Genomic DNA, 922,746 nt, shown 5'->3' with positions numbered 1-922,746 from the left:
TTCGTCCAAATCTGACAGGAAAGGAGGCTAAAGACGAAGTCAGTAAAGATAAAGCATCTACCGAAGCGTCACAGGTTGAGAAAACCAAAGCTACCGAAGCCAAGACTGATAATACAGCTACAGTGGATAACCAACCCGCTAATGTTGCAGAAGCCCCAAAAGCCGGAACAGTAGCACAGGCGGAAGAAGCAAAGCCACAAGCCGAGCCAACTAAAAAGGAACTGAAAGAGCAGTTTATCGCACAGCAGGAGCGCAAATTAGCCGAGACGGTAAAAATAGTGGAAGTATTGGGCAAGAAGATTGTTCAAAAAAACAAGCTGGAAAACACAATTGCCAATATTGACAGCTTTACGGTTGCTCAAAGCGATGATAAAGACGATATGGCAAGCGATAGCCGTTTTGCACGTTGCGAACTGGTTATTTCCGATGATGACGGCAACGAGTTTGTCACTAAAAACCCTTTCATTATTGCCTATGTCGCACAGGAAGTTAAACAGCTTTGTATCGACAAACTGGCAGAAGTTGAAGCAAGTATTGTAATACCCGCATAAGTTAACACTGGCAACGCCCTATGTATTAGTGGTACATAGGGCGTTTTGCTTAGATGGTTAAATCTTAAAAAGCTAAAGCAATGTTAGAAATTTTCATCGAATTAACCGACCAAATATTTTGGAAAGGTTATGCACAACAGTTAGCAATAGACAACCCCGCAGCTTTTCAGTTGGAGTTTAATGAATTTTTAAACACTTATCAATCTTAGCCATGAAAGACAGCATTTTTTTATTGGTCAAAGTGGGTATCAAAACCACCCATAAAAGCATCCATGATGCAATTGCAGAACTGCAAACCAAAACCAAGCTGACCGTAAGCAGTACGCCAAAGGTCACGGTTTTGGAAACTAAAATCATTTCATTAAACACTAAAAATTTAAGCCATGACAAATTATAATAATAGTATAGTTAAGCCCAAAGTATGGCAGGTCATAGGAACGACCATTGCCAAGAACGCCACCAGCGCAGAAGCCATGATACAGGCGGGTTTGGATTTTGAGGTAATGAAACGCCCCAATTTACATGCCCTGCCAAGTGGTAATGATATCGTATCCGACAACAGTTTTTATACATTCCGAACCGATAACGAAGCCATTTTAGGCGATAAAATCGGCAAAGATTACCAGGTGGTACAGAACGTAAACGCTTTTGAATTTTTTGATAGCATTGTTAGCGGTAACAATAATATCCGCTATGAAAGTGCCGGAGCGTTGGGGTATGGTGAAACTACTTACATCACCGCTAAACTGCCCGATTATATCAAAGTAGGCAGAAACGACCTAATAGACCAATACCTTTTTTTGACATCCACGCATGACGGTTTGGGCTGTATAACCATTGCCTTTACGCCCGTTAGGATATGGTGTTCGAATACTTTAAATGCTGCTTTAAAAAATTGCAGCAACTGTATAAAAATACGTCATACCGCAAGCGCAGCAGAAAAGTTAAAGGAGGCGCATAAAATGTTAGGCTTATCCGACCAGTTATCGGTAGAGTTGGAAGCCATTTTTAACCGATGGGCAAGGGTACGCATTACCGACCCGCAGGTAAAACGGCTGATACAGTTAGCCATGATACCGAATAAGGAAACCTACGAAAAGCTGAAAGTCGGTAAGGATGAAGAACTATCAAGCCACTATAACAATATCGTATCAAGTGCATTTGACTACTGTATGACGGCTGATAGCCAACAAGAAAGGACTGTTAAAGGAACGCTGTTTGGCGCTTATAATGCTGTGACAGGTTATTACCAAAACGTCCGTAACTACCGTGATGATGAAAGTAAGTTTAAATCTATCCTATACGGCACGGGGCAAGACCGTTCACAGGTTGCCTTTAACCTTTGTGCTGAATTTGCCCAAAATGGTAGTGAATCCCTCAAACTTAATTAGACCTGACAGGGGGTGAAATATCCCCCTTTTTTTATCATTTATTTAATTGTAAACGCCATCAAAACTATAGATCAGCTTACTAATGTAGAAAAAGCAAAAATCATATTTGACTTGTTTAAAAACGAAATGCCCGCATTTTTAGAATATACCCAAGCCATTGCCGATAAAGTAACAAATGAACAGGAAAAGTTAAAAGCCAATTGGAGCAATCCTTTTTTGACCTATAACCAATGGATAGCCCTTTCCGAGCAGGTTAACGGTATTATTAAAAGACAGAGCAAGAATTTAGTAAAAAGTGGCAATGTTTTCTCCGAACAGCTTTTTAGCGGTTATTTGGCCTTATTTACTAATCATTGTTTGGAGCAATACGGCACTTTTAAAGCCCAATCACCAAAACTCGCCTATGCAATTAGCTTATTTTATTTACCAATAACGCAAATTGGCAACACAAGTTGTAATTATATCGTGTTGAAATTATACGGCGGCCCTGAATACGCCTCTATATTTACGGACGAGGATGGTAATAACCTTGTTTTTGATGAACGGGAAGACGCAAAAAAGGAAGTAGCAAATTGTCAGGATGGATTAATAGTAGAAATATAGTTAAAATCCAAAATCGCCCGCTGTTGCTCCGCAACAGGCGGACGTTGCTGTCGCAAGTAAAGTTCTAAAAAACCACATAAATGGGCTGATACGCTAACAAAGCACCTATAGGCTTTATAAATTTGACAGAATTGGATGGTAAGAAGTATATCGCTCAACAACAGACCGAGGCTAATATTATAAGATGGGTATTTCTACAGATTGCGAAAAATGATTATAGAGTCGAAGACGTAAGATGAATGCCCGTTGCTAAATGCCTTAAATGTTCACGAACAAACTTTGGCGGCTTATCCGCAACCCAGTTTGTTATGGATTTGTAAGGTTGACATTAGGGTCTGATGAACAACAAGTTAATGAGCCATTAATTTCAGAATCGCTATATTAACGAGAATCATCAGGTTTTTTTGACCGGGATATTGTTCATATCGTATAATATAGATACCATAGAATGTAAAGAACTTTGATCAGCAATAAGATCGAAAGGCAAAATATTAACCCCGGATCAGAAAGGCCTGCACGTTTCTGATCTAGGGTCTTTATAAAAAAAGATTTTTTCACGAGTATTAATGTGCACCCTCCACCGATAAAACTTCTCCTTTTTTGATGCGGGCGATGAAGACAAGCGGAAGAATAAATGCACAGATAACACCGATCATCATGAAGCCCTCACTGTAGGCGATCATGGACGACTGTTTGCTCAGTGCACCATCCATCATGCCGGCGGCTATTTGTCTGGCCTGGGCAGCCGACTTGCCACCGGCCATCAGTTGTGCTGTCAGCTGGTATAACCGCTCTTTGGAAGCGGGATTGTAAAACGACAGGTTACTCATCAGGTCAATACGATGTGCTGCAATCCGGCGGGTTACATAAGTATTGATCAGCGCTAACCCGACAGAACCGCCTAATAATTGCAGCATGTTGGAAAGGCCTGATGCCTGCCCGATGTCTTTCCCTTTCAATCCTGCCAGGGTTAAACTTGCGGCCGGAACGAATATGAAACCGAATCCCAGACCGCGTACAAGTTGCGGCCATAAAAACTCCCATTCGCCGGCCGAAGGGGTCGCCAAACGATACGTAATATATTCATAGGCAATCACCGCCGCGAAACCAAAGATCAACAATGCTTTGGGACTGATGCCCTTTTTGATCATGGCACCATTTATCCCCATGAGCATCCCGGTCAGAAATGCTCCTGGCAAGATCAACAAACCGGTTCTGGTAGCGTTCCATCCTAAAAAACTCTGTACAAACACTGGATACAAAAATACCGAGCAGTAAATAGCTATCCCGAAAGCAAAACGCAAGGCAGATCCTACCGCAACATTCCGGAAACGTAGAACGCGGATATCAACCACCGGGTTCTTAGCTTTTAGTTCTCGAACGATGAATAAACAGATACCTGCAATGGCTAATACAAAGGCAATGATGATGAAGTTACTGGCAAACCAGTCTTTTCTTTCTCCTTCCTCCAGCAGTAACTGCAAACTGCCAACACCCACAATCAGCGCAAGTATTCCCCAGTAGTCTACCTTTCCAGCCAGTTTTTTCTTGGCACCTTTAATATACTTCCAGGAAAGGATAGCAGCTACAATACCAACAGGAATATTTACATAAAATATCCAGCTCCAGGAATAGTTATCGGTTAAGTAGCCGCCCAAAACCGGCCCAAGAGTAGGCCCCATAACAATACCTGCTCCAAATATACCGTTGGCTTTATCCAATTCTTCAGGCGGAAAGGTTTCTACCAGAACGGTTTGAGCGGTTGCCAGCAAAGCACCCCCACCTATACCCTGAACAAAACGCCAAAAAACAAGCACCCATATTGATCCGGAGAACCCGCACATAAAAGAAGCGATGGTGAAAAGGATAACAGAGGCGGTAAAATAGTTTCTGCGCCCAAAAATATCTCCTAAAAAGCCGGTTAACGGTATAATAATAATGTTAGATATAGCATAAGCCGTAATTACCCATGCGGTTTCTTCTACCGTTGCGCCCAGGTTACCGGCTATTTGCCGGGTGGCTACGTTCACGATGGAGGTGTCTATCAGCTCCATAATGGCGCAGGTGATCACAGTAATGGTGATCAGCCATTTTCGTGCACCTGTTTCATGGGTAGATTTGATTTCTTCAGTTGCTTCCATATCAATTGGTTTTAACTTTTGCAAAAACACTCATACCTGCACGCAGCGGATACTGCTCGCTCTTAGTTTTGGGCATGGTGATTTTAACGGGCACACGTTGCGTAACTTTTACAAAGTTTCCGGTGGCGTTATCGGCTGGAAGGAAAGAAAACCTTGCTCCCGTAGCCTGAGAAAACGATTCCACTTTCCCGGTGAAGGTAGTATCCGGATAGGCATCCACTTCTATTTTCACCTCCTGTCCAGCACGCATTTTTTGCAGCTGAGTTTCTTTAAAGTTGGCAACTACCCAAACCTTTTTATTATCAGCTACAGCCATCAAAAGATCTCCAACTGTAACTACCTGGCCTATTTGTACATTCTTTTTAGAAACTATCCCATCAGCAGGGGCAACTATGGTACAATAAGAAAGCTGAAGCTTTGCTGCATCCAAATTGGTTTGTGCCTGTTTAACGGCCAGGTCGGCAAGGCCAATGTTTTCTTTAGTATTGGATACCTGGGTATGGGTATTTGCGATTTGTAGTTTGCCGGCATCGATCTGTTTCAGCAAGGCATCACGCTGGCCAACCACTGCCTGTAGTTTACTTTCTGCATCTATTTTATCGGCCTTCACCTGTTCAAATTGCTGTTGGGTAGCCGATTTCTGTTGAACAAGCTGTTCATAGCGTTCATAATTCTTTTGTGCAACGCTCAGCCTGGCTTGTGCGGAAACAATAGTCGCATTTGCAGAAGCCAGGGTTACGGAAACCGCGCCGGATTTTGCGGTCACATCAGAAACATTCACGTTGGCCGATGTTTCATTATTAGCAGCAACCTTAACATTGTGGTTGGCCTGGAGTAGCGTGATCTCGGCCTGCTCAACCGCTATTTTAAAAGTAGCATCATCCAGAACAACCAGTGTGTCACCTTTTTTTACCTGCTGATTATCGGCTACACGGATGGCTGTTACCGTACTGTTGACCTTGGGTATCACCGGGCTGATATCAGCCTCCAGTTGGGCATTATCGGTACCTTCGCCAGAACAGCCCGTTAGCATTACCGGAACAGCGAATAACATTAAAAGCGCGAATATTGAATTTTTCATGATCGTATATAATAATAGATATATTTAAAATTGAGTTAATTGGCCGTTGCGCCTGTTGATTTGATGAGTTTGCGATACGCCAGCTGGGCATTTGCCTTGGCGGTGGCCAGGTTTAGTTGTGCCTGTAAAAAGGCGGCATTGGCATTGAGAAAATCTGTTGATGTGGTGGTTTGCGCGTTCAGCTTGTTTTGCTCAACGCGATAATTTTCTGTTGCTTGTTGTAGTTCGGTTTGTATCAGCGTTATCTTATCCAGCGTATTCCTGTAGTTGAGGTAAGCGGTATTTACTTCGGATTGGATATTTTCCTGTGCCTGTTGGGTATTATCATTCAATTGGGCCGCTACAAGTTTGCTCTCGCTAACCTTGTGATAATTGGTATAGAAGGATGATATTTTCCAGGCGAAACTTAACCCGGCAAGCGCTGAATAGTTGAAAGAGGCTACGCTCGGTATTACTCTTTGATTAGGCCGATCATAACTGTAGCTTGCAATAAGGTTTAAAGTGGGAAGATAATCTGCCCGGGCCGACTTGATCCTATAGGTTGCTGCCTCGGTTCTGAGCTTGAAACTTTTAAGTTCAGGTCTTTGAGCAAGAGCTGCATCTGCATATTCCTTTAAGGGTTGTATAGCAACCTCTGGTTGAATATAATTATCTGGTATTTCGATAATTGTAGCAGGATCAAGCCCCGTGACTAAACAAAGATTATAGTTCAGGCTACCCGCCAGGCTGGTGATATCAGCAAGGTTGGAACGAAGCCGGGTAACCGAAAGTTCTATCTTTAGCACATCATTTTCCAGAACGATGCCTTGTATTCTGAACTTGTCTTGCTCGTCCCGTTTTTTGCGGAGCGCCTCGATATTCGACTCCAGTATCTTTTGCGATGCTATGGCATTATATAAATTATACCAAAGATCGGTTACCTGCTGGTCCAACTCCAGTTTGCTTTTTTCATAGTCGGATTTGCTTGCCTCGGTTTCCTTTTTTAATGCCCTGATATTGTTGGTTAACTTGCCACCACCAAACAGTAATTGCCGCAACTGCAAAGCATTGTACGACTGGTTTAGGATTTGGGGATTGAGCTGAAAAGATCCCCCGGGAAGGCTGATGGCAAAAGGCTCAATGTTGTTGCTTAAACGCTGAAAGGTAGAATTGATGCTTAACTCCGGTAAAGCATTTGCCGATGCCTGGGATGCATGTGTCCCGTCGATCCGGTACTGCAAACTGTCTGCACGGAGTTGGTTGTTGTGATTGCGCGCAAGCGAAATGGCTTCGTTTAATTGCAACGGCCTGGACTGTTGCGCAAGGCTCACTGCGGGCAGCAGCAAAAGCAGTGAGGAAAATCGCAGGAACATTTTTTGATGTGTTGAAAGCATGTTTGATGGTTAAATTATATTAAAAGAGTATGGGGTATACGTATTCAAATACATAGACATGAGATTTTAAAAGACTTGACAAAAGTAATTATTTATTACCAAATAGTAATTAATGATTACTAAAATTATTTTTTTTTTAACTTGAGGTATTTTTATTTAATGTATTGGTATTCAGACAAATAAATCGGGCTTGAAAACGGTGCGGTAAAGGCTGGACTTTTATCCGGAGGCCTGGGAGGTATTTGGAAATTGGTGGATACCAGTATGCTTAAGCGCTATGGCCCCGGAAAAATCTTACCGGCCAGTGGCGCTGATATTAGTACAGCAGCTGAAATCACCCAGAGATTGATGCTGATCAGGTGACACCCGAACTGTACAAACAAAAAGAGAAAGCAGGGTTGGCCGGGGCCGCGAAGACGGATAAAAATTGAGGTTCTGAAAATTAAGGCCGGGTGGCATGGCACTTATTCCGCAGGTCTACCGGGGTTCGTTGCCCGGCAGATGTCTGCAATCATCGCGGTTGATGTTTATGTTTGACTTCCGGTGTCAAGAAAGTTTAATTTAAAAAGAAGACAGGGGTATCTAAGACTGCAAAAGGAAGCATGTCGCGTTTGCTAAAATAATTATTACATTTGGATACCAATTATAATGTTACCCAAAACGGATCAGTTATAGGTTTATTTATAATAAATGCGTAACAGATAATGCTGTTTAACACAATCTATATCAAAAAAATATTCTTTATAGGTAATTAAGAACGTAATGTTAGTACAATTAGATGAGAGTGAATTAATAAAGCGATTCTCTCGTGGCGACCGAAAAGCTTTTACTATATTGTATAACCGGAACAGTAATAACCTATATCGTTATATTTATTTTGTCTGTAAGTCAAAAGAATTAACCGAAGAGACGGTGCAGTGTGTTTTTATCAAAATATGGGAACGTCGGGAAACATTAGAAAATATTACTTCTTTCCGCTCTTATTTATACCGTTCCGCAAAAAATCTTTTACTGGATCATATTAAGAAAAATAAGACAGAAGCCAGAATCCTGGCCATGGTTCAGCCCGTTTCGGAAGAAAGTCCGGAACGGTCGGATGACCATGTCAATTATAAGGATTATTACCTGATTGCACAGAATGCCATTAACCTGCTTCCGGAAAAAAGAAGGCAGATTGTGGAACTGCGTACCAAGGAAAATCTATCCCTGGATGAAATTGCCATAAAGCTCTCTATTTCCAAATCAGTTGTAAAAAAACAATTATACAGCGGGATGGATTTTGTGAGGAAATATATGCTTAGTCAAAGTGAGCTCACTATAGGATTATTCTTGATTGGTTTTTGGAGCCGATTATTTTAGTCTGATCAAAAGGATTTTCCCCTTTTCACAGGAAAATTAAAAAATATTTTTTTTCGAGGGGGCCTTTTTTCCTTCTTAGTCGTCTTACACACATATGGACGAAAGAACACGCCGCAACTTTCTGGAAAAGTTTTGTAAGAACGAGCATACTGAACAAGAACATGAGCTATTTGTTAAATCGCTTGAGTTACTTCCTGAGGAAGAGGTAGAGTTATTATTAGAACAGTTTGGCTTGTTTTTTAAGGATTTGGCTGACCATGAGCCTGTGCAACATCCAGAGCTGCTCGGTAAAATTGAAGCCAGGCTGGATGCTTTGGAGGCTGATGAAGATCAGTACAGTAGTCCCATCCGATCCAAATTCTCTTTTAAAAGAGCAATTGCTATAGCAGCAGCAATCATATTATTTCTTACAGTCGGAATATATATCAGGAACAGTTCCAATAAAAAGCCAATCGCTGAAAATGAAACCAGTCTCAAAAAAATATCTCCGGGAGGTAACAAGGCCGTCTTAACACTGGCCAACGGCTCTAAAATTATCCTGGAAACGGCTAAAAGGGGACTTTTAGCCAATCAGCATAACAGTACTGTTGATAAAACAGCTGATGGAAAATTAGTATATGATGCTTCCGGCAAACAGGCAGATGTTCAGAATGCACAAGCGGAATATAACACTATAGCCACGCCGAACGGTGGACAGTATCAGGTTGTATTACCCGATGGTACTCACGTATGGTTAAATGCCTCCTCCTCGCTTAAATTCCCGGTTGCTTTTAGCGGTAAGGAACGGAATGTCGAGTTAGCCGGCGAAGCTTATTTTGAGGTCGCAAAAAATAAAGCCATGCCTTTTCGGGTTACCGTTAATCATTCCGTAGTGGAAGTATTGGGTACTCATTTCAATATTATGGGTTATACAGACGAGAAATCCACAAATACAACGCTATTGGAAGGTTCCGTAAAAATAATTTCAGGAAGTCAGCAAAAGCTCATTGTTCCCGGCGAGCAGGCCCGTGTAAATGGGAACATACAGGTATCAAAAGTCAACGCCGCCCAGGCTATAGAATGGAAAAACGGGAATTTCAATTTCGCACATGAAAATATTGAAACCATCATGCGTAAAGTGGCACGCTGGTATAATGTAAGTATACAATACCAGGGGGCTGCGACACATGAAGGCTTTGTTGGAACGGTACCGCGTTCGGAGAACATAACCGAAGTATTAAATGCACTTGAATTAACAGGATTAGTACACTTTAAAATTGTAGAAAGGAGAGTAATAGTTATGCCATGATTTTTACCATAACGGTATAGACTCTTATAAACAAAACCGGAAGTGCTGAGAACACTCCCGGTGAGGCGCCTGAGTTTAACAAACCGATATATAATTGATCCACAACGATAAACCAATTTAAACCCAAACATTTCAAAGATATGAAATTTTATACTCTTACCGGGTGTAGGCTTTCTGCCTATGTCCATAAATTTCTGTTGGTAATGAAACTTACCGTCGTTTTATTAATCACAGCTTTTCTTCAGGTATCTTTTGCTGCCCGTGCTCAAAAAATAACTTTCTCGGGGAAGAATGCTTCCATTATACAGGTATTTGCTGAAATACAAAATCAAACGGGTTACACGTTTCTCTACACAGATGAGATGCTTGATGGAGCGAGCCCATTAAATGTAGATTTTAAAAACACCCCCTTGGCCGAAGCGCTTAATAAGTGCTTCCGTAATCAGCCGCTGACCTACACTATAAAAAATAAACTTATTGTTATTCAACGTAAACCCCAGGTCGCGGAAGTTCAGAGTGTTCAGGCGGTAGTTGTTAAAGGTATCGTCACGGATGAGAAGGGTGGGCCTCTCCCCGGTGTCACGATAACCATAAAAGGAAAAACCATTAATGCAACGACAGATAATACGGGTACTTATTCAATTACCATACCTGCCGGGGAAACGAGTGCCGTGCTTGTTTACAGTTTCATTGGTTTTGAAACCCAGGAGATCCCGGTAGCTGGCCAGGCAGTAATTAACGTAAAACTTAAGGTTGCGGACAATAAACTAAATGAGATTATCGTAGTCGGCTATGGTACACAAAAAAAATCAACATTGACAGGAGCGGTAGAACAGGTGAGCAGTAAAGTTTTTGAAAGCCGTGCTGTAACCAACCCAGCATTAGCACTGCAAGGAGCAACACCAGGCTTGGTGGTAACCAGAACTTCTTCGCGGCCTGGTAATGAGGGTATCAGCTTTGATGTCCGCGGTGCCACTTCTGTTAACGGTGGTTCACCGCTTATCGTTATTGACGGCGTACCCGCTGCAACAGGTAACGCATTTTTTACGATGAATCCCGATGACATTGAATCTGTCAGTGTTTTGAAGGACGGCATGGCTGCTATCTATGGATCGAGAGCTGCAAATGGGGTTGTCCTGGTAACTACCAAAAGAGGCAAAGGCCAGATGAAACTGGATTATAACGCTAATATTCGTTTTAATACCATCGGTATTAAAACACCGACACCTTCCATGCAGCAATATGCTACGTTTTGGATAGATGCCAATCAGCAGGAAACAGCGCCTAACTATTGGGGCTGGCAGTCTCTTGCCAATCTGCAAAAAATGCAGCAGGGCATTGAAGGGATATATTCCACGCAATATTGGGGCAATATATTTATCGGTCAGGCCAATAGGTTTGATGAATTGTTTGCTTCGCGTCCTTCGCAGCAACACAACCTGGGCATTTCAGGTTCAACGGAAAAAACCAATTATCGTCTTTCGCTTGGCTATGCTGATAACCGGGGAAACCTGGCAACAGCTTATGATGGCCAAAAACAATATAATCTGAGGTTAAACTATGATTTTAAAATTACTGATTGGTTTAAATTGCAGTCGGGTGTTACCTATCAGAAAGATTTGACGTCGGGCCCATCAAGTGGTTTAGGTTTTGATATGATTGCCGAAGATCCCCCGTTTTTTCCTGCTAAAAACCCCTATGGGCAATGGTATGCCAACTTTGGCAATGCCGGTAACAGAAACTCCGTGGCCAGCACCACCGATGGTGGAAGAAACATTGCCGGAAATGAATTGATGAGGGTGGATATTAAAGCAGACTTTGCGTTGACAAAGGATCTGGAACTGGAAGGTACCGGCTCTATCCAATCAAACCAATACCGGTTAGATAATTACAACCTGACTATCCCGATGTATCAGTGGGATGGTACGCTTGCCCCCTCAAGCATTAATCCGACATCTAATATCCGGGCCGAGTCAGACAATACTTTTTATCAGAATTATGGCGCTTATCTGCGGTATAACAAATCATTTGGCGATCATCATATCACCGCTTTTGGTGGTGTGAATGCGGAGAAAAACGATTTTAAAGGATTGTATGCTTATCGCACCAATATCGGCAACAACGGTGTTTATGACCTTAATGCGGCACCCGCTACCTATGTAGAAGGAACCGGTGGTCAAAATCACTGGGGATTTTATTCCTATTTATCAAGGATAAACTACTCGTATAAAGATAAATACCTGTTGGATGTGCTTGGTCGCCGGGACGGCTCGTCCCGTTTCGCCCCCGGATACCAGTTCTCTAATTTTGGTAGTGTTTCAGCGGGTTGGGTATTAACCAGCGAGGATTTTATAAAGAATCTGAACTTAAATGCACTTAGTTTCTTTAAAGTGCGTGCCAGCTATGGTGTAACCGGTAACCAGGTAGGTATTGGACTATACGATTATGTTTCTACTATCAACCAGGGTTCTGCAATTTTTGGCAGTACACCTACCAAGCAGACTACCGCGTTTTTGAGCGGGCTGACCAGTAATACACGTACCTGGGAACGAGTAAACAATAAGAATATAGGCGTTGATCTGGGATTCCTGAAAAACAGGCTTACCGCAGCATTTGACTATTATAAAAAGCAAAATAACGGGATGCTGATCAATGTGACCTATCCTTCTGTATTGGGAGGAATTGCTCCAACATCCAATAGCGGAGTTTTAAATGTACACGGATGGGAGGCAACGGTTGCCTGGAAAGACAAGGTAGGGCAGCTTAGCTACAATATAGGATTTAATATAGGCGACAGCCGCAACAAGTTGATATCAATGGAAGGAGCTACAACCTGGAGTGCCGGACAAAATAGTACCATTGTAGGTTATCCCCTTAATTCCTGGTTTATGTATCAAACAGATGGCTATTTTAAAAACCAGGCAGAGGTAGATGCCTATTATGCCAAATATGCTTCTGTTAAACAAGGGGAATTGCCTTCACAGGGTGATCCGACTCAAAATTTACGTCCCGGAGATACAAGGAAGGTAGATTTGGATGGTAACGGCTATATCAGTGCCATCGGCGATCCAACCAAAGGCGATAAAGGTGATGTGAAGTATATGGGCGACGCGGCACCGCATTATGTTTTTGGGTTGAACCTGGGTGCGTCCTGGAAAGGCATTGATTTCAGCGCCTTTTTTCAAGGTGTAGGCTCCCAATATCTTGAACGTCAGGGAACCCTGGAATATCCTTTCTGGGCGGTATGGACCAATTCAAATACCGCTTTTTTGGGTAAAACCTGGACACCTGAAAATCCAAATGCCCGCTATCCAAGGCTGACCGTGAATAATATACGTTCGCAATATGATTATTTGCATAATGACTTTATGCTGCAAAACAACCGTTATATCCGTTTGAAATCATTGATCATAGGCTATACGTTGCCTCAGGCCTGGCTAAAAAAGGTTAAAATTCAAAGGGTGAGGGTGTATTTCTCCGGAAACGATTTATTTGAATTTACCTCTATTAAGGACGGGTTTGACCCGGAGCAGAGTGCAGTTTCTCAAAATAACGGCTATCCGTTCATGAGAACCTGGGCATTTGGCCTTAATGTGGGCTTCTAATCTAATTATTATTTGATCAGTCAAAAAAAATCAAAATGAAAAAATTATTAATTCTTATAGCTGCGGCTGGCGTGATTTTGCTGGCGGGTTCCTGCAAGAAAAATTACCTTGACCTGAAGCCTTTGGATCAGCTTACCGAAGCAAGTTATTTTGCTACACCGGATCAGTTTAAAGCTGCTGCAAGCGATTTTTACAATAAAATGATCAGCTGGCAGTCTGTTAACGGAAGCAGTATTTACGACTTTATGGACTTTGGTTCAGATATTTCATCCAATGTAACGGTGGGGTCGACGGTTAGCTATGGCCGCGGATCTGTTAATGCCCCCAATAGCGATATCTATTGGGATAATACCTATGCTTATATCCGGAACATTAACGTATTGCTGGCAAAGGCTAACCTTTATACAGGCAATCAATCGGATATTAAACAATATGTGGCCGAAGCGAAATTTTTCAGGGCCTGGCAGCATTTTTTTCTGCTTAAACGTTTTGGGGGCGTTCCTATTGTAACAACTGTGCTCGATTTAAATTCTCCCGGATTGACAGGTCCCCGTAACAATCGTTATGAGGTGGTCAACCAGATTTTGAGTGATTTAAATGATGCCATTGCCGGCCTGCCTACAGAGCAAACTATTCCTTCGGCAGATAAGGGCCGTATCAGCAAATGGGCTGCCGAGGCATTTAAAGCAAGGGTGGAACTTTATGAAGCTACCTGGCGCAAATATACCGGTACAACAACCGACTTTAAAGGATCGGGCGGCCCGGCGTCTGATCAGGTTTCCCAGTTTTTAACAGATGCTGCTGCCATGGCAAAAGATGTGATGGATAACGGTGGTTATCAATTATGGAATTACAACAGTGGGTTGAATAACCGCAGCGCTTACTATTTGTTTAGTATTGACGGTTCTGGTTCCAATCCCCTGAGCCTTGACAAAACCAGTAACAATGAGTTTATTTTAAAAAGCCTTTACGACTTCAATTTGCGCCAGGGGGGCATCAACTTAACCCATACTGTTCAGGCCTTTTTGATTCCCAGCCGCAAAATGATGGATATGTATTTGTGTGCTGATGGATTACCTGTTGATAAGTCGCCTTTATTTCAGGGATATCACACGGCCGCATCGGAGTATCAAAACAGGGATTTTCGTTTGTACGGATATGTACTTGGATATGGCGCATTGCCGGCATCAGGCTCTGTTACTCTGAACGGAGCATATGGCTATGGGAATCAAAAGTTTGCGGCCTATAATTATCCATCCTACCGTAATGATAATCAAGAATCCCAGGATTATCCCCAGATACGCCTGGCTGAAGTTTACCTGATATATGCAGAAGCAAAGATGGAACTGAATGGCAACATTTCGGATGCCGACCTGAATATATCCCTGAATTTGGTAAGGGCCAGGGCTGGAGTTGCCCCCCTGACCAACGCTTTGGCTACGGCTAATGGCCTGGATATACGCAACGAAATAAGGCGTGAAAGGACCCTTGAGTTATGGGGGGAAAACTCCCGCTTTGATGACCTGAAACGCTGGGGAATTGCGGAACAGGAATTAAATCAATCGATATGCGGAGCAGTGGTAGGCGGAACCTCCTATCCAACAGACTTTAAAGACGCCAGTGGCAATGCGACAAAATTATATTTACCGAATCTGTATGTCTATGGTGAAACAACAGTAGCCACCGGAAAAGGAAATCTGAACTGCGTCACTGTTGATGCTGCCGCTAACCGTAATTTTAAAAGGATAAACTATTTGTTCCCGATACCATTGAAGCAAATTCAATTGAATACCAAACTGGTTCAAAATAATGGCTATTAACAGATAAGATTTTTTAAAATATTAAAATCATGAAATCACTAAAAAAAAATATATATACAATGGTGGTGCTGGCTTTGGCTGCCATTTATATCGGGTGCAATAAAGCGCCGAATATAAAAGTTTATTCCTACCCGGCTCCTCTTCCCACCGGTATGACTCCGGGGCAGGGATATCCGGGTATCGATGTGACGATTACCGGTTCTCAGTTTGGAACCTATCCAAATGCGGTTTCGGTTTTTTTCGGCGGTATCAAAGCCGATACGATCCGGTCCTGTACCGATGGACAGATCGTTGTAAAAGTTCCGCCAAACGCCATCAGCGGAAAAGTAACGCTGAAAATATGGACCCATACCATCGATTCGATCGGTTCCTACAAGGTTCTTCCCCCGCCTGTAGTTAAGTCTGTCAGTTCGGATGCGGGTTCTCCCGGCGATGTGATTACGCTCAAGGGCACCGGTTTTGGCACTGCCGCAGGAAATATTGCCATAAGTTTTAACGGTACACCAGGTACAGTAAAAACAGTGGTGAGCGATACCTTAATTATGGCCACCGTTCCTAATGGTTTTACATCAGGCAAACTTGTTGTATATGTCGGCGGGTACCCGGTACAGGCCGGAACTTTTACCTATCTGACCTTTGTACCAACCCCTATGTACCAGTTAGATTTTGAAAATAACCTGAATGCCACTATTGGCGGTACAGCGGCAACCTATATTAAAGGATCGGCTGCTCCTTACAGCTTTATAAAAGGGATTGATGGACAGGCTATTTCACTTGCCGGGTATTCCGTTACAGACGGAGGTGTTCACCAGGCGGTAGCATTACCGACTAATTCGGCTCAATACAACGAGCTTTCTGTTTCTTGCTGGGTTTATCATCCCGGAACGCTGGCCACCTATTTTGAGCCTATATTTGATTTTGGTACTTCAAATTTCGCATTGAGAAATAATCATTTAACGCTTCTGGCTGTTGCCGCCAGCTGGTGGAATGGTGCCGGATCAAATGTGGTATCACGTTATATTTATGAAATTAGCGGAAACTACCAGGAGACCAATTCCATCACCTCCAAAGCCATACCGGCTACTGGCTGGCATCACATGGTGATGACCGCTTCAAAAACGGATCATAAGCTGATCACCTATATGGATGGCGCAGTAATCGGTACCACTACGTTGCCTGCTTATTACGACTTAACTTTGGCTACCCAGGACCATACTTATATCGGTTCACATGCCGATTACACCAATAACTGGAGTTTTGCAGGTGGTATCGATAAATTCCAAATATTCAATTATGTATTAAGTGCTAACCAGGTATACACGCTTTATTATAAGAAATAACTGGCTGGAATTGTCAGGGGCTTCCCGGGGATGTTAACCCATCCCCGGGGACTGGCAATTTACACCAACGGATAATGAGCAGTAATGCTATTAAATTTTGATCATATGAAAATAGTTAATCTTCCTTTTGCTTTGTTGATATCGGGTGTCTTATTGCTGGTTTCCTGTTCAAAGAAATCCGTAAATGATTCGGGCTCGCCTGCAGATACCACCAAAACCAATCCTTCAGGTAAAAAATATATAGATACCCTGGCAGATAATGTGCCGATGGAACACCCCGGCGGATTGGTAACGGCATCGGATTTCGGCCGTATTAAAGCCATGGTTGCGGCCGGTACCGATCCATGGAAATCAGCCTGGGCTAAATTAATTGCCAATCCCCATGCGCAGATCACTTATGTGCCTAATCCAACGATTAAATTAATCCGGGGTGGTAATTCTGTAGAAGAGCCGGAGCCGGATAATTATTCAAATGCCATGAATGATGTTGCGGCCGCATTTCAATTAGCTTTAAGGTGGAAAATTTCGGGGGATACACAGTTTGCCGACAGGGCCGTTTTTATCCTGAACTCCTGGGCCAGCACCTGCGTTAAATTGAGTGGAGATCCCAATGTAGACTTGACCGCTATTTACGGTGCTCAATTTGCCATTGCAGGAGAATTCATGCGGGATTACAGCGGATGGAAAGCTGCTGATTTTACTGCCTATCAGCAATGGATGCTGAAAGTTTTTTATTCAAAGGAAAATGATTTTTTGCTTCATCATCAAAATTCCTGCGTGCAACTCTTCTGGTCTAACTGGGATTTGTGTAATCTTCAGTCAATTATGGCCATTGGTATTTTAACAGATAAACGGGTAATATACAATCAAGCGGTGAACTATCTTCAACATGGCATTGGGAACGGGAACCTTAATTTAGCCATCAATAATGTTTTTACAGGCGCTAACAGTGGCTTGGCACAATTGCAGGAAAGCGGGCGGGATCAGGGGCATGCCACCCTTAACATCGCCATATTGGGTGCTATGTTTCAAATGGCTTGGAACCAGGGAGATGACTTTTTTGGATACGACGACAATTTATTTCTTAAAGCCTGTGAATATGAAGCTAAATATAATGTAGCCAAACTGGATGTGCCATTCAATGGTTACAGCTACAATAACTGTCAGACTACCGTGACCCAAACAGTGGTGAGTCCCGATGGAAGAGGTACTATCCGCCCGATGTGGGAGATCCCCTATAATCATTATGTGAAATTGAAAGGATTGACAGCACCTTATACGACAATGGGGGTCCAGACAACCCGCCCGGAAGGAGGCGGCGGCGATTACGGGCCTAACAGTGGGGGCTTCGATCAGTTAGGAGAGGGAACCCTACTCTACTCATTGCCATAACCTCGTTTTTATTAGATCTCCTAATCGGGATAAAAGCGTAAAATCTCAAAGGGGGCAGTTGAATAAACGGGTGCCTAATTGGGAGAGAACTGGCTAATATTTTGATTTCAATTTTAATTGAAATCAATTTTTCAGATGGTATGCCGGGTGCTGAACATGTTGAGGGAATTAAGTTCATCAACATGCAAAGTGTTACCCTTTAAATTAAAAGATATATGATAAATGGAGCTTACCGTATGGTTAATCCTGTTTTAAAAAGAGCAGGGCTGAGTATCATTTTTTGTTCATTTGTTGTATTCGTATCTGCTCAGGGTCAACTCTCGCCGGATAGGGAAATTAACTATTGCGCAGCACAGGCAGGCAAGACGCTGAAACTCATTCCGGCTGGCAGTATAGATCATATTCCCCGCGCTACAGGTACTGATTCCGGTCAATGGAAGTTTGTTAATTACACTGATTGGTGCAGTGGTTTCTGGCCCGGCCTGTTATGGTACCTGTATGGAGGAACACACGATCCGCAATGGAAAATTGAAGCTGATCAATTCACCCGGGAATTAACCCCTCTGGTCAATCACAGCGGTTTTGATCACGATCTGGGTTTTCAGGTATTTAACAGCTTTGGCAATGGTTACCGGCTGACACATGATCCCGGATATAAAAAAATAATACTACGGGCAGGAGACTCCCTGGCTACTTTATTTAACCCCAAAGTCGGGACAATTTTATCCTGGCCGCCAATGGTGAAAAAGATGGGCTGGCCGCACAACACAATCATTGATAATATGATCAACATAGAACTGTTGTTCTGGGCATCAAAGCATGGAGGCCGTCATAAACTGTATGACATCGCTGTCAGCCATGCTGAAACAACTATGCGTAACCATTTCCGACCCGATTACAGTGCCTATCATGTGGTGGTGTATGATACGGTAACCGGTAAAAAGATCAAGGGTATAACCCATCAGGGTTATGCGGATAACTCCATGTGGGCACGGGGGCAGTCCTGGGCCATTTACGGATTTACGATGTGTTATCGCGAAACACACAAAGCCGGTTTTTTGGCTTTTGCCCAAAAAGTGGCAGACCGTTATCTGCAGAACCTGCCCGCTGACCTGATTCCTTACTGGGATTTTAACGCCCCGGATATTCCGGATGCCCCGCGTGATGCTTCAGCCGCGGCTGTAACCGCATCGGCTTTACTGGAACTTTCCACTTTCGTAAAGGACAAGGCCAAAGCGAAATGCTACCGGGAAAAAGCAGAAGGGATGTTGAGGTCGCTTTCATCCGCCACTTATCAGAGCCGTAATGCCAATAGTGCCTTTCTGTTACACTCCACCGGGCATAAACCCAATGGAACAGAGATCAACGTCTCGATCATTTATGCAGATTATTATTACCTGGAAGCCTTGCTGCGATTGAAAAAATTAAAAACTGGTAAAAGTTTAGCCTTATGAAGTATTTATCCCCATGCAATATAATTACTGTAGCCCTGGTGCTTTCGTCGTTTTTAGCTAAAGCTCAATCTAAAACCGACACCATCAGACCAACCGAAATTTGGCCTGACAATGCAGGCAATCATATTCAGGCCCATGGTGGTGGCATTATCAAAGTAAAAAGCAATTACTATTGGTATGGCGAACAGCGCCGGCAGGGTTTGGATACTAATTACCGCTTTGTAAGCTGCTACACCTCTAATGATATGGTGAACTGGACATTTAAAAACGATATTAAAATAAGTAAGCCCGACACTGTATTGTTGAAATGGGTTGTGGAAAGGCCCAAGGTTTATTACAACCGGAAAACAAAAAATTACGTGATGTATATGCACGTGGACGGGCAGGTAAGGGGGGCGGTATCAACCGCTAAAACACCCGGCAGTTATTCCTACGCGCGGGTAGGGGTTGCTATTAGTGATAAAGCAACCGGTCCGTTTAAGTTTCTGGATACCTTTCGCCCCTTGGGGCACGAGAGCCGTGACATCGGCCAGTTTATGGACGATGATGGTACGGCTTACCTCATTTTTGAAGACCGGCCCTTCGGCTTCCGCATTGTCAAATTAGCGGATGATTATCTAAGCATTGAAAAGGAAATATGCCTTATCCCGGCGCATATGGAAGGCGGAGCCATTGTGCATTACCATGGTTTGTATTACGCCATTGGCTCTGCATTGACCGGATGGAATGCCAACCCCAATAAGTATGCAACCGCCACGAGCCTGAGCGGACCATGGAGCGAATTTAAAGATATTGCCCCCCCCGAGACCAATACATATGGTTCGCAATCAACTATGCTGATTAAAGTCGTGGGCAGCAAAAAAACGAGCGTGATTTTTATGGGTGATATGTGGAAACCTAAAACCCAATGGGATTCGCGCTACCTGTGGATGCCGGTGGAAATAGGCGATGGCAAACTATGGCTGCCTAAGCCGCAACCTTTTACTTTGAACATTCAAACCGGCGAAACTAAAATAATTGACAACAAATGAGACAGACCCTCAGATTATTTACAGTAAGCATTTCGCTGGTCATTGGTTTAGCATCAGTGTCAGGGCAAACCATAATTCCGGGTTCGACTACCGCTTTGCAATCGCCGGATGGCAATCTGAAATTTGAATTTTACCAGCAAAAAATAGCCGATGGTAATCAGATGATGTGTTACCGGGTAAGCTATAACCAAAAACCAGTGGTAATGGATTCGCAAATGGATCTAACGATGGATAACGGCCTGTCTGAAAAAGCGATGGCCCTGAAAGTTGATCAGCATGCCGATTGGTGCGAAAACCTAAGAATCAGCAAGACCACACTGGCTACAAAAGATACCGCCTGGGTGCCCGTAAATGGCGAACAGGCAAGAATCCCAGATCATTATAACGCGCTGAATATTGAATTGGTAAAAGATGATAATCCCATTTACGTAATACAGGTGCAGGTAAGGGCTTATAATGAAGGCATTGCCTTCAGGTATTTCTTCCCTGAAAATGTAAAAGGCACCTATTATGGCATTACTGCCGAAAATACCACTTTTACTATGCCTGCCGGTACGCAGGCCTGGTTTGCCAATTGGGCGCAGGCACCGTATTATAAATTACCCTTAAGCAATTGGCCCGGTGAGAGTGAGCGTCCCTTGACGATGGCGTTAGCAAACGGACTATATGCCTGTCTTACCGAAGCCAATATGACGGATTATGCCCGTACCAAGTTTAAGTTAAATAAAGACGTGCCGAATACAATAGTTACCTCGATGTATGACCGGGCCGATCTGATCTCGCCCGTGGCTACCCCATGGCGCGTAATTATGGTGGGAGAAAAACCGGGTGATCTGGTAGAGCATAACTATCTTATACAAAACCTCAATGATAATAATAAAATAGCCAGCCCCGATTGGGTAAAACCCGGCAAAATTATGCGGGTGATGAGCCAAACCACGGCTGACGCCAAAGCTAACATCGATTTTGCGGTACAACAAAATCTGCAATATATCCTGTTCGACTGGAAATGGTACGGCCCGGCATTCAGCTTCAGCTCAGATGCTACCAAAGTGGCTATATCAGATTTTGACCTTCCCGGCATTATCCGGTATGGCAAAGAAAAGGGCGTAGGCGTATGGCTTTATGTTAACCAGCAGGCGCTGATAGCTCAAAGTGACAGTCTGTTTAGCGTCTACAAGAAATGGGGTGTGAAAGGCGTAAAATTTGGATTTGTCCAGGCCGGCTCACACCGCTGGACAACCTGGATAGAAAAAGCGATTCAGCAGGCCGCAGATAACCAGATCATGGTGAATATTCACGATGACTGGCGGCCGACGGGGGAGCAAAGAACCTGGCCTAACCTGATGTCAGCGGAAGGCATCCGCGGTAACGAGGAAATGCCGGATGCCACGCATAATACGGTATTGCCGTTTACCCGCTATATTGCCGGCGCTGCAGATTATACCATCTGTTATTTTGATAAGCGCATTAAAACCACCCATGCTCATCAACTGGCTTTGGCAGCAATTTATTACAGCCCGCTGCAGACGCTGTACTGGTATGATAAGCCGTCTTCCTACCAAAATGAACCGGAACTGGAGTTTTGGAATAAAATACCCACCACCTGGGATGAAACCAGGATTGTGCAGGGGGTGCCCGGTGAATACATCACCACAGCCCGCAGAAGCGGAAGGGATTGGTTTGTGGGTACCATTACCAATAATGAGGCACGAAACTTAAAACTGGCGCTTGATTTCTTACCTAAAGGAAAGAAATACCTGGCTACCCTATATGCAGACAATATCAAAGTGCCAACGGTAACGCATGTCGGTATCGAAAAGCTAAAAGTGGATTCGCGAACGGTTTTGGACGTGGGTCTGATGGCTTCCGGTGGGCAGGCCCTTTATCTGACTCCTGAAAATTAACCCCTAATTAGTTTAAATCATTTATTAATCAAACATCATGAGCCTACAGCATACAAATAATTATGTGATCAGTGCGGACGTCGGTGGTACACATATTACCGCAGCGGTCATTGATCTGGCTAAAAAGACGATCATTGAAGATACCCGTACCCGGGTAAGTGTAGATTCCAGGGGCACTTCAATGGCAATATTGAAAAGCTGGTCGGCGGCACTAACGCTGGCTTATAAGAAATTAGGCGCTCCGGTTCATCAGCTTGCTTTAGCCATGCCCGGTCCTTTTGACTATGAAAATGGTATATCCCTAATCAGAGACCTGCATAAATATGAAGCTATTTATGGCTTAAATATTAAGTCATACCTGTCAGAAATGCTAAAGATAGAACCTGAAAATGTCCTGTTCCGAAATGATGCCGAAGCATTTTTACAAGGTGAAGTTGTAGCAGGGGCAGGCGTGGGATTTCCGAAGGTCCTTGGAATTACGCTGGGTACGGGGTTTGGTTCCGCTTTGAGCTTCGATGGCATAGCCAGGGACTTAAACCTGGGCAGCGAACTTTACCAGGACAGTATTGCGGATGATTATTTATCCACAAGATGGTTTATAAGACGCTATTCTGAATTAACAGGTCAATCGGTTGCCGGAGTGAGCGCACTAACATCAATGGCTCAGCGTGATCCTGTAGTTACAGACATATTCGAGGAGTTTACAGCCAATCTTTCGTTATTCCTGAAGGGTATTATCCGGGCTGAAAAACCGGATGTGATCATTATTGGCGGAAATATTGCCAAGGCATCAGGCCTGTTCCTGAACGGGCTCATTGATCAGTTAGCGGGATATGTTGAACATGTAAAAATAAAAATGGCCTTGTTGGGAGAAGATGCCGCCCTGATGGGAGCTGCCGCCGGCTTTGATGCCACGGGCGGAAGTGGTTTTTTATTTACACCAGATAAGGATACTCATTTCAATTCTAAATCATGACCAATAAACCAGCTTTTACCGAGAAGAAATTTATAGTAGCCTTCATTTTTGTAACCTCGTTGTTCCTGATGTGGGGCTTGCTGCATTCCATGAGCGACGTGCTGAATAAACATTTTCAGAACGTGCTTAATCTCTCCAAATCTCAATCCGGTTTAATTCAGTTCTCTGTTTTCGGTGCTTATTTTATTATGAGCATCCCTGCGGGATATTTTTTAAAGAAGTTTGGTTATAAGCCGGGCGTAATATTGGGCTTATGTTTATTTGCATCGGGCCTGTTTTTATTTGTGCCAGCTGCCAACGCGGCTTCATTTACTTTTTTCAGGATAGCCTTATTTATTATGGGCTGCGGCATGGCTACCTTAGAAACCGTGGCGCATCCTTTTGCCGCTGCCCTGGGTGATCAGCGCCGGAGCGACCAGCGGGTAAATTTCGCACAAACCTTTAACGCGGTTGGTACGATGATTGGCCCCGCCATTGGGTCTTATTTCCTGCTAAGTTCAGATACGGTGCGCTCAACCGACCTTACCTCAGTAAAAACGCTATATGTAGCCATCGGCTGTGTGATTATTCTGATAGCAGTTGCTTTTATGTTTTTAAAAATCCCCGCGTTAACAGACCCGCATGTGGGAACCTCAGCAGCAGATTTGGATGCGGTTAACATAGATGTAGCACCATCAAAAAAATTATACCAGCATTCGCATTTTGTATGGGCTGTTGCTGCACAGTTCTTTAATGTGGCGGCGCAGGCGGGCACCTGGGCATATTTTATTAACTACGGTGTAGATATTATGCATTTCAGCAATGAAAAAGCCGGTTACTTTATGATTGTTTTTATGGGGATGATGGCCCTGGGGCGTATTGTGGGTACCTCGCTAATGACCAACATAGCACCCAATAAACTATTAGCGGCATTTGCCTGCGGCAGTATCTTAATGTGCCTGATAGTTGCACAACGTTTGGGCTGGACATCCTATATCGCACTGCTGATGATCAACTTCTTTTTCAGCATTATGTTCCCTACCATCTTCAGTTTAGGCATCAAAAACCTGGGTAGTCACACACAACAAGCTTCATCTTTCATAGCGATGGGGGTTGTTGGCGGTGCGGTATTCCCGATGATCATGGGGCAGATAGCCAACCATAGCGTAGCGCATGCTTATTACCTGCCGATTACTTGTTACGCGGTGATCTTTTTATTCGGAGCCAAATTTTATAAAGTTAAGCACTAATGAAAGGCATCCGGGTAATCATATCAATTTTTATACTCGTGGCTGTAGCTTCGGTTGTATCTGCGCAAATATCGGAAGAAAAGCCTGTTGTGTATGATTTTTCTTACCTGGACAGGAAGATAGGTGGCTGGGTTGACAGCGGTTACTACGAAGGAGCATCTGTAATTATTGTTAAGGATGACAAGGTTATCCATCAAAAATATTTTGGAAACTATACCCCTGAAACAGTAGCCTATATAGCATCGGCAGGCAAATGGCTTGCTGCTGCTACTATAGCTGCCGTAGTTGATGACGGGAAGCTATCATGGGATGATAAGGTTAAAAAATGGCTGCCTGAATTTAAAGATCAAAAAGGAGATGCCACTTTAAGGCAGCTGTTTTCGCATACTGCCGGTTATCCCGATTATCAACCGGCAGGCAGGCATTCTGATAACTACCAAACCCTGAAAGAATCGGTAACCCATATTGTCGATCTGCCTACTGATACTGCTCCCGGTACTAAATTTAAATACGGCGGTCTTGCTATGCAAGTAGCCGGTCGTATGGCTGAACTGGCAGCGGGTAAAGACTGGGAATCGATCTTCCAGGAAAAGATAGCAAAACCCTTAGGCATGCAATTGACTCATTTTACGCCTGTGAGCGATGTTGGCGGCCAAAACCCCATGCTTGGCGGCGGGGCAAGATCGGCACTGGAAGACTATGCTCGTTTCCTGAACATGATCATCCATAACGGGGTATATAAGGGCAAACGCATCCTGTCGGCAAAAGCCATACAGGAGATGCAGGCCGACCAGGTTGGAAATGCTAAAATGACCGATCCTTACGTTGAAAACACCCGTGCCAGCGAGCGAAAGGATGTTTATGGCCTTGGCGAATGGCGGGAAGAGGTTGATGCCAAAGGCAGCGCCACACTGATCAGCAGCCCGAGCTGGGCCGGTGCCTATCCCTGGATCGATAAAAAAAATAACGTTTATGGCTTCCTACTTGCCCGTGTAGCCGAAATGAAAAACGGTTTCAATTCGTTTTTAGGCAGCCCCATATTGCCACTGTTGGTGAGGGATGTACTGGCACAGGCAAACATGAAAAATGTAAAGCACGGTTACGTCACAACAGCTGACGGTGCTAAACTTTATTATGAAGAAACAGGAAAAGGCGAGCCGCTTATCCTAATCCACGGGCATTCATTTGACCGCACGGAATGGGACCCGCAGTTTTTTGAGCTGGCGAAAAAATACCGGGTGATCCGTTATGATCTGAGAGGATACGGCTGGTCGTCGATGCCTTCTGAAAATCAGAAAGCCCTGCATGCCGATGATCTGAAAGCTTTGATGGATCAATTGCATATAGCAAAAGCGCATATCGTCGGGCTGTCATTGGGCGGGTTTGTTGTTACCGATTTTTTAGCGCTTTACCCCGGGCGCCTGCTTTCGGCTACTGCTGCCAGTGGCGATTTTTTTGACGTGCCCGGCCCTAATCATCCTTGGACTGCCGAAGAAGCCGAAACTCAGCATAAAAAGATCAAGGTATGGCAGGCAAAAGGCATTCTGGCCAGTAAACAGGAATGGTTTAATAAACTAACCAAACGCAATGTCAAAAATATCGAAAGCCAGAGGCAGCCCGTCTGGAACATGATCTATAAATGGGATGCATGGCAGCCTCAACACCTTGAGCCCCGCTTTTTACTTGGTAACGAGGCGGAAACCCGGCTAAGGGTACAAAAAACAACCGTTCCGGTATTGGTACTTACCGGCGATGCTGATGCGAATGTTGCCAATAGGTTATTAAAAGTAGTACCATCAGCTAAGCAAATGATCATTCCCCATGCGGGGCATGTCAGTAACCTGGAGAATCCGGATGGTTTCACCGAAAAATTACAGGTTTTTTTGAACACAATAAAACTAAAAGAAGATGAAAAGAAGTAGCTTGTTCCTGTGGATTGGATTGCTGATACTGCCTTTGGGTGTATCTGCCCAATATGTTGGCCAACACCAATCAGCCCTAAAAACGGATGTAAAGATTCCGGTTAAAGCTTACAGTTTTGATTTGCAGGATGTGAAATTACTTCACAGCCGTTTTAAGGATAATATGGACCGTGAAGGCGAATGGATGCTTTCCTTTCCGGTAGAGCGTTTACTTCATAGTTTCCGGGTTAACGCCGGGATGCTTACCAATAAAAAAGACAGTAAAACAAAAATGCCAGCCCCGCTTGGTGGCTGGGAAGCTTTGGATATGGAACTGCGTGGTCATAGTATTGGTCATTTGTTATCAGGACTTTCGTTCCAGTATGCAGCTACCGGTAATATAGTTTTTAAGAAAAAAATAGACAGCCTGGTTTCAGGACTTGCAGAGGTGCAGGCTACCCTAAATGAAGGAGGATATTTAAGCGCCTTTCCGCAGAATTATATCGACAGGAATATTCAAGGCAAAAGCGTTTGGGCGCCCTGGTATACCCTGCATAAAATAGTTGCCGGTTTAATTGATGCTTACTGGTATGCAGGCGATACGCAGGCACTTGATGTAGTGAATAAAATGGCTTCATGGGCGTATCAAAAGATCTCACCACTGAGCCAGGATCAACTGGCCCTGATGCTCAGGAACGAGTTTGGCGGAATGAACGAAGCATGGTATAACCTGTATTCTATAACAGGTAACCCGGAGCACAAGAAACTCGGAGAACTGTTTTATCACCATGCTGTGCTTGATCCATTAGCTGCCGGGGAGGACAAGCTCAACAAGATGCACGCCAATACCGTTATTCCCAAAATCACGGGTGAGGCCCGGGCTTACGAATTAACCGGCGATATAAAGGACAAAGCCATCGTAAGTAATTTCTGGGATAATGTGATCCATAATCAAACCTATGTTATCGGCAGTAACAGCGATAAGGAACATTTTATTGAGCCTGGTAAAATATCAAAATTCATAACCGGCTATACCGGCGAAACCTGTAATACCTACAATATGCTCAAGGTAACACGCCACCTGTTTACCTGGGATGCCAACGTAAAATATGCCGATTATTACGAGCGGGCTTTATACAATCATATTTTGGGGCAGCAGGACCCCAAAACCGGCATGGTATGTTATTTCACGCCACTGAAAGCCGGTTCCTTCCGATTATACAGTACCCGCGATAGTTCGTTTTGGTGCTGTGTAGGCTCGGGGTTTGAAAGTCAGTCTAAATACGGCGAAGCTATCTATTACCATAACGATCAGGATGTTTATGTCAACCTGTTCATTCCATCGGTATTAACCTGGAAAGCTAAAGGTTTGAAATTAAGACAGGAAACCGCTTATCCCGAAGAGGCAGCCACAAGACTCATTATCGATTCCGCAAACGCAGATAACTTATCGCTTTATATCCGATACCCGGGTTGGGCGCGTAATGGAGCAACAGTAAAAATAAATGGTAAAAACATCAAAGTTAACCAGTCGCCCGGAAGCTATATCACCCTGAACCGCAAATGGAAAACGGGTGACAAGGTTGAAATAACCTACCCGATGGCTTTGCACCTGGAACCAACACCCGATAATCCTAAAATAGCTGCTGTGATGTACGGGCCGGTAGTACTGGCGGGTGAAATGGGTACCGAAGCGATGCCGGCGCATGCACCCTATCACGATGCTACTGATCCCTATCAGTATTACGATTATGAGTATAATATACCGGCAAACCTTGCTCATGCGCTGAATGTCAATAATGATAGCATTTCACGTGCTATAAAACCGGTTAAAGGAGAGCCTCTAACTTTTACAACTACTATTACTACAAATGGAACGCCTGTTATACTTGAACCTTACTATAACCTGCACCGCCAACGCTATGTAGTTTACTGGGACTTAAACTAATAAGAATAGCTTAAAAATGTATAAAAACAGTTTTATCAAAAGCTTAATAACAGGATTGATCCTGGTTACGGGGGCTAATCAGAGTTCGGCACAAATATCCAAAGTTTGGGTTGCAGATAAGGGCAACGGAACTTATCAAAACCCGATTATTCATGCTGATTACTCCGACCCTGATGCTATCCGTGTAGGGAATGATTATTACATGGTATCATCCAGTTTTAATTGTATGCCGGGATTACCAATCCTTCATTCTAAGGACCTGGTGAACTGGCAACTGATCAATTATGCCTTAAAAAAACAGGAGCCTGCAGCGGTTTATGATCTGCCGCAACATGGCAAGGGCGTTTGGGCGCCCTGTATCCGTTATCATAACAATCAGTTTTATATCTACTATCCTGATCCGGATTACGGTATATACATGGTCAAAACCAAAAATCCGGCCGGAGATTGGGAAAAGCCGTTATTGGTATTGCCGGGTAAAGGCATTATTGATCCTGCACCATTTTGGGACGATGACGGCAAAGCTTATTTAGCTGTTGCCTGGGCCGGCAGCCGCGCCGGTGTTAATAGTCTCATTACTGTTTTTAAGATGAATACCAGTGGAGCAGTAGTTACCGATGAAGGCACCCATGTTTATGACGGACACGAAAAAAATCATACCATAGAAGGCCCCAAGTTTTATAAACGAAATGGCTATTACTACATTCTTGCCCCTGCCGGGGGAGTGGCCACCGGCTGGCAGTTAGCATTACGTTCTAAAAGTATTTATGGGCCTTACGAAGAAAAGGTTGTAATGGACCAGGGCAAAACCAATGTGAACGGTCCACACCAGGGTGCGCTGGTGGAAACCCAAACAGGTGAGCCCTGGTTTATTCATTTTCAGGACAAAGGCGTTTACGGCCGGGTAGTTTATTTACAACCGGTAAAATGGGTGAACGACTGGCCAGTGATTGGTAATGACCCGGATCAGGATGGTAAGGGAGAACCTGTATTTACCTATAAAAAACCAAAAACAGGTGCGATGTATCCAATCCAGACACCTTCCGAAAGCGACGAATTTAACAGCGATAAAACCGGTTTGCAATGGCAATGGCATGCCAACCCTAAAATTCAATGGGGTGCTCAGATCAAAGGCTCTGGCTACTTAAGGCTGTTTGCTTATCCGCAGGAAAAAAACGCGGTTAACCTGTGGACCACTCCAAATCTGCTGTTGAAAAAATTGCCGGCTCCTGACTTTACGGCCACTACCAAAATAAAATACCAGGTTGAGTGGGAGGCAGGACAGGGAAAAAAAGCCGGTTTACTGATGATGGGCAATGATTACGCCTATCTCTCTATATCAAAAGATGAGCAGGGCTACAAGTTAAGCACCGTGGTTTGTAAAAACGCCATGGACGGTACAGCAGAGGAAATCACCGATGAGAAACGGATCAAAAGTGCTGAGGCATATCTGCGTATCAAAGTAAGCTCGCCCGATGCCCGGTGTGTTTTCAGCTACAGCGAAGATGGGGTGAATTTTACCACTATTGGAAAAGAATTCGTTGCCAAACCTGATAAATGGATCGGGGCTAAAGTAGGCTTGTTTTGTATAAGCGCACCAGATGTACGTATGGGTGGCTATGCGGATTTCGATTGGTTCAGGATAGATAAGTAGGATAATATTTTATAAAGAAAGAAGAATAAATGATGATCATCATGATTAAAAGATATTTACGGAGACAAAACACAACGACCAGACTTGTCTTATCTGGTTTGTCGCTATGGTTACTTGCAATTACACCTGTGAATGCGCAACAGATAGATATCTCCGGTGTAAATGTAAAAAGCCATCCCCGCTTGCTTGCAGATGAAAACACCGGCAGGGATAAGCTTAACACACTTATAAAAAAAGAAGACTGGGCAACGACAACCTTTAACCAGATCCGGGCAGATGCAGATGCAAATGTTTCCCGCTATCAGACTGACAGCACATGGATGTCATCGCGGTTACAGATGTACTGGAAACAGCATTGTACCGATGTTTTTATTAAAAATGGCATCTATGCTTATGCAACCGGTCATGCGCCTATGCCAACCGTCAGGTTTACCGGGACGCGGGATGTTGCTACCCAATACATGCGCCCGAAGCTTGAAGATATCAAGCCCTATATGGATGAAGATGGTAAATTGTACCTGCAAAACGGAACTGTGCCCGGCAAACCATGGGAATGGGTAGAACAGTCAAAAACAGGGCGGATCATCGAATCCATCAATATCGAGATCATTGAAAAGGCCCGGAACGCCGCAATGCTTTATTGGCTTACTGGTGATGAAAAATATGCCGACTTTTCTTATTCTATCCTGGATACCTATATCACAGGGATGGGGTACCGGAATGAGCCCGTTGACCTGAACCACGGTCATGATCAAACGCTGGTTGGCTTATCTGCTTTTGAGGTGATCCATGAAGATGTACTGGAACCTTTAACAGCGGGCTATGATTTCCTTTTTCCCTATATCAAAAGGCATCGCCCCGAAAAATTACAGATGTATGCCGTTACCTTTAAGAAATGGGCCGATCTCATCATCAAAAATGGTGTGCCTTTTAATAACTGGGATTTAATAGAAGCCAAGTTTGTAGCAGATATCGCCATCATCCTTGAAAATGACAGCTATTATGCCGATAAAAAAGGCTGCCAATATTACCTCGACCAGATCCTGAATAAAACCTATACCCGCCAATGGAGTTTAACTACGCTGCTGAAAGGTTACGACCCCACAACAGCTATCTGGGGCGAGTGCCCCGGCTATTCTCAGAATGTTATAGCTGATTTTACGGGCTTTGTGAACCTCTTTGACCGTACACTGCATACCGATCTCCTAAAACAGGTACCTATTTTGCCCAAAGCGGTGCTGGCCTATGCCCAATACCTGTACCCTAATGGATATATTGTAGGTTTCGGCGATACCCATTACAGCAAACTCCGGACCGACGCTATATCCGACCTGATCCGCAATGCCCGCGTGAACAATAAGCCCGGCCAGGAAGCTATTTATAGCAGGATGCTAAAAACGATTAACACCCTGGGGCAGCAGGACGGCCCCGGAACAGTTATACGACAAACAGGTTTTAATGCGCTTTTTGGCACCTCGCCCATTACTATTTCTGATACAGTTAAGGCAGGGTCACAGGGCGATTACCTGACGGCAACGTTCTGGTCGCCTAATGTGAGCTGGATGGTACAACGGAACGGGTTGGATACAAATACCGGATTAATGATCTCCCAAGCCGGTTCCAGCGGTAACCATATGCACGCAAACGGCATTGCCATGGAGCTTTACGGCAGAGGAATAGTACTTGCGCCGGAAGGCGGCATTGGAGGAAGTTATTTTCAGACCGATTATGCGGAATACTATTCACAATTTCCGGCACATAATACCGTGGTGGTTGATGGGATTTCATCATACCCGGTTATGAAAAGTAACCACTCCTTGAAACTCAATGCCTGTTACCCACAATCTGCCCAAAAGGGGGGATATTTTAAAGGCATTACCTTTTCAGATGTTTCATTTCTCGAACCCGAAACCAATGCCGATCAAAGCAGGCTGATGAGTATTATCCGCACCGGCGATTCGACAGGGTATTATGTAGATATATTCAGGTCGAGGCGTAAAGATGGAAAGGATAAATCGCATGATTATATCTACCATAACCTTGGGCAGCAGCTCACTTTATCTGCTAACGACAATAAACCGCTTGAGATCCGGCCAACGGAGAAACTTACGTTCGCCAATACAGAATTGGTAGGCTATGATTATTTCTACGATAAAAAATCCATTAGGACTGAACATGATTTTAAAGCCCGTTTCAGTTTAAGCATCTCCGGTAAGGAATCCATATTGATGAACATGTGGATGAAGGGTTATCCCGGCCGCGAGGTGTTCAGTGTAAAGGCACCGCCGTCAAAAGCCTGGCGTAAAAATGAAATGATCCCGGATAGTATTGCCAATATGCCATTACCTACGGTTGTTGTGCGCCAAACCGGCGAGGCATGGAGCAAGCCATTTGCTGCAATCTATGACCCATCGGGAACTGCAAATAATGGAACTGCAATCAAAAGTATCAAATCGTTTGGTGCTGAACCGGGTTTTACCGGGCTAATAGTCAACAATAAATCAGGAAGGAGCGATTACATCTTTGCCCATGCCGAAACACAGCAGATTGGGTTTGAGGATATGCAGTTTAAAGGTTTATATGGGGTGATCAGTGTTAGCGGCAGTAAGTTGGTTAGTCTGTTTTTAGGCAAAGGAATGAATATAGCAAAAATTGGCTACGGATTAACATCTTTGCAGCCGGCGTCTGCCGCATTGTGGTTTGATAATGGCAAGCTGCATTTCACTTCAGATCACCCGGTGAAGCTTTATCTGCCGGCTATTATCTTGTCTCCACGCCATAGCATCAGCATAAACAATGTAACGATAAAAGGCGAGCCGGTAAACCAAAACGGCAATAAACAATGGTGTTTTAATATGCCGGCAAGTGCCGATACCCCAATCTTATTAAACTAGCATGATGAAGAAAAGATATAGCCATTTTTCTGTTTGCTTAAGCATTTTCGTGCTGATAGGAATATCAACCGCGAAGGCTGCCGTATGGCAATGGTCGGTGCCGGTGAAGCAGGCCGGAACCAGTAAAGACCCGTCGCGGGCATTTTTATGGATAGCGCCGGGCTGTAAACAAGTGAAGGCGGTCATATTCGCCCAAAACAATATGGAAGAACAATGCATACTGGAGGACGCTGAATTCAGGAAGGAAATGGGTAAACTGGGTATTGCGGAGATCTGGGTGAGCCCGGCCTTTAACCTGAAATTTTTATTTAATGAAGGGGCGGGTGAGCAGTTCAATGCGCTGGTTAATGACCTGGCCGGTATCTCAGGTTATAGTGAATTGGGGGTTGCACCGGTGATCCCGATGGGGCATTCGGCGGCAGCCAGCGCACCGTATTATTTCGGTGCCTGGAACCCTTCACGTACGCTGGCCTGCATTTCGGTAAGCGGGCAATGGCCCTATGTAAGAAATGTTTTTGCGCCTGACATCTGGAGCAAAGATCAAAATATCAATTATATCCCCTGCCTGGAAACCATGGGCGAGTACGAAGCTGCAAATACCTGGAGTGAAGAAGGTTTAAAGGAGCGGCAGGAACATCCGCTATTGCCGTTAAGCATGTTAGCCAACCCTGCCCAGGGGCATTTTGCCGCCACCAGGGAAAAGATCGGTTACCTCGCTTTCTACATCAAAAAAGCCATGCAGTACCGTTTACCCAAAAACGTACTGTTGGGTGCAGCGCCCCAATTAATTGACATCGACCCGACAAAAACCGGCTGGCTGGTTGATAAATGGCGTTATAATGAACTGCCTGCCGCAGAAGCCGCACCAGTGAACAGATATCAGGGCGATGCTGCAAACGCATTCTGGTATTTTGATGAGGAAACGGCAAAAGTAACCCTGGTCTACCAGGCAAAACACCGGAACCAGAAACCGCAGTTGATAGGCTATCTGCAGGACGGTAAAATGGTTGAACAACGCAATACCCACCAGCAGGTAAACCTGAAATTTGAACCGGAGGCCGATGGGATTACTTTTAAGGTCCATGCTGCATTTTATGATATCGTTGTCGGTGGCAGCCCCCGTTTGCCCATTTGGGCTGGCATGTCGGTCGGCGCTCCCATAGGTCATGCTGAAGGAAATAATTCCATCAGCATCGACAGGATCACTGGTCCAATGATCAAAATAAATGACTCTACTTTCAGGATATGCCCCCGGGCCGGCTATTGGGAAAATCCGCATAGTTATGAATTGTGGTTTGCTGCTACCCATCCGGGAGATGCTGATTATAAACCCGCTGTACAACAATCACTGATGATTGTACCTCCGCGCAACACAGCAGGGAAGGAACAGCATATCACATTTTCGCCAATATCTAACCAAAAGCAACATGCAAAGGGAACAAAGCTTAACGCGGTATCAGATGCACACGTACCCGTTGGCTTTTATGTTTTGGAAGGCCCCGCCGAGTTATCCGGTAATGCATTAAATATTACCGCAATCCCGCCGCGTAGCCGTTTCCCTGTAAAGGTTACCGTGGTGGCATGGCAATATGGCAATAGCCAGGAAACGAAACTACAAACAGCGATGCCGGTTGAACAATTTTTTTTTATTGAAAAATAACTATGATACCTAAAATATTAACGTTGATAATACTCCTTTTAACTAATCTAATAATGTATCACTTAAACATAAAGCCAATGAAATAAATTAAAATCCACTTCAACAAAAATAATTGATTCAGGGATGGATCAATTATGCCGAACGGTATAAAAATCTCTCCTTATACCCGGTAAACTGATTGCCAATTATCAGTTAAAATCAATGTTTATAAAAAATGTTTGACGGTGCTAAATCAGCGCGACAGGTGTTCTATTGCCTGGAGCGAAGGAAATGTGACCGGAAAATTAACACTTGTTAAATCGTACCAATTAAATTTTACCAAAATTATGAGAAAAGCTTTGTTTTATGCAAGTATTATACTTGCAGCATTTACCAGTTGCTCAAAGGAAAAAAAGAGCATGACAGCAGTAAAGGATACTGACGAACCTAAAAATGGCAACGTTAAAACCTCGGCGATCAATTTCGTTCATCCGGGGACGGTACTAACCAAACCGCAAATGCAGTATGCCTATGCCCAGGCAATGGCTAATGTAGAGCCTTACAAAACAACTTTTGCTAATTTTCAAAGCAATTACGCCACATTTTTATCGAGCAGCTATACGTCACATGCGCATGCTCAGGTTGGCCGGAATTTGTACAAAAGCGATTATGAGAATGATGCCATGGCAATGTTTGTAAACGGTGTGATGTGGAATATGACCGGTCAAACCCGTTATGCAGATAAGGTAATTCAATTGCTTGATGCGTGGGCTTCAACTTGTACATCTATTCAATACCCTGATAACGACTGGCAATTGTGTAATGGCTACGGGTTGCATTTTATGATTTATGGGGCAGATATGGTTTACAACTATTCTGGTCTTACCTCAACAAAGAAAACCAATTACAAAAATCTCTTTAAGATATTCTATAATTATTATGCAGCATATGCCGCCACTTATAGCAAAACAGCCCCCTTTGTGGTAGATGGCTGGCCGTCGTGGGGATCAAGTGCCGGTAAGTTTATAATGGCATATGGCATATTCTGCGAAAGCCAGACAGCATATAGTTTGTCGCTGGAATATTTTAACAGAACTGCTGCCAATGGGGCCGACAACGGTACCAACGTAACCGCATTTTTATCAACTGGGCAGCCGGTTGAGGGAGGGCGTGATCAATACTATACCCAACTATGTTTAGCCAGCTTCCTGGAATGGGCTCAGATGGCATACAATCAGGGTGACAAATCGCTGTATGACGCGCGTAGCGGGGTAATTGGCAAGGCCATGGAATATACAGCTAAATATAACCTTGGAAACAGTGTGACCTGGAGCCCTGTAACTCCGGCAACCTCCATCTGGGCTGTAACTCCTCCTATTAATTCTATTTCGACTTCTAACCGTGGTAATTACCGGCCTATCTGGTACATGGCTTACAATTATTATCACCGTTACCGGGGGTTAAGCATGCCCTATTCCGAACAGGTTATGGCCGGTCATGTAAATGAAGGCAGTACAGCCACTATTACCGACGAAGTTGGTTGGGGCAGTTTATTTTATTGCAATACTTCACAAACCGTGACTGCTCCTTCATACACCTGGTCAGGCATTTATTGATTTTTTATTTTTTTTAACGCCGGGCGCAATTTTGGCCCGGCGTTACTTGTGTTTAAATACCGGTATCATTTGTATGCGGACAGCAATAACGTCCAGTCAAATGGAAGAATTAAGAAGCTTAGCCATCCGGTATTTTTAAAAGTTTTACCGGCAGCTCCAATTAGCCTGCGTTTGCTTTGTTCTTCCCCCGTGATTAAATGATCGCTCCGTTATTCGGTGTTACAAGGTCACCGCTTGTGTGCCACCATCCTTTATTTTGTATTTGATGGTTTTGCTGCCCTCTTTTATCGTAATATTTAATTTCTCCCTATTCAACCTTGATATTTTAAGATCAAACAAATGTCCAAACGAGTGGATGTTATTTAATGCCATTTCATTCCAGCCCTTTGGCAGCCGTGGTGTACAATCAAAGCTGTTAAAACCCGTTGGCAGTATACCAAACACCCCTTCGATAAATATTCTGCAATACAATCCGCCCTCGGCAGATAGATGCCTTTGGTTACCCTCGGGATAGGCTTCTACCGGATAGGGTACATGCTCTCCTAACAACCTTCTGCGAGAGTAATAGCGCAGGTAGTCCATTGCTTTCTCTGTTTTACCTGCCTGAAATACACCACGAAGGGCATACAGAGTTGAGCGGTCCCAAAAGGTTTCTTTACCCGCCTCGGTGGCCAATCCATCCGCCGTCCATAACCTTGGTGAAAATAAAGCGTTAACCGTTCCTTCGGCCCTGTCTAAGATGCCCATGGTAAGCGGCACACAGATCCAGGCACGCAGCACATTATTGGTTTCATAATATTTATAGGTTTCAAAACCTTCCACATTCCCCCCAAAATATTTCTCGATATTTACTTTAAGTACTGCTGCCTGTTTTAAATACGCATCTGTCTGCGCTTTTGGCTGGTGCAATTGCTTACCCAAATTGGCCGCAGATATTAACGCGCCGTAATAAAGGCTGCTGGTCGGTATATTGGCTTTGCCGGATGGAAAGCGCCCTTCCAGTTCATCAGAGTTTGAAGTAACAACCCCCTGGTCATTTAATTTCCTGCGGCTATATTCCAGACACCAGGTAATCAACGGCCATAAGACCTTTGCAGAATCTGCGTTTCCGTAAGCCAGCGCGAACCGTGACGCACCATAAGCGATCATCGCATGGTCACCCCGGTCACCTGCGCCCTGCCAGACTCCATCGCCTTCCGCAACGATAGAACTGGGAATAGCCTTATAAGCCGGATTCATATACCTGGCAAACAAACGGTAACAGGCCATAGCTGAAAGCGTGCCGATACTATCACCGGAGAATGCAAAATAGGGACAAACATATTCTGCCTGATCGTTTGCCCATACGGCCGCATAATAAGCCAATCCGCCGGGGCCATGCAAATAGCCAGCCTTGGTTTTGTAAATACTTTCTGTTCCCCTGATCTTAGCAAATTTGAACTCCGTATTCAATAAAGTGTCTGGTGTTTGTAGTTGCAATGGAGATAAAATAGTATTGATCCGTTTTTCGCGTGCTTTTTCTTCCGCATCAGGGTTAATTGTAATAGGCCGGGCCGGAAAATCTGTAGCCAGATAATACACGGCAAAGGAGGTGCGTTCACCTGGTTGAACCATCCGGCTACCAGCACCGATAGATGCCATGATCACCGTATGCGGCCTCACTTTACTGGTGATGCTATCTGTTTTTACCTCCCGTTTCAGGGATTCCATGGAAATGCTGACGGGCTTATCGGAGGTATTCGTAAATACAAATTTTTCGATGACCTGAGGTTTATCTACCGAAGGAAAAATGCTCCGTTCAATTTTCACCAAAGCAGGATTGGCCGTTGTGGCTTCAATCCGCATAATACCTTTATGGCTGATGCTTTTGATGTTATAGGTAAGGTTACCCGATTTTTTTCCGACTGCCAGATCAGTCTTCAATTGCCGGCTATTAATAAAAAAACGAGGCAGCTCATTATCCACAAAAGTGTAATCAATATGGCTCCGGGTGGCATCAGGCATCATCCGGTAGGTTGGGAATACCACGGTTCGCGAAACAGATGACCTGCCGGCACTATCCAACCCATACTGCACCCAAACAGAAACTTTTTCTCCAGACATTTCGATATGATCCGCATGCGGCAACCTGCCGTTAATGGTCCATTTGATACTTCCGTCAGGCTGGATAATCCAGCGGTCTGTTTGTTGGGGTAAAGCTTGCTGCTGGCCATAAAGCACCCAGGGCAACAACAAGACGATAAAGCTTAAAAGTATTTTGTAAATATTGGTTTTCATGTTATAATTTGTTTTGTTTATATCGGTCATCAATTCCTAATTGCTATTTTAAAACAACTGTATTCATGTTCTAATTTGCAGTCTGCCCCGGAAAATTGTAATCATATTTCCAGGTGTCGATCATATTAGGATACTGCTGTTTACATTCCAGGTATTCGCTCATCATCCTGCGCATGGTCGGGTTAAGCGTCTCCAGGTATTCAGGGGTTAGCAGACCGGCGTTGAGCAGGTAAAAATGCCAGGTGGGAGGATACGCCGCACTATGGTAGCCCATGTGCAGGGTGCGTCTTGGCACTTCCATAGTTTTGGTATATCCCCGGTGGATCAGATTGTTATTATAGATCACGGCCTGTCCTGCCTTCAAATGGACCGGCATACCACCGGGCATTACCGCGCCAAGCGGGGCATAGTGTTTTGAACCCTGAAATGCCTCATTTTCTCCTGGTGTATTGGGCCGGTTATGACTGTGCGGCACAACCCAAAGTGAGTTTTCATCTACCAGGGGCAAATTGATCTGTACACTGTTATGAAACCGTTCTTTGGAGAATATCCAGTCTTCGATCTCTGCCTGGGGAATCTGAATGGTATCCCGGTGCCAGCCCAGGGAATAGGAGGTGCCTGAATTTGCGGCCAGGATCGACGCATTGTTGATGATCAGGTCCGGCCCTATGAGTTCTTCCACCACTTTTAATATCACCGGGTTATAAAAGGCATGATGGATCGGCTCAGTTCCGGCTTTGGTCAGTAAGTGAAAATAATACTGCCGGGCTTCCTGACCGAACGATGCGATCTCATCGCCCAGATGCTGGAAGGAGGAGTTGCGTGCCTGCTTGTCGGCCGCTTCAATTTTAGGGTTTAATAACTCGTCCATAATACCCCTGAAGTGATCTATTTCAGCCTGAGTTAAGACATTAACAATCACATACCCTTCTTTTTCGAAGGATTCCTTTAGATTTTCCATATGAAGTTTTCTTTAGTTTATTTTAATTTTTCGCTCGGTTTCAAAAGAGTTTAGACATGAATATTCCAATACCCTTTTCAAAGAATTTCTTTAATTTTCTATATGTATTTTGTGCTTAGATTGCTATGATTCAGTCTTTTGTTTAATGAATGCAAATGGTGCTGTTTGTAATTGATTATAAGTTATTTATGATGAAAATAACAAAATAGTGAACGTTGACTATTTGACAAACATATATGCTTTATCTTGCACTTCCAAATTTTTTTACATAAAAACTGTAATATTGCTTTGCGTGAAAACAAGTTCAAATAAAAACATCGGCATTAAAGAAATTGCAGAACGGGCCAAGGTTTCCACCGGCCCGGTTGACAAGGTATTGAATAACCGTGGTGGCGTTTCCAAAGCAACACATGAACGTATATTGCAGGCAATTAAAGACCTGGGGTATAAACCAAATATTCTGGCCAGCCGGTTGAAATCGGCAAGAGATTATACGATCGCGGTTTTAATTCCCGAAGCGACTGGCATGATCCCTTTTTGGTCAGCCCATCACACGGGTTTTGAGGAGGCCTTGAAAGAAGTTTCCCCTTTTGGGATTAATATCAATATCCTGACATTTGAGCAGAATAATGAAGCCTCCTTTAAATTACGCGTAGATGAAGTGATTGGCGATACTTATGACGGTATTTTTATGGTGCCGGTATTCCACGATCAAACGATAAGATTACTGGAACATTGTAAGGATTCAAATGTACCTGTCATCTTCTTTGACAGTAATATTCCCGGGCTCTCCAACAGGAGCTTTATAGGGAATCACTCGAAGGACAGCGGGTATTTGGCAGCCAATTTATTGGATTATACGATCTCGGAAAAGGGGGATATACTGATTGCCTCCATTGAAAGGGAGGAAGATAACCATACCCAGTTCTCTGCCCGCGAGGAAGGTTTTTTAAGTTATTTTGAAAAGTCCGGCAGGAAAATAGTAAGATTCACCGATAATACCGGGGACGACGAGACAATAAGTAAAGGCATTACTGCGATTTTTATGGACAATCCGCATCTGGAAGGGATATTTGTAGTGAATGGCATTGATAAGATTGCAGCTGCGATTACTCCAGTACAAAAATCGAATTACCGAATGATTGGTTATGATCTTGTCGATAAAAACATTCAGCTATTGAAGAATGGAGCCATCGATTTCCTTATCAGCCAGCAACCCCAGAAACAGGCGTACCAGGGAATCAAGCTGTTTTACGATCTTTTAATATTGAAAGAAACAATAGCTCCTTCTTATTTTCTACCACTTGATATCATCATGAAAGCCAATATTGACTATTACCGGTTCCTGTAATCCAGGGCGGGCTGTTGCTTTTTTCCCTGTCTCTTATCATTAAGCAACTATAAAAATACTGATCGTAGGAAATGAAGAGCGTATCGCCATCCTTTATTCCGCCTGTTTACGCTGGGGCTTATCTGGCCGTACCTTTTACAGTCACTTTCCAACACATGCATCAAAATAACAAATTGTAAATTTATCGTTATATTTGAGATATGGGTTCTTCCACTGATAATTGGCAAATATGGAATGAATTTACGCGTGGAAATCAGAAAGCGTTATTGCAACTTTATGAGGAACATTATGTAAATCTCATGAACTATGGTGCCAAAATTACCAGTGACCGGGATTTTACCAACGATTGCCTGATGGATATGCTCCTTGATTTGTGGGACAAGCGGGAAAGATTACCATCAGTAGATAATATCAGGGCCTACCTGACGACCTGTTTACGCAGAACGATTTTCAAAAAATACAAGCAGCAACAGTGGGAATCTTCCAAAATGCCCGCAATACTATTTGAGGCAGAGCAGCATGATTTGCCTTACGAAGATGTGTTAACCGGCCTGCAGGCGGATGCATCATTGAAAGTTCAGATCTTAAAAGGATTTCAAAGTCTGACTGACCGGCAAAAGGAGTTATTAAGGTTGAAATTTTTTGAAGATTACAGTTATGATGAAATCGCGGTCAGATGCAATATTTCCAAACGCACCGCTTATAATATCGTACACGATGCACTGAAAACGCTGAAAAAAGATTTTCAAAAGAACAAGATCAACATATCATCATTTGAATTTTCATTACTGCTCTTCAATCTGCTCTTATTGCACAGTAAATCCTGAGTAAAAACTTAAATGATGTCCATATTGCGTAGGATAATTGCCTTTTTTACGTCAAAAGAAGAAATTTATTTCAAAAAATGATTTTATTAAGTTTTTTCTTGAAAAGCATAGTAAAACCATTGTGTTTTTTGCTCTTAACAAAAAAGAGCAATGAAATATTCGGATTTTGATATTGAAGATTTTCTCGCAGATGAATCATTTCAGCAATATTGTTTAGGAAGAAATCCGGAGAGCATTCAAATTTGGACCGACTGGTTAAGTCAGCATCCTGAAAAAAGAAAACTGGCAGAGCATGCCAGGAAGATCTATTTTGTGCTGAATGGTGATTTAAAGGATCAGACCTATCAGAAACACCTCCATGCCTTCAAGGCAAGGATATCAAATCATATTGATGAAAGTCAGGTGATCCAGGGCTTGGGCCAAAAACGATCTGCTTATAGGCCACTGCTGGTGGCCGCCTCTGTCACTGCGATCATTTTCAGTATAGGCGTATTGTTTTTTACGCACTCTTTCCCCTTTAATAATGCTAAAGATCAATTTAGCTATAACACCCTTCCTGGTGAAAAAAAGTCAATAAAGCTACCCGATGGTACTGTTGTGATATTGAATAGCGGGAGCCGGATCAGCTACCTTAAAAGTTTTAACGTTACGGATAGAAAAGTTGAGCTTACCGGTGAAGCTTATTTTAAGGTTGTTCATAACCGGGATAAACCGTTTACGGTGCATACCGCCAAACTGGATATCAAAGATATCGGCACGGTATTCAATGTAAAGGCATATCCGGGCGATAAATACACCGAAGCATCCCTTATTGAAGGGGCAATTGAACTGGTAACGACAAATAAGGGTGCGGTACCTGTTAAAATTTTGCCAAAACAAAAAGTGATCATCAACAATGACCTCACACAACCGGCAGTAAATACGCCGGCGAGATCAAAAGCATCAGACCATCAAAACCTGCTTTTAACCAGCGTGAATGCCAATCCACAGGCTAAAACGATTGTCGAGACCGATTGGGTCAGCAACAGGCTGACCTTTAACGACGAGGATTTTGAAGAAATAGCGATACGCATGGAGCGATGGTATAACATTAAAATTTCTTTCGAAAACCAATCCATAAAAAAGTACCGGTTTGTAGCGACGTTCGATAACGAAGGTTTAAACCAGGTGCTTGCAGTACTCAAGTTATCACATGACTTTAACTACAGAAAGGAGGGTGACATGATCGTTATTTACTAAAACCCTTAAAAGCAGAGAGGGATGCTTTCGCACCCCTCTTCCATTCAGATTTAATCAATTATACAGCAGGTTTCCAATTGGCGTTGCGGCCTGCTTCATGTATCACTAATTAAACCCTTTGTAAATATGCAAAAAATTACAAAACGGGGGGTGATTTTTCACCCTGCCGTTCTACGTAAAATATGGATAACAATGAAATTAACATTTATCCTCCTTTTAATCGCCTGTCTTCATGTATCAGCCAGCGTATATTCGCAGGATGCGCATGTCAACTTAAAGCTGAAAAATGTTGCTATCGGCGATGTCTTTAAACAAATAGAGAATGCAACTTCATATAAATTTGTTTACAGTTCGGATATCTTTTCTGCTTCCACCAAGGTAAGCGGCGAGTTCAGGGATACGAGGGTCTTCTATGTACTCTATGAAATATTAAAAAATACAGGGTTTTCTTTTAAGCTGCTCGATAATAACCTGATCGTTATTTCTCCATCAAGGGAACAGGCACAATTGATCACCATCACGGGTAAGGTCACGGATAACAAGGGCGTAAACATGCCGGGCGTAACGGTATTGGTAAAAGGAAGCAGGCAGGCCACGGTCACCAGCAGTGACGGGAATTATTCAATTGTTACAGAACCTGATAATACACTCGATTTTTACTTTGTAGGCTATAAAAGGCTGGATGTACCCATCAAAGGAAAAAATGTTATTAACGTCACATTGGAAGATGATATCACCAGTTTGGATGAAACCGTGATCATCGGCTACGGTACTACAACTAAACGGTTCAGTACGGGTCAGATGACGAGTATATCAGCTGATCAAATTGCACAGCAGCCCGTTACCAATGTCGTGCAGGCATTGCAGGGCTTGGTTCCCGGGCTCTCTATTGTTCAAAGTAACGGCTATGCCAGTGGGCAGTTCAATATCACGATAAGAGGTAAAAAGGATTTTTTCGGAGGCTCCAATACGCCGAGCAATCCATTAGTAATTGTAGATGGCGTGCCCTTACCGACCAGTTACGGTGATATCAACAGGGTTGGACTGAACCAAAACAATATTTTGGGTGCGAACAGCGGACAGAACCCGTTTTTTGGTATCAATCCTAATGATATTGAAAGCATTGAAGTATTAAAGGATGCCGACGCTACGGCTATCTACGGATCGAGAGGCGGTAATGGGGTGATTTTAATAACCACAAAAAAAGGCAGGCCGTCACAAGGTGGTTTGACAGTAAATGCTTACACAGGTATTACCGGAAGGCCAAAAACAATTGATCTTTTAAATACGCAGCAATACCTGGCCATGCGCAGGGAAGCTTTTAAAAATAGCGGCATAACACCAACCGCTGCCAATGCCCCTGATCTTTTGGCTTATGATACGACGCGCAATGTCAACTGGCAAAAAGTGTTAGGTGCAACCGCGACGAGTTCAGATGCTGAAGTTGGCTATCAAGGGGGAGATGCCTTTACTAATTTTCGTTTAAACGGCGGTTTTCACCGTGACGGTATCCCGGTGCCGTCAGGTTTACCTAATAGTTTCAGGAGCCAGCGTATTTCTGGTTCCCTTGGCGTTAATCATACTTCTCTGGACAAACGGTTTACATCAAACATTGTTATTAATTATTCAAACACCAACGAAAATCTTCCATCCGGCGGTTTCTATCAATATTATTTGCCCCCAGATGCTCCCGATATATTAAATTCAGCCGGTAAACTGAATTTTAGTCAATGGGCCAGCAATCAATATCCCTCCGCTTTTACCACATTATTTCAACCATATAACGCCAATACCAATAATTTCTCGTCTAACGCCGTCTTTAATTACAATATTGTAAAAGGATTAACTGCAACTGCAAGCCTGGGGTATTCCAATACAACCATGACGCAGTTTGCGGCATACCCGGGGTCTTCCCAATATGCAGGTGCGCCGGCAACGGCTTCACAGGCGCAATATGGTAATAATGCTGTCAAAAACTGGATAGTAGAACCAAGCTTGGATTATAAAAGGACAATTGGGCAGGGTGATTTACAGGTAACCGCCGGGGGGACACTCACGGAAAGTATCGTTAGTGGATCAAGCGTTACGGGGAGCGGTTATGTCAATGAAAGCCTTATTGCCAACCAGGGCGCTGCAACTTCATTACAGGCAACAACCAATTATTCTCAATACCGTTTTCAGGGATATTTCGCACGGATTACTTATAACTGGAAAAGCAAATACATATTAAATGTTTCGGGCCGCCGGGATGCTTCTTCAAGATTTGCAGCGGGCGATCAATGGGGTAACTTTGGCTCTGTAGGTGCGGCGTGGTTGTTTACCGAAGAGAATTTCATAAAAAATCATCTGTCATTTTTAAGTTTTGGTAAGTTGCGGGGTAGCTATGGCACCACCGGAAGCCCGACAGCAAATGATTATCAATACCTGGCCTTATATTCAGCCTCTAATACTTACAACAATGCCACCATTCTTGCCCAAAATCAGGCTTATAACCCCGGTTTTAAGTGGCAGGTAAATAACAAGGCAGCCGCAGGGATAGAATTAGGTTTCTTTAAAGACCGGATCTATCTCACTGCCGACTGGTATCAGGAACGAAGCGGTAATCAATTGGTCACCTATCCGTTTCCGGCCTATATTGGTCTTTTTCCCATTATACAAAACTTGCCGGCGGTTATAGAAAACAAGGGGTGGGAGTTTACATTGCAGTCAACTATTCTTAAAAAGAAAGATCTGCAATGGATGATGAGCGCTAATTTGGCGATCAACCGGAATAAACTGTTATCTTTTCCTGGCATAGAACTCACCTCATATAATAATCAATATGTAGTTGGTTTGCCGCTCAATATTAAGAAAGTATATCATTATACCGGAGTAGACCCTGCCACGGGTCTATATACATTTCAGGATAAAGATGCCAACGGTGTCATTAACGCGGCTGATCAGCGAAATCTGGACCTTTCCCCAAAGTTTACCGGCGGGATGACTCAAAATCTGAGCTATAAAAATTGTCAGTTAGTAATGATCTTTTCCTATGCTAAACAAAAAGGGGCATATGCATTGGCAAATGGACTTGTCGGGGATGCAAGGAATCAGCCCGTAACTGTTTTAGCCAGATGGCAAAAGCCCGGAGACATAACTGATGTTCGTAAATTTACAAAATCGACAGGTACTGATGTATTTAACTATCAGCAATCAGATGCCTCAATAACGGATGCTTCCTATATACGTTTGCAGAACATCTCCTTGTCTTACGCTTTAAAAAAGGCCTGGCTCGAAAAGTCACATCTGAAAGGACTGCGAGTATATGTAGCTTGTCAAAACCTGTTTACGATTTCCCCATTTAAAGGTTATGATCCTACAAATCCGAGTTTGTCTAATAACAACTTTCCTGCACCAAGTATTTACACAGCAGGTTTTCAATTAACCTTATAAAAAAAATATCATGAACTCCAAAAAATCATATATAGCCCTATTGGCGTTGAGTGCTGTGTTGATCTTTTTTAACACGGGTTGTAACAAATTTACTGAAATCCCCGGCCCAGTTAATAAAGTACCAGCCAGCCTTGTATTTAACGATGATGCCAGTGCAAATTCGGCCATATTAGGCATCTATGGATCTCTCAATTCGGGAGCCTTGTTAACCGGGAATTTATCAGCTTATGTAGGATTAAGTTCCGATGAATTCAATTACTACAATCCAACTGACCCGTATACGCAATTGATGATTAATAATATTGCAACCAATAACACTTATACGCTGTCTTTATGGAGCGGCGCCTATAGTGCAATTGCTGCAGCAAATGCCTGTCTCGATGGAATGTCCAAATCCACCAGTCTGACACCGGCAAACAAAAACCAACTGGTTGGCGAGGCTAAATTTTTAAGGGCATACTGTTATTTTTATCTGACGAACCTTTACGGTGGTGTCCCATTGCTCACAACCGGTAACTGGCAGCAATATACAACGGTTAGTCGAAGTGCACAGTCCGTTGTTTACCAGCAGATCATCCAGGATCTGACTGATGCACAGGGCGCATTACCGGTCAGTTACCCGACAGGAAATAACAGGGCGACGAAATGGGCGGCTGTAGCCCTCATTGCAAGAGTGAAATTATACCAGCAAAGCTGGCCGGATGCAGAAATAAATGCAACTTTAGTAATTACTAACTCACCTTTAAATAATAAGCCCCTGCCTGCCTTAACAAGTGTTTTTTTAATTAATAGTCAGGAGGCGATATGGCAGGTGCAACCTGTTTCCTATTATAAGAATCCGCAGGAACTGGTATTGGTTTACTCGTTTGGTCAATTATATTATTACGTAACGAACAGTCTTTTAAATGCTTTTGAGCCTGGGGATTTGCGGAAAAGCACTTGGTTAGCACCTGCTACTATAGGCAGTCAGACTTATTATTATCCATTTAAGTATCAGGCAAATGCTTACACCAATACTACGCCGACCGAGTATCATACGCCGATGCGGCTGGCGGAACAGTACCTGATCCGCGCTGAGGCAAGGGCTCGTCAGAACAATGTAACCAGTGCAGTTAATGATCTGAACATCATTCGTACGAGAGCGGGATTACCTAACCTAATCGCAACAGGGATGAGTACAGCGCAGTGCCTGGCAGCGGTAGAACAGGAAAGAAGGGTAGAATTGTTTGGCGAATGGGGTCATCGTTGGCTGGATTTAAAGCGGACACCCGGCATTAATGGTGGTGCGACCCGGGCCGATGAAGTGTTGGGAGCCTATAAAGGTAATAACTGGAAGCCGACGGCTATCCTTTACCCTATACCGGCGAGTGAAATAGCACTGAATACAAAGCTCACCCAAAACACCGGTTATTGATGGGAAATTTAATTCAGCGAATTTATCTAATGCTTACAGTGATAGCTTTTCCGGCTATCACTGTTGCCCAGCAAAGTTTCACCCTCACGGGTACATTTAAAAATGTCAAAACCATGCCGGAGGCTGTTTTTATGAAAAGTATGGAAGATACTTCCGTATATAAAGTGCCGGTCATTAAAGGGGTATATCGTATTAAAGGACGATTAAACGGCCCCACCAAATTCAATATTTTACCACTCTATTCAAAAAAACAGGTGCGCCCTGCGGATGCCAACAGCGTGTTGTTTATCTATCTCGGAAAAGGTGATGCCTGTCTGGTTCATGACCATGATTTTGGCAATTTTATGGTATCCGGTTCTCCCGCTCAAAAAGCACAGGATGAATTACAGGTATGGCTTAAACAATCTGTCAGAAGCGGCATCGATACACTTAGCAGGCAGGAAGCATACGCGCAGTATTTAAAGGTAACCCCCGCATCCCCAATTGCGGTATATGCCCTGGCTGAGTATGCCGTGAAAGGGGGGGGTAAACATCAGGTAACGGTAAATTACGATGATGTGCCCTTTAGTATCAAGAATGCCTATCTTTTGTATCAGGACAGAATTAACTATCAATGGGCCATGCCCTTGTTTGCGCAACTTCCGGATAGTTTACAGCAATCCTCTGCCGGAAAGAACCTGTCAAAAAATATTGCGTGGGCAAAGCTGGATTGGCAATCTTTAGTTTACCGGCGCAAGCTGGACAGCCTGGTGAAATTGAATATAGCGGCTGTGCAGCAAAATGACACAGCTATACAAAAGATATACGCGCAGCAAATGGATTTGACGCAAAGGGCAATGTTCGAACAGGTATATGTAGCTTATATCCGGACCAATCCGGCCTCTCCAATTGCATTAGACATATTGACTGCTGTTGCCGGAAGTAATTTCGACGATCCTATCGGCACAGAAACATTGTTCGATTTGCTTTCCGACAGTCTGAAGAACACAAAAAAGGGGGACAATTTCGGTAAAAGATTAGCAACAGCGCTCAAAACCGCCAATGGACAACCGGCACAGGACTTTACGCAGCCTGACACCGCCGGTGTGGCTGTTTCATTGTCTTCCTTCCGGGGTAAGTATGTTTTACTTGATTTTTGGGCAAGCTGGTGTCATCCCTGCCGGGAAGAAAACCCGAATATGTTAAAGTTATACCGGCAATTTAAAGATAGCGGATTTACCATATTAAGTGTTTCATTGGACACTGACCGGAAAAGCTGGATCAATGCCATGAAACAGGACGGCCTTCCCTGGACGCAGGTTTCGGATTTGAAGGCCAAAAATGAAGCTGTCCGGCTATACGATATTTTAGGTATCCCTGCCAATTTACTGATAGGCCCGGACGGTAAAATAATCGACAAAAACCTGTTCGGCCGTTTGCTTGAACAAAAACTCACGCAAATAATTAACTGATTTTAAAAACCTTAATGAGATTAAAAATGAATAAATTCAAAATAATAATGATGCTGTTGGGAACTGTTTGCAGTTATGGAGCAGCAGCACAAACAGCCAAACCAGTTTTTGATCAGGCAACCGGCGGGACATTGCCAACCGGAAGTAAAGCGCCTGATTTCAGTTTAAGGGCCATTAATGGAAAACTGGTGCGGCTGAGTAATTACAAAGGAAAAATCGTTGTACTGGATGTTTGGGCCACCTGGTGCGTACCCTGCCGCGCAGAGTTACCTGTTCTTGACAGCCTGTCCCAATCATTTAAAGCGGACAACGTGATCATGATCGCTGTTTGCAGTGCGGACAGCAAGACTAATTACGATACCTACATCCATGACAACCAGCTGAAATTTAAATGTTCTTTCCTGTTTGACGAACAGGGCAAATCATTACAGGCAAACTCCTTCAGGTCAGTTTACGGTATCAACGGCTTTCCGACAACAATGGTTATTGATAAAGCCGGAATAATAAAAGGCTATGGTTTTAATGCTTTAGAGATCAAACTTTTAATTCAGTCTGCCTTATAGCCGCCTGCTTATTTATTAACAAAATTAACCGCTTAATTATGCTACAATTTAACCGTGCGGGTAAATTCCGTTTGAACCGGATAGGCCTGTCATTGCTTTTGATGCTTTCTGCAGGCAATGTACTATGCGCACAAATAGCTAAATATTCCGGGCCGAAGCTGTCTTTAGATCCTGAAGTGCGTACCGGCGTGCTCAAAAATGGATTTACTTACTATATCCGTAAAAATAAGGAGCCCAAAGGCCGGATCTTATTTTACCTGGCCAATAAAGTGGGGTCAATACAGGAGGATCAGGATCAGCTTGGACTGGCACATTTTATGGAGCACATGAATTTTAATGGCACTGTTCATTATCCAAAAAATGAATTGGTGAATTACCTGCAAAAAATCGGCGTTCGTTTTGGCGCCGATTTAAATGCCAGCACAAGTTTTGATGAAACTGTTTATCAGCTTCCAATCCCTTCTGACAAGCCGGAACTGGTTAAAAATGGCCTTTTAATTATGCATGACTGGGCGCAAGGTGCTACCCTCGACGATAGTGAAATTAACAGTGAGCGAGGGGTTATCCTGGAAGAAAAAAGAATGCGTAATACAGCCGGGCTTAGGATGATCATGCAAGAAATGCCAATCGTACTTAATAACTCTGCATATGCTAGCCGGTGGCCTATCGGAACAGAAAAGCTGCTTAACTCTTTCAAGCCGGAAGTATTAAGAAGATTCTACAGGGATTGGTACCGCCCCAATTTACAGGCCTTAATTGTTGTTGGCGACTGTAACCCCGATAGTCTGGAACGCGTTATTAAAATACAATTTAGCGATCTTAAGAATCCGAAGAATTTTAGGGCAAGAATTGCACATCCCACCAGGTTAGACGGGCAAAACAAGTTTTTGGCAATTACAGAAAAAGAAGCCTCCGGTGCGGAGATCGATATCATTCATAAACAACCTGAACTTGTCATTCAGACGCTGGCTGATTACAAACAAAGTATCATCAGAAATTTCTTTAATCAGATGATGAGTGAACGCTTTGCGGAATTAGCCCATCAATCAAATCCTGCCTTTATTAATGCCGGCAGTTATATCGGCAGCTATATTACTGGTCATATTTCCGTTTACAACAGTCAGGTAATTTTGCAACCAAACGAATATGCGGCTGGCTTTAAAGCTTTGTGGCGGGAAAATGAACGGGTCAAACGATTTGGTTTTAATATTTCAGAACTCAACAGAGCTAAAAAACAATACCTAAACAAGATGTCCGTACTGCGCGCAGAAAAGGATAAAACGGCTTCTTCAACATACGTAAACGAATATGTGCGGTTATTTTTGAACGGAGAGGCATCACCGGGCATCGATAAGGAATACAGCATAGCTAAGGAACTGACAGAACAGATCAGTGTACATGATTTAAACTTATTGGCGAAAAAAATCATCGCTGACAAAGACAGGGATATTATTATTAAATCTTCTGGGACGGAAAAAAATCATTTGCCGGATCAGAAAACGATCATGTCCTGGGTCGAAGCAGTGAACAGGGAAAAAATACAGCCCTATACCGACGAGGTAACTGACAGGCCGATATTGGCTGAAACACCTGTGCCGGGGAAAATTATTGGGGAAAAGGCAATTCCATCACTGGGTATAACTCAACTTACGTTGAGCAACGGTATTAAAGTATTGTTAAAGCCCACGGACAATAAGAATGACCAAATTGTATTTAACGGTTTTGCGCCAGGCGGAACCAATCAGTATAATGAAGCAGATTTTCAATCAGCTGATAATGCAGTTGATTTGATAGCCGGTTCGGGCGCAGGTCCTTTTACAAGTTTACAATTGGAAAAACTTATTGCCGGTGATCAAATTGGTGTGAGTCCTTATATGGACGAGATATACAAAGGTTTAAGAGGCTCTGCTACTCCGGCATCTTTAGAAAAATGCTTTCAAATAGCTTATTTATATTTTACACAACCCCGTAGAGATACGGCTAACTTCAATAATTTTATAACAAGATTTAAAGCTTCTATAGCGGAAAGGAATAACAGTCCGCAAAGTGTTTTCACAGATACCATTATTGCTATCTTTCATGGTTATAATCCGCGATTTTCTCCGCCTACAATCGATAGGATTAATCGTATTGACTTAGACAAGGCTTATCATGTTTATAAAGAGCAATTTGCGAACACTGGTAATTTTACCTTTGTGTTTGTGGGCAGTTTTGAGATAGCTCAAATTAAGCCGCTTATTGAAAAATACCTGGCATCGTTACCATCCTCGCATCAAATAGATAGTGTTATTGATCTTGGGGTTCATCCGGTTCCTGGTAAAATCACAAAAAAAGTTTTTGCCGGCGACCTGGAAACGGCTAATGTCAGTTTGGTGTTTAACGGTAAATATAATTTTAATGGCGACAATAATTTACAGATCGATGCGCTTGGTGAGATTGTTAAGTATAAACTGATCGAACGCTTGCGCGAAATGGAAAGTGGCATATATTCTCCTAATTTAACAGTAAACCGCAATAAGCAACCGCATCAGGACTATTCCATCTTCGTTAGTTTCCAATGTGCCCCCAAAAATGTGGATAAACTGATTAATGCCACATTTGATGAAATCAATAAAATTAAACTTAATGGAGCCTCAGCGATCGATGTGCAAAAGTATCAGGAGGAAGCCAGGCGAACTACTGAGGTGAACCTGAAAAATAACTATTTCTGGTTTTCTTATTTAACCAAATCACTTAAAACCAACGGGAATATGGAGGACATTCTGAATTATAACGAAGCCTTAAAAAGCATAACCCCGGAAAGTGTAAAAAAAGCTGCAAACTCTTTTCTGAATGAAGATCATCTTTTAAAATTTATTTTGCTTCCTGAAAAATATAAACGCTGAGATATTGACGAATAAACATCAGCATAAATTACGCTATACGTTCTTTAAGGTCAGTTTATAGGAAAGCGTCTCTCTTGGCGTAGAGAGACTGCTTTTAAAAATGGCCGCCAGGTGTGGCTTCGGGCCGGTGATACGGTTTCGTTTAACTGCAAAGACCTGACTTTGCACAAGGCTCTCCCTGAGGGGGCAATAGCAATGCATGCCATAAACCCAGTGAACATTTCTTGAAGTGCTGAAAACATGTTGATAGTTGGATTATATTTGAAAAAGAATAGCATTCGAATACATAAACTCGAAAAATGACAGGAAAGCGATCAATTGTGCTAAATTGTAATAATTGATTACCAATGTTCTTAACTTTGACAAATGGAGACTAATAGTATCGACGATCAATTAAGGGAATTTGAGCGCCAGCACAACAGTAACTGGCAAAGCCTGATCTACAGACTTAGAAGACATATGGATATATGGGCGATCAAAAGCATTAAGCCTTACTGGGGGCAGATGAAGCTATCCTATTGGCCGGTAATCTGTAATATTAGCGTTGATGGCAGCACAGCAGCTGAAATCAGCCGCAAGTCCATGGTAGCTAAGCAAAACATGAGTCGGACAATCAAGGAACTGGAAGATAAGGGAATGATTGTGAGTAAGACAAGTAAAAAAGATAAAAGAAGTGAGCGTCTGGAATTAACACCGGCGGGGAAACAACTTATTTTAGAATCTGACATGCAGTTATCTAAAGTCATTGCGGATTATAAAGAGCTGGTAGGTGAAAAAGAGCTGGAAATTGCAGTAAAAGTGCTAAATAAACTCATCAGTTATCATGAGAATTTAAACGAATTTGATGAGGACGATTTAAGTGACTGAGTATTCAGCGCATAGCAGGTAAACTGTAAATACTTTAGAGCTGCCTGCTGGACGTTTTCTGAAAGATCATCAGAGAACGGCGTGTAAATAGGCTTTATCATAAAGCTCTATAATTTGTATCTTTTGATAAGTCCAGTCGCCCCGAGATTGTTCACTAAGGTTTATTTTAATATAAGGTATTAATATATTAATATGATTGTCTGAACATCCAACAGATTGGTTCCGGAGTGCAAATTAAAGCGTGTGTGGATTTGGAATTAATATACCTTCGCTTAAATGCGTGCATAACCGAAAAACAAAGGTCAAAACAGGGTAAAATTGTTGAATACCGAATTAAGTTAGGATACAATTTGAGAAAATGGCATTTTATTGCTCTTCTTTTTAAATTAACCTCTCTTTTTTGTAAATTCGTTCGCAATTATGCAACATGTCAGCGTATAGTGGGTTTTCTGATCAGGAACTGGCTGTCCTTTTAAAGGAAGACGACAGATTTGCGTTTGAAGAAATTTATCGCCGGTACTGGCCTGAATTATTGGACGCGGCCTGGAAAAGGCTTCGCGACACGGAAACCGCCGAAGAATTATTGCAGGATATTTTCATCAGCCTATATATCAACAGGCATAACCTGGTTATTCATACCTCCCTGATGGCTTACTTAAAAAGTGCCCTAAAATATAAAGTACTGAACGAAATCCGTTCGAGGATGATCAGGGAAAGCTATAACCGGAAAGAAATGCAGCTGGCAGGAGTAAGCAGCGGCCCGCAACTGGAAGAGCTACTGGAAGCCCGTGAACTGGAACGGATCATCGATGAAAAAATCAATCAGCTTCCCGAAAAGTGCCGGGAGGTATTTATACTCAGCCGCAAAGAACACCTCTCCCACCAGCATATTGCCGAGCGCCTTGGTATTTCCGTCAGTACTGTGGAGAAGCATATCGGCAAGGCACTGCGCATCGTCCGGACCCACTTGGATGAAGTTCAAATCATCACGCTTATTTATGTGGCTCACCACCTCAAATAAGGACATTTGCATCCTGGCTTAACATGGGCTTAAAAATTCCTTAAAAATAATTTCATATCAGATAGCGGTTACCTTCTTTTGAAGTGACTATATCCATGAACAGCAAGTTTATGGAGCGCAGACACTTAAAAACACTTTTAAAAAAATACCTCGAAAACAAGGCTACCGAAACAGAACGCGCGGCCCTGGATGCTTGGTATGACAGTTTTGAAGACCAGGAAGGGATCGTCAAAAAGATGGACAGTGCGGAGAGGTCAATCTACGAACAAAGAATGCTTGGCAAAATCAGTGCGGCGCTTTTTGAAGAAGATAATATCATTCCGATGCCGAAGAGATACCATTGGTGGAAAACAGCGGCGGCGGCGGCCGTACTGGTATTTCTTTCCTCAGGATTATATTTTTATCTGGCTCATAGCCAAAAGCAGCAGCTTGTATTATCTAATAACCAGCAGGACATCGCTCCCGGTGGTAACAAAGCTATTTTAACGCTGGCCAACGGCCGGAAGATCATCCTGAATGACACCCGAAATGGTAAGCTGGCCGAGCAGGGAAGTACTGTTATTGACAAAACAGCAGACGGCGAAGTCCGGTATAACGCATCAAAAGGCACTCCGGCTGAAGCTGACCTGGCGAACGGGATAACCTATAATACGATGACGACACCGCGGGCCGGTCAGTATCACCTGGTGTTAGCAGACGGCACAAATGTCTGGCTGAACGCGGCATCCTCTATCAAATACCCAACGGCCTTTAAAGGAAATGACCGCGAGGTGGAAATAACCGGGGAAGCTTATTTTGAAGTCGCCCATAATGCCGCCAGGCCTTTTAAAGTAATCAGCAATGGTCAGACCGTCCAGGTGTTGGGCACGCATTTCAACGTAAACTCCTACACCGATGAGCCTGCGATTAAAACTACCCTTTTGGAAGGCAGTGTAAAGGTCACCCAAAAGGATGAGGTGGCTATTCTTAAACCCGGACAACAAGCCCGGGTAGATTTTAAGGAAACCGGACAAACGATAACGGTAGTAGATCATGCGGACACCGGAGAAGCGATTGCATGGCATTTAGGTTTATTCCAGTTTAAAAATGCCAGTATTCCAACCGTAATGCGGCAATTATCCAGGTGGTATGATGTGGATATCAGTTATGAAGGAAAAATCCCAGACCGCCTGTTTTCAGGGAAGATCTACCGGAACGTAAGCGCTTTAAAGGTTTCAGATATACTGAATTACAATAACATCCATTTCAGGATAGAAGGAAAAAGAATTATAGTAATACCCTGACAGAAATAAACTATTGATTAATCACTAAAAAAAAACACAACATGGAAAGACATTTACGACAACAACGCTAGGGCGTAACTAAAGGGTTCCTAAAAAAAACCGCAGAAGTGTTGACAGCACTCCTGCGGAATAATACCTGGGTTAACCCTTTCCCGATAGCATCGGGATAAAAAACAATTTGCTCAACTATTTTACGTATTAACCCAACTTCACAAAAGTAATGAAATTTAATGCTTTTTTTAGAGCAATGCCGAAGGCATGGCCTCCCCCTAAATTCCTGTTGGTTATGAAACTAACTACGCTGCTATTGATCATTGCCCTGGTACAAGCCAGCGCCAAAGGATACAGCCAGAAAATTACGCTGAATGAAACAAATGCGCCCCTGGAAAAAGTACTGCACAGTATTGAGTCACAATCAGGCTATGTTTTTTTCTTTGATTCAAAACTGGTCAGGCAAAATGTAAATGTCCATATCAGCAATGCATCGGTTGAGGACGCATTAATGGCATGTTTCAAAAATATGCCCCTAACCTATAAAATCGCGGACAAAACCATCTTTATTCAGCCCAAAGAAGAATCCATTCTTACCAAAATCACGAAGTTATTTACCCTGCCGGTTGAAATAAGAGGGATAGTATTCGATGATAAAACAGGTATACGCTTAGGAGGGGCAACCGTAAGTGTAAAAAGAACGAACCGGATAACCATTACCGATGAAACGGGTAGTTTTTCTTTTACCGGTTTAATGGAGACAGATACCCTGATATTTAATTATATCGGCTATGAAAAGAAAGAGGTAGCGATAAAGGGGAAATCAAGCCCCTTTGCCGTATTACTAAAATTAAGTAACAATAAACTGGACGAAGTGCAGGTCATGGCTTATGGCCAGATTACATCCAGGCGCCTTACTACGGGTTCTGCAAGCAGGCTAACCGCTGATGATATCGCTAAACAGCCGGTTACCAATGTACTGCAAGCGATGGAGGCACGTATGCCGGGCGTGTTGATTACGCAGGCAAACGGTTTGCCCAATGCGGAGATCAATATCCAGATCCGTGGACGGAACTCGCTTGGAGCAACCAATAACCCGCTCATCATTGTAGACGGTGTACCTTACCCGGCTGCCCCGCTTTCGCTCACTACGGGATCTATAAATGTTGGCGGACCGAACGGCGCAGGCAGCACACTTTATAACATTAATCCTTCTGACATTCAAAGCGTTGAAGTATTAAAAGATGCTGATGCTACGGCTATTTACGGTTCAAGGGCTGCTAACGGTGTCATAATAATCAGCACAAAAAAAGGAAAACAGGGTAAAACCCAATTGGATGTTGATGTTAACAGGGGTATAAGCCAGGTAACAAAAAGAGTAGATTTACTGAATATACATGAATATCTGGCTTTGCGCAGGCAGGGTTTCGCTAACGCCGGCATCACGCCTACAATTGGCAATGCTCCTGATCTTTTAATTTGGGATACGACGAGAACGCGGGACTTTCAAAAACAGTTAATTGGAAAAACCGCTCATACCACAAGCGCTTCGGCCAGTTTCTCCGGGGGCGCAGGCGGTACTTCTTTTTTGATGAGCGGTAATTACCGTCAGCAAAATACCATTTTCCCTGACAGCAGGGATAGCAAGGCGGGCGGGGTTCATCTCAGTATCAACCATACTTCAAACAATCAGAAACTAAATATAGTGGCATCAGCGATGTTTACCAGTAATTCGACCAACCTGCCTGGCAGCGATTTTGCATCATCTGCCTTCAACCTCCCGCCTAACTATCCCGTATATGGTGACAATGGCCAACTGAATTGGACAGGCAGAATCAATAATCCTTATGCTTCTCTAAACCAAAATTATTTAGCTTCTAATCGTACTTTGGTCGGTAATGTTAACCTGCGATATAATCTGTTACCCGGATTGGATGTTAAAACCTCGGTCGGATTCACCAGAATGGATAACAAACAGGAAATGATCGTACCCAGTACTGCTATAAATCCTGCTTACAGCGCATTTCTTACTCCTTATGCCAATTATACCAACAGTACTAACCAAACCTATACTTTTGAGCCGCAATTACAATATGTACGCACCATAAGTAAAGGCAAATTAGATATACTGGCGGGTGCCACCCTGCAGAAAACTGTTAATGAGCAGCCTTATTATATCCAGTCATCCGGTTACACGTCAGATCTCTTTTTGTCCAACCTCGCTCTTGCTTCAACCTACACGATTTCAAATAATTACAGTGCTTATCAGTATGCATCACTGTTCGGCCGGATAAATTACAACTGGGGGAATAAATACATCCTGAATATGACCGGACGCCGGGATGGTTCGTCCAGTTTTGGCCCCGGCAGGCGTTTTGGTAATTTCGGTGCTGCCGGCGGTGCCTGGTTATTTTCCAATGAATCTTTCCTGAAGGACAAGTTTAGCTGGTTCAGTTATGGCAAGCTCAGGGGAAGCTACGGCCTGGTGGGGAACGACCAGATCGGTAACTACCAATACTTGTCCACCTATGCTACAAGCTCTACGATAAATAATACTTACGGCGGGGTTATCGGTTTGGCTCCCGCACGTATCGCGAATCCTGACTACCGGTGGGAAGGCACCAGGAAGCTGGAAGCAGCGATAGAATTGGGTTTTTTTAATGACAGGCTCTTATTGACAGCCGACTGGTTCCGTAACCGTACCGGCAACCAGTTGGTACGCTATCCCTTGGCCTCTCAAGCCGGTTTCAGTTCTTATCAGGCTAACCTGTCTGCAATAGTGGAAAACAGCGGATGGGAACTGGAGCTGAACACCACCAATATTAAAGGCGAAGATTTTACCTGGACCAGTGCATTTAACGCCACTTTACCCAAAAACAAGCTGGTGTCTTTCCCTAACCTGAGCAATAGCCCCTATGCAAACACCTACTCCATTGGTCGCTCGCTGGCTTCCGTGTATAAACTACAGCTAGTTGGCAGAGATGCCAAAGGTCTGCCGGTATATGCAGATCCGAATCAAAACGGTATCGTGGATTACACTACGCTTGCAGGCACGGGCAATAATAACGGAGACCTGTTGTATTCCGGGAAAACGTATCCGGATTTTTATGGAGGCTTAGGCAACAGCTTTACTTACAAAGGATTTCAGCTGGATATCTTCTTCCAATATGTTGTCGGACTTAAAAAGCAAGGTTTAGAGGCCTATTCTTCAGTACCCGGATCTTTGGCCAATATTCCTAAAAGTTATATCGATCAACTGCGGCGGGATAATCTTTTAAATCAATTTACAACGGCAGGCAATCCTCCTTTTGCCTATTACTACTATAGCTTTTACAGCGCGGCTAATCTGCAGAATGCCTCTTTTCTGCGGTTACAGAATGTAGCGCTTTCATATACTATGCCTGAAAAATATTTGAAGCCTTTACATGTGGCCCGGGCTAAATTTTTCCTGCAGGCACAAAACCTGTTTGTAATTACCAAATACAAAGGTATTGATCCGGAATCCGGCGCGCTAAGTACCCCGCCTTTGTTCAACCTGGTGGCTGGTGTTCAATGTTCATTTTAAAAAACGATTATTATGGAATCAAAATATTTAAATAAAGTTGAAAAGAATTACCTGCATCTTATCGCCGGTAAGAGCCGCCAAAAGGCAAAAGCTATTGTGCTGGCCGGGTGCCTGATCGTACTAATGATTTTTACAGGCTGCAAAAAGTACCTTGATCTTGACCCTCCCAGAACGGAGGTGCTGGAAGCCAGCTTGTTTGCCAGCGATGCCAATGCGCGGACAGCTATAGCGGGGTTATATGTTGCCATGAGTAACGAGCCCGGCTTTGGTTACCAGTTAACCACAAGTGCTGGTTTTTTAGCCGACGAATTGAATTATTTTACAACTGATAATGACGCTTATATTAAAAACAATGTTTTCCCCACAGACAACACTGTCGGACCATTATGGACCGGTTATTATAAGCTCATTTACGACAGCAATAGCATTATTAAAAATGCAGCTGCCTCTACGGGAATGACCGATGCCTATAAAAGGGAATTGACCGGTGAAGCCAAATTTATCCGCGCTTATGCTCATTTTTACCTCGTAAATCTTTTTGGCGACGTCCCGCTGATCACCTCGACTGACGTTGCGGAAACAGCGCTGGCACCCCGCACACCGGTAGCTTCTGTCTACGCGCAGATCATTGCTGATCTGACCGATGCCCAGTCATTGCTGCCCGGTGACTACAGCGCGGCCGCAGGAGGCACCCGCTCTAGGGTAAACCAATGGGCGGCTACCGCTTTGCTGGCCAGGGTATACTTGTACCGTAAAGACTGGGCTAATGCCGAGGCACAGGCCAGCGCCGTGATCGGTAACCGTTTGTATAGTTTATCGTCAACTGCTAATTTTTCCAATATCTTCCTGAAGAACAGCAGTGAAGCTATTTTTCAGTTAGACAGGGCGGGCAATTATGCTTATACTACGGAGGGAAGTGCTATTTTGGGTTATGCCGCCTACGGTATTATACAATATCCTTTAAAACCCGGATTGTTAAGGAGTTTCGAGAAGGGCGATCTACGCAAAACCAATTGGATCTTTAATATACGTACGGATAGCACCGTTTATAAATATAAGGGTAGTTTCGCTGCTGCTCCTCCCGCCCCTGAATCATATGCTGTATTGCGCCTAGCCGAGCAGTACCTGATACGGGCAGAGGCCCGGGCTCAACAAGATAACCTTGCCGGTGCACAAGCAGATATCAATACGATCCGGAATAGGGCCGGTTTAGCCAATACAACGGCGGGTGATAAAGCAGCTTTACTGCGCGCAATAGAGCAGGAAAACCGGATAGAGATGTCTTGCGAACTGGGCCATCGCTGGTTTGATTTGAAACGCTGGCCAAGCCTGGTCAATCCGGCATCACAGACACGGGCCGACGATGTACTTGGAGCCTTGAAACCAGGTTGGAAATCAACCGCGCAATTATTGCCCATTCCATCCAATGAAATGATAAACAATCCCAATCTCAAACAGAACCCAGGTTATTAAGATCATCAATTAGGGTAAATCAAAACATTTTACGCAGAAACCATTCCTGGCTTTACGGCCGCCGGGAATGGCTTTCTATGCCTTTATTGTGCCCAAACTTTATGTTGCAAACAAATAATCAATACTAAATACACCATTAAAACAACAGAAAAAAGCAATTAACAAATGAAAAGATTACTATTACCACTGGCGATGTCTATGATGCTGGTTACACAAGGGTATGCGCAGGAAAAGGCCAGGACAGCCGTAAAGGATAATAAAATCGTTGAAAAACCTGTAAAAAAGGATTCCGCAGCACTGTCAATCCCCAAACCTTATGCCGAGGTGATCACGACCAAAGCAAAAAGCATGAAGGGCATGTTCACCGTGCATAAAATAGAAGACAAATATTACTTTGAAATACCGGACAGTTTATTAGGAAGGGATATTTTGTTAGTTAACCGTATTTCAAAGGCCGCAAATGCCCAGAAACCAGGTGACGCGGGCTTTGCCGGAGACCCGATAGATGATAAAGTTATCCGGTTTGAAAAAGGCCCGGGCGATAAACTGTTTTTGAAGAACATCTCCTATAATATGATCGCCAAAGATTCTTTGGCCGATGGCATGTATCAGGCCGTATTAAATTCCAATGTGCAGCCTATTATTGCCGCCCTGCCTGTAAAAGCCTATAGCCCCGATAAAACATCCAGCGTCATTGAGGTTACCGATTATATCAACGGAGATAACAGCATTTTCTGGTTAAGCCCCAAGGGCAAAAAGAGCTGGGGTGTCGGGGCATTTCAAAGTGACCGATCCTATGTAAATCATGTATGGTCTTTTCAGGCAAACCTGGAAATAAATACCGTAAAAACTTATGTTTCAGCGGTAGACCCTACCGGGGATGCTCTCACCTGCGAACTGAATAGCTCTATGGTCTTATTACCCAAAATCCCAATGGTACCGCGTTATGTCGATGCCAGGGTAGGTTATTTTGGTCAGCGTTATGTTGATTTTGATACCGATCCGCAAGCGGTGAAACAGTCGGCCATGATCACCCGGTGGAGGCTGGAACCCAGAGATGAGGACAAAGAAAAATATTTCAGAGGAGAACTGGTAGAACCTAAAAAACCTATCGTCTATTATATTGACCCGACTACACCAAAAAAATGGGTACCTTACCTCATCAAAGGCATCAATGACTGGCAGGTAGCTTTTGAACAAGCAGGTTTTAAAAATGCGATTATAGCGAAAGAAGCCCCGGTAGCCGACAGCACCTGGAGCCTGGAAGATGCCACGCATTCAGCGCTCGTGTATAAGCCTTCTAACGTAGCCAACGCAAGCGGGCCGCATATTCATGATCCGCGGAGCGGGGAGATCATAGAAACCCATATCAACTGGTACCACAACGTGATGACCATCTTACATGACTGGTACCAGGTGCAGGCAGGAGCGATTGATCCGAGAGCGAGGAAGCCGGAGTTTGATGATGAACTGATGGGCGATTTGATCCGTTTTGTATCATCCCACGAAGTTGGCCATACTTTAGGACTGATGCATAATTTCGGCTCATCCTCGACCGTACCCGTGGACAGCCTACGGAATAAAAAATGGGTAGAGGCACATGGCCATACGCCATCCATTATGGATTACGCCCGTTTCAATTACGTGGCGCAGCCCGAAGACCATATTGGTATCAAAGGGATTTACCCGCGAATCGGCGACTATGATAAATGGGCCATCGAATGGGGTTACCGCCTGTTCCCTAATATAAAAGAAGCGAAAGATGAAAACACGTTGCTGAATAAATGGGTCATTGACAGCCTTAGCCATAACCACCGTTTATGGTACGGGCCTCAGCTACCATTTATGACGCTTGATCCGCGCAGCCAAAATGAAGATCTGGGCGATGACGCGATGAAAGCCGGTAATTATGGCATTAAAAACCTGAAACGTGTCCTACCACAATTAGTGCAATGGACACGCGTGCCAAATCAAGGATATTATAACCTGTACAGGATGTATAATGCGGTTGTTCAGCAATTTGGCCGTTACGCGGGTCATGTAACGGTGAATGTGGGCGGCTATTATCTGGAATCGAAAAATGTGGAAGAAAAAGGGAACACGTATGAGCCGGTACCGGTAGCGAAGCAAAAGGAAGCCGTTGCCTGGTTAAATGAACAAGTGTTCAAAACCCCGACTTGGCTGCAGTATACTTCGATCACAGAGAAAATCGAAAGCCCTTACAGCCAAACCGCTGTTGAGAAACTTGGCAAAGAGACATTAAAAAATCTATTAGATGAGACCCGCATGGCCACGCTTTTACGTGCAAGCCGGCAATATGGCGATAAAAACAGTTATACCTGTACCACGTTTTTAGAAGATCTGAAAAAAGGTATATGGTCGGAATTGTCAAGCCATAAGCCTATCGACACTTACCGAAGAGATCTCCAGAGCGAGTATATAATGATTTTAGATGGCATAATGAACCCAGCACCAATAGACCCTGAATGGGCGGCATTGATTCCCCTCTCGCCATCTGATCTGGCTGTTATTATAAGACAACATTTAAAGACATTAAAAAATTCCATTAACAGGGGTATTGCTGCGACCACCGATTCTCGGAGCAAAGCACATTTACTATATATGGTTGAAAAAATAAATAAAGCTTTTGATCCCAAAAAATAAAACAGTTAAGCAAAGCGATTGGATGTTAATATCCAATCGCTTTGCTTAAACAAAACCCCCAATAGCACCTGCCCCCTCCAATGGACACAAGTTTTATAATCGGCTAGGGACCGATTCTTCTTTTTTGATAGCATTGCTTTTAAAAATGACATCAAACACTAATCATAAATAAAACGGGAATATTAATAGGAGTCATTTGCACTTACAGGTAAGGGTTAGGTGAAAATAGATAATAAAGAAAAAATCAATATCAGCATGTTTATCGATTGTGCTAATAAGCCTCATTTAAAAAATCGTAGATAAATAGCGTATTGGTTTAAATAATTGAAAAATTATCCCCTAAATTTCCAATTCTCCTTAATTTTTCAATGAATTGGTTCGAAAAAACGCCACTGTGGGGAGCCTAAAAATCAATGATTTAACCCAACTCTGGCGAGTTGGGTTTTTTTATTTGCAGAAAAATATCGAAAAAACAAATATTACTCCCTCTTTGCAGAACTTTATTATCGCGCCGATCAGATGTTTATATACGGCTTACGAGTGCCAGATTAGCGATTTTCTATATCAGTATTAAAGGATTATTTGGTAAAAACGTATTTCCGGATCAAGCGGAATTCTTGTGGGGGGGGGATAAAAAGTTAGGCATAGATATTAGCAAGTCTGAATAAGAAGAAAGAAGTATCCCTTACACCTCTTAAAGTAGCTCTGAAAGCCTTGACTTTAGCGTTGAAAGATTCTGCAGATGCGTTGGTACTCTTGTTATCGAAGAAGTTTAAGATAGATTCATAATGCGTTTTTACAGATCTGGCAACAGTTTTAAAAGCATCAATACCTGCGTCTTCTACATCATTATACCAGATTGCCAGTCTTTTAAACGCCTGCTGCTTGTCTTTACAGATAGTGAAAATCTGCCCCAGCCGGATTGACAGGTTGTAGGCTTTGAGCAACAAGGGATACCTTGGAAACAACAAATCAGCTCTTTCTTTCTGTGATACGGTCCATTTAGATGGGTGTTTAAATAGTAGATACCTGCTTCTGGCCAGTAATTGTTTTAAAGTATCCCCGTTGCTAAATACTTCAGGCTGATAGCTTTGCTTGTTCTTTTTAGCGTCCTCTATTGCTTTGTTCTCTTGCTCTAATGCTTCCCAGCGATATTTGATCCTAGCTTCCTGTGCAGCATCATAAGCCAGCTTTTGTACATGGAACCGGTCAACAACCCGCACAGCATTATTGAAACACCTGCGGATAGCTTTGATCATGTTAGCAGCCATATCCATCGTCACTTCCTTAACTTTATTCCTTTTGCGGACAGGTATTCGCTCCAGTACAGCCATGATCTGTTCGGCCTGTGTGCCTTTGATCATCGCTACGATAGCCTTTTTACCCCCTTTGGCTGCTTTATTGGTAACAATGGTATACAGTTCTCCGTTGCTCAAGGCGGTTTCATCTATACTAAGGTAAGGGCCTATATTATCTGCAAACAGCATCCACTCCTCTGCATGCTCTTTCTGGCCCCAGCTCTGAAAATCACTCAGGTGATCTTTATATTGCTGACCGAGCTGCTTGCCGTCCACCTGATATAACTTGCCTAATAAATGGCTGCTAATAGGATGATTATCCAAATATACCTTTTAAAAAAGTGCCGAATTCTGTTGTCATTCGCGCACCTTTTCTTACTAAATCCCAGTCTCTTGTGATGATCTCTCCACTTGTTTTTACTTCCCACCTGCGTCTTTTGATACAAAGAGCTACTTTATGACCGCGGATGGGAAAGTCCTGTATAGCTGTTTCCGGTAAGAAACCTTTTGATTCAAGTTGTGCCTTTTCATACCCCGATGGAGCGAGGTTCTTTTCTTCCAGGTAAATGTTTAGCTGCCCATTTTCTGAAGAATTAACATTTATAAGCTCAAAATATGCTAAGATACCTTCTGGTAAGATTAAACGGACAAGGGTTTCGTATGCTGCTGACAAGGGTATTCGTATTTGTTATTCCTGCCGCAAAACAAATACTTTTTTTATTCGCCCACAACTTTTCGGACTGATCCGTATTTCCCCTGACCGCTTATGATTGTAGTTCCATTTAACGAAAGCTTGTCTAACGATAAATAGGGACATTCACCAGTTCCGTTTTTGAAGTTGTAAATAATCACATCATCTGCATTAGCAGCTATTTTCATCAATAAGGTGTCTTGTATTAATGTGATGATTGGCATTATACCCACTTGTATGCTTACTGACTATACCGCTCCTGCAAATCAGAAATGGCATCAAATTCATCAGCCACTTTTGTTATCAAACTTTCAAATACTTTAAAATATTGGGTATAAACCTGATGGTTTTGGGCATTGGGTAAATATGTTTGGTGCATGGTAACTGTTTTTGAGGCTTCTTCTAAAGAGGGGTAAATGCCCATCTCGGTGGCGCTTAACAAAAATGCGCCTTTGCCTATGCTGTCGGCATGGCTAAGTGTACTTACCGGCTTATTAAAAATATCTGCAATAATTTGGGTACAAAACGGAATAGACGCAAAGCTGCCATTGATTGACAGGCTTTCTATATGGCGGTGCTTTTCCAGTGTGCGGCCAATACTGTACATTTCGTATAGTATTCCTTCTATTGTTGCCCGTATAAAATGTTTGCGTTCATGCCGGATATTTATGCCAAAATAACATCCCCTGGAATTTGGGTTCCAGATTGGCGCCCGTTCGCCATGCAAAAAGGGAAGGAAGATTAAACCACCCGATCCAACTTCGGCATCCGCGGCTTCCTCTATCAGCATTTCCATTGACTGATCAACATCAAACGCTTTTTGAAAATCGCCAAATTGTTTGGTAAACCAATTGAATATTACGCCCCCGTTACTCGTAGGGCCGCCGGTGATGATATGCTTCTCGGTAAGCAGGTAATTAAAAATTTGTTGTTTGGGGTCTTCTATTATTTTATCGCCAATGATCCGGAATGCGCCGCTATCTTCAATAGTAATTGTAGCCATGCCATTGTCCCATACGCCGGCTCCCAGTGTTGCCAGGCAACCATCGCTTGAACCTATCAGGATTTTAACAGTTGGTAGTAATTTTAAAACCCTTTGATACTCTTTTTTTAGCGTGATGTCCGAATAAAAAACAGGGTGCAAATCGGGCAGTTCTTCGGGCGTGATCCCTGCAAACTCCAGCGCTGCCTGGTCCCAGGCTAAATTGTGGATATTCATTAGCCCGGTTGCAGATGCTATACTGTAATCTATCACACATGCGCCGGTAAGTTGTTGAATGATATACGTTTTTATCGGCATAAATTTCCTTGCCAGCCTGAATTTTTCAGGTTCGTGATTCTTCATCCAGGCAATTTTTATCAACGACGACATGGGGTGAATAGGGGTTCCGGTGGCTTTATAAATCTCTTCGCCCAGGCTATTTTGTTTAAGCTCGGCTGCCTCTTTTTTGCCCCTGTTGTCTGCCCAGGTAATGGCGTTGCCTAACGGTATCCCATCTTTGTCTACCGCAAGCAAGCTGTGCATAGATGAGCCAAAGCAAATACAGGTAACAGTATATTTTTTTGGATATATCTTCTCAATGAGCAGGTTTTTCAAAATATAAAGCATCGTAATAAACATCTGCTCCGGGTCCTGCTCGCTATGGTCGGGTTGTTCATGAAAGGTAGGGTAGTGCCCCTTTGATGAACTGATTAAATTACCGGAAAGATCAAAGGCGAAAACCCGCACAGCGGCCGTGCCCATTTCTATAATGATGATACAATTCATGATGTATGTTGATGATCTGATGTTTTATTTTTCCTGAACTCGCTGGGGGTGTATCCCGTTAGTTTTTTAAACGTTGTAGAGAAATGTTGTGACGAATAAAAGCCCGTGTTTAGCGCTATGTCGGTAACATTTACCTGGTTTTTTTTAAGCAGTTTGGTAGCTTCGGTTATCCTGATGTTAATTAAATAATTCAGCGGCGAAAAACCGGAATAGTTTTTTACCTTTTCGGTAAAGGCGGTAGTACCCATACCAATCAGGGCAGCCATTTCTTCCACAGTCCATTGATGGGCAAGGTTTTGCCGCAATGTTTGCTCCAGCTTTAAAAATGTTTGAGGAAAGTCTCTTCTGGAGTTGCTTTGCCTGATCAATTGGCGGCTAATTAATACGAAAAGCTCATCAAGCAGCTGGTTTGTGCGGGTGTAAAAGCCTACTTCTTCGTTTTGTAATTCAACCTGCAAGTTGTGCATTAGGGTGTGCGCTTCCTTCAGTTTTAAAACAAGCTGTTGTTTGTTTACCAGCAAAATTTGGTTAACAGATAGTTTTTCCTTTTTAGTAAGTCCGCTCCATTTGCCCAATAAAAGCTTTCCGCAATCTTCGGTCGAGATTTTTATCCAGAATAAAGCGCCGATATTTAATATACCGCTTTCGCCGCCAATGCGTTGCCCCGGCAATACTACAGCAAAGTCACCCGGGTATAAGGCGTGTTGTTGAGAATCAATTATCCAGCTGAATTTCCCCTCTAAAATATAGTACAGGCAAATGCAATCCGCAACATTACTGTTAAAGGAGTTAAGTTGGATAGTGTTGTTTTTTTTGAGGGCAAACTCCAGAATATGCGGAAAATGCACAAGTTCTTTAGATGCCCCCTGCTGAAGTATCAATTGATTCATTCAGTGTAATAATTGGTCTGCGTTGCGATCTTCTCTGTATTGCGACGGTATTTAGCAATCTAAAAGGATACTCTTAGAAAGCAAGTTTACATATTATAAAAACAAAATTTGTACAAAAACCACCACCGTTTTTTTATGGTACTTTCTGCGGTAGGTAGTGTTATACTTCGTATGGATGAATATTCCCGGTCCGGTATTGGTCTTTTAACCGGCATGAAAAAAGTCTGCCGCTAACCATGAAACTACTCCGTTGACCTCTCCATAGCACTGAATTGGCGCGGGAGCTTTGCCTGAAGTTTTTTGTGCAAAAATCAACACTGTGTGTTTTTAGAAGATAAAGCAATTGGGTTTAGCATTCTTTGTAATACAACCAATTAACCCATCCGGGATATTTTTTTACAAATGATAATTACCGTGCAACGCGGGATAGTAATAAATAGCTATGCATATATTTAAAACCTACGATAAAATTATTGTGAAATATTCCGACCGGCTTTACAGTTCGCCGGATTGGAACTGGGATAGCTTTATTAACCGCGGAACATTGCACAACCAGGTTTTAAAAGACATCCAAAGTATCACGCCAGATCCTTTATTGGCCAACGATTTAAAACAGTTATGCGCTCCTATTACCGGCCAGGAGATATGGGCATCGGGCGTTACCTATATGCGCAGCAAGGATGCCCGCATGGAAGAATCTAAAGACGCCGGCGGCGGCGATTTTTATGCGAGGGTTTATAGTGCCGAACGTCCCGAGATTTTTTTTAAATCTTCGGCATCCCGCGCGGTTGGGCCTGGCGGCGCCGTTCGTATCCGGAAAGATTCGAAATGGAACGTTCCGGAGCCGGAGCTGGTGCTATTTATTTGCAGTGCAGGTACTATTGAAGGATATACAATTGGCAATGATATGTCGTCAAGAGATATTGAAGGCGAAAATCCTTTATATCTTCCCCAGGCAAAATCATACGATGGCGCAGCGGCGGTTGGCCCATGTCTATATGTTCCGGCTGCACCTATTTCCCCCGATACTGAAATCCAAATTGCCATATGGCGAGGCAATGATAAAGTGTTTGCTGATGCCATAACAATCAGCAGGATGAAACGCGCACACCAGGAACTTACTGATTACCTTTTTATGGAAATGTCGTTCCCGGCCGGTGCATACCTCATGACCGGCACTGGTATAGTACCGCCCGATTCTTTCACGCTGAGTTATGGCGACGTAATAGATATTACAATAAGCAACATAGGCACACTCAGCAACCGGGTAGGAAAATAGTGAGCATGAACGTTGATGACAACCCGGTTGCAGCGCAGCTTAACCGGCGATTTCATCACAACATCAATATAAATTATAAAACACTACAAAATGTCACACTTCAGAAGTTCTGATTGGTTTGGAAAAACAGGTAAAATGGGGTTTTTATACCGGAGCTGGATGAAAAACCAGGGTATGCCCGCCGATCTTTTCGACGGAAGGCCGGTTATAGGTATTTGCAACACATGGTCGGAACTAACACCTTGCAATGCGCATCTGCGCGACCTGGCCGAATCTGTTAAACGCGGGGTGTATGAGGCAGGCGGTTTCCCGGTGGAGTTCCCGATCATGTCGTTGGGCGAAACTTTGCTTAAACCCACCGCTATGCTTTTCAGGAACCTGGCCAGTATGGATGCCGAGGAATCAATACGTGGCAATCCGATAGATGGGGTTGTGCTGCTTACGGGCTGCGACAAAACCACGCCATCTACCATGATGGGGGCCGCCAGCGTTGGTTTGCCTACCATCGTAGTTCCGGGTGGGCCTATGCTGAACGGTAAATACCGGGGCGCTGATATCGGATCGGGCACGGCGGTATGGAAGTTGACTGATGACCTCATAACCGGCAAAATAACCAACGACGAATACCTTGCTGCCGAAAGCTGCATGTCCAGAAGTGCCGGCCATTGTATGACGATGGGTACCGCTTCTACTATGGCTTGTATGGTCGAGTCGCTTGGTATGTGCCTGTCGCAGGCCGCGGCTACCCCGGCTGTTGATTCAAGGAAAAAAGTGCTGGCGCAGCTATCAGGCAGGCGTATTGTCCAAATGGTAAAAGAAGGATTAACGATATCAAAAATACTCACCCGCTCCGCTTTTGAAAACGCCATTAAAGTAAATGCCGCTATTGGCGGTTCTACCAATTTCATCATACATCTTACAGCAATTGCCGGGCGTGTTGGGGTAGACTTATGCCTGGACGATTTTGACAGGCTGGGCAGCAAAATACCCTTGTTGCTTAATTTGATGCCTTCCGGAAAATACCTGATGGAAGACTTTTATTATGCAGGCGGATTACCCGTGATATTGAAAGAACTAAACAATGAATTAGATATGGATGCGATAACCGTAACAGGCAAATCGCATGCAGAAAACATAAAAGACAACGGTATATGTTATAATAATGAGGTTATTACAAGTTACAGCAATCCTATTATTCCCGAGGCCGGCATCGCCGTTTTAAAAGGAAACCTGGCTGTAAACGGCGCGGTTATTAAGCCTTCGGCAGCAACGCCGGCGCTGATGCAGCATACGGGCAGGGCGGTGGTTTTTGAAACCATTGAAGATTATCACACCAGGATTGATGAACCGGACCTTGATATAGACGAGACCTGCATAATGGTGCTGAAAAGTGTTGGCCCGGTAGGGTACCCCGGCATGCCCGAAGTGGGCAATATGATACTCCCTAAAAAGCTACTGGATAAAGGCATTACCGATATGGTAAGGATATCTGACGGGCGGATGAGCGGCACGGCATACGGTACAGTTGTGCTCCACGTGTCGCCGGAATCTGCCATCGGCGGTAACCTGGCACTTGTAGAAAACGGAGATATGATATGCCTGGATGTACCGGCGAGAAAAATAGAGCTGCTGGTAGATGAGATTGAACTGGAAAAACGGAGGTTGTTGTGGAAAAAGCCAGCTTATCACACCGATAGGGGCTATGTGTCTATGTACCAGCGCCACGTGCAGCAGGCTGATAAAGGTGCCGACCTTGATTTCCTTGTAGGGAATTCCGGATCTGTTGTAACCCGCGATTCACATTAATTGAAATTTAACAGATGGCAATAACAATACTGGTACTTATCTTTTGCATTTTACTGCTTGTAACGCTGATAACCTGGGCAAAGGTTAACGCGTTTCTTGCCTTCATTATTGTAGCGCTGTTGGCGGGCTGCTTCCTGGGCATGCCTTTTCCAACAGTTGTCGCGTCAATAAATAAAGGGCTCGGCGATACATTAGGGTCAGTCGCAATCATTATTGTGTTGGGTGCCATGCTGGGCAAACTGGTTGCCGAAAGCGGCGCCGCCCAGCGTATAGCCCATTTTATGCACAATTTGTTTGGTGCTAAATATGTAACCTATGCTATGGCTATAACCGGCTTTATTGTGGGTATCCCTTTGTATTATAATGTTGGGTTTATATTGTTGGTGCCTATCATTTTTTCGGTGGCTTCCAGCTATCGTTTGCCGCTATTATACGTGGGCATGCCCATGCTTTCGGCTTTATCGGTGATGCACGGCTTTTTACCGCCGCATCCATCGCCAATGACTCTTATAAGCGTTTTTCATGCCGATGTTGTAAAAACATTTGGCTATGGGCTCATCATTGCTATTCCGGCAATAATTATAGCAGGGCCGGTATTTTCGGCTACCCTCAAAAAAATAGGGCCAAACGGTTTACAATTTGCCAATAGTGCTGCGGCCTTGCCCGCTAACGAGTTACCTGGCATTGTTAACAGCATGATGTCATCGCTTTTACCGGTAGTATTAATTGGCATCGCCTATTTGCTGCCAATGCTTTTTGGTGACTCGCCCATTATAAGAAAAACGGCGTCATGGCTTGCCGAACCTATTATTGCCATGCTGCTCACCGTAGTTATAAGCACCTATACGCTTGGTTTACGAAAAGGCAGGCCATTAGCAAAAATAATGGATGGTTACTTATGCGCAGTAAAGGATATAGCGATGGTATTGCTCATTATTGGCAGTGCGGGTGCGCTGAAGCAAATATTTGTAGATAGCCGCTTAAGCAATGCGCTCGCCGGTATGCTGGTAAACAGCGCTATGCATCCCTTGCTACTCGCATGGCTGGCTACAGCTTGTTTGCGGCTTTGCCTTGGCTCGGCTACCGTGGCGGGTGTAACTGCCGCAGGTGTGTTGTTCCCAATTGCGCATCATGCTGGTGTTAACACCAATTTATTGGTGCTGGCTATAGGAGCAGGCAGCCTGTTTGGTTCACATGTAAATGATACGGCTTTTTGGCTGTGCAAAGAATATTTTGGGTTATCGGTGAAGGAAACATTTCGCTCATGGACGGTAATGGAAAGCCTGGTATCGGTAATTGGCCTCGCCGGCGTGTTAGCCTTAAGTTGTTTATTATAAACAATACCAATAAATGAAACAAATCCAAAACATATACAAACCAATTTAAAAACCAAACCCCTTATTAAGCATGGAAAAAAAATTATACTAAAGTTGAAAAACGGCCTTCAAAACGCCGCTCAAAAAAACGCTCTTTCGCAATTACCAATTTTGAGAAAGAATTCAAGTTAATAAGTTATCAATTATTTAACCTAAAATCATGAAAAAAAAGATTAAAGCATCGAGGATGATGTTGTCTATTACGATAAGTGTTCTTTTTACACTTATCATCGCAGCGGATGTACGGGCCGGAAATGCCGCAAACGTCCGAATCAAGGCCGATATGAGTGTACAAACAGTTACCGGCAAAGTGACCGATGAAAAAGGACTGCCGCTTGTTGGCGTCAGCGTTAGCGAAAAAGGAGCCAGGAACGGCGTTTTGACAGATGTAAACGGTAATTACAGGATACAGGTATCCAGCGATAACGCAGTGTTGATGTTCACCTACGTGGGGTACAGTCCCAAAACCGAGCCGCTGAACGGGCGCAGTACGCTAAATGTTACCCTCGAGCCTAAATCAAACGCCCTGAGTGAGATAATAGTAACGGCATTGGGTATAAAGCGCGAGTCGAAAAAATTAGGCTATGCGGCAGAAAATGTGCGTGTGGGCGAAATAACAACCAATCGTTCCACAAACTTTGTCAACTCGCTTGAGGGAAAGGTTGCCGGTTTAGATATCTCTCCACCCTCAAGCGGCCCGGGCGGAAGTACCAAGATCAGGTTGCGCGGGCAATCTGCGTTCCAGGGCGATAACGCGCCGTTGATTGTATTAAACGGCCTTCCGCTATCACAAAGCCCGTCGAGCACCAACGGTTACACCCAATCGGTTGATCTTGGCGATAATATGCAGCAGATTAACCCCGACGATATTGAGTCGATGACGGTATTAAAAGGGGCCACTGCTGCAGCGCTTTACGGCTCGAGGGCAAGTAATGGCGCATTGATTATCACAACTAAAAGCGGTAATAAGAATAGCGGTATCGGGATTGAGTTTACCTCTAACTTTACCCAAAACCAGGCACTTGATTTTACCGATTTTCAATACGAGTACGGACAAGGCGAAAATAACGTACGCCCAAAAACACAGGGCCAGGCGCAAAGCTCAGGCGCATGGAGTTTCGGAGAAAAATTTGATAACGCGCCTACCTACCAGTTTGATGGCGTACAACGCCCTTACGCGCCGGAAAAAAAACGTATCAGCAAATTTTTCAGGCGCGCTAATGCATGGACTAATACCATCGCCTTTTCTGGCGGTAATGATAAGGGCAGCTTTAGGTTCTCCTATTCCAACCAGGATGCCCAGGGCATAGTACCTAATAACGATTACCACAAAAAAATATTCAACCTGGGGTTGAATTATAACTTCACACCTAAACTATCTGCACAGATCTATATAAATTACGACCACGAGAATAACAACAACCCGCCGGTAATTGGTATTCAGGGCACATCGGTTACTAATTACATGTACCGCTATTCCAACTCGGTTAGTCTGGATGTATTAAAAGCAGCTGCGGTTGACGCCAATGGTAACGAAACGCCTACATCACGTTTCACTACCCTTACCAATCCATACTGGATCATGAACAAACAATTTACAAGGCAACCCAAAGACCACCTTTTGGGTACTGCCAGCCTGCGCTACCAGTTTTTTAACTGGCTTTACCTGCAGGGCCGTGTTAATATGGAATATAGCGCTTCGTTTTATGAACAAAATGTGCCAACCGGCACTTTGGCAAATGCTGCCGCACCGGTGGGCCTTTATAACGGTAGTTATAACTCAAATGACAATACTTACCGCGCGCTAAATGCCGACTTTTTATTAGGGGGTGGCCACAAATGGGGCGACTTTTCTTTTGATGCCACTTTGGGTGGAAATACTTTTCCTTCGTCATCGCGGGGATATACCGTTACTGCAACAAACTTTTACGTCAGGGATTTTTATACCGTTGGAAATGGTGTAACCACCACTTCGGCCTATGCACTTTCCAAGTCAACGGTAAACTCGCTTTATGGAACTGCCGAGTTTGGATATAAATCTTATTTATTTATAAATGTAACAGGCCGTAACGATTGGTTCTCGGTGTTAAGCCCCGAACATAACCATTATTTTTATCCCTCGGTAAGCGGCAGCTTTGTTTTTTCGGAATTTTTAAAGAACCCGCCTTCCTGGCTCTCGTTTGGAAAAATCAGGGCTACTTACGCCAACGTGGGCAGCGCTAATGGCATTGGGCCATACAGCAATTCGCTTACCTTCGCGCTTTCTCAAAATACCTTTAACGGCTTTCCGCTTGGAAGTATTAATAATACAACTACTCCAAATCAAAATATTAAACCTTACAGCGTAAAAGAAAAAGAGATTGGCCTAGAATTGCGCATGTTTAACAGCCGGGTTAACCTTGATGTAGCCGCATATGATAAGCACACCACCAACCAGATTTTAAGCGTTGCTATTTCCAACGCATCGGGTTATACAGGTACCATTGTAAACCTTGGCGAGTTGCAAAACCGCGGCATGGAGTTTTTACTGGAGCTGGTGCCCATAAAAAAAGCAGATTTTACCTGGCGCTCCGCGTTTAATACCGCTTTAAATTCCTCAAAAGTATTGGCCCTGGCCAACGGTCAAAATCAACTAACACTGGGTGCAGGCGAATTCTTTGGTTCTATCGTCGACCAGGTTGGCCTTCCGTTAAACCAGATACAGGGATCAACTTACCGCAGGGATGCCAACGGGAAGATCATTGTATCAGGCGGCAAACCGGTGGCAAGTACATCGCCCAAACTTTTTGGCAGTGCATTGCCTAAAGCCACCGGCGGTTGGGTAAATACATTTACTTACAAAAAGTTTACCCTGATGACCCATATTGATTACAAAGCCGGTGGTAAAATATTATCAAGTTCTAACCTGAATTTCCTGCGGGAAGGTTTGTCAAAAGAATCTCTGGTTGGCAGGGAAGGCGGTGTTAAGTTTGATGCCGTAAATGCTGATGGTACCCCTAACGCTATGGCGGTGAATGCCGAGGACTTTTATGCTAACTATCGTTCGCAAGGTATCCTGGACCCCTTTGTTTACAAATCAGATTTTATCAAGTTAAGGAACGTTTCTTTGAGTTACGATTTTTCGAAGATGGTGAAAGCTAAATTTATTAAAGGGCTGGTGCTTTCTGCCGTATGCCACAATGTGCTGATCATCAAAAAGTACACACCTAATATCGATCCGGAAGCAATCTCATCAAGCGGCGATATTTTAACCGGGTACGAGCAAAGTTCAGTGCCTACAACGCGGACTTATGGATTTAACCTTAACGTCAAATTTTAAAAGAATACGATCATGAAAAATTTTATAAAGATCATATTGTCTGCCGCCTGCCTGTGTTCTGCAGTAGGTTGCGATAAAGGGTTCAAACAGTTAAATGTTAACCCAAACAACACCACCAGCCTCGACCCAACGTTTTTGTTTTCCAATGCAGAGGTTTTAACCTATGCATCATTAATGGAAACCGAAGCAACCGTTGTTCAACAGTTTATCGATCCTTTCGGCGGTGTTACTTCTGCATTTAATTTCAACGTTTTAAATCAAACCTATACGGTATTGCGATGGAATAATGCATATCCGAATAGTATAAAACTGCTGGAGCATATTTTGTCGGTTACCAAGGGCGATGCAACCCGCACCAATCTGTACAATGCAACCAGGATATGGCGGGCTTATAATTATATGATGTTGGTTGATACTTACGGCGACGTCCCTTACAGTCAGGCTGGCCAAGCCTATCTGAGTTCGGCGTTCTTGCCTAAATATGACAAACAGCAGGATATTTATGCCGACCTGGTGAATGAACTTACCACAGCTACGGCAGCATTAGATGCTTCAAAAGATGTGGTTAAAGGCGATGTTTTTTTTGGCGGAAACATTCCGCAATGGAAACGCCTGGGCTATTCATTGCTGCTGCGCATTGGTATGCGTTACTCTAAATTAGATGCCGGTAAAGCAAAAACAATTGTACAGGCAGCTGTTACCGGAGGCGTAATGCAATCTAACGCCGATAATTGTTACCTGAAATATAACAATGCGTACCCTAACCCCGTTACGCAGCAAATTCAGCAGTTAACCAATACTTATTATCTTGCCGAGCCATTTGTTTCACAATTAAAATCAACCGGCGACCCAAGGCTCAAGTACATCTCGGCAATGTACGCCGATCCTGGCAAAGCATTATCCCTTGCGCCGGATACGGTAGCTGCCAACCAGTTTGGTTTGCCTATAGGCTATGATAGTGGTACGCTGCCAACAGCGCCCGGGTTCCGCGGCATAAGTGGCTCTGGATTCAAATACTCGCAGGTAAATTACAGCGTGTTTGGTAAAATAACCGCGCCGCAATATTTTGTAACCTATGCCCAAACGCAACTGCTACTGGCTGAGGCAGCTTTCAGGGGGTACATAACAGGTACAGCAAGCACCTATTATAATAATGGCGTAAAGGCTGCAATGGATCAATTTGCCAGCTATGATGCCAGCGCTGTAATTGGCAGCGATGCCGAAAATGCTTATTTAAATAACCCAGCAAACGCGTATGCTGATGCCAACGCTTTGAAACTGATTAATACCCAGTATTGGATAACATCATTTGGAAACGGTGCAGAAACCTGGGCCAATTTCCGAAGGAGCGGCTTTCCTGCGCTATCGCCAAATATTTATCCCGGCAAGCAAATAAAAGGCAGTTTTGTACGCAGGTATACTTACCCGCAAACAGAATCGTCCATTAATGCTGATAATTACAGGGCCGCCGTAGTTAGTATAGGCACTGATGACCTGGATACCCCTGTTTTTTGGGACAAATAAATAACCTGCTTGGTATATTAATGCCCCGGTGCCGATTTGGTTCCGGGGCATATGTTTTCTTAACATTCGCACTAAGGTCTTAGCGAGTTGTAGCACAAACACCTCAATTTCTGGTTTGGCTAATAAATTACTCTTGAGCAGTAAAGAATTTTGAAAAACTGCCTATTTCAATCAATTCTTCAACAAAATGGTGCGGATTTTGTCCCGTCATTTACCCATTTCTAAAAGCCTTTTTACAGCAGTAAAAGGGCTTTTTTATGCCCTCAGGGCAGATTTTCGATAAAAAATAAAATTCATCAAGTTGAATAGACGTTGCAGGGACCTTGATCACTGCGTTCCAGAAATACAGGGCAGCAATTCCTCTACACTTTGATCATATTAAACGATTGAAGTTAAAGATGCTTTTAGATTCGACATTACCCAAACTGGTGCTCCGAGTGGCCCGGAATTACCTGGTCAAGGCCTTCGGAACCTCCACCGTTACCGCCAAAACGGTCCAGCCGCTGGCATATGTAATTGGCTAGGGCCTGTCGGGATACGTCCGCAATGTAACACGATGTATGTATGAGGAGGAGCGCACGGATAAGAGGATACACATATTCCACTATACAGTTCAACACCGCGGCACACGCGCGCCAGCAATGGGGCATTAATTCATTGACGGTATTGCTCCTATTTGTTGTAACAAATTTAGCAAATCAGGCTGACCAAATTCTTCAATGATTTGATCATTATGAAATTTGTAGAAATTTACCGCTTTTACTTCAATAGTTCTGAACGTAGCTGGCACACCAAAGAAGGGCCCATTGTGTGTGCCACGCATGATAAAACGTGCGGCTATCTTATTATTTTCCGCTACCATGTCTTCAAGTTCCCATTGAATATCAGAAAAACCTGAACGCATCATATTGATTATATTCAGATATCCAGTTGGTCCATATAGTGGCTCTGGTTGGCTCGGTACAAAGAATTTTGCCTCTGCTGATATGAGTTCTTTACTTAAAACCTCGCTGGCTGTATTGATGAATTCCACAAAGCGTTTCATCAACCGTTTATTGTTTTCTGTTGACATTTAATTTTTATTTAGGAACAAATCTCGGCTGATCTTTATAAAGCAACCAATAAGGTATCTTAACAAATACTCTTAAAGTACTTTAAGAATTTTGATGGGCAGGTCCCTTTCTGATTGTGCTTGAGAATTCGGGGGTAATACCTATTTGAGCACAGTCAGGGTTCTTTAAACTATTCAAGATCGAAGCCAATTTATCACCTTTAGGATGTAGAAGTTCGCTTAACTAACGAGCATTGATCTAACAAAGGATAGTATATTTACGGGAAATCATACCATATTGTATCTATGAATCCTTTTATACTTGCCCTTAAAGCCCGAAACCTCACGGTAGAGATTCACCATCATTCGGCCTATCAGATCGTCTTGTCAAACGACACGCCCTTCAATTCGACCGTTAGCGGAATACTTTATGAGCGTATTCACGGTTTTTTGATCAAACCGCATGTCCCCCATTTTTGCGTAGCAGAAAAAGGAACATTGAATGTTTTAAATATAGAACCTTACTCGAATATTGGTTTAGAACTGGCCAGCAGATTTAAAGAAAATGAGGAATATATTGTCTTTGATTCACCATCTGAAACCAATGCTTTTTTTCAGACGCCCAAAGACAGTTTAGCAATTAGCCAAATAGTTGATGCGTTACTCGCCAAATTACCGGCTACGGCCTATGATGAAAGAGTTGCCAAAATAGTGGACCATATCAAATCCAACTATTACGAGCAAAACATCACGCCCCAAACATTTGCCGATATCGTTTTTCTTTCGCCCTCGCGTTTAGCGTCACTCTTTAAACAACAAACTGGCAGTAGCCTATCTAAGTATTTATTATGGACAAGGTTGCGCCAGGCTATCTATCTTACGCTTTCTGACAAAGAAAGAAGCCTTACCGAGATCGCTTATGATACCGGCTTTTACGATTTACCTCAATTCAATAAGTATATGTATGAGATGTTTGGCATGCCGCCTAAAGCTTTGAAGCACAATAGTGACCTGATCGAAATTTATTAGTCTTAATTTGCCAATACTCGATTGTTATCTGTGGCACCCTCACTTGGAGGTGCCGCAGGCATTTCCAACAACAGTGATTTGATACAAGTTTACTGATCTGGCTGTTCGCAACTTTGTGATATCATTTTAAATAATTAAAAATAATATCATGAAAGCAATAGTGTATCAAAAGTTTGGAACCGCGGATGTGTTGCAAACTGTAGAACAACCAAAGCCTATTATAAAAGCAGATCAGGTACTGGTCAAAGTAAAAGCATTTTCTATCAATCCAATGGATTGGAAGATCAGAAAAGGCGAAATGACCTTGATGTCCGGTTCAAAATTTCCAAAGCACACCGGCACGGATTTCTCCGGTATCGTTGAAGAATTTGGATCTGCAGTCATCGGCCTAAAAAAAGGCGATGAAGTTTTTGGGGTAGTAAAAAACATGATGAAAGAAGGTGTATCAGCTGAGTATGTTGCCGTAACAGCTTCACTTGTATGGAAAAAGCCCGCTAACATCAGCTTTGCCCAGGCCGCCTCCATTCCGGTGGTTGGAACTGCCGCCGTTACCGCATTAGAAAAAATGGGTAATATCAGTTCACAAACCAGCATTTTGGTCAACGGCGCTACCGGAGGGTTTGGTATGTTCTTACTGCAATTATTAAAACAACGGGGCGCAAACATAACCGCGACGACTGGCAGCCGGGGAGCAGCATATGCAAAAAAATGGGGCGCAAACGCCGTGAAAGATTACAAAAAAGAAAATGTGCTTTCTCAGAAAGCCACTTATGACGTAGTTATCGACTTATCAGGCAAAATGGGTTACAAAACGGCTAAACAGATCATGAAGCCTAAAGCCATTTTTCTGAATCCTACACCTAAGCCAGTTGAAATTCCCGTATCGCTTTTCACCAATCTATTTACCGCCAAAAAGCATGTGGTCATCCTTTCCAGCCCGTCTACTAAATACACCGATGTTCTGCTAAGTGCCGTGAAAAATGGGCTGGAGATTGAAGTGAACAAAGTATTTCCATTTGCGCAGTACAAAGAAGCTTATGAATATGCTGAGCGTGGTGGTTACATTGGTAAAGTAGTTATCGAGATCGATTAAGATGCTGACCAAGATCGATAACACCATCAAGTATGGTAAGCAACACGCGGCTTTGGCATCCAGATTTTGTATCCCGGACTTATCCGGCCAGAATTACACGATAGATCAGATAAGGACCGACACTTTTATCTCTTTAATTACGAATTAATCCTACTTTTATATTATCTTAGTGTACCGGCTTGCTAAGGGCCAGGTTCACGATCCCGAAGATCTCAACTAAATTTTAATGCGTTTAAAACTTTATATTGTCGTTTCAGCATTGTTTTTTGCTTACACCAACAATTTTGCGCAAAACAGCCAGTACCAGTTTTCGCGGCTAAATATAAGCAACGGGCTATCTCACAACAAGGTTAATTGCATATTTAAAGATCCCAAAGGTTTCATGTGGTTCGGCACGGCTTCGGGCCTTAACCGTTATGACGGTTATACTTTTAAAGTATTTAAGCACGATGCAAATAATAAAAACTCCATTAATGACGATTTTATAAACAATATTTTTGAAGGGCCCGGCAAAAAGTTATGGATAACAACCCCGGCTGGATATTCCTTTTATGACCCCGAAACGGAGCAGTTTAACAATGACGTATCGTCAGTGCTCCATGCTTGCAAACTTCCGGGGTATCCGTTCGTTTCCAAAATACTTCACAACGGGAAAGGCGACTTCTGGTTTTTGTGTCCTGATTCAGGCCTTTACAGGTATAATGAACTGAAAAAAACTGCCACGCGTTATTATCATCACCATAATTCCAGCCCATCATTATATTCAAGTTCTGTTACAGATATGGTGCAGGACGCAAGCGGCAATTTGTGGCTTGCTTATGACGACGGCGTAGTAGAGTTATTTGACATTAAACGTAATGCAATTACTTACCGTACCGATATTTTTAAAAAAGCTACCAATAACAGGGGTAGGGACTATTCGATAACTATTGATAGTGAGGGCGATCTCTGGGTGTTTAACCCCAATATGGATTCCGGCGTTTATTATTACAGCCGCAGTACCGGACGGTTTCGGTACATCACAAAAGAATCAGCAGAAACTCCGCTTACATCGAACAACGTCACAAATATTATTCAGGCCGACGACGGCCTTATGTGGATCTCCACTGATCATGGGGGGATAAATTTATTGGATAAAAAAAGTGGAAAAATTACTTATTTACTAAGCAGGGAAGATGACGCAAAATCGTTGGGACAGAACACGGTATCGCTTTACAAAGATAAAACAGGCATTATGTGGGCCCGTACGCTCAGAGAGGGGATAAGTTATTATCATAAAAATATTATCAGGTTCCCGTTATATAGGCACTTTGCCTCAGACCCCGCGAGTCTTAAGTTTGAAGACGTTAATAAATTTGCCGGGGATAAAAACGGTAATTTATGGATTGGTACCAATGGGGGCGGTTTAATTTATTTTGACCGCAAAACAGGCAAGTTTACGCAGTATAAACATGATCCGGGAAACCCGAACAGCCTCAGCAGTGACATTATTGTAAGTTTATGTATCGACCACGAACAGCAGCTATGGATAGGTACCTATTTTGGCGGGCTGGACCATTTTGACGGAAAGAAATTTATACACTACAAACATAACGACAAGGTGCCTACGAGTATTGCCGATGACCGGGTGTGGAATATTCTGGAAGATTCATCAAACAGGTTATGGATAGGTACTTTTGCGGCAGGTTTGCAAATATTTGACAGGGACAAACAAATATTTTCATCTCCTTTTAAGCAAACGGATATCAGGGCGCCTTATATATCCGCACTCTTTGAAGATACCAAAGGAAATCTCTGGGTAGGAGGGTATTCGGGCATAGATAAAATATTAAAAAATGGACGTGGCGTTATCCATTATAATAAAAAGAACAACGACCCTAACAGTTTGACCGGCGATGACATCAATAGTATCATGCAGGACAGCCGCGGCCTGATGTGGATAGCGACAAGGGACGGACTGAGCATATTAAACCCTGAAACAAACCGTTTTACCTCGCTGACGAAAAAAGAAGGATTGCCCGACAACCAGGTTTTGAATGTATTGGAAGATAACAGGGGGGCCATGTGGCTAAGTACGTCAAAAGGGCTGGGCCGGATAACATTGACACCTGGCAATGGCACCTATAAGTTTCAATTTGAAAGCTTTGATGAAACAGATGGCCTGCAGGGCAGAGAGTTCACTGTAAATGCAGCTTTAAAAACCAGTAAAGGGGAATTGGTATTTGGTGGCTCGCACGGCTTCAATATTTTCGACCCGCAGAGCATACATCCGAATATCGATGAGCCTAAATTAATTTTCACTGATTTTCTGCTATACAACAAAAGTATAGCAGCCAATGAAGAAGTGGACGGCCATGTCGTATTATCTAAAGCCATTTCGGCCACACAGGAGATAACGCTGAACCACAGCGAAAATGTGTTCACCATTGAATTTGCCGCCTTAAATTTCTTTAACCCCAATAAAATAACGCATCAGTATATGATGGAAGGTTTTGATAAAGGATGGCTTACTGCAAATAATGCTACCCGGAAAGCTACCTATACTAACCTTGACGGAGGCGATTATACTTTTAAGGTACGGGCTATTGGCCAGGAGGGAAAATGGAAACCCAGCTATATAAAATTAAAAATTAAGGTATTGCCCCCTTTCTGGAAATCTACTTTAGCTTATGTTATTTACCTGTTGATGATAACCGGGACTCTCTTTTTTATACGCCGGCGCGGAATACAAAAAATAAGGAGACAATTCATAGCAGAGAAAGAAAAATTTATAGCAGAGAAAGAAAAACAGGAAGCAAAATTGATAATTGAACAGGAGCGCCAGGAGATTAAGCGAATGCAGGATCTTGATCAGCTGAAAACTAAATTTTTGACCAACGTAAGCCACGAGTTCAGGACACCGATTTCGCTGATTATGGCACCGGTCGAAAAAATGCTTACCCGTGCCGATCTGGAACAGAAACAACAGCTGGGCATGATAGGAAAAAACGCCCGGCGATTGTTGAACATGGTAAACCAGTTGCTTGATTTTAGGAAGATGGAAGTTCAGGAGTTGAAACTACATAGCAAGCCGGGGGATATGGTGAAGTTCATCAACGAGATATACCTTTCATTTACTGATATAGCCGAACAAAAAGAGATTAATTTTATTTTTGATACCACGATTGATTCGTTGTTTACTGATTTTGACCATGATAAGATAGAAAGGATATTGTTTAACCTACTATCAAATGCCTTTAAATTTACACTGCCCGGTGGCCAGGTAAGCGTCTTGCTTAATGTAGATAGCGAAACTGGTGATGCCCCCCTTGAAATTAAGGTGATTGATACCGGTATTGGTATTCCGCGTGAAAAACAAGGTAAAATTTTCGAACGTTTTTTTCAACATGATATTCCCGAGTCCATGATTAACCAGGGCAGCGGCATCGGCCTTGCAATTACGCATGAGTTTGTGAAGATGCACGGAGGTGAAATAACTGTTGAGAGTGAGCCCGATCACGGAAGTTGTTTTATCATTAAACTGCCGTTTGTTATCTATAACGGTCGGGATATGGACCTGCCAACAGACAATGACATTGATTACGATAGCGCAGACGAAATTACTCATAATGAGGGTAAAACTATCGTCAAACAGCTGCTATCACATAAAAGGCATGTAGTTCTTTTAGTGGAGGATAACGATGACTTTCGTTTTTACCTGAAAGACAATTTAAAGGATGTGTTTTTTTTAATCGAAGCTTCAAACGGGAGGGAAGGCTGGCAAAAGGCGTTATCGCAACACCCGGATATTATTGTAAGTGATATCAGCATGCCCGAGATGACAGGAATTGAGTTATGCAAAAAGCTAAAGAATGACAAACGTACCTCGCACATTCCCGTTGTACTGTTAACCGCGTTAACGGGTGACGAAGACCAGATAAAAGGCCTGGAAATTGGTGCTAATGATTACATGACAAAACCATTTAATTTTGAAATATTGCTTTCAAAAATCAAAAATATCTTAACCCTTCGGGATACCTATAAACGCACATACAAAAAGCAGATGGATGTGCAATTGCAGGAAACTCCCTTAGAAAATGAAGATGAAAAACTGCTAAGGTGTATTGTTGACTATATAGAATCGAATATAGTAAACGAAAACCTTTCGGTAATGGAATTAAGCAGCAAGATGAATATGAGCCGGGTATCACTTTATAAAAAAGTTTTAATGCTTACGGGTAAGTCGCCTGTTGACTTTATCCGTTCTATAAGACTTAAAAAAGCGGTGTATTTGCTGGAGACCAGCCAAATGACAATCAGCCAGATTGGCTACGAAGTTGGCTTTAATTCGCCCAAATATTTTACAAAAGCATTTAAGGATGAGTATAACATCCCACCCTCTGCCTATGTCAGTTCAATTCGCCAACAAAAACTGGAAGAAAAGAACAGTTAATTAAATTTAACCAATTATTGTCCAGGGCAAACGCATCTAATTGGGTTAACATAACTTAACATATTTCAGAAAAAAATTCATAAATATTTGATATTCAATATCTTATATTTCAACATGATTAACATTAAACTTATCACGCAATTTAAGCGCATCCAAATATTTGTGCCCGTTGTTGGCCAATACATGCCCTTCGGTAGCTGGATCATTTAACCACGATCTGCCAATAAAAACAAGCTGTCCTTTGATGCTTATATTTTCCCGAGGCCATAAGCTTATTCCATTACCTATTTTGATGCGTTTGCCTTGCCAATTACTCCCCGATTGTTGTCATTGAAGTCAATATTTTGCAAAAAAATAAAGTAAAATATGAACGTGAAGTAGTTTAAATTAATTAACGCATTGATTTTGAGTGTTTTATAATGTGGTTAACATTTGGGGCTGTATTCATTATCAAATTCGGTAGCCCTTTCTTTCTAACAATCATAGTTTCATCCCCCGGAATATCAGCTCAAGGTAATGTATTTAAACACGTTGCTTTTGAACAATGTTCCACCAATAACCAATAGGACCAACAGTTAACTTTTTTTGAATTAGTAAACATGCGTCTGACTGCACCTGAAGTTTTTTAACTGAGTGTTCGGGCAGCCGTTCCATGTAACGAAACTAACTGTAAAGTAGTTTTCGAAGGTTGTTTTTGGGCTATCTAAAATGCGATAACAAAATAAATTATGAATGAGAGAGAAACCAATTAAGCACTAACCAAAAAACAATGTACCAATTATCAAACCTTAAAATCCTTTTAAAAGATGGATAAAAATTTACAAAAGAGAGTGAAATACCAAATCTCATTAATTATCGCGGGCATATTTCTTTATATATCTGCCCATGCACAAACCGTAAGCATTACGGGGAAAATTACAAGTTCCGACGATGGTGCGCCAATACCTGGAGTTAGTATTAAAATTAAAGGGACAGGCCTGGGCACCGTGTCCAGCATTGATGGCAGCTATAATATAGCCGCTGAACCGGGCAAAGTGCTTGTTTTTAACTTTTTAGGTTATTCGCCACGGGAAATAACTATTAAGCAGGCCGGCGCAATTAACGTCACGCTCAATTCAACGTCCAGTAATTTGAACGAGGTAGTCGTTATTGGTTATGCTAAAGCGCGGAGGCCAGATGTAACAGGCTCTATCAGTTCAATATCAGGAGTCAGTTTGCGCCAAACGCAGCCAACTACTTTTGACCAGGCCCTGCAGGGTAAAGTTGCAGGGGTTGTCGTTCAACAAGTGTCGGGGCAGCCTGGTGGCGGGGTATCTATTCAAATACGTGGCGTGTCGTCAATAACCGGCTCCAATTCGCCACTGTACGTAATAGATGGTATTGTTGTTCCACCGGTGGGTGACCCCGGTAACGGTTCAAATCCGTTAAATGCCATCAATCCCGCCGAAATTGAATCAGTAGACGTATTGAAAGATGCTTCGGCAACAGCAATATACGGTTCGCAGGCAACCAATGGTGTAGTTGTTGTTACCACAAAAAGGGGCAAAGCCGGACCGCCGCAGATAAGTTATGATTTCTATACTGGTTACCAGGAAATACTAAAGCGGCTCCCTACAGTAAATTTGCAACAATTTGCAACTTTTATTAACGCCCGGTCCGTTGCCTGGGGCTTTGATAACAGGCCCGAATTTGCCAATCCTCAATATTTAGGCCCTGGTACCGACTGGCAAAAAGAATTATTCCGGAAGGCCCCGATGATGAACCACACAATTACTATAAACGGTGGGGATGCCAGGACCCAATATTTACTATCAACCTCGTATTTTAACCAGGACGGGATAGCCCTTGGATCTAATTTTAAAAGATACTCCCTAAGGCTTAATTTAGATAACAAAACCACTGATTGGCTAAAAATAGGGACCAGCCTTCAATTGGCGCATATTAATGAAAATGTAAATTCAACCGCCAGCAATGTAATCGGCACCGCGCTAAGCATTACCCCCGATGTTCCGGTAACAAACGGTGATGGTTCCTTTGGTGGTGTTACCGACCCCAACGGTTGGGTACAACCTGTTGCCAACCCGGTGGCATTGGCTAAAATCATAAAAGACCAAAAAAGGAGGAACCAGATATTTGGCAACGTGTATGCCGAAATACAACTTACCAAAGACCTGTCGCTGCGAAATGAACTATCCGGTAATTTCGATTTTAATACGGAAGACAGGTTTTCGCCAACTTATAGTTTTGGTAAAGGTACTCCGAGCCCTAACTTCGGTTCCTCTGCCGCCGGCCAAAATTTTTATATTGTAATACGCAATTTTTTAACTTATAACCATAACTTCAAAAAATTCCACATTGATGCTTTAGCAGGGCACGAATCGCAGGAGAACACTTTTGAAAATGTTAGCGGTGATCGAAGGAATTTTCCTTCAAACAATGTACAGGCCATTAATGCGGGGGATGCCAGCACGGCCAGAAACTCCGGCGATAATTCACAATCAAACCCCACCGGCGGCGCTGCACGGGAATCCTGGTTCGGCCGTATCAATTTTTCATGGGATGACAGATATCTGCTCACCGGGAATATACGGGACGATGGTTCTTCAAATTTTCCCACCAACAATCGTTGGGGTACTACCTATTCGGGCGGCTTTGCCTGGAAAATTAATAACGAGGTGTTTTTAAAAGGTGTAAAATCTATAAATGAATTGAAGCTGAGGATTGGTTATGGGCTAACCAACAATCAGGGCATACCGGGCAATACTTACGTAACCCAACTTGCATCGGTTTCAAACGGCTTATCAGGTACGGCGCAGTTTCAAAACAATTTGTCAAATCCGTCTGTGAAGTGGGAAAAAACTGATTACTACAATGCCGGTATCGACGGATCGTTTTGGAATGGGCGGTTAGGTTTTTCATTAGACGTTTACGACCGCGAAACAAAAGACCTTTTGTTACAGGTGCCGCTTCCGGCATACTCCGGTACTGTAGCGGGTTGGGGGCCGGGATCCATGCAGGCGCCTTTTGCCAATGTCGGCTCGCTAACCAACAAAGGGGTTGATTTCCAAATCAATTCTACCAATATTACTTCTAAAAATTTCACTTGGAAAACCTCTTTTACCATATCGCGAAATAACAATAAAGTGACCTACTTAGGTGCGGGCGGAACTGATGCTAACCTAAGCCAGAAATCATATGTAATTAACGATATCATTGAAAAAACGACGGTGGGCCAGCCAATTGGCGAATTTTATGGCTATGTATTTGACGGGATTTTTGCAAAGCCATCTGATCTTCTAAACCATGCCCGGCCTGCCGACGCAAATGGTAACCCTTACCCGGTTTCTCCGGCGGGCGGGGGTATCTGGTACGGCGACCGTATGTTCAAGGATTTGAATGGCGACGGTATTATCGACTCCAGGGACCAAACCTTTTTGGGTTCCCCAATCCCTAAATTCCAGTACGGCATCAGTAATACATTTAACTACAGAAATTTTGATCTGAATATTTTCTTTAGCGGCAGTTATGGCAACAAGGTGTTCAATCAAATGGCTATACAGCAATCCGACCCTCAAAATCATACTACCTATTTTACATCGGTATTAAATTATGCAAAACTGGCTATGGTAGATCCTGCCGGTTCTTCATCCGATGTTAACAATGTATATGTTACCAACCCAAATACAACAATTGTAGGCGTGAGAAATGACAATACCAACAGTAATAACCGTCCTAATAGTTTGTTTATCGAGGATGGTTCATTCCTGCGGTGCAAAAATATCACCTTGGGTTACCGGTTGTCAGAAAGTCTTTTATCCAAAATATCTGTGCGGTCTGTCAGGGTATATGCCAACGTATCCAATGCATTTATCATTACAAAATATAAAGGTATGGATCCTGAAATTGGTTCGTGGAACCCGCTTCAGGCAGGTTGGGACAGCGGTTATTATCCGCAGCCAAGAGTGTTTACCATTGGTGCAAACATAACCTTGAAATAATAAAACGATCACCGATTAAAAATATATGTTTATGAAATCAATTCACAAAATTATCATCATCCTGCTATGTGCGGCAGCAGTAGCCGGATGTAAAAAGAGTTTTTTGGACCGTCCGTCCAACTCGCAGATAAGTTCTCTTAATTTTTACAAAACCACCTCCGATTTACGCCTGGCTACGGCGAGCCTTTACGGCGGTTCGATGTGGTTTCAATGGAACAATGGCGCCTTGATACCGCTTGGCGACGTATTGAGCGGCACCGGCAGCTTTCAGTATAGTAACGATTTAGTACAGCTTTTTACACGCACTATTACCGCGCAAAATGGTTTGGTGACAAATGGCTGGGTTGGGTTGTACAATGTTATAGCGCAATGTAATGGCGTTATCAACGCCATACAGACCCAGGCTGATCCGTCCATTTCGGCGGCAGACAAAAATGCGGCCATAGGTGAGGCAAAATTTATTCGTGCCGTGGCTTATTATCATTTGGCGGTGTATTGGGGTGCAGTGCCAATTATTGAAGATAACAGTAAACTGATAAAAGATCCGCTGCTTCCTCGCAATATCGTTTCCGATGTATATAAATTCGTTGCTAAAGACTTAACCTTCGCAGCGCAAAACCTTCCAAAAACAGACGAAAAAGGCCGGGTAACTACTTGGTCGGCGCAAGGCATGCTGGGTAAAGTATATTTGACGATGGCAGGTGTAGGCAAAAGCGGCAGCCGTGACCAGGCCTTGCTTGACAGTGCTAAAAAGTATGCGGGCAATGTGTGTAAAAAAAGCAATTTAAATTTGCTACCCAGTTATTATGACCTTTTCAAGGCGCAAAACAACGATAACCCTGAATCATTGTTTGCGCTTCAATGGGCCGGAGGTGTAGGTTATGGAGGTGGCAATGCTATACAACTTTATTTTTCGCCAAGCGCGGAGATACTTCCACAAAAACAAGGTGGATGGCAAGCCTTACAACCAACCTATGATTTATACCGGATGTATTCGGCTAAGGATACGGTAAGGCGCAAAGCCACTATTATGCTCAACGGAGATTTTTACCCCGAATTGAATGCTGCCGCCGGTGGCTATAAAGCAACAGGTACCGGCCTTAAAAAACACATTATTGGCAACGATAAAGACAACAATTCGCCAACAATGGATGGATGGTCATCTCCCGAACATAATGCAATCCTCAGGTTGGCCGATGTGTATCTGGTATATGCCGAAGCTATTTTGGGTAATAATAGCACTACGAGCGATGGTGATGCAATAACCTATTTCAATGCTGTGCGGACAAGGGCCGGCGTGGATAAAGTGACTGCGATAACCCCGGCTTTACTGCGTACGGAGAGAAGGGTTGAACTTGCTTTTGAAGGACAATATTGGATAGACCTCGTGAGGTATTCTTATTATGATCCGTCTAATGCTGTGCAGTTTCTTAATAACCAGGATGCCACTCACGGCCGGATTTCGTTTACTTATGACCCTACAACGAAAAAAGCTACAAGGGATACTACTGCCACTCCAATTACGCTTCCGGCAACTGTCAATTCATTTACGTTGCCGGTTCCGTCATCTGAGGTAACCACCGACCCTAAATTGGCACAACCGCCGGTACCATATTATTAATTAAAACATTTTAAATAAATTGTTATGAAAAAGAAATCATACCTAAGCTTGTGTTTTTTGCCGCTTTTATTCATGGTAGTGGCTTTATCACCAGCTTGTAAAAAGAATGCAGATGGCGGCAGCAGTGCTCCTCCGGTTATCGCGGCTATTAAAAGTTATGTGGCCTCACCTAATGATACGGTTTTAAATAGCGCCGTAGCAAAAGGTCAATGGGTGGTAATAACCGGGCAGAATTTGCAAAATGCAACTCAAATTTATTTTGATGGGGTTCCCGCCTCTTTTAACACAGCTTTATTTGCCCCTGGCAGTGCTGTGGTGAAAATCCCTAATATAGAGTTTTCAAAAATTGATACTGCCAAACTGTATACGGTAAAATATGTTACAGGAGCAGGTTCAGCAACGTTCGCTTTTAAATTGGGGCCGCCGGCGCCAACCGTTAGTGCTGTATCCGATGTGTTTGCCGCCCCCGGCGATTCGGTTTATCTGTACGGTTCCAATTTAGTATTGGTTCAGCAGTTTTCATATGGCGGAACCAAAATTCCAAAATTTAACTCGAATGCCGATGGTACCTCCCTTGGTTTTCTGATGCCGGCAACAACATCCGACAAGTTTATCGTAGTAACCACTAAATCCGGTACTGCCCGGGATACCATAAATGCGAAGCCAATCATTAGTGGCATTTCCAACGGTAATGCCAACGCTGGTGATTCGGTTTATGTTTATGGTACTTACCTTAAGACTATCCAGTCAATTTCTTTTGGCGGTGCTACTATTACAAATTTCACAGAAAGTCCACATGGCGCTTATGTTAAGTTTCCGGCCCCAGCTTCGAACAGCTACTCCAGTGGACCAGTGACTATTGTTACCAGTTATGGAACGATTTCTACTCCTTATAAAGTAAATACTCAAAATGGCGTTACTGATGGTCTTTTAGCAAATTTTGAGTGGGGTGATAATTTTGGTTATGCCTGGTGGGGAGATGAAAAAATGGCTTTTGGCCCTGTGGCCGATTTTAATGGTTCGATGGGAACAAATAATACTATGTATATATATTTTGATTCTCCTGTTTTAGATGGCGGTGCAAGTAAGTACGCCCCATTGGGTAATTCTAATACGGGTAATCACTGGGTACCTGTGGCAAATCTTACAGATCCTCCTTCACACTGGGCCCTTCAATTTGAAATAAGTGTGGCCCACCCATGGAATGGAGGTACGCTTTATATAAGAACTGAATTTGCAGGTGACAGTTATGTTGCGCGTTATGAGCCATGGAAAATTCCAGGTTCAAATGTTACCAAAGCTTTTATAACGAAAGGTTGGCAAACCGTAACTATTCCTTTATCTGACTTCAGATTAAAAGTTAAAGAATTAGGGGATGGTGAATCAATTACTCAAATAAGCCAATTATTAGGGCCCACTGGTGCGAGTAGTTATAATATGACTCTTAAAAATTTCGATTCTTCGCCAACTGCAACTGGTGTTTATGCAGCTATTGACAATATTAGGTGTGTGAAAATCAAATAGCCTACAGCCCCACGGCAGCATATCGTCGTGGGGCTTTTTAACTAATTAAAATTAAAATAAAATGAAAATTAAGTATTGTTTTACAATATTGATATCGCTTATTACAGTTATATCTTTATTCTCCTGTAAAAAAACGAAGAATCCGGACCCGCAACTAACAGTTAGTGTACCCACCATAACTTTTACGGGTGAAGGGGGAGCCGAAGACATATCCGTTTCAGCTAATGCCGATTGGAGCATCAGCAATCCTGCTTATTCGTGGCTGCAATTAAGTACAACAACTGGCAAAAGCGGCAGCACTGTAATTCATTTAACAACATTATCGCAAAATGGCACAGGGGCAAGCCGCTCTGGTGTTTTATTCATAAATTGTTCCAACGGCCAGGCAAGAAGGCTGATAGTTTCTCAGGCCCCCACCTTATACCCAGGTTATAATACATCGCCCATAGCGCCAGACATGACCGGAATGAGCAGTAATGCCGTGCAACTGGCTGCAAAAATGCGTACAGGAATGGGAATAAACATTGGCAATACCATGGAATCGCCAAACGAAGCCGACTGGGTGAATAGTAAAGTTACCGAATCGTATATAAAATATATAAAAAGTTTAGGCTTCAATTCTGTACGGCTTCCCTGTAACTGGGTTTGGAGCCATTTAAGTGACCGAAGCAAGGCAAAAATTGATCCTGCATGGCTTGCACGGGTGAAAGAAGTGGTTGGATGGTGTGTGGCTAATGATGTGTATGTGATACTGAATGCTCACGGGGATAGTGGCTGGCTGGAAAATAATGTCAATGCCATAAAGAAAGATTCCGTTAATGCAATGCAAAAGGCAATTTGGGAGCAGATTGCTACAACTATGCGTGATTTTGATGAGCACCTTATTTTTGCCGGCGCAAATGAACCTGCGGCTGACAATGCCGGGCAGATGGCCATACTTAATGGTTATCATGAAACATTCATCAAGGCAGTTCGCTCTACCGGGGGCAGAAACAGTAACCGGGTGCTGGTTGTGCAGGGGCCTCACACTGACAGTTACTTAACTTCTGATCTGATGACTACTCTGCCTCACGACCCGACACCTAATCGTATGATGCTTGAGGTACATAGCTACTCGCCTGCTACATTTACTTTAGTAATCGATGGCGATGTAAGTTGGGGCAAAATGATTTATTACTGGGGAGCCGGAAATCACTCTACTATTGAGCCGGAGCGTAACGCTACCTCTGGAGAAGAGAGTCAGATGATTACCGAATACGGAAAGATGAAAAAGTTTGTTGATAGTGGTATCCCTGTGATACTGGGTGAATATGCAGTATGGAGGCGGAGTCCTGGCCTCGGTAAGCCTACTCCTAAGGATCAGGATATGCACAACAAGTCGGTGGATTACTGGACAACTTTTTCGACTAAAACTATGAGAGCGAATGGTCTTTTACCATTCTGGTGGGAGATAGGTTTTATGTTAGACAGAAAAAACAATGTGATAAAGGACCAGCGCATGTATGATGCCCTTAAGGAAGGATATAAGTAAAAATTAATGTTGAATTAAAGCTTTTTCTGGAATAATGGTACTGTGAAGAGATTAGACAGTACCGTTTTCTGGTAAGTTAAACTTTAAAAAATTCTGTGAGCCATGAGGATCACAGAATTTTTACTTCCATTGATTGGGTTAATGAATACTTCAAGGCGGGCAACGTATTTAAAGCGATACAATTGCCTGCAGGCCAGGCGCCGCTGAAAAGAGGGGCGGGGTTTTAAAAATACGCTGCGTTTCACGATAAAAAGATCAGAAGTCGTGAAAATTAAATAAGAGAGAGTTTAGTTGTTTATAAGTGGATGCCTGGGGCCTTTACTGAGAGGTCCCGGCATTTTTTAAACTATAACAATTCTGTTTTCAACATCGGGATCATGCCGATAAGGAGCGGACAGTTGAAAATTTTAAAGTGAACTGAAGGAAATCAACAGTGATCTATTTGGACGTATGACAATTGCCGCGGCAAATGATATCTGGTTAAAAAATAGAGAATATGGAAAATCAAATGATTTCAAAAGCGCCGGAATTAGATGAAAGTGAAATTAAAGCTTTGATAGAGAATTTTGATACAATTGGTATTTTGCTTAAGGAGCACGTTACTATCGTCAGTAACCCCATCTTGACGCCTGAATCGAAAAAAATGTGTAACGAGGGCCTGGTTCTTATTAAGAAGCTCACTCAAAAATGTTTAGAACATTATGGGTTACGTTACCTTCCAAAATAAGATTTCAACTACACGCTATCTGGATATGGGCCAGCGCTTGCCGCAACCAAATAAACAGCACCGACAAGAAGAAAAGAAATAACATTTTATGAAATATACCATTGCCTGTTTTATGGCATTTTTCGTGGCCGGCGGAGTCTCGGCACAAAATAAAAGTGAGGTTGCGCTTAAAGCGAAGATCACCAGCATCGTCAGCAAAATGACGCTGGAAGAAAAAATAGACATGCTTCACGGCAACGCGCTGTTTTCTTCCGCTGGCGTAAGCCGCTTAGGTATCCCCGAGCTTACGTGCGATGACGGCCCCTTAGGTGTACGCGAGGAAATAAAGCGTTTTGATTGGGCTTCGGCTAACTGGACAACCGATTCTGCCACGTTTTTGCCAAATGGCTCGGCAATAGCGGCCACCTGGAACCCCCTAATGGCCAACCGCTATGGCGTAGTTATAGGCGAAGAAGCGAATGCCCGTAAAAAGATTGTAATGCTTGCACCGGCATTCAATATTTGCAGGATGCCGCTTTGCGGCCGTACCTATGAATATTATTCGGAAGATCCTTATTTAAACAGCCTGTTGGCTGTTCAATCAGTAAAAGGTATTCAAAGCCAGCATGTAGCAGCCTGTATAAAACATTTTGCCGCCAATAACCAGGAACTTAACCGCGATAGCGTAAACACGATAGTTGATGAAAGAGCATTGCGCGAAATTTATTTCCCGGCATTTAAAGCAGCCATACAGCAGGGTAATGCCTATACCATTATGTCGGCCTACAATAAGCTGAACGGCTATTGGTGTTCCGAGAATGATTTCTTATTAAATAAAGTGCTGAAAAATGAGTGGGGCTTTAAAGGAGTGGTCATGTCAGATTGGTCGGGGACGCACCATACCGTTGCTGCGGCCAACAACGGGCTGGATATTGAGATGGGATCAAGCGGACCGTATGATCAGTGGTATTTTGCCCAACCCTTACTAAAAGCTGTTAAGGAAGGCCAGGTTCCGGTAAAAACGATTGACGATAAAGTACGCAGGATTTTGTGGATGATGTACCACACCTCCATGAGTACCAACCATCCTAAAGGATCTATCGCTACACCGGCGCATGCCAAAGCCGCCTATGCTATTGCCTCGGAGTCCATCGTTTTGCTAAAAAACGACAACCATTTGTTGCCTTTAAAAGCAGGTAACATTAAAAGCATTGCTGTCATTGGCGATAATGCCATCCGCACATTTGCTTTGGGCGGGTATGGTGCCGGTGTAAAAGCTAAATATGAGGTTACCGCGTTAGCAGGTATAAAATCAAGGTTCGGTAAAACAGCGAGTATCAGCTTTGCCCAGGGCTATAAAGCAAACTACCTGGCCAGTAATACTGATAAGCAGAATAGTGGCTACGACCAACCCGATCAAAAGCTGATTGACGAGGCGGTAGCACTTGCTAAAACCAGCGATGTTGCCATTTTATGTATCGGTTCCAATCGTGAATATGAAAGTGAAGCTCATGACCGTAAAAGCCTGGAACTGCCTTTTGGGGAGCAGGCGTTGGTTAACGCGGTTACCGCAGCCAACCCCAATACTATTATCGTAATCATGGCGGGTGCTCCTTACGATCTGAATGAAATCAAAAAAAACAACCAGGCGGTTGTTTGGTCGTGGTTTAACGGTTCAGAAGCCGGTAATGCACTGGCCGATGTATTAAAAGGTGTTGTAAACCCATCGGGCAAATTACCATTTACATTTCCTGTATCGTTAAATGATTCTCCTGCTTTCACTTTAAATACTTACCCGGGTAAAGACATGACAGCTGAATATAAAGAAGGCATACTGGTTGGATACCGCTGGTACGACACCAGGAAAATTCAACCGCAGTTTCCTTTTGGTTATGGGCTCTCTTATACTGATTTTTCCATCAGCCATTTTTCGGCTGATAAAAAAACCTACGGAAAAAATGAAACCATCCACGCAAAATTTACTATCAAAAATACAGGCAACCGTTATGGGGCCGAAGTTGTGCAATTATATATAAGCGATCCGGTTAGTTCGGTTCTGCGTCCTGAAAAGGAACTTAAAGGTTTTAAAAAGATATTTTTAAAGCCCGGTGAAACTAAAACCGTCGAACTGGATATAAAGGTTGGCGATCTGGCTTTTTATGACGAAACAAAAAAAGGATGGAATGCAGAAGCCGGTGAATACATCCTTCAATTAGGTAATTCGTCCCGTAACATCATTCAGAAAGTGAAAATTTTAGTTAAATAAAGTCATTTCAGAAGGGTTGTGAAGTCTAAGGAAAATCAGTCAACTGGACTTCCTAATACCGATAAACTCAGAAATAATTTCAATGGGAATGACCCGTTGGTCTTGCAAATAAGTGTAAAAAACACAATAAATAATATTAAATTTCATGATGAAAAAGTTATTACCTATTTCAATTTTGTGCCTGTTCCTGTTCACTGCAACAAGCTTGAAAGCGCAAAACCCTAAGCTGACGCTTGATTTAACTAAGTCTGGTGCAAATGTAAGTCCGCAACTGTATGGGTTGATGACCGAAGAGATCAACCATTCGTACGATGGCGGTTTGTATGCCGAGCTAATCAAAAACAGGATATTTAAGGACAACCCAAATACGCCGGAAGCATGGAGCGTAATCAGGGAAGGTGGTGCGAAGGCCACCATTCAATTAGTTGCCGCAAACCCCGGCAATGTACCCGCCGATCAGCAGCGCCAGGCAATTAATGGCGCGTTAACTACCTGTTTAAAACTCATGGTGGATACCGGTGGTGGCCGGGCCGGCATTGCAAATGAAGGTTATTGGGGCATACCTGTTTTGCCTAATACAACTTATAGCGCTTCTTTTTATATGAAGGGCACGGACAGCAAGCCATTTCCCCCTCGCCCCTGGGAGCCCAAGCCTAAAATTACTGTTCCTGTAATTGCTGATAACACGGCCGGGCCAATAACTGTAAGTATAGAAAGCAATGACGGTAAAACGGTCTATGCTTCGGGGACCATTAATCTGGTAAAAAGCACCTTTTGGAAAAAATACGAATTGAAGTTAACTACGGCGGCCGGCATTGCACCCACCACGGATGCCCGTTTTGTGATTTCGACAAACCGCACCGGGGTTTATTATTTTAACCTGGTTTCTTTATTTCCACCCACATACAATAACCACGCGAATGGCAACAGGGTGGATCTGATGAAGATGTTGGCTGATATGAAACCCCGTTTTTTACGTTTCCCCGGCGGTAATTTCCTTGAAGGCCCGAAATTGAACGACGCGTTTCCATGGAAAACTACTTTGGGCCCGCTTGAAGGGCGGCCCGGCCATACCGGCTCATGGGGCTATCACCCTACCGACGGGATGGGCTTACTTGAATTTTTAGAATGGTGCGAAGACCTGAAAATGGAGCCGCTGCTTGCCGTTTATGCCGGCTATTCACTCGACGGCGACCATGTGGATGCCGGTCCGCTTTTAAAGCCATATGTAGACGATGCGCTTGATGAAATTGAATATGTAACGGGCGACGTACACACGTACTGGGGCGCCAAGCGTGCGGCAGATGGGCACCCGGCACCTTTTAAACTCAGCTATGTGGAGATTGGTAACGAAGACGGGTTTGACGAGTCTGGCAGTTACGACGGACGTTTTGCCCAGTTTTATGATGGCATTAAAGCCAGATACCCGGATCTTCACTGTATCGCAACCATCGGCGGTAAAGACTGGCTTGGGACCAGGGGTAAATTAACCATCCGCAAGCCCGAAATTGTAGATGAACATTATTACCGCAATGCCTGGGGGATGGAAGAGGACGCGGCACATTATGATAACTACGACCGCAATGGATATAAAGTGTTTGTAGGTGAATGGGCAACAACGGAAGGCATGCCCACCACCAATTTGAATGCTGCCCTCGGTGATGCCGCCTGGATGACAGGTATGGAACGAAATTCGGACCTCGTTATCCGCTCATGCTACGCGCCATTATTTGCAAATGTAAACAAGGCCACTGCAACCGTGCCGAAAGCATGGCAATGGGAATCAAACCTGATAGGTTATGATGCATTGACAAGTTTTGGTTCGCCCTCGTACTATGTACAAGTAATGTTTAACAGCTATATCGGCAATAAAGTGGTGCCTGTAGCGGGCACCAATATCCCTACCCAAACGCGGCCTGCCACCAAACAGGACAGCGCGGCGAACAACATGCCCGCACCTATCCCAGCCATGTTTTATGTAGCTACCCGGGACACCAAAACTGGAAAACTGTTTCTTAAGGTAGTAAATGTAACAGGAAAGCCGCAGCAGGTTGATATTGATCTGAAGGGGGCCGGAAAGCTTTCTCCCGAGGGTATTATAGTGGTAATAAAAGGTGATAAACCCGAAGATACGAACACGATCAGCGATCCGGTAAAAATAGTTCCGGTTACCTCCAAAATAAAAGTGGCCGGGGCTAAGTTTACAAGGACCTTCGATCCATATTCAGTAAGCGTGCTTCAAATAAATACATTCACTAAATAATTAAAACCAGGTAAGAATATTATCAGGACAAAAAGACAAATGTGAATATGAGAAACAAGATTTACAGGTTATGGACAACGGCCTTAATTATCACGCTTATAGCGCCATGTTTATATGCACAAAAAGCCACTAATCCCATTATTTATGCGGATGTACCGGACATATCAATAGAACGTGTAGGCAATAGCTATTACATGAGCAGCACAACGATGCACATGAGCCCCGGTGTACCGATTATGAAGTCGCACGACCTGGTGACCTGGAAGACGGTGGGTTATGCATACGATACTTTAGCAAACATTGATGCAACAAATCTCACAAATGGCAAAAGCATGTATGGGGAGGGTTCGTGGGCAAGTTCTATTCGTTTCCATAATGGCACCTATTATGTAAGCACATTTGCGTCAACCACAGGCAAAACTCACATCTACTCTACAAACGATGTCGAAAAAGGCCCATGGAAAGCAAGGTCATTTACCCCCCTGATGGGCGACAACTCCTTGTTTTTTGATGATGACGGAAAGGTTTATATGATTAGCGGGGGCGGGAAGTTGAGGTTGGTTGAACTGAAAGACGATCTTTCGGGCATAAAACCGGGCGGAACGGATGAAACCATTATTGAAAATGCAAGCTTGCCATCAGGCGGCACCGGTCTTCCGGCCGAAGGCTCCCAACTTTTTAAGATCCGCGGCAAATATTATCTTTTCAATATTACATGGCCAAAGGGCGGTATGCGCACTGTCATCATCCACCGGGCAGATAAGATCACCGGCCCGTACGAAGGACGAATTGGCCTCCAGGATTTAGGTGTGGCGCAGGGAGGATTGGTCGAAGCGCCAAATGGGGCCTGGTATTCTTATTTGTTCCGTGATTATGGCTCGGTGGGCCGTATTCCCTATTTGGTCTCTGTAAAGTGGATGGATGGATGGCCCGTTTTGGGCACTGGCGGCAAAGTGACCGATACACTCGACCTGCCGGCCGGTAAAGGTTTAATCCCAGGAATTGTTGCTTCGGACGAGTTTGCCCGTAAAAAAGGTGAACGTGCAATACCACTGGTTTGGCAATGGAACCATAACCCGGATAATAGCTTGTGGTCTGTTACCGCGCGTAAAGGGTATTTACGACTCACCACCGGCAGGATCGACACCAATTTCCTGATGGCTCGAAATTCATTGACACAACGCACTATTGGCCCGGTATGCTCCGGGACCGTTTCGCTCGACGTTTCTAAAATGAAAGATGGTGATTTTGCAGGTTTGGGCCTTTTGCAAAAAAATTACGGATTGGCTGGTGTAAAAATAACAGGGGATAGCAAAGCTATTATAATGATCAATGCAAGCACCGGAAAATCTGTAGAAGCACAAAAAATCCCCTTAAACCAAAATGTAGTATACTTTAAAGCGGAATGCAATTTTACGAACAGAAAAGACGCGGCAGACTTTTTTTATAGCCTGGACGGGAAAACGTGGATACCATTGGGCACACAATTAAAAATGGCCTATACCTTCCCGCATTTCATGGGCTATCGTTTTGCTTTGTTTAATTATGCTACAAAAAATATAGGGGGCGCGGCCGACTTTGACTTTTTTCATATAACAGGTTCCATTTCCCCATTGTATGACATTAGAGATCAATCATACGGAGTATACGGTACTATCAGAGGGTATTAATGGAGGAGAGGCTTATGATTGCAATCTTTAAAAAACACGATTAAGCTTGTGAAAAAAGGAAGCAGCTGCGGCAAGCGGCTCCATACTTCCGCCGCCGGCCTCGCTACCAGGCAAACCGCAATTGCTGTTTGCAAGATAAGCAGTTCGTTAACCATTCATTCACCGGTAAAGCAAAGGTAGCCCACGCCGGGATAAAACCTCAAGGCTATACAAGCAGGCAATTGTGTTTTGTTTTTCTGTGGCTTGCCCGGTCGTGACATTTTACCCGGCTACGCACTGTTGGTTGCTCAACTGGTAAAAATGGAATGCCGCGTGCCTGACTTGCAAAGCGTATAAGCATGGGGGCGAAAAATGCCCGTTCCTGTTCAATTCAAAAGCGAACATCTTGCTGTTCGCTTTTATTACAATCTTAATAATACTGCATTTTTAATTGGCAGGATATCAGTATATTAGTTGTTTGGAATAACGATTGAGCTATTTGATGTCTTGAAGCCATATACATTCCATATCACCCCTTACGATTTTGCTTTTTTGGCAGTGGTATTTATCGGCCTCACTTTTATCATGCTGTTATGGTTTACCAAAAGCATTAACCGCCCTGCAAATCGTTTTCTCGCCCTGGGGCTGCTAACTATTGTTTTATGGATGACTTGGTTGTTGGGGAAAAGCGTTGACCTGGACGCTTACTTTCCTTATTGGAGCCGGCTGCCATTTCAATTTTCGCTGGCGCTTGGGCCGCTTATTTATTTTTATGTACTTAAGATAAGCCGGCCGGGATATAAATTACGTCGAAAGGATCTGCTGCACTTTATCCCCTCGCTACTGCAACAGGGCATACTTGTATTGGAGATTGACCAAAGCATCGATACCGGCACAGCAACTTATAATACGCCCCTCTTTAGGCAAATGAGCCCGGTGTTGAATATGGCGGCGTTTATTTCGGTGTTTGTCTACTTGTATATTTCGTTCAAGCTGATAGAGCACTATTATCAACAGCTGAAATTCAATACCCTAAATGACAGGTACCGCAATCAAATGCGCTGGCTGCATCGTTTAATCAAGGCTTTTGGCCTGTTATGGTTGTTGTGGGTGCCATATACATTGGTAGATTATTTTTATTTCCATTACAGTTTAGGTATAAGTGCTTACTATTCTTTGTACCTGATGTTGGCGGGAATGATGATTTGGATAGCTGCCACTGTTCATTCAAAACCGGAAACCACGGTGCTGGTGCCGACAATACGAATTTCAAAACCTACAACCCCCGCGTCGCTAAGGCAAAAAGGTAACTGGCTGAAGAAGGTACTTGGAGATAAACGTTATTATCAGGACCCGGAATTAAGTTTAAGTTCACTTGCTAAAAAGCTTAACCTCAGCGCCCATGAACTATCGCGGATAATTAACACCGGACTCAAAAAAAGTTTCAATGATTTTATCAATGAATACCGGGTTTTAGATGCAGCCCGTAAAATGGAAGATCCGGCCTACAACCATATCACACTGCTGGGCATTGCATATGAATCAGGCTTTAACGCCCAAAGCACGTTTAGCCGTATTTTTAAGCAGGCCACCGGTAAAACTCCTCTGGAATATAAAAATGATCTGAAAAAAGGCTTCCCATCCTATAATTTGAGAAGTATTACGCTATCTGCTGCGGTAATTTCGAACCATGAAGCCACTATCAGGTGGTCTGCAGGGAAATTAAACCGTAGTTATATGTTCAAAAATTATTTAAAAATAGCGTGGCGCAATATCGTTCGCCATCAAAGTTACTCGGCCATTAATATAGCCGGCCTGGCAGTAGGGATTGCAGCCAGCCTGCTTATATTTGTGGTTGTTCAATATGAACTGAGTTTTGATACGTATCAGCCGGGTTATAAAAACACCTACCGCATCGTTACCAAAAAAGAGCGGGAAGGCAACATCAGATACAGTGCCGGGATATCGGCGCCTGCGGTAGACGCCTTTCGCCTTTATTTTCCGCAGGCCACCGTTGCGGGCATCAACGCCATTTATGGCAGCCAGATTGTGGCCCCGGCGGTAAATGGTAACCCGGCAGCAGATAAAAAATTTGTAGAAAACACCGGCATCATGTTCGCCGAACCTGAGTTGTTTGATGTTTTTTCAGCAACCTGGCTGGCCGGCAGTGCATCAGCTTTAAAGGATCCCAATATGGTGGTGATTGATCAAAGCAGCGCGATAAAATACTTTGGCGATTGGCACTTGGCTGTAGGAAAAACACTCAGGATGGACAACCTGCTTACACTAAAGGTAGCAGGCGTAATACAGGATGTACCTGCTAATACCGACCTTCCGTTTAAAGTGTTGGTTTCATACATCACATGGAAACAGAACGCGAAAAGCTACAACTATATAAATACCTGGGACGAAACCAGCAGTGACTGCCAGGTATACATCAAATTCCCGGCAAATGTATCGCAAAGCACCGTAGACAGGCAAATGCTAAGCTTTTCAAAAAAACAATTTGAAAATAATAAACGTACCGGCCGGAAGAGATTTGCTGTAGCACAGCCTTTATCAGCCATCCACTTCGATACCAGTTTTGGCGGTACGCTGGGCGATCATGTAACCAGCAAGTCTACGCTGCGCACATTGTCGCTTATAGCAGTACTGATAGTCATTATGGCATCCATCAATTTCATTAATCTATCAACTGCGCAATCGGTCGGCCGTTCTAAAGAGGTGGGAATTCGCAAGGTGTTGGGCAGCCGCCGCGGGCAATTGATAGGCCTGGTGATGTGCGAAACGACCATTATCGTACTGTTTTCTACCGGTCTTGCTATAGTTGTGGCCGAACTGGTTTTCCCATTACTTAAGCGCATTGCCAGCGTGCCCGATATCATAAGCCTGTTCAGTCCCGGTATATTGCTTTGCCTGGCTTATTTAATATGCGCAGTAGTCCTTCTTTCCGGGGTATACCCGGCAATTATTGTATCGGGGTTCAAACCTATCCAGGCGTTGAAAAACAAAATCAACTCCAAAGCGGCGGGTGGCATATCGCTCCGCCGGGTATTGGTAGTTACGCAGTTCGCCATTTCACAGTTACTGATTATTGGAACGGCTATCGCCGTTAAACAAATGGATTTTGTAAACAACGCCGATCTTGGTTTTAATAAACAAGCGGTCCTTGCCGTACCTTGCCCTGCCGATAGCGTTGGCCTATCGCGCCTGAACAGCTTTAAACAACAGGTACTTGCGTTGCCGGGTGTGCAAGCGGCCAGCTTTTCAGCTGATGTGCCGTCTTCAGTACATAACAATTCCAGCAATTTCTTCTTCAATCATTCCGAAAAAGATCCTGGCTTTGATATTTTCATGAAGGTAGCCGATGCTGATTATTTTAAAACATTTGGCCTCAAATTTATAGCTGGGAAAGGCTATGAACCCAGCGATACCGCGCGGCAGTTGGTGGTTAACGAAACTTTTATACGCAAACTTGGCCTTAAACGTGCAGACGAAGCTTTGGGCAAAACCATCACCTTCGATAGTTACGGAAATCTGCCTATCGTAGGCGTTGTTGCCGATTTTAAAACAAATTCGATGCGCGAAGAAATCAAACCCCTGGTGATGTACCCCTTCAAACAATTGGAGCAGGAAATTGCGGTAAAAATTGAAGGGAAAAACCTGAGGAAAACGGTCGCACTTGTGCAAAGCACCTGGGAAAAGAAATATCCCGAGTACGCCTACACCGGCTTTTTTGTTGATGACAGCATTGCCAAATTTTATAAGCAGGAGAACCAGCTGGAACTGATTTATAAGGTATTTGCACTTATTGCCATTTTTATTTCCTGTCTTGGGCTGTATGGACTGGTTTCGTTTATGGCAGTACAGCGTACCAGGGAGGTAGGGATACGAAAAGTTTTAGGCGCATCAATTAACAGCATTCTGTATTTGTTTTCGAAGGAATTTTTAGCGCTTATTGTGGCAGCATTTGTAATTAGTGCACCCGCCGCCTGGTACCTGATGAACGGATGGCTGCAAACTTTTGCCTATCGTATTTCGCCGGGTGTATTGGTTTTTGTTGGAGCCATTGGAATTTCGTTATTGATAGGTTGGTTAACTATAGGCTACAAAGCATTAAAAGCCGCACTGGCAAACCCGGTGAAAAGTTTGCGGAGTGAATGATTATTTGTTAGTAGTTTAGAGACCGTTAGTGAAGCAGCTAATGAAAATGATCCGATGTTATTTTAGCTCGGCTGGCATAATTTAATAAAAACTATACAGCGACCAAGGCTTTCTAATTGCCTTAGGAGTAATTAAATCTATATACAAAAAACGCCTTTTAGTGCTAAAGGCCGTACCTGCTAACTTTGGTAATTCCGCAAAATTTAACAAAAGGAAATAATTACAACTAACCGGGAAATGTGCTCATTATCCGCCCTGTTTTTTCGCTGCATCTTTGTATTGTTAAAACAAAACAAAAACTTTAAAAACAAAAACAATGAAAAATCAAGCAAAAACTCAGGCAGTAAAAAACGTAGTATTGGTACATGGCGCATTCGCCGATGGTTCGGGTTATAAAGGTGTTTATGAAAACCTTACCAAACAGGGTTACCACGTAACCGTTGTACAAAACCCGCTCACTTCGCTGGAAAATGATGTAACAGCAACAAAACTGGCGCTGGATGCCCAAGACGGCCCGGCTATTCTTGCAGGCCATTCCTGGGGAGGTGCGGTAATTACACAGGCAGGTAACCACCCTAACGTTGCAGGCTTGGTTTATATCGCCGCATTCCAGCCGGATAACAATGAATCGGCGCTTCAATGGTTCCAAACCGCCCAGCCTGCACCGGAAAACGGCGTGTTGCCTCCTGATGATAAAGGCATTGTTTACTATGATAAAGCAAAATTTCACGCCGGTTTCTGCGGTGATTTGAGCAAAGAAGAAGCTGAATTTATGTATGCATCACAAGGCGCCTTCTACGCTCAATGTTTTGTAAGCCCCATTTCGGACGCCGCATGGAGAAATAAGCCCACATTCGGTATTGTAGCTACCGATGATAAAAGCATCAATCCCGAAATTCAGCGTGCTATGTACAAACGTTCCGATACAAAAGTTACCGAGATTGAAGGCAGTCACGCTGTTTATATCTCGCAGCCGCAAAAAGTAGCTGCTGTGATAGTTGAAGCAGCACAAACAGTATCTGTCAATTAATCTTACAGGTCAATATAATTTATGCCCCATTTACGGTTCACAGTAAATGGGGCTTTGTATTTTATAGAAGCCGGGAACAGGCATCCTCAAAACCCGGGAATTGTAATTTAAAGTTTGGGGTTCCATTGTACTTTCGTACTTTGAACGTCGGTTAAGCAGAAGCTGGTGGTTACCCCGTATTTGCTTGTAATAAATTTATTTAATCGACAATGAGACTTAAACTAAGGGAGGAAAACACGGGCGGGGAATTACTGCTTTTTAAGGACGAGGTGGCATTTGACCGGTTGTTTTTCAGTAAAGACCGGTTCAATAAGTATTTTACTATAGCGTGGAACACAGGAGAAAGCCAAACGGTTACCATCGACGGATCTGAATATGATTTTCCGTCCAATTCTCTGCTAACCCTTTTGTTCAATCAATCTTTCAGTTTTAAAAATTCTGTAAATATTATTGCCTGGCAGTTTAACCGTGAATTTTACTGCATTATCGATCACGATAGTGAGGTAAGCTGTGTTGGGTTCCTGTTTAGCAGTACCGATCATATGTTTGTTAAGCTGGATGACCTGGCACAACAAAAGTTACAACTGCTATCCGACGTTTTTATTGAGGAATTCAAAACTTCTGACAATATCCAGAGTGAAATGTTGCTGGTGCTGCTAAAGCGCCTGATTATGTATGTAACCCGGCTGGCCAGGTTTGGGTATGTACCGGCCAAAAAACTCCAGGACGAAAGGTTTCACATCATCCGGAAGTTTAACCTGCTGGTAGAAGCAAATTTTAAAACCGAGCACTCTGTTAGTTTTTATGCGGAGCAACTTTGTAAGGCACCCAAAACCTTATCTAATCTGTTTGCAATTTTCAACCAGAAAACGCCTTCGCAAATTATACAGGATAGGATTGTAGTGGAGGCCAGGCGGCTCCTGTGCTATACCGACAGATCGATAAAACACATTACTTTTGAGCTCGGGTTTGAAGACGTACCTTACTTCTCCAACTTCTTCAAAAAAAACATGGGCGTATCGCCATCTGATTTCAGAAATTCGCCAAAAAATTTTCAGGAAGGGAAAAAATTACAACTAACCGGGTAATGTGCATATAAACTCCGCCTGCTTTTCAACCCACCTTTGTATTGTTGATTCAAACAAAAAACTTCAACAACAAAAACGATGAAAAAGCAAACAATAAAAAACACATTGAAAGCAGGGCTTTTAATTTTAACAGTGGCTCTTTTTGCTGTAACCGGCACGGTAACTAAAGCAAGTGCACAAACAATAAAAAATGTAGTGCTGGTACATGGCGCATTCGCCGATGGCTCCGGATGGAAAGCCCTTTACACCGTACTTACAAAAAAAGGCTACAACGTTACTGTGGTGCAAAATCCGTTAACATCGCTTGAAGATGATGTAGCCGCAACCAGGACAGCGCTTGACAAGCAAGACGGTCCTTGTATCCTTGTTGGGCATTCATGGGGAGGAGCCGTTATCACCGAAGCAGGTAATCATCCCAAAGTGGCGGCATTGGTTTATGTAGCTGCATTCCAACCCGACAAAGGCGAATCGGCATTACAATGGTTACAAACTGCGCCTCCTGCTCCCGAAAATGGAGTACTGGCACCAGACGATAAGGGTATTGTTTACTACGACAAAGCTAAATATCATGCAGGTTTTTGTGCAGATATAAGCCAGGAGGAAGCCGATTTTATGTACGCTTCACAAGGTGCATTTTATGCCAAAGGTTTTATCACACCAATTTCTGATCCAGCCTGGAGACATAAACCAGCTTACGCCTGTATTGCAACCGAAGACAAAAGCATCAACCCCGTTATCCAGCATAAGATGTACGAGCGCTCAAACACTAAAGTAACAGAAGTGAAAGGCAGCCACGTAATCTTCATGTCGCAACCGCAGGCAGTGGCCAGGGTGATCATCCAGGCTGCAAATGAAGTTTCGGCAAGTCATTAATCCGTAAGCAAGATCTTCCCGGATACTAATGGTTTATCCCCGCTCTGATGAGTGGGGATTTTTTTATTCTTACGCTTTCTTGTGCAATTTTAAAAAAATACAGGGAGTTGGGTATAGCCAACACCTCTCCGTAGCCCATTAGTCGATAGTTAATTACTATTCATCGATACATTTCTTTTACCGTCTCAATATAAATTATATTAGCCTTTACTATCATAGTAAAGATTTGTCAGGATAAAATTTATTTCCTGTTGCGAATCGGCTTAGGAAAAAACGCTATTGATTTATATGATCGGATAAATTATATAAAAAAGATGATAGCAAATTTTCCGTCTATTGCCTGTTAAATACCGGCAATTCAATAATTGACAAACAGCCCGAAAGGCGAGTGGTTCGATTTTTCTACCTAAATCAAATTAAATTTTAATAAGGCTTTGCAGGCAAAATTGAGTAATTAAAAATATGAAATACTTAGAGAATACAGTTTCATCCATGTCAAGATTAGATCGGTTTAAGGAAGAGTACATGCAATTAGCAGAGGCGGTTAATGCTTTTAAATCCGAAGCGGTTCAATTGGTGATTGCAGAACGTCTTGTTACACTTATTCATGGCGCTGCTGATGAGAATGCTACTGTGGTAAAAAGCAGTAACGTTCAATTTTTAGGGAAAAAGCCGGGAGCCACCAAAGCAGTTCAGCGGTTGCTGCAAACTGATTATTTTGATTCGCCCAGGGCAATTGGCGACATTGTTGCTCATTGCGCTAAATTGTTCGGCAAAGATTATAAAACATCTGAGTTTTCGGGCGTATTGTCATTTCACGTCAAGGAAGGTAACCTTTCAAGAACCGAGGGGGAATATAGCAGCCGCTTTGTTTATTTTAGATAACGCTCCAAACACTTTTAGGATTAGATTAAATGCCACAAATCCCTTTCTGCAATTTACTCCCGCCCGGTTATAAGTCAACCCGTTGAAAAGCGGGCTACGGCAATTTACAATTTAAACACCCCGGTTGCCAGGCCAAATGCGTTCATTCAACTAAAACCTGTGGCAAGGCTCCATAACTATAAGCAAGCAAAAGCAACGCTACGGCAAATACAAAACCGGGCAGTACTATTGCTGTCCACATGCATATCCCGCTTTATTGGTACCTGCTTTGCCCGCAGTGGTTAACATCCACCCTCCGGTAACCCATCTCTAAATCGCAGCCCTTCGTTTTTAACTTCTTTTGTTTTCTTTCAAATTTCCCCCTCAGTGGAAGGATAAAAACAATCCTGATAACGTGTGATTAAATAAACAACGTGTGTAAGTTAACCTTAACCACCTGTAAATCCCTTTCCTTATCCGCAGGAAAAAGTCTCAACAAATCCTCTTTTTCATTTAACAGGCAAGGGTAAAACTGTAAATGCAACCACGCTAAAATATTCAAAATAATAAGAAACATCTGAAGGTTTATTGAAAAATATTTTTCCTTCTACTTTTCTGTGATAATCCATATTTTTTATAAATATTTTAAATAAAAACTATATAAATTTAAATATTCGTAATTTTTATACTATTTTATTGAAATTAATATAAATTTGAAAATCACTTAATTGATCTTATACGATGAAAAAACTACTACTCACAGCTTTGTGCCTTGTGGTGTTATTCGCTAACGCTGTATTAGCACAAAACAAAACAATTACCGGTACGGTAATTTCAAAAGACGACGGATTGCCGCTGCCCGGCGTATCCGTAAGGGTATCAGGAACAACAATTGGTACCCAAACCGGGGCCAATGGCCAATTTACCTTAGGCGTGCCCAACACTGCAAAAAGTTTGTTATTCAGCTTTACGGGTTTCACCAGCCAGACTGTCGAAATAGGCTCGTCGCCAATTAAGGTTATGTTGGCTATCAATACCAACAGCCTGTCCGAAGTAATAGTAACAGGTGCTTACGGCACCAGGCAAACTTCCCGTTCAGCATCCTACGCCGCGCAGGTTGTAAAATCCGAAGCCCTGAACACTATCCGGGAGCCAAACCTCAATGATGCTTTGGCCGGTAAGGTTGCGGGCATCCAGGTAAGGAGCCAGTCGGCTGCAGCGTTGGGTCGTAACACCAATATCCGGTTACGCGGCGCAACAGGCTTTGGAAGCGGCAACAACCCGCTATATGTTGTAGACGGTACTATTTTGCCCAACTCCGACGATTTAAGTAACGACGACATTGACAACATCACGGTTTTACAAGGCCCGGCGGCATCTGCCCAGTTCGGATCGCAGGGTGCTTATGGTGCCATTGTTATTACAACAAAAAAAGGTAAAAAAACCAGTGGGCTGGGTGTCGAAATAAACTTAGGGGCCAACTTTGATAAAGCCTACATATTACCTAACTACCAGAATACCTATGGCGGTGGTGCATCTGCCGATTTTATGCAGTATACCTATAAAGAAGGCGACCCTGAAGGATGGAAAGCATTAAACGGCAAGTACTATCCCGATTATACCGATGACAGCAGCTGGGGACCTAAAATGGTTGGGCAGGAGTATATCCCCTGGTATGCATGGGCGGCGGGTACTAAATATTCTTTTAAAACTGCAAGCTGGACAGCTCAGCCAAACAACGCAAAGGACTATTTTCAAACCGGCATAGCGTTAAATAATAGCTTCGCGTTTACAAAGGCGGCTGATAATTACAATATCAGGATGTCATACAACAACCAAAATACCCGTGGCATTTTACCAGGCAGCAATCTTAATAAAAATGTTTTTAGCTTAAATGTTAACTACGATCTTAACAAACATTTTACGGTAGGCGCAAGCGTTAATTTTGTAGGCCAGCAACTTACCGGCCAAATTAATGATGCTTACGCCAGCCAGTCGAGCGGGTCATTCAACTCCTGGTTTCACCGCGATTTGGATATGGGGATCATGAAAGAGCTGCAAAACTTAAAGTCGCCCGACGGAACCTACGTAAGCTGGAACCATCAAAATCCAACATCGTATGATGCCTCAGATCCATCGGCCTTTTATGGTGGTAATTACTGGTACAATTTTTACACCTATGCCAATCAGATTAACAACGTAAGCCAGCGAGATCGTTTATACGGCAACTTTTCGCTTACCTATAAAATCAATAACGATTTAAGTGTTAAAGCTACTTATCGTAAAAACGCCACCGATAGCTGGTATGAAAGCAAAACAAGTTCCGAATTACAATATAGCGGTACGCAAACCGGTGTTAAAGGCGGCTACGCTACCGGAACAGTTTACCAAAACAGGGAGAATTACGAAACCCTGGTTACCTATAGCAAAAAGATAGCTGATTTCCAGGTTAACGCCAATGCCGGTAGCGACATCTTTAACTACATCTATAAAGACAATACGGCCAATACAAATAACGGTTTAAGCATTGATGATCTTTACACCATCGGCAACTCTGTTGATGCTGCTACTGTTGGGAATACCCGCATCCAGGAACAATACCGTGCTTTATTTGCAAAAGCATCTGTAGGTTACAAAAGCTGGTTGTTTGCCGATGTTACCATCCGTAACGACTGGTTTTCAACCCTGTCGGTTGTTAATAGTGCCAACTCGGTATTATCCAAATCGTTTGGTGGTTCGTTTGTTTTCAGCGAGTTATTGCCGCAAACAAAAAGCTGGTTAAGTTTTGGTAAAGTAAGGGCATCATATGGCGAAATTCCGCTGGCGCTTGGTACATCTACAGAAACATTTGGTGCATATCGCAATAATACCACTTACTCAATTAGCTCCAACAAATGGAACGGGAACCTGCTGCAGGCTGGTAACGGGGTTTACATCGACCCAAGCCTGCACGGTACAACTACCAAACAAACAGAGTTTGGTTTAGACCTGGGTTTCTTTAATGACAGGCTTACCTTTGCCGGTACCTATTACCAGGGCGATGATAAAGATATCCCGGTATCATTGTCTGTAAATGGGGCCAGTGGTGTTTCAACCATATTAACCAATATTGGCTTGATCAGAAAACGCGGTGTCGAGTTCTCTTTAGGAGGTTCGCCGGTTAAGTTACCTAACTTCAGCTGGACGGTTAACACAAACGTGGCCCGGATCATTGAAAATACAGTAGTGGAAATCAGCGACAAGTACGGCGTAGACCGTGTTGCTGTTGCCGGTGTTTGGGGCAGCACAATGCCTTATCTTATCCAGCAAAAAGGTAAAGAGTGGGGCCAGATTTACGGTAACGGTATTAAACGCAATGCCGATGGCGTTCCCATCCTTACATCAACCGGTGCATATATCAATGATCCCAACGTATACTTTGGCAGCGTACTGCCTAAGTTTACCGGTGGTTTGCAAAACTCCTTTGCAATATTTAAAGATTTTGTTGCCAGCTTTAATATCGATTACCAGATTGGCGGCAAGTTTGTTTCGTTATCAAACATGTGGGGCCAGTACAGCGGTTTAACTGCTAATACCGCCGCGCTGAATGATAAAGGAATGTCGGTACGTGATCCTGTTGCCGATGGTGGTGGCGTTAAAGTTACCGGTGTTGATGCCAATAACAACCCGGTCACCTATTATGTTGATGCAAAAACTTACTACCAGGGCTTATACAACAACAAAACTTTCGATTCCTTTATTTATGATTTAACGTTTGTTAAGCTTCGCGAGGTTGCTATCGGCTACAACATTCCGGTTAAAAAACTCGGCTTTGGCAAAACGCTTCAATCGGCCAGATTTGAATTAACAGGGCGCAACCTGTTGCTGCTGTATGCAAAAACCAAAGACTTTGACCCATCTGAAATAACCGCCTCGCAGGGCGAAACGGCCCAATGGCCCGGAACCAGGGGTTTTGGCTTCAATCTCAAAGTAACATTCTAAGCATTACCTACCAATCAAGATTTTAAACAAAATGAAAAAGATATACATATATACAGCTGCAATGGCCGTTGTTTTATACACAACGGGCTGCAACAAGCTGAAGGATTTTGGCGATGTTAACAGCAATCCCGGCGCTACAACAACAGCTATTACATCGGCTTTATTAACCAACGTACAATCAAACCTTGGTGGCTACGCTTCTACCAACACCGAGCCTTTATCGGGCGCCCAGTACGGCCAGTATTTTTCTGAAACCCAATATTCAGGAACATCATTGTACAATTTACCGCAAAACTCTTTTACAGGTAACTATAGTGGCAATTTAAATAACCTGCAAACTATCATCAACCTTAACGTAAGTAAAAATTCCACCGCTGTAGCAAAAATTATGCAGCAATATATATACTGGATAATTACCGATTCATGGGGAGATGTGCCTTATACCCAGGCTTTAAAAGGAAGCGCGGTAATACAGCCGGTATATGATACCCAGGAAACTATTTATAAAGGCATAATTTCGACACTTACTTCGGCCATAAGCGAGTTTGATTCATCATCAAGCCTGGCCGGCGATATTATTTATGGAGGCGATGTAGCTTCCTGGAAACGCATGGCCAACTCGCTTAAGTTGCTGGCTGCAGTACAATTGTCAAACAGGGTAACCGGCGCCAGCGATTATGCGGCTGTAGCGGTTAAAGAGGCTATCGCATCGGGTGTAATAACCACCAATGCCCAAAACTTCACCCTGGTTTATCCCGGCGGCACCTACAAAAGCGCCTGGTATAGCCTTTACAACGGCCGGAAAGATTATGGCGAGTCAAAAACGCTGACAGATATCACCGTAGGAAGCAACGACCCCAGGCAGGCCGAATTTGGCGGGGCAAGCGAATTATCGGGCAACGTAACCACATCAAGTATTGGCGTGCCCTATGGTTTGGTTCGCCTGAGTGTTTTGGCATTTGAGGATGCAAACCCGACATGGACACGCGTTTTACGGGGCGACCTCCGTTTAGAAACCGGATCGGTGGTGATGATTAATGCTGCCGAAGTTTGGCTGGCGCGCGCCGAGGCCGCCAATTTAGGATGGACTGACGAAAGTATCACCACCGATTACACCACAGGCGTAGCCGCATCATTTGAACAATGGGATGCCGGGACCCCGTCTGCTTCTTACCTGGCACAGTTCCCGGTAACAGACACTAAAAACGCCGACATAACAGGTTCGCAAATAAAAAACATTTCTATCCAAAGGTGGATAGCCAGTTACCCCGATGGCCATGCCGCCTGGGCTATATGGCGAAAAACCGGCTGGCCGTCGCTTACCCCTGCGCCGGATGCCACAAACTCATCGGGCCAGATTGTCAGGAGGTTTACCTATGCATCTTCGGAGTATAATACCAACGGAACAAATGTTAAAGCTGCTGTTGCAAGGTTAACAGGTGGCGATACCCAGGATGCACATGTGTGGTGGGATACAAGAACAACTAATTAACCCTTCAACTTAAAAAGCATGAAAAAGAATATATTTTTTAAATACCTGGTTGTGGCATGTGCATTTGCTGTTGTGTTTGCAGGATGCAGAAAGGAGCCCGCTGCCGATAAAGTTACTACAGAAACACTCAATGCCGGTAAAACCCTAATAGGCTTCCCCAACGGAATGGAATCATCGACATTTTTTGATCCGTTTACCGATGTTAAAACCATTGATGTTTTTACGCTGAAAAAAGATGCGGCAAATAATACGGATCTGAAAAAGGCGCAAAACTTTGTGGTGTCGGCCGTGCCGGATTCTATTGATGCTTATAACGAGGCCAATGGTACAGCTTATGAATTGTTACCATCATCTTTTTATACCATCGGGACTTCATCTACCGATGTTTCGGTATCTGGCGATAACCTCACGTTTAAATTTGCCTCGGGCGATTTTGCAAAGAATTTTGTGATAAAACTTGATGGCAGCAAGCTGGATTTATCAAAAAGCTACGCCCTGGCTTATAAAATTACTGATTCGGCCGGGGTAGGTATCCACGCGGCAAGCAGGGGTACTATGTATGCGTTTTACAGTGTTAAAAACAAATACGATGGCGTTTATACACTTGGCGGTACTATAGCCCGGTATATTGATGGTGTTGCCGATGCCACGCTGGGCGGTACCTATCCCGATGGGCTGCAGGTTGACGTGGCTACCATAGGAACCTACACCAATTCGTTTTCTTTAAAATGGATCACCGGCAGCGGTGTGGGCGGTATTGCCGGGCTGCAGCTTACGGTTGATCCTACAACCAACAAGGTTACCGTGATAGCAACCGGGAATGCGGCTGTGCAGAACACTGTAGGAAAAGATAATTATTATGACCCCGATACCAAAACATTCCACCTTGCATTTGACTGGGGAGCCAATGCCACCAACAAAAGAGTTTTTGATGGTACCTTGACTTATGCAGGCTCACGATAAAAATTACAAAGGCTTTTAAAATACTCCTTTAGTTCTTGCGGTTTTTTCATTTACGTTGATAAAAATGAACAGTTAAAGTTAATTAAATGTGTCTTCCAAAGGAGTGGGGACACATTTTTTATTGTTAGCTAAATGCCGAATGAAGGCATAAGCAGCGCTTGCTGTACCGTTTAGAGTTACCCATAGCGTATGGGCTTCCATTGTTATTACTATTAAGATTTCTTGTTATTACGGTGAGTATGCGCCAGGTTTAGCTGAACCTTTAAGCAAAGTAAATAACGACTTTTAAACAAAACTCATTGCTCATTTTACGCCGAATTTTGTTTCATCAATTTTTAAATAGATGACAACAAATTCAAATAATCCAAAAACAGTACTTGTAACAGGTGGATCTGGATTTATAGCTATGCATTGCATACTGCAACTTTTAAATGCCGGCTACAATGTCAGGACAACGCTTCGTTCCTTAAGTCGGGAGCCGGAAGTACGGGCAATGCTGAAAGAAGGCGGAGCCGGGCCTGGAAATCAGCTATCTTTCGTCGAAGCCGATCTTTCATCCGATGTCAACTGGATGGAAGCCGTGGCCGGGTGTACCTACGTATTGCATGTGGCCTCGCCAACTCCCTTAAAAGGTTACCGGCACGAGGACGAAATGATTATACCTGCCCGTGAAGGTGTGCTTAGGGTATTACGCGCCGCGCGCGATGCCGGCGTAAAACGAGTGGTGTTAACGTCGGCACTCGGTGCCGTTGCATTTGGCCACAAACCGCAGACCGCGCCATTTAAAGAAACCGACTGGACAGATTTAACGGGCAATGTGCCGGTTTACCAAAAATCAAAAACCCTGGCCGAACGGGCCGCCTGGGATTTTATAGCCAAAGAAGGCAGCGGGCTCGAGCTTTCCGTGATCAACCCGGTTGCGGTTTTAGGTCCGGTACTGGGGCCCGATTATTCGCATTCTATCCAGGTCATCAAAAGACTCATGCAGGACAAGGCTCCCGGCAGTCCGAAAATTAATTGCGGTTTTGTAGATGTGCGCGATGTGGCAGCGCTTCATCTGCTGGCGATGACGAATCCTGCTGCTAAGGGCGAACGGTTTTTGGCCACTGCGGGCGAAAGTATTTGGCTGGTAGATGTTGCCGGGGTACTTAAAAGGCGCATGGCCGAAGCTGCGGCACATATCAAGTTGCGTGAGTTGCCCAACTGGCTGTTACGTGTTGCCGCCCTTCGCGATCCTGCTGTAAAAGTACTTTTACCGATGCTGGGCAAGGTAATGAATGCTACCAGTGAAAAGGCGATAAGGGTATTAGGCTGGAAGCCGCGATCTGCCGAGGAAGCCATTGTGGCCACAGCATCAAGTCTGGTACGTTTGAACCTGCTGAATAAATAATTTGTTAATTTTACGAAATGGAAATTCGGGGTGCAGCCAATATTGCAGAGGTGTTTATCTCTTGTAAAAAAGAAAAGCACTATAGCAGGGAACTCATTTTGCCGCAACCAGCCCTGGTGCGCATACTATCTGGCGAGGTAAGGATTGCTTCGGCCGATCGTGTATTTAATTTTTTTGCAGGAGATACCATCCTGGTTCCCCGCAATCAATTAGGCCGGATGAGTAAGCTGCCGTTGGATGGCAAACCCTGTATAGCAGTGTCCATTATTTTTCGCCGGGAGATATTGCAGCAATATTATGCCGTCAATCAGATTGTTCCGTTGAAGCACTATAGTCCCGAACTTAAAATATTAAAGGATCATCCGCTGTTGGAAAGCCTTTTCAATTCGCTGTTTCCTTATTTTAAGCTATCAGATGCCTTGCCTGCCGACATTGCGACATTTAAAATAGAAGAAGCCATACGTGTGCTGCGCGCCATTGATAAAACTGTGGATCATTTGCTTGGGCAGTTTGAAGAACCAGGTAAGCCAGACCTGGTTGATTTTATGGAAAAGAATTATATGTTCAATCTTCCATTAGAAAAATTTGGTTATTTAACGGGCAGAAGCCTTACTACCTATAAAAAGGATTTTAAAAAAGCATTTAAAAATACGCCGGGAAAATGGCTTACAAAAAAGCGGTTGGAATTGGCCCATTACCAGATCTTCGAAAAAAAGAGAAAGCCATCGGATGTTTATTTTGATGTGGGATTTGAAAACCTGTCGCATTTTTCCTTTGCGTTTAAAAAGCAATTTGGATATAACCCTTCGGGCACCCCCAATTAATTCAGGTTTTGTTCGGGCGGGTTTGATAAAACGGGATTAAAACGACGTTGCTTTTTTAGGCCTTACTGGTAGCTACAGTGCTTTCTTAATCAGGAAAGTACGCTGATCAGGTGCTCAATATCGCCCATGGTATTGTATACCGATGGCGATATCCGGAACCGGTTTTCATAAAGTTGTATGTTAATACCGGCCGCAGCCAGTTTTTGGTGCAGCTTTTTTTCGGCGCCTTGCAGGGCAAAGCTTACTATCGGCGATGTTGATTCGCGTGGCGTCATGGGTTGGTAACCCAGCTTGGGCAATTCCTGCTGTAGTTTATCAAGCAGGGGCTGACGGTATTTTTGTATGTCATCCACGCCGGTTTGCAGCAGGTAGTTTAAGGAGTATATAAGCGCCGGCACGGCGGCATTGCCCAGTGTACCCACTTCAAAATAATTGCGGGTTTTGTCGCCCTGCACAAAATCAAATGGGGCATTTCCGGCTGCATCAAAAGGGAAAACGTGCGATTGCATGTCTTTTAGCTGGCGGTAGCCAAACTGGCTCCGTTTAATGAGTGGCAACCTGTCTTTTCGTACGTATAAAAAGCCTGCGCCAAAATCGCCCATTAGCCATTTGTAGGTGGCACATGCACAAAAATCAACACCAAGGGCATGTACATCTATAGGCACCGCGCCTGCTGCCTGTATAATATCCGCGTACACCAGGGCTCCCCTGGCATGAGCTATGTCACAAAGCGCTTTCAAATCGTGCTGGAAGCCGTTAATCATCGATACCAACGAAACGGCTACCAGTTTTGTGCCCGGTGTTATGGCGGCATCCATATCGGCCAGGTCAATTTTATTGTTTTTGGGGATAACCATTTTAACATCTGCACCCTGCCTGGCCATTTCCGAGTACAAGTACAACGAACCATCAAAATGGTAGGCATCGGTAATTATCCTGGCGGCTGTACCCGGCAAGCCAAGGCCATTTACCACCAGGTTTTCGCCCGCCATGGTACTGGGTATCCATGAAATTTCGTCGGCATCGGCATTTATCAGGCGGGCAAATAAGGTGCGGGCGGTGTTTCTGTCCTGGTCAATAGTATCTGCTGCTTTTCCATTCGCCATCCTGAAATTAAGGTAGCTTTTGATGTTTTTTGCGCTGCCAATGCTCATAGGGTGGGTATAGGCAGCGTTTAAAAATGTTCCTTTAATCGCAAACTGATCCCTGGCGGGGAGTGGGTTATCGTTAGCTAACCCGGTGCCGGGCTCGTTAGGTTGGTTTTTGGCCAGGCTATTTAATAATCCCGGGGCAAATAGCAGTACGCCCAATAGGGAAAGGAGGCTCCTGCGCGATGGGCTGTAATTATTGGGCATAGATTTTTTTTAAATTGATTGTTTTGCCTATTGATAAAACCGGTATGCTATCGCGATAAGCCACCTTAAAGCCATCAATCAGCCGGATGGTTTTAAAGTTGAGCAGTTTGCCTTTAATCAGGTAGGTTTGAATTTCGTTTCTTACCTGCTTTTCGGGGATGAATTTTGATGCCGCGGCGATATAATCGTCGAGAGTTAAATTGGCGGCCGGGTTTGGGGCATGAATCTGCCGGTTTCTTTTAAATAAAGTCAGCAGGAAATCCCTGATAGAAAGTTTGCCGCCCGAGGCCAGGCGGATTTGGTTATCGAAGTAAAAGGCATAAATAAAACCTCTTTTATAAGGCAGGGTCTGGTAGTTTTTATCAATCCAGAATTTGACAGCTATGGAGTCATTTGGCGCGTTTTTTACCTGGCTGCTATAATGGTCGTACAAATTGTTTTTATTCATATAACCCAAAAAGGCGGCCTTACCCTGTATGCCCGATTTTACCAGGTTAATCATTGTCACGTAATCATTATACCCTTCGCCAAACCATTGGTTGTCAAATTCATCATTTCCAATTTGCATGTTATTGCCAATCCATGAATGCGAGGTTTCATGGGCCAGCACCCGCTTTTTATCGTCATCAAATTTTCCCGAATAGCGCATAACAAAGCCATGCTTCTGGCTGTACCCGGTAGCCCATGGCTTGTCAATTGATAAAAGCGGCAGCACGCTGATGTAATAGTAGGGCGCTTCGTTGTCCTTCCAGAAATCGCGCAGCCCCGGAAAATAGCGCTCAAAAAAGGGTTTAAGCTCGGCTTTTGAGTTGTTAATGGTATCGCTTTTTGATGTAATGGAATAATAGGGGATGCCGTGTACTTTGTAGGTGTTAATAACCAGGTTGGCGCCCATCAGCATCAGTACATCCTGCTCCTGTTTAAGCTTAATGGTTTGTTTAACAGCCGGGCCGGCGCCGGCTGCCGTCGACATAAAATAAGGTAAACCCGCCGGAAATGTATCCCATTGGATACTTGCCTCGCTGGCCGGATGCCCCACCGGATTTATCATAAAAAACCGGGGCACCATGTATAATATATTGGGCGTTATCAGCGGGCGAAACAATTCATCAACTGTTGCCCGTTTGGGGTTGCCAACCAATTGGCCGTTAATGGTATAGCTTATTTTCGTTGGCCCCGCGCCGGTATGGTAAACCGTTATTTTCCTTTCGCGTGGTGTAAGCTTTATTTTGTCTTTAGTGGTGATGTTTTGCAGCACGTTAAAAATCTCTTTTTGGCCGCCAAAGTTGAGATCGCCGTAAATAAATACGGTGCTATCTTTGTTTGCGGGCATATAGTCGAGGCTTACCTGCAGAATGGCCGATTTTCCGTCCCAGCCAAGATGATAGGCTAATGGCGGGGCTGTATTTTTATTTTGTGCTTTTGCAAAAAGGGGAGCGCTGCAAAGAAGATAAATTACCGGTAAAAATCGGGTCATGGGCTGTTTTGATATCAGGCTACAATATATAAAATTTGCATGGCATAAAAACCACCGGCCTTATTGGAGGAGTAGGGAGGAACCAGCCCGTCCTCATTGGCTGCCCATAAATTAGGCGCTTACAGATATAAAACCCGATATTGAACAATAAAAATAATACCATGGAAATAGCCCCGAATACAACGCTTTTTACCACTAAGCATTACCATAAAGCAAGTGTTCTTTTTGTTGCGATGAAACGGATGGTGTTAAGCTTAGCATTCCTGGCGCCTTTAATAGCACAAGGCCAGCAAATACAACCTGATACCGTTGGCGGGTATAAGCAGGTTTGGGCCGATGAATTTAATAACGAGGGAGCGCCAAACCCTGCCAACTGGAAGTTTGAGCAGGGTTTTGTACGCAACCATGAAGACCAATGGTACCAGGCCGGCAATGCCAGCTGCCACAACGGGTTGTTGGTAATAGAAGCTAAAAAGGTGCACCTGCCCAACCCTGCGTATGTGCCTAACAGTACCGACTGGCAGACCAGCCGACCGTTTATTGAATATACATCGGCCTGTATGAATACCGGTGGCCTGCAAAGCTGGCAATATGGCCGGCTGATTATGCGGGGCCGGATAAATACAGATGCCGGTTTATGGCCGGCTTTCTGGACCTTAGGCCTGAACAAGCCCTGGCCCTCAAACGGCGAAATTGACATTATGGAATTTTACCAGGATAAACTGTTGGCCAACATAGCTTGTGGCACCAATGTGCCCTACCAGGCCAAATGGTTTAGCAATGTCAAAACCCTCGATGAATTTGAGCCCGGCTGGAACCAGCGCTTTCATACCTGGCGAATGGATTGGGACGAAATATCTATTAGCCTATATGTTGATGATATGTTACTTAACCACGTGGCCTTAAAAGACCTGGTTAACCAGGACGGCAGCAACTTTAATCCCTTTAAACAACCGCACTACATCCTCCTGAACTTGGCCATTGGCGGCGATAACGGCGGCGAACCATCGGCAACCACTTTTCCAAAGCGGTTTGAGGTTGATTATGTGCGGGTATATCAAAAATAAAATGTGGGATAACTGACTTTAATCATATACAAGACAGTGCATGACGGTTTCAGCGCAACAACACGTATTATTGTGTAAATAATTATAAACCACATTCTGTTTTTTTATCGGATTGATGATGTGATTGTCGTGTCAACGATAAATTGACGGATAGTCATTAGCCCAAAGTCTTAAGTTCTAAGCCCCAAAAAATAACTTTAGACTTATGACTTAGTACGGTTTTGATTGTGGAGCTTATTAAATGTGATTAACTATCCTTCGTTCATGAAAAAAAATTGCCTGTTCGCTTTTAAAAGTATTACGCTTGTTTTCGTCTTAGTTTTTTTCATTCATCCTGTTAATAGTGCAGCCGCATTTGCCACGCAGCCAAAGGCCAATAGCTCAGGAAGCGTTGATAACCTGCAGGTAGAGTATACAGATAAACCCATCGGTATTGATGTGGAAACTCCCCGCTTTAGCTGGCAAATGAAAGCACCGGCAGGGGCAAGGGGCTACATCCAGTTATCCTATCAGCTTGAAGTAAAAGACGGCACAGGCAAACCCGTTTGGAATAGTGGGAAGATAAACAGCAGCAAATCATCGGGTATTGAATATGCGGGGAAAAAGCTTAAAGCCGCCACCCGTTACACCTGGAAAGTTACCGTTTGGGACCAAACCGGGGCCATATTAACCAATACATCATGGTTCGAAACTGGTTTAATGAACCCTGATCCCGGATTATCGGCCTGGGACGGCGCCACCTGGATTGGCGGCGATGACAACGATTTGGTTTTATACTCCAAATACCTGCCCGTTTTTAATATGAATTACAAGCTGGCCATAGCGCCGGGCAGCACCCGGGCAAGCATCATCATGGGGGCCAATGATGCCCGGTTAATGGATAAAAACAAAAATATTTTCCAGGTTGAAAATAAAAAGGACGAGAGTTATTTTAAAATCGAGCTGGATATTTCAAAGCTGGGCAGCGCCGGTACGGGTAACGCCAAAATTAACATATACCGTAGCGGTTATACCGGCAATGATACCGCTACACGTGTTCTTAAATCGTTTGATATTAAAACAAGCGTAATTAACGAAGGCAATAAAAACAAAGAGCACCGTTTTGCAATCAATAACGAAATGGGCACCTTGACATTTAGGGTAGACGGCGAATATGAGTTTTTTGTAAATAATGATAAAGCATCTGCGGGTGCCCAGCCTGTTTTTCCGCCCCGCAATCCACATACGGCGGTAGTTACCCTTAATCCGCTGGGGGCTCGTGATGTAATCTCATTTGGTTTACTTTGCGATATTGGTTATGCTGTGGATGCCGGGCAGCAGGCTGCATTTTCGGGGCTGGAGGTATCCAACGCGCGCAAGCCGGGAAATATCTTGTTCAAAGAGGACTTGTCGGCACAACAATATACCGGTATTTATAAATCCTTCATTGGCGGGGCCAATGCTGCCATCAGCATCAAAAACGAGCGGTTCGTGGTTTCAGGGGGTAGTCACGGTGTTTTTGCGGTGGCCGACCCAAGCCATAACTCCATGCCCATGCTGCGCACGCAATTTGAAACAGGCAGCAAAAAAGTTGCAAGCGCCCGCCTGTATGTTACAGCCCGTGGTATTTACGAGGTATACCTGAACGGCAAACGCGTGGGTAATGATTACTACAACCCTGGTTTAACGCAATACAACATTACCCACCTGTATCAAACGTATGACGTTACCACTATGGTAAACAATGGGCAAAACGCCATAGGCGCTATGCTGGGCGAAGGCTGGTGGAGCGGCTTGCTAAGCTACGGCACCATCTGGAACCATTTTGGCGACAGGCAATCGCTTTTAGCCAAGCTGGTGATAAAATACAGCGACGGTTCCAGAAAAGTGATCGCAACCAATAATAAAGACTGGAAATATTACAATAAAGGCCCCATAGTTTACAGCAGCCTGGATATGGGCGAGGTTTATGATGCATCATTAGAAACCGGAATAAGCAACTGGAGCACCGTTAATTATAATGATAATGCATGGCAAAAAGCTGTTAAAGTATCGGTAGACGGTACGGCTTATTCGGGAGTATCCTATGATTATTTTGGTAATAAAGACGAGGTTAATTACGATAAATTATCATTGATCGGGCAGATAGGCCAGCCGGCCGGCATCTACAAAACGCTTACTGCCCAAAGTATGCAGGAAGTACGCAAAGGTGTTTATGTGTACAACATGGGGCAAAATATGGTAGGCGTGCCCAAAATCTATATCAAAAACGGTAAGGCAGGTAAAAAGATTTTGCTGCGCTATGCCGAGGTTTTATACCCGGCGCTTAAGGAATCGGGTAAGAATGTGGGGATGATCATGACCGAAAATTACCGTGGGGCCCTGAGCCAGGATGTGTATACCATGAAAGATGGCGGGCAAACATTTCAGCCGCATTTTACATCGCATGGGTATCAATATGTCGAGGTTACCGGGGTTGATGAACCCCTGCCGCTAAGTGCTGTGCAGGGTTTAGCCATCAGCTCCATCCACAAGCTAACAGCCGATTATGTCACATCCAATCCTAAAGTAAACAAGCTGTGGTCGAACCTTACCTGGTCAAACATCGATAACTTTTTAACCATCCCAACCGATTGCCCGCAGCGTAACGAGCGCATGGGCTGGTCGGGCGATATCAGTATTTTTTCGCGTACGGCTACCTACCTGTCCAACAGCGACCAGTTTTTAAGGCGGCACCTTTTTGCCCTGCGCGACCTGCAAATGTCCAATGGAAAATTTACCGATATTGCCCCGGTAGGCGGCGGTTTTGGCGGTGTGCTTTGGGGCAGCGCGGGTATCACTATTCCATGGGAGGCATATCAGCAATATGAGGATGTTGCCTTGTTAAAAGAGCATTACCCGGCCATGGCCAGGTACATGAGCTTTATCGACTCCACTATCAGCAAAAAAACAGGCCTCAGTTCCGATTCGCAGTTAGGCGATTGGCTTGGCCCGCAAAACAACCAACTGGGTACCGATTACCTGGTAACGGCTTACCATATTTTTGATTTGGGTATTATGGTAAAGGTTGCCATCGCTTTAAACAAGCCCGACGACGCTGTAAAGTACCAGGAACGGTATCTTGAGCGCAAAGCCTTTTTTAACAAAACCTTTATTAATGCCGATAAAAAAGCGATGGGACTTGTTGGTCGTGGAGCGTTTGACCCACCGGGCACCAAACAGGAATTTAAAGTGGCCGACATTCAAACAGCTTATGCTGTCGGTTTGTCATTAGGCGTTTTTAACGACGAGAACATTCCTTATATGGCCAAAAACCTGCAGGCAGTTGTAGAACGGGAAAACAAGGACGATGGCGGTATTACCCGCCCTAAATACTCCCTCATGACCGGCTTTATCGGTACCGCCTGGATCAGCAAATCGCTATCCGATTACGGGCACACCGACCTGGCCTACAAGGTGCTGCAAAACAACCATTACCCCTCATGGCTATACGCCATTGACCAGGGCGCAACCACCATATGGGAACGCCTGAATGGCTACACGGTTGAAAACGGTTTCGGCGGCAACAACAGCATGAACTCCTTTAACCACTACTCCTTTGGCGCTATTGGCCAGTGGATGATGGCTTATTCGCTGGGTATCCAGCGCGGCGAGGTTGGTTTTAAAAACTTTATCCTGCAACCCGAGCCCGACCCAACCGGCCAGATGACCTTCGCCAAAGGCTACTACGATTCGCCCTACGGCAGGATTAACAGCAGCTGGAAAACGGCAGGCAATACCCTAACTTATACCGCAACCGTACCGGCAAATACCAAAGCTACTTTATACTTGCCTGCTTCGTCAGCTACGGCGGTAACCGAAAGCGGCAAACCCGCTGCAAAAGCAAAAGGCATCAAATTTTTAAAGTATGCCAATGGGAAGGCTGTTTATGAGTTGGCATCGGGGAGTTATGTGTTTAGTGTGGGGAAATAGGGGAGGGAAATAATGAAAACAAAACTAATGCCGGCTGCGCTGGTTGTATTAAGTATTATACTGGCAACACCCATTACGGCTTCTGCACAAACAATTGCCAAACATCGCCTGATTGTAATTACAGACATCGGAAACGAGCCTGATGATTTTATGTCGATGGTCCGGTTAATGCTATACACAAATCAAATCGACATCGAAGGGCTCATCGCTTCAACATCCATTCACCAATCAAAAAAGGTTAGCCCACAACTCATTGAAAAAGTCATCCGTAGTTATGAGAAGGTGCAACTTAATCTTCTAAAACATGAACCCGGATTTCCGACGGCACAAAAATTATTAAGCCTGGTAAAAAAAGGCATTCCGGTTTATGGGATGGAAGGTGTAGGAAAAGGCAAAGATTCGGAAGGGTCGGACTGGGTGATCAAAATGCTTGAAAAGAATGACAGCCGCCCTTTATGGGTGACTGTTTGGGGCGGCCCGAATGTACTGGCGCAGGCACTCTGGAAAATCAGGGAGACTAAAAGCGAAGGGGAAGCAAAAAGGTTGATAAGCAAGCTCAGGGTATACACGATTTCGGACCAGGATAATTCGGGGCCATGGATACGCAGGAATTTCCCCGGCCTGTTCTACATCGCAAGCCCGGGAAATTATTATGCGGCTACATGGTCGGCCATCTTAAGCGTATTTCCCGGTGCCAATAACGAGGTCGTGAGCAATGATTGGCTTATGCGAAATATCCAGCAGGGACATGGGCCGCTGGGGGCAATCTATCCGGATGTGTCTTTTGGCATGGAGGGCGATACCCCGTCCTGGCTCTCGCTGATTCCCAATGGACTGAACAACCCGGAGCATCCAAACTGGGGAGGTTGGGGCGGACGTTATGAATTTTACAAACCGCCCTTTGACCCCAAGGTGAAATGGATTGTTCCGCTGGAAGAAGAGACGAGACCATTTTGGACAAATGCCGAAGACGAATATACACCCTGGGTGCAGGGCAAATGGGGGCGTGCCATTGTAAGAGACACAGGTACATACAAAGACAACCATGTAACGATTTGGAGATGGAGAGAAGAAATCCAGCATGATTTTGCGGCAAGAATGGCCTGGTGCAACACGGATTATAAAGCGGCCAATCACCCACCGGTTGCCAAACTCAATATGCCTGAACAGCTCACGGTAAAATCCGGCGAGACATTTAGTCTTGACGGCAGTGCATCCTATGATCCTGATGGAGATGCCCTGAGTTTTCACTGGTTTCAATACCGCGAAGCGGGAACGTTGCATAATACAATAGCGGTCGGTCCGGCAGAAAACATGTCTGTCATTCCGGAGTTAAAAGCGCCGGAGGTAAGTAGTATTCAAACTACTCACTTCATTTTGAAGGTTAGCGATAAAGGAACGCCCCGGCTAACCCGGTACAAAAGGGTAATTCTAACCATTCTTCCAAAGTAACGAACGATAACAACAGGACATTTTTTACAGCCAATAACAGTTGAAAAGGCGAGGGCGAAAAATTTCATTTCAGCTTGCATCCAAATGCCGCGGATTAATGCGGCCTTTTGTTTTGTGCGGTGTCCGTTCGCTCGGTTGGGTTGGGGTGTGGTTGGATAGGCCGACAAGGTTTTAACGGTGCCTATCTCCACTATGTCATACGAGGTACGAAGCAATCTCCGGGCAGTGCATGGTGGCTATGCATGGGGTATACTTAGCATGCGGACCAAAAGGGTGGACCCTCAATGCTATTAAGTTAAGGGATTTTACAGTCATATTTTACTTGTAAGCTTGATGTAACCTTGTTTTATTTTTCCTAAGCGGAGACCTTGGGAAGCATCGATCTGGTTTTATGGCGATGATTGATGAGGCTATTAGTTCTATCAATTGCTGAATCAGCAAGTCGATATCAGCTAACCAAAGTAAGCTTACGATTTTATTGCGTATAAACCGGTAAGCGTTTTGCCAATTATATCTGTATTTCAGTTTTCGCTTACTACATTTATTTTCAACCTCTTGTTGGGCGGCGTCTCCTACGATAGCTATAAGATTCATCATAAATAAGTGAGCCTCGAACTCTTGAAATATACCTTCCGGTTTTCGGTTCCCAAAATACTCAAGTTTCATCTTTGGTTTGAGCTTTTTAAATCCCTCCTCAATACCCCACCTCAATCTGTAAAGCTCTTTCAGGTCAGCCAGGTCATAAATAGACTTATCATATAGTGATGACACCAGTAACTCTATTTCTCCGTTTTTGAGCTTGATTTTCGATACCCTGACTGTAATAGGTTCAATATCCAGCCCATGCTTTAAGCATGTTTTTCGTTCTTTCCTGCTTGGTTTCCAACAAATCGAAAAATCGTTGGAAGGCTCTTTCATTGCCTGCTTGCCAAATAACGAGCTGGCCCCGCTTATTCTAATACAAAAATTCCTTTTGCTGTTTAAAAAACGCTTGCATACGTGAAAATGTCCAAATCCTCTATCAAGTAAAAAAATAGCTTTAGTAACAGGAAAATCAATCAGGCAATCTTTCAAAAGCGTTCTTTCTGAATCCTCTGTTTTTGAGATCCGCCCGTTTATTACCAAGCCTGTACAAACATCATAAAGCATAAAAATCTGGGCTAAACAGTTGCTGATACCATCATCGTTAGTTGAATGTACCCCAAAATGATTTTTTACCTGGCTGGATGCGGGTAAAGAGACTGTGGACCCATCACCTGCGATCAATTGAAAACCTTTCCAAAGTAGGGTTGGGGCCTTTTGATGGAAATCTACCAGTATCTTATTCAGGTCCTTAAAGAATGACAGCGAGATCTTGTAGCGCGCCAAAGAAAAGGCTGCTCCCGTAACAGGCTTTAGGTTTAAACATGGCAGAAGGGTGCTGAGGTTATATTCTACCGATTCTTTAAACAGGTTTAAAATGGAAGAAACTACCACCGGGAACGTGAGTGTTCGGTTTCTTGTAAAAAAGGTCGGATGCGCTATGTAATTGGCAACATCTGAATTATGATGAATAAAGTCAAATGTTTTTTTTAGAAGCGACTTTATGTTGCTCCCCAATCGGATTTTGGGCTATGATACTCATTTGTTATTTTTAGTACCCTAAGTTAAGTATAAATATTTGATAATCAAATATTTATACTTAACTTAATAGCATTGGAGAGACCCCGAGGGGACAGAAAGCTCATTATCTTATGAGCACTTACCCCCTGTAGCCGCCCCGCTTCACAATAACTTAACACTTAAACCGCCCGGCAGCTGCAATAATTTATTAAATTTGATGGACAAGAAAAATGAAACCACTATGGGAAAGTTTTTTGAAACCATCCAGCCTGCACACCAGGCCTTTATTGAAAAACAAAAAATGTTTTTTGTAGCCTCGGCGCCGCTTGCCGCTGGTGGGCATGTTAATTTATCGCCCAAGGGGATAGATAGCTTTAAGGTATTCTCGGCCACCAAAGTAGCCTACATGGATATTATAGGCAGCGGTAACGAAACATCGGCCCATCTGCTGGAAAATGACCGAATCACTTTTATGTTTTGCGCCTTTGAGGGGCCGCCAAATATTCTGCGTTTATATGGAAATGGCTATACCGTGCTGCCCGGCGATGAAGAATGGCCGCAGCTGGCGCAGCATTTTGATATCCTGCTATCAACCAGGCAAATTATTGTGGCAAACGTTTACCAGGTACAAACATCGTGCGGCTTTAGTGTACCCTATTACAGCTATGAAGGCGAACGTGACCAGGCTTATAAATGGGCTGCCAATAAAGGCGCCGAAGGACTGGAGGCCTATAAAAAAGAAAAAAACCTAATTAGCCTTGATGGGTTACCAACGGCGCTGTACTAATTAAATATCATCAATTGGGTGCCAAAAGGGTGGGTTATCCCTGAATTTGGTTAACAGTTCAATTACTTCTTCAACTTCTGCAATGCTTAATTCACGCTGGCCGGCCGTGTAGGAGAATACGTTGGCGGGCTGCTCGAAAGCGACAAAGCCTAAATAATCGGGGTCGTTAATTTTGTCTAAATGCAGGGTGCTCAGTTTTTCTAAAGCTTGTTCTTCGTGGCCCTTGTCCCTATCGATAAACAGGCTATAGGTATAACTAATTACGGGGTGTCCGTCCAGGTGTGCTTCGGTATCTGGGATTACCATTAGCCGGAGCTTGCTGGTTAACGTGAAAAATATCGATTTCATGATTGGTTTATTACAACCAAACGTTGTAAATGTCAAATAGTTTGATGCAGCATAGATTAAATGCTTGCAGACAACCATGCGCCAATTGTCGCAAAAACGCCCTTAAAATGTCTGGCCGGGCCATTGCAATTCCTGAGCTCCTTTGTAAATTCGGCGAACAAAAACAACTATTATGGAAAGTTCAAATAACCTGCCGGATAAGGTTAATATCATCGAAACCACCAAAGTAATTGATGCCAAATACGCGCACCTGGACGGATCGACATTTTTGATGCTTAAAATGAGCAACGCCAGCTTTAACGACGTTGACCTGAGCAAACTTAAAATTACCAATGCCAACCTAAGCGACCTGGAGATTGAAGGCGCCCAGCTTGGCGGGGCCTACATCCATAACATTGGTATGCCGCCAGAAGGCCACCCGGCATATGATGCGGCTGCAAAACAACGCCCCCTGCGCTTTGAAGATTGCGACCTTAACCACAGCACCATCAACAACTGCAACCTGCAAGGCGTAGCCATAACCGACTGCAATATTGCCGGTATGACCATTAACGGTATTTTGGTTGAGGATTTGCTGAATGGGAAGATATAGGGGAGTGTGGGGGGGAATGACGTTTATCGCATGTCGGCAACGACTCACCCCGACGAGGCTACGCCCGTCTGCCCCTCTCTCCGACTGCGTCGCATAGAGGGGCTAAAAAAGATAAAAATTGGGGATACCCTCTTTGCGGCGTAAGCCGGAGAGAGGGTCGGCCAGCGTAGCGTCGCCGGGGTGAGTCGTAGCCAGCGTTCAAAGCCGATGTTTATTTGAACCACGATCACGTCATGGACAACCAATCATCAGCAAAAAAATTATTTTCAATAAATATGGTACTATGTATTGTATAGTACTGTGTTTTGTATTAGCTTTGTAATGAGCGCGACACTAATACATATCATCATGAAAAAAATACAAAAAATTATGGCCCTGGCAGGGCTTATGCTGCTGGCCACAGCTTGTCGCTTTGGCGGCCGGCACACCACCATTATTGAAAATGCCGGCGGCAGAACCGTAAAGATTGAATACCGCGGCCAAACCTACTTTACCGAGGATGGCAAGGGCATTAAGGCTATTTCGCCCCATGGGTCGGTATCATGCAGTATCAACAGTGATGACCTGGTAGCCGAGAACGATCACGGGAAGATTGTTTACGAAATAAACGGCGGCGGCAAACAAACCAACCTTGACGATTACGGAAAAGAGTTTTTAGCCAGGGCCGTCCACGAGATGATTAAACGCGGGCACAATAGCGACAGGTAACCAGACTTGGGATGATCATTTTTACTAAAAACCGGGGACCGAACTCTCTGGTTTTTTTAATTATAGGTTAAACCGATAAGGATTATTAAAAAGTATCCAAATGTTGTTATTTATTCCCCCAAAATTGACAATTAGTTGTGTTTTTTTGCATCATTTGTGTGGTTTTTTGTAGTTTTTTTGAAAGTTTTTGATTGGCTTTTAATCCTCCATTTTCAAATCTTCAAATTCTCAAATCTTCAAATTAATTAGATTAATTTTAGTAAATTGGGATATGAAAATACTTACCCGACTTGGAGTTTTGTTATTGATGTATTTGTTTAACCTCAATTTAGCCACCGCGCAATCTGTACCGATGGAAACCCCTAAAAGCACCGATCAAACCCTGAAGCTAAGCCGTAATAAAATTGATTCGCTGGATAAGCAACTCATAGCGCTGCTGGGGCAGCGGGAACAGGTGGTTAAAGAGATTGGGATTTACAAAGCCAAAAACAATATAGCCCCATTACAGGCCGATAGGTTTAAGCAGGTGCTTGAAAAGGCCGTTGCCGCCGGTAAAAAAGAGGGCCTGTCGGAAACCTTTATTACCGAACTGATGAACGCTATTCACAAAGAAAGCCTGCGGATTGAAGAGGAGCTTAAAAACCAATAATTTAATTACAGCAGTCAAAATATGGCATACAGAGTGTATAAAATACACAAATGTATGTTAGCGTATCAAAACATATTTACAGGATCGTTTCCAAATTGTTAACTGATTGATTATTAGTGATATTTAAATTAGTTTTATTGGTATTAAACCGTATCAGCTTGCCGATAAATTGCTATAAATGAAATATTTATTGCTGTGCATATTTGCTTTATTCAAATTAACTTTCTTAATTTGGAATACCGGAACCACATCCCCCTAAATGCTGATTGCCCGCCGGTAAACCAATTAAGATAAACTATGAATAAAAAAGTAATAATAGGCTGTTTTATGGCAACTGGCCTGCTACAATTGCCATCGGCAAATGCCCAGGTTAAAGTGCCGTTTTCCACTGCGAATAAAAAGGTAAGCGTTATAGTTTCTGATAACGAACAGGGCATGAGGTTTAAAACTACCGAAACCCTAAAGTTTCAGGATAGCCCCCAGCCAGGCGAAACAGAAGTATCTGTTTTTGTTGATCCGGCAAAATCGTTTCAAACTATGCTGGGCATTGGCGGCGCGCTCACAGATGCCTCTGCCGAAACTTTTTATAAACTGCCTAAGGATAAGCAAAAAGAACTTTTAGCCGCTTACTACGATAAAGATAAGGGGATAGGCTATACCATGGCCCGCACCAATATCCAAAGCTGCGATTTTTCGAGCGATAGCTACTCTTATATCAAAGGGGGCGATGGAGCACTTAAAACTTTCAATATCGGTCATGACAGGGCCTACCGCATTCCATTTATAAAAGAAGCTATGGCTGCTGCCGGTGGCAAGCTCACCTTGTTTGCATCGCCATGGAGTCCCCCTGCTTTTATGAAAGATAATAACAGCCTGTTGCATGGTGGTAAACTTTTACCAAAATACTATCAAAGCTGGGCCAATTTTTATGGCAAATTTATAAGGGCTTATGAAAATGAAGGTATCCCTATTTGGGGCTTATCGGTACAAAATGAGCCTATGGCATCGCAAAGCTGGGAGTCATGTAAGTACACAGCCGAGGAACAGCGCGATTTTGTAAAGAACTTTTTAGGCCCAACATTGGCCAAACAAGGCTTAAGTAACAAAAAACTGATTGTATGGGACCACAACCGCGATTTGTTATATCAGCAGGCCAGCACCATTCTTGAAGACCCTGCAGCCGCTAAATATGTATGGGGTATCGGTTTCCACTGGTATGAAACATGGACGGGAGCAGGGCAGCAATTTGAATCGTTAAGGCGTACACACGAGGCTTTCCCTACTAAGAACCTCATTTTTACCGAAGGCTGTATCGAAAAATACGACTTCAATAAAATTAACGATTGGTCGCTTGGCGAGCGCTATGGGCTGGCGATGATAAACGACTTTAATGCCGGTACCGTAGCCTGGACAGACTGGAACATCCTGCTGGATGAAAAAGGCGGCCCTAACCATGTGGGCAACTTCTGTTTTGCCCCGGTACATGCCGATTTGCGTAACGGCAGTCTTATTTACACCAGCTCTTACTATTATTTAGGGCATTTTAGCAAGTATATTCAGCCTGGTGCTAAGCGAGTTGCAGCCGTAGCCAGCCGCGACAAATTATTAACTACCGCTTACCTGAACCCTAACGGCAAGTTATCCGTAATAGTGATGAACCAAACGGACGAAAAAATTGAATATAGCCTGTGGATAAAAGGTAAAGCTGCCAAAACAACCAGCCAGCCGCATTCCATTGCCACGCTTGTAGTAGAGTAACCAAGATCTTTTTATAATCAACTAAATCTCAGATGTATGGTGGATCATTTATGGTCCACCATTATCGTTTTAAGTCAAAATTCAAAAGTCAAAAAAGTCATCTCTTGACAGTTGTATTTTTCTTGGATAACAGGATGTGCTTATTCAAAAATAACAGTCTTGTTTTTTGATACGAAAACCCGGTCTTCAAATACCAGCTTGAGAGCCCTGGCCAGTACCGAGGTTTCAATTTCCTGGCCGGCTTTTACCATGGTTGCTGCTGTAAACGTATGGTTTACCGGTATAATTTGCTGGGCGATGATAGGCCCTTCGTCGAGCTCGTTTGAAACAAAGTGGGCGGTTGCACCAATTAGCTTTACGCCGCGCTCAAAAGCCTTGCGGTATGGGTTTGCGCCAATAAAGGCAGGTAAAAACGAGTGGTGGATATTGATGATGCGCATAGGGAACTTGCTGACAAAATTTGGCGACAGGATACGCATGTATTTGGCTAATACTACATAGTCGGGCGTGTACTGTTCAACAGTTTCAATTACCTTTTGTTCAAATTCTTCTTTGGTGCCTTCTTCATGGGATATGTGGTGAAAAGGCATATCAAAGCGTTCGCAAATATTTTGTAGTGTAGCATGGTTACCGATAACACATTGCACTGTTGCGCCCAATGTGTTAAAATAATTGCGAATAAGTATATCGGCAAGGCAGTGGTATTCTTTAGTTACCAGCACTACAACTTTTTTGCGGGGTAGAGGGTTTACCAGCACCATGGCGCCATCGGGTAGCAGTCGTTTTAATAGTTGCTCCAGTTGTGCACTTTCGGGGTTATCATCAACTTCAACCCGCATAAAAAATAAACCTTCGTTTTGATCCACGTGTTCGCGCATGGATACGATGTTTAAATGTTGTTTAGCCAATATGGCTGCTATGTAGGCAACCAGGCCCACCTGGTCTTTACATTGAATGACTATAATCATGGTTTAATGATACAAAGAATTTGCTGCAAAATAACATAAGTAGTTATATAAAATAATTTTTCGCAAAAAATTGTAATCTACTGTAGCAAAGCTTTAAATGCTTGCGTAATGCTTTATATAACCTAATAAAATGAGATACTTTATCCTGTTATTTGCCGCGCTGGCGCTTTGCAGCGTTAGTTCATGTAATAAAGATGGCTTGCCGGGCCCAACATCTACGCAAATAACAGGCAGTTGGCGGTGGGTAAAATCTGTTGGTGGTATTGGTGGGATTACCATTACGCCACAAAGTTCGGGTTACTCATTTACCCAGGTTTATGGTGCCGACAGTACCTTTAAAATGTATAAAAAAGATTCGCTTACCTTATCGGGTAAGTTTTCGATAATCAGGAATTATAAATATTCGGCTACCGAAACTTTTGACCTGTTGAAGATTAACAACCAAAACCCTACCGCTTTTATTATCCGCAACGATACCTTATTCCAAAACGATGTGTTCATTTCTGATGGCTTTAGCACCGTTTATGTAAGAATTAAGCCCGATTAAAGAAGTTTAAAAGTCATCCGGTTTGCCAGGGGGGCAAAATGCCGGCCCTGCAAGCAAGGCAAAATGATTGTTTTGCAGGCAGGGAGCTGGTTTGGCAGCAATGCCAGGCCAGCATGGCTTTTTTTACACTCCGTCCGGCACAAAATTTATTTCATGCCCGGCATCAAAAGCCACATACGCTCGTCGCCATGGCTGGTCATCAACCAGTTTCCACTTATGGGCGGTTCCGGTGGTATCCAGGGCAATCAGTATTTCGCCGGGACGCACAATGAAAGTTTCGCCTGGGCGGGTTTCAAACTCAAGGGTGCCTGATAAGGTTATCACATACTGCTCGGCAGGGGCATTGTGCCAATCTAAAAACGAGTGAGGCGGCGATTCCTGGAACCTGATGCTTGATGCCTGGTTAAAAAGGCCCTCGGCTACTGTGCCCATTTGTACATGCGAGTGCCCGTCGGCACCGGTATATAGCTTATAAGTTTTTATCATTGTGTTTTTGTCAGCTTTGGCAATTGCCGCTAAACTAAGGTATTTGTGACTTTTGAAATACCTGTTTGGATAATCGTATTGTAAATATTCGGCAAACTTATTGCATTTTTGATGGTTAAGTAAACGATGATCCCGGCTGTACCCAGAAAGTTTCAATTTTTTCCGTTCCTGATCAGTTTAGTAATTACACTGGCTATTGGCTTAGTGGCTTCGCTATTTACAAGGCCCGAGATTGCCGGCTGGTACAGCACACTTAAAAAACCGTCATTTGATCCACCGCCATGGCTGTTTGCGCCGGTGTGGACTGTGCTATACATTATGGTTGCTACAGCAGCCTACCTGGTGTGGAAACACCGCAGCCGTAAGCCTGTATACATCACAGCACGCAATATTTACTTTACACAACTCGCCCTGAACTTTTCGTGGTCGATGGTGTTTTTTGGTTTACACCAGGTAGGAGGTGCGCTTATTGTTATCATTTTGCTTTGGCTAACCATTATTTTAAACATCAACTGGTTTTACAAGTTTAGCAAGGCTGCGGGCCGGTTGTTATGGCCTTATTTGCTTTGGGTAAGTTTTGCCGCGGTACTTAATGCGGCTATTTATTTGCTGAATAAGTAGTGTAAAAAACACTATTTTTATTGCGTACATTTTACTGAAGGTTTATTGACAGATGAAAAAATTATTGCTTTTATTTTGCTTTGTTACGGCAGCCCACAGTTTTGTTTTTGCTGATGCCATAACCATAAACCATTTTGTAGTTAAAGAAAATCCCTTTGCCATTGACCAGGTGGCCATAGTAGCAACCGACACGGCTGGCGTAACGCAGGAGAAAGTGAATGGCCTGTTCACTTTTGTGATGAACGGGTTTGAATACCAGCTTAAATTTGAAAAAGGGGTTGCTTTTTACCGCCAAAAAATAGACCGGTCGACGTTTTTATATGCCAAGCACATGAACGAAACCGGCACCCACGCCATACTTTATTATATATACAAGCACGATAGCAAACTAAGCCCATGGCACATAAGTTGGGTGCTATTGGTTGCTATACCGCTGATATTGGTACTGCTGGCTTACATGTTTAAGCGGTTTATTATTATAGCAGTAATCATCTTTTGTATTTTCCTGTATTTTAATTACCACAACAACCTCAGCATTCCGACATTCTTTGAAAGCATAATTGACGGATTGAAGAATATGCTTTAAGGAGAGAGAGTTAAGGATCAAGAGATAGGAATCAAGACTTTTTTACAAAGGACTGAAGGCTTTAAGATTACATTACAAGCTGCTGTGCATCTGGTAATGTACTTTAAGTTTACCGAGAATGTTTACAATTTTAGGAGAAGGGACAGATTATTGGGGTTTTAGGCTATTGGAATCAGACATAGGTACAAATAGAATAACCAGCCAACCTCCCCAGTTCAATAATTCACTAAATCGATAATTCAATAATTAAAAAGGCAGCCCTATGCCGAAATTCAGCTGCATAAAATTGTAACTTTCGCCATAGTTTTGTTCGTAGCTGTTCTTGAACGACCCGCTGCGAAATAGCTCGTCGGTGTGTTTGAGCAATACCCATTGATCTGAACCGGTAAATTGTGGGTCTTTAAATTTAAAGGCCATATCTAACCGGAAAACAAAGAAACTTAAATCGAACCTTAAGCCGGTACCTATACCAATTGCAGTTGACTGCCAAAGTTTATCAAGCCTGAACTCGCCATCGGGGCTTTCGGATTTTTTTCCAAGGCGCCAAACATTGCCTGCGTCAGCAAAAAAAGCCCCTTTTAACTTTGCCCCAAAAAAATTGTTGATCAGTTTATAACGGTATTCGGCGTTGGCTACTAATTTAATTTCGCCAAACTGGTCAAGATATTTAAAACGTGTCCGGTTTGTGGCATCGGTGCCGTAATAAGTTGCTCTGTTAAAATTCCCGGGGCCCAGCGTACGTGGTAGCCAGGCGCGCATATCATTGGCACCACCGCCGTAAAAGTTTTTTTCAAATATCAGCTGGCTGCTGTTGCCATACGGCACCCCAATACCTGGGTTAATACGAAAAACAAGTTGCTTTTCGCCACCCAAGGTACGGTAAAAACGTATATCGCCCTCGGCTTTTGCGTATTGACTAAAAGTATAGCCTAAAAATTTGCGCTGTCCAGATGTATCCCGTGGTGTGTTGAAGGTATTGCTTAACAGACTCAGGAAATTACCGCCAACATCCAGACTTCCGCGAAAGTATAAAAAGTTATCGTAGGAGTTTAATTCGATAGCATTGTACTGAAACGTGTACTGGCTACCAGTTGTAAACACAGTTCGGCCTATTAAACTGATGTAAGCCTGCCTGTTATAAGCCAGCAAGCTGTCCATTGCCGCCGGGTCAATAACTCCTCTTGAAAACTCAATATTTATTGGTGTTATAGTATGCAGTTTACGGCCTGTTTCATAAAAGTCATAACTAATAGAGTTTACAAAACTTTGGCGGGTTACCAATCCTTTTTGATAAAACAAAGAGTAGTTGGTTGAGAAAGTAGTGTGCGGAACCCCATATTTTCCTAAAAGCGGGAAACTGAAAGGGGATATTATACGAGGATAAATAAGGTTTGCGCCGGCCCGGAGCTCCTGGTTTTGAATATTATCGTTATTGGTGGTATTTGAACCATTATCAAACAAAATACTCCAGTTGAGTTTTAACTGCAAAATGGCCGCCTGGTTAAATAGGTTTCGGTTGGTAAAAGTATTACCCACATTGTAACCGTACCTGCCGTTGGCAAACAGAAACTCGCCCTCTACCCGGTCTGAGTAATGTTTAAGCGGGATAATGTCAATTTTGGTATTCAGACGGTGCGTGCTATCGCCCAGTTTTTCATAAGTAGGGTTGGGTACGTTCCGGAAAACGTTTAACTCCGAGAGTCTGGTTGTAGTTAGGGCCTGTTTGTCGATATCAAATAATTGCCCCTTTTTTTGGAAGGTATAATCCGTTACTACCCGCGGTTTAAACCGATGAGAGAAATCAACATATCTGAATTGCGAATCGACCTGCAAGGTATCGGCTTTGCCGGTAGTTTTACCGTTACTGGCAGATATGGTTATCAGCGTATTATTAATTTTATAAACCGGGTGTTCTGTTTTACCTGCCGGGTTGTCAATCATCATTTTAATATCAACTACGCTGCTGTTAAAAGTTGAATCGTAGGTGAAATTAACATACTGGCGGTAAAAGTCAAAATAGCCGTTCCGTTTCATCAACAGGTAAAGTTCATCTCGGTCGTGCGCCAGGCTATCCATGTCAAAACGTCCTCCGGGTTGTATATGCGACATCCTGTTTCGGTTGATATGGTAAAGGTTGGCAATTTTTTTATCCGGAATGCTATCCACCAACTTACGGATGTGGAACATAGGGCCTTCTACTGTAGTAAAAACTATTTCGGCGCGTTGTTTTTTGATGATAACGCTATCGGTAACTTTTGCTTTTAAATAACCACGGTTCTGGACGAATTTTTCCATCTGGAAACGCGAATACTCAACCAGGTTGCTATCAAGTAAAGTAGGGGCCTCGCCTATGTTGCGTTTGCCATGGTTGCTAAACCAATAATAAAATTGCAGGTTAAGCTTGTTATTTGGCTGTTGTTCTTTATCAACATAATTTAACGCGGCTTCTTCAAATTGTTCATCAATGCCTTTTATGGTAATTTTACGCACCAGGGTTTGATTTTTGCTGATGCCACGGGTAAGGCTACAGCCCGAGCCGATTATGAGCAGTAAAATACTTAATATTGCAAGACGGTAACCAGCAGGTTTTTTGTATGCTTTCAAAATCACAAATCAGTTTATTAACATCCTTACAACATAAAAAATTTCGCAGGGAACATGGTTTTTTCCTGGTTGAAGGCTATAAATCAGTTGTTGAATTTACAGGTTCACGTTACCAGGTTGATACGGTATACCATACCGGCGCAATTGTCCCAAAAATGCTGAATTTATCCCGAAAAATAAACTTTCAGGAGATTTCGGTGAAGGATATCGAAAAAATCAGCACTTTGAAAACGCCGCAGGAGGTAATTGGTTTGGTTAAAATACCAATATGGCCAACTTTAAATTACGATAATCTTAAGCAAAGGTTTTCTTTAGTGCTGGATAATATACAGGACCCCGGCAATATGGGTACCATTATCCGCACCGCCGATTGGTTTGGTATTACCGATATTATATGCAGCGAAGACACGGTTGATGTGTACAATCCCAAAGTAGTACAGGCCACCATGGGCTCGCTGGCACGTGTAAATGTACATTATACAAACCTGGCGCAGGTTTTGCCACAAATTAAACTGCCCGTATTTGGAGCGATGCTGGATGGCGAAAATATTTATAACACAGGTTTTGGTACCGAAGGATTATTGGTGATGGGTAACGAGGGCAACGGGATAAGTGCTGATATTGAGCGGTTAATAACTACTAAAACAACCATACCGAGAGCGGGCCAGGCCGAGTCATTGAATGTGGCAATAGCCACTGCCATACTGTGTTCTGAAATAAAAAGAAATTCAATGAAATAAATATTGGCTTTGCAATAAATAAATTACTATTTTTGCAATCCTAAAATTAGGGTCGGGTGGCCGAGTGGCTAGGCAGAGGTCTGCAAAACCTTTTACAGCGGTTCGAATCCGCTCCCGACCTCAAGGGTATTAAAAACATTAAAATAACAACACCATGGGCGTTACACGTTTAAAAAGAAAAGATAGAAAAAACAAAACTACTTCACGTTTAGAAGTTCAGTTTTTAAAACTGGCTACTAACCTTGAGTACGGAAGCCGTTCTGCCGAGAAAAAGGGCAACCAGATCCAAAAAAACAACGAAGCTTTAGCTATCGCTGCCGGTAAATAATCTATCTGTTTTCAGGCGCCTGGCGCTTAAAAAGATCTTATAAATCCTGCTGGTTTCAGAAACCGGCGGGATTTTTTTATTGGTCTGAATCAGAATTTACAGGATTTTAGAATTAGCAGAATGAATGCTTTTCTGTGCCAGCTAAGTTTATTGAACTTTTAGGATTCTGAAAATCCTCTAATTCTGCAAATTCTGATTCAGAAGGCGCTTATTTATCCTCCCAATCAACCCCGGCCCTTCGTAAATAAAACCGGTATACAGCTGCACTAATGATGCGCCGGCATTTAGTTTTTCGATAGCATCATCGGCCGAGTGTATGCCGCCTACGCCAATTATCGGGAACGATCCGTTTGATTTTTTGTGAATATAGCTGATAACCTCGGTTGAGCGTTTGGTCAGCGGCATGCCGCTAAGTCCGCCCATTTCGTCTTTTAAGCTGGCTGGCGAGTTTAAATTATCCCTGCTGATGGTTGTATTGGTGGCTATAAGCCCTGCAATGCCGGTTTGCTGTACAATCTCTACAATGTCATCCAGCTGCGAATCTGTGAGGTCTGGCGCTATTTTGAGCAGGATAGGCCTGCTGATGCCGTTTTTTGAATTACGCTGTTGCAGGGTATTCAGCAGGTTCATTAAAGGTTCTTTTTCCTGTAGCTCGCGCAGGCCGGGCGTATTGGGCGAACTTACATTCACTACAAAATAATCAACCACATCAAAAAGGCGGTCAAAGCATTTGATATAGTCGCTTACGGCATCTTCGTTAGGGGTAACCTTATTTTTGCCAATGTTACCGCCTATGATCAGGCTCCGTTGCGCGCCTTTGGCATTTTTGCGGAAGGTGGCTATTCGTTCGGCAGCTACATCAACTCCAAAATTGTTAAAGCCCATACGGTTAATGAGCGCACCATCGGCCGGCAGGCGAAACATGCGTGGCTGCGGGTTGCCGGGCTGGGGCAGTGGGGTAACGGTACCAATCTCTACAAAGCCAAAACCTATGTTGGCCATTTCGCCCATCAGTTCGGCATTTTTATCAAAGCCGGCGGCAAGGCCAACGGGATTTTTAAATTTAAGGCCGAACACCTCACGCTCCAGTCGTGGGTTGTTTACATCCCATATGGCCCTGCTTAACGCGGCCCCACCCGGAAAACGGTTAAAGCGCTTTAAGTTGCGGGTTACAAAGTAATGTACTTTTTCGGGATCGAACTGGAACAGGATGGGTTTTAATAAAAAATACATGGCGCGAAGTTAACAAATACTGATAGCTGTATAAACCAGAATTTTATGAAAATTAAACCGGCAGCTTATATTAATAAGGCAAATGCTGGTACAAAATTTAACAAAGTTTAAAAAAGCCGGGTAAATCAGTAAATTCGGAAATCCAAAATCAAATCTATCAAACCATTTATGAATAATATTTTTAAACCCAATCGTCGTAATTTTTTAAAAACCGCATCGGTGGGTACCATCGCTGCAATGGGCTTGCCGCAGATAGTTTCGGCTGCATTAGCCAACACTAAACCATCAAGAAAAATCAGTTTCAATACCGGCGACGTGGTGCTTTTCCAGGGCGATTCCATTACCGATTGGGGCCGCGACCATAACAGTACCGAATTTAATACAACCAGTGCCTTAGGATCGGGTTACGCGCTCATCACCGCATCGCAGCTATTGCTTAAACACGCTGATAAAAACCTGAAAATTTATAACAAAGGGGTTAGCGGTAATAAAGTATACCAGTTAGCCGAACGCTGGGATACCGATTGCCTGGCCTTGAAGCCAAACGTTTTGAGCATCCACATTGGTGTAAACGATTTTTGGCATACCCTCACCAATGGTTACAAAGGCACTATCGATACCTATATTGCCGACTATAAAAAACTGATTGACCGCACCAAAGCTGCGCTGCCCGATATTAAAATTGTTATTTGCGAGCCCTTTGCCGAAAAAGGCGTTAAGGCGGTTGACGATAAATGGTACCCAACGTTTGATTTATTCCGCAAGGCAGCTAAGGATGTGGCCGAGCAATATGAGGCCGTTTTTGTACCCTACCAGTCGGCATTTGATAAAGCCGAGAAAATTGCCCCGGCCACCTACTGGAACCGCGACGGCGTACACCCCAGTGTAGCCGGCGAAGCCCTGATGGCTCAAACATGGCTTAAGGCCGTGGGAGCGTAATTATGAGGCGAAAGGTAAAAGGTTAAAGGCAAAAGGTTTTTTGGGAAAGGACTGAAGGTGATCTTTTTTTGACTAAGCCTTGAAAGGCCGTTCTCCTTTTACCTTATGAAGGAAAATATCATTTTTCTATCATCTTAATACCTTTCACCTTTTGCCTTTTACCTTTCACCTCGGGCCTGCCAAAATACGGCTCAAAAACCGTATCTTTGCGCCCAAATGATTGCTATAAATAACCTTACGTTTGAGATTGGTGCGCGGGCCCTTTATGATGAAGCCAACTGGCATATAAAACCTGGTGAAAAAATTGGTTTAATAGGTGCCAATGGAACAGGTAAAACTACCCTTCTGAAAATTATTGTAGGCGACTATAAACCTACATCGGGCACCATATCAATGGCTAAGGACCTTACTATGGGTTACCTTAACCAGGATTTGCTGTCATACTCATCTGATAAAAATATTGTGCATGTGGCCATGGAAGCTTTTGAGCGCCAAAACCAGCTGCACGATGAGATAGAAATTTTACTAAAAAAACTCGAAACCGATTATACCGAAGACCTGATTAACAAACTGAGCGATAAGCAACACGAGTTTGAAGCGCTTGACGGTTATAACATTGAATACAAAGCACACGAAATTTTAGCCGGTTTAGGCTTTACCGAAGCAGAATGCGAACGCAAGCTCAGCACCTTTTCGGGCGGATGGCGTATGCGGGTAATGCTGGCCAAAATCCTGTTACAGGCACCGGATATCCTTTTACTGGATGAGCCTACCAACCACCTTGACTTACCATCCATCCAGTGGCTTGAAGATTATTTGAAAGCTTTTAACGGCGCCATTATCATCGTATCGCACGATAGGTGGTTTTTGGATAAGGTTATTAACCGCACTGTTGAATCTCGTAAAGGTAAACTGAACGTTTACGCAGGTAACTATACTTTTTACCTGGAAGAAAAAGCATTACGTGCCGAAATTCAGCGTGGCGAGTTTAAAAACCAGCAATCAAAAATAAAACAGGAAGAGCGTTTAATTGAACGTTTCCGTGCTAAGGCATCCAAGGCAAAAATGGCGCAATCGCGTATCAAGATGCTGGATAAACTGGAACGTGTTGATGATGTTGATGATGATAACCCGGAGGTTAACTTCAGCTTCAAATTTAGCAGGCAATCTGGTCGCCACGTAAGTACTTTGGAGCATATCACCAAAAAATACCCGGCTATCGATATTTTAAATGATGCCGAAGCAATTATTGAAAAAGGTGATAAAATTGCGCTGATAGGAGCCAACGGTAAAGGTAAATCTACCTTGCTGCGTATTGTGGCAGGTGCTGATAAAGAGTTTGAAGGTACGGCTGTAACAGGCCATAACGTTACCCAGACATTTTTTGCACAGCATCAGTTGGAGAGCCTGCACCTGGAACACCAGATATTGCAGGAACTACAATCATTCGCGCCAAAACATACCGATACGGAGCTGCGCTCCATATTAGGTTCGTTTTTGTTTACCGGCGATGATGTTTTTAAAAAGATCAAGGTACTATCGGGCGGTGAAAAATCGCGTGTGGCTTTAGCTAAGGCACTTACAGCCGATGCAAACTTCCTGGTACTGGATGAGCCTACCAACCACCTGGATATGGCGTCTGTTAACATATTGATACAGGCGTTGCAACAGTATGAAGGTACTGTTATTGTAGTATCTCACGATAGGTATTTTCTGGATAATGTGGCTAATAAAATTTGGTTTATTGAGGACCAGAAAATTAAACAATACCCGGGCACTTACGCCGAGTATGATGAGTGGAATGCTAAACGCAAGTTAGATCCAAAAGCTGCCGCACCCGCACCTCAACCTAAAAAGGAAGAGAAAAAGCCCGAGCCCGCTAAACAACAGCACGGCGAAAATAAGCATCAGCAACTAAAAAAACTGAACCAGGACCTGGCCAAAATGGAAGAACAAATTGCCGCGCTTGATAAAACAGTGAAAGAGTTTGAAGCCAAATTGGCCGATACAAAAATATACACTGATAGCCAAAAGCTAAAAGAAACCAACGCTGCTTACAACCAAAAGCAGGCCGAGCTGAAACAAATTCAGCAAAAATGGGAAACTTTGGCTGAGCAGATATTGGAACTGGAAGCGTAAAAATAAACCAATATGTCATTGTGAGGCACGAAGCAATCGCGAACTATGCATATTCGAATTGCATGAGACGAGATTGCCACGCTACGCTCGCAATGACAAAATTTTAAAGTAAAACATTTTATGAAACCCGTCATTGCGAGGTACGAAGCAATCCCCAACTATACAGGGCAACCTTGCAAGGCCGCTTTGCATATCGGGGATTGCTTCGTACCTCGCAATGACGCCTGGTTTTTGAAGCTGGTTTACATATTCCTCTTCACCTTTCTCTCCCTCCAAACCTTTGCCCAATCCCCTTACGATAACAATGTTTACAACCCAGCCATTAAAAGTGTGGAGTTTAACGGCACAGGCAAGCAGCCGTTCCCGATTATAAACCTGGGCAGCGATGATAAAGTACTTTTGGCTTTTGATGACCTGCGTGGTGGTACCCGCAATTATAATTATACCATTGAACATTGTGATGCCAACTGGAACTCCTCAAACCTTTCGCCGGCCGAGTACCTGCAAAGCTTCCAGGACGATAGGTTTTATACTTTTAGCTACTCCATAGGTACGTTCCAAAAATATACCCATTACGAGCAGCATATCCCCAATGATAATATCGCCCCCAAAATATCCGGCAATTACGTCCTGAAGGTTTATGAGGATGGCGATCAATCCAAAATGATCCTTACCCGCCGTTTATACGTGGTGGGTCAAAAGGTTTCAATTGCGACCAATACGCTTGCATCGCCAAATACCCAAACCCGGCAAACCAATCAAAAGTTAAACTTCACTGTCGACTATGGCAGCCTCAGGGTGCAAAATCCATCCTATGATATCCGCGTTTTTGTGATGCAGAACGCCCGTACATCAACAGGTATTTTAAATACCCGGCCTACCAACATCCGCGGCACTTCGTTGGTTTATAATGATGTAGCTATTAACGATTTTCCGGGTCGTAATGAGTTCAGGCTGTTTGATCTGCGTACGCTTAAGCTCAATTCGCAGCGGGTGGCCAGGATTTATAAGGATACCGCCAACATAGTGGTGCTTATTGGCGATCCATGGCGCAATAACCCCAATTATGTACAGTACTTTGATAATAACGGGAAGTTTTATATCCTGAACCAGGACGGCAGCGATCCTCGTAACGACGCGGATTACGCCCGCGTATACTTTAGTCTGGCCGCAAATACTACGGGCGGCGACGGCACGCCATACATTGTAGGCATGTTTAACGATTATAAAATTGACGAGCGCAGTAAACTCACACGCGACGAAAACGGCCGTTACTACATTAACCTACTGCTTAAACAGGGCGTATATGATTATGAATATGTTTGGGTTGATAATGCTACCAAAAAAGCCGACGATGTACCCATTGAAGGCAGCCATTTTGAAACAGAAAACGATTACCAGCTACTGGTATACTATAGACCAGCTACGGCCCGTTGGGACGAGCTGGTAGGCTTTAGTATGGTGAATACGGTGAAGAAGTGAATTTTAAATCCACAACACGATTGCATTTATATAACAATTACGTATTTTAAACCACCTTTTTACAATTAAGATTATGCGCTCAAAATTTTTAATAGCCGTTTTAGCGACGATAAGTATTGCCGGTTGCAAAAAAAACAGCGGTTCTGTTGCAACCCGGGTTGAAGTTAACGTACAATCCCTCACGGGGACTAATTTGAGTGGACTAAACATACAATTATTGTCCGACGAAAAAAGAACGAACGGCAACAACATAGCTCAGTCACAAAGCAACGGTGCAGGTAAAATCGATTTTGATGTTGCTGCAGGTAAGACTTATTATTTGTACCATTATAATTCGGACGGCAAGGTGCTTACAGATATAAACTCTGTTTACATTGTAACCGGTCAATTCACCAGCCAGTTACAAATCAATAGTTCACCAACGCAAACGCCGGCGGCAAAAATTGGCGATGATATTCACCAGGACATTAACGGCGATGGCATTATTGATAAATATGATATGGTTATTAAAGTGACAGTTCCTAACGCAGGTACAACCCAGAGTGTAACCTTTATAGTAAATTGATTTAAATTAGATCCGGGCCATCGGCCACATGGCTGTTTTTCCTTTCAAATCCCACAATTATTTATAATTTAGTGTCGTAATTACATTTAATCCAATTACTGCCTATATGTACGTTATAAAATCATCCCCCAAGGCCATTAAGCTTAGTGGCCTGTTGCTTGTCGCGCTGTTTTTTAGTGCCAAAACCTTTGCCCAGCAAACCCGTCAAACACTTGATTTTGATAAAGGCTGGCGCTTTAACCTGGGCGAGGTAGCTAATGCCGAAAAGCCCGCCACCAGCGATGCCAAATGGCGCAGCCTTAACCTGCCCCATGACTGGAGCGTTGAAGGCAAATTCAGCAAGGATAATCCTGCAACACCCGAAGGCGGTGCACTGCCGGGCGGCATAGGCTGGTACCGTAAATCATTTACTGTTCCGGCATCATCAAAAGGCAAATTGGTATACATCGATTTTGACGGTGTTTACCAGAAAAGCAAAGTGTGGATTAACGGGCACCTGCTTGGTTTCAGGCCAAATGGTTATATCTCGTTCCGTTATGAGTTAACTCCGTACCTAAACTTTGGCGGTAATAACGTTATTGCTGTTAAGGTTGATAACTCGGTTCAGCCAAATTCGCGCTGGTATTCCGGTTCTGGTATTTACCGGAATGTGTGGCTGGTTACTACCGCTAAAACTGCTATTAACCATTGGGGTACTTTTGTAACCACTACCGATGTAAGTGCAGCATCGGCAAAAGTAAATATCAAAGTAAGCGTAAAAAATGGATCACCTTCTGCTGCGCTGGTTGTAAAAACTACGTTATATGATGCCCTTGGTAAAGCGGTTGCAGGCGGCGGAGCGATACCATCTAAAGCACAACTACAGGATACTGTATTTGAAACAAGCACTACCCTTGCAGTAAAAAATCCAAGCTTGTGGAGTGTTGATAAACCTTATTTATACAAAGCGGTTACGCAGGTATTATCCGGCAAAACCGTTATTGACGAGTATACTACCCCAGTGGGTATCCGTTATTTTAATTTCGATTTGGATAAAGGTTTCAGCCTGAATGGTAAAGCCATGAAAATTTTAGGCGTGTGCGATCATCATGACCTGGGCAGCCTTGGCGCGGCCATTAACACCCGTGCATTGGAGCGCCAGCTGCAAATTTTAAAGGCGATGGGTTGTAATGGTATCCGTACCTCGCACAATCCACCGGCGCCGGAGTTGCTTGACCTTTGCGATAAAATGGGTTTCATTGTAATGGATGAAGCTTTTGATTGCTGGGAATGGGAAAAAGTTAAATACGATTATCACCTGTTTTTTAAAGAATGGCATAAACGCGACTTAGAAGACCAGGTACTGCGCGACCGTAACCACCCCAGCGTAATGATATGGAGTATTGGTAACGAAATTCCGCAACAGCACGATACCACGGCTTTAAGGATAGCGCCGGAGCTTGCTGCCATTGTGCACAGCCTTGATACCACCCGCCCTATAACCGCTGCCAACAACAACCCGGATAAAAATAACAAGATCATTAGTTCGGGTGCGATAGATTTAGTGGGTTACAATTACCATGAAGGGGAGTACGCCGCTTTTCATGACCGCTACCCAGGTAAAAAATTCATAGCCACCGAGACAACATCCGGGCTGGAGACACGAGGATTTTACGAAATGCCATCAGATAGCATACGTGTATGGCCCGAAAAATGGGATAAACCATTTGAAAGAGAAGGTAATAACGTATCGGCTTATGACAACGTACGACCACCATGGGGATCGACCCACGAGATGACCTGGAAAGTGATGAAAAAATATGATTTCCTTTCGGGGATGTTCATCTGGACAGGTTTTGATTATTTAGGCGAACCTACACCATATAGCTGGCCGTCGCGGAGTTCGTACTTTGGTATTGTTGATTTGGCCGGTTTCCCTAAGGATGTGTACTACATGTATCAAAGCGAGTGGACAAACAAGCCGGTACTCCATATCTTCCCACACTGGAACTGGACTCCGGGTAAAATGATTGACGTTTGGGCTTATTACAACAATGCCGATGAAGTGGAGCTTTTCCTGAATGGCAAATCATTAGGCACCAAAAAGAAAACCGGCGACGACCTGCACATCATGTGGCGTGTAAAATATGAGCCAGGTACGCTGAAAGCCGTATCGCGCAAGGATGGCAAAGTGGTGTTAACCAAACTTATCCATACCGCCGGAGAACCAGCTAAGATCGAACTATCTGCAGATCGTAAGCTGATCAGAGCCGATGGAAAAGACCTGTCATTCATCACCGTAAAAATATTGGATAAAGACGGCAATGTGGTTCCCGATGCCGATAACCTTGTCGACTTTAAAATAAACGGTCCGGCCTTTGTTGCCAGCGTTGATAACGGTGATCCTGTTACACACGATTCCTTCAAGGTATCGTACCGTAAAGCTTTCCACGGCTTAGCACTGGCCATTGTACAGGCAAAGGAAAAAGCGGGCGCAGTTACATTTACAGCAACATCCAAAGGCTTACCTGCTGCTGCAATTACTTTGACTGCGAAGTAGCCAACGGTAATCTAAAAAACATTGATATGTCATTGCTTTTGTTAGACCAAAGGCAGTGACATTTTTATTTTAAATGCATAAAGATTTACTATCCCGTAAAACAATTGGGCATTTAACCCATTAATTGGTAATACTTTATTACCTTGTTTTATGCCTGCCAAAGAATACCCTTTTTTCCTCAAGAGCACCATTATCATGTTCGGGCTCATTTTATTGGTTTATATATTTTACCAGCTGGCCGATGTTTTTGTGCCGATAGCTTACGCCTTATTCATCGCCATTTTGTTGAACCCGGTTTGCAATTGGCTGGAAAAGAAAAAGGTACCTAAAGCGTTAGCTATTTCCATTACCTTGTTATTGGCATCCATAGCCATAGCCGGGTTGTTTTATTTTCTATCTACCCAAATAATCCAGTTTGGCGATTCACTGCCCGTGCTGAAGCAAAAATTTGCAACTATCTCGGCTTCGGCGCAATCATGGGTGGCAACAACTTTTGGTTATTCCATACAAAAACAAAATCTGCTCATTAAAGAGGCAATGAATAACAGCCAATCGCTATTGGGCAGTACCCTGGGTTCGGTATTAGGAATCTTTGGGTTGGTATTTATTATACCGGTTTATGTTTTCCTGGTACTGTATTATAAAACTTTACTGCTCAACTTTTTTTACGAAGTGTTTTCAGAGAAGAACTCCAAACAGGTAGCCGAAATATTAAAAGAAACCAAAACGGCTATTCAAAGCTACATCATAGGCTTACTGATAGAAATGATGATTGTGGCAGCCATGAATTCGCTTGCACTTATTCTGCTTGGCGTAAAATATGGGATATTGATTGGGGTTATAGGGGCTATCCTTAATCTTGTACCTTATTTAGGCGGTATTATCGCCATAGCCTTACCGGTATTAATGGCTACGGTTACCAAAGATGGCTACACCACGCAATTGGGGGTAATAGCGGCTTACCTTGTTATTCAGTTTATTGATAACAACATCCTGGTGCCACGCATTGTGTCCTCAAAAGTGCAGATCAATGCGCTCATGTCTATCATTGTTGTGTTACTGGGTAATATGTTATGGGGCCTTTCCGGCATGTTCCTGTCCATCCCCTTTATAGCGGTATTAAAAATTATTTTCGATAGGATAGATGGACTGAAACCATGGGGTAAACTCATCGGCGATACCGTCCCCACGCGACACAAAGGCGAAATATGGGGGAGGAGGAAGAAAGCAATTCTGCCTGTGGAGTAGTCATTTGCTGCGCGTCATTGGTCATTTCGCTTCGCTGTCATTGGTAGCTTCTTCAGGTTGCTGGTGATCCGGTGCATGGTTATAAAAAGCAAAAAGGACCGCAATAAAATTACGATCCCTTTTGCTTTACTGTATCAGTAACGCTTTCCTCGTCAGCCCTCTAATGACTAATGACAGCGAAGCGAAATGACGGCGTAGCCTTAGTGGCTTACACCATTTTCGCCTTTATTCAATGTCCCGTTGATATATAAAATCTGGTTTACTTTTTTGGGGTCGCCCTGGTATACCCAAACAATGTTGTTGATATAGGTTTTAAAGGCGTTGTTAACCTGTTCTACGGTTAATTTTTTAACATCATCAACCAAAGTTAATGAGCGTTTCCAGTTATCAAATAATACTTCGTTTGATGCTATGGATGATGCCTGGGCGCTGTTGGTTTCGTTTTTATAGTAAAAACCGGTTAGGTAGGTAACTTTCATATTGGCTACTTCTTCGGGTTTAAAGCCTTCTGTTTTTACTTTATCAACCAGCTTATCAAATACAGCTATATATTTATCCGGCTGGGTAGTTGATACCGAGAAGCGGGCGGTTGAAGTTTGCCCAACGCTAAACCAGGCCTGCGGCGCGTATGATAAACCGTTATTGGTGCGCACATCTAAAAAATGGCGGTTAGCAAAAATTCGCATGGCTACGTTAAAGGCGTCAAAATCTTCTGTACCAGGTATAGGGCCGCTGGTGATGCCTTCCACATAGTTGGTAGCCAAATCGCGTTGCTCCACATTAATGCTGTTTTTGTAAACTTTAAATGACGCTTTTTTGAAGGTAAAAGCAGGGCCTTTTTTAACACCATCCAGCATCGCTTTTACTTTAGCCTCGATAGTAGCCTGGTCCAGATCGGCCACTACAACAATCAGCAAGCGCGATTTGGTGAATATTGAGGTATAATAGGCCTTGGTTTCTTCGGGAGTTAATTTGGTCAGGATATCCACTGTACCCATAGGGTCTTTGGCGTAGTCGCGGTTTACAAAAGCGACTTTATCGGCAAGTTTATCAATGGCATTATCGGGCCTGGAATCGAGGCTTTTTAAATTGGTAATAGCATCCTGTTTAATACGGGCAAACTCCTTGGCATCAAAACGTGGCTGGGTCATGGCCTCAACATATAGCGGCCAAACCACATCCAAATCGCTTTTAATACAGTTCATGCGTACTACCGAAAAGTTTTTGTTGCTATAACCGTAAATGGTTGAGCTAACTTTATCCAGGATATCCTTAAATGCGTTTTTATCGTGCTTAACGGTACCGCATTCGGTCAGGGCATTCATCGCCATCGACTCGATACCCATTTTTTCGGCAGTATAATTTTGCACGCCGCCTTTAATAATGGTTTGTATCTCTACAATATCGTTGCCGCTTGGCTGTACAATTACCTTAACGCCATCAACCGAGGTTTCGTAAGCTGATTTTTGTGCCTGTACCGTTTTTATATTTCCTATCGCCGCTACAATCAGCAGGCCGAACATATATTTCTTCATCATGATAAGATCTTTTAAATTACTTAGCTACAAAAAATGAAGCTGCATTCAGTTGTTTACTCAAATCGGGCGATATAATTAAGCCGGCCGCATATGGCTTGCCGATGATGTAGGTGTCCACAAATTTCTTGATATCGGCACGGGTTACTTTCTGGTAATTACTATCCAGGTCGGTAGCAAAATTAAGCGATGTGCTGCACCATTGGTAACTTAACTGGCTGGCCAGGGTTGATGGTTTTTCTTTACGGTGAATGCTGTTACGCAATAATATAGCCTTCGCATCTTTCAGCTGCTCATCGGTGTAGTAATCATCTTTTGCCCACAGGCTTATCTGGTTTATTACCTCGTCATAGCATTCCTTTAATTTGGTTGGGTTCGGCTCGATTCCCATATCAATAGGGCCAACATATTTACTGGTTGTATAGTTTACATATACACTGCTTGCCAAACCTTTATCAACCAAGGCCTGCTGTAGTTTTGATGAATTCAAACCCACAATAGTGCCAAACAAATCCGCAGCTACTGTAGATGCCGAATCGGTAAGGTATGACGGGCCCTGCCATGAAATTTGCATCGATGGTGTTTGCGCTATGGTAGTTTCTTTAATAAAATATTCTTTTTTGGTTAATGACTTAAACGGCGGGATAGGATATTTTTCGTGCGGGTTGAAACCACTGCTTTCCCAATCGCCAAATATTTTTTCGGCCATGGCAAAAGCTGCTTCATGTTTTACGTCGCCGCAAATGGTAAGCAAGCTGTTGTTAGGGAAATAATATTTGTTTTTAATAACCATCATTTTCTCGGGTGTAGCTGTGTTAATCACTTCGTGGATACCGATTGGGTTTTTACGGGTGATAAGGTCGCCCCATAATTTTTGCTGGATACCGTACCATAACTGGAAACCCGGATCGCTTTCGGCGCGCTGAAACTCACCGTCAACAACGGGGCGCTCTTTTTTCATGTCCTCTTCGCGGTAAATAGGGAAACGGATGGCGGCGTTCATGAATTTTAAACCAGCACTAAGGCTATCCCTGTCGAAAGTAAAAAAGTAGTTTACACGCTCCACATCGGTTGTGCCATTCCATATGGCGCCAAGTTCTTGCGTACGTTTCAGGAATGAAGCCTGGTCTGGGTAATCTTTGTTGGCTTTAAAAAACATATGCTCGAACATGTGCGACAGGCCGCTAAACTCCGGGCCTTCGGTATAAGCACCGTTTTTTACGGCAATTTCGATGGTAGCCAAAGGCACTTTGCTGTTTTCAATAACAACAACTTCCAGTCCGTTTGGAAGTTTTTTCCAGAAGTAGCCTTCCGGTAGGCGAGGCTGGGCAATTGCAAAGCAAAAGCTAAAAACCCCAATAACACTCAGTGTTAAGGTTTTAATAAGATTTCGGGTCATAGATATATTAATAATGTTTTAAACACTATAAATATATTGGTATAAATTATGAAAAGGAAAAATTTATCCTTTTTTAACTTAGTTTTTAGTTAAAAGGTACCTGGCGCTGGGGGGCGCTTTTAAAAATGGATAAAGTTTATTTCGCGCAAAGACGCAGAGACGCAAAGTGATTTGCTTGTTTTTTCCCAGCTCCCTTTGCGCGAAAAACCTGTAAGCGCAATCACAGATGTAATTATAAACCCGATTTAATACTATTGTAAGGCATGCCCAAATCATCGATGGAATATTGGGTAAGTATGCTATCTTTTATGGTGATATAATCTCCGCGGTCGGTAACAAACCATTTTTCGATACCATCCTTAGTAACCACAGTTGGGATTGTTGCAGATACCACTTTGCCGGTTGTATCTAATTCCAGTATATAATATTCCTTCTTCGGGTCTGTCAAATCCCTGAAGGGAATAATGACGGTATGGTTGTTATCATCAATAAAGTGCCCGAAAAAGTTTTGATCTTTTAATTCCTTTGGATGAAAATTAACCAGTTTTTGGGCCATTTGGGCAGATACGCCGGTTATTTTTAGCCTTACAACGTTGCCTTCCGAATCTTTTAAAGTATCCTGCATAGTTGCCGTTTGGGCGCTGGGATATTTGGCAATGGCGTAAAAATTATTTGATCCGGTATTTTTATCATTATGGCCGGGCAGCATGTAGCACAGTTGCAGGTTGGGCAAAGCTGCACTGTCCGATTTTATTTTTCCGGCGATGCCGAGTAGTTGCTCTTTAGTCAGCCTTGCTTTAATATTAACGATGACCTTACTGGCAGTATCAGATTTGGTTACCTTGGATATACTGTAATAAGCAACATCTTTTTTTGTACAGGCAGATACCAGCAGGGCGATAGATAAAATGTATATAGATAGATTTTTCATAGCGCCCAAAGATAAACACGATTGAGGGATTTTGCAGGATTAACAGGATTTTTGTCTGGCATGCCTGCGCCCCCGGTTAGCCGGCTGTTGCGGTTTTGTTGCGGTTTTTATTTTATGACAATTCTTAATTTGTTGATTGTTAGATAGATGGTGTTTTTTGCTGTTTCACCTGTTGCGAACGCAACACTACAGCTTTTGAATATCAAATTTCAGAAGATCGGTACTAAAATTCCTGCTAAATCACTCCATACAATGCGCCGCCCTTTTCGCCCATTTTATCAACAAGCTTTTCAACTTCCGGGTCGCGCTCCAATACGGGTGCGTGGTGGGGTTTTATACGTGCATCAATAATGAGGGGGCCGGTGCATCCCCAGTGTTTGTGTTCGGTAAAGCTGCCTATGCCGTAAATATCATGCGATGGGTTGCTGCGTGTAAACGTTACCCATACAAAATTATTAATGCTGGCTGCCGCGAAGGTTGCATCATCGCATAGTACCATGAGGGCAAGGCCGCCCAGTTCATCTTCTTCCTCCTTTAAACGATACTCAATAATGCTGATAACATTATCGATATCCTTATGATTTATATGCCTGGGCACTTCAACCATCAATACACCCGGCATGGCCATTTTGATATTGGTTATCGGCCTGGGCAAATCAAACCAGGATGGTAATGCTGTCCAAAGCTCGCGCTTAATGCTACCTGCTACAGTTATGGCCACCTTACTACCGGTATTCAGTCCGTCGCCGCTGTAATCAAGGGTATCGATGGTGGTGCGGGTGTAAAAATGCAGGTCGCGGGTAAAATCAACGCGTTGCAGCATGTGGTGCAAAAATGCTTCTATGTTGTTAACATCCAGGTTCGGGTCATCTTCCTGCGCAGCTATCAGCAGGTATTTTGCAAGGCTTAGCTGGCTTTTACCTAAAATGTGGTTGGCAATGGTTAATATTTCCTGCGGTTTGCGCTCCTTAATATAGGGCGTATAACGCTCGCTGCCGGTTGCAAATAATAATGGGTGTACACCCGCCGCATCAATTGCGTTAACAGCGTGCAAACCTGGTATTTCCTTCGGTATGGCCGCCCCGCTTATCTCGTGGATCAATGCCCCAAAGCTGGTGTCCTCCTGCGGTGGACGGCCTACAACCGTGAACGACCAGATGGCATCCTTACGGTGGTATACATTGTGCACTTTTAATAGCGGAAAATCGTGAGCCAGGCTGTAATAACCCAGGTGATCGCCAAAAGGGCCTTCGGGTTTATTTTCCATTGGCATCACAGTGCCTGTTATTACAAAATCGGCATCCGAAGAAATACAGAAACCCTCGTCATCATAAAAATACCGGAAACGGCGGTTGCCTAAAGCGCCAGCAAATGTCATTTCGGACAAGCCCTCGGGCAGCGGCATAACTGCGGCTACCGGGTGACTTGGCGGGCCGCCCACAAAAATGCTCACTTTTAAAGGTTGGCCTTTTGCATTGGCCTTGGTTTGGTGAACGCCAATACCGCGGTGCAGCTGGTAGTGCAAGCCTATTTCTTTATTTAAAATATAATCGTTACCGGCAAGCTGGATACGGTACATGCCCAGGTTGGCATTCATGATACCTGGTTTATCGGCATCTTCGGTATATACCTGCGGCATGGTTACAAAGGGGCCGCCATCCATAGGCCAGTTTACTATCTGCGGGATATCGCTGATTTGGCACTTGCCGAAGTTTACCGGGGCACTGCTGCCACTACCTTTCATGGGCAATGCCGATAAGGCCGTAAGCGCTACATTGGCGTATTTAAAGGGGTTTTTAATAGCCTTAATGGGGTCGTTTTTTAGTTCGACGAGCGTTTTAATCTTCTCCAGCGTATCCCGGAAGATAAATTTAGACCGCTCCAGCGTACCAAATAGATTAGATACCGCCGGAAACTTACTTCCCTTTATATTTTCGAAAAGGATAGCCGGTCCCTGGTTTTCAAACACCCGCAGGTGTATGGCCGCCATTTGTAAATGAGGATCAACGTCCTCCTTAATCCGCACCAAATGACCATGTTTCTCCAGGTCGGCAATACAAGCCTGTAAACTCTTATAACCCATGGGGCGAAATTAGTCATTAGTCATTGGTCATTGGTCATTGGGAGATATATTTTTGACAATCACTACATATTATATGTATTATGATTTAATTTGCGACTCGCCTTTGTAAAGGCGTACGCCAAGTAAACCGATTAAATTATCACAATTAATGGAAGCATCAACAACAATTAAAAAAATGTTATCAGGGAATAAAATATTTGTTCCTTCTTATCAACGGGCCTATTCTTGGGAAGTTGAAACTGAACTTAATAAATCTAACAAGCAGGTAAATGAGTTTTTTTTAGATTTAGAAGACTATATCAAAAGTGAAGCTAAAACGCCATATTATTTTGGTCATTTTTTATTTGAAGATAAATCCAATAATCGCTATGGAGTAATTGATGGTCAACAACGTCTAACAACTATTGTAATTTTTCTATCAGCACTTTTTAAACAGCTTAAACAGATTAGAAAACTATCTGAGACAGAAACTGAAATCTTCGAAGATATAATAAAACGAAATTCGACTTATCGGTTTACCACTGTTGATTACGATGGTCAATTATTTATTGATTATGTAATTGACCAAGTGAAAAAAGATAAAAATGGGATTGAAACAACATCAGCCAAGCGTATTGTAAGTGCTTTTGATTATTTTATTAAGCGTTTATCGAGCAAAGAAGACAGTTATTTGATGAAAATGCTGAATACTGTGCAGGGCGCATCTTGTACAACTCATCCAGTCACAGACGAATCTGAAGCGATACAAATGTTTATCTTTCAAAACAATAGAGGGAAGAAACCATCTAATTTGGAAATAATAAAAGCTGAATTTATGTTCAATGTTCATCTTTATGGTGGAGGTGAAAAAGATGATTTGATTGCCGAAATAAAAAATCGTTTTGAAAAAATTTATAAATCTATTTCCTCTATAGAATATCGCTTAGATGAGGATCAGGTTTTAATTTATACCATGAGGGTATACTTCAATTCACTTTGGGAAACAAACGCTATTGATAAAATAAATAAACTTCTATCAGAAAGCGATTCAATAGCTTTTATAAAATCGTTTACTCACGCTTTAGCATTAAGCTTTGAATATTTAACGGTATTTTTTGGAAAGGATGAACGTCAGCATATTGAAATTCATTCTCTGATTAATCTTGGTGGAATTGGGTTAGCATTACCATTTATAATTAAGGCATATAAATATGGGTTAGGTATCACAGAGATATGTAAACTTAGTACATCGTTGGAATCGTTAGTGCTACGACATAGATTGATAGGAACTCGCGCAGAGATGATATCTAGAATAAACGATGTTTATGAGCAGTTTACCAACGGTAATAGAAATATTAATGATATTATTGGACGAATTAATTGGATGAAGACTATATCCTCAGATTCATGGTGGTGGTCTTACTGGAACAACTCAGCTTTCGAAAGTTCTATACAAGGTAAAATCCAACATTCAACTGCAAAGTTTCTTCTATGGAAGTATGAAAATCATCTTGAGAGCCAAGGCAAGTCAGGTTATACGCCTACTCGTTTTGATAAAATTGTAGACCCTGAATTAGAGCACATAGCCCCTCAAACAGAAAAACCTGCTGCAGGTTATGCAAAGTACGACGAAGAGTTTGTTCAGCAATACTTAGATTGTTTGGGAAATTATCTGTTGGTGTCCAAATCACACAACTGTTCAATCGGTAATAAGCCATTTAAAGAGAAACTTACCTCTTATAACTCGCTCGCACAACAACGAGAAGTTCAGCAAATGGCCTCCGAATCAAAGACCTGGGGCAAAAAATTAATTGATAAGAGGAAGTCGAACATAATTGATTTCATTATTGGAGAATTTTAAATAGTAAGGGCGATTTCATGTTTTCAATGAAATCGCCTTTTATTGATGTCCAATACGTCTGTCTTAAAAACTAATGATTGTAAGTTGATTAATGACCAATGGTCATCCTAAACGCAGCATCAGCCTCACCTGCTTTTTTCAGGTCGCCTAAGTAGCTCCAGCGCAGGCCGACGATGTATTTTTGCATAGCTTGGTTTATTTGGTCAACCGTTACGTTTTCGATGGCTTTGGGCAGGTCTTCCGCAAGTTGCCAGCCGCCCAAAATTTCGGCAATGCCCAGGCTACCGGTTATAGAGGCGGTGCTTTGTTGTTTGATATAGTTTGAGGTTATAAAGCTGCTTTTTATCCGTTTAAGGCCTTCGGGGCTCAGCCCGTAGCTTAGTACTTTGTTCAGTTGCTGGTTCATGGCTGTTACAGCCTCCTTAGGACTGGTTGTACTTACATACATCAACGCATAGGGCATATGCTGCATTACCGAATAGGTACCCGGATCATATGACAGGTTTAGCTTGGTACGCAATTCGCTGAATAAGGACCCTCCCAATGCCGAAATGCCTACACGGTAAGCCACATAATCGGGGCTGTTAAATGTTGGCCCGTTCATGATGGCATCTATATAGTTGGTTTGCAGGTTGCGGTCTTCTTTAACCACTTTGTAATCGTTCCATGCCGGTTCGTGTAAGGCAACCGGTGTGTATGGCGCGGATGGCAGGTTGGCAAATGATGCCTTTATTTTGGCAATAAGTACCTCTTTGCTGATTTTACCGGCCACTACAATAAACATCCTGTTTTTATTGAAGATGGAGCTGTAATAATTTTTAAGATCGGCAGCGGTTAATTTGCTCAGTATCTCTTCGGTACCATCCGGATCGGTGGCGTAAGGCGTGCCCTCAAAGGCGCTTTGCAAAACCAATTGCTCTGCACGTTTATCGGGGTTTGATTGATCTTCGCGCATTTTGGCCACTATTTTGCTCCGCAATAATTCTACCTCGCCCGCGTCAAAAACCGGGTTTACTACCGATTCGGTAAATAAGTCCCAGCCCTCGTTAAAATATTTGGTGATGCATTGCATCTGGATGTTACCATAATCATATTCGCCCTCCGAGGCTACGTCGACGCCGTAAACATCGGCCCTGTCGCGGTATACGTTGCCCGAATATTTTTTGGTGCCGCACTCGGCAGTAGCTTCCAGCGCGAATTTTTCAATACCAGCCTGGCTGGCCGGATAGTTGGTTACGCCGCCGCGGTAAAACATGCGCACATTGATAATATCTTTTAGCGTAGGCTTAAAAATTACCTTTATCCCATCCACATCAAACGATGTTGTTTCTGACTGGGCCATAACAGACAGGCTTCCGCAGATAAAAAAGAGTGTTACAAATATTTTCTTCATTAGAATATGTTTTTGTCATTAGTCAACTATCATCAGTCGAAAGCAATTTGAAATACTTATGACTTCAGACTTTAAACTTCGGATTTGAATCAGTTTGATGCGTTGAAAAAAGTTTTAGGGTTTACCTGGCCGGCCAGTTCGGGGTTAATGAGCATGCCCGCACAGTAGGGTTTGTTTTTAATATACTTGCGCACATAGCTTTGCAAATCGGCACGGGTAACCTGGTTTAGCCGGGTGTTGTAAGTGGTATAATAATCTAATGATGCTGATGACCACCAGAATGATAGTACCTGTACAAAATCCGACGCGACTTCTTCTTCCTGAACCTTTAAAATGCCCAGCTTTTGTTTAGATGTGGTAATTTGTTCGTCGGTTACGTAATTGTCCTTATCCATTAATTCCAGCTGCCGTTTTACCTCGGCCATGCATTCTTTAATTTTATTGGGATTGGGTACTATGAATAAAGTAATAGGCCCAACGTGGCTTAGCGTTAAATAGCTGATATTGACATCAAGCGCCAACCCCGATTGCACCAGCGCCTTTTTAAGCGTTGATGAATTTTGATTTAAAATGTAACTGAACACATCCGCTGCGTAGGTTGATTTTACATCGTTACGCGTATCGGGCCCTTGCCAGTCAATCATAATAAAAGGCACGTTGCTCAGCGCCGATTCTACCACAAAATAATCGGGTTTTACCAGAGGCTTAAACTCCGGTATAGGCCATTTTTTAAAGGGATCAAACTTTGATGGTTTCCAGCTGCCATAAATGGCCTCCACCTTTTTAAAAACATCTTCGTGCTCCACATCGCCGGCAACGGTTAGCAGGGAGTTATTTGGATAATAGTACTTGTTTTTGATGGAATCCATCAAATCGGGCGTAGCCGAGCGGATGACATCGTGGTTGCCTATGGCATTTTTTCGGCTGTACAAATAGCCCCACATGTGATGGTCCATAGCATCGCTCAAAGCAAAAGTCGGACTCGATTCCTGGCGTTGAAACTCTCCATCAACCACAACATTTTCCCTCGCCATCTCTTCGGCGTTAAAAGAAGGGTAACGGATGGCCGAATTCATAAAATCTAACCCCTGGTTCAGGTTAAACTTAGGTAGGGTGAAATAATAGTTCACGTTTTCGTAAGTGGTCGATCCGTTAAACTGCATGCCAAGTTCGCTTACACGGTCTAAAAAATCTTCCTGGTTTTTATAGTCTTTATTGGCTTTAAAAAACATGTGCTCGTATAAATGGCTTAGCCCGTTAAATTTGGGCGTTTCGGTATACGAACCATTTTTGGTAGTTATCATAATGGTAGCCAGGGGTACGCTATTATCTTCAACAACCAATACATCCAGGCCATTGGGTAGCTTTTTTAAAAACATATTGGCCGGTAGTTTCAATTGGGCAAAAAGCAGAGCGGGTAGTAATGCAGATAGAATGGTAAGCAGGCAAGCTTTCTTGTTCATGTATTTAATATTAAAGGGCTTAAAATAACAAAACAAATTAATCACTATTGTATTATCCCTGTTATATATTAAAATTCAACATCGTTAGTTCATTGGTTCTGGATAGTTCATTGGTTCACTGGTTCATTAGTTCATTGGTTCATTAGTTCATTGGTGTCGCTTCGATTTATAAGTTGGCTTATTCAGTTCAATTGCAAAGGAGTTGCCGACGAAGCGACCAATGAACTAATGAACCGGTAAACCAATTAGTCCACTTGCCAGTAAATTCCTGCGCAAAAGACCAATGAACCAATGAACAAGTGAACCAATGAACCAAAAAGAAGCATCTTATCTAAAAAAGTTATTGCTACTTTCGCAGTTCAATATCGCTGCAAATTATGTCGGTAATTGTACTAACGCTTATTATACTTATCGGCTCGTATTTTGCGGGATTGCTGGGTTCATTAACAGGTTTGGGTGGGGGAGTGGTTATTATTCCTTTGCTTACCTTGCTGTTGAAAGTAGATATCCATTACGCCATCGGCGCATCGCTGGTATCTGTAATTGCAACGTCGTCGGGCTCGGCGGCGGCGTATGTTAAAGAGGGTATTACCAATATCAGGCTGGGTATGTTTTTGGAGATAGCTACTACTGCCGGAGCCATGGTAGGTGCACTGATAGCGGTTTATATCCCTACCCATTTTATTGCCATCTTATTCGGGGTTATCCTTATACTTTCGGCCGTCATGTCGCTAAAGAAAAAGGTTGAATCTGTAAACCAGGAACCCAGTGTACTGGCCGAAAAACTGAAGCTGAACAGCACTTATCCAACAGCTAATGGTTCGGTTGCTTATAAGGTAAAAAACGTAGGTGGCGGTTTTTTTATGATGATGTTTGCAGGCACTATCTCCGGATTGCTGGGCATAGGGTCGGGTGCCTTAAAGGTATTGGCAATGGATACCATTATGCGTATCCCCTTTAAGGTATCAACCACAACAAGTAATTTTATGATAGGGGTTACCGCTGCAGCAAGCGCGGTGGTTTACCTGCAACGCGGATATATTGACCCCGGGCTATCCATGCCTGTGGCCATAGGCGTTTTATTAGGTGCGCTAAGCGGCTCAAAAATATTGGTACATACCAGCTCATCCGGCTGGCTGCGCTGGGTATTTGCAGTAGTAGTAACCTTTTTAGCATCGCAAATGATATATAACGGATTTACGGGGAAGATTTAGTCATTCCGCTTCGCTGTCATTTTGCTGCGCAGTCATTGGTCATTTCGCTTCGCTGTCATTAGTCATTGGTATCTGCATAGTTTGTGAAAATAGTTTGAACTAATTAAAACAATAAAAGGTGAGGTCAATTGCCACTAATGACTAATGACTAATGACTAATGACTAATGACTAATGACTAATGACTAATGACTAATGACTAATGACTAATGACTAATGACTAATGACTAATGACTAATGACTAATGACTAATGACTAATGACTAAATTCCGGGATACCGACATGCAAGCCATCATAGGCTGGATATTGCGCGCAGGGGTATTTATATCCATGACTGTGGTGTTTATTGGTGGCGTAGTGTACCTGTACAGGCATGGGCAAACCCATGTAGACTATAGCACCTTTAAAGGCGTGCCCGATTTTGTAGGGAGCGTGGGTGGCATTTTGCATGGTATTGTTACGGGTAGGGGGCGTGCAATTATTCAGGCGGGTATCATATTATTAATAGCTACGCCTATTATACGGGTGGTGTTTTCGGCCATTGGTTTTGTTATTGAAAAGGATTATTTGTACCTGGGCATCACCATGCTGGTGTTGCTGATTATTATGGCCAGCATGCTGAGCGGGCATGCAGGATAAAAGTATTTAAAACCTTTTTGCCTTTTGCGCATTGTATTAACTATAAAGTATTATGCAAAAGCAAGTTATGCAAAGGCAGTCGGTACAGTCATCGGCATTGAATAGCGCAGGCTACGATCCTTCTTCTAAAATATTGGAACTTGAATTTAGGGATAGCGGAGGGGTATGGCAATACTTTGGCTTTTCAAATGCTTCCTTCAAAAAGTTCATGAGTGCCGAATCATTAGGGAATTTTTTTGTTACCCAGATAAAAGGTAAATACCCGGAAATCCGGATCAGGTAGCCACAAGTGATAAGTATTTAGTCTGAAGTGCTAACCCGGTATCTTTCTTTTTCGATTATAGCATCAACCTTTCGGCTGAATCCTATCTTAACATCGAACTTCTTTAATTACCCGTTCTACGCTGCTCATCATCACTGCCGGTATTGTGTTTGGTGGCCGATTTAACAGATGTTTTACCAAAACGATACGAAAATCCTATTCTTAGTACCCGCGTTTCTTTTTTGTTATATTCCGATAAATCGATGTTTTGGTACATGGCTTGATTGCGGTCGCGGTCAGTATTAAACACATCATTCAAATTTATTTTAATACTGGCGCGTTTGTTAAAAATACTTTTGCTTATGCCGGCATTAACCGCATAGCTTTGCTTAAGCTGGTTTACACCGTATAAGGTTGGCGATTCATACCTGCCGGTAATTTCGGCAGCTATGGTGCTGCTGATAGCAAAGGTTTGGGTACTATTGAAAATAATATCCTGCGATGCTTTATTAAAACTGCCATTAGCCGGGTACGCCTTGTAGCGCAGGTACGATGCATCTAAATTAAAATTTGCCGACCACCATTTGGTAAACTGCACAGGCGCGTAAAATGATAGGCCGTATACGTAAATATGCCCAAAGTTTTTACGCTCGGTTATGTTAACCTTGGTGGTATCGTTTTGGCGGTAAACCGGAAAATCATATGCATCATTGGTTTGGTTGTAATATAGCGTAGTGATAAAAGTATCGTTATAGGTATGCGACAACTGAATGGCATCGGTATATTCGGGTTTTAAGTTTTTGTTGCCCGACCGGTAATCATACGGATCGGTATAATATAAAAACGGGTTAATGTCCTGGTAATCGGGGCGGTGAATTCCACGGTTATAGCTGATGCCGAAAACGTTTTTCTCGTTGTAAGTATAACTTACCTGTGTTTGCGGAAACAAATTGAAATACTCATACGAAGTAGTTACCCATGCTGTACTTACCGAACTTCCTTTTGAATTGGTGTTTTCGGCCCGCAAGCCGGCGGTAATATCCCATTTGCCAACTTTGTTAATGTAGTTAATATATCCCGCGCTTACTTTTTCGATGTACAAAAAACGGTTGCTAAAATTCGGGTCTGCCTGATAAACATTACCTACCCTGGGGCCAAAAGTAAGGTTATTATCACTTTTGGCATAGTTGTATTTGGCTCCGGCCTCAATACGCGAGGTTTTGGTAAGCGGGTTTACATAGTCGGCTTTAAATGTCCATATGTGTATGCTGGAGGGCGAAATGTTTTCCAATTGCTGGGCATCCCGGTAATTGCTGCCAACGGGCGTGTAAAAATTGTTGGTAATAAACTCATTGGAGTGGCGGCTATAGGTAGAGTAGGTAGCATCGGCCGAAAGCGTTTTGCCGCTTTTATCAAGCTCGGCGTTATAATTAACGTTATAATTTAAAAAACTGCTGCCCCTGTCAAGGTTGGATTGTGAGATGATGATAGAGTCCAGCTTATTTTGGTTGGATATTTTTAAAGTATTATCTTTTATAAATTTACTATCGGTGATAACACCGCCTATCAAAAAGCCAATGCTTTGCTTTGATGACAACAAGTAATCGAGCCCGGCTTTAAAATTGTGGTTTTGTGTTTTTTGGATATTATGATAGGCCACGTTGTAGTTACTTAAAGTATCATGGTAGCTGATATTCCTGTCGGTGTTAATGATGCGCGTAGTTTTATTATCATCAAAGCTATAGTTACCAAAGATATTAACCTTTGCCGACCGGTTATTGAAAACGATACCGGCCCTGCCTTTTGCATATTTACCATAGCCAGCCCCGGCAGTTAAAGTGCCGTTGGTACCTATATTTTTACCTTTTTTTAGCACAATGTTAATAATGCCACCGCCGGATGCATCGTACTTTGCCGATGTAGTACTGATGATTTCTATCTGGTCGATAGTGCTGCTTTGCATGCTGCGCAGCAGGTTGTTAAGGTCATCGCCGGTTAAATTGGTGGCGCGGCCGTCAATGGTAATAAGGGCGGGCTGCCTCCCGGTAATGCTTAATGATTCTTTATCGCCCCCCACATGTACTCCGGGCGACTGGCGCAGCACTTCATACGCCGAATTGCCATCGGCAAGGATGCTGTTTTGTACATTAAGTACAATTTTGCCCGGTTTAACCTGTATGTAAGGCCTGCGGGCTACAACGGTTACAGCCTTAAGCTGGGTGTTTGTTTGTTTAAGAGTGATGGTTGGCGCCACAAATGTTTGCCCTGCAACTAAACTAAACGGGCCGGTATAAACTTTAGTACTGCCTATTTGGCTTGCCAAAAGAATGTAATTGCCGGGTTTTATATTGGTTAGCTGGTACAATCCCGATTTATCGGCCAGGGTTGATTTAATGATGGCCGAATCGGCTGCCAGCATGAGTACAACAGTAGCTGCCTCGGCAGGGTTGTTGGCTTCTGTCAAAACTTTACCCTGAATTACCGAAGATTTTGTTTGGGCAAAAGAACCATAGCACACTCCGGTAAGGATCGCAAAAAAAATGCCTCCGAATAAAACCTTCATTAATAGTTGATGTAGAAATTTGCGATAAAGTAACGTTTAGAAAATGTAACGCAATATAACACAAAATACTAAACTGATAATATCATTATAATTTGTTTTTTATGATATATTAATATTGGTGTAGTTGGCCCGGTTATTTATAATTTGTGTATAATGCAACAAGTACTGGTAACGATGCTTTATCCATATAAATATAGTAAATCAATAAAAAGGAAACCGATACGATTTTTCTTATTTTCGCATCAAACCGGCAATAGCCCTTTTTGAATATCATAACATGAAAAAAGTTAGTTTTTTAATACTGATGCTTTGTTTTGCAGGCCGCATATTTGCACAAACAGAACCGGCAAATTACAAGGTTGCACTTAACAGGTTTATACATTTGTATAATGCCAACCAGCCCGATAGCATTTTCAACTACTTTAGTCCCGAAATGAAGGCTGCCCTGCCGCTGGAAAGCTTTAAAACCACAACCTTGCAGTTAAGAGCCCAGATGGGAAGTCTTGACCGCACCGACTTTGTAAAATTTGCGAGCCCGATTGCGTCGTACAAAGCAACGTTTAGCAAAGGAACTTATCTATTAAATATAGCGTTAAATGATAAAAACCAGTTTACAGGTTTGTTTTTAAAGCCGTTTGAAGGCGTACCTGCCGATGCAACTGCTCCAGCCCCCGCTGCTGCTGTAACATTCGCCATGGATCCGTCTATCCAGGAGACACCGGTACTGGTAAAAAATCTTGCAGGTAGTATATCGGGCACTTTAGCTATGCCCAAAAATGTAACCGGCAAAATACCTGTGGTGATTATTATAGCGGGATCGGGCCCTACAGACAGGGATGGCAATAGCCCTAAGTTGGGCCTGGCTACAAACGCCTATAAAATGATTGCCAATGAATTGGGTAAAAGCGGAATAGCTTCGCTGCGCTATGATAAACGCCTGGTTGGCAAAAGTGTAAGTTCGACCACAGAAGATCAGCTACGTTTTGAAGATTATGTGGAAGACGGTGTAAACCTGATCAATTTTTTAACAGACGACGAGCGTTTTTCGAAGATCATTATACTGGGGCATAGCGAAGGTTCATTGGTGGGCATGCTATCGTCAATAGATCAGCCGGTTAAAGGATTTATATCCGTTGCCGGCGCCGGCGATTCGGCTGATAATATCCTTACCGAGCAAATGAAATCCCAGCCAACCCATATCTCGGAAGGCTTTAAGCGAATGCTCGACAGTTTAAAGAAAGGTAAAACAACCGATAACATCGATCCGTCTCTTTATTTTATAGCAAGACCAGGCATTCAAAAGTACCTGATGTCGTGGTTTAGGTACGATCCGACCCGCGCCATCAAGAGGCTTAAAATTCCGATACTGATAGTGCAAGGCACTACCGATTTGCAGGTTAAAGTATCCAATGCAGAAAAACTGAAGAAAGCCAAATCAGATGCCGTGCTGGAAATTATCCCCGAAATGAACCACGTTTTAAAAGATGCGCCGGCCGATAAGGATAAAAACATGGCCACCTATAACGAGCCCGATTTACCACTCAAGCCCGAATTTATAAAGGCGGTTATTAGTTTTGTGAAGAAGGTGAGGTAAGAGCCTCACCTAAATCCTCTCCAAAGGAGAGGACTTTAAAAATGAATAGCCGAAATTTAAACCTTCGTTCCCCCTTCAGGGGGTTAGGGGGCTCCACGCGCCCAACAATCTCCTGATTACTATAATCTCTGCCACGTGGTAAGCTGTATGGTCTGCCACCTGCAGGGCCTCGCGTAATATAGTTTGCCCGTCGCCATGAGGGATTTTTTTAAACAAATCGCCGGTTTTAACAAGGCTTATCAACTCATTAAGATCTTTATTAATTTGTTGAACCGAATTTTCCCAGGCCTCGTCGCTTTCTGGGCCGGTTTCTTTTGGCCAATAACTTTCCGGCCATTTTGGCGATTGATGGCTACCGTCTTTACAAAACTCAAGCATATCCCATTGGGCAATCCGGATGTGTTCTGTAAGCTGCCAAATGCTGTAGGGGAGTTTGTCGGGCTTTGCACTCCTAAGCGCTGCGGGTAAATTTTGTAATGCTTTTTTTATATCGGCGTGGGCATTGCCGCCTTGCAGCAAATGAACTATCTCGCCCACCAGTATATTATGATTATCATTCATTATACCCAAGGTAACAAATTAGCTTAGGGTTTGATTTATTCGGGTTAAATGTTTTAAGTTTATGCGGCATTTTAATTTAAATTATCCCGTGATCAAAAACGTTTTATTAAAAATAGCACTGGCCGTTGTACTTTTCATGGTGGCTTTAACCGGTTGTAAAAAAGACAGCGCCAGCCGCGGCCCCAATTTTGCAAAAGATGATGAGGCTTTTACCATTTATGAAAATTCGTTCCTGGAAAATTTATGGAAGCTAAACCCCGATTGGGCAACCACTGCAGGGTACCATAAATATGATAGCTTGCTGTATATTCCTAACGACCAAAGCCGCGATAAAATGCTTGATTTTGCCAAAGTGCAAATGGACTCGCTGAGTCGCTTTGATGTAAATACGCTTAACGAAGGTAACCGGATTGATTACAACATGATGCAAAATCAGTTAGATTTTGCGCAGTGGCAGATAAAACAATTAAAAAGTTACGAGTGGGATCCCTCGTCATATAATGTGATTAGCACTTTTGCTTATATCCTTAATGAACACTACGCGCCGCTGCCAAAGCGTTTGCGTAATTTTTACCAGCGCATGTTAAATGTGCCCCTGTTTTATAAAGATGCCGAAAAGCAGATTAAAAACCCCGTTGCCGAACTGGTGAGCCTGTCCATTGAGCAAAACCTGGGCGGGGTAGATGTGATTGCAAAGGATTTTGCCGATTCCCTGCAGAAAACAAATATACCAAAGGCAGAACAAAAGCTGATGGTTGACAGGGCTGCGGTTACTGTTAAAGCCATAAAGGATTATGCCGAATGGCTGAAGAATTTAAAAAATGACCATCCCCGCAACTTCAGGCTGGGTAGGGATTTGTATGAAGATAAATTTAAGTACGAGATTGTAGCAGCCAAAACAGCGCAGCAGGTTTACAACACAGCTGTACAGCGTAAAAAATACGTTCACCAACAGATGGCCAAAATCAGCAGGCAGCTGTGGCCAAAATATTTTGGTAAAAAAGTAATGCCGGCTGATAGCCTGGAAATGATAAGCCAGATGATAGATACCCTATCGGGAAATCACGTTAAGCCGGAAGATTTTCAATCGGCCATTATGCAGCTGATCCCTAAGCTAAATAATTTTGTAAGAACGAAAGATCTGTTAACGCTTGACCCTACAAAGCCGCTCATCATCCGTAAAGAACCTGGCTACATGGCCGGTGTTGCCGGTGCATCCATGAGCGGCCCCGGCCCTTATGATAAGGACGGTAACTCGTATTACAACGTAGGCAGCCTTTCTGGCTGGCCTAAAGAAAAGGCGGAAAGCTACCTGCGCGAGTATAATCAGTATATTATCCAGATATTGAGTATCCACGAAGCCGTTCCGGGGCATTATGTGCAGGGGGTATACGCCAACAAGGCGCCAAGTATTATAAAAGCGGTATTTGGCAACGGCGCTATGCAGGAAGGCTGGGCCGTATATGCAGAAGAAATGATGCTGAACGCCGGTTATGGCAACAGCGAACCCGAAATGCTGCTGATGTGGTACAAATGGAACCTGCGATCGGTATGTAATACCATTTTAGATTATAGTGTACACAGCGGCAGCATGACTAAGGAGCAGGCCATCAAAATGCTCACCACCGAAGCTTTTCAGCAACAGGCCGAAGCCGATGGCAAATGGAAGCGTGTAAGTGTTACCAGCGTACAGCTCACCAGCTACTACACGGGCTATAAAGAAATTACCGATTTACGGGACGCCTACAAAGAAAAAATGGGTGATAAATACAAGCTAAAAGAGTTTAACGAGAAGTTTTTAAGCTACGGCAGTGCACCGGTAAAATTTATAAAGGATGCCATGTTGGCCAAGCAGCCAGCAAAGAAGGAATAAAGGATACTGTGTATGGCTAGCCTATTGAAGCTGATGACGCTAAATTCTGTTAATTCTTAAATCCTGAAAATTCTGATTCAGACAAAAGCGTTAGGGATAGGAGCGGATACCGGCCAATGTGCTTAAGGCCTGTGCAGTATGAGCGCATAGCCCGGGCCAAAGGCAACGCCCCATAGCTAAAATGAAAATAAACCCACAAAAAAAGATAGCCCATGAACAATAAATTCCCATGGACTATGAACCATGAGCCATTATCCATGAACTATCAAAGTCTTTGTTACCTGTTTTACTTAGGATGCGTAATGGTTTTTTATTTGGTTGGCCAATTGAGCCATAACATAGGCGCCTAACTTGCCCCTGCTGCAAACCACATTACTGCGATTTTTATCAAAATTAACTTCTGCAATAACTTTACCCTGGTCAACCACGCGGAACTTTCCTGCTTCGTTGGGTAAAACAGCTACCGCGCGTTCATCATTTTTAAAATTGATTAGCACGTGGAACTGATGCTGTGGTATAAATGCTATTTGCTGTAACATAAAACCCTCCTTTCGGTTAATAAAATGCTTGAAAAATTAAAGTCAAATTGGTTACCATAAAGTTAACGAAATTAGTTTTAATAAATTGCTATGTTTTAGCATATTTTTTAGCCAAAATATTATAATATCTTAGCCTAATTATACGCTGCCGGCTATGAAGTATTTGTTTAACCTGTTTTTGCTGTTTTTTGCTGCACTTTCGTGCCATGGGCAAAAACTTAAGCTTGTTTTAAACCTCGCAAAGGGCAATACTTACAATATGGTTACGGCCACCACATCGGCCATAACGCAAACCATAAACGGGCAGGTAAACCATATTGACGTTACGGTAACGGGCACAACAGCCTTTAAAGTGCTTAGCGCCGATGATTCGCTGTACTATATGGAGGTTACCTATAAGTTCCTCACCATGAAGATGCAGCTACCCGAGGGGCCGGTCAGCTTTGATTCGGAAAAAAGAGACCCGGCTGATTTGATGTCGTCAATGATGGGCGCGTTAATTGATAAGCCCTTTACGGCTACGTTTACCAGGAGCGGCAAAATCCGAGCGGTTAATAATGTAGAGCGGATGATATCATCGGTACTGGATGGTTTCCAGGAAATTCAGGGCGTGCAGAAGGAGGAACTGAAGGCAAAATTCATACAATCGTTTGGCAGCAATGCTATTAAAGGCAGCATCGAAATGTCGACCGCTGTATTCCCCGAAACGGCGGTTGCCCGAAATGATAAGTGGACAATAAACACAACCCTTCAAAGTACGATGAAGGCCAACGTAGCCATGGTATACCAATTAACTGATGCCAATGCCGCCAGCTACATCATTCATGGCGAAGGCAGCATAACCACTATCCCTGCCCCGCCGGATGCACAGATGAAATATAACATGAAGGGCACCATGGTATCTGATATTAAAGCCGACCGTGCAACCGGATGGATAACCGAATCAAAAATAAAGCAAAGCATAGGAGGGACGGTTGCCATAAAAGATACCCCCGATACCCCAGGAGGCGCCACCTTCCCGATGAGCATGGTGAGCCAAACGGTTATTACTGATAAGTAGTTTATTGGTTCACTGGTTCATTAGTTCATTGGTCTTTTCTGGTGGCATTGCCAGGCAGACAGCAGGTATTCAGCAAAAAAGCGATTTGCCGGCTATGCCCGCGTTCCAATGAACCAATGAACCAATGAACCAATGAACCAATGAACCAATGAACCAATGAACCAATTTATTACCTTCGTACCATGTCACCCGCCGAAGCTAAAAACCAGATCCAGGCCATCAGTGCCGAATTGAAGCAACACAATTACAATTATTATGTGCTGGCTATGCCTACCATCAGCGATTTTGATTTTGATAAAAAGCTGGAAGAGTTAAACAAACTGGAAAAGGAGTTCCCTGAATTTTTAGATCCCGATTCGCCTACGCAAAAGGTTGGCGGCGAGGTTACCAAAGAGTTTGTAACGGTAAGGCACCGCTGGCCCATGCTATCGTTAGGTAATACCTATAACGAGCAGGAGTTGCTTGAGTTTGACCAGCGCATCCGCAAAGCTATAGGCGATAGTTTTGAATACGTTTGTGAACTTAAGTTTGACGGACTGAGCATGAGCTTAACCTACGAAAACGGCAAACTTGTACGAGCAGTAACCCGGGGCGACGGTACACAAGGCGATGAAGTAACCACCAATGTACGCACCATACACAGCATACCAAAAAAACTGACATCTGGTGAGTATCCCGACCTGTTCGAGATTCGGGGTGAGGTGTTTATGCACCTGAAAGCTTTTGAACGTTTGAATAAAGAGCGTACAGATAACGGTGAAATGACCTACGCCAACCCCCGTAATTTTGCATCGGGCACGATGAAACTACAGGATTCGGCCGAGGTTGCCAGGCGGCCGCTGGATTGTTTCCTGTACGGTTTATACACCGAAAAAACATTGTTTAAAACGCATTGGGAAAGCCTGGAAGCTGTTAAAAGCTGGGGCTTTCATGTAGATAATCATAGCAGGCTTTGCAACGATATCGGCGGTGTGCTGGAATTTATAAACCATTGGGATAAAGAGCGGTTTAACCTGAGTTATGATATTGATGGTATTGTTATAAAAGTTAACAATTACTCGCAACAGCAGGAGCTTGGCTTTACATCCAAATCGCCGCGCTGGGCTATATCTTATAAATTTAAGGCCGAGCGGGTAGAAACCGAATTGCTGCAGGTAACTTACCAGGTAGGCCGTACAGGCGCTGTTACGCCGGTTGCCAATTTAAAACCAGTATTGCTTGCCGGTACAACAGTAAAACGCGCCACCCTGCACAATGCCGATGAAATTACCGAACGCCTTAAACTGCACGAGCACGATACCGTATTTGTTGAAAAAGGCGGCGAGATCATCCCCAAAATTATCAGTGTTAATTTAGATAAGCGCAAGCCCGATGCCAGGCCCGTAGCTTATATAACCCATTGCCCAGCGTGCGATACGCCTTTATTGCGCACCGAAGGCGAAGCTGCCTGGTATTGCCCGAACGACGAAGGCTGCCCCCCACAAATTGTGGGTAAAATGCAACATTTTATAGGCCGTAAGGCCATGAACATTGATGGCCTGGGCGACGAAACCATCGAGACACTGCACGCTCGCGGGTTTATAAGCCATATCAGCGATATCTATGATCTGCATACACATGCAGCAGAATTAAAGCAGATGGGACGCTTTGGCGAAAAATCTATCAGCAATATGCTGGATGGGATCGAAAAATCGAAGCTGATGCCTTTTGAAAAGGTACTGTTTGGCTTGGGAATCAGGTACGTTGGCGAAACTGTAGCAAGGAAACTCGCTTTCCATTTTAAAACTATCGATAAACTGATGGCTGCCACCGAAGAGGAACTTACCGCAGCCGACGAAATTGGCGGCCGGATTGCCCAGAGTATTGCAGAATACTTTAGTGATGAAAAACATAAGCAGGAGATAGAGAAATTAAAAGCCGCCGGACTACAATTTGTTGCTGTGGAAAAGGAAGTGAACCTGGCCAGCGAAAAACTGGCGGGCCAAAGCTTTATCATTTCGGGTGTGTTTGAAAAATTTTCGCGCGATGAACTAAAAGATATCATTGAACAAAATGGCGGCAAAATTTTAAGCAGCATTTCGGCAAAACTAAATTATCTTGTTGCCGGTGATAACATGGGCCCCGCCAAGCTCGAAAAAGCGCAAAAACTTAATATCCCAATCATCAGTGATCAGGAGCTATTGGATTTAATTGGTTGATCGATTTTTATACAAAGAGAAATAAATTTTCTTTTTAAATTAAAGCAATGACCTAAAAGACATTTTTTAAATACACAAAAAAACGAATAGTAATATTTGCGTAAGTTTATCCACGATACATTACCTGTATTCCTTCAACTACAGACTTATAAAAAATTACCCGGTTATGAAAGGTTTTACACAAATTCAGGACAATATTTTTGTTGAACCTTGTAAAGATTGTGGTGCAAGGCCGGTGGTAGAGCAGCAGAAAGGGCTGTTTATAGTTAGATGTCCTAAGCACGATAGTCACTATCAAACCAAACCGGGATTAGTTGATATTAACGACTGGAACGTTAAAAACAAAGTACATACTTCATTAGGCACCAAGGGTACAAAACCCTCAAAAGAAGCATCCTGAACCAAGCCGGCTAATGATATGCCATAAATATTTTGCATAATTTAACAATTAACTGTTGTAACATTTAGTAAATAAGCTACATCTTAGTGTAAATACTGCCTAAATGAAGTTTACCACACTATTCCTCCTGCTGTTTAGTTTTAGTATCGATGCCTTTTCACAACAGTTTACTATTAGCGGCAAAATCACCGATGAGGGTAACCATCCCATTCCGTTTGCTTCCGTATATGTAAAAAATACTACAAAAGGAGTTTCGGCTAATAGCGAGGGTGTATATTCCCTGCAATTAGCACCCGGTAATTATGAGCTACAGTTTAAAGCAGTGGGGTATGGGCAGCAAATCAAACAAGTAACCCTCGCCCAAAACCAGGTTATCAACATCAGCCTGAAAACAGAAACATACCAGCTTAAAGATATTACCATACACGCAGGCGGCGAAGACCCCGCCTACGCCATTATCCGCAAAGCCATCAAGAAGCGTAAAACCTATTTAAACGAGGTGAAAGCGTATACCTGCGATATTTATATCAAAGGCTTGCAAAAATTACTGGCCGCTCCTAAAAAGTTTATGGGTTTTGATGTGCAAAAAGCCACCAGCGAGGCGGGGCTTGATTCCAGCCGCACCGGTATTGTTTACCTGTCGGAATCTGAATCGAAATACAGCTTTATGCAGCCCGATCTGGTGCACGAGGTGCAGGTATCCTCAAAGGTATCGGGCTATAACCGGGCCTTCAGCTTTAATCGGGCATCAGATATGCTGGTAAACTTTTACCAGAATTTTGAAAGCTGGAAACGCCTGAGCAACCGTCCGCTGGTATCGCCTATTGCCGAAAATGCCTTGTTTTACTATAACTATAAACTTATTGGGGCAACCATCGAGAACGGCGAAACCATCAACAAGATACAGGTAACACCCAAACGGGGGTACGATCCCTGTTTTGAGGGATATATTTATATTTTGGACGATAGCTGGCGTATTGCCTCGCTTCAGCTTTTTATTACCAAAAAATCCAACATTAATTATGTAGATACGCTGAAGATAAGCCAGCAGTTTTATCCGGTTGATGCCGGGGTGTGGATGCCCGCCACCATTAAGTTTGAGTTTACAGGTGGTGTTTTTGGTTTTAAGCTGGGCGGATATTTTATAAGTGTATATAAAAACTACAACCTGGCCCCCGTGCTTAACAAAAAGGATTTTGCCGAACGCATCAACATTACCAAAGGGCACGATAAAGACTCGGTTTACTGGGCACAAGAGCGCCCCATCCCGCTTACTGATGAGGAGAAGAAAGATTACGAAGTAAAAGGAAAACTGGCTATCAAACGGGAATCAAAACCATATCTTGATTCGTTGGATAGGGCCAATAACACCTTTAAATTAAGCAACCTGTTGCTAACCGGTATTGATACCCGTAACCGTTACAAAAAAGAATCTTTTCATTATAGCAGCGTACTCAACTCGGTATTATACAATACTGTTGAAGGTTTGGCTATTAACTATGGTGTAGGGTTTACTAAAATGATTGATACGGTTGATAACCGCTTTATAGCCATAAATGCCCGGGTTCGTTATGGTTTTGGCAATCACTTATTTGGCGGTGTTGCCGGTGTTTCGCTCCCGGTAAAACGGATGACGTTGAGTTTTAACGCCGGATCGGACGTTACCGACCTTAACAACCTGCAACCGGTATCAGCATTTGTAAATTCGGTTTATACGCTTTTCAGGCGGGAGAATTTCCAGAAACTTTACCAAAAACAGTTTGCATCGGCATCATTTGCCGGTCGTATCAGCGGCGGGTGGCAGGCCGGTGGCTATGTAGAATGGGCCAATCGTACATGGCTGCCCAATACAACCGGTTACAGCTTTTTTAATAAAAACAACAGGCAGTTTACTTCAAACAACCCGCTGTTACCAGCACAGGATGTACCGTTGTTTCCGGAAAATCAATCTTTTAAAATAAGCGCCCGCGCCAGCTACGATTTTAGCAACAGGTACGAAACCTATCCATTTGGCCGCAGGTACCTGCCCTCAAAATATCCAACCATTGGTATTAACTATGCCAAAGGTATAAGCGGTGTACTGGGCAGCGACGTAGACTACGACCAGCTAAGCGCCGATATTTCTAAATCGGATATCGACCTTGGATTTTACGGTCAAACCTCGTTTTTTATTGGCGCCGGCAAGTTTATCAACGCAGGCAAAATATACTTCCCCGATTACAAACACTTTGACGGCGACCAAACCCATGTGTACAAACCGTCGTTCAACCGTTTTTTGTTGTTAGATTATTACACCTTCAGCACAGCCGATAAATACCTGGAAGGCCACCTGGAGCACAATTTTTCAGGTTTTATAACCAACAAGATCCCCGTTTTAAGAAACCTGAAGTTGCAAGAGATCATCAACGTAAACTACCTATCTACCCCAGCGCTTAAAAACTATATCGAACTGGCCTTCGGCATACAGCGCGGGTTGGTACGCGTAATGTATGGCCGCAGCTACAATACGGGCAGTAACATCAGGAATGCTTTGAGGGTAGGGATATCTTTATAGTATCAAGTAGTAAGTATCAAGACAGCTGTATTTTAGTATCAAGTAGTAAGTATCAAGACAGCTGCATTTATTTGCAGATTGCATTAGTGCTAAACCCCAATCAAAATCTTGCTACTTGATACTTACTACTTGATACTGAAAAAAGATGCTAACTACTTGATACTTTCCCCTTATATTAGCATCCTTTAATTTAACTCATGAATATATTTTACGGAACGGGGGTAGCCATGGTGACCCCTTTTCAGGCGGATGGTCAAGTTGACTACGACGGGTTGAGCAACCTGATTGAACATTTGATTGATGGCGGGGTGGAATACCTGGTATCATTAGGTACAACCGGCGAAAGCGCCACATTGAGCGAGGCTGAGCGAAAGCAGGTTTGGGCCTTTACCGCCAAAGCAGTAAATAAGCGCGTGGGTTTAGTTGCCGGTATTGGCGGCAATAATACGCACGAAGTTGTTGAGCAAATAAAATCATTTAACACTGCCGGTTACGATGCTATTTTATCATCAAGCCCGCATTACAATAAACCAACGCAGGAGGGTATTTACCAGCATTATAAGGCGATAGCCCAAAATACGCAGCTACCTGTTATTTTGTATAACGTACCCAGCCGTACGGGCAGCACCATTAGTGCCGCCACAACGGTGCGCCTGGCAAACGATTTTAAAAATATAATTGGCATTAAGGAAGCATCCGGTAATTTTGATTTGTTTAATCAGCTGATGAGGGATAAGCCCGAAGGGTTCTTATTTATATCGGGCGATGATCCGGTTACGTTGCCTATGATGGCTTTAGGCGCTGTGGGCGTGATATCGGTAATTGGTAACGCCCTGCCCCGCCAGCTGTCAGATATGGTGCGGCTGCTGCTTAACAACGATTATAAAGGCGCCCACAAAGCCCATTATAGCCTGATAGAATTTACCCGCCTGATGTTTGCCGATGGTAGCCCCGCCGGCGTAAAAACGGCGTTAAAAGAATTAGGCATTTGCGGCGATACTGTAAGGTTACCGCTTGTGCAGGTTGGCAGTGCAACGGCAGAAGAAATAATTAAGGAAACACAAGCTTTAGCTTAAAGTAGCTAAACTAATTTAGCAAAAAAGCCATATCAGTTTTGATGTGGCTTTTTTGTTGGGTATTGTAAACAACAATTTATACCTATTTTCGTATCCATAAAATGGACTGCGTTAAACTCATAGCAAAATATAACGACCTCGGCATAGCCGGGGTGATAGACCATGATAAGTTTAACCTGATAGCTATTGATCACCATTCTACCCGGATTGAAGGATCAACCCTTACAGAGATAGAAACACAGGTGCTTATTAACGAAGGCCGCACACCGAATGGTAAACCCTTACAGGAAAGCCTTATGGTAACCGATCATCATGCCGCCCTTTTGTTTACTATACAAAACGCCAAAGCAAAAAATAAACTTTCGGTAACCCTTTTGCAGCGGATAAATGCGCTGGTGATGAAAAGCACCGGAAAAGTTTATAATACCATGCTGGGTACGGTAGATTCGGCGACAGGTGCTTTTCGTAAAGGCAACGTGACCGCCGGGGTTTCTTATTTCCCGAATTTTGATAAAGTAGAAAGGTTAACCAGCGATTTGGTGACGAAACTAAATGACGAGATGGGCAAACCCCTTTCTGTCGCCAGTCAATTGAACCTTTCTTTTGATGCCCATTTTAACCTGGTAAGCATCCATCCTTATTATGATGGCAATAGGCGTACTTCGCGTTTGCTGATGAATTATATACAGGCTTATTATAATTTGCCTTTGGCGATAGTGCAAAGCGAAAATAAAGCGGCTTATATTCAGGCCCTGGTTGATACCCGCGAGCAAGAGGATGTTCAGGTTTTTCGTGATTTTATGAATAGCGAATATGCATTGTTGCTTGGCAAAGAGATAGCAAAGTTTGAGGAGATGAGCAAGCCATCAAAAGGCGGCGGATTTACTTTTCTTTTTTAAATAAAAAACCCGGTTATTGATTGTAACCGGGTTTTTATCAGGGGAATAAGATTGATCAAAAAATCTTCCTTAGCTTTCTTTGTTTTTCGCCTCCTGAACCTCAAGGCGGATAGCCTGTGCCAGGTTTTTAAGATCTTGCATGCCTTTGCGAACACGGGTTCCGGCAGCGCTGTTTCCTTTGTTGTAGAATTTGTCGGCGTCAGCCTCTAAAGAAGCTACAAGCTCCTTTACTTCAGTAAATTTTTTCATTTAATTACTCCTTTTAAATTATGAGGTCTATTGTTTTTAATTAAAGCTAAGCTATAAGGTTTTTTTTTAATTAAAAATTTTTAAAGTCGAAAAATAGTGCCTTTACAGTGGTTTTTTTCCACATTTTGAAGCCAGGGTAGGTATTTTGGCGTTAATTATATAGTATGAAAACAGTGATTTTGGCTTAGTATATTATGGCTATGCTTGATTGATTAAATGCATATTTCAATAATACGTATTATAAATACTATTAAAGCTGAACTATGGTATTCATTTAACATATTATTTCATTTTTTAATTTATTAATTGAAATCATCAAATTTATCCGATGCTCCTGGGTTTAAAGGCTCGCGGGGAGGGCTGCATCTGAAATTTTCATGGCCAATTATGTAAAGCTGTTACTGTTAGAACGGGTTGCTCTGCTCACGGGGCCGGATTCAATAGTCCATTTCAATTATTCCTGTATCTTTGGTATAGTAGTTTTCACTAAAATAGTCACCGGCCAGCAGGTTTTACCATGTACGAAGTTATTACCCAATCATTACGCGCACTGGTTGATTTTACCGACGAGGAGCTTTTTTTATTTATGCAAAGGCTTAAGCCGCTCAGCTTAAAAAAGTATGCTTTTTATTTGAAACAGGGCCAGGTTTGCAAAAGCATGGTCATTGTATTTAAGGGTGGGCTAAGATATTTTTCGCGCAGCGAGAAGGGCGACAATACTTTAGGTTTTGCATTTGAGGGTGAATGGATTGGCGATTACGAAAGCTTTTTATTACAAACCCCATCGCCTGATTTTATTGAAGCCCTGGAAGATTGCGAACTGTTTACCCTGAGCTATGCCGACATGCAGGCCCTGTATAACCATAGCCAGCGCTTCGAACGCTTCGGCCGCATAATAGCCGAGAGATTGTTTATTGACACAGCCAGAAACAACCGGAATTTAAAAATGCAATCGGCCGAAGACAGGTATCTTGAGCTGCTTACCAAACAGCCCCATATATTTGAAAGGCTCCCCCAACATTTAATCGCATCGTACCTGGGCATTCAGCCGCAAAGCCTTAGCCGTATCCGGGCCAGGCTATCAAACGCCAAAAATTAACTCAGGTTAATAAATCCACTTCGCTTTTTAACCTCATATCATTTCAGGGCTAAGCTATTAGCCCCAGTTTTGTGTTGCGCTTTACAAAGCTTAAAGCAGAATGCATAAAGCTTTTGTATTGATTTTCAATCCAGCCAGGTTGATGTATAGCGCATTTAATTAACAGGTACTATTAAATCAAAAATAATATGAATCCGTCGCAGGCTTTTTCTGTCGTAAGCGCCATAGCAGCTTTGCAGTGGCTTTTGTTAATTGTAATGCCTAAATGGAAAGTTACGCAGTGGTTGGTTAACCACGCGGCTGTCCCCTTATTGCTTTCGGTAATTTACTGTATTTACATCGCCGGCTTTTTTGGTATCCACTGTGGCGGCTTTGGGTCGGTACAGGAAGTCCGAACACTCTTTGGCAATGATAACCTGTTACTTGCAGGCTGGGTTCATTACCTCGCTTTTGATTTATTGATTGGTTTTCCCATCATTAAATCGGCCCGGGCTTCGGCGGTCTCGCATTGGCTGGTCATACCCTGCCTGGTGCTCACCTTTATGTTTGGCCCTTGCGGCTATTTACTTTATCAAATTGTCAACAAAATCAAATCATCCAAATGAAAACCTTATTCGTCCGTATCAAGACTATCAGTCCCCTTCTTTACTACTGCGCTTTGGGCCATTTAGCCTTATTTATACTGATGCTCATCATCGCCCAATTTGATCACCGCCAACTAATGGGGATTAACTTGTGGACAAAGCCCATCAAGTTTGCTATCTCCATCGCCATATACTGCCTAACATGGCCCCTGTTATTACAATATCTGCCTTATGAACAGCTCAAAAGGCGCTTTGTGAATTTTACAGTGTTTGCCATGAGTTTTGAGATGCTGGCCATCGCCACGCAGGCCGCACGGGGGCAGCTATCGCACTATAATACGTCGGGTGCTTATAATGCGCTGGTATTTAGCGCGATGGGGATAGTGATTGTATCACAAACCCTGTTTGCATTATACATAGGTATAAAGTTTTTTAGGGTGAAGGCGGTACAATTAATCCCCGCTTTGCTATGGGCTATTCGCCTGGGTATAATTATGGCCTGCATCTTCGCACTTGAAGGCGGTTTAATGGCATCGCGCCTGGCGCACACGGTGGGCGCTGCCGATGGGGGCCCCGGCCTGCCGCTTTTTAACTGGAGCCGTATAGCCGGCGATTTACGGATAGCCCATTTTATGGGATTGCATGCCCTGCAAATTGTACCACTGTTTGTTGTTTTCAGCGGGGTAAAAAGTGCCAGGCCGTCAGTTATTTTTGCCTTAATTTATTTTGTACTGGTTTCGCTGTTATTTTATAATGCCACGTTGGGCAGGCCGCTATTTTAGAAAAGCAAATTTAGTCCGAAGTCTGAAGTCCGAAGTCAGTTTTGTGCTTTCTGACTTCAGACTTGGTACTTCAGACTACTGACTTTAGGCTTCGTACTTCAGACTTAACACTACATGTATTTTCCGTTTACCAGCCACTTGGCTATCCGTAATATGGTATGTTCGTTTTTATCTACCCCGGCAGAAGCAAGAATAGTTTTACCAAATCCATCGGGCGCAATGGTATAAGGCATAATTTGGCTATCCTTTTTTGTGTTTATAATAAATTTAGATGCGCTGTTACCACCCGTAAAACTCACCTTGGCAACTATCAAACCATCGGGCAGGCTAAATTCGTAAGTATCGCCCTCGGGGCCCGACGAAATATTTTTAAACTTGCCAATGGGTTCCAATCCCTGGTAAATCATGTTATCGTCTTTTATCATAACAGGAAACATCATGTTTCTTTTTACAATATTGTATTCTGTTCGTACAATGGGGTTTTTGCTTTTCAGCGCTATAAATTCGTTTATTTTTGCTTCGTTAAGCTTATCATCAACTATTATCCCGCTTTGGCCTATCAGTTTAGCAAAAGATTTTTCGGCACTTAATATACTCAGTGTAAATAAGCCCACCTGGCTGGTTGTTAAAAAAGAGAAGCGATAGTAAAAGTCGGTATTATTTTGAGGGTCAGGCGGCAAATCACTGGCTAAAACAGCTATGATTAGTTTTTCGCCGCTCATGGAATACAGTTCATAATTGGCAGGCTGGGCAAACCCCGCTTTAAGCTTTACTATTTTGGCAATCTCTTTGCCATCAACACTAAGCATCCCCGATTTGTAGGAAACGGATTGTGCCGCCAAAGAGCCGGCCAGTAATAATAACACCACCGATGTGATTATCGCTTTAATTGTTTTTCTCATTTTTTTGTACTTGTAAGGTTAATTTTGATAACTGTTTAGGTTTATGGGCTTAAATTAGCAGTTGGCTAAATCCAATTTAAAGGTAAGGATATTTAACAGATATGCTATTAATTATATGTTAAAATACCGCACCGGCAATCAGGGCATTGCCCCAACCGGTAGAAGTTGGCGCCCGGGCGTTACGCTCATACACCTGCGGGCATTACGCACAGCCTGTATCCGCTGCAATCCCTAATGCAGCCAAATTACATTTACCGTAAAAATACCCGGTAAAAAAGGTGCTATTTACGGCGCTATACCCTCAGCCCGCTACCGAGATTTGGTGTATTCAATCACCATTAAAAATCATAAAACGATGTTACTATTTAATGAAAAGCATGAGCAGCTAAACGCGGATGCTGTAGCTGCTGACCTGGTTAACCTTGACGATGTTGCAACCCCTACAGATGAGCAGGTTGAAGCCATTTTACAAGATTATTATAAACAGGCTTTGCAGCTTGAAGGTGCCCGCTACGGGTTCAAAGCCGAATTTGCGGCTCCTGCTGCACTGGCCGCTTTCCCGGGTATAGGGAGTATACTGGATGCTATCCGTAAATTCATTTGCGGCATTGTAAACGAGGGCTCAACTACGCAGCAAATTATTGATGCCATACTACAGGCAATTGCTTCAGTTATTCCGGGTGGGATCATTATAGACCTTTTGGTTAAGCCTGTTATAAAATATATCTTATCAGTAGGTATTAAGGCGTTTTGCCCGGTAAATCCGGCTTAATATCAAACACAAACCTAAACTTTATAGCGCCTGTTAACGGCCGCACGGTTGTAAATACGGGTAAAAAAAAGAAGCTGCCGCTTAAAAAGTGACAGCTTCTGCATTTTGATGAATATTCAGTTCTTTTAAAAAATCTTCTGCAACAAATCAGGATGGTGTGCGTGCAACTTCACAATCAGTTCGCCAAACAGGGTATTAGCCCAGGCAAACCATTTACGGGTGAAGTTATTGGCGTTATCCTTATGAAAACCTTCGTGCATAAAACCGGTGCCCGCGTGCGTGTTTTTAAGCATATGCAGGCAGCGGGTAATCTCTAATTTATCTGTCGAGGTAAGGGCACGCATGGTGATAGCCATTGGCCATATAAAATCAATACCTACGTGCGGGCCGCCAATGCCTTCGGCAACTTTGCCCTTAAAAAAGTAGGGGTTATCCAAACTCAATACAAAGCGGCGGGTGTTTTGATATAACGGATCGGTTACCGGCAACGAGTCGAGGTAGGGCAGTGCCAGCAGGCTGGGCACGTTGCTATCATCCATCAGTAACTGGTTGCCGTAGCCATCAACCTCAAAGGCTAAAATTTTGCCATATTTTGGATGATTTACCACCGCGTATTTTTTAAGGGCGGCGTCTACTTCTGCAGCAAGTGCTGTGCATTCGGCGGCTGTTTTGGCATCTTTACCTATCACGCTAAACATTTCGGCCATTTGCTTTAAGCTGGTAACCGCAAAGTAGTTGGAAGGTACCAGGAAAGGGTATATAGTAGCATCATCAGATGGGCGGAAGATGCTGCAGATGAGCCCAACGGGTTTTACCGGGTTGCCATAACCCCTGTTTGGTGCAGTATCGCTGGCGGTTTCAGTTTTGCGCTGAAAATGGTACGGGCCTTTGCCGTTTTTGCGTTGCTGTACTTTAAAAGTATCTAATATGGTTTTGCCTGCTTTTTGCCAGGTTTCGTCAAAAAAGCTGCTATCACCGCTTATTTTCCAGTAGTTATAGGCTAAACGCACCGGGTAGCAAAGGGAATCAATTTCCCATTTGCGCTCATGCAGTTCGGGTTTCATATCGGTAACATCGCTGTCCCATTCGCTGCCGGTGGGGCCTTCGTTAAATGCGTTGGCGTATGGGTCAATCAGTACACATTTAGCCTGGCGGCTTAACACACCCTGAATCACTTTTTTAAGCGCCGGGTCGTTTTTAATCAGCGGAAGATACGGCCAAACCTGTGCCGATGAATCGCGCATCCACATGGCAAAAATATCGCCGGTGATTACAAAAGTATCGGGTTTACCGTCTTTTTCTGAATAATTTACGGTAGTATCTAAAGTATTTGGATAGCAGTTTTCAAAAAGCCATGCTATTTCCGGATCTTTTATATCCGCTTTAACTTTTTGGATAGTGGCTTCAACAGCTTTGCTGGCAAATTTCCGGTCGGCCAGTTTTGGCCGGTGGCTTTCGAATACAGGTGTGGCTTTGCCCAGCCAACTTGTAGCAGGCACAACGCCGAGGCCTAAACCGGCGGTGGCCACACTGTTAATTTTAATAAAATGTCTTCTGGTGATCATAAGTAGTTTAAATGGTAAGTGTAAAAATATAAAAGCGTTTCGCAATCCAAAAAAAATCCTGCTAAATTAATTTACCAACGGTATTTGGCACAATTGCAGGTATCTGAAAAAGAGAATTGGGAACGGTCAGCTAACTGCCATTCACAACTCCCCACTCACCATTTGCTACTATACCGCCAAAATGCTAATTTCCACCCATGCATCATCCCGAAGAAAACCCCTGGAAAATAACCTCCGAGAAATCAGTTTACGATAATCCCTGGATCAACCTTACCGAGTACCAGGTAATAAACCCATCGGGCAACCCGGGCATCTACGGCAAAGTTCATTTCAAGAATATGGCTATAGGCGTTCTGCCGTTGGATGACGACTTGAATACTTATATTGTTGGCCAATACCGTTTCCCCGTGAACCAATACAGTTGGGAGATGCCCGAAGGCGGCGGTCCCGAGGGAACAGATCCCCTGGAATCGGCCAAGCGGGAGTTGCTGGAAGAGGCAGGCCTTAAAGCCAGTGAGTGGACGGAACTAATGCGCCTGCACCTCAGCAATTCGGTAAGCGATGAACTGAGTATCATTTACATAGCCCGCGGCCTTACCCAACACGAAGCTGAACCAGAGGATACCGAGCAGTTTGTAATAAAAAAAATCCCCTTTGCCCACATTTACCAAATGGTTTGCAACGGCCAGATTACCGATGCCATGACCGTTGCTGCGGTGCTTAAAGTACAATTATTGCTTTCAGAAAACCTTTTGTAACCCTACACGTTTGCAAAAAATGCCTAAATTTGGCAGTCGATGAAAAAGTTTTTAGGCTATTTTCTTACCCCTGTGGCAACGGGAGTATTTTTATTGATACTGGTTATATTTCAGCCTATTCAATGGGTGTGTTTCCGTTTTTTTGGCTATTCGGCACATAAAAAATCGGTTGATCTTCTAAACCTGTTTTTATTGCGGTCGGTTTATTTACTGGGCAATACGGTCACCTTTGTCAACAACCAAAACCTGCCTGTTGGCCGTCCCATTATATTTTTAGCCAACCACCAGGGCTTGCTGGATATACCGCCAATGATCTGGTATCTGCGTAAATACCACGCCAAGTTTATCTCCAAAATTGAACTTACCAAAAACATTCCTTCGATATCCTACAACCTCAGGCATGGCGGCGGTGCTAATATCGATCGTAAAGACCAGCGTCAATCCATTACCGAAATCATGAAGCTTGGTGTGCGGATGAAGGAAAATAAATGGTCGGCTGTGATATTTCCTGAAGGCACGCGTTCAACAGACGGCACAATAAAAGCCTTCCAGGTAGGTGGCATAGCCACGATACTGAAAAAGTGCCCAGATGCGTTATTGGTACCCATAGCCATTAAGGATTCCTGGAAGATGATCCGCTATGGCCAGTACCCCCTGAATACATTTACATCCATGAAGTGGGAAGTACTTACCCCCATTGAACCAGCCGGCCGCCCGATAGAAGAAGTGGTACTGGAAGCCGAGAATCAGATTAGGGCCGCGCTATCTTCTTAATTTGAAGATTTGAAAATTTGAGGATTTGAAAATGCAGGGAAAAAGATGTGCATATTTCAGATTGTGCCCGATGCAATATTTATTCAGTGGAGGCTATGCGGTTTAAAATCTTCAAATTAAAACTATTCCTCATTTTAAATTTTCAAATTTTCAAATCCTCAAATTTTCAAATTCTCTTCAATTGTGTTGATATTCAGTCAAATGTTAACAAATAAATCACACCATCTTTACGTTTATATGAAACGTTATCGCTTATTTTTATAGACCTATAAAATGGGTCGGCTAAAATTTACTAAAAACAATTTTTATGACCTGGAGAAAATTTAGTGGAGAGGTGATCCAAACACCCATCATGGAGGAGGTTGAAAAGGCGATTGAACGCGAAGCCACCCTCGGCAACAAGCTCAAAGTATGTATCGGAACAGATTCGCAGGTAAAAGGTAGTGTAACTGATTTTGCCACAGTTATCGTGTTTTTACGCGAGAAACGTGGCGCGTTCATGTTTATCCACCAGGAGCGGACCTCGCAAAAAATGACCATTAAGGAAAGGATGCTGAGCGAGGTGCAAAAATCAATTGACATTGCCTATAAGCTTTGCGACCTGCTTGACCTGTATGATGTGGAACTGGAAGTACATGCCGACATTAACACCAACCCAATGTTTAAATCAAATGCCGCGCTGCACGAAGCTATGGGGTACATTTTGAGCATGGGTTTTGTATTTAAAGCCAAGCCCGAAGCTTTTGCAAGCTCATACTGTGCCAATAAAATAGTGCAGTAAAAGCCTTGAAGTAAACGGCGTGGTATTTATATTTGGTTTTTTACTACAAGACCGAACAAACTATGTCGCCACTAATTGAAATTAACGATCCGGCCCTTGCCGGCCCGAACACTATACTTATCGACGCCCGCGCCGGTAAAGATACCCATGACCGCTACCTCGCCGGTCACCTTAAAAACGCTGCCTACGTTGAGCTGGACCGCGATTTAGCAGCCCACGTTACCGACGCCGCCCAGGGCGGACGCCATCCTTTGCCTCCAATTGAAGATTTTGCCGCCCTTTTGGGCCGTTTAGGTATTACGCCCGCAAGCCATGTGGTGGTTTATGACGATAAATCTGCAGCTTTTGGCGGTGCCCGCTTTTGGTGGATGCTGAAGGCAATTGGTCACGATAATGTACAGGTATTGAATGGAGGCCTACAGGCTGCCAAAGATGCCGGCATCGAATTAAGCACCGAAGAATTTACCCCAACCCCGGTTGAAGCTTACCCGGTACCTGCAGCCTATGCCGGCACAGTGGCCATTGGCGAAGTAGCCATTGCCGCCCATGATGCAAACCGGATTGTGATAGATGTGCGCGAAACTCCACGCTATTTAGGCCAAACCGAGCCTTTAGATTTGATTGCCGGGCATATACCAGGCGCATTTAATCTGCCTTATGTTACCAACTTGGGTGCCGATGGTAAATATCTTGATGCTGATACATTACGCAAAGTTTATGATGACGCCATAGGTGATGTTGCCCACCAGGAAATTATAGTTCACTGTGGATCAGGGGTTACGGCTTGCCATACCTTGCTGGGTATGGAGTACGCCGGTATTACCGGGCCGCAATTATATGTAGGGTCGTGGAGTGAATGGTCGAGACGTAAATTGCCAATTGGTACAACTACGAGATAAAAACGTATATTTACAACAATATTGTACTTTATAGCAGATTGTGAAAACATACGTTTTAAAAACCGAACAAAGGATCCCGATTGGTTTAGATGAGGCCTGGGATTTTTTTTCCTCACCCTTAAACCTGGCTAAGATTACACCGCCCGATATGAGCTTTGTGGTAACATCTGATTATACTGCCGATACCAAAATGTATCCCGGTATGATTATTACCTACAAAATTTCGCCGGTGGCAGGTATCAAAATGAACTGGATGACAGAGATAACCCAGGTTGCTGATAAGCAGTATTTTGTTGACGAACAGCGCTTTGGTCCATACGCTTTATGGCATCACCAGCATCATTTTAAAGCCATTGAAGGCGGCGTGCAGATGAATGATATTTTACACTATGCCATACCCTATAGCTTTATAGGTACTATTGCAAATAAGGTTTATGTGGCTAAGCAAGTGAGCAAGATTTTTGCCTATCGGGAGAAGGCGATTGAGAGGCTATTTGGGTACTAACGGTGCCCATCAGTTGCGTAACAGAGTTAGCCGGACGCTACTCATGACAACTCAAAAAACGGAAGTCATCCCGAACTTGTTTCGGGATCCCACAGGACAGGTGACCAGCATGAAGCACACTTAGCATGTGGGATGCCGAAACAAGTTCGGCATGACATTGGGGATTAAATCGTTCCGGTGGAACACTCATCACCGTTTATGATCCATTTATAATCATTACCAGATAAACAACGGTACCAGCCAAATTGGCGAGATGTAATAAGGATCATAGTAGGGTTCGTAATATTCGATGGTTTCTTCCTCAACAATGGTGGTAGTGGTAGTGCCTCCGCCATAGTTGTTATTATTGTTATTCTGTTTTTGCTCTTCCTCCATCAGTTTAATCATCAGTTCCGATCCCTGGTTTATCATATCTACCATGGCATCTTCGCCAACATCTTCGGGCTTAATGGCGGTGTTGCAAATTTCTTCTATTTCGCCCCAGGCGGTGTCGGCCATCAAATCATTTTGCCAGCCTGATACGCTGGTATCAAACCTGTTTTCGTTGATGAACGACATAAACACAATTTCGGCCGGATCGGCTTTTTTAAACATGGCTACGGCAATGCGCAAATCATCAAAACGCTCATTGTCGGTAAAGTTGAACCAGTCGTCGTCGGTATCAAAATCGAAATAGCTGCTAAAGGCAAATTCGCCTTTTTCCAGGTCGACAAACGAAAAAACGTCGTAAACTTTCAGGTATTCGCTATAGCGCTTCATAAAGGTGTCAAACACGCCGCGGCCCTTTGAACTTAACTTATAAACCGAGCCCGAGCTGATGATGTAGCCATTGGCAACAAGCTCCTGAAACAGCGGTTGTAGTACGGCATCGTCGCCATAAGCGCTACTGCTAAACTGGTGGTTGCCGTTTATCATTTCGTTTAAAACGATGATTGCTTTAAACGTTTTTTTATTATCGTCAGATAAAAGAGTATTTTTTCTTAATTGGATAGCCATAATGTGAGCCCCTCTAAATCTCCCCCGGTAGGGGAGAATTAAGATAAATAAAGTAAATTGAAAAATGAGATTATCGCCTGCGGCCAAAACCACCGCGGCTACGGCCGAACCCGGATCTGCTGCCCGAACTTCTGCTGCTGCCAACGCTACTGCCCGAATTGCTGCTGCCAAAACCGCCGCTCCTTACCCTGCTGCCCGAGCTGCGGTTGCTGAATGATCTTTGCGACCTGGTTGGCTGGCTCAAGCTGCTCCGGCTGCTGCTTCTCGATGACATGTACGATGAGGTAGTTGGCCTGAACGTGGTATAGGTACGCGTGCGGGTATAATAATGCGGATAATATCCGTAGTGGTAAATCGGTACATAGTAGCTGTGCGGGCGTAAAAAGTAGCTTAATATCAAAAAGTCGGTTAAGCCAAATGAGGAGTGATAATAGTTGTTATACCCCACATAGCTTGGGTTGCCCTGGATATCCAGGTTGGCGGTGTTGTTATTACCGGTAGGCTGAATGTTAACACTGGCCACCGTTACCGATTGCGAATTGCTCACATCGTCAATGATGTTCAGCTTGTTGTTATCGGCCTCCTGTACCTTCAGGTAATCAATATTGCCGTCCTTATCCAGGTCCAGGTTGTTGATCTGGTTGGCGGGGTTGTTAATGGCTTTTTCAAGGGTTTGCGGGTCGGTACTGTTTTTTACAAACTGGGCAAGCTTATTTACGTCAAACCCGGCAGTAGTATTGTTTTCGATAGTGACATTGTTTTGTTGCGGCGGGTTTTGGCTGCATGCCGAAAGACTAACCACTAAACCTGTAAGCGCTATGAATATTTTTTTCATGATGATTTTATGAGTTGTTTGCCGGCATGGCGGTTTCTGGTTTGGGTTACGCCGGCTGGCTTTTTTTGTATTTTGTTTTTTGTTTAGATGCAAGATGTTGTACGATGTTACAAATTTTTTTGAATAGCGTCAAGAAGTAAAAAGCAAGATTTAAGACTATGGTAACACCTAATGATAAAATTTACGAATTATAAAGGGAAAATGACGTTGGAAAAAACTGACGATTTTGGAAAAACGAAGAATTTTCGAGCTTTCCAAAATCGCTGTTTCCCAATTCCCTCCCTCGGGAGGGGCGCGATGGAAATAAGCGCAAAGGCAGGGAGGGGTTTAATGAACTTTTTATTTTTAGGGGAAGAATTCGCAAAAACGCTTTGTTGTTGCGAGGTACGATGCGATCTTCTATCTAAGCTTAGCGTAGTTAGTATGGCGGCAATATAAGCGATAGCTGACCTGTACTTACGATGTGATTAGTTTAAAAAAATCACAAGTGATCTTCCTGCACGTGGTATACAATTCTTGCGATAAGGTGGGCAATGCCTGCGGCCCGGGCTGTACATTCATACTGCACAGGCATTAGCCACATTGGCCGGTATCCATTTCCATCCCTATTGCGAAGCTGCAAGGTGTCCGTCCGTCCGGTAGTGCCGCCATCCCCCAAAAAAAGCGGACAGCCTCCCCCACCATCCACCAATAAACCAATGAACCAGTGAACCAATAAACTACCAGCTAACCACATCCCCAATATCCACCCCGTTCATCCTGTCGGCTACGGTGGCCATACGCTCCAGCACTTCCGATACCATGAACATTGTATCGGGCATGGCCCGGTTTAGTTCCTGCGCCTTAAGCCTCCATTTGTCATAGGCATTCACATCCGGGAAAAGCATTACGCTGCGGCCCTTAAGTACGCTGCATTTGGCTTCGTTTAAGCCTTGCAGGCTGCCGCAGGCCAGCCATATAAACTGCGGTAAAATGGCGCTGGCAATAATGGCGGTTTTCTCGCTCTCAACAATACCTACAGGTTTGCCCGGTTCGGCGGCAAGCAGGTGTTCGCCAAAAAGGCATTGTTTAAGTTCAAAATACTCGGGCTGGCCCTGGGCTTGCAGTTGTTTGGCAATTACGGTGTGCGCCCAGGTAATGTGGTTAAACGGTTCTTTCACCCGCTTGCCTGTTTCGGCATCGTACAGCATTATTTTGCCGGTGCGTACCCAGTTATCCTTATCGTACTGCCAAAACACCGTAGCACCCGGCCAGTGCCCATGTGTGCCAATATGGTATCGTTTAATCAGCTGCTGGGTGGTTTCGCGGTTAAAACGTTTTAAAAGGTACTGCACAAAATTGTTTTGCTTATAGGCGGTAAGGGTTAGGCGTACGTATTCGGGGTTTATGAAGTAATCGGCATCGGTTTGGGGCGTATGGTTCATGGTTGATGGTTCATGGCAAGGCAGTTGATTTCTGCAGGCTTCTTTCTTCTTCTTATCCATCAACCATGAACTATCACCTATAGGCGTATTTTTTAAATACTCGCCCGGCTTAACGTGGTAGCCGCACTTATCAACCCGGCCGCAACGGCCTATGTGCGGGGGCAGTTGCTGGCCTGTTTGGGTATCAATGTAGCGTACAAAGCTTTTGCTTGGGTGGTTGCAGGCAGGGCACCGGTAGCGCGATTGCGTGCCCGCGTATGGTTGTAGTTTGTATTTCATTGGTTGGTTCATTGGTTCATTAGTTCATTGGTGGAGGGGCGGGTAAATGGGACTCATAGCCCCTTTGTCATTGCGAGGTACGAAGCAATCCCGTAGTCATGCAAAGCGGCCATGCAGGCCTACGGGGTTGCCGCGCTGCGCTCGCAATGACATAGTTTTAGAGTTTTCGATGTTCATAGCCCCTTTGTCATTGCGAGGTACGAAGCAATCCCCTGGCTATCCAAGGCCGCCATGCAGGGCTACGGGGTTGCCGCGCTGCGCTCGCAATGACATAGTTTTAGAGTTTTCGATGTTCATAGCCCCTTTGTCATTGCGAGGTACGAAGCAATCCCGTGGCTATCCAAAGCGGCCATGCAGGGCTACGAGGTTGCCGCGCTGCGCTCGCAATGACATAGTTTTAGAGTTTTCGATGTTCATAGCCCGTTTGTCATTGCGAGGTACGAAGCAACCCCGTGGCTATCCAAAGCGGCCATGCAGGGCTACGGGGTTGCCGCGCTGCGCTCGCAATGACATAGTTTTAGAGTTTTGAATGGTGGTTTAGGAATACGTCCGGTTCTGTCCGTCCGTCCGGGAGTGTCTCACACCCCGGTGCGGACGGACGGAACAATCGATTAGAAGTAGCTTGTACTTTTTTGTCTTGACTCTTGATTCTTGACTCTATTTCCCCTGCGCTATCTTTAGCAGCCTATCTGCCTTTTGGTGCGATATGCCCATCTCTTTGCCAATATCGCGTAAACTGTAGCCCTGCTCTTTGTAGCTTAGCGCCAATTCGGCCAGCCTGTTTTGCTTGCCATCGTTGGGCTTGGTAAGCTGCTCCCACTCTTTGCCGTAGGCTACAAACTCGTACTGTAAAAAGTTGTGGGGCTTGGTTATCTGGCACAGGCAAACGTTGGCCTCGCCATACACCTGCTCGGTATTGCGCTGTTTAATTTGTTTCAGGTAGCGCAGGTTAACGTCGGCTTTGCTTTCGCCAATGGTAAAGGCGCTGTCGCAAAAGTTCATGAGCATTTTGCTGCCCTGCAAATCGTTGCGGGTAATGGCTTGGGTAAGGTCGCGTTTGGGGGTGTGGGCAAGTACTAAAATGCTTAGGTCGTACTTGTTTTTAAGGCTTTTCAATTGCTTCATCAATGGCGATGCATCCTGCGCCTTTTCGGTTTCGCTGCGCAGGTAGGTAAGGTTATCAATAATTAAAACCCTTGCCCCCGTTTGCAATACAGATCGCTCCAGCGAGTAGATCAAATAACTGTCGAAATCCTCAAAGCCCTCGGGCAAATCAATATCGGGGTTAAGCTCGGCCCGGTAAAAGTTGCTGTTAAACTGGTAATGCTCGGCATAATCGGCACTGTAACGGGCTTCAAACTGCTTATCTGTAAGCTCAAAATCGCAGTATAAAACGGGTTGGGCAGCTGCCTCTACCTCAAAAGGCGTATCGCCGCTGCCCCGGCTTATGCCATCGGCAATTTGTACGGCTACAATGCTTTTGCCCAGGTTACTATCGGCAAATAAAATGCACACCTCGCCCTGGTGCCAAAATTTGCCGAAAAGCATCAAAGGCACCGGCCTGCTGCTGGCCTGTTCCATCCAATGGTTTACACGGCGCACCATTAATACATCGTCGTTATTCTCGGGCAATTGTTGTTGTTGCAATTGCTGCAAACTCTCCTGCGCCAGCATGGCCGCGTTAATTTGCATACTGTTTTGGTTGTTCATTAGTTCGTGGTTCATTTTTTTAGTTCATTGGTTCATTTTTTGTTCATTGGTTCACTGGTTCATTAGTTCATTGGTGTATGGTGGAGTAATTTGCCGGTATTCCCGGCTTGTCATCCTGAGGTACGAAGGATCTGTCAGCTATGCATGACCGATAGAAAAGTTCGCGAATAGGAGATGCTTCGTACCTCAGCATGACAGTTTTTTATTTTTGACTATCATTCCCCTTTCCCCCTCACCCAATCAACCAAAAATCCCGACCGGGATTTTTTTAAAATACTTCTCCTTTAGCCTATTATTTAAGTAAAGGGCTTTGGCTACCCCCTCATCGGGGATACGGCCTGTAGGGCGATGGTTGTTTGGGTGTCCGTCCGGCTGGGTGTCCTGGTACAGTTGCGGACAAAAGCGGACGGACGATGTTTTAAGAGCTTTCGGGCTGACTCACCCGCGGAGATTTATATTCACCACAATAATACAAATAATTCTTTAAAATAAAGAATATTCTTTAAAAAATGTGATTTTGTCCGGAAGTGTCCGCGGGATGGTGGGGATGGGGGAGCGGACGGACGGAGGGGGGAGTGATAACTATAATTTGTAGTCCTTTATTCTATCTTTTTTCTAACAAAAGATCTATTTTTAGATTTTCGCCAGTAAGACTGTTAACCTTGATTTGGTTTCCATCACTCTGGAATAAAGAATTTGAAGTTCTAATACTTGCTATTCTATAAGACTCATCGTTTATTTCAAAAGTACAATCACCATATATTTTATTGGGTAAGACATATTGACCAAATAGATATTTTATTTCGTCATTATTACTCGATAGAAATGCCGATTTATAATTAACCTTAATGATAAGGTCTTTTACCAACGCACCGTTGAATAATGGTCTGATAATAGTTTCGGAAATATTCAGTCTAAGTGACTCTGAGGAACCTTTAGCTTTTATAAACGAATCCAAAGTTGAGGACGCTGACTTTTGGTATAGTGAAAAACTGTTTAAATTATAAGAACCAGGAAATGGACTTATAGAACTTGTATAATTTGAAAAATTTGATTGTAAACCGTAACTCTTTTTAAGGTCTGCTGCATATTCCGTTAAATATTGTTTTAATCTTATAATTTCAGGGTCTATCGTGGTTTTACCCTGTTTTTGAGGTTTCGATAAATATCTTTTAAGAAGAAGATCATAGGCAGAATCGACTTTATGTCTTGCCTGTGAAATTTTCAAATTCTCCCGTTTTTGGATATTAACTATAATTTCAGTGACGCGTAAGCTATCGAATGCTAAAGCTAATTTTTTTTCACTTTGAAAAAGCGCGAATGATTTTTTACTATTCTCAAGGTTGGCTTCATTGTTTTTAATTTCTGTCAATGGTAAAACCGAATAAGTGACATAGATAAATACAGAAGTTAATGCTACTAATGCCCCTGCAAATAATGACCAAGATTTTTCTTTCTTAAACCAAGGCTTTTGAAAATTTTTACTTTGTTCTAAATATTCAAGTTCTGTTTTTAGTTTTTCGGATTTGATTTTGTCAATCTCTGCAAAAATCTTATCTCTTTCTGCTTCTCTAATTTGCTGCTCTATTGGAATTTTTTTTGTTGCCATTTTTTTTAGTCCTAGAGTATTGATCATTTAGCACAGTAGTAAGACGACTCTGTATTTGATATTATAATGGCAAAAGATTGGTAGTTGGTGTTATTTAAAAACAGCATAATCTGAATTTATAATAATTCACTTAAAATTTTCTTTTGGTTTTCCTATCTCAACCCTTTATTTATTATTTACAATCACACCTAAGCTACGATATATGTTAACAATAATTATAAATGTTTATAACTCATGCTATTGTTAGTAAAAGCAAGGCGTATGCTAAAAAAAATAGCATTGTCTTTAACTCATGAAATCAATCAATTGGACGCTACTTTTATTTGTATTGCTCACGTTAAACACCACAACTGTGTTCGCTCAAAATGTATTTCAAGGCCCAGTTGATGATAACACTTATATGAGTACCGTTAGACTCAGCAATTTGGTTACTCAAAAAATATTCAAAAAAGTAAAAAATAAAACAATTGTTAAAGACACTTCCGTGTTAGCAACGGGTACCGGCTTTGTGGTGTTTAGGGTAATGCCTGATAAAACATATAGATTTTTCTTGGTAACAAATAAGCATATGATCGGAGACTGGTCTTTAAACGATAGCTTAATTGTTAACTCTCAGGTAATTGTAAGTTTTTACACAAAAAACAACTTGTTTAAAAATATAACTATAAAGCTATTAGATAATTCCAATCGCCCTGCTGGATATGTTCACGCTTATCCTAACCAAGTGGTGGATGTAGCTGTAATAGAACTTACCGGATTTTTATCAAATACGGAATTAAACGAAATAGCTTTTTACGCAATTCCCATTGATAATCTAATTTCTTTGTCTAATTTGAGTAGATATAATATTTTCACGGGAAGTCAGGTACTGATAACCGGTTATCCGTCAGGTATTGGAATTGCGTCGCAAAGTAAGCCTGTGGTAAAGTCAGCTATAATATCGTCGCCATTAACATCTACCATCGATATTAATATGGTTACTGATAACAGAAAGCATAATCCAACTCTTAATAACATATATGGAAAGCTTATTTTAATCGATGGATATATCGTTGGCGGTAATAGTGGCGGCCCAGTGTTTACGCCAAGAGATAAAGTTATTTTAGACGCAAATACGAACTTGGGGCAATATAATTATGTTATTGGGATCGTATCGTCAGTTTACAATAACACAGGCTTAAGTTTAATTTATTCTACAGATTACATTAAAGACTTGATTTATCAGTATACTAAATTATAAATCCATTGCATGCTGCTACAAGGGATTTACTACCCCCGCTACCGCAAAGGTCCACCCATGTGGTCCGCATGCTAAGTATACACCATGCATAACCGCCATGCACAGCGGGAGATTGCTTCGTACTTACCCATATAAATTCGGTTTTATACAAACATTGGCTTTGAACGCTGGCTACGACTCACCCCGGCTACGCTTCGCTGGCCGACCCTCTCTCCGGCTTACGCCGCATAGAGGGTAAACCCCATTTTTCTTTTTTCGCCCCTCTATGCGACGCAGTCGGAGAGAGGGGCAGACGGGCGCAGCCTCGTCGGGGTGAGTCGACTCGCCGATATACGTTATTGCTTATTTAACATCCGGATTTTATCACCCGCAATAACATGGTGTGGATAGGCAACGTTAAAACCCCGTCCACCCACCCAACCACACACCAACACAACCGGACGGACGGACACCCCATAAACACAAAGGCCGCATTAACCGCGGCCTTTGTGTTGTTTATGCTAACTGCAATTGGGGTTGTTTAAGGGTTTGGCAAATGCTGATGATTTGCGCCAGTACTTCGGCGGGGGCGTCGGGGTTGTCGGGGTTTTTAAAATCAATGTCGGGCAGGGTTAAAAAGAAACCTTTATCTACCCGGCAATGGTAGCTTACGGGTTGTTTGGTGCGCTGGGTGCGCAGCAGGGTATTGGTGCCGGTATGGTTCAGGATGGCTTTAAAATAAACATCTACCGTATGGGCAAGGGGGGTGGCTATGGGGTGGTGCTGCACGTTGGTGCCGTGTTGTATTATATAGTTAATTTTTGCAGGGCGGGTGCTTAGCACATCTATCAGTTTGCCGTAACCAAACTCGGGTATGTATTCCATGCGCTGGCAAATGGGCTCCTCGTCGAGCAGTAATACCAGTGTGCCGCCGTAGTGGTAAAAATCTTTTAAATCCTGGTGCCGTTTGGTTAAAAAGGCCAGTGCGCGGTTGGGGTCGGCATCCATGTCTTCCAGTAAAAAACCGGCGCTTTCGTGTATCGCGGCGGCGCTTACTACAATAAAATCGTAGTCTAACAGGTAGTCGTCGCAGCCAAAGTTAATTTCGGTACCCATACCGTTTAAACTGCTTACGCCCATGTGGGCTAATTTAATTTTGCTCATGTGTATATAAAATTTAATTGTTTGTTGCTTGTTGTTTGATTTTGGCGTACCGGCCATGCCTGCGTACTAAGCCCGAAGATTGGGGGCAAAAAAAGGTGGTGCATTATTTACCAACACACGCTACAAATATACTAATATTTTTAGCGATTTTGCAATATGGCACACGATAATAGTTATAACCAAAAGCAGGAAAATTACCAGCGCCAGCGCGACCGCGCCGCCCTGGAAGAGCGTAAAAAGCTGCAAGACCCGCAAATGCGTAAAAACTATCATGAGTTTGCCCGGCATGCCAAAACCATGCGCCTTTGGATTTTTGACCGTGTGGCCAAAGTGTGGTACACCCCCGAAGAGTTTATTGAAAAAGACAAAAACGAATACATAGAGTACGAAAAGATACTGTTTAACATTGACCTGCGCGACCCCCTTGAAGCCCTGCAAAAAGGCCAGCAAAAAATAGCCGAGTTTACCGGCCGCATTATTGAATACAGGAAGAAGGGGAATTAGTTTGTTGGTGGATGATGGGCAACCCGTCCGCTTTTTAAATTCATTGGTGGCACAACCGGACGGACGGACACTCGTTAGCGCAATTTAGTGCAAGGTATTGTACGAATGCCTACGGGCGGATGACTTGTGGCTTCCCCCGCAATAGGGATGGAAATGGATACCGGCCCGGCGCCTAAGGCCCTGTGCGCGTATGAATGCACAGCCCGGGCCGCAGGCATTGCCATGAAGAAGAATCAAGAGGCAAGAACAAGTGTGGGAAGTGGAAAATCAGGAGCCACGATTTTTTTAATCGCAGTTTTAGTCACAATATCTTAATGCTAATTTACAATCCGTGCTATCCATGATATAATTGTACACGCTTGTCTGATTGTAGTTTGATAACTGTTATGTAGGGGCTTCCGTCCCTCTCTCATAGAAGGCACCGCGGCTGTACAAAGCCAGTCATAACTCAAAAACCGCGTTTATACTCAATAACGTGGTTAAAATAAATAATCCTATTTTAGGGTTTATATTATTTCATCTACCCAAACGCACCTACTCATGCTCAAAAACTACTTTAAAACTACCTTAAGATACCTGTGGAAGAACAAGGTTTTCTCCCTCATCAACATCACCGGCCTGGCTACAGGTATTTGCGTTTGTTTTTTTGCCCTGCTGTATGTGCATTTTGAATTAAACCGCGATAGTTATAATCAAAAGGCCGATAATATCTACCGCCTGGTAACCGATGTAAAAACATCTGCGGGCATTAATTACGAAAGTTCGTCAACCCCGATGGGGCCGGCAATGAAAGCGGCATTCCCCGAAGTAAAAGATATGGCCAGGGTGTTTATGGACGATATGATTTTGCAAAGCAACCCCGACAACGCGGTAAAGGAAGAAGTGGCCTATGCCGATTCCTCGGCCTTTAAAATATTTTCGTGGCCGCTGCTGCGGGGCGATATCAGCCACCTGTTTAACGCCCCCTGCGACGTGGTACTCTCCGAAACCGCTGCCAAAAAGTACTTCGGCAACGCCGATCCTATGGGCCAAACTATGCTCATCAACGGCAAAGCCAAATGCAGGGTAACCGGTATTATGAAGGATATTCCGTATAACTCGCACCTGCGGGTAGACGTTATTTTTTCTATCTCGACCCTGGTTGATGAAAGCTGGAATCACTGGACCCGCTTTGGCTTTTACACCTATCTTTTATTACAGCCCGGCGCATCTGCGGCAGCTTTGCAGGCCAAATTCCCCGCTATGGTAAAAGCCAATATGGATCAAACCGATTTTAAGTACCAGCTATCTATCGAGCCATTGAAAAAGGTTTATTTGTATGGCAAACCGCGCGGGCACCGTACAGGCACATCGGCCAGCGGCAGCATTACCAATGTGTATATTATATCTATCATAGCGCTGCTGGTGCTGTTTATCGCCTGTTTTAATTTTATAAACCTCACTACCGCGTTCTCGTTGCAAAGGGCCAAAGAAATCGGCGTTCGTAAAGTGCTTGGCGCATCAAAATACCAGCTGATGCTGCAATTTTTTATGGATGCGGTAATACTTTGTTTAATTGCATTTATCATCGCCCTGCTGTTTGCATCGTTGTTATTGCCCTTATTTAACCAGCTAACAGGCACTATTATAGCCGATGGTATTTTTCATCATGTGCAGCACGTGTTATGGCTGCTGGCATTGGCTGTTGGGGTAGGCATATTATCCGGCGCGTACCCGGCTTTGTTTTTATCAGGGTTTAAACCCATCAGCAGCCTTAAAGGCAAAACGGGTTCGTCGGGTACGGGGCTTATGTTACGGCGGTCGTTGGTGGTGGCGCAGTTTTGTATTTCCATATTCCTCATCCTGGCTACTACCATTGTGTATATGCAGCTTAACTTTATGCAAAACCAGCAGCTGGGCTTTCAAAAAGATCATAAGCTGGTGATTGATTACCAGTTTAGCAACAGCATCAACCAGCATACCGACGCGATAAGGCAGCAACTGGCTGCAATCCCGGGCGTTGGTATGGTTAGCCTGTCGTCGTCTATCCCGGGCACGTCAAACAACCAGTTTAATACCATGATTGAAAACAGCAAAGGCGAAAAGCAACAGCAAAGGCCCGACGTTTATTTTATTGACGATGTATTCCTGAAACAATACCATATCGACCTGATTGCCGGGCGCGGGTTTCAAAAAAACCTGGCCCTCGATTCTATGAAAGCCATGCTCATTAACCAGGCCATGTTAAAAAGCCTGGGCTTCAAAAAACCGGAGGATGCCATTGGTAAACATTTTAAACAGCTTAACCACACCGGCGAGATTGTTGGCGTGATCAGGGATTTTCATAACCATTCCTTTTTAGAAACCGTGCAGCCGCTTACCATAAGGGTTGATTCCAGCCATTTAACCAATATCACTATCGATATCACATCCACAGATGTACGGTCGACAGTGTATCAACTGGAAGCCACCTGGAAAAAAATACTGCCCGATGTGCCGCTGGTATACTTTTTTGCAGATGAGGCATACAACCGGCAGTACATAGCCCAGGAACGTTTTGGCAAGCTGTTCATCTGCTTTGCCGTGGTGGCCATCGTTATCTCCTGCCTCGGGCTGTTGGGCCTGTCGGCTTATAACATAGCCCAGCGCAAAAAAGAAATCAGCGTACGCAAGGTATTGGGCGCCTCAGTCATGAACATAACCCTGCTTTTATCACAGGATTTTATCCGGCTTATTGTAATTGCCCTGCTCATAGCCTCGCCCATATCCTGGCTGCTGATGCACAACTGGCTCAATAATTTTGCCTACCGTATCAACATCCCGGTTTGGGTGTTTGTTTCATCGGGCCTGGCAGCTATGTTTATCGCGTTGGTGACCATTAGTTTTCAGTCTGTTAAAGCGGCTATCGCCAATCCGGTGAGGAATTTAAAGGCGGAGTAGGGGAGCGGTTTGGGCATTTCCCCGCCGGTAGAGGCGGGGCCGCGCTTTCCGTTCATACGCGCACAAAGCCTTAACCACGGGCCGGTATCCACTGCAATCGCTAATGCGGGGGAAAGGGAATTTTGGGAAGAGAAAAGACTTGCGAAGTTTCTAAAACTTCGCAAGTCTCACAGATGTCATTACACCAATTGCGCCAAAGCTTCTTTGCTAAAACCTTTTAACTCTTCGGTACGGTTATCGCGAATTTTTTGTGCCCAGTGTGGGTCGGCCAGTAGGGGGCGGCCAACGGCTACCAGGTCAAAATCGCCACGGTCCATGCGGCGCAGCAATTCATCTAACGAGCTTGGGTTTGAGCTTGCGCCACCAAAGGCAGCCAAAAACTCACCATCTAAACCAACAGAACCAACGGTAATGGTTGCTTTACCTGTTACTTTTTTGGCCCAGCCGGCAAAGTTTAAATCCGAACCTTCAAAATCGCTTTCCCAGAAACGGCGTTGAGAGCAATGGAAAATATCCACGCCGGCATCGGCCATTGGGTTTAACCATGCTTCCAGCTCTTGTGGGGTTTTGGCAAGCAGGTTGTTATAGTCGGCAGGTTTCCATTGCGATAGGCGGATGATGATAGCAAAATCCTCGCCAACTTGTTTCCTTACTTCTTTAATTACTTCAACTGCAAAACGGCTACGCTCTGGCAGGGTTTTGCCGCCGTAAATGTCGGTGCGAGTGTTGGTGCCGTCCCAAAAAAACTGGTCAATGAGGTAGCCGTGTGCGCCATGAATTTCAACACAGTCAAAACCTAATCTTTTGGCATCAGCGGCAGCGCGGCCAAATGCGGCAATGGTATCGGCAATATCAACATCGGTCATGGTGTTGCCATTGGTATTGCCCGGCCTGTTTAAGCCCGATGGTCCTTCAAATGGCTGCGACGGCACCCAGCCCGAGCGGTGGTTATCCATAATGCCCATATGCCAGATCTGCGGGCCCATAGCGCCACCAGCGGCATGTACATCGTTAATTACATTTTGCCAGCCGGCCAATGCTTCGGTACCATAAAAGTGGGGGATGTTGGCATCGTTTGATGACGATACCCTATCGATAACGGTGCCTTCGGACAGTATCAAACCCACTTCGCCTTCGGCGCGTTTGCGGTAATAAGCTGCAACATCGGCAGTTGGTACACCGTTTGGCGAAAATGAACGCGTCATGGGCGCCATTACAATGCGGTTTTTGATATTTAACGATTTCAGGCTAAACGGCCTGAACAAGGTGTTATTAGTGCTCATGTATAGTTTGTGTTTTGTAAATGCTTGATTATAAATCCGATTGTACCAGTTTACTTAAAGCTGCAAAGGCTTCTTCGTTTCGTTTGTAGTAAGTCCACTGCCCAACACGGGTAGCGGTAACAAGCCCGGTACGCTGCATTAATGCCAGGTACTCTGATACGGTAGATTGTGTAAGCCCAGCCTTAGCCTGAATTTGGCCTACGCAAACGCCATTGGCAAACCCATATTCCTGCTGGGAAGGAAAATTAAGCTCGGGCTCTTTAAGCCATTGCAAAATCTGTAGCCGGGTTTTGTTTGATAGCGCCTTAAATATCTCTAACTGATCCATAGCACAAAGATATATCGACTTTTCCCGATATGTCAATTAATAGTGGAGAGATGACATTGGGTTGATAGTTAATGCTATTAATACAATGTTTGTTTTTTATATTTTATGAAATTTTATTCTGTTTATTTTTATATTTCAGAATTAAATTTTAATATTTGAATATAAAAGCCATCTATACCAAATAATTAGTATGAATACACTTTGCAAATTATCCGCTTTAATATTACTGTTATTAACAACATTAACCGCTTATACCCAAAACAACACAAAGGAAAACATTGCCAAAGTTGAAAACGGTTTGTTTGCGCCTATACAAATAGAGGGCGAAAAAAACTGGAATATATTGGATAGGATGGCCTTTTATAAAACGCCTGGGTTAAGTATAGCGGTTATTCAAAACTATCGCCTGGTTTGGGCAAAGGGCTATGGTTTCGCCAACGATAGTTCAAAAACGCCGGTTACCACGCAAACGCTTTTCCAGGCTGGTTCCATAAGTAAATCGTTAAACGCTGTCGGCATACTTAAACTGGCCGAGGAAAAGAAAATCGATTTATATGCCGATATCAATGTCTACCTAAAAAGCTGGAAGTTTCCATATGATAGCCTATCAAAAGGAAAAAAGATCACCATGGCAAACCTGTTGAGCCATACCGGTGGGATAAACTTGCAAGGCTTTGGTGGTTACCTGCCAGGCAAGCCACTGCCAACCATAGTGCAGGTTTTAAATGGCGAAAAGCCGGCCAATAGTCCCCGTATACGTTCTGCTTTTGAACCTGGATTACGACCTGAATATTCGGGCGGTGGGGTCATCATTTCACAGCAAATTGTAATGGATGTTACCGGGCAGGATTATGCGGGTTACATGGAAAAAGCCGTGCTAAAACCGTTGGGCATGAATAACAGCACCTTCAGCCAGCCTCCTGCCGCTGTTTATGAGGGCAAGCTGGCCACCGGTTATAATATAGTTGGCAACCCTATTCCCGGAAAGTACCGTATTTTTCCGGAACAAGCCGCCGCCGGCTTGTGGACGAATCCTACCGACCTGGCTAAATTTGTTATCGGGCTCCAATTGGCTTATGAGGGTAAATCGGCTAAAGTTTTAACACAACAAAGCGTTGGGCTGATGTTTACACCGTACCAAAATAAAATGGGAATAGCACTTGGAACTTTTATAAATGTATTGGATAGTACAAAATATTTCACCCATCCGGGATCGACTGTAGGTTTCCAGAGTATTTATTATGGCAGCCTGCGAGGCGGCAATGGCGTAGTAGTGATGCTTAACAGTGGCAGCCAGCAATTAGCAACCGAAGTGGTAAACAGTGTGGCAAAGGTTTATGAGTTTAAAGATATGTACCATCCAAATATTAAAAAACGGATTTCTACACCCGCAGCCGATGTATTGCAAACGTATACTGGGCAATTTCAGCTGGCACCCAACAGAGTTTTAACCATTTTATTTGAAGAAGGCCACTTTTATGTAAGGATGCAGGGTGAAACGAAACGCGAACTATTTGCCGAGACCCCAAACAAATTTTTCCTGCGCGACTTGCCTTATGAACTGGAATTTGCAAAGGATACCGATGGGAGTGTTAATTTGGTATTGTATGCCGATGGGGGAAAAATGGAGACTAAACGGGTGAAATGATATGGAAAGGCAATGGATCGGGTTAAAACATAGCATGCATAGCTTGATATATTATGCCATTTTTTTCTTTTTTATGACAAGTACTTCGTCATGTTTAAGTAACAGCAAAAAGAAAATAGCGTTGCCTAAGGGAGAAAGTCAGGCTGCGTGGTGGCGGCGTATACTCATCCGGGCAGAGAAGGACCATGAAATATACGGTGCTTTTGACGTATCTAAAGATACCATCATATTGCTCAGACGCTCTGTTGGTATCGAATTAAGTGCCGATCATGGTAAAACATGGAAGTGGTTAGGTAAAAAAATATTCCGCATAGATGAGTTTACGATTGATGATAAAGGAGTATGGTGGGGATTGGAACGCTGGATGGGCATTCATGAACCAAGTTATTGCAGAATGCATTCGTCCAATGATGCCGGAAAAACCTGGACAACCTACGAGTTCAATACGAGTATCTTTTTTCCATTTCATATTAATTCAAAACCCCGCCAACCACTTGAAGTAATTGATGGCTGGAGCAAAAAAATACACAGGCTTACTGGAAATGATGCCTGCCGTAACTGGCAATACCTAAAGCGGCATTACGAAAGAGAAGTTGACCTGGCAGATATTTCGGTCGGAAATTATTCTATCAGTGATAACCTCAACAATAGTAAGCTTTACGTGAAAAGAGATAACAACAAAATTGATACGTTAGTAAGCTTTACAAGGGCTTACAATATATATAAAATGGAGATGAGCAAAAACACCATCTATGTCGCGGGCCAAGATACCATCGGTAAAAATTCCTATTTCGCTGTAGTAAAAAATGAAAGGTTATTACATGAATTTACCATTCCCGGTGGCGATATCAATTTAATTAAAACGCGGTTTAACCATATTTATTTGACCAGCACCGATGGCGCATATCAATATAAAAACAGTGCGATAGTCAATATTTATAAATAAAATTCTTGTTACCTACAGCGCAGATTTTGCATTCGCGTTAGCCAAAAATGGATACCGGCCATGCGTGGGGTTGAAAGATAAAAAGTAAATACTATAACGATGGTTTATTGCTTTAATTGAAAGTGAGGTTTATCAACAGGCGCAACCGGTGGTTTCCAATCGCCACCCCAGGTAATTTCAATCTCTAAGTTTTTGGCAACTTGTTTAATGTGCTTAGCAATGGTTACAAGTGCTGCTCCTGCCCCAAAATCAATTTTACCATTAATATAGGGGTACAGATCAACCGCGTGCCCGTAACCATCTGCTTTTTTTTGATGATTTGATTTATGCAGCACGCCGTCGGCATTTGTATTTGTATCGCCAAACGGTTTACCCGGTAAAGGACCTGTATTGGGGTTTATAACTGTACGCCCCCATGTGTAATATTTTTGCTGTGTAGCCAATGATCTAACGCCTTCATTGATAGAAAAATCTATTGGACTATTGGTAATAGCGGTGGTTAAAACTTTAACTAAATCAGGATGTACCCCTATGAGGGCTTTTTGACTCGCTGCCCCGAAAGAATAAGTTTTTATTGGTTCCATTACTTTGTTGGTTTATTTACTTCTTTGAAATGAATTTTACCTACGGTGGCGGTGTTGCCGGCCGCTGTGCGGCTAAATCAATGTTAATTGCCCTGTTTCATTCGCAATTTCCCGCCGATAATCGTTCTGTGATCTTAAATAAGATGACTTTTATTCAAACTGGCTAATAGCCAGCATATTGTAACCTTCGGTCGATGTCGCCACCGTAACCGTGCACGTTCGGGTATATTTATGCCCGGAAAATGAATATTGAGTTTTAGAAATATCTGTGGGTAAGGTTACAAATGAGGTCATCGTTGATAAAGTATTGGTTTGCATAAAGTTAACGAAATATATTTCAGCAAACAATAACATTTCAACAAAATAAATTACAGGTGGTGTGCTCCCCGCTCCCCGCAGCTTTGCGTTAAGGACAAAAGTGGATACCGGCCCTGCACGGGCATCGCGGGCCGGCAGTGCCTAATGCCTGAGCAGTATGAACGGATGGCCTGGCCGCAGGCAACGCCCTTATAGAAAACTATCTACGCTAATTCCAGTTCTCTTTTCATCGCTGCCTGCCTTTTAAAGAGCATCACCGCAAACAATGCCCCGGTTACTGCCATTACAACGCCAACCAATTCGGGCGAAGTAAATCCGTAGCCCATGGCTATGGGTAGGCCGCCAAGGAACGCGCCTAAGGCGTTGCCGGTGTTAAAGGCGGCTTGTGTGGCTGCGGCGCCCAGCATTTCGGCCCCTTTGGCGGTGCGGATCATGAGGATCTGGATAGGGGAGCCGATGGCCATAGACAGGCTGCCGGTTATAAACGTCATGATGAGCGACAGTGCCTGGTTGCCCGATACAAAATAGATGGTGATGAGCGCCACGGCCATGCTGATTAACAATATTAAGCAGGCTTTTACAGGGGCAACCCAGTCGGCCAGTTTGCCGCCCATAAAATTGCCTATTACCATGCCCAGGCCGGCAATGATAAGTACTAAGGGTACGGTATCTTTTGAAAAATGGCTCACATCGGTCATGAGTGGGGCTATATAGCTGATCCAGCAAAACAGGCCGCCGGTGCCAATAGCAGTGATGAGTAAAATGAGCCAGGCCTCGCGGGTTTTAAAAAAGCCCATTTCTGATTTAATATCACCTTCACGGCTTACCGGCAAAGCCGGAAGCCAAAGCTGGATAAACAGCAGCGCCATCAGCCCGATAAAAGCGATAAGCCCAAACGTGTACCGCCACGAATAATGGTGACCGATGTAGGTACCCAGTGGAACGCTTAACAGGTTGGCAATGGTTAAACCGGCAAACATGACCGATATGGCCTGTGCCTGTTTTCCTTTCTCGGCCAGGCGGCTTGCCACTACCGAGCCGACGCCAAAGAACGCGCCATGTGGCAAACCGGACAACAACCGGGCGATAAACAAGGCATTATGATCGGGCGCGAAAGCCGAGAACGCGTTGAAAACGGTGAACATGACCATTAAGGCGATCAGTATTTTTTTAGGTGGATAATTGCTGCTGATGGCCACCAGTAAAGGCGCGCCGATGACAACACCAAGGGCGTAGGCCGAGATAAGATGCCCGGCCACGGGTATGCTCACCCGGAAATCTTTGGCGATATCGGGCAGCAGGCCCATCATTACAAATTCGGTGGTGCCTATGCCAAGGCCGCCAAGGGTAAGGGGAATTAAATTCTTTTTCAATGAGGGTTAAATTATGGTGATGCCGGCTTGCTTGTAAGCGGTCAGCCTATCGTCGCTGGCTTCGGCATCGGTAACAATGATATCTATAGCTGTCGCGGGGCTTATGTAGTACGATTCGGCCGTGTTTAATTTATCAATGGTAGATAGGGCGATGGTTTGGCCGGCCATTTCCATCATGGTACGTTTTACCTGTGCTTCGTCGTGGTTTACGGTAGTTAAGCCCATGGTGGGGTGAATGCTGCAAACGCTCATAAGGCACAAGTCGGCACGGAAGTTTTTGAAAGTCTGGATGGTTTCATATCCTATAGTGGTAAAAGCGGTTTTACAAAGCCGGCCGCCTGCAAATATCACTTCGGCGGTGGGATGATCTTCCAGCACACTCACTACCGGGAAGCTGTGGGTAACTACCGTGATCTTCATGTCGGCTGGGATCAACTCCGCCAGGGCCTGTATGGAAGTACCGCCATCCAGGAAAATTACCTGCCCGTGTTTTATGAATTGCAATGCCTTTGAGGCTACGATGCGTTTTTGCGCCATATCGTGCTTTTCCCTGGCCCGGAAGTGGTGTGGTATAGGTGAGTGCGCCACAGCACCGCCGCGCACGGCTTTGAGCAGGCCCTGGTCCGACAGGATCTTGATATCGCGGCGGATGGTATCTTCAGATACATTGAGCGCGTTGCTGAGGTCGGTAAGTGATACGCTGCGCTGCCTTGCCACATTCGCCAATATTTGTTCTAAGCGTTCGTCCTTAATCATAGCTTAATTGCAATTTGTTGCAAAATTAAAAATAAAAATTGCAAAATATTGCATAAAATGATTTTATTTGCAGAAAAATATTGCAAACCAGATGAAAAAAACGATAGCAATTGACATGGATGGCGTAATGGCCGATACCGAACCCCATTTTTTTGACTACTATGAACAGGAAACCGGAATAAGGCTTACCCGGCAGGATATTGCAGGCATGACCGAGTACGACGCTTTTAAAGGCAAAGGCCACGGGATGGTGAATAAACCCGGTTTTTTCCGCACGCTGCCGCTGATGGAAGGAGCGGTTGAAGCGATAAAATCATTAATGGAAGATTTTGAGGTGTACATTGTATCTGCAGCTATGGAGTTCCCGCTGTCGTTGTCCGAAAAGTACGAATGGCTGGCCGAGCACTTCCCGTTCATCCACTGGCGAAACATTGTTTTTTGCGGCGATAAAAGCATTATCAAAACCGACTTTTTAATTGACGACCACTGCAAAAATCTGGATTACTGCCACGGTAAGCCCATTATGTTTGATGCTTTCCATAATACCAACCTGCATCACCACCAGAGGGTTAATAATTGGGCCGAGGTGCTGGAGTTGCTGGAGGGGGAACGGGAAAGAATCAAGAATTAAGACAGTTTTGTAGGGATGGATTGGAGTAGGCTTAATAATGCGGAAGGAGGTAGTGCTTATTACTTATAAAATATTCAATTTTCCTGTCATGCTGGAAAACGAAGGCTCTATTTACCGCATCGCATTATTGCCCTGTTTTAACTAAACTCATGGTATCCCATTTTATCTAAAACGGCCCTGTTTAACTTATCTTGTTTAGATTTCCAGGTATAAAATGCCAGTATTTTTAATTTTTCCGGGAACTTGTTGGTGATAAACTTTTCAAAATCTATCGCTGCCCCCGAAACCCTCAAATGCTCAAGTGAACTTAGTAGCTCAAGTCCAGTCATTGATTTCAGTGATTTGCAATTCAGTATTTTTATATCTTTTAAAAGCTTTAATTCCGGAAAATCTATCTCTTTTAATTGAATTTCATTTTCAACATGCAACGTTCTTAAGTTTTTAAACTTTTTGATGGCTGATAGCTCATTAAATCCTCTAACCCAATCAATAGTAAGATTTTCAATGCTATTTTCGTCTATCTCGTTGATGTCAGTCCTGCTGCCAAGGATGATTGACAATGTTTCAAGGTATTTAAGATCGTTAACAAAACTTAATGGCACCTTGCTGACTGAATTCAATCGAAGTGTTTTTAGTTGTGTTAAGCTTGATAAAGCACTGATATTTTTTGTATGCCCAACTATTTGCAGATCTCTTAAATTGGTATAGTCTTTAAGGTAATCAAGATTAAGCGCTTTACTTTTTGTATCACCAATTGACAGTTCATTAACACTCTTTAGATTATCAAAAGATAATATTTCTAAATTTTCTAATTCAAATATCCCTAAGCGTATCTTATTTAAATATTTTAACTTTTTTAAATTTTCAATATTCTTAACGCTCCTCACGCAGTCAATAGCTAAGGCTTTCACATTGGGAATTTCATCAAGCGTTGCACAATCAAAGCCATCATTGTAAAACCTTACCATTAACCTGGAGCTGTTTTCTGAAACTAACTTATCTATTTGTAAAAGAGTTTCGGAGGTATAAACTGGTTTTGAAAATTGTATGATTACTTCCTCATTATCTAACAACCGGTCGTTTAAAATCTGTTCATCAATGATTGCCTGGTCCTGGATTCTAAAGTGTTTCACGTAATGATTTTTGTTGTTTTAATATTTATGTCGATAAATCTATACTTCAATTGATGCGCAATGAAGTTAGTAAATAATGTTAATTGGTAATGTACATCAAACTCCTACATTACCTGCACACATCATGAAAAGGGAAACAACCAGGCTATGCTTTGGAGATAATGACGGCAGGATGAACATAGCGATGTTCGGAGTGCATCGACTTGCCGCCGCCCCCTTTTTTCATTTATTAAACTACTTTAATTTTATTGCGGCTAAGCCTCAGTTCCTTTGTATCACATTAAAACGTAATACAAATGAAAACATCACCAGAAGAAACCATTAAACAATACGTAGCCTCGTGGAACGTACAAGGCGAGGACGACATTAAAGCGGCATTTGCCAAATGCTGGGCTGCCGGGGCCACCTATACTGATCCGAATTATGAAAATGTAACCGGGGTAGATGGCATAGCCGCGCTGTGCGTAGGCTCGCACCAGTTAGCGCCAGGCCGCATCTTTCACGTACACACCCTGCCCAATCATCATCATAACGTGGCTTTGTACACCTGGACGGTTGACATCCCCGGTAAAGAAACCAAGGGCGGTACAGATTATATTGAATTTGATGAGGACGGGAAGATAGCAAAGTTGGTGAGCTTTTTTCCGCCGTTGCAGTAACAAGCCATTTTGTCATTGCGAGCGATAGCGTGGCAACCTCGTCGCCCATGCACGGTAACTGTACAGGACTCCTCTGTATGGCTACGAGATTGCTTCGTACCTTATAATGACGCGCTTGTAAGTTATTGATTGTCAATATCAAATATCCGTCATTGCGAGGCACGAAGCAATCCCCGACATGCTAAGTCCCACATAGTTCGGGATTGCTTCGTGCCTCGCAATGACGGTAGTTTAGAACATTCGTTTAACTATACCCGTTGCACGTTATAATGATTTTTTTCAGGTTTTACCTGATGAATACTCGCAATGACAAAGTTTATAACCTAAAACACAAACCCCGCTTCACTATCCGGGTTATCCAGTTTATCGCTCTTGCGCTCGCCGCCTACGGTTACGTGCAGCATGTTTATTTGCTGGGGGTGTTCGGTATAAAGCAAATCGTCGTGCACATCAACCTTTTTGGGTTTGCTGACGCCTTTGGCTTCAAAGTATACCCAGGCGCCGTCTTCCTGTATCTCGTAGCCCAGGTAGGTTAGGGCAATAACTTTATTATCGGCTTTTATAGTCAGGTGCTTTTTGATGTAGTCGTTCAGCATCTCGTTTAGCTTCGCCTTGTCTTTTGGGTGCACAATATCAACCGGGGTTTTGTATTGCTTTTCTATGGTGCGTTCCAGGTCGTCGTAAAAAACGCGGCAGCTTACTTCAACGTTTTGGGTTTTGGCGTTGTGGGTAATTTCGGTAACGCTTACAAAAAAGGGGTGGAATAAGCTGAACAAGCTTATCATCATCAACTGTAACATCTCTCGTCCGGGTGTTTTATTTTCGACAAAAAACGTTATTTTTATTGGCAATTGCGAATTAGCTCAATGACTGACTTTTCATTATACTTCCAGTTAGGATGGCAACACATCTGTAACTGGGAGGGGTACGACCATATTTTATTCGTCGCCGTGCTTTGCGGTACCTACCTGCTGGCCGACTGGCGTAAGGTGTTGGTACTCGTTACTGCCTTCACTATTGGTCACTCTATCACGCTGGCTTTAAGTGTGTTAAATGTTATTCGTATCAATACATCGCTTATTGAGTTTTTAATTCCCGTTACTATAGTTTTTACAAGTTTGGTTAATGTGCTTAATAAAAAGCGCAGCGCCAACACCATGCGGCTTAACTATAGCCTGGCTTTATTTTTCGGGCTTATCCATGGCATGGGCTTTTCAAACTATTTAAAAAGTTTGCTGGGCAGTAGTACCAATATCACCGGCGAGTTGTTCGCTTTTAACCTTGGGCTGGAGTTTGGGCAGGTATTAATTGTAATATCTGCGTTACTTATCTCCTGGCTCCTTATCAAATTTGCCAAAACATCACAGCGCGACTGGACAATGTTCCTGTCGTCGGCCATATTTGGAATTGCTTTTATTATGTGTATCGAACGTTTTTTCCTAATTAAATTCAGATGAATAAATTTTACCCTGCCCTATTTTCGTGCCTCATGCTGGCCTCGGCATCATGGGCACAACACGACAACAATCCCGGCTCAAACCACGGTAACCGTTTTGAGCAGCTGGGTACCATGCTAAGTACCCCAAACAGCTATCGCTCGGCATCGGGTGCACCTGGCCCCAAGTATTGGCAACAAAAAGCCGATTACGAAATTAACGCCACGCTTAACGACGATAAGCAGCGTTTGGATGGATCGGAAACCATTACGTACAGTAACAACTCGCCCGATGCGCTTACCTACCTGTGGGTTCAGCTGGATGAAAACCAGCACATGAAGGATGCCGAAAGCTTTACTACTGCCGAAAGCAAAATGCAGGGCAAGATGACCATGCGCCAGCTGCAAGGCGTTATGGGCCACAACCTTGATTTGGGTAACCACATCGAGAGCGTAAAAGATGCCAATGGTGGTGCCCTTACCTACACCATTAACGAAACCATGATGCGTATTGAGTTACCAGCCACTTTGGCACCGGGCGCAAAATTTAAGTTTAAAATTAACTGGTGGTATAATATATCAGATAGGATGACCATTGGCGGCCGCGGCGGGTACGAGTACTTTGCCGAGGACAACAACTACCTGTACACGATGACCCAATGGTACCCAAGGATGGCTGTTTACAGCGATTTCCAGGGATGGCAAAACAAACAGTTTTTGGGCAGCGGTGAGTTTGCCCTAACCTTTGGCGATTTTAAAGTGAACATTAACGTACCTGCCGATCATTTAGTAGGCGGTACGGGCCAATGCTCCAACTATGCTCAAAACCTTACCGGCGCACAGCTAAGCCGCTGGAACAAGGCGCAAACAGCAACCACCCCGGTGCAGATAGTTACCTTGGATGAAGTTAAAAACGCCATGAAAGGCCATGCAGCCGCCCGCAAAACATGGAGTTTCCATGCCGAAAACGTGCGCGATTTTGCTTGGGTATCATCGCGCCGGATAGTTTGGGATGCCATGAGCGCCCAGATTGAAGGTGGCCGCAAAGCGATGGCCATGTCGTACTATGGCCCCGAGGCTTATCCGCTTTACAGTAAATACTCAACCAAAGTGGTTGCGCATACCATCAAAACGTATTCAAAACATACCATCCCTTACCCATACCCGGTGGCTATTTCGGTTGAGGCAGCAAACGGTATGGAGTACCCGATGATCTGCTTTAACTATGGCCGTGCCGAAAAGGATGGTACTTATAGCGAGGCCACTAAAAACGGGATGATAGGTGTAATTATCCACGAAGTTGGTCACAACTTTTTCCCGATGATCGTGAACTCGGATGAGCGCCAGTGGACCTGGATGGACGAAGGCCTGAACACATTTACGCAGTACCTTACCGAGCAGGAATGGGACCCTAAATTCCCATCGTCACGCGGTCCGGCATATAAAATTGTTGATTACATGAAAATGCCCAAGAACCAATTGGAGCCTATCATGACCAACTCCGAAAACATTATCATGTTTGGCCCCAACGCCTACGCCAAACCGGCTACCGCGCTTAACGTACTGCGCGAGACCGTAATGGGCCGCGAACTGTTTGATTACGCCTTTAAAACCTACGCCAAGCGCTGGGCCTTTAAACACCCAACGCCCGAAGATTTGTTCCGTACCATGGAAGATGCATCGGCGGTTGACCTGGATTGGTTTTGGCGCGGATGGTTTTACGGAACCGAGCCTGTTGATGTATCGCTTGACAGCGTGAAATACTACAAATTAAACAGTAAAAACCCCGCCCTTGAAGGCGCTACCGACCGTGCCGCGTACGACCATAACATGGAAAACATCAGTACCTCCCGCAACAAAGCGGCTGGTATGCAAACCACCGTAGAGGCCGATACCTCGCTACAGGATTTTTACAGTAAGTGGGACCGCTTTGCCCCAACACCTTTAACCGCTAAAGCTTACCAGGATATGTATGCTGGCTTAAGCCCCGAGGAAAAGAAATTTTACGACAGCAAAACCAATTTTTACGAACTTACATTCAGCAACAAAGGCGGACTGGTAAGCCCTATTATTATTGAGTGGACATACGCCGACGGCACCAAAGAAATTGACAAGCTGCCCGCCTACATCTGGCGTAAAAACGAATTTAAAGTAAGCAAGGTATTTGCCAAAGCCAAAGAAGTAAAATCTATCAAGCTTGACCCATACCGCGAAACCGCCGACATTGACGAAGCCAACAACAGCTGGCCCCGCGAATACGCCCCAACAAGGTTTGAGTTATTTAAACAACAGGTATTACCACGAGGAGCCACATCGGGCAGCAACCCGATGCAGGATGCGAGGAAAACGAATTAATATAATGAAGCCCCCGATGATGAGTTGGGGGCTTCATTATTATATCAATTTGAAAGATTGTCAATTGTTCTTTATAATAAAAACAATTGATAGGTATTTGGCTAACAATTAACCATCATCAAAACTTTTTAGTAAAAATATCTTCTGCTTTAGCAATAAATTCACTCTCGAGAATATGATGGTTAGGTAGGTCGGCTCGTGTTACAACCCCGCAGTAAATAACATCGTCTCCAATTTCGATATCTACCTTGTATAGTGTATAATTGCCATTTTTGTGCAGCCAATGCGAAAATAACTTTTGCCTCGCTTTTGCCCGTCCATCCATCGAATCGCAAACGTAAAGCAAAACCCGATTGCTATCCTGAAAGAATTTGTCTGCAATACTGTTTATTGTTAACAATATTCGAGGATCAAACTTTAGGCCCTCCGTGCTATCAGGGGTAAAACCGAAGTAATGAAACGTAATGTCATAGGCTGCAAGCACAAATGAAATGTGTTCTATTACAGCAGATGTAACATTTTCGAAATTATAAGTGTAGATATGCCCATGATCCGTCTCGAAATAGGCCTGGCCGTTATCGTACTTTAGGAGGTTGTACGGCAGTACAAGTTTTGGCATCAGCAATCTCTTTGGCTTTTTCCTTGAGCGACCTGGTAAACTCGTCGCGTTGACGCACAAAACTGATCACAGCTTTTGCTCGCGTTGAGTCTGGCTCAAATCTGATGACTTTACTTTTCATGATAATCAAATTTACTACAATTTAATTATTTAAACAAATTCCCTACAACTCATACGACGATTTCCTGCTCACCTCACTCACCAATTCCTTAATCAATTCTCTGCCGCTTTTCCAGCGTTTTAAGCGGTTGGTTTGTTGAATATCCAGCCTGGTTTTAATTTCATTGTCGGGTTGGTAGTAGTCCTGCATTATGGCTTTCATGGCATCGTGTATATCAGCTGCCGGGGCGTTTAACAGGAGTTCCGGGTTGTTTTTTACCAGGTCGGCAAGGGCGTCGGCCATGCTGGTGGCATAGTAGGGGCAGTCCCAATCGTGGCGGTAGGGGTTATCGCCTTTAATGTTTACTTTTTGTAAGGGGTGCGACAGGTCTTCCACTATTTCGGCGATCGCGTCGCCAAATATGTGCGAATATTCGGCAATAAAATGGTTCCACCAGCGCGGGTGATGGGGCAGGTCTTTAAGCAGGGTATCGCAAACCATTACACGGCGGGGAAAATCGGGGTTTGCAGGATCCATGATCACCAGCGATGCTCCAAAATGTCCCTCTTCGGGCGAATGCCTGCTGTAGATGACAAAAAATTGGAGCTGGGTCTCGCCTGCTTCATGCATTTGGGCTGTAAGCCCTTTTACATCCTGTAAACGTTCTTCCAAAAATCCACGTTTAAAAAGCACGTGCAGGTTGCCTGCCGACTTTGCCGTGCAATGCCTGCTATGTTCATCAAAAACGTTGCCGTTTGCCGGGCGGCTGCTAAAATGGTTGCCGCTGTTATACCTAATTTCCTCCGATCCATCGGGATAAGTGCTGATATCCGCGGTATCGCCCGCTTCGGTCTGCTTGCTGGGATGAACCGAGCGGAATGGCACGTGCATCCGTTCGCTGTCCATCCTGCGGGCAAGGTTATAAATGCGCTGTTCTGTGGGCGCCAATAAAGGGTCGCCGGTTATCGGGTCAAAATAAACAGCCCGTACACGCCGGCCCAGGTGGCATGCAATGGAACGATTGGTTAATAATTGTTGTATAGGGTGCCGCGTATTCAAAAACAAATCGCGCAGTGCGTCATTTGCTAAATAGTCGTCTAATGGCTGATCAAACTGCAGTAGCGTTTTGTCCTCGTGGTTATGCACCCATGCGCGCAAAAAATTGTGCACTTCCACCTCAAAACTGCGGTTGGCAGCTTCTGCTATCTCCTTAATACAAGTGCGTTGTTTCATAAACTCCATGGGGGCCAACAGTATCGCGGTGAAAAGCGCGATAAAGGCCAAAAGATACTCATAAATTACAGGATTCTTTTGTCTGAACCGGATTAAAGAATTAACAGAATTTAAAAAGCCAATTCGACAAATTCTAAAAATTCGTTTAAGTCAGTTTCAGACAATATTCTGTACATCCTTAAATTCTGAAAACGGCGTAGCCCTCTTGAACACCTTAAAAAACAATTAACCTGTGAAACATTCTGATTCAGACAAGTGCATGAGCGCCGCCCGCAGGGAATGCCATTATTGGAATTATCGATCTTCTATAAAATAAATTCATCCTGTTTGCAGGATTTTCACCTATCGCTAAATTATTTACCTTTGCCCCTGTGAAATTCTTTTGCTACCTATCGGCCATTATTGTGCTGCTGCTTACAGCAAAGCCTTGTTGTGCCGATAATGATTGTGGCATTAAAAACACGGTTGAAAAAAACACCCCGGCCAAATCATCACCCAAAGAAAAAGATTGCCAGGGTTGTTCGCCATTTTTTGCGTGTGGCGCATGTACCGGGTTTATCGTTGCCAAAGCGGTTGATCACAGTCCGTTTTTATTGCCCGAAAAGCATGTTAAGCATGTTATTACTTATCATCGCCCATACCCCGAAGATGTTGCCCTTTCAATTTGGCAACCACCCCAGATAAGTTAATACTACCCAAATTACAGCTAAGTAGCTGGCCATTACTAAATACAGTCTATCAGCTTTAAGCTTTGTGCATTCTGCTTTTAGCTTCTACATAACTAATTATCATATTTATGAAAAAAATTACAGTGCTTTTTACAGCACTTTTATATACCGCTACGGCGTATGCCCAGGATACGTTTAAGGCAATTATTAAAGATGCTAAAACTAACGAAACCCTTATTGGCGCTACAGCATTAATACAGGGAATTAATAGAGGGGCTACTGCCGATGCCGCAGGTCTTATCACCTTAACCAATATTCCCGCCGGTAAACAGTTTATCCGCTTTAGTTACATAGGTTATGAAAGCAGGCTGGATACTTTAACATTCCCGTTTACCCAAACAGAACCAATGGCCATCTTGTTACAACCTAAAGGAAAAGGCGATGGCGAGGAGCTGGGCGAGGTTACCGTGTCATCTACCCGTAGCAGTCGGACTATTGCCAATATTCCTACCCGGGTGGAGGTAATATCGGGCGAAGAACTGGACGAAAAAGCCAACATGAAACCCGGCGATATCCGTATGATGCTGGCCGAAAGTACAGGCATCCAAACGCAGCAAACATCGGCTACCAGTAACAACTCCAGTATCCGCATCCAGGGGCTTGATGGTAAGTACACGCAAATTATACGGGATGGTTTCCCGCTATATTCCGGCTTTTCGGGCGGTTTGGGTTTGCTGCAGATAGCCCCGCTTGATTTGAAACAGGTGGAGGTTATTAAAGGTTCATCGTCAACACTGTATGGTGGTGGTGCTATAGCGGGCCTGGTTAACTTAATATCCAAAACCCCAACAGATCAAAGGCAGCTCAACCTCCTGTTAAATGGCACATCCGCATTGGGTTTGGATGCCAGCGGTTTTTATTCGCAGAAGTTTAAGAAAATGGGCGCCACTATATTCGCGGCCTACAATCATGGTACAGCCTATGACCCGGCCCATGTCGATTTAACGGCCATCCCTAAGTACAACCGCTTTACGCTTAACCCCAAATTGTTTTTTTACCTTGACGATAAAACCACGCTGATAACAGGGATAAACAGCACTATTGAAAACCGCATAGGGGGCGACTTGCACTATATTGAGGGCGATGGCAATGTGCAGCATAGTTATTATGAAAAAAATAAAACAGGCAGGTACAGCACTCAACTTGAGCTTGACCGCACTTTGAGCGACAAAGAAAAACTGGTGGTTAAAAATAGCATAAGCTATTTTGACAGGGCTATTGACCTGCCGGACTATCGCTTTTCGGGCCTGCAGTTTTCTACCTATAGCGAGGCCACTTATTCGCGTAAAAGCGAAAAGTCTGATTGGGTTGCCGGGTTAAATTATCTTTCAGAAAAATTTAGCGAGGATCATAACAGCAGTTTCGCGCTCAGGGACTACAGTTACAATACCATCGGCGGCTTTATACAAAACACCTGGGATGCTACCCAAAAGCTGACGGTTGAGAGTGGCCTGCGCGGCGACTACCACAACAGGTACGGCTTTTTTATCCTGCCCCGCATATCGGCTTTGCTGAAGATCAACTCCCATTTTTCGACGCGTTTAGGAGGCGGGCTTGGTTATAAAGCGCCTACGGTATTTACCGAGGATGCCGAACGCATTCAGTTTAAGAACGTGCTGCCTATTGATGTTAAAAACACCACAGCCGAGCGCTCATACGGCGCCAGCTATGACCTGAATTACCGTACCGGTTTATTTGACGATAGGGTGAGCTTTAGCATTAATCAATTGTTTTTTTATACCCGGATAGAGAAACCCATCCTGCTTGCCTCGCTGCCGGATGGTAACCTGCAATACCAGCAACCCCGCGGCGACCTGAACACAAAGGGACTGGAAACCAATGTAAAGCTAACCTATGCCGATTTTAAACTATTTTTAGGATATACGCTTGCTGATGTAACACAACATACAGGCGACAATATTTCATTGTACCCTTTAGTATCTAAACACAGGCTGAATAACGTATTGGTTTATGAGATAGAGAATAAGTTAAAGATAGGTTTGGAAGCTTACTATTTTAGTCCGCAACGGTTAAATGATGGCAGCGCTGGTAGGGGCTACTGGACAACCGGGCTGATGGCCGAGAAGATATGGGAACGTTTTTCGCTATTTATCAACTTTGAGAACCTGACCGATACCCGGCAAACCAAATTCGATGCCATTTATACCGGTAGTATTACCAACCCGGTGTTTAAGGATATTTATGCACCGTTGGATGGTTTTGTTGTGAATGGGGGGATAAAGATAAGGTTGTAATAAGGTGGTGTTAGGTTAACGGCTTTGTATGAATCTGAAGGGCGCATATCGGCGAGTCGACTCACCCCGACGAGGCTACGCCCGTCTGCCCCTCTCTCCGACTGCGTCGCATAGAGGGGTAAAAAAAATAAAAAAGGAGCTTCACCTTCTTTGCGGCTTCAGCCGGAGAGAGGGTCGGCCAGCGCAGCGTAGCCGGGGTGAGTCGTAGCCGGCGTTCAAAGCCGATTTTTATTTTAACCGGAATCCGTCATCACACATAACCGTAGTGTTTGCCAAATGCGATGGATATCAAAGTGATTAAATAGAAACGCCTCGATGAGAGCGTCGGGGTATTTCTATTTAAAAGACCTTTACACCGTTGGCGCCGCTGTAAAAATACTTTTGTAATATTTAAAATAAGCTATCCCCAAAAACAGGTTTAAAATAACTACCCCTAAACCCATTGGCATACCAGCTGGTGCAAGCAGGGTATGAAAAAGGAAAATATTTAACGAAATAGGAAAAAGTACAAGTACAAACAGGGCGGTGTAACGGTTAACAAGCAATCCAACGCCGCAAGTAATCTCGATAACCTTCATATACTGGAAAAAGTAGCCCGAGCCAAATAGGCCGCCGCTGAAAGCCTGGGCTTTGTCGCTCATCACCGGCTGCGCCATCGGGATGAAGTGAAAAAAGAAATTAAGACCAAATACTACGAAGATGAGGCCCAGCAATATGCGGGCAATTAATACTGCAATTTTCATAATGTTGAGGTTAATATAAGTTTAAACACTAAGTTTGGTAATTTAAACGGAAAAAACAAATAGTGTTTCGCCGCAAATACCTACCCGGTGTTTAAACTTTGTATAAAATTACAGTCTCCTTAATTTCAACTAACCTTTTCGGTTTTATAAATCACAATTGTGCCGTCTATTATTTCTTTAACCTGTTCTATAAATGTTTTAATATGCGGTTGTTGCTCGTGTACGTCCAAACCTTCCTGGCTGGCCCAGGTTTCGTGGAAGATGAACTGGGTATCATCATCCGTTGATTGGTACAGCTCATATTGCAGGCAGGCTTCCTCTTTGTTCGATGCTGCTACCAGCAGCTCAAGGTAACCTTTTAGCTCTTCGGTATTACCCGGTTTACACTTCACTAAGGCTGTTAAGTATACTTTCATGGTTGTTTTGTTTTTCAATAAATAGCTTGTTTAAATGCTCCTGGTAATTTTGTAGGTTGGTTGCAATGTTAGCGTTCTTCATCACATCATAAAAATGAATGCTTTCTAAAGGTTCCATCCCCGTAAAGGCGTTCATGCGGTGAAAGCCAAACAGGGGGCCTTCATCAACACTGTGCTCATTAAAAAATTCGCCGGGCAATGTAAAGGCCGTTACCGGCGCGTTCCACGATGTGGTGAGCATATATTTTTTGCCATGCATCAACCCGCCGGTACCGTAATTAATGCCGGGGTTTTCGGCTGTGCGGCCATCGCTGCGGTAAATGCCGTTCTGGTAGCCCGCGGTAAAAACCTCATCAATATACTTTTTAAAACCATGTGGTAACTGAAACCACCAAACCGGGGTATGGTAAATAATTGCATCGGCCCATTTATAGTTTTCGGCCTCCTGTGCGGGGTCATAAGCGTTGTTGATATCGGTCGACCGCACTTCAAAATCAGGGTTTTCCTCAAAGTATTTTACAGTTGTATCCAGCAATGTTTTATTGAAGAGGCCGCCGGAGTGGGCGAAGATCTGCCCACCATTTATAACAAATATATTTTTCATTTTTTATCTCGTGTTAACTGGCATCAAAATTACGGTGCTGTTTACTATAATTAAAATAACATAAGTTATACATTTGTATTATAATTATGATGATTGGCTATGGTGAATTTAGAATGGTTCCGCACATTTAAGGCGATATATGAAACAGGTTCGTTAACCGGCGCGGCCGAATCCTTGTTTATTTCGCAGCCGGGGGTAAGCCTGCATTTAAGCTCACTTGAAAGTTATGTGGGCTACAAGCTGTTTGATCGCTCATCGCGCAAAATGGTATTAACCGAGCGGGCGAAGATATTGTATAACTATATACAGGAATCGATTTGTAAGTTGGAGGAAGCCGAGCGGCATTTTCATAAAAGTACCGAAAAAGATGTGCCTACCATTAGCATAGGCATGTGTTTTGAAACTTTTCAGTTTACGCTGGAATCGTACCTGCCCACGCTGCCATTTAACGTGATCATTAAATTTGGCGAGTACCCCCAAATGCTGGCCGATTTGGATAACGGTATCCTTGATATGATCATCACCCCGCAAAAAGGTGATTATAAGGGCTTGGAATATAAGCCTTTTTTTAAAGAGCGTATTGTAGTACTGGCGGGCCCGCAAACCGATGTGGATGAATTTAACAAGCTGCTCAAAACAAACGATTTGCCAAAAATACAGGATTGGCTAAAGGCCCAACCCTGGTACGGCTCATCGGGCGATATGGAGCACCTGCGGCGTTTCTGGCACACCAATTTTGGTAAACGCCCCGATTTTAAACCCAATTTTATAGTGCCCAACATGGGTTCCATCATCCGCTGCCTGAGCGGCGGAAAAGGTATTGCCGTAATCCCCGACTTCCTGTCAAAAACCGAGCGCGACCTGGGTAACATTAAACTGCTTTGGGAGGGTTATAATATTATAGAAAACACGCTGTACTTTGGCACACGCAAAAAATCTATCTATGCTAAGGAAGTGGCTATGGTTCAGGAAATTTTTGAACGGGAAATGGTGTGAGGGTAGTCATATTAGGCCGGTAAGCCTTTGCGTTTTGTTGACGCGTTATCAATAAACCGAACAAAATATCTAAAATATGCTTTAATTGCAATTTTTGAATTATATTCAATGCCAGCTAAGCCGATATCAGCATGTTTACCTGCAAACGCCTTCTTTATAATATATTAATCACCGTAGCTATTGTTATAGCATATGCACGCCAACTGAAAGCTGATGAAATTAAACCCACAACTGATCAACAAAAGGGTTTTGTTGAGAATGTTGGACAAATAAAAGATCAGAAAAACAAAGATAATGATCAGGTTAAGTTCCTGTTACCGCTATCTAAAGGGATGAATATACAGCTAAAGGCCAACAGCTTTAGTTATGATACCTACGTTGTACACCAATCGCAGTCGGGAAATGAGCGAAACCGAAGGGAAAGATTCAAACTTTCGGCAACAAACCATAAATACCAGGTGAGTTTTCACCGGGTTGATGTCGAACTTTTAAATGCCAACCCATCACCCCGAATTATAACCGAATATCCTTCGCATGTTTTACATATATATTATAACCAAACACGCAGCGGGCCATTGTATGCACATAGTTATCAAAAAGTAACGTATAAAAATATTTACCTGTTCATCGACCTGGTTTGTGAGGCAAAACTTATCAATGGGGAGATAGCATTTGAGTATTATTTTGTTGTTCATCCACAGGGAAATGTCAATCAGATCCGTTTGAAATACAAAGGGGCATTAAAAACCTATCTGAAAGAAAAAAAGATATACCTATCTGTAAACAAAGGCAGGTTTGCCGAACGTGTGCCATCAAGTTATGTAACTGCTGAAAAGCAGGTTGATGTTGACGAATTATCTGGCAAAAATAAGATTAACGTAAATTATGAACAAGTTGGTGTCAATACCTATGGATTTACTGCACCTGCATATGATAAGCGACATACGTTGATCATTGACCCAACGCCCGATCTGTTGTGGGGGACCTATTTAGGCGGAAGTGATGATGACATTGGGTACGCTATTGCCAAAGATGCTATGGGAAACCTATTTATGGCCGGCACAACCGACGATGATAACCTGGCCACATCTGGTGTTTACCAAAGCCAGATGCAAGGCCCCGGCGATGGCATGATAGCCAAATATAATGCTGCCGGTAAATTGGTTTGGGTAACCTATTATGGCGGCAATAATTATGATATTTTATATAGTGTTGCTGTAGATAAAAATAATGATGTGCTGGTTGCCGGTAATGCTTTTTCTGATAATAATATAACTACGGCCGGTGCGTTTGAGCCGGTGAAAAAAGGCCCTACATGGGGTACCAAGGCTTTTATAGCCAAGTTTAGTAATGATGGGGTAAGGAAATGGGCCACCTATGTTGGCGGCGACGGTGTTGAAACCGGATATGCCATAGCTACCGATAATGAAAATAATGTTTTGCTAACAGGCAGCACAACATCGTCGCAGGGTATTGCAACACCAGGTGCTTATCAAACGAAATTTATCGGCAGTATCGATCTGCAAATTTCTGACGCTTACCTGGTAAAGTTTGATGCCAGCGGAAACAAACTTTGGGGGACCTATTTTGGAGGCGCCGATGACGACCGGGGATATGGCATTACAGTTGATAAAAACGATAATATTATAATAACCGGTTTAACTTATTCTACGCAGGCTGTTGCATCGCTGCAAGCTGTACAAAAGACTATAGGGAGTGTAGCCCCGCAGGGTGGCGATGGTTTTGTAGCGAAATTTAATAGTACAGGAGCATTACAATGGGCAACTTATTGCGGGGGCGGTGGCGGCGATTACGGATGGTGTGCTGGTACCGACTCGCAAAACAATATCGTTATTGGGGGATATACCGGCTCACTAAATAATATAGCTACTGCCAACACACAGCAACCTTCAACTGCTGCCAATAATTATGGCGATGGCTTTATTATAAAATACACGCCCGATGGAAAGATTTTGTGGGGCACCTATTATGGAGGGAGTAGTACAGATTACATAAACGGATTGGCAGTTGATAAAAACGATAATATTTGGGTAACCGGCTCGGCCGGCACTAATGAAAATATTTCTACACCGGGAACTTACCAGCCGTTAAAGGGCGATTATAACTGTGCCTTTGTTGCCAAATTTAAAAATAATGGCAAGCGTATTTGGGGTACCTTTTATGGTACCGGCGGACCTTATGATAACGGGACCGGTTACGGTATTACTGTTACGGGGGATGGCGAGGCGGCCATAACAGGAAGAACAGGCTCCGTTAAAAATATCTCGTCGTGTGGAGCGGCACAGCCTAATTTAGCGGGTGTCCGGGATGCTTTTGTTGCCAAATTAACCGAGAGCAGCGGAGCATCTACTCTTCCTTCGGTATCCATAATTGCAGACCAAGGTGCCCCTGTATGCGTGGGTACTTTAATAAATTTTACAGCTGTACCTATAAACGGCGGTAGTGCGCCCGTATTTAAATGGAAAGTAAACGGCCAAGATGTTGGTGCAAATAGCAGTATCTATTCATCAACCCAAATCAAAAACGGAGATAAAGTTAGCTGTAGTATTGTCAGTAATTCGCCGTGTATTGTATCCAATACCGGTTTGTCAAATGTATTAGTGATGGTTGTAAATGAACCGGTTACGCCAGCAGTAACTATAAGCGCGTCTGCCAGTCATATTTGTTCAGGCACACCGGTTACTTTTACTGCACATCCTCAGTTTGAGGGGATGGCACCCTTATATCAGTGGAAATTAAATAACAATAACACCGGTAATAACAGCCCGGTTTATCTCAATAATTTGCTTAACGATGGTGATGTGATCAGTTGTACGTTAACTAATCCATCGGGATGTGTTACCAACGCGATGGCGGTTTCCAATACCGTAAAAATGGAAGTAGCAACAGTACTTACCCCTGGTGTAAGTATCTCGTTGTCAAATAATAATGTTTGTGAGGGTACGCCTGTAACATTTAAGGCTCAGGCACAAAATGTAAGTACGCAAGTTAACTATCAATGGAAGGTTAATGGGATAAACGCAGGTACTAACTCGGCTGTTTATGCTGCGGATAACCTTAAAAACGGAGATTTTGTGCAGTGTGAAATTACCGATGCTGCATCGGTTTGCCAACTGTCGGCCATTACATCAAATAGCGTGACCATGATAGTTAATCCAATCCCTATTGTTACAATTAGTGCTAATCAAACCATATTAAAAGGTAAAAGCACGGTGTTAAACACTTCTGCTTCAACCAATATAGTTAAATACGAGTGGAGCCCGGCCAGCGGGCTTGATGATGTTGGTGCGGCAAGCCCACTCGCCAGGCCCAATCAAACAACAATTTATAAGTTAACCGCAACATCGGCAAGTGGATGCCAGGCTACTGATAGTATAACTATAGCCGTAGTTACAGACATAGAGATTGTAAACACGTTCACGCCAAATAATGACGGGGTAAATGACACCTGGGATATTAAAGGTTTGGTTGATTATTCAAACTGCACTGTTGATATATATACCCGATATGGCCAGCATATATTTCATTCTTTGGGTTATAAGCAACCATGGAACGGCACATATAAAAATTCGCAGCTTCCATTTGGTGTTTATTATTATGTTATTAATTTAAAAAATGGAAAAAAGGCACTTGCCGGAAATGTTACTATTTTGAGATAGGATGCTGTTGCTTAGCAAACTCGTCCGTCCGCATAAATTCGTAGCCCTTTAATTTTCCCCAGCTGATAAACTCTTCCAGCCTGTTTGCAAACGGTTGCCCCGAGTTTTTGACCACATATTTAGGAAACCCAAAGCGGGCATCGTGCAGATTGGTAAATTCCCAGGGGTGAAAATACAGGTTAAGGTAGCCATCCTTTTTATGGGTGATACCGCTCATCCACTTTAACAGCCCCATGGGCAGGTTATGAAAGCTGAGCCAAAATAACGGGAAACGGATCAATGGCGATACTGATGCGGGTATCTGTAACACATCCTGATCGTAAAACCAGCTGCGGGGCTTACCAAAGTTATTGTACCTGCCGGGGATAAATGTGGGATTAATGGATGAATTGTAAGTATAGCCAGCTTTAGCTATTTCGCGCTCATCAACCGGCATCATCCTGGCCATGCGGAAGCCGGTAACCTCGGCTCCGGATATTTCTTCGAGTTTGGTTTTTGATTGCGCCAGGTGCTCGGGTTTAAAATCTGAATGATAGTAACCATGCGAGGCTATTTCATGGCCTTCGCTTACAATCTGGCTAATAACTTCCGGCTTATGCATGGCATAATTTGCGGTGCAAAAAAAGGTAGCCTTAATTTTTGCTGCTTTTAATATGTCCAAAATAACGTTAGTGCCTTGGGTTGATATAGACAGCTGCTCGGCGAAAGATATTTGTTTGCCATATTCCAATGGCATGTCAAACTCCTCGATATCAAACCCTAATAAGATCATTATTTACATTTACAAGGTTGGTAGACCTGATGAGATAATTTGGACGTGCTTTTGACTGCATAAATATTTTGCCTACGTATACGCCGATGATGCTTAATACCATTAACTGCAGGCCGCCAAAAAATGCTATGGTAGCTATGATAGATGCCCATCCGTTAACGGCATAACCTTCGGCAAAGCTAATCAAAACATAAGGGATGTAAAAAATAGTCATCAGGGAAACCGTTAGGCCAACGCCTGTCATGATATACAAAGGCCTTGCGCTAAACGCCATAATGCTGCCCACAGCCAGCTTTACAAGTTTTATAAATGAATAGCTTACTTCGCCGGTATGCCTTTTTGAGGGTGTGTACGGTATGCCGTATTGTTTAAAACCGGCCCATTTTATGATGCCCCTTAAAAACAACTCATGTTCATCAATTTGTTTTAATTGCCTCACAACCTTTTCGTCCATCAACCTAAAGTCGGCAGTGCCATCTTCCAGCTTAATGTCCGATAGCATGTTTATGCCCTTGTAAAAAAGTTTTGAAGTAGCTTTCTGGTAAAATTTTGCATGCGGATTTGCATTTTCGCGGTACGTATAAACAATATCATAGCCTTCTTCCCAAAACTGCAGCATTTTTATTATCAGGCTGGGTGGGTGCTGCATGTCGGCATCCATGGTTATAACGGCATCACCGGTAGCAATGCCGATGCCGGCCTTAAGGGCATTGTCTTTCCCAAAGTTCCTGGAAAGCTCAATGTAAAACACATTTGGGTATATCTCGGCATTGAATTTTATTTCGTTAACAGTGTTATCGCTGCTACCGTCGTCAACAAAAATCAACTCGAAATTATATTCGGTTTCGTTTAGGGTTTTGGTAAGCGCCTGGATCAGAAACCCCACATTATTCTGCTCATTATGGCAGGGGATAATGACAGAGAGTTTCATCTTTAAATCAGAAATCATATTGCTCAATAGGTTTTAAGGTTGCTGCAGGTCAGCTTATACCGTATGGATATTTTTATTGGTCATTAAAAAAACACATAAATCAATAGCAATTGCGCTTGTTTTACTGTTAGGATTCCAGTACACCAATGCCCCGCTTTTCGTCAATACGTAGTTTTTTATATAAATGTAACTTTCTCTTTACAAAAATAATAATTTATGTATCATTTTAATTACAAAGCGCATTTTAATAGTCAAATCTGTAGAGATTTTGATTTATTAATAAAAACTTAACACGTTGTAAAAAACAGACATTATAATTACAAAGCGTGAGTTGCTTTTGGCTCTGCAAAATCCCTAGTCAAGGTTTCATAGATAATTTTCAGCCAGATTAAAAAGCAGGGCAGCGACTTTAATTTGTAAGGCAGCACGTACGTTTCGCGTATATACCATGGGAAAAGATCGGATGGCGACAGTGTAGTCAAAATGATGGCCAGTACCAGCAAAAATATTTCGAAACCGGTTACGGGCCTGTTTAAATTCATAAACCAGATACCCACACCCGCAAATGCGATAATATAGGTAGGCGACTCGGACCCGCTGCTAAAAATTACGGCAAATATTAATGCGGATGACAAGATAAGTAAACGGTAAGGTGTCGATTTAAAACAGTTTATCCGCAGGTATGAAAGAGCGAACAGTACCATTGCCGGGATAATTACCACCGTGTTTTTAAGCCCCGGATAATTTAATATCTTGCGGAAAAAGCCCATCACACAAATATCCTGCATAATTGAGCCTTCGTTTTGTAAGTTTTTACCTTTCAAATCTACATACCAATCTCGATAGGTTTGCACAATAAACGCCGGCGACGAGATGAGCATCGGCAACACAAACATTACAACCGACCAAAAAATAAAGCTGGCAATAAACTTAAGTTTGTTATCAGAAAAGAAGAAGAACGCCAGGCCTACAATACCGTACAATTTGATGAACGTGCCCAGCGCAATCATCAGCGCGGCCCAAAAATCCTGCTTTTTGTTGATGAAGTTGAAACTTAAAATAATAAGCCCGGCCACCAATGGGTTACTTTGCACGTGGGCCGATGACGTCATTAATTCATGGGCACAAATAAGTAATACAATCACATATTGATTTTGCTTCAGCGGCAGTAACTGTATGGCCTTAAACAGCACAAAAGCGTTAAACATTACCCAAAGCATAATGCCCACGTAATCGGGGAAAAACGTAAAGGGTGCAAATATGATTGAAAATATAGGGCCGTAATGATTCAGGTCGTAATAAAGTTCAGGGTAAGCGGCATACAGGTTTTGCTGGTGCAGCGTATGTAAAAAATTGTATTTAAAAATGGTGTAGTTGTTAAAACCCTGGTGGTGCAGGATCTCTTTTAGCACAATGAGGAAACTTAAACCAAACCACGCGGCGTATACAAAGGGTTTATAATAAATGAGTTTGGATAGTTTTTGAATCATGGGGATAAAGCAGGGCTCAAATATAGTAATCTATCAAGAATGTTATGTGGGTTTTAATCAGTTGATGGTCTACTTGCAACGCTGTTGTGCGTTGTTCATTGTCAAAATCCTTACACAGTAATGAAACAAAAAGGCACGCAAATGAGTATTTTTACATCATGTTACAGCCTTTAATATGGAGCTGTCCGTCAATTAAACAAAACAATAAAATGCCTTCAAATATTCAAAAAATAACTTTTGGCAACGGGTGCTTTTGGTGCACCGAAGCCGTTTTTCAATCGCTTAAGGGAGTAATTTCGGTAACATCTGGCTACATGGGCGGCCATGTTGATAATCCTACCTATAAACAGGTTTGCACCGGTACAACTGGCCACGCCGAGGTAATTGAGCTGGAGTACGATGCCGATGTATTATCGTTAGACGAGTTGCTGCTGGTTTTCTTTAAAACCCATAACCCAACAACACTTAACCGCCAGGGCAATGATGTTGGTACACAATACCGGTCGGCCATTTTTTATACGACCGGTGAGCAAAAAGCCGCCGCAGAAGCCATGATCAAAACCCTGACAGATGAAAAGGTTTTTGACAGCCCTATTGTAACCGAGGTAACCCCGGCCAGCCAGTTTTACAAAGCCGAAGATTATCACCAGAATTATTTTAACGATAATCCCGGTCAGTCGTACTGCGCGTTTGTTATCCAGCCAAAACTGAATAAATTTGCCAAAGAGTTTACGGACAAAATTAAGCCGGAGCTGTTGTAAAACTATTTTGTGATGTTGAGTTGCAGGATTTTGTGAAATTCGATACACAGACATCGGCTTTGAACGCTGGCTACGACTCACCCCGGCTACGCTACGCTGGCCGACCCTCTCTCCGGCTTACGCCGCAAAGAGGGTATCCCCAATTTTTATCTTTTTGCCGCTTTATGCGACGCAGTCGGAGAGAGGGGCAGACGGGCGTAGCCTCGTCGGGGTGAGTCGACTCGCCGCCATGCGGTATACGCTGTTCCCCACCAGCATTTGACAGTTTTTTACAACCTAAGAGCAACAAAAGAACATAACTACCAATGAAAAAAATACACCTACTGTCAGTAACCCTATTGTTTACAGCCTGTACCACAACAAAGCCCATCGCTACAAACAGCGCTGCATCCATAACCAATAATGGCAAAGTATGGGGCTCCATATGGCAGCAAAGGGCGGCAGAGTACAAGGCTTTATGTTTCCAGGCCTATAACATTGCCAGGTTTCGGGTTGATGAAGGCATAAAAAATCCCGGCAGCAAGCCACTGGCCATTGTTACCGATATTGACGAAACGCTATTGGATAATAGCCCTTATGATGCAGCCCGCGCCCTGCAAAACAAAGACTATACTGATGCAAGCTGGAAAGAGTGGACTGACAAGGCAGTAGCCGATACGGTACCCGGCGCTGCGGCATTTCTAAAATACGCCGCATCAAAAGGCATCACTATTTTTTACATCACCAACCGTAACGAAAATGAGCGGGCAACAACCCTTAAAAACCTGCAGTTATATGGCTTGCCAAACGCCGACGACGCACACCTGCAATTAAAAACATCAACATCAAGCAAGGAGGCCCGCAGGTTGAACATACTAAAAACCCACAACATCCTGTTGCTTTGCGGCGATAACCTGCCCGATTTTGATATGCTGTATGATAACCACCCATCCGAAGAAAACCGTGTGGTAACCACCCAAAAATTGGAAAAAGAATTTGGCAGCAGGTACATCATCATCCCTAATCCATCCTATGGCGATTTTGAGGGAGCCCTTTTCGGGTTTAATTATAAGCTTACAAAAGCGCAAAAAGATTCAATCATCAGGGCTAAAATCAAGACGGATAAGTAAGTTTTTATTCAGCTTTTTTGGCATTTGATAATGACCAATGTGTTTTTTTGACACAGATAGCCTATATTTAGCCATTATTCGCGCAAAAATTTTACCTCATAAAATTTGCCCCCATTCCCCAAAAGCCGTTCAAACCGGTAAAAAAATGAAGGCAAATGTTGGGAAGATGTCAAATATTGCCGCGAAATATGCAGGAGACGCAAATAAATTGCAAATTTGTGGTCTGCATTAATACAGTTAACTCCCTGTTTAACTATGAGCGATAGAACGATACTGGTTTGGTTTAGAAATGACTTGCGGATACATGATAACGAAATTTTGTTAGAAGCCGTGCGCAAGGCTGATAAGGTTCTGCCGGTGTATTGTTTTGATCCGTATTATTTTCAGCAAACAGCATCCGGTGCCAGCAAAACAGGCAGTTTCAGGGCCCGGTTTTTATTGGAGGCCGTGGCCGATTTACGTAAAAACCTGCAGGGTTACGGCGCCGAGCTGATTATCCGCATAGGCAACCCGGCCGAAGTGATCCCCCAGCTTGCAGGGCAATACCAGGTAAATGAAGTATATCATCACCGCGAGGTAGCCTACGAAGAAACAGAAAAATCCGAAGAGGTTGAAGCTGCCCTTTGGAAGCTGCGGCTTAACCTGAAGCACTTTATTGGGCATACCATGTACCATAAGGAGGATTTACCCTTCCCGATAAAAGATATCCCGGATAGTTTTGCCGTATTTAAAAAGAAGGTTGAGCGCGACAGCAACGTGCGCTCATGTGTACCCACGCCCGAACATATTTATACTCCCGATATTGCCGATGCGGGCGACTTGCCTACCCTGCATCAGTTAGGCTTAAACCAACCTGTTGACGATGTACGTGCTACCAATTACTTTCAAGGTGGCGAAACGGCGGCGCTGGTACAGTTGCATAAATATTTTTCAAAAACAGATCTTGCTGTTAAAGCCAAAGGAAAAGCAGGCATCATTACCAATACCTCAAAATTATCGCCCTGGTTGGCTGTAGGCTGTATTTCGCCCAGGCAGGTTTACTGGGAAATATTTAAGCATAACGATGCCCAAAGCAGCATGCTGAAACTGGAGCTTTTATGGCGCGACTATTTCAGGTTTATGTTTAAAAAACACGGCCAGAAATTCATCCAGGCAAAAAATACAGAAGAAACAGCTGCCGCGAACAACGAAAACTTTGATAAATGGGCGGCAGGCAAAACCGGCATCCCGTTCATTGACGCTTGTATGCATGAGTTAAATGCCACAGGCTACATTTGCAACCAATGCCGCCAGATAGTAGCCACCTACCTGGTGAACGACTTAAAAGCCGACTGGACTAAAGGCGCCACCTATTTTGAAGAAAAACTGATAGACTACTCGCCTGCAAGTAACTGGGGCAACTGGGCCTTTATTGCCGGGGTGAATGATGCCAAAGTAAGCAAGTACACCATAGCCGCAATCCCGCAAAAAGAACTGGATACCAAAAGCGATTTTGTGACTACCTGGGAGTCATCACCTGTTGATGAGGCCGGGGATTTGGTGGGAGTGTGAGGATTTTTATGCCTGAAAATTGAGGCAATCGTCATTGGGGGTATCCATCTGAATGATCCTGAAAAAAATGGGGATGACGTGTTGGCTTTAGAGCCTCACAACAACCATGTCATTGCGAGCGCAGCGTGGCAATCGCGAACAGTGCAAGTCCACTTGTATTGTTCACGATTGGGTTTAGTGGGCTCTTTTCAATCCTAACCAACCATATTTTACCCTCCAAACCACGCATTCCCATCAAAACTGCATCATTTTTAACTGAATTTCTTTGCAATTAATTGTGAAGTATATTACCGTATATGCTTACTTTTGCACTGTTTTAAAGATCATTTTCACATGGATCGTCTAAATTATATCAATAGCGGCAACGCAGACTACATCAATTCCTTATACGAAGCATACAAACAAGACCCCGAATCGGTAGATTATGGCTGGCAAAAGTTTTTCGAGGGGTTTGAATTTAACATAAATACAAATGCAACAGGCACGGTAGCTTCAACAGTTGCACCGGGCGTTGATGATAAAACTTATGATCACTTTTTAAAAGAGATCAAAGTACTCAACATGATAGATGGGTACCGTTCACGCGGCCACCTGTTTGCTAAAACCAACCCGGTGCGTGAGCGCCGCCACTATTATCCGGGTAAAGAGCTGGAAACATTTGGCTTAAGCGCGGCCGACCTGGATACCGTTTTTAACTCTGGTGTTGAAGTTGGCCTGGGTGCTGCTAAGCTGAGCGACATTCGCCAGTTACTGGAAGATACTTATTGCCGTGCCATCGGCGCCGAGTACCGGTACATTCGCAATCCTATCAAAATCAAATGGTTTGAGGATAGGATGGAAAAAAACCGCAACACACCATCTTTCACCATCGACGAGAAAAAATCGATGCTGAACAAGCTCAACGAGGCAGTTACGTTCGAAAACTTTTTGGGTACTAAATTCCTGGGGCAAAAACGCTTCTCGCTCGAAGGGGCCGAGGCGCTGATCCCATCCATGGATTCGGTTATTAAAAAAGGTGCCGATCTGGGTATCGAGGAGTTTATCATCGGTATGGCCCACCGCGGCCGCTTAAATGTGCTTACCAACATCATGGAGAAAACCTATAAAGAGGTATTCTCCGAGTTTGAAGGCAAAAATTTTGATTCCGAATCGCCTTTTGGTGGGGATGTTAAATACCATTTGGGCTTTTCAACAGATGTAACTACATCAAACGGAAAAAAAGTTCACCTGAGCCTTTGCCCCAACCCATCGCACTTAGAGGCGGTTGACCCGGTTGTGGAAGGTATCACCCGCTCAAAAATCGACTTTAAATATAATGGCGATCATTCAAAAATCGCTCCTATATTGATACATGGTGATGCATCTGTTGCAGGCCAGGGTATTGTTTACGAAGTTTTACAAATGGAAAAACTGGATGGCTACCGCACCGGCGGCACTATTCACCTGGTTATCAATAACCAGATAGGTTTTACCACCAACTATAAAGATGCCCGTTCAAGTACCTATTGTACCGATGTGGCAAAAACTGTTTTATCCCCGGTATTCCACGTAAATGGCGATGATGTTGAGGCTTTGGCCTACGTTGTTAACCTGGCTATGGAGTACAGGCAGGTATTTAACGAGGATGTATTTATTGATATCCTGTGCTACCGCCGTTATGGCCACAACGAGGCTGATGAACCAAAATTTACCCAGCCGCTGTTGTACAAGGCTATCGAGGCCCATGCTAACCCACTGAAAATTTACAATCAAAAACTGATTGATGAAGGCAGCATTGATGCCAATTACCTGAAAGGGGTTGAGAAAGCATTTAAGGATGAATTGCAGCAAAAGCTGGATGAATCAAAAGCCGAAGACAGGTTTACCGATACCATTGCCATGTTTGAAGGCGCCTGGAGCGGTTTACACCTGGCCAGCCATAAAGAGTTTGTAAAAGCAATTGATACATCGGTACCCGAAGAAGAATTATTAGCGATTGGTAATAAGTTAACCACATTGCCGGCCGACATGGAGTTTTTCAAAAAAATTGAAAAACTGTTTGAAGACCGCAAAATTATGGTGAACCAGACCAAGGTTTTTGACTGGGCTATGGGCGAACTTTTAGCTTACGGAACCTTATTAAAAGAGGGCTACCCTTTACGGTTAAGTGGTGAAGACGTTAAGCGCGGCACTTTCTCGCATCGTCACGCAGTATTAACCCTTGCCGATTCGGAGGATGAGTATACGCCATTGGCAACCATCGAAACGGATGCTAAACTGAGTATTTACAACTCCCTGTTATCTGAATATGGCGTGCTTGGTTTTGAGTATGGTTATGCCTTGGCCAACCCTAACGCCTTAACCATCTGGGAAGCGCAGTTTGGTGATTTCTTTAACGGCGCCCAGATCATTGTTGACCAATATATTGCCAGTGCCGAAACTAAATGGCAGCGTGGTAATGGCCTGGTGATGTTGTTGCCTCATGGTTATGAAGGCCAGGGCCCCGAGCATTCATCGGCCCGTGTTGAGCGTTTTATGGAGCTTTGTGCCGATGATAATATCCAGGTAGCCAATTGTACTACGCCGGCAAACTTCTTCCATATATTAAGGAGGCAGATGCACCGCGATTTCCGCAAGCCGCTTATCATATTTACACCTAAGAGTTTATTGCGCAGCCCTAAATGTGTATCGCCGATAGAAGATTTTACCAGCGGTAAATTCCACGAGCTGATTGATGATACCTACGCCGATCCTAAAAAGGTAAAACGCGTACTGCTTTGTACCGGTAAAGTTTATTACGATTTGCTGGATAAACAACAAGCCGATAAACGGAAAGACGTAGCCATTGTACGTGTAGAACAACTATACCCAACCCCGGTTACACAAATACTAAAGGTAAAAGCCAAATACGAAAAAGCTACCGAGTTTATCTGGGTACAGGAAGAGCCCGAAAACATGGGCGCATGGCCATACATTTGCCGCAAATTCCATAACGATACGGTAATTAACCTGAATGTGATATCACGTAACGAGGGCAGTAGTACTGCTACCGGTTTTGCCAAACAGCATGCCGCGCAGCAATTGTACATTGTTTCAAAAGCATTTGAAGCACCAGCCGGTAAAGTGGTAAAAGAAGCAATAAAAAAGACAACCAAAAAAATGGCTGACGCCGGAGCGGATTGATAATTCAGTTGCCGGTTGCGAGGATCGGGGTGCGGGTAAATAGCCCGATAACCTTTTACCCGCACCCCGCAACCCGATCCCCGCAACTATAAAAATTATAATTCTACAAAACTAAAATATGAGTTTAGCGATCAAAGTACCTACCGTAGGTGAATCAATAACAGAAGTAACCCTGGCAAGCTGGAAAAAAAAGGATGGCGATCACGTGGAAATGGATGAGGTTATTGCCGAGTTAGAATCGGACAAGGCCACTTTTGAACTTACTGCCGAGCGTGCAGGTACTTTACAAATTGTTGCCAAAGAGGGCGATACTTTAGCCATTGGCGCATTGGTTGCCAATATTGAAGAAGGCGAAGGCGCTGCTGCTCCTGCACCGGCTGCACAACCACAGCCCGAAGTGGTAGCTAATGCACCCGCACCGGCCCCTGTTGCCGCTGCCGCGCCCGTTGCTGCACCGGCACCTGTTGCTGGTGGTGGTTCTTTAGAAATTAAAGTACCAACCGTAGGCGAATCAATCACCGAGGTTACTTTATCCCGCTGGATAAAAAAAGATGGTGATGCTGTTGAAATGGATGAGGCCATTGCCGAACTGGAATCGGATAAAGCTACATTTGAACTAACTGCCGAAAAAGCAGGCGTATTAAAAACCATAGCCAAAGAAGGCGATGTATTGCCAATTGGCGCTGTTGTGTGTACCATTGAAGGCGTAGGTGCTGCCCCTATTGCAGTTACCCCCGCAGTAGTAAGCGCGACCGACGAATCGCCACGTGGCGGTGCGGCGGTACAGCCCGGAGGTGTTACCTATGCATCCGGCACCCCATCACCTGCGGCTGCTAAAATATTAGCCGAAAAAGGTGTTGACCCTAAAGCCGTATCCGGTACAGGTGTTGATGGCCGTATTACCAAAGGTGATGCATTAGGCGCGCAAGCTGCAAGCCCTAAGCCTGTAGCCGAAAGTCCAAAGCCAGCCAGTGCAGTTCCAACTCAAAACTCAGAACCCGCAACTCAAAACTCAAGAAGCGAGAAACGCGAGAAAATGACTTCGCTGCGTAAAACTGTTGCCAAACGTTTGGTAGCTGTTAAAAACGAAACGGCTATGCTGACTACCTTTAACGAGGTAGATATGCAGCCTATTATGGAGCTGCGCAGCAAATACAAAGATAAATTTAAAGAGAAACATGGCGTTGGCTTAGGCTTCATGTCTTTTTTTACCAAAGCGGTTACCGAGGCGCTGAAAGATTGGCCGGCTGTAAATGCCCGTATTGAAGGCGAAGAGATTGTATATAGCAACTATGCCGATGTTTCAATCGCCGTATCGGCCCCTAAAGGTTTGGTGGTGCCGGTTATCCGTAACGCCGATAGCCTTAGCCTTGCTGAAATTGAAAAAGCCATCGTAGTATTGGCCGGTAAAGCCCGCGAAAATAAACTCACCATTCCCGAAATGACCGGTGGTACCTTCACTATTACCAACGGCGGCGTATTTGGATCGATGATGTCGACCCCGATATTAAACTCGCCACAATCGGCCATCCTGGGTATGCACAATATTATTGAGCGCCCGGTTGCCGTAAACGGACAAGTAGTTATCCGCCCCATGATGTACCTGGCCCTGTCATATGATCACCGCATCATCGACGGCCGCGAATCGGTAAGCTTCCTGGTACGCGTAAAACAACTGCTGGAAGATCCTGCAAGGTTATTGTTAGGGGTATAATAAATATCCCATTTAAATATTTGAAAAGCCCGGCGAAAGTTGGGCTTTTTGCGTTGTGTGCTGCTTTTTCCATCAGCCGTAGAGACGCATAATTGCGTCTCCCGCGTGCAAATCAGCCATGCAAATCAACCGCCGGAAAGTTTGTATGAACTAACCTATTCTACATACACAGTACTTCGCCGGGTATATGCCACCCTTTCGGGGCCGTCGGGCGTGTTTATTGCATTCATCATGGCACAGGGCGCTGCCCTGTGTTGGCGTATTAGTCCCTTTCAGGGCCGGCAAAGTTCAAAATCTGGATGTGTACTAACCTCTGTACCAAAAAGATTCCGGTTACCCAGCCCTGAAAGGGCGGCATCCAACTGCGATGGGCATCGCCCATCGATTAAGTGCATCATTAATAGCCCTGAAAGGGTGACATATCGGCCGCCACTGCCGCAAGTGTCCTCACTTGTGGCCCGCATGCTAAGTATGCGCTGTGCCTTTAGAATAATCAACTATATCTCTCGTCAACCTCAATGCTTTCGCTTTGCAACTTGAGGTTCTGTTTAAAAAAACAAACTCCCGGATATAAATTAACATCCGGGAGTTGCATATTCATTACTTGGCATGCGGGCCATAGGGCTGGAGCCGTGCGGCAGCGAAAAGCGCTTGCGGTAGTTGGGGGATTCTCGTGCTAAAGAGCTTTGGAGAATAGCTTTGACCTCATTTTAACCCAATAAAATAGATATCCTCCGCAATTGCCTATCAGTACATTTCCTTTTTTAAAAAAAACGCACTCGTTATAACATGCCTCATTTCCATACTTATCCACAGGTTCAATTAAATAAATTCGCCTGAGTTGTGCTTTACTATAAATGATTTCAAGTTTTCGGCCAGCATCTTCGCCATCAGCAAATGGCCTAATCTCCCATTTATCATACGAGCATTGTTCAATAAAATGTATGTTTTTGAAGTAATAATTATGTGTTCCAATATGCAAAGTCGATTTTTCAATTTCTTTGATTTCTTTCAACGAAAATTTTCCAATTCCTCTAATGTCAATTTTCACACACTTCCAATCTCCTAATATATTTATTGAAGATTTAGGAGTTTGCGATAACGAGCTATCACTCAGGATTAAGAAAAATATAATTAAATAACCTTTATTAATATTTTGAATTGTAAACTCCATTTTTCCAAATATTATGTTCTGCAAGCCTCCTGATTATTAATCCCTTATTAACTTGCTCCCGCTACCGCAAGGGTCCTCACTTGTGGCCCGCATGCTAAGTATGCGCTGTGTCTTTAGGACAATGTACTATATCTCTCGTCAACCTCAATCCTTTCGCTTTGCAAATTGGGGTTCCGTTTAAAAATACAAACTCCCGGATATAAACTAACATTCGGGAGTTGCATATTCATTACTTAGGATACGGGCTACCCCGGTAATTTTCGGGGGCGGAAGCCTGGGAATAAGTCGGCCAGAGATTAAAATGTTGAAAGAGAGATTATTTAACTAATTCTTTTAGCCGTTTCCATTTGCCAATTTAAATATTCAAACTCTACGCCAATTTGCCCTTTAATACTGGGAAGGGCAACGAATATGACGGGAAACTCAAACCTTTCGTAGTCAAATGCAGAAACCCACTCATCGCCATGCCAGATAGCCATTGATTCGAGCGTATCGTCGTCGCGATTATATTCGGCGCTACCGTAAATATTAGTGTCTTTTATAATAACAGTTATCGTTGGCTGAACCATTTCATCTGTGACATCTGTTGTACTGGTTATTGGTCTTTGCCATGTTTCATCCTGCCCCGGAACGGTTTCTTCTCCCAACGCCCATTCCCATATAGGATATTCTAAAACGTCCTCAAGTGTTATTTCATCTAATGATTTCGCATTGCCGGCTTTGTAGCTCATTCAGTTTAGTTTTACGGTTCCCAATCTACTAATCCTATGTTTATTATGCAAATATCTGCAAGCTCTTGGCTGGTGCACAGGGAAATCGCGTTTAAAGTTTATAAAATTTATTTCGCGCAAAGGCGCAGAGACGCAAAGTGATTTGCTTATTTTTCCTTTGCGGCTTAGCGTCTTTGCGCGAAAAATCTAATAACTCGATACCATTGATGCCTGTATAGCACAATATAGTTCATCATGAAATCTTAAACGCGATTTCCCTGGGCTGGTGCAAGGCAAATCACAATCTTTTGGCAAATCACAAAGCCAAACGATTCATCTGCTTTCGCATGAGGGATTGAAGTGTATACCGGCCCGCGCCTAATGCCCTGCGCAGTATGAACGAAAAGCCCGGCCACCGCTTCTACCGGCGGGGGACATGCCCATATTATGAAAAGCATCCATCAATCCTCCTTTGTCCTCTTATCCAAAAACGTTAAAATATCCGGCATCCTGTAATCGCCTTTCATATTTCTGATAAAACTCACACAGGTATCTAATTGCAACCCGATAGATGATATATATAAGGGGCTATTGCTAATTCCCCGTTTCAATTCCCTCACGGTATCTTTATTTTTAAAGAAAGACGTTTTTGCAACACCAATAACCGGTACGCGTTTTTCCAAAGCTTCCCAAAGCCGGCCGCCCAAACCAAAATTCATGTCGTTATCAATATAAACGTAGCCGTCAATTACAATAGCATCTATATTGTCTAAACTTATTTGTTCAATAATTTTCAGGAGGCAGGGAAGTTCCCGTTTGTAAAACTCGCCAGGGACATATTCATCCACTTCGTTTATATATTCAATTATTACTTCCTTAGGAGCAGCATCTTCCTGGTTAAACAAAACGCCAACAGCTTTGGCCCCTGCTGCTTTATAATGTACATCTAATGCTAAAATCATGGTTTCATCCCTTAGGCTCCGGGCCTCAATCTCCCCCAAAAATACAAACTACTTTGTATTGTGTACCCTACAACCGCGCCGTAAAATTGTACTAACAAACAACCAAAACCACTATGATAAAAATATACTTATTTAGCCCTTAACCGCGCAGGTGAATTGCTTACACAACCTCCCTACACCCCTTTTTAAAAACCCAGTTAACCTTAAAAAATGGAATACCTGATAGCTACAATTGTAATTATGCTGTTTTGCATAACAGCGCTTGCGCAGGAAAAATCGCCAGAAAGCGCAATAATAATATCAAGGGATAAGCCCAAGCCCTTAAAAGCAAGCAAGGTGCACGTAAAGCAAATGACAAAGCATATTTGCGCCCCGGCCTTTACAAACTTGCCCGGGTTTACCGGCCTGCTTTGTTTGGATGTAGTCCCGATAAATGGCGGCCAGGCAGTAAGCCTGTATTTACCGGCCTGGTACAGCCATGTAATGATACCACAATCGCCGTGGCCATTTCGTTACCTGCAGCCATTCGCCGCCGATAACGTAACAGAAACAGGAGGATATATGGCCATATTGCTACAGTTTAAGCCCGCTAAATTTATTTGGCAAAGTATATTGTTTTGTCATAAAAAAATTACAACTTAGTTAAAGCATAACCAGCCTGTTGCCAATCAGCAGGTGCTATAATTATCAACCTACTTATTACTTAACCTAATTTCCATCACCATGATTTGTAAATCACGGCTGCCATTCCTGTATTGTGCGGTAATAGCGCTTTGCCTGTTAGCTCAATCAGCATTTAGCCAAAACTCATTCGAAAAAGAATTAAAACAACAAATTGATTCGTTTTTAGCGGTGAAACCCAATGTGGTTGTCACGCAGGAAGTACCGCAGGTGGGCCAGCGCGAACTTTATCCCAGCGATGCACCCTCGGCACTTCTAACGCCTACCGGTTTTGGAGGCTATGGGATGTATATTTTTGGAGGCCTGGGCGGCGCGTACCCTGAAGTATATAAAAACAATAAAGCCGATTTAATTGCCTCGGTAGGCGCCTGCATAGGCGACCCGGTTGAAGCCGTAAACTTTGCCGCCAGTTTAAACATTACCGACGTTCATAAGTTCAAGGACTTTTCGGGGAACTTTATCCTGAGCCGTAAACTGTTTGCCGGTACAAGTATTGCAGCGGGCGCGCTACAAATGTTTGCCAACAACAATCAGTCGGATGCGCCCGGATCAACCTTTTTTATGGCGATAAGCCACGCTGTACAAACCCTGCCATCGCTAACGCCGGGTAGTTCGAGGCTTAGCTATACCATTGGCTTAGGCAGCGGCCGGTTTTATGAAAAAAGCCCTGCCGATATTGCAGCCGGCAAAGGCAAGCATGGCACAGCTGTGTTTGGCAGTGTATCATTTGAAGTTGTACGCCATTTAACCCTTAACGCCGAGTGGACAGGAATGAATATGGGCCTATCGGCAGGTATACGGCCATTTAAAACGCCAATTAGCCTTGGCATTGGTGTGGCCAACTTAACAAGGTACTCATCAGACAAGGCCAACATGATCTTCTCTATTGGATTACCACTTTCACTTACCCGATTAATGACCAAATAATTTACATTATGAAAAAGATAATCATCACATCAATGTTTGCCGTGGCAACATTACTGGCAGGTGTAAAGCATGCCAAAGCGCAAAGCAACCGCTCGGATTGGAACGTACCACCACCTATACCGCCAGTACCGCCCATACCACCGGTGCCGCCAATACCGCCGGTACCACCCATACCGCCGGTGCCGCCAATACCGCCAATACCACCAATTCCGCCGGTACCGCCGATACCACCTGTGCCACCTATAACGCCGCCACCGCCGATACCTCCGGTACCGCCTATACCGCCAGTGCCACCTATACCGCCTGTGCCGCCGATACCGCCAGTACCGCCAATACCACCAGTGCCACCGATAACACCGCCGCCGCCAATACCGCCGGTGCCGCCGATACCACCGGTACCACCAATACCACCGGTACCGCCAATACCACCGGTGCCACCAATACCTGGCTTAAAACCGTTGCATTAATTGTAAATGGCTTATAGATCATGGTTGTTTGTTCATGGTTCATGGTTGATAGTTCATGGTTTTTTGGGGATCCGATAAAAAAGGTTTGCGACAATTTTCCCCGCTATGAACCATGAACTATGAACCATGAACTGATAAGCTACAAACAAAACCATGATCAATGAACCATGACCAATGAACCAAAAACCAACCATAAAAAAGATAAAATGAGAACATATATTAAAAGACCAAAAGCTATTTTAACGCTATTACTGATAGCTGTTACCGGGATGAGCTTTGCACAAACGGCACCCCCGAAGCTTGATATGAAAAAAGCAGCAGAATTGCCGCCATCCGCCTTGTTAAACACTACGGTGATTACACCTTTAATATTGCCGGCGGCAGTTGCCGATGAGCATCGCCCGCTTGCGTTTAAAAAAGGCGATGGGTACCAGAAAACAACCCTTGTAAACTCAAGCACTGTTTTGCAGCGTTATGATCAAAAATTTGCCATCAGCAGTAACTCATCGGTGACAAAAAACTATAACGTTACCGATGCCACAAAGTCGGGTTTCGCGGTTGCGGTTACTACCAAACGCATTACCGATACGTTGTTTGCTATGGGCAAATCGATGGCCTATAACTCCGATCTGCCATCAGATACCAGTTCGTATATCCAAAAACGGCTTACCGCAATGGTTGGCCAAACAGCAAACGTTACCCTGGGCCTCCGCGATACCGTTTACGATATTAAAGGCGGCGGAAACCAGGCAATGAATGATACGGTGTATGCATTTACCGGTTTACAAAACGATCAGTTGGTTAAAGGCAGCTCCCTGGGACTCACTGTAAACTACGCAGCCTTTCAAACCATGAAAAAGGGGTACACCTGGGTAGATACCACCTACAGGGCGGGCACCAATGTAAAAAATACCTTTTGGATAGAATCGAAAACAGATAAAACCACTACTATTGCCTTTGAAAGCGCACAGCGCCAAACATATTCAAACAGCAATACCAATGGTGTTTATGTAATTGACAATGCTACCGGAGTTGTTTTGGTGCGCCAGATGCAAAGCATTAGCACCGGCTACCAAATACTAAACAACGTGGTATACGCCGCCTCACGAAGGACAGCCTTTACCGAAAGTTGCTATAAAATACAATAAGCCCCCGGCCCCTGAAGGGGGAGTTTTTGATTTGCAGGGATGCATGTCGGGGAAGGAAAATAATAACGAAACAGTCCGGTTATCGATAGTGATAGCCGGGCTGTTTTTATGATTAGCCGACGATGAAACGGTGTGCCGGGTTCATTGATTGTCGACAGTTGGATGGGTACTTTTTAAAGTTGCAAAAAATGTATTTTTTTGTAAGATTTTTGCATGTTTTTTTATTAATGGGTGCCAATTTAATGCTCAAAATTTACTGTTTTTTACCCTATTTTGGCATGGAAATGGCCTTTTAAGAAGTTTTCTTGCTAATTAATGTAATATTTTTTTCCGTTCAATGCTTGCAGGAATTAGATAACCGTTGTCGGCCAGCCAGTCGGCTAAACGTTGCGGCCAGGTGCTGATGCTTTGTAATTTTGAGCGTTTGCCCATGTTAAAACCATGGGCCCCCCGGGCATACAAATGCACTTCGATGGGCACCTTAGCCTCCCGGTACTTTTGCATCAAACTTACCACCGGCACCGCACAGCATGGGTCGTCATTGGCAGCCAATAAAAAGGCTGGCGGGGCGTTGGCCGGTACCACGTCCGGTATGTATAAAGGGCCGGGATAAATCTGTATGATAAACTTAGGAGTAGCACTCTGTCTGTCAACAGGGTCGGAGGCCTTAGCGTCGCCTTTGCCATCGCCAAAAGCAACCATATCAACAACCTCGCCGCCTGCCGAGAAGCCCATCAAACCTATCCTGTTGGTATCCAGGCCATATTCGGCCGCCTTGCTACGTACCAGGCGCATTGCCCGATAGCCATCCTGTTTGGCGTGCACATCAATTTTATAAGGCGATAAGGTATCGCGGCCTAAACGGTACTTCAGCACAAATACAGTAATACCCAGATCATTAAGATATTTAGCTGGTTCAATACCCTCGGCGGTATAAACTAACAAACGGTGGCCGCCGCCAGGGCATATCACCACGGCCGCACCATTGGCCTTACCTGTGGGGGGAGTAAAAACTGTAAGCGATGGATTGTGGATGTTTTTTACCCAGTAATCCTTAGCCTGTTCGGGCTCATTTCGCCTGTTTTCGAAGCCAGGTGCGCCATTTGGCCAAAGTGGTATAACCGTTGGTTTGTCTTGCGCAAACGCCGCAAACGAGATAATAAAAAGTGCCAGCATTAAGTAAATACCGGCTGTTGTGCTCTTGTTCATAGTCAATAGTTAAGGGTTCATAGTCGGAAAGTCATATTTCCAATTAAGCGTCTGTTCAATAAACTTTTATCTAAAATAATGGTTATTATTGATAATGATAGCTAATAACTCTTAGCTACCAGCAATGAACTAAATACAAAAAATATGGCAAATTTCCAGGATATAATAGCGTCAGAAATTCCGGTATTGGTCGATTTTTCGGCCGAGTGGTGCGGGCCTTGTAAAATGATGCCGCCCATACTACAGGACGTAAAGCACGCCCTTGGCGATAAAGTAAAGATCATCAAAATTGATATCGACAAAAACCCGCAGGCGGCAAGTGCATACCGGGTACAAAGCGTACCAACTTTAATGATTTTCCAAAAAGGACAAACCAAATGGCGCCAGGCCGGTGTTGTGCAGGCAAGGGAACTACAGCGTACGGTGGAGATGTTTATATAAATCCCTCTAAATTTCTCCCCTTAATGGGAGACTTAGACATTTAAAGTACATAAAACCGTTTACTAAATAAATCAAAAGCCCTTCGGTTGGCTAAATAACCGTTTAATAACATGCAAATCAAAGTCGCCCCCTCAGGGGGAGATTTAGAGGGGCTTTTAACCAACTCAAATATGGCAACTATCGAAAGTATCCAGAACGCATATATTGATTATGTGCTAACCGAAGGTTCAGAGCCTAAGTCGGTATATATATTCGCGAAGCAAAATGAAATGACCGAGGCTGAGTTTTACCAGTTCTTTGGCTCGTTTGAAGCTGTGGAGCAGGCTATTTGGGCAGGTTTTACAACTAAAACTATCGTCGAAATAAAAAGCCAGGAAGTTTGGGCGCAATATTCTGCCCGCGAAAGGGCTTTATCTTACTTTTACGGTTTTTTTGAGCTGCTTAAGGGCAGCCGCAGCTTTGCTATTTATTCCATCAAAAAACAGCCAAGAGGGTTTACTACGCCGCGTGTGTTTGAACCGATGAAAACGGCTTTCGAAAGCTTTGCCGAAGATATACTGAAGGAAGGCGTAGAAACCACAGAACTTACCGACCGTAAATTTTTTAGCAAACGTTATAAAGACGCGCTTTGGGTGCAATTTGTATTTGTACTCAACTTTTGGGTAAATGATAACTCTACGGGATTTGAGAAAACGGATGAGGCTATCGAAAAAGGCGTCAATGTAACCTTCGACCTTTTTCAACGCTCGCCCATCGACAATTTATTTGAATACGGAAAATTCCTGGTGAAAAACGGCGGGATGTAATTGTACAAGAGATTTTAAGCATCGCTTATGACGGATGAAAACAATAAAGTCTCCCCTTCCGGGGGAGATTTAGAGGGGGCTGAACAAAATAGCATACCAACAACCAAAGCAGAACGCAGCGCCAAATTTGTAAAAACAGGTTTTAAAATAGGCGGCAATTATATTAAGCATTACTCAAAAAAACTGTTCAACCCGGATATGGATAAATCTGAACTGAACGAGGATAATGCAGCTGACATTTACCAATCATTAAGCGAGCTTAAAGGTAGCGCCCTTAAAGTAGCACAGATGCTTAGCATGGACAAAAACCTGCTGCCACAAGCATATGTAGATAAGTTCACACAATCGCAATACAACGCGCCGCCGCTTTCGGGGCCGCTGATTGTGCAAACGTTCAGGAAATATTTCGGTAAAAATCCCGATCAGATATACGATAAGTTCAACATCCGGTCAAACAATGCCGCATCAATAGGGCAGGTACACCAGGCCGAACTGAACGGGAAGAAACTGGCCGTAAAAATTCAGTATCCCGGTGTGGGCGAGTCCATCTCGTCCGATCTGAAACTTATCAAGCCATTTGCTTTCAGAATGCTGGGCATGAGCGAAAAGGAATTGAATGTTTACATGAGCGAAGTTGAAGAGCGCCTGCTGGAAGAAACCGACTACGAACTGGAGGTACGCCGCTCTATAGAATTTTCAACCGCATGTGCCAATTTGGATAATGTAGTATTCCCTACTTATTACCCGGAGTTGAGCAGTAAGCGCATTATTACTATGGATTGGCTGGAAGGGAAACACCTTAAAGAGTTTTTGGCCACCAACCCATCGCAGGAATTGCGTAACCAGATAGGGCAGGCCCTTTGGGATTTTTACAATTTTCAGCAGCACGAGATGCGCGCCGTACATGCCGACCCACATCCTGGTAACTTCCTGATAACCCCCGAAGGTAAACTGGGATGTATCGATTTTGGTTGTATTAAAGAGATGCCCGAAGATTTTTACTATCCTTTCTTCTCGCTTACTTCAACCAATCTGTTGGATAATAAGGAAGAAACTATTAAAGCCTTCCGTTTGCTGGATATGATCCGTAAGGATGATACCCCGGCGCAGGTTGAATTTTTTTATGGCCAGTTTAAAGAAATGATAAGTTTGTTTGCCATGCCTTATATTGACGATCACTTCGATTTTAGCCAATCAGAGTTCTTCGACAAGCTTTTTGCCTTTGGCGAGCGCCTTTCAAAAATGCCCGAGTTTAAGCAGGCCCGCGGCGTTAAACACTTCATATATGTAAACCGTACCAACTTTGGGTTATACAATATATTACACGAGTTGAAAGCCGAAGTGAAAACGGACACTTATAAACCGCATGTGGTACTGGAGTACTAAGTATAATCCAGAGATGGCAGATTTGGAACATGCTGATTTTTACTTACATTTGGATATATCAGCCTGTACCTTATGAAATTGAGTTATTTGTTAATAATTGCAATGTTTGCCTTACTTTCTTGCAAACCTAAACCAACACTTGTAGTAACACGTGATAACTTAAAGCCCGTTCGCGTTTTGCCGGCCAGTTATAAAGCAACTACGGGCATCAAAGCATCTTCAGCTGATACCTCCGAAATGAATGCACATCTCAATGCTTTTGCCAACTATTATGTATTAGTTGCCGACACAGGGAAGGATTATGATGAGTTGAAGGCAAAAATGCTTGCGCTACATGAATCGTCAAACCTGGCCATTGATACCATGGGCCGTTATTACGATAAAACCAAGGGTTTGATTGATTTGCCGGACGATGACGATGATGAAATGGATACAGGGGAATATTTCCCCCGCAGATACCCTTCTGAAAGTTTAAGCCTGGAATACCTTGATGAGTACCGCCCCGCTTCCAAGTCTAAAATGATTGCTTTAATAGTCGGTATATACGAAACTAAAACCAGTGCCGATAGTGCCTTAAATGCTATTAAACCCGGTAAAAATGCTTTTGTGCAGAAAGCCCGAATTTATGTGGGATGCATGTATTAACTATATTGGAAAGGTCGATGCCATTATAATCTCGATGCCACTGCCTTAAATCTTATCCTGTTTCAATTTTTCCTGCTGATACATAACGTCTTAGTGGTTTATATTAAATAAACATTAAAAACAGTTTGCATAAGTGTTAAAAGCGCGTACCTTTGCAGCCCGCAAATAAGGAAGCGGGATTGTTCTTAGAAAGGTTGCTGAAGGGGTTTTTGAAGCAGGAATAGGGAGAGGGAAGAAAAAACAGAGGTTCAAAAAAAAACTTCAGATAAAATTTCGGAAAGCGAAAAAGTTTACTACTTTTGCACCCCGCAACGGAGGGAGAAAAGAGAAGGAGTAGGCGGCCAAAACGAAATAGATTCTTTGGAAATCAAGAGAGAAAAAAAGAAAAAATAAGTTTTGGAAAAGTAAAAAGGATTACTACCTTTGCAGACCCAAACGGAGGGTTGTTCGGAAGAGCAAAAGAAGTTAAAAAGCCGGAGCGATTCCGGTAATAGAAATGACAAATCAGACAAGGCAACTTGTAAAGATTATATAGCGGATTCGGATGATGAAGCGAGAAAGTTCTTTTAAGAAATAGAAAATCATGTAGAGTAACAACTCAAACAAACGCAAGTAAGTAAGAGGGGTTATGATAACAAAAGTTAGATACTGTATAAAGATATAATAATTATACAGATTCTATTATTAATAATAGGGTCAGTGAACAAACGAGACATTTTACAATGGAGAGTTTGATCCTGGCTCAGGATGAACGCTAGCGGCAGGCCTAATACATGCAAGTCGGACGGGATAGGAGAGCTTGCTTTCCTTGAGAGTGGCGCACGGGTGCGTAACACGTATGTAACCTACCTTGTTCAGGGGGATAGCCTCTCGAAAGAGAGATTAAGACCGCATAACATTAAGTTGTGGCATCGCAATTTAATCAAATATTTATAGGAACAAGATGGGCATGCGGAACATTAGCTAGTTGGTAAGGTAACGGCTTACCAAGGCTACGATGTTTAGGGGATCTGAGAGGATGACCCCCCACACTGGTACTGAGACACGGACCAGACTCCTACGGGAGGCAGCAGTAAGGAATATTGGTCAATGGGCGGAAGCCTGAACCAGCCATGCCGCGTGCAGGAAGACGGCCCTACGGGTTGTAAACTGCTTTTGTACGGGAATAAACCTTTGGTCGTGACCAAAGCTGAATGTACTGTAAGAATAAGGATCGGCTAACTCCGTGCCAGCAGCCGCGGTAATACGGAGGATCCAAGCGTTATCCGGATTTATTGGGTTTAAAGGGTGCGTAGGTGGCTTATTAAGTCAGGGGTGAAAGACGGTAGCTTAACTATCGCAGTGCCTTTGATACTGATGAGCTTGAATGAACTAGAGGTAGGCGGAATGTGACAAGTAGCGGTGAAATGCATAGATATGTCACAGAACACCAATTGCGAAGGCAGCTTACTATGGTTTGATTGACACTGAGGCACGAAAGCGTGGGGATCAAACAGGATTAGATACCCTGGTAGTCCACGCCCTAAACGATGAATACTCGATGTTGGCGATATACGGTCAGCGTCTAAGCGAAAGCGTTAAGTATTCCACCTGGGGAGTACGCCCGCAAGGGTGAAACTCAAAGGAATTGACGGGGGCCCGCACAAGCGGAGGAGCATGTGGTTTAATTCGATGATACGCGAGGAACCTTACCCGGGCTTGAAAGTTAGTGAATTGAGCAGAGACGCTCAAGTCCTTCGGGACACGAAACTAGGTGCTGCATGGCTGTCGTCAGCTCGTGCCGTGAGGTGTTGGGTTAAGTCCCGCAACGAGCGCAACCCCTATGTTTAGTTGCCAGCACGTCAAGGTGGGGACTCTAAACAGACTGCCTATGCAAATAGAGAGGAAGGAGGGGACGACGTCAAGTCATCATGGCCCTTACGTCCGGGGCTACACACGTGCTACAATGGGCAGTACAGAGGGCAGCTACCTGGCAACAGGATGCCAATCTCTTAAAGCTGTTCACAGTTCGGATCGGGGTCTGCAACTCGACCCCGTGAAGTTGGATTCGCTAGTAATCGCGTATCAGCAATGACGCGGTGAATACGTTCCCGGGCCTTGTACACACCGCCCGTCAAGCCATGGAAGCTGGAAGTGCCTGAAGTGCGTAACCGCAAGGAGCGTCCTAGGGTAAAGTCGGTAACTGGGGCTAAGTCGTAACAAGGTAGCCGTACCGGAAGGTGTGGCTGGAATACCTCCTTTCTGGAGCAGTATCGAAACATTAGTTATTGTAACAAGTTACCTACATGATTATTTCTTAAAATAGATGTGAGATATTAGATGTGAGATATGAGACAGGAACCAAACGAAAGCGCAGTTCATCTCAATACTCAAATCTCAATACTCAAATCTATAATTAAACACAAAAAGGAAACCCAAAAGATGAAGCCATCAGTGGCGCTAATCAAAAGGTGATACGAGATTGAAAGAAATCGGGAATAGGAGAATCACAAATCGTAAATCCGACGTCCGAAATCAAACCCAGTCCTGTAGCTCAGCTTGGTTAGAGCACTACACTGATAATGTAGGGGTCAGCAGTTCAAATCTGCTCGGGACTACGAAAGGTAAAGTCAAAAATCAAAAGTCAAAACCAGAAAGGCAATGACCAATGACTAATGACGGTTCATTTTAGGGGGATTAGCTCAGCTGGCTAGAGCACCTGCCTTGCACGCAGGGGGTCAACGGTTCGAATCCGTTATTCTCCACCAGATCAGACATGAGATGTTAGATATGAGATATGAGACAAAGACGCAAGTCAGTCTCAATACTCAAATCTCAATACTCAAATCTAATCGAACGTTCTTTGACATATTGGAAGAAGTAATAAAAAAGAGAAGACAACAGTATAGAGACGGTTGTTGGCTTTAAAGGATTACGAGAACAAAGGTAAAGAGGTAGCAATACCAATGAACTAATGAACGAGTGAACCAATGAACGGCAACTTTATCAAAAAGCATACATACCGAGCAAAAGGCGGTATAGTAGAAGAAAGTAAGAAAGGGTACACGGGGGATGCCTTGGCTCTCAGAGGCGATGAAAGACGTGATAAGCTGCGATAAGCTGCGGGGATCAGCAAATATGAATTGATCCGCAGATTTCTGAATGGGGAAACCTAACTATTTGAAGAATAGTTGCATAAATGCGCAAACCTGCTGAACTGAAACATCTAAGTAAGCAGAGGAAGAGAAAATAATAATGATTTCCTGAGTAGTGGCGAGCGAAAGGGAAGAAGCCCAAACCAATTATGTTACGGCATAATTGGGGTTGTAGGACCACAACATGAATACTAAACAAAACCGGAATGGGGTGGGAAACCCGGCCATAGAGCATGACAGCTGCGTACGGGTAATGAATAGTAGGATAGTGGTATCCTGAGTACCGCGAGGTCGGAGACGCCTTGTGGGAATCTGCCGGCACCATCCGGTAAGGCTAAATACTCCTGAGAGACCGATAGTGAACCAGTACCGTGAGGGAAAGGTGAAAAGAACCCCGAACAGGGGAGTGAAATAGAACCTGAAACCGTGTACTTACAAGCGGTCGGAGCGGATTTGTTCCGTGACGGCGTGCCTTTTGCATAATGAGCCTACGAGTTACTCTTTCCTGGCAAGGTTAAGTGTTTAAGACACGGATCCGAAGCGAAAGCGAGTCTGAATAGGGCGTATAGTCAGGGGAGGTAGACGCGAAACCTTGTGATCTACCCATGGACAGGTTGAAGGTGCCGTAACAGGTACTGGAGGACCGAACCGATAAACGTTGAAAAGTTTCCGGATGATTTGTGGGTAGGGGTGAAAGGCTAATCAAACTGGGAAATAGCTCGTACTCCCCGAAATGTTTTTAGGAACAGCCTGGCGGTTGAGTTAATAAGAGGTAGAGCTACTAATTGGGTGCGGGGGAGTCAAATCCTACCAAATCCAGATAAACTCCGAATGCTTATTAATATACGCTGGAGTGAGGCTCTGGGTGCTAAGGTCCAGGGCCGAGAGGGAAAGAACCCAGACCATCAGCTAAGGTCCCCAAATTACTGCTAAGTTGAACTAACGAGGTCCGATTGCACAGACAGCTAGGATGTTGGCTTGGAAGCAGCCATTCATTTAAAGAGTGCGTAACAGCTCACTAGTCGAGCGATCGGGCATGGATAATAAACGGGCATCAAGCAGTATACCGAAGCTATGGATTTGCAGCAATGCATCTGGTAGGGGAGCATTCTATTATCCGGCGAAGCAGGAGGGACAACCGACTGTGGAGGGAATAGAAAAGCAAATGTAGGCATAAGTAACGATAAGGCGGGAGAGAAACCCGCCCACCGAAAGACTAAGGTTTCCTGATCAACGCTAATCGGATCAGGGTTAGTCGGGGCCTAAGGTGAAGCCGAAGGGCGTAGCCGATGGACAACTGGTTAATATTCCAGTACTTTTTATAACTGCGATGCGGTGACGGAGTAGTGACACTGACGCGAACTGACGGAATAGTTCGTTAAAGGCCGTAGGTATAGGATTTGTAGTTAAGTACGCAGATCTTGCTGAAAGCTGATAGTATACCAAATCTTCGGAGGCGGTAATAGTTCAGGTAATCAGACTTCCAAGAAAACCCGCTAAGCTTCAGGTTATAAAAACCCGTACCGTAAACCGACACAGGTAGTCGAGGAGAGAATCCTAAGGTGCTCGAGTGAATCATGGCTAAGGAACTCGGCAAAATGGCCCTGTAACTTCGGGAGAAGGGGCGCTTTCAGCAATGGAAGCCGCAGTGAAAAGGCCCAGGCGACTGTTTAACAAAAACACATGGCTATGCAAAATCGAAAGATGACGTATATGGCCTGACACCTGCCCGGTGCCGGAAGGTTAAGAGGGGATGTTAGTCGCAAGGCGAAGCATTGAATCGAAGCCCCGGTAAACGGCGGCCGTAACTATAACGGTCCTAAGGTAGCGAAATTCCTTGTCGGGTAAGTTCCGACCTGCACGAATGGTGTAACGATCTGGGCGCTGTCTCAGCCATGAGCTCGGTGAAATTGTGGTATCGGTGAAGACGCCGGTTACCCGCAACGGGACGGAAAGACCCCATGCACCTTCACTACAACTTAACATTGATATCGGATACAGGATGTGTAGGATAGGTGGGAGACTGTGATGTGGCTTCGCCAGGAGTCATTTAGTCAACGTTGAAATACCACCCTTTCTGTATTTGGTGTCTAACTCTGCAATGTGGAGGACATTGTTTGGCGGGTAGTTTGACTGGGGTGGTCGCCTCCAAAAAGGTAACGGAGGCTTTCAAAGGTAAGCTCAGTACGCTTGGTAACCGTACGTGGAGTGCAATAGCATAAGCTTGCTTGACTGTGAGGCAGACAAGCCGAGCAGGGTCGAAAGACGGATATAGTGATCCGGTGGTTCTGCATGGAAGGGCCATCGCTCAAAGGATAAAAGGTACGCTGGGGATAACAGGCTGATCTCCCCCAAGAGCTCATATCGACGGGGAGGTTTGGCACCTCGATGTCGGCTCGTCACATCCTGGGGCTGGAGAAGGTCCCAAGGGTTGAGCTGTTCGCTCATTAAAGTGGCACGCGAGCTGGGTTCAGAACGTCGCGAGACAGTTCGGTCCCTATCTGTTGTGGGCGCAGGAAGTTTGAGTGGGGCTGACCTTAGTACGAGAGGACCGGGTTGGACTAACCTCTGGTGAATCTGTTATGGCGCCAGCTGTATTGCAGAGTAGCTACGTTGGGAATAGATAAGCGCTGAAAGCATCTAAGTGCGAAACTAGCCACAAGATGAGACTTCCATTGAGGGTCGTAGCAGACTACTACGTTGATAGGTCATAGGTATAAAGGTGGTGACATCATAGCCGAGTGATACTAATTGCCCGAAGCTTTCTCATAGCAGGTAATAATAGTGGTTGATGGCAAATGGATCATAGTTCATAGTAATATGTGCGATGAACCATGAACTATCAACCATGAACACACTAATATTGTTGTTTTCTCTGATTAATTACTTCTTTCAATAATATGTCAATAGATATGAGATATTAGATGTGAGATATGAGACCGGGCGCAAGTCAATCTCAATACTCAAATCTCAATACTCAAATCTAAAAGAAATTCAGGTGCCTATATCGGCGGTGTCTACCTCTTCCCATTCCGAACAGAGAAGTCAAGCCCGCCAGAGCCGATGGTACTGCGGTAAAACGTGGGAGAGTAGGTCGGTGCCAAATCTTAAATCAAGCCCTTGCTGGAAACAGTCAAGGGCTTTTTTGCGTTCAGGAAGTTTGGTCATTGGTCATTTCGCTGCGCTGTCATTGGTCATTGGTGTTCGGTTGGATACCATACCGTTCGGGTGTTCGGGGGCGAACAGTTTACTTGCTTACAATCAGTAGTTTAGGTGTTCGGATGCCTCCGTGAACATAAAATTCACAGGCTAATCAGGGATCAGTCCGAAAAGTTGTGGGCGAATAAAAAAAGTATTTGTTTTGCGGCAGGAATAACAAATACGAATACCCTTGTCAGCAGCATACGAAACCCTTGTCCGTTTAATCTTACCAGAAGGTATCTTAGCATATTTTGAGCTTATAAATGTTAATTCTTCAGAAAATGGGCAGCTAAACATTTACCTGGAAGAAAAGAACCTCGCTCCATCGGGGTATGAAAAGGCACAACTTGAATCAAAAGGTTTCTTACCGGAAACAGCTATACAGGACTTTCCCATCCGCGGTCATAAAGTAGCTCTTTGTATCAAAAGACGCAGGTGGGAAGTAAAAACAAGTGGAGAGATCATCACAAGAGACTGGGATTTAGTAAGAAAAGGTGCGCGAATGACAACAGAATTCGGCACTTTTTTAAAAGGTATATTTGGATAATCATCCTATTAGCAGCCATTTATTAGGCAAGTTATATCAGGTGGACGGCAAGCAGCTCGGTCAGCAATATAAAGATCACCTGAGTGATTTTCAGAGCTGGGGCCAGAAAGAGCATGCAGAGGAGTGGATGCTGTTTGCAGATAATATAGGCCCTTACCTTAGTATAGATGAAACCGCCTTGAGCAACGGAGAACTGTATACCATTGTTACCAATAAAGCAGCCAAAGGGGGTAAAAAGGCTATCGTAGCGATGATCAAAGGCACACAGGCCGAACAGATCATGGCTGTACTGGAGCGAATACCTGTCCGCAAAAGGAATAAAGTTAAGGAAGTGACGATGGATATGGCTGCTAACATGATCAAAGCTATCCGCAGGTGTTTCAATAATGCTGTGCGGGTTGTTGACCGGTTCCATGTACAAAAGCTGGCTTATGATGCTGCACAGGAAGCTAGGATCAAATATCGCTGGGAAGCATTAGAGCAAGAGAACAAAGCAATAGAGGACGCTAAAAAGAACAAGCAAAGCTATCAGCCTGAAGTATTTAGCAACGGGGATACTTTAAAACAATTACTGGCCAGAAGCAGGTATCTACTATTTAAACACCCATCTAAATGGACCGTATCACAGAAAGAAAGAGCTGATTTGTTGTTTCCAAGGTATCCCTTGTTGCTCAAAGCCTACAACCTGTCAATCCGGCTGGGGCAGATTTTCACTATCTGTAAAGACAAGCAGCAGGCGTTTAAAAGACTGGCAATCTGGTATAATGATGTAGAAGACGCAGGTATTGATGCTTTTAAAACTGTTGCCAGATCTGTAAAAACGCATTATGAATCTATCTTAAACTTCTTCGATAACAAGAGTACCAACGCATCTGCAGAATCTTTCAACGCTAAAGTCAAGGCTTTCAGAGCTACTTTAAGAGGTGTAAGGGATACTTCTTTCTTCTTATTCAGACTTGCTAATATCTATGCCTAACTTTTTATCCCCCCCCCACAAGAATTCCGCTTGATCCCTAATCAGTGCCTCCATCCGCAGGCATAACCATGCAATAATCCATCGATTTTCAAAATAGCACAGTGTAATATGGTATACCTGCCAATACCTCGCCGGCGCCTTATCTGCCACTGTTGGGTTACCTTCGGTTACCCTTAATGTTGTGATTATGCACCTTCCGGGTACCAGGGTTTTGGCCTGGGCTGTTTTCTGCCGGGGGTGAGTGGAAAAATCCATCATATTATATTGGCGATCTCTTTAACAGCGTTGCGCAGGGAGCAGGTATCCTACCGCAACACGTCTTTTCAGTCATAAAACTTCACACCCGCAATTCGTACCCTGTCCTTTGCAATTGTACCTCCGCCGTTTCAACCCCTTGTTTTTCAGGCTCACCTTTATTTAGGCGTGCACGGGTGTCTTTTCATGGCAACTTTACACCAACAAATTAAAAGCACCATGAAAAAGATCATTTTATTTATAGCCATCAGCCTTGGGGTGGCGTTGCAAACTGAAGCGCAAACAAGGGTAGTAGTACGCGCACCTGCCCGCAGGGTGGTAGTTGCCGCCAGGCCGCGGGTTGTAGTAGTGCAAGCCAGGCCCAGGGTTATGGTAGTGCGGCCGGTTGTGGCTCGCCGGGTTGTAGTACGCAGGCGGGTGTTGTAAACTGCTAAAATGTTTTAGTAGAAAGCCTGGTAACACCAGCCAAAAGCTAAAAGGGGCTACTGTTATTTCTTCAATAGCTCAACCGAATTCAAGAACACATCGTTATTTTGGGTCGCCAGGTTAGGGGGTACCCGGCACACAAATGAGTAAATTTTGCTGCCAATTAATATCATATGTATTATTGCCCTATTTTTATTAGTGTTTTCAACTCCCGAAAAACTATAGCTGGTATACGTTTTCCATTTGCCTATGGTGATATCTCCAAAAGTATAGGTCGGCTTTTTTGAAGCAAACCCCGCCCTTATTTGATTGGCAAATTCCTGGGTATCCTTCATGGGTGCCAGGCCTGCCGAATCCAGATGGGCTACAACCTCAAAATCTATCACGCCGGCGCTATATATAACACTGTCTTTCGCCTTTACGGTATAACTTTCGGCGCCGTTCTTACTTACCTTTTCGGGTTCGGCCGGGAATTTTACGGATAGTTTTTCGCCCAGGTTTTGAGTTACCCAATTGGTTTGGGCCTTAGCCGCTGCCGATAGCATCAGCATGCTTAATAAAAGGTAATAGGTTTTTTTCATTTCCAATAAAAATATCATATTATTTCAAATAATCCTAATGTAAAGTCAATAGTACTAAGTATTAAGTCAAAAGCCCAATTTATTCTTTTTGACTTAGAACTTAAAACTTTCGACTAAGGACTATCCCTCATTGCACGATTAACATCCCCTTAATACGATTCCAAAAATTCATCTATCGTACCTTCGCTATCCAGGTTTTGTATGGCGTTGGCCAGCTTCAATTCGCCCTTGGCCAGTGCGATGGCTGTTAACGCTGCCGAAGCCAGGCTCAAGTCCCAGGGTTGGCTTATGGCCTCAACGGCCAGTTGGCCTAAGTTGGTTATGGCTTCATTGTAGGCAGGGTATAAGGCCCTGGGTAGCGGCGGGTTATCCTTATGCCGTTGTATTTCAATGACCGAAACAAGCCCCAGTACATTATAATCAACAAATTGCTGTTCGCGGGCTATCCTCACCAAATGCGGAACGGCATAATACGATGCCAGGCCCACATCGCCCTGGTGGTGCAGCTCGTTCCATAACTCCTGGTAAATAAGGTTGATGGTTTGCTTGTCGTTTGCCTGCTCCAGTTTTTTTAAGGCTACCGAAGCATTGTATGGCGTGCGTTTGTAGCCGCCCTCTAAAGTATCCCATTTGGGGTCGTCAAGCTGTAAAGCCGGTTCGTTTACCGGTTTTTTAGGGAAAAAATCACCCAATCTGATGGCCATGCGGTTTTCGTTTTTCAAATATAAGCAAACTGAAATGCCAAAAGCAACCACCATGCGCAAAGCCGCGCCCCTCAAATAACATTGAGCTAAACGCATTTAGCATTTAGGTTTTTAGTTTAGCACCTAATTCATCATTCCCCAAATCCTTCATCTAAAATCCTCTCACCCATCCATCTTGCTACTTGCTACTTACTACTTGCTACTTCAAATAGGCGTTTCCCCGTTGGTAAAAACGGGGCCGGGCTTTACATTCATACGCCTGCAGGCATTACGCTCGTGGGCCGGTACCCATTTCAATCCCTAACGCGAACGCGGGGGATACCTTTGTGGTAGCTGGGGGATGGCCTGCAACGGAGATATAGTTAAACAAATGTTCTGAACTACCGTCATTGCGAGTATCCACCAGCCTATGCTTGAAAAAACAGTAATGAGATAATTGTAAACGGGGCTTTTGTAGAGACGCAACATTTTGCGTCTCCCGCATGCGTCTCCCGCATGCAAATCCCGCATGCAAATTGAGCCTGTAAATTTTGAATGTCCTGGGGGAGACGCAAAGTATTGCGTCTCTACATTAAAAAAAACTCTGATAATCAACAGCTTACAATCATGTCATTATAAGGTACGAAGCAATCCCGAACAATGTGGGACTTAGCATGTAGGGGATTGCTTCGTACCTCGCAATGACGGATATTTTATATTGATAGTCAATAACTTACAATTACGTCGTTATAGGGAACGAAGAAATCTCTGGGCTATGAAGCACGGCTATGCATGGTGTATACTTAGCATGAGCGCCACAAGGGTGGACCCCCCTGCTGTAGCTGTGCGTAATTGCAGCTATTGCTTTGTATAATAAGTTTGCTGGTCGAAATTGTACATTGTAGTAAAGTTAAGGTTGAACTCAGAATCCCCGAGACCTGAATATTGGTTATGAAGCTGCAGTGATGTGCTATTGAGGGTTACAATCTCCTGGCCGTACTCATCTGTTTCGCCTTGCTGGGCTATCAGGATATTTTTTCCTGATATTCTGTACTTAAGTCACGAATTAGTATCTGCAATAAGTTTGTATGTACCATTGCTCATCCGTATCTTTTTAGGTGTAACAATATAAGCGGTGCCATCAGCATTAATTATAAATAAATCACCAATAAGCCTTTTAGGGTCATAAAGCACCGTTGTATCTACCTTAGGCACATTTGCCAAAGTGCTTACCTTGGTATGTATCTTAATTAATCCCCATGTGCCCACTATAAGTTTTGCAGTAGCATTGTTGCTGGTGTTGGTAGCAGTGCCGTCGTTTTTTTTACAGGCCGCCAAAAGCAATAGGGCACCCAGTGTAGTAATTGTGATAAGTTGTTTCATGCCCGGTTTCGGTTTTATAAAGCAAATATATAAATTATCCCAATCCGTGCGCAAGCGTACGTCACACCTAAACCCGAACGCTTCATCAATCCCCGCTTTTTAGCGCAGGCCTTGCGCGCCGGTTTGTGCTATGGCAAACCTTTGCTTCAATCATATCCTGTCTTCCAAGTCACAAGTCATCATCCCGGCAGGCAGCTGCATAAGAATGCGCCAAGGGGGGGAGGGGGTGCTACAACAGACCTGTGCTTCAATCATATCTTGCCTTCGAAGCTGCTCCAGAGGAGCAAAAGCTTTGTAGAAAAACCTAATAAATTTTTGCGTGCCAGAGGTACGCTACCTAAGGTTCCGTACCTCTGGCACGGAGCACCATTTTTGTTTTTTGCTACAAAGCTATTCCCCCGCTGGGGGAGAAAATGGTTTTGGCGCAGGTATCCGGGTTGTGCAGGTTGTATACTTAGCATGATGACCACAAGGGTGAACCCTTGCGGTAGCGGGGCTCAAATAACATTCAGCTAAACGCATTTAGCATTTAGGTTTTTAGTTTAGCACCCAATTAATCCCCAGTCCACCATCCAAACTTTTGTCCCAAAGTATGGCCATCATCTAAAAAATACGCCAAAAATCTAACATCTCATATCTCACATCTCAAATCTCAAATCTAATCCTGGCGTTTCCCCGTTGGTAGAAACGGGGCCGGGCTTTACATACGCCTGCAGGCATTACGCTCGCGGGCCGGTACCCATTTCAATCCCTAACGCGAACGCGGGGACCCTGCGGTAGCTGGAGTAATACGGATTGCTGGCGCACGCGTGTCGCGTGTGTCCTATTCGTTAACCCAGTTCTTAACTATAAACGACGGAAAAATGTTGCAGACCTATCAGCGGGGCACACGCGACACGCGTGCGCCAGCGGGGGAAACTTTTAGAACCCCTTTTTGCGTGATTGATACCAATGAACAACTGGAATATGGCATTTTAACCGAACTTGCAGGTTCGTTCCATAATAATTATTTAGCAAAACTTGTGCCGTCGATAACAAAGGCATAATTTGCATGAGCTGAATAAACCTTATCAAATGATTCAAAATAAAGTATCTGTTAAATTAGACAACCTTTTTAGTTCTAATGCCGATTCGTTGGTAATACCAAGATCTACTATCGGAACTATTAGTTCCGGTATAAAAGATGATGCGCTTAAACGGCTGAAAATTGAGCTGCCAGATAAATTGCCATATAGGGCATTAGGGCATTTAGATGTTACCCACCACACCAATCTCCGTGAAAATAATCGTGCTTCAGTATATTACTTATTGATGGCAACCTGTGTAGATAATAACACCAGTAATCTTGATGCCATAGAGCAAATCGCAAATGAAATTGCAGCCTTCACGCGCCAACACCCTGAAATAAGAGAGGTGGCAACTCCTTTGATCGGTACCGGAGCAGGAAGACTTGATCATATAGAAGTTTTTGAGTTAATGACCCGGATATTTATGAGGGAATCTGCCGAGGAGTGCAGGCTTCAAATTTATATCCCCGATGAAAACAATTATTATAAAGTAAAGAATATTGAGGAGCGGTTACTAATTGAGTTAGAAGATAAGCATGATTTACCCGATGAGCTTACCGGAGATATAAAACCACTTCAGGACTACTTAAATATACATCCATGTTATATGGTTGGGGCAAGTTGGAAAAACAACGATCAGTCTGAACGTTTCTTTAAAGATGGAATATGGGAAAATGGGTATGATGAAAAATTTATAGGATTAGTCAAAAAAGTGCCGGTAGGAAGCTTACTTGTCCTGAAATCCACCTATGCTACGAAACAAAAATTAAGCTATCTCAGACTTAAAGGAGCCGGATTCGTTACCGAAAATATCGGTGATGGAAAACACTTGGTGGTTGACTGGAGGGTTAAAAATATTGGGGAAGATATTGCTGACAAAGGATCATATCGTAGTACGATCTCTAAGATTGATGTTTCAGCTACGCTCAAAATTGTTAAGTCTATTAAAAAATTGGAAGCCTTTGTCCGAAACCTATTCAAGGAACAGAACTCTGAGCCTATTCAAAGGCAAGCTTATAGACCTATTTCAAAAATTGCAGGATTGATTGGGGATTCAGACTCAGGGACGGATCAACTGGATATTCGGCGTGATGTTATAGCATTTGCTAAGATCATGGCATCCAAAAGTTTTCAGCCTCCATTAGCTATTGCTTTGTTTGGCAAATGGGGTTCAGGGAAAAGTTTTTTTATGAAAAAGCTAATCCATCAAGTCGAACGGTTTTCTTTAAGTAACAATGAAGATATTTATTGCCGGGGTATTGCGCAGATCCACTTTAATGCATGGTCTTATCTCGACGCTAACTTATGGGCAAGTATTGTTAGCCGAATTTTTGAAAAACTTCATGACTATATTAGAAAAGATGGCTCAAATGATAATGATAAAGACGCGATTGAGGCAGAATTAAAAAGTAAACTTTTGGTTGTAAATGAAGAAGTATCCTTAATTGATAAACAAAAATCGGAAGTCGAGGCAAAAATTCAGATTCTAAATGATGAAAAGGATAAGCTGAAAAGCAACTTGGAAGCTAAGACACAATCGATAGGCAAGGATTCCTTGAAAAAACTACTACAACAAGTAGATAATGAATTTGAAGTCGCAAAGAAAATTGATAATGCTATTATAGAAAACACCTCCTTTATTGCTAACAGAGAAGAGCTTGAAAAGATCATTCCCAAAGAATATTTAGAACACCCAGACAAAGCCTACGAAAAAGCAAAATCTGTTTTGACATTTATCAGGGCTTTTTTTGACAAAAAGAATATTGGTTGGAATATTTTCTGGGTCGGAATTATCATTCTTCTAATCATTTTCGTTCCTGTTGCCTTGGTCCAAGTGGTTCCGCGGCTTAAGTCGATTAATATCGCTATCCCTTCTTTTCAGGTGATTGCAACAATTTCAGCAATTGGTTTACCCATGTGGAAACGTTTCACGGTTACCTACCAAAATTGGTCACCTGTAGTTGCAGCATTTTGGAAGATAAAAGCTGATTATGATAAGGAAATTGAAAATGCTCTTTTTGTGCAACAACAACGGGAAAAAGAAATCAAACTGGAAATAGAAAACGCACAAAATCAAATCGGCTCATTAGATCAGCAGTTACAGATTTCCTCGAAAATATTAAACGATCTGGAATTTAAAATTAAGCATGCGCTGGCCACTGAAGCCCTTTATGGTTTTATCGAAAAGAGATGCAAAAGTGATGATTATCGAAAGCATCTTGGCATTGTATCCATTATTCGTAATGACTTCGATACACTCAGTAAATTTTTTATGGGCCATCAGGAGGAAGCAAAACTTTTCAGAGACAAATTTGATAAGCCCTTAGAAAGGATCATACTTTATATAGATGATCTTGACCGTTGCCCGGAAGAGAGAGTAGTGGAAGTATTAGAGGCGGTAAATTTGTTGATGGCTTTCCCATTATTTGTCGTGGTTGTTGGCGTTGACCCAAGATGGATTAAGAATGCGTTGATTAAAAGGTATCAATTCCAATTCGCACAAGTTTCTGATCCCCATTTAAAGCTTGAACAAATAGAAGCCTCAGACTATCTTGAAAAGATATTTCAAATTCCTTTTCATATAAAGCCGGCAACCGACCAAAGTGTAAAAGGAATGATAGCTTCACTTAGTCAAACAAAAGAGGTAATATTAACCCAGCCAGAAGTAAGAACAGAATTGATAAAATCTATTCCAAATGTTATTGAATCTGAAGAAGAGGTGATGGATGACGAAACAGTCGAGGAAATTGAATTGACTGAAAAGGACCAGGTTAAAGAAAGTGAATATCTTATCCTGACGATTAAGGAATCGCAATTATTACAAGATATGTCTTCCATTGTTGGAAATAATCCAAGGGCCATTAAAAGATTCGTTAACATTTATCAGATCGTCCGTGCTCACGAGGGATTTGATTATATGAAAACGGAAGAAGACAGAGAGTTTTTGGTAGTTATGTTCTTATTGGCATTGTACAACGGTCACTATAGAAAGTTAATTGGTCACTTTGTTAAGTATATGAATGGTTACGGGAATGACAACAAAAGCCTCTCAAGTTTTATACAAGATAATGTTATCAGTAATGAGGATAATGTCACTACCCTTAAACATGAACTCGACGTTGTACTTTCAGATCACAAGAGTTATTACATCTTGCAAAACGAGGTCATGGCGACATTTAAGAAGCATCATGAATTTATTCAACGATTCACATTTGATGAGGTGTAGTTTTCAACAATCGGGTTTATACGTATTCTTATTTGAAGTATTTCAGATTTGCGTTTGTATTCATAAATTTTAGTGAGGTGGTTTTTATCATAACGGAGAATAGAAGTTTCGTTGATAGATTATTGATAACCTAAGAAACGGTTATAAAAACAGCATATCTGCTTAATTATAGAGTTCTCAAGTGACCATTGGACGTAAATCAAATGGCATTTCGATATATGACGATAGCGATATAAGTCTACCTGATTAGTGTAAGAATAAATTAAGTATTTTGGCAAGTGTCACTGTCTGCCTTATCTGTAAGGCATTCACGCAATGGCAAAAAGACTTGCCCCTACTAAGGATACTCAATTATTTGCATATGCGATCAGATCTTGCGCCGGAACGTGGTGGTCACGTTCATCAGAATCTCCAGTCTTATCTATTACATCAAATAATTTCAATACGCAAATAGGTTGCGTACTAATATTGTTAATTTGCAATGAAAGCTGAATTAATAATGTAGATAAAAGCAAACAAAATTTAACATTTCCGTCAATGACAAGATTTTATGAAACCAGAGCTAACGCATTATATTATTGGATCAATAACACAAATAGAATAATCACCGATCAATACTCCTTAATTGATACCGATGACATCAAGGACACATATGAATGTAAATGGCAAACCAAAAGCACCTGTGGTCATGTAAGTGTATTTTGTAGTTTGGGCGATTGGGCATCAAATATTACTGATATTTTAAGGGACGAATCTTTAGATAGAAGCTATTTTGAAAATAATAATGAGGCAAAAAGACTCTATCGTTACTATACCCGGTTATTATTGGTTGTGTCGGAAATTTTAACCGATTTTCAGGATTTGTATTTACAAGCTGAGGGTTTAAAATCCAATAAGAAAAATAAGGACATTGCAAGGGATTTTTTATATTCTATTCCTGAAATTTCGGTGTACCCCATACAGGATTTGTTTGATTACATTAATACTGTTTGTAAACATAAAACGACGAATATCCATAAATGTAACCATCATTTGCCATTCTACTTTTCTGATAACACGATAGAAACGCAGGTATTGAGCGATTTAATACACATCAAAAACGTGGAATTTAATCCATCTAAAACAGGCATTCTAATGCCTAAGTTGCAGCAAATATTGAGTGCCGTTATCATATGCTATAAAAACATGGATTATTATTTTAATGAACTTGGAAATCCTGGATTTGAAAGAATATGCAAATCTTATTCAGTATAATTTAATCTTCACATCTAATTATGATTGAAAACCTAACCACATTATCATACTCTCTTTTTAATAATAAAGGCGTATGTTCACTCTTTTTAGGATTACTCTGTCTTTGTTGGTGTTCATCCCAAAGCTGGCGCACGCGTGTCGCGTGTGCCCCGCTGATAGGTAAACGCCATGCTTAGTATTGAAAATGCAAATCCCGAATGTTAAATCACACCCGGTTTTTTCGTTCATCCGCAACTCGCGTTAAGGATTGCAGTGAAAAGCCCACAGCGCGCACAGGCCCTTGCGGCAAAGACAAGGCGAGGACTTGTAACGGAAAGCCTGACCGCCGCTTCTACCAGCGGGGGTAACGCCCATATTTTAATTTCGAAAGGAAGTACTAAATGCCCGCACTTTGTTGGAGTTGTCCTCCAACAAACTCGTTTCCCGTATGATGATGCATAACACCAAACCTTTTTAGCGCAGGTCTTGAGCACCGGTTGTACTACGGCAGACCTGGGCTTCAATGATATCTTGTCTTGGAAGTCACAAGTCATCCACCCCGGCAGCTGCCGCACAAGACTTGCGCAAAGGGTTAATATCGTTTATTTGTCTTTTTGGTGAAGGGCATTATGCTCAGAGCTCTTGACAAACCGTTTGCTATTGTCCTTCCATTCCCAATATTCTGGTTTATAAGGCAAGCCTGTTTCTACAACATCAGGATCAACAAGCATTAAGCGACTATTTGACTTAAATCTAAATTCCTCCGCGGCTGTTATCCCGTTATATACAATGCCCGTTTTTATATCTACAACAGCAGATGCCTTACATGGCGAACCACACCCCCAATAAACAAAGCAATAGTGTCCGGCGAAGTTTAGACCCATAACCTCACCAAATTCGTTTTTAGGCTCCTTGCTATTATATGTGTTTCTGATCCTTGTCCTGTATCTCTCCGCTAAGTCGTTACCTTTTATTCTGAGGCTTGCTTTATGACCGGTATATAATGGAACCTTATACTGACTAAATGTAGGTTGTTGAGCAATAGTCTTTGAGGTAGTTAAACAAAAAAGAAGGGTAATTAGGTGATAAGGCTTCATATGGTTTTTAATCAAAGATATTTCTTATAGCTTACATTTCAAACTCTACGAGCCGCCCGCGAATAGAGGAAAGGATATTTGTTGAGAGTTTAGCGCATGTATTTAAACCAATCTTCAAGTAAGGCGCCGTTTTCATATATGTTTATCTCGTAATTACCCATCCCTACTGGAAATAATTGAATGCCACCGTCCTTGGGATTACCCCTTACAGCCCATGTAAAATCATTGTCATCGCAGATAGCCACAAACCTTAATTCGTTATTGGGTGTAACTTTAAATATCAGGCACTCAGGCTCTAATTGTATATCAAAGGGTTGATCATTTTCCCACAAGTCGAATTCAATGATATGGTTAATCATGTTTTAATTTATGTTGAGTTCTAAAGGTATAAATTATTTATGTCGTGAGCCAGCTGCGAATAGAGCAATCCGTCTGTGAAGAAACAGCTGCGAAGCAGCGGCTTCACAGAATGCTTCACAAGAAAGTGGCAGATCGTTTGATGAATGGCCTGTGCGGCGGCCCTCAAATGGCGTGACGCTTTCGAAGCGGATTGCGAGGCGCAGGTGAGCCTGTAGATACTGTCCGCGTTTGTCGATATTGTTACCGAGGCTGATATGTCACCCTTTCAGGGCTATTTGGTGGTGTGTTTTTAACCGATGGGCGATGCCCATCGCAGATGTATGTCGCCCTTTCAGGGCTGGCATGTCGGTGGGTTTTTAATGGCAATGCCCATTTCCAGGTGTATGCCCCCCCCTTCAGGGTTGAGATAGCGCATGTCTTATTCAGCTCATAGCTTTTTTTAGTACCCAGGAAATTTTTGAACTTTTCTGGCCCTGAAAGGGACTAATACACCAGCACCGGGCATCGCCCTGTGCTGCGAAGCGATACCCATGGGAGAGCCCTGAAAGGGTGGCATATGCCTGGCAAAACGTTGTGTATATAGTATATGTTACCCATATGTACAGGTCAGCGGCTGATATGCCACCCTTTCAGGGCTGTTTGGTTGGTGTGTTTTTAACCGATGGGCGATGCCCATCGCAGACGGATGTCACCCTTTCAGGGCTCTCCTGTCGATGGGCTTCTAATCGAATGGCAATGCACTCACGTGCAGGCGGGAATTGCCATTCAGGGTTGGACTAACTTTGTCATTTTCGTATACAATCACCTTTGAACTTTACCGGCCCTGAAAGGGACAAATACGCCACCACAGGGCATCGCCCTGTGCTGTGAAAATGATACAAATGGGAGAGCCCTGAAAGGGTGACATATCCGTATCCGGACGCTGAGGGTTCAATATAGGCTACCCCCCAGTATACGCTATTCGGCGGCTGATATGTCACCCTTTCAGGGCTATTTGGTGGTGTGTTTTTAACCGATGGGCGATGCCCATCGCAGACGGATGTCACCCTTTCAGGGCTCTCCTGTAGATGGGCTTCTAATTGAATGGCAATGCACTCACCTGCAGGCGGGTGTTGCATTTCAGGGTTGGACTAACGTCGTCATTTTCGTATACAATCACCTTTGAACTTTACCGGCCCTGAAAGGGACTAATACGCCAGCACAGGGCATCGCCCTGTGCTGTGAAAATGATACAAATGGGAGAGCCCTGAAAGGGTGACATATACTAGCCACGTGGCTTGTATGCATAGGTTAATCCCATACATAACGCTCATCATACTCCACCTGGTACTTTTTTAGGAAGGCCCGGTATTCGTCCTGGTATGATTTGCGGCTGTGGTGTTCGTGCTGATTGGCAATGTAGGCTATCACCTTATCTACCTCTGCCGGGTTTACCGAAAAAGCGCCGTAGCCATCCTGCCAATAAAAGTTTTGCAAAGATGGATGCAGGGTTTTAATCCATTTGGATGAATTGGATTTTATGTCCTCAATCAATTTCATCAAAGCTATCTTTTTTGACAGCATACATAAAATATGCACATGATCCGTATAGCCACCTACTTTTATGGGCTGGCAATCCATGCTTTTGCAAATGCCTCCTAAATAACCATGTAGCTCGTTTTCATAAGGCGGATGTATGAGCGGTTCCCGGTTCTTGGTGCTGAACGCAATGTGCAGGTAGTTTTTTACGAGTGACTGAGCCATGGTTTGTTGATGTGGATAAGAGCGACGGCGGTGCCATCGCTGGTGTTTACAGTTTTTCTAATTTAGATATTTTTTGGTTGCCGACGGCACGAGGCATTTTATTTAACAAGAAATTTCTTGCTTACCGCCGGACTTTAGATTACCCGCAGCCCGCGTTAGTGATGGAAGTGGATACCGGCCCCGCGCCTAATGCCTGTGCAGTATGAACGGACAGCACGGCCCGGAGGGAACGCCATTATTTTAATTCAAAAGTTAAAATTCAAAAGTCAAAAATGGAGTAGTTCATTGGTTCACTGGTTCATTAGTTCATTGGTGGATGGTTCATTAGGATGGTTCATTGGTGGATGGCTTGCTACAGGCCTGGCGTGGATTTGTGAGGCCCGCACTTTGTTGGAGTTGTCCTCTAACAAACTCGTTATCCGTTATGCTGTCGCAGAAAACCGATGCATTTTTTCGACGATTGGCCCGTCTCCCAGGGAAGCAATTTCGGATTCTTCCGCTTTTATATTTCGTGCAAAGCTCTGTTTAAAAAAGACAGTACAGGATAGCGCGTCGAAATCAATAAGCTACTTTTAAAATAACCGTTTATGATAACCATTGCCTGCCTGGCGGCGGTGTAATATGATCGCATTTAATTTATCTACCTGGTGATGAACAAATTGAAACTGTTGTTTTGCCTTGCGCTTGTGCAGGCATGCTTTGTTGTTTTTAGTGCGAATGGCCAAAACCCTGCTAAACATTATGATGTGGCGGCGTTTTACTGGCCTGCTTACCACCCCGATGCCAGGTTTAAGGATATTGGCGTTTTCCCGGATGGGAAAGGGGAGTGGGAGGCTATTTACAAGGCAAAGCCCAAGTTTGCAGGTCACGAAGTACCCAAGGTGCCGCTTTGGGGCTACGAAGATGAAACCGACCCGGCGGTGATGGGTAAAAAAATAGTTACGGCTACCAAGTATGGCGTTAACGTGATGATATTTGACTGGTATTGGTATGATAAAAAACCTTTTTTGGAAGATGCCCTGGACAAGGGTTTCCTGAAGGCTAAAAACACCAACGATATGAAGTTTTACCTGATGTGGGCCAACCATGATCATAACTCGTATTTAGATCCGTCGAACCCCGATAAAAGCAAGGTGTATTTTTATGGCGGGGTGGATAGGAAAACTTTTGAGGGGATGATAGCGCATATTATTAACGATTACTTTAAAAAGCCCAACTATTATAAAATAAATGGCCGGCCGGTGTTCAGCATTTACGAGCTATCAACCTTTATTAAAGGCATAGGCGGATCTGAAAAGGCAAAGGAGGCTATAGATTATTTCCGTAAAAAAACGATAGAGGCCGGTTTTCCAGGTCTGCATTTGCAGGCTACGCTTTGGGGCAACATCCCGGCAACCTTAAACGATGTGCCCGGCGATAAGGTACAAACACAAAACTCGACCCTGGAGTATTTTGGATTTAACAGCATGACCAACTATCAATGGTGCCATTTTGTAGCGCCAAGCGGCGATTATATTCCCTGGGGCCAAAAAGCCATAGCCAAATGGGCCGAATGGGATACTACCTTTAAAATTCCGTACTGCCCGCATGTTTCGATAGGCTGGGACAGCAACCCGCGTTTCCCGGTACAAAGGCAAGACCTGGTTGTAAACAACAAGCCCGAATATTTCCAGATGTATCTGCAAAAAGCAAAAGACTACATAGACGCCCACCCTAACCAGCCGCCACTAATTACCATAAACGCCTGGAACGAATGGGCCGAAGGCAGCTACCTTGAACCAGATAAAAAGCACGGCTACGGTTACCTGGAGGCAGTTAGAAATGTGTTTTTAAAATAGGTGGGTAGCTGTTGTTGGAGAGGGTGTTAGGTGATGAAAGGCAGAAATGAAAAATAATATCGAACACTGAATTTTGAATATCCAACTCCGAAGTTTTTCCTTCATTATTCGAAATTGGATATTCGGTGTTCAATATTAAATCGACCGTAACTTAATGGCATTGGAATAAGGAGGAGGTAGGGGTTAAATCAGGCGGTCATGTATACGTTTTATAGTCGCGCGGTGAAACCCCTCCCTGCCTTTGCGCACACTGCCAGCCGCACCCCTCCCGTTGGGAGGGAATAAAAAAAACGTTCTTCCGAACAAAAAGCCTTGACGCCTACACGTTTTATAGTCGCGCGGTGAAACCCCTCCCTGCCTTTGCACGCGCTGCCGGCCGCACCCCTCCCGTGGGGAGGGAATTAAAAAAAAACGATCTTCCGAACAAAAAATCTTACTACTTACTACTTACTACTTGACTCTCCCTCCCCACCACCGTTACCGCTATTCCCTTTTCCTGCAGTACTTTCAGCATGGCGGGGCTGATGCCGCTATCGGTAATAATGTGCTGAACCTGGTCGAGGGGGCAGATTTTGCCGAGGCCGCGTTTGCCGAATTTGGTGCTGTCGGCCAGTACCACTACGGTTTGGGCGGCGGCTATCATTTTTTGGTTCAGGCGGGCTTCCATTAAATTGGTGGTGGTAAGGCCAATTTCGGGGTCGATGCCGTCGACACCTAAAAAAAGCATGCTGCATGCCATATCCTGCAGCATTATTTCGGCATATGATCCGGTTACCGATGATGACGAGCTGCGCAACTGCCCGCCTAACTGAATTACTTCGATATTGGGATGATGCGATAACTCGATAGCCACGTTGAGGGCCGATGTGATTACCGTTAAATGCTTCCCCGCATTAACCGACCGCGCCAGGGCCTGCATGGTAGTGCCTGATGCAATAATGATAGAATCGTTATGGCCAATAAGCGCGGCGGCGGCTATGCCTATCTGCTGCTTTTCGGTGGCGTTAAGTTTTTCCTTTTCGGCAACGGGCCTGTCGTTGGTATAGGGGTTGCTTTTAGTAGCCCCGCCGTGCGTACGGAATAGTAGCTTTTTGTCCTCCAAAAGTTTCAGGTCCTTTCGGATGGTCACTTCCGAAACATTTAGCTGTTTGCCCAGTTCCTGTACGTTTACAAAGCCGCCGTCTTCCAGTTGCCGGAGTATGATTTTATGCCTGTCGGTATTTTTGTTCATAGCAACCAAAAATAAATAAAAAACCGGTATGGGATAAATTGAAACAAAAAATAAGTTTCGATTTGTTATTTTATGTTTCGATATTGTATATTTGAAGTGTAATCGAAATACAACAGAATTAAAATGAGTATTTTCAAAAGAGATTCCATTTTGCAATCCATCCATAACCAGGATAAAATTTGGGATATCATTATCATCGGGGGCGGCGCAACCGGCCTTGGCGCCGCGGTTGATGCGGCCTCGAGGGGGCTATCAACCCTGTTACTGGAGCAGGCCGACTTTGCCAAAGGCACTTCAAGCCGGGCCACCAAGCTGGTGCATGGCGGCGTACGTTACCTGGCGCAGGGCGATATTGGCCTGGTTCGCGAGGCGCTGCACGAGCGGGGTTTACTGTTAAAAAACGCCCCGCACCTGGTGAAAAACGAAAGTTTTATTATTCCTAATTACAGTTGGTTTGATGGTGTGTTTTATACCATCGGACTAACCATATATGATTTGCTGGCCGGCAAACTGGGCTTTGGCAGGGCGAAGCATATCTCGAAACAGGACACCATCAGCAGGCTGCCGGGGATTGAAGATAAGGGTCTGCACGGCGGCGTAGTATATCACGACGGGCAGTTTGATGATTCGCGGCTGGCTATAAACCTGGCGCAAACCGCTTTGGAGCAAGGGGCCGCCGTGTTAAATTATTTTAAAGTTAGCGGCCTTTTAAAGGATGGCAACCAAAAAATGGCGGGCGTTGATGCCGTTGATGCCGAAACGGGGCTTAGCTACAGGCTGAAAGCCAAAACGGTTATTAACGCCACCGGGGTTTTTGTAGATGATGTGCTTAAAATGGATGTGCCCGATAAAAAGCCTTTGGTAAGGCCAAGCCAGGGGGTACACCTGGTGTTGGGCAGGCAGTTTATGCCCGGCGAGGATGCCATTATGATTCCGAAAACCGAGGATGGCCGGGTGTTGTTTGTGGTGCCCTGGCATAATAAGCTGTTGGTGGGCACTACCGATACGCCTATTGACGGGCATAGCCTGGAGCCGGTAGCCCTTGATGCCGAAATTGACTTTATTTTGCGCACTGCGGCTAAATACCTGAAAAAAGCACCCGGGCGGGAGGATGTGTTAAGTGTTTTCGCGGGGCTGCGGCCATTGGCGGCTCCGCAGGATGATTCGTCGAAAACCAAAGAGATTTCGCGCAGCCATAAGCTGATTGTTTCCAAATCGGGGCTTATCACCATAACCGGGGGCAAGTGGACCACCTATCGCAAAATGGGCGAGGATACCATCAATAAAGCGATAGAGGTGGGCAAATTACCAAACAAGGTTTGCCACACTGCCGGCCTGTCTATCCATGGCAGCAGGCCAAATCCCGACAGGAGCAGTCATTTGTTTGTTTATGGCGATGATATAGAAAAGGTACTGGCGCTGGCAAACGAGGATGACGATTGGAAAAACCGCGTGCACCCGGATGATGAGTATACTAAAGGCGAGGTGATTTGGTCGGTACGGCACGAGATGGCGCGTACAGTTGAGGATATACTGGCCCGCCGTACCCGCGTATTATTTTTAGATGCCCGGCTGGCCATGGCCATGGCCCCTGAGGTTGCCCGGTTAATGGCCGCCGAGTTGGATAAAGATGCCGAATGGCAAACAGAACAGATAAACGCCTTTAATAAGGTAGCCGGAAACTATATATTAGCAAGAAGAATCAAGAGTTAAGAATCAAGAGTCAAGACAAGGAAAAAAGCCGGGCGGATAGATAACTATACATTACAATAAACGGACAGCTTTTTTCTTGATTCTTGACTCTTAATTCTTGACTCTCAATAAACCAACAATTATAAATACCTAAGTAATGGAAGAATACATTTTGGCCCTTGACCAGGGGACAACCAGCTCGAGGGCGATCATATTTGATCATGCAGGGCAAATTATAGCGCTTTCGCAAAAGGAATTTAAACAATATTTCCCAAAACCGGGCTGGGTTGAGCACGACCCGAACGAAATTTGGTCGACCCAGGCGGGTGTGGCTGCCGAGGCTACCGTTAAGGCAGGGCTTAATGGCAAAAACATTAAAGCCATAGGTATTACCAACCAGCGCGAAACCACCATAGTATGGAACCGCGAAACCGGCGAAGCCATTTACAACGCCATAGTTTGGCAGGACAGGCGTACCGCGGCTTATTGCGATAAACTGAAACAGGATGGCCACAGCGATATGATCCGCTCCAAAACCGGGCTGGTGATAGATGCCTATTTTTCGGGCTCCAAAATAAAATGGATCCTGGATAATGTGGATGGTGCGCGGGCGCTGGCCGATGCAGGTAAACTGGCCTTCGGCACGGTTGATAGCTGGCTGGTATGGAAATTTACCCGCGGCCAGGCGCATGTAACCGATGTAACCAACGCCAGCCGTACCATGCTGTTCAACATCCGCACCCAGCAATGGGATGATGAGTTGCTGCAGCTGCTGGACATCCCCAAAAGCATGCTGCCCGAAGTAAAACAATCAAGCGAGGTTTACGGGGAAACGGCTACAACGATATTTGCAAGTAAAATACCTATTGCAGGCATAGCCGGCGATCAGCATGCCGCCTTGTTTGGGCAAATGTGTATTGACAAGGCCATGGTTAAAAATACCTACGGCACCGGTTGCTTTATGCTGATGAACATTGGCAACCAGTTTATCGAATCAAAAAACAACCTGCTTACCACCATTGCCTGGAAAATTAACGGCGAAATACAATACGCCTTTGAAGGCAGCATATTTATTGGTGGTGCCGTAGTGCAATGGCTGCGCGATGGTTTAGGCATCATCAAAACATCGGCAGATGTAGAACAGTTGGCTACCAGTGTTAAAGATACCGGAGGTGTATTTTTTGTACCGGCCTTTGCCGGCCTGGGCGCCCCTTACTGGGACCCTGAGGCGCGGGGCACTATAGTTGGCCTTACACGCGGAACCACCGCCGGGCACCTTGCACGGGCGGCCCTGGCATCCATAGCCTACCAAACTATGGATGTTTTAAAAGCCATGGAGGCTGATGCCGGAATGCCCATTAAAGAGCTGCGGGTAGATGGTGGCGCAACAGCCAACGATTTGCTGATGCAATACCAGGCCGATGTGTTAAATTGTAAAGTGATAAGGCCAAACGTAGTAGAAACCACCGCCTTAGGTGCGGCCTATCTTGCCGGCCTGGCAGTAGGCTTTTGGAAAGATGTGGCCGAAATACAACAGCTGTGGCAATCCGAAAAGGAATTTATCCCCGCCGGTAACCCGGAGGATATTAAAGCGGATATTGCAGGCTGGGAACGGGCCATTCATGCGGCTAAGTGTTGGGCAGATAATCCAACGCCGTCGAGTTAAGGAAAAAGGATGATTTAATATCGAACACAGAATGTCCAACACCGAATAACGAAGAAACAATTCGGTGTTGGATATTCGAAATTCATTATTCGATATTGCTTATAGCCTGTTAAAGTCATTTTAATCATTTACAATTAATACCTATTACCATGTCTCCATTTATTGCCGAATTCATTGGCACCATGTTACTCATACTTTTAGGCGATGGCGTTGTGGCCAACGTAGTATTAAAAGATACCAAGGGAAATAATAGCGGTTGGATAGTAATTACCACGGCCTGGGGCCTGGCGGTATTTGTGGGGGTGGTGGTTGCGGGGCCTTATAGCGGTGCGCACCTTAATCCTGCCGTTACCATAGCGTTGGCCATAGCGGGTAAATTTGCCTGGGCGCAAGTACCGGTATACATAGCGGCGCAGTTTTTGGGCGCGATGATAGGCTCGTTCCTGGTATGGGTAATGTACTATGATCATTTTAAACGCACCAATGATCCAGCCGCTATACTGGCCGTGTTTTGCACGGGCCCCGCCGTGCGTAATTACGTATCCAACATTACCAGCGAAGTTATTGGCGCCTTTGTATTACTGTTTACTATATTTTACATATCGGGCGCGCAGATTTTGCCTACAAGCACGCCCATCGGCCTTGGCTCGGTTGGCGCTATACCGGTGGCATTACTGGTATGGGTAATAGGTTTATCGCTGGGTGGTACCACCGGCTACGCCATTAACCCCTGTCGTGACCTTGGCCCGCGCATTATGCACATGATACTCCCCATAAAAAACAAAGGTACCAGCGACTGGCCCTACGCCTGGATCCCTGTATTAGGCCCAATTGTGGGCGCGTCAATTGCTGCGGGGCTGTATTTAATGATTAAATAGACAGTTCTGAAAAGGTAAAATATATGCCACCCTTTCAGGGCGGTCTCGTCAATACATTTAACCGATGGTCGATGCCCATCGCAGACGGATGTCGCCCTTTCAGGGCTAATAAGGCTGTCTTTGCATGATGGCCCTATGATACTCATACGCCGATGAGCAACACAAAGCGAAAGCTATCCAGCGAGCCACCAATGAACCAATGAACGCTCCACCAATTGTTAAATTTTGTTAATTCTACGAAAACTTCGTAGTTTAACTATTGTGTTAGTTATATTTGATCTGTAATTATTAAAAACAGATATAACCTTATAACCATCATGAAAAAAACGATACTCTTTTTAGCCTGCCTGTTTGGCCTTGCTGGTGGGGCACAGGCGCAAAGGCCCGATACTGCAAAGGCTGTTGTGCATTACAAGTTTTCGCACCTGCGGGATACTACGCACAGGGATAAGCCATATACCGAAAATATGGTGCTGTTTGTGGGTGCAACTTCCAGCGCTTATAAAAGTTACGACCGCAAGTTGCAGGAGGCCCTGATGAAAAAGCAGGTTGCCGACCAGATGGCCGAGCAAAAGGGAAGTGGCAGCGTCAATATTAAAATAACCGGCGGCGCGCCTACCACCCGGAATGAGTTTTACCAGTTTCCGCTGCAACATAAACTGGTACGTAAAGAGCGGCTGATAACCCCGTATATGATTGAAGAGCCCATGCCGGTGATTGACTGGAAGATAAGCGCCGATACAGCCAGTTTTTCGGGTTTGCATTGCCAAAAAGCTACGGGACATTTCAAGGGCAGGGATTATACAGCCTGGTTTTGCCCGGATTTGCCTTTTCATGCCGGGCCGTGGAAACTGAACGGTTTGCCGGGCTTAATTGTGGAGGCTTATGATACTAATAAAGAGGTGGTATTTAAGTTTGACGGCCTCGACGAGGTAGCCAATTCGCCAAAGCCTGCCACAGAAGCCCCGGTCCCCGGCGGCGCAACAATTAAATTGATTGGCATGGACGATGCCAACGATGATCCGAACGTAATAGCCCTGCCAACCGATGCCGTCAAAACCACCGAAAAAGAATTTAAAAACCTGGAAGCCGCCATGCGGAAAGACCCCAATGCTTTTGCACAGTCGGCCATGGCAGGCTCGGGTGGCGGCATGCGGGCAGGCGGGCCTGGCCAGGGCCCGGGTGGTGGCGACCAGGTAAAAATCCGGATAAACGGTACGGGGCCGGTAATCAATAACCCTTTAGAGCTTCCCGAAAAAAAATGAGCCGCCTGCATAAAAGCGCCGGGGTATTCATATTTTGGATGCTCATGGGCATGGTATGCCTTGGCCAAAGCATCAAAGGCAAAGTTACCGATAGCATTGGCAAGCCAATAAGCTACGCCGGCATCAACCTTAAAAACAGCGCAGGCCTTATTATAGCCTATACCACCAGCGATGCAGGAGGGCTATACAGCCTGGGTATTCCCGCTAATGCCGATAAAAGCGGCCTTACTTTGGAGGCCAGTTGCATAGGCTTTAAAAAGGCGGGGCTACCGGTAAGCACCTTTACAATACCCTACAACTTTAAACTTGCAGGCGCGGTGCATCAGCTGCAGGGTGTTACCATAAAAAATAACCGGCCGCGGCTGCGGGTTAGCGGCGATACTACCAGCTACAAGGTGTCGGATTTTAGCAGCCCGCAGGATAGAGTTATTGGCGATGTAATTAAAAAGCTGCCGGGCATTGATATAGCCAAGGACGGCAAAATAAGCTATAACGGCAAGGCCATATCCAACCTGTACATAGGTGGTGATAACCTGCTGGACGATAAATATAATATTGCTACCGGCACCATACCCCATGGCGTGGTTGACCAGGTGCAGGTGATGGAAAATCATCAGCCCGTAAAAATGCTGCGCGATAAGGTGGTAAGCGAGGATGTGGCCCTTAACCTCACCATAAAAAAAGATGCCAAACTACAGCTGATAGGGCAGGAAACCATAGGCGCGGGCTTGCCCAAAAAGTACGATGAAGACATTAATGCCATGATGTTTAAAGATAAATACAAGGCTATTAATTACCTGCGCGGCAACAACACGGGCTATGATGTGGCCGGCGATCTGGTGTCGCACAATTCGGCCGAGCACATGCAACGCCTGGATAATGATCAGCCCGGTACTGTATTGTCCTTAGGCACCGCCGGCGACCCGGATCTGCCGCGCAACAGGTATTTGTTTAATCAATCGGGTATAGTTAACCTTAACAACCTGGTTAATCTGAAAAAAGATGTGCAGCTGCGGGCCAATATATCATACCTGCGCGATAGCCAGCACCAGGATTACAGCCGCCTGAGCGAGGTTTACCTGCCCGGCGATACCATCCGTTATACCGAAAAGCAAAATAATAAATGGCGCCCCGATTTAATCCATACCCAGTTTACCCTGAACGTTAATCAAAACAAATATTACCTGAACGATAACCTGGTAACTGATTATAACCACAATACTTCGTACTCAAACCTGGTGAGCAATGGCGTGCCCGTAAACCAAACGTTTAAGGATAATTTGTTCAATTTTTCTAACGAGCTTAATTGGATGAAAACCTTCCATTCCGATAAAATTATGGAGGTGTATAGTTACATTAACCGCACATCTGAACCCGAGAGCCGGGTTATTGAGCCAAACCTTAACCCGGATATTTTTAACAACGGTGTAAATTATTCGCTGCTTACCCAAACGGTAAATATCCCTACCTGGTTCAGCAACAATTACCTGGCTTATAAAATACCAGGTCAGCATATAACACAAAGCTATAAGGCGGGGTTCAGCAGCCAGTCGCAAACGTTAAACTCGGCGCTATCAGCTACCCAGCAAAACAATACGGTTAACCCGGTTGGCGATAGCACCCGCAACAGCTTAAACTGGAGCCGTAACAAGGCGTACGCCGAGGCAGATTTTGACATACCCGGCAAAATTCTGAAGATAGAGGCCAGCCTGCCCCTCAGCTGGCAGCAAACCCATTACAGTGATGATTACTACCAGTTAAGTAACAGCCTTAACCGCTTGTACTTTAACCCGCGGATGTATGTAAAATACCAAAGCGGCATCGAAAACTATTTTACCCTGAACTATAATTTGCGCAACAACATTGGCAGCATTCAGGATGTGTACCGTGGCTATATCCTGACCAATTACCGCACGCTGTACGCTAACAGCGCCGACCTTACCGAGCGCCAGAGCCAAAATGCAGGCCTGGGCTTTAACTACCGCAAAGCCATTACGCTGTTCTTTTTTAGCCTGAATGTTAATTACAGCCATATTTACGCCAACAACATTGCATCCAGCACATTAACCAATAACCTGCAGCAACGGGTTGTGCTGCCTTATGATAATAAAACGGACGCCTGGGCGGTAAGCGGCTATGTGAGTAAGTATAATTTCGATTTGCAAACCACTTTCAGCGCCGGGGCTTCCTGGCAAACCGCCCGGCTAAACCAGCTGCAAAACGGACTTATCCTGCCCTTCAATACCGTAGGCGAAACGCTGAACGTGGGTGCCGAAAGCAAACTGAGCAGTACAGTTAATTTAAGCTATAAGGCCAATTACAGCCAAACCACCAGCAAATCAACAGCAGTAGCCGGCAGCAGCAAATTTCAGCGGCTTATTCAAACTGCCGCTATTGAATATAATCCGCTTAATACCCTGCAGTTCAACCTTGCTGCCGATCATTATTACACCCACCAGCAGCAGGCCAATGATCTTAAATACTTTTTTGCCGATGCAACTATACGCTACAAATTCAGTAAACCCAAAATAGATGTACAGCTAACCGCCCAAAACCTGTTCAACGTAAAAAACTATACTTCGCTGTATTTGTCGGCCAACGTGTTTACGTCAAGCACGTACAGCATTCCGGGCAGGATGTTGCTGGCTAAGGTGATGTTTAATTTGTGATGGGGATGATTATCGGGTTTGAGAATAAGCTTACGATAAATATCCAGCATTGTTCCCCCTTTTTCTTCTGCCGGCGTTTAAGTACATTTAAGCCAGATAACCTGCACTATCATGATACCCGAACAAGAGTTACTTTGGCAAAATATTAAAAACTATAGTATAGATAAACCTGGGGTCGATTTCAAATTTTCGGACAGGCTGGCCCGCGAAAATGGCTGGCCGCGCAACTATGCCCTGCGCGTGATTGAAGAATATAAAAAGTTCATTTTCCTGTGTTGTATCACTCCTGGTGGGGTAACTCCGTCTGATCCGGTAGACCAGGCCTGGCACCTGCATTTAACCTTCACCCAATCGTACTGGAACGATTTATGCCGCGATACCCTAAGGCAGCAAATACATCATAACCCAACCAAAGGGGGCCAGGCCGAGGCCGTTAAATTTGATGGGTATTATACCCATACACATCAGTTGTATGCCGAAGCTTTCGGTATGCAACCACCTGCTGATATCTGGCACAATAACCAAACCCGCTTTACAGATATCAATTTCAGGCGGGTAAATATGGGTAGGTACTGGCTGCTGCCCAAGCCCCGCAATATCAGCCAGGTTGTTATTTTACTGATGCTGATTGTTGCCGCAGGCTTGTTTATACAGGCCTCAGAAACCAGCATAGCGTTGGCTATTATGACAGGAGTTATAGGGCTGGTGGTTGTGGCGGTTTACAAGGGCGGGGACGGTGACAGCGATGACGATAGTAAAAACAACAATGATAGCAACAGTGGTTGCGGCGGCGACGGGGATAGCGGCCACCATGGCGGCCATTCCGCTCACGGTGGTTCACATGGTGACGGTGGTTCACATGGCTGCGGTGGGCACAGCGGTTGCAGCAGTGGGTGCTCGGGCTGCTCATCCTCGGGTTGTAGCGGCTGCGGCGGTGGTGGGCACTAATAAAGCCCGCTGTGCATATTATCAATCCCACAACATCTTATATTAGCTGTACCAATAAATTACCAATGGAAAACACCGCAAAAACTGCTATTGAACAGGTAGTAAAAAAACAACTGGATGCCTATAATGCAAAGGATATTGATTTGTTTATGACCTGTTGGGCCGACGACGCCCTGTATTATGAATTCCCGGACACACTACTGGCCAGCGGAGCCGCAGCCATACGCGAAAGACACCTGGTTAGATTCCGGGAGCCCAATTTGTTTGGTGAGTTGCTTACCCGCACAGTGCTTAACAATAAGGTTGTCGACTTTGAGCAGGTATCCCGCACTTTTCCTGATGGGCCCGGGCATATTGATGCCCTTTGTATTTACGAGGTAGCTGGTGATAAAATTACCAAAGCCTGGTTTGTAATGGGTACGCCCATGCTGGATAATGTGGCGTGATGAGATTGCCTTTAAACATAAAAGACCTGCTTTTTGTAGAGCAGGTCTTGGTTAATATAAGTCAGTCAATAGTTAATAGTTCAATTTTATCGGATGGAGATGATTTTGTATAGCACCCAGTTGTTGGTTTCGTGAACGCGGCGGTAGTTAATGCCGCTATTTGCAATACGAATGGCCGGGATATACTTATTGTTAAGCTGTGTATAGCCGGTAAACGGATTTTTGGCCGTAGCAATCAGGATGTAATCATCATACCGGTAGGGCGTTTCGATGGCGCTTAAAAACAGGTCCTGGTACGGCAGCGTTAATCTTCTGATATCGTTTGTAAACGCTGCAACCGGGTATGCTATGGCATCGTCCATAAGCACATGTGAGTTTTTTGGCAAGGTGTTGATATAGCCTGCCATATCCATAATTTCAATCTGGTCCATATTATGTTCGCCGCTCACAAGTGTGGTTATAAATGCTTTTTCATCATGAATGAATGATCCTTTTAAAAAAGAGTAACCAGTATAAAATGTTGATAGCGCAGCAACCAAAACAATTATTTTAAAAACCTTTTGATTTTGAACTACCAGTGCCTTAAATATAAGGCAAAGCAACGATAGTATAAGGAAAATAAGGTAGTACTCATAAGTAATATATAGCTTATCGTATTTGATGTGCAAAAACTCGATAAACGCGAAAGGAGTTAAAATAGTTAAAGCCTGGTAAGTACTTTCGCGGAAAAGATATATAGCTATCAAAATAAGCGGGCAAAAATAGATAACCCTTACGGATACCAGTACCGAAAGTTCGGGCAGCTGGTAGTTGGTTGCGGCTGTTGTAATATCGTAGTTTAGTTTATCAACCAACACATTCCAGGTGGCATAGGGGCTTTCGATAAAGTAGTTAAGATCGTTGGAATGGGTTAGGTTGAGCAGCTTGTAAGAAATGATAGAGGCAATGGGCAAAATAAACAGGATAATATAAATTGCAAAGGTTTTGCTTACGAGCTTACGGCGCAGCGATGGACTGTTAAAACTTAAAAACAGCCGGAAAATAGATTCCTTTTCGCCAAGATTTAAGCTTTGTAAAGTAATGGCCAATACCAACGGTATAAAAAACAGGCAAAGCCATACAAACTTATAATCGCAAAAAATAAGTATCACCAGCGAAATACTGGCTAATGAAACGTGGAAAGTTGTATTGGACCGGTAAAACTTTAACAGGTTAAAAAAGAACAGGAAAAAGCTGATAAGTACCAGGTAAATAGCCTTGCCCGATGCTGCCACATATATGATACCCGGGTGTAAAAAAAATAAGGCGACAAATATGTAAAAGTAAAAATCGTCGTGCTGGATACGGGTTTTTAACGTAGAGGCAAGTATGTAAAATAAAACGGCAGTACCCAGCGCAGATGCTATTACAGGCGCCAGAAAGGTGCTTACTGAACTGAAAATTATAGAACAATAAAAAGGCAATAGCGGCGACGTAAGCCCCATTACTTTAATACGGTTGCCAAGGCCCTCAAAAATAATCTTGGTTTTTTCGATATAAAAAATACTCTCCTGGTTATAATAGCCCAAATGGTTCATGTAAATGCCCACTGCCAGGTAATAAACAGCAAGTATTGCGGTTATTATAAACAGGTATTGACTTTTAGAGATCCTCATTTTTTATTTAACAACATTTGTAGGATTTTTCACTTTGCTTAAACCATGGTTGGTTTTTTCCCAATAAAACGGATTGGTTATCAGCTGGTATAAGCCCATATAGGCTGCTGCCGAGTGCATTAACCAATAAACCGGGTTGGCAAGGGCAAACAATATCAGTTCAAAATAACGGCGTTTAAATACGGCCATCATGTTTACATATATCATCAGGATGTTGCCTACCATCAAATTAAATATAGCCATAAACAAAACCCAATCAGGAAACAGGGTGCGGATTGTTGAAAAATCGAAAACCAGGTAGCAGATAAATATAGCCAGCAACAGCGGGTAAACCAAAAACGTGGCCGATGTGGCGCCGATAAAAAAGTTAAAGCCTAAAAAACCTTTAAAGCCAATTTTCCTGATTAATTCAATAGGGTTGCGCATGTGTACCAGGTAGGTTTGCATATAGCCCTTTATCCACCTGGAGCGCTGCCTAATCCAGTTAATGGGTTCGTTATTAGCTTCTTCGTAGGTGGTTGAATTGATGATGGCTATTTTATAACCTTTGGCGTAAGCACGCACACCAAGGTCGGCATCTTCGGTTACGTTAAAGGGATCCCAGGCGCCAAGCTCAATAAGGGCATCCATTTTAAAGTGGTTGCTGGTGCCGCCCAAGGGGATTGGAATGTCGAGGGTATCTAAGCCGGGCAGCATATAATCAAACCAGTATGAATACTCCAGGGTAAACATACGGGTAAGGAAGTTTTCATTGCGGTTAAAATAGTTAAGCGCGCTTTGAATACAAATGTAATGATCGGGCAGTTTGGCAAATAAGGTAACTACTTTTTTAAGCTGATCGGTATCGGGGATATCCTCGGCATCATAAATGGTCAAAAATTTACCCCTTGAAAAATGCAGCCCATAATTACAAGCTTTAGGCTTGGTTTTAGGCATGTGAAAAGGCACCACAATTACCTCAAAAACAGCCGGAAAATCAAGGTTTTGAACAGCTTTTAACGTTTTATCATCGTCTTCTTCAATCAGTAACTTTATATCCAGCATCTCGCGCGGATAGTCAAGGCTTTGCAGATTCCAGATCAGTTTTTTGATGAGTTTATCCTCTTTATAAACCGGCAGCAATACGGTGTATAGTGGGAGCTCGGCATCAACAACATCGCGCACTTCATGCTTAGTTACCGCCTGGTGCAGCTCAAACCGCGATCCTACCAGGGCCAGGAACAATTTAAAGGTAATAGCCACCAGGAAAAACATACTGATAACTACGTTGATGGCAATTGACGTGTTTTTAAAGTTTAAAACCATCCCTGCCGCTGTAATACTCAGCAATATAAATATGAATGCCAGTTGAGGGGTGGTGAAAGTGGTAGAAGCCGAACTTTTGGGGTCGCGCCTCATCAATTCATAAACGGATGCTTTAACGTATTTTTCGCCCAATAATTTGTGGCTAAGCCAGGTAATATCCAAATCATAGGCAGCAATAATGTCGGGTTCCATATCATAGGTAAACCTGATAAAATCGACAAAAAGCTGGTCTGATGGATCGGCCATAAGCGTAACCACCCGGTTGTTCTCGATACGGAGGGGGAGGGCGAGGTGGTCATTGGCAAATTTAAGTTCAACCTTTTTTAATACCTCGGTATCAAAAGCCTCCTCTCTTATTTCTGCAAAATGATAGCCGGCGTTACTTAATGAGCGTTCATAGTTTTTGCGGGAAATGTAACCAAAGTTAAGCGCTATTTTTACGTAGGCCATACCTGATCTTTCTGAAAAACTTTTAATTTTTACCTGATCGCCTGGTGTTATAAACCCGTCATTAACCAAAAGTTCAGGAATTGAAATACTCATTATATGTATATAAATTACTTTATTAGTAGTAAGTATCAAGTAGTAAGTCGTGAGACGGCCTTCTGTCCGAACTTCCGGAAGTCAAAAATCTTGCTACTTGATACTTACTACTTGATACTAAATAAAAAGGTTAATCGTTAAACAGATCCTGTGATCTTTGAACTCTTGAACGAACGTACAGGAACGATAGCAATATTAATATAAGTATCCCCAACAAAATGTACAGGTTATAGCTGTCCCAGAAACGGGTTAACCCGCTTTTGGTATCAATATACTCCAGGTTTTCGCTCGATTTATTGATGTTGAACAAGTATTTGTTGGAGTTTACATCTGATATACATACGTTGCTTGACAGGGTAGAGAGCTGCTCCGTGATTGATTTTGATGCAGCCAGGAACGCATCGCCAATGTGGGTTCCGGTTGCGGTGAGTACCAGCGTGGCGTTGTTGCTGCGGCCGTAAAATATTTGCGCAAGCCCGTTTGATACGGTATCATTTAAGGAGTATACCGTTGTGTTATCATCGGTTTTATATAGCCTGAAATCTTTGTCAAACTTAATTGGGGCATCAGGAAACTCGCCCATTAATTTGTCGTTTTTTGATAACAGGGCGATGATATTATATTTTTTAAGATCGCCGGTAGGGATTTCGTCCGAATAAACAAACTCCGGGAAATTATTAGCGTTAATGTTGTTATTTAATTCATAAATAATCTCGCCTAAGGCCCCTGCTGCATATTTTGCATAGTCTTTGGTTATCACTATGCGCGTAGTACCGGTGTTAAAGGCTTCGGGATATTGGTAAAAGCTCAGGTCGCTGGTTACAAACGGGTTTTTTGATTCCAGGTATGATTTGTCTACATCCACCTCGGCAAAAAAGTTGGTAAAGCTATCCTTGCAATGGCCGCTGGTTGGGTAAAACCTGAACTCGGCCTCCAGCGTATTGTATTTGTGGTGCTGGTAACGGTTAATAGTAATGGCAGTGTTTAATTTACCGGTGCCGTCAAGCTTTTCGCTGTTAATAAGCAGGCCATTCAGGTATATGTTAAAGAAACCACGGTCGCCCGCGCTTAAAGCGCTGTAATTGGCCACAAAACGAATCTCCACTTCTTTTGGAGTAAAACTAAAATCGCTGTTTTTAAACGAGTATGCGCTTTTTAATGATCCGATGCCCGATAAAAAGTCGGCTACACCACCAATTTGTTTTAATGAAAGTTTTGAACGGTTTTCGTCGATAGTTTTAGAAAATGTATTTTGTGCTTTTTCAATCAGCAGGTAGTCGCCATAGGTCGAATTTAAAATATTCATGTTACCTAAGGCGGTAATCGCTTTTTCATAACCTGCATTATCGCCGCCGGTAACAAATAATATCTCTTTTGGCTGCATTTCCTGCGTTGCTGTTTTTACAGCAGTAAGCACGCCCTTAACATCAACCAAACGGGTATTGGTATCGGTAACCAAACTCATTGATTTATGCAGGTAAAATAAACCCTGGCCGTTTTGCGGGGTTACTTTTAGCAACTCGCGCGAATCGGCACTTAACGAGCCAACGGTACCAACTTTAATATAATTTCTGAGGGTATCAGGCACATGGGCTTCATCATAAACCATGATGTCTCTGGTTTGTGTCTTTTTTAATCTGGAGTAAGCCCATGCCACGGCTTTAAGATCGGGAAGCGTAGGGTTGGTAGGGTAAACGATAGCTTTTTTTGAATCGAAGCAATTGCTGATGTTTACATTATCAAAAAAGCCTTTGTTGTTACGTAGCAGAGATAAGTACGAGTAATTTTTAACTTTTAACCACATGCCGGGGTTATCCAGATCGCGGCACTCATCATCAGTGATGGTTAGCAGGGTTTTAACTTGTATCTTAAGGAACTTATCGTTGGATAAATCGGCCCTGGTTAAGGTAAGTGTTATTTTTTGGATGGAATCCTTAGTCATGCGGCCGCTATAGGCCGGCTTATTATTTATAACGACGTTAATATAAGAGTGATCTTTAAGCAAGGCCTGCGATGGTTCAAAAAATAAAACCACTTTACTGCCATTCATTTCGGTAAGTGGCGTTATTTTGAAATAAAATGAATTGGCACCGCTCATGCCATATATCATATCATCATCATGGCCCAGCGTTTTAAAAGTTACAAGGTGTTGAGCTTTTGACGCTGTACTAATAAGAAATACAAAGGCTAAGAGGGAAAGAAATTTATTCATCGGGTTGCAAATAATTAATTTATAACGTAAAATTCTACTCGGAAATAATTACCATTTTCATTACTACGGTATGTTAGGTCGCCGCCCATTTCCTGGGTCATTAACTTGGCTATTGAAAGGCCAAGCCCCAAGCGGCTTTCGGTAACTCCCGATGTATCATTTAATGTTTTTAGTTTGTTAAACATCATATCCAGCTCGCTTTGCCCAATGGCAATACCTTCGTCAATAATTTCAAACACAAAGCGTTGGCGCTGCAAACTGGTTACAATTTTTATGGTATTGTTGGTTTGCGAAAATTTGATAGCATTTGATAACAGGTTTTGGAATACCTGCCCGGCAAATACCTTATCAAGTTTTACGTTAAGCGGTAGTTTTAATATGTTATCAACCAAATGGATATTTTTCAGCTGGGCGGTTTCATACAAACCTTTAAAAATATGCATTACTTCAACATTGATATCAAAAATTTCGAGGTTGAATTTAATCTCGGGCGATTCGATCTCCTTAACATCCATCAGCTTGTTAAGCATATACTGCATTTTATCGGCCGATTCGGCTATATAGCCTACAAACTCTTTCTGATCGTTGCTTAAGCGGTAATCTTCCTCTTTGATCATGTTGTTGCTCATGGTGATAGATCCAATGAGGTTTTTTAAATCGTGCCCGGCTATATTGATAAAGCTGTTTTTTTGTTCGTCAAGTCTACGCAACTGCTCATACTGTAAATCAATAAGATTGTTTTTCTCGTTGATTGATGTATTTTGCTCCTTTAGCTGTTCGTTTGATTTCTCGATCAGTATCTGCGAACGCACATCACGTTGCATTATCTTATAGCGGGTGTTAGGCACTATACACGATATGGCCGATATGATAAAAAACAGCTGCCCGCCGCCGTTTATCACGATATCAAGGTTATATTCATGTTGCATGTTAAAAAACACGGCAAGAAACAATATGGCCAGCATAAACTGGATAATTGAATTAATGGGTTCCCAAAAAACCTGCAGGTTAAAAAACAGTACAAGGGTTGCAAAAAGTGAGTAATATATATTTAAGTTAGATACGCTTACAATATTACAAAGCAGCGCCGATGTTACCGACAGCAGCAACATGCTAACATGTAATAATATCCGGTAATTGTATTTTTTGTATTGGACATAGCTGTGTAAGGCATAAATTATAAGGCAGGTAATTATCCTTACAATAAAAAACTGTAACCAAACATCCGGCGCATATATAAAATCGACTATACTAAAAAGCGGGTAAAGAAATATAATCATCCAAACAATGTTGTTAGTTTGGAACCATGTTTTTTTTGATGTCTCTTTTATTAATTCTTCTTTTGTAATTTGAACAAACATTATTCGCTATCTTGAAAATATAAATTAAAAATGAACGCCTGAACTAATTAATGAATTGGTGATGGATATAATATGCTTATGAACAAAAATATATGTTTTAAGCTGCTTTTAAACTTTTTGTTAATATTATTATGCATGACAACAAGCTGCCCAGTTGCAAAAAGCAGTCCAAAATATATGCAGGTGCGGGCGCTTGCCTTCAGGCGGGCTGCAAGCCTTAATAATGGCATCAGTTTTTCATGGCTCGAGCAAACATGGAACAAAAATCCGCTAAACCAGGGCGCTATAAAAGATGCTGATTTTGTGTTGCTGAAAAAACTTGGTTTTAGGAGCATACGGCTCCCTATAGCTTTTACATACTTTGAAACGGCACACATACCAACCGGAGAAATATTGGAATACATTGATAAAGTGGTTAAGCAATGCCATAGGTACGGATTTAAATTGGTATTAGATTACCATGATGGCAATTTAAATGATGCAAACAGCAGTTCCGAAACCCTGAAAATTATCGATTTATGGGTGAAACTTGCTAAAAGGTATACGAATGTCAGTGCCGATGAATTGTTTTTTGAATTATATAACGAGCCGCCCCACATGAGCCCCGATGTGTGGAAAGATGTAGCCTACAACGTTGTAACTGCACTGCGTAAAGTTGATAAAACACGCACGCTTATTATTGGCGCCAGCAATTATAACAGCATATATGAATTAAGCCGTTTTGTAAGGCTTGCCGATGAAAATATTATATATACATTTCACTTTTACGAACCTTTCTTTTTTACCCACCAGGGGGCCAGCTGGGTAGGTAACCAGGTTGCCACAACCGGGGTATCATTTCCTTATAGTGCGGAAAATTTTCCAGCCCTTGATCCCAGGGCCAAAGGCACCGCTGGCGAAAGTAACCATGAAATGTACCGGCGCGATGGTAACGAACAGTCGGTAAATGATAAGCTGCAAATTGTGAAGACCTGGGGCGATAAATATGACGTGCCGATAATATGCGGCGAATATGGCGTATATAATAAATATACAGATTTGGATAGCCGGTGCAGGTATATTAAAGCCGTGAGGTTGGCATTAAAAAAGCGGGGTATTCCCGGGATGCTTTGGGACTATAATAGTTCGTTTTCGCTGTTTACCGGCAAACCCTCATTGGACAATTTACCTGCGTGTATGAAAGACGCAATAGGTTATAATGCCTTAAAATGATATAACTTTATTGTGGTTTAAATGTTACCTTTGAACACTAATAATTTGTTATGGAATTTTTTGTAGAAAAACGCAGGGAAGTAATGAGCCACATTGAAAAATTCATGCTCGAAAAGATGTATGATTTTTTAAAACCTGTTGATACGATATGGCAGCCCTCTGATTTTTTACCCGATTCTTCAAGAGATACCTTCTTTAACGAAATCAAGGAACTGCAGGAAAGTGCACAAGGATTGAGCTATGATCTTATTGCTGTATTAGTTGGTGATACAATTACCGAAGAAGCGTTGCCAACCTACGAATCATGGCTTACTATGGTTGATGGTGTTTCGAAGAATGAAGACGGTGGCTGGATGAAATGGACACGCCACTGGACTGCCGAAGAAAACCGCCACGGCGATTTGCTTAACAAGTACCTTTATTTATCGGGCCGGGTTAATATGCGCATGATGGAGGTATCTACCCAATACCTTATTGCCGACGGTTTTGATATAGGCACGGGTACCGATCCGTACCGCAACTTTATATATACCTCTTTCCAGGAGCTGGCAACAAACGTATCGCACAGGCGTGTGGCATCGCAGGCTAAAAAAGATGGCGATACTTTGTTATCAAAAATGTGTGGTGTAATTGCAGGCGATGAGGCCCGCCACGCCAAAGCCTACAAGTACTTTATCGAAAAAATATTTGAGGTTGACCCTAACGAAGCCATGATAGCCTTTGAGGATATGATGCGCAAAAAAATTGTAATGCCGGCCCACTTCCTGCGCGAAGTAGGTTTAAAAATAGGCCAAACTTTTGGCCACTTTACCGATGCCGCCCAGCGTTTAGGAATTTACACTGCGATTGATTATGTAGACATATTGAAAGAGCTGATTGAAGACTGGCATATTGAAAGTGTTACCGACCTTAATGAAAGCGGCGAAAAAGCCCGCGATTATATCATGAACCTGCCCACCCGTTTACTTCGTGTTGCCGACAGGATGAAAAACCCCATGCTGGAGTACAAGTTTAGCTGGATAAACGGATAGGGTTTTATACCGATAAGATTTTTGTAGAGACGCATTATGTGCGTCTTTTTTTGTTTGGGGATTAACTGAAATCTTCTACCTTCAGCAATACCCGATTTTCATTAAATGATCCTACTCCACCTTAAACCCGGGTTTAACATACCCGTCGGCCACATAGCCATCCGGAATCTGGATATGGTTACCATCCCGTAACGATGTATAATGCGGCGACATGATCTCGACACCGGCTTCGTTAAACTTATCCTGTATGTTTTGATGCAACCGCGAATAAACGCCGGCCATTTGGTTTGATAAAGCGGTATAAGCGTTAAGCTGGTAACTCACATTAAAATCGTTGAGTGCGGTTTGCAGTACAAAAGATTTTTTATCGGCCAGGATACCATCAGTAGCTTCGGCAGCAGCTATTAAAAGGTTGTGCACTGTTTGCCAGGGCACATCGTAACCAATGGTAACCGTGGTGTTCAATATCAGCCCCATGGTATTAGCCACGGTAGTATAGTTGGTGGTGTGGCCGCTTAATATGGTGGCGTTGGGTATAGTAATATCTTCGTTTTTGATGGTGCGCAGGCGCGTTACCAATAAGTTTTTTTCTACCACATCGCCCGTAACTTCGCCTACTTTTATGCGGTCGCCAATTTTATAGGGGCGCATATAGGTAAGTACAATGCCCGATACCATGTTGGATATGGCTGATGATGACCCTAACGAAAACAATATCCCCAGGAATACGGTAACCCCCTGGAAAATCTTTGAATCGGAGCCTGGCAAATAAGGGAATATCACCACAAACATAAATGCGAAAAGTAACACTCTGATGATGTTATAGGTGGGCATGGCCCACTCGGCATAAAAACCTTTGATAGTAAAATTGCCCAGGGCTATTTCGTTGGCTATAAATTTTACCAGCTTAACAATGTAACGGGTTACCAGGTAAATAACGGCAATGGTAAGCAGGTTGGGGATATAATGTACAATAGCAAGCAATATGCTTTTAAAAGGCGTAACCACATAGCCAAGCAACTGTACCGAAATGGGTTTCGACGAAGGGAAAATATAAAACAATACCGGGAGTGCAAGGTACACCAGCAAAATAATAACTATGATACGCGCTATGCGCAGCAAGCCGGTAACAACGGGCAGTAGCCGGTGAGCGTAGACTACCGGGGCGCCAGTTGACGCCAGTTTATCCATCCGGGTTTCCCAAGCCTTTAATAGTTTTAGCTTTAACCAGCGCGAGGCTTTAAACAGTGCCCATATGAGTGCTAATAACAGTACAATAACGGCTATGGCTTCTAAAATATTAACTATAACTTGTTGGGTGCCATTATTGGTAAAGTAGTTGCCCAGTTTTTGTTTAAGGACGAGTAAATAGCTGGCGGCAAGTTGCGCGCGGTTAAGCTCTGTAAAAGTTGCATCCTGGTTATTTACGGCCATCACAATTTGCGAGTTGTAATAAATAACCGATAATGTACTGTCGTTTTTTAACGTAAGCGAATCTGGGTTAAAATCCATCCGCGCTACAAGGGCCTCTATTCGTTTGGTAACTATGGCCGCACGTTCCCGCACGTCAAACAAGCCCTGCCCTGCATAAAATTTAAACAGTGTATCGCGCTTAATGATAACCGGCTCGCCCTGCAAAGGAGTAGGGGCCGGGCCTTTGGCTTTAACAGGCGCTTGGGCGTTCAGGTTGACCGATGCTAATAAAAAACAGATCAACAGGTACCAAATATTACGCATAGGTAGTTTTTCTGTTAAAGCTAAAAATTATATTTCAAATTTTCGCTTAGCCTTCCTGCACAAGGTCGGTGCCGTACTTGCCAGCCACATCGGCAAACAAGTCGTTCAGGATAGATTCTACCGTGAGCGAGTTTACATCATCCACATAATGCTCGTTACGGGTAATATGCAGTTCGTGATCAACTATTTCCAGCTTAAACAAAACCCCTTCGTATAAATCGGGCTGACTTATTTCAATAACATCATTATGCCCGCTGATGGTGAAGTTAATAGCACTTTGCCTGCGTTCATGAAAAAGCTGGTTGAGCTTATGCTGCAATATGTTAAATAACTCGTGAATATGAATTGGGGTATGGAGTGTTATAATTTTCATGGTAATACATTTGTATTGTTTAATATTACAAAGCACCTTTGTTATTGTTTGAGCCCCACCCAAACCCTCCCCGGTAGGGAGGGCTTAAAAAAGCGATGGTAAGAACAAAATTATGCTCAAAAAAAATTTAATATAGAACTGAAATAAATAAAAAATAAAGTCTCCCCTACCGGGGAAGATTTAGAGGGGGCTCCTATGAACTACAAATTACTTGGCCGCTCGGGCCTTAAAGTTTCTGAATTGTGCCTGGGCACTATGGGTTTTGGTACCGAAGGTGGCTGGGGTGCCGATGCGGCGACCAGTTTTGCCATAATGGATGCCTACGCTAACGCAGGGGGCAATTTCCTGGATACAGCCAATGTTTATAAGCTGGGCACCAGCGAAAAGATCATAGGCGATTATATGAGCAATCACGACCGGGATTATTTTGTGCTGGCAACAAAGTATACCCTAAAAGATAACGTAACCAATCCGAACGCATCGGGCAACAACCGTAAAAACATGATGCGTAGTGTAGAGGAAAGCCTGAAGCGCCTTAAAACTGATTTTATTGATGTTTTATACCTGCATATATGGGATAATATTACCCCCATTGACGAGGTGCTGCGCGCCATGGACGACCTGATAAAACAAGGTAAAATTACCTATGCCGCTATAAGCGATACGCCCGCATGGGTGGTAGCCAAAGGCAATACCCTGGCCGAACTGATGGGCTGGAGCCAGTTTATAGCCTTACAGGTTGAGTACAGCCTGCTTGCCCGCACAGCCGAGCGCGAACTGATACCGATGGCCAAACATTTTGGGATGACAGTTACACCCTGGGCCCCGCTTGCCGGAGGTGCGCTTACCGGTAAATATTTAAAAGGCGATAAAGGCCGCATAAAACCCGAAAGCAACCGGCTGAATGCCCTCGCCGAAAAGATTACAAAAGTAGTGATGGAAGTTGCCGCCGAACTGGGCGTATCCGAAAGTCACGTTGCCCTTAACTGGACCCGTCAGCAATATTTTTCGTGCATCCCTATTGTGGGCGCCACCAAGGTAGATCAGTTGCTTGATAATTTAAAAACCGTTGATGTAGCTTTAAACGTCGATCAGATGAAACGCCTGAGTGATGCCAGTGCCATTGAACTTGGTTTTCCCGGCGACTTTTTTAACGAGGAAGCAGTTAAAAATAACAGCTTTGGCGGGTTTTATGACAGGGTGGAGAAAAGGTAGCTCCGAAATTTATTGCTAAACTGAAATACCTGATACCCCTCCAATACTGAGCTGTAAAATCCAGGAACTATGTAGTTGGAGATAATGTTCAAAATAAAAGACTGTCATCCTGAGGTACGAAGGATCTATTCGCGAACTTTTCTATCGGTAATGCACAACTGATAGATCCTTCGTACCTACCCATGACATGTTGGAAATAGCCCCTTTGTCATTCTGAACGAAGTGAAGAATCTGTTAACCGACATGCATCGCCGACGGAAAAGTTCGCGAATAGATCCTTCACTACGTTCAGGATGACAGTTCTCTTATTGTATGTCATTTCCCCTTCAGAGTTTCGCGAAATTTTACCACTCAGGATGACAGTTTTTGCAAATTATCTTACCTGTTATGATTGCAATGGTTTACTATTCAATAGTTTCGTTATCATTTGTATGCGTTTCGTGATGTGCATGGTGCTCACGGCGGGCGCTGATATTTTCGTCCTGCTCAATAATTTGTTGCCTGGTGCGTTTCCGGTCGAAGTAACGCCTTAGGCGACTGAAAATATGTTGTGCTTTTTTAATAAAGCGCGAATCCCAGTGATCGAATTTCCCCATTAATGCCATAGTGCCAAATATGATGAAACCACCGATAACTACGATAACAAATACGTGCAGGCCGTTTATAAAAAACTCTCTCATGATCATTATTGGTTAACTATACATTCAATAGCAATACACATGCCCCATTTTGCAAATCCTATTACCTTAATGGCAATTGTAAATGTACAACCAGGATATGAACTAATAAATGACCATGATCACTCAAAGCGTTTTAAGTACGCAGGGCTCACCAATTCGCCATAAAGGATATAGGCAGGTTCATCAAGGCTGAACCAGGGGTTTTCCTGGTATTGGAGCAGTTGGATGCTTTGTGCAGGCATATAGCTTTGCGCCAGCAGGAATTTTTTATGATGGGCCGCATCCTCTACCACATCCATCACTATAAAACAATGTCCCGGCGAACCGCCTTTAATAAACACATCGCCGGTTTTTAAGGTTGATGGATTGCTTACGGTTTTCAATTCCTTTTGCAGCGATAGGGTGCCGGCGTAACTAAATACCAGGGTCATGTACCGCATAAAGTTATCGTAGCCATAATCTTTTTTGGCTTTTAGTATCCAACGGTCATTACTGTAGCGGTACCCATTGGCATAATGCACAAAATCGCAATGGAAACCGCTGATAAAGTTGAAGGAGATTTCATTGTACTTTTTTTGGCTGTACAGGTACTCGCCACGCAGCCGCATCACAGCATCGGCACATTGTTGCAGGTCGTACTTGCCAACGCTCAAATCAACTATGCCCGCAGTATAAGCCTCGGTGCGGGCCACCTTACCCTGGTAGGTGAGGCATTGCGATCCATTAGGTTTCAGCGGAACAGCCTGTAGCCAGGCACTAAAACTACCGGGCGCTACGGCACTTTGTTTATAACCTGTGGGCGGTTTAAAACGGGTGATAACATTGTCGGTTTTTACAGGATTGTTCATTACCCCCAGTATCATGAACATTAAAATCACTTTCATAATGTTTTAGCTTTTTTTAATTGCTGATAGGGGTTAAAGGGCACGGGGATATCATCAACCAGCCGGAACGCCGAAAAATGCAAATGTGTGGGCGAACGTTTTTTATAAGCATTGTAGCCGGTGCGGCCAACCTCGGCTATTTTTTGGCCTGACCTAACTTCGTCACCGGGTTTTACAAAAATGGCGTTGTTGTGAGCGTAGTAGGTAAAGTAGCCAGATTTAGATCGACCTGTCAATTTGAATTTATCACTATTTAGATAAGTATGATAGTGATAAATCCAAATGTATTTGCCACCTCGGAGGTTACTATTATTATCCCATTTGTCACTGCATGCTATTACGATACCGTAGTCGACAGCGAGTACATCAACAGGGTTTTTATTACGATCATCTAAACAATCCTGGTTTTTATCATTGATAAATATATCATGGGCCGGATGGGCTCCGTGTTTGTTACCATCAAGGTAACGGTAGCCGTTGTCTGAATAGCCATCTCCATTACCTCCAACTGCCCGGTAGTTGTATCCCTTTAGCGGGAAAGTCCAAACATAGTCAATATCGTCCCTAAAAGATATATGCCATCGGTATAGACCATGGAGGAGAGTTCTAAAAGCTTTTTGTGCAGAGTCTTTCTTGATGTTTGATGCTAAAACAGAAGTGTTAAACTTGTTGAAAGTTAGATAGACTGAGATATCATTTTTTTGGAAGGAAAATGTGCTGTTCAGGTAATAAAATGGATCAATAGTTTTATCGCGCTCCGCTTTTGCATCCCAATAATCACGTGTTTTAATTTTGTTCCAGCTTCCCGGATTCGGGGCTAATGCCATAGCATGTGTTGAATCTGGATTCAGCAACCAATGATAACGTGAAATAATATTTTCTAAGTTAATGGTGTCGCGTATTTGTCCTTTTACCAAAGAAGAGGAAAATACTAATCCAACAAACACTACAATTTTTCGCATAAGGTCTATCCTGAAGAATACATATAACTAAATATCTGCCAGGATATTATCCCTCAATTTTAATATCGTATTTGGCCAGCAGGCCGGGCAGGCCGTGGAGCGAGAACATGGCTTTTTTAATCATATTATCATCAGGGTCGATGGTGTAATTGTAGGAGCTGCGCAGGTCGGCTCCTTTGAGTATCGTGCGGCTGAAAAAAGCCCGGTTAAGGTTGCAATTGATGAATTTAGCCTCGGTTAAATCTGCTTCGGTGAGGTCAGTCTCCGTCATGGAGCAATCAGTAAACCGGCCTTTTTTGTTTTTCTTTTTGTAGAAGATGGCGTTATCTAAAATGCAGTTCTCAAAGTACACCTCGAACAGAAAGTCGCGGGCTTTGCCAAAGTTTAGTCCGCTCAGTTTGCAATCTTTAAACCGGATATTCTGGAAGCCGGTATCGGTGGCATCGGCCAGCGCCAGGTTGCAGCCATCAAATACACAGTCGATAAAAACCAAACCGTACAGGTTGGCATGCGACAGATCGCAGCTGATGAATTTACAGTTTTCGTAGGTATGGTTGCGCCCGGTAAGTTGGGTGGCAGGGGTTTTGGTAAATGTTTCGTCCTCGTAATGCATGGTAGAATAGTATCAAGTCGCAAGTATCAAGTATCAAGATTTTTTTGGATAGTTGAACGCGAAAGGTTAAATAAATGACAAAGTACTGGATGGAAGAATTTGAATCAAACGGCAATACTTTTTAAAAATCTTGATACTCACTACTTGATATTAAAACTGTAACTTTTCACGCCAAAAGTATTCTTAACAGAAAAGCTCCTGCACATGCATCCAAACTACATTTTAGTGATCAATGGTAAGCCCGAAGGGCCTTTCAGTATTGATGAACTAAAAGCCAGAAAAATAAAACCTGCCGACTTTGTAAAAACGCCCGAAATGCCCGATTACAAGGAAGCCCAGGAAATTGCCGAACTGCGGGAACTTTTCGGCTTTGCCAAACCCGCCCTGCTTATGCAGTATTTCGGCAGTTTCGACCAGCGATTGCTGGCTTCGTTTTTAGATTGGTTTATCGTTTTCGGCGCATTTGTGGTGGTTATTTTTGTGGTGGTATTATTGGTATTGCAGGATAAAGAAACGCGCATGACAGCCAGCTTTGGCTTATTGGCTTGCATACCATTTGTCAAGATCATTTACCATATGGTGATGGAAAGTTCGGCCAAACAGGCCACCTATGGCAAACAGATGCTCAAAATAAAAGTGGTTGACATGAATGGCGAGCGTATTAAGTTTGGTAAAGCCATAGCCCGTAACCTGTGCAAAATATTTTCTGTACTTACGTTTTTTATAGGCTACCTGTTGGCGTTTTTTAACAAGAAGCAGCAATGTTTACATGATATGATGGCCGGTACGCTGGTAATTAAGGAGAGGTTGTTTTAGGGGGGATAGTTAATCAGGCTTTTAGAAATTTGGCTTTGATGGTTTCGAAAGAAACATATTTGGTTGTATCATTTTTCTCCTCAGCCAGCATTTTATCTATCATACCTTTGTACCCTTCGGTTACTTCGGGTGTTAAATGACGCTTATGCAATAAATCCTCATATTCACTTATTGGAATAATTACAGCAGTTTTTTCGCCTTTGTCATTAGTTATAAATTGGGGCTTCATTCATCAAATTTAATCAATTAAATGCTTAAATTTGAATATGGAAACGCTAATCGTACACCCGCAAAATAAAGAACAACTGGATGCTTTAAAAGCTTTTATGAAAGCGCTTAAAATTTCATTTGAGGCCGAAAAACCTTATGATCCTGAATTTGTAGCAAAAATTCAAGAAAGCAGGAGACAGGTAAAACGTGGTGAAACGAGAGTTGTAAATATTGACAACCTGTGATTGTAGAATTTACCCGGCAAGCTGATGAAGATTTGGTATACTTCAAAAAGAGCGGAAATAAGCAGGCAATTAAAAAAATAAAGGAATTACTTGAAGCTATAACCAATGATCCTTATCGTGGTATAGGTCAACCCGAGCAATTAAAACATGGATTGTCTGGAGCTTGGTCCCGAAGGATCAATCAGGAACATAGATTAGTTTATGAAATAGAGGGCGATATTGTTTACATTCTATCTTTAAAGGGACACTATTAAAAGAATTAACTATCTTGCCCTCACCAATCTATACTTCAATTTATCCAAAACCAACAATGTCGAATCAGCATTTGGCCGGGTATCATAAATCTTTAAGGTGTCGGCGTCAATTTCAAAAGAATATGATATATAGTGTTTAGTAAAACCGTCAAATGCTATTTCGTCAAGATTATCCATCACATCAGAATTCAGATCGATATTTATATGGTAGGTTTTAAAGTCAAAAAAACCTTTCACCTTTTCATACGGATCAAAATTGATTTTTGAAACAACTCCCAGGCTATCTGTCATAACATAGTCGCCTGCGATGAGCGCTTTATTTACCAGATAGTATGTGCCTTCACCCAACTCGGTTGGTTTGTCTGATAAAGCTTTTATATATTGGGTTGCGATAGTCTTTTTGCTTTTTTCGTCGGGGTGATAATATGTTAAAATGGGTTCTCCGTTTATTGATGACAAACTTAATTCGCCTGCTCCAAAAATGAGCGCCATGGGGCGTGTCCCTTTTTTGAATTTCAGAATTAACTCACTGCCATCGTGGTTTCCCCATCCAGCAAGTACTTTTAGGCTATCTCCCTTTATCAGTTCAGTATTAATTACAAAAGTTGTTAAATCCGCCTCATCCGCCGCCGCTAAAGGCGATTTTGTTTTAGCTATCTTATCAATATATGCCTTTTTAACCCAGGTGCCTTTTATGGCGGGTACAAATATTTTGATAAGTTCTGGCGATGGGTATGCAGTTTTAGCGATTATTAATGAATCTTTTACTCCCCGTTTTGTATTGCTTTTACAGGAAGCCATTAACGCTGACAGTAAGATTAAAACAAGTATATTTTTCATTGTGATAATTAAAGGCTATTTGCCCCTAAAATATAAATTTTATCCTCACCATAACTTAACTGCCCATTAATTTATCATTTACATCCAAACAACTTATTCCCCAACATAATCGTTAAATTTGCAGCTTATTAATTATCCGCTGCATGAATACTGATGCTGTTAAATTGCTGCAAGGCCGTTATTGTAATTCGTTAACCCAATATTCGCGTTTTGTTACCCGCGAGGTAAATATTGGCGATGTGCCCATGGGCGGCAATAACCCCATTCGCATACAAAGCATGACCACTACCGATACCATGGATACCATGGGTACCGTTGAGCAATCTATCCGTATGGTTGATGCGGGCTGCGAGTACGTGCGCATTACCGCGCCCAGCATTAAAGAGGCCAAAAACCTGGCCGAGATAAAAAAACAGCTTCGCGCCCGTGGTTACAATGTACCCTTGGTGGCCGATATCCACTTTACACCAAACGCCGCAGAAGTGGCCGCCCGTATTGTCGAAAAAGTACGCGTTAACCCAGGCAACTATGCCGATAAAAAGAAATTCGACCAGATTGATTATACCGACCTGGAGTACCAGGGCGAATTGGAACGCATTTACCAAAAGTTTGCGCCCCTGGTAAACATCTGCAAAGAGTATGGCACCGCTATGCGCATTGGTACCAACCACGGTAGCTTAAGCGACAGGATTATGAGCCGTTATGGCGATACCCCGCAGGGCATGGTGGAATCGGCCATGGAGTTTATGCGCATGTGCGAAACGCTGAATTATTATAATTTGGTAATCAGCATGAAATCAAGCAATCCGCAGGTAATGGTGCAAGCCTACCGCCTGCTGGTAGAAACCATGGTTGCCGAAGGCATGAACTATCCCCTGCACCTCGGCGTAACCGAAGCCGGCGACGGCGAGGATGGCCGCATAAAATCAGCCGTAGGCATAGGCACCCTATTGGAAGACGGCCTCGGTGACACCGTCCGCGTATCATTAACCGAAGAACCGGAGGCAGAAGCACCGGTGGCTATTGAGTTGGTGAAGCGATACTCTTTAAGGGAGAAGGAGGTTAAAGGCGAAAGGTTAAAGGCAAAAGGCAATGAGATTATTACCGATAAGAACCTTTCACCTTTCACCTTTCACCTTTCGCCTCAAACGCATAATCCCTACGAATACGAAAAACGCCACACCTACGAGGCTAATGCTTTCATTGGCGGGCATATGGTGCCAAGGGTGGTTATCGATCTGAGTAAAAAGAACCTGAAAGATCCTGGTATTATGGCGGATGCGGGGTATATCTACTCGCCCTTGCTGGATAAATATAACATGGCCGAGCAGTCGGTTGATTTTGTTTACCTGGCTGATGAGTTACCGTCGTTTAACCTACCCGGTAACTTAAAGCAGTTGTATAACTACCAAACCTGGTTAAAACTGGCCGATAAAACCCTTTGTCATCCATTATTTACACTGAAAGAATATATCGGGGCCACCAACAAAACGTCAGTGTTAAACCTGGTGACGCTGTTTCCGGAAGATATCGATTCGGAAGAGTTTGGCTCATTACCGTTTGACAATTCGCTGGTATTTGTTTTAGAAACCAATGCGCTGCATGGTATGGCCGATCAACGCGGCTTCTTTTTCAAAATGGAAGAACTGGGTTTGGAAGTGCCGGTTATAGTAAAAAGGAGTTATGTATTTGAGTCCGAAAGTCCGGAAGTCGGAAAGTCCGAAAGTGAAGCTGATCTCAGATCTCAAATCTCAAATCTCACATCTAAACTGCAGCTCTACGCCGCCACCGACCTTGGCGCTTTGTTAGTTGATGGCTTTGGTGACGGTATCTGGATTGAGGCACCTGAGGTTGATACCAAAGTGATCACTTCTACCGCCTTTGGTGTTTTGCAGGCTACGCGTTCACGTATTTCCAAAACAGAATATATCAGTTGCCCAAGCTGCGGGCGTACCTTGTTTGATTTGATGATTACTACGCAGATGATCCGCAGCCGCACAAGTCACCTTAAAGGCTTGAAGATTGGTATTATGGGCTGCATCGTAAATGGTCCCGGCGAAATGGCGGATGCTGATTATGGCTACGTTGGTTCGGGCACAGATAAAATCACCCTTTACCGAGGTAAAGAAGCCGTAAAGAAAAACATCAGCGCGGCAAACGCTTTAGATGAACTTATAGGCATCATTAAAGACGACGGTAACTGGGTTGAGCAGGAATAAACCTAATTTATGAGCGATAAGATCACTATTTTAGATATCTCATCAACGCTAAAAAAGCACCTGGCATCGGCAGGTGATCATGCGCCCGATTTTGGAATTATTAACGACGGCTGGAACCAGGACGATTTTGCAGTGCTCAATAATCAATCGGGGCTTACACATGGCCTGCCTGTTAAAACAGATTATTACTCGGTGATTTTATGTTTAAGGGGCAGCTGTAAAAAAACAATCGGTCATTTTGTGTTCGAGGTATATACCAATTCTATCCACCTGGTATCGCCCCAGTTTATAACATCTTTTGAAGATGCCTCGCCCGATTTGTTATTGTACGAGGTGTTGTTTAAAAAGGAATTCCTGACCAATAACCTGCTTAAAGAAAACATACTGGATAACCTGTTGGAGGTAAACCCCGATTATCCGCCAATTTACGGACTGTCGCAAAAAAGTTGCGCCTCGTTAAAGGCGCTTTATGAAAAAATAAGCGACGAAAGCAGGGAGAAAGGCGCTTTCCATTTACCCATACTGCGATTGCTGTTAACGGATTTGCTTTACGAAATGAACCGGGCTTGCGAAAACTGCCTGCTGCATTCTACCCGCCACCTCAGCAAGCAATATCAACTGGTTTATAAATTCAAAAAGCTGGTCGAGGATCAGTTCCTTACCCTTAAAACGGTGCAGGAATACGCCGATGCTTTGTTTATATCGGCAAAATATTTAACCGAAATTGTAAAAGCTGAGACAGGCCAAAACGCCTTACATGTTATCCATAACCGGATGTACCTGGAGGCGCAATACCTGCTATCTTCATCGGGTTTGAGTATCAAAGAAATTGCCGAGCGGCTGAACTTTGATAACAGTTCGCATTTCAGCCGTTTTTTCAAACGCTTTGCCGGCAATAATCCTTCGGAGTTTAAGCAGCTTCAATAAAATTCTCCCCAATTTATCTTGCCGAAATCACCGTTATGACTATCGGCTGACGGTAATAACCGGCCTCAGGAAAAATTGGTTGTTAAAACCGATTTATTGAGATTGATGCACCCTGCTAAGCGCAGTACCTTTGACATGTCAATCAAACAATACGGTCATGAAAAAGCAAAACATCGAACTTATAAAAAGCAGGTTACTGCAATTGTACTTTGGTACCTACCAGATACTAACCATCATTTACAGGTAATTGTAAAGCTTAAAGCAGAATGCTCAAGGCTGAAAGCCGATATCCTTTTGGGACAGCGGATTATATATTAAGGCATCAGATAATTAAGAACTATAGGTAACAAACACTACAAAAACAAGCAGCCGTTTAAAGGCTTCACTATATATTGGTACATAAAAAAAGGGCAGACTTATAACAAGTTTGCCTTTTTTGTTTTTAATTAATGACATCGGCAAAAATAAACAGGTTCGCCTCGCGCTCCCCTGAGTATAATTAAAAAGCATCTTTATATAATTTTTGATTTAGGGCAAATCAGTACCCCTCATTTCTGTTTTGCGCGTTTATCTTTTTTTTACTTTAAAAGATGCTGCAAGCATGTTACTGTCGTTTACTGGTTTGCCGGTTGTCATTAAAAGGTCCATCATGTTGTTGAGCTTTTGCTGCACCTTTTTGTTACTCACATTTATGCGGGCTTTAATGGTTTCGCTGTAAATAAGGTGTTTATCATTATCATAAAACCTTACCGTTTGGATGTCCGGGTTGTTCAGGTTGCTTTCTACAACCCAGGTAGCGGTGTTACTGGTTTTTGTTTGGGCTATACTGCCTGCAGCCGCCATACAAATAATGGCAAATGTTAATATGGTCTTTTTCATGTCGGTTATTTTTTAAATCCGGTAACTAAATTATAGGCCGGGTAACACTTTATAAACTAACAGCGTCATATAGCAGGATACCGGATACAAACAGCCTTGTGGTATGCATAAACTGCATTAATGTGCAAAAACATGCCGGATAAACCTGTTGAAATGCGTTTTGTCGACGCTGGCGTGTCATCCGTCGACGGACCGACTAAATGGTTCATTCTTTTAACTGACTATAAGTAATTTAGCTATATGAAACAGCTTGCTGATTTAGATGTTGCCCAATTTAAAATGCCAAGGCCTGTGCAGCACATATTGTTTTGGCTAATCGTGAGCTTTATCATAACAATGATGTATTCGGTACCAACCAATTTCATGGTATCGCTACGTAACAATTTTATTTTTATGCCTATCCAGATAGCCTACTATTATGCTATAGCCGGCTGGCTTATCCCTAAATACCTGTTCCCAGGCAAGTACTTGAAGTTTTGTTTCCTGGCATTGGGGGTGTTTGTATTGTCGGTTGTTGTTACCCGCATAGTTGGTATTTTGTTTGTAACGCCCTATACCATTCGCATGATGCACCTTACTGAAGGCGACTATTTTGAAGCTTCGCGGCGGCCATTTTTAGTGAAGCTGTTCGATTTACAAAACATGATCAATGCGTTAAAAGGAACCAACCTGGTAATAGGCTTTGTTTTGGCCATTAAGTTGTTTAAAAGGTGGTATCAGCGTAAACAGGCCACTTTACAGGCCGAGCTAAATGCACTGAAAGCGCAGGTACACCCTCACTTTTTATTTAATACGCTAAATAATCTTTACGCTTTAAGTTTAAACCAATCTGCAAAATCGCCGCAGCTAATCCTTAATCTGAGCAATATTTTACGTTACATGCTATATGAATGCAATACCGGCGAGGTGTTGTTAAACCAGGAGATTACAATGCTGCAGCAGTTTATAAGCCTTGAAAAGCTGCGTTATGAAGACAGGCTGGATATCAATTTTAATATCTATGGCGATACCGACGGTAAGCTGATAGCTCCATTGCTGATGTTGCCGCTTGTTGAAAATGCGTTTAAACATGGTGCCGGCGAGCAAATGGGCGATGCGTGGATTAATATCAATTTATATGTTATGCGCGATGAGCTTAAACTCAAAATATCAAACAGTAAAGTAGCCCGCGCAAACAAGGGCGCCGGTAAAACCGGGAATATTGGACTGCAAAACCTTAAGAAACGGCTTGAACTGATATACCCCACCACCCACGGCCTTAAAATAATGGATGACCATGACACTTTTCTGGCGGTGCTCGATCTCAGGCTTAATTTTGCACCTCAAACCCCATCTAAAATAACCACCCATGAAATTGCGTATACTCATAGTTGACGACGAGCCTTATGCCATTGAGGTTATGGAGAATTACCTGCGAAACTTTGATGATATGGAGATTGTGGGTAAATGTAGTAACGCCATTCAGGCCTTTCAGGTATTGCAGCAAAAAACTGTTGATTTGATGTTTTTAGATATCCAGATGCCTGGAATAACGGGTATTGATTTTTTAAAGACCCTTAAAAATCCACCCAAAACTATTTTTACTACAGCCTACAGCCAGTATGCTCTTGATGGCTTTGAGTTAAATGTGGTTGATTATTTGGTTAAGCCCATTCCGCTTGACAGGTTTATGCGGGCTATTGATAAGGTTTACCAGCTTAATGGCAACAAAGCGAGCGCAGGCGACAACTATGAAAAAAACGTTGGCGATACCGAGGCATTCCTGTACCTGAAGGTTGAACGTAAAACCATTAAGATAAATGTAAATGATATTTTATGGGTAGAGAGCCTGCGCGATTATGTAAAAGTGATAACCACCGGTAATGCCTATATCAGCAAACAAAAAATAAGCCTGTTGGAAGGGATGTTGCCCGAAAATAAGTTTGTGCGTGCGCACCGGTCTTTTATTATAGCCATTACGCATATCAGTTCCTTTTACGCTTACAGTGTAGAAGTGAACGGGCACGAATTGCCCATTGGCCGTAACTATAAACAGGAAATGCAGAAGCGGTTAAAGGCCGAGAATTTTCATTTTAGATAAATCTCTCAAGCCTTTGTCCCGGGTATCGGGTTGTAGCACAGCTCCCACAAATTATCTTCCGGGTCGGTAAAAAAGCCGCTGTAGCCGCCCCAAAATGTTTGCGCGGGCATTTTTACAATATTGGTTTTTAATCTGGCCAATACCATGAAATTATCGTCGACTTCCTTGGCCGAATCAAGGTTGATGGTTAAATAATAACCCGCATGCTTTTTCCCATGCGGCGATATCCCGGTATAATCAGCAAATAGCTCTTCGGTGCACAATGTAAGCACAACTGTTTTCAACTTCAGCATTAAAACGCTTTCGTTTTCTGTCAGTATTTCCCATCCCAAAACATCCGTATAAAACAGCTTTAGTTGCCGCAAATTTTTGGCAGCGATGGTAACAGCGCTAAGTAATTGCTTCATAAATTAAAACAAAGCGGTTATGTTGGTTAAATCAAAATTTTTTGAAGCCGGATTTAACTAAAAATCACCGGCGTGGTATAGGCTATCCTGCGCACAACACCATTTTGAGAACCAGGCTTCCATTTTGGCGAAAGTGTCATGACACGTACTGCTTCTTTGTTTGCCTCGGCGCTGAGCCCTTTAACCACTTTAATGTGGTTTAGCTTTCCGGTTTTCTCCACCACAAAATAAACCAAAACTTTGCCCGATACCCCTTTCACAGGCCGTAATTTCGATTTGATAAACGCGGCAAGCTTTTCCTGTCCGCCCGGGAATTGCGGCAGAACTTCGCCCGGCTCAATTGTAACCGCGTAGGTTGTTATGGTATTTTTTCGCGAGTGGGCAAATGAGCGCTGTCCTACGGAACAAAAGGCTAAAATTGCAAGGATTGCTACAAGATTGAATTTCATATTTCCTGGTGTTAAAGTATATCTTCTATTTGTATTTTATCTGCAAAACTTTACCGCAATAATAAAATACTTACTTTGTTGCTGTGTAGTTAATAATTAAAAATGGATGTGTATGTTTTAACACGGTGATGGTTTTATGTTAATCCACAGCATTAAATTCTGCAAACATATTTCCGGCCTCGGCAAGGCTGCCTAAGTTTACATAATCACATACCCCGGCATACTCGGCCCATAACTGGTGTACAACGGGGTTGGCATGCGCCTGCCTGATGGCATCTGCCGAAAGCCACTCAAAAACTTCCACAACTGTGCCGTCAGCAGCTTCCATAATTATGGCTTCACGATTAGTAACCAGCCCTTCGGCCTTTAGGCGCGGTACATGCGTTTTGCTAAGTTCCTTTAAAGCCGCGGCTTTGCCGGGTTTGGGTTTGTAGGCTACAATAACTATGCGTCCCATGATACTAATCTTTAATTAATGCACAATAATACAAACTCGTTTTAATCGGCGTATGTGCTTAATTGTCAATTTTTTATTAAATATGTAAAATTTTACTTAATGCTAACTTTACTCGATAGCAAACGTATAAAAACAGCATATAGCTAAAACCAAAAAAACCTTTATATAGTGATGATTAAACCGCACAGATGGTTTACATGTTTGGTTTCGGGGCTTGCAGTGTTTGCGGGCCTTTTATACCCAACAGAAGGTAAAGCACAAGCGCCCGAAATAAAATTCAAGCAAATCAGCATAGAGCAAGGCCTGTCAAACAGTTATGTGTTTGCTACCAGGCAGGATAGCCGGGGTTTTATGTGGTTTGGTACCCAGGATGGTTTAAACCGTTACGATGGGCAGCAAATGATTGTTTACCGTACCATACCAGGCAATGCGCACAGCCTTAGTGATAACCTGATTAAGTATATTTATGAAGACAGCAACAAGGTTTTATGGATTGGCACATTAAACGGGCTAAATAGCTTTAACCCGTATAGCAATGCATTTACGCGTTACAATCACGACGCAAAAAATAAAAATAGCATTAGCGGAAGTATGATAGCTTGCATTTTGGAAGACACGCAGCATGTTTTATGGGTGGTTTCTGAAGATGGCGGCCTTGATATATTTAACCGGGAAACCAAGCAGTTTACACATTTTATCCACAACAAGAAGGATGGCAACAGTATTAGTACAGGCGCTGTTCATTATATTTTAGAAGACAGGCAGAACAGGCTTTGGATAGCAACCGATTCGGGTTTAAACTTGTATAACCGCAGTACAAAGACATTTAACCTGATAAAAAATCAATTCGGACGTACAGGCAACCATATTGAATGCATGCAACAAGCGCATGATGGTAAACTTTGGCTTGCTACCAAAACTGCAGGGGTGCTGGTTTTCGACCCGCAAAATAATTCTTTTAAGCAGTATCAACATATTCCGGGGGCGGCAGGTAGCTTATCGGGCAATGAGATAGCACTTGCCGGTTTGCTTATTGACCACGACGGCCATGTTTGGATAGGTACCATCAACGAGGGACTTAATCTTTATAATCCGGCAGATGACAGCTTTTACCACTATACCCATAAGTTTTATGATCCGAAAAGCCTTGCACAAACCTCGGCATCGGGTTTGTTTGAAGATAACCAGGGCAACTTATGGGTGGGTACAGGCCGCGGAGGTATCAGCCTGTACACCCCGGCCGCCAACAGGTTTAACACTTACCGGCAGGAAAAAGACCCCAATAGTTTAAGCTTCAGCGATGTTAAGTCGTTTTGTGAAGACAGCAGGGGCAATATCTGGATTGGTACCGATGGGGGCGGGCTAAATCTTTTTAACCGGGAGAATGCATCGTTTAAACATTTCAGATACAACGAGGCCGACCCGGCCAGTATTGGTTCTGACGCGGTGCTTGACATTACCGAAGACCGTGATAAAAACCTATGGATTAGTACCTGGGCCGGTGGGTTAAACCTGCTCAGCCCCGGAAGTACAAAGTTCATCCGTTTTAAAAATAACCCGAATGACAAAACAACCATTAGTTCGGATATGGTATTTAAAACCTTCCAGGATAGCGAAGGCAACCTGTGGGTTGGCACTTTTGGCGGTGGGCTAAACCTGCTTGATGCTAAAACCCATCAATTCAGGCATGTTACTAAAGACCCTGACGGGGTTACCAGTTTTTTGGGCAATAATGTATTTGTAATTAACCAGGATAAAGCCGGCAATGTTTGGTTTGGCGGCGACGACGGGGGCTTAAATTGTTACAATTTAAAAAGCAGGCGGTTCTCGCATTATTTTAATGAATCTGCCAAGAAGCCCGATATCAGGGTAATATTTACCGACCATAAAGGACGCTTGTGGATCGGTCAAACAGGCTTGTATCTTTTTGACGCGAAAAAAAACGCGTTTGCACCTTACAGCCAACAACCAGAGCTGCTTGATGATGTGATTAAAGGCATAACCGAAGATGAATTTGGCAACCTATGGGTATCGACTAATGATGGCCTGTCTATGTTTAATCCGGATAAGCACACCTATAAAAAATTTAATATTCATGATGGCCTGCAGGGAATTGAATTTGAATCCAATTCGTTTTTAAGGGCAAAAGATGGCGAAATGTTTTTTGGCGGTACCAAAGGGCTCACCACTTTTTATCCTAAAAATATCAAAATCAACACCTTTCTGCCGCCTGTTTTTATTACCGGGTTGCAGATTTTTAATAAAACCATCGTTCCGGGTCAAAAGGATTCGATATTAAAAACCGATATTTCTTTAACAAAGCAGTTGCATTTAAACTACCAGCAAACGTCGCTCACTTTTGAATTTAACGCATTAAATTATGTAATACCCGAAAACAACAGCTACGCTTACAAGCTGGAAGGGTTTGATACCAGTTGGACAAGTGCCGATGCCACAAAAAGAGCAACTTATACAAATCTTGATCCCGGTACTTACACATTTAGGGTTAAAGCATCAAATAACGATGGCTTTTGGAACCCCAAAACTGCTTCGGTTCAAGTTATTATTAAGCCTCCGTACTGGCAAACGCTTTGGTTCCGGATTTTGGCCGGACTAACGTTTATTGTTGGTATTTATTCCTATTACCGCCACCGTATCAACGGTATCAACAAGCAAAAAATAGAACTTGAAAAGCAGGTTAAAGAACGAACTGCCGATATAGCCAATAAAGCCGAAGAACTTCAAACACAATCAGAAGCGCTACAGGCACAGGCCGAGGAATTGCAGGCACAATCAGAAGAATTACATTCGCTAAATACCGAATTAACCATAAAATCAGATAAGTTGCTTGAGCAGGCTGATGACTTGAAAGTGCTTAACCAGCAACTTACCGAACAAAAACACCAGGAGCATTTGGCCCGTGAGGAGGCCGAAAAAGCCAACCTGGCCAAAAGTACTTTTTTGGCCACCATGAGCCACGAGATACGCACACCAATGAATGGCGTTATAGGAATGGGATCATTACTGGCCGAAACCAACCTTGACGGTGAGCAGCGCGAATACACCGACACGATTATCAATTGTGGCGAAAGCCTGCTGAATGTGATTAATGATATTCTTGATTTTTCGAAAATAGAATCAGGAAAAATTGAAATTGAGCACGAGGATTTTGTACTTCGTAAAAGTATAGAAAATGTTATGGATGTGTTCTCGACCAAAATTGCCGAAAAACATATTGATTTAATTTATGAAATAGATACTGATGTACCGGCATGCATTGTGGGCGATGAACTCAGGTTTAAACAGGTATTGATAAACCTGGTAAGTAATGCCATAAAATTTACCGAGAAAGGAGAAATATTTATAAGAGTATTTGCTGCATCAAAACCTCATGACGGTAATATACTGATAGGTTTTAGTGTGAAGGATACGGGTATCGGTGTTCCGGAAAACAAGTTGTCAAATTTATTTAAGCCTTTTAGCCAGGTAGATTCTTCAACCACACGAAAATATGGCGGTACCGGCCTTGGTTTAGTAATTAGTAAAAAACTTGTTGAGTTTATGGGCGGCGAAATATGGGTTCAAAGCCTGCCTTCAGAGGGTTCGGTTTTTAATTTTACTATCAATGCTGGTGTAAGTAATGCCAAAGCGCCCAACGATGATATGTACACAACCGTTGGTTTTAAAGGGGTACAGGTATTAATTGTAGACGATAATAAAACAAACCTTAAGATTTTGAAAAACCAGCTGGAGAACTGGGAAATGAGGGTTGCTGCAACTACATCTGCCGAAGATGCCCTTAACCAATTGGAGGAAGAAAATAGCATACAGTTAGTTATTACCGATATGGAGATGCCCGGGATGGATGGGGTGGGCTTAACCAGAGCGATAAAGAACATTAACCCGTTAATGCCTGTAATTATGCTGAGTTCAATAGGCGATGAGAGCAGAAAAAAGTTTCCGGGATTATTTGCGGCCATTTTAATAAAACCTGTTAAACAACAGTATTTATACAGCAGCCTGCAAATGGCCTTAAATTTAAATAATAACAATTCGTTGTTTGAAGATAAAAGCAAACAGATACTTTCGGTTGATTTTGCAGAGCAAAACCCGCTCAAGATACTTGTTGCCGAAGATAATCCAATAAATCAGAAGCTGATACAACGTATTTTGAATAAGCTGGGCTATATGCCGGATATGGTTCAAAACGGGTTTGAAGTTTTGAATGAGGTGGAGAAAAATGAGTTTGATGTAGTGTTAATGGACATACAAATGCCCGGAATGGACGGCCTTGAAGCAACTTCCTGCATCCGGAAAAATGGCAGGCAGCAGCCTTACATCATTGCCATGACGGCCAATGCAATGGCTGAAGATAAAGAAATATGCCTGCAGGCCGGCATGGATAATTATATAGCCAAACCAATGAAGCTGAAGGAGATTATTGATATGTTAAAAAATGTTTCAGCTACTTATAAGCAAAAAGCCTGATGGTTCTGTAAAATAATTCTATCTGCAATAATAGATAAATTAAAAACCCTTGCCCTGTAATTTGGTTAATCTAAACGGAGATAATCAAAATTAACATGGCAAAAAAAGTTGCAGACCAATTGGTACAAATGTTGGTAGATGCCGGCATCAAAAGAATTTACGCGGTAACAGGCGATAGCCTTAACGAAGTAAATGATGCCGTAAGGCGCGAAGGCAGTATTCAGTGGGTTCACGTTAGGCATGAGGAAGCAGGAGCCTACGCCGCAGGTGCCGAAGCACAATTAAACGGCCTTGCCTGTTGCGCTGGCAGTAGCGGACCGGGCCATGTGCATTTAATCAATGGGTTGTATGATGCCCACCGCTCGGGTGCGCCGGTTATAGCCATTGCATCAACAATTGCCAGCTTTGAGTTTGGTACAAACTATTTTCAGGAAACCAATACCATTAAGCTGTTTGATGATTGCAGTTATTTTAATCAGATAGCTACCACACCAAAACAATTGCCGCGCATGCTGCAGGCCGGCATCCAAAGCGCGTTGCATCAAAAGGGTGTTGCTGTAATTGGCCTGCCGGGAGATTTATCGGGCATGGATGCCGTTGAGATAGAAACATCTACCCAGAATTTTAACCCTGTTCCGGTTATCCGCCCGTCAGACGCTGACTTACAAGAGTTAGCCGCATTGGTTAACCGTTATAATAAGATTACTATATTTTGCGGTATTGGCGCTGCCAACGCGCATGACGAAGTGGTGGAGTTGGCGCAAAAATTGAATGCTACGGTAGCCTATTCTTTTCGTGCTAAAATGGATATCCAGTATGATAATCCCAACGAGGTGGGCATGACGGGCCTGCTTGGCCTGCCATCGGCCTACCACAGTATGCATGAGTGCAACCTGCTGGTCTTGCTGGGTACCGATTTTCCGTATACACCGTTTATGCCTGCAGATTGTAAGATAGTACAGGTAGATATTAAGCCCGAACGGCTTGGCCGCCGCGCCAAAGTTGATATTGGTTTATGCGGAACCGTGAAAGACACTTTAACAGCGCTGCTGCCGCTCATTACTAAAAAACAAGATGACAGCTTTTTGCAGGCCCAGTTAAAAGTATATGCCGATGTAAAAGACAAAATGCAAACCTATGTGGACGATAGCGGCGAAACCGACAAAATTCACCCCGAATTTGTAGCTCATGTACTGGATAAACTTGCCGCAGAGGATGCGATTTTTACGGTAGATACGGGCATGTCATGCGTATGGGGTTCGCGCTATATTAATGCTACCGGCAAACGTAAAATGATAGGTTCCTTTAACCACGGATCGATGGCCAATGCCATGCCCCAGGCTATAGGCGCGGCGCTTTCAAGGCCGGCACAGCAGGTAATAGCCCTTTGCGGCGACGGTGGCCTCTCGATGCTTTTAGGCGACCTGGCAACTATTGTTCAGTATAAATTGCCTGTTAAGATTATCGTTTTTAATAACCGCTCATTGGGGATGGTAAAGCTGGAGATGGAGGTTGCCGGCCTGCCCGATTGGCAAACCGATATGTACAACCCTGATTTTGCACTGGTTGCCCAGGCTATGGGTATTAAAGGCTTCACCGTTACCGAACCCGGCGATGTAAGGCAGGCTATAAGTGATGCCCTTGCTTTTGACGGCCCCGCGTTGTTAAACGTTTTTACCGACCCTAATGCCCTGGCCGTGCCGCCGAAAATCGAACTGAAACAGGTTGCAGGCATGGCCGTATCCATGACCAAACTAATACTTAACGGCCATATGGACGAGGTATTGGACACCGTTAAGGCCAACTATAAGCACCTGAAGGATTTGTTTTAAGCTTCCAGCTTAAATTAATAAACACGATTTAAATCAAGATTAAATCAATCAATCCCTTTATCCCCGCGTAACCCCTTGCGCTGCTATAAAGATAGTGTTCCGGCCCATCAACCCAGCCTGCGGTTACCGGGTTATTGTGTATATAATCAAGTTTTTGATCAAGTACTTTATTGGTATATAGTTCGATAGGGTGGCTTCCCTGTTGCCAAAATTGGTAATGCTCATTGTTAGGGTTTCTTTTTCCTTCGCGTTCAAAAAACCATAGTAACCATTTGCGCCTGCTTTCCTGCATATTTTCATTAATGGCTTTGATAATCATTTTTGAAGTGTGCCGCTTTACATCCCTTAAAATATCCTGCATGGGTTTATCGGTGGTGCCGATGATTAGATGGACATGGTTGCTCATAACTACCCAGGAGTGTAATTGTAACCCTTTATGCTTAATACAGTATTTAAGGCTGTCAACAATGATGTCTTTATATTCTCTCCTGGTGAATACATCAATCCAATTTACAACGGTAAAAGTTACAAAATACAGGCATTCCTGGTCTCTGAATTTATAGTTGCGGCTCATGGTAGCTAAAATATAAAATCGAGTAGTTAATTTAAGCTGGAAGCTTAAATTATTGTTTACCACGGGTTACGCTTCGCTAAACCCGCGGTAGCATTTACATTCTAAAACAAGCCAAACTTATCCCGCATCATATGGCCATCTTTCAGCACATAGGTTGTGGCTACTTCGTGGCCAAGGTCTTTAAAAACCATTATCCTGCGGTACCTGCCGGGGATGAGGTTGTAAAAAGCATATTCGTTATTAGGGGGCGCCAGGTGGTCAAGCAAACCGATACCCAGTAGAATCGGGGTTTGGATGTTTTGCGCAAAGTTTTTGATGTCGAAGTAATCCAGGTTGTCTAATACCTTATCAAATTTAATCCCTTTTTCACCTGCATATTTGTGTAAATCGTACATAGGCCAGTCTTCCTGATCGGCAAGGTTACGGATATCGCTCAGGATAGGATTTTGTGATGAGATGAGTTGTACACGATTATCCAACCCTGCTACCGCAGCGGCAAGGAAACCGCCCAGACTACCACCGGATACCTCAATACGTTTAGGGTCAAGCTCGGGCCGCGAATAGATGAAATCAATAGCGCGGATACAATCCATAATGGCGCCACGAAGTACATATTTGTTTTTATCCTCGGCGTTCAGGCTAATATAATCAGGTCTTTTAGGATGAATAACATCGCGGCTGTTGCCCTGGCCGCGCACATTAAGGGTAATGATGGCAATATCATTGTCTTCGCCTAACATGGGTTTCAAATCAACCTGGTAGCCAGGCAATGCCAAAAGGGTGGTAAACCTCCTGTTCTTGATGGTGGTTTTAGGAATTGTTAGCCAGCCGCGAACTGTGATATTATCCAGTGAGCGCATCTCTATTAAGTAAACCTTGCGGTTTTCTGTTTCCTGATCGGCTTTTTCGGTCATCTTAAATTGCGGATTAACCGCAGCCAATTCGCTTTTGGTAGTTTGCCAAAAACTGTCAAAATCAGCAGGGCGGCCATGCTGTGATTGGATCTCTTCCGGGCGGACGCCAAACACGCGGCGTGTGGTATCATCGTAATCAGATACATTGATCATAAAATTGATCTTGTAAAACCCCGGTTTCTGCTCGGGTATAGTAAAATCGAAGCTGCTGTTGCTGTGTTTAGATAGATTTACGGTCCTGCTTTCTTTTGCAACTGTTACCCCGGCTGGTGTAAGTGCTATGTACGATACGGTGCCTGTTTGTGGCGCATCGGTGGCATTTTTTACGTTAAAGGTATAACTGGCGCGGCCGCTAAAAATGGCATCTTTACTACCAGCTATAAGTGTGGTTGAAACTTCCTGATCAGCCCTATGACCAGTTGTTTTTGCATTCGCGCTGTCTATCTGCAAAAACATCGCAAGTTGTAACATCAGCATGCAGGATTTTAGGCTGTTCATAATTTCTGTCTCAAATATATATTAAAACTACCTGGTATCTAACCTGTAATTCAACGATGCCGAAAGGCTTGTGCCTGCACCGGTGCTTCGGCCGGTTATAAAAGTTCCGCCGGTTAAAAACAGCGATAAATTTTTGGTAAAAGCGTGTCCGTAGCTTGCCGATACCTGGTTAAACGCAAAGTTTTTGCTGGTATTAGGATTGGCCGAAATAATAGGATTAGGATTAATCATTGAATTACCACTGGTTGCGTAAAAACCACCAATGCTTATCGATAACTGCTCCTTGAATTTTTTGTCGAGGGTTAAGCCATACGTCAGGTTATACCTGTCCTGGAAAACAGATTCGCTTCCAAAATATTCGCGTACGGCATTTTCGGCAACAAAATAACTTTGTTTGCCAAACAAATGCCCGCTGCCGGCAAAGGCAAGCTTAAGCTCCGAGCCATAGTATCCATAGCCCAGGCTTGCGTTATTGCGGTAGGTAGGTATAATACCGGTAGCTTTTATGCTGAAATAGTATTTGTAATTGATATTGGCCAGGTAATATTTTAAACCGATTTCAATATCCTGCAAACCCGATGTGGTGATGGCATGTGTTATACTATCGGTATTAAAGTAGTTCATGGAATAGGGTACCAGGGCAGATAGGGTAAACTTTCTGCTGATACCATATTCGCTATAAAAGGCGTAACTAACAGAATGAAAACGCCCATTATCATCAAATGGCCGCCGGTGACTTGTTGAATCGAATTGTTTGTTGGCAAAAAAGTAGCTTACCGATGGCGACAAAATAAACCGCCCCGGCCTTACCGGAAACCCATCGGCATAGCTGTTGCGTGGCGCAAAAGCTATTAGTATTGCCAATGCAAGCAGGTATTTTAATAGCTTTTTGTTGAGGGTCATGTTTTTATCCATAGGTATATCTTTAAAATAATCCAAAGGTATCGCGCATCCATGCACCTTCGTAATCCTTATATTTTTGGCTCACCTCGTGCCCCAGGTCTTTAAACACCATTACCTTTTTATCGGTATTTAAAGAGTTATAAACTGCAAAGCCGTTGCCCGGTGGTACATAAGGATCAAGCAGGCCTAAACCCAGCAGAGTGGGGCACTTAACATCAGTTGCAAAGTTTTTGGTATCGTAATATTCCATATTATGCATAACCTGTTCAAAGGTTACGCCGGGTTTGCCGGCTACATATTTTCTGATATCTTTTATTGGCCACTCAACTGTGCCTGCCAAATTGTGCACATCGCTCAGGATGGGGTTTTGGGCCGAGCAAATAGTTACACGCTTATCCAATGCAGCAAGAGCAATGGCCAGATAGCCGCCCATACTGCCGCCAGTAGCCAGGATTTGGTCGTGCCTTAACTCCTTCCGCGAGTAAATAAAATCAACCGCGCGTACACAATCCATAATTACGCCCCGCATCACATATTTATCTTTGTCTTCAATGTTGTATGATATAAAGGCATCGCGTTCGGTATGTATAACATCGCGGCTGTTGCCCTGTCCCCTGGTATTCAGGGTGATGATCGCCAGGTCATCGTCACGCCCTACAATAGGTTTCAAAGTAACTTGGTAGCCCGGTAAGCCTAAAAGTACCGAAAATTGTTTGTTTTTGTTGCTATTTTTAGGAATGGTCATCCACCCGCGGATAGTCAGGTTATCCAACGATTTCATTTCGATGAGGAAAACCCTGCGGTTATCGGTATTTTGTGATACATCCTCCGTTACCTTAAATTGCGGTTTTACTTTGGCAAGGTCGGCCTTTGCATTAGCCCAAAAGCTGTCAAAATCGGCAGGTTTTGCAAATGCAGATTTTACTTCATCGGCCCTGATGCCAAAAGCCCTGCGGGTGGTATCGTCATAATCAGATACGTTGATCATCATATTAAGCTTATAAAACCCGGTTTTAAGTGCCGGAATTTCAAAGCTGTAGTGCTCCACGCTTTTTTTTGCAATTTTTACGGGTTTTGAAAGGGTTTTAACTTTTACACCTTTTTCGTCGGTGATAAGGTATGATACGGTGCCTTCCTGTTGGCTGTTATAAGTGTTTTTTACATCAAAAGTAAATGATGCAACCGAATTGAAAATACCTTCTTTATTGTTAATGTTTAATACTGTTGATACACTTTCTTCGGCTTCCCCGGTCGATGTTTTGGCAACAACCGGAGAATCGTGCTGTGCAAACACCTGCTGAAAAGCGGATAAAGCCAAAATTAAGATCAAATATTTTTTTAGTTTCCTCACCATGATATATCTACTAAGCATTGATATTTGCCGGCTCATTTTCGGTCTTGTGCGGTTTGTTTTTGATCAGGAAGTCCGATTTACGGATGTAATGGTTTAACGGTTCTTCAATAAGTTTGAACAAAGTGATTGAAATTATATTTAAAACGATAAAAGCATACAGAAGGTTTAAGCTGTCGTACTGAAACGGCGAATACCAATCAACACCCCATTCATCATAAAGTGTAAAAGTATAATCATTAAGCCAGTTAAAGCCAAAATGTAAAAAATTGTACATGTAACCCAGGTGCACCAGGTAAAATATATAGGAGCTTTTGCCCAGCAGTTCCACAAAGGGGGTGGCCAGGAATTTTTTTAGCAAGGTTGTCTCGGTAAGTATACCATAAAAAAACAACGTAATTGATAAAGCCAGCAGGTAGTTATTGGTTATAATCCCAAAAGGGTTATGCAGGCCGGCTTCCTGCCCCTTCGGAATAGGTAGTACCGACATAATCCATACGCAAGCGAAAATAAGGAAAAAGCCCAGGTAGGTAAGTTTCTTTTTGCCGTTACCATCCGGCTTTTGCCTGCGTACAATAAGGGCAAGTTGTATGCCCGCAAAAAACTCAAAGCACCGGCCCAAAAAGGTATACAACATCATGAAAGTGAAGTTGCCAAAAAAACCATACCAGTTAACGTGGCTAAATATTAATACAAGCACAACGCCCAGGCCGGTAACGGCTACAGGCTGAATGTAAAACTTTTTGTACCTGGTGGCTACCAGGAATATGAAAGGAGCCGAAAAGTAAAAGCATTCTTCAACCGTGAGCGACCAGCCCTGGGCTACCCCGGTAAACTTAAGCTGATCAAAAAAGCCACGTAAAAAAACGATGTTCATCAGGAACATGGCTACCGGGTTGTGCCCGGCGGTAACAATTTGATTGTTGGTAAAGTAAAAGGCAATGAAAGCGCCGATGGTTAAAATGGCATACATGGGGTATATGCGCGCAACCCTGTTTTTAAGGTACTGCTTAAACCAATCTTTAGTAAGCTTAAAGCTGTCAAAATACCTGAATGCAATTAAAAAACCCGATAATACAAAGAAAATTGTAACCCCAATGTGGAACTCATTAAAAAAGCGTTGCACAGAGTGAGGAAATTTTTCATCAAATACATACGCAAAGTGCGATATAAAAACCAGGTAGGCAGCCATTGCGCGTACACCGGTTAGTGCTGGAATATAATTTTGTTGCGCTCTTTGTGACAAAACGTATCTAAGTTAGAAATTTTCGATGGAATTTTTCAACTATGGGTTAACAAAACTGGTACCAAATGTCTGAATCAGAATTTATAGAATTAAAGAATATCCAGAATGTTAAGCGCATTCCAAATTATGTAAATCAACAAATTATGGGTATTATGATTCAGATAGCAAGATGACTCCCCTGTACCACACCACGGCTCAGTATTCTTTGATCAATATAATATTGGATCTCCGATTTTTTTAAGCCCCAGTTTGGTGCTATCAGCAGTTCGCGGTCGCTTAAGCCAAACAGGCGCTGGATCACGATATCGGGGCGAACGCGGGGGAGCAGCTCGCATAAAAAGTCGGCGTATTCATCAATGCCGAATAGTTTAAACGGTTCGCGTTTGTATTTTACACCCATTACCGATCCTTCTACGATATGCAGGTGATGGAATTTTACAAATTTTATCTGCGGGAAGCGGTTTATCTCATCAGCATATTTCAGCATCATTTCATGGGTTTCCCACGGAAAGCCAAAAATGGTGTGCACACAAATATCCAGTTTGCTATTCTCAACCAGTTTAAGTGCTTTTACCAATTCCTCGTGATTACAGCCACGGTTTATCTGGCCCAGGGTTTCGTTGTATATCGATTCCATGCCCATTTCAAGGTCAACGTCAAACCTATCGGTATAACTTTCCAGCAGGGCAATTTTTTCGGCATCAATACAATCGGGGCGGGTGCCAACGCTCAGGCCAACAATATCTTCGGTGCCGTAACTCAGCGCCTCATCGTACATCATTTTTAAATAATGCGTGGGGGCATAGGTATTGGTGTTGGGCTGAAAGTAGATGATGAACTTATCGGCCTTATTGCCTTTGCGGGCGCGTTCCATGCCTTCTATCACCTGCTGGCGCACGGTTGGGGCGTTACGGCTAACCGATGGGGTAAACGAATCAACATTGCAATAGGTGCAGCCGCCATAGCCCTTGCTGCCATCACGGTTGGGGCAGGTAAAGCCGCCATCAACAATTACTTTAAATACCCGGTGGCCTTTGTATTTTTCTTTAAGCCAGGGGCCGTAATTGTTATAACCCTTTTCCCAAACCGCTGTTTTCTCTCCTGTTAATTGCATTGTGCCGCAAAGATAGTGAAAGATGTGCAGGTGTGCAGATTTCAGATGTGCAGATTGTATGGTGAAGTATTTTGGCGGCGCATTTGCTACAAATAATATTAAATTGTATTGCTCGTGATGTCTTTTTTGCTCATTTTTATCAAAAAATCACAGATTGGGAGCGCCCTACTTTTTCGAGGTTATTGGAATGCTTGTCATTTTTTTGTTTAACCTGCCAAAATATATTGGGGGGATTATAGATGCTATAGTTCACAAAAAACAAGTGCCAGACTACAAGTCCATATTTTATATCCCCAAGACTATGGACGTACCGATTCGCATCAGACTTATAGGTTTTGGTGCAATCGTGTTAATTATTACGGCTACGGTTGTTGCTGGTTTTATTAATTGATAGAGATCTGCGACTCATGTGCTTTTGTTTCAAAAGTTCCCTTTCAATTAAAAATCAGTTCACCTTCAAATAGGCTTTCTTGTATTCGCTTAGCACTTTAGTTATCCTGGATGGGTTTCTCCATTCAAAAATGTGGATTATCCAAACCGTAAAGCTCAGTAAGCCAACGGGAGCAACAATACCCAGGCCGAGTTTGTTAATGTCGGCATCGCGGCTGGTTATCGAGTTAAGGTAATCCTGGCCGTTGCGTCCGTAAAGGTCTTCGGCAAAGCACCAGGCGCCGTCGCGGGCGTTGCCAAGCGCAAATTGAATTAGGATGGAGTTGTTTTGCGCGTGCAATCCGGCTAATGACATTAATGGCGATACCTGGTTTAGCTCGGTAATAACCTCATAAGTGAGGGCAGATAAAATGGTGTTGATGGCATTAAAATCGTTATGCACCTGGGCCAATGGTTGGTTAAAAGTCCGCGCGGTTTCAACAACGGCAATACCCAAATCAAGGTTAATATGCGCGTTCATGCCAATAAGCAAGTGTTGCAGTACCATTTTTCGGGGTTTATTAAATATGCCGAAAGCCAGCGCCCACGATGCCGAGGGTTGCTGTTTTTGCTGCCATTGATGATAGGCTGTAATATATCGGCTTGCAAAAGTAACATCCAGTTGCTCCATTCTTTTACCGTCCTCAAACTCGCCGGCCAATATACCCTCCTTTACTTTACAGGTTACTTTGTGGTACAAGGCAGCAAAGTACCCGGCCCGGCTGCCTGTTTGTATGGCATCGGCAATGATGGTTTCCAGTTGCGTTATAATTTCATCGATGGTTGTAGCTTGCATAGGTAATTGGATATCGTCAGGTGTTTAATGGAGCTAAATATAGCTTAATAAGCCGGCAAAACATAAAGCGCATGTGCCTTACGCAATTGGCTAATGATGACAGTTATATAGCCCTACAACTCGCCAGATTCAGGCCAGTTTTTCCAATGCGAATTTGGCGAGATGGTTGGTTGGTATAAAGAAATATCGCCGGTGGCAATTACTGCCGCTAATTGTTGCCATGTTTCGTAACTACCGGGGCGGTTATTTTCCCACTCTTCCAAATTAAACCGGGCTGTTTTTTCCTTTTCATCCCTGATCATGTTTTGAATAAATTCCTGTGAAAAATCCAACCCGCCTAAGTTCTTGAGATCGTCGAAAGGAGACGACTGCCGGGTAAACTCTTTATGGTACCACTCATCAAGCACCAATATTTTTTTAAGGCTGGCCGGGATTGATTTGTACAGCTCTTCATCAGTGGCCCGGAAGAGGTGAGCGTGATCTATTATTGCCAAACGTGCAGCTTCTATTATTTGTATTTCATCGGGCTCGTATTCGGCCAGGGTTATCGCTGCGGTATCGTAATCTACCTTATCGAATGAAAGCGGAACTTTTTCTCCGCGTACAATCCAGAAACCGGCTCCCGGCATCAATGCTTCGCCGTCGGTAGTTGAATTAAAGGAATCATCGTCGATAGGATAGTTGCTATGCGTATTTACGGAATGGCCATTATAAGCCTCAAGGTTGATAAGGCAATTTCCAAAGTAAAAAATTTCTGAAGTGATATACCCTCCCCTCGGATTGTAACCAAGTACTTCGGCTGCTACCGCCCATTCGTCATTATCTCCACGGAAGATGTTCACCCGGCTATCAATAAGGTAAACGTAGGCGTGACTCAGGGTTATGAAATAATTATAGTCTATAGCATTGCTATTATCAAGTGTATCGAGGATATCGGCGGGGCTGAGCATAATCTGGTTGTTTGTTGGATCAAGTTACGATAAAGCTGCCTGAAGTTTACTATTCCATCCAAACAAAAAATATTTATACGATGATATATTTCAATGCGTTTATCGCCACAATAACGCCGAAGCGCATGGTGGAAGCTTTTTTGCTATGCAGAAAAGCTCACCTTAATCCGGTTTTAGGCCCTACATAAACTTTTTCCACCAGCCCGAGTTATAAGGGCCTTTAACTTCGGTGGGCTTGCCAGGTTCGGGCACAAAAAGGTCTATCTTTTTATCTTTGGCAAATTTCTCCAAACGTTCAACCGGCTCGTACCAGGCGTGTGGCGCCAGGTTAAAAGTGCCGTAGTGTATAGGCATCATGAGCTTGCCTTTAAGGGCTATGTGGGCGTTTGAAGCATGATCGGGCCCCATATGGATATCCGGCCAGAATTTGCCGTAGGCACCCACCTCAAGCATCGTTAAATCAAACGGTCCAAAGGCCTTGCCAATCTCTGCAAAACTGGGCGACCAGCCAGAATCGGCACCAAAATAGATATTATGCTTAGGACCCTTTATTACAAAGCTTGCCCAAAGGGTTTCGTTACGGTTTACAACGCCACGGCCCGAAAAATGTCTTGACGGGGTTGACGTAATAACAACCTGGTTACCTATCAGCATACTATCGCCCCAATCCATTTCAAATACAAAATTTTTAAGTATTCCCCATTTTTCAAGATACTGGCCCACACCAACCGAGCAGTAAAAAGGTATTGATGAGCCTGCAAAAAATTTAATGGTATCCTTATCCAGGTGATCGTAATGATCATGCGACAGCAGCACAGCATCCAACGGTGGCAAATCTGGTAAAGCAATTGGTGGTTTAAAAAAACGTTTAGGGCCAAAATATTTAGAGAATGATGCCCTATCGCCCCAAACCGGATCGGTTAAAATGCGCTTGCCATCTATTTCAATCAGTATGCTGGAGTGACCAACCCAGGTAATACGCAGGCCGCTTTCGGGTGCGTCATTATAAATTGTAACGTCGGTTTTAAACGGGCCTATCGGTTGTTTGGGAGAGTTCTCGGCTTTATTGCCCATATACTCGCGTAAAATGGGAATCATTTTTCCAAAACCAGCCTCGTCTGTAGGGATAACGTTGATGTATTTTTGTCCTTTTTTGCGGGATTCTTCTAAACTCATGGAAACAATAATAGTACTTATGTGGGTTGTGACAACTTTAACACAAAAAAGTTACGATTGATTGTTGTTACCTGCTTTATTTACTTAAAAATGATATTGCCGTATCGCAAAATGTAACCAGTGATATTGGCAAAACGTCGTTTAAATAAGGGTGGGCACCGCCAAAAGTATGGTCGCCGCCAGGCAAAATAAAAAATTCGGCATCGGGATGTGCTGCATACAATTCTTCGGCATGGCTTAACGGAACTGTTGGGTCTGCGTCGCCGTGCATCAATAGCCAGGGCTGTTTAACTTTGGCCGCCTGTGCCAATATATCCAGGCGTTTAGGATGCTTATCCAAATCGCCCAGCAGGGTTGATTTTAGGGGCATTTGTTGCCCCGTGCGCTTATTGGGCATGTAAATAATGCCCTGCAATCGCCATTGTATCTCTATCTCTTCGGGCCAAAGGTTATAAAAGCTTGATATAGATGCCATGCTAACCAGCTTTTTTATCCGGCTATCCTCTGCCGATTTAATGATGCTGATACCGCCGCCCATACTGTGGCCAATAAGGTAAACCCCGCTGGCTGCCGCCATACCCGATCCGCTGCAGGCAAAATCAATAATGGTATCCAAATCTTCCAGCTCTATTGAAAACGTATTGTCGCTAAACGCTATCAGGTCGGCAAAATCAAGCGGGTTGTCGGGTGTAGTGCCATTGTGCGAAAAATTGAATTTAAGGTATTTAAACCCAGCATTGGCAAAGTACCTGGCCACTAAATTATGCGTGCCCCAATCTTTAAAACCTTTAAAGCCATGTGCAAAGATAACTACCGGCGCGTTTTTAAAAGCGTCATTGTAAGTTACGTCTATCAGCATGGGCCGGCCTTTGGCGCCGGGGAGGGTGTAATTATCTTTGCGGATCATGGGGTTAAAACTATACTTTTTTCCCGTTAAAAGTAATATTATACAAATCGGTCCTGCGGTCTTTCAAATTTTGTACGCTGCCGTATTCATGCAGCTCATCCAGCAGTGAAAGGTCCACGTCGGCTATTACAATCATCTCGCTGTTCGGCGTGGCTTCAGATTGAATACCGTTGGTAGGGAAGCCAAAATCCGATGGTGTAAATACCGCCGACTGTGCGTAGCTGATACCCATGTTATTTACATTGGGCAGGTTGCCCACGCAGCCCGCTATGGCCACGTAACATTCATTCTCAACCGCCCGTGCCTGCGAACAAAACTTAACCCGGTTATAGCCATTTTGGGTATCGGTTAAAAATGGTACAAACAGGATTTGCATATCCTGGCTGGCCAGTATTCGCGATAACTCCGGGAATTCCACATCGTAGCAAATCAGGATGCCTATTTTACCGGCGTCGGTTTCAAATACCTTTACCTCATCGCCGCCACGGATACCCCATGAGCTGATCTCGGATGGGGTAGGGTGGATTTTGTAAACCTCTTCCATACTGCCGTTGCGCCTAAAGAGGTACGATACATTGTATAACGAATCTTCAAAAATGGTAGGCATGCTGCCCGCTATGATGTTTACATTGTATGATACCGCCAGTTTTGAAAATTCTTCGATGATGGGCTGCGTATATTTGGCCAGCTCGCGCATGGCCTTGGCGCTGTCCATGTGGTTGTAATCGGCCATTAAAGGGGTGCCAAATAACTCGGGGAACAAAATAAAATCCGCTTGATAATCGCTTACCGCATCTACAAAATATTCGGCATGCTTTAATAATTCACTAATGTTATTGTACGGGCGCATTTGCCACTGCACCAGCCCAATGCGCACTACTGTTTTTTGGTTAATGGCGGTGCTTACTTCCTCGTAATATACATTGTTCCACTCAATTAACGTAGCAAATCCCTTGCTTCGGCTATCCTCGGGCAGGTAATTCCGCAGCACTTTACGTACGTGAAAATCATTGGCCAGCTGGAAGGATAGGGTAGGGTCATATATCTCCTTATACTTTACCTTATCAATATACTGGCGGGGGGTAAGATCGTTCTGGAATTTTTGATAATTAGGTATGCGGCCGCCGGCAATAATGCTTTTCAGGTTCAGCTTTTCGCACAGGGCCTTGCGGGCATCATAAAGGCGGCGGGCCAGGCGCAGGCCGCGATATTTTGGATGGATAAATACATCTATTCCGTATAAAACATCGCCCTTATCGGTATGGGTTTTAAAGGTACTATCGCCGGTTATTTGTTTGTAGGTATGGTTATCGCCAAATTTTTGATAGTCGACTATAATGGCCAACGCACAACCTACCACCACATCGTTCACGGTTACACAAATTTGCCCTTCGGGGAATATTTTGATGAGCTTTTTAATGGAATTGGCGTCCCAATAATCCTCGTCCATATCCATGTATGCCGATTTCATCGACTTTTTTAGTTCCTGGTAATCCTGTACTTCCAGGTTACGCATTTCAACACTTTGCAAATCCATATTATACTTTTAAGATGCTGTATCCTTAAATAAAAAACCCGGTGATTTGTTTTGCCCTTAAGATAAGCCTTTGATGTTAATTTTCGCGGTGCCACCACACCCACAGCATCAATACCGGTTGTAAAATTAAGCGTACCCAGGCAAAAAGTGGTGTTACGGTTATGTTACCTAATTTAAACGGCGCATCAATAAGCATTTGGATATGAACCGGTAAAAACGCGGCCAGCATCAGTATAATACCATATACCGCCCAGGGCCTTGCTTTGGGCCATATCAGCAGGAGCGCGAATGATATCTGCTATCCCGGCAATAATGTTCATTAAAACCGGGAAGGGTATATAATGCGGAATGATATGGATGTAAGATTCGGGATTTAGGAAATGATTTATGCCCGCAAATGCATAACCAACCACCAATATTAACAGGCTAACCTTTTTTAATAAACGCATTTGTCAATATACATAATTTTGCCAGCTATTGTTTTAAGCAGTTTTTATGTGGTTTTTGGGTCATTTCGGCTAATTTATAACCATTCTAAATACCTCTGTTTGACAAAGTGTTGACATTGCATCGCATATATAGTGATATTTTTGTTCGGTCAAATTTAAAACTGCTTTGAAGTATTTAAAGGTTATTGCTTTTACACACAAACAGATTGAACTGAAGGAAATAGGAAGATTGGTGGTTTGCCAGGAAAATCTGACTGAAAAGCTTCAACAGGTTAAAACTCAATTTGGAATACCGGAAATATTCTATCTGGCTACATGTAACCGTGTGGAATTTGTTATGACTACTCCGCAAGTAGTTGACAAGGACTTTGCCAAACGTTTCATCGAAGCGTTCAACACCGAACTTTGTGAACACTCCCTGAGTACCTTCATGGATGGCGCTTCTATTTATGAAGACCAGGAAGCTATGGTGCACCTGCTGCGTACTTCATGCTCGTTAGAGAGTTTGATAGTTGGCGAAAAGGAGATACTGGCCCAACTGCGCAAAGCTTATGAACATTGTAAAGAAGCCGGACTTACCGGCGACGGCCTGCGTATGATTATGAACTGTGTGGTTAAAACTGCCAAGGAAGTTTATACCCATACCAATATTTCAAAAAACCCTATTTCGGTTGTCTCGTTAGCTTATCGTAAGCTTAAAGATTTAAACCTTTGCTCAAACGCCCGTGTGTTGATTATCGGCGCCGGCGAAACCAACCGAAATTTATCTAAATACCTGCAAAAGCATAAGTTCAGTAACTTCGCGGTTTTTAACCGGACTGTTTCGAAGGCGGCTGAACTGGCCAGAGACCTTGGCGGCGAGGCATTTGACCTGGAAGCACTTAAAACATACAATAAAGGCTTTGACGCTATTATCACCTGTACGTCGGCAGTTGAGCCTATCATCACCACCGAAATTTACCAATCGCTGCTCAACGGCGAAACCGGCAAGAAAACTATCGTCGATCTTGCCATCCCTAATGATACCGCTCCCGAAGTTTTAGAGCAATTCCCGGTTAACTTTATCGAAGTACATTCATTAAACGAAGTTGCCAAACGTAACCTTCAGGAGCGCTACCACGAACTGGTACACGCCGAAGGTATTATTGAACAAAATATAGCCGAGTTTTTAACCCAACTGAAACAACGCCGTATTGAAGTGGCCATGCGCCAGGTACCCGAAAAGATAAAAGAGATTCGTAACACGGCCATCAACTCTGTTTTTGCTGATGAAGTACAAAGCATGGATCAGCAATCGCGCGACATCCTGGAAAAAGTGATTAACTACATGGAGAAAAAATATATCAGCGTGCCCATGATTATGGCTAAGGATATATTGATTAATGAGAATTGATAGATTATCTCATTCTGTTGTTTACCTCTGTCTTAATGTAGCTTAATAGTTGCTTTTTTTTTATAATCTTGGTAGCTATATTATAAAACTGATGAAGTTTATTAACGCTAACATCATTATCTCGAATCCTATTCCCGACGAGACAAGAATTTACTATTCCAAAAATGACGCCTTGTTAAAGCTGTTATTGCTATTGGCTTATTGTGGCGTGGGCATATATTCTTTGATTATTGGGGGATATGTTATTGGGTTACCACTTTGCCTGTTTACAGCCTTTCTTATCTGCAAAAAAGGCAAAAAGCTAATTGATAATAAACCTCGTGTAATAATTAATCAGTTGGGAATAACGACATCCCATTGTCCTTTTGTAACTTGGCAGGAGGTGACGGATGCCAAAGTAATCTGTAAAGGACGCATTTCCTATCTAACGTATAAATTTGCCGGTGGGAATAAGGCTATCAACATTGATCACTTAAATATCACCCCGGATGATATGACTATTTTGCTTGGTTTTTATATGAAGCCGTGGGCCTTTGTGCCGTATAGAAAATAACAATATCGTAATTTACGTGGCTGCCGCGATTTAATCCAGCCTTTCATTTATTGATTTAAAATGCTATTATTTTTTACTTTCTGGTAATATTATCTTAGCGTCTTCAGCTTTTTTTACGAAGAAAAGATTAGCATGACTTTTAATATTGTTGCTTAAAATCGCACGGCTGTAACCTTTTTTCGTGTCCGCTTTTTTTCTGTTGCCATAATTACTTCCTATATTCAAATATACAATTGTATTTTGTCGACTTAGAACAGATCGGGTTTTAATAGCATTGTTTTATTTTTTGCGCTGATATTCCTATCTTCATCAATACAAACCAATCCAATTTATGTTTAAAACCGTTACTGTTGATCAGGCGCTTAGTAAAGGTCAACGTATGGTAAATTACCCCGTATTTTTGATAATGATATCGGGATTTGTTGCCTGCTACTATTTGACAACAATTCAGGCCGTTTCACAATGGTTAGCTGCTGCAGTTGCGTTAGCTGGATTTATAGCTGCATGGCTTTACTGGAGTTTTAAAATTACTAAATGGCGCATTTGGGCGTTTGAAAAAGTAGATGATGTTTACGAACTAAAGTATCGGGCTATACAGGAAAAATTAATTTGACCAGATGGCAGCATTTGGGAAAAAACGGAGATATGGTCAGCTACCGATAAAGAGAAATGGAGCCAGCTCCAGAAACGGTTTGTTGAATATGATGAATCTGACGATGATGGTTGGTAATGCATAAATTAAGCTTCCAACTTAATTTTCCTCAAGATTTTCATTGGCTACAATTTAAGCTGCAAGCTTAAATTGTATAAACCACGAGTTACGCTTCGCTAAACTCGCGGCGGCTATTAATACTCCAACCACTTCCAAAACCTTACAGATACCATATCGCCTTCTTTGTAACTATCGGGTTCGCCATTGGATACGCGGAGCAGCACGCCTTCTTTTTCGAGTATCAGGTCTTCATAAAAACCACGGAAAAGGATCTGTTTTATTGCCCAGCTTTTGGTTGATGAGATCAGTTTAATCCTTATCCAGTCGGGATAAATTACCACATGTTCTTTTATCGTTTCAATGCCGCAAATCTGCGCGTCGGCAGCGCTAAGTATATTACAGTTACTTAACAGTTGGGCGGTATACAAATGCTGCGGGTGTTGATACAACGTTTTTGGATGCCCCTGCTCCACAATTTGCCCGTTTTTTATCACCACCAGTTCATCGGCCATAGATAACACCTCGGCCGGATCGTGCGACACCATGATCACCGTAATACCAAGCTCTTTTACAATTTGCCTGATGTCCTGCTGCAAGCCCTCCCTGAAGGAGGTATCAACCTGGTTAAACGGCTCATCCAGTAATAAAACCTGCGGGCGGGTAATTATGGCCCTTGCTATGGCCACGCGCTGCTTCTCGCCGCCACTCAGGTCGGCCACCCGTTTGTCGGCCATGTGGAGCATGTTAAGCTGTGTTAAAATTTGCCCGGTTTTTTCCTTTTTGGCTTTTAGGTCGGTTGCCGGTAGCATGGCCGCTACGTTATCCCAAACTTTGGCAAACAGGTTCAGGTCGTTGGTATGCTGGGTAACCATTTTCATGGCATCGTGGCCTGGAATCAGTTTTTCTTCAGGCCCCCAGATGCGTTCGCCTTTAAACTTAACAGTACCTTCATCAGGAGAAAGCAGACCGTATAATAATCGCAGCAACGTGCTTTTCCCGCTTCCGCTTTCGCCAATAATAGCCGTTATTTTTCCGGGCTGGATAGAAATATCTGTAGTTTTAACACCGGCCGCCTGTTTACCGGGATATATTTTACTTACTGCAATAGCCTGCAAAAAAGGAGTGTCTGACATTGACACGAATAACACGAATTAAATCGAATTTCACAAATCTGGATGGGCTCCAGGAATCCGAATTTTATGAACACGAATGGTACGAATTAAGGCGAATTTCACAAATCTGCTTGAAGCTAAAATTTGTGAAATTCGACCCAATTCGTAATTATTCGTGTGTATTAGAATCCCAACGTCAACCCAAAGCTAAAGTTCCTCAACCCTTCCTGGGCGGGGCTGTTTTCAAACATATCGTTAAAGTAGTACTTGGCGTAAATGCCCATGATACCATAGCCCATGCGGATGAATGCGCCTTTGCGCAGTTTGGCAAAGTGATAATCGTCATCAAATTTTTGCTTGCCGCGTTCTTCGCTTATTTGTTTTACACGTCCGTTAAGCAGGATGCCAACCTCGGGGCCAACAACCAGGCGGAAGTAGTTGCCCCGGCTATCTTCGTGACTGCGGTAGTAAAACGATAATGGTATGCGCAGGTAGCTTGACGAAAACCGGTTTTTGCTGAAGTGGATGCTATCCGGCAGATACGTTAACACAGGCGCATTACGTTGTATGGTAATATCCTGGCGCAAACGGATGTTGGTCCAGTCGAACCCGCCCGAAACATATATTTTGAAGGCGCTGTTAAAACGGTAACCAAACTGCACCACATCAAAACCAAAGTTGGCTGTTTTGGCCTGGCGATAACTCAGAAACTGGTTATTGGGCGACAGTGTGAAGCTGCCATGGTCAAGCAAGGTTGCAAAACCAAGGTCGATCCTTGAAAAGGTAATGCCGAATGAAAAACCGGGGGCTTTTGTCCTTTGTACCTTTGTACTGTCGTTGCTATACGGCGATACATAAGGCGCATCATGGCCAAGCCCTAATTTAACTTTAATATGTTTTTTGGTTACAATAGTAGTATCTGTACCGGCTTTGGTCGAGTCGACTATCGTGGTGGTTGTAGTTGTTGTGGTTTGGGCAAAGCCGTAGCTTGCTGCAACGCATAGCATTGCCGTTAAAATTAAGCGTTTCATATTATCGGGTATATATTTTTTCTTTAGATTTTATTTTTCTTTTTTCACTTTAATGATGCCCAGGTTTACGCCGGTAATGGTGGCATCGTCCTCATCGGTATTGCTAAATTCAATGATCTTATCCTTGCGCTTATCAACAGCGGCAATCATCACATTAAACACATCGCCCAAACTGCGGATCTTATGCTTTTTTGCTGGTGTTGCCGGCTTAATAGCTGCCACTTCTGTTGAGGCAACAGGCGATTTAATACTTGCAAAAACCGGGGTTTCGTCAATATGTTTTGGGAGTATCCTTGTAGCCGTGTCTGGCTGTACCGCAACTTTTACTTCCTGCTTGTTAGTTGCCGATGCTAATACCGGCTGCTGATCGTCGGGCTTTGCAATAGCCATGGCAGGCGCGGCTGTAACCGCTTTTTTATTCGGTTTGTGTATGTTAATAGCCGCTAAACTGTTAGCTGGCGCTGCCACCGCTTCCTCCGGCTTTTTATCGACAGCAGTTTCAAGCGGTGTTGCCTGGATTGGCCCGGCAGCCGTTTTTGGTTTTATCGGATGGTTGACACCTGCCAGCCCATCTTTTTTAGGGTTGATTGTTTTTACTTCTTTAGGGATAAATAAAACACCGGCGGTTATCATTAAAACCGCTGCCGCGGCAATACTTAGGTATGGCAGCCATACCTTTTTGCGTTTGCCTTCATCCAATTCGCCGGTAATCCCTGTCCACACGTTTGCAGATGGTTCTATCTCGTAATCGTTTAATGCCGATTGAAATAGCTTGTCCAGATCCTTATCCTGCATATCCATAGCTTTTGCTCTCCATTTTTGCAATTTGTTCTTTTAATATCGTTCTCGCCCTTGATAGCTGCGATTTTGATGCCCCTTCGGTGATGCCTACAATTTCGGCAATTTCTTTGTGTGCGTAACCCTCTAAAGCATACAGGTTAAATACAATGCGGTAACCCGGCGCCAATTGCTGTATCAGCCCCATCAGCACTTTAGCATCAAGGTTGGCGGCAGCTATCGGGTTAACCGATGGTTCGGTGCCTGCTTCGTCTATATCAACTACCTGCATCATTTTGTGGTGCTTGCGATAGTATTCAATAGAACTGTGTACCATGATGCGCCGTACCCAACCTTCAAATGATCCATCTGCCCGGTAATCGGCTATTTTGCCAAAAACTTTTATAAAACCGTTTTGTAGCATGTCTTCAGCCTCCATTCTATCGGTAGCGTAGCGCATACACACGGCCAGCATTTTACCGGCCAATTGTTTGTACAACAATTCCTGTGCCTTACGTTCGCCCGCTTTGCAGCGTTCAACCAATTGTTCGATAGTATATTTAGGTTCCAAAAACATCATTTAAAAGTAAGATGGTAACCTGGGGCAAATGGTTGCATGGGGTTTGAAATATTTTTCAATTATCGATTTACGGCTTTTTATCTCCTATAAAGTAAGCTATCTTTATTTATAATGAAGAAAACAATAACCACAATAATACTCCTCATTTTTTGCCTGCCCATATTTGCCCAAAAAACTGAAACCTATATATTACTTAAACCCGACCGTGTTTTCGACGGTGAGCAGATGCATCCTGGCTGGTGGGTACTGGTAAAGGGTAATCACATCGAAGCAGCAGGGGAGCCCACTACCATAAAAATACCCGACAATGCTAAGGTGATTGACCTGAAGGGTACAACCCTGATGCCCGGACTAATTGAAGGCCACTCGCACCTTTTCCTGCATCCCTATAACGAAACTGCCTGGAACGACCAGGTACTTGGCGAAAGCCGTGCCGAGCGTACCGCCCATGCCGTTAATCATGCCCACGCGACTCTGATGGCCGGCTTTACTACCGTGCGCGACCTGGGAACCGAAGGCGCCGCCTATGATGATGCAGGTTTGAAAACTGCGATTGAAAAAGGCATAATCTCCGGCCCGAGGATGTTAGTGGCCACCCGGGCAATTGTAGCTACCGGCAGTTATGGCCCTAAAACAGAAGTTGCCGAAGCCAGTGTAATTAAAGGTGGAGAAGAAGCAGATGGTATTGATGGCATAGCCAGGGTTGTGCGGTCGCAAATTGGCCATGGCGCAGATGTAGTGAAAATTTATGTGGACTATCGCTGGGGATTAAACGGTACCGCAGCTCCCACCTTTACCGAAGAAGAGCTGAAGATAGCTGTACAGGTAGCAAAAAGCAGCGGCCGCACCGTTGCTGTACATTCGTCAACTACCGAAGGCATGCGCCGGGCCATAGCGGCAGGCGTAACTACCATTGAGCATGGCGACGGCGGCACACCGGAACTGTTTAAGCTGATGAAAGAAAAAGGCATAGCACTTTGCCCAACCCTCAACGCCACGGAATCAATTTCGGGCTACAAAGGCTGGAAGAAGGGCATCGACCCGGAGCCGGCGGGAGTAAAGCAAAAGCATTACATTTTTACCGAGGCATTAAAGGCCGGTGTTACCATTTGTATGGGTGGCGATGTCGGTGTATTCAGCCACGGCGATAATGCCCAGGAAATGATATTAATGGCCGAATACGGCATGAAACCCTTAGCGGTACTGCGCTCGGCAACATCGGTTAACGCCGCAGTTTTTGGATTGAAGGATTTGGGGAATATCAAGACGGGATACCTGGCAGACCTGGTTGCCGTTAATGGTAATCCGGTTGAGGATATGAAAGTTTTGAAAATGGTGAAATTGGTGGTAAAGGATGGGGTGATTGTAAAAGAATAATTGATATTTTTACGTATAACCGTATCACATGCAATATTCAACCTTTTTTAAAAAGCAATCAGCAGCTCTTATCGATATTTACCAGGAGCGTTTCACAAAAACTATTTGGCAGGCTGTTTTATTGACAGGCATTAGCTTTATAATAACGGCGGTAATTTCAAATTATACCCAGTATAATCAAAGTGCAAAAAACATCCCCGTAAGTGTATTGAGTTTTTTCAGTCTCCGTTTTAGTTTCAATGAAACTTATAGCATAGTTGATAATGCCAAGTCCATTTTTATTTTTTTCGTGTCCATTTTTTCAATTAGCCAAGTTGGTAAGGTAACGTTTAAGAATATAGCCTGCTTAGCAGCGATATTGTTTATATGTTGTTTGTTAGACCTGTCATTTTTCCAGTTGAAAGGACAACTGCACCACGGCATAGACAACCGGTATTTGGAAAGATGGAGCAGTGCGGTCATTTATATGTTAAGGCTTTACATGCCTTTAGTGTTATTTGCTTTAACCATCCAAATTTGTACATCGGGGGCAAAGTTTAAGGCCAGGAATATTGTTTTCCTGTTTATCACATTATATTTTTTTAACGAGATGACTTTTTTAGCGATAGCGTTAGTGAGAACTTGTGTTTTTGAACTGTTACTATACCTGTTTAATTCAAAAACATCACATTTTATTGCAGAAAGTATTTTAGGTGCCGGACTGATGGCATTGTTTGTTATAGGCTATCATTGTGCTATGGTTGGTCCTTTTGTTTTAGGAGAAGAAACCGGAGAGGATGCTGAAGCAACCAATGAAGCATAAATACGATACATTAGCACTCAAATAGTCACCCTGTTGTTGATTAAATATGAAAGTTAAAGTAGATACAGAGTTGCTGAAAAAAGCGCGAAAAGTTACCGGGATAAAATCTGATAAGGTAATGGTTGAAAATGCTTTACAATTGTTTATCACCCTCGAAAACCAAAAAGAATTATTGAATTTGTGGGGCAAGGTCAAATTCAATAACGATTCACATGAATAGAAGTTCTTAATTATTTCTTCTCCCTGAACCGCTTATAAATTTTCACCGCAATCATTAATATCACTCCCAGCGATACTATTCCCACAACCCCAAATATCCAGCTTAATCCATCTTTTTTTACTGCAAGAAATACTATTGCGAAAAGTAAAATGGTGGCCAACTCATTCCACAGGCGTAATTGGGTTGATGTCCATTTAAAAATACCTTTACGCATCTGCTTCATTTTGTGCTGGCAGATGTAGTGATAAATTATAAGCCCGATAACAAAACCAAGCTTTATGGGTAGCCACGCCATCAGCATAAAACCGGGCTTTATATAAACCATGGTTATCCCCGCAGCCAGCACAATAAACATGGAGGGCACAGCAATAATATACCATAGCTTCTTCTCCATAACCTCGAACTGGGCCGATAGGATACTGCGGTCTGGCTCGGGCTTGGCTTGTGCCTCGGTATGATAAATAAACAGGCGCACCATATAAAAAAGCCCCGCCATCCAGCAGACTACAAAAATGATGTGTATGGCGAGAACGTATTCGTACATGAAGCCCCCTAACCCCCTGAAGGGGGGATTTTTTGATTAGCATTTTTTTATTACCCCGACTATAGTTCCCCCTTTAGGGGGTTAGGGGGCGTATTCCTTTATAATCTCTACCGCGTATTTCACATTATCAAACGGGATATCGGGCATAATGCCGTGGCCCAGGTTGAAAATGAAACCTGGCTCGTCCTTCATCCGGTCGAACAGGCGGTATATACGGTCTTTAATTACTTTTTTATCAGCATAAAGTATATGCGGATCAAGGTTACCCTGTACGGCTACACCGGCAGGTAAACGTTTTTTGATATCCAGCAAATCAACATTCCAGTCTATCGATACCACATCCGGCTTAGCCTCGGCCATTAACGGTGCAAAAACCGAACTGCCTTTACAGAACGATATCACCGGGATATCCTTACGGTTAAGCTTGCTGATGATCTGTTGGATGTAGTAGTGGCTAAACTCTTTATAATCATCCCAAGCCAAAGCTTGTGCCCAGCTATCGAAGATCTGTACCGCGTTTACGCCGGCTTCAATCTGGAGGTTCAAGTAGTTGGCTGTAACAGTCGCTATTTTTGATAACAGCTGATGGGCCATTGCCGGCTCATTGTGCAGCATCAGTTTGGTGAGCTTAAAATCTTTCGACGATCCGCCTTCAACCAGGTAGCTCATCACAGTAAATGGCGCTCCTGCAAAACCAATCAGCGGAATGCTGCCATTCAAACGCTGCCGAATCACCTTAATGGCATCGGCAACATACTGCAATTTATCACCTACATCGGTTTGCAGGTTATCAATATCTTTTTGGGTACGTACCGGATTGGCAAACTTAGGGCCTGTGCCTGCATTGAAACTCAAATCGCCGCCCATGGCTTCGCCGGTAACCAGTATGTCCGAAAACAGGATGGCACCATCAATGCCTAATAAATTAACCGGCAGCATGGTAACATCGGCAGCAAGCTCCGGTGTTTTGCACATTTCCAAAAAGGAATACTTGTTTTTAATGTCCCAATATTCTTTCATGAAACGGCCGGCCTGGCGCATCATCCACACTGGTGGCCGTTCTGTTTTTTCGGAAAAAGCTGCTTTTATTAATAACGAATCTCTCATATTTTATAGGAGAGTCAAGAACCAAGAATCAAGAGTTAAGACTTTTTGAATTAGTTGACTGCCATGTGCAAGGTTCCTGTCTTGATTCTTGATTCTTTACTCTTGACTCTATTTTTTTGTTTTAATCTCCTTGTGAAGTTTGTTTATAACATCCTTCATTTTGGCGGTAATTTTATCGGCATGCTGCTCGGCCAATTGCAGGTAGGCTTTGGCCTTGTCATAATCATTATGCCTTATACTGATATTGGCCACCGTAACCAACGCGGCTACATGGTCGTTTACAGATCGCAGCGGGTATTGGGCTGCAATCTCATAATGTTTTTCGGCTGCTTTAAAGTCCTGCTTTTGCACACAAATGCCGCCGTAAATAAATTCATAATAACCGCGGCGCTTTTTGCTGAGCCATTCGGGTTTACTGATTTCTTTTAATGAAGCCTCGGCCTTATCAAATTCTTTATGGTGGAAATATTTCGCCGCAACAACCAGGGTGCCCTGTTTAAAGTAATCCCATATTAGCAACAAAATCATCAAAACAGCAACAGCCGCAAGCTCATAAATGCGCAGGTACAGCAGCAAGCCTAACGATAGCAGGAAAACAAATGCAATAAATATGCGCACCCGGTTACTGAACATTAATTAGTGCTGATTATCGGTAAATTTATAGCCTACGCCACGGATGGAGTGAAAATAAACCGGGTTTTTAGGATCTGGTTCAAAATACTTACGGAAGGTTAGGATAAAGTTATCGATAGTACGGGTTGATGGGTATACATCATAGTTCCAAACAGTTTCCAGTATCTGCTCGCGCGATACGGCATCGTTACGGCGCTCAATTAAAAGCTTCAGTAACATGGTTTCTTTTTTGGTAAGCGGAGTAATAGAACCATCTTCATTCACCAGCTCAAACGAGTTAAAGTGGATGGTTTTTTCGCCAATTTTGTAGCTGTTAAACTCTTTAAGGTCATCGCCTTTCAGGCTGCGTTTTACCAGGTTGTTTACCCTTAAAATAAGCTCTTCCAGGTTAAACGGTTTGGTTAAATAATCGTCGGCACCTTTTTTAAGACCCGAAATTTTATCCTCATTGGTGTTTTTGGCTGTCAGAAACATGATAGGTACCTCGGTATTTTCAAGGCGGATGGTTTCTGCAACCACAAAGCCGTCAATTTCGGGCATCATTACGTCCAATATCACCAGGTTAAAACGCTCTTCTTTAAATAATTGCAAAGCCTTTTTACCATTTTTAGCTGTCGAAACTTTATAACCCTCCAGCTCCAGGTTAAGTTTAATGGCTTCCAACAAATGCTCTTCGTCTTCGGCTAATAGAATTCTTTTCTTAATAAGCATATAACTTTTAATTTAATAAACACGAACGGTCACGAATTACACGAACTTTAATTAAACACTAATTCACACTAATTAATCGAATTTCACAAATTACTATTTAATTATTTGTATAAGTCGCCATTCAAACTATATAAGCAGGTTGGCGAAAATTAGTCCCATTCGTGCAATTCGTGTTATTTGTTATCCAAATACAACTTCAAAAATACTACCAGCGGGGCGGTTGTCTTTCACCTTAATACTGGCATGGTGCTTATCCAGCACCTCTTTTACTATATACAGGCCCAGGCCGGTTCCCTTGGTATTGCGGGTTTCCTCGCTGCCCACACGGTAAAAACGGTCGAAAATACGGGCTTTTTCGTTATCGGCTATGCCAATGCCCTGGTCGGCTACCTCCAGGTATACCTTATCATCTTTTGAAAATAATTTAACAACCACTGCCGAGCATGGGCTGGAATATTTTACGGCGTTCTCGATTAAATTGGTTACTACCGATGTAAGCGCAAACTTATCGCCGGTAATCTCAATTTTGGGTTCAATCTCGGCATCGATAATCATTTGGTTGCAATCGCATTTGCTGATTTGCAAACGGTTTACAATGCTATCTACCAAAACCGAAAGATTAAAACTTGCTTTAGGAAATGTGTATGATTGGTTTTCAATTTTGGAGGCCAGCAACATATTCTCTACCATATCATCCAGGCGCTCAACATCATTCAACGATTTTTCTATAAAATCAAGCACCTGTTCTCTGGTCAGGTTGCGCTTTTGGATGGTTTGCAGCAGAATTTTTATTGAAGCCAGCGGCGATTTTAGTTCGTGTGTTACCGAAAGCAAAAAGTTCTTTTTTTGCTCCTGCAGTTTACGCTCTTTATTGATGGTTTTATGCAGGCTAACCGCGCCCAGCGTAAATACCAGTATAAACATCGATCCCTCGCATAATACCATACTGATAGGCCTTGCGTGAGGTGTTACCAGCATATACCCCCACCATACCAGTTGAGCAACGGCATAGATGATGAGCGCGTAAAAAATTACAAATGTCCTTTTCATAAACAAGAGCCCCCTCTAAATCTCCCCCGGTAGGGGAGACTTTTTGTTTTTTATCTAATTTTACCCCTTTTTTAAGCCCTCCCTACCGGGGAGGGTTTGGGTGGGGCTTATTTGTTACTAAATACCAAATCTAAGCTATCAAAAATAGCGCGTTTGGTTTTTTCTAAATCAATTTTGGTATGGGCCGATGATATAAAACCAACTTCGTAACCCGATGGACCCAGGTAAATGCCCCGGTTTATCAGTTCGCGGTGGAACTTTTTGAATTTTTCCATGCTTGCTGCATCAATATCTTCGGCTTTACGAATATACTCTTTATCTGTAAAAGCAAACCAGAATATCGATCCGATACCAAACACCTTAAATTTATAGTTACGGGCTGTAGCAAAACGCTGTATGGCCTCGGTAAATTCTTCTCTCTTATTATTCAGGTCGCGGTAAAAACCCATGCGCAAAAGTTCGGTTAGCTGTGCAATGCCTGCTGCCATAGCTACCGGGTTGCCAGATAATGTACCGGCCTGGTAAACACCGCCATCGGGCGATACATTACCCATAATTTCGGCCGATGCGCCATAGCAGCCAACAGGCAAGCCACCGCCAATGATTTTACCATAGGTAATAATATCCGGCTTAATCTGGTAATAACCGGCAGCGCCTTCAAAACCAACCCGGAAACCCGAAATTACTTCGTCAAATATCAGCAGCGTGCCGTTTTGGGTACATATATCACGTAAAAATTGCAGGTATTCTTTTTCCTGTAACAGCAAGCCGTTATTGGCCGGGATAGGCTCGATGATGACGGCTGCAATCTGATCTTTAAATTCATTAAAAGCCAGGGTAAGGGCTTCCTTATCGTTCAGAGCTACCACGATGGTTTCATCAACAAATGCCTTTGGTACGCCTGCTGATGAGGTTTCGCCAAAGGTAACCAGGCCCGATCCTGCCTTTACCAATAAAGCATCGGTATGGCCGTGGTAACAACCTTCAAATTTCAGGATCTTATCGCGTTTGGTATATCCCCTTGCCAACCTGATGGCCGACATAACCGCCTCGGTACCCGAGCTTACAAAGCGCAGTTTTTCGATAAATTTATTATTCTTCAGGATTAGTTCGGCCAGCTCATTTTCCAAAGCGGTTGGTGCGCCAAAAGACATGCCGTTTTGCATCACCTCTATAACCTTCTCCCGTACTTTGGTATTGTTATGACCAAGGATGAGCGGCCCCCATGAGCAACAGTAGTCAATAAACTCGTTGCCATCGGCATCCCAAATGTGACTGCCATCGCCTTTTTGAATAAATAAGGGCGTACCATATACCGACTTAAACGCCCTTACCGGCGAGTTAACCCCACCCGGAAAGTAAGTTTTAGCCTTGGCATACAGTTCGGCACTTTTCTCCCTGCTAATATCAGGCTTACCCGTAGTATTCACCGGTTCATTAGCCTCGCCCGAAAACATCTTTTTTATTGAATCTAACATTTTTATATTTTTCCAACCGTCATTGCGAGGTACGAAGCAATCCCCGATTTGCAAATCCACCCTGTATAGTTTGGGATTGCTTCGTGCCTCGCAATGACGGCGTTTTATAGTATTTTTTACCTTTCAGCTTTCGCCTTTAATCTTTTACCTCTGTTAAAGCCATTTATTCTCCAAAACTTCCTTGGCATGATACGTCAATATTGCGGTGGCGCCTGCCCGGCGGATGCTGGTAAGCACCTCGGTTATGGCGCGCTGCTCGTTGAGCCAGCCGCGTTGTACTGCCGCTTTTATCATGGCATATTCGCCGCTTACATTGTAGGCGGCTACAGGTAGTTCGGTATTATCTTTTATTAATTTAATCACATCCAGGTAGGGCAGGGCCGGTTTTACCATTAAAAAATCAGCGCCTTCCAACTCGTCTAAATTTGCCTCTATCAATGCCTCGCGCTGGTTGGCCGGGTTCATCTGGTATGTTTTTTTATCGCCAAATTTAGGTGCCGAATTTAGGGCATCCCTGAACGGACCATAAAAAGCGCTTGCATACTTGGCCGAGTACGACATGATAGAAACGTTGGTAAAACCATTTTGGTCCAATACATTCCTGATATATCCTACACGGCCATCCATCATATCCGATGGGGCAATAATATCGGCTCCGCATTGTGCGTGTGCCAAAGCCATTTTACCTAAAACTTCCAGCGTTTCGTCATTCAATATTTCGCCGTTTTTAACAATGCCATCATGGCCATCGCTGCTATAGGGGTCCATCGCCACATCAGTAACAACGCAAACCTCCGGAAAGTTCTTTTTAACTTCACGAATAGCACGCAGGTACAGGCTTTCTTCGCGATAGCTTTCGGTAGCCATGGTATCCTTTAGCGCTTCATCAATATTGGGGAACAAATCAAAAGATTTTAAACCCAGTTTCATACAGCTTTCAATTTCGCGCAGTAAATTATCTACAGAGTACCGGTAGATACCCGGCATAGATGATACTTCGCTTTTTTGATTCTCGCCATCGATAATAAACAGGGGGAATATCAAATTGGCTGCGCTTATGTGCGTTTCCTGCACCATTTGGCGTATTACTTCACTTTTACGGTTTCTACGTGGTCGTTGTAACATGTTATAGCTGATGCTCCGGTTTCGGGAATTGCCTTGCCGGCCGGAGGAGCGCAAAGTTATATAAACCCTTACAATTATGTACGCTATAAACTCATTAAAGGTAATTTATGGCGTAAGGATGATTTTACAGAAATGTTTGTACAAGTAAAATATTTTATAGCTTTATATTGCATAACTGTCTGATAAGCAATGGAAACCCATGAATTGATCATGATGGCAGTGTTAGCAGACAGAAATATTGCTCAAACTTTGCGACGTTATGCCAGGACATCCGAGGTTAATAGTGAAGTATATTAAGCATGTGGGCCATGAATAGCATGGTCCACATACTTTTTTAACATCTGTTGGTTAAACAGGTTGTTCCAAAAACGGCTTCGGCTAAGCCTACTTCGTCGGGCGAAAACGGTAGTGTGTACCGGGTGCCCATTTCGTCGAATTTTTTGCCTGTTGATTTACCAATGGCTATTACCTGTTGGTTGGGTTCTAACAGGTTATCCTGGAAATACGCCTCAACGTTAGATGGGCTGGTGAAAACCAGTACATCCGCGCCGCTCCCTTCTACATCTTCTTCAATTACGGTTTCGTAAACCGTAAGGTCGATTATTTTGGTTTCAGCAGATAAGCCTTGTTGTATGCTGCGTAGGGAGCCTTCGGCGCCGGGGAATAATACTTTAGTGCCGTTGGCTAATGTCGCAAAATCGGCGGCAACCTCGGCGGTATCACCACTTTCACCAACATAAGCCGCAAAGTATCCGTTACGGCGCAAGGTGTCTTCAGATCCCGATCCCATTACACCAAATTTTACTTTATTGGAGAATTGCGGTTTCAGTGCAAAAAAATACTCTACCGCATTTTTACTGCTGAAAAATATCCAGTTGATATCTCTTAAAATATAAGGATCAAGTTTGTTGATAACCGGTACCGTGCGGATAAGCGAACGCGCATCTATATTAATACCGTGTTTTTCCATCGCCTTGCGGAAATAGCTTTGTTCCGAAAGATCGCGGGTTATAAATACGCTTTGGGCCAGTTTGCGATTGGTATCAAACATGGCTACAACCTTTTGGGCCAGGCCGGCTGTAGTATCCGATTTCAGGAACACCCTATCCGGGAATTCATCACCTTCATCGGCTTTTGAGGTAAATACCTGGTACATGTCATCCTCCTTGCGGCAATAGCAGCCCAGCGGCAGGTGACAGCCACCGCCAAACAGCTTTAACACGGTACGTTCAACAGCCAATTCCTCGGCTACATCCGGGTGGTGCAGTGCTTGCAGTGCTTCAAATAGTTCCTGGTCGGCTTCACGTATTTGTATGGCCAAAGCGCCCTGTGCAGGTGCAGGGATCAGCTCGGCAGGGGTTAGTTCCTCTACGTGAAATTCACTCAAATCGATGTTTAAACGGCTTACACCAGCCTTGGCCAGCATAATGGCATCATACTTTTCGTCGCGCAATTTGCCTATGCGGGTAGGTACATTGCCACGTAATTCTTCTATCTCCAGGTCGGGGCGGTAAGCCAGTAACTGAGCTTTGCGCCTGTTGGATGATGTGCCTACAATAGCCCCGTATTTAACAGATAGCTTTTGATGAACATCTACACAATCTTTCAATATCAGCAACAGTTCAGATGGGTCTTCCCGTTCTGAAACTGCTGCGATGATGAGTCCCGGAGGGTTTTCGGTCGGCAAATCTTTGTGCGAGTGTACCGCAAGGTCAATGGTGCCGGCTAATAATTCTTCTTCTAATTCTTTGGTGAAAAAACCTTTACCTTCCAGCTTATCAAAGCTGAGGTTGAGGATACGGTCGCCTTGTGTTTTAATGATTTTTAACTCGGCGGTAATGTTGATGGCGGCGAGGCTATCTTTTACAAAATTAGCCTGCCACAGCGCTAATTCGCTGCCACGTGTTCCTATTATCAGTTTTCTGTCCAAAAGAATGATTGTTTGCAGGCGCAAATTTAATTTTTTATCAGCATGAAAAGGTACAACAACCGTACGAATTTTTTCTGATTGCAACAATATGACTGTTAGGTGTGCGATTGATACTTTTTAACACCATTTATTTATTAAACATTCCTGCATTGATTAAAGTTATCTTTGAATACTGGTAAGTCATAAGTACTCAGTCGTAAGTCCTAAGTCTGAATTGTCATTTTTGACTTAAAATTTTCGACGAAGGGTTATTTTTATCTACAGTTGGCCAACAATATATCATTTTATCAAAATGAAAGCAGTTATTATAACCCGGCCCGGCGATCCGTCGGTTTTACAGGTGCAGGAAAGGCCCCAACCGGCTTATGCCGATAACGAAGTATTAATTAAGGTACTGGCTGCGGGTGTTAACAGGCCGGATGTTTTTCAGCGAAAGGGTAATTATCCGCCACCTGCCGGCGCGCCGCGGGATATCCCGGGTTTAGAAATTGCCGGCACTGTGGTGGCTATTGGTGCAACAGTAACTCACCTGATGGTTGGCGATAAAGTTTGTGCCCTGGTTGCAGGCGGCGGTTATGCCGAATATTGTAATGCCCCCGAAGAACAATGCCTGCCGATACCCGAAAATCTTTCGTTTACAGAAGCAGCCTCGCTGCCCGAAACGTTTTTTACCGTTTGGAGCAACGTGTTTGATCGTGCAGGTTTAAAGGATGGCGAAACATTATTGGTTCATGGCGGCTCAAGTGGTATTGGCGTTGCCGCTATCCAAATGGCCAAAGCCCTGGGGCATGCGGTTTATATAACAGCCGGATCGGAAGATAAATGCCGCTTTTGCGAGGCTTTAGGCGCGGCAAAGGCTATTAACTATAAAACGGAAAACTTTACAGATAGTATTAATGATATCACTAAAGGTAAAGGCGTTGATGTGATACTGGATATGATAGGCGGCGATTATACAGCGGGCAACATTAAATCGCTGGCTGTTGAAGGTCGTTTGGTGCTTATTAATACCATGAACGGCAATAATGTTCAGGTTGACCTTGCCCAGGTGATGCGAAAACGGCTCATAATTACCGGCTCGATGCTGCGCTCGCGCGAGGTGGAATTTAAAGGCGCTATCGCACATAAATTGAAAACTGTTATTTGGCCACTGTTGGTATCCGGCCAAATCAAACCCATTGTAAATGCTGTTTTCCCTATTGCCGAAGCCGCAAAAGCCCACCAACTTATGGAAAGCAGTGGGCATATTGGCAAAATTGTGCTTGATTTTGGCGATCAGTTGGGGCTGTAATCAGAAAGTTTGGCTTCTTTTAAAGCGGTGCCATACTTTGCGTTGGTAACCGCAACATAATTATTAGCCAAAACGGCATTGCCGCGCGGGCCTAAATGAAAGCCATCTAAAGAAAACAACCCTCCGGTTAAATAATTTGATGAAACAGCGATGCCTTGAACAGTAGTGCCGTTTTTAACCTCATTAAAAAAGACATAGGCATCAAATAACGCGAGTGCTTTACCCGTTGCAATGGTACGGATAGAGGTGTTATAAGCGCTAACGTAATCAGATGCGATAGTTTTTTCGTTAACATCAAGTATCCATTTATTTTCGATAGGAGCATAGGGCGATAAGCCATAATACTGCAATCCGTGCGTTGTGGAAACCTGTTTGCCTATCTGGGCAACGTTAAGGCTTAACAATAATAAGTCGGCTGTTGTTGCAGCACGAACCTCGTAACCGTCCTGGGCAACATCCGAACTTTGTTTGGCTTCGATATATAATTTATCAAAGGCGGGATTAATGGCTTTCGTTTTAATTAATACATCGGCCAGCGTCTTCGCAGTAAAAAACGGTAGGGCACTTACGTCCGGAATGGTGGTTAGTACTCCTTTTGCTCCGTTAGCTGTCAATTTATTTACCAGCAGGGTATATGTTGTATTAAATCTTGTTTTGTCTGTTAAGGCCGATGGTTTTACCCCGCCGCCTGTTGCATAATCAAAAACATCGTTGACGCCCAAATTGAGGGTGAAAAAGCCGAATGGTTTGCTGGTAACAAAATCTATATAACTGGTATTATTTGCCGGGGCACTTAATGGCAGCAACCTTTCAAAATACCTGTTGGTATTCCCGGTTTGTACATCGGTTACATTGGCCACTTTTAGTCCGGCTACGCCAAAATTGTCGTTATCGCCAGTGAACTTACTTAGCAATTGCACGTTACCTGCACCGCTGATATTGATATTGCCGCGAATAGCAGTTTTTAAGGTATCCCTTACAATCATAGGCTGGCCGTTGGCGTCGGCGCCTTTTAGTTCCATAAAGCCGGTGCCGTTCATTTGGGCAATGCTAAACAACGGCTGATTAAATGTTTTTAAACCCGCGCCCTCCAAGCTGCCTGCAAAAATATTGGGAAAGGAGTTGTAAATTCCCCAGTTATATAAGCCGTCGTTGGTGTAGCCGGCAGTTTGTGAATCGCCTATGGCGATGTAGCGGCTGTAAAAGCCAGCATTGGCAGTCGGCGTGCTTCCGCTTACCTCTGCTTTTTTTTCCGGGCCAATAGTAGTATCAAGTCTGCATGCCGAAAAAAACAGAAGCGTAGAAATGAGTAGAGCCTGTGCTAAGCGCATAATTTGTTTTGAGTAATTAATAGTATATAATTTTAATTAGGAGTTATTTCTACGGGGCAATTATTTCTTTTGTTGCGTAACACGTCGAATATTTTGGCAATTATTCGGGGAGATTTTTTTTATTTAGCTATGCCACTTAAAAATCACTTTCTAAATGTTGACTTTCTATTTTAAAATTGGGATAGAAATTTTATCTTTGCGCCTCTGAAATAGCATCTTATATTTTACAAGCAGGATACTATTAAAAAGGAAAATTCTTAAACACCAGGTTATATATGCCAAACATTGGAAAAATATCACGGATCATCGGTCCGGTAGTTGACGTAAGTTTCGCTGATGACGCTCATCTCCCTAAAATTTATGACGCGTTAGAGATCACGAAAGATAATGGCCAAAAAATCATTTTAGAAGTTCAGCAGCATTTAGGTGAAGATCGTGTACGCGCGATTGCGATGGATTCAACAGACGGATTGCTACGTGGCATGAAAGTTTTGGATTTGGAATCGGCTATCAAAATGCCGGTTGGCGAAAACATTAAAGGCCGTGTATTTAACGTAGTAGGCGATGCTATCGATGGTATACCAAATCTTGACAAAACCAATGGCCGCCCTATTCACAATACCCCTCCGCGTTTCGAAGATTTGTCTACCGAAACTGAAGTATTGTTTACAGGTATCAAAGTAATCGATTTGCTGGAGCCTTATGTAAAAGGTGGTAAAATTGGATTGTTTGGTGGTGCAGGTGTAGGTAAAACAGTATTAATTCAGGAGCTTATCAACAACATCGCGAAAGCTTATGCAGGTTTATCTGTATTTGCAGGTGTTGGCGAGCGTACACGTGAAGGTAATGACCTTTTGCGCGAGATGCTTGAAGCAGGCATTATAAAATATGGTGATGCATTTATGCATTCAATGGAAGAAGGTGGCTGGGATCTATCTAAAGTAGATACCGAAATGATGAAAGATTCAAAAGCAACCTTCGTGTTCGGTCAAATGAACGAGCCTCCTGGTGCACGTGCGCGTGTAGCTTTATCGGGCTTAACCATTGCCGAGTATTTCCGCGATGGTGATGAGGATGGCAAAGGCCGCGATATCCTTTTCTTTATCGACAACATTTTCCGCTTTACACAGGCAGGTTCTGAAGTATCGGCGTTATTAGGCCGTATGCCATCTGCGGTAGGTTACCAGCCAACACTGGCAACTGAGATGGGTACCATGCAAGAGCGTATTACTTCAACCAAACGTGGTTCAATCACATCTGTGCAGGCCGTTTACGTACCTGCGGATGACTTGACCGACCCTGCGCCGGCAACAACATTTGCCCACTTAGATGCTACAACCGTACTTTCACGTAAAATTGCAGAACTTGGTATTTACCCTGCTGTGGATCCTTTGGATTCTACATCACGTATCTTAAGCCCGGCTATTTTGGGCGATGAGCATTACAATACCGCTCAACGTGTTAAAGAAACCTTACAACGTTACAAAGAGCTCCAGGATATCATAGCCATCTTGGGTATGGACGAGTTATCTGAAGAAGATAAACTGGTTGTATCACGCGCACGTCGTGTTCAGCGTTTCCTTTCTCAGCCATTCCACGTTGCCGAGCAGTTCACCGGTTTAAAAGGTGTATTGGTTGACATTAAAGATACCATCAAAGGTTTCAACATGATCATGGATGGCGAAGTTGATGAGTACCCCGAAGGTGCATTCAACTTAGTTGGAAGCATTGAAGATGCCATTGAAAAAGGTAAAAAATTATTGGCAGAGGCTAATAATTAAGATATGAGATTTGAGATATGAGATTTGAGATTAACATTTCAAATCTCATACTCATATTAAAAGAACAAGAGGTATAGGATATCAGATCAGGAGACAAGTTGTCTCACATCTCACATCTCATATCTCACATCTAAAAAGAAATGACTTTAGAAATTCTTACTCCCGATAAAAAGATCTACGAGGGCGAAGCCACATCGGTTACCGTACCTGGTACCTTGGGATTATTTGAGATATTAAACCACCACGCGCCTATCATATCAACCTTACAGGATGGTAAGCTGGTTGTACGTGGGGGCAACGCCGGTAAAGAAGAAGTGTTTTTTATCAAAGGCGGCGTAGTTGAAGCATTAAACAATAAGGTCATTATTTTAACCGAAGGAATTCTGCATAAATAAACTATACCCTTATTTTTCAGAAAAAACGTCCGGGTATAGCACCCGGACGTTTTTTTTTGATTGAATTTTAAAGAGATCAAATTGATATGTCCAATGTCTGTGGCAGCATCAATAAAAAAGGTAACGCTTTTGAGTAGTCTAAAGTATCATACTCCAAACCCAGTAGCCCGATGTTGTTGTAATATGTTCGATGCTGATTGTAATACAATTTTTCTGATTGAAGAAACCATGCTTGTGTATCTAATTTCTGTGCTAAAAACCATTTCTCGAGTAATCGGGCTGTCCGGCCATTGCCATCTTCAAACGGATGGATCTTTACAAACACCAGGTGGATCAACGCGGCAAAAAAGAATACTTCTGTCACGCTTAACGCTGTTTTTAATAATAAAGTCGCAATATCAGCATATAATTTATTCAGATCCTGTTCAACCAGGCTCGGAGCACAGGCAACATATTCTATTTTACCATCGGGAGTAATTACAAACATATTGCCGGTTCGTAAACGGCCCGGCGCTCACGTTGCAGGATATGTTTGGTAAGCATGGTGTGTGCTTCGTTGGTAGTAGAAAGGTTTAGTACGGAACGTTGTGCAAACTGGTAAGCATCGTATAGGTCATCTATCTTTTGAGTATAATCGGGCAGGAATTTAACGCCAAGCATTTTGTACTTCATGAAGGAATCGAGTTCGATGCTTTCTCCTTCAATTTTGGATGAGAATACCGCCGATACAGACGTGTAAAAGCTAAAGGTATCTGCTGAGAGTTCACTTTCTTTTAACAACTCAAATTTTTGAGCCAAAGAGCTATCAACCTGCTGCAAATAATCGCCCAGTAAACCGGTTGGTAATATATTTAAATTAATAGCTATCACTATAATTAGTAAAAAAACGTAACAGTAGCCCTTTTAGGCTCGGCCTTTAAAATTTAGTAAAATTAACAAAAGAAGCCGGATAGATGTGCGGATTTCAGATTAACTCCGTTGAGTGCTCCGCCGTTTCAGATGTGCAGATGTTATATTTTTTGATGCCTGGATTTTAGAATATAGACCTGCAGATTTTGACCCGAAGCGATTGTTGCTTCATCTGCATATCTGCACACCTGAAATCTGCACATCTGTCAAACTTTTCCGGTCACCAACCCCATTTTAGGAAGAAAATTGGCAATTTACTATGCATGCATAAAATATGTACCGAATACCGTTTTGAACTTTGGTCTATTTTGTTAAAAACTATGTTCTTTAAATAGTTTAAAATGCGTAATTTTATATTGTTAAATCAATATATTAAGATATATTATACTTTTTGAAAAAATAAATCCTGACTATTGTTATTCGCGGTTGCTATATCTACCTTACGTTTATTGATTCGAGCAATCATATAAACCTGGTCAACAAGCAGAATAATATACAAAGTTAGTCTATCCAAAAAATAAAAATGAGTTCATCATCAGATACTACAGCGGCTATAGAATTGAATAAGTATAGCAAAACCTTTACGCAAGACCCAACCCAGCCGGCCGCACAGGCGATGCTTTACGGGATTGGTTTAACCGACGATGATATGCGCAAAGCACAGGTCGGTGTGGCCAGTATGGGTTACGATGGCAACACCTGTAACATGCACCTGAACGATTTAGCAAAGGTCGTAAAACAAGGTATATGGGATGAGGACATGGTAGGCTTGATATTCCATACTATTGGCGTAAGTGATGGCATGAGCAACGGCACCGAAGGTATGCGCTATTCATTAGTGAGCCGTGATATTATTGCCGACTCGATTGAAGCTGTTACCGGTGCTCAGTATTATGATGGCTTAATTACTTTGCCGGGCTGCGATAAAAACATGCCAGGCTCTATTATGGCCATGGGGCGTTTAAACCGCCCGTCTATCATGGTTTACGGCGGTACTATTAAGCCTGGTCACTGGAAAGGCGAAGACCTGAACATTGTATCGGCATTTGAGGCCTTAGGCAAAAGGATGGCCGGCACCATTGAGGATGTTGATTTTATGGGCATCATTAAAAATGCCTGCCCAAGCGCGGGTGCTTGTGGTGGTATTTATACAGCTAATACGATGGCCGCAGCTATTGAGGCTTTGGGTATGAGCTTGCCTTACTCATCATCAAACCCGGCATTAAGCGAAGATAAAAAAGCTGAGTGCCTGGCAGCTGGCAAGGCTATCAAAATATTGTTAGAGAAAGACATCAAACCATCAGATATCATGACCCGCAAAGCATTTGAAAATGCTATGGTGGTAATTATGGTATTGGGCGGAAGCACTAACGCTGTACTGCACATGATAGCGATGGCTAAAAGTGTAGATGTAAAGGTAACCCAGGACGATTTTCAAACAGTAAGTAACCGTACCCCGGTATTGGCCGATATGAAACCAAGCGGTAAATACATGATGGAAGATTTGCATAACATTGGCGGTGTTCCGGCTGTGATGAAGTATTGTTTGGCGCAAGGCTGGTTGCATGGCGATTGCCTTACCGTTACCGGTAAAACCCTTGCCGAAAACTTAGCAGATGTACCCGAACTGGAGTTTGATACACAAAAAATTATATGGCCGGTTGAAAAACCAGTTAAAGCTACCGGTCACTTACAGATACTTTACGGCAATATTGCCGAAGGTGGAAGCGTAGCCAAGATCAGCGGTAAAGAGGGTACCCATTTTGAAGGCCCGGCCCGCGTATTTGATGGCGAGTTTGAACTGATACATGGCATACAAAGCGGCCGAGTCAAAAAAGGTGATGTGGTGGTTATCCGCAACGTAGGCCCTAAAGGCGCGCCCGGTATGCCCGAAATGCTTAAGCCAACATCGGCCATTTTTGGTGCAGGTTTAGGCAGCTCGGTAGCATTAATTACCGACGGACGCTTTAGCGGCGGCACACACGGTTTTGTGGTAGGCCACATCACCCCCGAAGCTTTTGACGGCGGCGCAATAGGCTTAATTAACGACGATGATAAGATCATTATTGATGCAACAACAAACAGGATCAATGTGATATTAACCGACGAAGAAATGGCAGCCCGTAAAGCAGCATGGCAACAGCCCGCTTTAAAGGTATCCAAAGGCTTATTATACCGCTACGCCAAAACAGTAACATCGGCAGCAGAAGGTTGCGTAACAGACGAAATGTAGCCCCCTAACCCCCTGAAGGGGGAACAGGAACATGGGCAAAAAAAACAATAAAATACACACTTAACACTCCCCCTTTAGGGGGCTGGGGGGCAAAAAAATATGGAGACGCAAACGATAGTTCAGGAAATCAGTGAAATCACAGATCAATCGGTGAAATCACAAGAAATAGAAGTTTCAGGATCGGTAGCATTATTGGAGGCATTGATTGTTGAAGGTGTTGATACCATCTTCGGTTATCCGGGTGGTGCAATTATGCCCATTTATGATGCTTTGTTTGATTACAACGATAAGCTGAACCATATCCTGGTCCGCCATGAACAAGGCGGCATCCATGCAGGGCAGGGTTATGCGCGTACATCCGGTAAAGTGGGTGTGGTGTTTGCAACCAGCGGTCCTGGTGCAACTAACCTGGTAACAGGCTTAGCCGATGCGCAAATTGACAGCACACCATTGGTATGCATCACCGGCCAGGTTTTCGCGCACCTTTTAGGTACCGATGCTTTCCAGGAAACCGATGTAATCAACATTACTACCCCGGTAACCAAATGGAACTACCAGGTAACCGATGCCAATGAGATCCCTGAAGTGATTGCCAAGGCTTTTTACATTGCCAAAAGCGGCCGTCCCGGACCAGTATTGATCGACATTACAAAGAATGCGCAGATTCAGCTGTTTAACTATAAAGGTTATACACCCTGCAACCATATCCGCAGCTACAGGCCAAAACCTATAGTTCGCCCGCAGTATATCCAGGAAGCTGCCGCTTTAATTAACGAAGCGAAAAAACCATTTATCCTTTTTGGACAAGGTGTAATTTTAGGCAGCGCCGAGCAGGAGTTTAAAGCTTTTGTTGAAAAAAGCGGGATCCCTGCGGCATGGACTGTTTTAGGCGCAGGCGCTATCCCAACAGATCATCCGCTAAATGTGGGCATGCTGGGGATGCACGGTAACTATGGCCCAAATGTGTTGACCAATGAATGCGATGTATTGATAGCTATCGGGATGCGTTTTGACGACCGTGTAACCGGCCGCCTTGATAAATATGCAAAACAGGCTAAGGTGATCCATTTGGATATCGACCCGGCCGAGATAGACAAAAACGTAAAATCAACCGTACCGGTTTGGGGCGATTGTAAGGAAACCCTGCCGTTGCTTACTGCATTGGTTGAGCAGAAACAGCATACCGAATGGCTTGCTAAATTCAATGAATACACCCGCCAGGAAGTGGAGCAGGTAATTGAACCTGAACTAAACCCAACATCGGCAGAAATGACCATGGGCGAGGTGATTAAGCAACTTAACGAAATAACCAAAGGCGAAGCTGTAATAGTTACCGATGTAGGCCAGCACCAGATGGTGGCCTGCCGTTATGCCCAATTCAACAATACCCGCAGCAACGTTACCAGCGGTGGTTTAGGTACTATGGGCTTTGCCCTGCCGGCTGCCATCGGTGCTAAATTTGGCGCGCAGCACCGCACTGTGGTAGCTATCATTGGCGACGGCGGTTTCCAGATGACCTGCCAGGAATTAGGTACAATTATGCAAAGCGGTATCGATGTAAAAATTATCATCCTGAATAACCGCTTCCTGGGTATGGTAAGGCAATGGCAGGAATTGTTTAACTCGCGCCGTTACTCATTTGTTGATATCCAAAGCCCGGATTTTGTGGCGCTGGCAGCAGCATACCGCATCCCCGGCAAGTGTATTGACGACCGTAAGGATCTTCCATCAGCATTAAATGAAATGCTGAGCAACAAGGGATCGTTCCTTTTAGAAGTAATGGTTACCAAAGAGAATAACGTATTCCCAATGGTACCGCAAGGTTGCAGTGTAAGCGAGATCAGGTTAAAATAGGCCCCCTAACCCCCTGAAGGGGGAACTTAAAAAAAGAAATCATGACCCAGGATACAGAAAAACAGGAATTTAACATCACGGTTTATACCGAAAACCAGATTGGTTTGTTAAACCGGATAGCCATTATATTTACGCGACGTAAAATCAATATCGATAGTTTGAATACATCTCCATCAGAGATAGAGCATATTCACCGTTTCAATATTGTGATCACCGAATCGGAAGATGTGGTACGCAAACTTACCCGCCAGATTGAAAAACAGGTAGAGGTATTAAAAGTATACTACCATACCAATGAAGATGTGATTTGGCAGGAAATGGCGTTATATAAAGTATCGACAGATGTGATTGCCGAGAAGGTAAGCGTTGAGCGTTTGTTACGTGAGAATGGCGCCCGTGCGGTGGTAATCCGTAAAGATTACACCGTGTTTGAAACCACCGGACATCGCGAAGAAACAGATAACCTGATCAGTATTTTGCAGCCTTACGGCCTGATTGAGTTTGTGCGCAGCGCACGTGTTGCAATTATTAAAGATAGTGACGGATTTAACCGTAAATTGCGCGAGTTTGAGCGCCTTGAACCGGGCGAAGACGTTATTGAGAACGAATATTTAAACCAGGGACAAAAAGTATTTACGATGTAAAAGCCCCCCGGCCCCCTGAAGGGGGAGTGAGGAATAATGTAATAAAAAATAACCATTACTGATAAATGGACGGCAAAAGGCATGTTAATTGGGAAGTATTTTATGAACTGCTTAAGGAGAGAACGCCTTTTTCCTTTTTAGGTATCATTTTTACTGCCCTTAGCATATTTGTTATCCTGCCCTTGTTATTAACGTTGACAACCGCGCTTAAAAAGCCCTACGAGAAATACGACTTTGACGCGATACAAAAAAACGGCACAGAAAAGAGAGCTAAAATAACTTACATCGGTGCAATGAATAATGTAAGCGTAAACGGTGAGCACCCTGAAATTATCAGTTATGAGTTTGAAGACAACGGTAAAATAGTTTCGGACAAATTTGCAACTTTTGACTTAGAAAAAGCCGCGAATTTTTCTGTTAGGGGTACGGTACAAGTGTTGAGTTATAATAACCAGTCGGTAATTAAAAACCTAAAACCATTTGGCTTTCCCTTTGGTCTGTTTTTTATTTTACCGGGTGTATTTTTAATATTAGGAGTAATTTTCCTTTTGGTTGGACTATTACCGGCATTAAAAAAATTCAAACTTTATAAAACTGGGAGAGTTGAAGAAGCTTACTTAGTATCGATAGTTTCCAACGCTGCCGGCCAAATGAGGAACAGATGGCGACAAAATTTTTTGGTAAACTATTATTTTCTGGACGGATTTGGGAGTAAAGTTTTTGGAAAGTCGGTAACAACAGATATGTTGCTGATAAATGAAAAGAAAGCCGGGGATAAGATTAAAATATTTGTTGATGAAAGTGATAGCAACAACACATGTCTGATACCAGGATTGGACGCAATGAAATACAATTGGAGTGTATAAACTTAAATAAATTATAAAATCAAAATCGGTGAAATCACCTATAAAACGGTGAAATCCCAAAAAACAAACAATAAAACAATGGCAAAATTAAATTTCGGCGGTACCGAAGAAAATGTGGTTACCCGCGATGAGTTCCCTTTATCAAAAGCTCAGGAAGTACTAAAAGATGAAGTTGTAGCAGTAATTGGCTATGGCGTTCAAGGTCCGGGCCAGGCGCTAAACCAAAAAGACAATGGCATCAATGTTATTGTTGGTCAGCGTAAAGGCACAAAAACATGGGATAAAGCTGTAAGCGATGGCTTTGTACCGGGCGAAACCCTTTTTGAAATTGAAGAAGCTTTACAAAGAGGAACAGTAATTTGCTACTTACTAAGCGATGCTGCACAAATTGCTTTATGGCCAACCGTAAAAAAACACCTTACTCCGGGTAAAGCATTATACTTCTCTCACGGGTTTGGTATTACTTTTAACGAGCAGACTGGTATTGTTCCTCCTGCTGATGTTGACGTATTTTTGGTTGCCCCTAAAGGTTCGGGTACTTCATTACGCCGTATGTTCCTGCAAGGCCGTGGCTTAAACTCAAGCTACGCTATTTTCCAGGATGCTACAGGCAAAGCGTTTGATCGTGTAATTTCATTAGGTATTGCTGTAGGTAGCGGTTACTTATTTGAAACCAACTTCAAAAAAGAAGTATTTAGCGATTTAACCGGCGAGCGTGGTACGCTGATGGGTTGTATCCAGGGTATTTTTGCCGCTCAGTACGATGTATTGCGTGCAAATGGTCACTCACCATCTGAGGCTTTTAACGAAACTGTTGAAGAGTTAACCCAATCATTAATGCCATTAGTTGCAGAAAATGGTATGGATTGGATGTATGCCAATTGCTCAACTACAGCACAACGTGGTGCTTTAGATTGGTGGAAAAAATTCCGTGATGCCACTAAACCGGTATTTGAAGAATTATACAAAAGCGTTGCAACCGGCAAAGAATCACAACGTTCAATTGATTTGAACAGCCAGCCGGATTACCGCGAAAAATTAGACGCCGAGCTGAAAGAATTACGCGAAAGCGAATTATGGCTTGCAGGTAAAACTGTACGCAGCTTACGCCCTGAAAACCAGGTTGTAGAAGCGTAGGTTTAGTAGTAAGTAGTTAGTATCAAGTAGTAAGATTTTTGACTTGCATGGTACTAACTACTTGATACTGTAATAGAGTGTATCAGGTATCGATACCGCTTATGCAGTCCTGATACTTGATACTTACTACTTGATACTATAATGTGGTATCAAAATCAAAAGGCCGCTCCCGTAGCTGTCTTATTACTTGATACTTACTACTTGATACTTTAACACCATGGGACAAACATTATTTGATAAGATATGGGATGCGCACGTCGTCAGTAGCAACGAGGGTTTTCCGGATATTTTATACATCGACACACACTTCATTCACGAGGTAACCAGTCCGCAGGCATTTGATGGTTTGCGCACCAGGGGTTTACCGGTTTTCAGGCCAAAACAAACAGTGGCCACTGCTGATCATAACGTTCCTACAATTAATCAGCACCTCCCGATAAAAGAAGAACTTTCCCGCTACCAGGTTGATATGCTCACCAAAAACTGTGCTGAATTTGGTATCGAGCTTTATGGTTTAGGTCACCCTTTCCAGGGTATCGTACACGTAATAGGCCCCGAGTTGGGGATTACTCGTCCGGGTGGCACTTATGTTTGCGGCGATAGCCATACTTCAACACACGGCGCCTTTGGTGCCATAGCGTTTGGTATAGGCACCTCACAGGTTGAGCAGGTGATGGCAACGCAATGTTTGCTGCAATCGCGCCCAAAACGTATGAAGATTGAGGTTAACGGCAAGCTGCAAAACGGTGTTGGCGCAAAAGATATCATTCTGTATATCATCTCCAAAATCTCTGCCGCCGGCGGTACAGGCTACGCGGTAGAATATGCCGGCGACACCATCCGTGCATTAAGTATGGAGGGCCGTATGACCATCTGTAACATGAGCATCGAAATGGGTGCCCGTTGCGGATTAATAGCTCCTGATGATACAACCATTGAATATGTAAAAGGCCGCGAATTTGCCCCTAAAGGTGAAGAGTGGGACAAAGCAGTAGCTTACTGGAAAACTTTATACTCTGACAAAGATGCTCAGTTTGATGAAGTATTATCCTTTAAAGCCGAAGATATTGAGCCAATGATCACGTACGGAACAAATCCGGGTATGGGTATTGGCGTTACACAACACGTTCCCGAAACTGCTTCGTTCGAGGCAAAAGAACAGGGATCATACAAAAAAGCCCTTGATTACATGGGCCTGCATGATGATGAACAATTATTAGGCAAACCTATTGATTATGTTTTCATCGGCAGCTGCACCAACTCGCGCATTGAAGACCTGCGCCAGGTGGCCGAATTTGTAAAAGGCAAACACAAAGCAGATAACGTAGTGGTATGGGTAGTTCCCGGCTCCAAACAGGTACAGGAACAAGCCATCCGCGAAGGACTGGATAAAATATTTGATGCCGCAGGCTTCCCGCTTCGCGAACCTGGCTGCAGTGCATGCCTGGGTATGAATGAGGATAAGATCCCGGCAGGTAAATATTGCGTATCTACCTCCAACCGCAATTTTGAAGGCAGACAGGGACCAAACAGCCGCACCTTCCTGGCAAGCCCTTTAACAGCGGCTGCAAGTGCGATTACGGGGGTTGTGACGGATATCAGGGAGTTTTTGTCTGAATCAGAATTTGCATAAATAGATAAGAGACGTGAGATATGAGATTTGAGACAGCTTCAAAAATCTCATATCTCACATCTGGTATCTCAAATCTAAATAAAGTGATACTCGAAGTTGCCATACTCAACGTGATACCCGGCCAGGAGGATGACTTTTTAAGAGCATTTTCACAAGCACAAGGCATCATATCAAAAATGGCCGGTTATCAATCTCACCAAGTAAAAAGATGTATTGAGCATACCAGCCAATTCATTTTATTGGTTGAATGGGAAAAACTTACCGACCATACAGTTGGCTTCAGAGAATCAAAAGAATACCAGGAATGGAAAGGTTTATTACATCATTTTTATAACCCTTTCCCAACTGTAGAACATTACACGGATATTGAAATGGCGGACGAAAGTCTCAAATCTCATATCTGACATCTCAAATCTAAAAAAGATGAGTACCAAAATATTCAAACACATACAAACCAGCGTGGTGCCTTTGCCTATCGAGAACATCGATACGGACCAGATTATCCCTGCGCGGTTTTTGAAAGCCACTACCCGCGAGGGCTTTGGCAATAACTTATTTCGCGATTGGCGTTTTGATGGCGATGATAACCCTAAACAGGATTTCGTGCTCAACAACCCAAACTATAGCGGTAAAATACTGGTTGCAGGCAAAAACTTTGGTTGCGGCAGTAGCAGAGAGCATGCTGCCTGGGCCATTGCCGACTATGGCTTTGATGCCGTAGTGAGCAGCTTTTTTGCCGATATTTTTAAAGGCAACGCCCTTAACAACGGCTTGCTACCCGTACAGGTGAGCGAAGATTTTTTAAAGAAGATCTTCGACGCGGTGTATGCTGATGAACACGCTGTAGTTGAAATTGACCTGGTAGACCAGTTCATCCGCCTGGTAACTACCGGCGAGCAGGAAAGCTTTGAGGTTAACCCCTACAAAAAAGCCTGCATGACCAACGGCTACGATGATATAGACTACATCCTGAGCAAAAAGGAATTGATCCAGGAATTTGAAAATAAGTAGTGAGTTATAAGTGCTGAGTTATGAGTTTAAAAATGACTCAATGACCAGCGAAGCAATGACCCAATGACAACAACCAACAAGCATATACAACGCGAAGGCAAAGGCACCGCAAAGTTATTTGACGAACGTAGTTTGGCGAATGATTATGCAACGCTCGCTTCTGCCCTAAAACCTGGTTTGCGGGTGTTGGATGTGGGTTGTGGTACGGGGGCGATATCTAAAGATATAGCCGCTAAAGTTGGGGATACCGGTCATGTTACGGGTATTGATAATACGGAGTATTTTATACAAAGCGGCAGGGAAACTTACGCTTCGGTAAAAAACCTTGATTTGATTTATACCGACCTGTTTGCTTTTGAACCCGAAGAAAAGTTCGACCTAATTGTAGCGGCAAGGGTTTTACAATGGCTGAACAACCCTGTTGAAGCTTTGAAAAAAATGTATTCGTTGCTAAAACCAGGCGGAACAGTTTCTATATTGGATTATAACCATGAAGCGCTGGAATGGCAGCCGCAACCGCCGCCAAGCATGCTGCGGTTTTACGCTACCTTTTTAAGGTGGCGTGGCGATGCCGGTATGAACAACCACATAGCCGAAGACCTGCCCGGATATTTTGAAGAAGCCGGTTTTACCAATATCGCGGAGTTTAACGCCGACGAGGTTTACCAAAAGGGCGAGGAAAACTTTACCAACAAAGCAGGCATCTGGGCTAAAGTAGCCATGTCGAAACAAATGGTAGAGGAAGGTTATATTGACGACGAGCTACGCTTGTTAGCGATAGATGAATACACCGAATGGGTAGCAACCGACGCCGAGCGCATGGTAATGAAACTAAAAGAAATACGCGGCATAAAACCGCTATCATAATATTAAACTATAACAAAACATTCCCCTTCAGGGGGTTAGGGGGCTGGGCTTCATGAAAAAACACATTTTAGTAATACCCGGCGACGGGATAGGTCCCGAGGTTACCACCTGGGGTAAAGCGGTTTTAGAAAAAATTGGCCACGATTTTGGCCATGAGTTTACTTTCGACGAAGCCCTGATGGGCCACGCCGGTATCGAGGCTACGGGTAACCCGCTGCCCGATGAAACTTTGGCAAAAGCAAAAGCCAGTGATGCCATTTTATTTGGCGCCATCGGTCACATAAAATATGATAATGATCCATCTGCCAAGGTTCGCCCCGAGCAGGGATTATTGAAGATCCGTAAAGAACTGGGCTTGTATGCCAACCTGCGCCCTATCATGTTATTTGATGAGCTGCTGGATGCATCGAGCCTGAAACCGGAAATTTTGAAAGGTACCGACATACTTTTCTTCCGGGAACTTACCGGCGACGTTTACTTCGGAGAGAAAAAACGCAGTGAAGACCGCAATACCGCATCAGATCTGATGATCTATTCCCGCTACGAAGTTGAGCGCATCGCCATTAAAGCCTACGAAGCTGCCATGGTACGCGGTAAAAGATTATGCTCTGTTGATAAAGCCAACGTGCTGGAGGCATCACGCCTGTGGCGCGAGGTGGTACAGGAGATAGCCAAAAAATATCCCGAGGTTGAAACCGAGCACATGTTTATTGATAATGCCGCCATGCAGCTGGTTAAAAACCCTAAAAAGTTTGATGTGGTGTTAACCGCCAACCTTTTTGGCGATATTTTAACTGATGAAGCATCGCAGATTGCCGGCTCAATGGGCATGCTGGCATCGGCATCAATTGGCGATGGTACCGGATTTTTTGAGCCTATCCACGGTTCGGCACATGACATTGCCGGCATGGATAAAGCCAACCCGCTGGCATCTATATTATCTGTAGCTTTGATGTTAGAGATCAGCTTCGGCCTTAAAGACGAAGCCAAATTAATCACAGCTGCCATCGATAAAACGCTGAAAGAAGGCTACCGCACCGGCGATATTGCCGATGCAAAAACCGACAAGAGCAAAATTTTAGGCACTAAAGCAATGGGGCAAAAGGTGCTTGAGTATTTAGCCCCACCCAACCCTCCCCGGTAGGGAGGGCTTTAAAAAGTCGATTTTAAGTAACAATTAACTAAAAAGTCTCCCCTACCGGGGGAGATTTAGAGGGGGCTATATGAAGTGGAACGCTGATTTATACGACCAGAAACATGCCTTTGTATTTCAATACGGGGAGGATGTTTTGGCTTTGCTGGATGTTAAACCCGGCGAGCATGTCCTGGATATTGGTTGCGGCACCGGCCACTTAACCAAGCAGATACAGGATAAAGGCGCCATTGTAAAAGGCACCGATAATTCGCCTGATATGATAGCGCAGGCAAAAAAACTGTTCCCCGGTGTTGATTTCGCGGTAGAGAATGCTGCCGATTTTTATACCGAACAAAAGTACGATGCCGTGTTCAGCAACGCTGCCCTGCACTGGGTTTTGGATGCCAATGGTGCTATCAAGAGCATTTACAACGCCCTTAAACCCGGCGGTCGTTTTGTGGCCGAAATGGGCGGCAAAGGCAACGTAGCCAAACTATTGGAGGCCATCCGCTTGGTACTGCAAAATCATGGCTACCCTGATAAAGCCGAAACCAAAGTATGGTATTTTCCGTCCACAGCCGAATACGCCAAACTACTGGAAGACCACGGTTTCCGGGTAACTTTTACCGCCCATTACGACCGTAAAACCCCGCTACAGGATGGCGACCAGGGCGTAGCCAAATGGGTAACCATGTTTGGCGCCCAGTTTTTAGAAGGCATCCCCGAAGAAGAAAAAGAACAAATATTAGCCGAGATCACCAAAAAACTGGAACCATACTATAACGAAGGCGGTCAATGGTACGCAGATTATAAAAGGCTTCGTTTTGTGGCTGTAAAGGAATAGCTTGTTTAGTAGTAAGTATCAAGTAGTAAGATTTTTTTTCGCTTCTTCATAATTTGATTCCTACACTAAATCAACAATAAAAAGTATGTCGTTGGTCGAGATTTTTAAAAGATGTTTTGATTGACGATATTTATAGATTAATAACAAATTGAAGTAGCAACACGTCGCGTAGCAGGAGCAATCTTACTACTTGATACTTACTACTTACTACTAAAAAGAAAATTATGTTACACGATCCCAACCGCGTTTATGTTTTTGATACCACGCTTCGCGATGGCGAGCAGGTACCAGGGTGCCAGTTAACCACCCCCGAAAAGATTGAGATAGCAAAAGAACTGGAACTACTGGGCGTGGATATTATTGAAGCCGGTTTCCCGGTTTCAAGTCCGGGAGATTTTCAGAGTGTTGTCGAAATTTCGAAGGCGGTAACCAACCCTACGGTTTGTGCGCTTACCCGTGCCAACAAGGGCGATATTGATGCCGCTATCGAATCATTAAAATATGCCAAACATCCGCGCATCCATACCGGTATCGGCTCGTCGGATATGCACATCAAGCATAAATTCAACAGCACCCGCGAGGAGATTTTGGAGCGTGCCGTTGAAGCCGTAAAATATGCCAAACGCGCGGTAGAAGATATCGAGTTTTATGCCGAAGATGCCGGCCGCGCCGATGTGGTTTACCTGGCCCAAATGGTGGAGGCTGTTATTGCTGCCGGTGCTACCGTGGTAAACATCCCCGATACCAATGGCTACTGCCTGCCCGATCAGTATGGTGCCAAGATCAAATTCCTGAAAGAGAACGTTAAAAACATAGATAAAGCCATCATCTCGGTACATTGCCATAACGATTTGGGTTTGGCCACCGCCAACTCCATAGCCGGCTTACAAAACGGTGCCCGCCAGATAGAAGGCACCATCAACGGCATTGGCGAACGCGCCGGGAATACCTCTATCGAAGAAGTGGTCATGATCCTGAAAGTGCACCAGGTGCTGGGCCTGAAAACCAATATCGATTCTAAACGGTTTTATGAACTAAGCCAGATGATCCGTACGCAAATGCGCATGCCGGTACAGCCTAATAAGGCTATTATAGGCAGTAACGCTTTTGCGCACAGCTCGGGCATTCACCAGGATGGTTTCCTGAAAATGCGCGAAAATTACGAGATCATTCGCCCTGAAGATGTAGGCTTTCCGAGCGCCACAATAGTGCTAACCGCGCGCAGCGGCAGGCATGCTCTGAAGTTCCACCTGGAACGCCTTGGCTTTAGTTTAGATAAAGAGGAACTTGCCCAGGTATACAACAAGTTTTTAACGCTTGCCGATGTCAAGCTTGATATAAATGACGAAGACCTGCAGGGCTTAATGGCCCACAGGCTGGTAAAAAATTAATAATGGAAACCGAAACCAAAAACCTGCTCGATTTCGATTCGGCTTACGAACGATTGAAAGGGGTTGTTAAACGCACTCCGCTGGAGTATAATGCCGGCTTATCGGCCAAATACGAGTGCGAACTATATTTAAAACGAGAAGACTTACAAATAGTACGCTCCTACAAACTGCGTGGCGCTTATAACATGGTCAGCCAGCTTACACAGGACGAGCTTGACCGCGGCGTAGTTTGCGCCAGCGCCGGTAACCACGCGCAGGGTGTGGCCTTTAGCTGCAGCCGACTGGGCACCAAAGGCGTAATTTTTATGCCCGAAATTACCCCCAAGCAAAAAGTTACCCAAACCGAAATGCACGGCAAGGGCAATATCGAGATCATTTTAACCGGCGATACCTTTGACGATTGCCTGCGCGAGGCTTTGATATATACCGAAGCCCACCAGATGACGTTTATCCCGCCTTTTGATAATTACCGCATCATAGAAGGCCAGGGAACAGTAGGGGTAGAGATACTGCAGGACCTGCCCGGCATCGAAGCCATCATTATGCCCATAGGCGGTGGCGGTTTAGCGGCCGGCACAGGCACCTACCTCAAGCAACACGTACCGGGCATTTTCCTGGCCGGTGTAGAGCCCGAAGGCGCGCCATCTATGCTGGAAGCCTTTGAACACGGCGGCCCGATCACCCTAAAGGAAATTAACCGCTTTGTTGATGGCGCCGCCGTAAAATGCGTAGGCAAGCTCACCTACAACCTTTGCCAGCAGGTATTAGACGAAATGCTGCTGGTACCCGAAGGCAAAGTGTGCACCACTATATTGAAGTTGTACAACGAAGACGCCATTGTGGTTGAACCCGCCGGCGCCTTGTCTGTAGCGGTACTTGATGCATGCAAGGATAAGATAAAAGGCAAAAAGGTAGTTTGCGTAATCAGCGGCGGTAATAATGACATCGCCCGCATGCAAGAGATCAAAGAAAAATCCCTGCTGTACGAAGGCCTGAAACACTACTTCATCGTCCGCTTCCCGCAGCGCCCGGGAGCATTGAAACTGTTTGTAAACAACGTATTAGGTCCGCAGGATGATATTACCCGTTTCGAGTTCATCAAAAAAACCGAAAAAGAAAACGGCCCCGCCCTGGTAGGCATCGAACTGCGCAACGCAGGCGATTACCCCGCCCTCCTCAACCGCATGGCCGCCCACCGTTTCGACGTTATCGAGTTGAATAAAGATCAAACGCTGTTTGAGTATTTGGTGTAACTGGAGGCAAAAGGATAAAGGTAAAAGGCGAAAGGTAATACTCCTGAACCATTCTACGCTATGTCATTATAAGGCACGAAGCAACCTCCTCGCATGCCGTTCAAGCCAGTTGCTTACCCCAAAATATCAAAGCCTCCCGAAGCCAAAAACTCCGGGAGGCTTTTTGTTTACCCCAAAGTCATGCCGAACTTGTTTCGGCACCCCACAGGACAGGTAAGCCGTTACATTAAAAAGAGTAATAAATATTACCTACCTTAGTTACACATGAAACCTATAACCACCTGTTACACCCTGTTTATAATATTATTAGCCTTTGCCGCCTGCCAGCCGAATTTAAAATCACGTACAAACCACGCCATCGAGACCGCGAAGTCTCACTTTTCAAACCTCGGTGTTGTAAGTGCCCGGGAATATGAATTAGTAAGGAAACTCGAAATAACATCTCCAAACGCTACCATCCAATTACTGCAGCCCACCAGGCAAAGTGACGGCGAAGGACAGATTATAGTTTTATCAAATGCCCGAAACCAGTTTTATGCAGTGCCCTTGCCGCCTACCAGGTATAAAAGCTATTGGAATTTTGTTTACGATACAACCCCGGCCCTTAAGGCACTAAGAACAAAAACATTTGAAATCGAATTGAATAAAGCGCTCGATACATTGGGACTAAACACAGGATACGACGGCTTCAAAGTTCTTAACGAACTATTTGCTTCTGTTTTACAGGCCCGGCAAATATCCAGGTTTGATACACCGGCATTAAAACTCATGGATATAGGGCCCCATTCATATCCCGATAGCTGTGTTGACATGATAAATAAAACTTACGAACAATTGGTAAAGCCCATTAGGGAAGATAAATATTGGTTCGGTCATTTATATATAGATAATTTTAATCGCATTCTACAAGTCAATTTCTTGCCGCTCAAAAAAGATAAAAAGACATATTACCATTTTAGTTTATTCAGGAGACCGTGTGTTTTGGATGTAAAGCCTTTGTATTTGTAGTAGTTAAAGCAACAACGCACGCCAGCCCCCCCCTTATCCACCCAAAATGAAATTGATATCCCTGTTACTGCTTTCCATCCTCCTTCAAGCATCCGCATCAGCCCGAAATACTGCCGGGCACAATCTTAACGTAAATCATGATTCCGTTGGCCTTTACCAGTACCGACACACCAGGGTTTTGAACAGCTTTTGTAAAGTTTTAACGCAGCTCAAAAAACGTTTTGCCCCGGTTTATGATTTCAAAGATCCATTCACGCAGTTTGGAGTAAACGGGAAAAAGCCCAAAGCCTTTTTTATTTACGACCTGGTAGATACTTTAAATAACTCCATGAACGGGCTTGTTAGCTTTAAAGAGGGGCATATTTACCATTTTGCACCATTAGAGCAGTACGAGTCCTTTTCAAACATCTGCATTTTATTCCATGGCAAGTTCGCTTTCTTTAAAGCCATAAATTGTAAAAAAGGCATCAATACAATCAACCAGGTAATTGCCTACCTTAAACAAAATTTAAAAAACTCCCCCGACTTTGAAGGCATCCTAAACAGAACAGCCAATTACCGCCATTTCGGGCGATATTTTAAAACTGATTCGTCTGCCTGCTTTTGCGAGTACTGATTTGATGGGTTGGCGGTTTGTTTAAGTCCGATGTTGCAACTAATATTTGACCGGCCAATTTTAAAATTTTATTTTCTATCCCCGCCATGCAAGCTTTTTGACTTTTGAATTTTAACTTTTGAATTTAAAGAGCGTTCCCTGCGGGCCGGGTTTTCCGCTCATACGCGCACAAGGCCTTAGGCGCAAGGCAGGTATCCGCTGCAACCCCTAACGCGGTGATTGGGGTAATATGGAATTTATATAATGAACTATTATTATGAGATAAATGTTTGTGGATTTTGAGAAAAATAGGTAGTGCTTCTTTCTAACTAAATAGTATATATTTACTCATATTATAATCTAAACCAAATCTAATGACACCTGATATTTTATTTGATCAAATTGTCAATCACTATACTCTGGCTCAAAAAGTTACAAACGCATATAAAGCTGAAAACATATACCGAGACAGACAACACAGTATTGCATCAGTATTAGAAGATTTAATTGCCCATTTCATACATAAGCATATATCAGCTAAGTTCCCTGATTTCCTTATGTATATCATGATAGATTATGGCATACAAATCGGATCTGAAAGGCTCATTCCCGATATTGCAATAATCATAAATAAAGACCGCCTTATTTTAGCATCTTATTTAGATATAAAAACTGATTTAGGGTATAAGCGTAATTACTTTACGATTTTCAAAAATATTGAGCAGAAAATCCTAAGTCTTAGACAGGCTACTTTTACCGATAAAAATAGTGGTTTGGTTTATATATCGCCAAACCTTAAATGGAGAACAATTGTGGTCTCTGATCGAAATATATCATCTGAACTGCTAAGACAAAATAAAATAGAAGCTGAAAGTTTTAGTGATACATTTTCATTATATTTTTTATCTGGTAATTCCCATCCGAATAGTAAGTTAAGGGAACTAATTAAAATTCATGGTGATTCTGTGGATGCACTTTTATCCGAAATTGAACAAGACATCAGGTCTGCGATTGCGGTCTGAACTCAATATAATCAAAAAATAAATTTAGACTATAAATTTTTATACATATAAGTCATTCTTATGGATACTGATAAAGAACAATTATCCCAATCATTTAAGCTCACATTATCGAATTCAGCCGAGATCGCGGGATTTATTGTTGCTTTAGGAATAGTATTCTCTTTAATAAGAACTTATTTCTACTATGTAATATTCCTTCACGTTCCTGTATTTCAGTATTTGGAAGCAAGCGAATTAGTCATAATAGCCCCAACAGAAATATTTTGGGCACTGTATGTAAGTTCAATTGCGTCAATAGTGTTTATATTTAACAGCAAGCAATTTATCAAATTCGAAAAATGGGGCTATTCTGCATTCTTACTTGCTTTTGTCGTAATTATTACAAAATTAGCCATGGCCAATGAACCTATTTTAGGAAAGCTTGAATCTATATTTTGCAATCATCCATGGTTTTTGCTACCCTTCGTTTTATTTGTCGCTTTTTCTGTCTTACTTTTTAACCACGTAAAAAATGATAACTTTCTAAAAAGAAATATTTATTTGTCAATATGCATTATTTCAATTTATTATGCGGTATTCGATGCATGGAGTAACTATGATGTTCTGAAACAACCACAAAATTATTCGCATTTAGTAATCAAAATTAAAAGCGAAAAAACAAGAATTAAAACTAATCGCAATTTAATGTACGCTGGCAGGACTAATAATTATTGGTTTCTATATGATAACAAAAACCACTTTGTTCGAGCTATAAAAAATGAAGATGTTGAGTTTATTGATTTTGATATTGACAATAAATGAAGGCTTTTAACAAATACTTTTTGACTTTACTTCCGGCATTCATGGTTACGGTTTCCATAGCACAGACCAATCAAAAAAGACCGCCGCTTGATTCAGGTTATTTAAAAATCAATCGAAATAACGATTCTTTAGAAAAGCGATTGAGAGCAGTCCCTTTTAGCACAAGTCTTGAGCGATAGCCTACCGCGTGGATGACTTGTGATTTATATCCTGTCTCGTCCTAAAATAGGTTTACAGTTTAATCGCTATCTTCGCCCATACACTTGTTTAGAAAAAAATCCATGAGCTAGTTGTCGTAAATTTGAGCTTAATTTGCCTTAAGTTGCATAAAGATGATCATGACATACAGCCATATGAAATTGAAGCATCTAGTTTGGCTGAAGATTATTATGGTAAGAATGCAAGATTAAAACAAGCCAATATCCCGACTTATCGCACTAATCCAGAGTTACAACCAAAAACTTTTAATGAAGCAATGAATGATGTACACCGAGATTTTAACCGTTGGGCCCAATGGGCTGGGAATTAACGTTTTTAAGAGGCTGATCATTCCAATGTTGTGTTTTTTTCTACAATCTTGTGTAATTGATCCTAGGCCAGCTTTAAATGTTACGATAATAAACCATTTAAAATATCCCGTCTATTTTGATATGTTAAATGACTGTGATTCTTGCGATATAGAACAGGATGTGCGTTTTTTTTGCGAAGGGTCGAATGACACTACTTCATATCCGCGAGTTTTAAATGCAGGGAACAGTATAGTAGTCTTTACTAAACTAAAACATGTCGCAAAATTACGTATTATTAATGCAGATTCATTAAATAACTATTGTAGTATAGAGCGTAGACAAAATATATTCAGAAAGCCGTGGGTTAAAGTGCTTTTAGATACTGTAGACCAGAATAACAAAACCTGCAAATTCATCTTAAAATAGTCATTTAGTGCCAGTAGTTGAAAGACATAGATGTTGGTGCCCCCCTTTACGCAAGTCTTGAGCGGTAGCCCGGTGGCCGGATGACTTGTGACTTGTTTAAAAAAAAGTCCCTGGCCCAATAATCGATCACAAGTCATCTGCCCGCTGCCCTTTGCACAAGACTTGCGCTAAATTGCTGTATAATGTTTCCGCAGCCCTTTCATTTTTTAACATACATCAATGTTTATTCATTTTCTGTTCTTCAATTTTGTGGCATGAAAACAGGAACATTAGAAAGTTTGCGCAGCACTGGCATAGTAGAAAATTATACCGACAATCTCTCCAACGTGAAAATTGCAATTGCCGGCATTTCTATAAGCTTGTTTATGATGAACCTGGATACAAGCATTGTGAGCGTAGGGTTACCAACAATGATTAAAAGCCTTAAAACAACTTTTGCTTCGGCACAATGGTTTGTGCTGGCTTACTTGCTTGTGCTTACCGCTTTAATTACGGCTGCAGGGCGGCTTGGCGATATTGTTGGTAAAAAGAAATTGTACCTGGCGGGCATAGCCATATTTACAATAGCATCCTTACTTTGCGGTGTATCCAATAGTGCAACATTATTTATCTTGTTTCGCGGTTTACAAGGTTTGGGGGCAGCTTTAATATTGGCTTTAAGCATGGCCATTGCAACCGAGATTACGCCTAAAAGCCAGCTGGGCAAAATAATGGGTGTTTTATCAACAATAACAGCGCTGGGCATTGCAAGCGGGCCAACCATTGGCGGCATATTGCTTTCAACTTTTGGGTGGCAAGCTATGTTTTTGGTAAACATTCCTTTTGGAATAACGGCTTACTTATTGGGCTACAAATACATAACCAGCTCCACCATTAAAAAACGCGTACCCATTGATAGCCTCGGAATAATTTTATTGGCAGTAACCCTATCGTGCTACTGCTTTGGTATCACGATGGTTGAAAAAAGCGGTTTTAGCAATCCCATTGTTTTAACTTTATTAGTAGTTACTGTTATTGGCATATTTACATTTATTTGGTTAGAGAAAAGAATAGCCCATCCTTTAATAAACGTAACCATTTTTAAAAACCGGCTTATTAGCAGAAACCTGGTTACCACGGTGCTTGTTTATACCGTAATTATTACAACTGTAATTTTGCCGCCGTTTTATCTTTCAAAAGCAGCAGGTTACAGCCTTGTGCAGGTTGGGCTAATTATGTCGTTCGGGCCTTTATTAACTGTGGCGCTTAGTATTTATGCCGGCAAAATTGCTGATAGGTACGGTGCAAAAAATGTGATGTTTTACGCCGTAGTTACCATAGCAATAGGATGCTTTTGCATGAGTACAATTACCCCGGCCCAAAATATTGGAGGCTATCTGTGGCGGATCGGAATTATTGCGCTGGGATTGAATTTCTTTAAAACCCCCAACAACACCGTTGTAATGGAAGTAGCACAACCCGACCAACGCGGCTTATTAAGCGGCTTTTTGTCACTGTCGCGAATTTTAGGGCAAATAACCGGGACAACAGTTATGGGCGTTATCTTCGCTGTTTTGTCGGGAGTGTCGGGCACTTCAAAAATCAACAGTTCGCCCCAGGCAATTACTTATGGTTTTAACAAGGTGTTTTTGATAAACGCATTTATAGTATCGTTTGCCGCATTGTTAATCTATCCCAGGTTCGTTAAGCAAAATGCCTAATTTTAACCAATAATAAATCCGATTGAATGTTTATGAAAAAAACATTAGCCAAATACATTCTGCAAAAAGTTAACATCAACGATGATGATTTGCAGCTCATTCTTTCGTATTTTAAACCCCGTACGGTTAAAAAGAAAGAAATTTTACTGCACGAGGGCGATTTGTCGAACAGGATGTATTTTGTTGTGAAAGGCTGCCTGCGAATTTATTTTATAAAGGACGTAGGCACAGAAGTTACCCGGAGGATCATATTTGAAAATGATGCGTCGTCGTCAATGGTGTCTTTTATTACCGGGAATCATTCAAAGGAATATATTGAAGCCGTAATGGACTCTGAACTGCTTTATATGGATAAAAAGGATTTTTACCATTTGGTAGAAACCATGCCCATATGGGAGAAATTTTATCGCCATCAATTAGAATACGCCTACGTAGTAAACACCAATAGGTTAATGAGTTTTATTACCAACGATGCCACAGAACGCTATTTATTATTGCTTAAAGAAAACCCGGAAATAATAAAACGCCTGCCAAACAGGCTGGTGGCTAATTATTTGAATATTACACAAGAAGGGTTAAGCCGGTTGAAATCAAAATTATAGCATGCGCTGCTAATAATGAATGGTAAAGCCCTCCTTTAACGCAAATCTTCTGCGCACTTCCTATCTGCCCGTGGATAAAATTATTCGGCTTTGCATCAGCTAACTACATGTTTTATGCATAAACAATAGTTATTTGTCCCCGCATACAAATCACGATGCTGTTGCAAAACACCCGGCCCAAACCCAGCCCACAGCCTGCGTTAGGGGTAGCAGCGGATACCTGCCCGCGCCTAAGGCCTGTGTAGTATGAGCGGATGACCCGGCCCCGACTTCTACCGGTTGGGGAAACGCCCGGGGAAAAGAGCTCTGGAGATTAGAATCAAGAATTAAGACTTTTGGTGTAAAACCTGGGCGCTCTGCTGATGGATACGCAATATATGGGCCGTACCTACGGCACTCAATCATCTGCTTTTTATTTTACCACGGGTTAAAACCCATGGCTACAACACCGGCCGAACCTACGGTTCTTTTTATGGAATGTTTGTTTAGGAGGGATTTAAGCAGCTGTTGCAATATTGCCGGGATGATACCTATTGTAGCCGGGTAAATGAAATCATAATTGCTGCTAAGAGCCGTAGGCTCGCAACATGTTGTAGCAACGGGTTTCAACCCGTTGGATGAATAAACAATAGCCATGGAGTGCCATCGGCACGGCCCATTTTAATCGCCTTCAGACAATTGCGTTAGGGGTAGTAGCGGATACCGGCCTGCGCCTAAGGCCTGTGTAGTATGAGCGGATGACCCGGCCCCAACTTCTACCGGTTGGGGAAACGCGCCGCTATTGCACAGCACCATACAGTTAAGGACAGTTACCCGGTAACTTCTGTTAATTTCGCCTATTACCTTTGGTAAACCGAAATAATACCCTCATGAAACATACAAGGTTAATGGTACTGCTGGCAGCAGTAGTCCTGGTGCTTAGCGCTTACAAACCCAAAGAACAAACCTGGGTGGCTATTGGCGACTCGATAACTTACCTGAATAACCATTTGAATGAAACCGGTAACAGGGTAACAAAAGGCTACCTGACCAGGGTGATGGAGCAATTGCCCGGTTTACGCTATATTAATAAAGGCTTTAATGGCTGGACATCGGGCGGCATAGCCCAAAACATTGACAGCCTGGGGATACCCGCCGCAGATATTTATACCGTTTTTTTGGGGACTAACGACTGGTGGCAAGGCAGGCCCTGCGGCACCCTGGCCGACTATAAAGCAGGTAAAGGTAACGCTACAGTTTATGGATCGTTCCGGATCATTATCAATAAACTGCGTAGTTTAAACCCCGATGCCAAAATTGTACTGATTGCACCCATGCAAAGGGCTGACTTTGTTTATATCGCCGATAAGCGGAACAATGCCTTCGGGTCGTATCGTCAAAAAAACGGGCAGTGGTTGGAAACTATCGTGAACGCTATTGATTCTATCGGCCGTTACGAGCAAATACCTGTTGTTGATCTTTACCATAACCGGCAGCTGGATGTAAAAAACCTGGTGAAATTTAAACGCCTTAAAAACCCGGCATCGGGCGCTTATGTAAATTATGCCTACCCGGAATTTACACGGGTACCGTTTAATGCCGGCACCGACGATTATCCTTATCCAACAGAGGCTATCGGCTTAACCTATGATGGCCTGCACCCTTCGGATGCGGGCAACGCGGTTATAGCAGGGGAGCTTACCAAAGTATTTAAACCCTGGCTCGACGCGGATAGCGCCGGCGACTGGAAAAAATATATCAACCTGCGGGCATATACCAAACCGTTTTGGAAAGCAGATACCATTGTTGATGAATCGGTACAGGTGATGCGGCAGCAGGGCGGGTATACCGCCAGGTTGTTTTTCCGGCCTGGCAAAATTCTGTCGGTTAAAGCCGCCGATTATAGCAAGGTATATAAAAAAGGGCAGGATTGGGACGAAAAAGATGGTGGACTGGTAATTCCCGAAGGTTCATCCGTTCCATCCTTCAGTCCTGAAGACCTGGTTTTTAACGAAGCTAAACCCGGGCATTCCATGAAAGGCATAACACCGGGCACCTTTGTGTTGTTTAGCGAGGGCTCGTATTTCAGCGCCAGGCAAATATTGGTTTCGTACCTGCCGGCAAAGTCGCACCAATGGGCCGGGCCGGTGCCTGAATTTGCCCAACGCACACTGCCCAACACGCTGGGCAAGTTGAAAAAGCAAACCGGTTTAAAAATAGTTTTTTACGGCAACAGCATCGAGGTGGGTTATAATGCCAGCGGGCTTGAAAAAACACCGCCTTACATGCCGGTATGGCCACAACTGGTGGTGGAGCGGCTAAAGGCTGTTTATGGCAGCCAGATTACTTATGCCAATACATCAGTTGCCGGCCGCATGGCCAGGTGGGGGCAAGATTCGGTACGCCAGCGGGTGATAGCAGAAAACCCCGACCTGGTTGTGATAGGATTTGGCATGAACGACGGCACAGCCAGGGTAGCACCCGAAACTTACCGGGAACAAATTAAAGGCATCATGGACTCGGTAAGGCTGGCCAATGCCAAAACAGAATTTATTTTGATAGCCCCCATGCTTGCCAATCCGGCTTCCGGGTTCAGCGGGTTGCAGCCATTGTACAAAGCCGAGCTGGATAAGCTGGCAGGTAAAGGCATTGTAGTTGCCGACATGACAGGTGTACACCAGGAATTGTTAAAGCACAAGATTTACCAGGACATGACGGGTAACAACATCAACCACCCGAATGATTACCTGGCCAGGTGGTATGCACAATATATTTTGGGCCTTTTAACCCGGTAGCCCCGGTATTGTCCTTGTTGGTGTTCCCCGGCAATTTGCGGGGGTGTCTCCATAGGTGTTGGCAGGAAAAAAAAGAGGAGCATGCGGTTCCTTCTCGTGGGAACGAGGAGGATGGGATGGTTCGGCCAATAAAGTTCTAATAAAACAAGCGCAAACACCCTCGCGGTATTTGCGGCTTAACCTAAACCTATGAAAACATTCTTACTATGAAAAGAACATAAACAGGTATTCAAAACCCGGTGCCAACAGGCAAAAACTGCCTGTGGATGCTCTAAACGGCATTTTTAACCATGCCCATTTTCCACACTATGGAAAATATTGCCTTTTTTGGAAAAAATGTTCCGATGCGGTTGCTCCCCCCTTTCCTCAAGTCTTGAACAATTGCCTGGCGGACGAACGACTGGTGATTAGTTCAGAATATTTTCTTAAACAGCGCATTCCACAATCGCTGCTTTACCATCAAGCTATCTTTTGCGGTGGTTGCCAAATCATCAATAGTTACCTAACTTAGAACCAAATCCAAAAACTTGATTAATGAATACCGGATTATGGCAACAATGGAACAAAAACTGGGAGCGGATGCTCACCATTGCCATTGATAGAAGATGGTTTGTTAAGCCTTTGCAGATTAAACCTGTAATTGATCTTTGGGATGTTGTAGCGCTGGAAGAAAGGCTTGGTTTTCAGTACCCCAATGAGTTTAAACACATCCTTGTAAATTACTCCGGGGGAGTTCATTTTTCCTGGTCGATAAAAAATGAAGAGCCGCTTTTTGAATTTAAAGACACGTTTGCATCAGGTCACTATTTATGGGATTTTGAAAGCTTGAAACAATACGATTACTGGCTCACAGCGGACAATGCATGTTTGGATAAAAATGATATCATGTATGATGAAGCCTATCTAAACAAAGTTCCGTTTCTGCATGTTTTTAATGGGGATGAAATTGTGTTCGATGTATCCAAAGGATTGGATAACTGCCCGGTAGTTTATTTAAACCACGAGGACGACCTGTTGCACGGAGCTAAACTCGCTGATAACTTCATTGAGTTTATTACAATCTGGTCAAATATTGGAGGTGCTGGTGCAGAGTGCTGGCAATTGGAATCTTTCTATGACTACAACCAACAAAAGCTAACCAACAGAGGCCTTGTTTTTGACAAGTGGCAGCAATGGCTAAATCAACCCGCTTAATATCAATATCAACTAATTTATACGCCATGCCTCCACGCCAAACCATTTCCTTTTTCGATAAGCTAAGCAAACAGGTGATAAGCATACAGGTTGCCAGCTCGGCGCAGCTGCCACAAAGTGCCGGGTATTTCAATACGGATACCAACCAGGTTTTATTGGGGAGGGATCGATTTAGCGAATGGGAAACATTAACCGGCCACCTGGAGCGGCAAATAGAATTTATCTTAAGCTTGCAAAAAGTGACGGGGGAGGAGAGTCAAGAGATTAGAGTCAAGAATTAAGACTTTTGATCGGGGTATGACCGCCCTCTTTATAGCCTGCGCTGCCTGGAGTATTGCAGCTGTTGGAATATCGCCGGCCTTCGAATGATTTTAAGCTTCGGCAATTTTAGCCACATGTAGTAATTTTAAAGCCGGGGATTACTGGTTCTCCGGGCGGGTTTTTCAAGAAAATTTACATGGAATTTCACTTCTGTTTTTTTGTGTGATTTTTTGTATCATTTGTTGAAATAAGTAACACTTTTTTGTTAAAAAATCAGCAATAAATGACTTGTTTTTAGCTATTTATTGTGGGTTTAAGGAGCATTTTAGGAGATAAAAAAGAGTACGTATATTTGTAATGATTACAAGCAAAAAACAGCCTCTCCCTTGGCAGTTGGGCGGGTTAGACAAGACAAGCGCATCCTGGTTAAATGATCCGGCTACCGAAGGGACTTGTATTAGCCAACAACAGGCGCAGGTATTTGGATGCGCCTAAATTGCCTGATCATTTTTAGTGTTAACCATGATAAAATATAAAATATTGATTATTAAATATTTATAAATATTTTATCTGAAATGTGTTAAGTTATGTTAACCCAATTAAATGCGTTTTCCCTTGTGGGGAGGTGCTTCTGTTGTAAGTATTGCGTTTTGTTTATATATTAATCGCGATTTACTTATGAAGAATAAATGGCCGATCAGCCCACGTTAAACCCCGATCAAAAGGCGGCTTTTAAAGCCATTCAAAAGTTCCTGGACCATCCGGCGGCCAACGTATTTGTGCTGAAGGGATATGCCGGAACCGGTAAAACTTTCCTGATGCAGCGGATTGCCAAATGGCTGGAAGAAAAAGAGAAGAAGTTTAGGATGCTTGCCGCCACCGGCAGGGCCGCCAGCGTTTTAAAGGGTAAAACGGGCTTTACAGCCTCTACCGTACACGGCGAAGTTTACAGGTTTAGTAAAATTGACGGCCTCGACGATCATATTGCCAACAGCGCCGCCAGTACCACCAGTGCCCAAATGACCTTGCAATTCATGATTCGCCCGCCAGATCAGGAAGCGATAATTTATATTGTGGATGAAGCGTCGATGCTTTCGGCCGAAATTGGGGTGAGCGACAGTTTAGCGGTTTTCGGCTCGGGCGTGTTGCTGGACGATTTTTTCCAGGCGGCGGGTAACAATAAAATTATTTTTGTCGGCGACCCCTGCCAGTTGCCGCCGGTGGGTTCGGCATTTAGTCCGGCCCTGGATGTTGAATGGCTCAACCGCCAGCAAAAAGTGGCAGTTTCGGTTACGCTCACTATGATTGAGCGCACAAAAGGCACTAACGATATCCTGGTTTTGGCAGGCGCTATCCGGGCTATGCGGGATGATAAAACACCTGGTAAATTTCCAAAACTTCCGGCATCGGGCCTCAACAATGTCAAGCTACATTTAACCGACAGCGCGATGTTTAACGACTACGCCGCTAAATACAAAGCTTTGGGAACTAACATGGTGCTTGCCATAGCCCGAAGCAATAAAATGGTGCAGCAGCTTAACCGCGCTATGCGCCGCGAGTTGTTTGGATCGGAGCACGAGCCATTGCGCGAGGGCGATGTACTGTTGGTTACTCAAAATAATTACGCGTTCCCGTTAACCAATGGCGATTTTGTGATCATTAACGAGCTGGGCACCATAAGTACGAAAGCCACGCTGAAATTCCAAAAAGTGCGGATCACGGCAATTGCATCCGGCAAAGAATACAGTATTATGCTTTCATTAGATACTTTAAGCAGTTTAAAGGGCAACCTTACCAACGACGATTCAAAATATTTAATGATTGATTTTGCCGAGCGGATGCGGGCGAAAGGAATTTCCCAACGCAGCGAGCAGTATCAAACAGCCATGCGCGAAGATGAGTACCTTAATTGTCTAAAAGCCAGCTATGGCTACGCGGTTACCTGTCACAAGGCCCAGGGTGGGGAATGGGCAAACGTGTACCTTTTCCTTGAAAAAAGCATGTACGCCATGCCCTATCCCGAATTGTGCAACTGGTGGTATACCGCCGTAACCAGGGCCAAAGAAGAGCTAAACCTGGTCAGCAACTGGTGGGTACGGTAGGGGATTTACGTATACGCGTTTTAAAACTCCCCCTTCAGGGGGCAGGGGGGCTTAGCTCAACTCCTCATAAGCAGCAGTTAATCCGCGTTCAATGCCGTCGCCCTGCCACTCGGGTGCGCCGGGGATAGTTTTGGCGGTCATGATCTCGTCTTTTGATTTGCCCGCTTTAATACTGCTACCCACATAGGTTACCAGGCTTTCCATAAAATGTTGCATGGCTTTTACATCGTCCATATTGCCGGTCACCTTCAACGGATCGAGCGCGTGGCCGAAAACGAAGATGGTGTTTTTATCAAACTGTTTGGTGGCTGCCTCCAGGGTGGTTATCCAGCTTTTGCATGATGCGCCGGCGCTACGATCAACAAACGGGAAACGGCGGTTAAAAACCAAATCGCCGGTGTGTACTACGTTGGCATTTTCAAAGTGAATAAAACTATCGCCATTGGTGTGGCCCGCGCCAAAGTAGTGCGCAGTGATGTGCTCGTCGCCCACCTTGGTTTTCCATTTATCGGTGTAGGTAATGTTAGGGTAAAGTTGCTTGTCGTCGTTATTTTGTTTTGCTGCCGCAGCTTTTTGATTGGTAAGCGAATTGGCATGAGCGGCTACATTGGCTGCGATGCCTTTAAAAGAGATGTTGCCGCTGGTATGATCGCCGTGGTGATGGGTGTTAATGAGCCATTGAAAAGGTTTGTCCGATTTCTTTTTCAGTTCGGCAATAACATGAGTAGCCTGTTCGGGGAACTCAGCATCAACTACTACGATGCCTTCTTTATTTACCAGTCAGGCAATGGTGCCGCCTTTTTCGGCAAACATGCCCACGTTACCACGCAGGGTTTTAAACTGAAAGGCTGGGTCCTGCAGCAAGGCGGCCAGGCTTCTTTTTCCGAATAATGCGATTGAGCCCGCGGTAAGGGCTGTTGTAGCTAAAAATTTACGGCGTTCCATTTTTGGTTCATTGGTTTACTGGTTCATTAGTTCATTGGTCTTGTATGGCGGCCAATGCTGGAAATGGGTTTAGTAAATTTAGGTATTTTAATTATGAAGTATCAAGTAGTTGTATCATGTATCAAGATTGATGCATGGCGCCATAACATACCCAACCTGATGCCGCATGCAAATACCAATGAACTAATGAACCAGTGAACCAATGAACCAATGAACTAAAGCGTTAAATAATGTTAACCCTCCCACTTACCTCGTGCAATCAAATTATCTTTATATGATAAAACAAACCTTATGCTGAAAAACTACTTTAAACTGGCCTGGCGTAACCTTTGGAAAAATAAGGTATTCTCGATAATCAATATTTTCGGGTTGTCTGTGGGGATAGCTTTTACCATGCTTATCGGCGCATATATATGGGGGGAGGTGCGGGTGAACCACCAGCTTAAAAATTTCAGGAACCAGTATATTTTAACCAGCAGGTGGAAAGATGCCGGGCAGGGCAATGAAATTGCTTCAGCCGGGCAAATGCCCCGGGCTTTGCGTGATAATTACCCTAACCTGGTTGCCAATTATTACCATTTTGATGGTGTTACAACCAACGTATCAAAAGGCGATAAACATTTCAGGGAGAGCCTGCAGTTAGGCGATAGTACATTTTTTAATATGTACGGCTTTAAATTGCTGTATGGTGATGTCAAAACGGCCATGAATGATCCGTTTGCCGTGGTGCTTACCCAAAAGATGGCCCTGAAATATTTTGGCCGACTTGATGTGGTTGGGCAAACCATCAACTTTGAAAGTTTTGGCGGCGAAAAGCGCGATTTTACCGTTAGTGGCGTACTTGGCGATGTGCCCAAAAACTCGGTAACCAATCTGGATCAGAACAATAACTCTGATTTCTTTTTTACGGCAGCCGCTGCCAGATTTTTTAAACGCAACCTGGAAGGCTGGACAAACTTCAGCACGGTAGGCTATGTTGAGCTGAAGGAAGGCGTTACCGCCAAAGACCTGGAGCAACCCCTGCGCGATTTGATGAAGCGCAATGCGCCGGCCGATATCAGTAAAAGCCTTACAAACATCGCAATCCCACTTGAGGATTATTACCTGGATGGCTGGGGTGGTGCTGCCAAACGGGTGTGTTATACGCTGGGCTATATTGCCTTGTTTATCTTGTTGATGGCTATTATCAATTTTGTAAATATCTGTATCGGGCGCTCTTCGGGCCGGATGAAGGAGATGGGCATCCGTAAGGTGTTGGGCGGATTACGCGGCCAGCTGATCTGGCAGTTTTTAATCGAGTCGGTGCTGGTGGTTTTAATAGCTACAGTTATCGCATTGGTATTTTACACGCTTTGCAGGCCATATTTTAGTAATGTTTTGGGCGGGCAAATTAGTGGGCTTTTTGCTTTCCCATGGTATTTTATGGCTATACCCGTTTTATTTGCTGTATTGGTTGGGATAGTGGCTGGTATTTACCCGGCGCTGGTGTTATCCGCTTTAAAATCTATCGATTCGTTAAAAGGTAAGCTGGCGTCGGTAAAGGAAAGTGTGTTGTTTCGTAAAACGCTGGTGGGTTTCCAGTTTGGTACGGCAACTATTGTATTTATCGGGGCCCTTATTGTTTCGCAGCAAATTAACCTGTTTTTTAACGGCAAGTTGGGGTATAGTAAAGATTATGTGGTGTATGCCCAGCTGCCCAGGGATTGGTCGGTAAAAGGGGTACAAAAAATGGAATCGATAAGGGTGCAGCTGGCGCAAATGCCCCAGGTAAACAGTGTATCGCTTTCGTGGGATATCCCGAACGGACAAAACGGGGGCAATTACCCGGTGTATAAACAAGGCGGCAACCCGGCACAATCTGTTACAGCTACGGGTTTAATGGTTGATAACCAATACGCGGCAACCTACAATATACCCATGCGCGCCGGTACCTTTTTTAAGCCGGTTTTTATTGCGGCAGATACCACGCAGGTGGTGATTAACGAGTCGCAGTCCAAAATGATGGGGTACAAAAATCCGGGCGATGCTATCGGACAAAAAATAATGCAGCAGGGCAGCAATATCCCTTTAACCATCTGCGGTGTTACTGCCGATTTTCATTTCGGATCGATGCATGACCTGATGCCGCCCATTACTTTCATGAATGTAAACTATACCACCTATTACCGCTATTTTTCGGTAAAACTAAAACCAGGTGATATGCAGCAGAGCCTTACCGCCCTGCAAAAAAAATGGAGCGAGTTATTACCCGGCGCTCCTTTTGAATACAGTTTTGTTGACGATGCCCTTAAAAAACTTTACCAGTCAGAAATTCAACTGAAGCAAGCAGCTTACATAGCCACAATACTGGCCATTATCATCGTGCTGTTAGGTGTATTAGGGCTGATATCATTGAGTATACAGAAACGCACCAAAGAGATAGGCATCCGTAAGGTGCTTGGTTCGTCGGTTACCGGAATCATCAGTTTATTTATGCAGGAGTTTTTAGGGGTGATAGTAATTGCCTGCCTGGTGGCCTGCCCGCTGGCCTACTGGATGATGAGTAGCTGGCTTAATGATTATGCCTACCGGGTAACCATCGGCCTGAATCCGTTTATGGCAGCTATTACAGGTCTTACGCTGGTAACGGCCTTACTGATCAGTATTCAAACAATAAAGGCCGCGCTGGATAGCCCGGTTAAAAGCTTGAGGAGCGAATAGATTAGTCATTGGTCATTTCGCTGCGCTGTCATTGGTCATTGAATGATTAATTAATAGTGAACGTTATTTAATCTAATAGAGTCAGCGGCTCGGCTCGTTTTGTAGTGGCTGGTTATACCCCGTTGAAAATGAACAATGTAAAAGATGGGTGCCATAGGCCCGGCCCATATAATTTAGCAAGGCGTTATGGAAATATCATCAGTTTCACATCTGGTAAGAAATAATATTATATGAATGTATTTATGTATTTCCCGCTTTTAATGCTTTTGGCATTAAAAGCAAACTGTCAACAAAAGCAAATAAATAATGATATAGAAACGTATACACAAAAAGTTAAGATATGTAGCTTCACTGTTCGTGCAACATTTGCCGAATCTGGTAATATGAAGTTTACAATATCTGCCGATTCTGTTCATTATAGCAGTATCCGGTATAATCATGACGGAACAGTTAGTGTAAGGGGAATCGATACGGGCGTAAAACCGGAAGATTGGACAAGGCTACTTAATTCTTTTAATCTTGCTGATTTTGAAAAAGTTAAGACAGGTAAAAGTATTGGTTATATTGACAGATCAGATCTTTTTACAATTGTTGAAACAAGCAAAGGAATAAGGGAAATTGTTAATCCTGATAAAAGAGATTTAGAATATAAACGGATTGCAAAATTTGTAGACAAGCTTTGGGAAGTGGTTTACAGGCTAACAAAAGACTCTCCGGAGACAATCACTCATCGCTGATTTTTTTGCTCTTTCTTGGTTTTGGGGAAATAAATAAAAGGGCGTCATTGAGGCATAATTTATGGTGATAAATGCGATGCAGTTAACACATGTATAAAATGATTGTGCTATGCTTCACGAAAATGATATTAAACAACTATATGCCGATTTTAATAAGCGGGATATCGACAGTGTTTTGAAACTATTTGATGCCGATGTTGAATGGCCCAACGGATGGGAGGGCGGCTATGTACACGGGCACAGGCAAGTACGGGATTACTGGACAAGGCAATGGGGAGAAATTGATCCGCAGGTTATCCCTGTTGGTTTTGATGGCCTTGCCGACGGCCGGTTGCAGGTTGAGGTAAAGCAAACTATTGAAGATAAAAACGGCCAATTACTTGCCGAAGGAACTGTAATGCATATCTACACTTTTAGGGATGGATTAATCAGTAGGATGGATATTGAAATGGTTAGCTGATTTAGTCAGATCATCTCCCATAGTCCCATCTTTTTGTACTGGCTGCCGGGTTGCTCTTTTCCGTTTGGGCTTATCATTGTCTTTAAGCCGGTAACAAAGCAGAATCAAAAGGAATACGGTGGCCCCAATGCTAAATGACGTTAAGATCCAGAACAGTTTATTGCCATTGTGTTTGGCAAATGGTTCATGTTCCGGTAAAAATATAAGGGGTTCTTCGTCTGGAACATCGTTTCTTGAATGAACGGCGGCAAAATAATATTTAAAGTCATCATTATTAGCTGTAATTCTGTTCATATACGTCAATTTATCCAATGGTTCGCTATTAAAATCGGCTTCGCATTTGGCCACGAACACTTTGAAATTTAAATCCTTTTCGGTGGGGGATAACCGGTTGCTGATGGTTTTACTGTACCTGATGGCCAGCCACGCTGCCGGCCATATTTTTTGAGGCTCCGGGTCTTTTTTTAATTTATACCTCGATGTTACCACTGCCAATGCACCATATTTGCCAGCCTCGCCGTACTGCGGCATTACTTGCGATGGGTTTACGTAACGCATAAACCTTATAGAATCGGCAGTCAGTTTTTTTAACCGCTGCATGGTACTTAGCTTGCTATCAATAATTACCAGCGTTTTTGGGTTGGCCCGTTTGCGCATCGCAGTTATGATGTTTGTATCGGGGAAAAGATGATTAAAAAGAGGCACGGCAGTGTAGGCTGTCATCACAAAATCGGTGTTGTTTTTCCCTAAAACAGAAAATACCATCTTAACGTGCGCAGCTTTTTTTGCGCTATAAAATTGTTTAACAGTGTAGTATTTTGTGATGGGCAGGGTGTTAATCTGGCTAATGCTATCAAGGGCAGTTAGCTTACCTGTAGCCGTTTCTACATATTGCTGCGCTATACCTGTTGGTATGGCCCACGCGAGCCCGGTTATATAAATAAAGAATACCATTGGGCTCCGCCCGCCGTTGTTATTATACTTAAGTAATTTTAAATGTGGACGTAGCCAAATAATAACTACGATGAATACCAATACGCCGGGTATGGCAAAGTTTATATACCATTCAGACAGGCTCACAACATTAAACCGGATTGCCAGTAACCAATGTAAAAAAGTGTAGGCAGCCAAAGTGATACCGCCTATATATAGAAAGGGCAGAAATATCAGCTTAAGTTTAGCCTTAAATTGTTGCATACAGGTATAGGTTATTATAAAGTAGCCTTTATCCAGTTATGAGCAAACTCAACAAATGCCTCGTTCACAAACGGAAATACGGTAACGTTGGGAATATGATTAACCTCCAGTAAATATTTTTGACCGTTGTTACCTACCATATAATCAACACCTACGGTTTGAAGGTTAAAATGTTTAGCTATTGCCCGGCTATCTTGTAATAATCCTGCATCAACATCCATTTCCCATGATCCTTCGTTATGGATAGATTTTAACCAGGTATCGCCTGTAAGCCGTATTTGCCAGTACTTATTGCCTACAAGCATAATTCTTACAGCTTCGCCGTCAATAAATTCTTCGATAACCGAAGTTTCGGTACTTGTCCATTCTCCCGTGAACCGGCTTTTGTCTTCGCCGCAATGCCAGATGCCCCACTTGGCCACAACCTCTGTTGCTGCTGCATATTCCTGGGTACCAATAACCATTCCTCTTTTTATGCCCGAATAGGTTGATACTGACAAGGCCCGCACTAATCCGGGAATTCGTTGCCGAAGGTCCATCATCCCGATAGCATTTGGCAGGCACGGCCCGTTCCAAAGGGCTAAAAGGGTAATAAAATCGAAATCATTGTCGTAAATACCATGGAATATTACCTTATCGACAAGCAGGTATTTATCAGGTACAGACGGGCTTTCTACAAACAACTGTCCCTCTACGAGTTTAGCCTGTGGCACCTGGTCGTATTGTACAATTAGGTATTCGAAACCAAGGTTTTGTTTTATCGCGTTAACTTCGGCTTCTTCTAAGCCAACTATTAAAATTCGTTGCTTGTCCATTTTTCAAATATCGGGATATTGTATGTTTGTTGATGTTGTACTGAATATTTTAGGTACTTATTTTCGTGTTAGGGATCGGCGTGGATACCGGCCTCGCGCTTAAGGCCTGCGCATTATGAGCAAAGCCCGGCCGCAGGCAACACCCGTTTTGGAAAGAATCAAGAATTAAGAGTCAAGAATCAAGACGGAAGAAAAAGGTTTTTTTCGAGATCGGTTCTCTTGAAGAGCACCATCCGGATTTTATGCTTAAAAATCCGAAATCGAAATTCCAAAATCCGAAATCAAACCTACTCCATCATCAGCCTCCTGATCAGCTCGGCGCTTTGGGTTTTGCCTTCTTCCAGCCTGTGGCTGAAAAAGGATTGTACTTCGTTGAAGTGCTTTTTGTAGCCCTCCATATCGCCGTAACCAATAATGGCCGACCATTCCCTTACCGCCGAGTGGAACTCCAGATCATCGCCCCGGATGGTTTTATCGTAAAGGGCAGTTTCGATGGATTCTTCTAACAGTTCTTCGTTTTTAAACAGGTACTCGGCAATGCCAAGCCTCAGCCGGAAGGGTGGGGTTTGGCAAATGAGGTTGTCATAAGGGTTTACCCCCAGGTGGTACCAGGCATCAACCATGCTCAGGATACTCAGGTGCGAGTTGGGTTTCTGATGATCAGCATGTTGCGACAGCGAAAACTCTTTCATCACGGTATCGCTCAGCATAATAGGTTTGCGGCTTTCATGAAAAACAAAATCGCGGGCTTTGTACAGGCGTTCCCTGAAGGCTTGCGCTTCTTCTTTGATCATGAGCTTAAATAATTCCGACTCTGACTCCGAGTAGCGTTTTACCTGCTGGCGCGCGTAGGGGTTTAAAATGGCCAGCCCGGCGTATACGTGTGCTTTATAGCTAAAAATGCGCAGGGTGGTCAGTATCTTTACATTATCGATACCGCCCAGGTACGATGCGTTTTCCCAGGGAAAAAAGCCGGCGGCTTTCCAGGCGGTGCCCATGCTTTCAAAACCTACGTGGGTAACAGCTTGGGTATCGGCCACAATTTTGTCGTGCTCGTGGTAATCGGCAATCTCTACAATATCGCTGCCAATAGCTGTAAACAAATCATACATGCGCTGATAAGCATCTGCTTTTGCCCGGTGCGGAATCAGGATAAGTGTTTGCCCTTTAGGTTCAAAGCCCGGCCCGTGCATGGCATGAAAAGTAATGATTTGCACATCGGCGGGCAGGTATTTTTCAAATATGGCTATCTCGGGGTGCTTAACGGATGTTTGGCCGGCAACAATGGCCCCGTACTTGGTAAGCGGACCGCACTCGGCTACTACCTGTTCCAGTTTGTCGGCCTCAACCGAGTAAATAACCAGGTCGTTTGTGCGGGATACATCGCGCGCGCTATCCATTATGGTGATGCCAAAGGGGCTAAGTTCGTTTTCAAGCTTGTCGCGGTTTTCGGGTAAATCGCAGCCGCAAACGGTGTAACCTGCTTTTGCAAAAGCCTTTGCGTACAAACGCCCCATGTCGCCCAACCCAATGATACCTATATTCATGCTGCTAATATAACTATGAGTAGCAAAATTCCGTATGAAACCTTACATTAGCGATCAGAAACATGGAGGATAATAAAATAAAAACCATTAAAATCCTGTTTTGTTAATAACAGGTACCTAATTTTACATGATGAACAAGCATTCTATATTCCGTATCTCTGTTTTAATGGTCATAATTTTAGGCATCAGTGGTATGGGCTTTGCCCAGGATACTGTTAAAAAAGCTGCTGCTAAACCGCCTGCCGCCAAAACGGCTGTTGTAAAACCGGTGGTGAAATATGGCGCGGCCACACCCGCAGGTACTGCTAAACCTGCCATCACTCCCCCAAAATACAACTATCAACCCCGCCCTACAGCTGCCGATTCGGCCCTGGCCAAAGACAAAAGCCTGAACGGACAATATCAATATTTGTTAAGTAAATTATATCGTTACCAGCAGCCCTTGGTATCGGCTTTATGGAAAAACCTGCAGGATACTTTAAAAACGGAACGCCGCAATCTTAAAGAGGCCCAGGCCAAATTGGCCGCGCAAACACAGGATATTACCGGCCTTAAAACCGATGTTGCCACCAAAAGCCAAACGCTTTCCGAATCAAACGCCAAACGCGATGAGATAAACCTGGCCGGCATAAGCTTTACCAAAGCCACCTACAATTTGATGATGTGGGGCCTGGTAATTGTTTTTGGCCTGGCGGCCGCCATTGTGATAGCCCGCTCGGGCGCACATAGCCGCGAAGCCAAATACCGCATAAAACTGTACAACGAGCTTGACGAGGAATACAGAACCTACAAAGCCAAAGCCAACGAAAAAGAAAAGAAACTGGCTCGCGAACTGCAAACCGAGCGTAATAAGCTGGATGAACTGTTGGGTAGAGGGTAGGTTGATTTCGGATATCGGATTTTCGATATCGGATTTATTATTATTGCGTTATCAAAAGAACGTTTAGCCATATCTTCATTGTCGCGGTAAATTATTATTTGCTGATGTTGGCTGTCGGTATTATTTTAATGTTTTTTACTGTATTTGGGGCCCGGTACAATGTATGGGGAATTCTGTTCGTAAATATCATCGCACTTACTGCCTGTATTACCTATGAAATTAGAAGAGCAGTTTTTAAACAACAATCTATTGGTGAATTGATTATTGGAAACGACAATAAAACCGATGTCTTGTTTCAGACTAAAAGATTTACTATAACCCGAATTCCATTATTTGTTTTGCTTTTAATTACCCTGGTATTAAATGAAAGTTTGATAGCAGGGCTTGCTGATAGTATAAAGTTTGGTATAGGGGATATTCTTTATAACGGGCTGGTATTTGTTTGCATATTTTGGGGCTTTAAAAACTTCTTTTTAAGACCCGATTGGCTTCCGCTCGTTTTAATATGTGGAGGCGTATTTTTAGCTGGCTTTATTTTTAAAACACGTCAAAATATACTGTTGTTCGATATCGAATACATATTGGCAATCATTTGGTTATTGGTTGGCATGTTGTATAAATCAAAAAGTGCAAACATCTCCAACATTCCATGAACAATACCCAACTTTTAACCCTTATAACCCGCCTGCGTTCGGTGGCCGATGTGGGTTTGCTGTATGCCAAAAACGAGTATGATATTGAACGTTATGCCGAGTTGCAGCATATTGCAATTGAAATGCTTGATAATGTTACTGGTTGGGGCATAGATGATATTAAGTTTAACTTCCCGATGCCGCATGATTACCCTACAGCTAAGGTTGATGTACGCGGGATGTTATTAAATGCCGAGGGTAAAATATTGCTGGCTAAGGAAAGCGCCGACGGCAAGTGGAGCCTGCCGGGTGGCTGGGCCGACGTGGGCTACAGCGCCAAAGAGGTGATTGTTAAAGAATTTGAAGAAGAAACCGGGCTGGAGGTAGTTGCCGATAGGTTATTGGCGGTATTCGACAAAAAAATGCACCCTCACCCGCCGCAGCCCTTTTACGTTTACAAAATGGTGTTTCATTGCAAAGCAGTAACGACCGCCGTTAAACAAGGTTTTGACATGCTGGATGTTGAATATTTTGACATCGATAACCTGCCAGAACTATCAGAAGACAGGATATTGAAAAGCCAGATTGAGTTGCTTTATCAAAAGGTTATCAGTGGTGATTTGGCGGCAGAGGTTGATTGATAGCCAGCCCCCTCTATATCTCCCCTACCGGGGGATTTAGAGGGGGTTACTGCTCTTACTGCAAACTGCCCGGTGCCGGCGCCAATTGAGGTAAAGCTTTTTTATTGGCAGGCAAGGCCTTATATTTTTTATAGGCATCGTTGATATAGGCCGTCATACTTGGGGCGTTGTTGTTTTTGAGGAAAGCATAGCTTGGGCGATATAGCGACATGAAGTTTTCCAGCTCGGCACCGCGTAACGGTATCACACTTTTTACATAATCTACGTTAAATGCTTCGTCAATTTGCCGCTCTTCCTCGGCATGTTGGAAATATCTTTTTAAGCGCCGGGCATCCTTTCCCTCTTTGCTAAACCAGGTTGATGGCGACATTACAAATACTTTGCTTTTGGTGTAAACCTCGGGATATTCTTTACGCGGGTCGAAGGCTTCTTTGGTAGCGCTTACGTTTACCTGCCTTAATGATATGGTTTGCGATATCATATCTATCCGTTTTGGCCTCATATCAGTAATGTATAAAGTGTCTGATACATAGCCCGGTGCATTAAATATCAGTGTATGGCCCGTTGCCGTGCGAATGCTGAAATTACCATTGTTATCGGTAATCGTGATCTGTTTGTTGGTGACATCTTTTACAAAAACATTGGCCAGTTTTTCGTTTTTGCTTTTTTCATAAACCGATCCTTTTAACACATCCTGGGCTTGCACATGTGCAGTTATAAATAGGCCAATTATCAATATTAGGTAGTTCGGTTTCATGGTAGTTGAATTATGCCGTAAAATAAACTTATTTTTTGAGCATATGGTTTTCAATTTAACATATTTAAATATGGATGGTGGTTTAATGACAAAGGGGTGAGAGATAAATATTTATTATCAAAATATTGACACCTGAAACGTTTCTCGTTACATTTGTAAATGATTATTAGCATTCGGCATAAAGGGTTGCGGCTATTTTTTGAAAAAGGGGATGCTTCAAGGTTAAATGCTCAACACGTAAGTAAGATCAGATTAATCCTTACCCGTTTAAACGCTGCAAAAACTATAGCCGATATGAATGTTCCGGGATATGGACTACATCAGCTAAGCGGCGAATTGAAAGGCTTTTGGGCTGTAAAAGTTGATGAAAATTACCGGATTATATTTCAGTTTATTGCTGAAGACGCTTTTGAAGTTGATTATTTAGATTATCATTAACAAGGAGAAAAAAAATGCAGATGTTTGACCCAGCCCACCCGGGCGAATTAATCCGTGAAACCCTTGAAGGGATAAGGGAAGAAACAGGAAAAAAATTAACAGTTGAGCAGGTTGCCACCGGCCTGGGAACAACCCGTAAAACATTGTCGGCTATAATTAATGGCAAACAGAGCATTAGTTCAGATATGGCATTGCGCCTGAGCGCAGCCTTTAATACAACACCTGAGTTTTGGCTGCACGCGCAGGAAAATTATGATCTGGCCCAGGCCCGCAAAAAGTTCGACATAAAAAAGGTTACTGTTTTTTGGCATCCGCAGGTCGCTTAAAAATTTCTGCCACAAAAAAACCGCCTCATTTTCATGAAGCGGCTAATAGAATATATATTAGTTCTGTCCCGGTAATGGTTGGGCAGGTTTAATAACGGTTCACTTTAAAATCAGATATGCCACCATTCATGTGGATGTATATCTTGTTTTTTGCAGCATCAAAACCCGGGGTTTCGTAGCTGTTATCATTCTTTTTGGTAAAGCCCTCAAATTCATTTGATGACAAACCTGTATTGGCATTTATACTGCAAGCAGCATCTTTAGGCACATTAATAATAACCTCTGATACTCCTGTAGATACCTCTACATTAGTGCTTGCCAGCGGTGCCCCAAGCTTTACTTCAAATGAAGCTGCACCACCCTTTAAAGTTACACTTTTTATTTTAAATTTACTTAAATCAAAATCTAATTTTGTTGCCCCTGTTTCCACATAAATGTCCCAGATAGGGTTCGGGTTTAGTTTGATATCTGCCAGGTTCGATTTGTTGCTATCAGAGTCAAAATGCCAGCCCTTATTGCCCTTCATTTTAAAATTTAACACATATACAGAATCTTCCTTGTTGGCATTAAATTCATATTTGCCGTAAAACTCTTTTGTTTCTGCTTTAAACAGCTGGCTGGTAGTATCATTTAAAGTATAAGTAGTAGCACCGCCATTGATATTCAAACGGGCAAACTTAGCGTCGGCGGTATAATCTTTATTAAAAACGCTACTGCCTTCAATTTTTGTTACGCCCTGATCGGTGTTGGTGCTGTCGCTATCATCGTTATTGTCGTTATCATGGTCGTCATCAAAGTTGATAAAAGTGTTGGGCCAAAAATGATAGCGGTTACCAAAGTTGCCAAACAGCAGCAGCGAGAAGCCACCAATTATTACGGCCAGTTTTACCACTGTTGCCAAAGGCGACCGGTTACCAGCGAATACCAGGTTTACACCACCTATAATTAAAAATATAGGCCACAGGTAAAGTATATTCATCCATTGAAAATGGAAAATATGGAAGTTATGGAGCAGGAATATGGCTCCTATGCATACCAGGATTGTTCCGGGAATAAGTCTGTCGGTTTTCATGGTTTTATATAGTTGGAGGGGTGTTGTTAAAATTGTCGTCTTTTTTCTCTTCGGTATTCATCGGCTGTTCAGCTGCATTTACTTCGGGCTCAGCAGTTGTATTTTGCCAACCTTCTTTTTCCCATGGCTGCCTTTTTTGACCCGATACCATCATCGCCAGGCCACCAACTACAAGGATTGCGGGCCATAGCCTTGCCACATGCCAGAAACGAAAGACGCCCAATTCATGAAACAGGAACACTGCGCCGAAAAATATAAGGATACAGCCAAAAATGATACCAGCAGGTGTTGATGTTTTTTTAGGGAACACGGGCTCAAAAGGAGCACCAGGACTTGCCGGCCTATTGGCGTCAAAAGGAGCGAAAGGCTGTTGTGGCGGTACACGATAATCAACATTGGGGTTAAAATAGCCGACGCCTTTGTTTGGTATAACTATCCACAATACGATATAGGCCATAAAGCCGGTACCCATAAATATAAAGGTGAGTACAAATAATGCGCGTATAATAGCAACATCCATATCAAAGTACTCGGCCAGGCCGGCGCAAACGCCGCCTATTTTCTTCCGGTATTCATCCCGGTAAAGTTTCTTTTCCATAATTTTATTTAAATATCGTTCAGTTGTGATTGTTTGATGATATAAAGGTATATATGGTGGCTCAAAACGCCTATATATTATAGGTTAGCAGGGGCAACAAGTCGGTGAACTGCCGTGTTTCAGCGGTGAAAAAGTTGTGATTGGTCATTTCGCTACGCTGTCATTGGTCATTGTCGCTGCGCTTGTCATTGGTTGGTTTATTAAAAAAATAGAACAGTTGTCACTTAATCAGACTTGCCCTTAATGACCAATGACCAATGACCAATGACCAATGACCAATGACCAATGACCAATGACCAATGACCAACTACAATTGGCCTGGCGCGGGCTTAATGATTATCTCATCTACATTGGCGCCGGGGCTCATCCTGTAAATATTGATGATTGCCGATGCTATATCTTCAGGTAAAACCATGGTGTTTTTATCCACAACTGCATCTTTCCATGAATCTGTTAAGGTTGACCCCGGAATTATTGCTGTTACTTTTATGCCATGCTCCTGCGTTTCAAGCCTCATTATTTTTGTTAAGCCTAACAACGCGTATTTGGTTATGCTATAGCTGCCGGCCTGTACAACGGGGTTTAATGCAGCTACCGAACAGATATTAAAAAAGTGTCCCTTATGTGCGCTCATCATGGTTTTGCCAAAAAAACGATAAAGTTCGTAAGTAGGCATCAGGTTGGTTTTTAGCTGTTTATCAAAGGTGTCATCGGCATCGTCCAATATGCTCGATGGGATAAAAGTGCCCAGGTTATTTACTACTACATCAATAAAACCAAGTTCCTGCTGCGCGGCGGTGGCAAAAGCCAGCAGTTGGGCCTTATTGCTGCCATCTGCAACCTTTGCAAAAACTTTAATACCAGGGTTTGACCTGTTAAGCAGGTCTGCGAATTCAAATAATTCTTTTTCGTTTCGTGAACAAATTGCCACGTTTAATCCTTCATTGGCGAAGGCCACGGCAATGGCGCGGCCCATGCCTTTTGTTGAACCGGTGATGAGGGCGTTTTTCATGACGATGTGCTATATTTTTTTAGTTAAATGTTCGTTATTGCAGCGTCCAGCTTAGCGGCGCAAGTTTTATTTATTGTTTTAAAGCTTTACAGCACGAATTTACGTAAGCTGTATGAATAGCTTGCAAAAAGCGCCTATTTTAGGCAATTAAACAATAGCGGCTGGGATGCTAAATTTAAAAATGTAATTTTATCCAATTTTTAACATATACCTATGATTCAAAGTTTAGGCAGATATATACTTTTATTACGTTTAAGTTTTCGAAAACCCGAAAAATTTTCGGTGTATTGGGCCGAGGTAATGCGCGAAATGGTGTCGGCTGGCATTGGCTCTTTAGGCATCATCATGATCATCTCGGTTTTTATTGGCGCAGCGGTAACTATTCAAACAGCTTTTCAGTTAATCTCTCCTTTAATTCCCAAATCGGTTGTAGGTGGTATCACCCGCGATAGTATGGTTTTGGAGTTCAGCCCAACTATATCATCATTGGTACTGGCTGGTCGTATTGGCTCAAGCATGGCATCGCAAATAGGCACCATGCGCGTTACCGAGCAGATAGATGCTTTGGAGATAATGGGTGTAAATGCGCCGGGTTACCTGATATCGCCGAAGGTTATAGCCGGTGTTACCATGTTTCCGTTACTGGTAATCGTATCTATATTATTGGGTTTTATAGGGGGGTATATAGCCTGCTTTACATCAAGCGAAGTTACTACCGATGATTTCCTGATTGGTTTGCCCGATGGCTTTAACACGGTAATTATTACCGTGTGTATGGTTAAGGCAGTTGTGTTTGGCTTTATTATTACTACCATATGCAGTTACCAGGGCTTTTACACATCGGGCGGTGCGCTTGAGGTAGGCCAGGCTGCAACACGCGGGGTTGTATTTAGCTGCGTAATGATACTCATGTTTGATTTAATTATCTCCCGCCTCTTCCTATGATAGAAATACAAGACATCTATAAAAAATTCGGAGAAAACGAAGTACTTAAAGGCATCAGCTCCACTTTTGAACCGGGCATCAACAACCTTATAATAGGGGGATCGGGATCCGGCAAAACAACATTATTAAAATGTATAGTTGGCCTGCATGAACCTACCCAGGGCGATGTGCTTTTTAACGGTGAAAACTTTACTGATATGGGTTTTGAGCAACGCGTACCCATCCGCACGCATATAGGCATGCTTTTCCAAAACTCAGCTTTGTTTGATAGTATGACTGTAGAGCAAAACATCATGTTCCCGCTTAACCTGTTCACTAACCAAACGCGCGCCGAAAAGCGTGACCGGGCTAACTTTTGCCTGGAGCGTGTTAATCTTGCCGGCAAAAACAAGCTTTACCCATCCGAACTTTCGGGCGGTATGAAAAAGCGGGTAGGCATTGCCCGTGCCATATCCATGCAACCCAAATACCTTTTTGTTGATGAGCCAAACTCGGGCCTCGACCCGGTAACATCTATCCTGATAGATGACCTGATAAGCGAGCTTACCGTAGAGTATAACATGACCACGGTTGTAGTAACCCACGACATGAACTCTGTAATGGGTATAGGCGACCATATTGTTTTCCTGCACCAGGGTAAAAAATGGTGGGAGGGAAGCAACAAGGAAATTGCCCACACCGACAACAAAGAACTTAACGACTTTGTATTTGCCAGCCGGTTTATGCGGGCAGCGAAGGCGAAGTTATGATTAGTAGTAAGTATCAAGTAGTAAGTAGTAAGATTTTTTTACGAGTATCAAGTAGTTAGTAGTAAGTATCGAGATTTTTTGATTGGGCAATTTGAATTAATTGTCAATACACTATCTTTAATAGGCACTAATTTCACATCACACGAGGGCAGCTGTCTTGATACTTACTACTAACTACTTGATACTAAAAAAACATGCACAATTTTAAAGAACTAAAGGTTTGGAAAGCAGGCATAGAGATATCGAAGATTACTTTTCAATTGTGTAGAGCGTTTCCATCCGAAGAAAAATATGGGTTGATTTCCCAAATGGTTCGTGCAGCCATTTCGATTCCATCAAATATTGCAGAGGGTTGCGGCAGAAAGTCAAATAAGGAATTATATCAGTTTCTAAATATAGCATTAGGTTCATCTTTTGAACTCGAAACCCAATTCATTATCGCAAAAGAATTTGGTTATGTAACACAAGAAACACAAGACATAGTCTGCGCTCAGATCAACGAAATTCAAAAGATGATTCGCGGCTTTCAAAAAAGCCTTGTTATATAGTATCAATTACCCGGATGTTTGCCGGAATTTAAATTGATTGGAATGCATTTCCCTGCACCAATCTGCTATCCAAAAAAAGATACTAAATTTGCGCCACACAAGTGCAGCGGTCTTACTACTTACTACTTGATACTAAAATCTAAAAAAGAATGATTCAACTACTTACCCCAGCGCACTGGAAAGATTACGAGCTGATTGATTGCGGCGATTTTGAAAAGCTGGAGCGTTTTGGGAATATTATATTAATACGCCCCGAGCCGCAGGCGGTTTGGAGCAAAGGCTTGCCTGCTTCTGAGTGGCAGCGCTTACACCATATCAAATTTAAAGGTCGGTCGGCCACCGCAGGCGACTGGGTGAAAAAAGATCAGAAAACGCCCGACCGCTGGCACATTGAATATAAAAACAACGATGCAGCCATTAAATTCCGCCTGGGTTTAACTTCGTTTAAACACCTGGGTATTTTCCCTGAGCAGGCTGTTAACTGGGATTACATAACCCAAAACATTAAGCGTTTTAAAACCCCGCAGCCCAAAGTACTTAACCTGTTTGCTTATACGGGCGGAGCATCGCTCATTGCGCAGGCAGCCGGTGCCGATACTACGCACGTGGATTCTATTAAACAGGTAGTTACCTGGGCCAACGAAAACCAGGAGATATCGGGCTTGAGCAATATCCGCTGGGTGGTTGAGGATGCACTTAAATTTGTAAAGCGCGAGTTAAAACGCGGCAAAAAATACAATGGCATTATCCTTGACCCGCCTGCTTACGGCAATGGCCCTAACGGCGAAAAGTGGAAGCTGGAAGATAATATTAATGAGATGATGGCCGATGTGATGCAATTACTTGATCCCGAAGAACATTTCCTGATCCTGAATACTTATTCGCTTGGCTTTTCATCAGTAATTATCGAAAACCTGATAAAAAGCGCTTTCCCTAAAGTTGAAAACCTGGAAATTGGCGAGCTTTACCTGCAGGCCACCGCGGGATCAAAATTACCACTTGGAGTTTTTGGAAAGTTTCATAAACTTAAAGGTAATTAATTATCAATATTTATATTTGCCGCAAACTAAAGCGGCTTTTATTGCTTTATAAGTAGCTGAAAATTAGTTTGCATTTACAATACATCTTACATACACCTGCCATTTACCGAACTTCGAAGACACATGAAATTAAAAAACGTCCTACTATCTGCCACCCTGCTCTTATCGTCTATTATACTATTACCGGGCTGTTCGCAAAACGACAAAACCGGAAAGACCGATAGTAAGAAAACCGCCGCTAAAACCGATGCGGCCGCAGCCGAGGCTGCTGACACGCTTAGCGTTAAAAAGTCGGATTATCCCCCAGTAGATAAAAAACTGTACGACTCATTAATGAAAGTTAATGCGCATGGCGATACTACAGGCAGATGGCCGGTTAAAAACACGCCATACCCTATAGGTGGGGCTATATTGCCATTTAAGCGTGTAGTTGCTTTTTATGGCAACTTATACAGCAAAAAGATGGGCATTTTGGGCGAACTGCCACCTAAGGAAATGCTTGCCAAATTAAAAGGCGAAGTTAAAAATTGGGAAAAAGCCGACCCTAAAACACCCGTGCAGCCGGCCTTACACTACATTGCGGTAGTAGCGCAGGGCGATGGCGGTAAAGATGGTAAATTCCGTTATAGGATGCCGTTTAAACAAATTGACAGTGTGTTGGTACTAGCAAAAAAAGCGCATGCCATTGTGTTTTTGGATGTTCAGGTTGCATTGAGCAACATACAGGCCGAGTTGCCTTTATTAGATAAATACCTGGCAATGCCACAGGTACATTTTGGTATGGACCCGGAGTTTTCGATGAAAGATGGCAGCAAACCCGGCAAAAAGATTGGAACCTATGATGCCGCAGATATTAATTTTGTATCTGACCACCTGGCAAAAATTGTGAAGAAGAACGGCCTGCCGGCTAAAATTTTAATAGTTCACCGCTTTACCAAAAAGATGGTGACCAATTACAAAAATATCAAGTTACATCCCGAAGTGCAGTTAGTAATGGATATGGACGGCTGGGGCGAACCTGATTTGAAAACCGGTACCTACCGTTATTTTATTAACCAGGAACCGGTACAGTTTACAGGTTTCAAACTGTTTTACAAAAACGATATCAAAAAGGCCCCTCATCATATGTTAACTCCTGAAGAGGTTTTATCAAGATACAAGCCATATCCTATTTATATTCAATACCAGTAGGTTGTAAGTGCGACGTTTTACGTTGTACATGCCATAGTTAAATATGTAGTACAGTAAGTAATACAAAACCCGTAAACTCATCAGCTTACGGGTTTTGTATTATATATATTTGCTGTTAATAACGTACAACTTATAACCTGTAAAACTATTATGATCAAATGGGGTATTATTGGCTGCGGGCGGATAGCGCAAAGGTTTATGCAGGGCTTTGCTGCGGTTGATGGCGTTGAGCTGGTTGCCTCCTTTTCGCGGCGGCCGGTTACAGCTGATGATTTTGTAGCAAAATATGGTGGCAAAGCTTGCTACACTATTGATGATTTGCTGGCAAGTGATATTGATGCGGTTTATATTGCAACCTTGCCGGATAGCCACGCAGCATACAGCATTGCTGCCCTTAAGGCAGGGAAGCACGTGCTTTGCGAGAAACCGGCAACGGTAAACTTAGCCGAACTTGATGAAGTTTTAAAAGTGGTTAAGGCAACAGGCTTATTATTTATGGAGGGAATGAAACCACCCTTTTATCCATTATACACCAAACTGAAAGAATACCTGGCAACAGATCCCATTGGGTCGGCCGGTTATGTAAGGGCCGGATCGGCTGTTGCAGATTGCCCGCCCGATCATCCAAATTATAACCTTGAACTTGTTGGCGGCAGCTTGATGGGTATAGGTATTTATGAAGCTTTTTTGGCGATAGACTGGCTTGGCGATTTGCAAGAAGTACAAACCATGGGGCGATTTGGGCAAACGGGTATTGATATGTTTGCCATATTCCAGACGATGCACAAGGGTGGGTATTCACAGTTATACGCGGGTTTCGATTTGCATGGTAAGGGCGATGCGCTGATAGCTGGTCCGCTTGGGCATGTTACAATTCACAAAAACTGGTGGAACCCGGCAAGGGCTACTATTGATTATTTGGATGGACGTTCGGTTGAAATCAATGAGCCTTTTATTGCGGGAGGCCTGAATTATGAATTGGAACACTTTTGTGAGTTGATCAGATCTGGTACCACAGAAAGCCCGGTCATCCCACACCAAATGTCGCGGCAAATGATTGATATGATAGATAAGGCAAGGGCGCAGGTAGGGTTGAAATATCCTTGCGAAAAATAGAGTCAAGAGTTAAGAATCAAGAATTAAGACTTTAAGCCGTGTCCCAACTGTCGCGGGGTTTTAACCCGTGACCAACCTGGTTTCAGCTTTCAGCTGAACCGCGAAGCCACAGGCTTCGGCCAGGTTTACCCACGAGTTACGCTACGCTAACCTCGCGGGAGATAAGGTTAACATAACTTAACACATTTTAGATGTATTTTTTATAAATAATTGATAATCAATATTTTGTATTTTATCATGGTTAACACTATACTGATCGCGCAACTTAGGCGCATCCAACTATTTGTGCAGGTTGTTGGCCAACACGGGTACGTTTGATACCTCAATCATTTAACAAGTATCATGCAATAAAAACAATGTATCGTTTGATGCTTATATATTCCCGACGCTATAAGCTTATTCCGTTAGCGTTAACTGTCGTGGGGGGGGGTAACCCGTGACCAAGATTGTTTCAGCTTTCAGCTGAACCGCGAAGCCACAGGCTTCGGCCAGATTTACCCACGAGTTACGCTGCGCTAACCTCGTGGGAGATTAAAATTTATTTGAATTCAGCACCGGGTTTTGGCTGGCATTTACCTGGTAGGTGTAAATAGCGTTTTGCTCATCAATCTCCACTATTCGGTAGCCCTTATAGTCGGTACCCCAGTTGCCGCCAATATGGGAGTCGAAAAAATGCGGGAATTTGTTGCCCGTGTAACGCACGCCATCCAGTAAATGATCGTGCCCGTGAAAAGCGGCTTTTACGTTGGGATATTTATGAAGTAATTCGATAGTTTCGGGGCAATCCACAAACACATCGTTTTTATTCCAGTTTATCGGCGGGATATGTAGCACCACCAACACAATTTTTTTATCGGTAAACTTATCAAGGGCGGCATTTATAAATACATTGTCGGGGCAAATGTAGGTTCCCTTGGTATCGGCAGTATTAGCCAGCACAAAACCGATGTCGCCAAATTCAACGGTGTACTTATCCTCATAACCAAAGTTGTTTTTCCAAACCGAGGCATCGGCAAAGTCATGGTTGCCCGGTATGGTATGATATGGCACACTCAATTTATCAAAATATCGCGATTTAATTTCGGGCAGCAGGTCGGGGCGGTTATGTACAAGGTCGCCGTTGATAATCACCATATCCAGGTGATTTTTATCGTGATCCTGGTTTAGCCATTTAACCATATTGCCGGTGTTGGCGGCAAAATCGGTGCCGGGTTGGCCGTAGTGAATGTCGGACACCAGTGCAAAGCGTAGTTTAAGTTTACTTTTACGCTCGCGCAGATAGCTGCCGTCTGTATTGGCGAATGAGTTAACAGCTGGTAATAAAGTTAAAGCCGCCATGCCGGTAAGGCTTGTGCCTATGAAGTTTCTCCGTGTGCTCATTTAATGAATGTTGAACTTGAAAATTTAAAAACGCTTATATTATAACTTTCGAGGTTTCATCCTCCGTTTAAACTATTTCACAACTACCCAGCGGTTCACTGTATTCAATTCGCCTTCAATAACAACCTTATAGAAGTTTGATGGCATGTTTTTCACATCGATTAAAGCATGTTCGGTTGTAACCGGTACTTCGGCCAATAGTTTACAGTCATCGGCTTTGCCGTCCTTATAATTATTGGCAGCGGCTACCCAGATTTTTACTTTGCCTTTGCCATCCATGGCTTTCCAGCTTACATCAAGCGAACCCTGAACTAAATTGGCTTCGGGCTGGGCCACAGACACCGCGCCGATAAGCGAAATGCCATCTATCTCGCGCAATTGAGGCTCAGGGACTTTTACATTTAAAAAGCTATTGATGGATGGGGTAATATCCACAATACCGGGGGTATAATACTTAGCGTAATTGTTTAAAGGCCTGTAGCTGGTTACCATCCAGGTGCTGCGCTGGCGGGTGCTTTGGCCGCCATGGCCTTTACCGGTTTGCTCATCGCGACCATGGTCTGTAGTTACAAATATCACCCAATCCTCTTTAAAGTTTTTGTGGCGATATTGAATAGCCTGCCAAATGCGGCCAACCTGGGCGTCCATTTTTTCAATGGCATCATAATATTGCGGGCTATCGCCGTAACGGTGGCCCATATCATCGGTATATTCCAGGTACACCCATGACAAATCCGGCGCTTTATCTTTAATGCAAGTGGCTGCCGAAGATGCCACTTGCTCATCTATCAGGTGCATATAATTGCCGGCTTTATCGTGCGGGAATTTAACGGTATCCAATTCGTAGCCATCGTAAGCATAATCCGGGTGGATGTTGCCGGCTTCGGGCAGGTTATCGCCAATCAGTTTGGTGCGGTTATCGGTCCAGCTTGAAAATACGGCGGTTTTTTTATCGGGGTAAGCGTTTTTAAACATCCGGAAAATGTTCCAGTAGTTGTAGTTAGGCGCTTTAATATCGTTGCCCCAAACGTTGTGCTTATTAACCCATGTAGTAGTAAGCAGGCTGTTATAGCCGTTGGCAGATATAGTAGGTGTTTGAGAGTAGCCCCCTTTTTCGCCACCAACATGCGCCCGCAAATAAGTACCCTGCGCGGCTATTAGTTTAAGATTGGGTGTATTTAGTTTTTCGATAACGTCGGCCGGGATACCATCGGCAATAATAAATACAGCCTTTTTAACCCGCGTTTGGGCGTTTAAAGTAATAGTTGCCAGGCAAAGCAGGCTAAAGAATAATAATGGAGTACGCTTTTGCATTATAATGTATTAATGTGCTAAGCTAAGATGAAGAAAAAACCGCTGAGTTAATAAATTGTTATGTTTTGGCTTAACAGGTATGTATACAAAGCCCGATTGGCATTTTTTTTATCTTTACAACACAAATGACCCCGGATACCGCAACAAGCCAAACAAAATGGATTTACCTTTTCATAGGGATGGCTGTTGTTATCAATTTTACAGGTCTGTTTACTACCATCATGGGTCCCGACCCAAGCCTTTACGCAACCATCGCCAAAAATATGGTGCTGCGCAATGATTACGCTGACCTGTATGCCTGGGGTACCGACTGGCTGGATAAACCGCATTTTCCGTTTTGGATAATTGCTCTTTTTTTTAAATGTTTTGGTTTTAAAACATGGGCCTATAAGTTACCTGCCATATTGTTTATGATGATGGGAGCAGTTTATACCTACTGTTTGGCAAAAGCATTATACAATAAACAGATTGCGTTGTGGGCGGTGCTGATATTACTCACTGCACAGCATATCATCCTATCCAATACCGATGTACGGGCCGAAGCTTATTTAACGGGGCTCATTATAGCAGCTGTATATCATTTTTATAAAGCACAAAACAGCAATAGCATCTGGCACCTGGTGCTGGCCTGCGTGTTTACTGCCTGCGCGGTAATGACAAAGGGTATGTTTGCCCTGATTACCATTGGCGGTGCTATTGTTGGTCACCTAATTATTACCCGGCAATGGAAAGAGCTGTTTCACTGGCGATGGTTGCTGGCTGTAGTGCTGGTACTAATTTTTATTTTGCCCGAGATTCGGTGCCTTTACCAACAATTTGATGTTCATCCGGAAAAGGTTGTATTTGGCCGTACCGGTGTATCGGGTGTTAAATTCTTTTTTTGGGATAGCCAGTTTGGCCGGTTTTTTAATACCGGGCCCATCAAAGGGAGTGGCGATCCGTCGTTTTTTATTCATACAACCCTTTGGGCCTTTTTGCCCTGGTCGCTTTTGTTGTTTGTAGCTGTATTCCAGTTCATCAAAAAGGGGGCAAAAAATGTGCAGGCACACGAGTGGTATTGTATCTGTGGGGCTTTACTTACGTTTTTACTGTTTTCGGCATCACAATTCCAACTGCCGCATTACCTGAATATTGTATTCCCTTTTTTTGCCATCATTACCGCCCAATATCTTTATGGCCTCGCATCACCTAAAAACATTAAGGCTGTACAAGTCACCCAAACGGTGGTTATAACAATCATGCTGATTATTATAAGCGCTTTAGGCTACTTTTTTAGGCCATCGGCCTTTAACTGGCTAACTGGGGTTATTATTTTGATGTTTGGGCTGTTACTGTTGTTTTTGCCCGGCCGCATTTCCACAGGCATGCAGCAAACCATTTTTAAAACAGCACTGGCATCATTTATCGTAAACCTATTTTTAAACCTGTGCTTTTACCCTGCCTTACTGCTTTACCAGGGCGGCAGCGAGGCCGCTATCTACATCAATCGTAATAATCCGGGTAAGCTGCCTATATATGTAGCTGCCGGCCAGTTTCATGATGATTTTAATTTTTACCTGGACAGCTCTTTTACAGAAACCACGCCGGACGACATGGCTAACCTGCCCGGCCCGGTAATGCTTTATGCCGATGCAGATTTTTTGAAGGAGTATATCAAGAAAGGATTTTACGTAAAACCGCTAAAGACTTTTAAAAGCTATGCAATTACCCACCTGGCGCCAGCCTTTTTAAATAAAGCCACCCGCGATAAGGAATTATACGATATGGAGGTAGCCATCATTCAATCGCCAAAAAAATAAAGCAGGTGTAACATTTAGGGGATAGTTTATCGTAATGTAGATATAAACCTATCTTTATGATCCGCAAAGCCATTACCATCCTAAGCTTATCACTCGTTGTAATTACCGGCTGTAAGAAAATTGACAGCAAACCCGACAACGGTAAAGATCTTGTATTGACCGCTACAGAGCAGCAAAAAGTGGCTGCAGACAATGCCTTTTCCCTTAAACTGTTTAAATCCATGTTGAGCGGGAATGGTAATAATAATCTTTTCCTGTCGCCACTGAGCGTGAGCATGGCTATTGGTATGACCAGTAATGGAGCTGCTGGCAAAACCCTGCATGATATCCGCAATACAATGGATTTTAACAATTTTACTGAAGACCAGGTAAATAGCTATTACCACAAAATGATAACCGAGTTGCCGCAGCTGGACTCAAAAACCACGTTAAAGTTCGCTAACTCCATCTGGTACGCCAATGGCTTTACACCTATGGCTGCATTTTTAAATACAAATGAGGCCAACTATAGTGCCCGGATAGAATCGGTCGATTTTAAGAATGCGGGTACCAAAGATGTTATCAATAATTGGGTAAGTAACGCCACCGACGGTAAAATTGCTACGATTATAGATAAACCGACCGATGGTGCAATAATGTACCTTATCAACGCTATTTATTTTAAAGGTAGCTGGGCAAACAAATTTGATGCGGCCAAAACCCAGAAAAGTGTTTTTTACCTGCCTTCGGGCAGTACTGTGCAGGCCGATTTCATGAATCAAACATATGTGCCTTTAAATACTAATATTGTTAACGATGCCCGTGTGCTGGAATTACCTTATAACAATAAAAAATTCAGTATGGTAATAGTAACACCAACTTCTCAGTCGGTACAGGAATATGCCGCCGGCCTCGATTCTGCCAAATGGCAAAGCCTGATGACTGGTTTATCCGGCAGTTATGTTGATGTTAGCATGCCCAAATTTAAGTTTAGCTATGGTAAAGAATTAAGGGGCGTTTTATCAGCTATGGGTATGGCCAATGCGTTTAGCGACCTTGCCGATTTTAGCCGGATAAGCGCGGGTGGCCTCACCATTAGTGAAGTACAACATAAAGCTTATATTGAAGTAGATGAACAAGGTACAACAGCCGCCGCTGTAACATCGGTAACGTTTACCACTACTGCTATTTTGCCTTACAACTTTAAATTAGATCATCCCTTTATTTTCGCTATCCGCGAAATGAAAACCGGACTGGTATTGTTTACGGGAGTGGTTAATGATCCAACAAAGTAGTGTAGTGTTAAGTCATAAGTACTCAGTCTTAAGTTCTAAGTCAAAAAGAGAAGAAATTCAACTTTTGACTCAAGACTTAGTACTATTAACTTAAAAGTAGCTAAAACACAGTGTAACCAATTACTTTGCCTTATTAATCCCGTCAATAGCATCGTCAATTGCGCTTGCCAAGGAAGTATCGTTTAACCCGGCCCTTTGTGTTTTTAACTTGGTTAATACGGCTATAATTTGAGGCCCAACGTACTTTTTAAACTCAACGCCCAATTTTTTTATCTCGGTGATACCTTGCAGTACATGTTCCTGTTTTTTTATCCGGCCTATGTAAGCAGCAAATTTGTCGGTAAGCTTATACCGTGATTCCTGGAAACGGCTCATATAAAATGTGAATATATAATCCCATTTGTCGTCCCCGGCATTTGCTGTATAAACGGTGAACAGGGCGTTGGTTAAATCTCCTTCATTATCTTTTTCATACAGTGGTGCCAACGTCATAGCCTCGGTGGGGTTTACCTGGTTTATCGCCCACAAAGCGGCACCCTGTACGGCGTACGACTGGCTTTTTAATGCCTGCTTTAACAGTTCAAGGTCGGTGGGTTTTCTATATTTCCCCAAAAGCACAATGGCTTGTGCCTGTGCCAACGGGTTGTCGTCTTTTTGGGCAATGTCAGCAATGAATGGGTACGCCGCGGTGCGGATGGTGTCGTTGTCCATGTTTAAAGCACGCAGGGCCTTCAGGCGTAAACCAAAGTATTTGTCTTTTAAAGCACCGATTAATATCCTTTGGCCTAACGGCGTTTTTTGTGCCGATGTTGCTGCTTCAATAGCCTCGTAACGATCAAGATATAAAGGTGCCTGCTCGTATTGAAATGCATACTCTTCCAGTGTTTTATGGTCGTTTTTTTTTGCAAGCAGCAACTTGTCGCCATCAACGTTTACCAGGTCGGGTTTCGACGGCAGGGTGAAAGTTAAGGTATCGGCCTTACCGCGCATCCAAACCTGGTGACGTTCTTTTTTGCCAGCTACGTAAATATCTACCGCAAAAGGCAGTGTGAAAACTTGCCCGCTTTGGGTTTGTTGCAGGTATAAGGTTTGCTTTTTACTGCTTTCATCCCAATTATAGCTAATGTTTAGTTCGGGGTGCCCGGCGCCGTAATACCATTGGTTAAAAAACCAATTCAGGTCAAGGCCACTGGCTTCCTCCATAGCCAGCCGGAGTTGTTGGGCTTCGGCATTTTTAAATGCGTTTGTTGTCAGGTAAATATTCAGTCCTTTGTAAAAAGCATCATTCCCTAAATAATGGCGCAGCATATTCAGTATGCGGCCACCTTTTTGGTAGGTAACGCCATCAAATACATCCTGGCTATCGTGATAATAAAAACGCACCAGGTTTTTTGTGGCATTTTGCGGGCTGCCCAGGTAGCCCTGTAAACCTTCCTGGATATGTTCGTCGGCGGCATCCTGGCCGTAGCGGTGTTCGGCCCAGAGTATCTCGCCCAGGTCTGCAAACGATTCATTGAGGGTGAGGTTGCTCCAGCTTTCGGTAGTTACATAATCGCCAAACCATTGGTGAAACAATTCATGGATGCTGCCAAAATCGTTATGAATCCTGTCAACCAGCTCGCGCCTGGTGGCCTGGGTGCCTTCGCCGGTCACCATTGCCGTTGTGTTTTCCATAGCTCCGCTTACATAGTCACGCACGGTAATTTGCGCGTATTTATTCCAGGGATAATCCACTCCGGTAATTTTCGAAAAAAAGCTCATGGCATCCGGCGTAAACCCAAATATATCTTTTGCGTAAGGCGCGTACTTGGGCTCAACATAGTAGCTTACCTCTTTGCCGTGCCAACTGTCTTTGTAAATCGCGAAATCGCCCACGGCCATCATAAACAGGTAAGGCGCATTGGGCAGTTCCATTTTCCAGGTATCGGTGCGGGTTTTGTCGGCGTTGACTTTTTGTGATGCCAACCTGCCATTTGATAAAGTGACATATTTGGCCGGAACCGTCATGACAATCTCGGCCGTAGTTTTTTGATTGGGTTTATCAATGGTAGGGAACCAGGCCGATGAACTTTCCGGTTCGCCTTCTGTCCAGACCTGGGTTGGCTTATTTTTTTCTGTTCCATCGGGGTTAATAAAGTACAGGCCTTTCCCGTGTTTACGCGAGGTTTTTAATTCGTTGGGCTTGGCTGTGTAATCAATATATAGCGTGTAGCTTTCGTTGTTATGATAAACCTTATCTAATTTAATGGCAACGGTAAGGCTGTCGTAAATAAATTTAAGAGGATAGTTTTTACCATTTTTTACAACAGCAATGTTTTTCAGGTCCATGCCTTTGGCATCCAGCCTTAAGGTATCAGTGGGATAAAAGTGAGGTTTTAACGTAAGCCACTCCTTGCCGTATAGGTAACGTTTTTTATAATCGAAGCTTACCGACAGTTTGGTATGTACCAGGTCATTGATCTTAGCCGGCGTTTCCTGGTAAGTAGTTGCGATTGGGTTTGCAGACTTTTCCTGGGCAAATACCTGGTTAAAAGCGCCAAGGGTAGCTAAACCGGCGCAAAACAGCAAGGTTACAAAAGGCTTCTTCATATTCATTCGATTTGGTACAAACAAATATATGATATTATATAGTACTATTTATAACATAGTACTATTTATTTATTAAATTAACTCCCCATGCTATTGCGGTAATGTAAATGGCTGGTAAATTCAATTTAAAATACTTAAATTTGTACTCAATTAAGTACTTAAGCTATGGAGGTTTTAAATTATACAGAGTTTCGGAAAAACCTTGCCCGGAATTTGGATAAAGTGAATGACGATGCCGAAGTTGTTATTGTATCGCGCAGCAAAGGGAAAAACGTTGTGGTGATTGGTTTGGACGAATATAATGCCATGACCGAAACCTTACATATTGTTAAAAGCGAGGCTAACAGGAAGCGTTTGCAGGATGCTATTGACGAAATGGATAGCGGGGCCTTTTATCAGCACAAATTAATAGAGGATTAACTTGGAATTGGTTTGGCAAACCCAGGGATGGGATGATTATTTATATTGGCAACAAGCCGATAGAAAGGTATTGGAGCGAATTAATGCGCTCATTAAAGAATGTTTACGTTCGCCATTTAAGGGCATTGGTAAACCCGAACCCTTAAAAGGAAATTTTGCAGGCTGCTGGAGCCGCAGGATAACCGACGAACACCGTTTGATTTATAAAGTTAAAGACGGGCGGTTGCATATTTTGCAATGCCGATACCATTACCATATTTAAAACAAAAAGCCTTGCAAAGTTTCAACCCTGCAAGGCTTTTTTGTATTCAGTCATTTTCAATTCCACAAATGCTGATTTACTTTGCCGCAAACAACGTCCAGGGATAGGCTTTCATATCCCGTAAATATTTGGCCTGGTAATTATATTCAGGGTGTTGTTTCAGGAAGGGGGCTGCCAGGAAATCATCGCCGCTTGGGTGGCCCATATGTGCCCACAGTTGGAGTTTGCTAACCATATCGGCAGTGGCAACCTTGCCTTGCACGGCGCCCATAGGGTAGTAGGGGCCTTCGCTCCACTCCGGGCAGCCTTTAGGATCCTTATCAATATGGCCATCAATAACGCAACGGTTTAGCGCGGTTTTATTGTTGAGTGCATCAAAGGTATCGCCTTCAATTGTTTTCCCGTTATCGGCATCAAGTTTGCCCTTGTAATTAATGCAAACCAGTTTTTCCATCCTCAGCTTACGTGCGTTGGGCGAGTTGGTTTTATCATTTACATTAAATGTTGTTTCCTGTTTAATCAGGTTCGGGTCGGCCGGGAAGTTTGAGCCTATCATGGCGGTATCTTTTGATCGCCATACTTTCATGGTTTTAAGGCCCAGCTCCAGTTTGGCCACTTCGTTGGTTTTGGTATCGCCAATAAGCCAGTCGTTAGCGTAGCCTCCGTTGTTATCGGTAGTCATTATTTTTATCACATCATCAATACTATTACTGTACTGGGCCGCTTTGCGGGCGCGTACAAACTCGGGAGTACGGGTGGTATCAAAACCTTTAAAACCGGTGATGGTAGTTTCGGTTATTACAATGCCGCTGCTGGTTTCTACAAAATCATCGCCGCTATGGATAAAGCCCGGCGCGGTATCCATCAGTATATGGTTGCCTTTTTCGGGGATGATATCGGCAATCACATTCCAGCGTTCGCCCACAATATAATCTGTCCAGTTATTATGGCCTATCACTATTTTACCGTCTTTGGTATATTTTCCTGTAGCTATAAAGGCGCTGCAATTACCGGGTGCTTTATTATCGCCGCTGCCAGGTTTTACTTTGTTCATCAAGCCAGGCACATAATATTGGGCCAGTTCAATGTTGGCGTTAAGCGCGGTAATATCCAGGGTATCATATTTCATCCCTTTGGCCTGTAGGCCTTCGGTAATACCACGAATCTCGTCCTGGTATTCTTTGCCAATCTTATTCCACATAAACCGGGCTGATGCCTTACGGTAAAATGCCCAGTCTTTTTTGCTGGTATTAGGCAGGTAATATTGCATCACCTTTATTAAGGTGTCAATTTCTTTTGAGAGGAGGTAGCCATGCTGGTAGCCGATATCGGCCGGCGAACCCGCCAGGTGCACGTAAATCCATCCGTTTTTGTCTTCGCGAGTGGCTTTACCCATCCGGTCATGTGCTACGGTAGTTTTTTCTGTGGGTTTTTGCTTGCAGGCAAATAATAGGGTGGTGATAAAGATGATAGAAAGCGTTTGAGCAAATTGTTTCATCGTGTTTAACTGCTTAATTGTTAGATGGATGAATATAGGGAAAGAAAATGGGGATAGCAATAGAACTTATTTTGCCAATAGGGAAATCGCTTTAAGTTAAGCAATTGACAGGATGCTCCAGAGGAGCAAAAGCTTTGTAGCATAAATGGATTAACGTTTTTGCGTGCCAGAGGTACGCCACCTAAGGTTCCGTACCTCTGGCACGGAGCTTCCTCCCGGGTTTTTTACTACAAAGCTTTTCCCCCGCTGGGGAGAAATTCCCTAACAAAAAATCAGGCTCATGAAATTTTACGCCGTCAGTTAAATGGTCATTTTCCTGCGCCCTGCATTGGTGTTTCGGAGATGGAAGTAACACTCCAATTAAATCGCTTAACCTCCAACTAAATACCCCGAAACCTTCCGTTAAAACAACTACATAAAATTTATAAAAAAATAACTCACTAACTATTTGATTATTACTGTAAAGTTTCTATCTTTGCCGTCCCTTTCGGGGGGAATAATATGTCTTGAACGAAGCCCTACTGCTTCGATGGACACAAATAAATTAAAGAAATGTCAGGAATTATTGGTAAAAAAGTAGGAATGACCAGCATTTTCGACGAAACAGGGAAGAATATTCCTTGCACCGTAATCGAAGCTGGCCCTTGCGTGGTAACACAAGTTAAGTCTGTTGATACAGACGGATATGCTGCTGTACAGCTGGCATATGGCGACAAAAAGGAAAAAAACACTTCTGGTCCGTTAAAAGGACACTTCCAAAAAGCCGGTACAACTCCAAAGCGTAAGCTTGTTGAATTCAAAACTTTCGAGGACGAAAAATCATTAGGTGATACAATCACTGTTGATATTTTTGCTGCGGGAGATTTTGTTGATGTAGTTGGTACTTCAAAAGGTAAAGGATTTCAGGGTGTGGTAAAACGTCACGGTTTTGGTGGTGTGGGTATGCAAACTCACGGTCAGCATAATCGTTTACGTGCGCCAGGATCTTTGGGTGCGTCATCATGGCCGTCGCGTGTATTTAAAGGCATGCGCATGGCAGGTCAAACCGGTAACGTTCGTGTTAAAGCACAGAACTTACAAGTGATTAAGGTTTACGCTGAGCAAAACCTGTTGGTTGTTAAAGGTTCCATCCCCGGAGCTAAGGGTTCATTCGTAATAGTGGATAAATAAGATGGAAGTAAACGTATTAAACGTATCAGGTAAAGAAACAGGTGCCAAGGTGCAGCTTCCTGAGTCGGTATTCGGTATTGAGCCAAACGATCACGCGATCTATCTTGATGTTAAGCAATTTTTAGCTAACCAACGTCAGGGTACACACAAAGCAAAACAGCGTAACGAGATTGCAGGTTCAACCCGCAAATTATATAAACAAAAAGGTACAGGTGGTGCCCGTGCAGGTAGCGTTAAATCTCCATTATTTAATGGTGGTGGTCGCGTTTTCGGTCCGCAGCCCCGCGATTATAGCTTCAAGTTAAACAAGAAGTTAAAATCACTGGCCCGTAAATCGGCTTTATCATACAAAGCAAAGGATAACAACATTTTAGTATTGGAAGATTTTAATTTTGATAGCATCAAAACTAAAAACTACATTAAAATGGAGGCCGACCTGAATGTTACTAATGACAAAACATTATTAGTAGTAGCAGGCGCCGAAAATAACAATGTGTATTTATCAAGCAGAAACCTGAAGAAAACGAAAGTAATTTCGGTTGAGCAGCTAAACACTTATGATGTGTTAAACGCTGGTAAACTGTTATTAACTACAGGCGCTGTAAAAACTTTGGAGGAAGCATTAGCTAAGTAATTATGGAAATTTTAAAGAAACCCCTACTTACTGAAAAAGTAACTCAATTAACCGAGAAACTTAACCGTTATGCTTTCAAAGTTGATCACAGAGCAAACAAAATTCAGATTAAAGGCGCCATTGAGGCAATGTACGGTGTTAACGTTAAGGCGGTAAACACCATGAAATACGTCGGAAAACTTAAAACTCGCAATACTAAGGCAGGCGCCGTATCTGGCCGTGCTGCTACGTATAAAAAAGCGATCATTACGTTAAATGACGGGCAAACAATTGATTTTTACAGCAATATATAATTATAGAGATGGCAGTAAAGAGATTTAAACCGGTTACACCGGGTACCCGCTTCAGAGTTGATGTATCTAACTCAGATATCACAACAAACGTTCCTGAAAAATCGTTGGTTGAAGCAGCCAACACCAGATCGGGCGGTCGTAACAACACCGGTAAAATGACTATGCGCTACATGGGTGGTGGTCATAAACAAGCATACAGGTTAATTGATTTTAAACGTAACAAGTTTGATATCCCGGCAAAAGTTGCAACTATTGAGTACGATCCTAACCGTTCGGCACGTATAGCACTGTTACATTTTGTTGATGGTGAAAAACGATACATGATAGCTCCGGAAGGCTTAACAGTTGGAACGGTAGTTGTAGCCGGCGAGACAGCTACTCCAGAGGTTGGTAACACCATGCCTTTGAAGAACATCCCGTTAGGTTCTATCATCCACAACATTGAGTTAAACCCAGGCCAGGGCGGTGTTATTGCCCGCAGCGCAGGTACTTATGCCCAGCTTTCGGCGCGCGATGGTAAATATGCCATCATCAAATTGCCTTCAGGCGAAACACGTATGATATTGTCAACTTGTTTGGCAACTATCGGTACCGTTTCAAATGGCGAAAGAGCAAACGCGGTGTTAGGTAAAGCAGGCCGCAAACGTTGGTTAGGCCGCAGGCCGCGCGTTCGTGGTGTTGCCATGAACCCGGTAGATCACCCTATGGGTGGTGGTGAGGGTAGAGCCTCAGGTGGTCATCCACGTTCACGTAAAGGTTTGTTAGCTAAAGGCTACAAAACTCGTGATAAGAAAAAAGGGTCGGATCGTTATATCATTGAAAGAAGGAAAAAATAATGGCACGTTCAATTAAAAAAGGACCTTATATTGATCATAACCTGGAAAGAAAAGTTCTGACCTTGAATGAATCAAGCAAAAAATCAGTTGTAAAAACATGGTCACGTCGTTCCATGATCTCTCCTGATTTCGTTGGTCACACATTCGCAGTACACAATGGTAACAAGTTTATCCCGGTGTATGTAACAGAAAACATGGTTGGTCACAAGTTGGGAGAATTTGCTCCAACCCGTACATTCCGCGGTCACGCAGAGAAGAAAAAATAACAGGCAATGGAAGCAACAACAAAAATTAAAAAGTCTGTACGAGTAGAGCAGCAAAAAAAAGCGGCTAAAGCCATCGTTGGCGGCCCTGCAGTTGCCAAGTTACAGGACTGCCCAACTTCACCACGCAAGATGCGTTTGGTAGTTGACCTGGTTCGTGGTAAAAATGTATTTTCAGCTTTAAGTATCTTAAAGTTTACTAATAAAGAAGCTGCCATCCGTGTAGAGAAATTATTAGTATCGGCAATTACTAACTGGGAAGCAAAAAACGAAGGTAAAAAAGCCGAAGATCATGGCTTGTTTATTAAAGAAATCTCAGTAGGCGGTGGCCGTCAGCTAAAAAGGTTACGCCCTGCTCCGCAAGGAAGGGGATACCGTATCCGTAAACGCTCAAACCATGTAACACTGGTTGTGGATAGTAAAAACGAAAACAATTAATTTGAAATGGGACAGAAAGCACATCCAATAGGTAACAGATTAGGAATCATCAGAGGTTGGGATTCTAATTGGTTCGGTGGCAATCATTATGCCGACAAATTAGTTGAAGACGAAAAAATCCGCAAATACCTTTCAGCACGTATCGCTAAAGGTGGTGTATCAAAAGTGGTTATCGAACGCACATTAAAACGCATCACTGTAACTATCCACACTGCCCGTCCGGGTATTGTGATTGGTAAAGGTGGTGCCGAAGTTGATAAGATTAAAGAAGAGTTGAAAAAACTTACCAAAAAGGAAGTTCAGATCAACATCTTCGAAATTAAACGCCCCGAGCTTGATGCACAATTAGTGGCAGAAGGTATTGCAAAACAATTAGAAGCACGTATCTCTTTCCGTCGTGCCATGAAAACTACTATCGCTTCAACCATGAGAATGGGTGCTGAAGGTATTAAGATCATGACATCAGGCCGTTTAGGTGGCGCTGAGATGGCACGTAGCGAACAATATAAAGAAGGAAGAATTCCTTTGCACACTTTCCGTGCTGATATTGACTACGCATTAGCAGAAGCATTAACTACCTATGGTAAAATAGGTGTTAAAGTATGGATCTGTAAAGGCGAAGTTTACGGCAAACGCGATTTATCACCAAACATTGGTGGTGCAAGCAGCGCAAGCGGTAAAGGTGGCAGGCCAGATGGTGCTCCGGCATTCGGTGGTCGTGATAACGCTCGCGGTGGCGAACGTGGTGGCGAACGCAGAAATGACAGGAAACCAGGTGGTGGCGATCGCAGAGGCGGTCCTGGAGCAGGTGGTCAAGGTGGTCCTCGTGGTGGTGGTAACAGCCGTCCGGGTGGTCCAGGTGGCAGCCGTCCAGGTGGTCAAGGTGGCGGTAACCGTCCAGGTGGCCCAGGAAAGAGATAATTAATAACAGATAATAGATATGAGATGTGAGATATGAGATAGTATCCTCTTCTCTTACCAAAACTGCGATAAAGCAAAAAATAACAAGATAGAAGATAAAAGGGATACACAGATCATTGATCTTAAATCTCAAATCTCATATCTCAATACTTAAGAAAATGCTACAGCCAAAAAGAACGAAGTTCAGAAAGATGCAAAAAGGCAGGATGAAAGGTTTAGCCACTCGTGGTGCTGAACTTTCATTCGGATCTTTCGGTGTAAAATCACTCGAAGCGGCATGGATTACCAGCCGCCAGATCGAGGCTGCACGTATTGCTGTAACACGTTTTATGAAACGTGAAGGCCAGGTGTGGATCAGGATTTTCCCTGACAAGCCTGTAACCAAGAAACCAGCAGAGGTACGTATGGGTAAAGGTAAAGGTGCTCCTGAGTACTGGGTAGCGGTAGTACGCCCCGGAAGGATCATTTTTGAGGCCGAAGGTGTGCCTATGGAAGTTGCTAAAGAGGCTTTGCGCCTTGCAGCACAAAAACTTCCGGTACAAACAAGATTTATTGTACGTAGGGATTACGTAGAAGCATAAATTGGAAGAGTTGAAAAGTTGTAAAGTTTTCACAAGTTGTAAAGTTAGATGCCGAACTTTCAACCATCAAACCAAAACAATACAACGTTGAAACTTTCTACTATTACAACAAATAACACAAGAAGATGAAGAACTCAGAAATTTTGGGACTATCTACAGAAGAACTGGTAGCAAAAATCGGCGAGGAAAGGTCAACCCTTACCAAATTGAAATTTGCTCACGCAGTGTCGGCTATCGAGAATCCATCCCGTATAACAAAGGTACGCAAGGGAATTGCTCAGTTAAATACTGAATTAACAAAACGCAAAGCGGCGTCGGCTTCTGAAAAGAATTAATTTTTTAAGCATTCAGAAAAATGGAAAGAAATTTAAGAAAAACACGTACCGGCCTGGTGGTTAGCAATAAGATGGAAAAATCTATTGTAGTGGCTGTTGAGCGTAAAGTGAAACACCCTATCTACGGTAAATTCGTGAAAAAAACCACAAAATTTATGGCTCATGATGAGACCAACACTTGTGGCATTGGCGATACCGTATTGATTATGGAAACCCGCCCGCTGAGCAAGAGCAAAAACTGGAGATTAGTTCAAATTTTAGAAAGGGCTAAATAAGATGGTACAACAGGAATCAAGATTAAACGTAGCCGATAACAGTGGCGCTAAAGAAGTTTTAGTGATCCGCGTGTTAGGTGGTACCGGCAAAAGGTATGCATCTATAGGCGATAAGATAGTAGTAACCGTAAAAAGCGCTTTACCTTCAGGTAACGTAAAAAAAGGTACTGTATCAAAGGCCGTAGTAGTACGCACCAAAAAAGAGATCCGCAGAAAAGATGGTTCATACATCCGTTTCGACGATAACGCAGCTGTTTTGTTAAATAACCAGGATGAGCCAAGAGGCACACGTATCTTTGGCCCTGTTGCAAGAGAACTGCGTGAGAAACAATTTATGAAAATTGTATCATTAGCACCGGAGGTATTGTAATCATGGAAAAGAAAAAAGTTGCAACACCAGGCAAACTGAAAATTCGCAAAGGCGACCTGGTAAAAGTTATAGCCGGCGATTCAAAAGGATCGCAAGGTAAAGTAGTTGAGGTGATAATAGCAAAAAACAGGGCTGTTGTTGAAGGTGCCAATATGGTATCAAAACATACCAAACCTAATGCTGCTAACCCTAACGGCGGAATTGTTAAACAAGAAGCTGCTATACATATTTCAAACCTAATGCTGGTTGACCCTAAATCAGGTAATACAACCCGTGTTGGCCGTAAATTGAACGATGCCGGCAAATTAGTAAGGGTAGCAAAAAAATCAGGGGAGGAAATTAAGTAATGACTTACATACCAAGATTAAAAACAAAATACAAGGACGAAATTCGTACTGCACTGAAAGATAAATTTCAGTACAAAAGCGTAATGCAGGTTCCTAAACTGGAGAAAATTGCCATTAACCAGGGTGTTGGCGGTGCTACTACCGATAAAAAACTTATCGAGAACACCATCACCGAGTTAACAACCATCACTGGCCAGCAGGCAGTATCTTCAAAATCTAAAAAAGATATCTCGAACTTTAAATTGCGTAAAAATATGCCGGTTGGCGTACGTGTTACCTTGCGTGACAACACAATGTATGAGTTTTTAGATCGTTTAATCGCTGTTGCCCTGCCACGTATCCGTGACTTTAAAGGCATCAACGACAAAGGTTTTGACGGCAGAGGTAACTATACTTTAGGTATTACAGAGCAAATTATATTCCCTGAGATAAATATTGATAAAATCAATAAAATCCAAGGTATGGATATTACCTTTGTAACCTCCGCAACAAACGATGTTGAAGCATTGGAGTTGTTGAAACAATTTGGATTACCATTTAAAAATCAAAATAGCAATGGCTAAAGAAGGTGTAAAAGCTCGTGAAGTAAAGCGCGCTAAATTGGTTGCTAAATACGCAGAGAAAAGAGCAGCCCTTAAAGAAGCCGGCGATTACGTTGGTTTAGATAAATTACCTAAGGCATCATCTCCGGTAAAATTACACAACCGTTGTAAATTAACCGGTCGCCCACGTGGTTATATGCGTCAGTTTGGTATTTCACGCGTAACATTCCGTGAAATGGCTCTTGATGGCAAAATCCCGGGAGTAAAGAAAGCAAGCTGGTAAGCAAAAAATAGAATATCGGATTTCGGAATTTCAATTTCGGAATTTGATATTTTGTGTTAAATCGGAAATGGGAGTTTGGCAAGGTAAATCCGAAATCGAACATCCCAAATACGAAATACAAAATGAATTAACCGATGGAAGGTCGCCCCGGATGTTACGGGAAGGAAACCACTATCATAACCCAATAAAATGAATACAGATCCAATCGCAGATTATCTTACAAGAGTAAGGAATGCTATTAAAGCCAACCATAGGGTTGTTGAAATTCCTGCATCAAATCTGAAAAAGGAAATCACTAAGGTGCTTTTCGACAAAGGTTACATTGCCAATTACAAGTTTGAGGAAAATGGTCCGCAAGGCAGCATTAAAGTTGCTTTAAAATACCACCCGATAACTAAAATTTCTGCTATCCGTAGCATTACGCGCATCAGTAAACCAGGTTTGAGGAAATACGCAGGCATGGATAAAATGCCAAGAGTATTAAATGGTTTAGGTATCGCCATCCTGTCAACTTCTAAAGGCGTAATGTCTGATAAAGAAGCCCGTCAGCAAAATGTAGGTGGCGAAGTTTTATGCTACGTTTATTAATAGGAGAAATTAAGCAATGTCAAGAGTAGGAAAAGCACCGATAGCAATGCCAGCAGGAGTAACCGTTACCGTATCAGCAGATAATGTTGTTACCGTAAAGGGCCCTAAAGGTCAATTGCAGCAAGCGGTTGATAGCGATATCACCATTGCACAGGAAGATGGTCAGTTAGTGGTTCAACGCCCGTCTGATCAAAAACGTCACAAAGCATTACATGGTTTATACCGTGCGCTTATCAACAACATGGTAGTAGGCGTAACCGAAGGTTACAAAATACAACAGGAGTTGGTTGGTGTAGGTTACCGTGCCACCAATACCGGTAATACATTAGATTTAGTGTTGGGTTACTCTCACCACTATGTATTTGAATTGCCAACAGAAATTAAAGTTACAACCACTGCTGATAAAGGTAAAAACCCAACTATCATACTTGAATCAATTGACAAACAGTTAATTGGCCAGGTAGCTGCAAAAATACGTTCGTTACGTACTCCAGAGCCTTACAAAGGTAAAGGTATTAAGTTTGTAGGCGAGATATTGAGAAGAAAAGCAGGTAAATCAGCATCTAAAAAATAATCGTCATGGGAGCTAAATTATCAAGAAGAGACAGGATTAAAAAAGGTATCAGAAAACGCCTTTCAGGATCAACAGAGCGTCCTCGCCTGTCAGTATTTAGGAGCAATAAAGGTATTTACGCGCAGATCATTGACGATTTAACCGGTAAAACTATCGTATCAGCATCATCTTTATCAAAAGATTTCGTTGCAGCTGATGGCACAAAATCTGATCAATCAGTAGCCGTAGGCAAACTGGTAGCGCAGAAAGCTATCGCAGCAGGTATTAAAGATGTGGTTTTCGACAGGAACGGTTATTTGTACCATGGTCGTGTTAAGTCACTGGCCGAAGGTGCACGTGAAGGTGGTTTAAACTTTTAATCGAACAGAGAAATGTCAACAATCAACATAAAAAGAGTAAAAACAAGCGAGATCGAATTAAAAGACCGCTTGGTAAGCATACAGCGTGTTGCCAAAGTAACCAAAGGTGGCCGTACTTTCAGCTTTTCTGCCATCGTGGTAGTAGGTGATGAAAACGGTGTTGTAGGTTACGGATTAGGCAAAGCAAAAGAGGTTACCGAAGCCATTGCAAAAGGTATTGATGATGCTAAAAAGAACCTGGTAAAAGTTCCTATTATCAACAACACCATACCTCACGAGCAAATTGGTAAATTCAGCGGCGGTTTTGTATTCCTGAAACCAGCAGCAAACGGTACCGGTGTTATCGCGGGTGGTGCAATGCGTGCAGTGTTAGAGTCTGCAGGTATCCACAACGTGTTAGCAAAATCAAAAGGTTCATCAAATCCGCACAACGTGGTTAAAGCAACCGTATCTGCGTTATCACAATTACGTGATGCCCATACTGTAGCTCAACAACGTGGCGTTAGTTTAGGTAAAGTATTTAACGGATAATCAGTCATGGCCAAAATCAAAATAACTCAGATTAAGAGCGTGATCGACAGAAGTGAGCGCCAAAAAAGGACCGTAGAAGCATTAGGCTTGCGTAAAATTAACCACAGTGTGGAAGTTGAGGCAACTGCAGCTATAATTGGTATGGTTAGAAAAGTTAACCACCTGGTAGCAGTAGAAAATATTTAATATCATGAATTTAAGTAATTTAAAACCTGCAGAAGGTTCTACTAAAAATAGGAAAAGAATTGGCCGTGGTACAGGTTCTGGCCGTGGCGGTACGTCAACCCGTGGCCATAAAGGTGCTGGTTCACGTTCAGGCACAAGCACCAAGGTAGGTTTTGAAGGCGGTCAGATGCCTTTACAACGCCGTGTGCCTAAGGTTGGATTTAAAAACCCTAACCGTGTAGAGTATACTGGTGTTAACCTTGATGTATTGCAAGAATTAGTAACAAAATACACACTTGATGTTGTTGATTTTGATACCTTGAAATTACATGGTTTGGTATCTCGTAACGACCTGGTTAAAATCCTGGGCCGTGGCGAATTGACTGCCAAATTAGAAGTTAAGGCACATGCATTTACTGCTACAGCTCAAAAAGCTATTGAAGCAGCTGGTGGTACCATAGTTAAGCTATAATTTTAGGATGAAGAAATTTTTCACCACATTATCCAATATCTGGAAAATAGAAGATTTAAGAGTGCGTATTATAAACACACTCTTATTTCTTGTAATATATCGTGTAGGTTCCTTTGTGGTACTACCGGGGGTTAATCCTGCGTCAGTAGCTAACCAAAAAGCAGAAGGATTAGTAGGATTGCTGAATATGTTTTCGGGAGGCTCGTTTTCACATGCCTCTATTTTTGCATTGGGCGTAATGCCTTATATTTCGGCTTCAATTGTGGTGCAATTATTGGGTATCGCGGTGCCTTATTTCACCAAATTACAAAAAGAGGGCGAAAGCGGCCGTAATAAACTTAACCAGTGGACCCGTTACCTAACCATAGGTATTACGGCTTTACAGGCTATAGGTTATTTAAAATCGCAGATCTCTCCTGAGGCTATGCTGATCAGTAACCCATTCTTTACTGTGCTTAACATGTTTGTTTTAACGGCAGGTACATTATTTGTAATGTGGCTGGGCGAGAAAATTACAGATAAAGGTATTGGTAACGGTATATCGCTTATCATCATGGTTGGTATTATAGCCCAATTACCAGGTGCATTTTTAACAGAATTTACCTCACGTACCAGCGGTACAGGTGGTTTAATTACATTCATTGTTGAAATTGTAGGCTTAATTGGGGTGGTAATGTTTACTATCCTTATTGTACAGGGCACCCGTAAAATTGCGGTGCAGTACGCTAAGCGTATAGTAGGTAATAAACAATATGGCGGTGTGCGCCAGTATATACCTTTAAAGGTAAATGCTGCGGGTGTAATGCCTATCATATTTGCGCAGGCATTAATGTTTATACCGCAAACCGTACAACAGTTTATGCCAAACATTTCATCAAACGGTATACTAATTGCGTTGTCAAATTATAATTCATGGCAGCACAATACGCTGTTTGGCGTGTTAATTATCCTGTTTACTTACTTCTACACAGCTATTACGGTTAACCCTAACCAAATGGCTGATGATATGAAAAAGAACGGCGGGTTTATTCCCGGTGTTAAACCAGGTAAATCAACTGCCGATTATATAGATGGCGTAATATCAAAAATTACCTTACCCGGATCTATTTTCCTGGCTATTATAGCAATTATACCGGCGCTTGCCAGTTTAGTTGGTGTATCTCCAATCTTCGCAAGATTTTTTGGTGGTACATCGTTAATCATCCTGGTGGGTGTTGTGTTGGATACATTGCAACAGATAGAAAGCCACCTGTTGATGCGCCATTATGATGGTTTAATGAAAACCGGACGGATTAAAGGACGTACAGCAATGCCTGCTGCTGCCGGAACAAGTCCGACAGCGATCTAATAAGGAATGTCGAAAATAATTTACAAGTCTGCCGAGGAAATAGAGTTGATCCGGGAAAGCGCGCTGCTGGTGTCAAGAACACATGCAGAGGTTGCTAAAGTAATAGGCCCGGGTGTTACCACTATCGAACTCGACAGACTTGCTGAAACCTTTATACGTGATAACGGCGGTATCCCCGCTTTTTTAAACTACGGCGGGTTTCCCTACTCCCTCTGCATATCATTAAATGACCAGGTAGTGCATGGTTTCCCCGGAAAACATGTACTGGTAGAAGGTGATTTAGTTTCTGTTGATTGCGGTGCTATATTAAACGGTTTTGTAGGCGACTCGGCTTATACTTTTGCTATTGGCGAAGTAAGCGACACAGTAAAAAAGCTCATGCGGGTAACCAAAGAGTGTTTGGACCTGGGTGTTGCTAAAGCTGTTGTAGGCATGCGGATAGGCGATATAGGCTACGCGATACAGGAACACGCCGAGAAGAATGGCTTTGGAGTTGTTAAAGAGCTTGTAGGGCATGGGGTGGGGGTTAAACTTCACGAAAAACCTGAAGTGCCTAACTACGGTAAACGTGGATCGGGTATTAAGCTTGAAGAGGGGATGGTAATTGCCATAGAACCAATGATAAATGCCGGTCGCGCCGGTGTTAAATTTTGGGATGATGGATGGACCGTATCAACTGTAGATAAAAAAGCATCTGCTCATTATGAGCATACTGTTGCTATAGGTAAAGGAAAACCCGACATTTTATCAACGTTTGAGTATGTTGATAATGTTTTAAAAGAAAAGAATAATAATTAAATAATTTTTATTAATTTTGCATCCCGGTTTTAGGGCGGATAATTAAGTAAAAATCAACAAAATATGGCTAAACAATCTTCGATCGAACAAGACGGTACAATTAGAGAGGCATTGTCAAATGCAATGTTCAGGGTTGAGCTGGAGAACGGTCATGAGATTATAGCCCATATTTCCGGCAAGATGCGTATGCACTACATCAAAATTTTACCTGGCGACAGAGTGAAATTAGAAATGAGTCCATACGATTTGAGTAAGGGTAGAATAACCTATAGATATAAATAAAAAAGAGATGAAAGTTAGAGCATCCATTAAAAAACGCAGCGCAGATTGCAAAATCATTCGCCGTAACGGGAAACTTTACGTTATTAACAAGAAGAATCCTAAGTACAAACAACGCCAGGGCTAAGAACAATTTTGAATTGGAGAATGTTGAATTACTGATTAGTAGTATTCGATAATTCAATGATTCGATAACTCAATAAATTAAGATAAAATATGGCAAGGATATCAGGTATTGATTTACCAAAGAATAAAAGAGGAGAAATCGGACTTACTTACATTTTCGGTATAGGCCGCTCAACAGCTCAAAAGATTTTGACTGAGGCAGGTATCGATTTTAATACAAAAGTACAGGACTGGACCGATGAGCAGTTAGCCTCAATCCGTGGAATCATCAACGATCAGATTAAAGTGGAAGGTTCACTTCGTTCAGAAGTGCAATTGAACATTAAACGTTTGATGGACATTGGTTGCTACCGTGGTACACGTCACCGTAAAGGTTTACCATTACGTGGTCAGCGTACTAAAAACAACTCACGTACCCGTAAAGGAAAACGTAAAACAGTTGCTAACAAAAAGAAAGCTACTAAGTAGTAAATAACGATTGGTTAGCGGCGGGTAGTTATATACTTTAAGCTTACCAGGAATAAAAATTATAATCACGATTAGTGGGTCAGGGTTATTCTATAATCCAGTAATTCATTAATTCAATAATTAAAAAAATGGCTAAAAGTAAAAAAGTTACCAAAAAGCGCATTGTGATTGTTGAGCCGGTTGGCGAAGCACACATCAATGCTACTTTTAACAACATCATCATTACCCTTACCAACAAAACCGGACAGGCTATTTCATGGTCATCTGCAGGTAAAATGGGTTTCAAAGGTTCAAAAAAGAACACCCCTTATGCTGCCGGTCAGGCTGCTGCCGATTGCGGTAAAGTTGCTTATGACTTTGGTTTGCGCAAAGTAGAGGTGTTTGTAAAAGGCCCTGGTGCTGGTCGTGAGTCGGCTATCCGTACTTTGCAAACTGCAGGTATCGAAGTTACCACTATCAAAGACATTACGCCGCTTCCACACAATGGTTGCCGTCCGTCTAAAAGAAGAAGAGTTTAATTAACAGATTTTAAAGCTAAGATTCTACAGCTACAGGCTGTAAGATACTTTAAAAATACACAAAATGGCCAGATATACAGGACCTAAGTCCAAAATTGCACGTCGTTTCCGTGAGCCGATCTTCGGTCCGGATAAAGCGTTAGAACGTAAAAACTATCCACCGGGAATGCATGGCGCTTCAAAACGTCGTGGAAAACAATCTGAGTATTCAACTCAGTTAATGGAGAAACAAAAAGTTAAATACACTTACGGTGTATTGGAGCGTCAGTTCGAGAACTTGTTTCACCGCGCTTCGGCTAAAGAAGGTATCACAGGTGAAAACTTGCTGAAATTCTTAGAAGCCCGTTTAGATAACGCTGTTTATCGTTTAGGTATATCACCTACACGTTCAGGCGCCCGTCAGTTGGTTAACCACAAGCACATTAATGTTAACGGTGCTGTTGTAAACATCGCATCATACGCATTAAAAGCTGGTGACGTTATCTCTGTACGTGAAAAATCTAAAACATTAGAAGCTATTACTACATCAGTAGCAGGTAGAAGAATCAACAAATACAGCTGGTTGGCTTGGGATGCAAATGAATTAACAGGCACATTCCTTAACTATCCTAACCGCGATGAAATTCCTGAAAACATTAAGGAGAACCTAATCGTCGAGTTGTATTCTAAATAAGATATGAGACATAAGATATGAGATTTGAGATTTTTTTTCAAATCTCTTTTCTGGTTTCATACATATACAATAGGAAAATAAGTAAGAAGGTTTAGACAGAGCATTTCAGAGCAACGTGAGATAAAATCTCACATCTCAAATCTCACATCTCAAATCTATAATCAAGTAAACAATAAATAAAGGATATAAATGGCAATTTTAGCATTTCAAAAACCAGACAAGGTTATCATGCAAAAAGCAAATGATTTTGATGGTACGTTTGAATTTCGTCCGTTAGAACCAGGTTTTGGTGTAACCATTGGTAATGCTCTGCGTCGTATCTTACTTTCATCACTCGAAGGTTATGCAATTACTTCAGTACGTTTTTCGGGAGTAACGCATGAGTTTTCAACCATCAAAGGTGTTGTTGAAGACGTAACCGAGATCATCTTGAACCTTAAACAGGTTCGTTTTAAAAAGACTGGTGAATCTGGCGACAGCGAGAAAATATTTGTTATTATAAATGGCCAGGATGCTTTTAAAGCCGGAGATATAACCAAATTCTCTAACAACTTTACAGTATTAAATCCTGATCTGGTTTTATGTAACATGGACTCATCGGTAACGCTTGAAATTGAGCTTACTGTTGGTAAAGGCCGTGGTTACGTTCCGAGTGAAGAGAACAAAAACCCTGATGCAAATGTTGGCGTTATCGCTATCGACTCTATCTATACGCCGATAAAGAACGTTAAATATACCATCGAAAACTATCGTGTTGAGCAAAAAACCGACTACGAAAAATTAGTATTGGATATTGCTACTGATGGCTCTGTTCACCCTGAAGATGCTTTGAAGGAAGCTGCAAAGATCCTTATCCAGCACTTTATGTTGTTCAGCGATGAAAACATGATGTTAGAAGCACAGGCTAAAGAAGAAACTAAAGAAGTTGACGAGGAAATTTTGCACATGCGCAAGATCCTTAAAACCGAATTGGTTGATCTTGACCTATCTGTACGTGCATTAAATTGCCTTAAAGCTGCAGATATCCGCAGCCTGGCTGATTTAGTATCGTACGATGTTGCTGATATGTTAAAGTTCAGAAACTTTGGTAAAAAATCACTGACTGAAATCCAGGACCTGGTTAAATCAAAAGGCTTATCTTTTGGTATGAACCTGTCTAAATTTAAGTTAGACGAGGAATAAGATAGGAGATGTTAGATTTGAGATTTGAGACTTGTCTCGCTCTTAAAATCTAACATTTTTTATTTAACAATAAATGGGATAAGGAATTGACTGTTGAGCTTTTGTCTCATATCTCACATCTCACATCTCAAATCTAATACACAAATAGCGAAGGCATAATTCCGAAGGCTTGAGTAAATCGCCGGACGGTATGCACGTGAAATAATTTAAAACAATGAGACACGGAAACAAAAACAATCACTTAGGCCGTACTACCAGCCATCGCAAGGCGATGCTGTCAAACATGGCAACTTCGCTTATCCTACACAAGCGTATTACTACAACATTAGCTAAAGCAAAAGTTTTGCGCGGTTATATCGAACCACTTTTAACTAAATCAAAAAGCGATACTACTCACTCTCGTCGTACAGTGTTTAGCTACCTGCAAGATAAAGATGCTACAACTATCCTTTTCCGCGAGATTGCTGAGAAGATTGCTAACCGCCCAGGTGGTTACACCCGTATCATCAAGTTAGAAAACCGTTTAGGTGACAACGCCGAAATGGCGATCATCGAGTTAGTAGATTATAACACTGTTTATGGTGTTGATACTGCAGCAACGGCTAAAAAATCAACACGTCGTCGTGGTGGTTCAGCAAAAGCTAAAACAGCAGCACCCGTTGCAGCTGAAGAAGCAGTAGTTGTTGAAGAAGCTAAAGAAGCACCAGTTGCTGAAGCTCCTGCAGCCGACGCTCCGGAAACTGAAGAAAAAGGAGAATAATTATTCTTTTCTTTTAGATATAAAAACGCCCTGTTCATTTGAGCAGGGCGTTTTTTGCTTTAAAGATTTATTGATAAATTTGAACAAAGCGAATAAAATGAAAAAGTATCACTTCCCGATCGTTGTAGAAATAGATGAGGACGGCGTATATATAGTTTCGTGCCCTACGTTTAAAGGTTGTCACTCTTACGGAGCCACTATAGACGAAGCTTTGGACAATCTTAGAGAAGTAATTGAGTTGTGTATGGAAGAACAGGAAACGGAAAGCACAAATCAATTTATCGGCGTTCGGGAGATTGAAATAAGTGTGCCTATTTCGGCATGAGCGATAAATTACCGGTGTTAAGTGGCAAAGAGTTTGTTGCTTTGTTAGAAAAACTTGGGTTTATTGTTATTCGTGTTAAAGGGTCACATCATAGAATGAAACACCCGGATGGGCGTATAACCACTATTCTGGTTCATAAAAATGATTCAATACCTAAAGGCTTATTGAGGAAGATTATCAGGGAAGATGTAGTTATCTCCATAGAAGAGTTTAATAAAATGGTTCAAAAATAAAATCAAATTAATTTGTTTCGGTATTAATAAACGCCCAGCTTGAATGAACTGGGCGTTTTATTTTGACACGATTTTCTGGATTGAACAGGATTGACAGAATTACCAGATAGGAGGTTTTCTATTCAATCTATATGTCAGCAATCCTTCTATCTCCTCCACCTGCTCAAAGCCACACTTATCCATTAGCCTGCGCGATGGCAGGTTATCGGCATAAGTATGCACAATAATGGCTTTTACAAACGGATGCGTAAATGCCCATTTAATCATCGCCTGTATGGCCTCTGTAGCGAAGCCCTTGTTGTGCTGGTTGCCATCAATCATGTAGCCTATCTCGGCTTCGCCATTATCATTTGGATAGCCGGCAAAGCCCATGCCGCCAATGGATGTGTTTGTGCTTTTGTGTACCAGTTCCCAATCGGTATACCATAGGTATTTATCGGGGTAGGTGAGGGTATTGGGTAGCCAGAAGTTGTCCAATGCATCAATGATTTCGGCATAATAAAATGGATCAACCAGCATAAAAGAAGGTGTCAGTCCCATGGAAATTTCCATCAGCGCACGATTCTGCCTCAGCAATAAAAGCTGCTGATGTGTTAACGGTATCAGTTTTAACCGTTTAGATTCTAAAAAAAACATTTGATTTGTTTAGGAATTAAATAACAATAGTAAACCGGTTCTCTTTTTTGAAGTGAAGGTTAAGCTTTGCGGGCAAAGCTTTTGCTATGCAATTCCAGGCGTGATGATTAGCCTGATTTGATTTGTGAGTAACAGAGGCGTCTTGTTTGTTGGGATAAAGATGGGAATTTGGTTTGTAAATAACTAATAATGGAAACGTTGTTGGCGACGCAGAATTTGCGTTAGGGGTAGTAGCGGATACCGGCCCGAGCCTAAGGCCGTGTGTGCGGAGCGGATGACCCGGCCGCAGGCAACGCCCTTGTTGGTTGAATGATGAGGGATTGTTTATACATTCAAATGTTATTCACTTACCACCATTCGCCTTTTACCTTTCTCCTTTCTCCTCCAACGAAGCGATTTCTGCCAACCTGTCACCACAGTTTATGACTTTTCTGACGCAATAATTGTCATCCTGACCATATGCCCTGCCAAACGCGTTTGGCACAAACGTTGATAAATAGGAGTTGTAGTAAATTAATAAAATCAAGAAAAAACAATCATATGTCTAAAATAATTGGAATCGACTTAGGAACAACAAACTCCTGCGTGTCTGTAATGGAAGGTAACGAACCTGTAGTTATAGCAAATAGCGAGGGAAAACGTACTACGCCATCCGTTGTAGCTTTTATTGATAACGGCGAGCGTAAAGTTGGTGATCCGGCTAAACGTCAGGCAATCACTAACCCTACAAAAACCATTTCGTCTATCAAACGCTTTATGGGTAACCAGTTTAACGAGGTTACTAACGAGGCTGCACGCGTACCTTACAAAGTGGTTAAAGGTGATAATAACACCCCACGTGTTGAAATTGGCGACCGTAAATACACTCCGCAAGAGATTTCGGCCATGATTCTTCAGAAAATGAAGAAAACTGCCGAAGACTTTTTAGGAACTGAAGTTACTGAAGCCGTTATTACTGTACCTGCTTACTTTAATGATGCACAACGCCAGGCAACTAAAGAAGCCGGTGAAATTGCCGGTTTAAAAGTTCGCCGTATTATTAACGAACCTACTGCTGCTGCCCTGGCTTATGGCTTTGATAAAGCACACAAGGATATGAAAATTGCGGTATTTGACTGCGGTGGTGGTACGCATGACGTATCAATCCTTGAATTAGGTGATGGCGTATTTGAAGTAAAATCAACCGATGGTGATACGCACTTAGGTGGTGATGACTTTGACCAGGTAATTATTGACTGGTTAGCTGACGAGTTTAAAAGCGACGAAGGTATTGATCTGCGTAAAGATCCAATGGCTTTGCAACGTTTAAAGGAATCGGCCGAAAAAGCTAAAATTGAGTTGTCAAGTTCTGCACAAACAGAAATTAACTTGCCATACATTACCGCTGCCGATGGTATGCCTAAACACCTGGTTAAAACTTTAACCCGTGCTAAATTTGAGCAACTGGCAGATAGCCTGATTAAACGTACAATTGAGCCTTGCAAAACAGCATTGAAAAATGCAGGTTACAGCACCTCAGATATCGACGAAGTTATCCTGGTAGGCGGTTCAACCCGTATCCCTGCTATTCAGGAAGCTGTTCAGAAATTCTTTGGCAAAACTCCTTCAAAAGGTGTTAACCCTGATGAGGTTGTAGCTATCGGTGCTGCTATTCAAGGTGGTGTATTAACAGGCGAAGTTAAGGATGTGTTGTTGTTAGATGTTACCCCGCTTTCATTAGGTATCGAAACCATGGGTGGTGTAATGACCAAATTAATTGAGTCGAACACAACTATCCCTACTAAAAAATCTGAAACTTTCTCAACTGCCAGCGATAGCCAGCCATCTGTTGAGATTCACATATTACAGGGTGAGCGCCCAATGGCTGCGGGTAACCGTACTATAGGCCGTTTCCACCTGGATGGTATTCCACCAGCACCTCGCGGTGTGCCTCAAATCGAAGTAACATTTGATATTGATGCCAACGGTATATTGCATGTATCTGCAAAAGATAAAGCAACAGGAAAAGAGCAAAAAATCCGTATCGAAGCTTCTTCGGGTTTAACTGATGCCGAGATTAAAAAGATGAAGGATGAAGCTGAAGCTAATGCTGATGCCGACAAAAAAGCACGTGAAGAAGTTGAAAAACTGAATGGTGCTGATGCCCTGATCTTCTCGACAGAAAAACAACTGAAAGAATACGGTGATAAAATTGGCGCTGATAAAAAAGCTCCTATCGAAGCTGGTTTAGCTAAGTTAAAAGAAGCTTACGCTGCTAAAAACTTTGATGCTATTGAAGCCGCTCAAACTGAACTGAACGCTGCATGGGCAACCGCATCTGAAGAGATGTACAAAGGAGCTGCAGATGGTGGTCAGCCTCAGCCGGAAGCTAACGCAGGCGCACAAGATCATGGCGACACCGTAACTGACGTTGACTTTGAAGAAGTAAAAGACGAGAAATAATATCAAGTTTCGTTTAATATATAGCAGAGCCCGGTTGAAGAAATTCAGCCGGGCTTTATTGCTATTAACTGGTGTCCTGCTACTACGTCATTTCGAGTTGCTACAGACGCATAATTGTGTCTTCTGCAAGATTGCTTAACATTAAATTAAATTAAAATAGAAATCAATAACGCAGCTAAGGTTATTGTTTTTTAAGAGTGTAAATAAAATTGTAGGTACCCAGGGTTTTCGTCCATACCAGGCTATCGCCTTTGGTGCTTTGTTTAAATGTGCCGTTTAACAGCAAACTCCAGTTAAAATTAGCGGTATGGGCAAGGCTATCGGTAAAAGTTATTTCATTACCTGCTATTGCATAACTACCCTTGCTTAGTTGCGCTGCAGTGCAACCACCCTGGTAATTATTACCGCTGATAACAACTTCGGCAGTACCGCCAAGCAAGCCCGATCTATCGGTTATGGATGCTGTATTTAAGCTCCTGAATGAACCTTTGTATGTTCCCTGTAATTGCTGAGGTGTAATTTTATCATCTTTACAGGCGGCTATCATAAAGCAGGCAAATAAAAAAACTAAGAGGCGATGCGCTTTCATATAATTGGTTTTATATAATTACGGTCAATTATCGGGTTGTGTTACAGGTGATTGAAAATATTAAAATTAAGCCGCACCCTTGCATATTCAATTACGCGAGCTTATCAAGTTGCCCTCAAATAAATTCTTAACTTTGTTTTTGTTATGATGATTAGTGTGGCTACTCCCTTTAATTTACTCAACCAGGATCTTTTACTGTTACCCCAAAAGGCCATTTACTGGCAACAGCAAAAAGCTTTAATAATAGCCGATGTGCACTTTGGTAAAGTAGGGCATTTCCGTAAAGCGGGCATAGCTGTGCCCCGGGATATGGAACAAAGCGACCTGGCCACTCTGTCGGACCTGGTGCACGAGTACAAACCCGAAAAGCTCATTTTTCTTGGCGATCTATTTCATAGCGAAATGAATAATGATTGGGATTGGTTTATCCTTTGGCGCAGCCAGTTTCCGGGATTGCAAATCATCCTGATAAGGGGCAACCATGATATTATAGCCGACAGTAACTACCAAAAACTCAATATCGAACTGTATGACGAATTATTGATTAGCCCCTTCCTGATGCTACACCATCCCTTGACGGACGATAAACTGCAAAACGCGGGCGGCTATGTTTTTTGCGGCCATATCCATCCTGGTGTAAACCTGAGTGGCAAAGGCAGGCAAAGCATTACCTTACCCTGCTTTGCATTTGGCAATAGGCAGGCAATATTCCCGTCATTTGGTAAATTCACCGGCAAAATAGCCATCCACAGCCGGCAGGCCGATAAGATTTTTGCTGTATTGAAAGATAAAGTAGTCGCGATAGCCTGATGCATGGCAACTTAGCCTTTATTTACAGCCGTAATTTTGTGTAATTGCATTGTAATTTCTTAGATTGATTCTAAATAACTTTTTAGGGGTTAATAAGCCGGATGCATTTATATCTTTTGGCATATAATAGATACTTTTGCCAAAATAAATCTAATTCATAATGAGCGAAATTAAACAAACCTTTAACTCATCGCTGGGCAAAAAGCTGATCATGGCTTTAACAGGCTTGTTTTTGTGTACTTTTATTATTGTACACCTTGGGGGCAACCTGTTGCTATTTAGCAACGATAATGGTTTTGGTTTTAATGTGTATGCCAACTTTCTTACACATTTTGCACCAATTGAAGTAATCGCCTATATCCTATACCTGTCTATAGTGGTACACGCGGTTTACGCATTAATTATTACGGTTAAAAACCGCAAATCACGTCCGGTAGGTTATGCTATCCAGCCAAAATCTGATGCTACCTGGTCGTCAAAAAACATGGGCCTTTTGGGTTCAATCCTCCTGTTATTTATCGTTATTCACATGGGCGATTTTTGGTTCAAGTATAAATACACCAATGATGTTGCTTTTAAGGAGTACCGTACCGATCTGGCAACAGGCAAAACAACCGAATCTGTTTACACACCGGTGTCAGAAGATTTCAGCCATTCTGTTTCGGTAGAAAACAATGTAGAAATTGTACGCGTGAAAGATTTGCATGCACGGGTAGTATACAGCTTTAGCCAGTGGTGGTATGTAATATTTTACGTGATTGCGATGGGGGCTTTATCATTCCACCTGTTGCATGGTTTCCAGAGCGCTTTCCGCACGCTGGGCTGGGTACACCGTAAATACACACCTATTGTATATGCTATTGGCACCTGGTTTTTTGCGGTTATTATCCCGCTGGGCTTTGCCGCTATGCCTGTATATTACTATTTTACTTACGTTAAATAGTTGGTTTGTTAAATTAATTGAGTTGGATTTGGTTGAGTAAGTTGAATAAATAGAAGTGCGTTAAACCACTCACCTAATCAACCCAATCAACCACTCACTAATATAAAATATAAAAGAAATGAGTTTAGATGCTAAAATTCCAGAAGGCCCATTAGCCCAAAAATGGAGCAAGCATAAATTTGACCTGAAGCTGGTTAACCCGGCCAACAAGCGTAAATACGACATTATTGTTGTAGGTACCGGTTTGGCAGGCGCGGCAGCAGCAGCCTCATTGGCCGAGCTTGGCTATAACGTAAAGGCTTTTTGTTTCCAGGATAGCCCACGTCGTGCGCATTCAATTGCGGCACAGGGTGGTATCAACGCTGCAAAAAACTATCAGAACGACGGCGACAGTGTGTTCCGTTTGTTTTATGACACTATAAAAGGTGGTGATTACCGCGCCCGCGAAGGCAACGTATATCGCCTTGCCGAAGTATCGGTAAATATCATCGACCAGTGCGTTGCACAGGGTGTTCCTTTTGCACGCGAATATGGTGGCTTACTGGATAACCGCTCATTCGGTGGTTCGCAGGTATCACGTACGTTTTATGCACGTGGTCAGACGGGACAACAATTGCTTTTAGGCGCATACTCGGCATTAAACCGCCAGATACACGCCGGGAAAGTAACAATGTACACCCGTACCGAAATGCTGGATGTAGTTACCATTGATGGCCATGCCAAAGGTATTGTTACCCGTAACATGATTACAGGCTCTATTGATACCCATGCCGGTCACGCGGTATTGTTATGTACAGGCGGCTACAGCAACGTATTCTACCTGTCAACCAATGCTATAGGTTCAAATGTAACCGCTGCATGGAGGGCTCACAAACGTGGCGCATTCTTTGGTAACCCTTGCTATACCCAAATTCACCCAACCTGCATCCCGGTAACCGGCGATCACCAGTCGAAGCTTACGCTGATGTCTGAGTCATTGCGTAACGACGGCCGTGTTTGGGCGCCAAAAACCGTGGAAATTGCCGAGCAACTGCGCAAAGGAACAATCAAAGCCGACCAGGTAAAAGAGGACGACCGCGATTACTTCCTGGAACGTAAATACCCAGCCTTTGGTAACCTTGTGCCACGCGATGTGGCTTCACGTAACGCCAAAGAAATGGTTGCAGAAGGTAAGGGCGTAGGTGGCTCGGGTTTTGCAGTATTCCTTGATTTTGCTGACGCGATCAAGCGTTTGGGCGAAGACACCGTTAGGGCCAAATATGGTAACCTGTTTGATATGTACATACAGATTACGGATGAAAACCCCTACAAACAACCAATGCGTATTTACCCGGCTGTACACTATACCATGGGTGGCCTTTGGGTTGATTATAACCTGGGCACAACCGTACCTGGCTTATATGCTTTGGGCGAATGTAACTTTAGCGATCACGGTGCAAACCGCCTGGGTGCTTCTGCTTTGATGCAGGGCTTATCTGATGGTTATTTTGTGATTCCTTATACCCTTGGCGATTACCTGGCTAAAATTGGCCCTAAAAAGGTTGATACATCGCACCCTGCTTTTGAAGCTACTAAAAAGGATGTAGTTACTTATATCAACAAGCTACTGGCTTTAAAAGGCAACAAAACCGTAAACGAGTATCACCGCGAGCTTGGCCACATCATGTGGGAATATTGCGGTATGGCCCGTACTGCAGAAGGTTTAACAAAAGCCAAAGGTTTAATTCAGGCATTGAAGGCCGATTTCTGGGTTAACGCCATTGTCACCGGTGAAAATGAAGAAGTAAACGCTTCACTGGAAAGGGCCGGCCGTATTGCCGACTTTATCGAACTTGGCGAACTGATGGTTGACGACGCGTTAATGCGCAACGAATCATGCGGTGGCCACTTCAGGGTTGAGTCGCAAACACCAGATGGCGAAGCTTTACGCGATGATGAAAATTTCGCGTTTGTAGCAGCCTGGGAATTTAAAGGCGAAAACCAACCGGAGGAATTACACAAAGAACAACTGGTATTTGAAGCAGTTCATTTATCGCAAAGGAATTATGCTTAGTAGCAAGTAGTTAGTATCAAGTATCAAGACAGAAAAAAATCTTGATACTTGATACTTGCGACTTGATACTAACAACGAAATCTCATATCTCAAATCTAATTAGAATGAACGGAAATATGAACCTGACGCTGAAAGTATGGCGTCAAAAAAATGCTCAAACATCGGGCAAATTCGTGACTTACAAGGCTGAAAATATTTCGCCTGATATGTCATTTTTGGAAATGCTTGACGTTGTTAACGAAAGTTTGACCCATAAAGGTGATGAGCCAATTAACTTTGATCACGATTGCCGCGAAGGTATTTGCGGTATGTGCTCATTATATATTAATGGACACCCGCATGGGCCAAAGCGTGGTGTTACCACCTGCCAGCTACACATGCGTACATTTCATGATGGCGAAACCATCACCATTGAACCATGGAGAGCTTCGGCATTCCCGGTTGTGAAGGATTTGGCAGTTGATCGTTCGGCGTTCGACAGGATTCAGCAGGCAGGCGGTTATGTTTCGGTAAATACAGGTGTAACTACCGATGGTAATGCCATCCTTATCCCTAAAGTTATTGCCGATGAAGCATTTAACTCGGCTACCTGTATTGGTTGCGGTGCTTGCGTTGCAGCATGTAAAAATGCTTCGGCCATGTTGTTTGTATCTGCAAAAGTTACCCAACTGGGCTTATTGCCGCAAGGCCAGCCAGAGCGTTACAGCCGCGTACAATCAATGGTAGCCCAAATGGACGAAGAAGGATTTGGCAGCTGTACCAACACTGGTGCCTGCGAAGCCGAATGCCCTAAAGAGATTAAGCTGACCAACATTGCCCGTATGAACAATGATTTCTTTAGCGCTAAATTGTTCAGGGAAGAAGAAATTCATGAGGTAAAACACTAAGCTATTCCAGCTTAACTACAGTAAGGGCCTGGTGGATTTCTACCGGGCCTTTTTTTGAACTCATATTAAGGCCGGTTCGCCCAGGTGTTGCGGTTTTGTTGCGGTTTTAATTTTATGACAATTAGTAATTTATTGATTAATAGACAGATGTAGTTTTTAACTGTTTCACCTGTTGCGCAACGCAACACTTCGGCTCGTCCTGAAAAACATTCAGGATAGATTGTCTTTAGTTTACAAAGTTGAAAGTGAACAAGCCCCTTATTTCTCCTGTTTAATAGCAAACACATTACCCTGAGTTAAAGAAAACCGGGCACCTTGTCCCAGGAAAACAGCACGTTGTTTATCAACCAGTGTTTGTATATAATTATTTAACATATTACCTGCCTGCGAAATAGCATCGCCGGCATTGCCGGGCTTAACTTTATAATTACTCCCGGCAAATGAGGTGGTTTTAATTGTAACCGTTTGCCACCTGATAATATCGATTCGCATTACCCAGGCATAATAAAAATTATAATCAATCCAGATCAATTCCGTCTGTGTATTATACCTGTTTACATCCCCGCTAAGCTCAACTGTATATAATTGAAACTGCTGATCGGTTATCGTTTGTAAAGCCAGCGATGAATTATCGCCCCCGCAATCGTTATACTTATCATCATATTCTTTTTTAAGATCATTATAATCAATGATGTATTCAATATACAGGTCGTGATATAGCTCATGCGTAGCAATCAGCGCACGGCGGTTATGGGTTGCGCCATCCCGGATATGCTGGCTAAAGCTTAAATGGGCGCGCTCTTCAATTTCACTTTTGGTGCGGCCGCATTCGCTGCAAAACAGGCCATCTTTGTATTCCTGAACATTAAACTCGTACTTTTTTCGCCTGGCATCAATTTTCGATTTTATCTTTTCGAACTTTATTTTACAGCCATCGTCGGCATTATCGGCCAAAACAGAAGTTTGCGCCGATACAGAGCGGTAACTTGCCAGGAAAATGATAATACCTAAAATAGTTTTCATGTTCAAAAAACCGAAAAGCTTGAAACTGGATGGTTTAAATAGGGCAAGCCTTATTGTAAGCTTACTACCAAATTAAGCAGAATATTTTTGATATGCCCAAAATCAGAATATTATTTAAAAAGGCAAAGGTATTGTTGCCTTCAATTATTTGAGCGTTAGGGATAGCAATGAAAAGCCCGGAGCATGGGCGGGGATGTGAGTGAAGGGCTTGCGAGGACTTGCAATGAATAGCCCGGCAGCCGCTTCTACCAGCGGCTGAAACGCCATAACACTTCAATCGGATTCATCTCTGATTGAAGTCATCCACCATTTTCCCTTCCTGATAACGAAGTAATAATAAACCGAAAAGCCTGTATCCTCAATAAAAAAGTGAATATCGGCCTTGGCTTTACCCGTTTGTTTCGGCCTGGCGATTACATCTTTTTCGGGCTGCGCATGGGCAAACAGCCAATCTTTTTTTTTGATAAATTTTGCAGTATCACTTTCGCCTTCGCCGCCAATTATCGTTAACTTTAGCGGGAACTCGATCCTCGATATTTGAAATACAGAATCGGTGCTAAACCTATTGAAGAATATATTAAAATTTTCTGATACGGTACCAACCGCGTTGAACTTAGCTGTTGCTTTAGCGGGCAATGAGCCTTTTACCCGTTTGTTATTATTGCAACCCGGGAGCAACAGCAACACAGCTCCAAATAGCAAGTTATATTTTTTAATGATTTGAAATAACATGGATAACGGTATAAGGTTTATGCAAAGATACATTACTGATGATTAATATTTTAGATAAAGAAAATCAGGCTTTGGAAGCAAGTTTTATAGGGATAAATTGCCATATCAATACATAAACTTTGTTAAAAATGAAAAATCAGTTAAAATAATCGCAAAAAATTCAAAATAATTTGCTTTTTTATCAAAAACACTTCATAAATTACATTTTTAAAAAATAACTGATTAGTAATCTTCAAATCTTCACAATTTCATATGCAGGAATCAGCTTATTTTGATAAATATAACCCCATAAGTGGTGTTTGGGACGAAATGTATGGTCTGGACAGCAATGTTCGTGAGCATTACCGTAAGGTAATAGAATATATTTCGCAGGAATCGGCCGACGATCTGAACAAAAAAGAAGAGTTGGCCAAACGTCTTTTTATGAGCCAGGGTATCACCTTTACGGTGTATAATAGTGGCGAAGGCATTGAAAAGATTTTTCCCTTTGACATTATCCCGCGCATTATTACTGCAAGCGAATGGGCTTTTGTTGAAAAAGGCATTAAGCAGCGCCTTACTGCTTTAAATCATTTTTTAAAAGATATTTACAATAACCAGTTTATTGTAAAGGATGGTATTGTGCCCATAGATATCATTTACTCGTGCCCGCACTTTTTGCGCGAGATGTACCAGTTAAAGGTACCTTATGATATTTATGTACATATCTCGGGCATCGACCTGATCCGCGACGAAGATGGTACTTTTTATGTGCTGGAAGATAACCTGCGCACCCCATCGGGCGTAAGCTATATGCTGGAAAACCGCGAAATTACCAAACGCTTATTCCCGGATTTACTACCCCAATGCGGCGTGCGGAGCGTTACGGAGTATCCTACTATATTGTATAAAAACTTGCTGGCCCTATCGCCCAGGCAAATCTCAAACCCCACTATCGTGCTGTTAAGCCCGGGTATTTATAACTCGGCTTATTTTGAGCATACCACCCTGGCCCGACTGATGGGCGTTGAACTGGTGGAAGGGCGCGACCTGGTTGTAAATAACCACAAGGTTTATATGAAAACCACTACAGGCTTGCAGCAGGTAGATGTTATTTATCGCCGGGTGGACGATGAGTATTTAGATCCCCTGGTGTTTAACCCCGCAAGTATGCTGGGTGTAGCAGGTATTATGGGGGCTTACCGCAAGGGCAATGTGGCCATTGTGAATGCTATTGGTACCGGCGTGGCTGATGATAAAGCGGTTTATGTGTATGTGCCGGATATGATCAGGTACTACCTAAACGAAGAGCCGATCCTGAAAAACGTACCTACCCACCAGTTGGGCAACCCCGACGAGCGCGAACATGTGTTTAAAAACCTGAATAAAATGGTGGTTAAAAAAACCAACGGCAGCGGCGGCTACGGCATGCTGATGGGGCACGCGGCATCGGAAGAGGAAATTGAAGAGTATAAGAAAGAAATACTGAAAGATCCGCGTAATTTTATAGCACAACCTACCATCAGCCTTTCGGCAGCGCCATGTTATATGCAGGGTTCATTAAAACCCCGTCGCATTGATTTAAGGCCTTACGCATTGTACGGGCCTGATGGCATTGAGATTGTACCTGGCGGATTGACCCGTGTGGCTTTGAAAGAAGGCTCACTGGTGGTTAATAGCTCGCAAGGTGGCGGAAGTAAGGATACCTGGGTGCTGGCGTAAAAGCCCCCCAATCCCCTGAAGGGGGAGTGAAAATAGTATAGTTAAATTTTAAATAAACATCCCCTTATCATTCCCCCTTTAGGGGGTTAGGGGGCTTAAAGGGCTAATATGTTAAGCAGGGTTGCAGCAAGTTTTTATTGGTTAAGCCGTTACATTGAGCGCAGCGATGGTATGCTGCGGATGCTCAAAATTAATTATGCCTCATCGCAGGATACTGTACAGGAATTTACCTGGGAGCCGGTGATCAGGATTTTTGCCGGAATTAAAGAGACGGAAATTGAAAAACTGGAGAATGACAGCCGGGCGGTTTTAAAATACATGGTTACGGGTAAAAACAACCCTAACTCGATACTGAACATTATTACCCTGGCCAGGGAAAACGCCCGTGGCGTACAGGAACACATTCCAAAGGACCTTTGGCAATGCCTTAACGAGTATTATCATACTGTAAAAGATTCGCGCCTGGAGCGTTCCCTGCAGCGCGAGGACCCTATTGGCGTGCTTGATATATTGATAAAACAAGTAATGCTTTACTATGGCACTGCCGAGATTACCATGGAGCGTGGCGAGGGCCGGAGCTTTATGAATATTGGCAAATACCTGGAGCGCGCCATACAATCGGTAGATATTTTGGATACCAAATTCAGCTCGGTAAGCGACAATCCAGACCTGCTGACGGACACCACCTACTGGAAACATCTTTTGCTGTCATTAGGTGGGTATGAGTTGTATATAAAAACCTATCGCGAGGGTTTTGAGGCAGAAAACGTACTGGAACAGGTGGCTTTGAATAATGACTTCCCCCGTTCGGTTATCTACTCGGTAAATAACATACACCGCTATTTTGACAGGTTAAAAAATGACAGTAACGTAGATACCTTCCGCGAAATGTCGTTCCAGATAGGCAGGTTGCAAAGCCGGATCAAGTACAGTTCGGTAAAGAGCATCCGCGATGACGGGCTGCATTTATTTTTGACACAAACCAGGAAAGAACTTTATGGCATTGGTAACTCATTAAATGAATATTACTTTGCAAACTCTTGATAATTTGAATATTTGAGGATTTGAAAATTTGAAGATGAAGAATAGGGAGTGATTTGAAGACTGAATTAGTTGACCTAAAGGTTATTTTCAAATCTTCAAATTCTCAAATTAAATAATTAAACTCATGCCCGACTTTAAGATACAGCATATTACCAAATACAGTTACGAAGGGATGGTACGCGACAGCGCCAACCAGATTGTTCTTTATCCTATTAAGGACGAATACCAGGATGTAACACACCATGAGCTGCATATAACCGGCAACCCGGTGGTAGATACCCATATTGATTACTACGGCAATGAAATTGGTAGCTTTACCTATAGCGAACCACATTCGGTAATGGTTATCAATTCAAAATTAAGCGTTACAACCAGGCAGCGACCATTACCTGTTACAGATATTTTCCCAGACCAACAGTGGGAATATCTTAAGCACATCCAGTACATGGTGCCCTATATCGACTTTTTGAAGCAGGAATATTTTGAAGGCTTGCCCGAACTACAGGTTATTGTTGAGCAGGAACGCGCTTACGATGATACACCATTCCAGATAGCGCTGCGTTTTTGCAGCTACGTGTACCAAAACTTTGAATATATTAAGGGCGTAACCACTGTTGAAACTACGCTTGACGAGGTTTGGAAACTAAAAGCCGGTGTTTGCCAGGATTTTGCGCACATTTTAATGGTGATGCTGCGCCTGTTAAAAATACCTGCACGCTACGTAAGCGGTTATATTTGTACCAATAGCAGTACCATGCGCGGCGAAGGCGCCACCCATGCCTGGGCCGAAGCCTACATCCCCGATTATGGCTGGCTGGGTATCGACCCTACCAATAATTGCATCGCCAATGAAACCCATGTGCGTTTGGCCGTTGGTCGTAATTTTTCAGATTGCTCGCCGGTAAAAGGCGTTTACAAAGGTACATCCGGACATAAACTTGAAGTAGCGGTTAGTGTAGATGATGACGAGAGTACTTTTACAAATATTGACGATAAAGCCCATCATGATAATGCCATAGAGCATCGCGCCACCGATAACACAGCTAAAAACAGCTATCAAAGGCATTTGGAGATTATTCAGCAGCAACAGCAGCAGCAACAATAATTTGAAGATTTGGTAATTTGAAGATTTGAAAATGCCCTTATGATTGAATTATAAGGGCATTTTCAAATTGCTTAACATCGTTTTTTGGGCTCGTTGTTACAAGCTTAATATAGTTTGAAGATTAGATTTTTAAAAAGTTGAACTATAACAACCCATTTTCAAATTCTCAAATCTTCAAATTCTCAAATTAAAAATTATACCTTCTTAATCGCCTCCATCAGCACCGGAATTTTGGGCACTTTATCGTAAGCCTGGGCAAGTTTTCCGTTTTTATCATAAATGGCAATGTACGGTGTGGTTTGCACGTGGTAATAGCGTTGCACTACGTAAGTATACCCTTCGGTACCTATAATGATATTGTGATACTTAGCCAAATCAAAATCGCGCTGAAATACCTGTATGGCCTTTAGCTGGTTCACAAAAGTGATCATTACAATTTGTACCCCTTTTAACTTATCCAGTTCGGGTTTTAAATCATACATCAGGTGCTGGCAGTGGCTGCAATCCGGCGAAAAATAGATCACCATCACCGGCTTGTTCTTTTTCAGGTCGGCAGGCGTTACGTAAACGCTGTCGGTAGTTAATATGTGATATGGTGCAATTTTGCTATTGGCAGGCATGGTTTGCGCCTGGCTACAGCCGGCGGCCACAATAAGGCAAAGCAACAAACATATTCTTTTCATTATGTTGATATAAATTTTCATTAAAGCATAGTTACGATATTTTTAGCTTTCCAGCAATTCTATCTGCCAGGCTATATCTTCTTCGGTTATCGGGAATAACGCATTTTCGCGTACTGTATGATATACGGCGTCAAATAAACCATTATAATTACCTTTATCTGACGGAACCCACTCTATAGTTTTCTCATTATCAACTCCCATCAACACCAGTTTACCCTCGCTACCTTCGGGTTCAACACCAAAACCTGCTGCATCCGGCATTATTCCGGCGTCAAGTTGTGCTTCTTGTACATCTGTACGCAGCTTCACAAAACTGCCCAATGTGCCATGTACAACAAAGCCCGGCAAATGTTCGGCAATCAACAGGCCCGATGTTAGATACACATTTAATTGGTTGGGATAACTTAAGTGAATGTGAAAATAATCATCTACCTGCGAGCCCGGCCGGTGTATGGCCGTTGTTTTTACGTAACCCAACGGGCGGCCAAAAATACTGATAGCATTATCAACCAGGTGCGCCCCCAAATCATAAGTTAAGCCATTGCCAGGCGTTTCTTTAGTTTCCTTAAATTGTTTTACACCGATTTGCATACGGTACCTGTCGAGCCTGAAATGCACCTCTATCAGTTCGCCAAGGCGACCACTTTCAATTACCTTTTTTACGGAGATGAAACCACTATCATACCGGCGGTTGTGGTAAATCATTACTTTTAAACCAAGTTGCCTGCCCAAATCAAATAGTGCCTTCACTTCTGCCGAAGTAACCGCTGCCGGTTTTTCTATCAGCACATGTTTGCCCGCATTTAACGCCCGCGTGGCATAGTCAAAGTGCGTATTGTTTGGTGTATTAACAATAATCAACTCAAGTTCATCATCATTCAGCAACTCATCTACGGTATTGTAGCTAACTACATCCGGATATACTTTGCCCGCCTTTTTTTCATGGCGTTCTACAACAGCTTTAAAAGTAAAGCCAGGGTTAGTTGATAAAAACGGCGCGTGAAAAATACGGCCCGACATACCATAGGCCATCAGGCCGGTTACTATTGGTTTTGTTGACATTGATATTTATTTGCCTTTAGTTATGGAGTAAAAATAAGATTATTTGTGAGAGGTTTATTTAAGATTGACAAAGTTGTTTTGTGATTTTATTCGGGTATCCGCCAACGGGATTGCAAACAATAATGATATAGCTGCAACGGCGACTCTTGCAGGATGCGCAATATTTTGCGGTGTGTGCAGTAAGAGGGGTATTCAAAATTCATTATTCGATATTATACTTCGTTCTTATTACTTTTACAATGTATGAGCAATACCTTTAACCGACCCATCCGAGTTCTTGTTGCAAAAGTGGGGCTTGACGGCCACGACCGCGGCGCACGCATCATAGCTACCTCGCTGCGCGATGCAGGGATGGAAGTAATTTATACCGGCCTGCGCCAAACGCCCGAAATGGTGGTAAATACCGCCCTGCAGGAGGATGTGGATGCCATTGGTATTTCCATACTATCCGGAGCGCATATGACAGTTTTTCCTAAGATATTGAAATTGATAAAAGAAAAGCAGATGGATGATGTATTGGTAACCGGCGGCGGTATTATCCCAAATGATGATATGATTGCGCTGAAAGAGCAGGGGGTAGGTGAACTTTTCCCTCCCGGCACCAATACGCAGGATATTGTAAAATACATTACCGATTGGGTGCACCAGCACCGAAATTTTTAAATAGCTATACCAATGGAATTTGAAAACATACTGACACAAACGAAAGATAGCATAGAGTACGTTACTATAAATCGTGAAAGCAAGCTTAATGCCCTTAACAAGGCCACCCTGGCCGAATTGCATACTGCCTTTTTTAATGCTTTTCATAACCCACAGGTAAGCGGCATCATCATAACAGGGGCAGGCGCCAAGGCCTTTGTTGCCGGCGCAGATATCGGCGAATTTGTTAACCTTGATGCCGAAAGCGGTACAGCCCTGGCCCGCAATAATCAAATTGATGTTTTTGACCTGATTGCTAACGGCGGCAAACCTGTTATAGCTGCAATAAATGGTTTCGCTTTAGGCGGCGGATTGGAATTGGCCTTAGCCTGCCACATTCGGATAGCAGCCGAAACTGCCAAAATGGGCTTGCCCGAAGTAACACTTGGCCTGATACCCGGCTACGGTGGTACACAGCGCCTTACCCAATTAATAGGTAAAGGCAAAGCGCTGGAGATGATATTAACCGCCGATATGATTACCGCTGCTGATGCATTGCAATATGGCCTGGTTACACATGTAGTTAGCCAGGAAACCTTGTTAGCAAAAGCCGAAGAGTTGATGTTGAAAATTATATCAAGGGCCCCGCTGGCCCTTTCTGCTGCTATCCGCTCTGTTAACGCCGGCTTAACCGATGGGGTAAACGGCTATGAAACGGAAATAGATGAATTTGGGAAATGTTTTGGCACCGAAGATTTTAAAGAAGGAGTTGCCGCATTTTTACAGAAACGTAAAGCGGAGTTTAAGGGGAGATAATAGATATGAGATGTTAGATATGAGATTTGAGACAGGCTTTCCCCACAGGCCGTGTCCCCAGGGCCATAGCACATATTTTACGCAAACAGATAGCATATTGCAAAGATGCCTGTGGGGACACAGTCATCGGGGAGTTGTTTTATTCGCCATTTTCAAATTTTCAAATCATCAAATTTTCAAATAAATCAAGAATCTGATAAATCCGACGAATCGTGGTTCAGACAAGTGCATTAGGGATCGTCGCGGATACCGGCCAATGTGGCTAAGGCCCGTGTAGTATGAGCATAGCCCGGGCCGCAGGTAATGCCCGGAAAAAGAATCAAGCGGTTAGAATCAGAATTAAGGCGCAGTTTAATTTGACTTTTCGTAGCCATTGCGGCGTTTTGCGCAGAAAACACCTTTCTGCCATCCCAAATCCCATGTTAAGCCAGTGTTAATTCTGACAGTAAAAAAGCAATTGGCAAGCTATTTTACAGTGATCTGACTATTGTACTGCATCGGTCAAAAAATAAATTATTGTCAATCAAACGGTTAAATACTCATGACTTTGGGATGAAAAATGATATATGTTTTGGTGCTTTAATTTGCCCTGTGTTTAAAACAAAACAAAATCAAAACACAACAATGGTTATGAAAAATTCATTCAAAATTTCAGCTTTAATTTTAGCTTTTGCCGGCTTAGGTCTTGGCGCATCAGCTCAAACAACAACACCTACTACCACAACAACTACTACTACAACAACCACCCCGGGTGGCATTCGTTACAGCATTGGCGTTGATGCGGGTATTCCTGTAGGCAACTTTAAAGATAATTACAAATGGAACTTAGGCGGATCGTTACAGGCAGATATCCCGGTTTACAAACAACAGTTATTTGTAACTATTAATGCAGGTTACAACAATGTTTTTGGCAAAAAGAATGTTGGTGGCGTTGCTGCCAATGATGTTACCGATTTTAAATTATTGCCAGTTAAGGCCGGTTTAAAATTCTTCCCTATCGAGAATTTTTACGTGCAGGGTGAAGCAGGTGCAGCATTTTTGTTAAACAAATCTGATCTGGGTGCCAACAAATCAACTGCGTTTGTTTACGCTCCGCAAATTGGCGTTCAGTTCCCGGTAAGCAAAAGCAGCTTTATTGATGCCGGTGTACGTTACGAAGCAACTACCAAATATACAACTGGTGTTGATGCAAGCAAGGTGAATTTTATAGGTGTACGTGTAGCTTACGGTTTTTAATATCGATCCTACTTTTACCTGAAAAAACGAAAGAGGCGGCCGGTTATGGCTGCCTTTTTTTGCTTTTTGTGGTATTTTTTTAACCAATGAGACAACTATAGTTTAATAAAATCGTACAAATCCCTACATTGTTTGTAATTTAACGCCTTTAATACATTTTACCACCTGTAGTAACCGATATGAAAAAAATTCTCATCATTGATGATGAAGTTAATGTAGCCTTACTGCTATCTAAATTTTTAATCCGCAACGGCTTTGATGTAAGCACTGCATCAAGCGGTACCGGCGGGATGGAAGCCCTTAAAGTTGGCGATTATAACCTGGTACTTTGTGATTTCAGGCTGGAGGATACCGATGGCCGCGAAATGCTTCGGAATATTAAGACGCATTATCCAAAAACCGGGGTAATTATTATAACCGGCTATTCGGATATAAAAATGGCGGTCGAACTTATTAAGATGGGCGCTTATGATTACATCACCAAGCCATTATATCCTGACGAAATTTTAAATACGATCAATAAAGCCTTTGAAACCCACTACGCATTAGTTGAAGAATCGGAAACTGCCGCAACAGTAGTTGCTGATAAGTCAAAAAGTAAAGAAACCAAAAAACAAGTATTTGCCGGTGAATTTGTGGCCGGCACCAGCAAGGCATCTAAAGAGTTATTGAGGCAGATTGAGCTTGTAGCCCCAACTAACTACAGCGTAATTATTTTAGGCGAAAGCGGTACGGGTAAAGAGTCGGTTGCTAAAAGCATCCACCTGAACAGCCCGCGACATAACCAGCCTTTTATTGCTATGGATTGTGGCTCGTTAACAAAAGAACTGGCCGCAAGTGAATTTTTTGGACACGAGAAAGGTTCTTTTACAGGTGCTTTATATACCAAGATAGGCCACTTTGAAATGGCCAACGGCGGTACTTTATTTTTGGATGAGGTAGGTAACCTATCATACGAGATACAGGCCGCCCTGCTGCGTACTGTTCAGGAGCGCAAGGTTAAAAGGATAGGCAGTACCAAGGAAATTGACCTTGATGTACGTATTATTATAGCCACTAATGAGAGCCTGCAGGAGGGCATTAGTAAAGGCAAATTCAGGGAGGACCTGTACCACCGCTTTAACGAATTTACCATTTATATGCCGCCACTGCGCGAACGGGGCGGTGATATTATGTTGCTGGCCGAACATTTTTTAAGAATAGCCAATAACGAATTGGGCCGTAATGTAGACGCTTTTGCGCCCGAGGTTATTGATTGTTTTATGAATTACCGCTGGCCGGGCAATATCCGCGAGCTTAAAAACGTGATCAGGCGGGCAGCGCTGCTGGCCGAGGATAACGAGATTACCATGAAAGCCTTGCCGCTGGAGATATCGAACTTTAAAACGCCGTCATTTGAGCATTCGAATCATTCGTCGCCCTCATCTTTTGATGCACCGGAGGCTAAAGAAAATAGGCACGATTTAAAAAATGCCGCACTTGAAGCCGAGTACGAAACAATTATCCGTGTTTTAAGGGAAGTGAATTTTAACAAAACCAGGGCAGCCGAGATATTAAAGATTGACAGGAAAACCTTGTATAATAAAATGAAGGCCATCAACCTGAAGTAATACGATGGATTTGCAGGAACAGGAAAAGGACGGAGAAGGTGACCAGTTGCGCAAGCTGAAGCACGATATAAGAAACCAGCTTTCAAACGTGCACCTGGCATTGGAACAATTAAAGTACGAATTGCCGGATATAAACGACGAGGGTTTATTTTTTATAGAAATGATTGACACAAGTGCCAAAAAGATAAACGACCTGTTAAGTGATGCAGAGTAAGTAGATTGCCAATATTCTTTTTAAAAACGCTGAAACTTTTTAGCGTTTTTTTTGTCTCAATTTTAAGGATAGGATCAAGAACCATGAGTCAGGAATCAAGGCAACAGTTTGCGATTTTCTTTCTTGATTCTTGGATCTGATATCTTGATTCTTATCACCAATGTCAATTTTTAACTACAAACAACGCAATAACATTATTCTGGCAAGCATCATAGTACTGGGATGCTTTTTGCTATATGCGCTTAGTGGCTTATTCAGCAGTATACTTGGTGCCGTTGTATTGTATGTTATCTTCAGGCCGATTTATGTCAACCTGGCCGAGAAGCGCGAATGGCCAAAATCATTGGTGGCGCTTATCATTATTTTTACATCATTAATTATTATTGTTATACCCTTTCTTATCCTGAGCATTATGGTGGTAGGGAAAATATCGGGTATTAACCTTAAAGACTTGCCTATTGAACAATGGACTACAAAAGTTGATGCTTTTGCTGCTGCTAACCTTAATCAGCCACATTTTGCCGAAGAAACGCTACAAAAATTAGGCTCATTTGGCACCAGCCTGTTTCCGTCTATATTAAGCAGTGCTGCAAGCATTATAGTTACCTTGCTGGTTTTGTACTTTATTTTGTATTTTATGCTTACGCAAATGCGCGACTTTGAAGCAGGTTTGTTAAAATACGCACCGTTCAGAGAACAGCACGCACTAAAATTTGCAGCTGCCCTACGCGATTCTACCTATTCTAACGTTTTAGGACAAGGAATCATAGCTGTTACCCAGGGTGCCTTGCTGGCCAACGGATTTTTAATATTCGGCATTCCCGACCCGGTTTTTTGGGGGGTTATAGCCATATTTATTTCATTTTTGCCGGTAGTAGGGGCACCTACGTTATGTATACCGGCAAGTATTTTGTTATTTGCACAGGGACATAATTGGCAAGGCGTTGCATTACTGGCTTATGGCTTATTATTTATAGGCAACGTTGACAATTTTCTAAGGATGATTATCAACAAGCGGGTGGCCAATACGCACCCCATTATATCCATCATCGGCGTGTTTATAGGGCTGCCGCTTTTTGGAATATTAGGCCTGGTTTTTGGCCCGCTTTTGTTATCTTACTTTTTATTATTGCTGGAAATATATGAAACTAATCGCATGGCTGCCGACAGGCTGGAACGGATTAACACAGCAGCCGAAAGCTGACAGGCATTGAATAGTTTTGTAAACACACAGCCAAAAAATAACTGACAAAAAAACTATTTACACACAATTAGCATACAAATAACACAATTGGTGATATTTGGCAAGGTATTAGTATTAATGAATCAAATGTTCAACTTTAAATTTATATTACAATGAATGATAACACAAAAGTAGTTGTTGCGTTGCTTGCGGGCTTGGCAGCAGGGGCGGCTTTAGGCATTTTATTTGCACCCGATAAAGGTGATGAAACTCGCGATAAGCTTACAGAATCGTTAAAAAACCTTGGCGATTCGATTAAAGAAACCGCCGCGGCCGAAATTGACAACCTGGTTGGCCTAAAAGACAAAGTGGTTGGAAACATTAAATCAAAAATCCGTGGTGCCGAAGAAGAGTACCAGGACGATTTGGAGCATGCATAATTTTAAATAGCCCGGGTAATTCATGTTATTGAATTATCCGGGATTATAAAATTAGTAAACAAACAACCTATGGAAGCCGAAAAAGAAACACCACCACCATTACCACCAATTATTGATCAGTTAAGGGAATACGCCGAAACACGGTTTAAGCTTTTAAAATATGAGGCTATTGAAAATGGCACTTCCATTTTAGCAAGCGTTATCACCGATGTTGTTGTGGTAATAGGGATGGTGCTGTTCTTTATATTCGCCAGCCTGACCTTAGCGTTTTACCTGGCCGATGTACTGCATTCCAACTGGATGGGCTTTGGATGCGTTGCTCTTATTTATTTAATTATCGCCATCATTATTAAGTTGAATAAAAGCCGCATAGAAAAACCACTGGCCAATATTTTTATTCAAAAAATATTTAAAAGGTAAACATCATGAGCTACCAGATAAGAAGTATAAACGATTTGCAGGATGAAATATTTAGGCTTAAAACACTCGAGAGCCAGCAAAGCACGGCTTTACGGGCAAGGGTAAGCAGCCCTTCTGCCATATTTTCATCGGTTATGTCGTTATTTCCGCGTTCGGTTGATAGCGATGGTGTCCGTAGTCCCGGCCTTTTTCATCCGGATATTGTAAACCTGATATCAAGGTTTGTTATTCCGCTTGCCTTAAACAAAACGCTGTTTAAAAATTCTAATTTTTTAATTAAAACGTTGGTAGGGCTGGTATCGCAAAAAGCATCCAATTATGTTAACGAGGATTCGGTTTCGGGCGTTTGGGGTACGATAAAAGGCCTTTTTGAAAAATTCACTAAAAAGAAAAGCAAGGACGATTATAAGCCCGAGCCTTATAAAAAGCCAGCTGCCGGCCCGGTAGTTTAAAGCTAATTTAAACGTCAGCCTGCTCAATTAGCAGAAAAAGTTATTTTTGCACTTTATTTTATAAAGTGGGAAAAGATAAGTTAAAGCGATTTGCAGAGGTTGACACCTTTAGCAATGTATTACAATTGGATGCAGGCAAACCTTTCAAAGGGGAGTGGAGCAAAGTTTTTTTTAAGAACGATAACCCGGTAGTTTTAGAGCTTGCCTGCGGCAAAGGCGAATACACGGTAAACCTGGCCCGGCTTTTTCCTGATAAAAATTTTATTGGTATTGATTATAAAGGCAACCGCATTTGGCGTGGCGCCAAAACGGCTATTGAAGATGGCGTTCCGAATGTTGCTTTCTTACGCATTCAGATAGAAAACCTGCTGGATTATTTTGCCGATGGCGAAGTAGACGAAATATGGATTACCTTTCCCGACCCGCAGCCGCAACTAAGCCGCGAGAAAAAACGGTTAACCTCTCCGCGGTTTTTAGATAAATATATCAGGATCCTGAAACCATCCGGCTGCGTTAACCTTAAAACCGATAACGATGGCCTGTATGCTTACACGGCCGAAAAGATTGAAGAGCTGAAATTAAAACTACACATCCGCACCGAAGATCTTTATCATTCGCCTTATGCCGATGATGTGCTATCGATAAAAACCTATTACGAAAAAAAATATTTGAAGGATAACAAGAACATTAATTATCTTAAGTTTTCGTTTGAGTAACACATGAAGGCTAAAGGCTAAAAGCGGAAGGCCTAAAGCCTTGAAAGCCAAAATCTGTCAATAATAATACCAGGTACTTAAAGCTTTTAGCCTTAAGCATCCGGCCCTAAGCTTTTAAAATGGACGATATAAATTTCTTTGATAAAGTATATCAGGTTGCAAGGCTTATACCTAAAGGCAGAGTAACTTCATACGGCGCTATAGCGTCTTATTTGGGTACCAAGGGATCATCGCGCATGGTTGGGTATGCTATGCAGGCGGCAGGCAGGGTCAATCCGCCGGTGCCGGCACACCGGGTTGTAAACAGGCAGGGATTGCTTACCGCCAAGTTTCATTTCGGGGGTAATACCATGCAGGAGATGCTGGAAAGCGAAGGCGTAAAAGTAACTGACGACCAGGTGCAGGATTTTAAAACCGTGTATTGGGACCCCAATATTGAGTTGGCGTTATAGGTTAATGGTTTGAATTATGGTGTAATAGATCCACAGTATGGTAAAAAACTCTATAACCGGTATTATAATTGCCATTACAGGATGGTTTTTACCCTTCAACCATTTGTAAGTTAACCAGCAAATTCCGGCTGGAATAATGATGCTAAATATAAAGGCAAACATGATCAGTGTGAAATCAAATTTGGCCTGTCTGAAACTGTGGCTCATAATAATATTATTTAAGCATCTCCAATAATTCTATCCTGTTCCCAAACGGGTCTATAAAAGAAAACCGTTCCCGGCGCGGAATCACCGGTTCTTCCATAAATTCCACCCCATGGTTTTGTAAATGCCGGCGTGCCGCGGCAATGTCGCTTATTTCAAACGCGTTATGCCTTGATGTGCGGGGCATGGCTTCCTCTGTACTTAAATGCAGCTGAATATTGGCAATGTTAAACCAATAACCTTTCGATCTGAACCTGGGCCGCTCAATGGGCTCAAGGCCAATAATAACGGTATAAAAAATCCTCGCCTCCTCCAGCCTTTCGGGCGGAACGACAATCTGGAAATGGTCGGCACGTTTAAATTTAATCATTGAATATTCAGAAAGACTATCATTTAGGGTAGGCTAATTGCTCTTATTATTCGGCCTGCCTGTATGGCTATCGCTTACAACCAAAAATCGGCTAAAAATTGCAAACAGCCAACTCCCTGTTAAAATTGGCCTCTATTTTGCTTTGGTTAAAATATCTACTTAAAACTAAATATTATGGCAAAGTATTCAGAAAAGGCAGGTGAAAAAGTTGAGAAAACTATGCACGAAATGAAAGAGGGGAAGCTTAAAAGCGGCAGCGGTAAAAAAGTGACCAGCAAGAAACAGGCTGTAGCTATTGGTTTATCAGAAGCACGTAAAGAAGGCGCAAAGGTGCCTGAAAAGAATAGCTGATATTTAAAAACAACAAAGCCATCAACTGTCAAAAGCGATGGCTTTGTTATTATAATTGTTTTAAATATCTACTTAAAATCGGTAGCTATCCAGCTGGCCAGGTTGCCTTCTTTATTAATCTCTATCAGTTTTTCCACATCATCATCCTTTTTGTGTGATTCTTCCATGCTGTATTTGGATAATACCGCCCTTAGCGCTACCAGGTTGGCCGTGTTTTTGTCAAAATCGGTTTTATGCTGCAATGCAAATTTGGCGTATTGCGAAGTGTAGGTAAACAACAGTTCGGGATTAAGATCGCTAAGATCATTTATGGATTTGTTGATTGACAACGAAACGCTGCGACTACCCTGCACCCAGGCTAAAATAAATAAGCGCGCTGCCTGCCGTTTTTCGCGTTTATCTTTCCACCCGGTTTGTTGCAGCCAGTCGGCAGTGTTTATTACCTGTTGCTCATACATATCAAAGTCGGCATCGGTTTGCAGTTCGTAATGCATAGGCACATCATATTTTTGTGCGGTTGCTGTAAGTGTAAAAGCTGTAATAACTATAATCAGCGACAGAATTTGTTTCATATTTTAATGCAGTGTTAAATAAATTGAGCGGGGTACTTATGCTCAAACTTCCTTATAAAGGATTTATTGCTCATTTAGTTTTAGTAAATGAATCCATAATATCCATTAAAACAATAGCCTCTTCAATTGAGCAGGGGTTGGGGCCTTCGTTTTTAAAGTAAGCCACAATTTTTTCAATCATCGGCTGCTGGATGTGTTGCGGATGTTTAAACGTTATAGTTTCATCTTCGGTATCTGTTTTCCAATTCACATAATTGCCAAAAAATGGGAAAGTTATTTTCCCTTTTGTGCCGATGATTTCGCAGCTATCGGTGGTCAAACTTTCGGCTACGCTAAAGCACCAGGAGCCATTAACAACCACGTTGTTTTTAAACAGGATTTCGCCGCAAACATGATCATCAGCCGGTGTTGAAGCGGATTGGTTGAGCGAGAAGCCGTGGTATTTTTCCGGTTCGCCAAAATAATATAGCATCAGGTCGAGCTGGTGCGGGGCCAGGTCATGAAAATAACCGCCGCCCGAAAATTCGGGTAATACCCGCCAGTTGGTTTCGCTTTCGGCAATCAGTTTTGGCTTGCGGCTTTGCCACATCCGGATTTGAACCGTGCGCACCTCTCCAATTTTTTGTTTGTCCAGCAAATCCTTCACCATTAAAAACATAGGGACTGCCCTGCGGTAATGCGCTACAGTGAGTTTTGCATTGCTCTCTTTTACGGCCGCAGCCATGGCCCTGGCTTCATCGGCATTGCGGGTAACCGGTTTCTCCACATATACATTAAAACCTTTTTCTAAGGCAGATAAAGCGTACTCCAGGTGTGATGACGGCGGGGTAGCAATATAAATAGAATTGACGCCGGCTTCGGCCATCATTTTATCGGCATCGCTATACCATTTGCCTACCAGGTGGCGGCTGGCATAGTCGGCTGCTTTTGCAGCATCGCGCCGCATAACGGCTATCAGATCGCTATCGGCCACTTTTTTAAAGGCAGGCCCGCTTTTAAGTTCGGTCACGTCGCCGCAACCAATTATACCCCAGTTAATCATAGGAAAAAGGTTTAAAAAAAACTTAAAGGAGTTGTTTAAACAAAAAATAAAAAAACGTCATTGCGAGGTACGAAGCAATCCCCGATATGCAAATGGCGGGTGCAAAGTTCGATAATCGTCCTAAAGAGATTGCTTCGTACCTCGCAATGACGTTGATATTAATTACCCCAATATCGTTTCTATCTGCGCCAGTTCATCGGTCGAAAAAACAATATTGTCCAGCGCCTTTAATGAGTCGGCCAGTTGTTCGGCGCGGCTTGCGCCAATAAGTACCGATGTAACACGGTTATCTTTCAGCAACCATGCCAATGCCATTTGTGCCAGTGTTTGGCCGCGTTGTAGTGCAAGATCGTTAAGTTTTTTTATCTGGCTCAGGCGTTCTTCCGTTAATTGCGAAGCCTGTAAAAAGCCGGTTGATTTTGCAGCCCGTGAATCTTCGGGGATGCCGTGTAAATATTTGTTGGTTAACATACCCTGTGCCAGTGGCGAAAACGGTATACAGCCCACACCCTCATTACCCAGCACATCCATTAAGCCACCTTCAACCCAACGCTCAAACATGGAATATTTTGGCTGGTGAATAAGGCATGGCGTACCCAGCTCTTTTAATATTTTAATGGCTTTTGCGGCAACATCGGCAGGGTAGTTGGAAATACCTGCATATAAAGCTTTTCCCTGGCGAACGATGAGGTCAAGCGCCGCCATGGTTTCTTCCAACGGTGTTTCAGGATCCGGACGGTGGTGGTAAAATATATCTACATAATCCAGGTCCATACGTTTAAGGCTTTGGTCAAGGCTGGCAACCAAATATTTTTTTGAACCCCAATCGCCATAAGGGCCATCCCACATCGTATAACCGGCTTTGCTGCTGATGATCATCTCATCGCGATAACCGCGGAAATCTTCTTTTAAAATGCGGCCAAAATTCTCTTCGGCCGAACCCGGAGGGGGGCCATAGTTGTTGGCCAAATCAAAATGGGTAATGCCGCTATCAAAAGCAAGGTGTAAAATTTTGCGGTAGTTTTCGGTAACATCAACGTGCCCGAAATTGTGCCACAAACCCAGCGAAATGGCCGGTAATTTAATGCCGCTATTGCCACAGCGACGGTATTGCATTTTTTTGTATCTGTCTGCAGATGGTAGGTATGTCATATTAATAAAAGGTATGGATGGAGATGGATTGTATCGGGAGTAAAAATAGAATTTTAATCAGAATATTTTGTGGGAATCAGAATTTACAGGATTTAAGAATTATCAGAATCATTTCTGCTTTAAGCTGTTGTGTTGCGCAACAAGTGAAACAGACAAATTTGTCATTTATCTAATAATCAACAAATTAAGAATTGCCATAAAATGAAAAGCGAAACAAAAGCGCAACAGTCAGGCAAGATTAAACTGTCATCTTAAGTTGAAAAATTTCGTGAAATTCTGGAAGTGGGAATGACGTTGAAAAGAGGACTATCATTATAAGCCTGCTATGCTTCGACAGGTTACCCATGACATGTTGAATTTTTGAAGTGCGCAGGCCTGTCACCCTGAGCCTGTCGAAGGGCCGCGCGGAGAGGCCTTTGCCCGCTATGGTTCGACAAGCTCACCATGACAGCCCTTTTTTACGATGTCATTCCTCCTTCAGCGTTTCGTCGAATTTTACCACTCAGCCTGACAGGCTCGGGGACTTCGGCGAGTTTTTACATTCTGTAAATTCTCAAATTCTGCAAATTCTGATCAGACCACTTCTGCCACCACAAAAGTACTACCTCCCACAAAAACAAGGTCGTTGTTACCCGCATTATTTTGAGCGGCCAGCACTGCCTCTTTTACTGACGGGTAAACTTCGCCCTGTAAGCCAATGCTTTCAGCCTTCAGCCTTAAGCTTTCAGGTTCCAATCCCCTTGGTATATCGGGTTTGCAAAAATAGTAGGTAGCATCTTTTGGGAGCATGCTTAAAATCTTGGTGATATCCTTATCATTCACCATACCAATTACAAAATGGAGGTATTTGTAATTAACGGACGCAATGTTTTTTAAAACCTCCTGTATACCATCGGGATTGTGGCCAGTATCGCAAATGGTCAGGGGCTTTTCAGTTAATGTTTCCCAGCGGCCATGTAAGCCGGTAAGGGTTTTTACCTGCGATAAGCCTGTGCGGATATCATCATCACTAATATTGAAACCTTGAATACGTAGTTCGTCAATAGCTGTTAACACAGTCTTTACATTTTTGAGCTGATATGAGCCGGTAAGATCGAGCTGGATGGCGAGTGGTGAGTGGTGAGTAGTGAGTGGTGAGTGGTTGGTCGCTATTAATTCAAGCAAACCTTCTTTTTGACTTTTGACTTTTGAATTTTGAATTTCCCACGTGTCTGATGCAAATAAAAGGGTGGTATGTTCTTTTGTCGCCTTTTCAACAAATACCTGCGCCGTTTCCGACTGGTTTTCGCCAATAATAACCGGGACGCCGGGCTTAATGATGCCCGCTTTTTCGCCGGCTATCAGTTGTAAAGTATTCCCCAGGATATTCATGTGGTCCCAGCCGATGTTAGTGATAATGGAAAGCAGTGGGTTGATGATATTAGTCGAATCCAATCGCCCGCCCAGGCCAACTTCAATGATGGCTATATCTACTTTCTCTTTTGCAAAAGCATCAAAAGCAAGGCCAACGGTCATTTCAAAGAATGAGGGACGGATTTCATCAAAATCTTTAAGGTGATCTTCAACAAAATCAATCACCGTTTGCTCACTGATCATTTGCCCGTTAATGCGGATACGTTCGCGAAAATCTTTTAAGTGGGGAGACGTGTACAAGCCTGTTTTGTAACCGGCCGTTTGCAATACAGCCGCCAGCATGTGCGATGTAGAACCTTTGCCGTTGGTGCCGCCAACATGCACGCTTTTAAATTTATGCTGGGGGGTATCCAGGCGCTTACAAAGTTCGATGGTATTATCAAGGTTAGCTTTATAAGCCGAAGCCCCATCGCGCGTAAACATGGGGAGTTGGGTGTATAGGTATTGGATGGTCTCGTTGTAGTTCATGGTTCATGGTTCATAGTTCATGGTGATGAAGGGTGAACTACTAACTATAGCGCAAATGTAGTATTGAACAGCTAAATTAAATGCCCGATAATGTAAAATTTGAAGCTAAGTGTTGCCATGAACCATCAACTATGATCCATGAACTAAAAGATTAATTTACCTTAAACACAAAAACGACAGTGCCTGGCTGCGTGTCGGGTGCCGAATCGAGGGGATTGAGCTTGGAGTTTCTGACAGCGTTTTCGCATTTTTCAATCAGTGCCTGGTCGGATATGGTAGTGCCGCGGGCGCCACCGTGAACATAAATTACGTTTCCGTCTTTGTCAACGCGCAGGTCGACAACAATTTTGCCCGTTTGCCTGTTGTCGCCACTAACGGTGGGCCTGCTTACAAAATTGCGCTGATCCATGTTAAGGTTGCCGCCGTTGCCAGACCCTGTTCCGTTATAATTATTGGTTAAAGTACTGCCTTCCGGTTTGCCCTGGTTGCCGGGTTTATTGCCCGTACCATCGCCCTGGCCGGTGCCGGTTGTGGCCTTGCCTTTGTAAAGGGCGTTTTGGTTAACAACAGGCTTTGCAACCGCTTTAGTAGGTTGTGGTGTAGCTACTGCAGTTGTTGGTTTTTTTGTTGGGGCGGCCACTTCGGGCGCATCTTCGGTATTTTGGGTAACAACAGTTTTTTCGCTGGCCTGCGGAGTTGGTTTGTCCTCCGATGGTGGGGCAGGGGTAACCTTGTCGGGCTTGGTATGGTTGGCCTTCTCGGCAACCGAAGGTTCTTCGGTGCTCATATAATCATTACCCATACCTTCATCAGTGGTGCCATAATTCACCAGGATACCGCCTGTACCTTCCTCTTGTTTTGGTGGGTTTTGAAACACGATAAAATAACATGCCGCTATCAGCAAGGTCATGATAATGCCTGTTGCTAAAAACGCCTTTGGATAGTTATTTTGCTCTTCCCTGTATTCCATTTTAGTATCAAGTAGTAGTTGGTATCAAGTATCAAGTATCAAGTGTCAAGACAGCTGCAAACAATTTTAGGCCAATAAATCTTAATACTTGATACTTACTACTTGATACTATCCCTTCGGTTCCGTTGCTAAAACCAGTTTTATGTTTAATTTTTGTGCTATATCCAATACCTGTACCACATCCTGTATGGCTACGGTTTTATCTACCGATAAAACAATGGTTAATTCTTTAGCCATCGCTTTGTAGGTTGATAGCTCGTCCATGAGTTTATCTACCGGTACTACCTTTTTGTCAACGGTGTATACCAGATCTTTAGTAATAGCTACGTTGATTGTTTTTTTGGAGATAGACTGCCCGCTTGATGATTTTGGCAATACCAGCTTAACCACGTTTGGGTTGGTTACCGTAGAAGCGATGAGGAAAAACAAAAGCAGGAAGAACATGATATCGTTCATTGCCGATGTATGTACCTCGGCAGATGCACTTTTATGTCTTTTTCTTAAATTCATTTGCTTGGCTCCTCTAACAGGTCAATAAATTCAATGGCATCAGTTTCCAGTTTCAGGATCACTTTATCCACCATCATATTTAAAATATGGTAGCACACGTAGGCCACAATACCCACAAATAAGCCGGCGGCGGATGTTACCATTTTTACATATAAACCGCCAGATATAACGCCCATACTGATGTTATCTGTTTTAGAAATATCGTAAAAAATTTTGATTACCCCGGCAATAGTACCCAGGAAACCAAACATCGGCGCAATACCGGCTACGATACCTAAAATTCCAATATTTTTTTCGAGTTTGGATACCTCCAGCTTACCAATGTTTTCTATAGCGCCTTCAATATCTTTTATAGGGCGGCCAATACGCAATAAGCCTTTTTGAAGCATTCGGCCCAAAGGCGTATTGCTGTTACGGCAAATAGCGATGGCCGATTCCAGGTTGCCCGAATGGATGCTTGACCGTACCTGTATCATCAGGTTCGACTCATTGCGGGATGCCTTGCGGATGGTAAAATAGCGTTCAAAAAATATAACAAGCCCCAGTACGGCCAGGATGCCAATAGGTATCATTACCCAGCCCCCTTTTATCAGCAGGTCGCCAAAACGTAAATCTTCTGCGGGTGCTAATTGGGTGGCTGCATGGTTAGCGGTATCTACTAAGTGCTTTGCTGTATCTGTTACTGCCTGTATTAATAATAATGTCATTTCTGATGTTTAACGAGTTGATATGGATACGATGTTGTTTCTATTTTCTTTTCTTTTACCAGTCGGTCTTTTTGTGTTTTTGCTTCATCATAAGTCGCAAAGCTACCTGTTACAACCTTAATAAGCTTGCCGGTACCTGGGCCACTGTAAACGCGGGCATCAACTCCTTTTTTCTGGTAAATATCTGCTTCAAGCTGAGCTTTTTTAACGGTTTTAAACGCCCCAAGGATGACGGCAAAAACAGGACCCGTTGATGAATCTGCAGGCGGGACAGCGGCGCTTGCAGTCTTTAACGCAGAATCGGGCTTTAAAATTGCCTTTTTGATCGTATCGGCAGGTTGTGCCACTTTTTTTACAGTGTCAGTATCGCCTTTTGTAACAGGTGTAGCTTTCGGCTCCGTTGGCAGCTGCGTTTCCTGGCCTTTGTTCAGATGCAGCCACTGTGGTTTAAATTTGTAAACAGTTAATGCGGCGCTGGCCAAAATGATTACCACTATTAATATAATAGCCCATAGGCTTATACCGCGCCTTGCCTCTGGTTCTTCATCCACATATTCTTCAGGTTGATTAACAGTTTCAGTAAATTCGATATTCCTTACTGGTGGTGGCAGCGGCAAAGGCTCAGGTGATGGTATTGCAGTTGTTGCCTGTACTGGCGTATCAACTGGCTCTGGCGCAGGAGCGGCTGTTTGAGCAGTTACTTCCGGCGCGGCAGGCTGGTTTAACTTTTTTATGCTGACAGGCGCGTACCCAAAAAAAGAGGCGCTATCGGTATTGCTTATCTTTGATTTAAAGGCAATTCTGCCTTTATCCATAAAAAACCAACCCAGATCGGCAAATGGTACTTCCTGCAAAGCGGCCTCTTGTTTTAGGGCGCTGATGTATTTATCGGTAAAGTATTTAGATGATGCCAGCGAGATTTTTTTCTTTTCGGCAATGTATTTTGTTAAAGTATCATCACCATCAATGGTTTGCGGATCAAACTGGATTTTATAACCGGGTGGATAGAATTTACGCTCGGCATCGTTATACCAGGCACCCACACGCACATGTACAAAATAGCCAAGGCCCGGCACACTTATTTCGCCGTGCTGGCCCAGTAGTTCACTTAAGTAATTGGCTATATCCATTTGTTAAAATACGGTTTTATGGTAATTCAATAATCTTAAAACGAGAAACCAACGCCGCCAAAGATATTAAATCCGTAGTTAGGATAGTATACCCAGTTTTGATAACCCGAGTTTAAAATGTTATTTGCTTGCGCAAATACCGTAATAACCGGTGTAACGCGGTATTCAACACCACCATTCAAATCAGCAAATGAAGCAATTTCGCGGTTCTTGGTTAACAGGCTTGTATTCGGCGACGGCGTTCCTAACGGACCCGGCACAATGCCAAACGGCCTGTCATAGGCAGTTCCTCTTATCAATAATGAACCGGTGATGCTTACTTTATTGTTAATATGAATGGCTGTACCCGCTGTTAACAAAAACTTAGGCAGGTTCCAGGCTTGCGCTTCTGTTGCCATTTTATAATCCTTAAACTCCACGCGGCCAAAAATGTTTACATCTTCGGTTGCTTTAAAATCGAGCTCGCCATTAAAACCGCTTACGCGTGACCGGCCTTTATCATATATTACATCAAATTTATAACCCTGGGCAGTTTGAGTGCTTACAAATAAGGCCATATCTTTTACGCTGTTGCGGAATACAGCTGCTTTAAAGCTAAGCCCAGGTGCCAATGTGCCTTTTAGGCCGGCGCTGATATCCAGCTGATCAACGGAGTTTTGAAGCTTTATATTTTGATTGATGTATGGGTTTACATTTGCAAAATCGCGTATAGATGCCCTGTTTACATCACCTTTAGCTTCAACAAAAAGGCGTACATATTTGGGTATTACCTGGTATTCCAGTTTTGCAGCCGGGAAAACAAAAAACCGGTCATAGTCGCCAAATTCTTTAGCAATGGTTACGCCCGCATCAATTTTATAGTTGGTACCCTGGAATTTAATATATGGGTTTAACCGCAGTATACTGTTATTTAAGTTATAAGCGCTGTCTTTAGGGTTGGCCAGATCAACCGAAGCCCCCAGGCCGGTATAAAACTGTTTAATGGTTTGGTTTACAAAACCCGAAAGCACAATATTACTTTCGCGGGCTTTATAGGCATTGCCGAATGAATATCCATTTAATTTTACCGAATAGGTAAAGTCGTTTTCAACATCCTTAAAGTTTTTGGCCAGCTCAACCTCGCCGCTGATATCATTAAAATATTGCTTTTGCGGGGTAAAGGTTAAAGGGATTGAATCCGGGTGACCGTAAAAATAAACACCACGGCGTTTGTAATTAATGCGGCCGCTGATGGTATTCTCTGAATTGATGCTTTTGATGAACACGCCAACTTCGTCTTTACTTTCGGTTTGCTTATCCCATGAGCCCGATTGCGAAAGGTGTTTCAGGAAACCTCCAACCTGCAAGGCCTGGTCGCGGCCGTTACCAAAATAGGCTTCGCCAAACAAGGTTTTCATGCTGCCCACGCCTGCTTTAACATAGTTGTTAAGCAATACCGAGTCCTGCTCAGCAGGCCGTTTTTGAGCATCAAGACGTTTGATTTCTGAATCCTGATCAAGTTTTTTATCCAGCGGGGTATAAGCTAAAGGCGCTTTAAAAGGCACTTTATCTTCCAGATCGGGGTTGCGGCGAATTTTTACCGCATCGGCCAATACTGGTTTGTAAGCAGTAGTTACCACAATCTCTTCTGATAAACTGCCGCCGTTTGCCGGGTTGTTACTGTTGGCACCGCCTTTTTTGGTGGTATCCTGGCTGGCTTTGCTAACTACATCGCCCAGTTTTTTTGCACCGGCATCGGTTTTTTTGACGGTAGTTTTTGTTGCGGCTTTTTTTGCAGGCGCCTTGGCCGGTGTTTTGGCTTTGGCGGTTTTTACTGTTGCCTTTTTTGCATGTTTCTTTGTTTGCGCTTGTGCAGGAACAAAGTATAATGCTATTATTAAGGTAAGCAGCGTATAGGTGTATCTTAATTTCATTGCTTGTCTTCTTTTATATTACTCTTCGTTATCCTGTTAATTTTGGGCTGGAGTTTTGGTGGTATCTGCAGGAGCCGCTTTATTGTCGCCGGTATCGGGCACTACAGGCGCAGCTATTTTGCTCGATTTGCCGCCGTTTAACACATCCAGTTTTTGTTTGGCCGTTGGCAGTATATCGTCATCGGCTTTATAATTATCAATAATACTTTGCAGGGTTGCTTTAGCCTGAAAATTGTCTTTCAGGGCCCTGTAATTGTCGGCTAATAAAATATACGTTTTGGCTACCCAGTAATCGTAGTTTGGCATTTCCTTAGCCAGGTCAAAACACATTTTTTGCGATGTTTTGTACCTGCCTTTTAAATACTCAACCAGTGCCACATTGTATTTTGCTTCAGCTGCGGCAACTGTTTTAGTATTGGTTATGGTGTAGTTTAATTCCTTAATTGCGGTGGTTGTATCGCCCCTTTGCAAATAAGCCTTACCCGCATATAAACCTGTGCGGAATTTATCTTCCTGCGCGGTTTTATCGTTTTCTCTAACCAGTTTTACATAGTTAAGTGCATCATCCGGCATTTTCATTTCGGCATAGCAAAGCAACAGGTTATTGATGGCAAAGGTATAATCGGCCTTATATTCTGAATTGGTTTCCAGGCGCTTCAGGAACACCACTGCTTCATTATATTTTTGCTGGCTGATGTAGAGTTTAGCCATGGCTATTAATGATTTTTCGCTGTAAGCGCTGGTCCAGTCGTTTAGTATCAGGTTATAATCAACAACTGCTTCCTGTGTCCTGTTCAGGTTGGTTAAGCTTTGCGCCCTTATAAATCTTGCCTGTTTTTCGTAAATCTGCTTGCCCGGAAACTTATCAAAGTAAGCGTTTACGGCACCCAACGCACCTTGCCAGTCATTTTTTAAATAAAGGTTGTTGGCAGCGGTTATCATAATGCTTTCCTGATCGGCAGCGGTGTAATTACCTATCGGGGTGGTCGCCGCGTAAGTAATAAAGGTTTGGGCATCACCTTTATCGGTATAAATTTTTTCTATCTGCTTAAGGGCCTGTTTGGCCTCGTCGGTTGATGAATAATCCTGGATTACTTTTTTGAACGATTCAACGGCCACATCATCGTTGCCCGCATTGTAATCAATTAACCCGATGGTAACCAGCGCACGCGGAATATAGCTGCTGCGCGGGTATTTCTGGATCATAGCCTGCAAATCTGTTTTGGCTTTTTCGCCGTCTGTTTTCAGGAAATAGGTGTATGCTATCTCGAATGATGCGTCATCAGCGTAATCGGAGTTCGGGAATTTGTTCAGCACATCATTCAAGGTGCTTATCTTGGTATCTAATGAACCCTGCAATCCCTGGATCATCCCACGCTGAAACAAAGCATAGTCTTCGCCCTGGCTGTGCCTGGCAATAATGCGGTTGTAGTAATCAAGCGCTTTGCCGTAGCTTTTCAGTACAAAATAGCTATCGCCAATACGGGTTACCGCATCGTTTTGGGTGCTTTCGTCTTTTACATCGCCGGCTATAAACTTTTCAAAATAATTAGCAGCCTTTTTATACTGCTCGCCATAAAAGGCGGCGTAACCCACGGCGTAGTTGGCATAGTTGGCCACTTCGGTTTCCCTGGCCTCGGGCATATCCAAAAACTGCTCAAAGGTTTCAACCGACTCGGTATATTTGCGTACCTCGTACATAGCCTCGGCCATCCAATAAGTGGTAAGGGCTGCGGTTTTTGGGTCGATAGGATTTTTCAATGACCGAAGAAAAATACCTATGGCGTTTTCAAAGGCGCGTTCGTTATAAAATTCCAACCCGCGGTAATAGGTAACTTTTTGATAAGCTATCTGAGCGCTTTCTGATTTGTTGGGGATAGGCTCCAGTATATCTACCGCCTCTTTGTAATTGCGGGAATTTAACAGTTCTTCGCCCAATAAAACCTTCATCTCATCATTACGACGGGAGCGGGGGTAATTTTTAAGGTATAAACGGGTAGCTGCAAGTGCCTCGGTGTTAAAATCCAGCTCGTATGATAGCTTGGCGTACTCGTATAAGGCATCTTCCTGCAGTTGCTTATCATAAGTAAGTTTGGATGCATTAAGGAAAGCATTACGGGCACTTTGCTTATTGTTCATCTTCAGGAACACATCACCAAGGGTGTAGTTACCATTTTGGCTGTATACATCTTTTTGCTCCACCAGTTTTTCAAGTTCGCTGGCGGCCTGGGCGTAGTTACCCACCTTGTAAAAGGTGTAACCTATCTGGTAGCTATCCTGTGTGTTTTGTGTACGACCCTGATCCCGGTCCTGGAAACGGCCGTAGTACTTAACCGCATTATCAAAATCGGCTTTGGCGAAGTATGATGCGGCAATTATGCGCAGCATTTCGGTTTCGTTTTGCTGGTGGGTGCTGTTAACAATTGGCACCGCGTAGTTTATTACATCATCATAGCGTTTATCTAAAAAGTAAACTGCCGATATATAATAAGGGTAGCTGTTTTCATACTTCTTTGATTTTTTTAACCGCTCAAAGTTCACCAATGCCAGGTGGTAATCTTTATTCAGGTAAGCTATGTACGCAAAGTAATAAGTAGCATCTTCGGTAAATTCGGTTTTCTTGGTTTTTACTTCGGCAAAAAGCAGTTGTGCGTCTTTGTAGTTGCCCAGTGAAAAATAAGCATAGCCCTTACGAAATTTATACTCGGTGTTATCGTGCCCGTTAAGTTCGCCGGCTTGTACTTTATCAAACCATTCAATTGATTTTTCGTACTTTCCCTGCTTAAAATATGATTTACCTATCTGGAAATAAGCCAGCTTGGTAAGCGGGTTTTCGGGATGCTCCTTAATGAAACGCTGAAACATGCTTTCGGCATCATCATTATTAAGGTTAAGGGCGCAAAAGGCTTCGTAATATTGGCTGTTTTCTTTTACCAGCGACAGGTCTGATTCAAACTTGGGCTGAGTGGTAGTTTTAAGCCGGGTTGCTTCCAATAGTCGAAATTGCTCAGCAGCCGAAGCATATTGCCCCCGGCTCATGAGGTCGACGGCAGCATGGTAAGTTTTGTAAACCTGGGTAGATGGGTTTTGCTGTGCAAAAGCGGCTGAAGCTATAAAAACAGGGATTAGCAGGGGGATGTATCTTTTTTTGATCATAAAGCGCATACTAACGATGGTGCTAAAATAGCGAAACGAAAAGGGCTAATTAACACAAGTAGTTAACAAATGTGGAAAACACGTTTATAAAACGAAGGTAATACTAAAGATGATATGTGTGTGGAAAACTTTAAAATTGTTGACTTTTCCATAACCACCGGGTCTTGCCAAAAATAACCAATTAGTGTAACCCACTGCAATTTTTTAAATCTTTAAGCATGTTTGATAATATGTTTATTTTCATGTGTTGCCCGATTTTCATATCGGCCGGGATATATCTTTTTGCTGGTAAAAAGCTTAAGGTGTTAGTCATTTTGTTTTTTCCGTTGATTTGTAATGCACAAAAAACAAGCGGGCCAATTGTTTTAACCGAACCGAAAATTTTGTTGCCGGTGAGTGAGTTTTATATAGCTGGAGTTGTTGATGAACGCGATGACCGAAGCCCGGTAGCCGGGTTGTTACCCGCTACACAGGCAACCATAGCTACACCAAGGTTATCGTTGGATTTGCAAGGGGGTGTGCCAACGGCGATTAAGCAATATTTTGAGAAAAGCGTGCCCGCCAATAGGACATTGCGGCCCATAATTATCCGCATTAAGAAGATTAGGGTAGACGAAAAATTACAATCCGACGGCCGGGTTGAAGGTAAAGCCGCCATGATATTATCTTTTTGGCTTAAAAAAGAGGGTGAAGATATACACTTAGTTGATTACCGCGGTGGTACAGGCTATACGAGGAGTACTGGTCAGCAAATGGATATAGGTGGCTTGTTAAGTAATTCGTTACAGGCAGGCCTGGCTTATTTTAACACCTGGATAAATAAACAGGCCGATAGCAATATAAAACTGGCCAAAGGTGTAAAGCTGATTTTTAGCGACTATACCGAAAAGCCCGAAGGAGATACCATTTACTACTCGGCTAAGCGGCCTTTAAAATGGGATGATTTTCAGCAAAAGCCGCCTGCCAGTAAATATGAGGCCGAGGTTTTCCCAAGTATATCCTACGGGGAACAGGCTGAGGTTGTTAAAGGAATAGTTTGTGTACATATAAGCCTTAAACCGTATTTGCCAAAAAGCGCCTGCTGGGTAAAAAATGGTGCGCGTACCCCTTATAATTTAAATCATGAACAAAGGCATTTTGACATTGTAAAACTGGTGATGGAGCATTTTAAACAACATTTGCTAAAAGAAAAACTCACGGTTGATAATTATGATGGCCCCATTAACATGCAATACCTGGATTCATTCAGAGAGATGAATGATCTGGAAAAACAATACGATGATGAAACCAATCACGGGATGAATGAGAGTATACAGGAGGAGTGGAATAAAAGGATTGATAAGGAACTCTCTTTTAGTATCAAGTAGTAAGTATCAAGTAGTAAGATTTTGGGTGGGATATAATTGCAGCCTGTATCCAAGGTCGACCATTTGATATAGCCAGCTTGAAAACTACTTAGCTGCAAATAAAAGTCTTACTACTTGATACTTACTACTTGATACTATTTTGATTTCATTTATTTTTGAAAGTTTAAAAACTTATCTATATTTGTGCATGGAATTGGCAGAAGGAAAACTGAAGTTTATTGAGGCCTGGGGCAAGCTGGGATCAGAGTGGGGGATAAACCGCACGATGGCGCAGGTGCATGCTTTACTTATGGTATCGCCAGAGGCTTTAACTACCGAAGAGGTGATGGCTGAATTGAGCATATCGCGTGGCAATGCCAATATGACCCTGCGCGATTTGATTGATTGGGGTTTGGTTGAAAAGCAACATAAAACAGGCGAGCGGAAAGAGTTTTTTTATGCCGAGAAGGATACCTGGGTAATTGCCCGCCGTGTAGCCGAAGAGCGTAAAAAACGCGAGCTTGACCCGGTACTGAAGATTCTTGCCCAGTTAACCGAAGTTAAAGGTGATGAAAATGACCCTGCTTATAAAACTTTTAAGACATCGGTAAATGACATTAATAAGCTGGCAAAAAACGTAAACACAACGTTAGACACCATGCTTAAAGCGGAAGAAAACTGGTTTTTTGGGTCGATATTTAAAATGTTCAAGTAACATTTTTTTTGAATTTTAATTTCAATATTTTTTGAAAATTCTATAATAATTATATTAAACAAATCGTAAAATCATGAACTACTTTATTTTAACTTACCTTGTTTACCTGCTGGTAAGCATCGCATTAACTGTTTGGGTTGCCAAGGTATTATTCAAAAACGGCCGTATTTTTTTGGTAGATATTTTTCATGGCAATAATGAATTGGCCGACTCTGTAAATAAACTACTTGTTGTGGGCTTTTATCTTATTAACATAGGTTACATGAGCTTGGCCTTAAAGGAAACGGGGACCATAGCCAGTATACAAGTTGTGGTAGAAGTATTGAGTTATAAGTTGGGGTGGATAATTCTGATTTTAGGCGGTATGCACTTTTTAAACCTGGTTGTGTTTTTTAAACTACGAAACCGGGCTAAAAGGGATAAGGCATTTAATGTAAATATTGAATAATCGTTATCGATTAGGTACTTAAAACGTAGTGTTGAAAAGACCGGATAGCAGGTACCTCGCGGTTACCTGCTATTTTGCCGTTAAGCTGCCTGGTTAAGTTGTGCCCTTACGCTGCGCAATAAAACGTCGATATCAAATGGTTTGGCTATAAAATCGTCAGGACCGTCATTATTCTGAAACGAGCGATCAGAAATATTGTGGCTTGCCGAGATCATGATAACCGGGATGTCATGGGTCTCTTTCATGGCTTTGATATGTTTACACAACTCTCGCCCGTCTAAACCGCCGAGCATAATGTCAAGTAAAATCAGGTCGGGATGATGCTTTCTGATCCTATCAAAAATGTAATGCCCATCTGATAGTGTTTCAACCTCATAGCCCGATTCTTCAAGAATGTATTGTAAAACCTCCAATATGTCCTTGTCATCATCAACCGCTAATATCCGTCTCATGGTATTGTATTTTAGTATCTTCAAAAAAATGCTATTAATCATTAATTAATAACTTTACATTGTTGATAAGCAAATGTTATACCAAATTGCTTTGATAAGTACTTTTAAATCAGTATAATGTTCTGTTTATACTTAATTTAAAGTAAAGTAAACAAAAAACCTCCTATCCGGAGGAAACATCAAATTAGGTAATGTTATGAAAAAAGGAGTGTTTGTACTAAGCTTGGCTACTACCTTGCAAAAATGTAGCTTGCTTTTTTACACTTGGCGCAGAAATATTTTTTTATGGGTAAAAAAAACAAAATCCTTTTGGTAAACCAGCCGCGACGCATTTTAAAGTGGAATGGAGTTCCACATTTTGAGCAATAATATACTTTTTTGGGGTTTTCGCTAATGTTTTGATCTTCTGTCATACGATACGGGGGGAGCAAGTTACAATATAGCCTATACAAAACATCAAGCTATATATAAATACTACCAGTAAGTCAGTATAGGTATTCTTTCGGTTTATTTATTAATTAATAATTAATAAAATACATATCGTTTGCGTTGGCAACGATAGCAAATGTACCTTTTGATAGGAAGGAAAAATAAAAGATGCTTGGCAAAGAAGCCTCGCGGAACCCTGTCTTCGAGATCTGCTTTACATCTTGGACATATCGGCCTTTTCTTTTCCAAAGGCCTGATATCTTGCTGCTGATTAATTTGCACAACCATAATACAATTAAGGGGTTATTGTATTTAATTATTATTTAATTTTTACTATCACAAATATAAGGTTATTGTCAATATCTTAACCATTAAGGTTGTTTATTGTTGTATCGTTATTTTTATGGTGCAAAAATTGAATTTTTTGAAAAATACAATGCCTTTTAGAAGCTCTTTTTTTAATTGTTGCTAATTTTTATTGAAAGCAACACTAACAAGGAGAGAGATTTTAGTTAAATGTGGGCAGAATAGTGGGCAATTACTTGATCAAGTTATTAACTTTCTCGACAAGTTCAATAAGGTCAAAAGGTTTATTGATAATGCCATCACAACCATAATTTAAAAGATGGTCGTCGTTACTTAAATAGGCAGAAAATATAATAACGGGAATATCGCCAAATTTGGGGTGAACTTTGATGCTTTTGCAAATTTCGCCACCGTTTGTGCCTGCAACGCGGTAATCCAATATAACCAGGTCTGGGGCAAATTCTTCTATCAGCGGTAACACCTCCTGGCTGTTTGATGTGCTGCGTACTTCAAATTGCTCGTAGGTGAGCGTTTCATGAACTATTTCTAAAATGTCCTGATTATCATCCAATACTAAAATACGCTTTGACATAATGAAAATTAAAATTGAAGGGCCGAAATGTATTCAAGTATCTCTTGCTAACTATATTGAACAATTATGGGATAGTAGGGGCTATTATTTATCGTAACGTCAGCATACAAAACTAAACATTTTTTGCAGAATGGCATGAACAAAAGCACCTCAATTTAGTAATATTTTTGTTCTAATTAACATTTTTAAAATAAAAGAACTTGCTTGTGTTTTTTTGGAGTAACAAATAATTAATGCATAGCCGGGCTGGTAAATTTAGTAATTCATATCAAATGCTTTTGACTGCAAAAGCTTAAAATCAAATATTGTTGTTACTTTAGTCGGGCAAGGTTTGGCTTAAGCCCAACTATTAACAGCTTGATATAATGGTATTAGCAATTATTCTTATTTGTATTATCCTGCTTATTTTATTGGTAAGCTGGGGTAAGGTAAACCCCTTTGTAGCTTTTCTTATTGTTGCCATAGCTGCGGGATTGCTGTTGGGCATCCCGATAAATAAATTGATGGCCTCGATACAAAAAGGCATGGGCGATATCATGGGCAAATTACTTATCATTATTTGCCTGGGCGCTATGCTGGGCAAACTTGTGGCGGTAAGCGGGGCTGCCCAAAAAATAGCCGAGGTACTGGTTAAAGCAGTTGGTGAAAAACATATACAATGGGCACTGGTTACTGCCGGTTTTATCATTGGAATTCCGCTTTTTTACGGAATTGGATTTGTATTGATGGTTCCGCTCATATTCTCGGTAGTGTATAAATATAAGTTGCCGGCTGTTTATATTGGCTTACCTATGCTGGCATCACTATCTGTTACCCATGGTTTTTTGCCTCCCCATCCATCGCCATCGGCATTGGTAGCTATGTTTCATGCTAATATGGCCACAACCTTTATTTATGGTTTGATGATAGCCATACCAGCCATCATCATTGCCGGCCCTTTATTTGCCCGGTTTTTGAAAAAAATACCTTCCGAACCATTAGCTACTTTCCGGGCCGATGAACTGCCGCCCGAAAAGTTACCCGGAGCCTTAAATAGTTTTTTTACCGCGTTATTGCCGGTAATACTACTAATGCTATCGGCTTTGTTTCCTTACCTGGGTGTCAAAAACGCGTTTGCAGTAAAGTTGATAGCCTTCCTTGGCGATCCATCTATCGTAATGCTGATTGCCCTTGTTGTGGCTACTTTTACATTGGGTATTAAACAAGGGAAAAAGATGAGCGCCCTGGCAGGTAATTATACCGATGCTGTTAAGGATATAGCGCTCATCCTGCTTATTATTGCCGGCTCGGGAGCCCTAAGCGAAGTTTTGACCACCAGTGGCGCGAGTGACCAGATAGCCGACCAGTTAAAAACGCTAAACATGCCGCCTTTGCTTTTAGGCTGGGTAATAGCGGCCATCATCCGGGTTAGTTTAGGGTCGGCAACGGTGGCCGGGCTTACTGCGGCGGGTATATTGGTAAAGTTGGTAACCAAAAGCCATGTTGATGCAAATTTAATGGTGCTTTCTATAGGTGCCGGTAGCCTGGCCTTCTCGCATGTTAACGATTCGGGTTTTTGGTTGTTTAAAGAGTATTTTAACATCAGTATAAAAGATACCATCAGGTCATGGTCGCTAATGGAAACTTTGGTTTCGTTAACCGGGTTGGCAGGTGTATTAATTATTAATCAGTTTGTAAAGTAGTTATCCGCAATGAAACGAATTATAAAACCAACAACGGTATTGTTAATAATGCTGATGGCACGCCTTATAAGTTTTGCGCAGGAAACAGCAGGCAACTTTTATACTGCTGCCGATGGAACAAAAATTTATTACGAGGTTAAAGGTGATGGCTTCCCGGTGGTGCTCATCCACGGGTTTTCGGGCACGGGTCAGGGTTGGAAGACTGGTCACCTTTATCCTGATTTGCTTGCTGCCGGTTATAAGGTGATTATACTTGACCAGCGGGGCAACGGGCGATCAGGCAAACCACATACTGATGCCGGTTACGCTAACGATGCTGAGGCTAAAGATATTATTGGTTTGGTGAGCAGCCTGGGCATCAAAAAATATAATGTGGTAGGCTATTCGCGCGGGTCTATCATCGCATCGCGCCTGCTGGTGTTGGATAAGCGGGTGCAAAAACTGGTTATGGGCGGTATGGGCGATGCCTACACCAATCCCGAATGGCCAAGACGCGTACACGCGTATAAAGCCTTAATGGGCGATACCAGTTTTCATGATGTAGATGGCATGATAAAGTACATTCATAGTAACCCTGCTTTTGATGTCCCGGCATTGGCGTTGCAACAAAAATACCAGCCCTCAACAAGTCCGCAGGAACTGGCTAAAGTAAAAATACCGGTACTGCTTATAAACGGCACCGAAGATCATGACGGCGGATCGGAAACAGAATTGCATAAAATGATCCCTACATCCCAACTAAGTTATGTACCCGGCGATCATAACGCTGCCTCAAAAACGGTACAGTTTTCTGCCAGTGTAATGGGATTTTTTAAATGAGTAGTGAGTAGGCTGTATGTTAAATATTGCATTTAAAAAATCCTGGTAATCTTGTTATAATCACTAAATCGTGTTTAAAATCCTGTGAATTCTTTAATTCTGAAAATTCTGATTCAGACAACTTCTCGCGATAGGGATAAAAGCGGATACCGGCCTCGCGCTTAATGCCTGTGCAGTATGAGCGGATAGCCCAGCCCGCAGGGATACGCCCAAACCAACATTAAGCTTAAAAACTTACTGCAAACTGCCTGCTGCTTACTGCAAACTGAATACTTGGCCTGCTATTTGTATAGATGATAATTATTAACACTTATCAGATACATTATACCATGAAAAAGCTAATCATATTTGCCTGCCTGTTTTTCGCGATGTTGTTAACATTTGCGCAAAACACCCAGGCTCAAACTACAAAGAAAAAGGGAATAAGCGACCAGGGTAAGGGCGCTATAATAGGTGGTGCCGGTGGCGCCGTTGCTGGCGGCCTGATAGGCCATAATGTTGGCGGAGCTTTAATTGGCGGTGCCATAGGCGCAGGCGGTGGCTACGTTGTTGGTAATGAGGTGCGCCGGGCAAGGGAGAAAAAAGAGCGTGCCCGTCGTATTGCGTGGCGCAGGGCTCACCCAAGGCATCACGCACACCCATACAGCAAAACAACTACTGTAACTACTGTTAAGTACCAGTAAAGGTTAAAAAAAGTTAAATTTATTTAAAAGCCCCGGTTTTACTACAACCGCGGGCTTTTTTTATTATCTTAAGTGAGTGCTATTATCAGCAAAGTGTAAAATAAAATTTGCTTGATAAATGCGTTAAAGGCGGGTTATTCGTTAAAAGTTTGGGTTTACGGGCAATAATCCCAAACAGCATGTGTACATATTACGTTAAATAAATAATGGGTAAAACGTTTATAGCATTATTGTTTTGTTTAATGCCTTTTGCTATAATGGCACAAACCAGCAGGCCTAATGCCGATACTGCAAAAAGACCAACAGATACTATTCCGCAGCGGGACTTGATAGATGTTTTCCGGTCGGTATTTAATGTTAAGCCAAGGAAGGTGTCAACTACCGAGAAAAAGAAATTTTATTTCTCCTTTTTACCTATCTCAACGTCTGACGGGCGAAGCGGGGGCAGAGCACTATTTACCTCAACTACAGCAGGCTTTTACCTGGGCGATCAAAAGACTACCAATCTTTCTACCGTTGTATTTACCCCTTATTTTAACCTTAAAGGGCGGTACGGCTTGCCGATTCGTTCAAGTGTTTGGCTTAAAGATAATCAGTGGAACGTTATAGGCGATATTCGTTTACTGGTTTACCCGCAATATACCTGGGGCCTTGGGGGGAATATGAACAACCACGACAAATTTTTGGTTGATTATAATTACATACGCCTTTACCAAACAGTGCTAAAAAGAATAAAACCTTATTTTTATGCGGGTGTGGGGTATAATCTTGATTACTATGCCGATATAGATAGCCAGGGCCAACAAACCCTGCGCGATTTTACGAAGTACAAATACGGTACAGCAACTGGCCAGGATGCATTTTCATCGGGAGCCACCCTGAACTTGTTATATGATACACGCAGAAACTCAATTGACCCTTTGCCCGGGGTTTATGCCAACGTGTCGTACCGGTTTAATACTAAAGTGCTGGGAAGCCATACCAACTGGCAATCGTTATACATCGATTTGCGGAAGTATGTTTCACTAACCAATTCGGGCCCTAAAAATGTGCTGGCGTTCTGGACGTATTACTGGACATCGCTTACACCGGGTACCCCTTATTTAAACCTGCCCAGTTTAGGCTGGGAGCCATACCAGCGATCGGGGAGAGGTTTTCAGCAAAACCGCTACCGCGGTCAGCGACTGGCTTATTTTGAAACCGAGTATCGCCGGGATATTACCGGCAACGGCTTGCTGGGCTTTGTTTTATTTGCCAACGTGAACTCGGTAACCGAACCAGATACCTATAAATTTACTTATTGGCACCCGGCAGGCGGCACTGGCCTTAGGTTTAAGTTCAATAAAAAATCGGGTACAAATATTAGCCTTGATTATGGGGTAAGCCGCAATTTTTCGTCAATAAACCTTAATTTAGGCGAAACGTTTTAGCAGTTGATGGTTCATGGTTAATAGTTCATAGATCATGGCCGCTTCAAAAAAAATACCAGGTAAAAACCAACGTTTTAATTAAATCATGGCAAATGCAGCTGCCATGAACGATGACCTATGAACAAACAAAACGCATGACTAAAAAAAGATACTTTTTCCTTATCCTCATATTAGGTTCGCTTACAGCGCTGGCTCCTTTTTCTATCGATATGTATTTGCCGGCTTTTGATACCATTGCCGCCTATTTACATACCAGCCCTGAGCAGATGACACTGACTATGTCGAGCTTTTTTATCGGCATATCCGCTGGCCAGCTGTTATATGGGCCTTTACTGGACCGGTTTGGACGTAAACGCCCCCTTTATTTCGGGCTCGTTTTGTACATCGTTGCTTCGGTAGGGTGTTTTTTTTCGACATCACTACCAATGCTTGTGGGGATGCGTTTTTTTGAGGCCATTGGAGGCTGTGCTGCAACCGTAGCAGCAATGACCATGGTGCGCGACCTATTCCCGGTAAAAGATAATGCCAAGGTATTTGCCCTGCTCATACTGGTGTTGGGCGCCTCGCCCATGCTTGCCCCAACCGCGGGCACCGCTATAGTTAACCATTTTGAATGGCAGGCTATATTTTTGGTACTTACAGTGATAGCTGTACTGATATTTATTGCCGTGTTTTTCTTTCTGCCCGAGAGTTACAAGCCCGATCCTACTTATTCGCTTAAGCCTGTACCCATCATCACTAACTTCTTGGCGGTTATAAAAGAACCTCAATTTTTTACTTATGCGGTAAGCGGCGCTTTTATATTTGCCGGTTTGTTTACCTACGTGGCATCATCATCGCTTGTTTTTATCGGCATTTTTAAGATAAGCAAAGGTGCATTTGGATGGGTTTTCGGCGGACTATCAATTGGCTTTATTGGAGCAAGCCAGGTGAACAGCCTATTGGTTAGGTATTATAAAAGCGAGCGAATTATAAATGTTACAGTGGTTTGCCTGGTTATAATTTCGGCGGTATTTTTAACCGGATCGTTAAATGGCTGGTTTGGTATGGCCGGTACAATAGTTATGATATTTGGTGTTTTGTGCTGTGTGGGCATTTCAAGCCCCAATGCGTCCGCCTTGTCGTTAGCACCATTTACCAAAAACGCAGGCTCGGCATCGGCATTAATGGGCGCACTGCAAATGGCGATAGGGGCGCTTGCATCATACGGCATCACGCTTATCCAAAACCAGGGCACGCTACCTATGGCAGGTGTAATGGCAGCATCCTCGGTTGTGGCTTTTGCGGTGTTATTTATAGGGAAGCGATTTATTAAGAATAAGGTGGAAGCGGTGGCCGGGGCGGCGATGGCAGCGCATTAATGTTTTTTTGAAAGAAAATAATATTGATAAATGATGTTGAACAAGTTTCCATGATGTGATAAATTATCAGGGTAACGGGCCTGTCAGTCTGAACCTGTCGAAGACCCGCGCGGAGAGGCCTTTGCCCGCTATGGTTCGACAGGCTCATCACCATGACATGTTTAGTTTTATATGAACATTGGAATTGAACGCTGGCTACGACTCACCCCGGCTACGCTACGCTGGCCGACCCTCTCTCCGGCTGAAGCCGCAAAGAGGGTTGAGGAAATGAAAAAAATATTCTTCGCCCCTCTATGCGACGCAGTCGGAGAGAGGGGCGAAGGGCGTAGCCTCGTCGGGGTGAGTCGACTCGCCGACATGCGATAGGCATCATCCCCCTCAAAGTCCCCGGATTTTACAACTCAACATTGCCACCGATCTAAAACCAATGCTCCATCTGCACATCTGAAATCTAAAATCAGCACATCCACCTATACCAGCACCTCATCAATTATCCCAAATTCTTTGGCTTCGGCGGCTATCATCCAATAATCCCTGTCAGATACCTGGTAAACTTTTTCGTAAGGCTGGCCGCTGTGCTTAGCAACTATTTCATACAATTCCTGCTTCATCAGTAATATTTGTTGCGCTGCTATCTGGATATCTGATGCCATGCCCTGCGCGCCACCAGAAGGTTGATGCAGCATTACACGTGAATGCTTTAAAGCAGCCCTTTTGCCAGCCGCGCCGCCGCATAATAATATCGCGCCCATGGATAAGGCTATGCCCGTACAAATAGTAGCTACATCGGGGCTGATGAAGTGCATGGTATCGTAAATGCCCAGGCCGGCGTATACCGAGCCACCAGGCGAGTTAATGTACATCTGGATATCTTTTTTAGCATCAGTTGATTGCAGGAAGAGCAGTTGTGCCTGGATGATGTTGGCCACGTTATCATCAACGGCCTGGCCCATAAAAATGATGCGGTCCATCATCAGGCGCGAGAATACGTCCATCTGGGCTACGCGCATTTCACGCTCTTCGGTAATATAGGGCGTCATGGCCGTTGGTAAGCCGCTTTTTTCGACTCCTGAGATGTAGCTGTCTACCAGCGAACCGCCAATAGCATGGTGCATGACCGCATATTTGCGGAATTCCTGTTTATCAATATTCATGGTTTGAAGTAGTAAGTAGTAAGTAGTAAGTTTGAGTTTTAAGTCGGAGCTACTAAGTCATAAGTCTTGTTTTTGTCTATTAAGACTCTGGGCTTGAGACTTAGAACTTTCGACTTAAGACTTGAAAAATAACCGGGTTATTTTCTGTTTGAAACTCAGATGTTCGGGCTGGCTGAATAGTTGCTCATGAGCCGCTTCTATCTCTTGCTTTAATTGTTTGCGGCCATACTGCTGTAACAGGCTATATACCTGTTTTTGGGCAGATACATCAACCTGCAGGCTATCATCCAGCAATAGCCTGGCTTCAAACAGTAAAGCATCTGTGGGCTTTTGGCTGCCAAGCAGGTGTGCTTCTATCCGGGCTATGTTATTTAAGGAAGTCCTCATAGGTTAATGCTTTTTGTTTAACGGTTTCCCTTACTTTTTCTATGCATTTATATTTCTGCACGGTTGCCGATCGTACACCCGAGAAGCCAAATGTTTCGGCAACCTGGGCCATGGGCAGTTTATCGTAATAAAACGAGCGGAGCAGTTCCATACAGCGCTTGCCGGCAGATTCCAAAAAGCGGAGCAGTTTGTTATCATCGGGTAAACTGATGCTTTCCTCCGCAGTGTTGACGATAAGAGCTTCATTTAACCGCGAGGTTTGGCCGCCTTCTTTATAACGTTTTATCCAAAGATACCGGGCCGTACCGTAAATATAAGCTCCGTCGCTATTGTTAACGGATAACCCGGCCTGTGCTGTTTTTTCGTAATAGCTCAACAGGGCATCCTGGAAAACATCTTTAGCCTCATCGAATGAGCCCCCGCAGCGGGCCACGTACTTTGCCACAGCCGGGAATACCTGTTTATATAGCCCTATAAAAAGCTCCTGCCTTTGGGCCGCCTGCTCCTGTAATTTAACTGTATCCATTGTTTACTGTTTATTACTATGTGCAAGTTAGGGAAGATATATCACCTTTTTGAAAGAAAAGATTTTTGTAGCAAGGACTTTTGGGATGAAGATTAATGTTATGTCGGGCGCAGCACGGCAATCGCGAAACTATGTATGTCCGCTTGTATAGTTCGCGATTGCTTCGTATCTTATAATGATGTGTTTGTAAGTCTGATTATCAATATAGCATATGCGTCATTGCGAGGCACGAAGCAATCCCGAACTATGTGGGACTTAGCATGTCGGGGATTGCTTCGTGCCTCGCAATGACGGTAGTTTAGAACATTCGTTTAACTATATTGTTGCACGTAATAACTTTTTCTTCAGGTTTTACCTGATAGACACTCGACATATCCTGGACCTCAGAATTTACTTGCCCTTAACGCCGTTACCTTTGATCCATCAACACCTATAGTTTCAAAAATTATCTTGTTTTCCGTTAGTTCCGATACGGTGAAAACGTAGCTGCGAGTTTTACCATCTTCTAATTTTTCAGTCATGTTCATGTTGCCGCCATTAAGGGTAAAGGTGCCATGCGCTAAAAACTTACCACCCCACACAATCAAAAACTTCATTTCGGGCGTAAACTGGATGTATGGCACCACTTCATCCAATTCGGCTTTTTTCATAGTATCCGGAGGGCTGGCATTAGGGTGCTCTACTTTTACATATTTCCATTTACCGGTAAGGGTAGTAACCGAAACCGAGGGCTTGCACGCGGTGATGAACAGCAATACAACAGCAAACAATAAAAAGCTATGTTTAATCATGATGGGGGATAATTGTTTGCCTAAGCTATAAAATTGCTGCCGAAATAAACAGAAAATTATTTGCCTTTTGTTTGTTTTTTCATTCGTTCTTCGGCTTTTTTTACTTCGTCCTTTTCGCTCATGGGGAAGTCGGTTTTGAGTTCTTCGCCTGCAGGTTTAGCAGCGCTGGCTACAGCCTTTTTGCTTCCGGTTTTGTTCGATGATAATGTTGCCATGATAGTGGGGTTTTAGTAACGTTGCTATCTTAACCCATGGAGATTGTGATTTGTTTACAATTATTTAAAGTGTCACGGGGATATTCGCTTGATAACTTGCAAAGTAACACGTATTATTATAACATGAAACCTGGCATAGCAACAATTACTGCAGAAGAATTTAAAACGCATTTTGAAGAGATATTGGAGAAAGTGAAAGGAGGTTTGGGTTTTGCAATTGCCCATGGAAAGAAAAAAGAACTTATTGGATATTTCCTTCCACCATCGCAATTTATCAAGCCCAAACGCAAACTGGGCTTATTAGAAGGTATTGCCACAGTTAACTTCAACGCGGATTTTAAAATGACCGGCGAGGAATTGTTTGGATAGGTAAACCCTGCCAAATCCGAAATCGAACATCCGAATTCCGAAATCAAAAAATATTTTTTAAAATTGTTGTAACAACCTATAACCGTAACTGTCTAAATGACACTAAATAGCCAAGGACTCCCTTCCAAAAGGTATGCTACTTAGTATTGTGAGGGCCCGCACCTTAAGGGTTCCGTTAAAAAAATCAAAAAAAATTAAATTCTAAATCTTAAAAAAATGGACAAATCAATTGTTATGCTTTTTTATGCTGTGCCCGTAATTTTATTATTGGTGCTGTACAAATTTGTTTTACGCGTATTCTTTGGGATGGTGATCGTCCCTGACGACCGTATTGGCCTGGTGGTTAAAAAGTTTACCCTATCGGGTAAATCAAGGCTGCCCGATGGCCGTATCATTGCCACTAATGGCGAGGCCGGTATGCAGGCCAAAGCGCTTGCGCCGGGCTTGTACTGGGGCATGTGGCCCTGGCAGTATGGTATTACCATGGAGCCCTTTACCATTATTGAGCAAAACAAACTCGGGCTGGTAAAAGCAAAGGACGGTGCATCCTTTGATACAGGCCGTGTGCTGGGTAAACCGGTAAACTGCGATAAATTTCAGGATGCTATTGCGTTTCTTGATAACAACGGTCAAAAGGGCCCGCAGGCGGCTTTCCTTACGCCGGGTAGCTACCGTATCAATACTTTCTTGTTCGAGATTGTAACGGTGCCTATTACCCAGATACAGGAAAACAAAGTAGGTATTATTACCACGCTGGATGGTGAGCCGCTGGCAAAAGGCGAAATTGCCGGTTACTCGGTAGATGGGCATAAAAACTACCAGGATCCTATAGCGTTCATTAACGCAGGCGGCCGCAAGGGCTTGCAGGAAGATGTTATCCTGGCCGGTACTTACTACCTTAACCCTTGGTTTGTAATAGTAGAGCAGGTAGATATGATATATATACCCATTGGTTATGTAGGCGTTGTTAACTCCTTTGTTGGCCCCGAAGGTAAGGATACCAGCGGTGATGCCTTTAAACATGGCAACATTGTAAAACGCAACGAAAAAGGTGTTTGGGACGAGCCGCTTGACCCTGGTAAGCACCCGGTGAACATTTATACCCACGCGGTTGAAATTGTGCCTACCACCAATATCGTACTTAACTGGGCCGACAGCCGTACCGAAGCGCATGAGTTGGATAAAAACCTGTGTACAATTACGGTAAGGTCATCAGATGGTTTTACATTCAACCTGGATGTGTCACAAATTATACACGTTCCGCGTAACGAAGCGCCAAAAGTGATAGCCCGTTTTGGTAAAATGAAAAACCTTGTATCGCAGGTATTGGAGCCTACCATCGCCAACTATTTCCGTAACTCGGCCCAACGAAGTGATGTTATCGGCTTTTTGGCCAACCGTATTGAAAGGCAAAACGATGCTAAGGAGCACATCAGCACTGTACTGCAAAGCTACAACGTAATTGGTGTAGATACCCTGATTGGCGACATAGTGCCACCAGCCGCTTTGATGAAAACCTTAACTGACCGTAAAATAGCCGAACAGGAAAAAGTAACTTACGAGATACAACGCCACGCGCAAATTGAACGTAAGGAATTTGAAAGCGCCCGTGCCGGTGCCGATATGCAGCCAGAGGTTGTAAAATCAACCCGCCAGGTTGAGATAAATACACAGATGGCTGCGTCGAGGGTTGCCGCATCACGTGGTGAGGCCGAAGCTAAAACCATTAACGCTAAGGCCGATGCCGAAGTGAGGATCACGATTGCCAAGGCCGATGCCGAAGCCAAAACCGTAAACGCCAAAGCGGATGCAAACGCCACCGAAGTGAATGGTTTGGCCGAAGGTGCTAAAATTAAAGCCATAGGTATGGCCGAAGCCGAAGTTACCAAACAAAAAACCGAGGCCATGGGTACCGAACAATACGCCATTGTGCGTGTAGCCGAAGCCCTTGCCAGCAATGGTATTAAACTGGTGCCAGAAATAATGGTAAGCGGTAAGGAAGGCGGCGGCAACGGTATTATAGATGCCTTAATTGGCAGCGAAATGCTCAAAAAACTGCAAAAAGCCAATGAAGAAGGCGGAGCAGTGAGTGGTGGAATAGTGAGTGGTGAGTAGTGAATGGTGAAAGCTGGTAAAAGACGAGGGCTGTGCGATTCCTTCCTTGGGGAAGGTAGGGGTTAGATCAGGAGAAAAGCAGTGTATTTGCAAATCAAACGGATAAACCTCTGCCTGCCTTGCGTATATCTCCCACATACTCCATGGGAGCGAATTTCAAAATCACCTATTATTAAACACAAATGGCGCATCGAAAGGTGCGCCATTTGCGTTTAATTCCACTGCCCACCCAACTAAATAACCTTCATTACCTGCAACGCTAAAAAGCCAACTGCAGCAATCATGGTTAGTACCATGGTTAGTATGCTGGTTTTCATTTTGGCGCGGATGCCGGGCAGGCAAACTATTACTGAAATCAGCACAAAAAAACTAATAACAATGAGGTTCCGGATAACTTCGTCTGTTGATATGATATCGGCATAGCGGTCATTCAATTTAATATCCAGGTCCTTTTTAAAAAAATACGCCTGTTTAAGTGCGTTATACATTACCGCCCAGGATAGCATTATCCATCCTAATTGTTTTCTCAAGCCAAAACCAATGGCACCCAGTGGCAACATTAAATACGGTATTACCACAAACAAGAAAGATGGACGGTACGAGCTTGATTCGGTAATCATGCGTAAAACGGCGGTATCGCCCTGGGCAAGCGTAATAAAATACACTGCCAAAACTGTTAACGAAACAATGCCGATTACCCGCTTGGCCGAAAAAAACTGCTGATTTACGGGCGCTTTTTTTGCTTGCTGAGGCTTGGGCGAATTTAACTCCTGTGTTTGCCTGGTAACTTTACGTTTAAGGTAAAGGTTAAATTCGTCATTTACTTCTTTAAGCTGTTCGGGTGGTAAGTCCCTGTGCTGAAGTTCAATATACGCCGTTTCAACAGCAAGAGGCTGAAAGTTTCTTGAATTGCGTATGATAGCGATAAGTTCTGAGCTTTCAAGTCTTTCGTACTTGTACTCAAACGAGTTAGCATTAACAAGCTGGTCCATAATAAAGGTAAGGAGGTCAAATATATTACATCAAACAATATCGCCATATACCAATGAGTTGGTATTATTTTCATTTGTTTCAGCGCGGCCTTCAATCTTTTTTATTACTGTAGTGCCCGCCTGTATAGCTATATATTGATGTTTGTTGTTGTATGTTTTATTGCTGTTAAGCTCCGCGTAAGTGCGCAACCCGGTGCCGCTTTGGACCAGATGGGTTTTATATAAATTGTAATTGTTTATTGCCTGTTCAATTTTATTCCGGGCAGTTGACGGCGCAGCAAAGGCCGTGCTTTGAGCGATATGCTCCATATTAAATTTTAACTGCTGTAGTGGGCCGTTTACTTTAGGAAACCAGGTGCTTATATACTTGGTTTTACCAACCCTAAATATAAAGCCAGATAGCGTTACTGCGTAATTGCCTTGCAATTTATGCACAACTAACAATTGGCCGCCGCTCAGGGTTTCCGAACTTTGTAACTGTATATTCAAAATAAGATCAGAGGTACTTGGTTTAAAACTGGAATCAAATATAATTACTTTTTTAAGTTAAAAGGTAGTTTAAAAATTATCTTTTTTCAATAAAATGACTTTTAAGTATTTGTATTGTAGTGGTTTATGATAAAATGTTAATTTTAGTTAAAATGTAATTTCGTTACAGTTACAGATAGGATTTATGCTTATTTTTAAACATGCTTAAACATCTACTTTTATTACTGCTGGGCGGCGTAATTCCGGCATTGGCTATTGGGCAAACTATCCAAACCGGGGTAGTATTTGAAAATAAAACGCGTGTAACGCTGCAAGGCATCAGAGTTGAAAACCAGGCCACTCATAAAGTTTTCATAACAAATAAAGGTGGCTCATTTACTATCGCAGGTAAAGTGGGAGAGGTGTTGGTATTCAGCGGCAGTTTTTACCGGGCAGATACCGTGCTGCTAACCGACAATAAACCAATGGAAATTTTCCTGGTGCCAGAACATAATATGCTTAAACAGGTTGATGTTACTGCAACCGAAGCCAAGCACACAGGCTCGTTCCAGTCGCCCGATTATCATAATCAAACGGTGGTTTACCAGCCCGATGAAAAATATCCTCAATATTATAAAGGCGGCGTTGCTATACGATTACACTATTTTAAAAAGGATGAAAAACGAAAAGCTAAACAAGCCGCCTTTTTAAAAAACCAACAGCAACAGGATGAGATAGCCAAGGTTTTTAATGCCGAAAACATGGCTAAGTATCTGCCCCTGAAAGGAAAGGATATGGATGATTTTTTGATCCTGTATACCCCGTCAACCAAATACTATTTTAGTGCGGCTTTTAACCTTGTTAGCTATCTGGATACCAGTTACAAAGCATTTTTAAAGATCCCGGCAGATAAAAGGAATACCAACCTGGGCGCTCCGCCGCCCGTTTTAGGAAAACAATAAGTTTAACTTACAGGTTTCTGTACATGATATAGGTGTCTACAAAGCCCAATTGACGGTTCCTGAACCCGCCGGGAGTGGTTCCGATGATAGCGAAGCCGTGTTTTTGCCAAAGCCTTACAGCTTTTTCATTAGTAGAAACTACAAAGTTAAACTGCATGCCCAGGTAACCCAGTTCTTTAGCTTTTTCGAGCGAATGCAGGCACAACAAACTGCCAATGCCTTTGCCGCGGGTATCTGGATGCACCATGTAGCCGCAATTGGCAATGTGGCTTCCCAGGCCCGGCTGGTTAGGTTTTAATATATAAGTGCCCAATATTTTTCCATCTTCTTCGGCAACAAACGTTTCAATAGAGCTGCCAAACCAATATTTGTCTAAGTCGGCCTTTAGGGTTTCCGGGTCAAAAGCATAAGTATCGCCGCTTTGTATAACGTTCGAGAATATTTCCCAAATCGAGTCGTAATCTTGTTTGGTAGCCGGCCTTATTTCCATGAGGGTAAACGTTGATAGTTATGATGCTTATTATGATGGCAAAAGTGCATTATTAGCCATTCAGATAAAAAAATAAAGACAGATAATTTTGCGGTGTGCTGTAACAAGGGGGCAAAATTGCCGTCTGTTTCACAATATAGTTTATAGACAGCTTTATGCAAACAGTAACCGGTATCCCTGCGACAGCAAACAGCAACAGCCCCAAAATAGGCTACGTAGATAATTTAAAGGTAGTGCTTACCGTATTGGTGATCATGCATCATGCATTTATTACGTATGGAGCGCCCGGAGGCTGGTATCTTACCGAAAAAACCACGCTTAAGGCGGCGCTTATCCCCATGACCTTGTTTGTGGCCACCAACCAGGCGTTTTTCATGGGCTTCTTCTTTTTCCTTTCGGCATACTTTACCGAATCGTCATATAATAAAAAGGGTGCTCTGAAGTTTTTGGGCGATAGATTGAAGCGTCTTGGGATCCCGCTGATATTTTATTCATTTATACTTTCGCCGGTTTTAAGTTACCTTGTTTATCGATTTGCCCAGGGGAACAATATTACCTATCTGCAATTTCTGCGCGGCTTTCATCCCTGGATAAATTTTGGGGTGCTGTGGTTTGTGGCGGCTTTATTGTTATTCAGCGTGTTGTATGTTGTAGTAAGATTTTGGTTTGATAAAAAGCCACGTATAGTAAACCCAATGCCGCCAGGTGGCCGGAAGATTATTTTATTTACCGCCGCGCTGGCCATTGCGAGTTACTTTACGCGATGGCTTTTTCCCGTAGGTTGGGTCTTGAATCCGGTTGGTTTCCAGTTAGGGCATTTTGCGCAGTATGTGGCTTTATTTGCTTTGGGTATTATAGCTTCGCGGGGGAGATGGTTGAATAATGTAAATTATCAATTGGGTAAAAGTTTTGCCATAATGGCGTTGGTCATGATAGTAGTATTGTTTCCGGTTTTATACGCTGTGGTAACTATAACCCAAAGCCCAATCGAAGCACTTAACGGGCATGGCAACTGGCAGTCATTAATGTATGCCTTTTGGGAACAATTTATAGGAGTTTTTATCATCGTTGCCCTGTTGGGTATAGCCCGCCAAAGGTGGAACAATCAATCCGTTTTTTTTAAAAAGCTCTCCCGCTTAACTTTCTGCGTTTATATTTTTCACCCGCTGATATTGATATCGTTAACGGTATTGCTGAAACCATGGGCTGTGGATCCGGCCTTTAAGTTGTTAGTTGTTGCTCCAGGAGCTGTTGTTGGTTCATTTTTGCTGGCGGCGGTGTTAGTTAAGGTGCCGGGAGTGAAGGCCATTGTGTAAACAGATTTATGGCAAACATCAAACTTTCGGATAAAACGCCTGTTGCCTAATTTGATTTGAACGGGCAGGTAAACAATGCTTTTGCTGCCACCACAATTACGGGCCGGCGATTTTTATACATGGAATGGTATTTGTATCGTTAAACCAAATTGTAAATAAACTACCGTGAAAGACGAAAACATAAAAACAGCCGCCCGGGTATTATTAGGGGCAGGTTTAATAATGGCTGGCATCAGTCACCTTACATTTGCCCGCAAAGATTTTAAGGCGCAAGTGCCCGACTGGGTTCCATTAAAAATTGACGATACCGTGGTATACTCCGGCATAGCCGAGGTAACCTTGGGAACTGCATTGGTACTTGCTCCCGAAAAATACAAAGCAACTACAGGTAAAATCGCGGCCACATTTTTTACCGCTATATTCCCCGGCAATATATCGCAATATGTAAATAAACGCAGTGCTTTTGGATTAGATACGGATGGTAAACGGTTTGCGAGGCTGTTTTTTCAGCCGGTGCTGGTGTACTGGGCGCTTAAAAGTACAGGTAATATAAAATAGCTCCTTAGCTTTTTATCGAAGCACAAGGCGTAAATGCCTGTTTTTAATCTCGACACAGATAGATAACCGGCATGATCAGGTTGCCGTGGGGTAATCATCTTGAACCTGGTGCCCTAAATCAATAAAAAACTGTTTTATTAACCTGTAGGTTTCGGCATCCGCATTTATTTCTTCGGATGGTTGGATAGCCATGTATTCACAGCCAAGGCAAACGTTTAGTGTCGAGATGATATTGCCATCCTTGTCATAAAATACTACCGCGTCGCGGTAAACAGGCGCGCACATCCAATAGGGAATGTTAACAGCCGGGATATTCAGGATAGTTATTAAGCGATCAACTTCAGGGGTTTCTCGTTTAAATGTATTTGTTTTTACGGCTGATTGATGAAATTGCCCGTCTTCGTTAATAATGTATGACCCAACTTTATGATATACATTGTTCAAATGGGTGCGTCGTTCTGCTTCGCCGGAAGTGAGTGTTTCGTTTTCGCTACGGGTTTTAAGTGCCTCAAGCTCGGCAAGGATCACATTGAGCCGTACCTGGTAATCGCCGCCGCGCTGAAACGAATAGGTTTCAATATAATCGAACGTAAGGCTGTTAACGTAATCTGGCGACGAAATATAGGTTGCAGGCATGTCCATTTTTTTCGCCGCCAAATTACGGTAGTTATTTTATATTTCTTCTTTTTCTTCGCCTTCCGGTTGTTTAGGCTCTTCCCGTTCAACAGTAATGGTACACTCGCCAACTAAAGCGGCTACTGCGCCAACTGCCGCCAATACAGGCGCCAGGAAAATGCCCACAAGGCCTACCGCCAAAGGAAAAGTCATCAGTTCTTTGCCTGAATGATCGGTTATGGTTATTTTTCTGATGTTGCCTTCGGCAATCAGGTCTTTTACTTTTTTAAGCAGGATATCTCCGTTTATCGAGAATGATTCTTTTGTGGCCATGATAGGTGTTATTAATGGGTTAATTTTTAATAATAATTCAGCAAAACTTGCAGGTTATGGTAATCTGTATTAATATGCTTATGACGTTAACCGATTCATTTTGTTACTGATAAAATATAATTAAACATTTAAAGCCCTTGATACTCCCGGTGATGTACCTGTATGTTTCTTGAAAAAGTTGGTAAAATAGGCAGGTTCTTCAAAGCCAAGGGCATTGGCAATTTGGGCGATGGTCCAGTCGGTGTGCTTCAGCAGGGCATGGGCTTCTTTCAAAATCCTGTCGCTGATGTGCTGGGTAGTTGTTTTGCCGGTTATCTCTTTTACAGATCGGTTTAAATGATTTACATGCACGGCCAGGTTTTGGGCAAAATCGTTGGCTGTTTTCAGTTTGAGATACTGCCCAGGCGAATCAATAGGAAACTGGCGCTCCAGGTGTTCTAAAAATAAGCTGGTTATCCTGGCAGCCCCGCTTATGTTTTTTTCCGCAGTTTGTGGCGGCTGTATCTTCAAAGCTTCATGTAGCATAATTTGAAGATAGCTGCGTAATAAATCATATTTATTTGGATAGTCGGAATCCATCTCCTGCATCATTTTGTTAAGTACAGCCGATAAAAAGGCCAGTTGCGCATCGTCCAAAAAAAGAATGTGGTTGGTATCTGGCCTAAACAACGGGAAATTCCGGATGGCATGCTGATGCTCGTGCGATTCAATAAACGCCTCGGTAAACAGGCAAAACCAGCCCGTTTGCTCCAGGGAGTTTTGCTCCCATGACGATGGTACCAATGGGCCTGAAAATACCAGTGCGGGCCTGTCAATAATAACCTGGTTATCGGTATAATGCATAATGCCGGTACCTATTACCAGGGCTATCTTATAAAAATCCCGCCGCCCAAACGGCGATCGTTTAACACAGCCCCTGCGCAAAAAAACGTTGAAATGCCCCTGCCCGGCATTGTTCATGCTAAAAGGGTTGTTGGTTCCGTCGGGGTGGCGCTGGTAAAATTCCTGCAGGGTTTCTGTAAGCATATGTAAAGCTAAAGCGTTGCCTTTATTATTGCAAATTTGTGTTTGATTTTTATAGCTTACATGGTTTTCTATTTGTGCTTGTTTTGTCAATTTAAAGTAAGATTGTTTGTGTTTAACTATAAATGGACTTGGTGTGTATTTGAATTTTATAATTATCTGATTGAATTCTATAAGCCGGTTTTTATGAGGCGCATCTACTTTTGTTTTAAAAAAAATGCCGTATGGAAACCGGTTTCAGAAAGTGGATCATCGTTATCACCATTATCACATCAACAATCATCGAGCTCATTGATTCGACTATTGTGAACGTATCAATTAATACCATGAGCGGTAACCTGGGCTCTACCCTTGAGGATACGGCCTGGGTTATCACCTCGTATGCCATCGCCAACGTTATCATTATCCCCATGACCAGTTTCCTGGCGCAAACATTTGGCCGTAAACAGTACTACATTGGGTCGATACTATTATTTACGGCTGCATCGGTTATGTGCGGTTTCTCTACCAACTTGTGGGAGTTAGTTATCTTCAGGTTTTTGCAGGGCATAGGCGGCGGGGCGTTGCTATCTACTTCACAATCTATTTTGTTTGATACTTTCTCTGTTAAAGACAGGCCTATCGCCAGCGGTATTTTTAGCCTGGGTATCATTATTGGCCCTTCTATTGGCCCGGTGCTGGGTGGTTTTATTGTTGATAATTACCAATGGCAGTGGATTTTTTATGTTAACATCCCAATAGGCCTGGCTGCGGCATTCCTATCCTATATTTTTATCAAGGAAACGCCCAGGCCGCCCGTTCAAAAGGCTATCGACTGGTGGGGCATCATATTATTGGTAATTGGAATAGGCGCTTTACAGGTGGTTTTAGAGCGTGGCCAAACCGACGATTGGTTTGCCGCCAATTACATCATCGCCTTAAGCGTTATTGCCTTTATTAGCCTGTTCCTGTTAATATGGCGGCAGCTGGTTATCGATAACCCGGTTATCAACCTGCGGGTACTTAAAAGCAGTACGCTTGCTATTTCGGCCGTGATGACGTTTGTGCTGGGCTTTGGGTTGCTTAGTGCCTTGTTTGTTTTTCCGTTGTATACGCAGCGCATTATTGGCTATACCGCTTTCCAGACCGGCACTATCCTGTTGCCGGGGACGTTAATGGCTGCCATGATCTCGCCTTTTTTGGGGAAGATGATCCAGAGCGGCATTCGTCCGCAGTATTTGATTATTTGCGGGTTTGGGTTAACAGCTGCGTTTGGCTATCTCATGTCGCGCAATAGCCTGCAATCCGGCGACGCCAATTTCCTGCTGCCGCTTATTTTCAGGGGCCTGGGTGCTGCTTTATTGATTGTGCCGCTTACCGCCCTGGCAGTGTCGGAGCTTAAACCTGCCGACATACCCCAGGGGGCCGCCTTAAATAACATGATGCGCCAAATGGGCGGTTCTTTTGGTATCGCCCTCACCAATACCTATATTGCCCACCGCGAAGCCGCCAACCGGATAGCGCTCATAACCCACGTAACCGCGGCCGACGATTTAACAATACACCGGCAACAATCATACATCAGTAATTTTATGGCGCATGGTGCCAACTACCTGCACGCCCTCAGCCAGTCTATCGAGGCCCTGGAAAGGGTAGTGGTGAGGCAAACCTTTTTGCTAAGCTATATGGACGCGTTTTTGCTGCTGGCCATTTTAAATGCCTGCTGTATCCCGCTGGTTATCCTCACCATCAAAAAAAAGCAACAGGTTAAAGTTGGGAAGGTAGAAATCCCCGATGCGCACTAAAACGGGACCTCTTTCAATCTCCTGTACTTCATGCTTTTATTAGGTTTTGCAAATGCACTGTCATTAAACTATCTTAGGCCATATAAATCCACAAAACCTTATGGAACCGATAAAAACCCAAAGGCCGACAGTAGGTTGGAAAGCGCAATTAGATGACGGCAGCGAATTTTTTACCGAAGAAGCAATTGCTGCGGCCGATGTATTGCTGGATAATTATATTGCAGCCTTACAAGGTGCCACCAATGAACGAACCATCTGGAAAGCCATCGAAGCCGTTGTAAAAGGCTTTGATCAGTTAAATATTGATCATGACTACTTTATTGAAATCACGGAGCGCGAAGATCTGGCCGAATTTATCCAAAAGGCTGCCGAAGCAGCCGGGCTGTTTTATGATGGCGATGTTACCGAAGAGTGGCGCGAGGAGTGGTAGGCGTGATATGAAACATCATCAAAAATAATACACGCTATTAGGTTGTTAGTCTGAAGTTCTGTGCCAAAGGAAAAATGATTTACGACCAGGTATTGATCTTAACAACAGTCTTGTAAACTCGTTATAAAGGCGATCAGGTGAAAATACTGATCGCCTTTTTAATTTATTCCGCCGAAAATCTCCCTGTTATTAGTTTATCATACAATAATAACAGAAGGTTCTCCGTACCTGAAGTGAAATGCATTAGCATCCTGATAGCTTGATGGTTCCTGGGCGTTTGCTACATCTGTGATAAACTTAAGGTCGTCAAGAGGTGGTTCAAAAAGCATAATAATATCTGATCCTCCAAAGGCAAAATAGCCAAACTCTTGTCCTTTATCTACTTGTTGCCCCTGCAGGGTATCTGTGTACATATTAACCGACGATACCTGCGCCATCCCGATAGGTATGGTAGCAACCAGGCCAACGTCAGATCCGCTTGTGCTGGTATCAATTACCAATACGCCCCTGGCTTGGGTAAACTCATATCCATCTTCGGCTGCGTCGGGGGCATCAAACTGGTTATCGGTTATATTAACAGCAAGGTATACATTACCGGGTACTGCTACCAGGTCAAGAACGGTGCCACTCACCGGTGTATGAAAGCGGTGATAGTCAAACGGGCTTAAAAAATAATGAACAAAAGTGCCGTTATAAAAATTGGCGGCATACTGGCTCCCCGCTTCGCCAAGTAAATCGTTGATATTGCCTATGGTATGTGTTTGCTTTAAGGTAACTGTTGTGAAATTCCCATTGCTATCAATCACATTCCCGTCCTGGTCAATCTGGTAATATGCTTTGAAAGTACAATCGGCCGGTGAGCAAATAATGGTATTGTCATAGGGGTTGGCAACCGGGCGCATAGGCGAGCCATCGGGCTGTGTTGAATTAAGTTGCCTGTAAAAAAAGGTGTTGAATGAAACCCAGTTAGGCGAGTCGTTAGCATAGTCGGGCAGGTTATATTCCGGATCGTTCCAGTACGATTGAAGTGCTTCTGGTGTAAGCGAAGCGGGGGTATCTAAAAAGCTGCCCCAGGCTGTAGCATACTCGTCAAGCCAGCCTGCAAACGTAAACTCATTAATGGGGCTCTGGTAGTTCTGCAAGGTAACACCGGCTACACCTTGGTCAACCAGCCAGTAAAATTGGCACAGGCGGTCGTATATCTCCTGGCTATAGCCGTTTTGCCCGGGTGTATTTCCCCAGGGATCATAAATGCCGGTGTTTTCGCTGGGTATTACTTCTGAAAAAAGCGTCAGGTAGGTAATATAATCGCCGGGGATAGTAGGCCACCCAAAGCCCGAGTATAAATCATTGAGTGCATTGTACAAATGAGGATCGAGGTTGGCAATAGCCAAATTATTTGCCGACACTAACGAAATGGTTAGCGCGTTTGCAAAGTCACTGTCATCATTGATCTGGGTTTGGAGTTCCTGAATTACGTCGTACGAGGTTGTGGTTAATGTGCTCATAATACTGTTTTTGATAGTAGGTTTATGTAAATTGGTGATACTAATGTATGAACTATTTTTAATTAATAATAAACAAAAAAATATTATTTTACTATGCTAATAAACTCTATTTGTCAGATTATCAACATGTGTTAAAAAAGATTATTGATATAAATAAATCGTATTGTTTGTAAATTTAATATTAAAAAACAGGCAAAGGATTTAACAAATTTGGTTATATCACCTGCTGCTGTCCCATATTCAGCAGGCGGGGCACCAAACTGAAATAGGGTTTTTGTTTCCGCTTTTGAATATCTCAGCAATCCACGGCTACAGCATTGCCGCGAACGTTGTTCAAATTAGTTTCGCATCAGGCACTATAATGGCGGGCTGCCTGATAATCAACTGCAACAGGCATTATTTGTAAACATGTGGGCTGAAACCCCAAAAGCATTATTTTAACTTAAAATGATGCCATTAAATGCTGCAATTTTTTATTTTTGAGGATAACTACAACTCTAATACCTTTTGCAATATGAATATGCTTTTTGGCGGCGGCAGCTATTATTATTTGGTACTTATTTTAGAAGCCTTTTGTATTATTCATTGCCTGCGCAGGGGTACCCAACAACAATGGCTTTGGATACTTATTGTTATCCCTGTTTTGGGTTGCCTTATTTATATTTATAAGGAAATTTTAACCAACCGCCATTCCATCCGTATACCTAAAGTGGATGTGGGCGCTGTACTTAACCCCGGTGTAAAACTAAAACGGCTGGAAGATGAGCTGCGCTTTACCGATACCTTTGCAAACAAAGTAAAACTGGCCGATGCCTACCTGGAAGCCGGCTTTACCGATAAAGCCGTTGAGTTATACCAGGCCAGCTTAACGGGTGCCTTTGCCGAGAATGAACATGTGCTTGCCCAATTGATTATTGCCTATTACGAACAGGAGCGTTACCAGGAGATTATCCCGATAGCACAAAAGATTTATAAACTACCCCAGTTTGCCCGTTCAAAGGCGCATATGAAGTACGCAGAAGCCTTGGAAAACACCGGCCAGGTTGATTTGGCTGAAAAGGAATTTAAGGCGATGAAAGGCCGTTACTCATACTTTGAGCAGCGTTACCAATATGGCTTATTTCTGGTACGCCAAAACCGAGACGAAGACGCCTACCAGGTTTTTGCCGATATCCTGAACGAAGAACGCCAGCTAAGCGCCATGGAACGCAAAATCAATAAAGTTTGGTTTGCCAAAACCAAGGATGAGCTAAAGAAATTGGCGGCACAGAAGACGGTTTAGCACTAATAAAAGGAGGCCTGTCATCCTGAGCTTGTCGAAGGATGTGCGCAGAGGCCTTTGCCCGCTATGGTTCGACAGGCTCACCATGACAGCCCTTTTAAAAATGTCATTCCCCGTTGTATTTGAAATCCGGGCCTGTCATCCTGAGCCTGTCGAAGGGTGTGTGCAGAGGCCTTAGCCCGCTTTTCTTAGTCAGTCGGGTAGCACAAGCTATTTTACTAATTACTACCCTTGGATTTTGATAGTTCTGGTAATAAATTCCAGTCGCCGTTTATGATGGCCTCTTTTTTTGATCGCCTCCAGCCTTTCACTTGTTTTTCAAAGGCAATTGCCTGGTTCACATCATTAAAAACTTCATTGAAAACAAGCTTTACAGGTCTTCTTTTAAATGTATAACAGTTTATATTTTCTCCTGACTGATGTTCGATGAGCCGTCGTTCAATATTATTAGTTATTCCGGTATAATAGCTACCATCACTACATAGCAGAATATAAACATGGTAGTGATTCATATTGACCATAACATCGTAGATGTTTGTGTTTTGAGATTAGTGTGGTGGTTAAGTTTTCAAAAATAAAGATTAGTATTCACTTACTAATTTCCATAGTCAGGCGTATAGGCCTACCGCACGAGTCTTCGACAGGCTACCCATGACAAGTTTCATTTTCTGTCATCCTGAGTAAGTTTTATTTGTGCGCAAATAAAACTTACTCAGGATGACAGTCTTTTATTTTTGAATGTCATTCTCCCTTCAGAATTTCGCGAAATTTTACCACTCAGACTGACAGCGCTCTTTAATAGCAAGCCCCCCCCCTTAAAAACTCACAAAAAACGGCGCTTCAAAAACATGACCTGGGCTAAGTTTCTGGATAGCTTCTTTGTGTTTAATGTCTTTTTGCTCGCCTGCGGTATCGGCGCAGCCTAACCAGGGCTCGATGCATACAAAATCGGCACCGGGTTTGGCCCAGATGCCCAGGTAGCTAAAGTGAGGGAACTCAACCGATAGTGTTTGCCCGTGCTTGTCGCTTTTTATGGTTACCATCCTCGATTTTAACTCTTTAAACACCAGGGCATCGGCATTAAATAACTCGCGGGTTAATTGCAGCCTGTTTTTGGGCGTGGCTACCGGGTGACTTTCGCCATTAAAAAAACCATCGGCAGATAGTAGTTCTGTTTCCAGGTGTTCGTCTGTTTCAAATTCAATATAATAATCCTCGTACTTCTCGCCTTTGTTAAATGGAACGTTAAATGCCGGGTGGGCGCCAACGGAAAAGTAAATGGTTTTTTTATCCAGGTTAATTACCTTGTAGGTTATCCTGAGGGCGTTATCTATCAACGTATACAGTACCTGGTAATCAAATTTAAAGGGGTACGCTTTTAAAGTATTATCACAATAAGGCAACGAAAAACTTGCCGAAACATCACCGGCATCTAATGTTATAAACTCCGATTGCCTGGCAAAGCCATGTCGCCCCATAGGATACTTGTTACCGTCAACTACCAGTTCGTTGTTAATTAAGCCCCCTACTACCGGGAATAAGTTGGGTGCATGCCATGGCCAAACGGCGGCATCGGCCTGCCAAAGGTGCTCAATGCCGGTTGCCTTATCAATTAATGAACATAACTGCGCACCTTTGGTATCGATGCTTGCCTTCAGGTATTCGTTTTCGATGGTGATCATAACAATTAGAATTTGACAGAACCCGAAGTTAGGGATTTGTTTGAATTTCAGGAATTACTTCAAAGTTAGATTTTCTAATTTCTATTAATTCATATATTCTTCATTAAGCAACCGCGGTAGTTTTTAGTCTAAAGCCTAAAGTTCTAAGTCAAAAGAGATTTTAATTAATACTTTGTGGCTCTTGACTTAGAGCTCAAGACTTTGTACTTAAGACTCAACACTAATCGTCATCTTCTTCCTTCTTTGGCTCCAATATCACAAAGGCGCTCCGTTTTGGCGCTGGCATAACCGCGGTTTCGCCCTTAACAAATTTCCAGATCACTTCGTTCAAATCGATATCAGGGGCTGCATCTTCCTTGGCCAGGTTAAACAATTCCGACCGGCGGCTGCTTTCATTTACAGCAACGTTGCGTTGCTCCAGGTCAACCTGTGCGGCTTTGGCCACGTACGGGCTAAAATCGGCTTTGCTGGTAAAGCAATCATATAAGGGCATGGCGGCAGCATCGTACTGGCTCATGGGTGGCAGGCCTAATATCAGCTCGATGGTGCGTAATACGCCCGATGTGGAGTACATACCATGCACCACCGTGTTACGTTTTACATACGGCCCTGCAACAAACACCGGCGAACGGTGTGCATCCACATGGTCGGGCCCGTTTTGGGCGTCATCCTCTAAAATAAACACTACCGACTCCTTCCAGATGGGACTTTTAGACAGGTGTTCAATAAACTGGCCTATTGCCTGGTCATTATCCCCAACAGCCGCTATGGGCGATAGGGCACCTTTGCGCTGCCCGCTGGTATGGTCGTTCCCAATCCTTACGCTGTTAAAACGCGGCACTGCGTTAATAGCCAATAATGAATCGAAATCGTGTTTCCAGATCTCTACGCGTTTAATATCCTTCACACCCAGGTCAAAGCCAGGCGACTGCGTGCAGTAATGCCCCTCTAACGATTTAAGGCTGGCCTTGCCGGGGTTGCCATCGGTAACAAATTCGCCATAGGTTCGGTAGCTTACACCGGCCCGTTTGCAGTAATCCCATATAAAGCCATCGCGGGGGTAGGCAGTTTTGCGAGTGCCCTCGTAGTCGTAATTACCACCCCGGCTACCATAGCTGGTTGGCCATGTTTTCTCTACAAAATCGGTGGCATAGGCGGCGTTGCTCCAGTTGTGTCCGTCCGCACTTACTTCCGCGTCTACATAAAAGTTATCAAGCAGTACAAATTCGCTGGCAATGGCGTGGTGGTTGGGCGTTACTTTTTTATCAAAAATACATAGCGAAGTATCGCCGTTGCCCTGTGGCATATCGCCCAAAACCTGGTCGTAAGTGCGGTTTTCTTTAATAATGTAAAACACGTGCTTTATGGGAGATTTTTCGCCCATCCGGCGGGGGATAGGGTTCCCTTCTTCGCCCGGTGCTGTTTTGGCTATTTTATTGTTAAAAGGCGTGTTGGCATAAACCTGTTTGGTATAGACCTTAAGCTCACTTACCGATGGTGTATTTATAAACGACAGTGCGCCTTTAAATAAGCCGCCAATGTATTGTTCCCTGCTATTGATAGCCCCCTTTTGATAGCCGCTGTTATCGGCCTTTTTTACAGGCTGCGGGCCTTGCGGGTTGGCCATTGATGTAAAACCTTTGCCGTTGGCAACCAGTATTTTTTTGCCCAGCATTTTAACGTTGGTAGGGTACCAGCCCACGGGTATAAAACCCATACTGCGGCTGCTGCCTGGTTTGCTTACATCAAACACGGCCAGGCAATTGTTATCGGCATTGGCTATATACAGCGTTTTTTCATCGGCCGATAAGGCAAGGCCGTTGGTAGTTGAGCCGGTAAGATGGGTAGGGTATAAGGCTGTAGAAATAGTTTCGAGCGCCCTGTGCGTTGCTGTGTTTATTACCGATACCGAGTTATCATTGGCGTTCGCTACATACAACAGGCTGCCTTTTTTATTCAGCAGCAATTCGTTAGGGTTACTGCCTGTTTTTATAGTTTTAAGCGTTTGGGTAGCTACATCGTAAATACCAAGCTGGCCGCATCCCCATAAAGAAATATAAAGCGTTTTTTCATTTGGCGATAAGGTGCAGCTATAGCCCTCTGATGGCAGCTTGAGCCGTTGTAATGTTTTACCATCGTTAGGGTTAACCGTATAAAGTGTGCTATCCTCTTTAGTAACCACATAAAGCCGGGTGTTGCTTTTATTGACCGCTATTCCACTCGGCGATACCTTGTCTTTTGGCCATGATTTTGGCGCCAGTTTAATAGTATCGGGTTTGCCCAGTTTAGTACCGGTTATATTAAAAACATAGATCAGGTTATCGTTACCGCCCGATGCGTAAAGCCTTTTCTCGTCCTTGCTGAAAGTAAGCCCGTACCATGATTTGGCTACCACCTTTTCGTCCAGCAGCTTCTCGTTTTTTGGGTCGATAAGCTGGATAGATTGGGTGCTTTGGCCGTTGTTGGTAACCGCCAGCAGCTTGCCCGAGGCCGATAGCTGGATGTTGAGTGGCAAATCGCCCAGGGGGAGTGATGTGCCTGCCGGGCTAAGCTTCCAGCCGTTTGGCAATAAAACCTGCCCTGTTTGGGCTATTTTGCCCGGTGTTTGGGCAAATGATGTAACTGACGATGCTAAAATAGCTAAGCCGATGAGTAGCTTTTGTTTCATAACCGAATGATTGTACATCAAAACTAAACAAACAAACCGTTATGATGTGTTACTTAACAAAAACATAATATGTAAGATTATTGCTATAATCAACATAGCTATCATTTCGACGAACAGGTGGTGGGTAAAAGAAAGGGGTGAGGAGAAATCTTTTACGACTTGCGTGTTCGCTTGTCGCTTGTAAAAGATTTCTCCTCACCCCATCGCCCGTGCCATCCCGCTGTTCGTCGAAATGACATGAGTTATATATTTTTTTACTTCAGCAAATTCTTCCAGCTTACCTGGTCGCCGATGATTTTTTCAAGGTCGGCGCTGGCCACACGTTCCTGGGCCATGGTATCGCGGTAGCGGATGGTTACGGTATCATCCTCCAAACTCTGGTGATCTACCGTTATACAGAAAGGTGTACCAATAGCATCCTGGCGGCGATAGCGCTTGCCAATGGCATCTTTTTCTTCGTACTGTATGTTAAAGTCAAGCTTCAGGCGGTCCATAATCTCGCGGGCTTTCTCGGGCAAACCATCTTTTTTGGTAAGCGGGAAAATTGCCGCTTTAACCGGGGCCAGGCAAGGGTGCAGGTGCAGTACGGTACGGCTGTCCTGTTTCTCTTCGGTGCTCAGGTCTTCCTCTTCAAAGGCGTTTATCATGGTGAGCAGGAACATCCTGTCTAACCCTATCGAAGTTTCAATAACGTAAGGCACATAGTTGCCATAAGGTTTGCCTGTTTCCGGGTCAACCTCGGGGTCAAAGTACTGCATCTTTTTGTTCGAGAATTTCTCGTGCTGGCTCAAATCGTAATTGGTACGGCTGTGAATACCCTCCACCTCTTTAAAGCCAAACGGAAAGTTAAACTCAATATCAAAGGCAGCATCGGCATAAAAAGCCAGCTTGGCGTGCTCGTGGTAGCGGTATTTGGCGGCATCGGTACCCAGGGCAAGGTGCCATTTTAAACGGGCAGCTTTCCATTTTTCAAACCATTCTTTTTGTGTGCCAGGGCGTACAAAGTATTGCATCTCCATTTGTTCAAACTCGCGCATGCGAATAATGAACTGGCGGGCAATCACCTCGTTACGGAAAGCCTTACCTATTTGCGCAATGCCGAAAGGAATTTTCATCCTGCCCGATTTTTGCACGTTTAGGTAGTTCACAAAAATACCCTGCGCGGTTTCCGGGCGAAGATAGATCAGGTCGGCATCATCGGCTACAGCGCCCATTTGGGTGCTAAACATCAGGTTAAACTGGCGCACATCTGTCCAGTTGCGGGTACCGCTTACCGGGCAGGCAATTTCGTGCTCAATAATTAGTTCTTTAAGGCGGGGCAGGTCCTCATTTTTAAGGGCTTCGTCCATATCGTGCTGCAGTTGCTCGGCTTTGTCGGTTTTGCCGTCTTTATCGTAACGGTCAATCTTATCCTCCAAAAGCTGATCGGCGCGGTAACGCTTTTTCGAATCCTTGTTGTCAATCATCGGGTCGCTGAAACCATCAACGTGGCCGCTGGCTTTCCAGATCTTTGGGTGCATAAATATGGCGCTATCAATACCAACAATGTTGTCATGCATTTGCACCATGGCTTTCCACCAGTAGGTTTTAATGTTGTTCTTCAGTTCGGCACCATTTTGGCCGTAATCGTAAACAGCGCTTAAACCATCATAAATTTCGCTCGATGGGAAAACAAAGCCATACTCCTTGGCATGCGATATAACATTTTTAAAAAGTTCGTCGGTTGATTTGCTCATAATAGCTGCAAAGATACAATTTAGGCAGAAAGCTGAAAGGGGAGAATAGTAGCAAGTAGTAAGTATCAAGTAGTAAGATTTTTTGATATGGCAGGCCTTTAATCTCATCGTCAAATCGCCCCTTTTTGTCTTGCTACTTGATACTTACTACTTGATACTCGTAATGGCGTTCCCTGCGGGCCAGGCCATGCACTCATACGCGCACAGGGCATTAGGCGCAGGCCGGTATCCGTTTCTGTCCTTAACGCAAAACCCGGAAGCGATAAGGCCGTCCGTCCGCACAGGTGTCCTCACTCTATTTCGGACAAAAGCGGACAGGAATCGTTTGATGGTTATTTTTTAGTACTGTTCTTTATTTTAAAGAAATTTCTGTATATTTGTAATGGGTCTGTTCTGTTTTAAAAGCATTGAAAACTGTCCGCTTCCGTCCGATACTGTCCTACACCTGTGGGCGGACGGACACCACAACAGGCCCACACCACCTTGTCCGCCCTGTCCGAAATGTACCGGGACCCAAAAGCGGACGGACGGAAACATAACCAACCACATAAGCACACCAGATAGCATGCACCCGCCCGCTTTCCCCACTTTAAATAAATTTAAGGTAAGGAGAGGTATTTTTAAAAAACGCGGTTTTTATAAAAACAAGGGCAATAAAAAAATAAGGGCAGTAAAAAATCAGGGTAAACTGCTCAATATACTCTTTAACATATCTTTTGCTGTACCTCTTTGGGTAATTAATTGTATTGATATGGCAAAAATGTAAAATGCCAGGAAAAATAAAATGCCATTATATTGATGGTCTTTTATTAAAGTTATTGAAAGGGCAATAAGTATAACGGTAGGAGCGGTTAAACTTGTGTAATAACTAAAGGTTACCAAAACCTCATCTCCGGAAACGCTGAACTCAAACTTGCCTCCATCCAACCGTGCTACGGCTTCGTGCCTCCACCTTAATTTCCAGGGATTATCGTTAAATTCAACAACACTGCTTGTTAAGTTGGTAACCCTGTATTCTTCACCCTCTAACAGGGATACTGTTTTGTCAATTACAAATTGAGGGGCAACATGGGTAGCCTGTGTTAGTTTAAACTTTATTTTCATTGCGATAAGTGCTGCTAATTTACTAAAGTGCAGGCAATAATAAATATATGGCTGTTTGACCGATTGATTGCCTGCGTAATAAACACACTGCTAATACCTGTGTATATTCCTTTGCCCCTAAACTTAAACAATGGTTGCCCTTTTGTAGTGTCCGTCCGCAAGGGGCAACAGGACAAAAGCGGACAGGGGCGGACAGGCAAACTTTTGGTAAAACTGGTTTTAACCATACCCGTCCGGATTTGTCCGTTAAAGAGTGGCACCCCTGGACGGACGGACAGACTTTTGATTTAACAGAAGCTTGCGTTAAGGACAGAAACGGATACCGGCCTGTGAATAAGGCCTGTGCAGTATGAGTGTATGGCCTGGCACACACTTCTACCGGTGTGGGCAACGCCCGGCTACTCTTTCACTATCTGTACGTTGCGTAGCTGGCCACCTGCATCTTTTATGGTGATGGAGCCTGTTTCATAACCGTTAAGAGGCGGTTCGTTATTCAACATATCGCACAGGCTCACTTCCGAATAATCTTTGCCGTTAATGGCGGTAATTTGTTCGCCGGGTTTAACCAGGGTGGCGCCTTTTTGCCATACCACACCAACTACCAGTTTGTTGCCCTGCATAGTAGGCGAAAAAGGCCAGTGCTTTTCGGCCAGATTGGTTGTTTCTGTACGGGGATCAAAGTAAAACTTGCCGTGTATAAAATCGAGGGTGATGTTACCATAATCCAGGAGTTTGGTGCCAAAGGCCGAATTGCCGTTTTTGTTGGTTTCGGCAGTGATGTTATCAAAACGGGCGCTCCCGATGTTTAGCGATGCAATGCCCACCAGGTATTTATCGGCATTAGCCTGCAAACCATACGCTCCAATCTGGCTTGCGCCATAACCTTTATCAACTACCTGGCAGGCGTTTAGCTTGCCCAATTGGTTCATATAATCGTCGGTGAAGCGCAAAAATGCGCTTTGGCCGCTGTCAAAAGCCATAAACACACTTACCTTATTCATAAATACCTTAATAACCGGGTCGCTTTGGTGGTTGTTATTGGCATCAAGCACCAGCGGTACGCTATGCTTTTTGTTCAAACTCAGTTTATCGGGCTCATCGGTAATAATAATCACCTGCCTGTCGGCAGCTATACTTACAATTGAATTGCGAAGCATATTGCTGCCCACCACCCCCTCAACATGCCAGCACTTATACATATCTGGCAGCAGCACAAGCGCCGGGATGCCGCTAAAGATCACATCGCCCATCCTGATGTCATCAATGCCGACGATGGTGGTGGAATCGGCCACGCCATTGGCATCGTTTATTAAATCAACATGCATGGTTTTGGCCTTTATTTGCGCTGCAAGTTGTTTGCTCAGCGCTACGGGTGCGCCGGTATCAAACAAAAAGCGGTGTTTTACGCCATTAAGCTCAACAGTTACCACCAGTTTACCATAAATGTTTTGATAAGGCAGTTCGGTATAATAGTGTTTAACGGTTGGGCCGCCCTGGTTAAACGTAAAGGTTTGTGCAAAGGCCGATGCACCGGTAAGGATAAATGCCAGCGTAAAACTGAGTTTGTTCATAGGTGTAAATAAGGATAGCGTTCAGGATGCAACTTAAAATATTATATTGGCAGAAACAATATTTTAACATATTTTAGGCTAATTGGCATAATGTTGGCGCAGTGTAAGGTGATACATAGGGAAAACCAAATGGAAAAAAACTATTTAATAATAGTGTTAAAAACATCAAGCCATGGAAACCATAGTAAAAATCATATCAACCCAATTTGTAACCCATAATGTAAAACAGTTTAGGCTCGAAAAGCCCGCGGATTTTTCTTTTACACCAGGACAGGCAACTGAGCTCTCTGTTAATCAGCCGGGCTGGAAGGATAAAAAGAACCCTTTTACCTTTACCCGCCTTACTACTGAACCATACCTGGAGTTCACGATAAAAATATATCCCGATAGTGCCGAAGGCGTAACCAACCAGTTAAGTAAATTAACAGCAGGCGACGAGCTGATATTACGCGATGCCTGGGGCGCCATTGAATATAAAGGCCCCGGTTACTTTATAGCGGGCGGTGCAGGCATTACACCGTTTATTGCTATTTTAAGAGATTTGAACCAGAAAGGAGAACTGGCTGGAAACAAACTCTTTTTCAGTAACAAAACAGATAGTGACATTATACTTGCTGATGAACTGAAAGGCATGCTTGGCGCCGATGCCATATTTTTGATAAGCAGCCAAAAGGACAGCATCCATGATACCCGCCGTATTGACGAAGCCTTTTTAAAGGCCGAAGTAAGCGATTTTACCAAACACTTTTACGTTTGCGGCCCCGACGCTATGGTGGAGCAGATTAACGGTATTTTAACCAGTATGGGCGCAGATGCCGATTCGGTGGTGTTTGAGCGGTAGGCTTTTTGGTTCATAGTTCATGGTTCATGGATCATGGTTGATTGTTCATGGATCATGGCCCCGGCGGAGTTTGAAACTGTTGCTTACTTTCTGCCATCTTAAGCTATGCACCATGAACTATGATCCATGAACAAAATATAATTTGCCAGGTCTTCCAACAGCCATGAACTATGAACCATGATCCATGAACCACGAACAAAACCGTCCACAGTGATGGTCACCTCCGGACGGACGGACAGCCAAAAAATCCGAAATCGAAATTCCGAAATCCGAAATACTCTTTTACATTTGGGGTATGAGTATCCGGGTAGAAGCATTGACAAAAATTTACGGCGAGCAAAAGGCAGTTGATAGCATCAGCTTTACTGCCGAAACAGGTGTGCTGGGTTTTTTGGGGCCTAATGGTGCAGGTAAATCAACCACCATGAAGATACTTACGGGCTTTATACCCCAAACATCAGGCTCGGCATCGGTTTGCGGGTTTGATGTGGTAACGCAGTCGTTAGATGTGCGCAGGCGTATTGGCTACCTGCCCGAGAGCAACCCGCTATACCTGGATATGTACGTGAAGGAGTCATTGGCGTTTATAGCAGGCATCCACAAAATGGCCCAATCCGAAGCCCGCATTGCCGAAGTGATTGAACAAACCGGCCTTGGCCCCGAGCAGCATAAAAAAATTGGCCAGCTATCTAAAGGCTATCGCCAGCGTGTCGGGCTTGCCCAGGCTATACTGCACAACCCCGATGTGCTGATTTTAGATGAGCCCACCTCGGGCCTCGACCCTAACCAGCTGATAGGCATCCGCCGGTTAATTACCGACTTGGGTAAAACCAAAACCATCATCCTATCTACCCATATTATGCAGGAGGTAGAAGCCGTTTGCGATAAAGTGATTATTATTAACAAAGGCAAAATAGTTGCCGATGATACCCTGCAGGGCTTGCGGGCCGGTAATAACAATAAAACGCTGGAGAAAATTTTTATCAGCCTCACCAATTGAAATGTGTAAATATTTGTTATTTTCGCGCATTAATTAACCTTATCATAATAAACATGAAAAAAACATTACTCGCCCTTTTTATTTTATTTAGCGCCGTACTTACTGTTAAAGCACAAGACGATGAACTTTTGCCACGTTTCAGCGCCGGTTTTGGTGTTGGCGTTACAACCGGCCCGCAGCATTCAGGGTTCCCGGCAGCCGGCAGCGTTGGCTTAAAAGGGGAATACCCTATAGCCGGTAGCCCGGTATGTATTACAGCATCAGTGGCATATCAGTTTTACGTATCGAGCGACGGCTATAACTACAGTTATAATAGTAACTATGGTGAAAGCACCACCGGCACTATTGCATCATTTGTGCCAGTAATGGCTGGCGCAAGGGTATATGTTAACAAGCTTTTTTTTGAAGGCGATGTTGGCGCATCTTTCAACCTTAACTCGGCTAAAGCATATACTGCCCAAAAGGTAGCACCTATACTTTCGCCAAGCATTGGTTATGGTTTTAGGTTTGGATCGGAGCAAAAGATTGGGCTTGATTTAAGCCTGTCATACGAAACCCGCCTGGAAAAAACACAAACACCTTCCGATCTTACAGTTGTTAGCCCTTATATCAGCGGATATGGCGCCTATAACCTGGTTGCTTTTCACGTAGCTTTCAGCTTAGGATTGTAATATCCAAAAGATTTAATGAACAGCCCCGGCGATTGATTTGCCGGGGCTTTTTGTTTTAATGAAAATCAATTCATAAAAAATATTAATAGCTTCACATTGTAGCGTTTAGCAATGTGGACGCGTAATTATGATAAAACCTCAAATCTGTATGGCAGTTAAATATATCCGTCTTTTTATATTGTTGATGTTTTGCGCGGCTTCAAGCAGGGTTAGCGCGCAATCGGGCAATAAAGTGAGCCTTAGCATAGGGCCCGATGTGGGTATACCTATCAATGTGGATCACCCCAACTCTTTACACACCCGGGATATTTACCAGGATGGTTTGGGCGGAACGATAAGGGCCGAGTTTCCGTTAACTCCGGCTTTGCATGCTACGGCAAGTGTGGGGTATGTGGTTTATCACTCCAACCTGAAATATTTATACCTTACGCCAACGCAGTTAGGCAATTATGCAGGCCCATCTGATCCAGGCAGCCCGCCGCCATATAAATATCTTCCTTTAAAGGCGGGGCTGAGGTATTATTTTGTAAAATGCCTGTTTGTTAGTGCCGAAGCAGGCGATGCAGTAAAAATTGGGGATCAAGCTAAAGCTTCGTTTATATATTCGGGAGGTGCGGGCGCGGCCGTTCCGTTTGGTGTTCATCACGCGCTCGATATTGGTTTCCGATACGAGCGTGGCTATGAAAATATCGATTCGGATTTTAAAATGGGGCAAATAGGTATCGGCTTTTCTTATAAATACACATTTTAAAGTAACTGCCGGTGGCAGGGTTTAGCAGTCCCGTTTAATTTCTTAAAATTCTCCATCGGGGGGGAATCCATATATCTTATCACATGAAAAAAACATTACTTGCCCTGTTGATCTTAGCGGTTGCTACCTTTACAGCAATGGCACAAACCAACGATACCAGACCTCCGAGGGTTGCAGTTGGCTTCAACCTGGGCGCTACCGTGGGGCCGCATAGCGACGAATACCCCATAGCCAGTGGCTTTGGTATTAAATTTGAATTTCCTATCAAATCAACCCCGGTTAGTATCATGGCCTCGGCGGCGTATACATTTATACTGTCAGAGGCTGCTTACTACAATGATAGGCATAATTACAATAACAGCTATGAGGGCGACGCACATATTGCCTCGTTTGCACCCGTTGAATTAGGTGTAAGGGTATATATGGATGGTAATCTTTTTGTTGAGGGCAATGCAGGCGTATCGTTTAATTTAAATGAAAGCCACAGTAATTACACCAGCAAAAAAGTGGCCCTGGTTATTGCCCCAAACATTGGCTATGCCTTCAGGTTTAAAGCATCAAAAAAATATGGGCTGGATTTAAGCCTGGGCTACGAAACCCGACCCGAAGATTACCAGCCCAATGAGTTTAGCAATTATGGCAGTTACAATCAAATAGCGGTGCGTGCGGTATTTAGCATAGGCTATTGATTGTTGGATTTTCGATTCTTTAAATACCCGGTTGCTGTCAGGTGAACCTTAACCGGGCCAAAAACACGCAGCAATTGGAATAGCGATCTGTGAGGACACAGATCGCGGGTAAAGGAAAGCTTTCGGCATCTATATAAATCCGAAATCGAACATCCGAATTCCAAAATCAAAGATTCCCCCTCAAGTCCTGCTCCCGTTCAATGGCTTCAAACAATGCTTTGAAATTACCGGCGCCAAATGATTTTGCCCCTTTACGCTGAATGATCTCGAAGAAAAGGGTAGGCCGGTCTTCAATAGGTTTGGTAAAAATTTGAAGCAGGTAACCTTCGTCGTCCCGGTCAACCAGTATGCCCAGTTTTTTAAGTGGCCCCAGGTCTTCGTCAATGTGCCCAACCCTGTCTGTAAGCTCATCATAGTAGGAGGTAGGTACCGTTAAAAACTCTACGCCGCGGCTTTGCAGTTCGGTAACGGTAGCTACAATATCATGCGTGGCCAGTGCCAGGTGCTGCACGCCCTCGCCCTCATAAAACTCCAGGTATTCTTCAATCTGCGATTTCTTTTTACCCTCGGCCGGTTCATTGATAGGAAACTTCACGTAGCCGTTACCGTTGCTCATCACTTTGCTCATCAGTGCCGAGTACTCGGTCGAGATCATTTTATCATCAAAGGTTAAAATGTTTTTGAAGCCCAGCACTTCCTCATAAAAATTGACCCACTCGTTCATTTTATGCCAGCCAACATTGCCCACGCAATGGTCAACATAAAGCAAGCCGGCCTCGGTTGGGCTGTAGGTGGTTTCCAGTTTTTGGTAGCCGGGTAAAAATAAGCCCTTGTAGTTTTTACGCTCTACAAAAAGGTGAACGGTTTCGCCATAAAGCTTAATGCCGCTGGTGCGTACCTCGCCATATTCGTCGGTTAGGGTTTGCGGCTGCTGGTAAGGTTCGGCGCCGCGGCTGGTGGTTTGTTCAAAGGCATCGTAAGCATCGTCAACCCAAAGGGCCAATACCTTTACGCCATCGCCATGTTTTTTAATATGCTCGGCAATAGGATGGTCGGAGTGTAGCGGCGTAGTTAACACCAGCCTTATTTTGCCCTGTTGCAATACGTATGATGCCCTGTCGCGCACACCGGTTTCGGGGCCGGCGTAAGCCAGCGACTGAAAGCCGAAGGCGGTTTTATAATAGTGAGCCGCCTGCTTGGCGTTGCCCACATAAAACTCAACATAATCGGTACCGTTAAGCGGTAAAAAATCGGTTGAGGTTGTTGGTTTATCTATGGTTTGTGTGTGCATGTTTTTAATTATTGAATTAGCCTCACCCCGGCCCTCTCCAAAGGAGAGGGAGTGAAATTGAGTGAGGGGGTTGTTTTTAATTCGCGTTTTTTTTAAGTCCTCTCCTTTGGAGAGGATTTAGGTGAGGCTCCAGCTTTTATAATAATTTTCATCCTCAATCTTTATCGCATCTTCGGTAAGCATCAGTGGCCTGAAGGGGTCTATCATTACGGCAAGTTCGTCCGTTGACTCTTTGCCTATTGATTTTTCGACAGATCCCGGGTGCGGGCCATGCGGGATACCGCCCGGGTGAAGGGTTATCTGCCCCTTAACCACGCTTTTGCGGCTCATAAAATCGCCATCTACATAATACAAAACCTCGTCGCTATCTACATTGCTGTGGTTGTAAGGGGCGGGGATAGACAGGGGGTGATAATCAAACTTACGGGGCACAAAGGAGCATATCACAAAGTTGTTGCCCTCAAATGTTTGGTGTACGGGCGGTGGCTGGTGCAGGCGGCCTGTTATCGGTTCAAAATCATGAATGGAAAGGGCCCATGGGTAATGGAAGCCATCCCAGCCAATAAAATCAAAGGGATGTGTGCCGTAAATGTAGGGGTAAATAAGCCCCTGCTTTTTAATCAGGATCTTGAAATCGCCATGTTCATCATGGGTTTCCAGGTTGGCCGGGCGTTTAATATCGCGCTCGCAATAAGGCGAATGTTCCATCAGCTGCCCGTATTGGTTTCGGTAGCGTTTGGGCGCACGTATGGGGCTAAAGCTTTCGATGATGAACAGGCGGTTTGCTGTGCCGTCAAACTCCATTTGGTAAATGGTGCCGCGTGGTATTACCAGGTAATCGCCATAGCCGAATTTAATATTGCCGAACCCGGTTTTTAAAGTACCTGTACCTTCATGAATAAACACCACTTCGTCGGCCTGGCTGTTTTTGTAAAAATAATCGGTCATGCTTTGGCGTGGCGCCGCCAGTGAAATATGCAGGTCGCTGTTTACCAGTACCGGTTTACGGCTTTGCAGGTAATCATCTTCGGGCTGTATATTAAAGCCAATAAGGCTGGTATGCTTCAGGTGTTTTTCGCGGGCTATTTTGGGCTCAACGCTGTACGGCTCGCCAAGGGTTTTAACAATAGTGGGCGGGTATGCGTGGTAAACCAACGAGTAAAGGCTTGAAAAACCTTCGGTAGATACCAGCTCTTCGGCGTATAAGGTACCATCGGGCTTACGGAACTGCGTATGCCTTTTAGGCGGAATTGCTCCTAATGAATGATATACAGGCATGTTGTTTTAATTGGTTGATAATAAAACGTTTAATGTGCCAGGATAGTTTCGGATGTTTTAAATATGCTTACAGCGCGAATGAACCGTATGGCTGTAAACCGGCTTGGGCAGTATCAAAAAAAGAAGATGAGGAAACGGAGTTAGTATTGGGCCAGCACAGCTTTGGCCAGCATAGCATCCCTAAACGATGATGCATCGCTCATGGAGGTAAGCCCCAATGAAAAGTAAAAGTGCTTTTGTATGCTCATGGTTTATATAATACGAAGTTAGGTGGTTTATTATTGCGATGCAAGTTTTTAATTTGACTGATGGGTTAAGTGTAAATGGTCTGTAAAATTATTGATACATGTGCCGATAGCCTGTTTGACTGTTAAAACAAATGAGAGACGTGGGCGGAATTAACCAACTATTTTCGGCAAAAATTCGTATTATTAGCAATTGCTCGTCCTGGTACGGTACTAATTGGTATGACATTAGGGATTAAACAAATTTACAGGGTGCTATGATTGATGACGAAATTCGTTTAAAAGCTGTTGAGCGTTTTAAGAACCTGGACCTGGAGACAGATGAGGAGTTTCAGATGCTTTTACAAATGGCATCCGAAACCTGTGATGCACCCATTGCACTGCTTACCCTGTTGGATAGGGATACCCAATGGTTTAAAATTCGTAATGGCATTGATATACCCCAAATGCCTCGCGGGATTTCGTTTTGTACCCACACCATTCAAAGCGATGAGGTAATGGTGGTACCGGATGCAACTACCGACCTGCGTTTTGCCGATAACCCCCTTGTAACCGGGCAGCCCGATATAAGATTTTATGCCGGCGCCCCACTAATTACCAGCGATGGGCAAAGGATAGGCAGCTTGTGTGTGGTACACATGCAATCCTTTAACCTTAATAAACAGCAAATACTGATGCTGCAAATGTTATCCAAACAGGCTATGAATTTAATGGAGCTGAGGATAGCTGTTGATATGCTGAACAAAAACAAGCTGGAATTTGAGGTGCAACGGAAAATTTTAAGAAATGCCGAAATATCGCAGCGATCATTTTTTGAAAGTGCACCAAACTTTCATATCCTGCTCAATAAAAATGCCGAGGTTGTGGATTTCAATAAAGTAGCCTACAACTTTATTGAAAAAATGCACCAGGAGCATTTGGTAAAAGGCGCCATGTTTATCAAATTTATAGCGCCCGATTTTGTAACCAGGTTTATTGAGGGCTTTAAGAGCGCACTGGCCGGGCAAAATGTTTTTGAAGAAGGTACAACCGACTACGGGCAGCACGGCGTGATATATTGGGAGGCATCGTTTGAAACAGCCAGGGACGCAGCCAACGAAATTATAGGCATATCCTACATCATCCGCGATGTAAGCGACCGTAAGGTTAAGGAAATAAGGATCATTGATCAAAACCGGTCGTTATTAAAAATAGCCCACTTGCAGGCGCACGAGTTCAGGGCGCCGCTTACAACAATAATGGGGATGATTGAGCTCATCAAATCAGAGGATTTTAATGCCCCCCGCGAATACTATAACCTTCTTGAAACTGCCGTACTAAGATTTGACGATAAAATACGGGAGGTAATCAGTGGGATAGATGAATTGATATTGTCGGGCAGGGAGGATGTTTATACCTCGTAAATAAGCAATTTAATTATCATTTGCAGGCACTTTTTGTACAAAACAGGAACAGGTTTTATAGTAAACAATTCTGTAGTGATTTTGTAGTTTGTGGCATTGAAACAGGTTTGTTACGCAAAAAGCTATTTATTATTGGTTTTTTAACCTTGCTTAATGATATGTTAACGTTAGGTTTATTTAATCATTAAACCGCCGGGGTTTCTTTGCAGGGATTTTTAATCCCCATCATAATGAAGAAACTCCTACCCCTGTTAATTATTTTCCAGTTTGTCATCAGCAGTTTTGTTTTTGCCAGCGGTACAATTAAAGGAACCGTTACCGATAGAAAAACAGGCGAACCCCTGGTTGGTGCCACTGTTAAATTAAAAAGCAAAGATAATAACTTCAAAGCATCAACCGGTGTTGGCCTTGATGGCAGCTTTGTATTTAAAAATGTACCTGCCGGCAAGTACGAGGTTGAGGCCAATTACATTTCTTTTGAAGAGGCCGAAACCGATGTAACTGTGCAGGATGGCGCCGTTGCCGGTGTTAAACTATCTTTAAAAACAAAAGAACACGCGCTAAGCGAAGTAGCCATATCCGGCCGGGCCGATAAAGCTACCGATCAATCGGCTACTAATGCCCAGCGCCGGTCGCCGGCTTTGTTAAACGTGGTATCGGCGCGAACTATCGAAGCATCGCCCGATATTACGATAGCCAATGTTACTCAGCGTGTATCGGGAGTATCTGTTGACCGCAGCACCAATGGCGAGGCACAATATGCCATTATACGTGGTATGGATGCGCGTTACCAGTATACGCTTGTAAATGGCGTTAAAATTCCCAGTCCCGACAATAAAAACCGTTATGTGCCGCTTGATATTTTTCCGGCCGACATTGTTGACCGTTTAGAGGTTTCCAAATCACTTACGGCCAATATGGAAGGCGATGCTATTGGCGGTGCCATAAACCTGGTATTAAAAGATGCACCGGACGATTTCACTGTTCGTGCCAACTTAGGTACGGGTTTGGCGGCCAACTTTTTTAACAAAGGGTTTACCAAATTTGATCATAGCGGTAGTTTACAAACCTCGCCGCGTGCCGATGGCCGCATAGCTACCGGCGCCGATTTTACAACCGCGCCTTTTCACTACAGCGAAAACAAAGTGCCATTGGCTACCATAGCCGGTTTAAGTATTGGAGGGCGCAGTGCCAATAAAAAGTTTGGCGCCCTGGTATCATTAAGCTACCAAAATACCTATAGGCAAACCAACGGTACATTTTTTAGCACCGAGGTTAACCCCGCAAACAACCAACCCCTGGTTACCGATATTGAAAAACGTAACTACAACATTCAGCAGCAACGTACCGGTGTTATTACCAAGTTTGATTACCGTATTAACAACGCCAATAAAATCACGCTCGACCTGGATTATATCAACCTAACGCAAAATACCTACAGGTTTAGCTCGGATACCAGTTTAGAGCTTGGCCGCGCCGGTATTGGCACAGGCCGGGTAAGCCAAACCTACCGCAGCGACAGGACGATACAAACCATAAAAAACGGCAATTTACATGGCGATCATAGGCTGAGCGACAACTTAAAGATCAACTGGACCGCTGTTTACTCAAAAGCTACCGCCAACGAGCCCGATAGGGCCGAGCTTAACCTGAATACAGGCCGTAACGTTCAGGCAGACGGAAGCATAGTACAAGCTCCCTTTACTTTTGACGCCCTGAAAGCACAAAGCCGCACCTTCGCCAAAAACTCCGACGAGGATAAAACAGGTTTCCTGAATTTGATTTACAACCCGGTTTTGTTTGATAACAAGGTTGAGTTAACCGCCGGTGGTATGTACCGCGATAAAACAAGGCACAGCAGCTACGATGAATACGATTTGAGACCAGGCGCTGCAAACACCGCGCAAACTTTTAACGGCAATGTAGATGCCAATACTTTTGATTTGTTTAACACCCAGGGTACGCCAACCAACGCGCTTAACTACGATTTTACCGAAAAGGTAGCCGCTGGATATGGCCAGGTTAAATTGACTACCGGTAAATTGCTAACTATTGCGGGCTTAAGATATGAGCATACCAGCCAGGGATGGCATACCCAGGCCGATGCTTCTATCGAGGGCAAGGATGGCACCATAAAATATTACGACCTGCTGCCAAGCCTGAACTTTAAATACCAGTTTAACGAGAAACAGGATTTACGCTTGTCGTACTACTCGGCTATCAGCCGGCCAAACTTTTACGAGTTGGTGCCGCATACAGCCGGCGATCCGGATGCGCTTTACAACGAGCAGGGTAACCCTAACCTGAAACGCATCACTGCCGAAAACTTCGACCTGCGTTATGAACTTTTCCCTAAAGCGCTTGACCAGTTATTGGTTGGTGTATTTTATAAATCAATTAATAACCCGGTTGAATACGCCATCGAAAAATCGGGTACAAGCTTTGTATTAAGGCCCGAAAATTTTGGTAATGCCCATAACTATGGTTTCGAGCTTGATTATACCAAATATTTCAGAAGCTTTGGTATCCGCGCCAATTACACCTACACCAATTCAAAAATAACTACCGATAAGGAAGAAGAGTACCGTAACGACCAGGGCCAGGTAACCCACCGAACAGTACAGCAAACGCGGTCGCTGCAAGGTCAGTCTAAAAATATTGGCAACCTGTCGTTATTGTACCGCAGTGTTAAAAACGGGCTTAATGCGCAACTATCATTTGTGTATACCGGTGCAAGGTTAAATACAGTTTCGCCTTACCTGGATAATGACATCTGGCAAAAAGGTTTCACCACGCTTGATCTATCGGCCGATAAACGTTTGTTTGGCAACCTGTACCTGTATGTTAAGGCAACCAACCTGTTAAATACACCTTACGAACTGGAGATAAGGAGGCCTTACCCGACCGACGCCGTAAATGTTGAACTGCAAAAAGCGGGCGAGAATACAGCTGTGCGTAAAGACCTGTACAAGCAATATTACATACTTGGTTTACGGTATAAATTATAATGATATTAAAGATGAAAAGCTTAAACAAAATATTTTTTGCATGCCTTGCCTCATTGGCCTTAAGCGCATGTCATAAAGCCGAACTGGCAATTATTTCGCCGCCATTGCACCTGGTTAGTAATGGTATTACCTCCGATACCTTGAAGGGTGCTGTTAAAGGCACTATGTTGAGTGGCAAAACCTATTACTTTAAAAGCGATATCACTGTAAATGAAGGCGATACCCTGCAAATGGAGGCCGGAGTAAAGCTGATAGCTATTGGCGATGGTAAAACTTACCAAACAGCGCCGGAGATTATTATGCATGGTACTTTTATCAGCCTGGGTACCAAAGAAAAGCCCAACTACATCACCGTACAAAATGCCGATACTTACCATACCGAAGCAAATGCGCAAAACTACACCAATGTTTTTAAAGGATGGTGGGGAGGTATAGTTTGCTGGCCTGATCCTTCATCAAAAAGTACTACCCCCGGCGGCGATTTGATCATTAAATGGACGCATCTTGAATTTGCCGGCGGCCCGGCAAGCGGCAACGAAAGCGGTGTTTACGGAAGCGGCGACCCCAGGTATATCATTTACTTTGGCAACATTACCAAAAATTTTATTTTAGAAGACTCGTGGGTTTTTGGTGCCAAGGATGATGCCATCAGGGTAGCAGGCGGCAAGATCAGTGTTATGCGTAATACCTTTGAACTTTGCGGGCAATCGGGTGGCGAGTTTTTTAACATGAAAAGCGGTACCGTGGGCGATCTGGCCTATAACTTTATGATAGGCGCGGCAACCAATGCGTTAAAAGCTTCTGATGCAGGCAGCTCGGGCACGCAAACCAATGTAAATATGTATAACAATACCATGGTTAACTGCGGTTTCAGGCAAACAAAATCAGGCCGTGGTGGCTCTATCAACTTTGAAAAGGCAGCCCGTGGAACGGTGTATAATAATATTATTGCCAATTGCCGTTTTGGTTTACGCTTAACCGCCGATGCCGATTTAACCAACATTAAGTACAATAACCAATACTACTACGGCTCAACCCAAAAGATTGTGAATTTGTTTAATGCGGCGGATGGAGTATCAACATTTCAGTCGGCCGATACGCATTCAACCACGCCAAAAGATAATGACCCAGCGTTTTATGGTTACGATTTAACCGCGTTTGATTATACCGCCAACCCCGGCCCGATGACTGTATCGTTGCAAACACCGGCTGCTGTAATGGTTGGAACCTCAAACTTCAGGTTAAAATCAACGTCGAAAGGCCTTAACGCCGGCAAAACTGATTTTACACCAATGCACGCGGTAACCGCTACGGGTACTTACGGAACAGATATTACGCCGCCGGGTAAAGATGCTGGTGCTTATCAAAATGACTTTAGCGGTAACCAGCATTAAGCCCCCTCTAAATCTCCCCCGGTAGGGGAGACTTTTAATTAGTATTTCTGAGCCCTCCCTTTTAGGGAGGGTTTATTAATTTCAACCCATGAAAAAAGCCCTCTTATACCTCCTGCTCCTAACCGCATCTGCTTTAAACGTTCATGCCCAGGATTGCGGTACCGCTTTTTTAGGTACTAAAACTTTGTACAAAGCACCATTGGTAAAATATACGCCGGTGCCTGAAGGCTACCAGCCTGTGTTTATTAACCATGTAGGCAGGCACGGTGCAAGGCATTTAACTAAGGATGTAAATACCACGGCCATATACGCCATTTTGTTAAAGGCCGATAGCGCGGGTATGCTTACCGAAAAAGGCCAACAGCTTAAGCAAATGGTGCTTAACCTGCAAAAGATAGAGAAAGGCAGCACCAAATCTATATCAGCCGAAGGCCGTGCCGGGCTGAAGCAGATAGGCGATAGGATGTATCACAACTACAACAACGTATTTGCCGGCCACCCCAGGTTAAATGTTACCATCACCAAAGAAGTACGTACCAAACAAAGTGCCGACGCCTTTTTATCAGGGCTGAAGGCCGGCTTAAAAGATTCTGCGCAAATAACTGAGGCTAATGATGATTTAAACCTGCGTTTTTATGACGAATCACCGGCTTACACAGCTTATAAAGACGGGGACGATTGGGAAAAGTACAAAGCCATAATCGCCAAAGCCGAACACATTGACCAGATTAACAAAAACATCACTTCAAGACTTTTTAAGCCAGACTTTTTGAAATTACAGGATAAAAAGTGGGTAGATAAAATAGTAAGCGATATCTGGGGTTTTGCCACCATTGTATATTCGTTAAAGGAGGAAATCAGCCAAAAGGGCATCGATCCAAAGGCCCTTGATTTTACCCGCTTTTTTACCTGCGAAGAGTTAAAGGCTTTAGGCCGCACCGATGCTGTTGAAGATTTTTTGGTAAAAGGACCGGGTATAAAACCCAATGGCATACAGGTTATTATAGCAGCCCCTTTGTTAGCCAATTTTATAACCACCAGTGATGCCTTTATAAAAACCGGGCCGGTAAACGCCAACCTCCGCTTTGCCCATGCCGAAACCATTTCGCCATTTGCCGCGTTGCTGGGCATTGTAGGTGCCGACAAGGTATCGCCTGACATTAATCAATTTGATGCCGCATGGCAGGCCTCAAACGTGGCCCCTTTAAGCTCAAATATCCAGTGGGTATTTTATAAAAAGAAAGGATCGGTAAATTACCTGGTCAAAATTCTGCTGAACGAAAAGGAAGCGCACATCACTGGTTTAAAAACCGGGTTTCCGTACTACAAATGGGCCGATGTGCGTAAGTTGTACATGGCTAAGCTTGCCAAACTTAATTATAAATTAGGTGATGACGCGGCAGCGTTTTTAAAGGCAATGAAGTAGGGGCTTGTTATGATTTAGTTTGCCTGCCTGCCACATTTCAAAGCATCCGGAACTCAGCTTGTGACGGGTACTTTGCACGCCCCCAATCTCCCCTAAAACACAAAATCCCGGATGAAACACATCCGGGATTTGCATATCAATTATATTGCATAAAGGGCACCCCGATAATTACCGGGGCGGCACCTTAGGGGTTTATGCCATTATAAATTAGGATTGGCGTCCTGTTCAGATTGCGGAATTGGGAACAGCAGATGGTTATCATCAACGGTAACACCAACTGTAGCCATAGCGGTTTTCAATCGCCCCAAACGTAAAAGGTCCCAGCGGCGTTGTCCTTCTCCGCAAAGTTCGCGCGCGCGTTCGGCCAGTAAGGCATCTATAAATGCATCCGGGGTGGGTGTATTGGTTATGTTCAGCTGGTCTGTTGGTAATGATAAACCGGCCCGTGCCCGCACTATATTTATCCCGTTAAATTTGTTAGGGTCGGCCGGATTGATGTTATGCATGGCTTCTGATTGCAGCAGGTACACTTCGGCCAGGCGTAATACAAACCAATCGCTCCGGGAGTTATTATCCTGTTTCCACTGGCTATCCTTGAATTTATAAATAAAGGGGGTCACCGTTTGGGTTACGCCCTTGCTGTCAACAGCCTTGTTAGATATGCTATAAGTTTTACGCACATCCCTGTCGCCATCAGGGAAGCCGTTATTAAAAAAGTAGTTCTGGGCAAAAAACGAGCCGTACCCGCCTAACACCGTTGGATAAAACATACGTAATATGATATTGCCAACATTGGGCGCGGTGCCAAAGCGCACGGCAAAAACAATCTCTTTATTATATTTATTATCCGAGCTGAAGATACTGGCATAATTGGTAAGCAGACTGTATGAGGCATCACTAATTACTTTATTACATTCGGTAAGCGCGTCCTGACTATCGGTAGTTTTTGCGGCCCCGGATTTAGCACGTGTTAGCAATACTTTTGCCAGCAAGGCCGATGCGGCACCCGATGATACCCTCCCCTTATTGCCGGCAATTATATTTTTTTCGGCATAGCAGTTGGCTTCGGCATATTGAAGATCGGCAACAACCTGGTCATATAGCGCCGTAAGGGTAGCTTTTTTAGGGTACAAATCGGGCGATGATGCTGTAACGGGCTCGGTAATAAGCGGCACCTGCCCAAAAGCGGTAAGCAGGTTAAAGTAGCCCAAAGCACGCAAAAAGCGGGCATTACCAACAATATTTGCCCGCTCAACCGGGTCCATTGAAATTGGCGGAACGTATTTAATAACGTCGTTGGCATTCTTGATCATTTTGTAATCGTTAATATACCAGTTGGCAATTTCGCCGTTTACCGCGGCAAATGTGTGGTTGGTTAACGAGTTCCTGTCTGTTGAAGAGCCAGGCGCGGCATACATCAAATCCGAAGCATTATCAGATACGGTGTAAACCGTGCGCTGATAAAAGGTTTGCGGTTGCATGGTACTAAAAACGCCGTTTAAAGCCGCTGTAGCATCACCCTGGTTTTTATAAAAGTTAGTGGGCGTTAAAAAGCTGTACGGCTGTTCGGTAAGGAATTTCTTACACGAGGTAAGGCTGAAGGTAACTGTCGCTACAGCCATTAAAATTCTTATCTTCATATAAATGATATTAAATATGTTTTTGTTTAAAAGCCTAATTTTACCCCCAATAAAAAGGTTCTTGGCGGCGGATAGGAGTTAACATCGGCCCCAAGGTTTAAGTTCTGGCTGCCTGGGTTCAGGTTTTGTGTACCTGCATTCAGGTTTTGCGCGCCAAAGCTGTTTATTTCGGGGTTATAACCTGTGTACTTGGTGAAGGTGTATGCATTTTGCACCGTAACATATACCGTTGAGGTTTTAAACACCCGTGATTTAGGCGAAACCGGTATGTTATATCCCAACGATACGGTTTGGATCCTTAAATAGCTTCCATCTTCCAGGTAATTATCTACCACACCAGCGCTGCGGATGGATGTGCTGAGCACTCTGGGGATAGTATTACTGCTGCCGGGGCCGTTCCAGGCATTGGCCATATAGGCATACACGTTTGCCGTAGTTCCGTTGCTGTGTGCGTAGCTGGTAAGGTTTAGCACCTTATTACCCTGTACGCCCTGGGCAAATATGGACAGATCGAAGTTTTTGTAAGACAGGGTATTGTTTATACTGAAAATAAACTTTGGCGCTGCCTGGCCTATAATTTCCCGGTCGTTACCGTTAATTATCTTATTGCCGTCAACATCGCGAATAATGGCATCGCCGGGTACTACGCCCGATATACCTGCCGCGGTAATTTGTGCCTGCGTTTGGTATATGCCATCAAAATGATAGCCGTAGAAAGAGCCTATGGGCTGGCCAATCCGTAAAATGGAAGGCGCAAGGCCATTGGTTACAATGTACGGCCCGGTGTTGCCTACCAATATGTTGTTGGTGCCGTTCATATCCAATACCTTGTTTTTGTTGGCAGCGTAGGTAATGGTGGTTGACCAGTTAAAGCCGGCCGATTCGATATTTCTGGTAGTTAAAGAAAACTCGATGCCGTGGTTTTCAACTTTACCGGCATTAAGCAGGATGCTTGAGAAACCGGATGACTGTGGTATCGAGAAGTTAAGCAGCAGATCGCTGGTTGTTTTATGATAATAATCGGCAGTAAGGCTGATACGATTATTAAAAAATCCCATATCGGCACCCACATCCAATGAAGCGGTAGACTCCCAGCTTAATTTAGGGTTGGCAATATTATTGGGCTGTACACCAACCACACGTGTTGTTGAAGTGCCTAAAGAGTAGCTGTTTATGCCATATTGAGATAATGATTGATATGATCCTATTTCCTGGTTACCGGTAACCCCATAGCTGGCCCTGATTTTCAGGTCTGAGATTTGTTTAATATTTTTTATGAATTTTTCTTCAGATGCCCTCCAGGCAAATGCGCCCGACGGGAAATAACCCCATTTCCTGGTTGCGCCGAAACGGGAAGATCCATCAGAACGCATGGTGAAAGTAAACAGGTACTTTTCCATCAGCCGGTAATTAATACGGCCAAAATAGGAGGCGATGGTATTCCTGTACTTGTTGGATTGGGGCGTTAATACATTGGCGCCTAAAGCCAGGTTATCTGTACCTAAATTATCGGTAAAAAAGCCCTGGGCACTACTGCTGAACGCCTTGGTTTTAAACTCCTGTAATGAAACACCGGCTACGGCATCAATTACATGTATTTTGTTGAATTGCTTATTAAACGATAATGTATTTTCATTTAACCAGCTGTAGCTTGTATTATTGGATGAATAAGCCGTTCCGCTGGTTTGCTGCCCTATGTAAATAGTGGTAGGCAGGTACGAGTTTTCGTTGGCCGTATTATAATCAACCCCAAAGCTGCTTTTAAATTTAAAGCCGGGAATAAACTCATATTCGCCAAAAGTATTAATAAGCCCGCGCGCATTGGCAATTCGGTCTGTTGCCAGTTCTACAGCGGCGACCGGGTTTCCGTAGGTGCCAACATAAGCTGCAGGTGCATTTGCAAAGGTATACGCGCCTGTTTCATCGCGCAAAGGGGTAATAGGGCTCATACTAAGTGCGCCGCCGGCGGCGCCATAGCCTACACCTGTTATACTTGGGTCAACCGCCTGTACGTTGTACGATATTTGAGATGAGAACCCCATCTTAATCTTTTTCCCAATGTTCCTGTCAAGGTTTAAACGGATCAGTTCGCGCCTGAAACCGGTGGCCCTCATAATACCGTCCTGGTCAAAGTGGTTTAAGCTGAGGTAATAGCGGGCTTCGTTGCTGCCGCCGTTAAAACTAAGCTGATAATTTTGTATGGGCGCCGTGCGGTAAAGCGCATTCTGCCAGTCGGTTCCTTTGCCAAACCCGGCAATCTGGTCGTCGGTATAAGGCAATGCTTTGGCGGTGGCTGGGTTAGCGGCGTTATATTCCGTGTAATATTCGTCCAGGTATTTGCCAAACTGCGTGGCGTCCATCAGGGGGAGTTTACGGGCAATGTGCTGTAAACCTGTGTACGATTCAAAATTTATGGCATGCTGCCCGGCTTTACCTTTTTTGGTGGTAATAAGTATTACCCCGTTGGCGCCGCGGCTACCATATATGGCCGTTGCCGATGCATCTTTTAAAACCTCGATAGATTGTATATCACTGGGGTTTATGGAGGTGAGGTTGCCAACTCCTGCAAAGCCATCAACCACATACAAAGGCTCGTTCCCCGAGTTGATGGAGTTGGTACCCCGTATGCGGATAGATGTAGCACTGCCGGGTTGCCCGTCTGATTGGGTAAGCTGCAAACCGCTAACGCGCCCCTGCAGCATCTGGTCGGCGCCCAACACCGGCGTTTTATCCAAATCTTTAGCACTTATGGAAGCTACAGAACCTGTAAGGTCGCTTTTACGCTGGGTTCCGTAGCCAACCACAATTACTTCGCTCAGTTTTTGGTTGGCTTCATCTAATTTTAAAACTACGTTGATTTGCGTTTTTGTGCCAACTTCTACCGTTTGCGTCAGGTAACCGATATAGGAAAACACCAGCGATGCGCCCTCCGGTACCGATACATCATATTCACCATTGCCGTTAGTTACTGCGCCGCCATTTGTACCAAGCACCTTTACACTTACCCCCGGCAAAGGGCTGCCCTTATCATCAAGCACCCGGCCCTTTACCTGTGTGTTTTTAATAACAGAACCCTTTAGGGCTATTATCACCAGCCCGTTATCGGTTGTTTGGTAAGCAAGGCCGGTATCTTCCAGTATCCTGTTTAGTACATCAAGCAGGGGCACGTTGTTTACCTCAAGGGTAACCTGCTTGTTTTGCGGCAGCAGTTGCTCGCTATATAAAAAACGGGTTTGCCCTTTTTGCTCAAGGGTGTATATAGCCTTCCTCAAAGACGCATCTTTAAGGTTAAGGCTAACCTTAACATTTTGCGAATAACTGTTTGCCGATACATTCAAACAAAACAGAAAAGTGAGAACAAAAGTCCAGTTAAGCATCAATAAAAATTTTCGGTAATGGGGCACAGAAAATACTTTATCATGAAGTATTTCTTTTTTCATAATTTTACGGTGTTAGTAATAAAACAATCGGTTAGTTATCAGCAACATCCTGTTACTGATTTAATGGATTGATAATACGGCGGGGAATATTCGAGCATTTCCCGCTTTTTTATTGTAATCCTCTTTCTTCTCTCTTTTAGTTAATGGTTACTATGTCATTGGCGGTTATCTTAAATTTAAATGGTCTTATAATTTGCATTTCTGTTAATGCCTGGGTTAGGGTTTCGTTTTCAAAAATGCCGGTAAACCTGTAGCCGGCCGCGGTTTTATTATTAATTTTAAAGGTTACGTTATACCATTTTTCTAACTTAGGTACCAGCTCTTCAAATGATTCGTCTTTAAAAACCAGCTTGTTTTGCAGCCATGAGGTTTCTTCAATATAATCCTTGTTTGAAATTTCAACCGGTTCAACATTTTCAATGACCAGTTTGTTATGAATCGGGGGGGCTGTGGTTTTATCAATATGCTCATTTTGCACGCTTTCCTTTAAGGCGAGTTTCTCTTTGGCGCGCAGCAATATTTTCCGTTGCGGATCGCTGTTAAGCGATAGCTCAATTAATCCCCTGATGAGTGTTGTTTCGGTAACTGCTTCCCCCGGATAAGCTTTAATATTAAAGGCCGTACCTAAAACTTTTACAGCTATTTTTTCGGTATGGATTATAAAGGGATGCTTTTTATCTTTAGCTACATCAAAAAAGGCCTCGCCGTACAGCCTTACCTCCCGGCGGTCTTTACTCAGCATGGCATCATCGTACTGAAGCTTACTGTTGGTATTAAGCCAAACGCTTGTACCATCCGGAAGCATTATTTTTTTGCGCATCCGTTTGCCGCATACAATTTCCATATCGGGGGTGTATGAAACATCGTTGCTTTTTTTACTGCGATATAACAGGTAGAAAGCGAAACTGCTTATGGTTATCAGCGAGGCAGCCACCAACCAGCGTGTAACAAGCTTCTTTTTTAAACTGGTAACAGGTGCTTTGTGGTCATCGTTAGCAAACTCATGCCCGTATTTTTGCTCGTGCAGGGCAAAAGCTGCATCTATGTCAGTTTCTTCCGGAAGTTCGTTTTTAAAAGTAACCTGGTTTAATACCTCTTCGTAATACAAGGCTTCGGGAAATAATGCAAGCAGTTCGTTTAGCTCCAGCAATTCCTGGCTGGTAGCTTCACCAGCCAGTTTCCTGGTTAATAACTGTATAATCCTTTCCTGCTCCATTAATAACTAAATGTTGGGTAATTAAGCCGAAGGACAACAGAAACAGAAAATCTCCCTAAAAAAATTTAATATTTTTTTACCGGACTAAGGTTAAACTCCTTTTTAATAGAAACAGATAGGCGCCTGGTAGCAATAACAAGTTGAGCATCAACTGTTTTGATAGATATGTCAAGAATTTCGGAAACTTCCTTATAACTCAGGCCGTCTTCTTTTACCAGCCTGAAAATTATTTTACACCTGGTTGGTAATTCATTAATAGCGTTATTGAGGCTGGCCCTCAATTCGTCATTAATCAGTATCCACTCGGGGGTGGTATTATCAATCCGTAAATTAACAGCAATATCATCCAAAGAAACTATCCTGCCGCCTGAATTCTTTTTTAAGATATTTAAGCACAGGTTTTTTGCAATAACAAAAGCATATACTTTAATATTACCAATGGTGATGATAGTTTCGCGCTTTCGCCACAGCGTAATCATTACATCCGATGCTACTTCTTCGGCCAGTTCGGGCGATTTTAGCAGGCTGTATGAAAAGCGTTTTATTGAAGGAAAAAGCAATCCGAATAACTTTTTGTAAGCAATATAACTGTCGTGCACAGCTATTTCTTTTACAATATCCGTTAAGTCAGACAAATTGTACGACATTTTTTGATTGCTTATATTATAATTAAATTAGGTTTATTGCGATACAAGGCTTGTATGCAATGATACAAACTAAAATAAAATATTTGTATTAAACTAATTACAATTGCCGGTGAACTTTACCCCAATTGTGATATGGTAATGTGTTATATTGGTGTAAACCAATAAGTATTTTGCAAAAAACACTTTCAGTGCTATTAATTGCCCTGTAAATGAAACTGGATGGTTAATAAAAATGAATTAATTAGCTTATTAAAAAAATAAAAGATATGTTAATTAAGCTGAGTGATTGGCCAATTTTGCTTAATTAAATATTAACAAGCTTATAAAATTGCTATCAAAATGATGGTCTTCGGGATCGAAAAACGCTCAAACCGGTCGCGGAGTATTTTTATGCGTTCTGACAGTCAATAACTTATAACAATATCGCTGCCTCATTGTTATAACTATCTATTTCCAAATAACCCTTTTAAAGTTTTTGCAATTGTGTACATTACATTCGGTATGATTAACGGCCCATCTTGTTTTTTAATAATATGCAACTTGCTTTTTATAGCACTATAACTTTTTAATTATGCCCACCGTTTAACTTAACATCGATTAAAAAAGCGGAAGGGGTAAGTTGGGGCGTGTACATTGTACTTTGTTTTTTTGAAGCAAACTTTATTACTTTCATATTACCAGATAAACCTACATCCCGCAAGATGCAAACACAGGAAAGCCCCCATGATAATTTGATGGCATTTTTTAATGCTATGGATGAAGTTTTCTTTGCTGTTGATATGGTAAACATGCAGGTATTACAAATTTCGCAGGCATGCGAAAAACTATATGGTTATAAGCCCGAAGATTTTATTACAGGCAACCGGTTATTGTTTGATATGGTTCACCCGGAGGATAAAGATATCGCTGTTAACGAGCAAAGAAGCTTAGAACGGGGCGAGCAATTTACCAGTCAGTTCCGCATTATCCATAAAGACGGAACCGCACGCTGGGTAGAAAAAAAGACCATCCCCATACTGGATCCTTTGGGGCGTTTAATAAGGGCCGAGGGGATTATCAGGGATATCACTTCGGTTAAAGCCGAAAGAGAAACGCTTAGGTTAAGTGAGGAGTTGTACCGGCAAATTGTTGAAACCGCCCAGGAAGGCATCTGGACAATTGATGAAAACGAAAAAACAAATTTTGTAAACATCAAAATAGCCGAAATTCTGGGCTACTCCGCAGAAGAAATGATGGGAAAAGAGCTTTACGATTTTATGGATGAAGAGGGAAAGGCCTATGCCATAGCCTGCATGGAAAGGCGCAGAAACGGAGCCAAAGAAAATTTAAATATCAGGTATGTAAAAAAAAATGGGGAAGATGTATGGACAAATATATCTGCCAATCCAATTTTTGATAAAACAGGCAGGTACAAAGGCGCCCTTGCAATGGTTACAGATATTACCCAGAGTAAACAAGATCAGGAGGCGCTTCAAAAATCGGAAGCAAACCTGCGTGCTATTTTTGACAACACTGATATTGCATACGTACTGTTTGATGACGAGAAGAACATAGTTTCTTTTAACATGCAGGCGCAAAAGTATGCCGAAGGGCGCATAAACAAAATGCTGGAGACCGGGCAGCCGATGAAAGAATATTTCCCGGCAGAAAGATGGGCTTTTATAGATGAAATGCTGGCAAAAGTAACCCGGGACGGAAGCGCTGAATATGAATTAAGTTATTTAAAAAGTGACGGCACTGCAGAATGGTATTATGTACAATGGTTTGCCGTAAAAAACGCCGAGCACAAGCCTTGTGGTTTTGTGGTGGCCAACAAAAACATTACCGGGCATAAAATTGCCGGGCTTGAACGCGAAAGGATAACGGCCGATTTGATTCAGCAAAATAAAGACCTGGAGCAGTTTACCTATATCATATCGCATAACCTGCGGGCGCCTGTGGCCAATATAATCGGGCTATCCTACCTGGTTGACGAAAAAGATAAAACGTTGGATGAAATGCACGAAGTACTTGAAAAAGCCGCGCAATCAGCAAAAGACATTGATACTGTTATTAAAGATCTGAACCATATTTTACAAACCCGCAAGGTGGTAAATGAGCAAAAAGACCTGGTGGTTTTTAATGACCTGGTGAACGGCATTAAGGCCGATATGCAACATATCATAGCGGGCGAAAACGCCTTTTTTGAATGCACTTTTGATGAAATAGATGCCATGTTTACTGTACGGAGTTTTCTTTACAGTATTTTTTATAATATTATTTCAAATAGTATCAAATATCGCAGGGCGGGTACCGCGCCGCTTATTCATATTGAAAGCCATCGGCAAAATGATAAAATAAAGCTTACTTTTAAAGATAATGGCAAAGGCATCGATCTTGACAAGAACGCTGCTAATTTGTTTGGCCTGTACAAACGTTTTGATACAACCATGGAAGGCAAGGGCATGGGGCTTTTTATGGTTAAAACCCAGGTTGAGGCTTTAGGAGGGAGTATAAGTGTAAAAAGCAAACTAACCGAGGGGACCGAAATTATTTTAGAATTCCCCTTTACAAAACCAGGCGCCTAATTTGTTAAATATTGAAATTCATATTTGCAGTTTTCTGTTATAGCAGCCACATTAGGTGCTGTAGTGAAATTCTTATAGATAAAGAACAACGCTTGTTCCTATACCACCGTAGTATTCATAGATGAAAACTTTTGGTACGATATTGTATTTAATAAATAGGATAATATCTTATTTATAAATGCCTTATTAATATCGTTCATTTAACGTTATATTAACGGTTCTAATTAATCACACTATATGGACAAACCTTTACTTACGTATAAACTGTATTTTTATATGCGGTACATTTTTATATGCGGTGTACTGGTTATAACTGCCCCATCCACCAGCCTGGCCCAGACTAATCATATAAAGGTTTTATTTGAGAAACTCAATTCGGCAAAACACGATACCGACCGGGTAAACATCTACTACTCCATTTCCAGGCAATACTGGGGTCGGAATGCCGACAGCGCTCTTTTAATGGCGCAAAAATCGCTTGAACTTGCACAAAAAATCGATTTTGAAAAAGGCGTTGCACTGGCTTATGTTTCAAAAGGCGTTGCCCTTGGGTACAAAGGCAAGTGGCCCGAAGCACTGGAATGCCATTTCAGGTGTTTGCGCATCAGCCAAAAGTTAGGAATGGAGGGATTAACCGGGAATGAATATAATAACATCAGCGGCATGTACGTAAGTATTGAGGATTATTCAAAAGCGCTTTACTACAACCGGCAAGCTTATAAAATAGCCCTGAAACAAAATGATCCGACCCATGAAGGAGTAGTAAGCTTATTGATAAACTTAGGCGAGATATTTAAGAAAAAGGGCCAGCCCGATTCTTCCATATTATATAATACCCAGGCACTGGTTATCGCGAAAAGAGGGAAAAATCCCCTCAACACCACCATTGCATTGTATAACATTGGCGAAAATTACATTACCAAAAAAGATTACAGGCGGGCCCAGATTTATTTTTACAAAGCGCTTGCTATTGCACAAAAAAACAGCGACGATGAAGATATTGCTTATTGCCATAACGGGCTGGCGCTTACCTGTTATTATACAGGTAACTACAATGCAAGCATGCGCTATGCGCAACAGGGACTGGAAGAAAGTAAAAAATCGGGCATTATTGAACTTATTGCAACCGCTTATAAAGTACTGTACCTAACCAATCAAAAAAAAGGCAGTTATAAAGAGGCGCTATACTACCGGAACCTTGAATTTGCTTTAAACGATAGCCTGAAAACCGCCGAAAAAGAAAAAGTTATCCGTAATATACAATCATCCTATGAGCTGGAACAAAAACAACGGCAAATTGATGTGCTGAATAAAGATAAGGTTATAGGCCAAAAAGAGCTGGAAAGGGTACGAATACGGCGCGATTTATTAACAGCCGGCGCCATATCGTTGCTCATATTCGCCTTTGTGCTGTTCAGAAGTTACGCGCAGAAACGGAAGCTTAGCGAGCAGCTGGCCCTGCAAAATAAAGATATAACAGCGCAAAACCTGCAACTGGAAGAATTGGTACATGTAAAAGACAGGCTATTCTCCATTATAGGGCACGATTTGAGGGGGCCAATCCATACCATCAGTCATATGATGGATGTGATAAAGGGGGATGATTTATCTGATGAAGAAAGTAAGTTTTGGGTCGGGAAAGTATCAGATACCCTCACAATAACCGCGCACCTGGTCGAAAACCTGCTGTACTGGTCAAAAAGCCAGATGGACGGCATCCAGGCTAATCCTTCCGGTTTTGATGTACAAAAGGTAATCGAGCAAAATGTAACCCTGCTTACAGAACGGGCCGCCGAAAAAGAGGTGAAAGTAACAGGGGTGGAACTTACCCGGCCCGAAACTGTTTATGCTGATGAAATAATGATTGATATTGTGATCAGGAATTTGGTGGAGAATGCCGTGAAATTTTCAAAAGCAGGCGATACGGTTACGGTGAGTGCAGAGCAAAAAGAATCGGTTACCATCATCACCGTGAAGGACAATGGTAAGGGTATCCCAGAGGAAGCCCAGTCAAAAATATTTGATAAATTTTCGTCATACACAACTTACGGTACAGCCAGCGAAAAAGGCAGCGGGCTTGGCCTTTTACTATGCAAAGAACTGGTAGAAAGAAATAACGGTACCATATGGTTTGAAAGTAAGGCAGGCATTGGCAGTTCGTTTTATTTTAGCATACCGTCGTTAAACAATTAAAATTAAGCAGGTCGTAAAGTGTTAAAATGTGGTGTGTCAACGGGTGCACAAAAGGTATACTATGGGTGTAAATAAATGTACCAACAGTGCTTATAAATGGCAATAACGTGCTGTTCAGTGTGCGTTTTTTGAATGCCGGCCGCATGAGATTACAATTGGAGCGGGTTTAACGCATCGCGGGAGTGACAAAACCCTGTTAGTGTTCGGTTTTCGGGAAATAGCCATTGCCACAACCCAAACCCGAACACCTGTAAAAAGTTAAAGGATTGATTTTCAGTTACTTGTTGTTTTGATAGAAAATGTATCCGAACACTTAAGTATTTGATTTATAATTATTTATGTTGTAGTCGGCCCGAACGCTCCTGTATTCCTCTCAAAAACCGAACACGTGCACAACAGGAGGTGGGTATAATTTCATCCTTAATGCAACGTTGTATATATTTGCACGTATACACCCCGGTAAAACTTAAATGGAACCTGCCCGTAACAACTTTCACTTCGAGGACCTGCTGAACAGGCACCATTTAAAAAAAACTGCCCCCCGGCTCCGGGTACTGTCCATGATGTCGGCCCGCAACGCTGCCACCTCGCAGCCTGATCTGGAGAGTGTTATGAACGATATCGACCGGGTTACCCTATACCGCATCCTGAATGCTTTTGAAGAAAAAGGCATTATCCACAAGGTGTTTGATTTAAACGGCACGGCCAACTACGCCCTATGCTCATCCAGCTGCGATGAAGGGCATCACCATGATGAGCACCTGCACTTCAACTGTACCCAATGCAAAAACGTATACTGCCTTGATGATTTGCACCTGCCTGCCATAACCCTGCCCCCAGGTTTTGAGCCACAAGGCTTTACCTTATACGCAACCGGCCTGTGCCCCAAATGCAGTAAAAAGGCGGTGAAAAAATGAGGGTTCGTATAAAACTTTTTTCGGCAGGAATCATCGGTTTAGGGCTATGCCTGTGTTGTTGTTTTAGCTCTGGTGCCCAGCAAAGGGATACTATCCCGGCGACCTCTGGCTTCCGCTTTAAAACGGTAATTATTGATGCAGGCCATGGCGGTAAAGACCCCGGCGCCCGCGGATCATACTCGGTTGAAAAAAATGTTACCCTGGCCATCGCCAAAAAGCTGAAACTTTATATTGATACCGGCATGAAGGGTATTACCACGCTAATGACCCGTACCGATGATACGTTTATCCCCCTCAACCAACGCTCAAACATAGCCAACCAGGCGCATGGCAACCTGTTTGTTTCTATCCACTGCAACTCATCGCCCGAGGGAAATGCGGCTTCGGCTCATAAGCGTAAAGGAGTGTTGTTGCTGGTTTACGGTTTCCACAGGCTTAAAGAGCAGGAGGAGGCCGTGCGTGAAAACGCATCTATCTTCCAGGAAAAAGACTATAAACAAAACTACGAAAGCTATGACGAAACCGACCCGTCAAACGCCATCATTCTGAATGCCTATATTCAAAAATATCGCAAGCAAAGTATCCTCTTCGGTGATCTGCTTAATGCCGAATTTACCGATTTTGACGGCCGCCCCAGCGAAGGGGTGAAAGAGCAGGGCGTATTGGTATTGGCCCATAGCGCCATGCCTGCCGTCCTTATCGAAACAGGTTTTATCAACAATCCCGAAGAGGAAGATTACCTCAATTCGCCCGGCGGGCAGGATGCTATCGTGAAATCTATTGTTACCGCTATTACCAACTATCGCAAAGCTATTGGCAGCTTGTAATTTTCATAATTAGTGTGCAAATAGCTATAATCAGCTATATTAGGCTCTGCAAATCCGCATCCATGATAAAGCTAATACATCTGTACAAATTCCTGTTAACTACTTTAAGCCTGATATTAATTGCCGGTTATTCATCGGCACAAATTAAGCAGCAGGGGGTGATACCGCAACCGTATCAGTTTGAAAGGAATGGCGGATCGTTTACCTTTTCGGCAGCGACCGGTATAACTATCGGGCCTGGAATCAAAACAGGCAACCTTATATTTTTCAATCAATATTTTAAGTCGCTTGCCGGCTATCAGCTTAAGGTGAAAAGCGAAGGTACTATCATTCTGAAAATCGATTCCTCTAAAGTTGCTGATAATGAAGGTTATGAACTGGTGGTAACATCAAAGCAAATTAATGTCACAGGTCATGACGAGGCTGGGGTATTTTATGGCCTGCAATCGCTTATTCAGCTATTACGCTCATCTAACGGAAAAATAACCGCCGGGAACTGTGCTATTCAAGATCATCCACGCTTTGCATACCGGGGGATGCTTTTAGATGTAAGCCGCCACTTTTTTGCTGCCGACGATATCAAAAAGTGGATTGATATGCTGGCCCTGTACAAGATAAATACCTTTCACTGGCACCTTACCGACGACCAGGGCTGGCGCATAGAAATAAAAAAGTACCCGCTTTTACAAAGCATATCGGCCTATAGGGATGAAACCATAATAGGCCACAAGCGCGATAGCCCTCACCTTTTTGATGGCAAACGTTATGGCGGTTACTACACCCAGGAAGAGGTTAAAGCCATCGTAAAATATGCAACGGACAGGCACATCACCATTATCCCGGAGATTGAAATGCCGGGGCATGCGCTGGCGGCGTTGGCCGCTTACCCGCAACTGGGTTGCACCGGCGGCCCCTATAAAACGGCTACTTATTGGGGCATTTTTGATGACGTATATTGTGCCGGTAACGATGAAACCTTTACCTTTTTGCAAAACGTGCTCGACGAAGTACTGCCGCTGTTCCCTTCAAAATATATTCATATAGGTGGCGATGAATGCCCTAAAACCAAATGGAAAGCCTGCCCCAGATGCCAGAAACGCATTAAGGATGAGCATTTGAAGGATGAGCATGAACTGCAAAGCTATTTCATAGGCCGGATGGAAAAATACCTGAACAGCAAGGGCAGGCAGATTATTGGATGGGATGAAATCCTCGAAGGTGGCTTAACTCCCGGCGCTACTGTAATGAGCTGGACTGGAGAGGAAGGTGGCATAGCTGCTGCCAAACAACACCACAATGCCATCATGACGCCCGAAAAATATGTTTACCTGGACTATTATCAGTCGTTATACCCAGCTGAACCCATAACAGCCGGCGGCTATACCCCGCTCAGCAAAGTGTATAATTACGAACCTTTGACAAAAGAACTATCCGGCGATGAAGCGCGGTATATCAAAGGTGTGCAGGCCAATGCCTGGAGCGAATACCTGCCCAGCCCAGTCCGGGCCGAGCGGCAACTGTTTCCCAGGATGCTGGCTTTGGCCGAAGTAGCCTGGTCGGCTAAGGAAAATAAGGACTATGATGGCTTTTTGAGGCGGTTACGGTATGAGCAATCACTGTTGAAAAAACTCAATATTAATGCCGCTAATACTTTTGATGAGATAACGGATAATGTAAGTGAAACTGCAAACCACCAGGTGTCGCTTAGCTTAAGCACTACCTTGCCCGGTGGAAAAATATTTTATACCACCGATGGATCGACGCCGGGCTTAGGTAGTAAAGTGTATAGCAATGCCTTGACCATCACCAAATCGGGTACTATAAAAGCCGCTGTATTTGGCAATGGCAAATTAACCGGGCGGGTGTACGTAAAAAGTTTTTCTATTCACAAAGGCATTGGTAAAACCATAATCCTCGCAAATCAACCGCAGGGGGCCTATAATCCCGGCAACACCTTTGGTTTGGTGAATGGCATTTTTGGCAGCAAACTATACAACGATGGCCAATGGTATGGCTTTAACGGGGATGACCTGGATGCCGTGGTTGATCTGGGTTCGGTTCAAAAAATATCGCAAGTGGGTATCAATATTTTAAAATACCACTGGCAAAAAATGTGGGAACCAACACTGCTTACGTTCGAATTATCGACAGATGGAAGTAATTATACCGAAGTTTACCGGCAAACTGAGTTTAATGCGAATGGGATTAACATAGTAAAAGCCGATATTAAACCAACGCAGGCACGTTATGTAAGGGTGAGGGGCACCAACAAAGGCATTATCCCACGAGGCGAATATATTGCTGGCGCTAAGGCGTGGTTGCTGGTGGATGAGATAATTGTAAATTGATGTGCAGATGTGCAGATTTCAGATGTGCAAATGAAAAAACAGACGCGGAGATATGCAAATTTCAAATGTGCAGATGAGGGGCAGTATTTTAGATAAGTAGATTTTATTTTCAAATTTTCAAATCCTCAAATTGATTTAAATCATCTGAAATCTGCACATCTGAAATCTGCACATCCGCACTTTTTTTCATATTTTTATAACCAAACGCCAACATGTGCGTTATGTTGAAATAACAAAGTTTAATCAATTGTTATTTATGTTTACAGCACTGCAAGTATAACTCAATGAGCAAAGTATTTACAATTACCGAAGGTTTGGAGAATATGGGGGCTTTGCGAACGGGCGGACAAGGCTCTGTTTATAAAGGCAGGCGCTATGGCCCTATCATTACAGCGGTAAAATTATTACCCACCCCAATCCATACGGAGAGTACCGACGATAAAAATTTCAGAAATTTTCAGAACGAGGTTGAAAAACTAAAAAAGGTAAACGAAGAGCCCAATCCCAATGTGGTTAAAATCCTCAATTCGGGTATTACCGAAAGTGGCTCGTTTCCTTTTATCGAAATGGAATATATTGATGGCCCCGACCTGGAGGATTTGCTGAAGCCACCGCATGAGGCCATTTTTACCATCAAGGAGATCATCAAACTGGCCGATCAGCTGGCCAACGCGCTTTCGCATTGCCACAAAGTATCGGTAAAGCATGGCGATATTAAAAGCAATAACGTAAAGTTCAATATTCATACGGGTAACTATGTGCTGCTTGATTTTGGCCTTTCGGCTATGTCTGACGATCAGCGCCGTACCAGTATCAGGCATGCCGGGGCTATTGAATTTATGGCGCCCGAGCAAAATGAGGGCCTGATGTATTTTCAGACGGATGTGTACAGTTATGGTATTATCCTGTATGAGCTGATTGCCGGCCAGGTACCTTTCCCGCTTAACGATAACGGCGAAACCGCCCGTAACGCGGTAATGCTGTCGCATATGGAAAAGGAAGTTCCTGATGTAATGGAACTGCGCAAAAAGAATTTGCCTGCCAGCTGGACCGACGAAAAGAAACAGCACGAAATGCAGGTGCCCGCATGGCTGCTTAAAATTGTAGCTAAATGCCTGGAAAAAGAGCCCGAAAACCGTTATGCAAATGGAATCGAGCTGCAGGAGGTCTTGGTATATAGCAGTATATCCGCAGTGAACAGTACAGATGTTGATGATTCCTGGAATGCTTCGGTATTGTTAAAAGAAAATGAGCGGCTGCAAGGATTGTTACTTTACTACCAGGAGGCCGAAAGCGCCAGGGGCGTGCACGTTGTAAACCCCGGTACCGAAACGCCTGTTGTTGTAGGCAAACATGCGGTACGCATTTCTAAACCGCTATTTATTAGTTTAATTGTGGTGTTGGTTGCCCTAACCGGTTTTTCGTCTGTTATGGCCATTAAGCATCGTAAGGGTATTTACAACACCTTTTTTAAATCAACAACGCCGCCAAGGGATACTTTAAGCCAGGGCAGTACCCAAGCCAAACCAGATAGCCAGGTTAAAAGGGATACACATGAAGAAACACAACCGGTTAACAATGATCCTGCTGCCAGTATTCCGCCCGAGGTGGATTCATTAGCAGATTCTATACTTCGTGGCGTAAAACACAAGTCGAAATCCGACCCGCAGTTTTATCGCGATAGCATAAAAAACGCTGACACATCAAAATTGAGTTTTTAGTTAATGATAATTAACATCTAAAAAAAGATTTACCTAATGGAATCCAAATCTACATTTTGGCAAAAAATAGGTCTGCAGGACTGGTTTCTGCCGAATGGGAAGGCCGCCGCGGTGGCTGCTGTAGCAAATAAAACACTCACTCCCGATGATGTGTACCTGTATATCATCGAAAAATTTAAAGAATCCGTCGGTCAGCTATCTTTTGCCGATAGGGTTGTTTTTTATCACGAATACATCATCAGCTTTAACGAAGAAGACTACCAGGAGTTTATCAACAACCGTTCGGGCTTGTTTGGCATTATTGTACATGAATCGGTAAAAAAGTTTTATGAACTGCTGCGCGAACACCAGGAAGTAGGCAAAAAGGTTGAACCATCAAGTTCAAAATGGGTGTTCAGGCTGGTGTCACATCCCGATTATAAAAAGGGTGACAAGGGCTTTATAGGCAAACTGTTACCCGGGAGCAATAAAAAAGAAGAGAACCTGCGGGTAACCTTTATACCCCGCCATACAGGTGTTGCCCAAACTTTAGATATCAGCAATGATATTTTAAAAGGCTTTACCTATTACAGCGAAGGCTATTACGAACTACCTTACGCTAACGACTTGCATTATAACGAAAAGGATGTGGTAAAACCCGGCCAAACTGTTTTGGCACGGCTGGATACTATTATGCCCGATAAGCAGTTTGTTGGCCGTAAGGTGGAATTCCTGATGAAGAATGAAGATATTGTAGTATCGGGTAACGAAGAAACCCGCGAAGATGCTGCCGTATTTAAAATTCCGAGCGACTGGGTAAATACCCCGCACCTGCGCATCCGCATGAATAAGGCCGATGGTAAGCTTTACCTTTCATCATTTGGCGAATTGACCATGATTAACGAGCAGGAAATTACCCGCAGCGATGTAAACTCGCCGCAATGGGTAGAATTGCCTTTTAACTCAAAAATATTGCTGAATGGTATCATTGGCATCAACATATTTAAACCCGAAGCATAATGTCACAAATATTATCAATAGGCCTGCTGGCAATATGTGTTTTGTTATTGTTGGCCCATTTTATCGACATAAAAAGATCAAGCCATGGCAAATAATTATTTCGGACTAACCGATACCGGCAGGCAGCGGGATAATAATGAGGATACCTTTATTGCCCAAAAAGCCAACGATGGCAATTTTATTTTGGCCTGCGTAATTGATGGGGTAGGTGGCTATGTAGGCGGCGAGGTTGCCGCCGAAATTGCGCGCGAGACCATTATTAAAGATCTATCGTACATAGCAGGCAATGTCAGCGCCTTGTTAGTGAACACGTTTGTTGATGCCAACAAACAAATTTATGATAAAAAAATAACCGATAAGGAGTTGCAGAACATGGCCTGCGTACTTACGCTCGCGGTAGTCGACCTGGAAAATAACCAGTTTCATTACGCCCATGTGGGCGATACCCGTTTGTATTTGCTGCGCGATAATTCGCTTATTAAAATTTCAAAAGATCACTCCTTTGTAGGCTTCCTGGAAGACTCGGGCAGGTTAAGCGAAGAGGCCGCCATGGACCACCCTAAGCGCAACGAGATTAATAAAGCCCTGGGCTTTGACCCTAATATTGCTAAGGATGCTGATTTTGTAGAAATAGGACATTCGCCATTTTTGCCCGGCGATATGTTGCTGGTTTGCAGCGATGGCCTTACCGATATGGTGGATAAAAACCTGATAAAAAGTATCCTGACCGGTGCAGGCGAATTAGAAGATAAGGCCGCTAAACTGATACAGGCGGCCAATAATAAAGGTGGCAAAGATAACGTGACCGTGGTACTGGTACATAACAACAAGGCTCCGCGTGTTCAAAATGTAACCCGGCCGGTGGCTTCGGCCAAGGTTGCCGAAGAGATTATAGATCCCAAACATCGCCCGAAATTACCCGATGGGCCCGAAACGGTACCTGTTAAGCAAAAAAGCAATCGCACCGCGGTTGCTTTACTTGCCATATTGTTACTGGTAGTTTTGTGCGGATTTGTGTGGCAATACTGGATAAACCAGCAGCTAAAGCACGATGAAACAAAGCCGGTTGCCACCAGGCCTGTTGCCAGGCCAAAAAGCGCGGGCGAAATAAAGCTACAGGATACGCTGAGTAAATTAAAGGGAAACACCCTTATACTTTCGGCCGCCGACTTTAAGGAGCCGATAGTTTTAAGCGATTCCATTTATATTGGCAGGGATAGCCTGTACATAAAAGCAAGAGGAAAAATTGTTTTTAAACCCGATTCGGGTTATAAGGGCGCGGCTTTCATGCTATCGCCCAAAAGCAAATATGTGGTGCTGGATAGTGTGGTTTTTGATGGCTTTAAAACTGGCGTTATTACACATAACGACGCCCTGGTATTAAAATATGTGCAGTTTAGTAACTGCGTAACGCCTGTGCAAACTACCTACCTGTTCCCCGATAAACAATATGTATCGGGCAGGTTGTTTGGGGGCATGTTCAAAATAGATTCGTTACCCAAAGCCATCAAGCACTAATGGATAAGGGCACACCCAAAGCTCCCGGCAGGCGGTTGGAGCGATTATTTTTATTGCTTACAGGAATTTTGTTGGCCATGCTTTTTGGCCGGCTATATGTGGTTTTGCAGCAAAAATTCACCGACGTTGATAAGCGCCTGCAAGACGGTACCATTGTAAATCTGAATGCCCCAAACAGGGCCAGAAACGTAGCCGCGTTATTAAAGAAAGGCTACTACTTTGATGACCCGAGAGATGTGGACTATATTCAGTCAGTTATTGCCGCCAAGGCAAGCTCGGCTGGCGCTTTTGATAATGCGGGCGAACTGAATAAACGCAAATATTACGTTAATGCAGATGAAGCTATAGAACAAGGCGGCGAATCATTCAGGCAACGGGTATTGGATTCGCGCGAGCTGTTGGGTTATACCGGGGATGATTCTATCCGGTTTAGCCAGGAAAAAAATCACCCGCCCGAAATTCCCGCTCAAAACGATCTTGGCTTGGGCGATTATAGCATCAGCGGAAGGATAACCCACAAAGAGCAACCAGTTGCCGGTGTTTTAGTGAGGCTGAACATGATATTGCCAAGAGACAGTATTTACTCCGACGAGGAAACGGCTGCCAAAAACACCACTACCGAAAATTCGCCAACGGCTAAAAAGGTATTTGTCGCCAACGCCGATAAAAAGCGACAGTTGCAGTCGCTTACAGCATTTGCCCGTACAGATGCAGGCGGTCGTTATCAATTTAAAAACCTTCCTACCGATAAGGCTTTTGAGTTATTACCCTTGCAGCCGGGCTTTGAGTTTGGCCGCTCGCAGGGCGTGGTTGAACTGGATGGCGATAAAAAGATAAATTTTGTGCAGGCGCCGCACAGCATTAAGCTGCTGTCGACCCGCGATTTTAATATTCTTAAAAAAGAGGGCGCGTTTATTGTACGTACTATCGACGATTTTAATACCTGGTATTGGATTATTGCTGCCAGCTTTTTTGCGGGGTTTATTGTTATCCATATCCTGTTAAGTTACCGTTATCCCCAGGCCGATCAAATTATATTGCCCCTGGTAATGATACTTACCGGGATCTCATTTCTCACCTTGTTAAGCCTGCAAGATCCGTTAAGGGATAGGTTTTTAGCAAAAGATACCCTCATTTACCTGGGCATAGGCGTTGGTATTATCTGCGTTATGCTGTTTATCAACCTGCGCAAGCTTACTGCCGATTCGGGCTTATACCGTTTGCTGGTATTTAAAAATACACGCAGCGCCGCAAATGGCTGGCCATGGGTTGTTGTGGCCATGGGCATTTTGTTTAGTACTATTTTATTTGGTACCGGGCCCGAGGGAAGCGGCGTTAAGGTAAACCTGCTGGGTTTCCAGCCAAGCGAGATTGTAAAATACCTGGTGATTATTTTCCTGGCGGGATTTTTTGCTGCCAATGAAAAATTTATAAGTCAATATGCCAGCTGGAGCAAGCGTTTGTCGTTCTTCTCTTCGGCGCTGATAGCCACATTAATTACCTTGTTGCTGTTTTTAGTTTTAGGCGATCTGGGGCCGGCTATGGTTATCTGCTTTACTTTTATCATCCTGTTCTCTTTCTCCCGTGGCGACTTTTTGCCAATGGCCGGTTTTGTGGTGCTTTTTGTGCTCATTACCTGGTTTTTTGATAATGTTTGGTTAAGCGCCGGTATTACTTTCGGCATATTAGGTTTGTTTGGTTTCTGGAAGCCCAAATACTTAAGTGAATCGGCCGTGATGGCGCTAATTGTGATTAGCGCTTTTTTAACCATCGATAAAATTCCCGGCCTGGATAAAATTATCCCCGGTCCGGTTGAACGTTTGGTTGAGCGTAAAGCCATCTGGCAGGATCCGTGGAATAACGAAGTTTATGGTGGCGACCAGGTAGCCAACGGCCTTTGGGCAATGGCCGGTGGCGGTTTAACAGGCGAAGGCGTTGGTCAGGGCTTTGCTAAAACCATTCCCGAAGCACATACCGATATGATTTTGCCATCAATAGGCGAGGAGTTTGGCTGGGCTGGTATGGCAGCCGTATTTATATTGTTCCTGCTGTTTTTACACCGGTCGATAATTATTGGGCGGCAAACGGGTACGCCCTTATTGTTTTACTTAAGCGCCGGTATTGGCGTATGTACCTTTGTGCAGTTTTTGCTGATAGCCGGTGGCTCAATTGGGGCATTGCCCTTGTCGGGCGTATCGTTGCCGTTTGAAAGTTATGGTGGCTCGTCGTTGGTAATCAATTTATTGGCTACCGGATTTTTGCTGTCGGTATCATTGGTAAAAGGCAGCCAGGTGCAAATGGATTACATTACCAAACAGCAGGATAAGAACCTGGTACCCGCTTTGGCGGCAGCATTGGCCGGGGTGATATTGTTAACCGTAAATGTATCGCGCTACAGCGCCGATAATAAAAAATGGGTGGTGAAACCCGCCCTGGTTGCCGATAAAAGCGGGCTGCGGATGTTTAGCTATAACCCAAGGATTGCTATCTTAATGAACAAGCTGCAGGCCGGATCATTACTGGACAGGAACGGATTGATCCTGGCTACCAGTAAACCCGAACTTATTGAAAAACAGCAAAAGAAGCTGGCTGTAGCGGGCGTAAAAGATTATAACCTCGATTCGGCAGTGCATAAGCGGCTGGAACGGTTTTACCCCTTTGAAGAACAAATGTTTTTTTGGACGGGCGACGCGAATACCGGCGTATTTAACGGCAGTACCAACGGCTACTTTGCCGAGTATGAACACGCGGCCGAATTACGTGGTTTTAAAATGCCCATCAGTAGTTACAATGTAAAGGCATCCCGCTACCAGGAAGACAGGTTTTTGCCCCGCGGGGTAAAAGAAATGACGGTAGCCAAGAAGGATTATAGCGAACTGGCGCCATTACTGTTAGCCGATATTAATGGCCCCGAAGTAGCCGCCTTTAAAAACCGTAACCGGGATGTAAAGCTGACTATGGATGCCGATTTGCAAACAAAAATTCAGCAATCTATAGCTACTGATACATCTTTGTATGATAACCGGGTATCCGTTGTAGTGATGGAGGCCAATACTGGGGATGTGCTGGTGTCGGCACAGTATCCGCTGCCGCCGGTGCACAACTGGGATCAGCTAACCATGTCGCAAGCAGATCAGAATAAACTATCCAACTGGATGACTACTACCGATCTGGGCTTCACTTATGCCTCGCAGCCAGGTTCAACAGCCAAAGTATTAACAGCCATGTCGGCATTTAATAAACTGGGCATTGATGCATCTAAGGTAACCTACCACGTAAGCATGGAAGAGCGGATCCGTACCAAGGGAATCGAGCCGGACGAAACCGGTATCATTACCATGGAACGGGCGATAGCCAAATCAAACAACGTATATTTTATTAAACTGGCCAATCAGCAGCACCTGGAAGAATATATGGTAAACCTGTATATGAAAACCGGGATGTTTTTGCATGGGGTAGGCGGCTACTATTATAATAAACCTGCCGAAAACGATGCGCAGGAAGAAAAATGGCGCAACCTGTGGCGTAAAACCGAGTTTAATACCAAGCCCCGGTACGATCCTAACAATATTCATAAAACCAGGGCCAAAGGTATTTCGGGTATGGCCTGGGGGCAGGGAGAGTTGATTGCTACCCCCGCATCTGTTGCCCGGCTGGTATCGGGCGTAGCCAATAATGGCGTGTTATTAGCCAATAGGTTTGTTTTGAATGTTGGCAAAACAAAAATGCCGGTAAAGGCCGGTATTACGCTGGCCGACAAACCAGATTATGCTGCCCTGCTAAAGCAATATATGATAACCCAAAGCGCGCCAAAGGTGCCTATATTGGGTATAGCAGTTGCCGGTAAAAGCGGTACACCCGAACGTATTGTTAAAAATAAAAGCGTAAACGATGGCTGGTATGTATTTTTTGCGCCAGAGGCAAACGGAAAAGGCAATATGGTTGTTTGTATCCGTGTAGAATCGACCAAAGGATCGTCAGATGCGGTGCATTTAGCCGGGAAACACGTGATCCCTTTCCTTTTGGAGAAGGGTTATATGAAGAGTATAGTACCGGGAGAAGTCGCCGAGCCTACAGATCAGCAATAAATAATTTTATCAAATTCGTGCAATTCGATAAAATTCGCGCAATTAGTATAATTAAAACTTAAAAATATGGCATTTAGTTTTTTTAGTAAAAGCGGTGGAGAAAAGGGACAAGTTGATGTAAAGGGCCTGCGCGAAGCCATACTACGTTTTATAAAAGAGGCCCTGCAAAAGGTTGAAGGCGGCGAAGGCAGGCACATTAAGGAGCTGTTGCTTTACCTTGCTCCAGATGCCGACGACAAACATCTTTACGAAGGTGCGGTTTATGTGCACGAGAAGGAAGTATTCAGGAACGAGATTCAGCGGATTGCTGATGACTACGCGATAGAGTTGCCCGATGACTGGACCATTGACGTGATTTTTGCAGATAAGCTTCCCGCCGATGTGCCAAAGATTCCCGAGATTGACGCCGCTTTCCAGATGCATACCCGTAGGCAGGTGGCACATAATGCATCATCGGCCATTGCTTATATCAGGATACTTAGCGGCGAAGCCGAAAAGGAAGAATACCTGATTAAGGCTACCGACGGCAAGATTAATATTGGACGGGATAAAAAAGTGATAACGGAGAACGGATCATACCGGCTGAACAAGATTATATTCCCGGCCGATAGTAACGACCCCAGCAACAAATTTATCAGCAGGCAGCATGCCCATATCGAATGGAATAAAGACGCGGAATGTTTTATGATTTTTGCCGATGAGGGTGGTGTACCGCCGCGTAATAAAACCAAGATCAGCATAGCGGCCGACGATAAGCTGATTAAGCTTAACTCGACCCAGATTGGCCACCCGATGAACGAAGGCGACCAGGTAATATTGGGCGAATCGGTGGTGTTTTTATTTAGTGTTAAGGCAGAAGGGTAATTATTAATAGCAAGTTAATTTATCTATGACGACCCGAAAGGTATTAGTGCTGCTTTTATTATTGTTTTCGGGAGCCATAACCCAGGCTCAAACTGCCGAACAGGTTTACGATAGTTATCTTGATTTTAATGTGGCAAAGCTGAATGATGACGCTGCCCAGTCAATAGCCCTTGCCCAAAAGATTTTGCCCGATACAGCTAAGCTGACGCCCAAAGTGCGGGTTGCATTTTATAACTCGCTCGCAAAGCTTTACGAAGATGATAACCAAAGCATCAATGCCATTAAATATTACAAAATAGTGGTAGCCGCCCAGCCAGATTATTACGTGGCGCACCGTGCTTTAGGCTACCTGTATATCAAAGATATTTCGGGAAAACCAGTGGTGATGAACCTGAATTATATTGAAAAAGCCAGGTTGGCTTTACCCCATCTTGAAAAAGCCCAGGCCTGCGATCCCGATGAAAATACCCTGAAAATTATTAAGGTACTCTATACCAATTTAAATAACGAAGCCGCGCTTGGCACACTGCCCGCCCGCCTGGAAAAATTGAGAAAGAATTGTGTTGATCTGTTGAGTGATCAATAGATTTAGATGTGCAGATTTCAGATGTGCAGATGATTAATCAATTTGGAAATCTGAGGATTTGAGAATTTCAAAATGAGATTCCGAATATCTGAAATTTATCCTTTTCATCTGCACATCTGAAATTTGCACATCTGCACATCCGCTCCTTCATCTGCACATCCGCAGCCTATTTCTGTCTAAAACTATCCCCAATAAAGTTTAGTGCATCTATAATGCCGGTGCGCCAATATGTCCAGGTGTGGGCGCCGTCGCGGATACGGAACTCATGGGGGACTTTTTTGTCCATCAGGGCAACGTGTAACAGGGAATTACCTTTGCTTAGGGCATCATCATCACCACAGTCAATCCAGTAACGCACATCGTTAAGATCGTCAGCTGTTTTGCCTTGAATTAATCCTAAAATGGAATTTGCTTTCCAAGTATCATTTAATCGCTCGGCACCTTTAAGGTTGGGGCCGAAAACTTTAGCGTACGCCTCGGCCCAGCGGGCATCGGTAATGCCCATAAAGTCTTCCTCGTTGCGTACGGCTGCACTTAAAGCTGCCGCAGCCGAGAACATTTCGGGATGTTTAATGCTGTAAATTAAAGTTCCGAATCCGCCCATAGATAAACCGGCTACGGCGCGGTATTTTTTAGTGCCTTTTATGCGATAATCTTTTTCGATGGTAGGGATAAATTCCTTGAAAAAGAAATCCTCATAATTGCGTTTACCATCGTAGGAGTTAATGTAAAATGTAGTTTTTGCATCAGGCATTACAATAATCATCGGCGGTATTTTACCTTCGGCGATGGCTTTATCAGCATAGCGGTTAATCTCGCCAAATTGCAGCCAGCCGGTTTGGTCGTCGCCATAGCCATGCAGCAGGTACACTACCGGGTAGGTACGGTTTGATGTTTCATAATCGGCAGGCAGGTAAATGGCATATTTTACGTTGTAATCCAAAATGTCGCTCTTTACATTTTGTTCCTCTATCACCTTGCCGGCCGGGATATGCTGTGCAAATGCGGTAGATGCAGAGAGGAGGAAGCAGAGCAGAATAAATTTTTTCATCGTATCTTAATCAATTTGAAAATTTGAGGATTTGAAAATTTGAAAATAAAATTTATATATCTGAAATGTTTTCATTTTCATCTGCACATCTGAAATTTGCATATCTGCACATTTAAAATCAGTCCGCATCCCATACCCAAGGTTCTTCGCCTACAAAAGCAATGGTTAGGTCTGTCCCGTCAATTTTAAATTTCCAGGCTATGTTTTCGCGTTTGTCGTTTTTAATATCGCTGCAGGTAAAAAAATAATACACCGTAAATATGCATTTGAATGATCCCGTTAAGTCATTGGTGTTAAACTGAGCCTCTACAATATCAAACTCCCGCACTTCTGGCGATCCTCCGTTATCATAAAAATAAGAAGCCAGGCCCTGCCGCATGTTGGCGTTGTTTTGATCGTCGCCCAAAAATGCGCTCAAAAAGTCAGCTATCGGCAGCGTGCCATCTGTGAGTTTTTCCAGGTGACCCATTAAAACCGGAAGGTTAAAATCTTTTGCCATTTATCAACATTGAAATATTTCTCATCCATCTTTTCAATCCATCTGCACATCTGAAATCTGCATATCTGCACATCCGCTGCATATCTGCACATCAATTACTTCTGCCTGAAGCCATCGCCTATAAAACTGAGGGCATTGGTGATACCTGTGCGCCAGTATGTCCAGTTATGGGCACCATCGCGTATCCTGAATTCGTGGGGCACTTTCTTTTCTGTCAGGGCTATGTGCAGCATGCTGTTGCCTATGGTTAAAAAGTCATCATCGCCGCAATCAATCCAGTAGCGCACTTTGCTCAAATCGTCTGCCGTTTTATTTTGTACCAGGTTCAACACTGAATTTGCCTGCCAGTCTTTAGTCAGCCTGTCTTTACCCTTAAATCCACGGCCAAATAGCTGGCCAAAAACATGTTCATAATTATCATCTGGTTGGTTAACCATCTGGTCATCCGGGAATACTGCTGCGCTTAATGCCGCCGCCGCCGAAAACAGTTGCGGATATTTTATAGCGTAAATCAGCGTACCGTAGCCACCCATAGAAAGGCCGGCAACTCCGCGGTATTGTCTTTCCGTTTTTACGCGATAGGCCTGCTCAACATGTGGTATAAATTCTTTGATAAAAAAATCTTCGTATTTTTCTTTTCCATCGTAGGAGTTAATATACCAGCTGGTACCGCCATCGGGCATTACAATAATCATTGGCGGTATAGTACCATCCAAAATAGCCTGATCGGCATATCGGTTTATCTCGCCAAATTGTAACCAGCCGGTATTATCGTCAGTATATCCGTGTAAAAGGTATACCACCGGGTAGGTGCGGTTAGCCGTTTCATAATCGGCAGGCAGGTAAATGGTGTATTTTACGTTGCGTTTTAAAACTTTGCTTTTAACGGTTTGCTCTTCAATTACTTTGCCTTGCTGGGCAAATGCGCTGCCGGTGCTTACCAGGAAACAAAAGAACAGGCAGGTTTTGAAAATATTTTTCATATATTCTAAATTGAGGTTGGTAGTTGTTAAAAAGTAAGCGGTTTGCCTTGCTGCGGGTAAACCAGGTTTAGCTGTAATTTGTTTTCAACTTTTAATTCGTCTTTTATTTTGGCAATGCTGTTTACAGGCGGTTTTAAATGCGTAACAACAATGTTTAATCCTTTTATCGCATCCAAACCGGTTAATGCGGCCAGTTTATCCATTTCGGCCATTAGCCAATGCGGGGTAAGGTGGCCAAATAATGTTTTATCAGGTTGTTCGCTGGGGAACGAAACCTCAATCATGATGGCTTTTAGTTGTTTGCTTTTAACCAGGGAGGCAACAGCTTGCCAAAGCTTTTGCAGGTTGGTGCTTTTTTCAACAGCATCGGGGCCGGTATCGCCTAAATATAAAATATAAGCATTATTGCTGTGTACCAAAAAGGCAGTACTGGTGAGGTTTGAGTGGCTTAACGGGAATGCCTGTACTTTCAGCGCGGTGTTTTCTATAGCCACCTCGTTGCCAGGCTCAAGTGGTTTGTAATGAAACTTTTTTAATGCGGGGCTTTCTCCATCATCGGCAAAGTTGGCCCAGCTTGCCCAGGTAAAGTAATGGGTTTTCAGTGTTTCAAGCGTACTTTGCAGGCCGTAGATATTTTTAGTGCTGTCGTCGGGCGAGTTAATGACCAGGCCCGCCAGATGATCAAGATGGGCATGCGAAATGAAATATCCTTTGATGTATTGCCTCAATACTTTCTCCTGCGAAACCTGGAAGGCCTTGTTTTCGATAGCTTTTTTAATGCCATAGTGTAGTGTGCCGGCATCTAAGCATATATAATTGTTACTGTTGCTTGCTGCCAGCATGTAAGCCGATAGGTTGCTTTCATCAATGCCCCCAAGTACGCCCAAAGGCACCAGCCTGAATGAGGACGCTGGTTTAACTTGCGCCTTTACCCCAAAAGGTACCAAAGCACATAGAATAACGCTAAAAGCAAGGAATTTACGGATCATTAAAGGTAGATTTTCAATTGCAGTACAGCACAATTGTTATGCTGCTAAATTAATGATATACCCATCAATTAAACAAAAATAAAAGCTGTTTTAAAATGATAGCTGAAGCAATGCTTCTTACAAAATCCGAACGTTTATATTACTTAATGCTTAAACTGATATTATTCAACTTTTAGCTTTTCGGCAACTTTTTTATTAGACTCATAGTCGCCTCCCAAAAGGTAACCCCAGGGTTTAAGGCTTTCAATGCGGTCAAATATAATTTTGAAAATAGCAATAACCGGTATAGAAAGGAACATGCCCGAAAGCCCCCAGATCATTTCGCCAAGGATAATGCCGATGAACGAGATCAGGGCGTTCAACCTCACCTTTGAACCCACAATGGTTGGCAGCAAAAAGTTGGCATCTACAGCGTGTATTACAATTACACTAACAGCCACTGTTACAGTTTTGCCAATATTGCCGGTAGCAAAAGTGATGATGGTGCTTAATAGCAACGCCGTGAAAATGCCGATATAGGGGATGATATTAAATAGGCCTACAATGATACCCAGTAACGCCGCGTATTTTATGCCGATTAATAAAAAAACGGTAATGGCAACACTGGCTACAATAAACATTTCAAGCAATAGCCCCAGTATATACTGCCTCATGATAGATTGAACGTTTTCTACAATGTCCATCACTACCGCCGAGTTCTCGTCCCTGAATACCCAGATGATAAACCGAAGAAGAAGCCGCCTGTAAAGCAAAATAAAAAACGTGAAGATCATGATAAACACATAAAATATCATGAGCGACGAGATTGCGCCGAAAGCAGTGCTTACCACATCGGTTCCCGATTCCATTATTTTTTTGGAGGCATCATCTACATATTTTAATTGTTTGGCCGCATTGATGTGGAAGGCTGATTGTACCCAATCCTGCAAATCATGTATTGATTGTGATACCTGGCTTTTTAGCATTGGCCAATCGTTGGCAAGGTTTGATATTTGGGAACCCACCAGGTATAATATACCGCCAACCAGGGCCACCAACAAAAGGATAGATACCAATGACGACATGCTGCGCGGCAGGCGTATTTTTTTTTCAAGAAAGTTGGAAACTGGCAGCAACAGGATAGCAAATATAAACCCGAAGATTAATGGGTCGAGGATATCTTTGCCTACGATGATGAGGTAGCCAAGGGCCAGAAAACCCAGCAGAGTAAGCGCAAGTCGTTCATAAAAAGGGGCTATAATTTTTTTTGCCGGCATAGGGTAGATGATTATCTGGTGTTGTTCAGGTACCTTAACACAAAGCGGTACCCGAGGTTTGAAGATACATAATTATTAGGCAAAAAGCCATCTTTTCTTCTGCAACGGCAGGCAAACGCATTTAATTGGGTTAACATAACTTAACATATTTTAGATATGTTTTTTTATAAATATTTGATAATCAATATTTTGCATTTTAACATGGTTAACACTAAACTGATCGCCCAATTTAGGCGCGTCCAAATATTTGTGCCCGTTGTTGGCCAATACAAGTCCCTTTAGTACCTGGATCATTTAACCAGGATCAGCCAATAGAAACAAGGTATCGTTTGATGCTTATATCTTCCCGACGCTATAAGTTTATTCCGTTAGCTATTAGTAAATAACAGCTTATTGCCGTTAACTACTTAGATGCGTTTGCCCTGTCTGCAACGCTCGTTGTAAATTTATATCCACTGGTAAAAGGTGAAACTTACTTTGATGATTGAACCCATCGGCCGGCTTAATCGTTTTACTCGTCCTCGGCAAACGTAAGTACGTAATTGTTATTGTCTTTAATCGAAAACTCAGTAGCCCTATAAAAAGTTGTTTCTAAGCCTTTCAAAACAGGCACCAGATCTTTTACAGATTCGAAAAAAGCCCGGATGTTTTTGAGTTTGATATAGAGCAGCATCGACGCTCCATCCTGCCGGCTGATATCGGGAAGTTCTTCGCCCAGGCTTGCCATGGTTTGAAACATCATGGTTACGTTACCTTTGGCCATCATAGCCCAAACCAAGTCGGCGCCGGTTTCGGGCACGGTTACTACCAGTTCGAAACCCAGCAGGTGATAAAATTTGATAGTTTCGTTTATATCCTTAACAAAAATATTGGGCGATAAGCTTTCCATGTTTTTTTAATTAAGCTGTAAAAGTTGAGATAAATACTTGGGATAAAATTATAGATTTTTATTGAAAATGCTAAATAATTTAGTAAAATTGTCAAAAATCAATAATTCAGTAAATCACTAATTCAATAATTAAAAAAGTGGGAAAACTTGTAGAAGAATTTGATAGCTATCGTGCCAAAATGAACGATAGGATTATGGAAACCGCTAACACTAATATCAAACGCTTTTTCGCGCTGGATACCACCAGTTATGCTGAAGGAGCCCTCGATGTAAAAACCAAAGAAATGCTTGGCCTGGTTGCCAGTATGGTATTGCGCTGCGACGATTGTATTAAATACCACCTTGGCAAATGCCACGAGGCTGGCGTTAACAGCGACGAAATGAACGAGATATTTATGATAGCCAATTTGGTAGGCGGATCAATTGTAATTCCGCATTACCGACGTGCTGTAGAGTATTGGGATGAACTAAACGAAGCTTAGCAAGTTTCGGGTTGGAGGGAGAGAGCAGTTGAGCAACCTTTATGTCCTAATATAAGGGACAAAACAATCTCTCAACTCTGCAGGACGAATATGATTGTCGGTAATATGTTGGTTTTTAGTGCAATAAAAATGATAGACGGGCGTATAGTGTTAATAAAAACCTAATCTTATGTATCAATCCAAATCCCGTCATAAACTATTTGATGTAGACATGTTTCCGATGTTCAACTTGTTATTGATTGTGTTAATGTTTCTGGTATTTTACGGCAGGCCTTTAATTCGGTATCCTCTCGATATCAATTTACCGGTTGGACATTCATTTAACATCTGGGATCTCGACGCGGATTTTGGAACCATATTAGTGGGAGAAAACAAGGTAATGTTTGGACTCGAATATACCGATGTTCGCGAAGACGCGTTAAAACAAATGGCCGCGATAGACAACGTGCCATTTTCGCCTGACGACATCGCTAAGTTTGGCCAAACTGATTTTATTGGTACTCCTTTAAATTCATTAAAAAAGTACATCAGCAACTATTACAATTCTGCCGATTATCGTACCCAACCAGGTTTATTGCCCGATATATCATGCGACGACGAGTTATTCAATTGGATAAAATGCTCAAGGAGGGCAACAGTTAATCAACACAATACGCAATTGCGCATTGTTATTACGGCCGATGGCAATACACCCTACCCGGTAATTAAGAAAATAATCAGTGTTTTGCATAAGCAACGCGTAAATAGATTTACAATAATGTATTCTTTTATATGGCAAAAATGAACGAAACCCCACAAGAAATAATCCGTTGTGCTTGGGCCGGAACAGACCCATTATATAACAAATACCACGACGAAGAATGGGGCAAAGAAGTACACGACGACAAAACGCTTTTCGAGTTTCTGATCCTCGAATCTGCCCAGGCTGGTTTAAGCTGGATAACTATTTTACGCAGGAGGGAGGGCTACCGCAAAGCTTTTGCTGATTTTGATGTACAGAAAGTAGCCTCCTTTACTGATGACGATGTAGAACGCCTGATGCAGGATACCGGCATCATTCGTAACCGGCTAAAAATACTGGCAGCTATCAACAACGCTAAACTGTTCATTGGGATACAGCAGGAATTTGGCTCGTTTGATAAATACCTGTACAGCTTTATGCCCGGCGGAAAACCGATTATCAATCATCACCATAAAATCCCCGCCAGTACGCCCGAATCGGATGCTATCAGCAAGGATATGAAAAAGCGGGGCTTCAAATTTTTTGGTACCACTATTTGTTATGCCCATATGCAGGCAACAGGTATGGTGAATGATCATATACCGGAGTGTAGTTTCAAATAATACACACGAATTGTCACGAATTCAGTCTAATTGCACGAATTTTTTTAAACACGAATTATCGCTGATTTAATCGAATTACGGGAATTTTAGTAGGCACGAATTATCATTGATTTAATCAAATTGTACGAATTTTAATCAGCGCGAATTATCATGGATTTAATTCTATTTTTGCATAAAGCCATTGCAGGTAATTCGTGAAATTCGATTAAATCCGTGCAATTAGTGTGTATAAATATGAAAAAACTATTTCTTTTGGATGGCATGGCCCTTATTTACCGGGCGCATTTTGCTTTGAGTAAAAGTCCGCGGTTTACCTCGGGCGGGATGAATACATCAGCGGTAATGGGCTTTACCAATACCCTGCTGGATGTTTTGAAAAAAGAAAAACCAACCCACATGGCAGTGGTTTTTGATACCGAAGCGCCAACCGAACGCCATACAGATTATGAACATTACAAGGCCCACCGCGAGGCCATGCCCGAAGATTTATCAAAGGCATTACCCTATGTAGTGAAGCTAATACTGGGTTTCAACATCCCGGTGATAACATCAGATGGCTACGAGGCTGATGATATTATAGGTACCCTGGCCAAAAAGGCCGAACAAAAAGGCTACCAGGTTTATTGTATGACACCCGATAAAGATTTCGCTCAGCTGGTATCAGATAACATCCGCATTTACAAGCCCGCCCGCATGGGGAACGAGATGGAAATTTTGGGCGTGAAGGAAGTGCTGGAGAAATGGGAAATAGAACACGTTGAACAGGTTATAGATATTTTAGGCCTTTGGGGCGATGCGGTAGATAATATCCCCGGCATCCCGGGTATAGGCGAGAAAACGGCCAAATCGCTTATTAAGCAATACGGCTCGATGGAAAACATCATTGCCCATAGCCATGAGCTTAAAGGCAAGCAGCGCGAGAATGTTGAGCAATTTGCAGAGCAGGGTTTACTATCAAAAAAACTGGCTACTATATTATTAAACGTACCTGTTGAACTGGACGAGGAAGGGCTGGAAGTTGGCGCACCAAGCAAAGAACTGTTAGAGCCCCTTTTTGCCGAACTGGAATTCCGCACGCTGGGCAGGCGTGTGTTTGGCGATGATTTTACCATCACTGAGTTTAAATCTGCCGGCACCCAAACCGATTTGTTTGGCGAGCCTGTTGCCACCGCCCGCACCACCATGACGGTTGATGTAGAGGATATCCGCGAAGACTTTGTAACAGTATCTAAAAATATAGATAACGTACCGCACGAATACCACCTGGCCGATACATCTGAAAAACGCGCCGAACTGATTGCTATCCTTGAAAAACAGGAAAGCTTTTGCTTCGATACGGAAACCACCGGTACTGATGCCAACTATTGCGAATTGGTTGGCCTGTCGTTTTCGATAAAGCCAGGCGAGGCCTGGTATGTGCCGGTGCCCGAAGATCAGGAAGCGGTTAAAGCTATAGTTAACGAGTTTAAACCGGTGCTGGAAAACGAAAATATTGGCAAAATTGGGCAGAATATTAAGTTTGATATCCTGATGCTGAAATGGTACGGTGTGCAGGTTAAAGGCCCGCTGTTTGATACCATGATGGCGCATTATATTATCGACCCGGATACCCGCCACGGCATGGATATCCTGTCCGAAAATTACCTGGGCTACAAGCCGGTTTCCATCACCTCGCTTATTGGCCCCAAGGGTAAAAACCAGGGCAGCATGCGCGATGTGGAGATAGAAAAAATAAAAGAATATGCCGCCGAGGATGCCGATATTACCCTGCAATTAAAATCGGTCTTCGAACCGAAATTAAAAGAGGTGGAAAGCGAAAAACTGATTCACGAGATAGAGCATCCATTGATTTACGTACTGGCCGACATTGAATTTGAAGGGGTAAAAATAGATCACTTTACGTTGGGCGAGTTCAGCAAAGAACTGGAGACCGATATTAGTAAGCTGGAAAAAACTGTTTATGAAAAAGCAGGGGTAAGGTTCAATATCGCGTCGCCAAAACAGTTGGGCGAAGTATTGTTTGAAAAACTGATGCTTGACCCCAAAGCCAAGAAGACCAAAACCGGCCAATATCAAACCGGTGAAGATGTATTACTATCGTTAGCCGCCAAAAGCGATATCGTGAGAGATATATTAGATTTTAGGCAGCTGCAAAAACTCAAATCAACTTATGTTGACGCTTTGCCAACAATGGTAAATCCTAAAACGGGCAGGGTGCATACCTCATACAACCAGGCGGTGGCTGCTACCGGCAGGTTAAGCAGCGTTAACCCCAACCTGCAAAATATCCCTATCCGTACCGAGCGCGGCAGGGAGGTGCGTAAAGCCTTTATCCCAAGAAATGCAGGCCACAGCATTGTATCTGCCGATTATTCGCAGATAGAATTGCGTATTATAGCCGAGATCAGCAAAGACCCAAACATGACGCAGGCCTTTGTTGATAATCTTGACATTCATACTGCCACCGCCGCCAATGTTTATGGCATCGCTTTGGATGAAGTAACCAGTGAACAACGCCGCAACGCCAAAGCGGTTAACTTTGGTATCATTTACGGGCAGTCGGCCTTTGGTTTATCACAAAGTTTAGGCATCCCGCGTAAAGAGGCTGCGGATATTATTGAGCAGTACTTTGCCCAGTTTCCCGGTATAAAGCAATATATGAGCGATACCATGAACTTTGCCCGCGAAAACGGCTATGTATGTACGTTGATGGGCCGCCGCCGCTACCTGCGCGATATCAATTCGGCCAATGCTACCGTTCGCGGTTTTGCCGAGCGAAATGCGATTAATGCACCGATCCAGGGTTCGGCAGCAGATATGATCAAGATTGCCATGATCAACATCCACCGCGAGTTTATAAACCAGAAATTGGATGCCCGTATGACCATGCAGGTACATGATGAGTTGGTGTTTGATGTACCTCATGACGAAATTGAGATTGTAAAACCCATCATTATGCATAATATGAAAACCGCCATCAAAACTACCGTGCCTATTATGGTAGAGATTGGTACTGGGTTGAATTGGTTAGAGGCGCATTGATAATGACATATTTGTGAAATGGTTAATCTTTTTTATTGTTGTCGGATTACTTAGTTGTAAGCCCGCTAAGAAAGCAGTTACAGTGGGTGAAGAATCTGTAACGATACAGAAACAACCTATCGTGCTTGTTAACCCGATAGCGAATAACGAAGAAAGCGACAAAAAGGATAGTGTTCAGCTTAAAACGATGTTAAGTGATATGCTTAGCATTGCTCATAAACTTCGGTCTGCAAATGCCTATCATAAAAAGATAAACCAATGGAGCTACATCTGTGCAACAACAGGCGATATTAAGTTTGGGCATATTTTTGATCATTCAAAAAAGCATTTGATTATTACACGCAATATGGGTACATGGCTTACTTATATTGATGTTTTTATGCTCGAGAGGTCAAAGTTTCATTTAGTTTTAAGTAGTGTTAAATCAGACATGACTATGATTGCTGATACAACGAGGGATATCAATGGCGATCATTTTAAAGATTTTGTTGTGCATTGGTATCCGTCATCGGGCTGTTGCCGCAGAAATATTTATGACGTTTACATCTACCAAAAAAACAGTGGCAACTTTACCCCGAAATACGAATTTATTAATCCAACATTTTCACCATCCGAAAAAGTAATAAGAGGCGTTGAATACAGCCAACCAGGAGAAGGCCCACTTTACAAATACAAATGGAATGGCCTGCGTGTTGATACAGTAACTTTTATTTATCCAAGGGACACATTATCAACCGGACTTCCAAATGAGTTTCGTAAAATAGAAGATATCGATTGGTTCACAGATCAGTCTATAGGAGAATTGCCTAAAACCCGCAAAACAAAAGTGAGATGATTACACATTTATTTTGTCAACACAATTAATTATATTCGTGTTATAGCTGTCAAAGGATTAAGGATGAGAAACATAAATATCAAAACTTTATAACAGAGATCCCATCTACCGCTGTTGATATTTATCGTATGTTGCCCGAAGGCACCCGCTGTGAAGTTATAGTCAATGAATTAAGCATGGCGCCATCCCCGTCACGTGAGCATCAGAAACTATTAATAAAGCTAACTTCCCTTTTATTCGGTTATTTAAATAATAAGCCCATCGCCGAGTTGTTCACTGCTCCCTTTGATGTTTATTTTGAAAAACAACAATCCGTAGTGCAACCAGATCTGTTTGTTGTTTTAAATGACCAAATAGATAGTGTTGAAAAAAATGGTGTTCATGGTGTGCCGCGACTAATTATTGAGATTGTTTCGACAAACAGGGCATACGATACCCAAAAAAAACGATCGCTATATGAATCGGCAGGTGTTAAGGAATACTTTATTATCGATCCTGAAAATAATAAAGTCACTTTGCTTACCCTTGGTGTTGCTGGTTTATATGAGCAAACATACGAGGAAACCGGTGTTTTAAAATCGGCGATTCTATCCTGCCAGATATCTTTTTGATAGTTTGATGGCGTTGCATCAACGATGGTTTCTGCGGCTTTGGCAAATCTCACGTATAATTATCGGTATACGTCCCATAAATCCGGCGTCCTGACAATAAAAATCCGTTTTAGGTAGATAATCCCACCTTAGTGTACTCAATACTCAACGTTGTTTAAGTTCAATTTAACCGTTTTTGCTATCATTTTCACAACTATTCCGTCTAAACTTTAATAACATTTTTACAATCTTCTCTGTAAATTTCAAAAACTATATTAATGATTATGGGTTTCTCTTTTGGTAATCTTTCCTTAAATTGAGCCAATAAAACCTGAATGAAAATATTCCATTTGAGTGCCGAATGTTACCCTGTTGCCAAAGTTGGCGGCCTTGCAGATGTTGTTGGCGCATTGCCCAAATATCAAAACCTGGCAGGCTTGCAGGCAGCAGTTGTAATGCCCTATTATGATCGCAAGTTTACCCAGGAAAACGAATTTGATGTTGTTTTTACTGCCGTAACTTTACTAAACACCCGTCGCCTTTACTTTGAAATTTTAAAAGAAAAAACCGATAAGCTGGGTTTCGAATTGTTTTTAGTCCGCATACCCGGACTGCTTGACCGGGAAAATGTATACAGCTATCCCGATGAACGGGAGCAGTTCATCGCATTCCAACTGGCTTTTTTAGATTGGATCAGCTACTCGCAGCAAACACCGGATATTATCCACTGTCATGATCATCACTCCGGCCTGGTACCCTTCCTGCTTTACCATTCCAAATTGTACAAACGGCTGGCCAATGTACCTACGGTATTTACGATACATAACGGCCAGTATCATGGCGCTTTTGGCTGGGAGCATTTTCAATACCTGCCCGAGATTGATCCGGCCTCAACAGGCCTGCTTGATTGGGCAGGCGGCATAAACCCGCTGGCTGCCGCTGTGAAATGTAGCTGGCTATATACTACGGTTTCGCCAACTTATTTACGTGAGCTTACCATTAACTCAAACGGGCTGGAGTACCTTTTTTATATCGAAAGAGCCAAAGGCTATGGTATCATCAACGGTATTGATACCGAAGTTTGGAATCCCTTGAAGGATCCCATGATACCGAGCCATTTTAATACTAAAACACTGGCAAAGGGAAAGCAATTAAACAAAGCAGAAATTTGTACGCGCTTTGGGTTGGATGCCTCGAAGCCCTTATTTACTTTCATCGGCCGGCTGGTGATAGAAAAAGGGGCCGACCTGCTGCCCGAAGCTATCGACCGTACACTGGCGCAATATGGCAACGAAGTCAATTTTTTTATCCTTGGCTCGGGCGATAAGGATATGGAATTGGCCTTACTTGAACTTAAGGCCAAATATCCCGGCAGGTGCAATGTATTTATCGGTTATGACGAAGCGCTGGCACACGTGGTTTATGCGGGTGCAGATTTCCTGATGATGCCATCGCGCGTAGAGCCTTGCGGGCTTAACCAGCTTTATTCCCTACGTTATGGCACCATGCCGCTAGTGCGCAGCACGGGCGGCTTAATCGACTCGGTAATTGATTTTGGCGACGAAGGCGGTTACGGCATCCGCTTTAACCAGGTTTCGGTAGATGATATTTGCCATGCCATAAATCGCGCAGCGGCACTTTATCAAAACCAGCCACAATTACAAATATTACGCAAACGCATGATGGCCCTCGATTTTTCGTGGGACAGATCGGCCAAAGAATATATAAACCTTTATGAAAGTTTAAACCCTCTGATATGACATCTAAAGTAATTTCAATTGTGCTTGGCGGTGGCCAGGGCAGTCGCTTATCGCCCCTTACTGCAACACGTTCAAAACCGGCTGTGCCAATTGCCGGTAAGTACCGTTTGGTTGATATTCCCATTTCCAATTGCCTGCACTCGGGTATTACACGTATTTATGTGTTAACGCAGTTTAACTCGGCTTCGTTAAACAAGCACATCAAAAATACTTATCATTTTAGCAGCTTCAGCGATGCTTTTGTTGATATTTTGGCAGCAGAGCAAACCCCATCAAGCGTATCATGGTTTCAGGGTACGGCCGATGCGGTAAGGCAAAGTTTACACCACCTGGCTGTACATGAGTTTGAGTATGTGCTGATCCTATCGGGCGACCAACTGTACCAGATGGATTTTGACGACATGATAACCAAGCACATCGATGCCGGTGCCGAAATTTCTATCGCTACTATCCCTGTTGATGCGGCTGATGTTCCTGGATTTGGTATTTTGAAAGCAGATGATGACAGCATGGTTACGGCGTTTATCGAAAAACCCAAATCGAATTTTGAAAGCTGGGCATCTGATGTAAGCGACGAGATGAAAGCCGAAGGCAGGGTTTACCTGGCATCGATGGGTATTTACATTTTTAACCGTAAACTGCTTTATGAATTGCTGGAAGGTAACGACCGTACCGATTTTGGTAAAGAGATTATCCCGCAATCTATAGTTAATCATAAGGTTTTGAGCTACCAGTACGAGGGCTACTGGACAGATATTGGTACCATCCCATCGTTTTTTGATGCTAACCTGGGCCTTACCGACGAGATACCTAAGTTTAACCTTTTTGGCGAAAATCATATTTATACCCGTGCGCGTATGCTGCCCCCATCAAAGGTGTCTGGCACTACATTAAATAAATCGATTATTGCCGACGGTTGTATCATCAGCGCTAAAACAATTACCCGCTCTATTATTGGTATCCGTACCCGCATAGGAGTTGATACCGAAATTGAAAATTGCTATGTAATGGGCAGCGATAATTACCAAACGCTTGAGCAAATTGCCGAACTTAAATTAAGCAGTTCGCCGATTATGGGTATAGGCGACAGGGTGAAGATAAAAAATGCCATCATCGATAAAAATACCTATATAGGCGATGATGTGAGCATCAACTGTGGCGAATTGCTGCCCGATGGCGATTACGGCACGCATACCGTACAGGATGGTATTGTAGTTGTTAAAAAACGCGCAATTATTCCTAATGGCACAATTATTTAATTAAACGAAATAAAAAACAATCCGTAGTTAATTTGTTATTGATAGTATAAAAAACTATAAAACATAACAACTATGAAAAAAACACTTTGTATGATTGCTTTAGCAGCAGTCTCTTTCGGAAGCGTTTTTGCATTTGCCGGTAACGCAACAGTGAAAACTACGCATGGTATTATGCAAACAGATACTACAAAGAAGAAAATGAAGAAGAAAAAAATGAAGAAGGATTCGACAATGAAAAAAGACACGATGAAAATGAAGAAGTAACCTTCAACAGCAAAAAAATAAGCCTCCTGAGTATTTCGGGAGGCTTTTTCATTTATTAATTCCGTCATTGCGAGGTACGAAGCAATCCCCGAAATGCTAAGTCCCACATAGTTCGGGATTGCTTCGTACCTCGCAATGACGTTAGTATCGGATATGCGCGATAACACAGCTGTAAGCAAAGTTCGTTCGCTTACAAATCAATAGTTTCGCCAATAACAGGCAACTTCAAATTCAATCCTGCTTTAATGAATTTCTCCCTTACCTCGTCCTTATCAATTTTAATCACATCAAAAGAATCGTAATGAATACCAATGATGTTTTTACAGTTAATAAAACCTGCGGCCTTAATGGCGTCATCGGCACCCATGGTATAGTTATCGCCTATAGGGAGGTAAGCCCAGTCGAGGTTTTCATCTTCCAGTAGCTTCATATCGTAGGTAAGGGCGGTATCGCCGGCAAAATAAATCTTTTTACCTTCAATGGTTAACAGGAAACCTGCGGGATTACCACCAGCAGCACCATCAGGCATAGTGCTGGAGTGCACCGCGTTCACCATTTTAACCCGGCCGAAATCAAAGTTAAAACCGCCGCCAATGTTCATGCCATGCACGTTATTAATGCCTTTGCTATTGAGCCAGTTTGCAATTTCGGCGATGCAGATAACCTTGGCGCCACTATTTTGTTGCACTTCTATCAGGTCGGCAACATGATCGCCATGGCCGTGTGATACCAGGATGTAATCCGGTTTCAGGCTTTGCAAATCAACATCCTTAGCTAACGGATTGTATGTCACAAAAGGATCAAACAAAAGTTTGGTACCGCCGCTCAATTCTATCTCAACGGTTGATTGACCGTAATAAGTCGTTTTCATAATGTGGTATTTTGATGTGATTTTTCTTAAACCCATTGTTCCCCCTTCAGGGGGGTAGGGGGCTTTATTTCCCAAACAAGTTCCCCAAACCTGGCATGCCGCCAAACATATCTTTGGTCATGGCAGCCATTTCGGCCTGGCTCACGTTGTCGGCTTGTTCCATGGCTTTGTTAAAAGCTACAACCAATAATTCTTCCAGTTCCTCCTTATCGGCATCAGCCAAAAAATCGGGGTTGATATTGATTGATTTTACCACTTTGTTGGCATTGGCTGTTACCACAATTTTGCCACCCTCGGCGCTGCCTGTTACCGTAATAGCATCCAGGCGTTTTTTCGATTCGCCAGCCTTTTGCTGGGCTTCCATTATTTTATCAAACATAACTTTATAGATGTGCAGATATGCAAATGTGTAGATTACAGATGTGCAAATATGCAGATGGGTAATTTATTTAATACTATTGATACTTAAATTTTACAAATTCAAAACCAAAAGGTCTGACCCGAAGTTGCTTTACTCACAACTCACAACTCACAACTCACAACTCACAACTGACTAATCATCACTTGTATCGCCATTGCCGTTGTATGCGCTTTTACGTACAATAGGCATGCCGGCGGCTTTAAACAGGTCATCAAGTTTTAACAGGCTGCCATTGGCTAAGTTTGATAACAAAACAATAGTGATATCGTTTTTGATATCGCGCAGGTAAATGTGCCTGAAACCATGCCACCAGCCGGTATGGTAAATAACTTCCTGCCCGGGAGCGGTAAACGTACGCCAGCCATAGCCATAGCTGAAGTGTCCGTGCAGCATAGGGTTACGGGGCACATAAGCCGAATCGAGCGTAGCTTGTTTCAATAGTATTCCGGCACGCAAAGCCCTGTCGAAGAGAAAAAGGTCTTTAACGGTGCTGTAAACCCCTTTATCACCCACGGGGCCATCCAAAAAGTTTTGCGCTACAGAGTACTTCCATTGCCCGCGGTCGTGGCCTACCACATGCACCGGAATTTTATCGTAAGCGGCCTTCGAGTATACAGCGGTGTGCAGCATACTGGCCGGTTTAAATACGTTATCCTTCATAAACTGGGCATATGATTGGCCGCTCACTTTTTCGATGATTGAACCCAGCACCATAAAGTTGGAGTTGTTGTATAAAAAACGCTTGTTGGGCACATTGAATGGACGCGGTTTGTAATCGGCAATCATTTTCATGGCCTCCATATTGGTAAGCCCTTTCCTTTGGTTAAGATGCTGGCTTCGATAGATATCGTCGATAAAATAAACATAGTTCATCATGCCCGAGCGGTGGCTAAGCAGCAGGCGGATGGTAACCCCATCGTACGGGAAATCGGGGAAAAACTTTTTTACATCATCATCCAGTTTCAGCTTGCCACGTTCCATCAGCATCAATATGGCTGTTGATGTCATGGTTTTGGTAACCGAGGCCAGCTCAAATTGCGAGCCGATTTGCAGGCTGTCGCGGTGCAGGTAGTCGGCCCAGCCAATGGCGTTTTCATAAATAATTTTACCTTTTTTGGCTACCAGTACATTGCCGTTAAACGCCCGGGTGCGGTGCAGCTCCTGCATTACCGCGTCTATTTTTTTATCGGCATTTTTGGGGTTGTAGGCCAGCAAGGCAACGGTGTCCAGTGGTTTGGCGGTGGCGGGGCCGGAAGCGCTTTGCGCTTTATCTTTATTTTTTGACGAACAGGCTGTTAAAATCAGCAGTAAGGACGCGAACGAAAGGGTACTCTTGTACAATAACTTCATAGATCAGAATCTCACACTTAAAACGAATGCGAAAATTAGAAATTATACAGCAGGTTAACATTAAAGTTTTTATTTTTTTTCGTTTACTTCATACTCTTTGTATGTTTAAGTATGAATGTTGTTAAAAAAGTCTGGCTCTTGATGGCTGTTTTATTGTTTTCGGCCACTGTCTTTGCTCAGGATACCGATGTTGCCGGGTTGATTAAACAAGGCATCCAGCTTAATAATCAGCATGATTATGCCGGGGCTATTGAGAAATACAAACTGGCCCTAACAACCGAACCGGATAATGCCCAGGCCAATTATCAAATAGCGTTCAGCCTGAATGCATCGGGTAAAGGCACCGACGGAATCCCGTACCTGGTTAAAGTAACCAAAGCCAACTCCAATTTTACCGGCCCGGCGTTTGAGTTGTTAGGTGGTATTTATGACAGCAGTCACCAACCCCAGCAAGCCATTGACGCTTATAAGGAGGGCCTAAAAATAAAGCCCGACTACCAGCCTTTGTATTTTAACCTTGGCATAGCCTACTTCCGCGCCAAACAATTTGCCGAAGCCGAGCAGGCGGCCATAGAAGCCATTAAACTCGACCCCAAACATGCCAATAGCCAGCGACTGTATGGCCTGGTAACTTTCCATCAAAATAAAAGGGCAGCTGCACTGATGAGCTTTTGCAGCTATTTACTGTTGGAACCCGAGGGGCCGCGCAGCGATGAGGCCTATACCAATATGCAAAGCATTTTAAAAGGCGGCACACTTAAAACAGAGGATGCCAAAGCCGGGGCATCAACCATAGTTTTGAACCGGGCGTTGAATGCGGCTATAGCAAAAGCAAAACCAGGTTTAACCCCTGCCGAGGTATTGGAAAATCAGCTAAAGTCGATTTTTGAAGCAGTTGGGCAGCTGGCCGAAAAGCAGGCCGGGAATGATTTTTTCAGAGATTACTATGCCGATTTTTTTTACAGCCTTAGTAAAACCGCCAATATGCCTGCGTTTGTGAGGCTGATGGTTTTAAGTGCAGATAAGGAAGCCAACAAACAGTGGCTGCAGCAAAATGAGGATAAGCGTAAAGCGCTGGATGCATGGGTTGCAGCGACGGAAAGAAAATTTTAAAAATCCTTTTTTTAACTAAAGTCGCTACCTAAATTAAGGCATAGTTAGCTACATGTGGCATAAGGCTAACCTTGTAGCACATGTAGCTATTTTTAACTGTTTGCCCAGTTTGCCCCATCAAAAATTAGGATCAAAATTAAAGAATATCGGGTTTGATAAGCCTACCATATTACCGCTCAATGCCATTGATCCCGGAACCTGCGGGTAGGGTGTAGGTGTGCCTTGTACTTCTACCCGGTAGTAGCTCCGCTCGACAGTTGCCGGCGAATCTGTAAACTCAATCACCGGCGTTTTACCCGTGGTTTTAAAGCTGCCAAAGGGATTGCCGTTTTTTATGATGTTGATGGTGTACTCCCCATCGGCGGGCACTTTGCCGGTTAGCTGTACACGGAATTTTACCGGCTTGCCTGTGGCTTTGGTATTATCGCCCATCATCATATCCATTTTACCATCCTGGTTTACATCAGCATAAAATTCAACGCGTGGCGCGTACGGGTTCTGGCTGATGCACACCCGCCCGTTGGTGAGGGCGTCAATAACAGCCTGCGTGGTGCGTGCTGTTGCAAATACCCAGGTGGTTGGGGTGCCCACATAGTTGGCCTTGGCCTGGTAGCTGTTTTTGGTTTCCTTATCCGGCGAATCGGGAACGCCATGGTGGGCGTCGCTGCCGCCGCGGCCGGTAAGCTTGCGGCCTGATGATAGCATATCGTCCCAGATCATGATGGCGTTGGCATTTTTTGACCAGATGGCCGAGTTCCATACCTCAATAGAGTTAACCATATCGTACGAATATCCAAAATGATCTTTCCCGCTTGGGTGGTTGGCCGATAGGTGGATGCCCAATTGCTTTTTTACGGCGCCTACTACCACATCACGCTGGTCGCGCACGTCATATAGTTTTTGGTGGTCATAAGGCACGGCCGAGAAGGCATTGCCATGGCCGCGGGTGGTTGTCCACTCGGCGCTGTAAAGCAGCAGGACCGAGTCTGATTTAAATTCAGGGTCGGCCCAGGTGTGGTGGGCTACGTCGCCGTTTACATGGTTATCATGATCTGTAATGGCAACGAAATCGATGCCTGCCGATTTAGAAAAGGCGATGATTTTGCTGATCGGGTTGTTGGACGATTCGGTACTGTGGCGGGAATGTACATGCAGTTCGCCCTTTAACCAAACGCCTTTGGTAAGGCTGGCTATTGGCGGCAGTGCACCAACTTCGGTAGCAGCCCACGGATTAGTGTGGTTTGCCTGGGCTAACGCTATATTGCTGATGAATGCCCCAAGGATAACCAGTAATGCTGTACGGAATGTTTTTTTGTAATTGTTAAAAGTCATATTAAATTAATTAACGGGTAGTATGTTTGGCCGGCAACATACCCCATTCATATTAATTGAATGTTAGGGTAGGTAAAATGAATAAGATTGTGACAAAGTATGATCATGAAAAAAGCGCCATCGGTATACCTCAACAAAAACACATAGCGACTACTTTTTATCCCTTTGTTTTTATAATATTTGTATATGGATACACCTGAACCGGAAATCATCGCGATTAACTATCCTGAAAACGATACGCCAATTGTTGCGAAATTTGCTTACCCCAATTGGAAATCGCTTTTCGGGCTATTTTTTATTTTTCTTTTATATACAACAATTGGGACAATACTTTTAGGCGTTTTTCTTGCAGATGCCAAAAACCTGGCTACCCCGTTGGTAAAATCGTTGTTGACATTGGTGTTTTATGTTGCTACGATGTTGCTTACAACCAGGTACGCAATTAAGAAAAGTAAAAAACAGCTTTCTTCTTCCTTTGATTTTAGCTTAAGCAAGCCACAGGGTTGGCTCATCCCTGTAATGATCATCAGCACCTTAGCTTTGGTGGTGGGTTTGGAGGGCGTATCAAGCCTCATACCGATGCCCGAATATGTTCAGAAAATATTTGAAAGGGCATTTGCAAAAAAAGTTTTTTCGATTGTTACGGCTATTTTTGCGGCCCCTATAATGGAAGAAATACTATGCAGGGGAATAGTATTGAAAGGTCTATTAAAAAACTATTCGCCCCAAAAGGCTATTTTAATTTCCGCCTTGTTTTTTGGTATTATGCACCTTAATCCGTGGCAGGCACTCCCTGCTGTCTTCGGTGGTTTATTTTTAGGTTGGATTTTTTATAAAACAAAATCGGTTATTCCGGGGATGATTGTTCATGCTACGATCAACAGTACAGCGATGATACTTTTATTTTTTCCCGGATTTAAGCATGGATTTTTAAATGCGTTGGGCTTGCCGTATTATATTGTGCTTTGCGTGATCGCTGCGTTAGTGTTTGTGGGGGGATGTGTGGTTATTTATAAAAAAGTCCCTGCTTCTGATGATGTAGCGACCTCGTGAAATCAACTAAAATTAGCGTCAACAAAATACTCACACTATGATGCTTTATCTGTTGAAAATAGCTTGGTATATATGAGCTTCTATCGATAATATTGTGTATATTTATTATGTATGAGCAGCTATGTCGACGATCATGTGAAACCCATCAGCCTAAAAGAATCCGTTAGAAAACGACCGTCTATGTATATGGGAAAGGATGGTGTTGTTGGATTTTTTGCCGACCTTATTTACGAATATATACGTTTTTTAAAAACTGACAAACTCGTTTTTGCCTTTTCAATCATTGGAGAAAATGAGTTTTCCCTAAGCTTGTCGTCCAGCTTCGATCTAAAAAGTATACTTCATCCTTTTCATGAGAATGAGATGAGCGATGACAATATTCTCTTTAAAGTTTTAGAAATAATATCAAATAAGTTTGAACTTAAAAACGTTGACAACAACCACCTTTTAATAAACTTTAGTATAGATAGAACTTTAATTTGCGACACACTTATTGACTACCAGGAACTATGTGAAAAGGCAATTCAAATAGCGGTTTTAAACAGGCGGGCAGAGATTATTATTAAAGACCTAAGACAAAAGATACCCAGTCAGAACTATTACCATTTTCCGCAAGGTGTTTTTTACTTGTTTGATAGGCTTATGAAAAATACGTTAGGCAAACCTGTTTTTAAAATAACTTTTGATGGGATGATCCAAAACAACCATTATCAAATCGGGGTAGCGTATCGTACAGATTGGTACCCCTCGCCGACAATTATGAGTTTTGCTAACGAGATCAATACCGTTTGCGGAGGCGCATTAGTTGACGGAGTAATTAGTGGCCTGGTATCTTCCTGTAAAATGTATGTAAAAAATAATGATTTAAAAAACTTTAAGATAAAACGACAGCGCTTTTTTAACGGACTAATTATAGTTTGTGCTGTTAAAGGTGAAGTATTCAATTATGGGGGTAGTTTTAGGGAAACCCTTGAAGATGACGATGTGAAAAGACAAAGCGCAAAAATGGTTAGCAAATTAGTTTATGACTATTTTGAACAAAATAAGGAGGTGGCGAAAAGTTTCCTTTTTCGGTTTGATGAATGCCAACTGGTAAGCAATATGTATAGTTAAAAACAAACATTTTTTTCAAGTGTATCTTCAATCGCTTCTTCCCCCCTATCCATCACAAAAAGATTACCATTTCCCCATCTCCCGCATCAGATAAAAACATAACTTTGCCCCTGCAAAATTTAACATCATGAGTTTTAGGACCGAACACGATACCATGGGCGAGGTACAGGTACCTGCCGATAAATACTGGGGAGCACAAACAGAACGTTCACGCAACAACTTTAAAATTGGTCCGGAGGCTTCTATGCCCAAAGAGATCATCGACGCGTTTGCCTACCTGAAAAAAGCTGCCGCTTATACCAATACCGACTTAGGCGTATTATCTGCCGAGAAACGCGACCTGATTGCCCAGGTTTGCGACGAGATACTGGCCGGCTCGCTGGCAACCGAGTTTCCGCTGGTTATCTGGCAAACAGGCTCGGGCACGCAATCAAACATGAACGTGAACGAGGTGGTGGCCAACCGTGCCCATGTATTACAGGGCAACAAACTGGGCGAAGGTAAAACTTTCATTCACCCCAATGATGATGTAAACAAATCGCAATCATCAAACGATACCTACCCAACCGCCATGCACATCGCGGCATATAAGATCCTGGTTGATGTAACCATCCCCGGTGTCGAAAAACTGCGCGATACCCTGCAGCTAAAAGTAGAAGCTTTTAAATCGGTAGTAAAAATAGGCCGTACCCACTTAATGGATGCTACGCCGCTTACATTGGGGCAGGAATTTTCTGGCTATGTATCGCAGCTAAATCATGGCTTAAAAGCCCTGCGTAATACACTTGATCACCTGTCCGAACTCGCCCTTGGCGGTACAGCGGTAGGTACTGGCATCAATACCCCAAAAGGTTATGATGTTAAGGTGGCCGAATACATTGCCCAATTTACCGGCCTGCCATTTATCACTGCCGAAAATAAATTTGAGGCTTTGGCGGCTCACGATGCTATTGTAGAGAGCCACGGCGCTTTAAAACAAATTGCGGTATCATTAATGAAGATAGCTAATGATATCAGGATGCTGGCATCTGGTCCGCGTTCGGGCATTGGCGAGATCCATATCCCCGACAACGAGCCGGGTTCATCCATTATGCCGGGCAAGGTTAACCCAACCCAAAACGAGGCCGTTACCATGGTAGCAGCACAGGTAATGGGTAACGATGTAACCATATCTATTGGTGGCTCAAACGGACATTACGAACTGAACGTGTTTAAACCGGTTATGGCGGCCAACTTTCTGCAGTCGGCAAGGTTAATTGGTGATGCCTGTGTATCGTTTAATGATCATTGCGCTATAGGTATCGAGCCAAATTACGATGGTATCAAAAAACACCTCGAAAACTCGCTGATGCTGGTAACCGCGCTTAACCCGCACATTGGTTATGAAAATGCCGCCAAAATTGCCAAAACCGCGCTAAAAGAAAATAAATCCCTGCGCGAAGCCGCCATTGGCCTGGGCCTGTTAACCAACCAACAGTTTGACCAATGGGTTATACCCGAAAATATGATAGGTAGCTTATAAAGAGGAGCCTCACCCCAAACCCCTCTCCTGAAGGAGAGGGGCTTTTGATTTACTGCTTTTTGAATAGCAAGTTTATGCTAAAACCCCTGAACGATTTTCTTTCAGCCCCGACACAAAAAAAGGCTTTTCGCTTTCAGCCTTCGGCTTTCAGCAAAAAAGCCTTTCACCTTTCGCCTTTCACCTTTTACCTCAGCAAAGCCTTTTGCCTAAACAGGGCCTTTTACCTTTTACCTTTCGCCTTTTACCTCAGCGCCTGCAGCATGAACCCCAATATGCAAAAGCCGGGATTAACTTATTTGCAGGGCGAGTGGAAGCAGGATTCGGTTCCGGCAGAGAAGCGTTTAGTTACCTATTCGCTATACGACATTAAATTTAGCTGCGATTCGTTTGTGATGAAGATAAGTACCGTAAGCAAAGTAAACTACGGTGCCGATACCTGCATGAATAAGGGCCATTGGGACGAGTACATTCGCGGCACCTACTCGCAAAAGCAGGATACCCTGCACCTGAAAGGCGAATTTTGCAACGCCAACCTGAGTTATAAAGACGAGAAAACCTGTTTCCGCTGGGGCGATTACGAGGAGTTTTTTAAAGTAAAGCAAACTAACGATTCGTTAATTCAGTTCATAAGTACATCAAATGTAATACCCATTAATGCCCGATTGGTTAAACGAACAAGCTGCATCCCAAAACCATTATAATGAAAACATCAATCTTTAAAAAAATCGTTTTTTTTGTAGCCATATGCTACATCCCGGTGCAAAGCATGGCATGGGGTACCAACGGCCATCGTATTTGCGGACAAATAGCCGATAGTTATTTAACGCCCAAGGCACGCAAAGCCATACAGGCCATTTTAGGCGACGAATCGATAGCGATTACCAGCAACTGGGCCGATTTTATTAAATCCGATCCTGCTTACGGCTACCTGTATAACTGGCATTTTATCGACCTGGATAAGGCTTATACCTACCCCGAATTGCAAACCTATTTAAAGGCCGACACAGCTACAGACGCCTATACCAAAATGAACTTTTTGATAGCGGGCCTCAAAAATAGAAGCACAACCAAAGCCAACAAGCTGCTTTACCTGCGCATGCTGATCCACATTGTTGAGGATGTGCACCAGCCCTTCCATACCGGCCACACCAGCGATAAAGGCGGTAACGACTTTAAAGTACAATGGTTTGGCAAGGATAGCAACCTGCACTCGGTTTGGGATAGCCAGCTGATAGATAACCAGCAATTAAGCTATACCGAATATGCCGCCTGGATAAACCACAGCACCGCCGCCCAGCGCGCCGCCCTGCAAAAAGCCCCAATAAGCCAATGGCTGTTTGAAAGCAACCAACTGGCCGAAAAGTTTTATGCCGACATTAAACCGGGCGATAACCTTACTTACAAATACAATTTTAACCACATAGCCACACTGAACCAACAACTGCTGAAAGCAGGCATCCGTTTGGCAGGAGTGCTGAATCAGATTTTTGGTTAATTTTTAGGCGAAAGGTAAAAGGTTAAAGGCAAAAGGTTAGGATTGCTGATCCAAAAACTCTTTCGCCTTTTACCTTTCGCCTTTACCCTTTTACCTCAAAAAGAAATGAAAATACTAATGGTATGCCTCGGCAACATCTGCCGTTCGCCGCTGGCCGAGGGGATAATGCAGCACCTGAGCGATGAGCAGGGGCTGGGCTGGCAGGTAGATTCGGCAGGCACCGGCAACTGGCACGTAGGCGAGGGGCCCGACAGGCGCTCGGTACGCGCGGCCCGAAACCATGGCATTGATATCAGCGGGCAAATTTGCCGCCTGTTCAGAAAGAGCGATTTCGACGAGTTTGACCATATTTTTGTGATGGATAAGTACAACCTGAGCGATATCCTGAACATGGCCCGCAACGACGAACATGCGCAAAAAGTAAAACTCCTGTTAGGCGATAAAATAGTACCCGACCCCTACCACGACGATACCCAGTTTGAACCTGTGTTTGAGCTGATAGAAGGCGGGTGTAAGGATATTATCAGGGAGTTGACAAGCCCCCTCTAAATCTCCCCCGGAAGGGGAGACTTTTGACTTGCAAGTTTTTTTAAGTCCTCCCTACCGGGGAGGATTTAGGAGGGACTTTCTCACCCTAAAAAACGGCAAATCCTCTCCATACCAAAAAGCTTCGCCAAAGCGCTGCAGGCCGGCTTTTAACAAAACCTTTTGCGAAGCAGCGTTATGTGGATGGGTAACAGCATAAATTTCTGTTAAGCCAACTTTATTGAAACCGTAGTTAATTAAAGCCTTTGAAAGTTCGGTGGCGATGCCTTGTCCCCAATATTTGAAATGCAGGCGGTAGCCCAGTTCAATTTTATCACTGTCCGATTCGCTTGGTTTTAGCATGCATACGCCAATGAAATCATTATCGGCCACGTTAAAAATTCCCCAGCGGCCCAGGCCGGTTTTGTTTTTGTAGTCCTTTAGGGTATCCTTAAACACCTGCTTGCTTTCGGCCGGAGTGCGCTTCTTTACATATTGGGTAAGGCGTTCGTCCTCATCCATAACAAGGGACAGGGCTTCGTCGGCGGCAGTAAATTCACGGATGAGCAGGCGGGGCGTTTGTGTGATAATGTTCATGGGCTTCAAAAATATGGTAAATGGGCGTTGATTGGCATTGTGCATGGTAAAAAGAGTGTCATATAAAGGGTGCGGGACCGTTTGTCTGAATATTCGATTAGGTATTGCAGAGGTTTAAGGGTTGACGATCTGGCATCTTCAATCGCGGTGCCCAGCTTAGTATCAATATATTCAAACTGGGTTAACATAACTTAACACATTTTGGGAATATTATGTTATAAATATTTGATAATCAATTATTTATATTTTTGCATGGTTAACACAAAATCTGTTGTTTTCCCTGGTTAAACTCATTCAAAAGGTATTGCCAACAGTTTAGATTTCAATGGCATTCAAAGGAATATTTTTTGCGTTTTTGTGGCCAGCCTGTAACCACATGCCCGCACCCAATTTTGCAAAACGTATAATTTGCTTTTTTGTACATTTGCCGCATGGCATCCATCAAACCATCCGTACCTAAAGGCACCCGCGATTTTTCACCTGTTGAAATGGTGAAGCGTAACTATATTTTCGATACTATTAAAAGCGTTTTTCGTAAATACGGCTATCAGCAGATAGAAACACCGACCATGGAAAATCTATCAACCCTGACTGGTAAATATGGAGATGAGGGGGATAAGCTGATCTTTAAAGTAATCGATTCCGGGGATTACACTGTTTCAACAAGAAAAAGAATCATCGAGATTTTGGATTTGCTGAACAATATTCAACAAAAAGAAGAAAAGACTGAGAGAAATGATGGTGTGGTATCATTGAATGATCTTTCTGGTATTTCTAATTTTGATACTGAAAGGGCTAAACAACGAATAATTGAATTAGTGACCCCAACAAATTTGACTACGGAGATTTCCGAAAAAGCCCTGCGCTACGACCTTACCGTTCCCTTTGCCCGTTACGTGGTAATGCACCAGAACGAGATCACTTTCCCATTCAAACGCTTCCAGGTTCAACCCGTTTGGCGTGCCGACAGGCCGCAACGTGGCCGCTACCGCGAATTTTACCAGTGTGATGCCGATGTGGTAGGCTCGGATTCTTTGCTCAACGAGGCAGAGTTTATACTGATTTACGATGAAGCCTTAAGCAAATTAGGACTGAAAGATTTTACCATCAAAATCAATAACCGCAAAATCCTCACCGGCATAGCCCAGATCATAGATAAGGCAGATAACATTATCGACCTAACTGTCGCCATCGACAAGCTGGACAAAATAGGGCTGGATGGCGTTACCAAAGAACTGATTGAACGCGGCTTTACCGAAGCCGACATCGAAAAAATAAAACCGGTTATTTTACTGCAAGGCACCAATACCCAAAAACTGCAAAGCCTGCGCGAAGCATTGGCCCAATCACAGATCGGCCTTAAAGGCTGCGACGAGATAGAAACCGTTTTTAAATACATTGAAAGCTGCCCGCTGCAAACCGCAACGCTCGAACTGGATATAACCCTTGCCCGTGGTTTAAATTATTATACAGGCGCCATATTTGAGGTGAAAACAAACGAGGCAACCATGGGCAGCATAGGCGGCGGTGGACGTTATGATGACCTTACCGGTATGTTCGGCCTAAAAGGTCTCACAGGCGTAGGTATCTCCTTTGGTGCCGATAGGATTTATGACGTTTTGGAAGAACTAAACCTTTTCCCAACCGCGGCTAACCAAAGCACCCGGGTGCTGATATGTAACTTTGATAAGGAGGGCGAAACCTACGCATTGCCATTATTACAGCAATTGCGCCGCCAAAATGTTAATACGGAGTTGTACCCCGCCGGTGCCAAAATCAAAAAACAGTTAGACTACGCCAATAATAAAAATATCCCCTACACTGTAGTTATCGGTGGCGATGAAATGCAAAGCGGTTTATTAACTTTTAAAGATATGACCAGCGGCGTGCAGGAGAAATTAACTGCGGAAGAGATTGTTAGCAGGATGGCGAGGTAAATAACTATTGTCTGCATTCCTTACAGGTTTGGATAATGGCATTCCTCCCAGATTTGTCATGCTCAGTAGTGAAATTCGCGGCTTCTGAACGGGTTGATATTCAAAAATAAAAGCCTGTCATCCTGAGGTACGAAGGATCTATTCGCGAACTTTTCTGTCGGTCATGCACAGCCTATAGATCCTTCGTTCCTCAGGATGACAGGAAAATAGGATCTATCATGAATGACTTGTTTCGGCCTCCTACTTGCAGATTTGCTATATGCGAGGCGGGCAGCATGTGAGATGCCGTCCTGCGAGATCTTGAGTAATCAGGATGACATTTTTATACAACTTTCCGAGAAAACTTATTTAAACGTGTAGCCCACACTAATGCCACCGGCAGCAATAATGCCTTCGTCATAAAATATCGGTACAAATCCTATTCGCAGGTTGATGCCCCGTTCCTGAGGTTGGTAACGGTAGCCTATTGTTGCAGTGCCAATAAAGCCGGTAACCCTGTCGAAAATGAAAGTTTTGCCGTTGCTGTTGCCGTGCGAGTTTAAAAAGGTAGTACCGCCGCCAAGTTCAATCAAACTGTTTCCTTTTCCAAACAGGTAATTGATTTGTATCGGTACCGAAAATACATCATTGCCATCGGTAGCAAAATAACCCGCACCAGCCCTAAAACCCAGGCCTGTACGCTTATGGCCAAAGCGCATATCGTAATTTAAAGTTAATGCAAGGCCGGGGCCGCCTACCTCAAAAAAAGCAGTTTGGGCACGGTCGCCTTCCGGTTCAGAACTGGTTGAATCAACCTTGGTAGTATCTATAATAATCTTTTTGGTGCCTGTTGGATGTGATTTTTTAACAGTGTCCGTCATATTGGGCTCAACAATTTGTGCTGTTGCGCCAAGACCGGACAAGAGGAGCAGAGTCAGAATAATTCCGTTAAGAGTAAAAAATTTCTTCATTCTTTAGGTAAGTAGAATTAATATACAATTCATGTTCTATTACGCTAACAGTTAATAAAAGGTTTCAAAAAGGATGCTTTGCTGGTTTAAGCAACGGTGTTGGTTTGATAATGAGCTAAATAAATTGCAATTAAAACAGGCGTTTGCTCATGTTTTTTTAATTGCTAAAAAAAGCAACACATACCGTATAAGCAAAAAAGGCGCCTCGTAAGACACCTTTTTTGTTAACTTGTTGTTTAATTTAAAACCGGTTTACTTTCTTCCTTAACCGTAAGGTCAAGCGGCTCGGTTACTTTTTCTTCCAGTAGCGCAAGCTTAATCACGTCGCGCATATCGGTCACATAATGAAAATTCAAATCTTTTATATAATCCTCTTTAATTTCCAGGATATCTTTCTGGTTTGATTTGCACAGGATGATCTCTTTAATATTGGCGCGCTTTGCCGCAAGTATTTTCTCCCTGATGCCCCCAACGGCCAAAACGCGGCCGCGTAAGGTTATCTCGCCTGTCATGGCCAGGTTGGGTTTTACTTTGCGTTGCGTAAATGCCGAAACCAGTGCTGTAAGCATGGTGATACCTGCTGATGGGCCATCCTTCGGTGTAGCGCCTGCCGGCACGTGTACATGCACATCCCAAAGGTCAAAAAGTTTCGGGTTGATGTCAAAGTAACCTGCATGCGCCCTTAAATATGCCAGGGCAATAGTTACCGATTCTTTCATCACGTCGCCCAGGCTGCCGGTAAGTGTTAAACGGCCCTTGCCAGGGCTTAAGCTTGCTTCAATGAACAAAATGTCGCCGCCTACGGATGTCCAGGCCAGGCCTGTTACAACGCCGGCTACATCGTTGCCTTCGTAAAGGTCTTTATCAAATATAGGTGCGCCTAATATTTTTTCGATGTCTTTTTTATTTACTGCCGGATTATAGGGCTCTTCCAGTGCAATGTTTTTGGCAATACCTCGCACTACCGAACCTATCTTTTTCTCCAGCGCACGTACGCCCGATTCACGGGTATAATCAACAATGATTTTTTCAAGGACATCGTTTTTAAGGGCAATGTCTTTTAATTTTAAGCCATGCGCCTCGCGTTGTTTAGGTACAAGATGTTGTTTGGCAATTTCTATTTTTTCTTCGATGGTATAGCCGTTTACCTCAATAATCTCCATCCTGTCTAATAACGCAGGCTGGATACTGCTTAATGAGTTTGCTGTCGCGATGAACATTACGTTAGACAGGTCGAAATCCATCTCAACATAATGATCATAAAAAGTGCTGTTCTGTTCGGGGTCAAGTACTTCCAATAAGGCAGATGAGGGGTCTCCGCGGTAGTCGTTTCCTACTTTATCAATCTCGTCTAATATAAAAACAGGATTTGCTGCGCCTGCTTTTTTAACCGATTGGATAATGCGGCCCGGCATTGCGCCAATATAAGTTTTACGGTGGCCACGAATCTCTGCTTCGTCGCGGATACCACCCAAAGCCATGCGCACATATTTGCGGCCCAAAGCCTTGGCTATAGATTTACCCAACGAGGTTTTACCAACTCCGGGAGGGCCAACCAGGCAAAGGATCGGCGCTTTCATATCGCGCTTTAACTTAAGTACGGCCAGGTATTCAATAATGCGCTGTTTAACCTTATCCAATCCAAAATGATCTTTATCCAAAACCTTTTGGGCGCGTTTCAGGTCGAAGTTATCTTTTGTAAACTCGTTCCATGGCAAATCAAGCAATAACTCCAGGTAATTTATTTGTACCGAGTAATCTGCCGCGGCAGGGTTAGTGCGGGCCAGTTTCTCCAGCTCTTTGGCAAAATGGTCTTTAACCTCTTTGGCCCATTTCTTTTTAACGGCACGCTGGCGTAAACTGTCTATCTCTAAATCGGGTGAGTTACCACCCAACTCTTCTTGTATGGTTTTAAGCTGTTGATTTAAAAAATAATCGCGTTGCTGCTTATCCAAATCAACACGCACCTTGCTTTGAATCTGGTTTTTTAACTCCAGCATCTGTAAATCAAGTGTAAGGTGTTCCAGTACCAGGTTAATCCTTTCGCGCAAACTGGCAACTTCCAGCAGGCGTTGCTTGGCCGCCATATCGGCATTCATGTTTGATGATATAAAGTTGATCAAAAATGAAGTGCTTTCAATATTGCGGATGGCTATGCCCGCTTCACTGGGGATATTTGGCGATAGCTGGATAATATTCATGGCCATGTCTTTTATAGACGATACCATGGCTTTAAACTCTTTATCCTCTTTTATTTTGGTTTCGTGAAAAGGCTCAACAGTTGCTTTAATATAAGGTTCGGACTGAACCTCATCTTTTAAAACAAAACGTTTTTTACCCTGCAGAATAACGGTGGTGTTACCATCGGGCATTTGCAGCATTTTGATGATGAGTGCAATGGTACCTACTTTGTTCAGCTGGCTAAAATTGGGGTCTTCAATACCCACATCCTGTTGCGCAACCACCCCAATCATCCGGTTGCCTTTATTGGCATCACGAATAAGTTTGATTGATTTGTCGCGGCCAACGGTTATCGGGATTACAACCCCGGGGAACAGCACAGTATTGCGCAGCGGCAAAATAGCCAGTATATCAGGCAATTGCTCGTTGTTCATTTCCTCCTCGTCTTCGGTAGACATTAAAGGAAAAAACTCCGAGTCTTCGTTTATAACCGGTAAAGCGTTTTTAAAATCGAATGGATCGAAACTCATTAATATATTTTTTGTGTAGAAAATAACGTCATGTTGTCAGCCCATAAAATTGCAGGGCTTGTAATATACAGGTAATTGATGGTTAAAACCTGTGCTGCATTATGTTTCAAGAGCTGTGCCAAGTTATGTTAATAACAAATAACAATTGATTTGGTGCTGTAATATTTTGATTATGTGGTAATTGTAAATTTAACACCAATTTTTTAAATAAACAGGATTTTGTTGTTAAAGATGAAAAAAAGTCATAGTATCGCTTTCCCGATTGAATTGCCCGATGAAATTATTTTTAATAAAATTAATTTTGGCATAATAATTCGATGTAATGTTAGTTAATGATATACAATTTGTTCACCATTAATCCGTTGATGAGGCTTTCAGTTATTTTACCATTCCTGCTACTGTCAACCATTGAAACTACATTGGCGCAGAGTGCTTATGTAAAAATGGGGCAACAGGCTGTTATGGACGGCGATTTCAGATCGGCGGTGGCACACCTCGAAAAAGCCTGCATTACCGATTCTACCAATGCCAATGCCCTGTGGATGTTGGGCTATTCTTATTATCATAGCGATAACTACAAAAAATCAATAGCGGCCTATACCCGCGTAATTGCCATAAAACCGGCTGATGCTACCGCTTACTATTACAGGGCCCGCGCAAAAAGCTATTTGGGGAAAGACAACCAAACAAAGGATGCCGATAAAGAGCTATATTTATTAGGCGCAATTGTCGACCTTACCAAAGCCATATCTATCAACGATGATCCGGGCGATAGTAAATACTACCAAAACAGGGGTATAGCTTACCGCGATTATGGCATGTTCAAGCTTCAAACAAATTCCCGCTTTTATGACAGAAGCCGCGGTATCAATTCATTAAAAGCTTCTGTTGCCGATCTGGAAAAGATATTGAATGCCAACCCCGGCCGGAATGATATCGCTGCACTCATCGATCAGTCAAAAGAAAAACTGACCCAGGCAAGCTTAACCGCGGCTACCAAGCATTAAAATTTGGCGTATAAGCTTTATATTTGGCTATGCCAGACAATAACCTGCCTGTTACCGGTAAATACATCGATCCTTTAGTTGATTTTGCTTTTAAAAAGATTTTTGGCAGTGAGCCTAATAAGGATTTGCTGATTGCTTTTTTAAACGAGGTTTTCAGAGGCCGCAAGCACATCGTCGATCTGATCTACAATAAAAATGAGCATCCCGGCGATTTACGTGATGAGGGCGGTGCTATATTTGATCTGCTTTGCACCGGCGAAAATAATGAGCGCTTTATAATTGAGGTGCAAAGGGGCAGGCAAGGGTATTACGTAATTTTGTTAAAGACGGTACCCAATTGGAAACCGATTTAGACAGGTGGTTGTATGTATTAAAAAACATGAGCCAGATGGATAAGATTCCGGTTTACCTGCGAAAGCCGGTATTTGAAAAACTATTTAACATTGCCGAATATACTAACCTGACAAAGGAGGAAAAAAACATGTACGATAGCAGCTTAAAATACAAATGGGATAATAAGAACGTGCTTGACTATGCTAAGAAAGAGGGTATGGAAAAGGGCATGGAAATAGGTATGGAAAAAGGGATTGAGAAAGGCGAGCATAAAAAAGCATTGGAAGTTGCCCGTGAACTAAAAAAAATAGGAATAAATCCTGAACATATTGCCAAAAGTACAGGCTTGTCTATAACAGACATAGAGAAGTTATAGCTATGTACGATAGCAGCTTAAAATAGAAATGGGATAATAAGAACGTGCTTGACTATGCTATGAAAGAAGGTATGGAAAAGGGTGAGCATAAAAAAGCATTGGAAATTGCCCGTGAGTTTAAAAAGATGGGATTAAGCGCGGAAGAGATCGCCAAGGGTACCGGTTTGTCAATAGTAGAAATAAACGAGTTATAACTGCATGTACGATAGTAGCTTAAAATATAAATGGGATAATAAGAATGTGCGTGACTATGCTATGAAAGAGGGGATGGAGAGGGGGATCAAAATCGGCATTGAGCAAGGTGAGCGTAAAAAAGTATTGGAAATTGCCCGTGCATGTAAAGAAATTGGAATGAGCACTGAAAATATTGCCAGGGGTACCGGGCTGTCAATTGAAGAAATAGAAAGCTTGTAATAAAAGCCTACTTCTTTAAAACTCCCTTTATTCTATATAAATTCTTTCCCATCAGCCTCACCTGCTGCGATTTTTCTATCTGGTAAACCGAATCGGGGAAGTAGCTTAATTTTTCGCGGGTTTCGTAAAGTGCGTTTTTGGTGTGGTTAAATATTACAATCCATTTTACTTTGTCGCCGTTTTTTTTAATCATCACCTCGGTTGTACGCAAATCAGGTGTTTTGGCCCGGTAAATGATCAGTGAGTCGGTGGCTAAAACACTGTAGCTGTTTTTCCAGGCCGGGCGGTTAATGTCTGAAAGGATAAAGAGGTTAAATTCCTGCCCCCAGTTGGCAATTTGTACGGTTTTGTTTTCTGTTATCCCGTTGTGGGTAACTGTCTTGTCAACCTGCGGATTTAGTTTGGTTAGCCTGGCCGTATCGGCTTTAAAATACCCGGCTATATCAAAATATTTCAGGGTGCCGTTTGATTGCGTTTTATCGGGCCTGCAGGCTTGCAAACCCAATAAAAGCAAAATGCCACCCAATAGGGTGGCATTATATGTTAGTTTCAGTTTATACCAATACATTACCGGTCATTTCCGCGGGGATATCAACCCCCAGTATTTTTAAAATGGTAGGTGCAATGTCGCCCAGTTTGCCATCGCTTACACGGGTTACATCTTTGTCTATTATGATACAAGGCACCAGGTTGGTGGTATGGGCAGTGTTTGGCGTACCATCATCATTAATCATATAGTCGGCATTACCGTGATCGGCAATGATGATAAAGCTATAGCCATTGGCTAAACCAGCCTCAACAACCGCTTTTGTACAGGCATCTGCTGTCTCGGCAGCTTTAACAACGGCGCTAAAAACACCAGTGTGGCCAACCATATCGGTATTGGCAAAGTTTAAGCAAACAAAATCTGGCCAGCCGCTTTCCAGTTCAGGAATAATAGCATCGCGAATGCCTGCCGCGCTCATCTCTGGCTGCAAATCATAAGTGGCCACTTTAGGCGATGGCACCAGCAAACGTTTTTCGTTATCAAACTCACGCTCGCGTCCGCCCGAGAAGAAGAAGGTTACGTGTGGGTATTTTTCGGTCTCGGCAATACGGATCTGCGTTTTGCCTGCATTCTGCAAAATTTCGCCCAATGTTTTGGTCAGGTCTTCTTTATTGAAAACTACCTGTACATTTTTAAACGTTTCATCATAGGGTACCATGGTGATGTAACGGATGTTTAACGGGTGCAGGTTGTATTCCGGGAACGACTTTTGGGTTAACGCCAGGCTGATCTCGCGGCCCCTGTCTGTACGGAAGTTAAAGCATATAACAACATCGCCATCTTTTATAACTGCCAAAGGCTTGCCGTCGGCATCAACCCTTACTATTGGTTTAATAAATTCGTCGGTAACACCATCTTCGTACGATTTTTTGATCAGGTCGGTGATATGCTGCGTAGCTTCACCTTCGCCGTTGACCATCAGGTCATAAGCCAGTTTAACGCGTTCCCAGCGGTTATCGCGGTCCATAGCATAGTAACGGCCAATGGCAGTTGCTATTTGTGCAGATGTGCCTGCTATATGTTGTTCCAGTTCGGTAATGAAACCTAAGCCCGATTTGGGGTCGGTATCGCGTCCGTCTAAAAAGGCATGAATAAATACATTGTTTACATCCACCTGTTTTGCCGCATCGCAAAGGCCCTTTACATGCCTGATGTGTGAGTGAACACCGCCATCAGATACTAAACCGATGAAGTGAACATCCTTGTTGTTTAGTTTAGCATATTCAAAAGCATCTTTTAAAACCGGAATGGTAGGTAATTCGTTATCATCAACAGCTTTATGAATGCGGCCCAGTTCCTGGTAAACCACACGGCCTGCGCCAAGGTTCATATGCCCAACTTCGGAGTTACCCATTTGTCCGGCGGGCAAACCAACTGCCATGCCGGATGCTTCCAGTTTGGAATTTGGGTAAGTTTGCAGCATCATGTCAACAAAAGGTGTGTTGGCGGCAAGTATAGCGTTCGATTGATCGTTACGGCCGTAACCCCAGCCATCGAGGATAATTAATGCGAGTTTTTTTTTATTTTCCACATTGCAAATATAAATGCAACAATGTACTTATGGCTATAAATTTTGAATTTAGATTTATACTTACACCGTGCTGATTGTTAAGATAATAATTGAGTTCAAAAACAGTTATATCTGAACACTGCGCAAAAAAATGCTCCTCTTTTTTGCCAAGTGTAACTTTAAACCGTTTTTTCACGTATTTATGATATGAAGTTACTTTACCTGTCGTCGTTTATACTTTTGTTGCTGATGCCTGGCGTGGTAGCGGCCGATGCCATGGATAATGTGGCTAATTTGATAAAACAGGGTAACATTAAAGAAATGGGTAAGCTGTTTGCACCAACCGTAGAGATGACTGTAATGGCCGAAGAGCAATCATATTCGCAAACCCAGGCCACATCTGTACTAAGCGATTTTTTTACTAAACATAAGCCACAAACAATAAAGCTGCTTCACAAAGTAAACTCCAGTGCAAGCATTCAGCTTGGTGTATATATTTTAACTACAGCCGACAAACAGGAATACCGCATCGCTTTTACCCTAAAAGATGTAGGCGGTACCATGCGCATCATCGAATTGGGGATTGAGGACGAGAAGGTGAAGTAGCCTTTTGAATTTGAGGATTTGAAAATTTGAGGATTTGAAAATGATAAAAGCAAATTTAAAATCCACCAATTCAATTCGGCGTTCAAAACAATTTATAACAAAATGCAATTACAAGCCAATTTACTGAACCCAGGTTCGGCAACTCTTCCACATTTTCAAATTCTCAAATCCTCAAATTTTCAAATTGCTTTATCCTCGAATTTTCAAATAAAGAATTACTTTTGGGGCTTAAAAAAGTAATTATCTTGGATAAAGAACTTGTTGACCAGTTTATAATTAATGCTTTACAAGAGGATGTTGGCGATGGTGATCATACCTCGTTATCAACCATTCCCGCCGAAACAACAGGCAAGGCACAACTTTTGGTAAAAGACGAAGGCATTTTGGCCGGTGTTGAATTGGCTATTGAGGTATTTAAAGTGGTTGACCCCAACCTTAAAACAACCATTTTTTTGCAGGATGGCGCTGTTGTTAAGTACAAAGATGTGGCGTTTGAGGTAGAAGGCAGCGCCCGCAGCATCCTGGTTGCCGAGCGTTTGGTACTGAATTGTATGCAGCGAATGTCGGGAATTGCTACAAAAACCCGTGAGATAGTTGATTTGCTGAAAGGCACCAATACAAAAGTTTTAGATACCCGTAAAACAACGCCGGGTTTGCGCTACCTTGAAAAATGGGCCGTAAAAATAGGTGGCGGCGTTAATCACCGGTTTGGTTTGTATGATATGATATTGATTAAAGATAACCATGTTGACTACGCCGGCGGCATAAGGCAAGCTATTGAAAGTGCAAATCAGTATCTTTTAGATAATCATAAAAAACTTGCCATCGAAATTGAGGTGCGTAACCTGGAAGAATTGGACGAGGTATTGCAAACGGGCAACATAAACCGTATCTTGTTAGACAACTTTAGCTTTGCCGGACTGCGGCAGGCGGTTAATATTATTAACGGCCGGTTCATAACTGAGGCATCGGGTGGTATAACAATTGATACTATACGCGAATATGCGGATTGCGGGGTTGATTACATTTCTGTTGGCGCGCTCACGCATTCGGTAAAAAGCCTCGACCTTAGTTTAAAGGCTGTAAAGTAAATTTATGGTGCATCCTTGTTTTAACATTTGAGTTAAGACCTGGCTGTCTGAATCTGGCTATTAAAGCAAGCGTTTAAATTATGATTAGCGTTTTAGTACGGTATCAATTTTGTAATATTGCAGGTAAATGATCAACGTATACTCAGTTTCGGCGCTCATCCTTGCTTATCTCTGCGGGTCTATCCCAACAGCTGTATGGATTGGCCTGGCGTTTTATGATATCGATGTAAGAGAGTATGGCAGCGGCAATGCCGGCGCAACCAATACCTTCAGGGTACTGGGCAAACAGGCCGGTATTCCTGTAATGCTGCTTGATATTTTGAAGGGGTGGACGGCTACCAACCTTGCTTTTTTTATTGGGGTATCTACTACCGGGGCTTACAATTCTGCAAGCTATATGAACTACGCGCTGGCTTTAGGGGTAGCTGCAGTTATGGGCCATTTGTTCCCGATATTTGCCGGCTTTAGGGGTGGCAAAGGCGTTGCCACTTTATTTGGAATGATTTTGGCTATACATTTGCACGCCGCTTTATTGTGCGTGTTGGTATTTGTTGTGGTGTTGTTACTTACAAAGTATGTGTCGCTTAGCTCCATTGCCGCGGCCTTTACATATCCTATAGGGGTCTCGTTTGTTTTTCCTACCTCTATAAGATCGGTTGTTATATACGGAATGTGCATTTGCATGCTCATCCTGGTAACGCATCAAAAGAATATCGAACGCTTATTAAAGGGCACCGAATCGAAAGTTAATTTTTTAAAGAAAAAAGCTGCCTGACCATTATGAAAAAATTCCTGCCTGCATTTTTAGCAACAACGCTGGTTGTTGTCCTGTTCTCCTGTTCAACTGTGCCGCTTACAGGCCGTAAACAACTAAGCTTGGTTGGCGATGCCGAAGTAAACCAATCGGCAGCCGCGAGTTATAGTCAACTATTATCGGATCCTAAAACAAAAGTAATTAGCAGCGGAACCGACGCCCAACGCATAAAACGTATAGGTAATAACCTTGCCGTTGCTATCGAAGCCTATTTGAAAAGCAACGGCTATGGCGATCAATACAGTTTTCAATGGGAGTTTAACCTCATCCAGAGCCCCGAAGTGAACGCCTGGTGTATGCCTGGCGGTAAAGTAGCTGTATATAGCGGTTTACTGCCCGTGGCCAATACCGATGCCTACCTGGCGGTTGTAATGGGCCATGAAATTGGCCACGCCATTGCCCGGCATTCTGCCGAGCGTATTTCGCAGCAAACATTGGCGCAGTTCGGCGGTTCGCTGGCTGGCGTTGCAGTGGCAAAGCAATCGCAGGTAATGCAAAGCCTTTTTAGCCAGGCTTATGGTGTAGGTACCCAGGTTGTTTTGTTGAAATACTCGCGCGACCAGGAATCGGAAGCTGACCGCCTGGGTTTGACATTTATGGCAATGGCCGGGTACGATCCGCACAATGCGGTTGCGTTTTGGCAACGTATGGCGGCTCAAAACAAAGGCGGCTCGCCACCCGAATTGCTGAGTACACACCCTTCTGATGCTACCCGAATAGCCAATATTCAAAACCTGATACCCGAGGCTATGAAGTATTATAAAAAATAGTTTTGAGCTATGAGTAGTAAGTTTTGAGTTAATTTATTGCATGCTACAAAATGTCAATGAACTCACTACTCGAAACTTAAAACTCATCACTTAAATTATGCCTAATCCTCAATTCTTAAAAGCGCAGTGGAAAAACCTGGTAATGATAAATTACGAGGTGGATCCGAATATCCTCGATCCCTATTTACCACCCGGCACCGAACTTGACTTGTGGCAGGGTAAGGCTTTGGTAAGCATGGTGGGCTTTATGTTCTTAGATACAAAGGTACTCGGCATCAAATGGCCATGGCACGTGAATTTTGAGGAAGTGAACCTTCGTTTTTACGTAAAGCATTTTAACGGAATGGAGTGGAAGCGTGGTGCCGTTTTTGTAAGTGAAATAGTACCTAAGCCAATAATAGCAGTTATTGCTAATAATTTATACAAAGAGCATTATAATGCCATGCCCATGCGCCACAGTATAATGGAAGCCGGAGGCCATACCCAATTTTTATACGAGTGGAAGTTTAAAGGCAGATGGAATAAGCTTGGTGCGACTGCCAGCAATCAATTACTGGATATTCAACCGGGCAGTGCCGAAGAGTTTATTTTTGAGCATTATTGGGGTTACAATAAAGTTTCGGCCACAAGCACCATGGAATACCAGGTTGAACATGTATCGTGGCAAACAGGTAAGGTTAAAGATCATGTTTTTGATGCTGACGTGGCAGGGTTATATGGCGAAGTATTTAAGCCTTATTTAGATAAAGAGCCGGTTTCGGCTTTTTTTGCCATTGGATCGGATATTAAGGTGAGGATGGGAGATAAGATTGTGGTAAAATAGTAAAGTTCGGATACTATCCTCCCAAAACCTCCAGTACCGCTTTTGCTTTCAATAAACATTCCTCATATTCCTTTTCTGCATCAGCGTGATAGGTGATAGCGCTGCCTGCATGGAACGATAGGTATTCGTTATCAGCATTGTACAGCAATGATCTGATTACTACGTTAAAATCAAAATCATCATCCGGGCCAAAGTACCCTACCGCGCCGGAGTAGACGCCGCGTTTGCTGCGTTCATAGTGCTCCATCAGTTGCATGGCGCTTATTTTAGGCGCACCGGTCATGCTGCCCATGGGGAAGCTGTTTTTAATGGATTGTATGGGAGATAAGTGCTCCTGTAACTCGCACACAACGGTCGATATCATTTGGTGCACCTGGCGGAAGCTATGTATGCCGAAAAGCTCTTCAGTTTTAACCGTTCCCTGTTTTGCCGATTTGGTGAGGTCGTTGCGTACAAGATCGACAATCATTACATTTTCCTGTAGTTCTTTGGGGTGGTTGCGTAATTCTTGCTTAACCAGTTCATCAGCTTCTACATCGTCATGCCTTTTGGCCGTGCCCTTGATGGGCTGGGATATGAGTTTATTACCTCGTTTTGCTAAAAAACGTTCGGGCGAAGCTCCCAATATGTAATTGTTATTCCATTTAAAAAAAGTGGAAAATGGATTGGGCGAGACACTGTTAAGCTGTGTAAATACGCTCAAAGGATCAATATGTACATCATCAGCATAAAACTCCTGGCAAAAGTTGGTTACATAAATATCGCCCCTGGTAATATGCTCCTGTATGCCGGTTACCGCATCAATATATTCCTGTTTTGTAAACCTGCTTTTTAAAAGTATTGATGGCTGATTATCATGCGTAATCGGCTCTTGCTCCAAAATACGGCTCAAGACATGTTGAGGACCGTCGCTAATAATCTCCGCTTTATTACCTTTAATAAGGATCAGATGTACCGGCGCAAAAAAGTACAGGTCGGGAAAGTCGAGCGTGTCGAAGTTTTGTGAGGATAATTTTTCCACTTCGTTTTTCAGATCGTAGCCCAAAAATCCACAAATCCAACCTGGATTATCTGTACGAAAGGCTTGCAACTGATCAAACGCCGTGCCTGTGCTTGCCATTATTTGTGCCTTGCTGCCAACGGCTATAAGGGTGTCAAATTTGGTGTAAGGGTCATCAAAGCCATTCGAGTCGAGGTAACATGCCGAATTATATGATGATGCCCACCTAAGGGCTTTAAGCTTGAAATTTTGCAGATCATCTACCTGTACTATCACCCTGCAAAAATAACCAAGTAAATGAAAAAAGGCCGGGTAACCGGCCTTTTTAACATATGAAGTTAAGTTTGTGTCGACACAAACTTAAAGGTTGTGTTAGTGCAATACCAAAGTCTGTTTCCTGTCGGGGCCTACAGATAAATATTTTACCGGTACGCCTAACTCTGCCTCCAGGTAGTCGATGTATGATTGCAGCTTGGCAGGTATTTCAGATAACTCGGTAATACCTGTTAAATCTTCGTTCCAGCCATCAATTTCCTTCAAAACCGGCACCGGACTTACCGAGCAGATATCATAAGGCATGTAATCAATAGTTTCACCTAAGTAGTTGTAGTGGGTACAAGCATAAATTTTATCAAAACCGCTTAATACATCAGCTTTAGTCATTACCAGTTGGGTAACGCCGTTAAGCATTATAGCGTATTTTAAAGCCGGCAGATCAATCCATCCGGTACGGCGGGGTCTGCCTGTGGTAGCGCCAAATTCGTGGCCTATACGGCGTAATTCTTCGCCTGTTTCGTCTTCCAGTTCGGTAGGGAACGGGCCGCCGCCAACACGGGTACAATAAGCTTTAAAAATACCTATCACATCGCCAATTTGTTGCGGGGCAATACCCAAACCAGTACAAGCGCCGGCCGCTGTTGTATTTGACGAAGTAACAAATGGATACGAACCAAAATCGATATCCAGCATGGCGCCTTGCGCACCTTCGGCCAAAACTTTTTTACCTTTTTTAATATAATCGTTCACCAGGTGTTCCGAATCAACCAACGGGAATTGTTTGATAAAGTCAATGGCTTCAAAAAACAAGGCTTCGCGTTCAGAAAAATCAGCAACCTCGCCGTACATAGCGGTAAGCATGGCAGTATGTTTGTCAACCAGTTTCTGGTAACGCTCTTTAAAATCGGGCAGGGTGATATCGCCGATGCGTAAACCGTTCCTGCCGGTTTTATCCATATAAGTAGGGCCGATGCCTTTTAAGGTTGAACCTATTTTTCCTTCGCCCATTTTCTTTTCAGATGCGGCGTCAAGCAGTTGATGGGTTGGTAATATCAGGTGTGCTTTTTTTGCAATCAGCAGGTTCTTTTTAGCTAACAGGTCATGGCCTGCATCCTTCAGTTTATCTATTTCCTTTTTAAGGGTAATAGGGTCAATCACTACACCATTACCAATAAGGTTCATGGTATTTTCAAAAAATATACCTGAAGGAATAGTATTCAACACGAATTTTTTACCGTCGAATTCCAAAGTATGACCGGCATTTGGGCCGCCCTGGAAACGTGCAATCAGGTCATAACCTGCGCTAAGCACATCAACAATTTTTCCTTTACCTTCATCGCCCCATTGGAGGCCTAATAATACGTCAACAGCCATTAATTTATCGTTTGAATATATCTATTAAATTTTTGTATGATATCTTTTTTGATTTTATCCCACTTTAATTTTTTAAAACTATAAGGATCTGAATCCAAATCTGCTTCAACAAAATAAGTGATAGATTTAATAATCATTATCGTTGAATTATTTGGATACCTTGCTTGATAAAATGAAAACATTTGATCAAACGAAAAATGTTCCAATAATTCGTGTAAATCCCAAAAGTCCTTTTTTGCCCCTCGTCCTGCTATTGCGTTTAATTTCAGGGCAATAATTTCTTCCACGGAGGCAAACCTAATACCCTCTATAGTATTACTGGCAAAAGTGAACTTTTCAAACGTATGTACAAAATCTACTTTTACGTTATTTATATAAGTGAACAACAAGCGGGGGCTGGTTCTTTCTTTTGAGAAAAATTGAAAATTGCCGGATAGCTTAAAGTTAATTAAATCGCTATCAAAGGGTTCGTCGGTAAAAAGATCAAGATCGATAGATGCCCAATGACCTAAAAGTAAAGATAGTGCTGTACCCCCAACCAGTCTGAATTGCTCCAGTTCTGGCAGAGTCATTAATTCTGTCAGTAAACCCAAAGTTGCGGGTTCAACTGTTTCTTTATATAACATTTAAAGTCCTTAGGTTCAAGATCGAAAATGGCACAGCAAAAATAAATTTCTTTGTCGCCAATCCACTTAGCATTTACAATTTCTTTTTTGATTTTATCATCACCATAAAATTTCTTAAGAGCGATGAAATCCTCAAAAGATCCGCGGTCAACAACCTTTTCAATAACAAAACGCGCATTCTTTTCATAGTCGATACTATCCATATCAACATCCCAAAATGCCTGTTTGCTTAAAATAGGTTTGTCCATGATTATACCCTTCTGTCGCAATTGCCTTCACGTAATTTGGCACAGTTACCGTAAAGGTTTAACGAGTGGTGTTTAATATCGAATTTTAAAATATCGCCCATCATACTCTGTATTTGCTGAATCCGCGGATCGCAAAACTCAACTACTTTACCGCAGTCGATGCAAATAATGTGGTCATGCTGTTTGTAGCCGTATGATTTTTCAAACTGGGCCATATTTTTACCAAACTGGTGTTTGGTTACCAGGTCGCATGATACCAACAGTTCAAGTGTATTATATACCGTAGCGCGGCTAACGCGGTATTTTTTATTTTTCATGTGGATATAAAGGGATTCCACATCAAAGTGATCTGAGCGCGAGTAAATTTCTTCGAGTATTGCAAAACGCTCCGGCGTTTTGCGCAGGTTTTTATTTTCAAGGTAAGCCTCAAAAATTTTTTTAACCAATGCTATAGTATCCGGTTGGGCCATAATGGTCTGTTAAGCAGGCAAAGTTATTAATAATTTGGTTAAGATAGAGTCAAGAGTCAAGAATCAAGAATTAAGACGTTTTTTATATTTGTCTTAATTCTGATTGCTTTTGCCCTCCCCTAAAAAAATGGATTTAATATATTCAAAGTGTCCGAAGTCCCCGGTAATTTCTCCGTCTTAATTCTTGACTCTTCCTCAAGACGCTTTTTCAATCACCGAATCAAATCTGTTAACGCCGGTAACACCTTTTATCAGTTTTATTTTTTTGATCAGGTTGTCAAGGTGGTTGGTATCGTTTACGTAAACCATTATCGATCCTTCAAAAATACCGTTGTCGCTATCAACGGTAATGGAGCGGATATTTACCTTAAAATCGGTTGATATTACAGTGGTAAGTTTATTAATTAATCCAACTTCGTCTATACCGGTTATTCTCAACCCGGTTAAAAATGCAAGCTCCTGCTGGTTTGTCCAACGAGCCTTTACAATCCGGTAGCCATAGTTGGCCATCAGTTTGGCTGCATTTGGGCAGTTGGTGCGGTGTATTTTAATGCCATCGCTCACGGTAACAAAGCCAAACACATCGTCGCCGGGGATGGGGTTACAGCAATTGGCCAGTTTATAGTCAATTTTCTGCATGTCCTCACCAATGAGCAGCATGTCGGTGTCTTTCGATTTCAGGTTACGAATTAGGTTTTGAACCTGTTCCTGCTCAATTTTATCCTGGGGCTTGTTCTCAACATTCTTTTCAAATGCCTGATATTCCTTCAGGTCCTTCATGTCTATCACGCCCTTGGCAATGTTATAGAACAAGTCCTGGGTTGATTGCAGTTTGAAAAAATAGCTCAGCTTGTGCAGGTTTTCGGAATTATAGGTGATTTTAAGCGATTTCATTTTACGCTCCAAAATCTCTTTGCCGTCCTCTGCAATTTTTCGCTTTTCTTCTTTTAAAGCCGATTTTATTTTGGCTTTAGCTTTTGCGGTAACCACAAAGTTCAGCCAATCCTCTTTAGGCGTTTGCTTGCCCGAGGTGATAATCTCTACCTGGTCGCCATTTTGCAGTTTATAGCTTAATGGCACCAGTTTATGGTTCACTTTGGCGCCGATACAACTTGCGCCCACATCGGTGTGTATCTCAAATGCAAAATCTAAAGCTGTTGCATTAAGCGGCAGCTGGATAAGTGCACCTTTTGGGGTAAAAATGAAAATTTCATCGCTGAACAAATTCATCTTGAAATCGTCGATAAAATCCAGCGCGTTGGTGTCGGGGTTTTTAAGCATATCCCTTACCTTTTGCACCCACTGGTCAAGCCCGCTATCGGTTGATGATTCCTTGTATTTCCAATGCGCGGCAAAACCTTTCTCGGCAATCTCGTTCATGCGTTTGGTACGTATTTGTACTTCAACCCATTGCCCGCGCGGGCCCATAACCGTGGTGTGTAATGATTCGTATCCGTTTGCTTTAGGCGACGAAATCCAGTCGCGCAGCCTGTCGGGGTTGGGGCGGTATTGGTCGGTAACTATGCTGTAGGCCTTCCAGCAATCGGCTTTTTCCTGGTCGGGCGCGCTGTCTAAAATTATCCTGATGGCAAAAAGATCATATACCTCCTCAAAAGGGATCGATTTTTTCTTCATCTTATTCCAGATGGAGTGAATAGATTTTGGCCTGCCAAACACATCGGCGTGAATTTCCTGGGCTTGCAGCGCTTTGTTAACAGGCTCAATAAAATCGCGGATAAACCGTTCGCGTTCAGCCTTCTTCTCGTTTAGTTTCTTTTTGATAAACTGGTAAGTTTCGCGCTCCATGTATTTCATGGATAGGTCTTCCAGTTCAGATTTTATGGCATATAAACCCAGCCTGTGGGCCAATGGGGCATACAGGTAAACGGTTTCTGACGATAGTTTAAGCTGCTTATCGCGCGGCATAAACTCCATGGTACGCATATTATGCAGCCTATCGGCCAGTTTAATGAGTATTACCCTCACATCATCCGCCAGGGTAAGCAGCATTTTACGGAAGTTCTCGGCCTGTAACGAGCTGTTGGTATCAAACACGCCCGATATTTTGGTTAAGCCGTCAATAATTTTGGCTACCTTTTTACCAAACTCCATCTCAATTTCGTCAAGCGTCATGTTGGTATCTTCTACCACATCATGAAGGAGGGCGCATACTATTGATGTTGTACCCAGGCCAATCTCTTCGGCGGCTATCTGGGCAACTGCAATAGGGTGATATATATAGGGTTCGCCGCTTTTACGGCGCATATCTTTATGGCTTTCAAGTGCCATGTCAAACGCCTTGCGTATCATGCGTTTATCACCCTTTTGCAAGGTTGATTTACAGGCGCGCAGCAAAGCGCGATATCTTTTTAGTATCTCATTCTTCTCGGCTTCCAGATCAATCTCTATCTCTTTCATATATGCTATAGGCGGTATTAATAAGATAAACTTGTAATTGAAAATTATTATTACAGATTATATTAAAATACCACAAAAATTTCCTTTAATTTTGTTTTAAGTAAAAATATGAAATTTATTGGTTTTCTGTTGATGTTTTGTTGCTTAGTGGGCAAGGTAAGTGCCCAGACAGATAAACCTGCACCCATGGTATTGGGCAAAAATGATACCATAAGAGTGGCTGTAACTGATGTTGACGGACAGCTGATACCCTGGGTAGTTTGCCCGCCGATAAGAATTGTAGATAGCCGTATATTTGCTAACGATGCCGATAGGGATAATTACCGCCGGTTACGCTATAACGTAATGAAGGTATTGCCTTATGCGCGTTTTGCGGGCCAGCGGTACGCAAAATTACAGCGCGACCTTGCCCTTACCGGGGATAAGAAAAAACAAAAAGAATTGATAAGCACCTGCGAAGGTGAAATAAAAACATTGTTTGATAAGGAAATTAAAAATCTGACAATTAGTCAGGGTGAAGTTTTGATCAAGCTGATTGACCGCGAAACCGGGCAAACCAGCTATACTATGGTTAAGGAGCTTAAGGGCGGTTTTAAGGCGTTTATGTTTCAGTCTGTAGCCAGCATATTTGGCCATAACCTTAAAGAAACTTACGACCCCGACGAGCAGAGAGATATCGAGGCCATACTTACCCAGGCCGGATATAATTCCACTAACTACTAATAATGGACAACACAAGCGTCTACAAGTTTAACGTTCAAAAGTTAAACGGTGATGATATTAGCCTGTCGGCTTATGAAAATAAGGTACTCTTGATTGTTAATACCGCCTCTCAATGCGGCTTTACACCACAGCTTAAAGATCTGGCTGAATTAAAAAAACAGTTCAATGATACCGATTTCGAGATATTGGCCTTCCCCTCAAATGATTTTGGTGGCCAGGAGCCTTTGGAAGGTGCCGCTATAGCTGCCTTTTGCGAAAATGTTGGTGCAAACTACCCGGTATTTGATAAAATCAGGGTGCGCGGGCCTTTCGCACATCCACTATACCAGTTTTTTGCTGATAAAAAAGCAAACGGAAAACTTAAATCGGTACCCAGGTGGAATTTTCATAAGTTTTTGATTGACAGGGAAGGACACGTTACCGACTTTTATTTTCCTTTTACCAAGCCCACATCTTCAAAAATCCGGAAAAAGATTGAACGTCTTTTAGCGGCAACTCATTAACATAAACACAACAATGAAGTTAGATATTTTAGTTTTATCGGTACATCCCGATGATGCCGAACTTGGATGCTCGGGCACTATTTTAAAACACATCGCCCTGGGCTATAAGGTGGGTATTGTTGACCTTACCCGTGGTGAATTAGGCACCCGCGGATCGGCCGAGATACGGGAGCAGGAAGCCGCTGCAGCGGCCAAAATACTGGGTCTTGCTGTAAGAGATAACCTGGCTATTCCAGATGGTTTTTTTGAGAATACACGGGAGTATCAATTAAAGATAATTGCCGCTATTCGTAAATATCAGCCTAAAATTGTAATAACCAATGCTTATCATGACCGGCACCCAGATCATGGCCGCGCTAATGAACTGGTAGAAGCATCTGCATTTTTAGCGGGCCTGCGCAAGATAGAAACGTTTGAAAATGGAGAATCGCAACAGGAATGGCGACCAGACATGGTGTTGCACTTTATACAGGATAACTATATAAAACCAGATATTTTAATTGATATTACCGAATACTGGGATAAAAAGGTGGAGAGTATTTACGCTTACGGGTCACAGTTTTACAACCCCGAATGGGAAAATGAACCCCAAACTTATATATCTACCCCTGAGTTTATTAATGTTGTTGCAGCGCGGGCCAGCGAATTTGGTAAAAGCATTGGCGCTAAATATGCCGAAGGTTATACCAGTAGGAAAATTTTAGGCGTGGATAATTTATTTGCTTTAAAATAATATATTATTTAACTAAAAATAAAATAAGCCGCTATTTGTTTAAAATAGCGGCTTATTTTATAATATTGGTTTACCTATTTAAGCTTTAATGTATTCAAAGCGATTGTTTTCATTGCTTCTTTCTCGTCTCAGTTTATTTTCATTTGCCAATTTTAAAAGGATGCCTGATAACTCCGAGGTTTTGAAATCCGAATCAAATTGCTCTTTACAATAGTTAGCTATTGATGAGATTGAACGTTGCTCATCAAAAAAATCGGTGCTTAGCAATTGGTTGAGTATTTTTGTCGCACCTGGCTTTTTACGACCCGCTGTAGCGGCACTTTCATCGTCTGGGCGTAATTTACGGCCTTTTTTGCTAAAAATTTCAGAACCATCGGCATCTGCCCTTTCCGACTCAATCATTACATCCAGCAGCCTATCGATGATGCGTACCTGCACGGCTTCTGATTGAAATGAGTTAACAACTTCTGCAACTTCAACAAGTTGTTTTTTTAATTTCTCTATATGTTTGCTCATGATGAACTAGATTTGATTCTAACAGGAATGGACAAATCTAACGGGAATAATAATTAAAAATATAGCGTATTTTGGTAAAAAAATAGCTTATGTTAATATTTCACCCCTTTTTGGAGTTAACAATCCCTAAAACATATATTAAATATTAGGATACAATGCTTGTAGTTCAGATGTTTTTTAAATACGTTATCGTCAACTATAGGGTTTTAGCTATTTTCTCCAGCATTTCAAGTCCGGTATCTATATGGCTTTTTTCAATAATAAGCGCCGGCCTAAAACGGATACTTTTATCACCGCAGCCTAAATACATGATATTATTTTCCAACCCTTTGTTGATGAAATTATCGCGCTTGTTTTTGTCGGGAAAATCAAAGGCAGTAAGCAACCCCTTGCCACGCACGTTGCTGATGACAGGCATCCTGGCCGATATATCGCTGAGCTGGTTTTGCAAATAGTCGCCCATCTCGGCCGCATTTTGGCAAAGGTTATCTTCGGCTATTACTTCCATTATTTTTGATGACCGTACCATATCAACCAAACTACCGCCCCAGGTTGAGTTAATGCGCGATGACACATGGAATACATTATTCTCAATCTCGTCAACCCGGTTGCTGCACAATATGCCGCAAACCTGCATTTTTTTACCAAAGGCCAAAATGTCTGGCCGTGCTTTGGGGCCAAAATGCTCATGACACCAAAATTTGCCGGTAAGGCCAACGCCGGTTTGCACTTCGTCATAAATGAGCATAGCCTCGTATTCATCGGCAAGCTCGCGCAGTTTTTCTAAAAATTCCTTGCGTACGTGGTTATCTCCGCCTTCTGATTGTACGGGTTCAATAATAATAGCGCAAACATCGTCTTTATTATCTTCAAAAGCTTTCCTGATTTGGGCAACGGACAATTGTTCGCGTTGCAGTAAATCTTCATGATTGGTATCGCTATATGGGAAATTCATATAGGGTACCGATACTCTTGGCCAGTCAAACTTGGCAAACCATTTGGTTTTATTGGGCACCGTGTTGGTAAGGCTCAGTGTATAGCCAGAGCGGCCGTGAAACGCGTGTTCAAAGTGTATCACTTTAAAGCCGCGCTCTTTGGTATAGCCTCTGGCAAAATTCTTTTGTACCTTCCAATCCATAGCAACCTTTAGTGCGTTTTCTATGGCTAATGAACCGCCTGCTATAAAAAAAGCGTGTGGTAAATAATCAGGAATGCCTACCCTTGAAAAGGTTTCAACAAATTGCGCGTATTGGGTAGTATATATGTCGGAGTTGGATGGGTTGGTTAAGGCCGCCAGCATCAGGTTTTTTTTAAACTCTTCATCGTTCACCATTTTGGGGTGATTATAGCCTAAAGGTACCGAAGCAAAACAGGTAAAAAAATCAAGCAATGTCCGGTCGTTCTTCGAATCGTAAATATATACGCCCTTACTTTTTTCCATGTCAAAAGTGAGATCGAAGCCATCGGCAAGTACATGCTTCTGCAATGAAGCCTGAACGTTTTGGGGTGAAACAAGTAGGTTGTACATATCAATTTTGGTTTATACAAATCTACAAAAAAGCCCCCAAAAACAAAATTTAGGCGGTTTTTGAACCGATTGGGTGAAAAGTATGTTTAAATTGTTTAAAGTTGCTTTTTGTACCAAAGTCGAAAATAGTATAGTGGCATAGACTACATTTTTTTGATTTTAAATCGCTTGATCCTATTTTAGTCTGCCCGAAACAGCCTAAGACGATGTGGTGGATTTAAGTTTTAAACTAAAAATAATCTGTTTGAATATTTACAGCCAAATTGCGAATACCTGATTTTACAGAAAAAATCCTGTTAATCCTGTAAAATCCTTAAATCGTGTTTAAACGCAAAAAGCCCCGGGTTATCCGGGGCTTTCGCAAATAAATGTTTTTGTTAACAATTATTTTTGTTTGAACTGAACACGACGGTTTAATACACGGCCCTCTTCGGTTGAGTTATCGGCAATCGGCATAGTTTCGCCGTAGCCTTTAATTTTTACCTTCTTGGCATCAACACCAGAGTTAACTAAGTAAGTTTTTACTGAGTTAGCACGATCTTTTGATAACGAGATGTTATGAGCGGCAGTACCTTCAGATGAAGCAAAGCCATCAACTTCTACCTTTTTACCAGAAGCACGCAAATCGGCAGATGTAGCATCCAGTACCGGGTAAGATGAAGTACGTAATACCGAGCTGTCAAATTCAAACTGAATGTTTGAGTAAGGAGTGGCAACCGGTTTAGCACCCAGCAAAGTAGAATCTGGTTTAGGGAATACAATAACGCAACCAGAACCATCAACTACGCTGCCTGCAGCAGTACCTGGGCATTTATCAAACTGATCGGCAACACCGTCACCATCCGAATCTTTTTTCAGATCGCTAACCGCAGTTTCAACATTGGTTACACGGCCTTTTAAAGCTTCAACTTCCTGGCGTAAGGCTGCATCGTACAATTCGTCATACATTTGTGCAACCGGGTTAACCCATGTTAAGTTCTGTTTTGATTTCGGGCCAAAAGTGTACTCTAAACCTCCATAGGTATAAGAGTAATGACTAAAGGTTGGATAGGTGTTTTTCCCTGCAAAATTATAACCTTGTACAAAGCTAACAGTGTAACCTAAGTTCAGGGCTACTGCATCAGACAACCTGAATTTTACACCAGCGCCAACAGGTGCGTATAATTCTTTTACGGTGTGTCCGTATGGGTCATTCACCGTAGCACCTGCATCTGTAACATACATTTTAGGTTTGTACATGTCTAAACCTAAACCTGCAGAACCATAAAAGTTAACGCTGTTTTTGCGGTGTAAAAAGCTAACACTTGCAATGTTGAACACGCCGCTTAAAGCCACGGAGTTAAAGCTGGTTTTGTATTCGGTAATGCCAAATTTCTCGGTACCGTCTTTATCAATGCCATGCACTTTACCGCCCAAATAATCTAACTGCAAGCTAAAAGTGTGCGATAGCTGTTGCCTTAAATACAAACCATAGCCCAAATCAACTTTAAATTTGTTGGTAGTGTTAATGGTAAACGGAACAAGCCCATCAGTGATACCGGCGCTAACGCCAATACTGAATGTGTTGTACTGGCCAATGCCACCAAATACCTTGGCGGTAGAGGCTTCAGTCGTGGTGGTAGTTGCTGTTTTGGTGGAATCGGTTTGAGCATTAGCCATACCTACAACCATCAAAGATGCAAACGACAACGCGGCTGATTTCTTCAATGTAGAATAGTTCATAGTTTTAATTTATTTATAAACGTCATTAAGAATCTTAATGATTTAATGCTAAAAACTCATTTTTTTGAAAAAAGTTTTCTGCTATAGAAACATTTTATTTAAATTATTAATTATTAAGGAGATATATTTTGTTGTAAAAGGTATTTTGTGGGTTTTAATGGGTCTGCAAGTATAAAGCTATAAGCATTACATCAACACGGCGCCTGTCGGTTTTAAACTATGCTCAACTACAAATGATAATATTTATACCTTTACTACAGCTACTACAACGTTGAAGTAAAAATAAGCGCAGAATATCTTTTTAATTAATAGCGCGGGTTGTAGAATTGCATGGATTAACCCTAATACATGATTCCATTGAAAGTAATACAAAGTGTACATCCGGAGGATTTTAAGCGATATGATACCACTACCATCCGGTCGCGTTTTTTAATAGATAACCAGGTACAAGCAGGTGCAATTAATTGCACTTATACGCATTATGATCGTATGATAGTTGGCTTTGCCAACCCTACAGATACCCAACTGCTGCTGTCAAATTATCCAAACCTGCGTGCGGAGTATTTTTTAGAGCGCCGCGAAATAGGGATTATCAACGTAGCCGGTGATGGTGTTGTAATTGCCGATGGTATTACCTATGATGTGAAAAAACTTGATTGCCTGTACATTGGCAAGGGTACTAAAAGTGTGCATTTTGCCAGTAAAAACAGTAATGACCCGGCAGTTTTTTATATGCTCTCGGCCCCGGCGCATGCAACGTATCCAACTACATTGTTAACTCATGCCGATGCTGTAAAGGTTACCCTTGGTTCGGCATCAACTGCTAATCATCGTACTATTAACAAATACATCCATCTGGAAGGTACCAAAAGCTGCCAGTTGGTAATGGGCCTTACTATTTTGCACGATGGCAGCGTATGGAACACCATGCCATCGCATGTACATGACCGCCGTATGGAAGCCTATTTTTATTTTGATGTGCCCCAAGGACAGAAAATATTCCACTACATGGGCGAGGGTAACGAAACCAGGCACATCACTATGGATAACTACGATGCAGTGGTATCGCCGCCATGGAGCATTCACTCGGGCAGCGGTACGGCAAGCTATAGTTTTATATGGGGTATGGCAGGCGAAAACCTGGATTATACCGATATGGACCCAATAGCTATTACAGATCTCAGGTAATCATCATCAATAAAATAATATACATTGGAAAATAATTTTTCTTTAGCCGGTAAAGTAATCGTAGTAACTGGTGGCACTGGCATATTGGGCAGCGCCTTTATAAACGGTATTGTTGAAGCAGGCGGCGCCGTAGGTATTTTGGGCCGCAATGCTCAGGTAGCCGAAGAGCGCGCCAATACCATCAATCAAAATGGCGGCAAAGCGGTAGCATTGGTTGCTGATGTTTTAATTGAAGAAGAGCTACAGGCCGCTAAAACCAAGTTGTTGGATACATTTGGCAGGCTGGATGGTTTAGTGAATGGGGCAGGAGGCAACATGCCGCAAGGCGTTTTACAGCCTGATGAAGATATTTTTAAAATGAATATAGCCGGCATGAAAACCGTAATGGACTTAAATACCTGGGGCACCATTATCCCTACGCAAGTATTTGGTGAGGCCATTGCGCAAACGGGTAAGGGCAGCATTGTTAATATTTCGTCAATGAATTCAAAACGGGCTATTACCAAGGTATTGGGTTATAATATTGGTAAGGCGGCTGTTGATTGTTACAACCAGTGGTTTGCCGTAGAATTAGCCAATCGTTACGGCGATGCCATCAGGATGAATGCCCTTGCGCCTGGATTTTTCCTGACTGAACAAAACCGGAACCTGCTTACCAAACCCGAAGGCGGCTATACCGACCGTGGCCAGCTGGTGATAAAGCAAACACCTTTTAAACGTTTTGGCCACCCGGATGAGTTGATTGGCGCATTGGTATGGCTGCTAAGCGATGCATCTAAATTTGTAACAGGGGCCATGATCTGCGTAGATGGCGGTTTTTCTATTTTTGGCGGCGTGTAACAATTTGATCGCACTTCTCTCTATCGCGAAATTTTATCTCAATTATTTTAGGTTTGTTAACTGCAATAAATTACAATTGTGATTAAACTTGCCGTTAAAGCTAAAAAGGGATATGAATTTCGCGGTTGTTACCATAAAGGATATTGCTAAAGAACTGGGGATTTCCACGTCGGCGGTATCTAAAGCGCTCAAGGATAGTTATGAAATAAGCGAAAAAACCAAAGCACTGGTGCGCGAGTGTGCAAAAAGGCTTAACTATCAGCCCAACCACATGGCCCGCAGCTTAAAAAAGGGCAGCAGTAAATCTTTGGGGATAGTTGTATCTACTATTGATAATCATTTTTTTTCGCAGGTGATTAACGGCATCGAATTCGTTGCCCATAGTAATGGTTACAATGTGTTTATTACCCAAACCCATGAATCGTATGAGCTTGAAAAACTAAATGTAAGCCATTTGATGTATCGCTCTATTGATGGTTTGCTCATTTCCCTATCAACAGAAACTGCCGATGTATCCCATCTTAAAGATCTTCACGCAAAGGGCTTGCCCATTGTTTTCTTTGACCGGGTAAGCGATGAAATAGATACACACAAAGTAATTGCCGATAATTTTCAGGGCGCTTTTGAAGCAACACAATCATTAATTGAGGCCGGGTATCGCAAAATTGCGCATATAACAAGTTCGGTAAACGTATCCATCACTGCCGAGCGCTTAAAAGGATACCAGGCTGCCCTTGCCCAAAACAACCTGAAGCAAAACGATGGTTTTATAAAATATTGCCTTCATGGAGGTAAAGACCTCATCGAGATTGAAAACGCCATCAACGAATTGCTTCTTTCACCCAATCGCCCCGATGCTATTTTTACCGCATCCGACAGGATAACTACCACAACCCTGATGTTGTTGCATAAAATGGGCTTTAAAATACCTGGCGATATAGCCTTGCTTGGCTTTACCAATACCCAATTGGCCGATGTGTTAAATCCATCGTTAAGTACAGTTTACCAACCCGGATTTGAGATAGGTAAAAAAGCTACAGAAATGCTGATCAGTTTGATCGAGAGCCGCAGGCCTGTAACTGAATTTGAAACGGTTGTTTTACCCACCCAGGTTTGTATCCGCGATTCATCGCGGCCCAGCCGATAAATTTAGTACTGCTTTAAGCTTTGTGCATGTTGTTTTTAGCTATATATAACTATATCGATGTAGTAAATATTTCTTCGGCATATGGATTAAAACTACCTGTTCCACGATACATTTGGAAACCAGTTATACTTTGCCCTATATTGACTTTTAAATTATACAATTATGCGTTATCGGTTATTTGCAAAAGGTTTAACAGGCTTGTTCATGACTTGCCAGGGCTATAAAGCCACGGCGCAGGTTGTGCGGTTAGACTATTATTTTAACCGCGAAGTACATGCCGTTGCAAGTGAGCCTAAGCGGTTTCATTATTTATGGGACGAAAAGGAAAATACCGGCTATTCCATTTGGGGCGAGGCCTTTAAAAAATGCGGGGCTGCTTTAGATTCGCTCCCCGCCGCTCCTTCAGCGGATAATTTAAAAGGTACCTCCATTTATATTATTGTTGATCCGGATAGTAAAAAGGAAAGCCCCAAACCCAATTACATAACCGAACAGGATGCCGGTGTAATTGCCCAATGGGTAAAGGCAGGTGGCGTATTGGTGATGCTTGCAAATGATAGCGCCAATGTGGAGTTGCCCCACTTTAACATATTGGCCAATAAATTTGGGATGAATTTTAATAACGATTTGCAAAATCATGTAATTGACGATAATCATTTTGATGATGGCGCCATTATAACTACCGGCAACCCGCTTTTTAAAACTGCGCAAAAAATATTTATGAAGGATGTTTGCTCCATAAGTACCAGTGCCCCGGCAAAGCCCGTGTTGGCAAAAAATGGAATAACGTTGATAGCCCAGGCTAAATATGGTAAAGGAACCGTACTGGCCATTGCCGATCCGTGGCTATACAATGAATATACCAACGGACGCTTACCGGCCGGATATGAAAACGATAAGGCGGCAAATGATATATCGGCATGGCTGTTAGCCCAGGTAAAGAAAAGCAAATAATTAGGTACTGTATAGCTTAACTGAAAATTATGAAGATATTTAACGGCATTAAAATCCTGTTTTTTTTAATAATTATGAGTGTTATTGCCCCAGGGGCCGTGGATGCCCAACAAAAACCGCATACTAAAGAAGTTGCCAGTGCAGTTGAACGCTTGCGCCAGGTAATGATAAGTGCCGATAGCGTAGCCCTGGATAAAATAGCGGCCGACAGCCTGAGCTACGGCCACTCCAGTGGTAAAGTGCAAAACAAGAAGGAATTTATACACAGCTTTACCAGCGGCGCGTCGGTTTTTACCGCCGTTGAATTTACAGGCCAAACAATTACTATATCGGGCAACACGGCTATAGTCAGGCACATACTATCAGCATCCACCAATGATGCAGGCAAGGGCCCGGGCACCGTTAAGCTGGGTGTTTTGTTGGTTTGGGTAAAAAATGGCAAAGAATGGCAATTACTGGCCCGGCAGGCGGTTAAGGTGCCGTGAGGGTAGTTTTTAGATTCTTAGAAGTATAAATCAATCGTCATTGCGAGGTACGAAGCAATCCCGAACTATGTGGGACTTAGCATGTAGGGGATTGCTTCGTACCTCGCAACGACGGGAGTTAATTTCTTAGCCATTCGCCCCTAAAACCTATCCTTCATTCCCAATAATCCCCAAATGCCGCCGCTATGAATGGCCAGTATTTTACTGCCGGGCTTAAAATGCCCCTTGCCAATAAGGTCATATAAAGCATACATCATTTTGCCGGTGTATACAGGCTCAATAACAATGCCGGTGGCAGCAACAAAAAGCTTTACAAAATCAATTAGTTCGTCGGTTGCTTTGCCGTATCCGCCAAAATGGTAGTCGGTATGCAGGTCATAATCGGCGGGAGCGGTTAAAAAACGGTCAATCTCATCCCTGATAAAACCTCCGTTTTTAAACACGGGGATAGCATTGAATTTTGTTGTAAGCTGGTGGCTGGTTAAACCGTTAATAATGCCTGTCGCGGTGGTTCCGGTGCCACAGGCGCAAAAAATATGGTCGTAGCTATCCGTTAGTTCGTTTACCAGTTCGGCGCAGCCCAGGGCGCCTTCTGCAGATGAGCCACCTTCGTTAATAAAAAAAGCCTGCTCATTATTGCCAAAATGTTTTTGGAATAATGCGGGTTTATCACGATAGCTCTCCCTATCGGTAAATTCCAGGTGCATGCCGTGCAGTTTGCATAAAAACAGCGTGTTGTTGTCAACTTCTTCGCCACGTACAATGCCGGTAGATTTGAAGCCGAATTTGGCTGCTGCCGCCGCTGTTGCCAATAAATGATTGGAATATGCCCCGCCAAATGTTACCAGGTGACTTTTGTGCTGGTTTTGTGCCGATTTGAGCAGGTACTTAAGCTTGCGCCATTTATTACCCGATATCATGGGGTGAATGAGATCGTCCCGTTTCAAAAAAACTTTAACCTCGTGCTCATCAAACAAGGGATTTGCAATTTGATGTACCGGACTAAAAATTTCGAGATCAATATTCATAAAAATAACCTGCCCTTAATGCTATTGCAATATTACGCTTAACCTACCACAAAAAACGATTACTTTTGCGCCCAAATGGCATACGAACCCGAGCTGATAGAGCAGGAAGAACAGGATTTATTTGAACACTTACGCGTTGTGGTTGATAAGGGTCAGTCGCTGCTGCGTATTGATAAGTTTTTGATGCACAGGGTAGAGAATGCATCGCGTAACCGCATCCAGAATGCTATCGAACTGGGTAATGTGCTGGTAAATGATAAGCCTATAAAAAGCAGCTACCGGGTAAAACCGCTGGATGTAATTTCGGTTGTTTTGCCCCACCCGCCACGCGATACCGAGGTTTATCCGGAAAATATCCCCATTAATATTGTATACGAGGACGACGATGTACTGGTGGTTGATAAAGCCGCCGGCATGGTGGTTCACCCCGGTTATAATAATTATACAGGCACATTGGTAAATGCGTTGGTTTACCACTTTCAGCAATTGCCGACGTTGCCGGGCAATGATGGCCGGCCGGGGCTGGTACATCGTATTGATAAAGATACCTCGGGCCTGTTGCTCATCAGCAAAAATGAGCGCTCCATGAGCTGGCTGGCCAAGCAGTTTTTTGACCACACCATTACCCGCAAATACATAGCCCTGGTTTGGGGCGATTTGGTTGAAGACGGCACTGTAACGGGCTATATTGGCCGCAGCATTGCCGATAGGCGGGTAATGTCTATTTATGACGACCCGGAGAAAGGCAAATGGTCGGTAACGCACTACAAGGTATTGGAACGTATGGGGTATGTTACCCTGATAGAATGCCAGCTGGAAACCGGCCGCACTCACCAAATCCGTGCGCATATGCGGCATATAGGCCACCCCTTGTTTAGCGATGCTACCTATGGTGGAGATAAGATTTTGAAGGGAACAGTGTTCAGCAAGTACAAGCAGTTTGTCGAGAATTGTTTCGAACTAATGCCCCGCCAGGCACTCCATGCTCAAACACTTGGCTTTTTACATCCAACCCAGAAAAAGCAGGTACTATTTGAATCGCCCCTGCCAGCCGATTTTGAAAGCGTGCTGTTAAAATGGCGCAGGTATACTGCGGCTGACAATCAGACCAATGCCAGTAACGAAGAGTAATAAAGAATGATTTGTGGCTGAATGCATAATTTTGCACAGTAGTTTAAGTTTTAATAAAGCAGACGGCATTATAAATCAATCCGGTTTTAAAATCTGCACATTTGCACACTTGTAATCTGCACATCTGAAAATGACACCAGTGTTAATCAATTTTAACGGACAAATACTTCCTCAAAGCAGCCTGCTGCTTAGTGTGGCTAACCGGGCATTTAAATATGGCGACGGTTTGTTTGAGAGTATGCGCCTGATGAAAGGACAGCTTAAATTTGCCGATTTGCACGCCGACCGCCTGCAACGCGGCATGAAAGCGCTTAAAATTGATGGCTATTCGCAAATGGATACCTGGTTTTTAAAAGATATTGTGGAGGAACTTGCCCGCCGCAACAAAGTAAGGCATGGCCGGCTGCGCCTGACTGTTTACCGAGATGCCGAGGGCCTGTATACCCCAACACAAAATAAAATGGGCTATTGCCTGGAGCTTACAGCATCTGACGAGCCGCGGTACTTTTTGAATGAGAAGGGGTTGATCATGGATGTATTTACCGAATTACCCAAGCCATCCAATTACCTATCCAACATCAAAACCTGTAACTCGCTTATTTATGTAATGGCGGGCATCTATAAAACGCAAAATAAACTTGATGATGTATTCCTGCTGAACCAAAGTGGCTTTTTATGCGAGGCCAGCAGTTCAAATATATTTATCCATTACCAAAATCACCTGTACACCCCGGCACTAAGCGAAGGTTGTGTAGAAGGTGTAATGCGCCAGGTAGTAATAAAGCTTGCCCAGGATAACAACATAGATATTACCGAAGCCCAGATAAACCCCGACATTCTTTACGAAGCCGACGAGGTGTTTTTAACCAACGCTACCCGCGGCATCCAAACTGTAATGGGCTTTGGCGTAAGGCGCTATTTCAACAGGGTAAGTAAGGTTTTGATGGATGAGCTGAATAAGTTGTAAAAAAAGTATCAAGTAGTAAGTATCAAGTATCAAGATTGATTTGCTGTTGATATTGACCCTGCTACTGCATGCTGTAGTAATAATAATGAATGTCTTTATTAGTGATGATCTCATATCACTACTGCATGGCTACCGGCGCTTTAATAGCTGCCAATATTCCATCCCAAAGGGCAATCCTTACTTGCAATGCCTCTTGAACTGCAGTTGTTGCTTCTTCCCATTTGGAGTCGTCGTCGCCGCAAAGTTCGGCGGTCATTTCGTAGGCCAGGTGGGAGTGGTGGTCGCCATCAACTTCAATGTGGCGCTCCAGGTAGTAAAGCAAAATATCAACCTTGCCGGGCAGTTGGCGGCTGAGTTCTTTAACAATACTTACAAACATATCGGGTATTAAATCCTCGCGGCCAAAGGTAAATACCGCTGCCTGCACATGGTTTTTGTTGGTGCCGATAACGTCAAAAGTATGCAGCATAAAATTGCGGGCCGCCAATGGGATATCGGCAATAATTAAGGCTTCGTCGATATGTTTGCCGAAGTTTAATTCATGAAATAAATTGTTAATAGCAATAGCTTCACTGCCGCCCTGCTGCATAGCGCGCAGGTATAGCTCAAAATGACTGGTGCGGTTGCCTTGTTCATCAACATCGCTTTCTTCGCCGGTTACAATTTCATTAATCAGGTAGCGTGTATTGGCATTACCGATTGGCATCCATGGTGTGGCAGTACAGGTAAGTTTTTTTTGCAATGATTTTAACAGCGACATAAAATCCCACACGGCAAACACATGGTGATCCATAAAAACGGTTAATTCATCCAACGAGTTAATGTTTTTATATAATTCGTGTTGTATCAGTTGATCGCGTAAAGGCTGAATCCGGGTTTTTAGTAGTGCTATGCGCTCGCTGTAATTTGCCATTGGGTACTCCGTATATTATGGCCGCAAAAGTAGCAATAACAGGTGTTAAAAAACGTTAAGTTGTAATTTTTGACTTTGGCTTGATTGGAATATCATTAGCCTTAATAGTAACAATACTAAATATTCCTTATCCTATTACAAATAATCAATTATGAAAGCAACCGCCTTATTATCAACCCTGCTCATCATCCTGTTTTTTTCGGCATGCAACTCTACGCCTTCGAAAGATATTGCTACACCGAAAACCGATATGCCCGAACCGTTAAAGGACGATAAATCAGACTTTAGCCTGAAGAGGATGCCTTCAGGTTCGTTAATGGATGAGATTTATGACGACTTAGCAAAAAAAGACCCGCAACTTCAAAAGCTGGAGGAGCAACTAACTCATTTTAACAGCGGCATAGCCGATAGTTTAAAGGCGTTTAACAATTATGCTGCAAAATCAGACGGATACTATTTTTCTGCAAACGAATCGTTAACAGCCATAAAAGATACAGTGTTGCGGGCACAGCTTAGCGCATTAATAGCCGATAGTAAATTGAAATACCTGGATAAAATAAGCAGGTTTACAAGCTTAAAAGCACACATCGATAGCAATCAGATAAAAATTGGCGACTACCATGCTGTGCTAAAAATAGTTGCAACCCTACCCGTAATTGAAAAGTACCAGGACAAAAGCATGCCCGATATTACCAGTACGGCCAACCTGGCCAATGAGGCGCAGCATTTAAGGGTTAAAACAATGCAGCTGGCAAGGAAGTATCAGAAAAAATAATTTGTTTTTGACTTTAAGTTCGAAAAGGCCACTTTGCGTATTTCGCAATTATGGCCTCCAACGGAATGAGGTTTGCTTCATCTTCGCTTTCGTCATAGGCTTTAAGTACACCTTCCCGCTGTTCTTCTGTTAATGAAAGCCAGTCGGAATTTTCTTGTTCTAATGATTGATCCATCACAATTTCACCCCTCTTAAAAAATCCTCGATGCCCATGCGCTTTTTGCCTTCCAACTGCACATCTTTTACACTGACAAAACCGCCTTTGGCGGCAAACTTTAAAAATGTTTTACCATCGGTAAGGAAACCGCCTGGTTGTATCGCCGGCTCATCAATCAAAAGTTCTGAGGCATAGACTTTTAAAATCTTACCGTTTAAATCGGTATAAGCAGTAGGGATGGGGCTTAGGCCACGGATTTTGTTGTATACGGTTTCGACCGGTTGCAGCCAATCTATCTTGCAATCTTCCTTAAATATTTTAGGAGCGTGTTTAAGCTCTTCGCCGGTTAACAGCTGTACCTGCGGATGTTCATGATAACGGCCGCTTTCAACCGCTTTTACAGTTTTTACCAGCAGGCCTGCGCCTTTGTTCATCAGCCGGTCATGTAAGTCGCCGGCAGTTTCGGTGCCCGTAAGCGTTATTTTTTCGGTGAATAATACATCACCAGTATCAATTTCATGTTTCAGGAAAAAGGTAGTTACACCGCTTTCCTTTTCGCCATTGATAATTGCCCAGTTGATAGGTGCCGCGCCACGGTATTGTGGCAACAACGAAGCATGAAGATTGATGGTACCTTTGGCAGGCATCGTCCAAACAGCTTCTGGTAACATCCTGAAGGCTACAACCACCTGTAAATCTGCCTTAAGGGCTTTAAGCTCGGCTAAAAAATCGGGGTTTTTTAGTTTTTCGGGTTGTAATACTTTTAAACCATTGGCTACTGCATATTGTTTCACTGCCGATTCGTTTAGTTTTTGCCCACGCCCTGCGGGTTTATCCGGGGCGGTAACAACGCCAACAATATCGCTGCCGGCTTTTATTAATGCATCAAGCGATGCCACTGCAAAATCGGGGGTGCCCATAAATACAATTCTCATGGTATATGCTGTTTTATTTGCTTCGTTTATTAATTGTACAATAAGTACTTGCTACGTGTTATGTTAAATTGCTTTAAACCTGGTTCCCAACTTGCGCGAATCTCGTTCTCTGTTTTGCCATCTGCAATCTGTTGCTGCAATTCTTTGCCGCCTGCTAACTTGTTAAAGTAGGCATTAAAAAAATGCTCTTTATCCGGGAAAGCTTTGTACAGTTCTATAAGCCACGATAAGTTAATATGCCCCATGGCTCGTATTTGGTTCGGCGTGTAATTTTTAAGGTCGATGCCGAAGCATTGTTTATCTTTTTGCGGAGGGTTCTCGCTCATGCCCGGGATGCCAACAGGCGTGAAAGAATAGGTATAAATACCCTTTAACAGCGGGTGTCCTAATACCAGGAACGGGAAGTAAGTACCCCTGCCCAGGCTAAATGTTGTGCCTTCAAACAAGCAGGTGCTGGGGTAAAGTAAAATAGACTGTTCTGTATTTAAATTGGGCGATGGGTTTACCGGCAGCTTATAGGGCATATTGTGGCTGTAATTGGCCACCTTGATAATTTTCAGCTTGCATTTTACGCCATTTTTTAGCCAGTGTTCGCCGTTTATCATTTGTGCATACTCGCCAATGGTCATGCCGTGGCTTATGGGGATGGGGTGCATGCCTACAAAGGAGTGGTAAGCGGTATCCAGTATAGGGCCATCAACCATGTAGCCATTGGGGTTGGGCCTGTCCAGTATCATCAGTTCAATGTTGTTTTCGGCGCAGGCCTCCATTACATAATGCAGGGTTGATATATAGGTGTAAAACCTGGTGCCAACATCCTGGATATCAAATATCATCAGGTTTATGCCTTTCAGGTCGTCGGCTGTTGGTTTGTAATGCTTGTTGCCATATAGCGAGATGATGGGCAATCCGGTTTTGGCATCTACGGCATCGTTTACTACGGCGCCATTGCTGGCATTGCCGCGAAAACCGTGTTCGGGGCCAAATACCTTTTTAATGCTGATGCCACGTTTTAGTAAACTATCAACACTGGGTGTAAGGTTTTTGCCAATAACAGAAGTTTGATTAACAACCATCCCGATATTTTTTCCCTTAAGATAGTCAATATACAGCGGAATTTGATCGGCACCGGTCAATATTTCTGTATTATTTTTTTTATCGTTTTTTTCTTTTTTTAGATGGCTTTTAGAATATGGAGCCGGATTGGCGCAGGCGGTATATACACTTAGTACTGCTATTAAAGCACTTTGTAAAAAAACAGGTATAATTTTCATAGAATATTGTTTTGAAACAATTTAAAAAGTAGCAGGTTTAATAGCAAAACCGCATATTTGCGAAGGTACTAAAAATCATTCTGCATTGAGTTTCGCCTCCTTTATATCAGCCCGTATAACATTCAAGTCAAAGCGTACATTTTCAAAACTGATTGTACGTATTGCCATTATTGGTATTATGCTTGGTTTGGGGGTAATGATATTATCATTGGCCATTGTAAAAGGATTTAAACACGAGATCCGCGAAAAAGTTCGCGGTTTTGCCGGTGATATACGCATCATTAAGTTCGATCTGAACAGTTCATATGAGAGTTCGCCTATTGTTGAAGACCCTGGTTTTGTAGCGCGGATGCTTAAAAGCCCGCTGATTACCCATGTAATGCCAACCGCTACCAAGCCCGGAATTATTAAAGCTAATAACGAAATTGAAGGCGTGGTACTAAAGGGCGTTGATAAAACATACGACTGGGCCTACTTTAAAAAAATGATGGTTGCCGGAAACGTGATCGACTTTAAAGATTCTGTTGAAGCCCAAAAAGAGATCATGCTATCGCAGCAAACCGCCAACCGGTTAAAGCTACAGGTAGGCGATAAGCTGCTGATGTATTTTGTGCAGGAGCCATTGCGTAAGCGACAATTTAAAATAAAAGGCATTTTTAATATCGGGGTAGAGGAGGTTGACAAAACATTTGTAATAGGTTCTTTATCATTAATAAACCGTCTGAATGACTGGAAACCCGGCGAAATTGGACAATATGAACTTCGCGTAGCCGATTTTGACCAGGTGGATTTTGCTGCAGATAAACTGGACCAAATTTTACCTGTGAGGTTAAAATCGCGAACGGTAATGGAGGACTATCCTAACATATTTGAGTGGCTTAAATTATTGGATGTAAACTCGGTAGTGATGCTGGTGCTGATGGTTGTTGTGGCGGTTATCAACATGATATCTGCGTTGTTAATTATGATTTTAGAGCGGACAGCCATGATTGGTATGTTTAAAGCCATGGGCGCATCAAACTGGAACATCCGGAAAATATTTTTATACAACGCCACCTACCTGATAGGCCTCGGCCTGTTGTTAGGCAATGCGCTTGGGCTTGGTTTGGGCTATTTTCAGCAGCAAACCCACTTTTTTAAACTCGATCAAGCTTCGTACTACATGACCTTTGTACCGGTGCAATTTGGTTTATGGGATGTTCTGCTGCTTAACCTGGGCACGTTAATAATTTGCCTGCTGGTGCTTATTGTGCCATCGATGCTCGTGAGCCGGATTTCGCCGGTGAAGGCAATCAGGTTTAAGTAGTGCAATGTGCCGATTTATCAATTATGGATATGTCACTCATTTAATATTTATACTGAAAATAGGTATCGGCTCTAATTGTAAATTATTGGCTAAAGCAATGATTTTTGAAGGAGTATTCAAACTCTTTTGTAAATCAAACACATTTAAGTTGTTTGATTTACTTTTGTATAAAAAAGTCTTAAAATCAAATTTAATGGCTTCTTTGTTAAATGTATCGGGGTATTGATCTGCAAGCTTTTTAGTAAAAATATCTAATGCGACTTTTATCGATGGCAACAGGGATTCTAATTTATTTACCCAACTATCTAATTCTTCAAGAGCTTGCTTTACAGATGTGTCTTCTACAAAACTCAACTTTTTCAGATGCTTTTTTATATCATCTAATTCGATGTTTAACCAATCTTTAGATGCCAAAACTGCAAGCTGCCATGCCTTTTGCTCTTTTATCCAGTAATCGGTAGTCGCCTTTACCTGATGAATTATAAATCCTGGTAACTCAATGGCTGTTAATAATCCGCCATGGCAAGCCCCGGTGTCTATACCATATGTATTGTTCTTAATTTCCGGATGAGTCCCAACTACCCGATGTCCGTAAATTATTGGCTTCTGTCCCTGGTAATGATCTGTCCAAAAAGTACCTGGCCCATATTTTTTTTCTAAAAATCGCTCGCCCGCCGTTGCCCCGCAAAGTACTTCCGGCTTTTGTTTATCCAGCGGCGTATCATGCTCAAATGCAGCATGTACTATGATGGCTTCGTCAGTTTCAAAGTAATACTTTAGGGTGTTTAACCAATTTAAAAAAGATGGGTAACCTACGCCAAATTGTACTTTTACAATTTCCTGTGTATAACTCAGCACACCATTCAGATGCTTCCTTTCATGGTTCCCTGCTAAAGTTATTGTATTGGGGCGGTTACATAGGTATTCAAAAACTTGTTTCGATTTATTGCCACGGTCAACAATATCTCCGAGGGAGATTAGTAAATCGTCGTCTTTTAATCCAATTTTTTCAACTAACCTGATGAATTCATCAAAGCAGCCATGTATATCTCCAATGATGAACTTTCTTTGCACAGTACAAAAGTAATATTGTAGTGGATTTAAATCAACTAACTCCCAACCTGGGGTAAATTATATCCTGCCCCATTCTATAATAGGGGGCCAAGTATTTCCCAATAATAATATTTGATATCTATGTAGAGTAGGCCTAAGCGGATTTTATAGTCTCGATTCTCTAAATTGGTTCTTTTACCTTTTACCTCCCGCAAAATTAAACTTCAAATTCAAACCTCCTGCGCCAAATTTTATCTGTTGCGCGCCCATTCCCTGTAGTGGGTATTTCAAAAACGGCTCAATAATTAAGCGGTTTTTGCCTAAGGCTGTGCCTACGCCCACCGATAAATTTAGCGTTCTGGCAAAGTAGAAACCATTGAAACTTTGGCGGTTTGTTTCTTCAGATGTTTGCTGGGTGTTGCCGCTTAACAACGAGCTGTGCGGAATGCCATAACTGGTAGTATAGGCCTCATTGATAAACGTACCCGAACTTAAACCAGCCGAGAAATAAGCATCTGTTTTTTCGGGGTCAAACTCGTATTTTAAATTGATGGGTACATCAAGCCCCACCAAACTGGCATTATAATTTTTAAACACCGGGAACGACGAAGCAGGCACCAGCTTGTTATCCTGTGCTGCAGCAGCAAATGTTACCGCATTGGCTGCGCTTGCGGTTGGTGGTACGCTGCTGTTGTATTTCAGCGTGTTTTGTGCTAAGGCAACCCCGGTGGAAAGTTTGAGGTTTTTGCTAAGCCTGATATCGGATGTAAAACCAGCCCCGGCATTTACCTGGTTGGCGCTCCCTTTGGCATAGTTAAAAAAGGTTGCCGCGTAAATGCCAAATTTTACCTTTTTATCATCTGTAGCTTTGTCTTTTGCCTTTGGCGTTTGCAAATTATCGGCAGCAAGCATTGTTGCCATGGCATTGGCCGATGACGGCTTGGCCTGGGTTGGCTGCTGGTTTGTTGCCTTAGGTGATACAACTGTTGTAGCAGCCTTGGTAGTTGGTGCAACAGCCGGATTTGCCGCGTATTGCTGCTTGCCCGCGTCAACAATAGGAATTTTAACACTATCTGCCTTATTGCCAGGTGTGGTTACGATAACGGGTTGTTTACTGGCAACAGTGGGTTGCTGGGCAGCAAACTGGTTAACTGTGCTGTTTACACTGTTATTTTGGTTAACCTGTGGCTGTTTAACCGCAGGAGCATTTACAGGTGCTTTGGTTAATGGCGTGAAAACTGCCACGCTATTTTGACTAACAGCAGCAGCATTTACAGCCGGGTTGCTTATTGCCGGCTTTTTATGTGGGTTAGCTTGATTTTGGGCAATATTGTTTTGGGCTGATATTGTAGTATCAACAGAACTACTGTTACCTGAGCCCGTGTTAGCTGCTATGCGGCTAACGGTATCGGCCTGCGCAGCTTTTTGATGCCGCGTATTTTGCTTAACCGGTTTTATAACAGCGGTATTAGTAGTGTTTGCTTTTTGTTTGTTGTTAAGCATCCATACACCAATGGCTAAAAATAGCAGCAGGCCGGCTGCTGTGCTTGCCCACCATAACCAGATCATTGGACGCTTCTTCTCCTCCTCAGGGAATTTTTCCCTGAGCAGCAGCCAGCCCTCATCTGCGGTGGTGTCTTCGTAATTATCAAACACCTCCCTGATGCGGTTCTTTAAGTCGTTATCCAACTGATCATCCATGGTTTTGTGCTTCTTGCCTTAATATTTTTCTTAATCGTTCTTTAGCCCTGCTCAAATAAACGCGCGATGAGCTTGCCGGGATAGCTAACATATTGCCAATTTCATCATGATTATAACCATCTATTTCGTACATGTTAAAAATGGTAAGCTGTATGGCAGGCAGCTCATTCATCATCTTTAATATGTCTTGTGCATTTAAATTATCAACCGTACCCATATTACTGCTTATGGGCGCGGCATTATCCAACTCAACATTTAACTGGAATTTCAGATCCTTGCGGCGACGGTCGATAGCGGTGTTCACTACAATTGTACGTAGCCAGGCTTTAAAGGGTTTATCTGTATTGTAATTATGCACTGCATTAAATACTTTTATAAAAGCATCATTTACAGCCTCCAATGCGTCGTCGCGGTTAAGGCTGTAACGCAGGCCTATACCCATGGCGTAGCCATAAAACTGCTTATACAGCATTTCCTGGTATTTAAGGCTGCCTTTTTTGCATTGGCTGATAATTTCTTCTTCAGTAATGCCTTTGGGTGGATGCATTAAGTGTGTTTAATTCCGCTTAAATATTGTGTTGTTTTATATTGCCTTTACGCAATATAAAACCCTATTGATACAAATAAAAAAGATTTTCCTATTAAGCCCACAAACAGGCATCAATAGTAGCAACTAATTATTAACTCAGGTTACCCCGACTTACCAAAAAAGCCGCCACCAAAATATGGGCGACGGCGTTTCAGTTAAAAACAATAATAATTAGTTTGCAGTTTTTACAAGGTCATAACGGCCTATAGTATCGGGGCTGATAGATGAGCTTGCACGTAACATTTTAAAGTTGGTGCCATCGTAAATATATTGGTAAACGCCTACCAAATGATTTTTGGTGCGTGGTACGCCCGATTTGAAAGTGCTATCGTTAAACTGGATGTAGTAACCATCAAAAGCAAAAGTGCCGTGGCTGCCGGCATGTTTTACCGTGGTATCGGCTGTTACAGCAAAATGATAGGCATTGGTCATTTTCAATATTATCGAATCTTTCAAGGTATCATATTTACCGGTCGAGTTTTTAGTCAATAGCCTGAACTGGCCGTTGAAAGTTCCTACCGGTGCAGATACTACAACTGATGTTCCTGAGTTTTTGGCGCAGGCTGCAAGCAAGGTTAACAACAGCGGGAGTAAGTAAAATAAATTACGCTTCATATTTTTGTTATTTGTAGTCATTACGAATATAAGCATATAAACGCTACAGCCTGCTTTGAAATTTTTATAATTTTTTTGCTTCGTTCCAAAAAATGTCCATTTCGGCAAGGCTCATATCCTGTAGCTGCTTGCCATGTTCTTTGGCTTTTAACTCCAGGTATTGAAAACGTTTGATGAATTTCTGGTTTGTTTTTTCAAGCGCGTTCTCGGGGTTAATATTAATAAAGCGGGCATAATTAATAAGCGAGAACAACAAGTCGCCAAATTCACCTTCGGCCTTTTCATGATCGATGGTGGTTTCGTCTTCGGCGTTAAACTCATTTTTAAATTCCTGCAGTTCCTCTTCTACCTTGGCCCAAACCTGGTTTTTCTCTTCCCAGTCAAAACCAACGCCCCGGGCTTTTTCCTGTATACGCGATGCTTTTACCAATGCCGGCAGGGAGGAAGGCACACCGCCCAAAACAGATTTATTCCCCTCTTTCAGCTTAATTTGTTCCCAGTTACGTTTTACATCTTCCTCATTTTGTACCTCCACATCGCCATAAATATGCGGATGACGGTTTATCAGTTTATCGCAAACCCCGTTTAATACATCGGTGATGTTAAAATCATTGGTTTCTGACGCTATTTTTGAGTAAAAAACCAGGTGCAGCATAATATCGCCCAGCTCTTTTTTAATTTCCTGCTTATCATCGCCCAAAATGGCATCGCTCAGCTCGTAGGTTTCTTCAATAGTGAGGTGCCTGAGGCTTTCAAGCGTTTGCTTTTTGTCCCAGGGGCAGTTGGCCCGCAGGTCGTCCATTATAATAAGCAGGCGTTGAAAGGCGATAGTTGAGGTAGGTGCAGTTTCAGGGGCTTTTAAAGGCATAGTATGGTGCGGTGTTTTTTGCAAAGGTATGATAACATCTTTAATGCAAACTTATCCCGGTATTAATTTAAAGGTAATATTAATTAACTTTATTGGCCAACTCATAACTGTAAAACCATGATCAAGAAAATCTACCTGTCTGTATTTTTTTTAATGCTGATAATTGAATGCTGCCAGGCACAGCAATTAATGCAAACCACGCCGCAAAACAGTACGCTTGAACAGCCGCAGCCATTTTTATATACCATTAACACCTTAAACCCATCGGGACGAAACTGGAGCGTGAATTACTCGGGTGGTTATGGCGAGCATACCGTTACGCCATTGGGTTTTGACGGGGTTGATCAAAATATATCTGCAAAGGGCTATTTGGGGTCAAAATTTACTTTTTTGGCCACTTTAGGCACAGGTTTTAGCAACAATGGTAGCGTTCACACTTTGGAGCAGGCCGAATTGCTGCGCGATTTTATAGGCGGTAACCAACCCATGGGTTTCCGTATAGGAGCAGGCCTGGGTTTCAGGCATGAGTTTAATAACGATAATGTGGCATTTAGCCGGATAACCGCCGCTTACGATGTTACGCGGTGGAAGATAGGGGCCAACGTACGCTTAGAAAAAGCTTTTGCTACCAATCGCGATGGCCTTGACATTGTTACAAGCGTTGGGGTGCACAGGCATATTACCGGCCAGTTTTTTGGTGGCTTTGAAGCAGTAGGGCAGGATTTGGAAGGCTTTTGGGAAACCGATGAGGCCGAAGGCGGCGCCCGTTTAATGGTTGGCCCATCTATAAATTATGCACCAACAAATTCGCGTTTTGCTTTTACCCTTTGCGGCGGGCCTATTATATATGCTACCCGGAGCGCCAACACCCAGGGCCAATTTGCTGCTTACCGCGAGCTACCGGCCAATAATGGTTTTACCCTTAAATTTAATGTAGGGTTCCGGTTTATGTAAGCTGGTAGTGTTGTGTTATCGATAAAGTGACGGATAGTCTTTAACCCAAAGTCTTAAGTCCCAAGTCAAAAAAGAAAAAAATCAACTTTGGACTTACAACTTAGTACTATTGACTTAACCGTAGTGCTTTAAAGTTTTATTGCCCGCAGCATTTCGCGTTTGCCTGCAGCGCCCGGTACTTTTTGTATGTTAAAGCCAAGCGCTTTAAGCATCCGTTTAAGGTTGCCGGTTATGGCGTAGGTAACAAATACACCGCCGGGCTTTACAAAGCCGGCAACATGGCCAATGGCTTGCTGTTCCCACATTTCGGGCTGGTGGGATGCTGCAAATGCGTCGAAATAAACGATATCATATTGCCGGCCGGATGGAAAATCCAATAACTTGCAGTTAGCAATTTGCAGTCGGCAGTTGCCGTTAATGCTTACTGCATCGGCTAAAGCCCCAGGGTAGTTTTTTAAATATGAATTCCACAATTCGGCAGAGGTATAATCATGATAACCGGTTTGGCTCATCATTTGTGTTGTAAGCGGATATGCTTCAATGCCGGTATAAGTAAGATTGATTTGCTTTGTGGTGCAAGTGTCGGCGCTCAACAAAAAATTGAGCCCTGTGCCAAAACCAACTTCTAATATACTTACCTCTGTTGTATCATTTTGATCAAGAAAATAGTTAAGCCCCGCGTTTACAAATACATGCAGGCTCTCCTGCAGCGCGCCGTTGCGCGAGTGGTAAAGCTCGCCTACTTCGGCGTTGTAAATGGTTTTTGAACCATCGGCGGTGGTAACTATTTTTAGTTCATGGTTCATGGTTGATAGTTCATGGTTTGACGGTTTGGTAATCGATTGGGCAACAAGCTTATCTTGCTAACGGGGCTGCGTTCGCCATGAACAATGATCTATGAACCATGAACATTTTCAGAACCATGAACATTTTTAGCAAACTCCGTTACAACTTCGCCAAGGTCATAAACAGGAACTTCGCTTATGGCCCCTGCTACAATACTTGTTGCGGCAGCCGAGCGGTAGCCAGCTGCGCAGTGCACAACAATGGGTTTATCTGCTGGTATTTCATCGATTCGTTCCCGCAATTCGGGAAGGGGAATACCGATGGCTTGTTTAAATATTTTACCCTCGTTTACTTCGTTGGTATTCCTGACATCTATGATGGTATAATTTTCGGGCCTGGCCTTAAAATCTTCAAGATCCAGGTCGGAAAGGCTTTCGCTGATATTTTGGGGCAATAGCTGTATGGCCATGATGTTGGTTTCATAACCTATTTTGGCAGCTTTTTTTACCAGTAAATCGGCAGTAGCATCATCTTCTGCAACCAGGTAAAATTTTTCGTCGGGCTGCAGTATCGACCCTAACCAGGTTTCAAACTTATCGCCATCCTGCAGGTTGATAGCGCCTGGAATGTGGCCGGCTCTGAAAAGTGTTTTAGGACGGCTATCTATAATCGCGATTTTTTCCTGTAATTGAATGTCGGCGTCGAATTTTACGATGTTATCAATACTTTGCTGAAATTTAGGTGCGCCGGCTTTATTTAACTCCACATCATAACCAAAGTATTTTGGTACAAATGGCTGGTCGGCCATGAGGGTTTTGATGAAGGTAAGCTCGTCCATTAGTTGCAGGGCGTAGTTTTCCTGTATTTCGCGGCCGATGGTACTTTGCAGTTCGGTGCTCATATTTTTGCCGCATAATGATCCGGGCCCATGCGCCGGATAAACAATAACGTTTTTGGGCAGGGGCATCAGCTTATGGCGGGTGCTCAGGTACATTTGTTTGGCCAGCTCTTCTTTTTTAGCTGTAATGTTGCCAACAGTTTCGCGCAGATCGGGGCGGCCAACATCACCCACAAAAAGGGTGTCGCCGGTAAAAACGGCCGTTTCTTTGCCCTCTTCGTCCACCAGTAAAATACAAATAGAATCGGGCGAGTGGCCGGGGGTATTGATGGCTTTCAGCTTTACATCATTCAGCTGGATAACATCGCCATCGTCAAAAGTTTCATGGGGATAGGTTGCGCCGGTAAGCTTGCTGCAATAAATAACGGCATCGGTAACCAGGTGAATTTCCAGGTGCGAACTTACAAAATCGGCATGCGGATGGGTTTCAATAACGCCCACAATATCGGCATTGTGCTGGGCCGCAAGGGCATAATATGGCAGAGGATCGCGTGCCGGATCGATAAGTATCATTTTACCTGTGCGGATAACGGCGTACGATGCATGCGCCAAACCTTTGTCGTAGAACTGCTGGATAATCATAACAGCCGCAAAGATAACTGTTTGGCAGGGATGTTTTAAGGTTGAAATGTTTGGAGGCTGTAAAGTTTGGGATGTTGCTTTGTGTGAAAGAAGATCTCAAAAGTTCATCAATTTGAATTTAAAATCCTGGCCTTTTGTATATTATATTCGTTTTCTGTGATGGCCCCACTATCTAATAACTGCTTATACTTTTGCAATTCACCGGCTGGCGATTGATTGGGGAAGCCGTAAAATGGTTTTTCATCTACGTGCCTGGTGCAATAAACTATAATTACACCTAATAAATTAAAAAATAAGCCTAATAATAACCCACCGACCGGGCCGATCGTTCTTTTTGAACCCGCACTGTATCCCAAAGCAGCAGGGACAAGAAAAAAACTAAAAGCTATAATAATTACAATGATTTCAGGTGCGCCGAGTTCCATATTGTAATCAGGTTTGAGGTTTTTAAAATTTAGTTATTTACGTGGGTTCAATATATGAATTAGTTTTAATTATTTGATTGCCGTAATTAAAATCGAGTAAATCCTATAATCTGATGAATCCACGTTCAGGCAAATTTGCGTTAGGGATCGGCGCGGATACCGGCCAGGCGCTTAAGGCCTGTGCAGTATGAGCACAGAGCCCGGGCCGCAGGCAACGCCCTTTTTAGTATCAAGTAGTTAGTATCAAGTATCAAGATTTTTTGGGGAGAATATCAAGGCGCAAGATTTTTTGAATGTTGGTAACCAGGTTTACGCAGCGCGATTGCATACGCTGTCTTGATACTTGCTACTGAAAAAGTTACCAAATCTTCGTCCTGTCTTGCGGCTTTTTGTACATTTTATCTCCAGGCTTAATCTTAAATGCCTTATACCAGGCACTAACATTGGGTAAGGTGGCGTTAACGCGGTGCTTATCGGGTGAGTGCGGATCCTTAAGGATATTCTGGGCAGTAGCCTCGGGGCGTTCCGAACTGCGCCATGTTTGCGCAAACGACAGAAAGAAACGCTGATCGGGCGTAAATCCGTCAATAATTTTGGCCCGTCGGCTTTGTTTTGTTTTCAGGAAGGCGTCGTACGCTATGCTTAAGCCACCCAGGTCGGCAATGTTTTCGCCAAGGGTTAGTTTGCCGTTTACGTGCAGGGTGTCCAGTACGGTAAGGTTATTGTATTGTATTACCAGTTGGTTGGCGCGTATTTTAAATTTATCGGCATCACTTTTTGTCCACCAGTTGCGCAGATTACCGTCGGCATCATATTGGCGGCCTTTATCGTCAAAACCATGGGTAATTTCATGGCCTATGATACCACCTATACTACCGTAATTTATGGCATCATCGGCCTGTAAATCAAAGAAAGGAAATTGCAGCATAGCTGCCGGGAAAACAATCTCATTGTTGATTTCGGAATAATAAGCGTTCACGGTTTGCGGTGTAATTCCCCAACGGGTTTTATCAACCGGTTTGCCCAACTGGCTCATGTTAAAATTATACCGCCATTTTAAAAAACTACGTATGTTTCCTGCATAGTCGTCGCGTTTTATGATCACCCCATCGTATGTTTCCCATTTATCCGGGTAACCTATTTTTAAGGTAAGTGCGCGCAACTTTTTTAACGCCTGTTCTTTTGTCTCCGGACTCATCCAATCCAGGCGCTTAATACGGTTGGCCAAAGCTATTTTTATGTTGTTTACAAGCGCTACCACGTATTGCCTGGCGGCCGGGCTAAAATATTTCTCTACGTACAGTTGGCCTAATAATTGGCCAAGGGTTCCGTCAATAGTGTGGCTCATTTGCTCGTTACGGGGCACTTGCTTTTTCTCACCTGTTAAGGCGCTTTTAAAAGCAAAGTATGCCCGTACAAAAGGCGAGCTTATGCTTGGCGAAGCGCCCCTTAAAATATTCCATTTAAAAAATACTTTCCAGTTTTCAACCGGCGTAACAGCTAATAAGGAATCGGTTGTTTTGAAAAACGTGGGCTGGCTAACCAGGATGCTGTCCTGGCCAGGCGCGTGAAGCATTGGCAATAATTTGGTCCAGTTTAAGTGCGGGGTAACTTTATTAAAATCGGCCACACGGAATTTATTGTAAATAACATGCGGGTCGCGCATGGCCACACGGGTGAGGTGTGCTTTTGCTAAAGCAACCTCAAGGTTATAAACTACTTCGGCGTTTTTAGCGGCCTCCTCGTCGCTACAACCGCTTAACGTAAATACTGTTATTATGAACGTTTTTAACGCATCTGTAACGCTTTTGGATCGTTTATCATTTTGTAAGTAATAAGCCCTGTCGGGTAACGAGATGCCGCCCTGGCTAAGGCGAACAATATACTTTGATACGTTTTTATCATCCTGAACAGCCTCCAGGCCGAACAATTGGGCAATTACGCCATTAACACGTTCAAAAACAAGCTCGTTGATAAGGTCATTAAAGTCTTTGATTTTGCCAATGCGATCCAGGTCGGGTTTAATATGCGAATAACCTAATCTTTCCATAGCCAGGCTATCCATGCCGCTGGCGTAAAGGTCGCCAACGCGTTGTTCAATGCTGCCTTTGGGCGCTGTTACAGATTGCCGGCTTACTTCTTCCAATAATCGTAAAAGTTTTTGGGTGTTTTCGTGACGTAGCACAGTAAAGCTGCCCCAGCGGTTTTCATTGTCGGGTATGGGATTGTTTTTTATCCAGGTTCCGTTGGCATATTCAAAAAAATCATCGCCGGGTTTAATGGATGTATCCATATTGGCCGGGTCGATAAATTTTTTGCGGAGGGTAGTTTTGCGTTTGTGTTTTGGCGGTTTTGCATTACCGGTGCCGTATGCACTTGCCGGAAGCAATAACGCGCTTATCAACATAAAACACCAAAACTTTAATTTCATGATCCTTTTACTTGTATTTGAAAATTAAACGTAATAATAACCGCAAAATGTATTAGCCAATAAGGTGAGCCAAATATCAGGATAAAGATTGGCAGATAGCCTGGTTTTGTCCTGGTACTCAATACCTGCTGCTAAAAGCTACCAAATCTGCGTCCTGTCCTCTGGTTTTTTGTACATTTTATCGCCGGGTTTAACGTTAAAGGCCTTGTACCAGGCACTAATGTTAGTTAAGGTGGCATTAGTACGATGTTTATCGGGCGAGTGCGGATCTTTGAGGATATCCTGGGCTGCCGCCTCGGGGCGCAGCGAGCTGCGCCATGTTTGCGCCCATGACAAAAAGAAACGCTGGTCGGACGTAAGTCCGTCTATAACTTTGGCCAACCGGCTTTGTTTTGTTTTCAGGAAGGCCTCGTACGCTATACTTAAGCCGCCCAAATCGGCAATGTTTTCGCCAAGCGTTAGTTTGCCGTTTACGTGCAGGGTGTCCGGTAAAGTAAGGTTACTGTATTGCACTACCAGTTGGTTGGCACGTGCTTTAAATTTGTCGGCATCGCTTTTCGTCCACCAGTCGCGCAGATTGCCTTTGGCATCATATTGGCGCCCCTTATCATCAAAGCCGTGGGTAATTTCATGACCTATGATGCCTCCTATACCACCGTAATTTATGGCATCATCAGCCTTTAAATCAAAAAAAGGAAATTGCAGCATAGCTGCCGGGAAAACAATTTCGTTATTGATTTCGGTGTAGTAAGCGTTCACAGTTTGCGGTGTTATTCCCCAACGGGTTTTATCAACAGATGTACCCAGGGGGCTAACAATAAAATTGTAACGCCATTTGCTTATGCCCCGCATGTTGCCAAAGTAGTCATTGCGGTTTATTACCACGCCGTTGTAAGTTTCCCATTTATCCGGGTAACCTATTTTTAAGGTAAGTGCGCGCAACTTTTTTAACGCCTGTTCTTTTGTCTCCGGACTCATCCAATCCAGGCGCTTAATACGATTACCCAAAGCTGTTTTTATATTGTTTACAAGCGCTACCACGTATTGCCTGGCGGCCGGGCTAAAATATTTCTCAACATACAATTGGCCTAATAATTCGCCAAGGGCTACGTCAACAACATAGCTCATTCGCTCCTTCCGGGGGGCTTGTTCTTTTTCGCCGGTTAGTGCGCTGTTATAAGTAAAATTTGCCTGTACAAAGGGCGAGCTTAAGCTTACAGAAGCAGATCTTAATAAATTCCATTTAAAATATACTTTCCAATCTTCAACCGGCGTAGCCGCCAACAGCGAATCGGCCGCTTTGAAAAATGTGGGCTGGCTTACTAATATGCTATTCTGGCCAGGGGCATTTAGCATAGGCAAAAGCTTTGTCCAGTTTATATGTGGTGTAAGTTTAGTAAAATCGGCCACACGGAATTTATTGTAAATAACATGCGGGTCGCGCATGGCCACACGGCTAAGTTGTGCTTTTGCCAAAGCCGCCTCGAGTTTATAAACTATTGCCGCATTGTTTACCGCTTCATAGGCATTGCTGCCACTTAACCTAAACAAAGTTGTGGCGAAATTTTTTAAAGCATCCTGTACATTTTTTGACCGGATGTCGTTTTTTAAATAATAATCCCTATATGGTAATGCGATGCCTCCCTGGCTAAGGCGAACAATGTACTTTGATGTATTTTTGTCGTCCTGGTTAACCTCCAGCCGGAATATCTGGGCGAATATGCCGTTAATACGTTCAAAAGCAAGTTCGTTGATAAGATCATCAAGATTTTTGACTTTGTCAATATGCTCCAGTTCGGGTTTCACCGGCAAATAGCCCCGCTTTTCGATAGTAATGCTATCCATACCGCTGGCGTAAAGGTCGCCAACACGTTGTTTAAGGCTGCCTTTAGGGGCTTTAACTGATTGCCGGCTTACTTCGTCCAATAGCTCTAAAAGCTTTTGAGCATTTTCATGCCTCAGCATTGCAAAGCTGCCCCAACGGTTTTCTTTGGCGGGGATGGGGTTGTTTTTAATCCAGTTGCCGTTGGCGTACTCAAAAAAATCATCGCCGGGTTTAACGGAGGTATCCATGTTGGCCGGATTGATGAATTTTGTTGGTTCGGAAGCCTGGTGTTTGTGTTTTGGAGATTTTGTTTTACGGGTTGTTTGTGCATTTACCGAAAGTGACAAAATACCTATGTAGATGAAACACCAGAACTTTAATTTCATAGTTATTATTTGAAAATTAAAGGTAGCAAATTACAGCAAAAATGTACAAAACGATAGCGCCGGACTGATTAGCGGTTAAACCAGTTTATAACAAAACCCAGCCTTGACCTTTTTAAAACATCGAGCCAAAAACGGTGTATGTGCAGTGATTTCATGACTAATAATGTTTGAGTAGCATAATAACTTTTTAATTGTAAAAATATTGTGGCTGGGAAGTTCATGGTTGATAGTTTAGTTCATGGTTCATGGTTCATGGCCGAGACTCCTTCCTACTATGTTCATGGATTATAGCCGATAATTTATGGCCGAAGGTCACAACAACAACAACAACAACAACAAATTTAATTTGCTCCCTGATTATAAAACTCTTTCATGCCATGAACCATGAACTATCAACCATGAACTAAACTATTTGCTATGAACCCCTAACTATCGTATTTTTGCGCGTTATGAATATTGCTAAAACATATTTGCCTAAAGAAACCGAAGATAAATGGTACAGTTACTGGTTAAAGCACGATTTTTTTAAATCGGTGCCCGATGAGCGCGAACCTTACACTATAGTGATTCCGCCGCCAAATGTTACCGGGGTTTTGCACATGGGGCATATGCTAAACAATACCATACAGGATGTACTGGTACGCCGCGCCCGCATGAAAGGAAAAAATGCCTGCTGGGTACCCGGTACCGATCATGCCAGTATAGCTACCGAGGCCAAAGTTGTGGCCATGCTTAAAGAGCGCGGCATCAGCAAAAAAGACCTTACCCGCCCCGAGTTTTTAACTTATGCCTGGGAGTGGAAAGAAAAATATGGTGGCATTATCCTCGATCAGCTTAAAAAATTAGGCGCATCATGCGATTGGGACCGTACCAAATTTACTATGGACCCCGAAATGTCTGAGGCGGTAATAGATACCTTTATCCACCTGTACAAAAAAGGTTTGATATACCGTGGCGTACGCATGGTAAACTGGGACCCACAAGGAAAAACGGCTGTGAGCGATGAGGAAGTTATCAGGAAAGAAGTTAATCAAAAGCTATATTATATTAGGTACGCGGTGAAGTCGGAAAGTCCGGAAGACGGAAAGTCCGGAAGCCAGGGAAGCTCACTTTCGGACTTTCGGACTTTCGGACTTTCGGACTACTTAACAGTTGCCACCACGCGCCCGGAAACTATTATGGCCGATGCTGCAATCTGTGTTAATCCGAACGACGAACGCTACTTTCACTTGCATGGTAAACGGGTGTTTATTCCGTTAATTAACCGCGAGATACCGGTAATATTGGATGAATACGTTACCATGGATTTTGGTACGGGCTGTTTAAAGGTTACCCCTGCGCATGATTTAAATGACTATGAGCTTGGGCAAAAACACAACCTGCCCGTTATTGATATTTTAAATGACGATGGCACGCTTAACGAAAAAGCGCAGATTTTGGTAGGTGAGGATCGTTTTATCGCCCGTAAAAAAATTGCCGTTTTACTGGAGGAAGCCGGCGCTTTAGCTAAGGTGGAAGACTATAAATCGCAAATTGGTTTCAGCGAACGTACTGATGCGGTTATTGAGCCAAAACTTTCAATGCAATGGTTTTGCAAAATGGGCGAGATGGCCAAACCTGCTTTGGATTATGTATTGAATGGCGAGATAAAACTGATTCCGGAAAAATTCACCAACACCTACCGCCATTGGATGGAGAACGTGAAGGACTGGTGCATAAGCCGCCAGCTTTGGTGGGGGCAGCAAATTCCCGCCTGGTATATGCCAAACGGTAAATATGTTATCGCTAAAAATATTGATGAAGCGTTAGTTGAAGCTCAAAAGATAGACTCAGAACTCACAACTCAGGACTTAACCCAGGAAGAAGACGTGGTTGATACCTGGTTTTCATCGTGGCTGTGGCCTATTTCGGTTTTTGACGGCTTCAGAGACCCTAATAATGCGGATATTAACTACTATTACCCAACTAACGACCTGGTAACCGCGCCCGAGATCCTGTTTTTTTGGGTAGCCAGGATGATTATGGCCGGGCATGAGTTTAGGGGAGAGCTGCCTTTTAAAAACGTTTACCTTACGGGTATTGTACGGGATAAGCTGGGCCGCAAAATGTCGAAGCAATTGGGCAATTCGCCAGACCCTATTGATTTGATGAATGAATACGGTGCCGATGGTGTACGCGTAGGTATGCTTTTATGCTCACCTGCAGGTAACGATTTGATGTTTGATGTAAGCTACTGCGAGCAGGGGCGTAATTTTGCCAACAAAATATGGAATGCCTTTAAGCTGATCAAAGGTTGGGAGGTTGATAGCAGCCTTGAAAATCCTAATGAGATAGCGATTGAATGGTTTGGCAGCCGTTTTAACCAGGCCCTGGGCGAGATTGAAGATAACTTTGGCCAATATCGTTTATCAGAAGCCTTAATGGCTACCTATAAGCTGGTTTGGGACGATTTCTGCGCCTGGTACCTGGAGATGATTAAGCCCGCCTATCAGCAACCCATTGATAAAGTTACCTATACAGCTACTGTTCAGTATTTTGAAAATATATTGAAAGTGCTTCACCCATTTATGCCATTCCTCACCGAAGAATTATGGCATGATGAAATATTTGGCGAACGCGCCGAAAAAGACTGTTGTATTGTTGCTCAATTGCCAAATATTGGGGAAATAAATACACAACTACTTGGGGAAGTAGAGATCGTAAAAATTGTTCTTACGCAAATCAGGTACATTCGCAATAAAAATGAAATTTCGCCTAAAGAGGCGTTGGAGCTTTCTTATAAATCAAACTCGGGCATAAATTACCTGCAGTACGCGGCCATTATAGCCAAACTGGGTAATATATGCAAGTTTGCATCCGTTACTGATAAAGTTTCAGGCGCAGTTAATTTTATTGCTTCAACCGATGAATTTTTTATTCCGTTAAGTCAGAATCTTGATCCGGTTGCCGAGTGTGCAAGGCTTGTAAAAGAGAAGGACTATCTTTTGGGCTTTTTAAAATCTGTTAACGCCAAGCTTGGTAACGAGCGTTTTATGGCAAATGCCAAGCCCGGGATTATTGAGATTGAGCTACGCAAAAAGGCCGATGCCGAAGCTAAATTAACCATCATTGAACAAAATATGATTGATTTGGCTTGTTAATTGCATGAATGAGAGGCTGCGAAATACAAAACGAAAATAGGTTTTCAATATCAATTGATTGACTATTATATGTTTAGTATAAGCAATGTGCTTTAATCATGAGTAAAGGGATAAGCTTTTTCAATTTTTCAATTTTTAGGATTTTATCAAAGGAACAGTCTTTTATTGATCAGGCGCGCATCCGGCTGCTTTACTTTGGTTTTCCGTTGGTGTTTATTGCCTTATGCGCCGTTTTTATGAGCGTTTATTTCCAGGGGCAAACTATGCTGGCTTATACGGCCGGCGCGTTAATGGTTTGTATTGCCGGGTTGTTTAAGTTTTTAACATACCGGCCCAACTGGCGTTTAGTATGTCATTTGCTGCTTAGCCTGGGCACTATAGTTAACGTTACCATAGTTTATATTACATTACAAACCGTAAATATAGTTACGGTACAGGTAATTATATTGGTTATTGTATTTAGCTACTACATGCTTGGGCAAACCGGCGGCCTTATTTATTCTTTGTTGAATGCGGTGCCGGTATTGGTTTTCATGATTATTGAATTTACCAAGGGTTATGTTATTGGCATTAAGCCAGACAGGATAGATCAATCAACCATTATTATTACGCTTTTTGCCAATTTTATCCTGTTGATATTTATTCACAGCCATTTTTATACAGCTTTTTTAAAGAATATAAAACAGCTGAAAGAAAGCGGCGAAGACCAGGTTGCACTAAACGCCCAGCTTGAAAAAGCAATAAGCAAAGCCGAAAAATCAACGCAGGTCAAGTCGGAGTTTTTATCAACCATGTCGCACGAGATCCGCACGCCGTTAAACGCCGTAATAGGTATGAGCAACCTGCTTATGATGGGCAACCCGAGGGCCGATCAAAAAGAAAACCTGGAGATCCTGAAATTTTCGGCTAATAATCTTTTGGCAGTGGTAAATGATGTGCTTGATTTTAATAAAATTGAATCGGGCAAGGTGGTTTTTGAAAACATCAGGTTTAACCTGGTTGAGTTGATGAATAATATTTGCGGCGCGCAAATAATTAAGGCCGGGGAAAAAGGACTGTTGTTTAAACTGGACGTGGATAGCACGTTGAACAACAAGATAATTTTTGGCGATCCAACCCGTATTACCCAAATTATTTATAACCTGGTGAGTAATGCTATAAAATTTACAGCAGCTGGCAATATATGGGTTAAGGCTACCTGTTTTGAGGACAGGCACGATAGGGTTACGGTAAAATTTTCGATAAAGGATACCGGCATTGGCATCGAAGAGCATAACCTTACCAGTATTTTTGAACCCTTTACCCAGGAGTCATTAACCACAACACGCCAGTACGGTGGTACCGGCCTGGGTTTGGCCATTGTGAAGCGCTTACTTGATTTGCAGGGCCTGCATATGCACATATCCAGCAAACCGGGCACAGGGTCGGAGTTTTCATTTAATATGGAGTTCCCGGTATCAACAGAAATGGCTATTGAAAAAACTATAGCTCCGTTGGTACAAGCGCAGGAAAAAAACGATGCTATATCAGGTATTCGCGTGCTTATTGCCGAAGATAACATTGTGAATGTTATGCTGATGAAAAAGCTATTGTCTAAATGGAACATAACGCCCACCATTGCCGAAAACGGCTTACGCGCGGTTGAACTGGTGCAATACGGCAACTTTGATATTATACTGATGGATTTGCAGATGCCGGTAATGAATGGCCTTGATGCCACTATGGAAATCAGGAAAATGGCCGATCCTAAAAAATCGCTTATTCCTATTATCGCCCTTACGGCTTCGGCGTTGCTGGATATTAAAGAGAAAATTTTTGAAGCAGGTATGAATGATTATGTTTCAAAACCATTTAAGCCCGACGAATTGCTGGAAAAAATGAACCTGCTGGTACACGCGGCTTAAACAGGTTTGCTGTAAAAAGGCAGCTCTTCAATAAACTGATAGTTTCTTAGTTCGTGATTGATTGTGCAATAATAATGCTGCAGTCCGTTACTTACCGCCAATAAGGATACTTTGTGCACCATATTATACCGGGCTACCTGGTCGAAGGTTTTTTGATCGATACTAATGGATGGTGCTTTGCATTCTACAATCAAAATCCGTTGCCCGCTGCTGTCAAATACTACTATATCTGTACGTTTTTGCAGCCCGTTAAGCTTCAGCCCTCCTTCCAGCCGGATGAGTGAACGTGGATAACCCTTTTGCCTGATAAGGTATTGTACAAAGTGCTGCCGTACCCACTCTTCGGGTGTAAGGATGATATTTTTTTTACGAATTTCGTCAAACAAACTCAACTGCCCGTTATCGTCGCTTATTTTAAAAGGGTAGGGAGGGAGATTGAGAGGAGGTAAATTCAAAATTCAAAATTCAAAATTAAAAAGTCAAAAGTAAAAAGGAATATCTGAAACATCGGCCTGTTTTATTGCTTAATTAAAAATTCAACAAAGGAAGTGTGGCATAGGGCCACAAACCCGGCACTTTTCAAAATATTACTTTCCACATTTACATCAAAATTCAAAATTCAAAATTAAAAAGTCAAAATTAAAAAGGAATATCTGAAACATCAGCCTGTTTTACTGTTTAATTAAAAAGAAGTCTCGCCCGGCATCGCAAACCCGGCACTTTTCAAATATTACTTTCCACATTTACATCATCATGCAACATTACCCTTTGATTTTTTTAATTTTGAATACTCAACCAAAAAGTCATTTTTGATTTTTGAATTTTGACTTAAAAGAATGACAGCTGCCGATATAGTAAAGGATATAAAGAACCGTAAATACAAGCCCCTGTACCTGCTGCACGGTGAAGAACCTTATTTTATTGATGTGGTGAGCAACTACATTGAACATCACTTGCTGCCCGAGGCCGAGAAGGGCTTTAACCAAACCGTTGTATACGGAAAGGATACCGAGATGATGGCTGTGCTTAACGCGGCCAAACGCTACCCCATGATGGCCGATTACCAGGTAGTAATGGTAAAAGAAGCCCAGGATATGAAATGGGGCAAGGATGATGACAGCAAAAAAGGAATCGACCCTTTATTGAGCTACCTGGAAAAGCCCTTGCCAAGTACCATACTTGTGTTTTGTTATAAGTATGGCAAGTTTGATAAGCGCAAAAAAACATACAAGGCGATTGAAAAAAACGGGCTTATTTTTGAGTCGGCGCCTTTGTATGATAGTAAGATACCGGCCTGGATAGAGGGCTTTATAAGCGATAAAGGTTATAAAATAAACCAGCAGGCATCGGCCATGTTATCCGAATACCTGGGCAACGATCTATCCAAAATAGCAAACGAGCTGGAAAAATTAATGCTTAATATAGCTGCCGGGCAGGAAATTACCCTGAAACTGGTGCAGGATAACATTGGCATAAGTAAAGAGTATAATGTGTTTGAGCTGCAAACCGCCCTTGGCAAAAAGGATGTTTTAAAGGTTAACCAGATCATTAATTATTTTGAGGCAAACCCTAAAGCAAACCCTATTGTGTTGGTACTGGGCAACCTGAATAACTTTTTCAGCAAGGTATTAGCCTATCATTATGTAAAAGATAAATCGCCCCAGAATGTAGCCCGGGAGATAGGGGTGAATCCTTATTTTGTGAAGGATTATGAGTTGGCCGGCCGCAGCTACAATTACCCCAAAACAATGCAAATCATCAGCTATCTGCGCGAGTACGATCTGAAAAGCAAAGGTGTTGAATCAAACGCCCCCCATGGCGAATTGATGAAAGAACTGATGTTTAAAATATTGCACTAAGCCAACGTCAACCCTAAAGCAGGGCGTTGTTATTGTATTAAATTAAGTAACATTTTTGTTAGGTGTATCACAGGCCTATGCTTGTCCGTAGCATCAATATTTCATGTAAAAATGACCTTTTAGCGTAATTTAAGGGTTTTTTATCCCCATGGTAACGGTGCTTGTTACAATGTAATTAACTATTTACATTGTAACAAAATTAACCGGTAATTTAATTTATTATGTTCACCTCATCAAAGGCAACCTGCAGTGCTTTTGGGCCTGATCATAAAACATAAATTATCGAAATATGATACTTCTATTCTGCGGGTTATCGGGAGCTGGTAAAACAACATTGGCCAGGAATGTTGCCAATGAATTAACCGGGCTGGGAATAAGGACTGAAATAATTGACGGCGATGAATATCGCAACGAAATTTGCCGCGATTTGGGCTTCAGCAAGGCCGATCGCTGTGAAAATATCCGAAGGCTGGGCTTTATTGCCAGCCGTTTCTCGGCTCACGGTGTTGTTACTATCGTAAGCGCTATAAACCCTTATAACGAAATGCGTCGCGAGCTTGCCGAAAAATATGAACATGTAAACATTGTGCATATTGATTGCCAGGTAAAAAAACTCATCAGCCGCGATACCAAAGGGCTTTACAAGAAAGCATTTTTGCCCGATGGGCACCCCGATAAACTGAGCAACCTTACAGGTATTAACGCGCAGTTTGATGTTCCATACGCTCCCGACCTGTATATAAATACCAGCGAAAGCACGGTACTACAAAGTACCTCATCATTGCTTTATTTTATCCTGAATAACCTTCATCCAGTTGATAAGGCTGAAAAGAGAGTAGCCCATAATAGTTAAAATTTGTAGGTAGCCACTATTTATTGCCAAACTCATTATGCAAAAACGAACGCTTATTATAGCCGGCATGCACCGCTCCGGAACGTCGCTTATAGCACACTGGCTTACAAAATGTGGTATGCAACTGGGCGAAAAGCTGGTTGAGCCAGGGCCCGGGAACCCCGATGGGCATTTTGAAGATGTAGAGTTTTTAAAAATGCACGAAGAGATACTGGCCAGTAATAACCTGCCCAAAACCGGCTTAACAGACGGGCATGTTGATGCTTTTTCTATTTACGAGAAAGAGAAGGTGAAAAGTGTTATCAGGGTTAAACAACAGCTGTACGACCAATGGGGATGGAAAGACCCCCGCACTTGTATGTTTCTTGATGTTTATAAAGAACTGATCCCGGATGCCTGCTATTTGGTTATTATGCGCGATTACCGGGCGGTAACCAGTTCATTGTTGCGACGGGAGTTTAAAATTGTTGACAGAAAGTACCTCGGTCGTAAATACCTGTCAAGGTTAATATGGCTGATTTTTAGACGGGCACGCAGAAGAAATGCTTTTTACCGGATAAATACCGAAGCCTATTTAAAAGTTTGGATTAACTATACCAGTGATATTTTAGCATGCATCAAAAAGTTGCCTCCTGAAGCTTTTGTTGTAGTTAATTACGATATGTTGAGCAAAGAGGATACCTGTGTTTTTGGGCATTTGCAAAACAAATGGAATTTTTCGTTAACCTATACAAAATTTAAGGATGTGTTTAAAGAGAATCTGATAGGCCAGGATATTGATATAGACCCATATATTACTGATAAATCCCTATTGAGCCAGGCAAAGCAATTACATGATGAATTGATGGGTTACATGAGCCCCTGAAGGGAAGTCTTTAGTCGAGAGTCTTAGTTCTAAGTCAGAAAAAACTCCGGCTTAGTACTCCAGACTAAAGACTTATGACTTAACCCTACTTACTTTCTATCCATTCTTCTGCCGATTTAACATCTGTAAAAAACTCAATCACCAATTTGCCTTTTAGTGTGTAAATGCTTTTACGGGCTGATAGCTGGCTGAAAACACTTGGTGAGTGTACCCAGGCAAAGTAACGTAATCCGGCCTTTTCCATGTCGGGGAACCATTCGGTATTACCCCAGTCTGATGCTTCCGACCAATTGCCCAAAACATGAATGTTGCTGTTAAGCACCTTACTTACGTTGTTTTTAACAAGCATATCCTGCATTTTTAAACAGCCGTGCTGTACCGATTCGAGGTTTTGAAACCCTATCCAATCAACATCAAGGCGGCTGTGTTGCGGGTTGAATTTGATGATAATGGTATCATCCTGGTAATGGGTATCGCTATCTGCAATGGGCAGGATTTCGGTAACCGTATCAGGTATCAGCCTGAAAAAGAAAGTTGAGCCTTTACCCAGCGTGCTTTCAATCCAAAAACTGCCATTGTGCCTTTTTAATATCTCGGCCGATATAAACAGGCCAAGGCCAAGTCCCTCAAAACGCATGGCGGTGTTGTCAACCCGGTAGTAACGGTCAAACAGCCGCATCAGGTTTTTTTCTTCGATACCGATGCCAAAATCCTCCACAGAAACTATAATGCTGCCATCGGAATGCACGCTGCAATTAACCAATACTTTTTCGCCTTCGGGCGAATATTTGATGGCGTTGCTGAGTAAATTATTTACAACCTGTTCCAGCCGGAAACGGTCGCCGGTATAAGTTACATCGTCTGCTTTTTCAAGGATGATCCGGTGCGATGTGGTAGCCTGCTGTACACTCTCGATGCTATCTTTAAGCATCTCCAGGAAGTTGAATGGCTCCATAGTATACTCTATTTTGCCTGCGTTAATGCGGGTTACATCCAACAAGTCATTAATCAGCTTCTCTAACCGTAACACGTGCGACGCAGATTTTTGAACAAAGCTGGCAAGCTTCTTCGGGTCGGCCGTACGCTGCATCAACTGGTTAAACGCTTTGATGCTGGTGAGCGGCGTTTTTAGCTCGTGGCTGGCAATAGATAGGAATTCATCTTTCTTTTGCTCGTTATTTTTTTGAATCTCGATATTGGTATTTGTACCCAGCCATAACCTGATATGTCCGTTTTCCACCAGCGGAAGGGCCCGGGCCAAATGCCAAACGTACTGCCCGTCGTGAAACTTAAGGCGAAATTCAACCATAAATTCGTTGCCATTTTGCAGGGCAGCCTTCCATTTTTTCGAACTGAGTTGCCTGTCATCGGGATGGATAAATTCCTGCAGGCTCCGGCCTAATATCTGGTCCATGCTTTGTCCAAAATCGTCGCAAACTACTTCGTTTACATAATCCAGCGAACCATCGGGGCGGGCTGTCCATACCTGTTGTGGCATTGCGTTAAGTAAAAAGCGAAAACGCTGTTCGTTTTCCTTCTCTTTTTGGCGGGTAAGTACGGTTTCAGTCAGTTCAAAAGCAAAAACCAAAATGCCGTCAACAACACCGTCGCCATCGTACCTGGCCTGGTAAATAAAATTAAAGTACCGGTCTTCAATGGTGCCGCCGGCCTTGCGTGCCAGCGGTACTAAAAGTTCTTTCCCTTCAAATGTATTGCCGGTGTAATACACTCTTTTTAATATATCAATGATGGGGGTGCCGTTCAGCTCCGGCAGCGCCTCTTTTATGGGTTTTCCTAATAAATCCCTGCCCGGGAAAAGTTGCTGGTAGGATGGGTTAACCAACTCAAATATCAATTCGGGGCCGTCAAGTACACAAATGCCGGTTGGTACCTGCATAAAAAAACGTTTCAGCCGGTCGCGTTCCCGGGCGGCCTCGGCCTGGGCATTAAACAGCTCTATGTTACGCCGTTGAACCCTTTCTTCCAGTTCATCATTAAGCAGCTGTATATTTTGCTGCGCCCTGAAAAGTTCTTCATTAGTAGTCTGTAACTCTTCATTTGCAGATTGCAGCTCCTCGTTGCTGGCCTGTACTTCTTCATGGGCGTTGGCTAAACCATAGTTTAAAGCCAATAATTCTTCCTCGTTTTGCTCCAGCCGTTTTTTGGCTAAAACAAGCTCGGTTATTTCATATTTAAAACTTAAAACCGATGCTATTTCACCATCGTCATTACGGATGGCCTGGTACACGTAGTTAAAATAATGTTCTTTAACGGGGCCGCCCGGCTCATCGGCCAACGGGATATTGATTTCGTTGCCGGCAACAGTTTCGCCGGTTTTATATACGTGCTGTAGGATATCCCATATTGGCTGGCCAGCTACTTCGGGTAGGGCATATAATAAAGGCTTGCCTAAAACTTCGCGGTTAGGAAAAAGTTCGGTTTTATAACGCGGGTTTATAAACTCGTACACCATATCGGGCCCGGTAACTATCGCTATCTGGGCCGGAATTTCGGCAAAAAGCTTTTCAATTTGTCTGCGCAATCTTTCGGCTGTAGCGGCTGCCTGGGTTTCCTTATCCAGGCTATCTTTCAAAGCGCGTTCGGCAAGCACCTGTTGGGTAACATCTTCGGTATGATGAATGATATAACAAATTTCGCCCTCGGCATCCAAAACCGGGGTATGCGAAGTTTTCCAATAGCGCTCTTCTAACTGTTGCGGATCATGATGATTAGGTATATCAAACCGCATCACGGGCAACTGATGTGGCTGTAGGGTTTCCAATACTTTACTCAGCGAAAGCGCAATCCCGCCTTCTTCTGACGACCAATCCGGAATTTTGGGGAATACATCAAAAAGATACTGCTCTTCAATTTCAACACGGGTTTTGTTGGTAAGCTGCAAATAAACATCGCTTGCCGTAAGCATATAAAGTGCGGGCGAGAGTATGAGGTAGGGTTGAGGTAAGGTCTCAAAAACCCTTAACATTTCCGGGGGTAATGCAGAACTGTGTTTTAAAGCCATTTAAGCTATAGAAAGGTGTATACAACGTTACTAAACGAATAGCAGATATTAAAATGATATTAACTGTGAAATTGTTTTATAAATTATTCATTGGTCATGGTTCATTGGTCATGGTTCATTGGTCATGGTTCATTGGTCATTGGTCATGGTTCATGGTTCATGGTTCATGGTTCATGGTTCATGGTTCATGGTTCATGGTTCATGGTTCATGGTTCATGGTTCATGGTTCATGGTTCATGGTTCATGGTTCATGGTTCATGGTTCATGGTTCATGGTTCATGGTTCATGGTTCATGGTGAAAATAGCTATTAAGTTAGGCAAATTTTGTTAATTCTTGATTCCGGGAATTTATTGACTGTTAAACTGCTTCACATATTCGGCCAGCGGCCCTAAATCCATTTGCTTCCGCAACTTATCAACTAATTTGGGGTATTTTAGCGGAAACGGCGCCGATTTGCCTGTTTTAGGATCGCGCTTTATTTGGGTGCCGTAAATTTGTTTTTGATTTTTGCCTACCAATACCCTGTCGGTTAATAAAGCATAATTGGTTTTGCTGGCGTTATTTTTATCCACCTCCTTTTTTAGCAACACTAACACCTGCTCCTGGAAAGCTATATCATTATCACAATGTTGTATGATAGCCCAAAAATTGTTGCTTGTTTCGCCAACCAGGTCGTAACCGGGGAAACCGTATTTTTTGATGATGAGCTTTGCTTTAACCTCGTTTATACTGTCTGTCTCGACCCATTTTTGCTGGATGGTTTCGGCGCTGTAATCCGATTTTTGATTGCGTTGTAGTTTCTGATCTTCTTTCCGCCAAAATTGGTCGTCCTTAAACATCGAATCAATTTTTTTAATTAATGCAGGGTTTAATTTGCTGGTTTGGGCCGTTGATGGAAGATTAAAGCATCCACAAAGTAAGAGTAGGAAGGCTAATGTTTTCATATTAACTAAAGGTATAGTTAATTAAGGTGTTTTTTATCGATTACATCATTTTTTAACACCTGTACATCTGAAATCCGATTGTCTGAACCAGGACTCGTCAGATCAAAGGATCTTCAGGATGCCTGTCGCCTCACAAATCAAAATCTGAAAAATCTGCTTAATCCGAGTTCAGACAAAAAATCAAAACCGGCAAAAAAATACGCCCATCATCTGCATATCTGAAATTTGAAATCTGCACATTTGCAAAGTGTTCAAAAAATATTCCTCCCTCTTCCTTATCGTTGTTTTACTGCTCTGGGCTTGCAACCCCAAGCCCGATTACCTGTATAAAGTGGTAAAAATTAAAGATGGCGACACCATAGGTTTACTCAGCAGCGATAACCAGCAAATGACCGTAAGGCTGGCCGAGGTAGATTGTCCCGAAAAAACACAGGCCTTTGGGCAGGCCGCTAAAAAGTTTACTTCGGATTTGTGCTTTGGCAAATATGTAAAACTGATAGGTAACGTGCACGACCGTTATGGCCGCACCGTAGCATTGGTTATTTTGGATGATGGCACCAATGTAAATTACCAGCTGGTAAAAAGCGGTTACGCCTGGCAATACAAACAATATTCGCAAAATGCTCAGCTGGCAGGGTATGAGCAGCATGCCCGCCAAAGCAAGTTGGGCCTTTGGGCCGATGCCAGCCCGACACCGCCATGGGAGTACCGGAGGGAGAAAAAGCCGGTGTACCACACCAGCGATCCCGATAGCCTGCAACATAAACCAAAAAAACATTACCGCAAGCGCAAACCAAAGCTTGAAGAAGCGTATTAAAACCTTAACTTTATTGTCGATATCCCCCTCATTTGACTGATGAAATTTATAAAAGCGTTTTTTTCCATAGCCTTTACCCTTGGCCTTATCTGGCTACTGCAAACCAAAATTGGCCCGGCACCGCCGGTAGGCCGGTTTTTAAGCCCTGCAGATGGTTTTTGGCAAAATGCCGAGAGTAAACATATTTTAGCTTCGCGTACATTAAACCTTCCCGGGCTTACTGGCAAGGTTACTATTAAGTACGATGAAAACCGCATCCCACACATATTTGCCCAAAACGAACACGATTTGTACTACGCCCAGGGTTACGTAACCGCTACGGAGCGCCTTTGGCAACTGGACATACAAACCCGGAGCGCCGCAGGCAGGCTTGCCGAAATTGCAGGTCCGCAGGCTTTGGAGATTGACCGTTACCACCGCCGTATGGGCATGGTTTACGGCGCCGAAAACTCGTTGAAAGAAATGATGGCCGCCAAACCCATCCGCGAAATGATTTTGGCTTATACAGATGGCATCAACGCCTATATACACCAGCTTGGTCCGCGCGAATACCCGCTGGAGTTTAAATTGCTGGATTACGCCCCCGAAGATTTTAAGCCCATTAACTGCGCGTTTTTGTTGAAGCTAATGTCCGAGACCCTGGCCGGCGGCTCCAACGAGTTTGCCATGAGCAATGTGCTGAAAAAGTTTGGTGCCAATGCCACTAACGATCTGTTCCCGGATTATCCTATGCGCGAAGACCCTATTATCCCGGCAGGTACCAAATGGAACTTTAAGCCGCTGCCCATCCCTAAGCCATCGGGCAGCTTTTTGGCGGCTATGAACGATAGCGCCAAACGTGTGGTAAAGGAGGAAGGCATTGGCAGTAATAACTGGGCGGTTGCCGGTAGCAAAACTGCCAATGGCTATCCCATTTTAGCTAACGATCCGCATTTAAATTTAACCTATCCATCTATCTGGTTCCAGCTGCAGCTTTCGGCGCCGGGGGTAAATGTGTATGGGGTAAGTTTGCCGGGCGCGCCAAGCGTTATATTGGGTTTTAACAATAACATTAGCTGGGGTATTACCAATGTAGATGCCGATGTACTTGATTGGTACCAGGTTAAATTTAAGGATGATAAAAAGAACGAATACTGGTATAATAACCGATGGAGTAAAACCACCCGCAGGGTAGAGGTGATTAATATCCGCGGCCAAAAACCTTTAATTGATACTGTTATTTACACCCATCACGGGCCGGTAGTTTACGAAGATAAAAGTAAAGCCACCGCGCATACCCCTGGTTTTGTGCCCATTGGCGATGCCTTGCGATGGATAGCGCACGACAAATCAAACGAGTTGATGACGATGTACATCCTGAACCATGGTAAAAACTACGATGATTACCGCAAGGCGCTTACTTATTTTAATGCTCCGGCATCAAACTTTGTATTTGCCAGCCGCGATAACGACATTGCCATAACCCCCAATGGAAAATTCCCGCTGAAATATAAAGATCAGGGCAAGTTTATACTGGATGGCACCGACCCGGCCGACGACTGGCACGGCTGGATCCCTTTCGATCAAAACCCAACGGTTAAAAATCCGTCGCGCGGTTTTGTAAGTTCGGCCAACCAATCATCAACAGATCAGACCTATCCGTACTATATCAACTGGCAGTTTGCTCCCTACCAGCGCGGCAAGCGCATTAACGACAGGCTTAGCGTGATGCACAACGCCACTATAGATAGTATGCGGATATTACAGACGGATGTATACAGCATCCGCGCCCAGGATATGATGCCGGTGCTGCTCAGATATCTTGATGCCAGTAAACTGGATAAAACCCAAACCGTAGCTTATAATACGGTGAAAAACTGGGATAAAAACTTCGCCATAAATTCAGTAGGTGCAACCATTTTTAACGCATGGTGGCTTAAAATATATAATACGATATGGAGCGATGATTTTGCCGCCAAAAATCTGCGCGATAATTACCCATCAATGGACCGTACCGAAAAACTGATAGCCAAAGAGCCCAACTCCAAATGGTTTGATGATACCCGCACCCCGGTTAAAGAAACCTGTACCGAGATTATAAATGCCGCGTTTACCAACGTGGTTGATGATATGGTACACAAATACGGCCAGCCCGGTAAAGCCTGGCAATGGGGGATGGTTAAAAAAATGGAGATAGCCCACCTTACTAACCAGGAAGCCCTAAGCTCGGGCAATTTTGAATCGGGCGGAACCGGATCAACCATCAACGCTTTAAATAACGGTCATGGCCCATCGTGGCGCATGGTGGTACAAATGGGCCCTACAGTAAAGGGTTACGGTATTTTCCCCGGCGGCGAAAGCGGCAACCCCGGCAGCTTTTATTACGATGATATGCTTAAAACCTGGCAAAACGGCGAGTTGAAGGAATTGTTGTTCATGCAATCGCCTGCCGAAAAATCAAGCCGTATCAAAACAACCTTAACCATCAGCAATCAAAAATAAGCTTATGTTATTCCTCATTATCCTCATATTATCCTTTGCAAGCGGTTTCTTTTTACCCTGGTGGGTGGTGGCCATAGCCGCGTTTTTGGCCGCGCTTTTTGTTGGTAAAACAGCCAGGCAGGCTTTTATTTCGGGTTTTGGTGCCGTGTTTATTGTGTGGGTAGTGCTGGCATTGTTTAAAAGTATTCCCAATGATCATATTTTGGCCAAACGGATAGCCGCACTGTTTCATTTGCCGTCATGGTGGTTAATATTGGTTATCACTGGTGTAGTTGGTGGTTTGGTGGCCGGTTTTGCGGCCTTATCGGGGTTGCTGGTTAAAAAGGCATTTGAAAAGGAAGAGGTGGTTTAATAAACAGATCCCAGATAAATGGGTCGTTCCTACGGAACTTTAAACAAGTATGGTTGCATTGTCCACGGGTTGAAACCCGTGGCTAATAAATGCCCCGTCCGCTATGCGGACTTTGATGCGGGGACAAAATACATACGGCAAGGCAACAAATTGGGGGCGTTGTTTGACTTAGAACTGGAAACTTTCGGCTCAATTCTGAATGAATTGTATTATCGGGCATCTGTCCTTAATTCATCAAGTTTTGCGCTTGCAGTTCCCCAAGGGCGTAGCCCTGGCGCATTTTGTAGCAACGGGTTTCAACCCGTTGAATATTAAAACAATAGCAATTGAGTGCCATCGGCACGGTTCATTTTAATCGCCTTGCATCGTACCGATATGGAAACCGATGGTAAATTATCTACCCAAATCCTACGTTTTTAAAGCGTTTTTTATTATTTCCAGGATCCGTTCATTTTTCACAATCCACATGCCTAACCGCTCTTCGGTAATGCCCTCTTTTAGTTTATAAGTATTTACCGGGTTGGTATCTTCAAAAATAGTTTCCATATACCGGAAGTTAATATTTTCGATGGACGATAATTCATGGGCAACCTCAACAATATGTGTAGAAACTAAAAAGAAACAGGTTTTTACCTCTGCAAAGGCAGCTATTATAGCCAGGGAGGCATCGTAGGCATCTTTAACATTTGTCCCCCTGAACAATTCGTCAAAAATCACAAAAATACCTTCTGACTCATTTATCTTTTCGGCCACCTGCTTTACCCGCAAAACCTCTTTATAAAAGTGGCTATGTCCCTGTTCAACATCGTCTGCTAAGTTTATGGTTGTAATCAGACCTTTAAATCCGGAGGTCACCATGCTTTTCGCTGGCACTGGAAAACCTATTTGGGATAAATAGATAGCAATTCCAATTGCTTTAAGCAGCGATGATTTGCCCGCCATATTGGTTCCGGTAATAAAGCAAACGTTCCTGTCGGCGCTGAATGCTATGTCGTTACTTTTAGGATTGGCAATAAACGGGTGGAATAATCCTTGGATGGTTAACTCCCTTGCATTATTTTCATTAATTACCGGTAACGTGAAACCAAGTCTTTTACTGCTTAAGCTAACGGATTGATATACATCTAACTGATAGGCAACATTCAACAAAACCTTCATTTTTTCATAGGCAAGTTGCCTGAAAAGCTGATCGGCTTTTGCCATATCCGCAGCGCTGCGATTAGGTTTCTTTATCAATTGTTTGAGCCATACAAGTTCTTCGGGCCGGAAAGTATTTAAAATAATGGAGCGGAATTCCTGTATTTTTTTAGGCAGATAGCCCTGTAACGCGTCAGCGTAATTTATTAAGCTATCGAGTATTGCCAGCGTACTTTCTATGCCGGTTTGAATTACATAGTAATCATTGTTGTTATTGAATGTATGTATGATTTTTTCTAAGAATCCGGTTATAACTGAAAATGCTTTAGCATGATAATGCTTTTTGAGATAAAATTCTACAAAATCGTAATCGTTTCTATTCAGGTCGATAGTAATATTGTGTTCCGCAATGTATAAAAACACTTCTATTCTTTCTCTTATCTGAACAGGATCTGTAAGCGGCTTGTTGAACATATCATGTAGCGCTTCGCTGCCACCAATTGTATTGGTGTGGCTGAAAAGGTTATATATAGATTGGCGGGAATTGTTATTTTGAAATATTGCCAAATCATGGAGTGTTTGCCTATCTATATCGAAATTCATAAGGGTGCCGGTAAGAAACATCAACGCCCAAAATAAGATTGTAGTTTTCCGTGCCTGTATTATTTAAATGAATGGAAATTGCCTTTCGCCAAAAAACACTGTTCGTCATAAAATTTATCAAAGCGATATCCTTCTGTTAATCCCTCATTAAAATTCATTAGCTTTGATATAACCGTTTATAAAATCATCCAAACATGCGGATAAGAGTAATACCCACGTTACTTGCCATCTTAGTTTTTGTTTTTTTGACCGTATTTTACACCAAAAATAACGCCCCTGTTGATGGTGTAATATCAGTGGGCTTCCCCTGGCTTGCTTATTGGAGGCCTGGTGGAAAAACAGCCGGCCACCAGCACCATGAATATTTTTCTGCTCTTTTTTTGATAATGAATTTAGGCGTAGCCTTACTCAGCATAGTAACCTGTAACGTGATGTTTCATTTACTATACCTCCGAAAGAACTATCTAACCACTTATAAAACCAGCTAAGCCATGAAATTAGTATCCTACAAAACCGAAGACCGGGAGCATTTGGGCGTTTTTGTAAACGGCCATATTTATAACCTCAACTCCTGCGATAAGCTGATACCCGATAATATGAATGAGTTTTTGTGGGGCGGCGACGAGCTGATGGATCACGCACGCAGGGTACACGCCGCAATCAGTAGCGGTAGCATGGAAGCAAAAGAAGAATTGTTTTTTGAGTTGATGGCCCCTGTGCCTCACCCGTCATCGTGCCGCGACGCCTACGCCTTTAGGCAGCATGTAGAAACTGCCCGCCGCAACCGTGGAGTTGCCATGATCCCCGAATTTGATCAATACCCTATATTTTATTTTACCAACCATAACGCGATACAAGGCGCCGGCGAAATTGAATGCATGCCCGATCATTTTGATAAGCTTGATTTTGAACTGGAAGTAGCTGTTGTGCTCAATAAAAAAGGCCGCAACATCAGGGCGGCAGATGCGGATAGTTTTATTGCCGGGTTTATGATCATGAACGATATGAGCGCCCGCACCCTGCAAATGGACGAGATGCTGCTAAACCTTGGGCCCGCAAAAGGAAAAGATTTTTCGACCGTGATTGGCCCCTGGCTGGTAACGCCCGATGAACTGGAGAAATATAAGGTACCAGCCAAACCCGGTCACACAGGTAACGCTTATAACCTGGACATGAAATGCGTGGTAAATGGTAAACAGGTATCTACAGGTAATATGGCTGATATGGAATGGACCTTTGCCGAAATTATTGAGCGTTGTGCATATGGATGCGATGTATTGCCCGGCGACGTAATAGGATCGGGAACGGTTGGTACGGGTTGTTTTCTGGAACTTAATGGAACAGGCTTGTCAAACAATGCATCTTATCAGCCCCAGTGGCTAAAGGATGGCGACCTGGTAGAAATGGAAGTTACCGGCCTGGGTATGCTTGGTAATATAATTACAAAAGCAAAGGACGATTTTTCGATATTAAGCCTGAAGAAGGTGTAGTCGGGAAGTCCGGAAGTGGGGAAGTCCGGAAGTTAAGAAATCCGAAAGTCTTAAGTTGGTAATCAAAAAACGGGCTTCTGACATCCAACTTTCGGACTTCCGGACTTTCCGACTTTCGGACTATTTAAAAGCTTTTAAAGCATCTTTCAAGTCCTTAACTTCTTCCGAATCATTTTTGGCGCTTTCAAAAATGTCCTGCGAAGAATCGGTATTGCCGTAAAAGTTTTCGTCGGCATTGTTATCGATGTTCAGGCCCGAACCGTTCAGGCTGATGCCCGCAAAAAGACCACGACTGCGCGAATAAGAATAAATTTCGGCCTCCAGTTTATAATCGGTAGTTGCCGATTTATTGCGGTTAACCGGGCCGGCTGCAGCCGATATATCGCCACCTATAGTGAAATTGCCTTTTTTGATATCGGTTAACACGCTTTTATGACGGAACACCAGGATCAGATCAACAGATTGTACGCCTATCTGGAACCCAACGCTGCCGCCTGTAAGGGTAACAAAAACCGGGTCGCTCCATTTGCCATCGGCCAGCTTTACCATGGCAACGCCCTTGCCGCGTTTACCGCCAATGCCCAGGCCGGCATTAATGAGTTTAGGAATAATTACTATGCCTTCATACTTTTTCATCAGTTCGCTCGGGATGCTTTCTTTCATCTCGGCAAAGTTTTTCAGCACGGTGGCCGAATTTTGGATTCGCTCCGTTTCTTTATCATCGGCTTTGGCCGATATCAGCACAAAAAACAGGCTTAATATTAACGGGAATTTTAACAGTTTTAACGTTTTCATGGGGTGTGTAAATTAAATGCTATGTTAGCAATTAACGTAAGCAACTCATAAAACGTGCAGTTGTTTGCGATATTTATTAACCTTTGTATGACTTTCCGGCTGAAGAGGGCTAATTGGCGAGAGATATAAAACCAATGACGATGAGCTTAAATAACTCGCCGCCATTAGTTTATTATTGGTTATTTGATTTATAACCCAGTAAAAGCAAATAGCTATCCGGCCTAAATAGCTATGCTTAAAATGTATTCAAAGTTGCCTTTAGGCCAATAACCGACTCTTTTTTACTGGTAGTGGTGGCGAAGATATCCTTTGACGAATCGTCGTTTCCATAAAAATTGGCGTTGCCCTTTTTGTCGATGCCCAGGTTTGAACCATTGATGGTAATACCCGCGAATAAGCCACGGCTGCGCGAGTAGGAGTATATCTCGGCCTCCAGTTTGTGATCTGTACTGGCTGTCGAGCTGCGGCCAACCGGGCCGGCTGCTGCAGAGATATCGCCGCCAATGGTAAAGTCGCCGTTCTTAACTTTGGTTAATACGCCCTTATGGCGGAACACCAAAACCAGGTCGACTGATTGTACGCCAACCTGCAAGCCAAAACTGCCGCCGGTTAAGGTTACAAATACCGGGTTGCTCCATTTGCCATCAGGCAGCTTAACCATAGCCAGGCCTTTGCCGCGTTTACCACCGATGCCTAAACCGGCATTGATTAGTTTGGGTATAATTACAATGCCCTCGTATTGTTGAAGCAATTGGCGCGGGATGCTTTCTTTCATCTTGCTAAAATCCTTCAATACATTTGTGGCACTGTGCACACGTTCATTTTCCTTGTCGCCGGCCTTGGCCGATACCAATACAAAGAAGAGGCTAAGCATCAATGGGATAGCCAAAAATTTTATCGTTTTCATGGGGTATGATATTTAATGTAATAGTTGATGTATAATCAACCCATAAACCCCATCGGTTGTTTTTAAATTAAATTATTTAACTGTGTTATTATCTTCGTTCAATTTTGCAGATAAAACAACAGGCCTGGGCATTGCGCGCATGCAGGTATTCGATGTCAGGATACTGGTCAAATAACTCGTTTATAAGCTCATCCACATCGGCATCGCCAACCAAACGGGTCACGGCCATCATCTGATCTTTATTGTATCCAATAAGTGATAGCGGGAAGCTTTGTTTATTCGCCTTTATTTCGGGCGGGAAGTGGAATATGTCGGTATACTCATCTACCTGTTCGGCGTTCACAAATACCGGCCCGGGTTGGTTGTAAGCATTCTCAAGTTCAAAGGGCGAGTGTTTAAATAGTAGCCGCTTGTCAACCCCTTTGTTAAATGGTTTTAACGAGATGCGACAGGGGCCCAGGCCGGTTGCCAGTTGTTCAACTACGGGATTGCCAAAGTCGTCGGTCATGGTTGTTTTTATTTTTTGGACGAAGGCTTTGGATAGCGGCACGATTTTAAAATTGCTCATGATATTGTTTTTTATATAGATCAAAGGTGGGGCAACAGGCAATGAGTTAAAACCCGGAACTTGCGGAAACGTGTTTTTATCGGGGTTGAATAATTTGCGATATTTCTTGTGTTTTAGTGACCAGAAATTGCAGAAAATGTGAGGTTTTTTGTATGAAATTTGCGATATTTTGACGCATTTATGAGTACATTTCTGAAAAGTCGCGGGAATCCATAAATCATCGATTATCTTTGCCGCCGATGATGGTGCCCGGTAAACAACAGGTTTTTTCGATAAATAATAAAGAGCAGTTTGAGCAAACTGCCTTGCAGGTTTTTAGATACCAGGCCGAAAATTGCGCTGTATACAGCCGGTTTATCGAAGGATTAAAAATCGATTTAGCAAAAGTTGATAAGGTTGAAAAAATTCCTTTTTTGCCAATTGAATTTTTTAAATCGCATCATATTCTTAGCTCAAATGCCCCAATTGAGGTAACTTTTACCAGTTCGGGTACTACGGGTATGATTACCAGCAGCCATCATGTAACAGATAAAACCTGGTACGAAGATAGTTTCAGGAATGCCTTCAGGTTGTTTTATGGTGATATTGAGGATTATACGGTATTGGCGCTATTACCTTCTTATTTGGAGCGTGAAGGCTCATCGCTTATTTATATGGTTGATGATTTGATAAAACAATCTGATAACCCGGATAGTGGCTTTTTTTTGTATAACCATGATGAACTTTACCAACAGCTTATAAATCAGCAGGAAGTTCAAAAGCCTACTTTGTTAATAGGGGTTACCTTTGGGCTGCTTGACTTTATTGAGCAGTACAATATTGATTTCCCTGAATTGATTGTGATGGAAACCGGTGGCATGAAAGGCCGGCGCAAGGAAATGATCCGCGAGGAATTACACCAGGTTTTATGTAAAGGTTTCGGGGTGAGTACTATACATTCCGAATACGGGATGACGGAATTGTTATCACAAGCTTACTCAAAAGGCGATGGCATTTTTGATTGTCCGCCATGGATGCAAATCATCATCCGCGATACTAACGATCCTATCACTACGTTAAGCAATGGAAAAACAGGTGGAATTAATGTGATCGACCTGGCTAATATCAATTCCTGCTCGTTCATAGCCACCCAGGATTTGGGTAAAACCTATGCCGATGGCTCGTTTGAGGTGTTGGGCAGGTTTGATCAAAGCGATATTCGTGGATGTAATTTGCTGATTGCTTAAAACTTATAGCCAACTTAAGTATTATTGTTATTTTTGCACGCATCATAAAATGCTGAAAACATGATTGAGAAATTTTTAAACGAGGAACAAGATCCAAAAACGGTTGAAAAAGTTTATTTCCGCCTGGTCGACCTGCTTTCTTCCGGTGAAGAGATCATTTATATAGCGGTTCAGAAAAAGCCATTGGTGAATTTATTTCCGGATTGCATTGCCATAACCAACAAACGTATTTTATTTTTTACTCCGGCCAACCTGGGCCTGTCCATCAAATTTGTTGATTTTGTATGGAAGGATATTGTTGATGTATATACAAAAGAAGAAATTATTGGCGCTATATTCAGCGTAAAAACCACTAACGGTGCCGAAATGGCTGTTGATTACCTGCCTAAAGTACAGGGTCGTAAACTGTACCAGTACGCCCAGGAACGTAAAGAAGTTGAACGCGAAGCCCGCCGCCAGCGCGATCTGGAACAAAAACGTGCCGAATCTGGCGCTGTTCAGTTTGATAACGCGGCCCGTACAACACCCACACAGCAGGTGTTTGCTGCCCAGGCACCGGTAGCCGCACCACAAATACCGGTACCAGCGCATGTTGCTCCACCCGTTCCAGCTCCGGCCCCTGAGCCTGTTGTGCAACAAACTGCAGCCCCCAAACCGGATGAGCTTACCGAAAAGTTAAAGAGACTTAAAATGCTTTTTGATAACGGCCTGATATCGCAGGAAGAGTACAATGCCAAGAAGCTTGATTTGTTAAGCGATTTTTAATATAAAGTCATTTACAAATTAATCTTTAATACAGGTCAATAAAAAAGCGATGAGTTTTAGGCTCATCGCTTCTTTGATTTCAAGACTTGCGAAGTTTCAAAAACTTCGCAAGTATAATAACGTGTTTATTCTGCTACTATCAAAAAGTAGTTCTTTTTTCCTTTTTGCGCTACTATAAATTTCCCGTTTATCAGAGCATCTGCATTATAAACGTCATCGGCCGTCGCAATCTTTACTTTGTTTATCGACGCGCCACCACCAACAATCGTTTTCTTTGCTTCACCCTTGGATGGGAATATAGCGGTTTTAACAGCTAACAAATCGGTAATACTGATGCCCTCATGTAATTCAGTTAATGAAATTGTAAAGTTGGGTACGCCGGCAAATAAACCCAATACCTCGGCATCGTTAAGTTCGCTTAAAAACTCTATGCCAACATTCCCAAATAAAAACTCCGATGATTTAATCGCTTTTTCATACTCGGCTTCGCCATGCACGCGAATGGTAATATCTTTTGCCAATGCTTTTTGTAACACCCTTGTATGTGGTGCTGCATCGTGATCGGCCTCCCAGGCTTCAATTACTTCGCGATCATACAAGGTAAAAATCCTGACGTATGCCTTCGCGTCAACATCGGTGGTGTTTAACCAAAACTGGTAAAACTGGTAAGGCGATGTACGCTCCGGATCAAGCCAAACGGCGCCGCTTTCGGTTTTGCCAAATTTAGTACCATCTGCTTTTTTTATTAGTTGGGTAGTAAGTGCAAAAGCCTCGCCCGCATCTTTTCTGCGAATCAGTTCGGTACCGGTAACAATATTGCCCCATTGGTCGCTGCCACCCATTTGTATGGTGCAATTATGGTGTTTCCACAGGTAATAAAAATCGTATCCCTGAACCAGCTGGTAAGTGAACTCGGTGAACGACATGCCGGTATCACCTTCCAAACGTTTCTTAACCGAATCTTTGGCCATCATGTAGTTCACAGTGATATGCTTACCAACATCGCGGATAAAATCAAGAAAAGTAAAACTTTTAAACCAATCGTAATTGTTTACCATTTTGGCACTATTCATGCCGCTGTCAAAATCCAGGAAACGGGTAAGTTGCGCCTTTACAGCCTCCAGGTTATGTTGTAAAACGTCTTCAGATAATAAATTACGTTCCTGCGATTTGCCCGAAGGATCGCCCACCATGCCGGTAGCGCCGCCAACCAACGCGAATGGCTTATGGCCCGCGCGCTGAAAGTGGATGAGCGTCATGATCTGCGTAAGGTGACCTACGTGCAGCGAATCTGCAGTTGGGTCAAATCCTATATATCCCGAAGCCATGCCTTTATTAAGCATTTCTTCGGTGCCCGGCATAATGGTATGCAGCATACCGCGCCAGGTTAGTTCTTCAACAAAATTCATATTAAGTGTTGTTTCAAAGGTTGCAAAGATATAAAGCTAAAGCAGAATATGCGTGAATGGATGGCAATTCATGATTTGTAACATAGTTAACTACAGGTAAATTCTATTTCAAATAATTACTTATTCTTTGTATCTTGAGCAAAACGGGGTATTTTGCAGCTCAAGGCTTATGAATTTTTTATCACATTATTATTTCGACAGGGATACCAGTAATTGTTACCACGTATTGGGAACGGTGCTGCCCGACTTGCTGAAAAATGCCGATAAACAAATTATTCTGCACCCCGAAAAGCTGCAACACCCTGATAACGATGTTAATTCAATTATAGTCGGCTGGAATAAACACCTGGCTGTCGACAGGTATTTTCACTCTTCTGATTTTTTTATCACACACTCGCATGAGTTAAAAAAACTCCTGCGCCCTGCAATCGAAGGCTCACCGGTTAAGCCATTTTTTTTAGGTCATATCGCATTGGAACTTATTGTTGATAACCTGCTGTTAACAACCGGCGAAGTAAAAGTGGATGAGTTTTATGACCATCTATCGGGTTGTAAAACAGAAATTATCGACGAATTTTTAACTTTTTCGGGATTAGAACATACCGCGGTATTCTTCAGGTTTTACGAAAAGTTTAAAGAAAGCAAATACCTGCACACCTACGCCGAAACGCACCAAATTGCTTATGCACTAAAGCGGATTTGTATGCGCGTCTGGAAAGATCCTTTTACATCGCAGCAGGAAGTCGCCATGAATGATGTTTTAGGTAGCTATCGCGATTACTTACTGGATAGCTTTATGTCGATTTTTGTCGAGATTCAGGCAAAATTATAACCGGTATAATCAACTGATGCAGAGCGCTTAGGTAAAGCAATAGCTTCAATATATTAGACTTTACTTCAAAACACGCATCATCTTCCCAAAAACTGCCTAATTATCAGCAATTAACATTAAATAATTCTTTTTTAAATAAAAATATGTCTGTACCTTTGCAGTCCCAATTAACAAATTGGGAAAAGGAGATAAATTATTTAATGGCAAAAAAACAAGAAGCAGAAAAAGAATTAAAAGCGAAAGAAGCTGAACTGGGTACAGTTACCGCATCTGGCGAAAAAGAAACTATTGAATCAGAAGCTGATTCAATCTCGATCGAAGAGATCAAATCTAAAATTGCAGCTACACCGAGCGAAGATTTCGACTGGGATGCAGATGACAAAAAGTTTGGTAACTACAGCGATAGCGACCGTGAAAAATTTGAGAAATTGTATGATGGAACTTTCAGTTCTATCACCAAAGGCGAAATCATCACCGGTACTGTTGTTAATGTTAACAACAAAGATGTAGTATTAAACGTAGGATTTAAATCAGACGGTTTAGTTTCAGTATCAGAATTCCGTGATACACCTGATCTGAAGATCGGTGACACAGTTGACGTATTTGTAGAGTCACAAGAAGATGCTAACGGTCAGTTAGTACTTTCACGTAAACGTGCAAAAACTCAAAAATCATGGGAGCGCATTAATTCAGCACTTGATAATGATGAAATCATCACTGGTTTTGTTAAGAGCAGAACTAAAGGTGGTTTAATTGTTGATATCATGGGCGTTGAAGCCTTCTTACCAGGTTCACAAATCGATATTAAACCTATCAGGGATTACGATGTGTACGTTGGTAAAACAATGGAATTCAAAGTTGTTAAAATCAACCACGAGTTTAAAAACGTAGTGGTATCGCACAAAGTGCTGATTGAAGACGATTTGGAAAACCAAAAAACAGAAATCGTTGCCCGCCTTGAAAAAGGTCAGGTATTGGAAGGTACTGTTAAAAACATTACAGACTTTGGTGTATTTATTGACCTTGGTGGTGTTGATGGTTTATTACACATTACTGATATTTCATGGGGCCGTATTGAGCATCCGCGCGAAATTCTTGCATTGGATCAAAAAATCAACGTTGTTGTGCTTGATTTTGATGACGAGAAAAAACGTATTGCTCTGGGCTTAAAACAATTAACTCCACACCCTTGGCAGTCGCTTGACGAAAACATCGTTGTAGGCTCGAAAGTAAAAGGACGTATTGTTACTGTTGCTGATTACGGTGCATTCCTTGAAATCATCCCTGGTGTTGAAGGTTTAATCCACGTATCAGAAATGTCATGGTCACAAAACTTACGCAACCCTCAGGAATTCCTGAAAGTTGGTGACGAGATTGAAGCACAAGTGTTAACACTTGACCGCGACGAACGCAAAATGAGCTTAGGTGTTAAACAATTAACTCCTGATCCATGGCAAAACGCTGGCGAGAAATACGCTATCGGCACAACTCACGTTGCTACAGTTAAAAACATGACCAACTTTGGTGTGTTTGTTGAACTGGAAGACGGAATTGACGGCTTAATCCACATCAGCGACTTATCATGGTCTAAAAAAGTTAACCACCCTAATGAATTCACTAAAGTTGGTGAAAAATTAAACGTGGTTGTTTTGGAACTTGACATCGATAACCGTAAATTAAGCTTAGGCCACAAACAGCTTGAAGAAAACCCTTGGGATACTTTTGAAACCATCTTCACTATTGATTCAATACATGAAGGTACCGTGTTAAAAGTAACCGACAAAGGTGCTATCGTAGCTTTACCTTACGGTGTTGAAGGCTTTGCGCCAACCAAACACCTGGTTAAAGAAGACGGCAAAAGCGTTAAAGCTGAAGAAGCTGCTGAATTCAAGATCATTGAATTTAACAAAGAAAACAAACGTATCGTAATTTCACACTCACGTATATGGGAAGAAGCTCGCGCTGACGCTCGTGTTCAGGAATTTGAAAACCGCAAAAAAGAGGCAAAATCTGCCAGCAATGCGGTTAAAAAAGTGAAAGAATCAGTTGAAAAATCAACTTTAGGCGACCTTAGCGTATTAGCTCAGTTAAAAGAGCAAATGGAAGGTGCTGAAAGCAAAGCCCGCAAAGCTGCGCCAGCCCCTGCCGCTAAAAAAGAATCTGAAGGCGAAGAAGCATAAGCTTAACTGACGTAATATTCTTAAGCCTTTCCGAGAAATTGGAAGGGCTTTTTTTGTATGATCAAAAAATAAAAGAATTTGTTTACAGAATATTGTAAATTTGATTAACACAAAACAATAATGACTACACTCACCATAAAAGTAAAAGATGATAAAACGCTTAAGCTCATAGAAGATCTTGAAGCGTTGGATCTGATACAGGTAGTTAGCCACGATGTCAAAAAAACTCCAAAACTATCTGCCCTATTAAAAGGCAGCATTTCTGCCGAAAAAGCAGATGCGATGCAAGCCGAATTAAATCAAATACGTAACGAATGGGACAGGAATACCTATTAGATACAAACGTAATAATTGATTTTTCGGCATTGAAACTTCCTGAAAAAGCTTACGAACAATTATCCGCTATTATAGATTCATTCCCGCAAATCTCGATAATCAACAAAATTGAACTTTTAAGTATTTCGGATGTGCCCGAACAAATACTTGCATTTGTTGATGAGGCATATGTTATCAAACTTGATGATGATATCGTTTCAAAAACAATTGAAATCAGAAGAAAATATAGGATTAAACTTCCCGATGCAATTATAGCAGCTACTGCTGTAATAATGAAGCTTCATTTAATAACTCATAATGTAAGCGACTTTAAGGGTATCAAAGGATTAAAACTTATTGATCCGTATACTCAATTTAATAAATACTTCTAATAATTAACCTTGATAACTTTTTAGTATTCACTGGCAGATATGCTCTTTGTCTACTATCGTATAATAATACCATGCAGGATACAAAACACACCAGTAAACTCATCAGCTACTGGCTTAGGCATCACCCCGAAGATGGCAACCTCAGCATTGATGATTTTGGCTGGGCATCAGTTGATGAACTGATTAAAGCACTCGCCACGAAGGGGCAGGTTTTTACTCATGCCGAAATTGTGGAGCTAAGCAAATCATTTGATAAAGTGAGGTGGGAGTTTAGTGATGATGGCAGTAAGATAAGGGCAACACACGGCCATTCCATTGAAGTGATTTTAGACGAAAAGGCTGTTAAGCCGCCTGCATTGCTTTATCATGGCACATCATTAAATAAGGTAGTAGCAATTACACAGAATGGCCTGCTTACCATGCAGCGCCAATTTGTACACCTCTCGTCTGATAAGGAAATTGCCATGTCTGTTGGTAAACGTCACGGACAACCGATATTGGTAGAGATTGATGCTAAGTGGCTGGAAGAAGATGGTTGGATATTTTATCAAACAAGTGATAATGTTTGGCTTACCACAAGTATCCCAACAAAATATCTCAGTATTAAACCTTGGGAAACGGTCAGCGACAACGAAAGAAAAGATCTGTTAGCGCAGCTAAATAAAGAAGTTATAACTGGTCATCCGCTTTTTTACAAACTAAAAAACTTAAAGTTGATAATGAGGCGGCATGATAACGATGATACATTGTTCATCGACATTACAGATAACAAGGTTTATGTGGTACACCTTACCTGGAATGCACTTCAATTGCATAATAATTATCCCTCCAATAAAGAATATTCATCTTTTGACGATTGGATAAAGACTGCTTTAAAAGCCGATCAAATGGATTGGTATTTATATTAACTATATAAAATAACTTAAGACATGGCCGGAGAAACCAACCTCGACAACCTATTGAGAAATATGACGCCTTTACTGAATGAAGGTGATTATGTTTATTGCACGGTTACCGATATTGATACTATTGATATAAAAAATGTTTTTGGTATTTTTAAAGAAGAGGAGGCCGTTACAGTTATCCTTAAAAAGGAAATTGCCGATCAGCTGCGTTTAAAATACGAATACATTGCCGCCTGGATTACACTAACCATCCATTCGTCATTAGAAGCCACCGGACTTACCGCCGCTTTTGCCGCCGCCTTGGCCAAAGAAGGAATAAGCTGTAATGTAGTTGCCGCCTATTATCACGACCATATTTTTGTAGCTAAAAAGGATGCAGAACGGGCAATGGTAGCTTTGAAGGATTTAGCAAGTAAATAATCCTTTTTATACCCAGGGAAAAAATTTGCCATGATCTAAAAAAGTCTCCCCTTCCGGGAGAGATTTAGAGGGGGCTTTCAAAACTATTTACTATTTTTGCCCAAATCCACCCATACGATGCAAAATCTAACGCTGCTCGACGGACAGAAATTTCAGATCACCATACAACGTTTATGCCGCCAGCTAATTGAAAATCATAACGATTTTTCGGGTTCGGTATTGATTGGTATTCAGCCAAGGGGCATTTACCTGGCCCGCCGTGTTGCCGAAGAGCTCCGCAAGATCCTCCCCGAAAGTAAAATTATGCAGGGCGACCTTGATATCACCTTTTACCGCGACGATTTTCGCCGCCAGGGATCGCCATTGGTGCCCAATCAAACCAAAATAGATTTTATCATCGAAGGCAAAAAAGTGATCATGATGGACGATGTACTGTGGACTGGCCGTACCATCCGCGCAGCAATGGATGCCATGCAGGCATTTGGCCGGCCTGAGAAGGTAGAATTGCTGGCACTGGTTGACCGGCGATATTCAAGACATATACCAGTAGCGGCAGATTATGTGGGGATAGAGGTAGATTCAATTGCGAGTCAAAAAGTAGTGGTAAGCTGGAAAGACACTGATGGCGAGGATAAGATAGTTTTGATATCAGAAAGAGAATAGAAATAATATCGAACACTGAATATCGAATGTCGAATAATGAAAAAAATAAGAATTTTGAAATAAATGAGTAACGTTAAGTATGATTTAGAGGAACGACTCATCGATTTCGCAGTTCTTATAGCCGACATTGTCGAGGCACTACCAAATACGAGGCTCGGTAATTATATAGCCGGTCAATTGGTTCGATCAGGATGTTCCCCGGCGCTAAATTATGGCGAAGCTCAATCGGCAGAATCAAGAAATGATTTCATTCATAAAATGAAGGTCATTCTTAAAGAATTGAGAGAATCCATGATTTCACTTAAGATTATTAGAAGACGGGGGATGCATGACGTTGAAAATACAGCTATTGCAATAAATGAATGTAATCAACTAACTGCAGTTTTTGTAAAAAGTATAGAGACAGCTAAGAAAAACAATATAAAACCACAATAACGAGACTTACTAATGCCGAATAATACGAGTACTTCTTAATTTAAAATTACTTCATTATTCGACATTCGATATTCAGTGTTCGATATTATTAAAACACCATGGCAGGACTAAGCACAAGGCATTTATTAGGCATAAAAGATTTAAACCGGGCAGATATCGAGTTGATATTTGAAACGGCTGATACCTTTAAATCCGTTTTAAACCGACCGATAAAGAAAGTGCCTTCTTTGCGCGATGTAACCATTGCCAATATATTTTTTGAAAACTCTACCCGTACCCGTTTGTCGTTTGAGCTGGCAGAGAAGCGCCTTTCGGCAGATGTGGTGAACTTCGCGGCATCATCTTCGTCGGTAAGTAAGGGCGAAACCTTGATAGATACGGTAAACAACATCCTGGCGATGAAGGTAGATATGGTGGTAATGCGCCATCCGTATGCGGGTGCCGGCATCTTCTTGTCTAAACATGTAAAAGCCCAGATAGTAAATGCCGGCGATGGCGCCCATGAGCATCCCACCCAGGCTTTACTTGATGCCTTCTCGATCCGTGAAAAATATGGCGATGTTGCCGGCAAAAAGGTGGTAATTGTGGGCGATATTTTGCACTCAAGGGTTGCCCTATCAAACATCCTTTGCCTTAAACAATTAGGTGCCGAGGTAATGGTTTGCGGGCCCACTACGTTGATCCCTAAATATATTGGCTCATTAGGTGTTAAAGTGGAGCATAACCTGATCAAGGCCCTAAACTGGTGCGATGTGGCCAACATGCTGCGCATTCAGTTGGAGCGCCAGGATATTAAGTATTTCCCATCCTTAAGGGAATATACCATGCTTTTCGGGCTCAATAAAACGATACTTGATTCGTTAGATAAGGAGATCACCGTAATGCATCCCGGCCCTATCAATAGGGGAGTGGAAATTACGAGTGACGTAGCAGATAGCAAACAATCTATTATATTAGACCAGGTAGAGAATGGTGTGGCCGTAAGGATGGCGGTGCTGTACCTGCTGGCCGGACAAACACCGTAACGACCTTAAAAAATGAAGGGGGATCTGCTAAAATCATTTATAAGATCGAATTATAAAAGCTCCATTATTGCTCTTCCTTTTGTTTTAGTGTTGGCATACTTTGGTCATTCGTTATATATACCGTTTTTTTTCCTGTTATCTATAGCCCGTGATTATTATCATTACGAAGCAAAGCAATCTTACATCAATCGCTTAAAAGCCAAAGGCCTTACGCCGGATGATATTTATAATATCAATTTTGTTAAACAGTGGGATGAGATACGCAAAAAAGGCTTGTGGTTATATTGCATCACTGATGGCGGCATAATTCTGGGGGCTTATTTATGGTTGGGCATAAGCATCCTGCTGATAGCCACATCTATAGTTAAGTTTCAAAACCTTGTTAATGAGCCTGGAAACATGTTTGCGTTTATAGGTTATACGTATCTAACCGGTGCTGTAATCGGTATTATAATAAATAGGATAAGATGGCCGTATAATGAAGGCAGATTTATGAAACTGACCGACCCACTGAGCGAAGGCTTTCAACAAATGTTACTTGACGAACAATAGATTAACACTATTAAAGATGAAATCCAAAACACTCCATTGTTTAATTATACTCATCGTATTTTCGATAATTTCATCTGCCGCATCTGCCCAAAGCATCCAGCAACGCAAAACCGATTCGGTATTCGCTTTGGTAAAACGCTACTTTAATGCCAAACAGGCCGATTCCATATATGCCCTGGCGGGCGATAGCTTCAAAGCGCAGCTAAGCCGAACTGCGTTTGGGAATGTGAGCGAGAAACAGTTGTTCCCGTTGGGCGTAATCAAGGGATCATCGCTCGTCAGTTTTGTAAATAATAAGGTAGCTACCTATAAAGTTATATTCAACAGCATTACTTTACAATTGCTGATAGGCCTTGATCAGGCTAACAAGATTGATATTTTGCTTTTTCAGCCATTTAAAGAGGCTACTGCCCACCGGATAGAACGTGCTGCAACGTCAAACAAAATGCTTACCATCATAGATAACGCGGTAGCAGAGTCTGTTTCCCCTTACATTGAACAGGCTAATACCGCCGGCCTGAGTATTGGTGTTTTAAAAGATAATAACATAAGCACTTACGGTTATGGCGAAACTGAGAAAGGCAAAAGTAACTTGCCCAATGCTAATACCATCTTCGAGATTGGTTCGATCACCAAAACTTTTACATCGGTTATTTTGGCCTACTATGTAAACGAAGGTAAGTTAAAACTGAGTGACCCTATCACCAAATACCTGCCCGATTCTGTGGCGGCTAATCTCGCTTTAAATGGTATCACACTGCTTATGTTAAGCAACCACACTTCCGGCCTGGAACGGATGCCTGATAATTTGCCCGCCAACACCGATCCTCTTAATCCCTATAAACTATACAATAAAAAGCTCCTGTTTGCTTATCTAAAAACCTGTAAGCTAAATAGTGTACCGGGCGAACAGTATGCGTATTCCAATTTGGCCGTGGGCTTGTTAGGGACCATACTTGCGCAAGTGAGCGGTAAAACTTACGATCAGCTGGTGGCCGATGTGATTTGTAAGCCATTGAAGATGGAAAGCACAGTACAGCATTTAACCATTGCCTTACAAGCCCGTGAAGCGATTGTTTATAATGCCGAGGGTAATGTTACACCTTTATGGGAATTTGATGCCCTGGCACCCTGTGGGGCTTTACATTCATCTGTAAACGACTTGCTGACCTATGTTAAAGCCAATATGGATCCGCCTGACGATAAATTGGGTAAAGCGATGGAATTAACCCACCAGCTAACTTTTAAAAAAGACGCTAAACTGGGCCTGGCCTGGCATATTATCACCGTTAACGGCGTAGAGTACATTTTCCACAATGGCGGTACGTTTGGCAGTAGTTCGTTTTTAGCTTTTAACCGCGAGAAAAATCTTGCCGTAGTGGTGCTATCAAACTGCGGTGAGACAGTAGATATGGTTGGGATAAATATTTTGAAGAAGCTGCAGTAAGCGGCGCCTTTCACCGGCAATATTCAAACGTAATACGATATAACAAAAAGAGGCTGCATCGAAAGATACAACCTCTTAGCTTTTTAAGGCCCTCTCCCTTCAGGGGAGGGTTTGGGTGGGGCCTCTTCTACAATTCCTTAGCCAAAAACGGATACCTGTAATCCGTCGGCGGATCGAAGGTTTCTTTGATAGTGCGCGGAGAAACCCAGCGCAACAGGTTGATCATCGAACCTGCTTTATCATTAGTTCCCGATCCCCTTGCGCCGCCAAATGGCTGCTGGCCAACAACGGCCCCTGTTGGTTTATCATTAATGTAAAAGTTACCTGCAGCGTTGCGTAAGTGCTGGGTTGCTTTGGCAATGGCGTAACGGTCCTGCGAGATAATGGAGCCTGTAAGGGCGTAGATGGATGTTTTATCTACAATATTAAGCACCTCATCAAATTGATCGTCCTCGTATACGTAAATGGTTAGTACGGGGCCAAACAGCTCTTCGCACATGGTTACATAGTATGGGTCATCAACTTTTAATACGGTTGGCTCCACAAACCAGCCTTTGGTTTTATCGTAGCTGCCACCGGCAACAACTTCAACACCTTCATCTGTTTTGGCGGCATCAATGTATTTGGCCAGTTTATCAAAAGATACTTCGGTTATAACAGCATTAATAAAGTTTTCAAAATCCTCAACCGGGCCCATTTTAAATGAGGTGATATCGCGCTGCATGTTAGCCTTTACCGCTGGCCATAACGAGGCTGGGATATAAGCCCTTGAAGCGGCAGAGCATTTTTGTCCCTGGTATTCAAAAGCACCACGAACAAGAGCGGTGCTCACCACGTCGGCATTGGCGCTTGGGTGGGCAAGCACAAAATCTTTACCACCGGTTTCGCCTACAATGCGTGGGTAGGTTTTGTATTTGTGGATGTTGGTACCAATAGTTTGCCAGATGTTTTGGAAAACCTTGGTCGAGCCGGTAAAGTGGATGCCTGCAAAATCCGGGTGATTAAAGATAACCTCCCCTGCAACCGGGCCATCAACGTAAATCAGGTTGATAACGCCGGCCGGTACACCGGCTTCTTTGAATATTTTCATGATCACGTTGGCAGCATAAATCTGCGTGTAAGCAGGTTTCCAAACCACCACGTTACCCATCATAGCGGCCGATGCCGGTAAATTACCAGCGATGGCTGTAAAGTTGAATGGTGTTAAAGCAAACACAAAGCCTTCAAGCGGGCGTTGTTCCAAACGGTTCCAAACGCCTTTGCCCGATACGGGTGGCTGTTGTTTGTAAATTTCGGTCATGTACTCCACGTTGAAACGCAGAAAATCTATCAGCTCGCAAGCCGAATCAATCTCGGCCTGGTAGGCATTTTTTGATTGACCAAGCATGGTAGCCGCGTTGATGGCAGCACGGTACGGGCCGGCAATTAAATCGGCAGCTTTTAAAAATATGGCGGCACGTTGCTCCCAGGGCAGATTTTCCCAATCGGCTTTGGCGGCAAGGGCTGCGTCAATGGCGGCAGTTACATGGTTAGCATCACCTTCGCTAAAAGTAGCTAACAGGTGTTTATGATCATGCGGTGGGCGAATTTCCAGCTTGGTGCCTGTGCGTACTTCCTGCGCGCCAATGTACATAGGTATATCTAACTGTTGTGCGCGGGCCTCGTCTAAAGCGGCTTTGAGGGCTACACGCTCTAAACTTCTGGGTCCATAGTTTAAAACCGGCTCGTTTACAGGAGCCGGGACATTAAAAAATCCTTTAAGCATAATGGGTCGTCAATTAATAGGGCAAAGATAGGTATTTTGTGATTGACGATGGGTGAGGGGAGTGTCAAAATGTTGATGGGGTAGGATTGGGTCTATATTTCAGGAATTTTCTTGAGATACCACAACTACATTTTTTCCTAATGTTTTAAACCGGTCGCCGTTTTCTTGTACCACGGTAATAGTAATGTGCCCGGTTTTGCTGGTGTTTATATCACGAACTTTGCCGGATTTTCCTGCATGGGTTCCACCGATAACTTTACAGTCGTTTCCATCCTTTAAATTTTCTGTAGCCATATTTATCTTTTGTTTAGTTTTTAATGTACGCTTAAAGGTAATTAATGTCTGTTGATATCATTGTAAACCGCCAGCATTTTGGAGTTTAAGGCGATGCTTTTTTTGGGCGGAAAGATATGCTTGCCCGATATAAATTATTCATTTTTTAAATTTATATTCATACTAAAATGGAAATACTATTTATCATCATCGGCGCTATTGTTTTTGCCCTCATCATTTTTGTTGCTTACCGCTTTTTTAAAGTAAAGGCGCAACGAAAAAAACTCGAAAGCCTCCGATTTAACAGGATCCAGCCACTTTTTGATCAGTTGAACAGCGAAACCGAGATATCAACAGATGATATTTTACCATTTGCCCAAAATATCCTCACAAGGCATGATGCTTATCATCTTTTAAAAAAATATGATAAGGCCGCGCTTTTCCCCGCAGAATATTTTACCCTTTTAAAGGGTGCAGAAAGCGCTCTGGCAGTCTGGCTCGAGTTTCCGACGGAGCTCGACGCCTGCCCCGATGAAATTGAACATATAAAACGGGTAACAATTGATTTCGACGGAAACGACAATTTTGTACATTATGAGGTGTTTAAATATCGGGTTGATGCCCCTCACTGGGCCGCAAAAAATGGATGGATGCTGGGTGTTGTCGGCCCGTTTTTTGACGATAGCGAGCCTTATCATTTTGCGCAGGCCACATTCAGCCGGACAAATAGCTCTGCAGACAAAGTAACGCCCGAAGACGAGGCAAAATGGGTACATCAAAATATCTCGATGAGGAGGTAAAGAAAGGGTAGAGGGTAAGAAGCATCGGCATGACAAAAAAAACAATTTTAGCATAAACTTATATCACAATGTTTTCATTTTTTAAGCGCAGGGATAACAACCTGGAGGTGCCGGAATGGGCTTCCTTTTTTAATAAGGCTGAGTATAGCGAATTTATAACCGCCATCGAAAAATACTTTTATAAAAAAAATGTTACCTATACCATTGAGGAGGGCGCTTTAGCCACCGGCGCCAATGATTTTGGTTTTGGTGTTTTGGGTTTGTTAAACTTAGCGCAGAATTGTAAGCAGAATAAACCTGAAAATTATAAAAATATAGTTGCCGCGCATTTTGATTCCATGATCAGGATATATCGACAAAATAAGGAATTCGAAGACATAATAGGTGACTTTGAAAAGGTAAAACAATACATCGCTATCCGCCTGTATGCAGACGATTATATTGCTCATATAGGCCGAGAGAACACAGTGGGCAAGAGTCTGGCCGATGGCCTTTATGCTACGCTGGTATTCGACCAGCCTGAAAGTGTAGCCACCATAAAACCCGACCAGGCTGATAAGTGGGGTAAAACCTACGAAGAATTACTTGATCTTGGCACACAAAATATTAAAGGAAAGTATGAAAACCGAATTTCGAAAGAGTTATTGGACGATTTTGCACTCTGGGTTGTTGCCGGCGAACACTTTTTTACTCCTAACATCCTGTTGAACATCGGGGATCATTCGCAGCTAACCGGTACTTATGGCTCCCTTGTTGGGGTACCGCACAGGCATGCGGTAATTTTGTATCCTATTGAAAATATTGGAGTTGTTAATATAATAACTAAACTTATCCCAATAATTAGCGGAATGTACCAGGAGGGGCCGGGCTCCCTTAGTCCCGATCTTTTTTGGTATAAGGGCGGGCAGCTGGAAAACCTGCCTTATAAGGTTGAAGATAACACCATTCAGTTTACGCCAACGGAAAGGTTCGTGGAGATGCTAAATAGTTTGGGTGGTGAAGAATAACCCTATTATCGTTTTTACTAAGAACCGATTTGCATTGGTAAACATTTTAAGACTTCTTATTGTCTTTGTATTTCTAATGCAGTCTATTTTTGCTTACGGACAAAAGTTTATGATTAACGGCAAAGATACTTTACCGTATAAAGAGAAAATGATAATTCGAAATGATACATCATATGTTGATAAGATAGAATATTTAAAGACAGATACGCTTTATGAAGGTCGGTGCCAAACTTTTGAAAAGATAGAAGACAAAATAGTGAACCGAACCGATAGTACGTGCTCACGTCAGGGCTTTTGGATAGAGCCCTATGGTAAGGTGTACTATCGTGCTGGGATTTACAAGAACAATGAGCGGATAGGTTTGTGGAAACTGTTTAACAGGAACAAAAAATTACTGGAAGAAACCGAAGAACTTTATTTAGGGAATAAATTATATGCAGTAAAAAAGGTTTTGTATATAAACGGCCGACCCAAAATGGTATTATATAAACCCATCTTAGCTTTTTTTATTAGGTATTATATTGTGTTTATTGGCATATGGGTATCTGCATTTTTGATCAGGATGTGTATTAATAGTGAAATTTATAATCTTGAAAATGACACGGGCTTTCCTGTGATTGGATTTGAGAATCGTTTTTTTAATAGGTCTGATTTTGACAATCAGAGCAAACATACCTTACGCAGTGCTTTTACCATTTGGTTCTTTAGATACAAGCCGGAGAATCATAAACTGGTGCGTTGGAGTAACGTATTGTTGCTAATTTCTATCGGTGCCTTTGGCTTTTTACTGTGGGGATACGTTAACCTGGTTTATTAAATTAGATAATAAACTTTTATGTTTTGAAAATAAAGCTACTGGTGATCAGAACAGGCGATATGGAGCGGCTTGCCTGTTTTTATACATGGTTGGGTTTCGTTTTTGATTACCATAGCCACGGTGACTCTCCCTATCATTATTCATCTACCGTTGGTGAAACCGTTATAGAAATTTATCCACTTACAAAAAGCCAAACCGAAGCGGATAAAAGCTTGCGCTTAGGTTTTGAGATTGATGATTTTGATACCACCATTGATTTGCTAAAGGAGAATAACATTGTATTTGCAGCCCAGCCGGTATCCACAGCATTTGGCTTTATGAGCGTTGTTATTGACCCCGACGGCCGGAAAATTGAATTGTATAAAAAATAAGATGAAAAAGCTACTTATATTATTCGCGTTATTGATAATAGTTAATTCAATTTTCGCTCAATCAAAAAAGATTGTCTCGGCTAAGCTGAGGCCGTTTATACCGAAGGACTATGCTGTTTTGGCCTATGAAACCGGCGATCTTAACCAGGATACCTACCCCGATATTGTATTAGCTTTAAAAAACAACCAAGAAACAGATAGTGCCCAAACGGCAAGGCCGCTGTTGATACTTTTGAGTAAAAAAGATGGCAGTTTATTGCTTTATGCGCGCAACGATAGCGTGGTGCTTTGTAAAGGCTGCGGCGGCATGTTTGGCGATCCGTTTGAAGGGATAACCATTAAAGGCCGGTATTTTTCGCTGGAATATTATGGCGGCAGCCGCTACCGCTGGAACCGGTTCACTACTTTTAAATATGATTTGGTAAAGAAAGACTTTGTGCTGCATCGTGATGCCGGGATATCCTATGATAGTGTTGAGGAAGGTAAAAAGTATACTAAAAATGTGTACCACAAACAAGCTTTCGGCAAGCAGAGGTTTGTAAAATATAATTATGATACAGATTAACATCGCACCATGACAATAGAAACCCTTCAATCGATTTGCCATCAATTGTCCGGTGTTACCGAAGATATCAAACTGGATCACCACCTGTGTTTTAACGTTGGCGGTAAAACTTTCCTGTTTACAGGGCCCGATTCGGTGCCGGTAACAGCATCGGTTAAAGTGCCGGATGAGGACTTTGAAGAAACCCTTCAAAAGGAATGCTTTTCGCCACAAGCTTATATCGGCCGCTATAAATGGGTGCATATAGCCGATATTAATTGCCTTAGCCATAAGGCCTGGGAGTTTTATATCAAACAATCGTACCGGCTTATAGCTGATAAGCTGCCGGCCAGAGTAAAAAAACAGCTTAATACAGGCGGGGAATAAACACCCTTTAATTGTCGTATCTGCACCGCATTACTTTAACATTGGGGGGCTACATTTGTATCATAACCATTAAAAACAAACTATCATGGCAACACAAATTTTTGTAAACCTTCCTGTTAAAGATCTTAAAAAATCCATCGAATTTTTTACCAGCCTGGGCTATACCTTCAACCCGCAATTTACCAACGAAGCAGCCGGCTCATTGGTAATAAGCGATACCATTTTCTTTATGCTGATAACCGAGCCTTTTTTTAAAACTTTTACCAAAAAAGATATAGCTGATGCTACCAAAGTAACCGAAGCCATCAACTGCATCTCTTTAGATAGCCGCCAGGCTGTTGATGAAATGATAGCCAAAGCAGTTGCCGCCGGCGCCACCACACCAAACGACAAGCAAGACCATGGCTGGATGTACGGTTGGGGTTTCCAGGATCTTGACGGCCACCTATGGGAGTTTGCGTATATGGACATGAGTCAGTTGCCGCAACACGTTTCTTAAGTAGCAAGTAGTTAGTATCAATATTTTTTGATTTGCAGGTGGGGGATTATTGGAAGACTAACTACGTTGAGGCCTTCGCCGTTAGAGAATTTGAAAATGAGTTTTTCCGACCCGGCATTCGTAGGATTATTATAATTTCTTGAATTGAGATTCTGTTAATTCTGTAAATTCTGATTTCAGACAAAAATTTTGCGATAGGGATCGGCGCGGATACCGGCCAATGTGGCTAAGGCACGTGCAGTATGAGCAGAGAGCCCGGGCCGCAGGCATCGCCGTGAAAAGTTAGTATCAGGTATCAAAACAAATTGAGGCTGCTGGTAAGCTACTTTCTACAGTCAATTATGGGGCACTAGGTATGCTCCAGAAAAATTATACTTTCATTTTAAAACGGAAGAAAGTATATTTACTGAAAAGAAACTACTATGAAAAAAATTTGGCTGATTGCCTGCTGCTTGCTGCCTGTTTCGTTGCTGGCGCAGGAGAGTTTTAATATAAACGGTAGCGTAAAAGGGTTAAAAACCGGTGATAAAATTTACCTGTTTTACCAGGTTGATGGCCAAACAAAAACTGATTCGGCTATTGTGCAGGGCGGTGGATTTCAATTTACCGGCAAAATACCTCAACCAGCACAGGCAACAATATGTTTGAATAAAAACCTATTGGTGAACAGAGCTGCCAAGGGCGAGGTAGTGGATATATTTCGTTTTTATATAGAACCCGGCAAGTTGAACCTCAACGCGGCCGACTCACTTAAACATATAGCGGTTACAGGATCGAAAATAAACAATGAAAATAAAGTGTGGCAGGCACTGCGTAAGCCCGCCGAAGACAAGCTAACTACATTAGATAAAGAGTTTGCTATGCTAACCGATTCGCAAAAAAAAGATGAAAATGTTTTTAAAGGAATGATAGCCCGCGAAAAACAATATATGCAGGAGTTAAATATTGCCGGCCTGGAGTTTGCCAAAACTCATCCTGATTCGTACCTCAGTCTTCTTACATTGAAACAGGCGGCGGCAAATACAGAAACAACCGAAGCCGCGGCCCAGGCCTATCACAACCTCACGGCTTCTTTAAAAAATACGGAGATAGGGAAGAGCATTCCTTTATTGTTAGCCTCATCTGCGAAAACCAAAATTGGTAGCCCTGCAATTGATTTTACGCAAACCACTCCCGAAGGAAAGACCGTGAAATTATCTGATTTTAAAGGCAAATATGTACTGATAGATTTTTGGGCAAGCTGGTGTGGCCCGTGTCGTCAGGAAAATCCTAATGTAGTTGCCGCGTACGGCAAGTATAAAGACAAGGGTTTTGCCATATTAGGCGTGTCGCTTGATAACCCGGGTAAAAAAGACGCATGGGTGAAAGCCATAGCAGATGATAAGCTGGCCTGGACACAGGTATCGGACCTTAAGGGCTGGGATAATATTGTAGCACTACAATACGGGGTACGCAGTATCCCTACCAATTTCCTCGTAGATCCGGACGGAAAAATCATTGCCAAAGATCTAAGGAGCGAAACATTGAATACCAAACTGGCAGAATTGTTTGACGGGCCTGCAAAGTAATTGCAGGGGTATGAAAGTATCAGGTAGTTAGTATCAGGTAGCAAGACAAAAATGCTCGTTAATATTAGGAAAATAATGGCTGAAGTAAAGATATATAGCTGAAATTCTGTTAATTCTTTAATTCTGAAAATTCAGGTTCAGACAAAATTTCGCGATAGGGATCGGCGCGGATACCGGCCGGGTGGCTAAGGCCTGTGTAGTATGAGCAGAGAGCCCGGGCCGCAGGCATCGCCCTTAGTAGTAAGTAGTAAGTATCAAGTAGTAAGACTTTATTTAGCAGAACTCAATCGGTTTTTAAATTCTTCCAGGCTTACTGTTTTTCCTGCGGCTATGTCTTCTTGTCCTCTTTGGATGTTCTCTAAAACACCTGGCGGTAAAGCATCTGAACTACTTGTTCATACGGTATATCAGGCGCCTCAAAAAAGGCTACCATGGCTTTAGCTTGTTGCTCTGTGGGATATGCGATATAAGATTTCATCATGGCTATTTGATTTTCTTTATTAGGCCATGGCAGGTTTTCATAACGGTACAATCATATTTACTATCGCCAATAGCCCCCTTAACGTTATCTGTTTCGTATGCGTTGACGACTACTGAATCTGAGGCAACGGTGTTTTCTGTATAGCAGGGGCCATCTACGCGAATGGTGTCTTTGCTGGTAGTGATAACTATTGTATTGGCATGGATATGGGCATAGCCACAATATCCTTTTGTGTGCGATAATACTATACCTTTAATTGGTTGGGTTAATTTAAAGTATTGCCAATTATTTTCACATTTACCCAATGCATCGGTCATCTTGCGTATCCGGTGGGTTTCGGAACATCCAAAATAAAAGGATAGAATTGTTAATACCAAAAGCCCCTTTCGTATAGCTAAAGATAAGCTTTTAAACAAAAAAACACCACCCGAAACCGGATGGTGTTTTTTTGTATGTTGTCCCACACCTTTCAGTGGGCCGGGCATCTATCAAACTTTGATTTCAACTTCAACGCCGCTTGGCAACTCAAGCTTCATCAGGGCATCAACAGTTTTCGAGTTCGAGCTGTAAATGTCTAATAAGCGCTTGTATGAGCATAATTGAAATTGCTCACGTGCCTTTTTGTTTACGTGTGGTGAACGTAAAACGGTGAAAATTTTCTTTTCGGTTGGTAACGGAAGTGGTCCGCTAACTACAGCGCCTGTTGGCTTTACTGTTTTTACGATCTTCTCGGCAGATTTATCTACCAGGTTGTAATCGTAAGATTTTAATTTGATCCTGATTCTTTGGCTCATGTTGTTTGTTAATTAGATTACCCTAAGAGCTATTTATTAGGGTAATTGATTGTTTATTATTGTATTTGAAAATTTGGTAATTTGAAGATTTGAAAATTAAAAAGCATCCTCAAATTTTCAAATCACCCAATCTTCAAATTATTATTACGCGTTTGCAGCAGCTTTTTTGCCTTTTACTTTGGCAACTACTTCTTCCTGTACGTTACGTGGTGCTTCAGCATAGTGATCAAACTCCATGGTTGAAGTAGCACGGCCAGAGGTGATGGTACGTAACTGGGTTACATAACCAAACATTTCTGAAAGTGGTACAGTAGCTTTAATTACCTGTGCACCTGCACGTGAATCCATACCTAAAAGCTGGCCACGACGACGGTTCATGTCACCGATTACATCACCCATGTTTTCTTCAGGGGTAAGGATCTCGATTTTCATGATTGGCTCCAGCAATACTGGTTTACACCTTGGCAATGCCTCACGGTAAGCCATCTTAGCTGCTAACTCGAAAGATAGCGCATCCGAATCGACCGCGTGGAACGAACCATCAATTAAACGTACTTTTAAGCTGGTTAACGGGAAGCCGGCTAATACACCGTTTGCCATTGAAGCTGCAAAGCCTTTTTCAACAGATGGGATAAACTCGCGGGGGATTGAACCACCGCTGATTTCGTTCACAAACTGTAAACCTTCTTTACCTTCGTCATTTGGTGAAAGTATAACCTGGATATCGGCAAATTTACCACGACCACCGGTTTGTTTCTTGTAAGTTTCGCGGTGCTGAACGGTACCTGTAATTGCTTCTTTGTAAGCAACTTGTGGCGCGCCCTGGTTAACCTCTACTTTAAACTCACGTTTCAAACGGTCCATGATGATATCTAAGTGAAGCTCGCCCATACCGCTAATTACGGTTTGGCCGGTTTCTTCGTCAGATTTTACGTGGAAAGTTGGATCCTCTTCAGATAATTTACCTAAAGCGATACCTAATTTATCAACATCGGCCTGAGTTTTAGGCTCAATAGCCAAACCGATAACCGGCTCAGGGAAATTCATCGATTCAAGGATGATCGGGTGTTTCTCATCGCACAGGGTATCACCTGTTTTAATATCTTTAAAGCCTACTACCGCAGCAATATCACCTGCACCCACGTTAGGGATAGGGTTTTGCTTGTTAGCATGCATCTGGAAGATACGTGATATACGCTCTTTGTTATCTGAACGCATGTTGTGCACATATGAACCAGCCTCAAGGTTACCCGAGTATACGCGGATAAAGCACAACCTACCTACGAAAGGATCGGTTGCAATTTTAAACGCCAATGCTGCAAATGGCTCTTTTTCAGATGGTTTACGTAAAATTTCTTCGTTTGTATCAGGGTGGTGGCCTACAATACCTTCAACGTCCATTGGCGAAGGCAATAATTCCATCACGTAATCAAGCATAGTTTGTACACCTTTGTTTTTGAAAGATGAACCGCAAACCATAGGAACAATTTTAGCATCTAAAACTGCTTTACGCAATGCATCAAGCACTTCGCGCTCAGTAATTGTTTCAGGAGCATCAAAAAATTTCTCCATCAGGCTTTCGTCATACTCGGCTACTGATTCAAGCAATTTCTCTCTCCACTCTGTAGCTTCCTCGATCATATCCTCAGGGATAGGCACTTCGGTAAAGGTCATACCTTTATCATGCTCATTCCAAACAATACCTCTCCAGTTAATTAAATCAACCACACCCTGGAATTTCTCTTCAGAACCAATTGGCAATTGCAAAGGCACTGCGTTGCTGCCTAACATGCTTTTTACCTGTTTTACAACATTTAAAAAGTCGGCACCAGAACGGTCCATTTTATTAACGAAACCTATACGGGCAACGTTATAATTGTTGGCAAGTCTCCAGTTGGTTTCTGATTGTGGCTCAACACCATCAACAGCGCTGAAAAGGAACACCAAACCATCCAATACACGCAGCGAGCGGTTTACCTCAACGGTAAAATCCACGTGGCCCGGTGTATCAATAATGTTGATATGGTATTTTTGACCTCTGTAGTTCCAGTTAACTGTGGTAGCAGCAGATGTAATGGTAATACCACGTTCCTGCTCTTGCGCCATCCAGTCCATGGTAGCTGCACCTTCGTGCACTTCACCAATTTTGTGGCTTACACCAGCATAGTAAAGTATACGCTCGGTTGTGGTAGTTTTACCGGCATCAATGTGAGCGGCAATACCTATATTTCTTGTAAATCTTAGATCTCTTGACATGTTTTTTGTTTTATGATTTCACTGATTTTTTAAAAAATGATTACACTGATTTTTTTTGATTTCACCGATTGTCGGTGTAATCTTACTGAAATCAGTGTAATCTTATTATAAAATCGGTGTAATCCTTTCTATATCGGTGTAATCCTTGTAATTAGAATCTGAAGTGAGAGAACGCTTTGTTGGCTTCAGCCATTTTGTGCGTATCTTCTTTCTTTTTAACTGCTGCACCTTCACCTTTAGCTGCTGATATGATCTCGCCGGCTAATTTCTCCATCATGGTTTTTTCACCACGACGACGGGCATAGCTGATTAACCATTTCATACCTAAAGCTATTTTGCGCTCCGGACGAACTTCGGTTGGTACCTGGAAGTTAGCACCACCAACACGACGGCTTTTAACTTCAACTGCAGGCATAACATTGTTTAAAGCCTTTTTCCAGGTTTCTAAACCGCTTTCGCTGGTTTTCTTTTCAACAATATCAACTGCGTTATAAAATATAGCGTATGCGGTAGATTTTTTACCATCATACATCATGTTATTTACAAACCTTGTAACCAGGGTATCATTGAACCTTGGATCAGGAAGGATAATTCTCTTTTTTGGTTTTGACTTTCTCATTGCTTTCTATCCTCCTTAATTATTTTTTCTTCTTAGCTGGTGCGCCCTTAGTAGGTGCAGCTACCTGACCTGGTTTAGGACGTTTTGTTCCGTATTTACTACGACGTTGGTTACGGCCGGCAACACCTGATGTATCCAATGCACCACGGATGATGTGGTAACGTACACCTGGTAAATCCTTAACACGACCACCGCGGATCAAAACAATAGAGTGCTCCTGTAAGTTGTGACCTTCACCTGGTATGTAAGCATTTACTTCTTTACCGTTGGTTAAGCGCACACGGGCAACTTTACGCATTGCTGAGTTTGGTTTTTTAGGGGTAGTGGTATACACGCGTGTGCATACTCCTCTTCGCTGTGGACAGCTGTCCAACGCTGGCGACTTACTCTTGTCAACCAGAGCTACTCTACCTTTTCTAACTAATTGCTGAATAGTAGGCATTTTTTCCTTTTTGTATTTACAGTTTTATCCTTATTTTAAGGACTGCAAAGGTACGGAGTATTTTTTGATTTTCAAGGGATTGGATAGAAAAAGTTTTGTAAAGGGTTGGTTTGGTGGATGGAAGGGGGCGCTGAGGGGTAATTGATTGATATTTTAGGCGTTATGGGGGGTCTTAAGGCACTTCATCTTCATGCGGGCATTGGAATGAAGAAATCTGCAGAGTGTTAACTTAGAGCATAATAATTATCAATAAACATCATCATGCGTACCGATATCCAAAAGCAATATGATCTCCAAATTAGGATTGCCAGGATCTTTTTCAACAACAAATATAATTCGACAGTCATACCCACACGAACAAGCAAGGTATGCGGCAAGTTTACCGCTTAATTTATGTGTTCTTAATGCCGGATCATAAGCATCAGATTGCAATTTACCAAGGGCTTTGGCTATTGAAGTTTTTAAGGCCTGGTTTTTACTGGTGAACTTTTGATATGATTTTTCAAAAGCTTTTGACAATACCAGTTTTCTACCTAATTGCATGGCCTGAATTTACAGGTTATTAAGTTTAGAAATAACATCATCCGCCGAAAGGGGGACATTTTTGCCAGAGTGAAACTCTTTTAAAGACTTTTTTGCTGTTTTAGCAATCTCGTCTCTACGAGCTTCAATTTGTCGCTTTTGTAAAATTTCAAGTAGCATTTCCCTGGATGCAAAATCCAATTGCATAATATCTTCAAGTGTTGAATTGATGGTTACCATGGGTTAGTTATTTAAACAAAAATACAAAAAATCGGAGTATAGCGAATGGTTATTCATGCTCTGAATGGAAAAGGCCAGTCACCTAAACATGACTTCCGATTGGTGTGGTGAAAACCCCATGAGCAATTAAGCCGGTGATACAAGAAGTTGCCGGGTTACCTTTTTATATTGTGGGTATCAATATCAATTAATGGTTTATCATGAAAGCAATTTTACAGTTTGCCAAAGTTTACCGGTTAAGTATCATTGCTTATGTTGTTTATCTCGGCCTTTTCTTTAACCAAATTAGTGCACAACAAAGTTTCAGGGCAGCGGCAAACCATATTAATAACGGCGACCAGGTAGCGTGGGGCGAAGGAATAATGTATGGTGAGCTGCTCATATCTTCAATAGGGGCGGGGGGCGTATTTGTATGTTTGCTGATAGCTGTGACTTATAAAGACAAGCGCAAGCATTTTTTAATATTAGGTTTCCTGTTGTTAATTCCGGCAGGCTATTTCCTCGCTACGGTTTTGAATTAGCAATATTTGCAGGTTTTTCCTAAAATTCGTGGGCAATGCCTGTGGCCCGCGCTGTCTGTTCATACTGCACCGGCCTTAGCCACATTGGCCGGTATCCACGCCCATCGCTATTGCGTTTTAGGATACAAATGAATTTTTCAGGTGAGTTTATAATGGGGCAGCAACCTATATAAACAAACAAAGCGGTGATTACTCACCGCCTTGCCATCAATCACTCACAAACAATCACTCAAAAACAATCTTTTTATTAGTAGTGGTTATAGCCACCCTGGTTGTAATCATGGTCGTGGCCACGTCCGTGGTCGTCATGATCGCGGTCGTGATACCTGTCATGATGATAACCTCTTCCATATCCATCGCGTACCACACAACCCGATGATACCGATACTACTACTGCTGATATTAATAGTGCAAATGCAACAAATCTCTTTTTCATGGTGTTTAATTTTAATGGTACCTGTTAATTAAACAACGTACACATATATGACGCTTTGTTTTTGAAAAGGATTAACCGGGGTGGCATTTTATTAAAAAACCGCGTCGATGATCTGCTGGTAATAGGGTGATTCCGGGAGGGAAAACTCTTTGGCTTTCAGCATCCAGGTTTTATAATCGGCCAGGTTGCCTGTGTTTTTGTAGCAGGTTGCCATGTTAAAAGTCTACCTTGTTTTTATTGCTTGATACCTCTTAAGTGATTGAGGTACCGAAGGGACTTGTGTTGGCCAACAACAGGCACAAATATTTGGATGCGCGTAAATTGAGCTATCAGTTTAGTGTTAACTATGTTAAAGTATAAAGTTTTGATTATTAGATATTTATTAATAATATATTGAAATGTTTTAAGTTATGTTAACCCAATTATATGCGTTTGCACTGCAAAAAAGCCTTCAACTTTTTACAGTTAAAGGCTTTTTTTATTATGGCGCTGCCGGTTTTGGCGGCGGTGGCGGATGCGGCATATTCTTCGGCGGCGCGCAGCTGGTAGCTAAGGTGGCAACCATTGCCGCAAGCAACAGTATGCCGGTGAATTTCTTTTTCATAGTGGTATGTTTTATAGTTATAATATAAGTTGGCTGTTAATTGTTTTCAAAACCATTATCTTAGGTTTTCCAATCAATCATCATGAAAAAAATATCCTTGCTGATTATTCCTTTTTGCATCCTTGCAGGTTGCAAGCCTAAGCCCGCTGCCAATAACAGTGGTACAGTATCCGGCGATGCTGCCTTCCAAAAAGTTGCCGATGACTACCTCGACGGTTACCTGGCCTGGCGGCCGGCCAATGGCGTTGCCCTGGGGTATCATCAATACGATGGTAAGGTTACCGATATAAGTAAGGCATCCATCGAAAAAGAATTGGCGCGGTTAAAAGATTTCGATAGCAAATTGGACTCAGCCGATACTGCGTCCTTTAGCCCCAAAACATTTTACGATTACCGCATTTTACGGTCGGCCATTAAACAGGAACTCTGGACTTTTGAAGACCTGGGTACTTATACTAAAAACCCCATGACCTATGCCGGCGCGGTTGACGTAAGCATTTATGTAAAGCGCAATTTTGCGCCGATAGAGGATAGGGTAAAATCTATCATCGCGATAGAAAAGCAAGCCCCTAAAATGATGGCTGATGCCAAACTTAACCTGAACGATACCCTGGCGAAACCATATGTAGAAACCGCCATCCAGATAGCAGAAGGCTCTGCTGCTTTTTTAGGAGGGGACTTGAAGGTGGCCCTAAAAGATGTCAAGAACGATACGCTCATGAATACCTTCAACAAGGTTAACGTAGCTGCCATTGCAGCAGTAAATGATTTTGCCGCTTATCTGAAAAAAGTAAAATTGCCCAAAGCCAATAACAAATACGCCATTGGTACAGCCAGCTACCAAAAAATGCTGTTATACAGCGAAGGGATAAAGCTTACACCCGATAAGATATTGGAAATTGGCCTGGCCCAGTTAAAAAAAGAACAGGATTCGTTTAATGCCGCGGCCAAGGTGATTAACCCTAATAAAAAACCGGTTGACGTATATCACGATCTGCAAAAAGACCATCCAACTGCCGAAAGCCTGATCCCGGATGCTAAAAAGAATCTGGAGCAGATTCGCCAGTTTTTGATAGATAAAAACATCGTGACTATGCCATCGCAGGTGCGGGTTAAGGTAGAGGAAACACCGCAATACGCCCGAGCCACCGGTACCGCATCAATGGATACGCCCGGCCCGTTTGAAACTACCGCCACCGAGGCCTATTATTATATAACCCCTGTAGACCCTAAATGGACGGCCCAGCAAAAAGAAGATTGGCTGAAACAGTTTGACTATTACACTACCGACAATGTAACCATCCACGAAGCCTACCCCGGCCATTATACCCAGTTTTTGCACCTGAATGCATCATCGGCAACCAAAATTGAAAAGATCTTCGGCAGCTATGCTTTTGTGGAAGGCTGGGCCCACTATTGCGAAAAAATGATGGCCGATGAAGGCTACGGCCACAATGGCGACACGGTAAAGGCAGCCAAATACCGCCTGGCACAATCGGGCGATGCCTTGCTGAGGCTTTGCCGCTTATGTGTATCCATCAAAACCCATACCGAGGGCATGAATGTAGATGAGGCCACCAAATTTTTCATGAACAACTGGTACCAGGGCGATAAACCATCGCGCCAGGAGGCCATACGCGGTACCTTTGATCCGGGCTACCTGTTTTATACCATTGGCAAACTGGAAATCCTGAAGCTACGCGATGATTACCAAAAACAGGAAGGTGCCAATTACTCCCTCAAAAAATTTCATGATGCCGTACTTGACCACGGCATGCCGCAAATTGGTATGCTAAGAGAAATTATGCTGAAAGACAAAAGCACTTGGGGCGATGTGCTTTAGGAGGCTGAAAGCCTTTTAATAAAAAGAGAATGTCATCGTAGCCGAGGCCGCGATGACATTCTCTTTTTATTCTCATTTTAATTCATCATCTGCACATCTGAAATTTGCACATCTGCACATCCAAAGCGGGGACCTACACCACCATATTCACAATCCTGCCTTTAACCACAATCACCTTTTTAGGTGCTTTGCCGTCAAGGTATTTTTGTACATCGGGGTTGGCCAATACTGTCTCTTCTATCTCCTTTACCTCCAGGCTTAGCGGAATATTAAGGTTCATTTTCATTTTACCGTTGATAGATATTGGGTAAGCAAAATCATCCTCAATTAAATAAGTGCTGTTGAACTTAGGGAACGGCGCGTAAGATAAGGTACCGGCCGGGTTACCCAGTAAAGTCCATAACTCCTCGCAAATGTGAGGGGCATACGACGACAAAATGATTACCATATCCTGCAATACCGCACGATTATTACATTTTAAATCGGTTAACTCATTTACAGCTATCATGAAACTGGAAACCGAAGTATTGAACGAAAAACGCTCGATATCTTCCTCTACCTTGCGGATGATCTTATGTAATGATTTCAACTCTGCTTTTGAAGGCTCGGCACCCGATACGCTAAATTCCCAGGCGTCGTTATGGAACAACCGCCAGAATTTACGCAGGAATTTAAATACACCTTCGATGCCGTTGGTATTCCATGGTTTGCTTTGCTCCAGCGGGCCAAGGAACATCTCGTACATACGCAGGGTATCGGCACCGTAACGACCGATGATCTCATCTGGATTAATTACATTCCATTTTGACTTAGACATTTTCTCCACCTCTGGCTTAGTGAAGAATTTGTCACTTCCTGGATGATCTTTAAATGGACTGAATTTTCCTTCTAACCAGAACCCTCCACTACATAGGAATATGTCTTTTTCATATTCAGGCCGCCATTTAACGTATTTTTCAATGTTAAGTTCATTCTTTTCATTCACCATTGATACGTCGACATGCCACTCTCCAGTTTGATACAAAATATTATTAGGGATCGTGGATTCTATTTCTTTTTTTACGTCGCCGCTTATTAGCAATCTTCGTGTTTCGTCTCCAAAGTATAATTGATATTCACCTAAAAAATGAATATTTGAAGCAGTAACGCCGTGGTCATGGCCCGAAATACTTATTTTTTGAGATACACCCTGTATCATCCCCTGGTTAATCAGCTTTTTGAAAGGTTCTTCCTCTCCCACCTTACCAATATCCTTCAAAAACTTGTTCCAAAAACGGCTATACAACAAGTGGCCTGTAGCGTGCTCGCTGCCACCGATGTATAAATCAACATCCTTCCAATAAGCGATAGCTTCCGGCGAAGCAAACTCTTTATCATTGTGCGCATCCATATAACGGAACCAGTACCAGCTTGAGCCAGCCCAGCCAGGCATAGTGCTTAGCTCGTATTCTCCTTCAGGATGTTTCCATCCTTCAGCGCGACCCAAAGGCGGCTCGCCCGATTCTGTTGGCAAATATTTATCTACTTCAGGCAATAGCAATGGTAAATGACTTTCTTCAATTAAATAAGGCAAACCATCTTTAAAATAAACCGGCACAGGTTCGCCCCAGTAGCGCTGGCGGCCAAAAATGGCATCGCGCATCCTGAAATTGATTTTTGCCTTACCGGCGCCAACCTCTTCCAGTTTGGCAATAACGGCCGCGGTACCTGCTTTATAATCCAACCCGTTCATGAATTCCGAGTTGATATAGGTGCCTTCCTTGGTTGGGTCGGCTTCGGTGTCTATTTTTTGGGTGTCAAGAATCTGTACTATCGGTAAGTCAAAATGTTTGGCAAATAAATAGTCACGCTGATCACCGGATGGCACAGCCATAACCGCGCCTGTTCCGTAACCAGCCAGTACGTAATCGGCAATCCAGATAGGGATTTGCTGGCCGTTTAATGGGTTTAAAACGTAGCTGCCGGTAAAGGCGCCCGATACAGTTTTGGCATCAGCCATCCTGTCAAGCTCCGATTTCTTTTTGGTTACCGCTATATAGGCATCAATATCAGCCTTTTGTTCTGGTGTGGTTAAACTGGCCACCAACTCATGCTCGGGCGCTATCACCACAAATGTTACCCCGAAAATGGTATCCACACGGGTGGTGAAAACCTCTATGAAAGCCCCACCCAAACCCTCCCCGGTAGGGAGGGCTTTTGAAAAACCGGCAGATGCAGCTAAAGTCTCCCCTACCGGGGGAGATTTAGAGGGGGCTGCTGCAATAGGAAACTTTACCGACGCACCAGTGCTTTTACCAATCCAGTTGCGTTGCATTTCTTTCAAGGGTTCCGGCCAGTCAATCGTGTCCAGGCCTTGCAACAATCTTTCGGCATAGGCGGTGATGCGCATGCTCCATTGCATCATCTTTTTTTGCTCAACGGGGTAGCCGCCGCGCTCGCTAAATCCGTCTTTTACCTCATCGTTGGCCAATACAGTACCTAAGGCGGGGCACCAGTTTACGGTACTTTCGCGCAGGTAGGTAAGGCGATATTTCAATAGTTCGGCCTGCTGGTCCTGGTTGCTCATCGTTTTCCATTCGGCGGCAGTAAAACTCAATATTTCTTCATCGCACACCGCATTAATACCGGCCGACCCGTTTTGCTCAAAATGTTCAACCAGTTTGGCAATGCTTTCTGCTTTATCAGCATTCTTATTATACCAGCTGTTAAACAGCTGCATAAAAATCCATTGGGTCCATTTATAATAATCGGGCGAACTGGTGCGCACTTCGCGGCTCCAGTCGAACGAGAAGCCAATCTGGTCCAGCTGGCGGCGGTAGGTAGCAATATTTTCTTCGGTAGTTACCGCCGGATGCTGCCCCGTTTGTATGGCATATTGCTCGGCCGGTAAGCCAAAGCTGTCGTAACCCATGGGGTGCAACACGTTAAAACCTTTAAGGCGTTTGTAACGTGCAAAAATATCAGATGCAATATAACCCAGCGGATGGCCCACATGCAGCCCCGCACCCGATGGGTATGGGAACATATCCAGCACATAATACTTGGGTTTGGTGCTTTTATCTTCAGCTTTAAACGTATTGTTCTGGGCCCAAAACTGCTGCCACTTTTGCTCTATATCTTTAAATTGATAGTCCATTTTGTTGGTTATACGTATGAGGTTGCGAAATTAAGAAAATCTCTATTAGTATGGTAGTTTATTGGCGATTAGTTGATTGCTATAAAAATTAATACAAAAAACGGCAGGCGGGTGTTACTTATTGATGTTCGCTTTCGTAATGATAATTAACAACATAAGGGCTATCGGTAAAATTTTGCGCTGAAAGCGTTTTTGCCGTGTGAAAATATTAGGGCTATTTACAAGCCACTTCGCTAATGAGTTGATAGTGATGTGAATATATGTTAATAAATTACCCCAACTTATTTTACAATTAGCCGTAATAGAGTTAAATTTGCATCAATATTTAAAACTTAAACATGAAACACAATTACAAGCTTACCCTGATAGCCGTTGCGGCTATTGTGCTAACCTATTTTGGTTGCAGCAAATTAAAAGAAGATAACACTCCTGTAAACACGGCTGATCCGACATTGGTGAGCACAGAGATTGCTTCAAACCTTAGCCAGGCTTTATATGGCGAGCAAGGCGGCTTCAGCATTTCTGACGGGTTGGATTATCCATCAAACATTGTTTTTAAGTCCAAAGGTAAAGCAAGGATCGAATCTGCGAGCAATTTTGGCTGCGGTTTCAAGATCGATACTACCTTTTCGCTAAAATTGGGCGATAGCGATACTTCAAAACTCGACCTTTGGGAAAAAATCAAATACGAAGTTTTATGTACCAACAGCAAGCCGTCGAGCATCACGGTTAACGATAGTTTAAACCTGGTATTAGTTGGCGGCGGTGCCAATATCACCGAAAAATATGGCAAAAGTTTTGTTTTAAAAAGCCTTAACCCTGGTGTAAGCAATTTAAAGCTTCAGTTAGATGGTACTTTAAATGCTTATGTAAACGGTACTTATACCGAGGCCGGGAAAGCAAAAGCTATATCCGCATCTTTCAACTTTAAACTAACCGGCTTAATGATAGACCGCGCTGCCGACGCTGATATAACCGACGGCCACGCCACATTTGCTACCAAAGGTACCTATGAAGGTAAAACCTGGAACTACAGCGGTACCATTTCTTTTATAGGCAACCATAAAGCCCAGTTTAGCATTAATGGAAAAAAATACACGATAAATATTAAAACAGGCCAGGTATTATAAACAACCTTCGCTCATATGAAATCCCCGTTTGCCTTTATTTGGTAAGCGGGGATTTTTGTTAACAGGCGTTTTGAACAAACTACAACTCCAAAATCGTATACTTGTTTAATATAACACTATCTGATAGTTCATGCCAGTCAAAAAGTTCCCCCTTCAGGGGGGTAGGGGGCTTCGCCTCGTTTCAAATCTCACCTTCCAGGTGCTTGTAGCCATTGCCCTGGGCGTAGTGGTAGGCCTAAACTTTAAAGGTTTTGCGCCCACTGCCGAGTTGATCAGTATAATCTTTATCAAGCTGATAACCATGCTGATAGCGCCAATCATATTTTTCACCATTGTGCTGGGTATTGCCGGTATGAGCGATATGAAAAAGGTTGGCCGGGTAGGAGGGAAGGCTTTGCTTTATTTTGAAATAGTAACCTCTTTTGCTCTTATTATCGGTGTTACGGTTGCCAATATCATTAAACCGGGTGCCGGTTTTCAAAACCATACCCTAACCGATACAACGGGTAAACTGGCCGTGTATGAAAAAGCAGCATCTGAAATGCACTGGGGCGATTTTATAGCTCATATAGTGCCCGGCAATGTGTTTGATGCATTTGCCAAAGGCGATATTTTACAGATCCTGTTTTTTGCCATCCTGTTTGGCGTTGGCCTAAGCCGCATGGGCGAAACGGGGCAAACCGTTATCAGTTTGTTTAATAAGCTATCCAAAGTGTTTTTTAATATCATGAAAATAGTAATGAAGGTGGCCCCTTTGGGTGCTTTCGGGGGGATGGCATTTACCATCAGCAAATACGGTGTAAAAACTTTGCAGCCACTGGTTATATTAATGGGTTCGGTTTACCTTACCATGTTCCTGTTTATTTTTGTGGTGCTCAATATCATCTGCCGCATTTATAAATTCAGCCTGTGGCAGTACCTTAAATATATTAAAGAAGAAATACTGATTGTGTTAGGCACATCTTCTTCCGAATCGGCCCTGCCGGCCATGATGGAAAAGCTGGAAAAGTTTGGTTGCTCCAAATCGGTGGTTGGCCTGGTTATCCCTACAGGATATTCCTTTAATTTGGATGGTACCACTATTTACCTATCTATGTGTGTGATATTTTTGGCGCAGGTTTTTAAAGTGCCTTTGTCGCTGGCGCAGCAGTTAACCATAATAGGCATCCTCATGATTACCTCCAAGGGTGCAGCCGGGGTTACCGGCAGTGGTTTTATCGTGCTGAGCAGCACGCTCACGGCTATAAAAATTATCCCGGTAGAGGGGCTGGCCATATTGATTGGTGTGGATAGGTTTATGTCGGAAGCACGGGCTATTACCAATGTGATAGGTAACGGGGTGGCTACTATTGTAATTGCGAAGAGTGAAGGGGAGTTTAGCCCCCCGGCCCCCTGAAGGGGAAACTTTTGATTTGCCGCTTAAAAGATCCAGGCGAACACATTAATGGGCAAATACACACTATGTATACCAGTTAATGCATACCTTGCAATATATGACGGATTATATCACGCTTATTAAAGACTGGGTTATTGCCTTGGGGGAGAAGCACGAGGTTGACCCTTTGCTTATCGGTATTCTTTATTTAGTTAGTAAGATCTGTTTTTTTTCGTTCCTGGGCTGGGTCATCAAAACTTTCAGGGCCAGAAAACCTATCCTTATTCCACTGCTGCTTGCGTCGCTTAGTTTTAGCCTGCCTTATTTGTACCTCATTATTGCAGGCCGCAATATTTCCATTTGGGTATATGTGTTTATTGGTTTAATGTTTGTTTACGGAGGGTTTTCCATCTGGAAGAAAATTACCGCCAAACCAAATCCGGCTTAAGGCCTTACCAACAAATTTCGTTTGCCAATAAAATGTATCTCTTCTTTTATGAGAAATTGAATTTTTTATTTATCATTGTGTCAATAAAACACAATTAAATCTGATTAATTGTGGGCCAATTATAAATAGGCCGACTATCAAAGGGGAGTCGGTGTTAAAACGAACATAACGCATTAGTATCATCATGAAAAAAACTATCCTGTTATTGGTAAGTGTAGGCATTAGCTTGCAATCGATTGCGCAAAAAGTAACATGGGTTTCCAGCACAAAAACAGATCATTGGGCTGTTAGTAATCTGAAAGCCGGTCCTGTTGAAGGCAATGCCGCCGATGTCGAAATATTGCCGACGAGTACAAAGCAAACTATTAATGGTTTTGGCGGATGTTTTAACGAACTGGGTTACACCTCGCTGCAATTGCTGAGCGCTGCCGATAGGGAGGCTGTCATGAAAGAATTATTTGCTCCCGGTGTAGGCGCCAGTTTTACTATTTGCCGTATGCCGGTTGGGGCTAATGATTTTTCGCTCAACTGGTATTCGTATGATGAAACCGATGGCGATTTTGCACTGAAGGATTTTAGCATTGCGCATGATATGCATAGCCTTGTGCCGTTTATAAAAAATGCCCAAAAGTTTAACCCTGCCCTTAAGTTATGGGCATCGCCATGGAGCCCGCCGCAATGGATGAAAAAGAATAAGCATTATGCCGCCGCCATGATCCCTACTAAGGAGATGATAAAAAAATACGAAGAACGCGGTATAAAACTAACCGGCATGGATTTCTCAAATGCAGAGAATGGCCTGAAACCCGACCAGGTTGGTAAAGAAGGTACCGACATGTTTATTCAGGACGATCGGTATTTTAAAACCTATGCCAAATACTTTGGCAAATTTGTTGATGCCTATAAGCAGCAGGGCATTAAAATAGGCATGGTGATGCCACAAAATGAGTTTAACTCGGCACAGGTATTTCCAAGCTGCACCTGGACGGCTCATGGCCTGGCCAAATTTGTGAGCTACCTTGGCCCCCAAATGCAGCAGCGTGGCGTAAACGTATTTTTCGGAACGGTTGAACGTGCCAACGAGAAGCTGACAGACACCGTGCTAACCAGCCCCGAAAGCGCTAATTACATTAAGGGAGTGGGTTTCCAATGGGCTGGTAAAGGCGCCATAGCAGGTATTCATCAACGATATCCAAACCTTGCCTTGTACCAGAGCGAGCAGGAATGCGGCGATGGCCAAAACGATTGGAAATACTGCCGTTATACCTGGGATTTAATGAAACATTATTTTAACAGCGGCGCCAACGCTTACATGTATTGGAACATTGCGTTAAAAGAGGGTGGCATCAGCCACTGGGGCTGGCGGCAAAACTCGCTGGTGAGTGTAGATACTACCAATCGCACCTATAAGTTTAACTACGAATATTACCTGCTTAAGCACCTGAGCCATTACGTGAAACCTGGTGCAAAGCTGTTGACAGCAAGCGGCGCATTTAACAATTTGCTTGCCTTTAAAAATCCCGATAACAGCGTAGTTATCGTTATACAAAACGATGGCGAAACCGACAAGGTAGTTAACATAAAACTGGGTAATAAAACAATCAGCCCGTTATTAAAAGCTGATTCGTTTAATACGTTTTTATTGGCCGGCAGCAAGTAAGGCAGCGCCGGGTTTTGCCGGTAGCCCGTGCGTTCAACTGTTTAAATTTTGGTGAACTTAAAAAAAAATACATACTTAAAAAAAGCCGCGCAAAAATGGCGCGGCTTTGTAAATGATGTGGTAAATTATTCCAATCCACCCTCAGTTTTTAGGCGCTTAAGCGCTTGGTAAAGCTGGCATGTTACTTATGCAGCTTTCGTTTACGCAGATAGGCCAGCAGCTCCTTAGGCCTGTCGGTTTGTATCATGGTAGCGCCGTGGGCTATGATCCAGTCCCAGCTGTCTTTGATATTGCCATCGTCTACAGCGGTATCATCATCATGGCCTCCGTTAAGGCTGGCCCATAACGAGTTGATCCATATTTTTGAGCCATGTTGGTTAATGAACCGGCTATCGGTTAAAACCGAGGACGTATCTTTTTTAAAGTTGAGCTCGAACGCAACGGGTTTTATTTGTTTTTGATACTCGCTGATGATGGCCCTGGCTGCAGGCTGATCTAAAGAAACTACCGGCATAAAAACGATGCTATCCAACAGTGCCGGGTATCGTTTACGTACCTCAGGATAGGTGGCATCAGTTTTAAAAATGGCCTGCTGCAGGGTGCCGGTTCTTTTTAAAATGTTGTAAGCCTGTGTATAATAATCGTAGCTTTTATCAAGGTTTACCAATACTTTACCTTTGGCAAGCAGCATTACTTCCTCAAGTGTTGGGATGGTTTGTTTGGTTACCCGGCCCAGAGCATTTTTAAGGTGGAATTTTTTAAGTTCGGCCAGGGTATAATCGCCAGGTTTGCCTTTGCCATCGGTAGTACGGTCGATAGTCCAATCGTGCATAATCACAATTACACCATCGCTGGTGGTGTTTAAATCAATTTCTATTACATCAACCCCCATATCAATAGCGTACTGGTATGCCTGCAGGGAGTTTTCGGGTGCGTTGCGCCAGTCGCCGCGGTGAGCGGTTACCATAACACTTTTATCAGCCGGGCGATGTAGCTGGGTGGCAATGTATTGCAGCTGTGCGCTGCTCTGCCCAAAACCTTCGCTTGCGACTAATTGCAGCCCTGCGATGATGATTAATTTTAAAAGCTTTTTCATTTATCTGAGGTGTAATTTAATGAAAGCGACCGGCAGGCCTGCCGGTCGCTTTAAAATTTATTTTAATGTTTAATAACCAGGGTTTTGAGGAAATGTAGCCGGATTATTCATAATATTTATTTCCGTTTGCGGGATGGGGTACAAAAACTGGTAAGGCGGAACAGTCAGTTTAGTTAAGCCGGAGTTTTGCAGCGCGGCGATGGCGGTATTGGTGCGCACCAGGTCGAACCATCGCTGTAATTCAAGCGGCATTTCCAGGCGGCGCTCCTGCAGTACAGCAGTACGGAAACTCGCCTGGTCGGGCAGATTGGCGGCTGTAAATGTTGTGGCGTTGGCCCTTGTCCTCACGGCATTAAGATAAACAAATGCGTCGCTGTTAACATCGGCATTATAAGCTACCTCGTTCAGGGCTTCGGCATACATCAGCAATACATCAGCATACCTTAAAATAATATAGTCGTTACCAAGCGTATTGTTCGATGGATCAAAGGTATCGTAATATTTTTTTACCGGCTTATTGTTGGCGTTCAGGGTAACGGTGTTCAGCAAATCGCGGCGGGTGTCTGTAGGCCCATACGCACTTAATAACAATGGATCCAAAGCCGGCTGGTTAAAGTAGGCAGCCAGGGCATGGCCCTGCCCTACCAGTGTTTTCTCATACCGTACCGCGAAAATAATTTCGGCATTCATTTTATTGGTTACGCTAAAAACATCGGCCACATTGGGCAACAAAACATATTTGTAAGCATTGCTTCCCGGCGGCACAAGGGCGGCCAGCGTGCTTACTGCCTGCGGGTATTTTTTTTCGGTAAGGTAAACCTTGCCCAACAGCGCTTTGGCCGCGCCCGATGTAGCCCTGCCAATATCTGTTTTAGCTGTGTAGCCGGCAGGCAACTGGGCAATAGCCTGGTTAAGGTCGGCTTCAATAGCGCTGTACAATTCGGTTGTTGCATTGCGGCTTAGTTTTTTAGCATCGGCAGCGGTTATTGTTTTTAACACCAGCGGGGCGGCACCCCATAAACGCACAATGTTAAAATAATGTAGCGCTCTTAAAAACCTCACCTCGCCTTCGTACTGGTTTTTTAAAGTGGCATCGGCCACCAGGCTGGTATGTTCCAAAACATTGTTGCAGCGGGCTATGGCATTGTATAACGATGCATATGCATCGTTGATGCCGGTATTATCAGCCTTGGCTAAAAAACGGTCGATATTAAAATCGCGCCCTACGTTGCCGCCGGGGTTTTGGTCTTCCACGTTATCGCCACGGGTTTCCATCATGGTAATAAACCTGTCCTGGTACATGGTTTGATCCTGCAGGGCGGCGTAGCTGGCTGTTACGGCATTGGCAACATCGGCAGCCGATTTAAAAAAACTGGCATCGGTAACCTGCGATTGTGGTGTAAGATCAATAAACTGCTTGGTGCATGACAGCAGCAGGGTACTGCTTAATATAATGGTAACGAATATCTTTTTCATTGTTGTTTGCTGTAAATGTTAAAACTTAAGGTTGATACCCAACAGGAAGGTTTTTGATAAAGGGTACGACCCATAATCCACCCCTGGCGTTAAAGGGCTGTTATTGGCAGCTATAGGGTTGTTGCCTGTATCGTTGCTCACCTCGGGGTTATAGCCGTTGTATTTGGTAAACGTGAACAGGTTTTGCCCGGTAACATAAATCCTTAAACCCGCGATCCCTGCTTTTTTAATAAGCTCCTGCGGAACGGTTACACCTAAAGTAATATCCCTGATGCGCAGGTACGAACCATCGGACAGGTGATAGGTTGAAATCTGCGCGTTTAAACCTGTTGCACTCCGGTTTAACCTTGGCACAAAACCGTTGCCTGGCTGGGCCGGCGAAACGTACCTGTTATCGTAAATCAGCGGCGATGAATTTCCATAACCTTCGGTTGAGCTATAATGCCTTTGCCCTATATTGGCTACCGTATTACCAAACAAACCCTGCGCGGCTACGCTTAAATCAACGATGCCATATTGCAGTTGGGTTGAAAAACCGTAGGTAAATTTGGGCATGTAATTACCGGTGATGGCTTTATCATTGCCATCAATAATGCCATCGCCGTTGATGTCTTTATACTTCATATCGCCGGGCTTGGCTCCCGGTACTTTTGCAGGGGTGTTGTCAATATCCGCCTGGTCTTTATAAATCCCGGTTTGTACCAGGGTATAATAATTGCCAATTGGCTTGCCTACCTGCGTAATAAAGTAAATAGTGTTTTCGGCCTGTGTAACGATAGACTTAACGCCACCTAAATCGATCACCTTATTAATGTTTCTCGAAAAATTAGCGCTGTTGGATATTTTTAGCTTACCAATCTGGTTGCTGCTGCTTAACGATACTTCGAAACCGCGGTTATTAACCTTACCAACATTAACCAGGTTGGTGGTGTAGCCTGTACTTTGCGGTACCGGCACGTTTAGCAGCAGGTTGGTGGTGTTGTTATTATAAACATCTATAGTAGCAGTAAGAGCATCATGAAAAAGGCCTATATCGGTTCCGACATTGATGGCCGATGTTTTTTCCCAGCCCAGGTTGGGGTTGCTGGCCGTTGACTGGTATAAACCGGTTGATAACGCGGTGCCGCCTGCCGGACCATAAACATAGTTAGCCGGCGAGTAGCTGGCCAGGTATGAGTAATTACCTATCTGAAAATTACCCGTAACACCATAGCTTGCCCTTAACTTAAACGAACTGATGGCTTTAACATTTTTCATAAAATCCTCATCGCTAATGATCCAGCCCGCTGATGCTGATGGGAAATAACCATATTTATTGTTGGCGCCAAACCTTGATGAACCATCCCGGCGGATAGCGCCCGAAAGCAAATAACGGCCCTTGTAGCTGTATTGAACCCTGCTTAATGCCGATAGCAGCGACCACTCCTGTATAGCAGATGTAAAACCGGTAATACTGGTGGCACCATTTAAAGTTTGCACAATATCTGTAGGATAACCGGTTGCCGATATGGCACTTGAATTACTCCGTTCTTTTTGCGCGGTATAGCCCAATATGGCTTTGATGGAGTTATTGCCAAAGGTTTTGTTGTACGACAAGGTATTTTCAACCAGCCAGTTGGTAATACCGGCGGTTATATAATTACCGGTAGGTATTGATGGCGTAAGCCTGGTAATTGGGTTGGGCAAGGTTGATGGGCGATAGGTGCTCCTGGAAAAATCGCTGATATCTGCACCCGCCGAGATCTTATACTTCAGGTCTTTTAATATTTCATATTCGGCAAAAATGTTTGCTAACAGCTTTTTTTCATAGGTCCTGTCTTTTTTTAACATGGCCAGGGCAACCGGGTTAAGTACACCAGGCTGCGAGTATTGCCATTTATACTGATCGTAGTTATAGGAACCATCGGCATTATATACCGGGAAAAACGGTGATGCTACCAGCGCCGCCGAAATAATATTTTCGGAGTTATCATTAAACCTGCCTTCGGTAGGTAAGTAATTGTAAATACCATAATCATAGTTAATTCGGGTGCCTAATCTTAACTTGTCGTAATGTGCATCAAGGTTTACCCTGCCTGTATATTTCTTGTAGCCCGAGTTGATGACAACGCCATCCTGATCAAGATAATTACCAGAAATGTAGTAGCTTATTTTATCTGATCCGCCGGCTATTGACAAGGTATGGCTTTGCATTGGCGCCTGGTGAAAAATCTGGTTCTGCCAATCAATATTAGTTAAGCCCGGCTGTTTGTTTAAATAAGGCGAAATTTCCGGAGGCAGTAAATAAGCAAGGCTTGTATTGGTTGCTGCCGCACCTAATTTGCTCAGGCGGGTGGCATTATCATCAGTAGCGCTGCCGGTAAGGCCTTTACTTGCCAAAAAATCAAAGTAGGTGTTATTATGTGCGTTATAAATCAAATCGGCATATTGATAAGCATCAAGCCGTGGTATTTTTTTGGTAACCGACTGGATGCCATAATAGCTGTTTAAACTGATGGCCGGTTTATCTTTATTACCTTTTTTGGTGGTGATAATAACCACACCATTTGACCCGCGCGAACCATATATAGCCGCCGCCGAAGCATCTTTTAACACATCAATACTTTCAATATCATTTACGTTGATAGCGTTTAAAGGGTTTACTTTAAAACCCGGCCCGTTAACATCATTATCAGATAAGGGCACCCCATCAACCACATACAAAGGATCGCTGCCCGATGTTACGCTGCCGCGGCCCCTGATGGCTATAGCTATGCCTGCGCCCGGCGCACCCGCGGGTTGTAAAACCTGCACACCTGCCAGTTTACCGGTTAAAGCTTTATCAAGTCCGGTTGATGGGAAGTTATTGATTTGCCCGGCGCCTAATGAGGCAACCGAAGTGGTGATATCCTTTTTGTTTTGGGTGCCGTAGCCCACTACAACCACATCTTTTAACTGGTTGGTCGAGGGCTTTAAAGCTACGTTAATAACGGTTTGCCCGTCAATTGGCCTTTCTGATTTTTCATAGCCCACAAAATAAAATACCAGCGTATTGTTTGCATCGGTTTTGATATGAAAATTACCATCAGTATCGGATATGGTCGTTTTATTATCCTCTTTCACCGTTACAGTAACGCCCGGCAGGGGCAGGCCTTTTTCGTCAATTATTTTGCCGCTTATGTTTATGGGGTTGGGTTTCCGTGTGACTTTTGGTTTGGCTTCTTTATCAATAAGAATATTATCGCCAAGCTGTTTAAAGCCAAGTTTTTTGGGTCCAAGCAACTCTTTCAAAACCTGGTCGACTGCAGCGTTTTTTACCGATAGTTTTTTTACCTGCTGATCTTTAACCTGGATACTTGGGTATACAAAATGAAAACTGGTTAGCTTTTCAATTCTGCTTAATACATCAGCCAGCGGTTCGTTTTTTACATCGATACTAATTTTAACTTCCTTGAGCGCCTGTGCGTCGCTGGTATGCGCTAATAACGTTAGTGCGCTTGCACACACGGTTATTAAAACAATTAAAGAAATTTTCATTGCTTGAATCAGGGTTTTAAAGGCATACGTAGGTGAAGTTTCATCCGCGTTATTGCAATACGATGCCGGTGCATTTCTTTTTAAAAGAAATTTCATAAATTTGATAGATTTTAAATGTTTAAATGCTAATAGTTAAAGTCATTTTAAAACCGTTTTGTCTCGACCACAAAGCGGTTTTGTTTTTTAAAGCCTTGCTTTATATTTTCTTTATAGCGTTACAGGTAATCGTCTTTGTTCATAATCATTTTATTTAATGGTTATCAATTTATTCCTTACATCCTGTTCCTGAGAACGTAACGGTTTTTTCCTTATCGTTTACACTATAAACGATGTTGCTGATGGCCTTTAATACTTTAAGTAAATCGAGAAGCTGAATTTTATTATTAAAGCTTGCGGTATAACGGCAGTTTTTTAACCCTTTGTTATCAAAACTAAAAGTGTATCCATACCACTGCGAAAGCCTGATAGCGATATCCTGCAAGGTTTGATCTGAAAATTGAAGTTTGCCATCTTTCCAGCTCATCAACGCCTGTGCATCAACATCCGATAATTTGCTTTGCCCGGTAGCCGGCAGGTAGGTAATTTGTTTGCCCGGCGTAATTAAACCCAAAACGCGCGGCCCGGCGGCCACCTGTACTTTTCCCCTTATAACAGTTACTGCATTACTACCCGCGTTTTTGTAAGCCGCTACCGAAAAAGCAGTACCCAATACCGTAGTAGTTAATTTTGCCGTATGTACAATAAATGGCCTTGCAACATTGTGTTTCACGTCAAAAAAGGCTTCGCCGCTCAAATAAACATCGCGGGTGGCAGCAGTTAAACTTTCGGTATATTTTAAGCTGCTGCCGGCATTTAGCCAAACAGACGAACTATCGGCAAGTATAATATGCAAGGTATGCCCGGTTGCTGCAGTTACCATTTTAAACACAACTTTTTGCGAAGTATTGATTTTTTGATAAATAACTATGGTAATGCTCAAAAAAAGCATCAGGCTTGCCGCAATGGATAAAGGCTTAAGATATCTTATAATACCGGCTTTTTTAGGAACTGCCCGGTTTTTGCTTAACAATGCTATTTTATTTTCAACCGCTTTTAACGATTCCTTTGCCGATAGGGCTATTTTCCCGGCATCGTTATTATAAAATTCCGGCAGATTTTCGCCCAGGGCTTTGTAATACTGCTCAACCAATAGTTTTTCCTCTGCCGTACATTTTCCGGAAAGGTATTTTTCAATTAATATATCCCACTGATCATCGTGCATTACTTGTCTGTTTTGTAAGCTATATTGCGCTTGCCGCCTGCTACCGCCAGTGCTAAATGAAATATATTTTTGTTTACCTTAATTTAATATATATTTAACGCCAGTAAACCAATTACTTAACGGCATATCAATACTTTTACGGCAACTCAAATTAAAGTTATCAGCGCGCTGCAAAACCATACCGACAATGAACTTATCGGCCTTATAGCTAAGGACGACAGGGCAGCATTTACCGTAATTTATTTCAGGTATTACGAGATGCTGAGCCGGTCGGCCTTTAAAAGGCTGCAAAATGAAGCTATTGTTGAAGAATTAGTGCAGGATGTTTTTGTAAACCTTTGGATAAAAGCTGATGAACTGGAACATGATGGCAACGTAAAAGCTTATTTGTTTGCTACACTTAGAAACAAAGTACTGCATGAGCTGCGTTCATGCATGGTTGTTGCCAAACACGCCCGAGTTATTGCCCAAAGTGATGAAACCTATGCTGAAGATTTTTCTGAAGTATTGCAAGCCAGACAAATGGAGCAAAAATTTCAATTAATGGTAAAGGAATTACCGCCCCAATGCAGAGAAGCATTTACGTTGAGCCGATTTGAAAACCTATCGTATAAATCTATAGCCCAAAAAATGAATATTTCGGTCAATACGGTCGAAAAGCATATTGGGAAAGCGCTCTCCATCATGCGTCAAAAGTTTAAAGAATTTGATCTTATTTCAATTGCCGTGTTTGCATTTATATGGCATTGCTGTAATTAAACTAAAAAGGAGTAGGTTAAATCTGCCTGTTGCCATTGGCGTACAATACTTTACTTATATTTGCCCGATAGCCCCGATCTGGATAACCGGCAGGGCTTTGCCGCAATCAATTAAAGCCATGCATAATCGGATAATCCAACCATGAATAATATCAACGACTATATCAACAGCGGCAACCTTGAACAGCATTGCTTTGATATTTTTGACGAGGAACGCGCGCGGGAGGTTGTAGCTTTAAGCCAGGAACATCCTGAGATTAGGCAGGAGTTGGAAAATATTGAAGATACGATTGAAAAACTTGCCGAAAGTAAGGCCATTACTCCCCCGGCAAGGCTCAGAAACAGCATATTGGCGGCATTAGGTTTCCCGGGTGATGCCATCGATATAGAAAATTTGCCCGCGACCGACGAATACTCCAGCTATACTGCATGGCTTAGCGCAGTTGAACACCTTTTACCGGCCGAACCCTTCGACGATTTTTTTGCGCACCTGCTGCGCCAGGATGAGCATATTGCCCAAACCCTGGTTATAACTAAACTAAATGTACCCGAAGAGGTACATGAAGAGGTAGCCGAAAGCTTTTTTATACTGAAAGGGCAATGCGCCTGCACCGTTGGCGATCAAATATTTACGCTTAATCCCGGAGACCACCTGGAAATTCCGTTACATGTTAATCATGATATAGAGATACTATCTCCTTACGTTATCGCCATTTTGCAACACCGTTTTGCCTGATTTTGACTTTGATGGAAATAGCTCTTTCAGAAAAAGAACTCATCGGTGCTATGGAAAAACGCGATCCTTCGAGCGTTGGCACATTATATGATAGCTATGCAGCAACCCTTTTTAAAATCATTTGCTGCCATATCAGCGACAGGCAAATAGCCGAAGAAATACTGGCAAGTACCATATTGGAGATTTGGGCAAAACATCCAATCCTATCACCAACAGGATAAACGCCTGTTGATCTGGATGGCCGGGATAGCCAGGAACCGGGCATCACAGGCAAAATAACCTAAAGCATGGTTTTACCCATGCATCTCCTATGGGCGTGATTAAGTAGCAGCCGTTGGTATAAATATGACCTTATGGCACCCACAAAAAACTTAGAAACGGGCATTGCTGTTACAACCGGCCAATATCAAAACGTCACTTTTATGTTATCATTCTAAATTATTCTGCTATTAAATTATTATGGGGTTTGACATTCGGCCAAAAACTTTAGATTTGCCGTACTAAACGAAAAAACCAATGAGTGTTCTGGTAAATAAAGATTCAAAAGTTATTGTACAAGGTTTCACCGGTAAAGAGGGCAGCTACCATGCCGAGCAAATGATTGCTTATGGTACCCAGCTTGTTGGTGGTGTTACACCTGGTAAAGGCGGCCAAAGCCACCTGGACAGGCCTGTTTTTAACACAGTTAAAGACGCGGTTGACCAAACCGGCGCCGATGTATCTATCATTTTTGTACCCCCTGCCTTTGGCGCGGATGCCATTATGGAAGCTGCCGAGGCCGGTATTAAAGTTATTGTTTGTATTACCGAAGGTATCCCTACAAAGGATATGATTGCGGTAAAAGAATATTTAACCGATAAGGACGCACGCCTTATTGGCCCCAACTGCCCAGGTATTATTACTGCCGATGAAAGTAAAATTGGTATTATGCCAGGCTTTATCTTCAAGAAAGGTAATGTAGGTGTAGTTTCAAAATCCGGAACGTTAACTTACGAGGCTGTTGACCAGGTGGTTAAAGCCGGTTTAGGTATCACTACTGCCATAGGTATTGGTGGCGACCCTATTATAGGTACCCCAACCAAAGAAGCTGTTGAATTATTAATGAATGATCCGGATACACACGGCATTATCATGATTGGTGAAATTGGTGGCGGTATGGAAGCTGATGCAGCCCGTTGGATTAAAGAATTTGGTACTAAACCAGTTGTAGGTTTTATTGCCGGCCAAACCGCGCCTCCGGGCCGCAGGATGGGCCACGCAGGTGCAATTGTTGGCGGTGCCGACGACACAGCTGCAGCCAAAATGAAAATTATGACCGAGTGCGGTATCCGCGTAGTAGAATCGCCAGCCGAAATTGGCGCTGCTATGGCAGAGGAATTGGCTAAGTTAGCGTAGCCCCCTAACCCCCTGAAGGGGGAACCGGATAAACATATTTAAAATCCTGGTCAATTTTGGCCGGGATTTTTTTATTTTAGGTGAATAAAAATAGTCAAACAATGCCCGAAGTGATCATACGATGTCCGAAGTGTTATTGGGAACCGGATAAAAGGTGTAGGTGGGTTTGTGATGTGTGTAGTACCCATTGGCATACTTTTGAAACAGCGGGGGTTTGCCCCGGCTGCGGAAAGGTATTTGAAGAAACAGCTTGTTTCAAGCGTAAGGGTGGTTGCGGACAAATGAGTCCGCATAAGGATTGGTACAAAGAGATTATATCCGAAAACAATCCAAAATCAAGCGGTTCTTTTTGGTTTTGGAAAGTCCGCGACGAACTGCCGGTTACCGAAAGCGACAGGGAGTGGATAGAACAATCGTTAGTATACCTGGCTGATATTTTTGAGCCGGCGTATTTTAAATCGCTAAAGACCATCACGCCTGACAAGCATTACTTTGACTATCATTTTACAGGCATCGAAGCCGACGCTGAGTACATTTTTGCACGCCTGATAACCATCATGAATATTGATGCCTGGGAAATTCGGTTAATGTTTTTTTCGGGTAAGTGGCCTAACTTAACTGCTTCTCCATCCGGCGGAATAAGGGGAAGCTGGAGTGGCTCATTGGCCAGATATGTAGATAATGGGCCTGGTAATAAAGAGATCTGGATAGACATTGAATTATTAAGCGATCCACTGAAATTGATAGCTACGCTGTCAAATCAATTGACTTACCACAAGCTATTGAGTGAATACCAGATAACGGAAAATGATGAGCTATTAACCGATCTTGCTGCTATAGCTTTTGGATTCGGTATTTTTAAAGGTAACTCGTATTTCAAATTTTCACAATGGACAAGCAATTCGCGCCAGGGCTGGCATATGCAAAAGAGCGGCTACCTGCCTGAACAGGTAATTGCCTATGCCATGGCATGGCTGGCTCATTACCGTAATGAGGAGATTAGCTGGAAAGGTTATTTAAATAAAACTATGCGGAAGTATTTTGAGCGGAGTTATAGGTATATTGAAAAAAACAAGGAACAGGTGTTGTGGACTTAAGTTGCTGCTATCGCTAAAAATTTTTATTTTAGGACACCCAGCTTCAAAACATCTCCCATGATCAAAAAAATCTGCGTTTGGTTACTTTTATCGGCCTGCGGTCTAACCGCCACTGCTCAAACCTACAAACCCGCTGCCTTTACCGATCCAGACAGGCTGAAAAAGATTGAAGCCACTTACCCGATAATCGATCAGATTTATAAAAAATATGCTGAAGATAACCATTGGCCCGGTGTTGCCTATGGTATTATTGTAGATGGCAAGCTGGTGCATACCGTAGGCCTGGGCTATACTGATGTGCCCAATAAAATACCGGCTACGCCAAAATCAGCCTTCCGCATCGCTTCTATGACTAAAAGTCTTACAGCTATGGCTATTTTAAAGCTTCGCGATGAGGGAAAGCTTAAGCTGGATGATCCAGCTTACCTGTATATTCCCGAAATGAAGGGTACTAAATACCTTACTAAAGATGCTACGCCCATAACCATACGCCACCTGCTTACCCATGCTGCCGGTTACCCGGAAGATAATCCCTGGGGCGACAGGCAACTGGCTGTAAGCGATGCCGAACTGGTGGCTATATACAAAAAAGGTGTTTCGTTTTCCAGCAACCCGGGGCAGGGTTATGAGTACAGCAACCTGGGTTTTGCCACACTGGGTTATATCATCAAAAAAGTATCAGGAAAAACCTATGAGACTTATATTAACGATAACATTCTGAAGCCGCTGGGTATGACGCATACCTACTGGGAATACACCAAAGTACCTAAAGACCAGCTGGCCCTTGGCTATCGCTGGCTGGATGATAAATGGGTTGAGCAGCCCTTGCTGCACGACGGCGCTTACGGTGCCATGGGCGGCCTTATTACCACTATTGAAGATTTTAGCATTTATATGGCCCTGCACCTGGATGCCTGGCCGCCAAGGGATGATGCCGAAACCGGCCCTGTTAAACGCAGTTCTATCCGCGAGATGCAATACCCCTGGGATGTAAACTATTTAACAGCCAATGCCAAAACAACCACAGGCCGCCCTTGCCCCAATGTGAGCGCTTACGCTTACGGGTTACGCTGGGCCAAAGATTGTGATAACCGCGTTTATATTGGCCATACCGGCGGCTTACCGGGCTTTGGCAGCCAATGGAACATTATGCCCGATTATGGTATCGGCGTGGTGTCGTTCGCCAATTTAACCTATGCCAGGGCCGGCTATCCCAATACGCAGGTGTTGGATACCATAATGGCCATCACCGGCATAAAACCCCGCCAGCTGCCGGCTTCGTTGATATTGGAGCAGCGTAAAAACGACCTCTTGAAAGTAATTGCCGATTGGAGCAAAGCCAAAGAAAGCGGCATTTTTGCTGATAACTTTTTTATGGATTACTTTCCTGATAAATTAAAAGTTGCAGCCGCTGCCGCCTTTGCAAAAGCCGGGAAAACAGTAAGTATTGGCGATGTAATGCCGGAAAACCAGTTGCGCGGCTATTTTATTATTAAGGGAGAGAATGCCAATATTAAAGTGAGCTTTACCCTCACGCCCGAAAATCCTCCGCTGATACAGGAGTATCATTTGGATGCAGTGACGCCGTAGTGTTAAGTCGACAGTATTAAGTCGTAAGTCTAAAGTTGTTATTTTTCTCTTTTGACTTAAAACTTAAGACTTTGGGCTAAAGAATATCCGTCAATTTATCGTTGACACGACAGTGGCTTATCCAGTTTAAGACACGCCGTTTACTTTAAACCAAATGATGGTTTCGGTAGTCAAATTTATTTTTAGGTTAAAATAGCAGCTTCCGCCGTCCATTACCCTTACAATATTTTTTCGCCAATAATTTTTGTCATTATCGGGGCGCCAGTCATCTAATTTACAAAAGCAATTTACCCAAACTTCTTTTTCGCCCTTTGCATTAATCACCGCCACAATTTGCTTGTAATAGCTGGATGGCGATTTAATCTTAGGGTCGTAAGCAACCGAACCGGGGTACTTTTTTGTATTTGCCAAGTTTTGCTTGTAAATTTTTTCGCTGTCGGTATTGTATTGACTAATTGCTTCGCTAATCAAAAGGTTTGCTTTTTCTATCTCATCAGGCGATAGCACTATAGGTTTTGAACCTTCATCAAAGTAACTGCTTACCTGGTCTTTCCCGAGGTTTAAAATAGCCAGCCTTGAAGTATCAACCTCCTGTGTGTGCATATGAACCGAATGTGGTAAAGCCAAATATTGCTTTGGTTTACCAACTGTTAAAACAAATGTTAATAATAGCAGGTATGGATTCATAGCAACAAGATAACCTTAATTTTGGATATTTATTGTGCAAGTCAACCCAATGTAAACATCATCTTGTCAAGCATTCAATCCCTCAAATTGTCGTACATTTATGTAGTTGACTAAGCCAGCAATCGGTGAAATCAGCTAAAAATCAGTGAAATCATAAAATCAATGGAATACAATAAATTAACACCCGAAGAAGAATATATCATACTCCATAAAGGCACCGAAAGGCCTTTTACCGGCTCGTTATTAAACAACCATGCGCAAGGTTTATATGTTTGTAAACGCTGCGACACACCGTTATACACTTCCGAATCAAAATTCGAATCGCATTGCGGCTGGCCAAGTTTTGATGATGAAATTCCGGGTGCTGTAAAAAGGGTGCCCGATGCCGATGGCCGCCGGGTTGAGATTGTATGCGCCAATTGCGGCGCCCACCTGGGTCACGTTTTTGAAGGCGAATACCTAACCCCGAAGAATACCCGCCATTGTGTAAATTCGGTATCAATGAAATTTGTTCCGGCTGAGTAACTTTCTTAAAACTTTTAGGAATACCCCGTTTGGTTTTTATCCTGCGGGGTATTTTGTTTTTCCACATTTGGTTTTTTGAATCGCTTTTTCAGCTCAATTTCGAGATTGTTACCAGCCCTTAGCAAAGGCGTTATTTATTTTTCAATAACTGTCTGTGTTAAGTAAAGTAATTTGTAATGTTAAATTATTGGTTTGGCCCTGTTTTTACACTATGCATTTGTCGGGCTCATTTTAATTAGCTGTAATCAAGTCTATTAATTTTCTTTCAACAACGGGGCGATAAAAATAAATCGACAAAGTGTTAATAACTCGGGCGTTTGTTAAAAACTATCATTAACAGCATACCAACGCAAACATTAACTTTGTTCTACAAGGTAATAAAAAGGTATTCAACAGACAGTCGGATGTATTCATCATCCAACAATGCAAACACTTATCTGTCAGGAATTTACATACTAAAAAATGTGATTGGCCAAGCCTGATCGCTGGAAAAAAGAGCTTTATTTTTTAATAAGGCCGGGGTTGGTGTCTGATGTCACTAAAGAAAAAATAAAACGGAAAAAAACAGGTACCAAATGATACAGGAAGACGAAATTTTACTGAGAGAGAACAAAGACAGGTTTGTGATACTGCCTATTAAGTATCCGGCTATTTGGGAAATGTATAAAAAAGCTGAAGCCAGTTTTTGGACAGCCGAGGAGATCGATCTTTCGGATGATATGAAGCACTGGGAAAACCTGAATCCGGGCGAGAAGCATTTCATTTCGCATATACTGGCTTTCTTTGCCGCCAGTGATGGTATTGTGAACGAAAACCTGGCCGTAAATTTCATGAGCGAGGTGCAATTGCCCGAGGCCCGTTGTTTTTACGGCTTCCAGATCATGATGGAAAACATCCACTCAGAAACTTATGCCCTGTTAATTGACACTTACATAAAAGATCCTGCCGAAAAGGACCGCCTGTTTCATGCTATTGACACCATACCATGTGTAACCAAAAAAGCCGAGTGGGCGCTGCGCTGGATAAACAACGGCAACTTTGCCGAGCGTTTGGTTGCTTTCGCGGCGGTTGAAGGTATCTTTTTTTCGGGTAGCTTTTGCTCTATCTTCTGGCTTAAAAAACGCGGCCTGATGCCGGGCTTAACTTTCAGCAACGAGTTAATCTCACGTGATGAAGGTTCGCATTGCGAATTTGCCTGCCTGCTGTACAAAATGCTGAACAAAAGGTTAAGCGCCGACGCTGTTTTAAAGATCATTACCGATGCGGTTGAAATAGAAAAAGAATTTGTTACCGATGCACTACCCGTGAACCTGATTGGTATGAACGCCAAAATGATGGGCCAGTACATAGAGTTTGTTGCCGATAGGTGGCTTGGCGAACTGGGCTATGAAAAACATTACGGAGCCAGCAATCCTTTCGACTTTATGGAGATGATATCGCTGCAGGGCAAAACCAATTTCTTTGAAAAACGTGTTGGCGACTACCAGAAAAGTGGTGTACTAAATAACGCTGAAAGCAAAGCATTTTCTCTTGATGAGGATTTCTAAAAAGATTTAAGATGTGAGATTTGAGACGTGAGAAAGGGAAATCAAATCAGATAATAGTACTAACATCTATACTAAATAACATAATGCAAAACCAACAGTTGGCGAAAGTTTCCCCCTTCCTTACGCCGACTACTTAATAATTAAAAGAAAATGCTTGTAGTAAAAAGAGACGGTAGAAAAGAGTCGGTAAAATTCGACAAGATCACGGCACGTATTGAAAAACTGTGCTATGGGTTCAACCTGGTTGACCCGATTGATGTGGCAAAAAAGGTAATTGAAGGTTTGTTTGACGGGGTAACCACGTCAGAACTTGATAACCTTGCTGCCGAGACTGCTGCATCATTAACGACGAAGCATCCTGATTATGCTTTGCTGGCATCGCGTATTGCAGTATCAAACCTGCACAAGAACACCATCAAGTCGTTCTCAGAAACTATGCGTATCCTGTACAACTATGTGGACGGTAAAACCGGTAAAAATGCCTCGTTAATTGCAGATGATGTTTGGGAAGTAATTGAGAAAAACGCAGAACTGTTAGACAGCACCATCATTTACGACCGCGACTTTGGTTTTGATTATTTCGGTTTTAAAACCCTTGAAAAATCGTACCTGTTAAAAGTAGATGGTAAAATTGTTGAGCGCCCGCAGCACCTGTTTATGCGTGTATCTGTAGGTATCCACAAAGAGGATGTAGAGAGCGCCATCAAAACTTACCACTTAATGAGCGAGCGTTGGTTTACACATGCTACACCTACATTATTTAATGCAGGTACCCCAAAACCACAAATGTCGTCATGCTTTTTATTAACCATGAAAGATGATAGCATTGATGGTATTTACGATACTTTAAAACAAACAGCAAAAATATCACAAAGCGCAGGTGGCATAGGCCTAAGCATTCACAACGTGCGTGCCACCGGTTCATACATCAGCGGTACAAACGGTACCAGCAACGGTATTATCCCAATGCTGCGCGTATTTAACGATACCGCCCGTTATGTTGACCAGGGCGGCGGCAAACGTAAAGGTGCTTTCGCTATCTATTTAGAGCCTTGGCATGCAGATATCTTCGAATTTTTAGATCTGCGTAAAAACCACGGTAAAGAAGAAATGCGTGCCCGCGATTTGTTTTACGCCCTTTGGGTATCTGACCTGTTTATGCAGCGCGTTGAAGCCAACGAAGAGTGGAGCTTATTCTGCCCGCATGAAGCACCAGGCCTGGCCGATTGCTTTGGCGAAGAGTTTGTTGCCCTGTATACCAGGTACGAAAAAGAAGGCCGCGCACGCCGTACCATCAAAGCACAGGAATTGTGGTTTGCCGTATTGGATGCCCAGGTTGAAACCGGTACGCCATACCTGTTATATAAAGATGCTGCCAATAGCAAATCAAACCAGCAAAATTTAGGTACTATTAAAAGCTCAAACCTTTGTACCGAAATTATGGAGTACACCGATGCTAACGAAATTGCGGTTTGTAACCTGGCTTCATTAGCATTGCCACGCTACATTAACAATGGCACGTTTGATCATAACAAACTATACGATGTTACTTACCAGGCTACTTTAAACCTGAACAAGATCATCGATTATAACTACTACCCGGTTAAAGAAGCCGAATACTCAAACCTGCGTCACCGCCCTATTGGTTTAGGTGTACAGGGTTTGGCAGATACTTTCATCCAGCTGCGTATGCCGTTTGAAAGCGATGAGGCTAAACAACTGAATAAAGAGATTTTTGAAACCATTTATTTTGCTGCCATGACGGCTTCAAAAGATTTGGCTATTAAAGATGGCCCTTACGAAACCTTCCAGGGCTCGCCCTTATCAAAAGGTAAATTCCAGTTTGATTTATGGAATGTATCACCTGCCAGCACCCGTTGGGATTGGGAAAACCTGCGCCTTGATGTAATGAACCATGGTGTGCGTAACTCCCTGTTAGTAGCGCCAATGCCAACAGCATCAACATCACAAATATTGGGTAACAATGAGTGCTTTGAGCCATATACCTCAAACATTTACACCCGCCGTGTATTAAGTGGTGAGTTTATTGTGGTAAACAAATACCTGCTGCGTGATTTGGTTAACCTTGGCTTATGGACACCTGCGATGAAAGATAAGATCATCACCGCAAACGGATCTGTTCAGGATATTGCCGAAATACCATCAGCTATTAAAGAGCTGTACAAAACAGTTTGGGAAATTAAGATGCGTAACATTATTGATATGGCTGCCGATAGGGGTGCTTATGTTTGCCAGTCGCAATCATTAAACCTGTTCATCAACGCGCCAAACGCTTCAAAGCTAACTTCAATGCACTTCTACGCATGGAAAAAAGGCTTAAAAACAGGTATGTACTACCTGCGTACACAAGCCGCTTCGCAAGCTGTTAAGTTTACCGTTGAAAACCAGGGCGGATCAAACATGGAGCCGGTTATTCCAGACCATGTAGACCAAATGGCCGACAACGTACCAGAAGGCCCAAGCTGCTCGATGGAAGAGGGTTGCGTTACTTGTTCGGCGTAAGTATTTAGTCGGAAAGTCCGAAAGTCGGGAAGTCCGAAAGATAAAGGAAGACCGGTAGCGTAGTAGCTTACCGGTCTTTTACATTATTAGTAGTCGGAAAGTCCGAAAGATAAAAAAGACCAGTAAGCTTCGTAGTTCATTGGTCTTTTATATTTAGCCTACCGTTAGCTTCTGAATTTTCCGACTTCTGATCTTTCGGACTTTCCGACTTCCTCTCTTTTACACAATAATGATCTGAAAAGCTTTTATTTGCTATCAAACTTGTCGACCTTTGACAAAACAACTTTCGGACTTCCGGACTTTCCCGACTTCCGGACTAAAAAATGCACCCCAAACACGAAATCATCCGTTGCGAACGCTGCGAGGCGCCTTTTGAATGTAAAGCCAATTCATTCACCAAGTGCCAGTGCAGTACTGTGCAGCTTACACTGAATGAGGTGCAGTATGTGAGTGAGCTGTATGAGGGCTGTTTATGTGCCAACTGCCTGTTGATGGTTCAGCAGGAGTATAGGGTGGCGATACGCTCAATTTGATGTTGGCCTGCATTTCTTTATTTTAGCATGCGATGCTAACAAACGAAGAGCTTAATAGAATCCTAAACTGGCAGCCTTACAGGGATGACTGGCCAATCGACAGAAATAAAACTGACGATGGTATCGATAACTATTACGGTGATCTTGTCAATCAGTTTAAAAATAACATTGCTTTCGAATCCTATGTAACACAAGATGGAGGGATGTCTAATTTTATTGGTTTTCTTTGTTATTTAACCAAATCTGAAAATCAACAAAACGCTGTTTTGGTTTACATTAATTTGTGTGCGCCTGTCGCTGCCTATGGACAAGTTTCGTATATAATAAACGGTGAGTTAAAAAGCTGGGGTTTTCTTAAATCAGACGACACAGGGTTTGTAAAAGATATTGCATTAACAGTGGTTGAAGATCAAATTAAAAGCATTCTTTATGTAAACAACATAGCTATTCTGGACAAGGACCTGCTAAGCAGGCCACTTCCCCGGGGAATTATTACCACCAATGATTTTTTATTGGGCGATAAATTATTAGATGGCATATTTCAAATGGCTGATTGATTACTTTCTTCATTTTCACCTCATAATTTTAAAAACAATATCTTAGCGCCAACAGCATATATAATCCTGCTGTTAAGCATGACCGCTATCAGCACAAAACAAAAACCACACATTCAACAGGTTGATTATATCCGGGCGATAGCTTCGCTGGTTGTAACGCTGTACCATTTGGGCGGCAAAACCCTGCCTGTTTTAAATTATGGCTGGTTGGGGGTTTATATGTTTTTCCTGTTATCGGGCTTTATCATTTGTTGGGCTATCCCGGAAAATTATAGCTGGAAACTGGCTGGCCGCTTTATCCTCAAGCGGGTTATCCGTATCGAACCGCCGTACATCATCTCGATAGTGATGGCCATCATCATGAACTTTTTTTGGGTAGCACATTACCGCCCCGATTGGGTTAACGCGGTTTGTCACCTGGCCTATCTTAATAGTTTTTTGGGCCAGCCATACCTAAGTCCGGTTTACTGGACACTGGGTATCGAGTTCCAGTTTTACCTGTTTGTTGCGCTGTGCTTTCCATGGTTTACAGGTAAATGGGGGGCTTGGCTGTTATTGCTGTTAAGTATTTTACCGGTATTTTTAAAGGTGCCGGGCAACACTTTAATCAACAGCTTCCCGGTGTTTGCGCTGGGTATTTTGTATTATTTATACAAGGTTAAAGGAAAGGCTTTGAACGGGGTACTTGTTTTTGGTGGTCTGATTACTGCTTGCAGCGTGTATTCGATTGGCTTGTCTCAAACCTGCGCGGCACTATTTGCCCTGGGTATATTGTTGTTACCTTTAAAAAGTTACTCCGTTATTAGCTTTCTTTCTAAAATTTCATTTTCGCTGTACCTCACTCATGATATTATAGGGAGCAACCTGGTTGTTTACCTTGGTACACTGTTACCTAAATCGTTGTTTTTTAAAGGGGTAGAGTTTTTAACAGGCATTGGTGTGAGCATTTTATTTGCCTGGTTGTTTTATTTACTGGTTGAAAAGCCTTGTTTAAAATTATCCAAACAGGTAAACTATAACCTATCATTAAAGGTTATTTCATGATAGTGTAACATGTACATGACAATTTGCATTTTATCAAAAAAATAAAGGATTAGGGTGTAACATTTGAAGTATTTTCGCCTCCAATTACGAAAATACGCACAAATGAAACGTTTTTACTTTTTTATAGCTCTAATTTGTTTTGCCATCTCGGCCAAAGCGCAGTTTGGGGTTGGTGGTGGTGGCCCCACAATTGTTGGCCGCATTTCTGGTACTGTTATCGATTCAGTTACCAAACAGCCTATGGATTATACATCTGTAGGGCTGTATCGCAGTGGCGGTAAATCGCCCATCAATGGTGTCTTAACAGATTCAAAAGGTAGTTTTAAGATAGATAATGTAAAGCCCGGAAGTTACAAACTGGTGATTTCTTTTCTTGGTTATCCAACAAAAACAATCGACCCTGTTGTAACTACTGCTGCAAAGCCCGATGCTAAAATGAACAACATTTTCCTGTCGCCGGGCTCCAAAACACTGGCTACCGTTAACATTGTTGGCCAGGCGCCACTTGTAGAAAACAAGATTGACAAGATTGTTTATAATGCCGAAAAAGATCTGACATCAGCAGGTGGTAATGCCACCGATGTATTGCAAAAAGTACCTTTGGTAAACGTTGATATTAACGGTAACGTATCTATCCGCGGCGATCAGAATGTTAAAGTTTTGATTAACGGTAAACCATCGGGCGCCACATCGGCCAGCTTATCGGATGTTTTAAAAACCATCCCTGCCGATCAGATCAAAAGCATCGAGGTAGTAACATCTCCATCTGCAAAATATGATGCAGAAGGTTCTGGTGGTATCATCAACATCATTACCAAACAAAAAAATGTATCAGGTATCAGCGGCTCGGTAAGCGGCGGTGTGGGCACGCGCCAAAATAACGGCAACGTTAACCTTAACTACAACAAAAACAGGTTTAGCCTGGGTATCAATGCAGGCGGTAACTTAACCTGGCCGCAAACATCAACCACCACGTTCGATCAGCAGTTTAAAGGTGCCGATGGAAGTATAACCCGCCATAACTTTAACAACTCGACAAGCCGTATTAAAAGACATGGCGTCATAAGCTCGGTAACTATGGGTTATGAGGTTAATGCATTCAATAGCTTTAACAGTACCTTCAGGCTTAATGACGGTGGTTTTAATATAGAGGGAAACGGTGATAATAATATACAAGTGGGCAGTTTGCTAACGCATTATACCAGTACTACCAGGTCCAACAATCATTTTGGTGGTTTTGACTGGAACCTTGATTATACGCACAAGTTTAAAAAAGAAGGCGAAGAGTTTACGCTTTCGGGCCAATGGAGCCACAGTATTATCAAAACAAATTACAACAGCATATTTAAAGCGGTTAACCCCAGCCAAAGCGGTGCCAACAATGGTAAAAACAACGAATATACTTTCCAGGCCGATTATACTTTGCCGGTAAGCAAAGTAGTTAAAATTGAGGCCGGAGGTAAAACGATACAACGCCGTATAAACAGTAACTATGATATATTTGATACTGATACTGTCGGTAACAACGCGGTACGCGATTCATTGAACTCGAACCTATACGATTATACGCAGAATGTATACGCCGGTTATACTGTTTTAACCTTCACTTTGCCAAAAAGCTACTCGTTATTGGTAGGTGGCCGTGTAGAAAATACCCGGATAAAGGGCGATCCACAGAATCCTTACCAGGATCCGGATAAGGTGGGCGACCTGTATCAGAACTTAAGCCCATTTAGCACCAGCTATACAACTTATATTCCGAGTTTGACCATACAGAAACAACTGGGCAGCCAAACGCTTAAATTATCGTACAGCAAACGTATACAAAGGCCAAGCCTGCAGTTTTTAAATCCGTTTATTAACCGCAGCTCGATACAAAGCCAAACAGTTGGTAACGTGAACCTGGCACCCGAAGTGTCGCAAACCATAGAACTGAACATTAACAAATTCGTTAAATCATCGGTGATCAACTTCTCGGTTTACTACAAAAATACCAACAACATGATTGAGGGTATCGCTGATACACTGACCGAAACCATCCATAACCAGGTAGTACATGCAACCCGTACCGCTTATCAAAACATTGGTAAAAATAATTCGTTTGGCGCAAGTTTCTTTGGGTCGATAAACCCGATAAAACCTTTAACCATACGGGCAAGCATCAACGGTTATACCTATAACCCAACCATATTTGATGCCTATAAAGATAAAGCTTCGGCAACGGGTGTTTATTTCCAATACTCAGCTTTCGGAAGTGCATCGTACCAGTTCCCGCATAACTTTTTGGCCGAATTGTTTGGCTTTACCAACTCGGCCCGCCGTACCATACAAGGTACCAGCCCGGCTTTTGGTATTTATGCCTTTGGTTTAAAGAAACAGTTTATGGATAAAAAACTTGCTATCGGCTTTAACACCGTACAGCCATTTGCCCGCGACAAACACTTCGACCAAAATATAAGCAGCGATGCGTTTTCGTTAAAAAGCTCAACCGCATTCCCTTTCCGTTCGTTCGGTATCACATTTAGCTACAGCTTTGGTAAGCTAAGCTTCAGCAACCCGCAACAACAGAAAAAAGGTGTAAACAACGATGACCTTAAACAAGGCGACCAGGGCGGTGGCCAGGGTGGCACACCATCAGGAGGAAGATAAGACTTTTAGAGTCAAGAATCAAGACTTTTTGAAAAAGCAGGGCCGGGAGAGTTTATCTTCCGGCCCTTTTTGGTTTTAGCCAAATCTGTTTAATTTGCCTCGGAAAATTGCTATTATCCCTGTTTTCAGGTATTGTTTAAAGTATTTGTCGTGCTTAAATTTATAGCAAGATAAATAGGTATCTTAAATCCAAAACTTATCACATATGCCTCACGGAAATATACTTACCATTTATGGTGCAGATGATATGGGACTTACTTTAACAAGAGTTAGAGCCATTTTGCATCCCTTTCAATTTGAAAACATCGAAACTACTTTTTTTATTGCCATTGAATTTCAAAATCAGGCTGTTCTTATCAGAAATGAGCTTATTGCTGCAAATATTGCTTTTTCTCTGTATTATATTGATGACCCAAGTTCCGATGGAATTGACGGAAATGGAATTGACGGAAAAATTAATGCGATCAGAACAATCCTTTCGGTATGAAAAAGCAACTCATTGGCACCCTCGGCCTGCTTTTTAGCATCGCCGGCGTATGTAATGCGCAAAAAAATATCCATCAGCCTTATTATCCAGTCGGCGATGACCCCAATATTGGGTGGTTCAGTACCATGGCATCGGCCAAAAAGTACGAAACAATTTTGTTTGAAGCCAACCCGATAGTGAGGTATAGCGTGCTCAACAATATATACAAACTTGGCGACAGAAGCGATGGCATACATGGTAATCATTTTCAAGCCTGGTATTTATCATACCGGCCACAATTGAGAATGTATACCGAGAATTCATTGCCGGTACGAACACCATCATACAGGATACTGGCCGGGACCCAGCAAGTATTTAGAATCCATGGCGTCGATTTATTAACGTTTTCGCTCGAAAGCGGTCATTACTCTAACGGGCAGGACGGTGGTGCTTTTACCGATAAATATGCCGATGGCTCGCCTGAAAGTGAGGCCGTGTACAAAACCATAACACCGCAAACAAACCTATCGTCGATACTGAACCGGAAAAGCGCAAATTTTTCAACCGACCTTACCGAGTTTATAGTTAATTATCGTAAAAACATCCTTGATACCGGTTTCAGGAACGACAATACGGCTATTAGAACTTATTCATACAAGTTTGGCGGCACCTTATATCATGACCGGATTTTTGGGGTTTTTGATGCAGGTGGTTATTCTGATGAGGATATTAAAATATACGGTAAAGTAAGGCTATTAGCCGGTTTTCAATACGTTGAAAAAGTGAAATGGGGGAGGTACTCGATCACCGGAAACCTCGAGCGGATATTTAATGCACATCAAAGCGTTGAGCCCTGGCGTTTAGAAACAATATTCACGGCGTACCCCATAAGGGCCACCCCGGATCTTGGTTTTTTTGTGACGTTTATTGCCGGACACGATAATTACAATTATCGGTTTGTCGACTCGGGGCACCAGTTTGGTTTAGGGATTTCATGGAATCTTTTCCCGCCCATTAAACTTAAAAATGTATTTGGGCAGCGATAATTAATTACGCCGCGCTCACATCAAAAATAGAAACCCAGAGAATAAAATTAGGTATACCACTAATAAGTGCCGATTTATTAGTGATTATGTCTTGATTCTTGACTCTTGATTCTACTCCGCCTCTACATTAATCCCTATCTGCTTCAATAACAGCGACGCGTTAAAGGTTTTACACTCGCCATGTTTTATCTTGTAGTCAAACAGCATTTCACCGTCTTTTACCTGGATATCGAAGTAGAAGTTGCGTACATAATCTGGGTATTTATCTTCAAGCCGGGCAATCTGCAAATCGTGGGTGGCCACCATGCCCACGGCATTTTTACGGATGAGTTGTTCGATAACCGCTTTGGAACCAAGGTATTTATCAACAGAATTGGTGCCGCGCAACATTTCATCTATCAGGAAAAATATTTTGGGCTCGTTTTCTACCGCAGCTAACAACATTTGCAGGCGGTCGAGCTCGGCCTTGAAGGTTGATGTGCTTTCGTTTAGTGAATCTTTAATCCGCATGTAGCTAATCATGGTGATAACAGATATCCGCATGCTTTTAGCGCACACAGGAGCGCCGCAAAGCGCCAGCACGGTGTTGATGCCTATGGTGCGCAAAAAGGTGCTCTTGCCCGCCATATTTGAGCCTGTGATAATATCTATTTTATGGGTATCCTCCAGTTCATAATTATTTTCGATACGCTTGGTGGCATCGATAAGCGGGTGGGCAAGTGAGTGGGCGATGAGTGTATAGCCTGGTTTATCTTCAATTTGCGGGTAAGCCCAATCCGGGTAATTAATGGCGAGGCTTGCCAGGCTGATAAGGGCCTCAAATTCGGCAATAACATCAAAAGCAGCTTCCAGGCTCTCGTTATTCTGGCGTTTCCAGTTTTCGATGGCCATTACCTGCCGGATATCCCACAAAAAGAACAGGTTAAGCACGAAGCCAACAATCATATTAAGGTGATAATTGAGCTTGTTGATGAGGTTGGCCAGCTCTTTTATTTTGTTGGAGGTTTGGCTGGTTTTTAATAATGCAGCAAGCGATGTATTATAGCTGGCCTGCCAGGGCTCGTCTTCCGCCTGTTTAAATACATCGGCGTATTTGGCCAGGGTATCGCCAATTTTACCGGCAATCATATCGGCTTTGCTAATGTACATGGCTTTTGAAAACACGATGCCCATGTTGGTAATACCTATTATAATTGCCGCCAGCTTAACCTGCGGGATAAACCAGGCCAGTGTCAAAACACCAGTAAACAAATATGGCGCTATTTTGGTGTACATGGCAAGCCATTTTTCGCCGGGCATATCAAGCGGCATGTGCAGGTATTTGAAAAGGTTTTTAAGCTGATTGACATCCCGCTGAATGGCAAATACCAATAAGGTTTGCACCGAAAGTTTCCAGTCGTTTTTGGTAGCTATTTCTTTAACCGCCTCCTGTCGGTGTAGAATGGTGAATTTGGCTGCCGGTTTATCAAACCAATCCGCAAGCTTCTTATTGCCTGTAGATGTTGCCGTACGGTTAACCAGCTGGTACAGGGAGGCGTTGCCAAAAATATCCAGGTCGGAGGTGTAAAAATGTTTCTCGTTACCAAATCGGGTGCCATCGTTATATATATTGCCGTGGCTTTGGATGCTGGCTATCTCGTTCAGGTTTACTTTTTGCAGGTCATCGTAGTACTGTTTAAGTTTTTCGAACCGGCTTTGGCGGGATACCAGCCACGCAAACGCGAAAATAAGTACTACAAAGGCCAGGGCCACGATGGTAAAATTATCCTGCTGCACACCAATGCTGATGGCTACTACCATAAGGGCGAAGATGCTGAGCCTCAATAATGAATACGTATTGGCAAGCTTTTTATATTTGGCGGCTTCCTGCTGTGCGGCATTGGCGCGTTGTTCATAATTGGTAATAATATCCTGTTGCATACCCGGTAAAAAAGTTGTGGCTAAATAAACACATATATTTTAAATAAACGTTTATTTGTTTGAGATATGAAGATTACGTTTTTAACCGTTGGCAAAACCGAAGATACCTATTTAAAAGAGGGCATAGATAAATATGTAAAACGCCTGAAGCATTACACCAAACTGGAACTGGTAGAGATTAACGAACTGAAAAATACCAAAGCCCTCACGGCAGATCAGCAAAAAGCAAAAGAGGCAGAGTTGATCCTGAAAAAAATAAGCCCGCTTGATCATGTGATTTTGATGGATGAGAAAGGAAATGAATACACATCTACCCAGTTTGCAGCCTATATCAACAAAAAAGAGATTAGTTTATCGGCCAACCTGATATTTGTTATTGGCGGCCCCTATGGGTTCGACCAATCGGTATACCAACGTGCCAACGATAAAATTTCACTGTCACGAATGACCTTCTCGCACCAGATGGTCCGCCTGTTTTTTGTCGAGCAGCTTTACCGCGCATACACGATTTTGAAGGGGGAGCCGTATCATCACGAGTAGATGTGCAGATGTGCAGATTTCAGATGTGCAGATGAGGAGGGATATGCAGATATGCAAATTTCAGATGTGCAGATGACCGGGATAGACGTTAAATGATTTTAGCAGATATGTTTTTTTTATCTGCATATCTGCACATCTGAAATTTGCACATCCGAAGAGTATGAACTTCTGATTAAGATGGATAATCTGCACATCTGAAATTTGAAATTTGCACATCTAAAACCCTACCTTTGCGCCATGGGTCACGATCATTCACATTCTCACTCGCACGGCGGACATCATCACCATGATCATGCGCCCAAGCTGGACCATTTGAATACAGCCTTTATTGTAGGCATCATCTTAAATTCGGCTTTTGTAATTATAGAAACCATAGCTGGTTTTATGACACATTCGCTGTCGTTGTTAACCGATGCAGGGCATAACCTGAGCGATGTGGCTTCGCTGGCTTTGGCCCTGCTGGCCTTTAAGCTTACTAAAGTAAGCGCCAACAGTAAATATACCTACGGCTATAAAAGATCGACCATCATCGTATCTTTTTTTAATGCCATGATCCTGTTTGTAGCCGTTGGCTTCATTGTTTACGAAGCCATCATGCGTTTCCTGAATCCTGAGGTAGTATCAGGTGGGACCATGGCCTGGGTTGCTTTTATCGGTATTGGTATAAATGCACTTACAGCCTGGTTATTTGTAAAAGACAAAGATACCGACCTGAATGTTAAAGGTGCTTATTTGCACATGGCGGTTGATGCCATTGTATCACTCGGTGTTGTTATATCAGGTGTTATCATCTATTTTACCAGGCTGTACTGGATTGATAGTATTGTGAGTATAGTTATTGCCATAGTGATATTACGCGGCACCTGGGGGCTGTTAAAAGACAGCCTGCGCCTGGAGATGGACGGCGTACCTGCCGAAATGGATCTGGAAAAAATAAAAGCCGAACTGATGAAAGGCAAAGGCGTAGTAGATGTGCACCACATGCACGTATGGGCACTTAGCACTACCGAGAATGCACTTACCGCCCACCTGGTTATCAAACCAGAGAATATGGCCGATTTTGATAGTATTAAACATGACCTCCGTCACCGGTTGGAACACATGGAAATAAACCACAGCACCTTTGAGCCCGAGTTTGCCGATGAAAAATGCGGGCAGCCGGAATGTGCGTAGATAGATAGCCATGATAGAATATCCTGTTAACTATAAAGATATTCAACCGGATATTGATTTTTATTCCGAGTTACCAGGTGTTTATAGAAAAGCCGAGAAGTACCTGTTTGATTTTAAATGGTGTGCCGCGATAAATGATAGCTTTCTTTATTACAACCTTGGGGAAGTATTTTGCATTTTTCTTTTCGAAATAGACAATATACAAAGCCAGGAGGATAATTTTCTTTGGGTGATTGTCGGTGATATCCCTTCAATGTATTTAGATGTTTACGGACCGGATTCTACTGTTGAAGTATTGGAAGATTACATTCGATTGGCTGAAGATTGGATTGCGCACATCAAAGCTAAAATATCTGTAGATGAATGTTATCCTTTTAATGCCGAACCGACGATAGAACTGGCAGAACTTTTAGAAACGAAAGTAAGTTTTATGAAAAATACTTTACTAAACGAAATGGAGAATATTTCGCTTAAGCGATTCAAATAATTCTTCCTAATTTAACGCTCGATAATAAACCCTATTATGAGCACTACCAACAGACGAAAATTCATAACCACTACAGCCGCCCTGGCAGCAGGAACGGCAGCAGCATCTGCAATGTCAATGATAGATCAAAAAGAAGAATGGCCCGTAATACACCATGTGTTTTTCTGGCTTAAAAATCCCGGTTCGGTTGAAGACAGGGATAAACTGGTTGCAGGCGTTAAAACCCTGTCGAAAATAGAAACCGTTAAAAAACTGCGTGTAGGCATTGTTGCCAGCACCGAAAAACGTGATGTGGTTGATAACAGCTGGGCTGTATCTGAACTGATGTTTTTTAGCGACCTTGCCGGGCAGGCAACCTATCAAACCCACCCCCTGCACCTGGAGTTCATCAAAAATTGTAGCCACCTTTGGGAAAAAGTGATTGTTTATGACGCGGTGGAGGCGTAAGGAATGAGAACCGCGTTTGGTGCAGTCGCGTTTGTGCTTGGCATTGCCATTTTACTGGCAAGTTGTGCTAATGAAGCTACTGATCCGGCCTTGCAAAAAATTAAGAAACTTAACCCGCATGAGCGCGAGAACCTGCTGAAAAAATTGTTGACCAGCTATAAAGATACCTTTAAGGTTGATACAACGGAGATTTTAGCGAACGGCGATACGGAAACCCTACGCGTTCGCCATTATTGTATTCATGATAATAAAATAAGTGTCCCGAAGGAATACCTTGATGTTTATGGTTTAACGGCTTTTCAAACTCACAATTTTGTGTCGGATGTTGAGTTTAAGATTAATTCCCGGATAGTATTCAAAGGAACCGTCAGCAAGGCAACCTTTAATAAATCGATGAGTGACAGGCTGAAAAAATCAGGTACACTTTCATTGCCTTTTGCAAATGTGGATAGTAGCGGCTTTACGATAGAATATGGCATAGGAGTACCGCTCACCGATTATGAACAGGGCTTTGTTATGGGCGTTGATTCAACCGGAAAGATAAAATATACCGGTAGCCTGGATTAAAAGCAAAAAGCCGATTACTCGGCTTTTTTTGTGGCTTTTTTAGCTTTTGCTTTTGGGGCAGGAGCGGGCTCCGGTTCGGCGGCTACTGCTTCGGCAACAGGCGTTTCAACTTCAACTTCGGCAGGGGCGGCCTCGGCAGCTGGTGCCTGGGTTGGGTCTGCCTCGTTAAATGCTGGTAAATCTTTAAGGATATGAAACCAGGTAAGGATCTTTTTCATATCAGAGGCATATACTTTCTCCTCGTCATGATCCGGCGCTACTTCGTAAAAGAAGGCACGCATTTTTTTACCATCAGCTTTAGCGTCGGGTACGTTTGCAGCGGCTTTCATCTGCTCAAAAACATTGGTGAGCTTGATATCATCCTCAACCCCAAAAATAGTTATTTCGGTAAGGGCAGCCAGTTTAGCTGTTGATAGGTTGGCTACCAGCTTTGTTTTTTGTGCATCCAGGCTCTCCAGTACATAACCGGTTTTGTTTTGAGCCAATGCCCGCCATAATCCCGGTTTGCCAGATACGGCTACAATTCCTTGTAAATTCATGTTTTATTGGTTGATTAGGTTGATTGGGTGAATGGTTGATTAGGTTTTAAACTCAATCAACCACTCACCTAATTAACCAATAACTTAATCTTCTATTACTTCGATGCTTAAAATTTTATCGCCCTGGCGAATAGCGTCAACAATGTCAACGTTTTCAATCACCTTACCAAACACGGTGTGGTTACGATCTAAGTGAGCGGTATTTGTACGGTTATGGCAGATAAAGAATTGTGAGCTGCCGGTGTTACGGCCGGCATGTGCCATTGAAAGCACACCGCGGTCATGGTATTGGTTATCGCCTGTCAATTCGCAATCAATTTTGTAGCCTGCGCCACCAGCACCTGTACCGGTAGGGTCGCCACCTTGTACCATAAAGTTAGGGATAACGCGGTGGAAGATAACACCATCGTAAAAGTTTGATTTAGCTAATTTTTTAAAGTTAGCTACAGTATTTGGGGCATCCTGATCGTAAAACTCTACGGTCATGTCACCTTTTTCAGTTTTGATTATTGCTTTGCTCATTTCTTTGTTTTTTTGAAAACAGTTGGCAAAGGTAATAAAAAAGCAGAAAGCGAAAAGCATAAGGCTGAAAGCTTTTTAGCCTTATGCTGCATGATTAAAGCTTCACGATTCATGGTAATAACATTAGTTGTTTATTCGTTACATTTGATAAATCAGCACAACCGGACAGTGAATAATAAACTATATAAAAAATACCTTTTGCCTTTCACCTTTCGCCTCTTACCTTCTTTTCGGCTTTTGGCTTTCAGCCTTCTGCTTTTAGCCTTAACGCCCTGTATATCAAAAGCGGCCTCTATCCTTATCCCTATGGACGATGAGCAAAAAGATCACCTGAAATCGTACGGCATAGCTTTCCTGGCTTTAAAAAATGGGGAGGAAGTTGACTGGCTACTTAACTATCGTGGCGGCAGCTTTATGATGAAGTATAACCAGAAGATGGAAGAGGAGTGCAAAATACGTGGGGTGAGCTACCAGGTGCTGGCAGATGCTAAAGTAAACGAGATTATTACCGAGGTAAGCGACCCATCGGTAAATATGGATGTGGTTAAATTGGAGAAGGCACCCAAAATGGCTGTTTATTCGCCGAAAAATAAACTGCCCTGGGACGATGCCGTAACCTTGGTTTTAAAATATGCCGAAATACCTTATGATGTAGTTTATGATGAAGAAGTTATAAAAGGCGACTTGCCCAAATACGATTGGCTGCACCTGCACCACGAGGATTTTACCGGGCAATACAGTAAGTTTTACGGCGCCTTTAGGTTTGCACAATGGTATAACGATGATGTAAAAGGACAGGAAGCGCTGGCCCATAAGCTTGGTTTTAAAAAGGTATCTCAAATGAAGCTGGCAGTGGCCAAAAACATTCGCGATTTTTGCGCCGGCGGCGGTTTTTTGTTTGCCATGTGCTCGGGTACCGATACGTTTGATATTGCCCTGGCCTCATCCAATACTGATATTTGCGAGCGGATGTTTGATGGCGATGCGGCCGACCCGGACGCACAATCAAAACTGGATTTTACACAAACTTTCGCTTTCCAGAATTTTACGCTGGACATGAACCCGATGTCGCACCAGTTTAGCAACGTTGATGTAACGACTACCCGGCAGGTGGAGCGTCAGCGCGATTTTTTTACACTCTTTGATTTTTCGGCCAAATGGGATGTAGTGCCCAGCATGCTCACCCAGGATCATGATAAGGTGATAAAAGGCTTCATGGGCCTCACCACAGCCTATAATAAAAGCATGCTTAAGCCCGGCGTAACCATCATGGGCGAAATGAAAACCGCCAATGAAGCCCGCTACATCCACGGCGAATATGGCAAAGGCCAATGGACCTTTTACGGCGGCCACGATCCCGAAGATTACCAACACGCCGTAGGCGACCCGCCGACAGACTTAAAGCTTCACCCCAATTCGGCAGGGTATCGCTTGATTTTGAACAATGTATTATTCCCGGCGGCAAAGAAGAAAAAACAAAAAACTTGATTTTAGTATCAAGTAGTAAGACTTTTTGAGGTGCAGGTTATAGATGTGCAGATGTTTTTGTCTGAACTCGGATTAAGCAGATTTATCAGATTTTTGGATTTTGACAAATTTTGACCATCCATACATCATAATCCAAATAATCCAACAAATCAGATGAATCCCGGTTCAGACAAATGCGTAAGGGATATTAGCGGATACCGGCCCTGTGAATAAGGCCTGTGCAGTATGAGCGATTAGCCCGGCCCGCAGGGATACGCCCAAGATAATCTATATAGGCTGCTTACTGTCAAACTGCCCACCGCCTCTGCAAATTACTGCCCACTGCAAACCGCCCACTGCAAACTGAAACCTAATTATAAAACGTCCAGCTTACACCAAACTTCAGCAAATGATCTTGCATGGGGTAGCGGTTTACGGTGTAAAAACCTCTGCTTTGCAGGCCCTGGTTGGCATAATCATACATCAGGAACAGGTTGGTACGTTGCAGGGTGGCCTTAAAGTAAACCGATGCTACGGGGTACGATGTAAAGGTAACATCGGGCCCGTTGTAAAACTGGCCAATGCCTACCGCGTATGATGGCGCCACATACGGTGTATTATACCTCACGCTTACGCCAATGTTTGATTTAAGTACGTTAAAAAGCGTTTGGCTGAAATACAGGTTGCTATACGTATAAACCTCGGGTGTACGCAGGGTTGATTGATAATCTGTTTTCTGGTAAACGATGTAGTTATCAAAGTGCAGGCTGTGGTAGCTTAAATTTTTACCCACGCTTACTTTTAGCAGGTTGATATCATTACTCAACTGGGCAGGGTGGGCGTCGATACCGCCATCCTGCGCGGTAAAATACATGTACCCGGCAATTAAAAAGTACTCGGCTTTAATATCCAGCTGTAAGGGGTTGTTAATATAGCTAAACGAGGCGCTGGTTGTTTTTTGGTTTTTGAAACTATTATGGAAAATATAATGGTTACTTATCCAGTTGGTGTAAATAAGCGGAGGTGAGCTGTTTTGTGAATACGCTTCCAAAACAATTTTGCCTGTTTTATCATTACCTGCAACGTTAAGCTTTGCGCCATAAAAATAATCGCCAAAATCGCGGCCCTGCACTATCTGCCTAAAGTCGCCTTCAAGACCAAGCCTGTCGCTAAAGCGGTAGCTGAATTTGGCTTTCAGTGTAATATCCTGGAAGGTATTATTCTGCATTTTATTTTGATGGATGTACTTGTATCCATACTGGTTTAGCACGGTGTCGCTTACGTATTGCGCGTAGTTATAAAGGTCATGTATCAGGCCCAGATCCAGCTTTACTTCGTTTTTTACAAACTTTACCGATTTACTGCGGAGATAGAAACTGTAAGAAAATTCGTTTTGAACATGGGTTACTACCAGCGAGTCTCGCGACCGGTTATAGCTGTAATAATAATCCGGGAATACATTATAGGTATCGGGCTGGTTTGTTTGCAGGTAGTTATAACTGCTGTTTTGAACAAGTAAGGTGTGTGCTACGCGCTGGGTAGGCAAAATTTTGGAGTTAGCCTTGCCTTTGTTCAAACTATCAATACGGCCCAGGTAATAAAACTGCTTTATGTACAGGCTTTTGTCTGTCCACTGCTGGTAACTGTTTGCCAGCCGCACGGGGGCCGAGTTTTTAAAGAACAGGGTATTGCTTTTGCCTGTGAAAATAGTATCGTTAAGGATGGAGCCCGTTTCGGGCGCTTTTAAATTATTATAAATGATGTTGGCCAGCAAATTGTAACGCTTGCCTGGCGATTGGTACCAGGTAAAAAACGCGGCGTTTACATCGCTCACATTTTGCTGCAGCACGCTACTGGTGCTATAAAATCCGCGCGATCCGTTGAAATTGAGGTTGAAACCCACATTCCAGTTGGGTTTTACATTTTGGGTATGGATGATTTTAAAAACCTGCTCGGCCGAGCTGCCAAAGCCATTAAACAAGGTGAGGTTGGAATAGGCCACCCTGGCGTTATAATACTTAATATCCTGTGGTCTTAAGGCATATACATCAAGCGAGTGCAGGCCGGTGTTAAAACCTATGGTTTGGTCGGGCTCAAACAGCATGCTTCGTTGCGATACACCATTGTAGCCCAGGCTAATGCGCGGATGGCGGGGATCGGTAAGCGGGCTGTAATTTTCAAAGTTATAGATGCCGGTATCCAACGCGAAAGTTTGTGTGCTGTCGCTCAGGAAACGCTCCATCGTCACCCGGATAAACTTGGAGCTGAAAACAACAGAGTCTTTTTTATTATCCTCTTTCTTGCGCAGGCTATCCAACAGTTCGTCGTCGCTAACTTTCCGTTGGGTTTTTAATGTATCGCGCGTTGATAGCGGCCTTGCCCGGTTTACCTGGCCATATTGTGCAAAAGCCGACTGTATGCCAAAGCACAACAGGAGCAATAAAATATATTTGAGCTTATGATGCATTAATTACACTAATTACCGGCTATCAGATTTTTGAGGATCAGGGTCAGTTTTGGCTCGGCTTCCTCGGCTACTCTTATAATTTCTTCTAATGATACCGGCTCCAGTACATCAGTAAAGCCCTCGTCTGTTAATACCGATATGGCAAATACGGGTATGCCCATATGGTTTGCCACAATAACTTCGGGTACGGTGCTCATGCCTACTGCGTCGCCGCCAATGATCCTTAAATAAGTGTACTCGGCCTTGGTTTCTAAATTAGGGCCGGTTACAGCAACATAAACTCCTTTATGGCAGGTAATATTGTTTGCCGCGGCAATACTTAAAGCTTTATCAATCAGCGTGCGTTTGTAGGGCTGGCTCATATCCGGAAAACGGGGGCCAAGCTCTTCGTAATTTCTGCCAACGAGCGGGTTTTGCGGTTGCAGGTTAATATGATCGGCAATAACCATCAGGTCGCCTTTTTTAAAATCGGGGTTAAGGGAGCCACTGGCATTTGATACGTAAAGGGTTTTAATACCCAGGTATTTCATCACCCTAACCGGGAAGGTGATTTGCTGCATGTTATAGCCTTCATAATAATGAAGCCGCCCCTGCATGGCTACCACTTTTACACCGCCAAGGGTGCCAAATATCAATTTACCTGAATGAAACTCCAATGTCGAGATTGGGAAATCGGGGATGTTGGAGTACATCAGCTGTTTTTCAACAACTATATCCTTAACCAGGCCACCCAGGCCTGTGCCTAAAATTATACCTACCTCGGGTTCAAAATCGCCTATGCGGTTTTTGATGTACCGGGCGGTGCTTTCAATATTGTCTAACATATTTGGTTACTAAATTATCAAACTGCTGTTTGCCGTTATTTAAAAAACTAATACCTATCGGCAATACCAAAACAGGTAGTTTTTTAATGGCCGGCTGCAATTCCTGTTCCCCTAAACGCTGCGCATCCTTTTCTGTTGTGATGATTAACTTTTTTTGTGATGTACAGGCAAAAAAATCATCGGCAAGTTTACTGATATTTTTTAAGGTAAACTGGTGATGATCGGGATATTTATGGTGATTGATGATAGATGTATGGTTTTTTAAATGCGATAACAAAGGCGCCGGATTTGCAATACCGGTAAGTACAAACACGGCGGTTTGCTCATCAATGTTTTGATACACTGTAGCCCCGTTCATATTTTGCAGGGCCAGGTAGTTTATGGAGGTAAAAAATAGCTGCTGGTTGGGCAAGGGCTTAATGTGTTTTTTTATGATAGCCATTTCTGCATCTGCCAATGTTGGAGGGCATTTGCTGATGACAATAACATCGGCCCTTCCGCGGCCACTGAACGGCTCGCGCAGGTTGCCGGTTGGCAGCACCAGTCGCGGTTGGTTAAGACGATTATAATCAAACAATAAAATGCTAAAGCCCGGTTTAAGCGCCCGGTGCTGGTAGGCATCATCTAAAATTACAAGGCTGTATTTATCCTTTAGCTGTTGTATTCCCGCTACCCGTTTTTCGCAAACGGCAACGGAAACCTTCGGAAATTTATGTTTAAACTGGGCCGGCTCATCGCCTATTACAGATGCCTGCGGGTTATCGCCCGCCAGCAAAAAGCCTTTAGTTTTACGGCCGTACCCGCGGCTAAGTATTGTTGGTTTTTCATCCTGAAATAACCGGATCAGGTACTCGGTCATGGGGCTTTTGCCCGCGCCGCCTACATCAAGGTTACCCACCACAATAACCGGGCGGTTAAAACCGGTACTTTTAAACACCCCCGCATCATAACACCAGTTACGGATGGTAACAACCAGGCCGTAAATGAGCGAAAAGGGGAAAAGAAGCCAGCGGAGGAGTTTCATATGGGATAAATAGTATTAGGCCTCATTTGATTGCGGGCGCAGCGTGGCAATCGCGAACTGTTCCGGTTAGTTGTGTTTAATTCGCAATTGCTTAGGTCTGTATAGTGAAGTAGTTTTAAGTTTTTGATTATCAATCTCATATTTATATTTCCAACGTAGAGACGCATAATTGCGTCTTCCGCATGCAAATCGACCTTGCAAATCCTGAATGTCCTGCGGGAGACGCAATTATGCGTCTCTACAACAGCCCCATTTGCGGTCATGTCATTACTGTTTTTTCCAGACTGGCTGGCATATACATGCAATAACGTGGAATCGATGGTTTATTCATTTATCCTTTTAAAGAAGAGACAAATCTAAAAAATTAAAGGCTATTTGTTGCAGCGTCGCGATTAGATGCCAGGCGAAACAGCTTACAGGAAATTTAATCGCTGTTGTTTATCAATCAAAAACATGGCCTGCTCTTTTTTAACCGAAGGGAATTCGTCTAAAAACTCCTCAATCCAAATTCCAGCTTTTAAATGATCAAAAAACGATTCGACTGGCACGCGTGTGCCGGAAAATACCGGTGTCCCGCTTAAAATACCCTGATCTATATTGACAACCTGTTGAATATCCATATCATAAAGATACGATTATTGATTTTACTGAGTATTTTGCATCTGTTAAACAATTCATCTATGAAACTCAAACTCCTCACCCTCTTTTTACTCCTCACCACCGCCACCTACGCCCAAACCGATAAAAAACTAACGGCGCAATTGCAGGATGCCGTTAAGGGTTTTCATGGCCAGGCAGGCATTTATGTACAAAACCTTAAAACGGGTAAAACCGTTGCCATTAACGCCGATACGCTGTTCCCTACAGCCAGTATGATTAAGGTGAGTATTCAATGCGGGCTGATGGACAAGATAGCGAAGGGCGAACTGCAATATAACCAGAAGCTGGTTTACCGCGATTCGCTTTTATATGCAGGTGAGGATCTTTTAGGTTCGTTTAAAGATAAGGATACCGTACAATTGAGTAAAGTTGCTATGCTGATGATAACCATGAGTGATAATACCGCGAGCCTATGGCTGCAAAAACTGGTTGGTGGCGATTATATTAACAACTGGCTGCAGCAAAACGGGTTTAAGGTGATGCGGGTAAACTCGCGTGTGGCTGGCCGCGAGGCTATCCGCAAAATTTATGGATGGGGCGTGAGCACACCCTATGAAATGTGCCGCCTGTTTACCATGATCAGAAAAGGCGAAGCCGTAAGCCCCGCCGCCAGCGAAAGGATGTACCGTAACATGGGGCGTATTTACTGGGACGAGCACGCCCTGTCGCAAATTCCGCCATATGTGCATACCATATCCAAGCAAGGCGCGGTTGATGAGTCGCGGTCAGAAACTGTGCTGGTAAACGCGCCCCATGGCGATTACGTATTCTCGATCATCACAAACCATAATACCGATCAAAGCTGGGGAACAAGTAACGAAGCCGGCCTGCTCATCAAAAAAATATCGGCCCTCCTATGGCATTACTACGAACCCGGCAGCGACTGGAAACCCGCCGAAGGCGTAGATAAATTTATGCTGAATGAATAGGTTGTTCATTGGTTCACTGGTTCATTAGTTCATTGGTCTTGTATGTTCGTTCATTGGTTCAATTGTTCATTGGTCTTGTCTGGCATTCAGCCAAAAAGCTATTTTCCGCTATACCCGCGTTCCAATGAACCAATGAACCAATGAACCAATGAACCAATGAACCAATGAACCAATGAACCAATGAACCAATAATAATTAAGTAAAATTTCTGTTTGCTTTGCAGTTAAATGGATGCCGTTTGTTATAATTGGCAATTATATCAATGTGTTAAAAATACACATATCAGTTACAACCAATTAAATGAAAAAAACACTTACTTTATTTGTATTGCTTATACTTTGTATTATAGTAAAAGCACAAACTATTGCCAGTTTATCGGGTACCATAACCGACGAAAAAAGCCAGGGCATTGCCGGTGCTACGGTTTACCTGCTGAATACCAATTACCGTACTGTTGCCGATAAGGATGGGAAATTCTCATTGAAAGATATTGCATCGGGAAGTTATATTTTGCACATCAGTGCCGTTGGTTATGCTGCAAAAAGTCAATCGATTGTTTTAAGCGGCACTATGCGCCCCATCAGTTTTCAACTGAAAGATGCCAGTAACCAACTGGATGAAGTTACGGTAACGGCTCAAAAATACGAGGAGGATGCCCAAAAAGTACCTTTCAGTGTTACAACCTTATCGGCCAGGCAAATAAAAGACTACCGGCTTTGGGATTTGAAAGATTTGACAGCTATTGCCCCCAACTTAAACTCTGCCGGCTCCGGCGATGGCCGTACGGTTAGCGGTATCAGGGGTATAGTTACCACATCATATGATCCTGCCGTAGCTACTTATGTTGACGGCGTTAACCAATATGGCCTGGATACTTACATCCCACAGTTGCTTGATGTAGATAGGATAGAGGTGCTGCGCGGTCCGCAGGGCACGCTGTACGGCCGCAATGCTACAGGTGGTGTTATTAATATTATTACCAAACAGCCATCAAACACCTTGAGCGGTTTTGCCGGGCTGGATTTTGGCAACTACGGCCAGCAGCGTTTTACCCTGGGTATAAAAGCACCGTTGATAAAAGATAAATTGTTTTTAGGAGTAGCGGGTGTTTACTCGGGCTTTAATGGTTTTTATACCAATACGTTTGACAATAGCCATTTTGATAAGCAGCACTTCTTTTTAGGTAATTACTACCTTAAATTCCTGGCTACATCCAAACTGGCTTTTACGCTGAATGTTAAAAACTACAACAACCGTAATAACGGCGCGTTCACATTGGCCGGTTCGCCGGGTGACGCTTTGAGCAAACCTTACCAGGTAGATCAAAATGCCACCACCAAAATGATTGATAATACCTTCAATACCTCGCTGGCTATCAATTATTCGGGCAGCGATTTTAACTTTACCTCACAGTCATCATACCAGGTAAATAACCGTTACTACACCAAACCTATTGATGGTGATTTTTCGCCTATCGACGCAGTATCGGTAGTAAACAACTATGGCGGCGACTGGAATAAAGTACGTACAGGTATCCAGGAGTTTAGGTTTACTTCACCTGCATCGTCAACCTCTAAATTAAAATGGACCGCCGGCGCTTATGGCTTTTACCACTACGCCCCAAACAAGCAGGGAACCTACTTTGGCACCGATGCTGCGGCTGTTGGCTCGCCAATAACCAACTTTACCAGCATCAATACCAATATCGACAGAAATTTTGGCGTGGCTGTTTATGGCCAGGTAACCTACGTTGTTAGTCCGCAATTTGATATTACGGCCGGTTTGCGTTATGATCATGAGCATAAAAAAGAAAGTGTGAAAGGCGAGTTTCAGCCCGATGGCGGCGATGCTATGGTTACCCGGTCGGATACCTCTTCATCGGCAAATTTTAAAGCCTTTTCGCCAAAACTTAACCTGGCTTACCATTTATCGGCTACCAATAATTTATATGCCACATACAGCCGTGGTTTCAGGGCTGGCGGTATTACCGAGTTAGGGTCAGATCCGTCGTCGCCACCGTTGTACACTTTTAAACCAGAGTATAGCAACAACTTCGAGGTTGGATCGAAAAATAGCTTTTGGGGTAACAAACTGCGCGCAAACGTAGCCCTGTTTTATACACGGGTAACAGATGCGCAGGTACCAACTTTGGTATTACCGGATGCTATCACCATAACCAAAAATGCCGGTAAATTAAGCAGTAAAGGTGTCGAAGTTGAATTAAGCACCACACCGGTTAAAGGCCTGGAAATAGAAAATAATTTTGGCTACACCGATGCTCATTACACCGACCTGGCTGTAGGCAACAATGGCGTTATCGTAGACTTAAAAGGCAACAAACAAATTTACACACCTAAGTTTACTAACATGCTGGCACTGCAATATGGCTACGCGCTTGGCGGCTGGCAAAAAACAAGGTTAGTAGCCCGTGGCGAATGGCGTTACCTTGGCGACCAGTATTTTGACCTGGCTAACACCATCGAACAAAAAGGCTACAGTAAATTCAATGCCAGGATAGGCATCGATACCAAAAACTATAGCCTGTTTTTATGGGAAAGCAACATAGGCAACAAAAAAGCTATTGATTACGCATACGATTTTGGCGCTACCCACTTAGGTAACCCAAGGGTTTACGGCATATCGGTAGCCGCTAATTTTTAGTATATACCTCGCCTTTATAAGGATGAATGGTTGAGTAAAAGGCATAACCTGCTACATGCATCAGGTAGTAGGTCATGATGTCGCACCAGCAAATTTCATCATGAAACATCGGGACCGCCGGGAACTTGCCTTCCTGGCGGCTTTCGTTTTTATTGTAATCGTACTCGCCGCCGTGTTGCTTTATCCAGTCTTTAAACAAGTCCGTTTCTGCGGGGTCTGAAAAAACTATTTTAAAAAAGGTTTCCTCTTTAACCGACTTAAGATCGTCGTTAATATAATGGTGGAATTTATGCCGGTGGCGGATTATTTTGGCGGTTATCATACTGTATATGCTTGTGGTGCAGTAGGGTAACACTAAATGGTAGCTAACGTTTTAATTATTAATTTAATTATAGTTAAATAAATGACAGCTATGTATCTTTAGCCTGTTACAACATTGTATTTTTTACCTATGAAAAAACTTATCGCAATTATAGCTTCTGTGCTATTCGTAAGTATCAACATTAAAGCTGTGACACAGGCAAATACCACGGCCAAATCGCTGAAAGTATGGTTGCTGGCCGGGGTAAACTTAAAAAGTAATCCTGACGACAAGAGCAAAACCATTGCGACCATTCCGTACGGAGCTATTGTAAAGCCTGTTAAATCAGAAGGAGAAGCTAAGGACTTAACGGTTGATTTTAACACCGCGGCTTTAAAAGAACCGTACAGGTTGAGCGGTAAGTGGATAAAGGTGGAATTTAAGGGTAAACAAGGATACCTGTTTGATGGCTATCTGTCTGCCATGCCTGCGTTAGAAATAGATGATCATGGCTTTGTAGAAACGGAAGATGCTTACCTTAAGCGCAATTACGGGGTTTTAAAAATCGCGAAAAGAACACCCAAAAAAGGAGCCAAAGAAACAAGCATTTATTACAAAAACGGGGCCGTAACTACCGAAACCTATTTTGACGGCTGCGCCAACCACAAACTGCTTTTAAAGAACATTGGCCTGGATGAAGCGATGCTTTTTGAAAAGGTATTACATAAAAATGCAGATGCCGCGCAAAATATTAAAGTTGAAATACAGAAAGCCGGCGGAGTAAAAATATCATCATATGATTGTGACTGATATTGTTTAAATTCGATTTTATTTAAACCTCTCTAACGATATTTCCTGCTCATGAAAAAATCAACCGCTCTAACCCTGTTTTTGACTATTGGCTTGCTGCAATTTGCCGCAGCACAGGTTGTAACCAAATATGGCGATAATGTAAGTACCCTTGATGGTATCATGAAAGCCTATTACGATGTGGTGACTGTAAAAAAAGGGGAGAAGGTAAGCTATGAGCGCGATAGCCTGCTGCATATTGCTGACGCGCATGTAGGTTCGGCAGGAATGAATAAAGAAGGCAAGATAAAGTTTCATTACATGACGCTGAAAGAATATCACCGGCTGTCCGATGCGTCATTATCCCGCGATGGCTTTGACGAAAGGGAGATCTCAAGGAAAGTAGAAAAGTTTGGCAGCATCTACCATGTTTTCAGCACCTACGAATCGCGCAATGTTGCCGGCGGGCCAATTATTGAGCGCGGCATCAACAGTATCGAATTATTTAACGATGGTGCGCGTTTCTGGATCCTGGCCTGGTTTTTTGATGGCGAACGGAAGGATAATCCGATACCGAAGGAGTATGGGGGTAGTATCAAGTAGTAAGTATCAAGTATCAAGATTTTATGGGGAAGGCTTCCGAATAAAGATCAATTAAATTATGCCGATAGCCTGGTCTTAGCCTTGTGTTATGCTGTTGCGGTTTTGTTTCGATTTGTAAAATATGACAATTCGTAAGATGTTGATTATGAAATAAATAGTCTCTTGTGCTGTTTCACTTGTTGCGCAACACAACAGCAAAAAATCCTGTTAATCCTGCCAAATCCTGAAAATCGTGTTAACTCTTCATCTTCTTCAGTAACGCTTCCACCACCTTGGGGAAATGTAGGTGCTCCAGTTGTTGTCCCTTGAATTTGACCATCTCGATGTTATCGCCCTGTTCAATTTTGAATTTCGATTGGTGGATAACTTCGCCTTCATCAAAGTGCTCGTTTACAAAATGGATGGTAATACCGCTTTCTTCCTCTTTGTTATCCAAAATAGCTTTGTGCACATGATCGCCGTACATGCCTTTGCCGCCATATTTAGGTAGCAGGGAGGGGTGCAGGTTGATGATTTTATTGGGGAAGGCTTTTAATAATGAGCCGGGGATAAGCCACAGAAAACCTGCCAATACAATCAAATCAACCTGCAGGTTTTTAAGCAGACGGATTACATCATCAGTTTCAAAAAATTCGTGGCGGGTAAAAATGTGCGATGGCACTTCAAAATTGTCGGCACGCTGTAATACGAAGGCTTGCGGGTTGTTGGTGAGTATCAGTACAACTTCGGCCTCGGCATTGCGTTTAAAATGCTCCATTAACTTTTGGGCGTTTGAGCCTGAACCTGAAGCAAAAATGGCAATTCGTTTCTTCATTAAAGTTTTTCAAAGGTGTTGAAGTTACCGCGGGCAACAGTTAAACATATCCCTGGTAGTTTTATAAACCGTTCAATAATATCCAAATATAATTTTTTACGTGGTTTAATTGGTATTTGTTATAGCTTTTTGCCGTATAAATCCATAACGCCTAACGGTGCGGGCTTTGGTAGCCGAATAATTGGGCTCAACATCGCCGGTTTGCAATACAAGGGAATAAGTGCCAAGTGTTTCAATCTGCGTGTAATTAAATGGTTTTTCGGTACTCGTGCTGCCGCCTGCTATAGTATCTTTAGCTACGATATCTGACGAAAAGTATAACTTGTTCTCGGTCAAAGTCCAGGTGCCGGTTGATGTTTGCTCAATACAATCAAAATTAGTGTAGCTACAGGTATTGTCACTTTTGAAGGTAAAGTACTGGCTTTTATTGCAATCGGTATTCAATGTATCCGGATTGCCTATCTGTGTATTCCCCGTATAATAGTATACCTGTACCGAGGCCAGTTCCCAAACACCGCTGGTTAGCAGGGCTGGGATATTGCTGTTTTTATCTTTTTTGCAGGAGTTTGCAAGTGCGCCGGCAACAACTAAGGCAATTATAAAAAGTAATGGAAATTTATTTTTCATGAAATAATGTACGCGCAAAAATATGAAATCCTGCAGTTATTAATCTACCGGCAGGGGTTATATTTAACTAACTGTTTTAAACGTTTTTTATTTTAATGACGCTATTAACATCCTCAACATGGCGTAGTGGTTTTTCCTTTTGAATTTTTACTTTTAATTTTTGAATTTAAAACCATGCGCATCCCACTCCCTCTGCTTAAAGCCGAATTTAAACGGGTTTTATTAAAGCTCAATTTTACTGAAGATAAAGCCAATCAATGTGCCGGTATTTTTGCAGAAAACAGCAGGGATGGTATATATACCCATGGATTAAACCGTTTCCCTGTTTTTGTGCAGCACGTAAAAGATGGGCTGGTTAAACCAGACAGTCAACCCACCCGGGAAGGTGGTTTTGGCGCCATGGAACAATGGAACGGCAATTTGGGCCCGGGTATGCTAAATGCCAGGTTTTGCATGGATAGGGCTATGACGCTGGCAAACGACAATGGCATAGGTTGCGTGGCGCTAAAAAACACCAACCACTGGATGCGGGGTGGTACTTACGGCTGGCAGGCAGCAGACGCTGGTTATATTGGCCTTTGCTTTACCAATACCATTGCCAACCTGCCACCCTGGGGCGGGCTCGATCCGCGGCTGGGCAATAACCCGTTGGTAATAGCTGTGCCCCGTAAAGGGCGGCCTGTGGTGCTGGATATGGCCATATCGCAATACTCGTTAGGGAAATTGAAGCAATATGAAAATAATAACGAGGCTTTACTTTTGCCTGGTGGATATGATAACGAGGGTAATTTAAGTACCAGCCCCGCGGCAATCCTTGAGTCAAAAAGGTTGCTTCCTATTGGGTTTTGGAAAGGATCGGGGCTTGCTTTAGTACTCGATCTTTTGGCTACGGTTTTAACTGGTGGTAACTCCACAGCAAGAATAACCCAAAGCGGGGCCGATTCCGGCATATCGCAGGTATTTATATGTATAAGGCCTTCAAACGACCAACAAACAGCGACATTAATTGAAGAAATTATCGCCTACACCAAAACCAGTACCCCTGAGCAAGAGGGCGGTACTATAAGCTATCCCGGCGAAAATACCATGAAAACCCGCGAACGAAACCTATCCGAAGGAGTTTTGGTTGATGAGCGGATTTGGGAGGTGGTAAAGGCGCTATAAAGCCGCTCCTCTATTTTTGAATTTTGAATTTTTACTTTTGAATTACCCAACCATCATCCCTTCAAACTTCTCCCAAAAGCCGTCGCGCGGAACAGGGGCGATAATTTCGACAGGCTCGTTTTTTACCGGGTGAATAAAGGTAAGCTTACGGGCATGTAAACAGATGCTTTTACGCAGGCTGCCACGCGGATATCCATATTTATTATCACCCACGATAGGCGAACCCAGTGTTGATAGCTGCACGCGGATTTGGTGCGGTCGGCCGGTTATCGGGTCAACTTCTATCAGGTAGTAGCCATTAAGCTCGGCAACCAGTTTGTAGCTTAGTTCAGATCGTAAACTACCCTGTACCTCTTTATCGTGGGCCTTGGTTACGTTTTTTTGTGGATTTTTTACCAGCCAATGCACCAGTGTTCCCGATTCGGGATACGGTTTTTTGCGCACTACGGCATAGTATGTTTTATGCATTTCGCGGCCTTTAAACATTTTATTGATCCGCTCAAGCGCTTTGCTGGTTTTTGCAAACAGTATAACGCCGCTCACCGGCCTGTCTAACCGGTGCACCACGCCTAAAAAAGCGCCATTGGGCTTGTTGTATTTTTGGGCTATGTACTTTTTAACTTTATCGTCCAACGATTCGTCGCCGGTATCATCAACCTGTACAATGTCTCCGGCACGTTTGTTCACCGCAATAAGGTGGTTATCCTCATAAAGGATATCCTTATCAGTAACATCAAAACTGGTATAATTAAACTCGGGGCGGGCCATTTTTTTATTTCGGATTTGGGATGTTGGATTTCGGATTTAATGATTTAAAAGCCAAGCTGGTTAATTCCCTCATTTTCAAATTTTCAAATCCTCAAATTTTCAAATCATTTGCATATCTGCACATCTGAAATCTGCACATCTACTTAATATTGTTCCTTATCACTCGGGAAGCTTTTTGATTTTACATCGCTGATGTAGTTTTTAAAAGCTCCGTTCATCTGCTCGTATAAATTAGAATACTGGCGTAAAAAACGCGGTTTAAAATCGTTGTTGATACCCAGCATATCATGTATTACCAAAACCTGGCCGTCGCATTGGCCGGCACCGATACCTATAATAGGTATTTGTACACTTTTACTAACTTCTGTTGCCAGTTTAGCCGGTATTTTTTCAAGTACAATGGCAAAGCAGCCAAGCTCCTGTAACTTAAGCGCATCTTCACGCAGCTTCTGGGCTTCAACTTCTTCCTTGGCGCGTACGGTATAGGTGCCAAATTTATAGATAGATTGCGGCGTTAAACCTAAGTGCCCCATCACCGGGATGCCCGCTGTAAGTATACGGCTGATAGATTCGGCAATTTCTACGCCCCCTTCCATTTTAACAGCATGCGCGCCAGACTCTTTCATGATCCGGATAGACGAGTTAAGCGCCTCTTTGGAATTACCCTGGTACGATCCGAAAGGCAAATCGACAACCACCAACGCGCGCTTGGCCGCGCGAACAACCGACGATGCATGGTAGATCATCTGATCGAGCGTTATCGGCAGCGTGGTTTCGTGCCCGGCCATCACATTTGAGGCCGAATCACCCACCAGGATGATGTCCATACCGGCTTCATCTACAATGGTAGCCATCGAGTAATCGTAGGCGGTAAGCATGGCAATTTTTTCGCCACGGTTCTTCATCTCCTGCAGAATATGCGTGGTAATCCTTTTTACTTCTTTGTTTACAGACATAGTTAAATGTGTTAAAGAAAGCGCAAATGTAATTTGAAATGCACGAATTTCACGAATTTAATCTAATTACAGTAGGCATGGATTTATAGACACGAATTTCACGAATTCAATCGAATTAGACTAACGCTAATAAATTAACTTAATTGACAGTGCATTCAATTCTTATTAATTTATCCCATTCGTGAAATTCGTGTCTATTAATTCGTGAAATTCGTGTTTTAAATTCGAAATATTCTCTTACTTTTGCACCGTGAATCCGGAAGTTCCTTACTTCAATATTTCTATCAGTTTTCACGGGGCTTTGAACCAGGCGATCCGATTTAATAATCCATTCAATTTTTTTGCTAAATGACGCACTTCACCAAATTACCGGCAGTACTTTTATTGGCCGATGGCACCGCATTTTACGGTAAAGCTGCCGGAAAGATAGGCACCACTACTGGCGAGATCTGTTTTAATACAGGGATGACCGGTTACCAGGAAATTTTTACCGACCCATCGTACTTTGGGCAAATAATGGTTGCAACCAATGCGCACATTGGTAATTATGGCATCGCCGATATCGAAGTTGAATCGGGCAATATCCAGATTGCAGGTTTGGTTTGTAAAAACTATAACATTGCTTACAGCCGTAAACAGGCTAACGAATCTATCCAGGATTATTTCCAGGCGCAAAATATAGTAGGCATCAGCGATGTGGATACCCGCCAGATAGTACGCCATATCCGCGATAAAGGAGCCATGAACGCCATCATTTCATCCGAGATATTGGATATCGAAGAATTGAAAACTAAACTGGCCGAAGTGCCTTCAATGGACGGACTGGAATTATCGTCGCAGGTATCAACCACCGAAACTTATACTTTTGGTAATGAGGATGCCGCCTACCGTGTTGCAGTACTTGATCTGGGTGTAAAGAAAAACATCCTGCGAAACTTTGATGATCGTGACGTTTACGCCAAAGTTTTCCCGGCAAAAACTACTTATGCCGAAATGGAAAAGGACTTTGCGCCGAACGGCTATTTTATATCAAACGGCCCCGGCGATCCATCGGCCATGCCTTACGCCATTGATACGGTAAAGGAAATTTTAGCTGCCGATAAACCGATGTTCGGAATTTGCTTAGGCCACCAGTTGCTGGCTTTGGCTAACGATATCCCAACCAAAAAAATGTTTAATGGTCACCGTGGCTTAAACCACCCGGTAAAAAATATCATCATTAACCATTGCGAAGTAACATCGCAAAATCACGGTTTTGGTGTAATACCCGAAGCTGTACGCGCATCTGATAAAGTAGAAATTACCCACGTGAACCTTAACGATCAATCGATAGAAGGTATCCGTGTAAAAGATAAAAAAGCATTCTCGGTACAATACCACCCGGAGTCATCACCTGGCCCGCATGATTCAAGGTATTTGTTTGATGATTTTATCAACCTGATGAGATAATTCTTTTCGATTTGAAAATTTGAGGATTTGAGAATTTGAAGATTTTTTGGAAGCCTTTTGAGTTTTAAACTTGAAAGGCTTTTTTATTGTTGGTTTATGCCTCGGCCGGCGTGGCAACGGCTGGCAGCGTAAACATAAATTCGGTGCCTACTCCCGGCTCGCTGGTTACCCATATTTTGCCGTGGCATTTTTCAACCAGATCTTTGCAAAACAACATGCCCATGCCGGTGCCCGATTCATTTTTGGTGCCCATCTTGCTATTTACCTTGCCTTTAAATAGTTTATCGCGCTGATCGGCAGACATGCCTACACCGGTATCTTTTACCTTTACAACAATTCTTTTATTATCTTCCATCGTTGCCGAGATCTCTATGGTATCACCTTCACGGCAAAATTTGAGCGCATTGGTGATCAGGTTACGAATAACAATGCGGATAGAGTTTGGATCGGCCCAGGCAGATAAATTGCCAGGGATGCTATCCAACAGGTTGATGCCTTTTAACTCTGCTTGTTCATGGTAGGTTTCAATCTCTAAGCTCACCAGCCCTTTTATCGAAAAGTTTTTTACCGATGCTTCAAAGTTTTCCATCTGGCTGTTTATCCAGAACAGCAGGGTATCCAGGAAATCGGAAGTATATTCCAGCTTTTTTAATACGCCGGGTATCATTTCCAGCAGTTCTTCGTGGCTGATGCTATCATCCTGCAACAAGCTGAACAGGCCGCGCAGCGTGCTTAACGGCGCACGAAGGTCATGGGCTAAAATGGATATCAGCCTGTCTTTTAAAACATTCAAATCGTTTAGCTTTTCGGCCTGGTCGTCAATATTGGTTTTTTGTTTCAATATCTCGCTGTTACGGTCCTCAAGCAACGCGTTAATCTTTTGCTGTTTTCGTTTTTGCCGGTAATAAATACCCACAGTAACAATCATGCCCACAATTATGATAGAAAATATGGCATTAACCAGCCGCTGGCTTTTTATTTTCTGTTGATATATCAGGTCGCGTTCGCGTTGTTGCTGGGCAAGCTGGCGCTTTTTTTCGGCAAAACCCAATTCGTAATTATATGATGTCAGCTTTTGAATGCTTTCATTATCGTTAATCTGATTTTTAAGGTTAATGTACTCATTCAACATCCGGTTGGCATCCTCAAATTTGCCAAGGCCGGCCATCGCTTTGTTAAGCTGTAAAGCAGAGTTTGAGCGTACCGATATATTGCCCAGCTTAATGGCCTGTGCCTGGCCATCCACAGCGTATTTATAGGCATTTTTATAATCGCCTAACAAGTTATACACAGTGGCATAACCATTTAAAGCATAGGCCTGGTTATACACAATCTGGTATTTTTGGGCTATCCGCAATGATGTGTCCAGGTATGATTTGGCAAGTGGAATTTGATTTTTATGTGCGTAACACATGCCAAGATCTGTATAAACCGAACTTAGGCCGTCTTTATCATCCTGCTGTTTAGCGGTTTTTAACGATTTTGATAAATACACTATAGCCTCATCATACTTATGCTGGGCAAGCAGTACTTCGCCAATATTTTCATTGATGGTGCCAACAGCCTGCTTGTTATTGGTAGCCTCAAACACCTGTATAGCCTTTTTAAAATATTCAAGGGCATTGGGAAACACCTCCATATTTTGCAATACCACCCCAATATCATTATAAATCTCGGCCGACGTTGTTACATAATTATTTTTTAATGATATAAAAAGGCCTTTGTAGTAAAAGTCGAGCGCATTTGAAAGCCGGCCTTTGCTAAAGTAAGTTATACCTATGTTTTTGTAACAATCTGTTAAGGTAGGCTCGTCCTGGTTGCGCAGGCAAATCAGGCGCGCTTTGTCTAAATAGTCTATGGCAAGTTTGTATTCAGCCAGTTGGTTATACATCCGCCCGTACGAAATGTAGGCCTTACTAAGGCCCTTGTCATTATGCAGCTTTTTGAATATGGCTATCGCTTCGTCAAAATTTTGTTTGGCTTGTTTGGAGTTGCCTTTAAAATAATTTACGTGCCCGGTTTCCAGCAAACCATTAGCTATACCTTCCGGGTATTTAATTTTGCGCGATAGTTCGATACTTTTTTTGCCATAATAATAAGCGCTATCAGGGTTCGATTTAAAATAGCCCGATGCTATTTTGTTGAGCTTATTAATGGTAGCAGTATCCGGATTTTTTTGATACGCAGACGCGGGCAATAACAGGTTTTTAATACTGTCAACTTCGGGATGCGATTTGGCAAATGCCGGGAGACTTAAGAATATAAAAACAGCCGCTGATATCAATCTCCGTGTACCACTATCGCCTATAATAATATATTTTTTAAATCTCAAGATCAGTTAATAGTTAATGCATTATACGAAACAAATGCCGAAATTGGTTTGGTTTATTTTAATTAATAAATATAGGGTATTTTAGTTGTGGGCTTAATTAATTCTCTTCAATTAATTTTAATGCTTTAACAGGTGCAATGAAAAAGAATATCGACCTCAAATTAAATGCCGGCGAAAAAGCAATACTTAAAAGCCAAAAAATAAAGATAAATACGTTGGCCGGTTATGCGCCTGATGAAATAGCGGCTATACTGAAGGCATCGCCCGAAAGGGCTAAAGAGATTGCTGCCCTGATGGAATTTCAAAGTATCCCATCGTTAGGCATTAACTTTGCAACCGAACTTATTGAACAGGGGTATTATTCATTAAAGCAGCTTGAGGGAAAAGATCCGGTTGAACTATACAATGCATTTGAAAAACATTGCGGCGCCTGGGCCGACCCCTGTGTTGAGGATTCGTACCGTTTGTTAGCCCATTATATTGTACACCGCGACGATAGCAAACGCTGGTGGCATTTCACAGCCGAACGCAAAGCCTACCGCGCCCAACACGGCTTCCCTGCCGACAGGCCAAAGCGCGCGTGGTATGATTCGCCGCAATACCCCAAAATGAAACAGTATGCCGATAGCCTGAACAAAGGTAATACTGCTGTTAAGTCATAAGTACTTAGTTGTGAGCCCTGAGTCAATTCGTTATTTTTGACTTAAACTTTAAGGCTTTCGGCTAAGACTATCCATTATTTGATACCTAACATAGGAGATCGCTTTGAAAACTTGATGTAGAAAGGTAGCCCCCACGGGGCAAAAGATACGTTTTAGCATGTCTACAAACGGGTAGCCTCTACGAGGCAAGGCAGTATTAACAAAAGTCCGGTGCCTCGTAGAGGCTACCTGTTTGTAGCAATATTTATCTAAAATTCTTTATGCCCCGTATGGGGCTACCTATTTCAGCATTAAAAGCTATTACATAGGTAATAAAGTCTAAACATGATTTCCTGACTGTTTACACCGCGGTGTGGTTTTCTTAATTCTTGACTCTTATCTCTTGATTGTGATTTATTTGTTATTTTTATTTGGATTTATTCTAAATAAGAATTTACTTTGCTTTTGTCCGACACGGATCGCGCGGAGCCTGAAGAAAAGCAAGGTCCGAAGGGAGTTTGACATTGCCGTTGAAAAAACACTTTAAAATATAAAGTCCTGCTCTGCGATAAATGCCGTGATGGCTTTATTACAGGGCAGGCACCAATTAAATCTATCTATTTATGTGCGACGCAAAAGTATTGAGCCAGGTTGGTGCATCGGTTATAAGCCGGTGCCAGGAGTGCCGTTGTATCTTCATCTGGAATAATAATCTTATCCTGAGTTTTACACCCGAGCAGTTTGTACAATTCCGGGATTTTACACTTGAACTTAATTTTGAGAATTATACCTTCCCGTTTCCCGACGGGCAGGAACGTATGGTAATGCGTACCCCGGTAAATGATGTACAGTTTACCTTCAGCAGCGATGAATGGGAAGATTTTCATGCCGCCATGGATGAAGCCGTTTACATGCAGGAAGTATACAGCCTGATGGAAGGAGGGGAGTAGATGTGCAGATTTCAGATGATTTGAAAATTTGAGAATCTGAAGATTTGAAAATGAAAAAAATCGAAAATTATGAATTTACAAATCCGAAATCAAAATTAGCAAATCCGAAATCGAAATTCCGAAATCCGAAATCAAAGATTACACCAGTAAGTCCACTTAACTACCAGCTGGCGGTTTTTAATGGTATAGGGCGATGGTATGGAGTTATCCCCGTAAACAATAAAAAAATCTGATGCCGGTTTGTAGCGCCATTGCAGGCGTACGTTGGTGTTGATGTTTTTTACCTGGCCGTTGTATTGTACATAAGTGGTAAAATACAGGGTATTGCTTAAGGTGATATCTGCCTTAGGGCCAATCAGCCAAAATTGGGTATCGCCATAAGGTTGGGGCAGGCGCAGATCGTTGAAAGAGGAGTTTACAAACAGGTTAACGTAAGGTTGAAAGCGGTAGCCCAGTTGTGCAATCAGACTGGTACGATATCCATCGTAATAACCACCGTGCAGGCCCTCTAAAAGGTAAGTAAATAGCGCCTGCGGCTTCGATACAAACTGCATGTCAACCGTATTCCAATGATGTTGCGAGCCAATAGGCAGCGGTGTTTTGCCTGTATTGGTTGGATCAAACGGTACCAATAATTTGATATAGGTATCAATGCCCGATACTGTAAATGTACTTTTGTTTCGCAGCGTCATGATATAGGCTAAAGTGCTTTCGTTATCGGTGCGCTTAAAGTTTTCGTCAAAATAATAGTTGCTGGTTAGCTGGATGCCATGGATAAGCACATCGCCGCCCTTGGGGAAAAAATTATGTAATAGCAGCGGACTGATTTTATTATAGCCAACCCTGGGTACGTAGCCAACTCCCGCAGTATAGTTTTTGCCAACATATTCATCTTGTAAATAGGCCGTCCAGTATTTGCTCAGGTATTGCACATGGGCTGCTGCTACCAGGTCGTGTCCCTTAAGGCCGGGTGTAAATGATTTTAGGCCTAAAAGTTTACCGGTCCATAAATTGCTTGGCGAGGCCAGGTTGTACTCCACCCCAAAGTTGCGGTTATAGGCATTGCCCGGGGTTGATGTCCCTGTAGCATCCTTATTAATAAACATAAAGCCGATGTTTGAACGGCCAAAAACGCGCCGCTGAAGCGTGAGTACACCATAGTTTTGGGCAGGGGTAAGGGCATCGTTTGATGTTCCGGTTTGTATATCCATCAGCCCAACACGCCAATCTTTATCCAGCTTGCCCGTTAGCCTGGTGCCAAACCTGATGGGGGCGTTAAGCCCAATCCTGCGCGAAAAAAACGGCCTTATATCGGCGTAGCCAAAATTGGCAAACAGGTCGCCGTTCTCTAAAAAAAACTGCCTCTTCTCGGGAAAAAACAATTCATACCTGTTCAAATTTACCACCTGCTGGTCTACATCAACCTGCGAAAAATCGGGGTTAACGGTAAGGTCGAGGTTGAGGGACGAGGTAAGGCCTATTTTGGCATCGCCGCCTATTTCTTTTTTCCAGTCGGTTTTGGTTCCGGCTATGTAATCTTTAGATAGGCCGGTAAGCGCGTAGGGGATGAGCGAAATGTTGGTGCCGGCATCGGGCGGTAATTCGTCCCAAACCAGTAATCCGGTATAAGCCAGCGACGCCGTGGGGAACTGCCTTGGCACCGGCGCCCAGCTCGATTTTTCGGTAGATATCAGGTCGTTGCGGCTAAAGTTAATGCCCCATTGGCCAACGCCTTTTTTATAGCGGATACTTTTAAAGGGAATGGCTGCTTCAAACACCCACTTATCGGGATAGTTTTTTACCACCGATATCCATTTGTTATCCCAGCTCAGGTCAACCTTGCCGCCCTCGTACATGGTACCATCCCATTGAGCGCCTGCGGCGTTAGCGCCAAAGCTGAAGCCATCTGTGCGGGCATCAAAGGGATCCAGAAAAAATATGAAGTTATCGTTCTTCAGAAAGGCGAAATCGCGCTTCAGCGATTCGACCATGTATTCGCCCGGTCCGGCAGTGTAACAAACGGCAATAATATACAGGTTGTCGTTATCAAAGGCCATCCTCACTTCGGTGCGTACTTTGGCCCGGCTGGTATCCATGGGCGTTACCATAAAAAAGTTGGCAGCCGAATCGGCTCTATGCCAGGCCTCGTCCATTACTCCATCAATAGTGATGGGCGCCGTGGTTTTACGGATATGGTATTGAAAAGCCGAATTCTTTTTTTGCGCCGATGCAGCAAATGGCACCCAACATAAAACCAACAATAGTGATATAATTTGAAAGGGCGACAGGTGTTTGCTTGGCTTCAACAGATTTTAATTTTATTTTTCGAAATGCTTAAACACAAACCAGCCTGCATTTTACCGCAGGCTGGTATATTTTTCCGAAAGATAGTAATTAACAGATAATAATTAAGTTACAAATGATTCTCCGTTAATTATCCAAATGTTTTCTGTCTTAACTCTTGATTCTTAACTCACTGTTGTCCGGTAAACATATTAAAGAAAAAGAAACAGGGGCATGATGCCCCTGTAAAGTTTAACTTTGAATTACCACACCCAAAGTTTGAACGATGCCCAAAAGTACATTTTTTACCGGACAGCCGATATTTAATCAGCTACTTTCTTATATACCACGCACAAAGGTTGAGCAGTTAACACGTAAGCACAATTCTGATCATTATTGTAAGAAGTTTAAAGCATATGATCACTTGGTAACTATGCTTTTTTGCTGTTTTCACCATTGTACATCGCTTCGCGAACTGATAACCGGCATCCAGGTAAACGCTCATCGGTTAAACCACCTCGGAATGGTGCATACTCCCCGCAGAAGCACGCTGGCAGATGCGAATGAACGCCGTTCTGCTGATTTCTTCGAAGACCTGTACCATGAATTGTTCAAACATCATTTTGGTGTTTTACCGGACAGCCTGTCTAAGACTAAACTGTCTAACAAGCTATTTATAGTCGATTCAACAACAATAACGTTATTTTCCGAGATTTTTAAGGCTTGCGGAAATGCCAATGCCAATGGAAAAAAGAAAGGAGGCGTTAAAGCCCATGTTTTGATCAGGGCTAAGGATAACGTTCCTTGTTTTATTAACATTACCAGTGCCTCGACCAACGACAAAACGGTAATGCCCAAACTGGAATTGCCCAAAGGCTCGATCCTGGTTATGGATAAAGGCTATAACAGCTATATGCCCATGGCTGAATGGACGAAAAAAGGCATTAGTTGGGTAACCCGCTTAAATAAAAGAGCAAGATGGGAATGTGCAGAAGAGAAACAAGTGAGTGAAAAGATGGCTGCCCATGGTGTGCGCAGCGATAAAATCATATTGTTAGGTAACCCCGAAAAAGCTCATAAAGTGCCGTTGCAGGAAGCCCGGTTGGTTACTTATTATGATGAAGAAACAGGCAAGGAATTCGAGTTCCTTACTAATAATACGGAACTCAGTGCCTTAACAATAGCAGGTATATACAAACGAAGATGGCAAATTGAAATTCTATTTAAGCGCATTAAGCAAAACTTTCAGCTTACTAATTTCCTGGGAGACAATCAAAATGCTATTAAAATACAACTATGGTGCACTTTAATAGCAGATCTGCTGGTTAAAACAGTAAAAGACAAAGTTGATAAGCTAAAGAACAACAAATGGTCATTTGCAAATGTTGCCGGTCTTATAAGGCAACATCTGGGAACCTATATCAACCTGTTTGAATTTCTCGTAAATCCAGAAAAAGCCATTGTCGAATATAACAAAGAAGTAAAAAACTACCAGCTATCACTTTTTAAAACCTGATTGGGGGGCTTTGATTTCAAATTATACTTAAAATACCCCTCTATTAATCCCAAACCGCATTTTTATTTCATTTATTATTTTTACCGGACAACAGTGATTCTTAACTCTTGATTCTTTTTTTTACAAGTTAACTACCATCGCTTTACCACTGTATTTAACCACTTTATCGGCTTTGGCTGTAACCTCCACATCCGAGCCGTGTGCGCCCTTAACCAGCACAATATTAAAGGTGCGGTTTTTTAACATGCCCTTAAAATGGCCTTTGGTATCTGATATAGTCAGTTTATGGGTTTTATCATTCCAGTTAAAGCTGATGGTGGCAAAAGCTCCTTTTTCGTAGTTGTAATTTTCGTTTTCGTCTTCGTACAGCTTAAAGGTACCGTCTGCGCCGGGGTATATCCTTAACTCGATATTGCTGGCGGGCTTTTCGGTAGCGTACTCCATGTGCGGGCCCATTGGGATAATAGAACCGGCTTTTACATAAAGCGGCAATATCTCGATAGGGGCGGCAGCACTTACGGTTTGGCCACCGTCAAGTACTTCACCATTCCAAAAGTTGTACCATTTGGTTGCTGCGGGCAGGTAAACCTGGCGTGCTTTAGCCTTTTTATCAGCATTTGATGATGTATACAATTGCTCGGTAACCGGGTTAACCATAAAGGCAGGGCCAAACATAAACTGGTCTGGTATATTGTAAACTTTATCATCGTTCCTGAAATCGAAGGCAAGTGAGCGCATCATGGTATAGTTATCCAGGGTGGTGCGGCCGGCTAACGAGTAGATATAAGGCAACAAACGATAACGCAATTTATCAAAGTTCAGCAGAATGGCTTTAGTATTGTCGTCCCAGTTGTTGCTGAACAAAGCACGTTCGCCTTTACCGTGAATCCTGAAAATGGGGCTGAAAGCGCCAAACTGGAACCAGCGGGTAAACAGCTCGCGTTTATCCGGCTGCGACCAGTCGGCCGCTTTCCAATGCCAATGGTAACCACCAATATCAGATGTCCAGTAGGCAAGCCCCGATGCGCAGGCATTAATTCCCTGTGGAACCTGGTTTTTGAAATCTTTAAAAGTACACTCAATATCGCCCGACCATAATGTAGACGCGTTGCGCTGCTCACCGGCAAAAGACTGCCTTACCAAAAAGAAAGCGCGTTTGTTTGGAATATCCCTGCGCCAGCCTTCATAAACGCCTTTGGTATGTTGTAACGAGTAGGTGTTAAAATAGTCAATCCCCTTGCCTATGCTGAAATTGCTTTGACGGCGGGCATCCTGCAAAGCGCCGTTATCAGGCTCGCACTGGTCAATCCACCAGGCATCAAAACCGTAGCGTTTTACCAGGCTATCGCGTGCCTGGTCCCAATACAATTCGCGGGCTTTAGGGTTGTGGGCATCGTAATAAGTATCAAAAGTGTGGGTAACCACGTTATCCCAGGTAATATCGGTTAAGCCGCCCATTTTTTCTAATGCATCATAGTTGGGGGTGCCTTTACCAAATACAGGCCATATCGAAATCATGGCATGGATGTTTGCTTTGTGCAATTCATCAACCATTTGTTTTGGGTGGGGGTAACGCTCGGGCTTCATCACGTGCGAGCCAATTGGCAATGGATCCCAGTAGTACCAGTCCTGTACAATTACGTCAACCGGGATGTGGTTATCGCGGTATTTATCTTTAACAGTCAATATTTCCTTTTCGCTCATGTACCTATCCTGCGATTGGAAAAGCCCGTAAGCCCATTTACCAAACATTGGCGCACGGCCGGTTGCAATACGATACGAATCGATAATATGGTCAAAGGAAGGGCCGTAGAAGAAGAAGTAATCAACCTGTTTACCGCTTTCGGATACGTATTTAAATTTGGTATTATCGGCCTCGGCTCCATAAAAGTTTGATGCCGAATAGTTGTCCCAAAGCAAGCCATAGCCTTTGGTTGATAACAAAACAGGGATAGCACCGGTAAGGTATTTGATAAGCAATTCCTGGTTGCGGCCTTTATAGTTGATAGATAAAGAATCTAATGGGTGGCAGCCCAAACCGTAAAGCGCTTCGTTTACCGGTGAGGTAAACTGTGTGCTTACATTATAGGTACTGATGCCGGCTATAGTTGCAGGTTTTATCGTTTTGTTTTCGCTGTCTTCGGCAGTAATTACATTGCCTTTTAAATCGGTATAAGTAATGGCGTTGGTGCCCTTATTTACTATTACCTTCATTTTTGCCGTGGTGATGACTACCTCGGTTTTGGTTGCCGTTACCTGGTAGGCAGTAGGGGTTTTCCAGCTGTTAACCACCACCAGCGAAGGCTTGGTTTCGAAGGCATCAAAAATGGTATATTTTACTTCGATAATGTCGGCACTGCGCACAAGCACCTTCATCAGGCCCTTATCTAAAGAAAAGGTAACGCCATCGGGACCTTTTTTAAAGGATTTAACGGTGGCGTTTGCAGTAAGTGTGGCCATAGCGCCTGCCAGCAAGATAAACAACGCAATCGATTGTTTTATTTTTGCATTTAAGGTGGGTAACATTTTAAACATATTGAACAGCAATAAATTAGTTTATAATAAGTGTAAGAATAACACCTGTTTTGAAAACGTGAATATAGATACTTTTTTTAATTGAAGAAAAAATATTTGCAGTGTGGCTGAGACACACCCGACAGGCATAATCCCGTGCTGTTCAAAGCCGATGTTTGTTGATAGCTAAAACATTTTAGCATTTGTGATAGTGGCGATGAGGTTTTAACCCCATCGAATGAGCAGGCTCAACACTTCTGCAAACACCACGTAGTCATGCATCGTAGGTTTTGCACGTTAGTCGTTTTTATCGGCTCGTAAAGCGTACCGTTTAGCTCAAAGCTATAGCGCAGCAGGATTTGTTCATCTACCAGGAAACGTTCAGAACCGTCGGGGAGCAGGAAGCGGTTGTTGTTATCAACAGGTTTTACCAGGTTTTCAATCCCGATATCCGATGCCAGCCGGGCAAAAAAGTAGCCGCCGGGTTTAAGCACCCGCCAAAGCGAGTGTACCATGTTGTCGAAATGTTCGATGCTTTTTGCAAAATGTAAAACCGCGCTGCAAATCACCAGGTCGAAAGTGTTATCCGGATAAGGCAGATCTTCAACACCCGATACTGCAAAGTTTGACAGGGGGTTAGCCGGCGCTAACGTGGTGGATAATTGCTTAACCGCATCAACAGCCGCCTCGCTTTGATCAACCCCGTAAACTTCAAACCCGTTTTGTAAAAAGTAAGCCAGGTTTCGGCCACCACCACAACCGGCATCAAGCACTGTTTTACAGTCATCAAACCGGCCTTTCAATAATTGATCGAACAGGTAAATATCAATATTGCCAAATGTTTGCTGTAGCTGATTTTGCATTGCGAAAATTAAGAATAATATGAAAATTACTTAACTTTAATTATGGCTACAGATATGTCAATCTTCATGCACTTTCTGCGCAGCATACTGCTCCCTTTGCCAGGTGTTACCGAGGGAATGCATTTTGAATATCCGGCCTTTTATGTAAATAAAAAGATTTTTACCAACGTAAAACCGGCGCAGGAACTGCTTGCGGTGTATACCATTGAGCGTGAAAAATGGATGGCGCGCGATCCGCATACCTTCTTTATTACCGATCATTACATCAATTATAAATACATGGTGGTGCGCCTTGAAACAGTATCGCCTGATGATCTTAAAACCCTGTTGATAACCGCCTATCGTGCACGGGCGACAAAAAAACTGGTAAAGGAATATGAAGCAATGATATCAGCAGGGTAAATACACCTCTTCGCTCAAATTGTTACCAAAACGGAACGCACATTTAGCGTTAAAACAACTACTTTTGCCTACCTATTTGACTATATGATAAAATTGTACCTGAGCTGCTTTCTCGTCCTCGCTACAGCTATAAATGTTGCCGCCCAAACCCAAAGAACAGGAATCAACGATACAACTCACCTTAAAACCGCAATTGTGCGTGGCTACCTGAGCGAACAACCTGTGTTAAGTGTACCGGCTTCGGTAAGTGTATTGGGTGCCGCACAACTAAAATTACAGCCCGATAATTCATTTGTTACGGCATTAAATACCGTTCCGGGTATCCGGGCCGAGGAGCGTTCGCCGGGGAGCTACCGTTTATCCATCCGCGGGAGTTTGTTGCGGTCACCGTTTGGCGTGAGGGACGTAAAAATTTACTTTGATGAGATCCCCTTAACGGATGCCGGGGGCAATACTTACCTGAATACTATAGATATAGGCAGTATTGGTGGCATCGAAATACTAAAAGGCCCCGATGGCAGTTTGTTCGGCGCCAACTCCGGCGGGGTAGTTTTGCTAAGTTCTGTTAACCGATACAACGATAGTAGTTATTTAACAGCGGGTGTTAATACCGGCGGCCATGGCTTATTTCATGAAAAGGTTACCCTTCAGCAGCGTTCAAGAGCAAATCTGTTTAATATCAGCCAAAGTTTTCAAACCTATCATGGTTACAGGCTGCATAGCGATATGCACCGTAGTTATATTCAACTGGCCGATAAATGGAATTATAGCGGTAAAAATGAGTTAAAAGTGCTCGGTTTATACTCCAACCTGGCTTACCAAACCCCGGGCGGTTTAAATCTGGCGCAGTTTACAGCCAACCCAACACTGGCGCGGCAGCCAACCGCGACTTTACCAGGAGCTATACAACAGCATATTGGCATCACCACCAAAATGTATTTAGGCGGATTGACCAACGAATACCGTTTAAGCGACAGGATCAGGAACGTGCTGTCTGTTTTTGGAAGCCATGTTGATTTTGCCAACCCATTTATTACCAATTATGAGCAGCGCAGCGAGAATACTTATGGGTTACGTACTTATTTTGAACTGGCCGGTAATCACCAGAAAAACCTGGATTGGAAGGCCGACCTGGGGATAGAGTGGCAGCAAACCAATTCGCAGATCAGCAATTACGGCAATAAAAAGGGGGTAAAGGATACCACCCAAACCAGCGATAACATTCATACCAATCAGCATTTTATCTTCGGACGCTATTCGGCAGATCTGTTTAAACGCCTGCACGCGGAAGCCGCGCTAAGCCTGAATTGGTACGATTATGATTTTAAAAATATTTACCCGCTTAACCAAAGCGCTTTTACCAACCGTAATTTTACACCGCAGCTAATGCCAAGGCTGGCCTTAAGCTACCAGCTTACCAATAATTTCATCTGGCGGGCATCCGTAAGCCGCGGCTACTCTACACCAACCACTGCCGAGGTGCGGCCTACCGATAATATTGTAAATACCAGCCTGCAAGCGCAAACCGGCTGGAACTACGAAACCGGCTTCCGCCTGCGTAACCAGGACGAAACTTTACTGCTCGACGCATCTGTATTTTATTACCGCATCAGCAATGCCATAGTACGCCGTTTAAATGCCAACGAAACAGAACACTACATCAATGCCGGCGGTACCAATCAGCCGGGTTTTGAGTTGTCGTTTACAGATTGGATCATCCGCCAGAATACTACCCATTTTATCCGTGGCCTGCAGTTTAATGAATCATATACTTACAGCGGGTTTACTTTTCGCGATTACACGGTTACCAGCACCAGCTATTCGGGCAACAGGCTAACGGGGGTGCCCAGGCATGTGTTTGTATCCAGCCTGCAGCTCAAATTCCCGGCAGATCTTTCGTTGTTTGCACAGCATAACTACACCTCAAAAATCCCCCTCAACGATGCCAATACAGTATATGCCGGGCATTATAACCTGTTACAAGGCAGGGTTAGCTGGCAACCAACAATCGGGCATAAAACACGGTTGGAGATTTTTGCTGCCGCGGATAACATCCTGAACCAAAAATACAGCCTTGGGAATGATTTAAATGCAGTAGGGAACAGGTATTATAATGCTTCGCCTTTAAGGAGTTATAATGTGGGGGTTAATGTGAGGTTGTAGTTGATTTCGGATTTCGGATGTTCGATTTCGGATTTTGCTTTTTTTCCGCCGCTTGTATCCTCACAAGCGGCTATTTTGCTTTGTCGGTATCTGGATTAAACCGATTTATCAGATTAGCAGAATTTGACAGTAAGTTGGCTATTAAATCCCAAATCGAAAATCGGAAATCCGAAATCAAATAATCCCCATCCTGTTGGAATCGAACTTAATAAGTACGAAAAGGAGGATGGTAAAACTTAATAAGGATGAGCCGCCGTAACTTATAAATGGTAGCGGAATACCGATAACGGGTACTATCCCTATCGTCATACCAATATTGATCACTACGTGAAAAAAGAGCACAGATGCTACTCCATAACCATAGATACGCGAAAATGGAGATCGCTGTCGCTCGGCGATAAAGATAACCCGGAGAATGAGGAAAATATAAAGGCCTAATAATACAAGCGAGCCTGCAAAGCCCCATTCCTCGCCTATGGTGCAAAAAATAAAATCGGTACTTTGTTCGGGCACAAACGAGTATTTGGTTTGGGTGCCATGCAAATAACCCTTACCCCACATTTTTCCCGATCCTATGGCAATTTTTGATTGGTTTACATTATACCCTTTGCCCCTTAAATCGGTAGTGATGCCCAAAATGATGTTGATGCGGTCTGTTTGGTGGGGTTTTAAAACATTGGTGTAAATGAATTTTACGCTAAATACAAAGGTGATGGAGATAGCAAGCCCTATCAGCATCGTACTGATAAGTTTGCGGTTACGCCTGAATAAAAAGATAACCAGGGCGGTAAATGCCACCAACGCAATGATGATATGCAAAGGATTAAACAGCAGGGCCACTACAAAAAGCGTAATCAGCAAACCGGTTACGATGAGAAAGTAGGGTGATAAACCTTCCCGGTAGAGTACGAAGATAAGCGAACAAAATACCAGTGTTGAGCCTGTATCCGGCTGCAGCATAATCAATATCATAGGCAAGCCAATGATGGCTCCCGCCGCCATAAATGATTTTGGATCGGTAACGCGGATATTCGGCCCGCTCAGGTACCGGGCCAATAACAGGCATGTAGCAAACTTGGCAAACTCCGACGGCTGTAGCCTGAATCCACCACCAAGGTTTATCCAGGCCTGGTTACCGCCAACGTTGCGGCCAACAACCAATACAACTATTAACAAAAGCACTGTTACAACATAAAAAGCCGGAGACAAGGCGCTAAAAAAGCGACTTTCTAACAGCAGGATGATCATGCCAATTACCACAGCCACAATGATGTATATGAATTGCTTGCCATAATTGGTGGCTCCATCTATTATGCTTGGATGCCTTTCATCAAAAACGGCGGCATGAATGTTGAACCAGCCTATGGTGCACAGGATAAGGTATAGGAACACCGTAACCCAATCAACATTAAAAAAGAAGCTGCGCTGATTATTATTGTTGTTGTTCATGCTATTTGCCAGTCCCCCTGCCTGCTAATAAACTGCCCCAGCTATTTGGTTTGTTATTGTTTGCCGTTTTTAAGCGCGCTGCCTTTTTTATGGAGTCGGCCTTGAATTTTTTTATGGAATCGGCTTTTACCGCGCGGATACTATCGCGCATGCGTTCTTTCTTCAAATCCATGGCGTAAAGGGTCAAATCGGGCATGCGGTTAGCATTGGCAAAATAATCAACCGTAATGCCCGATTCGCGTGGTGTTATCTTACCCCTTAAATATTTTTCGACAATAAAGCTGGCAATAGGAGCGGCCCAATGCGCGCCCTCGCCCGAGTTTTCAACTACTACGGCTATAGCTATTTTGGGGTTATCGCGCGGGGCAAAAGCCACAAAAACCGAGTTGTCTTCGCCCCGTGGGTTTTGCGCTGTACCTGTTTTACCGCACATGATAATGCCTGGTATCTTTGACCTGCGGGCCGTACCATCTTCCACCACGGCCTGCATTCCGTTAATAACCGGTTCAAAATACTGAGAATCGATACCCACATAGTTTCTTTTGGTATACTCGGCCTTAATTACATTTTCGGTACCAATGGCTTTAATGAGGTGTGGTTTGTAAAAAAAACCATGATTGGCAATGGTACACTCCAGGTTGGCCATTTGTAATGGGGTAGCCAATAGCTCACCCTGGCCTATGGCTAAGGAAATGATGGTGCTGGCACGCCATCCACCTTTTTTATAAACATTGTCGTAATGTAAGGGTGTTGGTACGTTTCCGCGACTTTCGGCGGGCATATCCAGGTCCAGCCGGGCGCCTAAACCAAATTTCATCACGTTGGCCCTCCATTTTGTAAATTCGGCTTCGGTATATTTTGCGCCGCTGCGTTCCAATATCCGTTGAAACACCATCGAAAAATAACCATTGCAGGATTCGGCTACGGCCCTGCCCATGTTAACCGAACCGTGAGCTTCGCCATTGTTACATGGTACCAGCCGGTTGCCAGCCCTGTAATGCCCGGTACAATAGTATGTTTCTGAAGGGGAGATGATGTTTTCCTGCAAAGCTATCAAAGCACTTAAGGGCTTAAATGATGAGCCTGGCGGATACTGCGCCTGTATGGGCCTGATGAAAAACGGCTTATACGGATTGTTGTACATTTTAGCAGCGTTGTTACCGCGCTCGCGCCCAACCATCAGGTTAGGGTCGTAACTCGGGCTGCTTACATAAGCCAGTATCTCGCCGCTTGATGGTTCAATGGCTACAATACTACCCAGCTTATTTTGCATCAGTTGTTCGCCCAGTTTTTGTAGTTCGATATCTAACGAAGAGGTAAGCCGCTCGCCGGTGCGGGCCACTGTATCAAAAGCGCCATTGGCGAAAGATCCTTTTTGTGCCCCGCGCGAATCAACCATCATGTTTTTAACACCGCGCTGCCCGCGTAAAACATTTTCGTAAGCTTTCTCCACACCGGTTATACCAATATAATCGCCCAGCCGGTAATAGCCGTTTGAACGTTTGATATCGCGGTCCTGTGCCTCACCAATATAGCCTAAAAATTGAGCTGCAACCGAATCGGGATAAGTACGTACTGTACGGGGTAATGCATAAAAGCCGGTAAAGTCATTTATTTTTTCCTGTATCGAAGCAAAGCGTTCGGCCGAAATTTGTTTTTCAAAAGGGGATTCTTTATTAGGCGAGTATTTGATGGCTTTTATCCAGCGCTTGTTAAAGCCGTCCTTATCAATGCCCAACAGATTACAGAATGCAACGGTATCAAAAGGTTTTACATCTTTGGGCGTTACCATGATATCGTAAATAGGCACGTTTTGTACCAATATTTTACCATTTCTGTCTAAAATGGGGCCGCGGGCCGGATATTGGATAAAAGGGCGGATAACGTTTTTGGTAGCGTAAATGGCGTAACGGTCGTCAACTATCTGGATATAGTAAAGCCTGGCCAGCAGCGTTAAAATTATAGCAACAAAAATACCGGTGATGACGTAGCGACGCTCGAAAAAATTATTCATTTCCGTTCTTTCCTTTTGAAAAATAGCAGGCCCGAAACAAGTATCAAAAATACCGTAAATATTGAACTTAGAACAACACGGCTTAGTGTGTATTGTATTTCAGTAAACCGGAATACTTCCAGGGTTAGCAGGAAAAAATGATGGGCAAAAGTAAGTATCACCGCATAAGTGAAAAACCACCTAAACCCCATAATGCTCAGGGTTGGTTCAGGCTCGTTGTCAAACCCTTCTTTTTGCACGGTTATATTGATGAAAAGGATGCGAACAAGTGCCAGCACAACGCAGGCCGCAGCATGCAGGCCGGGAGTATCGTAAAAGGCATCTACTGTAAGGCCTAACAGGAATGATAATACAAACAGCAGCGCATTCGGTGTCTCAAACGGAAGCAGCAATATAAACAGGATATAAAAGTAAGGGGTAGACAGGTTGTAAAAAGTGATGTTTTTAAGCAGGAATGCCTGCATAAACACCAATAACAAAAAGCGGATTACATTGATGATAATAGTGCGGCCCATTATTTAATTGCTGCGGCCTCCAGTCCGGCTTGTTCCTGTGCGTATTTGTTAACTACCACGTATATGTATTGCAGTTTGGTAAAATCAACCGAAAGGCCAACCTCTATATTAAGCAGCAAGCCGCCTTCTTTGGCATGCAGGTTGGTTACCTTACCAAAAGGGATCCCGGTTGGGAAAAGCGAATAACCCGAACTTACTACCATTTCGCCCATGGTGGGTTTGGCGTCATTTTGCAGGCTTAGCAAGCCCTTACGCGGATTAAGATCGTTTCCCCATGTAAATGAGCCTACAGATTTATCTTTTACCAGCATAGCGCTAAACTGGCTTTTTGAATGTAGTAATGATTTAACAATAGCATAGTGGTCTGTTACGTCGGCTATCATGCCCACCACACCGGCGCCGCAAATTACACCCATATCTTTGGTTATGCCATCCCTGCTGCCCTTGTTTATGGTAATGTAATTATTGGATTGATTGGTTGAATTATTGATAACACGGGCCACCAGGTATGTGTACTGTTGTTTGTAAACAGTATCAACAACTTTATGCTTTTCGGTAGTATCAACATAAAATGATGTTTTAAGCATTCCCCGTAACCTTGCGTTTTCACGTGCAAGGCTGTCGTTTACATCCTTTAAAGATAAATATCCCTTAAACTCGCTTACCTGCCCGTATAAACTGCCGGTAACCTGGTTTTGCGAACTGATAAAAGTAGCTTTTTGAAAAGAGTTGTATTTAATGTAGATAAGCAACGCGCTCACCTCAAAGATAAGGAATAAAAAAAACGCGTTATACTTAATGATAAACATCGAGAGGTTACGCATCGGGGAGATAGATTTGAGATTTGAGATTTGAGATATGAGATATGAGATAAAAAACACTGAAGGCAATGTCTCACATCTCACATCTAATATCTCACATCTAATTTACTGCATTAAAAATTTAAAATTACCTATGTTTTTAAGAGCGGTTCCTGTGCCACGTACTACGGCGCGTAGGGGGTCTTCGGCTACGTGAACGGGCAGTTTGGTTTTGGCTGCCACACGTTTATCAAGGCCGCGCAATAAGGCGCCACCACCTGTTAGGTAAATACCAGTCTGGTAAATATCTGCCGAAAGCTCGGGCGGGGTAATTTCCAGCGCTTTTAATATCGCTTCTTCTATTTTGGAGATAGATTTATCAAGGCAATGTGCAATCTCGGTATACGATACCATGATCTGTTTTGGCACGCCGGTCATCAAATCACGACCTTGTACTGCAAAATCAGCCGGTGGATCTGCCAGTTCGGGCAGTGCTGCGCCAACTTCAATTTTAATTTTCTCGGCAGTACGGTCGCCAATCATGATGTTGTGCTGGCGGCGGATGTATTGAACAATGTCCGAGTCGAAGTTATCACCCGCTACGCGGATGGACTGATCGCAAACGATACCCGATAAAGCGATAACGGCAATTTCGGTAGTACCACCGCCAATATCGATGATCATGTTGCCCATAGGCTCTTCCACATCAATACCAATACCTACCGCAGCAGCCATTGGCTCATGAATTAAGTAAACCTCTTTGGCGCCTGCAATCTCGGCCGAGTCGCGCACCGCGCGTTTCTCAACCTCGGTAATACCCGATGGGATACAGATAACCATACGTAACGATGGAAAGAACCATCCTTTACCCTGGTTTATCATTTTGATCATACCGCGTATCATGTGTTCGGCAGCGTTAAAGTCGGCAATTACACCATCTTTAAGCGGGCGAACGGTACGGATATTATCATGTGTTTTACCCTCCATTTGCATGGCCTGGCGCCCAATGGCAATAACCTTGTTGGTAGTCCTGTCGAACGCCACGATGGACGGTTCGTCAACAACAACTTTATCATTATGTATAATGAGGGTATTGGCAGTACCCAAATCAATAGCAATTTCCTGTGTAAAAAAGTTAAATAAACCCATCTAATGTTTCCCTTGAAATAATCTGCAAAGTTAATAATATACAACACTAATTTTCACGAATATGTCAGGTTGGTTACGAATTTCACGAATTAAAACTGACAAGTAGTAATAACTCTTTTTTTTTGAAAATCGTGCCTTCGCAAGATTTTTAATAATGTCATTGCGAGGAACGAAGCAATCGCGAACTATGCATATCCGCTTTGCATGCGTGCGATTGCTTCGTTCCTCGCAATGACAAAAAAATGAGTTTTTCCCGATGCAAATTACTCTTAATTAATGCAATTAAGCCTAAATAAATTCGTAAAGTTCGATTTTATTTAGGCACTCTATGTTCAGCTAAAATTTGTGTAATTCGACTCAATTCGTGTAATTCGTGTTTATCAAATTAATGCTTAAAATGACGCACTCCTGTAGTTACCATCGAGATGTTTTTTTCATCGCACATAGCTACAGATAGTTTATCGTTTATTGATCCGCCTGGTTGTAGTACCGCGGTAACACCGGCTTCGGCAGCCAGTTCCACACAATCAGGGAACGGGAAAAACGCGTCGGACGCCATCACTGCACCATTCAGATCGAAGCCGAAGCTGTTGGCTTTGATAACCGCCTGCTTCAATGAATCAACCCTTGAGGTTTGCCCAACGCCACTTGACATCAGCTGGCCGTTTTTGGCAAATATGATGGTGTTTGATTTGGTATGTTTTACCACTTTATTGGCAAAAAACAAATCTTTCAATTCCTGCTCTGTTGGTTTGCGGTTGGTAACCGGGGTCATTTGTGCCGGGCCTTCAATAACTGCGTCTTTATCCTGCTCAATAACACCGTTCAGCAAGGTTTTAAACTGCTTAACAGGTAATTCAACCGGTTGGCGAACTAAGATAATACGGTTCTTTTTAGCCTGCAATATTTTAACTGCTTCGTCTGTATAGGCAGGCGCAATCAGCACTTCGTAAAATATCTTGTCAATTTCGGTAGCGGTAGCGGCGTCTATCTCATCGTTAGCGATAATTACACCGCCAAAGGCCGAAACCGGGTCGCAAGCCAATGCATCAATCCAGGCTTCTTTAATGAACGAGCGGGAAGCAATACCGCAGGCATTGGTATGTTTTAATATGGCGATGGTTGGCTCGCCGGTAAACTCGTCAATTAACGCAACAGCGGCGTCAACATCTACCAGGTTGTTGTATGAAAGCTCTTTACCGTTCAGTTTGTTAAACATGGCATCCAGGTTACCATAAAATGTACCTTTCTGGTGCGGGTTTTCGCCGTAACGTAAGGTTTGGCTGGTTAGGATGCTTTGCTTAAACACCGGCAGCGGCTCTTCCTGGTTAAAATACTGGAAAATGTGGGTGTCGTAGTTCGAGGTAATGTTGAATGCTTTTTGCGCAAATGATTTACGCTGATCAATAGTGGTTACGCCATCCTGTGTTTTCAGGATGTCTTCCAGTATGCCGTAGTCGTCTTTTGAAGCAACGATGGTTACATCTTTAAAGTTTTTTGCACCGGCACGGATCAGGGAAATACCACCGATATCAATTTTTTCGATCACATCTTCGGCACCTGCGCCAGATTGTACAGTTTCTTCAAACGGATAAAGATCTACAATAACCAAATCCAACTCAGGGATTTCGTATTCGGCCAGTTGTTTCTCGTCGCTATCAAAGCTGCGGCGGGCCAAAATGCCGCCAAACACCTTAGGATGCAGGGTTTTAACACGGCCACCTAATATAGACGGGTACGAGGTAAGATCCTCAACAGGTATCACATTCACCCCTAAATTGCGGATAAAAGTTTCGGTACCACCGGTTGAATATATATTAACACCAAGGCGATTTAACTCAAGAATGATAGGCTCTAAATTGTCTTTGTAGTAAACAGAAATTAAAGCGTTTTTTATTTGAACAGACTGGCTCATTTACAGTGATTTTTTGAGCCGCAAAGGTAGTGATATTTAGTTAATTGATTTATTTTTTTGTAAACGAAAAGTTTGCAGTTCATGGATCATGGTTAATAGGTCATAGTAACTTAGTTTGGGGCGAAAATAAATTGGTTAGATCATCTAAAGTAGTTGCAACCGCTAAACACCACAACAGGTTAAAGTGATTAATTAGGAAGGTTAACAGGAGATTTAAACGACTTATTCATACATTTATCCATCAGAAGTTTAAGCCAACAATGACGATTAATAAAGCCAAAACGCTAATTACATCTATTGATAATAATTTAGATGGGCGAATGAAATATACTTATGATTTAATTAAAGCGGATAGCTTTAGAATGAAGATGCAGGATTGCGTTAGTGGAACAATACGCTATCTGAGTTTTGAACTTAAAATGGCTCCGGGTAAATTCATCAATGTAGAATTTGCCTGCGATGGATTCAGTTTCAATTTTCCACTGAAAAAGAATGTTAGTGCGATGATTTTTAACCTAAATGATTTCAGGTTGTTATTAACATACGGGATAAAGGTTAACGAAAACTCATCGAATCCTGAATTAGATTTAGATGTAGAGTTTTGAGCTTTTCAGGAAACATTAACCATGCCGACTTGCTGTTTTTCCAACTTTAGTACTTATTAATTTCATCGACCGAAATAGTACATAAATGAAATCGGGAACTGCGAAATCTATGAAAATCAGCAAAGTTCTAAAGTTTTATATTATTCACAAATGAGTTAAGTTTGATGGGTAAACTAATGGGCTAATAAAAAATGAAAAAGCGTTGTTTGATAATATTTATCACTCTTTTGCCAGTTATTTTATCATTAAAATCGATAGCGCAAACCAAAAGCCCGTTATATGGTAAATGGAAGTTTTCAGCATACAATGTTGATCCTGGCGATGGCAGCGGAAAATGGCAAAAAACAGCAGATAGTATAAAACGATTTGTGCTGTTTTTTAAAAATGGACGAATAAAAGGCAATTATTTTGGCGGGGCCAAAACATATAAAATTGAAAAACACAAAAGATTTTCTATCACCTCATTTAATCACAAAGTACAAACTTATACTTACGAGGTTAAGCAGGATACTTTGCAAATAAGTCCGATCTACCCTTATTTCTGTTTTGAGGGTTGTGCATATCAATTTACAAAGCTAAAGGCAAACTGAATACTGCAACTGCCGACCAAACTCTGTTTTTCCAACTTTCGTACTTATTAACTAACTTCACCGCCCGAAATAGTACATAAATGAAATTATTAGAAGGAAAAACCGCACTTATCACCGGTGCATCAAAAGGAATAGGCCGTAAAATAGCCGAAAAATTTGCCGAGCACGGCGCTAATGTAGCTTTTACTTACCTGTCGTCTGTTGAAAAAGGACAGGCTTTAGAGCAGGAATTGCAAAGCGCTGGCACACAGGTTAAAGGCTATCGCTCCGATGCCTCAAAATACGACGAAGCCGAAAAATTGATAGCTGATATTATTGCCGATTTTGGCACCCTTCATATTGTGGTTAACAACGCCGGTATCACCAAAGATGGTTTACTGATGCGCATGACAGAAGAAGCCTGGGACGAAGTAATGAACGTTAACCTGAAATCTATCTTCAACGTAACCAAAGCGGCATCAAAGATCATGATGAAAAACCGTAACGGTGTGTTCATTAACATGAGCTCGGTTGTAGGTGTGCAGGGTAACGCCGGGCAGGGTAACTATGCCGCTTCAAAAGCAGGTATCATTGGTTTCTCCAAATCAATGGCTAAAGAATTAGGCTCGCGTAATATCCGCACCAACGTAGTGGCTCCTGGTTTTATCAAAACAGAAATGACCGAAGTGTTAGACCCCAAAGTTGTTGAAGGTTGGGCGGCAGCAATCCCGCTTAAACGCGCCGGCGCAACCGAAGATGTAGCCAATGCCTGCGTTTTCCTGGCATCAGATATGGCAACCTATATTACCGGGCAGGTTATTCCGGTTGATGGGGGGATGCTATAATTGTAAGTCAAAATTCAAAAGTAAAAAATAAAAAAGCTTTTGCGTTGGAACCAAACGATGGGAGACTTACGCAGTTTTTAAAACTTCGTAAGTCTGAGATTCGACGATAGCAAAGGGATTATTTACAACTCATAATTTAATAAGGCAGGCATTTAGCTTGCCTTATTTGTTTTTATGCCACCCTCATACAATTTGGCGATAAAAAGTAGTTAACTTTAAATATCGCCAACCATGCTTAAAACCGTGAAGATATTCCTGCTTACTTTACTCACATGTTTTGCTTTTGCAAGCAGCCATGCTCAAAGTAAAAAGGTGGTGGCGCATAAGAAGGTAGTTTCAATACCACAACGACACATCTACGAGTCTGTAGAGGAAATGCCAATGCCGAAGGGTGGAGTAGAAAAGCTTGTCGGTACTATTGCCAGGAACCTGCATTATCCCGATAGCTGTGAATTACCCGGCGGAAGGATAATTATTGCCTTTGTTGTCGAGGCCGACGGAACAATTGATAACGAAACCGTTGTAAGAGATCCCTGCGGTAACGATCATTTACTTTCGAACAGACTGTTTGATATAGTCAAAAAAATAAAGTGGACACCTGGCAAGATGAATGGCAAATTTGTAGCTACAAGATATCATCTCCCGATATGCTTCATGCCAAGCTATGATGATTAATTTATCTCAATTCAGCTTAAATTTTCTGATATTGCACCATAACGTAAAACGTACAACGTAATACGTATCACTTAAATATGCTATTTCTATTTTCACTTACATGGGGTTCGGTTTCGGGATGGTGGGTGCCTGCCTGTTTGCTGTTGGGGATAGTATATGCCTGGCTGCTTTACCGGCAACCGGTAAATCTTGGTAAATATTTCAGGTATGGGCTGTCGGTTATCCGCGCGGTGGTGGTATTTTTTATCGCGATGCTGCTGGTATCTCCATTGGTAAAATCTATCAAATACGATCCTCAGAAACCGTTGGTATTGATAGCACAGGATAATTCATCATCCGTAAATACTTTTAAAGCCCCTGGTTTTAGTGCCGGTAAACTGGTAACTGATCTTGCCAAACTTAAGGAACAGCTGGGCGATAAATACGATGTGCAGGAGTTTAATTTTGATAAAGACCTGAACAATGGCCTATCCAATAAATTCAACGGTAGGCAAACCGATTTAGCAAATGCACTGCACCAGCTAAACAACAAATTTGTTAACCAAAACATTGGCGCGCTGGTTTTAGCTACCGATGGCCTGTACAACCAGGGTAACGATCCGCAATACGAGGCCAAAAACATCAGGACGAGTATTTATACCGTTGCCCTTGGTGATACGGTAGCCAAACGCGACTTATTGATTGGCAATGTAAACTATAATAAAACCGCTTTTTTAGGTAACGATTTTGAGGTAGAGATTTTAACCGCCGCCTACCAAAGCAAAGGCGAAAATATCCATTTAGCAGTTGCCGAAGATGGGAGACAGGTTTTTTCGCAAACTATCCCCGTAACCGGTGCCGATTTTAAAAAGCTTGTGCCTGTTAAGTTAACAGCCGATAAAAAAGGTGTACGCAAATTCACCATCAACATAGCTCCGGTTAAAAACGAACTATCAACCTCAAATAATACCGAAGTTATTTATGTAGATGTACTGGATGCCCGCCAAAAGGTATTGGTGCTTTATCAAAGTGCGCACCCTGATATCACGGTCATTAAACAAGCCATCGAAACAAATAAAAATTACGAGGTAAAAACAGCACTGCTGGCCGACATGACCGGCATTAAATTGCCCGATTACAGCCTTATCGTATTATATCAAATTAGTGCAGGTAGCCTTGCACCTGTTAAAAAATTCATTGCCCAAAGCAAAACCCCGGTTTGGTATATTTTAGGTTCGCAAAGTGACCTGCAGGCATTTAATGCCGAGCAAAGTGTAGTAAAAATTAGCGCCGGCCGTAGCGAGACGCAGGAAGTTTATGCCTTGCCCGAAGCTGGTTTTGCCGCTTTTACCCTGTCTGATTCGTCGCGTAAAAAGATCAGCAATTTGCCGCCATTGCTGGCCCCGTTTGGTAGCTACGGAACAGCAGCAGGCACCTCCATTTTATTAAAGCAAAAAATTGGCGCTATTGGCACAAGCTACCCCTTACTGGCTTTTGGTGATGAGGGGGGCCACCGCACGGCTGTTTTAACCGGCGAAGGCATCTGGCGCTGGCAGCTATCCGAGTTTCAAAACTTCGGCAACCGCAGTGCTACAGATGAGTTGTTGAGCCAAACAGTACAGTATTTAACGGCCAACACCAACCGCCAGCGCTTCCGCGTTTACCCGGCCCGCAACGTGTTTGACGAGGGCGAAAACGTAATCCTGAACGCCGAGTTATACAATGATGCGCTTGAATTGATTAACACCCCAGATGTAAAAATCGACCTGAAAAGCAGCACAGGCAAAAACTACAGCTTCCTTTTCAGTCGTAGCGGCCCAAGTTACCAATTAGATGCCGGAGCCTTACCTGTTGGCGAGTACGGCTATACTGCATCAACCCAAAACGGAAAAAGCCAGTTTAAAGCAGCCGGTCAGCTTACCGTTAAAGCCCTAAACCTGGAAACCCGCCAAAGCGCAGCCAATCACCAATTGTTAAAAGCACTTGCCCAACAAAGCGGCGGGCAAATGCTGGGACCTGACCAGATCAGCCAGCTTGCAGAGATGATCCGCAAGAACGACAATATCAAAACCGTAGTGTATGAAGATAAACACTATAGTGACATCATTGATGTAAAATGGTTGTTTGTGCTGATAGTGATTTTGTTGAGCAGTGAGTGGTTTTTGAGAAAACGCGAAGGGGAAATATAGAATCAAGAATTAAGAGGGTACAAAATGCGGAGCCAAAAGCAGGGGGCTGTGCGATTCCCTCCCAACGGGAGGGTGCAGGGAGGGGTTTATTAAAGCGACAAAATGGCGAATAGAAAGATCATTCCATACAACCCGGCGCTAAAAGCCTTAGCTCGCAAACTACGCAAAACCATGACCGATGGCGAATTGCTGCTTTGGAATGAATTGAAACGTGATAAACTACTAAGATTTGACTTTGACAGGCAGCGTTTTATAGACGAGTATATTGTTGATTTTTACTGCCGCGATTTAATGTTAGCTATTGAAGTTGATGGAATGTCGCATAACAACGAGGAAGCGTTTGTCAAAGACCAAATACGTCAGCAAAAATTAGAGAATTTCGGGATAAAGTTTTTGAGATTTACTGAGGCTGAAATGAAGAATAATATGTTTAATGTGCTCAGGACAATAGAGACAACGATAATAGAGATAATAAAAAATGATAGTACTATTAAATTACCGAAGGGTTTTGATCTGGAGTTACTTAGTACATAGTGCTTTATTAATATGAAGTAACCCCTCCCTGCACCCTCCCGTTGGGAGGGAATCGCGCAGGCCCACAGTTTTTAAGTATTATCAAACACAAAACCCCACTAATGTCATCTCCCGAAACTGTTCCGTTAAATATATCAGATAAGCACAAACTGTTAGGCTTAGATCACTTGCGGGCCTTGGCTATTACCTATGTTTTATTGTTCCATTACCAGATTTTTGCGCACCCGGATTGGGTGAACAAAGCGGGCAGTTTCGGGTGGACAGGGGTCGACCTGTTTTTTGTTTTGAGTGGTTTTTTGATAGCAGGACAGCTTTTTAGTACTGTTGCAAAAGGGAACGCCATTTCAATGCGGGAGTTTTTTGCCAAACGCTTTTTCAGGATTATTCCGCCTTACTTGTTAATACTGGGCTTGTACGCAGCTTTCCCGGTTTTACGCGAGCGGGAACAAATGGCGCCGCTTTGGAAATACCTCAGTTTTACATTTAATTTCGGGTTAGATTATCGTTACACTGGCACGTTTACCCACTCCTGGTCGTTATGTGTGGAAGAACAGTTTTACCTGGTGCTGCCACTAATGTTCTGGGTGTTTGGCTATTTTAAGGGCGGGCAGAAAGCCATATACCTGCTTGTCGTTTTATTTTTGGCAGGTTTTGCAATCCGTTATTTCAACTGGCACCACTTTGTTGAACCAGTATCAACGTCCGATCATTTCGGAGCTTTTTTTAATAAATACATCTACTATTCAACCATAAACCGGCTGGATGGCTTGCTGGTTGGAGTAAGTATTGCCGGTGCTTATACATTTTATCCAACTGTTAAATCAGCAGTAAATAAATATGCTAACCTGGTTATGTTAGGAGGGGTATTGGTTTTGATAGCGGCTTATTTTGTTTGTACTCCACAGGCTGCCTTTAGTACCGCCATTTGGGGGTACCCTTTAATTGCTTTAGGATATGGGCTGATAGTGGCGGCCATAGTTTGCCCGGGAAATTTTTTGTATCATGTCAAATCTAAAGTAACATCACAAATTGCAACCCTTTCATACGGAATATATCTTAGCCATAAATTGATCATACACGCCACCCAGGCCCTTTTGGGGAAGGCAGGGGTTGATATAAATGGCAACCTGATGATGTTGTGTTGCTTTTGTGCTTGTGTTGTTGGTGCTTTGTTGTTGAGATACTCGGTTGAAAAGCCATCGATGAGGTTAAGGGATAGGGTGTTGCAGGGGTGGAAGCAAGGGGTAGACAGCTAAATTGCATTAACATTGGCAAAAAAAATAGCGATGAACAAATTCACCGCTATTAAATATCTAATATCTTGAGGCTAAATCTCTTGCCTCTATTTCTTATTTCTCTGTTTTCTCCGGAACGATCAGGTAAACGTCCTCGTTATCTTTTTTCATGAGATATTTTTCGCGGGCGAATTTTTCTAATTGCTGCGGGTTGGATGTAAGCTCGTTAAGCTCTTTGGTAACCTGGTCTGTTTGGGCTTTATAAAAATCGCGTTCTTTTTTAAGCTTGTTTACCTGGGTGCGGTATTCGTATTGCGAAAACAGGTCATTTTTATCGAAAAAAATCATCCATACTACAAATGCGAGCGTAACCAAAAAGAATTTATTCTTAAAAAGGTTAATGAGGCGTTTCATCGATATGGGTTCTTTGAATTTCATTTAAAGCTATTTAATTTTTTTTTCCGAAGCAAATATGCTTATTAACTTATTAACATGGAAATTGGTGAGTGGTTGATTAGGTGCGCAGTTGGTTTTAACCATTCGCCCAATCAACTACTCACTTAATGAACTATCTTCTGCCCGATGATCTGCTTGCACCGCTCATGCCGCTTGAGCCGCCTGAACGACCGCCGCCGCCTGCTGGCCTGCCGCCGCCACCTGATGGTTTGCGGCCACTACCGCCACGGCCACCTTCGCGTTTAAAGCTGCCCGATCCTTTTTTGGATTGGCCTGCCACTAAGTTTGCTGCCATCGCCACAGGGCTCATTGGGTAAGGGTGTCCTTCCTCAACAGGAATCTCTTTTCCTATCAGTTTATGGATATCGCGTAAAAACAGGATCTCTTCCGAATCGCAGAACGACATGGCTATACCGTCGGCGCCGGCCCGGCCTGTACGACCGATGCGGTGTACATAAGTTTCGGGGATGTTAGGCAACTCGTAATTTACAACGTGGGTAAGCTCATCAATATCAATACCGCGGGCTGCAATATCAGTAGCTATCAGCACGCGGGTAGTACGGTTTTTAAAGTTGGTTAAAGCCCGCTGACGTGCGTTTTGTGATTTATTGCCGTGAATGGCCTCGGCAGTGATGCCAACCTTGTTCAAATCTTTTACAACCTTATCGGCACCGTGTTTGGTACGGGTAAATACCAGGGCAGTTTTAATTCCTTTATCTTTTAAAATGTGGATGAGCAATGATTTTTTATCATTCTTCTCTACATAATATAAGGCTTGTTGTATGGTATCAGCGGTTGACGATACAGGAGTAACCTCTATCCGTTCGGGATTGGTTAAGATGGTGTTGGCCAATGATGTTATTTCGGCAGGCATGGTAGCCGAGAAAAACAGTGTTTGCCTTTTTGATGGTACTTTGGCGATGATTTTTTTTACATCATTTACAAAGCCCATATCCAGCATGCGGTCGGCTTCGTCCAGTATCAGCATTCTAACCTGGTCAAGGTGTACAAAGCGCTGGTTCATTAAATCCAGTAAGCGCCCCGGGGTTGCTATCAAAATATCAACACCACGGCGTAAGGCATCAACCTGCGGGTTTTGTGATACACCACCAAATATTACCAGGTTTTTTAAGCCGGTATGTTTGCCATAAGCCGTAAAGCTTTCGGCAATCTGGATAGCCAGTTCGCGGGTTGGGGTAAGCACAAGCGCCTTAATAGCTTTTTGCTCTTTATGGGCCATCCTGTCCTGGAACAGTAACTGCAAAGTTGGCAACGCGAAGGCGGCGGTTTTACCGGTGCCTGTTTGCGCGCAACCTAATAAATCGCGGTGATTTAGTACGATAGGAATGGCTTGCGCCTGTATAGGAGTGGGGGTTGTATATCCCTCGGTTTTTAAGGCCTTGAGGAGAGGCTCAATTAATTTTAAATTTTCGAATGACATGTTTGTTTGAATGTGCAGATGTGCAAATTTCAGATGTGCAGATATGCTTGTAATATTATAGACTGATATGCCTATGTTTTTAACGAGGCATAATTTTCTGCAAAGATACGCTTTTTTATGTTAAGATTAATTTGAACGGACCAAGGGTTACTTTGCTGATAAAAAAGGTATCGATGATATCTAAATAATTATAAAAAGATGGGCAAAAAAAACATCGCCATAATTACAGGTATAGCTATATTTTGCTTTTCGTGCATTTATGATCCCGGAAATAATGATATCACTATCATTAACAGTACCGCCGCCTCATTATATTATTATGTTCATGATTATAAATCCGAAAATGAATATACTTATAACTTTGCTTATGATTCAATAGCCGCAAACGATACAGCTAAAAGGCAGTATGATATAGCCTATAACATTAATGGTAATCAGTTATCACCGCATGATACCATCCACCCTTCAATTAACGCCTCGAGTTGGAAAATTAAGGCAGCGGATAAGGGTGGGTTAACTTTTTTGTTTTATAGAAGAGATATTCAGCAATTGCCGGAGAATACACCGCTTACCTATAAAAATATCTATAAAAGAATTGATTTAACAGTAGGGCAGTTGGATAGTCTGAAATATAAAATTGAACTCGAAAACTAAGCCGTAACCGCTTTCCCGGCAGCTGCCTGCCTTTTTTGCTCACGTTCGCGCATAAAGGCGTTCAATAGTAGTATGCCTACACCAACCATAATAGCTACATCGGCAATGTTGAATATGCCGGTTTCAAAAATGCCAAAGTTCATGTGTACAAAATCGGTTACGCTGCCATAAACGGCCCTATCGTACAGGTTACCTATGCCACCTGCCAGTATTACAATAATGCCGGCCTGGTTAAGCAGTGTTAAACCACGTTTTAATAACACGTATAATAAGCCCCATGCCAATGCCGCTGCCGGTAAAACCGAAAGCAGGATAAAATGCCATGGATTGGGCAACTTATCGCCTATGCTTAAAAACGCGCCGGTATTCTCGGCCCTGGTAATGGTTAAAAAGTCTTTTATAACGGTTATAACAATGGCAAAATGAATATGATCACGAACATATATCTTGCTGACTCTATCGGCCCCGATAACTAAAGCTAAAAGCAATAACAACCACAATCCCCTCGAAATCCTTTTCTTATCCATCAAAATTTAGTACTGGTATTTTGTTTATAACGTAACAGGCGTTACATAAGTTGTAGGCCTGTACATCAATTGCGGCCCCAAATATTGGTCATTTTTATAAAAAAGAGCCATCTGTTTTGTTTACAGATGGCTCCCGATATCGGTCGAAATTATTTTTTGTAGAATTTAAAATCCTTACCAATGAATTTTGCGTTTGCGCCTAATTCTTCTTCAATACGAAGCAATTGGTTGTATTTGGCAATCCTGTCTGAACGTGACGCCGAACCGGTTTTGATTTGGCCACAATTTAACGCTACAGCTAAATCGGCAATGGTAGCATCTTCAGTTTCGCCCGAGCGATGGCTCATTACTGAGGTATAGCCGTTAGTTTGTGCTAAAGTTACCGCGTTGATGGTTTCTGTTAACGAACCAATCTGGTTTACTTTTACCAGGATTGAGTTTGCAGTATCCTCGTTAATACCACGTTGTAAACGTTTGGTGTTGGTTACAAATAAATCATCACCTACCAGCTGTACAGTTTTGCCCAGTTTTTCGGTTAATAATTTCCAGCCATCCCAATCATCCTCGGCCATGCCGTCTTCAATCGAAATAACAGGGTATTTGGCAACAAGTTCAGCAAGGTATTCAACTTGCTCGGCGCTGGTGCGGATAGCACCTTTTTCGCCTTCAAATTTGGTGTAGTCGTATTTGCCGTCTTTGTAAAATTCAGATGCAGCGCAGTCAAAAGCTATAAAGATATCTTCGCCTGGTTTGTAACCTGCTTTTTCAATAGCTTTCAAAATGGTTTCAACACCATCTTCGGTACCTTCAAAAGTAGGAGCAAAACCACCTTCGTCGCCAACAGCTGTTGATAAGCCACGGTCGTGCAGAATTTTTTTCAGGTTGTGGAATACTTCGGTACCCCAACGTAAAGCCTCAGAGAATGAAGGAGCGCCAACCGGCATAATCATAAATTCCTGGAAAGCGATAGGCGCATCAGAGTGTGAACCACCGTTGATGATATTCATCATCGGGATAGGTAAAGTGTTGGCATTTACACCGCCAATGTAGCGGTATAAAGGCTGGCGGCTTTCTTGTGCTGCCGCTTTTGCAACTGCCAATGAAACGCCTAATATAGCGTTGGCGCCAATTTTACCTTTATTTTCGGTGCCATCAATTTCAATCATCAGGGCATCAATGCTGTTTTGATCAAATACATCAATACCTTTTAATTCGGGAGCTAAAATGTCATTTACGTTGGCAACAGCTTTTAACACGCCTTTACCCATGTATTTTGTTTTATCGTCATCGCGAAGTTCAACAGCTTCGTGCATACCGGTTGATGCACCAGAAGGTACCGCGGCGCGACCGAATGCACCATTCTCAGTTAATACTTCTACTTCGATAGTAGGGTTACCGCGCGAATCTAAAATCTGGCGGGCGTGTACGTCAATTATTAAGCTCATTTTTTTATTGTCAGATATTTGTAATATGTAAACCGGCGGCTAAGTTAGCAGCAAAATCAAGAAATCACAATCGAAATTTTGTATTTGTTATCATTATTAATCAATAATGTCAAAGGGTAACAGCAATTTAACATGAAATTAAAATGTTTTTATGCTGATTTTGCCTTTAAAAGGAAAAATTACGGCCTTAATCGGTCGTAGTAGGCACATGTTCACGCTGCACAGCATTTTTGCGGTTAATGCGATACATCAGCATCAGCATAATATTGCTTTTGGCGCTGCTTTGGATGGCTGTATAGTTACGCTGATTTATCCAGCCGGCCTGTACTATCCAGCTTTTATCAACCTGGTAACCCAAAGCGGCAGATATGCGGTTACGCTCGAAATTAGGTGCCCGGTTATTAAAAAACACCTCGTCGAAAACCGAGATAAACCAGGTGCTGGCAATAATTTTTTTGTGGTTTAAGGGAATAAACATGTTTAAGCGATATCTGAAACGGTTGCGGTAGTCGCCATTTACCCAACGCTGCTCTATACGGTAACGATGTTCGAATTTAAGACGGTCCAGAAACTGGTTAACCGTCATCTGCTCCCAAAACCTGAATTCATTGGTTGTTGGGCCTTTGTCAAGATCGGTATAATCATAAGTATGATAAGTTCCTGTGCCAAGCAGGGCTGTAAAATTTTTATCCAGATCGTAACTTACACCTGCTTTTGCCTCGTAGTACTGAAACTGTTTAAACACGCCGTTTGTTCGGGTTTGAATTTCGGAGTATCCGCCCCATTTATGGGCACTATCGCCCGGTAATACAACGGTGGCTATACCCCAAGTACCTAATTTGCTATCCTGGGCCTGTACGCCCGATGCCCCAATAATAAGCGCCAATAAAAACAAGTAAAATTTGTTCACGTTAAATCAATGTTAATAAAATGCAAATATCTACTTTATTAACATTAATTTAATGTTGATGATTAAAATTATTTAACTGGAAGTCCGTCGGGGAACATGGCCGAAGATACTTATGCACCAAATTAAATTATTAAGGCGATGCCTTCGGGCCGGCTATCCGCTCATACTGCACAGGCATTAGGCCAATGTCATTAAGTTAAGAAAAACAAAAGGACAAATAATATCGAACACTGAATTTCAAATGTCCAACGCCGAAGTTTTTCTTCATTATTCGATATTGGACATTCGGTGTTCGATATTAAATCGACCATAATTCCTTAACTTAATGACATTGGGCATTAGGCGCGGGCCGGTATCTGCTTTTATCCCTATCGCGAATTGTATGAATCAGAATTTACAGAGTTTGAGAATGATCAGGATACGTCAAACTGGAATTTTTCGAATTAAATAATTAGCAGAATTTTGTCTGAACCGCGATTTATCTGATTAACGGATTCCAGGATTTCTGAGTTTGCAATCAGAATCAAAAAAATCGAATAATTTGCTTAATAATCCCAGTTCAGAATACCCAAAAAACTTACGAAGTTTCATAGAAGATACTTCGGGTCTTAATTCTTGACTCTAACCTCTTGATTCTCCCCCTATTCCCATTTAAAAGTTTTGATCGCCACAGCATAAACAATAACAAACCATATCAGTAATATCAGCAATTGATGTGTTACATCTGCTAAGCCTGCACCTTCAAAAGCCACTTTTCGCATAGCATTGTTTAAGTGCGTTAAAGGCAAAGCGTTGCTAATTACCTGTAGCCACTTGGGGAAAGCTGTTACCGAAAAAAAAGTGCCCGACAGTAAAAACTGAGGCATGGTAATAATGTTTGACAGGGGAGGCACTGTACCCTCGTTTTTGGCAATGCCCGAAATGATAAAGCCAAACCCCATAAATATAATGAGCCCGAAAGCCGAGAGCACCAGCATATTAACTACCGTGATAAACCCGTGGATAAGCGTAAAGCCAAACAGGTAATGGCCTACCAATATAATAAACAGCGCCCCCAGTAACGAGAAGGTTATCCTGGCCAAAGCCTCGCCCAAAACAATGCTTGATCGTTTTACCGGTGTAGCAAAAAAACGCTTGATAACCAACGTTAAACGTAAACTCAGGAAAACAAAGGCAGTACCAAAAACGCCGCTGCTTAAAATGGAAAAACCTAACTGCCCAGGTAAGATGAAGTCGATGTATTTATAAGCGCGGCCTGATACGGTAGTTTCCTCCAGGTGCACGGCTTCTGGTATTTTTAAGCCCGATACGGATTGTATTTTGGCTATTTCGGCCAGCTGTGCATTGTAGGAAATATTGTTCAATATCGATTTTAAAATACCTCCTTTGTTTGAAGCCTGGCTGTATTGTATCTTGATATTCAGCGGCTGCATAGGCACCAACGGCTTAATATCTATAATAGCATCTATTTGCCCTTTAGCCAGGTTCTTGTTCATATCATCTGTTGACTGATCTGTTATGAAATTTATCAACTGTCGCTGTTTGAGTTGCTGATAAACCTTTCCTGCAGTATCACAGCCTTTGGCAACACCAACATCAACAGAAGGGGCCCCGCCACCTATATTGGCAAACACCACTATAAATATTAAAGGGAAGGCCAACGTAAACACAACCGCCGATGGGCTGCGCAGTATGGCCCTGAAACTTGCCTTGGCAATAGCCAGGGTTGCTTTTGTATTGCTATATCTTTTTTTGTTCATTAGTTCACTTGTTCATTAGTCTTTTCTGGCGGCGTTATTGGTCATTGAGTCATTTGCCTGCGGCGTGATTAGGTCATTATTTTTTTCTAACTGCAAACTCAAAACTGCCAACTGTAAACTTGCTCCCCCTTCAGGGGGCCGGGGGGCTACCCTTCCCGCCATTCCTTGCCCGTCAGGTTTATAAAAACATCCTCCAGGTTGGCCAGTTTAACTTGTTTTTTACGCTCGAAACCGGTTTCTACCAGCTGGTCAATAAAATGGTCGGGGGTATCTATACCGATGATATGGCCGCCGTCAACAAAGGCTACCCTGTCGCATAACACTTCGGCCTCGTCCATGTAATGGGTGGTTATCACAACGGTTGTGCCCTGGTCGCGTATTTCGCGGATCAGGTCCCAAAGGTTGCGGCGGGCCTGCGGGTCAAGGCCTGTTGTGGGTTCATCTAAAAAGATGATGCGTGGGTTATTAATAAGCGTAGTGGCGATAGAAAAACGCTGCTTTTGCCCGCCCGAAAGGTCTTTATATTTTGCTTTGGCTTTATCAACAAGCGCAACTTTTTCCAGCATTTCGGTGGGTGTTTTGTCAACCCCATATAAGCCGGTAAACAGTTCAATCAACTCCGATAGGTTAAGGTTGGGATAGTAGCCGGCGGCTTGTAGCTGTACGCCTATGCGCTGTTTGATGCTGTCTTTATCGGTATCAATATTAAAGCCATCAACAGTGATTTCGCCCGATGTTTTTTCGCGCAGGGTCTCAATAACTTCAAGGGTGGTTGTTTTTCCGGCGCCGTTTGGACCAAGTAAGCCGAAGATCTCGCCCTCATAAACTTCAAAGCTGATGCCTTTTACGGCTGCAAAATCGCCGTAGTTTTTTACCAGGTTTTTTACAGTGATAATGGGTGGTTTTGCCATAGGGTAAAAATGCAATAGAATAATGAAATAACCATGAATTATTTAGCCCCCTCTAAATCTCCCCCGGAAGGGGGAGACTTTTGTTTTAAGCCCTCCCAACCGGGGAGGGTTTGGGAGGGGCTCGCTCTTTATATTTTTGGTTACGGGCTCATCGTACTTTTAACCGTTTTATCTTCGGCTGCCGATTTCGCCCTGTTCCGGTTCGTTTTATCTCCCTTTTTGATAACGTTGTTTTTTATAAATAGCATTATGGGAGTACCATTGATTTATATTGAACCTGGCAATCACAAGCTCCCCCTTCAGGAGGCTGGGGGCCTATTTTATCAGGTGACCTATGGAGTGAATAATAGTTTCGGCGTGCTCGGCAGCTTTAACTATCAGGTGGATGATTTGTATAGCAAGTAAAGTTTTCATGGTGATTGCGATTTGTTGATTCAAAAGTGCAAACAGAATGGGCTTTTAGCTATGGTTATTAGGCGAAGCAAAGCAAACTTCCGGTAAACGGCGGAAAATTACCGATGAATGATATCCGAAAATGAAGAGCTGCCGGTAAACATCAGGAAATAATTTGGATGGAAGGCTTTATGATATTGGTATTTGGTGCGGGATTTATTTCGATACAATTTGTAGTTGTTCTGAAATCTATTTTTATCTATTTTTAATCGCCAGTTATTAAAACCAAATGAAAAGATCTTTATCACTACTCCTGATAGTTTTATTTTGTGCTACAGTTAAAGCCCAGTTCAAACCTATTGCCGAAGGACCTGTTTTTAAGGAACCCGAAGATGGTTTTGCCAAAATTCTGGAAATGAAGAGTGGGGGAACCTTGTTTTTTCGCATTACCAATAAAGATGGTATCGATATCCGCGTTTATGATCCAAGCCATAAAGAAACAGTGGTAACCAATGTGAAACCATCATACGGCAAATTAAAGCAAGGTTATATTGAGGGTGTTTTTGAAATTAACGGCGATGCTGTTTTACTGATAAGCGAAGTGGATTCCCGTACCCCTGTTTTATACAGGCTGATAGTTGACGCGAAAACCGGCGCATTAAAAGACGATAAAAAGATAGGCGAACTGAGCCGCGTAGGTTTTATGCAAGGCTATGCCATGGCCTTTGGCGATGTGCCCATGCCCGAGTTTTATGTGCGCAAAGATCCTAATAGTGATAACTATGCTGTGGTAAAGTTTAACTCCTTTGAATCGGAAAGAAGCAAACGAATAGAAATTGTAACTTATGGGGCCGATAATAAAGAAACCGGCAGGGCTTTTTATGCCTCGCCCGAAGAAAAATACAAATACCTGCGCTATGTAGATATGGCTGTTATTGGCAGCGATAAAGTATGCGTGCTGGCCTACGGCTTTAATACCAAAAATAGCGGCGGCAAAGAGAGCGAACTGATTATGGCCAACCTGGATAAAGGCGCTACCGCTGTTAACTTTACCGAACTTGGTTTTTCAAAAGACCTGATAGTTGATAATGGCATTGCCCGTTACAGTCCCGCTACCAAATCATTAGTATTGATTGCTTTAGCCAGAGAAAAACAAAGCAGCAATAGCTATATTCCGCTGCTTGCTTTTGTAAATCCTTTTGAGCGAAAGATAAATAGGGTAGACCCAATATCCCCCTCCGAAAAGCTGGGAGGTTATAATGGCTTGCCACAAAACCTTTTTGTAAATGCCGATGGCACCTTCACTGTGGTATCTGAAAAGATGACCATAGACACGCACACCGGAGGTTCGTATGGTGGTAGTATTACCGAAACCATTTTGGGCGATATGGCGGTAGTTAACTACAGCAAAACCGGCGAGATGGTAAGCGAGTACCTGATCCGCAAAAATCATGTGCTTAATCAAACATATTTGCAGCCGTTTTATCACTCTGTGAGGGAGGGTACAGCGCAAACGCTGGTTAAAGGGAACCAGTTTAAATCATTTGCCTACCTGGATGGAAAAAGCAAAAGTTTTATTTTGTTTAACGATACAGAACGCAACAACGATAAACAGGAAAGCGGAAAACTGGTTGGCATCAAGGGTGTGAGCGATTGCGACGGCTTCTACTATCCCCTCGCCGGTGCCGCCGTTACCCCAAAAAGAGATTATGTTTTTGGTAATCCTGCCAGCAAACGCGACCACGATCTTGGCCTTTTCTCGATATCTGATTATGATCGTAAAAACGATTTGTATATCACCCTTGAGCTATCAAAAGAAAGCGGCAAAAAAGGTGTAAAAGTTGTTTGGCTGCAGCCATAAAAACAAACTGCCCGGCGGGTATAAACCTTCAGGGTAGTGTTAAGTCAACAGTACTAAGTCTTAAGTCTAAAGTTGATTTTTTTCCTTCCTTGACTTGGAACTTAAGACTTTGGGCTAAAGACCATCCGTCAATTTATCGATGACACGACAGTAGTTTGTTTTAAACTTTCATTCGGCTATCGCCAGCAAACGCTTCCACTCCGGGTGGCGTTTTAAATAAGCGATGATATATACGCAAAGGGGCACAATTTTCAGGTGATGTTCTTCAATATAGTTAAAAGCCTTTTCAACAAGCGCTGCGGCAACGCCGGTGCCCTCCATTTCGGCTGGCACTTCGGTGTGTATAAGGTAAATTTTATCGCCCTTTAATTTGTAATCAATAAAGGATCTGTTGCCATCTATAATAAGTTCAAAATTATGGATGGCCTGGTTATTAATAAGGGGAATGTCCTGGTATTTCATGTTTTTTTAAATTTGCGCCGAAACTAAATTAACAACAAAATTAATAAAGCCGTTTTGTTATTGTATTTTTAGGCAAATGTTGCTGATAGGTTAAAAAAGAAAGCAAGCAAAGCGGTTTAGTATGTTATTTAACCGGTCACAAACGTCTGATATTAACTTAGTTGTTTGTGTTTTTTAATTTTAATTAATTTTGATTTGTGGTTCTATTTTTATAGAATTACATGTAGAAACATCCCTGGTTTCGCCGTTAATGAAAACTATTGTGAAGCAGTTTAAGTGTATTTTACTTCAGGCTATATTATTGTTATGCTTTATCTGCGCTTTTGCACAGGTAAAGCACCCGCGATATTTGGCCGGCAACAAGAAAAAAACTGCCGCTGCTACACCGGTTAAGCCGGTAAAGGGCAGTGCGCAGTTTCGCGAGTTTTCAAAAATTTTGGCCAATGCTAATGTTACTTTTACGTTCCCCAAAGGTTTCAGGGAAATACAGGCTGTAAACAATGAGAATTTTTCTTTTGATTACGCTATGGAAATTCCCGGACGCGAGTTTGAAATATGGTTCCAGGTAAAATCCTTAAAACAAAACTGGCTGAGTTTGGAGCGCAACCATGAGCAGCAAAATCCCGATTCATCATACCTGGAGGTTGGTAAAGCACAGGCAACCAATTTTTCTGGCGAACAGGAAAATCTTGTCAGGTCCATTCCTGCCAATGTGCTGGCGCGTTATAATGCCGATGCAGGTAAATCGTACCTGCTAACGCTGATGGACATGCCCGAAACCAAGAGCTACAAATACGCCCTGCTTATTGTTTTGCAGCGTAACCATACCGGCACTATTATGGCTGTTTGTTTTACCAACGAAAAAGATCCCGAGTTTTTCAGGAACATTGACAGAGCCAGCAATTGCCTCAAGTTTAAGCCCCATTAATAGACACACTAATTCGCACCAATTTAAGGCGAATTTCACGAATTGAGGAGTGGATTTTCTTGTCAGTTAATCATGATAGTCATGAGATTCGTGAAATTCGCTTTAATTAGCGTGCATTCGTGTATTTCAGATATAATGTTAATAAGTTGACAGTTTTGAACACTCAATTCATTGCCGAAACTTTATTTTTGCAGATAGGTGCATAGTGACACCTGTTTTAAAATTCTACTTTATAAATGGCAGAACCAGTTAATTACAGTGAAGATAGTATCCGTTCGCTCGATTGGAAGGAGCACATCCGTTTACGGCCCGGTATGTACATTGGTAAACTGGGCGATGGCTCGGCTTACGATGACGGGGTATACGTATTGCTTAAAGAAATTGTAGATAACTCGATTGATGAGTTTGTGATGGGCAGCGGCCGCACCATCGAGGTTACTATGAGCGATCATAAGGTATCTGTGCGCGATTATGGCCGCGGCATCCCGCTGGGTAAGGTTATTGATTGCGTAAGTAAAATAAATACCGGAGGTAAATATGATAGCAAGGCCTTCCAAAAATCGGTTGGGTTAAATGGTGTGGGTACCAAGGCGGTAAACGCGCTATCAAACAATTTCATCGTACAATCGTACCGTGATGGCCGCACCAAGCTGGCCGAATTTGCCAAAGGCGAACTGATTCGTGATGAAGCTGAAAAGGAAACCACCCAGCGTAACGGTACCGCTATCAACTTTATACCCGATGATACCATTTTCAGGCATTACCGGTTTATCCCGGAGTTTGTTGAAAGCATGATATGGAACTATGTGTTCCTTAACTCGGGCCTTACCATAAACTTTAATGGCCAAAAATATTTTTCGGAACGTGGGCTGTATGATTTGCTTACCCGTAATACCGACGTAGAAACATTGCGCTATCCTATCATTCACCTTAAAGGCGAGGATATTGAAATAGCCATGACCCACGGGCAGCAGTATGGCGAGGAATATTACTCGTTTGTAAACGGCCAAAACACTACGCAAGGCGGTACCCACCAGCAGGCTTTCCGCGAGGCGGTTGTTAAAACAGTCCGTGAGTTTTATAAAAAAGAGTTTGACGCTGCCGATATCCGGGCATCAATAGTGGCCGCCATAGCCATCAAAGTACAGGAACCTGTTTTTGAATCGCAAACCAAAACTAAGCTTGGCTCACAAAATATTGGTCCGGAGGGGCCATCGGTACGTACCTTTATTAATGACTTTGTTAAAAAAGAATTAGATAACTATCTCCACAAGAATCCGGCTGTTAAAGACGCATTAGAAAAACGCATCCTGCAGTCAGAGCGTGAGCGCAAGGATATTGCCGGCATTAAAAAACTGGCCAATGAACGCGCCAAAAAGGCATCGCTGCACAATCGCAAACTGCGCGATTGTAAGCTGCATTTTGAAGATACCCACGAGCGCCGCCAGGACACCACACTGTTCATCACCGAGGGTGATTCGGCCAGTGGAAGTATCACCAAATCGCGCGATGTAATGACCCAGGCAGTTTTTAGCTTAAAGGGTAAACCGCTCAACTGCTTTGGCCTAACCAAAAAGGTAGTTTACGAAAACGAAGAGTTTAACCTGCTGCAACACGCCCTTAATATTGAAGATGGCCTGGATGCCCTGCGGTACAACAACATCGTAATAGCTACCGATGCCGACGTGGATGGCATGCACATCCGCCTGCTACTCATGACTTTCTTTTTGCAGTTTTTTCCCGACCTGGTAAAAGCCGGTCACGTTTTTATCCTGCAAACGCCGCTGTTTAGGGTTCGTAATAAAAAAGAAACCATTTATTGCTACAGCGATGAGGAGCGCCGTAACGCCATAGCCAAATTAGGCAACAAGCCCGAGATAACCCGCTTTAAAGGCTTGGGCGAGATATCGCCCGACGAATTCGGCTTGTTTATAGGCAAAGATATCCGCCTTGACCCGGTGATACTGAAAGACGCCAACATTAAAGGCTTGCTGGAATACTTTATGGGCAAAAATACCCCAACCCGCCAAATGCATATTGTAAACAACCTGCGGGTTGAAAAAGATGACGAAAGCATTAACCCGCTGGTAGCCGAAGAGGCCGAAGGTGTGGCATTGCCGGTGGCGGTCTAAGGTTTCTGAACTCGGATTAAGCTGATTTATCAGATTTTTGGGATTTTGATTGCAGCTTAAAATCTGACAAATCCAAAAAATCTGTTTAATCGTGGTTCAGACAAAAAATTCTGTAAATCTTTCGCAATCCCGAAATCGTGTCATAATATTCATTACCTTGTATCCCCCTATTCTTTAAATGGATAGGGGGATAGTTTTTTATATAACTTTTAAAAAAAGAACCCTCTCTTTTGGAGAGGGCAGGGTGAGGCCATGACTAACCACGAAATTAAAATAGCTTTCGACGAATACGACGCTATTGAGCAACTTGATAAAACCGATTACAAACTGTGCCTTGAAGCAGCCGAAGCGTTAAAAAACTCCCATTCGCCATATTCAAAATTCAGGGTAGGGGCCGCATTGCGCCTGCGAAGCGGAAAAATTATTTACGGCAGCAACCAGGAAAACGTAGCCTATCCATCCGGCCTATGTGCCGAGCGCGTAGCATTATTTTACTGGGGGGCGAATCATCCCAATGATCCTGTTGAAGCCATGGCTGTAACCGCGCAAACTGATGAGTTTGAGCTTACAAGGCCTGTAACGTCATGTGGCTCATGCCTGCAGGTATTGGCCGAGGTTGAGAAAAAACAAAACAAACCCATTAAAATTATATTATATGCACAGCAGGGGCCGGTTTGGGTAATACAAGGCATTGAAAATCAATTGCCGTTTTTGTTCTTTGAAGAACGCCTCACTACATAAACCATGAAATTAAAACTCCTTTTATTGCTGATTGGCTGTGCTTTTACCACTTACGTATTTGCGCAACAAGGATTCCCGTTTGATAACGAGATCAGGGCCTTTAAGCACCAGGATAGCATCAGCTTCCCCAAAAAGGACGGCATTTTATTTATCGGCAGTTCATCCATCCGCCTTTGGGCCGACCTGGAACAACGCTTTGCCGATAAGCCTATTATTAAACGCGGCGTTGGCGGCAGCACCATCGAACAATTGGTTGATTATTATACGCCTTATATCCTGGTGCCTTATCAGCCCCGCAAAATATTCATCTACGCCGGCGAAAATGACATAGCCGCCGGCAAATCCGGGCAATTTGTAGCCGATGAGTTTGCTAAGCTATGGGGTATCATTCATGCCAAATTGCCTAAAACAGAGGTCTATTTCATGTCGGTAAAGCCAAGCCCGTCGCGCATTAAATATTATGCCGAAGTATATAAAGCTAATGCCCTGATAAAAGCCTACCTGAAGAATAAGCCCCAAAGCCATTATATTGATTTAGTGCCGGCCATCTATAAATCAGGCACAACCCAGACAGACAGTAGTTTATTTAAAGGCGATTACCTGCATTTAAACCCAAAGGGCTATGATAAATGGGAAAAGGTGCTGAAGCCGCTGGTGCGGTAGGTAGGGAAGTTAAGGAAAACACGAATTTCACGAATTAAGCGAATTGTCACAAATCTTGGAGGTCAAGAATTATCTAATTGATTAAGAGTAGGAGTTTCATGCGTTTAAGTGAATGATCTCAAATCTCTACGGCTGCGAACCATTTAATTGAGTTAATTGAAGCTGATTGGTAAAGTTCGTTTAATTAATGCCATTCGTGTTTAGTGAAAATTCGTCCCATTCGTGAAATTCGTGTAAATCACATTCGTGTCAAATAAAAAAGACCCCGCCTGGCGGGGTCTATACTTACTTACATTATAAACACTAAACTAAAACTCTCTTCTTTATTTAAAAACGCTGTACACGTTGGTAATTTTCCATCCTTTGCCGGTATTGGCAACTGTTACGTAGTTGGTGCGCACAAAGCCATCAAACTGCATATCAACTTTTACTACGGCCAGGTCGGCGTTGCTTTCCATGATGGTAGTGCTGGTGGTGCAATTTTGCTCGATATTTTTGTTTGATTTTATCGATTCAATCATTTCGTTTTTGGTAAAACTTAACACGTTTTTACCACGTAACATATTAAATTTAGCCGATTGATCAACCACATCGCCAAGGCCCTGGATTTTGCCGCGAGTCATGGCGTCTACATACGTATTTATTGCGAAATTGCGGGTTAGGTTATCGCCTTCTGAGGTTACATTGGCTTTGGCTGCGCCACATACTATTACTAAAGCAAATGCTGCGATTATTGATTTTAAGGTTTTCATATTGTTGTTGTTTGGAGGTTATTTGTTTTTTAATTTATATCTATAAGACAGCGGCACTATTCCATTCGTTACAGCTAAATCAATAGATTTGTACGATTTAACAAACATTTAACAATTGGTATTTTTTATTAAATATTTAGCAACAGAAATATAATATATACCGCGCTATGGTTGATTTTACTACCATTATTTTGCAATTTGCTGAACAGGGCGAGAAAACCGGATGGACTTATATTGAAATTCCGGCCGATTTAGCGCAGGAAATGAAGCCTGGGAACAAGAAATCCTTCCGGGTAAGGGGCAAACTCGATAATTTAGACGTACGCGGGATGGCCCTGATGCCCATGGGAGAGGGCAATTTTATCATGGCGCTAAAAAAAGATGTTTGCAAAGCCCTGCACAAAAGTCGCGGAGCTATGCTGCGTGCGCAACTTGAACCCGACGACGACTTTAAATTTGCCATCCCTGCCGACCTGCTGGAGTGTTTTGAATACGAACCCGAAGGTGAGGCGTTTTTTAACAGCCTTGCCGAAAGCCACCGCGGCTATTTTATAAAATGGATAGATAGCGCTAAAACCGATGCCACCCGCGCCAACCGCATAGCCAGTACCATAAACGCTATGGTAAGGCGAATGGATTACGGGATGATGCTGAGGGAATTAAAAAAGGCGAGGGAGTAACAATACCTTATTAATGAGGAAAATAAACTTAAATTGTCAGTTAAAAAAGGTAATATTTAATGGCATTGCTTTAACAAAATGCATAAATGATAATAGCAATACTTAGATTTGCAATTCATCAATAAAAAGAATGGTAAAATTATTTGTTGTGGGAATACCCCGCGATATGGACGAGATTGAATTACTCGAGATATTTACCTTGTACGGCCAGGTTGAACAAGTAAAGATCATTACCGACATTGATACAGGCCAAAGCAAAGGGTATGGTTTTATTAATATGACAGATCAGCCCGGTGCCGATAGGGCCATCGATGCGTTAAACGGCTCAACAATTGACGACCGTGAAATCAGCGTACGCGTAGCCGACGACAAACGGCCTGCACCAGAACCTCCAAGGCAACCTTTTAAAAAATCCTTCACACCCAAAAATCAATACCAAAAGGTAAACCCGCGAACATCAAACGAAAAACAAAAACGGCCAAGAAGGCCGCTTTGATGTTTTAGACCGCCTTTTTTACTGCTGCTGTTTAGGAATAACGTTTTTTGCATCAGGCTAAATTTTAATATATTAGCGTGATATAAATGAACTAAACTAACGCCTAAACCGTATGGAAATTCTTGAACAGGAAGATAGAATACATGAATCGGTTTACAGTGGCAAACAAAAATCGAGTATTGTAAATAAAAATGATTTGGTTCAGATTGTATTTAATCGGGAAACAAAGCAATTGGCTATCAAGGGTAAAGATACTATTGATGTTTTTACACCATAAATTATGTGCTTCTATTTCCCCATCAACAACTCATCTATTAACTCATCTGTCAATACCGTTCGTTCATTATCGGTTTTCCACTTGCCACTGCTCGGCGGGAAAGCATTGCGCGAATACCCAACTTTGTTTTTAAAATCAAATATGGCGTGGCAGTAGTTATTGATTAATAACGAGGCTAATTGCCAGTCGTCGGTCCAGGCTATTTTAATATTGCAGGGGATGGCTTTATCCGTTATATCGGCTACATTATAAATATGTACGGCATCCTGAATTGCCTGGCCGGGCATTTTTCCTATCGCATAAAAATATCCTGTTGTAAGGTCATCCTCAAAAACAACACCATGCGACGAATCAGGAACAACGCTATCCAAAAATGTATCCTCACCAACAATAAATTCTTCTTCTACCTCTAAAATCATAGGGCGAAGTTACGTTAAGGCGGTGAATTTTATTTAAGATCGAATTAACAGAATTTAACATTATCGAAAGCAACGGATAGTAGGAATAGAGTATATCTTTATTTTATATGAAAAGGCCGTTACTGATCTTATTCACAGTGTTAAGCATGGCGTTGGCAAGCAATACAGCCACAGCACAGGTAAAAATAGGGTACATTGATCTTAAGGCTTTAATAGCGCAAATGCCCGAGTCAAAGGAAGTAAAAAAGCAGGTAGATGCTTATCAGCAGCAATTTGTAGACCAACTAACAGCCATGATGAATGAATATATTTCTGAACCACATGATTGGCCCAGGAAGCTCACAGATTCCGCCCGTATAGCTATCACTAAAAAGTTACAGGCTATTCAGAAAAAGATGGAAGATGTACAAAATAAGGGATGGGAGCTGGTTGCGGCGAAAAAGGAAGAACTGTTAAAACCTTTATCGGATAAAGCAATAGCGGTACTTAGCGAAGTAGCCAAAGAAAACGGAATCAGTTATGTGATAGATTCGTCAAAAAACACCAGGCTAATTGTTGCTTTTGTCGCTTCGGACGAAATTAACCTAATGGATGCCGCGAAAGCCAAATTAGGTATTAGGTGAAAATTCGGCGCCTGATCAGAAAATTTCTTCCTTAACCAACGCCGGCAGATTGAATATCATCCACCTTCCAGTCATCCGGAAACGGAATCTCCTTCATAGTAACTTCCTTAAAGCCCGGCACCTTAAAATCCAATCCCGATTGGTTGTAATAGAAAAAAGGATTGATTTTAAATGCCTCGTAGTCGGCCAGCATTTGCTGTTCTAATTTTATTAACCGGTTACGGTATTTGCTATCAAAAGGGGCTTTATCTGGTTTTATAGCCAATAGCCTCATAATATGTTGCAGTAGGTTATAGCAGGTGGTAAACTGTCCGCAGGCTATGATACAGGCTTCGCTATGTTCTTGCTCGGTTGATTGTTTATCAAACCACAACGTGGTACCCATATTAAAGGCAACCTGTGCTACAATCTGGATATCGCGGCTGGGGTTAAGCTCCGGCGGGGTTGGCGAATGATAGCCATCATTGGCTTCGCGGTTAATGTTGTTTGAAAAAGAAAGATCATAAATGTGATTGCCCTTGCCCCGGTTTTTCCACTGCGGCGAAAAGTAAAATTTATTGTAAAGCAGTTGCCTTATCCGCTTTAAAAATATGCTCAGGTTAAGCATCAGTACCGATTGCACCCTTGCGCTTATCATTTGTTTAATAACGCTTAAGGGTGTTTTTGCAAAATAACCAACCAACACTGTAATTATTCGCTCGGTAAAATTCTTTTTAAAGTTTAATATCAACGCCGAATTGGCAACGCCTAACAACTGCTGCCTTAAATAAAGCGTTGCTACCAAAAAAATTAGAGGGACGGTAGTGAGTAACGAGCAACCTATTGTTAATAAAGCACAATTGTGTTTTACACCGTACCAGGCGCCCACCGATAATATGGCAATAACCGCCGCGGCTATCAGCATCAATCCCCTTATGGATAGTTCCCAGCCCTTTTTTACTTCGGGCATTACATAAGGCGTAATAAAATGGCTGCCAACATCGTTAACCATCAGGAAATCAAAATGTCGCAGGTCGGTTTCGTGCCGGGTGCGGCGGCCATCGGCATACATCATGCTTTGCAGGCCCTGGTTGTCGGTAATGCCGCCATCCATCAGCCCAAAGTTTTTCTTGCTTATAAATTCCTTTTCCTGTTTATCGCCGGTTTGCGGCAGCATGGTAAGTGCCTTTTTTAGGTCTGCCGGGTACAGGCCGGGGTAAGTAAAATCATCAGGAAAAACTATAGGCTCAAAACCTGCAGGGAAACATGACGATGCCGCCAGTATATCGCCCAGTTTTAGTTTGCCTGCCGTTTTTTCGTCCAGGTATATCACCATATTGCCATAGGTAAAATAGGGGTCTTTACCGGCAGCGGGCACCAGTTTGATATCCTGCCTGAAAGATTGGCCTGTAAAAAACTCGGTGGCATTAAAGCAAACTTCCTGTAAGTGTTTACCGGGCGTCCCGTCATGGCAAAGCGCTTCAAGGTTGGCATGATCAAATAAATATTTATCATAAGCCAGCGCAAACGCGTTAATGATATTACGGCTTTTAAGCTCCCTGGTTTTCCAGTACTTTTTATCGGCCAGCATTTCCATCGCGTGTTTTAATAGCTCATCGCCGGTTAGCGCCGTTAAAAGTTTACTATAGTAATCGCCGAAGCTTTTTCCCTTGCTGTTGTAAAGGGCATACAGCGTGGTTGCTATGGTACCGCCCGATGCCGACGACATGTAGCTAACCTTTTGCAACAGGCTTTGTCCAAAAAGCTCGTCGGCGGTATCATCAAATTTTACTTTGTCGAGGTATGATAATACCCCTAACGCGAAGGAAGCCGCCCGAAAGCCACCGCCCGAAAATGCGAGCGCGATGCTATCAAACGGTTTAATTATGGTAACCTCCAGCTTGTTTTCTGATAGAGGTTCAGGAGCGGCTATCTTATCCATAATAACATAGGCTTGGTTATTTAAAATTAGGTAAAATATTATATAATAGTATCTTGTGCAAACAAAAAGCTAAAGTTTATTTAAGCTGATTTGGCGGTTTATTATTAATATTGATGGTAAGTTGATTTGGAAACAGGTTAGGCAAATCGCAGTATACAGCGTACTTGAAATGGGGGGGGGGGGTACAATAGATACCTTAACGCGCATTATTTTTAATGTGATAATTGCCTTTTTTTCAAAATCACCTAAAAGTATGACCCGGAATATAAGCCCTTACTGCAATTTTGGACGTGCTTTAAAACTTAAATAAAAAACAATGAGAAAAAATATTTTGGTTTATGGGTTTATTGGCGGCCTCATAGCCGCCACATGGGCCGTTATTGTAGAAGCAATGCTGGCCGACAGCTTAAGCTTAAATACGCGAATGGTGCTTGGCTATACATCTATGATCATAGCCTTTTCGCTCATTTTTGTAGCCGTAAAAAACTACCGCGATAATTACAACGGCGGTATAATTACTTTTGGAGGCGCACTTAAAATCGGGCTTTTAATAACGCTTATAGCATCCACGGTGTATGTTATTGTTTGGATGATAGACTATAGCTATTTTATCCCCGATTTCGGCGAAAAATACCAGGCCCAGGTGTTGGCTGAATTGAAAGCGGGTGGAGCAAGTGCCGAAGTCATAAAAAAACAAGGAGCCGAAATGGCTGTCACGATGGAAAAATACAAAACAAGCCCCGGTTTTAGGATGATGTTCACCTATTTGGAAATTGTGCCGGTTGGCATCGTGGTATCTTTAATAGCCGCGCTTATACTTAAAAATAAATCTAAACAAACTACTGTTGTGTCAACGATGAATTGACGGATAGCCTTTAGGCAAAAGTCTTAAGGTCTCAGTCAAAAAAAGGAAAAATTACCTTTGGGCTTGCGACTTTGTACTGCTGACTTAACACTACAATGATCTTATAATTTAAAACAGAAACTAATAAATATGAAAAAAGTAACGGGCATAGGCGGCGTTTTTTTTAAATGCGAGAACCCGCAAAGTATGAACGAATGGTATGTCAAAAATCTTGGACTACCCGTTGGCCAGTACGGAACAACGTTTGAGTGGCGCGAGGCCGATGATCCGTCGAAAACAGGATCAACATCCTGGTGTACGTTTCCGCAGGATACCAAATATTTCAATCCCTCAGCAAAGCCATTTATGATTAATTACCGGGTAGAAAACCTGGTTGCGCTGGTTGAGGAGTTAAAAAAGGACAACGTGACCATTGTTGACGAGATTGCCGAGTATGACTATGGCAAATTCGTGCATGTGCTCGATCCTGAAGGGAACATTATCGAGCTTTGGGAACCGGCAGATGAATAGCATCAAGGTAATGTGGCTGGGTAAAACATAGTTTAGGTATCGGGTATCGTGTTGGGTTTTCAAGGCGGGGGGCAGCCCTGTCGAAGGGTCGCGCGGAGAGGCCTTTGCCTGCTATGCTTCGACGGGCTACCTATGACATGTTTTCTTTTCGAGGTGCGTGGGCCTGTCACCCTGAGCCTGTCGAAGGGTCGCGCGGAGAGGCCTTTGCCCGCTATGGTTCGACAAGCTCACCATGACAGCCCTTTTCACGATGTCAGTCCCCCTTTAGAATTTCGCCAAATTTTATCACTACCCATGACATGTTGGTGTTTACAAAAACATTCGCTGAAACGCGGCCTCGACTCACCCGGCCGACGCTGCGCTGGGCCACCCTCTCTCCGGCTGAAGCCGCAAAGAGGGTTGGTGAAAGAAAAACAACTTTTTCGCCCCTCTATGCGCGAAGCGGAGAGAGGGCAGACGCCCCGATAGTTATCGGGGTCGTCGGGGTGAGTCGTCGCCGCTACTCGCCACCACATTGCATTTTCTTAGAATATATAAGTACTTTTACAAAGTCAAATACTTGTTACATGCAGTTGTAAGTATCTCACTTACAATTGGTAAAATTCTTTTGGCAAAACACAAATATCAAATAAAATTAAAGCAGGCTAACTGCTACCCCCATGGATAAAATTACCGATAAATACCATCAGCCGGTTAATGCGGGTACTAAGCGCCCGGATCTTTTATTTGATTTAAAGGAAGTATCCAAACGCACTTACCAGCTGGGGCTTTCGGCCTTGTCGCTGGGGGTGTTTTTATCGGTTTATGATGCCTTTATCAGCATGTATGTGTCGTCGTTTTTGCTGGCTTGTTTTTGCCTGGCTATTTTAATGTTTGTGGTATTAAAATGGCAGGATGCTATTAAAGATCTTACCATATCTATATTTTCGGTCATCTGCGGGCTGCTGGTGTGCCTGGTACTGCTTGAAGGGTTGCAAACCGACCAGTACCTGTACTTTTTCCCCGCCCTGATAGCCGTACCCCTGGTTATCGACCTGAAGCATAAACACGCCAAAAAGCCCGGTATTTTTGTGGGCATCATGATATTTGCCTTTGTAGCCTGTATTGTTATTGGTAACTACGTACCCCCGCTGGCCGATTTTACGCCCGGCCAGGCAGCCCGGCTTGCGCTGGTTAACCGCTTTACGGCGCTTGGCTCCACCATTGTGCTGGCGGCGCTGTACACCTTTTTCGAAAAAAAGTATATTGAAGAGATAGTTACCCAAAGCGATAGGGTTATCAATACCAAAACCCAGTTCCTGGCCACTATGGGGCACGAGTTGCGCACACCCTTAAACGGCATCATTGGCATTGTAAACCTGCTGAAGCAGGAAAACTCGGCCTCGCGCCAGGCCGAGTACATCAGCATCCTCCAAAACTCGGCCGACCATATGCTGCAGCAGGTAAATGATATTCTTGATTTTAATAAGATAGAGGCCGGTAAGCTGGAACTGCACCCCATCACCATCAATTTAAGCAACTTTTTGCTCAACGTATGCCTACCCTTTAAAGTGCTATCGGCAAACAGCAATGTTGAGGTACTGGCCGACATTGACCGCCAGCTGGACATCCTGATACTGGCCGACGATATGCGCCTTACCCAGGTGCTCAACAATATTTTTGCCAACGCCCTTAAATTTACCGGTAACGGCTACGTAAAGCTAAAAGCCACCTGCCTTAAAAAAACCGACAAGCAAATAGCCGTGGATTTTGTGATTGAAGATACCGGCATCGGTATTGATAAGGCCGACCAGGAAAAGATTTTTGAAGGCTTTTGGCAGGTGTACCACGAGGGCACCCGCGAGCTTACCGGCACCGGCCTGGGCCTAACCATTTGCAACCGCATATTGCAACTGATGGGTGCCAAACTATCGCTCGAGAGTGAAAAAGGCAAAGGCAGCAAGTTTTCATTCGGCTTAACCTTCAACATTGCCCATGTGGCGCCGCTTCCCATACCGCTAAAACCGGCGGCAGGCAACGGCGACCTTAAATTACTAAGGGTACTACTGGCCGAGGACAACAAAATAAACATGATGGTGGCCAAAAAGGCCCTCACCAGCTTTGGCGCCACGGTTGATGCCGCCTACGATGGCGTGGAAGCCCTGGCCCGGCTGGAAGATTTCCCCAACTATGATGTGGTACTGCTCGACCTGGAAATGCCCGTAATGAACGGCTACGAAGCCGTTTTCGAAATAAAAAAGAAATACCCGCTGGTACCCGTCATCGCCTTCACCGCCTCGCTTGTTGACCAAAAAATGCTTGCCGACCTGCTGGCCAGCGGCTTTAACGATTGCATCCTTAAACCCTTCAACCCGCAGCAGCTATCAACCGTTATTAAAAAACATACCGGGGTTAAAGAAGGGGTGTAGTGTGATTTCGGATTTCGGATGTTCGATTTTTAACTGTTGTTTGTTATCAATGGTGTTAAAGAGGGCTACGCCGTTTCGGATTTTTTATTTTCAGTCCCCTCGGGTTCTCTCAACGAGGAACCTGAGGGACGATGTCCGTCGTGTCCAAATAATTCATCGCCTGGTACGCCGCCTCAGGGTCCTTTTTCAAAGAGACCCCGAGGGGACAAAAATCTTAATTCTTGATTCTAACCTCTTGACTCTTTTTATTGGGCATGTCCCCCGCTGGTAGAAGCGGGTGCCGGGCTTTTCGTTCATACTGCGCAAGGCATTAGCCACAGGCCGGTACCCACTTCAATCCCTAATGCAGAAGTTGATGAATCGTTTGGCTTTGTGCTTTGCTAAAACATCGTGATTTGCATGCGGCACACCCCGGTATTACCGGGGTGGTAGCGGGAAGTGTTTGTTGTAGTGAGGACGGCGCGAGAAGTTGCAGCAGGCACACTTGCCCTGGCGGTCAATTTGCAGTGAAGCTCATAGATCGGAAGTAACCTCCATTATTGCCTAACATATAGTTTTTCAATTCAACAGAATTATAAAATGTAGTAATATCTGGAATAGGTACACCTGGATTAGAAGACCAGTCAATTTCTACAGACACAGTATTATTTAAATACGGTTTATATTGAAATGTATATGAGCTGTTGAATATCAAAGTGTCTTTGTGCATTACTGTATGATTTTGAGAATTTTTTTCGGTAATAGCAAACACATAATAGCCTTTGGATGTTGTTTGTACTTTTACGATACTGCCTAATTTAGTTGAAACAGGAGGATCAGGTGTCGGTGTGGGATTATTTTTCTTTGAACAACTTGCGCACGCGAAAGCGAGGATACAAATAAGTAAGAATTTATTCATGATAATGATTTAGTGACCGCGAAGATATTATATCTAACCTAAAAAACAATTGGCAAAGTTCCTTTTGTACCTCGAAAAATTTAAGTTATCAATTACAATTTGCGGTCTTCATTGAAAGTCATTCGTTTATGAAGCGATCACAGATGATTTCAACTTTCTCTGATTTCGCAACCGTCCTTTTTGCTGGCGTACGTCTGTAGCGTGTGAAAGACATACTGCGTTGTGGCGTTTACCTGTCAGTGAGGCTCACGCGTACGCCAGCTGGGGCGGAGGGGTGCAGTACACTTAGCATGTGGGGTGCCGAAACAAGTTCGGCATGACGTTGGGGATTGAATCGTTGTCATTTCCGGTCGGAGTTTCGCGAAATTTTACTACTACCCATGATGTATAGGTGTTTATATAAAACATTCGCTCAAACGCTGGCTAAGACTCACCCGGCCAACGCTGCGCTGGGTCACCCTCTCTTCACCTGCGGTGGAAAGAAGTTTTTTTAATTTATTATTAATCAGTTATTTAAGTATTAAAAATTCCAATCCCCTCTTTTCAGCTTCGCCGCCGTGTGATATATGTTATCTCGCTCCCAAAAAATCTTTCCTAAAACATTTGCAATTATATAAGCACTTATATAAATTGCACTATGAATTTATATCAAAGCCTGGGTTATTTGGTATTGGGTAGCAGGTTAAGGCGGTTAAGCGAGGCTTTTTTGGCCGAAATTAACCGTGCCTACCAAAATGAAGGGATAGATTTTGATGCCAGCTGGTTCCCGGTGTTTTATTTACTCTCTAAAAACGATGCTTTATCTATTAAGGAATTAAGCGAACAGATAGAGGTTTCGCACCCGGCCGCAAGCCAGCTGATTACCAATTTGAAAAACCGGGGCCTGGTTACCAGCGCAACCTGTACCAACGATGGCCGCAGGCAACTGGTTACGTTAACCGATAGCGGCCGTGCACTGTTAAAGCAGATATTGCCGGTTTGGGATGCCATCAGCCAGGTCATGACCCAACTGGTAGATAACGATGCTGTATCACAACAACTGCTGCCTGCCATTACGGCTGTTGAAAACACCTTCCGTTCAAGCAACCTATCTGCCGTTATCAGCGAAAAATTAACAGCTAATTTAAAACCCGCCGACCATGAATAGCATTTTCAACTACGGCACAAACCATTTAACCATTGGTATTTGCCTTGATATTGCCGCAGGCAAAACCAGGGGGATTATTGATGCAGAAGCTGATAAGGCTATCCGCGCCTCATGGGGCGAGGTAGCGAAAATTGTTCATGCGCAAAAGCCGGTTTATGGCATTAATACGGGTTTTGGCCCGCTATGCGATACCCATATATCCGAGGCCGATACAAGTTTGCTGCAAAGTAATATCCTTAAAAGCCATAGTGTAGGGGTGGGCAAGCCCATTCCGCAGGAAATAGCCAAGTTGATGCTGATAACCAAAGTACATGCCTTGGCGCAAGGGTTCTCTGGTGTCGCACCGGATACTCTGACGCGTATCATCTGGCATATTGACAACGATATTGTACCCATTGTGCCCGAAAAAGGATCTGTAGGTGCTTCAGGCGATCTGGCCCCCTTATCACACTTGTTTTTACCTTTAATAGGTTTAGGCGAGGTTTATGAAAATGGAGAGCGCAAGCCGGCAGCGCAGGTACTGCAAAAACATAACCTGGCCCCATTAGTGTTAGGCCCTAAAGAAGGGCTTGCTTTAATAAACGGCACACAATTTATATTAGCTTTCGCGATAAAAGCAGTTGAGCGTTTGGATGATGCCCTGAACCGTGCCGACCTGATTGGTGCCATGTCATTAGAGGGGCTGATGGGCTCTGCAAGGCCTTTTGATGCCCGAATCCATGCTTTACGCCCTTTTAAAGGTACTAAAATGGTTGCCGACCGCCTGTTTACCTTATTAAACGGATCAGAGATCAACTCGTCGCATATCAATTGCGATAGGGTGCAGGATCCCTATTCCTTGCGATGTATGCCGCAGGTGCACGGCGCGTCGCGTAACGCCTGGCTGCATTTAAAAGAACTTACTGAAATTGAATTGAACTCGGTTACCGATAACCCCGTTATTTTTAGTGTCGATGATACCATTAGCGGTGGCAACTTTCACGGCCAGCCGCTGGCTTTACCCTTGGACTATGCCACCGTGGCCGCTGCCGAATTAGGCAATATTGCCGATAGGCGTTGCTACCTCATGAGCGAAGGCCGTTACGGATTGCCTAAACTGCTTACCCATGATGCCGGCTTAAACTCGGGGCTGATGATTCCGCAGTACACAACGGCTGCTTTGGTTACCGAAAACAAAACCCTGTGTTTTCCGGCCAGTGCCGATAGTGTGCCTACTTCGTTAGGGCAGGAAGATCACGTATCCATGGGTTCTATCAGCGGGCGCAAACTGCATATGGTGTTAGATAATATAGAGTACATCCAGGCCATCGAGTTGCTTTACGCGGCGCAGGCGATGGATTTCCGCAGGCCATTAAAATCAACACCGGTGGTAGAGGCGTTGCATGATTTTGTGCGCCAATACGTTCCGTTTATAAACGACGACCGCGTTTTTGCGGATGATATTAACCGTTTACATCAAATTATTACCGACGGCTCGTTTTTGGCAACTGCCAATAACGCGGCTATTCATCACCAAATAACCCTCAGCCATGACGAGTTCGGAATTTATTAATACCTACGCCAGCCACCCGGTGTACAAAGCGCCCCGGGGTATGCAGCTGCATGCCAAAAGCTGGCAAACCGAAGCCCCATTGCGGATGCTGCTTAATAACCTTGACGACGAGGTTGCCGAAAACCCTGCCGAGTTGGTTGTGTATGGCGGCATTGGCCAGGCTGCACGTAACCCGGAATCGCTCCGGAAAATCATTGAGTTGTTGCTGGAACTGGATGAGTATCACTCTTTATTGGTACAATCGGGCAAGCCGGTAGGCATTATCCGCAGCCACCCCGAAGCACCACGTGTTTTAATAGCCAACAGTAACCTGGTGCCGGCATGGGCCAACTGGGAGCATTTTAATGATTTGCGCGCCAAAGGGCTGATGATGTATGGCCAGATGACCGCCGGCAGCTGGATATATATAGGTACACAAGGAATTTTGCAGGGCACCTACGAAACATTTGTAGAGTGCGGCAACCAGCATTTTAATGGCGATTTGGCCGGCAAGTTGATTGTAAGCGCCGGTTTAGGTGGTATGGGCGGCGCTCAGCCATTGGCGGCAACCATGGCAGGCGGTGTATTTTTAGGTGCCGATGTGGATGCAACGCGTATCCAAAAAAGGTTGGATTCGCAATATATCGACCGGATGACCTACTCCTACGAAGAAGCCATCGCCTGGGTAAAAGAAGCTATCGACAAAAAAGAAACCCTGTCTGTAGGCCTCGTAAGCGATGCCGGCGACCTGCTGGAGAGATTGCTGAAAGATAATATTATTCCCGATATTTTAACCGACCAGACATCGGCACATGATCCTTTGAACGGATATATCCCGAATGGTCTGTCGTTAACGGAAGCCTTGGATTTACGCAAGAGCGATCCGGTAGCGTACAAGCGCCTGTCGTTAAAAAGTATGGCCCGTCACGTAGGCCTGATGCTTGATCTGCAAAAACGCGGTGCCATAACTTTCGATTACGGTAACAACCTCCGCGAGTTTGCCCGTCAAGGCGGTGAACCGGATGCTTTTAATTTTCCGGGCTTTACGCCGGCCTATATTCGCCCGCTGTTTTGCGAGGGTAAAGGACCGTTCAGGTGGGTAGCCCTTTCCGGCGATCCGGAGGATATTTATACTACCGATAGGGCCTTGATGGAATTGTTCCCGGACGATAAACCCCTGGCCAAATGGTTGACCAATGCCAGGGAAAAAATCTCGTTTCAGGGCTTGCCTGCCCGTATTTGCTGGCTGGGGATGGGCGACAGGGAGAAAGCCGGACTGATGTTTAACGAATTGGTAGCAAAAGGCAAGGTAAAAGGCCCGATAGTGATCGGTCGCGATCACCTGGATTGCGGCTCGGTAGCATCGCCCAACCGCGAAACTGAATCGATGAAAGATGGCTCGGACGCTGTGTCCGACTGGCCGCTGCTCAACCTAATGGCCAATGCATCGGGCGGCGCCACCTGGATCTCGTTCCACCACGGCGGCGGCGTAGGTATGGGGTATTCGCAGCATGCCGGCATGGTAGTACTGGCCGATGGTACCGACAGGGCCGCCACCTGCCTCAAACGCGTTTTATATAACGATCCGGCCATGGGAATATTCAGGCATACCGATGCCGGGTATGATAAGGCTGAAGAGTGGGCAGAGAAGTTTGGATTGAAGGTGTAAGCCCCACCTAAATCCTCCCCGGTAGGGAGGACTTTAAAAGAAATGTTGAATAAATAAGTTTTCCAAAGTCTCCCCTACCGGGGGAGATTTAGAGGGGGCTGGCTGCTGTTATTTATGAAAAAACTAATAGGTCCATTCACACAAATCCTTCCTTTAACAGGGCTGCCATTGAAGGGGGCTCTAAAGGACGAGCAGTTACACATCATCCCCAAAGGAGGTGTATTGATTGAGGACGGACTAATACTTGCAGTTGATGACTTTGAAAAACTCCGGTCAAACTACCCATCGGCGCAGATCGAAGAAATTAACGGCGACCATGTACTATTGCCTGGTTTTGTAGATTGCCATACCCACATTTGCTTTGCTGGCAGCCGCGCAAAGGACTACGCCATGCGAAACAGTGGTAAAACCTATTTGGAGATAGCGCAATCCGGAGGGGGTATCTGGGATTCGGTTACCCAAACCCGCGCCGCAGAAGAGGCGCAGCTCACCAATCTGCTTTTGAATCGGGTACAACGGCATGTAAGCGAAGGTGTTACCACTATCGAAATAAAAAGCGGCTACGGCTTAAGTGTCGAGGCTGAAATAAAACAGTTAAACGCGATAAAAGCGGCGGCGGATAAAACAAATGTGAGTTTAATATCAACCTGCCTTGCCGCGCATATATTACCTAAGGATTTTAACGGAAACCACCAGGAGTATCTAAATCATGTTTTAAATAACTTATTGCCTGTTATCAAGCAAAAAGGATTAAGCAACCGGGTTGATATTTTCGTTGAGCAAAGTGCCTTCAATACCAGCGACGCATTAAACTACCTGGCCAAGGCAAAGCAACTGGGCTTTGAGGTAACTGTTCATGCCGATCAGTTTACAACTGGCGGCAGTGAAGTTGCCATTAAGGCCCGCGCAGCATCGGCCGATCACCTGGAAGCCAGTGGCGATTATGAAATAAAATTATTGGCCAATTCCGATACTGTAGCTGTAACTTTACCCGGTGCGTCCTTAGGTTTGGGAATGGCTTACGCCCCCGCCCGCAAGCTGCTGGATGCCGGCGCCTGCCTGGCTATTGCCAGCGACTGGAACCCTGGATCGGCCCCAATGGGCGACCTGCTGATGCAAGCCGCTGTAATGGCCGCCGCAGAAAAACTAAGCGCCGCCGAAGTATTTACCGGCCTGACCGCCCGCGCAGCCCAGGCCCTGAAACTAAACGACCGTGGTGTTTTAAGCAAAGGTAAACTTGCCGATATGCAGGCCTACCCATGCGATGACTACCGCGAAATATTATACCACCAAGGGAAATTGAAGCCTGAAATGGTATGGACGGAGGGACTGAAAAATTAAAAGGCGGCGGAACGGGCGATTTTCGCTTTGAGAGGGGCGGAGGGGTATGTTGGTAAAGCGGCGATGAACGCTGGTCAACACACCCCTGCCACCGCGATTCCCATCCCACCCCCTCTCGAGAGGGGAACTTAAAAAGAGGCAACCTTCGCCGCCATAACCAATGAACTAATGAACTAATGAACCAAATCAATGAACAAACTAATTGAATGCGTACCCAATTTTAGCGAAGGTGTAAACCTTGATATTATTAAACAGATAACCAACGAAGTGGAATCGGTTGAGAGAGTAAGGTTACTGAATGTTGACCCTGGTAAGGCCACCAACCGAACTGTCGTGACATTTGTGGGCGAACCTTCCCGGGTGATTGAAGCTGCTTTCCTCGCGATAAAAAAAGCGGGGGAGCTGATTGATATGAGTAAGCAGAAAGGCGAACACCCAAGAATGGGAGCTACCGATGTTTGCCCGCTGATACCCATTAGCAATATCAGTATGGAAGAAACAGCCGAATATGCACGGCAGTTGGCCAGGCGGGTAGGCGAGGAGTTGCAGATCCCGGTTTATTTGTACGAGGATGCGCAGCCCAATAAAAGCAGGAGCAACCTGTCGGTAATTCGTGCAGGCGAATATGAAGGCTTTTTTAAGAAGATAAAACTGCCCGAATGGGCGCCCGACTACGGCCCGGCAGAGAATGATGTTAAGCGGGGGGCAACCGTAATAGGCGCAAGGGATTTCCTGGTAGCTTACAATGTGAACCTTAATACTACATCAACCCGCAGGGCAAATGCTATTGCCTTTGATGTGCGCGAGGCTGGCCGAACTTTGCGTGAAGGCGACCCGGTTACCGGCAAAATTATTACTGACGAGAATGGCAAACCCAAATCAATCCCCGGCTCATTAAAAGCGGTTAAAGCCATCGGGTGGTACATTGAAGAGTATGGCATTGCCCAAATCTCGATGAACCTGACTAATATACAGATAACCCCTGTCCACGTTGCTTTTGACGAGGTTTGTACCAAAGCCAATGAGCGCGGCATTCGGGTAACAGGCAGCGAATTAGTGGGTTTAATCCCTTTAAAAGCGATGCTGGATGCCGGTAAATATTTCCTGAAAAAGCAACAACGCTCTGTTGGCGTTAGTGAAAAGGAACTGATAAAAATAGCCATCAAGTCGATGGGGCTTGATGAACTTGGTCCGTTTGTTCCTGAAGAGCGGATCATCGAATATTTGCTGAAAGATAAGGCCGGCAGTAAACTCATCTCCATGAGTCTTGCTGATTTTGCCGATGAAACAGCGAGCGAAAGCCCTGCACCTGGTGGTGGCTCTATTTCGGCCTATGTGGGCTCTTTAGGGGCTTCATTGGCTGGTATGGTTGCAAACCTTAGCTCGCACAAAAAAGGCTGGGACAGCCGCTGGCTGGAGTTCAGCGACTGGGCGGAAAAAGCGCAGCAATACAAGAATGAGTTATTGGCTTTGGTCGATTTGGATACTACGGCTTTTAATAAGATCATGGAGTCTTTCGGCCTGCCCAAATCTACCGATGAAGAAAAGGCTGCCAGGGATCGGGCTATACAGGATGCTACCAAATATGCCATTGAAATCCCTTTTAAGGTGATGCAGGCCGCACTGAACAGTATGGAAGTGATTAAGGCGATGGTGGAGATAGGTAACCCCAACTCTGTAACCGATGCTGGTGTAGCTGCCCTTTGTGCCCGCACCGCTGTTTTGGGCGCGTTTATGAACGTGAAGATTAACGCCTCAGGTTATAAAGATAAAGATTATGTTTTGGATATTGTTTACCGGGGCAACGAGATTGAACGGCAGGCTATGGCTTTAGAAGCAGAGATTATTGAGACGGTGAATGGGAAGATAGGCTTGTAAGAAAAAGTCCATGGACCATAGTATATGGTCCATGGACTAAATGAACTAAAACCTATATCTCACAAAAGCTTCCATAGCTTCATATTCTGCTAAACCTAATCTGTCGTATTTTTTAGCGGTGTCACTTGTCCTGTCTTCTGCACGTACCCAAAACTCCCTCGCATCGTCACCTGGGAAAACCGGCCTGTCTTTTTGGGATTGGTGTTTGAAGATAGCATTACGCTTACGGATAACCTCCTGTGGTGAAAGCGGTACAGCCATTTCAATTTCATGGGTTTCAAACTCGTGCCATGCGCCGCGGTACATCCATAACCAGCAGTCTTTTACCCACTCTTCGGTGGCTTTCAGGCGGTCGAGAGCAGCGAGAATGATGTTGAAGCAAACCAGGTGGGTTCCGTTAGGGTCGGCAAAATCGCCGGCTGCAAAAATTTGCTGTGGTTTTATTTTTTGCAACAACTCGATGGTTAACTGGATATCTTCCTCGCCAACGGTGTTCTTTTTGATCTTACCTGTTTCGTAAAAAGGCAAGGCCATAAAGTGGATATGATCATCCTGCAAACCTGCATAGCGTGCACCCGAGATTGCTTCTGTCTTGCGGATAAAACCTTTTACATCGCGAATTTCGCGGGTATCAATCTGGTTGGGCTGTTTTTGCGGGAAAAAGGCACGCATCTCTTCGTATAAGGAAGTCAGATGTGTGCTGTCTTCGCCAATACTTTTGGTAAAGTCGATAGCGAATTCCATGTAGCGCAGTACATCGTCATCCCAAACTGCGGTATTGCCTGATGTTTGGTAGGCTACATGCACATCATGTCCCTGGTCAACCAGGCGGATGAATGTACCACCCATCGAAATTACGTCATCATCCGGGTGCGGGGAGAAGATAACCGAGCGTTTTTTTGCCGGTAAAGCCCTTTCTGGCCGTTGTGAGTCATCCGCATTGGGTTTGCCACCAGGCCAGCCGGTAATGGTATGCTGTATCTGGTTAAAAATATCAATATTGATGTTATAAACAGGGCCTTGTTCTACCGCTAATTGCGCCATACCATGGTTGTTGTAATCTTCCTCGGTAAGTTTAAGTACCGGTTTGCCAATGGTATCAGCCAGCCAGATCACGGCTTTCTTTTTCAGCGTATTATCATCCCATGAACAATCTTTTACCAGCCATGGGGTGTCAAAACGGGTCAGTTCAGATGCGGCTGCTTCGTCCAGCACAAATTCAACATGATCTGATAATTGCAAATAGGTGGCAGGTACTTCGCCTGAGATTTCCCCTTCAACCGCTTTTTTAACAATAGGCGCTTTTTTGGCGCTCCAGGCCATCAGGATAATTTCTCTCGCTTTAAAAATGGTGCCAATACCCATGGTAATGGCTTTGGTAGGCACATTGGCCTTACCGCCAAAATCGCGGGCAGCATCACTGCGGGTCAAATCATCTAAAGTAACCAGTCGGGTGCCCGAATTTGGAGCAGATCCAGGCTCATTAAAACCGATGTGGCCGGTACGGCCGATACCTAATATCTGCAGGTCTAAACCACCTAATTCTTCAATCTGTTTTTCATAATCCAGGCAGAAAGCCACCACGTCTTCTTTATCCAGGGTGCCATCGGGTATGTGCACATTGGCGGGCTCGATATCAACATGGCTGAAAAGATTCTCATACATGAAAGTAACATAGCTTTGGGCGGCGTCGGGTTTCATGGGATAGTACTCATCCAGGTTAAAGGTGATGACATCTTTAAACGACAAGCCTTCTTCCTTGTGTAAGCGTACCAGTTCGGCATAAACACGGATGGGGGTAACACCGGTTGCCAGGCCAAGCACTGCCTGTTCGCCTTTTGCCTGTTTATCGCGGATAAGTTTGGCTATCCTGCCTGCTACGGCAAGGGATGCCTCCTGCTGGTTGCCATAAACGCTTACCGGCAGCTTCTCGTACCGGGTCTCTTCCAATAAATTTAATCGGGCCATAATTTTCTAAAGAACCTTTGTTATATATATGTTGAATTAAAAAAAGCGTATTAAAAAAAATCCCCGCCGAAACGAGGATTTTATCAAACCAATTAACAAAACTGTTTTAACCTCACCGACATAAGGCTAAAAAGAATTCTATTTAATAACAAGTTGTGCATTACAGGTACAAACATAATAAAACTTATTTTCAATAAAAAGAACTTTTTAAATTATTTTAATAAGTTATTTTTATGTTGCCTGTAGGTTAATATAAAATAAGAAAAGAGCTCCTGATGGGCAGGAACTCTGATCTAACCAATTATAAAACATAAATATGAGAAGAGAAGAGATGCAGGGGATGGGGTCGAACCATCCGCTTGCTGCCAGCCAGCGCCTGCTTTGGTAGTTATTAAAAGCACCCTTTTATAAACTATCTGCTGCAAATATATAATTAATTCTATATTGTCTATGTATTTAGTAGAATAAAATAAAATTTTTATACTAATGGTCCGGATTGCCATCAAAACAAAAAAGGTGGCTATATCACGAGCCACCTTTTCATGTAGATAATTAAAGCATTGATCAAACCAAATCAAACCTATCCAGGTTCATAACCTTGGTCCATGCGGCAATAAAATCCTTAACAAACTTTTCGCCGCCGTCTGCACAGGCATAAACTTCAGCAATTGCCCTAAGTTCGGAGTTAGAGCCGAAGATCAGGTCAACACGGGTACCAGTCCATTTAATTTCCCCTGTAGCCCTGTCCGATCCGGTAAACACCAGGCCGGCATCTGATGTCGGTTTCCAGGTTGTCGACAAATCAAGCAGGTTTACAAAAAAATCGTTGGTAAGTGTTTCAGGGCGCTTGGTTAACACGCCATGTTGCGATCCGTTAAAATTGGTACCTAATACACGCATCCCGCCAATCAAACCCGTTAGTTCCGGCGCGGTCAATGTCAGCAGTTGTGCCTTATCAATCAGCATTGCTTCAGCGGCGCTGGAATGCTGCGGGTTAAAATAGTTACGGAAGCCATCGGCACCGGGTTCAAGGTATTCAAATGATTCCACGTCAGTTTGTTCTTGTGATGCATCGGCCCGGCCCGGCGTAAAAGGAACACTAATATCAAAACCAGCATTTTTAGCCGCTTTCTCGATACCAGCGGATCCGGCTAAAACAATCAGGTCGGCAACAGAAACACTTTTACCACCAGCCTGGGCACTGTTAAATTCATGCTGAATGCCCTCGAGCGTTGATAAAACCTGCGCCAGTTGAGTTGGGTTGTTTACTTCCCAATCTTTTTGCGGGGCAAGGCGAACGCGTGCGCCATTGGCACCACCACGCTTATCAGATCCACGAAAGGTTGATGCCGATGCCCATGCGGTTGATACCAATTGCGACACGGAAAGTCCCGAATCAAGGATCTTGCCTTTTAATGCAGCTATGTCGCTATTATCAATTAGCTTATGGGTAACTGCCGGGATAGGGTCCTGCCATATCAATACTTCGGCAGGTACGTCCGGGCCAAGGTAACGGGCACGCGGACCCATATCGCGGTGCGTGAGCTTAAACCAGGCGCGCGAAAATGCATCTGCAAATTCGCCGGGGTTTTCGTAAAAATGCCTTGAAACTTTTTCGTATGCCGGGTCAACTTTTAAAGCGATATCCGATGTAAGCATAAATGGCGCGTGGCGTTTTGCCGGGTCGTGCGCATCGGGTATTAAACCCGCGCCGGCATCGTCTTTAGGTTTCCATTGGTGTGCACCGCCCGAGCCTTTGGTTAGCTCCCATTCGTAACCAAACAAGTTTTCAAAATAGTTGTTGCTCCATTGCGTAGGTGTGGTGGTCCATGCTCCCTCTAAACCACTGGTAATAGTGTAGCCGGCGTTACCGCTGCCAAAACTGTTTTTCCAGCCAAGGCCTTGCTCTTCAATAGCGGCGCCTGCGGGTTCTTTGCCCACATATTGGCCCGGATCGGCAGCGCCATGGGTTTTACCAAAGGTGTGTCCGCCCGCAATGAGCGCAACGGTTTCTTCATCGTTCATCGCCATACGGCCAAAAGTTTCGCGAATGTCGCGTGCAGATGCAAGCGGATCGGGGTTTCCGTTGGGGCCTTCGGGGTTTACATAAATTAAACCCATTTGTACTGCAGCAAGCGGATTTTCCAGTTCGCGGTCGGCAGTATAACGGGCATCGCCCAGCCATTCTTTTTCAGATCCCCAATAAACATCCTCGGCCGGTTCCCAAACGTCGGCACGGCCGCCGCCAAAACCAAAGGGTTTTAAACCCATCGACTCGAGGGCACAGTTGCCGGTAAGTATCATCAGATCGGCCCATGACAATTTTTTGCCGTATTTTTGTTTTATCGGCCAAAGTAGTAAGCGTGCTTTGTCCAAATTGGCATTATCGGGCCAGCTGTTAAGTGGCGCAAAGCGTTGGGTACCAAAGCCCGCACCGCCACGCCCGTCAGAAACCCGGTAAGTGCCGGCACTGTGCCAGGCCATGCGGATAAAGAAGGGGCCATAGTGGCCATAATCGGCAGGCCACCAATCCTGCGATGTAGTCATCAACTCAAAAATATCTTGTTTAACAGCGTCAAGGTCCAGGCTTTTAAATTCTTCGGCATAATTGAATGCCTCGCCCATCGGGTTTGAAAGGAGCGAATTTTGTCGAAGAATGTTCAGTTTTAGCTGGTTAGGCCACCAGTCGCGGTTCCTGGTGCCGCTACCGGCGCTTTGCTTTAGGGCTCCATTTAAAAACGGGCATTTGGCTGCAGCGCTGGGGCTGTTAACATCGCTTAGTTTGCTGTTATCTGCGTGGTTTTCCATAATTAATAGGTTGTATAAGTTTATGTTTAAAATTAAGAAAATCTAATTTGAGATAGCTACTTAACGTTTATAAATAAGTAATCTTTTCTGCAAACAGCATTGCATGCCTAACTGGTATTGCAACTGCGCCCTTGTCGCCGTCTCTTTGTTTTACAGCTTCGTCGATAAAAAAGTGCTCTATGTCGATGCACGCTTTGGCAGCCGCAATTTAAGCTGAAAATTTACCGTTAACCTGGTAATTAATTAAAGGTTTAAACATCAGCCTGTTTTACGTTTAGCAAACTATTAATTTATGATCATACTACTTTGTGGCCTGTCTGGCGCCGGGAAAACAACCCTCGCCAAAAAAATTAAGGAAAATCTTAACCGGGTGGAAATCCAAACAGAGGTAATAGATGCCGATGAATACCGGCAGCAATTATTTCCTGATCTTAAGTATTCAAAGGAAGACCGGTTTGAAAATATCAGGCGGCTGGGCTTTATAGCCAGCAAGTTTAGTAACCTGGGCATCGTTACCGTCATTAGCGCCATAATGCCCTATGAGGCTATGCGGAGCCAGTTGATTAACAATTATGATGACGTTAAAGTAGTTTATGTGGACTGCCCCTTGCCCATTTTAAAGGCAAGGGATACCAAAGGACTTTATCACAAAGCGCAGCTGCCAGATGGACACCCGGAACGGGTAGGCAATTTAACAGGCGTGAATGATCCGTTTGAAGCACCGGCAACGCCTCACCTGTATATTAACACCTATGCCCATGACATTACAGAATGTACGGTGATGCTGCTGGCTTTTATACAGCAAGAGCGTCATTTATTAAACCGGCAGTACATCGCCTGTTAAATATCTTAACAATATAAACTCATAAATTAATACTCATGCAACATCAAACTTTAATCATCACCGGGATGCACCGTTCCGGAACGTCGTTGATAACAAACTGGCTTAATCGCTGTGGATTGCAAATTGGCGAAAGCCTGGTAGCCGCCGGCAATGGCAATGTTGAGGGGCATTTTGAGGATGTAGAATTTTTGAAGCTGCATGAGGAGATTTTAAATAACAACAGCCTTGATATATCGGGGCTGGTAGATGCCAAAAAGATAGAACTATCGGCTTACCAACTGGCCAAATTGCAAGGCGTTATCAACATAAAACAGCAGTTGTATGAGCAGTGGGGGTGGAAAGATCCGCGTACCTGCCTGTTCCTGGATACTTACAGTAAGCTGCTGCCCGAAGCCAAATACCTGGTAATCATGCGCGATTACAATGCTGTTATAAGTTCGTTGATAAAAAGGGAGTTTGCACATGTCGACAAAAAATACAAGGGTCGTAATTATCTCCAACAGATGATTTGGAAGTATTGGCGCCGTAGCCGCCGTGAGGAAAGCTTTTATATGGAGCACGCCGAAACCTATTTAAAGGTGTGGATAAACTATAACGAAGAGATATTAAAGACCTTAAAAAGGTTACCGGCGGATGATTACCTGGTTATTAACTACGAACTATTGCTGGAGAAAGACGAGCAGGTTATTGAATTTTTAAAAAACAAGTGGAAGTTTAATTTAAACTACTTTGATTTTGGCCAGGTTTACAAAAATAGTTTAATGAGTGCGCCGCACGATATTGAGCGTTTTATACAAACCAAAACCTTACTTGTAAAGGCGCAATATCTTCAGTTGCGTATAGGCCATTATGTTAGGTTGGGGTAGGTTATTGATGTGCAGGTGTGCAGATTTCAGATGTGCAGATGATTGGTCTGAACTCGGATTAAGCAGATTCTTCAGATTTTTTTGATTTGATTTGCAGGAGGCCGAATGGTCAAAATTTCTAAAATCTGTGTAATCTGAAGAATCTGTTTAATTCTGGTTCAGTCAAATCACTAACAACAAAAAAATCGTGAAATTCGAATCAATTCGCTCCATTCGTATTAAAAAAATCATCTGCACATCTGAAATTTGAAATCTGCACATCAGCATTATTTTTTATCTTTACCCATCCAAAAGTTTTTAGCGAATAATGAGTGAAGATCTGAATCAAAACGAGATACCTGACAATAACGACGACAAATTACATAACGTTACCTCACTCGACGGGTTATACGAAAACTGGTTTCTTGATTATGCCTCCTACGTTATCCTCGACCGGGCCGTACCACACATCAATGATGGTTTAAAACCCGTGCAGCGTCGTATCCTGCATTCCTTAAAGGAAATGGACGACGGGCGTTTTAACAAGGCCGCCAACGTAATTGGCAACACCATGAAGTATCACCCCCACGGCGATGCATCCATAGGTGATGCCATGGTACAAATAGGGCAAAAAAACCTGCTGATTGATTGCCAGGGCAACTGGGGCGACCCGGTAACCGGCGATTCGGCGGCAGCGCCACGTTATATCGAGGCCCGCTTATCCAAATTCGCGCTGGATGTGGTGTTTAATGCTGATACAACCATTTGGCAGGCCAGCTATGATGGGCGTAATAAAGAACCTATTACCCTGCCTGTAAAATTTCCTTTGCTGCTTGCCCAGGGCGCCGAAGGTATTGCGGTAGGTTTGGCCACCAAAATATTACCGCATAATTTTATTGAGCTGATTGATGCATCGATAGCCGCCCTCAAAGGTGTGCGGCCTAATTTGCTGCCCGATTTTCCTACCGGAGGCATGGCCGATGCATCTGCCTATAACGAGGGGCAGCGCGGCGGCAAGGTAAGGGTACGCGCCCGCATTGCTGAAAAGGATAAGAAAACGCTGGTGATATCCGAAATTCCGTTCAGCACTACAACCGGCGGGCTGATGGAAAGCATTGTGAATGCCAACGAAAAAGGCAAGATCAAGATTAAAAAGATTGAAGATAATACATCAAAGGATGTAGAGATTGTAGTGCACCTGGCACCGGGTATATCGCCCGATGTAACTATTGATGCATTATATGCCTTTACCGATTGCGAAGTATCTATATCGCCCAATACCTGCGTTATCCAGTCGGATAAGCCACGCTTTATGAGCGTGAACGATATGCTTACCGAAAGCACGTTTTTTACCAAAGAGCTGCTAAAACAGGAATTAGAGATCAGGCTGAAGGAATTGATGGAGAAAATTTTCTTCAGTTCGCTGCTTAAAATATTTATACAGGAGGGGATGTACAAACACCCCGACTATGAAACATCGGGCAATTTTGAAACTGTATTGGAGGTATTAAACCGCTTGTTCGAGCCGTTCTTCCCCCAATTTTACCGTACCATAGTGGCCGAGGATTACAAAAAGCTGATAGATAAACCTATGAGCAGCATCACCCGCTTTGATGTTAAAAAAGCGGATGAGCAGATGAAGGCCCTGGAAAATGAAATAAAACAGGTAAAGCATCACCTGAAACATCTTACCGATTACACCATTGCCTGGTTTGAAAAGCTGCGCGAAAAATATGGGAAAGATAGGGGCCGTAAAACCGAACTGCGCACCTTTGATAAGGTAGAAGCTGCGCAGGTGGCATTGGCCAACATTAAATTATATGTTAACAAAACCGACGGCTTTGTTGGCTCTGGCCTTAAAAAGGATGATGCGGTTGAGTACGTTGGCGATTGCTCTGATATCGACGAGATCATCGTTTTTCGTGCCGATGGCCGCTGCCTGATCACGAAAGTACAGGATAAGGTTTTTGTGGGTAAAGACATCATCCACGTTGCCGTATTTAAAAAGAACGACGAGCGTACCGTTTATAACATGATATACAAGGATGGCGAAAGTGGCATCGCGTATATCAAACGTTTCTCGGTAGTGGGGGTAACCCGCGATAAGGAATACGACCTTACCAAAGGTACAAAGGGCACCAAAGTGCTGTATTTTACAGCCAACTCCAACGGCGAGGCCGAAATAGTGAATGTGCAGCTTAAGCCGCATTCCAAGCTCAAGAAACTGCAGTTTGATGAGGATTTTGCTTCGATAGCTATTAAAGGCCGCGGATCGATGGGTAACATCATTACCAAGTACCCGGTTAAAAAAATCGTGCTGAAATCAAAAGGCGTATCAACCCTGGCCGGCAGAAAGATTTGGTATGATGAGATATTGAAACGCCTTAACGCAGACGGACGTGGAAAATACCTGGGCGAATTTGATGGCGACGACCGGATCCTGAACGTATTAAGTACCGGTTTATATGAGCTTACCAATTTTGATCTGAACAATCATTTTGATGATAAAATGATCCTGATTGAAAAGTATGATCCTAAAAAAGTTTTTTCGGCAATTCACCTGGATGGAAAATCTAAAAACTACATGGTTAAACGCTTTGTGTTTGAAACCATAGCTATAGGCAAACAGGTAAGCATCATCAGCGATGAGCCCGGGTCAAAACTCCTTTATATTGCCAAAGCAAACCAATTGGTAAAAATTGTACAGCTTAAAGGTAAAGAGCAAACGCCCGAAACCATTGAGGTAAACCTTGCCGACCTGATAGATGTAAAAGGTATGAAAGCTATGGGCAACCGCCTGTCGCAATTGCCTATAAAATCCGTTGAGTTGATAGCTACTGAGGAGGTTGTAGAAGAACCAGTTGAAGAGGAAGGTAGCGATGAAGAAGATTTGGGTGAAACAAACATTGAGACTGATGAAACCGAACCAGAAACAGAGCCGGTGAAACCAGAAGCACCGGCAATGAAATCGGCCCCAAAACAGGTTGAATCTCCGAAAGAAGAATCACCCAAAACAGAAGCTGCAAAATCACCTGAACCTGAGGTGGGCGAAGCCTCAAACGAAACATCGAATTTGCCCGCAAAACCGGCGCAAATTCAAACAAAGAAAATTGATTTCGAGATTACCAACCCGGATGATATTGATATAGACGACAAAGGCCAGTTAGGGCTGTTTTAAATTATTAAGCCATCGGTGTTTGTGTTGAGATTTAATCGACGTAAAACTGGTGGCTTTACTGTAATGTAGTTGATCAGGAAATTAAAACCGATTTAATATAGGACACCAAATGTCCGATTTTGAATAATGAACAGGGAAATTGGTTGCTCTGTATTCGATATTTATTATTACTGTCAATCTTTAATCGTATGGGGCTTTATCTTATAACAGTTACCGGGCCCGACATGGCCGCCGTGTTTTTATCCAGCCTGATAATGTAATAATAAACAGCCGCAGGCACTGATACGCCATTATAAGTACCATCCCATGGTTTGGCGTACCCAACCGAATGATAGACTTGTTGCCCGTATCGGTTATAAACGTTCACCACGTTATTGGCATAATAAGTTAACGCAGGAATATTCCAAATATCATTATTACCATCGCCATTAGGGCTAAAAGCGTTAGGTACAATAACAGCCGGTGGCAAAGCATTAATGGTTAAAATACCCGGTATATAAGTAATGATATAATTTAGTGATGCCGCACCACTTGCCGTGATCGGATACTCGCCCGCTGCAGAGGTGGTTACTGCTGTTGTGCTTGTTACCGGCAGGTTGTTTAATTGCGCAGCGGTTTCATTATTTACAAAACCCGAGTAGCTTACAGTTAAAACAGGATTTATACTACCTGCAACTTTAAGTTTGTTATCGGCGGTTATGGTTAATTGTGCTGGTATAACTGTACTGTTTGGCATAGCCCAGTTGGCAGTTACCGCGCCGCTGCTTAATACAATGTTACCGCTGTAAGCGCCAACAGGAGTTGTCGCTTTTAGCCTGATGTAAATGGTGGCAGCTGCAATATCCCCAGCCGAACCTACACTTACTGTTGGAGAAAAACTGGAATTATTTGTACTCACCTCAAAACCCTGAGGCGGTGTTATAAGGATTCCTGCGGGCAGGCCGTTACCAGATATGCTGAAACTGGTGGATGCCGACGGTGTTCCGTAAATAGTATTTAACGGGCTCAATACTCCAGTAGCTATAATAGTTACCGGGGGCAAAACAGTGATAGCACCTGTTTTATAGGTGATAATATAGCCGTTTGGGATAAATGTGCCGCCAAAAGCCGACGATGGATTTATAGAACCCGGGTAATTTCCCACTGGGTCTGTAGCTGCCGATCCGCTGCCATAACTTAAGGATACGCCCTCAATAATTTGATTGTTTTGTAAACCGGTTGTGGTAAATGCAATAGATACATTAGTTGGCCTTAACGTAGTGCCGAAAGGTTTATTAACATCGTTGGCAATAATAGTTAAAGGTGCAGGTACAACGTTGATATTACCCGGCATAAAAAAAATGGAGTAATTATTGGCCAAAAATCCATTTCCAGAGCCGCTTATGGTTGCTACAATAGTAGGATATTTGCCGGGGAGTGCTGTGGGGTAACCGCCGTTACCATAAGTTAAACTTAGTGATGTAATGGTATTACCGTTTTTTAAATCGTCTTTACCTACAGTAAAAGCGGTTGAGCTGGCATCAATGGTAAGGGAAGCGCCATATAATTTGTCAACATCATTTGGCACAATTTCCAGCGATGTAGGGGTAACGATACTAATGGGCATTAATAAATTAATAGGCGTTGCGCCATTGGCACTAAGAGTGATATTACCGGAATAACTGCCTGCATTGCTGGTAGCCGTAAGCCTGATATAAACCACCACATTATTTGCATTACCGGCTTTGCCGGCAGCTGCGGTGGGGCCAAAGTTTTTATTATCAATACTTACCTCGAAACCTGCCGGTGCAGTAACAGTAATACTGCCCAATAAATTACTGCCCGATACGTTAAGCTCCACGGATGATGATGGGGTACCGTAACTGGTATTAACACCGGTTAAAGGAGTTGCGCCTGTAATTACCGGTCCGGGGTTAACCGTAATATTAAAAATTGATGTCGCGCCTGTACAAGTAGAAGTTTGGGTAACGAAACTGCCAAAGGAGTAAGGTGCAGCGCCTACATTAATAGTTGACACTATTGAATTATTGGCAGTGTTTATAACAGAAACATTATTTGATAACTGATTGCTTACATATAACCGGGTACCATCTGCATTTAGCGAAACGCCACGGGGATAGGTGCCCACGGGGATAATCGCTGTTATAGCGCGCGTGCTATTGTCTATAACAGAAACAGTTCCGTCGCGCGAGTTTGAAACATAGATTAAACTACCATCCGGGCTTAATGTTAAGCCTGTAGATTCCGGCCCAACAGGAATTTCATATAAGGTTGAAGTGGTGGCGGCATCAATCACTGATATTGAGTTGCCGCTTGAATTGGCAACATAGATCTTGCTGTTATCGGGGCTAACCGCAATCCCTAAAGGCCAGCCACCAGCTTGTACCGATCCTACTACTGCATTTGTTGCCGTGCTATAAACTGTCAACTGAGCATTTGAATTATTGGTAACGTATAGCTTACTGCCATCGGGGCTTATAGCCAGGCTTTGCGGGTTTTCGCCCCCGGTAGGTAGGGTTTGTATAACGGTATTAGTTGCGGTATTGATTACAGATATTGTGTTGGAAGGGCTTTGATTGGTTACATAGGCACGGCCGCCGTCAGGGCTTATCACAATCCCGTAAGGATGGTATCCAACAGTTATATTACTTATCACCTTATTGCTGGCAGCATCTATCACCGAAACTGTACTGGGGTTAATAGACCCTATGAGACTCTGGTTTGTTATATACACTCTTTTGCCATCGGGGCTAACTGCCACGCCTGTTGGTTGTATGCCCACGGGTATTGTAGCTACAATTGCATTGGAAGCAAGGCTGATAACTGATACTGTATTGTCATTAATATTGGTGATGTAAGCGTAAGCCGGCATTGGTAATGGGGTTATAGTTACAGTTGCTTTAATTGGGTTGGCCGTTTTATTTACCGCGGTAAATGAAGCAATGTTACCGGTGCCACTTGCTGGTAAACCAATTTGGGGCGAGTCATTTGTCCAGGTAAAAGAATTGCCTGTGCCGGTAAAGTTAACAGCCGCCGTTGCAGTGCCGGTTACTACCGTTTGGGAACCAATCATGTTTACTGTTGGCAGGGTATTGATAGCGGCTTTTACCGGTATATTTTGATCTGCAGCTCCCGGTGCACTAAGGACTACATAGCCCTTGATATTGCCCGCTGTTGCCGATGCTGCTGAACGCACAAATACTGATGTGCTGCCAATTGAGCTAAAAAAAATGCTATGCTGGTAACCGCTGTATTCGGCAGTTGATATTTCAAAACCGGGTGGCGCGGTTGCAGTAATATTTCCTGACAATGCCCGGCTGGATACAGTAAAATGCATAACGTTGGGGCTTAATGACGAATAACCTGCGCAGCCAATAATGTTGCCACTAACTGAACTGGCTGTAATAACAGGTTCCGGATCAACAATAATAGTAAAAGTTACTGGCTGGTTGTTGCAGCCTTTGCCCCTGGCAATAAAATTACCTATAGAATAAGGATTAACGCCTACCTGCACCCGCCCTGCAGTATTGTTAACGTTTGCCAGGTTTACATAATTAACGGCATTATTACTGTAGTCAACCATGTAAAGGTAGGAAGCATCCGGCGTCATCGAAACAGAATAGCATTGACCGCCATTTGCGTATGAAAGCCCCGAGTTGGTAGCAATATCTTTGACGAAAAAATAACCGTCGAAGTTACCGCAATAAAGCCTTTTTCCATCCGGACTAAAAGCCATGCTGGTAACACCTACTCCCGGTAGTGTTGTTTGTATTGGGGTGTCATCGGCTACGTTAATAGTAGTTAAGCCCCTGGTTCCTATATCAGCAACGTAGGCCGTTTTACCGTCGGGGGTTACGGCTACGCTAATAGGGTTAAATGAAGCATCAACGGTAGCCTTCACACTGGCCGATGCCGTATTGATAACGGTTACCGTTCTATCATCAAAGTTGGCAACGTAAACTTTGGTGCCGTCAGGAGTTATGGTTAACCCCCAGGGCTTGTGGCCAACAGGGATTACAGATTTTGCCAAACCCGTGGCAACATCAATAACTGATACCGTATTGTCGTCCGAGTTAGTAACGTACGCATGGCTACCATCGGTGCTAAAAACTACACCTTTTGGGCCTTGCCCCACGAGAATTGTGCCTATAACGGCATTGGTTGAGGTACTGATAACTGATACGTTGTTTGACCCATTATTGGTTACGTAAACCAGCGTAGCATCTGGGTTAACAGATACCCCAAATGGCTTTACATTTACTGGAATTGTGGCAATAACCGTATTGGTGAGGGTGCTTACCACCGATACATCATTTGATCCGTAGTTAGCGATATAAGCAAAATCTGAAGACGCCGGAGTGGCGGTAATAGTAGCAATAATGGGGCTGTTGCTGGTGTTTGTAGCTTTAAACGATGCAATATTACCTGTACCTGCCGCAGCCAATCCTATTTCCGCCGAGTTGTTGACCCAGCGGTAAACGCAGTCGCCGGCCGGGAAGGCTACTGCGGCAGTGCTTTTGCCGCCTGTTAGGTGTTGGTTTGTTTGGGCATTAATAGCGATTGAAAAACATACAAGAAACGCTGCCATATGTGCAAATAGTAAGTATTTCTTCATTGCGGCAGGCCTGTATCCACTAATCTGTTCAAGGTTTTTGGTATTGAATTTATAACAGCTCAAATATATTTTATTCCGTTTAATTAAAACTGATATTTAAAGGTAATAAAAAATATTTATGACTATAAAAGTACCTGGCTACACGAGCAGGTTGTAAGAGACGGTTGCACCAAATCAGATATGCTGAAATTCAAATGGTGCAACCAAACAGGGGCTTAGTATACAGGCCAGGCAGCTTTGCAATTAAGCTTGAATAATTTTACATCTTCCTTGTAGCCACATAAGCCACCAGGTACTGCGGTTCGGCTTTAGGGCCCGCCTTAAGTACACCTTGTTCTGCACCGGCAATTACCTGGTTTAGCCGTGTAGCTACAAGTCCGGGCACGGTGGCAAGTACATCAGGTGCCAGCAGGGCCGATATTACCGGGTAGTATTTCTTTTCGATAGCTGCTTTTTGTTTATCGGCGGCAATGCTTACATTCCACAACTCGTCTTTAGCAAACCCGTACTCACTGGCGCAGTTGGTTAACTCATATAAAAAATCCCTGGCCTGGGCCTCGGCAGATTTGGCGGCCATTATTTGGCTTTTTTATTGGGTACTATAATTTCTGGCTTGGCTTTGCTGGTTTTACCGGCCTGGTAGTCAGACGGGGCTTTTTTACCTACCGGATTTGGCATGCTTTTTTTGTCTTTGCTCATGGTAGTATGGGTTTTATAACCTGCCGGATGTATTTCTGGCTGTGTGTAGTAATCAAAGATGAACTAATAAAACGACGTTTGCGCTATGTTAAAATAATAATTAAATAATTGGGCTATCTTTACTTTTAGATTAAAAAACAACAAAACTAATTCGTAGTTGATGTGTTGTTTGGTTCAATAATAAAAGGTAAACTGCACTCATGAACGCTGAACAAGAAAAAACAAGATATAACGAAACTGAACTACTGGAATTTAAAACGCTGATACAGGGCAAAATTAAATCGGCCCGTGAAGAACTGCTCGATCTGACCTCTTCCATCAGTAATCCCAACGCCAATGGTACCGATGATACGGCCAGTTCGCACAACACTTTGGAGGATGGCTCGGCTACGCTGGAGAAAGAATCTATCAACCAACTGGCATCGCGCCAAAAGAAATTTATCGACCAGCTGGAAGCAGCCCTGGTGCGCATAGAAAACCGTACTTACGGGATTTGCCGCGAAACAGGCAAACTGATCCAGCGCGAACGTTTGCTTGCCGTGCCACACACTACGCTGAGCATGGCAGCTAAGCTGAAGCAATAAGTTGTAGTAAGTTATTTGAAAAATCAAAGCCCGGATGGATAAACATTCGGGCTTTATTTTTTGGTCAATTTCTCCCGTTTGATATCCATGTAATTTTCGGGTGTTTATTGAAATCAAATATTTTGACATCATTCCAGAATTGCCATATATTTATCAGCAAAGAAATCATTATCACAATACCTGCTTAATGGTTTGCCTTAACGTATAAAACAAACCTAACCTTACCAGATGAAAAAATGGTCAATAATTATTGTATGCTTTTCTTGTTTATTTCTGGGCGCTATTTGGTATATCGAATTTAAATATAAATTAGAATCGCTCGATTGGTTATTAACCAAATTGGCAGGTATGACGTTGATATCGGTAGCTTTAATTTTTGTAATTGTTACCAATAAGGAATCAACCGGGAGTAAAATTTTAAGGATATGTAATTTGCTTTTTTGGATGATATTTATGGGGTATAAAGATATATCCAAATACAACAATAATGTCCATCTGAATAAGTTTGGCTTAGTGTTTAATGGCACCAGGCGAAAGTTGGGCGTGCCCGAAATTCCTGCCAACTGGAAGATTGAATCCCGGAGAGATGGATCGGTTAGCTGGACATCAACGGACACTACAATTGGCCATCAATCTAAAGAGATTTATATTGATTCGGTTTATAATGTTGATTTTGAAGATGATCGCTATAAACTTAAATCAATTGACAGCGTATCCAGGAGTATCTCTATTACCAGCCAATACGCACGCGGTAAAGCCAAAGATTCCATTTTTTATTATTTTAACCCGGGTGATAGCAGCCGGTTAATTTCCAGGCAACAGGCTGATAGTATTTTTGCGGCGGAAAGAATTAGAAAAGATTATCAGCGCTAATATATTAGGAATACCCGGCTGATAACTTCGAAGCATTATTCGCCATGTTTTTAATATTAAGCGATATTTAGCGTAGTTTTATAAACCATTAGCCTGAATACCACCATGAAAATAATAGCATCGATATTAATAGCCCTGGTTGCCGTTGAGCACATTTATATTTTATGGATAGAAATGTTTGCCTGGACAACCAAAGGCCGCGCAACTTTTAAAACCTTCCCGGCCGAGTTGTTTGAGCCCACCAAAAATCTTGCAGCCAACCAGGGGCTTTATAATGGCTTTTTGGCCGCCGGGCTGATATGGGCGCTACTCATTGGCGATGCCGTGTGGGCCAAAAATGTAGCCATGTTTTTTTTAGGCTGCGTAGTAGTAGCAGGCCTGTACGGCGGCTTTACGGCAGGTAAGGCTATTTTTGTAAAGCAAATGCTGCCCGCCGCCATAGCTTTGTGCGCGGTATTGGTATGGATGTAGGTTAACCCGCCTCGCTGTTTAATTACTAAACCTGTTATATTGGCCCCGCTCCATCCTGATATCCAGGCGCTGCAGCATGGCCGGTAAATTGAACCCTTGTTGCTGGTATTCGGCCTGCACCAATTCTTTCGCGTTTTTTAGGGCTTCTTCACTGGCCCATTTGGCTATGGTTACGCAAATAAAGTTGCCCTCTTCGTCGGTACGTTCATAAGCCTCATCGCCAATAAAACCGGGAAGTTGTTTGATAAACGAACGATTGATGTGCATGCGTTCGGTAAATTCCGCTTTTGCGTTTTGGGGCATTATAAAGCGGTCGATAAATATTTGTTCCATTTGATTTGTGTTATTAATTATGTTAAAAGAGTGCAGGCATAACCCTGCCTGTTCATGATATGGGTAACCTGCGGCAGGTTAATTTCCTGCTGCGCCGATTCAATACGCAGTATCCGGTCGCAATCCTCCAGGTCAAAATTGATGCGGCAATGGGGCAGATGTTGCAATAGCAGGCTAATCAGCGTAGTAGCTTCGCACTCCTGCATTACATCGGTTTTAAATATTTCAACCTGGGTGCTCATGCTCAGTAAGCAATTTCGACGGCCGCCCTGTAAATGTCTTGATTGACGAGGTTGCTTACCATATAATGGGCTACATCCGCACGCGATATCTGGAGGCAATTTTTTAAAAACCGGTTTACAGCGGTGCGATAATTACCCGTTAAAGGTTTGTCGGTTAATTGTGGCGGGCGGATAATTGTCCACTCGGCGCTACTTTCTTTTATAATAGCTTCCATCCGGTGCAGGTCGGCATACATATGTTTAAGCAGTTTTTGAATTACATACCGGGCAACCAGGCGCACATACCAGGGAATTACGGGGCTGATTTCCACCGCCGAAGCCGAGATGCAAAAGATGCGCTTAACACCATGCTGCTCCATTGCTTTTAAAAGGTTAGCGTTGCCTTGTGAATAAAGCGTGGTATGCTTATCGCTAAATAAACCGCCGCTTACGCCTAATGCCGATAGCACAATTTGCTGGCCTTTCACTTCATCCGCAAAACTTTCGGGCAGCATGATATCGCCCTTTATTATATTAAGATTTGGATGCATCAGCTGCAATTTAGCCGGGTTACGTACCAGCGCGGTTACCCGGTGACCGGCCTGCAAAGCCTGCTCTACCGCCCGGCGGCCAATGCCGCCGTTGGCGCCTGCAATAAATATGTCCATAGTTATATTAGTTAAATTTAAAAACGCTTAAAAAAATAATCAGTAAAAACAGCAGCAACTGCAGCAGGTGAAAGGTTTTAATACGGCTTTTGATCCGGGCAACTTCGGTTGTAAGCACCCATCCTTCAACCTCCAATAATTTGCGAAGCTTCAGGCCCTGCCGCCGCCCTACTAACAGGCTATTGAGGATTACCAGGACCACCAGTGCAAACTTTATCCTGAACCAGAGCTGCTCGCCAAAAACGCCGTGGGTTATGGCCATCATGCCTATGCCGCTGGTGATAAGTACGGCGGCACCAATGCCAGCTACCCGTGGCAGCATGGCCATCATGTTCAATAAAGCTTCGGGACGGTTGCCCTGGCCGGCAAACTTCCAAAACGATGCGTACGCCAGGTAATCAACCAATGTGGTACCGGCCATTAATACTAATGCTGTTAAATGCAGCACCAGCAAAGTGGGTAAAAGATAAGTGATTTGCATAATTTAAACCTTTTGGTAGTAAATAATATACAATATTATACCATGTGGTAGTATATAGCAAATAACTTTTGTCATTTTTTTATAATTTTGCTTCCAAATGGTAGTAAATCAAACAGTGGAGTTAGTGAAGCGCTGGGGCGCTTACGAAGCGCAGCATCCCGGAGCCAGTATTGAAGATTTTTGCCGGCACCAACTGGCGCAAAATGTTAAGCCCGAAAGTTATGGCACGCCCAAAGGCGACCTGAGGCCCGACCTGAACGGCCAGCTGGTAATCCTGTTGCGCCGGATTGGTAAATTCCATATCGCTTATTCAAATAAAGCACTGGAAGGTACCGGGTTAGATCAGATGGAAGAGTTCGGGATCCTGGTAACCATTTATAACCAAAAGAACCCCATCAAATCAGAAGCCATCTACAATAACATTATGGAACTATCCAGCGGTAGCAATATGTTGATCAGGCTAAAGAAGCGGGGCCTGGTGAGCGAATACGACGATGAGCAGGATAAACGGGTAAAACGCCTTAAACTAACCGCCAAAGGCGAGGCTACATTATTAACTGCCAAAGAAGTGGTACTGAAAGTGGCCCGCATGATGGTTAATGACCTGAGCGATGAGCAAAAGCGCCTATGCATCCAACTGCTTAGCCCGATTGACCGCCGCTTCTCGGGCCTGTTCCAAAAACAGCGCGCCAAGTCATTTGATGAGATTTACCTTGAAAATATAGGGTAAGCCGTTTTTATTGAACGGACTTTTGAAAAGCCCCGCTTTTAAACAAGCTCTGTTTCCCGGGCTTTCTTGCTATAATCTGCGTTTGGTTTGTGTGGGGCAGGTGCGGCTGCTTTTTGGTATTGTGTGGTTATGAGACTGCCTTTTGCCGCCGCGCCAATTACAATAGCTGCAGATACCAGCACAATGTTTTTAATAATGTATTGACCCAGCAAAGTGGGAATAAATACAGATGCGCCAAAGGTTTCATGAGGGAAGAAAAATAAAGGCAAAAATGTGCCTGCCATTTGAAAATAGAGCAATAACAGCGTAAGGCGCAGCCATTTTTTAAACACCAGCCCAAAGCCAATAGTACACTCCCACATGGCAAGTAATGGTAACGAAACCTGGGGTTTAACCAGCCCAAATGTTAACGTGTAAATGGTTTTACCGGCAAGGCCCTCGGCAGGGCTTACACCTGGAAAAAATTTAAGCAGGCCGAACCAGATAAATACCAGCCCCAGGGATATTCGTAATATATTTAGGCCATTTTGAGCTTTCCATGCTGCTAATTTCTTCTCCTGCGATGCTATCAAACTAATTACCCGGTTATTTCTCATTATTCTTTAAAACCCATTAACACATTTACAGGAATGCTGCCGTTAAAGATGCAAATAAAGAATCAATAAACTAAGCGGAAAACAAGCAGATTGAAATGGGTTTTAAAGATCCTTTTTAAGTAAAGTTTTAACAAACAATTTTTAATGCACCGTTGTACTTGATGAAAAAATGGGATATGTTATTTAATTTAGCTTTATTGGTTTTTTTTAACTACCAATTAGCTATAACACCTTATGGATTTCATAGCCTACCAGCAACTCTTTCAGCATATTTTAATGGATACCAATCCCCGGTTTCCTTATGACGATCCCCATTACCTGAATTATACCCGGCTAAATTGGTCGCGGCAGGAGCGGTGGTTAAAAGTGGGTGTGCTGAATGAAGAATTAGTTGAACTGATAACAAGTATCAGTACCAAACAAAACTGGACTATTATTACCGAACCATGGTGCGGTGATGCATCTCACAGTTTGCCGTTTATTCAGCGGCTATCGGCTTTAAACCCATTAATAAAAGTTGATTATCAATTAAGAGATAGTGAGCCATTTTTAATAAATAATTACCTCACCAGGGGCAGCAAATCAATACCCAAACTGATTATTGCCGATGCCGAACATCAAGACCTTGCCACCTGGGGCCCACGGCCGGCCGGTTGCCAGCTGTTATATGAGCAGCTTGTTAAGGATCATGTTGTTATGGAGCAACAAAAGATAGCTTTACAACAATGGTACAATGCCGATAAAGGCGTGAGTTTGCAGCAGGAGCTGATTGTTATTTTTAATGCGATTGGGCAATGATTTATATCGCATGGCGGAGACGACTCACCCCGGCTACGCTGCGCTGGCCGACCCTCTCTCCGGCTGAAGCCGCATAGAGGGTGAAGCTCATTTTTTGTTTCTTATCTTTTTCTTTTTTTTGCCCCCTCTATGCGACGCAGTCGGAGAGAGGGGAAGACGGGCGCAGCCTCGTCGGGGTGAGTCGTAGCCGGCGTTCAAAGCCAATGTTTGTGTAAAATCAAATACATCCTGAACAAAAACTCAACTCAATAACCCACCCGTAAATGACACCTTAATCTTTGACTGAAAGTTTTCAATAATCTTGAAAATTTCCTTCAGCGTAACGCGTTCAATTTTTGAAAGTTGCGAGATGTCGATATAGTTATCCGGTTCGGTATGGTCCTGGATGATTTGTTCGGTTTGTTTTTTTAGCCGTAGGTTCATCAGGAAGTAGTAGGATTGAATCAGCTCGTGATATTCCGATTCTGAGAAAATTCCTTTTGCTTTAAGCGCTTTCATGCGTTCGCCGGTGTTTACTTCAAAAACGCGGTTTTTAAGGGCGTAAACCCGTACCAGGTCAACAATGGGGCTCATTGTTCTTTTGATATCAAATACCTCACGGCTATCTTTTTTAAACGTGCGGATGGTATTGAAAAACGTTAACGGCGGCTCATATTGCAGGGCGTTTTTGGCCATATGGAAAAATAACTTTTCCAAAGGCTGCTGCAACCGCTCGTCTAAAAACTGGTGCAGTTCGTCCATAATGGTGCTGTCGCCATAAATGCTGCGGCAATCAAAAAAAGTAGAAAAGTTGATGACCGTTTCGGGGATAGATTCATCCATCCAGTAATCGTAATTGCGTTTCCAATGCGATAGGGAGTGGGTCCACTTGGGGTTTTGGGCCATAAAATCGCCTGTGCAGTAAACAAAGCCAATGTTATTCAAGTCGTTAGACACCCGGGTTGCCAGGTCAAGGAAATAGGCACGTACCTCTTCGCGGTGTTCATTGGCTTTATCTTCATAAATAATGGCGTTGTCCTGGTCGGTTTTAAAGGTTTGTTCTTTACGGCCTTCGCTGCCCAGTACCATAAACACAAATTTGGCTGGCGGCGGCCCAATTTGGGCAATTACGCTTTCAATTACTTTTTGGGCAATGGTATCGGCAACGGTGGTGATAATCTGGTTCACAATTTCGGCGTTCACGCCGCGCCCCAGCAACTGGGTTACAAATTGTGGTACGCTTTGCCATTTGCGTTTTAACTCATCTGTTGATAATGCCAGCTTAACCGATTGAATAAATACCATCGGCGATTGTGCCTGCTCGCTTAACAGCTTGTTTCGGCTGATAAAGCCCACATACCCGCCAGCGTTTTCAATGAGGATATACCGGGTTTTGGTCTGGAACATCAACAGCAATGCCTCGTAAACAAAGGCATCCGCGCTGATACTTACTATCGGCACATCCATCACCAGGCTTATGGCACCGGCCATGTCATGCTGCCTGGCTATCACTTTATCGCGCAGCGTTATATCGGTTACATAGCCAATAATCTTTTGCTCATCATTTAATATAAAAAGGCAGCTGGTTTTTTGGGCAGCCATTAGCTGGGCAGCTTTGTATATGGGTGTGTGGCCGTGGCAGGCTATTACAGGCCGGTATTCAATGCTTTCTACCCGGCGCGAGTATAATTGCTCAGAAGCGATATAACTTTCGGCAAACGAGGCCGGTTGCTTAAAAAAATGGACAAACTCCTCGTTTTGCATCCGCTTGCCAAACTCGGCAGTAAAATGCAAAAAGAAATCTTCGTAGGTTTTGCACAGCAGGCGAAAATCTTTACGGTGTAAAAAATAAACCAGCGTATCCTTTTTGGCAACAACGGTTCGTAATGATCGCCGCCTGTTGAGTAATACCGAAACGCCGCCGTAACAAAAACCAGGTTGGTGGTTTTCTATCAATCGCTTATTGCCGGTGCTGTCATAAAAAAAAGATTCATAACTACCCTTTACTATAATGTCAACACCTTTCATCATCGTAACATCCTGCTGGTAAATTACCACATCTTTTTGATAGCTGATTTCCTGCAATTGTTCGGCTACGCCTTGCAGTACCTCGGTGGGCAGGGCGTTAAAAGGTGTAATGGATTTTAAATATTCCAGTCGGTTGTTCATAGGCTGTAAATGATAATGACCATTAACAATATAAGCATTAACGCGGGCAATAAACAGCCTCTTTGCTTTTGGGTCGGATCGCGCTGCTGCTCGAAATCAAGGTTTTGCTGCCTGATGCTTTTATCAGATATTTCGCCACGATTACGCAATTCAAAAAAGCAAGCGGCTGTAGCCTGAGCATCATATAGTGCATTATGCTGGTTTTGCAAATCGGTGTTAAACAGCATATAGTACAGCTCTTCCAGCCGTAAATGGCGCGTAAGCGAGCTGTGTACCAGTTGAGTGGTGGCTACCATGGTACAAAAAACAGGAAGCTTGCCGAGCGGGTTTGCTATGCCCGAGCGGTAAAATGCCGCACCAAGCAGGTAATAATCCAGCCGGATAAAATGGCCTATCAACATGGGGTTGTATTGCTGTACATCTGCTGCCAGTAGTTGTATTACCTCGGTTCGTGGTTTACCGCTCAGCTTCAAGAATTCCGGTGTCAGGTGGTGGATAGCCAGGGCAGCGGGAGTAATGGCAATTCCGTCGCTTTGGATATAGTGGTCCTGTTGTTTAATCAGCTTGTGATGTTTATCGTAAATAAGCCAGGATACCTGTAATGCGTGCGGCCAGTTTTCATCGGCACTGTAGGGCAGGTTCCACTTAAGCGGCAGGCCCGAGGCTTCTGTATCGATAAATAAAAAATAGTCGTTCAAGGTGTTTGCCGGATTGCTGTTTGCGCTGGAATTCAAAAGTAATTAATTCCGGTAAAAGTTGATGGGAATAAAATGGCGGCGACTTTTCAAGCCGCTGGTCATGCTGGTGTTTAATACCATGCTGAAACCTTCGTTAGCAGGAGCGACTACCTGGATAAGGACCAAAAGTGACATTTATAGGTACGACTGGCTTATATGTAAAATCAGGAAATAGGCACTGATTACTAATACGCACAGTTATTGCCTCCCTATTCATCTTTTGGAAGCATCCGCACAGAAATTATGCACACTATTGCACTTAGCAGCAGGACTGTTAAAATTAGAGTTATCAATGGGGGTATTAATTAATTGGTAATGATAAAGTTACACAAAAAATTAATATAGGTAAAATATTTTAAAAAAAATATCGTTGTGTTGATTTTTTTGCGCTGAGGAGATTAATTAGGATCACCAGCCGGGAGGATATGCTGAAAATAAAAGTAAGGAGCCTGAATTGCCTTTATTTACAACGTAGGGCTATCGTAAAATCTTGCTTTTAGCTTATCTTTTAAATAAATTTCCAGAACCTGCACCTGGCCGGCCTTGTAAATATCCTGTATACTTAGCGTATGTTTTTGGTTTTCAAGCTCAATAATTAACGAGGGAACTTTTCTTACCGCTATGTAAATGCAATATATGCCCAGCAGTACCGGCAAAACCGGCAGTGCTATTGATTCTATGTAGATGCGGTGTACGGTAGGATCATAAAAGTTTTGGTATACGCCTATGGTATTGTACACCGAGAAAGTAACAAATAATATTCCGACGATTAAGGTAAGTGCAACGTTTTTTGTTTCGACAGCCCTGGCGAAAGTGGCTTTGTGAATGTCGTAATAATTGATGGTTTTGTAGTTGAACCGGTTGCGCAGCAGGTGAACGCCCTGTGGGGATAAAGCAAAATCTTTTGATTGGATATCGTAATTGTTCATGACAGGTTAGTTCAGGGTGGTTTTACACAGGGATGCTAAAATACAGTTGCTACCCCAATTGCAACTTGACATTTTTAAGCAATTTGCAGTAGTTTTTCGTAATCGTATTTGCTGTATTTTTCGTCTGATTCCTTTTCTTTTCCCAATTTTAGCAAGTCATTTTTCATTTGTACTTTTAGCCAAAGGTCTATAGGCGTGTGAAAAAAATGACCGAACTTTAAAGCAAGCGTTAAAGTGAAGCGCCGTTCGTTTTTGTAATATTTATTTAAGTTTGAACTGCCCATCTCAATAAATCCGGCAAATGTACCTTTATTAATCCCCAACACTTTCAAAAAATCATTTACAAAATCTTCAATATTATAAATGTTTTCATAAGTAACCTGATCGTCATTAGCATATTGCTCCATCCGGTATTGAATAGCCAGCATTCGATTTTTACGCAGTTGCTCTGGCGATCGGCTACCGCTATGAAGTTTGGCCAGGGCCGCTATTTGGGCCGATTTTTCCTTGCTCCGGCTATGTCCATCGTTTAACCCAATGGTTAAATTTATAGTTTCAGCCTTTGTAAAGGTTTTAACCTCGTTTGTGTTTTTTCTTGATTTGTCCATTCGCTTAATTTTGTTCGTTGTAAAGATATTTTTTAACAAGGGCTTCTCCATCTTCATCCATAATAACCATTGTTGTATCTCCCCATCGTTTGGCATTGTATTTTGAGGAATATATAGTCATCAATTTTACTTTATCCGCTTTGTTTTCTTCCATCACATCAAACTGAAGTATACTGTTATAATCTCCAACACCTTCCATCACACTTAACTGGTAGGCAAAGGCAATCAAACATCCTGCCACATGATCGTATCTCTTGCCGTCCTTTTTATTGTGAGGGGCTATCTCTAAAAAAGCCATATACGGTTCTTTCTTATCTATGAGTTGGAAAATCATGCAGCCTTCGATTACATTGGGCGTTTCGTCTGTTACTAAAATGTAACCAGTAGCGTTTTTTAACTTCTTTAGTCCTTTATCGAAATTGAACCGCCAACCCTGCTGTATAGATGGCATTTCAGATGGCTTGCCTTCTTTAATTAGTGCATCCACTTTTTCGGCAGTTGCCATCTTAATTATTTTGATTTTCATTTATTTTGTTGCCATAGTTTCCCCGGTTTTAAAAATCTATATAAAGATAATTAATTGATACAAATTGTACTAATTTTTATTGTTTAATTGACGATGCTTTTAATTGGGCATTTGAGTGAACTTTTGGCTAACGAATAGATTGTGGATTATTAAAAAGGCTTAGCTTACACTTAGCATGTGGGCCAAAAGTAGTGGACGCTTGCGGCAACGAAAGATACTGTAGGTGAATTTTGCGCCACTTGTAAAGGTACGCAACAAAAGAAATAACCATTTACCCCAAGTTTTTATTACCTAAACGCTCCGTTAGCGATTGTAGCGGATACCGGCCCGCGCCTAATGCCATGTGCACGTATGAGCGAAAAGCGCGGGCCGCAGGTAACGGCATGATAAGGAATCAACGCAAGAAAGAAAAGCTACACCTGCTGCAATTGCTATCCATAAGAATAGCTTAAGCAGATAAACCTACTCCCCAAACAAATAACCACTGTAAGCCAAACCTGTAGCTACACTCTTAAAATTATCGCCCGAATTGAGGTTAACATGCGGAAACCTGTTTTTGAACAGCTTTTGAATACTACCTACCAGCGATGTGCCGCCGGTTAAAAACAAACTATCAATATTTTCAGGATCGATGTTGTTTTGTTGCATGAATTGATCCAGGTACCCGGCAATCCGGGCTACATCTTTGGCTATAATTTGTTCGTAACCAGGAAGTGATATTGCCTCATCAATATCGATATCCATGTTATGGTAACTAAACGCAGAAGTATCGGCGTTTGAAAGTTCAATTTTTGTTTTTTCGATAGCCTGGAATACCGAGTAGCCCAGGTTATTGTCAATAAGCGTAATCAGGTTTTTAAATTTCCGGTTGTTGCCCGAAAAATAGTAGTAATCTTCTATATCTTTTTTAATACGGGGGCCATTAAAAAAGTTCATCTGCTCCCAGGAACAAATGTTTGCAAAAAGCGAATTAGGGACGGTTAGCACTTTGCCGGGTGTGGCTTCATATTGTGTATGCTTGCCAAAATATGGCGTTCCTATATCCCACATAAAAGCCGAATCAAGGCTATCGCCGCCAACGTAAATACCGCCGTTGGCTATCATGTCGTCCTTGCGGTTTTTGCTGCCAACTTTTTCAGGGTCGAGCACCAGGTAGGTAAAGTCTGTGGTACCCCCGCCCAAATCCGCCACCAACACGTTTTCTTTTTTTGCCAGCGTTTTTTCATAGGCAAAGGCGGCGCCGATAGGTTCAAACTGGAAACGTACATTGGTAAAACCAGCAATTGCTGCAGCCTTGCTCAGCCTGGTTTGCGCCAGGGTATCTTTTTGCACATCGTCGTCGTCAAAAAATACCGGCCGGCCAATTACCGCTGTGCGGCAATCCTGCCCGGTTAATTCATCGGCCCGCTCTTTCAGTTCCTTTAAAATAATAGCCACAAGGTCGGATGCGTTGAATCTTTTATTTTGGATACGGGTTTCGGTGAAGCTGCTCCTGGATAAAATTTGTTTAACCGATTTGATAAACCGCCCCTTCATCCCGTCATTTAGATAAGCCGCAATCGCTTCTTCGCCTACTACGTAGTTTTTTACATCCCCAAAACCCGGCTGACTATAGAAATAAATGAGCGATGGGATGATGATGGTATCATGAATTTCTTTGGTTTCCTGATTGTAAATTGCCAAAGCTGAATTGGTTGTTCCAAAATCAATTCCGTATAAAAACTTATTCATAACAATACAGGTAAAGCAATAAAAATTTAAAGGGCGGCGAAAATATAAAAAAATAGCTTAGCAACGAAATTGATACCCCATAAAATATCATTTGCATGGCTATGCATAATGCCCGCCATTCAGCATAAAAAAATCCGGATAACCAAATTATCATGAGAGCCGTATAAAAAACGAAATTATGGCCCGGGCAGTTTGAAAAATACTACGATTTACTGCATTGGTTTTCAAAAAATGCCTGGTGGCCTGGTTACAGTTTATACATGAAAAATAAAAATTACCCTATTCGCTTTTTAGCCGCCGCAATGGTTATATCGTCTTTTACGATGTGTACCAAGATCATAAATAACATTGAAAAACCGGTTTTAGCCCCTCCCGGGCAGGATAGTATTAAGTTAAATTCGGAAGTCGAGGTAGTTTCTAATTACACATATACGGTGCAGCCTAACGAATGGATGGTTGACGGTACTAAAATACCTGCGGGGGCTACTATATACATCCCTGCCGGAACAAGGGGCGCCTTGTTGCTTAAAAACATTAAAGGAACGGCTGAGGCCCCTATTACCATTATCAACAAAGGAGGTAAAGTAACCTTTTCTACAGCTGTTACCGCTTCATACGCGTTTAAAACACAAAATTCTCAGTATTTTAAAGTGCTTGGAAACGGAGATCCCGGTGTTACCTATGGGTTTGATGTAAATGGAGGCAACATAGGGATGACTATGGATGGCCTGAGCACAGATTTTGAGATAGCGAATGTTGAAGTAAGGAATAGCGGGTTTGCGGGTATTATGGCAAAAACAGATCCATCGTGCGATGCCGCTACCTGGCGTGGCCACTTTACCATGAAAAATGTTAGTATTCATGACAACTATGTTCATAAAACAGGTGGCGAAGGATTATATATAGGAAATTCTTTCTACGCCAATGGTGTTTCAATTTCATGTGGTAAGGTTTTGCCTCATGACGTAGTAAACCTTAAGGTGTACCAAAACCTTACCGATTCTACCGGTAGCGAAGGTATACAGGTTGGCAGCGCTATTTCAGGCAGCGAGATATATAACAACACAGTTAAAAACCCTGGGGTGAGCCCTTTTTCGGCTTATCAGAATAATGGCATCCAGATAGGTGAAGGCACCGGGGGGAAATGTTATAATAATGTAATCAGAAATGCGCCCGGCAATGGCATTATTGTTTTGGGCCTTGGCGACAACGTGGTTTTTAATAACTACATTCTTAACTCAAAAGCGTATGGCATTTTTGCCGATTCCAGGTATACGCCGGGACCTGATTTTGAGTTTATTAATAATACCATCATTGCTTCGGAGTTGGGCGGCATCAAATTAAACTCCGAAATTATCCCGATGAATACGGTTATCAATAATGTGATTATACAGTCGGCATCGGTGCTGCCAATAATCAGAAAAAGCAGCAGTGTTAAGCTTACAGTTGCAAACAATTATACCGGTACTGATGTAAGCGCGTGCGAATTTGTAAATTATACCGACGGCGATTTTCATCTGTCGTCGTCTTCGCCGCTTATTAATAATGGGGCAAACGTGTTATCATACGGTGTAAGCTTTGATTATTACGGTGCTAAGCGGCCGTCGGGTATTGCTTTTGATATTGGGGCTACGGAGTATTGAGGTTGGGGTAGCAGATAAGCAGCCTCATCGCTCATTTCCATTATTCAAGACAATGGTTGAATTTTTTTGTCTTTAAAACAAGCTTCAATTCGGACTATCAACAAACCTTACCGGCGCATCAACAGGCACTGCGCCAAGATGCAGTTCGTTGGGCTTCCCTTCTTTTAATAACTTATATTGGTTTTTAAACCATATGTTTAAGGTCTTTATATATGCCAACCTGGTTTTAATGTCAGCCGCGGAATTATACCCTGGAGTATCACTTCTTAATTTATCTATGGCCAAAACGTAAAAGTCGCTTTGCGTTAGCATATTGGTATCGCCATTGTTTTCCTTAAAAAGTTTGGTCTCTTCCTGGGTAAAAGATTCCAAATTTTTATTAATAAAATTGAATGTATAATCGCTTTTTACGAGGAGTAATTTTCTAATAAAATTCAGGTAATAGTCCCAGTCAATAAAACTTTGGAATTGAGGTTTATTCAGGATGCCTTCCGCCAGCTTCAAAGCCCGCTTATCTTTCAAACTTAAAAGCAAATCCATTGCATACGGATAATAGGCTGTCCCATCGCATTGTTCAAGGACAGATGCGAGTTCGTTCATTGCTTGTTCGTAACTATCCTTGTCATATTTTAACAGGAACAAAGACGACCAAAGGTTCACCCATACGTCTGTAGTATCCTTACTCCATTTTTTAACAGTACCAATATGTTTTTCGTTTCCCAGATCGAACATGGTTTTGGCTAAAACTCCTTGACTGGTAGGCCAGCTTCCGCCTTTGAAATCATTAAATCTTTCAACAATTATGGGCAATAAAGATTCATATTTCGCTTTTCTTGCCGTTTCCAGCGCATGGCGGAATTCAATCCATTGATCAGTTGTTTTCAGTGTTTTGACGGTCAGGGCTTCCGGCGATAGCGCCGCGTTTTCATCGCACCAAATTTTTATTTTTTTTAACTCTTTTTCTTTCTGATCAAGGCTTAAAGAATCAAAGGATGCTTGCGCGAAAAAACGCTTATTTGTAATTTCAAAGATTAGGTTATAGGTAACCCAGCTAAGTTTATGCAAGGTTCTTTCCTCAAAAAAGTCTCTGAAATAAGTATAGGTAGGTATATAAGTTGTGGTAATCAAATAAGGCAACAACAACTCAATTTCAGGCGGGTTTAATTTCATTTGAAGCAGCTCGGAATAGGGATTGACAACATTATACCTGGCATTATATTCCCAATACGGAATATCTAATTTCCCAGCTTCGGCGCAGGAAATGGAAAATTGGTACATTTCATAGCTTATGCCCCCCGGTTGTCCGGGTTGTACACAATTCAATAACCTAAGCCTGTCAGCAAGATAAATTATTTGTTCTTTCCGGCCGAGTTTTTGCTTTAACACGCTCCATTCTAACGAATCTGGTATGTGAAAGGTCTTGAAATCTTGCGTGTTGTTTTTTAACTGAGCCGTTAACGCAATGACTTCTTTTTGATATTGATATCCTGTAAAGATATTACCTGAAAGATGATTTCCAAAATCAATTGCTTTTGAATAATTTCTTTGATTGGAAAATGCAGAGAGCATGGCATCAAAATAGATAATACCAAAATCATTTTTTATATTATCATCGCTAAAAAATTCGTCATTTACGGGTAACAGTTGCTTGGAGTAATTAAATTCCCCTTTTTTGTACAACCATAAGTTCAGTAGATAATTTTTCCCGAAACTGCGCATATGGCGCCCGCTTTCCCTTAGTTTATTTGCAAAAATTTCAATAGTTGCATCATTTATTGGCAGCCGGGTTAAAGCGGTTATTTGCTTGTTTTCAATTTCAAGTTCTTTTCCATCGGTACTTATAAACAACAAACTCTTTTCGTTCCGCTTATCAATCCAACCGTAATATTCCTCCGGGTAATCCTGACCGTGGACGCTAAATAAAACCGAAACCTTGTAAAGTGTATCGTAATCTTTCATTTGATAAAAAGATAACCCATCTATCAATTGCATCTTACGCTGGTAAGTATTTTCATCTATTTTTTGCGCGGATGCACTATAGGTCAATAGAGATGATATAAATACCAGCAAAAGATACTGTGAGCTTTTAGGAAAGGTCATGGAGTTATTTATGATACGGTTCTTTGTTATATTAAACTAAGTAAAAATGAAGCAGATTTGTAAGCGATAAATATATACTTCCCTCATACTTTGGCGGCTGCCAATTTCCAGATCGACGTATTAACCCGCCATCAGTAAAATCTGCCCTACTTCATCTAATGCCGTCAAAAGAAAAACGGCCGCTAACCTGTACCAAAAGGTGGCAGATAACGCTTCCCCACAATCCCCTTGTTTGTAAGGATAACGCCCTGTTTAAATGATTATTGCGCTCAAAAAAATATAGTTTAAAAACGGCATTTTGATAAGTTATACCTTCTATTTTTGGCTGCATATACCCAAAATACATCCAATATGATGCCTGAAAATAGACTAAGCCCAGCAAAAAAATCTTCCGGATACGTACTAAGTTTTCGGGAGATTGACAGATCAATGCTCATGGTTGCCGGAGGCAAGGGCGCCAACCTGGGCGAACTTTGCCGGATTGAGGGGATACAGGTGCCCTACGGCTTTTGTGTTACCACCGAAGCGTATAAAAAGTCAACCTTAAATGACGCGGAGCTTAACCGCCTGCTGGATGAATTAACTCGTTTTAGGGCAGATAAACGGGAAAGTATCAGCATTGTCTGCACGAAGATACGCAGGGTTATAGAAGAGATAGCTATTGCAGGGGATATAGCACACGGGATTACCGAGCACCTGTCGAAGTTTGGGGAACAAAATGCCTTCGCTGTACGCTCAAGCGCTACGGCAGAAGACCTGCCAACGGCATCTTTTGCGGGGCAGCAGGATACGTATTTGAACATTATTGGCCAGGAGGCAATCCTAAAGCACATTAGCAAATGCTGGGCATCGCTTTTTACAGATAGGGCGGTAATTTACCGCATCCAAAACGGCTTCAATCATCATAAAGTGCAGCTGGCGGTGGTTGTTCAGCAAATGGTTTTTCCGCAGGCTGCAGGGATTATGTTTACTGCCGACCCCGTTACCGGTAACAGGAAGGTTTTATCTATTGATGCCAGTTTCGGCCTCGGCGAGGCCATGGTAGCCGGGCTGGTAAATGCAGATAATTATAAGGTATCTAATGGCGGGATTATCGATAAAAAAATCCCGGCAAAGAAACTGGCTATCTATGCCTCAAATGGTGGCGGTACGCGGGAACAGGAGATTGCAACCGAAATACAGAACAGCCAGACGTTAACAGATGAACAAATTTTACAGTTAGAACGCATCGGCAGAAAGATAGTAGCGCATTTTGGTTGCCCGCAGGATATTGAATGGTGCCTGGCCGATGATTCATTTTATATTGTACAAAGCCGGCCAATTACCACCCTATACCCAGTTCCCGAAGGCAATGAACAGGGAAATCACGTTTATGTATCTGTTGGCCATCAGCAAATGATGACGGATGCTATGAAACCGTTGGGATTGTCGTTATGGCAGTTAACAGCCTTTAGGCCCATGTTTAAAGCCGGTGGGGGGCTGTTTGTGGATATTACGGAAAACCTGAGCACGCCCGCCGGCCAAAAAGTGATAATAGATGCCATGGGCGCACACGACCCGCTCATAAAAGACGCGCTGATTACCATTGTGGAGCGCGGTGATTTCATAAAATTGTCGCCAAATGATAAACAGGAACCGGCTGCTATTATAAACAGTACAGGCAAATCGTTCGCAGATATCCTGGCGCAAGTTAAAAATGACCCCGCGATTGTTGCTGATTTGATCAAAAGTAACCAGCTATCGGTAAAAGAACTAAAACAGAACATCCAGGCAATATCAGGACCGGAGTTGTTTGATTTTATTGTGCAGGATGATCAGCAAGCAAAAAAGAATTTATTCGCACCACAAAATAGGGGCGCGATTATGGCTTCTATGGATGCTTTATGGTGGATTAATGAAAATATCAAAAAATGGTTAGGCGAAAAAAACGCGGCGGATACGCTTGCCCAATCAGCACCAAACAATATTACATCAGAGATGGGGCTGGAGCTATTGAACGTAGCCGACGTGATACGGCCTTATCCCCAGGTGATTAAATATTTACAACAGATAAAGGATGATAACTTTTTGGATGGCCTGGTTAAGTTTGATGGCGGAAAGGAAACCCGGGAGGCTATTGACGCTTACCTGGACAAATATGGTATGCGCTGTGCCGGCGAAATTGATATTACTAAAACCCGCTGGAGCGAAAAACCGGGTACGCTTATCCCCATCATCCTCGGTAATATCAAAAACTTTGAGCCAGGGGCAGGCAGCCGGAAGTTTGAGCAGGGGCGGCAGGAGGCTTTAAAAAAAGAAGCAGAATTATTAGAGAGGTTAAAGCAATTACCGGATGGCGAGCAAAAAGCCCACCAGACAAAACAAATGATTAGCCTGCTCCGCAATTTTGCCGGTTATCGCGAGTATCCAAAATACGGGATAATCAGTCGCTCCTTTGTTTATAAGCAGGCTTTGATGAAGGAAGCCGAAAAGTTGGTACAAGCAGGAGTAATTCATGACGAAGAAGATATCTGCTATCTTACTTTCCAGGAACTCCGTGAAGTGGTACGCACCAATAAATTGGATTACCAACTCATTGGCAAACGAAAAGAGGAGCATAAATTAAATGAAAAACTAAGCCCGCCGCGTGTTATAACCTCTGATGGCGAGATTATTACAGGTAAGTACAACCGTGAAAACCTCCCGGCCGGCGCCATTGCCGGCCTGGCAGTGTCTTCGGGAATTATAGAGGGACGCGCCCGCGTTATTTTAGAGATGGAAAACGCCGACCTGGAAGATGGTGATATATTAGTAACCACATTTACCGACCCCAGCTGGACACCATTGTTTGTAACCATTAAAGGCCTGGTTACCGAAGTTGGCGGCCTGATGACCCATGGCGCGGTCATCGCACGTGAATATGGCCTGCCGGCAGTTGTAGGAGTGGAACAGGCTACCAAACTCATCAAAGACGGCCAACGCATAAGGGTAAACGGAACAGATGGGTATGTAGAGGTACTATAGTTTGTTTCTCCCCGGGTTCTCTCGTAGAGGAACCCGAGGGGGGATGCCCGTTGTAATAAAGTAGTTCATCCCCTGGTATGCAGCCTTTTTTCAAAGGGCCCCTCAATACTATGTAAGTTAGGCTGCTCCATCGGAGCAAAACATTTGTAGAACTTGTAAATCAATATTTTTGCGTGCCGTATTCTAGGTTTACCATATTTCCAAATTTAATTTAAAATAAGCTTTTTAAGCTGTTCTCTTATAGTTATCCACATACATTTCACCTCTTTTTACCAGAGAGAACATACGTAATATCAGCTTGAATTTTACATTATTCAGCACCAGGGAATAGTTTTTGCTTTGAAGTTTACGCTTTGCATAGGCGCTTATTTCCGGATCATGTGTTATGGCCGTTTTGGCTGCTTGGTTCAGTTCCGATTTTAGTTCTTTTTGCGCCAAATGGCTTACCCGTTTTCGGCCTTTAATACTGGTACCCGAATCGTGGCCGAACGGGATCACGCCAACATATACACCGTATGACCGCGCATCTTTAAAACTGACAAAGTTCTCAGTGTAGGCTATTGTCATCCATCCGTTTACTTCCCCAATTCCCTTGATACTTGTTATTATCCGGTAGTTTTGCAACAGTTCCTCATTACTTTTGATCAATTCCCTGATCTTCCTTTCTACCTCATCAATGTGCTTTTCATCTTCTTTTATCTTTGCCTGTGCAATACGGACAATCGTATCGGTATCCTTTACTTCATAGATGTGTCTTCGTTCTTTTAAAGTGCTCATTAGCCCGGCCTTTTCCCTGATGAGCCTTTTACGGAAAGACAGGAGTTGCTTAATGGATAAGATATTCTTGTCCAGTGGTTTAGATGGCGACAGCTTATGACTCTTTTCTTCACCATAGCGACCGATACGGAAAGAATCTGCTTTGTCATTTTTACCCCTGACCATACCCATGGATTGTTTAATTTCTAGTCCAGGTACCCGGCAATAGAGAATAGATTTCGATTCACAGAATTGCAGGAACCGATATTCGTACCCACCGGTATATTCCATCACCATTAATGTATCTTTCAGATCTATACAATTGGTTTTGCACCATTTCTGAAACTCAGCAAACCCTTTGGAGTTATTGTCAATTTTGATATGCAAATTCCGTTTTGCACAACTGACGTCAAGCGTTAACTTTGAAACATCGACACCTAAAATAACATTCCAGTTTTTCATACGTTTGTGTTTTAAGTATTCCAAATAAATTGCCTTTTGCCAATTACCTTTGTTGAAGCAAAGAGAGTATTCTAGCTGGGCCTTGGGCAATCATAAAAGGCAGGGACTAATACGGCACTTAGTTCTCAAAAACATAGGAGGTACGAAAGTTCACCCTGCCTTTTATAATAACGTTTTCCACAAAGTTTTTAGTTTTTAACACCCCCCAGACCCCCCATTCCAACAACAACAATATTTACTGATAAATTGTCTTTGTAAGACCAAAGGTATCTTTCAGATCTATACAATTGGTTTTGCACCATTTCTGAAACTCAGCAAACCCTTTGGAGTTATTGTCAATTTTGATATGCAAATTCCGTTTTGCACAACTGACGTCAAGCGTTAACTTTGAAACATCGACACCTAAAATAACATTCCAGTTTTTCATACGTTTGTGTTTTAAGTATTCCAAATAAATTGCCTTTTGCCAATTACCTTTGTTGAAGCAAAGAGAGTATTCTAGCTGGGCCTTGGGCAATCATAAAAGGCAGGGACTAATACGGCACTTAGTTCTCAAAAACATAGGAGGTACGAAAGTTCACCCTGCCTTTTATAATAACGTTTTCCACAAAGTTTTTAGTTTTTAACACCCCCCAGACCCCCCATTCCAACAACAACAATATTTACTGATAAATTGTCTTTGTAAGACCAAAGGTAGGTACGCTTCATAAGTTCCGTACCTACGGCGCGGAACATTATTTTTCTACAAATGTTATACCCCTACGGGGATCAAAACGCCATATTTAATAGCTTTAAAAAGAGCCTGAGGGGCATCAAATACAAAAAAAAAGCTGCCCCTTTTTTAAAGGACAGCTTTTTACCTGGAAAAAGTTTGTTTAAGCCTCAATAAAAGCCAACAAATCTTTATTAATGGTATCGGCTTCGGTAGCCGGCATGCCATGAGGGAAACCCGGGTAAGATATCAAGGTGCCGTTTTTCAATAGTTTTGCAGCCTTTGCGCCCGAGATAGGGAAGGGAACAATCTGGTCGTCTTCGCCATGCAAAACCAAAACCGGGATGTCTACGCTTTTAAGGTCTTCGGTAAAGTCGGTTTCCGAGAAGGCTTTGATGCCGTCGTGCTGTGCTTTTACGCCGCCCATCATGCCCTGGCGCCACCAATTGTCTTGTATGCCCGGTTTTATGGTTGCGCCTTCGCGGTTGTAGCCATAAAAAGGTACGGTAAAATCTTTAAAGTATTGAGCGCGGTTAAATGCCGTGCCCTGCCGTATCTCGTCAAATATAGCCATCGGCACACCTTCGGGATTGTTTTCTGTTTGAACCATCAATGGCGTAACCGCGCTGATGAGTACAACTTTGGCCACACGGCCTTTGCCCAGGTTGGCAGCATAATGAATAGCCTCGCCGCCGCCTGTTGAGTGGCCAATATGTACGGCATCTTTCAAATCCAATGCCTCGGTAAGTGCGGCCACGTCGGCTGCATAGGTGTCCATATCGTGTCCGCCGTCAACCTGGGTCGATCTGCCGTGACCGCGGCGGTCATGTGCAATTACCCGGTAGCCTTTTTTCAGGAAAAACATCATCTGCGCATCCCAGTCATCGCCAGATAATGGCCAGCCATGATGAAATACCAGTGGTTTTCCTGTACCCCAGTCTTTGTAGTAAATTTCGGTTCCGTCTTTTGTGGTGATAGTGCTCATGTTTTTCAATTTTTAAGTAATGTATTTGTTTTGTGATACAAATGTGCATCTTTTTGGATTCAGCCGCACTTGATATAGATTAAGAAATGATCATTTCAATGCAAAATTTTATACGCAGTCTTCAACGGAAGCTCGATTTAATATCGAACACCCAATGTCCAATATCGAATAATGAAAGAAGGACTTCGGCGTTGGACATTCGAAATTCAGTGTTCGATATTATTAGCCCTTCTGTTTTTCTTACTTGATGATATTGCCCCGTAGCCTACCCTCGCCATTAAAAAATACGTAAAACTACCTGCGTAAATACCGTATTTTAACGGGTATTATGCGCAAAACTATTATCGATTTTTATTAAAAATATTTAACAAATACCATCATAACCTTAAAACGAATCAACATGCCCGCATTACCTCTTATCAAACTGAACAGCAAAGGCCAGGCTGTAGAAAACTGGCAGGACTTTTTAATAGGCCAGGATTTATTAGATGAACCTTCTGACGGAGATTTTGGCCCTTTAACCTTAGCTGCTACCATCGCGTTTCAAAAAATGGCAGGCCTGCAGCCCGATGGCGTGGTTGGTAATAAAACCTATGGCGCCGCCATGCAAATTGGTTTTAACGGCGTACACGACAACCGCACAGGCAAGGAAGGCGCCGACTGGCCGCCAAAGCCCGATTTTGACCCACTGGTAAGCAATGCCCAGCGCCAGAAAGTTTTTGGTAAATTTGAATTTGTGGCCGATCCACAACCGGGCGATAAAGAGCATATCAGGGTAACGGACAACTGGGCAAAGGACAATATTATTATGGTGCCGGTGCCGCAGTTAAAAAACATTAGTGGCGGTAGTCATATCGAATTTCATAAACTGGCGGCCAACCAGCTCATTAAACTTTGGGCAGATTGGGATGCGGCAGGCTTGCTCCACCTCATCCTCATTTGGGACGGGTCATATAACCCAAGGTTTGTGAGGGGCAGCACCAAAACTTTAAGCAACCATGCCTTTGGGTCGGCATTTGATATCAATGCAAAATGGAATGCCTACGGCTCGCAACCTGCATTAGTAGGCCAAAAAGGATGCGTGCGGGAACTGGTGACCATAGCCAACGCCAACGGCTTTTATTGGGGAGGCCATTTTACCAAACAAGACGGAATGCATTTTGAAGTAGCCCGGATACAAGGGTAATAGCTGTTGGAGTAGTAAGTAGTTAGTTAGTAGTAGGTAGTAAGTAGTAAGTAGTAAGACAGAAAGCTACCGTCATTGCGAGGCACGAAGCAATCCCGAACTATGTGGGACTTGGCATGTAGGGGATTGCTTCGTGTCTTATGATGACATGGTTGTAATATGTTGATTATCAATCAGTTTATTAATGTAGAGACGCATAGTTGCGTCTCCCCCATGCAAATCACACTTGCAAATCACGAATGCAAATCGGCCTTGCAAATTCTGAATATCCTGCGGGAGATGCAATTATGCGTCTCTACAACAACCCCATTTGCCGCCATGCCATTGCTGTTTTTTCCAGCTCGGCTGCCGGGTACTCGCATTGACGGATATTCGATATTCGTAATCAAATACTTGCGCTAAGGAGGACGGACTCACCCCTAAACCCTCACAAACCACTTCCCGTTAAACTTATAAACCACCCGCTTGCTGCCAATCTTCCCCTTATCCGATACTTCAGGCATCGAAATGGTGCCAGAGGCTTTATCATAATCTATGCTGAAGGTGTCTTTGCCGTCCAGGTCGTCAACGTTACCGCATATTAGCTCATTTTCAAGCGTATTGCCTGTTTGCACCAGTTTTATGTTATCGTTAACCTGGCCGTTCTCTATCGTCATAAACCGCAGGCTGTATTCGGTAAGCAGGCTGCCAAATGCTATGCGTTGGGCAATGTAGTAGGTTTTGCCGCCTGCTGTTAGGGTGTAAATTTTGTAAATGGCATAATCAGGCCCCCGCTCGTACAGAGGCTTTGCATGCCTGGCCAGCACTTTGCCATTAGCCCTATATTGGTACACATTATTATACCAGGGCATCGACCGCCGCCTGTGCCTGTCGTACGAGTAAATGCGCAGGTTGCCATCGTCCGAGGTCGAAATATACACCGCGCTCGTTTCGCTCAAATTTTTAAACGGGTAACTGATTGTTTTGGGCAGCTGCCTGGTATATTTCATCAGCAGCCTTTCAAAAAGCACCATCCTGGCTTCCTTTTGGTCACTGGTGTACCGCTCCGGAACATTTTCGTAAACATCGGCCAGCTTCTTGTCTACAGCCCTCAAACTCTGGCCAAAGCAACGGGTTAAAGTTAGGAGGAACAGTAGGGTTAGGGATATTCTCATGGGTTTATTGGTGATGTTAATAACGTGTTTGTTGGGAGAATAGTTTGGGGGGTACAGGTAGGGCAAGAGTTTGCTGGAAATTTATGGTTGTGCTGCTGTTAACGGCAGTGTCTGGTTTTACTTGCCGGTGGGGGGCATTGGATTTCTTGACTTGGTCTAAAGGAGTCACACGTGATTCATCGCTCATTACATTACACAAGACTGCGCCGAGAGGGGGCAAGGTTAAAAAAAGGCAAACTCCTAAAATGTGGTATATTTACGTAAAATCATACATGTATTTATAAAGCAACCTAAATCAAAATGGAAAAAATAATATGGTTACTAATTGCTGCTGGAATATCAGCCTTTGCGAAAATATTTTCTGATGCATTTTTTCCTGACAAGGAAAAAAATAAAACATTTATCATTAAAGCTTTTAACGCTATCCCGTCTTTTCTATTACCAATAGGTTATTTGTCATACCTTTTTTTGGAGGACTCCCTGATTGATAAACCTTTTATATTTAAGGTTGTATTAATGGCACTTATTCTAATTTCTAATGCAATGATGGAACTATTTGCCCTCTATAATAGCAAAAACAGGAAAGAATTAATAGAAGCAATAGTGATAACAGTTAACCAGTTGAGCGATGTACATGGTAAACACATTGATTTAACTAATGAATCCGTAAATGCAAATATTTACATCAGAGAAAAAACAATGGATTTGATATCTGACATCTCTAAAAGAGTGACGGCATTAGAGAAAAAGAAAAGGCAAGAAAAGTAAATTTAACTGGCATTTTCGAAGAATGTCACTTACGGTCCGTCATCGAACATTTCTCACTTCACAAGACTGCGCCAGGGGAGTAGCAGAAAATTTAAGGCGTTAAATTTTCCAATGTTAACTTATAAGTTTATTTAAAATAGCCCAGTGACGCCTAACTTGACCCTTAATTTTGTTGTTTGGTAGCTTGTTTACTGCTAATTGTGCATATGATATGTAGTTACCCCAATCGTAAGTATCTGTACGTATCCAATTTTTGGGGTCTGCCTTATCTTGAATATATTTACGTCGTCTCCCTGCTCCTAAATATGTGAATTTTTTGTAAAGCCGAGTTTGAAAAATTTGACCGTTAGATTCTTTTAGAGTTTTAGAATAATATCGACTTCTTTGTACACTACGTTTCATTTTACGGTAATATGATGCCAAGCTCGATGACTTTAAAAAAGTATGAAAGCCATCAAACTCGAATCCGAGATATTCCATATTCTTATATGGATATAATACATTTCCGTATTGTTGGGCACACTGGAAACGGCCACTAACGCGGCTGAACTTGAAAATTTGAGTTTTATCATGTTGTATTTCCAATTCTCTTTCTTTAATCTCTCGGTCAAACATGTCTATAATATCTTGGGTGTATTTCTCACTACAAATAACAACCATGTCATCTGAGTAGCGTCGGTAAAGGCCTTGCAAATCAGTAACGATATCATTAATTCGCTGATCAAAGTTGATCATATAAACGTTCGCCAACACAGCACTAATTGGTGTTCCTTGCGGTATACCTTTAGAGCGTTTCGGATGGTGTTTACTGTGATTACCTACTATAAGATTTTTTGACCTAATTTTTGGGAAATCTGAAAGTGCGCAAAAAGCAATAGCTCGTTGATTTTTTAGATACTTAAATCGTTTTATAGGTTTACGCTTTATAATGCCGGTTTTAGATTCTACAATAATTTCTGTTTTAAACGCTGTAAAAAGTTGATTCTCATTAATAAATGAAAAGTTCGTGATGCTTTTAAAGATATTATACTCTGCTTCGGGCAATGTTTTTTCTTCATCAATAATTTCGTACCAGGCTTTTTTCAAATGTTTATGATCCAAATTGTCGAAAAAACCTTTAATGTCAAAAGTAATCGCTACTAAATGATCTTCCTTATGTTTCAATATGTAATTGAATACTTCTGAGGCGAAATCAGCGCTGGACTTATGAACAGAATTTTCATCTGCAGGGTTCATTTTAATCTGGCGGTAAGCTGTAACAGCATTGTGCAGTCCGTATTCATCCAATTTTTTATCATAGATAATGTTCAACATCTTTGCATAGTAGCTGTAGATACAGGAATCCAAATGATTGGCATAATATAATTCTCGGGGCTTAGATTTGACAAATCTTTCCTTAGAGCGTTCCCCGGTTTCTTTATTGATTTTTTTTCTGAATTTTCTAACGGTCGAAGTTCGGTGAATTAATGGGTAAAAGGAATGTGTTTCGATGGCGTTAGGATTAGTTACATAAGCGCTCACCCAAGGTCTGTCTTTAGCTTTCAGCGGCGTACCGATGTGCGGATACTTTTTTAGTTTAAACCAATCTTTCTCTTTTTTCATTTTAAAAATGCAGCAACTTTAGGTGACACGGGCTCGCTTTTCGAAATGGGCAGACACATGCTGTAACCGGTGCTTTCACACCGCCCTTTCACGTCGGGAAATTAATTGCTTAACTTTACATACAGATACTATGGAACACAACTGGCTCACAATTCTCATTAGTGTACTGACTCTTTCCTTTATAAGGAACATTTCAGGTTTCACTTGGATGTTTGAAATTTCGCACCCTCAAAGCCGTTTGTCGCTCTGAGCAAATTTTAATAAACGTGTCTACCGGCTCCTTCAGTTGACTGCATTTTAACAAATGTATTAATAATTACCTAATCATTTGTACACCTTATATCTGTTTGTATTTCAATAAACTACAAATAAAACAAATCCACACTAATAGGAACTTCTTCGTAGTAAGGTTGTGCACTCGGGCGGAGTTTTATTAAATCTTTAATAGAATAATCTTGATTGAATGCGTCGTTTTCCGAATAAATACTTATTACAATTTTTGAGTCAATTATATCTCTTACGTTATTGTTAGTTACAAGTAGCTTGAAATTCACACTTGATATTGATTGTGACGGGAACATTTTTTGACTGATGGTGCCGTTGTAGATTGTAAGGTTATCAACGACATCATATTTTCTATAATCTTGTAAAAGGCTTTTTGGGCATTTAAATTGATAAGCGAAACCGTCCACTGGTTTACTTGAAACATTTTTAAAAATTGCAAAAAAGTCAAATTCGATATTTTTGTATAATCCAGCAGAAAGGCTTGAATTTCCAGTTGGTTTTATTTCAACCCGTTCAATCCTAATTTGAGGAACCATTTCATTAAGATTAAATTCAGATATCAAGTTAGGTTTTAAATCAGGTTTTTGAGATCCAACGTCGGAAAATTGATAAGTAGGCTGGTCCATTAATTTCCTAAAAAGTTGTTCTTCACCAACAAGTTTAGAAAGATCTATGATATCCCGGCCTCTAAGGCCAAAAGGCACAATTTCTTCAGATCGTCCATCAAAGCTCACCAAAATATATTTCCGAGGACTTTCTTTTATGTCATTCAATAATAATTGATATTCTTCCCCTACACCACCAGTGAATAACTCAGCTTTTCTTTTATATCCAGATGATAAAACTATGATAACTTTTGGATGTATTTGCATGGCCGTGTGCATCATTCGAACGAAATTTATAGCCGTTTCTTGTTGAGTAATCATTTTATCAACATGTGCATTAAATCCCTTCTTGCGGAGATAATCTGTAAACTCGAGTACTTTTTTTTCGTGTGCTAGCGAATCCCAACTGTAGGAAATGAAAACTTCACCATCATTTTGCTCAACCGAATCTTTTACAGGTAAACTATTAAAAGTCAATGCTTCACTTTGAATTGAAATTGCTGGTTTTTCGACAGGCTTTAATAGTAGATTTTTTTTCTCGGATAGCCATTCTCTAATTAATTCTATATACACACTGTCTTTCTTTTTTTTCTCGATTATCGGAATGATGACAAATTGTATATGTTTTAAGAACGTCTTTGAAGACTCTGGAAATCTTTTGATATAATGTTCGAAATGGTAATCTAGTAAATTTTCAACATCATAGGCAGGGTTAGTTTTTTGAATACGATTAGCAAATTGTTTGTCATAATCAGCTGAAGTCGTGGTTCTATAATGACTTGTATAGTCCCCAGATCCTCCGCCTATTGTTATAAGAGGTATTTTGTCGCCTAAATTATTTAATTGCAAGGCATCATCTGGATTGCTCTTTTTTTCGCTTATATAATAAAAATCATTCACTGGTTTAGATTTGTTTGTTGTTTTATTTTTATTAGCCTATGGATTGGAAGTAAAGATACGATTGAATAGTTACTTGTTTGTATTCGTTTTTTACACTGTTTATTTGGAGTGGATTTTTAAAGCTCTCCGTCGCCGCGGGGTCTCTCGTAGAGGACCCAGCGGTTTGTACAAGGCCAGTTGTAATCCCGAAGCCGCGTTTATGCGAGGTGATTGGGTACCTCAAACCCCTCTATCGAGAGACCCTGAGGGGACGAAGAATCGTCTACTTTCTCGTTAAAATTACGCTATCAACCAATTTAATATTTCTTAGATTGGTATCTATCTTACGGCTTTTCAATAATTTATCAGCTTTTACGCCAAATCCCCCTGTACTTAAGGACAATAGGTTAATATCTTTACTTTGATAGACATCAGTAGATTCTTTTAAAACATCGTAAAAGAAAACATAGTTTTTACTTCTGCCTATGTAATAATAAGACTGAGTAGAAAATATTTTTTCATTTCCAATTTTAATATAACTTCCATATGTTGATAGTAATTTAATATCCACTGAAGAATGTATGCTAAACATTGCTGTGTAAAAAAAGACGAAATAAAGCGCACTTATAACTATGTGATATTTTGCATTAAAAGGTCTAAAATAGACCGTTTGAAAAAATAAATCCACATAAAACATAACCGTTACTACGAGTACGCTGATGACATAGATACCAATTCCCAGTAGCAACAGGTCTTTGTGAATATTCTTTAGCAAGTCATTGCCTATAAATTTAATATAAGCCATTAACAAGCCAGTAAACAAGACTATTATAAATACGTAAATGATGTGGAGGGTCTTGAGACTAAAACTGATGCCTGAGTTAATTCTTTTATCGTTACTTTGGGTGATCTTTAAAACACGATATCTGAAAAATACCGTTAATTCTACAAACAGGAGATGTCCTAAAAAAAAAGCTGCACATATAAGTAGATTAGAAAATGTTTCAAATATAATTTCATTTAAATCTGTGTAATCTAATATATTAAGGTTAAAAGGATAGTAATAAATTTTGAGGTTTAGAATACCGATGCCTAAGCACGATAAGGTTATTATTGGTAAATATTTAATGATTCTTACCAAAAAGTCCTCAGTTTCGGGTTTTGCCTTTTTTATGGTTTTATGTACGGGAATTCTATTTTCGTAGTTGATCATTTGATAAGGTTTATTCAAATATAAGCAATAACGATTTAATGATGTTGTATCTTGATTTTGTCATTTAATTTCGTCGCCGCGGGGTCTCTCGGTAGAGGACCCAGCGGTTGTACAAAGCCAGTCGTAATCCCGAAACCGCGTTGTTGCGAGATGTTCGGGAACCTCAGGGTCCTTTTTCAAAGAGAACCCGAGGGGACGGTGTGAGTGAATTTCCCGTCCCCGCGGGGTCTCTCGGTAGAGGACCCAGCGGTTGCACAAAGCCGGTCGTAATCCTGAAACCACGTTGTTGCGAGATGATCGGGAACCTCAGGGTCCTTTTTCAAAGAGACCCTGAGGGGACGGTGTGAGTGAATTTTCCGTCCCCGTCGCCGCGGGGTCTCTCGGTAGAGGACCCAGCGGTTGTACAAAGCCAGTCGTAATCCCGAAGCCGCGTTGATGCGAGATGATCGGGAACCTCAGGGTCCTTTTTCAAAGAGACCCCGAGGGGACGGTGTGAGTGAATTTCCCGTCCCCGCGGGGTCTCTCGGTAGAGGACCCAGCGGTTGTACAATGCCGGTCGTAATCCCGAAGCCGCGTTGAAGCGAGATGTTCGGGAACCTCAGGGTCCTTTTTCAAAGAGACCCTGAGGGGACGGGGATTTATTGAAACACCTACTTCACCCTACCCACCACCTTCACCTTCCCCACAACTTTACTCAACGCCTCCACCTCTCCCCAAACATCCAATTTACCCAATACCTCCGCAGGGATAACAGCCGGCTTATTAGCCGCTAATACCTCTGTGTAAATTTCCAGCAGCTTTTTTAACCCGTTGGCGGGCTTGTCGCTTAAACGGGCCAGGCAGGCGTTTAGGAGGGCTTGCAGGACCTGGTTGTGGGGTTTGGATACCTGGAACAGGTTGGATTGCAGAAGGTCGGTAAAGCGTTTAAAGGGCGTTAGTTCAATGGCCTGGTGCTTGCCAATAATGTCGCCAATTTGCTGGCTGCTGATGGTGTTTTGGGTTACGCCGTTTATCCAAAGTTCGGCGGCGTAGGCGCGCACGGTTTTATCGCTGCTGACCATGGCCGATGCTATCAGCAGGTGCGCCATGGGTCCATATGGCTTGTTGAGGGCCATCATGGCCTCAAGGGCGTGGATGATGAGCCGCTTATCGGTCTCGCTGTCAAAATCCGGGCTTCGCATGGCCGCGCTGATGATCCGGGCCAGCCATAGTTCGGGATGGTTGGGGTTTAAGTAAATCAGGCGCATCACGTCGTTATCCGCGTCTGAGTTGTATCTGACAGTCATGGTAGCCATGTCATACACCGATGGGACTATCGCCGTTTTGGCGGGCATCAGTTTGGCAAACAGGTTTTTGATGGCGCTTACTTTCTTTGCTGTTTCGGCAAACTCAATAACTATTTTGCTGCGTTTGGCCGGGGTATCTATGTTTTTGCGGGTTACGTGGTCCCACTTTGGGTAGGTATAGGGCTCCACTACCGGTGCCCAGGTAAAATTGGCGGTGAGGTAGCTGGCGGGCAGACTGCTGTAGGCAAACCATTGGGGGTTTGGCGGTTGTTTGGCGCGGGTAAGGGCGGCCACCAGCCATACGGGTTTGTATTTCAGGGTTTCCTGGGGGTGGTAGTCGCCGCCCAGCATAAAGCTGATGATCTGGCGGTACTCGCCGGCCAGTTCGCGGGCGGCCAGTTCCAATGCTTCCTGCTGATGTTCGGCCGAGCAGCGGGACACCGCCACCTGGAAATCGATATCGGCAGGCGCCACATTGGCCACCTTGTATTTAATAAGCCGCTGCACCAGCACCAGGGGCGATACCCAGCAAGGCGAGTGCGTTGGGGTGGAGAGCATGGGCAGGCTCATTTTACGCTCGAGCATAAAAAAGGCGGCCAGCAGGAGGTGTTTATGTGTTTTGTAGCTCGAGCCCCGGTTCCAGCTTTTTACATTATCCAGCCGGCTGATGTACTTGCCCCACATTTCATGCTTCTTAAACGTTTCTGCAAACGAATCGCGGAGTGTTTTGAGTTCGCCGGTTTGCAGGGGGTAAAGCTCCACCAGCAGGCGGCTGAAATCGGCAAAAAAAGTAGCCAGCAGGTTGTCCAAATAGCCCATGGTGCTGGTAAAATCGGACGAGATCACCTTGCAGGCCCGCTGAAAGGCGGGGATAAGCTTGCTGATATTTTTGGCCGTCATTTCGGATTGAAAACGCAGCAGCGCGGCAGGCAGCAGGTCGAAATGATAGGGCTGGTTTTGGTCAAAGGCCTGGCTGGCCAAGAATACCAGCTCGTCAAACGTTTGGGGGTATACAATTTCGGTAAGCGCCTGTTGGGGTTCGGCAGGTTCGTGGGGATGGTCTGCTTCGGGGTGGGCTTCTTCAGCCTCATCCAAAAAAGCTGTCAACAAACCGCGGGCATCAAAAAGCAGGGCATCCTGGTAAGCGGCCAGGGCGGCTTTCAGATCCTCCGAAGCGGCATCGCCATATTTTTGCAGCAGCTTGGCGGCCCGTACCTGCAAACTGTTATCCTGGTGAATAAATGCCTGGCAGCTGATGGCCATGATGGTTTCGGCTTTGTCCTTGTGCTTTTTGGCCAGCTTATCCAAAGTCATCAGCGTGGTAGCTACGGCGGTTTTTGACTCGGACGAGAGCAGCAGCGGGGCATGATCCAAAAACGCGTCGATATTAAATGCCGCATCATCACAAATATCCTTTAAATATTTTAAGGCCGCGGTTACAGGTTTGCTGTGTGGCGAATTGAGGAGGTGCAGCAAATCGTCCTGCAGGTGCAGTAATTCGGTTTTTGTGGGTTCCAGCCGGCTAAAAAGGTCTGTAAACCAACCTGCCGAAAGCTGGTTGAAATTACTGTTTGCGGCCGCCAACGACGATTTTAGCAGGCGTTGCCGGTCTATTTTGCCCTCGCTAAGGTATTTTAGCAGCGTGGTTGTCCATAGGCCGTCTTTGGTTTTTTCGGGCACATCCAGGTACCGGTCGGTGTTATACAAAAACGATTCGTAGCCGAACATGTACCAGATGTGATCGCGCAGGGTAACTTCGTTTTTAAGCAGGTTTTGGGGTAGGTATTCGTGCTTTTGGTAGGTGTGGTTAAAAATATAATCGGGGAGTATTTTGGCAATATACGGTTCGCTCAGGGTAACATAGCCTTTCTCTGCCAACTGCAGGTACCAGCCATAATCCATGTAGCGGGGTAAAAACACATTATCGGCCTGGTGGTTTATAAAATCGCTGAACCAGGTGGGGCAGTACCAGGGCAGTATGACATCCAATACTCTTTTGTTGAGCGCGCCGCCGGGCATCTGCGTAAAATCTTTTTGGTTGTGGCATACAAAGCCCGCTATGCCTAATATTTCGCGCTGCGGATCGGTCCATTTAACCCTATACCGCCCGCGCGTATCTTCCTTGTATTCCGAATAAATTTTATACAACTTTTTTAGTTCGGGCACCAGTTGCTTTTTCTGCGCCTTATCAAGCGTTTGCAAAAAGGGGATGATTTGGGCTTCCTGTTCCTTCTCTAAAATGCGGGTAAAATCGTCAACTACGCTCATGGTGGTATTAGTTGGCCAGCTTTTTTTTAACTGCTAAAATATGTTTGCAAATGCCCCGCTCGCCCTGGTTTTTGCTAAACCAGGTACAGGTGCACTGGGCTTTATCGCCGTTTAATACAACCATGTGGTGCACGCCGCTGCCCTCTACACGGGCCTCTACCTTATCGTCCTGTTGTTTGGTTATCTGTACCTTGCCCTCCTGCAATAGCTTTTCGGCATCTTTTAAGCGCGGGTTAAGGCTCATGATGCGGCTGAGCTTAAAGGGCAGGCGGCGGTAAAAAAAGTTGTTCTCGTCCAGGTCGTACCCCAGCAAACCAATGGCCGAGAGGCGGCCGGTAATGTTATCGACTTTTTGCAGATCGAGGCCTTCGTTTACGGCCAGCAGGGTAGGGTTAAACTCCTGGTTGGCATAGCTGTAGTTATCTAAAGATTCTACCCAGTTATCGGGCACATCCTCTATCAATGATTCCAGCGCGGCGCCCTCACCCGAAAATCCCCGCCAGGCATCCCGCGAAATGGACAAGCTAAACCTTACCGCCCCGATATAAATTTGCCAGGTGGTTGATTGCATGGTGGCATGCGGAAACACCCTTAACTCATCGGCAATGGCCAACAGTGGTTCTATCAGTTTTAACCGGTGCACACCGCCAACCGTGATGGCATCGCCCGATTTTACCGGTGAAAATAGGGGTTTGCCGCCGCGGGTTATCAGATAATAATCTGTTTTGGGTTTGCCCGGCGGGATGGTTTTAAACAGCTGCAAAGCCTGCAGTCGGTTAAAGCTGTGCACCTTTTCCGATTCGGCCAAAAACATTTGTACCGAGGTAAGGCCTTTTATCCATTTGGTGGGCAGGGGCACTTTGCGTTCTACCACCTTTTCGCCCTCGCGGTGCAGGGCCACTTCTTTTTGGCCTACCGAAAGCAGCACTTTTTCGCTCCTGCGGATATTGCTCAGTGCCGCCAGCATGGGCTGGTTAAAATCGACATTGGTGGTGCCGTTATCCAAAAACTCGCCATCGTGTCCGTCGCCCAAAATATCTACCCGGGCATACACCCCCGCGCAATGCGAAAATCCCTCAAAGCGGATCTTCTCGTTCCCGGCCGTTACAATAGGATCCTTAAGCATAGCCAACTCAAACGGCGACAGGCTAAAGCTTGATTTTACCACGTTGGAGAGCGTGAGCAAGCAGCGGGCCACGGTATACGGGTCGGTGAGTTGTCCCCAGAAAAAGCAGGGGGAGTTATTTTTTTGCACCTCGCTGTATTTGGCCAAAAAAAGCTCGTCGGTTAATGTCGACTTTTTTAGGGTTGATGGCTGGCTATATTGATAGGTTATCGTTTCGGACATAATATTGTTTAGGCTATGCTGCGAAATAAAATTAGTAAAATAATTTCGGCGATGGAGGGAAAGGGGGGGATAAAATTTTGCGATGGCCGGCGAATAGCCGGTGCCTGAATGTTGCCGGTTGCTAAATCGATTTTTAGCTTATCCTATAATTTACCACAATGTTGTGTTATAGCCGTTTTCGCGTTAAGGACTGCAATGGATACCGGCCGGGGGAGAGGGCCCGAGCGTTGGCCGGGCCTAAGGCCTTGTGCGCGTATGAATGGAAGGCCTGGCCCCAACTTCTACCGGTTGGGGAAACGCCCATAACTTTTTTGATATGATTTGGCCGGTAAAAAAGCTTTGAAAAAAGTGTAAATAAGTCTAACTTTTTTGCAGAAAAAATACACCAGAGCTCAGCATTTTTTGATTTTTATTGTCAAAAAGTTAACGTTTTGTGCGATGTTTTCTGCCGGCCGCCGGATTACAAGAAAGAAGGTGTCCGGGAGTTGATTTTGCTATTGATGTAACTTGTTGTTTTTTAATAAGTTAACATGCTGTTGATTTTATCCGAACACTTAATGTTCTGATTGTCAACAATATACAAAAGTACCCCGAACACCCGAACAGGCCCACTCAAAAGCGAACACCTGTACAAGCAGTTTATTATTTTACGCGCTCGATATATTCGCCGGTGCGGGTATCAACTTTTACTTTATCGCCCTGGTTGATGAACAATGGTACTTTTATTTCGACACCATTTTCGGTAGTTGCGGCTTTTAGTGCACCTGATGAAGTATCGCCTTTAACGGCTGGTTCAGAATAGGTAATTTCCAGTTCAACAAAGTTAGGTGCCTGGGCCATAATGGGTTCTTCACTCTCGATGGAAACGATCACATTCATCCCCTCTTTTAAAAACCTTGCCGATGGGCCAAATAACGATTTTGGGATACTTAACTGATCGTAGGTTGTATTATCCATAATTACCATGTAATCGCCTTCCTCGTACAGGTATTGGTAATCATTGGTTTCTACACGGCAAATTTCAACCTGCTCGTCGGTTGCTAAACGGGCCTCTACAATTTTTCCGGTTTTTATGTTACGAAATTTATCTAAGTAGAAAGCTCCGCCTTTACCGGGTGTACGATGCAGTACTTCGGTAACTGTTACCAATTCGCCGTTGTAGCGTAAAATGTTTCCTACTTTAATTTCAGATGCCTTTGCCATGAAAATATAATTATAAAATTTGTGCGCAAAGATATACGCTTTTTTGAGTATTCCGTACTTGAGCCCCCTCTAAATCTCCCCCGGTAGGGGAGACTTACCTGTGAGCCTGATTATTTAACCACAATGGTTTTGCTTTGGGTGGTATGCGCGCTAAAATAGCCCAAAACTGTGGGTGTAATATTGCCTGGCGGATCGGCCGGGGTAACCCCGCCGCCGGGGCCGTTATCGCCTTGCTGCATCAGGGTAAACCAGTAGGTGTAGACAGGCTTATCTATACATTGCATTTCAACGGTTACGGTGTCACCGGCGTAAATGCCAAAATCCCGGTCGCTGCTGTTATCGGTGCGCAAATCGATGCTAACTGTGCGTCCGTCGTTAAAATCATCATTAAAGGCATAAATACTTTTAACCTGCACGTTATTTACAAACATTACAAAGCGATACTGGTTAACAACGCCTGCCGGGTCATGGTAATGAACGGTAATATTCTTTTTGTGCTTGCTGCTGTTAAATTCATCGTCTTTTGATGTCAGCGAGTCTAACGCGATTGGTGCCGGCATAGCCGAGGTGGCAGTATAAGTTTTTGCGCCAGTTGTTATTGTCATGGTGTAGGTGTTTCCGGGTATGCCCGAAGATGTACTGGCCGTGTAGGTGCCTGGGGTGCCTTCTGTAAACGCGTAACTTTTGCCGGCCTGGTCGGTTACGGCAACAGTGGCCCCCGTAACCGGCGGATAGGTATTGGTGCTTGAAAACGGCACATTTTGGCTCAGCTTTATAGTTTGAGGCCCGGTGGCATTGGTAATGTTGCCTTCAATAACCAGTTTGCCTGTATTGTTGCCCAGGTTAAGGTCAATAACTTTGGTACACGAGCAAATGAGCGGTAAGGCAAATAAAAATATGATATAGTATTTAAATGTATTCATCGGGCTTAAAATTTAAAGTTCCAGGTAATAGATGGTATCTGGGTGGCAAAAATGCTGGTTTCGGCAGCCTCGGTTGTGTTGGGGCTGGTTTTGCTGTCGCGGAAGGTGATGCTATACGGGTCACGGTGGGCATAAACGTTGTATATACTGAACGTCCAGCTGGAGTGGTATCGTTTGTGTTGCTTGCCTTCTAACGTGGCGCCAATGTCAAGCCTGTTGTTGGCCGGCTTACGATAGCCGTTGCGCTCCGAGTACGAGAAAGTGGTAAGCCCGCCAACATTATATTTGCCTGTTGGGTAGGTAACGGCGCTACCGGTTTGGTAAATAAATGAACTTGAAAAAGATAAACGTTTGGTAAGCTGGTAAATGCCAACCACTGATAGGTCATGCGTACGGTCTTGCCTTGACGGATAGTAACGGCCATTGTTGATGGCGGCAAATTTATTCTCGGTACGTGATAGGGTATAACCTATCCACCCGTTAAACCTGCCATATTTTTTCTTCAAAAACAGCTCAATACCATATGCCCTGCCCGAGCCGTAGGTGAGCAGCGATTCCACATCCTGGTTGGCAATCAGCTGTGCACCGTCTTTATAGTCAATTTGGTTTTGCAGCCACTTGTAATAGGCTTCGGCCGAAAATTCAAACAGGTTATCTTTAAAATTGCGGAACCATCCGGCTGATACCTGGTCGGCTATTTCGGGTTTGATATTGTTGCTGCTCATCACGTAAAGGTCGGTTGGCGAACTGGTGGTAGAGTTGGTGAGCAGGTGGATGTTTTGCGTATTACGATTATAGGATACTTTAACGGAAGTGGCATCATTTAACTGGTAACCGGCAGATAGCCGTGGCTCCAGGTTAAGGTAGCTTTTAACTGTTGAACCTGAGCCATATCTCGTTGAATCGGCAGCTTTGCCCGTGGCATCATATGACTTAAAGGTACCAGGACCAATAAGGGAAAACGAGCTAAGCCTTACTCCATACAATATGCTTAGCTTCTCGGTAACTTTCCAGTCATCGCTAACGTAGGCGGAGTTTTCATAGCCAAAACGCTTTTCGATGCTTTTGGCGTTGAAGCTGGACGAAGCATCGGTAGTGATATCGCCGGGCGCTATGCTGTGGTGTAATATATTGATGCCGAATTTAAGCCGGTGCTCATTATTAACCGCATATTGCAGGTCTTCCTTTAAATTAAAATCGGTGATTTGCGAGGTGGCCTTAAAGCTATTATCGCTCAAAAAACTCTCGATGGCATAGTTATAATTGCTAAAAACCACCGATGTATTAGAAAATAGCTTACTGGTAAAAATATGATTAAACCTTACAGTGCCTGTGGCGTTGCCCCAGTTGGTGCCAAAAAGGTTTTTAAGCCCCAGTACGTCTTTACCAAAATAACCCGATAGGAAAATGGTGTTATGGTCATCAAAATGGTAATTGGCCTTGGCGTTAAGGTCATAAAAGTAAAGCTTGCTGCCTTTGATGGTCGAATCTTTAGAGGCCTTTAAAAAGAAATCGATATAAGTTCGCCTGGCGCTTATCATGAACGATCCTTTGTCTTTAACAAGGGGCCCTTCTACTTTAAGCCTCGACGCGATGAGGCCCAGTCCGCCCTGAACGGTAAAATCCTTATTATTGCCATCATTCATCTTAATATCAAGTACCGACGATAGGCGGCCACCGTATTCGGAAGGCATGCCGCCTTTGTATAGGCTAACATCTTTTATAGCATCGGAGTTAAAGGTGGAGAAGAAGCCAAACAAATGCGATGCGTTATAAACCGTGGCTTCATCAAGCATGATCAGGTTTTGATCTGAGGCACCACCCCGCACATAGAAGCCGGAGTTTCCCTCGCCGCCCGATTTTACGCCCGGCATCAGGGTTATTGTTTTTAAAATGTCCTTTTCGCCCAATACTACCGGCACCTGGTTAATCTGGGTCATGTTTAATCGTTCAACCCCCATTTGCGGCGAAGCTATCTGATCGTTATTGGGCCGGTTGGCATTGATAACTACTTCCTGCAGCTCGCTTTTGGGGGATAGGGAAATGCTGATAGGCAGGTCATGCTGAAGCGAAACCTGTTTTAAAATAGTTTCATAACCTATGTAGCTAAACAGCAAGGTATATGAGCCATCGGGTACAGATAGGGAGTAAAAGCCATAATTGTTAGTAGCTGTGCCCACCGAAGAAAGTTCTTTAATCCTTACAGAAGCGCCAATAAGTGTTTCGCCGGTTGCAGCATCTTTGATGGTGCCGCTGATAATATGCCTTTTTTGAGCAAAAGCCGATATGGCGAATAATGAAAATAGAAAAACAAGTAGTGATTTGGTCATTTAAAATGTTTTAAACGGATAATCTGATGCTGCTGATAGCTGGCCTTCCTTCGAATATTGGTCGACGGTAAGCGTGGGCCACCTACTTCTTTAGACGATCAATGAGTAAAAACATTTCAAGATGGCGCAAAAATATTTATTAAGTTGTTTGTTAGGCTCTGGGCCAGGTAAAGAGGTCCCCTGCACGCTATCCACTGAAAGCCTCCCCAACTGCGTCATATTTACACAATAATAGTAGAAGTATTTCCACAAGCTGTTACGTAAATAAAATTAAAGTACTGTTTTATTTATTTTAATCAACATGTAACTTTTGGTACTGTAATTGAGTATAAATTAATATCCTTCTCAAAGGATTGTTTTTCATAGGTAGATGTAGGGCCGATCAAAAAACTGCGAGAGTTTTTCGGCCCTTTTTTATGAAATAAGGTTTTTAGGGGGAAAATAATTTACCCTAATTTAAATGAGCCGAATTTTAGCTTCAGCTTACGCTTGGCTTCAGGTTCATTAATATACCAGGCCCCAAATAGCGAATCTCCGTTATTATCTCTGTAATCAATCCAAACAGTGCTGGAGTTTGTCATTGTTATCCAATCGATCTTGCCCGGACTTTCGACGTCTGCTATTTTTTTGAATGTTTCAAGGTCATTCCCCGAGCAATATTGTTTTCCTGCGCCTTCGGTATTGTAAGCAAAGGCATGCTGGTCGATGATGACTGATCTACCCACTCTTTCAGATTTTTTAAATATATCCAGGTAATAAAAGAATTCTTCAAACGCTTTTTTGTCGTCGTTTAAATTCCTGTTATGGATTTGCCAGTGCCAGCCGCCGGCCAGTCCGTGGTGCTTTTCCAGGTGCCCCAGTATCCATGTATTAAAATACGTAAAATCCGGGCAGCCCGGTTTCTGAAGCTGGTCGGCCCCGGCAGCAAAAGTGAAGCCGGTGATAAAACCATTTAGCGTTTCAAAAGTGTAGTCATTTCCCAGGAACATCGCAGTCCGCTTTTGCATGTGCTCCAGTATATCATAAATGTTGTCCATGATATTCATTAAATCCTGTATTTAGTAAGGCACATCGCATTTAAGATTAAATAGGTATCAATGGTATCAAGTTGTTAGATATTTCACGAAAAGGCGCTAAGCCGCAAAGAAAAAATAAGCAAATCACTTTGCGTCGTTGCGTCTTTGCGCGAAATAAATCTTATAAAGTTAAAATGCGATTGCCCTGTGTATTTAGTAAGTAATTTACTGAATATTTAATTTGCAGGCAACGTTTTTCGGCTTTTTATTGAAACAAAAGAATATCCCCTTTAACTATTTGACTGTATCAACGCCGTTACAGCCGCCCGGTAAGCTTCGCCTATGGGAATCTCTTTTTCATCAATGATTACAGCGGTTTTATTAATGGCCTCAATTTTTTGCGTGTTAATGAAAAATGACTTGTGAATGCGCATAAAATGCGATGGCCATTTTTGTTCTACATTTTTGAAGCTGAGCCGCACAATGGCCGGCTTTTTATGGCCTGTAAAGTATATTTTAACATAATCCCGTAAGCCTTCCAGGTATAGCACCTCATCAAACGTGATTTTAACAACGGTGTACCCGGCATTTATATAAGTATAGTTTAAAGCGGGCGAGGTTAATGCTTGTTTTAAAGCCTTAAGTTCGGCAAGCTCTTTTGCCTTGTTACAGGCCTGCATAAACCTATCTAACGGCACCGGTTTGGTAAGGTAATCAACCACGTTTAAGGCAAAGCCATCTAAAGCATATTGCTTGTAGGCAGATACAATGATAACCAAAGGCTTTTTAATTAAGCTGTTAATAAACTGAAGCCCCGTCATTCCGGGCATCTGGATATCTACAAATATTAAATCGACGTCGTTTTCCTGCATGGCTTTATTTGCCGAAAATCCATCGTCGCAAGCTGCCTGCAGGTTTAAAAACGGAATTTTACTTATGTTATCGGCAAGTAAACTTAAGGCAAGCGGCTCATCATCAATTGCAATACAATTTATCATGCATCTAATTTTAGTATCAGGTTAACCTCAAAGCAATTGTTTTCGCTTTTAATGCTTAACTGATGTTTGTTTTCATACAACAGGTTTATTCTGCGGCTCACGTTGGCTATGCCTATACCCGACGATTCGTCTTTTTGCCCTGTATTTAATGCGTCATATTTATTGATAACGGTAAAATTTAAAAATCGCTCATCAGTAACTAACTCAATTATAATGCGCGGGTCATCTATCGAACCCACCCCATGCTTAAAGGCATTTTCAACAAACGGGATTAACAGCATCGGTTCAATCAGCTGGTTTTTATTCAGGATGGTAAATGAGGTTTCTACCTTAACTTTTTTGCCAAACCGCTGCTTTTGCAAATCAATATAATGGTTAAGGTACTCTTCTTCCACCTTAATATTTACTTTCTCTTCATCAGTATGGTAAAGCATGTATTTCATTAAGCCCGAAAGCTTCATTACCGTAGGCTCCAGCTCGGCACTGTTTAACCTTACCAGCGATACGATGTTGTTAAGTACATTAAATATAAAGTGGGGGCTTATTTGCGACCGTAAAAAAGACAACTCGGTTTTTAATTTCTCTTTATCCTTTTCGCGCAGCTTTTCCTGGTAGTCAAGCAAGCCGTTTATGGTGGTATAAGCCAGGCTTGCCGCCATGGTGAGTAAAAACGCGGGCAGGCGCAGCCAGCTGGTGCGCAGCAGGCCATAAGGCAAGTCTATCTCCAGCCAGTTATAAATATAATGATATACAAACAGGTAAATGGCATAAATTGAGAGTACGGCCAGCACATAGTAAGGGTATTTACCCTTCATAAACAAATGAGGGATAAGAATTAAGCTGTTAAAATAAAAAGCGGCTATCCAATAAAAGTACCCCGCGTAATCAAGCTTAATAAACCCGCTCATTTCTTTGCCCGTAAATGTGCGGGAAGGCAATACATTGATTGAATGCATGATGTATGGTAACGCCATCAGAACAAGCCAAACGCATACATGCGCCCAAATCCTGAATTTTTTATTGTACAAATTCAAACCTATTATATTGTTTTTATCATGCATGGCTAAAGTACATTTATAAAAGGTTTAATAAAATTATATACATAAATGCAGTATTATTTTTACAATACAGATAGTAACAAATAGGACGCAATCGATTGTTGATGTTTAAACATGTGATTGCCTGGTTGGTACACACTAATTCATTGCGAAATATTGACACAATAACTGTTGTTGTTAAAATTATCCAGGTTTTATACGAGAAACTGGTTTTAAATCGGTTTTTTGCTAGTTTTTTAAACTCTTGCTAATATATAACATCCCGGCAGGTTCTGGTATTCCAGCACCCCAAAAAGCAAAAATATTTTTGTCGCATTATTTACCTGTTTGGTCTTACAATAAGTATGTTTTGTCGCTTTATTAAAATCTATAATTCTATTATTTTATTATTTGTGAACAATTATAATAAACCGGGGCATTTACCTGGGGCGCGCAGATCGTGTGGCCTCTTTTACATAAGTAAACATTTTTAATACGAGCCTTTTTGTGCTCCTGATGATCGGGATAAGGAATTAGCGATACGGGTGTATTGATGAACTGATTTGACGGTTTTGCGCAGCCAAAACTGTAAATCAACAAGGTCGATAACATCGGTATCTGAAGAGCTTAAATGATTTAGTAAACGTGTCATTTGAGAATTAGTTGATCAATATCACTTGAGAAATGATATTGGATTTGCGTTCCGGGGTGAGATCCGGGACGCATTATTAACAGCTGATTAAGAAATGATTACGCGTTCTGTTTGCAATCAATAAATAACCAAATATATATCAATTAAATCTCAAATTCATGTTTAAAAGTTTACTCCTAAAAGGGAGATTCCTGGGTGTGCTGTTATGCTGCCTGGTATCTTCGGTGGTAGTTACTGCCCAAACAAAGTACAAGGGAAAGGTTATCGCCAGCGATGACAAATTACCTATCATTGGCGCCTCGGTACGGGTAAAAGGCGCCGCTACCGGTGCCATTACCGACGTTAATGGCGATTTTTCCCTCTCGTTAAGTCCGGGTAACACGCTGGTTATATCCTATATAGGCTATGTTACCAAAGAAATTACCGTTGGTACCGATGTTAATTTAAACATTACCCTAATTGCCGGTAACAATACCTTAAACGAGGTGGTAGTAACGGGTTACGGCAGCCAGCGAAAAAAAGACCTGGTAGGTGCGGTAGCTGTAGTTGATGTAGCCGCCGCCAACAGACAGCCAACATCATCGGTTGAAAACCAGTTGCAGGGGCAGGCAGCGGGTGTTACCGTTATTGCATCGGGGCAACCGGGCGAAAATCCTTCAGTAAAAATTCGTGGCGCCAATACGTTTGGCAACAACCAGCCCCTGTATGTGGTTGATGGTGTACCTACAACAAACGTAAGCGACATTAACCCTAATGACGTGGCCAGCATGCAGGTATTAAAGGATGCAAGTTCGGCATCAATATACGGTGCGCGCGCTGCCAATGGTGTAATTGTTATCACCACTAAAAAAGGTACCGGTAAGGTAAGCGTATCATATGATGCTTATTACGGTACCCAGGTACCTAAAGGCGGTAATGTGTTTAACCTGTTAAATCCGCAGGAAATGACCAGCCTGAGAACGCTGGCCATACAAAATACCGCTGCCTTAAAAGGAATACCTGTTGATTTAAGTAGCAACCTGTACGGCCCCAATGGCAATGTATTGCCCGATTATATTAGCGCGGGCAGTACAGGCCCTTATGGCGTACATGCGGGCGACCCGGCTGTCGATCCGTCAAAGTATAACGTTAACCCGTTTTATACTTCCGGCGATCCATCGGGCTTTTACCGTATTACAAAGGCCAACAAAGCAGGCACCGACTGGTATCATGAAATATTTAAATCGGCCCCTATCCAAAGTCATAACCTGGCTTTAAGCGGCAGTTCAGACCTGGCCACTTACTTGTTCTCCATGAACTATTACAACCAGAAGGGTACCTTGATAGATACTTATGATAAGCGCTATACCGTAAGGGCAAATACCAGCTTTAATGTATCTAAACACATCAGGGTAGGCGAAAACTTATCCTACTCGGTAACAGAAAATCCGCTGATCAATGAAAATGACGAGGGGTCTGGTATTGGTATGGCTTTCCGCGAGCAGCCTATAATTCCTGTATATGATATTGCAGGTAACTATGCCGGCTCAAATACAGCAAACTTAGGTAACGCCCGTAACCCGGTGGCTGTACAGCAACGTACCGGCAATAATTACGGAGCTTATAACAGGCTGTTTGGTAATGCCTTTGCCGAGGTTGATTTCCTGAAATACTTTACCTTACGCACCCAGTTTGGTGGCGAGTATTATTCTGATTATAACCATTCGTTTACTTTCCCTGAATATGAGAATTCTGAAAATAACACGACCAACTCATACTCAGAGAACTCATTTAACGGGTACAATTACACCTGGACAAATACTTTAACCTATCACCAAACCATTCGTAAACACGATATTAAATTATTGGTAGGTACAGAGAACTATAAAAACCGGTACGAAACCCTGGGTGCTACCAATACCGGGTACTTTACTTTTGATAAAAATTATACCACTATAACAACAGGTACCGGTACGCCAACTGCTTATAGCACCATCCAAAGAGATAAGCTACAATCGCTGATTGCGCGTTTAGATTATACTTTTAATGATGAGTTCCTGTTAAATGCAACGCTCCGTCGTGATGGTTCATCACGGTTTTTAACTTACCAATATGGCTGGTTCCCGGCAGTAAGCGCGGGCTGGCGCATATCGCAGGAGAGTTTCCTGAAAAAAGCGGCATGGATAAGCGATTTGAAGATCCGCGGTGGATACGGTGTAATGGGTAACCAGATCAATGTGGACCCATCCAACGCCTTTACCACATTTGGCGCAATCAAAACCAATTCATACTATGATATTGCCGGTACATCAACCAGTACAGTTGCCGGCTTTACCCAAACCAGGATAGGTAATCCCGATGCTAAATGGGAACTTGATAAAAACTTAAATATTGGCTTTGATGGTTCGTTTTTTAACCAGAAATGGGATATATCTGCCGATTATTACAAAAAGATCATCACCGGCTTGCTATTCAATCCAAACCTGCCGGGTACCGCAGGCTCTGCAACAGCGCCATACAGCAACGTTGGAGCTATGAATAATACGGGTTTGGATATTGCCATTGGCACGCATCAAACACTGGGTCATGATCTGAAAATGAACGCTTCATTGACGTTTACCACTTATCATAACGTTATTAAGGCCGTAACTGTAGGGCAGCCTTACTTCGACCAAAACTCGGGCCGTTTTAATGGCAGTTCCATTATACGTAACCAGGTAGGTGGCCCTGTGGGCGGTTTCTTCGGTTACAAAACTGATGGTTTCTGGAATTCGCAGGCCGAAATTGATGCAGCTAATACAAAAGCAGGGGGCACTTATCAAACCGATGCCGCTGTTGGCCGCTTTAAATATGCCGATGTAAACGGCGATGGTAAAGTAGATGCCAGTGACCGTACATTGCTTGGAAACCCTAACCCTAAATTTACCGGCGGTTTAAATCTCGATTTTACCTATAAAAAATTCGATCTGAATATGTTCTGGTATGGTTCATACGGCAACAAGATTTGGAATGATGTAAGATGGTGGACAGATTTTTACGCCAATTTTGCGGGTGCAAAAAGCAAAACTGCTTTGTATGATTCATGGACGCCTACCCATATGGATGCCAAAGCACCTATACAGGAAATTGATGGCTCATTTAGTACCAACACTGTACCCAACTCTTATTATGTAGAAAACGGCTCGTACCTGCGTTTAAAAAACCTGCAAATAGGTTACAAGTTTGCGCCTAACCTGATCAAATCAATTGGTTTAAGCAGCGCACGTATTTACTTATCAGGAGCTAATTTAATTACCATAACCAAGTACTCTGGTGTTGATCCCGAGATTGTGGGTGGCGGTACCACCAGTAACACCAACAGCAGCACCAACTTTGGTGTTGATAGGGGTAACTACTCGCCAAGCCGTACTTATTTATTAGGTCTACAAGTTAAATTTTAATTAAAGATTTTATGAAAAATATCATACGTTTATCAGTTTGTACTTTAGTTATAGCTGGTATAGTTCAAAGTTCATGCAAAAAGTCGTCTCTTGACCAACCTGCTTTGGGTGCGCTAAGTACGGCCCAAATAACAACGGCGGCAGGTGTAGATGGCCTTTTGATTGGTGCATATTCGGCGCTTGACGGCCAAAAAGGCGGCAACGTTGCTTTTGGTGGTGGCAATCCCTGGGAATCATCACCCGATAACTGGATATATGGCAGCGTGGCCGGTGGCGACGCTCACAAAGGCAGTTCCGGTATCGATCAGCCTGCTATCAACTCAATAGCAACATTTACAGTTGATGCCAGTAACGGTTTTTTAAATACCAAGTGGATAGCCGATTATGAGGGTGTAACAAGGGCGAACAATGTGTTAAAAGCGGTAGCGGCTGTTACAAGCATATCTGCCACCGATAAAGCAAATATTATTGGCCAGGCCAGGTTTTTACGCGGTCATTATTATTTCGACCTGAAAAAGATGTTTGGCAATGTGCCTTATATCGACGAAACCACAACCAATTTCGTGCAGCCCAATACCACCGATATATGGCCCAAAATAGTTGCCGATTTTGCATTTGCCTACGCAAACTTACCGGCAACGCAAACACAGGTTGGTAGGGTAAACAAATGGGCAGCGGGCGCTTACCTGGCTAAAACCTACCTGTACCAAAAAGATTATACCAATGCCGATAAAACATTTACCGAGGTTATTACCGGCGGAACAAACTCGGCAGGTGTTGCTTATGGGTTAACGGATAATTACGAGGATAACTTTAACGCAGCAACCAAAAACAATAAGGAAACCGTTTTTGCCATTCAACAAGCGGCAAATGATGGTACCGGAACCATCAGCGAAGCCAATAACGGCGATATGCTGAACTACCCGTACAACAGCCCTTTTGGATGCTGCGGATTTTTTCAGCCTACCGAAGATCTGGCTAACTCGTTCCGTACCGATGCTACCGGCTTACCTTATTTAGATGACTACAACAGCCACGCTGTAGTTAACGACCAGGGCATTGCATCAACTGCTGCTTTTACACTTGATGCCGGCAACCTTGACCCACGTTTAGACTGGACAGTTGGCCGCCGTGGTATTCCGTATTTGGATTGGGGCAATCACCCTGGCCAAAACTGGATCCGCGAGCAAAGTTCGGCAGGCCCGTACTCACCTAAAAAGAATGTTTATTACCAGGCTACGAAGGGTACTTTAGGCGATAGCCATACCTGGGCACCGGGCAACGCAAACCAGGTTAATATTATCCGCTTTGCCGATGTATTGCTCATGGCGGCCGAAGCCAAAGCACAATTAGGTACGGGCGATTTGGGTTTATCATACGTAAACCTGGTACGTGCAAGGGCAGCTAAACCGGCAAGTGTAGTGTATACTTATAAAGATGCGGCCAACCCAATGGGCGGCTATACTACCACACCGGCTGCAAAGTATGTAGTAAGCCAATATCCTGCCGGCTATTTTTCGGGCAAAGCAGTGGCATTAAAAGCCATTTATTTTGAACGGAAGCTGGAGTTGGGTATGGAAGGCCATCGCTTTTTTGATATCGTTCGCTGGGGTACAGCCCAGCAATCATTGGCTACCTATTTTGGCTACGATGGCAAAAATATAACCGATGTTACCGGCGCACATTTCACAGTTGGTAAAAACGAGGTTTATCCGATTCCGCAGGCACAAATTGACCTGGAATCAACAGGATCATCATCTGCGTTGAAACAAAACCCGGGTTATTAATATTGTTTATTTTTGATAAAACAGAAAGAGGTGGCGTTAGCCGCCTCTTTTTGTATGTATAAAATATAGTAAGACTTTAAAGATAACTTAAGTACTTTAATTGTCGGGCGGCGAATGTTTTACCGGTCTCGAAGTTAAAGTCTCCCCTACCGGGGGAGATTTAGAGGGGGCTTACACATTCATCACTAAACTTTAGCAATCAGTTATGAGGTTCAGCAAACATCATCTTTTAACGTTAACCCTTTTTTTATTTACAGCAGTAGTTTGCCTGGTATCTTTGAATTGTAACAACCCCCAACCGCATGTGGTTGCAACCGATGGAAAAAGTTTGTCAGCTACCTATTGTAAAAGCTGTCATCAATATCCCGAACCTCGGCTGCTTGACCAGGAAACCTGGGCAAAACACGTACTACCCGCAATGGCCCCCCGTTTGGGCATAAAAGTTTATGCCGATGACCAATACGTAAACGACCTGTCGGCAAAATCGGCAGTATCCTATGACGATTGGTTAAAAATTGTTGATTACTATACCAAGGTATCACCAAAGAAATTGATACCCGCAAAGGTTCCCGTTGCCCCGTTAAAAGACTGGGCTAATTTTAGCTTAATAAAGCCAGCTCACGACGTGCCTTTAGCAACAACTACCATGGTGGCATTTGATACCGCCGGGCAGCGTATTTATACCAGCGACAGGATGAATAGCAGTATTTTCCAGTGGTCAAACCAGCTAAAGCTAATGTCAACCGTTAAATACCCTTCGCCCGCGGTTGATGTGCAATTTGGTAAAGATGATAAGGGGGGCGGGCAAAGTGTATTTACTTTTATCGGTTCGATGGATGCCGTTGATATAGCCAATGGTTTTGTAAAACAGGTGGTTTTAAAATCCATAAACTATCAACAGGAAATACAGATTGCCGATAAATTGCCAAGGCCAATACAATCTGTACCGGCCGATATTAATAAAGACGGTTTGCAGGATTGGGTGGTATGCGGATTTGGGCACAATTTGGGGGGCTTATACTGGTACAAGCAATTGGCCGGCAACCAGTTTGAAAAACATGCCATCAGCAACATGCCCGGTGCCGAACACGCCGTTATTGGCGATTTTAACCACGATGGATGGCCCGATGTAGCCTGTTTATTTGCCCAGGCCGATGAAGGTGTGTGGCTGTTTTTGAATGACCATAAAGGAGGTTTTACAAGCAGGAACATTTTGAGGTTTCCGCCTATGTATGGCTCAAGCAGTTTTCAGCTGGTTGATTTTAATAACGACGGGCAGTTGGATGTTTTATACACCAGTGGCGATAATAGCGACTATTCAAAAATATTGAAGCCCTTCCACGGCGTTTACATATTCCTTAACCAGGGCGATTTTAAATTTAAGCAAGCTTATTTTTATCCCGTGAACGGAGCCACCAAAGCCATTGCTTCCGATTTTAACGGCGATGGCAAGCTGGACATAGCGCTGATTGCCTTTTTTTCGGATCTGAAGAAGAATCCCGGCGAAGGCTTTACCTATTTTGAACAGGACAGCCCCATGCATTTTATACCCCACAACCTCCCTATATACAACCAGGGGCGCTGGATTTGTATGGATGTTAAAGATTATAATGGCGATGGCAGTCCGGATATTATTTTAGGTAATTTTTCGATGGGTTTTATTAACGATGATAGCATAAAACCCGGCTGGAATTCCCACACGCCGTTTGTGATATTGAAAAATAATAATAGTTTTTCCGGCAAGCGTTAAGAGGGCTTTTTGATATGGTCAAAAGTGTTGTGTTGCGCAACAGGTGAAACAGTGAAAAATGTCATCTATCTAATAATCAATAAATTGCGAATTGTCATAAAATAAAAAGCGCAACAAAAGCGCAACAGTAGGTAAAATGGCTGGTGAAGTTTTTCGGTTTTTCAAAGGCTCTGCCGGTAACTGATTAGAAAAACTCGTTCCTCGTTCAAACTCTCGTCCATGTTACCATTTAATCCAAAAACTGAAAACTTTTAAGAAGCTGTCTAACAATAAAAAACAGACCGTCCCTGCTTCGTCCCAGCCCATTGACATGTTTTCTTTTCGAGGGGCGCAGGCCTGTCACCCTGAGCCTGTCGAAGGGTCGCGCGGAGAGGCCTTTGCCCGCTATGCTTCGACAAGCATGACAGCCCTTTTTACGATGTCATTCCTCCTTCAGAGAGTTTCGCCAAATTTTACCACTCACAATGATGCGTGGATATGTGCTTCATTCGAAGCATAAAAACATTAATAAACCATTTTTAGAAAACGTTTAAGAAGCGAAAAGCCTGTTGCCTATCTACCGGCTTCAATCACCCTAATCCCATCCTCATCGGCAATGATGGCTTTGGTTGCCATGCCATAAAACAAAGAATGCTCAACAATACCCGGTATCATTTTTACCTTGATGTTTAACTCATTCAGCGGTAAAAGTTTCGCAAAAAATATATCAACCAGCATATTACCATTATCTGATACCACTGCGCCATCCTTTTGGCTGCTCATGCGCTGAATAGTTTTAGCACCCGGAAAATCTGCTGCCAGGCGTTTCAATACAATTTGCAACGCGGCGGGCAAAACTTCAATAACCATGGGGTAGGTGGTATCCAGCTTATTTGTATATTTTCCCGCATCGCCAATCAGTATAAATTCATCAGCCATTGATGCCAGGATCTTTTCGGTAGTGTGGATGCCGCCACCACTTTTAAGAGCATTCAGTTGTTTATCAAATTGGTCGCATCCATCAAAATAAATATCAAGGCGGTTTATCAGGGCAGGCGCCATTACCCTTAAGCCGTTTTGGGCAAGCATAGCTGTAGTTTTAAAAGATGACGATGTGAAGGTAACTGATGCTGCAAGTTCATCATCAGCGGCTACCAGTGTAACCAGGTGAGCAATGGTGCTGCCCGCTCCTAAACCTATGGTTTGGTGTGGTTTAATAAATTTTACGGCTGCTTTTGCCGCCTCAAGTTTTAAATCGTTCATAAGTGTAAGCTAAATAGAGATTTTGAATTAAAAAAAATATATTTGGATCGCTTTCCAAAGCTTTAATATATCCTTAAATTTAAATTAATATCATTGGCGTTACTTTACCCCTATAAAAAAGGCTTGTGAAACAATATTCGGATGCTCAACTTTTATTGGAACTGCAAAGCGGGAATCATCGGGCATTTCAGGAAATTTACGAGCGGTACGCCGATAAGCTGATAGCCTTTGCCCTTAAAAAAACGCAAAATGAAGATGAGGCGATGGATATGGTGCAGGAACTTTTCCTATCGGTATGGAAAAACCGCTATACCATACAGGTAAACGGCCCGCTGGAGGCTTACCTAATTGTTTCGGTAAATTACATGGCCTATAAGTGGTTCAAAAAACAAAGTAAACAACCACAATCATTAAATGATTTTATGGAGTTGCCGGATATGGCCGAGGACAGTACCGCGCAAAAATTATCATTTGCCGAATTAAGCTTTTTAATAAACCGCGAAATTGCCGATATGCCCGAAAAAATGCGCCAGGTTTACCTGTGCAGCCGCGAGCAGGATATGAACGGGCAGCAAATAGCCGCAGAATTAGGCATATCGCACCAAACCGTGCGTAATCAGATTAGCAGTGCCCTGGGCCGGTTAAAAAAAGCAGTTCACCATTATTATAACGTCATCCCACCCGATAAGCTCAGCGAATTTTTGCTGCTGATAATTTTTTTACGTTTGCTATAGTACATAGCCCTTCCTGCTGTCACTTGGTAAGTATAAAGGCTTATAAGTGAAAGAAAAGGAAATCAAAAAACTACTTGATAAATTTAACGAAGGCAAATGCACCGACGAAGAATTGGCGTATTTGCAAATGCTGATGCAGGATTTAAACCGCCGGCAGGATGCGCCGCAACCTGTGGGGCATTTAAAGCAGGCCCTTTGGGATAAAATACAAGCGCAAACCGTTAGCCAGCCCCGCATAACCAGGTTAAACACCGCATGGCTAAAAGTAGCCGCCGTTGTTTTAGTTAGTCTTTTTGCCGGTATTTTGAGTTATCGCATGTTTACGGGCCCTAAACCTGCAGAGGTAATTGCCTACCAGGTTATCACCGCGCCTAAAGGGCAGATGAAAAAGGTACTACTGCCCGATAATACCCTGGTGCAACTAAACGCGGGCAGCGCTATCAGGTGTCCGGTTAAATTCAGCGCTGTTGTAAGGGAGGTAACTTTGCTGAACGGCGAAGCCTTTTTTGATGTAAAGCACGATGCCACAAAACCTTTCCTGGTTCACACAGCCGGTGTTACCACACAGGTGTTGGGTACCTCATTTAATATTAAATTTTACCGCGAGCTGCCAACCATACAGGTATTTGTAAACAGCGGTAAGGTTGAAGTACATGACAGGCAGCATACTTTAGGTATGTACACGCCGCAGCAGCAGGTAACCTACAACAAACAAAACCAAAATTTTTCAAGACAAACCATTATTGGCGACCACGCCCTAAGCTGGATGCATGACGACCTGATTTTAGATAACGTTGAGTTTAAAGAGGTAGCTGTTTACCTGCAAAACAGGTATAACGTAAACTTTAATTACACTGGTAAAAGGCTGAGCAGGCAACATTATTCGGTTAGGTTTTCAAATAAGCTAACCATTAACCAGGTGCTTGATATTTTGCAGTTTATTGATGGCCGTAAATACCGGCTTAACGGGGACGTAGTAACTATTAAATAATAGATATAAAAGAAAACCAATGCCTGCTACTAACAAGCACTGGCTTATTAAGTGTAACTGCCCAAACTAAAACCAGACAGGCGGTTACTAATCACTTTTAAAAACAAATGTATGGAAAAATCTTTATCCCAGATTTCAAGAAAGTTAATGACCGCAATTTTATTGCTCTTAACAATTTTCGCAACGTTGGTGCCGGGCCAATCCCTGGCCGAGCGTAAAGCATCATTGATTGACCAGCCGGTAACCGTAAAATTTGCCGACGAGACAATGGATGCATCGCTCGAAAAATTAAAAAAGGCGATGAACAACGTGGCCTTCAATTACAAATTAGATGATGTGGCAGCGGTGAAAGTAAAAGCAAGCACTTTTATAGGCAAACCCTTAAAGGATGTATTAAATGCTTTAACCAGCAACACCCAGCTGGAGTACCGCGAAAAATATAATACCATCATTATCTCGCGTAAAAAAGTGGTAAAAGTGCCTGCAAAAGTAGTGATAACCGGTACTGTGAGCGATAAAGAGGGCCCCCTTGCCGGTGTTGCCATCCGCAGCAAAACATCGCAGGCCGGCACCTCAACAGATGTTAACGGTGTTTTTAAAATATCGGTTGAGCAGGGCGAAGTACTGGTTTTTTCTTTTATCGGTTACAAAACCCAGGAGGTAGTTGCCGATCATTCGCCGCTTGATGTTATTTTAAGCGCGGATATTACCGGCTTATCGGCGGTAGTGGTGGTTGGTTACGGTACTCAAAAAAAATCGGACGTAACGGGCGCTGTAGGATCATTAAAGGTATCAAATGTTAAGGATCGCTCAGTGGGCTCGGTTACCGAAATGCTGCAGGGGCAAATAGCCGGTGTTACCGTTTTAAATGAAGGCGGCGACCCAACATCGGGCCCAAGCATCAGGCTGCGCGGGCAGAGCTCTTTTAACAACGAAGGCCCGTTAACCGTAGTTGACGGAACTATCTACAACGGAGGTCCGATAGACCCTAATGATATCGAATCAATAGATGTGTTGAAGGATTCATATGCCGCTATTTACGGCGCCAAAGCTGCCGGTGGTGTAATACTAATAACCACCAAACGCGGCAAGCAAGGTAAAACCAATTTAGATATTTCGGTAAAAGGGGGTAATCAAAACGCCTTGAAAATATTGCAGGCCTTAAATGCAGCCGAATATGCTGATGCTATTAATACCGCCTATGATAATGCAGGCAAAACCCGCCTGCCGGCTTTTGATGCCACTGTAAATCCGGACTCGCGCATAACACGCACCAACTGGACCGACGCATTGTTCAGAACAGGCCATGTGCAGGATTATAGCCTGAACATTAGCGGTGGTAATGATAGATCAACGTTTTATGTATCGGGCGGCTATCGTAAAAACGACGCTATCCTTTTAAACACCAACGCGCTGCGTTACAACTTCAGGGTAAATTCTGATCACCAGATAAAAGACTGGCTTAAAATGGGCGAAAGCATGTCGTTTTCCTACAATAACGGCCAGGGAGCTAATACAACAAGCGCTTATACAGGTGCTATATTATCGGCTATATTTTATCCGCCCAACGCGTCAATTTATAATGCCGATGGCAGCTTTGGTGGTGTGCCGGCTGCTTATGCGGGCTCATACGGCGATGTTATAAATCCGGTAGCCTATTTAAAACGCCTGGATAACAGCGATGCGGTTACCAGCTTTACCATAAACCCGTATGTGGAAGTAAGTATAATCAAAGGGTTAAAATTCCGCTCGAACCTGGCAGTTACCAAAAACCTGGAAACCATCAAAAACTTCAGCACCAGGATACTGGAGCCTGGAAAAAAGTTTTTTGATAACAACCTTTTCCAGGAGCAAAATAATTCAAGAACAATACTTGCCGAGCAAACCTTAAATTTTGACAGAACATTTGGAACCGACCATCACGTAACTGCTCTGGCAGGCTATACCTACCAGGATGACACACAGGAATTTTTTAGCGTAAATACCGATAATTACCTGAGCGAAGATCCGGCATATCGGTACATCATCAATGGTACATTAAATCCTACAGGTGTTCCTTTACAGGGTAACAAGAACGAGTCGGCCCTGATATCTTATTTAGGCAGGGTAGGGTACGATTATAAAGGCAAGTACTTTGTAAACGGTATCATAAGGCGCGATGCAACTTCAATGTTGAGTAGTAAAAACCGTACTGAAACCTACCCGGGCGTATCTGCAGGATGGTTAATTAGTAAAGAATCATTTTTTCCGGCCGATGGTTTAGTATCATTTGCAAAATTGCGTGCAAGTTATGGCCAATCGGGTAACCTTGCGGGTTTGCCTAACTTCCCTACCTCGGTATCTCTAACCAAAACTGCGGGCTACCTGGGCAGCCCTGCAACGGCAATAACCGGATCGGCAATTGATGGCCTGGCCAATCTTGACCTTAGGTGGGAAAAAGCAACCCAAACAGATATAGGTTTCGATTTGGGCTTGTTAAACGGCCAGCTGAATGTTACCGGCGATGTGTTCATGAAAAAAAACACCCGGTTTTTATTTCAGCCACCCGTAGCCGCTGTTTTTGGCGTATCCAACCCGCCATTTGTAAACGGTGGCGAAATCCAGAACAAGGGTATCGAATTGGCTGTTAAGTACCAAAGCAGCATTGGTAAGCTTCACTACAACCTGGCTGCCAACGGATCTTATATTAAAAACAAGATCATGGATATTTTGCCGGGGCAACAAGCTATCCTTGCAAACCCCACAGTAAGAGGTAACCTTGTACCGGTTCAGTTACAACAAGGGTACTCATTGTATTCTTTCTTCGGATACAAAACTGCGGGCTTGTTTCAAACCCAGGATGAGGTAAACAACTATAAAGGTTCATCGGGCGCACTTATCCAACCAAATGCAAAACCAGGCGATATTAAATTCCTCGACCTTAATGGCGATGGTAAGCTTAGCGATGCCGATAAAACCTATATAGGTACTCCTTTCCCCAAATTCAATTATGGGTTTACTGCCAACTTTAACTATGGCAACTTTGACCTGAGCGTGTTTTTACAGGGGATTGCCGGCAATAAAATTTTCAACGCGGTTAAATACACCGGTTTAAACGCATCAATCCAAAACTATAACCTGCTGGCCGATGCTAAGGATGCCTGGAGCCCTACACATACCAACACAAGCATACCAAGGCTTTCGGCAAGTGACGCTAATGGCAACTTTGGTAATGTATCTGATTTTTATGTGGAAAACGGATCATACATGCGCATTAAAAACGTAACACTGGGTTATACCCTGCCAAAAACATTGATGACCAAAATAGGCGTACGCAGCGCAAGGGTTTTTGCCAACGCGCAAAACCTGGCCACTTTCACCAAATATTCAGGGCTCGATCCCGAAGTAGGCATTGGTCAAAACGGTGTCGATTTGGGCCTGTACCCGCAATCAAGAATCATTTTAATAGGTATTAACGTAGGCTTATAATAACAAGGTATTTAGAGAATTAAGGAGATAATTAAGATGAAATTTAAAAATATAGTTAAAGGCTTGTTGGGTGTGATGGTAATTATACTTGCGCAAAGCTGTAATAAAAGTACGTTAGATAATATTAAGCCCACCGGTACGCCAACCAGCACCAATTTCTGGAAAAACGCCAGTGATGCCCAGGCGGCTGCTAATGGCTTGTACGAAAAGCAAAGTAACAGCGAGGATATGTATGGCCGTGGTTACTTTTGGCTTATTGACGCCAGCGACGATATGGTTGTTGGCCGTACATCTGCCGATAGGGAAAATATCAAAAACTTTGTTTGTACAGGTAACGAAAGCAGTATTTACGCCCCATGGTCGTTACATTTTGTGGTGATGAAAAGGGCCAATGATGTTATAGCCAATGTGCCCGGCATCACCATGGATCAGGCTACCAAAAACTTTATATTGGGCCAGGCCTACTTTGTACACGCAGTAATGCACCTGGAAATTGCCGATTTATATGGTACCGATAAACAAGGCGCACCGGTTCAAAACCGCGCTAACCCGATTGCCTTCCCGGCGCAGCTGGCATCAGTTAAAGACAATTACGCCTACATCGAGGCTGATTTAAAAAAGGCGGCATCTTTATTACCTTATTTTGATCAGCTGGCTGCTACTGATAAAGGCCGTGCGCACAAAACGGCCGCATGGGCATACCTGGCCAAAACCTACCTGCACGCTAAAGATTATGCCAATGCCGAAAAATATGCCGATTCGGTTATTTTGAGTGGCAAACATGCTTTGTTGGCCAATTACGCCGATGTGTTTAAAATAGCCAATAACTATAGTTCAGAGTACATTTGGTCGGTAGCCAGCAACTTAAATGGGCAAAGTATTTTGCCGGGTGCCATGCTGGAGAATAAAGGTTGGGGTTTATATAACGGTTTCGGTTATTTTCAGCCAACTAAAGAGCTGGTTGACGAGTTTGAAACTGGTGATAAAAGGCTGGCGGCAACCATTCTTAAAAATGGCGATACTTTCCAGTATTTTGGCCAAACTTATACTTATCCAATAGGGGGAAAAAGCAACAGCTTAACAGGTTACCAGTTTAATAAATACATGGAGCCATTTAGCTATGCCGGAGGTATTCACGTAAGCCCTAATGGTGATGAGCCATCGACAGACTTAAACGTTCCGTTATTACGCTATGCCGAAATTTTGCTGATTAAAGCCGAGGCACAAATTATGCAGGGTAAAAACGGCGATGCAGCCTTAAACCTGGTACGTGTACGTGCAGGTCTTGCACCAAAATCGGGCGCTACCATGGCCGATTTAAAACACGAACGCCGTGTAGAGCTGGCAGGCGAGTGGAGCGACCGTAACTTTGACCTGGTGCGTTGGGGCGATGCCCAGGCTACTTATGCCAAGCCATTGCATGGTGCTAATGGATCTGTAGTTTGGAAAGCACGTAACTTTGACCCGGCAAGGGATAATGTATGGCCTATACCGCCAAAAGATATCCAGATAAGCCAGGGACAGCTAAAACAAAATGCAGGCTGGTAAATAAATTTATACCTAAAAAACCGGGCAACGCCCGGTTTTTTAGGTATAAATTATTTGAAGATAACAAGCTGCACCCGCCAGGGCACATCATAATTACGGGAAGCAAAACATAGAAGTACAAACCCAACAATGAAACGACCACTCTATATTATAATCAATGTCTTTTACCAGGTTATAATATGCTGGGTGCTGGTCATTTTGAACGCGTACTATAATGATTTGATCGTTCCCGAAAGGTTAGCACATTCATCAGGAAGGGTTTGGCTGAAGATACTTATAGCACTGGCAGAAGGAGCAATACTAATATCAGCGGCCTATGCAGGCAATCGGGTTTCTTTAAGTGATATTGATGATAAAGTAAGCCCAAAAAGCATTGCAAACAGAACCTGCAAAGTGCAATTAATCGTCACAATGTGTTTTATGATAGCGGTAATCTTAAGCTGATTGACAAATGAAAGCCTATCCAGCCTAAAGCTGCCCAGGTATGCCAGGGGCAGCTAAAACAAAATGCGGATTGGTAATTTAATAATACAAAGTTTAAAACCGGGCAATGCTTGGTTTTTATATTTACAGCATTATGATAAAAATAATTAGAACAGCAGCAATGTTAGCGCTGCTCGCGGGTCTGCGCATCACTGCTCATGCCCAAATTAAGGCTTATACTGTTGCCGATGCGCACTCGCATAATGATTATAAAAACAATATTCCCTTTTATAGGGCTTATGAAAAAGGTTTTGGATCAATTGAGGCCGACGTGTATGCGGTAAACGGGCAGCTGATGGTAGCACATGATAAAAAAGAGATTAGCGCCAACCGCTCGTTGAAGATCCTTTACATCGATCCGCTAATCGAGAAACTTAGCCGCGATTCGCAAAGACACCTGCGGCTGCTTATCGAAATAAAGGAAGATTATAAAGCCATACTGCCCTTGGTGATCAGCGAACTTAAACCGTTAGAGAAATATTTTGCCTATGATGGGCATCCCGGCAGGTTATCTATCGTAATGACGGGGGCGGTGCCTCCGGCAGCTGTAATGCCAAACTACCCCGACTGGATTTCATTTGATGTTGACCATTTAGATGGGTTTACGCCCGCGCAATGGAAAAAAATTGGATTGGTGAGCTTTCCGTTAAGCAAATATGTGCATTGGAATGGTAAAGGCGTATTTAATGCCAACGAAATTAAAAGAATAAGAGATGGTATCGACAGCGTTCATAATGCCGGCAAAAAAGTTCGTTTTTACGAAACTCCCGATACCAAAAGTAGCTGGCTGGCCATGTTACGTTTGGGTGTTGATGTTATAGGTACTGATGACATAGAAGGGCTCGGCAATTTTTTAAACAGGAAAGAGAAATCTGAATACACAGCTCCTGAGCCTTATGTTATCTATCATCCCAGCTATAAATCAGATGGCGAGGTAAAAAAGGTTAAGAATATTATTTTATGTATAGGCGATGGCATGGGCTTATCGCAATTATATGCTACCTATAGTGCCAACAGGGGGCAGCTTAATATATTCCAGATGCTGAACATGGGCTTTTCGGTTACCTATTCGGCTGATGCTTATATTACAGATTCGGCTGCCGGCGCAACAGCTTTTGCATCGGGACAAAAAACAAATGATAGGGCAGTAGGGGTTGATCCGGAAGGTAAGCCATTAAAATCGTTGGCCGATTACAGCGCCGAAGCAGGAAAAAAAACGGCGGACATTGTTGTATGCGAGCTCACCGATGCTACACCCGCCGCCTTTTACGCTCATAATGCCGAAAGGAGTAATGCTACCGACATTGCCGGTCAAATAGTATCATCGCCGGTTGATATATTTTTAGGGTCGGCTTATAAAGATTTTACCCAGCCGGTAAATGGACAAACGCCTATCGACAAAATGAAACAACGTGGGTATACCATCATTCGTAATTTTGATGATTTTTTAAATACACCTGCAACAAAGATCCTGGCATTAATGGATGATAGTGTAACCAGGCCCAAAATGGAGGGCCGGGGGAACTATTTGCCACTGGCATTAAAAAAAGTAACCCAAACTTTTAAAAATGCACCAAACGGGTTTTTTATGATGATCGAAGGATCGCAGATTGATCACGGCGGCCACAGCAATAACCTTAAGCAGGTAATTACCGAAAACAGCGATTTTGACCGGATGGTTGGCGATGCCCTGCGCTTTGCCGACGAAGACGGCGAAACGCTGGTTATTGTTACTGCTGATCATGAAACAGGCGGTTTAACGCTATTGGATGGCAATATCAGAAAAGGATACGTTTGGGGCGATTTTAGCACCAACGACCATACCGGAACACCCGTGCCCATATTTGCCTATGGCCCGCACTCGCTTGATTTTAGAGGTGTTTTTAACAATACCGAAATTTTTAATAAACTGAAGGCTTTGATAAAATAGGGAAGGCGTTGTTTTTTGAAGCATAGTCATAAAAGCCGTTGTCATTTCGAACGAGGTACGAGGAGAAATCCTGAACGCCCTGCATCCTGGTAAGCCTGTTGGGAAGAAGGATGCTGAAGGTTTTTCTCTACACTCAAGAGATAGTTTCTCTTTCGCCGAATCGCTTTTCCCTCGCTGATTTGCGTGTGCTGTAGTATCAAAGTACAAAAAAGGCCGGTCTATCATAATGATAAACCGGCCTTTTTAATTATTGAGATAGCTTTTAAACCGTGGCCGTTTGCGTATCGCTTTCATTAGTTGCAGCAACAACGTTAACCGGCGGTACTTCGCAATGGAAACCAAACAAGCAGCGCTCTTTGATCATGGCGGCTACCTCGTTGGGCACATATTCTTCCCATCCGGCAGCGCCTTGCTTTATCAGTTGGAGTACTTTATCGGTATCAACATGCAAGTTGCCCTCGTTATAATGTCTGATGTCTTCAATCTTATTGTTGGCAATCAGGTAGCGGTATAAATCAATAAGATGTGGCGGCGGATAAAACTTAAGGCAATTCCATATTACGCCGTCGCGCAACGTAGGGTATATGAATAACTTTACCTTACGGCTAAACAGCGTAGCAAACGATTCAAGGATGCCACCTGGAAGATCCTGGTAGTGTTCTTCAGAGAAAATATACTCCAGGTTGGGAAAGCCCAGCACCATACCAATTTTTAACCTGGTAATTTTTGAAAGGTAGGCCACCAGCTTATAATACTCATGGAAATTACTGATCATAACCGTTTGCCCAAGCGAGCACAGGATATCTACACGGTCCAGAAAATCTTTTTCATCAATATCGGCGTTCAGGTCGGCGTTTCGTTCCTTTAAAGCCTGCAGGGTAAGCTCGGTAACTACAACTACTTTTGATTTATCAACATCGGGCTCCTGCAAAAATTGTTTAACGCCATTATTAAGCATATCTAAATGCACATTAATAATTGGGCGGAAACGGCCGCGGATAACCACAATGTGTTTTTTATACAGCGCTTCGGTAGGTTGCATGTTTTTGCCATCAGGCCCAAAAACGGCAGCGTCAGAAAAACCATATTTTACCAGGTGCAGGCTCATCAGCCGGTTATCAACCTTGGTAAAGTCAGGACCTTCAAAGCGGATCATGTCAATTTGGATCCTGTCTCTCGACAGGTTATCCATCAGCGACAGCAAAAATACCGGTGGTATTTCGTTGTAATAAAAGCAGGCATACATCAGGTTTACACCCAAAATGCCCACTGCCTGTTGCTGCAGGTTGGTATCATTATCCAACAGTTTTACGTGAATAACCACGTCATTAAACGCGCCATTTGGTGTAAGCTGAAAGCGTACCCCCATCCAGCCATGGCCATCGTTGGTTTTGTTGTAATTTAAAGCTGATACCGTATCAGAGAAAGCGAAAAACGTAGTAGAGTCTCCACGTTGTACGGCCAAACGTTCAATAAGCAGCCCGTATTCATGGTCAAGCATCGATATTAAGCGGGCTTCGCTCACATAGCGTCGTGATTGTTGTACGCCGTAAATGGCATCAGAGAAAACCATATCATAAGCCGACATGGTTTTGGCTATAGTGCCCGATGATGCGCCGGCCTTAAAAAAGTTAGCCGCAACATCCTGTCCTGCACCAATTTCGGCAAATGAGCCGTATATTTTAGGATCAAGGTTAATGGCAAGCGCCTTTTGCTTGGTCCCGATATCCTTGTTGTGAATGGCATTCATACCCTTTAGTTAATTATAGTTTATTGTTGCCAATATGATAATCTGAAAAGAAGCCTAAAAATACGGTTTTTTAAATAAGTTGAGGTCAGGTATTAGTAAAAAGGCAAGTAAATGGGGTTTATTTTTTGATTTAGATAGTAACGTAGGCTTTTGGTTGAACAGATTGTTAACAAATGTGGAATTTATTCATATGCAAGATCATGATATGGTTACCCGATGCTTTTTTGTATTTTTGTTACATAAACGTATCCATCAGTTTAATAATCAAGTATTGGGCATGAAACATAGCAGGAAAATAGCGTTAGTAGCCAATCATGTAAATGTTGAAGAAGAGGATGCTCTTGATGTTTTATTTTGGTTAGATAAGGCGCCTGCCGAAAGATTGTCTGAAGTAAGCCGCTTGAGGAAAAATTATTTTACATGGGCCGACGGCAGCTTCCCGGAAAAGATTGAAAAAGTGATTCATTTTAGGAAAGTATAATTTTTGAACAGGATTTATGCCTTTGTATTGATACGCTGTGTGTACCGATACGGGCGACACACCTTGGTACACCCTGGTACGGGGTGGTACGCCTGGCAAAAACCTATAATCTGGCTCCAAATCCGGCAACTACTTTACTATAGGACCTGTTTTAAAGTTAATCGGGCAATGTCCAAACAATATCCCCACGTTTACCGTAAAGAGTACCAGAAAAGTTAATACAGGTTACTAACAGGGCCGAAAACTGCTTTTGCTACCGCTTGTAAATTTTTTACAATCATTTCGCCTGCTTTTTATAACTTACGGCTTTGTAAATACACCTTGATGCTTAATAGCGCAGTAACTTTTTGCGGCATACCTTATCCATACCTTAAGCTAATAATAAAGGGCTTTTTTTGTGCTGTAATTTTGTTTTTTTTGCCGGTTGCCCGTATATATGCCGAAGGCAGTAAGGAGCTGGCAGCCAACGGGGGATACCGCGCATACCTGTTTTCGAGCAGTACAGTGGCCAATTCTTCGTTCCCTTTCCCAACTTTAGGTACGGTTAAGGTTTATGTAAAGGCAGGCGAAAGCATTTATTTGGGCTCAAGCGCCCAGGGTATTGCCGGTGGTACCATTAACCTGCGCGCGCCCGATGGTAACAACTATACCAGCGGCACTGATGTTAATACAGGCAATATCAATAGCCGTGCCCAGGAAGTAGCAGGCCCATTGCCTAATGCCGGCGGATTTACACCATTTATAAAAACAGTAGGCGCAGGACAGGAGGGTGTTTGGGAAATTGATTTTGTAGCCGAAAACCCCGGAACGGTATTAAACGGCAATCCGCCTACCATCCCTGCCAATGCCAACTGGACACAGCCGCAAGCCGAATATATTACCGCCTTTGATGTATCGGTACGCAATGCTTCGAACTCGGGCTTTATAAATGGCAGGGTATATACCCAGGTATTTTCGGGGATATTGGGTACGTTTAACGTGGGCTTTAACGCGATATTCCACATCCTGACCAAAGACGGATATCAATACATATTAAATAACAACGGCCAGGCCGGTAACGGCTTTACCTTTTTTGTAAATAACAAAGGGTTTAGGGGCGCGGATGGAAATGCATCGTACAAAAGCATCAACGGCCTTAGCGCCAACGTTAACGTGCAGGACCCGCGCGTGGCGGATACACAAACCGATATCACCCAAAAAATATTTTTTAATATTCCGGCTACCGATATGCCCGCCGTAGCCAATACGCCCGGATCGGCCACAACATGGCTTTTAAATACGCCCGTAGTTCCGGCCATAAGTAACGTTACTTTTACCGGTGCCGAAGGAACCGTGGGTAAAGCCGGAACTAATCCGTTGGGAGGCAATTTTAACTTTAACATAACCGGGAATGGTAATTATTTTATTGGTATTGATATAAACCATAACGGTTTGTATACCGATGCAATCGACCGTAAATTAACCGGGCAGGCAACCACGGGCGGTAACCAGGTATATTGGGACGGGCTTGATGGCCTTGGCGCCAAAGTAGCCGGTAACAGCACTTTATCGCTACAGGTTGATATCACCATAGCCACTACTGCAGGCGAAGTCCATTTTCCGTTTTTTGATGTAGAGCGCAATGTTAACGGTCTTTTACTTACCCGCACGAACGGCACTTTTGCCCCCGATGATTCCTTGTATTGGGACGATACACCTATCAGTATTGTAGGTACACCATCAAACCCTATAAAAAACCTTACGGGATTAAGCAGTGCTATAAACGGGCACAAATGGGGCACCACTACCAGTATAGCCACCAATGATGCCGATTTTGGCAACAATAAATCTATTGATACCTGGAGTTATATAAAAAGTAAGCCGGTAACAACTTCGGTAAGCTTTGTAATGCAGGAAGCCGATCTTTCTGTAGAAAGTATAACGGCCGTGGCGGCCTGTTCGGGCCAGCCGGTAATATATAAAGTGGTGGTAAAAAATAACGGCCCTAATGATGTTACAGGTGCAGGTTTCAGCTTTAGTTTTCCTAATGATATCAGTGGCGTGGTAGTAACAAGCGCTGCTACCGCCGGCAGTTCGTCAACCTCTGGCGGCGCTGTTGCGGCAAATGCATACCATGCTAACCTGGATATTGCAAATGGTGCTGTACGCACTTTTACCATTACGGGGAATATAGCGCTGGCAACAAGCGGCAACCTTACCGTTGAGGCTGCTGTATTAAGGCCTGCTGATGTAACAGACCCCGATGCCACCAATCCGGATGCTGCTGTGCCAACCGATCCGAATAGCGAATGTGACGCTTCCCCTTCCGGCGTAGGTTGTAATAATGTTAAAACCAACACGGTAAACATTGCGCCGGGCCCAAATGCCGGTGCCGATCAAACAGTATTTGAGTACGCGCCGGCCACCATGTCGGCAACGGGCACGGGTGTATTTACACAGGCGGTGGGCGATCCGCTGTCGGCAACAATTACCACCCCCGCAAGCAATACAACTACAATAACCGGGCTGGATAAAGTTGGCTTGTATCATTTTGTTTTTACCAACGCCAATGGTTGTGCCGATACCGTGGTGTTGAAGGTGATCCCGGCCGATTTGCAGATCCCCAATGTAATAACACCCAACAATGATGGCAAAAACGATACTTTTAAAATTGTTGGATTAGAGAGCTACTCTGGTTCGCAACTAACGGTGTTTAACCGCTGGGGTAATGAGGTTTACCGTTCTGATAATTACAAAAATGATTGGAGCGGCACCGGCCTGGCCGAGGCTACTTATTTTTATGTGTTGAACCGGAAAGAGCATACCGGCGAATTTACCCCGGTTAAGGGCTGGGTGTTTTTAAAACTGAGTAAATGATGCGGGGCTTTAAACTATATATCCTGGTAGCAGGCCTGGTTTTACTCACCGTAAAATTGCAGGCCCAGCAAAGTATACAATTTAGCCAATATATGTTCAATGGCCTGGCGGTAAACCCGGCCTATGCCGGTTATAAACAGGACTGGACCCTTAACTTAAGCAGCCGTATCCAATGGGTGGGTATTAATGACGCGCCAAAAACAGGAACAGTATCTGTTGATGGCTTAACCAATAGCACTAACCAGAATATGGGCTTAGGATTGATAGCTACTTTTGACAAGCTTGGGCCCGAGAGTACATCGTCGGTTTATTTAAACTATGCCTATAGGCTGAGGCTTGATGAGGATGATACCAAACGGCTGAGTTTTGGCCTTGGCTTTGGCGCTATACAGTATCGCCTGGATGGTACTAAATTTAACGCCACTGATGATGGGGATGCCAATATACCCGCCGGAACGCAAAGCAACGTTACACCCGATTTTCGTTTCGGGGTTTATTATTATTCGCCAACGGTATATGTTGGTGCATCAGTGTTTAACCTACTTTCGGGTTTGGGTAATGCTGTCGATCATTTGCAGCAGTATAAACAGGCCCGTACAGTTTACTTAACCGGCGGCGCGATGATACCGTTAAATGAAACCATGGATATTAAACCCTCGTTGTTGATAAAAGAGGACTTTAAAGGCCCAACCAACCTGGATGTAAGCAATTATATAGTATTTAATAAAACCATTTGGATAGGCGCATCATACCGCACCGGGATAAACCTGTGGAAAAAAAGCAACCTGCAAAGTGGTCTTGATAAAACAGATGCCGTGGCGGCTATGGTGCAATTTTATGTAAGCGAAAACTTCAGGATTGGTTATTCATATGATTTTACCACAAGCAGGCTGGCAAGTTCGCAAAGTGGATCGCATGAATTGTCGTTAAGTATTAGTTTTCCGGGCAAAAGCCCAAGGGTGGTTAGCCCGAGATATTTTTAGGCAGATGAAAAAGTTAATATTGATTGGTTTGTTGATGGCTTTGCTGGCGAAGGTTACTTTGGCGCAGGAACAGCTATCTGTAAAACAACGTGCCGATAAGCTTTTCGACCAGTATGAATATTTCAAAAGCCTGAAATTTTACCTTAAACTGGTTGGCCATAAGCCGGATGTTAAACTTGTTGAGCGTATTGCTACCTGTTACCGTTATATTAACCAATACCAGGATGCCGAAGATTGGTATGCCAAAGCCCTGAATGATCCCAAAGCCACCAAACTCGATCATTATTTTTATGCCGAAGTATTGTTTCGCAACCAAAAGTTTGATCAGGCCAGGCAACAGTACCAACTGTATTTTACAGATGATGCAGGCGCGTTAGCCTTAAAGCTGGCCGATGTGGATTCGGCTATGGTGTGGATGAAGCAACCATCGCAGTATAAAGTGAATAACGTTGGCGGCGTAAACACCCCATCATCTGATTGGGGGGCAGCCTACGGTGGCCAGACAACCATTATATTCACATCTGACCGCGAAACCGAAGATGGCAAAAAAGATAACCGCACCGGCAACGGCTGGTTTAAACTATACACCTACGATTTAAATACGAAAGAAACCAGGCAATTGTTTTTAGACCCCGGTACCAGCAACGAGTTTAAAGATGCTTACCATGTAGGCCCTATGGTGCTGAATAATAAAGGAGATACCGCCTATATTACCGTTACTACCGAAGTTGCTGCTAAAAACCTACCGATAGACCAGCGCAGCGGCAAAAATAACACCCGCCTTTATACCCGTCGCCTGCAGTTGGTTACCGCCGTGAAAAAAGATGGTGGCTGGGTTATTTCGGGTAGTTTCCCGTACAATAATGTACAGCAGTATTCTGTGGGTAACGCGGCATTGTCAAAAGATGGCAGGCTGATCTATTTCAGTTCGGATATGCAGGGCGGACAGGGTAAAACAGATATCTGGTATTGCGAAAAACAAAGTAACGGAAGCTGGGGCAAACCGGTAAATTGTGGTAAAACTATCAACTCCAAAGAAGAGGAAAGCTTTCCGTTTGTGGATGAAAACGGTGTTTTATATTACGCATCCAAAGGGCTGCCCGGTATGGGAGGGTACGAAATTTATGTCGCCCGTGGCCAAAAAAGCAACTGGGATATCCCCAAGAACCTTAAGTATCCTATAAACTCCACCAGCGACGATTTTAACCTGATAACACGCGATGGTCAAAGCGGCTACCTGTCGTCAAACCGCGATAACGGCCAGGGCAGCGATGATATTTATGCCTTTACCCGCGTAAAGGATTCCATTTTTGTTAAACCAATAAATGGTAATCCGCAAACAATTGTTGCAACCGGAAAACCAGGATCGCCGGATTCATCCGATCCTCTTTCGGGCACGTTTCGTCCTGATTTCAACATCAGGCCTATTTATTATGATCTTGATAAATCATTCATACGGCCAGATGCAGCAGTCGAACTTGACAGGCTGGCAGGCATTTTAAAGCAATATCCCGCGCTAAAAATAGCATTGGCATCCTATTGCGATTCAAGAGCATCGTATTTATACAACCTTGCGCTATCTCAGCGCAGGGCCAAATCTGCTGTAACTTACCTGGTAAAAAAAGGAATTGCCCCAACCCGGATGGCAGCCAAAGGCTATAGCGAAAGCAATCTGGTAAACCAATGCGCCGATAAGGTTAAATGTTCAGAAGCTGATCATCAGCTCAACAGGAGAACAGAGATTAACGTGGTTTCGGGTAGCAATTGATTTTGATTTCACCGCTGCGTTAAGCGCAGGCCAACGTTCGGTAGTTTTTTGTTGGCGGCTATCTTATGCATCTATTTCCTCGACTATTTTCTATAAAACTAAATAACCTTGTTAGGTGGTTTTTCATTTTGATATTACCACCCTTTCAAAATGATAGGTTTTTTAAATGCCTAAATGTACCTGCGCTATCAAATTAATCGGTTTAAAGCGGTTTTAGCTGCTATAAAGCATTTTAAGCGGTTTTTGGCATGCCTATAGTATACACAGGCTGTAATTGATAATACATTAAAAAATTAAGTCATGACATCATTTTATATCGTACTGGAAGTAGTAGCCTTTATTGCAGTAATTGTAATACCAATGGCCGGCCCAAAAGCAAAAAAAAATTTACATGTTGCAACTACCAGTAATCTGGCGGTTAACAACGAGGGTTACCTGGAACCAATTCCTGCAAACCAGCAAGATCATCATCCGGTGCATTAATTGCTAAAACCACTTAAATTGAAAATAAAAGCCTTTATGCATTAAAGGCTTTTTAAATAGGTATGCAGCTTTACTTATTACCATAAAATGTTTATCTCTTTTCTGTTTATGGAATTTATAGGATAATATTGCCGGTAAATACTAAACAAGATTTGTATTGACCGCTTATGATGAATTGGGAAACTTTACTATCGGCCAAGCGCTGGGGATACGAGGATAAATATATTGCAAGCCAGGTTGATGCCCGGTCGGAATTTCAGCGGGATTATGACCGTATTATATTTTCGTCGCCTTTCAGGCGACTGCAAAATAAAACCCAGGTATTTCCTTTACCGGGGAGTATTTTTGTGCACAACAGGCTTACCCATAGTTTAGAAGTAGCCAGCGTTGGCAAATCATTGGGCCGCATCTTTTATAACAAACTTAAGGAAGAAGATCCTGGGATTGATGCCCGCCTGCCGCTGATGAGTGATATCGACACCATTATTTCGGCGGCATGCCTGGCGCATGATCTGGGCAACCCGGCATTCGGCCACTCGGGCGAAGCCGCTATATCACATTATTTTATTGAGGGTGATGGTGCAGGCTATCAAAAAAGTATGCCCGCTGAGCAATGGGCCGATTTGATCAATTTTGAAGGTAACGCCAATGCATTGCGCATCCTTACCCATTCCTATTCGGGCAAGGGGAACGGAAGCTTCGCGCTTACTTATGCTACTATAGCCGCTATTGCCAAATATCCCTGCGCTGCTATCGTAGGGGGAAATAAAGCAAATATCCATACTAAAAAATATGGGTTCTTCCAGTCGGAACAAGCCGGATTTAAGAAAATAGCCGACGAACTGGGACTAAATAAAATGCAGGATAATCCCCCTATTTACAAGCGCCATCCATTGGTTTACCTGGTAGAGGCTGCCGACGATATCTGCTATAATATTATTGATATTGAGGATGCTCATCGCCTCAAGATATTATCTTATGATGAAATTGAAGCCTTGCTGCTGCCTTTATGCAACGACCCGAAAATGAAGGCGCGCCTGGATGATATTGACGATGACGACGCAAAGGTTGGCTACCTGCGTGCCCGGTCAATAAACACACTGATACAGCAATGCTCCAAACTGTTTTACAATCAGCAGCAAAATATCCTTGCCGGCGACTTCAATACATCGTTGATAGATATGATAGATGAACCCTATCGTACCATCATGAAAAACATCGAAACGTTGTCGGTAAAAAAGATATACAATTACTCGTCGGTTGTGCAGATAGAAGTTGCCGGTTATAAAGTTATGGGTGGCATACTGGAAGAGTTTATACCGGCTTACCTGCAAAATTCATCCAAGTATCATAAAAAACTGGTAGAGCTTATCCCCAAACAGTTTTTAACCAAAAATCAGGATGATTACTCCAAAATTCAAACCGTACTTGATTTTGTTTCGGGGATGACCGATTTGTATGCGGTGGAGTTGTTCAGGAAAATCAAGGGGATTTCGTTCCCATCCCTGAGTTAGTAAGCATGAAATAGTATTTTAATATTGGCGTACTAAGTTCAACATGTAGCCAGGCTGGCTCATCAGCTTTCAAACCGCAATCGATTATTTTGAAAACGGATTTACGTAGCGGGGGGTTCCCCAGTGAAAAAACCGCTGTGAATCTGTTCCTTCGGGGGGGGCGTTGTATAATAATTTATTTAATATTTTTCCTGCCGGGGCGAACAACGGTTAGACTTCAACCGTATCTTAACCCAAATAAGAGGCCTATTCCTCTTTTTTTAACAAAAACAGAGGAATGAGGCTAAAATCCGGCTAATGATTGCTAAATTGTTAGTTCAATAATTTAGTAATCCACCGTACTTTTGATAAAAATAAGAAACAATGATAACTTTTGACTGGAAAGGCGTATTCCCTGCGGTAACCACCAAGTTCACCGATAACGACGAATTAGATTTTGATGCTTTTGATGTAAACCTTGCAGCGCAGCTTGAAGCTGGTGTTGACGGGTTTATTTTAGGCGGTTCATTAGGCGAGGCCAGCGTGCTTACCGATGATGAAAAGTTTGCGTTATTAAAGCACACCATTGATTATGTTGATGGCAAAGTACCTGTAATACTCAATATTGCCGAGCAAACTACTAAAGCGGCTGTAGCCTGTGCTAAAAGAGCTTTTGATACCGGTGCCGATGGTTTAATGCTATTGCCGCCAATGCGCTATAACAGCGAAGAACGCGAAACTTTGGCTTACATAGGAGCAGTTGCCGAAAGTACCGAACTGCCCATCATGATATACAACAACCCGGTTGATTATAAAATTGAAGTTACACTGGATATGTTTGAAAAGCTATCGGTTTATAAAAACATCCAGGCGGTAAAAGAATCAACTCGTAATGTATCAAACGTTACCAAAATGTTTAATCGTTTTGGCAACCGCTACGCTATATTTACCGGTGTTGACCCATTGGCTATGGAAAGCCTTGTAATGGGTGCCGACGGCTGGGTAGCAGGTTTGGTTGATGCCTTCCCTAAAGAAACTGTAGCTATTTATCGTTTGGTAAAAGCAGGCAGAATTGCCGAAGCTTTAACCATTTACCGTTGGTTTTTGCCGGTATTGGAATTGGATATTCATCCAAAACTGGTTCAGTACATTAAACTGGCTGAGGTTGCTACAGGTATTGGTACCGAAAATGTACGTGCCCCACGTTTACCGTTAATTGGCGAAGAACGTACCAAAGTATTAAAGATCATCAATGATGCTTTAGCTGTTCGCCCGGAGCTACCTGTTGGCAGTTGGGGTAAACTAACCGAAGTTGAAGCTTAATTATCATTTAGTAAAATTATAACCAAAGCTTAAGGCCGGCTTTATGCTTTCGGCCTTAAGCTTTATGCTTTCAAATGAGTAGTAAAACATTTTTTTGTATAGATGCGCACACCTGTGGTAACCCCGTGAGGGTAGTGGCGGGTGGTGGCCCAACGCTTAAAGGCGATAACATGAGCCAAAAGCGCCAGCACTTTTTAAAAGAGTACGACTGGATTCGCACCGGGCTGATGTTTGAACCAAGAGGGCACGATATGATGTCGGGAAGTATCTTGTTTCCGCCTCATGATCCGGCAAATGATGTGGCCGTTTTATTTATTGAAACAAGTGGCTGCCTGCCCATGTGTGGGCATGGTACCATTGGTACTATAACCATTGCTATTGAAGAAGGACTGATTCAGCCTAAAATACCTGGCATAGTACGTATGGAAGCGCCGGCCGGCCTGGTTTTGATAGAGTATAAGCAGGAAGGTAAAAAAGTTACCTCGGTTAAGCTCAGAAACGTGGCTGCCTATCTTGCTGCCACGAACCTGGAGGTAGAATGCCCGGATCTGGGTATGCTAACCATCGATGTATCATATGGTGGTAACTACTATGCTATTGTTGACCCTCAGCCAAATTTTGCCGGGCTTGAGAATTATACCGCCGGGCAGCTCATAGCCTGGAGCCAGGTATTACGCAAGCGCATTAACGAAAAATATAACTTCGTTCACCCGCAGGACCCTACTATAAATACGTGTACCCATATCCTTTGGGCAGGCGCGACATTAGATAGCACTTCTACCGCCCGTAACGCCGTATTTTATGGCGATAAGGCTATCGATAGATCGCCTTGCGGCACCGGTACATCGGCACGTATGGCACAATGGTATGCCAAAGGCAAGCTGAAAGGGGGCGAGCCTTTTATCCATGAAAGCATCATTGGCAGTAAATTCATTGGCAAGGTTGAAGAGGTGGTGAAGATTGGCGAACTGGATGCCATTATTCCGAGTGTTGAAGGCTGGGCAAAAGTTTACGGTTACAACACCATCAAAATAGATGATGACGATCCGTATGCACATGGTTTCCAGGTGATATAATAAAATATTAATGTCCAATTGTCATTTCGATACGAGGTACGAGTGAGAAATCTTATACGAGCGATGGGGCGTAAAGCCTGTCGTTTAATATTTCTCCTCACTCAACGCTCAATGCCCGCCTCGATTCGTTCGAAATGACAAGCTTTTAATTATACCGATTACAAAATAAGCTTTCGGCTTTACGCCTTTAGCTTTAAGCTCCGATAACAAAATGGCAAAAGTGCTGATCATAGGTGGTGGAATTGTAGGTTTAAGTTCTGCATATTATTTACAAAAGGCCGGGCACCAGGTTACCGTGCTGGATAAAGGCGACCTGACTGATAGCTGTTCGTTCGGTAATGCGGGTATGATAGTGCCCAGTCACTTTATTCCCTTGGCGACTCCGGGTATGGTTTCGCAGGGCATCAAATGGATGTTTAACAGCAAGAGCCCATTTTATGTAAAACCATCATTTAATCCGCAACTTATTTCGTGGGGACTAAAGTTTCTTCAAAAAGCAAATGCAGGGCACGTGGAGCGGTCTGCAACACCCCTAACCGAACTTTCTTTACTGAGTAAAAAGCTTTATGAAGATCTGAGTAAAGAGCCTGGCTTCAATTTCGACCTGGTTGAAAAAGGCATCCTGATGTTTTACAAAACCGAAAAGGCCGGCGAAGAAGAAGCCCACCTGGCCGAAAAAGGCCGTGAACTGGGATTGGACATGGCAGTGCTTAGCCCCGCCGATTGTATCAAGCTGCAGCCCAACCTCGAACTTGATGTTTTAGGAGCGGTGCATTACCGTTGCGACGCACACCTATCGCCAAATAAGCTGATGGCGGCGCTGGTAAAATACCTCAAGAGCGCGGGGGTAAATTTAATTACAAATAAAGAGGTTACTAAAATTGAAACCGTTGCAGGTAAATTAACCAGGGTTTTATCACACAATGAAGAATTTACAGCCGATGAATATATTGTTGCGGGTGGCTCCTGGTCGCCGGCGATAGGTAAATTACTGGGCGTTAAAATATTACTAATGCCGGGTAAAGGCTATTCTTTTAATGTGAAAGAAGAAGTTCCATCCATGCAGATTCCTGCATTGCTGGCAGAAGCACGTGTAGCTATCACCCCGATGAATGGCGGCCTGCGCTATGGCGGTACTATGGAACTGGATAAAATTAACAGCCGCATCAACATGAACCGGGTAAAAGGCATTGTTGAATCGGTGCCTAAGTATTTTCCAGATTTGAAACCTGCTGTGCCTGCCGAAAAAGATATCTGGTTTGGTTTCCGGCCGTCATCTGCTGATGGCTTGCCTTATATTGGCAGGAGCAACAAATTCAGCAACCTTGTTATAGCAACCGGGCACGGCATGATGGGCCTGAGTTTAGGAGCAGCTACAGGATTCTTGGTACAGGAAGTGATTTCGGGTACAAAAAACAGTATTGATATTGAGGCTTTTGCGCCGGATAGGGGCTAGCGAAAACTATAACTGTCGCGAGGTTTTAACTCGTGAAAAAAATCAGACTTACGAAGTTTCAAAAATTTCGTAAGTCTTTCGCCGGTATTTCATTACTCCTTACAATGCCTCATCCACCAACTGTTTCAACGCGTAATATCTTTCATGCCTGCCATCGTTTTTAATGTAAAAACACATCATAAAAGCAGCATAATGCTTATCGTTGTTAATCCAGGGGAAGCTGCCAAATAAACCCGGACTACTTACCGCCGGGGTTGGGTTTTGCGGGCTGGATGCTTTCAACACCCACTCGCCGAAACCATAACCGGCATTGCCGGCCTCTTCAGGCGCATAGGCTATTTTTACGTCTTTGGTTATCCGGTCTATCTGCATTTCATTAACACTTTTTTCGGTTAGCACACGTTTGCCGTTAATAGTACCTTTGTTTAATATCATCACCAAAAAGTTAAGATAATCATTAGGAGTGCTCAAGGCGCCGCCGGCGGGGAAGGCTACGGGGCCTTTGCCAAAATCGGTATCAACCATACCGCATGGGCCGGCAATGCGTTCGGCAAAAAGGGTTTCGAAATTTTTACCGCTAATTTTTTCAATAACAGCGGCTGCCATTTGCAGGCCTACATTGCTGTATCTGAACAACGTGCCAGGCTTGCCCTCAATGGGCATATCCGCAATGTTTTGGATAGATTGCTCCATACTGTGAATATCTTTCATGTCCTGCAAAGCCTCTTTTATGGGTGGCGCCTGGATGCCGGTAAGGTGCGACAGGCATTGGCCTATGGTAATGGCACCTTTGCCGGTTTTGGAGAGTACAGGCAGGTATTTACCTACGGTGTCGGTCAGTTTTAGTTTACCCTCATCAACAAAAGTCATCACCAAAGCCGCGCTAAACCATTTGCTGCAACTGGCTACAGGGATTTTGGTGGTGGTTGTAAAAGCATCAAGGTTAGGTGTTTTGCCCATTTTACGGGCTATCATTTTTGTGGCAAACCTTTGCTTCAGCGTCATTTCATCCTTGCTGCCGGTGCAAATGATTTTGCCATCTTTATAAACCATAAGCACGGTACGGCCGCCCATTTTTTCCGTATTATCGGCAAGCCATTGGTCAACCTTTTCAAAATGGTGCTGGGCTTTTGCCGTGGCAAAAGCAAAGACAAACAGGATTGCGGTTATAATCTTTTTCATGATATCAATATTATTTCAATCTGTAATATAGCGACGGGTTTTAACCTGGAAACTGTAGTGTTGCGCAACAGGTGAAACAGCGAAAAATATTATCTATCTAATAATCAATATTTTATGAATTATCATAAAATAAAAATCGCAACAAAACCGCAACAGCAGGCTAAAATATAGCCAACCACAGATGCCATGCCCTCAAATTATTGTTTCTCCTTAACCTTTTCCATTAGTTTCGCTTTCATCTCCTCCTCAAAATCCTTGTATTGTTTAAACTGGGCCGGGGTGAACACACCTTTTAACTCCTTGTCTTTTGCTTCCTGCAAACTCCTGGCCTGTTTCATTTTGCTAAAACGGCCATCATCGCTTTTTATAATGGTCTGCATTTTACGGGCGTAAGTTAAATTAATAGCCTGCACTTTGCTCTCCTGCGCGGCGTCCAATTTTAGTTTGCTCTTCATCATTTCCGTCTGAAACTGGGCCCGTTGTTCAGGGGTAGAGTTTTTAAAATCGGGCATGCCGGTTTGGGCAATTGCCGGTTTGCCCATCAATATTGTAACAGTTATTACAGCGGCTATTAGCCAAAGTGCTTTTATAATTCCTTGTTTTTTCATTGCTCGTAATTTGGTTAAAAATACATTTTACCATTGAATAGCATAACTGGCCCCGCTATTTAAAAGCAAAGTAGCTTTATTGTCGCCAAGGAAGGTAATGGTACCTGCAAAACTGAAAGACTTGCCGGATGACGACGAACCTGTAAGCTTAACCGCGGCGCTGCCCGATACTATTTTCAAAGTGGCTTTATCAACCAGTATGTTTGACGATGTAATGCTTAAATTGCTTGTGAAGGTGTATTTACGCGCTATTTTTGAGGTCTCGGTGCCGCTATGTGTAAATGTGGTGCTTAAGGAATAAGTTGATGCAGATGGCTGCAAATTAGTGAGTACAAAGCCACCCGTGCTATTGCCGTTTGACGACATGCGCGTGCCATCAAAAGTATGCGTACCGGTAAAATTGAAGGTAAGCTGGTTGGGCACAATACCAGCGCAGGTGAGCATGTAATTCCAGCTGAGGTTGTAGCTGTATGATGGTGTGGCACCCGCCGCGCTTGTTTTGGTTAAGGTTGAGTCCTTTTTGACGCCGCAACTTAGTGCAACCGTTTTATAGATAGTTACCGAGCTGTTTACCTGTAAGGCAAACCCGCCTGTTGTTGGCGTTACAGCATCGGTAGTAAGTTCTGCCGCGTCGGCTTCTGTAACAGTAACGTCGGTGGCAGCCACGCCATCTTTTTTACACGAGTTTAAACCTAAACCAAGGCTTGATGCAATCAGCAATATCACCATTGTTGTTTTTACGTTTTTCATAATATTAAATTTTAATGTTGTGTATATGTTATTTAGTTTGATTTTTTATTGATCATGATATTACCTGCCGATAGCTTTGTTGAGCTAATACAGGTTTCTCGAAGGTGATTGTACCTTGATCACCCTTTATTTCGGAAAGTTTTTTGCTTTTAAACAGATCTATAAATCCGCGGGCAACCAATACAAACGGGTTGTTACTCACAAAACCGGTGGTTAGGCCATAGTTTACCTTTTCGGTTTCGGCCTGATAAGTGCCAAATAGTTTATCCCAGATAATGAACACGCCGCCAAAGTTTTTATCGATATAAATAGAATTACTGCCATGATGCACCCGGTGCGATGATGGTGTATCCATTACATGTTCTACCAAGCCCAGTTTGCCAACAACTTCGGTGTGTAAAAAGAATTGATAAGCCAGGTTAAGTACATAGGATATCACAATAAAATCTGTTGGCATACCCAATAATGCTGCCGGTATAAAAAATAGCGGACTAACAATTGCTGAAAACCAGTTAAGCCTGTAAGCTGCCGTAAGGTTCATGTGCATGGCCGAGTGATGGATGAGATGGAATGCCCAAAGCGGTTTCCAATGGTGAGAGATGCGATGAAACCAGTAGTAGATAAAATCGGCTGTAAAAAAAGTGAGCAGGAAAATCCAGCCATTCCTGGGTAACGTAAAGGGCGCCAGGTTGGCAAAAAAGCCAAGTACGGCTAATTGGTAGCCGGCGAAGATATATTTGGAAAATTGGAAGCCAACAAAAACATAAAGGTTTGAAAAGGTTTCTTTAACATCATATGCATTTTTATCTTTTTTCCAACTCCAGATAATTTCGGCGGTTACAAGTACGGCCAGGAACAATAATATGTATATGCGGCATGGGCCAATTTGATGTTTCATTTCTTAGTCGTTTGAATTATTTTGTCGTTTTTGATTGACAATATAAAGTTGACCAGAAAATGCGGCTTAAGTTTTATGAAACCCGGTGAAGCTGAAAAACCGGGGGGCGAAGTGACGGGAGGCGTTAAATCCTTCTCCTTCAAATCCGAAATCGAACATCCGAAATCAAAAATCTCAGCTATCTACCCATTTTTTAAACTCGGGCACCCTTGCTTTGCTGATGAGGATTTTCTCCGGTGGTTCCGGTTTCATTTTAAGGGATAGGCGGCCGTTAAAATAAAAATCGACCTCGGTTAGTGCCTTGCGGTTGATGATGAACTGCCGGTTGGCTCGAAAAAACATGTCGGGCTCCAACTGTTGCTCCAGCTGCTCCATTGTAAATTCGATGTTGTATTGTTGGCCGTCTGTGGTTTGGGCGTAAACTATTTCATGGGCTGTATAAAACCAGGCTATTTTAGCGGTCTCAACCGGGATGAGTTTATTCCGGAAATGAACCAGGAAGGATTTTTTGTACGGTTTTGCCAATATTATTACCTGTTGCAGCAGTTGTTCAAAGGGCTGGTTTACATCGCTTTTGGGCCCTTGTACTACCAGGCGTTTAAATTTATTTAATGCCAGCTCAATTTCGGGCTCATCAAAAGGTTTAAGAATATAATCAATGCCATTATTTTTAAATGCCTGTATGGCATAGTCGTTATAGGCCGTTACAAATATTACAGGTTTCAGGATCTCGGCCTGTTTAAAAATATCAAAAGATACCCCATCGGCAAGGCGGATATCCATAAATACAAGATCGTAGTTATCCGGATTGGTGTTAAACCACTCCACAGCCTCCTTTACATCAGGCAGGGATGCCGTAACAATGATGTTTTCATCAACGTTTTGCAGCACATGTGCAAGGTTACGGGCGGTAACCGGTTCGTCTTCAACTATAACAACACGTAGTTTATTCATGTTTCAAAGGGAGCTTAACTGTAAAATAGCTGGTAGTTTTTTCAATGTCTATTTCCCGTTGCATCAATATTTTGTAGCGCTGGTTAAGGTTGGCCAAACCGGTTCCGGTACCATCTGCATCTGCCGGGTTAAGGTTGTTACTTACAGATAATTCGTCGCCGCACATTTTAATGGTTACCTGCAATGGCGTTTTTAAGGTAGCGGCGTTGTGCTTAGCCGCATTCTCCAACAAAGGCTGTAACGATAAATGCGGCAGCTTATATTGCAGGTAAGTATCGTCCACATCAATTGTTAGCTCAAAAGCATTTTCAAACCGCATTTTTAACAATTGGGCAAATGATTTTACCATGGTTAATTCCTCGTTCACGGTAACCAGGTTGCTGACAGGTTTGATTAATGTATACCTGAAAACCGACGACAGGTGTTTGATATATTGCTGTGCCAGGGCCGGGTTTTCGCGTACCACGCCCGATAAACTGCTCAATGAGTTGAATAAAAAGTGTGGGTTAAGCTGCTCTTTTAATAACTCCAGTTCGGCTATGGTATAGACATTTTTAAGTTGTTCGTTTTCAATGGCCTGTTGTTTGTTTTGGCGTAGTAGCAGCACTATTTTTATAATAATGCCTATTAATAAAGCCGCTAAAGCGTACCGCATTAAATACCCCAGCCAAAAAGCGCCCCTTATTTGGTTGGGGTTAAAGCTAAATACCCGCTTTTGTACGCCACCTATCAGCACCATGCCGGTAAATGCCATCAAAAAATTGAGCGATATATAACGCAGGTATCTGTTATTGTCGCGATACCGGGCCAATAGGCCACGGCCTAAATTGAGCGAAAACAGGAGGTAGCAGAAACTAAGCTGCGCCAATAGCTGGTAGGCAAATTCGGCAGCATTAAAACGCCAGTAATGGGCTACAATGCCATTTTCGCGCAGGGCAAGCAACCTCCCGCTATTAAGCATTACGGCTATCAGCAGCGAACAGTAAAACCATAACTGTTTCCCGGTTTTTTCCATCAGGTAAATCTAATTAAAGATAACTACTGCTAACAGAAAATTAGGGTGAAGCTGAAAATTTGGGGGGCGAAGGCGTTCCCTTTCTCTCAAAATTATTACCCACATCTATAGTTAATTTCTTTACATTTGTTTATCCATATCCGTTATAATGAGAAAGTTATCATTGTGCCTTGCCATACTGGCGCTGGCCTTTTGTGCAGTATCCTCGTGCAAAAAGAATGGCGAGCCTAACGCCCCTGAAGGAGAAATTGCCGTTAGCAAGTTAAAGATAAAAATAAACGAACCCGACTCAATGTTGCTGGTGGGGGCCGATAACAGCAATGCAGTTACCTGGACGGTGGTCCCCGCGGGTTTTGATACTTTGCGCACCGCAAAAAATGCCGCCCGAATTAAGTTCACCAAAGCCGGAAACTACACCATCAGTGCAAAAAATAACGATATTACTTCGAAAAGTATAGTGATAACGGTTATCGATTCGGTATATGCACCCCCGGTGTATTTTATTCCGTTCGATAAAGGTGAGCAAATCACCTTTGTACCGCAGTATGTAAAAAGCGCTACGTCCGATTCGGCATACCTGGCGTTTACGGTTAGTACCCAAAAAAAATATTGTACCAACTTTATGTTTACCTATAGTATTTATATGCCATACCCGTTACATGATAAGTATTATATCAATTTCATTGGGGCATCTATAAAAAGCTTCGACAATACAGCCTGTACAGGTACTGCGGTATTAACGGGCCACTATAATTATGCATCTTACCAGCCCGTGTTAAAAGAGGGTACCTATGGGTTTTATGCCGGCTTTGGCCAGGATATTGACCATGATTACGTAGGCAGCATGGAAGTTACGGCCACACAGATCATCTTTCACTGGGACGATTCAACCGGGATAATTATTTCGCCGAAGGTGCTGGCACGGTAGCGAACGTATAGCCGCAAATTAAATCTATAATTCGGCGCGCGCCCATATGCTTAAACCCGATTGTTGCAAAAACGATCATTATGATCATGATAACCTCTGCCAGATGCTTGCATAAATCAAAGAAAAATAGGCTGATCATAATTTATGATACAACCTATTCAGGTGAGGCTTTTCTTATCTTTTTACAAAAGTCCACTTAACTTATCGTAGCTTTTTAACATCTTTACGGTACACATATTTCAAGCACAAATGCAGCATTGGTTAGTAAAATCGGAACCCATAAAATATAGCTGGGAAAAATTTAATAAAGATGGCCGCACCTTTTGGGATGGCGTGCGCAACTACCAGGCACGCAATAATTTAAGATTGATGCAGGAGGGCGACCTGGTGCTGTTTTACCATAGTAACGATGGCAAAGAAGTAGTAGGTATAGCCAAAGTGGTTAAAGAAGCTTACCAGGACCCGACAACCAAAGACCCAAACTGGGTGGTTGTAGACCTGTCGCCGGTAGAAACATTGAAAAAGCCTGTAACACTGGAGACGATAAAAGCCGATGAACAATTGAAGGACATTGGGCTGGTAAGGCAGGGCCGCCTTTCGGTAATGGCATTAAAACGCGAGGAGTTTGACCGTATTTTAGAATTGGGCAGCTAATGGCCACGCCATTTGCAATCGGTCGCTGTATACAAACGTTGTTTCTTACAGCGGTGTTATTTTCCCCAAAAATAACTGAGGCACAATCGCCATTTGCCGGGTTGGAGAATTTGTTTGCGACACCCGAAAATTACGTAGTAAGGCATATTGCAAACGCCCCGGTAATTGATGGCGATATTAATGATGCCGTTTGGCAGCAAGCAAAATGGACAAAGGATTTTGTTGATATTGAAGGCGACCTAAAACCCAAACCGCCTTACAAAACCAATTTAAAAATGCTTTGGGACGATAACTATTTATATATAGCCGCCCGAATGGAAGAGCCGCAGGTATGGGCTACTTTAAAAAATCACGATGATGTGGTATACCACGATAATGATTTTGAGTTATTTATCGACCCATCAACAACAACCCATTCCTATTACGAAATTGAAGTAAACCCATTGAATACTATTTTCGATTTGTTTTTGAATAAGCCTTACCGCAACAGGGGCGGCGGCCTTACAAGTTGGGAAGCTAATGGCCTGCGTTCGGCAGTTAAGGTGCAAGGCACACTCAACAATACTTCGGATACAGATGCGGGCTGGACGGTAGAAATGGCCATTCCTTTTAAGGCCATTACCATGGGTTTTAGGTCGCGTACTCCTGAAAATGGCGCCATTTACCGCATTAATTTTTCGCGGGTGGAGTATGATACCAAAATTGCGGAAGGCCGGAATGTAAAACTGAAGGATTCTACCGGGCGCGATCTCCCGGAACATAACTGGTCCTGGTCGCCGCAGGGCGAGATTGCCATGCACAGTCCCGAGCATTGGGGATACCTGGTGTTTAGTACGCATGAGGCCGATGATGTAGTATTTGCCATGCCTTATGCCGAAGAACAAAAGAAATACCTTTGGCTGGTTTATTACAGGCAAAAACAATGGTACAGGCAACATCATGAATATGCCTCGTCGCTTGGCAAATTGGGTATCAACAGTAAGTATGATATTGCTGGCGTCAGCAATAAATTAAAGCTGCAAAGCACTCAAAACCAGTTTGAAGCTTTTATTACTGATAAAAAAACAAACACCACCTATACCATAAACCACGAAGGTTTTATAGAGCAATTTAACCCTGTACTCCATGAATAAGCGCGAATTTTTAAAAGCCGGTTTGTTGGCCGGCGTTGCTGCCCAGCTACCACTTTTAAGTACTGCCGCCCCCGTAAATACCGCGGCCGCGAAAAAAAAAGCAAGGAAAAACTGGATCTGGATAAATCCTAATTTAAAGGATACTGATGACGATTTAAAAACCAATTACGCCGCCTACAAAGCCAAAGGGATAACCGGTATATTTTTTGAGAATGACAGCGAGCGGCATTTTCGCGCGGCTAAAGCTGCCGGAATTGAGGCCCACCGCTGGATATGGACTTTTAACCGTGCCGAACTATTAAACGAGCATCCCGAATGGTACAGCAAAAGCCGCAACGGCGATTCATGTGCCGATAAACCACCCTACGTAACTTATTACCGCTGGCTTTGCCCATCGCGCCCCGAGGTACAGGATTACCTGACCACTACGGTTGATAAGATACTGGCTTTGGATTACGTAGATGGCATTCACCTGGATTATGTACGTTATTGCGATGTGGTACTGCCGGTAAACCTTTGGGATCATTACAAAATTGAACAAACCAAAGAATTGCCCGAATATGATTTTTGCTATTGCGAAGTTTGCCAGGCCAAATTTAAGGAACAATACGGACAGGATGTAAAGGCTATACAATACCCGGATGCCAGCCTTTCGTGGCGCTTGTTCAGGTATGGTAATATTATCAGGGTAGTCAACAAAATTTCGGAGGTGGCTAAGCAGCATAAAAAGGCCATTACAGCCGCCGTGTTCCCAACGCCCGAGGTTGCGCGCCGCAATGTGAGGCAGGACTGGACAAATTTTCACCTGGATGGTGTTTGCCCAATGATTTATCACGGCTTTTATAAAGAGGGTGTAAGCTGGATAGGCGATGCTGTGGCCGAAGGCGTACACTTTTTGGATGGAAAATTCCCGCTGTATGCAGGCTTGTATATATCCGATTTTAAAAATGACGACGAAGTGCGCGCCGGGATCCAGTATGCGTTGAAAAATGGTGCTGCCGGCATTTCGTTCTTTGGCAGGGTGACGCCAACTATATTGGATATTTTGCACGAGGAAACGGGGAAGTAGATGTGCAGATTATAGATTTCAGATGTGCAGATGATGGGAGAATGATGTGCAGATTATAGATTTCAGATGTGCAGATGATGTAAAGAAACTAAGTTTGACCTCCACTATAATTGGTGATTACCATATGAACTACAGAAATTTCAAAAACACACCTATAGCCGAAGTTGGCCTGGGTACCTGGCAATTGGGCAGCGCCGACTGGGGCAACGTAAACGACGAGGATGCTTTTGCTATACTAAAGGCATATACCGACGCAGGAGGTAATTTTATCGATACCGCCGATGTTTATGGCATGGGTGTAAGTGAATCCGTTATTGGCAGGTTTTTAAAAACAACAGATAAGGAAGTATTTGTAGCTACCAAATTGGGTCGCCGGGGCGATGCGCCAAATGGCTGGCCGCAAAACTTTACCTACGATATAATGAAACGGAATGTGGAAGACTCGCTGAAGCATTTGGATGTGCCGCAACTATTTTTAGAGCAATTGCATTGCATCCCTACCGAAGAAATGAAGTCAGGCAAGGTATTTGATCATTTACGTTCGTTGCGGCAACAAGGCCTCATTAAACACTTTGGCGCCAGTGTAGAAACATCCGAAGAAGCACTTATATGCCTGGAGCAGGAAGGCCTGGCATCGTTACAGATCATATTTAACCTGTTCAGGCAACACGTGGCAGACGAGGTTTTTGCTAAAGCAAAGGAAAAAGAAGTTGCCATTATTGTAAGGGTTCCCTTAGCCAGTGGGTTATTATCCGGTAAATTTAACGGGCAAACCAAATTTGCTGCAAATGACCATCGTAATTATAACGCCAACGGCGAGGCCTTTAATACCGGCGAAACATTCTCGGGTATAGAGTTTAATCAGGGGCTGAAGCTATCTCAAACAATAAAACAGCTATTGCCAGATGGCAGTATGCCCCAATGGGCTATCCGTTGGATCTTGGATCATCCGGAAGTTACCACCGTTATCCCCGGCGCATCAAAAGTATCACAGGTTGATAGTAACGTTCGGGCATCTGCGTTAGCGCCTTTGCCGGCCAGTATTCATCAGCAATTAAGGAATTTGTATGATGCGGAAATTGTTGGGAAAATAAGAGGACATTATTAAGCCTTCTTTTAAAAGCCCCCTCTAAATCTCCCCCGGAAGGGCAGACTTTAAATTTTCTAAAGCCCTCCCTTCCGGGGAGGGTTTGGGTGGGGCTGCTATCCCCTCAACTTATCCAGCAAATCACTCAACTGGGCGGCTTCATCGGGTGTAAGGTTATCCTGAAGTACTTCGCGGGTTTTAAACTCCTCGTCCATTTTGGCGAGGGTTTCCAGGCCAAGGTCGCTTATGCGGATATCAACAGCCCGGCGGTCTTTATTATTGGTGCAGCGCGAAACCAATTCTTTTTGAATCAGGCGGTCGACAATACGGCTGGCGTCAGACATTTTATCAATCATCCTTTCTTTTAGCAAGTTAATTGTGGCCGGTTTGGGGTACTGGCCACGTAGTATCCTTAGGATATTAAATTGCTGCTGGGTAAGGTTGTGCTTATCAAAATGACAACGGAAGAAGTTGTTTAACCACCCGGAAGTATAAGCAATATTAATGACTACTTTATGGTAATTATCTTCAAACTTGTTACTTTGTATTTCGTCGTCTATCCGCATAATAGTATATAATGACTAAAGTACAAATATGTTTATTTATTTTTAAATCGCGGTAAACTAATCAGCTATTAGCTTTGCTGAAGCTGGTCCTCCGGGTCAATATTGCTGCTATTTGCTTTGGGTTTACCATAGTCCCAGGGGCAATGCAGGCATTTGTTTTTACAGCAATAACCGCGCGTTAAATGATAGTGCTTTGTAAAAACAAAATTGCCATCTTCATTAATATAATAATCAATGCCCTCTTTCAGCATCAGTTTGAATTTAAATATGCGAAATTTAGATGTGCAGAATTCAGGTGCGTATGATTCCAACATTTGCACATTTGAAATCTGCATATCTGCACATCATCAATTGAGTATTTTTACAAATATCTCATCTTTAAAATAATTCTTCAAATGGCGGCCATCGCCATGCAGGGTCCATACTTGTTTGGGTTGGGTACGGGTAATGGTTTCCAGGATATCGTTCCAGTCTACATGGTCGGATATAAAAAGCGTATCCTGGTTGTTTACCTGCAGGTTTTTCCAGCCCGATGCAAATAATCGCTTTACGCCCGTGGCCCTGATGTAGCTATCAAAAGTAAAGGGGGGCACTATATATACAAATTCATCCTGCACTTTCATGAGTTTACGGCCATAAACCCGGTATTTGCCGGGGCGGTAGCCCATGTTTTCGTAAATGGCATTGATGGGCATAATTTTATGATGTACGAGGATTTTTTTTTGCGGGGCGTGCTCGGTTATCAGGTTAATAAGCCGCTGGCTTTTGCCCAGGCCGTAAGCGCCCAATAAAATATTGATCTTGATATCATTGATCTTTTTAATCTCCTCAACCGGATCGGGGTGTATAACAGCCGGGTCGGCAAAGGTACTTTCGGTTATCAATACATCGGTTTTTACCCATTCTATGGGTTCGCAGGTGGCATCGGGTTGTAGTTTATAGTCACCGGTGTACAGGTAACGGGTACCCTCGTGCTCCATAAGTATTTGTGCCGAACCGAGCATGTGGCCGGCCGGGATAAAAGTAATTTGCACTTTGCCTATTGTAAAAGGCTGGTTAAAGGGTACAATATGAAAAACTTTAGCGGCAGTACGTTCATACCTTAACTGCATTACGCTTGCCGTGGCGCGGGTACAACATACATCAGTATTGCCGCTGATGGCATGATCGGCGTGGGCATGTGTGATAACGGCGTTTTTAGCAGGTAGTTTAGGGTCGAGGTAAAAATCGCCATACTTGCAGTAAAGGCCTTTATCATCTATAAGTACAAAATCGTCGAGTATCATTTTCAGGAGCTACAAGCTTAAGGCGTACAGCTAAAAGCTAATGTTTAATTCATTATAAGTTATGGGCAAGGGCCAAATATTTTTGGTGCAGGGCAAGCACCTGCGGAATCACCGGTTGGCTGTCATCGTTTATGATCACGTCATCGGCCAGTTTTTTCTTTTCCTCCTCGGGCATCTGGCGACCTTCGCGTTTTTTAACTTCATCAATGCTAATGCCGTCGCGCTGCACTACGCGGGCTATGCGTTTATCCAATGGGGCGGTTACAATGATAGTACGGTCGCAGGTTTTGTATGAGCCGCTTTCGAATAATATAGCCGCCTCGCGAATGATGTAGGGGGCATCTTTGGCTTTTGCCTCAAGTGCTTCAAAAGCCCTGAAAACGGCGGGGTGTACCAATGCGTTAAGTTTCTCTAACTCCGCCGGATTATTAAAAACAATAGCAGCAATATATTTGCGGTTTAATGAGCCATCTGCAAAATAAGATTCGGCACCAAAGGTTTGCTTAATGGCATCAATCAGGATGGTATCGGTAACCATAACTTTTTTGGCTTCGTCGTCGGCATAAAAAACTGGTACCCCCAATAGTTCAAATACTTTAGCTACAGTGGTTTTGCCGCTGCCTATATTGCCTGTTAAACCAATTTTAAGCATGATGTTCACGTTGTTATGGCTCTTAAAACAATCAGATCAAAATACATTAACCGCGTTTTCAACCGTTGATCTTGCGCTATCTTCAAATATTCTTTTTCCTGATCTTCTGTACTGAAGATTGTTTCGAATCCGTTTTTTGTGTAATAATGTAATGGGATAGGCTCGTTATATGAATCGACAACAATATATCTGCATCCTGTTTTATTTTCAGGATCTATAAACCAGGATTTAATAAACTGCATCAACTCACGACTTACCGTTGTTCCCTTGTAATTAACATTAACGCCAAGTCGACCTATTAAAACAGCTGGATAATTTCTGAGCGCTTTTTCTCGTGGTACTAATTTCGTTACTTTTTTTCTCCTTGAGCCGGGCAAGTCACTTGCTTTTACACTATCATTGGAGATAGTAAAGGCACATACTATTATTGTGGGATCGTTATCTAAAGTAAAACAATGGGTTTTTCCCAATAGTTCTTCATGGAATTTAAAAGCGTCATCTTTAAAAAACGAATTTAAATCTTTATGCCCGCAATCAAACGGACTACAGCCTTCCAAAAGAGATGGAGTATATTCTTTAAAAGAACACTTTTCAAAAAGGAAGTTTTCTTCGAAGTTGAGCAATTTATTTCTTCGCTTTACTTAGAATTTTATGCGCGATCAAAACCTCCTTAGAGAAATCGACAGTTGATTTTTTATCTAAGTTAGCATCCGCTTTGTTTATAAAAGCTTTAGCAACATCCCCTTTGAGGACAGGAACCGATTTGATTGCTATTGCCATATTTTTATTGTTTTGTAATATACAAAGATAACACTTTTATAAAAAGATCGATGCTGAAATTTATCAACCAGTCTGTCAATCTTATTTCTTGATTATAAAATCAATATTTGCCGGGCTTACCTTCACTATTTTACAAAAAGGAGGGAAGCGTGTTAATTGCACCGGCAGGGTAGAGTAGCCATGATCCCGCCACAGGTCAAGATCGGCGGTGGCCTCAAAAAGGTCATCGCTCATATCCTTATAACGGTTTAACGATGTGGTGAATGTCACTTTCACCTTTTGCGGAAACACCTTAACGTTATCGTAATTATGGTTGTTAATGAGCTTAACCGGGATATCCAGTGTTTTCTCAGTAAACTCGTCAACAGGGATATTCACCTGTACACTTTTGGGGTATATGGTTAAATTACCTTCGGTTACCGGCTGCAAATTTATCCGCGTGGCAATGCTTTCATTTACATTGCTTGCCTTTATCGAATCGGTTTTCCATTCGTCTATCTTTTGCAGCCTGTCGGTAGGGCCGCTTACCGTTACATAAGCCGGCGTGATTGATATATTGCCCGATATGGCAAACTGCTTTTGATAATCAATGCCCAGTAAAGCCTTTACCGGTACTTTTTTTGTAAGCCGGTTGGTAAAATCAAAATACAGGGTATCGGGGTCAATGGCCGTAATTTGTTGATTGGCGTCTCGTTTGGCATTAATAAGCTTAAGCTGTGTGCTAAGCACCACGTAGTTGCGGCTTTCCAGGGGGGCCAAATCAACCGTGATGGGCTTACTATCGGGCCTCATTTTTGAAAAAAGCATTTGCCAGCCTGTGCCTTGTAGGGTAATTTTTATGGTATCTGCCTGCAGCGGGTGGAAAGCCTTTTTTTGCGGTGAGTTTTTGTATACCAGCGCCTCGTTAATAATAAAAGGCAGCGGACTTGATAGCGTAGTAAAAATCCAGGCAACAATGGCAAGGCCAAGACAGGTAAAAAATACCGATAGCCGCCGCCGTTCTGTTGTGGATAGTTTTACTATTGCCATATTGTTGAGGTTGTTATTGAGGTTAAAGGGTAAAGGCGAAAGGTTAAAGGTAAATGTTCACAGGTTGAACTGCTAACTACCAATCGCCTTTCGCCTTATTATTTAGATTAAGGATAAGACACCTTTATCCTTTTAGCTTTTACCTTTCGCCTTTAACGTTTATCCTTTCACCTACTTAACTACAGCCGGTGTATTCAATGCTTTTGATGCATCTAACGATATTGCCGATTTATCAAAACGGATTTTGCCGTTATCAACCTCAACCAAAAAAGTAGTATCGTTAAGGTCGATGATGCGGCCGTGGATGCCTGCAGTGGTTACCACTTTGTCGCCTTTTTTAAGTTCATCTACGTATTTCTTTTGGTCTTTTTGTTTTTTAACTTGCGGGCGTATCATAAAAAAGTAAAACACTACGATAATTAATACCATTGGTATTAACATACCGTAACCTCCGCCTGCTGCGGCTTGTGCTAAAATTGTTGCTATCATTGTTTAAATTAATTGAAATTATTATTTAAAAACCTCGCCAATAAGGTGTACCATAGTTTGGGCCGGTACGGTATTGGCGGTAACTGTAATTTGTTTATCCTGTAAACCGTTTTTGCCTGCGCTGTTAAAGGTAACCTTAATGATGCCGCTTTCGCCTGGTTTAACAGGAGCTTTGGGCCACTCCGGAATAGTACAGCCACAGGTGGCATGCGCCTCGCTGATGATGAGGGGAGATTTGCCGGTATTGGTGAATTTGAAATCGTAGTTAACTTTATCGCCGGTTTTTATCTTGCCAAAATCATGGCTTTCTTTTTCAAACTTCATTACCGGCGCGTTAGCCGCATTGGCAGTGGTTGTAGCCGCGCTATCGGCACTTGCAGTGTTGCCTCCTTTGGACGATTGGTTACAGGCCGATAATAGTAAGCCTGCTGCTACTAAGCTTAAAAAAAGTTTTTTCATTTTATATAGTCGGTTTTTATTTAAAATCTGTTAAAAATCGGGTGTTAAATTTTGCAACTTAAAACCCAATACTTATAACTCAAAACTATTCAATCAATCCTCTGCCAATTTTTTTGATCTTGTTTTCGGCTTTAAGGTCTATCAAAATCTTGTCTAAGATACCGTTTATAAATGAATTACTCTTAGGTGTGCTAAACTCCTTTGAAATTTCAAGGTACTCGTTAATAGTAACTTTTACAGGTATCGAAGTAAAGTTTACAAATTCGGTAATGGCCATTTTCATCAGCAGGGTATCCATCATCGCAATGCGGTCGGGCTCCCAATTGGTGGTTTTAGCGGCTATCAATTCCTGGTAAGGTTTATCAAAACGGATGCTTTTTGCAAAAAGGTCAACTACAAATTCACGGTCTTCTGCCCAGTTACCGGTTATCTCGGCAAGCTGATTTTGTTTAAAATCTTCGCTGCTGAAGTTTTTGAATGTTTTGGCAATCAAAGCTTGCAAAACATCCCTGTCTACCGGCCAAAAAATGAATTTATCCTCAAAAACCTGCTCGGCCAATGATGATTTTAAAATCACTTTTTTGAAAATAAATTTAATAATGTCTTTATCCGTTTGGATGGTGTCGTCGGTTTTGGCCAGGTATTCGGCATACTCGGGCGATTTTTTTAGGGTTGTAAACAGGGTTTTAGCCAGTTCGGGTTCAAAACCCCAGTCAACCTTGTATTTTTTTAAGGCGATAAGATAATCCCGGTTATCATTCAGGGAGAGGATAAACCTGTTGCTGACTATTTTGGTACTTGCATTAAGGTCTTCGGCTGTGGGTAAATGTTTGTTGGCGCGCTCCTCTTTATCATTTGCGGCGTAGTTTGCCACCTCTGAAATGAGTGATAACATCCAGATATACATTTCAAAAACTTCATCTATACTTCCCAGCATGTTTTTTTCATACTGTTTAATGTCGGTAGTGTCCGATTGGTGGAACGCGTATAATGCCTGTAGTACTTTTACCCGTAGGTGCCTTCTGTTTAACATGTGTAAGAACGATTTGGCCGGCCAACAGGCCAGCGGTTTAAACTATAATTAATATGACGATTTTACTTTTTTAATATCCGTAATTCTTTTCTCTGCTATTTTATTTGCTGCTACAATGGTAGAAATGTTTTCCAGTTTCGAGAGCTTCAAAATATTGCGCGTTACCTCGTAAATATTCTCGGTAAGCTGCAAAGTGCGTTTTTTACTGAAACCCATTAATTCCGAATAGCAATTAATAATGCCGCCGGCATTAATAACGTAGTCGGGCGCAAATAGTATATTTTTGTTCAACAACATTTCGCCATGAACCGCCTCATCCAACAACTGGTTATTGGCCGACCCGGCTATGATGCTGCATTTTAACTTGTTTATAGTTTGGGTATTTACCGTGCCACCCAGCGCACAAGGGGCATAAATATCGGCGTCGATATCAAAAATGCTGTTGTTTGATACGGCTTCGGCTCCATATTTCTTGGCAATTTGCCCAACGCGTTCTTCCTGGATATCGCTGATATACACTTTTACTTTCTCATCGCGCAACAGGCGCACCAGGTGCTCGCCAACGTGGCCTACACCCTGTACAATTACTGCTTTGCCGGCCAGTGTATCGGTACCAAACTGCTCTTTAACACATGCTTTTATTCCCATAAAAACGCCCTGTGCTGCCACAGGCGAAGGATCGCCACTGCCGCCAAGCGTTTCGGGGATGCCGGTAACATGCTGGGTTTCCATGCGGATGTATTCCATATCGCGTGGATTGGTGCCTACATCTTCGGAGGTGATGAACTCGCCATTAAGATTTTTAATAAAGCGGCCAAATTTGCGCATCATCGCTTCGGTTTTATCCCGGCGCGAATCGCCAATGATTACCGAATAACCGCCGCCCATATTAAGGCCCGCGATGGCGCATTTATAGGTCATGCTTTTGGCCAGTCGTAACACATCATTTAATGCATCGCCCTCAGTTTTATAACTCCACATGCGGGTGCTGCCAAAAGCAGGCCCAAGGGTGGTGTCATGAATAGCGATGATAGCTTTCAGATTGGTATCCGGATCGCTGCAAAACACCACTTTTTTATGCCCGAAAACTTCGAGTTGGCTGAAAATGGATTGTTGTGATTGATGATCGGGCATTAGTTATACTACGGTAAATGTCTTAAGGCGGCACAAAAGTAGATGTTTTTTTGGTTACAGCAAAGTTTAGTTGCTATATTAAGCATTGTGGTGCGCAGGCCGCGCTCTTTTTGTAGAGGCGTATAGGCTTATAAGTCCATTTGTTTACAGGAACATGTTATTTCTAATTGCTGAAAATGTAAATTTGTAGTTATAATAAGCGACTCGTTATGAAACCTGTGCCTAACCACGACTTTTTCATATTCATTATCATTATGGCGGGAATGGTGTGTTTGCTAACCCTTCACATTGTGCTTATTAACAAAGCGGTCGCTAAAGCATTAAGCAAATATGTGCGACCTAAGTTTAAAGCCCTGGGTTTTGAACAGGTGTCGTTTAGGCGTGTTGGCTTCAACGAAAAAGACGATTTTAGAATTAGTCAGCGCTCTTTTTTCTATTCAACCAACGGATCGGCAGTCATATCAATTTATCTTTTTGTTTACTACAGGCTGTCGGGTGAAGAAAAGAGGATCACCGTTAAGATAGAAACTTTTTTTTATATGGTTACCGGCGTTGTTTACAGCCACGAAATAGTTTATAAATAATTGCACTGTCGCAAGCGCACCCCTAAATTGTCTTTAACTCCCCAATAAAAAAAATAGAATTAGTTTTAGGTTTGTATAATACGCAAACCATCAATATGTTACTTCAAAACAAAAACGCAATTATATATGGCGCGGGTGGCTCCCTTGGCGGCGCGGTTGCAAAAGCCCTGGCTGCGGCCGGTGCAAAAGTGTTTTTAACAGGCCGCACGCTGGCCCCCTTGCAAATAGTTGCCGGGGAAATTACTGCCCTTGGCGGGCTTGCCGAAGTTGCACAGGTTGATGCATTTGACCTTGACGCCATTAACCAACATATAGCTACTGTTTTACAAACAGCAGGCACATTGGATATTTCCTTTAACGCGGTTGGTGTTGATGTTAAACAGGGAGTTCCGCTGGTTGATTTATCTGCAGATAATTTTGTGAAGCCGGTAACGGCCACGCTGCAAACCCGGTTTTTAACAGCTACTGCCGCAGGCAGGGTGATGATCGATCAGGGTTCGGGCGTTATCCTGTTCCTTACTGCAACGCCCGGTGGTATTGGTTATCCATACACCGGCGGCTTTGCCGCTGCCTGCTGCGCGGTTGAAAGTTTTAGCTGTAACCTGGCATCCGAAGTTGGTGTGCATGGCGTACGCGTAGTAAACATCCGTTCGGGCGGCTCGCCAGACTCCAGGGTATTTGCGGATGCCATTAAAGATCGTCCCGAAGTAATAGTCTCGGTATTGAAACAGATGAAGGCTGATACGATGCTGAAAAAGCTACCCGACATGGCTGATATTGCCAATACCGCCGTATTCCTGGCGTCAGATTTAGCCGGCAGCATAACCGGCGTAACTATTGATGTAACCGGTGGCACCACGGCAGCCCTCAACTATCGGTCAAACCCGGAAGTCAGACAGGTGGCACGTCCGAAATTCGACAAAGACTGATAATCCAAAAGTTGGCTAATTTGATAACATAAAAAGTATTAAAAAAATGAAAGTAGTACGCGTACAATACACCACCCGACCAGAGTTTGCAGCTATAAACCAGGCCAATATAGCAGGCGTTGTTGCCGAACTAAAACAGCTAAACCACCCGGGAATCAAATACACCTGCTGGCTGCTGCCCGATGGCAAAACCTTTATGCATTTTGATCAGCTGGAAAACGAAGAAGCTCACCAGGTACTGCAATCATTGGCCTCATTCAAAAAATTTGCCGATGAACTTTGGGCAAGCGGACTGGAGGCAGAGCCGGTTTTGGAATTGTTGAACCTGGTGGCATCAACTGAGACATATTTTGGATAGTTTTAGTTTGATTGTTGCTAATAAGCTGTTATCGAAAATTCAACCTTTCAATGTGCCGAAAAAACCTGTGTCCAATACTTCCCGCTGGTGGCTACGCCCATTTGGGTGAAATCGCCATTCATAATGTTTTGGCAGTGGCCGGGGCTTTTAATCCAACCTACCATTACATCAGTTTCATTAGCATATCCCTCGGCAATGTTTTCACCATAGGTTGAGAAAATATAATTTAGGCTCATCAGCCTGTCGCCGGTGTTGGTACCATCGCTGCCGGTATGGCTAAAGAATTGTTTCTCGTCCATATCGTTACTGTGCCTTTGAGCAGCTACCTGCAGGGTATCGTTCCAAACAACAGGGTTAACCGATGGATAATAAACAGTGCCACAGGTACAGCCCGATGCCCGGTAACTGTTCACCAAATTCAATAATTTAACTTTTGATGGATTATCGGGCGCCAGTACTGCCTTACGGCAGGAGGTTCCCAGTATAATCACACATATAAGGAGGAGTATCAGTTTCTTAACAATATTCAGCATGCCAGGTTTTACCGGTAATAAGGCTCCAATTTAATTTAAAATATGTTAATAACAACGGTGCACGGAAGTTATTGTATATATAACCGCCCAACTCCTCGATGAAGTAAATTAAATAAAGTCCCACCTAAAACCATTGGCATGAAATTTAGACTATTATTAAATATAGCCAATGCCATGAGCAAGAATATACTAATTGTCGACGACGACTCCGAAATGGTTGAACTCATTTGCCTCATACTGATGGAAGAAGGCTACAATGTTTGGACGCTTACCAGCGGCGAAATGATTGAACAGACGATGGATACCTTTAAACCCGACCTGATCCTAATGGATGTAATGCTGGCCGGCCTTGATGGCCGTGAACTATGCAAAAACCTAAAGGAAAGTGCCGAAACCAATCATATCCCGATAATCCTGATTTCCGGCTCGGACGAATTGCGCCTGGATGGCTACGAAAATAGCGCTCCTGACGATTTTATCCCCAAACCTTTTGATATCGATTCGTTACTGCAAAAAGTAGGTAACCAGTTGGCGGCTTAGGTCGTGTATGTTTTTGTACATCCCGCGAGTATGCCCCATCGGATTATTAAATTTGTGGACTAAAAAATGGTCAGCAAAATTGGTTTTGGCGGAAGTTGCCACTGGTGCACCGAAGCTATTTTTTTATCGTTGAAAGGAGTGGCAGCTGTTCAGCAAGGCTGGATAGCTTCTGATGGCCAAAATTCCACGTTTAGCGAAGCCGTTATTGTTGAATTTGATGCAAAAGCTATATCATTACAAACACTTATTGCCGTGCATCTATATACCCACAGCTGTACGGTAAGCCATAGCATGCGGGATAAATACAGATCGGCTATTTATACTTTTAATGAAAGGCAGACAACGGCTGCTCAAAACGCCGTTGACGCCCTGCAACCGGAGTTTGAAAGGGCTATTATCACCAAAGTTATCCCATTCAAACGATTCCGGCTTAATAGCGATAATTACCTGAATTACTACTACAGTAACCCCGATAAGCCTTTTTGTAAAAATGTAGTGAACCCTAAATTGAGGGTCCTGCTGGCGCGTTTTGCAGATGTGGTAGATGCCGGCAAACTAAGCCGCCTTTAAAGCCAATCTGACAACTGAGTATATCCAGTTTTCAGTCTTGATACCTGATACTCGCTACTTGATACTCCTCCCCAAAATTGGCACATTTGTTAAAATTGAATTGTCATGAGTTTTAGTCTCGAATCGCCGCGCCTTATCATCCGGCCTTTTATTGCTGCCGACGAAGCACCTTACATTAGTATACATATGGATCCGGTGGTGAACGTGTATTTACCCGTACGCACGGCCGAACAGTACAGCGAGCTGTTACAGCAAAGCATGGCACAGCCCTATGCCGCCCTCAACCGCTGGGCCATTATTGAACGCGAAACCGGCAATTTTATGGGCAGCTGCCTGTTGCGTGAATTTAATGTGGGCGATGATACCGTGATTGAACTGGGCTACAGCCTGGCTACACCGTATTGGGGCAAAGGTTATGCTACCGAAATGGCAAAACTGGTTGTTGATTATGCTTTTACTATCCCCCAAACCCAAAAAGTAGTGGCCGTTACCGACCAGGAAAATAAAGGTTCGCAAATGGTGCTGCTCAAAAGCGGCTTTAGCGACCAGGGGCTGGTTGACAGGTATGAGGGGCTTACCCTGTCGTATTTCGAATATCCGAAGAGGTAGTCTTTAGTCGAAAGTCTTAAGTACCAAGTCAAAGAGGGATAATTTAAACTTTTGACTTAAGGCTTAGTACTATCGACTTAACTCAACTGTTCCAGCGGCAATTCGGTTACCGTTGTTGCCCGGTCATAAAACCCTTTAAGCAATTTTGTTACCTGTCTTTTCAGCTGCACCGCCTGTTTTTTCAGCAGCGCTACCGCGGTTTCGCCCTGTGTGGCTTCGGCGGCAAAAAGGTCGATAGTAACGCTGTTATCGTGCCAGTTGCCAACCGCGTTTTGTACTTGTTCCAGGTAATCCTCATTAAACGGCCTGTCAAGATTAGGTTTTACAAGGTGATAATTGTAAATCAGCATTTTAATTTGCTTGCGGGCTGTGTGCAAATCTTCAGCGAAACCATGTGTTTGCAAACCGGCAGTAATGCTTTCCAGTTGCTGTTGATAATATAAACCGATATGTAGGTTTTTTAATTTCGGGATACGTTTTTTTACCTTACGGTGTACCTTTTGCAAGGTAGCCAGGTAGTGTGGCCCCTGTGCTTTAAGCTGCTCCGCCAAAGTGTTCATCAACTGTTCCTGGGCATGCATGAAATCCAATTGTATAGCTTGTTGGTTTTTGCCCAGCTGGATATTGATATAGGCGTTGCGTACCTCACCGGCCTGCTTAAAAATTTCGCGCACAGGTTTAAACAATTTCATTGTGTTGTGGCCCTGTTTAACACTTTCGGTCAAAGTAAAAAACGCCCTTAGTTTTTTAACCCCTGTGCGAAAATGGTGCAGGCTTTCCTGGTCGCCGGTTTTTATGAAGGCTTTTAAATGATGGGTCATGGAACGCCATTCGCGCTCCATATATTTCTTTTCGTCCTTTTTCTTCATGTGGTAAAACCAGTTTAAAACAATGTTAAATAACAGGATAACCTTTTATAACGCCGGTGTCCTTCAATAGTCTGAATTTGGCTGCAATATGGGATGCATTTTTTCAAACCTTTTAAGCCCCAAACTGTCTTTTAAATACAATTACTATTAAAATGAAAGCTTTTGAAATACGTGTTGGCCAGGGCCAGCGGCTGCTAAAATTCGAACCGCAGGATAAAGTTAATCAATTTAAGATTTACGCGGCCGATAAGGCCGAAGATTGGATAGGTTACGAGCAATCGCGGTCTGTAGATGTGCCACAGGATGGCTTGCTGGGTACTATTACAGTATATAGTCATCATCATTTCGATTTTGATGGGCCGGGTGCTTTCACCGGCCAGGACTTATTAAGCATTGCGGCGCAAATTGTAAAGCATCCGCAGTTTAAGGCCGAATAAAAAATACAAAAACAGGATAAGCATTTTTTAAATTATATAAGCCATGAGTAAGAAAAGAACAATGCCCAACGAGCCCGACGAAATGCCGGTTAATCCCGAAAGGCCCGAAATAAGGCAGCCAACCGACCCCGGTGAACCTGATATGCCCGAAGAAGGTCCGGAAAATATACCAAATGAACTGCCGCCCGATGAAACCGAACAGCCCGAGTTAAACCCGGATGAGTTTGAGAAATAGCAACAATGTTAACGGGATAATGAGTGAAATTGAATTAACCTTTATTTCATTCATTATTTTAATAATACCTTTGACCAATAATTACAGCAGGGGCTAAATGAAAAAAATCTGTGCTTTGGCTTTTACCGCGTTTTACCTGTTATTAACAACAGGTGCATATGCCTGCCTTTTGCATTGCACAGCCAGTTACCTGTTTACCAATATGGCCGCCGCCCGGCAAATGCACCAATCACATCAGGACGCCGGTAAAGATCAGGACAAAGATGATGACTGCAAAAGTGGCAACTGTGATTGTTGTTACCACCACGGTACTTATGTGGTAAAGGAAAATTTCAGCTCCAATTTTGATTTTCAGTTTTCAATTGGCCAGGCGGCAGTAATGTTGCCTGTTAAGGTGCACCTATTTTACGTGCCACGGATAATAGCCAAATCAAAAAGCTGGCCAAGGGCCACCGGGCCGCCGTTTGTGGCATCGCAACCCATTTATATTTATACTAAAACTCTTCTTATCTGATTCGGGCTTTTGCCGTACCCACCGGCCCGGGTTTTTATTGCCCGATTTTTTACTCGAATTAAATTGATATTGCCGCCATTAATGCATTTGTGTTTGGCATTTGCCTGTTCGCCAATCTGGTTTTAACCTGCGGCAAAATCAATAAATAACATAACTTAAAAACCAAATACTGTAAAAGATTAAGCTGACCTCAGGTTAAATTTGTACTGAAAATAAAAAGGAAAGCTTTTTAACAACTATTTAAAATACTGCCGAAACACGTGTTTCGGCAGGTGATCTGTTTATATTAAATTACTAAAATCATGAAAAAGATATTTTTATTGGTTGCTTTTATCGCAACCGCATTTACCCAGCAACTTTTTGCACAGGATAATAAAGCAACTGCGCTTAGCCCATTGCTATCATCTTATTACGGCGTTAAAGATGCATTAGTAAAATCAAACAGCGCAGATGCCGCTGCCAGTGCCGGCGAATTTTTAAAAACTGTTAACGGGGTTGATGTAAAGTTGCTACCCGCTGCAGATGCCGCCGCTTTTAAGCCTTTGCAGGAAAAGCTGGCTTTTGACGCCAGGCACATATCCGAAAGTAAGGACATAGCCCATCAAAGGGAACATTTTGCCAATTTTTCGGCAAACTTCTTTAAACTGGCCAAGGCCGTAAAACTAACCGATAAGCCTGTTTACTATGCCTATTGCCCCATGAAAAAAAGCTACTGGCTATCGGCAGATGAAGCTATTAAAAACCCTTATTACGGCAACATGATGCTTACCTGCGGCAAGGTTAGTGAAACCATTAGCCCTGCAACAAAATAAATTATTAAATGCTGCCGGGTAATTCCGGTAGCTTATTTCACTAAGGCAAACTTTCAAAATAACTTCCGCTCTCTGAATTGTGTAAGGTTATATGCTGAATTCATTCGGTAGGGAAGCTAAGTCTCCCCTACCGGGGGAGATTTAGAGGGGGCTTTTGCGGAAGTTATTTCGACACAATTATTATGAAAAGATCCACAGTAATTTTATTGAGTTTCTTTTTGTCTTTTTCGGCCCATGCACAACATATGGCTATGAAAATGGACGAAAAGGAGCCGCGCAAACCCTTTTACACCAAAGTGGGCAATCGCGAAATATATCATATATACATTGGCGATACTACGGTAAACTATACCGGCAAACTACGACCTGCCATGGCCATTAACGGCAGCATACCTGCCCCTGCATTGGAGTTTACCGAGGGTGATACCGCCGAAATATATGTGCATAACCAAATGATGATGGAAACCTCTATCCACTGGCACGGGCTTATATTGCCCAATCGTTATGATGGTGTTTCGTACCTTACCACCGCGCCAATTGAGGCCGGGCAAACTCATTTTTACAAGTTCCCGCTGGTACAGCATGGCACCTACTGGTACCACTCGCATACCATGACACAACAGCAAAGCGGTATGTATGGGGCATTTATTATCCATCCCAAACAGGCTGCCGAACAAAAAGAGTACACCTTACTGCTGAGCGATTGGACCAATGAAAACCCCGACCAGGTAGAACGATCATTACATAACCAAACCGATTGGTATGGCATTCGTAAAGGCAGTACCCAAAACTATGCGGAAGCAGTAGCCGAAGGCCATTTTAAAACCAAGCTAACCAACGAGTGGAAGCGAATGGTGGCCATGGATGTAAGCGATGTTTATTACGATCGTTTTTTTAGCAATGGCAAAGCAGTTAATAACGCCCCCCGGTTTAAAAAGGGCGATAAGGTGAAACTGCACATCATTAACGGCAGTTCATCAACCTATTTTTGGCTGAAGTATGCTGGCGGCAAAATTACCGTTGCGGCTAATGACGGCGAGGATGTGCAACCGGTACCTGTTGACAGGCTGATTATAGCCGTAGCCGAAACTTATGATGTGATAGTTACCATCCCCCAAGACGGCAGCTTTGAATTTTTGGCGACTTCCGAAGATCGCACCCGCTCAACCTCATTATGGCTCGGTAGCGGCACGCAGTTTAAAGCCAAACCCTTGCCCAGGCTCAAATATTTTGAAGGCATGAAGATGATGAACGACATGATGGGGATGGATGGCAACATGAAAAAAATGGATGGCATGGTGATGACCAACCAGGTAATGGACATGAATACCGTAATGTATCCCGAAATAACAGGGGATGGAGCAGCCGCAAAAGATACGAGTGCAACCGCAAAAAAAATGAGCGATATGCCCGGTATGGATATGGGGGGCAGCACCGATATAGTTACCCTAAATTATGGAATGTTAAAGGCCATTAAACCAACCAATTTACCTACCGGCCCGCTAAAGATTTTGCATTTTAACCTTACCGGTAACATGAACCGTTACGTTTGGACGATAAACAATAAAACGGTTTCCGAATCGGATAAGATCCTGATCAAAAAAGGAGAAAATGTTCGCATTATCCTGTACAACAACACCATGATGCGCCACCCCATGCATTTGCACGGACATTACTTTAGGGTGCTAAACGGGCAGGGCGATTATTCGCCGTTAAAAAACACGCTGGATATTATGCCGATGGAAACGGATACCATTGAGTTTGCGGCTACCGCAAGCGGCGATTGGTTTTTTCATTGCCATATCCTTTACCATATGATGAGCGGGATGGGTCGCATATTCAGCTATGAAAATTCGCCACCTAACCCCGAACTGCCCGACCCTGCAAGCGCCATAAAAAAGATATATGCCGATGACCGCCGCTTTTTTCCGGCCGCTAAAATAGGCCTGGAAAGCAATGGCAGCGACGGTACCGTGAGCATAGCCAATACCCGGTGGAAATTATCAACCCTTTGGCACCTGGGCGTAAACAGCCGCAAGGGCTATGAAAGCGAGACCATGGTTGGTAGATATTTTGGGCAAATGCAGTGGCTGTACGCGTATGCAGGTTTTGATTACCATTACAAAAACACAAACGAGCAGGAAAAAAACCTGTTTGGCCAGCAAAGCAATAAAAACAATCGCCATACCGTAGTTGCAGGGGTATCGTATATATTACCTATGTTGTTTGTTGCCGACGCCCGTGTGGATGGCAATGGCAAATTCAGGTTTCAATTGGGGAGGGAAGATATCCCTTTAACCAGCCGCTTAAGGTTTACGCTGATGGGGAATACCGATAGAGAATACGCTGTAGGCATGCGGTATATTTTTACCAAGTATTTCTCTTTATCATCCCATTACGACAGCGATATGGGCCTGGGCGGTGGGTTAACAATAACTTATTGAAATATAGATTAATATAATGATTTTGATCACATATCAACGTGTTGACGGTCATTTGAACAGGGCTTGAAATAAAGGAGATTTGAATAAATTAAATTCCACAATTATGAAAAAGCTACTTTTTATTTTATTCATATTAACTACCACAGCAGCGGTTACGGTTAATGCCCAGGTTAAAAAAGATACAACCTATAAAATCTTTATCACTAATAAAGGATGGATTAGGGACATCAATGGCACCCAGTTGGGGCATATCGATAAAGACAATATCGTACGCAACAACAAAGGCGAAAAACTTTATTTTATTGATTCCAACGGTAACGTGATTGATGCCAAGGGCAATAAATTAGGAGCCGCTAAAAAGAATGGTTCCTATTATAATATCAATGGCGAAAATGTACTGAATACAAAGGATTTGGATAAAGAAAAATGCGCCATTTTAGATCCAAAGGGTCATAACTTCGGTACTGCCCATTCAAATTATAAACTGCACGCATGTGCCGCACATTGTTACTTCCTGGAGCAGGAGAAGAAAAAGGCTGAAGCAAAAAAAGCCAAGGTTTAACGGATTATTTTGACAAGCCTTTTGAAATCTCCGGGCTGGGTTTTCGGCAAAGAATACCCGGCCTGATTTGTGTTATAGAAATCAGGTCTCGGAAAAAGTAAAAATTCTCTTCCAGGTATTTTACAAATGCTATTGCTGCAACAACAGTAAAGAGTGTCATGAAGGAAAAAATTAGAGCCGTTAAAACCGATTAATATGGAGATGAACAAAATGCACGAGGGTATGGAGCATCAACAAATGCACCATAACCATGATCCGCACATGGGAATGTCAGAACACGACCACCATGCCATGATGATTGCCGATTTTAAAAAGCGGTTTTATGTGGTATTGGCGCTTACCGTCCCTATCATGTTGTTATCAACCATGATCCAGCATTTTATGGGGGTTAGCTGGCAGTTTAAAGGTTCATCCTACATTTTGTTTGCCTTATCATCGGTGGTGTTTGTTTATGGCGGCTGGCCTTTTTTAACAGGTTTGGTAAGCGAGGCAAAAGCCAAAAATCCGGGGATGATGTTCCTGATAGGTTTTGCTATTACGGTAGCTTATAGCTACAGCGTAGCCATCGTTTTTGGTCTTAAAGGAATGGATTTCTTTTGGGAATTGGCCACCCTTATCCTCATTATGCTTTTAGGGCATTGGATAGAAATGCGATCGGTAATGGGCGCGTCAAATGAGCTTGAGCTGTTGGTTAAGCTCATGCCGGCTGATGCGCACATGGTGATGGAAGACAGCGTACACGACGTTAAAACAGATACCTTAAACGCGAATGATATCATCCTGGTAAAACCCGGAGAAAAAGTAGCGGCAGACGGCATTATACTGGAAGGAGAAAGCTACCTCAATGAATCGATGCTCACAGGCGAATCAAAGCCGGTACAAAAGATAAAGGGCGATAAAGTAATAGCGGGTTCCATCAATGGCAACGGTTCGTTTAAAGTAACCGTTTCACATGCCGCCAAAGATTCCTACTTGTCGCAGGTTGTTAAGTTGGTTGACGATGCGCAAAAGTCAAAATCGCAGACGCAGCTACTGGCCGATACCGCTGCAAAATGGTTAACAATTATAGCCCTGGTAACAGGTATCGGCACATTTATATACTGGTTTTTAACCGGACAAACCATAGCCTTCGCCATGGAACGGATGGTAACCGTTATAGTTATTTGCTGCCCGCACGCTTTAGGGCTGGCCGTTCCGCTGGTGGTAGCCAAATCAACGGCTTTATCAGCCAAACATGGCCTGCTCATTAAAAACCGCACCGCTTTTGAAAATGCCCGTAAAATTACCACTGTGGTATTTGATAAAACTGGCACGCTTACCGTAGGCAAATTTGAAGTATCCAAAGTTGTTGCGTTTAATAAAGAAAACAAACAGGACGACCTCATCCGTCTGGCTTCTGCATTAGAACAAAACTCCGAGCACCCCATAGCCACCGGCATCCTGCAAAAAGTAAAAGACTTAAAAATTACCATCCCGCAGGCACAAAACTTTAAGGCCATAACCGGGCAGGGTGTCGAGGCAACGGTAGATGGTAAAAAGATATTGGTGGTTAGTCCGGGTTATTTAAAAGAAAATAAGCTGGCCGTTCCTGGTGAATATAGTGCCAACGATACCGAAACGGTAGTATTTGTAATAATTGACCAGCAACTGGCCGGGTACATTGCCCTGTCGGATGAGATCCGCCCCGAATCAGCCGATGCAATTAAAACCTTGAAGCAGGAAAACATCAGATCTGTTTTGCTAACCGGCGATAACAGTAAAGTTGCGGCAAGCGTAAGTAAAACTTTAGGTATGGATAGTTTTATTGCCGAAGTATTGCCTCATCAAAAATTAGATAAAATTAAAGAACTGCAAAGCAAGGGCGAATTTGTAGCCATGACCGGCGATGGGGTTAATGACGCCCCCGCGCTGGCCCAGGCCGATATCGGCATTGCAGTAGGCTCGGGCAGCGATATAGCGGCCGAAACTGCCGGGATTGTACTGGTGAACAGCAACCCGAAAGACATTGTAAGCCTGATCCTGTTTGGTAAGGCAACCTATCGTAAAATGATCCAGAATTTGATTTGGGCAACCGGGTATAACATTGTGGCGCTGCCCCTGGCTGCGGGTGTGCTATATAGCCAGGGTATTCTTTTAAGCCCGGCAGCGGGGGCGGTGTTAATGACGGTAAGTACCGTGGTTGTAGCTATAAATGCAGGTACGCTGAAAGTGAAAGAATAACAAACCCTAAACCAGGCTCCATCAACAGGCAAAATATTAACCAATATAAACCACCAGAAAAATGAAAAGAATGATGATTGCCCTGATTGCCGTTACCTTAAGTTGTAGCGCTATGGCACAAACCAAAACAACCGACACTACTATGCACAAGATGTCGCATAAAATGTCGCACAAATCAATGCATAAGATGTCGCACATGTCGATGGATAAAATGCACGATTGTGTAATGATGAAAGATGGTAAAATGATGACCATGATGAATGGCAAAACCATGCCCATGACCGAAGCTAAAACCATGACAAACGGTACCATTGTTGAGGCCGACGGAACCTGTAAGATGAAAGGCGGCAAAACAATGAAGTTAAAAGAAGGCCAATGCGTAATGATGAACGGCGAGATGCCCAAAATGCCAATGAAAAAAGATACTACAGGGCATAAAATGTAGGGTGAATTTTTAAAACGGCTTACCGTCATTGGTAAGCCGTTTTTTACCGGGCAGCAAAGCCCTTGCGGCAACCGGCAGACATAGGCGGCATGAAAATGTAACTATAAGCTTTGCTTTCATTTAAAACACATCTCACATCTAATCCGGGCGTATCCCTGCTGGTAGAAGCAGGGTCGTGCTTTTCCCTCATACGCCTGCAGGCCTTAAGCGCGAAGGCCGGTATCCGGTACAATCACTTACGCGAACTGTGGGGATACAAAAACTCCCTGTTGAAATTAAACACCCGGGAGCTACATATTCATTACTTAGCATGGCATTGACCTGTCAGCGAGCCACAAGGGAGGGAGACCCTTGCGGCTGTTGGATGGAACTCTACGGACAGCAGCGGCTCCATGACCGCTTCATTTTCCAGGATCTCGGCCAGCGAAAAGGATTTTGCCATCCTTAGGTTGCAAGATAAGCATAAGTTCACCTCCACCATGTTGTCCATGAAGTGAGCCCATAACCATCCAGGTTCCATATTCCGTCAAATCAGCGTCAAACGGTTCTTCATCATAGATATCTTTTCCGTATATGGGCAACCATACTGCTTCAGCTATTTTAATTGCAGTTTCCTTGTCAGGAACAAGGCCTTTCACTTTAGGCCCGTCAGATGCTTTTTGTTTGCATGACCAAAGGAGTATGAAGAAAAAAAACATCACTGTTATTTTAATAAGTTTGTTTTTCATATTATTAGATCGTTAGTTTAATTGAAGGTTTTTTCTGAATCCAGGACATAGTTGTATTGTCGGCATCGTTCCCTCCATTTACACTTCTGTGCTGTTTAAAAATACAAAATCCCGGATGAAACATACACCTGGGATTTGCATATTTATTACTTAGCATGGCGTTTATCTATCAGCGGGTCACAAGCCCGGAGGCTTGCGGCAGCGAAAAGAGACCCTTGCGGTAACGTAGGCGGTAGCGAAAAGCCCTTGCGGCAGCCAGGAGAATTAAGCCATTAAAGTTTACAATTTAATTATCAATAGTCCATGCCATACTTTTTATAATCCACTTCACTTTCTGAAAGTAATAATTCAAAAAAAAGCTGTAGTGATTCGGTAAGTTTCGTTGCTCCAGAAATTGTTTCGTAAAAATATATCTTAGCTAAATCGGCGCTCTGTTGTTTACAACAAATTATCATGCCTCCTTTAACATCGGCAATTGGGAAAAGACCATACTCGTTTAGTTCGTCTTTCACATAATTCCAAACTTTATTTAGCTCCGTTAAGGAAAAAAATACCTCGATATCGATGTAACGGTCAAGTTGTTTTTTTTCCGAATCGAAATTTGCCAATTCGAAAAAAACCTTCTCTGTCTTACCTCCATTGACTTTATTAAGAAAGTCTTTATATTCTTTAGGTAGAACTAAACCATTTTCTTTAATAAAATGTCCAATTTCTGCAGCCGATACTGGGTTGCCGTGCGAAATAAAATACTGTTCCATAGTCTAATTAATTTGGTCTCCACTGGTGCACACGTGCCGTATGTATCCTTGATGTTTTTCTCCATAATTTCCGGTTGTTCTGGTAACCTTCAAGAGTCAGTAAAAAAGTTGACAGGAAGTTTTTCTATATCGAACAATTTATTGGCTACCCGTGCCGACCAAATTCCCTTTATATTGGGGCTTAAAGAAAGCTGTTTTTTATCTCTCTGAAACTTCTCTCTTAAATATTTACAAGGGTCTTTTTGAATAGCTTCGTCAATATCTTTATACATTTCGTCAAAAATATCAAAGTAATATACCAGTAAGTCACCTCGATATATAAGCCACTGGCCATAAGCCATATCACCTAACTTATAAAGGTGTCTTCTGCCTGTAATGGTAAAAATCGTTATGTTTTCTAATAAAAGTTCCATATTTAGTTGCTTTATAATAGCCCTACTTAAAAGAAAAACTTTCAAACTAAAACATCGGTCGCACATGCCAGCGACGAATATTTTACCTCAGATCAGCTATTACTAATCCAAACGCCTGTAGAGGCTCGCAAATAGGTATGCTGATCCATTAGGTATCGAGAAGCCTTTTGGTACATCTACACTTACATTGGATGGAGGTTGAAAATTAACATCTTGAGGATATATACAAAACCCTTCGTTTTTTATATCAGGATTAACCAAATATTCAGGCGCCGTTTTGTCCATTTCAAAAATAAAAATCAACTCTTTACTGTCTTGTTTACTGCAGATGTAAAGATTTGCAAACCCTTTTTTTTGCTCCCGGTCTTTTACAGGGTAGGCTTTAAGCAGAACTACCATTGTGCAATTTCTCTCTGTTGCCGCCATGGTGTAATGGTTAAGAACGATATTTAGTGGCTCGATATTCTCAACCTTATTTCTGCAACCGATAGCAGTGAAGATTAACACGAAAAATATAGCTGCGCACGTTTTATTTAAAATCCCGCTGTTGCCACAAACCCTACAGCACATTTAACCTCCTTACCACAATTAAAAATACAATATATAAAAACATCAGGCCGAGTGTTGTTGGTTTCCTGTATTTCTCACCCACAAAATTAAAAGCAGCGCTAATAAGTAAAAAGCTTATTAATTGCAATCTGCTTCCCATTATATTTAGTGAATGATCGGGCTTCTCAATCAGTGGTGCTGATAGAAAATATATCGCAGCAAGCTCAATTACAAACAAAATTGGAAAGTAAATTTTCCTGATCATAAATGCTGTTATTAGGAACGAAAAAATATATATATCCTGCACTTGCAAAACGCAGCGGGCCAACCATCGTGGTGCTTACATACAAACTCTGAAAATCAAAATGATGATTAATAATATAATACCGTACAAATAGTCTAAAATGTTGCTATGTTTTTTAAATACAAAGTGCTTTAGTATAAGCATAAGTTAAAAATACAAAAACTACCTGATGAATTGAACATCCTGGATTGGCATATTCATTCCTTAGCGTGGCGTTTACCTATCAGTGGCTACAAGGCTGAAGCTTCGCGGCAGCGAAAGATTTAAACTTTCCATACCCTCATACCTCAATCATCCGGTTGCCTTCGCAAATATTTTTGCTTAACCGTAACTACAGCCGCCCACATGCGTCTATCCGGTATATATAATACTTTAACCATGACAACGCCCCGTTTATTTTTCCGCATATGTTTTTCGGTAATGTTTATTGCCCTTGCAGGTGGTTTTGCAGCTAAGGCCCAAACCGCGGTTTTTAAGCCAAAGGATGCCGCGCTGTTTAAAACCATAGCGCACATGGATAGTGTAATGTTTAACGCCTTTAATAACCGCCAGCTGGATGTGATGAAGGGTTTATTTACTGCCGATGTGGAGTTTTATAATGATGGCAAAGGCGTTACCGGTTATGATGCCACCATGGCGGGCTTTAAAGGCATTTTTGAAAACAAACAAGCCAACGACCTGCGCCGCGACCTGCTGCCCGAAAGCCTGGAGGTGTACCCTATGCCGGGTTTCGGCGCTATTGAAATGGGCACCCATCGTTTTACGCATACCGAAAACGGTAAGCCGGTAGTTGGCGTTATGAAATTTGTACACATTTGGCTGTTAAAAGACGGGCAATGGAAGGTGAGCCGCGTGGTGAGCGTTGGGCATTGATAAAAAACCGTAAACATTTGAAACAAATATCCGAATAACGGTAAACAGAATATTTTTTGTTGAAGTTGTTGGATGTTTTTCGAAATTTTTTTGCCGCTGCTTCAATTAGTGTACACTACCAGGGGCGTGGAATTCCCGGCCCATCGTAAGGATGTTCAAGTGCGTTGATGATGCGCATGAGGCGATGCCTGGCGCCGCTATGTTTAACTTCGGTTCGCATGGTTTCCAGGTTGCGGGCCACGGCTTCTTTCACGTCGTGTTGGGTGGTTGCCCGGTCAATTCTTAAACTTTGGGGTAAATCTGCGGTTTCAAAATAAGCTGTGAACTCCTGCTCTGTCATGCCGCAAAGGTAAAAAAGCAATCCGGTAATCGGTTATGCCTTTTTCACCTTTCACTTTTTACCTTTCGCCTTTTACCTGTTACTTTCTTACATCAATGTTACTTTTCGGTCGCCAACAATCCACTCAAATTTTAATACTTTTGGTCAGCATAAATGAAAGACCTCGCATACCTCAATAAGTTTTTTTACAAATACCGCTGGCGGCTAATCCCGGGCGTGTTGTTTGTAATTATATCTAACATTTTTGGTGTACTGCCGGCCCAGGTTATCCGCGTAGCATTTGACCTGGTTACCGAAAATATTGGTGCTTACCACCTTTTTGCTGGCTTTAACCGCCAGGGGATGATATATGATATTTTTGGCAGCAGCCTGATGCTGTTTGGGGTGCTGGTACTGGTGCTGGCCTTGTTAAGGGGCTTGTTCCTTTTTTTTATGCGCCAAACCATCATCCTGATGTCCAGGCATATCGAGTATGATTTAAAGAACGAAATTTATAGTCACTACCAGCGCCTGTCGTTGGCTTTCTACCGCCGCCACAACACCGGCGACCTGATGAACCGCGTTACCGAAGATGTAAGCCGGGTGCGCATGTACCTTGGGCCGGGCATTATGTATACCATCAATACCGTGGTGCTGTTTGTAATGGTAATTTATGCTATGCTTACGGTAAATGTGCGGCTGGCAGTATGGTCGGTATTGCCGCTGCCGGTGCTGGCCGGTATCATTTACTATGTGAATAATATAATTAACTACCGGAGCGAACAGATCCAGGAACGGTTGTCGGGATTGTCGAGTTTTGTGCAGGAAAATTTTTCTGGCATCAGGGTAATCAAATCCTATGTTAGGGAGGCTTTTGTAAGGGAAAAGTTTGCCGCCGAAAGTGAAAATTATAAAATGCACTCGATGGCCCTGGCCAAAGTGCAGGCTATGTTTTATCCCATTATGCTTTTGTTGGTTGGTTTAAGTAACGTAATTACAATGTATGTGGGTGGGGTAGAGGTAATGAAGGGCAATATTACATCGGGCAATATTGCGGAGTTTATTGTATATCTGAATATGCTCAATTTTCCGGTGATTGCCCTGGGTTGGGTAACTTCGCTGGTGCAACGGGCGGCTGCGTCGCAAAAACGGATCAATGAATTTTTGCATCAGCAGCCCGAGATCATTTCATCAAAGGCGCCGGTACATGTTATTAAAGGCGCGCTTGAATTTGACAACGTATCGTTCACTTATCCTGATACCGGCATCCGGGCTTTAAAAAATGTGTCATTTAAGATTAATCCGGGGCAAATGATTGCCATTATTGGCCGCACAGGCTCGGGCAAATCAACCATTGCCAACCTGGTTATGCGCATGTATGATACTACCGGCGGCGAAGTTTTGGCAGACAACATACCCCTGCAACAGCTTAACCTGGAGGGCTATCGGTCGCAAATTGGCTTTGTGCCGCAGGAGGTTTTCCTGTTTAGCGATACTATTGCCAACAATATAGCCTTTAGTGCCGATGTGCTTGATTTGCCGGTGGTAGAACAAGCCGCCCGGGATGCCGCTGTTTACAATAACATTATGGAGCTTGAGCACGGCTTTACCACTTTAATAGGCGAGCGTGGCGTAACCCTATCGGGCGGGCAAAAACAGCGTGTATCTATTGCCAGGGCCATTTTTAAGCACCCGCAGATATTGATATTTGACGATTGTCTTTCGGCTGTTGATACCCGCACCGAAGAGGAAATATTAAATAACCTTGGCCGTGTTATGCAGGGTAAAACCAGCATCATTATAGCGCACCGCATATCAACCATAAAAAATGCTGATAAGATACTGGTGATGGACAATGGAGAAATTGTTGAACATGGCAACCATGAATACCTGATGCAGCTTAAAGGAACCTATTTTGAACTGTATGAAAAGCAGTTGTTAGAAGAAGAGCAGAATGCCTAACTCCTCCGGCTGACGAATATCCAGGTTTCACAGTGATAATAAATTTAACTTGCGCACAAAAAAAGCACTGTTTTGTTTTAAAAGTTGCAATAAAAATGAATAAAATACTTGCACTTTGAATTTTTATTTATATTTATGCCAACCAAAACTAATTTCAGGGATATTTATGGGAGATTTTGACAATAGAGAACGTGAAGAGGTATTTTCTAAAAAGGTGAGAGCCGGGAAGAGAACTTATTTTTTTGATGTAAAAGCAACCCGCTCAAACGACTACTATGTTACGATAACAGAGAGCAAAAAGCGCTTGGAGGATGGTGTGTTTATTAAGCACAAAATTTTTTTATACAAAGAGGATTTTGAAAAATTTGCCGAAGGTTTAAAAGACACAGTTGATTACATCAGGGCTAACCAGGATGTGGTTGAAAAACGTTATGAATACGGCGAAAACCCAGAAGTTGCCAAAGCATCGGCAGATGAGGATTTTTCGTTTGAGATTTAACAATGCGATACCAGGCTACAATGATATAGTTAAACCCTGCCCATAAGGCAGGGTTTTTATTTTAGTAGACAACCGTTACATTCCTGCAGGCATATCTTTTGCCATAGTTGCTGCAAATACTACAAAACATACTATTGCTAATATGTAAATGCAAATGAAAACTATGGTTACAATTCCCCATAGCTTAAAAAAAGATTTTAGCTTACCCAGGCCGGCAGTTATATGGGCTGTATCCTTAAAGTTTACACCTGCCTTTATTTTTACTGCAAACTGGTAAAGATAAAGCGCGAAGAAAAAATAAAGCAAATCAATTAACAGGTAAAAAATAGAGACGCCGCCGCCAAAACCTGCCATCATTTTCAGGCCGGGATTGTAGGGCATCGTTTCGGCCATTTTTGAAAAAATAGTACCTATCGATAAGGCTAACAAAGCAAATAAGCCGCAAAAAATAAAGCCCAGGATACCTAAAAAGGTAGCCCACTTGCCTGCCGACAGTAAATAACTTTGCGCTTCGGCGGTTAAAGTGATTTCGGTTGAACCGGGAGGGGTGATGTAGGATTCGTCAGTTTCCATTATTAGTGTTTAAGTGTTTATATGGTACTAAAGATATATAAATAATTAAGCAAACAATAATTTGGAATTTACTGAAACTACAGCAAAGTACCCTTCATAAACAATAACGCTATTGAAAAATAAATGATAAGGCCGGTAACATCAACAAGGGTGGCTACAAACGGGGCGGAAGATGTAGCCGGGTCGGCACCTAATTTTTTCAGGATCAGTGGCAGCATTGATCCTGCTAATGATCCCCATAAAACCACACCTACCAAAGCGCAGCCTACTGTTAACCCAACCAGCATCCAATACGGGCCGTAAAGGTGCGGCCAAACCATAGCAAAAGCAAAAATACGGAAGAAACCGATGATACCTAAAGTGGCTCCCAGCATCAGGCCCGAGAGTAACTCGCGGCGCATTACACGCCACCAGTCGGTTACGGTTACCTCTCCAAGGGCCATCGCCTGTATAATTAAGGTAGATGCCTGCGAGCCGCCATTGCCGCCACTTGATATAATAAGCGGGATAAACAATGCCAGCACTACCGCTTTTTCTATCGACTTTTCAAAAAATCCCATAGCGGTAGCGGTTAACATTTCGCCTAAAAATAAAATAATGAGCCACCCTACGCGTTTTTTTACCAGTTTAAACAGGTTAATATCAAGGTAAGGCTCGTCCAGGGCTTCGGTACCACCAATTTTTTGAATGTCTTCGGTATATTCTTCGTTGGCTATCCAAAGGATATCATCAACAGTAACAATCCCTAATAAAATATTTTCTCTATCAACCACCGGGAGGGCAGTGCGGTTATTCATCCTGAAAACGTTGATAGCTTCCTCCTGCGGGTCGCTGGCGCTTAGGGCTATCAGGCGGCCATCCATCAGGTCAGATACCTTTGTTTCGGGTTTTACCAATAGTATTTCGCGGATACGGATATCGTCAAGCAGGATGCCATTTTCGTCAATTACATAAATTACATCAATGGTTTCGGAGTTTTTACCATAGCGGCGGATGTGCGAGAGTACCCTTGTAACATCCCAGTTTTTTTTAACGGCAATGTAATCAGGGGTCATCAAACGACCAACGCTATCTTCTTCGTAACCTAAAAGCGACAATGCCTCTTTACGATTTTCGGGCGATAAATGAAGGATCAGTTTTTTAACAGCGTCGCCATGCAATTCGGCAAAAAGGGCAGTACGGTCATCCGGGGGCAGTTCGTTAACCAATTCGGCAACCCTTGGGCCTGATAGTTTTTTAATGATGCGCTCCTGCGTAGGGAAATCCAGGATACGGAATACATTAACTGCGCGGTTAAGCGAAAGTATCTCGATAAATAAAGGGCCGTGTTCAGGAAGTTCATCAATAAGTTCTTCAACATCCGATATATTGAGGTTATTCAAATATTCCTGTAATTGGGTATTGTTGTCCTGCTCCAGTAACAATTCTATTTGCTCAACCATCTCTTCCATATAAATGCCCTCGTTTTTTACATCGTATTATTAATGTGATCCTGTTTTTTATCGACGGCAAAAGTCGTTTATTTTTTCAAATAATCCGGCAAAAAATTCTGTTATCTTTGCAGCCTTTTGGTTCATGGTTGATAGTTCATGGTTGATAGTCTTTGATGCTGTTTCAGACTGTTTATTTGGCCATGATCTATGAACCATCAACCATGAACAATTTTAGAAATTAGAATTTAGAGTTTAAAACAATGGGTTTACAATGTGGGATAGTAGGTTTGCCAAATGTGGGTAAATCAACACTTTTTAATTGCTTATCAAATGCCAAGGCACAGGCGGCTAACTTTCCGTTTTGCACCATCGAGCCAAACGTGGGCGTAATTACGGTGCCGGATGAGCGTTTAACAAAGCTTACTGAAATAGTTCAGCCCAAAAACATAGTGCCAAATGTCATCGAGATTGTAGATATTGCCGGCCTTGTAAAAGGCGCCAGCAAAGGCGAGGGGTTGGGTAACCAGTTTTTGGCCAACATTCGTGCTACAAACGCCATCATCCACGTATTGCGTTGCTTTGATAACGATAACGTGATCCATGTTGATGGCTCGGTTGACCCGATCCGCGATAAAGAGATCATTGATACGGAATTACAACTAAAGGATTTAGACTCAATTGAGAAAAAGATTCAGAAAGTTGAAAAAATGGCCAAAACCGGTGGCGATAAAGAGGCTAAAAAAACCTTTGATGTTTTAACCGTTTATAAAAACCATTTGCTTCAGGGTAAATCAGCCCGTACTGCCCCGGTAGCCGAAGAAGACAAAGAATATATTGCCGACATCTGGCTGCTTACCGCCAAACCGGTAATGTACGTTTGTAATGTTGACGAAGGATCTGTAAGTACAGGAAATGCTTACGTTGAACAGGTGAAAGCCGCCGTAGCCGAGGAGAAAGCCGAGGTGCTGATTATATCGGCACAAATTGAAGCAGAGATAGCAGAGCTGGAATCGTACGAAGAGCGCCAGATGTTTTTGAACGATTTGGGCTTGACGGAATCAGGAGTTAACAAACTGATAAAAGCTGCTTACCGTTTGTTAAACCTTGCCACCTATTTTACAGCCGGTGTACAGGAGGTACGCGCCTGGACAATTACCCAGGGTTTTACAGCGCCGCAGGCAGCAGGCGTTATCCATACTGATTTTGAAAAAGGCTTTATCCGTGCCGAGGTTATTAAATACGATGATTTTGTGAAATTTAACGGTGTTGAAGCGACGATAAAAGAGAACGGTAAACTGGGCGTTGAGGGTAAAACTTACATTGTGCAGGATGGCGATATTATGCACTTCAGATTCAATGTTTAACCAAACCCCGTCGATATTAAAGAACATAAAGCAGGAAATTAAAGGCGTTATCGAAAGTAATCAATACGCGGTTCCGCCCGGCCCTGCAATAAAAAAAGGGAATGCCTCGAAAAGCATTCCCTTTTTTGGTGCTGAATTTACGCATCTGAGATGGTTGAATAACCTCATCGCAACGCTATCAAAACCTCCTGCCAATAATGATTTTAACAATTGCTTTATCCGCATTTGAAGTAAATCCATAGCCTATCCCTCCGTTAAATTCCCATTTCGGGTCGAAATTTAAGTCTGTCGCCACAAATAATTGGTGGTCCTGCTGTTTAAATGGATCATAATGAAAAAATGGCCCGGTACTTCCGTAATATTCTAATCCAAGCGCCACAACTTTGGTTACATCATAGCTGCCTTTTACATTGGGAGAAAAGGTAAACCCACGGTTAACATCGGGGCCGGCGAAGCTTTTTTCTAATGTTGGATTGATAGAAATATATAGTTTGTTCCATTTTTTATCCACAATAGGCCTTATTTCCAATGTGCTTGTATTGGCAGAGAATGCACTTTTTTGAAAACCAAATTCGGTAGAGATACTGCCGCCCACAGGCCAGTTCCAGCTTTGCAGGGCTGCTACTCTTGGCCGGATGTGCGAGCCTACATATGCAGTCCGCCCGCCATCGCCTATGGAATTGAAAAAATAAAAGCCTGTTTCAAACCAGGGAGTCCAACCATGGGTTATCTCGATAGTTTCATGTACAACATGGTTGGTAGGTAATTCGCCATTGGCAGCTGTGTTACTTCCGCTAATGGTATAATTACTGTGGAGCTCTACCATGGTATTGCCTTTTTCTACGGTTTCTGAACCATATACCTGGATCTCGTAATTATCCTGCGCTTTAAGTTGCAGGGTGATAAAGGCAAAAGCCAGCAAGAATAAATATTTCATTGAGTTGGTACTTTTATAATGTATGCAAGCTGCATACACAATAAAACTATGGCTACAATCTGAAGCAAAATTGTAGTTAACTGCTAAATGTTAATTGTATCACTAAGGTGACAAAACACCTTCTAAAACGTAATTATAAAAGCGTGTAAACCTGTTTCGTGATGATAATGGATGGTGTAACCGTAATGCTGGCAAATGTTTTTTACCAGCGTTAATCCCAGGCCGGTGCCCTGCGATTCTTTGCCTTTTTGAAAGCGCTCAAAAATCAAGTCGGTGTTTAGCGGATTGGCGCCCCCGCTGTTTTTTATGGATAACGAATGCGCTGTTAATTGGATAATAACTACGCCCCCGGTAATGTTGTGCCTGATGGAATTGCTGAACAGGTTGTTTAACAAAATATCAACCAGGTATTTACTGGCCAATATTTGTTTAGGTTGAAGTTGATGCTGAAACGATAGGTTTTTACCTTGCATCAATTCCTGAAATTGCTGCATCTTTTCGGCCAGCATAATGTCAAGCTCAATGGGTTCTTCCTCGGTTATGAGTTTGTTTTCTAACTTGGCAAGTAACAATAAAGAGTGGTTAAGCCGGCTGGATTTATTAATTGAACTGTAAATATCTGTTATCTGCGCCAATTGATCTGCACCCAAAGTTTCGTCCTGTATCAATGTATCCAGTTTGGTTGTTACTACTGCCAGCGGCGTCATCATTTCATGCGATGCATTTTCTGTAAACTGTTTCAGTTTCAGGTAATCATGAGTTACCCTTAATGACATTTCCCTGATCGCCTCGTTTAGCTCGGTAAATTCGTCTACCTCGCTTGGTTTTCCGGTAAATTGGTCAACGTCGGCAATATTGAATTGCTTTATTTCCGTCAATGTTAACTGGAACGGTTTCCAGAGCCCGTTAAGCAGGTATTTATTGGTAATAAACAGCACAAACAACAAGCCGGCCAACAGGGTGAGGGTAATAATGGTAATAACCTCGATTAGATATTTTTGCCCGGCCCGGGAAATGGTGATAACTACTTTGTAATTGTTGTTTTTTACTTTAACCAGGTCTTCTACCGCCCGGCCGGCTTCAGCACGTTGTTCTTTAGGGTTAAAATAAATTGTATCAAAAAAACGCTTTTGCAATTGCTGCAGGTTTGTTTTTACAAATACAGCATGGTCCCTGTCCAGGTCGTATAGCTGCGGGTTTTGATCATTACTCCTGGCATATTCTTCGGCCTCGGTTAGCTGTTGCTGAAGGCCGCGGTCAAGCTGTTGTTGCGCTATATAGTTAATTGCAAAATAATAGATAACCGCCCCAAACAGTAAAACGGTTAGGGTAATGTATACGCTTGTCCGCGTGTAATGCTCAGATAGTTTCATGAGCTCACAAATTTGTAGCCAAGGCCGTATATTGAGGTCAGATAGTCCTTGCCGCCTGCATCCAACAGTTTCCTGCGCAGGTTCTTGATATGTGTATAAATGAAATCGAAGTTATCGTGCATATCCATCTCATCTCCCCAAAGGTGCTCGGCAATGGCATTTTTAGATATTACCTTACCCTTATTGGCAATAAAATAAAGAAGCATCTCATATTCCTTACGTGTAAGTATAATGGGCGTATCATTTACTTCAACAGTTCTGCCCGGTATATCAATTGATATTTCGTTGAATATTAGTTTATTGTTGGTGTTTAATGCTTTGCGGCGGTACACGGCCATTAAACGCGCCTTTAACTCGGCAAGGTGAAATGGCTTGGTCAGGTAATCGTCGGCGCCAAGGTTTAGCCCCTTTAGTTTATCATCCAGCGAGTTGCGGGCCGAGATGATCAGCACGGCCTCGTTCTTATGGTGGGTCCGTAAAAATTCGAGCACGTCAAATCCCTGGCCGTCGGGCAAACCTATGTCCAGTAGCACGCAATCGTAGTCATAGTCGGCCAATTTTTGCAGCGCTACAGTCAATCCACCACAACTTTCGCATACATTGCCGTCAACATTCAGGTAGCTTGTGATGTTTTCACGTAAGCTTTGCTCGTCTTCTATTACCAGGATTTTCAATGTGGTTTTTTGATCAAAGATAAAATGCGAATTTGAAGATAAACTGAAGTACGCCTTCTTTTGGGTATCATGATGTACCAGTATTAAGTCAACGATAAGTTGACGGATAGTATTTAGCCCAAAGTCTTAAGTTCTAAGTCAAAAGCGAAAAAAAACAACTTTAGACTTACGACTTAGTACTGTTGACTTAACCAGCCCAAAGTCTTAAGTTCTAAGTCAAAAGAGATAAAATCCGATTTTGGACTTGTGACTTATTACTATTGACTTAACACAACTACAGATTTGCTTCATATTCTTGTGGTAATTTACAAAAAATATGCCTCAAACCACCGGTATATCATTGTCGCCTAAAAGGATAAATGCTTCGTTGAAATAATCCGGAAGGTGAGCAAGTGCAAATTGGCATGATAAATGGAATTGTTTATCTTTTGGGCAAAACAGGCAGCTAAATAAAATCAACATGGCAATTATCGAACCTATTCGCGAGGATGTTACTCATCCGGGACATATTAAAAAATATTCGGGACCTCTTCGCTTTTGGCATTGGGTTAATGCCATTGTCATCAGTGGTTCGCTGCTTACCGTATTAATCAATGCAACAATTACCGATAGAAGGTCGGTAACAGCACTGGTTAAAGATGAGCTGAAGCACGCGGGTGCCGTAGTAACCGACGACCAGGCCGGCTCTGTTGCCCACGCGCTTGGCGATAGCGTATGGAGTGTACATACCTATTTTGGATATGCGTTGGCTGCTTTACTATTATTCAGACTCGTGCTGGAGTTTTTTCAGTTAGCCGATCAAAAATTCATCGGTAAAATAAAAGGAGTATACCGGCAATTTCAAACTACAAAAAAAGAAAGAGAACTTGCCAGGCATGAACTTGCTGTAAAAAGTATTTACGCTGTGTTTTATTTGCTGCTTATTATTATGGCGGTAACCGGTTTATTCCTGGCTTTTGAAGATCTGTTGGCGCCATTCAAATCTATCAGGCACAGTGTTAAAGAGGTTCATGGTTTTTGCATGTACCTTATTATTGCATTTATTGTTGTTCATATTGCCGGAGTTTTCCTGGCCGAGCGAAAAGATGATGGTAAAGGCATTGTATCGGATATGATCAACGGCGGTAAAGATAGTCATTAGTCGAAAGCCTTAAGTTCTAAGCCCAAATGACAATTCAGACTTTAGACTTAGGACTTCAGACTTAACGAGAGTACGGTTATTTCCCGGTAATTAACTTTGCCATCAGGAAAGCTGCCCCGGCGGCAAGCGCGCCAATTACCACTACTTTGAAAGCACCGCCAAGTGCAGGCTGACCTGTCATTTTGCTTTTAAAATAACCAAATATGAACAGGCATATCAGCGTGACACCGCAAGAGTAATATAAAGCCTCCTGGGCGTGGTCGATAATGATATAGGGAGATAGGGGAATAATGCCGCCAACAATGTAGGATAAGCCAATGGTAATGGCGCTTTTGGCGGCGCGGTTTGCATTTGGTTCTTCAAGCCCAAGTTCATAACGCATCATAAAATCTACCCATTGCTTTTTATCTTTAGCCAGTTCATCGGCAATTTGCCGTTGCAATGGTTCAGACAGGCCGAACCCGGCAAACACTTCCATTACTTCGGCTTTTTCCTGTTCGGGTAGTTTTTCCACTTCCTCATACTCCCGTTTTAATTCCGATTGATAATGATCTACTTCCGTGCGCCCGGCAAGGTAACCACCCAGGCCCATGGCAATTGACCCTGCAACAATCTCGGCAATACCAGCGGTTACCACAAGGGTAGATGAACTGATGGCCCCGCTTAAACCGGCCGCCAGGGCAAATGGAACGGTTAAGCCGTCGGACATGCCGATAACAATGTCCCGGATAGTTTCCGAGCTGGTTACATGGTGTTCATGGTGCATTTGCGCTGGTTTTTAATAACGAATATACTATTGTTAATTAATAGTAGTAAGGCTGAATGGTAAGTTAGAATTATTCTTGATTTAGAACCTAAAGAGTTTGACTAATTCTGTTGATGTTTTGGCGGTGGTGGCAAACTAAACCGTGTTAGCTTGTCATTTTCCTATTATTATAGAAATAAAAAAGGACTACTCTTTTGGAACAGTCCTTTGTTTAAATATCAAATGATAATTAGTGCTCCCGACGAGATTCGAACTCATATCGATGGTACCGGAAACCATAATTCTATCCATTGAACTACGGAAGCAATGGCGCAAATATATAAAAATGATATTTTAAAACGGTCGAAATTCGAAAGAAGATATATTAGTTCAGCAAGGTTAATATCGCCATTACAGATACAAATTTACCATCTGTTTCCAATACCTTGGCCGGTGCGCGTAATTATCCCAAATGTATAACTGATGTGGGATGTCTTTGCCGCTAAGCAAGGCGCTAAAATCACGATTACTGTGTACAAATGGGTCTGTTTCGCCCACTGCCATAATGATCTCGACTTTACGAATGGCGTCTAAAATGGCCCCATCATGCAGGTTGGCCATAAATTGCTGGGGCATATTAAAATAAATATCCTCATCGCGATAGCCATCAAATAAATCTTTAAAATCGTCTATTTGCAGCGTGAGATCGTATCGTCCGCTCATGCAAACTACTTTTTTGAAAATAGCGGGGTGTTTCATGGCAATATTGATGGCATGGAATGATCCCATGCTACAACCTGCTACTTCCAGGTAATCGCCCCCATTTTGGCTTTGTATAAATGGTATAACTTCGGTAAGAATATACTGCTCGTATTGCAAATGGCGCGCTATACGTGTGGCGGGATGCACCCAATGGTTGTAAAAACTTTCAATGTCAATACTATCTACACAAAAAAGCTGGATTTCGCCATTTTCAATTTTGGTTTGCAGTGCTTCAACAATACCCCAGTTTTCGTAGTCGTAAAACCGCGCCATCCGGGTAGGGAAAAACAGCACTGCCCGGCCTGCATGCCCAAATACCAATAGCTCCATATTGCGGTGTAAATTGGCGCTAAACCATTTGTGGTATCCTCTGTTCATTTGTGGCCCGGCCTTTTGCTGCGAAATTTCCAAAACAAATGTTAATCAAAATTAAATAAATGGTAATGCTTACCTGTTAATATTAGCTGTAATAACCTGTTTCCATAACTGGTAACCAAGGGGGCTCAAATGCAGCCCGTCGCCTACAAAATATTCTTTTTTAGGGTAGCCTTTGGCATCAATCATCTCTTTGTAGATGTTAATAAATCGCCAGTTGTTTGTGTTTTTAACAATTTCGGTCTCGATAAGGTTATTGGCGTACTTAAATTTATCAATAATATTCCACCGGCTAAGGCTTGGTTTTAATGAAACATAATAGCAGGGCAAATCGCCATAGCGCTGCTGTACTTTGGCAACCAGTTGCTGAAAAAATATGAAAACTTCTTCGGGATGGCGGCCATCACCCAAATCGTTATCTCCGGCATATATCACCAGCCGTTTGGGGCTGTAGCTTTCCATTACCCGCTCAAAAAACCAAACGCATGCAGCCAGCGTCGACCCACCGAAACCCAGGTTAACGGGTTTTAATTCCTTAAAATCCTCTTTAAGCCCTGTCCACATTCTTATTGACGAACTCCCGTAAAAAATAGTTTCGGGCTCATATTCCTTGTTCAAACTAACTTTTTCAAGTTGTTTTATATCTTCTTCGTACCAGTACATTAAACTATTTTAGCGTTTGCACAATAAATAAACAGTATTTAAAACCATTGGCGGGCAATATAGTACAAACATTTATTTCTATCGTTAATTCAACGGATTTTTATCGCTCCCATTTTATACAAGTCAATCGCTTGTTTCAAAACTTCTTCTATCGTTTCAACCGGCAAATCCTCCTCAGCATCAAAAAGCATAATTTTCATGCGTGCCCGTTTTTCGATGATCAGCGCCGGATGATCAAAATGTTTGCCTTCAACAATGCCGATATAAGGCTGCAGTAATTTTTTATGTACCCATAGGTAGCAAAACATTTTGCCTTTATAGCAAAAAAATGGCATCCCATATTTCCAGGCCGCGGTTATATCGGCGTCTTGTTTCAGGATGATTTGGCGCAGGGCCAACAGGCAGCTTTTTACGGGTTCATCTTTTTGCAGATAAAAATTATCCAGCTGCGTTAGCATGTCATCAATCATAATAATTCCAATCGTAGGGGGATGGGCTGGTTAGCCTTAAAATTTCTTTGTCCCTATCGGATAAAGAATTGTAATAAAAACCATATTTCATTGCAGCGTCTTCGCCTTTCCCCATACCCCAAAACATGCCCATCGATTCAACTCCCGGAAACACTTTCCATGGCGGCGGCACTAAAGGGGCAAATGCTTCAAAATGGCCAAATTCCTTTAAAAAATCCCTTACTTCCATCAGCGCGAAGCCTAAGAGGTTTGGTCCGCGCCAGCAATAAATATTATTTACATCTTCGTCATCCTGCGCCAGGCCAATACCCCAAATGGTATCAACCGGGCTGGCTTCTACCAATACCCGGTCGCCGGTGTTTATCAAATACTCGGCTAATTTGGGGTGCTGGTTAAACTTATGGATATTGCCGGTAACAACTATCCCAAACCGTTTTTGTGCCCATATAATTTCGTCGAACCCCAAAACCTGCCGCCCCAACTCCTTTACCTCGCCGGGGCTGTTGGCGGCAATTATTTTTTCGCTGATTTTGGGATTGCCAAACAACATGGCTTTGTTGGCCATCATCCAGTGTTCGGCGGTTTTGTAGGTAATGCCATCAACAGTAAAAGGTAATTCAAACCATTGGCTAAAACACGACTTATCAATTTCGGCCCGTTTGCTCCGGTGTCCCCAAAAGAACAGGTATTTAATATCGTCGCCGTTTTCAAATTTATTGGTGAGCCATTGCAGGCTGTATTTTTGTTGCATCTTACAAATCTCGTTTTACTAATTCAATCGCCATATCCAAAAGCTCTTTAATTATATCTGCAGGCAGCTGTTTCCCCGCATCTAATATCATTATTTTTATCCGCGACCGGTTTTCGAAAGTAAGGGCGGGGTGTTCCATCCGTTTGCCTTCACTGAAACCAATAAAGGGCTGTTGTAGTTTTTTATGTGTCCAGATATAGCAAAACATTTTTCCCTTGTATAAAAAGAAAGGCATATTAAATTTCCAGGCGTTGGTAATGTCGTTATCGTGTTGCAGGATGATATCCCGCAAACTGATAAAATAACTCCTTAAAGGTTCGTCCTGTTGTATGTAAAAACTTTCCAGGTTTGTAGGCATGGCTATATGACTGTTGGTTTGCGTTTAACAAATTTTGAAGCTACAAGGGCAAATAGCCCGAGTATTAACCCCGAGACCAATCCGGAAAATATTCCCAATATAATCATCGCCGCTTTAGGCGGCATGGGTAGCGCTTCATAATGGTACAGAACTGCTTCTGAACCATGATGCAGCAGGTAAGTATCGAATAATATGAGATGCGCTGCTGTTATCCAAACAGCGTTGATGACGCCTACCATAAAGCCATTTAAAAAATAGAGCGCTACACAATGTTTAGCAATTAAATAAGCACAAAGTATAAATATAGGTAGCCAAAAAAGCGCTTCAATGTTTGAGGGAATAATGTAAACCGTAGCAGGGCCCATTACCAGGCCGAATAGTGTTAGTTGCAGAATGAGTTTCCAATTCACGTTTACTTATTTTTTTTAGACTAAACGAAATACTTAAGCAGCCATGGTGGGCATAATTGATGAAATGATAAGCGTGGCAATGCATAGTGCTAATATAAAGCAGACAAATAATTTGACATCATCCAACGTGCGACCTTCTTTTAAAATCAGCTCCCTGAAAGGTGCGATAAAAATTAGCCCCAAACAAATCAGGATCATATACACTGATGAAAGTCGTGGCCCGGTATGAAAGTATTGGTCCTGCTTTAATACAATGACGCGATAAAAATTAGGCAGTAAAATAACATTCCAACCAATTATGATTAAAATAATAGCCGGCAGCTTTATGGCGAAGCCGCCCTGGGCTTGTAAATTAAGTATATGGGCTTCAACATCTGGCGGCAATGCCGATTTGTTATTCAGGAAGCCGGTTCGTGCTACCTGTTCCATCAACTCACGCGCGTCACCAAATGATTTAAATATAACAGGTGTTTTATATTTACTTACAGTATGGTTTATGCGGATGCCGCCGCTATCAGATGGTTCGATTGATACTACGTCGGCCGGCCTGAAATACAGCGTATATAATGAAATATTTAAGCTCAGCTGGTTTTCGTTAACTGTTAATTTTGCAAATGGCCAGGTTGCCCGTAAGGAAGCGTAATTACCGCCGCCAGTTTGTTTAAATTGGTAAGTATTCATATGATAAGGCAGTGTTGGCCGTTGTTATAAAGGTATTGATTATTTCAGATTTTTAAATAATACGGCCGCGAAATAACAACTGCCAGGTTGATTATTGAACTATTTATCCCGCTTTTGCCTTTCGCGACCGGGGGACGGGGCTTTTACCTTATCTTTGCCACACAATGATAAAGCAAGCGCTCGAAAACCTAAAAATAAACGCCCTGAACCAGATGCAGGAGGCTGCCATCAACGCGGCCAAAAAAAGCGATGTGATCCTGCTATCGCCAACAGGTTCTGGTAAAACGCTTGGGTTTTTATTGCCTTTATTGGGTTTGCTGGATGCCAATATCCCCACAGTGCAGGCGTTGATTATGGTTCCATCGCGTGAACTGGCTTTGCAAATTGAACAGGTTTTCCGGACTATCGGCAGCGGCTTTAAAGTTAACTGCTGCTATGGCGGCCACCCGGTTAAAATTGAGCGCAATAATTTTTCGCAGCCGCCGGCCTTGCTTATAGGTACGCCGGGCCGCATAGCTCACCACCTGCGCCGCCACAGTTTTAGTAGCGATACGATCCATACCCTGATATTGGATGAGTTTGATAAAGCGCTGGAATTTGGTTTCCAGGAGGATATGGCTTTTATCATTAAGCAGATGCCCAACATCAAAAAGCGGATGCTGACATCGGCCACCAAAATGGACGAGATCCCTTCATTTACCGGCATGGTGAGGCCAATAGAATTGGATTACCTGGCCAATGCCACCAACAAACCCGACATTAAACAAAAAGCTGTAATAGCCGAAGCCGCCGATAAACTGGATGCCTTGTTTGCATTGATTTGCAAAATAGGCGACCAGGCCACACTTGTTTTCTGTAACCATCGCGAGGCTGTTGAACGCATCAGCGATCTGCTATACGACAGGGGCCTGCCACACGATATTTTTCACGGTGGTATGGAGCAGGACGATCGGGAACGGGCCTTGCTAAAATTCAGGAACGGCAGCCACCGTTTGCTTATCACCACGGATCTGGCGTCGCGCGGGCTGGATATTCCCGAGATAGAGCACGTGGTACATTACCAGTTGCCTCATAACGAAGAAGCTTACCGGCACCG

The 922,746-nt window shown here is 43.2% G+C and carries 817 protein-coding genes, 4 tRNA genes, 3 rRNA genes and 1 pseudogene (2 of these 825 running past the window's edge); 487 read left to right on the top strand and 338 right to left on the bottom strand.

What is annotated here, in order from left to right; translation table 11 throughout:
* The 4 genes from AC1RM2_RS09915 to AC1RM2_RS09900 form a co-directional block, all read left to right on the top strand.
* Positions 1 to 551: the 3' portion of a hypothetical protein gene (locus AC1RM2_RS09915; RefSeq protein ID WP_492984948.1), read on the top strand. Its footprint begins 64 nt before the window's first position; the window shows 551 of its 615 coding nt (coding positions 65–615); the start codon falls outside the window, past its left edge; the stop codon is at positions 549 to 551.
* A 211-nt stretch (positions 552 to 762) separates the two neighbouring features.
* Positions 763 to 948 (top strand): hypothetical protein, encoded by a 186-nt coding sequence (locus AC1RM2_RS09910; protein WP_492984947.1) that lies wholly within the window; start codon positions 763 to 765, stop codon positions 946 to 948.
* Positions 935 to 1,942, top strand: a complete 1,008-nt coding sequence (locus AC1RM2_RS09905) for a DUF932 domain-containing protein (protein WP_492984946.1) — start codon at positions 935 to 937, stop codon at positions 1,940 to 1,942. Before AC1RM2_RS09910 ends, AC1RM2_RS09905 begins: the two co-directional genes overlap by 14 nt.
* A 111-nt stretch (positions 1,943 to 2,053) precedes the next feature.
* Complete coding sequence (locus tag AC1RM2_RS09900) at positions 2,054 to 2,545, top strand: hypothetical protein (protein ID WP_492984945.1); 492 nt, start codon at positions 2,054 to 2,056, stop codon at positions 2,543 to 2,545.
* A gap of 563 nt (positions 2,546 to 3,108) precedes the next feature.
* On the opposite strand, the gene AC1RM2_RS09895 is transcribed toward AC1RM2_RS09900, so the two are convergent.
* Genes AC1RM2_RS09895 through AC1RM2_RS09885 form a run of 3 tightly spaced genes read right to left on the bottom strand, consistent with a single transcriptional unit; the run spans position 3,109 to position 7,119 of the window.
* Positions 3,109 to 4,686 (bottom strand): DHA2 family efflux MFS transporter permease subunit, encoded by a 1,578-nt coding sequence (locus tag AC1RM2_RS09895; protein WP_492984944.1) that lies wholly within the window; start codon positions 4,684 to 4,686, stop codon positions 3,109 to 3,111.
* 1 nt (position 4,687) lies between these two features.
* Positions 4,688 to 5,767 (bottom strand): HlyD family secretion protein, encoded by a 1,080-nt coding sequence (locus AC1RM2_RS09890; protein ID WP_492984943.1) that lies wholly within the window; start codon positions 5,765 to 5,767, stop codon positions 4,688 to 4,690.
* Positions 5,768 to 5,802: 35 nt separating this feature from the next.
* Complete coding sequence (locus AC1RM2_RS09885) at positions 5,803 to 7,119, bottom strand: TolC family protein (protein WP_492984942.1); 1,317 nt, start codon at positions 7,117 to 7,119, stop codon at positions 5,803 to 5,805.
* A 783-nt stretch (positions 7,120 to 7,902) separates the two neighbouring features.
* Between AC1RM2_RS09885 and AC1RM2_RS09880 the strand changes: the two genes are divergently transcribed.
* From AC1RM2_RS09880 to AC1RM2_RS09800, 17 genes are all read left to right on the top strand, one after another.
* Positions 7,903 to 8,499, top strand: coding sequence for an RNA polymerase sigma factor (locus AC1RM2_RS09880; protein ID WP_492984941.1), 597 nt, complete (start codon positions 7,903 to 7,905; stop codon positions 8,497 to 8,499).
* A 94-nt stretch (positions 8,500 to 8,593) separates the two neighbouring features.
* Positions 8,594 to 9,787, top strand: a complete 1,194-nt coding sequence (locus AC1RM2_RS09875) for a FecR family protein (protein ID WP_492984940.1) — start codon at positions 8,594 to 8,596, stop codon at positions 9,785 to 9,787.
* A gap of 203 nt (positions 9,788 to 9,990) precedes the next feature.
* Positions 9,991 to 13,392 (top strand): TonB-dependent receptor, encoded by a 3,402-nt coding sequence (locus AC1RM2_RS09870; RefSeq protein ID WP_492984939.1) that lies wholly within the window; start codon positions 9,991 to 9,993, stop codon positions 13,390 to 13,392.
* A gap of 35 nt (positions 13,393 to 13,427) precedes the next feature.
* The gene (locus tag AC1RM2_RS09865) at positions 13,428 to 15,212 is read left to right on the top strand and encodes a RagB/SusD family nutrient uptake outer membrane protein (protein WP_492984938.1); all 1,785 of its coding nucleotides are present in this window, start codon (positions 13,428 to 13,430) and stop codon (positions 15,210 to 15,212) included.
* Positions 15,213 to 15,241: 29 nt separating this feature from the next.
* Positions 15,242 to 16,552: an IPT/TIG domain-containing protein gene (locus AC1RM2_RS09860; RefSeq protein ID WP_492984937.1), complete on the top strand. Its 1,311-nt coding sequence runs from the start codon at positions 15,242 to 15,244 to the stop codon at positions 16,550 to 16,552.
* Between the two features lie 105 nt (positions 16,553 to 16,657).
* Positions 16,658 to 17,944, top strand: coding sequence for an alginate lyase family protein (locus tag AC1RM2_RS09855; protein ID WP_492984936.1), 1,287 nt, complete (start codon positions 16,658 to 16,660; stop codon positions 17,942 to 17,944).
* 215 nt (positions 17,945 to 18,159) lie between these two features.
* On the top strand, positions 18,160 to 19,398 hold the full coding sequence (locus tag AC1RM2_RS09850) for a glycoside hydrolase family 88 protein (RefSeq protein WP_492984935.1): 1,239 nt from the start codon (positions 18,160 to 18,162) through the stop codon (positions 19,396 to 19,398).
* Positions 19,395 to 20,429 carry a family 43 glycosylhydrolase gene (locus AC1RM2_RS09845; RefSeq protein WP_492984934.1) on the top strand — a complete coding sequence of 345 codons (1,035 nt, stop codon included), beginning with the start codon at positions 19,395 to 19,397 and terminating at the stop codon, positions 20,427 to 20,429. The genes AC1RM2_RS09850 and AC1RM2_RS09845 overlap by 4 nt, the downstream gene beginning before the upstream one ends.
* Positions 20,426 to 22,336: a glycoside hydrolase family 97 protein gene (locus AC1RM2_RS09840; RefSeq protein WP_492984933.1), complete on the top strand. Its 1,911-nt coding sequence runs from the start codon at positions 20,426 to 20,428 to the stop codon at positions 22,334 to 22,336. Before AC1RM2_RS09845 ends, AC1RM2_RS09840 begins: the two co-directional genes overlap by 4 nt.
* Positions 22,337 to 22,373: 37 nt before the next feature.
* On the top strand, positions 22,374 to 23,312 hold the full coding sequence (locus AC1RM2_RS09835) for an ROK family protein (RefSeq protein WP_492984932.1): 939 nt from the start codon (positions 22,374 to 22,376) through the stop codon (positions 23,310 to 23,312).
* On the top strand, positions 23,309 to 24,541 hold the full coding sequence (gene fucP, locus AC1RM2_RS09830; protein ID WP_492984931.1) for an L-fucose:H+ symporter permease: 1,233 nt from the start codon (positions 23,309 to 23,311) through the stop codon (positions 24,539 to 24,541). The genes AC1RM2_RS09835 and fucP overlap by 4 nt, the downstream gene beginning before the upstream one ends.
* A complete protein-coding gene (locus AC1RM2_RS09825; RefSeq protein ID WP_492984930.1) occupies positions 24,541 to 26,463 on the top strand; it encodes an alpha/beta fold hydrolase in 1,923 nt (640 codons plus the stop codon). Before fucP ends, AC1RM2_RS09825 begins: the two co-directional genes overlap by 1 nt.
* Positions 26,450 to 28,390 carry a glycoside hydrolase family 127 protein gene (locus AC1RM2_RS09820; protein ID WP_492984929.1) on the top strand — a complete coding sequence of 647 codons (1,941 nt, stop codon included), beginning with the start codon at positions 26,450 to 26,452 and terminating at the stop codon, positions 28,388 to 28,390. Before AC1RM2_RS09825 ends, AC1RM2_RS09820 begins: the two co-directional genes overlap by 14 nt.
* 16 nt (positions 28,391 to 28,406) lie before the next feature.
* Positions 28,407 to 30,044, top strand: a complete 1,638-nt coding sequence (locus tag AC1RM2_RS09815; protein WP_492984928.1) for a glycoside hydrolase family 43 protein — start codon at positions 28,407 to 28,409, stop codon at positions 30,042 to 30,044.
* Between the two features lie 128 nt (positions 30,045 to 30,172).
* Positions 30,173 to 32,938 (top strand): endo-acting ulvan lysase-like protein, encoded by a 2,766-nt coding sequence (locus tag AC1RM2_RS09810; protein WP_492984927.1) that lies wholly within the window; start codon positions 30,173 to 30,175, stop codon positions 32,936 to 32,938.
* Between the two features lies 1 nt (position 32,939).
* Positions 32,940 to 34,598 carry a hypothetical protein gene (locus AC1RM2_RS09805; protein WP_492984926.1) on the top strand — a complete coding sequence of 553 codons (1,659 nt, stop codon included), beginning with the start codon at positions 32,940 to 32,942 and terminating at the stop codon, positions 34,596 to 34,598.
* Positions 34,599 to 34,924: 326 nt separating this feature from the next.
* Positions 34,925 to 36,193 carry an alginate lyase family protein gene (locus AC1RM2_RS09800; protein WP_492984925.1) on the top strand — a complete coding sequence of 423 codons (1,269 nt, stop codon included), beginning with the start codon at positions 34,925 to 34,927 and terminating at the stop codon, positions 36,191 to 36,193.
* Positions 36,194 to 36,412: 219 nt separating this feature from the next.
* Here AC1RM2_RS09800 and AC1RM2_RS09795 read toward each other — a convergent pair whose 3' ends face one another.
* The gene (locus AC1RM2_RS09795) at positions 36,413 to 38,470 is read right to left on the bottom strand and encodes a glucosidase family protein (RefSeq protein ID WP_492984924.1); all 2,058 of its coding nucleotides are present in this window, start codon (positions 38,468 to 38,470) and stop codon (positions 36,413 to 36,415) included.
* 70 nt (positions 38,471 to 38,540) lie between these two features.
* Positions 38,541 to 39,431: a phytanoyl-CoA dioxygenase family protein gene (locus tag AC1RM2_RS09790; RefSeq protein ID WP_492984923.1), complete on the bottom strand. Its 891-nt coding sequence runs from the start codon at positions 39,429 to 39,431 to the stop codon at positions 38,541 to 38,543.
* Between the two features lie 292 nt (positions 39,432 to 39,723).
* Here AC1RM2_RS09790 and AC1RM2_RS09785 point away from each other — a divergent pair, with 292 nt between their 5' ends.
* The 14 genes from AC1RM2_RS09785 (at position 39,724) to AC1RM2_RS09720 (ending at position 63,457) form a co-directional block, all read left to right on the top strand.
* Positions 39,724 to 40,782: a LacI family DNA-binding transcriptional regulator gene (locus AC1RM2_RS09785; RefSeq protein WP_492984922.1), complete on the top strand. Its 1,059-nt coding sequence runs from the start codon at positions 39,724 to 39,726 to the stop codon at positions 40,780 to 40,782.
* Between the two features lie 200 nt (positions 40,783 to 40,982).
* Positions 40,983 to 41,609 (top strand): RNA polymerase sigma factor, encoded by a 627-nt coding sequence (locus AC1RM2_RS09780; RefSeq protein WP_492984921.1) that lies wholly within the window; start codon positions 40,983 to 40,985, stop codon positions 41,607 to 41,609.
* A gap of 150 nt (positions 41,610 to 41,759) precedes the next feature.
* Positions 41,760 to 42,848 (top strand): FecR family protein, encoded by a 1,089-nt coding sequence (locus tag AC1RM2_RS09775; RefSeq protein WP_492984920.1) that lies wholly within the window; start codon positions 41,760 to 41,762, stop codon positions 42,846 to 42,848.
* Between the two features lie 192 nt (positions 42,849 to 43,040).
* Positions 43,041 to 46,280: a SusC/RagA family TonB-linked outer membrane protein gene (locus AC1RM2_RS09770; protein ID WP_492984919.1), complete on the top strand. Its 3,240-nt coding sequence runs from the start codon at positions 43,041 to 43,043 to the stop codon at positions 46,278 to 46,280.
* A 10-nt stretch (positions 46,281 to 46,290) separates the two neighbouring features.
* Positions 46,291 to 47,694 (top strand): RagB/SusD family nutrient uptake outer membrane protein, encoded by a 1,404-nt coding sequence (locus tag AC1RM2_RS09765; RefSeq protein WP_492984918.1) that lies wholly within the window; start codon positions 46,291 to 46,293, stop codon positions 47,692 to 47,694.
* Between the two features lie 29 nt (positions 47,695 to 47,723).
* Entirely contained in the window at positions 47,724 to 49,145 is a 1,422-nt protein-coding gene (locus AC1RM2_RS09760; protein WP_492984917.1) for a peroxiredoxin family protein, read from the top strand.
* Positions 49,146 to 49,171: 26 nt separating this feature from the next.
* On the top strand, positions 49,172 to 49,708 hold the full coding sequence (locus tag AC1RM2_RS09755) for a TlpA family protein disulfide reductase (RefSeq protein WP_492984916.1): 537 nt from the start codon (positions 49,172 to 49,174) through the stop codon (positions 49,706 to 49,708).
* Between the two features lie 71 nt (positions 49,709 to 49,779).
* Complete coding sequence (locus tag AC1RM2_RS09750) at positions 49,780 to 52,593, top strand: M16 family metallopeptidase (RefSeq protein WP_492984915.1); 2,814 nt, start codon at positions 49,780 to 49,782, stop codon at positions 52,591 to 52,593.
* A gap of 366 nt (positions 52,594 to 52,959) precedes the next feature.
* A complete protein-coding gene (locus AC1RM2_RS09745; protein WP_492984914.1) occupies positions 52,960 to 53,460 on the top strand; it encodes a MarR family winged helix-turn-helix transcriptional regulator in 501 nt (166 codons plus the stop codon).
* Between the two features lie 427 nt (positions 53,461 to 53,887).
* Positions 53,888 to 54,481, top strand: coding sequence for an RNA polymerase sigma-70 factor (locus AC1RM2_RS09740; RefSeq protein WP_492984913.1), 594 nt, complete (start codon positions 53,888 to 53,890; stop codon positions 54,479 to 54,481).
* Between the two features lie 110 nt (positions 54,482 to 54,591).
* Complete coding sequence (locus AC1RM2_RS09735; RefSeq protein ID WP_492984912.1) at positions 54,592 to 55,764, top strand: FecR family protein; 1,173 nt, start codon at positions 54,592 to 54,594, stop codon at positions 55,762 to 55,764.
* Between the two features lie 286 nt (positions 55,765 to 56,050).
* Positions 56,051 to 59,320 (top strand): SusC/RagA family TonB-linked outer membrane protein, encoded by a 3,270-nt coding sequence (locus AC1RM2_RS09730; RefSeq protein ID WP_492984911.1) that lies wholly within the window; start codon positions 56,051 to 56,053, stop codon positions 59,318 to 59,320.
* Positions 59,321 to 59,332: 12 nt separating this feature from the next.
* Positions 59,333 to 60,793, top strand: coding sequence for a RagB/SusD family nutrient uptake outer membrane protein (locus AC1RM2_RS09725; protein ID WP_492984910.1), 1,461 nt, complete (start codon positions 59,333 to 59,335; stop codon positions 60,791 to 60,793).
* Between the two features lie 165 nt (positions 60,794 to 60,958).
* Positions 60,959 to 63,457: a zinc-dependent metalloprotease gene (locus tag AC1RM2_RS09720; protein WP_492984909.1), complete on the top strand. Its 2,499-nt coding sequence runs from the start codon at positions 60,959 to 60,961 to the stop codon at positions 63,455 to 63,457.
* 638 nt (positions 63,458 to 64,095) lie between these two features.
* On the opposite strand, the gene AC1RM2_RS09715 is transcribed toward AC1RM2_RS09720, so the two are convergent.
* The 4 genes from AC1RM2_RS09715 to AC1RM2_RS09700 form a co-directional block, all read right to left on the bottom strand.
* Positions 64,096 to 65,079 carry an ISAon1 family transposase gene (locus tag AC1RM2_RS09715; RefSeq protein WP_492982900.1) on the bottom strand — a complete coding sequence of 328 codons (984 nt, stop codon included), beginning with the start codon at positions 65,077 to 65,079 and terminating at the stop codon, positions 64,096 to 64,098.
* Positions 65,072 to 65,428, bottom strand: a complete 357-nt coding sequence (locus AC1RM2_RS09710) for an ISAon1 family transposase N-terminal region protein (RefSeq protein ID WP_492982898.1) — start codon at positions 65,426 to 65,428, stop codon at positions 65,072 to 65,074. Before AC1RM2_RS09710 ends, AC1RM2_RS09715 begins: the two co-directional genes overlap by 8 nt.
* 259 nt (positions 65,429 to 65,687) lie before the next feature.
* Positions 65,688 to 67,214 (bottom strand): gluconokinase, encoded by a 1,527-nt coding sequence (locus AC1RM2_RS09705; RefSeq protein WP_492984908.1) that lies wholly within the window; start codon positions 67,212 to 67,214, stop codon positions 65,688 to 65,690.
* Positions 67,211 to 68,104 carry an AraC family transcriptional regulator gene (locus tag AC1RM2_RS09700; protein ID WP_492984907.1) on the bottom strand — a complete coding sequence of 298 codons (894 nt, stop codon included), beginning with the start codon at positions 68,102 to 68,104 and terminating at the stop codon, positions 67,211 to 67,213. Before AC1RM2_RS09700 ends, AC1RM2_RS09705 begins: the two co-directional genes overlap by 4 nt.
* 442 nt (positions 68,105 to 68,546) lie before the next feature.
* On the opposite strand from AC1RM2_RS09700, the gene AC1RM2_RS09695 reads away from it, so the two are divergent.
* From AC1RM2_RS09695 to AC1RM2_RS09670, 6 genes are all read left to right on the top strand, one after another.
* Positions 68,547 to 69,383 (top strand): fumarylacetoacetate hydrolase family protein, encoded by an 837-nt coding sequence (locus tag AC1RM2_RS09695; RefSeq protein WP_492984906.1) that lies wholly within the window; start codon positions 68,547 to 68,549, stop codon positions 69,381 to 69,383.
* Positions 69,384 to 69,473: 90 nt separating this feature from the next.
* Complete coding sequence (locus tag AC1RM2_RS09690; protein ID WP_492984905.1) at positions 69,474 to 71,189, top strand: IlvD/Edd family dehydratase; 1,716 nt, start codon at positions 69,474 to 69,476, stop codon at positions 71,187 to 71,189.
* 14 nt (positions 71,190 to 71,203) lie between these two features.
* Positions 71,204 to 72,526 (top strand): gluconate:H+ symporter, encoded by a 1,323-nt coding sequence (locus AC1RM2_RS09685; protein ID WP_492984904.1) that lies wholly within the window; start codon positions 71,204 to 71,206, stop codon positions 72,524 to 72,526.
* 199 nt (positions 72,527 to 72,725) lie between these two features.
* Positions 72,726 to 75,884, top strand: a complete 3,159-nt coding sequence (locus tag AC1RM2_RS09680; protein WP_492984903.1) for a SusC/RagA family TonB-linked outer membrane protein — start codon at positions 72,726 to 72,728, stop codon at positions 75,882 to 75,884.
* 12 nt (positions 75,885 to 75,896) lie between these two features.
* Positions 75,897 to 77,408, top strand: a complete 1,512-nt coding sequence (locus AC1RM2_RS09675) for a SusD/RagB family nutrient-binding outer membrane lipoprotein (protein WP_492984902.1) — start codon at positions 75,897 to 75,899, stop codon at positions 77,406 to 77,408.
* Between the two features lie 398 nt (positions 77,409 to 77,806).
* Positions 77,807 to 77,932 carry a hypothetical protein gene (locus tag AC1RM2_RS09670; protein WP_492984901.1) on the top strand — a complete coding sequence of 42 codons (126 nt, stop codon included), beginning with the start codon at positions 77,807 to 77,809 and terminating at the stop codon, positions 77,930 to 77,932.
* Between the two features lie 125 nt (positions 77,933 to 78,057).
* On the opposite strand, the gene AC1RM2_RS09665 is transcribed toward AC1RM2_RS09670, so the two are convergent.
* Positions 78,058 to 78,480, bottom strand: coding sequence for an ester cyclase (locus AC1RM2_RS09665; RefSeq protein ID WP_492984900.1), 423 nt, complete (start codon positions 78,478 to 78,480; stop codon positions 78,058 to 78,060).
* A gap of 285 nt (positions 78,481 to 78,765) precedes the next feature.
* On the opposite strand from AC1RM2_RS09665, the gene AC1RM2_RS09660 reads away from it, so the two are divergent.
* The 21 genes from AC1RM2_RS09660 to AC1RM2_RS09560 all read left to right on the top strand — a co-directional run bounded on the left by AC1RM2_RS09660 (position 78,766) and on the right by AC1RM2_RS09560 (position 117,240).
* Positions 78,766 to 79,488 carry a helix-turn-helix domain-containing protein gene (locus tag AC1RM2_RS09660; RefSeq protein ID WP_492984899.1) on the top strand — a complete coding sequence of 241 codons (723 nt, stop codon included), beginning with the start codon at positions 78,766 to 78,768 and terminating at the stop codon, positions 79,486 to 79,488.
* A 148-nt stretch (positions 79,489 to 79,636) separates the two neighbouring features.
* Positions 79,637 to 80,581: an NADP-dependent oxidoreductase gene (locus AC1RM2_RS09655; protein WP_492984898.1), complete on the top strand. Its 945-nt coding sequence runs from the start codon at positions 79,637 to 79,639 to the stop codon at positions 80,579 to 80,581.
* A 226-nt stretch (positions 80,582 to 80,807) separates the two neighbouring features.
* Positions 80,808 to 85,013 (top strand): hybrid sensor histidine kinase/response regulator transcription factor, encoded by a 4,206-nt coding sequence (locus tag AC1RM2_RS09650; RefSeq protein WP_492984897.1) that lies wholly within the window; start codon positions 80,808 to 80,810, stop codon positions 85,011 to 85,013.
* Positions 85,014 to 85,819: 806 nt separating this feature from the next.
* Positions 85,820 to 89,011 carry a SusC/RagA family TonB-linked outer membrane protein gene (locus tag AC1RM2_RS09645; RefSeq protein ID WP_492984896.1) on the top strand — a complete coding sequence of 1,064 codons (3,192 nt, stop codon included), beginning with the start codon at positions 85,820 to 85,822 and terminating at the stop codon, positions 89,009 to 89,011.
* 31 nt (positions 89,012 to 89,042) lie between these two features.
* Entirely contained in the window at positions 89,043 to 90,632 is a 1,590-nt protein-coding gene (locus AC1RM2_RS09640) for a RagB/SusD family nutrient uptake outer membrane protein (protein WP_492984895.1), read from the top strand.
* A gap of 24 nt (positions 90,633 to 90,656) precedes the next feature.
* Complete coding sequence (locus AC1RM2_RS09635; protein WP_492984894.1) at positions 90,657 to 92,156, top strand: glycan-binding surface protein; 1,500 nt, start codon at positions 90,657 to 90,659, stop codon at positions 92,154 to 92,156.
* 61 nt (positions 92,157 to 92,217) lie between these two features.
* Positions 92,218 to 93,687 carry a cellulase family glycosylhydrolase gene (locus tag AC1RM2_RS09630; RefSeq protein WP_492984893.1) on the top strand — a complete coding sequence of 490 codons (1,470 nt, stop codon included), beginning with the start codon at positions 92,218 to 92,220 and terminating at the stop codon, positions 93,685 to 93,687.
* A gap of 496 nt (positions 93,688 to 94,183) precedes the next feature.
* Entirely contained in the window at positions 94,184 to 94,414 is a 231-nt protein-coding gene (locus AC1RM2_RS09625; protein WP_492984892.1) for a hypothetical protein, read from the top strand.
* An 88-nt stretch (positions 94,415 to 94,502) separates the two neighbouring features.
* The gene (locus AC1RM2_RS09620) at positions 94,503 to 96,659 is read left to right on the top strand and encodes a glycoside hydrolase family 3 C-terminal domain-containing protein (protein ID WP_492984891.1); all 2,157 of its coding nucleotides are present in this window, start codon (positions 94,503 to 94,505) and stop codon (positions 96,657 to 96,659) included.
* 145 nt (positions 96,660 to 96,804) lie between these two features.
* A complete protein-coding gene (locus AC1RM2_RS09615) occupies positions 96,805 to 98,922 on the top strand; it encodes an alpha-L-arabinofuranosidase family protein (RefSeq protein ID WP_492984890.1) in 2,118 nt (705 codons plus the stop codon).
* A gap of 47 nt (positions 98,923 to 98,969) precedes the next feature.
* The gene (locus tag AC1RM2_RS09610) at positions 98,970 to 100,592 is read left to right on the top strand and encodes a glycoside hydrolase family 43 protein (RefSeq protein WP_492984889.1); all 1,623 of its coding nucleotides are present in this window, start codon (positions 98,970 to 98,972) and stop codon (positions 100,590 to 100,592) included.
* A gap of 486 nt (positions 100,593 to 101,078) precedes the next feature.
* Entirely contained in the window at positions 101,079 to 104,735 is a 3,657-nt protein-coding gene (locus AC1RM2_RS09605; protein ID WP_492984888.1) for an ABC transporter permease, read from the top strand.
* Between the two features lie 316 nt (positions 104,736 to 105,051).
* Entirely contained in the window at positions 105,052 to 105,765 is a 714-nt protein-coding gene (locus tag AC1RM2_RS09600; protein WP_492984887.1) for an alpha/beta hydrolase, read from the top strand.
* Between the two features lie 209 nt (positions 105,766 to 105,974).
* Positions 105,975 to 106,853 (top strand): helix-turn-helix domain-containing protein, encoded by an 879-nt coding sequence (locus AC1RM2_RS09595; RefSeq protein ID WP_492984886.1) that lies wholly within the window; start codon positions 105,975 to 105,977, stop codon positions 106,851 to 106,853.
* A 78-nt stretch (positions 106,854 to 106,931) separates the two neighbouring features.
* Entirely contained in the window at positions 106,932 to 107,726 is a 795-nt protein-coding gene (locus AC1RM2_RS09590; protein ID WP_492984884.1) for an alpha/beta hydrolase, read from the top strand.
* A 462-nt stretch (positions 107,727 to 108,188) separates the two neighbouring features.
* Positions 108,189 to 108,611 (top strand): hypothetical protein, encoded by a 423-nt coding sequence (locus AC1RM2_RS09585; RefSeq protein WP_492984882.1) that lies wholly within the window; start codon positions 108,189 to 108,191, stop codon positions 108,609 to 108,611.
* A gap of 720 nt (positions 108,612 to 109,331) precedes the next feature.
* Entirely contained in the window at positions 109,332 to 112,571 is a 3,240-nt protein-coding gene (locus AC1RM2_RS09580; protein ID WP_492984880.1) for a SusC/RagA family TonB-linked outer membrane protein, read from the top strand.
* 31 nt (positions 112,572 to 112,602) lie between these two features.
* Positions 112,603 to 114,063, top strand: a complete 1,461-nt coding sequence (locus AC1RM2_RS09575) for a SusD/RagB family nutrient-binding outer membrane lipoprotein (RefSeq protein ID WP_492984878.1) — start codon at positions 112,603 to 112,605, stop codon at positions 114,061 to 114,063.
* A gap of 18 nt (positions 114,064 to 114,081) precedes the next feature.
* Complete coding sequence (locus AC1RM2_RS09570; RefSeq protein ID WP_492984876.1) at positions 114,082 to 115,026, top strand: DUF1735 domain-containing protein; 945 nt, start codon at positions 114,082 to 114,084, stop codon at positions 115,024 to 115,026.
* Between the two features lie 343 nt (positions 115,027 to 115,369).
* Entirely contained in the window at positions 115,370 to 116,416 is a 1,047-nt protein-coding gene (locus AC1RM2_RS09565; RefSeq protein WP_492984874.1) for an SDR family oxidoreductase, read from the top strand.
* Positions 116,417 to 116,433: 17 nt separating this feature from the next.
* Positions 116,434 to 117,240, top strand: a complete 807-nt coding sequence (locus tag AC1RM2_RS09560) for a helix-turn-helix domain-containing protein (protein WP_492984872.1) — start codon at positions 116,434 to 116,436, stop codon at positions 117,238 to 117,240.
* 89 nt (positions 117,241 to 117,329) lie between these two features.
* Here AC1RM2_RS09560 and AC1RM2_RS09555 read toward each other — a convergent pair whose 3' ends face one another.
* On the bottom strand, positions 117,330 to 118,595 hold the full coding sequence (locus tag AC1RM2_RS09555; protein ID WP_492984870.1) for an aminotransferase class V-fold PLP-dependent enzyme: 1,266 nt from the start codon (positions 118,593 to 118,595) through the stop codon (positions 117,330 to 117,332).
* Positions 118,585 to 120,072: a hypothetical protein gene (locus tag AC1RM2_RS09550; RefSeq protein ID WP_492984868.1), complete on the bottom strand. Its 1,488-nt coding sequence runs from the start codon at positions 120,070 to 120,072 to the stop codon at positions 118,585 to 118,587. Before AC1RM2_RS09550 ends, AC1RM2_RS09555 begins: the two co-directional genes overlap by 11 nt.
* Positions 120,073 to 120,233: 161 nt before the next feature.
* Between AC1RM2_RS09550 and AC1RM2_RS09545 the strand changes: the two genes are divergently transcribed.
* The 3 genes from AC1RM2_RS09545 to AC1RM2_RS09535 all read left to right on the top strand — a co-directional run bounded on the left by AC1RM2_RS09545 (position 120,234) and on the right by AC1RM2_RS09535 (position 126,542).
* Positions 120,234 to 121,139: a glycoside hydrolase family 16 protein gene (locus tag AC1RM2_RS09545; protein ID WP_492984866.1), complete on the top strand. Its 906-nt coding sequence runs from the start codon at positions 120,234 to 120,236 to the stop codon at positions 121,137 to 121,139.
* 264 nt (positions 121,140 to 121,403) lie between these two features.
* Entirely contained in the window at positions 121,404 to 125,090 is a 3,687-nt protein-coding gene (locus AC1RM2_RS09540) for a family 78 glycoside hydrolase catalytic domain (protein WP_492984864.1), read from the top strand.
* A gap of 12 nt (positions 125,091 to 125,102) precedes the next feature.
* Positions 125,103 to 126,542: a DUF1593 domain-containing protein gene (locus AC1RM2_RS09535; protein ID WP_492984862.1), complete on the top strand. Its 1,440-nt coding sequence runs from the start codon at positions 125,103 to 125,105 to the stop codon at positions 126,540 to 126,542.
* A 318-nt stretch (positions 126,543 to 126,860) separates the two neighbouring features.
* Here the strand turns inward: AC1RM2_RS09535 and AC1RM2_RS09530 are convergent, their stop codons facing one another.
* Entirely contained in the window at positions 126,861 to 128,141 is a 1,281-nt protein-coding gene (locus tag AC1RM2_RS09530; RefSeq protein ID WP_492984860.1) for an IS4 family transposase, read from the bottom strand.
* 220 nt (positions 128,142 to 128,361) lie between these two features.
* Here AC1RM2_RS09530 and AC1RM2_RS09525 point away from each other — a divergent pair, with 220 nt between their 5' ends.
* Complete coding sequence (locus tag AC1RM2_RS09525; protein ID WP_492984858.1) at positions 128,362 to 128,931, top strand: pyridoxamine 5'-phosphate oxidase family protein; 570 nt, start codon at positions 128,362 to 128,364, stop codon at positions 128,929 to 128,931.
* Here the strand turns inward: AC1RM2_RS09525 and AC1RM2_RS09520 are convergent, their stop codons facing one another.
* Positions 128,932 to 129,279 (bottom strand): hypothetical protein, encoded by a 348-nt coding sequence (locus AC1RM2_RS09520; protein WP_492984856.1) that lies wholly within the window; start codon positions 129,277 to 129,279, stop codon positions 128,932 to 128,934.
* A gap of 172 nt (positions 129,280 to 129,451) precedes the next feature.
* Here AC1RM2_RS09520 and AC1RM2_RS09515 point away from each other — a divergent pair, with 172 nt between their 5' ends.
* The 4 genes from AC1RM2_RS09515 to AC1RM2_RS09500 all read left to right on the top strand — a co-directional run bounded on the left by AC1RM2_RS09515 (position 129,452) and on the right by AC1RM2_RS09500 (position 132,986).
* Entirely contained in the window at positions 129,452 to 129,871 is a 420-nt protein-coding gene (locus AC1RM2_RS09515) for a pentapeptide repeat-containing protein (protein ID WP_492984854.1), read from the top strand.
* Positions 129,872 to 130,219: 348 nt separating this feature from the next.
* On the top strand, positions 130,220 to 130,579 hold the full coding sequence (locus AC1RM2_RS09510) for a hypothetical protein (protein ID WP_492984852.1): 360 nt from the start codon (positions 130,220 to 130,222) through the stop codon (positions 130,577 to 130,579).
* A gap of 271 nt (positions 130,580 to 130,850) precedes the next feature.
* Entirely contained in the window at positions 130,851 to 131,228 is a 378-nt protein-coding gene (locus tag AC1RM2_RS09505; protein ID WP_492984850.1) for a chorismate mutase, read from the top strand.
* A 297-nt stretch (positions 131,229 to 131,525) separates the two neighbouring features.
* Complete coding sequence (locus AC1RM2_RS09500) at positions 131,526 to 132,986, top strand: glycoside hydrolase family 30 protein (protein WP_492984848.1); 1,461 nt, start codon at positions 131,526 to 131,528, stop codon at positions 132,984 to 132,986.
* A gap of 140 nt (positions 132,987 to 133,126) precedes the next feature.
* Here AC1RM2_RS09500 and purU read toward each other — a convergent pair whose 3' ends face one another.
* On the bottom strand, positions 133,127 to 133,954 hold the full coding sequence (gene purU / locus AC1RM2_RS09495) for a formyltetrahydrofolate deformylase (protein WP_492984846.1): 828 nt from the start codon (positions 133,952 to 133,954) through the stop codon (positions 133,127 to 133,129).
* 130 nt (positions 133,955 to 134,084) lie between these two features.
* On the opposite strand from purU, the gene AC1RM2_RS09490 reads away from it, so the two are divergent.
* On the top strand, positions 134,085 to 134,501 hold the full coding sequence (locus tag AC1RM2_RS09490; protein WP_492984845.1) for a hypothetical protein: 417 nt from the start codon (positions 134,085 to 134,087) through the stop codon (positions 134,499 to 134,501).
* A gap of 123 nt (positions 134,502 to 134,624) precedes the next feature.
* Here the strand turns inward: AC1RM2_RS09490 and AC1RM2_RS09485 are convergent, their stop codons facing one another.
* Positions 134,625 to 134,987, bottom strand: coding sequence for a hypothetical protein (locus AC1RM2_RS09485; protein WP_492984843.1), 363 nt, complete (start codon positions 134,985 to 134,987; stop codon positions 134,625 to 134,627).
* A gap of 126 nt (positions 134,988 to 135,113) precedes the next feature.
* On the opposite strand from AC1RM2_RS09485, the gene AC1RM2_RS09480 reads away from it, so the two are divergent.
* Both AC1RM2_RS09480 and AC1RM2_RS09475 read left to right on the top strand, forming a co-directional pair.
* The gene (locus AC1RM2_RS09480) at positions 135,114 to 135,608 is read left to right on the top strand and encodes a TspO/MBR family protein (protein ID WP_492984841.1); all 495 of its coding nucleotides are present in this window, start codon (positions 135,114 to 135,116) and stop codon (positions 135,606 to 135,608) included.
* 52 nt (positions 135,609 to 135,660) lie between these two features.
* Positions 135,661 to 136,194: a hypothetical protein gene (locus AC1RM2_RS09475; protein ID WP_492984839.1), complete on the top strand. Its 534-nt coding sequence runs from the start codon at positions 135,661 to 135,663 to the stop codon at positions 136,192 to 136,194.
* Between the two features lie 246 nt (positions 136,195 to 136,440).
* Here AC1RM2_RS09475 and tamL read toward each other — a convergent pair whose 3' ends face one another.
* Positions 136,441 to 138,798, bottom strand: a complete 2,358-nt coding sequence (gene tamL, locus AC1RM2_RS09470) for a translocation and assembly module lipoprotein TamL (RefSeq protein WP_492984837.1) — start codon at positions 138,796 to 138,798, stop codon at positions 136,441 to 136,443.
* Here tamL and AC1RM2_RS09465 point away from each other — a divergent pair.
* From AC1RM2_RS09465 to AC1RM2_RS09455, 3 genes are all read left to right on the top strand, one after another.
* A complete protein-coding gene (locus AC1RM2_RS09465) occupies positions 138,789 to 139,538 on the top strand; it encodes a TrmH family RNA methyltransferase (RefSeq protein WP_492984835.1) in 750 nt (249 codons plus the stop codon). The genes tamL and AC1RM2_RS09465 overlap by 10 nt on opposite strands.
* Before the next feature lie 50 nt (positions 139,539 to 139,588).
* Positions 139,589 to 139,659: transfer RNA gene (locus AC1RM2_RS09460), tRNA-Cys, on the top strand.
* A 33-nt stretch (positions 139,660 to 139,692) separates the two neighbouring features.
* Positions 139,693 to 139,866 (top strand): spore protein, encoded by a 174-nt coding sequence (locus tag AC1RM2_RS09455; RefSeq protein WP_090652361.1) that lies wholly within the window; start codon positions 139,693 to 139,695, stop codon positions 139,864 to 139,866.
* Between the two features lie 177 nt (positions 139,867 to 140,043).
* On the opposite strand, the gene AC1RM2_RS09450 is transcribed toward AC1RM2_RS09455, so the two are convergent.
* The gene (locus AC1RM2_RS09450; protein WP_492984833.1) at positions 140,044 to 141,099 is read right to left on the bottom strand and encodes a quinone-dependent dihydroorotate dehydrogenase; all 1,056 of its coding nucleotides are present in this window, start codon (positions 141,097 to 141,099) and stop codon (positions 140,044 to 140,046) included.
* 168 nt (positions 141,100 to 141,267) lie between these two features.
* On the opposite strand from AC1RM2_RS09450, the gene AC1RM2_RS09445 reads away from it, so the two are divergent.
* From AC1RM2_RS09445 to AC1RM2_RS09420, 6 genes are all read left to right on the top strand, one after another.
* Positions 141,268 to 142,038, top strand: coding sequence for an SGNH/GDSL hydrolase family protein (locus AC1RM2_RS09445; RefSeq protein WP_492984831.1), 771 nt, complete (start codon positions 141,268 to 141,270; stop codon positions 142,036 to 142,038).
* A gap of 216 nt (positions 142,039 to 142,254) precedes the next feature.
* Positions 142,255 to 144,177 carry an ABC-F family ATP-binding cassette domain-containing protein gene (locus tag AC1RM2_RS09440; protein WP_492984830.1) on the top strand — a complete coding sequence of 641 codons (1,923 nt, stop codon included), beginning with the start codon at positions 142,255 to 142,257 and terminating at the stop codon, positions 144,175 to 144,177.
* A 120-nt stretch (positions 144,178 to 144,297) separates the two neighbouring features.
* Entirely contained in the window at positions 144,298 to 145,659 is a 1,362-nt protein-coding gene (locus AC1RM2_RS09435; RefSeq protein ID WP_492984828.1) for a type IX secretion system plug protein, read from the top strand.
* A 73-nt stretch (positions 145,660 to 145,732) separates the two neighbouring features.
* Positions 145,733 to 146,224: a hypothetical protein gene (locus tag AC1RM2_RS09430; protein ID WP_492984826.1), complete on the top strand. Its 492-nt coding sequence runs from the start codon at positions 145,733 to 145,735 to the stop codon at positions 146,222 to 146,224.
* Positions 146,225 to 146,330: 106 nt separating this feature from the next.
* A complete protein-coding gene (galB, locus tag AC1RM2_RS09425; RefSeq protein WP_492984824.1) occupies positions 146,331 to 148,763 on the top strand; it encodes a beta-galactosidase GalB in 2,433 nt (810 codons plus the stop codon).
* Positions 148,764 to 148,913: 150 nt separating this feature from the next.
* Positions 148,914 to 150,011 carry an AI-2E family transporter gene (locus AC1RM2_RS09420; protein ID WP_492984822.1) on the top strand — a complete coding sequence of 366 codons (1,098 nt, stop codon included), beginning with the start codon at positions 148,914 to 148,916 and terminating at the stop codon, positions 150,009 to 150,011.
* 200 nt (positions 150,012 to 150,211) lie between these two features.
* Here the strand turns inward: AC1RM2_RS09420 and AC1RM2_RS09415 are convergent, their stop codons facing one another.
* The 4 genes from AC1RM2_RS09415 to AC1RM2_RS09400 form a co-directional block, all read right to left on the bottom strand.
* Positions 150,212 to 151,549: a M16 family metallopeptidase gene (locus AC1RM2_RS09415; RefSeq protein ID WP_492984821.1), complete on the bottom strand. Its 1,338-nt coding sequence runs from the start codon at positions 151,547 to 151,549 to the stop codon at positions 150,212 to 150,214.
* A 16-nt stretch (positions 151,550 to 151,565) separates the two neighbouring features.
* The gene (locus AC1RM2_RS09410; RefSeq protein WP_492984819.1) at positions 151,566 to 152,945 is read right to left on the bottom strand and encodes a M16 family metallopeptidase; all 1,380 of its coding nucleotides are present in this window, start codon (positions 152,943 to 152,945) and stop codon (positions 151,566 to 151,568) included.
* Between the two features lie 232 nt (positions 152,946 to 153,177).
* Complete coding sequence (locus AC1RM2_RS09405; RefSeq protein WP_492984817.1) at positions 153,178 to 153,876, bottom strand: hypothetical protein; 699 nt, start codon at positions 153,874 to 153,876, stop codon at positions 153,178 to 153,180.
* A gap of 235 nt (positions 153,877 to 154,111) precedes the next feature.
* Positions 154,112 to 155,959 (bottom strand): UbiD family decarboxylase, encoded by a 1,848-nt coding sequence (locus AC1RM2_RS09400; RefSeq protein WP_492984815.1) that lies wholly within the window; start codon positions 155,957 to 155,959, stop codon positions 154,112 to 154,114.
* Between the two features lie 148 nt (positions 155,960 to 156,107).
* On the opposite strand from AC1RM2_RS09400, the gene AC1RM2_RS09395 reads away from it, so the two are divergent.
* Positions 156,108 to 157,799, top strand: a complete 1,692-nt coding sequence (locus tag AC1RM2_RS09395; protein WP_492984813.1) for a DUF262 domain-containing protein — start codon at positions 156,108 to 156,110, stop codon at positions 157,797 to 157,799.
* A gap of 88 nt (positions 157,800 to 157,887) precedes the next feature.
* Here AC1RM2_RS09395 and AC1RM2_RS09390 read toward each other — a convergent pair whose 3' ends face one another.
* Both AC1RM2_RS09390 and AC1RM2_RS09385 read right to left on the bottom strand, forming a co-directional pair.
* Positions 157,888 to 159,192, bottom strand: a complete 1,305-nt coding sequence (locus tag AC1RM2_RS09390; protein ID WP_492984812.1) for a M16 family metallopeptidase — start codon at positions 159,190 to 159,192, stop codon at positions 157,888 to 157,890.
* 89 nt (positions 159,193 to 159,281) lie between these two features.
* Positions 159,282 to 160,655, bottom strand: coding sequence for a M16 family metallopeptidase (locus AC1RM2_RS09385; RefSeq protein ID WP_492984810.1), 1,374 nt, complete (start codon positions 160,653 to 160,655; stop codon positions 159,282 to 159,284).
* A 377-nt stretch (positions 160,656 to 161,032) separates the two neighbouring features.
* On the opposite strand from AC1RM2_RS09385, the gene AC1RM2_RS09380 reads away from it, so the two are divergent.
* The 3 genes from AC1RM2_RS09380 (at position 161,033) to AC1RM2_RS09370 (ending at position 162,789) form a co-directional block, all read left to right on the top strand.
* Positions 161,033 to 161,869, top strand: a complete 837-nt coding sequence (locus AC1RM2_RS09380; RefSeq protein WP_492984808.1) for a sulfite exporter TauE/SafE family protein — start codon at positions 161,033 to 161,035, stop codon at positions 161,867 to 161,869.
* Positions 161,870 to 162,125: 256 nt separating this feature from the next.
* The gene (locus tag AC1RM2_RS09375) at positions 162,126 to 162,506 is read left to right on the top strand and encodes a DUF1634 domain-containing protein (RefSeq protein WP_492984807.1); all 381 of its coding nucleotides are present in this window, start codon (positions 162,126 to 162,128) and stop codon (positions 162,504 to 162,506) included.
* 52 nt (positions 162,507 to 162,558) lie between these two features.
* The gene (locus AC1RM2_RS09370; RefSeq protein ID WP_477360619.1) at positions 162,559 to 162,789 is read left to right on the top strand and encodes a KTSC domain-containing protein; all 231 of its coding nucleotides are present in this window, start codon (positions 162,559 to 162,561) and stop codon (positions 162,787 to 162,789) included.
* Between the two features lie 103 nt (positions 162,790 to 162,892).
* Here AC1RM2_RS09370 and AC1RM2_RS09365 read toward each other — a convergent pair whose 3' ends face one another.
* A complete protein-coding gene (locus AC1RM2_RS09365) occupies positions 162,893 to 165,331 on the bottom strand; it encodes a TonB-dependent receptor domain-containing protein (protein ID WP_492984805.1) in 2,439 nt (812 codons plus the stop codon).
* 277 nt (positions 165,332 to 165,608) lie between these two features.
* Between AC1RM2_RS09365 and AC1RM2_RS09360 the strand changes: the two genes are divergently transcribed.
* A complete protein-coding gene (locus AC1RM2_RS09360; protein ID WP_492984803.1) occupies positions 165,609 to 166,925 on the top strand; it encodes an alpha/beta hydrolase in 1,317 nt (438 codons plus the stop codon).
* A 75-nt stretch (positions 166,926 to 167,000) separates the two neighbouring features.
* Here AC1RM2_RS09360 and AC1RM2_RS09355 read toward each other — a convergent pair whose 3' ends face one another.
* Entirely contained in the window at positions 167,001 to 167,486 is a 486-nt protein-coding gene (locus AC1RM2_RS09355) for a DinB family protein (protein ID WP_492984801.1), read from the bottom strand.
* 88 nt (positions 167,487 to 167,574) lie between these two features.
* Here AC1RM2_RS09355 and AC1RM2_RS09350 point away from each other — a divergent pair, with 88 nt between their 5' ends.
* Entirely contained in the window at positions 167,575 to 169,359 is a 1,785-nt protein-coding gene (locus tag AC1RM2_RS09350; protein ID WP_492984800.1) for a DUF885 domain-containing protein, read from the top strand.
* Positions 169,360 to 169,649: 290 nt separating this feature from the next.
* Here the strand turns inward: AC1RM2_RS09350 and AC1RM2_RS09345 are convergent, their stop codons facing one another.
* Complete coding sequence (locus AC1RM2_RS09345) at positions 169,650 to 169,898, bottom strand: hypothetical protein (RefSeq protein WP_147053111.1); 249 nt, start codon at positions 169,896 to 169,898, stop codon at positions 169,650 to 169,652.
* Between the two features lie 154 nt (positions 169,899 to 170,052).
* On the opposite strand from AC1RM2_RS09345, the gene AC1RM2_RS09340 reads away from it, so the two are divergent.
* The 6 genes from AC1RM2_RS09340 to AC1RM2_RS09315 all read left to right on the top strand — a co-directional run bounded on the left by AC1RM2_RS09340 (position 170,053) and on the right by AC1RM2_RS09315 (position 178,085).
* Positions 170,053 to 170,958 carry a DUF6263 family protein gene (locus AC1RM2_RS09340; RefSeq protein ID WP_492984798.1) on the top strand — a complete coding sequence of 302 codons (906 nt, stop codon included), beginning with the start codon at positions 170,053 to 170,055 and terminating at the stop codon, positions 170,956 to 170,958.
* Between the two features lie 182 nt (positions 170,959 to 171,140).
* The gene (ligA, locus tag AC1RM2_RS09335) at positions 171,141 to 173,156 is read left to right on the top strand and encodes an NAD-dependent DNA ligase LigA (protein ID WP_492984796.1); all 2,016 of its coding nucleotides are present in this window, start codon (positions 171,141 to 171,143) and stop codon (positions 173,154 to 173,156) included.
* A gap of 166 nt (positions 173,157 to 173,322) precedes the next feature.
* Positions 173,323 to 173,556 carry a hypothetical protein gene (locus tag AC1RM2_RS09330; RefSeq protein WP_492984794.1) on the top strand — a complete coding sequence of 78 codons (234 nt, stop codon included), beginning with the start codon at positions 173,323 to 173,325 and terminating at the stop codon, positions 173,554 to 173,556.
* Positions 173,557 to 173,659: 103 nt separating this feature from the next.
* Positions 173,660 to 176,110: a DUF5686 and carboxypeptidase regulatory-like domain-containing protein gene (locus AC1RM2_RS09325; RefSeq protein ID WP_492984793.1), complete on the top strand. Its 2,451-nt coding sequence runs from the start codon at positions 173,660 to 173,662 to the stop codon at positions 176,108 to 176,110.
* Positions 176,111 to 176,307: 197 nt separating this feature from the next.
* Positions 176,308 to 177,186, top strand: a complete 879-nt coding sequence (gene dapA, locus AC1RM2_RS09320) for a 4-hydroxy-tetrahydrodipicolinate synthase (protein WP_492984791.1) — start codon at positions 176,308 to 176,310, stop codon at positions 177,184 to 177,186.
* 101 nt (positions 177,187 to 177,287) lie between these two features.
* Positions 177,288 to 178,085 carry a Fic family protein gene (locus tag AC1RM2_RS09315; protein WP_492984789.1) on the top strand — a complete coding sequence of 266 codons (798 nt, stop codon included), beginning with the start codon at positions 177,288 to 177,290 and terminating at the stop codon, positions 178,083 to 178,085.
* Positions 178,086 to 178,154: 69 nt separating this feature from the next.
* Here AC1RM2_RS09315 and AC1RM2_RS09310 read toward each other — a convergent pair whose 3' ends face one another.
* Entirely contained in the window at positions 178,155 to 178,334 is a 180-nt protein-coding gene (locus AC1RM2_RS09310) for an Hc1-related histone H1-like protein (protein WP_090652322.1), read from the bottom strand.
* A gap of 517 nt (positions 178,335 to 178,851) precedes the next feature.
* On the opposite strand from AC1RM2_RS09310, the gene AC1RM2_RS09305 reads away from it, so the two are divergent.
* The 3 genes from AC1RM2_RS09305 to AC1RM2_RS09295 all read left to right on the top strand — a co-directional run bounded on the left by AC1RM2_RS09305 (position 178,852) and on the right by AC1RM2_RS09295 (position 180,799).
* A complete protein-coding gene (locus AC1RM2_RS09305; protein WP_492984787.1) occupies positions 178,852 to 179,433 on the top strand; it encodes a Crp/Fnr family transcriptional regulator in 582 nt (193 codons plus the stop codon).
* 188 nt (positions 179,434 to 179,621) lie between these two features.
* Positions 179,622 to 180,038, top strand: coding sequence for an ABA4-like family protein (locus tag AC1RM2_RS09300; RefSeq protein ID WP_492984786.1), 417 nt, complete (start codon positions 179,622 to 179,624; stop codon positions 180,036 to 180,038).
* Complete coding sequence (locus tag AC1RM2_RS09295) at positions 180,035 to 180,799, top strand: hypothetical protein (protein ID WP_492984784.1); 765 nt, start codon at positions 180,035 to 180,037, stop codon at positions 180,797 to 180,799. The genes AC1RM2_RS09300 and AC1RM2_RS09295 overlap by 4 nt, the downstream gene beginning before the upstream one ends.
* A 110-nt stretch (positions 180,800 to 180,909) precedes the next feature.
* Here the strand turns inward: AC1RM2_RS09295 and AC1RM2_RS09290 are convergent, their stop codons facing one another.
* The gene (locus tag AC1RM2_RS09290; RefSeq protein WP_492984783.1) at positions 180,910 to 181,701 is read right to left on the bottom strand and encodes a hypothetical protein; all 792 of its coding nucleotides are present in this window, start codon (positions 181,699 to 181,701) and stop codon (positions 180,910 to 180,912) included.
* A gap of 355 nt (positions 181,702 to 182,056) precedes the next feature.
* Between AC1RM2_RS09290 and AC1RM2_RS09285 the strand changes: the two genes are divergently transcribed.
* A complete protein-coding gene (locus AC1RM2_RS09285; RefSeq protein ID WP_492984781.1) occupies positions 182,057 to 182,473 on the top strand; it encodes a hypothetical protein in 417 nt (138 codons plus the stop codon).
* 125 nt (positions 182,474 to 182,598) lie between these two features.
* On the opposite strand, the gene AC1RM2_RS09280 is transcribed toward AC1RM2_RS09285, so the two are convergent.
* A complete protein-coding gene (locus tag AC1RM2_RS09280) occupies positions 182,599 to 184,038 on the bottom strand; it encodes a glycoside hydrolase family 125 protein (protein ID WP_492984780.1) in 1,440 nt (479 codons plus the stop codon).
* 197 nt (positions 184,039 to 184,235) lie between these two features.
* Between AC1RM2_RS09280 and AC1RM2_RS09275 the strand changes: the two genes are divergently transcribed.
* The 5 genes from AC1RM2_RS09275 (at position 184,236) to AC1RM2_RS09255 (ending at position 187,755) form a co-directional block, all read left to right on the top strand.
* A complete protein-coding gene (locus tag AC1RM2_RS09275) occupies positions 184,236 to 184,796 on the top strand; it encodes an NUDIX domain-containing protein (protein ID WP_492984778.1) in 561 nt (186 codons plus the stop codon).
* A 39-nt stretch (positions 184,797 to 184,835) separates the two neighbouring features.
* Positions 184,836 to 185,570, top strand: a complete 735-nt coding sequence (locus AC1RM2_RS09270; RefSeq protein ID WP_492984776.1) for a lysophospholipid acyltransferase family protein — start codon at positions 184,836 to 184,838, stop codon at positions 185,568 to 185,570.
* 307 nt (positions 185,571 to 185,877) lie between these two features.
* Entirely contained in the window at positions 185,878 to 186,351 is a 474-nt protein-coding gene (locus tag AC1RM2_RS09265) for a ribonuclease H-like YkuK family protein (protein ID WP_492984774.1), read from the top strand.
* A gap of 62 nt (positions 186,352 to 186,413) precedes the next feature.
* Complete coding sequence (locus AC1RM2_RS09260; RefSeq protein ID WP_492984773.1) at positions 186,414 to 187,250, top strand: sulfurtransferase; 837 nt, start codon at positions 186,414 to 186,416, stop codon at positions 187,248 to 187,250.
* 40 nt (positions 187,251 to 187,290) lie between these two features.
* Positions 187,291 to 187,755 (top strand): SRPBCC family protein, encoded by a 465-nt coding sequence (locus tag AC1RM2_RS09255; RefSeq protein ID WP_492984771.1) that lies wholly within the window; start codon positions 187,291 to 187,293, stop codon positions 187,753 to 187,755.
* Between the two features lie 216 nt (positions 187,756 to 187,971).
* Here AC1RM2_RS09255 and AC1RM2_RS09250 read toward each other — a convergent pair whose 3' ends face one another.
* The 5 genes from AC1RM2_RS09250 to AC1RM2_RS09230 form a co-directional block, all read right to left on the bottom strand.
* Positions 187,972 to 188,751, bottom strand: a complete 780-nt coding sequence (locus tag AC1RM2_RS09250; protein WP_492984770.1) for a hypothetical protein — start codon at positions 188,749 to 188,751, stop codon at positions 187,972 to 187,974.
* Between the two features lie 70 nt (positions 188,752 to 188,821).
* Entirely contained in the window at positions 188,822 to 189,586 is a 765-nt protein-coding gene (locus tag AC1RM2_RS09245) for a putative periplasmic lipoprotein (RefSeq protein WP_492984768.1), read from the bottom strand.
* A gap of 719 nt (positions 189,587 to 190,305) precedes the next feature.
* Entirely contained in the window at positions 190,306 to 191,289 is a 984-nt protein-coding gene (locus AC1RM2_RS09240) for a DUF6371 domain-containing protein (protein WP_492984766.1), read from the bottom strand.
* 657 nt (positions 191,290 to 191,946) lie between these two features.
* On the bottom strand, positions 191,947 to 193,014 hold the full coding sequence (locus AC1RM2_RS09235; RefSeq protein ID WP_492984764.1) for an AAA family ATPase: 1,068 nt from the start codon (positions 193,012 to 193,014) through the stop codon (positions 191,947 to 191,949).
* A gap of 589 nt (positions 193,015 to 193,603) precedes the next feature.
* Complete coding sequence (locus tag AC1RM2_RS09230; RefSeq protein ID WP_492984763.1) at positions 193,604 to 194,608, bottom strand: hypothetical protein; 1,005 nt, start codon at positions 194,606 to 194,608, stop codon at positions 193,604 to 193,606.
* A 292-nt stretch (positions 194,609 to 194,900) separates the two neighbouring features.
* Between AC1RM2_RS09230 and AC1RM2_RS09225 the strand changes: the two genes are divergently transcribed.
* Complete coding sequence (locus AC1RM2_RS09225) at positions 194,901 to 195,848, top strand: trypsin-like peptidase domain-containing protein (protein ID WP_492984761.1); 948 nt, start codon at positions 194,901 to 194,903, stop codon at positions 195,846 to 195,848.
* Between the two features lie 495 nt (positions 195,849 to 196,343).
* Here AC1RM2_RS09225 and AC1RM2_RS09220 read toward each other — a convergent pair whose 3' ends face one another.
* Positions 196,344 to 196,991 carry a hypothetical protein gene (locus AC1RM2_RS09220; protein ID WP_492984760.1) on the bottom strand — a complete coding sequence of 216 codons (648 nt, stop codon included), beginning with the start codon at positions 196,989 to 196,991 and terminating at the stop codon, positions 196,344 to 196,346.
* A gap of 156 nt (positions 196,992 to 197,147) precedes the next feature.
* Here AC1RM2_RS09220 and AC1RM2_RS09215 point away from each other — a divergent pair, with 156 nt between their 5' ends.
* A complete protein-coding gene (locus AC1RM2_RS09215) occupies positions 197,148 to 197,495 on the top strand; it encodes a hypothetical protein (protein WP_492984758.1) in 348 nt (115 codons plus the stop codon).
* A gap of 540 nt (positions 197,496 to 198,035) precedes the next feature.
* Positions 198,036 to 200,414, top strand: a complete 2,379-nt coding sequence (locus AC1RM2_RS09210) for an ABC transporter permease (protein WP_492984756.1) — start codon at positions 198,036 to 198,038, stop codon at positions 200,412 to 200,414.
* A 179-nt stretch (positions 200,415 to 200,593) separates the two neighbouring features.
* Here the strand turns inward: AC1RM2_RS09210 and AC1RM2_RS09205 are convergent, their stop codons facing one another.
* Positions 200,594 to 201,697 carry an NADH:flavin oxidoreductase gene (locus AC1RM2_RS09205; RefSeq protein ID WP_492984755.1) on the bottom strand — a complete coding sequence of 368 codons (1,104 nt, stop codon included), beginning with the start codon at positions 201,695 to 201,697 and terminating at the stop codon, positions 200,594 to 200,596.
* A 28-nt stretch (positions 201,698 to 201,725) separates the two neighbouring features.
* Positions 201,726 to 202,025 (bottom strand): ArsR/SmtB family transcription factor, encoded by a 300-nt coding sequence (locus AC1RM2_RS09200; protein ID WP_274209586.1) that lies wholly within the window; start codon positions 202,023 to 202,025, stop codon positions 201,726 to 201,728.
* Between the two features lie 190 nt (positions 202,026 to 202,215).
* On the opposite strand from AC1RM2_RS09200, the gene AC1RM2_RS09195 reads away from it, so the two are divergent.
* Positions 202,216 to 203,673, top strand: a complete 1,458-nt coding sequence (locus AC1RM2_RS09195; RefSeq protein ID WP_492984753.1) for a serine hydrolase — start codon at positions 202,216 to 202,218, stop codon at positions 203,671 to 203,673.
* A gap of 34 nt (positions 203,674 to 203,707) precedes the next feature.
* The gene (locus AC1RM2_RS09190; protein WP_492984752.1) at positions 203,708 to 204,619 is read left to right on the top strand and encodes a hypothetical protein; all 912 of its coding nucleotides are present in this window, start codon (positions 203,708 to 203,710) and stop codon (positions 204,617 to 204,619) included.
* Between the two features lie 104 nt (positions 204,620 to 204,723).
* Here AC1RM2_RS09190 and AC1RM2_RS09185 read toward each other — a convergent pair whose 3' ends face one another.
* Positions 204,724 to 205,203 carry a M15 family metallopeptidase gene (locus AC1RM2_RS09185; RefSeq protein WP_492984750.1) on the bottom strand — a complete coding sequence of 160 codons (480 nt, stop codon included), beginning with the start codon at positions 205,201 to 205,203 and terminating at the stop codon, positions 204,724 to 204,726.
* A gap of 29 nt (positions 205,204 to 205,232) precedes the next feature.
* Here AC1RM2_RS09185 and AC1RM2_RS09180 point away from each other — a divergent pair, with 29 nt between their 5' ends.
* The gene (locus AC1RM2_RS09180; protein WP_492984748.1) at positions 205,233 to 205,370 is read left to right on the top strand and encodes a hypothetical protein; all 138 of its coding nucleotides are present in this window, start codon (positions 205,233 to 205,235) and stop codon (positions 205,368 to 205,370) included.
* Between the two features lie 354 nt (positions 205,371 to 205,724).
* Here AC1RM2_RS09180 and AC1RM2_RS09175 read toward each other — a convergent pair whose 3' ends face one another.
* Positions 205,725 to 206,894 carry an MFS transporter gene (locus AC1RM2_RS09175; protein WP_492984746.1) on the bottom strand — a complete coding sequence of 390 codons (1,170 nt, stop codon included), beginning with the start codon at positions 206,892 to 206,894 and terminating at the stop codon, positions 205,725 to 205,727.
* A gap of 6 nt (positions 206,895 to 206,900) precedes the next feature.
* The gene (locus AC1RM2_RS09170; protein WP_492984745.1) at positions 206,901 to 207,650 is read right to left on the bottom strand and encodes a DeoR/GlpR family DNA-binding transcription regulator; all 750 of its coding nucleotides are present in this window, start codon (positions 207,648 to 207,650) and stop codon (positions 206,901 to 206,903) included.
* Between the two features lie 91 nt (positions 207,651 to 207,741).
* Here AC1RM2_RS09170 and AC1RM2_RS09165 point away from each other — a divergent pair, with 91 nt between their 5' ends.
* Complete coding sequence (locus AC1RM2_RS09165) at positions 207,742 to 208,281, top strand: 5' nucleotidase, NT5C type (RefSeq protein ID WP_492984743.1); 540 nt, start codon at positions 207,742 to 207,744, stop codon at positions 208,279 to 208,281.
* Positions 208,282 to 208,418: 137 nt separating this feature from the next.
* Here AC1RM2_RS09165 and AC1RM2_RS09160 read toward each other — a convergent pair whose 3' ends face one another.
* Positions 208,419 to 209,414, bottom strand: a complete 996-nt coding sequence (locus tag AC1RM2_RS09160; protein ID WP_492984741.1) for a hypothetical protein — start codon at positions 209,412 to 209,414, stop codon at positions 208,419 to 208,421.
* Between the two features lie 296 nt (positions 209,415 to 209,710).
* Between AC1RM2_RS09160 and AC1RM2_RS09155 the strand changes: the two genes are divergently transcribed.
* Positions 209,711 to 210,073 carry a nuclear transport factor 2 family protein gene (locus AC1RM2_RS09155; RefSeq protein ID WP_492984739.1) on the top strand — a complete coding sequence of 121 codons (363 nt, stop codon included), beginning with the start codon at positions 209,711 to 209,713 and terminating at the stop codon, positions 210,071 to 210,073.
* Between the two features lie 323 nt (positions 210,074 to 210,396).
* Here the strand turns inward: AC1RM2_RS09155 and AC1RM2_RS09150 are convergent, their stop codons facing one another.
* On the bottom strand, positions 210,397 to 210,873 hold the full coding sequence (locus tag AC1RM2_RS09150; protein ID WP_492984737.1) for a DUF6702 family protein: 477 nt from the start codon (positions 210,871 to 210,873) through the stop codon (positions 210,397 to 210,399).
* Positions 210,874 to 210,939: 66 nt separating this feature from the next.
* Here AC1RM2_RS09150 and AC1RM2_RS09145 point away from each other — a divergent pair, with 66 nt between their 5' ends.
* The gene (locus AC1RM2_RS09145) at positions 210,940 to 211,530 is read left to right on the top strand and encodes a HupE/UreJ family protein (protein WP_492984736.1); all 591 of its coding nucleotides are present in this window, start codon (positions 210,940 to 210,942) and stop codon (positions 211,528 to 211,530) included.
* Positions 211,527 to 213,863 carry a M1 family metallopeptidase gene (locus AC1RM2_RS09140; RefSeq protein ID WP_492984734.1) on the top strand — a complete coding sequence of 779 codons (2,337 nt, stop codon included), beginning with the start codon at positions 211,527 to 211,529 and terminating at the stop codon, positions 213,861 to 213,863. The genes AC1RM2_RS09145 and AC1RM2_RS09140 overlap by 4 nt, the downstream gene beginning before the upstream one ends.
* Before the next feature lie 118 nt (positions 213,864 to 213,981).
* Here the strand turns inward: AC1RM2_RS09140 and AC1RM2_RS09135 are convergent, their stop codons facing one another.
* A complete protein-coding gene (locus AC1RM2_RS09135) occupies positions 213,982 to 214,482 on the bottom strand; it encodes a DUF6169 family protein (RefSeq protein WP_492984733.1) in 501 nt (166 codons plus the stop codon).
* A gap of 163 nt (positions 214,483 to 214,645) precedes the next feature.
* Entirely contained in the window at positions 214,646 to 215,815 is a 1,170-nt protein-coding gene (locus AC1RM2_RS09130; protein WP_492984732.1) for a hypothetical protein, read from the bottom strand.
* Between the two features lie 371 nt (positions 215,816 to 216,186).
* On the opposite strand from AC1RM2_RS09130, the gene AC1RM2_RS09125 reads away from it, so the two are divergent.
* Positions 216,187 to 216,504, top strand: coding sequence for a hypothetical protein (locus tag AC1RM2_RS09125; protein ID WP_492984730.1), 318 nt, complete (start codon positions 216,187 to 216,189; stop codon positions 216,502 to 216,504).
* A 107-nt stretch (positions 216,505 to 216,611) separates the two neighbouring features.
* Positions 216,612 to 218,798: a TonB-dependent receptor gene (locus tag AC1RM2_RS09120; RefSeq protein WP_492984729.1), complete on the top strand. Its 2,187-nt coding sequence runs from the start codon at positions 216,612 to 216,614 to the stop codon at positions 218,796 to 218,798.
* Between the two features lie 350 nt (positions 218,799 to 219,148).
* On the opposite strand, the gene AC1RM2_RS09115 is transcribed toward AC1RM2_RS09120, so the two are convergent.
* The 3 genes from AC1RM2_RS09115 to AC1RM2_RS09105 form a co-directional block, all read right to left on the bottom strand.
* Positions 219,149 to 219,541 carry a DoxX family membrane protein gene (locus tag AC1RM2_RS09115; protein WP_492984728.1) on the bottom strand — a complete coding sequence of 131 codons (393 nt, stop codon included), beginning with the start codon at positions 219,539 to 219,541 and terminating at the stop codon, positions 219,149 to 219,151.
* Positions 219,542 to 219,666: 125 nt separating this feature from the next.
* The gene (locus AC1RM2_RS09110; protein WP_492984726.1) at positions 219,667 to 219,957 is read right to left on the bottom strand and encodes a putative quinol monooxygenase; all 291 of its coding nucleotides are present in this window, start codon (positions 219,955 to 219,957) and stop codon (positions 219,667 to 219,669) included.
* Complete coding sequence (locus AC1RM2_RS09105; protein WP_492984725.1) at positions 219,923 to 220,561, bottom strand: NAD(P)H-dependent oxidoreductase; 639 nt, start codon at positions 220,559 to 220,561, stop codon at positions 219,923 to 219,925. The genes AC1RM2_RS09110 and AC1RM2_RS09105 overlap by 35 nt, the downstream gene beginning before the upstream one ends.
* Before the next feature lie 99 nt (positions 220,562 to 220,660).
* Between AC1RM2_RS09105 and AC1RM2_RS09100 the strand changes: the two genes are divergently transcribed.
* Together AC1RM2_RS09100 and AC1RM2_RS09095 are read left to right on the top strand one after the other, a co-directional pair.
* Positions 220,661 to 221,557 (top strand): LysR family transcriptional regulator, encoded by an 897-nt coding sequence (locus AC1RM2_RS09100; RefSeq protein WP_492984723.1) that lies wholly within the window; start codon positions 220,661 to 220,663, stop codon positions 221,555 to 221,557.
* A gap of 131 nt (positions 221,558 to 221,688) precedes the next feature.
* The gene (locus tag AC1RM2_RS09095; protein WP_492984721.1) at positions 221,689 to 225,237 is read left to right on the top strand and encodes a DUF7948 domain-containing protein; all 3,549 of its coding nucleotides are present in this window, start codon (positions 221,689 to 221,691) and stop codon (positions 225,235 to 225,237) included.
* Here AC1RM2_RS09095 and AC1RM2_RS09090 read toward each other — a convergent pair.
* The 3 genes from AC1RM2_RS09090 to AC1RM2_RS09080 all read right to left on the bottom strand — a co-directional run bounded on the left by AC1RM2_RS09090 (position 225,224) and on the right by AC1RM2_RS09080 (position 228,430).
* Positions 225,224 to 226,009 carry a polysaccharide deacetylase family protein gene (locus AC1RM2_RS09090; protein ID WP_492984720.1) on the bottom strand — a complete coding sequence of 262 codons (786 nt, stop codon included), beginning with the start codon at positions 226,007 to 226,009 and terminating at the stop codon, positions 225,224 to 225,226. The genes AC1RM2_RS09095 and AC1RM2_RS09090 overlap by 14 nt on opposite strands.
* Positions 225,990 to 226,940, bottom strand: coding sequence for a glycosyltransferase family 2 protein (locus tag AC1RM2_RS09085; protein ID WP_492984718.1), 951 nt, complete (start codon positions 226,938 to 226,940; stop codon positions 225,990 to 225,992). The genes AC1RM2_RS09090 and AC1RM2_RS09085 overlap by 20 nt, the downstream gene beginning before the upstream one ends.
* Positions 226,941 to 227,257: 317 nt before the next feature.
* The gene (locus AC1RM2_RS09080) at positions 227,258 to 228,430 is read right to left on the bottom strand and encodes a glycosyltransferase family 87 protein (protein WP_492984717.1); all 1,173 of its coding nucleotides are present in this window, start codon (positions 228,428 to 228,430) and stop codon (positions 227,258 to 227,260) included.
* A gap of 209 nt (positions 228,431 to 228,639) precedes the next feature.
* Between AC1RM2_RS09080 and msrA the strand changes: the two genes are divergently transcribed.
* From msrA to odhB, 5 genes are all read left to right on the top strand, one after another.
* The gene (gene msrA / locus AC1RM2_RS09075; RefSeq protein ID WP_492984716.1) at positions 228,640 to 229,191 is read left to right on the top strand and encodes a peptide-methionine (S)-S-oxide reductase MsrA; all 552 of its coding nucleotides are present in this window, start codon (positions 228,640 to 228,642) and stop codon (positions 229,189 to 229,191) included.
* Between the two features lie 305 nt (positions 229,192 to 229,496).
* Complete coding sequence (locus AC1RM2_RS09070; RefSeq protein WP_492984715.1) at positions 229,497 to 230,300, top strand: 5'-nucleotidase, lipoprotein e(P4) family; 804 nt, start codon at positions 229,497 to 229,499, stop codon at positions 230,298 to 230,300.
* A gap of 255 nt (positions 230,301 to 230,555) precedes the next feature.
* Positions 230,556 to 231,851 (top strand): DASH family cryptochrome, encoded by a 1,296-nt coding sequence (locus tag AC1RM2_RS09065; protein ID WP_492984714.1) that lies wholly within the window; start codon positions 230,556 to 230,558, stop codon positions 231,849 to 231,851.
* Positions 231,852 to 232,184: 333 nt separating this feature from the next.
* Positions 232,185 to 235,013: a 2-oxoglutarate dehydrogenase E1 component gene (locus AC1RM2_RS09060; protein ID WP_492984712.1), complete on the top strand. Its 2,829-nt coding sequence runs from the start codon at positions 232,185 to 232,187 to the stop codon at positions 235,011 to 235,013.
* A gap of 118 nt (positions 235,014 to 235,131) precedes the next feature.
* Complete coding sequence (gene odhB / locus AC1RM2_RS09055) at positions 235,132 to 236,727, top strand: 2-oxoglutarate dehydrogenase complex dihydrolipoyllysine-residue succinyltransferase (RefSeq protein WP_492984711.1); 1,596 nt, start codon at positions 235,132 to 235,134, stop codon at positions 236,725 to 236,727.
* Between the two features lie 676 nt (positions 236,728 to 237,403).
* Here the strand turns inward: odhB and AC1RM2_RS09050 are convergent.
* From AC1RM2_RS09050 to AC1RM2_RS09040, 3 genes are all read right to left on the bottom strand, one after another.
* Positions 237,404 to 237,901, bottom strand: coding sequence for a hypothetical protein (locus AC1RM2_RS09050; RefSeq protein ID WP_492984710.1), 498 nt, complete (start codon positions 237,899 to 237,901; stop codon positions 237,404 to 237,406).
* A gap of 320 nt (positions 237,902 to 238,221) precedes the next feature.
* Positions 238,222 to 238,632: a hypothetical protein gene (locus AC1RM2_RS09045; RefSeq protein WP_492984708.1), complete on the bottom strand. Its 411-nt coding sequence runs from the start codon at positions 238,630 to 238,632 to the stop codon at positions 238,222 to 238,224.
* Positions 238,633 to 239,072: 440 nt separating this feature from the next.
* Entirely contained in the window at positions 239,073 to 239,573 is a 501-nt protein-coding gene (locus AC1RM2_RS09040; RefSeq protein ID WP_492984707.1) for an endonuclease V, read from the bottom strand.
* Between the two features lie 210 nt (positions 239,574 to 239,783).
* On the opposite strand from AC1RM2_RS09040, the gene AC1RM2_RS09035 reads away from it, so the two are divergent.
* The 4 genes from AC1RM2_RS09035 (at position 239,784) to AC1RM2_RS09020 (ending at position 242,796) form a co-directional block, all read left to right on the top strand.
* Complete coding sequence (locus AC1RM2_RS09035; RefSeq protein ID WP_492984705.1) at positions 239,784 to 240,215, top strand: hypothetical protein; 432 nt, start codon at positions 239,784 to 239,786, stop codon at positions 240,213 to 240,215.
* An 81-nt stretch (positions 240,216 to 240,296) separates the two neighbouring features.
* On the top strand, positions 240,297 to 241,181 hold the full coding sequence (locus AC1RM2_RS09030) for a hypothetical protein (protein WP_492984704.1): 885 nt from the start codon (positions 240,297 to 240,299) through the stop codon (positions 241,179 to 241,181).
* Positions 241,182 to 241,278: 97 nt separating this feature from the next.
* Positions 241,279 to 241,665: a hypothetical protein gene (locus AC1RM2_RS09025; protein WP_492984703.1), complete on the top strand. Its 387-nt coding sequence runs from the start codon at positions 241,279 to 241,281 to the stop codon at positions 241,663 to 241,665.
* Positions 241,666 to 241,854: 189 nt separating this feature from the next.
* The gene (locus AC1RM2_RS09020) at positions 241,855 to 242,796 is read left to right on the top strand and encodes a hypothetical protein (protein WP_492984702.1); all 942 of its coding nucleotides are present in this window, start codon (positions 241,855 to 241,857) and stop codon (positions 242,794 to 242,796) included.
* 312 nt (positions 242,797 to 243,108) lie between these two features.
* Here the strand turns inward: AC1RM2_RS09020 and AC1RM2_RS09015 are convergent, their stop codons facing one another.
* Complete coding sequence (locus AC1RM2_RS09015) at positions 243,109 to 244,005, bottom strand: alpha/beta hydrolase (protein WP_492984701.1); 897 nt, start codon at positions 244,003 to 244,005, stop codon at positions 243,109 to 243,111.
* A 144-nt stretch (positions 244,006 to 244,149) separates the two neighbouring features.
* Here AC1RM2_RS09015 and trxA point away from each other — a divergent pair, with 144 nt between their 5' ends.
* The 12 genes from trxA to AC1RM2_RS08955 all read left to right on the top strand — a co-directional run bounded on the left by trxA (position 244,150) and on the right by AC1RM2_RS08955 (position 255,822).
* Complete coding sequence (gene trxA / locus AC1RM2_RS09010; protein WP_492984699.1) at positions 244,150 to 244,446, top strand: thioredoxin; 297 nt, start codon at positions 244,150 to 244,152, stop codon at positions 244,444 to 244,446.
* Positions 244,447 to 244,616: 170 nt separating this feature from the next.
* Positions 244,617 to 245,252 carry a TetR family transcriptional regulator C-terminal domain-containing protein gene (locus tag AC1RM2_RS09005; RefSeq protein WP_492984698.1) on the top strand — a complete coding sequence of 212 codons (636 nt, stop codon included), beginning with the start codon at positions 244,617 to 244,619 and terminating at the stop codon, positions 245,250 to 245,252.
* Between the two features lie 27 nt (positions 245,253 to 245,279).
* The gene (locus AC1RM2_RS09000; RefSeq protein WP_492984697.1) at positions 245,280 to 246,638 is read left to right on the top strand and encodes an ABC1 kinase family protein; all 1,359 of its coding nucleotides are present in this window, start codon (positions 245,280 to 245,282) and stop codon (positions 246,636 to 246,638) included.
* A 102-nt stretch (positions 246,639 to 246,740) separates the two neighbouring features.
* Positions 246,741 to 247,283, top strand: a complete 543-nt coding sequence (locus AC1RM2_RS08995) for a hypothetical protein (protein ID WP_274209552.1) — start codon at positions 246,741 to 246,743, stop codon at positions 247,281 to 247,283.
* Between the two features lie 719 nt (positions 247,284 to 248,002).
* Positions 248,003 to 249,524: ribosomal RNA gene (locus tag AC1RM2_RS08990) — 16S ribosomal RNA — on the top strand.
* Between the two features lie 281 nt (positions 249,525 to 249,805).
* Positions 249,806 to 249,880, top strand: a tRNA-Ile gene (locus AC1RM2_RS08985).
* Positions 249,881 to 249,953: 73 nt separating this feature from the next.
* Positions 249,954 to 250,030: transfer RNA gene (locus AC1RM2_RS08980), tRNA-Ala, on the top strand.
* 277 nt (positions 250,031 to 250,307) lie between these two features.
* A 23S ribosomal RNA gene (locus AC1RM2_RS08975) occupies positions 250,308 to 253,187 on the top strand.
* A 224-nt stretch (positions 253,188 to 253,411) separates the two neighbouring features.
* Positions 253,412 to 253,523, top strand: a 5S ribosomal RNA gene (gene rrf / locus AC1RM2_RS08970).
* Together the 16S, 23S and 5S rRNA genes with 2 tRNA genes alongside form the textbook arrangement of a ribosomal RNA operon.
* 285 nt (positions 253,524 to 253,808) lie before the next feature.
* Positions 253,809 to 254,165: an ISAon1 family transposase N-terminal region protein gene (locus AC1RM2_RS08965; protein ID WP_492982898.1), complete on the top strand. Its 357-nt coding sequence runs from the start codon at positions 253,809 to 253,811 to the stop codon at positions 254,163 to 254,165.
* A complete protein-coding gene (locus tag AC1RM2_RS08960; protein WP_492982900.1) occupies positions 254,158 to 255,141 on the top strand; it encodes an ISAon1 family transposase in 984 nt (327 codons plus the stop codon). Before AC1RM2_RS08965 ends, AC1RM2_RS08960 begins: the two co-directional genes overlap by 8 nt.
* A 474-nt stretch (positions 255,142 to 255,615) precedes the next feature.
* Positions 255,616 to 255,822: a hypothetical protein gene (locus AC1RM2_RS08955; protein ID WP_492984695.1), complete on the top strand. Its 207-nt coding sequence runs from the start codon at positions 255,616 to 255,618 to the stop codon at positions 255,820 to 255,822.
* Between the two features lie 62 nt (positions 255,823 to 255,884).
* Here AC1RM2_RS08955 and AC1RM2_RS08950 read toward each other — a convergent pair whose 3' ends face one another.
* The 3 genes from AC1RM2_RS08950 to AC1RM2_RS08940 all read right to left on the bottom strand — a co-directional run bounded on the left by AC1RM2_RS08950 (position 255,885) and on the right by AC1RM2_RS08940 (position 258,469).
* Positions 255,885 to 256,403: a hypothetical protein gene (locus AC1RM2_RS08950; RefSeq protein ID WP_492984694.1), complete on the bottom strand. Its 519-nt coding sequence runs from the start codon at positions 256,401 to 256,403 to the stop codon at positions 255,885 to 255,887.
* Between the two features lie 149 nt (positions 256,404 to 256,552).
* On the bottom strand, positions 256,553 to 257,107 hold the full coding sequence (locus tag AC1RM2_RS08945; RefSeq protein WP_492984693.1) for a hypothetical protein: 555 nt from the start codon (positions 257,105 to 257,107) through the stop codon (positions 256,553 to 256,555).
* Positions 257,108 to 258,145: 1,038 nt separating this feature from the next.
* A complete protein-coding gene (locus AC1RM2_RS08940) occupies positions 258,146 to 258,469 on the bottom strand; it encodes a hypothetical protein (RefSeq protein WP_492984691.1) in 324 nt (107 codons plus the stop codon).
* Positions 258,470 to 259,332: 863 nt separating this feature from the next.
* Between AC1RM2_RS08940 and AC1RM2_RS08935 the strand changes: the two genes are divergently transcribed.
* The 3 genes from AC1RM2_RS08935 (at position 259,333) to AC1RM2_RS08925 (ending at position 264,016) form a co-directional block, all read left to right on the top strand.
* Positions 259,333 to 259,515 carry a hypothetical protein gene (locus AC1RM2_RS08935; protein WP_492984690.1) on the top strand — a complete coding sequence of 61 codons (183 nt, stop codon included), beginning with the start codon at positions 259,333 to 259,335 and terminating at the stop codon, positions 259,513 to 259,515.
* Between the two features lie 28 nt (positions 259,516 to 259,543).
* The gene (locus tag AC1RM2_RS08930) at positions 259,544 to 262,762 is read left to right on the top strand and encodes a P-loop NTPase fold protein (protein ID WP_492984689.1); all 3,219 of its coding nucleotides are present in this window, start codon (positions 259,544 to 259,546) and stop codon (positions 262,760 to 262,762) included.
* 537 nt (positions 262,763 to 263,299) lie between these two features.
* Positions 263,300 to 264,016: a hypothetical protein gene (locus AC1RM2_RS08925; RefSeq protein WP_492984687.1), complete on the top strand. Its 717-nt coding sequence runs from the start codon at positions 263,300 to 263,302 to the stop codon at positions 264,014 to 264,016.
* Positions 264,017 to 264,597: 581 nt separating this feature from the next.
* Here AC1RM2_RS08925 and AC1RM2_RS08920 read toward each other — a convergent pair.
* From AC1RM2_RS08920 to tnpA, 3 genes are all read right to left on the bottom strand, one after another.
* Positions 264,598 to 265,092, bottom strand: coding sequence for a hypothetical protein (locus tag AC1RM2_RS08920; protein ID WP_492984685.1), 495 nt, complete (start codon positions 265,090 to 265,092; stop codon positions 264,598 to 264,600).
* Between the two features lie 89 nt (positions 265,093 to 265,181).
* Positions 265,182 to 265,451, bottom strand: a complete 270-nt coding sequence (locus AC1RM2_RS08915; protein WP_492984684.1) for a hypothetical protein — start codon at positions 265,449 to 265,451, stop codon at positions 265,182 to 265,184.
* 1,291 nt (positions 265,452 to 266,742) lie between these two features.
* A complete protein-coding gene (gene tnpA, locus AC1RM2_RS08910) occupies positions 266,743 to 267,195 on the bottom strand; it encodes an IS200/IS605 family transposase (protein WP_492984683.1) in 453 nt (150 codons plus the stop codon).
* Between tnpA and AC1RM2_RS08905 the strand changes: the two genes are divergently transcribed.
* Both AC1RM2_RS08905 and AC1RM2_RS08900 read left to right on the top strand, forming a co-directional pair.
* Positions 267,183 to 267,401 carry a hypothetical protein gene (locus tag AC1RM2_RS08905; protein WP_492984682.1) on the top strand — a complete coding sequence of 73 codons (219 nt, stop codon included), beginning with the start codon at positions 267,183 to 267,185 and terminating at the stop codon, positions 267,399 to 267,401. The two genes, tnpA and AC1RM2_RS08905, sit on opposite strands and share 13 nt — an antisense overlap.
* Before the next feature lie 444 nt (positions 267,402 to 267,845).
* Complete coding sequence (locus tag AC1RM2_RS08900) at positions 267,846 to 269,033, top strand: glycosyltransferase WbsX family protein (protein ID WP_492984681.1); 1,188 nt, start codon at positions 267,846 to 267,848, stop codon at positions 269,031 to 269,033.
* A 436-nt stretch (positions 269,034 to 269,469) separates the two neighbouring features.
* Here AC1RM2_RS08900 and AC1RM2_RS08895 read toward each other — a convergent pair whose 3' ends face one another.
* A complete protein-coding gene (locus tag AC1RM2_RS08895) occupies positions 269,470 to 270,264 on the bottom strand; it encodes a DeoR/GlpR family DNA-binding transcription regulator (protein WP_492984679.1) in 795 nt (264 codons plus the stop codon).
* Positions 270,265 to 270,387: 123 nt separating this feature from the next.
* Between AC1RM2_RS08895 and AC1RM2_RS08890 the strand changes: the two genes are divergently transcribed.
* The 7 genes from AC1RM2_RS08890 (at position 270,388) to AC1RM2_RS08860 (ending at position 279,828) form a co-directional block, all read left to right on the top strand.
* Positions 270,388 to 271,977 (top strand): glycerol-3-phosphate dehydrogenase/oxidase, encoded by a 1,590-nt coding sequence (locus AC1RM2_RS08890; RefSeq protein ID WP_492984678.1) that lies wholly within the window; start codon positions 270,388 to 270,390, stop codon positions 271,975 to 271,977.
* Positions 271,978 to 272,113: 136 nt separating this feature from the next.
* A complete protein-coding gene (gene glpK / locus AC1RM2_RS08885; RefSeq protein WP_492984676.1) occupies positions 272,114 to 273,622 on the top strand; it encodes a glycerol kinase GlpK in 1,509 nt (502 codons plus the stop codon).
* Positions 273,623 to 273,771: 149 nt separating this feature from the next.
* Entirely contained in the window at positions 273,772 to 274,500 is a 729-nt protein-coding gene (locus AC1RM2_RS08880; RefSeq protein ID WP_492984675.1) for an MIP/aquaporin family protein, read from the top strand.
* A 317-nt stretch (positions 274,501 to 274,817) separates the two neighbouring features.
* Complete coding sequence (locus tag AC1RM2_RS08875; protein WP_492984674.1) at positions 274,818 to 275,765, top strand: GLPGLI family protein; 948 nt, start codon at positions 274,818 to 274,820, stop codon at positions 275,763 to 275,765.
* Positions 275,762 to 278,434: a TonB-dependent receptor gene (locus AC1RM2_RS08870; protein ID WP_492984672.1), complete on the top strand. Its 2,673-nt coding sequence runs from the start codon at positions 275,762 to 275,764 to the stop codon at positions 278,432 to 278,434. The genes AC1RM2_RS08875 and AC1RM2_RS08870 overlap by 4 nt, the downstream gene beginning before the upstream one ends.
* 111 nt (positions 278,435 to 278,545) lie before the next feature.
* A complete protein-coding gene (locus AC1RM2_RS08865; RefSeq protein ID WP_492984671.1) occupies positions 278,546 to 279,382 on the top strand; it encodes a glycine-rich domain-containing protein in 837 nt (278 codons plus the stop codon).
* Positions 279,383 to 279,447: 65 nt separating this feature from the next.
* A complete protein-coding gene (locus AC1RM2_RS08860) occupies positions 279,448 to 279,828 on the top strand; it encodes a nuclear transport factor 2 family protein (protein WP_492984669.1) in 381 nt (126 codons plus the stop codon).
* 86 nt (positions 279,829 to 279,914) lie between these two features.
* On the opposite strand, the gene AC1RM2_RS08855 is transcribed toward AC1RM2_RS08860, so the two are convergent.
* The 4 genes from AC1RM2_RS08855 to AC1RM2_RS08840 form a co-directional block, all read right to left on the bottom strand.
* Positions 279,915 to 281,483 (bottom strand): hypothetical protein, encoded by a 1,569-nt coding sequence (locus tag AC1RM2_RS08855; protein WP_492984667.1) that lies wholly within the window; start codon positions 281,481 to 281,483, stop codon positions 279,915 to 279,917.
* A gap of 3 nt (positions 281,484 to 281,486) precedes the next feature.
* Positions 281,487 to 283,331: a glycosyltransferase gene (locus AC1RM2_RS08850; protein WP_492984666.1), complete on the bottom strand. Its 1,845-nt coding sequence runs from the start codon at positions 283,329 to 283,331 to the stop codon at positions 281,487 to 281,489.
* A 130-nt stretch (positions 283,332 to 283,461) separates the two neighbouring features.
* On the bottom strand, positions 283,462 to 285,543 hold the full coding sequence (locus tag AC1RM2_RS08845; RefSeq protein WP_492984664.1) for a cellulose biosynthesis cyclic di-GMP-binding regulatory protein BcsB: 2,082 nt from the start codon (positions 285,541 to 285,543) through the stop codon (positions 283,462 to 283,464).
* A gap of 14 nt (positions 285,544 to 285,557) precedes the next feature.
* Positions 285,558 to 286,904 carry a sensor histidine kinase gene (locus AC1RM2_RS08840; protein WP_492984663.1) on the bottom strand — a complete coding sequence of 449 codons (1,347 nt, stop codon included), beginning with the start codon at positions 286,902 to 286,904 and terminating at the stop codon, positions 285,558 to 285,560.
* A gap of 135 nt (positions 286,905 to 287,039) precedes the next feature.
* On the opposite strand from AC1RM2_RS08840, the gene AC1RM2_RS08835 reads away from it, so the two are divergent.
* Together AC1RM2_RS08835 and AC1RM2_RS08830 are read left to right on the top strand one after the other, a co-directional pair.
* Positions 287,040 to 288,116: a glycoside hydrolase family 5 protein gene (locus AC1RM2_RS08835; protein WP_492984661.1), complete on the top strand. Its 1,077-nt coding sequence runs from the start codon at positions 287,040 to 287,042 to the stop codon at positions 288,114 to 288,116.
* Positions 288,117 to 288,166: 50 nt separating this feature from the next.
* Positions 288,167 to 289,147, top strand: a complete 981-nt coding sequence (locus AC1RM2_RS08830) for an acyl-ACP desaturase (protein WP_477358846.1) — start codon at positions 288,167 to 288,169, stop codon at positions 289,145 to 289,147.
* A gap of 111 nt (positions 289,148 to 289,258) precedes the next feature.
* On the opposite strand, the gene AC1RM2_RS08825 is transcribed toward AC1RM2_RS08830, so the two are convergent.
* Together AC1RM2_RS08825 and AC1RM2_RS08820 are read right to left on the bottom strand one after the other, a co-directional pair.
* Entirely contained in the window at positions 289,259 to 290,884 is a 1,626-nt protein-coding gene (locus tag AC1RM2_RS08825; RefSeq protein WP_492984660.1) for a mechanosensitive ion channel family protein, read from the bottom strand.
* A 46-nt stretch (positions 290,885 to 290,930) separates the two neighbouring features.
* The gene (locus AC1RM2_RS08820; RefSeq protein WP_492984658.1) at positions 290,931 to 291,257 is read right to left on the bottom strand and encodes a hypothetical protein; all 327 of its coding nucleotides are present in this window, start codon (positions 291,255 to 291,257) and stop codon (positions 290,931 to 290,933) included.
* A 195-nt stretch (positions 291,258 to 291,452) separates the two neighbouring features.
* On the opposite strand from AC1RM2_RS08820, the gene AC1RM2_RS08815 reads away from it, so the two are divergent.
* Positions 291,453 to 292,472: an aldo/keto reductase gene (locus AC1RM2_RS08815; RefSeq protein ID WP_492984656.1), complete on the top strand. Its 1,020-nt coding sequence runs from the start codon at positions 291,453 to 291,455 to the stop codon at positions 292,470 to 292,472.
* 404 nt (positions 292,473 to 292,876) lie between these two features.
* Here the strand turns inward: AC1RM2_RS08815 and AC1RM2_RS08810 are convergent, their stop codons facing one another.
* The 4 genes from AC1RM2_RS08810 to AC1RM2_RS08795 form a co-directional block, all read right to left on the bottom strand.
* The gene (locus AC1RM2_RS08810) at positions 292,877 to 293,152 is read right to left on the bottom strand and encodes a hypothetical protein (protein ID WP_492984655.1); all 276 of its coding nucleotides are present in this window, start codon (positions 293,150 to 293,152) and stop codon (positions 292,877 to 292,879) included.
* A 119-nt stretch (positions 293,153 to 293,271) separates the two neighbouring features.
* On the bottom strand, positions 293,272 to 294,036 hold the full coding sequence (locus AC1RM2_RS08805) for a DUF4846 domain-containing protein (protein WP_492984654.1): 765 nt from the start codon (positions 294,034 to 294,036) through the stop codon (positions 293,272 to 293,274).
* The gene (locus tag AC1RM2_RS08800) at positions 294,033 to 294,863 is read right to left on the bottom strand and encodes a M23 family metallopeptidase (RefSeq protein WP_492984652.1); all 831 of its coding nucleotides are present in this window, start codon (positions 294,861 to 294,863) and stop codon (positions 294,033 to 294,035) included. Before AC1RM2_RS08800 ends, AC1RM2_RS08805 begins: the two co-directional genes overlap by 4 nt.
* A gap of 181 nt (positions 294,864 to 295,044) precedes the next feature.
* On the bottom strand, positions 295,045 to 295,611 hold the full coding sequence (locus tag AC1RM2_RS08795; RefSeq protein WP_492984651.1) for a pentapeptide repeat-containing protein: 567 nt from the start codon (positions 295,609 to 295,611) through the stop codon (positions 295,045 to 295,047).
* A gap of 204 nt (positions 295,612 to 295,815) precedes the next feature.
* On the opposite strand from AC1RM2_RS08795, the gene AC1RM2_RS08790 reads away from it, so the two are divergent.
* Complete coding sequence (locus tag AC1RM2_RS08790) at positions 295,816 to 296,427, top strand: RDD family protein (protein ID WP_492984649.1); 612 nt, start codon at positions 295,816 to 295,818, stop codon at positions 296,425 to 296,427.
* A gap of 13 nt (positions 296,428 to 296,440) precedes the next feature.
* Here the strand turns inward: AC1RM2_RS08790 and AC1RM2_RS08785 are convergent, their stop codons facing one another.
* The gene (locus AC1RM2_RS08785) at positions 296,441 to 296,656 is read right to left on the bottom strand and encodes a hypothetical protein (RefSeq protein ID WP_439699011.1); all 216 of its coding nucleotides are present in this window, start codon (positions 296,654 to 296,656) and stop codon (positions 296,441 to 296,443) included.
* 37 nt (positions 296,657 to 296,693) lie between these two features.
* On the opposite strand from AC1RM2_RS08785, the gene AC1RM2_RS08780 reads away from it, so the two are divergent.
* Entirely contained in the window at positions 296,694 to 296,882 is a 189-nt protein-coding gene (locus AC1RM2_RS08780; RefSeq protein WP_439699010.1) for a DUF2683 family protein, read from the top strand.
* Positions 296,879 to 297,136 (top strand): Txe/YoeB family addiction module toxin, encoded by a 258-nt coding sequence (locus AC1RM2_RS08775; protein WP_439699009.1) that lies wholly within the window; start codon positions 296,879 to 296,881, stop codon positions 297,134 to 297,136. The genes AC1RM2_RS08780 and AC1RM2_RS08775 overlap by 4 nt, the downstream gene beginning before the upstream one ends.
* A gap of 9 nt (positions 297,137 to 297,145) precedes the next feature.
* On the opposite strand, the gene AC1RM2_RS08770 is transcribed toward AC1RM2_RS08775, so the two are convergent.
* Positions 297,146 to 297,976, bottom strand: a complete 831-nt coding sequence (locus AC1RM2_RS08770; protein ID WP_492984647.1) for a hypothetical protein — start codon at positions 297,974 to 297,976, stop codon at positions 297,146 to 297,148.
* A 143-nt stretch (positions 297,977 to 298,119) separates the two neighbouring features.
* Here AC1RM2_RS08770 and ispG point away from each other — a divergent pair, with 143 nt between their 5' ends.
* Complete coding sequence (ispG, locus tag AC1RM2_RS08765) at positions 298,120 to 300,195, top strand: (E)-4-hydroxy-3-methylbut-2-enyl-diphosphate synthase (protein ID WP_492984645.1); 2,076 nt, start codon at positions 298,120 to 298,122, stop codon at positions 300,193 to 300,195.
* A 9-nt stretch (positions 300,196 to 300,204) separates the two neighbouring features.
* Positions 300,205 to 301,122, top strand: a complete 918-nt coding sequence (locus AC1RM2_RS08760; RefSeq protein ID WP_492984643.1) for a helix-turn-helix domain-containing protein — start codon at positions 300,205 to 300,207, stop codon at positions 301,120 to 301,122.
* Positions 301,123 to 301,689: 567 nt separating this feature from the next.
* Here the strand turns inward: AC1RM2_RS08760 and AC1RM2_RS08755 are convergent.
* Positions 301,690 to 302,001 (bottom strand): hypothetical protein, encoded by a 312-nt coding sequence (locus tag AC1RM2_RS08755; RefSeq protein WP_492984642.1) that lies wholly within the window; start codon positions 301,999 to 302,001, stop codon positions 301,690 to 301,692.
* 240 nt (positions 302,002 to 302,241) lie between these two features.
* On the opposite strand from AC1RM2_RS08755, the gene AC1RM2_RS08750 reads away from it, so the two are divergent.
* Positions 302,242 to 303,375 carry a sensor histidine kinase gene (locus AC1RM2_RS08750; protein WP_492984641.1) on the top strand — a complete coding sequence of 378 codons (1,134 nt, stop codon included), beginning with the start codon at positions 302,242 to 302,244 and terminating at the stop codon, positions 303,373 to 303,375.
* Entirely contained in the window at positions 303,350 to 304,081 is a 732-nt protein-coding gene (locus tag AC1RM2_RS08745) for a LytR/AlgR family response regulator transcription factor (protein WP_492984639.1), read from the top strand. The genes AC1RM2_RS08750 and AC1RM2_RS08745 overlap by 26 nt, the downstream gene beginning before the upstream one ends.
* 5 nt (positions 304,082 to 304,086) lie before the next feature.
* On the opposite strand, the gene AC1RM2_RS08740 is transcribed toward AC1RM2_RS08745, so the two are convergent.
* The 3 genes from AC1RM2_RS08740 to AC1RM2_RS08730 all read right to left on the bottom strand — a co-directional run bounded on the left by AC1RM2_RS08740 (position 304,087) and on the right by AC1RM2_RS08730 (position 305,394).
* A complete protein-coding gene (locus tag AC1RM2_RS08740) occupies positions 304,087 to 304,488 on the bottom strand; it encodes a VOC family protein (RefSeq protein WP_492984637.1) in 402 nt (133 codons plus the stop codon).
* Positions 304,489 to 304,541: 53 nt separating this feature from the next.
* Complete coding sequence (locus AC1RM2_RS08735; protein WP_492984636.1) at positions 304,542 to 304,937, bottom strand: energy transducer TonB; 396 nt, start codon at positions 304,935 to 304,937, stop codon at positions 304,542 to 304,544.
* A 139-nt stretch (positions 304,938 to 305,076) separates the two neighbouring features.
* Positions 305,077 to 305,394 carry a hypothetical protein gene (locus AC1RM2_RS08730; RefSeq protein ID WP_492984635.1) on the bottom strand — a complete coding sequence of 106 codons (318 nt, stop codon included), beginning with the start codon at positions 305,392 to 305,394 and terminating at the stop codon, positions 305,077 to 305,079.
* A gap of 171 nt (positions 305,395 to 305,565) precedes the next feature.
* On the opposite strand from AC1RM2_RS08730, the gene AC1RM2_RS08725 reads away from it, so the two are divergent.
* Together AC1RM2_RS08725 and AC1RM2_RS08720 are read left to right on the top strand one after the other, a co-directional pair.
* Positions 305,566 to 309,882, top strand: coding sequence for a hybrid sensor histidine kinase/response regulator (locus AC1RM2_RS08725; RefSeq protein ID WP_492984634.1), 4,317 nt, complete (start codon positions 305,566 to 305,568; stop codon positions 309,880 to 309,882).
* 95 nt (positions 309,883 to 309,977) lie between these two features.
* Complete coding sequence (locus tag AC1RM2_RS08720; RefSeq protein ID WP_492984632.1) at positions 309,978 to 311,714, top strand: thiamine pyrophosphate-dependent enzyme; 1,737 nt, start codon at positions 309,978 to 309,980, stop codon at positions 311,712 to 311,714.
* 28 nt (positions 311,715 to 311,742) lie between these two features.
* Here AC1RM2_RS08720 and AC1RM2_RS08715 read toward each other — a convergent pair whose 3' ends face one another.
* The 13 genes from AC1RM2_RS08715 to AC1RM2_RS08655 all read right to left on the bottom strand — a co-directional run bounded on the left by AC1RM2_RS08715 (position 311,743) and on the right by AC1RM2_RS08655 (position 324,558).
* Complete coding sequence (locus AC1RM2_RS08715) at positions 311,743 to 312,288, bottom strand: REP-associated tyrosine transposase (protein WP_492984631.1); 546 nt, start codon at positions 312,286 to 312,288, stop codon at positions 311,743 to 311,745.
* A 101-nt stretch (positions 312,289 to 312,389) separates the two neighbouring features.
* Positions 312,390 to 313,700, bottom strand: a complete 1,311-nt coding sequence (locus AC1RM2_RS08710) for an acetylxylan esterase (protein WP_492984629.1) — start codon at positions 313,698 to 313,700, stop codon at positions 312,390 to 312,392.
* A 27-nt stretch (positions 313,701 to 313,727) separates the two neighbouring features.
* Positions 313,728 to 314,615, bottom strand: coding sequence for a hypothetical protein (locus AC1RM2_RS08705; RefSeq protein ID WP_492984628.1), 888 nt, complete (start codon positions 314,613 to 314,615; stop codon positions 313,728 to 313,730).
* 10 nt (positions 314,616 to 314,625) lie between these two features.
* Positions 314,626 to 315,957, bottom strand: coding sequence for an acetylxylan esterase (locus AC1RM2_RS08700; RefSeq protein WP_492984627.1), 1,332 nt, complete (start codon positions 315,955 to 315,957; stop codon positions 314,626 to 314,628).
* A gap of 10 nt (positions 315,958 to 315,967) precedes the next feature.
* Positions 315,968 to 317,200 (bottom strand): acyltransferase family protein, encoded by a 1,233-nt coding sequence (locus AC1RM2_RS08695; RefSeq protein ID WP_492984626.1) that lies wholly within the window; start codon positions 317,198 to 317,200, stop codon positions 315,968 to 315,970.
* Positions 317,201 to 317,357: 157 nt separating this feature from the next.
* The gene (gene mnmL / locus AC1RM2_RS08690) at positions 317,358 to 318,314 is read right to left on the bottom strand and encodes a tRNA modification radical SAM protein MnmL/YtqA (protein WP_492984624.1); all 957 of its coding nucleotides are present in this window, start codon (positions 318,312 to 318,314) and stop codon (positions 317,358 to 317,360) included.
* Positions 318,315 to 318,759: 445 nt separating this feature from the next.
* On the bottom strand, positions 318,760 to 319,539 hold the full coding sequence (locus tag AC1RM2_RS08685) for a DUF5995 family protein (protein ID WP_492984622.1): 780 nt from the start codon (positions 319,537 to 319,539) through the stop codon (positions 318,760 to 318,762).
* 113 nt (positions 319,540 to 319,652) lie between these two features.
* Positions 319,653 to 320,489 (bottom strand): DUF7003 family protein, encoded by an 837-nt coding sequence (locus AC1RM2_RS08680; protein WP_492984621.1) that lies wholly within the window; start codon positions 320,487 to 320,489, stop codon positions 319,653 to 319,655.
* A 180-nt stretch (positions 320,490 to 320,669) separates the two neighbouring features.
* Positions 320,670 to 321,665, bottom strand: coding sequence for an MBL fold metallo-hydrolase (locus AC1RM2_RS08675; protein ID WP_492984619.1), 996 nt, complete (start codon positions 321,663 to 321,665; stop codon positions 320,670 to 320,672).
* 76 nt (positions 321,666 to 321,741) lie between these two features.
* On the bottom strand, positions 321,742 to 322,572 hold the full coding sequence (locus AC1RM2_RS08670) for an alpha/beta hydrolase family protein (protein WP_492984618.1): 831 nt from the start codon (positions 322,570 to 322,572) through the stop codon (positions 321,742 to 321,744).
* A 10-nt stretch (positions 322,573 to 322,582) separates the two neighbouring features.
* Positions 322,583 to 324,109, bottom strand: a complete 1,527-nt coding sequence (locus AC1RM2_RS08665; protein WP_492984616.1) for a carbon-nitrogen hydrolase family protein — start codon at positions 324,107 to 324,109, stop codon at positions 322,583 to 322,585.
* A 76-nt stretch (positions 324,110 to 324,185) separates the two neighbouring features.
* On the bottom strand, positions 324,186 to 324,344 hold the full coding sequence (locus AC1RM2_RS08660) for a DoxX-related protein (protein WP_492988240.1): 159 nt from the start codon (positions 324,342 to 324,344) through the stop codon (positions 324,186 to 324,188).
* Positions 324,295 to 324,558: a DoxX family protein gene (locus tag AC1RM2_RS08655; RefSeq protein WP_492984615.1), complete on the bottom strand. Its 264-nt coding sequence runs from the start codon at positions 324,556 to 324,558 to the stop codon at positions 324,295 to 324,297. The genes AC1RM2_RS08660 and AC1RM2_RS08655 overlap by 50 nt, the downstream gene beginning before the upstream one ends.
* Positions 324,559 to 324,724: 166 nt before the next feature.
* Between AC1RM2_RS08655 and hemA the strand changes: the two genes are divergently transcribed.
* The 3 genes from hemA to AC1RM2_RS08640 all read left to right on the top strand — a co-directional run bounded on the left by hemA (position 324,725) and on the right by AC1RM2_RS08640 (position 327,117).
* Positions 324,725 to 325,951: a glutamyl-tRNA reductase gene (hemA, locus tag AC1RM2_RS08650; protein ID WP_492984614.1), complete on the top strand. Its 1,227-nt coding sequence runs from the start codon at positions 324,725 to 324,727 to the stop codon at positions 325,949 to 325,951.
* A 91-nt stretch (positions 325,952 to 326,042) separates the two neighbouring features.
* Positions 326,043 to 326,504, top strand: a complete 462-nt coding sequence (locus tag AC1RM2_RS08645; RefSeq protein ID WP_492984613.1) for a hypothetical protein — start codon at positions 326,043 to 326,045, stop codon at positions 326,502 to 326,504.
* Between the two features lie 331 nt (positions 326,505 to 326,835).
* On the top strand, positions 326,836 to 327,117 hold the full coding sequence (locus tag AC1RM2_RS08640) for a hypothetical protein (protein ID WP_492984612.1): 282 nt from the start codon (positions 326,836 to 326,838) through the stop codon (positions 327,115 to 327,117).
* A 233-nt stretch (positions 327,118 to 327,350) separates the two neighbouring features.
* On the opposite strand, the gene AC1RM2_RS08635 is transcribed toward AC1RM2_RS08640, so the two are convergent.
* From AC1RM2_RS08635 to AC1RM2_RS08620, 4 genes are all read right to left on the bottom strand, one after another.
* The gene (locus AC1RM2_RS08635) at positions 327,351 to 328,349 is read right to left on the bottom strand and encodes an ABC transporter ATP-binding protein (RefSeq protein ID WP_492984610.1); all 999 of its coding nucleotides are present in this window, start codon (positions 328,347 to 328,349) and stop codon (positions 327,351 to 327,353) included.
* Positions 328,350 to 328,510: 161 nt separating this feature from the next.
* On the bottom strand, positions 328,511 to 329,359 hold the full coding sequence (locus AC1RM2_RS08630) for an outer membrane beta-barrel protein (RefSeq protein WP_492984609.1): 849 nt from the start codon (positions 329,357 to 329,359) through the stop codon (positions 328,511 to 328,513).
* Between the two features lie 30 nt (positions 329,360 to 329,389).
* On the bottom strand, positions 329,390 to 330,160 hold the full coding sequence (locus AC1RM2_RS08625) for a hypothetical protein (RefSeq protein ID WP_492984608.1): 771 nt from the start codon (positions 330,158 to 330,160) through the stop codon (positions 329,390 to 329,392).
* Complete coding sequence (locus AC1RM2_RS08620; protein WP_492984607.1) at positions 330,144 to 330,716, bottom strand: RNA polymerase sigma factor; 573 nt, start codon at positions 330,714 to 330,716, stop codon at positions 330,144 to 330,146. The genes AC1RM2_RS08625 and AC1RM2_RS08620 overlap by 17 nt, the downstream gene beginning before the upstream one ends.
* A gap of 111 nt (positions 330,717 to 330,827) precedes the next feature.
* Here AC1RM2_RS08620 and AC1RM2_RS08615 point away from each other — a divergent pair, with 111 nt between their 5' ends.
* From AC1RM2_RS08615 to AC1RM2_RS08605, 3 genes are read left to right on the top strand one after another with little or no spacing between them, the layout of a single operon-like run.
* Entirely contained in the window at positions 330,828 to 332,093 is a 1,266-nt protein-coding gene (locus AC1RM2_RS08615; protein WP_492984605.1) for a metal-dependent hydrolase family protein, read from the top strand.
* Between the two features lie 28 nt (positions 332,094 to 332,121).
* A complete protein-coding gene (locus AC1RM2_RS08610; RefSeq protein ID WP_492984604.1) occupies positions 332,122 to 332,895 on the top strand; it encodes a hypothetical protein in 774 nt (257 codons plus the stop codon).
* 46 nt (positions 332,896 to 332,941) lie between these two features.
* Entirely contained in the window at positions 332,942 to 333,115 is a 174-nt protein-coding gene (locus AC1RM2_RS08605) for a type II toxin-antitoxin system VapB family antitoxin (protein ID WP_492984603.1), read from the top strand.
* Positions 333,116 to 333,125: 10 nt separating this feature from the next.
* Here AC1RM2_RS08605 and AC1RM2_RS08600 read toward each other — a convergent pair whose 3' ends face one another.
* The 8 genes from AC1RM2_RS08600 to hemC form a co-directional block, all read right to left on the bottom strand.
* Entirely contained in the window at positions 333,126 to 333,659 is a 534-nt protein-coding gene (locus tag AC1RM2_RS08600; protein ID WP_492984601.1) for a CopD family protein, read from the bottom strand.
* Positions 333,660 to 333,740: 81 nt separating this feature from the next.
* On the bottom strand, positions 333,741 to 334,766 hold the full coding sequence (gene hemE / locus AC1RM2_RS08595; protein WP_492984600.1) for a uroporphyrinogen decarboxylase: 1,026 nt from the start codon (positions 334,764 to 334,766) through the stop codon (positions 333,741 to 333,743).
* A gap of 108 nt (positions 334,767 to 334,874) precedes the next feature.
* Positions 334,875 to 335,399, bottom strand: a complete 525-nt coding sequence (locus AC1RM2_RS08590) for a tetratricopeptide repeat protein (RefSeq protein WP_492984599.1) — start codon at positions 335,397 to 335,399, stop codon at positions 334,875 to 334,877.
* Between the two features lie 3 nt (positions 335,400 to 335,402).
* Complete coding sequence (locus tag AC1RM2_RS08585) at positions 335,403 to 336,110, bottom strand: response regulator transcription factor (protein ID WP_477449516.1); 708 nt, start codon at positions 336,108 to 336,110, stop codon at positions 335,403 to 335,405.
* 180 nt (positions 336,111 to 336,290) lie between these two features.
* Positions 336,291 to 337,160 carry a sensor histidine kinase gene (locus AC1RM2_RS08580; protein WP_147052978.1) on the bottom strand — a complete coding sequence of 290 codons (870 nt, stop codon included), beginning with the start codon at positions 337,158 to 337,160 and terminating at the stop codon, positions 336,291 to 336,293.
* Between the two features lie 107 nt (positions 337,161 to 337,267).
* Positions 337,268 to 338,638 (bottom strand): glutamate-1-semialdehyde 2,1-aminomutase, encoded by a 1,371-nt coding sequence (hemL, locus tag AC1RM2_RS08575; RefSeq protein WP_492984597.1) that lies wholly within the window; start codon positions 338,636 to 338,638, stop codon positions 337,268 to 337,270.
* Positions 338,639 to 338,791: 153 nt separating this feature from the next.
* On the bottom strand, positions 338,792 to 339,763 hold the full coding sequence (gene hemB / locus AC1RM2_RS08570) for a porphobilinogen synthase (RefSeq protein WP_492984596.1): 972 nt from the start codon (positions 339,761 to 339,763) through the stop codon (positions 338,792 to 338,794).
* Between the two features lie 334 nt (positions 339,764 to 340,097).
* On the bottom strand, positions 340,098 to 341,693 hold the full coding sequence (gene hemC / locus AC1RM2_RS08565) for a hydroxymethylbilane synthase (RefSeq protein WP_492988239.1): 1,596 nt from the start codon (positions 341,691 to 341,693) through the stop codon (positions 340,098 to 340,100).
* Positions 341,694 to 341,985: 292 nt separating this feature from the next.
* Here hemC and AC1RM2_RS08560 point away from each other — a divergent pair, with 292 nt between their 5' ends.
* Positions 341,986 to 342,984 carry an NAD(P)H-quinone oxidoreductase gene (locus AC1RM2_RS08560; RefSeq protein ID WP_492984594.1) on the top strand — a complete coding sequence of 333 codons (999 nt, stop codon included), beginning with the start codon at positions 341,986 to 341,988 and terminating at the stop codon, positions 342,982 to 342,984.
* Here the strand turns inward: AC1RM2_RS08560 and AC1RM2_RS08555 are convergent.
* The gene (locus AC1RM2_RS08555; RefSeq protein ID WP_492984593.1) at positions 342,969 to 344,315 is read right to left on the bottom strand and encodes a G-D-S-L family lipolytic protein; all 1,347 of its coding nucleotides are present in this window, start codon (positions 344,313 to 344,315) and stop codon (positions 342,969 to 342,971) included. The two genes, AC1RM2_RS08560 and AC1RM2_RS08555, sit on opposite strands and share 16 nt — an antisense overlap.
* A gap of 275 nt (positions 344,316 to 344,590) precedes the next feature.
* On the opposite strand from AC1RM2_RS08555, the gene atpD reads away from it, so the two are divergent.
* Both atpD and atpC read left to right on the top strand, forming a co-directional pair.
* Positions 344,591 to 346,096 (top strand): F0F1 ATP synthase subunit beta, encoded by a 1,506-nt coding sequence (gene atpD, locus AC1RM2_RS08550; protein WP_492984591.1) that lies wholly within the window; start codon positions 344,591 to 344,593, stop codon positions 346,094 to 346,096.
* A 140-nt stretch (positions 346,097 to 346,236) separates the two neighbouring features.
* On the top strand, positions 346,237 to 346,491 hold the full coding sequence (atpC, locus tag AC1RM2_RS08545; protein WP_492984590.1) for an ATP synthase F1 subunit epsilon: 255 nt from the start codon (positions 346,237 to 346,239) through the stop codon (positions 346,489 to 346,491).
* A 76-nt stretch (positions 346,492 to 346,567) separates the two neighbouring features.
* Here atpC and AC1RM2_RS08540 read toward each other — a convergent pair whose 3' ends face one another.
* Both AC1RM2_RS08540 and AC1RM2_RS08535 read right to left on the bottom strand, forming a co-directional pair.
* The gene (locus AC1RM2_RS08540) at positions 346,568 to 346,978 is read right to left on the bottom strand and encodes a Fic family protein (protein WP_492984589.1); all 411 of its coding nucleotides are present in this window, start codon (positions 346,976 to 346,978) and stop codon (positions 346,568 to 346,570) included.
* Entirely contained in the window at positions 346,969 to 347,361 is a 393-nt protein-coding gene (locus AC1RM2_RS08535) for a hypothetical protein (protein WP_492984588.1), read from the bottom strand. Before AC1RM2_RS08535 ends, AC1RM2_RS08540 begins: the two co-directional genes overlap by 10 nt.
* 562 nt (positions 347,362 to 347,923) lie before the next feature.
* Between AC1RM2_RS08535 and ilvD the strand changes: the two genes are divergently transcribed.
* From ilvD to AC1RM2_RS08415, 24 genes are all read left to right on the top strand, one after another.
* Complete coding sequence (gene ilvD, locus AC1RM2_RS08530; RefSeq protein WP_492984586.1) at positions 347,924 to 349,633, top strand: dihydroxy-acid dehydratase; 1,710 nt, start codon at positions 347,924 to 347,926, stop codon at positions 349,631 to 349,633.
* Between the two features lie 99 nt (positions 349,634 to 349,732).
* On the top strand, positions 349,733 to 351,487 hold the full coding sequence (gene ilvB, locus AC1RM2_RS08525; protein ID WP_492984584.1) for a biosynthetic-type acetolactate synthase large subunit: 1,755 nt from the start codon (positions 349,733 to 349,735) through the stop codon (positions 351,485 to 351,487).
* Positions 351,488 to 351,528: 41 nt separating this feature from the next.
* On the top strand, positions 351,529 to 352,131 hold the full coding sequence (gene ilvN / locus AC1RM2_RS08520) for an acetolactate synthase small subunit (protein WP_090643201.1): 603 nt from the start codon (positions 351,529 to 351,531) through the stop codon (positions 352,129 to 352,131).
* Between the two features lie 293 nt (positions 352,132 to 352,424).
* On the top strand, positions 352,425 to 352,997 hold the full coding sequence (locus AC1RM2_RS08515) for a hypothetical protein (protein WP_492984583.1): 573 nt from the start codon (positions 352,425 to 352,427) through the stop codon (positions 352,995 to 352,997).
* A 78-nt stretch (positions 352,998 to 353,075) separates the two neighbouring features.
* Complete coding sequence (ilvC, locus tag AC1RM2_RS08510) at positions 353,076 to 354,134, top strand: ketol-acid reductoisomerase (RefSeq protein ID WP_274211845.1); 1,059 nt, start codon at positions 353,076 to 353,078, stop codon at positions 354,132 to 354,134.
* A 217-nt stretch (positions 354,135 to 354,351) separates the two neighbouring features.
* A complete protein-coding gene (gene leuC / locus AC1RM2_RS08505; RefSeq protein ID WP_492984582.1) occupies positions 354,352 to 355,767 on the top strand; it encodes a 3-isopropylmalate dehydratase large subunit in 1,416 nt (471 codons plus the stop codon).
* Positions 355,768 to 355,850: 83 nt separating this feature from the next.
* On the top strand, positions 355,851 to 356,171 hold the full coding sequence (locus AC1RM2_RS08500; protein ID WP_492984580.1) for an antibiotic biosynthesis monooxygenase family protein: 321 nt from the start codon (positions 355,851 to 355,853) through the stop codon (positions 356,169 to 356,171).
* 19 nt (positions 356,172 to 356,190) lie between these two features.
* Positions 356,191 to 356,778 carry a 3-isopropylmalate dehydratase small subunit gene (gene leuD / locus AC1RM2_RS08495; RefSeq protein ID WP_492984578.1) on the top strand — a complete coding sequence of 196 codons (588 nt, stop codon included), beginning with the start codon at positions 356,191 to 356,193 and terminating at the stop codon, positions 356,776 to 356,778.
* A 63-nt stretch (positions 356,779 to 356,841) separates the two neighbouring features.
* Positions 356,842 to 357,645, top strand: coding sequence for a class I SAM-dependent methyltransferase (locus AC1RM2_RS08490; RefSeq protein ID WP_492984577.1), 804 nt, complete (start codon positions 356,842 to 356,844; stop codon positions 357,643 to 357,645).
* Positions 357,646 to 357,697: 52 nt separating this feature from the next.
* Positions 357,698 to 358,789 carry a 3-isopropylmalate dehydrogenase gene (gene leuB, locus AC1RM2_RS08485; protein WP_492984576.1) on the top strand — a complete coding sequence of 364 codons (1,092 nt, stop codon included), beginning with the start codon at positions 357,698 to 357,700 and terminating at the stop codon, positions 358,787 to 358,789.
* Between the two features lie 79 nt (positions 358,790 to 358,868).
* Positions 358,869 to 359,624: a class I SAM-dependent methyltransferase gene (locus tag AC1RM2_RS08480; protein WP_492984575.1), complete on the top strand. Its 756-nt coding sequence runs from the start codon at positions 358,869 to 358,871 to the stop codon at positions 359,622 to 359,624.
* A gap of 224 nt (positions 359,625 to 359,848) precedes the next feature.
* Complete coding sequence (locus tag AC1RM2_RS08475) at positions 359,849 to 361,015, top strand: 2-isopropylmalate synthase (protein WP_492984574.1); 1,167 nt, start codon at positions 359,849 to 359,851, stop codon at positions 361,013 to 361,015.
* Positions 361,016 to 361,017: 2 nt separating this feature from the next.
* The gene (gene ilvA, locus AC1RM2_RS08470; protein ID WP_492984573.1) at positions 361,018 to 362,268 is read left to right on the top strand and encodes a threonine ammonia-lyase IlvA; all 1,251 of its coding nucleotides are present in this window, start codon (positions 361,018 to 361,020) and stop codon (positions 362,266 to 362,268) included.
* A gap of 264 nt (positions 362,269 to 362,532) precedes the next feature.
* Positions 362,533 to 363,276, top strand: coding sequence for a hypothetical protein (locus AC1RM2_RS08465; RefSeq protein ID WP_492984572.1), 744 nt, complete (start codon positions 362,533 to 362,535; stop codon positions 363,274 to 363,276).
* Between the two features lie 46 nt (positions 363,277 to 363,322).
* Positions 363,323 to 363,892 carry a hypothetical protein gene (locus tag AC1RM2_RS08460; RefSeq protein ID WP_492984571.1) on the top strand — a complete coding sequence of 190 codons (570 nt, stop codon included), beginning with the start codon at positions 363,323 to 363,325 and terminating at the stop codon, positions 363,890 to 363,892.
* Positions 363,893 to 364,245: 353 nt separating this feature from the next.
* Entirely contained in the window at positions 364,246 to 364,893 is a 648-nt protein-coding gene (locus AC1RM2_RS08455; RefSeq protein WP_492984570.1) for a hypothetical protein, read from the top strand.
* A gap of 60 nt (positions 364,894 to 364,953) precedes the next feature.
* On the top strand, positions 364,954 to 365,694 hold the full coding sequence (locus AC1RM2_RS08450; protein WP_492984568.1) for a hypothetical protein: 741 nt from the start codon (positions 364,954 to 364,956) through the stop codon (positions 365,692 to 365,694).
* Between the two features lie 322 nt (positions 365,695 to 366,016).
* Positions 366,017 to 366,223, top strand: coding sequence for a hypothetical protein (locus AC1RM2_RS08445; RefSeq protein ID WP_492984567.1), 207 nt, complete (start codon positions 366,017 to 366,019; stop codon positions 366,221 to 366,223).
* 660 nt (positions 366,224 to 366,883) lie between these two features.
* A complete protein-coding gene (locus tag AC1RM2_RS08440) occupies positions 366,884 to 368,329 on the top strand; it encodes an MFS transporter (protein WP_492984566.1) in 1,446 nt (481 codons plus the stop codon).
* Positions 368,330 to 368,361: 32 nt separating this feature from the next.
* Entirely contained in the window at positions 368,362 to 368,931 is a 570-nt protein-coding gene (locus tag AC1RM2_RS08435; protein ID WP_492984564.1) for a Crp/Fnr family transcriptional regulator, read from the top strand.
* Positions 368,932 to 369,800: 869 nt separating this feature from the next.
* On the top strand, positions 369,801 to 371,705 hold the full coding sequence (locus AC1RM2_RS08430) for an SGNH/GDSL hydrolase family protein (RefSeq protein ID WP_492984562.1): 1,905 nt from the start codon (positions 369,801 to 369,803) through the stop codon (positions 371,703 to 371,705).
* Positions 371,706 to 372,239: 534 nt separating this feature from the next.
* A complete protein-coding gene (locus AC1RM2_RS08425) occupies positions 372,240 to 372,899 on the top strand; it encodes an SMI1/KNR4 family protein (protein ID WP_492984561.1) in 660 nt (219 codons plus the stop codon).
* A gap of 26 nt (positions 372,900 to 372,925) precedes the next feature.
* Positions 372,926 to 373,180 carry a hypothetical protein gene (locus AC1RM2_RS08420; RefSeq protein WP_492984560.1) on the top strand — a complete coding sequence of 85 codons (255 nt, stop codon included), beginning with the start codon at positions 372,926 to 372,928 and terminating at the stop codon, positions 373,178 to 373,180.
* 669 nt (positions 373,181 to 373,849) lie between these two features.
* A complete protein-coding gene (locus AC1RM2_RS08415; protein ID WP_492984558.1) occupies positions 373,850 to 375,262 on the top strand; it encodes an ATP-dependent DNA helicase in 1,413 nt (470 codons plus the stop codon).
* A 51-nt stretch (positions 375,263 to 375,313) separates the two neighbouring features.
* On the opposite strand, the gene AC1RM2_RS08410 is transcribed toward AC1RM2_RS08415, so the two are convergent.
* A complete protein-coding gene (locus AC1RM2_RS08410) occupies positions 375,314 to 375,979 on the bottom strand; it encodes an MBL fold metallo-hydrolase (protein WP_492988238.1) in 666 nt (221 codons plus the stop codon).
* 519 nt (positions 375,980 to 376,498) lie between these two features.
* Here AC1RM2_RS08410 and AC1RM2_RS08405 point away from each other — a divergent pair.
* The 3 genes from AC1RM2_RS08405 to AC1RM2_RS08395 all read left to right on the top strand — a co-directional run bounded on the left by AC1RM2_RS08405 (position 376,499) and on the right by AC1RM2_RS08395 (position 380,104).
* Positions 376,499 to 378,907 carry an ABC transporter permease gene (locus AC1RM2_RS08405; RefSeq protein ID WP_492984557.1) on the top strand — a complete coding sequence of 803 codons (2,409 nt, stop codon included), beginning with the start codon at positions 376,499 to 376,501 and terminating at the stop codon, positions 378,905 to 378,907.
* Positions 378,908 to 379,137: 230 nt separating this feature from the next.
* Positions 379,138 to 379,644: a hypothetical protein gene (locus tag AC1RM2_RS08400; protein ID WP_492984555.1), complete on the top strand. Its 507-nt coding sequence runs from the start codon at positions 379,138 to 379,140 to the stop codon at positions 379,642 to 379,644.
* Between the two features lie 109 nt (positions 379,645 to 379,753).
* On the top strand, positions 379,754 to 380,104 hold the full coding sequence (locus tag AC1RM2_RS08395; protein ID WP_492984554.1) for a nuclear transport factor 2 family protein: 351 nt from the start codon (positions 379,754 to 379,756) through the stop codon (positions 380,102 to 380,104).
* Here the strand turns inward: AC1RM2_RS08395 and AC1RM2_RS08390 are convergent.
* The 3 genes from AC1RM2_RS08390 to AC1RM2_RS08380 form a co-directional block, all read right to left on the bottom strand.
* Positions 380,069 to 381,301, bottom strand: a complete 1,233-nt coding sequence (locus AC1RM2_RS08390; RefSeq protein ID WP_492984553.1) for a hypothetical protein — start codon at positions 381,299 to 381,301, stop codon at positions 380,069 to 380,071. The two genes, AC1RM2_RS08395 and AC1RM2_RS08390, sit on opposite strands and share 36 nt — an antisense overlap.
* Before the next feature lie 14 nt (positions 381,302 to 381,315).
* Positions 381,316 to 382,116 carry a hypothetical protein gene (locus AC1RM2_RS08385; RefSeq protein WP_492984552.1) on the bottom strand — a complete coding sequence of 267 codons (801 nt, stop codon included), beginning with the start codon at positions 382,114 to 382,116 and terminating at the stop codon, positions 381,316 to 381,318.
* Positions 382,117 to 382,403: 287 nt separating this feature from the next.
* A complete protein-coding gene (locus tag AC1RM2_RS08380) occupies positions 382,404 to 383,663 on the bottom strand; it encodes an NAD(P)-binding domain-containing protein (protein ID WP_492984550.1) in 1,260 nt (419 codons plus the stop codon).
* 127 nt (positions 383,664 to 383,790) lie between these two features.
* Here AC1RM2_RS08380 and AC1RM2_RS08375 point away from each other — a divergent pair, with 127 nt between their 5' ends.
* The 3 genes from AC1RM2_RS08375 to AC1RM2_RS08365 all read left to right on the top strand — a co-directional run bounded on the left by AC1RM2_RS08375 (position 383,791) and on the right by AC1RM2_RS08365 (position 385,816).
* On the top strand, positions 383,791 to 384,543 hold the full coding sequence (locus AC1RM2_RS08375) for a hypothetical protein (protein ID WP_492984549.1): 753 nt from the start codon (positions 383,791 to 383,793) through the stop codon (positions 384,541 to 384,543).
* A 104-nt stretch (positions 384,544 to 384,647) separates the two neighbouring features.
* Entirely contained in the window at positions 384,648 to 385,196 is a 549-nt protein-coding gene (locus AC1RM2_RS08370) for a hypothetical protein (protein ID WP_492984548.1), read from the top strand.
* Positions 385,193 to 385,816: an NUDIX hydrolase gene (locus AC1RM2_RS08365; RefSeq protein ID WP_492984547.1), complete on the top strand. Its 624-nt coding sequence runs from the start codon at positions 385,193 to 385,195 to the stop codon at positions 385,814 to 385,816. Before AC1RM2_RS08370 ends, AC1RM2_RS08365 begins: the two co-directional genes overlap by 4 nt.
* Before the next feature lie 55 nt (positions 385,817 to 385,871).
* Here AC1RM2_RS08365 and AC1RM2_RS08360 read toward each other — a convergent pair whose 3' ends face one another.
* Positions 385,872 to 386,573 (bottom strand): carboxypeptidase-like regulatory domain-containing protein, encoded by a 702-nt coding sequence (locus tag AC1RM2_RS08360; RefSeq protein WP_492984545.1) that lies wholly within the window; start codon positions 386,571 to 386,573, stop codon positions 385,872 to 385,874.
* Between the two features lie 159 nt (positions 386,574 to 386,732).
* On the opposite strand from AC1RM2_RS08360, the gene AC1RM2_RS08355 reads away from it, so the two are divergent.
* Positions 386,733 to 387,011, top strand: coding sequence for a type II toxin-antitoxin system RelE/ParE family toxin (locus AC1RM2_RS08355; protein ID WP_492984544.1), 279 nt, complete (start codon positions 386,733 to 386,735; stop codon positions 387,009 to 387,011).
* A 14-nt stretch (positions 387,012 to 387,025) separates the two neighbouring features.
* A complete protein-coding gene (locus AC1RM2_RS08350) occupies positions 387,026 to 387,337 on the top strand; it encodes a HigA family addiction module antitoxin (RefSeq protein WP_090643300.1) in 312 nt (103 codons plus the stop codon).
* A gap of 88 nt (positions 387,338 to 387,425) precedes the next feature.
* Here the strand turns inward: AC1RM2_RS08350 and AC1RM2_RS08345 are convergent, their stop codons facing one another.
* The 3 genes from AC1RM2_RS08345 to AC1RM2_RS08335 form a co-directional block, all read right to left on the bottom strand.
* Positions 387,426 to 388,409 carry a toast rack family protein gene (locus tag AC1RM2_RS08345; protein WP_492984543.1) on the bottom strand — a complete coding sequence of 328 codons (984 nt, stop codon included), beginning with the start codon at positions 388,407 to 388,409 and terminating at the stop codon, positions 387,426 to 387,428.
* A 4-nt stretch (positions 388,410 to 388,413) separates the two neighbouring features.
* Entirely contained in the window at positions 388,414 to 389,007 is a 594-nt protein-coding gene (locus AC1RM2_RS08340) for a PspC domain-containing protein (protein ID WP_492984541.1), read from the bottom strand.
* Between the two features lie 307 nt (positions 389,008 to 389,314).
* Positions 389,315 to 390,019, bottom strand: a complete 705-nt coding sequence (locus tag AC1RM2_RS08335; protein WP_492984540.1) for an SDR family oxidoreductase — start codon at positions 390,017 to 390,019, stop codon at positions 389,315 to 389,317.
* Positions 390,020 to 390,232: 213 nt separating this feature from the next.
* Between AC1RM2_RS08335 and AC1RM2_RS08330 the strand changes: the two genes are divergently transcribed.
* The 6 genes from AC1RM2_RS08330 (at position 390,233) to AC1RM2_RS08305 (ending at position 395,608) form a co-directional block, all read left to right on the top strand.
* Positions 390,233 to 390,964 (top strand): MlaE family ABC transporter permease, encoded by a 732-nt coding sequence (locus AC1RM2_RS08330; RefSeq protein ID WP_477359094.1) that lies wholly within the window; start codon positions 390,233 to 390,235, stop codon positions 390,962 to 390,964.
* The gene (locus AC1RM2_RS08325; RefSeq protein ID WP_492984538.1) at positions 390,961 to 391,713 is read left to right on the top strand and encodes an ABC transporter ATP-binding protein; all 753 of its coding nucleotides are present in this window, start codon (positions 390,961 to 390,963) and stop codon (positions 391,711 to 391,713) included. The genes AC1RM2_RS08330 and AC1RM2_RS08325 overlap by 4 nt, the downstream gene beginning before the upstream one ends.
* A gap of 194 nt (positions 391,714 to 391,907) precedes the next feature.
* Positions 391,908 to 392,261, top strand: a complete 354-nt coding sequence (locus tag AC1RM2_RS08320) for a four helix bundle protein (RefSeq protein ID WP_492984536.1) — start codon at positions 391,908 to 391,910, stop codon at positions 392,259 to 392,261.
* 149 nt (positions 392,262 to 392,410) lie between these two features.
* Positions 392,411 to 393,301, top strand: coding sequence for a class I SAM-dependent methyltransferase (locus tag AC1RM2_RS08315; RefSeq protein WP_492984534.1), 891 nt, complete (start codon positions 392,411 to 392,413; stop codon positions 393,299 to 393,301).
* Between the two features lie 123 nt (positions 393,302 to 393,424).
* Entirely contained in the window at positions 393,425 to 394,492 is a 1,068-nt protein-coding gene (locus AC1RM2_RS08310; RefSeq protein ID WP_492984533.1) for a hypothetical protein, read from the top strand.
* 150 nt (positions 394,493 to 394,642) lie between these two features.
* The gene (locus AC1RM2_RS08305) at positions 394,643 to 395,608 is read left to right on the top strand and encodes a Gfo/Idh/MocA family protein (protein WP_492984532.1); all 966 of its coding nucleotides are present in this window, start codon (positions 394,643 to 394,645) and stop codon (positions 395,606 to 395,608) included.
* A 531-nt stretch (positions 395,609 to 396,139) separates the two neighbouring features.
* On the opposite strand, the gene AC1RM2_RS08300 is transcribed toward AC1RM2_RS08305, so the two are convergent.
* Positions 396,140 to 396,988: a metallophosphoesterase family protein gene (locus tag AC1RM2_RS08300; protein ID WP_492984531.1), complete on the bottom strand. Its 849-nt coding sequence runs from the start codon at positions 396,986 to 396,988 to the stop codon at positions 396,140 to 396,142.
* Between the two features lie 72 nt (positions 396,989 to 397,060).
* Entirely contained in the window at positions 397,061 to 398,302 is a 1,242-nt protein-coding gene (locus tag AC1RM2_RS08295) for an alkaline phosphatase family protein (RefSeq protein WP_492984530.1), read from the bottom strand.
* Between the two features lie 125 nt (positions 398,303 to 398,427).
* On the opposite strand from AC1RM2_RS08295, the gene AC1RM2_RS08290 reads away from it, so the two are divergent.
* A complete protein-coding gene (locus AC1RM2_RS08290; RefSeq protein ID WP_492984529.1) occupies positions 398,428 to 400,101 on the top strand; it encodes an ArnT family glycosyltransferase in 1,674 nt (557 codons plus the stop codon).
* A gap of 56 nt (positions 400,102 to 400,157) precedes the next feature.
* Positions 400,158 to 401,375 (top strand): serpin family protein, encoded by a 1,218-nt coding sequence (locus AC1RM2_RS08285; protein ID WP_492984528.1) that lies wholly within the window; start codon positions 400,158 to 400,160, stop codon positions 401,373 to 401,375.
* 120 nt (positions 401,376 to 401,495) lie between these two features.
* Here AC1RM2_RS08285 and AC1RM2_RS08280 read toward each other — a convergent pair whose 3' ends face one another.
* Positions 401,496 to 403,964 (bottom strand): M1 family aminopeptidase, encoded by a 2,469-nt coding sequence (locus AC1RM2_RS08280; protein ID WP_492984526.1) that lies wholly within the window; start codon positions 403,962 to 403,964, stop codon positions 401,496 to 401,498.
* Between the two features lie 165 nt (positions 403,965 to 404,129).
* On the opposite strand from AC1RM2_RS08280, the gene AC1RM2_RS08275 reads away from it, so the two are divergent.
* A complete protein-coding gene (locus tag AC1RM2_RS08275) occupies positions 404,130 to 404,384 on the top strand; it encodes a type II toxin-antitoxin system Phd/YefM family antitoxin (RefSeq protein ID WP_492984525.1) in 255 nt (84 codons plus the stop codon).
* A gap of 1 nt (position 404,385) precedes the next feature.
* Positions 404,386 to 404,646 carry a Txe/YoeB family addiction module toxin gene (locus AC1RM2_RS08270; RefSeq protein WP_492984524.1) on the top strand — a complete coding sequence of 87 codons (261 nt, stop codon included), beginning with the start codon at positions 404,386 to 404,388 and terminating at the stop codon, positions 404,644 to 404,646.
* Between the two features lie 76 nt (positions 404,647 to 404,722).
* Here AC1RM2_RS08270 and AC1RM2_RS08265 read toward each other — a convergent pair whose 3' ends face one another.
* Positions 404,723 to 406,144, bottom strand: a complete 1,422-nt coding sequence (locus AC1RM2_RS08265) for a C45 family autoproteolytic acyltransferase/hydrolase (protein WP_492984522.1) — start codon at positions 406,142 to 406,144, stop codon at positions 404,723 to 404,725.
* 552 nt (positions 406,145 to 406,696) lie between these two features.
* Between AC1RM2_RS08265 and rplC the strand changes: the two genes are divergently transcribed.
* The 31 genes from rplC (at position 406,697) to AC1RM2_RS08110 (ending at position 422,831) form a co-directional block, all read left to right on the top strand.
* Positions 406,697 to 407,314: a 50S ribosomal protein L3 gene (rplC, locus tag AC1RM2_RS08260; RefSeq protein ID WP_147052927.1), complete on the top strand. Its 618-nt coding sequence runs from the start codon at positions 406,697 to 406,699 to the stop codon at positions 407,312 to 407,314.
* A gap of 1 nt (position 407,315) precedes the next feature.
* The gene (gene rplD / locus AC1RM2_RS08255; protein ID WP_147052926.1) at positions 407,316 to 407,948 is read left to right on the top strand and encodes a 50S ribosomal protein L4; all 633 of its coding nucleotides are present in this window, start codon (positions 407,316 to 407,318) and stop codon (positions 407,946 to 407,948) included.
* 2 nt (positions 407,949 to 407,950) lie between these two features.
* Positions 407,951 to 408,241 (top strand): 50S ribosomal protein L23, encoded by a 291-nt coding sequence (gene rplW, locus AC1RM2_RS08250; RefSeq protein WP_090643376.1) that lies wholly within the window; start codon positions 407,951 to 407,953, stop codon positions 408,239 to 408,241.
* Between the two features lie 8 nt (positions 408,242 to 408,249).
* Complete coding sequence (gene rplB, locus AC1RM2_RS08245) at positions 408,250 to 409,077, top strand: 50S ribosomal protein L2 (RefSeq protein WP_477359143.1); 828 nt, start codon at positions 408,250 to 408,252, stop codon at positions 409,075 to 409,077.
* Positions 409,077 to 409,343 carry a 30S ribosomal protein S19 gene (gene rpsS, locus AC1RM2_RS08240; protein ID WP_076377419.1) on the top strand — a complete coding sequence of 89 codons (267 nt, stop codon included), beginning with the start codon at positions 409,077 to 409,079 and terminating at the stop codon, positions 409,341 to 409,343. Before rplB ends, rpsS begins: the two co-directional genes overlap by 1 nt.
* A 6-nt stretch (positions 409,344 to 409,349) precedes the next feature.
* Positions 409,350 to 409,778, top strand: coding sequence for a 50S ribosomal protein L22 (gene rplV / locus AC1RM2_RS08235; protein ID WP_337993755.1), 429 nt, complete (start codon positions 409,350 to 409,352; stop codon positions 409,776 to 409,778).
* Between the two features lie 6 nt (positions 409,779 to 409,784).
* A complete protein-coding gene (gene rpsC / locus AC1RM2_RS08230) occupies positions 409,785 to 410,699 on the top strand; it encodes a 30S ribosomal protein S3 (protein WP_477389145.1) in 915 nt (304 codons plus the stop codon).
* A gap of 158 nt (positions 410,700 to 410,857) precedes the next feature.
* The gene (rplP, locus tag AC1RM2_RS08225) at positions 410,858 to 411,280 is read left to right on the top strand and encodes a 50S ribosomal protein L16 (RefSeq protein ID WP_090643396.1); all 423 of its coding nucleotides are present in this window, start codon (positions 410,858 to 410,860) and stop codon (positions 411,278 to 411,280) included.
* Between the two features lie 125 nt (positions 411,281 to 411,405).
* Positions 411,406 to 411,615 (top strand): 50S ribosomal protein L29, encoded by a 210-nt coding sequence (rpmC, locus tag AC1RM2_RS08220; protein ID WP_090643399.1) that lies wholly within the window; start codon positions 411,406 to 411,408, stop codon positions 411,613 to 411,615.
* Positions 411,616 to 411,635: 20 nt separating this feature from the next.
* Entirely contained in the window at positions 411,636 to 411,890 is a 255-nt protein-coding gene (gene rpsQ / locus AC1RM2_RS08215; protein WP_008506277.1) for a 30S ribosomal protein S17, read from the top strand.
* Position 411,891: 1 nt separating this feature from the next.
* Positions 411,892 to 412,260 (top strand): 50S ribosomal protein L14, encoded by a 369-nt coding sequence (rplN, locus tag AC1RM2_RS08210; RefSeq protein WP_073405786.1) that lies wholly within the window; start codon positions 411,892 to 411,894, stop codon positions 412,258 to 412,260.
* A gap of 2 nt (positions 412,261 to 412,262) precedes the next feature.
* The gene (gene rplX, locus AC1RM2_RS08205) at positions 412,263 to 412,607 is read left to right on the top strand and encodes a 50S ribosomal protein L24 (protein WP_090643403.1); all 345 of its coding nucleotides are present in this window, start codon (positions 412,263 to 412,265) and stop codon (positions 412,605 to 412,607) included.
* Entirely contained in the window at positions 412,607 to 413,170 is a 564-nt protein-coding gene (gene rplE, locus AC1RM2_RS08200; protein WP_091149795.1) for a 50S ribosomal protein L5, read from the top strand. The genes rplX and rplE overlap by 1 nt, the downstream gene beginning before the upstream one ends.
* A complete protein-coding gene (gene rpsN / locus AC1RM2_RS08195; protein WP_090643411.1) occupies positions 413,163 to 413,432 on the top strand; it encodes a 30S ribosomal protein S14 in 270 nt (89 codons plus the stop codon). The genes rplE and rpsN overlap by 8 nt, the downstream gene beginning before the upstream one ends.
* 189 nt (positions 413,433 to 413,621) lie before the next feature.
* The gene (rpsH, locus tag AC1RM2_RS08190) at positions 413,622 to 414,020 is read left to right on the top strand and encodes a 30S ribosomal protein S8 (protein WP_492984518.1); all 399 of its coding nucleotides are present in this window, start codon (positions 413,622 to 413,624) and stop codon (positions 414,018 to 414,020) included.
* Positions 414,021 to 414,036: 16 nt separating this feature from the next.
* The gene (gene rplF / locus AC1RM2_RS08185) at positions 414,037 to 414,594 is read left to right on the top strand and encodes a 50S ribosomal protein L6 (protein ID WP_492984517.1); all 558 of its coding nucleotides are present in this window, start codon (positions 414,037 to 414,039) and stop codon (positions 414,592 to 414,594) included.
* A 5-nt stretch (positions 414,595 to 414,599) separates the two neighbouring features.
* Positions 414,600 to 414,953, top strand: a complete 354-nt coding sequence (gene rplR, locus AC1RM2_RS08180) for a 50S ribosomal protein L18 (RefSeq protein WP_259097369.1) — start codon at positions 414,600 to 414,602, stop codon at positions 414,951 to 414,953.
* A gap of 12 nt (positions 414,954 to 414,965) precedes the next feature.
* Positions 414,966 to 415,484, top strand: coding sequence for a 30S ribosomal protein S5 (gene rpsE, locus AC1RM2_RS08175; protein ID WP_090643427.1), 519 nt, complete (start codon positions 414,966 to 414,968; stop codon positions 415,482 to 415,484).
* 6 nt (positions 415,485 to 415,490) lie between these two features.
* A complete protein-coding gene (gene rpmD / locus AC1RM2_RS08170) occupies positions 415,491 to 415,670 on the top strand; it encodes a 50S ribosomal protein L30 (protein WP_147052922.1) in 180 nt (59 codons plus the stop codon).
* Positions 415,671 to 415,674: 4 nt separating this feature from the next.
* Positions 415,675 to 416,121 carry a 50S ribosomal protein L15 gene (gene rplO / locus AC1RM2_RS08165; protein ID WP_477359161.1) on the top strand — a complete coding sequence of 149 codons (447 nt, stop codon included), beginning with the start codon at positions 415,675 to 415,677 and terminating at the stop codon, positions 416,119 to 416,121.
* A 7-nt stretch (positions 416,122 to 416,128) separates the two neighbouring features.
* On the top strand, positions 416,129 to 417,469 hold the full coding sequence (gene secY, locus AC1RM2_RS08160) for a preprotein translocase subunit SecY (RefSeq protein WP_492984516.1): 1,341 nt from the start codon (positions 416,129 to 416,131) through the stop codon (positions 417,467 to 417,469).
* Between the two features lie 6 nt (positions 417,470 to 417,475).
* Positions 417,476 to 418,267, top strand: a complete 792-nt coding sequence (map, locus tag AC1RM2_RS08155; protein WP_477359164.1) for a type I methionyl aminopeptidase — start codon at positions 417,476 to 417,478, stop codon at positions 418,265 to 418,267.
* 63 nt (positions 418,268 to 418,330) lie between these two features.
* Positions 418,331 to 418,549, top strand: coding sequence for a translation initiation factor IF-1 (gene infA, locus AC1RM2_RS08150; RefSeq protein WP_090643449.1), 219 nt, complete (start codon positions 418,331 to 418,333; stop codon positions 418,547 to 418,549).
* Between the two features lie 7 nt (positions 418,550 to 418,556).
* Positions 418,557 to 418,673 (top strand): 50S ribosomal protein L36, encoded by a 117-nt coding sequence (gene rpmJ / locus AC1RM2_RS08145; protein ID WP_074487407.1) that lies wholly within the window; start codon positions 418,557 to 418,559, stop codon positions 418,671 to 418,673.
* Between the two features lie 89 nt (positions 418,674 to 418,762).
* Entirely contained in the window at positions 418,763 to 419,140 is a 378-nt protein-coding gene (gene rpsM, locus AC1RM2_RS08140; protein ID WP_090643454.1) for a 30S ribosomal protein S13, read from the top strand.
* Positions 419,141 to 419,268: 128 nt separating this feature from the next.
* Complete coding sequence (gene rpsK, locus AC1RM2_RS08135; protein ID WP_090643458.1) at positions 419,269 to 419,658, top strand: 30S ribosomal protein S11; 390 nt, start codon at positions 419,269 to 419,271, stop codon at positions 419,656 to 419,658.
* Between the two features lie 64 nt (positions 419,659 to 419,722).
* Positions 419,723 to 420,331 (top strand): 30S ribosomal protein S4, encoded by a 609-nt coding sequence (rpsD, locus tag AC1RM2_RS08130; RefSeq protein WP_477359167.1) that lies wholly within the window; start codon positions 419,723 to 419,725, stop codon positions 420,329 to 420,331.
* Between the two features lie 189 nt (positions 420,332 to 420,520).
* On the top strand, positions 420,521 to 421,513 hold the full coding sequence (locus AC1RM2_RS08125; protein ID WP_090643464.1) for a DNA-directed RNA polymerase subunit alpha: 993 nt from the start codon (positions 420,521 to 420,523) through the stop codon (positions 421,511 to 421,513).
* Positions 421,514 to 421,727: 214 nt separating this feature from the next.
* Positions 421,728 to 422,273, top strand: a complete 546-nt coding sequence (gene rplQ / locus AC1RM2_RS08120) for a 50S ribosomal protein L17 (RefSeq protein ID WP_090643470.1) — start codon at positions 421,728 to 421,730, stop codon at positions 422,271 to 422,273.
* Between the two features lie 97 nt (positions 422,274 to 422,370).
* Positions 422,371 to 422,598, top strand: coding sequence for a type II toxin-antitoxin system HicB family antitoxin (locus tag AC1RM2_RS08115; RefSeq protein ID WP_492984513.1), 228 nt, complete (start codon positions 422,371 to 422,373; stop codon positions 422,596 to 422,598).
* Entirely contained in the window at positions 422,595 to 422,831 is a 237-nt protein-coding gene (locus AC1RM2_RS08110; protein ID WP_492984511.1) for a type II toxin-antitoxin system HicA family toxin, read from the top strand. Before AC1RM2_RS08115 ends, AC1RM2_RS08110 begins: the two co-directional genes overlap by 4 nt.
* Positions 422,832 to 422,930: 99 nt before the next feature.
* Here the strand turns inward: AC1RM2_RS08110 and AC1RM2_RS08105 are convergent, their stop codons facing one another.
* Positions 422,931 to 423,467: a GNAT family N-acetyltransferase gene (locus tag AC1RM2_RS08105; protein ID WP_492984510.1), complete on the bottom strand. Its 537-nt coding sequence runs from the start codon at positions 423,465 to 423,467 to the stop codon at positions 422,931 to 422,933.
* Positions 423,468 to 424,007: 540 nt separating this feature from the next.
* Between AC1RM2_RS08105 and dnaK the strand changes: the two genes are divergently transcribed.
* Positions 424,008 to 425,909, top strand: coding sequence for a molecular chaperone DnaK (gene dnaK, locus AC1RM2_RS08100; protein WP_492984509.1), 1,902 nt, complete (start codon positions 424,008 to 424,010; stop codon positions 425,907 to 425,909).
* Between the two features lie 181 nt (positions 425,910 to 426,090).
* On the opposite strand, the gene AC1RM2_RS08095 is transcribed toward dnaK, so the two are convergent.
* Positions 426,091 to 426,498 (bottom strand): hypothetical protein, encoded by a 408-nt coding sequence (locus tag AC1RM2_RS08095; protein ID WP_492984507.1) that lies wholly within the window; start codon positions 426,496 to 426,498, stop codon positions 426,091 to 426,093.
* Between the two features lie 144 nt (positions 426,499 to 426,642).
* Here AC1RM2_RS08095 and pdeM point away from each other — a divergent pair, with 144 nt between their 5' ends.
* The 4 genes from pdeM (at position 426,643) to AC1RM2_RS08075 (ending at position 431,191) form a co-directional block, all read left to right on the top strand.
* Positions 426,643 to 427,308 (top strand): ligase-associated DNA damage response endonuclease PdeM, encoded by a 666-nt coding sequence (gene pdeM / locus AC1RM2_RS08090; protein WP_492984505.1) that lies wholly within the window; start codon positions 426,643 to 426,645, stop codon positions 427,306 to 427,308.
* Positions 427,309 to 427,468: 160 nt separating this feature from the next.
* Positions 427,469 to 428,251 (top strand): succinate dehydrogenase cytochrome b subunit, encoded by a 783-nt coding sequence (locus tag AC1RM2_RS08085; RefSeq protein WP_492984504.1) that lies wholly within the window; start codon positions 427,469 to 427,471, stop codon positions 428,249 to 428,251.
* 118 nt (positions 428,252 to 428,369) lie between these two features.
* Positions 428,370 to 430,304 carry a fumarate reductase/succinate dehydrogenase flavoprotein subunit gene (locus AC1RM2_RS08080; RefSeq protein WP_492984503.1) on the top strand — a complete coding sequence of 645 codons (1,935 nt, stop codon included), beginning with the start codon at positions 428,370 to 428,372 and terminating at the stop codon, positions 430,302 to 430,304.
* A gap of 104 nt (positions 430,305 to 430,408) precedes the next feature.
* The gene (locus AC1RM2_RS08075; RefSeq protein WP_492984501.1) at positions 430,409 to 431,191 is read left to right on the top strand and encodes a succinate dehydrogenase/fumarate reductase iron-sulfur subunit; all 783 of its coding nucleotides are present in this window, start codon (positions 430,409 to 430,411) and stop codon (positions 431,189 to 431,191) included.
* Positions 431,192 to 431,449: 258 nt separating this feature from the next.
* Here AC1RM2_RS08075 and AC1RM2_RS08070 read toward each other — a convergent pair whose 3' ends face one another.
* A complete protein-coding gene (locus AC1RM2_RS08070) occupies positions 431,450 to 432,214 on the bottom strand; it encodes a hypothetical protein (RefSeq protein WP_492984500.1) in 765 nt (254 codons plus the stop codon).
* 273 nt (positions 432,215 to 432,487) lie between these two features.
* A complete protein-coding gene (locus tag AC1RM2_RS08065) occupies positions 432,488 to 432,946 on the bottom strand; it encodes a hypothetical protein (protein WP_492984499.1) in 459 nt (152 codons plus the stop codon).
* A 252-nt stretch (positions 432,947 to 433,198) separates the two neighbouring features.
* On the opposite strand from AC1RM2_RS08065, the gene AC1RM2_RS08060 reads away from it, so the two are divergent.
* The 3 genes from AC1RM2_RS08060 to AC1RM2_RS08050 all read left to right on the top strand — a co-directional run bounded on the left by AC1RM2_RS08060 (position 433,199) and on the right by AC1RM2_RS08050 (position 436,796).
* Positions 433,199 to 434,647: a circularly permuted type 2 ATP-grasp protein gene (locus AC1RM2_RS08060; protein ID WP_090643501.1), complete on the top strand. Its 1,449-nt coding sequence runs from the start codon at positions 433,199 to 433,201 to the stop codon at positions 434,645 to 434,647.
* A 108-nt stretch (positions 434,648 to 434,755) separates the two neighbouring features.
* Positions 434,756 to 435,691, top strand: a complete 936-nt coding sequence (locus AC1RM2_RS08055; protein ID WP_492984497.1) for an alpha-E domain-containing protein — start codon at positions 434,756 to 434,758, stop codon at positions 435,689 to 435,691.
* A 124-nt stretch (positions 435,692 to 435,815) separates the two neighbouring features.
* On the top strand, positions 435,816 to 436,796 hold the full coding sequence (locus AC1RM2_RS08050) for a transglutaminase family protein (protein WP_492984495.1): 981 nt from the start codon (positions 435,816 to 435,818) through the stop codon (positions 436,794 to 436,796).
* A gap of 194 nt (positions 436,797 to 436,990) precedes the next feature.
* On the opposite strand, the gene AC1RM2_RS08045 is transcribed toward AC1RM2_RS08050, so the two are convergent.
* A complete protein-coding gene (locus AC1RM2_RS08045; protein ID WP_492984494.1) occupies positions 436,991 to 437,479 on the bottom strand; it encodes a TlpA family protein disulfide reductase in 489 nt (162 codons plus the stop codon).
* 42 nt (positions 437,480 to 437,521) lie between these two features.
* Positions 437,522 to 438,541, bottom strand: coding sequence for a Gfo/Idh/MocA family oxidoreductase (locus AC1RM2_RS08040; protein ID WP_492984492.1), 1,020 nt, complete (start codon positions 438,539 to 438,541; stop codon positions 437,522 to 437,524).
* A 243-nt stretch (positions 438,542 to 438,784) separates the two neighbouring features.
* On the opposite strand from AC1RM2_RS08040, the gene AC1RM2_RS08035 reads away from it, so the two are divergent.
* A complete protein-coding gene (locus AC1RM2_RS08035) occupies positions 438,785 to 439,204 on the top strand; it encodes a cobalamin B12-binding domain-containing protein (RefSeq protein ID WP_492984491.1) in 420 nt (139 codons plus the stop codon).
* A gap of 12 nt (positions 439,205 to 439,216) precedes the next feature.
* A complete protein-coding gene (locus AC1RM2_RS08030; protein ID WP_492984490.1) occupies positions 439,217 to 439,999 on the top strand; it encodes an enoyl-CoA hydratase/isomerase family protein in 783 nt (260 codons plus the stop codon).
* Positions 440,000 to 440,229: 230 nt separating this feature from the next.
* Here AC1RM2_RS08030 and AC1RM2_RS08025 read toward each other — a convergent pair whose 3' ends face one another.
* Complete coding sequence (locus AC1RM2_RS08025; protein WP_492984489.1) at positions 440,230 to 440,373, bottom strand: hypothetical protein; 144 nt, start codon at positions 440,371 to 440,373, stop codon at positions 440,230 to 440,232.
* Between the two features lie 256 nt (positions 440,374 to 440,629).
* On the opposite strand from AC1RM2_RS08025, the gene AC1RM2_RS08020 reads away from it, so the two are divergent.
* The 9 genes from AC1RM2_RS08020 to AC1RM2_RS07980 all read left to right on the top strand — a co-directional run bounded on the left by AC1RM2_RS08020 (position 440,630) and on the right by AC1RM2_RS07980 (position 446,722).
* The gene (locus AC1RM2_RS08020) at positions 440,630 to 441,235 is read left to right on the top strand and encodes a hypothetical protein (RefSeq protein ID WP_492984488.1); all 606 of its coding nucleotides are present in this window, start codon (positions 440,630 to 440,632) and stop codon (positions 441,233 to 441,235) included.
* Positions 441,236 to 441,414: 179 nt separating this feature from the next.
* Entirely contained in the window at positions 441,415 to 442,845 is a 1,431-nt protein-coding gene (locus tag AC1RM2_RS08015; RefSeq protein ID WP_492984487.1) for a sigma-54-dependent transcriptional regulator, read from the top strand.
* Between the two features lie 4 nt (positions 442,846 to 442,849).
* Positions 442,850 to 443,059, top strand: a complete 210-nt coding sequence (locus AC1RM2_RS08010) for a hypothetical protein (RefSeq protein WP_492984485.1) — start codon at positions 442,850 to 442,852, stop codon at positions 443,057 to 443,059.
* Positions 443,060 to 443,219: 160 nt separating this feature from the next.
* On the top strand, positions 443,220 to 444,263 hold the full coding sequence (locus AC1RM2_RS08005) for an AI-2E family transporter (protein ID WP_492984484.1): 1,044 nt from the start codon (positions 443,220 to 443,222) through the stop codon (positions 444,261 to 444,263).
* A gap of 152 nt (positions 444,264 to 444,415) precedes the next feature.
* A complete protein-coding gene (locus tag AC1RM2_RS08000; protein ID WP_090643549.1) occupies positions 444,416 to 444,682 on the top strand; it encodes a YtxH domain-containing protein in 267 nt (88 codons plus the stop codon).
* Positions 444,683 to 444,751: 69 nt separating this feature from the next.
* The gene (locus AC1RM2_RS07995; RefSeq protein ID WP_477355763.1) at positions 444,752 to 445,102 is read left to right on the top strand and encodes a phage holin family protein; all 351 of its coding nucleotides are present in this window, start codon (positions 444,752 to 444,754) and stop codon (positions 445,100 to 445,102) included.
* 5 nt (positions 445,103 to 445,107) lie between these two features.
* The gene (locus AC1RM2_RS07990; protein WP_492984483.1) at positions 445,108 to 445,554 is read left to right on the top strand and encodes a hypothetical protein; all 447 of its coding nucleotides are present in this window, start codon (positions 445,108 to 445,110) and stop codon (positions 445,552 to 445,554) included.
* 65 nt (positions 445,555 to 445,619) lie between these two features.
* A complete protein-coding gene (gene trmB / locus AC1RM2_RS07985; protein ID WP_492984482.1) occupies positions 445,620 to 446,270 on the top strand; it encodes a tRNA (guanosine(46)-N7)-methyltransferase TrmB in 651 nt (216 codons plus the stop codon).
* Between the two features lie 119 nt (positions 446,271 to 446,389).
* Positions 446,390 to 446,722, top strand: a complete 333-nt coding sequence (locus tag AC1RM2_RS07980) for an MGMT family protein (protein ID WP_492984480.1) — start codon at positions 446,390 to 446,392, stop codon at positions 446,720 to 446,722.
* On the opposite strand, the gene AC1RM2_RS07975 is transcribed toward AC1RM2_RS07980, so the two are convergent.
* Positions 446,717 to 446,929: a hypothetical protein gene (locus AC1RM2_RS07975; RefSeq protein WP_492984479.1), complete on the bottom strand. Its 213-nt coding sequence runs from the start codon at positions 446,927 to 446,929 to the stop codon at positions 446,717 to 446,719. The genes AC1RM2_RS07980 and AC1RM2_RS07975 overlap by 6 nt on opposite strands.
* A gap of 7 nt (positions 446,930 to 446,936) precedes the next feature.
* Entirely contained in the window at positions 446,937 to 447,296 is a 360-nt protein-coding gene (locus AC1RM2_RS07970; protein WP_492984478.1) for a VOC family protein, read from the bottom strand.
* A gap of 174 nt (positions 447,297 to 447,470) precedes the next feature.
* On the opposite strand from AC1RM2_RS07970, the gene AC1RM2_RS07965 reads away from it, so the two are divergent.
* Positions 447,471 to 447,647 (top strand): DUF6496 domain-containing protein, encoded by a 177-nt coding sequence (locus AC1RM2_RS07965; RefSeq protein WP_492984477.1) that lies wholly within the window; start codon positions 447,471 to 447,473, stop codon positions 447,645 to 447,647.
* Positions 447,648 to 447,715: 68 nt separating this feature from the next.
* Here the strand turns inward: AC1RM2_RS07965 and AC1RM2_RS07960 are convergent, their stop codons facing one another.
* The 10 genes from AC1RM2_RS07960 to AC1RM2_RS07915 all read right to left on the bottom strand — a co-directional run bounded on the left by AC1RM2_RS07960 (position 447,716) and on the right by AC1RM2_RS07915 (position 460,680).
* The gene (locus AC1RM2_RS07960) at positions 447,716 to 448,219 is read right to left on the bottom strand and encodes a hypothetical protein (RefSeq protein ID WP_492984476.1); all 504 of its coding nucleotides are present in this window, start codon (positions 448,217 to 448,219) and stop codon (positions 447,716 to 447,718) included.
* Positions 448,220 to 448,289: 70 nt separating this feature from the next.
* Positions 448,290 to 449,261, bottom strand: coding sequence for a Gfo/Idh/MocA family protein (locus AC1RM2_RS07955; protein ID WP_492984474.1), 972 nt, complete (start codon positions 449,259 to 449,261; stop codon positions 448,290 to 448,292).
* A gap of 162 nt (positions 449,262 to 449,423) precedes the next feature.
* Entirely contained in the window at positions 449,424 to 450,413 is a 990-nt protein-coding gene (mgrA, locus tag AC1RM2_RS07950) for an L-glyceraldehyde 3-phosphate reductase (protein WP_492984473.1), read from the bottom strand.
* Positions 450,414 to 450,986: 573 nt separating this feature from the next.
* A complete protein-coding gene (locus AC1RM2_RS07945; protein ID WP_492984471.1) occupies positions 450,987 to 452,294 on the bottom strand; it encodes a bifunctional folylpolyglutamate synthase/dihydrofolate synthase in 1,308 nt (435 codons plus the stop codon).
* A gap of 151 nt (positions 452,295 to 452,445) precedes the next feature.
* The gene (locus tag AC1RM2_RS07940) at positions 452,446 to 453,264 is read right to left on the bottom strand and encodes an energy transducer TonB (protein WP_492984470.1); all 819 of its coding nucleotides are present in this window, start codon (positions 453,262 to 453,264) and stop codon (positions 452,446 to 452,448) included.
* Between the two features lie 108 nt (positions 453,265 to 453,372).
* Positions 453,373 to 453,774 (bottom strand): ExbD/TolR family protein, encoded by a 402-nt coding sequence (locus AC1RM2_RS07935; RefSeq protein WP_477355799.1) that lies wholly within the window; start codon positions 453,772 to 453,774, stop codon positions 453,373 to 453,375.
* The gene (locus AC1RM2_RS07930; RefSeq protein WP_147052889.1) at positions 453,771 to 454,481 is read right to left on the bottom strand and encodes a MotA/TolQ/ExbB proton channel family protein; all 711 of its coding nucleotides are present in this window, start codon (positions 454,479 to 454,481) and stop codon (positions 453,771 to 453,773) included. Before AC1RM2_RS07930 ends, AC1RM2_RS07935 begins: the two co-directional genes overlap by 4 nt.
* Positions 454,478 to 455,611 carry an HU domain-containing protein gene (locus tag AC1RM2_RS07925; protein WP_492984469.1) on the bottom strand — a complete coding sequence of 378 codons (1,134 nt, stop codon included), beginning with the start codon at positions 455,609 to 455,611 and terminating at the stop codon, positions 454,478 to 454,480. The genes AC1RM2_RS07930 and AC1RM2_RS07925 overlap by 4 nt, the downstream gene beginning before the upstream one ends.
* A gap of 35 nt (positions 455,612 to 455,646) precedes the next feature.
* On the bottom strand, positions 455,647 to 457,524 hold the full coding sequence (locus tag AC1RM2_RS07920; RefSeq protein WP_492984467.1) for a porin family protein: 1,878 nt from the start codon (positions 457,522 to 457,524) through the stop codon (positions 455,647 to 455,649).
* 36 nt (positions 457,525 to 457,560) lie between these two features.
* Entirely contained in the window at positions 457,561 to 460,680 is a 3,120-nt protein-coding gene (locus AC1RM2_RS07915) for a tetratricopeptide repeat protein (RefSeq protein WP_492984466.1), read from the bottom strand.
* Positions 460,681 to 461,072: 392 nt separating this feature from the next.
* Between AC1RM2_RS07915 and AC1RM2_RS07910 the strand changes: the two genes are divergently transcribed.
* The 3 genes from AC1RM2_RS07910 to AC1RM2_RS07900 all read left to right on the top strand — a co-directional run bounded on the left by AC1RM2_RS07910 (position 461,073) and on the right by AC1RM2_RS07900 (position 463,189).
* On the top strand, positions 461,073 to 462,047 hold the full coding sequence (locus AC1RM2_RS07910; protein WP_492984465.1) for a hypothetical protein: 975 nt from the start codon (positions 461,073 to 461,075) through the stop codon (positions 462,045 to 462,047).
* A gap of 187 nt (positions 462,048 to 462,234) precedes the next feature.
* The gene (locus tag AC1RM2_RS07905; RefSeq protein ID WP_147052884.1) at positions 462,235 to 462,741 is read left to right on the top strand and encodes a GbsR/MarR family transcriptional regulator; all 507 of its coding nucleotides are present in this window, start codon (positions 462,235 to 462,237) and stop codon (positions 462,739 to 462,741) included.
* 73 nt (positions 462,742 to 462,814) lie between these two features.
* Positions 462,815 to 463,189 (top strand): hypothetical protein, encoded by a 375-nt coding sequence (locus tag AC1RM2_RS07900; RefSeq protein ID WP_477388626.1) that lies wholly within the window; start codon positions 462,815 to 462,817, stop codon positions 463,187 to 463,189.
* An 80-nt stretch (positions 463,190 to 463,269) separates the two neighbouring features.
* Here AC1RM2_RS07900 and AC1RM2_RS07895 read toward each other — a convergent pair whose 3' ends face one another.
* Positions 463,270 to 463,641: a response regulator gene (locus AC1RM2_RS07895; RefSeq protein ID WP_492984463.1), complete on the bottom strand. Its 372-nt coding sequence runs from the start codon at positions 463,639 to 463,641 to the stop codon at positions 463,270 to 463,272.
* Positions 463,642 to 464,608: 967 nt separating this feature from the next.
* A complete protein-coding gene (locus AC1RM2_RS07890) occupies positions 464,609 to 464,968 on the bottom strand; it encodes a response regulator transcription factor (RefSeq protein ID WP_492984461.1) in 360 nt (119 codons plus the stop codon).
* Between the two features lie 365 nt (positions 464,969 to 465,333).
* Here AC1RM2_RS07890 and AC1RM2_RS07885 point away from each other — a divergent pair, with 365 nt between their 5' ends.
* The 5 genes from AC1RM2_RS07885 to AC1RM2_RS07865 all read left to right on the top strand — a co-directional run bounded on the left by AC1RM2_RS07885 (position 465,334) and on the right by AC1RM2_RS07865 (position 470,943).
* Positions 465,334 to 466,650 carry a GntT/GntP/DsdX family permease gene (locus tag AC1RM2_RS07885; RefSeq protein ID WP_492984460.1) on the top strand — a complete coding sequence of 439 codons (1,317 nt, stop codon included), beginning with the start codon at positions 465,334 to 465,336 and terminating at the stop codon, positions 466,648 to 466,650.
* 9 nt (positions 466,651 to 466,659) lie between these two features.
* Positions 466,660 to 467,469: an alpha/beta fold hydrolase gene (locus AC1RM2_RS07880; protein ID WP_492984458.1), complete on the top strand. Its 810-nt coding sequence runs from the start codon at positions 466,660 to 466,662 to the stop codon at positions 467,467 to 467,469.
* Positions 467,470 to 467,798: 329 nt separating this feature from the next.
* Positions 467,799 to 468,152, top strand: a complete 354-nt coding sequence (locus tag AC1RM2_RS07875) for a YMGG-like glycine zipper-containing protein (protein WP_492984457.1) — start codon at positions 467,799 to 467,801, stop codon at positions 468,150 to 468,152.
* Between the two features lie 242 nt (positions 468,153 to 468,394).
* Complete coding sequence (locus AC1RM2_RS07870) at positions 468,395 to 469,582, top strand: BamA/TamA family outer membrane protein (RefSeq protein ID WP_492984456.1); 1,188 nt, start codon at positions 468,395 to 468,397, stop codon at positions 469,580 to 469,582.
* Positions 469,583 to 469,716: 134 nt separating this feature from the next.
* On the top strand, positions 469,717 to 470,943 hold the full coding sequence (locus AC1RM2_RS07865; protein WP_492984455.1) for a multidrug effflux MFS transporter: 1,227 nt from the start codon (positions 469,717 to 469,719) through the stop codon (positions 470,941 to 470,943).
* Between the two features lie 470 nt (positions 470,944 to 471,413).
* Here the strand turns inward: AC1RM2_RS07865 and AC1RM2_RS07860 are convergent, their stop codons facing one another.
* The 5 genes from AC1RM2_RS07860 to AC1RM2_RS07840 form a co-directional block, all read right to left on the bottom strand.
* Complete coding sequence (locus AC1RM2_RS07860) at positions 471,414 to 472,097, bottom strand: ClpP family protease (RefSeq protein WP_492984453.1); 684 nt, start codon at positions 472,095 to 472,097, stop codon at positions 471,414 to 471,416.
* Between the two features lie 114 nt (positions 472,098 to 472,211).
* On the bottom strand, positions 472,212 to 472,484 hold the full coding sequence (locus AC1RM2_RS07855; protein WP_492984452.1) for a hypothetical protein: 273 nt from the start codon (positions 472,482 to 472,484) through the stop codon (positions 472,212 to 472,214).
* A complete protein-coding gene (locus AC1RM2_RS07850; RefSeq protein ID WP_492984451.1) occupies positions 472,465 to 473,010 on the bottom strand; it encodes an RNA polymerase sigma factor in 546 nt (181 codons plus the stop codon). The genes AC1RM2_RS07855 and AC1RM2_RS07850 overlap by 20 nt, the downstream gene beginning before the upstream one ends.
* 383 nt (positions 473,011 to 473,393) lie before the next feature.
* The gene (locus tag AC1RM2_RS07845; RefSeq protein ID WP_492984450.1) at positions 473,394 to 473,801 is read right to left on the bottom strand and encodes a lipocalin family protein; all 408 of its coding nucleotides are present in this window, start codon (positions 473,799 to 473,801) and stop codon (positions 473,394 to 473,396) included.
* A 56-nt stretch (positions 473,802 to 473,857) separates the two neighbouring features.
* Positions 473,858 to 474,016 carry a hypothetical protein gene (locus AC1RM2_RS07840; protein WP_492984449.1) on the bottom strand — a complete coding sequence of 53 codons (159 nt, stop codon included), beginning with the start codon at positions 474,014 to 474,016 and terminating at the stop codon, positions 473,858 to 473,860.
* A gap of 123 nt (positions 474,017 to 474,139) precedes the next feature.
* Here AC1RM2_RS07840 and AC1RM2_RS07835 point away from each other — a divergent pair, with 123 nt between their 5' ends.
* Positions 474,140 to 474,385 carry a prevent-host-death protein gene (locus AC1RM2_RS07835; protein WP_492984448.1) on the top strand — a complete coding sequence of 82 codons (246 nt, stop codon included), beginning with the start codon at positions 474,140 to 474,142 and terminating at the stop codon, positions 474,383 to 474,385.
* A 216-nt stretch (positions 474,386 to 474,601) separates the two neighbouring features.
* Positions 474,602 to 476,500 (top strand): SPFH domain-containing protein, encoded by a 1,899-nt coding sequence (locus AC1RM2_RS07830; protein ID WP_492984447.1) that lies wholly within the window; start codon positions 474,602 to 474,604, stop codon positions 476,498 to 476,500.
* Positions 476,501 to 476,733: 233 nt separating this feature from the next.
* Here the strand turns inward: AC1RM2_RS07830 and AC1RM2_RS07825 are convergent, their stop codons facing one another.
* Together AC1RM2_RS07825 and AC1RM2_RS07820 are read right to left on the bottom strand one after the other, a co-directional pair.
* Positions 476,734 to 477,492, bottom strand: coding sequence for a hypothetical protein (locus tag AC1RM2_RS07825; RefSeq protein WP_492984446.1), 759 nt, complete (start codon positions 477,490 to 477,492; stop codon positions 476,734 to 476,736).
* Between the two features lie 30 nt (positions 477,493 to 477,522).
* Positions 477,523 to 477,981: a hypothetical protein gene (locus tag AC1RM2_RS07820; protein ID WP_492984445.1), complete on the bottom strand. Its 459-nt coding sequence runs from the start codon at positions 477,979 to 477,981 to the stop codon at positions 477,523 to 477,525.
* Between the two features lie 200 nt (positions 477,982 to 478,181).
* Between AC1RM2_RS07820 and AC1RM2_RS07815 the strand changes: the two genes are divergently transcribed.
* Positions 478,182 to 478,922, top strand: coding sequence for a hypothetical protein (locus tag AC1RM2_RS07815; RefSeq protein WP_492984443.1), 741 nt, complete (start codon positions 478,182 to 478,184; stop codon positions 478,920 to 478,922).
* A 7-nt stretch (positions 478,923 to 478,929) separates the two neighbouring features.
* Here the strand turns inward: AC1RM2_RS07815 and AC1RM2_RS07810 are convergent, their stop codons facing one another.
* Positions 478,930 to 479,412, bottom strand: a complete 483-nt coding sequence (locus AC1RM2_RS07810) for a GNAT family N-acetyltransferase (RefSeq protein ID WP_492984441.1) — start codon at positions 479,410 to 479,412, stop codon at positions 478,930 to 478,932.
* A gap of 155 nt (positions 479,413 to 479,567) precedes the next feature.
* Between AC1RM2_RS07810 and AC1RM2_RS07805 the strand changes: the two genes are divergently transcribed.
* Positions 479,568 to 480,728: an acyltransferase family protein gene (locus tag AC1RM2_RS07805; protein WP_492984439.1), complete on the top strand. Its 1,161-nt coding sequence runs from the start codon at positions 479,568 to 479,570 to the stop codon at positions 480,726 to 480,728.
* A gap of 165 nt (positions 480,729 to 480,893) precedes the next feature.
* Entirely contained in the window at positions 480,894 to 481,286 is a 393-nt protein-coding gene (locus AC1RM2_RS07800) for a DoxX family protein (RefSeq protein WP_492984437.1), read from the top strand.
* A 75-nt stretch (positions 481,287 to 481,361) separates the two neighbouring features.
* Here AC1RM2_RS07800 and AC1RM2_RS07795 read toward each other — a convergent pair whose 3' ends face one another.
* The 3 genes from AC1RM2_RS07795 to AC1RM2_RS07785 all read right to left on the bottom strand — a co-directional run bounded on the left by AC1RM2_RS07795 (position 481,362) and on the right by AC1RM2_RS07785 (position 483,350).
* Entirely contained in the window at positions 481,362 to 481,922 is a 561-nt protein-coding gene (locus AC1RM2_RS07795) for a hypothetical protein (RefSeq protein ID WP_492984435.1), read from the bottom strand.
* A 36-nt stretch (positions 481,923 to 481,958) separates the two neighbouring features.
* Positions 481,959 to 482,234, bottom strand: coding sequence for a DUF4342 domain-containing protein (locus AC1RM2_RS07790; RefSeq protein ID WP_492984434.1), 276 nt, complete (start codon positions 482,232 to 482,234; stop codon positions 481,959 to 481,961).
* Between the two features lie 120 nt (positions 482,235 to 482,354).
* Positions 482,355 to 483,350, bottom strand: a complete 996-nt coding sequence (locus AC1RM2_RS07785; protein WP_492984433.1) for a helix-turn-helix domain-containing protein — start codon at positions 483,348 to 483,350, stop codon at positions 482,355 to 482,357.
* A gap of 131 nt (positions 483,351 to 483,481) precedes the next feature.
* Here AC1RM2_RS07785 and AC1RM2_RS07780 point away from each other — a divergent pair, with 131 nt between their 5' ends.
* Positions 483,482 to 485,041, top strand: a complete 1,560-nt coding sequence (locus AC1RM2_RS07780) for a DHA2 family efflux MFS transporter permease subunit (RefSeq protein ID WP_492984431.1) — start codon at positions 483,482 to 483,484, stop codon at positions 485,039 to 485,041.
* 100 nt (positions 485,042 to 485,141) lie between these two features.
* Positions 485,142 to 485,471 (top strand): hypothetical protein, encoded by a 330-nt coding sequence (locus tag AC1RM2_RS07775; RefSeq protein ID WP_492984430.1) that lies wholly within the window; start codon positions 485,142 to 485,144, stop codon positions 485,469 to 485,471.
* 197 nt (positions 485,472 to 485,668) lie between these two features.
* On the opposite strand, the gene AC1RM2_RS07770 is transcribed toward AC1RM2_RS07775, so the two are convergent.
* A complete protein-coding gene (locus AC1RM2_RS07770; RefSeq protein WP_492984429.1) occupies positions 485,669 to 486,979 on the bottom strand; it encodes a phosphatidylserine decarboxylase in 1,311 nt (436 codons plus the stop codon).
* Between the two features lie 514 nt (positions 486,980 to 487,493).
* Here AC1RM2_RS07770 and AC1RM2_RS07765 point away from each other — a divergent pair.
* Entirely contained in the window at positions 487,494 to 488,261 is a 768-nt protein-coding gene (locus AC1RM2_RS07765; protein ID WP_492984428.1) for a PLDc N-terminal domain-containing protein, read from the top strand.
* A 218-nt stretch (positions 488,262 to 488,479) separates the two neighbouring features.
* Here the strand turns inward: AC1RM2_RS07765 and AC1RM2_RS07760 are convergent, their stop codons facing one another.
* The 6 genes from AC1RM2_RS07760 to AC1RM2_RS07735 all read right to left on the bottom strand — a co-directional run bounded on the left by AC1RM2_RS07760 (position 488,480) and on the right by AC1RM2_RS07735 (position 497,022).
* Positions 488,480 to 488,773, bottom strand: a complete 294-nt coding sequence (locus tag AC1RM2_RS07760; RefSeq protein WP_492984427.1) for a GIY-YIG nuclease family protein — start codon at positions 488,771 to 488,773, stop codon at positions 488,480 to 488,482.
* A 303-nt stretch (positions 488,774 to 489,076) separates the two neighbouring features.
* On the bottom strand, positions 489,077 to 489,943 hold the full coding sequence (locus tag AC1RM2_RS07755) for an aldose 1-epimerase family protein (protein WP_492984425.1): 867 nt from the start codon (positions 489,941 to 489,943) through the stop codon (positions 489,077 to 489,079).
* 220 nt (positions 489,944 to 490,163) lie between these two features.
* On the bottom strand, positions 490,164 to 492,611 hold the full coding sequence (locus AC1RM2_RS07750) for a bifunctional YncE family protein/alkaline phosphatase family protein (protein WP_492984424.1): 2,448 nt from the start codon (positions 492,609 to 492,611) through the stop codon (positions 490,164 to 490,166).
* Positions 492,612 to 492,865: 254 nt separating this feature from the next.
* Entirely contained in the window at positions 492,866 to 494,347 is a 1,482-nt protein-coding gene (locus AC1RM2_RS07745; RefSeq protein WP_492984422.1) for a glycine--tRNA ligase, read from the bottom strand.
* 678 nt (positions 494,348 to 495,025) lie between these two features.
* Entirely contained in the window at positions 495,026 to 495,451 is a 426-nt protein-coding gene (locus AC1RM2_RS07740) for a hypothetical protein (RefSeq protein WP_492984419.1), read from the bottom strand.
* 398 nt (positions 495,452 to 495,849) lie between these two features.
* Positions 495,850 to 497,022 carry a retropepsin-like aspartic protease gene (locus AC1RM2_RS07735; RefSeq protein WP_492984418.1) on the bottom strand — a complete coding sequence of 391 codons (1,173 nt, stop codon included), beginning with the start codon at positions 497,020 to 497,022 and terminating at the stop codon, positions 495,850 to 495,852.
* 172 nt (positions 497,023 to 497,194) lie between these two features.
* On the opposite strand from AC1RM2_RS07735, the gene AC1RM2_RS07730 reads away from it, so the two are divergent.
* From AC1RM2_RS07730 to AC1RM2_RS07710, 5 genes are all read left to right on the top strand, one after another.
* Positions 497,195 to 497,863, top strand: coding sequence for an FAD-binding oxidoreductase (locus AC1RM2_RS07730; RefSeq protein ID WP_492984417.1), 669 nt, complete (start codon positions 497,195 to 497,197; stop codon positions 497,861 to 497,863).
* 295 nt (positions 497,864 to 498,158) lie between these two features.
* Positions 498,159 to 498,863: an ATP-binding cassette domain-containing protein gene (locus AC1RM2_RS07725; protein ID WP_492984415.1), complete on the top strand. Its 705-nt coding sequence runs from the start codon at positions 498,159 to 498,161 to the stop codon at positions 498,861 to 498,863.
* 53 nt (positions 498,864 to 498,916) lie between these two features.
* Positions 498,917 to 499,534 (top strand): hypothetical protein, encoded by a 618-nt coding sequence (locus tag AC1RM2_RS07720; protein WP_492984414.1) that lies wholly within the window; start codon positions 498,917 to 498,919, stop codon positions 499,532 to 499,534.
* Positions 499,535 to 499,682: 148 nt separating this feature from the next.
* Positions 499,683 to 500,285, top strand: coding sequence for a hypothetical protein (locus AC1RM2_RS07715; RefSeq protein WP_492984413.1), 603 nt, complete (start codon positions 499,683 to 499,685; stop codon positions 500,283 to 500,285).
* A gap of 83 nt (positions 500,286 to 500,368) precedes the next feature.
* Positions 500,369 to 500,974 (top strand): hypothetical protein, encoded by a 606-nt coding sequence (locus AC1RM2_RS07710; RefSeq protein WP_492984412.1) that lies wholly within the window; start codon positions 500,369 to 500,371, stop codon positions 500,972 to 500,974.
* A 166-nt stretch (positions 500,975 to 501,140) separates the two neighbouring features.
* Here the strand turns inward: AC1RM2_RS07710 and hppD are convergent, their stop codons facing one another.
* Both hppD and AC1RM2_RS07700 read right to left on the bottom strand, forming a co-directional pair.
* On the bottom strand, positions 501,141 to 502,265 hold the full coding sequence (gene hppD / locus AC1RM2_RS07705; protein ID WP_492984411.1) for a 4-hydroxyphenylpyruvate dioxygenase: 1,125 nt from the start codon (positions 502,263 to 502,265) through the stop codon (positions 501,141 to 501,143).
* A 117-nt stretch (positions 502,266 to 502,382) separates the two neighbouring features.
* Positions 502,383 to 503,543, bottom strand: a complete 1,161-nt coding sequence (locus AC1RM2_RS07700; protein ID WP_492984409.1) for a homogentisate 1,2-dioxygenase — start codon at positions 503,541 to 503,543, stop codon at positions 502,383 to 502,385.
* A 502-nt stretch (positions 503,544 to 504,045) separates the two neighbouring features.
* Here AC1RM2_RS07700 and AC1RM2_RS07695 point away from each other — a divergent pair.
* The 4 genes from AC1RM2_RS07695 to AC1RM2_RS07680 all read left to right on the top strand — a co-directional run bounded on the left by AC1RM2_RS07695 (position 504,046) and on the right by AC1RM2_RS07680 (position 511,019).
* On the top strand, positions 504,046 to 505,191 hold the full coding sequence (locus AC1RM2_RS07695; protein WP_492984408.1) for a GAF domain-containing protein: 1,146 nt from the start codon (positions 504,046 to 504,048) through the stop codon (positions 505,189 to 505,191).
* A 230-nt stretch (positions 505,192 to 505,421) separates the two neighbouring features.
* A complete protein-coding gene (locus AC1RM2_RS07690) occupies positions 505,422 to 508,199 on the top strand; it encodes a TonB-dependent receptor (protein ID WP_492984407.1) in 2,778 nt (925 codons plus the stop codon).
* An 11-nt stretch (positions 508,200 to 508,210) separates the two neighbouring features.
* The gene (locus AC1RM2_RS07685; protein WP_492984406.1) at positions 508,211 to 509,593 is read left to right on the top strand and encodes a hypothetical protein; all 1,383 of its coding nucleotides are present in this window, start codon (positions 508,211 to 508,213) and stop codon (positions 509,591 to 509,593) included.
* Positions 509,594 to 509,681: 88 nt separating this feature from the next.
* Positions 509,682 to 511,019, top strand: a complete 1,338-nt coding sequence (locus tag AC1RM2_RS07680) for a histidine-type phosphatase (RefSeq protein ID WP_492984405.1) — start codon at positions 509,682 to 509,684, stop codon at positions 511,017 to 511,019.
* A 200-nt stretch (positions 511,020 to 511,219) separates the two neighbouring features.
* On the opposite strand, the gene AC1RM2_RS07675 is transcribed toward AC1RM2_RS07680, so the two are convergent.
* The 4 genes from AC1RM2_RS07675 to AC1RM2_RS07660 form a co-directional block, all read right to left on the bottom strand.
* Positions 511,220 to 512,659 carry a RagB/SusD family nutrient uptake outer membrane protein gene (locus tag AC1RM2_RS07675; RefSeq protein ID WP_492984404.1) on the bottom strand — a complete coding sequence of 480 codons (1,440 nt, stop codon included), beginning with the start codon at positions 512,657 to 512,659 and terminating at the stop codon, positions 511,220 to 511,222.
* 26 nt (positions 512,660 to 512,685) lie between these two features.
* On the bottom strand, positions 512,686 to 516,099 hold the full coding sequence (locus AC1RM2_RS07670; protein WP_492984402.1) for a TonB-dependent receptor: 3,414 nt from the start codon (positions 516,097 to 516,099) through the stop codon (positions 512,686 to 512,688).
* Positions 516,100 to 516,235: 136 nt separating this feature from the next.
* Positions 516,236 to 517,315 carry a FecR family protein gene (locus AC1RM2_RS07665; protein ID WP_492984401.1) on the bottom strand — a complete coding sequence of 360 codons (1,080 nt, stop codon included), beginning with the start codon at positions 517,313 to 517,315 and terminating at the stop codon, positions 516,236 to 516,238.
* Positions 517,316 to 517,380: 65 nt separating this feature from the next.
* Positions 517,381 to 517,962 (bottom strand): RNA polymerase sigma factor, encoded by a 582-nt coding sequence (locus tag AC1RM2_RS07660; RefSeq protein WP_492984400.1) that lies wholly within the window; start codon positions 517,960 to 517,962, stop codon positions 517,381 to 517,383.
* A 701-nt stretch (positions 517,963 to 518,663) separates the two neighbouring features.
* Between AC1RM2_RS07660 and AC1RM2_RS07655 the strand changes: the two genes are divergently transcribed.
* From AC1RM2_RS07655 to AC1RM2_RS07605, 11 genes are all read left to right on the top strand, one after another.
* The gene (locus AC1RM2_RS07655; RefSeq protein WP_492984398.1) at positions 518,664 to 520,529 is read left to right on the top strand and encodes a PAS domain-containing sensor histidine kinase; all 1,866 of its coding nucleotides are present in this window, start codon (positions 518,664 to 518,666) and stop codon (positions 520,527 to 520,529) included.
* 237 nt (positions 520,530 to 520,766) lie between these two features.
* Positions 520,767 to 522,722, top strand: coding sequence for a tetratricopeptide repeat-containing sensor histidine kinase (locus AC1RM2_RS07650; RefSeq protein WP_492984396.1), 1,956 nt, complete (start codon positions 520,767 to 520,769; stop codon positions 522,720 to 522,722).
* 470 nt (positions 522,723 to 523,192) lie between these two features.
* Positions 523,193 to 523,639, top strand: a complete 447-nt coding sequence (locus tag AC1RM2_RS07645) for a Fur family transcriptional regulator (RefSeq protein WP_147052834.1) — start codon at positions 523,193 to 523,195, stop codon at positions 523,637 to 523,639.
* Complete coding sequence (locus AC1RM2_RS07640; protein ID WP_492984394.1) at positions 523,636 to 524,466, top strand: N-acetylmuramoyl-L-alanine amidase family protein; 831 nt, start codon at positions 523,636 to 523,638, stop codon at positions 524,464 to 524,466. Before AC1RM2_RS07645 ends, AC1RM2_RS07640 begins: the two co-directional genes overlap by 4 nt.
* 62 nt (positions 524,467 to 524,528) lie before the next feature.
* Positions 524,529 to 526,814, top strand: a complete 2,286-nt coding sequence (locus tag AC1RM2_RS07635; RefSeq protein WP_492984393.1) for a glycoside hydrolase family 20 protein — start codon at positions 524,529 to 524,531, stop codon at positions 526,812 to 526,814.
* 284 nt (positions 526,815 to 527,098) lie between these two features.
* Positions 527,099 to 528,535 carry a serine/threonine protein kinase gene (locus AC1RM2_RS07630; protein WP_492984392.1) on the top strand — a complete coding sequence of 479 codons (1,437 nt, stop codon included), beginning with the start codon at positions 527,099 to 527,101 and terminating at the stop codon, positions 528,533 to 528,535.
* Positions 528,536 to 528,571: 36 nt separating this feature from the next.
* A complete protein-coding gene (locus tag AC1RM2_RS07625; RefSeq protein ID WP_492984391.1) occupies positions 528,572 to 529,534 on the top strand; it encodes a hypothetical protein in 963 nt (320 codons plus the stop codon).
* A gap of 84 nt (positions 529,535 to 529,618) precedes the next feature.
* The gene (locus AC1RM2_RS07620) at positions 529,619 to 531,052 is read left to right on the top strand and encodes a protein phosphatase 2C domain-containing protein (protein ID WP_492984390.1); all 1,434 of its coding nucleotides are present in this window, start codon (positions 529,619 to 529,621) and stop codon (positions 531,050 to 531,052) included.
* Positions 531,052 to 535,140, top strand: a complete 4,089-nt coding sequence (locus AC1RM2_RS07615) for an FtsW/RodA/SpoVE family cell cycle protein (protein WP_492984389.1) — start codon at positions 531,052 to 531,054, stop codon at positions 535,138 to 535,140. The genes AC1RM2_RS07620 and AC1RM2_RS07615 overlap by 1 nt, the downstream gene beginning before the upstream one ends.
* 66 nt (positions 535,141 to 535,206) lie before the next feature.
* Positions 535,207 to 536,004, top strand: coding sequence for an FHA domain-containing protein (locus AC1RM2_RS07610; protein ID WP_492984388.1), 798 nt, complete (start codon positions 535,207 to 535,209; stop codon positions 536,002 to 536,004).
* A 25-nt stretch (positions 536,005 to 536,029) separates the two neighbouring features.
* Entirely contained in the window at positions 536,030 to 536,590 is a 561-nt protein-coding gene (locus tag AC1RM2_RS07605) for a hypothetical protein (protein ID WP_492984386.1), read from the top strand.
* 166 nt (positions 536,591 to 536,756) lie between these two features.
* Here AC1RM2_RS07605 and AC1RM2_RS07600 read toward each other — a convergent pair whose 3' ends face one another.
* The 6 genes from AC1RM2_RS07600 to AC1RM2_RS07575 form a co-directional block, all read right to left on the bottom strand.
* Positions 536,757 to 537,641, bottom strand: a complete 885-nt coding sequence (locus AC1RM2_RS07600) for an alpha/beta hydrolase (RefSeq protein ID WP_492984385.1) — start codon at positions 537,639 to 537,641, stop codon at positions 536,757 to 536,759.
* 118 nt (positions 537,642 to 537,759) lie between these two features.
* Entirely contained in the window at positions 537,760 to 538,140 is a 381-nt protein-coding gene (locus AC1RM2_RS07595; protein WP_492984384.1) for a hypothetical protein, read from the bottom strand.
* 95 nt (positions 538,141 to 538,235) lie between these two features.
* Positions 538,236 to 539,123: an alpha/beta hydrolase gene (locus AC1RM2_RS07590; protein WP_492984383.1), complete on the bottom strand. Its 888-nt coding sequence runs from the start codon at positions 539,121 to 539,123 to the stop codon at positions 538,236 to 538,238.
* 26 nt (positions 539,124 to 539,149) lie between these two features.
* Positions 539,150 to 540,112, bottom strand: a complete 963-nt coding sequence (locus tag AC1RM2_RS07585) for an MBL fold metallo-hydrolase (protein WP_492984382.1) — start codon at positions 540,110 to 540,112, stop codon at positions 539,150 to 539,152.
* A gap of 161 nt (positions 540,113 to 540,273) precedes the next feature.
* Entirely contained in the window at positions 540,274 to 541,368 is a 1,095-nt protein-coding gene (locus AC1RM2_RS07580; RefSeq protein ID WP_492984380.1) for an AI-2E family transporter, read from the bottom strand.
* 511 nt (positions 541,369 to 541,879) lie between these two features.
* Positions 541,880 to 542,257 (bottom strand): VOC family protein, encoded by a 378-nt coding sequence (locus AC1RM2_RS07575; RefSeq protein WP_492984379.1) that lies wholly within the window; start codon positions 542,255 to 542,257, stop codon positions 541,880 to 541,882.
* 137 nt (positions 542,258 to 542,394) lie between these two features.
* Between AC1RM2_RS07575 and AC1RM2_RS07570 the strand changes: the two genes are divergently transcribed.
* The 9 genes from AC1RM2_RS07570 (at position 542,395) to AC1RM2_RS07530 (ending at position 551,833) form a co-directional block, all read left to right on the top strand.
* Entirely contained in the window at positions 542,395 to 542,739 is a 345-nt protein-coding gene (locus AC1RM2_RS07570) for a carboxymuconolactone decarboxylase family protein (protein WP_492984377.1), read from the top strand.
* A 379-nt stretch (positions 542,740 to 543,118) separates the two neighbouring features.
* Positions 543,119 to 543,523 carry a hypothetical protein gene (locus AC1RM2_RS07565; RefSeq protein ID WP_492984376.1) on the top strand — a complete coding sequence of 135 codons (405 nt, stop codon included), beginning with the start codon at positions 543,119 to 543,121 and terminating at the stop codon, positions 543,521 to 543,523.
* A complete protein-coding gene (locus tag AC1RM2_RS07560) occupies positions 543,520 to 544,083 on the top strand; it encodes a DNA-3-methyladenine glycosylase I (protein WP_492984375.1) in 564 nt (187 codons plus the stop codon). The genes AC1RM2_RS07565 and AC1RM2_RS07560 overlap by 4 nt, the downstream gene beginning before the upstream one ends.
* Positions 544,084 to 544,317: 234 nt before the next feature.
* Positions 544,318 to 547,125: a DNA polymerase I gene (gene polA / locus AC1RM2_RS07555; RefSeq protein ID WP_492984374.1), complete on the top strand. Its 2,808-nt coding sequence runs from the start codon at positions 544,318 to 544,320 to the stop codon at positions 547,123 to 547,125.
* A gap of 13 nt (positions 547,126 to 547,138) precedes the next feature.
* Complete coding sequence (locus tag AC1RM2_RS07550) at positions 547,139 to 547,960, top strand: hypothetical protein (protein ID WP_492984373.1); 822 nt, start codon at positions 547,139 to 547,141, stop codon at positions 547,958 to 547,960.
* A 131-nt stretch (positions 547,961 to 548,091) separates the two neighbouring features.
* Positions 548,092 to 548,571, top strand: coding sequence for a Uma2 family endonuclease (locus AC1RM2_RS07545; protein ID WP_492984372.1), 480 nt, complete (start codon positions 548,092 to 548,094; stop codon positions 548,569 to 548,571).
* A 314-nt stretch (positions 548,572 to 548,885) separates the two neighbouring features.
* Positions 548,886 to 550,310 (top strand): glycogen synthase, encoded by a 1,425-nt coding sequence (locus AC1RM2_RS07540; protein WP_492984370.1) that lies wholly within the window; start codon positions 548,886 to 548,888, stop codon positions 550,308 to 550,310.
* On the top strand, positions 550,307 to 551,569 hold the full coding sequence (locus AC1RM2_RS07535; protein WP_090653207.1) for a glucose-1-phosphate adenylyltransferase: 1,263 nt from the start codon (positions 550,307 to 550,309) through the stop codon (positions 551,567 to 551,569). The genes AC1RM2_RS07540 and AC1RM2_RS07535 overlap by 4 nt, the downstream gene beginning before the upstream one ends.
* Before the next feature lie 72 nt (positions 551,570 to 551,641).
* Complete coding sequence (locus AC1RM2_RS07530; RefSeq protein WP_492984369.1) at positions 551,642 to 551,833, top strand: hypothetical protein; 192 nt, start codon at positions 551,642 to 551,644, stop codon at positions 551,831 to 551,833.
* A 190-nt stretch (positions 551,834 to 552,023) separates the two neighbouring features.
* On the opposite strand, the gene AC1RM2_RS07525 is transcribed toward AC1RM2_RS07530, so the two are convergent.
* The 3 genes from AC1RM2_RS07525 to AC1RM2_RS07515 form a co-directional block, all read right to left on the bottom strand.
* A complete protein-coding gene (locus AC1RM2_RS07525) occupies positions 552,024 to 552,704 on the bottom strand; it encodes a metal-dependent hydrolase (protein ID WP_492984368.1) in 681 nt (226 codons plus the stop codon).
* A gap of 64 nt (positions 552,705 to 552,768) precedes the next feature.
* Positions 552,769 to 553,083, bottom strand: a complete 315-nt coding sequence (locus AC1RM2_RS07520; protein WP_147052802.1) for a YbaB/EbfC family nucleoid-associated protein — start codon at positions 553,081 to 553,083, stop codon at positions 552,769 to 552,771.
* Positions 553,084 to 553,257: 174 nt separating this feature from the next.
* The gene (locus AC1RM2_RS07515) at positions 553,258 to 554,475 is read right to left on the bottom strand and encodes a serine hydrolase domain-containing protein (protein WP_492984367.1); all 1,218 of its coding nucleotides are present in this window, start codon (positions 554,473 to 554,475) and stop codon (positions 553,258 to 553,260) included.
* Positions 554,476 to 554,616: 141 nt separating this feature from the next.
* On the opposite strand from AC1RM2_RS07515, the gene AC1RM2_RS07510 reads away from it, so the two are divergent.
* Positions 554,617 to 555,588 (top strand): tetratricopeptide repeat protein, encoded by a 972-nt coding sequence (locus AC1RM2_RS07510; protein ID WP_492984366.1) that lies wholly within the window; start codon positions 554,617 to 554,619, stop codon positions 555,586 to 555,588.
* A 117-nt stretch (positions 555,589 to 555,705) separates the two neighbouring features.
* Here the strand turns inward: AC1RM2_RS07510 and AC1RM2_RS07505 are convergent, their stop codons facing one another.
* Positions 555,706 to 556,920: a CehA/McbA family metallohydrolase gene (locus AC1RM2_RS07505; RefSeq protein ID WP_492984365.1), complete on the bottom strand. Its 1,215-nt coding sequence runs from the start codon at positions 556,918 to 556,920 to the stop codon at positions 555,706 to 555,708.
* A 404-nt stretch (positions 556,921 to 557,324) separates the two neighbouring features.
* A complete protein-coding gene (locus tag AC1RM2_RS07500) occupies positions 557,325 to 557,495 on the bottom strand; it encodes a hypothetical protein (protein ID WP_492984364.1) in 171 nt (56 codons plus the stop codon).
* A gap of 4 nt (positions 557,496 to 557,499) precedes the next feature.
* On the opposite strand from AC1RM2_RS07500, the gene AC1RM2_RS07495 reads away from it, so the two are divergent.
* From AC1RM2_RS07495 to AC1RM2_RS07470, 6 genes are all read left to right on the top strand, one after another.
* On the top strand, positions 557,500 to 557,973 hold the full coding sequence (locus tag AC1RM2_RS07495; protein WP_492984363.1) for a CPBP family intramembrane glutamic endopeptidase: 474 nt from the start codon (positions 557,500 to 557,502) through the stop codon (positions 557,971 to 557,973).
* Positions 557,974 to 558,108: 135 nt separating this feature from the next.
* Complete coding sequence (locus tag AC1RM2_RS07490) at positions 558,109 to 559,086, top strand: hypothetical protein (RefSeq protein ID WP_492984361.1); 978 nt, start codon at positions 558,109 to 558,111, stop codon at positions 559,084 to 559,086.
* A gap of 127 nt (positions 559,087 to 559,213) precedes the next feature.
* Positions 559,214 to 560,608, top strand: a complete 1,395-nt coding sequence (gene fumC, locus AC1RM2_RS07485; RefSeq protein ID WP_492984360.1) for a class II fumarate hydratase — start codon at positions 559,214 to 559,216, stop codon at positions 560,606 to 560,608.
* Positions 560,609 to 560,868: 260 nt separating this feature from the next.
* Positions 560,869 to 561,309 (top strand): fumarate hydratase, encoded by a 441-nt coding sequence (locus AC1RM2_RS07480; protein WP_477448012.1) that lies wholly within the window; start codon positions 560,869 to 560,871, stop codon positions 561,307 to 561,309.
* Positions 561,309 to 562,103: a S1/P1 nuclease gene (locus AC1RM2_RS07475; RefSeq protein WP_492984359.1), complete on the top strand. Its 795-nt coding sequence runs from the start codon at positions 561,309 to 561,311 to the stop codon at positions 562,101 to 562,103. The genes AC1RM2_RS07480 and AC1RM2_RS07475 overlap by 1 nt, the downstream gene beginning before the upstream one ends.
* A 105-nt stretch (positions 562,104 to 562,208) precedes the next feature.
* The gene (locus AC1RM2_RS07470; protein WP_492984358.1) at positions 562,209 to 562,652 is read left to right on the top strand and encodes a low molecular weight protein-tyrosine-phosphatase; all 444 of its coding nucleotides are present in this window, start codon (positions 562,209 to 562,211) and stop codon (positions 562,650 to 562,652) included.
* Between the two features lie 51 nt (positions 562,653 to 562,703).
* Here the strand turns inward: AC1RM2_RS07470 and AC1RM2_RS07465 are convergent, their stop codons facing one another.
* Positions 562,704 to 563,225, bottom strand: coding sequence for a GNAT family N-acetyltransferase (locus tag AC1RM2_RS07465; protein ID WP_492984357.1), 522 nt, complete (start codon positions 563,223 to 563,225; stop codon positions 562,704 to 562,706).
* 431 nt (positions 563,226 to 563,656) lie between these two features.
* On the opposite strand from AC1RM2_RS07465, the gene hisS reads away from it, so the two are divergent.
* Positions 563,657 to 565,162 (top strand): histidine--tRNA ligase, encoded by a 1,506-nt coding sequence (hisS, locus tag AC1RM2_RS07460; protein ID WP_492984356.1) that lies wholly within the window; start codon positions 563,657 to 563,659, stop codon positions 565,160 to 565,162.
* 344 nt (positions 565,163 to 565,506) lie between these two features.
* Here the strand turns inward: hisS and AC1RM2_RS07455 are convergent, their stop codons facing one another.
* Complete coding sequence (locus tag AC1RM2_RS07455) at positions 565,507 to 566,112, bottom strand: hypothetical protein (protein WP_492984355.1); 606 nt, start codon at positions 566,110 to 566,112, stop codon at positions 565,507 to 565,509.
* Positions 566,113 to 566,348: 236 nt separating this feature from the next.
* The gene (gene lon / locus AC1RM2_RS07450) at positions 566,349 to 568,823 is read right to left on the bottom strand and encodes an endopeptidase La (protein ID WP_492984354.1); all 2,475 of its coding nucleotides are present in this window, start codon (positions 568,821 to 568,823) and stop codon (positions 566,349 to 566,351) included.
* A gap of 365 nt (positions 568,824 to 569,188) precedes the next feature.
* On the opposite strand from lon, the gene AC1RM2_RS07445 reads away from it, so the two are divergent.
* The 4 genes and pseudogenes from AC1RM2_RS07445 (at position 569,189) to AC1RM2_RS07430 (ending at position 570,953) form a co-directional block, all read left to right on the top strand.
* Positions 569,189 to 569,830 carry a tetratricopeptide repeat protein gene (locus AC1RM2_RS07445; RefSeq protein WP_477359274.1) on the top strand — a complete coding sequence of 214 codons (642 nt, stop codon included), beginning with the start codon at positions 569,189 to 569,191 and terminating at the stop codon, positions 569,828 to 569,830.
* Positions 569,831 to 569,859: 29 nt separating this feature from the next.
* Positions 569,860 to 570,539, top strand: a pseudogene (locus AC1RM2_RS07440) (PD-(D/E)XK nuclease family transposase).
* Between the two features lie 59 nt (positions 570,540 to 570,598).
* Positions 570,599 to 570,733 (top strand): hypothetical protein, encoded by a 135-nt coding sequence (locus tag AC1RM2_RS07435; RefSeq protein WP_492984353.1) that lies wholly within the window; start codon positions 570,599 to 570,601, stop codon positions 570,731 to 570,733.
* Between the two features lie 4 nt (positions 570,734 to 570,737).
* Positions 570,738 to 570,953 carry a hypothetical protein gene (locus AC1RM2_RS07430; protein WP_492984352.1) on the top strand — a complete coding sequence of 72 codons (216 nt, stop codon included), beginning with the start codon at positions 570,738 to 570,740 and terminating at the stop codon, positions 570,951 to 570,953.
* Between the two features lie 7 nt (positions 570,954 to 570,960).
* Here the strand turns inward: AC1RM2_RS07430 and AC1RM2_RS07425 are convergent, their stop codons facing one another.
* A complete protein-coding gene (locus tag AC1RM2_RS07425) occupies positions 570,961 to 571,521 on the bottom strand; it encodes a hypothetical protein (protein ID WP_492984351.1) in 561 nt (186 codons plus the stop codon).
* A complete protein-coding gene (gene gpmI, locus AC1RM2_RS07420) occupies positions 571,508 to 573,031 on the bottom strand; it encodes a 2,3-bisphosphoglycerate-independent phosphoglycerate mutase (RefSeq protein ID WP_492984350.1) in 1,524 nt (507 codons plus the stop codon). Before gpmI ends, AC1RM2_RS07425 begins: the two co-directional genes overlap by 14 nt.
* Positions 573,032 to 573,217: 186 nt before the next feature.
* Here gpmI and AC1RM2_RS07415 point away from each other — a divergent pair, with 186 nt between their 5' ends.
* The 5 genes from AC1RM2_RS07415 to AC1RM2_RS07395 all read left to right on the top strand — a co-directional run bounded on the left by AC1RM2_RS07415 (position 573,218) and on the right by AC1RM2_RS07395 (position 577,114).
* A complete protein-coding gene (locus AC1RM2_RS07415; RefSeq protein WP_492984349.1) occupies positions 573,218 to 573,616 on the top strand; it encodes a DUF4783 domain-containing protein in 399 nt (132 codons plus the stop codon).
* A 245-nt stretch (positions 573,617 to 573,861) separates the two neighbouring features.
* A complete protein-coding gene (nadC, locus tag AC1RM2_RS07410) occupies positions 573,862 to 574,707 on the top strand; it encodes a carboxylating nicotinate-nucleotide diphosphorylase (protein WP_492984348.1) in 846 nt (281 codons plus the stop codon).
* Positions 574,708 to 574,834: 127 nt separating this feature from the next.
* Positions 574,835 to 575,482 (top strand): glycerol-3-phosphate 1-O-acyltransferase PlsY, encoded by a 648-nt coding sequence (plsY, locus tag AC1RM2_RS07405; RefSeq protein WP_477359295.1) that lies wholly within the window; start codon positions 574,835 to 574,837, stop codon positions 575,480 to 575,482.
* Positions 575,483 to 575,487: 5 nt separating this feature from the next.
* On the top strand, positions 575,488 to 576,291 hold the full coding sequence (locus tag AC1RM2_RS07400; protein WP_492984347.1) for a M48 family metallopeptidase: 804 nt from the start codon (positions 575,488 to 575,490) through the stop codon (positions 576,289 to 576,291).
* Positions 576,292 to 576,388: 97 nt separating this feature from the next.
* Positions 576,389 to 577,114: a YqjF family protein gene (locus AC1RM2_RS07395; protein WP_492984346.1), complete on the top strand. Its 726-nt coding sequence runs from the start codon at positions 576,389 to 576,391 to the stop codon at positions 577,112 to 577,114.
* A gap of 13 nt (positions 577,115 to 577,127) precedes the next feature.
* Here AC1RM2_RS07395 and AC1RM2_RS07390 read toward each other — a convergent pair whose 3' ends face one another.
* The 6 genes from AC1RM2_RS07390 to AC1RM2_RS07365 all read right to left on the bottom strand — a co-directional run bounded on the left by AC1RM2_RS07390 (position 577,128) and on the right by AC1RM2_RS07365 (position 583,526).
* Positions 577,128 to 578,390: an anthranilate synthase component I family protein gene (locus AC1RM2_RS07390; RefSeq protein ID WP_492984345.1), complete on the bottom strand. Its 1,263-nt coding sequence runs from the start codon at positions 578,388 to 578,390 to the stop codon at positions 577,128 to 577,130.
* A gap of 96 nt (positions 578,391 to 578,486) precedes the next feature.
* Positions 578,487 to 579,764 (bottom strand): adenylosuccinate synthase, encoded by a 1,278-nt coding sequence (locus AC1RM2_RS07385; RefSeq protein WP_492984344.1) that lies wholly within the window; start codon positions 579,762 to 579,764, stop codon positions 578,487 to 578,489.
* Complete coding sequence (locus AC1RM2_RS07380; protein WP_492984343.1) at positions 579,764 to 580,390, bottom strand: nucleotidyl transferase AbiEii/AbiGii toxin family protein; 627 nt, start codon at positions 580,388 to 580,390, stop codon at positions 579,764 to 579,766. The genes AC1RM2_RS07385 and AC1RM2_RS07380 overlap by 1 nt, the downstream gene beginning before the upstream one ends.
* Complete coding sequence (locus AC1RM2_RS07375; protein WP_492984342.1) at positions 580,345 to 580,638, bottom strand: DUF6922 domain-containing protein; 294 nt, start codon at positions 580,636 to 580,638, stop codon at positions 580,345 to 580,347. Before AC1RM2_RS07375 ends, AC1RM2_RS07380 begins: the two co-directional genes overlap by 46 nt.
* 2 nt (positions 580,639 to 580,640) lie before the next feature.
* Positions 580,641 to 581,108, bottom strand: a complete 468-nt coding sequence (locus AC1RM2_RS07370) for a Fur family transcriptional regulator (RefSeq protein ID WP_477359319.1) — start codon at positions 581,106 to 581,108, stop codon at positions 580,641 to 580,643.
* A 195-nt stretch (positions 581,109 to 581,303) separates the two neighbouring features.
* A complete protein-coding gene (locus AC1RM2_RS07365; RefSeq protein ID WP_492984341.1) occupies positions 581,304 to 583,526 on the bottom strand; it encodes a RelA/SpoT family protein in 2,223 nt (740 codons plus the stop codon).
* Between the two features lie 108 nt (positions 583,527 to 583,634).
* Here AC1RM2_RS07365 and AC1RM2_RS07360 point away from each other — a divergent pair, with 108 nt between their 5' ends.
* Genes AC1RM2_RS07360 through bshB1 form a run of 3 tightly spaced genes read left to right on the top strand, consistent with a single transcriptional unit; the run spans position 583,635 to position 585,485 of the window.
* On the top strand, positions 583,635 to 584,249 hold the full coding sequence (locus AC1RM2_RS07360) for a DUF4294 domain-containing protein (protein WP_477385229.1): 615 nt from the start codon (positions 583,635 to 583,637) through the stop codon (positions 584,247 to 584,249).
* Between the two features lie 2 nt (positions 584,250 to 584,251).
* Positions 584,252 to 584,752, top strand: coding sequence for a glutathione peroxidase (locus AC1RM2_RS07355; RefSeq protein WP_492984340.1), 501 nt, complete (start codon positions 584,252 to 584,254; stop codon positions 584,750 to 584,752).
* 13 nt (positions 584,753 to 584,765) lie between these two features.
* Positions 584,766 to 585,485: a bacillithiol biosynthesis deacetylase BshB1 gene (gene bshB1 / locus AC1RM2_RS07350; protein WP_492984339.1), complete on the top strand. Its 720-nt coding sequence runs from the start codon at positions 584,766 to 584,768 to the stop codon at positions 585,483 to 585,485.
* Positions 585,486 to 585,563: 78 nt separating this feature from the next.
* On the opposite strand, the gene AC1RM2_RS07345 is transcribed toward bshB1, so the two are convergent.
* From AC1RM2_RS07345 to AC1RM2_RS07335, 3 genes are all read right to left on the bottom strand, one after another.
* The gene (locus tag AC1RM2_RS07345) at positions 585,564 to 586,001 is read right to left on the bottom strand and encodes a hypothetical protein (RefSeq protein ID WP_492984338.1); all 438 of its coding nucleotides are present in this window, start codon (positions 585,999 to 586,001) and stop codon (positions 585,564 to 585,566) included.
* 196 nt (positions 586,002 to 586,197) lie between these two features.
* Positions 586,198 to 587,529, bottom strand: coding sequence for an L-lysine 6-transaminase (lat, locus tag AC1RM2_RS07340; protein WP_492984337.1), 1,332 nt, complete (start codon positions 587,527 to 587,529; stop codon positions 586,198 to 586,200).
* Between the two features lie 384 nt (positions 587,530 to 587,913).
* Entirely contained in the window at positions 587,914 to 589,251 is a 1,338-nt protein-coding gene (locus tag AC1RM2_RS07335; protein WP_492984336.1) for an OmpA family protein, read from the bottom strand.
* Between the two features lie 348 nt (positions 589,252 to 589,599).
* Here AC1RM2_RS07335 and kduI point away from each other — a divergent pair, with 348 nt between their 5' ends.
* The 5 genes from kduI to AC1RM2_RS07310 all read left to right on the top strand — a co-directional run bounded on the left by kduI (position 589,600) and on the right by AC1RM2_RS07310 (position 593,865).
* Positions 589,600 to 590,439, top strand: a complete 840-nt coding sequence (kduI, locus tag AC1RM2_RS07330) for a 5-dehydro-4-deoxy-D-glucuronate isomerase (RefSeq protein ID WP_492984335.1) — start codon at positions 589,600 to 589,602, stop codon at positions 590,437 to 590,439.
* Between the two features lie 24 nt (positions 590,440 to 590,463).
* Entirely contained in the window at positions 590,464 to 591,279 is an 816-nt protein-coding gene (locus AC1RM2_RS07325) for an SDR family oxidoreductase (protein ID WP_492984334.1), read from the top strand.
* Between the two features lie 112 nt (positions 591,280 to 591,391).
* Entirely contained in the window at positions 591,392 to 592,426 is a 1,035-nt protein-coding gene (locus tag AC1RM2_RS07320; protein WP_492984333.1) for a LacI family DNA-binding transcriptional regulator, read from the top strand.
* Between the two features lie 162 nt (positions 592,427 to 592,588).
* A complete protein-coding gene (locus AC1RM2_RS07315; protein WP_492984332.1) occupies positions 592,589 to 593,380 on the top strand; it encodes a DUF4350 domain-containing protein in 792 nt (263 codons plus the stop codon).
* Positions 593,381 to 593,409: 29 nt separating this feature from the next.
* Entirely contained in the window at positions 593,410 to 593,865 is a 456-nt protein-coding gene (locus tag AC1RM2_RS07310) for a nuclear transport factor 2 family protein (protein WP_492984331.1), read from the top strand.
* A gap of 140 nt (positions 593,866 to 594,005) precedes the next feature.
* Here AC1RM2_RS07310 and AC1RM2_RS07305 read toward each other — a convergent pair whose 3' ends face one another.
* Positions 594,006 to 594,893, bottom strand: a complete 888-nt coding sequence (locus tag AC1RM2_RS07305; RefSeq protein ID WP_492984330.1) for a 1-aminocyclopropane-1-carboxylate deaminase/D-cysteine desulfhydrase — start codon at positions 594,891 to 594,893, stop codon at positions 594,006 to 594,008.
* A 75-nt stretch (positions 594,894 to 594,968) separates the two neighbouring features.
* Here AC1RM2_RS07305 and AC1RM2_RS07300 point away from each other — a divergent pair, with 75 nt between their 5' ends.
* Positions 594,969 to 596,024, top strand: coding sequence for an RluA family pseudouridine synthase (locus AC1RM2_RS07300; RefSeq protein WP_492984329.1), 1,056 nt, complete (start codon positions 594,969 to 594,971; stop codon positions 596,022 to 596,024).
* A gap of 130 nt (positions 596,025 to 596,154) precedes the next feature.
* On the top strand, positions 596,155 to 596,991 hold the full coding sequence (locus AC1RM2_RS07295; RefSeq protein WP_477368338.1) for an aminotransferase class IV: 837 nt from the start codon (positions 596,155 to 596,157) through the stop codon (positions 596,989 to 596,991).
* Positions 596,992 to 597,109: 118 nt separating this feature from the next.
* Here the strand turns inward: AC1RM2_RS07295 and AC1RM2_RS07290 are convergent, their stop codons facing one another.
* Positions 597,110 to 597,904 (bottom strand): DUF3050 domain-containing protein, encoded by a 795-nt coding sequence (locus AC1RM2_RS07290; RefSeq protein ID WP_492984328.1) that lies wholly within the window; start codon positions 597,902 to 597,904, stop codon positions 597,110 to 597,112.
* Between the two features lie 151 nt (positions 597,905 to 598,055).
* Between AC1RM2_RS07290 and AC1RM2_RS07285 the strand changes: the two genes are divergently transcribed.
* A complete protein-coding gene (locus AC1RM2_RS07285; protein WP_492984327.1) occupies positions 598,056 to 598,679 on the top strand; it encodes a hypothetical protein in 624 nt (207 codons plus the stop codon).
* A 13-nt stretch (positions 598,680 to 598,692) separates the two neighbouring features.
* On the opposite strand, the gene AC1RM2_RS07280 is transcribed toward AC1RM2_RS07285, so the two are convergent.
* Genes AC1RM2_RS07280 through AC1RM2_RS07270 form a run of 3 tightly spaced genes read right to left on the bottom strand, consistent with a single transcriptional unit; the run spans position 598,693 to position 601,045 of the window.
* Entirely contained in the window at positions 598,693 to 598,854 is a 162-nt protein-coding gene (locus AC1RM2_RS07280; protein WP_492984326.1) for a hypothetical protein, read from the bottom strand.
* Positions 598,854 to 599,771 (bottom strand): methionyl-tRNA formyltransferase, encoded by a 918-nt coding sequence (fmt, locus tag AC1RM2_RS07275; RefSeq protein WP_492984325.1) that lies wholly within the window; start codon positions 599,769 to 599,771, stop codon positions 598,854 to 598,856. The genes AC1RM2_RS07280 and fmt overlap by 1 nt, the downstream gene beginning before the upstream one ends.
* A gap of 29 nt (positions 599,772 to 599,800) precedes the next feature.
* Positions 599,801 to 601,045, bottom strand: a complete 1,245-nt coding sequence (locus tag AC1RM2_RS07270) for an exo-beta-N-acetylmuramidase NamZ family protein (protein ID WP_492984324.1) — start codon at positions 601,043 to 601,045, stop codon at positions 599,801 to 599,803.
* A gap of 85 nt (positions 601,046 to 601,130) precedes the next feature.
* Here AC1RM2_RS07270 and AC1RM2_RS07265 point away from each other — a divergent pair, with 85 nt between their 5' ends.
* A complete protein-coding gene (locus AC1RM2_RS07265) occupies positions 601,131 to 602,351 on the top strand; it encodes an ABC transporter permease (RefSeq protein WP_492984323.1) in 1,221 nt (406 codons plus the stop codon).
* A gap of 36 nt (positions 602,352 to 602,387) precedes the next feature.
* Here the strand turns inward: AC1RM2_RS07265 and AC1RM2_RS07260 are convergent, their stop codons facing one another.
* The 5 genes from AC1RM2_RS07260 to mazG form a co-directional block, all read right to left on the bottom strand.
* Positions 602,388 to 603,425, bottom strand: coding sequence for a metallophosphoesterase (locus AC1RM2_RS07260; protein ID WP_492984322.1), 1,038 nt, complete (start codon positions 603,423 to 603,425; stop codon positions 602,388 to 602,390).
* Positions 603,426 to 603,599: 174 nt separating this feature from the next.
* A complete protein-coding gene (locus AC1RM2_RS07255; protein WP_492984321.1) occupies positions 603,600 to 605,105 on the bottom strand; it encodes a hypothetical protein in 1,506 nt (501 codons plus the stop codon).
* Positions 605,098 to 605,652 (bottom strand): RNA polymerase sigma factor, encoded by a 555-nt coding sequence (locus AC1RM2_RS07250; RefSeq protein ID WP_492984320.1) that lies wholly within the window; start codon positions 605,650 to 605,652, stop codon positions 605,098 to 605,100. The genes AC1RM2_RS07255 and AC1RM2_RS07250 overlap by 8 nt, the downstream gene beginning before the upstream one ends.
* Positions 605,653 to 605,865: 213 nt before the next feature.
* Complete coding sequence (locus AC1RM2_RS07245) at positions 605,866 to 606,309, bottom strand: hypothetical protein (protein ID WP_492984319.1); 444 nt, start codon at positions 606,307 to 606,309, stop codon at positions 605,866 to 605,868.
* A gap of 64 nt (positions 606,310 to 606,373) precedes the next feature.
* A complete protein-coding gene (mazG, locus tag AC1RM2_RS07240; RefSeq protein WP_477367765.1) occupies positions 606,374 to 607,177 on the bottom strand; it encodes a nucleoside triphosphate pyrophosphohydrolase in 804 nt (267 codons plus the stop codon).
* Between the two features lie 117 nt (positions 607,178 to 607,294).
* On the opposite strand from mazG, the gene AC1RM2_RS07235 reads away from it, so the two are divergent.
* Complete coding sequence (locus AC1RM2_RS07235; protein WP_492984318.1) at positions 607,295 to 608,131, top strand: hypothetical protein; 837 nt, start codon at positions 607,295 to 607,297, stop codon at positions 608,129 to 608,131.
* A gap of 128 nt (positions 608,132 to 608,259) precedes the next feature.
* Here the strand turns inward: AC1RM2_RS07235 and mnmC2 are convergent, their stop codons facing one another.
* From mnmC2 to AC1RM2_RS07210, 5 genes are all read right to left on the bottom strand, one after another.
* A complete protein-coding gene (gene mnmC2, locus AC1RM2_RS07230) occupies positions 608,260 to 608,937 on the bottom strand; it encodes a tRNA (5-methylaminomethyl-2-thiouridine)(34)-methyltransferase MnmC2 (RefSeq protein WP_492984317.1) in 678 nt (225 codons plus the stop codon).
* 89 nt (positions 608,938 to 609,026) lie between these two features.
* Positions 609,027 to 610,397: a rhodanese-like domain-containing protein gene (locus AC1RM2_RS07225; RefSeq protein WP_492984316.1), complete on the bottom strand. Its 1,371-nt coding sequence runs from the start codon at positions 610,395 to 610,397 to the stop codon at positions 609,027 to 609,029.
* A gap of 107 nt (positions 610,398 to 610,504) precedes the next feature.
* A complete protein-coding gene (locus tag AC1RM2_RS07220; protein ID WP_492984315.1) occupies positions 610,505 to 610,822 on the bottom strand; it encodes an SHOCT domain-containing protein in 318 nt (105 codons plus the stop codon).
* A 358-nt stretch (positions 610,823 to 611,180) separates the two neighbouring features.
* Positions 611,181 to 613,253: a M13 family metallopeptidase gene (locus AC1RM2_RS07215; protein WP_492984314.1), complete on the bottom strand. Its 2,073-nt coding sequence runs from the start codon at positions 613,251 to 613,253 to the stop codon at positions 611,181 to 611,183.
* 138 nt (positions 613,254 to 613,391) lie between these two features.
* The gene (locus AC1RM2_RS07210) at positions 613,392 to 615,464 is read right to left on the bottom strand and encodes a M13 family metallopeptidase (RefSeq protein ID WP_492984313.1); all 2,073 of its coding nucleotides are present in this window, start codon (positions 615,462 to 615,464) and stop codon (positions 613,392 to 613,394) included.
* A 449-nt stretch (positions 615,465 to 615,913) separates the two neighbouring features.
* On the opposite strand from AC1RM2_RS07210, the gene AC1RM2_RS07205 reads away from it, so the two are divergent.
* Together AC1RM2_RS07205 and AC1RM2_RS07200 are read left to right on the top strand one after the other, a co-directional pair.
* On the top strand, positions 615,914 to 618,604 hold the full coding sequence (locus AC1RM2_RS07205; protein ID WP_492984312.1) for a valine--tRNA ligase: 2,691 nt from the start codon (positions 615,914 to 615,916) through the stop codon (positions 618,602 to 618,604).
* A 98-nt stretch (positions 618,605 to 618,702) separates the two neighbouring features.
* The gene (locus tag AC1RM2_RS07200; RefSeq protein ID WP_492984311.1) at positions 618,703 to 620,508 is read left to right on the top strand and encodes an ATP-binding protein; all 1,806 of its coding nucleotides are present in this window, start codon (positions 618,703 to 618,705) and stop codon (positions 620,506 to 620,508) included.
* On the opposite strand, the gene AC1RM2_RS07195 is transcribed toward AC1RM2_RS07200, so the two are convergent.
* Positions 620,505 to 620,963: a type I restriction enzyme HsdR N-terminal domain-containing protein gene (locus AC1RM2_RS07195; protein WP_492984310.1), complete on the bottom strand. Its 459-nt coding sequence runs from the start codon at positions 620,961 to 620,963 to the stop codon at positions 620,505 to 620,507. The genes AC1RM2_RS07200 and AC1RM2_RS07195 overlap by 4 nt on opposite strands.
* 381 nt (positions 620,964 to 621,344) lie before the next feature.
* Between AC1RM2_RS07195 and holA the strand changes: the two genes are divergently transcribed.
* The 3 genes from holA to AC1RM2_RS07180 all read left to right on the top strand — a co-directional run bounded on the left by holA (position 621,345) and on the right by AC1RM2_RS07180 (position 624,085).
* Entirely contained in the window at positions 621,345 to 622,367 is a 1,023-nt protein-coding gene (holA, locus tag AC1RM2_RS07190; RefSeq protein WP_492984309.1) for a DNA polymerase III subunit delta, read from the top strand.
* 289 nt (positions 622,368 to 622,656) lie between these two features.
* A complete protein-coding gene (gene cysC, locus AC1RM2_RS07185) occupies positions 622,657 to 623,220 on the top strand; it encodes an adenylyl-sulfate kinase (protein WP_492984308.1) in 564 nt (187 codons plus the stop codon).
* 37 nt (positions 623,221 to 623,257) lie between these two features.
* Positions 623,258 to 624,085, top strand: coding sequence for a sulfotransferase (locus AC1RM2_RS07180; protein WP_492984307.1), 828 nt, complete (start codon positions 623,258 to 623,260; stop codon positions 624,083 to 624,085).
* An 85-nt stretch (positions 624,086 to 624,170) separates the two neighbouring features.
* Here AC1RM2_RS07180 and AC1RM2_RS07175 read toward each other — a convergent pair whose 3' ends face one another.
* Together AC1RM2_RS07175 and AC1RM2_RS07170 are read right to left on the bottom strand one after the other, a co-directional pair.
* The gene (locus AC1RM2_RS07175; protein ID WP_492984306.1) at positions 624,171 to 627,107 is read right to left on the bottom strand and encodes a PAS domain-containing protein; all 2,937 of its coding nucleotides are present in this window, start codon (positions 627,105 to 627,107) and stop codon (positions 624,171 to 624,173) included.
* A gap of 348 nt (positions 627,108 to 627,455) precedes the next feature.
* Positions 627,456 to 628,052 (bottom strand): DUF6624 domain-containing protein, encoded by a 597-nt coding sequence (locus AC1RM2_RS07170; protein WP_492984305.1) that lies wholly within the window; start codon positions 628,050 to 628,052, stop codon positions 627,456 to 627,458.
* A 247-nt stretch (positions 628,053 to 628,299) separates the two neighbouring features.
* Here AC1RM2_RS07170 and AC1RM2_RS07165 point away from each other — a divergent pair, with 247 nt between their 5' ends.
* From AC1RM2_RS07165 to AC1RM2_RS07155, 3 genes are read left to right on the top strand one after another with little or no spacing between them, the layout of a single operon-like run.
* Positions 628,300 to 628,869 carry a thermonuclease family protein gene (locus tag AC1RM2_RS07165; protein ID WP_492984304.1) on the top strand — a complete coding sequence of 190 codons (570 nt, stop codon included), beginning with the start codon at positions 628,300 to 628,302 and terminating at the stop codon, positions 628,867 to 628,869.
* Between the two features lie 39 nt (positions 628,870 to 628,908).
* On the top strand, positions 628,909 to 631,350 hold the full coding sequence (locus tag AC1RM2_RS07160) for a penicillin acylase family protein (RefSeq protein WP_492984303.1): 2,442 nt from the start codon (positions 628,909 to 628,911) through the stop codon (positions 631,348 to 631,350).
* A 4-nt stretch (positions 631,351 to 631,354) separates the two neighbouring features.
* Positions 631,355 to 631,702, top strand: a complete 348-nt coding sequence (locus AC1RM2_RS07155; protein ID WP_492984302.1) for a hypothetical protein — start codon at positions 631,355 to 631,357, stop codon at positions 631,700 to 631,702.
* Between the two features lie 408 nt (positions 631,703 to 632,110).
* On the opposite strand, the gene AC1RM2_RS07150 is transcribed toward AC1RM2_RS07155, so the two are convergent.
* The gene (locus AC1RM2_RS07150; RefSeq protein WP_492984301.1) at positions 632,111 to 633,442 is read right to left on the bottom strand and encodes a MutS-related protein; all 1,332 of its coding nucleotides are present in this window, start codon (positions 633,440 to 633,442) and stop codon (positions 632,111 to 632,113) included.
* Positions 633,443 to 633,636: 194 nt separating this feature from the next.
* Between AC1RM2_RS07150 and AC1RM2_RS07145 the strand changes: the two genes are divergently transcribed.
* Both AC1RM2_RS07145 and AC1RM2_RS07140 read left to right on the top strand, forming a co-directional pair.
* Entirely contained in the window at positions 633,637 to 633,930 is a 294-nt protein-coding gene (locus AC1RM2_RS07145; RefSeq protein WP_492984300.1) for a hypothetical protein, read from the top strand.
* A 3-nt stretch (positions 633,931 to 633,933) separates the two neighbouring features.
* Positions 633,934 to 634,932 carry a fumarylacetoacetate hydrolase family protein gene (locus AC1RM2_RS07140; protein ID WP_492984299.1) on the top strand — a complete coding sequence of 333 codons (999 nt, stop codon included), beginning with the start codon at positions 633,934 to 633,936 and terminating at the stop codon, positions 634,930 to 634,932.
* A gap of 120 nt (positions 634,933 to 635,052) precedes the next feature.
* On the opposite strand, the gene AC1RM2_RS07135 is transcribed toward AC1RM2_RS07140, so the two are convergent.
* The 3 genes from AC1RM2_RS07135 to AC1RM2_RS07125 all read right to left on the bottom strand — a co-directional run bounded on the left by AC1RM2_RS07135 (position 635,053) and on the right by AC1RM2_RS07125 (position 637,202).
* Complete coding sequence (locus tag AC1RM2_RS07135; RefSeq protein ID WP_492984298.1) at positions 635,053 to 635,727, bottom strand: lipid-binding SYLF domain-containing protein; 675 nt, start codon at positions 635,725 to 635,727, stop codon at positions 635,053 to 635,055.
* Between the two features lie 235 nt (positions 635,728 to 635,962).
* Complete coding sequence (locus AC1RM2_RS07130; RefSeq protein WP_492984297.1) at positions 635,963 to 636,634, bottom strand: lipid-binding SYLF domain-containing protein; 672 nt, start codon at positions 636,632 to 636,634, stop codon at positions 635,963 to 635,965.
* A gap of 88 nt (positions 636,635 to 636,722) precedes the next feature.
* On the bottom strand, positions 636,723 to 637,202 hold the full coding sequence (locus AC1RM2_RS07125) for a DUF1203 domain-containing protein (protein WP_492984296.1): 480 nt from the start codon (positions 637,200 to 637,202) through the stop codon (positions 636,723 to 636,725).
* 239 nt (positions 637,203 to 637,441) lie between these two features.
* Here AC1RM2_RS07125 and AC1RM2_RS07120 point away from each other — a divergent pair, with 239 nt between their 5' ends.
* Positions 637,442 to 638,428: a LuxE/PaaK family acyltransferase gene (locus AC1RM2_RS07120; RefSeq protein WP_492984295.1), complete on the top strand. Its 987-nt coding sequence runs from the start codon at positions 637,442 to 637,444 to the stop codon at positions 638,426 to 638,428.
* Between the two features lie 60 nt (positions 638,429 to 638,488).
* Positions 638,489 to 639,193 carry a PH domain-containing protein gene (locus tag AC1RM2_RS07115; RefSeq protein ID WP_492984294.1) on the top strand — a complete coding sequence of 235 codons (705 nt, stop codon included), beginning with the start codon at positions 638,489 to 638,491 and terminating at the stop codon, positions 639,191 to 639,193.
* 125 nt (positions 639,194 to 639,318) lie between these two features.
* Here the strand turns inward: AC1RM2_RS07115 and tyrS are convergent, their stop codons facing one another.
* The gene (tyrS, locus tag AC1RM2_RS07110) at positions 639,319 to 640,602 is read right to left on the bottom strand and encodes a tyrosine--tRNA ligase (RefSeq protein ID WP_492984293.1); all 1,284 of its coding nucleotides are present in this window, start codon (positions 640,600 to 640,602) and stop codon (positions 639,319 to 639,321) included.
* A 169-nt stretch (positions 640,603 to 640,771) separates the two neighbouring features.
* Here tyrS and AC1RM2_RS07105 point away from each other — a divergent pair, with 169 nt between their 5' ends.
* From AC1RM2_RS07105 to AC1RM2_RS07055, 11 genes are all read left to right on the top strand, one after another.
* Positions 640,772 to 641,434: an ACP phosphodiesterase gene (locus tag AC1RM2_RS07105; protein ID WP_492984292.1), complete on the top strand. Its 663-nt coding sequence runs from the start codon at positions 640,772 to 640,774 to the stop codon at positions 641,432 to 641,434.
* A gap of 200 nt (positions 641,435 to 641,634) precedes the next feature.
* Entirely contained in the window at positions 641,635 to 643,614 is a 1,980-nt protein-coding gene (gene rpsA, locus AC1RM2_RS07100; protein ID WP_090646178.1) for a 30S ribosomal protein S1, read from the top strand.
* 120 nt (positions 643,615 to 643,734) lie between these two features.
* Positions 643,735 to 643,950: a hypothetical protein gene (locus AC1RM2_RS07095; protein ID WP_492984291.1), complete on the top strand. Its 216-nt coding sequence runs from the start codon at positions 643,735 to 643,737 to the stop codon at positions 643,948 to 643,950.
* A complete protein-coding gene (locus AC1RM2_RS07090; protein WP_492984290.1) occupies positions 643,929 to 644,321 on the top strand; it encodes a type II toxin-antitoxin system VapC family toxin in 393 nt (130 codons plus the stop codon). Before AC1RM2_RS07095 ends, AC1RM2_RS07090 begins: the two co-directional genes overlap by 22 nt.
* 71 nt (positions 644,322 to 644,392) lie before the next feature.
* Positions 644,393 to 645,229, top strand: coding sequence for an RNA 2'-phosphotransferase (locus AC1RM2_RS07085; protein ID WP_492984289.1), 837 nt, complete (start codon positions 644,393 to 644,395; stop codon positions 645,227 to 645,229).
* A 21-nt stretch (positions 645,230 to 645,250) separates the two neighbouring features.
* Positions 645,251 to 645,646: an ACT domain-containing protein gene (locus tag AC1RM2_RS07080; protein ID WP_492984288.1), complete on the top strand. Its 396-nt coding sequence runs from the start codon at positions 645,251 to 645,253 to the stop codon at positions 645,644 to 645,646.
* Between the two features lie 117 nt (positions 645,647 to 645,763).
* Positions 645,764 to 646,309, top strand: a complete 546-nt coding sequence (pyrR, locus tag AC1RM2_RS07075; RefSeq protein WP_439698687.1) for a bifunctional pyr operon transcriptional regulator/uracil phosphoribosyltransferase PyrR — start codon at positions 645,764 to 645,766, stop codon at positions 646,307 to 646,309.
* 63 nt (positions 646,310 to 646,372) lie between these two features.
* Positions 646,373 to 646,744, top strand: a complete 372-nt coding sequence (locus AC1RM2_RS07070) for a four helix bundle protein (RefSeq protein WP_492984287.1) — start codon at positions 646,373 to 646,375, stop codon at positions 646,742 to 646,744.
* Between the two features lie 98 nt (positions 646,745 to 646,842).
* Positions 646,843 to 647,769: an aspartate carbamoyltransferase catalytic subunit gene (locus tag AC1RM2_RS07065; protein ID WP_090467170.1), complete on the top strand. Its 927-nt coding sequence runs from the start codon at positions 646,843 to 646,845 to the stop codon at positions 647,767 to 647,769.
* A 12-nt stretch (positions 647,770 to 647,781) separates the two neighbouring features.
* Positions 647,782 to 648,321, top strand: coding sequence for a hypothetical protein (locus AC1RM2_RS07060; protein ID WP_492984286.1), 540 nt, complete (start codon positions 647,782 to 647,784; stop codon positions 648,319 to 648,321).
* Positions 648,322 to 648,337: 16 nt separating this feature from the next.
* Positions 648,338 to 649,768, top strand: coding sequence for a serine hydrolase domain-containing protein (locus AC1RM2_RS07055; protein WP_492984285.1), 1,431 nt, complete (start codon positions 648,338 to 648,340; stop codon positions 649,766 to 649,768).
* A 127-nt stretch (positions 649,769 to 649,895) separates the two neighbouring features.
* Here AC1RM2_RS07055 and pruA read toward each other — a convergent pair whose 3' ends face one another.
* A complete protein-coding gene (gene pruA, locus AC1RM2_RS07050) occupies positions 649,896 to 651,533 on the bottom strand; it encodes an L-glutamate gamma-semialdehyde dehydrogenase (RefSeq protein ID WP_492984284.1) in 1,638 nt (545 codons plus the stop codon).
* Positions 651,534 to 651,632: 99 nt separating this feature from the next.
* The gene (locus AC1RM2_RS07045; RefSeq protein WP_492984283.1) at positions 651,633 to 651,827 is read right to left on the bottom strand and encodes a KOW motif-containing protein; all 195 of its coding nucleotides are present in this window, start codon (positions 651,825 to 651,827) and stop codon (positions 651,633 to 651,635) included.
* 167 nt (positions 651,828 to 651,994) lie between these two features.
* On the opposite strand from AC1RM2_RS07045, the gene AC1RM2_RS07040 reads away from it, so the two are divergent.
* The 8 genes from AC1RM2_RS07040 to AC1RM2_RS07005 all read left to right on the top strand — a co-directional run bounded on the left by AC1RM2_RS07040 (position 651,995) and on the right by AC1RM2_RS07005 (position 657,799).
* Complete coding sequence (locus AC1RM2_RS07040; protein ID WP_492984282.1) at positions 651,995 to 652,606, top strand: hypothetical protein; 612 nt, start codon at positions 651,995 to 651,997, stop codon at positions 652,604 to 652,606.
* 68 nt (positions 652,607 to 652,674) lie between these two features.
* Positions 652,675 to 653,613: a DUF1444 domain-containing protein gene (locus tag AC1RM2_RS07035; RefSeq protein ID WP_492984281.1), complete on the top strand. Its 939-nt coding sequence runs from the start codon at positions 652,675 to 652,677 to the stop codon at positions 653,611 to 653,613.
* On the top strand, positions 653,603 to 654,430 hold the full coding sequence (locus AC1RM2_RS07030) for a hypothetical protein (protein WP_492984280.1): 828 nt from the start codon (positions 653,603 to 653,605) through the stop codon (positions 654,428 to 654,430). Before AC1RM2_RS07035 ends, AC1RM2_RS07030 begins: the two co-directional genes overlap by 11 nt.
* 23 nt (positions 654,431 to 654,453) lie before the next feature.
* Entirely contained in the window at positions 654,454 to 654,801 is a 348-nt protein-coding gene (locus AC1RM2_RS07025) for a VOC family protein (protein WP_492984279.1), read from the top strand.
* A 1-nt stretch (position 654,802) separates the two neighbouring features.
* Positions 654,803 to 655,366, top strand: a complete 564-nt coding sequence (locus tag AC1RM2_RS07020; RefSeq protein WP_492984278.1) for a hypothetical protein — start codon at positions 654,803 to 654,805, stop codon at positions 655,364 to 655,366.
* Positions 655,367 to 655,375: 9 nt separating this feature from the next.
* Positions 655,376 to 655,732: an MmcQ/YjbR family DNA-binding protein gene (locus AC1RM2_RS07015; protein ID WP_492984277.1), complete on the top strand. Its 357-nt coding sequence runs from the start codon at positions 655,376 to 655,378 to the stop codon at positions 655,730 to 655,732.
* An 85-nt stretch (positions 655,733 to 655,817) separates the two neighbouring features.
* Positions 655,818 to 656,231, top strand: coding sequence for a VOC family protein (locus tag AC1RM2_RS07010; RefSeq protein WP_492984276.1), 414 nt, complete (start codon positions 655,818 to 655,820; stop codon positions 656,229 to 656,231).
* Positions 656,232 to 656,653: 422 nt separating this feature from the next.
* Positions 656,654 to 657,799: a redoxin domain-containing protein gene (locus tag AC1RM2_RS07005; protein WP_492984275.1), complete on the top strand. Its 1,146-nt coding sequence runs from the start codon at positions 656,654 to 656,656 to the stop codon at positions 657,797 to 657,799.
* 358 nt (positions 657,800 to 658,157) lie between these two features.
* On the opposite strand, the gene AC1RM2_RS07000 is transcribed toward AC1RM2_RS07005, so the two are convergent.
* From AC1RM2_RS07000 to AC1RM2_RS06965, 8 genes are all read right to left on the bottom strand, one after another.
* Positions 658,158 to 658,280, bottom strand: a complete 123-nt coding sequence (locus tag AC1RM2_RS07000; RefSeq protein WP_492984274.1) for a hypothetical protein — start codon at positions 658,278 to 658,280, stop codon at positions 658,158 to 658,160.
* Between the two features lie 2 nt (positions 658,281 to 658,282).
* Positions 658,283 to 658,597 (bottom strand): hypothetical protein, encoded by a 315-nt coding sequence (locus AC1RM2_RS06995; RefSeq protein ID WP_492984273.1) that lies wholly within the window; start codon positions 658,595 to 658,597, stop codon positions 658,283 to 658,285.
* Positions 658,598 to 658,768: 171 nt separating this feature from the next.
* Positions 658,769 to 659,074 carry a 30S ribosomal protein S10 gene (gene rpsJ / locus AC1RM2_RS06990; protein WP_022830652.1) on the bottom strand — a complete coding sequence of 102 codons (306 nt, stop codon included), beginning with the start codon at positions 659,072 to 659,074 and terminating at the stop codon, positions 658,769 to 658,771.
* A gap of 144 nt (positions 659,075 to 659,218) precedes the next feature.
* Entirely contained in the window at positions 659,219 to 661,330 is a 2,112-nt protein-coding gene (gene fusA, locus AC1RM2_RS06985; RefSeq protein WP_492984272.1) for an elongation factor G, read from the bottom strand.
* Positions 661,331 to 661,481: 151 nt separating this feature from the next.
* Positions 661,482 to 661,949 carry a 30S ribosomal protein S7 gene (rpsG, locus tag AC1RM2_RS06980; protein ID WP_090645082.1) on the bottom strand — a complete coding sequence of 156 codons (468 nt, stop codon included), beginning with the start codon at positions 661,947 to 661,949 and terminating at the stop codon, positions 661,482 to 661,484.
* 19 nt (positions 661,950 to 661,968) lie between these two features.
* On the bottom strand, positions 661,969 to 662,391 hold the full coding sequence (rpsL, locus tag AC1RM2_RS06975; RefSeq protein WP_090645085.1) for a 30S ribosomal protein S12: 423 nt from the start codon (positions 662,389 to 662,391) through the stop codon (positions 661,969 to 661,971).
* A gap of 246 nt (positions 662,392 to 662,637) precedes the next feature.
* The gene (locus AC1RM2_RS06970; RefSeq protein WP_492984271.1) at positions 662,638 to 662,934 is read right to left on the bottom strand and encodes a type II toxin-antitoxin system RelE/ParE family toxin; all 297 of its coding nucleotides are present in this window, start codon (positions 662,932 to 662,934) and stop codon (positions 662,638 to 662,640) included.
* 9 nt (positions 662,935 to 662,943) lie between these two features.
* Positions 662,944 to 663,153 (bottom strand): hypothetical protein, encoded by a 210-nt coding sequence (locus AC1RM2_RS06965; protein ID WP_477367661.1) that lies wholly within the window; start codon positions 663,151 to 663,153, stop codon positions 662,944 to 662,946.
* A gap of 200 nt (positions 663,154 to 663,353) precedes the next feature.
* Between AC1RM2_RS06965 and AC1RM2_RS06960 the strand changes: the two genes are divergently transcribed.
* Positions 663,354 to 663,674: a hypothetical protein gene (locus AC1RM2_RS06960; RefSeq protein ID WP_492984270.1), complete on the top strand. Its 321-nt coding sequence runs from the start codon at positions 663,354 to 663,356 to the stop codon at positions 663,672 to 663,674.
* A 247-nt stretch (positions 663,675 to 663,921) separates the two neighbouring features.
* Here AC1RM2_RS06960 and AC1RM2_RS06955 read toward each other — a convergent pair whose 3' ends face one another.
* The 3 genes from AC1RM2_RS06955 to AC1RM2_RS06945 form a co-directional block, all read right to left on the bottom strand.
* The gene (locus tag AC1RM2_RS06955; protein WP_492984269.1) at positions 663,922 to 664,110 is read right to left on the bottom strand and encodes a hypothetical protein; all 189 of its coding nucleotides are present in this window, start codon (positions 664,108 to 664,110) and stop codon (positions 663,922 to 663,924) included.
* 91 nt (positions 664,111 to 664,201) lie between these two features.
* A complete protein-coding gene (locus tag AC1RM2_RS06950) occupies positions 664,202 to 664,324 on the bottom strand; it encodes a hypothetical protein (protein WP_492984268.1) in 123 nt (40 codons plus the stop codon).
* Positions 664,325 to 664,591: 267 nt separating this feature from the next.
* Positions 664,592 to 664,714, bottom strand: a complete 123-nt coding sequence (locus AC1RM2_RS06945) for a hypothetical protein (RefSeq protein ID WP_492984267.1) — start codon at positions 664,712 to 664,714, stop codon at positions 664,592 to 664,594.
* 82 nt (positions 664,715 to 664,796) lie between these two features.
* Between AC1RM2_RS06945 and AC1RM2_RS06940 the strand changes: the two genes are divergently transcribed.
* Complete coding sequence (locus tag AC1RM2_RS06940; RefSeq protein ID WP_492984266.1) at positions 664,797 to 666,557, top strand: DUF885 domain-containing protein; 1,761 nt, start codon at positions 664,797 to 664,799, stop codon at positions 666,555 to 666,557.
* A 133-nt stretch (positions 666,558 to 666,690) separates the two neighbouring features.
* Here the strand turns inward: AC1RM2_RS06940 and AC1RM2_RS06935 are convergent, their stop codons facing one another.
* Positions 666,691 to 669,693, bottom strand: a complete 3,003-nt coding sequence (locus AC1RM2_RS06935; protein ID WP_492984265.1) for a leucine--tRNA ligase — start codon at positions 669,691 to 669,693, stop codon at positions 666,691 to 666,693.
* Between the two features lie 338 nt (positions 669,694 to 670,031).
* On the opposite strand from AC1RM2_RS06935, the gene AC1RM2_RS06930 reads away from it, so the two are divergent.
* From AC1RM2_RS06930 to AC1RM2_RS06915, 4 genes are all read left to right on the top strand, one after another.
* Positions 670,032 to 670,823 carry a hypothetical protein gene (locus AC1RM2_RS06930; protein WP_492984264.1) on the top strand — a complete coding sequence of 264 codons (792 nt, stop codon included), beginning with the start codon at positions 670,032 to 670,034 and terminating at the stop codon, positions 670,821 to 670,823.
* Between the two features lie 130 nt (positions 670,824 to 670,953).
* On the top strand, positions 670,954 to 672,219 hold the full coding sequence (dctA, locus tag AC1RM2_RS06925) for a C4-dicarboxylate transporter DctA (RefSeq protein WP_492984263.1): 1,266 nt from the start codon (positions 670,954 to 670,956) through the stop codon (positions 672,217 to 672,219).
* A gap of 97 nt (positions 672,220 to 672,316) precedes the next feature.
* A complete protein-coding gene (locus AC1RM2_RS06920) occupies positions 672,317 to 672,646 on the top strand; it encodes a hypothetical protein (RefSeq protein ID WP_492984262.1) in 330 nt (109 codons plus the stop codon).
* A 184-nt stretch (positions 672,647 to 672,830) separates the two neighbouring features.
* Positions 672,831 to 674,306, top strand: a complete 1,476-nt coding sequence (locus AC1RM2_RS06915) for a glycoside hydrolase family 30 protein (protein ID WP_492984261.1) — start codon at positions 672,831 to 672,833, stop codon at positions 674,304 to 674,306.
* Between the two features lie 181 nt (positions 674,307 to 674,487).
* Here AC1RM2_RS06915 and AC1RM2_RS06910 read toward each other — a convergent pair whose 3' ends face one another.
* From AC1RM2_RS06910 to AC1RM2_RS06895, 4 genes are all read right to left on the bottom strand, one after another.
* Positions 674,488 to 675,402: a glycerophosphodiester phosphodiesterase family protein gene (locus tag AC1RM2_RS06910; protein ID WP_492984260.1), complete on the bottom strand. Its 915-nt coding sequence runs from the start codon at positions 675,400 to 675,402 to the stop codon at positions 674,488 to 674,490.
* Positions 675,403 to 675,471: 69 nt separating this feature from the next.
* Complete coding sequence (locus tag AC1RM2_RS06905) at positions 675,472 to 676,878, bottom strand: RagB/SusD family nutrient uptake outer membrane protein (protein ID WP_492984259.1); 1,407 nt, start codon at positions 676,876 to 676,878, stop codon at positions 675,472 to 675,474.
* An 18-nt stretch (positions 676,879 to 676,896) separates the two neighbouring features.
* On the bottom strand, positions 676,897 to 680,394 hold the full coding sequence (locus tag AC1RM2_RS06900; protein WP_492984258.1) for a SusC/RagA family TonB-linked outer membrane protein: 3,498 nt from the start codon (positions 680,392 to 680,394) through the stop codon (positions 676,897 to 676,899).
* A 265-nt stretch (positions 680,395 to 680,659) separates the two neighbouring features.
* Entirely contained in the window at positions 680,660 to 681,655 is a 996-nt protein-coding gene (locus AC1RM2_RS06895; RefSeq protein WP_492984257.1) for a FecR family protein, read from the bottom strand.
* Between the two features lie 126 nt (positions 681,656 to 681,781).
* Here AC1RM2_RS06895 and AC1RM2_RS06890 point away from each other — a divergent pair, with 126 nt between their 5' ends.
* The 6 genes from AC1RM2_RS06890 (at position 681,782) to AC1RM2_RS06865 (ending at position 687,231) form a co-directional block, all read left to right on the top strand.
* The gene (locus AC1RM2_RS06890; protein ID WP_492988237.1) at positions 681,782 to 682,414 is read left to right on the top strand and encodes an RNA polymerase sigma factor; all 633 of its coding nucleotides are present in this window, start codon (positions 681,782 to 681,784) and stop codon (positions 682,412 to 682,414) included.
* Positions 682,415 to 682,555: 141 nt separating this feature from the next.
* A complete protein-coding gene (locus AC1RM2_RS06885; RefSeq protein ID WP_492984256.1) occupies positions 682,556 to 683,149 on the top strand; it encodes a cupin domain-containing protein in 594 nt (197 codons plus the stop codon).
* An 11-nt stretch (positions 683,150 to 683,160) separates the two neighbouring features.
* Positions 683,161 to 683,370, top strand: coding sequence for an RNA polymerase sigma factor (locus AC1RM2_RS06880; RefSeq protein WP_492984255.1), 210 nt, complete (start codon positions 683,161 to 683,163; stop codon positions 683,368 to 683,370).
* Positions 683,371 to 683,665: 295 nt separating this feature from the next.
* Positions 683,666 to 684,544: a succinate--CoA ligase subunit alpha gene (sucD, locus tag AC1RM2_RS06875; protein WP_274212389.1), complete on the top strand. Its 879-nt coding sequence runs from the start codon at positions 683,666 to 683,668 to the stop codon at positions 684,542 to 684,544.
* Positions 684,545 to 684,825: 281 nt separating this feature from the next.
* On the top strand, positions 684,826 to 685,641 hold the full coding sequence (locus AC1RM2_RS06870; protein WP_492984254.1) for a hypothetical protein: 816 nt from the start codon (positions 684,826 to 684,828) through the stop codon (positions 685,639 to 685,641).
* 57 nt (positions 685,642 to 685,698) lie between these two features.
* Complete coding sequence (locus AC1RM2_RS06865; RefSeq protein WP_492984253.1) at positions 685,699 to 687,231, top strand: serine hydrolase domain-containing protein; 1,533 nt, start codon at positions 685,699 to 685,701, stop codon at positions 687,229 to 687,231.
* A 126-nt stretch (positions 687,232 to 687,357) separates the two neighbouring features.
* Here the strand turns inward: AC1RM2_RS06865 and AC1RM2_RS06860 are convergent, their stop codons facing one another.
* Positions 687,358 to 687,918 (bottom strand): hypothetical protein, encoded by a 561-nt coding sequence (locus AC1RM2_RS06860; RefSeq protein ID WP_492984252.1) that lies wholly within the window; start codon positions 687,916 to 687,918, stop codon positions 687,358 to 687,360.
* Positions 687,919 to 688,080: 162 nt separating this feature from the next.
* Here AC1RM2_RS06860 and AC1RM2_RS06855 point away from each other — a divergent pair, with 162 nt between their 5' ends.
* The 9 genes from AC1RM2_RS06855 (at position 688,081) to AC1RM2_RS06815 (ending at position 698,808) form a co-directional block, all read left to right on the top strand.
* A complete protein-coding gene (locus AC1RM2_RS06855; protein ID WP_492984251.1) occupies positions 688,081 to 688,443 on the top strand; it encodes a methionine-R-sulfoxide reductase in 363 nt (120 codons plus the stop codon).
* Positions 688,444 to 689,018: 575 nt separating this feature from the next.
* Positions 689,019 to 689,990, top strand: coding sequence for a ribonucleoside-diphosphate reductase small subunit (locus AC1RM2_RS06850; RefSeq protein ID WP_477413507.1), 972 nt, complete (start codon positions 689,019 to 689,021; stop codon positions 689,988 to 689,990).
* Positions 689,991 to 690,140: 150 nt separating this feature from the next.
* Complete coding sequence (locus tag AC1RM2_RS06845) at positions 690,141 to 692,513, top strand: ribonucleoside-diphosphate reductase subunit alpha (RefSeq protein WP_492984250.1); 2,373 nt, start codon at positions 690,141 to 690,143, stop codon at positions 692,511 to 692,513.
* 323 nt (positions 692,514 to 692,836) lie between these two features.
* Entirely contained in the window at positions 692,837 to 693,046 is a 210-nt protein-coding gene (locus AC1RM2_RS06840) for a cysteine-rich CWC family protein (protein ID WP_492984249.1), read from the top strand.
* Between the two features lie 32 nt (positions 693,047 to 693,078).
* Entirely contained in the window at positions 693,079 to 693,603 is a 525-nt protein-coding gene (locus AC1RM2_RS06835) for a hypothetical protein (RefSeq protein ID WP_492984248.1), read from the top strand.
* A 78-nt stretch (positions 693,604 to 693,681) separates the two neighbouring features.
* A complete protein-coding gene (locus AC1RM2_RS06830) occupies positions 693,682 to 694,647 on the top strand; it encodes an acyltransferase family protein (protein ID WP_492984247.1) in 966 nt (321 codons plus the stop codon).
* Between the two features lie 102 nt (positions 694,648 to 694,749).
* Complete coding sequence (locus AC1RM2_RS06825) at positions 694,750 to 697,296, top strand: TonB-dependent receptor (RefSeq protein ID WP_492984246.1); 2,547 nt, start codon at positions 694,750 to 694,752, stop codon at positions 697,294 to 697,296.
* A 205-nt stretch (positions 697,297 to 697,501) separates the two neighbouring features.
* Positions 697,502 to 697,783 carry a hypothetical protein gene (locus AC1RM2_RS06820; RefSeq protein WP_492984245.1) on the top strand — a complete coding sequence of 94 codons (282 nt, stop codon included), beginning with the start codon at positions 697,502 to 697,504 and terminating at the stop codon, positions 697,781 to 697,783.
* On the top strand, positions 697,780 to 698,808 hold the full coding sequence (locus tag AC1RM2_RS06815; protein WP_492984244.1) for a hypothetical protein: 1,029 nt from the start codon (positions 697,780 to 697,782) through the stop codon (positions 698,806 to 698,808). Before AC1RM2_RS06820 ends, AC1RM2_RS06815 begins: the two co-directional genes overlap by 4 nt.
* 111 nt (positions 698,809 to 698,919) lie before the next feature.
* Here the strand turns inward: AC1RM2_RS06815 and AC1RM2_RS06810 are convergent, their stop codons facing one another.
* Positions 698,920 to 700,728, bottom strand: coding sequence for a MutS-related protein (locus tag AC1RM2_RS06810; RefSeq protein ID WP_492984243.1), 1,809 nt, complete (start codon positions 700,726 to 700,728; stop codon positions 698,920 to 698,922).
* A 66-nt stretch (positions 700,729 to 700,794) separates the two neighbouring features.
* Between AC1RM2_RS06810 and rlmH the strand changes: the two genes are divergently transcribed.
* The 5 genes from rlmH (at position 700,795) to AC1RM2_RS06785 (ending at position 703,942) form a co-directional block, all read left to right on the top strand.
* Positions 700,795 to 701,268, top strand: coding sequence for a 23S rRNA (pseudouridine(1915)-N(3))-methyltransferase RlmH (gene rlmH, locus AC1RM2_RS06805; RefSeq protein WP_492984242.1), 474 nt, complete (start codon positions 700,795 to 700,797; stop codon positions 701,266 to 701,268).
* A 237-nt stretch (positions 701,269 to 701,505) separates the two neighbouring features.
* Complete coding sequence (locus AC1RM2_RS06800) at positions 701,506 to 702,441, top strand: cation diffusion facilitator family transporter (protein ID WP_492984241.1); 936 nt, start codon at positions 701,506 to 701,508, stop codon at positions 702,439 to 702,441.
* Positions 702,442 to 702,451: 10 nt separating this feature from the next.
* On the top strand, positions 702,452 to 702,928 hold the full coding sequence (locus tag AC1RM2_RS06795) for a hypothetical protein (RefSeq protein ID WP_492984240.1): 477 nt from the start codon (positions 702,452 to 702,454) through the stop codon (positions 702,926 to 702,928).
* A gap of 36 nt (positions 702,929 to 702,964) precedes the next feature.
* The gene (locus AC1RM2_RS06790; protein WP_492984239.1) at positions 702,965 to 703,375 is read left to right on the top strand and encodes a Dabb family protein; all 411 of its coding nucleotides are present in this window, start codon (positions 702,965 to 702,967) and stop codon (positions 703,373 to 703,375) included.
* A 3-nt stretch (positions 703,376 to 703,378) separates the two neighbouring features.
* The gene (locus AC1RM2_RS06785) at positions 703,379 to 703,942 is read left to right on the top strand and encodes a hypothetical protein (RefSeq protein ID WP_492984238.1); all 564 of its coding nucleotides are present in this window, start codon (positions 703,379 to 703,381) and stop codon (positions 703,940 to 703,942) included.
* Positions 703,943 to 703,956: 14 nt separating this feature from the next.
* On the opposite strand, the gene AC1RM2_RS06780 is transcribed toward AC1RM2_RS06785, so the two are convergent.
* Together AC1RM2_RS06780 and AC1RM2_RS06775 are read right to left on the bottom strand one after the other, a co-directional pair.
* Positions 703,957 to 704,481: a DUF5606 family protein gene (locus tag AC1RM2_RS06780; RefSeq protein WP_492984237.1), complete on the bottom strand. Its 525-nt coding sequence runs from the start codon at positions 704,479 to 704,481 to the stop codon at positions 703,957 to 703,959.
* Between the two features lie 84 nt (positions 704,482 to 704,565).
* Positions 704,566 to 705,003, bottom strand: a complete 438-nt coding sequence (locus AC1RM2_RS06775; RefSeq protein WP_477366704.1) for a peptidylprolyl isomerase — start codon at positions 705,001 to 705,003, stop codon at positions 704,566 to 704,568.
* A gap of 306 nt (positions 705,004 to 705,309) precedes the next feature.
* Here AC1RM2_RS06775 and AC1RM2_RS06770 point away from each other — a divergent pair, with 306 nt between their 5' ends.
* Positions 705,310 to 706,491 carry an asparagine synthetase B gene (locus tag AC1RM2_RS06770; RefSeq protein WP_492988236.1) on the top strand — a complete coding sequence of 394 codons (1,182 nt, stop codon included), beginning with the start codon at positions 705,310 to 705,312 and terminating at the stop codon, positions 706,489 to 706,491.
* 349 nt (positions 706,492 to 706,840) lie between these two features.
* On the opposite strand, the gene AC1RM2_RS06765 is transcribed toward AC1RM2_RS06770, so the two are convergent.
* From AC1RM2_RS06765 to AC1RM2_RS06750, 4 genes are all read right to left on the bottom strand, one after another.
* Positions 706,841 to 708,937 carry a putative porin gene (locus tag AC1RM2_RS06765; RefSeq protein WP_492984236.1) on the bottom strand — a complete coding sequence of 699 codons (2,097 nt, stop codon included), beginning with the start codon at positions 708,935 to 708,937 and terminating at the stop codon, positions 706,841 to 706,843.
* 8 nt (positions 708,938 to 708,945) lie between these two features.
* A complete protein-coding gene (locus AC1RM2_RS06760) occupies positions 708,946 to 709,761 on the bottom strand; it encodes a purine-nucleoside phosphorylase (RefSeq protein WP_492984235.1) in 816 nt (271 codons plus the stop codon).
* A complete protein-coding gene (gene lpxK, locus AC1RM2_RS06755; RefSeq protein WP_492984234.1) occupies positions 709,745 to 710,785 on the bottom strand; it encodes a tetraacyldisaccharide 4'-kinase in 1,041 nt (346 codons plus the stop codon). The genes AC1RM2_RS06760 and lpxK overlap by 17 nt, the downstream gene beginning before the upstream one ends.
* Before the next feature lie 413 nt (positions 710,786 to 711,198).
* Positions 711,199 to 711,405: a DUF433 domain-containing protein gene (locus AC1RM2_RS06750; protein WP_492984233.1), complete on the bottom strand. Its 207-nt coding sequence runs from the start codon at positions 711,403 to 711,405 to the stop codon at positions 711,199 to 711,201.
* Positions 711,406 to 711,465: 60 nt separating this feature from the next.
* On the opposite strand from AC1RM2_RS06750, the gene AC1RM2_RS06745 reads away from it, so the two are divergent.
* Positions 711,466 to 712,374 carry a serine hydrolase gene (locus AC1RM2_RS06745; protein WP_492984232.1) on the top strand — a complete coding sequence of 303 codons (909 nt, stop codon included), beginning with the start codon at positions 711,466 to 711,468 and terminating at the stop codon, positions 712,372 to 712,374.
* A gap of 300 nt (positions 712,375 to 712,674) precedes the next feature.
* On the top strand, positions 712,675 to 715,035 hold the full coding sequence (locus AC1RM2_RS06740) for a TonB-dependent receptor (RefSeq protein WP_492984231.1): 2,361 nt from the start codon (positions 712,675 to 712,677) through the stop codon (positions 715,033 to 715,035).
* On the opposite strand, the gene AC1RM2_RS06735 is transcribed toward AC1RM2_RS06740, so the two are convergent.
* On the bottom strand, positions 715,025 to 715,357 hold the full coding sequence (locus AC1RM2_RS06735) for a hypothetical protein (protein WP_492984230.1): 333 nt from the start codon (positions 715,355 to 715,357) through the stop codon (positions 715,025 to 715,027). The genes AC1RM2_RS06740 and AC1RM2_RS06735 overlap by 11 nt on opposite strands.
* Before the next feature lie 129 nt (positions 715,358 to 715,486).
* Here AC1RM2_RS06735 and AC1RM2_RS06730 point away from each other — a divergent pair, with 129 nt between their 5' ends.
* Together AC1RM2_RS06730 and AC1RM2_RS06725 are read left to right on the top strand one after the other, a co-directional pair.
* Complete coding sequence (locus AC1RM2_RS06730) at positions 715,487 to 716,146, top strand: SH3 domain-containing protein (RefSeq protein WP_492984229.1); 660 nt, start codon at positions 715,487 to 715,489, stop codon at positions 716,144 to 716,146.
* Between the two features lie 51 nt (positions 716,147 to 716,197).
* Positions 716,198 to 716,728, top strand: coding sequence for a hypothetical protein (locus AC1RM2_RS06725; protein ID WP_492984228.1), 531 nt, complete (start codon positions 716,198 to 716,200; stop codon positions 716,726 to 716,728).
* Positions 716,729 to 716,963: 235 nt separating this feature from the next.
* Here AC1RM2_RS06725 and purN read toward each other — a convergent pair whose 3' ends face one another.
* Positions 716,964 to 717,542, bottom strand: coding sequence for a phosphoribosylglycinamide formyltransferase (purN, locus tag AC1RM2_RS06720; RefSeq protein WP_492984227.1), 579 nt, complete (start codon positions 717,540 to 717,542; stop codon positions 716,964 to 716,966).
* A 105-nt stretch (positions 717,543 to 717,647) separates the two neighbouring features.
* Positions 717,648 to 718,169: a lipocalin family protein gene (locus tag AC1RM2_RS06715; protein ID WP_492984226.1), complete on the bottom strand. Its 522-nt coding sequence runs from the start codon at positions 718,167 to 718,169 to the stop codon at positions 717,648 to 717,650.
* 174 nt (positions 718,170 to 718,343) lie between these two features.
* Between AC1RM2_RS06715 and yiaK the strand changes: the two genes are divergently transcribed.
* Positions 718,344 to 719,333, top strand: a complete 990-nt coding sequence (gene yiaK / locus AC1RM2_RS06710) for a 3-dehydro-L-gulonate 2-dehydrogenase (protein WP_492984225.1) — start codon at positions 718,344 to 718,346, stop codon at positions 719,331 to 719,333.
* Between the two features lie 42 nt (positions 719,334 to 719,375).
* Here yiaK and AC1RM2_RS06705 read toward each other — a convergent pair whose 3' ends face one another.
* Positions 719,376 to 720,101, bottom strand: a complete 726-nt coding sequence (locus tag AC1RM2_RS06705) for an RluA family pseudouridine synthase (protein ID WP_147052598.1) — start codon at positions 720,099 to 720,101, stop codon at positions 719,376 to 719,378.
* A gap of 143 nt (positions 720,102 to 720,244) precedes the next feature.
* On the bottom strand, positions 720,245 to 721,057 hold the full coding sequence (gene panB / locus AC1RM2_RS06700; protein WP_492984224.1) for a 3-methyl-2-oxobutanoate hydroxymethyltransferase: 813 nt from the start codon (positions 721,055 to 721,057) through the stop codon (positions 720,245 to 720,247).
* 348 nt (positions 721,058 to 721,405) lie between these two features.
* Here panB and carA point away from each other — a divergent pair, with 348 nt between their 5' ends.
* Positions 721,406 to 722,506: a glutamine-hydrolyzing carbamoyl-phosphate synthase small subunit gene (carA, locus tag AC1RM2_RS06695; RefSeq protein ID WP_492984223.1), complete on the top strand. Its 1,101-nt coding sequence runs from the start codon at positions 721,406 to 721,408 to the stop codon at positions 722,504 to 722,506.
* Positions 722,507 to 722,600: 94 nt separating this feature from the next.
* Here carA and AC1RM2_RS06690 read toward each other — a convergent pair whose 3' ends face one another.
* Complete coding sequence (locus tag AC1RM2_RS06690; protein WP_492984222.1) at positions 722,601 to 724,838, bottom strand: tetratricopeptide repeat-containing sensor histidine kinase; 2,238 nt, start codon at positions 724,836 to 724,838, stop codon at positions 722,601 to 722,603.
* A gap of 137 nt (positions 724,839 to 724,975) precedes the next feature.
* Here AC1RM2_RS06690 and AC1RM2_RS06685 point away from each other — a divergent pair, with 137 nt between their 5' ends.
* Entirely contained in the window at positions 724,976 to 725,500 is a 525-nt protein-coding gene (locus tag AC1RM2_RS06685) for a helix-hairpin-helix domain-containing protein (RefSeq protein WP_492984221.1), read from the top strand.
* Positions 725,501 to 726,102: 602 nt separating this feature from the next.
* The gene (locus tag AC1RM2_RS06680; protein WP_492984220.1) at positions 726,103 to 726,429 is read left to right on the top strand and encodes a DUF6686 family protein; all 327 of its coding nucleotides are present in this window, start codon (positions 726,103 to 726,105) and stop codon (positions 726,427 to 726,429) included.
* A 131-nt stretch (positions 726,430 to 726,560) separates the two neighbouring features.
* Here AC1RM2_RS06680 and AC1RM2_RS06675 read toward each other — a convergent pair whose 3' ends face one another.
* Positions 726,561 to 728,735 carry a carbohydrate binding family 9 domain-containing protein gene (locus AC1RM2_RS06675; protein WP_492984219.1) on the bottom strand — a complete coding sequence of 725 codons (2,175 nt, stop codon included), beginning with the start codon at positions 728,733 to 728,735 and terminating at the stop codon, positions 726,561 to 726,563.
* A gap of 263 nt (positions 728,736 to 728,998) precedes the next feature.
* On the opposite strand from AC1RM2_RS06675, the gene AC1RM2_RS06670 reads away from it, so the two are divergent.
* A complete protein-coding gene (locus AC1RM2_RS06670; RefSeq protein WP_492983485.1) occupies positions 728,999 to 730,228 on the top strand; it encodes an IS4 family transposase in 1,230 nt (409 codons plus the stop codon).
* Between the two features lie 120 nt (positions 730,229 to 730,348).
* On the opposite strand, the gene AC1RM2_RS06665 is transcribed toward AC1RM2_RS06670, so the two are convergent.
* Together AC1RM2_RS06665 and AC1RM2_RS06660 are read right to left on the bottom strand one after the other, a co-directional pair.
* Positions 730,349 to 732,754, bottom strand: coding sequence for a glycoside hydrolase family 31 protein (locus tag AC1RM2_RS06665; RefSeq protein WP_492984218.1), 2,406 nt, complete (start codon positions 732,752 to 732,754; stop codon positions 730,349 to 730,351).
* 236 nt (positions 732,755 to 732,990) lie between these two features.
* On the bottom strand, positions 732,991 to 733,605 hold the full coding sequence (locus AC1RM2_RS06660; protein ID WP_492984217.1) for a class I SAM-dependent methyltransferase: 615 nt from the start codon (positions 733,603 to 733,605) through the stop codon (positions 732,991 to 732,993).
* A gap of 42 nt (positions 733,606 to 733,647) precedes the next feature.
* Between AC1RM2_RS06660 and AC1RM2_RS06655 the strand changes: the two genes are divergently transcribed.
* Both AC1RM2_RS06655 and AC1RM2_RS06650 read left to right on the top strand, forming a co-directional pair.
* Positions 733,648 to 734,007, top strand: a complete 360-nt coding sequence (locus AC1RM2_RS06655) for an MmcQ/YjbR family DNA-binding protein (RefSeq protein ID WP_492984216.1) — start codon at positions 733,648 to 733,650, stop codon at positions 734,005 to 734,007.
* A gap of 84 nt (positions 734,008 to 734,091) precedes the next feature.
* The gene (locus AC1RM2_RS06650) at positions 734,092 to 736,170 is read left to right on the top strand and encodes a TonB-dependent receptor (RefSeq protein WP_492984215.1); all 2,079 of its coding nucleotides are present in this window, start codon (positions 734,092 to 734,094) and stop codon (positions 736,168 to 736,170) included.
* Positions 736,171 to 736,344: 174 nt separating this feature from the next.
* On the opposite strand, the gene rodA is transcribed toward AC1RM2_RS06650, so the two are convergent.
* The 6 genes from rodA to purH form a co-directional block, all read right to left on the bottom strand.
* The gene (gene rodA / locus AC1RM2_RS06645; protein ID WP_439698935.1) at positions 736,345 to 737,619 is read right to left on the bottom strand and encodes a rod shape-determining protein RodA; all 1,275 of its coding nucleotides are present in this window, start codon (positions 737,617 to 737,619) and stop codon (positions 736,345 to 736,347) included.
* 1 nt (position 737,620) lies between these two features.
* Positions 737,621 to 739,633, bottom strand: a complete 2,013-nt coding sequence (gene mrdA, locus AC1RM2_RS06640; RefSeq protein WP_492984214.1) for a penicillin-binding protein 2 — start codon at positions 739,631 to 739,633, stop codon at positions 737,621 to 737,623.
* Positions 739,630 to 740,148 (bottom strand): rod shape-determining protein MreD, encoded by a 519-nt coding sequence (locus AC1RM2_RS06635; RefSeq protein WP_492984213.1) that lies wholly within the window; start codon positions 740,146 to 740,148, stop codon positions 739,630 to 739,632. Before AC1RM2_RS06635 ends, mrdA begins: the two co-directional genes overlap by 4 nt.
* Positions 740,148 to 740,972: a rod shape-determining protein MreC gene (gene mreC / locus AC1RM2_RS06630; protein ID WP_492984212.1), complete on the bottom strand. Its 825-nt coding sequence runs from the start codon at positions 740,970 to 740,972 to the stop codon at positions 740,148 to 740,150. The genes AC1RM2_RS06635 and mreC overlap by 1 nt, the downstream gene beginning before the upstream one ends.
* A gap of 102 nt (positions 740,973 to 741,074) precedes the next feature.
* Positions 741,075 to 742,097, bottom strand: a complete 1,023-nt coding sequence (locus AC1RM2_RS06625) for a rod shape-determining protein (RefSeq protein WP_090651245.1) — start codon at positions 742,095 to 742,097, stop codon at positions 741,075 to 741,077.
* Between the two features lie 385 nt (positions 742,098 to 742,482).
* Entirely contained in the window at positions 742,483 to 744,012 is a 1,530-nt protein-coding gene (purH, locus tag AC1RM2_RS06620) for a bifunctional phosphoribosylaminoimidazolecarboxamide formyltransferase/IMP cyclohydrolase (RefSeq protein WP_274212072.1), read from the bottom strand.
* A gap of 260 nt (positions 744,013 to 744,272) precedes the next feature.
* Between purH and AC1RM2_RS06615 the strand changes: the two genes are divergently transcribed.
* The 7 genes from AC1RM2_RS06615 (at position 744,273) to AC1RM2_RS06585 (ending at position 750,664) form a co-directional block, all read left to right on the top strand.
* Positions 744,273 to 744,617, top strand: coding sequence for a hypothetical protein (locus tag AC1RM2_RS06615; RefSeq protein ID WP_492984211.1), 345 nt, complete (start codon positions 744,273 to 744,275; stop codon positions 744,615 to 744,617).
* 191 nt (positions 744,618 to 744,808) lie between these two features.
* Entirely contained in the window at positions 744,809 to 745,207 is a 399-nt protein-coding gene (locus tag AC1RM2_RS06610; RefSeq protein WP_492984210.1) for a hypothetical protein, read from the top strand.
* 80 nt (positions 745,208 to 745,287) lie between these two features.
* Positions 745,288 to 746,031: a 3-oxoacyl-[acyl-carrier-protein] reductase gene (fabG, locus tag AC1RM2_RS06605; protein WP_492984209.1), complete on the top strand. Its 744-nt coding sequence runs from the start codon at positions 745,288 to 745,290 to the stop codon at positions 746,029 to 746,031.
* Positions 746,032 to 746,262: 231 nt separating this feature from the next.
* Positions 746,263 to 746,706 carry an energy transducer TonB gene (locus AC1RM2_RS06600; RefSeq protein ID WP_492984208.1) on the top strand — a complete coding sequence of 148 codons (444 nt, stop codon included), beginning with the start codon at positions 746,263 to 746,265 and terminating at the stop codon, positions 746,704 to 746,706.
* A 77-nt stretch (positions 746,707 to 746,783) separates the two neighbouring features.
* Positions 746,784 to 748,874: a hypothetical protein gene (locus AC1RM2_RS06595; protein WP_492984207.1), complete on the top strand. Its 2,091-nt coding sequence runs from the start codon at positions 746,784 to 746,786 to the stop codon at positions 748,872 to 748,874.
* Between the two features lie 102 nt (positions 748,875 to 748,976).
* Positions 748,977 to 749,408: an endonuclease domain-containing protein gene (locus AC1RM2_RS06590; protein WP_492984206.1), complete on the top strand. Its 432-nt coding sequence runs from the start codon at positions 748,977 to 748,979 to the stop codon at positions 749,406 to 749,408.
* A 101-nt stretch (positions 749,409 to 749,509) separates the two neighbouring features.
* The gene (locus AC1RM2_RS06585) at positions 749,510 to 750,664 is read left to right on the top strand and encodes an acyltransferase family protein (RefSeq protein WP_492984205.1); all 1,155 of its coding nucleotides are present in this window, start codon (positions 749,510 to 749,512) and stop codon (positions 750,662 to 750,664) included.
* Positions 750,665 to 750,757: 93 nt separating this feature from the next.
* Here AC1RM2_RS06585 and AC1RM2_RS06580 read toward each other — a convergent pair whose 3' ends face one another.
* Together AC1RM2_RS06580 and AC1RM2_RS06575 are read right to left on the bottom strand one after the other, a co-directional pair.
* The gene (locus tag AC1RM2_RS06580) at positions 750,758 to 751,081 is read right to left on the bottom strand and encodes an FtsB family cell division protein (RefSeq protein ID WP_492984204.1); all 324 of its coding nucleotides are present in this window, start codon (positions 751,079 to 751,081) and stop codon (positions 750,758 to 750,760) included.
* Between the two features lie 130 nt (positions 751,082 to 751,211).
* Positions 751,212 to 752,540: a DEAD/DEAH box helicase gene (locus tag AC1RM2_RS06575; protein WP_492984203.1), complete on the bottom strand. Its 1,329-nt coding sequence runs from the start codon at positions 752,538 to 752,540 to the stop codon at positions 751,212 to 751,214.
* Between the two features lie 198 nt (positions 752,541 to 752,738).
* Here AC1RM2_RS06575 and AC1RM2_RS06570 point away from each other — a divergent pair, with 198 nt between their 5' ends.
* On the top strand, positions 752,739 to 753,194 hold the full coding sequence (locus AC1RM2_RS06570; RefSeq protein ID WP_492984202.1) for a hypothetical protein: 456 nt from the start codon (positions 752,739 to 752,741) through the stop codon (positions 753,192 to 753,194).
* Here AC1RM2_RS06570 and lspA read toward each other — a convergent pair.
* From lspA to AC1RM2_RS06545, 5 genes are all read right to left on the bottom strand, one after another.
* Positions 753,191 to 753,721: a signal peptidase II gene (gene lspA, locus AC1RM2_RS06565; RefSeq protein ID WP_492984201.1), complete on the bottom strand. Its 531-nt coding sequence runs from the start codon at positions 753,719 to 753,721 to the stop codon at positions 753,191 to 753,193. The genes AC1RM2_RS06570 and lspA overlap by 4 nt on opposite strands.
* A 149-nt stretch (positions 753,722 to 753,870) precedes the next feature.
* Complete coding sequence (gene eno / locus AC1RM2_RS06560) at positions 753,871 to 755,166, bottom strand: phosphopyruvate hydratase (protein ID WP_492984200.1); 1,296 nt, start codon at positions 755,164 to 755,166, stop codon at positions 753,871 to 753,873.
* Between the two features lie 187 nt (positions 755,167 to 755,353).
* A complete protein-coding gene (locus tag AC1RM2_RS06555) occupies positions 755,354 to 756,076 on the bottom strand; it encodes a DUF2490 domain-containing protein (RefSeq protein ID WP_492984199.1) in 723 nt (240 codons plus the stop codon).
* A 641-nt stretch (positions 756,077 to 756,717) separates the two neighbouring features.
* Positions 756,718 to 757,836: an ABC transporter permease gene (locus AC1RM2_RS06550; RefSeq protein WP_492984198.1), complete on the bottom strand. Its 1,119-nt coding sequence runs from the start codon at positions 757,834 to 757,836 to the stop codon at positions 756,718 to 756,720.
* 146 nt (positions 757,837 to 757,982) lie between these two features.
* Positions 757,983 to 758,747, bottom strand: coding sequence for an ABC transporter ATP-binding protein (locus tag AC1RM2_RS06545; RefSeq protein ID WP_090651231.1), 765 nt, complete (start codon positions 758,745 to 758,747; stop codon positions 757,983 to 757,985).
* Between the two features lie 682 nt (positions 758,748 to 759,429).
* Between AC1RM2_RS06545 and AC1RM2_RS06540 the strand changes: the two genes are divergently transcribed.
* Positions 759,430 to 761,001: a hypothetical protein gene (locus AC1RM2_RS06540; protein ID WP_492984197.1), complete on the top strand. Its 1,572-nt coding sequence runs from the start codon at positions 759,430 to 759,432 to the stop codon at positions 760,999 to 761,001.
* 168 nt (positions 761,002 to 761,169) lie between these two features.
* On the opposite strand, the gene AC1RM2_RS06535 is transcribed toward AC1RM2_RS06540, so the two are convergent.
* Entirely contained in the window at positions 761,170 to 761,463 is a 294-nt protein-coding gene (locus tag AC1RM2_RS06535) for a GNAT family N-acetyltransferase (RefSeq protein ID WP_492984196.1), read from the bottom strand.
* A gap of 262 nt (positions 761,464 to 761,725) precedes the next feature.
* Here AC1RM2_RS06535 and AC1RM2_RS06530 point away from each other — a divergent pair, with 262 nt between their 5' ends.
* The 4 genes from AC1RM2_RS06530 to AC1RM2_RS06515 all read left to right on the top strand — a co-directional run bounded on the left by AC1RM2_RS06530 (position 761,726) and on the right by AC1RM2_RS06515 (position 765,927).
* Positions 761,726 to 762,391: a hypothetical protein gene (locus AC1RM2_RS06530; protein WP_492984195.1), complete on the top strand. Its 666-nt coding sequence runs from the start codon at positions 761,726 to 761,728 to the stop codon at positions 762,389 to 762,391.
* Positions 762,392 to 762,627: 236 nt separating this feature from the next.
* Positions 762,628 to 764,523: a DNA topoisomerase IV subunit B gene (locus AC1RM2_RS06525; RefSeq protein ID WP_492984194.1), complete on the top strand. Its 1,896-nt coding sequence runs from the start codon at positions 762,628 to 762,630 to the stop codon at positions 764,521 to 764,523.
* A gap of 252 nt (positions 764,524 to 764,775) precedes the next feature.
* A complete protein-coding gene (locus AC1RM2_RS06520) occupies positions 764,776 to 765,264 on the top strand; it encodes a cytidine deaminase (RefSeq protein ID WP_492984193.1) in 489 nt (162 codons plus the stop codon).
* A gap of 3 nt (positions 765,265 to 765,267) precedes the next feature.
* A complete protein-coding gene (locus AC1RM2_RS06515) occupies positions 765,268 to 765,927 on the top strand; it encodes a GDSL-type esterase/lipase family protein (RefSeq protein WP_492984192.1) in 660 nt (219 codons plus the stop codon).
* A gap of 323 nt (positions 765,928 to 766,250) precedes the next feature.
* On the opposite strand, the gene AC1RM2_RS06510 is transcribed toward AC1RM2_RS06515, so the two are convergent.
* Entirely contained in the window at positions 766,251 to 766,679 is a 429-nt protein-coding gene (locus AC1RM2_RS06510; RefSeq protein ID WP_492984191.1) for a nuclear transport factor 2 family protein, read from the bottom strand.
* Positions 766,680 to 766,846: 167 nt separating this feature from the next.
* Here AC1RM2_RS06510 and AC1RM2_RS06505 point away from each other — a divergent pair, with 167 nt between their 5' ends.
* The 3 genes from AC1RM2_RS06505 to AC1RM2_RS06495 all read left to right on the top strand — a co-directional run bounded on the left by AC1RM2_RS06505 (position 766,847) and on the right by AC1RM2_RS06495 (position 768,132).
* Positions 766,847 to 767,359 carry a YdeI/OmpD-associated family protein gene (locus tag AC1RM2_RS06505; protein ID WP_492984190.1) on the top strand — a complete coding sequence of 171 codons (513 nt, stop codon included), beginning with the start codon at positions 766,847 to 766,849 and terminating at the stop codon, positions 767,357 to 767,359.
* A gap of 130 nt (positions 767,360 to 767,489) precedes the next feature.
* Positions 767,490 to 767,855 carry an RNA recognition motif domain-containing protein gene (locus AC1RM2_RS06500; protein WP_492984189.1) on the top strand — a complete coding sequence of 122 codons (366 nt, stop codon included), beginning with the start codon at positions 767,490 to 767,492 and terminating at the stop codon, positions 767,853 to 767,855.
* A 112-nt stretch (positions 767,856 to 767,967) separates the two neighbouring features.
* Complete coding sequence (locus AC1RM2_RS06495) at positions 767,968 to 768,132, top strand: hypothetical protein (protein WP_492984188.1); 165 nt, start codon at positions 767,968 to 767,970, stop codon at positions 768,130 to 768,132.
* An 11-nt stretch (positions 768,133 to 768,143) separates the two neighbouring features.
* Here the strand turns inward: AC1RM2_RS06495 and AC1RM2_RS06490 are convergent, their stop codons facing one another.
* Positions 768,144 to 768,551: a DUF2251 domain-containing protein gene (locus AC1RM2_RS06490; RefSeq protein ID WP_492984187.1), complete on the bottom strand. Its 408-nt coding sequence runs from the start codon at positions 768,549 to 768,551 to the stop codon at positions 768,144 to 768,146.
* 107 nt (positions 768,552 to 768,658) lie between these two features.
* Between AC1RM2_RS06490 and AC1RM2_RS06485 the strand changes: the two genes are divergently transcribed.
* Positions 768,659 to 769,174, top strand: a complete 516-nt coding sequence (locus AC1RM2_RS06485; RefSeq protein ID WP_492984186.1) for an OmpH/Skp family outer membrane protein — start codon at positions 768,659 to 768,661, stop codon at positions 769,172 to 769,174.
* A gap of 31 nt (positions 769,175 to 769,205) precedes the next feature.
* On the opposite strand, the gene AC1RM2_RS06480 is transcribed toward AC1RM2_RS06485, so the two are convergent.
* Positions 769,206 to 771,095, bottom strand: a complete 1,890-nt coding sequence (locus AC1RM2_RS06480) for a patatin-like phospholipase family protein (protein ID WP_492984185.1) — start codon at positions 771,093 to 771,095, stop codon at positions 769,206 to 769,208.
* 316 nt (positions 771,096 to 771,411) lie between these two features.
* On the opposite strand from AC1RM2_RS06480, the gene AC1RM2_RS06475 reads away from it, so the two are divergent.
* The 3 genes from AC1RM2_RS06475 to AC1RM2_RS06465 all read left to right on the top strand — a co-directional run bounded on the left by AC1RM2_RS06475 (position 771,412) and on the right by AC1RM2_RS06465 (position 774,878).
* Positions 771,412 to 771,960: a DUF4199 domain-containing protein gene (locus tag AC1RM2_RS06475; RefSeq protein WP_492984184.1), complete on the top strand. Its 549-nt coding sequence runs from the start codon at positions 771,412 to 771,414 to the stop codon at positions 771,958 to 771,960.
* A gap of 129 nt (positions 771,961 to 772,089) precedes the next feature.
* Complete coding sequence (locus AC1RM2_RS06470) at positions 772,090 to 772,470, top strand: VOC family protein (protein WP_492984183.1); 381 nt, start codon at positions 772,090 to 772,092, stop codon at positions 772,468 to 772,470.
* 659 nt (positions 772,471 to 773,129) lie between these two features.
* Positions 773,130 to 774,878 carry an ATP-binding protein gene (locus tag AC1RM2_RS06465; protein WP_492984182.1) on the top strand — a complete coding sequence of 583 codons (1,749 nt, stop codon included), beginning with the start codon at positions 773,130 to 773,132 and terminating at the stop codon, positions 774,876 to 774,878.
* Between the two features lie 496 nt (positions 774,879 to 775,374).
* Here the strand turns inward: AC1RM2_RS06465 and AC1RM2_RS06460 are convergent, their stop codons facing one another.
* Positions 775,375 to 775,776, bottom strand: a complete 402-nt coding sequence (locus AC1RM2_RS06460) for a hypothetical protein (RefSeq protein WP_492984181.1) — start codon at positions 775,774 to 775,776, stop codon at positions 775,375 to 775,377.
* A 637-nt stretch (positions 775,777 to 776,413) separates the two neighbouring features.
* Between AC1RM2_RS06460 and AC1RM2_RS06455 the strand changes: the two genes are divergently transcribed.
* From AC1RM2_RS06455 to ftcD, 5 genes are all read left to right on the top strand, one after another.
* Positions 776,414 to 776,923: a MarR family winged helix-turn-helix transcriptional regulator gene (locus AC1RM2_RS06455; protein WP_492984180.1), complete on the top strand. Its 510-nt coding sequence runs from the start codon at positions 776,414 to 776,416 to the stop codon at positions 776,921 to 776,923.
* Complete coding sequence (hutH, locus tag AC1RM2_RS06450; RefSeq protein WP_492984179.1) at positions 776,916 to 778,475, top strand: histidine ammonia-lyase; 1,560 nt, start codon at positions 776,916 to 776,918, stop codon at positions 778,473 to 778,475. Before AC1RM2_RS06455 ends, hutH begins: the two co-directional genes overlap by 8 nt.
* A complete protein-coding gene (gene hutU, locus AC1RM2_RS06445) occupies positions 778,453 to 780,123 on the top strand; it encodes a urocanate hydratase (protein ID WP_492984178.1) in 1,671 nt (556 codons plus the stop codon). Before hutH ends, hutU begins: the two co-directional genes overlap by 23 nt.
* A 114-nt stretch (positions 780,124 to 780,237) precedes the next feature.
* On the top strand, positions 780,238 to 781,464 hold the full coding sequence (gene hutI / locus AC1RM2_RS06440; RefSeq protein ID WP_492984177.1) for an imidazolonepropionase: 1,227 nt from the start codon (positions 780,238 to 780,240) through the stop codon (positions 781,462 to 781,464).
* 189 nt (positions 781,465 to 781,653) lie between these two features.
* Positions 781,654 to 783,342 (top strand): glutamate formimidoyltransferase, encoded by a 1,689-nt coding sequence (gene ftcD, locus AC1RM2_RS06435; protein ID WP_492984176.1) that lies wholly within the window; start codon positions 781,654 to 781,656, stop codon positions 783,340 to 783,342.
* A 45-nt stretch (positions 783,343 to 783,387) separates the two neighbouring features.
* On the opposite strand, the gene nagB is transcribed toward ftcD, so the two are convergent.
* Both nagB and katG read right to left on the bottom strand, forming a co-directional pair.
* Positions 783,388 to 785,310 (bottom strand): glucosamine-6-phosphate deaminase, encoded by a 1,923-nt coding sequence (gene nagB / locus AC1RM2_RS06430; protein ID WP_492984175.1) that lies wholly within the window; start codon positions 785,308 to 785,310, stop codon positions 783,388 to 783,390.
* A 564-nt stretch (positions 785,311 to 785,874) separates the two neighbouring features.
* A complete protein-coding gene (gene katG, locus AC1RM2_RS06425; protein WP_492984174.1) occupies positions 785,875 to 788,118 on the bottom strand; it encodes a catalase/peroxidase HPI in 2,244 nt (747 codons plus the stop codon).
* Between the two features lie 292 nt (positions 788,119 to 788,410).
* Here katG and cysC (AC1RM2_RS06420) point away from each other — a divergent pair, with 292 nt between their 5' ends.
* The 3 genes from cysC (AC1RM2_RS06420) to AC1RM2_RS06410 all read left to right on the top strand — a co-directional run bounded on the left by cysC (AC1RM2_RS06420) (position 788,411) and on the right by AC1RM2_RS06410 (position 792,985).
* The gene (gene cysC, locus AC1RM2_RS06420; RefSeq protein WP_492984173.1) at positions 788,411 to 788,962 is read left to right on the top strand and encodes an adenylyl-sulfate kinase; all 552 of its coding nucleotides are present in this window, start codon (positions 788,411 to 788,413) and stop codon (positions 788,960 to 788,962) included.
* A gap of 35 nt (positions 788,963 to 788,997) precedes the next feature.
* On the top strand, positions 788,998 to 789,828 hold the full coding sequence (locus AC1RM2_RS06415; RefSeq protein ID WP_492984172.1) for a sulfotransferase: 831 nt from the start codon (positions 788,998 to 789,000) through the stop codon (positions 789,826 to 789,828).
* Between the two features lie 307 nt (positions 789,829 to 790,135).
* On the top strand, positions 790,136 to 792,985 hold the full coding sequence (locus tag AC1RM2_RS06410) for a DNA gyrase/topoisomerase IV subunit A (RefSeq protein WP_492984171.1): 2,850 nt from the start codon (positions 790,136 to 790,138) through the stop codon (positions 792,983 to 792,985).
* Between the two features lie 196 nt (positions 792,986 to 793,181).
* Here AC1RM2_RS06410 and AC1RM2_RS06405 read toward each other — a convergent pair whose 3' ends face one another.
* The 3 genes from AC1RM2_RS06405 to AC1RM2_RS06395 form a co-directional block, all read right to left on the bottom strand.
* Positions 793,182 to 797,573, bottom strand: a complete 4,392-nt coding sequence (locus AC1RM2_RS06405) for a YVTN family beta-propeller repeat protein (RefSeq protein ID WP_492984170.1) — start codon at positions 797,571 to 797,573, stop codon at positions 793,182 to 793,184.
* A 286-nt stretch (positions 797,574 to 797,859) separates the two neighbouring features.
* On the bottom strand, positions 797,860 to 798,177 hold the full coding sequence (locus tag AC1RM2_RS06400) for a hypothetical protein (protein ID WP_477368256.1): 318 nt from the start codon (positions 798,175 to 798,177) through the stop codon (positions 797,860 to 797,862).
* Positions 798,177 to 798,299 (bottom strand): hypothetical protein, encoded by a 123-nt coding sequence (locus AC1RM2_RS06395; RefSeq protein WP_255369814.1) that lies wholly within the window; start codon positions 798,297 to 798,299, stop codon positions 798,177 to 798,179. Before AC1RM2_RS06395 ends, AC1RM2_RS06400 begins: the two co-directional genes overlap by 1 nt.
* A gap of 200 nt (positions 798,300 to 798,499) precedes the next feature.
* Between AC1RM2_RS06395 and AC1RM2_RS06390 the strand changes: the two genes are divergently transcribed.
* From AC1RM2_RS06390 to AC1RM2_RS06380, 3 genes are all read left to right on the top strand, one after another.
* Entirely contained in the window at positions 798,500 to 798,883 is a 384-nt protein-coding gene (locus AC1RM2_RS06390; RefSeq protein WP_090645387.1) for a TraR/DksA family transcriptional regulator, read from the top strand.
* A gap of 228 nt (positions 798,884 to 799,111) precedes the next feature.
* Entirely contained in the window at positions 799,112 to 799,756 is a 645-nt protein-coding gene (locus AC1RM2_RS06385; RefSeq protein ID WP_492984169.1) for a hypothetical protein, read from the top strand.
* 105 nt (positions 799,757 to 799,861) lie between these two features.
* The gene (locus tag AC1RM2_RS06380; protein WP_492984168.1) at positions 799,862 to 800,227 is read left to right on the top strand and encodes a DUF1304 domain-containing protein; all 366 of its coding nucleotides are present in this window, start codon (positions 799,862 to 799,864) and stop codon (positions 800,225 to 800,227) included.
* 18 nt (positions 800,228 to 800,245) lie between these two features.
* On the opposite strand, the gene AC1RM2_RS06375 is transcribed toward AC1RM2_RS06380, so the two are convergent.
* The 4 genes from AC1RM2_RS06375 to AC1RM2_RS06360 are packed head-to-tail and all read right to left on the bottom strand — an operon-like array spanning position 800,246 to position 801,930.
* A complete protein-coding gene (locus tag AC1RM2_RS06375) occupies positions 800,246 to 800,560 on the bottom strand; it encodes an antibiotic biosynthesis monooxygenase family protein (RefSeq protein WP_492984167.1) in 315 nt (104 codons plus the stop codon).
* Between the two features lie 17 nt (positions 800,561 to 800,577).
* A complete protein-coding gene (locus AC1RM2_RS06370) occupies positions 800,578 to 800,802 on the bottom strand; it encodes a hypothetical protein (protein ID WP_492984166.1) in 225 nt (74 codons plus the stop codon).
* A 2-nt stretch (positions 800,803 to 800,804) separates the two neighbouring features.
* Complete coding sequence (locus tag AC1RM2_RS06365) at positions 800,805 to 801,449, bottom strand: NAD(P)-dependent oxidoreductase (protein ID WP_492984165.1); 645 nt, start codon at positions 801,447 to 801,449, stop codon at positions 800,805 to 800,807.
* A 7-nt stretch (positions 801,450 to 801,456) separates the two neighbouring features.
* Positions 801,457 to 801,930 (bottom strand): hypothetical protein, encoded by a 474-nt coding sequence (locus tag AC1RM2_RS06360; RefSeq protein ID WP_492984164.1) that lies wholly within the window; start codon positions 801,928 to 801,930, stop codon positions 801,457 to 801,459.
* Positions 801,931 to 802,027: 97 nt separating this feature from the next.
* On the opposite strand from AC1RM2_RS06360, the gene AC1RM2_RS06355 reads away from it, so the two are divergent.
* Complete coding sequence (locus AC1RM2_RS06355) at positions 802,028 to 802,660, top strand: MarR family winged helix-turn-helix transcriptional regulator (protein ID WP_492984163.1); 633 nt, start codon at positions 802,028 to 802,030, stop codon at positions 802,658 to 802,660.
* A gap of 38 nt (positions 802,661 to 802,698) precedes the next feature.
* Here AC1RM2_RS06355 and AC1RM2_RS06350 read toward each other — a convergent pair whose 3' ends face one another.
* Positions 802,699 to 803,256 (bottom strand): DoxX family membrane protein, encoded by a 558-nt coding sequence (locus AC1RM2_RS06350; RefSeq protein ID WP_492984162.1) that lies wholly within the window; start codon positions 803,254 to 803,256, stop codon positions 802,699 to 802,701.
* A gap of 234 nt (positions 803,257 to 803,490) precedes the next feature.
* Between AC1RM2_RS06350 and AC1RM2_RS06345 the strand changes: the two genes are divergently transcribed.
* Entirely contained in the window at positions 803,491 to 804,054 is a 564-nt protein-coding gene (locus AC1RM2_RS06345) for a thioredoxin family protein (protein ID WP_492984161.1), read from the top strand.
* A 240-nt stretch (positions 804,055 to 804,294) separates the two neighbouring features.
* On the opposite strand, the gene AC1RM2_RS06340 is transcribed toward AC1RM2_RS06345, so the two are convergent.
* The 7 genes from AC1RM2_RS06340 to AC1RM2_RS06310 all read right to left on the bottom strand — a co-directional run bounded on the left by AC1RM2_RS06340 (position 804,295) and on the right by AC1RM2_RS06310 (position 810,733).
* Positions 804,295 to 806,202 (bottom strand): DUF294 nucleotidyltransferase-like domain-containing protein, encoded by a 1,908-nt coding sequence (locus AC1RM2_RS06340; RefSeq protein ID WP_492984160.1) that lies wholly within the window; start codon positions 806,200 to 806,202, stop codon positions 804,295 to 804,297.
* Positions 806,199 to 806,936: a 3'-5' exonuclease gene (locus AC1RM2_RS06335; RefSeq protein ID WP_492984159.1), complete on the bottom strand. Its 738-nt coding sequence runs from the start codon at positions 806,934 to 806,936 to the stop codon at positions 806,199 to 806,201. The genes AC1RM2_RS06340 and AC1RM2_RS06335 overlap by 4 nt, the downstream gene beginning before the upstream one ends.
* A 6-nt stretch (positions 806,937 to 806,942) precedes the next feature.
* Positions 806,943 to 807,074 carry a hypothetical protein gene (locus AC1RM2_RS06330; protein ID WP_492984158.1) on the bottom strand — a complete coding sequence of 44 codons (132 nt, stop codon included), beginning with the start codon at positions 807,072 to 807,074 and terminating at the stop codon, positions 806,943 to 806,945.
* Between the two features lie 329 nt (positions 807,075 to 807,403).
* The gene (locus AC1RM2_RS06325; protein WP_492984157.1) at positions 807,404 to 807,868 is read right to left on the bottom strand and encodes a hypothetical protein; all 465 of its coding nucleotides are present in this window, start codon (positions 807,866 to 807,868) and stop codon (positions 807,404 to 807,406) included.
* A 74-nt stretch (positions 807,869 to 807,942) separates the two neighbouring features.
* Complete coding sequence (locus AC1RM2_RS06320) at positions 807,943 to 808,476, bottom strand: helix-turn-helix transcriptional regulator (protein ID WP_492984156.1); 534 nt, start codon at positions 808,474 to 808,476, stop codon at positions 807,943 to 807,945.
* Between the two features lie 4 nt (positions 808,477 to 808,480).
* On the bottom strand, positions 808,481 to 808,981 hold the full coding sequence (locus AC1RM2_RS06315; RefSeq protein WP_492984155.1) for a hypothetical protein: 501 nt from the start codon (positions 808,979 to 808,981) through the stop codon (positions 808,481 to 808,483).
* A 483-nt stretch (positions 808,982 to 809,464) separates the two neighbouring features.
* Positions 809,465 to 810,733: an Hsp70 family protein gene (locus tag AC1RM2_RS06310; protein WP_492984154.1), complete on the bottom strand. Its 1,269-nt coding sequence runs from the start codon at positions 810,731 to 810,733 to the stop codon at positions 809,465 to 809,467.
* A gap of 260 nt (positions 810,734 to 810,993) precedes the next feature.
* Here AC1RM2_RS06310 and AC1RM2_RS06305 point away from each other — a divergent pair, with 260 nt between their 5' ends.
* Positions 810,994 to 812,376 carry a right-handed parallel beta-helix repeat-containing protein gene (locus AC1RM2_RS06305; RefSeq protein ID WP_492984153.1) on the top strand — a complete coding sequence of 461 codons (1,383 nt, stop codon included), beginning with the start codon at positions 810,994 to 810,996 and terminating at the stop codon, positions 812,374 to 812,376.
* 84 nt (positions 812,377 to 812,460) lie between these two features.
* On the opposite strand, the gene AC1RM2_RS06300 is transcribed toward AC1RM2_RS06305, so the two are convergent.
* The gene (locus tag AC1RM2_RS06300; RefSeq protein ID WP_492984152.1) at positions 812,461 to 814,056 is read right to left on the bottom strand and encodes a hypothetical protein; all 1,596 of its coding nucleotides are present in this window, start codon (positions 814,054 to 814,056) and stop codon (positions 812,461 to 812,463) included.
* 771 nt (positions 814,057 to 814,827) lie between these two features.
* Between AC1RM2_RS06300 and ppsA the strand changes: the two genes are divergently transcribed.
* Positions 814,828 to 817,479 (top strand): phosphoenolpyruvate synthase, encoded by a 2,652-nt coding sequence (ppsA, locus tag AC1RM2_RS06295; RefSeq protein WP_492984151.1) that lies wholly within the window; start codon positions 814,828 to 814,830, stop codon positions 817,477 to 817,479.
* A 225-nt stretch (positions 817,480 to 817,704) separates the two neighbouring features.
* Here ppsA and AC1RM2_RS06290 read toward each other — a convergent pair whose 3' ends face one another.
* The 3 genes from AC1RM2_RS06290 to AC1RM2_RS06280 all read right to left on the bottom strand — a co-directional run bounded on the left by AC1RM2_RS06290 (position 817,705) and on the right by AC1RM2_RS06280 (position 820,394).
* Positions 817,705 to 818,697 carry an IS110 family transposase gene (locus AC1RM2_RS06290; RefSeq protein ID WP_492984150.1) on the bottom strand — a complete coding sequence of 331 codons (993 nt, stop codon included), beginning with the start codon at positions 818,695 to 818,697 and terminating at the stop codon, positions 817,705 to 817,707.
* Positions 818,698 to 818,932: 235 nt separating this feature from the next.
* Positions 818,933 to 819,124, bottom strand: a complete 192-nt coding sequence (locus tag AC1RM2_RS06285; RefSeq protein ID WP_492984149.1) for a hypothetical protein — start codon at positions 819,122 to 819,124, stop codon at positions 818,933 to 818,935.
* A gap of 448 nt (positions 819,125 to 819,572) precedes the next feature.
* A complete protein-coding gene (locus tag AC1RM2_RS06280; RefSeq protein WP_492984148.1) occupies positions 819,573 to 820,394 on the bottom strand; it encodes an alpha/beta fold hydrolase in 822 nt (273 codons plus the stop codon).
* Between the two features lie 400 nt (positions 820,395 to 820,794).
* Here AC1RM2_RS06280 and AC1RM2_RS06275 point away from each other — a divergent pair, with 400 nt between their 5' ends.
* A complete protein-coding gene (locus AC1RM2_RS06275; protein WP_492984147.1) occupies positions 820,795 to 821,580 on the top strand; it encodes a M15 family metallopeptidase in 786 nt (261 codons plus the stop codon).
* A 419-nt stretch (positions 821,581 to 821,999) separates the two neighbouring features.
* Here the strand turns inward: AC1RM2_RS06275 and AC1RM2_RS06270 are convergent, their stop codons facing one another.
* Positions 822,000 to 822,734 (bottom strand): hypothetical protein, encoded by a 735-nt coding sequence (locus AC1RM2_RS06270; RefSeq protein WP_492984146.1) that lies wholly within the window; start codon positions 822,732 to 822,734, stop codon positions 822,000 to 822,002.
* 300 nt (positions 822,735 to 823,034) lie between these two features.
* Here AC1RM2_RS06270 and AC1RM2_RS06265 point away from each other — a divergent pair, with 300 nt between their 5' ends.
* A complete protein-coding gene (locus AC1RM2_RS06265; protein ID WP_492984145.1) occupies positions 823,035 to 823,502 on the top strand; it encodes a hypothetical protein in 468 nt (155 codons plus the stop codon).
* 114 nt (positions 823,503 to 823,616) lie between these two features.
* Here AC1RM2_RS06265 and AC1RM2_RS06260 read toward each other — a convergent pair whose 3' ends face one another.
* From AC1RM2_RS06260 to AC1RM2_RS06205, 12 genes are all read right to left on the bottom strand, one after another.
* Positions 823,617 to 825,104 (bottom strand): reverse transcriptase domain-containing protein, encoded by a 1,488-nt coding sequence (locus tag AC1RM2_RS06260; RefSeq protein WP_492984144.1) that lies wholly within the window; start codon positions 825,102 to 825,104, stop codon positions 823,617 to 823,619.
* 362 nt (positions 825,105 to 825,466) lie between these two features.
* Positions 825,467 to 826,894 (bottom strand): SEFIR domain-containing protein, encoded by a 1,428-nt coding sequence (locus AC1RM2_RS06255; protein ID WP_492984143.1) that lies wholly within the window; start codon positions 826,892 to 826,894, stop codon positions 825,467 to 825,469.
* A gap of 262 nt (positions 826,895 to 827,156) precedes the next feature.
* Positions 827,157 to 828,086: a hypothetical protein gene (locus AC1RM2_RS06250; protein WP_492984142.1), complete on the bottom strand. Its 930-nt coding sequence runs from the start codon at positions 828,084 to 828,086 to the stop codon at positions 827,157 to 827,159.
* Between the two features lie 650 nt (positions 828,087 to 828,736).
* Complete coding sequence (locus AC1RM2_RS06245) at positions 828,737 to 831,640, bottom strand: DUF6493 family protein (protein ID WP_492984141.1); 2,904 nt, start codon at positions 831,638 to 831,640, stop codon at positions 828,737 to 828,739.
* A gap of 7 nt (positions 831,641 to 831,647) precedes the next feature.
* On the bottom strand, positions 831,648 to 832,988 hold the full coding sequence (locus AC1RM2_RS06240) for an SWIM zinc finger family protein (RefSeq protein ID WP_492984140.1): 1,341 nt from the start codon (positions 832,986 to 832,988) through the stop codon (positions 831,648 to 831,650).
* A 642-nt stretch (positions 832,989 to 833,630) separates the two neighbouring features.
* A complete protein-coding gene (gene efp, locus AC1RM2_RS06235) occupies positions 833,631 to 834,191 on the bottom strand; it encodes an elongation factor P (RefSeq protein ID WP_090648241.1) in 561 nt (186 codons plus the stop codon).
* A gap of 110 nt (positions 834,192 to 834,301) precedes the next feature.
* Complete coding sequence (locus AC1RM2_RS06230) at positions 834,302 to 835,114, bottom strand: DUF4249 domain-containing protein (protein WP_492984139.1); 813 nt, start codon at positions 835,112 to 835,114, stop codon at positions 834,302 to 834,304.
* Between the two features lie 5 nt (positions 835,115 to 835,119).
* Complete coding sequence (locus AC1RM2_RS06225) at positions 835,120 to 837,444, bottom strand: TonB-dependent receptor (RefSeq protein ID WP_492984138.1); 2,325 nt, start codon at positions 837,442 to 837,444, stop codon at positions 835,120 to 835,122.
* Between the two features lie 446 nt (positions 837,445 to 837,890).
* A complete protein-coding gene (locus AC1RM2_RS06220) occupies positions 837,891 to 838,481 on the bottom strand; it encodes a hypothetical protein (RefSeq protein WP_492984137.1) in 591 nt (196 codons plus the stop codon).
* Between the two features lie 269 nt (positions 838,482 to 838,750).
* Entirely contained in the window at positions 838,751 to 839,458 is a 708-nt protein-coding gene (locus tag AC1RM2_RS06215; RefSeq protein WP_492984136.1) for a LytR/AlgR family response regulator transcription factor, read from the bottom strand.
* Positions 839,455 to 840,414 carry a sensor histidine kinase gene (locus AC1RM2_RS06210; RefSeq protein ID WP_492984135.1) on the bottom strand — a complete coding sequence of 320 codons (960 nt, stop codon included), beginning with the start codon at positions 840,412 to 840,414 and terminating at the stop codon, positions 839,455 to 839,457. The genes AC1RM2_RS06215 and AC1RM2_RS06210 overlap by 4 nt, the downstream gene beginning before the upstream one ends.
* 571 nt (positions 840,415 to 840,985) lie before the next feature.
* Positions 840,986 to 841,147 carry a hypothetical protein gene (locus tag AC1RM2_RS06205; protein ID WP_492984134.1) on the bottom strand — a complete coding sequence of 54 codons (162 nt, stop codon included), beginning with the start codon at positions 841,145 to 841,147 and terminating at the stop codon, positions 840,986 to 840,988.
* Between the two features lie 158 nt (positions 841,148 to 841,305).
* On the opposite strand from AC1RM2_RS06205, the gene AC1RM2_RS06200 reads away from it, so the two are divergent.
* From AC1RM2_RS06200 to AC1RM2_RS06190, 3 genes are all read left to right on the top strand, one after another.
* Positions 841,306 to 844,566 (top strand): SusC/RagA family TonB-linked outer membrane protein, encoded by a 3,261-nt coding sequence (locus AC1RM2_RS06200; protein ID WP_492984133.1) that lies wholly within the window; start codon positions 841,306 to 841,308, stop codon positions 844,564 to 844,566.
* 11 nt (positions 844,567 to 844,577) lie between these two features.
* Positions 844,578 to 846,353 (top strand): RagB/SusD family nutrient uptake outer membrane protein, encoded by a 1,776-nt coding sequence (locus AC1RM2_RS06195; protein ID WP_492984132.1) that lies wholly within the window; start codon positions 844,578 to 844,580, stop codon positions 846,351 to 846,353.
* A gap of 205 nt (positions 846,354 to 846,558) precedes the next feature.
* Positions 846,559 to 848,103: an FG-GAP repeat domain-containing protein gene (locus AC1RM2_RS06190; protein ID WP_492984131.1), complete on the top strand. Its 1,545-nt coding sequence runs from the start codon at positions 846,559 to 846,561 to the stop codon at positions 848,101 to 848,103.
* Positions 848,104 to 848,655: 552 nt separating this feature from the next.
* On the opposite strand, the gene rpiA is transcribed toward AC1RM2_RS06190, so the two are convergent.
* A complete protein-coding gene (gene rpiA, locus AC1RM2_RS06185) occupies positions 848,656 to 849,345 on the bottom strand; it encodes a ribose 5-phosphate isomerase A (protein WP_492984130.1) in 690 nt (229 codons plus the stop codon).
* A gap of 125 nt (positions 849,346 to 849,470) precedes the next feature.
* Here rpiA and AC1RM2_RS06180 point away from each other — a divergent pair, with 125 nt between their 5' ends.
* The 5 genes from AC1RM2_RS06180 to AC1RM2_RS06160 all read left to right on the top strand — a co-directional run bounded on the left by AC1RM2_RS06180 (position 849,471) and on the right by AC1RM2_RS06160 (position 858,499).
* Complete coding sequence (locus AC1RM2_RS06180; protein ID WP_492984129.1) at positions 849,471 to 850,079, top strand: RNA polymerase sigma factor; 609 nt, start codon at positions 849,471 to 849,473, stop codon at positions 850,077 to 850,079.
* A gap of 46 nt (positions 850,080 to 850,125) precedes the next feature.
* On the top strand, positions 850,126 to 851,070 hold the full coding sequence (locus tag AC1RM2_RS06175; protein ID WP_492984128.1) for a FecR family protein: 945 nt from the start codon (positions 850,126 to 850,128) through the stop codon (positions 851,068 to 851,070).
* 111 nt (positions 851,071 to 851,181) lie between these two features.
* Positions 851,182 to 854,538 (top strand): SusC/RagA family TonB-linked outer membrane protein, encoded by a 3,357-nt coding sequence (locus AC1RM2_RS06170; protein WP_492984127.1) that lies wholly within the window; start codon positions 851,182 to 851,184, stop codon positions 854,536 to 854,538.
* 36 nt (positions 854,539 to 854,574) lie between these two features.
* Positions 854,575 to 856,086 (top strand): RagB/SusD family nutrient uptake outer membrane protein, encoded by a 1,512-nt coding sequence (locus AC1RM2_RS06165; protein WP_492984126.1) that lies wholly within the window; start codon positions 854,575 to 854,577, stop codon positions 856,084 to 856,086.
* A 604-nt stretch (positions 856,087 to 856,690) separates the two neighbouring features.
* Positions 856,691 to 858,499, top strand: coding sequence for an alkaline phosphatase (locus tag AC1RM2_RS06160; protein WP_492984125.1), 1,809 nt, complete (start codon positions 856,691 to 856,693; stop codon positions 858,497 to 858,499).
* A 262-nt stretch (positions 858,500 to 858,761) separates the two neighbouring features.
* Here the strand turns inward: AC1RM2_RS06160 and AC1RM2_RS06155 are convergent, their stop codons facing one another.
* Entirely contained in the window at positions 858,762 to 860,249 is a 1,488-nt protein-coding gene (locus AC1RM2_RS06155; RefSeq protein ID WP_492984124.1) for a TonB-dependent receptor, read from the bottom strand.
* Between the two features lie 277 nt (positions 860,250 to 860,526).
* On the opposite strand from AC1RM2_RS06155, the gene AC1RM2_RS06150 reads away from it, so the two are divergent.
* The 9 genes from AC1RM2_RS06150 (at position 860,527) to AC1RM2_RS06110 (ending at position 872,168) form a co-directional block, all read left to right on the top strand.
* Entirely contained in the window at positions 860,527 to 860,730 is a 204-nt protein-coding gene (locus AC1RM2_RS06150) for a hypothetical protein (RefSeq protein ID WP_492984123.1), read from the top strand.
* A 324-nt stretch (positions 860,731 to 861,054) separates the two neighbouring features.
* Entirely contained in the window at positions 861,055 to 863,586 is a 2,532-nt protein-coding gene (locus AC1RM2_RS06145) for a T9SS type B sorting domain-containing protein (RefSeq protein WP_492984122.1), read from the top strand.
* Positions 863,583 to 864,569: a PorP/SprF family type IX secretion system membrane protein gene (locus AC1RM2_RS06140; RefSeq protein ID WP_492984121.1), complete on the top strand. Its 987-nt coding sequence runs from the start codon at positions 863,583 to 863,585 to the stop codon at positions 864,567 to 864,569. The genes AC1RM2_RS06145 and AC1RM2_RS06140 overlap by 4 nt, the downstream gene beginning before the upstream one ends.
* A 4-nt stretch (positions 864,570 to 864,573) precedes the next feature.
* A complete protein-coding gene (locus tag AC1RM2_RS06135; protein WP_492984120.1) occupies positions 864,574 to 866,337 on the top strand; it encodes an OmpA family protein in 1,764 nt (587 codons plus the stop codon).
* A 300-nt stretch (positions 866,338 to 866,637) separates the two neighbouring features.
* On the top strand, positions 866,638 to 866,820 hold the full coding sequence (locus tag AC1RM2_RS06130; RefSeq protein WP_492984119.1) for a hypothetical protein: 183 nt from the start codon (positions 866,638 to 866,640) through the stop codon (positions 866,818 to 866,820).
* Positions 866,821 to 866,990: 170 nt separating this feature from the next.
* Positions 866,991 to 868,334, top strand: a complete 1,344-nt coding sequence (locus AC1RM2_RS06125; protein ID WP_492988235.1) for a deoxyguanosinetriphosphate triphosphohydrolase — start codon at positions 866,991 to 866,993, stop codon at positions 868,332 to 868,334.
* A 363-nt stretch (positions 868,335 to 868,697) separates the two neighbouring features.
* On the top strand, positions 868,698 to 869,636 hold the full coding sequence (locus tag AC1RM2_RS06120) for a dihydrodipicolinate synthase family protein (RefSeq protein WP_492984118.1): 939 nt from the start codon (positions 868,698 to 868,700) through the stop codon (positions 869,634 to 869,636).
* Positions 869,637 to 869,710: 74 nt separating this feature from the next.
* On the top strand, positions 869,711 to 870,712 hold the full coding sequence (locus tag AC1RM2_RS06115) for a 4-hydroxyproline epimerase (RefSeq protein ID WP_492984117.1): 1,002 nt from the start codon (positions 869,711 to 869,713) through the stop codon (positions 870,710 to 870,712).
* 211 nt (positions 870,713 to 870,923) lie between these two features.
* A complete protein-coding gene (locus tag AC1RM2_RS06110) occupies positions 870,924 to 872,168 on the top strand; it encodes an NAD(P)/FAD-dependent oxidoreductase (RefSeq protein WP_492984116.1) in 1,245 nt (414 codons plus the stop codon).
* 99 nt (positions 872,169 to 872,267) lie between these two features.
* Here the strand turns inward: AC1RM2_RS06110 and AC1RM2_RS06105 are convergent, their stop codons facing one another.
* The 6 genes from AC1RM2_RS06105 to AC1RM2_RS06080 all read right to left on the bottom strand — a co-directional run bounded on the left by AC1RM2_RS06105 (position 872,268) and on the right by AC1RM2_RS06080 (position 877,575).
* Positions 872,268 to 873,350, bottom strand: a complete 1,083-nt coding sequence (locus tag AC1RM2_RS06105; RefSeq protein ID WP_492984115.1) for a serine hydrolase domain-containing protein — start codon at positions 873,348 to 873,350, stop codon at positions 872,268 to 872,270.
* A gap of 197 nt (positions 873,351 to 873,547) precedes the next feature.
* On the bottom strand, positions 873,548 to 873,958 hold the full coding sequence (locus tag AC1RM2_RS06100) for a DUF4890 domain-containing protein (RefSeq protein ID WP_492984114.1): 411 nt from the start codon (positions 873,956 to 873,958) through the stop codon (positions 873,548 to 873,550).
* A gap of 27 nt (positions 873,959 to 873,985) precedes the next feature.
* Positions 873,986 to 874,708, bottom strand: a complete 723-nt coding sequence (locus tag AC1RM2_RS06095) for a hypothetical protein (RefSeq protein WP_492984113.1) — start codon at positions 874,706 to 874,708, stop codon at positions 873,986 to 873,988.
* A gap of 52 nt (positions 874,709 to 874,760) precedes the next feature.
* Complete coding sequence (locus tag AC1RM2_RS06090; RefSeq protein ID WP_492984112.1) at positions 874,761 to 875,606, bottom strand: sterol desaturase family protein; 846 nt, start codon at positions 875,604 to 875,606, stop codon at positions 874,761 to 874,763.
* Positions 875,607 to 875,780: 174 nt separating this feature from the next.
* Positions 875,781 to 876,560, bottom strand: a complete 780-nt coding sequence (locus AC1RM2_RS06085) for a LytR/AlgR family response regulator transcription factor (RefSeq protein WP_492984111.1) — start codon at positions 876,558 to 876,560, stop codon at positions 875,781 to 875,783.
* Positions 876,553 to 877,575: a sensor histidine kinase gene (locus AC1RM2_RS06080; RefSeq protein WP_492984110.1), complete on the bottom strand. Its 1,023-nt coding sequence runs from the start codon at positions 877,573 to 877,575 to the stop codon at positions 876,553 to 876,555. The genes AC1RM2_RS06085 and AC1RM2_RS06080 overlap by 8 nt, the downstream gene beginning before the upstream one ends.
* 148 nt (positions 877,576 to 877,723) lie before the next feature.
* Here AC1RM2_RS06080 and AC1RM2_RS06075 point away from each other — a divergent pair, with 148 nt between their 5' ends.
* The 5 genes from AC1RM2_RS06075 (at position 877,724) to AC1RM2_RS06055 (ending at position 882,467) form a co-directional block, all read left to right on the top strand.
* Positions 877,724 to 878,503 carry a hypothetical protein gene (locus tag AC1RM2_RS06075; protein WP_492984109.1) on the top strand — a complete coding sequence of 260 codons (780 nt, stop codon included), beginning with the start codon at positions 877,724 to 877,726 and terminating at the stop codon, positions 878,501 to 878,503.
* Between the two features lie 249 nt (positions 878,504 to 878,752).
* Positions 878,753 to 879,157, top strand: a complete 405-nt coding sequence (locus tag AC1RM2_RS06070; protein ID WP_492984108.1) for an EVE domain-containing protein — start codon at positions 878,753 to 878,755, stop codon at positions 879,155 to 879,157.
* Complete coding sequence (locus AC1RM2_RS06065) at positions 879,157 to 880,290, top strand: carbohydrate-binding family 9-like protein (protein WP_492984107.1); 1,134 nt, start codon at positions 879,157 to 879,159, stop codon at positions 880,288 to 880,290. Before AC1RM2_RS06070 ends, AC1RM2_RS06065 begins: the two co-directional genes overlap by 1 nt.
* Complete coding sequence (locus AC1RM2_RS06060; RefSeq protein WP_492984106.1) at positions 880,283 to 881,359, top strand: family 10 glycosylhydrolase; 1,077 nt, start codon at positions 880,283 to 880,285, stop codon at positions 881,357 to 881,359. The genes AC1RM2_RS06065 and AC1RM2_RS06060 overlap by 8 nt, the downstream gene beginning before the upstream one ends.
* A 124-nt stretch (positions 881,360 to 881,483) precedes the next feature.
* Complete coding sequence (locus AC1RM2_RS06055) at positions 881,484 to 882,467, top strand: aldo/keto reductase (protein ID WP_492984105.1); 984 nt, start codon at positions 881,484 to 881,486, stop codon at positions 882,465 to 882,467.
* 95 nt (positions 882,468 to 882,562) lie between these two features.
* Here the strand turns inward: AC1RM2_RS06055 and AC1RM2_RS06050 are convergent, their stop codons facing one another.
* From AC1RM2_RS06050 to AC1RM2_RS06000, 11 genes are all read right to left on the bottom strand, one after another.
* Positions 882,563 to 883,012 carry a MarR family winged helix-turn-helix transcriptional regulator gene (locus AC1RM2_RS06050; protein ID WP_492984104.1) on the bottom strand — a complete coding sequence of 150 codons (450 nt, stop codon included), beginning with the start codon at positions 883,010 to 883,012 and terminating at the stop codon, positions 882,563 to 882,565.
* A 68-nt stretch (positions 883,013 to 883,080) separates the two neighbouring features.
* Positions 883,081 to 883,263, bottom strand: a complete 183-nt coding sequence (locus tag AC1RM2_RS06045; protein ID WP_492984103.1) for a C1orf53 family protein — start codon at positions 883,261 to 883,263, stop codon at positions 883,081 to 883,083.
* A 96-nt stretch (positions 883,264 to 883,359) separates the two neighbouring features.
* A complete protein-coding gene (locus AC1RM2_RS06040) occupies positions 883,360 to 884,298 on the bottom strand; it encodes an MBL fold metallo-hydrolase (protein WP_492984102.1) in 939 nt (312 codons plus the stop codon).
* Between the two features lie 52 nt (positions 884,299 to 884,350).
* Positions 884,351 to 884,950: a dephospho-CoA kinase gene (gene coaE / locus AC1RM2_RS06035; RefSeq protein WP_492984101.1), complete on the bottom strand. Its 600-nt coding sequence runs from the start codon at positions 884,948 to 884,950 to the stop codon at positions 884,351 to 884,353.
* A gap of 5 nt (positions 884,951 to 884,955) precedes the next feature.
* A complete protein-coding gene (locus AC1RM2_RS06030) occupies positions 884,956 to 885,573 on the bottom strand; it encodes a hypothetical protein (RefSeq protein ID WP_492984100.1) in 618 nt (205 codons plus the stop codon).
* Between the two features lies 1 nt (position 885,574).
* The gene (locus tag AC1RM2_RS06025; protein ID WP_177183755.1) at positions 885,575 to 885,730 is read right to left on the bottom strand and encodes a hypothetical protein; all 156 of its coding nucleotides are present in this window, start codon (positions 885,728 to 885,730) and stop codon (positions 885,575 to 885,577) included.
* Positions 885,731 to 885,811: 81 nt separating this feature from the next.
* Complete coding sequence (locus tag AC1RM2_RS06020; RefSeq protein ID WP_492984099.1) at positions 885,812 to 886,759, bottom strand: CdaR family protein; 948 nt, start codon at positions 886,757 to 886,759, stop codon at positions 885,812 to 885,814.
* Positions 886,760 to 886,930: 171 nt separating this feature from the next.
* Complete coding sequence (gene yajC, locus AC1RM2_RS06015; RefSeq protein ID WP_492984098.1) at positions 886,931 to 887,248, bottom strand: preprotein translocase subunit YajC; 318 nt, start codon at positions 887,246 to 887,248, stop codon at positions 886,931 to 886,933.
* A 21-nt stretch (positions 887,249 to 887,269) separates the two neighbouring features.
* On the bottom strand, positions 887,270 to 887,707 hold the full coding sequence (locus tag AC1RM2_RS06010) for a DUF1573 domain-containing protein (RefSeq protein WP_492984097.1): 438 nt from the start codon (positions 887,705 to 887,707) through the stop codon (positions 887,270 to 887,272).
* Between the two features lie 85 nt (positions 887,708 to 887,792).
* Positions 887,793 to 888,740 carry a transcription antitermination protein NusB gene (locus AC1RM2_RS06005; protein ID WP_492984096.1) on the bottom strand — a complete coding sequence of 316 codons (948 nt, stop codon included), beginning with the start codon at positions 888,738 to 888,740 and terminating at the stop codon, positions 887,793 to 887,795.
* Positions 888,741 to 888,788: 48 nt separating this feature from the next.
* A complete protein-coding gene (locus AC1RM2_RS06000; protein WP_492984095.1) occupies positions 888,789 to 889,874 on the bottom strand; it encodes a Glu/Leu/Phe/Val family dehydrogenase in 1,086 nt (361 codons plus the stop codon).
* Between the two features lie 209 nt (positions 889,875 to 890,083).
* Here AC1RM2_RS06000 and AC1RM2_RS05995 point away from each other — a divergent pair, with 209 nt between their 5' ends.
* From AC1RM2_RS05995 to AC1RM2_RS05985, 3 genes are all read left to right on the top strand, one after another.
* A complete protein-coding gene (locus tag AC1RM2_RS05995) occupies positions 890,084 to 890,458 on the top strand; it encodes a hypothetical protein (protein WP_492984094.1) in 375 nt (124 codons plus the stop codon).
* A 95-nt stretch (positions 890,459 to 890,553) separates the two neighbouring features.
* On the top strand, positions 890,554 to 891,387 hold the full coding sequence (locus AC1RM2_RS05990; protein ID WP_492984093.1) for an SDR family NAD(P)-dependent oxidoreductase: 834 nt from the start codon (positions 890,554 to 890,556) through the stop codon (positions 891,385 to 891,387).
* A gap of 46 nt (positions 891,388 to 891,433) precedes the next feature.
* Complete coding sequence (locus tag AC1RM2_RS05985) at positions 891,434 to 891,745, top strand: hypothetical protein (RefSeq protein WP_492984092.1); 312 nt, start codon at positions 891,434 to 891,436, stop codon at positions 891,743 to 891,745.
* A gap of 47 nt (positions 891,746 to 891,792) precedes the next feature.
* Here the strand turns inward: AC1RM2_RS05985 and AC1RM2_RS05980 are convergent, their stop codons facing one another.
* Complete coding sequence (locus tag AC1RM2_RS05980; protein WP_492984091.1) at positions 891,793 to 892,278, bottom strand: CAP domain-containing protein; 486 nt, start codon at positions 892,276 to 892,278, stop codon at positions 891,793 to 891,795.
* Between the two features lie 138 nt (positions 892,279 to 892,416).
* Here AC1RM2_RS05980 and AC1RM2_RS05975 point away from each other — a divergent pair, with 138 nt between their 5' ends.
* From AC1RM2_RS05975 to AC1RM2_RS05965, 3 genes are all read left to right on the top strand, one after another.
* A complete protein-coding gene (locus AC1RM2_RS05975; RefSeq protein ID WP_492984090.1) occupies positions 892,417 to 892,818 on the top strand; it encodes a response regulator in 402 nt (133 codons plus the stop codon).
* A 66-nt stretch (positions 892,819 to 892,884) separates the two neighbouring features.
* Positions 892,885 to 893,388, top strand: a complete 504-nt coding sequence (locus tag AC1RM2_RS05970; protein WP_492984089.1) for a peptide-methionine (S)-S-oxide reductase — start codon at positions 892,885 to 892,887, stop codon at positions 893,386 to 893,388.
* Positions 893,389 to 893,493: 105 nt separating this feature from the next.
* The gene (locus tag AC1RM2_RS05965) at positions 893,494 to 893,997 is read left to right on the top strand and encodes a GNAT family N-acetyltransferase (RefSeq protein ID WP_492984088.1); all 504 of its coding nucleotides are present in this window, start codon (positions 893,494 to 893,496) and stop codon (positions 893,995 to 893,997) included.
* A gap of 77 nt (positions 893,998 to 894,074) precedes the next feature.
* Here AC1RM2_RS05965 and AC1RM2_RS05960 read toward each other — a convergent pair whose 3' ends face one another.
* Positions 894,075 to 894,866, bottom strand: coding sequence for a CHAD domain-containing protein (locus AC1RM2_RS05960; RefSeq protein WP_492984087.1), 792 nt, complete (start codon positions 894,864 to 894,866; stop codon positions 894,075 to 894,077).
* A gap of 152 nt (positions 894,867 to 895,018) precedes the next feature.
* Between AC1RM2_RS05960 and AC1RM2_RS05955 the strand changes: the two genes are divergently transcribed.
* From AC1RM2_RS05955 to AC1RM2_RS05920, 8 genes are all read left to right on the top strand, one after another.
* The gene (locus AC1RM2_RS05955; protein ID WP_492984086.1) at positions 895,019 to 895,303 is read left to right on the top strand and encodes a hypothetical protein; all 285 of its coding nucleotides are present in this window, start codon (positions 895,019 to 895,021) and stop codon (positions 895,301 to 895,303) included.
* A gap of 43 nt (positions 895,304 to 895,346) precedes the next feature.
* Positions 895,347 to 895,538 (top strand): hypothetical protein, encoded by a 192-nt coding sequence (locus tag AC1RM2_RS05950; RefSeq protein ID WP_143065400.1) that lies wholly within the window; start codon positions 895,347 to 895,349, stop codon positions 895,536 to 895,538.
* Between the two features lie 97 nt (positions 895,539 to 895,635).
* Positions 895,636 to 896,052: an HYC_CC_PP family protein gene (locus AC1RM2_RS05945; RefSeq protein ID WP_492984085.1), complete on the top strand. Its 417-nt coding sequence runs from the start codon at positions 895,636 to 895,638 to the stop codon at positions 896,050 to 896,052.
* A gap of 302 nt (positions 896,053 to 896,354) precedes the next feature.
* Entirely contained in the window at positions 896,355 to 896,864 is a 510-nt protein-coding gene (locus AC1RM2_RS05940; protein ID WP_492984084.1) for a DUF3347 domain-containing protein, read from the top strand.
* Positions 896,865 to 897,046: 182 nt separating this feature from the next.
* Entirely contained in the window at positions 897,047 to 899,308 is a 2,262-nt protein-coding gene (locus tag AC1RM2_RS05935; RefSeq protein WP_492984083.1) for a multicopper oxidase domain-containing protein, read from the top strand.
* Between the two features lie 103 nt (positions 899,309 to 899,411).
* Positions 899,412 to 899,870 carry a hypothetical protein gene (locus AC1RM2_RS05930; protein ID WP_492984082.1) on the top strand — a complete coding sequence of 153 codons (459 nt, stop codon included), beginning with the start codon at positions 899,412 to 899,414 and terminating at the stop codon, positions 899,868 to 899,870.
* A 195-nt stretch (positions 899,871 to 900,065) separates the two neighbouring features.
* Positions 900,066 to 902,090, top strand: coding sequence for a copper-translocating P-type ATPase (locus AC1RM2_RS05925; RefSeq protein WP_492984081.1), 2,025 nt, complete (start codon positions 900,066 to 900,068; stop codon positions 902,088 to 902,090).
* A 61-nt stretch (positions 902,091 to 902,151) separates the two neighbouring features.
* Entirely contained in the window at positions 902,152 to 902,535 is a 384-nt protein-coding gene (locus tag AC1RM2_RS05920) for a DUF6799 domain-containing protein (protein ID WP_492984080.1), read from the top strand.
* A 401-nt stretch (positions 902,536 to 902,936) separates the two neighbouring features.
* Here the strand turns inward: AC1RM2_RS05920 and AC1RM2_RS05915 are convergent, their stop codons facing one another.
* From AC1RM2_RS05915 to AC1RM2_RS05900, 4 genes are all read right to left on the bottom strand, one after another.
* Positions 902,937 to 903,263: an NTF2 fold immunity protein gene (locus tag AC1RM2_RS05915; protein WP_492984079.1), complete on the bottom strand. Its 327-nt coding sequence runs from the start codon at positions 903,261 to 903,263 to the stop codon at positions 902,937 to 902,939.
* A 293-nt stretch (positions 903,264 to 903,556) separates the two neighbouring features.
* Entirely contained in the window at positions 903,557 to 904,021 is a 465-nt protein-coding gene (locus AC1RM2_RS05910) for an SMI1/KNR4 family protein (RefSeq protein WP_492984078.1), read from the bottom strand.
* 89 nt (positions 904,022 to 904,110) lie between these two features.
* Positions 904,111 to 904,434, bottom strand: coding sequence for a hypothetical protein (locus tag AC1RM2_RS05905; protein ID WP_492984077.1), 324 nt, complete (start codon positions 904,432 to 904,434; stop codon positions 904,111 to 904,113).
* A 102-nt stretch (positions 904,435 to 904,536) separates the two neighbouring features.
* Entirely contained in the window at positions 904,537 to 904,860 is a 324-nt protein-coding gene (locus AC1RM2_RS05900) for a hypothetical protein (RefSeq protein ID WP_492984076.1), read from the bottom strand.
* 805 nt (positions 904,861 to 905,665) lie between these two features.
* On the opposite strand from AC1RM2_RS05900, the gene AC1RM2_RS05895 reads away from it, so the two are divergent.
* Positions 905,666 to 906,160, top strand: coding sequence for a nuclear transport factor 2 family protein (locus AC1RM2_RS05895; protein WP_492984075.1), 495 nt, complete (start codon positions 905,666 to 905,668; stop codon positions 906,158 to 906,160).
* Between the two features lie 115 nt (positions 906,161 to 906,275).
* Here the strand turns inward: AC1RM2_RS05895 and AC1RM2_RS05890 are convergent, their stop codons facing one another.
* Positions 906,276 to 906,500, bottom strand: coding sequence for a DUF6965 family protein (locus tag AC1RM2_RS05890; protein ID WP_492984074.1), 225 nt, complete (start codon positions 906,498 to 906,500; stop codon positions 906,276 to 906,278).
* 153 nt (positions 906,501 to 906,653) lie between these two features.
* On the opposite strand from AC1RM2_RS05890, the gene AC1RM2_RS05885 reads away from it, so the two are divergent.
* Positions 906,654 to 908,441, top strand: a complete 1,788-nt coding sequence (locus tag AC1RM2_RS05885; RefSeq protein ID WP_492984073.1) for an ABC transporter ATP-binding protein — start codon at positions 906,654 to 906,656, stop codon at positions 908,439 to 908,441.
* Positions 908,442 to 908,607: 166 nt separating this feature from the next.
* On the top strand, positions 908,608 to 908,940 hold the full coding sequence (locus AC1RM2_RS05880; RefSeq protein WP_147057824.1) for a DUF3276 family protein: 333 nt from the start codon (positions 908,608 to 908,610) through the stop codon (positions 908,938 to 908,940).
* 75 nt (positions 908,941 to 909,015) lie between these two features.
* On the opposite strand, the gene AC1RM2_RS05875 is transcribed toward AC1RM2_RS05880, so the two are convergent.
* Together AC1RM2_RS05875 and mgtE are read right to left on the bottom strand one after the other, a co-directional pair.
* Positions 909,016 to 909,513 carry a DUF5362 family protein gene (locus tag AC1RM2_RS05875; protein WP_492984072.1) on the bottom strand — a complete coding sequence of 166 codons (498 nt, stop codon included), beginning with the start codon at positions 909,511 to 909,513 and terminating at the stop codon, positions 909,016 to 909,018.
* 77 nt (positions 909,514 to 909,590) lie between these two features.
* Complete coding sequence (gene mgtE, locus AC1RM2_RS05870) at positions 909,591 to 910,964, bottom strand: magnesium transporter (RefSeq protein ID WP_492984071.1); 1,374 nt, start codon at positions 910,962 to 910,964, stop codon at positions 909,591 to 909,593.
* A 242-nt stretch (positions 910,965 to 911,206) separates the two neighbouring features.
* Here mgtE and ychF point away from each other — a divergent pair, with 242 nt between their 5' ends.
* Complete coding sequence (gene ychF / locus AC1RM2_RS05865; RefSeq protein WP_492984070.1) at positions 911,207 to 912,310, top strand: redox-regulated ATPase YchF; 1,104 nt, start codon at positions 911,207 to 911,209, stop codon at positions 912,308 to 912,310.
* Positions 912,311 to 912,488: 178 nt separating this feature from the next.
* Here the strand turns inward: ychF and AC1RM2_RS05860 are convergent, their stop codons facing one another.
* The 3 genes from AC1RM2_RS05860 to AC1RM2_RS05850 all read right to left on the bottom strand — a co-directional run bounded on the left by AC1RM2_RS05860 (position 912,489) and on the right by AC1RM2_RS05850 (position 915,294).
* The gene (locus AC1RM2_RS05860; protein WP_492984069.1) at positions 912,489 to 913,247 is read right to left on the bottom strand and encodes a hypothetical protein; all 759 of its coding nucleotides are present in this window, start codon (positions 913,245 to 913,247) and stop codon (positions 912,489 to 912,491) included.
* Positions 913,248 to 913,369: 122 nt separating this feature from the next.
* Positions 913,370 to 914,620 carry a sensor histidine kinase gene (locus AC1RM2_RS05855; protein WP_492984068.1) on the bottom strand — a complete coding sequence of 417 codons (1,251 nt, stop codon included), beginning with the start codon at positions 914,618 to 914,620 and terminating at the stop codon, positions 913,370 to 913,372.
* Entirely contained in the window at positions 914,617 to 915,294 is a 678-nt protein-coding gene (locus AC1RM2_RS05850; protein WP_492984067.1) for a response regulator transcription factor, read from the bottom strand. Before AC1RM2_RS05850 ends, AC1RM2_RS05855 begins: the two co-directional genes overlap by 4 nt.
* A gap of 460 nt (positions 915,295 to 915,754) precedes the next feature.
* Between AC1RM2_RS05850 and AC1RM2_RS05845 the strand changes: the two genes are divergently transcribed.
* A complete protein-coding gene (locus AC1RM2_RS05845) occupies positions 915,755 to 916,435 on the top strand; it encodes a cytochrome b/b6 domain-containing protein (RefSeq protein WP_492984066.1) in 681 nt (226 codons plus the stop codon).
* Positions 916,436 to 916,511: 76 nt separating this feature from the next.
* Here AC1RM2_RS05845 and AC1RM2_RS05840 read toward each other — a convergent pair whose 3' ends face one another.
* The 9 genes from AC1RM2_RS05840 to AC1RM2_RS05800 form a co-directional block, all read right to left on the bottom strand.
* Positions 916,512 to 917,201 carry a VIT1/CCC1 transporter family protein gene (locus AC1RM2_RS05840; RefSeq protein ID WP_492984065.1) on the bottom strand — a complete coding sequence of 230 codons (690 nt, stop codon included), beginning with the start codon at positions 917,199 to 917,201 and terminating at the stop codon, positions 916,512 to 916,514.
* Positions 917,202 to 917,434: 233 nt separating this feature from the next.
* A tRNA-Arg gene (locus AC1RM2_RS05835) sits at positions 917,435 to 917,506 on the bottom strand.
* An 85-nt stretch (positions 917,507 to 917,591) separates the two neighbouring features.
* Entirely contained in the window at positions 917,592 to 918,320 is a 729-nt protein-coding gene (locus AC1RM2_RS05830) for an esterase family protein (protein WP_492984064.1), read from the bottom strand.
* A gap of 69 nt (positions 918,321 to 918,389) precedes the next feature.
* Entirely contained in the window at positions 918,390 to 918,980 is a 591-nt protein-coding gene (locus AC1RM2_RS05825; RefSeq protein ID WP_492984063.1) for a GDSL-type esterase/lipase family protein, read from the bottom strand.
* Positions 918,981 to 919,069: 89 nt separating this feature from the next.
* A complete protein-coding gene (locus AC1RM2_RS05820) occupies positions 919,070 to 919,438 on the bottom strand; it encodes a DUF1801 domain-containing protein (protein ID WP_492984062.1) in 369 nt (122 codons plus the stop codon).
* 4 nt (positions 919,439 to 919,442) lie between these two features.
* Positions 919,443 to 920,201 (bottom strand): riboflavin biosynthesis intermediates N-glycosidase, encoded by a 759-nt coding sequence (gene ybiA / locus AC1RM2_RS05815; RefSeq protein ID WP_492984061.1) that lies wholly within the window; start codon positions 920,199 to 920,201, stop codon positions 919,443 to 919,445.
* 1 nt (position 920,202) lies between these two features.
* Positions 920,203 to 920,559 carry a DUF1801 domain-containing protein gene (locus AC1RM2_RS05810; protein ID WP_492984060.1) on the bottom strand — a complete coding sequence of 119 codons (357 nt, stop codon included), beginning with the start codon at positions 920,557 to 920,559 and terminating at the stop codon, positions 920,203 to 920,205.
* 2 nt (positions 920,560 to 920,561) lie between these two features.
* Positions 920,562 to 920,969, bottom strand: a complete 408-nt coding sequence (locus tag AC1RM2_RS05805) for a hypothetical protein (protein WP_492984059.1) — start codon at positions 920,967 to 920,969, stop codon at positions 920,562 to 920,564.
* Positions 920,970 to 921,002: 33 nt separating this feature from the next.
* The gene (locus tag AC1RM2_RS05800; protein ID WP_492984058.1) at positions 921,003 to 921,650 is read right to left on the bottom strand and encodes a hypothetical protein; all 648 of its coding nucleotides are present in this window, start codon (positions 921,648 to 921,650) and stop codon (positions 921,003 to 921,005) included.
* A gap of 164 nt (positions 921,651 to 921,814) precedes the next feature.
* On the opposite strand from AC1RM2_RS05800, the gene AC1RM2_RS05795 reads away from it, so the two are divergent.
* A protein-coding gene (locus tag AC1RM2_RS05795; protein WP_492984057.1) for a DEAD/DEAH box helicase crosses the window boundary here: on the top strand, positions 921,815 to 922,746 show its 5' portion. It continues 370 nt past the right edge of the window; only the first 932 of its 1,302 coding nucleotides appear in the window; its start codon is at positions 921,815 to 921,817; its stop codon lies off the right edge, out of view.

The sequence above is a fragment of the Mucilaginibacter sp. GW822-FHT03E02 genome, assembly GCF_058801545.1.
This window is presented reverse-complemented; position numbering and strand designations above follow the sequence as displayed.

What these genes read in the sequence shown, in the direction of transcription:
- AC1RM2_RS09910 (WP_492984947.1), top strand. Translation starts at nt 763, where the DNA reads ATGAAAGACAGCATTTTTTTATTGGTCAAAGTGGGTATCAAAACCACC.
- AC1RM2_RS09905 (WP_492984946.1), top strand. Translation starts at nt 935, where the DNA reads ATGACAAATTATAATAATAGTATAGTTAAGCCCAAAGTATGGCAGGTC.
- AC1RM2_RS09895 (WP_492984944.1), bottom strand. Translation starts at nt 4,686, where the DNA reads ATGGAAGCAACTGAAGAAATCAAATCTACCCATGAAACAGGTGCACGA.
- AC1RM2_RS09890 (WP_492984943.1), bottom strand. Translation starts at nt 5,767, where the DNA reads ATGAAAAATTCAATATTCGCGCTTTTAATGTTATTCGCTGTTCCGGTA.
- AC1RM2_RS09885 (WP_492984942.1), bottom strand. Translation starts at nt 7,119, where the DNA reads ATGTTCCTGCGATTTTCCTCACTGCTTTTGCTGCTGCCCGCAGTGAGC.
- AC1RM2_RS09880 (WP_492984941.1), top strand. Translation starts at nt 7,903, where the DNA reads ATGTTAGTACAATTAGATGAGAGTGAATTAATAAAGCGATTCTCTCGT.
- AC1RM2_RS09875 (WP_492984940.1), top strand. Translation starts at nt 8,594, where the DNA reads ATGGACGAAAGAACACGCCGCAACTTTCTGGAAAAGTTTTGTAAGAAC.
- AC1RM2_RS09870 (WP_492984939.1), top strand. Translation starts at nt 9,991, where the DNA reads ATGAAACTTACCGTCGTTTTATTAATCACAGCTTTTCTTCAGGTATCT.
- AC1RM2_RS09865 (WP_492984938.1), top strand. Translation starts at nt 13,428, where the DNA reads ATGAAAAAATTATTAATTCTTATAGCTGCGGCTGGCGTGATTTTGCTG.
- AC1RM2_RS09860 (WP_492984937.1), top strand. Translation starts at nt 15,242, where the DNA reads ATGAAATCACTAAAAAAAAATATATATACAATGGTGGTGCTGGCTTTG.
- AC1RM2_RS09855 (WP_492984936.1), top strand. Translation starts at nt 16,658, where the DNA reads ATGAAAATAGTTAATCTTCCTTTTGCTTTGTTGATATCGGGTGTCTTA.
- AC1RM2_RS09850 (WP_492984935.1), top strand. Translation starts at nt 18,160, where the DNA reads ATGATAAATGGAGCTTACCGTATGGTTAATCCTGTTTTAAAAAGAGCA.
- AC1RM2_RS09845 (WP_492984934.1), top strand. Translation starts at nt 19,395, where the DNA reads ATGAAGTATTTATCCCCATGCAATATAATTACTGTAGCCCTGGTGCTT.
- AC1RM2_RS09840 (WP_492984933.1), top strand. Translation starts at nt 20,426, where the DNA reads ATGAGACAGACCCTCAGATTATTTACAGTAAGCATTTCGCTGGTCATT.
- AC1RM2_RS09835 (WP_492984932.1), top strand. Translation starts at nt 22,374, where the DNA reads ATGAGCCTACAGCATACAAATAATTATGTGATCAGTGCGGACGTCGGT.
- fucP (WP_492984931.1), top strand. Translation starts at nt 23,309, where the DNA reads ATGACCAATAAACCAGCTTTTACCGAGAAGAAATTTATAGTAGCCTTC.
- AC1RM2_RS09825 (WP_492984930.1), top strand. Translation starts at nt 24,541, where the DNA reads ATGAAAGGCATCCGGGTAATCATATCAATTTTTATACTCGTGGCTGTA.
- AC1RM2_RS09820 (WP_492984929.1), top strand. Translation starts at nt 26,450, where the DNA reads ATGAAAAGAAGTAGCTTGTTCCTGTGGATTGGATTGCTGATACTGCCT.
- AC1RM2_RS09815 (WP_492984928.1), top strand. Translation starts at nt 28,407, where the DNA reads ATGTATAAAAACAGTTTTATCAAAAGCTTAATAACAGGATTGATCCTG.
- AC1RM2_RS09805 (WP_492984926.1), top strand. Translation starts at nt 32,940, where the DNA reads ATGATGAAGAAAAGATATAGCCATTTTTCTGTTTGCTTAAGCATTTTC.
- AC1RM2_RS09800 (WP_492984925.1), top strand. Translation starts at nt 34,925, where the DNA reads ATGAGAAAAGCTTTGTTTTATGCAAGTATTATACTTGCAGCATTTACC.
- AC1RM2_RS09795 (WP_492984924.1), bottom strand. Translation starts at nt 38,470, where the DNA reads ATGAAAACCAATATTTACAAAATACTTTTAAGCTTTATCGTCTTGTTG.
- AC1RM2_RS09790 (WP_492984923.1), bottom strand. Translation starts at nt 39,431, where the DNA reads ATGGAAAATCTAAAGGAATCCTTCGAAAAAGAAGGGTATGTGATTGTT.
- AC1RM2_RS09780 (WP_492984921.1), top strand. Translation starts at nt 40,983, where the DNA reads ATGGGTTCTTCCACTGATAATTGGCAAATATGGAATGAATTTACGCGT.
- AC1RM2_RS09775 (WP_492984920.1), top strand. Translation starts at nt 41,760, where the DNA reads ATGAAATATTCGGATTTTGATATTGAAGATTTTCTCGCAGATGAATCA.
- AC1RM2_RS09770 (WP_492984919.1), top strand. Translation starts at nt 43,041, where the DNA reads ATGAAATTAACATTTATCCTCCTTTTAATCGCCTGTCTTCATGTATCA.
- AC1RM2_RS09765 (WP_492984918.1), top strand. Translation starts at nt 46,291, where the DNA reads ATGAACTCCAAAAAATCATATATAGCCCTATTGGCGTTGAGTGCTGTG.
- AC1RM2_RS09760 (WP_492984917.1), top strand. Translation starts at nt 47,724, where the DNA reads ATGCTTACAGTGATAGCTTTTCCGGCTATCACTGTTGCCCAGCAAAGT.
- AC1RM2_RS09755 (WP_492984916.1), top strand. Translation starts at nt 49,172, where the DNA reads ATGAATAAATTCAAAATAATAATGATGCTGTTGGGAACTGTTTGCAGT.
- AC1RM2_RS09745 (WP_492984914.1), top strand. Translation starts at nt 52,960, where the DNA reads ATGGAGACTAATAGTATCGACGATCAATTAAGGGAATTTGAGCGCCAG.
- AC1RM2_RS09740 (WP_492984913.1), top strand. Translation starts at nt 53,888, where the DNA reads ATGTCAGCGTATAGTGGGTTTTCTGATCAGGAACTGGCTGTCCTTTTA.
- AC1RM2_RS09735 (WP_492984912.1), top strand. Translation starts at nt 54,592, where the DNA reads ATGGAGCGCAGACACTTAAAAACACTTTTAAAAAAATACCTCGAAAAC.
- AC1RM2_RS09730 (WP_492984911.1), top strand. Translation starts at nt 56,051, where the DNA reads ATGAAACTAACTACGCTGCTATTGATCATTGCCCTGGTACAAGCCAGC.
- AC1RM2_RS09725 (WP_492984910.1), top strand. Translation starts at nt 59,333, where the DNA reads ATGGAATCAAAATATTTAAATAAAGTTGAAAAGAATTACCTGCATCTT.
- AC1RM2_RS09720 (WP_492984909.1), top strand. Translation starts at nt 60,959, where the DNA reads ATGAAAAGATTACTATTACCACTGGCGATGTCTATGATGCTGGTTACA.
- AC1RM2_RS09705 (WP_492984908.1), bottom strand. Translation starts at nt 67,214, where the DNA reads ATGAATTGTATCATCATTATAGAAATGGGCACGGCCGCTGTGCGGGTT.
- AC1RM2_RS09700 (WP_492984907.1), bottom strand. Translation starts at nt 68,104, where the DNA reads ATGAATCAATTGATACTTCAGCAGGGGGCATCTAAAGAACTTGTGCAT.
- AC1RM2_RS09695 (WP_492984906.1), top strand. Translation starts at nt 68,547, where the DNA reads ATGCATATATTTAAAACCTACGATAAAATTATTGTGAAATATTCCGAC.
- AC1RM2_RS09690 (WP_492984905.1), top strand. Translation starts at nt 69,474, where the DNA reads ATGTCACACTTCAGAAGTTCTGATTGGTTTGGAAAAACAGGTAAAATG.
- AC1RM2_RS09685 (WP_492984904.1), top strand. Translation starts at nt 71,204, where the DNA reads ATGGCAATAACAATACTGGTACTTATCTTTTGCATTTTACTGCTTGTA.
- AC1RM2_RS09680 (WP_492984903.1), top strand. Translation starts at nt 72,726, where the DNA reads ATGAAAAAAAAGATTAAAGCATCGAGGATGATGTTGTCTATTACGATA.
- AC1RM2_RS09675 (WP_492984902.1), top strand. Translation starts at nt 75,897, where the DNA reads ATGAAAAATTTTATAAAGATCATATTGTCTGCCGCCTGCCTGTGTTCT.
- AC1RM2_RS09670 (WP_492984901.1), top strand. Translation starts at nt 77,807, where the DNA reads ATGCTTTTAGATTCGACATTACCCAAACTGGTGCTCCGAGTGGCCCGG.
- AC1RM2_RS09665 (WP_492984900.1), bottom strand. Translation starts at nt 78,480, where the DNA reads ATGTCAACAGAAAACAATAAACGGTTGATGAAACGCTTTGTGGAATTC.
- AC1RM2_RS09660 (WP_492984899.1), top strand. Translation starts at nt 78,766, where the DNA reads ATGAATCCTTTTATACTTGCCCTTAAAGCCCGAAACCTCACGGTAGAG.
- AC1RM2_RS09655 (WP_492984898.1), top strand. Translation starts at nt 79,637, where the DNA reads ATGAAAGCAATAGTGTATCAAAAGTTTGGAACCGCGGATGTGTTGCAA.
- AC1RM2_RS09650 (WP_492984897.1), top strand. Translation starts at nt 80,808, where the DNA reads ATGCGTTTAAAACTTTATATTGTCGTTTCAGCATTGTTTTTTGCTTAC.
- AC1RM2_RS09645 (WP_492984896.1), top strand. Translation starts at nt 85,820, where the DNA reads ATGGATAAAAATTTACAAAAGAGAGTGAAATACCAAATCTCATTAATT.
- AC1RM2_RS09640 (WP_492984895.1), top strand. Translation starts at nt 89,043, where the DNA reads ATGAAATCAATTCACAAAATTATCATCATCCTGCTATGTGCGGCAGCA.
- AC1RM2_RS09635 (WP_492984894.1), top strand. Translation starts at nt 90,657, where the DNA reads ATGAAAAAGAAATCATACCTAAGCTTGTGTTTTTTGCCGCTTTTATTC.
- AC1RM2_RS09630 (WP_492984893.1), top strand. Translation starts at nt 92,218, where the DNA reads ATGAAAATTAAGTATTGTTTTACAATATTGATATCGCTTATTACAGTT.
- AC1RM2_RS09625 (WP_492984892.1), top strand. Translation starts at nt 94,184, where the DNA reads ATGGAAAATCAAATGATTTCAAAAGCGCCGGAATTAGATGAAAGTGAA.
- AC1RM2_RS09620 (WP_492984891.1), top strand. Translation starts at nt 94,503, where the DNA reads ATGAAATATACCATTGCCTGTTTTATGGCATTTTTCGTGGCCGGCGGA.
- AC1RM2_RS09615 (WP_492984890.1), top strand. Translation starts at nt 96,805, where the DNA reads ATGATGAAAAAGTTATTACCTATTTCAATTTTGTGCCTGTTCCTGTTC.
- AC1RM2_RS09610 (WP_492984889.1), top strand. Translation starts at nt 98,970, where the DNA reads ATGAGAAACAAGATTTACAGGTTATGGACAACGGCCTTAATTATCACG.
- AC1RM2_RS09600 (WP_492984887.1), top strand. Translation starts at nt 105,052, where the DNA reads ATGAAAAATCAAGCAAAAACTCAGGCAGTAAAAAACGTAGTATTGGTA.
- AC1RM2_RS09595 (WP_492984886.1), top strand. Translation starts at nt 105,975, where the DNA reads ATGAGACTTAAACTAAGGGAGGAAAACACGGGCGGGGAATTACTGCTT.
- AC1RM2_RS09590 (WP_492984884.1), top strand. Translation starts at nt 106,932, where the DNA reads ATGAAAAAGCAAACAATAAAAAACACATTGAAAGCAGGGCTTTTAATT.
- AC1RM2_RS09585 (WP_492984882.1), top strand. Translation starts at nt 108,189, where the DNA reads ATGAAATACTTAGAGAATACAGTTTCATCCATGTCAAGATTAGATCGG.
- AC1RM2_RS09580 (WP_492984880.1), top strand. Translation starts at nt 109,332, where the DNA reads ATGAAAAAACTACTACTCACAGCTTTGTGCCTTGTGGTGTTATTCGCT.
- AC1RM2_RS09575 (WP_492984878.1), top strand. Translation starts at nt 112,603, where the DNA reads ATGAAAAAGATATACATATATACAGCTGCAATGGCCGTTGTTTTATAC.
- AC1RM2_RS09570 (WP_492984876.1), top strand. Translation starts at nt 114,082, where the DNA reads ATGAAAAAGAATATATTTTTTAAATACCTGGTTGTGGCATGTGCATTT.
- AC1RM2_RS09565 (WP_492984874.1), top strand. Translation starts at nt 115,370, where the DNA reads ATGACAACAAATTCAAATAATCCAAAAACAGTACTTGTAACAGGTGGA.
- AC1RM2_RS09560 (WP_492984872.1), top strand. Translation starts at nt 116,434, where the DNA reads ATGGAAATTCGGGGTGCAGCCAATATTGCAGAGGTGTTTATCTCTTGT.
- AC1RM2_RS09555 (WP_492984870.1), bottom strand. Translation starts at nt 118,595, where the DNA reads ATGCCCAATAATTACAGCCCATCGCGCAGGAGCCTCCTTTCCCTATTG.
- AC1RM2_RS09550 (WP_492984868.1), bottom strand. Translation starts at nt 120,072, where the DNA reads ATGACCCGATTTTTACCGGTAATTTATCTTCTTTGCAGCGCTCCCCTT.
- AC1RM2_RS09545 (WP_492984866.1), top strand. Translation starts at nt 120,234, where the DNA reads ATGGAAATAGCCCCGAATACAACGCTTTTTACCACTAAGCATTACCAT.
- AC1RM2_RS09540 (WP_492984864.1), top strand. Translation starts at nt 121,404, where the DNA reads ATGAAAAAAAATTGCCTGTTCGCTTTTAAAAGTATTACGCTTGTTTTC.
- AC1RM2_RS09535 (WP_492984862.1), top strand. Translation starts at nt 125,103, where the DNA reads ATGAAAACAAAACTAATGCCGGCTGCGCTGGTTGTATTAAGTATTATA.
- AC1RM2_RS09525 (WP_492984858.1), top strand. Translation starts at nt 128,362, where the DNA reads ATGGACAAGAAAAATGAAACCACTATGGGAAAGTTTTTTGAAACCATC.
- AC1RM2_RS09520 (WP_492984856.1), bottom strand. Translation starts at nt 129,279, where the DNA reads ATGAAATCGATATTTTTCACGTTAACCAGCAAGCTCCGGCTAATGGTA.
- AC1RM2_RS09515 (WP_492984854.1), top strand. Translation starts at nt 129,452, where the DNA reads ATGGAAAGTTCAAATAACCTGCCGGATAAGGTTAATATCATCGAAACC.
- AC1RM2_RS09510 (WP_492984852.1), top strand. Translation starts at nt 130,220, where the DNA reads ATGAAAAAAATACAAAAAATTATGGCCCTGGCAGGGCTTATGCTGCTG.
- AC1RM2_RS09505 (WP_492984850.1), top strand. Translation starts at nt 130,851, where the DNA reads ATGAAAATACTTACCCGACTTGGAGTTTTGTTATTGATGTATTTGTTT.
- AC1RM2_RS09500 (WP_492984848.1), top strand. Translation starts at nt 131,526, where the DNA reads ATGAATAAAAAAGTAATAATAGGCTGTTTTATGGCAACTGGCCTGCTA.
- purU (WP_492984846.1), bottom strand. Translation starts at nt 133,954, where the DNA reads ATGATTATAGTCATTCAATGTAAAGACCAGGTGGGCCTGGTTGCCTAC.
- AC1RM2_RS09490 (WP_492984845.1), top strand. Translation starts at nt 134,085, where the DNA reads ATGAGATACTTTATCCTGTTATTTGCCGCGCTGGCGCTTTGCAGCGTT.
- AC1RM2_RS09485 (WP_492984843.1), bottom strand. Translation starts at nt 134,987, where the DNA reads ATGATAAAAACTTATAAGCTATATACCGGTGCCGACGGGCACTCGCAT.
- AC1RM2_RS09480 (WP_492984841.1), top strand. Translation starts at nt 135,114, where the DNA reads ATGATCCCGGCTGTACCCAGAAAGTTTCAATTTTTTCCGTTCCTGATC.
- AC1RM2_RS09475 (WP_492984839.1), top strand. Translation starts at nt 135,661, where the DNA reads ATGAAAAAATTATTGCTTTTATTTTGCTTTGTTACGGCAGCCCACAGT.
- AC1RM2_RS09465 (WP_492984835.1), top strand. Translation starts at nt 138,789, where the DNA reads ATGCTTTCAAAATCACAAATCAGTTTATTAACATCCTTACAACATAAA.
- AC1RM2_RS09455 (WP_090652361.1), top strand. Translation starts at nt 139,693, where the DNA reads ATGGGCGTTACACGTTTAAAAAGAAAAGATAGAAAAAACAAAACTACT.
- AC1RM2_RS09450 (WP_492984833.1), bottom strand. Translation starts at nt 141,099, where the DNA reads ATGTATTTTTTATTAAAACCCATCCTGTTCCAGTTCGATCCCGAAAAA.
- AC1RM2_RS09445 (WP_492984831.1), top strand. Translation starts at nt 141,268, where the DNA reads ATGAATAATATTTTTAAACCCAATCGTCGTAATTTTTTAAAAACCGCA.
- AC1RM2_RS09440 (WP_492984830.1), top strand. Translation starts at nt 142,255, where the DNA reads ATGATTGCTATAAATAACCTTACGTTTGAGATTGGTGCGCGGGCCCTT.
- AC1RM2_RS09435 (WP_492984828.1), top strand. Translation starts at nt 144,298, where the DNA reads ATGAAACCCGTCATTGCGAGGTACGAAGCAATCCCCAACTATACAGGG.
- AC1RM2_RS09430 (WP_492984826.1), top strand. Translation starts at nt 145,733, where the DNA reads ATGCGCTCAAAATTTTTAATAGCCGTTTTAGCGACGATAAGTATTGCC.
- galB (WP_492984824.1), top strand. Translation starts at nt 146,331, where the DNA reads ATGTACGTTATAAAATCATCCCCCAAGGCCATTAAGCTTAGTGGCCTG.
- AC1RM2_RS09420 (WP_492984822.1), top strand. Translation starts at nt 148,914, where the DNA reads ATGCCTGCCAAAGAATACCCTTTTTTCCTCAAGAGCACCATTATCATG.
- AC1RM2_RS09415 (WP_492984821.1), bottom strand. Translation starts at nt 151,549, where the DNA reads ATGATGAAGAAATATATGTTCGGCCTGCTGATTGTAGCGGCGATAGGA.
- AC1RM2_RS09410 (WP_492984819.1), bottom strand. Translation starts at nt 152,945, where the DNA reads ATGACCCGAAATCTTATTAAAACCTTAACACTGAGTGTTATTGGGGTT.
- AC1RM2_RS09405 (WP_492984817.1), bottom strand. Translation starts at nt 153,876, where the DNA reads ATGAAAAATCTATCTATATACATTTTATCTATCGCCCTGCTGGTATCT.
- AC1RM2_RS09400 (WP_492984815.1), bottom strand. Translation starts at nt 155,959, where the DNA reads ATGGGTTATAAGAGTTTACAGGCTTGTATTGCCGACCTGGAGAAACAT.
- AC1RM2_RS09395 (WP_492984813.1), top strand. Translation starts at nt 156,108, where the DNA reads ATGGAAGCATCAACAACAATTAAAAAAATGTTATCAGGGAATAAAATA.
- AC1RM2_RS09390 (WP_492984812.1), bottom strand. Translation starts at nt 159,192, where the DNA reads ATGAAGAAAATATTTGTAACACTCTTTTTTATCTGCGGAAGCCTGTCT.
- AC1RM2_RS09385 (WP_492984810.1), bottom strand. Translation starts at nt 160,655, where the DNA reads ATGAACAAGAAAGCTTGCCTGCTTACCATTCTATCTGCATTACTACCC.
- AC1RM2_RS09380 (WP_492984808.1), top strand. Translation starts at nt 161,033, where the DNA reads ATGTCGGTAATTGTACTAACGCTTATTATACTTATCGGCTCGTATTTT.
- AC1RM2_RS09375 (WP_492984807.1), top strand. Translation starts at nt 162,126, where the DNA reads ATGACTAAATTCCGGGATACCGACATGCAAGCCATCATAGGCTGGATA.
- AC1RM2_RS09370 (WP_477360619.1), top strand. Translation starts at nt 162,559, where the DNA reads ATGCAAAAGCAAGTTATGCAAAGGCAGTCGGTACAGTCATCGGCATTG.
- AC1RM2_RS09365 (WP_492984805.1), bottom strand. Translation starts at nt 165,331, where the DNA reads ATGAAGGTTTTATTCGGAGGCATTTTTTTTGCGATCCTTACCGGAGTG.
- AC1RM2_RS09360 (WP_492984803.1), top strand. Translation starts at nt 165,609, where the DNA reads ATGAAAAAAGTTAGTTTTTTAATACTGATGCTTTGTTTTGCAGGCCGC.
- AC1RM2_RS09355 (WP_492984801.1), bottom strand. Translation starts at nt 167,486, where the DNA reads ATGAATGATAATCATAATATACTGGTGGGCGAGATAGTTCATTTGCTG.
- AC1RM2_RS09345 (WP_147053111.1), bottom strand. Translation starts at nt 169,898, where the DNA reads ATGTTACAGCAAATAGCATTTATACCACAGCATCAGTTCCACGTGCTA.
- AC1RM2_RS09340 (WP_492984798.1), top strand. Translation starts at nt 170,053, where the DNA reads ATGAAGTATTTGTTTAACCTGTTTTTGCTGTTTTTTGCTGCACTTTCG.
- ligA (WP_492984796.1), top strand. Translation starts at nt 171,141, where the DNA reads ATGTCACCCGCCGAAGCTAAAAACCAGATCCAGGCCATCAGTGCCGAA.
- AC1RM2_RS09330 (WP_492984794.1), top strand. Translation starts at nt 173,323, where the DNA reads ATGAAAGGTTTTACACAAATTCAGGACAATATTTTTGTTGAACCTTGT.
- AC1RM2_RS09325 (WP_492984793.1), top strand. Translation starts at nt 173,660, where the DNA reads ATGAAGTTTACCACACTATTCCTCCTGCTGTTTAGTTTTAGTATCGAT.
- dapA (WP_492984791.1), top strand. Translation starts at nt 176,308, where the DNA reads ATGAATATATTTTACGGAACGGGGGTAGCCATGGTGACCCCTTTTCAG.
- AC1RM2_RS09315 (WP_492984789.1), top strand. Translation starts at nt 177,288, where the DNA reads ATGGACTGCGTTAAACTCATAGCAAAATATAACGACCTCGGCATAGCC.
- AC1RM2_RS09310 (WP_090652322.1), bottom strand. Translation starts at nt 178,334, where the DNA reads ATGAAAAAATTTACTGAAGTAAAGGAGCTTGTAGCTTCTTTAGAGGCT.
- AC1RM2_RS09305 (WP_492984787.1), top strand. Translation starts at nt 178,852, where the DNA reads ATGTACGAAGTTATTACCCAATCATTACGCGCACTGGTTGATTTTACC.
- AC1RM2_RS09300 (WP_492984786.1), top strand. Translation starts at nt 179,622, where the DNA reads ATGAATCCGTCGCAGGCTTTTTCTGTCGTAAGCGCCATAGCAGCTTTG.
- AC1RM2_RS09295 (WP_492984784.1), top strand. Translation starts at nt 180,035, where the DNA reads ATGAAAACCTTATTCGTCCGTATCAAGACTATCAGTCCCCTTCTTTAC.
- AC1RM2_RS09290 (WP_492984783.1), bottom strand. Translation starts at nt 181,701, where the DNA reads ATGAGAAAAACAATTAAAGCGATAATCACATCGGTGGTGTTATTATTA.
- AC1RM2_RS09285 (WP_492984781.1), top strand. Translation starts at nt 182,057, where the DNA reads ATGTTACTATTTAATGAAAAGCATGAGCAGCTAAACGCGGATGCTGTA.
- AC1RM2_RS09280 (WP_492984780.1), bottom strand. Translation starts at nt 184,038, where the DNA reads ATGATCACCAGAAGACATTTTATTAAAATTAACAGTGTGGCCACCGCC.
- AC1RM2_RS09275 (WP_492984778.1), top strand. Translation starts at nt 184,236, where the DNA reads ATGCATCATCCCGAAGAAAACCCCTGGAAAATAACCTCCGAGAAATCA.
- AC1RM2_RS09270 (WP_492984776.1), top strand. Translation starts at nt 184,836, where the DNA reads ATGAAAAAGTTTTTAGGCTATTTTCTTACCCCTGTGGCAACGGGAGTA.
- AC1RM2_RS09265 (WP_492984774.1), top strand. Translation starts at nt 185,878, where the DNA reads ATGACCTGGAGAAAATTTAGTGGAGAGGTGATCCAAACACCCATCATG.
- AC1RM2_RS09260 (WP_492984773.1), top strand. Translation starts at nt 186,414, where the DNA reads ATGTCGCCACTAATTGAAATTAACGATCCGGCCCTTGCCGGCCCGAAC.
- AC1RM2_RS09250 (WP_492984770.1), bottom strand. Translation starts at nt 188,751, where the DNA reads ATGGCTATCCAATTAAGAAAAAATACTCTTTTATCTGACGATAATAAA.
- AC1RM2_RS09245 (WP_492984768.1), bottom strand. Translation starts at nt 189,586, where the DNA reads ATGAAAAAAATATTCATAGCGCTTACAGGTTTAGTGGTTAGTCTTTCG.
- AC1RM2_RS09240 (WP_492984766.1), bottom strand. Translation starts at nt 191,289, where the DNA reads ATGAAATACAAACTACAACCATACGCGGGCACGCAATCGCGCTACCGG.
- AC1RM2_RS09235 (WP_492984764.1), bottom strand. Translation starts at nt 193,014, where the DNA reads ATGAACCACGAACTAATGAACAACCAAAACAGTATGCAAATTAACGCG.
- AC1RM2_RS09230 (WP_492984763.1), bottom strand. Translation starts at nt 194,608, where the DNA reads ATGGCAACAAAAAAAATTCCAATAGAGCAGCAAATTAGAGAAGCAGAA.
- AC1RM2_RS09225 (WP_492984761.1), top strand. Translation starts at nt 194,901, where the DNA reads ATGAAATCAATCAATTGGACGCTACTTTTATTTGTATTGCTCACGTTA.
- AC1RM2_RS09220 (WP_492984760.1), bottom strand. Translation starts at nt 196,991, where the DNA reads ATGAGCAAAATTAAATTAGCCCACATGGGCGTAAGCAGTTTAAACGGT.
- AC1RM2_RS09215 (WP_492984758.1), top strand. Translation starts at nt 197,148, where the DNA reads ATGGCACACGATAATAGTTATAACCAAAAGCAGGAAAATTACCAGCGC.
- AC1RM2_RS09210 (WP_492984756.1), top strand. Translation starts at nt 198,036, where the DNA reads ATGCTCAAAAACTACTTTAAAACTACCTTAAGATACCTGTGGAAGAAC.
- AC1RM2_RS09205 (WP_492984755.1), bottom strand. Translation starts at nt 201,697, where the DNA reads ATGAGCACTAATAACACCTTGTTCAGGCCGTTTAGCCTGAAATCGTTA.
- AC1RM2_RS09200 (WP_274209586.1), bottom strand. Translation starts at nt 202,025, where the DNA reads ATGGATCAGTTAGAGATATTTAAGGCGCTATCAAACAAAACCCGGCTA.
- AC1RM2_RS09195 (WP_492984753.1), top strand. Translation starts at nt 202,216, where the DNA reads ATGAATACACTTTGCAAATTATCCGCTTTAATATTACTGTTATTAACA.
- AC1RM2_RS09190 (WP_492984752.1), top strand. Translation starts at nt 203,708, where the DNA reads ATGCATAGCTTGATATATTATGCCATTTTTTTCTTTTTTATGACAAGT.
- AC1RM2_RS09185 (WP_492984750.1), bottom strand. Translation starts at nt 205,203, where the DNA reads ATGGAACCAATAAAAACTTATTCTTTCGGGGCAGCGAGTCAAAAAGCC.
- AC1RM2_RS09180 (WP_492984748.1), top strand. Translation starts at nt 205,233, where the DNA reads ATGAATTTTACCTACGGTGGCGGTGTTGCCGGCCGCTGTGCGGCTAAA.
- AC1RM2_RS09170 (WP_492984745.1), bottom strand. Translation starts at nt 207,650, where the DNA reads ATGATTAAGGACGAACGCTTAGAACAAATATTGGCGAATGTGGCAAGG.
- AC1RM2_RS09165 (WP_492984743.1), top strand. Translation starts at nt 207,742, where the DNA reads ATGAAAAAAACGATAGCAATTGACATGGATGGCGTAATGGCCGATACC.
- AC1RM2_RS09155 (WP_492984739.1), top strand. Translation starts at nt 209,711, where the DNA reads ATGAAAACATCACCAGAAGAAACCATTAAACAATACGTAGCCTCGTGG.
- AC1RM2_RS09150 (WP_492984737.1), bottom strand. Translation starts at nt 210,873, where the DNA reads ATGTTACAGTTGATGATGATAAGCTTGTTCAGCTTATTCCACCCCTTT.
- AC1RM2_RS09145 (WP_492984736.1), top strand. Translation starts at nt 210,940, where the DNA reads ATGACTGACTTTTCATTATACTTCCAGTTAGGATGGCAACACATCTGT.
- AC1RM2_RS09140 (WP_492984734.1), top strand. Translation starts at nt 211,527, where the DNA reads ATGAATAAATTTTACCCTGCCCTATTTTCGTGCCTCATGCTGGCCTCG.
- AC1RM2_RS09135 (WP_492984733.1), bottom strand. Translation starts at nt 214,482, where the DNA reads ATGCCAAAACTTGTACTGCCGTACAACCTCCTAAAGTACGATAACGGC.
- AC1RM2_RS09130 (WP_492984732.1), bottom strand. Translation starts at nt 215,815, where the DNA reads ATGAAACAACGCACTTGTATTAAGGAGATAGCAGAAGCTGCCAACCGC.
- AC1RM2_RS09120 (WP_492984729.1), top strand. Translation starts at nt 216,612, where the DNA reads ATGAAAAAAATTACAGTGCTTTTTACAGCACTTTTATATACCGCTACG.
- AC1RM2_RS09115 (WP_492984728.1), bottom strand. Translation starts at nt 219,541, where the DNA reads ATGAAAATTGCAGTATTAATTGCCCGCATATTGCTGGGCCTCATCTTC.
- AC1RM2_RS09110 (WP_492984726.1), bottom strand. Translation starts at nt 219,957, where the DNA reads ATGAAAGTATACTTAACAGCCTTAGTGAAGTGTAAACCGGGTAATACC.
- AC1RM2_RS09105 (WP_492984725.1), bottom strand. Translation starts at nt 220,561, where the DNA reads ATGAAAAATATATTTGTTATAAATGGTGGGCAGATCTTCGCCCACTCC.
- AC1RM2_RS09100 (WP_492984723.1), top strand. Translation starts at nt 220,661, where the DNA reads ATGGTGAATTTAGAATGGTTCCGCACATTTAAGGCGATATATGAAACA.
- AC1RM2_RS09095 (WP_492984721.1), top strand. Translation starts at nt 221,689, where the DNA reads ATGTTTACCTGCAAACGCCTTCTTTATAATATATTAATCACCGTAGCT.
- AC1RM2_RS09090 (WP_492984720.1), bottom strand. Translation starts at nt 226,009, where the DNA reads ATGATCTTATTAGGGTTTGATATCGAGGAGTTTGACATGCCATTGGAA.
- AC1RM2_RS09085 (WP_492984718.1), bottom strand. Translation starts at nt 226,940, where the DNA reads ATGAAACTCTCTGTCATTATCCCCTGCCATAATGAGCAGAATAATGTG.
- AC1RM2_RS09080 (WP_492984717.1), bottom strand. Translation starts at nt 228,430, where the DNA reads ATGATTCAAAAACTATCCAAACTCATTTATTATAAACCCTTTGTATAC.
- msrA (WP_492984716.1), top strand. Translation starts at nt 228,640, where the DNA reads ATGCCTTCAAATATTCAAAAAATAACTTTTGGCAACGGGTGCTTTTGG.
- AC1RM2_RS09070 (WP_492984715.1), top strand. Translation starts at nt 229,497, where the DNA reads ATGAAAAAAATACACCTACTGTCAGTAACCCTATTGTTTACAGCCTGT.
- AC1RM2_RS09065 (WP_492984714.1), top strand. Translation starts at nt 230,556, where the DNA reads ATGAGCGATAGAACGATACTGGTTTGGTTTAGAAATGACTTGCGGATA.
- AC1RM2_RS09060 (WP_492984712.1), top strand. Translation starts at nt 232,185, where the DNA reads ATGGATCGTCTAAATTATATCAATAGCGGCAACGCAGACTACATCAAT.
- odhB (WP_492984711.1), top strand. Translation starts at nt 235,132, where the DNA reads ATGAGTTTAGCGATCAAAGTACCTACCGTAGGTGAATCAATAACAGAA.
- AC1RM2_RS09050 (WP_492984710.1), bottom strand. Translation starts at nt 237,901, where the DNA reads ATGGAGTTTACAATTCAAAATATTAATAAAGGTTATTTAATTATATTT.
- AC1RM2_RS09045 (WP_492984708.1), bottom strand. Translation starts at nt 238,632, where the DNA reads ATGAGCTACAAAGCCGGCAATGCGAAATCATTAGATGAAATAACACTT.
- AC1RM2_RS09040 (WP_492984707.1), bottom strand. Translation starts at nt 239,573, where the DNA reads ATGATTTTAGCATTAGATGTACATTATAAAGCAGCAGGGGCCAAAGCT.
- AC1RM2_RS09035 (WP_492984705.1), top strand. Translation starts at nt 239,784, where the DNA reads ATGGAATACCTGATAGCTACAATTGTAATTATGCTGTTTTGCATAACA.
- AC1RM2_RS09030 (WP_492984704.1), top strand. Translation starts at nt 240,297, where the DNA reads ATGATTTGTAAATCACGGCTGCCATTCCTGTATTGTGCGGTAATAGCG.
- AC1RM2_RS09020 (WP_492984702.1), top strand. Translation starts at nt 241,855, where the DNA reads ATGAGAACATATATTAAAAGACCAAAAGCTATTTTAACGCTATTACTG.
- AC1RM2_RS09015 (WP_492984701.1), bottom strand. Translation starts at nt 244,005, where the DNA reads ATGAACAAGAGCACAACAGCCGGTATTTACTTAATGCTGGCACTTTTT.
- trxA (WP_492984699.1), top strand. Translation starts at nt 244,150, where the DNA reads ATGGCAAATTTCCAGGATATAATAGCGTCAGAAATTCCGGTATTGGTC.
- AC1RM2_RS09005 (WP_492984698.1), top strand. Translation starts at nt 244,617, where the DNA reads ATGGCAACTATCGAAAGTATCCAGAACGCATATATTGATTATGTGCTA.
- AC1RM2_RS09000 (WP_492984697.1), top strand. Translation starts at nt 245,280, where the DNA reads ATGACGGATGAAAACAATAAAGTCTCCCCTTCCGGGGGAGATTTAGAG.
- AC1RM2_RS08995 (WP_274209552.1), top strand. Translation starts at nt 246,741, where the DNA reads ATGTTTGCCTTACTTTCTTGCAAACCTAAACCAACACTTGTAGTAACA.
- AC1RM2_RS08955 (WP_492984695.1), top strand. Translation starts at nt 255,616, where the DNA reads ATGAAAAAGATCATTTTATTTATAGCCATCAGCCTTGGGGTGGCGTTG.
- AC1RM2_RS08950 (WP_492984694.1), bottom strand. Translation starts at nt 256,403, where the DNA reads ATGAAAAAAACCTATTACCTTTTATTAAGCATGCTGATGCTATCGGCA.
- AC1RM2_RS08945 (WP_492984693.1), bottom strand. Translation starts at nt 257,107, where the DNA reads ATGGCCATCAGATTGGGTGATTTTTTCCCTAAAAAACCGGTAAACGAA.
- AC1RM2_RS08940 (WP_492984691.1), bottom strand. Translation starts at nt 258,469, where the DNA reads ATGAAACAACTTATCACAATTACTACACTGGGTGCCCTATTGCTTTTG.
- AC1RM2_RS08935 (WP_492984690.1), top strand. Translation starts at nt 259,333, where the DNA reads ATGTTGCAGACCTATCAGCGGGGCACACGCGACACGCGTGCGCCAGCG.
- AC1RM2_RS08930 (WP_492984689.1), top strand. Translation starts at nt 259,544, where the DNA reads ATGATTCAAAATAAAGTATCTGTTAAATTAGACAACCTTTTTAGTTCT.
- AC1RM2_RS08925 (WP_492984687.1), top strand. Translation starts at nt 263,300, where the DNA reads ATGACAAGATTTTATGAAACCAGAGCTAACGCATTATATTATTGGATC.
- AC1RM2_RS08920 (WP_492984685.1), bottom strand. Translation starts at nt 265,092, where the DNA reads ATGAAGCCTTATCACCTAATTACCCTTCTTTTTTGTTTAACTACCTCA.
- AC1RM2_RS08915 (WP_492984684.1), bottom strand. Translation starts at nt 265,451, where the DNA reads ATGATTAACCATATCATTGAATTCGACTTGTGGGAAAATGATCAACCC.
- tnpA (WP_492984683.1), bottom strand. Translation starts at nt 267,195, where the DNA reads ATGGCTCAGTCACTCGTAAAAAACTACCTGCACATTGCGTTCAGCACC.
- AC1RM2_RS08900 (WP_492984681.1), top strand. Translation starts at nt 267,846, where the DNA reads ATGAACAAATTGAAACTGTTGTTTTGCCTTGCGCTTGTGCAGGCATGC.
- AC1RM2_RS08895 (WP_492984679.1), bottom strand. Translation starts at nt 270,264, where the DNA reads ATGAACAAAAATACCGACAGGCATAAAATCATACTCCGGCAACTGGAA.
- AC1RM2_RS08890 (WP_492984678.1), top strand. Translation starts at nt 270,388, where the DNA reads ATGAGTATTTTCAAAAGAGATTCCATTTTGCAATCCATCCATAACCAG.
- glpK (WP_492984676.1), top strand. Translation starts at nt 272,114, where the DNA reads ATGGAAGAATACATTTTGGCCCTTGACCAGGGGACAACCAGCTCGAGG.
- AC1RM2_RS08880 (WP_492984675.1), top strand. Translation starts at nt 273,772, where the DNA reads ATGTCTCCATTTATTGCCGAATTCATTGGCACCATGTTACTCATACTT.
- AC1RM2_RS08875 (WP_492984674.1), top strand. Translation starts at nt 274,818, where the DNA reads ATGAAAAAAACGATACTCTTTTTAGCCTGCCTGTTTGGCCTTGCTGGT.
- AC1RM2_RS08870 (WP_492984672.1), top strand. Translation starts at nt 275,762, where the DNA reads ATGAGCCGCCTGCATAAAAGCGCCGGGGTATTCATATTTTGGATGCTC.
- AC1RM2_RS08865 (WP_492984671.1), top strand. Translation starts at nt 278,546, where the DNA reads ATGATACCCGAACAAGAGTTACTTTGGCAAAATATTAAAAACTATAGT.
- AC1RM2_RS08860 (WP_492984669.1), top strand. Translation starts at nt 279,448, where the DNA reads ATGGAAAACACCGCAAAAACTGCTATTGAACAGGTAGTAAAAAAACAA.
- AC1RM2_RS08855 (WP_492984667.1), bottom strand. Translation starts at nt 281,483, where the DNA reads ATGAGGATCTCTAAAAGTCAATACCTGTTTATAATAACCGCAATACTT.
- AC1RM2_RS08850 (WP_492984666.1), bottom strand. Translation starts at nt 283,331, where the DNA reads ATGAGTATTTCAATTCCTGAACTTTTGGTTAATGACGGGTTTATAACA.
- AC1RM2_RS08845 (WP_492984664.1), bottom strand. Translation starts at nt 285,543, where the DNA reads ATGAATAAATTTCTTTCCCTCTTAGCCTTTGTATTTCTTATTAGTACA.
- AC1RM2_RS08840 (WP_492984663.1), bottom strand. Translation starts at nt 286,904, where the DNA reads ATGTTTGTTCAAATTACAAAAGAAGAATTAATAAAAGAGACATCAAAA.
- AC1RM2_RS08835 (WP_492984661.1), top strand. Translation starts at nt 287,040, where the DNA reads ATGACAACAAGCTGCCCAGTTGCAAAAAGCAGTCCAAAATATATGCAG.
- AC1RM2_RS08830 (WP_477358846.1), top strand. Translation starts at nt 288,167, where the DNA reads ATGGAATTTTTTGTAGAAAAACGCAGGGAAGTAATGAGCCACATTGAA.
- AC1RM2_RS08825 (WP_492984660.1), bottom strand. Translation starts at nt 290,884, where the DNA reads ATGCGTAATATTTGGTACCTGTTGATCTGTTTTTTATTAGCATCGGTC.
- AC1RM2_RS08820 (WP_492984658.1), bottom strand. Translation starts at nt 291,257, where the DNA reads ATGAAAATTATAACACTCCATACCCCAATTCATATTCACGAGTTATTT.
- AC1RM2_RS08815 (WP_492984656.1), top strand. Translation starts at nt 291,453, where the DNA reads ATGAACTACAAATTACTTGGCCGCTCGGGCCTTAAAGTTTCTGAATTG.
- AC1RM2_RS08810 (WP_492984655.1), bottom strand. Translation starts at nt 293,152, where the DNA reads ATGAGAGAGTTTTTTATAAACGGCCTGCACGTATTTGTTATCGTAGTT.
- AC1RM2_RS08805 (WP_492984654.1), bottom strand. Translation starts at nt 294,036, where the DNA reads ATGAAAGTGATTTTAATGTTCATGATACTGGGGGTAATGAACAATCCT.
- AC1RM2_RS08800 (WP_492984652.1), bottom strand. Translation starts at nt 294,863, where the DNA reads ATGGCATTAGCCCCGAATCCGGGAAGCTGGAACAAAATTAAAACACGT.
- AC1RM2_RS08795 (WP_492984651.1), bottom strand. Translation starts at nt 295,611, where the DNA reads ATGCATTACGAGGACGAAACATTTACCAAAACCCCTGCCACCCAACTT.
- AC1RM2_RS08790 (WP_492984649.1), top strand. Translation starts at nt 295,816, where the DNA reads ATGCATCCAAACTACATTTTAGTGATCAATGGTAAGCCCGAAGGGCCT.
- AC1RM2_RS08785 (WP_439699011.1), bottom strand. Translation starts at nt 296,656, where the DNA reads ATGAAGCCCCAATTTATAACTAATGACAAAGGCGAAAAAACTGCTGTA.
- AC1RM2_RS08780 (WP_439699010.1), top strand. Translation starts at nt 296,694, where the DNA reads ATGGAAACGCTAATCGTACACCCGCAAAATAAAGAACAACTGGATGCT.
- AC1RM2_RS08770 (WP_492984647.1), bottom strand. Translation starts at nt 297,976, where the DNA reads ATGAAAAATATACTTGTTTTAATCTTACTGTCAGCGTTAATGGCTTCC.
- ispG (WP_492984645.1), top strand. Translation starts at nt 298,120, where the DNA reads ATGAATACTGATGCTGTTAAATTGCTGCAAGGCCGTTATTGTAATTCG.
- AC1RM2_RS08760 (WP_492984643.1), top strand. Translation starts at nt 300,205, where the DNA reads ATGAGCGATAAGATCACTATTTTAGATATCTCATCAACGCTAAAAAAG.
- AC1RM2_RS08755 (WP_492984642.1), bottom strand. Translation starts at nt 302,001, where the DNA reads ATGAAAAAGACCATATTAACATTTGCCATTATTTGTATGGCGGCTGCA.
- AC1RM2_RS08750 (WP_492984641.1), top strand. Translation starts at nt 302,242, where the DNA reads ATGAAACAGCTTGCTGATTTAGATGTTGCCCAATTTAAAATGCCAAGG.
- AC1RM2_RS08745 (WP_492984639.1), top strand. Translation starts at nt 303,350, where the DNA reads ATGAAATTGCGTATACTCATAGTTGACGACGAGCCTTATGCCATTGAG.
- AC1RM2_RS08740 (WP_492984637.1), bottom strand. Translation starts at nt 304,488, where the DNA reads ATGAAGCAATTACTTAGCGCTGTTACCATCGCTGCCAAAAATTTGCGG.
- AC1RM2_RS08735 (WP_492984636.1), bottom strand. Translation starts at nt 304,937, where the DNA reads ATGAAATTCAATCTTGTAGCAATCCTTGCAATTTTAGCCTTTTGTTCC.
- AC1RM2_RS08730 (WP_492984635.1), bottom strand. Translation starts at nt 305,394, where the DNA reads ATGGGACGCATAGTTATTGTAGCCTACAAACCCAAACCCGGCAAAGCC.
- AC1RM2_RS08725 (WP_492984634.1), top strand. Translation starts at nt 305,566, where the DNA reads ATGATTAAACCGCACAGATGGTTTACATGTTTGGTTTCGGGGCTTGCA.
- AC1RM2_RS08720 (WP_492984632.1), top strand. Translation starts at nt 309,978, where the DNA reads ATGGCAAAAAAAGTTGCAGACCAATTGGTACAAATGTTGGTAGATGCC.
- AC1RM2_RS08715 (WP_492984631.1), bottom strand. Translation starts at nt 312,288, where the DNA reads ATGAGCCGCAACTATAAATTCAGAGACCAGGAATGCCTGTATTTTGTA.
- AC1RM2_RS08710 (WP_492984629.1), bottom strand. Translation starts at nt 313,700, where the DNA reads ATGAACAGCCTAAAATCCTGCATGCTGATGTTACAACTTGCGATGTTT.
- AC1RM2_RS08705 (WP_492984628.1), bottom strand. Translation starts at nt 314,615, where the DNA reads ATGGATAAAAACATGACCCTCAACAAAAAGCTATTAAAATACCTGCTT.
- AC1RM2_RS08700 (WP_492984627.1), bottom strand. Translation starts at nt 315,957, where the DNA reads ATGGTGAGGAAACTAAAAAAATATTTGATCTTAATTTTGGCTTTATCC.
- mnmL (WP_492984624.1), bottom strand. Translation starts at nt 318,314, where the DNA reads ATGCAATTAACAGGAGAGAAAACAGCGGTTTGGGAAAAGGGTTATAAC.
- AC1RM2_RS08685 (WP_492984622.1), bottom strand. Translation starts at nt 319,539, where the DNA reads ATGCAAGCTACAACCATCGATGAAATTATAACGCAACTGGAAACCATC.
- AC1RM2_RS08680 (WP_492984621.1), bottom strand. Translation starts at nt 320,489, where the DNA reads ATGCTCAGCCCCGCCGATATCCTCGATACACTTGATAATAGCAATGCT.
- AC1RM2_RS08675 (WP_492984619.1), bottom strand. Translation starts at nt 321,665, where the DNA reads ATGAGTTTAGAAGAATCCCGCAAAAAAGGACAAAAATACATCAACGTT.
- AC1RM2_RS08670 (WP_492984618.1), bottom strand. Translation starts at nt 322,572, where the DNA reads ATGATCCGCAAAGATAATTACACCCTCCCCGGCGCCAAAGGCCGGCCC.
- AC1RM2_RS08665 (WP_492984616.1), bottom strand. Translation starts at nt 324,109, where the DNA reads ATGGATTTGCAAAGTGTTGAAATGCGTAACCTGGAAGTACAGGATTAC.
- AC1RM2_RS08655 (WP_492984615.1), bottom strand. Translation starts at nt 324,558, where the DNA reads ATGCGTTTATTAAAAAAGGTTAGCCTGTTAATATTGGTGGTTGGTTAT.
- AC1RM2_RS08645 (WP_492984613.1), top strand. Translation starts at nt 326,043, where the DNA reads ATGAAGTTTATTAACGCTAACATCATTATCTCGAATCCTATTCCCGAC.
- AC1RM2_RS08640 (WP_492984612.1), top strand. Translation starts at nt 326,836, where the DNA reads ATGTTTAAAACCGTTACTGTTGATCAGGCGCTTAGTAAAGGTCAACGT.
- AC1RM2_RS08635 (WP_492984610.1), bottom strand. Translation starts at nt 328,349, where the DNA reads ATGTCAGACACTCCTTTTTTGCAGGCTATTGCAGTAAGTAAAATATAT.
- AC1RM2_RS08630 (WP_492984609.1), bottom strand. Translation starts at nt 329,359, where the DNA reads ATGAAACGCTTAATTTTAACGGCAATGCTATGCGTTGCAGCAAGCTAC.
- AC1RM2_RS08625 (WP_492984608.1), bottom strand. Translation starts at nt 330,160, where the DNA reads ATGGATATGCAGGATAAGGATCTGGACAAGCTATTTCAATCGGCATTA.
- AC1RM2_RS08620 (WP_492984607.1), bottom strand. Translation starts at nt 330,716, where the DNA reads ATGATGTTTTTGGAACCTAAATATACTATCGAACAATTGGTTGAACGC.
- AC1RM2_RS08615 (WP_492984605.1), top strand. Translation starts at nt 330,828, where the DNA reads ATGAAGAAAACAATAACCACAATAATACTCCTCATTTTTTGCCTGCCC.
- AC1RM2_RS08610 (WP_492984604.1), top strand. Translation starts at nt 332,122, where the DNA reads ATGCAATATTCAACCTTTTTTAAAAAGCAATCAGCAGCTCTTATCGAT.
- AC1RM2_RS08605 (WP_492984603.1), top strand. Translation starts at nt 332,942, where the DNA reads ATGAAAGTTAAAGTAGATACAGAGTTGCTGAAAAAAGCGCGAAAAGTT.
- AC1RM2_RS08600 (WP_492984601.1), bottom strand. Translation starts at nt 333,659, where the DNA reads ATGTACGAATACGTTCTCGCCATACACATCATTTTTGTAGTCTGCTGG.
- hemE (WP_492984600.1), bottom strand. Translation starts at nt 334,766, where the DNA reads ATGAGAGATTCGTTATTAATAAAAGCAGCTTTTTCCGAAAAAACAGAA.
- AC1RM2_RS08590 (WP_492984599.1), bottom strand. Translation starts at nt 335,399, where the DNA reads ATGTTCAGTAACCGGGTGCGCATATTTATTGCATTTGTTTTCCTGCTA.
- AC1RM2_RS08585 (WP_477449516.1), bottom strand. Translation starts at nt 336,110, where the DNA reads ATGCTTATTAAGAAAAGAATTCTATTAGCCGAAGACGAAGAGCATTTG.
- AC1RM2_RS08580 (WP_147052978.1), bottom strand. Translation starts at nt 337,160, where the DNA reads ATGAAAAGGACATTTGTAATTTTTTACGCGCTCATCATCTATGCCGTT.
- hemL (WP_492984597.1), bottom strand. Translation starts at nt 338,638, where the DNA reads ATGTTAGATTCAATAAAAAAGATGTTTTCGGGCGAGGCTAATGAACCG.
- hemB (WP_492984596.1), bottom strand. Translation starts at nt 339,763, where the DNA reads ATGTTACAACGACCACGTAGAAACCGTAAAAGTGAAGTAATACGCCAA.
- AC1RM2_RS08560 (WP_492984594.1), top strand. Translation starts at nt 341,986, where the DNA reads ATGAAAGCAGTTATTATAACCCGGCCCGGCGATCCGTCGGTTTTACAG.
- AC1RM2_RS08555 (WP_492984593.1), bottom strand. Translation starts at nt 344,315, where the DNA reads ATGCGCTTAGCACAGGCTCTACTCATTTCTACGCTTCTGTTTTTTTCG.
- atpD (WP_492984591.1), top strand. Translation starts at nt 344,591, where the DNA reads ATGCCAAACATTGGAAAAATATCACGGATCATCGGTCCGGTAGTTGAC.
- atpC (WP_492984590.1), top strand. Translation starts at nt 346,237, where the DNA reads ATGACTTTAGAAATTCTTACTCCCGATAAAAAGATCTACGAGGGCGAA.
- AC1RM2_RS08540 (WP_492984589.1), bottom strand. Translation starts at nt 346,978, where the DNA reads ATGTTTGTAATTACTCCCGATGGTAAAATAGAATATGTTGCCTGTGCT.
- ilvD (WP_492984586.1), top strand. Translation starts at nt 347,924, where the DNA reads ATGAGTTCATCATCAGATACTACAGCGGCTATAGAATTGAATAAGTAT.
- ilvB (WP_492984584.1), top strand. Translation starts at nt 349,733, where the DNA reads ATGGAGACGCAAACGATAGTTCAGGAAATCAGTGAAATCACAGATCAA.
- ilvN (WP_090643201.1), top strand. Translation starts at nt 351,529, where the DNA reads ATGACCCAGGATACAGAAAAACAGGAATTTAACATCACGGTTTATACC.
- AC1RM2_RS08515 (WP_492984583.1), top strand. Translation starts at nt 352,425, where the DNA reads ATGAATAATGTAAGCGTAAACGGTGAGCACCCTGAAATTATCAGTTAT.
- ilvC (WP_274211845.1), top strand. Translation starts at nt 353,076, where the DNA reads ATGGCAAAATTAAATTTCGGCGGTACCGAAGAAAATGTGGTTACCCGC.
- leuC (WP_492984582.1), top strand. Translation starts at nt 354,352, where the DNA reads ATGGGACAAACATTATTTGATAAGATATGGGATGCGCACGTCGTCAGT.
- leuD (WP_492984578.1), top strand. Translation starts at nt 356,191, where the DNA reads ATGAGTACCAAAATATTCAAACACATACAAACCAGCGTGGTGCCTTTG.
- AC1RM2_RS08490 (WP_492984577.1), top strand. Translation starts at nt 356,842, where the DNA reads ATGACAACAACCAACAAGCATATACAACGCGAAGGCAAAGGCACCGCA.
- leuB (WP_492984576.1), top strand. Translation starts at nt 357,698, where the DNA reads ATGAAAAAACACATTTTAGTAATACCCGGCGACGGGATAGGTCCCGAG.
- AC1RM2_RS08480 (WP_492984575.1), top strand. Translation starts at nt 358,869, where the DNA reads ATGAAGTGGAACGCTGATTTATACGACCAGAAACATGCCTTTGTATTT.
- AC1RM2_RS08475 (WP_492984574.1), top strand. Translation starts at nt 359,849, where the DNA reads ATGTTACACGATCCCAACCGCGTTTATGTTTTTGATACCACGCTTCGC.
- ilvA (WP_492984573.1), top strand. Translation starts at nt 361,018, where the DNA reads ATGGAAACCGAAACCAAAAACCTGCTCGATTTCGATTCGGCTTACGAA.
- AC1RM2_RS08465 (WP_492984572.1), top strand. Translation starts at nt 362,533, where the DNA reads ATGAAACCTATAACCACCTGTTACACCCTGTTTATAATATTATTAGCC.
- AC1RM2_RS08460 (WP_492984571.1), top strand. Translation starts at nt 363,323, where the DNA reads ATGAAATTGATATCCCTGTTACTGCTTTCCATCCTCCTTCAAGCATCC.
- AC1RM2_RS08455 (WP_492984570.1), top strand. Translation starts at nt 364,246, where the DNA reads ATGACACCTGATATTTTATTTGATCAAATTGTCAATCACTATACTCTG.
- AC1RM2_RS08450 (WP_492984568.1), top strand. Translation starts at nt 364,954, where the DNA reads ATGGATACTGATAAAGAACAATTATCCCAATCATTTAAGCTCACATTA.
- AC1RM2_RS08440 (WP_492984566.1), top strand. Translation starts at nt 366,884, where the DNA reads ATGAAAACAGGAACATTAGAAAGTTTGCGCAGCACTGGCATAGTAGAA.
- AC1RM2_RS08435 (WP_492984564.1), top strand. Translation starts at nt 368,362, where the DNA reads ATGAAAAAAACATTAGCCAAATACATTCTGCAAAAAGTTAACATCAAC.
- AC1RM2_RS08430 (WP_492984562.1), top strand. Translation starts at nt 369,801, where the DNA reads ATGAAACATACAAGGTTAATGGTACTGCTGGCAGCAGTAGTCCTGGTG.
- AC1RM2_RS08425 (WP_492984561.1), top strand. Translation starts at nt 372,240, where the DNA reads ATGAATACCGGATTATGGCAACAATGGAACAAAAACTGGGAGCGGATG.
- AC1RM2_RS08420 (WP_492984560.1), top strand. Translation starts at nt 372,926, where the DNA reads ATGCCTCCACGCCAAACCATTTCCTTTTTCGATAAGCTAAGCAAACAG.
- AC1RM2_RS08415 (WP_492984558.1), top strand. Translation starts at nt 373,850, where the DNA reads ATGGCCGATCAGCCCACGTTAAACCCCGATCAAAAGGCGGCTTTTAAA.
- AC1RM2_RS08405 (WP_492984557.1), top strand. Translation starts at nt 376,499, where the DNA reads ATGCTGAAAAACTACTTTAAACTGGCCTGGCGTAACCTTTGGAAAAAT.
- AC1RM2_RS08400 (WP_492984555.1), top strand. Translation starts at nt 379,138, where the DNA reads ATGAATGTATTTATGTATTTCCCGCTTTTAATGCTTTTGGCATTAAAA.
- AC1RM2_RS08395 (WP_492984554.1), top strand. Translation starts at nt 379,754, where the DNA reads ATGCTTCACGAAAATGATATTAAACAACTATATGCCGATTTTAATAAG.
- AC1RM2_RS08390 (WP_492984553.1), bottom strand. Translation starts at nt 381,301, where the DNA reads ATGCAACAATTTAAGGCTAAACTTAAGCTGATATTTCTGCCCTTTCTA.
- AC1RM2_RS08385 (WP_492984552.1), bottom strand. Translation starts at nt 382,116, where the DNA reads ATGGACAAGCAACGAATTTTAATAGTTGGCTTAGAAGAAGCCGAAGTT.
- AC1RM2_RS08380 (WP_492984550.1), bottom strand. Translation starts at nt 383,663, where the DNA reads ATGAATATAGGTATCATTGGGTTGGGCGACATGGGGCGTTTGTACGCA.
- AC1RM2_RS08375 (WP_492984549.1), top strand. Translation starts at nt 383,791, where the DNA reads ATGATGAACAAGCATTCTATATTCCGTATCTCTGTTTTAATGGTCATA.
- AC1RM2_RS08370 (WP_492984548.1), top strand. Translation starts at nt 384,648, where the DNA reads ATGTTGGCTGTCGGTATTATTTTAATGTTTTTTACTGTATTTGGGGCC.
- AC1RM2_RS08365 (WP_492984547.1), top strand. Translation starts at nt 385,193, where the DNA reads ATGAACAATACCCAACTTTTAACCCTTATAACCCGCCTGCGTTCGGTG.
- AC1RM2_RS08360 (WP_492984545.1), bottom strand. Translation starts at nt 386,573, where the DNA reads ATGAAACCGAACTACCTAATATTGATAATTGGCCTATTTATAACTGCA.
- AC1RM2_RS08355 (WP_492984544.1), top strand. Translation starts at nt 386,733, where the DNA reads ATGATTATTAGCATTCGGCATAAAGGGTTGCGGCTATTTTTTGAAAAA.
- AC1RM2_RS08350 (WP_090643300.1), top strand. Translation starts at nt 387,026, where the DNA reads ATGCAGATGTTTGACCCAGCCCACCCGGGCGAATTAATCCGTGAAACC.
- AC1RM2_RS08345 (WP_492984543.1), bottom strand. Translation starts at nt 388,409, where the DNA reads ATGAAAACCGACAGACTTATTCCCGGAACAATCCTGGTATGCATAGGA.
- AC1RM2_RS08340 (WP_492984541.1), bottom strand. Translation starts at nt 389,007, where the DNA reads ATGGAAAAGAAACTTTACCGGGATGAATACCGGAAGAAAATAGGCGGC.
- AC1RM2_RS08335 (WP_492984540.1), bottom strand. Translation starts at nt 390,019, where the DNA reads ATGAAAAACGCCCTCATCACCGGTTCAACAAAAGGCATGGGCCGCGCC.
- AC1RM2_RS08330 (WP_477359094.1), top strand. Translation starts at nt 390,233, where the DNA reads ATGATTCAAAGTTTAGGCAGATATATACTTTTATTACGTTTAAGTTTT.
- AC1RM2_RS08325 (WP_492984538.1), top strand. Translation starts at nt 390,961, where the DNA reads ATGATAGAAATACAAGACATCTATAAAAAATTCGGAGAAAACGAAGTA.
- AC1RM2_RS08320 (WP_492984536.1), top strand. Translation starts at nt 391,908, where the DNA reads ATGCACAATTTTAAAGAACTAAAGGTTTGGAAAGCAGGCATAGAGATA.
- AC1RM2_RS08315 (WP_492984534.1), top strand. Translation starts at nt 392,411, where the DNA reads ATGATTCAACTACTTACCCCAGCGCACTGGAAAGATTACGAGCTGATT.
- AC1RM2_RS08310 (WP_492984533.1), top strand. Translation starts at nt 393,425, where the DNA reads ATGAAATTAAAAAACGTCCTACTATCTGCCACCCTGCTCTTATCGTCT.
- AC1RM2_RS08305 (WP_492984532.1), top strand. Translation starts at nt 394,643, where the DNA reads ATGATCAAATGGGGTATTATTGGCTGCGGGCGGATAGCGCAAAGGTTT.
- AC1RM2_RS08300 (WP_492984531.1), bottom strand. Translation starts at nt 396,988, where the DNA reads ATGAGCACACGGAGAAACTTCATAGGCACAAGCCTTACCGGCATGGCG.
- AC1RM2_RS08295 (WP_492984530.1), bottom strand. Translation starts at nt 398,302, where the DNA reads ATGCAAAAGCGTACTCCATTATTATTCTTTAGCCTGCTTTGCCTGGCA.
- AC1RM2_RS08290 (WP_492984529.1), top strand. Translation starts at nt 398,428, where the DNA reads ATGACCCCGGATACCGCAACAAGCCAAACAAAATGGATTTACCTTTTC.
- AC1RM2_RS08285 (WP_492984528.1), top strand. Translation starts at nt 400,158, where the DNA reads ATGATCCGCAAAGCCATTACCATCCTAAGCTTATCACTCGTTGTAATT.
- AC1RM2_RS08280 (WP_492984526.1), bottom strand. Translation starts at nt 403,964, where the DNA reads ATGAAGAAGCCTTTTGTAACCTTGCTGTTTTGCGCCGGTTTAGCTACC.
- AC1RM2_RS08275 (WP_492984525.1), top strand. Translation starts at nt 404,130, where the DNA reads ATGGAGGTTTTAAATTATACAGAGTTTCGGAAAAACCTTGCCCGGAAT.
- AC1RM2_RS08265 (WP_492984522.1), bottom strand. Translation starts at nt 406,144, where the DNA reads ATGAAACAATTTGCTCAAACGCTTTCTATCATCTTTATCACCACCCTA.
- rplC (WP_147052927.1), top strand. Translation starts at nt 406,697, where the DNA reads ATGTCAGGAATTATTGGTAAAAAAGTAGGAATGACCAGCATTTTCGAC.
- rplD (WP_147052926.1), top strand. Translation starts at nt 407,316, where the DNA reads ATGGAAGTAAACGTATTAAACGTATCAGGTAAAGAAACAGGTGCCAAG.
- rplW (WP_090643376.1), top strand. Translation starts at nt 407,951, where the DNA reads ATGGAAATTTTAAAGAAACCCCTACTTACTGAAAAAGTAACTCAATTA.
- rplB (WP_477359143.1), top strand. Translation starts at nt 408,250, where the DNA reads ATGGCAGTAAAGAGATTTAAACCGGTTACACCGGGTACCCGCTTCAGA.
- rpsS (WP_076377419.1), top strand. Translation starts at nt 409,077, where the DNA reads ATGGCACGTTCAATTAAAAAAGGACCTTATATTGATCATAACCTGGAA.
- rplV (WP_337993755.1), top strand. Translation starts at nt 409,350, where the DNA reads ATGGAAGCAACAACAAAAATTAAAAAGTCTGTACGAGTAGAGCAGCAA.
- rpsC (WP_477389145.1), top strand. Translation starts at nt 409,785, where the DNA reads ATGGGACAGAAAGCACATCCAATAGGTAACAGATTAGGAATCATCAGA.
- rplP (WP_090643396.1), top strand. Translation starts at nt 410,858, where the DNA reads ATGCTACAGCCAAAAAGAACGAAGTTCAGAAAGATGCAAAAAGGCAGG.
- rpmC (WP_090643399.1), top strand. Translation starts at nt 411,406, where the DNA reads ATGAAGAACTCAGAAATTTTGGGACTATCTACAGAAGAACTGGTAGCA.
- rpsQ (WP_008506277.1), top strand. Translation starts at nt 411,636, where the DNA reads ATGGAAAGAAATTTAAGAAAAACACGTACCGGCCTGGTGGTTAGCAAT.
- rplN (WP_073405786.1), top strand. Translation starts at nt 411,892, where the DNA reads ATGGTACAACAGGAATCAAGATTAAACGTAGCCGATAACAGTGGCGCT.
- rplX (WP_090643403.1), top strand. Translation starts at nt 412,263, where the DNA reads ATGGAAAAGAAAAAAGTTGCAACACCAGGCAAACTGAAAATTCGCAAA.
- rplE (WP_091149795.1), top strand. Translation starts at nt 412,607, where the DNA reads ATGACTTACATACCAAGATTAAAAACAAAATACAAGGACGAAATTCGT.
- rpsN (WP_090643411.1), top strand. Translation starts at nt 413,163, where the DNA reads ATGGCTAAAGAAGGTGTAAAAGCTCGTGAAGTAAAGCGCGCTAAATTG.
- rpsH (WP_492984518.1), top strand. Translation starts at nt 413,622, where the DNA reads ATGAATACAGATCCAATCGCAGATTATCTTACAAGAGTAAGGAATGCT.
- rplF (WP_492984517.1), top strand. Translation starts at nt 414,037, where the DNA reads ATGTCAAGAGTAGGAAAAGCACCGATAGCAATGCCAGCAGGAGTAACC.
- rplR (WP_259097369.1), top strand. Translation starts at nt 414,600, where the DNA reads ATGGGAGCTAAATTATCAAGAAGAGACAGGATTAAAAAAGGTATCAGA.
- rpsE (WP_090643427.1), top strand. Translation starts at nt 414,966, where the DNA reads ATGTCAACAATCAACATAAAAAGAGTAAAAACAAGCGAGATCGAATTA.
- rpmD (WP_147052922.1), top strand. Translation starts at nt 415,491, where the DNA reads ATGGCCAAAATCAAAATAACTCAGATTAAGAGCGTGATCGACAGAAGT.
- rplO (WP_477359161.1), top strand. Translation starts at nt 415,675, where the DNA reads ATGAATTTAAGTAATTTAAAACCTGCAGAAGGTTCTACTAAAAATAGG.
- secY (WP_492984516.1), top strand. Translation starts at nt 416,129, where the DNA reads ATGAAGAAATTTTTCACCACATTATCCAATATCTGGAAAATAGAAGAT.
- map (WP_477359164.1), top strand. Translation starts at nt 417,476, where the DNA reads ATGTCGAAAATAATTTACAAGTCTGCCGAGGAAATAGAGTTGATCCGG.
- infA (WP_090643449.1), top strand. Translation starts at nt 418,331, where the DNA reads ATGGCTAAACAATCTTCGATCGAACAAGACGGTACAATTAGAGAGGCA.
- rpmJ (WP_074487407.1), top strand. Translation starts at nt 418,557, where the DNA reads ATGAAAGTTAGAGCATCCATTAAAAAACGCAGCGCAGATTGCAAAATC.
- rpsM (WP_090643454.1), top strand. Translation starts at nt 418,763, where the DNA reads ATGGCAAGGATATCAGGTATTGATTTACCAAAGAATAAAAGAGGAGAA.
- rpsK (WP_090643458.1), top strand. Translation starts at nt 419,269, where the DNA reads ATGGCTAAAAGTAAAAAAGTTACCAAAAAGCGCATTGTGATTGTTGAG.
- rpsD (WP_477359167.1), top strand. Translation starts at nt 419,723, where the DNA reads ATGGCCAGATATACAGGACCTAAGTCCAAAATTGCACGTCGTTTCCGT.
- AC1RM2_RS08125 (WP_090643464.1), top strand. Translation starts at nt 420,521, where the DNA reads ATGGCAATTTTAGCATTTCAAAAACCAGACAAGGTTATCATGCAAAAA.
- rplQ (WP_090643470.1), top strand. Translation starts at nt 421,728, where the DNA reads ATGAGACACGGAAACAAAAACAATCACTTAGGCCGTACTACCAGCCAT.
- AC1RM2_RS08115 (WP_492984513.1), top strand. Translation starts at nt 422,371, where the DNA reads ATGAAAAAGTATCACTTCCCGATCGTTGTAGAAATAGATGAGGACGGC.
- AC1RM2_RS08110 (WP_492984511.1), top strand. Translation starts at nt 422,595, where the DNA reads ATGAGCGATAAATTACCGGTGTTAAGTGGCAAAGAGTTTGTTGCTTTG.
- AC1RM2_RS08105 (WP_492984510.1), bottom strand. Translation starts at nt 423,467, where the DNA reads ATGTTTTTTTTAGAATCTAAACGGTTAAAACTGATACCGTTAACACAT.
- dnaK (WP_492984509.1), top strand. Translation starts at nt 424,008, where the DNA reads ATGTCTAAAATAATTGGAATCGACTTAGGAACAACAAACTCCTGCGTG.
- AC1RM2_RS08095 (WP_492984507.1), bottom strand. Translation starts at nt 426,498, where the DNA reads ATGAAAGCGCATCGCCTCTTAGTTTTTTTATTTGCCTGCTTTATGATA.
- pdeM (WP_492984505.1), top strand. Translation starts at nt 426,643, where the DNA reads ATGATGATTAGTGTGGCTACTCCCTTTAATTTACTCAACCAGGATCTT.
- AC1RM2_RS08085 (WP_492984504.1), top strand. Translation starts at nt 427,469, where the DNA reads ATGAGCGAAATTAAACAAACCTTTAACTCATCGCTGGGCAAAAAGCTG.
- AC1RM2_RS08080 (WP_492984503.1), top strand. Translation starts at nt 428,370, where the DNA reads ATGAGTTTAGATGCTAAAATTCCAGAAGGCCCATTAGCCCAAAAATGG.
- AC1RM2_RS08075 (WP_492984501.1), top strand. Translation starts at nt 430,409, where the DNA reads ATGAACGGAAATATGAACCTGACGCTGAAAGTATGGCGTCAAAAAAAT.
- AC1RM2_RS08070 (WP_492984500.1), bottom strand. Translation starts at nt 432,214, where the DNA reads ATGAAAACTATTTTAGGTATTATCATTTTCCTGGCAAGTTACCGCTCT.
- AC1RM2_RS08065 (WP_492984499.1), bottom strand. Translation starts at nt 432,946, where the DNA reads ATGTTATTTCAAATCATTAAAAAATATAACTTGCTATTTGGAGCTGTG.
- AC1RM2_RS08060 (WP_090643501.1), top strand. Translation starts at nt 433,199, where the DNA reads ATGCAGGAATCAGCTTATTTTGATAAATATAACCCCATAAGTGGTGTT.
- AC1RM2_RS08055 (WP_492984497.1), top strand. Translation starts at nt 434,756, where the DNA reads ATGTTAAGCAGGGTTGCAGCAAGTTTTTATTGGTTAAGCCGTTACATT.
- AC1RM2_RS08050 (WP_492984495.1), top strand. Translation starts at nt 435,816, where the DNA reads ATGCCCGACTTTAAGATACAGCATATTACCAAATACAGTTACGAAGGG.
- AC1RM2_RS08045 (WP_492984494.1), bottom strand. Translation starts at nt 437,479, where the DNA reads ATGAAAAGAATATGTTTGTTGCTTTGCCTTATTGTGGCCGCCGGCTGT.
- AC1RM2_RS08040 (WP_492984492.1), bottom strand. Translation starts at nt 438,541, where the DNA reads ATGTCAACAAAACCAATAGTAACCGGCCTGATGGCCTATGGTATGTCG.
- AC1RM2_RS08035 (WP_492984491.1), top strand. Translation starts at nt 438,785, where the DNA reads ATGAGCAATACCTTTAACCGACCCATCCGAGTTCTTGTTGCAAAAGTG.
- AC1RM2_RS08030 (WP_492984490.1), top strand. Translation starts at nt 439,217, where the DNA reads ATGGAATTTGAAAACATACTGACACAAACGAAAGATAGCATAGAGTAC.
- AC1RM2_RS08025 (WP_492984489.1), bottom strand. Translation starts at nt 440,373, where the DNA reads ATGGCTACGAAAAGTCAAATTAAACTGCGCCTTAATTCTGATTCTAAC.
- AC1RM2_RS08020 (WP_492984488.1), top strand. Translation starts at nt 440,630, where the DNA reads ATGAAAAATTCATTCAAAATTTCAGCTTTAATTTTAGCTTTTGCCGGC.
- AC1RM2_RS08015 (WP_492984487.1), top strand. Translation starts at nt 441,415, where the DNA reads ATGAAAAAAATTCTCATCATTGATGATGAAGTTAATGTAGCCTTACTG.
- AC1RM2_RS08010 (WP_492984485.1), top strand. Translation starts at nt 442,850, where the DNA reads ATGGATTTGCAGGAACAGGAAAAGGACGGAGAAGGTGACCAGTTGCGC.
- AC1RM2_RS08005 (WP_492984484.1), top strand. Translation starts at nt 443,220, where the DNA reads ATGTCAATTTTTAACTACAAACAACGCAATAACATTATTCTGGCAAGC.
- AC1RM2_RS08000 (WP_090643549.1), top strand. Translation starts at nt 444,416, where the DNA reads ATGAATGATAACACAAAAGTAGTTGTTGCGTTGCTTGCGGGCTTGGCA.
- AC1RM2_RS07995 (WP_477355763.1), top strand. Translation starts at nt 444,752, where the DNA reads ATGGAAGCCGAAAAAGAAACACCACCACCATTACCACCAATTATTGAT.
- AC1RM2_RS07990 (WP_492984483.1), top strand. Translation starts at nt 445,108, where the DNA reads ATGAGCTACCAGATAAGAAGTATAAACGATTTGCAGGATGAAATATTT.
- AC1RM2_RS07980 (WP_492984480.1), top strand. Translation starts at nt 446,390, where the DNA reads ATGGACGATATAAATTTCTTTGATAAAGTATATCAGGTTGCAAGGCTT.
- AC1RM2_RS07975 (WP_492984479.1), bottom strand. Translation starts at nt 446,929, where the DNA reads ATGAGCCACAGTTTCAGACAGGCCAAATTTGATTTCACACTGATCATG.
- AC1RM2_RS07970 (WP_492984478.1), bottom strand. Translation starts at nt 447,296, where the DNA reads ATGATTAAATTTAAACGTGCCGACCATTTCCAGATTGTCGTTCCGCCC.
- AC1RM2_RS07965 (WP_492984477.1), top strand. Translation starts at nt 447,471, where the DNA reads ATGGCAAAGTATTCAGAAAAGGCAGGTGAAAAAGTTGAGAAAACTATG.
- AC1RM2_RS07960 (WP_492984476.1), bottom strand. Translation starts at nt 448,219, where the DNA reads ATGAAACAAATTCTGTCGCTGATTATAGTTATTACAGCTTTTACACTT.
- AC1RM2_RS07955 (WP_492984474.1), bottom strand. Translation starts at nt 449,261, where the DNA reads ATGATTAACTGGGGTATAATTGGTTGCGGCGACGTGACCGAACTTAAA.
- mgrA (WP_492984473.1), bottom strand. Translation starts at nt 450,413, where the DNA reads ATGACATACCTACCATCTGCAGACAGATACAAAAAAATGCAATACCGT.
- AC1RM2_RS07945 (WP_492984471.1), bottom strand. Translation starts at nt 452,294, where the DNA reads ATGAACTACAACGAGACCATCCAATACCTATACACCCAACTCCCCATG.
- AC1RM2_RS07940 (WP_492984470.1), bottom strand. Translation starts at nt 453,264, where the DNA reads ATGGAATACAGGGAAGAGCAAAATAACTATCCAAAGGCGTTTTTAGCA.
- AC1RM2_RS07935 (WP_477355799.1), bottom strand. Translation starts at nt 453,774, where the DNA reads ATGAATTTAAGAAAAAGACATAAAAGTGCATCTGCCGAGGTACATACA.
- AC1RM2_RS07930 (WP_147052889.1), bottom strand. Translation starts at nt 454,481, where the DNA reads ATGACATTATTATTAATACAGGCAGTAACAGATACAGCAAAGCACTTA.
- AC1RM2_RS07925 (WP_492984469.1), bottom strand. Translation starts at nt 455,611, where the DNA reads ATGGATATAGCCAATTACTTAAGTGAACTACTGGGCCAGCACGGCGAA.
- AC1RM2_RS07920 (WP_492984467.1), bottom strand. Translation starts at nt 457,524, where the DNA reads ATGAAATTAAGATACACCTATACGCTGCTTACCTTAATAATAGCATTA.
- AC1RM2_RS07915 (WP_492984466.1), bottom strand. Translation starts at nt 460,680, where the DNA reads ATGATCAAAAAAAGATACATCCCCCTGCTAATCCCTGTTTTTATAGCT.
- AC1RM2_RS07905 (WP_147052884.1), top strand. Translation starts at nt 462,235, where the DNA reads ATGGAATTGGCAGAAGGAAAACTGAAGTTTATTGAGGCCTGGGGCAAG.
- AC1RM2_RS07900 (WP_477388626.1), top strand. Translation starts at nt 462,815, where the DNA reads ATGAACTACTTTATTTTAACTTACCTTGTTTACCTGCTGGTAAGCATC.
- AC1RM2_RS07895 (WP_492984463.1), bottom strand. Translation starts at nt 463,641, where the DNA reads ATGAGACGGATATTAGCGGTTGATGATGACAAGGACATATTGGAGGTT.
- AC1RM2_RS07890 (WP_492984461.1), bottom strand. Translation starts at nt 464,968, where the DNA reads ATGTCAAAGCGTATTTTAGTATTGGATGATAATCAGGACATTTTAGAA.
- AC1RM2_RS07885 (WP_492984460.1), top strand. Translation starts at nt 465,334, where the DNA reads ATGGTATTAGCAATTATTCTTATTTGTATTATCCTGCTTATTTTATTG.
- AC1RM2_RS07880 (WP_492984458.1), top strand. Translation starts at nt 466,660, where the DNA reads ATGAAACGAATTATAAAACCAACAACGGTATTGTTAATAATGCTGATG.
- AC1RM2_RS07875 (WP_492984457.1), top strand. Translation starts at nt 467,799, where the DNA reads ATGAAAAAGCTAATCATATTTGCCTGCCTGTTTTTCGCGATGTTGTTA.
- AC1RM2_RS07870 (WP_492984456.1), top strand. Translation starts at nt 468,395, where the DNA reads ATGCCTTTTGCTATAATGGCACAAACCAGCAGGCCTAATGCCGATACT.
- AC1RM2_RS07865 (WP_492984455.1), top strand. Translation starts at nt 469,717, where the DNA reads ATGACTAAAAAAAGATACTTTTTCCTTATCCTCATATTAGGTTCGCTT.
- AC1RM2_RS07860 (WP_492984453.1), bottom strand. Translation starts at nt 472,097, where the DNA reads ATGAATATTGATAAACAGGAATTCCGCAAATATGCGGTCATGCACCAT.
- AC1RM2_RS07855 (WP_492984452.1), bottom strand. Translation starts at nt 472,484, where the DNA reads ATGAGGACTTCCTTAAATAACATAGCCCGGATAGAAGCACACCTGCTT.
- AC1RM2_RS07850 (WP_492984451.1), bottom strand. Translation starts at nt 473,010, where the DNA reads ATGGATACAGTTAAATTACAGGAGCAGGCGGCCCAAAGGCAGGAGCTT.
- AC1RM2_RS07845 (WP_492984450.1), bottom strand. Translation starts at nt 473,801, where the DNA reads ATGATTAAACATAGCTTTTTATTGTTTGCTGTTGTATTGCTGTTCATC.
- AC1RM2_RS07840 (WP_492984449.1), bottom strand. Translation starts at nt 474,016, where the DNA reads ATGGCAACATTATCATCGAACAAAACCGGAAGCAAAAAGGCTGTAGCC.
- AC1RM2_RS07835 (WP_492984448.1), top strand. Translation starts at nt 474,140, where the DNA reads ATGAAACCTGGCATAGCAACAATTACTGCAGAAGAATTTAAAACGCAT.
- AC1RM2_RS07830 (WP_492984447.1), top strand. Translation starts at nt 474,602, where the DNA reads ATGGACAAATCAATTGTTATGCTTTTTTATGCTGTGCCCGTAATTTTA.
- AC1RM2_RS07825 (WP_492984446.1), bottom strand. Translation starts at nt 477,492, where the DNA reads ATGGACCAGCTTGTTAATGCTAACTCGTTTGAGTACAAGTACGAAAGA.
- AC1RM2_RS07815 (WP_492984443.1), top strand. Translation starts at nt 478,182, where the DNA reads ATGCTTAAACATCTACTTTTATTACTGCTGGGCGGCGTAATTCCGGCA.
- AC1RM2_RS07810 (WP_492984441.1), bottom strand. Translation starts at nt 479,412, where the DNA reads ATGGAAATAAGGCCGGCTACCAAACAAGATTACGACTCGATTTGGGAA.
- AC1RM2_RS07805 (WP_492984439.1), top strand. Translation starts at nt 479,568, where the DNA reads ATGCAAACAGTAACCGGTATCCCTGCGACAGCAAACAGCAACAGCCCC.
- AC1RM2_RS07795 (WP_492984435.1), bottom strand. Translation starts at nt 481,922, where the DNA reads ATGCCTGCAACCTATATTTCGTCGCCAGATTACGTTAACAGCCTTACG.
- AC1RM2_RS07790 (WP_492984434.1), bottom strand. Translation starts at nt 482,234, where the DNA reads ATGGCCACAAAAGAATCATTCTCGATAAACGGAGATATCCTGCTTAAA.
- AC1RM2_RS07780 (WP_492984431.1), top strand. Translation starts at nt 483,482, where the DNA reads ATGGAAACCGGTTTCAGAAAGTGGATCATCGTTATCACCATTATCACA.
- AC1RM2_RS07775 (WP_492984430.1), top strand. Translation starts at nt 485,142, where the DNA reads ATGGAACCGATAAAAACCCAAAGGCCGACAGTAGGTTGGAAAGCGCAA.
- AC1RM2_RS07770 (WP_492984429.1), bottom strand. Translation starts at nt 486,979, where the DNA reads ATGAGCACATTAACCACAACCTCGTACGACGTAATTCAGGAACTCCAA.
- AC1RM2_RS07765 (WP_492984428.1), top strand. Translation starts at nt 487,494, where the DNA reads ATGAATATGCTTTTTGGCGGCGGCAGCTATTATTATTTGGTACTTATT.
- AC1RM2_RS07760 (WP_492984427.1), bottom strand. Translation starts at nt 488,773, where the DNA reads ATGAATCACTACCATGTTTATATTCTGCTATGTAGTGATGGTAGCTAT.
- AC1RM2_RS07755 (WP_492984425.1), bottom strand. Translation starts at nt 489,943, where the DNA reads ATGATCACCATCGAAAACGAATACCTGAAGGCAAGCATCGATACCAAA.
- AC1RM2_RS07750 (WP_492984424.1), bottom strand. Translation starts at nt 492,611, where the DNA reads ATGAAACAAAAGCTACTCATCGGCTTAGCTATTTTAGCATCGTCAGTT.
- AC1RM2_RS07745 (WP_492984422.1), bottom strand. Translation starts at nt 494,347, where the DNA reads ATGAGCAAATCAACCGACGAACTTTTTAAAAATGTTATATCGCATGCC.
- AC1RM2_RS07740 (WP_492984419.1), bottom strand. Translation starts at nt 495,451, where the DNA reads ATGAAAATAAAGTTTAAACTAACACAGGCTACCCATGTTGCCCCTCAA.
- AC1RM2_RS07735 (WP_492984418.1), bottom strand. Translation starts at nt 497,022, where the DNA reads ATGAACAAACTCAGTTTTACGCTGGCATTTATCCTTACCGGTGCATCG.
- AC1RM2_RS07730 (WP_492984417.1), top strand. Translation starts at nt 497,195, where the DNA reads ATGGAAACCATAGTAAAAATCATATCAACCCAATTTGTAACCCATAAT.
- AC1RM2_RS07725 (WP_492984415.1), top strand. Translation starts at nt 498,159, where the DNA reads ATGAGTATCCGGGTAGAAGCATTGACAAAAATTTACGGCGAGCAAAAG.
- AC1RM2_RS07720 (WP_492984414.1), top strand. Translation starts at nt 498,917, where the DNA reads ATGAAAAAAACATTACTCGCCCTTTTTATTTTATTTAGCGCCGTACTT.
- AC1RM2_RS07715 (WP_492984413.1), top strand. Translation starts at nt 499,683, where the DNA reads ATGGCAGTTAAATATATCCGTCTTTTTATATTGTTGATGTTTTGCGCG.
- AC1RM2_RS07710 (WP_492984412.1), top strand. Translation starts at nt 500,369, where the DNA reads ATGAAAAAAACATTACTTGCCCTGTTGATCTTAGCGGTTGCTACCTTT.
- hppD (WP_492984411.1), bottom strand. Translation starts at nt 502,265, where the DNA reads ATGCACACACAAACCATAGATAAACCAACAACCTCAACCGATTTTTTA.
- AC1RM2_RS07700 (WP_492984409.1), bottom strand. Translation starts at nt 503,543, where the DNA reads ATGCCTGTATATCATTCATTAGGAGCAATTCCGCCTAAAAGGCATACG.
- AC1RM2_RS07695 (WP_492984408.1), top strand. Translation starts at nt 504,046, where the DNA reads ATGATTGATGACGAAATTCGTTTAAAAGCTGTTGAGCGTTTTAAGAAC.
- AC1RM2_RS07690 (WP_492984407.1), top strand. Translation starts at nt 505,422, where the DNA reads ATGAAGAAACTCCTACCCCTGTTAATTATTTTCCAGTTTGTCATCAGC.
- AC1RM2_RS07685 (WP_492984406.1), top strand. Translation starts at nt 508,211, where the DNA reads ATGAAAAGCTTAAACAAAATATTTTTTGCATGCCTTGCCTCATTGGCC.
- AC1RM2_RS07680 (WP_492984405.1), top strand. Translation starts at nt 509,682, where the DNA reads ATGAAAAAAGCCCTCTTATACCTCCTGCTCCTAACCGCATCTGCTTTA.
- AC1RM2_RS07675 (WP_492984404.1), bottom strand. Translation starts at nt 512,659, where the DNA reads ATGAAGATAAGAATTTTAATGGCTGTAGCGACAGTTACCTTCAGCCTT.
- AC1RM2_RS07670 (WP_492984402.1), bottom strand. Translation starts at nt 516,099, where the DNA reads ATGAAAAAAGAAATACTTCATGATAAAGTATTTTCTGTGCCCCATTAC.
- AC1RM2_RS07665 (WP_492984401.1), bottom strand. Translation starts at nt 517,315, where the DNA reads ATGGAGCAGGAAAGGATTATACAGTTATTAACCAGGAAACTGGCTGGT.
- AC1RM2_RS07660 (WP_492984400.1), bottom strand. Translation starts at nt 517,962, where the DNA reads ATGTCGTACAATTTGTCTGACTTAACGGATATTGTAAAAGAAATAGCT.
- AC1RM2_RS07655 (WP_492984398.1), top strand. Translation starts at nt 518,664, where the DNA reads ATGCAAACACAGGAAAGCCCCCATGATAATTTGATGGCATTTTTTAAT.
- AC1RM2_RS07650 (WP_492984396.1), top strand. Translation starts at nt 520,767, where the DNA reads ATGGACAAACCTTTACTTACGTATAAACTGTATTTTTATATGCGGTAC.
- AC1RM2_RS07645 (WP_147052834.1), top strand. Translation starts at nt 523,193, where the DNA reads ATGGAACCTGCCCGTAACAACTTTCACTTCGAGGACCTGCTGAACAGG.
- AC1RM2_RS07640 (WP_492984394.1), top strand. Translation starts at nt 523,636, where the DNA reads ATGAGGGTTCGTATAAAACTTTTTTCGGCAGGAATCATCGGTTTAGGG.
- AC1RM2_RS07635 (WP_492984393.1), top strand. Translation starts at nt 524,529, where the DNA reads ATGATAAAGCTAATACATCTGTACAAATTCCTGTTAACTACTTTAAGC.
- AC1RM2_RS07630 (WP_492984392.1), top strand. Translation starts at nt 527,099, where the DNA reads ATGAGCAAAGTATTTACAATTACCGAAGGTTTGGAGAATATGGGGGCT.
- AC1RM2_RS07625 (WP_492984391.1), top strand. Translation starts at nt 528,572, where the DNA reads ATGGAATCCAAATCTACATTTTGGCAAAAAATAGGTCTGCAGGACTGG.
- AC1RM2_RS07620 (WP_492984390.1), top strand. Translation starts at nt 529,619, where the DNA reads ATGGCAAATAATTATTTCGGACTAACCGATACCGGCAGGCAGCGGGAT.
- AC1RM2_RS07615 (WP_492984389.1), top strand. Translation starts at nt 531,052, where the DNA reads ATGGATAAGGGCACACCCAAAGCTCCCGGCAGGCGGTTGGAGCGATTA.
- AC1RM2_RS07610 (WP_492984388.1), top strand. Translation starts at nt 535,207, where the DNA reads ATGGCATTTAGTTTTTTTAGTAAAAGCGGTGGAGAAAAGGGACAAGTT.
- AC1RM2_RS07605 (WP_492984386.1), top strand. Translation starts at nt 536,030, where the DNA reads ATGACGACCCGAAAGGTATTAGTGCTGCTTTTATTATTGTTTTCGGGA.
- AC1RM2_RS07600 (WP_492984385.1), bottom strand. Translation starts at nt 537,641, where the DNA reads ATGAAAAAATTTATTCTGCTCTGCTTCCTCCTCTCTGCATCTACCGCA.
- AC1RM2_RS07595 (WP_492984384.1), bottom strand. Translation starts at nt 538,140, where the DNA reads ATGGCAAAAGATTTTAACCTTCCGGTTTTAATGGGTCACCTGGAAAAA.
- AC1RM2_RS07590 (WP_492984383.1), bottom strand. Translation starts at nt 539,123, where the DNA reads ATGAAAAATATTTTCAAAACCTGCCTGTTCTTTTGTTTCCTGGTAAGC.
- AC1RM2_RS07585 (WP_492984382.1), bottom strand. Translation starts at nt 540,112, where the DNA reads ATGATCCGTAAATTCCTTGCTTTTAGCGTTATTCTATGTGCTTTGGTA.
- AC1RM2_RS07580 (WP_492984380.1), bottom strand. Translation starts at nt 541,368, where the DNA reads ATGCCGGCAAAAAAAATTATAGCCCCTTTTTATGAACGACTTGCGCTT.
- AC1RM2_RS07575 (WP_492984379.1), bottom strand. Translation starts at nt 542,257, where the DNA reads ATGGAAAGCTTATCGCCCAATATTTTTGTTAAGGATATAAACGAAACT.
- AC1RM2_RS07565 (WP_492984376.1), top strand. Translation starts at nt 543,119, where the DNA reads ATGTTTGGACTCGAATATACCGATGTTCGCGAAGACGCGTTAAAACAA.
- AC1RM2_RS07560 (WP_492984375.1), top strand. Translation starts at nt 543,520, where the DNA reads ATGAACGAAACCCCACAAGAAATAATCCGTTGTGCTTGGGCCGGAACA.
- polA (WP_492984374.1), top strand. Translation starts at nt 544,318, where the DNA reads ATGAAAAAACTATTTCTTTTGGATGGCATGGCCCTTATTTACCGGGCG.
- AC1RM2_RS07540 (WP_492984370.1), top strand. Translation starts at nt 548,886, where the DNA reads ATGAAAATATTCCATTTGAGTGCCGAATGTTACCCTGTTGCCAAAGTT.
- AC1RM2_RS07535 (WP_090653207.1), top strand. Translation starts at nt 550,307, where the DNA reads ATGACATCTAAAGTAATTTCAATTGTGCTTGGCGGTGGCCAGGGCAGT.
- AC1RM2_RS07530 (WP_492984369.1), top strand. Translation starts at nt 551,642, where the DNA reads ATGAAAAAAACACTTTGTATGATTGCTTTAGCAGCAGTCTCTTTCGGA.
- AC1RM2_RS07525 (WP_492984368.1), bottom strand. Translation starts at nt 552,704, where the DNA reads ATGAAAACGACTTATTACGGTCAATCAACCGTTGAGATAGAATTGAGC.
- AC1RM2_RS07520 (WP_147052802.1), bottom strand. Translation starts at nt 553,083, where the DNA reads ATGTTTGATAAAATAATGGAAGCCCAGCAAAAGGCTGGCGAATCGAAA.
- AC1RM2_RS07515 (WP_492984367.1), bottom strand. Translation starts at nt 554,475, where the DNA reads ATGAAGTTATTGTACAAGAGTACCCTTTCGTTCGCGTCCTTACTGCTG.
- AC1RM2_RS07510 (WP_492984366.1), top strand. Translation starts at nt 554,617, where the DNA reads ATGGCTGTTTTATTGTTTTCGGCCACTGTCTTTGCTCAGGATACCGAT.
- AC1RM2_RS07505 (WP_492984365.1), bottom strand. Translation starts at nt 556,920, where the DNA reads ATGACTTTTAACAATTACAAAAAAACATTCCGTACAGCATTACTGGTT.
- AC1RM2_RS07500 (WP_492984364.1), bottom strand. Translation starts at nt 557,495, where the DNA reads ATGAGGCTTGATACGCCCTCCAAACCCACCACCAAAGCTAAGGTGCTG.
- AC1RM2_RS07495 (WP_492984363.1), top strand. Translation starts at nt 557,500, where the DNA reads ATGCCCGAATATGTTCAGAAAATATTTGAAAGGGCATTTGCAAAAAAA.
- fumC (WP_492984360.1), top strand. Translation starts at nt 559,214, where the DNA reads ATGAGTTTTAGGACCGAACACGATACCATGGGCGAGGTACAGGTACCT.
- AC1RM2_RS07480 (WP_477448012.1), top strand. Translation starts at nt 560,869, where the DNA reads ATGAACCCCAATATGCAAAAGCCGGGATTAACTTATTTGCAGGGCGAG.
- AC1RM2_RS07475 (WP_492984359.1), top strand. Translation starts at nt 561,309, where the DNA reads ATGAAAACATCAATCTTTAAAAAAATCGTTTTTTTTGTAGCCATATGC.
- AC1RM2_RS07470 (WP_492984358.1), top strand. Translation starts at nt 562,209, where the DNA reads ATGAAAATACTAATGGTATGCCTCGGCAACATCTGCCGTTCGCCGCTG.
- AC1RM2_RS07465 (WP_492984357.1), bottom strand. Translation starts at nt 563,225, where the DNA reads ATGAACATTATCACACAAACGCCCCGCCTGCTCATCCGTGAATTTACT.
- hisS (WP_492984356.1), top strand. Translation starts at nt 563,657, where the DNA reads ATGGCATCCATCAAACCATCCGTACCTAAAGGCACCCGCGATTTTTCA.
- AC1RM2_RS07455 (WP_492984355.1), bottom strand. Translation starts at nt 566,112, where the DNA reads ATGAAGAAATTTTTTACTCTTAACGGAATTATTCTGACTCTGCTCCTC.
- lon (WP_492984354.1), bottom strand. Translation starts at nt 568,823, where the DNA reads ATGAGTTTCGATCCATTCGATTTTAAAAACGCTTTACCGGTTATAAAC.
- AC1RM2_RS07445 (WP_477359274.1), top strand. Translation starts at nt 569,189, where the DNA reads ATGAGGCTTTCAGTTATTTTACCATTCCTGCTACTGTCAACCATTGAA.
- AC1RM2_RS07435 (WP_492984353.1), top strand. Translation starts at nt 570,599, where the DNA reads ATGAAAGAAGGTATGGAAAAGGGTGAGCATAAAAAAGCATTGGAAATT.
- AC1RM2_RS07430 (WP_492984352.1), top strand. Translation starts at nt 570,738, where the DNA reads ATGTACGATAGTAGCTTAAAATATAAATGGGATAATAAGAATGTGCGT.
- AC1RM2_RS07425 (WP_492984351.1), bottom strand. Translation starts at nt 571,521, where the DNA reads ATGTATTGGTATAAACTGAAACTAACATATAATGCCACCCTATTGGGT.
- AC1RM2_RS07415 (WP_492984349.1), top strand. Translation starts at nt 573,218, where the DNA reads ATGAAGTTACTTTACCTGTCGTCGTTTATACTTTTGTTGCTGATGCCT.
- plsY (WP_477359295.1), top strand. Translation starts at nt 574,835, where the DNA reads ATGATCAACGTATACTCAGTTTCGGCGCTCATCCTTGCTTATCTCTGC.
- AC1RM2_RS07400 (WP_492984347.1), top strand. Translation starts at nt 575,488, where the DNA reads ATGAAAAAATTCCTGCCTGCATTTTTAGCAACAACGCTGGTTGTTGTC.
- AC1RM2_RS07395 (WP_492984346.1), top strand. Translation starts at nt 576,389, where the DNA reads ATGCCTAATCCTCAATTCTTAAAAGCGCAGTGGAAAAACCTGGTAATG.
- AC1RM2_RS07385 (WP_492984344.1), bottom strand. Translation starts at nt 579,764, where the DNA reads ATGGCTGTTGACGTATTATTAGGCCTCCAATGGGGCGATGAAGGTAAA.
- AC1RM2_RS07380 (WP_492984343.1), bottom strand. Translation starts at nt 580,390, where the DNA reads ATGTTATATAAAGAAACAGTTGAACCCGCAACTTTGGGTTTACTGACA.
- AC1RM2_RS07375 (WP_492984342.1), bottom strand. Translation starts at nt 580,638, where the DNA reads ATGGACAAACCTATTTTAAGCAAACAGGCATTTTGGGATGTTGATATG.
- AC1RM2_RS07370 (WP_477359319.1), bottom strand. Translation starts at nt 581,108, where the DNA reads ATGGCCCAACCGGATACTATAGCATTGGTTAAAAAAATTTTTGAGGCT.
- AC1RM2_RS07365 (WP_492984341.1), bottom strand. Translation starts at nt 583,526, where the DNA reads ATGAAAGAGATAGAGATTGATCTGGAAGCCGAGAAGAATGAGATACTA.
- AC1RM2_RS07360 (WP_477385229.1), top strand. Translation starts at nt 583,635, where the DNA reads ATGAAATTTATTGGTTTTCTGTTGATGTTTTGTTGCTTAGTGGGCAAG.
- AC1RM2_RS07355 (WP_492984340.1), top strand. Translation starts at nt 584,252, where the DNA reads ATGGACAACACAAGCGTCTACAAGTTTAACGTTCAAAAGTTAAACGGT.
- bshB1 (WP_492984339.1), top strand. Translation starts at nt 584,766, where the DNA reads ATGAAGTTAGATATTTTAGTTTTATCGGTACATCCCGATGATGCCGAA.
- AC1RM2_RS07345 (WP_492984338.1), bottom strand. Translation starts at nt 586,001, where the DNA reads ATGAGCAAACATATAGAGAAATTAAAAAAACAACTTGTTGAAGTTGCA.
- lat (WP_492984337.1), bottom strand. Translation starts at nt 587,529, where the DNA reads ATGTACAACCTACTTGTTTCACCCCAAAACGTTCAGGCTTCATTGCAG.
- AC1RM2_RS07335 (WP_492984336.1), bottom strand. Translation starts at nt 589,251, where the DNA reads ATGAACTATTCTACATTGAAGAAATCAGCCGCGTTGTCGTTTGCATCT.
- kduI (WP_492984335.1), top strand. Translation starts at nt 589,600, where the DNA reads ATGATTCCATTGAAAGTAATACAAAGTGTACATCCGGAGGATTTTAAG.
- AC1RM2_RS07320 (WP_492984333.1), top strand. Translation starts at nt 591,392, where the DNA reads ATGAATTTCGCGGTTGTTACCATAAAGGATATTGCTAAAGAACTGGGG.
- AC1RM2_RS07315 (WP_492984332.1), top strand. Translation starts at nt 592,589, where the DNA reads ATGCGTTATCGGTTATTTGCAAAAGGTTTAACAGGCTTGTTCATGACT.
- AC1RM2_RS07310 (WP_492984331.1), top strand. Translation starts at nt 593,410, where the DNA reads ATGAAGATATTTAACGGCATTAAAATCCTGTTTTTTTTAATAATTATG.
- AC1RM2_RS07305 (WP_492984330.1), bottom strand. Translation starts at nt 594,893, where the DNA reads ATGAATATTGATCTCGAAATTTTTAGTCCGGTACATCAAATTGCAAAT.
- AC1RM2_RS07300 (WP_492984329.1), top strand. Translation starts at nt 594,969, where the DNA reads ATGGCATACGAACCCGAGCTGATAGAGCAGGAAGAACAGGATTTATTT.
- AC1RM2_RS07295 (WP_477368338.1), top strand. Translation starts at nt 596,155, where the DNA reads ATGACACCAGTGTTAATCAATTTTAACGGACAAATACTTCCTCAAAGC.
- AC1RM2_RS07290 (WP_492984328.1), bottom strand. Translation starts at nt 597,904, where the DNA reads ATGGCAAATTACAGCGAGCGCATAGCACTACTAAAAACCCGGATTCAG.
- AC1RM2_RS07285 (WP_492984327.1), top strand. Translation starts at nt 598,056, where the DNA reads ATGAAAGCAACCGCCTTATTATCAACCCTGCTCATCATCCTGTTTTTT.
- AC1RM2_RS07280 (WP_492984326.1), bottom strand. Translation starts at nt 598,854, where the DNA reads ATGGATCAATCATTAGAACAAGAAAATTCCGACTGGCTTTCATTAACA.
- fmt (WP_492984325.1), bottom strand. Translation starts at nt 599,771, where the DNA reads ATGAGAATTGTATTTATGGGCACCCCCGATTTTGCAGTGGCATCGCTT.
- AC1RM2_RS07270 (WP_492984324.1), bottom strand. Translation starts at nt 601,045, where the DNA reads ATGAAAATTATACCTGTTTTTTTACAAAGTGCTTTAATAGCAGTACTA.
- AC1RM2_RS07255 (WP_492984321.1), bottom strand. Translation starts at nt 605,105, where the DNA reads ATGGATGATCAGTTGGATAACGACTTAAAGAACCGCATCAGGGAGGTG.
- AC1RM2_RS07250 (WP_492984320.1), bottom strand. Translation starts at nt 605,652, where the DNA reads ATGCATCCACCCAAAGGCATTACTGAAGAAGAAATTATCAGCCAATGC.
- AC1RM2_RS07245 (WP_492984319.1), bottom strand. Translation starts at nt 606,309, where the DNA reads ATGAAGCGTAATTTATTTTACTTACTCCCGCTGTTGTTAACCTTGCTT.
- mazG (WP_477367765.1), bottom strand. Translation starts at nt 607,177, where the DNA reads ATGCCTTTAAAAGCCCCTGAAACTGCACCTACCTCAACTATCGCCTTT.
- AC1RM2_RS07235 (WP_492984318.1), top strand. Translation starts at nt 607,295, where the DNA reads ATGATCAAGAAAATCTACCTGTCTGTATTTTTTTTAATGCTGATAATT.
- mnmC2 (WP_492984317.1), bottom strand. Translation starts at nt 608,937, where the DNA reads ATGAACCATGAACTAAAAATAGTTACCACCGCCGATGGTTCAAAAACC.
- AC1RM2_RS07225 (WP_492984316.1), bottom strand. Translation starts at nt 610,397, where the DNA reads ATGATTATCCAGCAGTTCTACGACAAAGGTTTGGCGCATGCATCGTAC.
- AC1RM2_RS07220 (WP_492984315.1), bottom strand. Translation starts at nt 610,822, where the DNA reads ATGGAACTCGGCGCACCTGAAATCATTGTAATTATTATAGCTTTTAGT.
- AC1RM2_RS07215 (WP_492984314.1), bottom strand. Translation starts at nt 613,253, where the DNA reads ATGAAATTAAAGTTTTGGTGTTTTATGTTGATAAGCGCGTTATTGCTT.
- AC1RM2_RS07210 (WP_492984313.1), bottom strand. Translation starts at nt 615,464, where the DNA reads ATGAAATTAAAGTTCTGGTGTTTCATCTACATAGGTATTTTGTCACTT.
- AC1RM2_RS07205 (WP_492984312.1), top strand. Translation starts at nt 615,914, where the DNA reads ATGAATATTGCTAAAACATATTTGCCTAAAGAAACCGAAGATAAATGG.
- AC1RM2_RS07200 (WP_492984311.1), top strand. Translation starts at nt 618,703, where the DNA reads ATGAGTAAAGGGATAAGCTTTTTCAATTTTTCAATTTTTAGGATTTTA.
- holA (WP_492984309.1), top strand. Translation starts at nt 621,345, where the DNA reads ATGACAGCTGCCGATATAGTAAAGGATATAAAGAACCGTAAATACAAG.
- cysC (WP_492984308.1), top strand. Translation starts at nt 622,657, where the DNA reads ATGATACTTCTATTCTGCGGGTTATCGGGAGCTGGTAAAACAACATTG.
- AC1RM2_RS07180 (WP_492984307.1), top strand. Translation starts at nt 623,258, where the DNA reads ATGCAAAAACGAACGCTTATTATAGCCGGCATGCACCGCTCCGGAACG.
- AC1RM2_RS07175 (WP_492984306.1), bottom strand. Translation starts at nt 627,107, where the DNA reads ATGGCTTTAAAACACAGTTCTGCATTACCCCCGGAAATGTTAAGGGTT.
- AC1RM2_RS07170 (WP_492984305.1), bottom strand. Translation starts at nt 628,052, where the DNA reads ATGAAAACATTAGCCTTCCTACTCTTACTTTGTGGATGCTTTAATCTT.
- AC1RM2_RS07160 (WP_492984303.1), top strand. Translation starts at nt 628,909, where the DNA reads ATGAAATTTATAAAAGCGTTTTTTTCCATAGCCTTTACCCTTGGCCTT.
- AC1RM2_RS07155 (WP_492984302.1), top strand. Translation starts at nt 631,355, where the DNA reads ATGTTATTCCTCATTATCCTCATATTATCCTTTGCAAGCGGTTTCTTT.
- AC1RM2_RS07150 (WP_492984301.1), bottom strand. Translation starts at nt 633,442, where the DNA reads ATGAATTTCGATATAGATAGGCAAACACTCCATGATTTGGCAATATTT.
- AC1RM2_RS07145 (WP_492984300.1), top strand. Translation starts at nt 633,637, where the DNA reads ATGCGGATAAGAGTAATACCCACGTTACTTGCCATCTTAGTTTTTGTT.
- AC1RM2_RS07140 (WP_492984299.1), top strand. Translation starts at nt 633,934, where the DNA reads ATGAAATTAGTATCCTACAAAACCGAAGACCGGGAGCATTTGGGCGTT.
- AC1RM2_RS07135 (WP_492984298.1), bottom strand. Translation starts at nt 635,727, where the DNA reads ATGAAAACGTTAAAACTGTTAAAATTCCCGTTAATATTAAGCCTGTTT.
- AC1RM2_RS07130 (WP_492984297.1), bottom strand. Translation starts at nt 636,634, where the DNA reads ATGAAAACGATAAAATTTTTGGCTATCCCATTGATGCTTAGCCTCTTC.
- AC1RM2_RS07125 (WP_492984296.1), bottom strand. Translation starts at nt 637,202, where the DNA reads ATGAGCAATTTTAAAATCGTGCCGCTATCCAAAGCCTTCGTCCAAAAA.
- AC1RM2_RS07120 (WP_492984295.1), top strand. Translation starts at nt 637,442, where the DNA reads ATGATGGTGCCCGGTAAACAACAGGTTTTTTCGATAAATAATAAAGAG.
- AC1RM2_RS07115 (WP_492984294.1), top strand. Translation starts at nt 638,489, where the DNA reads ATGATTGAGAAATTTTTAAACGAGGAACAAGATCCAAAAACGGTTGAA.
- tyrS (WP_492984293.1), bottom strand. Translation starts at nt 640,602, where the DNA reads ATGAATTTTGTTGAAGAACTAACCTGGCGCGGTATGCTGCATACCATT.
- AC1RM2_RS07105 (WP_492984292.1), top strand. Translation starts at nt 640,772, where the DNA reads ATGAATTTTTTATCACATTATTATTTCGACAGGGATACCAGTAATTGT.
- rpsA (WP_090646178.1), top strand. Translation starts at nt 641,635, where the DNA reads ATGGCAAAAAAACAAGAAGCAGAAAAAGAATTAAAAGCGAAAGAAGCT.
- AC1RM2_RS07095 (WP_492984291.1), top strand. Translation starts at nt 643,735, where the DNA reads ATGACTACACTCACCATAAAAGTAAAAGATGATAAAACGCTTAAGCTC.
- AC1RM2_RS07090 (WP_492984290.1), top strand. Translation starts at nt 643,929, where the DNA reads ATGGGACAGGAATACCTATTAGATACAAACGTAATAATTGATTTTTCG.
- AC1RM2_RS07085 (WP_492984289.1), top strand. Translation starts at nt 644,393, where the DNA reads ATGCAGGATACAAAACACACCAGTAAACTCATCAGCTACTGGCTTAGG.
- AC1RM2_RS07080 (WP_492984288.1), top strand. Translation starts at nt 645,251, where the DNA reads ATGGCCGGAGAAACCAACCTCGACAACCTATTGAGAAATATGACGCCT.
- pyrR (WP_439698687.1), top strand. Translation starts at nt 645,764, where the DNA reads ATGCAAAATCTAACGCTGCTCGACGGACAGAAATTTCAGATCACCATA.
- AC1RM2_RS07070 (WP_492984287.1), top strand. Translation starts at nt 646,373, where the DNA reads ATGAGTAACGTTAAGTATGATTTAGAGGAACGACTCATCGATTTCGCA.
- AC1RM2_RS07065 (WP_090467170.1), top strand. Translation starts at nt 646,843, where the DNA reads ATGGCAGGACTAAGCACAAGGCATTTATTAGGCATAAAAGATTTAAAC.
- AC1RM2_RS07060 (WP_492984286.1), top strand. Translation starts at nt 647,782, where the DNA reads ATGAAGGGGGATCTGCTAAAATCATTTATAAGATCGAATTATAAAAGC.
- AC1RM2_RS07055 (WP_492984285.1), top strand. Translation starts at nt 648,338, where the DNA reads ATGAAATCCAAAACACTCCATTGTTTAATTATACTCATCGTATTTTCG.
- pruA (WP_492984284.1), bottom strand. Translation starts at nt 651,533, where the DNA reads ATGCTTAAAGGATTTTTTAATGTCCCGGCTCCTGTAAACGAGCCGGTT.
- AC1RM2_RS07045 (WP_492984283.1), bottom strand. Translation starts at nt 651,827, where the DNA reads ATGGCTACAGAAAATTTAAAGGATGGAAACGACTGTAAAGTTATCGGT.
- AC1RM2_RS07040 (WP_492984282.1), top strand. Translation starts at nt 651,995, where the DNA reads ATGGAAATACTATTTATCATCATCGGCGCTATTGTTTTTGCCCTCATC.
- AC1RM2_RS07035 (WP_492984281.1), top strand. Translation starts at nt 652,675, where the DNA reads ATGTTTTCATTTTTTAAGCGCAGGGATAACAACCTGGAGGTGCCGGAA.
- AC1RM2_RS07020 (WP_492984278.1), top strand. Translation starts at nt 654,803, where the DNA reads ATGAAAAAGCTACTTATATTATTCGCGTTATTGATAATAGTTAATTCA.
- AC1RM2_RS07015 (WP_492984277.1), top strand. Translation starts at nt 655,376, where the DNA reads ATGACAATAGAAACCCTTCAATCGATTTGCCATCAATTGTCCGGTGTT.
- AC1RM2_RS07010 (WP_492984276.1), top strand. Translation starts at nt 655,818, where the DNA reads ATGGCAACACAAATTTTTGTAAACCTTCCTGTTAAAGATCTTAAAAAA.
- AC1RM2_RS07005 (WP_492984275.1), top strand. Translation starts at nt 656,654, where the DNA reads ATGAAAAAAATTTGGCTGATTGCCTGCTGCTTGCTGCCTGTTTCGTTG.
- AC1RM2_RS07000 (WP_492984274.1), bottom strand. Translation starts at nt 658,280, where the DNA reads ATGATGAAATCTTATATCGCATATCCCACAGAGCAACAAGCTAAAGCC.
- AC1RM2_RS06995 (WP_492984273.1), bottom strand. Translation starts at nt 658,597, where the DNA reads ATGACCGATGCATTGGGTAAATGTGAAAATAATTGGCAATACTTTAAA.
- rpsJ (WP_022830652.1), bottom strand. Translation starts at nt 659,074, where the DNA reads ATGAGCCAAAGAATCAGGATCAAATTAAAATCTTACGATTACAACCTG.
- fusA (WP_492984272.1), bottom strand. Translation starts at nt 661,330, where the DNA reads ATGTCAAGAGATCTAAGATTTACAAGAAATATAGGTATTGCCGCTCAC.
- rpsG (WP_090645082.1), bottom strand. Translation starts at nt 661,949, where the DNA reads ATGAGAAAGTCAAAACCAAAAAAGAGAATTATCCTTCCTGATCCAAGG.
- rpsL (WP_090645085.1), bottom strand. Translation starts at nt 662,391, where the DNA reads ATGCCTACTATTCAGCAATTAGTTAGAAAAGGTAGAGTAGCTCTGGTT.
- AC1RM2_RS06970 (WP_492984271.1), bottom strand. Translation starts at nt 662,934, where the DNA reads ATGCAATTAGGTAGAAAACTGGTATTGTCAAAAGCTTTTGAAAAATCA.
- AC1RM2_RS06965 (WP_477367661.1), bottom strand. Translation starts at nt 663,153, where the DNA reads ATGGTAACCATCAATTCAACACTTGAAGATATTATGCAATTGGATTTT.
- AC1RM2_RS06960 (WP_492984270.1), top strand. Translation starts at nt 663,354, where the DNA reads ATGAAAGCAATTTTACAGTTTGCCAAAGTTTACCGGTTAAGTATCATT.
- AC1RM2_RS06955 (WP_492984269.1), bottom strand. Translation starts at nt 664,110, where the DNA reads ATGAAAAAGAGATTTGTTGCATTTGCACTATTAATATCAGCAGTAGTA.
- AC1RM2_RS06950 (WP_492984268.1), bottom strand. Translation starts at nt 664,324, where the DNA reads ATGGCAACCTGCTACAAAAACACAGGCAACCTGGCCGATTATAAAACC.
- AC1RM2_RS06945 (WP_492984267.1), bottom strand. Translation starts at nt 664,714, where the DNA reads ATGAAAAAGAAATTCACCGGCATACTGTTGCTTGCGGCAATGGTTGCC.
- AC1RM2_RS06940 (WP_492984266.1), top strand. Translation starts at nt 664,797, where the DNA reads ATGAAAAAAATATCCTTGCTGATTATTCCTTTTTGCATCCTTGCAGGT.
- AC1RM2_RS06935 (WP_492984265.1), bottom strand. Translation starts at nt 669,693, where the DNA reads ATGGACTATCAATTTAAAGATATAGAGCAAAAGTGGCAGCAGTTTTGG.
- AC1RM2_RS06930 (WP_492984264.1), top strand. Translation starts at nt 670,032, where the DNA reads ATGAAACACAATTACAAGCTTACCCTGATAGCCGTTGCGGCTATTGTG.
- dctA (WP_492984263.1), top strand. Translation starts at nt 670,954, where the DNA reads ATGCCAGTCAAAAAGTTCCCCCTTCAGGGGGGTAGGGGGCTTCGCCTC.
- AC1RM2_RS06920 (WP_492984262.1), top strand. Translation starts at nt 672,317, where the DNA reads ATGACGGATTATATCACGCTTATTAAAGACTGGGTTATTGCCTTGGGG.
- AC1RM2_RS06915 (WP_492984261.1), top strand. Translation starts at nt 672,831, where the DNA reads ATGAAAAAAACTATCCTGTTATTGGTAAGTGTAGGCATTAGCTTGCAA.
- AC1RM2_RS06910 (WP_492984260.1), bottom strand. Translation starts at nt 675,402, where the DNA reads ATGAAAAAGCTTTTAAAATTAATCATCATCGCAGGGCTGCAATTAGTC.
- AC1RM2_RS06905 (WP_492984259.1), bottom strand. Translation starts at nt 676,878, where the DNA reads ATGAAAAAGATATTCGTTACCATTATATTAAGCAGTACCCTGCTGCTG.
- AC1RM2_RS06900 (WP_492984258.1), bottom strand. Translation starts at nt 680,394, where the DNA reads ATGAAAATTTCTTTAATTGTTTTAATAACCGTGTGTGCAAGCGCACTA.
- AC1RM2_RS06895 (WP_492984257.1), bottom strand. Translation starts at nt 681,655, where the DNA reads ATGCACGATGATCAGTGGGATATATTAATTGAAAAATACCTTTCCGGA.
- AC1RM2_RS06885 (WP_492984256.1), top strand. Translation starts at nt 682,556, where the DNA reads ATGAATAATATCAACGACTATATCAACAGCGGCAACCTTGAACAGCAT.
- AC1RM2_RS06880 (WP_492984255.1), top strand. Translation starts at nt 683,161, where the DNA reads ATGGAAATAGCTCTTTCAGAAAAAGAACTCATCGGTGCTATGGAAAAA.
- sucD (WP_274212389.1), top strand. Translation starts at nt 683,666, where the DNA reads ATGAGTGTTCTGGTAAATAAAGATTCAAAAGTTATTGTACAAGGTTTC.
- AC1RM2_RS06870 (WP_492984254.1), top strand. Translation starts at nt 684,826, where the DNA reads ATGAGTCCGCATAAGGATTGGTACAAAGAGATTATATCCGAAAACAAT.
- AC1RM2_RS06865 (WP_492984253.1), top strand. Translation starts at nt 685,699, where the DNA reads ATGATCAAAAAAATCTGCGTTTGGTTACTTTTATCGGCCTGCGGTCTA.
- AC1RM2_RS06860 (WP_492984252.1), bottom strand. Translation starts at nt 687,918, where the DNA reads ATGAATCCATACCTGCTATTATTAACATTTGTTTTAACAGTTGGTAAA.
- AC1RM2_RS06855 (WP_492984251.1), top strand. Translation starts at nt 688,081, where the DNA reads ATGGAATACAATAAATTAACACCCGAAGAAGAATATATCATACTCCAT.
- AC1RM2_RS06850 (WP_477413507.1), top strand. Translation starts at nt 689,019, where the DNA reads ATGATACAGGAAGACGAAATTTTACTGAGAGAGAACAAAGACAGGTTT.
- AC1RM2_RS06845 (WP_492984250.1), top strand. Translation starts at nt 690,141, where the DNA reads ATGCTTGTAGTAAAAAGAGACGGTAGAAAAGAGTCGGTAAAATTCGAC.
- AC1RM2_RS06840 (WP_492984249.1), top strand. Translation starts at nt 692,837, where the DNA reads ATGCACCCCAAACACGAAATCATCCGTTGCGAACGCTGCGAGGCGCCT.
- AC1RM2_RS06835 (WP_492984248.1), top strand. Translation starts at nt 693,079, where the DNA reads ATGCTAACAAACGAAGAGCTTAATAGAATCCTAAACTGGCAGCCTTAC.
- AC1RM2_RS06830 (WP_492984247.1), top strand. Translation starts at nt 693,682, where the DNA reads ATGACCGCTATCAGCACAAAACAAAAACCACACATTCAACAGGTTGAT.
- AC1RM2_RS06825 (WP_492984246.1), top strand. Translation starts at nt 694,750, where the DNA reads ATGAAACGTTTTTACTTTTTTATAGCTCTAATTTGTTTTGCCATCTCG.
- AC1RM2_RS06820 (WP_492984245.1), top strand. Translation starts at nt 697,502, where the DNA reads ATGCCTCACGGAAATATACTTACCATTTATGGTGCAGATGATATGGGA.
- AC1RM2_RS06815 (WP_492984244.1), top strand. Translation starts at nt 697,780, where the DNA reads ATGAAAAAGCAACTCATTGGCACCCTCGGCCTGCTTTTTAGCATCGCC.
- AC1RM2_RS06810 (WP_492984243.1), bottom strand. Translation starts at nt 700,728, where the DNA reads ATGCAACAGGATATTATTACCAATTATGAACAACGCGCCAATGCCGCA.
- rlmH (WP_492984242.1), top strand. Translation starts at nt 700,795, where the DNA reads ATGAAGATTACGTTTTTAACCGTTGGCAAAACCGAAGATACCTATTTA.
- AC1RM2_RS06800 (WP_492984241.1), top strand. Translation starts at nt 701,506, where the DNA reads ATGGGTCACGATCATTCACATTCTCACTCGCACGGCGGACATCATCAC.
- AC1RM2_RS06795 (WP_492984240.1), top strand. Translation starts at nt 702,452, where the DNA reads ATGATAGAATATCCTGTTAACTATAAAGATATTCAACCGGATATTGAT.
- AC1RM2_RS06790 (WP_492984239.1), top strand. Translation starts at nt 702,965, where the DNA reads ATGAGCACTACCAACAGACGAAAATTCATAACCACTACAGCCGCCCTG.
- AC1RM2_RS06785 (WP_492984238.1), top strand. Translation starts at nt 703,379, where the DNA reads ATGAGAACCGCGTTTGGTGCAGTCGCGTTTGTGCTTGGCATTGCCATT.
- AC1RM2_RS06780 (WP_492984237.1), bottom strand. Translation starts at nt 704,481, where the DNA reads ATGAATTTACAAGGAATTGTAGCCGTATCTGGCAAACCGGGATTATGG.
- AC1RM2_RS06775 (WP_477366704.1), bottom strand. Translation starts at nt 705,003, where the DNA reads ATGAGCAAAGCAATAATCAAAACTGAAAAAGGTGACATGACCGTAGAG.
- AC1RM2_RS06770 (WP_492988236.1), top strand. Translation starts at nt 705,310, where the DNA reads ATGGACGATGAGCAAAAAGATCACCTGAAATCGTACGGCATAGCTTTC.
- AC1RM2_RS06765 (WP_492984236.1), bottom strand. Translation starts at nt 708,937, where the DNA reads ATGCATCATAAGCTCAAATATATTTTATTGCTCCTGTTGTGCTTTGGC.
- AC1RM2_RS06760 (WP_492984235.1), bottom strand. Translation starts at nt 709,761, where the DNA reads ATGTTAGACAATATTGAAAGCACCGCCCGGTACATCAAAAACCGCATA.
- lpxK (WP_492984234.1), bottom strand. Translation starts at nt 710,785, where the DNA reads ATGAAACTCCTCCGCTGGCTTCTTTTCCCCTTTTCGCTCATTTACGGC.
- AC1RM2_RS06750 (WP_492984233.1), bottom strand. Translation starts at nt 711,405, where the DNA reads ATGGATATTCAACAGGTTGTCAATATAGATCAGGGTATTTTAAGCGGG.
- AC1RM2_RS06745 (WP_492984232.1), top strand. Translation starts at nt 711,466, where the DNA reads ATGAAACTCAAACTCCTCACCCTCTTTTTACTCCTCACCACCGCCACC.
- AC1RM2_RS06740 (WP_492984231.1), top strand. Translation starts at nt 712,675, where the DNA reads ATGAAAAAAACACTTACTTTATTTGTATTGCTTATACTTTGTATTATA.
- AC1RM2_RS06735 (WP_492984230.1), bottom strand. Translation starts at nt 715,357, where the DNA reads ATGATAACCGCCAAAATAATCCGCCACCGGCATAAATTCCACCATTAT.
- AC1RM2_RS06730 (WP_492984229.1), top strand. Translation starts at nt 715,487, where the DNA reads ATGAAAAAACTTATCGCAATTATAGCTTCTGTGCTATTCGTAAGTATC.
- AC1RM2_RS06725 (WP_492984228.1), top strand. Translation starts at nt 716,198, where the DNA reads ATGAAAAAATCAACCGCTCTAACCCTGTTTTTGACTATTGGCTTGCTG.
- purN (WP_492984227.1), bottom strand. Translation starts at nt 717,542, where the DNA reads ATGAAGAAACGAATTGCCATTTTTGCTTCAGGTTCAGGCTCAAACGCC.
- AC1RM2_RS06715 (WP_492984226.1), bottom strand. Translation starts at nt 718,169, where the DNA reads ATGAAAAATAAATTTCCATTACTTTTTATAATTGCCTTAGTTGTTGCC.
- yiaK (WP_492984225.1), top strand. Translation starts at nt 718,344, where the DNA reads ATGCGCATCCCACTCCCTCTGCTTAAAGCCGAATTTAAACGGGTTTTA.
- AC1RM2_RS06705 (WP_147052598.1), bottom strand. Translation starts at nt 720,101, where the DNA reads ATGGCCCGCCCCGAGTTTAATTATACCAGTTTTGATGTTACTGATAAG.
- panB (WP_492984224.1), bottom strand. Translation starts at nt 721,057, where the DNA reads ATGTCTGTAAACAAAGAAGTAAAAAGGATTACCACGCATATTCTGCAG.
- carA (WP_492984223.1), top strand. Translation starts at nt 721,406, where the DNA reads ATGACGCACTTCACCAAATTACCGGCAGTACTTTTATTGGCCGATGGC.
- AC1RM2_RS06685 (WP_492984221.1), top strand. Translation starts at nt 724,976, where the DNA reads ATGAAAAAGAATATCGACCTCAAATTAAATGCCGGCGAAAAAGCAATA.
- AC1RM2_RS06680 (WP_492984220.1), top strand. Translation starts at nt 726,103, where the DNA reads ATGTGCGACGCAAAAGTATTGAGCCAGGTTGGTGCATCGGTTATAAGC.
- AC1RM2_RS06670 (WP_492983485.1), top strand. Translation starts at nt 728,999, where the DNA reads ATGCCCAAAAGTACATTTTTTACCGGACAGCCGATATTTAATCAGCTA.
- AC1RM2_RS06665 (WP_492984218.1), bottom strand. Translation starts at nt 732,754, where the DNA reads ATGTTACCCACCTTAAATGCAAAAATAAAACAATCGATTGCGTTGTTT.
- AC1RM2_RS06660 (WP_492984217.1), bottom strand. Translation starts at nt 733,605, where the DNA reads ATGCAAAATCAGCTACAGCAAACATTTGGCAATATTGATATTTACCTG.
- AC1RM2_RS06655 (WP_492984216.1), top strand. Translation starts at nt 733,648, where the DNA reads ATGGCTACAGATATGTCAATCTTCATGCACTTTCTGCGCAGCATACTG.
- AC1RM2_RS06650 (WP_492984215.1), top strand. Translation starts at nt 734,092, where the DNA reads ATGATAAAATTGTACCTGAGCTGCTTTCTCGTCCTCGCTACAGCTATA.
- rodA (WP_439698935.1), bottom strand. Translation starts at nt 737,619, where the DNA reads ATGAACAACAACAATAATAATCAGCGCAGCTTCTTTTTTAATGTTGAT.
- mrdA (WP_492984214.1), bottom strand. Translation starts at nt 739,633, where the DNA reads ATGAATAATTTTTTCGAGCGTCGCTACGTCATCACCGGTATTTTTGTT.
- AC1RM2_RS06635 (WP_492984213.1), bottom strand. Translation starts at nt 740,148, where the DNA reads ATGGGCCGCACTATTATCATCAATGTAATCCGCTTTTTGTTATTGGTG.
- mreC (WP_492984212.1), bottom strand. Translation starts at nt 740,972, where the DNA reads ATGCGTAACCTCTCGATGTTTATCATTAAGTATAACGCGTTTTTTTTA.
- AC1RM2_RS06625 (WP_090651245.1), bottom strand. Translation starts at nt 742,097, where the DNA reads ATGGGTTTATTTAACTTTTTTACACAGGAAATTGCTATTGATTTGGGT.
- purH (WP_274212072.1), bottom strand. Translation starts at nt 744,012, where the DNA reads ATGAGCCAGTCTGTTCAAATAAAAAACGCTTTAATTTCTGTTTACTAC.
- AC1RM2_RS06615 (WP_492984211.1), top strand. Translation starts at nt 744,273, where the DNA reads ATGACGATTAATAAAGCCAAAACGCTAATTACATCTATTGATAATAAT.
- AC1RM2_RS06610 (WP_492984210.1), top strand. Translation starts at nt 744,809, where the DNA reads ATGAAAAAGCGTTGTTTGATAATATTTATCACTCTTTTGCCAGTTATT.
- fabG (WP_492984209.1), top strand. Translation starts at nt 745,288, where the DNA reads ATGAAATTATTAGAAGGAAAAACCGCACTTATCACCGGTGCATCAAAA.
- AC1RM2_RS06600 (WP_492984208.1), top strand. Translation starts at nt 746,263, where the DNA reads ATGCTTAAAACCGTGAAGATATTCCTGCTTACTTTACTCACATGTTTT.
- AC1RM2_RS06595 (WP_492984207.1), top strand. Translation starts at nt 746,784, where the DNA reads ATGCTATTTCTATTTTCACTTACATGGGGTTCGGTTTCGGGATGGTGG.
- AC1RM2_RS06590 (WP_492984206.1), top strand. Translation starts at nt 748,977, where the DNA reads ATGGCGAATAGAAAGATCATTCCATACAACCCGGCGCTAAAAGCCTTA.
- AC1RM2_RS06585 (WP_492984205.1), top strand. Translation starts at nt 749,510, where the DNA reads ATGTCATCTCCCGAAACTGTTCCGTTAAATATATCAGATAAGCACAAA.
- AC1RM2_RS06580 (WP_492984204.1), bottom strand. Translation starts at nt 751,081, where the DNA reads ATGAAATTCAAAGAACCCATATCGATGAAACGCCTCATTAACCTTTTT.
- AC1RM2_RS06575 (WP_492984203.1), bottom strand. Translation starts at nt 752,540, where the DNA reads ATGTCATTCGAAAATTTAAAATTAATTGAGCCTCTCCTCAAGGCCTTA.
- AC1RM2_RS06570 (WP_492984202.1), top strand. Translation starts at nt 752,739, where the DNA reads ATGGGCAAAAAAAACATCGCCATAATTACAGGTATAGCTATATTTTGC.
- lspA (WP_492984201.1), bottom strand. Translation starts at nt 753,721, where the DNA reads ATGGATAAGAAAAGGATTTCGAGGGGATTGTGGTTGTTATTGCTTTTA.
- eno (WP_492984200.1), bottom strand. Translation starts at nt 755,166, where the DNA reads ATGAGCTTAATAATTGACGTACACGCCCGCCAGATTTTAGATTCGCGC.
- AC1RM2_RS06550 (WP_492984198.1), bottom strand. Translation starts at nt 757,836, where the DNA reads ATGAACAAAAAAAGATATAGCAATACAAAAGCAACCCTGGCTATTGCC.
- AC1RM2_RS06545 (WP_090651231.1), bottom strand. Translation starts at nt 758,747, where the DNA reads ATGGCAAAACCACCCATTATCACTGTAAAAAACCTGGTAAAAAACTAC.
- AC1RM2_RS06540 (WP_492984197.1), top strand. Translation starts at nt 759,430, where the DNA reads ATGAAAAGATCTTTATCACTACTCCTGATAGTTTTATTTTGTGCTACA.
- AC1RM2_RS06535 (WP_492984196.1), bottom strand. Translation starts at nt 761,463, where the DNA reads ATGAAATACCAGGACATTCCCCTTATTAATAACCAGGCCATCCATAAT.
- AC1RM2_RS06525 (WP_492984194.1), top strand. Translation starts at nt 762,628, where the DNA reads ATGGCAGAACCAGTTAATTACAGTGAAGATAGTATCCGTTCGCTCGAT.
- AC1RM2_RS06520 (WP_492984193.1), top strand. Translation starts at nt 764,776, where the DNA reads ATGACTAACCACGAAATTAAAATAGCTTTCGACGAATACGACGCTATT.
- AC1RM2_RS06515 (WP_492984192.1), top strand. Translation starts at nt 765,268, where the DNA reads ATGAAATTAAAACTCCTTTTATTGCTGATTGGCTGTGCTTTTACCACT.
- AC1RM2_RS06510 (WP_492984191.1), bottom strand. Translation starts at nt 766,679, where the DNA reads ATGAAAACCTTAAAATCAATAATCGCAGCATTTGCTTTAGTAATAGTA.
- AC1RM2_RS06505 (WP_492984190.1), top strand. Translation starts at nt 766,847, where the DNA reads ATGGTTGATTTTACTACCATTATTTTGCAATTTGCTGAACAGGGCGAG.
- AC1RM2_RS06500 (WP_492984189.1), top strand. Translation starts at nt 767,490, where the DNA reads ATGGTAAAATTATTTGTTGTGGGAATACCCCGCGATATGGACGAGATT.
- AC1RM2_RS06495 (WP_492984188.1), top strand. Translation starts at nt 767,968, where the DNA reads ATGGAAATTCTTGAACAGGAAGATAGAATACATGAATCGGTTTACAGT.
- AC1RM2_RS06490 (WP_492984187.1), bottom strand. Translation starts at nt 768,551, where the DNA reads ATGATTTTAGAGGTAGAAGAAGAATTTATTGTTGGTGAGGATACATTT.
- AC1RM2_RS06485 (WP_492984186.1), top strand. Translation starts at nt 768,659, where the DNA reads ATGAAAAGGCCGTTACTGATCTTATTCACAGTGTTAAGCATGGCGTTG.
- AC1RM2_RS06480 (WP_492984185.1), bottom strand. Translation starts at nt 771,095, where the DNA reads ATGGATAAGATAGCCGCTCCTGAACCTCTATCAGAAAACAAGCTGGAG.
- AC1RM2_RS06475 (WP_492984184.1), top strand. Translation starts at nt 771,412, where the DNA reads ATGAGAAAAAATATTTTGGTTTATGGGTTTATTGGCGGCCTCATAGCC.
- AC1RM2_RS06470 (WP_492984183.1), top strand. Translation starts at nt 772,090, where the DNA reads ATGAAAAAAGTAACGGGCATAGGCGGCGTTTTTTTTAAATGCGAGAAC.
- AC1RM2_RS06465 (WP_492984182.1), top strand. Translation starts at nt 773,130, where the DNA reads ATGGATAAAATTACCGATAAATACCATCAGCCGGTTAATGCGGGTACT.
- AC1RM2_RS06460 (WP_492984181.1), bottom strand. Translation starts at nt 775,776, where the DNA reads ATGAATAAATTCTTACTTATTTGTATCCTCGCTTTCGCGTGCGCAAGT.
- AC1RM2_RS06455 (WP_492984180.1), top strand. Translation starts at nt 776,414, where the DNA reads ATGAATTTATATCAAAGCCTGGGTTATTTGGTATTGGGTAGCAGGTTA.
- hutH (WP_492984179.1), top strand. Translation starts at nt 776,916, where the DNA reads ATGAATAGCATTTTCAACTACGGCACAAACCATTTAACCATTGGTATT.
- hutU (WP_492984178.1), top strand. Translation starts at nt 778,453, where the DNA reads ATGACGAGTTCGGAATTTATTAATACCTACGCCAGCCACCCGGTGTAC.
- hutI (WP_492984177.1), top strand. Translation starts at nt 780,238, where the DNA reads ATGAAAAAACTAATAGGTCCATTCACACAAATCCTTCCTTTAACAGGG.
- ftcD (WP_492984176.1), top strand. Translation starts at nt 781,654, where the DNA reads ATGAACAAACTAATTGAATGCGTACCCAATTTTAGCGAAGGTGTAAAC.
- nagB (WP_492984175.1), bottom strand. Translation starts at nt 785,310, where the DNA reads ATGGCCCGATTAAATTTATTGGAAGAGACCCGGTACGAGAAGCTGCCG.
- katG (WP_492984174.1), bottom strand. Translation starts at nt 788,118, where the DNA reads ATGGAAAACCACGCAGATAACAGCAAACTAAGCGATGTTAACAGCCCC.
- cysC (WP_492984173.1), top strand. Translation starts at nt 788,411, where the DNA reads ATGATCATACTACTTTGTGGCCTGTCTGGCGCCGGGAAAACAACCCTC.
- AC1RM2_RS06415 (WP_492984172.1), top strand. Translation starts at nt 788,998, where the DNA reads ATGCAACATCAAACTTTAATCATCACCGGGATGCACCGTTCCGGAACG.
- AC1RM2_RS06410 (WP_492984171.1), top strand. Translation starts at nt 790,136, where the DNA reads ATGAGTGAAGATCTGAATCAAAACGAGATACCTGACAATAACGACGAC.
- AC1RM2_RS06405 (WP_492984170.1), bottom strand. Translation starts at nt 797,573, where the DNA reads ATGGCAGCGTTTCTTGTATGTTTTTCAATCGCTATTAATGCCCAAACA.
- AC1RM2_RS06400 (WP_477368256.1), bottom strand. Translation starts at nt 798,177, where the DNA reads ATGGCCGCCAAATCTGCCGAGGCCCAGGCCAGGGATTTTTTATATGAG.
- AC1RM2_RS06395 (WP_255369814.1), bottom strand. Translation starts at nt 798,299, where the DNA reads ATGAGCAAAGACAAAAAAAGCATGCCAAATCCGGTAGGTAAAAAAGCC.
- AC1RM2_RS06390 (WP_090645387.1), top strand. Translation starts at nt 798,500, where the DNA reads ATGAACGCTGAACAAGAAAAAACAAGATATAACGAAACTGAACTACTG.
- AC1RM2_RS06385 (WP_492984169.1), top strand. Translation starts at nt 799,112, where the DNA reads ATGAAAAAATGGTCAATAATTATTGTATGCTTTTCTTGTTTATTTCTG.
- AC1RM2_RS06380 (WP_492984168.1), top strand. Translation starts at nt 799,862, where the DNA reads ATGAAAATAATAGCATCGATATTAATAGCCCTGGTTGCCGTTGAGCAC.
- AC1RM2_RS06375 (WP_492984167.1), bottom strand. Translation starts at nt 800,560, where the DNA reads ATGGAACAAATATTTATCGACCGCTTTATAATGCCCCAAAACGCAAAA.
- AC1RM2_RS06370 (WP_492984166.1), bottom strand. Translation starts at nt 800,802, where the DNA reads ATGAGCACCCAGGTTGAAATATTTAAAACCGATGTAATGCAGGAGTGC.
- AC1RM2_RS06365 (WP_492984165.1), bottom strand. Translation starts at nt 801,449, where the DNA reads ATGGACATATTTATTGCAGGCGCCAACGGCGGCATTGGCCGCCGGGCG.
- AC1RM2_RS06360 (WP_492984164.1), bottom strand. Translation starts at nt 801,930, where the DNA reads ATGCAAATCACTTATCTTTTACCCACTTTGCTGGTGCTGCATTTAACA.
- AC1RM2_RS06355 (WP_492984163.1), top strand. Translation starts at nt 802,028, where the DNA reads ATGGTAGTAAATCAAACAGTGGAGTTAGTGAAGCGCTGGGGCGCTTAC.
- AC1RM2_RS06350 (WP_492984162.1), bottom strand. Translation starts at nt 803,256, where the DNA reads ATGAGAAATAACCGGGTAATTAGTTTGATAGCATCGCAGGAGAAGAAA.
- AC1RM2_RS06345 (WP_492984161.1), top strand. Translation starts at nt 803,491, where the DNA reads ATGGATTTCATAGCCTACCAGCAACTCTTTCAGCATATTTTAATGGAT.
- AC1RM2_RS06340 (WP_492984160.1), bottom strand. Translation starts at nt 806,202, where the DNA reads ATGAACAACCGACTGGAATATTTAAAATCCATTACACCTTTTAACGCC.
- AC1RM2_RS06330 (WP_492984158.1), bottom strand. Translation starts at nt 807,074, where the DNA reads ATGTCACTTTTGGTCCTTATCCAGGTAGTCGCTCCTGCTAACGAAGGT.
- AC1RM2_RS06325 (WP_492984157.1), bottom strand. Translation starts at nt 807,868, where the DNA reads ATGAACAATTACGATATCCAATCAAAAGATTTTGCTTTATCCCCACAG.
- AC1RM2_RS06320 (WP_492984156.1), bottom strand. Translation starts at nt 808,476, where the DNA reads ATGGACAAATCAAGAAAAAACACAAACGAGGTTAAAACCTTTACAAAG.
- AC1RM2_RS06315 (WP_492984155.1), bottom strand. Translation starts at nt 808,981, where the DNA reads ATGGCAACTGCCGAAAAAGTGGATGCACTAATTAAAGAAGGCAAGCCA.
- AC1RM2_RS06310 (WP_492984154.1), bottom strand. Translation starts at nt 810,733, where the DNA reads ATGAATAAGTTTTTATACGGAATTGATTTTGGAACAACCAATTCAGCT.
- AC1RM2_RS06305 (WP_492984153.1), top strand. Translation starts at nt 810,994, where the DNA reads ATGAAAAATAAAAATTACCCTATTCGCTTTTTAGCCGCCGCAATGGTT.
- ppsA (WP_492984151.1), top strand. Translation starts at nt 814,828, where the DNA reads ATGATGCCTGAAAATAGACTAAGCCCAGCAAAAAAATCTTCCGGATAC.
- AC1RM2_RS06290 (WP_492984150.1), bottom strand. Translation starts at nt 818,697, where the DNA reads ATGAAAAACTGGAATGTTATTTTAGGTGTCGATGTTTCAAAGTTAACG.
- AC1RM2_RS06285 (WP_492984149.1), bottom strand. Translation starts at nt 819,124, where the DNA reads ATGAAAAACTGGAATGTTATTTTAGGTGTCGATGTTTCAAAGTTAACG.
- AC1RM2_RS06280 (WP_492984148.1), bottom strand. Translation starts at nt 820,394, where the DNA reads ATGAGCACTATCACCACAAAAGACGGAACCGAAATTTACTACAAAGAC.
- AC1RM2_RS06275 (WP_492984147.1), top strand. Translation starts at nt 820,795, where the DNA reads ATGCCCGCATTACCTCTTATCAAACTGAACAGCAAAGGCCAGGCTGTA.
- AC1RM2_RS06270 (WP_492984146.1), bottom strand. Translation starts at nt 822,734, where the DNA reads ATGAGAATATCCCTAACCCTACTGTTCCTCCTAACTTTAACCCGTTGC.
- AC1RM2_RS06265 (WP_492984145.1), top strand. Translation starts at nt 823,035, where the DNA reads ATGGAAAAAATAATATGGTTACTAATTGCTGCTGGAATATCAGCCTTT.
- AC1RM2_RS06260 (WP_492984144.1), bottom strand. Translation starts at nt 825,104, where the DNA reads ATGAAAAAAGAGAAAGATTGGTTTAAACTAAAAAAGTATCCGCACATC.
- AC1RM2_RS06250 (WP_492984142.1), bottom strand. Translation starts at nt 828,086, where the DNA reads ATGATCAACTACGAAAATAGAATTCCCGTACATAAAACCATAAAAAAG.
- AC1RM2_RS06245 (WP_492984141.1), bottom strand. Translation starts at nt 831,640, where the DNA reads ATGAGCGTAGTTGACGATTTTACCCGCATTTTAGAGAAGGAACAGGAA.
- AC1RM2_RS06240 (WP_492984140.1), bottom strand. Translation starts at nt 832,988, where the DNA reads ATGTCCGAAACGATAACCTATCAATATAGCCAGCCATCAACCCTAAAA.
- efp (WP_090648241.1), bottom strand. Translation starts at nt 834,191, where the DNA reads ATGGCAAAGGCATCTGAAATTAAAGTAGGAAACATTTTACGCTACAAC.
- AC1RM2_RS06230 (WP_492984139.1), bottom strand. Translation starts at nt 835,114, where the DNA reads ATGAATACATTTAAATACTATATCATATTTTTATTTGCCTTACCGCTC.
- AC1RM2_RS06225 (WP_492984138.1), bottom strand. Translation starts at nt 837,444, where the DNA reads ATGACCAAATCACTACTTGTTTTTCTATTTTCATTATTCGCCATATCG.
- AC1RM2_RS06220 (WP_492984137.1), bottom strand. Translation starts at nt 838,481, where the DNA reads ATGGACAACATTTATGATATACTGGAGCACATGCAAAAGCGGACTGCG.
- AC1RM2_RS06215 (WP_492984136.1), bottom strand. Translation starts at nt 839,458, where the DNA reads ATGATAAATTGTATTGCAATTGATGATGAGCCGCTTGCCTTAAGTTTA.
- AC1RM2_RS06210 (WP_492984135.1), bottom strand. Translation starts at nt 840,414, where the DNA reads ATGCATTCAATCAATGTATTGCCTTCCCGCACATTTACGGGCAAAGAA.
- AC1RM2_RS06205 (WP_492984134.1), bottom strand. Translation starts at nt 841,147, where the DNA reads ATGACACGTTTACTAAATCATTTAAGCTCTTCAGATACCGATGTTATC.
- AC1RM2_RS06200 (WP_492984133.1), top strand. Translation starts at nt 841,306, where the DNA reads ATGTTTAAAAGTTTACTCCTAAAAGGGAGATTCCTGGGTGTGCTGTTA.
- AC1RM2_RS06195 (WP_492984132.1), top strand. Translation starts at nt 844,578, where the DNA reads ATGAAAAATATCATACGTTTATCAGTTTGTACTTTAGTTATAGCTGGT.
- AC1RM2_RS06190 (WP_492984131.1), top strand. Translation starts at nt 846,559, where the DNA reads ATGAGGTTCAGCAAACATCATCTTTTAACGTTAACCCTTTTTTTATTT.
- rpiA (WP_492984130.1), bottom strand. Translation starts at nt 849,345, where the DNA reads ATGAACGATTTAAAACTTGAGGCGGCAAAAGCAGCCGTAAAATTTATT.
- AC1RM2_RS06170 (WP_492984127.1), top strand. Translation starts at nt 851,182, where the DNA reads ATGGAAAAATCTTTATCCCAGATTTCAAGAAAGTTAATGACCGCAATT.
- AC1RM2_RS06165 (WP_492984126.1), top strand. Translation starts at nt 854,575, where the DNA reads ATGAAATTTAAAAATATAGTTAAAGGCTTGTTGGGTGTGATGGTAATT.
- AC1RM2_RS06160 (WP_492984125.1), top strand. Translation starts at nt 856,691, where the DNA reads ATGTTAGCGCTGCTCGCGGGTCTGCGCATCACTGCTCATGCCCAAATT.
- AC1RM2_RS06155 (WP_492984124.1), bottom strand. Translation starts at nt 860,249, where the DNA reads ATGAATGCCATTCACAACAAGGATATCGGGACCAAGCAAAAGGCGCTT.
- AC1RM2_RS06150 (WP_492984123.1), top strand. Translation starts at nt 860,527, where the DNA reads ATGAAACATAGCAGGAAAATAGCGTTAGTAGCCAATCATGTAAATGTT.
- AC1RM2_RS06145 (WP_492984122.1), top strand. Translation starts at nt 861,055, where the DNA reads ATGCTTAATAGCGCAGTAACTTTTTGCGGCATACCTTATCCATACCTT.
- AC1RM2_RS06140 (WP_492984121.1), top strand. Translation starts at nt 863,583, where the DNA reads ATGATGCGGGGCTTTAAACTATATATCCTGGTAGCAGGCCTGGTTTTA.
- AC1RM2_RS06135 (WP_492984120.1), top strand. Translation starts at nt 864,574, where the DNA reads ATGAAAAAGTTAATATTGATTGGTTTGTTGATGGCTTTGCTGGCGAAG.
- AC1RM2_RS06130 (WP_492984119.1), top strand. Translation starts at nt 866,638, where the DNA reads ATGACATCATTTTATATCGTACTGGAAGTAGTAGCCTTTATTGCAGTA.
- AC1RM2_RS06125 (WP_492988235.1), top strand. Translation starts at nt 866,991, where the DNA reads ATGAATTGGGAAACTTTACTATCGGCCAAGCGCTGGGGATACGAGGAT.
- AC1RM2_RS06120 (WP_492984118.1), top strand. Translation starts at nt 868,698, where the DNA reads ATGATAACTTTTGACTGGAAAGGCGTATTCCCTGCGGTAACCACCAAG.
- AC1RM2_RS06115 (WP_492984117.1), top strand. Translation starts at nt 869,711, where the DNA reads ATGAGTAGTAAAACATTTTTTTGTATAGATGCGCACACCTGTGGTAAC.
- AC1RM2_RS06110 (WP_492984116.1), top strand. Translation starts at nt 870,924, where the DNA reads ATGGCAAAAGTGCTGATCATAGGTGGTGGAATTGTAGGTTTAAGTTCT.
- AC1RM2_RS06105 (WP_492984115.1), bottom strand. Translation starts at nt 873,350, where the DNA reads ATGAAAAAGATTATAACCGCAATCCTGTTTGTCTTTGCTTTTGCCACG.
- AC1RM2_RS06100 (WP_492984114.1), bottom strand. Translation starts at nt 873,958, where the DNA reads ATGAAAAAACAAGGAATTATAAAAGCACTTTGGCTAATAGCCGCTGTA.
- AC1RM2_RS06095 (WP_492984113.1), bottom strand. Translation starts at nt 874,708, where the DNA reads ATGAAAAACGTAAAAACAACAATGGTGATATTGCTGATTGCATCAAGC.
- AC1RM2_RS06090 (WP_492984112.1), bottom strand. Translation starts at nt 875,606, where the DNA reads ATGAAACATCAAATTGGCCCATGCCGCATATACATATTATTGTTCCTG.
- AC1RM2_RS06085 (WP_492984111.1), bottom strand. Translation starts at nt 876,560, where the DNA reads ATGAATAAACTACGTGTTGTTATAGTTGAAGACGAACCGGTTACCGCC.
- AC1RM2_RS06080 (WP_492984110.1), bottom strand. Translation starts at nt 877,575, where the DNA reads ATGGAAAAAACCGGGAAACAGTTATGGTTTTACTGTTCGCTGCTGATA.
- AC1RM2_RS06075 (WP_492984109.1), top strand. Translation starts at nt 877,724, where the DNA reads ATGAGAAAGTTATCATTGTGCCTTGCCATACTGGCGCTGGCCTTTTGT.
- AC1RM2_RS06070 (WP_492984108.1), top strand. Translation starts at nt 878,753, where the DNA reads ATGCAGCATTGGTTAGTAAAATCGGAACCCATAAAATATAGCTGGGAA.
- AC1RM2_RS06065 (WP_492984107.1), top strand. Translation starts at nt 879,157, where the DNA reads ATGGCCACGCCATTTGCAATCGGTCGCTGTATACAAACGTTGTTTCTT.
- AC1RM2_RS06060 (WP_492984106.1), top strand. Translation starts at nt 880,283, where the DNA reads ATGAATAAGCGCGAATTTTTAAAAGCCGGTTTGTTGGCCGGCGTTGCT.
- AC1RM2_RS06055 (WP_492984105.1), top strand. Translation starts at nt 881,484, where the DNA reads ATGAACTACAGAAATTTCAAAAACACACCTATAGCCGAAGTTGGCCTG.
- AC1RM2_RS06050 (WP_492984104.1), bottom strand. Translation starts at nt 883,012, where the DNA reads ATGCGGATAGACGACGAAATACAAAGTAACAAGTTTGAAGATAATTAC.
- AC1RM2_RS06045 (WP_492984103.1), bottom strand. Translation starts at nt 883,263, where the DNA reads ATGCTGAAAGAGGGCATTGATTATTATATTAATGAAGATGGCAATTTT.
- AC1RM2_RS06040 (WP_492984102.1), bottom strand. Translation starts at nt 884,298, where the DNA reads ATGATACTCGACGATTTTGTACTTATAGATGATAAAGGCCTTTACTGC.
- coaE (WP_492984101.1), bottom strand. Translation starts at nt 884,950, where the DNA reads ATGCTTAAAATTGGTTTAACAGGCAATATAGGCAGCGGCAAAACCACT.
- AC1RM2_RS06025 (WP_177183755.1), bottom strand. Translation starts at nt 885,730, where the DNA reads ATGGCAATAGCAATCAAATCGGTTCCTGTCCTCAAAGGGGATGTTGCT.
- AC1RM2_RS06020 (WP_492984099.1), bottom strand. Translation starts at nt 886,759, where the DNA reads ATGGCAATAGTAAAACTATCCACAACAGAACGGCGGCGGCTATCGGTA.
- yajC (WP_492984098.1), bottom strand. Translation starts at nt 887,248, where the DNA reads ATGATAGCAACAATTTTAGCACAAGCCGCAGCAGGCGGAGGTTACGGT.
- AC1RM2_RS06010 (WP_492984097.1), bottom strand. Translation starts at nt 887,707, where the DNA reads ATGAAAAAACTTTTTTTAAGCTTAGTAGCAGCAGGCTTACTATTATCG.
- AC1RM2_RS06005 (WP_492984096.1), bottom strand. Translation starts at nt 888,740, where the DNA reads ATGTTAAACAGAAGGCACCTACGGGTAAAAGTACTACAGGCATTATAC.
- AC1RM2_RS06000 (WP_492984095.1), bottom strand. Translation starts at nt 889,874, where the DNA reads ATGCCCGATCATCAATCACAACAATCCATTTTCAGCCAACTCGAAGTT.
- AC1RM2_RS05995 (WP_492984094.1), top strand. Translation starts at nt 890,084, where the DNA reads ATGAAACCTGTGCCTAACCACGACTTTTTCATATTCATTATCATTATG.
- AC1RM2_RS05990 (WP_492984093.1), top strand. Translation starts at nt 890,554, where the DNA reads ATGTTACTTCAAAACAAAAACGCAATTATATATGGCGCGGGTGGCTCC.
- AC1RM2_RS05985 (WP_492984092.1), top strand. Translation starts at nt 891,434, where the DNA reads ATGAAAGTAGTACGCGTACAATACACCACCCGACCAGAGTTTGCAGCT.
- AC1RM2_RS05980 (WP_492984091.1), bottom strand. Translation starts at nt 892,278, where the DNA reads ATGCTGAATATTGTTAAGAAACTGATACTCCTCCTTATATGTGTGATT.
- AC1RM2_RS05975 (WP_492984090.1), top strand. Translation starts at nt 892,417, where the DNA reads ATGAAATTTAGACTATTATTAAATATAGCCAATGCCATGAGCAAGAAT.
- AC1RM2_RS05970 (WP_492984089.1), top strand. Translation starts at nt 892,885, where the DNA reads ATGGTCAGCAAAATTGGTTTTGGCGGAAGTTGCCACTGGTGCACCGAA.
- AC1RM2_RS05965 (WP_492984088.1), top strand. Translation starts at nt 893,494, where the DNA reads ATGAGTTTTAGTCTCGAATCGCCGCGCCTTATCATCCGGCCTTTTATT.
- AC1RM2_RS05960 (WP_492984087.1), bottom strand. Translation starts at nt 894,866, where the DNA reads ATGAAGAAAAAGGACGAAAAGAAATATATGGAGCGCGAATGGCGTTCC.
- AC1RM2_RS05955 (WP_492984086.1), top strand. Translation starts at nt 895,019, where the DNA reads ATGAAAGCTTTTGAAATACGTGTTGGCCAGGGCCAGCGGCTGCTAAAA.
- AC1RM2_RS05950 (WP_143065400.1), top strand. Translation starts at nt 895,347, where the DNA reads ATGAGTAAGAAAAGAACAATGCCCAACGAGCCCGACGAAATGCCGGTT.
- AC1RM2_RS05945 (WP_492984085.1), top strand. Translation starts at nt 895,636, where the DNA reads ATGAAAAAAATCTGTGCTTTGGCTTTTACCGCGTTTTACCTGTTATTA.
- AC1RM2_RS05940 (WP_492984084.1), top strand. Translation starts at nt 896,355, where the DNA reads ATGAAAAAGATATTTTTATTGGTTGCTTTTATCGCAACCGCATTTACC.
- AC1RM2_RS05935 (WP_492984083.1), top strand. Translation starts at nt 897,047, where the DNA reads ATGAAAAGATCCACAGTAATTTTATTGAGTTTCTTTTTGTCTTTTTCG.
- AC1RM2_RS05930 (WP_492984082.1), top strand. Translation starts at nt 899,412, where the DNA reads ATGAAAAAGCTACTTTTTATTTTATTCATATTAACTACCACAGCAGCG.
- AC1RM2_RS05925 (WP_492984081.1), top strand. Translation starts at nt 900,066, where the DNA reads ATGGAGATGAACAAAATGCACGAGGGTATGGAGCATCAACAAATGCAC.
- AC1RM2_RS05920 (WP_492984080.1), top strand. Translation starts at nt 902,152, where the DNA reads ATGAAAAGAATGATGATTGCCCTGATTGCCGTTACCTTAAGTTGTAGC.
- AC1RM2_RS05915 (WP_492984079.1), bottom strand. Translation starts at nt 903,263, where the DNA reads ATGAAAAACAAACTTATTAAAATAACAGTGATGTTTTTTTTCTTCATA.
- AC1RM2_RS05910 (WP_492984078.1), bottom strand. Translation starts at nt 904,021, where the DNA reads ATGGAACAGTATTTTATTTCGCACGGCAACCCAGTATCGGCTGCAGAA.
- AC1RM2_RS05905 (WP_492984077.1), bottom strand. Translation starts at nt 904,434, where the DNA reads ATGGAACTTTTATTAGAAAACATAACGATTTTTACCATTACAGGCAGA.
- AC1RM2_RS05900 (WP_492984076.1), bottom strand. Translation starts at nt 904,860, where the DNA reads ATGGCGGCAACAGAGAGAAATTGCACAATGGTAGTTCTGCTTAAAGCC.
- AC1RM2_RS05895 (WP_492984075.1), top strand. Translation starts at nt 905,666, where the DNA reads ATGACAACGCCCCGTTTATTTTTCCGCATATGTTTTTCGGTAATGTTT.
- AC1RM2_RS05890 (WP_492984074.1), bottom strand. Translation starts at nt 906,500, where the DNA reads ATGACAGAGCAGGAGTTCACAGCTTATTTTGAAACCGCAGATTTACCC.
- AC1RM2_RS05885 (WP_492984073.1), top strand. Translation starts at nt 906,654, where the DNA reads ATGAAAGACCTCGCATACCTCAATAAGTTTTTTTACAAATACCGCTGG.
- AC1RM2_RS05880 (WP_147057824.1), top strand. Translation starts at nt 908,608, where the DNA reads ATGGGAGATTTTGACAATAGAGAACGTGAAGAGGTATTTTCTAAAAAG.
- AC1RM2_RS05875 (WP_492984072.1), bottom strand. Translation starts at nt 909,513, where the DNA reads ATGGAAACTGACGAATCCTACATCACCCCTCCCGGTTCAACCGAAATC.
- mgtE (WP_492984071.1), bottom strand. Translation starts at nt 910,964, where the DNA reads ATGGAAGAGATGGTTGAGCAAATAGAATTGTTACTGGAGCAGGACAAC.
- ychF (WP_492984070.1), top strand. Translation starts at nt 911,207, where the DNA reads ATGGGTTTACAATGTGGGATAGTAGGTTTGCCAAATGTGGGTAAATCA.
- AC1RM2_RS05860 (WP_492984069.1), bottom strand. Translation starts at nt 913,247, where the DNA reads ATGAAATATTTATTCTTGCTGGCTTTTGCCTTTATCACCCTGCAACTT.
- AC1RM2_RS05855 (WP_492984068.1), bottom strand. Translation starts at nt 914,620, where the DNA reads ATGAAACTATCTGAGCATTACACGCGGACAAGCGTATACATTACCCTA.
- AC1RM2_RS05845 (WP_492984066.1), top strand. Translation starts at nt 915,755, where the DNA reads ATGGCAATTATCGAACCTATTCGCGAGGATGTTACTCATCCGGGACAT.
- AC1RM2_RS05840 (WP_492984065.1), bottom strand. Translation starts at nt 917,201, where the DNA reads ATGCACCATGAACACCATGTAACCAGCTCGGAAACTATCCGGGACATT.
- AC1RM2_RS05830 (WP_492984064.1), bottom strand. Translation starts at nt 918,320, where the DNA reads ATGAACAGAGGATACCACAAATGGTTTAGCGCCAATTTACACCGCAAT.
- AC1RM2_RS05825 (WP_492984063.1), bottom strand. Translation starts at nt 918,980, where the DNA reads ATGTACTGGTACGAAGAAGATATAAAACAACTTGAAAAAGTTAGTTTG.
- AC1RM2_RS05820 (WP_492984062.1), bottom strand. Translation starts at nt 919,438, where the DNA reads ATGCTAACGCAGCTGGATAATTTTTATCTGCAAAAAGATGAACCCGTA.
- ybiA (WP_492984061.1), bottom strand. Translation starts at nt 920,201, where the DNA reads ATGCAACAAAAATACAGCCTGCAATGGCTCACCAATAAATTTGAAAAC.
- AC1RM2_RS05810 (WP_492984060.1), bottom strand. Translation starts at nt 920,559, where the DNA reads ATGCCTACAAACCTGGAAAGTTTTTACATACAACAGGACGAACCTTTA.
- AC1RM2_RS05800 (WP_492984058.1), bottom strand. Translation starts at nt 921,650, where the DNA reads ATGAATACTTACCAATTTAAACAAACTGGCGGCGGTAATTACGCTTCC.